This window comes from Amycolatopsis sp. NBC_01488 (genome assembly GCF_036227105.1).
Taxonomy (GTDB): Bacteria; Actinomycetota; Actinomycetes; order Mycobacteriales; family Pseudonocardiaceae; genus Amycolatopsis.
Genome location: NZ_CP109434.1, coordinates 1,682,667 through 2,585,013 on the forward strand (window position 1 = coordinate 1,682,667; position 902,347 = coordinate 2,585,013).

Consider the following 902,347-nt stretch of genomic DNA (forward strand, 5'->3'; position numbering starts at 1 on the left):
GCCGTCGCGACCGAGACCATCTGCCGCGGCGAGACGTCCATGTAGTCGATGTCGAGCGGGTCGATCAGCTCGACCTCGCCACCCTTGCGGCGGGCCATGACGCGGTCTTCGACGAAGGTGCCGTCGTCCGAGATCGGTGCGTTGGCCTGGGCCTTGACGTACCGGTCCTCTTCGTCCGCGGTCAGGTAGTCGACCTGGTCGGTGACCCGGCCCTCGACGACCTTGCGGTACGGCGTCTCGATGAAGCCGAACGGGTTGACCCGCGCGTAGGAGCAGAGCGAGCCGATCAGGCCGATGTTCGGGCCTTCCGGCGTCTCGATCGGGCACATCCGGCCGTAGTGCGACGGGTGGACGTCCCGGACCTCCATGCCGGCGCGCTCACGGGACAGACCACCCGGGCCGAGGGCCGACAGACGACGCTTGTGCGTCAGGCCCGACAGCGGGTTGTTCTGGTCCATGAACTGCGACAGCTGCGAGGTGCCGAAGAACTCCTTGATCGCCGCGCCGATCGGGCGGATGTTGATCAGGGTCTGCGGCGTGATCGCCTCGACGTCCTGCGTGGTCATGCGCTCACGCACGACGCGCTCGGTGCGGGAGAGGCCGACCCGGATCTGGTTCTGGATCAGCTCGCCGACCGTGCGCAGGCGCCGGTTGCCGAAGTGGTCGATGTCGTCGGTCTCGACCGGGATCTCGGTGCCGTTCGCCGCGACCACCTTGTCCTCGCCGGCGTGCAGCCGGACCAGGTACTCGATGGTGGTGACGATGTCCTCTTCGGTCAGCGTCCCGGTGTCGTACGGCGTGTCGAGGCCCAGCTTCTTGTTGACCTTGTACCGGCCGACCTTGGCCAGGTCGTAGCGCTTCGCCTTGAAGAACAGGTTCTCCAGCAGGGTCTGCGCGCTCTCCTTCGTGGGCGGCTCGCCCGGGCGCAGCTTGCGGTAGATGTCGAGCAGCGCCTCGTCGGTGCCGGCCGTGTGGTCCTTCTCGAGGGTCGCCAGCAGCGTCTCCGAGAAGGAGAAGCGCTCGCGGATCGCCTCGGTGGTCCAGCCCAGGGCCTTCAGCAGCACGGTGACCGGCTGGCGGCGCTTGCGGTCGATGCGGACGCCGACGGTGTCGCGCTTGTCGACGTCGAACTCGAGCCACGCGCCGCGGCTCGGGATCACGCGGACGCTGAAGACGTCCTTGTCGGTCGTCTTGTCGACGTCCTTCGAGTAGTAGACGCCCGGCGAGCGGACCAGCTGGGACACGACGACACGCTCGGTGCCGTTGATGATGAACGTGCCCTTGTCGGTCATGACCGGGAAGTCACCCAGGAAGACCGTCTGGCTCTTGATCTCGCCGGTGTTGTTGTTGACGAACTCGGCCGTGACGAACAGCGGCGCGGCGTACGTCATGTCCTTGTCCTTGCACTCCTCGATCGAGGCCTTGACCTCGTCGAAGCGCGGGGCGGAGAAGGACAGGGACATCGAACCGGAGAAGTCCTCGATCGGGGAGATCTCGTTCAGGACCTCTTCGAGGCCGCCGACCGGGTTTTCTTCACCTTCTTCGACACGGCGTTCGAACCACGCTTCGTCCCCGGTGAACCACTGGAACGACTGGATCTGGACGTCGAGCAGGTTGGGCGTGTTGAGCGGTTCGCGAATCTTTGCGAAGGAAACCCGCTTGGGCGCGCCGGGGATTCCCGTGGACTCCGAGCGAGATTCAGCCGAGGTGGTCGCAGCAGTGGCCTGGTTCGCGGGAGAGACTGCCAAGATGCGTCCTTCCGGGGACAATGAGCGGTGACGGCCGCCATAGCAACAGCTATGAGCGACTGTCAAGGGTGCCGTGTGCCCACTATCCTAACTACCGGCTCCGGGCAGCCTGAAAGAGGGCAGCGCAAAGAGGCAGTCTAGCCCGAACGGCGCGGTCTGTCCAGGGGGCGCTCCCGATGGGGCCCAGCCTGCCTCGCGACGTCTTCAGGTATGCCTCCAGGCGAGCCGGTGGTCCCTCCCGCAAGGGCTCCCGGTTTCGCCGTTCGGGAGTAAGCGTGAACCCACCGGGCCCGAGAGTCAAGATGCCACACGGGGGTCCCGCCGGTTGGCGCAGCGTGGAAGAGGGTCAGCGGAGCGTGAGCGGCCGAATATCCTCCCAGCTACCGGCGAGTAGCGCCACCGTCACGTCTGGACCTGGGAGTTTGCCCTCGAATTCGACGGTCCGGCTGTGTTCCGGAACACGCGCGATTCGCCTGCATCGACCGGGCCGGACCGGCCCGCCGGAGCGTTCGGTCACCCCCACGGCCGCAGATGAGGGCAGTCACAGCCGTCCCAGGCGCCCCTGTGGTCACGGCTGGTCGGCGGTGGCACTCGCGGTCCGTGAACGCCCGTTGTCGCGCAGGGCCGCGATCGATGGGTAGCCCAGCTCCGGGAGATCTAGACCCAGGAAGGCAGGGGCTCGCAGGCCGCGAGCCACTCCTCCGGGACCGGTGCGCCGTCCGCGGCCAGGACGCCGCCCACGATGGCGGACACCGTGTCCACGTCCTCCGCCACCTGGGCCGCCGTCCAGAGGGCTTCCGTGAAGTCGTCGCCGAAGCGGGCCGCGATCCAGAGGGCCAGCGGGACCGTGTCGTGCGCGGCCAGCTCGCGGCCCGTACCCAGCTTGGCGGCGGCTTCTCGCGCGTCGGAGAACTTCAGGGCCCACGTCAGCCCGTCGCGCACCCGGCCGGGCGGGACGAGCGGGATCACGCCGTCCAGCAGGTCCGCGCCGGCCAGCCCGGGCGACGCGGCCCGCAGCGCGGCCGCCGCCGCGACGGCCACCGCGCCCGCGACCCCCTCGAAGTGCGAGTGCGTGATCACCGCGGACAGCTCGGCCTGCCGCAGCGCCTGCGGCAGGTTGTCGCAGAACCACGCACCCAGCGGCGCCACGCGCATCACGCCGCCGTTGCCCCAGGACCCCCGGCCGTCGCGTTCGGTGACCTCCTGCCACGACCGGCCGGTCTTGATCTGGTTCAGGCGCCACGCCGCCCCGGGGCCGTAGCCGCGGCCGGGGTCGAAGTGCTCGGCGAACGAGGCGGCGAGGGCGTCCTGGTCGAGGTGGCCGTGCCGGGCCAGGACGGCGAAGACGGAACACGCCATCTCGGTGTCGTCGGTCCAGGCCCAGGGCGGGGCCGGGAGCCGCCGGCCGGTGACGTCCGGGTGGTCGCCGGGCAGGAGGATCTGCGCGCCGAAGGCGTCCCCCACCGCGAGGCCGACGAGGCTGGCGTGCGCCTGATCGAATCCCATCGGCCCACCGTATCGGCGGCCTCAGTGCGTACCGGCCACCGAAGACCGGACGAGATCGACGAGCGGTGCCGCCCGTCGCCGGGCGGCCTCCGAACTCACTTCGTCGGCGACGGCGGGGCCGAGGACGACGGTGCCTGGGTGGCCGCCGGGACCTTGGGCGCGTTGTAGGTGTCCATGTCCGTGATCTTCCACTTGTCGCCCTGGAGCTGGGCGTTCAGGTGGAGCTGGGCGGTGCCCGCGGTCGTCTTCTTCGTGTCCGTGCGGGTCGAGGTCTGGTCGACGAAGACCATCACCTTCGCCAGGTCGCCGTTGAGCATGATCACCGCGGCGCGCGTCACCTTGCACGTCACGATCATCTTCTGCGCCGGCGCGAGCCGCTTCACCTCGCCCATCAGCGAGTTGTACTTGTTCTTGACGTCGTCGTTGGCGAGCAGGTCGTTCGCCGCGTCCTCGGTCTTCTTGATGTTGTTGAAGTCGTAGGAGAACAGCGCCTCGGCCGCCTTCGACACGGCGTCCTTGACCTGCGCGGTCTTCGCGACGTCCAGCAGCGCGGTGTTGCTCGTCGCCGAGGAGACCTGGACCTCCTCGGACTTGAACCAGAACGCGAGGCCACCCAGGATCAGCGCGACGAGCACCAGCGCGCCCGCGACCACGTACGGCCGCTGCACCTTCGAGCCCACGGGCTTCGACGGCTCCTCGTCCACCGAAGCGGCCGCCTCGGCTTCGGAGACGTCCGTCGGCTTCGCGATGCCCGTGTCGCGCTTCTTCCGGCGCGGGGCCGGGCGCGCGGGAGCCGCTTCCGCTTCGGGTTCGCCGGTGAGGGCGTCGACCTTCGGCTCGTCCTCGGTGCCGACCGCCGCGAACACCGCCGTGTCCTCGGCGGACGGCGCGGTGTCGACCTGCCCGCTCGCGGCCTCGAACGACTCGGCGGGCTTGGCGGCGGGCCGGGGTGCCGGGCGCGGCGCGGGCCGGGGCCGCGGCTTGCGCGACTCGGCAGGCACCGCGGGGAGCTGGCCGGTCCGTTCGGCGGGCGACTCGTCCGTCGGCGGCTTGCGCAGGCCGGCCACGCGGGGCCGGCGCGGCGGCGGGGTGCTGCTGCGGGGCGGCTGGCGGCGGGAGGGGGGCACTACGAGCTCCTTCTGGTGACGCGCTACTGGCCGGCCGCGACGAGCGGGACGCTGTCGATGCCGGACAGCTTCCAATCCTCGCCCACGCGGGTCATCGACACCTCGAGGCGCAGCGGCTTCGCGCTGCTCTTGTCCCCCTGGGTGACGGTCGTGGCGATCGCGGCGAGGAAGCTGGCCTTGCCTTCGTGGTCGTCCAGCTCCTCGACGGCGATGTCCTGGACGTCCGTGGTGACCTTCGTCTTGGCGTCGGCGAGCGCCTTGCGGAACGTCGGCGCCGACTGGTCGATCTGCTGCGACATCTTGTCGTCCGACACCGACTTCTGCCGGGCGAAGAAGCCGTCGAGGTCCTGGTAGTCGACCTCGGTGTAGGCCTTCAGCGCGTTGGTGCCCGCCTTGACCACGGCCTCGCGCGAGGCCGCCAGGCCGGCGTTGTCGTCGTTCGCGGCCACCCACCACTGGACGCCGAAGATCGCCGCCGCGATCAGCGCGGCCAGCGCCAGCGCCGCGGCACCGAGCACCAGGATCCGCGAGGAGTCCTTCGACGGCGTCTCCGGCGCCGCGGACGGCTCCTCGGCCTCGGCCACCGCCACGGCGGCCGGCTCGTCCGAACTCATAGCACTCCAGGGTAGGTAACGGTCATCAAATCCACGTCAGGCGAGCCCGAGCAACGAACCCAGGCTGTTCAGGCTGACGCCGGGGCTGCCGACGATGCCCGGGACGCCCCGGGTGTCGCGCTCTTCCGCGAGCTCCTCCGCGGGCCGGTTGGCGTTCGCGTCGACGTCGCTCTGGGAAGGCGCGACCGGCACCCCGCCGTACGGCGCGTTCTGCGCGCCCCGCACGTTGATCGGGCTGCCCTTCGGTTCGGCACAGTACGCGTTGTCGTCCGCGGGCCGCGGCGTCAGGTTGTTCCCGGTCCGGTACTGCGAGTACGGCAGGTACCCCTTGGTGCACGACGGCGGGTTGAAGAGGTTCAGCACCAGGCCGAGGTGCGCGGTGCCGTCGCCGGGCGCGACGCTGCTCGCCGCGCCGGCCAGCGCCGGGTAGGTGACCAGGCCCTGCTCGATCCCGTCCAGCCGGGTCACCGTCAGGTTGGCCGTGGTGAGCAGGTTCGCCGTCAGCGCGCCGAGGCCGGGGCCGGACTCCTGGAGCACCTGGCTGATCTGCGTCGCCACCTGCGGCGTGATGCCGATGAGCTTGCGCAGGTCGCCGTCGGAGTTCTTCAGGGTGCCGGTGAGCTCGTTGAGGCTCTTGCTGAACGACGCGAAGTTCTGCGCCTCGTCGTTCTGCGTGTCCAGCACCTTGCCGCCCTGGTCGAGCAGCTGGATCGTCTGCGGCAGGTACTGCTGCGCGGTCGTGGTGAAGCTGCGCGCGGTGTCCAGCAGCTTCTGCAGGTCGCCGCCGGTGCCGCGGAAGGCGTCGTAGGACTCGTCGACGACCGTGCGCAGCGAGTCGACCGGGACCGACGCCGAGAGCGTGTCGAGGTCGCCGATCAGCCGGTCGGTGCTGACCGGGACCGTCGTCTTCGACGCCGGGATGACCGAGCCGGCGGCCAAGTACGGGCCCTTGTCGGCCTTCGGCTTCAGGTCGACGTACTGCTCGCCGACCGCCGACCGGTTGGCGACGACCGCGTCGAGGTCCGCGGGCACCTGCGGTGCCGACGGGTCGATGTTCAGGTCGGCTTCGAGCCCGGTCGGGGTCAGCCGCATCTCGCCGACCCGCCCGATGTTGTAGCCGCGGTAGGTGACCTCGGCGTTGGTGAAGATGCCGCCCGACTCGTTGAGCTGCAGCTTCACCGTGTAGCCGTCGTTGCCGAACACCGTGCCGAGCCCGGCGAACCGGACCAGCGCGTACACGATCGCGACGATGGAAATGACCGCGAACGCGATCAGCTGGATCTTCGTCCTGCGCACCAGCATCAGCCAGCACCTCCCGAGAGGAGCCCGAAGAGATTGCCGAGGCCCGGCTGCGACTGCCCGGACTGCGGCCCGGAGCCGGGGATCGGCAGGGGTGGCGGCTGGTTGGCCGGCGTGCCGTCGACCCCACCGGTCAGGCCCGGCAGCGGGATCTGCCCGGCCAGCGCGTTCTGCCGGCTGTTGCCGAGGTTCTCCACGACGGTCTTCAGGTTCAGGTCCACCTTCGCGAACAGGTTGAAGTAGTCGCCCTTGACGTCGTTGACGGCCTGGTCGCTGAACGGGAACGTCAGCAGGATCTGCAGCGCCTTCGGCAGGTCGTTGCCCGCCTCGCCGAGCTTCTGCAGCGTCGGCGTCAGCGCCTTCAGGTCGGCGACGAGGTCCTTCTGCGACTTGTTGACCGTGTCGGTCGCGACGCCGGAGAGGTTGTCCAGGGCCTGCAGCATCGTGACCAGCTGGCCGCGCTGCTGCTCCAGCACGCCGAGTCCGGGGCCGAGGTTGTCGACCGCGCCGACCAGCTTGTCCTTCTGGCCGTTCAGGGTCGAGGACAGCCGGTTCAGCCCGTCGATGGCCCGGGTGATGTTGCGCGACTGCTGGTCGAGGTTGGTGACCAGCTGGTTCGCGTTGTCCAGCAGCGCCTTGATGTCCGGCTCGCGGCCGGACGTCGCGTTGTTGAGCTCCTTGGTGATGGTGTTGAGCTGGTCGACCCCACCGCCGTTGAGCAGCAGCGACAGCGCGCCGAGCAGTTCCTCGACCTCGACGCTGCGGTTCGTCCTGGCGAGCGGGATGGTCGCGTTGTCGGCGAGCTTGCCCTGGGCCTGGTCGTCGCCGGGCGAGGCCAGCTCGACGTACTTCTCGCCGAGCAGGCTCGACTGCTTGACGTTGGCGATCGCGTTGGCCGGCAGCTTGATGTCGCCGTTGACCTTCAGCGTCACCAGCGCGTGCCAGCCGTCCTTCGTGAGCCCGACGTTCTCGACCCGGCCGACCGGCACTTCGTCGACCTTCACGCCGGCCTGTGGGGTCAGGTCGAGCACGTCGCGGAACTCGACGTTCACCGTGTACGGGTGGTCGCCGAGGTCGGCGCCGCCGGGCAGCGGCAGGTCGTAGATGCCGTTGAACGCGCAGCCCGACAACGTCAGCGCGGACACGGTGGCCAGCGCTCCGATCGTCAGCAGCTTCTTCACTGCCCACCTCCGTAGAGCTGCCCGGCGATGGGTAGCGGGAGCGGCGGCAGCTGACCGGACTGCAGGGCCTGCACGGTCTGCGCCACGGACGGCAGCGGGATCACCTTGTCGACCACGCCGGCGATGCCCTCGCAGGCGCTGCCGAGCGCGTCCGGAATGCCGTTGCCGGCCTGCTTCAGGAGCCGGCAGATCATCACCAGCGGCGGCTGGGTCAGCTCGTTGAGGTTCGGCCGGGCGTCGAGCGTGCCCGCCGAGCCGTTGTAGGTGTTGACCAGGTTGCTCAGGCCGACCGGCGCGACGTCGAGGATCTCGGCGAGCGAGCTGCGCTGGTCGACGAGGACCTTGGTGATGCCGGCCAGCTTGTCCACATTGGACTTGAGCCGGTCGTGGTTCTGGTCGATGAACGCCTGCACCGAGGTGAGTGTGGTGCCCAGCTGCTGCACGGTCGCGGCCAGGTTGTCCTTTTCGGACGCCAGGTAGCCGCTGACGTCGGCGAGCTGGCTTTCGAAGGTGCGGACCGACTTGTCGGAGTCGGCCAGCGTCTGGGAGAACTTGCCGAGGTTCTCGACGGTGGAGAACAGGTCGTCCTTGTTGCCGGCCAGCGTGCCGGCCGCCTGGCCGAGCTTGGTGATCGTGTCGTGCAGGGCCTGGCCGTTGCCGTCGACGTTGGCCGCGGCGGTGTTCAGCAGGTTCGACAGCGAGCCGTTCTTGTTGGCGCCGTTCGGGCCGAGGGTCTCGCTGACCCGGGCCAGGCTGGCCGCCAGCTGGTCGACTTCCAGGGGCACCTCGGTGCGGTCGAGGCCGATGACCGCGCCGTCGGAGATCCGCGGGCCGCCGGTGTAGGCCGGGGCGAGCTGGACGTAGCGGTCGGAGACCAGCGACGGCGCCACGATGAGCGCCTTGGCGTCCGCCGGGACGGGCACCGAGCGGTCGTACTCGAAGTCGACCTTCACCTGGTTGCCCATCGGCGTGATCTTGGTGACCGTGCCCATGTCGACGCCGAGCATCCGCACGCTGTTGCCCTCGTACAGGCCGACGGCGCCGGCGAAGTACGCGGTCAGGTGGTTGCGGCCGGCGTCCTTGAGCGTCCACCAGATCCCGCCGGCGACGACGAGCGCGAGGACGATCGCGATGGTGAAGCCCCGGGTCAGGGCCGATCCGAAGCGGGTGTCACTCATTTCGTGTAGCACCCCTCTTCGTTGATCGGGCCGAACGACGGCAGCACCAGGCCGCAGATGTAGTTGTCGAACCAGCGCCCGTTGCCGATGGTGTTGGTGAAGACGCGGATGAACGGCGCGAACTTCTTGATGCCCTCGGCGAGGGAGTCCTGGTTGCGCTGCAGCATCGACGTCAGCTGGTCCAGCGACGTGAGCACCGGGTCGAGCTGCTTGCCGTTGTCGTCGATCAGGCCCTGCAGCTGCGTCGCCAGCTCGCGGGAGCCGTTGAGCAGCGACGTGATCGCGTCTTCGCGCTGGGACAGCTCGTCGAGCAGCTTGTTGCCGTCGGTGAGCAGCTTCTGCACCTCGGCGTCGCGGTCGACCAGCGTCTGCGACACCTCACGGGTGTTGGACAGCAGGTTCGACAGCTGCGTGTCGCGCGAGGCGATCGTGTCCGACAGCTTCGACAGCCCCGACAGCGCGCCCTTCACGTCTTCCGGCGTGTTGGCGAAGGTCTGCGAGATCGTGTCGAAGCTCTGCGCCAGCTGCTTGGTGTCGATGTTGTCGACGGTCTGCGACAGCCCGCGGAACGCGTCGAGCACGTCGTAGGGGGCCATCGTGCGGTCGCGCGGGATGGCGGTGCCCGGGTTCAGCGAGCCCTCGCCCTCCGGGTCCAGCGACAGGTACTTCTGGCCGAGCAGCGTCTTGATCTTGATCGCGGCGCCGGTGCGGTCGCCCAGCCAGGCGTCCTTGACCTTGAACGACACCTTGACCGACGCGCCGTCGAGCTGGATGTCGCTGACCTTGCCGACCTTGACGCCGGCGATCCGGACGTCGTTGTCCTTCTGCAGCCCGGAGGCCTCGCTGAACTCGGCGCTGTAGGTCGTGCCGCCGCCGATCACCGGCAGGTCGTCGGAGTTCAGCGCGGCGATGAAGCCCAGCGCCAGTACGGCGATGCCGACCAGCGCGATCGGGACGGGGTTGCGCTTCTGGAAGGACTTCATCCCGTGCACCTCTCCCGGTTGACCGGGATCAGCGGCAGGTCTGTCGCGGGAATCAAGGGTGGCAAGCTGACCGTCCCGGAGAACTCGCAGGCGTAGAAGTTGAACCAGGAGCCGTAGTCCGCGGTGCGGGTCAGCGTGCTCACCTTCGTCGGCAGGAACTGGATGAAGTGCTCCAGCTCCGGCTCGTTCTTGTTGAGCTGGTTCGTGAGGGTCCCGAGCGCGCTGATGTCGTTCTTCAGCGGCTCCCGGACGTCGCTCAGCAGGCCGGACGTCGTTTCGGCCAGGTTGCCGAGGCTCTCGATGGCGTCCCCGATCGGCTTGCGGTCCGCGGCGAGGCCGGACGTCAGCTGCTGCAGCTTGACGATCAGGTCGTTGAGCTGCGGCGTGTGCGCGTTGACCGTGTCGAGCACCGAGTTGAGGTTGTCGATGACCTCGCCGATCACCTGGTCCTTGTTCGCGATCGTGGTGGCCAGCGATGCCGTGTGCGACAGCAGGCTCTCGACGGTGCCGCCCTCGCCCTGCAGGACCTGGATGACCTCGTACGACAGCTTGTTGACGTCGTCCGGGTTGAGCGCGGTGAACAGCGGCTTGAAGCCGTTGAACAGCTCGGTCAGGTCCAGCGCCGGCGTGGTCCGCTCCAGCGGGATGGTGCCGCCGGGCTGCAGCGTCTTGCCGGAGCTGTCGTCGCCCTCGCCGAGGGCGACGTAGCGCTGGCCGACCAGGTTGCGGAACTTGATCTGCGCGGTCACGCCGGCCGGCAGCGTCCGGCCGGAGTCGACCTCGAACTCGACCTCGGCCTGGCGCTTGTCGACGATCTTGACGTCCTTGACCTGCCCGACGCGGACGCCGGCGATGCGGACGTCGTCGTTGGGCAGCAGCAGCGTCGCGTCGGTGAAGCGCGCCTTGTAGGCGTTGGTGCTGGTGGTGTTGATGTTGGCGATGCTGATCCCGAGGATCGTCGTGAACAGCACGGTGACGACCACGAAGATGCTGAGCTTGATCAGCGGCGCGAGCAGGCCCCTCACTTCACCGTCACCTCCGCCCCGCGGTAGAGCGGTCCGACGAGCAGCGAGCTCCAGCCCGGCACGTCCGCGGCGTTCATGCCCAGCTGCGGGCCCAGGAGATCGGCCAGGAAGCCCTGCTCCGCGGGCGAGTACGCCAGGTCGCCGCCGGACCCGTTGCCACCGGCCGCATCGGCCTTGAAGTTGGCCGGGTTCAGGCCTTCACTGACGGTCTTCGGGGCGGCCTGGTGCTTCGTGCCGTCCTTGAACGCGCCGTCCGGGGGCTCCGACGGGAACGGCTTCGGGATGTCCTTCATGTCGTAGCACCGCGGTCCGCGCTTGTCCTCGAACCGCGGCTCCTCCTTGCCGGCTTGGTACGGCGCGCGCGGCACGATGATCTCGATCGTCGCGTGCAGGCCGGGCTTGTCGGTGCCCTTGCCGAGCGCCTGGTCGATCAGCGGCACGTTCTGGGCCATCTGGGAGATCACGCAGGGGTACTCCGGCGCGTACTTCGCCAGCAGCTCGGCCGTGGGCCGGGCGGTGTCGGCGAGGGAGATGATGTTGTCCTTGTTGTTCTGCAGGAACGTCTGCAGGTCCACCGAAGCCTGGGTCAGGCTGCCGTAGAGGTCCGCCAGGTGCTGCTGCTCGTCGACCACGGTCCGGGTCGTCGTGCTCAGGTTGTCCAGGCTCTGCACCAGGTCGGGCGCGGCGTCCTTGAGGTGGTCGGAGAACTCCGCGAGCGCCTTGAGGTTGTGCTGCAGCTCCGGCTCGTGCGGGTTCAGCTCGCCGATGTAGGTGCCGAGCTGCGTGAGCGTGTCGCCGAGCTGGTCGCCGCGGCCGGACAGCGCGGTCGAGATCGCGGTGAGCGTCGCCGACAGCTTCTGCGGCTGCACCGCCTGCAGCACCGGCATCAGGTGGGAGAACGCCTGCTCCAGCTCGACCGCGCTGGACGTGCGGTCCTGCGGGATGACGTCACCGCTGGAGAGGGTCTTCGCCGACGGGTCCTTCGGGATCTCCAGCGAGACGAACCGCTCACCGAAGAGCGTCTTCGGCAGGAACCGCGCCGAGACGTTCTCCGGGATCAGCTTCGCCGACTGCGGGTTGAGCGCCAGCGTCAGCTCGGCGCCGTGATCGGTGGCGACGATGTCCTGGACGGACCCGACGATCAGCCCGCGCACCTTGACGTCGGACTGCTTGATCAGCTGGTTGCCGATCTTGTCGGCCTGCAGCTTGACCGTGACGACCGGCGTGAACGCCTTGTCGTAGAGCGCGATCGACAGCGCCACCCCGCCGACCAGCACGGCGATGAGCAGCAGGCCGAGCAGCCTGCGTCGGAGCGTCCTCATCCCGCGATCCTTACCGTGACGTCGGTTCCCCAGATGGCGAACCCGATGAAGAAGTTCATGATCGACACCGTGACGATCGAGAGCCGCACCGCCTTGCCGACCGCGACGCCGACCCCGGCCGGGCCGCCCGTCGCCCGGTACCCGAAGTAGCAGTGCGACAGGATGATCAGGACGCTGAAGAGCAGCACCTTGATGAACGAATAGAGCACGTCCTGCGGTGGCAGGAACAGGTCGAAGTAATGGTCGTAGGTCCCCGCGGACTGGTTGTAGATGTAGATGACGACCAGTCTCGACGCGAGGTACGAGCTCAGCAGGCCGATGATGTAGAGCGGGATGACCGCGACGAACCCGGCGATGATCCGCGTCGTCACCAGGTACGGCAGGCTCGGCACGCCCATGACCTCCAGCGCGTCGATCTCCTCGGAGATCCGCATCGCGCCCAGCTGCGCGGTGAACCCGGCACCGACCGTGGCGCTCAGCGCGAGGCCGGCGACCAGCGGCGCGATCTCACGCGTGTTGAAGAACGCCGTCAGGAAGCCGGTGAAGGCCGACGTCCCGATCGAGTTCAGCGCCGAGTAGCCCTGGAGGCCGACGAGGACACCGGTGAACAGCGTCAGGCCGACCATCACGCCGACCGTGCCGCCGATGACCGCGAGCGAGCCGGAGCCGAAGCTCACCTCGGCGAGCAGCCGGAGGACTTCCTTCGTGTAGCGGCGCAGGGTTCGCGGCGTCCACAGCAGCGCGCGGCCGTAGAACGACATCTGGTCACCGAGGGTGTCCAGCGTCTGGAGGGGTCGGTGGGCGACGCGTTTCGCGCCCTGGAGGAACGTCATGGCGCTAGTCCAGCTTTCCGGGCACGATCTGCAGGTAGATCAGGGTGATCACGAAGTTCACGACGAAGAGCATGAGGAACGTGATGACCACCGACTGGTTCACCGCGTCCCCGACGCCCTTCGGGCCGCCGGAGGGGTTGAGGCCCCGGTAGGACGCAACGACGGCGGCGATGAACCCGAAGATCAGCGCCTTGAGCTCACCGACCCAGAGGTCGGGCAGCTGGGCCAGCGCGGAGAAGCTCGCCAGGTACGCACCCGGCGTCCCGCCCTGCAGCACGACGTTGAAGAAGTAGCCGCCCAGCACGCCGATGACGCTGACCATGCCGTTGAGCAGCAGCGCGACCAGCATCATCGCGAGCGTGCGCGGCACGATCAGCCGCTGCACCGCGGAAACACCGAGCACCTCCATCGCGGCGATCTCCTCGCGGATGGTGCGCGCACCGATATCAGCACAGACGGCGGAGCCGCCCGCGCCCGCCACCAGCAGCGCGGTGACCAGCGGACTGGCCTGCTGCACGGTGGCGAGCACGGAGCCCGCGCCGGTGTAGGACTGCGCGCCCAGCTGGCGGGCGAGCGAACCGAACTGCAGCGAGATGACCGCGCCGAACGGGATCGCCACGAGGGCCGTCGGCAGGATGGTCACGCTCGCGATGAACCACGACTGCTGGATGAACTCCCGCAGCTGGAACGGGCGCTGGAACAGGCCGCGGATGATGTCCAGGCCGAGAGCGAACAGGTTCCCGGTCTCGCGGAGCATGCCGATCCCGGGGATCTTCGCCTGTGTTGCGGGAGAACTCACCGGCCACCTGGCCCGTTGTTCGGCGGCATTCGGTGCGTGCCGGGTCTCGGCGGCTGGCCGCCCGGGATCCGCGCGACCTGGTCGGCGGGCAGCTGGCCGTGGTGCTGGTTCGGGACGCCGTCACCCGGCCGGACGCCCGCCGGGACCTGCTGCTGTTGCTGGGCCTGCGCGACCCGCTGCGGGTGGACGCCGTAGTGGCGCTGCTCCTCCGGCGACAGGGAGGCGATGATGCTCTCCTGCGCGGGCTGCGGCAGCCGGTGCATGATCTCCATGACGCGGTCCTTGCGGCGGACCGCGCCCATCCGCGTCGGCACGCCCGGCGTCGTCTGCATCTGCGGCGGCACCCCGGTGACGTCCTCGACCCCGCCCGCGTGGTGCCCGGCGTCGAACATCGCCTGCTCGGCCGCCATCTGGGCGGAGTCCTTCTCCTCGGACATCCCGATCGGACCCTGCATCTTGCCGTTGAGGAACTGCTTGACGACCGGCTCCTCGCTGGTCAGCAGCACCTCGCGCGGGCCGAACATGACCAGTTCCTTGCGGAAGAGCATGCCCAGGTTGTCCGGCACCGTGCGAGCCAGGTTGATGTTGTGCGTGACGATCAGGAACGTCGCGTCGATCTGCGCGTTGACGTCGAGGAACAGCTGCGAAATGTAGGTGGTGCGGACCGGGTCGAGGCCGGAGTCCGGCTCGTCGACCAGGATGATCTCCGGGTCCAGCACCAGGGCGCGGGCGAGGCCGGCGCGCTTGCGCATCCCGCCGGAGATCTCGCCCGGCAGCTTCTTGTCGGCGCCGTTCAGACCGGTCATGTCGAGCTTCTCGAGGACGATCCGGCGGATTTCCGTCTCGGACTTCTTCGTGTGCTCGCGCAGCGGGAAGGCGACGTTGTCGTAGAGGTTCATCGAGCCGAACAGCGCGCCGTCCTGGAACAGGACGCCGAAGAGCTTCCGGATCTCGTATAGCTTGTGCTCGGAGCAGGTGACGATGTCCACCCCGTTGATCACGCACCGGCCACGGTCGGGCTTGAGCAGCCCGATCATCGACTTGAGGAAGACCGACTTGCCGGTTCCCGACGGACCGAGCATCGCCGACACTTCGCCCGGGGGCAGCGTCAACGTGACGTCCCGCCAGATGGCCTGCTTACCGAAGGACTTGGTCAGGCCTTCGATGACCACCTCGGCACCCATCGCACCTCCAGGAGCTGTTCCGCGTCATTGCGCCCGCTGCCACACCCTTGCCACCCCACGCCGGTGGCGGGTGCGGGCCTGGCGCCCCAAGAACCCGCGTCAACCAGGTGCAACGAGCTGAGTGCGAACAGGTTACTCACCAGTTTTCTTTCCTGGCCAGCCCTGGTTCCATCGTCACCCCGCCGTGATCGGCAACTGCAGGCACGGTAGTCCATTCGGGGCAACGACGCAGATCTCCGGAGCCCCGAACCCGCGATTTAGGGACCCGGGGCTATTCGGACACAGCCCCTAGGGACTGAGCGGATCCCCGCAGGTCCGCGGCCACCGAGCACGAGGAAAGGGCGGGCACCCGAGTGGGTGCCCGCCCTTTTCGCGAGGTGGTGCGAGGCGCTCACGCGCCCGGAATCACTTGATGGAGATCTTGGCGCCCGCGGCCTCGAGCTTCTCCTTGGCGGCCTCGGCGGCCTCCTTGTCGACCTTCTCCAGGAGGGCCTTGGGAGCGGCCTCGACCAGCTCCTTGGCCTCCTTCAGGCCCAGGCCCGAGACGACCTCGCGGACGACCTTGATGACCTGGATCTTCTTGTCGCCGGCGCCCTCGAGGACGACGTCGAACTCGTCCTGCTCCTCGACGGCGGCCGGGGCGGCACCGGCGGGGCCGGCGGCGGCGACGGCGACCGGCGCGGCGGCGGTGACGTCGAAGGTCTCCTCGAACTCCTTCACGAACTCGGACAGCTCGAGGAGGGTCAGCTCCTTGAAGGCGTCGATCAGCTCGGCGGTGCTCAGCTTCGCCATGATGGCTTCCTCTCAGAAAAACGAACTAGACGTTCGGGGTGGGGGTGGTTCAGCTCTCGGCGGGTGCTTCGGCTGCTTCGGTACCGGTGGCGTTGCGCTGCTTCTCCTCCAGCGCGGCAGCCAGGCGGGCGACCTGGGACGCCGGCGCCTGGAACAGCGCGGCGGCCTGGGACAGCTTCGCCTTGAACGCGCCCGCCGCCTTGGCGAGCAGGACCTCACGGCTGTCGAGATCGGCGATCCGGTTGATCTCGTCCACGGACAGCGCTTTGCCGTCCATGTAGCCGCCCTTGATCACAAGCGCGTTGTTGTCCTTCGCGAAGTCGCGAAGCGCCTTGGCGGCGTCGACAGCCTCACCCTCGACGAAGGCGATGGCGGTCGCGCCGACGAACAGGTCCTCGAGCCCCGTGACGCCCGCATCTTCCGCGGCACGCTTGACGAGGGTGTTCTTCGCGACCCGGTACTTGGCACTGGTGCCGAGAGCGCGGCGCAGCTGGGACAGCTGGGACACGGAGAGGCCGGTGTACTGGGTAACGACGGTGGCCGAGCTGGTGCGGAAGCTCTCCGCGATCTCGGCGACGGCCGCCACCTTGTCGGGCTTCGCCATGGTCGCCTCCTCTCTTGGCTAGTGTTTCCACTGGCTGCGAAGGAGTCCCCCGAAACGACGAAACGCCCTCGCGCAAGCAGGCGCGGGGCGTCGTACGGCACACGTGGTGCCGAGCCTCGTTCCTCCTGCGCGGGCCGCCCGGCGAGTGCGGGACCTTCGTTCCCCTAGCGGGGAACACCAGCGGTCTTCGGTAGAACTTCCTCAAGAGTACCTTGTCAAGTCGGCAACCCTTCTCCACCCCCCACGTTCGCGGCGGCGTGGGGCATCATGGTCACGTGGCGGAGCAGCGCGATGACGGAAAGCCGGGCTCGGACATCGAACCGGCGGGCTCCAACCTGCCCGGTTCGCAGCCACCGATGGACCCGGCGCAGCTGGAGCAGTTCCGCCAGTTCCAGCAGTTCCAGGACTACCTGCGCTTCACGCAGTCCCAGCAGGGCAACCAGCCGGCCCCCGCTCCGGACGCCGGGATGGTCCAGGCGCCCCCTTCCCAACCGGCCACGCAACAGAGCGGCCAGCCCCCGGCGATCCCCCCGGGCTACCAGCTGGTCCCGGCCGAGCGCCGCCGGGCACCGCGCTGGCTGAGCTGGCTGGGCAAGAAGGTGATCGCGTGGGTCCTGGCGATCGTGATCCTCGGCGTGGCCGGCACGTGGCTGTACAACCACTTCTTCCCCAGCGACGCGGGCAAGACGTCCGCCCAGCTGGCCCAGGAAGGCGGCGGGAAGTACCAGACCAACCACATCCTGTCGACCAGCCCGTACGAAGCCGTGCGCGAAGTCTACGACGCCATCGCGCAGAACCTCGTCCCGCAGGCGTGCGGGCGGATGGACGAGCCCATCCAGCAGAAGTTCGCCCAGGACCTCGGCTACGCCGACTGCCAGGTCGCGGTCCACGAGCTGAACCGCAAGGTCACCAACAAGAACAAGTACGCCGAGTCGATGCCCTCGAGCGTCTCGGAGCCCTACCCGGGTGACCGGTTCACGATCAGCTCGTGCCAGTTCGGCATCGAGGGCGGCCCCGCGCTCGGCGCGTTCACCGTGGCGAAGGTGCCGAAGGGGCAGTGGCTGATCGTCGAGCACACCAACGAACCCACGCCCTGCCCCGCGGCGCCGCCGACCAGTTGACTCAGCGGGGGTGCGGCGCCGTCAGGAACGTCACCAGCGCCTCCGAGAACGCCGGTGACATCACCGCCGTCATGTGGTCGCCCGGGATCCGGACCAACCGGGCCCCCGCGATCGCCGCCGCGAGACGCTCGGGCTCCGCCGCCAGCAGGTCCTGGTCGCCTGCCAGCACCAACGTCGGGACGCCGATCGCCGACAGGTTCAAGCTCCCCTCCTGCGAAGCCAGCGCCACCGCCGCCAGCGCCTGGCGGTCACCGCCCGTTGCGTCGGCCAGCAGGCGGAACGGCACCCCCGAGGGCGGCACCGTGGAAGGGTCTTCGGCCAGCAAAGCCGAGGCGATCTCCGCCGGCTTCACCACCCGCAGGTCGACGCCGCCGAAGTCGACGATGCCTGCGCCCACGCCGCCCGTGGCCAGGCAGCGGATGCGCTTGTCCGCCGCCGTCGCGGTCAGGGCGATGATCGCGCCCATCGAATAGCCGACCAGGGAGACCTCGTCCAGGGCCAGCTCGTCGAGCAGCGCGGAGATGTCGCGGGCCATGCTGTCGCCCGTGTAGCGGCACTCGTCGTGGGGCTTCTCCGAACGGCCGTGGCCGCGGGCGTCCAGGGAGAGCACCGTCAGGCCGGCCGACCGCAGGGCCGCGACGACGCCGGTCGAGATCCAGTTCGCGTTCGTGTCGGCCGCGAAGCCGTGTTGCAGCAGTACCGGGCGGTGGGCGGCGTCGCCCTCCCACACGGTGTAGTTCAACCGGAGGCCGTCGAACGACGCGAAAGTCGGCATGACCTCCATGAGACACGAAGAAAGGGCGCCCCCGCAGCAAGCGGGGACGCCCTTTCCGGTGATGTCCGACTCAGACGTTCGCGTCCTCGGAGAGGAGGTTGCGGGTCCGCAGCGGGTCGACCGGGATGCCCGGGCCCATCGTGGTGGTGAAGGTGACCTTCTTCAGGTAGCGGCCCTTCGCCGACGACGGCTTGGCGCGGAGGATCTCGTCCAGCGCCGCCGCGTAGTTCTCGACCAGCTTCTCCGTGTCGAAGGAAGCCTTGCCGATCACCAGGTGCAGGTTGGCCTGCTTGTCGACGCGGAAGTTGATCTTACCGCCCTTGATGTCCTTCACGGCCTTCTCGACCGCGGGGGTCACCGTGCCGGTCTTCGGGTTCGGCATCAGGCCACGCGGGCCGAGGATGCGGGCGATGCGACCCACCTTGGCCATCTGGTCCGGCGTCGCGATCGCGGCGTCGAAGTCGAGCCAGCCACCCTGGATGCGCTCGATCAGCTCGTCGGTGCCGACCGCGTCCGCACCGGCGGCTTCGGCCTCGGCGGCCTTGTCGCCGACGGCGAAGACGATGACGCGGGCGGTCTTACCGGTGCCGTGCGGCAGGTTCACGGTGCCGCGGACCATCTGGTCGGCCTTGCGCGGGTCCACCCCGAGACGCATCGCGACCTCGACGGTCGCGTCCATCTTGGTCTTGGAGGTTTCCTTCGCCAGCTTCGCGGCGTCGAGCGGCGCGTACAGGCGCGCCTTGTCGATCAGCTCCGCAGCCTGGCGGTAAGCCTTGCTGTGCTTGGTCATGCTTCTGTCCTTAACTTCGAAAACGGATCAGTGTGGTAGGAGCCAGCACTCGGCTCTCCCACGGGCAAAGCTGCAGACGTCAGGCGTCGACGACCGTGATGCCCATCGACCGGGCAGTACCGGCGATGATCTTCGCCGCCTGGTCGATGTCGTGCGCGTTGAGGTCGGTCTCCTTGGTCTTGGCGATCTCGCGGACCTGGTCCCAGGTGACCTTGGCGACCTTGGTCTTGTGCGGCTCGCCGGAGCCCTTCTCCACGCCCGCGGCCTTCAGCAGCAGCTTGGCGGCCGGCGGCGTCTTCAGCTTGAAGTCGAACGACCGGTCTTCGTACACGGAGATCTCGACCGGGACGACGTCCCCGCGCTGCGACTCGGTCGCGGCGTTGTAGGCCTTGCAGAACTCCATGATGTTGACGCCGTGCTGACCCAGGGCCGGGCCGACCGGCGGCGCGGGGTTGGCCGCACCCGCCTTGATCTGCAGCTTGATGATCGCCGCAAGCTTCTTCTTCTTGGGTGGCATTTCTTTTCCTGTCCTGTACTACGTTCCCCGCGTACCTGCCGTGGACGTGGGGACTGCGGCCGAGCGAGCGGCCGTCAGATCTTGGAGACCTGGGTGAACGACAGCTCGACCGGGGTCTCCCGGCCGAAGATCGACACCAGGACCTTCAGCTTCTGCCCGTCGACGTTGACCTCGGAGATCGTCGCCGGCAGCGTGGCGAACGGGCCGTCCATGACCGTGACCGACTCGCCGATCTCGAAGTCGACCTCGACGGCCGGGCCGCCGAGCGGGGCCGCCGTCGTGGCGGACTCGCCCTTGCCGGCCTTCGCCGGGGCTTCGCTTTCGACCTTCGGGGCGAGGAACTTCAGCACCTCGTCCACGGTCAGCGGCGACGGCCGCGAGGTGGCGCCGACGAACCCGGTGACGCCCGGCGTGTTGCGCACCGCGCTCCACGAGGCGTCGTTCAGGTCCATCCGGACCAGGATGTAGCCGGGCAGCACCTTGCGCTGCACCTGCTTGCGCTGGCCGTTCTTGATCTCGGTGACCTCTTCGGTCGGGACCTCGATCTGGAAGATGTAGTCCTCGACGTCCAGGGTCTGGGTCCGGGTCTCGAGGTTGGTCTTCACCTTGTTCTCGTACCCGGCGTACGAGTGCACGACGTACCACTCGCCGGGCGCGGCGAGCAGCTCGGCGCGCAGCGTGGCGACCGGGTCGTCGTCCGCCGCGGCGGGCTCGGCCTCGGCATCGTCGGCGGCGGCCTCGGCCACGCCCTCGGTGCTTTCGTCGTCAGCGGAAGCGGCTTCGTCGACCTCGTCGGACACCTCGACGGGCTCGAGGTGCGCGGACTCCTCGTCACCGAGTGCCGCGTGCACCTGCTCGTCGGAAAGCTCGGTCAGGTCGTGACCGGCTGATGTGCCGTTGTCGGAGGTCACGTTCCGTCCTCTCAGTTGATCATTGCCGGGGTCAGGCCGGGACCTGAGCCCCATCGGCGCGCGCCGAGGCGCGTCAGCCGAAGATCTTGCCGATGCCCCATTTGAATGCCAGGTCGAGCACGCTCACCAGGGCCACCATGAACACCACGAAGGCCAGCACGACCGCGGTGTAGGTGACCATCTGCTTGCGGTTGGGCCAGATGACCTTGCGCAGCTCCGCCCACACCTCGCGGATGAAGCGCACCAGCCGCGCGAACACGGAGGCCTTCTTCGCCTTCTGGTCCCGCTTCGGGGTCGGAGCGCCCTTCGCGTCGGGAGCGGTCTTCTCCCCCGACTTCCCGGCGGGCCGCGTCTTGTCGTCCGCACGTGCCGCGGACTTGCCCGCGGGACGAGCGGTCGCACGGCGCTCACGCCGGGCAGCAGCTGTGACGGGACGGGACGGGCTCTCAGGCTTCTGCCCGGTGCCATCCTGCTCCTGCTCGCCGCCGCTGGCGTCGCTGTCGCTCACGACCACTCCTCCGCTCCACCAGTTCCGTTACGCAGGGGTGACAGGACTTGAACCTGCAACCTGCGGTTTTGGAGACCGCTGCTCTGCCAATTGAGCTACACCCCTGTGGAGCACCGATTGCTCGGAGCCCCGGAGGACGCATTCCAGCGTCCCCACCATCCAGGCGGGGATGACCGTAGTGCGTTCCAAGTCCCGAAGTCTACGGCAAGCCTCACGAGAGCCCGCAACCGCGCCCCCCGATCGACCGCCGCACCTCGGCGGGCCTGCGGGAAACTCCCCGCCGGCCACCTGATCATGCCAGGATGTCCGCCATGACGAGGACCCCGGGCACCGACGCCCCGCCGTCCGGCCGTGGACCGGTGAGCGGGATGCGGCTCGGGCTGGCGCTCCCCCAGTACGGCACCCTCGCCGACCCCGCCGCCGTCGCGCGCTTCGCGACCGCCGCCGAGGGCCTGGGTTTCGGGTCCCTCTGGGTCGGCGACCGGATCCTGACGCCGCACGCGCCCTCGGACCTCTACCCGGGTGGCGGGACGCCGGAGCACCCGTACCCGAAGGAGTTCGAGACCTTCGCGGACCCGTTCACGACGCTCGCCACCGCGGCCGCGGTGACCCGCACGGCCCGCCTCGGGATGAGCGCCCTGACCGGCCCGGTCTATTCCCCGGTGCTGCTCGCCCGCACCCTGACCTCGCTCGACCTGGCCAGCGGCGGACGGCTGGACGTCGGCCTGGGGCTCGGCTGGCTGCGCGAGGAGTACTTCGCGACCGGTGTGCCGTGGGAGGGCCGCGGCAAGCGCCTCGAAGCCGTCCTCGACGCGCTCGAGGCGCTGTGGACCGGCGACCCGGTGGCGCACGAGGGCCCGCAGTGGCGGATCGCGCCGTCGACGGTCGGGCTGCGGCCGGCACAGGACCCGCGGCCGCCGGTGCTGCTCGGCGGGTTCTCCCCGCCCGCACTGGCCCGGGTGGGCCGCCGGGCGGACGGCTGGCTGGCGAGCTGGATGCCGAAGCAGTACCTGAGCGGCCTCTGGTCGGTCGCGCTCGAAGCGGCGGAGAAGGCCGGCCGCGACCCCGGCACCCTGCGGCGGGTCCTGCGGATCAACCCGCGCGCGGGCACCGGGGTCGAGTCGGTCGCGGACGTCGCGCCCTGCCTGGACGCGGCCCGCGAGCTGGGCATCACCGAGACGCTGGTCGACCTGCACTACGTCGCGAAGGACGTCGACCACGCCCTGGAGCTGGCGGCCGAACTGACCGCCTGAGGCGTCAGCTCTCGCTGTCGGCGAGGGTCGCGAGCGCCTGCGCCTTCGCGGCGTACTTCCACTTCGCGAGGTCACGGATCGTCTTGATCTTCAGCTCGGCGAGCAGTTCGTCGTGCTTCGGCGTGAGTCCTTCGAGCGCGGACGGCGGCGCGTCCAGCAGCTCCTTGATCGTCTTGTCCTCGTAGGCCTTGTCGACGAGCTTGTTCAAGTTCAGGCTCACTGCGCTTCTGCCCTTCTCGAGACGTCGAATCGAACGCGCCCACCCTCGCCGTGATCCCGCGCTCCCGCAACCGTCGCTCACCCACACAGGGTCGCCCAGCTAAAACCAGTTAGTTCTAGTACAGTTAGAACTATGCTCGTGCGGATCGACCCCAGCTCGACCGTCCCGCTCTTCGAACAGGTGGCGGCGTCGCTGCGGCGCGCCCTCGCGGACGGCCACCCGGCGCCCGGCGAGCAGCTGCCGCCCGCCCGCGAGCTGGCCGCGTCGCTGGAGATCAACGTCCACACCGTGCTGCGGGCGTACGCGGCGCTTCGCGACGAAGGCCTCATCGACCTGCGGCGACGCCGGGGCGCCGTCGTGATCGGCGGGGCTTCGGCGCGGGCGCGCCTGGCCGAACTGGCCGGCGAACTGGCCGGCGAGGCGAAACGCGCGGGCGTCGGGTTCGAGGAGCTCACCGGGATCCTGAAGGAGAAGTACTCATGACCAAGCTGATCCGGGTCCTGACCGCGACCGCCGTGCTGCCGGGCGCGGTGCTGGTCACCGCCGGGCTCCTCGCGAACGCGTGGGCCGGCCGACTGCCCGACCCCGTCGCGACGCACTGGAACGACGGGCCGGACGGCGCCACCCCGCGCGGGCTGTTCGTCGCCGTGTGCCTGGCGCTCGGCGCGGTCGCGACAGCGATCCTCACGGCGACGGCCGTCGCCGCGCTGCGCCGCGGGCGGCCGGTGCCCCGCGTGACCATCGGGGTGGGCGCCGGGTTCGCCGCACTGGCCCCGGCCACCCTGCTTTCGGTACTGGTGCCCAACCTCGACGTGCCGGACTGGCACGCGGTGCGCAGCGGCGCCGTCGTCGTGCTGTTCCTGGTGGGCGCGGCCGCGCTCGGCATCGTCGCGGCGATCGTCGGCGGCCTGCCCGCGCCGGCCCTCGAAGACAGCGCCGACCGCCCGAGCGTCGGGCTCCGGCCGGGGCAGCGCGCGTACTGGTCGGGCCGGGCGGCGAACCCGGCGATGCTCTGGCTGCTCGCGGTCGTCCCCGGCTCGATCGCCCTCGTGCCCGCCGGGCTCTCGTGGCCGATGGCCGTCTGGTTTGCGCTGGTCGGCGCGCTGGTCGCGGCGGTGACGTACCGGGTGAAGGCGACCGTCGACGCCAAGGGCGTCACGATCCGCTTCGGCCTCCTCGGCTTCCCCTGGCGGCACCTCGAGCTGGCCACCATCCGCGAAGCGACCGTGCGCGAGCTGACGACGTTCGGGGACGGCGGCCTCGGGCTGCGCTTCAACCCGGTGACCGGCACGACGGCGTACAAGGTCCGCGGCGGCCCGGCCATGGCGCTGGCCCTCGAAAGCGGGCGGACGGTGCTGGTCAGCGTGGACGACCCGGCCACCGGCGCGGGCCTGGTGAACGATCTCCGCGCGCGGCACGTCACCCGGATTGACTAGGTGGCCGCCAGTCTTCGTTCGGTAGAAACGAAGTGTGGCGAAGAACAGCGGGGGCGGCTGCCTGGTCGTGGTGCTCGTGGTCGGGCTCTTGGCCTTCGGGTACTACAAGTGGCAACACGGATCTTCGTCGGCGGCGCCGGAAGGTGTCGAAACCGGGGGCGGCAGCGGCCGCTACGTCGCGCTGGGTGACTCGTACACGGCGTCGCCACACACCGGGCAGCAGGTCGGCTTCCCGGGCGGCTGCCTGCGCTCCGACGACAACTACCCGCACCTGGTCTCGGCGGACCTGAAGCCCGCCGAGTTCGCCGACGCCAGCTGCAGTGGCGCGACGACGGCGAACCTGACCGCCGCGCAGAAGACGTCCAACGGCACGAACCCGCCCCAGCTGGACGCGGTCACCGCGAAGACGACGCTGGTGACGCTCGGCATCGGCGGCAACGACGTCGGCTTCCTGCAGCTGGCGTCGTCCTGCGCGACGGCGCACCGGACGGCGTCGCCGTGCAAGGACCGGCTGACCGCGGGCGGGCACGACCAGCTCGCGGCGCAGATCGACGCCACCGCGCCGAAGGTGGGCGCGGTGCTGGACAAGATCCACGGCAAGGCCCCGAAGGCGAAGATCATCGTCGTCGGCTACCCGACCGTCCTCCCGGACGGCGACGGCTGCTGGCCGGTGCTGCCGGTCGGCGCCGGCGACGTCGCCTACTTCCGCGAGGCGCTGGGCAAGCTGAACAAGATGCTCGAGGACCAGGCGGACGCCCACCGGGCGGGGTACGCCGATACGGCGACTCCCGGCAAGGGTCATGACGTCTGCACGGCGTCGGACACGCGCTGGGTGGAGGGTGTGATCCCGTCCCTGCACGCCGCGCCGCTGCATCCCAACGCGCGGGGGGAGCAGGGGATGGCGGATGCCGTGCTGGGCGTTCTGAAGCTGCCTTGGTCGTGACTTCGGCCGTGTTCTGGCCTTAGACGCGCACCAGGGCCTGTGGCTTGCCCAGTACGGTCTTGCCGTCGAACTTGGCCACCAGATCGATCCTCACGGTGCCGTCGTCGTTCAGCGCGCCAACCTTGCCCGAGAACTCCACCAGGGCACCTTCCGGCGTGTTCGGCACCACCACCGGCCTGGTGAAGCGGGCGCTCAGGTCGACCAGGCGAGCCGGGTCGCCCAGCCAGTCCGTCACCACCCGGCCGGCCAGTGCCATCGTCAGCATGCCGTGCGCGATGACGTCCGGGAGGCCGACCTCCTTGGCGAACGCCTCGTTCCAGTGGATCGGGTTGAAGTCCATCGCCGCCCCGGCGTAGCGGACCAGCTGGTCGCGCGTCACCCGGACCTCGATGGCGGGCAGCTCGTCGCCGACGTTCACGCGTCCTCCCCCCGGACCACCAGCTGGGCCCGCGTCGTGGCGATGTGCTCGCCGTCGCCGTCGGTGATCTCCGCGCGCAGGTTGATGAAGTCGTTGCCCGCGCGGGCCATGATCTTGTCGATGTACGTCGTCAGCAGCAGCCGGTCGCCGACGCGCGCCGGGCGGCTGTAGCTGAACTGCTGGTCGCCGTGGACCATCCGCGAGTAGTCGAGCCCGAGTTCCGGGTCGCTGACGATCGCGTTGATGGCGGCCAGGTTGACGATCGTGATGAACGTCGGCGGGGCGATCACGTCCGGGTGCCCGGCGGCGCGGGCCGCCTCGGGGTCGCGGAAGACCGGGTTCTGGTCGCCGATCGCGTCGGCGAACTCCCGGATCTTCTCCCGGCTCACTTCGTAGCTGGTCTGCGGCGGGTAAACCCGCCCGGTGAACGACTCGTCCAAGGGCACCCGAGGAGGCTACCAACAGCAAGAAGCCGCCCTGGTGGTCCAGGGCGGCTTCTCGAAAGCTGGTGAACGCGCTACGCGTCAGCGGGTTTCCTTGTGCATCCGGTGCGTACCGCAGTTCGGGCAGAACTTCTTCATCTCCAGGCGATCCGGGTTGTTGCGCCGGTTCTTCTTGGTGATGTAGTTGCGGTGCTTGCACTCTTCGCACGCCAGCGTGATCTTGGGTCGCACGTCGGTGGCAGCCACAGCGTTTCCTTCTCTCTCAGGTCCCGGGGGCCAGCCCCAGTCGTTACCGCGTAGCGGTGGCCGGACTTGAACCGGCGACACAGCGATTATGAGCCGCTTGCTCTGCCAACTGAGCTACACCGCCCTTACATGACCCAAGCCGCGACACGCAGGCGTGACGCGGCTGAGGTCGTGAGCCCCTTTACGGAATCGAACCGTAGACCTTCTCCTTACCATGGAGACGCTCTGCCGACTGAGCTAAAGGGGCCTGGCCTCTCGCGAGGACTTCGAAAGATTACCAACCCCCGTCACCCAGCCGTGCAACCGGGGTGGCCAAACGACAAAACCTCAGGTCAGCAGCGTAAGCACGGTCTCCGAGTGGCGTCCGGGAGACCGCGCGGTGCGGGCCTGCAGCCACGCCTCCAGGCGATCCTCCGGCAGCGGGCGCGAGATCAGGTACCCCTGGGCGACGTCACAGCCCATCGCCTCGAGCTGGTCGCGCGCCACGTCCTCCTCGACGCCCTCGGCGACCACCGTCAGCCCGAGCGAGTGCCCCAGCTCGACGATCGACCGGACGACCGCGAGGTCGCCGAGGTCGGTGCCCATGCCGAGGACGAAGCTCTTGTCGATCTTGACCTGGTCGACCGGCAGCTGCCGCAGGTAGGCCAGCGACGAGTACCCCGTCCCGAAGTCGTCCACGGCGAGGGTGATGCCCAGCGAGTGCAGCTCGCGCAGGATCGGCAGCGCCTTCTGCGGGTCGGACATCACACCGGACTCGGTCAGCTCGAACGTCAGCAGCTCCGGCGGGATGCCGAAGTGCTCCAGCTCGCGGGCGACCTTGTTCGGGAAGTCCTCGTCGGCGAGGTTGCGCACCGACAGGTTGACCGCCACCGAGATCCGCAGGCCCTCGTCGAGCCACTTGCGGCAGCGCTTCAACGCCTCGCCGAGCACGAACGACGTCAGCACGCCGATCAGGCCGGCCGCCTCGATGGCCGGGACGAACTCGTCCGGGCCGAGCCGCCCGAACTCCGGGTGCACCCAGCGGACCAGCGCCTCGACGCCCTGCACCTGCCGGTTCGGCAGGGTGATCTTCGGCTGGTAGTGCACGCTGACCTGGCCGTCCTCGAGGGACTGCCGGAACTGCGTGACCATCTGGAAGCGGCGCAGGAAGATCTGGCCCATGCTCGGCACGTAGCCGCGGACCTCTTCGCCGCCCTTCGTGGCGCGGACGGCGACGTCGGCGCGCTGCAGCAGGCCTTCGATGTCGACGACGTCGCCGGACTCCTCGGGCGTCGTCGTCGCGTAGCCGATCATCGCGTTCGCCTCGACCGAAAGCCGGTCCACCGGGTACGGCGCGGAAAGCTCCTCGCGCAGCCGTTCCGCCGCCGCGTGGGCGTCCTCGGGCGGGCAGCCGACGAGCAGCGCCGCGAACGACGCGCCTTCGAGGCGGGCGAGCGGGACGTCGGGGCCGAGCGCGTCGCGGATGCGGCGGCCGGCGGCGATCACCATCCGGTCGGCCCAGGCGTAGCCCAAGGCGTCGCTGACCGTCGAGAAGACGTCGAGGTCGATCCGCAGCACCACGGCGTTCGCGAAGTCCCGCAACGGTTCCTTCGCCACCTGCCGGAAGCCCGGCCGGTTGAGGTGCCCGGTGAGCGGGTCGTGGTAGGCGTCGTGGCGCAGGGTCGCGAGCAGCCGCCGGTTGTCCAGCGACGTCGCGAGGTGGCTGGCCATCGTGCCGAGCAGCTGGACGTCGTACTTGCCGAACCCGCGCCAGCGGGACAGCCGGTCGTGCGCTTCGACGACGCCGAGCAGCTGGTTCGCACTGCGCAGCGGCACGACGAGCGCTTCCTGTGCGCCGCGGTCGAGCAGCGCCGCGCGGACGTCGGGGTTGGCCTCGGTGATCCGGAAGTGCCGGACGTGCGCGCCGGGCAGGCGCAGCAGCGGGTCGTCGGCGGCCGGGTCGGCGACCGGCAGGTCGTCGCCGGCGACGACGACCCGCATGGTGTCCTTCGGTTCCAGCCGGAGTCTCAGCACGACGCGGCCGGCGGCGAGCTGGTCCTTGATGCGCTCGGCGATCGTGGCCCATTCGCGGACGTCGACGCCGCCGACGAGCTCGTCGGCGCGGCTGGCCGGGCGCGCCGCGGCCTGCTGGCCGGAGCGGGCGACCATCAGGCTGACGTCCGACAGCGCTTCCATGTCCCGCTGCTCGCGCAGCAGGTCGGAATAGGCCCAGTACAGCGCGGTCAGGCCGAGGAACACGGCCAGCACCAGCGGCCACGCCTTGGGCGTGTTGGAGATGACGAGGTAGCCGGACAAGCCGACCGACGCGTTGACGAAGCCGACGACCAGGATCCGCGCGGTGAGCCGGATGGCGGTGCTCACCCGCATCCGGCGGCGCAGCACGCGGACCGCGGCGAGCGCGAGCAGCGTGCTCACCAGCGGTGCGGTGAGCGTGCCGGCGAGCGCGGCGACCCACGGGATCTCGCTGCCCGCCCCGGCGCCGACGGCGACCTTGACCAGCCCGGCGACCCCGAAGGCGCCGGTGATCTCGAGCAGGAACGCGCCCGCGTTGTAGAGGACGCGGCCGGCGACCTTCCGCGCGAGCAGCGTGCCGATGCCGGCGACCAGGTGCGCGGCCAGCACGACTTCGAACGGTGCGACGAAGAACCCGATGACGAGCGGGATCTCGGTGAAGGAGATGGTCCACGAGATGCCGCTGCGGACGTCGACGTTGATGCCGAGCTGTTCGGCGAGCAGGAACGCGACCGCGAGCACCGGCCCGATCCACAGCAGCCGGCTGTCCCAGTGGAACGGCAGCCACGAGCCGACGGCGAACGCGGCGACGAGCCCGATGCTCAGGACGGCGAAGGTGTACGCGCGGAACCGGCGTTCGTCCGTGCGGGCTTCGGCGGAGACGGGCGGTGTCCCGGAAGCGGCTCCCGGCCCGGGCTTCGCCTGCGCTACGGCGTTGCCGTGGGCGTTGGTGTCCGGCATCCGACCTTCCCTCCCGGCTTGTCCACCGGCGCTGATCCGTGACTTCGGGTGTGGACAAGGGCCATACCGTACCCCGTAGGGCGTACCCGTGTCCCTTTCGAGACAGTAGGAGATCACCCCAGGGTTAACAATGCCTCGATGGCGCTGACCTGCGTGGACCAAGGGGTGAAACATCGGGTGGCGAAAGCAGGGGTGGTCGTCTGCGCACGACGTCCCGCATAGCGCTTCAATGTGCCCATGCACAGCGACGTGATTGCCACCGAACACGCGGCCCGGCTCGCGGCGGTGGACTCCCTGCTCCCCGGTACTTCCCCCTTCGAAGCGGCCGAAAGCGCCGTGGTGCTGGAGGTGGCGACGACCGACTCGGCCGCGGCCGGCCTCGCTTCGCGCATCCAGGTCGACCAGGACGCCCCGAACGCGCCGTGGCGGGCGCTGACCGAGCACCGCCTCGACCTCCAGCTCGCCGGTCCCCACCCGGCGGGAGCCCTCGACGCGCTTCTCACCCGATGGGATGAACATCTGCGCGCGGTCGCCGAGCGCGGCGACACCGAGACCGCGGCGATCGTCCCGCGCGCCAGCCGGGACGCCGCCGGCACGCGGGAAATGCTGCACCACGGCTTCGCGCCGCTGCGCGTGATCGCGGTCCGCCCGGCCGAGCGGATGGTCCCGGCCGGCCCGCGCGGCACGCCCGGCGTCAAGATCCGCCGCGCCGAGCCCGGCGACCTCGAAACCGTCGTCTCACTGGGGCTCGAGCTGCACTCCTTCGACGCGCAGTACGGCACGGTCAACCTGCGCCAGGGCGTCGAGGACATCATGGCCAAGGACCTGGCCGAGCAGCTGGACCGGCCGGAACCGCCGTTGTGGATCGCCGAGCTGTACGGCCGTCCGCTCGGCATGGTGAACGTCCAGCACCCCGGCGAGACCGGCTGGATCAGCGACCGGGTCGCCGCGGACCGCGTCGGCTACCTGTCGTCGCTGGCCGTCGCGAAGGAGGCGCGGTCCTCCGGTGTCGGCACCGCGCTGGCCACCCACGCCCACCACGTCCTGGACGAGGAAGGCGCCGACGTCGTCCTCCTGCACCACGCGGCGGCGAACCCGCTGTCGACGCCGTTCTGGTACGCGCAGGGCTACCGGCCGCTGTGGACGTACTGGCAGCGTCGACCAGCCGTTCGCTGAACCACTGGCGGATTACCCCAGGTCGTTCGTCCTTATAGGCTGGCTGCCGGAGAGCGAGGGGAGCCGGAAAGTGACCGATCAGCGGGATTCGGCGCCGAGAGCGCCCGAAGGCGTCGACACCGAGAAGCCGTCCGCGGCCCGGATCTACGACTGGTACCTGGGCGGCACGCAGAACTGGGCCGTGGACCGCGAGTTCGGCAGGCGTATGGAGCAGCAGTGGCCGCTCGTGCGCCCCGGGTCGAAGCAGAACCGCGAGTTCATGAACCGCGCGGTGCGGGCGGCGCTGCGGGCCGGCATCCGGCAGTTCATCGACCTCGGCTCCGGGGTCCCGACGGCAGGGAACGTGCACGAGGTCGTCGAGGCCGAGCTGCCCGAGGACCACGACGCGACGGTCGTGTACGTCGACTACGAGCCGGTCGCGGTGGCGCACGCGACGCTGATCCTCGAAGAGGAGGCGGCGACGGACTGGGCGGGCATCGTCCAGGCCGACATGCGGGACGCGAAGGCCGTCCTGCGCGCCGAAGAGACGAAGCGGCTGATCGACTTCTCCAAGCCGGTCTGCCTGATGATGATGGCGGTGCTGCACTTCGTCGGACCGGACGACGACCCGGTGGGCCTGCTCAAGGCCTACCGGGACAAGCTCGCGCCGGGCAGCTGGCTGGCGATCTCGCAGATGAGCGAGGGCGACGGCACCGGCAAGTACCTGGACGGGCTGCGCTGGTTCGTCGAGCAGTACCGCAAGACGAGCAACCCCGTCTGGTTGCGCAACCGCGAGGAGATCGAGCCGCTGTTCGGCGACTGGAACCTCCTCGAACCGGGCATCGTGCACCTGCCGGACTGGCGGCCCGACCGCAAGCTCAACGCACTGGAGGCGGAAGCACGCCCGTTCGCCTGGTGCGGCATCGCGGAGAAACCCGGCGCATGAGCCCAAGGAACACAGCGGCGTCAAGCGCCTCCGCCGAGGGTGGTGGGGGCATGGGAGGAGCGCCGACCGCCCCGGCCGGGGTCGACACCGACAAGCCGTCCGCGGCGCGCGTCTACGACTGGTACCTCGGCGGGTCGCACCACTGGGCGGTCGACCGCGAGTTCGGCAGGCGCGTGGAGAAGGTGTGGCCGCTGATCCGGCCGATCTCGCGGCAGAACCGGGCGTTCATGAACCGGGTGGTGTCGGCGGCGATGGACGCCGGCGTCCGCCAGTTCGTCGACCTCGGCTCGGGCGTGCCGACGGCGGGCAACGTGCACGAGATCGTCCGGGACCGGCTGCCCGCCGGTGAGCGGGCGTCGGTGGTCTACGTGGACTACGAGCCGGTGGCGGCCGCGCACTCGCGGCTGATCCTGGAGCGCGAAGGCGCCACGGACTGGGCGGGGCTCGTCGAGCGGGACATCCGCCGCCCGAAGGAGATCTTCGGAGACGACGTCACGCGCGAGCTGATCGACTGGTCGCGGCCGGTGTGCCTGCTGATGATCACGGTCATGCACTTCATCGGCCCGTCGGACGACCCGGACGGCCTGATGGCGACGTACCGGTCGAAGCTCGCGCCGGGCAGCTGGCTGGCGCTGACGCACGGCACGTGCCGGGACGACGCCCCGCCGGACCGCGCGGCCGAGGTTCGCCGCTTCATCGAGGCGTACCAGGCGACGTCGAACCCCGCGTGGCTGCGATCCGCGGACGAGCTGCTCCCGTGGTTCGGCGGCTGGCCGCTGCTCCCGCCGGGGATGACATCGTTGCCGGACTGGCGCCCGGAGACGCCGCCGACGCCGATCGACGCCGAGACGCGCCCCTTCGCGTGGTGTGCCGTCGCGCGTCGCCCAGGCCTCTGAACTGGGCTTTTACTGATCGCTGTGGGCGAACGCACCATCGGAAACAAACCCACCCTTCGGAGAGTTGAGCTAGGCAGACTCAACTACACGAGGAGTGCACATGTCCGACACCCGCCTCCTGCCCGTGCTCCCGCTCGATGACGACGTCGTGCTGCCGGGCATGGTCGTCCCGCTCGACCTGACCGACACCGAGACGCGGGCAGCGGTGGAGTCCGCCCAGGCCAAGACGCCGAGCCAGGCCTCGTTCCCCGGCATCCGGTCGACCGGCGCCACCAAGGCCGAGGTCCTGATCGTCCCGCGCGTCCACGGCGAGTACGCCGAGTTCGGCACCGTCGCGACGGTCGAGCGCATCGGCCGCGTGCCTGGCGGCAAGGCCGCCGTCCTGCTGCGCGGCACGAGCCGCGCGCTCGTCGGCCGGATCGCCGACGGCCCCGGCGCGGCCCGCTGGGTGCACGCCGAGGACGCCACCGAGACCACGGACGACCAGACCGCCAAGCTCGCGGCCGAGTACAAGGCCGTCGTCATCTCGATCCTCCAGCAGCGCGGCGGCTGGCAGCTGATCGACGCCGTCCAGCAGGTCGAGGACGCCTCCGCGATCGCCGACCTGTCCGGCAACGCGCCGTACCTCGACACCGAGCAGAAGCTCGAGCTGCTGACCACGCTCGACGTCAGCGCACGCCTGGAGAAGGCGCTCGAGTGGAGCAAGGCGCACCTCGCCGAGCTCGAGGTCACCGACACCATCCGCAAGGACGTCGCCGAGGGCATGGAGAAGCAGCAGAAGGAGTTCCTGCTGCGCCGCCAGCTCGAGGCCATCCGCAAGGAGCTCGGCGAGCTCGACGGCACCGTCCAGGACGACGACTACCGCGCTCGCGTCGAAGGGGCCGAGCTGCCCGACGCCGTGAAGAAGGCCGCGCTGGCCGAGGTGGACAAGCTGGACCGCACGTCCGAGCAGTCCCCCGAGGGCGGCTGGATCCGCACCTGGCTGGACACCGTCCTGGAGCTGCCCTGGAACGAGCGCACCGAGGACAGCTACGACATCGCCGCCGCGCGCGCCGTGCTCGACGCGGACCACGCGGGCCTCGACGACGTCAAGGAACGCATCATCGAGTACTTGGCCGTGCGCAAGCGCCGCACCGAGTCGGGCCTGGGCGCGGTCGGCGGCCGCCGTTCCGGCGCCGTGCTCGCCCTCGCCGGTCCTCCCGGGGTCGGCAAGACGTCGCTGGGTGAGTCCGTCGCGAAGGCCATGGGCCGCAAGTTCGTCCGGGTGGCGCTGGGCGGCATCCGCGACGAGGCGGAGATCCGCGGCCACCGCCGCACCTACGTCGGCGCGCTGCCCGGCCGGATCGTCCGCGCCATCAAGGAAGCCGGCTCGATGAACCCGGTCGTGCTGCTCGACGAGATCGACAAGGTCGGCGCCGACTACCGCGGCGACCCGACCGCGGCGCTGCTCGAAGTGCTGGACCCGGAACAGAACCACACGTTCCGCGACCACTACCTCGAGGTCGAGCTGGACCTGTCCGACGTCGTGTTCCTGGCGACGGCCAACGCGCTGGAGACCATCCCCGGCCCGCTGCTGGACCGCATGGAGCTCGTCACGCTGGACGGCTACACCGAGCACGAGAAGGTCACCATCGCCCGCGACCACCTGCTCCCCCGCGAGCTGGAGCGCGCCGGGCTGGGCGCTTCGGACGTCACGCTGACCGACGCCGCGTTCAGCCGGATCGCCGCCGAGTACACCCGCGAGGCGGGCGTGCGTGCGGCGAACCGCACGATCGCGAAGGTGCTGCGGAAGATCGCGACCAAGGTGGCGCTCGACGAGGTGTCCCTGCCGCTGACGGTGGACGCCCCGGATCTCGACACCTACCTCGGCCGGCCGCGGCACCTGCCCGAGTCGTCGCTGCCCGCGTCGACCCAGCGGACGTCCATCCCGGGCGTCGCGACGGGCCTGGCGGTGACCGGGGCCGGCGGTGACGTCCTCTACATCGAGGCGTCGCTGGCGGACAAGGAGTCCGGCGCGTCCGGGCTGCAGCTGACCGGCCAGCTCGGCGACGTGATGAAGGAGTCCGTCCAGATCGCGCTGTCCTACCTGCGCTCGCACGGCGCGGAGCTGGAACTGCCGGTGGGCGACCTGCGGGAGCGCGGCATCCACGTGCACGTCCCGGCGGGCGCGGTGCCGAAGGACGGGCCGTCGGCGGGCGTCACGATGACGACGGCGCTGGCGTCGCTGCTCTCGGGCCGCGTGGTCCGCGCGGACGTCGCGATGACCGGCGAGGTGTCGCTGACCGGCCGCGTCCTGCCGATCGGCGGCGTGAAGCAGAAGCTGCTGGCGGCGCACCGGGCGGGGATGAAGACGGTGATCATCCCGCAGCGCAACGAGCCGGACCTCGACGACGTCCCGGCCGAGGTGCTGTCCCAGCTCGACGTGCACGCGGTGGCCAATGTCCGCGAGGTCCTCGACCTCGCGCTGACGCCGGCTTCGACGCCGGTTTCCCAGGCGGCGTAACCCCGAACGCCGCCACCCGAAACGGCCGGTTTCCCCCTCGCACGGGGAAACCGGCCGTTCTCTTCGTCAGAGCCGCCGCGCGGCGATCAGGTAGCCGGTGCCGAGCAGGCCCGCGGCGCCGCGGCCGACGGTCGTCTCCGGCCGCCGGTGCCGCCGGTCCAGCCGGTCGAGCGGCGGCACCAGCGCGGTGACGTCGTAGAACAGCGTGTCCTCCGGCTGCAGTCCGGCCCGCCACAGCTCGTGGCGAAGCCGCCTCGGGGTGTACGCCTCGATGCCGGTGCGGCGCGCGCCGTGTCGCCGCGGGAAGCGCAGGGCGTCCTCCAGGCCGCCGAGCACGCGGCGCGCCGGCCAGTAGAGGCCCCATTCGACCAGCCGGTAGGGGCTGAGCGGATTGAGCATGGTGACGATGGCGCGCCCACCCGGGCGCACCACGCGCGCGATTTCGCACAAAGCCGGCGCGACGTCCACGTATTCCAGCACGCCCATCGCGAGCGCGACGTCGAAACTGCGGTCGGCGAACGGCATTTCTTCGATGTCGCCGACGGAAAAACTCGCTTCCTCCCCGGTGTGCCGGCGGGCCGCGTCGATCATCGCGGCGGACCGGTCGCAGCCGGTGACGGTGAAATCCGGGGACCGGCTTTCGAGCACGTGCCGGACCATCTTCCCCGGCCCGCAGCCGACGTCGAGGAGCGCGCCGCCGGGCGAGCCGCGCAACACTTCGTCGACGGCGTACATCCTCGATCGGTGAAATCGGGCGGTGGGCCCCCGGCCGTCATACGCCTCGGCGTAATCGGCCACGAGCCGGGCATCCGCGTACTGGACCCGCACGAGCTCCTCGCGCGGTGGACGTTCGAGCGTCCCGCGAACCGGCATGCGTACCTCCACTGCTCTGCCACTGGGTTCGGCACATGCGGGGTCGGGCCGGGCACGAAAGCCGTTACCGTTTCCCGGGAGAATTTCGAAATGGGGGCGAAAGGGCGAATGAATCTTCCATCACCGGCCAGGAATTGCGGCCGAATTGCGGGTTGCGTAAAGACGCGGTCATGGGGAGCCCTGTGGCTCATGAAAACGGCCCCGCGACCTGGTGGTCGCGGGGCCGTTCCGGTGGGTGGCGGGTGAGGGATTCGAACCCCCGTAGGCGTAAGCCAACTGGTTTACAGCCAGTCCCCTTTGGCCACTCGGGTAACCCGCCAAGGCCGGGCGAACCGGCCGGGGAGAAGCTTACCCAACGGGTTCGAGCGGGGGTCAACCGGGATGCCCGTCCCCCGATGGGGGCTAGGCTGGGTGGCCCCTGACAAGCGAGTACGAGGTGTGAGGACACGTGGCGGATCCCTCTTTCGACGTCGTGAGCAAGGTCGACCGCCAGGAGGTGGACAACGCGCTGAACCAGGCAGGCAAGGAGCTCGGCACGCGGTTCGACTTCCGCGGCACCGGCACGACGATCAACTGGTCGGGCGAGGAGGCGATCGTGATCGAGTCCGAAACCGAAGAGCGCGCCCTGGCCGCGGTCGAGGTGTTCAAGGAGAAGCTGATCAAGCGCAGCATCTCCCTGAAGGCCTTCGAGGCCGGCGAGCCGGCGCTGTCGGGCAAGATCTACAAGGTGTCGGGCAAGATCCTCCAGGGCATCGCCTCCGACAAGGCCAAGCAGATCGCCAAGTTCATCCGCGACGAGGGCCCGAAGGGCGTCCAGGCCCAGATCCAGGGCGACCAGCTGCGGGTGTCGGGCAAGAAGAAGGACCAGCTGCAGGACGTGATCGCCTTGCTGAAGGGCAAGGACTTCGAGATCGCGCTGCAGTTCACCAACTACCGGTGACGCCGCCGCGGGCACCCGGTCGCCGGGTGCCCGCTCAGGACGGCGTGATCGTCCACTTGGCTTCGTAGCCGTCCACCCGCAGGAACGCCGGGCCGACGACCGGGACCGTCGCCGACTGGTCGCCGATCGCGTTGACCAGCAGGTCGCGGACCTTCTCCGAGTGCACCCACAGCGCCACGTTCCCGCGGGTCTTCGCCGTGAACGCCACCGCCTGCACCCCGTCCGGGATCCGGAACACCGCGTCACCGTTGCCGGACGCCGTTGCGCCCGGGGCGGCCACCGGCAAGCTGCGGTAGTCCGCGATCGTCGCCGTCCAAGATGCGTTCGCCAAGACCGTCACCTTCGTCGTCGGGCGGTCGGGTTCCGTGTTCAGCCAGGTCGTGCCCTGGTACCTGCCGATCGCGTTGACCAGGCCGAACTCGCCGCCGTCGGTGCTGATGATCACGTTCGACGAGCACTTGGGGCAGTCGAACGTGAAGAAGCCCAGCTGGTCCGCCGGCCACGTCACCGCGAACTGGCCCTCGCCCTTGCCCGTGTGCGTCTCCGTCGGCACGTCGCGCGGTACCGGGGCCGCCGATGTGGTGGGCGTCGGCACCGAAGCCGATGGCGAAGCGGCGATGATCGTGCCGAAGCCCGTCGCGGGCGCGCAGGCCGTCACCAGCAAGGCCGAGGCCAGCACACAGGCGAGCCGGAAGTTCATCGTTCCCCCTCGGGGCCACCACCGGCCCTCCGGTGATCTTTCGACGCCCTTTGCCGGAACGTTACTGTCACGCCCGGTGATCGATCACCCGGACGGGCAGAGCAAACCCCTCGAACGCGCGAATGGGCCGCGTGACTGTCCACGAAGGACCCCACTCGCGTGCTGTAATCGCGCGGTCACCGCGTGGAGAGGGTCAGGATGCGCCGTTTGCTCGCCTTCGTGCTGTCACTCACCGTGCTCGGCGCGACACTGACCCCGGCGAGCGCGGCCGAGCGCAAGCAGCTCCTGCCCGGCCTCGGCTCGTACGCGCGCCTGGTCCGGCTCGAGCATTCGATCTTGGGGCGCGGAACCATCATCGCGTCACTGACCAGCGAAGACGCCGGGGGCAAGTTCACGCCCATCATGGAGAGCACCGACGAGGGCGAGACGTTCCACCAGATCGGCGCCATCCACGATCCCGACGGCCGGTACGGCATGTGCTGCGGCACGATCTACGAGCTGCCCGAGCGCGTCGGCCGGCTCCGCGCGGGCACGCTGCTCTGGGCCGCCTCGTACCGGCAGGACGCCGGCGCGCAACGCCGTGTCGGGATCAAGGTCTGGGCCAGCAAGGACGGCGGCCGCACCTGGATCTTCCTCTCCGAGGCCGCCCGCTCGCACAACATCGACGGCATCTGGGAGCCCGAGTTCACCGTCGACGCCGGCGGCACGCTCTGGCTCCACTTCGCCGACGAGACGCAGGCCCCGAAGTACGCGCAGGTCCTCAACCGCGTCGCCTCGACCGACGGCCTGACCTGGGGCACCAAGCAGCTCACCCTGGCCATCCCGCCGGACCGGGTCCGGCCGGGCATGCCGATCATCCGCCGGCTGCCCGACGGCCGGTACTACTTCGCCTACGAGATCTGCAACTTCCGCGACCGCTACTGCGACCCGTACTTCAAGATCTCCCCCGACGGCGCCAACTGGGGCAGCCCCACCGACCCCGGCACCCGCGTGAACACCGCGAACGGCAACTACTTCCAGCACGCGCAGACGATCACGCTCTTCCCCGGCGGCCCGAACGGCGTCCGGATCGTCATGGTCGGGCAGATCTACACCAACGCGAAGGGCGACCCACAGCCGAAGAACGGCCAGGTGCTGCTCGCGAACGACGACTTCGGGAGCGGCAACTGGTACGAGCTGCCCGCCCCCGTCCACATCACCGGCGTCTACAACAACTTCTGCCCCAACTACTCCTCGACGCTGCTGCCGGTCGACGACGGCCGGAACGTGCTGGAGATCGCCACCGAGTACAACTCCGGCTGCAAGGCCTACTTCGGCAAGGGACCGGCTTTCTGAGTCCGCCCGGCCCGTAGGGTGGGGCCGACGACGGATTCGAGGAGGCAGTTCATGAAGGGCATCGTGCTGGCCGGAGGCAGCGGGACACGCCTGCACCCGATCACCCAGGCGGTGTCGAAGCAGCTGCTGCCGGTCTACGACAAACCGATGGTCTACTACCCGATCTCGGTGCTGATGCTGGCCGGGATCCGCGAGATCCTGATCATCTCCACCCCCGCCGACCTGCCGATGTTCCGCAAGCTGCTGGGCAACGGCGACCAGTTCGGCGTCTCGTTCTCCTACGCCGAGCAGCCCAGCCCGAACGGCCTGGCCGAGGCCTTCGTCATCGGCGCGGACTTCATCGGCGACGACGACGTGGCGCTCGTGCTCGGCGACAACATCTTCTACGGCCAGGGCTTCTCCGGCCGCCTGCAGCAGGCCGTCCGCGACCTCGACGGCTGCGTCCTGTTCGGCTACCCGGTGAAGGACCCCGAGCGCTACGGCGTCGGCGAGGTCGACGCGGGCGGCAAGCTCGTGTCGATCGAGGAGAAGCCGGCGAAGCCGCGGTCGAACAAGGCGATCACCGGGCTGTACTTCTACGACAACCAGGTCGTCGAGATCGCGCACGGGCTCAAGCCGTCGGCGCGCGGCGAACTCGAGATCACCGACGTCAACCTGACTTACGTGCGCCAGGACCGGGCGTCGCTCGTCGACCTCGGCCGCGGCTTCGCATGGCTCGACACCGGGACGCACGACTCGCTGCTCGAAGCCGGCCAGTTCGTGCAGGTGCTGGAGCACCGCACCGGCGTCCGCATCGCGTGCCTGGAGGAGATCGCGCTGCGGATGGGCTTCATCGACGCCGACGAGTGCTACGCGCTGGGCGAGAAGCTGGCAAAGTCCGGCTACGGCGACTACGTGAAGGCAGTCGCCGTAGCGGCGGGAGCTTCGGCCTAGAACAGCTGCTCGCGCAGCGTCTTACCGGTGTACTCGGTGCGGAACACCCCGCGTTCCTGCAGGAGGGGCACGACCTTTTCGACGAACTCGTCGAGACCCGTCGGAGTCAGGTGCGGCACCAGGACGAACCCGTCGGCGGCGTCGGACTGGACGTACTCGTCGATCGTCGCGGCGACCGTCGGCGGCGTGCCGACGAACTGCTGGCGCGCGGTGACCTCGATCACCAGCTCGCGGATGGAGAGCTTCTTCTCCGCCGCGATCGCCCGCCACTTTCGGGCCAGCGCGAGCTGATCCTTCTCGTGCCGGACGCGGCCCCAGGTCAGCGGCTCGGCGTCCGGGTCGGGGTCGATCTCCGGCAGCGGGCCGTCGACGTCGTAGCCCGACAGGTCGCGGCTCCACACCTGCTCCAGGAACTGGATCGCGGTGGCGGGGCGGACCTGCTGGAGCCGGATCTCGCGCGCGTGTTCCTCGGCTTCGGCGTCGGTGTCGCCGAGGACGAACGTCGCGGCCGGCATGATCAGCAGCTCGCCGTACTCGCGGCCGTACGTGGCCAGGCGCCGCTTGACGTCGTGGAAGAACGCCTGGCCATCTTCGAGGGTGCCGTGCCGGCTGAAGATGACGTCGGCGGCCTTCGCGGCGAACTCCCGGCCTTCGTCGGAGTCGCCGGCCTGGATGACGATCGGCTGTCCCTGCGGGGTGCGCGGGAGCGTGAACTGCCCGTGGATGTCGAACTGCGATCCACTGTGGACGAACTTGCCGGGATCGCGGGCGAAGATGCCGTTCTCCTTGTCCCCCACCAGGGTTCCGGGCTGCCAGCTGTCCCACAGCTCGCGCACGGTGGTCAGGAACTCCTCGGCGCGCGCGTAGCGGTCCTCACGCTTGAGGAAGCCGCCGAGGCGGAAGTTCTGGCCGGTCCACGCGTCCGGCGACGTCACGACGTTCCACGCCGCGCGGCCGCCGGAGAGGTGGTCGATGCTCGCGACCTGGCGGGCGACCTCGTAGGGCTCGTTGAACGTCGAGGACAGCGTCCCGGCCAGGCCGAGGTGCGTGGTGACTCCCGCCAGCGCGGCCAGCACGGTGGTCGTGTTGGGCCGGCCGACGACGTCGGAGTCGAGGATCTTGCCCGCGTGCTCGCGCAGCCGCAGGCCCTCGGCGAGGAAGAGGAAGTCGAACTTGCCGCGCTCGGCGGTGCGGGCGAGGTGCTCGAAGGAGGCGAAGTCGATCTGGCTGCCCGACGCGGGGTCGCTCCACACCGTCGTGTTGTTGACGCCGGGGAAGTGCGCGGCGAGCTTGATCTGCTTGGTCATCTCAGGCTCCCGGGGTGACGGCGTAGGCGTTGACGGCCCGGCCGAGGCCGAGGTGGTCGCGCAGGGTCGCGCCGCGGTAGCCGTCCCGGAACGCGCCGGCCGCGCGCAGCGCCGGGACGACCTCGCCGGCGAGCAGGTCGAGGTCGTCGGGCAGCACGGCAGGCCGCAGGTGGAAGCCGGCGACCCCGGTCTCGGCGGCCCAGCGCGGCAGCTCGGCGGCCAGCTGCGCCGGCGTGCCGACGAACGCCAGGCCGGCGGGCTCGAACGGGATGAGCGCGTCCAGCTCGTGCTGCCGGTCGCGGGCGCCCTGCTCGGTCTCGGCGAGCACGATCGACACCGTGGCCAGCACCTTGGCTCCCGGGAACCGGGCGGCCGCGGCGCGGACCGCGTCGAGGTGGTCCGCCCGCGTGATGACCAGGTCGGCGCCGACGGCGTGCGGAGAGTCGCCGTAGATGGCGGTCACCGGGTGGCCCTGCGGCGGCCGCGGGGTGATCGACGGGCCCTTCACGCTGAAGAAGCGGCCGTCGAAGTCGACGTAGTGCAGCTTCTCCCGGTCGATGAACCGGCCGGACGCGGCGTCGCGGATGATCGCGTCGTCCTCCCAGCTGTCCCAGAGCCGCGTGATGACGTCGAGAACCTCGGCGGTCTCGGCCTCGCCGTCTTCGTCCGAAGGGGCCGGGCGGCGGCCGAAGTGCGCGGCCTCGGCATCCGTCGGGGACGGCACCGCGAGCACGCCGGCGCGGCCGTGGCTCGCGTAGTCCAGCGTCGCGACCGACGTCGAGACGTGGAACGGCTCGGTGTGCGTGGTGGTGACCGTCGGAACCAGGCCGATCCGGCTGGTCGCCGGCGCGATGGCCGACAGCGTGAGCAGCGCGTCGAGCCGTCCCCGGACGACCTCCTCGCCGCCGGACTGCAGCGCCAGAGAGTCGTCGAGGGTGACGAAGTCGAGCGAAGCGGCTTCAGCCAGCCTCGCGTACTTCAGGTAGTGGCCCGAAGTGAACAGCGCGGCGGGCTCGGCCGCGGATACCCGCCAGGCGGCCGGGTGGTACCCGGCCCCGTCGACGGCGACGCCCAGGTGCAGCTCTGCGGAGACCATGCCTACGGAACTGCCGGACCGAAACCGGGATTCCCGCTCCCACGAGCTGGGATCAGATGCTGCGGCGGGCCATCTCTTCGAGGCGGGCGATGCGGTCGGCGATCGGCGGGTGCGTCGAGAACAGCTTGCTCAGGCCCTCGCCGGGGCGGAACGGGTTCGCGATCATCAGGTGCGACTGCGAGACCAGCTGCGGCTCGGCCACCAGCGGCCGCGCCCGCGTCCCGGCCTCCAGCTTCCGCAACGCCGAGGCCAGGCCGAGCGGGTCGCCGGTCAGCTCGGCCCCGGACGCGTCGGCCTGGTATTCCCGCGACCGGCTGACGCCCATCCGGATGACGGCGGCGGCGATCGGGCCGACGAAGATCAGCATCAGGCTGACCAGCGGGCTGCCGTCGCGGTTGTTACCGCCGAAGAAGAGCGCGATGTTCGCGAGCACGCTGATCACGCTGGCCAGCGCACCGGCGACGCACGAGATCAGGATGTCGCGGTTGTAGACGTGGGACAGCTCGTGGCCGAGCACGGCCCGCAGCTCGCGCTCGTCGAGCAGGTCGAGGATGCCGGTGGTGCAGCAGACGGCCGCGTGCCGCGGGCTGCGGCCGGTCGCGAACGCGTTCGGCGCGACCGTCGGGCTCAGGTACAGCTGCGGCATCGGCTGGCGGGCGACGTGCGCGAGCTCGCGCACGATCCGGTACATCGCGGGCTGCTCGACCTCGGAGACCGGCCGGGCGTGCATCGCGCGCAGTGCCAGCTTGTCCGAGTTGAAGTACGCGAACGCGTTCATCCCGAGGGCGATGACCAGGCCGATGACCAGGGCGCCGCGGCCGAACAGGCCGCTGATCGCGATGATGATCGCCGACAGCAGGCCGAGCAGCATCGCCGTCTTGAGTCCGTTCTGGTGCCCGTGCACGCGCTCGCCTCCGTCCGCTCTTCAAGTGGGTTACCCAAAGGAAACAACGCGATCGGGGGACGCGAAGTTCCTTCACGTGATGATCGCGCGGGTTAGGCTCGGCAGGCGAGTTGATCACGAGCGGAGGCGCCGATGCGAGGTCGCCCGATGGGGCGGAGGACCCTGTTCACGCTGGTCACGGCGGGTGTCGGGGCGTTGCTCCGGCCCGGGGTCGCCCAGGCGGAGGACGTCCGGTCGATCGACCTCGGCGGGTCGCCCACCGCGGTCGCCGTGAACCCCGTCACCGGCTTGGCGTACGTCACGGATCCCAAGGCCGGGACGGTCACGGTCATCGACCCGCGCACCGCCGCGGCCGGCGCGGTGATCACCGTCGGCGGCGCCCCCGGTGACGTCGCGGTCGACGCGAAGGCCGGCCGGATCTACGTCGCGAACCCGCCGGCCGGCACCGTCGTGGTGCTGGACGCCCGCACCCACGACCTGGTCAGCGTGATCGGCGCGGGCGCCGGAGCGTCCGCGCTGGCCGTCGACGAAGCGGCCGACCGCGTCTACGCGGCCAGCGGCGGCACCGGCACGCTCGCCGTGCTCGACGGCGTCAGCTGCACGCTCGCCGCGCTGGTGCCGGGCCCGAAGCCGAGCCTCGGCGGGGTCGCGGTCGACCCCGGCCGCAAGCTGGCCTACTGCGCCAGCACCGGCACGGACTCGGTCGAGGTGTTCTCGATCGACAGCGGGCGGTTCGTCGCCAGCGTGCAGGTGGGGGCCCGGCCGACCGCCGTCGCGGTGCACGCCGAGAGCGGCTCGGTGTACGTCGCCAACTCCGGCATCCACCATCTGTCCATTGTGGACGCTGCCACCCGCACCGAGCGCAAGACCGTGCTGCTGCGCAGCGAATCGTCCGCGCTGGCCGTGCACCAGGGCACGAACACGGTGTACACCAACGGCGGCCAGAACGGGCTGAGCCGGATCGACGGCGCGAGCGGGACGCTGACCGGCGAGCTGTCGCTGGGCGTCAACCCCGGTGACGTCGCGGTCGACCAGCGCACGCGCACGGTGTTCGTCACGGATCCCTTGCACGGCAGGGTCTTCCTCGTCCGCGACTTCTGAAGTACGCAGCTGGGGTAGCTCCAGGTATACCGTCGGACTATGAAACTCGGACTGCAGATCCCCGACTTCACCTGGCCGAACGGGGCGTCCGCGCTGGGCGCCGACCTGGCCGCCGTCGTCCGCACCGCCGACACCGCGGGCTTCGACTCCATCGCCGTGATGGACCACTTCTTCCAGATCGGCGGGGTCGGACCCGTCGAAAACGACATGCTCGAGGCGTACACGACCCTCGGCTTCATCGCCGCGCACACCGAGCGCGCCAAGCTGCTGACCGTCGTCACCGGTGTCCTCTACCGGCACCCGGGCCTGCTGGCCAAGGCGATCACGACGCTGGACGTGCTGTCCGGCGACCGCGCGATCCTGGGCATCGGCGCGGGCTGGAACGAGGACGAGTCCCGCGGGCTCGGCTTCCCGTTCCCGCCGGTCGCGGAGCGCTTCGAACTGCTGGAGGAAAACCTCCAGTACGTGCTGCAGATGTGGGCGGACGGAGACGCGCCGTTCAAGAGCAAGCACTTCGACGCGTCCCGGCTGCTGAACGTGCCGCAGGCGTTGTCGGACCCGCGCCCGCCGATCATGATCGGCGGCGGTGGCGAGAAGAAGACGCTGCGGCTGGTCGCCAAGTACGCCGACCAGTGCAACCTCTTCAACGGCCCCGAGCTGGAGCACAAGCTCGACGTCCTCAAGCAGCACTGCGAGAACGAGGGCCGCGACTACGGCTCGATCACCAAGACCGTCTACCACATCCTCGACATCGGCGAGGACGGCTCGAAGTCCGGCGAGCTCCTGAAGGAGCTGGAACGCCTGCACGGCCTCGGCATCGACGTGGCGCTGGGCATGGTCCCGCACGTCCACAACCCGGCGGTGCTGGAGAAGTTCGGCACCGACGTCATCCCGGCGGCCGCGAAGATCGGCTGAAACCACCGGACAAAAAAGAACAATCAATTCCCCGCGGATCCCCTGATATCGTTGCTCCGGTATTTCGGGATCTGCGGGGGTGACCATGACGGAATTGCCGGCTCGACTGAACGTGATCGCTCCGGCCTGTCTGGGCGAGACCCTTTCACCGCACGGGTTCCTGCTGGCCGAGCAGGACATCCGGCTGGTATTCACCGCCGACCTGAACCGCACCCTGCGGGAACACCGGGGCGCCGTGGCGGCGGTGCCCGCTTTCACCGAAGCCGAAGGATCGGTCATCGGTGCGCTCCGGACGGCATTTCCCGATACGGCCGTGCTCGGCGTCGTCGACGACGTGTCCGGGGACCAGACGTACGCCGCGATGCGCGCCGGCGCGCACGGGGTGCTCAACACCCAGCTGCCGCCGTCCCGCGCGGTGACCGTGATCCAGCGCGTCGCCCCGGCCGCGCCGGTTCGCGCCGGTGCCGCACCGGCGTTGAGCGTCCACGACTTCGCGGTGCTGGAGATGGTCGTCGAAGCCCGCTCGACGCGGGAGATGGCGCGGCACTTCTACTGTTCCGAACGGACGATGTACCGGCGGCTGAAGGACATCTACGACCACATCGGGGTGGACGGCCGCCGCGGGCTCCTCGAACTGCTCGCCGCGCGCCGGTCGCACGCCGCCGTGCCGGCGGGGCAGCGGGCGTTCAGCTGAACAGCAGGACGCGGTCCCACGACGGGCCGGGCACCTCGTACCCCGCGAACGGCAGCAGCGCGCAGGCCACCCCGGCCGCACCTTCGACGAGCCCGGCCGAGTCCACGGATGAGCCGGCTTCGTGGTGCCGGAAGAGGAATTCCGCCGTCTCGTCCGCGCAGGCGGCCACCCGCAGGGCGACCCGGCCGGCCACCGCCAGCAGGTCCGGATCGCCGGCCGCCGTGCCGACCCGGAACAGGGCACGCAGCAGACCGGCGTACCCGTGGCAGACGGTCGGGCCGTCGAGGTGCCAGTCGGCCTCGGGGCGCCGTGAAACCGCACGCAGGGACTCGGCCGCGAGCCGCTGCCAGGTCGGTTCACCGAGCACGGACCCGGCCCGGTGCAACGCCACCGCGACGCCGGGAGCGCCGTAGCACCACGCGCTCTTGGCCGGGACCGGTGGTTCTCCCGCCACGCCGGCCCGGGCCGGGAAGTACGGACCGGCGGCGTCTTCGCCGGCGACCTCGCCCAGCCAGCCGGCGATGCGGTACATCGCGTCCCGCTGACCGGGTACCAGGCGCCCGCGTTCCGCGGCGAGCGCGAGGAACGCGAGCACCCCGGCGACGCCGTGGGCCATCCCGGCGTCGGCGGACCCGCCGGGCCACTCGCGCCGGGTTCCCGCGGCCGGCTGCCGGTCCGCCGGCACCCACCAGCCCGGCACCCGGCGGCCACGTACTTCGACCGGGCGCGTCAGCCGGACGAGGGCGTCGAGGGTCGGCCGGATGTCCGCGCCGGCGTCGAGGAGGACCCGGCCGAGCCCGGTGACGCCGTTGACGACGTCGTAGTCGGCGCACGAGACGCCCGGCCCGGGCGCCCGCCGAGTGAGCCGGTGCGCCTGCGCGGCCTCGGCGTACGCGGTCAGCCGCTCCCGCAACCCCCGGTAGCGGCCGGTGCCGGCGGCGCACGTCTGTGCGGCGGCGAGCACCGCGGCCGGGCCCTCGTAGAGCCCGGAGGCCGGTGCCCCGTCCAGCGCGGCGACCGCGCCGGCGAGGTGCCGGTGGGCCACCGGCAGCCACTGCTCGTCAGCCCGGCCCAGCTCACCGAACAGCATCGCGATCCCGGGGTGCCCCCGGAACAACGACGTCGGCCGTGCGGTGACCGGGCCGGCGGTCGCGAGCCGCCGGGCGGTCTCGGTCACGAGCGCGGCGAAGTCCACCGTCACGAGCGGTGGGTGCGGCGGCCGAGGTGGTCGAGGACCGCGCCGCGCGCACAGCCGTGCACCTTCCGCTCCCGCTCGACGGGGCCGCCGAACAGGCGGTTGCACGTCAGGTGCAGCAGGCTCGCGACGATGTCCGCGGCCGCGGCGGTGCAGTCGTCGCCCAGCTCGCGGACGACTTCGCCGTAGTGGCGGACCGCCTCGTCACGCGGGCCGAGCGCGTCGGCCACCAGGCGGCCCTCGGCCGTCGAGCGCAGGCCGGGCCAGCTGCCGGCCGGGTCCACGAGGGACCGCCACCGGCCGCGGTCGGAGACGTACTCCCGGCCCGGGGCCACCGCCGGCAGCCAGTGCGCCGCCGGATCCGCGCAGTCCCCGCCGAACGCGTGGGCCAGCGCCGCCAGCGACACCGCGGCCAATTCGTCCAGCGAAAAGCCCGTGCGCCGCTCGAGGTCCAGCAGCCTCAGCGCGAGCTCGCTGTCGGCGTGGAACACCGCCTCGGCCGCGGGCATCGCCGCCGGCCCGCCGTACCGCTCGAGTTCCGGCTCGTGGCTCGCCACCAGCCAGTCCCCGATCAGCCGCTGGTCCGACCACTCGCCGAGGCGGCCGGCCAGCCGGGGGAACACCGACGGCCACAACGTCGCGGGATCGCCGCGGAACCGCAGCCGCAGCACCGGATCCGGCTCCGCGTAGCGGACGAAGTACCAGCACCCGCCGGCGTCCGCGGCCAGTGCCGGGAGCCGGTCGCGGACGACGTCCGGCTGCGGCGAGAAGACCTTGACGTACAGCCATTCCCCGCCCGGCTGGTACCGGCGGCGAGCCCGCACCGGCCGGGCCGGCGGCGCGGACCGCACCGGCGTCCGGCGGCTCAGCCGGACGACCACCTCCGCGGGCCGGCCGCCCAGCCAGCCACCGGGGTCGAAGGACTCGGTGGCGACCAGCCCGGCGTCCCGGCGCACCTCGTCACGCAGGATCGCCAGGTGCCACGGGTCGGCCAGGTCGAGCGCCAGCCGCTGGTCACGGCTCCGGACCACGACCCGGTCCGGCACCCGCCACGCCGTCCGCCACCGCTCGACCGCGCGGGGCCAGTCGTCCGCCGGCAGCTCGCGCAAGGCGTCCAGGCGCCAGACCGCCGGGCTCAGCACCGTGCGGCGGTAGCGCACGCGCGGCAGGTACGGCCCCGGCAGCGCGCTTCCCCAGTCCCACGGTTCCCACAACCGGGTCCCGGCCAGCCCGGCGTCGTGCAGGAACCGGACGACGTTCGGCGCCTGCTCCTCGAGCCGCAGCATGGTGTGCACGACCGGCAGCAGCGCCGTCCCGGTCGGGACGTGCACGACGGACAACCGGCCGCCGGTCACGCCGACGGCGAGCTCAGCCGGGCCGAGCGCATCCCCGGGCAGGCCGACCGCGATGCGCCGGCCGGTGAAGGCGGGCGTGTTGACGACGTTCGCGCCGCGGCCTTCGCGCGGCTGGTAGGCCAGGGTCACCGGGACCGGTTCGCCGTCCGCCGCGGCCGCGCCGGACCGCAGGGCGGCGTCGAGGCCGGGCAGCAGGCCCGCGAACCGGCCCGCGGTGGCGCCGGGCTGGTACGACCCGTGGCTCGGGGCGGTGACCAGCAGGAACTCTCCCGCGGCGAGGTCCGCGAGGGAGGCCGCGCACAGCTGGAAGCAGTACTCGCCGAACCGGGTGACCTCGGCCGGGTCACCGTCGTCGGCCAGCGCGTCGACGGTCTCGTCGTCGAGCACGATCTCGCGCTCGCCGTCCCGGACCGCCTCGGCCGCGAGCGCCGCCACCCGGCGGTCCCGGTCCGGCCGTTCGAGCGGCGGCTCCGGCGGTGCGGGCCGCGCGGCCGGCCACCGGTAACCCGCCGGCGCCCCGATCCCGGTGGTCTCGTCGAGTGCCTCGAGCAGCGGGACCAGCCGTCCAGTGCCGTACCGCTCGGTGAACCGGGCCTGCCACCCGGCCAGGACGGTCCGCCGCGGCGACATCCGCCACATCGCGGTGACGGCGGCCCCGGCTTCGGCCCGGACGGCCTCGGGCAGCCGCACGCGCAGGCCGTGGCGGGTGTCGACGTGCACGGGATTTTCGTGGGGCCGCACGGACTTCGCGAGAGCGACGACCCGCCGCAGCTCGCCGGCACCCGCGCCGATCGGCCGCGCGTCGTGGGCATCGCGCGCTTCGGCCACGGCGGCGAGGGCCGCGCGCAGCGGCACGACCGCACCGCGGCGTTCGGCCGCGGCCAGGACGGCGAGCACGTGGGCCAGCGGGTCACCGCCGTCCAGCGGCGGCCGCAGCGACGTCACGAGCACGCCCTGGCGCACGAGTTCGGCGAGCAACGCGGCGGCGGTGGCGCCGGGGACCGCGAAGCGGTCACGCAGCGCGGCGACGACGTCCGCCACGGGACGCACCGACCGCGCTTCGGCGAGCACCGCCTCGACCGCCGGGGTGCAGCGCACCGAAACGGCTGCGAGCCGGCCCGCCGAGGGCGTCTCCAGGTGCAGCCGGTCGCCGCGGCGGACGAGCGCGCCGTGTGCCTGGACGTCGAGGTGGGGCAGCAGGCCCGGGTCCGGTTCGGCGGCTTCGACGACCTCGCGCAGCCAGCCGAGGTCGACGCGGGTCCGCGTCCGCGGCGCTTCGTCGTCCGCCACCTTCGGCGTGACGTCGAACCACCCGGCGGACACCCCGGCGAACAGCCCGAAGGGCGTCGGCCGCGTGCGCGCCCGGAGGTCGTACTTGAGCACGGCGAGCGCGGCCCGCCGCAGCTGGGCCGGCTTGCGCCCGGCGAGCCGGTCCGCCCGCGCGTCCGTCAGGACCGCGGCGAGGCTCGGACTGGCGACCTCGATCGCTTCGGCCAGATCGGCCTGGCCGGCGGCGGCCCGCAGGACCGCCCGGCACGTCTCGGGATCCGGTCCGCCGGGTGCGGCCGGGAGCCGCGCGGCCGGCGGCCGCAGCGGGGTGCGCACGACGAAACCGTCGTGCACCCGGAAGATCTCGTCAGCCATTTCCGCCTCCGGGAAACCGGCGGCGGAAAACCGGAGGCGTCCGGTTTTCCGCCGGCCGCGGCGATCAGAAGGACGAGCAGCAGTCGGTGCCGAGCACCCAGACCACGATGTCCGGGTTGAACTCGGCCTGGACGTCGAGGTCGAAGTCGTCCGGGACGACCTGCAGTTCTCCGTTGGCGTTCTGCATGATTCCGCTCCTGTCGGTGAGTGCGAGGGTTTCGATGTCCACCTGGGCCCCGGTGCCTCACCAGTAAATGGGCGGACCCGCCGCCGGAGCAATCGCCGGCGGTCAGGTTGGCAGTGATGGCAGGGTGCGTCAGCCGTCCTTGGCGAACCGGCGGGTCAGGCCCGCGACGGCGATGCCGGCGACGGCCAGGACGATCCCCGTGACCAGCCAGCCGACCAGCGCGAGCACCACGCCGGTGGCCGCGAACAGGGCGAACTCCACCAGGAAGCGGGCCGGTTCCGGCAGCCGGCGGCGGGCTCGCGGGGCGATGAACATGCCCCAGACGGCGGCCGCGGCGAGCGGCAGCAGGACCGCGTCGACGATCGCCAGCGCCACCCCGCCGCCGAGCCGGCTGCCGGCCAGCGCCAGGCCGCCCAGCAGGCCCAGCTCGCTCAGGAAGCGGACGGTCAGCACCACGCCCGCGACCCCGCTCAGGCGGGGAGTCGGCTCCGAAGTCATCGGGCCAGCCTAGGGGCCGCGTCCACTGTGGACGTTACGGGTGCGGACGGCCACGGTGTGTGATCTCGGCCACACGTCACCTGGTCGGCGTGGTGATGTTGCGGTTCCGAATCGGTCCACCAGGCCGCCAGGCCTCGCTGTAACGACGGTCCACCCCTGCTCGACGTGTTTAACGCAGATCGCGACCGCGAGCCAAGGAGCCTGGTAGATGACCACATGTCGACTCTGCGGTTCGACAAAGACGGCCAGCGTGGTGGACCTCGGGGCCACTCCCCCGTGTGAGCGATTCTTGACCGCCGAACAGCTCGACGAGCCGGAGACCACCTTCCCACTCCACCTCAAGGTGTGCACCGACTGCTGGCTCGCCCAGATCCCCCCGCTGATCGACCCGGACGACACCTTCACCGAGTACGCCTACTTCTCGTCCTTCTCGACGTCGTGGGTCGAGCACGCGAAGCGGTACGTCGACGGCGCGGTCGAGCGGCTGGGGCTCGGCGAGAAGTCGTTCGTCGTCGAGGTCGCCAGCAACGACGGCTACCTGCTCAAGCACGTCGTCGGGCACGGCATCCGGTGTCTCGGCGTCGAACCTTCGGTGAACGTCGGGCAGGCGGCGCGCGACGCCGGCGTGCCCACCCTGACGGCGTTCCTCTCCGAGGAGACCGGCCGCCAGGTGCGCGAGGAGCACGGTGCCGCGGATCTGGTGGCCGCGAACAACGTCTACGCGCACATCCCGGACGTCCTCGGCTTCACCAAGGGCCTCCGCGCCCTGGTCGCGGACGACGGCTGGGTCTCCATCGAGGTCCAGCACCTGCTCACGCTGATCGAGAAGAACCAGTACGACACGATCTACCACGAGCACTTCCAGTACTACACGGTCGAATCCGCGCGCCGGGCCCTCGCGACCGGCGGCCTGACGGTCGTCGACGTCGAACTGGTGCCCACGCACGGCGGGTCGATCCGGCTCTGGGCGCGCCCCGACGCGGTCGCGGGCGAGCCCAGCGAGCGGATGACCGACGTCCTGGAGCGCGAGAAGGCGGCCGGGCTGCACGAGCTGTCCGGGTACACCGAGTTCGCCGAGCGCGTCACCCGCGTGCGGCTGGACCTGCTGAAGTTCCTCATCGAGGCGCGGGGCGACGGGAAGACCGTCGTCGGCTACGGCGCCCCGGGCAAGGGCAACACCCTGCTGAACCACTGCGGCATCCGGACGGACCTGCTGCAGTACACGGTCGATCGCAACCCCTACAAGCACGGCCGGTTCACCCCGGGCACGCGGATCCCGGTGCTGCCCCCGGAGCGGATCGAGGCCGATCGGCCCGACTACGTGCTCGTCCTCCCGTGGAACCTCCGGGAGGAACTGACCGAACAGCTTTCGTTCGTGGGCGCGTGGGGCGGAAAGCTCGTGTTCCCCATCCCCCACCTGGAAATCGTCGAGGTGTCGTGAAGTGAAGGTCGTCCTCTTCTGCGGTGGCTACGGGATGCGGATGCGCAACGGCGCGGCCGACGACGTCCCCAAGCCGATGGCGATGGTCGGTCCGAGACCGCTCATCTGGCACGTCATGCGCTACTACGCGCATTTCGGCCACACGGAGTTCATCCTGTGCCTCGGCTACGGCGCGGCGCACATCAAGAACTTCTTCCTGAACTACCAGGAAACCATTTCCAACGACTTCATCCTGCGCAACGGCCAGGCGGAACTGCTCTCGACCGACATCGCCGACTGGACGATCACCTTCGTGCAGACCGGGATCGAATCGCCGATCGGTGAGCGCCTGCGCCGCGTCCGCGACTACCTCGACGGCGACGAGATGTTCCTCGCGAACTACGCCGACGTCCTCTCCGACGTCCCACTGCCCGACATGATCGAGCGGTTCGCCAACACCGACGCGGGCGCGTCGATGATGGTCGTCCCGCCGCAGTCGTCGTTCCACTGCGTGGAGATGAACGAGGGCGGCATGGTCGGCTCGATCACCGCGGTCAGCGAAATGCCGCTCTGGGAGAACGGCGGGTACTTCGTGCTGCGGCAGGAAGTGTTCGACCACATCCCGGAGAACGGCGACCTGGTCGCCGACGGCTGCGGCGAGCTGGCCAAGCGCGGCCGGCTCCTGGCCTACCCGTACCGCGGGTTCTGGAAGCCGACCGACACGGTCAAGGAACGGGCAGCCCTCGACAGCTCCTACACGCACGGCGACCGGCCCTGGGCGCTGTGGGAGCGCCCCGCCGCGAGCATCGCGTGATCGGGCTGCGGCCGGGACGGCTCGGCAGCGTCGTGGCCCTCGGCGCCCATTGCGACGACATCGCGATCGGCGCCGGCGGCACGCTGCTGACGCTGTGCGCGTCGCGGCCGGGCCTGAAGGTCGACGCGCTGGTCCTCTCCGGCGGCGGCACGCCCCGCGAGGACGAGGAGCGGGCGGCGCTGGCCGGGTTCTGCCCGGGCGCGCAGCTCGACGTCACGGTGCTGAAGCTGCCGGACGGGCGTTTCCCGGCGCACTGGGAAGAGGCCAAGAACGCGCTCGAGGAACTGCGGCGGCGCAGCGACCCGGACGTCATCCTGGCGCCCCGGACCGACGACGCCCACCAGGACCACCGCGGGCTGGCCAAGCTCGTGCCGACGGCGTTCCGCGACCACCTGGCGCTGGGTTACGAGATCGTCAAGTGGGACGGCGACCTCGGAGCGCCTTCGGTGTACCAGCCGCTCGACGACGACGTCGCCGAATCGAAGGTCCGGCTGCTGCAGGAGCACTACGCGTCGCAGCGGCACCGCGGCTGGTACGACCGCGAGGCGTTCCTCGGCCTGGCGCGGATCCGCGGGATCGAAGCGGCCACGAAGTACGCCGAAGCGTTCTTCGTCAAGAAACTCACTCTCGACCTGAAGGGCTGATCCGATGCGGGTGTTGCTGACGGGGCACAAGGGCTACCTGGGGACGGTGATGGCCCCGGTGCTCGCCGCCGCCGGTCACGAGGTCGTCGGCCTCGACTCGGGACTGTTCGAGGACTGCCTGCTCGGCCCGACCCCGGCCGACCCGGCCGGGCACGTCGTCGACCTGCGCGACGTCTCCATCGAGCACGTCACCGGCTTCGACGCGGTGATCCACTTGGCCGCCCTGTCGAACGACCCGCTCGGCTCGCTCGCGCCGGAGCTGACCTACGACATCAACCACCACGCGTCCGTGAAGCTCGCGAAGCTGGCGAAGGAGGCCGGCGTCGGGCGGTACCTCTACGCGTCGACCTGCTCGGTGTACGGCGCGGGCGGCGACAAGCTGGTCGACGAGGACGCGCCGCTGAAGCCGGTGACGCCGTACGCGGAGTCGAAGGTGCGTGTCGAGGCCGACGTCCACGAGCTCGCCGACGACGACTTCACGCCGGTCTACATGCGCAACGCGACCGCGTTCGGCTACTCGCCGCGGCTGCGCGGCGACATCGTGCTGAACAACCTGACCGCGCACGCACACCTGTCCGGCGAGGTGCTGGTGCTCTCCGACGGCACGCCGTGGCGGCCGCTGGTGCACGCCCAGGACATCGCCCGCGCGTTCACGGCGGCGTTGACGGCGCCGAAGGAGGCCGTGCACAACAGGGCTTTCAACATCGGTACCGAGGACAACAACGTCACCGTCGCCGAGATCGCCCAGGAGGTCGTCGAGGCCGTGCCGGGCTCGACGCTGAACATCACCGGCGAGGCGGGCGCCGACCCGCGCTCCTACCGCGTCGACTTCTCGCGCTTCCGCACGGCGATCCCGGGCTTCACCTGCGATTGGTCGGTCAAGGACGGCGCCGTCGAGCTCATCGAGGCCTACCGCAAGTTCGGGCTGACCCGGGAGTCGTTCCAGCAGCTGTTCACCCGGCTCGCCTGGCTGAAGAGCGAGGGCGAAGCCGGCCGCGTCGACGACACCATGCGGCGCAAGTAGTGGGGGGCCCGCAGCTGCGGACGGGGGCGGAGCTGCACGCCCTGGTCGAACGGCTGTACCCGATCTGCCGCAGCATCACCGGCGACGGCGTGCGGCAGACCCTGGACATCATCGGCGAGCACATCGCGCTCGAGCGGCACGAGGTTCCGACCGGCACCCAGGTGCTGGACTGGACCATTCCGCAGGAGTGGAACATCCGGGACGCGTACGTCGCTTCGCCGTCCGGTGAGCGGGTGATCGACTTCCAGGAGTCGAACCTGCACGTCGTCGGGTACAGCGTCCCGGTGTCGCGGCGGATGCCGCTGAGCGAGTTGCGGGAACACCTCCACACGCTGCCCGACCAGCCGTCGTGGGTGCCCTACCGGACCAGCTACTACGCCCCGGCCTGGGGCTTCTGCCTGGCCCAGGAGAAGCTCGACGCGCTGCCCGACGGCGAGTACGACGTCGTCATCGACTCGACCCTGGCCGACGGCTCGCTGACCTACGGAGAGCACGTCGTCCCGGGCCGCGTCACCGACGAGGTCATCGTGTCGTGCCACGTCTGCCACCCGTCGCTGGCCAACGACAACCTGGCCGGCATCGCCGTCGCGATCTCCCTGGCGCAGCAACTGGTTGATCCTTATTACACCTACCGGTTCCTGTTCATGCCGGGAACGATCGGCTCGATCACGTGGCTGGCCCGCAACGCCTCGCGGATCGAGAAGGTCCGGCACGGGCTCGTACTGGCCTGCGCCGGCGACCCAGGACCGTTGACGTACAAGAAGTCCCGTCGCGACGACGCCGAGATCGACCGCGTCGTGCAGCACGTGCTGCGGTCACGCGAACACCGCGTTGTCGACTTCTCGCCGTATGGCTATGACGAGCGCCAGTTCTGCTCGCCGGGCTTCAACCTCGGCGTCGGCTCGCTGACGCGGACCCCGTACGCGGGCTACCCCGAGTACCACACCTCCGCGGACAACCCGAGCTTCGTTTCGCCGGCGGCCATGGAGGACACGCTCGGCGCGCTTCGCGACGCTTTCGGCGTCCTGGACCGCAACCGCCACTACGTCAACCTCAGCCCGTACGGCGAGCCGCAGCTCGGCAAGCGCGGGCTCTACGACTCGCTCGGCGGCCGCAGCGACGCCAAACAGGCCCAGCTGGCGATGCTGTGGGTGCTCAACCTCTCCGACGGCGAGCACAGCCTCCTCGACATCGCCGAGCGGGCCGGACTGCCCTTCGACATCGTCGACGTCGCGGCCCGCGCCCTGCACGACGCCGGCCTGGTCAAGGAGTGAGCGACGTGGCCAACCACCGCCGTGCGCCGCGCTCGATCTTCCGGTCGGGCGCGGTGCGCGCGATGGCCGGACGGCTGAGCTGGGGCCTCGGCGACCAAGCCGTGTCCAGCTTGACCAACTTCGCCGTCGGGCTGTACGTGGCCCGCTCGCTCGGCACGTTCGCGTTCGGCATCTTCAGCCTCGCCTGGGTCACCTACGGCGTGGTGCTGAACGTCTCCCGCGGGCTGGCCACCGACCCGCTGATGGTGCGGTTCAGCGCCGTGCCCGAGGACCGCTGGCGCCTGGGGGTCGCCAGCGCGTCGGGCACCGCCATCGGCGTCGGCTGCGTGACCGGGCTGATCAGCCTGGTCGCCGGGCTGGCCGCGGGCGGCCCGCTCGGCGACGCGTTCGTCGCCCTCGCCATCGTCCTGCCGGGCCTGCTGCTGCAGGACGCCTGGCGGTTCGCGTTCTTCGCGAAGGGCGAAGGCAAAAAGGCGTTCGTCAACGACTGCGTGTGGGGCGCGGCCCTGCTCCCGGCGCTGTACGTCGCCGCCCATGTCCACACGGTGGTCGCGTTCGTGCTGGCCTGGGGCCTGTCCGGCGCGGTCGCGGCCGCGTTCGGCTGGTTCCAGACGGGCATCCTCCCGCACCCGCGGGAGATGGTCGGCTGGCTCCGCACGCAACGCGACCTGAGTGTCCGCTACCTCGTCGAGAACGTCAGCAACAGCGGCGCGTCCCAGCTGCGGGCCTACGGCCTGGGCGCCATCGCCGGCATCACCGCCGTCGGCGCGGTCCGCGGGGCCGAGCAGCTGCTCGGCCCGTTCCTGGCCCTGCTGATGGGACTGTCGCTGGTCACCGTCGCCGAGGGCGCGCGGGTACTCCGCCGGGCCCCGCACCGCCTGAAGCACTTCTGCGTGATCCTCGGGGGCGGGCAGGCCGCCGCCGCGCTGTGCTGGGGCCTCGGCCTGCTGATCCTGCTGCCGGAGAGCGCCGGCCGCTGGGTGATGGGCTCGGTGTGGGACTCGTCGTCCCCGCTGATCCTCCCGGTCACCCTCGCCGTGGTCGGCGCGAGCTTCGCCACGGGTGCGGCGGCCGGCCTGCGTGCCCTCGGTGCCGCGCCGAGGAGCCTGCGGTCGCAGCTGATCGCCTCCCTGTGCTACGTCACGTTCGGCATCACCGGCGCCTTCCTCGGCGGCGCGGCCGGGTCCGCGTGGGGCGTCGCGACCGCGACGCTCAGCGGGTCCGTCGTCTGGTGGTGGCAGCTGCGCATCGGGCTCCGCGAGTACGTGCCGCCGGCCCCGGAAGACGCCGGGGCCAACGAGACCACCATCGTCTTCGCGCCGATCGGGATGAACGAAACCACCGTGGTCTTCGAGCCGATCAAAGAGCCGATCAAGGAATGAGGACTCCATGACCACCGTCCCGCGGCTGAGCCTCGGCCTCCCGGTGTACAACGGCGAGGAGTACCTCGCCGAGTCGCTGGACGCCCTGCTCGGCCAGACCTACGAAGACTTCGAGCTGATCATCTCGGACAACGCCTCCACCGACGGCACCGACGAGATCTGCCGCCGCTACGTCGAGAAGGACTCCCGGATCCGCTACGTCCGGCAGCCGAAGAACATCGGCGCGACGCCGAACCACAACTACGTGTTCGACGTGTCCCGCACCGAGCTCTTCAAGTGGGTCTCCCACGACGACCTCTACGCCCGCGACCTGCTCATGCGGTGCGTCGAGGCGCTCGACGAGCGCCCGGAAGTCATCCTCGCCCACTGCGACCAGGCGATCATCGACGGCGACGGCCGCATCGTCCAGCCGCTCGAGTACACACTGGACACCGCGTCCCCGCACGCCCCGGACCGCTTCCGCAGCGTCCTGTTCGAGCCCGGCGGCGACGACTTCTACGGCGTCATCCGCGCCGACGTCCTCCGCCGCGTCAAGCCGCTCGACAGCTACCACCACGCCGACCGGACGTACTCCGCCGAGATGGCCCTGCACGGTCCGTTCCACCAGGTGCCCGAGCTGCTCTACTTCCGCCGCGACCACCCGGGCCGCGCGGAACGGGCCAACCCGACCATCCGGAGCCGGTGCGCGAATCTGGACCCGCGGCGCGCGAGCCGGCTCCGGAATCCCACCGTCCGCCTGCTCGGCGAGTACGTCTACGGGTTCGCGGACCTGATCCGCCGCGCGCCGATCTCGGCCGCCGACAAGCGCGAGTGCTTCGGGCACCTCGGCGCCTGGCTGACCAACCGGGCGCGGTCCGGCCACGGCGAACGCGTCGAGGACCGCGCGCCGACCGCCTCGGACGTCGCCACGGTCAACACGATCGTGGCCGGCCGGGAAGGCAGGCTCGCGTGAAGCGTGCCCCACGCGTCGGCGTCTTCGGCCTCCTCGGCTCCGGGAACCTCGGCAACGACGGTTCCCTCGAAGCCGTGCTCGGCTACCTGCGCGCCGAATACCCGGACGCCCGGCTCGGTGCCCTGGTCGGCGGCCCGGAGATCGTCCGCGAGCGCTACGGCATCGACGCCACGCCGCTGCACTGGAACCAGTCCGAGTACGAGACGGCGTCCGGCCTGCGCTCGATCGCCCTCAAGGGCTTCGGCAAGCTGGTCGACATCGCGCGCACCGCGGCCTGGGTCCGCAAGCAGGACGTCGTCATCGTGCCCGGCATGGGCGTGCTCGAGGCGACGCTTCCGTTGCGTCCCTGGGGTTTCCCGTATTCGCTCTTCCTCCTGTCCGTCACCGGGCGCCTCTTCGGCACCAAGGTGGCCCTCGTGTGCGTCGGCGCGAACCACATCAGCGCGCGGGCGACCCGGACGCTGGTCCGCTGGGCCGGCCGCCTCGCCGCCTACCGCTCCTACCGCGACGAGATCTCCCGCGACGCGATGCGTGCCATGGGTGTCGACACCAGTGCCGACGGGGTGTACCCGGACCTCGCTTTCGCTCTTCCCACGCCGGAGGGGCCCGGCAAGCCGGGCACCGTCGGCGTCGGCGTGATGGCCTACTACGGCGGCAACGACGACCGCGCCGACGGCGACCGCATCTACCGCCACTACGTGGACACGATGAACCGTTTCGTCGCGTGGCTCGTTGACCAGGACAGACCCGTCCGGCTGTTCATCGGCGACCGGATCGACCGGCAGGTCGTCGACGAGATCATCGAGAAGACCGCTTCCCCGCTGGTGACGGCGGCTACGGCGGAGACCCTGGACGAGCTGATGCACGAGATGGCGGCGGTGGACAGCGTGGTGGCCACGCGCTACCACAACGTGCTCTGCGCCCTGAAGGTCGCGAAACCGACCGTCGCGATCGGGTACGCGCCGAAGAACGACGTGCTGATGGCGGAGCTGGGCCTCGACGGTTTCACCCAGCGGGCGAAGGACGTCGACTACGACCGGCTCGTCGAGCAGTTCACCGAACTGGAGAACCGCTCGGCGGAACTGCGCCAGACGCTCCTGGAACGGAACGAGCTGAACGCGCAGCGGCTCAAGGACCAGTTCGCCGCCCTTTCGGCGGCCCTCTTCGGGGGTGGGCGATGAAGGCCATTCCGGTGCCCGAAATCCAGGGCGCGTACTTGTTCGAACCCACCCCGCACGCCGACGAGCGCGGCTTCTTCAGCCGGACGTTCGACCGTGCCGTCGTCGCATCGGCAGGGATCGACCCGGACGGCTTCGTCCAGGACAGTCTTTCCCGGTCCCGCAAGGGAGTCGTCCGCGGAATGCACCTGCGGGGCGGGGCCGGCGAGGCGAAGCTGGTACGGTGTTCCCACGGCGCGATCTTCGACGTCGTGGTGGATCTCCGACCGGATTCCCCCACGTTCCGACACATCAAGACCTTCGAACTTTCCGGTGAGACGCAGGTTTCCGTGTACATCCCCGCGGGATGCGCGCACGGATTCCAGTCACTCACCGATCCGTCCGACGTTTCGTACCGTATCGATCGGGCCCATGACCCGTCCGAAGACATCACAATTTCGTACAAAGACACAGAATTGGACATTTCGTGGCCACTGTCGGTCACAATGGTCAGTGACCGGGATGAGCGCGCGCCGTCTCTCGGAGAGGCGTTGAAACCAACGAGGTGACCCACATGGGAACGAAGTTGCCCCGCTCGGCGGAGGCGAACGCGCGGCTGCACCGGGTCATCCCCGGGGGTGCGCACACCTACGCCAAGGGCTCGGACCAGTATCCCGAAGGGATGGCTCCGGTCATTTCGCACGGCCTCGGCGGCCACGTCTGGGACGTCGACGGCAACGACTACATCGAGTACGGCGCCGGGCTGAGAGCGGTCAGCCTCGGCCACGCCCACCCGCGGGTCCTGGACGCCGTCCGGAGCGAGCTGGAGAAGGGCAGCAACTTCATCCGCCCGTCGATCATCGAGGCCGAGGCCGCCGAGCGGTTCCTCGAGAACGTGCCGACGGCCGACATGGTGAAGTTCACCAAGAACGGCTCGGACGCCACCACCGCCGCGGTCCGGCTGGCCCGCGCCGCCACCGGGCGCAAGCTCGTCGCCAGGTGCGCCGACCACGCCTTCTTCTCCACCGACGACTGGTTCATCGGCACCACGCCGATGAACGCGGGCATCCCGGACGAGACGACGGACGCGACGGTGTCCTTCCCGTACGGCGACCTGCAGGCCACGGAGGAGCTGCTGCAGCGCCACGATGGCCAGATCGCGTGCATGATCCTGGAGGCGGCCGCCGCGGTGGAGCCGCCACCGGGGTACCTGCAAGGCCTGCGCGACCTCGCCACTCGCCACGGCGTCGTGCTGATCTTCGACGAGATGATCACCGGCTTCCGCTGGTCCGCCCACGGCGCCCAGGGGCTCTACGGCGTCACGCCGGACCTCTCGACCTTCGGCAAGGCGCTCGGCAACGGCTTCGCCGTCTCCGCGCTCGCGGGCAAGCGGGAGCTGATGGAGCTCGGCGGGCTCCAGACCGACCGGGAGCGGGTGTTCCTGCTCTCGACCACCCACGGCGCCGAGACCCACTCGCTCGCCGCCGCCATCGCGGTGATGGACGTCTACCGCGACGAGGACGTCATCGCCCGGCTGCACACCCTCGGCGACCGGCTCGCCACCGGCGTCCGCGAAGTGACGGCCGGGATCGGCGTCGAGGACCACGTCGTCGTCCGCGGCCGGTCCAGCAACCTGGTGTTCGCCACCCTCGACGAGGACCTCAAGCCGTCGCAGCCGTACCGGACGCTGTTCCTGCGCGAGCTGGTCGGCGGTGGTGTGCTCGGACCGTCCTTCGTGGTCAGTGCCGCGCTCACCGAGGCGGACATCGACAAGACCGTCGACGTGGTCGCCCAGGCCTGCACGGTGTACCGCAAGGCCCTCGACGCCAACGACCCGGCGCCGTGGATGGGCGGCCGTCCGGTGCGGCCGGTGTTCCGCAAGTTCGCCTGACCTCGCTTCGGCGCGGCCCGGCCGGGTGACTCGCCCCGGCCGGCCTTCGCCGCCGGTCGCGATTTCCCAAGCCGGCGCGCCGGATTCACTCCTTGGGTCCGATGAGGACACTTGAGGGTGACTGCTTTCCGGTCCGTTCGTGCGTAACTTCCTGTCATGGGCAGACTTCGTGCGGTTCTCGTCGCCGCTTGCTCGCTCCTGATCGCCGCGGCCTCCCCGGCGCTCGCGCGAGCCACCGACGGGCCCGGGCCGGTGTGCGACCACCAGCCCGCGGAGTACGAGGAAGCGCCTCCCGGGGCCGTCTCCGTCGATCCGGGCGTCGACGGAGACCTCTCGGCCAAGACGGCGGCGAACCCGCCGGGCACGACGTTCTGGCTCCGCCCCGGCACCCACACGCTCGGCACCGACGAGTACGGCCAGGTCGTCCCGAAGGACGGTGACGTGTACCTCGGCGCGCCGGGCGCGGTCGTCGACGGCCGCGGTGTCAACCACGCGGCCTTCACCCAGCGGGCCAAGGACGTCGCGCTCCACGGGCTCACGATCCGCGGGTTCGCCGCGCTCCAGGACCAGGGCGTGGTGAACCACGACTCGGGCGACGGCTGGCTCATCGAGAACACGACCATCGAGGACAACGCGGGCGCGGGCCTGATGGCCGGCGCGCGCCAGATCGTCCGGCACAGCTGCCTGCGGAACAACGGCCAGTACGGGCTCAACGCCTACCAGGCCGGCGACGGGATCACCGGGCTCGTGCTGCAGGGCAACGAGATCACCGGCAACAACACCGGCGACTGGGAGGCCAAGGTGCCGGGCTGCGGGTGCAGCGGCGGCGCCAAGTTCTGGGCCGTGAACGGCGCCGACATCAACGGCAACTGGGTCCACGGCAACCACGGCGCCGGCCTGTGGGCCGACACGGACAACAACGACTTCCTCGTCGAGGACAACCTGTTCGAGGCCAACGACGCCGAGGCGTTGTTCTACGAGACCAGCTACAACCTCGTGCTGCGCGGCAACACGTTCCGCGGCAACACCCTGGTGCAGGGCCGCGCGTTCGCGTCGCGCGGCGACAACTTCCCGGCCGCGACGGTGTACCTGTCGGAGTCGGGCGGCGAGCCGCGTGTGCAGGCGCGGACGTCGGCCGTCGACATCAGCGGGAACACGTTCGAGGACAACTGGGCCGGGATCACGTTGTGGGAGAACGCGGACCGCTTCTGCAACAGCCCGGCGAACACGTCCACGGGCTACTGCACCAAGGTGGCTTCGCAGTCCTCGTGCACGTCGGCCACGATCGCGAGGCCTCCGGCGTACGGCGACTGCCGCTGGAAGACCCAGCGCGTGGAGGTGCACGGGAACACCTTCCGGTTCGACCCCGCCCGGGTCGGCTGCACGAGCCTCTGCGGCCGGATGGCGCTGCTGTCGAACTACGGGACCTTCCCGGACTGGTCGCCCTACAAGGGAACGGTGGTCGAAGAAGCGATCACCTTCCGGCAGGGCAACCGCTGGCACGACAACTCCTATGCCGGGCCGTGGACTTTCGTCGTGCATGACACCTCCAGGACGGTCGACGCTGCGGGCTGGCGGGCGGAGCCCTACTCGCAGGACGCGTGTTCTTCGTTCGACGGTGGGTCCGCCGGCTGTTGATCAGGAGCTTGCCGAGGGGGTCCGACACTTTTCGCCACGATCCGCGTTCTCGGTGGCCGTTTCGCTTGGTATCACAGGGAAAAGTCGCGAACGGAAGATTCCGGACGCGCGCGCTTCACCCGTTTCAGCGATGGCATTCGCACGCGTGTTCGGTACCGTCGAAGACATGCCCGCCATCCCCGCACCCCTCGACCGCGACGCGATCGACGCCGTCCTGTTCGACGCGATGGGCGTCCTCTACTCAGCCGCCGACGACGTCGGCGAGCTGCTCGTGCCGTATCTCCGCAGCCACGGCTGCGTGTTGCTCCGGGACGAAATCGCGCAGCTGTACCAGGAATGCAGTCTCGGCAAGATGTCGTCCGCGGACTTCTGGGCGACGGCCGGAGCGACCGGAGCGTCGGACGAGGAGTACTGCCGGAACCACCGCCTGACCGAGGGCGTGGTCGCGGTGCTCGCCGAACTCGACGCCACCGGAGTGCGGCTCGGCTGCCTGAGCAACGACGTCAGGGAGTGGTCGAAGCTCCTTCGTGAGCGGTTCGGCCTCGGCGAGTACCTGACCGACTGGTTCGTCAGCGGCGACATCGGCGTGCGCAAGCCCGCCCCCGAAGCGTTCACCACGGTCTGCCATCGGCTGGACGTGGTACCGAACCGGATCCTCCTCATCGACGACCGCGCGGAGAACGTCTCGACCGCGCGAGCCGCCGGACTGCAGGCCCTGCGGTACGGCACGGCTCGGTTGTCCACAATGGACCAATTACGCAAGGAGCTCAGACCGCGGTGAAGCGCGCGCTCGGCTCGCCCCGAAGACGTCCCGCCGGCAACCGTCGGTTGCAGAGAACCAGCAGCAGGTCCTGGGCCAGGCCGGTGAGCGGGGTGCCGGTGCCGTACGACCAGTCGAGGTCGTCGGCCCGTAGGCAGACCCCGGTCAGATCGGTACCGAAGTATTTCGTGTGCTTCGGCTTGACCCCGCCCAGGACCACTTCCAGCCGTTCCGACGGCACGCGGCGATCCAGCCCGAGGGCGGTGGTGATGTCGAGGCCGTGGATGACGTCGTGGCTCAGAGCCCCCTCCGGCCCACCACCGGGCGGCTGCCACGGATGGTCGGCGTTGTCCCGCAGCGAGGCCACGAGGGTTTCCCGCGAGAGCGCGGCAGCATCCTTCCGAGCGACGCGATCGGACATCCGGTTGAAGCGGCCGCCGGACTTCACCATCTCGCGCACGAACCGTCCGGTGGAGAACCGGAAGGGCATGGTCACGTGGGCGACGACCTCGGGCACCCGCCAGCCAGCACACAAGGTCGCCGCACCCCAGGCGTCCGGCGTCAGGTCGTCGAGCAGAGCGGCGAGTTCCCGCCGCTCGGCGGCGATCAGGTCTTGGATCATCGTTCTCTCCTTCGCGGGTAGGTGACCCCACCGACGAACGGGAGTAGCCGGGACCGACACCGAGACCGAGCCGAGCCGGACTAGGCCGAGCCGAGCCGGACAAGGCCGGGCCGGGCCGCGATGGGCTGGGCTGAGCCGAGCTGGCCGGACCGGGCCGGAAGGGCCGAGCTGGCCGAGCCGAGCCGGGCCGAGCCGGTAATCGCTTCCTACCCCAACTCACCGACTGGCAGCCGACCGCGCTTCGCGAGCCGAGCGGCAAGCCAGCCACGGGGCGATTTCCCACCCAGCACCGGCACAAGCCCGTCCGCACGCAAACCAGCAGCGAAGCGAAGGCCGGCCTCGGCGTCAAAGGCGTTCGGCCACGCGATCCACCAGCCACCCCGTCGCCGGGACCGCGGCCAGCGCGGCACAGAAGCCGCCCGCCGCGTCCGTCGGGTAGTGGGCTCCCAGGGCCACCTCGGCCCACCCCATCGCCACCGCGGCGACCAGAGCCAGCCCCAAGACCAAGACCACTGCAGCGGCCCGATCGAACGCCAGACGATCAGCCAGTACCAGCCCGATCACCAACGCCAGCGCGGTGGCCATCGCCGTGTGACCGCTCGGATACGAAAGGAACTCGCCATGGATCGTCCGGCCGACGAGCGGCTTCAGAACCGTCGTCACCGCCACCGTCACCACTACGCCGAGCACCGTCAACGCGGCCGCGCGGATGCGGTGGACCAGGAAGCACACCACCGCGATCAGCGCGACCAGGATCGTCGACCCCACCGGCTCGCCGCCGAAGTCGAAGACCAGCGCCACGTACCGCCACGGTGGCTGGACGCCGTCGATCGACGGGAGCACCGCCGCGTCGATGCCCGTCAGGCCCGCGTCGTGGAAGTGGAGGATGCCGAGCGCGACCAGCACCGCCGTCGCCAAGGCGGCCGTCATGGCCAGGGGGGCACGCACCGCGGCCGGCAGGGCCGCGGGCGCCGTCCGGACCTGCTGCCTCACCCGCGCGCCCCGATCGCCGCTTCATATCCGGCGAGCAACCGATCCAGCCCGACCGCCGGGGTGAAGTCCTTCTCGTACCGCACGCGCGCCGCGTCGCCCATCTCGTGGTTGCGGTCGCCGGCTACCTCGCGCAGGCGGTCCGCCAGGGACTCCGCATCATTCGGTGCGTGCAGGAGGCCGGTGACGCCGTCGTCCACCAGCTCGGGAAACGCGCCGTGCGAGGCCGCGACCGTCGGGACGCCCGCAGCCATCGCCTCGACGACCACCAGGCCGAAGGCCTCCAGCCACGTCGACGGCGCCACCACCGCCACGGCATCGGCCGTCAACGCTCGGCACTCCGCCTTGTTCTGCAGGCCGACGTACGAAACGTCGGCCCGGCCGGCCGCCCAGGTCGCGACCTCGTCCTGCATCGGGCCCGTGCCCGCGATGACCAGCGGAATCCCCCGGGTACCGCCGAGGCGGTCCCACGCCCGCATCAGCAGGCCGACCCCCTTCTCCTCGGTGACGCGGCCGAGGAACAGCACGTGCTTGCCGTCGCCGGTGCGGCGGACGCCGGGGTCGGTGACGAAGTTGTGCTTCACCGCCATCCGCTCGCCGGGCATCCCGGCCGACACCAGGAGGTCACGTTGGGCCGCCGAAATGCAGAAGAACCGCGCGATGCCCGTCCACCACCGGCGCCGGTTCGCGGCCATGCTCGCCGCCATCGGGAGCGTCGCCACGCGCGAATCGCGGTAGCAGCCGTGCTTCACCGCCGGCAGGGGCGAGCCGCCGACGCACTCGGTGCAGATGTGGCCGTCGCGGTGGAGGGTGCCGGGCGGGCAGACCATCCCGTAGTTGTGCAGCGTCGCGACCGCGGGCACCCCGGCGTCCGCGCAGGCCGCCACCACCGACGGCGAGAGCAGCGGGAACGTGTTGTGGATGTGCACGACGTCCGGACGCGACGCCCGCAGCCGGGCGGCGAGCTCCTTCCGGACCGCCGGGTTCCACGGCACCGTCAACGGCACTGCGGCCTTGCGGGGCAACGGCATGGCCGAGATGTCGTCGCTGCGGCGTTCGAACAGCGACACCTGGTGCCCGCCCTCGGCGAGCAGCGTCACTTCGGCGTCGACGACGTTGTTCTCGCCGCTCGGCTGCTCTGAGCGATACCGGTTGTGCACCACGAGCACCTTCACGTGCCTGTCCCCTTCGCCGGGATGAATGCCTGTTCGTCGGACTGCGGCACCCCGCGGACCAGCAGCGACGCGGCCACGGCCAGGTGCAGCAGGTACGGCGACGCGTCGCCGAGGCCGGCTTCGGTGTAGGAGGCCGAAATGCAGTAGGTGATCAGGAAGATCGCGCAGGCGCGAGCCAGCGACGGCGGCCGCAGCACGGCCACCACGGCCAACGTGAGGAGGAACCCCGCCACCAGCGTGATCCCGACGAAGCCCTGCTCGTGGTAGATCGCGAGCCAGCTGTTGTCGATCGGGAGGCCGTCGTAGGACTTGTCCGTCAGCCCGACGCCGAAGATGTACTCCGACGTCGTCCGCGGGGCCTCCAGCAGCGCGTCCCACACCTTCGCGCGGCCGGTGAGGCTGGAGAAGTTGTCCGCGCTCTGGCCACGGAGGAACCACGTCTGCAGCGCGCCGGCCAGCACGACGCCGGCGAGCCCGCCGACGCCGACCGTCCACGCGAACACCTTCCGGGCGCGGGCGCTGGTCAGCAGCATCGACAGGATGGCCACGGCCAGCCCGGCGATCAGGCCGAGCGTCGCCGTGCGGGTGTGCGTGAGCATCAGCAACCCGACCGCCGGCACCACGATGAACACCGCGCTGCGCCAGGTCGTGCGGCGCCCGAACCAGAGGAGGAGCGTGAGCCCCGAGATGACCGCCGCGTACTGGCCGATCTGCGGCGGGGTCAGCGGCCAGATCGCGCCCGAAAGCCGGCCGCCGTAGATGTCCGGCATCGCGTTGCCCGGGGAGATCACCAGGCCGATCGCCACCGACGCGAGCACGATGCCGTACGTCCGGATGTGGTAGCGGACGAAGCTGAACCCGCCGTCCCACCAGCGGGTCAGCAACCAGAGCGTGGAGAGGAACACCGTGAGCCGGAAGCACCGGAACAACGCGCCGGCGCCCTCCTTCAGATCGGCGCTGGCCAAGGTGCTGGACACGAGCAGCATCGTCAGGAGGAGCAGGTACGCGCTCGGGCGGATCCGCAGGTGCTTGTTCAGCACCAGCGCGATCACGAACGCGGTCATCAGCGCGCCCATGGTGACGAGCTGGCTGACCGACCGCGGCAGCGGGATGACCGTCTTCGCGCCGGTCGAGCCGAGCGTGTTGAGGATCAGCAGCGCCCACGCCAGGCCCGCCCACTTCGGCGTCGCCGAGGCGGGCTCGGCCGCGGCCTCGCCTCGGATGCCCGCGATGCCGGTGTGCGCCGCCATGTCAGCCCCCGCCCTGTGCGGTGAACGTGCTGCCGGTGTCCTGCGAGTACGGCGAGCCTTCCCATTCGCCGATCTCGACGACGCGGTCGGTCGTGTAGGTGATGAACGTCCACGGGCCGGAGTAGCTGTTGTCGTGCCAGTGGTTGTCCTGCTTGTACGTGATCGCCTCCTGGACGGCGTCGCCCTTGTACGGCGACCAGTCCGGGTAGGTGCCGAAGTTCGACAGCAGGCCCATCCGGCCGCAGGACGCCTGGCAGCCGACCACGGCCGGGTCCAGGACGAACTTGTTGTCGTGGATGTCGACGTGCTGGGTCTTCCAGCGGCAGTCGCTCAGCAGCGGCGCGGTGGTGATCGCCGGGGCGGCGCAGGTCTTCACGTTCGGGACCAGCCGGGTGCAGTCGCCGGAGCTGGTGTTGGCCGGGCTGTTGCAGAAGCGGTCGGCGTTCTCCCACAACGTGATCCCGGACCAGTTGTTCTCCAGGAAGTTGCGCGAGATCTCGAGCTTCGCGGTCCGCGCCTTGATCCGCGGCTCGCCGCCGGACTCGGAGATGTAGATCGCCGGCGTCGGGAAGTTGTCGCCCTTGTCGGCGTACTTGTGGCCGTCGACCCAGTTGTTCTTGCGGATCGTGTTGTCGCGGATGATCGCGTTGTAGCTGATCTCGTAGATGATCGCGGCGCTGTCGTTGTTCTCGATGAGGTTGCCCTCGATGAGGAAGTCGTTGTTGTTCGTGTCGGCCCACAGCCCGGTGCCGTGGTTGTCGTGCACCCAGTTGCCACGCACGTCGGCGCCGTTGACGTCCCAGAACTTGACGCCGCCGGTGCAGCCGCAGCCGTCGATCTTCGCTTCCCAGTCGCCGGTGTTGTTGCCGGCGATCTCGTTGCCCTCGACGACCAGCGCGGTGATCGGCGTGTTGCCCGAGAACGCGTTGATCCCGTACTGGCCGTTGCGGCGCAGGCAGTCGCCGCGCACCTGCTGGCGCGCGCCCGCCATCAGGCCGGCGCCGTCGTTGTCCTGGATGGTCGAGTGCTCGATCAGCCAGCCGTCGCCGGAGTCGTGGTTGACCACGCCTTCGTCGCGGGGCGCGGCGAAGCCCTGGACGGTCAGGTAGGTGAGCTTGACGTTCGTCCCGTGGCCGGTGAACGCGTACTGGTTGATCTTCCGGCCATCGACGACCGCGCCGGGGGCGCCGATGTAGACGTCACCGTCCTCGGGCGACACCTGGTCGTACTTGTCGTCACCGAGGATGTGCTTGCCCGGCTTGAGCCAGAACGTCGTGTGCGGCCCGGCCGCGCGTGTCTTCGTGGCGAGGTCGCCGGGCACGGCCGGGTCGACGACGACCGCGCCCGCCGGGGCCGTCGCCGGGCCGGCCGGCTCCTTGTCGCACACCGCCGCGACCGACCCGCTGGGTGCCGGGGTCGCCTGGGCCGGGCCTTCGGCGTCGGGTCCACTCGAGCACGCCGCGAGCGTGAGGAGGACGCCGAGCAGCGGAGCGGCACGGCGGAGTCGGGAGCGGCGGGCTGTCACGGGCGGGTCCTAACTGAAGCGGAGCAGGGTGGCGAGGTGTCCAGGGGTGCCGGAGCCGACGAGCGTGGTCGAGGGCTCCTTACGGCCGAAGCCCGCGGAGTACCAGCCGAGGGGCGGGTCGATCTCACCGCGGTGAGCCGTCCACGACAACTCGGACGGCAGTTCCATGACCGCGGTGTGCACCGGGGCCATGGAGCCGGTGGCGGTGCCCTGCCAGCGCAGGTGGGCAACGGTCCCCTCGAGCTGGACGGTGACCGCCGGGCCCAGGTGGAACGCCAGGCGCGCGGCCGGGCCGGTGGCGCCGAGCACCTCGTCGACGATCTTCAGCACGTCGCCGTCGAGCTCGACCGTGCGGCGGTGGACCGCGGGCGCGTAGCCGTCGTGGGCCGCCGTCCAGCGGGCGGGGCCGTCGTCGGGGGTGCGCACGTCGAGGACCTTGGTGACCGCGTGCCGCGTCCAGAGGAACGGCCCGCCGGACGCCGACTGGTCGGTCCCGCCCAGTTCGAGCGTGTTGTGGCCGAGCGTGGACCGGAAGTACGACCGCCACCGCGGTTCGCCGTGGTAGCAGAAGGTGCCCGGGTCGGCCAGGATGTCGACGCCGTCGTGGCGGACTTCGACCGACAATGCGTCGGCGTGGGCGTGCGCGGCGATCGAGAGGAAGCCGTGCGGGCCGCCGTCGCAGCGGGCCCAGATCCGGCCCGACCGCAGGATCGTCATGCCCGCGTCCCGCAGGTGCGCGGGACGGCGGCCGGCGCGGACACCGGAAGCCCGCGGCGTGCGCGAAGCGAGAGACGCGAGCAGCGGCGTGCGGACGTCGTCGCCCGGGACCGGCGGCCACCAGTCGAGGCGGCCGAACAGCACCTCGCCGGTCGCCAGCAGCGACGCCCAGCGGTCGGTCTCGAGCCCGTCGACGATCAGGCCGAAGCCGTCGTCGGCGTCGCCCTGCCGCGGCGGCCGCAGCCGGTTGTCCACAATGGACGCCAGCGCGTCGGTCATCCGGCGCAGGACGTCCCACGTCGAGTCCGGCGCCGGCGTGCCCGCGGCGTCGGCCTCGACCGCCGCCGCGAGCCCGAGCTCCAGCACCAGGCCGTGGTACTCGGACGCCAGTTCGGCGTTGAGCCCGGAGGCGAACGTGTTGCGGGCGAGCTGGGCGTCCAGCGACCGCATCGCCTCGGTCCGCCAGCGCGGCGACTCCGGGAACCAGCCGAACGCGCACGCCGCGGCCAGCAGCCCGGCATCCTCGGCGATCACGTGGTTGTTCGCCGACGAGCCGTGGCTGCGCAGGGTCGAGAGCCAGTTCTGGTGGTGCCACAGCTGGAGCTGGAAGTCCGGGTTGTCCTCGAACAGCTCGCCGACCCCGGTCCAGTTGTCGAGCAGGCGGCGCGTCCAGACCCACGACAGCAGCCGGATGCCCAGCTCGATGCCGCTGACCCAGTGCGGCCCCCGCAACGGCGGGTTCTCGGCCCACCACGAGCGCAGGTGCTCGGCCGCGCGCACGGCATAAGCCGAGGACCCCGTCACCGCGTACGCCGCGGCCAGCACGGTCAGGTGCTGGTGCCGCGACGGTTCCCAGATCTGCTTGATGTCCCCGACCGCGTCCTCCGACCGGTACGGCACGTCGAAGGCGTAGCCGTCGGAAGGTGCGCGGCGGCCGGTCTTCGGATCGAGGAACCAGTCCGGCGAGGCCAGGTCCGACCGGACCACGCCGAAGTACTCGGCGCGCCCGGCCATCAGCTCGTCGGCGGTGGCCAGCAGCCGCTTGACGGCGTCGCCGGACACCTTGCCCAGCACGCCCTCCGGCAGCACAGCCGTGAAGCGCGGGTGCGACGGCCAGTCCGGCGGCGTGGGCAGCGCGGTCCGCCACTGCCGCTGGACGACGGCGTGCCGGGCACGGCCGACGACCTCGGCCGGCCCCATCCGGGACAGCCGGCGCAGGTACCAGCCGGGACCCATCATGCCGGCGCCCCTTCCTTCGGCGGCGGCTCGTGCCGGGCCGGTGCCACGCTCACCATGCCGGGGTCCCTGCCTTCGGCGGCCGCTCGTGCCGGGCCGGTGCCACGGTCGTCACGCCTGGACACCCGCCTTCCGCGGCAGCTCGATCCGGACCGGCGCCGCGCTCGACACGCTCGTCTGCGCGGCGAGCGTGGCCAGCGTCGTCGCGGCGAGCGAGGCGATCGAGATCGGCATCGGGCCGCCGGTGCGGACGGCTTCGAGGAACGCGCCGACCTGGGCGGCCTGGCCCTTGTCGCGCCCCTTCGGGATCCGCGAGCTGGCCCACTTCTTGCGCGAGTACACCGACGCGCGCACGAAGTCGTCGAACTTGAGGACCTTGCCGTCGGCGGTGAGGTCGAGGGTTTCCTTCGGGAAGCCGGACGAGCCGGTCTCGGCGTAGGTGATCACCGCTGTCGAGCCGTCCGGGTAGCCGAGCGTCACCTGGACGTCGCCGGTGGCGTACACCGAAACCGGGTCGGCGTCGAGCAGCCAACTCACCGTGTCGATGAAGTGCCCGCCCTCGCCGGCGAAGCGCGAGCCCTCGGTGGCGGTCTGGTTGTACCAGCTGCCGTGGTCGAGGCGGCCGGCGTTGACCAGGTACCGCACGGTCGCTGGACCGACGCGCGGGCCGAACTGGCCGCGGGCCTCGTGCAGCAGCGGCGCGAACCGGCGGTTGAAGCCGACCTGGAGCCGGTCGTTGCCGGACTCCTCGACCGCGTCGAGCACCTTCTGCAACTCGGGAGCGGACAGCGCCAGCGGCTTCTCGACGAACACGGTCTTGCCCGCCAGCAGCGCCTGCCGGGTCAGCTCGGCGTGCGAGCTGTGCCGCGTCACGACGAACACCGCGTCGATCGAGGAGTCGCCGAGGACGTCGTCGATGTCGGTGGACGCGCCGGCGAAGCCGAACTTGCGCCGCGCGTTGGCGCCGGAGAGCGCCGACGTCGTCGCGACGTGCTTGAGCTGGACGTCTTCGCGCTCGGCGAGGTGCGGCAGCAGCATCGACGACGCGTAGTTCCCGGCGCCGATGAAGCCCAGCCGCACGGGCTGCCCGGCGGGCAGCGGCGCGGCCTTGTGCTCGACGAGCACGACGCGGGCGGACGTCACGACCGGCTCGGTCTTGGCGACCGCGTCCGGGTAGCGGAACAGCACCGCGACGGCCTTGAGTTCGCCGTCGTTCAAGGACTTGTACGTCTCGACCGCGGAAGAGAAGTCCGAGACGTGCGTGATCAGCGGCTCGACGTCGAGGCGGTCGCGCGCGATCAGGTCGAGGACGCACTCGAGGTTGCGGCGCTCGGTCCAGCGGACCTGGCCGATCGGGTAGTCGCGGCCTTCGAGTTCGTACGACGGGTCGTAGCGGCCCGGCCCGTACGAACGGGAGAACCGGACGTCCAGTTCCTTCTCGTAGTAGGCGTTCCACGGCAGGTCGAGCTTGCACTTGCCGATGTCGATGACGCGGCCGCGGTCGCGCGACAGCTTCGCGGCCAGCTCCACCGGGTCGTTCGTGTTGCCGCCGGCGGCGAGGTAGGTCTGGTCGACGCCCGCGCCGTGGGTCAGTTCGTCCACGGCGGTGTCGACGATGCCGGACGCCGGGTGCGCACAGGTCAGCGCGCCGAGGCTCTCGGCGAGCTTGCAGCGTTCCGGGTCGGGATCGACGCCGACGACGCGCACGCCGGACGACGTCAGCAGCTGCACGACGAGCTGGCCGATCAGGCCGAGGCCGATGACCAGCGCGACCTCGCCGATCTGCGGCTCGCCGCGGCGGACGCCCTGCATGGCGATCGACCCGACGGTGCCGAACGCCGCGTGCCGCGGGTCGACGCCGGCCGGGACGCGCGAGTAGAGGTTCTTGGGCACCCAGTTCAGCTCGGAGTGCAGTGCGTGCTCGTTGCCCGCGCAAGCCACCAGGTCGCCGACCGTGACATCCGTGATGCCGTCGCCGACCTGCTCGACGATGCCGCAGAGCGAGTAGCCGAGCGGGGTGTAGGAGTCCAATTTGGACGTCACCTTGCGGTAGGTCGCCGAGAGGCCGTTGGTGGCGACGCTCTGCATGACCTTCGCGACCTGGTCCGGGCGGGCCTTCGCCTTGCCCACCAAGGACATGCTCGCCTCGGACACCTTCATCATCTCGGTGCCGGTCGAGATCAGCGAGTACACCGTGCGAACGAGCACCCCGCCCGGCTTGCACGCCGGCTCGGGGACGTCGAGGAGCGCCAGTTCACCGCTCTTGTAGTTCTGGACTACCTGCTTCACTTCGCTCCCGCTCCAGACATCGCGTTCCGGTACCAATACTCAAGAGTCAAGACGTGCCAAAGGTGCTTGCTGCGGTCTTCCTGACCGGCGGCGTCCTCGGCGACCATGCGCTGCAACGCTTCCCGCTGCAGGAAGCCCGATTCGACGAGCACGCCTTCGTTGACGACTTCGCGCACCAGCGGCGCCAGGTCGCGGCTCATCCAGGCCCGCAGCGGCGCGCTGAACAGGCCCTTCGGCCGGTGCACGATCTCGCTGGGCAAGATGTTCAGGGCCGCGTTCTTCAGCGCGACCTTGCCCGCGCGGCCGACGATCTTCTTGTTCCCCGGGATCTTGAACGCCGCGCGCACGACCTCGACGTCGACGAACGGCGTCCGCACCTCGGTGGACGCGGCCATCGTCGACCGGTCGGTGTAGGTCAGGTTCAGTCCCGGCAGGAACATCCGCGAGTCGGCCAGGCACATGCGGTTGACGAAGTCGTCGAGTGCCTGGTCGTGGTAGGTGTCCGCGTGCTCGGCCAGGACGTCGTCGACGACCGGCGCGAGGTCCGGGTTGACCAGCGAAAGCAGCTCCGCGCGGTCGTACATCGTGTAGCTGCGGCGGAACGCTGTTTCCTCGGGCAGGCCCGCGAAGGACAGGAACCGCTTCGCGAACCGCACCGACCGGTACCCACGCTTGGCCGACGCCACCGGCAGCCGGTCCACAATGGACTCCACCGGACGCCGGACCGCGCCGGGAACCTTGTGGTAGCGCACGGCGATCAGGTTCGCGAGGTGCTTGCGGTAACCGGCGAACAGCTCGTCGGCGCCCATCCCGGACAGCATCACCTTGACGCCGGCGTCGCGCGCGGCCGTGCAGATCAGGAACGAGTTGATCGCCGCCGGGTCGCCGATCGGCTCGTCGAGGTGGTAGGTCATCTTCGGCAGCAGGTCGAGCACCTGCGGCGCGATCTCGATCTCGTGCAGGTCGACGCCGAACTTGTCAGCCACAATCCGCGCATAGCGAAGGTCGTCCGGCATGGCCTCGAACTTCGCGTCCTCGGCGCGGAACCCGATGGTGTACGCGGAGATCCCCGGCTGCGAGCGCGCGGCCAGCGCGGTCAGGTAACTGGAGTCCAGGCCACCGGAGAGGAACGTCGCCACCGGGACGTCCGAGATCAGGTGCTTGGCGGTCGACTCGGCGATCACGGAGTGCAGGTCGACCTCGCCGTCGAAGGCCGCGCCCTCCTCGGCGACCTCCCGCAGCGACCAGAACCGGCCGCGGTCGACCTGGCCGTCCGGGCGGCAGCGCAGCCACGTGCCCGGCGGCAGCTTCTCCGCGCCCTGGTAAGCGCACCGGCTGTCCGGCACCCAGTAGTAGAGCAGCGACGCGATCAGCGCCCCGTTGTCGACCTGCAGCGACCCGCCGAGCTCACCGGCGAGGGCCTTGAGTTCCGACGCGAAGACGACCCCGCCGGCCCGCTGCACGAAGAACAGCGGCTTGATGCCCAGCTGGTCGCGCACCAGGAACAGCTCGCCGGTGCCTTCCTCGAACAGCGCGAACGCGAACATCCCGCGCAGCTTGGGCAGGCAGTCGGTGCCCCAGCGCCGCCACGCCTGCAGCAGCACCTCGGTGTCGGACGTCCCGCGGAAGCGCACGCCTGCCGCGGAAAGCTCGGCCCGCAGCTCCGGCGCGTTGTACAGCTCGCCGTTGTAGCTCAGCGCGAGCCCGTCGAGGACCATCGGCTGGGCGCCGGTCTCGGTCAGGTCGACGATCGACAGCCGCCGGTGTCCCAAGTGGACGTCACCGGAGCCGACGGTGTGGTCGTAGCGGCCGGAGCCGTCCGGGCCGCGGTGGGCCAGCGTCTTGGTCAGCCGGTCGGTGAGCGGCCCGCCGTCCGGCCAGAGGTACGTGCCTGCGATGCCGCACATCTCGAGTGGGTCCCCTTCATTCGCGGCGCGGTGGTCAGGAGACCTCCGCGCTCTTTTCGGACTCGAGCTCGGCGTTCAGTTCGCCTTTGTGCGTCGGTTCGCCGTGGTCGCGCTTGAACGGCGTCGGCGGCCGGGGCGGCGGCTTGACCGGGGCGAACTTCTTCGTCGGCGCGTCCAGGTGGTCCGGCACGCTGACCTTGCCCGGTTCCGGGAGCGGCGGCGCGGGCGGCTTGGCGAGCGGCGGCGGGAGGACCGGCCGGACCGGCGCGATCCGCCGGGTCGGCGGTTCGACGACCGCGACGCGCTCGGCGATGCGGGCGGCCAGCTCGTCGATGCGGTCGTCGTTCTCGGTGACCGAAACGCGGTGGACGTGCTGCGTCGATTTCGCGCGGCCGCGCAGGGCCGTGTGCAGGCCGTCCCAGAGGGTGCCGTCGGACTTGTCGCGCGGGTCCGGGTCGACCAGCACCACGCCGACGATCGGGATCTGCTGGTCGGCGAGCTGCCGCGCCACCGTGTGCAGCCACAGCGTGTTCGCGTGCCCGGCCTTGACGACCAGCACGGCCTCCTGGCCGAGGTGCTCCAGGTCCGTCCACGCCGTGCCCGGCGAGACCGTGCCGACGCCGACCCGGCGCTCGTCCGGCTCGGCGTCCGGGTCGCCGGCGCCGACCACGGTGACCTCGCTCTGCGTCTCGGCGGCCAGCTTGCGGACGTCCTCGCCCGGCAGGTCGTCGAGGATGCTCGCCTTGCCGTCGGTGGCGAGTTCGGTGGCGATGTCGAGGGCGAGCGCGGCCGCGACCTTCGGTGCGCCGAGCTCCAGCAAGGACACTCCTGGCCTGTCCTTCTTGATCGCGCGCACCAGCGTCGTCGCGACGCGCCGGCGTTCGGACACCGCGCGGGACCGCTGCCACAGCCGCGCCGGGCCCCGGCGCTTCGACGGCAGCTGGGCGAGCACGGACGCGCCGAGGTGCGTGGAGATCTCGCGCCGCAGCACCGGCCGGTCGCGCGACACCGCGCCGACGGCGGCGATCGCGAGCCCGAGGGCCAGGCCGAGGGCGAAGCCGATGCCGCCGTTGGTCGCGGTGGTCTTGAGGAACGTCTTCGGCAGCGCGCGCGGCGCGTCGACGATCTGGGTGCCCGCCGCGACCTGCGGGCTGCCGATGCCGGCCTGCTGGGCGCGGGAGTCGAAGTCGGAGACCTGCGACGCGAGCGCCGCGCGACGGCCGTAGAGGCCTTCGAGGGTGCTCGCGTTGGCGTTGCGGCCCTTGCCGGTCTCGTCGGCGATCTGGGCGTCGACCTTGGTCAGCTCGTCCTGGGCGTTCTTCCGCTGGTCGAGGATGGCCTTGGACTGCGCGGCCGCGGCCGCTTGGCTGCGTTGCACGTGGTCGGCGATGAACGTGTCGGCCAGCGCCTTCGCCTTCGCCACGGCCTCGGCGTCGCTCTTGGCCTTCACGGTGATCTGCATGACGTTGTTCGTCAGGCCCAGCCCGGCGTAGTTCTTCATGAAGTCTTCGGGCGACTCGGTGCTGCCCAGTTTCTTCAGCGCGCCTTCGGCGATCTGCGTCGTCGACAGCACGGCGACGTCGGTGCGCATCAGCGTGCCGCTGTCGGTCGGCGAGTCGTCCTGGTGGACGACGATCACCTTGGTGACGGCGGTCGGCGCCGCCGGGAGCACGACCGCCACCGCGGCGCCGGCGATCAGCCCGAGCAGCGCCGTGGCCAGCCAGAGCCGCTTGCGACGGCGGATCGCGACGAACAGGCGGTGCAGGTCGACGAGGGGCGCCGCCTGGTTTTCCGGAGGAGTCGTCACGCCGAACCTGCCAAGGCTTTCTCGGGGGCTTCCGCCACGGGTTCGGCTTCCGGCCCGGACGGCCGGACGGGATGGGTGAGGACCGCGCCGATGACCTCCTGGCCCGCGTCGGAGCAGGCCTCGGCCAGCCGGACGAGCTCCCACGCGGTGCGGGAGCCGGCGCCGAGCACCACCAGGACGCCGGAGTCGGGGCCGGCGTCCGGCACCGTCGGGCGCGCGGCGGCGAACTCGAAGCTCCGCAGCGGCACGGAGAGCCGGTCGGCCAGTTCGGCGAGTTGCCCGGCGGCCAGCTTGCCGGTCTCGTCGTCGTCGGCCACGAGCAGCATGACGTCGGTGGGGCCGGCGGCCAGCCGGGCCAGCACGCGGCGGTAGCGGATGTCGCGGTTGACCTCGTCGGCCGACGTCGCGACCGGGGGCAGCACCCACGGCCGGTCGCTGCCGAGCAGCCGGCGCAGCTTGCCGCGGAGGCCGGTGGCCGGGAGGCGGTCGCCCTGCGGCGTCGTGACGTCGACGCCGGCGAGGATCGGCGAGCCGAGCGCGGCCGCGATCTCCGGCTCGCCCCGCAGCCGCCGGTCGGCGCGGTCGGTGAAGAGGTGGCCGAACACGCCGACGAGGAAGAACAGCACCGCGCCGCCGGCGGCCAGCTGCGTCAGCGTCGGGGCGGCGGGCCCGGCCGGGCGCTCGGACGGGCCCAGCACCACGGTGTTGCCGACGCCGGTCGCGAGGTCGGCCTGGTTGAGGTCGTTGATGGCCTGCTCGAGCGAGGTCCGCAGGCCTTCGAGCTGCGTGCGGACCTGGACGCTCTCCACGGTCAGGTCGCCGCCCACGTTCTTGGCGAGCTCGCTGATCTTGTCGGTGGTCAGCTTGACCTGGTTGCGCAGCGACTCGCGCTGCTCCTGGGCCAGCTGCACCGACGCGTCCGCGGAGTTGCTGGCCAGCTGGCCGGAGTACTTGACGAACTGCTGCGCGACCTGGTCGGCGAGCTGCTGGGCGTGCTCGGCGGTGTCGGCCGAGACGGTGATCGCCACGACGTTGCCGTTGGCCACCGACGTCGTGACCTTTTTCTGCAGGTCCGCGCCCGTCGGGTGCCACGGCAGCACGGCGGCGGCCCGGTCGAGGACCACCGAGCTGGTCGCGACCTGGGCCTGGGTGAGCAGCTCGTCCGCCTGGCGCGGTCCCTGGAGCAGCACGCTGGACGTGGTCTGGTACCCGGGCGAGAGCAGCACCGAGACGCCGGCACCGACCGCCGCGCCCAGGACGGCGAGGGCGACGAGCAGCCGCCAGCGCCGGCGGAGGACCTGCCCGATCAGGGCCAGGCGCACCGTGTCGTCAGTCAACGGCGGTATCTCCATTCCTGAGCCGGGTACGCCGAACGGATGTCAGTTGATCGGCCGGTTACCCGAACCGTCGTCGGACCGGGAGCTTTGGTTACACGTCCGGTGACTTCTTGACCGAACGGCGATCAGGACTTCACGGCGTGCTCATACGCCGCGAGCAGGTTCTTGGCCGAGTTCTCCCACGAGAGCGCACCGGCGACCCTGGCCTGGCCGAGCTTGCCCATCCGGACCCGCTCCTCCGGGTCGTCGAGCAGGCGGGCGACGAGCTTCGCGAACGCCAACTCGTCGTTCGCCGGGGCGTAGACCGCCGCGTCGCCGGCCGAAACGCGCGCTTCGCGCAGTTCGAACGAGACGATCGGCTTGCTCATCGCCATGTACTCCATGACCTTGTTCATCGTGGAGACGTCGTTGAGCGGGTTCAGCGGGTCCGGCGACAGACAGACGTCGGCGGTCGACAGGTAGCGGACCAGGTCCTCGTCCGGGATCCGGCCGGTGAACTCGACCTGGTTGGCCAGCCCGAGCTTCGCCGAGAGCGCGACCATGTCGTCGAAGGCGTCGCCGGAGCCGACGAACACGGCGTGCCAGTCGGTGCGCCCGATCTCGTCCCGCAGCTTCGCGAGCGCGCGCAAGGCGTAGTCGACGCCGTCCTGCGGGCCCATCACGCCGAGGTAGGCCAGCAGGTGGGGCTTGCCCTTCTTCAGCTCGGGCTCGGCGGGCACCTCGTGGAACCGCTCGACGACCGGGGCGCTGCGCACCACGAAGACGTCCTCGGGCCGCTTGCCGCCGCGGATCCGGGCGACTTCCTTGTAGCTCTCGTTCGTCGAGATGACGACGTCGGCGGCGCGGTAGGTGGCGCGTTCGAGCGCGCAGACGCCGCGGTAGAGCAGGTCCTGCCCGCGGTCGAACCGCGAGAGGTACAGCTCGGGGCAGAGGTCGTGCTGGTCGAAGACGAACCGCGCGCCCTGCCGCTTGAGGTACTTCGCGACCAGGTACAGCAGGTCCGGCGGGTTGCAGGCGTGCACGACGTCGACCGGGCCGACCTTCCGGGCCAGCCGCAGCGTGTGCCACAGCGCGCTGCCGTACTCCTGCAGGTAGCCGGCGGGGCCGCCGGTCGCCGCCTTCAGCGGGTACCGGTGGATGTGGACGCCGTCGACGACGGCTTCGGCCTCGGTGTCGCGCTTGGTGCCCTGCGGGCAGATCACGTGGACTTCCCACCCGGCGTCGCGCAGGGTCGTGGACTCCTGCCAGACCCGCCGGTCGAAGGGAACGGACAGGTTTTCGACGAGGATGAGCGCTTTACCAGGCAAGGCCGGCGTATCCCTCTTCAAGGCGACGCTCGGCGGCGTCGGGCAGGCGGACGAGGTCGACGATCGCCCGGCCGTGCGGCAGGGCCGCCAGCACGTCCGGGTCCTTGGTGCCGACGAGCAGGACGTCGGCGTGGTCCATGACTTCTTCGACGGACCCGGCGAGCAGCTGGCCGAGGTGCGGCAGCCGGCCCTCGATGTACTCGCGGTTGGCGCCCATCAGCCGCGAGAGGCTGACGTTGGCGTCGTAGATCTTGAGGTCGAAGCCCTTGCCGAGCAGCTTCTCGGCCAGCTCGACCAGCGGCGACTCGCGCAGGTCGTCGGTGCCGGGCTTGAAGGAGAGGCCGAACAGCCCGACCTTGCGCTTGCCGGTGCGCGCGACCAGGTCGAACGCGCGCTGCAGGTGGTCGTCGTTGGACGGGAGCACGTGCGAAAGGATCGGCACGCTGACGTCGGCGCGGTGCGCGGCGTAGACCAGCCCGCGCAGGTCCTTCGGCAGGCACGAGCCGCCGAACGCGAAGCCGGGCTTCAGGTAGGCCGGGCTGATGTTGAGCTTGGTGTCGGCGAGGAAGACGTCGATCACCTGGTGCGAGTCGAGGCCGAGCGCCCGGCAGATCGAACCGAGCTCGTTCGCGAAGCCGATCTTCAGGCCGTGGAAGGAGTTGTCGGCGTACTTCGTCATCTCCGCGACCGGGATCGGCACGCGGAAGACCGGGCCGGGCAGCCCCTCGTACAGCCCGGCGACGGCGGCCCCGCTGGCTTCGTCGATCTCGCCGATCACGGTCTTCGGCGGGTCGAAGAAGTCGCGGACGCTGGTGCCCTCGCGCAGGAACTCGGGGTTCACCGCGACGCCGAAGTCGACGCCGGCCGTGCGGCCCGAGGACTTCTCCAGGATCGGGATCAGCAGGTCCAGGCAGGTGCCGGGGAGCATCGTGCTGCGGAAGACGACGGTGTGCCGCTCGCTCTTGTTCGCGATCGCCTCGCCGATCTCCTCGGCGACGCGCTCGAGGTAGACCGTCGAGAGGCTGCCGTTCGGCGCCGACGGCGTGCCGACGCAGACCAGCGAGATCTCGCTGTCGGCGACGGCTTCCGCGACGTCGGTCGTGGCTCTCAGCGCGCCGCTCGCGACGACTTCGGCGGTCAGCTCGCCGATCCGCTCCTCGACCACCGGGGCCTTGCCCTGGGTGATGAGGTCGATCTTGACCGGGTTGACGTCGACGCCGACCACCCGGTGCCCCTGCCCCGCCAGGCACGCGGCGGAGACACAGCCGACGTAACCGAGTCCGAAGACACTGATCTTCACGCCAAAACCTCCGCTATTCCGCGCGACCCTCAAGTTGGTCGGCCGGACCCCCTGGATCGTTACCGCGAGGGCGGCGAACGGGGTAATGCGTGAGGCAGCCGTTAGGCGTAACGGTTTTCGCGTAAGAATCGGGTCTCGAATTGCCGGTTGCAGTGGGTGGGCAACGTGATCGGCGCGGTTGTCGTCAGCAGCTCCCGAGGAGGCGCTTGCGTTCCGGGGTGTAGGTCCACCACGGCCGCGGCGGCGCGCCGTCGGCCTGGTCGACGGCCGACATGAACGTGTCGAGCACGCACGGGTCGTGCCGCACGCCGTCGGTCTCGCAAAGGCGTTCGTACAGCTCGACGGCGTCCTGCCCGGCCAGCTGGGCGGGCTCGGTGATGCCGAGCCGGGCGAGGTCGCGGACCATGGCGGGGCCGATGTTGGCCAGCTTCAGCAGTTCCTTGCTCATGCCCCCAGCACAGCAGCCGGGGCCGGTCCCCGTCTTGAACGGATCGGCCCCGGCTGTCGCGTGCGTCAGTTGTTGTTGACGAAGGTGCCGGCGAGGCTCTGGCCCTTGCTCACCGCGTTGGCGTGGTTCTCGATCGGCGAGACCGTCGAGTTCTTGAAGCAGATGTAGGTGACGCCGGAGTCGGTGCCGCCGTTGGACGGGTCGGGGTTGATGCCGAGGTCCTTCGCGGTCGCGTAGGAGGCTTCACCGATGATCTGCGTCGGCCCGGTGTCGCCGATGACCGCGTACTCGACCTTGCCGTTGTAGATCACCGCGCAGGAGCCGCCGCCCTTCAGCTGCGACGACGTGTACTTCCAGATGCTGCTGGAGCTCGGCACGACGATGTAGGGCAGCTTCGCGGCGCTCAGCGGCTTGCCGTCGGACTGGTGGAACGCGGTGTCGTCCTGGTAGCAGCAGTCGGTGTTCTCGTTGCACTGCGTCGTGCGCTGGCCGTCGCAGTCGATGTCCATGTCGGCCTTCCAGAAGACCGCGCCATTGGCGTCGCAGATGGCGACCGTCTTGGCCGAGACGTCCTCGTCGGTCTTGTACTTGCCGTTGGAGATCTGCTTGCAGCTGTTCGTCTTCGCCAGCAGCTGGGCCGCGGTCGGAGCGGCGGCGGTGGTGGCGGGTGCGGCCACCGGGGCCGGGGCCTGCGCCGCTGACGCGAGGGCCGAGGGCAGCACGGCCGCGGCGAGCGCCATGGTCGCGAGCAGGATCAGTTTCCGCATTCCTGATGCTCCCTTTAGTTAGGAAACTTTCCTTACGGCGGCGTGGCAACCAGGATGCACCCGGGCGAAGGCCAGGTACAAGACTTGACGGTGCGGGAATTTCCCATCATCCGGGCCGGGTTGACGAAAACGCTGCTCACCGGGAGGCGGCCCGGGAAATTGGTCTCGACCATGTGCCGTTGACCGGAACTCCGGGCCCCGCGACGGACGTCAGCGACGGGCGCGCCGGAAGACGCGGCTCACCCAGTGCCCCGCTCGCCGGTGGCCCGCCTCGAGCAGTTCGTCCAGCCAGTCCCCGTCGACGTCGTGGCGCAGTTCGGTGCGCGCCTGCAGCCACCCGTCGCGGCTCGCCGCGCCGCCGTCGCTGGTGTACACCCGCGTGGCGCCCGCCTGCCGCAGCCGGTTCAGCACCCGCCGATCGTACGCACCGGATGGCAGCGAGAACCGGCGCACCGGGCGCCCGCACAGGTCGCCGAGGAGCCGGGGTGCGTCCGTCAGCTCGCGGCGCGCGTGGCGGTCGTCGAGGCGGCGCCAGTCGCGCGGCTCCCAGCCGTGCGAGCCGACCTCCATTCCCGCGCGCACCAGGTCGCGCAGGCCCGCGCGGTCGAGGTAGCCGCGCTGGCCGAGCCGGCCGGCGAACGGGAAGAACTCCGCCGTCAGCCCGCGGTCGGCCAGCCGCGGCAGGGCGATCTCGACGTCGGACTCGTTGCCGTCGTCGAAGGTGAGGTGGACGTCGTCGCGCTCGGCCACGGCGTCCAGCACCTGCTCGAACTGCTCGACCGTCACCCAGCGCTCGTCCTCGCCGGGGTCGAGTTGCCGAGCCGGCCGACCGATCCCGTGCAAGGCGAGGTTCACCGTCACCGCTCCCACCGCCTGCCACCGCGAGTAGTCGATTTGTTACTTCGATTAATCGCGGTGGCAAACGGGTGAGTTACAGGTTTTTGCCGTTATTTAGCCTTTGCGGATTTCCAGCGTGCAGCACTTCGGGCCGCCGCCGGCTTTCCGCAGCTCAGAGATGTCGACGTAGACCGGCTCGTACCCCCGGTCCGCGAGAAGTTCACCCAGTCGAGTGGCCTCGACCGGCAGCACGACATTGCGGCCGTCGGAGACGCCGTTGAGCCCGAAGCACTCGGCGTCTTCCTTCGTCGCGAGCACGGCGTCCGGGAACAGCCGCTCCAGCACGCGGCGCGAGCCGGCGGAGAACGCCTCCGGGTAGTAGACGATCTGCGCGCGCGTCGTGTCGGTGGCCTCGGCGAGCACGAACAGGGCCGTGTCCAGGTGGTAGTAGCGCGGGTCGACCAGCTGCAGCGAGACGACCGGGACGCCGAGGACCTCCTGGGCCTCGGCGTGCGCGGCCGGGTCGGTGCGGAAGCCGGTGCCGGCCAGCAGCAGCGTGCCGGTCCAGGCGAAGTCGCCCTCGGCCTCGTTGATCTTCTCGGGCATGGTGATGTCGCGGTAGCCGTGCTCGAGGAACCAGCGGCGGAAGTGCTCGGCCTCGGCGGCCCGCTGCGGCGCGCGGAACCGCGAGCCGAGGACGCGCCCGTCGACGACCGTGCCGGAGTTCGCGGCGAAGACCATGTCGGGCAGGCCGGGCTGGGCGTCGATCTCCTCGACGGTGTGGCCGAGGCGGCGGTAGGTGTCGCGCAGCTCGGTCCACTGCGCGACGGCGACGTCGGCGCTGACCGGCTGGGTCGGGTCCATCCAGGGGTTGATCACGTAGTCCACCGCGAAGAAGCGCGGGGGGCACATCAGGTATCGACGGGTGGTCGGTACGCGCATTGGCGATGATCCCTGCATGATTGTAGGGTAAGGTGCGCCTAATATCGCAATCAATCGCTGTTCGCTGCGCACATCTGTGCTAAGTGTTGCGTGTGAACACCATCGACCAGCGAATCGTTTCGTGCCTCGTGGCGAACGCTCGGAGCAGCTACGCCGAGATCGGCAAAGTGGTCGGCCTGTCCGCCCCGGCGGTCAAGCGCCGGGTCGACCGGCTCCTCGAAACGGGCATCCTCCGCGGGTTCACGGCGGTGGTCGACCCGGAGGCGCTGGGCTGGGGCACGGAGGCGTTCGTCGAGGTCACGTGCCAGGGCAACATCACGCCGGCCCGCATCCGGGCGCGCCTGGAGCCGTTGCCGGAGGTGGTGGCGGCGTACACGGTCTCGGGCGCGGCGGACGCGATCGTCCACCTGCGGGCGGCGGACATCCACCACCTGGAGACGGCACTGGAGCGGCTGCGCGGACTGGAGATCGTGGACCGGACGGTGTCGACGGTGGTCCTTTCGCGGCTGCTGGAACGGCCGCCGACGCCCGAGGAGTGACGCCTCCGGCCCCCCGTCATCCAGCTTATCGGTGGGCGCCGACAGTTCCGGCCTGGTGCACGCAGCCTGTGCACATTCCACGGCGCCTGTGGACAAGTCCGCGGCTTGCGCTCTCGAGCCCGCCAAACCGTCGGCCCCCGCCGATACGCTGGACACCGGGGGCCGGAGGCCAAGCCTCAGCCCGCGAGCGCCCGCAGCACCAGCGGCGCCTCGTCCGGGTGCAGCCGCAGCTCGGTGCGGCCGCCCGCCGCGTGGAACGTCACCGCCTGCTGGTCGACCGCCTGCATCGTCAGCTCTCCCGGGTCGAACGCCACCGGCTCCGCGCCCGGCGTCCGCCAGGTCGCCGGGCCGTCGCCCACCGCGAGCCAGCCCCGCCGTTCGCGACCGCTCGTTGCGTCGTCGTCGCGCAGGACGCAGGGGAACTCGACCCGTTCGCCTCGCGAGGACGCCGCCTGGCGCGCGCGACGGCGGCGGCCGCCGAACAGCTCCGACATGTCGATCATCGTCAGCAGGTTGCCGACCAGCACTACCACCAGTTCCCCCATGCCTCCACTAATACCCTGAGTCGATGACCGACCGCATCGTCAGCGAGCACGCCGACGGCGTCGCGCTGCTGACCGTCGACGCCCCCGCCAGCCGCAACGCGCTCACCCTCGACCTCTCCGCCCAGCTCGCGGCCGCCGTCGAAGCCGCGGAACGGGACGAGGAAGTCCACGCCGTCATCGTCACCGGGACGCCGCCCGCCTTCTGCGCCGGCGCCGACCTCTCCGCGCTGGGCAGCGCCGACGAGACCGGCCTGCGCGCCATCTACGAAGGCTTCCTCGCCGTCGCCCGCTGCTCGCTGCCGACCATCGCCGCGGTCGGGGGCGCCGCCGTCGGGGCCGGGCTGAACCTGGCGCTGGCCGCCGACGTCCGGCTCGCCGGGCCGCGTGCGAAGTTCGTCGCCCGGTTCCTCGAGCTGGGGCTGCACCCCGGCGGCGGGATGACGTGGATGACGCAGCGGCTGGCCGGCCCACAGGTGGCCGCCGCGATGACGGTGTTCGGGCAGCCGCTCGACGCCGAGGCGGCGGTCCGCGCCGGGCTGGCCCTCGAGGTGGTCGAAGGCGACCTCGTCGCCGCCGCGAAGGAATTCGCCGCCCCGGCGGTGGCCGCACCGCGCGAGGCACTGCTCGCCACCAAGCGCAGCCTGCGGAAGACCGCCTCGCTGGCCGCGCACGCCGACGCCGTCGACGTCGAGATCGAGCCGCAGCTGGCGTCGCTGGCCTCGCCGGAGTTCGCCGAGCGGCTCGAGGCCATGCGGGCGCGGATCCGGTCCCACCTCTGATCCCAGCAGGTGGACCCCTGAGTCGGAGACACGGGTCACAGCGAGGACAGGGGTATACCCGTTACCATCGGTTACACGTATTTGTCGGACCAGCACAGAGACGCGATAGCGCAGCAATGAGGTCGTTCCGGACGCCGGGAGTCTAGGAACATCGTGGTCGGGCGCGAGCTAACCTCGTGGTAGGGCCTGGTGACCTGCGTGTCACGACACCGGGCAGGTGACCGATGGCCACAACGTCGGGAGAGAGGGAATCCCTGACCCATGAGCACGAGTGCGAACGGCAACGGCGCTGGTCACGGCTCGCTCGCCGCGACCAGGCAGACCGAGGTCAGCAAGCTGGACCGGGTCGTCATCCGGTTCGCGGGCGACTCGGGTGACGGCATGCAGCTGACCGGCGACCGCTTCACGTCCGAAGCCGCCGCGTTCGGGAACGACCTGTCGACGATGCCGAACTTCCCGGCCGAGATCCGCGCGCCACAGGGCACCATTCCCGGCGTCTCGAGCTTCCAGGTGCACTTCGCCGACTACGACATCCTCACCCCCGGCGACCGCCCGGACGTGCTGGTGGCGATGAACCCGGCGGCGCTCAAGGCGAACCTCGGCGACGTCCCGCAGGGTGGGACGATCATCCTGAACACCGACGACTTCATCAAGCGCAACCTGACCAAGGTCGGCTACGCGACCGACCCGCTCGACGACGACACGCTCGCGCCCTACCAGGTGCACCGAGTCGCCATGTCGACGCTGACCCAGGGCGCGCTCGCCGACACCGGCCTCGGCAAGAAGGACGCCGAGCGCTGCAAGAACATGTTCGCCCTCGGCCTGCTGTCGTGGATGTACCACCGTCCCACCGAGGGCACCGAGCAGTTCCTGCGCGAGAAGTTCGCGAAGAAGCCGGACATCGCCGAGGCCAACATCCTGGCCTTCCGGGCGGGCTGGAACTACGGCGAGACCACCGAGTCGTTCGCGACGACGTTCCAGGTCGCCCCGGCGAAGCTGAAGCAGGGCACCTACCGGCAGATCACCGGCAACACCGCGCTCGCCTACGGGCTCGTCGCCGCCGGGCAGCGCTCCGGCCTGCAGATCCTGCTCGGCACGTACCCGATCACGCCGGCGTCGGACATCCTCCACGAGCTGTCCAAGCACAAGAACTTCGGCATCATCACCTTCCAGGCCGAGGACGAGATCGCCGGCATCGGCGCCGCCCTCGGCGCGTCCTACGGCGGCGCGCTGGGCGTCACCTCGACGTCCGGCCCGGGTGTCGCGCTGAAGTCCGAAGCCGTCGGCCTCGGCGTGATGGTCGAGCTGCCACTGGTCGTCATCGACGTCCAGCGCGGCGGCCCGTCCACCGGCCTGCCGACCAAGACCGAGCAGGCCGACCTGCTGCAGGCGATGTTCGGCCGCAACGGCGAATCCCCGGTCCCGATCGTCGCGCCGCTGTCGCCGGCGGACTGCTTCGACGCGGCCATCGAAGCCACCCGGATCGCGCTGAAGTACCGCACCCCGGTGCTGCTGCTCTCGGACGGCGCGATCGCCAACGGCTCCGAGCCGTGGCTGATCCCGGACGTCGAGACGCTGCCCGACCTGCGCGTCGAGTTCGCGGCCGAGCCGAACGCCGACAACGATTCCGGCGAGTTCTGGCCGTACGTGCGCGACCCCGAGACGCTCGCCCGCGCGTGGGCGATCCCGGGCACGCCTGGCCTGCAGCACCGCATCGGCGGGCTGGAGAAGGCCGACAAGACCGGGCACATCTCCTACGACCCCGCCAACCACGACAAGATGGTCCGGCTGCGGCAGGCGAAGATCGACGGCATCGACGTGCCCGACGTCGTCGTCGACGACCCGAGCGGCGGCAAGGCGCGCGTGCTGGCGCTGGGCTGGGGCTCGTCCTACGGCCCGATCGGGGCCGCGTGCCGCCGGGTGCGCAAGCTCGGGATGCCGATCGCGCAGGCCCACCTGCGCAACCTCAACCCGCTGCCGGCCAACCTCGGCGACATCCTGCGCAGCTACGACAAGGTCGTGGTGCCGGAGATGAACCTCGGCCAGCTTTCGCTGCTGCTGCGCGCGAAGTACCTGGTGGACGTCCACTCGCACACCAAGGTCGCCGGGATGGCGTTCAAGGCCGAAGAGCTGCAGAACCTGTTCTCGGAGATCATCACCAGCGTCAGTACGGAGGCGGCGAAGTGACCGCAATCGACATCGGGCTCCCGACCATCGGCGGCCTGGACCTTGTGCCCACCACTGAAGAGCCGCAGAAGGCCAAGGACTACAAGTCCGACCAGGAAGTCCGCTGGTGCCCGGGCTGCGGCGACTACGTCGTGCTGAACGCCGTCCAGTCGTTCCTGCCGACGCTCGGCCTCAAGCGCGAGAACATCGTGTTCATCTCGGGCATCGGCTGCTCGTCGCGCTTCCCGTACTACCTCAACACCTACGGCATGCACTCGATCCACGGCCGCGCGCCGTCGATCGCGACCGGGCTGGCGACCACGCGCCCGGACCTGTCGGTGTGGGTCGTCACCGGCGACGGCGACGCGCTGTCCATCGGCGGCAACCACCTGATCCACGCGCTGCGCCGCAACGTCAACATCAAGATCCTGCTGTTCAACAACCGGATCTACGGCCTGACCAAGGGCCAGTACTCCCCGACGTCGGGCCAGGGCATGGTCACCAAGTCGACGCCGATGGGGTCGGTGGACACGCCGTTCAACCCGCTGTCGCTGGCGATCGGCGCCGAAGCGTCGTTCGTGGGCCGGGCGCTGGACTCCGACCGCAAGGGCCTCACCGAGGTCCTGCAGGCCGCGGCCGAGCACCGCGGGTCGGCGCTGGTGGAGATCTACCAGAACTGCCCGATCTTCAACGACGGCGCGTTCGACGTCCTCAAGGACGCCGACGAGGCCGCCGCGCGGCTGATCCCGCTGCGCGCCGGCGAGCCGATCCGCTTCGGCCCGAACCAGGAGTTCGGCGTCAAGCGGAGCGACTGGGGCGGCCTGGACGTCGCGAAGGTCGCCGACATCGGCGAGGACGACATCGTCGTGCACGACCCGTCGATCACCGACACGTCGTACGCGTTCGCGCTGTCGCGCCTCGGCGACCAGAACCTGAACCACGTGCCGACGGGCATCCTCCGCCAGGTCGAGCGCCCGACGTACGACGACGGCGCCCGCGCCCAGGTCGAGCAGGCCCGCGCGGCCCGCACGCCCGACCTGCAGGCGCTGCTGCGCGGCAAGGACACCTGGACGGTCGCGTAGTTCCAGCTTCGCCGAAGGCCGCCACGCACCTTGCGTGGCGGCCTTCGGCGTTTCGGGGTTGCCAGAGTTAGGACACGTGTCCTAAGTTTTGGGTCATGCGACCTTTCGTGTTCTTCGACGTCCGGACGTCCGATGCGGACGCCACCAAGCGGTTCTTCGCCGACCTCCTGGGCTGGGAATCGTCCGGCCCGCTCCTGACCGACGGCGGCGCGCCCTGGGGCGGTCTGACCGAGCTGGCCCCCGGCGACGACCGCGCACCGCAGTGGCTGCCCTACGCGCCGGTGTCCGATGTGGACTCCGCGGCGGCGAAAGCCGTGGAGCTGGGCGGGAAGATCGTGCGGGAGCGCACCGATCTGCCGGTCGGCTCCCTGGTCGTGGTCGCCGATCCCGGCGGCGCGGCCATCGTCCTGTTCCAGGCGGCCTGAAACGCTCGAAATCAGCTGAGCGGGCGGAACCCGACGCGCTCGGCGTCCTCGGCGGTCCGGAACCACACCTCGGCCACCATCTTCGGGAACTGCGCCGACTCCTCGGTGCAGTACCGCAGCGCCGTCACGCTGGCCTTGACCTCGAACGCCTCGCTCGGCCGCCCGCCACCGGGCCGCGGCATCGCCGAGCCGGGGCCGAACGGGCCGGGCGGAACAGCGTCGCCCGCCGCCTGCCGCGCGGGCGGCGGCTCCGGCGCCGAAACGGCCGCCTGGTTCGGCTGCACCGACGGCTCGAACAGCGAACCGCTGTGGGCGCCGGCCAAGTCCGTCTCGCGCCGCTCGACAGTGCGCATCGACGGCTGGATCGGTTGCGGTGTCTCGAAACCACCGCGCAGTGCTTCGCGCGGCTGCCGCTTCGGCAGCACCTGCGTCGCCTCGGCCGGGGTCTCCGGCGGCACCTCCAGGTCGCCGTTCGCCGCGTCGTCGCCGCCGAACGCGTACTGCGGCGCCTCTTCCGGCTCGGCCTCTTCGGACGCATCGCCGCCGACCGACAGGTAGCGCGTGCGCTCCATCGGCTCCTCGAACGCCGACCGCTCGGCCGGCGGCTCGTGGTCGAACCAGTCCGGCGCCGGCGTGTGCGTCTCCTCGGCCGGGGGCTTGAACAGCGAACCGGCGGCGGGTTCCGGGTCGAGCTGCTGCTCGAGCCGCGAGTGCGCCGGGGTGGCGAGCTCGTCCTCCGGCGTCAGGTACTCGGTCGCGGCGGCGCGGTAGGGGTCGTCGGCCTCCGGCTCGGCGACCGGCGTCAGGAACTGGGTCTCCGAAGCGCGGTACGCGGCGTCGTCCTCGGGCTCCCGCTCCGGCTCCGGCTCCGGCCGGAAGGCGTCGTCGGGGTCCGGGTGCGTCCCCGGCGGCACCTGCGAGTCCAGCTCGGCGAAGTCCTCGTCGATGTCGTCGTGGACGTCGTCGCGGTTGTACGGCGCCGGGGCGACGAGCGTCCCCGGGTAGGAGGTCTCCTGCCGCGCCGGCTCCGGTTCCGGGCGCGGCTCGGGCCGCGGCTCCGGCCGGGCGAACACCTCGGTGCCCGGCGCGGCCAGCCCCGCGGCGTTCGCGGGAGTGCGCGCGGCGTCGGCGTGGGTCTGCGCCAGCGCGCTCTCCAGCTTGCGGACGCTCTTGCGGAGCGGCAGCACCAGCACCAGCCAGGTGAGCAGCACGCCGACGAAGAACGCGGCGAGACTCCACACCCAAACCTGTCCGAAAATGGACATCTCTTTCCTGCCCCTGTTTAGTGCGTGCGCGCGACGAGGTAGTCGGCGACCGACTCGCACGCGTCCCGGGCGGGTGACGCGGGGAGCGCGGTGAGCTCGGCTCGCGCGCGCTGAGCGTAGTCGGAAAGGGTGACGCGTGCGCGGTCGAGTCCGCTACTGACCCGCAGCAGCTCCAGGGCCTCCTGGACGACCGCGTCGTCGGCGATCGGGCCCGACAGCAGCTCGACGAGGCGCGGATCGGTGTCCGGGTCGGCCAGCGCGTACAGCATCGGCAGCGTCCGGACGCCCTCGCGCAGGTCGGTGCCCTGCGCCTTGCCGAGCTCGTCGGACGGCGAGGCGATGTCGATGATGTCGTCGGAGATCTGGAACGCGGTGCCGATGATGTCGCCGAACCGGCGCAGCGCCTGGACGTGCTCCTCGGCGGCCCCGGACATCATGCCGCCGAAGCGGCCGGACGTCGCGATCAGCGAGCCGGTCTTCTGCGCGATCACGGTGAGGTAGTGCGCGACGGCGTCGTCACCCGGTCCGGGGCCGACGGTCTCGCGCATCTGGCCGGTGACCAGCTCACCGAAGGTCTCGGCGATGATCCGCGCCGCGTCCGTGCCGAGGTCGGCGACCAGGCGCGAGGCGTGGGCGAAGAGGAAGTCGCCAGTGAGGATGGCGATGGTGTTGTCCCAGCGCGCGTTGACGCTCTCGGCGCCGCGGCGCATGTCCGCTTCGTCCATGACGTCGTCGTGGTAGAGCGTGGCGAGGTGCACCAGCTCGACCGCGGCGGCGGCGATCACGACCTGGTCGTCCTGCTTCGGCCCGAACTGCGCGGACAGCAGCGTGAAGAGCGGACGGAAGCGTTTGCCCCCCGCCTCGACCAGGTGCAACGCGGCGTCGTTGACGGCCTGGACGTCACTGCGGACGACCTCACGCAGCAGCTTCTCGACGTCGGCCAGCCCGCCGGCGATCGCGCGCAGCAGGGCTTCGTCGGCGATCTGCAGGCCGACCGACGCGCGCAGGTCCTCGAGGGCGCCACCCGGCGCAGCGGGGAGGGATCCCGCCCCGGGGGCTGGGGAAGGCACAGACACGTCGGCTCCGCTCTACTCGTGCACCGGTCGGGTTATGCCTTGAGCGTAGTGGCTACCCCGCGCGGTCGTTTACCCGCTGTCCTGCGGAAACGGTGATGAACGCGACACAGGCGGACGGCCCGCTGTCCGGATACCCCGGGGCCCACCAACGGGTGGTTCATGATCCACGAAGGGGTGATCAGCGGTTTCGGGCGCAACGGACGTCTCCGGCGAGCGGATATTCAGCCGGAGGAAGAGCGGTGGCTCTCCCCGGTCGGCAAGGAGGACGCGAAATGCGCAACACCATCGCGAGGCGGGCCGCGCTCGCCGGAACACTGCTGGTGGCGGGACTGGTCGCGGCCGCGGCGCCGGCCCAGGCCGAGCCGCAACCGGGCGTGGCGAACATCGGCTCCGCCGAGTTCACGAAGGCCGGGTCGACGATCACGGTGCCCACGCAGGGTCACTGCTCGGTGGACGGCCCGACGAGCGCGACGGCCCAGGTGGTGACGAAGACGGGCATCACCTTCGGCGGCGGCACGTCGTCCTGCACGACGACGGTGACGGACCCGAACACGGACGCCACCACGACGACGTCCACGGCGACGGGCAAGAACTTCGAGCTGTCGGCCCTGGTGAGCGCGGGCGGCCCGCGCGTCAAGCTGTCGACGTTCACGGTGAAGTGCACGGCAACCCAGACGCAGACGAACGCGAACTGGAGCTACGGCGGAATGTCGGGCATCCCGAACCCCCCGAGCCCGGTCCCGGCGAGCTACACGTCGCCGATCAAGAAGTCCAACGGAACGGTGCTGGCCAACGCGGTGTTCAACACGCAGAACCTCCCGGGCGACGGCAGCATCGGCCTGACGATGCTGCGGATCGACTTCCTCCCGGCGTCGGGAATCAGCGGCCAGGTGGTCCTGGGCCACACTTCCTGCTCACCGACGCCGTAGTCGTTCGTTCCGGCTTTTGCGGTGTGGGAACCCTGGTAGTCTGCTGGCCGTCGGATACGCAGGGTGCCCGGGGTGGAGCACACTGCAAGCTAGGGGAGAGCTGATGACGACTGTGCCGGTGGTGCGCCGTGCCTGAGGGACCGGTTTACGACCCGAACACCCGAAGGGCCCCGCTGCCCCCGCGCACGCCGGCGGCGGGGTCTTATGGGGTTCCGGCCGGGGGCGGGGTGGGCGGAGCGGGATTCCAGTACGACGAGGCGACGCTGCGTGAGCTGATGCACGACTGGAACGACTTGGCGAACGAGTTCCGCAACGATCAACGGCGAGCCGAACAGCTGGCGCAGACTCGAGGACCCGGCCTCGAGTACGCGAGCAACGGCAATGCCGAGCAGATTCGGAATTCCGGCCGAGCCCTGCTTGAGACACTAAATGAACGCGAACGTTACTGCCGAACGATGGCGAAGAAGTTCGAGACCGCGCTGGGCAAATACGGCGAAGTCGAGACGGCTCACCAGGCAGAGATCAAGCAGACCGGAGGCACGCTCTGATGCGCCGACCCTTTGCGGTGCTCTGCATCTCGTTACTGGCCTTGACGGGTTGCACCACCAGCACGAATGGAACCGCGTCGCCATCTCCGAACCCGACGGGCCAGCCGACTTCACCCTCGCAGGAGTCCGAGGCCGTACCCGGGCCAGGCGTGCCGAAGGTCGAGACTCCGCTCGATATCAGCCATTTCCAGCAGTCTCCGTGCGACTCGTTGACCACCGCGCAGAGCCAGGAGCTCCTCGGTTCGACGGTGGTCGCCAAGCCTGTGGTGGACGATCAGGCCGGTCCCACCTGCAACTGGGATGTTCCCGCGGTTTCCCAGGCGGGCGTCGGCGTAACCTATTTCAAGGCCACTAAACTCGGACTGACCGGAATCTATCGATCAAAAGACTCGGTGTACCCGTTCTTTATGCCACTTGAGCCGATCGACGGCTATCCAACTGTGGCATTCGGTACGGTTGACGAACGCAACAGCAAAGGTCGTTGCTCGCTCGCTCTGGGCACGAGCGACACCGAGCAGGTCGACATCTCCGTCTCGCTGTCAGAGACGAATATCGGGAAAAAAGATCCGTGCGCAGCTGCCCACGATGTGGCCGCGAAAGTGCTGGAAAACCTTCGGAAGGTGAATTGATGGTCACCGAAGGCCCTCTGACGGCTGCGCAGATCTACGATCAGATCACCGGCGGAGAAGGCGTTGGGTCCTTGGCTGACGCGCAGGACAACGCCGGTTATCTCACAACCAGCATGGTTGAGCGTGCTCAGCGGATCAGTGCTCTTCGGGCCAAGACGGCCTCCGGCTGGCAGGGCGGCGCGGGCCAGTCTGCCGCTGATGCGACGCTTCCTCTTGTGCAAGCCGCGGCTGATGATGCTGTTCATCTCAAGAATGCGCAGACCGCTGTCGGCGCTCAGATGGATGCCTTTGGGACTGCCAAGAACTCTGTCAAGCCGGTTTCTCCTCAGCCTCCTGAAATCACCTCCGCCGATCTTCTTCATGCACTCTCCGCGCGGGGGATTCAGCCGTACAAGACCAAGATTGCCGGGTGGCAGGCTGATAGTCAGGCCAATATCGATGCCTTCAGCGCCTACCACTCCGCCAGCAGCACCAACGGCGAGCAGATGCCTGCCCAGTACGCGCAACTCAGCGACTCCGGGGCTCCCGTCTCCATGACCACCCCTGGAAGCGACACGCACAGCAAGACCGCCGGGCCGACTGATACCGGTGAGTGGGCGAGGAATCCTCGGCAGCCGCAGGTTCCCGTGCAGCAGATCCGGCAGCAGCCCGGGCAAGACCAGAACCAGAATCAGACGCCAAGCCAGAACCACTATCAGAACCAGTCCCAGAACCAGGTTCAGCAGCCCGGCACCAGCAACCCGGACAACACCCACGCCAACAGCTACGTCCCCAACCCCGTCGTGCCTCCCGCTGCCGCGCAGGGTGGGTATCAGTTCGGGCCTACCGGGCAGGCCGGTGGGAACAACGCCTTCGGGGGCGGTGGGTACACCAGCGGCTTCGGGCCCGGCACCGGCGGATACGGAAGCGGAACAAGCACTGGAACGGGACCGGGCACTGGAACGGGATCAGGAAGCGGCTACCGACCAGGAGCCGGGCCGGGAACAGGGCCAGGGACAGGCATGCGGGGACCTGGAGCGGGCACCGGCGCCCGCATGCCCGAAGAACGGCTTCCCGGTGGCTCCACCGCGCGCGGTGCTGCCGGTGCGCGGGGGGCCAACGGCATGCCCATGGGCTCCCCCGCCGGCGGGCGTGGCGGCAAAGAGGAAGACAAAGAAAAGAAAGCCGCCGGCTATCTGCGTAATCCGGATCCGGACGAGACCTTCGGTGGGTTCATCGAAAAGCCGATGCCGCCGGTGATCGGCGAGAACCGGCCTAAGCCGTAGAGCGCCGAAAGGGGAGGAAAACACCGGTGCTCAAGGCCGACTTCACGCTGAACACCCTGCTCACCGCCATGCGCAACGCCGGCTGTGGCGATCCGCATCCGATCTTCGCCGGTGGGCTCAGGTACATCCCGCCATCCGCGAAGAACACCACCGACCGCGAAGCCTTCGAAGAACTCAGTCAGTACGGCTTCACCCAAGGCAACGGTGTCACGCCCGAATTCGAAGACGTCCTGAGGCTCATCGACAATCCGAGCCACGAGTTCTACGCCTACGTCCGCGACACCGAAGGCCAGATCGGCATCCTCGTCGCCGCGCAGAACCGGACCGCTGTCAGCGTTGTCTGCCGGGGCGAACGGGTCGAACTCAGTGGTGTTTCCCCGGATACTCATCCCGCTGACGCCCTGGTCAGGCTCCTGCCGCCCTGCGGGCCCGCGGCCATCAAGCCCTTTTCGCTTCCGCAGGAAGACTTCGAACCCCAGGCGGAAAGCGACATCTTCGACGACGCGCCCGCCCGCAGCCGGGAAGCCCAAGAACTCGACGCCTTCTTCCAGCAGCCGCACTTCGGCATCGGACAGCTTTACGCCGCGAACACGACCGTCAACTACCTGGACCTCGAAGCCGGCCGCGTAGGCATCCACCTCGCGGACGGCTACATCAGCGTCCTGCCGGGCGAACCCCGGCAACTCAGCGGCAAACTGAAGGCCGCCACCCCCAGGTAGCGGGAGTGGCGGCCTGGGAAAGCAAGCCTCAGGAAGCGAAGCCGCCCGCGCCCGCCCAGCCCAGCGCGAACGCCGGGACCAGACCGAGGACCAGCGTCACCGCCGTGCCGAGGAAGATCGCCGTCCCCGTGCCGAAGCCCGGGACCGAGACCGAGGGGCCGTCCGCCGCCGGCTCGGAGAAGTACATCAGGACGATCACGCGCAGGTAGAAGAACGCCGCCACCGCGCTGAACACCAACGCGACGACGACCAGCGGCGCCATCCCGTCCGAAAGCGCCGCCGAGAACACCACGAACTTCCCCACGAAACCGGAAGTAAGAGGAATCCCGGCCAACGCCAGCAGCAAGAACGTGAAGACGCCCGCCACCAATGGTGAGCGCTTGGCAAGCCCAGCCCACGCCGAAAGGTGCGTCGCCTCGCCCGAGGAATCCCGGACCAGGCTGATCACACCGAACGTCGCCAGCGTCGTGAAGCCGTACGCCAGCAAGTAGAACAGCGTGCTGGACAGACCGTTGCGAGTCATCGCGATCGCCCCGACGAGCAGGAAGCCCGCGTGCGCGATCGACGAGTACGCCACCATGCGCTTGACGTCCGTCTGCGTCAGGCCCAGCACCGCGCCGATCACCATCGAGATGATCGCCACGACCTGGAGGACTCCGCGCCACTCCCAGCTCGTCGAGCCGAACGCCACCGACAGCACCCGGAGGATCCCGCCGAAGGCCGCGACCTTCGTGCACGCCGCCATGAACGCCGTCACCGGTGTCGGCGCGCCCTGGTAGACGTCCGGGGTCCACGTGTGGAACGGGCCGACCGAACCCTTGAACAGCAGGCCGACCACCAACAGACCCAGCCCGGCGAACAGCAGCGTGTCCGACCGGTCCGAGCCCGCCGCCGCGGCCGCGATGTCCGCCAGCTTCACGGAGTTCGCGTAGCCGTACAGCAGCGCGAGGCCGTAGAGGAAGAACGCCGAAGAGAACGCGCCGAGCAGGAAGTACTTGACCGCCGCTTCCTGCGACAGCAGGCGGCGGCGCCGCGCGAGGCCGCACATCAGGTACAGCGGCAGCGACAGCACTTCCAGCGCGATGAACATCGTCAGCAGGTCGTTCGACGCGCAGAAGGCCATCATGCCGCCGAGCGCGAACAGCGTCAGCGGGAAGACCTCGGTCTGCATCACCGTCGCCGTCTGGGCGCGGTCCTGGACCGTGCCCGGGCGGATGCCGGCCTGCGCGACCAGAGCGCCGCCCGGCTCGACCACGCGGTCGGAGATCAGCAGCACCGCGCCGACGCCCAGGGCGAGCAGTGTGCCCCAGAGGAACAACGCCGGCTCGTCGATCGAGATCGCGCCGCTGAACGTCTTGACGCCGCCCGCGGGCGCGCTGCCCGTGGCGTAGAGGATCAGGCTGACGCCGGCCGCGACGATCGCCGCCAGGCTCAGCCCGACCTGCAGGCCGAAGCGCGAGCGCTTCGAGGCGAACGCCTCGACCAGCACGCTCACGCACGCCGCGCCGAAGACGATCAGCATCGGCAGGACCGCCGGGTAGTTCACCGACGGCGTCACGATCGGCGGCTCCGGCGCCTGCGTCAGGAGGATGTCGAGCACGGTTACTTGCCTCCCTGGACCGCGGACAGCGTCTGCTGCACCGTCGGGGTGACTGTGTCGAGCACCGGCTTCGGGTAGAAGCCGAGGAAGAGGACCAGCACGACCAGCGGCGCCAGGATCGCGATCTCGCGCCCGTTCAGGTCGGTGATGGCCTTCTTGGCGCCCAGCTCCGGCGCGATCGCGGTACCCGGGCCGCCGCCGACGCCGACGAGCGCGTCACCGCGGACCGGCCCCTGCATGACGCGCTGGTAGAGCCACAGGACGTACGCCGCGGCGAGGACCATGCCCACCGTGGCGAGGATCGTGTACACCGGCTGGTTCACGAACGCCCCGATGAGCACCAGGAACTCGGAGACGAACGAGTTGGTGCCCGGCAGGGACAATGTGGACAGACCCGCGAGCAGGAACAGCCCGGCCAGCAACGGCGTCACCTTCGCCATGCCGCCGTAGTCCGAGATGCGAGTCGAGCCGCCGCGCGCGATCACCAGGCCGATCACCACGATCAGCATGCCGGTGGCGATGCTGTGGTTCAGCATGTACGTCGCCGAGCCGACCATCGCCTGCTCGTTGAACGCGAAGATGCCGAGCGAGATGAAGCCGAAGTGCGCGATCGAGACGTAGGCGATGAACCGCTTCATGTCCCGCTGGCCCGCGGCGAGGATCGATCCATAGAGGACACCGATCACCGAGAGCACCAGCACCAGCGGCGCCAGGGTCCTGCTCGCGTCCGGGAACATCGGCAGGCAGTAGCGCAGGAACCCGAACGTGCCGACCTTGTCCAGCACGCCGACCAGCAGGACGGCGACGCCGATCGGCGCCTCCCCCGCCGCGTCCGGCAGCCAGGTGTGGAACGGCACCAGCGGCGCCTTGATCGCGAACGCCAGGAAGAAGCCGAGGAACAGCCAGATCTGCGTGTGCAGCGGCGCGTCCCGGACGACCGTGACCAGCGTGGCCCAGTCGAACGTGCCCTTGCCGAGCTTGTCCGACGCGAGCGAGTACGCCCCGATCGCCGAGGCCAGCATGATCAGGCCACCGAGGAACGAGTAGAGGAAGAACTTCACCGCCGCGTACTGCCGGTTCGCGCCGCCGTAGCCGCCGATGAGGAAGTACATCGGGATCAGCATGATCTCGAACAGCACGTAGAACAGGAAGACGTCGGTCGCGGCGAACACGCCGATCGTGAGCGCCTCCTGCAGCAGGATCAGCGAGAGGAACCCGCCTGCGCTGCGGCCCGGCGGCAGCTTGTCGAGCGTGCCGAGGCCGCCGACGACGATCGGGACCAGGAGCGCGATCACCGCGATCATGATCAGCGAGATGCCGTCGGTGCCGAACGCGATGTGCACGCCGAAGCTGGGGATCCAGTCGAAGCTCGACGTCATCTGCAACCGCGTGCCCGACGGCGAGTAGCTGAGCCAGAACGGGATCACGAGCAGGAACTCGAGGATCGAGAACCCCAGCGCGGCCAGCACCGCGGCGCGGTCGTTCCCCTTGAGGAACGCCAGCACCAGGGCGCCGGCCAGCGGCACCAGGATGAGGATGAGCAACCAGGTCATCAGGAGAACCTCACCAGCAGGAGAGCCGCCAGAAGCAGGAACGTGCCGCCCAGCATGGACAGCGCGTACGACCGGACGAACCCGGTCTGCAGCCGCCTCAGCCGGCCGGAGCCGCCGCCGAGCCCGGCGGCGAGGCCGTTGACCGCGCCGTCGACGCCGCGGTTGTCGACGAACACCAGCGCCCGCGAGAGCCAGGTGCCCGGACGGGCGACCAGCGTCTCGTTGAGGGCGTTGCCGTACAGGTCCTTGCGCGCGGCGCGGGTGATGAACGAGACCCGCTGCGGCTGCTCGACCGGGACGTCACGCCGGAAGATCAGGTACGCGATGCCGACGCCGAGCAGCGAGACGACCACGGTGATCACCGAGATCACCCAGGCGTCCAGCGCCAGGTGGTGCGACTCCTCGAGCGCGCCGACCGACGGGGACAGCCAGGTGCTGAACCGGTCGCCGATGGCGAAGAACGCACCGGCACCGACCGAGCCGACCGCCAGGATCGCCATCGGGATCCACATGACCGGCTTGGCCTCGTGCGGGTGGAAGTCGTGGCCGTCCGCGCTCTTGAGGTCCTTCCAGCGTTCCTTGCCGAAGAACGTCATCATCATCAGGCGCGTCATGTAGAACGCGGTGAGCCCGGCGCCCAGCAGGGCCGCGCCGCCCATCACCCAGCCGCGCCAGCCGCCCTGGCCGAGTGCCGCTTCGATGATCGCGTCCTTGGTGAAGAAGCCCGACAGCGGCGGGATGCCGATCAGCGCCAGGTAGCCGAGGGTGAACGTCCAGAAGGTGATCGGCAGGTGCTTGCGCAGGCCGCCGAACTTTCGCATGTCGACTTCGTCGTTCATGGCGTGCATGACCGACCCGGCCCCGAGGAACAGCCCGGCCTTGAAGAAGCCGTGCGCCACCAGGTGCATGATGCCCAGCGCGTACGCGACGGGCCCGAGCCCGACGGCCAGCATCATGTAGCCGATCTGGCTGACCGTCGAGTACGCGAGGACCTTCTTGATGTCGTCGTACGCGCAGCCGATGACGCACCCGAGCAGCAGCGTCACCGTGCCGACCAGGGTGACGATCAGCCGACCGTCCGCGGTGGCGTTGAAGATGTCCTTCGAGCGGGCCACCAGGTAGACGCCGGCCGTGACCATCGTCGCCGCGTGGATGAGGGCCGACACCGGGGTCGGGCCCTCCATCGCGTCCGGGAGCCACGCCTGCAGCGGGAACTGGCCGGACTTACCGCAGGCGCCCAGCAGGAGCAGGATCGCCATCGCGGTGATCGCCGCCGGCGAGAACTTGCCGTCGGCGACCGCCTGGAAGACCTGCGCGTAGCCGGTCGAGCCCGCGTACTTGAACATGATGAAGATCGCCAGCGCGAGCCCGACGTCGCCGACGCGGTTCATCAGGAACGCCTTCTTCGCCGCGGTCGCGGCGGACGGGCGGCCCTGGTACCAGCCGATGAGCAGGTAGGACGCGAGGCCCACGCCTTCCCAGCCGAGGTACAGCGTCACGAAGCTGTTGCCCAGCACCAGGATCAGCATCGACGCGACGAAGAGGTTCAGGTACGCGAAGAAGCGGTACCGGCCCTCGTCGTCGGCCATGTAGCCGATCGAGTAGTAGTGGATCAGCATGCCGACGCCGGTGATGAGCAGCACGAACGTCAGCGACAGCGCGTCGATCCGCAGCCCGAAGTCCACCTGCAGCTGCCCGACCGGGATCCACGAGTACAGCCTGGTGTCGGTCGCGGTGCTCGTGTTGGCGGTGAAGAACAGGATCAGCCCGTAGACGAAGGCGAGCGTGACGGTGGCACAGCCGAGCAGATGCCCCCACGCCTTGGCGCGCTTGCCTGCCAAGAGCAGGATCAGGGCGCCGAGAGCCGGAAGGGCCACCAGCAGCCACGATGATGCGGTCACTCGGTGTCTCCTAGTACTTCAGCAGGTTGGTGTCGTCGACCGAGGCCGAGCGCCGGGTGCGGAAGATGGCCATGATGATCGCCAGGCCGACCACGACCTCGGCGGCCGCGACGACCATGACGAAGAACGCCATGATCTGGCCGTCGAGCCCGCCGTTGATCCGGGCGAAGGTGACCAGCGTCAGGTTCACGGCGTTGAGCATCAGCTCGATGCACATGAACACGACGATCGCGTTGCGCCGCACCAGCACGCCGACCGCGCCGAGCGCGAACAGCAGCGCCGACAGCAGCAGGTAGTACGTCGGGCTCATTCCCGCTCCCCTTCGGTTTCGGAGCCGACCAGCGCGTGCGCGTCCGGGTGCGGGCCTTCGTCCGCCACGAGCTTGCGTTCCTTCGCCAGCTCGATCGCCGAGGTGGACTCGATGATCGCCGAGAGCGACTCCGGCGCGATCGAGCCGTCCGGCAGCAGCGCCGGCGTCGCCACCGAGTTGGCGGTGGCGAAGACACCCGGGCCGGGCAGCGGCGAGGGCCGGTCGTGCTCGCCGCGGAAGCGGGCGACGACCAGTTCCTTCTGCGTCTGCTTGCCGCCCTTGCCGTGGCGGTCGGTGAAGGCCAGCACCATCGCGCCGACCGCGGCGGTGATGAGCAGCGCCGACGTCAGCTCGAACGGGAACAGGTAGTCGGTGAAGATCAGCCGGCCCAGGCCCTTCGGCCCGCCGCCCGCGGACGTCGTCGCGTCGAGCGGGGTGGCCGGGGTGACGTTGGCCAGCGCGCGGTAGACACCGGTCGCCAGCAGCGCGGCGAGCCCGATGCCGAGCACCGTCGCGGCGAGCCGCTGTCCACGCAGGACCTCGACGACCGAGTCGGAGCTTTCGCGGCCGACCAGCATCAGCACGAACAGGAACAGCATCATGATCGCGCCGGTGTAGACGATGATCTGCGTGAAGCCCAGGAACGGCGCCGCCTGGATCATGTACAGCGCGCCCAGGCTCAGCATCGTCAGGACCAGCCACAGCGCCGAGTGCACGGCGTTGCGGGAGAAGATCATGCCGAGCGCGCCGAGCAGCGAGAGCGGGCCGAGGATCCAGAAGGCGACGGCCTCGGCGACGGACACGCCCGCGGCCGCACCGGTCGGGGCCTGGGCCAGGAGGGCGGTGATCACTTGATGCCCTCCCCGCGTGCCAGTTCGGGGCCGTTCACGTAGTAGTCCTGCTCGTTGTCGCCGAGCCGCATCGGGTGCGGCGGCTGCTCCATGCCGGGCAGCAGCGGCGCGAGGAGGTCTTCCTTCGTGTAGATCAGCCGCTGGCGGTCGTCGTCGGCCAGCTCGTAGAAGTTGATCATCGTCAGCGACCGCGTCGGGCACGCCTCGATGCAGAGGCCACAGCCGATGCAGCGCAGGTAGTTGATCTGGTAGTCCGCGCCGTACCGCTCGCCCGGCGAGTAGCGGGCCTCCTCGGTGTTGTCACCGCCCTCGACGAAGATCGCGTCCGCCGGGCACGCCCACGCGCACAGCTCGCAGCCGACGCACTTCTCGAGGCCGTCCGGGTGGCGGTTCAGCTGGTGCCGGCCGTGGTACCGCGGGGCGGCCGGCGCACCGGCCTCCGGGTACTCCTCGGTGGCGACCTTCTTGAACATCATCCCGAACGTGACGCCGAAGCCCCGGACTGGATCGAGAAAGGACTTACTGCCCACCATCGTGCGCTCCTTCCTTTGCGGTGCCGACGGCCGCCGGCTTGCGGCGGGCCGCCTTCGCCTCGGCCTTGGCCAACGCCTTCTGACGCGGGGTGGTCTGCGGGACCTTGAGGTCCAGCGGCGGGACCGGGAAGCCGCCGCCGGTCACCGGCACGGTCTCGCTCTCCTCTTCGCGGCCCGCCGCGCGGACCCAGAGGAAGAGCGCGACGACGATGAAGATCGCCACCGCGGCGATGATGATGGCCGGGGTGTTCCAGGAGATCGTCTTCGCGAAGGTCACCATGACGATCCACACCAGGTTCAGCGGGACCAGGACCTTCCAGCCCAGGCGCATGAACTGGTCGTAGCGCAGACGCGGCAGCGTGCCACGCAGCCAGATGAACCCGAACAGCAGGATGAACATCTTCGCGAAGAACCACAGCAGCGGCCACCAGCCGGTGTTGAGGACGTTGTGCCCGATCAGCGACAGCGGCCACGGGGCCATCCAGCCGCCGAGGAACAGCGTGGTCGCGAACGCCGAGACGATCACCATGTTGACGTACTCGGCGAGGAAGAACATCGCGAACTTCATCGAGCTGTACTCGGTGTGGAAGCCGCCGACCAGCTCCGACTCGGCCTCGGGGAGGTCGAACGGGGCGCGGTTGGTCTCGCCGACCATCGAGATCAGGTAGATCACGAAGCTCGGGATCAGCACGAGGAACCACACCTTGTGCTGCGCGCCGACGATGTCGGCCAGGTTCAGCGACCCGGCCTGCAGGATCACCGCGACGATCGAGAGGCCCATCGCGATCTCGTAGGAGATCACCTGCGCCGCGCTGCGCATGCCGCCGAGCAGCGGGTACGGCGAGCCCGACGACCAGCCGGCGAGCACGATGCCGTAGACGCCGATCGACGAGCAGGCCAGGATCACCAGCGCGCTGACCGGCAGGTCGAGCAGCTGGAGCACGGTCTTCTCACCGAAGATCGACACCACCGGCCCGAACGGGATGGCCGACAGCGCGATCAGCGAAGGCACCACGCACATGACCGGCGCGAGGAAGTACACCTTGCGGTCGGCGGTGTCCGGGATGATCTGTTCCTTGAACGGCAGCTTGATCGCGTCCGCGAGGGACTGCAGGTAGCCGCCGGGGCCGACCCGGTTGGGGCCCGGCCGGTTCTGCATCCGGCCGACGGCCTTGCGCTCCCAGACGATCAGGAAGATCGTCATGATCGGCCCGATCAGCAGGATGACCACGCACTTGAGCAGGATCAGCCAGAACGGGTCGTCCGCCAGCAGCGCCGCCCTCGTCGCCGCGTCCGGCACACTGCCCACGGCCGCGTCGGTCGCCTGTGTCAGCAGCGGGATCATTGCCCACCTCCAGCGAGGTTCACGACGGCGCCGTGCCCGGCGCCGAGCGTCTTGAACACGGCGGAGCCGTCGGAGTTGCCCGGCAGCCACACGACGCCGTCGGGCAGGTCCGCGATCTCCACCGGCAGCGTGATCGCGCCGCGTTCGGTGCTCACCTTCACGGTGGTCCCCAGTCCTTCGGCGGTCTTCGCGGACAGCCGCGCGACCGGCGTGCGCTGGGTGCCCTTCAGGTGCGGCTCGCCGTCCTGCAGCGACCCGTTGTCGATCAGCTGGCGCCAGCTCGACAGGACCGCCTGGCCGGCACCCGGCGCGGCCGTGGCGCCGCCGGTCCCGGCGTCGACGTTGCCCCAGCGCAGCGCCGAGGCCGGGGCGAGCTTCTCGAAGTCGCCGCGGGCGGCGGCCGGCGTCTGCGTGAACAGGTCGGCGTCCATCTCGACGGCGAGCGTGTCGAGCACCCGGCAGTCCGGCAGGGCGCCGGTGCCTTCGAGGGTGACGTCGAACGGGCGGGTGCGACCCTCCCAGTTGAGGTAGCTGCCCGCCTTCTCGTCGGACGCGGCCACCGGGAGCACGACGTCCGCGCGCTCGGTCACCGCGCTGTGGCGGAGTTCGAGGCTGACGACGAAGCCGGCGTTGTCCAGCGCGCGCAGCGCGAGGTCCGGGTCCGGCAGGTCGAACGGGTCGACGCCGCCGACGACCAGGCCGCCGAGCTCACGGCCCGAAACAGCCTGCAGGATGCCGGTGGTGTCGCGGCCCGGCGTGGCCGGGATCGGGACGCCCCAGGCGTTTTCGACGGCGACACGAGCGGCGTCGTCGCCGACCCGGTGCCCGCCCGGCAGGAGCGTCGGCACGCAGCCGGTGGCCAGCGCGCCGCGGTCGCCGGCGCGGCGCGGGATCCACGCGAGCCGGACGCCGGTGCGCTCCACCAGGTCGTGCAGCGCGGAGAACAGGCCAGGCACCTGGGCGGCGCGCTCGCCGACCAGGACGACAGCGCCTTCGCCGCTCAGGGCCTCGTCGAGGTCCGGCGCGTGCTTGGCGATGCCTTCGATGGCGGCGGCCTCGGCACCCGGGACGCAGGCGAGCAGCTCGCCGAACGTCTTGCGCACCGACGACGTCGTCCACTGTCCCAAGTGGACGACCCGGGTGCGGTTCTTGCGGGCCGCCTTGCGCAGCCGCAGGAACACGATCGGCGCCTCGTCCTCGGGCTCGAACGCGACGCACAGGACCGTGCGAGCCCGCTCGATCTCGGCGAAGGTGACGCCGGAATCCGGCGTCACACCCACGACGTGCGAGGTGAGGAAGGCCAGTTCCTCGGCCGAGTGCGGGCGGGCGCGGAAGTCGACGTCGTTGGTCTGCAGGGCGACGCGGGCGAACTTCGAGTACGCGTAGGCGTCCTCGACGGTCAGCCGGCCGCCGGGCAGGACGCCGACGCCGCCGTTGGAGCGGGCCTCGGTGAGGCCGGCCGCGGCGGCGCGCAGCGCGTCGGTCCAGGACGCCTCTTCCAGCTCACCGGTCTCGGTGTTGCGGACCAGCGGCCGCCGGATGCGGTCCTCGGCACCGGTGTAGCGGAAGGCGAAGCGGCCCTTGTCGCAGATCCACTCCTCGTTGACCTCGGGGTCGTCGCCGGCCAGCTTGCGCTGGACCTTGCCGCGCCGGAAGTCGGTGCGCTCGGCGCAACCGGACGAGCAGTGCTCGCAGACGCTCGGCGAGGACACCAGGTCGAACGGGCGGGACCGGAACCGGTAGGCCGCGCTCGTCAGGGCCCCGACCGGGCAGATCTGGATGACGTTGCCGGAGAAGTAGGACTGGAACGGCTGACCGCTGGTCGTGCGGGAAGCCAGGTCCAGGACGTCCGCCGTCTCCGCGGTGCCGATCTGCTGGTGGGCGCCGCGTTCGAGGAGCTCGATGAACGGGTCGCCGGCGATCTCGCTGGAGAACCGGGTGCAGCGCTGGCAGAGCACGCAGCGTTCGCGGTCCAGCAGCACCTGCGTCGAGATCGGCAGCGGCTTCGGGAACGTCCGCTTGGTGTCGACGAACCGGGATTCCGTGCGGCCGTGGGCCAACGCCTGGTTCTGCAGCGGGCACTCGCCGCCCTTGTCGCAGATCGGGCAATCCAGCGGGTGGTTGATGAGCAGCAGCTCCATCACACCCTGCTGGGCCTTGTCCGCGACCGGCGACGTCAGCTGCGTCTTGACGACCATGCCGTCGGCGACGGTCATCGTGCAGGACGCCTGCGGCTTCGGCATCGGCCGGCCGCCCATCTCGACCTCGACCAGGCACTGGCGGCAGGCGCCCGCCGGGGAGAGGAGCGGGTGGTCGCAGAACCGCGGGATGACCGTGCCGAGGCGTTCGGCCGTGCGGATGAGGAGCTCGCCCTTGGGGGCGATGACCTCTTCGCCGTCGATGACCAGCTTCACGTGGCCTTCGGGGACCGGCGTCTCTTTGGTCTCGGGCTTGTCGGGCGCGATCGTCATGCCTGCGCTCCCACCAGTTCACGCTTGTTCGCTTCACACAGGGCGAGGAACTCGTCCCTGAAGTACTTGATGCCACTCTGGATCGGCGACACCGCGCCGTCGCCGAGGGCGCAGAACGACCGGCCGAGGATGTTGTCGCAGACGTCGAGGAGGGTGTCGATGTCCTCCTCGGTGCCGTGGCCCTCGACCATCCGCTCGAGGATCTGCGCCAGCCAGTACGTGCCTTCGCGGCACGGCGTGCACTTGCCGCAGGACTCGTGCTCGTAGAACTGCGTCCACTTCATCACGGCCCACGGCACCGACACGGTCTCGTTGAAGACCTGGACGGCCGTCGTGCCCAGCATCGAGCCCGCTTCCGCCGCGCCTTCGAAGTCCAGCGGAACGTCGAGGTGCTCGGCGGTGAACATCGGGGTGGACGAACCGCCCGGCGTCCAGAACTTGAGCGGGACGCCGTCCTTCATGCCGCCCGCCAGCTCGAGCAGCTCGCGCAGCGTGGTGCCGAGCGGGCACTCGTACTGCCCGGGCTTCTCGACGTGGCCGGAGATCGAGTAGATCTTCGGGCCGGGCGACTTCTCGCGGCCCATCTCGCGGAACCAGCTGGAGCCGCCGTTCACGATGAACGGCGCGCTCGCGATGGTCTCGACGTTGTTGACCGTGGTCGGCGCGGCGTACAGACCCGCGGCGGCCGGGAACGGCGGCTTGAGCCGCGGCTGGCCGCGACGGCCTTCGAGGGAGTCGAGCAGCGCCGTCTCCTCGCCGCAGATGTACGCGCCCGCGCCCGCGTGGACGGTGATCTTGAGGTCGAAGCCGGACCCGAGGATGTTCTCACCCAGGTAGCCCGCCGCTTCGGCTTCGCGCACGGCCGCGTTGAGGCGGCGGATGCAGTGCAGCGCCTCGCCGCGGACGTAGATGAAGCAGTGGTTGGACCGCATCGCGTACGAGGCGATGATGCAGCCCTCGATGAGCGAGTGCGGGTCCGCCATCATCAGCGGGATGTCCTTGCACGTCCCGGGTTCGCCCTCGTCGGCGTTGATCACCAGGTAGTGCGGCTTGTCGAAGTTCGGCGGCATGAACGACCACTTGACGCCGGCCGGGAAGCCCGCGCCGCCGCGGCCGCGCAGGCCGGAGTCCTTGACCAGCTGGACGAGCTGCTCGGGCGTCCCGGCCAGTGCCTTGCGGACGGCGGTGTAGCCCTCGAGCGCCTCGTACGTCCCGATCTGCCAGGAGTTCGGCGACAGCCAGCGCTTCGTGAGGACCGGAGTGATGGGATCGGCCATTACTTCTTCTCCCCTTCTGGGAGAGGGACGTCCTGCGCGACCGGGGCGACCCAGCCGCGGTCCTGCGCGAGCTTCGCACCCCGCAGCGTCTCGACGGCCTGCGAAGGACCATCGACGTCCTTGCGGTACTGCCGCTCGTCCTCCGGGAAGAACCCGGCGAGCTGCAGCTCGGCGCCCTTGAAGTTCGTCAGCGGGGCACCGCGCGTCGGGGCCGGGCGCTTGCCCGCCTGCAGCGCGTCGACCAGCGCGACGGCCTTCTCCTCGGTCTGGTTGTCGAAGTACTCGTAGTTGACCTGGATGACCGGCGCGAGGTCGCAGGCCGCGAGGCACTCGGCGTGCTCGAGGGTGATCGAGCCCGGCTCGTTCGGCGTACCCGCGGTTTCGTTGTGCCCCAGCGGTTCCGTCTCGGACCCGAGGTGCGTCTGGAGCGTCTTGTAGATCACGTCGCCGCCCATGGCCGCGCAGAGCGTGTTGGTGCAGACGCTCACGAGGTGCTCGCCGCACGGCTTGCGCTTGTACATCGTGTAGAACGTCGCGACCGCGCTGACCTCGGCGTCGGACAGGTCGAGCTGCTTCGCGCAGAACGCGATGCCCTCCTGGCTGACGTAGCCCTGCACCGACTGCACGAGGTGCAGCATCGGCAGCAGCGCCGAGCGGGACACCGGGTAGCGCGCGATCAGGTCCTGCGCCCGGGCGACGACACCGTCGTCGAAGATGTCCTCCAGCGGCGTGTCTTCGATGATCCCGGCGGCGACCTCGGGGTCGGGCGCGATGGCCACGACGTCGACGTCCGGCCCGGCCGCCACGTGCGTCGTCACGGCGTCCTTCGGGCCCGGTTCGGGAACAGCTGAGCTCATCGGTCCACTCCCCCCATCACGGGGTCGATCGAGGCGATCGCGGCGATCACGTCCGCGACCAGGCCGCCTTCGGCCATGGCGGGCATCGACTGCAGGTTCACGAAGCTCGGTTCGCGCACGTGGACCCGCAGCGGCCGCGTGCCGCCGTCGGACACCAGGTGCGCGCTGAGCTCGCCACGCGGCGACTCGACCGAGGTGTAGACCTGCCCGGCCGGCACCTTGAAGCCCTCGGTGACCAGCTTGAAGTGGTGGATCAGGGACTCCATCGACTGGCCCATGATCTTCTTGACGTGCTCGAGCGAGTTGCCCATGCCGTCGCTGCCGATCGACAGCTGCGCGGGCCAGGCGACCTTCTTGTCCTCGACCATGACCGGGCCCGGCTCGAGCTTCTCCAGGCACTGCTCGATGATCTTGAGGCTCTCGTGCATCTCGTGCACCCGGATCAGGTAGCGCGACCAGCAGTCGGCGCCGTTGTCGACCGGCACGTCGAAGTCGAACTCGTCGTAGCAGGAGTACGGCTCGGTCTTGCGCAGGTCCCACGGCAGGCCCGCGGACCGCAGCACCGGGCCGGTGACGCCGAGCGCGAGGCACGCGTCGACCGGCAGGTACCCGACGCCCTTGAGCCGGTTGCGCCAGATGGGCTGCCCGGTGAAGAGCTTGTCGTACAGCGGAAGGCGCTGCTTCATCGTGTGGACGAACTCGGTGACCTTCTCGCGGTAGTCCTCGGGCATGTCCTGCGCGAGGCCGCCGGGGCGGATGAACGCGTGGTTCATCCGCAGGCCGGTGAGGTGCTCCAGCAGGTGCAGGACGACCTCGCGCTCGCGGAAGCCGAGCGTCATCGCGGTGGTGGCGCCCAGCTCCATGCCGCCGGTGGCGATGTAGACCAGGTGCGAGCCGATCCGGTTGATCTCCAGCAGCATCACGCGCAGCAGCTGCGCGCGGCGCGGGGCCTCGATCTGCAGCAGCTTCTCGACGCCGAGGCAGTACGCCATCTCCGTCGAAAGGGGGGCCAGGTAGTCCATCCGCGTCACGAACGTGACGCCCTGGGTCCAGGTCCGGTACTCGCAGTTCTTCTCGATGCCGGTGTGCAGGTAGCCGATGACCGACCGCAGCTGCGTGACGGTCTCGCCCTCCATCTCCAGCACGAGCCGGAGCACGCCGTGCGTCGACGGGTGCTGCGGGCCCATGTTGATGACCATGCGCTCGTCGTGCGCCGCATCGGCGATGACGTCGTCCCAGTCGCCGCCGGAGACCGAGTAGACGCGGCCTTCGGTGGTGTCACGGGAATCGGCGTAGTTGACGTCGTCGGTGCTGTCGCTGCCCGGCGCGCTCGTGTCCGTCCCGGTGGTGACGTCGGAAAGGTTCTCAGTGCTCAATTTCGCCTCCGCGGGAAGGAGTACGTCGGCGGGTGCTCACGAGTACGACCTCCGCTGGTCCGGCGGCGGGATCTCCGCGCCCTTGTATTCGACCGGGATCCCGCCGAGCGGGTAGTCCTTGCGCTGGGGGTGGCCGTCCCAGTCGTCCGGCATGAGGATCCGGGTCAGGGCCGGGTGACCGTCGTAGACGATGCCGAACATGTCCCAGGTCTCCCGCTCCTGCCAGTCGGCGGTCGGGTAGAGCCCGACCAGCGACGGCACGTGCGGGTCCTCGATGTCGAGGGTGACCTCGAGGCGGATGCGGCGGCGGTAGGTGAGCGACGTGAAGTGGTACACCGAGTGCAACCGCTGCGGGACGTCGACGCCGTAGTCCACGCCGGACACCGAGGACAGCAGCTCGAAGCGGAGGCCGCCGTCGTCGCGCAGCACCTTCGCGATCGCGGGCAGCTGCTCGCGGGCGACGTAGAAGGTGATCTCGCCGCGGTCGACCGTCGTCTGCAGGATCGCCTCGGCGGGGATCTTGTTGTCGGACAGGGCCGCGTAGAACTCGTCGGCGAACTGGTCGAACCAGCCGCCGTACGGGCGCTCGGCCGGCGCGGGGCTGTAGGCCGGGAGCCGGACACCGCCGTAGCCGGAGGTGTCGCCGGTGCCGTGGACGCCGAACATGCCCTGGCGTTCGCGGCCGGTGACGACCGGTTCGGCGGGCCGGGTGCCCTGCGGCTCGAGGCCGCCCTCGGGACGATCGGCGCTGGACTGCTCGCCGCCGGTCTCTGGAGTGTCAGTCATCGCTCTACTTCTTCGCGTACTTGATCGACGACGCGACGAGCTCGGTGCGCGCCCCGCTGGCGGCGCGGATGGCGGCGCGGCGGGCGTTGATCGGCTCGTCCTGGATCTTGGCGTGCAGCTTGAGGATCGCGTCCAGCAGCATCTCCGGCCGCGGCGGGCAGCCCGGCAGGTACATGTCGACCGGCACGATGTGGTCGACGCCCTGGACCACCGCGTAGTTGTTGAACATGCCGCCGGAAGAGGCGCAGACGCCCATCGCGAGCACCCAGCGCGGCTCGGCCATCTGGTCGTAGATCTGGCGCAGGACGGGAGCCATCTTCTGGGTGACCCGGCCGGCGACGATCATCAGGTCGGCCTGCCGCGGCGTCGCGCTGAAGCGCTCCATGCCGAAGCGGGCGATGTCGTAGCGGGACCCGCCGACGGTCATCATCTCGATCGCGCAGCAGGCGAGGCCGAACGTGGCGGGCCAGAGCGAGTTCTTGCGCGCCCAGTTGACGAGGCCTTCGAGGCTGGCCAGCAGGATGCCGTTGGGGAGTTTCTCTTCGAGGCCCATGGGTCTAGTTCCAATCCAGGCCGCCGCGCCGCCACACGTAGGCGTACGCGAAGCCGACCGTCGCGATGAACAGCAGGATCTCCACCAGGCCGAACGTGCCCAGCGCGTTCGCCTGCACGGCGAACGGGTAGAGGAAGACCATCTCGATGTCGAACAGGATGAACAGCATCGCGGTGATGTAGTACGCGACCGGCATCCGCCCGGCGCCTACGAGCGGCTGCGGGGACGGCTCGATGCCGCACTCGTAGGCGGAGAGCTTGGCCTTGTTGTAGCGGCTGGGGCCGACGAGCGGGCCCAGCAGGACCGACAGCACGGCGAAGCCGAGCGCCAGCACGAACAACAGGACCAGGGGCAGGTAGGGCTTCAGGCTCGGGGCCTCTTGCGCCAGCTGCACCGTGTCGGTCCGGGTCAGCAACGTCAGCACGGGGTCTTCGCCATCCTTTCCGCGCCGATGCGGTTGTGCTTGTGGTGGGAACCGCGTGGCCTCGTCGGCACCCTAAGGGACCTGGGTCACACCGCCGAGGGTCAGGGTCTCCTTACGGCCCGTGGCTGGACCCGCAGGGAGAACACTGTGGTGCTTGTGAAATAGTTCACAAGCCACTCGTCGCGGATGTGAAGGGATTCACAAAGCATGGGGGGAGTGTAGGACGCGACTCACATTCTTGTCCCTAGGCCCCCATGTTATGAGGGTGCCCTAAGTTCAGCCGCCAACGTTGTCACGGCTTTGTGGCGGCGTGCGCGCGACCTGCGCGAAGACCGTTCAAGATCGCTTCGCGGCCGGACAATCCGGACGTCGACGTGTGAGCTATCCCACTGGCCGTACGGCCAACTTGTTAGGCCACTCGTGTGTCCGCGCGCCCGGGCGCGGGTCAGCGCGGGGTGGGCGTAACCCGCGCCAGCGCCGAGATCAGGCGGTCGACGCCGTCGCCGCCCTTGGCGTCGTAGCAGCCCGAGAGGCCCTTGTAGACCAGCGGCAGGAGCTTGTTGATGCGCAGCCCGTATTTGGTGCAGGCGTGCATGATCTTCGGCTTGCCGATGATCCGCGCGAAGACGTTGCCCAGCCGGTAGTAGCCGCCCATCAGCTCGCCGACCGCGCGCGGGTACGCCTCCAGCGCCCGCTCCCGCGAAGGCCCTTCGCGCCGCGCCAGCGCCTGCACGACGACCTCCGCGGCGATCTGCGCGGACTCCATCGCCGCCGAGATGCCCTCGCCGTTGAACGGGCTGACCATGCCGCCCGCGTCACCCAGCAGCAGCAGGCCGTCGCGGTAGTGCGGGGTGCGGTTGAAGCCCATCGGGAGGCCGGCGCCGCCGACCTTGCCGATCGCGTTCTCCTCGCGGTAGCCCCACTCCTCCGGCGTCCCGTCGAGCCACTGGCGCAACAGCGCGCGGTAGTCGGTGTTCCGGAACGATGCCGACGTCGAGAGCATGCCGAGGCCGACGTTGACCGTGCCGTCGCCGAGCGGGAACGCCCAGCCGTAGCCCGGCAGCAGCTTCGGGTCGCGCGGGTCGGAGCGGTCCCACAGCTCGAGGTGGCCCTCGATGAACGGGTCGTCGTGGCGCGGGCTCTTGTAGTACTGGCGCACGGCGACGCCCATCGGGCGCTTCTCGTTCTTCTGGATGCCGACGCTCAGCGCGAGCCGCGCGGAGACGCCGTCGCAGGCCAGGACGAGCGGCGCGCGGTAGTGCACCGGAGTCTTCTCCGGGCCGACCTTCGCCTCGACGCCGACCACGCGCCCGCTCGCGTTGGTGATCGCGCTGGTGACGGTGGTGCGCTCGTACAGCCGCGCGCCCGCCTTCACGGCGAGCTTCGCGAGGAGGTCGTCGAAGTCGTGGCGGGTGCGCGAGACGCCGTAGGGCGGGTAGCTCGTCAGGTCCGGCCAGTCGAGTTCCAGCGTGAGATCGCCGGTGAGGATCCGCAGGCCCCGGCTGTGCACCCAGCCGGCGTCCTCGCTGGTGTCGATCCCCAGGTCGATGAGCTGCTTGACGCCACGCGGGGTCAGGCCGTCGCCGCAGACCTTCTCGCGGGGGAACTCGGTCTTCTCCAGCAGCAGCACGTCGACGCCCGCGCGGGCCAGATAGGTGGCCACGGTGGACCCAGCGGGTCCGGCGCCGACGACGATGACTTCGGCGTCTTGATCTGGGCTACGACGGCTCATGGCCGCAGTTTATGCGGGCTTTCGCGCGCGGTGGATCGCCACGACACCGAATGTGAGGTTCAACCACTCGACGTCGGTCCAGCCCGCGCTCGCGATGATCTCGCCGAGCGTGCGCTGGTCGGGCCAGGTCAGCATGGATTCGGCCAGGTAGGAGTAGGCCTCGGGGTTCGACGACGTCCGCTTGCCGACCCAGGTGAGCAGCTTCAGCATGAACCGCCGGTGGACGAACCGGATCGGGGCGAACGGCGGGGTCGAGACCTCGCAGATCACCAGGCGGCCGCCCGGTTTCACCACGCGCGCGATCTCGGTGAGCGCCGCCTTCGGGTCGACGAAGTTGCGCAGCGCGAGGGAGATCGTCACGGCGTCGAAGCTCTCGTCGGCGAACGGCAGGTTCAGCGCGTCCGCCGCGACCATCGGGACCTTGCGGTGCAGCCCGGCGCGCAGCATGCCGAACGAGAAGTCCGCGGCCAGGCACCAGGCGCCCCCGCGGGCGTACTCGACCGTGGACACCCCGGTGCCGGCGGCGAGGTCCAGGACCTTCTCGCCGCGGCGGGCGTCGAGCACGCGGGCGGTGGTGGTGCGCCAGCGCCGGTCGAAGCCGAAGGTCATGAACGAGTTCGCCCGGTCGTACCCGGACGCGACGCCGTCGAACATCGCGGCGACCTCGTGCGGGTCCTTGTCCAGGCTTGCGCGTGACATGGGTTCGAGATTAGTCCGCGGACCTCAGCGGAACGTGGCCAGCATCCCGGCCACCGCCGCGGGCCAGGTGAACTCCTCCGCCCTCGCTCGCGCCGCGGCGCGCCGGGCCTCCTCCGGGCTGTCCAGGAGGTTCGTCACCGCCGTGGCGAACGCGGGCGCGTGGTCGTCCACCGCCGCGCCGCAGCCGGGGCGCACGATTTCCCGCAGCGCCGACGACGCCGACACCACCACCGGCGTCCCCGACGCCAGCGCCTCCAACGCCGCGAGCCCGAACGTCTCGTGGGGGCCGGGCGCCAGGGAGACGTCCGCGCTGGCCAGCAGCCGCGCGACGTCGCCGCGGCCGGACAGGAACCCCAGGAACGTCACCGGCAGGCCCCGCGCGCGGCGCTCCAGGGCCCGGCGGCGCGGCCCGTCGCCGGCCACCACCAGCCGGACCCGCGCGCCTGCCTCGGTCAGCTCCGCGACCGTGTCCACGCTGCGCTCCACGTGCTTCTCCGGCGAAAGCCGTCCACAGTGGACGAGCAGGGCGTCCGCTCCCCCGGCGAGGTCGGTGCGCCAGCCGTCGTCGCGCATGGTGGGCCGGAACGTCGCGAGGTCGACGCCGAGCGGCACCCGGCGGACGTTCGGCGCGGCGATCCGGTCGAACTCGGCGCGCGCGAACGCCGTCGTGCAGACGACCGTGTCGTAGCTCGCGGCCATCCGCCGGTTGGCGGCGTCGGCGACACGGCGCGCCACCGGCTCGGGCAGCAGGAACTGCTCCAGCAGCCGGTCGAGGCGCTCGTGGGAGATGACCGTGCTCGGGACGCCGTGCCGCCGCGCCCAGCCACCCATCCCCCGCAGCGTCAACCGGTCCGACACCTCCAGCCGGTCCGGTTCGAGTCTTCGCAGGACCGCGCGGACGCGGTGCGGGTCGACGGCGCGGTAGCCGCCGGTGCCCGGGATCTTCGGCGCCGGCAGCGAGAACCGGCGCACGCCGGTCGGCAGCACCTCGTCGGCGTAGCGCGTGCCGGGCACCACGAGCGTCACCTCGTGGCCGCTCGCGACGTACCCGGCGCCGAGGTGGTGCAGCGCCGTGCGGAGCCCGCCCGAACGCGGCCCGTAGAAGTTCGCGAGCTGGACGATGTGCATGTCAGGCCGCGCGGGCGGCCCGGCCCTGCACGGCTTCGTAGTGCCCCATCAGCTCGCGGCAGACCGCGGGCCAGGTGCGGCCCAGCACGACCTTGCGCGCCTTCTCGCCGAGCCGCGCCCGCAGCGCGGGGTCGCGCAGGGCGTCGACCTTCTCGACGAGCGCCGGGCCGAACTGCGCGCGGTCGGCGGGCAGCAGGTAGCCGGTGCGGCCGGGCAGGACGAGGTCCTTGGGGCCGCCCGCGGCCGGCGCGAGCACCGGCAGCCCGGAGGCCATCGCCTCCTGCACCGCCTGGCAGAACGTCTCGTGCGGGCCGGTGTGGACGAAGACGTCGAAGCTCGCGTACGCCTTCGACAGTTCTTCGCCGTACTTCGCGCCGAGGAAGGCGGCGCCGGGCAGCTGCTCCCTGAGGTTTTCGAGTTCGGGCCCGTCGCCGACGACGACCACGCGGACTCCCGGCATGCCGGCGAGCGCGGCCAGCCGGTCGACCTCCTTCTCGGGCGCCAGCCGCCCGACGAACCCGACGAGCAGCTCGCCGTCCGGCGCCAGCTCGGCCCGCAGCGCCGCGTCGGCGTGGTCCGGGGAGAACCGTTCGATGTCGACGCCCCGCGCCCAGCGGTGCACGCGCGGGACGCCGTGCAGCTCCAGCTGCTCGACCGAGTCGCTGGACGGCGCGAGCGTCCGGTCGGCCCGCGAGTGCAGCCGACGCACCCAGCGCCACGCGGCCCGCGCGCCGATGCCGAAGCCGTACGCGGCGGCGAAGCCGGCGATGTCGGTCTGGTAGACGGCGATGGACGGCACTCTCAGGCGCCGCGCCGCGGCCAGCCCGCGCGCGCCGACCACGAACGGCGAGGCCAGGTGGACGACGTCCGGGCCGAACGCGGCGAGCGCGTTGAGCACCGTGCGCGTCGGGACGCCGATCGGCAGGGAGTTGACCCCGGGGAAGTCCAGCGCGGGGATCCGGACGACCGGGGCGCCGCGGTAGGAGTCCGGGCCGGGCCCGGGGGCGATGATCAGCACGTCGTGGGCGCGTTCGCGCAGGTGCTCGACGACCCGCAGGACGGAGTTGGTCACGCCGTTCACCTGGGGCAGGAAACTTTCGGTGACTATGGCGACTCGCACGTCTTGGACGATCGCACCCGATCCTGGCGACCGCGTGACACGGCGGCCAACGGCGCCGGAACAGATCGGCTACGACATGTCATCTCAAGGTCGTGTCCCGGAAACCAGCGGGGCCCAGACTAAGCAGGCATGACCCTCTTGTCCTCCCGGCCGCCGCGGCCCGTCGAGCCCGGCCTGCTGTCGAGGGCGCTCGAAGTGGCCGGGCGGCTGGCCAACGACGCCACCGACGTGATCACCGCGACCGCCGGCCGCGGCGCCCACCCGGCCACCCTGGATTCGCCGTTCGACTGGGTCACCGACACCGACCGGATCCTGGAGCGCCACACCCGGCGCGTCCTGACGGCGGAGTTCCCGGGCATCCCGGTGGTGGGCCACGAGTTCGGCGCCGACCACGGCGCGGACGTCGCCGAGTACCGCTGGGTGGTCGACTCGGTCGACGGCACGGCGAACTACGTGGCTGGCGTGCCGTGGTGCGCGTACAGCCTGGCCCTGGTCGACGCGGCGGGACCGGTGGTGGGCGTGGTGGCGGACCCGTACCGGGCCCAGATCTACGCGGCCGCGCGCGGACGAGGGGCCCGCGCGAACGGCAAGCCGGTCCGGCTGACGGACCGCTGCGTGACGGCGGGTGCTTTGGTGTGCACGGAGTTCGCCCGCCGCGGGCCATGGCCGGGAATGGGCGGCTTCATCGAGCGAGCCGCGGCGGCGCACGCCGGGGTGCGGGTGCTGGGCTCGGCGGCGTTGTCGATCGCCCAGGTGGCGCTGGGCCACGCGGCGGCGGCGGTGCTGCACAGCTACCACGAATGGGACGTCGCTGGGTCGGTCGCGATGGCGATCGAGGCGGGGGCGGTGGTGCTGGACCGGCACGGGGAGGACACGGCGTTGCCTACCGACGGCCTGCTGGTCGCGGCGCCGGGGGTGGCGGATGAAGTGCTGGGGTGGTGGCAGGAGACGGCCCACGCGGGCTAATCGGGGTGCGGGCGCGGTGAGGATCGGGGCATGCCCACGCTGCGCACGCCTCGGCTCACGCTCGTGCCCCGGCCGACGAACACCTCGAAATGGACTCCGACCCCGAGGTGATGCGCTACCTCACCGGCCGGGCTCACGTTCGCGCGGGCGTTCACCTCGACCGCGGACTACGACGATCCCGTCGAAGGTGCCGAGCGGGGAGAGGTCGAGTACGAGATCACGCGGCGGACGTGGCTGGGACCGCAGCGCGCTTGTTCACGCGCCGGATCCACCACAGCACCGGCCCCGCCACCAGCCACGTGAAGAACACGAAACTCCCCAGCGGCAGCAGCGTCAGCGCCGCCGACCGGCCGGCCACCCGGGCCAGCTCCGGGTCGGACGCGTCGTACTCGATGCGGACCAGCTGGCCCGCCGCCAGGCCGTCCGGGTACAGCACCCCGTTCGCCGGGCTGTGGACGATGCCGTCCGGGGTTTCGAAGTGGATGATCGTGCGGTCGAACGCCACCGAGTCGACCGTCGCGTTGGCCGTGCCCATCTGGGACGTGATCGCGCCGTCGTTGCGGATCGCCGCGAACACGAGGCACACGCACATCACGGTGAGGAGCGAGGCGACGCCGAGGGTGATCCACCACCCGACGCGCCTCACCCGCTCACCTCTCGTGCTCACGCCGCGAGCGTAGCGGTCTCGCTCAGTGCGCGTGTTCGGCGGCGAGATTCCGGTGGTTCGCCTGGATCTGGTCGTACGACTGCGGCTTCACGGACGCCGTACGCGCCGCGAAAGCGGCAGCGCCGTTCGGGCCGACCGCCGGCTTGCCCGCCGTGTACAGCCAGGTCTGGAACAGGTCGTGCAGCGGCTTGCCCGAGATCTTCTCCGCCAGCGCGATGAAGTCCAGGATCCGCCCGTTCGACCCGCCCCGCTGGGCCTGCCAGCCCTGCAGGATCTTGAAGAACGCGTCGTCGCCGACCGCCGTCCGCAGCGCCTGCAGCGTCAGCGCGCCGCGGTCGTACACGGCGTTGTCGAACTGGTTGTCCGCGCCCGGGTCGGCCGGGACGAGCTTCCACAGGTCGCCGTCGGCCGGGTTCGAGTCGTACGTGTACTGGGCCAGCTCGGCGACCGTGCCCTCGCCCTCGTGCTCCGACCACAGCCACTCGGCGTAGGACGCGAAGCCCTCGTTCAGCCAGATGTCGCTCCAGCGGCCGAGCGAGACGTTGTCGCCGAACCACTGGTGGGCGTTCTCGTGCGCGATCAGCGTCGTGTTGGAGCCCGCGCGGAAGTTCCGGACGCCGTACGTCGGCCGGGTCTGGTTCTCCAGCGAGAACGTGATGCCGCTGGTCACGACGCCGCCCTCGGCCTCGAACGGGTACGGCCCGAACTGCGTCGCCAGGAACGCGTCGATCTCCGGCGTCCGCTCGACGCTGGCCTTCGCCGCGTACAGCGAGTCGCCGAGGTCCGACCCGTACGCCGTGATGAACGGCTTGCCGTCCGGGGTGGTCGACTGGTCCAGCTCGTACTTGCCGACGATGAACGACGTCAGGTAGGTCGCCTGCGGCTTGGTGCTGCGCCACTGCCAGCGGGTCCAGCCGGCGCGGCTCTTCGTCGTGCGCACCAGGGTGCCGTTGGTGACGGCAACGTTGTCATCCGGCGCCTCGATGGAGACGTCGTAGGTCGCCTTGTCGGTCGGGTGGTCGTTGGCCGGGAACCACCAGGCGGAGCTCTGCGGCTCGTCGACGCCGAGCGCACCGAAGGAGCCCTTTTTCCAGGCGTTGAGGCCGTCGACGGTCTCGGTCGACGGCGTGTCCGAGTAGGCGACGACGACGGTCGCGGTCTGGCCCTTGAGCAGCGGCTGCGCCGGGGTGACGACGAGCTCGCCGTTGCCGGTCTGGTTCGTGAACTGCGCCGGCCGGTTGTTCACCAGCACGCTCGACGCCTTGAGCGCGAAGTCCAGGTCGAACCGCGAAAGGTCCTGCGTGGCGGTGAGCAGCAGCGTCGTCGTGCCCGCGAGCACGTCGGTCGCCGGCTGGTAGGTCAGCCGGATGTCGTAGTGCAGCACGTCCGTGCCGCCGTTGCCGGCGTTCGGGTAGTACGGGTCACCGACACCGGGCGCGCCGGGCGCCGGGGCCGCACTGGCGGTACCCACGAGCAGCACCGAGGCGACCCCGGCCGCGAGCGCGGCGAGGCCGGTGCGAGTTCTTGCACGCATTCGAATCCCTCCAACGGGTGAGGATCAGCGCGCTCGAACGTAGCCAGCCAAGGAGGGCCCAGGTACAGCCAAAGGAAGGTTCTTGCCTACTGGGAGCAAGATCGGAAACCGCTTGACGCGGCGGTTTGCCCCGGTCAGGCGGCCGAAACCGCGCTGGACACCGCCGCCCGCAGGCGGCCGTGCAGGTCGCGGTGCCGCGAGCGGTCCACCCGCACCTCGACGACCCGCAGCCCCGGCGCCGGCCGCAACGCCGCGCGGAACTCCGTCAGCGTCTCGGCCACCACGTGCGGCACCCGGTACCCCGCGCACAACGCGCCCAGATCGGCCCCGTGCGGCGTCCCGAACACGCGCTCGAAGCTCGCCGAGTGCTCCGGGGCGCCCTGCTCCAGCAGGGAAAAGATCCCGCCGCCGTCGTCGTTGCAGACCACGATGGTCAGGTCCGGGCGCTGCTCCGCCGGGCCCGTCAGCAGGCCCGACGCGTCGTGCAGGAACGTCAGGTCGCCCAGGAGCGCGTAGGACGGGCCGCGGTGGACGTACGCCGCGCCGATCGCCGTCGAGACCGTTCCGTCGATGCCCGCGACCCCGCGGTTGCGGTGGACCAGGACGTCCGGGCGCAGCCGGCCGGCCAGCGCCACGTCGCGCGTCGGGTTGGACGAGCCGACCACCAGCAGCGAGTCCGCCGGCAGCGCGTCCACCAGCTCGGACGCCAGGCGCAGCCCCGACGGCCACGGCTCTGCGTCCAGCACCGCCGTGACCGCTGACGACGCCGCCGCGTCGGCGCGGCGCCAGCTCGCCAGCCACTCCGGGTCGGCCGGCTTCGTCGGCTCGTCGAACCACTGCCCGACCTGCCGGACGTTGTGCGCGGGCGCCGGCCAGTCCGAGTCCGGGCGCACCAGCAGGACCTCGACCGACGGGTCCGAAATGACCTTCTGGATCTGCCGGAACACCGTTGGCCGGCCGAGGCACAGCACCTGCTCCGGCTTGTGCTTGGCGATGAACTCCTCGACGCCCAGCAGCCACGCGCCGGACGAGATCGCCGTGCCGCCGGACAGCCCCAGTCCGCCTGTCTCCGACACCACCGGCCAGCCGTGCTGCTCGGCCCACTCGCTGGCCGCCTGGACGCCGGTGTCGCACGCGATCACCAGGCCGTGCCGCGCCGAAGGCACCACGAACGAGGGCAATGCGCCGAAGTCCGGCAGCTCGGTCCAGCGGGAACCGTCGGGCCGGCCGTCCAGCGACTCGTACCACTCGCCGTCATCGTCGAGGTCCGGGACGAGCGGCTCGCGGAACGGGATGTTCAGGTGCACCGGCCCGCAGCGCCACTCGCCGTACGCGGCGTTCCACGCCCGGCAGATCTGGCTGCGCCAGTACGAGTTCTGGCCGGCCCGCCGCTCGGCGACGGCCAGCTCGTCGAAGTAGCGGGCGGCGTCGCCGTAGAGCTGGTGCTGGTCGATGACCTGGGACGCCCCCGCCGCGCGCAGCTCCGGCGGCCGGTCGGCGGTCAGGACGATCAGCGGGACGCCGGCGCGGTCGGCCTCCAGCACCGCCGGGTGGAAGTTGGCGGCCGCGGTGCCGGACGTGCAGAGCACGGCCACCGGCCGGCCGGTGCGGGCGGCGATGCCGAGGGCGAGGAACGCGGCCCCGCGCTCGTCGATGCGGACGTGGAGCTGGAGCTTCCCGGCCGCCGCCGCGTCATACAGCGCGATCGACAGCGGCGCGTTGCGGGAGCCCGGGCAGAGGACGACGTGCGAGACGGTGTTGCGGACGAGTTCGTCGACGATGACCCTGGCCTGCGCGGTGGAAGGGTTCACCGGCAGGCTCCGTCGCGATCTGAAGTGTCCACAGGTTCTATTCTCCCAAACGTGGATGACGCCCGAGTTTCCGAGCTGTTCGACCCCGCCGCGTGGACCGAGGTCGAAGGTTTCGCCTTCACCGACATCACCTACCACCGTTCCGCCGAGAGCCGCGGCGGCAAACGCGTGGTGCGCATCGCGTTCGACCGTCCGGAGGTCCGCAACGCCTTCCGGCCGCACACCGTCGACGAGCTCTACCGGGCGCTGGACCACGCCCGGATGAGCTCGGACGTCGGCTGCGTCCTGCTCACCGGCAACGGCCCCTCGCCCAAGGACGGCGGGTGGGCGTTCTGCTCCGGTGGTGACCAGCGTATTCGCGGACGTTCCGGGTATCAGTACGCGAGCGGCGAGACCTCCGACACGGTGGACCCCGCGCGGGCCGGCCGGCTGCACATCCTCGAGGTCCAGCGGCTGATCCGGTTCCTGCCGAAACCGGTGATCGCGGTCGTGCCGGGCTGGGCCGCGGGCGGCGGGCACTCCCTGCACGTGGTGTGCGATCTCACCCTCGCCTCGGCCGAGCACGCCAAGTTCAAGCAGACCGACGCGGACGTCGGCTCGTTCGACGGCGGCTACGGCTCGGCCTACCTGGCCAAGATGGTCGGGCAGAAGTTCGCCCGGGAGATCTTCTTCCTCGGCCGCGAGTACTCCGCCGAGCAGATGCACCGGATGGGCGCGGTCAACGCGGTCGTCCCGCACGCCGACCTGGAAAAAGAGGCCCTGACCTGGGCGTGGGAGATCACCCGCAAGTCACCGACGGCGCAGCGGATGCTCAAGTACGCGTTCAACCTCACCGACGACGGCATGGTCGGCCAGCAGCTGTTCGCGGGCGAGACCACCCGGCTGGCGTACATGCAGGACGAAGCCGTCGAAGGCCGCGACGCGTTCCTCCAGAAGCGCGACCCCGACTTCAAGGACGTCCCCTATTACTACTGAGCTGCTCCCGATCGAACTCGACGGCTCCCCCGAGGCGCTGACCACGCTGAAGAACGCCGTCGCCGACGCGCTCGCCGGCGGCCCGGCGGTGCTGCCCTTCACCGACCCCGCGCTGCGCGACGCGATGGCCCCGGCCGAGCCTGCCGAACCGGACACCGCCGTGGTCATCGCCACCTCGGGCTCGACCGGCGCGCCCAAGGGCGTGCTGCTCTCGGCCCGCGCGCTGACCGCGTCGGCCGAGGCCACGCACGCGCGGCTCGGCGGCTCCGGGCACTGGCTGCTGGCGACGCCCGCGCACTACATCGGCGGCCTGCAGGTGCTGGTCCGGTCGCTGCTGGCGGGCACCGAGCCCGCTTTCCTGACCGGCGCCCGTTTCCGCCCGGACGACTTCGCCGCCGCGGCGGCGCGGCTGAAGGGCAGCCCGCGGTACACCGCCCTGGTGCCGACCCAGCTCGTCCGGCTGCTCGACGACGGCGGCGCCGGGCTGGCCGCGGCGAAGACGTTCGACGCGATCGTGGTCGGCGCGGCGGCGACGTCGGCCGCCCTGCGCGAGCGCGCGGCCGACGCCGGTGTGGCGATCGTGCCCGCGTACGGCATGAGCGAGACGGCCAGCGGCTGCGTCTACGACGGCTTTCCCCTCGACGGCGTCCGCGTCGACGTCACCGGGGACCGGATCCGGATCGCCGGCGACGTCCTCGCGCACGGTTATCGCCTGCGGCCGGACCTGACCGCGGAGTCGTTCGGCGGCGGCTGGTTCACGACGTCCGACCGTGGGATTCGTCACGACGACGGCCGGATCGAGGTCCTCGGCCGGGCCGACGACATGATCAACACCGGCGGGGTGAAGGTGTCCGCGAACGCGGTCGAGCGGTGTCTCTGCGCCCAGCCGGGCGTGCGCGACGCCTGCGTCGTCGGCCTGCCGGACCCGGAGTGGGGCGAGGCCGTGGTGGCGCTCGTCGTCCCGTCAGGTGAACCGCGTGAAGCGGACGAACTGCGCGCCGCGGTCCGCGCCGAACTGGGCGCGGCAGCGACGCCGAAACGCGTCGAATACGGCGCTGAGCTGCCCCTTCGCGGGCCGGGCAAGATCGACCGCGAGGCGGTCAGAACGCGACTTACGTCGGGTTTGCGCGGCTGAATGGCCGCACTTCGTTGACATGTACGGCGTGCACCCGCTTGGCTACGCACCATGACGCGCTGGATCAGAGCTGCCCTCATCGGCACCGCCGTCACACTGGGGCTGCTGCTTCCCGTGGGCGCCGCGCTGGCCGACCCGCCCGCCGGCGAGCCCAACAGCGGCACGCTGACCTGGCAGCTGCCGACCACGGACTGACTTTCCGGGTTCTCGCTCGGCTTTGATCACCATGGCGTTGAATGGCGCCATGGCGAGCTTGAGCGAGTGGATCGAAGGGGCCCGGCCCCGGACGCTGCCGAACGCGGTGGCGCCCGTGGTGGCGGGGGTCGGCGCGACGATCGCACTGGACGCGTTCTCGTGGTGGCGTTCGGTCTTGGCGCTGCTGGTCTCCCTCTCGCTGATCGTCGGCGTCAACTACGCCAACGACTACTCCGACGGCATCCGCGGCACGGACGAAAACCGCGTCGGGCCGTTGCGGCTGGTCGGGTCCGGGGTCGCCGCGCCGAAGGCCGTGCTGACCGCCGCACTGATCTCGCTGGGCCTGGCCGGGGTGCTGGGTTTGGTGCTCGTGGCCGTCAGCGGGCACTGGTGGCTGCTGGCGATGGGCGCGCTCTGCATCCTCGGCGCGTGGTTCTACACCGGCGGCAAGAAGCCGTACGGCTACTACGGTTTCGGCGAGATCGCCGTGTTCGTGTTCTTCGGGCTGGCCGGCGTCCTCGGCACGGTGTACGTCCAGGCCGGGCGGGTCAGCTGGGCGGCGCTGGCGTGCGCGGTCGCGGTCGGCTGCTTCTCGACGGCGGTCCTGACGGCCAACAACCTGCGTGACATCCCGACCGACGTCGAAGCGGGCAAGCGCACCCTGGCCACCCGCCTCGGCGACGGCGGAACGCGGCGGCTGTACCTGGTGCTGATCGCGGTGCCGTTCGTGCTCGGCATCGTCCTCGGGATCTTTCACCCGCTGCTGCTGATCACCCTGCTGACAGCGCCGATGCTGCTGAAGTCGGTCCGCGCGGTCGGCGGCGGCGCCCACGGGCGCGAGCTGATCCCGGCACTGCGGGACACGGGCCTGGCGATGCTGGCCTGGGCGGTGCTGGCGGCGGTGGCGCTGAGCTTCTAGCTTTCCGGGACGAACTTCCCGGTCACCAGGAACTCCTCGAACAACGCCGTGTGCGGCGCCAGGTCGAGTCCCTGCTGCGCGACCCACTCGTCGTTGTAGTACGTGTGCGCGTACCGCTCGCCGCCGTCGCAGAGCAGCGTCACGACGCTGCCCGCCTGGCCGTCCTCGACCATCCGCGAGATGAGCCGGAACGCCCCGTAGAGGTTCGTGCCCGTCGAGCCGCCCGCCCAGTGCCCGGTGCGCTCGCGCAGCAGCCGGATCGCCGCCAGGGACCCGGCGTCGGGGATCTGGAACATCTCGTCGATGACACCGGGCACGAACGACGGTTCGCACCGAGGCCGTCCGATGCCTTCGATCCGCGACGGCATGCCGGTCGCGTAGTCGAGCGCGCCGGTTTCCCAAGCGCCGTAGAACGACGAGTTCTCCGGGTCGGCGACGCAGATCTTCGTCGTGTGCCGCTTGTAGCGGACGTACCGGCCGAAGGTCGCGCTCGTGCCGCCGGTGCCCGCGCCGACGACGATCCACGTCGGCACCGGGTGGCGCTCCGAGCGCATCTGCGCGAACACCGACTCGGCGATGTTGTTGTTGCCGCGCCAGTCCGTCGCGCGCTCGGCGTAGGTGAACTGGTCGAGGTAGTGCCCGCCGCTCTCGGCCGCGAGCCGCTCCGCCTCGGGGTACATCGCCGGGGCTTCGTCGACGTAGTGGCACTCACCGCCGTAGAACTCGATGAGCGCAATCTTCTCCTTCGACGTCTTCCGCGGCACGACGGTGATGAAGCGCAGGCCGAGCATGCGGGCGAAGTAGGCCTCGGACACCGCCGTCGACCCGCTGGACGCCTCGACGAGCACGGTGTCCGGGCCGATCTGGCCGTTGACGAGCCCGTAGAGGAACAGCGAGCGGGCCAGCCGGTGCTTCAGCGAGCCGGTCGGGTGGACGGACTCGTCCTTGAGGTAGAGGTCGATCCCCCACTCCGCGGGCAGCGGGAAGACGTGCAGGTGGGTGTCCGCGCTGCGGTTCGCGTCGGCCTCGATGATCCGGACGGCTTCGCGGACCCAGCTGCGGGCGTGCGGGCGGCTCATTCCGGCTGGCCGGAGGTGTCGCCACGGAGCTGGGCACGCAGGTCGGCGCGGGCCCGGGCACGCTTCTCGTTGCGCTTCGCCAGGCCGGCCGTGACGCGGGCGTTCAGCGGGCGGAACAGCAGGAGGCCCAGCGGCAGCCCGACGACCAGGCCGACGACCAGCGCGACCAGCAGGGGCACGCCGACCAGGGTCAGCACCCACGCGATCACGGCGACCAGCACGAACCGCGCCAGCAGGTACAGCGTCAGGTCACGGGGCAGGTTGTCGCTCACATCAACGCAGGCTACGCCCCGCCCGCCCGGTCCTTCTGCAGGCCCGCGTTGTTCGGGCGGCCCTCGAAGCGGGTCGAGAGCACGACGGTCGTGTTCGTCCGCCCGACGCCGGGGATGCGGCGGAGCCGGCCCAGCGAGCGCTCGAGCTCGTCGACCGTCGCCACCCGCACCTTGACGACGAAGGCTTCGTCGCCCGCCACCGCGTAGCAGCTCTCGACCTCGTCGAGCTCGCCGAGCGCGGCGGCGACGTCGTCCTCGGTCGCGGTGTCGGTCGGATGGATGCCGACGAGGGCGGTGACGCCGAGGCCGACCGAGCTCGGGTCGACGACGGCGTGGTAGCCGGTGATCACGCCGGCGGTTTCCAGCTTTCCCACCCGCTCGTGCACCGACGACGCGGAGAGCCCGACAGCCCGCCCGAGGTCCGCGTAGGTGGCCCGTCCGTTGATACGCAACGCCGCGATGATCTTCCGGTCCAACTGATCCACGAGGATCACTCTATGCGGTTGGACAATCCCCCATTGAGACCACGCCTCGCGGCAGACGACCGGGTTGAGCGACATCCCGGCACGTCAGGCGACCGGAAAATTAGTTGCACAAGGTAAGCAAGCTGTCCGTTTTGACCTTTAAGGGCTCTTTACTCAAGGACAACCGTTCGAGTACCCGACGGGTGAAGTGCAACGATTGCCGTGTTGGCTACCCCGGCGCGACGGGCCAGAAGGGCCCGGACGCCTCCGGTATAGCAGTGAGGTCGTTAAGGAGGCGGAAAATGACCGCGACGATGGGCGGACGCCTGCTCACCCCAGGTGAGGTGGCAGCACTGTTCCGGGTGGACCCCAAGACGGTCACCCGGTGGGCGACAGCGGGTCGCATCGGCTCGATCCGGACCCCGGGCGGGCACCGGCGGTTCCGGGAGTCCGAGGTGAACGAGCTCCTCGCGGAGCTGACCACGGACGCCAGCGAACCGGCCCGCAAGGCCTGAACCATCTCCGTCGCCGGGCCGTGTCGGGTACGGGGGACTTCCCCCGCCCCCGCGCGGCCCTTCGTGTTCTGGTCGTCACCCCGCACGACGGGGTTCGGGCCGAACCCGGCTCGACGGGTTAACCTCGGGGGACCCACACGGAAGGATCCGGCATGCTCGCTCTGCTCGCGGCGGTCGGCGCGCTGGTCGTCGCCCTGCTCCTGTGGCGGTCGTTCGCCGGTCAGCGGATCGGGGTCACCTCGCCTCCGCGCCGCGCCCCGATCGCCCCGGACGACGACCCCGACTTCCTGCGCCAGCTGTCCGAACAGCAGCGCAAGCGCCGGGACGAAGACCTGTAGACCGGCTCGAATTCCGAACTCGCGTGCTCAGGCCCGTGACTCGCGTGATGGGAGCCGGAACTCGCGAGTTGCGGCTCCCATCACGCGGGTTACGGCTTCGGTCACGCCGGTTACGGTCCTGAGCACGCGAGATACGCGTCAGCGGTAGCCCTGCGAGAGCGGGGTCGCGAAGCCGTCGGCGACGGTGGCGGCCAGCTCCAGCAGGGCCAGGCGCGTGTCGCCCGAGAGGCGGTCCAGCTCGATCTCCGCGCCCTCCTCCAGGTGCGGGTCGAACGGGACGCGGCAGACCGCGCGGACCTTCGCGCCGAAGTGGGCCGACAGCTTGTCGAGGTCGACCGAGCCACCCTTCGGGCGGACCGAGTTGATCACCGCCACCGAACGCTTGACCAGCTCGCCGTAGCCGTGGGCCTCGAGCCAATCGAGCGTCGCCGAGGCGCTGCGGGCGCCGTCGACCGAGCCGGACGACACCACCACCAGCGCGTCCGCGACGTCCAGGACGCCCTTCATCGCCGAGTGCATCAGGCCGGTGCCGCAGTCCGTGAGCACGATGTTGTAGAAGTGCTCCAGCAAATTGACCGTGCGCCGGTAGTCGTCCTCGGAGAAGGCCTCGGAAACGGCCGGATCCTGCTCGCTCGCGAGGATTTCCAGCCGGCTGGAGCCCTGGGACGTGTACGACCGGACGTCGCTGTAGCGCGTGATGCGGGCCGCGTCGCGCAGGAGGTGGCGGACCGTCGCCGTCGTCTCCAGCGGGAGCTTCTGCGACAGCGTGCCGCGGTCCGGGTTGGCGTCCACGGCCACCACGCGGTCGCCGCGCAGGGACGCGAACGTCGCCCCGAGCGTCGTGGTCACCGTCGTCTTGCCGACGCCGCCCTTGAGCGACAGCATCGCGATCTTGTAGCACCCGCGCAGCGGCTGGTTGACGCGCGCGATGAGGTCGCGGCGCTGGGTGTCCGCCGGGCTCTCGCCGGGGTTGATCAGCTTCCCGGAGCCGACGTAGACGGCCTTGCGCCAGCCCGACTGCGGCGGCCGCTTGGTCTGCCTGACCAGGTGCGCGGTGGAGAGGTCGTGGCCGTGGCCCTGCGGCGGCGCCGCGTGCCGGCCGCCCTGGGGCTGCGGCAGGCCCGACGGCTGCCCCGGAGACTGCTGCGGGTACTGGGCCTGCGCGTACTGCGGCTGCAGCGGCGGGAGGTTCTGGTCGTAGCCGTAGCCCGGGGGCACCTGGTGCGGCCCCGAGACAGCGGGGTTCACCAGGTGCGGCCCCGAGGCGCCCGGCGGCACCTGGTGCGGCCCCGACACGGCGGGGTTCGGTGGCGGCGCGACCGCCTGCGTCGGCTGCACGTCGAAGGCCCCCGACGTCTCGGGGTGCGGGTGCGAGTCCGTCCGATCCTCGGCGAACAGGCTCACCTCAGGCTGCTTTTCGGCCTGTTCGGGGTGGCCAGGAGCCGATTCTTCACTGGGTCCGGTCACCGGTGTAAACCTCCGCGCACTCCGCCCGACATCACTCCCCCTGGAGACGACGGTAGTCGGAGTACCCGCGGGTTGCTCAGCCCACCCCGGCGTAGGAGTGCAAGCCCGCGGTGACGAGGTTCACGAAGAACAGGTTGAAGATCATCGCGGCGAACCCGACGATGTTGATCGCCGCGGCGCGGGCCCCGCGCCAGCCCGCGGTCGCCCGTGAGTGCAGGTAGGCGGCGTAGATCACCCAGGCGATGAACGCGACGGTCTCCTTGGGGTCCCAGCCCCAGAACCGGCCCCAGGCGGACTCGGCCCAGACCGCGCCGCAGAGGACGCCGAAGGTGAAGACGGGGAAGGCGAAGATCGTCGTCCGGTAGGCGATCCGGTCGAGGACGTCGCCCGCGGGCAGCTTCGAGGCGAACCGGGCGAACTTCGTCTCGTCCTTCTCGTAAGCCGAGCGGAAGAGGTACAGCACGCTCGCGACGCCCGGCACCAGGAACACGCCCGAGCCGATGATGGCCGCCGAGACGTGGATGACCAGCCAGTAGGACTGCAGCGCGGGCTGCACCGGCGCCGCCGTCGTGTACAGCAGCGTGCCGTTGATGAACATCAGGATCACGACGGGCAGCAGCAGGAACCCGGTGAGGTGCCGGACCGGGAACTTCCACATCACGACGATCCAGGTCACCACCGTGATGAAGGTGACCGCCATGCCGTACTCGTACATGTTGCCCCACGGCGCGCGGTGCACGGCGAGCCCGCGCAGCACGATCGCCGACAGCTGCAGCAGCGCGCCGAGCACGAGCAGCGACGCGCCCATCTTGCCGATCCGCTCGGGCCGGCCGGTCGTGCGCGGCGTGCCCGGGATCTCCTCGACCGGCGGCCCGCCGGCGCCGACGAGCTCACGCGCCCGCAGCTTGGCGCGCTCGGTGGCGAGCCGGCCCTTGGCGCCGAAGCCCTGCTCGACCAGCGTCATCATCAGCGCGACGACGTAGATCGCCGCGGTGGTGGTGTACAGCCAGTCGCTGTACTGCGACAGCGTCTCGTTGATCGGCATGCCTCAGCCCTTCTGACCACTGATCAAGCGTTCACTGATCTTGTGGAACTCTTCGCCGTACCCCGCCTGGTCGGTGCGGGCGAGCCCGGCGACCTCGATCACGGTACCCGGCTCGGCCGGCGTCCCCGGCTTCACCCGCACCCACAGCCTCCGGCGCTTGACCAGCAGGGACGCGCCGAGGCCGAGGAACATCGAGATGGCGAAGCCGAGCACGAACCCCTGCGTCGGGTCGTGGGAGACCTGCAGGGAGACCCAGTGGTTGACGCCGTCGAAGCGGATCTTCGTGCCGTCGTCGAGCTTGATCTCCTGGCCGACCTTCAGGTTCTCGCGGGCGACCTTCTTCAGCCTGCCGTCGTCCACGAGCGACTGGTCGATCTCGAACACCGACTGGCCGCGCCCGGCGTCCAGGCCGAGGTCGCCGCGCATGACGTCGACGGCGACGGCGGGGTCCTTCAGCTCCGGCGCCGACGACGTCAGGACGTTGCCGTGCAGGAACGCCGTCGGGGCGAACAGGCCGGTGATGGCGAGCTGGCGGGTCCGCCGCTGCACCTCGTCGGTGATGCCGGGCTGGTCGAACTTCGTCGCGCCCTCGGCGAGCATCGTGGTCGGGTCGACCGTGCGCCACTGCGTGTTCTGCGTGCGCTTGTCGCCGTTGGGGAAGGTCACCGTGAACTGCGGCGAGTAGCCCTGGCCGAGCAGGTAGACGCGGTCGCCGGCGGTCCGCAGCGGCGAGTTGACCTCGAGGCCGTACGGGCGCCAGGTGTTCGTGTCGAGGTCTGCGCCGGACTGGTACTGGATGTTCGCGTGGTAGTACTCCGGCTCGCCGGCCGGGGTGTACCGCACGGTGAAGTCGTTGACCTTGACGCAGAACGGGTCGAGGTCGGTGCCGTCGACGCGCAGGCCCGCGTTGAAGGAGTCGTAGTTGTAGATGCCGGAGTTGCAGAACGAGCTGCCGTCGGCCTGGACGATGACCTGGCCTTCGTAGCCGTAGAGCTTGCCCAGCGCGAAGAACACGATCAGGCCGAGCATGCTGAAGTGGAAGAGCAGGTTGCCGGTCTCGCGCAGGAACCCGCGTTCGGCGGAGATCGTCCGGACGCCGTCGGCCTCTTCGCGCTCGACACGGCGCCAGCCGGAGAGTTGCTTGTGGACGGCGGCGATCTCGGCGGAGACGTCGGTCTTGCCGCGGCCGAGCCGGTAGTGCGGCATCCGCGCGAGGTTGCGTGGAGTCAGCACCGGCTTCGCGCGCATCGCCTTGACGTACTCGAAGCTGCGCGGGGTCAGGCAGCCGATGAGCGAGATCATCAGCAGCAGGTAGATGGCCGAAAACCAGATGCTGGAGTAGACGTCGTAGAACTCGAGCTTGTCGAGCAGGGTGCCCCACCAGCCGTGTGCGCTGATGTAGGCGTCGACCTTGGGGGCGTTGAGCTTCCGCTGCGGCAGGAGCGCGCCGGGCAGCGCGGCCAGGGCGAGCAGGAACAGCAGGACGAGCGCGGTGCGCATCGACGTCAGGCCGCGCCAGGTGTTGCGCACGAAGGCGAGCGCGCGCTTCGCGGGCGTGGGGCCCTGCGGGGCCTCGGGGGGTGCCTCCGTGGTGGTCACAGCGGCAGCCTCAGGTCGCCGGCGAGTTCGTTGCGGAGCCAGCCCATCAGATCTCCCCAGACGCCGGTGACGAGCAGGATGCCGACGATCATCAGCAGCACGCCGCCGAAGACCTGCACCTGGCGGCCGTGCCGGCGCACCCAGTCGGTGGCGCGCACCGCCCAGCGGGCGCCGAGCGCGATGAGCAGGAACGGCAGCCCGAGGCCGAGGCAGTAGACGGCGATCAGCAGGTAGCCGCGGGCTTCGGCACCGCCGGTCGCGCTGGCCAGCGTGGTGACGGCGGACAGCGTCGGGCCGATGCACGGCGTCCAGCCGAGGCCGAAGATCGCGCCGAGCAGCGGGGCGCCCCAGACGCCACCGCCCGGGACGCGGTGCGAGCGGACCTCGCGCTGCAGGCCGGGGATCCAGCCGAGGAACACCAGCGCCATGGCGATGGTCAGGACCCCGCCGATGCGCTGGAGCAGGTCCTGGTTGAGGGTGAGCGTGTCGGCCAGCCAGACGAGGGTGCCCAGCGTGGCGACGAAGACGACGGTGAACCCGAGCACGAACAGCAGCGCGGCGCCCAGCACGGCCCAGCGGCCGTTCTTGCGCTCTTCGTCGGCGCTGACCGCGGGGGCGTCCGCGCCGACGAGCGCGGCGAGGTACGCGAGGTACCCCGGCACGAGCGGCACCACGCACGGCGAGGCGAAGGAGATCGTTCCGGCCAGCAGCGCGACGCCCGCGGCGAGCAGCAGCGGTCCGGAGATCGCCAGCTCGGTAACGGAGTTCACCCCGTTGAGGGTAGGCAGTGAGGTCCTGGTGAGAACGCCGGGGCCGCTTCACAGGACCTACGCCACAGCTGATCAGGACCTAGGTCCTGCCCGCCTGGGGTGCCGAGCGCCGGGTCAGGCCTGCTCGGCCGCCAAGCGCTGGGTGACCGGCAGCAGGTCCTGCGCCAGCACCGGCCGCAGGAAGACCGCCGCCACGCGGTGCTGCTTGTCCAGCACGATCGTCGACGGGATGATGTTGCGCGGGTAGCCGCTGAGCTTGAGCAGCACCCGGCCGTCCGGGTCGTAGATCGACGGGTACGTCAGCCCGCGGTCGCGCACGAAGTCCTGCGCCACTTGGCGCGCCGGGTCGCGGACGTCGATGCCCACCACCTGGACGCCCGGTGCCTGGCGAGCCAGTGACTCCAGCTCGGGTACCTCCGTGCGGCACGGCCCGCACCACTGGCCCCACAGGTTGAGCACGACGACCTTGCCGGGGAAGTCCGCCAGCGACAGCTGCTTGCCCTCGTGCATCAGGTCGTCGCCGGCGAGCACCGGCGCGGTCTGCCGCTGCGGGGCATCGTAGGTGATGTCGACCTTGCCGCCCGGGGAGACGAAGCTGAAGCTGCTCCCCTGCACCACGGCGTCCTTGCCGCTGCTGCACCCGGCGAGGGCCAGCAACGCGACCACCCCGACGACCAGCCGTTTCATGCCCCGGTCACCTTCGGGTCGGTGGTGCCGGCGGGCTCGCTGTAGACGATCTCGCGCAGCTCGTCGCCGTCGAAGACGAGGCTGGTCAGCGAGGCCAGCGAGCACTGACGGCGTCGCGGGTCGTGCCACAGGGGCTTGCCCTCGAGGAACCGCCGCAGCGTCCAGATCGGCAGCTGGTGCGACACGCAGAGCGCTTCGTGGCCGGCGGCCGCCTCGCGCGCCCGGTGGACCGCGCCGAGCATCCGGTGCGCGATCTCCACGTACGGCTCGCCCCACGACGGCTTGAACGGGTTGAGCAGCTTCGGCCAGTGCTTCGGCTCCCGCAGCGCGCCGTCGCCGACCGCGACGTGCAGGCCTTCGAACTGGTTGCCGGCCTCGATCAGGCCCTCGTCGGTCGCGATGTCGAGCCGGTGCGCGGCGGCGATGGGACCCGCCGTCTCCTGCGCCCGCTGCAGCGGCGACGCGACGACGTGCACGAGGTCGTGGCCGGCGACGGCTTCGGCGACCGTGAGCGCCTGCCGCTGTCCGCGCTCGGACAGGTGGTAACCCGGCAGGCGGCCGTAGAGGATCTTCTCGGGGTTGTGCACTTCGCCGTGACGCAGCATGTGGACGACGGTGGTCACTTGACCGCCTCCGCCGCCGCGCGCGCCGCCGCCGGGAGAGCCGCCTCGATCACCGAGAACGCGTCGTCGTCCATGGCCGCGTTGACGAACCAGGCCTCGTACGCGCTCGGCGGCCCGTACACGCCGCCGTCGAGCAATGCGTGGAAGAACGCCGGGTAGCGCCACGTCTCGGACGCCTGCGCGCCCGCGTAGTCGCGGACCGGCCGGTCGCCGAAGAACACGCTGACCAGGTTGCCCGCGTACTGCACGGTGTTCGCGACGCCCGCAGCGCTCAGCTCACGGCGGAAGAGGTCGCCGAGGCGCTTCGCGTTGGCGTCAAGGGCCGCGTACACGGCGTGGTCGGCCGCGCGCAGCGTCGCGAGGCCCGCGGCCACCGCGACGGGGTTCCCGGACAGCGTCCCGGCCTGGTAGACCGGGCCGCCCGGGGCGAGCTTGGCCATCACGTCGGCGCGGCCGCCGAACGCCGCCGCCGGCAGGCCGCCGGACATCACCTTGCCGAACGTGTAGAGGTCGCCGGCCACGCCTTCGAGGCCGAACCAGCCCGCGCGCGAGACGCGGAACCCGGTCATCACCTCGTCCATGACCAGCAGCGCGCCGTGCTCGTGGGCCAGGTCGCGCAGGCCCGCGTTGAAGCCGTCGTCCGGCGCGATGGCGCCCATGTTGCCCGCCGCGGCCTCGGTGATCACCGCGGCGATCTCCCCCGGATTGTCCACAAAGGACTTGCGGACGGCGTCGAGGTCATTGTAGGGCAGCACGATCGTGTCCGCGGCCTGGGCACCGGTGACGCCCGGCGACGTCGGCAGCCCGAGCGTCGCGACGCCGGAGCCCGCCTGGGCGAGCAGCGCGTCGACGTGACCGTGGTAACACCCGGCGAACTTCACGACCTTCGACCGGCCGGTGAAGCCCCTGGCCAGCCGGATCGCGCTCATCGTCGCCTCGGTGCCCGAGTTGACCAGCCGCACCTGCTCGACGGGCTCGACCCGGCCGATGATCTCCTCGGCCAGCTCGACCTCGCCGATCGTCGGCGTGCCGAACGACAGCCCGGACGTGGCCGCCGTGCGCGCCGCCTCGACGACCGCCGGGTGCGCGTGGCCCAGGATCATCGGGCCCCAGGAGGAGACCAGGTCGACGTAGCGGTTGCCGTCGGCGTCCCAGAGGTGCGGGCCCTCGCCGCGGACCATGAACCGCGGGGTGCCGCCGACCGAGTTGAACGCCCGGACCGGCGAGTTCACCCCGCCGGGGACGGCCGCCTTCGCGCGTTCGAACCATGCCTTGGACTGCTCGGTTCCAGTGCTCACGGGTCCAGTGAACCTCATTCAGCCGTCGGCCGGCGCAAGAGGTCACCGCAGCCGGTCCGGTCGCGATCCGTAGCGCCGGCCTGACCAGAATGAGGTTCAGTCTCGCAAATCCCGGCGGCGGGCCCCCGACCCCCGCCATCGAATCGCCACACGAGGGGTCGTGAGTGAGAAACAGTGTTAGAACGCTGTTTCTCACTCACGACCGGCCGCGGCAGACTTCTAGCGCGCGGCCTGCTGGGTAATGGCCTGCGCGGCCACCGTCCCGTCGTCGCCCGCCTGGCCCTGGACGACGACCGTCGAGCCCGGCTTGAGGTCCGACAGCTTGCCCTGCTGGGTCACGCCGACCGTGGTCGAGTCCGATGTGGACACCTTGACGTCGGTGCCCTGCGCGGTCTTCACGTACACCGTGGTGCCGTCGACGCGGTCGATCGTCCCGGTCGTGCCGCGCCCGCCCGCGCCGCGGAAGCCGCCCTGCTGGCCCGTGCCGCCGGTCTGACCGGTCCCGCCCGTGCCGCCGGCCTGGCCGGTGCCCCCGGTGCCGCCGGTGCGCCCGGTGGGCGTCGACGAGGACGACGAGCCGAACGCCGCGTGCGTCCAGGCGCCGCCGCCGAACGCGATCGCGAGCACCACGAGGCCGGCCAGCACCAGCGTGGTGCGGGAGAACGGCTTCGCGGCGCGGCGCATCTCGGCGTTCAGGTCGCCGCCGACCGCCGGGTTGGCGATGATCTGCTCGGCGGTCGGTTCCGGAGCGGCGCTTTCCCCGGACAGTGCCGACAGGGGCAGCTCGGTCGTCGGGTCGTCCCCGGGGGCCGATCCCGGCGGGGTCGTCGTGTGGGAAGACATCGGGGACTCCTTATTCGTGACGCAGAGCGTCGATGGGCCTGAGCTTGGCGGCCCGGTTCGCCGGGAAGCTGCCGAAGAACAGCCCGATCAGGGCGGATACCGCGAAGGCGAGCAGGATCGACGACGGCACCACGACGGGCTTGATCCCGGAGATGGTGAACCGGCTGCCGATCACCCCGATCGCGACGCCGAGCAGCCCGCCGAACAGGCTGAGCATGGTCGCTTCGGCGAGGAACTGGCCGAGGATGGCCGCGCGCGGCGCGCCGATGGCCTTGCGGATGCCGATCTCGCGGATCCGCTCGGTCACCGTGACGAGCATGATGTTCGTGACGCCGATCCCGCCGACCAGCAGCGAAATCGCCGCGACCGCCGCCAGGAGCACGGTGAACGTCTCGGTCGCCGACGTCCGCGTCGCGAGCAGCTGCTCGGAGTTCTGGATCTGGTAGTCGGCGGTGCCGCCGAGCCGGATGCCGTGCCGGGCGTTGAGGATCGCGGTGATCTCCGACTGGGCCAGCGAGACGGAGTCCGCGCTGGTGGCCTGGACGGCGATCTGGCTGAGGCTGCCGTAGCCGGCCAGGGAATTCTGCACGGCCGAGATCGGCGCGATCGCGACGTCGTCGGCGTTCTGCAGCCCGGTGCTGCCCTTCGCCTGCAGCACCCCGATGACGGTGAACTGGATGCTGTTGAGCAGCACGTTCTTGCCGACCGGGTCTGAGGTACCGAAGATCGACTCAGCCGTCGTCGGGCCGAGGACGACGACCTTGCGCGCGGCCGTGACGTCCTCGCTGGTGAACAGCGAGCCCTGGGCGAGATCGCGGTTGGTCGTCGTGAAGTACGCCGGCTCGGTGCCGGCGACGCTGGAGATGTCGTACGACGTCTGCCCGTAGGTCGCGGTCGCCGTCGTGTTCACCACCGGCGACGCGGCCTTGACGTCCGGCGCGCCGACGGGGTCGACGAGCGCGTGCGCGTCCTGGACGGTCAGCGGCCGCGCGGACGCGCCCTGCCCGCCGCCGCGCGCCGGGGAGACGTTGACGACGTTGGTGCCGAGGCCCTGGATGCTCGCCGCGATGGCCGCGGACGCGCCGTTGCCGACCGCGACGAGCAGGATCACCGCCGCGACGCCGATGGTGATGCCGAGCGTGGTGAGCGCCGAGCGCAGCTTGTTCGCGGTGAGCCCGCGGACGGCGAAGCGCAGGATTTCGAGGAAGTTCACGAGACCGCTCCGACCGTGCCGGTCTGGCGGGTCACTTCGTCCGACACGATGAGGCCGTCGTCGACCCGCACGACGCGGCGCGCGTGGCGGGCGACCTCGTCCTCGTGCGTGATCACGACGATGGTGCGGCCGAGCTGGTTGAGCCGGTCGAACACGCCGAGGACGTCCTCGGTGCTGCGGCGGTCCAGGTTGCCGGTCGGCTCGTCGGCCAGCAGCATCGCCGGGCCGGTGACCAGCGCCCGTGCCACCGCGACGCGCTGGATCTGCCCGCCGGACAGCTCACTCGGCAGGTGCTTGGCGCGGTCGGACAGGCCGACCATCTCCAGCGCGGCGAGCGCGCGCCGCCGTCGCTCCGACCGGCGGAGTCCACTGTAGACGAGCGGAAGCTCCACATTGGACAACGCGGACGTCCGCGGCACCAGGTTGAACGACTGGAAGATGAAGCCGATCTTCCGGTTGCGCAGCAACGCCAATTGCCGTTCGTTCAGCTTGCCGACGCCGAAGCCGTCCAGGAGGTACTGGCCGGACGTCGGGACGTCGAGGCAGCCGAGCATGTTCAGCAGGGTCGACTTGCCCGAGCCCGACGCGCCCATGATGGCGACGTACTCGCCGGGCCACACCGCGAGCTCGACGCCGCGCAGCGCGTGCACCGCCGTCTCGCCGGCGCCGTAGGTCTTGCGCAGTCCGGAGACCGCGATCACCGGGTTCACCCGCGACCGCCGAAGCCACCCGTGCCACCCGTGCCGCCGGTGCCGCCGGTGCCGCCGGTGCGGGTGCCGCCACCGGGGAAGCCGCCGGTCCCGCCGCCCGGGAACCCGCCGGTGCCGCCGGTGCCGCCGGTCCGGCCGTTGCCGCCGGTCGTGCCGGTCGCGGCCGTCGCGGTGAGCACGACGTTCTCGCCCTCGGTCAGCCCGGAGGTGATCTGCACCGTGGACTCGCCGCGGATGCCGACCTGCACCTGGCGGGTGACGTTCTGGCCGTTCTGCTGCACGGTGACGATGTTGGTGTTGCCGACCGTCGTCACGGCCGCGGCCGGCACGCTCAGCGCGTTCTCGGCCGAAGCGACGGTGATCACGACGCTCGCCGACTGGCCGGGCCGCAGCCCGTCCGGCGGGTCGGTCAGCGCCAGCTGCGCGCCGTAGGAGACCACGCTGCCGCTCGTCGTCGGCGTCAGGTTGATGCTCGAGACCGTCGCCTGGACCGGCTTGTCCGGCAGCGCGTTGAGCGTCACGGTGGCCTTCTGACCGGTCTTGACCTTGCTGACGTCGATCTCGGCGACCGAGGTGTTCACGACCAGGCCGGTCATGTTCGTGATGGTGATGAAGCCGCTGCTGCTGGTGCTGCTGCTCGACGCGGTCCCGGAGTTCGACGAGCCCTGCCCGCCCTGCCCGCTGCCGCTGCTGCTCGACGACGACTGGGAGCTGCTGCTCGCCGAGCCGCTGGAGGACTGCTGCCCGACCGCGCCGTTGACGGCGGTGACCGTGCCGGCGCCGGGCGCGTAGAGCGTCGTGTTGTCGAGCGTCTGCTGCGCGGTCTGGACGTCGAGCTGGGCCTGGTCCAGCTTCGCCTGCGCCGAGGTGACGTTGTTGGCCGCCGACTGCGTGCTGTTCTGGCTGTTTTGGCTGTTCTGCCCGGTGGTCGGGGTTGCTTCGGCGGTTTCCGCGGCGTCCAGGCTGTCCTGGGCGACCGCGAGGTTCGCCTTCGCGACCTGAAGCTGCTTCGACGCCTGCGTGCTGTCGATGGTCGCGAGCTTCTGGCCGGCGCTCACGACGTCGCCGACCTTCACGTCGATCGAGGTGACCTTGCCCGCCGTCGAGAAGTTCGCCGCGCCGGTGTAGCTGCTGGCGAGCGTCCCGGCGGCGGAGATGGTCTGGGTGACCGTCGCGCGGCGCACCGGAGTGCTGCGCGACTGCGCCTGCGCCGTGTTCGGCGTTGGGCTGAATGCCTGGTATATCCCGAAACCCGCCCCGGCCAGGAGTACGACCAGAGCACCGTTGATCACCCATGCCTTCGAGGCACGCACGCGCGTCATGCGGCAACCCTGCTGCCGCTGCTTAGCAATTGACTGTTCGTTCCCTGTGCGGGAGCTGTGTATCAGGCCTTGGGCTTCGGGTGCCGCGCACGGACCGCGAGCGAGAGCTGACGCACCGCGTCGACCAGCAGGATCGCGGCCACGGTGCCCATCCCGATGGCGGCCGCGAGCAGCCCGCCGAAGTACCGGTGCGACTCGAGCGTGGCGCCGTCGTCGGTGTGCGTGACGACGGTGGCGACACCGCCGTGCCAGAGCGCGTAGGCGGCCCACCCCGCGGCGACGGCCAGCACGACTTCCACGACGGCGACGAGCGTCCGCCACGGCTTGTGCAGCCGAGCTTGCGGGCCGGGTTCTTCCGGCGGCCAGAGCTCGGCCCCGGTGGGCTGCGGGAGGTCGATCACGGAAGTGATTTTCTCATGCTTCCTTCGGAGTCGCCCGGACGAGCCGGTCCAGCGCGTCCTGGAGGGCCTCGACGTCCTTCGCCCACGCCAGGACCACCGTGCCGTCGGCCAGCTCGACCGGCAGCGAGTCGTACTTCCGCGGCACCGACCAGCCGCCACCCAGCACCCGGGCCCCGACCGGTGCGCCGACGTCCTGCACCGACGCCAGCTGGTCGGCCGCCACCTTCTCCCGGCCCTGACGCAGCTGCTTCGTCGTGACTTCCAGCGAGAGGAACCGGCGCCGCGCATACACCCACGGCACCGTGATGGCGCACAGCCCGGCGCCGACCATCAGCCAGCCCACGACGTGCACCGGGCCGCCCGTCGCCAGCTCCGCCAGCGCGCCGGCCACCGCGAACACCGGGCCCCACAGGACGGCGGCCCAGCTCACGCCGGACTCGGCGTAGAGCCGGTCGCTCACGGCTTGCGGCCGGCCTTCGGGAAGTAGCCCACCACCGACGGCAGGTACAGCAGCACCAGCGCGATCACGAACAGCAGCACCGCGACCAGCGTCAGGTAGTTGATGATCGGCGCGACGACCATGATCAGCAGCACCATCACGATCGGCAGGATCGTCAGCACCGTCCGGGCCGAGCGCGTGCCCTCGCGGGCCTTGTACGCGAAGAGCAGGAACAGCAGCACGAACACGATCGACCCGCCGAGCAGGTACCACAGCAGCGCGGTGACGCCGTCCGCGATCATCTGCGGCGTGTACTTCGGGTCGGTGGTGCCCTTGACGTACTGGTCGATGACCGCGGACTTGGTGCTCAGCAGCTGGACGTACCCGAGGATCAGCACCACGCCACCGGCGAGCCACAGCCAGAAGGAGATCGCCACGGGCCGCGGTGGCGTCGCCTTGGGCGCCTTCTGCCCCGGCAGCACCGGGTCCGGCGAGCGGCCCTTCTTGCGCCGTTCGTCGTCGGTCAGACCGGTGAGGTCCTCTTTGTCTTCCACGCGTGGACTCTAACGGGTCAGTCCAGCCAGGCAGCGGCTTCGGTGGCCCAGTACGTGAGGATCAGGTCGGCGCCCGCGCGGCGGATCGACGTCAGCACCTCGAGGACCGTGCGCTCGCGGTCCAGCCAGCCGTTCGCCGCGGCGGCCTCGACCATCGCGTACTCGCCCGAGATGTTGTACGCCGCCACCGGCACCGGGGAGATCTCCGCGGCCGCCTTGATGACGTCCAAATAGGACAGCGCGGGCTTGACCATGACCATGTCCGCGCCCTCGGCGAGGTCCAGTTCGATCTCGCGCAGCGCCTCGCGGCCGTTGCCCGGGTCCTGCTGGTAGGTCTTGCGGTCGCCCTTGAGCTGCGAGTCGACGGCCTCGCGGAAGGGGCCGTAGAACGCGCTGGCGTACTTCGCGGAGTAGGCGAGGATCGCCTTGTCGCTGTGCCCGACCTCGTCGAGCGCCCGGCGGATCACGCCGATCTGGCCGTCCATCATCCCGGACGGCCCGAGCACGTGCGCCCCGGCTTCGGCCTGCGCGACGGCCATCTCGGCGTACACGCGCAGGGTGGCGTCGTTATCGACCCCGCCGTCGGCGTCGAGGACACCGCAGTGGCCGTGGTCGGTGAACTCGTCGAGGCAGGTGTCGGCCATCAGCACGGTGGCGTCGCCCAGCTCGTGCCGCAGGTCGCGCAGGGCGACGTTGAGGATGCCGTTTTCGTCGATCGCGCCCGAGCCCTCCGCGTCGCGCGTGGCGGGGACGCCGAAGAGCATGAGCCCGCCGACGCCGGCGTTGACCGCGTCGACGGCGGCCTTCCGCAGCGTGTCGCGGGTGTGCTGCACGACGCCCGGCATGCTCGAGATCGCCTTCGGCTGGTCGAGGCCCTCGGCGACGAACATCGGGAGGATCAGCTGGCGTGGCCGCAGCGTCGTCTCACCCACCAGCCGGCGCATGGCCGGGGTGGTGCGGAGCCTGCGGGGGCGATGCTCGGGGAACACTCCTCCCAAGGTACTCCCGCTCCCCGGAATGCCATGAGGGGCACCTGCATGGCCATAGAGACCATGAAGGTGCCCCTCATGAACGACAACCTCAGGAGCGGCGGGCCCGCTTCGCCTTGCGCGGCGGCGGCAGGGCGCCCTCGGCGCGAAGCCGGGCGGCGTGCTCGGCCAGCGCGTCCACCAGGTGCGGCACGTCGGCCTTCTCCGGCTGGACGTCGACCCGGAGCCCGAACTCGACCGCGGTTTCCGCGGTCTTCGGGCCGATGCACGCGACCAGCGTGCGGGTGTGCGGCTTGCCGGCGATGCCGACCAGGTTCCGCACGGTCGAGGACGAGGTGAAGCAGACCGCGTCGAAGCCGCCGGTCTTGATCATCTCGCGGGTCTCGGCGGGCGGCGGGGCGGCCCGGACCGTGCGGTACGCCGTCACGTCGTCGATCTCCCAGCCGCGCTCGCGCAGGCCGGCCGACAGGGTCTCGGTGGCGATGTCCGCCCGCGGCAGCAGCACGCGGTCGACCGGGTCGAGGACGTCGTCGTACGGCGGGAACTCGGCCAACAGGCCTTCCGAAGACTGCTCACCGGAGGGAACCAGCTCGGGGATGATGCCGAACGAGCGCACCTTCGCCGCGGTGGCGGCGCCGACGCAGGCGATCTTCACGCCGGAGAACGCTCGGGCGTCCAGGCCGAACTCCTCGAACTTCTCCCACACCGCGCGGACCGCGTTGGTGGAGGTGAAGACGATCCACTGGTAGCGGCCGTCGACCAGGCCCTTGACCGAGCGCTCCATCTGCGCCGGGCTGCGGGGCGGCTCGACCGAGATGGTCGGCACCTCGTGCGACGTCGCGCCGTGGCCGCGCAGGCGCTCGGCCATCTCGCCGGCCTGCTCCTTGGTGCGCGGCACCAGGACCTTCCAGCCGTACAGCGCCCGCGACTCCCACCACGACAGCTTCGAGCGGTGTCCGGCGGCCTGGCCGATCGTGACGATCAGCGGCCCGACGAGCTCGCCCGCGTCGTTGGCAAGCTTCTCGAGCGTGGTGTCGAGGGTGCGCTGGGTGTTGATGGTGCCGTTCGCGGTGACCGCGACCGGGGTCGACGCCGGAACGCCGTTGCCGGTCAGCGCCGACGCGGCCTCGGCGAGGTGGGCCGACGACGCGTGCAGCACCAGCGGGCCCGGCGAGGCGGCCAGTGCCGCCCAGTCGACGTCGCCGCGGACGTCGACCTCGGTGTGCGTGCCGCCCAGCGCGACGCCCGCGTACGCCGGGACGGCCGCACCCGGCGAAACGCCCGGGACGACGTCGAACACGGCGCTCGTGCGCGCGACCGCCTGCACCTCGGCCACCACGGCCGGGGTGGTCAGCGGGTCGCCCGCGATCAGCCGCAGCACCAGCCGGCCGGCCTTGGCCTCGGCGGTGAGGTCCTTGGCGACCTCGGTGGCCTCGCCGACGGCGGGCCGGACCTCGGCGCCCTCGGCGGCCATGGCCAGCACGGCCTGCGGCACGTCGGGGTCGGTCACCACGACCTCGGCCTTGGCGAGCAGTTCCTGGGCACGGACCGTGAGCAGGCCGGCGTCGCCGGGGCCGGAGCCCACGAACGCTACGCGCCCGGTGGTCTTTCGCGCGGGGGTCATCTGTGCGTTTCTCCTCTTGCGGCGGCCGTGCACGACTGCACGGACGCAGGTCTCCTACGTCTTCGAAGCGCTCGCGAGAGCGCTACTGAGCCGGGCCGGAGAGGGCTCCGGCTCCGAGGTCCAGCAGCTCGGCGGCCAGGTCCTTGCCCAGCTGGGCGGCCTGGTCCTTGTCGGCCAGCGCGATGGCCCGGACCATGTCCACCGCGCCGTTCTCGCCTTCGACCGCGGCGGTGCCGCGCAGCGAGATCCGTTCCACGACCTTGCCCTCGGCGTCGAGATCTTCGACGATCTCGGCGAGCGCGCCCACCGGCGCGCTGCACCCCGCCTCGAGCGCGGCCAGCAGGGCCCGCTCGGCCGTCACCGCGGCCCGCGTGCCCTCGTCGTCCACTGTGGACCTGAGCAGCTGCTCGAGGTCCACGTCGGCGGACCGGCACTCCACCGCCAGCGCGCCCTGGGCGGGTGCGGGCAGCATCTGGATCGGGTCGAGGGTCTCGGTGATCGCCTCGGCCAGTCCGATCCTGGCCAGTCCGGCACGCGCCAGCACCACGGCATCCAGCTCGCCGTCGGTCACCTTGCGCATGCGGGTGTCGATATTGCCGCGAATCGGCACGATTTCCAAACCGAGACCCAGCGCGCGCAGCTGGGCGGTGCGCCGGGCGGCACCCGTGCCCACCGTCGAACCCGGCGGCAGCTCGCCCAGCGTGAGCCCGTCGCGCGCGATCAACGCGTCCCGCGGGTCTTCGCGCGGCGGCACGGCGGCGAGCGTGATGCCCGGCTCGGGTGCGGTCGGCAGGTCCTTGTAGGAGTGGACGATGACGTCGACGTCGCCCCGCAGCAAGGCTTCCCGCAGCGCGGAGGTGAACACGCCGACACCGATCGTCGCGATCGGCGCCAGCGACTTGTCGCCGGGCGTGGTCACCTTGACGATCTCGACCTCGACGCCGGTGGCGCGCAGGGCGTCGGCGACGGTCCCGGTCTGGGTGAGCGCGAGCTTCGAACCACGCGTGCCCATGCGAATGACTCTGGTCACTGCTACTTCTTCTCTGGTGGGGGCTTCGGGCTCGCCACGGCGGCCGGTGCCTGCGGGTCGAGGCAGAACAGTTCTCGCAACGCGTTCGCGTAGTCGGTGTCGGCCGTCTCGGCGGCCAGCTGCTTGACCCGCACCGTCGGCGCGTGCAGCAGCTTGTCGACCACCCGGCGGACCGTGCGGCCGACCTCTTCGCGAACGGCGCCGTCCAGTTCGGGGAGCCGGTTGTCCAGCCGGAGCAGCTCGGCGTCGACGACCTCGGCCGCGCGCTTGCGCAACGCGGTCACGGTCGGCGTCACCTCGGCGCTGCGCTGTCCGGCGAGGTAGTCGCGCACCTCGTCGAGGACGATCCCGGTCGCCTTGGCCGTCTGGCGCTCGGTGGTCGGGGTGCCGGCTTCGCGCATCCGGCGCTGGATGGTGGCCAGGTCGACGACGCGCACGCCGGCCAGCTCGCCGACCGCCGGATCGACGTCGCGGGGCAGGCCGAGGTCGCAGACGACCAGAGCCCGGCCGCCGCGCGGCAGCACGTGCTCCGTGCCGAAGACGGCGTCCTGCGCGCCGGTGCAGCAGATCACGACGTCGGCGTCGCGCACGGCGTCGGCGACCGCGGACAGCGGGATCGCGCGGGCCGGCACGCCCTGCTCGGTGACGTTCGCGGCGAGGCGGCGGGCGCGGGCGTCGGTGCGGTTGGCCACGGTGATCTCGCCGATCCCGGCCTTGCGCAGCTGCGACGCGCTCAGCGCGCCCATCGAGCCCGCGCCGACGATGACGGCGTGCTTGCCGGCGACGTCCCCGGCCGCGGCCAGCGCCTCCGACACGACCGACGCGCCGAGCTGGTCGAGCCCGGTCTCGGTGTGGACGCGCTTGCCGACGCGCAGCGTGGTCTGGATCAGCTCGTGCAGCGTGCGGCCGACGGTGCCGGCCTCGCGCGCGGTGGCGTAGGCGGACCGGACCTGGCCGAGGATCTGCGTCTCGCCGACGACCATCGAGTCCAGGCCCGAGGTGACCGAGAAGAGGTGCTCGACGGCCGCGCCGGCGTAGTGCACGTACAGGCTGTCGTAGAGGTCGGCCGGCTCCATCCCGGCCTGGCGGGCGAGCACCTCGGAGACGTCGTTGAGGCCGCCGTGGAACGTCTCGACGACCGCGTAGACCTCGATCCGGTTGCACGTCGAGACCAGCATGACCTCACTGACGTGCTCGGCCTGCTGCAGCTCGTCGAGCACCTTGCCGATCTCGGGCGCGGGCACCGCGACGCGCTCGAGCGTGCTCAACTCGGCGCTGCGATGCGAAAGCCCGACCGCCAACACGCTCATGAGCGCACCACCATTTCCCGTCCGCCGTCCGGACCCGAGCCGTTCCGCCCGCTGCCTTTGCCATTCTCGGCGGGCGAGCCCACGGCCGGTAATCCGGAAGTGCCCTGATTACCGGCGGCGTCATCCGCGCGGCGGGCCACATGAAACGAGAGTATCTGCAGCTCCACGGCCAAATCCACTTTGCGGACCTCAATGTGAGCAGGAACCTGCAACACGACCGGGGCGAAGTTGAGGATGCACTGGACACCGCCCGCGACCAGGCGGTCACACACCGACTGGGCGGCGGTGGGCGGGGTGGCGATCACGCCGATGGAGATGCCGCGCTCGGCGCAGACCCGCGGGATGTCGTCCATGTGCGACACCGGGAGGCCGCCGACCGGCACGCCGATCAGGTCCGGGTCCAGGTCGAACAAGGCCTCGACCGGGAACCCGCGCCCCGGGAAGCCGCCGTAGTTGGCCAGCGCGTGGCCGAGGTTGCCGATCCCGACCACGGCCACCTTGTGCTGGCGCGTGAGGCCCAGGATCCGCTCGATCTGGCTGACCAGGACGCTGACCTCGTAGCCGACGCCGCGGGTGCCGTAGGAGCCCAGGTACGAAAGGTCCTTGCGCAATTTCGCGGAATTGACGCCCGCGGCCTGGGAAAGCTCTTCGCTGGAAACGGTCGTCGCGCCTTGTTCCGACATTCCGGACAACACCCGGAGGTAGACGGCGAGGCGCGCGACCGCGGCTTCGGGGATCGACTTCGCCCGGACGGCCTCGGGGGCATCCCCGTTGGGGACACCGCGGCCGTTGCCCTCGGCGGGTACCGCGGGGATTTCGGCGGTCGGCGCGTTGTCGGCGTCCGGGGTGTCCTGGCGGCGCGTCCGGCGCGGCGGCCGGCCCGGGGAGCCCGCTTCGTCGCGCCTCCCCCGCTGTGTCACCACGCCGTCGTCTCCTGCCCGCTGTGCACCCGGCGGCCATCGCCACGGCCGTTCCGAACTGTGTCTTGACCCAGGGCGCGGGGTCCGGTTCGATGCGGACCGCCCGGGGGCGATGGTTCTACGGTAGACCACTTGTGAACGCGCGCACAAAGTCACTGGTCGGAGGCGGTTCCGCGCGGCGCTCGATCATGACACGGTGTCAGAATCCTTGTCCGCCAGGCACTTCCGGGGCAGGCGGGCGCCGAAGGGTGATCGAGTGCGGCGCGGCCGCGCCGACGGTGCCGCGGCGAGCGGCGCACCGGACACGGTGAACGGCTCCGGCGCGCTGCTCGTGGTCAGTGCGCGTCGAGGGTGACCGAGTGCCAGCCGGTGGCGCCGTCCGGGACCGGGTCCGCGCGGTTCTCCGTCTGGGTGTAGCCGTCCTGGTCGGTCGCGCGGACGGACGCCTGGTGCGTCCCCTTCGGCACGTCCAGCTCGATCCACCACATGCGCCAGGTGTCCTTGCTGACCTCGGCCGAGAGCGTCGCCGGCTGCCACGGTCCCTGGTCCAGCCGGACCTCCACCTTCGCGATGCCGGTGTGCTGCGCCCACGCCGTGCCGGCCAGCCGGACCTTGCCCGCGGTCACCCCGGCGAAGCCCGACGGCGTGTCGATCCGGGACTCCGTCTTGATCGGGGCCTGCTCGGCCCAGCCGCGGCTGAGCCAGTACGCCTGCCGGTCGTCCCACTTGGCGAACTCGAGCGACTCGACCCACTTCGTCGCGGACACGTACCCGTACAGGCCCGGGATGACGATCCGCGCCGGGAAGCCGTGCTCGATCGGCAGCGGCTCGCCGTTCATGCCGATCGCCAGCATCGCGCCGCGCTGCGGGTCGAGCGCGACGTTCGCCGGGGTGCCGCACGTCCAGCCGTCGACGCTGGTGGCGTACATCTGCTCGGCGCCGGCCCGCACGCCGGCTTCGTCGAGCAGGTCGACGAGGTCGACGCCGAGCCAAGTCGCGTTCGAGATCAGCGGGCCGCCGACCTCGTTGGAGACGCAGGTCAGCGTGACGCGGCGCTCGACCAGCGGCCGGTTGCGGATGTCGGCGTAGGAGAAGGTCACCTCGCGGTCGACCATCCCGTGGATCTTGAGGCTCCAGTCCTCGGTGCGGACCTGCGGGACGACCAGCGCGGTGTCGATGCGGTAGAAGTCGCCGTTCGGCGTGATGAACGGCGGCGAGCCCAGCTTCGCGAAGTCGGCGTCGGCGGGCAGCGACGGCGCGGTGCGCGCGGGGACCAGCGGCCCGACGGCAGCCCGGGAGTCCTCGGCGTTCTTGCTGGTCCCGGCCACCTGCCCGACGACGGCGGCGATCCCCGAACCGGCGGCGACGCCGATCCCGGCGCGCAGGAACTTCCGGCGGTCGAAGCCCCGGTCGCGCACCACGTCCGCGGGCAGTGCGACTCGGTGCAGCGAGGTGAACACGACGAGCCCGGCGCCGAGGGCGGCGACCGGCGCGAGCAGCGAGACCTGCCCGAGGTCGCTGCGCGCGTAGACCGCGGCGACCCCGGCGGCCCCGAGCAGGAAGACGAGCACCTGCCCGGCCCGCGGCGTCCGGCGCGAGAGCTGGCCCGCGAGCACCGCCAGCAGGACGAGCACGACGCCGAGCCCGATCTTGAGGACCGGCTTGTCCCAGGTGCCCAGCGTTCGCTCGGCCCACTTCACGATCCCGGTCGGGCTGTGGTCGATCACGTAGTTGGCGACCGCGATGAACGGCGAAGCGGTGTAACCGACGAAGCCCGCGACGAAGTGCCCGACCCCGAGGGCGGCGGCCAGCGCCAACAGCCCGATGAGGGTCGCGACGGGCAGCGAAAGCCGCCTCGGTGCTTCGGGCGGCGCTTCCTGCAAGGTGCTCACGCCTCCATCTTCGGAGCAGTCGCTCCGGAAGGCTGCCCGATCCCCCTTACGAGCGTGTTACGGCTCAGGCGAGGGCCTTCCGCAGCCGGTCTTCCTCCACGCGCCAGTAGCCGTGCTCGGCGCCGTCGACCAGGATCACCGGGACGCGGTCGCCGTACTCCGCGCGCCACTCCGGGTCCGTGTCGACGTCTTCGGTCTTCCACGTGGCTCCGACCTCGCCGCAGATCCGGGCGACGTCCGCCTCCGCGACCTCGCAGAGGTGGCAGCCCACCCGGCTCATCACCGTCACTTCGTGCGCCATGACGTCCTTACTACCGCAACCGCACGCGGCGCAGCTTGCCGGTGGCCGAGTGCGGCAGCGACTCGGCGAACTCGACCGCGTGCGGCACCTTGTACCCGGCCAGGTGGGCCGCGCAGTGGTCGACGACCTGCTGCTCCGACAGCGACGCCCCGGCCGCCGGCACCACGAACGCCTTCACCGCTTCGCCGCTTCGCTCGTCGACGACACCGACGACCGCCGCCTCGGCCACCTCGGACAGCTGCCCGATGACCTCCTCGACCTCGCGTGGGAAGACGTTGAAGCCGTTGACGATGATCAGGTCGTTGGCCCGGTCGACCAGGTGCAGGTCGCCGTCGACGTCGAGGTAGCCGACGTCGCCGGTGCGGAACCAGCCCTCGTCGTCGGGCCCGTGGCCGCCATCGGGCCAGTAGCCGGAGAACAGGTTCGCGCCGCGGATCGACACCAGCCCGGTCTCGCCCTCGGCCTCGAAGACGTCGTCGACGTCGTCCGGGTCGAGCGGCACGGCCTGGTCGGTGCCGTCGCTGTCCACCAGCCGCAGCTCGACGCCGGGCAGCGGCCGCCCGACCGAACCGGGCTTCGGGTAGCCCGTGACCAGCGTCGACGTCACCACCGGCGCGCACTCGGTGAGGCCGTAGCCCTCGTAGACGTCGAGACCGGTGGCCTCGCGGATCGCGCCAAGCACCTTCGGGTGCAGCGGCGCGGCGCCCGACGTCATCCGCCGGACGGTGGTCAGCTTCGCCTGCAGTTCGTCGGTGCCGAGCGCGGCGAACTCCGCGTACATCGTCGGGACGCCGGTGATCGTCGTGACGCCGTGCTCGGCGCAGTCGTCCAGCGTGCGCTGCGCTTCGAACCGCTCCGACAGGACCGCCGTCGCGCCCGCGGACACGGCCTGCAGCAGACCGGGCCCGAGGCCGTAGACGTGGAAGAGCGGGATGGTGATCAGCACGCGGTCGTCGTGCGTGAGGACGCCTTCGACACCGCCCAGCTGCGCCAAGTTCGCCAGCAGCGCGCGGTGCGACAGCATCACGCCGCGCGGCGGGCCGGTGGTGCCCGAGGTGTACGAGACGACGGCGATGTCCTCCCCGGAGCCCGCCCGGCCGTCGTCGACGATTTCGCTTGGTCCATCCGGGTCGGATTCCGGAGTGAGACCCGTCACGCCGTCGGGGAGCACCTCGTCGGCGTCGCGCGTGATGACAACCTTGGCACCGCTGTGCCCGAGCAGCTTCTCCAGCTCCGGCCCGGGCGCCTGCGGCGACAGCGGCACGACGACCGCGCCGGCGCGCAGTGCACCGAAGAAAGCGACCACGAAGTCCACCGACGTCGGCAGCCGCAGCGCGACCCGGTCGCCCGGCTCGACACCGGCACCCGCGAGCCGCCCGGCCTGCGCCTGGACGGCGGCCTCGACCTGGCGGTACGTCAGGCCGCGCCCGGTCCCGGTCTCCCGCACGGCCGGGTGGTCCGGCCACGTGGCCGCGGCCCGCGTGAGCAGCCCGCCGACCCCCGGCTGCGTCCCCTCTGGAGCACTCATCCGCGGTCCACCTCTCCTCGCCGGGCCCAAACCGTTGCAAGTCTGTCATTCGGAGCGACGTCATGGGTGCTGACCGCGAGCGTCGCGTCTGTGCAACCCCGGAACCACTACCTACTTCGCGGTAACTACACGTATGCTGCACTGCGTCGCGGGGTGGTGTTGATCACCGCCGCGACCGGAGAGAGGGAGTCGCCGTGACGAACTTGCCTGCCCACGAGGTCGTGGGGCATGCGAGCCGGCAGGCCCCTGCTCGTCCGTGGTCCGGGGGTACCGTGGCCCACTGGGTCAGAGCCGCCGCCGGAGGTGCCGCCCGATGACCGTGCCGACCGCCGTGAGCCGTGGGCCCGTCTTCATGTTCGCCGAGCGCGTGTTCGGGCGCTCGGCGTCCGTGCCGCTGAGCAGGCAGGCCGCCGCCTCCGACGACGAGCGCGCCGAAGCCGCCAAGGCCGAGGCGTGGGACCTGGTGCGCGCCGCGCAGGACGGCGACTCGTCCGCGTTCGGCCGGCTCTACGACCGCTACGTCGACGTCGTCTACCGGTACGTGCTGTTCCGGCTCGGCGACCGCGACCTCGCCGAGGACGTCACGAGCGAGACGTTCCTGCGCGCGCTGCGCCGGATCACGTCGGTGAGCTACCAAGGCCGTGACGTCGGCGCCTGGTTCGTCACCATCGCCCGCAACCTCGTGCTCGACCACGTCAAGTCGAGCCGCTTCCGCCTCGAGGTCGTCACCGACGAGGTGACCGAGCCGGGCTCGGCGCCGTTCAGCGTCGGCGCGAGCGTCCAGGCGGGGCCCGAGCAGGAGGCGATCAGCCGCGCGACCCGCACCGAGCTGCTCCGCTGCGTCGCCGAACTGGGCGATGACCAGCGGGAATGCATCATCCTGCGGTTCCTGCAGGGGCTGTCGGTGGCGGAGACGGCCGAGATCATGAACCGCAACGAGGGCGCGATCAAGGCGCTGCAGCACCGCGCGGTACGCCGTTTGGCACAACTTCTGCCCACCGGATTGCGCTGATCCCGCGAACTTTTCGGCCCGTCGACCGAAACCGGTAACCCCGGCGGCTTCTTAATCGTTACTCCTGCCAGACCGGCGTTACCGAGCCGGCCATGGCCCGAGATGGAGCTGCGCAGTGAGGTTTGCGCGTGAGCGAGCCGAGATCGACCGGTTCGCGCGTGCCCTGGAGCCGTCCCCGGTACGCCGGGACGGCGAGTTCGCCGACGAACTGGCCCTCGTCGGCGCCCTGCGCGAGCTCGGTGCGGCCGGGGCCCCGGACCTGGAGACCCGGCAGCGGATCCACGCGGAGATCGCGGGCCGCCTGGAGACGGCGGCGGCCACCCCGAGTCGGAGGTGGCGGCCGCGGACCGCCGACCTGGTGGCCGCCGCGCTCTTCCTCTTCCTCGTCCTCTCCGGCCTGACGCTGGTGCTCTCCCGCGACGCGCTGCCGGGCGGCCCGCTCTACGGCGTCAAGCGGGCCGGTGAGTCGGCGGCGCTGGGCCTGACGTTCGGCGACCAGGCGAAGGCGCGCAAGCACCTCGAGTTCGCCACCAACCGCGTCACCGAGCTGAGCGAGCTGGCCGCGCAGGGCGCCGGCGAGGCCGACTACCGAACCGCGTACGACGACTTCGCCACCGACCTCAAGGCGGGCGTCGCCCAGATGTCGGCGGCGGCGACCAGCGACGGTGGCGGCACGCAGGCGCTGTCCGACGTCCGGCTGTGGGCGCGCAACCAGGCGGCTCGGCTGGCGGCGCAGCAGCCCACGCTCCCGGCGGACGCGGCGACGGTGTTCGGTGACGCGCGCGACCTGCTCGGCAAGGTCCAGGAGCGCACGAGCGGGCTCGTCGAGCGGATGAACTGCTACCAGATCACCACCGGCACGTCCGACGACCTTGGCCCGCTCCCGGCGACCGGCGAGTGCACGCCGCGGCCGGCCCCTTCGGCGGGTGGCGAGCCGGCCTCGTCGGCACCGCAGTCGTCCGCCGAGAGCACCCCGCCGACGCCGACCGGCACGCAGCTGCCGCCGTCGGACGCCGCGTCGACGCCGGGCATCCCGGTGCCGAGCGGCGGAGTGACGCCGCCGCCGGTCTACGGCCAGACCCCGACGACCACGCAGCGGCCGCCGGTGACCTCGACCACGCAGCCGCCGCCGCTGGTTTCGATCCCGCCGCTGCTCCCGGGTCTGCCGCCGATCGTGATCGGCTGAGGTCCGGGCCACACCTGCGACGGCGCGGTGGGCGGCTCGCTACGCTGTGCGAAGGATCCGGACGTTCGCAGGGACGTGGCCAGACGTGGGCAGACGTGGAGGCGGTGTGCGTGTCAGCTTGGCGTGGCAGGGATAAGAGTCAGGAGCTGGAACGGCTCGCCGCGCTCGCGGGCGAGGCGTCGGCCGAGGCCGCCCACGCCCGAGTGGTCGCCGAACCCTCCGCCCCGCCCGCACCGCCGGACCTCACCGCCGCGGCGTTCTTCGACGTCGACAACACGATGATGATGGGCGCGTCGATCTTCTACTTCGCCCGCGGCCTCGCGGCGCGGAAGTTCTTCACGTCGTCGGACCTGGCCGGTTTCGTCTGGGGCCAGATCAAGTTCCGCCTCGGCGGCCGCGAGAACAAAGAGGACATCAAGACCCACCGCGAACGCGCACTGTCCTTTGTGGCCGGACGCACGGTGGCCGAGCTGACGTCGATCAGCGAAGAGATCTACGACGAGCTGATGGCGGACAAGATCTGGTCCGGCACGCGCGCGCTCGCCCAGATGCACCTGGACGCGGGCCAGCGCGTCTGGCTGGTCACGGCGACCCCGATCGAGCTGGCGGCGATCATCTCGCGCCGGCTGGGGCTCACCGGGGCACTGGGCACGGTCGCGGAGACCCGTGACGGCGTGTACACCGGCCGCCTGGTGGGAGACCTGCTGCACGGCCGCGCGAAGGCGCACGCGGTGCGGGCCCTGGCGTCCCGCGAGGGCCTGAACCTCAAGCGCTGCACGGCTTATTCGGACTCGGCGAACGACATCCCGATGCTGTCGGCGGTGGGCACCGCGGTGGCGGTCAACCCGGATGGTGGCCTTCGGGACGTCGCGCGGGCTCGCGGCTGGGAGATCCGCGACTTCCGGACCGGCCGCAAGGCGGCGAAGATCGGCGTGCCGTCGGTGCTCGGTGCGGGCGCGCTCGCCGGAGCGGTGGCGGCGGGCATGGCCTACCGCCGTCGCTGAGCACGGCGCCGGCGTCAGCCGCGGAAGACCGACTTCCGCTGCGAGAGCCGCCGGTACAGCGTCTGCTGGATCGACTCGCGCACCTGGTCCGTCAGCTGGAACACCAGCATCGGGTCCTCCACCGCCTCCGGGCCGTACGCGTCCGTCGCGATCGGCTCGCCGAACTCGATGCTCCACTTCGTCGGCAGCGGGATCGCGCCCAGTGCCCCGAACAGCGGGAAGAACGGCGTCACCGGGAAGTACGGCAGCCCGAACATCCGCGCCAGGAGCTTGATGTCGCCCAGCTTCGGGTAGATCTCCTCCGCGCCGATCACCGACACCGGGATGATCGGGACGCCCGCGCGCAGGGCCGCCGACACGAAGCCGCCGCGGCCGAAGCGCTGCAGCTTGTACCGCGACGAGAACGGCTTGCCGACGCCCTTGAAGCCCTCCGGCCACACGCCGACCAGCTCACCCTTGCCCAGCAGGCGTTCCGCGTCCGCGTTGCAGGCCAGCGTCTGGCCGGACTTGCGAGCGAACGAGCCCACCAGCGGCACCTGGAACACCAGGTCCGCGCCGAGGCCGCGCAGGTGACGGCCGCCGGTTTCGTCGTGGACCGCCACCGCCGTCATCAACGAGTCCAGCGGCAGCGTGCCCGAGTGGTTCGACACCAGGAGCGCGCCGCCTTCGACCGGCAGGTTCTCGACGCCGAACGTGTCGACGCGGAACCACTTCTTGTACAGCGCGCGCAGGGGCGGCAGGAACACCGCGTCGGTCAGCTCGGCGTCGAAGCCGAACTCGTCGACCGTGTAGTCGCCGGTCAGCCGGTCGCGGATGAAGCCGAGCGCCGACCGCGCGGCGTCCGACAGCGGCTCCTCGGGAGCCGGCTGGTCCGCGCCGGGGAAGGCGACGACCGGCGCGTCCGCGCGGGCCGCTTCCTCCTCGCGAAGGTCACGTTCAGCAGTAAGAGCGTCCGGCTTCTCCCGGCCCGGTCCGTGCAGGGGGATGACCTGTGCCTCGGCACCGCCCACCGTTTCCGCCTCGCTTCCGAAGTCGTCCAAGTCGTGCGGTCTGCTGTAATAACCGGAGCTTCGCTCCGGGCCGGGGGCTCCGCCACCCGGACCCCCGAAGGGCCTGCTCATCGGCTTGACTGCCCGGTCGCTGCGGCGACGAGCACTTTGCTTGCCAGGCCCGCCAGCTTGCCGCCGTCGAGCACCGGCCGGAGCCCGCGTCCGACGATGTAGTCGTCGAACGCCTCACGCGTGGTCCACCGCGGGGTGTAGCCGAATTCGCTCTTCAGCTTGGCGATGTCGACGACCCGGCCGAAGTTCAGCAGCCGGACCTGGTCGGCGGAGAAGTCCACGACGCGGGCGCCGCGCAGGACCTTGCCGACCGAGGGCATCGCACCCCGCGGCATGGGCAGCTCGACCCGGCCCGCTCGCCGGATCGCCTGCGAGAGGGTGAGTACCCCCTCCGAGCCGACGTTGAAGACGCCGGGCTTGTCGTTCAGGCTCGCGCGTTCCAGCACCGCCAGCGCGTCCGCGGAGTGCAGCAGCTGGATCCGGGCGTCGAACCCGAAAACGGTCGGCACCACCGGAAGCGCGAAGTAGCGCGAAAGGACGGTGTCGGTCGACGGCCCGATGATGTTGGCGAAGCGGAACAGCGTCGTGGTGATGTCGGGACGGCGCCGCACCAGGCCGCGCACGTACCCCTCCATCTCGACGGCGTCCTTCGCGTACCCGCTGGTCGACGTCGGGATGAGCTCGGAGTCCTCGGTGAACACCGCCTGCGAGCGGGCGCCGGCGCCGTACACCGCCGCCGTCGACTTGACGACCAGCTTGCGCACCAGCGGCGAGCGCTGGCACGCGGCCAGCAGCCGCATGGTGCCGATGACGTTGACTTCCTTGATCGCGGTGCGGCGCCCCGGCCCGGCCGGGTGCGCGGTGCACGACGCGTGCACCACCGTGTCGACCTTCGCGGTGCTGATCACCTTGGCGATCAGCGGGTTCCGGATGTCCGCGCGGACGAATTCCGCGTGCCCCATGCGCTGCAGGACCGCCTTGTCCGGGGCGACCGTGTCGACACCGATGACCCGTTCGAAGTCGGGGTTGTTGCCCAGCCGGGCGAGGAGCTTCCCGCCCAGCTCCCCGGCGACCCCGGTGACGAGCACGATGTTCGACGGCATTCGACTCCCTGCGGCGTAGGGGCGTGTGGGGGTGGACGATCACCCGAAGTGCGCGGGCCTGCACTCACTGGAAGCATCGCGCGGACGCCCTGGCGATGTTACCGCTCATCAGTGGTAGCTCAGGGGTGTCTTACGTGCTATTAACCGATTCGCGCCGGAATGCGACGAAGGCCTCACTCGAACGGGGGGAACCGACCCGCCACATGGACGTGGCCCGTCCAGAGACTGGACGGGCCACGGCTACGCACGGCTGGGTCTTACTTGCCGGCCTTGCGACGCTGCACTCGCGTGCGGCGAAGCAGCTTGCGGTGCTTCTTCTTCGACATGCGCTTACGGCGCTTCTTGATCACAGAGCCCATGGGCGCTCCTTAGGTCGTCGTCGGTCACGCTGCCCGGCGCAGCGTCCAACGGGTGGAGCGCACAGGCACGAGCGGTTTTCCAGGTTACCCGTCACCCGGGGCGGGCCGGTCAGCGGGCACGTCGTAGCACGGCGCGCCGCTGGCCGAGACGTGGATCAGCCCACGTCGTAGTACGCGCCCTGGAGGTACTCGTGCACTGCTTTCTCCGGCACCCGGAAGGACTTCCCGACCCTGACGGCGGGCAGCTCACCCGAGTGCACGAGACGGTAGACGGTCATCTTGGAGACCCGCATCAGCGTGGCCACCTCGGCGACCGTCAGGAACTGGACCTGCCCGACTGCCGGCAGATCCTCCTTCTTGTTCGGCGACATGTTTACCGCGTCCTTCGACACGTGTCGCGCCACGAGGCTTCCCCACCTGTGGTATCGACACGCACGTGCTCTATCGAGAGTAGCGGGACTGGTGGGACTAAAGCGACGCCTGTCACCGAGATGGGCTCCTACCAGCGCTAACGCCCAAGCACCCGCGCGTGCAATACCGCCGCAATCGCCCATTACGGCGAATCCGGGCGCGTGGTGCCCGGCTCGAGGGGCAGCCGCAGCGCCCGGACCGTGAACGAGATGGCGTGGTACCACCCGCAGACGAGCAGGACGTCGAGCGCGCCGTCCTCACCGCTGGCGGCCACCAGGTGCGCCCAGGTCTCGTCGGACAGGTCCGCGGTCGCGCGCAGTTCGTCGACGGCCGTCAGCACCGCGCGGTCCGCCGCGTCCCAGCACGCGTCGGACGGGCTGCCGGCGGCCAGCGAACCGAGCTGCGCCTCGTCGAAGCCCGCCTTCTCCGCGAAGGCCGCGACGTGCACGCCCCACTCGTAGTCGGCCCCACACCGGGCGGTCGTCCGGTGGATGACCAGCTCGCGCTGCCGGACGGTCAGCGCCGACTGCGTCGAGAAGTAGTAGCGACCCCAGCTCGCGACCCCGCGGGCCAGGTCGGGACGCCGCGCCCAGACGCGGAACAGCTGGATGGGCGGCCCGAGCCGCTCGAGGACGTCTGCAGCCTCGGCGTCGAACGGCGGCTCGAGGGGCACGATCCGGGGCTGCTTCGATTTCAGAGGCATGTGCGGCACGCTAGCATCGGGCGCTTCGGAAAGGAAAGCAATGACGACTCCCCTGCCCGGCCACCCGGTCCGCGGTTCGGCCACGGGCCGCCCGGTGATGGCGCTGCTCGACCTGCTGGGCCGGCGCTGGACGCTGCGGATCCTCTGGGAGCTGCGCGACGGCGCGAAGCCGACGTTCCGCGAGCTGCAGCAGCGGTGCGACGGCGTTTCGTCGAGCGTGCTGGCCACGCGGCTGCGCGAGCTGGGCGAAGCCGACCTGGTCGGCCACACCGAGGGCTACTCGCTCACCGAGCAGGGGACGTCGTTGTTCAAGACGCTGATCCAGCTCGACGCCTGGGCGAACGACTGGCGGCCCCGTCAGCCTTCGTGAGCCTTGCCCAGCTCGACGGACCGGTCCTTCGCCGCCTCGATGGCTGCGAGCAGCGCCGCCCGGACGCCGTGCTTCTCCAGCTCGCGGATCGCGTTGATCGTCGTGCCCGCCGGGGACGTCACGGCCTCGCGCAGCAGCACCGGGTGCTCGTCCGACTCGGCGAGCATCTTCGCCGCCCCGACCGCCGACTGGATGATCAGCTGCCCGGCCAGCGCGCGCGGCAGCCCCAGCAGGATGCCGGCGTCGATCATGGCCTCGACCAGGAAGAAGAAGTACGCCGGACCGGACCCGGAGAGAGCGGTGACGGCGTCCTGCTGGCCCTCCGGCACCTCGACGACCTGGCCGACGTGCGAGAGCAGGTCACGCACGACGGCGAGGTGCTCGGCCGTGGCGTGGCGGCCGGCCGAGATGGCGCTCATGGCCTCGTTGACGAGCATCGGCGTGTTCGGCATGACCCGCACCACGGGCACGCCCTCGGCCAGCCGCCGCTCGTAGAGGGAGGTCGGCAGCCCGGCGCACAGCGACACGACCAGCGAAGACGGGCTCAGCAGCGGCGCGAGCTCGTCGAGCACCGGCTCGATGTCCTGCGGCTTCACGGCCACGACGAGGACGTCGGCCTGCTTCGCGGCCTCCTCGACCTCGACGCCGCGAATGCCGTAGCGCGCGGTGAGTTCTTCGACGCGCGCCGGGTACCGCTCGGTGAAGAGCAGGTCGCCCGGCTCGTGGCCGCCGTGCAGCAGCCCCGAGAGCAACGCCTCGCCGATCTTTCCCGCACCCAGCACCGCGATGACCGTCATGGCGTAAAGCGTGCCAAACGCGCCTCAGGCGCCCGGTGCCGGGGCGAGCCCCAGCTGCCGGGCCTGGCACACCAGCCGTCCCTGGGAGTCGACCACGGTGGCGTCCGAGTCGAACCACGACTCGTGCACCGAACGGGACTCCACCACCACCCGCAGCCAGCCCGGGGCCGGACGTGTCCGCAGCAACGCCGTCAGCTGGACCGTCGGCGCCCAGCCGATGCGGCCCAGGTTCATCACCACCGGCGGGTTGACGTCGGAGGCGAGGAGCGCGAAGTACGGGTCGACCAGGCCGTTGCGCGGCCGGACCCACAGCCGCATCCGGGGTGGCTCGCCGGTGCGGCCGGCCAGGTAGCCCGCGGTCGCCGGGTCCAGGCGAACCTCGCAGCCCTTGGCCAGGTTGAACGGGCCCTCGGTGCTCTCGGCCATGGCGAGCGCGCCCGGGGACGGCTCGGCGGGCATCGACGGCACGTCCGTCCACTCCGGGCGCCGCATCGGCAGCCGGCCGGTCGTCACGCGTGCCTCGACGCAGCTGCGGCCACGCTGCTCCAGCCGGACCTCGACGACCGTCGCGTGGCGGCCGACCTTCCGGACGTCCGTGCGCAGCAGCACCGGGCCGAGCGCGGCCGCGTGCAGGAACTCCGCGCTGACGACGAGCGGCTCCGCGTGCGGCTCACCGCGTTCGTGCAGGGCGGCGATCGCCGCCTTGGCCAGCAGGGCCAGCAGGAAACCCCCGTGCGGGTGCGAGCCGATGGCCCATTCCGCACGCAGCACCGCGGTGAAGGTGCCGTCCCCCAGCGACCGCGCCGCACTCGCCGTGTCGAAAGCCACGGCGGTGCCGTCCGTTCCGCTCACGAACGCGCCGTACCAATGGTGGAATCCGGAGAGGTGACGATCGAACAGCGCGACGGTTTCACAGCCGGAACTTTACGTGTTCGACCCCGGTAAATGGACCCGGGAGTAGTCGTGTCCGCGCGGGAGTGCGCAATTACTGCCCCAGGTGGAAACGCGCGAACAGCAATGCCTCCGCCAGATCCCGGACCCGCTGAGCGCCGGTGACGGCGTGCCGGGTGTTGATCTCCAGCACGATCTGACCGGCGAAACCGCTGCTGACCAGCTTCTCCAGCAGCTCCGCGCAGGGCTGGCCGCCGCGTCCGGGCACCAGGTGTTCGTCCCTCGGGACGCCGGTGCCGTCCGCCAGATGGAGGTGTGAGAGGCCTTCGCCCATCCGCTGCGCCAGTGCGAGTGCGTCCATCCGGGCTGCCGCTGTGTGGGACAGGTCGAGCGTGTAGTGCCGGAAACCGACGTCCGTCGGGTCGATCGACGGCCGGAACGCGGAGACGCGGGAATTCTTCGAACCACCCGGCGGGCGCACCTTGAACATGTTCTCGACGGCGATTTCGATCCCGCTCGACTCCTCCAGCTCGTCGACGAGATCACCGAAGGCATCGCCGTAACGGCGTTGCCACCGGAACGGCGGATGGACGACCACGGTCCGGGCCCCGAGTTCGTGCGCGGCCTCCACGGACATCCGCAGCCGCACCACGGGGTCGGGCGACCAGATCCGCTGGGTGATCAGCAGCGACGGCGAGTGGATCGACAGCACGGGCACCCCGGTGCGGCGCGACCACCGGCGCAGGGCGCTGACGTCCTGGCTGACCGCGTCGGCCCAGACCATCACCTCGACGCCGTCGTACCCGAGCTCGGCGGCGAGCTCGAAGGCGGTCCCGGCCTTGAGGGGCCAAACCGACGCCGTGCTGAGCCCGACGGGGACCGGCTTCTCGTCTGTCACGCGCGCCATCCTGCCTCGTCACCGAGGGTGCGGAGCAGGGGCACGCGCGGAAGGGGACGCGGATCTCACCGCGTCCCGCCGCCGTCAGCGGCCGACGAGCAGCAACGCCGCCGGGGACACCGTCACGACCAGGCCGACCAGCACCGCCAGGACCGTGGTCTGCAGGTCCTCGGCGCGGCGGATCTTCCGCACGATCCAGACCAGCGCGACCACCACCAGCAGCGCCGCCACCAGTGCGGCGGCCGGGATGTTCACCCACAGCCAGTTGAAGCCCAGCCACACGGCCGCGCCGCCGACGACACCCATCGCCAGCTGGCCGGCCAGCGCCAGCCACGCCTTGCCGGGCGAGGTCGCGGGCTCCGGCTCGGCGGCGGGCTCGGGCGCGTCGTCGTACTCGTCGTCCTCGTAGCCGTCGCCTTGCTCGTAGCCGTAGTCGTCGTGCTCGAAGTCCGGGCCGTCGGCCGGGTAGCCGTCGGCGAACTCGCGCTCGTAGGGCTCCAGGTCGTCCGGGATCGGGGCCCGCGAGGCACGCTCACCGGGCGCGAACGGCATCGGCGGCGGGTACGTGCCGGTCGGCGGGCCGGCGTCGTAGGCGGCCTGGTAGCCGCTGCCGTCCGGCGCGAAGCCCTCGGGCTCGAAGTCGTCGTCGGGGTAGCCGTCGTCCGGGGCGTCGGTGGGCACCACCGGCATGACGCCGATCTCGGTGTCCTCCAGCTGCTCCTTCTGGCGGCGCTTGCGCCAGTTCGCGAGCCCGCCCGGCGACGACGGTTCGGGCCCGTCGGCCGGGTTCTTCCCGGGCGCCGGCGGAAGCGGCGGCTGCTCGCCCGCCACCGCGTCGAACTGCTCGGTGTAGGCCTCCCGCTGCGGCTGCGGACGGCGCGCGGGGCCGCGGCGCGGGCGGCCGGGTGCCGCCGGCGGCGTCGAGAAGGTCCCGCTGGCCATCGGGCCCGGCGGGACGTCGATGTCGGCGTCCGGGGTGCCGTTGAGGCCGTCGAGCCGGGCCGACAGCGGACCGCCGGGCGGCGGTGGCGTCGGCAGCTGCTGGGACGGCTGGGGCGGCGGGGTGGGCAGCTGCTGCGACGCCTGGGGAGGCGGCGGGCGGCGGCGGACCGGCGGGACGGCCCCGCGGGTCTCCTCGGCCGTGGGCGCTGGCGGGGTCGGCAGCTGCTGCGACGGCTGCGGGGGCGGCGGCTGGCGCCGGGGCGCGCGCGGCGGCACGGGCAGCTGCGCCGACTCCTGGGGGTTCGCGAACTGGCCGGACTCCTGCGGCGGCCGGGCGGGCGGGTTGGCGAACTGCCCGGACTCCTGGGGCGGCCGGGTGAACTGGCCCGACGGCTGCGGCGGCGCCGGGGGGCGCGCGTACTGGCCGGACTCGCCGCCGCCGGGGGCGGGCCGGGCCGGGGGCGGGGGTGGCGGGACCGGCCGCGGCGGGGACTCCGGCGGGGCCACGCGCGGTGCGGGCGGCGGCTCGGCGCGACGCCGTCCGGCCGGCCGGTTCGGCGGGGGCGGCGTGCCCTCGCCGGCGACCCGGTCGATGATCGCCTGGGGGCCGGTGTCGGTCACGCCCGGACGCCGGTGCGAGCCGGTCGCGCCCGGGGTCTCCGGGGTGCCGGGCTCGTCGTCATCGGCCGCGCGCCGCCGACGGCGGCGGTTGCCGCCGTCGACCTGGGCACCGTGCTGGGCGAGCAGCTCAGCCACGGTCTTCTGCGGCTGGTCGCCTCCGGTCTGGTCCGTCATACCTGGTAGTCCCTTGCGCGCACCGAGTTGTCACTGGCGGCACCTCGCGAGGAGGTGCCCGACGGCATCCCGGCTGCGCAGCGCGCGCTGTACGCCGACCTTCGCATGTCCGTCACCTCTCCACCGTGCCCGTTGTCCGTCCGGGAAGTCCAGCCGGGTGCTTTCACCGGTCCTCCTGTGCGCCGAAGCGCCCCACGAGGGCGGCTCCAGTCTCATCCGCGCCGTTGGAATGGTCCAGCCGCCGCAGGATGACACCCTCTCGCAGAGCCCACGGGCAGATCTCGAGTTCCGGCAATCCGAGTGCCCGCATCGTGGCCTGCGCGACGAGCGCGCCCGCCACCAGCTGGTGCGACCGGCTCGAGCTGACGCCCTCCAGCTGCGCGAGGTCGGCCGACGGCATCCGCGAGATGAAGGCCAGGAGCTGGCGCAAGGCGGTGTCCGAAAGCGTACGTCGCACGCGCGGGCCCGCCGCCGAGGGGGCGGCACCGGTCAGCCGGGCGAGCGACCGGAACGTCTTCGACGTGGCGACGACCCGATCGGGTTCACCCCATTTGGTGACCTTCCGCGCGAGCTCGGTGAGCTGGTCGTCCAGCCACGCCGACGTCGCGACGAGCTCCGAGCGCGTCGGCGGGTCGTGCCGGAAGCGGGTGCGCGTGGTGCGGCCGGCGCCCAGGGGCAGGGATTCGGCCAGGACGGGCTCTTCGTCGCGGCCCATCGCGACCTCCAGCGAACCGCCGCCGATGTCCAGCACGAGCAGCTGGCCCGCCGACCAGCCGTACCACCGCCGGACGGCGAGGAAGGTGAGCCGGGCTTCGTCGATGCCGGAGAGGACCTGCAGGTCGACGCCGGTTTCGTCGGCGACGCGGGCGAGGACCTTCGCGGAGTTCTTGGCTTCGCGGACGGCGGAGGTGGCGAAGGCCATGACCTCCTGGCAGCCGAGCCGCGCGGCGGCTTCCTTCGCGGACTCGACAGCGGTCACGAGCTCGTCGGCGCCGGTCTTGCTGAGGTCGCCGGTGCGGGTGATCCGCTCGGCCAGGCGCAGCACGGACTTCTCGGAATGCATCGGCGTCGGGTGGGCGCCACGGTGGGCATCGACCACGAGCAGGTGGACGGTGTTGGAACCGACGTCGAGTACCCCTAGGCGCACGGGGGTCCAGGGTACCGGCCCGAGGGCCAGGTCTCGAACATGTAACCAACAACACTCGGTGCGGTACCGCCCCGGCGCGCCTCCCCCCGGGGCGATACCGCCCGAAACGCGCTTACGTCTCGAACTTGTAGCCCAGGCCGCGGACCGTCACCAGGTGCCGCGGGGAGCCCGGGTCCGGCTCGATCTTCGAGCGCAGCCGCTTCACGTGGACGTCGAGCGTCTTCGTGTCGCCGACGTAGTCCGCGCCCCACACCCGGTCGATCAGCTGCCCGCGCGTCAGCACCCGGCCGACGTTGCGCAGCAGGTATTCGAGCAGGTCGAACTCCTTGAGCGGCAGCGACACCTCGGCGCCGTCGACCGTCACGACGTGACGCTCGACGTCCATCCGCACCGGGCCCGCCGCGAGCACCAGCGGGGCCAGCTCGCCGTCGGTGCCCGGCTCGCCGCCGCGGCGCAGCACCGCCCGGACCCGCGCGATCAGCTCACGGGCCGAGTAGGGCTTCGTCACGTAGTCGTCCGCGCCCAGCTCCAGGCCGACGACCTTGTCGATCTCGCTGTCCCGCGCCGTCACCATGATCACCGGCACGGCCGAACGCTGCCGCAGCTGCTTGCAGACGTCGGTGCCGCTCATCCCCGGCAGCATGAGGTCGAGCAGCACGATGTCGGCGCCGTTGCGGTCGAACTCCTCCAGCGCGGCCTGGCCGGTGCCGGCGACGGCCGCGGTGAACCCTTCCTTGCGCAGCAGGAAGGCGAGGGGGTCGGCGAACGACTCCTCGTCCTCGACGATGAGAACCCTGGTCACAGGTTTCCTCCATGATCTGGGCTGTCCTGCCCGGTAACCACGAGCCTCGGGGTGCGCTCGGGGGTCTTCTCCTGCCGTGGTGCCGGCGAGGTCTTGGCCGCCGTCCGGCCGGGCTCCGGGGCCGGGTCGGGGCGGACGTGCGCGGGGATGCGCAGGGTGAACGTCGAGCCGGTGCCCGGCCGGCTCCACAGGCCGACCGAGCCGCCGTGGTTGGCCGCGACGTGCTTGACGATCGCCAGGCCCAGCCCGGTGCCGCCGGTGGCGCGCGAGCGGGCCTTGTCGGCCCGGTAGAAGCGCTCGAACACGCGGGTCTGCTCGTCCTCGGGGATGCCGATGCCGCGGTCGGTGACGGCGATCTCGACCATCCCGTCGGCCAGCCGCCTGCTGATCGACACCGGGCTGCGGGCCGGCGAGTACGCGACGGCGTTCTCCAGCAGGTTCGACAGCGCGGTGACCAGCAGCGTCCGGTCGCCCTCGATGAGCAGGCCGCTCGGGGTGTCGGTGGTGATCCGGATGTCGGCCGACTCGGCCGAGAGCGTCGTCCGGCCGAGCGCCTCGCGGACGACCGCGTCGACCTCGACGACGTTGAGGTCCGGCAGCCGCTCGGCGCCCTGCAACCGGGACAGCGCGATCAGCTCGGTGACGAGCTGGCCGAGCCGGGTGGACTCGCGCAGGATCTTGCCGCCGAAGCGGCGGACCTCTTCGACGTCCTCGGCGGCATCGAGCACGGCCTCGGTGAGCAGTGCGATCGCGCCGACCGGGGTCTTGAGCTCGTGGCTGACGTTGGCGACGAAGTCGCGGCGCACGGCCTCCAGCCGGATGGCCTCGGAGTGGTCGACGGCCTCGACGACGGTGAAGCCGTCGCCGAGCGGCCGGACCTGGCCGAGCACCGCCTCCGGCTGGCGGCCGCGCGCCTCGATGGGCGAAAGGTCGATTTCCATCGGCTCGTCGGTCTCGACGACCTGTTCGGCGGCCTTGCGGGCCCGCGAGTCGGCCTGGTTCACCTTCACCAGGCCCAGCTCGTAGGCGCGGGGGTTGTGCAGCACCATGTCGCCGAACTTGTTGAGGACGACGACGCCGTTGTGCGAGGACCGGACCAGCCGTTCGAGGAGCTCCGCGACGGTCGGGCCCGGCGGCCGGGCCTCTTCGCGGCGGGTGCGTGCCCGCGAGACGAGGTAGCCGACCACCGCACCGGCCACCAGTGCCCCGATGGCCAGTGCGAGGGAAACAGGCGTGGTCACCGGCCGATCGTAAGCCGTGATGTGGCCCTTCGGCCTAGCGTTGTCCGCCTTGTCGTGAGCACCGCGACACCTGAAGAAGACCTGTTCGCCGGTGCTTCAGCCCGCGTTCACCCGATCGATTCCGCGGCGAGACATTCCGGGTGAATCACCCGTTCGCATCAAGCGTTTTCAGATCGTCGTCCGTGAGGGTCAGCGACGCGGCCGCGACGTTCTGCTCCAAGTGCGCGACGTCGCCGGTGCCCGGGATGGCGAGCACGTGCGGTCCCTGGTGCAGCGTCCACGCGAGCCGCACCTGGGCCGGGGTGGCGTCGTGCCGGCGCGCGACCTCGGCGACGCGCGCGTCCTCGCCCGTCCCGCTCGCGACGGCGAAGAACGGCACGAAGGCGACTCCGCGCTCGGCGCACATCCGGACGATCTCGTCGTCCTCCCGGCGCGCGGTGAGGCCGTACTGGTTCTGGACGCAGACGACCGGCGCGATCTCGAGGGCCTCGGTGAGGTGGTGCGGCGCGACGTTGGAGATGCCCAGCTCGCGGATCATCCCCTTCTCGCGCAGCTCGGCGAGCGCGCCGAAGCCGTCGGCCAGCGAGCCTTCCCCGCGGTCGAGGCCCTGGCCGATCCGGTAGTTCGCGACGTCGAGGTGCTCGAGGCCCAGCTCGCGCAGGTTCTCTTCGACCTGGGCCCGCAGCTGGTCCGGCCGGGCGGTGTAGAACGCGCCGGTGAAGTCGCGGCCGGGACCGACCTTGGTGGTGATCGTCAGGCCGTCGTACGGCGCGAGCGCCCGGTTGATCAGCTCGTTCGCCGAGCGCGGGCCGGCGAAGTAGAAGGCGGCGGTGTCGATGTGGTTCACGCCGAGCTCGACGGCGCGGCGCAGCACGGCGATCGACGTCTCGCGCGCGCGGATGCCGCCGTCCGACGTCGACATCAGGCGCATGGCGCCGAAACCGAGGCGGTTGACTTCGAAGGAGCCGAGCTGCCAGGTGCCCGCCGCGGCGGCGGGAGAGGTGTTCGTGGTCATGGCTCCAGCCTTCCGGTCGGACGCACGAGGCGCCGCGGTTGGCAGCTAGCTGCCAAACTGGACTGCGTGGAGAGAGTCAGCGACGTCGTCGTGGTGCGCGGCGAGGCCGAGCTGTTCGAGCGCACCCAACACTTGTTCGCGACCGCGACGGAGATCTCGTGCGCGGCCCGCGACCTGCACACCTGGTCGGTGGCGCACCCGACGATGCCCGAGCGGGAGCAGGCGGTGCGCACGACAGGGCGCATGTCGGTGCGCAAGATGTACCTGCCCGGCGTCCTGTTCGACCCGGCCCTGGCGGAGCACCTGCGGTTCATGGCCACCCACGGCGCGCGGATCCGGATCACCGAGCGCGAGGTCAACGAGACGATCCTGCTGGACCGCCGGATCGCGATCGTGGCCGGGGACGACGTCGGCGGCGTCCGCAGCTACACCGTCGTCAGCAGCCCGCAGCTGGTCCAGGGCATCCAGTCGCTGTTCGAGGCGGCCTGGGCCGGCGGCACCGACCTCGAGTCCTACCGGGCCCGGTTCACCGAGCTGGGCGCGCGGGAGATCCTCGAGCAGCTGGCGTCGGGCTGCAAGGACGAGACGGCCGCGCGGGCGCTGGGGGTCGGTCTGCGGACCTACCGGCGGCGGGTGGCGGAGCTGATGGACCTCCTCGGCGCGTCGTCCCGCTTCCAGGCCGGAGCGCGGGCCCGCGAGGCCGGCCTGCTGTGAAGCGGGCGCTGCTGGCGCTGGTACTGACGACGTCGGCGTGCTCGTCGGCGATCTCCGGCACGGCCACGCCGCTCACCGGCAACCTCGCGCTGGTCGACGCGCGCGGCACGGGCTCGGCCCTCGACGGGGTGCAGACGGCGGCCGAGGCGGTGTTCAGCTACGACTCGGCGAACCCGGCGGCGTTCGACCAGGCCGTCGCGGCGAACGTCACCGGCGCGGCGAAGGACCAGCTCACGACGTTGTTCGAGCAGGTCAGGAAGAGCAAGCAGGCGGTCCACCTGGCCACGCGGGTGCGGGCAGCGGCCGCGCTCGACTTCACCGGCGACCGGGTCCGCGAACTGGCCGTGCTCGAGCAGGACAGCGGCGCCACGAAGGGGCTGGCCACGGTCGCGTTGACCGCGCTGAAGGCGGACGGGCGCTGGCGGGTCTCGGACATCGCGGTGAACCCGGCCCAGCCGTCCCCGGCGCCGCGGCCGGACGACGGGACCCCCGCGGGCAGCCGTGACGCGGCGGTGGCGGGTGCCAAGGCCATCGCCGGCGGGCTGTTCACGACCGACAGCGCCGACCCGGACGGCCCGTACGCGCGAGCCGAGGCGGTGATCGCCGACCCGCTGCTGAGCGACTACCGCGCGAAGAAGGCGAGCTACGTCGACGCGATCCGCAAGAGCGGCACGAAGGTCACGCTCGGGCCGAACCCGATGGCCGGGGTCGTCGCGCTCACCGGCGGCCGGGCGGTCGTGCTGTTCTTCACGACGCTGCAGGTGACCGACGCGGCGGGCAAGGCCACCGGCAAGCCCTTCACGGTCGAGTTCGACGTCGTCCGTGAAGGGGCGAGCTGGAAGGCGACCGCCGTCCGGCCGGTCACCGCCTCCTGAACAGCGTCAGCGGCCCTGGTTGGCGACCGCGGCCGCGGCTTCCTTGGCGGCCTCGGGGTCGAGGTACTCGCCGCCGGCCTTGACCGGCTTCAGGTCGGCCGTGAGGTCGTAGCGCAGCGGGATGCCGGTCGGGATGTTGAGGCCGGCGATGTCGGCGTCGGAGATCCCGTCGAGGTGCTTGACGAGCGCGCGCAGGGAGTTGCCGTGCGCGGCGACCAGCACGGTCTTGCCCGCGCGCAGGTCCGGCACGATCTCGGACTCCCAGTACGGCAGCAGCCGTTCGACGACGTCCTTGAGGCACTCCGTCAGCGGCGCGTCGTCGCCGAGGTTCGCGTACCGGGCGTCGCCGGCCTGGCTCCACTTGTCCTTCGGGTCGATCTCCGGTGGCGGGGTGTCGTACGAGCGGCGCCAGAGCATGAACTGCTCCTCGCCGAACTCGTCGAGGGTCTGCTTCTTGTTCTTGCCCTGCAGGGCGCCGTAGTGGCGCTCGTTGAGGCGCCAATCGCGCTTCACCGGGATCCAGTGCCGGTCGGCGGCGTCCAGCGCGATGTTCGCGGTGGAGATCGCCCGGCGCAGCAGCGAGGTGTGCACCACGTCCGGCAGCAGGCCGGCGCCGGACAGCAGCTGCCCGCCCTGGCGGGCTTCGCCCTCGCCCTGCTCCGACAGCGGTACGTCCACCCAGCCGGTGAACAGGTTTTCCGCGTTCCACGTGCTCTGCCCGTGCCGCAGCAGCACCAACGTCCCAATCTCGGCCATGGCCCTCAGCCTGCCATGACGGACCACCGTGCTCACCGGTGACCTCCGCTCCTACGCAGAGTGTGTTACCGCGGAGTAACACCTCACCCTTCGACAAGTCCGGCCGCCAACAACGCGCAAAATCCGGGCAAGGGGCTGCACACCGTTATCGCTCACCGGTAAGTTCACTCGAACGGACTAGTGAGTAGTCTTGTGATTACAGGTCGAGATCTGACAGGTTGGCTTACGTCCCGAACGGCCGGATTCCACGCACTCCCCGGCCGGTTTCGGGCTTCGACCGCGGCTCGTCTCCCCCCTGCCGAGCCGCGGCCCGCCGGCCCCGATGGCACCCCCCTCGTCACCGGGTCCTGATCGGCGGGAACTTCAGCGGGGCGGCTCGAGATCGCGACTCCCCCCTCCCTCGAGCCGTCCCGCCTGCCCGCTTCACACCTCGGTGGGTTCCGGCCGAGCCGGACGGCGACGGCGGTTCAGCCGCCGGCCCAGCCAGGCCAGCGGCACGGCGATCAGCAGGAACGGCGCCACCGCGCCCAGCACCGTCAGCAGGCCGCCGCCGAAGGTCAGGAACGCGTCCCAGCCGGCCGCCAGCCCACCCAGGAACCCGCTGCGGTCCTCCTGCGCCGGGGGCGGCGCGGCCACGCTCCGGATCGTCATCGACACCGTCGCCATCGCGACGCTGCCCGCCAGCGAGTTCTGCTGCTGCTCCAACGACTCGAGCGCCGACTCCCGGCTCGTCAGCTCGCTTTCGATCGACGTGATGTCCGACACGGACGTCGCCTGCGAGAGCAGCGCGCGGATCCGCTCGACCGACTTCCGCTGCGTCGCCAGCCGGGCTTCGACGTCGACGACCTGCTCGGTGACGTCCTGGGTGGTCAGCTCGCGCTTCACCAGGCTCGAGCCGAGGTGCGAGAGCTGGTCGAGGACCGGGTCCAACCGCTCCGCGGGCACCGCCAGCGACAACGTCGCCAAGTCGTCGCCGGTGCTCTCCTGCCCGGTGTAGCCGCCGGCGCCCAGCGCGATCCCGCGGGCCTGCGCGACGACGTCGGCGACCTTGGTGGCGGTCAGCTCCAGCCGGGCACTGCGCGAGAGCTTGCGGTCGGTCGCCCCGGCCTGGGGCGGCGTCACCTTCGACTCGGCCTTGCCCCCGGTGCCCTGCTGCGGCGCGGCCGGAACCTTCGCCACCCCACCGGCACTGTCCGCCGTGGACGACGCGCTGTTGCCCGCCGAAGAACACCCGGCCAGCACTAACGCCACACCCGCGATCGCGAGCGCGGCTCTCCATCGAGTCCGCATCCGGCTCTCCCTCCAGTTTCGACTGGCGAGGAGACGGATGTCCGCTTCAGGGCCGTTGCACGGCCCGGGTCACGACTCGGTCAAGCCCGGTTCGTGCGGCTTCTCGGGACCTACGAGGTGCTTGAACGCCTGCAGGTTGGCCAGCGACTCGCCGCGGGAGACGCGCCAGTCCCACTCGCGCTTGATCGACGTCGCGAAGCCGATCTCCAGCAGCGTGTTGAAGTCGCCGTCGGCGGCTTCGAGGACCTGGCCGAGCACCTTGTCGAGCTCGTCGGCGGAGAGCGTTTCCTTGCCGAACCGGCCGACCAGGTAGATGTCGCCAAGACTGTCCACTGTGTAGTGCACGCCGTACAGCTTCGCGTTGCGCTGCAACAGAAAGCGGTAAACGTCCTCATGGGACTCGTCAGGACGGCGACAGACGAAGGCCTCCACCGAAAACGCGTGGTCGCCGTCGACGAGCCACGCGTTGGTCTGCAGCTTCTTCGTACCCGGCAGCGTGACGAAGTACTTGCCAGGACCGCGTTTGTCGTACTTCAGCTCGGCAGAGTCCAAAGTAGACTGGATCAGCTCGTCCAGGCTCACACCGCCACCTCCGTGCGCAGGTCCAGCGCGTGCCGGAACGCGCTGGTGGCCTGAGCATAGATGTCCAGCAGCGCGTCCGTCGTGCGGCGCCAGGAGAACCGCCGCGCGTGCACGACGGCGTTGGCAGCCAGCTCCGCGCGCCGGTCCGGGCGCAGCGCGACGGCGGCCAGCGCGTCCGCCCACTCCTCGGCGCCGTGGCCCGGCACCAGCAGCCCGGAAACGCCGTGCGGCACCGCCACCGGCAGCCCGCCGACCTCGGCCGCGACCACCGGCGTCCCACACGCCTGCGCCTCCAGCGCGACCAGGCCGAACGACTCGTTGTAGCTGGGCACCGCGACGACGTCGGCGGCGCGGAAGACCCGCGCGAGCGCCTCGCCCGGCTGCGGCGGCAGGAACCGGACCTGCCGCTCGATGCCCAGCGAGACAGCCAGCTCGCGCAGCGCCTGCGGCTGCTCCAGCCCGGTGCCCGACGGCCCGCCGACGATCAGCACGACCAGGCGGGAGGCCAGCTCGGGACGGCGGCGGAGCAGGGCCGCGGCCGCGTGCAGCAGCACGTCCGGCGCCTTCAGCGGCTGGATGCGGCCGGCGAACGCCAGCACGACGTCGTCGTCGGCCAGGCCCAGCTCGGCCCGCGCGACGGCCTGCGAGCCCGGCGTGAAGCGTGCGAGGTCGACGCCCGGCGGCACGGCGTGCACCGCGTGCGGCTCGGCGTCGTAGAGGTCGATCAGCTGACGTGCCTCGACGGCGGTGTTGGCGACCAGCCGGTCGGCCTCGGCGACCACCTGCTCCTCGCCGATGACCCGCACGCGCGGCTCGGGCTTGTCCCCCTCGGCGAGCGCGGCGTTCTTGACCTTGGCCAGGGTGTGCGCGGTGTGCACCAGCGGCACCGACCACCGGTCGCGGGCGAGCCAGCCGACCTGGCCCGACAGCCAGTAGTGGGAGTGGATGAGGTCGTAGTACCCGGGCTCGTGGAAGGCCTCGGTGCGCAGCACGCCGGAGGTGAACGCGCACAGCTGCGCGGGCAGCTCGTCGCGGCTCAGCGGTTCGAACGGGCCCGCCTGCACGTGCCGGACGAGCACGCCCGGCGCCAGCTCGGCCACCGGCGGCTGGTCCGACGCCGTCGCGCGCGTGAACACCTCGACCTCGACACCCTGGCGGGCCATCTCGGTCGCCGTCTGGCTGACGTAGACGTTCAGGCCGCCGGCGTCGCCGGTCCCCGGCTGCTCGAGCGGCGAAGTGTGCACGGACAGCACCGCGACCCTGCGCGGCGCAGCACGGAACCCCCGGATGGAGCTGGTCACCTGGTCGTCTCCCGCGTTACGTCAGCATTCCTCGGCGAACTGCCGGAGTACCGCGTCGAACTCCTCCGCGGACTCGGCGAAGGGCGCATGCCCCCCGTCAAGGAACCAACGCCCGGTGGCACCCGGAATCTTCCCGATGGTGTGCTCCGCCGCCGCGGGGTCGATCACGCGGTCCAGCGAGCCGTGCACCACCAGGGTCGGTTTGTCGACCGCGGCCAGGACTTCTTCGCTGCCGAGGTCGCGGCGGAAGAGGGCCGCGCGCACCGAAGGAGGCACGCTCAGAGAAGCGCCGAGCAGGGCCTGGACCTGCGCGCCGGGCACCGGCCGGGCGGCCATGCCGCGGCTGAAGGCGGTGAGCGCCGGGACCGCGATGTCCGGATCGTCCGAAAGCATCGCCCGCATGTGCGCACGCATCAGCGGCCCGACGCGGCCACCGGCCCGGTCGCGGCCGATCTCGGTGATCGCGCCGACGAGCACGATCCCGCGCAGCCGGGCGGTGCCGTGCACCCGGATGTGGTCGGTCAGCACCAGGCCGCCGTACGACCAGGCGACGACGATCGCGTCCGGCCCGGCGAAGTCGAGCACCGCGGCGAGGTCGTCGGCCCAGGCCACCGGGTCGTCGTAGCCCGCGGCCGGGACGTCGGACGCGCCGTGGCCCCGCAGGTCCATCGCGACCAGGCGAAACCGCTCGGTCAGCGCCGGGTCGGCCAGCTGCGCCGCCCACGCCCCGGACGACTGCGCCCAGCCGTGCACGAAGACGATCGGCCTGCTGTTCTCGGCACCCTCGACCCGCAGGCCGAGCCGCGTCCCGCCGTGCCCGACGACTTCGGTGCGCACGGCTTACTTCGCACCCAGCGCTTTCCAGGCCGACCAGCTGTAGTTCCAGTCCTTGACGTCCGAGGCCATCGGCGGGCTCAGCTGGGACCCGGTGATCTCGACCGGGTCGCCGATCAGCGCGGAGTCGAAGTAGTCCTTGGCGTCGGCCTCGAGGAGGTTGACGCAGCCGTGGGAGTTGTTGTTCTTCCCGATGTTGGCCGCATTGTCCTGGTTCTCGTGGATGTACTCGCCGTGGTTGGAGAACCGGCAGGCCCACTTCTTGTTGACGTTCGTGTAGCCGTAGCGGGCGTTGTCGAAGACGGCGGTCGGCTCCCGGGTCATGATGATGTAGGTGCCGTTGGGGGTGTTGCGGTCGACCTCGGCGTCCAGGCCGTTCGCGCACGGGTAGCTCTTGTACTGCGCGCCGTTGCGGTAGACGCGCATCTGGTGGTCCGGGGTGTTGACCTTGACCACCTGGTTGCGGCCGATCTTGAACTTCGTGGTGACGTCGGCCTTGCCGTACGCGCCACCGCCCAGCTCGACGCCGTACAGCTTCGCCTCGACGCTCACGGTGATGTTCTGCGGCCAGTACTCCTTCGGCCGGTAGTCGACCTGGCTGTCGGACAGCCAGCCCCAGGCGCCTTCGACGTCCTTGTCCGTCTTCACGGACAGGGCCTTCTCGACGGCCGCGCGGTCCTTGACCGGCGAAGCGAACTTGACGCTGATCGGCATGGCCACGCCGACCTGCTGGTTGTCGGCCGGGTTGAGCGTGGCGCGGACCTGCTTGGCCGGGGAAATCGTCGTGAACGTGCCGGCGAGCTCGACCGGCTTGCCGTCGGTGCCGGTGGCCTTGGCCGCGTAGGTGTAGGTCTTGCCGTAGCCGAGCGGCTCGGAGCTGGTCCAGGTGAGCCCGTCCGGCGCGGTGTCGCCCTTGACGGCCTTGCCGCCGTCGGCGGTCACCTTGCACTCGGTGAGCTTGCCCTCGGCGACCTTCACCACGACGGGCTTGAGGACCGGGGCATCCTTGGCGTTGACCGCGGGCTCGGCCGTGATCTTCGCCACGGGCTGGGCACCGCCCTCGCCGTCGGAGTTCGCCGCGCCGGCGGGGAACGCGGTGCCGTCGTTCGTGCTCGAACACGCCGCGGCGACCAGGGCGGCCCCCGCCGCCAGAGCGGCCTTGAAGACCGTACGCCGTTCGATCACCCAAACCTCCTGTGTGTCCCCCACCGACCAGCGGGTCCACGCCCTTGGCGCTGGTCGCCCGTTCGACGTTACCTCCCGGCAGGCGCAGACCAGCCGATCAGGTGGATCACGCCTTTGTCGACAAAGACGTCCTACACACGTCCAGGTTGCCCGGTTCGGCTCAAATGACGCAATTGATCAAGAGCGGTTCGGGGTGCAGTTCAACACCGAACCGCTCGTGGACGCCGTCGCGGACCTCGCGGGCCAGGGCCAGCAGGTCGTCCGTCGTCGCGTCGCCGCGGTTGGTCAGCGCCAGGGTGTGCTTCGTCGACAGCGAGACGCGGTTCCCCGGCCCGGGGTAACCCTTGGCGAAGCCCGCGCGCTCGATCAGCCAGGCCGCCGACAGCTTGACGCCGCCCTCGGCCGGGTACTGCGGGACCTCCGAGCCGACGCTCTCGGTGATGCGCTGCAGGACCGCTTCCGCCTCGGCCGACGGGACGATCGGGTTGGTGAAGAACGAGCCCGCGCTCCACGTGTCGTGGTCGTCCGCGTCGAGCACCATGCCCTTGCCGCGACGCAGCTTGAGCACGGCTTCGCGCGCTTCGGCCGCCGGGACGCGGGCGCCGATCTCGACGCCGAGGGTGCGCGCCAGCTCGGCGTAGCGGATGGGCGCGGAGAGGCCGTCCTCGCGGATTTCGAAGCGGACCGAAAGGACGACGCCGGAGTCGGTGCCCTTGAGGACGCTCGTGCGGTAGGCGAAGCCGAGGTCGTCCGCCTTGAGCGTGCGCACTTCGCGCGTCCGGCGGTCGTACAGCTCCACCGAGACGATCGACTCGGCGACTTCGCAGCCGTACGCGCCGACGTTCTGGATCGGCGTCGCGCCGACGCTGCCCGGGATGCCCGACAGGCATTCGAGCCCGCCCAGGCCCGCTTCGACGAGCCCGGCGACGAAGGCGTCCCAGTTCTGGCCGGCCTCGACGTCGATGACGGCCCCGTCGCGCCGCCAGCCGGTGTTCGCCACCTCGATCAGCGTGCCGTCGAACCCCGCGTCGCCGACCACCAGGTTGGAGCCGCCGCCGAGCAGCAGCACCGGCTCGCCGGCCGCGTCGGCCTCGCGGACCGCCGCGACGAGGTCTTCGCTGGTCACGGCGCTGACGAAGTGGCGGGCCGGACCGCCGAGGCGCAGCGTGGTGTACGCGGAGAGCTTCGGAAGAGCGGGAGTTCGGGCGGTGTTCACGGCTCTGACGGTACTGTCCGGCTCATGGGATCCCGGATCGAGCACCGCGCTGAGTTCTCCGCCGACGTGGCCGCGACGTACGCGGCGGTCGCCGGCGAAGACATGCTGCGGGCTCGGCTCGAGCAGCTCGGCGGGCACGGCGCGGCGCTGCTGTCGTACGAGGTCTCCGGCACGGACCTGCGGTACGAGCTGCGGCAGGGCATCAGCGCGGACAAGCTGCCGCAGGCGGTGCGGACACTGCACAGGGGCGACCTGGTGGTGACCCGCACCCAGGCCTGGCGGGTGAGCAACGACGGCACCGGCCGCCAGGGCAACGCGACGGTCGCGGTCGGCGGCGTCCCGGGCGAGATCACCGCGCGGACGGCGTTGCTGGCCAACGGCGACAAGACCGTCATGCGGACGAGCGGCGAGGTGACGGTCCGGATCCCGCTGGTCGGCGGGAAGCTGGAGAGCGTGATCGCCGAGCAGGTCACGAAGCTGCTGGAGCGCGAAGCCGAATTCACGGCGAAGTGGCTCGCCGACGCGAACTGAGCCCGGTCGGCGCGCCGACCCGCGGTACGACCAACCCGAACCGCCTCCGCCGCGTCGACCGGTGGATCACGTACGCGCCCGCAACGACCCGCCTGCTCAGCACGGCTGCCTCGCCGTTGGTCGTGGACCTCGGTTACGGCGCTTCCCCGGTGACGACCGTCGAGCTGGCGCGGTGGCTGCGCCGGGTCCGGCCGGACGTCCGGGTGCTGGGCCTGGAGCTCGACCCCGTGCGGGTCGCCATTGCGCAGCCGGCCGCCGCCCCGCCGTTCCTGGACTTCCGGCGCGGCGGGTTCGAGCTGGCCGGGACACGGCCCGTGCTGGTGCGCGCGTTCAACGTCCTGCGGCAGTACGCGGAGGACGAAGTCGCGGGCGCGTGGAGGCTGGTGCTGGACTCGATGGCTCCGGGTGGCCTGCTGGTCGAGGGCACGTGCGACGAGATCGGCCGGCTGTCGACGTGGGCGCTGGTTTCGGCCGCCGGGCCGGTTTCGCTGACGCTGTCGATGCGGCTGGCGGGCCTCGACAGGCCGTCGACGATCGCCGAACGGCTGCCGAAGGCGCTGATCCACCGGAACGTCCCGGGTGAGCGCGTCCACGCGCTGCTTTCTTCTCTCGACGCGTGCTGGGCGACGGCCGCGCCGCACCAGGCGTTCGGGGTTCGCTCGCGCTGGCTGGAGACGGTCCGGCTGCTGGTTTCCCGGGGCTGGCCGGTGGCGGAACCGCCGTCACGCGTCCGGCTCGGCGAGCTGACCGTGCCGTGGGCCGCGGTCGCCCCCGCCTGAACGTTCATCGGGCCACCCCCGCTCCGTCACCCCGAAGTGACCTGCGGTGATCACCATTGACCCGTGGAGTTCCTGGGGCAGATCACCGACCTGCTGCGCGACGCCCTCGGCTCGCCGTGGCTGTGGGTGCTGGTGTTCGCCGTGTCCGGGTTGGACGCGCTCCTGCCGTTCATGCCCAGCGAGACGACCGTCGTGACGGTGGCCGTCCTGCTCGGTCCCGACCCGGCGAACCTCGCCCTGCTGGCCGCGGTCGCCGCCGGGGGCGCGTGGACCGGTGACTGCCTCGGGTACGCCGTCGGCCGGGTCGCCGGGCCGCGCGCGATCGCGCGGCTGCAGCGCGGCGCGGACGGGAAGCGGCGCTACGAATGGGCGCGTCACCAGGTGCGGCGCAACGGCGGCTTGCTGATCATCGCCGCGCGCTACCTGCCCGGCGGACGCGTCGCGAGCGCGCTCGCCAACGGCAGCCTCGGGTATCCCCTGCGCCGGTTCGTCCCGCTCGACCTCGCGGGCGCGGCGATCTGGGCGGGATACAGCGTGCTGATCGGCCTCGCCGGCGGCGCCGCCTTCGCCGACGAGCCGGTCAAGGGCCTGCTCCTGTCGTTCAGCCTCGGCTTGGGCCTGGTCTTCGCCATCGAGGCGGGGCGACGGCTACGGTCGGCGCATGTGGCTGCTCGAAGCGATCGACGTCCACGCGGACGGGTTGAAGCGGGCGGCGCTGACCGCCGGCCCGACGGCACCGGTGCCGAACTGTCCGAAGTGGATTGTCCATGACCTGGTGTCGCACATCGCGTTCGTGCACGGCTTCGCCGTCGGCTTGGCGGTGAACCGGCCGGTGCGCCCGGAGCCGCCCAAGGACTGGGCCGACGTCCTGGGCTGGTGGGACGGCCAGCGCCTGGCCCTGCGCGAAGCACTGGGCCGGGACCCGGGCACCCCGGCGTTTTCGCCGTACCCGGGCTTCGCCGCGACGGTCGGCGACTGGACCCGCCGGATGGCCCACGAGACGGCGATCCACCGCCTCGACGCCGAATCGGCCCTGGCCAACGCCCTGGCCAACGCTCTGCCGACGCGCTTCTCGACGCGGTTCGCGAACGACGGCGTCGACGAGTTCCTGACGTACCTCACCCCTCGCCTGGGCAAGAAGGCCGACGTCCGCGTCACGACGCCGGAGCGGACGTGGACCCTCGGCGAGCCGAAGGCCGAACTGGACGGCACCGCCGACGACGTCTACCGCGCGCTGTGGGGGCGTCCGCACCAGGCGTCCGTCAGGGGTGACCTCGCACCGCTCGCGGCGCCCTGACCAGCGCGAGGGACAATGCCCGCGTGACCGCTCCCGAACGCCGCTACGTCATCACCTTCGGCTGCCCCGACCGCACCGGCATCATCGCCCGGATCTCCGGGTTCCTCGCCGAGCACGGCGGCTGGATCGTCGAAGCGGCCTACCACACCGACCCCGACACGGGCTGGTTCTTCACCCGCCAGGTCGTCCGGGCCGACTCACTGCCGTTCGACGCCGCCGAGCTGCGCGCCCGCTTCGGCGAGGTGGCCGCGGACCTCTCGGCGGAGTCGAGCTGGCAGGTCAGCGACACCGGCGAGCGGCGCCGCGCGGTGGTGCTCGTCTCGAAGGCCGGGCACTGCCTGTACGACCTGCTCGGCCGCGTCGCGTCCGGCGAACTCGACGTCGACATCGCGGCGGTGATCGGCAACCACGAGTCGCTGGCCGACATCACCCGCGCGCACGGCATCCCGTTCCACCACGTGCCGTTCCCGGCCGGCGACAAGGCTTCGGCGTTCGAAGAGGTCCGGAAGCTGGTCGACGAGCACGAGCCGCACGCGGTGGTGCTGGCCCGGTTCATGCAGATCCTGCCCGCGGACCTGTGCCGCGACTGGGCGGGCCGCGCGATCAACATCCACCACAGCTTCCTGCCGTCGTTCATCGGCGCGAAGCCGTACCACCAGGCGCACACCCGCGGCGTGAAGCTGGTCGGCGCGACCTGCCACTACGTGACGGCGGATCTCGACGCGGGCCCGATCATCGACCAGGACGTCATCCGCGTCGACCACGGCGACTCCGTCGAGGACATGGTCCGCAAGGGCCGGGACATCGAAAAGGTCACCCTCGCCCGCGGCCTGCGCTGGCATCTGGAGAACCGGGTGCTGGTGCACGGCAACCGGACAGTGGTGTTCTGACCGGCTGCCGTGCAGTTCCGTCACGCCCCGATGGTCGAGGCGTCGATGACGAAGCGGTAGCGCACGTCGGAGTTCTCGACGCGCTCGTAGGCCTCGTTGACCTTGTCGGCCGAGATGGTCTCGATCTCGGCGCCGATGCCGTGCTCCGCGCAGAAGTCGAGCATCTCCTGGGTCTCGGCAATGCCGCCGATCATCGACCCGGCCAGCACCTTGTTGCCGCCCAGCAGCGAGAAAGCGTTGTACGACAGCGGTTCCCCTGGCGCGCCGACGTTCACCATCGCGCCGCCGACCTTCAGCAGGCTCAGGTAGGCGTCCACCGGCAGCTTGGCCGAGACGGTGTTGAGGATGACGTCGAACTTGCCCTTGAGGACGTCGAACGTCGCCTCGTCGCTGGTCGCGTAGTAGTCGGTCGCGCCGAGCTTGAGGCCGTCCTCCTGCTTCTTGAGGCTCTGGCTCAGCACGGTCAGCTCGGCGCCCATCGCGGCGGCGATCTTGACGCCCAGGTGCCCCAGCCCGCCGAGGCCGATCACGGCGACCTTCTTGCCCGGCCCGGCGCCCCAGTGGTGCAGCGGCGAGTAGGTGGTGATGCCCGCGCACAGCAGCGGCGCGGCGATGTCGAGGCTGATGCCCTCGGGAATGCGGCAGACGAAGGCGTCCTTCACGACGATCTGGTTGCTGTAGCCGCCGTAGGTGTTCTCGCCGTCGAAGCCGACGCCGTTGTACGTCTGGACGTTGCCCTTGACGCAGAACTGCTCGGTGCCGGCGAGGCAGTACTCGCACTCGCCGCAGGAGTCGACCATGCAGCCGACGCCGACGCGGTCGCCGACCTGGTACTTCGTGACGGCCGAGCCGACCGCGGCGACGACGCCGGCGATCTCGTGGCCGGGGACCATCGGGAAGATGGCCTGGCCCCAGTCTTCCTTGGCCTGGTGGATGTCGCTGTGGCAGATGCCGGCGTAGGCGATGTCGATCAAGACATCGTTGGCGCGCAGGTCGCGGCGCTCGATCGTGGTCGGTGCGAGCGGCGCACCCGGCGCCGGTGCGGCGATGGCGTGCGTGGTGGTGCTCATGGAACCCTCCAGGTTCAGGTACCGTTGGTCCTCGTAAGAGGTCTCTTACATGTCTACGTAAGAGGGGTCTTACATATTTCGATCGGGAGACGTGATCCAGGTCATGGGCGGCAAGTACCACCACGGCGACCTCCGGGCCGAGCTCGTGCGCGTCTCCCTTGTCCTGATCGCCGAGCAGGGCCTCGAAGGCTTCTCGGTCGCGAAGGTCGCGAAGCTGGCGAAGGTCAGCCCAGGAGCGCCGTACCGGCACTTCGCCGACCGCGAAAGCCTGCTGGCGGAGGTCGCCTGCCACATCGCCTGCCAGCTGGCCGACCGCGTGGGTTCCGCCGCGAGCGAGCACGACGACCCGGCGGACGCACTGGCCGCGGGCGCGGGCGCGTACACGCGCTACCTGATCGAGCGCCGCGCCGGCATGAACGTGATCTACGCCGACGGCCTCCACGGCCCGGAGCACGTCGAGCTGCTGGAGCAGACCCGCCGCCTGACGGACGAGTTCCTGATGCGCTGCCTGGCGGTCGTCCCCGACCCGGCGACGGCGCTGGAGCTGATGGAGCAGCTGTTCACCCAGGCCCACGGCTACGGCACGTTCCAGCTGGACGGGGTGTTCGTGAAGCACGGCTATTCGGTGGACCTGGTGGTGCAGAAGTCGACGGAGGCCGCGCGGATCGCGATCGCGGGCAGAACTGTCGGTGGTCCGCGCTAGCGTGGGGCCATGGGGATCATCGACGACACGATCCTGCGCGACCAGCTGTCCCTGCCGACGCCGGCCGAAGAACTCGACGCCGGTCTCAACGAGCGGGCACTGCACGAGCAGTACTGATCCCGGCGACCACGTCGAGCAAGCCCGGGAACCGCGCATCGAACTCGTCCCGGCGCAGGCGCACGAACGTGCCGTTGCCCGCGTCGCGCTGCCGGACCAGGCCGGCTTCGCGCAGCACCCGCCAGTGGTGCGTCCGGGTCGACTTGGCGATCGGCAGCGGGAACGACGAGCACGCGCGCTCGGCGCCGTCCCCGTCGACGAGTTCCAGCACCACCGCGCGGCGGTGCGGGTCGGCGAGGGCGGACAGGACGGCGCCGAGGTCGACGTCGGCCATCTCCGGGGTCGGCAGTTCACCGGGCATGCTGGGCATGGTACGACACCTGTCGTACCTTCGATGAGGTACGACGACCTTCGAACCTCCGGAGTTCCGCATGCTGTGCGTCTTCGACGTCAACGAGACCCTCCTCGACCTCGCCGCGATGGACGACCTCGTCGGCGGCCCCGAGCTGCGGCGCGAGTGGTTCGGGCTGGCCATCCACACCGTCCTGACCGTCACCGCGACCGGCGGCTACCGCGACTTCGCGGGCATCGCCGGGAACGCTGCCATCGAGGTCGCCGGGAGGCACGGCCGCGAAGTCGACCTCGCGAAGGTCGGCGAAGGACTCCGGAACCTGCCCGCGCACCCCGACGTCGAGGCGGGCCTCACCAGTCTGCGCGAAGCCGGCCACGACGTTGTCGCGCTGACGAACTCGCCGCTCGCCACCGCCGAGGCGCAGCTGCAGAACTCCGGCCTGGCCACGCTCTTCGACCGGGTCTTCTCGGCCGAGCAGGTGGGCAGGCTCAAGCCCGCACCGGAGCCGTACCGGCAGGTGCTGGCCGCCTACTCCGTCGAACCGCAGGACGCGGTGATGATCGCCGCGCACGACTGGGACGTCGCGGGCGCGCAGGCGGCCGGGCTGCGGACGGCGTTGCTCGCCCGCCCCGGCGTCCGCCCGCTGCCCGGCTCGCCCGAGCCGACGTTCACGATCTCGGCGCTGACCGAGCTCGCGGAACTTCTTTAGTCCGCGATCCGGACCAGCATCTTGCCGGTGTTGGCCCCGGACAGCAGGCCGAGGAAGGCGTCCGGCGCGTTGCGGATGCCGTCGACGAACGTCTCGGAGTACTTGATCTGCCCGGACTTCACCAGTGGCGCGATCTCGCTGACGAACTGCTGCTGCAGGTCCCAGTGGTCGATCACCAGCAGGCCGCGGATGGTGATCCGCTTGGCGATGATCTGCGCGAGGTTGCGCGGCGCCGGCGTCGGCTCGGTGGCGTTGTACTGGGAAATCATGCCGCAGACGGCGATCCGGCCGTGCAGGTTGATCGCGCTGATCGCGGCTTCGAGGTGCTCGCCGCCGACGTTGTCGAAGTAGACGTCGATCCCCTCCGGTGCAGCTTCGTGGAGCTGCGCGGCGACCGGGCCGTCCTTGTAGTTGAACGCCGCGTCGAAGCCGAGGTCCTCGACCAGGTGCCGGGCCTTCTCCGCCGACCCGGCCGAGCCGATGACGCGCTTGGCGCCCTTCAGCTTCGCGAGCTGCCCGACCAGCGAACCGACCGCGCCGGCCGCGCCGGAGACGAACACCGTGTCGCCCGGCTTGAACTCGGCCGATTCCAGCAGGCCCGCGTAGGCGGTCAGGCCCGGCATGCCCAGCACGCCGAGGTACGTCGACAGCGGGGCCGCGGAAGCGTCCACCTTGACGTAGCGCTTCGCGTCGAGGACGGCGTGGGTGCGCCAGCCGGCCTGGTGCAGCACGTGGTCACCCGGCTTGACGTCGTCGACGTTCGACTCGACGACCTCGCCGACCGCCCCGCCGGACATGACCTCGCCGACCTCGAACGGCGGCGCGTACGACTTGACGTCGCGCATGCGCCCGCGCATCGCGGGGTCGACGCTCATGATCAGGTTGCGCACCAGGATCTGCCCCTCGCCGGGGGCCGGGATCTCGGTGTCGACGACGTCGAAGTTGTCGTGCGTCGGAACACCTTCCGGACGCGACGCCAGCCGGATTTCGGTCGCCTGAGTGGGTGCGTTCACCGTCGAACTCCTCAAATCTCGAAGCGGGGCAGGCGCCCCGGATGCCACCCGGTGCAACCGGCTAACCGGGGCGCACATTCCGATCGTGACTCGTCACACCCAACCTTCTTCCCCGCCGCCACCCTCAGCGGAGGCGCTCCGCGCCGCTGTCACACTATCTCGCCAAGCTTCCCTAACACGCCGTCGTAGATCTTCTTGAGCCCGCCCGGCGCGAAGGTCTTCTCGAAGAAGCCGCCGATGCCACCGGCGCCCTCCCACGACGTCTCGATCCGGACGACGCTCTTCTCTCCGGCCTCGGTGACCGTCCACGTGGTGACCATGCTGGAGTTCGCGTCGGTCTCGACCAGCGTTCCGGGCCGAGGCTCGGTGACCGTGGCCTTGACGTCGCGGACGCGCTTGGACGTCGCCTGCAGCTTCCAGCCGGCCTTGGTCCCGGCGCCGACGCCGCCCTCGGTCACCTCGTAGTCGCGGTAGTGCTCGGTGAGCAGCTTCGGGCGCGTTTCGGCGTAGTCGGCGACGAGCGCGCGGACCTTGTCGGCCGGGGCGTCGATGGTGCGCTCCGCGGTGGCCGTGACCTTTCCCATTTCGCTCCTTCTCCTTCGGGTGTCGAGTGTGGTCCACGATTCCACCACCGGCCGGGACGTCGCCCACCGCGTTACTGATCCGGCCGGAAGCAGGCCGTCCCCCGAGCCGCACGCAACGTTGCCACGAAAGCTGTCGGCCGTGACTGCGGTCGGGTCAGTAACGAACCGCACAGTAGGCTGACGCTCATGAGGCCCACCTCGGAGGCCGTCGGCCGGCGGCGCGCGACCGTGGCGCTCAAGGAGTCGCTGCGGGACCTGCGCAACCAGCTTTCCCTGCTGAACCACCAGGTCAGCGCCCACCTCGCGCTCAACGACGTCGACCTGGACTGCCTCGAGCTGATCGCCCGGCACGGGCCGGTGAGCCCGAGCGCGCTGGCCCGCCGCGCCGGGCTGCACCCGGCGACGATGACGGGGATCCTCGACCGCCTCCAGAAGGGCGGCTGGATCGTCCGCGAACGCGACCCCGACGCCGCCGACCGCCGCGCGGTCGAGGTGCGCGCGGTCCGCGGCCGCAACGCCGAGCTGTTCCGGCTGTACGCGGGGATGAACACGGCGATGGACGACCTCTGCGCCGGCTACAGCGAGGAGGAGCTGGCGCTGATCGCCGGTTTCCTTCGCCGCGCGACGTCGGCGGGCAACGCGGCGACGGGTGATCTGGCCAACAGCTGACCAGCGGCTTTTGGGTACTCCAGTGTGCTGTACTCCAGACCATGTGGCAGTCGGGTGACGCTTACGAGGCCTACATCGGACGGTGGAGCCGCCGGATCGCGGAGACGTTCGTGCGGCAGCTCGACGTCCCGGCGGCCCGCCGCTGGCTCGACGTCGGCTGCGGCACCGGCGCGCTGACGTCGGCGGTGCTGACCGCGGCCGATCCCGCCGAGGTCGTCGGCGTCGACCCGTCCGAAGGGTTCCTGAAGACGGCGCGCGCCGGCGTGACCGATCGGCGGGCGTCGTTCTCGGTCGCCGACGCCCGCGACCTCCCCTTCCCGGACGATCGGTTCGACGTCGTGGTGTCGGGGCTGGTGCTGAACTTCGTCCCCGACCCGGCGGCGGCCGCCGCGGAGATCGCCCGCGTGACGGCCCCGGGCGGCCTGGCTGCGGCGTACCTGTGGGACCTCGCGGAGGGCATGGAGCTGATCCGGCTGTTCTGGGACACCGCGACCGAGCTGGACCCGGGGGTCGCGGAGCTGCACGAAGGCCGCCAGTTCCCGCTGTGCCGTCCGGAGCCCTTCGGCCGGTTGTGGACCGAAGCGGGCCTGCAGGCGGTTTCGGTGGGGGAAATCAAGATCCCGACCGTGTTCCGCGACTTCGACGACTACTGGACGCCGTTCCTCGGCGCCCAAGGCCCGGCCCCGGCGTACCTCGCGACGCTCCGCGAGGCCCGCCGGGCCCAGATCCGTGAACTCCTGCGCAGCCGCCTGCCGACGAACCCGGACGGCTCGATCCCGCTTTCGGCCCGCGCCTGGGTCGTGCGTGGGACGGCTTAGAGACCCGCCTGCGACAGCCAGTCCTTCGCGACGTCGGCCGCCTTCTCACCGTCCGAGTCGACGCGCTTGTTCAGGTCGCGCATCACGTCGGTCGTCAGCTTCGCGCTCACCGCGTTGACCGCGTTCGCGAAGTCGGCGCCGCGCTCGTCGAGCACCTTCTTGTTCACCGCCGGCACGACGTTCTCGGTCGGGACGATGTTCAGGTCGTCCTTGAGCACGGTGTAGTTCGAGTCGCCGGTCAGCGGGCTGACCGAGTCGACCGGGATCACCGTGACGGCACCCGACTTCAGCTGCTCGACCCGCGGCCCGGCTTCCTGGATGGTCTGGAAGGTCGCGTTCGTCAGCTTGTAGACGTCGGTGAAGCCCTTGAAGCACGGAAGGCGCTTCTCGCACTCCGGCGGCCCTGCCATGACGACCTTGTCGAGCTTCTTCAGGTCGCTGATCGACGCGATGCCCTTGGACTTCGCCAGGTCCGACTTGATGATGTAGGTGTTCTTGTCTTCGGCCGCGGCGTAGTTCAGCAACGAGACGCCGCTGGGCTCGAACAGCTTGGCCAGCTGGTCGTGCTCCTCCTGCGCGGTCTTGCCCGCTTCCTTGCCGAAGCCGGTGGTGATCGCCGCGCCCTGGTACTCCGGGATGAACTGCAGCTCACCGGACTTGAGCGACGGGTAGATCAGCTCCCGCGACCCCAGGTTCAGCTTGCGCGTCACCGGGTAGCCCTTGCCCTCCAGCGCCTGCGCGTAGATCTCGGCGAGGATCTGGCTGTCGGTGAAGTTGAAGGACGCGACGACGATCGGCGCGCCACCCTTGCTCTGCGCGGCGGGCTTGTCACCGCTGCCGCTGCCACCGCAGGCGGCCAAGCCGAGCGTCGCCGCGAGGGCCACCGCCACCACGGACGCGTTCCGGAACCAGCGCACGAATCCCCACTCCTTCGTCACTCGAACAGACGAAAGGACCCTAGCCCCGCCCGCCGACAAGCGCCCACATATTGGGAGAAAATCGCTCAAATTCCCAGCCTTCGGAATCGGAACGCCCCGAACGGGGTAGGGTCGCCGAGTGCACGTGACCGCGGTGACGCCGCTGGCCGCCGACAGCGGGCCCCCGATCTTCCAGTGGAAGTGGGTGGACCGCAACGCGGACGACATCGTCCAGCGGCTCGGCGAACACATCTCGCTGACCGCCGCCGCGCTCGGCGTCGGGCTGGTCGTCTCGATCGCACTCGCCGTGTTCTCGCTGCGGTTCCGCTGGTCGTACGGTTTCATCCTCAGCGCGGCCGGCGCGCTCTACGTGATCCCGAGCCTCGGCGCGTTCGCCCTGCTGGTGCCGTTCTTCGGGCTGACGTTCCTCACCGCGATGATCCCGCTCGCGACGTACACGCTGCTGATCCTGGTCCGCAACATCGTCACGGGCGTCGACCAGGTGCCGAACGAGGTCCGCGAAGCCGCGATCGGCATGGGCTACACGCGCGGCAAGCTGCTCTGGCAGATCGAGCTGCCGCTCGCGCTGCCGGTGGTGATCGCCGGGCTGCGCGTCGCCGCGGTGACGACGATCGGCCTGGTCACGGTGACGTCGATGCTCGGCCTCGGCGGCCTCGGCTACTTCATCCGCGCGGGCATCCAGACGGCGACGCCCAACCCGACCGAGATCCTCGTCGGCGTGGTGCTGTCGGTGGTCCTGGCGGTGGTCGTGGACCTGGTGCTGTGGCTCAGCGAGCGCCTGCTGGCGCCGTGGTCGCGGAAGGTGCGGACGCGATGAGCTTCTTCGACCAGCTGAACGCGTGGCTCGCGGACCCGAACCGCTGGAGCTGGACCGACAAGGCCGGCATCCCGTACCGGACGCTGGAGCACCTGCGGTTTTCCCTGCTGGCGCTGGTGATCGCGGCCGTGCTGACGATCCCGGCCGCGTTGTGGCTCGCCCACTACCGGCGCGGCGCGTTCCTCGCGAGCAGCGCGGTGAACATCGGCCGCGCGATCCCCAGCTTCGGCCTGATCATCCTGTTCTGGTTCCTGGCGAGCCGCTGGGAGCTGGACACGACGTTCTGGCCGTTGCTGCTGGCCCTCGTCGCGCTGGCGATGCCGCCGCTGTTCACCAACACGTACGCGGGCGTGGTGTCACTGGAGCAGGAGACGGTCGACGCGGCCCGCGGAACGGGCTATCGCGAGGGGCAGATCATGCTCCGGCTCGAACTCCCGCTGGCGTCCCCGGTGATCCTCGCGGGCGCTCGGGTGTCGTTCCTCCAGCTGATCGCCACGGTCGCGATCGGCGCGATCGTCAACGACGGCGGCGGCCTCGGCCGCTACATCGTCGACGGCTTCGCGCTCGGCGCGTCGGGCTACGGTGAGATCTTCGCGGGCGGCCTGGCCGCGGTGGTACTGGCGTTGGTGTGCGACGGACTGTTCGCCCTGATCACCCGTTTGGCCACACCTCGAGGTCTGGCCCTGCAGAACGCCCGCCGCGAGTCGTAGGAATCTCACCGTGCGCAGTCACACCTTACGATCCGTGCATGGACCGGCCGAAGCCCAACGCCCGCAAGCGCCTGCTCGCGAACAAGCTCAGACGACTGCGTGAGGACGCGGGACTCACCCAGGTCGAAGCCGGCGAGCCCATGCGGTTCAACAAGAACAAGATGAGCCGCATCGAGCTGGGTCACTTGCCGGACTACAACGGCTTCCTGGCCCTGCTCGACCGCTACGGCGTGATCGTGTCGGACTACGACGACTGGGTCCGCCAGTACGACCGCGCCTGGGAGAAGGGTTGGTGGCACGCCTACGGCCTCAACGACATGGGCTATGTCCCTTTGGAGGCCGACGCCGACGAGGTCCGCGAGTACCAGCTTGGCTTCGTACCCGGGCTGCTGCAGACCGAAGCCGGGATGCGCGCCGCGTTCGCCGGTGCGCGGGACCCGTTGTCTGGCCGCCGGTTGGAGACCGAGATCGCGGTCCGCCTGCGTCGCCAGGCCAGGCTGACCGAGGACCCGCCGCTGAAGTACCACGCCATCATCGACGAATCCGTCCTCCGGCGCCCCGATCTCCTTCCGGACGACCAGTGCGCGCAGCTCGAGCACATCGTCGAGCGTGCGGGACTGCCCAACGTCACGGTGCAGGTCGTGCCCATCAACCACGGCATCCACTCCGGGCGGAACGGCAGCTTCATTGTCCTCAGCTATCCGCGCCTCGCCGAACCGGACATCGCCTACATCGAGCACGGCTTCGGCTCGCTCCAACTCGAGAAAGCCAAGGACGTCAGCACTGCTAGGCTGGCTTTCCGCCACCTCGCCGATCTCGCGTACGACGAACCGGACTCGATCCGGCTGATCCGGCAGGTGATCGCCGAGTCCTGACTCGAGGTGAACGATCGTGTCCGACCTCTGCTGGCGCAAGAGCAGCTACAGTTCCGGCGAGGGCTCGCAGGGCGCCTGCGTCGAAGTCGCCTTCACTCCCGGTTCGATCGCGGTGCGGGACTCGAAGGCCCCGGCGTCCGGCACGCTGACCGTGTCACGCGAAACCTGGCGCCACATCAGCGAAGTCACCCGCTAGTACGCGCCGACCAGGATCAGCACGCCGAGCGCGACCAGCACCACCGGGAGCACGACGGTCCTCACCGCGCGACGATCCGCGGGCGACGCCGGCCCAGGCCACGACCTGCAGCTCCGCACGGCGTCCGGCCACCGCGCCGAAGAGCAGCACGAGGTCGTCGACGTTCGGCACCGCGGCCATCGCGGCCGCGATGGTCGACCAGTCCGACGTTCCCGCCCGCACTCGGTAAAGCGCTTGGCGGATCCCGGCGCGGCAGCGGATCATCCTGCCCATGCCCGTCACGCGTCGCAGCTACACCGGACCCGGCGACCTCCGGGCGATGCAAGGCCTGGCCCAGCGGATCTGGTCGAAGTCGAGTTCGGTGCACGTCGGTGACCTCGCTTGGCAGCGGTTCCAGCACGTCGGCCGGGAAGCCGAATGGCCAACCGTGCTGTGGGAAGCGGGTGGCGAAGTCGTCGCGTGGGGCTGGGTTTCGCTACCCGGTGAACTCGGGCTGCTGGTCGATCCGGCGCGCCCCGGGCTCGCGTCCGAGGTGCTCGGCTGGTTCGAAGACACCGCCTCCGCTGCCGAGCTCACTGTCACCGTGCTCGACGCCGAGAAGCATGTCATCGCCGCATTGGAGCGAAGCGGTTACGCGCTCCAGGAGCGTTCTGCTTTCCAGTCGTATATGTCTCGCCTCCTCGTGGATCTCCCCGAGCCCGTGGTGCCCGGCGGCTTCACCGTCCGGCCGGTCGGCCCGGACGATCTCGAACGATGTGTGGCCGTGCATCGTGCGGTCTGGCACCCGTCGCGGGTGACCGGACCGAGCTACCGGAACGTCATGGCGGCCTGGCCGTACCACGCCCGCCTCGACTGGGCCGCGGAAGCACCGGACGGCCGCTTCGGCGCCCAATGCCTGATCTGGCTCGACGAGCACAATGCCGTCGCCGAGCTGGAGCCCGTCGGAACCTTGCCGGAGTTCCGTCGCACGGGCCTGGCCCGGGCGGTGTGCCTCGCCGCGCTGCGCGCGGCACACCGCGCCGGCGCTCGCGAAGCCGTCGTGTACCCGGTGATCGGTCATCCGAAATCCGCTGGTGCCCTCCCGCTGTATCGAGCCATGGGCTTCCGTCCCTATGCACGCACCCTCACCTTCACGCGGACCCGCCGTCGTATCCCTCCTTCCCCGGGGCCTGCGTCCCCGGAGGGCGCACACTCACGAACATAGCGGGGGCGGCGACGCCGCTGTCCGTTTCGACAGCGTCCGGCCGCCGGTTGTCCACATCGGGACCGGCCTGTGCACAACCCCGCGGATTTCCTTGGCACAGCACCGGAATCGTCGGTTCCGCGCGATAGAGTGGAGACGGGGGGACCCCCCGCGAGCCGAGGCGTGGACGGCCGCAATCGGGCCATTCGGCGGAAACTCAGGTCAGCGTGGCCAAGTCGGTGAAGCAAGCCGCACGACAAGCAGAGATCAACCGCGAGACCTCCGGGCCCAGCGGACGATCCTCGTCGACCGGTGGCACCACCGCCCGCACCCACTCGTAAGCCGCATCAAGGCCCGGAGCGCCATCGACGGCCAGGTACCGCGCCTGGGACCCGGTGATCAGCTCGCAGGCCGTGATCGCGAAGAGATGCGTAGCCGCCGCGCGCAACTGCTCGCCCGCCGCCCACGCAAACGCTTGCACATCTTCCTGACCTGCCGAGGTATCAAGAGAACCGAGCGTCGCGGGCGTGGCGAGCCGGCGCAACGCGTGCAGCTCGCCGACCGCTCTCTTGTGCAGCGGAACCAGCCCGGCCCGCGGCCCCGGATCGGCCGTGAGCTGGGCCGGGAGCCCGCTGAAGCGCTCGTCGAGCAGGCGGTGCGTTCGCTGCACCGAAATCTCACCGAGGTGCACCAGTGCCGCCGTCACCGCGTCCATCCGCAGGCCGAGGTCCACCGCGTGGTACGCCGTCCCCGGGATGAACGCCCCGTCGACGAACGAAGGTGAGTCGCCGGGCATCGTCTCCCATCGGCGCCGGGTCTCGCCGAGTTCGGCGGTGACGCGGGAAGCGTGCGCCAGCGCCCGTGGCGCGACCCGCACCGAGAGCGGCGCCTGCACGACACCCGGCCGCACCGGCCCCGGACCCACCAGGCCGGTCAGCGAAAGCAGCAGGTTCCGCAGGTGGTCGTCGCCGCCCGCCATGACCGGCGAGAGGACCTCACGCGGCGCGCCGAGGACGTCGATCGCCATCGCCTCGGTGAGCGTCTGCAGGTCGACGAGCTGCTGCGCTTCGGTCCGGCCACGCTGCGCGTGCATCACGGCGATCGGCGAGCCCTGAAGCAGCGACGCACCTTCCTTCGGCCCCAGCACGTAAGGCGCGACGCCTCGGCGAGCGAGCGCTTCCGAAGCCGCGACTTCGACGCCGTCTTCGAGGACGGTGCCGATGCCGAGGAACGTCTGGAACGCGTGCGCCAGCGGGATGATCTCGCCCGAGCTGCCGAGGCCGCCACGCGGCACCGCGGGCGTGAAGCCGTCGTTCAGGCGGTCCACGAGGAACTGCACCAGTTCCGGACTCACGCCGGACCACGGCTGCAGGAAGTCGCGCAGCCGCACGACGAGCAGCGCGCGGACGTCCTCCGGCGGGAGCCACGGCGGGCCGCCGACCGCACGGCCGATCAGCAGGTTGCGCTGGTGTTCCGCCTGCTGCCGCGCGTCGAGGGCGATCCCCGCGAGGCGGCCCATGCCGGTGTTGACGCCGTAGACCGGGGCGTCCCCGCCGAGCGCCGTCAAGAGCGCGTTCCGGCGCTCCCGCAGCGTCTCCACCAGCGGTTTGTCCAGAACCAACCGTTCACCGTCGGCGAACTCGCTTCCGTCGATGATCATCGGTACGGCAGCATGGTGCCGACGCCGGAAGCCTCGGCACGGGCCAGGATCATGTTCGCCACCGCGACGTCCGTTGTGGACAGTCCGCGGTGCCAGAACAGGATCCGCTCGGCGTCGTGCTCGCGGCCCGGCTTCTTCCCGGCCACGACGTCGCCGATCTCGGCGTGGACCCCGTCCGCGGTGAGGAGGCCGGCGTTGAGCTGCGGGCGCAGGGCGCCGAACCGCGGGTTGCCGGACTGCGATTCGCGCCAGTCGTCGACGACGACCTTGTCGACGTCGTCGAGCAGCGTGAGCTCGAGGGCGCTGATCGTGCCGTAGGGCACCAGGAAGGTGCCCGGCCGGAGGAACTCGCGCCGCACCAGCGGCTCGGGTTCGACCAGCCGGGAGGCCTCGACCTGGATGTCCGCGCCGTCCAGGGTCTCCTCGGCCGTGGCGCAGACGCGGACGTCCTTGCCGAGCTTCTCGGACAGCCGGCGGCCGAAGTCCTCGCGGGACTCCGGGCGCTTGCTGGTCACGCGGATCTCGGCGAAGTCGAACAACGAGTCGAGGAGGACGACGTTCCACCAGGCGGTGCCGCGAGCACCGATGTGCCCGAGCACCCGGGAGTCCGGACGCGCCAGGTACTTCGCGCCGACGGCGGTCATCGCGCCGGTGCGGGCCTCGGTGATCATCGTGCCGTCGACGATGGCTCGCGGCATGCCGGTGTCCGGGTCGAGCAGCAGGATCAACGCCATTTCCGAAGGGAGGCCCCGTTCGAAGTTCCCCACGAAGTCACCGACGACCTTGACGCCACTGACCTGCTTCGCGGACAGGTGGCCGCGGAGGATGTTGAAGTGGCCCTTGCCGCCGTTGTCCGGCACGAGGTGCGTACGCGGCTCGAACACGACCTGACCACGGCCGTGGTCGGCGAGCACGTCCTCGACCGCGCCGACGATGTCCGCGTCCGTGACGCCGAGCGAGTCGATGTCGGCGCCGGTGAGGTACCGGAGCCAGACGGACGTCACTTGGCGAGGTCCTCGATGACCTCGGCGCCGGGCAGCGAGGCCAGCGCGGTGCCGGAGATCAGCAGCTTGCTGCCGCGGATCCCGCTGCCGATGACCAGCTCGGGAGCGTCGGCGACGCGCCGGTCGATCAGGATCGGCCAGTCGGCGGGCAGGCCGACGGGCGTGATGCCGCCGTACTCCATCCCGGTCAGGGAGACGGCTTCGTCCATCGGCGCGAACGACGCCTTGCGGACGTCGAGACGGCGCTTGATCACGCCGTTGACGTCGGCGCGGGTGGTCACGAGCACGAGCGCGGCCGCGAAGCGGACTTCGCCCGCGCGCTTGCCGGCGACGACGACGCAGTTCGCGGACGCGTCGAGCGGCGAACCGTACGTCTCGCAGAAGGCGGCGGTGTCGGCCAGCGACGGGTCGATCTCCGCGACGCCGACGGCATCCGGGTCGGCGAGCGCGGCCAGGGCCTTGGCGACGGGATCGGCGAGCAGGTCGGTACGCGTGGGGGCGGGAACCGCGGTGAGGCTCCCGGCAATCGTCCAGGTCACCCTGCCAGCGTAACTACCAGTTCGAGCCGCCGCGCTGGACCTCGATCAGCTTGGGGCGGACGTCCACGATGTAGACCAGGGCCGCGGCCATGGCCGGCACCCAGAAGATCATCCCCGGGCCCATCACGCTGAACAGCGCCATCGCGAGCGTCGCGCCGCCGGTGATCAGCATCCAGACGGGCTTGGTCTTGCGGTCCGCCGCGGAATAGGCGTCGGCACGCTGAAGCAGCGCGTGCACGAAGGCGAAGAGCCCGACCAGCGCGCTGCCCCAGTGGACTACTTCGAGGATCCAGATGGCAACCAGCACAGCGACAGCTTACGGCAAACCGCCCAACCGACCCCGGCCCCGCCACCGGGGTGCGGTGGCGGGGCCGGGGTGTTCACGGCGTTTTTACTTGTCGGTCTTCGGCGCGGCCGGCTTCTTCGCGGCGGCGCTGGTGGTCGTGCCGGTGGTGGTGCGGCGGGCCGGGGTGGCCGTCTTCGGGGCCGTCTTGTTCGCGACCTTGCGGCTCGCGGAACGGGTCTCGTGGGCGACGTCGTCACCCAGCTCCTCGATGGCCTCGGCGGCCTCGCCGGCGACCTCGGTCACCTTGCGGGCGGTCTTCTCGCCGGCCGAGCGGGTGCGCTTGGTGAAGGTGCCCAGCACGCCGTCGACGCGCTCGCGGACCTCGCCTGCGACGCCCTCGACCTGGCCCTGCGCGGTGGCCATGGCCTCCTCGAGCTGCTCGATGGCCTTCTTGACCTGCGGCTGCGTGGCGAACTTGTCCCACGCCTGCTCGCCCGACTCGGCCAGCTTGTTGTACAGCTTGAGCGCGGCCTCGGTGTACTCGTCGATGACCTTGCGCAGCTCGGCCGGGTCCAGCTTCTCGCGGAGGCTCTCGACGTCGGTCGGCAGCTCCTGCAGGTTCTTGCGGGCCGCCTCGCTGCCCTTGGTCACGTTCTCCTTGGCCTTCGCCACGGCGTCGGTGACGGCCTGGCCGGCCAGGTTGCCGGCGCCGAGCGCGGCGAGCAGCGGGGTGCGGACCTGGTCGAGGGCGTTGGTCACGGCCTTCTTGACGTCTTCGGTGGTCTTCGGGGTGGTCATGCTGACTCCTTCGTGTCTGCGGCTGGAGTGCGGTCTGGGGTGTGTGTGGTGTCTGTGGTGGGAGAGGACTCGGCGGCCGGCCGTGCCGCGGCGTTCTCCCGGCGGAAGGACTCGTAGACGTCGAGCAGGACCTGCTTCTGCCGTTCGGTCAGCTCGGCGTCGGCGCGGATCGCGTCGCCCACCGGACCGCCCGTCGGCAGGTCGAGGATCCCGGCCTGCACGTACAGCGCTTCCGCCGATATGCGCAGGCCCTTGGCGATCTGCTGCAGGATCTCCGCGCTGGGCTTGCGCACCCCGCGCTCGATCTGGCTCAGGTACGGATTGGACACGCCGGCGAGCTTCGACAGCTGGCGCAACGAGATCTTCGCGGTGTTGCGCTGCTGGCGGATGTACTCGCCGATGTCGGAAGCGATGTCCGCGACCTTCTCCATGGGGCTGCCGGATCCTGGCTGCGTCCCACCGGTTTCTGCCATCCGGTCACCTCCTCGCGACCATTCCGACGGTACGCCGACGTGCTAGCTATTGCAAGCACTCTGCTTGCAACTATCGGGCGTGATCGTGCTCACCCGCTAACGTGGTCGCATGACGCGCTCGGCCCGGCTGCGGCGGCGGCTCGTCGAGCACCTGCTCGACGAGGACGTCCTGCACGCCCCGGAATGGATCGCCGCCTTCCGCACGGTTCCCCGCCACGTGTTCCTGCCCCGGTTCTTCGCGCCGGCGGGCGGGCTGTGGGCGGCGGTCGACCGGGACGACCCGGGCTGACTGGAGACCGTCTACTCGCGTGACGTGCTGGTCACGCAGCTCGACGACGACCCGGACCGCTGGGACCTCGCGCGGCGCGACGGACCGGTGGCCGGCACGCCGACGAGCTCGTCGAGCATGCCGTCGATCATGGCGATCATGCTCGAGGAGCTGCGGGTGCGGGACGGGCAGCGCGTGCTCGAGATCGGCACCGGCACCGGCTACAACGCCGCCCTGCTGAGCCACCGCTGCGGCGCCGGTCAGGTGTCCACAGTGGACATCGACCCGGTGATCGTCGACGCGGCGCGCGAACGGCTGGCCGTGGCGGGCTACCGGCCGGCGTGCGCGGTCGGCGACGGCGCGCTCGGCTTCCCGGCCGGCGTGGTGTTCGACCGGATCCTGTGCACCGCTTCGGTCTCCTCGATCCCGCTCGCGTGGCTGGCGCAGACCGCGCCCGGCGGGCTGATCGTGACGACGCTGAACCGGCCGATCGGCGCCGGGCTGGTCCGGCTCGTCGCCGGCGAGGACGGCACCGGGCAAGGCCGCGTCCTCGCCCGCGACGGCCGTTTCATGCCGCTTCGCGCGCACCGGCTGCCGGCGACCGATCCCCTGCCGATGCCGTCGCGGGACGACTGGGAGCAGACGCGGCTGCCGCTGGCCACGGTGATCCACCCGCGCCGGCAGTTCGAGTTCTTCGCCGGGCTGGAGCTGCCGGGCGTGCGAACGGTGCGCGAGCACGACGGCACGGACCCGCACGCGGCCGGCGGCCCGGGCCGGAGCGGGGTGGCACTGGTCCACCCGGACGGCTCGTGGGTCCGCCACCGCAAGCGCGGCGGCGCGGACGAGGTCGCGCAGGGCGGTCCCCGTGCACTGTGGGAGCTGGCCGAGGCGGCGTACGTCGACTGGTGCGAGCTGGGCAAGCCGGACCGTGACCGCTTCGGCGTCACGGTCACCGGAGAGCGTCAGGAGTTCTGGCTCGACACCCCGGACGGCCGCACCTGGCCCCTCGGCTGAGGCAGCCGCGCGCGGATCCACCGCTCGACGTGGTCCGCGGTCGCCTCCGCGGAGACGTCCGTCGTGTCGAAGAGCTCCATTCCCAGCTCCGGCGCCGACTTCCGGAGCCAGCCGGTGAACTCCAGCATCTCCGCGATCCGCGGCTCGTCCCACTCGCGCCACGCCGGGCGCGCCCGGAGCCGCCGGGTCAGCGACTCCGGCGTGCCCACCAGCGCCAGGTAGTGGATCTCGCTGAAGAACGCGCGTTCCGGCAACGGCTCGAACTCCGGCGGCACCACCGTTCCGCACAGGACGACCGGACGGCCGTTCTGGTGCAGCATCGCCGCCATCCGGAGCCACACCGCGCGGAACGCCGTGACGTCGTCGCGCAGGGCGCCGGTCCAGAGGATGTCCTGCTCCAGCACCACGACGTCGCCGTCGAACCGCGCGGCCAGCAGGGGGCCGAGCGTCGATTTGCCCGCGCCGCTCGGGCCCGTCAGCGCGAACAGCGGCAGCTTCCGGAACGGCCACTCGTGCCCGCACTCCCGGCACGTGAGGCCGGACTCCGCGACGACCGGGCGGTCTGCCCGGTCGCCGCACGCCGGGCAGATCCGCAGGTCGAGACCCACTTCAGTCGAAGAGGTTCTCGAGGAAGCCGCGCTTGCGGTGGCCGTGCCCGTACGGCCGCGGCGAATCCGAGTACCCGCCGCGGTAGGCCTTGGGCGAATCCGGGTAGCCGCCGCGGTAGGGGCGCGGCGAGTCGGGACGACCCCGGTAGGGCGGCGGCTGGTGGCCGTAGAACGAGCTTTCCGCGCCGGCGATCGCTTCGAGCTCACCGCGGTCCAGGAAGATCCCGCGACAGCCCTCGCACTGCTCGATGTGGACGCCGTTCTTGTCCACGGTCCGCAACTGGTTCTGACATTTAGGACAAATCACACAGCCGAGACTACGCACAAATCGGTCAGCAGGCGCAGAGGCAGAACGGGTGGCCCACCGGATCGGCGTAGACGCGGAACGTCTCCGGTGCGTCGTCCAGCAGTTTCGCGCCCAGGCCGAGCACGCGCTCGTGCGCCGCCTCCAGGTCCGTCACGTTCAGGTCCAGGTGCAGCTGCTGCGGGTGCTCCGCGGACGGCCACGACGGCGGCCGGTAGTCCGGCACGCGCTGGAACGCGATCCCCGCGCCGCCCGCGGGGTTGGCCAGCGTGACCCAGTGCCCGTCTTCGGCGACTTCGGGCGCCTCCCACTCCAGCACCGCCCGGTAGAACCCCGCCAGCGCCACCGGGTCGGGGCAGTCGAGAGCCACCACACCCAGCGTCGGTACCGCACTCATCGTCGCTCCCTTCGATCAAGAGTAACCATCAAAGGCATTATGTGGGTTAGCGCACGCGGGAGCAACCGTCGACCGCCGTACACTGGCGCGGTGCACACCGACGCCTCCCTCGTCGTGGAGTTCCTCAACACGGTCAACGTCGAAGAGGGCACTGACCTGCTCGAAGATCCCGGGCAGTGGCGCGAGTGGGCGGCCGGGCACGCCCTGACGGCCAACCCGGCCACCGAGGCCCGCGCGGCGCGCGACGCCCTGCGCGCCGCGATCGGCGACCCGCGGCTGCCCGGCGGCAGCCTGGACGTCGGCACCCGGATCTCCCTCACCGACGACGGCCCGGCCCTGATCGCGGACGACGTGGTGGGAGCGGTGTTCGCGGCGTGCGCCAGGCTGGTGGTCCGCGGCGACTGGATCCGCCTGAAGATCTGCCCGGCCGACACGTGCCTGTGGGCGTTCTACGACGAGTCCCGCAACCGCTCACGCACGTGGTGCTCGATGCGGGTGTGCGGAAACCGCGAGAAGGCCCGCGGCTGGCGCGCCCGCGCCGCCGAAGCCGCCACCGGCTGAGCACCGGTCTCATCCGAGCGGTGGACCCTCGAACGGCTGTGGACAACTCGAGCGCCGGGCACCACATATCCACGCCCCCGACCCGCCTCACCCCCACACGTTGTGGACCGCGATTAGGCCATCACCGTGAAAAGTTGTGGATAACCCCGGGGATAACTCAGCTTCCTGTGGACAACTCGTTTGAAGCTGCCCCAGGTGTGGTATATGACTCAGCCCTCAGAACAGCAGCTCCGCCACCGTGTAGATGACGAGCCCGGCCAGCGCACCGACGACCGTGCCGTTGATGCGGATGAACTGCAGGTCGCGGCCCACCTGGAGCTCGATCTTGCGTGACGTCTCCTCGGCGTCCCAGCGCTCGACCGTGTCCGTGATGATCGTGGTGATCTCGCGCGAGTAGTTCTTCACCAGGTACGCCGCGGCGCCCTCGACCCAGCCGTCGGCCTTCTCGCGCAGCTGGTCGTCCGACACCAGCCGCGACCCGAGGGACATCAGGCCGAGGCGGACGCGCCGGCGCAGCTCGCTCGACGGGTCCTCCGCCGCCGTCAGCAGCATCTCCTTCGCCGTGCTCCACGCCGAGCCGATCAGGCGCTGGACCTCCTCGTGGTGCACGATCTGGCCCTTCACCTGCTCGGCGCGGGCCATCACGTCCGGGTCGGTCTGCAGGTCCTGGGCGAACTCGCCGAGGAACTTGTCCAGCGCCAGCCGCATCGGGTGGTTGACGTCGGTCTTGACCGCCCACGCGAACGACAGCACCTCGCCGTAGACCTTGTCCGCGAGCATCTCGTCGACGAACTTCGGCGACCAGCTCGGCGCCCGGTCCGACACCACGCGCAGCATCGTCGTGTGGTTGTCGCGAACCCACTCGTACGCGCGGTCGCACATCAGGTCCACGAGCTTGTGGTGCGCGCCGTCGGCGAACACGCCCTGCAGGATCTTGCCCAGCGGCGGGCCCCACGGCTTGTCGATGATCCGCCGGGCGACGGCCTGCTCCATGATCGCCTGGACGTCTTCGTCGCGAAGCACCTTCACCGCGGCGCGAACGACCGTGGCCAGCTCGGACGTCACGCGCTCGGCGTTGTCCTCCTGCGCCAGCCAGCCACCGAGCCGCCGCGCGATCTCGACGCGCTTCAGCTTGTCGCGGACGACCTCCTCGGACAGGAAGTTCGACCCGACGAAGTCGCCGAGGCTGTTGCCGAGCGCGTCCTTCTTGTTCGGGATGATCGCCGTGTGCGGGATCTTCAGCCCGAGCGGGTGCCGGAACAGCGCCGTGACGGCGAACCAGTCGGCCAGCGCGCCGACCATGCCGGCCTCGGCCGCGGCGCGGACGTAGCCGACCCAGCCCGGCCAGCCGGCCGACTGCGCCCAGCTGGTCAGCAGGAACACGACGGTGGCGCCGAGCAGGAACGACAGCGCGACCAGCTTCATCTTGCGCAGCGCGCGCCGCTTTTCCTCTTCGCCGGCGGCGCCGCCCGGCGGGTCGGCGGGCGTCACCTTGGCGGGGGTCAGTTGCTCCACATCACCATTGTCCGTGAGGATGGCTGATCGTGCGCGAACCTGCTCTCGTCCCCCGCCTCCGGCCGTTCACCTCGACCATCTTCGCCGAGATGACCGCGCTGGCCGTCAAGCACGACGCCGTCAACCTCGGCCAGGGCTTCCCGGACACCGACGGCCCGGCCGGCATGCTCGAAGCGGCCAAAAACGCGCTGTTCGGCGGGGCCAACCAGTACCCGCCCGGCTCCGGGCGCCCGGAGCTGCGGGCCGCGATCGCGCGGCACCGGCTGCGCTACGGCACCGAGTACGACCCGGACACGGAGATCCTGGTCACCGCGGGCGCGACCGAGGCCATTGCGGCGGCGTTGTTGGCGCTGACCGAGCCCGGCGACGAGGTCATCGTCATCGAGCCGTACTACGACTCCTACGCCGCCGCGGTCGCGATGGCGGGTGCCGAGCGCCGGATCGTCGGGCTCGTCGAAGGCCCGGACGGCCGGTTCGGCCTCGACGTCGACGGGCTGCGCGCCGCCGTCACGCCGCGGACCCGGGCGATCCTCGTCAACTCGCCGCACAACCCGACCGGCACCGTGTTCACCCGCGCCGAGCTGGAAGCGCTGGCCGCGCTGTGCGTCGAGCACGACCTGATCGCGATCTGCGACGAGGTCTACGAGCACCTCGTCTTCGACGACAACGAGCACATCCCGCTGGTCACGCTGCCCGGCATGCGGCCGCGGACGGTGAGCATCTCCAGCGCCGGGAAGACGTTCAACTGCACCGGCTGGAAGATCGGCTGGGTCTGCTCGACGCCGGAGCTGGTCGCGGCGGTGAAGGCGGCGAAGCAGTTCATCACCTTCGTGTCCGGCGGGCCGCTGCAGCCGGCCGTCGCATACGCGCTCGACCACGAGCTGACCTGGGTCGACGGCCTGCGCGCGTCACTGCAGGAGAAGCGTGACCGGCTCTCGGCCGGGCTGGCCGATGCGGGGTTCGCCGTGCGGCCGACCGCGGGCACGTACTTCGTCTGCGTCGACGTGCGGCCGCTGGGCTTCACCGACGCCGCCGACCTCGCGTGGGAGCTGCCCGTGCGAGTGGGTGTCGCCGCGGTGCCCGTGAAGGTGTTCACCGATCACCCGGACGAGTGGAAACACCTGCTGCGTTTCGCGTTCTGCAAACGCAACGACGTCATCGACGAGGGCGTCACCCGATTGCGCAAACTGGTCTGACGACCGTTTCGCCGGGACGGAAACTTTCCGGCGGCGGAACTCGGCGGCGAAAAGGGCGCGGCGGCAGTCGGCGACTCGGGTGGCACCGCGCGGCGGTCGACCGGTTGCCGTAGCCAGCCATCACGCTCCGCGATCATGAAGGTGATTTCGGGTCCGCGGCGCCGCCTGGTGAGGCCGACCCGCACCAGCGACCGTCCGGCCGTCGATGATCACGGAACGCAGCGGCTCGAGCGGCGCGCGCCCGGGCTTCGCGGACCACAGTGGACCCATTCGGCCCAGTGCGCGCCCGCCCGCCGGCGTCTGTCCGACCACTTCGCGGAAATCTTGCCGAATACACCCAAAGCCACCGTGTCGGCACGGAAAGCGACCGCGCAGCCGGAAACATCAGGTCAACGCGCGAATGTGCAAATTGCAGAACTCGTCCGAATGGCCGCAGTGAACCCCCCGAACGGCACTGAGAGTGATCAACTCGTCGGCCGCAGATGCCTTGCCCGGGAGAGCCGGTGCGCCTTACGGGCTGGATCGAACGCGGGAGAGATGAAAGACTCCCGAGCGGTGCTAGAAAGAGTGCAGCCCCGGGGGAACTGCGACCTGGCCGGAGAAAGATCCCAGCAAGAACGGACTCGAGCGTGCGTCGCGAGAGCCTCAGGCGCGGACGGTGGTGGTGGCGGTGAGCAGCACGGCGAACGCGCGCCGCAGCGCTCCCGCACGATCTGCGCTCACAGCGGGTGAAACGCACCGGAGTTTCGGCCCGTCCGCAGGCCGGGAAGCCCACGCCTTGCCCTCGGGCGAGGCACAGCCGCAAGCCGACGCCTTGCCCTCGAGCGAGGCGCATCCGCACGCCTTCGCCCCGGCCTCGAGCGAGGCGCGCCCGACAGCCTTCGCCCCGCCCTCGAGCGAGGCGCGGCCGACAGCCTTCTTCGCTCGCCCGAACGTCGCACGCCAGAGCGTTTCCGCAGGTCAGGGGCGTACCGCCGGGAAATCGGCGCACGCGCGCGGGCGCGCGCCGCGACCGTGGGCGGCCGCGCTGCAGCGGCCCGCCGCCAAGATCCTCGTCGCCGGGGGCCTGACCCTCGCCGGGTGGCTGCTCACCGGCGCTCTCTCCGGCAGCACCGCGGCCGCCGCCGAGCCCACCGCGTGCCCGCACGTCGCGGCGTCCACTGTGGAGCACACCGGCCTGCTGGGCCACCACCGCACGAGCCACCGCGAAGCCGGCGCCCCCACGTGCGCGCCGCAGCCGGACGCCGCGGCCGGCGCGACCAAGACCGACGACACCGCGGCCGACACCACCGCCAAGCAGTCCACGAAGGACACTCAGACCACCGAAGAGCCGGCGACACCCTCGTCCGGCAGTCTCGCCGCGCCGACAGAGCCGGCCACCAAGACGACCGCGTCCGGTGGCGGGCTGCTCAACGGACTCGTCGGCACCGTCACCTCGGTGACCAAGCCGATCACGGCGCCGGCCACCCAGGCCACCTCGTCCGACAGCGGCCTGCTGGGCGGGCTCGTCGGCGGCGTCCTCAACGTGGTCGGCGGCACGCTGAACACGGTCACCACCACCGTCAGCGGCACGCTGAACACCGTCGGCGCCGTCACGGACACGCTGTCCCACACCGTCCTCGCGCCGCTCACGCAGCCGCCCGCGGGCAACCCGGACGCGCCCGTCCTGCTCCCCCTCGACGACATCCTCGCCCCGGTCCTCGGCAGCTCGAACTCGGGCGGCGTCACGGTCACCGTGCCCGGCGTCGTCGGCGACACCCTCACCCCGGTGACGACCACCGCCGTCGCCCCCGAGACCGCGCCCGCTGAGACGCCCGCCACGACGACGTCGACGACGGCCTCCCGGGTCGCGACCGTGCACCTCGTCGAGGTGCAGAACACGCTGCGGGCCCAGCAGGAGCAGCCGCGCGACTCCGGCGTCCACGCCCGCAACGGCGGCGGCGACAGCACTCCCGGCCTGCCCGGCGGCTCCAGTGCCCCGAGCGCGCCGGCGCCGACCGCGGCGCCCGGCCACGACGGCCCCGGTGGCGTCCGCCACCCGTTCGCCGTCCACACCGACGACGTGACCACCACCCAGCTCAAGCTGATCGGTGCCAGCCGCGACCACGAAGTCGACGGCGCGGGCAGGGAAGCCGCCCTGCCCACCACCTCCCCCGACTGACCCCGAACCGGGCAGCCGGGGAGAACTGCGTCCAAACCAAGATCAACTGGACGTACTCGCACGCCGCAACCGCGTGACGTTTCCCCTGCTCCAGCACGAAATTCGTGACTCTTTCACGTCTCGTGACGCTGAACCGCGTCCGACGTACTCCAGGGGCGTAAACCCATGCGAAACCACCGTCTTTCCGACCGGCCGACCGCGCCCGGCCGGGTCGGATCCCGGTCCCGGCGCCGCGCTGCCCCCGCGGCGCCGGGACCCACACCGGGCGTGCTCCGGGAGTCTTCGCTCACCGCGCCGAGCGGAGACTCGTCAAGCGGAGAGCACGCCTGAGCCGCCGGCTTCCCGGCACGTCGAGGGGCTGTGCCGGGAAGCCGCGGCACCCACGAACGGGGTCACGCCCGCGAGTGGGAGTGTGAAACAACGAACCGGTGCGCTGGATGCACATGAACGCCGCCCATCCCTGGGAGCAGGCTCGCATCCAGCGCACCGGTTCGTCTTGTCAGGCGATCGGTGCGTCCAAGGAGGCCGGAGTGCCGCTGACCGACGCCGCCGCGGCGCTCAGCCGCCGGACCGCTTCGTCGATCTTGTCCGGTGGCAAGGAGAACGGCAGCCGGATCCAGCGCTCCAGTCCGCCGTGGACGCCGAAGCGCGAGCCGGGCGCGACCTGGACGCCGTGACTCGCGGCCGCCACCGCGAGGCGCGAGCTGACCGGCTCCGGCATCCGGCACCACAGCGACAGGCCGCCCTTCGGCAGGGTGAACGTCCACTCCGGAAGGTGCCGGTGCACCGAGCGGGCCAGCGCGTCGCGGTAGCCGCGCAGCTCCTCGCGACGGCGGACCAGCGCGCCCGGGTCGTCCAGCAGTTCGGCGAGCACGATCTGCTCGAACACCGGCGAGCCCAGGTCGACCGCGTAGCGCGCGGAAACCAGCCGCCCGAGCAGGTCTTCCGACGCACGGATCCAGCCGAGCCGCAGCCCGCCCCAGTGCGTCTTGGACGCCGAGCCGACGCAGATCGCGAGGTCGCCGGCGAACGCGGCCAGCGGCGGCGGCCCGTCGAGCGGATCGCCTTCGAGGTCCAGCTCGGCGAGCGTCTCGTCGACGACGACCGGCGTCCGGGCACGCGCCAGCACGGAACCGAGCCGTTCGCGGCCTTCGGCGTCCAGGCGCAGGCCGGTCGGGTTCTGGAAGTCGACGACGAGGTAGGCGAACCGCGGGTTCGCCTGGCGCAGCGCCGCGTCGATGCCGGCGATGTCCCAGCCGCGCGGCCCGGCCGGGTCGAGCGCCACCGGCACCGGGATCGCGTGCGCGGCGCGGATCGCCTCCAGCGCGTTCGGGTACGTCGGCTGCTCGACGAGCACGCGGTCACCGGGGCCGGCGAGCATCCGCAGGACCAGGACGAACGCGTGGTGCGCGCCGTTGGTGACCATGACCTGCGCGGGCGTGGTCGGCAGCCCGCGTTCGGTGTACCGCTGGGCGATCTTCTCCCGCAGGCCGAGCAGGCCGCGTTCCTGGTAGCCGTGGTCGCCGAGGTGGTCGGCGAGCCGGACGCGGGCCGCGTCGACCGCCGCGGCCGTGCCCGCGATGGCCGGCGACGACGCGTGGGTGAAGTCGATCGAGCCGTCGCCCGCCGGGGCGAGCGGGCTGCGCCGACGACGTCCGGGCGCGGCGATCCACGACCCCGCGCCGCGGCGGCTCGCGACGAACCCGTTGTCCCGCAACCGGTCCAGTGCCGCGCCGATCAGCGTCCGGCTGGCGCCGAGCGCGTCGGCCAGCTCGCGCTCGGCGGGCAGCCGGGTGCCGAGCGGCAGTTGGCCGTCCAGCACCTGCAGCTCGATGGCCGCGGCCAGGTCGGTCGCGCCCTGCCGGGATCCACCTTGCCGCCACGAGCCCAGCATGACAGCCAATCGAGGACCAGAGATGCGTCCACCCATCGGAATCACGGGTTCCATAAGACCAATATCCTGGAATTGGCTATGGTTTACAAGGCCACTTGGCCGGATAGTGAAGACGTGGCTCAGATCGATCTCCGGCCCGTCCGGATCTCCCGCAACCCCGTCCGGCGCAGCGTCCAGCTCCTGTCCGGCCTCGCCCTCTACGGCACCAGCGTCGCCCTGGTCACCCGGGCCGGCCTGGGCCTCGAGCCGTGGAGCGTGCTGGCCGAAGGCGTCCTGAAGCACACCGGGCTCACGTTCGGCACGGTCACCGGCCTGATCTCCGTGGTCGTGCTGCTCCTGTGGATCCCGCTGCGCCAGCGGCCCGGGATCGGGACCATCGCGAACGTCGTGGTCATCTCGGTGCTGGTCGACGTGGTCCGGGCACTGGTCCCGGACCAGCACGACCTGGGGTGGCGGATCGCGCTGCTGGTCGGCGGGGTGGTGCTCAATGGCGTCGCGACCGCCACGTACGTCGGCGCGCGGCTCGGCCCGGGTCCTCGCGACGGCCTGATGACCGGGCTCGCCGGGCGCACCGGCTGGTCGGTCCGGCTGGTGCGCACCGGCATCGAGGTCACCGTGGTGGCCGTCGGCTTCCTGCTCGGCGGGACCGTCGGGATCGGCACCGTGCTCTACGCACTGGCCATCGGCCCGCTCACCCAGGCACTGCTGCCGCTGACCGCCTGGCGCGAGCGGGCCTAGCCCGCCTTGCGCTGCTGGACCGCCCGGCGCAGCGTCACGTAGTCCGCGCCGCGCCGGGCCAGGACGTCGTCGGTGTCGTGCTGCTGGGCCAGCGCCAGCAGGATGTGCTCCTGCCCGAGGTGCTTGTCCCCCAGCCGGACGGCCTCCTTGAGGCTCAGCTCCAGGGTCTTCTTCGACTGGGACGTGAACGGGATGTGCCCGCGCTTGGCCGGCCCGAGCCGGCCGGCGAGCGCACCCTCGCCGTGGGTCTGCTCGACCCGTTCGACGATCTGCTCGACGTCGATGCCGAACTCGGTGAGCGCCTCGGCGTCGGCGTCGCTGACCCCGCCGCGGCGCCGGGTGCGGGCGAGCTCGGCCCCGATTTCGTCCGGTGAAATGCCCAGCTCGGCCAGCAGGGGGACACCCGTCTTGACCAGCCCGGCCAGCAGGTGCGCCGGCCGGATCTCCACCGAACCGGACTCCCGCGCCACGATCTGCGCCTCGACGACCGCCATCCGCGCGTCCGCCGTGAACCGTTCGAACATCAGTGCCTCCCGTACTTCTTGTGCACGGCCTGCCGGCTGACCCCCAGCTCGGCGGCGATCTCCTGCCACGACCAGCCGTCGACCCGCGCACTGCGGACCTGCACGGCCTCCAGTTGTTCCACCAGCCGCCGGAGCGCGGCGACCGCACGCAGTCCCACCCGGGGATCGCGGTCACCGGCCCGGGCGGCCAGGTCCGTCGCTTCTGTCATGCCTGTCAACCTACGTTGACATTCGAGCGTTGTCAACCTGAGTTGACAGTCGTCAGCGCGAAGGTCCCCCGGGCCCGACGTAGAGTCGAGTGATGCCCGAGATCGTGATCGCCGAGCGGGCCGGGGTGGGCGCCGACGGCCACCCCCGCCCGACCGAAGACCACGTCGTCGTGCTGGACAACGCGGTCCTGGTGCTCGACGGCGCGACCTCGGCGGACCCCTCGCAACCGCCCGGTGGCTGGTACGCCGAACGGCTGGCGCGGCGTCTCGCCGACGACCTGCGCGCAGCACCGGAAGCCGCCCTGACGGACATCCTGACCAGCGCGATCGCCGCCGTCACGACCGAGAACGCCCTGCGTCCGCAGCAGTCGCCGTCCAGCACGGTCGCCGCCGTGCGGTGGCTCGAAGACCGCGTCGACGCGCTCGTGCTCGCCGACAGCCCGGTGGTCGGCTTCGGCGGCTTCGGCGTCGACGTCGTCTCCGACGACCGGCTCGCCCGGCTGCGGCGGCGCGGGATGCTCCAGACCGGCGCCGACGTCCGGCGCCGGCGCAACGCCCACGACGGCTTCTGGGTCGCCGAGGCCGACCCGGGCGCCGCCGCGCACGCCGTCCGGCGCAGCTGGCCGCGGGCCGACGTCGACGCCGTCGTGCTCGCCAGCGACGGCGTCTCCATCGGCGTCGACCAGTACGCGCTGTTCGACTGGCGCGAAGTCCTCGCGATCACCCGCGCCGACGGTCCGGACGCGATCTTGGACGCCGTCCGGACCGCGGAAAAGCAGGACCCGGACGGCGAACGCTGGCCGCGGCCGAAACGCCACGACGACCAGGCGCTCGTCCTCGTCGACTTCTCTCCGGGGTGAATTCAGGGTCTTCCCTGATCACGACCGTCCGGTTCTCCGAGAACCTGGAGAACATGGGGACGGAACAGGGGAAGCGCACGAGACCGTGGCGGCTCGTGGCGCTGGGCGCGCTCGGCTGGGGGCTGTTCACGGCCGTGGTGCTGCACATCATCAGCTCGCACAACCCGGTGTACGACACGTTGTCGAGCTACACCGTGACCGACCGGGGCGAAGGCATGCTCGCCGCGAGCGTGCTGTCGCTGGCCATCGGCTCGCTGGCGGTGCTCGGCGCGCTGCACGTCGCCGGCGTGCCGCTGTCCCGGACGACCCGGCTGCTGCTCGCGCTCTGGTCGCTCGGGCTCGCCGCGGCCGCCGTCTTCCCGGCGAGCTACCCGGAGGCGCCCGACCCGGTGAGCGGCGAGATCCACCTCTACGCGTGCCTGGTGGCGTTCCTCAGCCTGCCCGGCGCGGCCATCTCGCTGCTGGAACCGTTGCGGGGACGGCAAGAGCGCGTGGCCGTCGTGCGCGCGGTCCGGCTGAGCGCGGTCGCGTTCGGGCTGTTCGCGATCAGTTTCGTCCTGGTGCGGTTGAGCGAGGCCAGGATCGGGCCGTTCCCGGAGATCTCCGACGCGTTCCCGATCGGCGTCATGCAGCGGCTGCTGCTGCTCGCCGACGTCGTGCTGCTGTTCACGCTGCTGCGGGTCGCGACCCGGCTCGAATCAGCCTTCGACGGCCGCCGCGAATTCGGGCGCGTAGCCGTACAGGCCGGGCATCCCGCCGGTGTGCAGGAACACCACGTGGTCGTCGGGGGCGAAGTGCCCGGCCCATTCGACCAGCGCGGCGGCCACTTTGCCGGTGTAGACCGGATCGAGCACCACGCCCTCGGTGCGGCCGAAGAGGCGTAGCGCGTTCCAGACCGCGTCGGTCGGGATGCCGTAGCCGGGGCCGAGCGTGGAGTCGCTCATCTTCGCGTGCGTGAACGGCGGCAATTCGACGCCGAGGAGCTTGGCCGCGCCCGCGACGAGGTCACGCAGGTTCTCGGTGGCCTCGTCGAGCGGGTGGCTGACGCAGGCGATGCCGACGCCGAGGCCGCCGAGCAGCCCGGCGGCCAGCACGACACCGGCCGCCGTGCCGCCGCTGGCGTGCGGGATGACGAGGTGGGCGCGTTCGATGCCGCGTTCTTCGAGCTGCTTCGCGAGTTCGAGGGTGGCGCGGACGTAACCGAGCGCGCCCAGGTCGTTGGATCCGCCGACCGGGATCGTGGCGACCTTCCGGCCTTCGGCGGCCGCTTCGGCGACGAGCCGGTCGTAGGTGCGGCCGGTCTCTTCACCGTCGGCGCAGACGTGGACGGTCGCACCGAAGAGCTTGTCGAGCGGGATGTTCCCGCCGCGTTCGTACGCTTCGCCGTCGCGAGGGACCTTCGCGGTGAGGACGAGTTCGCAGCGCAGGCCGAGCTTCGCGCACGCGGCGGCGGTCTGGCGGCCGTGGTTGGTCTGGAGCGCGCCGAAGGTGATCACGGTGTCCGCGCCGGCTTCCTGGGCCGCGCCGAGGTGGTATTCGAGCTTGCGGAGCTTGTTGCCGCCGGCGCCGAGCGGGTGGACGTCGTCGCGCTTGAGCCAGAGGTTTCGCAGGCCGAGGGCTTCGCCGAGCCGCGGCGCCGCGTGCAGCGGCGTCGGCCAGCCGCCAAGGTCGACCCGGGGGTTCGCGGCCAGTGCGGCGTCGGGGAATCCGGCGAAGTCGAACGTCATCGGCCCTCCAGGCTCGGCTTTCCGCCCACGATAGGCGGTGAGACGACCTCGAAGCGGAGCGAGGTGAAGGTCCCGACCTCTCGCACCCCGATCCTCCGGAGGACGACGCCGTCCAGTTCCGGGTCGCCGAACAGCGGCAGTCCGGCGCCCAGCAGCACCGGGGCGATGTCGACGTGCACCTCGTCCGCGAGCCCGGCGCGCAAGGCCTGCCGCACCACGCTCGCGCCGATCACCTTGACCGCCCGGTCGCCCGCGGCCGCCTTCGCCCGGGCGACCGCCGAGGCGATCCCGTCGGTGACGAACGTGAAGGTCAGGCGCTCGTCCTGTTTCGGCAGCACGTCCGGCGGCGTGTGGGTGACGACGAAGATCGGGACCTGGAACTCGTAGTTGCCGACGAACCGGTCCGGGTCCTCGGCCATCGCGAAAGTCCGCCGGCCGAGGACGACCGCGCCGGTTTCCCGGATCAGCTCGGCCATGTACTCGCTGCCGTTCGCGGTGGCCGGGTCCGACAGCCGTGCCGTGCCGCCGTGGCGGTCGGCGACGAAGCCGTCCAGCGACATGGTCATGCCCGCGTGCACCGTGCTCATGAGCTGCTCCTCGAGTGGTCGTGGTCGTCAGTGAGGTAGACGGCACGGGCGGCGGAAACTCATCGAGAGTAGCCGGAGACCGTCGGTATCCGGTAACGTTCGTTCGAACGAACGACGACGCCCGGGAGGTGCCATGACCGCCACGAGCCTCGACTTCACCGGTCTCGCCGTGCAAGCCGCGCGGCTCGCCGCGGGCGAAGTCACCTCCGCCGAGCTGACCGCAACGGCGCTCGGGCGTGCGCACGCGAGCCAGCCCGTCCTCAACGCCTTCCGGCACCTGCGTGACGACGCGGCGCTCGCCGAAGCGGCCGAGGCGGACGCACGGCTGAAGGCCGGCGACCGGAAACCGCTGCTCGGCGTGCCCGTCGCCATCAAGGACGACGTCGACATCACCGGCCTGCCCACGTCGTTCGGCTGCGTCGGCGAGTTCCCGTGCGCCACCGCCGACGCGCCCGCCGTCGCGCTGCTGCGCGAGGCCGGGGCCGTCATCATCGGCAAGACCAACACTCCCGAGCTGGGCCAATGGCCGTTCACCGAAGGTCCGGCCTTCGGCGTGACGCGCAACCCGTGGCACACCGGCCACACCCCCGGGGGTTCTTCAGGCGGGAGCGCGGCCGCGGTGGCGTCGGGGGCCATCGCGGCCGCGCTCGGTTCCGACGGCGCCGGCTCGGTGCGCATCCCGGCCGCGTGGACCGGGCTCGTCGGCATCAAGACCCAGCGTGGCCGGATCCCGACCGACGGCGAGCTGTTCCACGGCCTGACCGTGCTCGGCCCGCTCGCCCGGACCGTCGGGGACGCCGCCCTGCTGCTGGACGTCGTCGCCGCGACCGGCACCACGTTCCGGACCGCCGCCGCGCGCGAACCCGGCCGGCTGCGGATCGGGCTGTCGACGCGGATCCCGTTCACCGCCACCAAGACCCGGCTCGACCCGGTCGTCGAGGCGAACGTGCGGCGGCTCGCCGAGTCGCTCGCCGGGCTGGGCCACGAGATCGTCGAGGTCGAGCCGGACTACGGGCTGATCGGCCTGACGTTCCTGCCCCGCTCGCTCACCGGCGTCCGCGACTGGACGCTGCGCGTGCCCGACCGCGCCGGGCTCGACCCGCGGACCCGCAGCAACGCCGGCCACGGCCGCCTGCTCGCCGGGCCCGCGCTGCGGCTCGCCCGTGCGCTCGAGCCGGGACTGCACCGGCGGATCGGCTCGGTGTTCGGCCGCGTCGACGTGCTGCTGACCCCGACCACCGCGACCCCGCCGCCGCCGATCGGCACGTTCGACGGCCTCTCCGGCTGGGAGACCGACCAGGCCATGATCGCCGCCTGCCCGTACGCTTGGCCGTGGAACGTGCTGGGCTGGCCGGGGGTCAACGTCCCGGCCGGGCAGACCGACGGCGGGCTGCCGCTGGGCGCGCAGCTGCTCGGCCCCTCGCACGCCGAGGAGCGGCTGGTTTCGCTCGCCGCGCAACTGGAAGAGGTCGAACGGTGGCCGGAGCGGCATCCCGAGACAAGCTGGTAAGCACCCGGGACGCCATCCTGCGCGGCGCGCTGACGGTCGTCGGCGAGCACGGCGTCGGCGGGCTGACGAACCGCCGGATCGTGGCCGCCGCCGGCGTTTCGCTCGGCACCCTCACCTACCACTTCCCCAGCCAGACGGCGTTGCTGCGCGAGGCGATGCTTCTGTTCGTCGAGGAGGAGACGGCGAAGCTCGGCGCGATCGTCGACGGCTACCGTTCGGACGGCCTCAGCGTCGAGCAGGCCGCGTCGGTCGTCGAGCACGTGATCGCGCAGCTGCCCTTCGGCGCCGACGAGCTGGGCGCGCACGAGCTGTACCTCCAGTCGGCCCGTGATCCCGGGCTGCGCGAAGCGTCTTCGCGGTGCTTCGCGGCGTACGACGAGCTGGCCGTGACGATCCTCGAGGCGCTGGGCGTGCCGGAGCCGCAGCGGCTGGCCGGGCCGGTGGTCGCGCTGATCGCCGGGCTGCAGCTGCGCCGGCTGGCGACCGGCGACACCGACACGCCCGTGGCCGAGCCGTTGATGATGCTGATCCGCGGGGCTTGATGGCGCGGGCGATCGTCCGCGGCACGGCGGCGTGGAAGTACTTCGGCGACTTCCGCGACGCGTTGCTGGCCGGGCAGGTGCTCGTGCTGCAGGTGGCGCACCCGGTCGTCGCGGCCGGGGTGCGGGACCACTCGGACTACACGTCCGATCCGTGGACGCGGCTGATGCGGACGGGTGCGTCGCTGTCGATCTACGTCTACGGCGGCGCGTCCGGCGCCCAGGTGGAGGCGGCCCGGTTGCGCTCGTTGCACCGGTCGTTCACGGGCGTCGCGGACGGCCACCGGTACAGCGCACTGGACCCTTTGGCGTATGCCTGGGTGCACGCGACACTGGTGAAGGTTCCCGTTGACGCGCAACGGTTCTTCGGTCGACCACTGTCCGATGTGGAGCTCGAGGAGTACTACGCGCAGATGTGCGACGTCGGGCGGCTGCTCGGCGTGCGCGAGCGCGATCTGCCGCCGGACTGGGCCGCGTTCGAGCGTTACTACGACTCGATGGTCGCCGGGTTCGCGAGGAACCCGACGATCGACACGCTCTTCGAGACGATCCGCACGGTCCCGAAACCGGTGCGGTGGCTGCCCGACTCGTGGTGGCGGTGGCACGGCCGAACCCAGCTGTTCTTGATCCGGGCAACTTTGCCGCCCGGGCTCCGCGAGCGTCTTGGTCTACAGTGGACTCTCCGCGACCAGCGGCGGTTCTGGCGCTTCGCTTCAGCCGTGCGGGTTCTCGCCACGCCGATCCCGGCCGCGCTGAGGACCGCGCACATGCGGTGGATCGGCAAGCTCAACGTCTGGCTCCGCCACCACCCCGAGGTCTACCGACGTCTGGCGAGCAGGATGTCGTGAGTGAGGAACAGCGTTAGAACGCTGTTTCTCACTCACGACCGCTGACCCGGGCGTAGTGGGCGCGGGCCTTGGCGCGGTTGCCGCAGCGGGCCATCGAGCACCACTGGCGGTTCCGCCGCGGCGAGGCGTCGCAGAACCGGACCCCGCAGTCGTCCGCCGCGCAGACGCGCACGTCCGCGTCGCTCGTCGCCAGGTCGATCGCGTCCGCCGCCAGTGCCGCGAAGGCCGACGCCACCGGGTCCTTCGGGGCCGGCACGTCGCGGCGCAGGTGCCCGTCCACCAGGACCAGCCGCGGCGGCGGTGAAGGCGCCGAGGCCGCCGCGTTGTTCACCAGCTCGATGTCCATCTTGTCCGGCACCTCGGGCGGCAGCAGCACCCGGTCGATCGCTTCGCGCAGCGCCTTCGCCGCCAGCACGTTCCCGGCCGTCACCGGCACCGGGCCGGTCGTGAACCCCGCCAGGGAAAGCCACTCCGCCAGCGCGTCGGGCCCGGTCAGCAGCTCGACGCCCTCGGCGTACCGGGAGCGCAGCGTGTTGACCAGGTCGAGGCACGGCCGTCCGCCGTCGAAAGCCCACTCCATGCCCGCATTCTAACCCTTGCGAACAGTTAGAAGGGCCGCTATCTTCTAACCGTATGAACCGGTTAGAGAACGTCGCCACCGTCAACGGGCTCCGGATGCACTACCTCCGCGCCGGCGACGGCCCGCCGCTGGTCCTCCTCCACGGCTGGCCGCAGACGTCGCACTGCTGGCACCAGGTCCTCGAACCCCTCGCCGAGACGCACACGGTCATCGCCCCCGACCTGCGCGGCTACGGCCGCACCGACAAGCCACGGACCGGCTTCGACAAGCGCACGATGGCCGCCGACGTCGCCGCACTCACCGAACACCTCGGCTTCGAGCGAACCGCCGTCGCCGGACACGACCGCGGCGGCCGCGTCGCCCACCGCTGGGCCCTCGACCGCCCGGACCAGGTCGAGCGCGTCGCCGTCCTCGACATCGCGCCGACCCGCGCGATGTGGCAACGCCTCGACACGGGTGTCGCGAAGGCTTACTGGCACTGGCTCTTCCACCTCCAGCCCGACCTGCCGGAGCTGCTCGCGGGCCAGAACATCGCCGCCTACCTGGGTTACTTCTTCGAACGCTGGACCCACCAGCGGCACCGCCTCGACCCGGCCGCCGTCGCCGAGTACGTCCGCGCCTTCTCCCAGCCCGGCGCGCTCCGGGCCGGGTTCGACGACTACCGCGCCTCCTTCCCGGACGACGCCGAACTCGACGACGCCGACTTCGCCGCCGGAAAGCGCGTCACCCAGCCACTCCTCGCGCTCTGGGGCGCGAACGGACTGCTCGGCACCCTGCCGACCCTCGAGATCTGGCGGGAGTACGCGGACGACGTCACGGGCGAGGCCATCGCCGAGTGCGGCCACTTCCTGCCCGAGGAACAGCCCGTGGAAGTCGTCGCCCACCTGCGGAAGTTCCTGAACCCCTGAGATCTCCGGGGGCTCCGGTCCCCCGCACTGGGGACCGGAGTTCCCTCGCCGCCGTGACGCCCGCCACGGTCCGCCGTCGATAAGTTGGCTGCACGATGGGGACCAAACCAAGAGCCGCGTTGCTGATGCTGCTGGCCGTGCTGGGGATCGTGGCCGGAAGCGGGACCGCGCACGCCGACGGCGTGCCGTCCGGCACCGACATCCAGGTCGCGCAGACGCTCGGCGCGCGCGAGCTGACCGTGATCATCCGCCGGGTCGACGGCACGCCGTCGCCGCTGCGGGTCGACGTCGTGACGCACCAGGGCACCGCGCCCGGCACGCTGCACCTGGCCGTCGCGGCCGACGGCGTCGTGACATCGCGCGGCGATGTCGTCCTCGGCGCCGAACCGGGCGTGTTCCCGGGAAGTCTCCAAGTCGACAAGCCGGGACCGTGGCAGCTGTCGCTGGACGACGGCAGCGGGACCACCGCGACCATCCCGTTCATCGTGCCCGCACGGGTGGTTCCGCCGTGGGAGAAGGCGACCTACGGCGGGTTCGTCGCCGCGGGCGCGTTCCTGCTGCTCGCGCTCGTGGTGGCGATGCGAACGAAGCGGACGGCGTTCGCGCTGATCCCCGCCGGTGGCGTGGTCGCCGCGCTCGCCGTCGCGGTCACCGGCGCCCTGCTGTCGGCAAGCACTCCCCCGCCGCCCGCGCCCGGCAGCCAGCTCGACCCGACGTTCGACAACGTCACCGACCCGTACGCCAACGCCCGCTTGTCCACAGTGGACTATTCACGGCCACCGGTGAACCTGGCCGTCCGGGCCGAGCGCGACGAGCTGACGCTGGGCCTCACCGACGGCGCCACCGGCCGCCCGGTCGACGACCTGCTCCTCCACGACAACGCGTTCGTGCACCTGGTGCTCGTTTCGCCGTCCGGGCGAATGAGCCACCTGCACCCGGTGCGCGTCGGACCCGGCGACTACCGCGTCCGCGTGGCCGATCCGGAAGCGGGCACGTACGCCGTCGCCGCGGAACTCGTCCGGCGCGGCGGCGGGGTCCAGCTCGCGCGGTCCACTGTGGACCTGACGGGCACCGCCACCCCGGCGCCCGAACCACCCGGCGCCGGACCGCGGACGGTCGACGGCACCCCGGTCGACCTCACGGTCACCCCCGGCACGCCGACGACCGTCACCGCGCACTTCCGGAGCCAGGACCTCCAGCCGTGGCTGGGCATGCTCGGCCACCTGATCATCGCCGGGCCGGTCACCGGCCCGGACGTCGGCGCGGCCGCCGCGAAAGCACCGACGTGGGCGCACGTCCACGCGATGATCCCGCCCGTCGCGGGACAGCTGGACCGCCCCGACGAGACCGTCGCCGCGTACGGGCCGGACGTCGGCTTCACCTACACCTTCGCCGCGCCCGGCCGGTACCGGATCTGGCTGCAGGCCGAACGCGGCTACCGCGTGCTCACGATCCCCGCCGTGGTGGACGTCCCGACGACGGGAGCAGGCCGATGAGACGCCCGACCGTGCTGATCGCCGTGGTCGCGCTGGTCGTCGCGGCCGGCGCTGCGTGGCTGCTCTGGGGTGGCGGCGCCGCGAAACCCAGTACGCAGCAGGCGGTTTCCGGCCCGTACACGGTCCAGTTCTCGGCGGACGAGCCGCGCATCGGCGGCAACACGTTCGCCTTGGCGGTCACCGGGCCCGCACCCGACGCCGTCACGGTCGAGCCGGTCATGGCGCAGATGGGCCACGCGTTCGCCCCGGTGCCCGCCGGGCCGGACGGGCCCGGCCGCTTCCGCGCCGCCGACGTCGGGCTGCCGATGGCCGGGCAGTGGGAGATCACCGTGTCGCTGCGCGGCCCCGGCGGGCCCGCCCAAGTCGTTTTTCCGTTGCTGGTCAAGTAGAAAGGTTCGGGGGATGGATCTCACCGCATCCGGCGTGCGCACCATGTCGGTGGCGAAACAGGCGCGCACGGGGTTGCTGCCGGCGAACGTCGTGCTCGGGGGCTCACTGCTGTCGCTGGTCGGGTTGACCTGGGACATCCAGTGGCACAGCGACGTCGGGCCGGACACGTTCTTCACGCTGCCGCACCTGTTCCTGTACGCGGGCAGCGCGGTCGTCGGCCTGGCGAGCCTCGCCGTCGTGCTGCTGACGACGGCGGCGCGGCGCGCGGGCCGCCCGGTCGACCAGCGGGTCGGCGGGCGCGTGGTCAACGTGTTCGGCAAGACGTTCGCGGCGCCGCTGGGCTACCTGGTTTCCGGCGTCGGCGCGGCGACGTTCCTGCTGTACGGCCTGTGGGACCAGTGGTGGCACGGCCTCTACGGCTTCGACGCCGTCATCGACTCGCCGCCGCACATCGGGCTGCTGCTGTCGATCACGGTGTCGCTGATCGGCACGACCGCGGTGTTCGCCGCGGCGCGGGAGTACCGCTGGGGGCGGATCGGCACGCTGGCGTCGCTGACCGTGCTGCTCACGTTCGGCCCGGTGCTCGCGCTCGGGCTGCAGCAGGTGCCGGACGACTACGCCGACGCCGTGTCGGTCGGCTGCTCGATGATGGTGGTGCTGCTGGTCACCGTCGGCGCCGGGTTCCTGCGCCGCCCCGGCGGCGCGGTCGGCACCGCCGCGATGGTCGCGGTCGTGCAGGGAATCTTCTGGTGGTTCTCGCCGTGGGCCGCGAAGGCGTACGCCGACCTCGTCGACCTGCCGCTGCGGGACGCGATCTCCGGCGTGCCGGAGATGCCTTCGCTGACGCCGCTGGCGCTGGTGCCGGTGGCCGCGCTGATGGAGCTGGCGTACTTCGCCGGCCGGCGCCGGGGGTGGCGCGCGGGCCGGGTGTCCGTGGTGGCCGGCGGGATCGCCGGAGCGCTGATCGGGCTGAGCCTGCCGGTGCAGCGCGTCCTGCTCTACACCGGCGCGCACCTGCCGCCGTCCTGGTGGCTGGCGACCACGGCCGCGTTCAGCGGCCTGCTCGGGCTGCTCGGCGGGTTCGCGGGGTGGCGGTTCGGCGGGATGCTCTGCCTGCTGGCACCCGCCAAGAAGGGGGAAACCGCTGATGCGTAAGACACTTCTGGCGCTGGCCGCCGTCGCCGGGCTGCTGTTCACCACCGCGGCACCGGCCAACGCCTACGAGCCGGTGAACATCGTGCACACCGAGCACGTGCAGGCGGGGCCGTACGGGATCACGGTCGGGTTCAGCACCTGGCCGCTGAAAGCCATGCAGTCGCTGGACTTCACGTTCATCCCCGACGGCGGGATCGAGGACAAGTCCGGCACGCTCACGATGCTCAGCCCCGAAGGCGGGCAGACGCGGAAGCAGCCGCTGGTCCGGCATCCGCGCAAGCGTGACGTCTGGGGCCTCGACGTCCGGTCGATGCCACGACCGGGTGACTGGACGTTCCGCTTCACGGTCAACGGCCCGGCCGGGTCCGGCACGGGCGACCTGCGCGCGCTGCCGGTGCTCGAGCAGCCGGGGCCGCCGATGGGGCTGAGCTGGGCGATCAGCACGCTGCCGTTGATCGGGCTTGTGGTGCTGGTCGTGGTGGCGTGGCGCCGGACCCGGAGCCGGTTGCGCGGGGGTGAGCTTCCGGCAATCGGGTGAGATTCCGCTCACATTCGGCGCCCGGGCGTATCCGCGCCGTCGCGAAGGCCTCCTTCTCCAGAGACGGGGAAGGGGGCCTTCGCGATTTTCTGGGACGCAGCGGGACGCGGGCGGGTGATCACGGTCGCCTCCGCGGGGGAGAGCTCAGGCGGGCAGGTCGAACTGCCCGGCCTTCACGGCAACCAGGAACGCTTCCCACTCGGCGGAGTCGAACACGAAGACGGGGCTGGTCGCGAGCTTGGTGTCCCGGACGCCGATCAGGCCTTCCCGGCCCAGGTTGACCTCGACGCAGCTGCCGCCGTTCGGCTCGCTGGCGAACGACTTCTCCCAAGCGGCCTCTTCGAACAGGGACACGGCCGTGTTCGGATCGTAATCCGCGAACGACGGATAATCCGCCATGGGTCGTACCTCCGAGGATCGGTGGGGGGCGCGGCCGCGACCTGGTCGAAAGTACCCGCGTCCGGCTACTCAGTGTCTCAATGGAGTACGCCGCACGGCCAAGCGGGTGATCAACTAGGTCCGGCCTCGACATGAAGATTATTCCAGGAGTAGGATTAATCGCATCGGCCGGGGCGTTGGTGTCGGTGAATGACTGCCTTCATGCGACGGGCGGTCCGCGGACGCCGCAGGCCACAGGCTGACGACCAACCACCACAGCAGGACCTCATGGGGGAGGATCAGCGTGATCGTCGAGGACAGCGCGCCACCGAGTGTGCTCGTCGTGGGCAGGCTCGCCAGGGGAACCGCAGGCGAGGCCCGCCGGGTGGTGCACGTCTTCGGACTGGACGCCGCCCGCAGCACGGCTGGGCTTTCGGGGGTTCCGGGTGGCGAAGCCCCCGGCCGGGGCGGAGCCACGCAGGACAACGCTGGGCTTTCGGGGCTGGTCCGAACCAAGTGCGGGGAAACGCTTTCCCGCCGTGACGTGGAATGGCTGGTCCCCGGGGCCGGCATGCCGTGTGAACCCTGTCTCGGACTGACCGGCGGCGAACGTACCCGGTCACCGCGACGAGAGCTGGGGGTGTAGACGATGGCCGTCCGGCTGAACTCGCTCTTCCGCCGCGAGGAGGAAGAGCCCCGTGGCCGCCGCGGAATCGGCAACGAACTGAGGAACCGCTTCGGTTTCAGCCTGATCCAGGCGCCGCTGCGCAAGACCACGACGTGGGCCACGGACCAGGACCTCCCGCTGCGGCGCTACTCCGACGGCGTCCGGACGACCCGGCCGCTGGAGGCGTCGATCGACCTGACTCCGCTGCTGCGCGGGCGGATCGGTTCGCGCGTCTGAACACCTGAACTGCCGTACCACCACCAAGAGCCCCGGTTCCCTGATGGGACCGGGGCTCTCGCCGTTCGTGGCTACGGTTTCCGCAGCAGGAGCGCGCCGTGGCCGAAGCGCTCCTGCTCGCCCGGCTCGCGGTGGATCCGGCCGACCTCGGTCAGTCCCGCGGCACGTGCCAAGGCCGCCAGCTCGCCGAGCGGCCAGCGGTACGCCGTCGTGACCGCGTGGTCGAACGGCGTCACCGCACCACCCTCGGATTCGAAGCACCCCAACAGAACGTGACCGCCGGGCGCCAACGTCCGGGTGAATTCGGCGAAGTAGCTCGGAATCTCCGCCGGCGGCGTGTGGATCACCGAGTACCACGACAGGATCCCCGCCAGGGAAGCGTCGGGGATGTCCAGCGCGGCCATCGACCCGACTTCGAAGCGCAAGTCCGGCGCGTGCGCGCGGGCCAGCTCGACCATCGCCGGGGTGAGGTCGACGCCGAACACGTCCAGGCCGAGGTCGCGCAGGTGCGCCGTGACGTGGCCGGGCCCGCAGCCGAGGTCGGCCACCGGCCCGGCGCCGCGGACGCAGTCCGCGAACGCCGCCCAGGCCGCGCGATCCAGCGCCGAGGAGTCCCAGATCCCGAGGGAGAACTCGGCGTACCGGACGGCGAGGGCGTCGTAGGCCGCCGCCGTCACGGTTTGCGGCCGAGGCCGCAGATGTGCCCGACGAACGCGGGGTCGTTCGCGAGCTTCTTCGTCGCCTTGGACTCCATCTCCTCCGGGTGCCACTCCGGCAGGTAGACGATGCCCGGCTCGACGAGCTCCAGGCCCTCGAAGAACGTCGTGAACTCCGCCCTGCTGCGCAGGTGCAGCGGCGTGCTGGACTTGTTGTACTGCGCCATGATCGACTCGCGGCTCTCGGAGTCGGCCATGCCCTCGAGGCCGTCGCTCGTCAGGTGCGAGGACAGGAAGTACGAGCCGGACGGCAGCAGCGACAGGTACTTCTGAATGGTCTGGGCCACCGGCTCGTCCGCGCCGAGGAAGTACAGGACGCCGACCATGATCAGGCCGATCGGGCGGTTCGGGTCGAGGACGCCCGTGTCGAGCGCGCGCTTCCAGATGTCGGCCGGGTCGCGCAGGTCGCCCTGCAGCACCGCGTGCCGGTCCGCGACGCCTTCGCGCTCCAGCAGGATCTGCGAGTGGGCCACCGCGACCGGCTCGTTGTCGACGTACACGCACCGCGCGTTCGGGTTCACCTCGGCCGCGACCTCGTGGACGTTCCCGACCGTCGGCACGCCCGACCCGAGGTCGAGGAACTGGTCGATGCCGTTGCGCCCGAGGTACCGGACGCCGCGGCCGAGGAAGTCGCGGCCGACGCGGGCGACCATCTTGATCATCGGGAACGTCCTGACCGCCTGCTCGCCGAACTGGCGGTCGATGGCCCAGTTGGCGTCGCCGCCGAGGAACCAGTCGTAGATGCGGGCCGCGTTCGGCCGTTCGAGGTCGACGCCTTCGGGGGCTTCGGGGTCCTGCGTGGTCATGCGCTTCCTCCAGGCTTGCGGCCGACACCGCCGACCACGCTCGCGAGGGGGACCGTGGCGGCGCCGGGCTCAGGACGCCACTTTCCCACAGGCACGATTCCCGGCTCGACCACCTCGAAGTTACCGAAGAACGCGGCGATCCCGTCGAGCGACCGGGAAACCGCGGGCGAGCTCGACTGCTCGGACAGCTTCACCAGCCGCCGGATCTGCACCAGCTCGTCGCCTTCGACGCCGGACTCGGTCGCGTGCGAGAGGACGTACGCCGATCCCGGCGCCAGCAGCGTCCGGTAGTCGCGGATGGCTTCGCGCACGCCCGTGACGTCCGGCAGGAAGTGCAGCACGGCCACGCTGAGCAGGCAGATCGGCCGGTCGGGGTCGAGGACGCCGGTGGCCAGCGCGGCCTCCCAGACCTCCCCGGCGTCGCGCAGGTCGGCGTGCAGGACGGCGTGGCGTTCGGGGTCGCCCTCCTCGTCGAGCAGGATCCGGCCGTGCGCGACGGCCACCGGCTCGTTGTCGACGTAGACGCAGCGGCTGTCGTCGGCGTACTCGTCGGCCACCTCGTGGACGTTGCCGGCGGTCGGGATGCCGGAGCCGAGGTCGAGGAACTGCGTGATGCCCTCGGCGACGCAGTAGCGGACGGCCCGGCCGAGGAAGTCGCGGTTGCTGCGCGCCAGGGTCTTCGCCAGCGGAAACGCTTTCACGGCCAGCTCGCCGTACTGCCGGTCGATCGCCCAGTTCGCGGTGCCGCCGAGCGCCCAGTCGTAGATCCTCGCCACGTTCGGCCGGTCGAGATCGACGGCTTCGGGGAGGAAGTCGGGGTCCACGATGTCCCCTTCGAGCGGCACTTCCGGTGGAATCGGGCGCAACAGGAGCACTCTACCGAAAGTTGTTCACCGCCCTCGACAGTTGACGCCGCCGTTCGCCCTATTGGAGCTGCTGCATCTGGCCGCGGTAACCCTCCGCAAGCTCCTTGAGGAACTGGCGGGTCTCCTGCCGCTCCAGCGCCGCTCCACGCAGCCGGTCCCACGAGTCGACGAAGATGTTGAAGTCCTTGACGTCGTCGAGGTACAGGCCGCCGGCGGAGTGCTCGATGTAGACGAAGTCCCGGGTGCGGTCCGGGAAGCGCATGATCGTGAAGTCGTTGGGCACCGCGGCCAGCCGCGCCCCGAACGGCAGCACGTGCACGTAGACGCGCGGGTGCTTCTCGAGCGAGAGCAGGTGCTCGACCTGGTCCAGCATCACGGCGGGCGCGTACCCGCCGGGCGCTCGGCGCAGCGCGCCCTCGCTGATGATGAACCGGTAGTACGGCGGCTGCTGCTGCTCGAACACGGCCTTGCGGTCGAGCCGGTTGCGCACCAGCGACGTCACGTCCGTCGCGCCGGCCTCGGTGAACTGCTTGAGCATGTAGTGCTCGGACTGCAGCGGGCCCGGGATGCGCTCGCCGTGCCAGGTGAGGATCTCCGCGGCCGCGGGCTCCAGGTCGGTGAAGGTGCGGAACCAGTGCGGCACCACCGAGCGGTAGCCCGACCAGTGGCCGCGCTGCCCGGCGGCGGCCCGCGCGAGGTTCATCAGCGTGTCGGCTTCTTCGCCGTTGATCCCGAACGCGTTCAGCATGGATCGCACATCCCCGAGCTTGACCCCGACGGCACCGGACTCGATCTTGTTGACCTTGCCCTGGGTGCAGCCGAGGACCTCGGCGACCTGCTGCTGTGTCATCCGCGCCGCGGTGCGGGCATGCCGGAGCTCGTTCCCGAGCTGCTTCCGGCGCGAGGTGACGGTGCTGGCCATCGCCCTGCTCTCCCGGACCACTACAAGCGACGGCGGCCGCCGGCCGCCGTCGCACGCGAACTATCGAACCCACCCAGGTTAGTGCTTCACCTTGCGGATCTCGATGATGACATCGCGCAGCGTTCCAGGAAACGTCGCAGAATGCCAGTCACCTGCGCTATCACTCGCCTGGACCAGTGAAATTCCGAATTATTCCGCCAACCGGCGGAGCCCGGTCTCGGGCAGACTGGGCCGGTGACCGATCGTTCTCCCGCCGCCGCCACCGTCACCCGCCTGGCCGACCGGGTCCACGGCTACGTCCAGCCGGACGGCTCCTGGTACATCAACAACTGCGGGTTCGTCGACGCCGGCGACCACACCGTGCTCATCGACACGTGCTCGACCGAGCGCCGCACGCGCGCGCTGCTCGAGACGGTCGAAGCCACCACCGGCAGCCCGGTGACGACACTGGTGAACACCCACCACCACGGCGACCACACCAACGGCAACTACCTGGTGACCGGCGCGGCCGTGCTCGGCCACCGCAAGACGCGGGAGCTGATGGTCGCCGAGGGCATCCAGACGTTCGAGGGCATCTTCGTCGGCAGCGACTGGGGCGAGCTCGAGTCCCGGCCGCCGGAGGTCGTGTTCGACGACCGGCTGACCGTGCACGCCGGCGACGTCACCCTCGAGCTGATCCACCCCGGCCACGCGGCGCACACCACCAACGACGTCCTGGTCTGGCTGCCGGAACAGCGCGTGCTCTACGCCGGTGACCTGGTGTTCAACGGCGGCAGCCCGTTCGCGCTGATGGGCTCGGTGGCCGGCTGGCGCAAGGGCCTCGACGTCATCCGTGAGCTGGAGCCGGACGTGATCCTCTCCGGGCACGGCGGCCCGTGCGACCTCTCCGTCGTGGACACCGTCGACCGGTACCTGGCTTTCGTCCAGCAGACGGCCGAACGCGGGAAGGCCGCCGGGTTGTCGCCGCTGGAGCTGGCCAAGGAGACGGACCTGGGCGAGTTCGCGTCGCTGAGCGAGCAGGAACGGCTGCCCGGCAACCTGCACCGGGCGTATGCCGAACTCGACGGCGCCGAGTGGGGTGCGCAGATCGACCTCGTCGCGGCCGTCACGGACATGGTCGCGATCAACCGCGGCCCGATCCGCTGCTTCTCCTGAACTGAGTGAGCTGCTCCTCCGTGCCCTCCCTTGAGGCGTCGATCGGACTAGGGTCTGAATCGAGAGAGTCTTCGGAAGGATTCGGATGAGCAAGAAGGCGAGCATCGGGGTCACCGGCCTGGCGGTCATGGGCCGCAACCTGGCCCGCAACCTGGCCCGGCACGGGCACACGGTGGCCCTGCACAACCGGTCCGAGGAGCGGACCCGCGCGCTGGTGGACCAGTTCGGCGACGAGGGCGACTTCATCCCCGCGTACTCCGCGCAGGCGTTCGTCGACGCGCTGGAGCGCCCCCGCCAGGTCGTGATCATGGTCAAGGCGGGCGGCCCGACGGACGCCGTCATCGAGGAGTTCGCGCCGCTGCTCGAAGAGGGCGACGTGATCATCGACGCCGGCAACGCGCACTTCGCCGACACGCGCCGCCGCGAGAAGGCGCTGCGCGAGCGTGGGCTGCACTTCGTCGGCAGCGGCGTCTCCGGCGGTGAGGAGGGCGCGCTGCACGGGCCGAGCATCATGCCCGGCGGCTCGAAGGAGTCGTACGAGTCGCTCGGCCCGCTGTTCGAGGACATCTCGGCGAAGGTCGACGGCGAGCCGTGCTGCACGCACATCGGCGCGGACGGCGCCGGCCACTTCGTCAAGATGGTGCACAACGGCATCGAGTACGCCGACATGCAGCTGATCGCGGAGTCGTTCGACCTGCTGCGGCACGCGGGCGGCTACTCCCCCGCCGAGATCGCCGACGTCTTCCGCACGTGGAACACCGGGCGGCTCGACTCCTACCTGATCGAGATCACCGCCGAGGTGCTGGCGCACGTCGACTCCTCGTCCGGGAAGCCGTTCGTCGACGTCGTCGCGGACGCCGCCGAGCAGAAGGGCACCGGGCGCTGGACCGTGCAGATCGGCCTCGACCTGGGTGTCCCGATCTCGGGCATCGCCGAAGCCGTCTTCGCGCGTTCGCTGTCCGGCTCGACTTCGCTGCGCGCGGCGGCTCGCGGGCTCGGCGGTCCGTCGGCGAAGCCGCTGTCGGGCTCTTCGCTGGAGCGCTTCGCGGACGACGTCGAGCAGGCGCTGTACGCGTCGAAGGTCGTCGCGTACGCGCAGGGCTTCAACCAGATCCAGGCCGGCGCGACGGAGTACGGCTGGGACATCGACCTCGGCAAGGTCGCCTCGATCTGGCGCGGTGGCTGCATCATCCGCGCGAAGTTCCTCAACGACATCACCGCGGCCTACGCCGACGAGCCGGAGCTGCCGACGCTGCTGACGTCGGGCGGCTTCCGCAAGGCGGTCGAGGACGCGCAGGACTCGTGGCGGTCGGTGATCTCGACGGCGGTGCAGCTCGGGATTCCCACGCCGGGCTTCTCGACGGCGCTGGCGTACTACGACGGCCTCCGCGCCGACCGCCTCCCGGCGGCGCTGGTCCAGGGCCAGCGTGACTTCTTCGGCGCGCACACGTACCGCCGCGTCGACCGCGACGGCTCGTTCCACACGGCCTGGGCCGAGGACGGCCGTCCGGAAGCCTCTGCCTGACGACGACGAACGGGCCCTCCGCCGGGAGGGCCCGTTCGCGTTTCCGGGAAGACCCCCTGGTCCCGCCCGGTCAGAGCACCGTCACGAGGACGATCGCGAGCACCGCGGCCAGCAGGAGCGGTCTCATCCCCGCGCGGCGAGGATCTCTTCCAGCACCGCCAGGATCTTCCGCTCGGCCTCCTCCTTCGTGATCCCGAGACCGTCGAGCACCTCGAAGCCGGCGCCTTCGCGCTGTTCCAGCAGGGCCAGCAGGATGTGCTCGGTGCCGATGTAGTTGTGCCCCAGCCGCAAGCCCTCGCGCAGGGTCAGCTCGAGGGTCTTCTTGGCCGCCCCGGAGAACGGCATCGGGTTCGGCGTGGGCACGACCGCCTCGGGCAGCCGCGCCTCGGCGGCTTCGCGGACGGCGTCGAGTTGCACGCCCTGGGCGATGATCGCCCCCGCCGCGAGGGCCGCCGGCTCGGTGAGCAGGCCCAGCACGATGTGCACGGTGTCGATGTACGGGCTGCCGTGGTCGACGGCCGCCTTCTGGGCCTCGACGACGACGTGCCGCGCCCGGTCGGTGTAGCGGCCGTAGACGCGCTCGATCGTCCCGGTGGGATCGCCGCCCGGGTCGACCTTCGGCACGAACCGCTTCTGCGCTGCCTGCTTGGTCACGCCCATGCTGGCGCCGATGTCGGTCCAGGACGCCCCGGACCGCCGGGCCTGGTCGACGAAGTGGCCGATCAGGTGGTCGGCGACCTCGCCGAGGTGCTGACCCACGTAAACGGCGTCGGTCAGCTGGGCGAGGGCGTCCTTCTCGTTGTTGCTCTTGATCGCGCTGATGAGGTCGTCGAGCTTGATCTGAGTGGGTTCGGTCATGCCGTCAACTGTAGGTTGACGCGGTCTCTGCGTCAACCGCGGGTTGACGACCTCAGGCGAACGGCAGCCCGACGTAGTTCTCGGCCAGACTGGTCGCCGCCGCCCTCGACGACGTCGTGTAGCGCAATTGCGACAGCTGCAGCTGCCGCGCGAAGCCGTCCGCGTGCGGGTCGACGTGCAGCATCGTCGTCATGAACCACGAGAAGTGCTCCGCCCGCCACACCCGCCGCAGGCACGTGTCCGAGTAGGCCGCGGCGAGCGACTCGTCGCCGCGCAGCAACGCCTCCAGCGCCCGGGACAACACCCGCACGTCCGCGATGGCCAGGTTCATGCCCTTCGCGCCCGTCGGCGGGACGATGTGCGCCGCGTCGCCGGCCAGGAACAGGCGGCCGTGGCGCAGCGGTTCCGCGACGAAGCTGCGCATCGGCGTGATGCCCTTGTCGAGGATCGGGCCTTCGCGGAGGGTGAAGTCGCCCTCGACCTCGAGGCGGGCCGTCAGCTCGGCCCAGATCCGGTCGTCGGACCAGGCCTCGAGGGACTCGGCCGGGTCGACCTGGAGGTAGAGCCGCGTGATCTCCGGCGTCCGCATGCTGTGCAGCGCGAACCCGCGTTCGTGGTGGACGTAGATCAGCTCGTGGTGCGACGGCGGCGTCTGCGCCAGGACGCCCAGCCACGCGAAGGGGTACTCGCGTTCGTAGGTCGTCAGACTGTCCGAAATGGACGGACGTGCGATGCCGTGGAAGCCGTCGCAGCCCGCTACGGCGTCGCAGGCGATGGTCTGCGCGACGCCTTCGCCGTCGCGGTAGCGGACGACCGGCCGTTCGGTGTCCACATCGGACAGTTCAACGTCCGACACCTCGAAGGAGATCGGCCACCCGCGCGCCTCGTGCGCGTCGATCAGGTCCTTGACGATCTCCTGCTGCCCGTACACGGTGATCGCGCGACCGGTCAGCTCGGTCAGCGCGATCCGGTGGTCCGCACGGTCGAACCGCAGCGACAGACCCTCGTGCGGCATTCCCTCGGCCGCCAGCCGCTCGCCGAGCCCCAGCGACGTCAGCAGCTCGACGGTCGGCTGCTCGCACACCCCGGCCCGGACGCGCTTGCGGACGTACTCCCGGTCGCGGGCTTCCAGCACCACGCAGTCGATCCCGGCTTCGTGCAGGAGGAACGACAGCAGCAGCCCGGCCGGGCCGGCGCCGATCACCGCGACCTGGGTGCGCATCACGCCGCTCGCGTCTTCAGGTGCGCCTTGAGGTCGAACGCGCTCGCTTCGAGGTCGGCGTACGCCGGGTGCGGGTCCGCGGTGAACAGGCGCCGCGCGGCGATGTGGTCGGCCGGCCGGTTCACCGACTCGACCGCGATGAGGACGTCGTCGCGGAAGGACAGCACCGAGAACTTGCCCCCGGCCTGGTCACCGGCGACGACTGTCCGGTCGGCGCCCGAGAGGATTCCGGCGATCTGCAGCTTCGCGCCGGACTGGTCGGTCCAGAACCACGGCAGGCTCGCGTACGGCTCGGGCGCGCCGGTGATCGCCGCGGCCACGCAGCGGGCCTGGTCGACGGCGTTCTGCACGGACTCCAGCCGGGTCGCGGCGCCCGCCTGCACGCACGGGAAGTTCGCGCAGTCGCCGATCGCGAAGACCTTCGGATCCGACGTCCGCAGGTGGGCGTCGACGACGACGCCGTTGTCCACGGGGAGGCCGGCTTCGGCGGCGAGCGTCGTCTCGGGCACGACGCCGACGGCGACGACGACCAGGTCGGCGGGCAGCCGGGTCCCGTCGGACAGCTCGACGTCGCGGACCCGCTCGTCGCCGTGCAGCGCGGAGACGCCCTGGCCGAGCAGGACCGTGTGCCCGGCTTCGCGGTGCAGTGCGGCGAAGTAGGCGGAGATCTCTGGCGTCGCGACGCGGTTGAGCAGCCGGTCCTGCGCCTCGACGATCGTCACCGGGCGGCCGGCGTGCGAGGCGAACTCGAGGCCGATGAACCCACCGCCGACCACGACGACGTGCTCGGCGTGCACGAGGGACTCGCGCAGCTTGTCGGCGTCGTCTCGGGTGCGCAGGGTCAGCACGCCCGGCAGGTCCGCGCCGGGGACGGGCAGCGTCCGGTTGCGCGCGCCGGTGGCGAGGATCAGGTGGTCGTAGGCCAGGTCGGTGCCGTCTTCGAGGCGTACTTCCGACGCGGACCGGTCGATCGCGGCGACCGGGCCGGCGACCAGCTCGATGTCCTTCTCGGCGAAGAAGTCCTCGCCGCGCAGGTGCAGCTGCTCGAGCCCGGCGGTCCCGGCCAGGTAGGCCTTCGACAACGGCGGCCGCTGGTACGGCACGCCCGGCTCGTCCCCGACCAGCACGACCCGGCCGGCGAAGCCGCGGTCCCGCAGCGACGCCACGGCCTGGAACCCGCTCTGCCCCGCCCCGACGACGAGAACCGTGTTCTGTGCACCCATGCCTGCCATCCGATCACAAGAGGCTCGAGCCGTCGAGTCACCGGAGGACCAGCGGGCCACCGCTTCGCGCTGTGTCGCGCGTCAGAGGTCGTCGTCCGGCAGGAGCGGGCGCATGAACGACCGCCGGTACCGGACCACGCACCCGCTTTCCTCACGGATCTTGTCGGCCTCGATGAAGTCCGGGTCGACGCCGAACAGCGTCCGATAGCGCTCGTACGCGGCGAAGCTCTCGAAGCTGAACAGCGCCCGGGCTTCGTCGCTCGCGCCCTCCGACGGCAGGAAGTAGCCGTGGTGGATGCCGCCTTCCCGCTGCACCAACCGCATCCACGCGGCGGCGAAGCGTTCGAAGTCGGTGAGCTTGGCCGGGTCGATGACGTAGTCGACGACGCACGTGATCATCAGTGGCCGCCCCAGACGCGGTCGGCCGTCGCCACGATCAGCTCCAGCTTCCGCAGCTGGTCGTCCGGCGTGAGGTCGTTGCCTTCCTCGGTCGAGGAGAACCCGCACTGCGGCGAAAGGCAGAGCTGGTCGAGGTCGACGTACCGCGACGCCTCGTCGATCCGCCGCACCAGGACGTCGGGGTCCTCCAGCTCCGGCCGCTTCGTCGTCACCAGGCCGAGGACGACCTTCTTGTCCTTCGGCACGAACCGCAGCGGCTCGAAGCCGCCGGAGCGTTCGTCGTCGAACTCGAGGAAGAAGCCGTCGACGGCCAGCTCACCGAACAGCGCTTCGGCGACGAATTCGTAGCTCCCCGAAGCGACCCACGACGACCGGAAGTTGCCGCGGCACAGGTGGGTCGTCACCGCCAGGCCCTCGGGACGGCCCGCCAGCGCCGCGTTCAGCGTTGCGATGTTGCGCAGGTGCTGGGTGTCCGGGTCGCCGCCCATCCGTGCGACGAGCTCCCGCTGCGCCGGGTCGTTGAGGTAGGCGAGGCTGGTGTCGTCGAGCTGCAGGTACCGGCAGCCGAGGCCGGCCATCGCCGCGACCTGCGCTTGGTACGCCTCGCTCAGGTCGGCGTAGAACTCCTCGAGGTCCGGGTAGACGCTCTCGCTGACCGCCGCCCGGCCGCCGCGGTAGTAGACCATGCTCGGCGACGGGATGGTCAGCTTCGGCGTCACGCCGGGGTCCACATGGGACTGCAGGAACCGGAAGTGGTCGGCGAAGATCGGCTCGTCGAGCCGCACCTTGCCGTCGACCTGCAGGCCCGGCGGGCTGAACTCGAGGTCGCCCGCCAGGTTGTGGAACTTGACGTGCAGCCGCTCGTCGCTCTTGGAGACGCCGCCGAGCGCGTAGATGAAGTCCATGTGCCACGACGCGCGCCGGAACTCGCCGTCGGTGGCCGAGCTCAGCCCGGCCACCTTCTGCATCTTGATGACGTCGCGGATCGCGTCGTCCTCGACCGCGCGGAGCTGCTCCACGCCGATCTCGCCGCTTTCGCGCCGCCGTCGCGCGTCGCGCAGCACCGGGGGCCGCAGGAGGCTCCCGACGTGATCGGCGCGAAACGGCGGGCCCACCTGGGAAATACCGCCCGAAGTCATGCACCGATGGTCACACATTCCCGGCCGTCGCGCCGCCCCCGGAAACAAGATCATGACGTGCGGGACTTGCTACCGTCACGCCCGATGCGTTGGCTGGGTGCGGCGGAAGGGGCTTGACCATGACGGAACCCGCGGTGCACCCGGTCGACCAGGGCCTGCCCGCCGGGCGGCTCGCGCTGCTCGGCCTGCAGCACATGTCGATCATGTACGCCGGCTCGGTCGCGGTGCCGCTGATCGTCGGCAGCGCGCTCAAGCTCGACCCGGCGTCGATCGGGCTGCTGGTCAACGCCGACCTGCTCGTGGCGGGCATCGCCACGCTGATCCAGGCGGTCGGCATCGGCCGGATCCTCGGCATCCGGCTGCCCGTGGTCGCGGGCGCGACGTTCACCGTCGTCAACCCGATGATCCTCATCGCGTCGCAGTACGGCCTGCCCGCGGTCTACGGCGCGATGCTGGTCTCCGGCGTGTTCGGGCTGCTCATCGCGAGGCCGTTCGCGAAGCTGATCCGGTTCTTCCCGCCGCTGGTCACCGGGACGCTGCTGCTCGTCATCGGCGTCTCGCTGCTCGGCCCGGGCGCGCAGCTGATCGCCGGCCACGACCCCACGGCCGCGGACTACGCGGCGCCGTCGCACATCGGGCTGGCGTTCGCCGTGCTCGCGCTGCTCATCCTGTTCACCCGCGTGCTGCGCGGGTTCGCCAACCAGGTCGGGCCGCTGCTCGCGCTCGCGATCGGCCTGGTGATCGCGATCCCGATGGGCCTCGTGCACTGGGACAGCCTCGGCGCGGCGAGCTGGTTCGGGCTCGCGTCGCCGTTCCACTTCGGCGCGCCGACCTTCCCGGTCGCCGCGATCCTCTCGATGTGCGTGGTCATGCTCGTGACGTTCACCGAGTCGACCGCGGACATGATCGCCGTCGGCGAGATCACCGGGCGTCCGCCGACCGACGCCGACCTCGCGCGCGGCCTGGCCACCGACGGCGTCTCGGCGGTCCTCGGCGGCGTGCTGAACTCCTTCCCCGACACGGCGTTCGCGCAGAACGTCGGCCTGGTGCGGATGACCGGCGTGCGCAGCCGCTGGGTGGTCGCGGTGACCGGCGGGATCCTGGTGCTGATGGGCCTGGTGCCGAAGATCGGCGCGTTCATCGCGGCCATCCCGGAACCGGTGATCGGCGGCGTCGCGGTGGTGATGTTCGCGATGGTCGCCGCGGTCGGCGCGCAGAACCTGCGCACGGTGGAGTTTTCCGGCAACCACAACACCTTCGTCGTCGCGGTCGCCCTCGGCGTCGGCCTGCTGCCGGCATTCGCGCCGGACTTCTTCAAGCACTTCCCGGCCTGGCTGCAGACGATCTGCGGCAGCTCGATCACGGTGGCGGCGGTCCTGGCGTTCGCACTGAACCTGCTGTTCAACCACCTCGGCCGGCGTTCGGAGCCGGATCTGCTGGAAGCGCCGTGAGCGAGCGCCCGGACTTCAGCGACGTCGCGGAGAAGCTCGCCTGATCACCAGCAGATGACGAGCACGCAGACCGTCGTCCTGGTCGGCGTCGGCGTCGGCGTGGGTGTCGGGGTGCGACCGTGGGTCGGCTGGGTCGGCGTGGTCGGGGTGACCGAGCCGCCCGGGTCGCCACTGGTCGGCGTGGTGGTCGGCGTCGCCGTATCGGTGCGGCTCTCGGAGACCGGCGGCCGACCCGGCACCTCCGTGACGGTCTCGCGGGGCACGCCGACGCCGGGGACGACGTCGCCGCCGCCGGTGCCGCCGTCCGGCGGCGAGTCCGTGGCCTGGTCGGCGCCGCCCAGCCCGGTGGTGCGCTGGGGGAACGGGATGAGCTGGATCTGGTCGACCGGGGACGCGTCCTGGGTGCCCTTGCCGCCGAGGCCGACCAGCACCGCCGCGGCTCCGCAGCCGATGACGACGGCCAGCATCACGGCGAGCACGCGCCAGCGCGACTGGCCCGGACCCGAACGTTCGCCCCAGCCCTCGCGCACGAGCAGCTCGGCGACCGATACCTCGTCGTTCACCCCGACAGACCTTCCCGAGAGGGCCTTTCGGCCGACATCGTGATCGTATTCTTACCGCACAAAGCACCCGAACGGGTGAGGTATCGGCAAAAATTCGTCACGTAACGTTCGATCTGACCGTCGGTGACATTCCACAGCGGATTCACAGCTGCGGTTCGGGAGACTCCCAGCATGACCGTCGAAGCTCGAACCATGCTGCTGAAAGCCGATCGGCCGGTCCCCCGGATCGCCGTTTCGCGTCGCAGCCTGTCGACGTTCGCCAAGGCGGTCCCGAACCCGAAGACGACTCCGTTCACCTTCGGCTACCTCGTCCTCCTGCTCGGCACGACGCTGCTGCTCAAGTTCGCCGACGCGGAGCTGACCGCGCGGCTGCTCCAGCTGTCCAGCACCGACGCCCACAACCTGTGGCGGCGGCCGCTGACCTCGCTGCTGACCAGCGCGCTCTGGCTCTCCGACGAAGGCTGGCTGGCCTACGTCGTGATCTTCGCGATCGCCGTCGCGCCGCTGGAACGCCGCTTCGGCGCCCGCCGCGCGGCGACCGTGTTCTTCTCCGGCCACGTGCTGGCCACGCTCGTCACCGAACTGCCGGTGATGTCCCTGATCAGCGCCCACGTCCTGCCGAACTCGGCCGGGCACTGGCTCGACATCGGCGTCAGCTACGGCTTCTTCACCACCGCCGGCGCGCTCGTCTTCCTGCTCGGCGGCCGCGCGCGGCTCGTCGCGCTGGCCGTGATGGAGGCGTTCATCACGGTGATCTGGCTCAGCGACGACCCGATGAGCCTCGACTCGGTCGTCACGCTGCTCGGCCACGCGTTCGCCGCGCACTTCGGGCTGCTGTTCTGGGGACCGTGGCTGCGCGGCCCATCCGCAGGCCGGGCCCCGATTCCTGCGGGTAGGCAGGCGCCCGGGTCGGTGGTGTAATCGACGGGCCACAGCCGCGAAGCATGGGGGACGGACGCTCATGGAGGCTGACTCCCTCGCCGAGCTGGTCGAGCTGAGTCCGGACGCGATCTGCGTCCACGAGAACGGCGTCCTGACCTATGCCAACCGCGCGGCCCTGGAGACGTTCGCCGCGCGGTCCGCGGCCGAGGTCGTCGGCCGCCGGTTCACCGACTTCGTCGCCGAGGACTCGCGCGCCGCGGTCGTCGGGAAGCTCGCGCTGCTGACCGAACCGGGGCAGGCGAGCGAGCCCGTCGAAGCGCTGATGTCCCGGCTGGACGGGAGCAAGTTCGCCGTCGAGACGGTGTCGGTGCGCCTCGCCGGCCGGCTCGCCTACCAGGTCGTCATGCGGGACATCACGGCGAAGAAGGCGGCCGCCGACGCCCTGCGGTACCAGGCCGCGCTGGTGTCGCACGTCAGCGACGCCTTGATCGCGACCACCGGCGAAGGCGTCGTGACCAGCTGGAACCCCGCCGCCGAAGCGGTGTACGGCTGGACCGCGGCCGAAGCCGTCGGACGGCGGGCGAGCGAGCTGGTCGGCGCGCCGCTCGACCTGCGCGGCGGCGGCGTCACCGAAGCGGTGCACCGGCGGCGGGACGGCGCTCCCCTGGCGATCCGCGTTTCGGCAGCTGAGATGAACGACGGGTACGTGCTCGTCTGCGCGGACGAAACCGCGCGGCGGCGGGCCGAGCAGAACTACCGCACGGTCGTCGCGTCGCTCGACGAAGGGGTGCTGGTGACGGGCCCGGGCGGGCTCATCGAGGCGGCGAACCCGGCGGCCTGCCGCATCCTGGGCGTCGCCGAAGCCGAGCTGATCGGCGTGCCGTGCCACACGTTGGTGCTGTTCACCGAGTCCGGGCACTGGATCCCGCCCGACGAGACGCCGTCGGTGCAGACGCGCCGGACCGGCGTCTCCCACAACGGCCTGGTCGTGCGCCTGCGCCGGCCCGACGGCCGCGACGTCTGGGTGTCGCTGACCTCGCGGCTGCTCAACCCGGACGACCCGGCGGCGCTGGCCGTCGTCACGTCGTTCACCGACATCACCGAGAGCCGTGCGATCAGCGCGCAGCTCGCGCACGACGCGACCCACGACCCGCTGACCCGGCTCGCCAACCGGACCCTGGTGCTCGACCGGCTCGACGCCCGCGAACGCGGTGCGGTCACCGTGCTGTTCCTCGACCTGGACAAGTTCAAGGTCATCAACGACTCGCTCGGGCACTCCGTCGGCGACCAGGTGCTGCGGATCGTCGGCGAGCGCCTGCGCCGCTGCTCCGGCCGCGACGACCTGGTCGGGCGGCTCGGCGGCGACGAGTTCGTCGTCGTCACCGGCGAGGTCACCGAACCCGGCGAGGTCCGCGCGCTGGCCGAGCACCTGCGGGCCGCGCTGGCCGAGCCGATCGGCGTGCTCGGCCGTCAGCTGCACCTCGACGCCAGCATCGGCGTCGTGCTCGTCGGCAACGCCGACCGCCGCAGCGCCGAAGACCTGCTGCGCGACGCGGACGTCGCGATGTACCAGGCCAAGACCCTCGGGCGCGGCCGTCACCACTTCTTCGACGTCGGCCTGCGCGAGCGGATGCAGCACCGGCTGCGGATGGAGCAGGACCTGCGCGACGCGGTGCACGACGGCCAGCTCTGGCCGGCCTACCAGCCGGTCGTCGACCTGCGGACCGGCGAAATGGTCGCGGTCGAGGCGCTGCTGCGCTGGACGCACCCCCGCCACGGCGCGATCTCCCCCGCGGAGTTCATCCCGCTGGCCGAGGAGAGCGACCTGATCAACGTGATCGGCAAGGAGATGCTCCGCGCGTCCACCCGCGAGCTGGCCGCGCGACGCCGTGACCACGGCCTGGACCTGACGCTGAAGGTCAACCTCTCCACCCGCCAGCTCGACGACCCGCACCTGGTGCCCGCGGTACAGGACGCGCTGGCCAACACCGGGCTGCCGGCCGGCGCACTGTGCCTGGAGGTCACCGAAAGCGCGTTGATGCGCGACCAGGAAGCGGCCGCGGAAGTGCTGGCCTCGCTGCGTTCTCTGGGCGTGCTGCTGGCGATCGACGACTTCGGCACGGGGTATTCGTCGCTCGCCCAGCTGCGCCGGCTGACGCTGGACACACTCAAGATCGACCGTTCGTTCATCACCGGCATCGCCGAGTCCCGCGACGCCGCGGCGATCGTCACGAGCATCATCGCGATGGCCCACGCCGTCGACCTGACGGTGATCGCCGAGGGCGTCGAGTCCGCGGAGCAGGTGGACCTGCTCCGGTCGCTGGGGTGCGACCAGGCGCAGGGTTACCACCTCGGCCGTCCGGTGCCGGCGGCCGAGTTGTTCGGTCAGTAGACGGCTTTGAGGCGGTCCAGCTCGTCCGGGGTCAGCTCGATGCCGAAGTCCTTGAGGGTCGCGTCGAGTTCTTCGGGCGCGACGGTGCTGGTTTCGCTGGTGCCGTCGGGCTTTTCGACGGTCAGCTCGCGGCCGAGCAGCTTGCGGCTGACGCCCGGTTCGAGCGTCATGATCACCAGCCGCCCGGTGAACGGCGACTTCGGGTGCGTCGAGGTGTAGTGGTGGTAGACCTCGTAGTCGATGGGGTGCATGCCGTCGAGCCGGAAGTCGAGCAGGTCTTCGTCGCCCTTCTCGAGCGTCCACCAGCCGTCGTGCTCGGTCAGCCGGTGCGGCCAGCCGGCCTGGTCGGTCTCCTGGCCGTCGACCAGCGGCATCGGCGCCAGGATCCCGGCGCCGAACCCGACGTCGGCGTGGAACATCCGGCCGTCGACCTCGACGACGAGCGTCATGTGCGTGAAGGGCCCCGGCCGCCGCGGCTGGACGCGCGCGGCGAGCCGGTGGACGGTGTAGCCGAGCCGTTCGAGGACGGCGGCGAAGAGGCCACTCTGCTCGTAGCAGTAGCCGCCCCGCCGCCGTCCGACGAGCTTCGCGCTCACGACGTCGAGCGAAATCCCCTGGTGCTGCTGGAGAACGACGTCGACGTTCTCGAACGGGATGGCCTGGACGTGCGCGCGCACGAGGTCCTTGAGCGCCTCTTCGGACGGCGGGCGTCGTGGCTGCCCGATCCTGGTCAGGTAGGCGTCCAGGTCGACGGCGTCGGTGCCCCACTCGCTGGTCATGGGTTCAAGCGTGCACCCTCGACCTCGCTGGAGGTCAACCTTCGTGGACGATCTTCCGCACCTCGACGGCGGTGTACTGCGCGTCGGGAATCATCGCGGCGAGCTCGACGGCACGCTCCTCGGTCTCGACGTCGACGACGTAGTAGCCGCAGAAGAAGGCTTCGGACTCGATGAAGGCGCCGTCCTGGACCTGCTTCGCGCCACCCTTGACGCGGACGGTCTTCGTGTCGGACGGCTCGGCGAGCGCCTTGGTCTCGACCATTTCGCCGGACTCGGTGACGAGCTTGATGAACGTGCCGTGGCCTTCGAAGACGCCGTTCTTCTGGTCGTCGGTGAGGGTCGCCCAGAGGGTCGGGTTCATGTGGAGGGTAAGGAGGTAGCGCACGTCGGCTCCCCGCGCTGGGTGGCGGCCCCGGGTGGGCTGCCGTTCGCCGGGTGGTCGGCGCCGCCGTTCCGGACCGGACACACGAGATCCCGGTTCACTCGTTCGGCCTAGTGTCGACTGAGGACGAGGTACCGCTCGTCGTCGATTGCCTTGCCCCACAAGGCGGGATCGTCAAGCACGCGGACTCGCGCTTCTCCCCGGCGCGCTTCGACGAGCGTCCGGCAGTCGGCCGCGGTGAGCCCGGCGCCGGTGAACCAGCGACCCTCGACGAGGATGAGCCGTCCTCGAGGATTGAGGAGCTTGATCCAGTTGTCGAGTGCTTCGCCCGGGTCGGGCATGGCCCAGAGAACGTGCCGCACCAGGACGACGTCGTAGGTCTCCGTGGTGGGCGGATCGGCGGCGTCGCCTTGCCGGAAGTCGATGTCCAGGTGCGCGGCTTTCTCCCTCGCCACGTCGAGCATGCGGTGCGAGAGGTCGATCCCACAGACGTCATGGCCGGCTTCGGCGAGCAGAACGGAAAGGCTGCCGGTCCCACACCCGAGGTCGATGACCTTCGCCGGGGCTTCGGGAAGGAGCGGGAGGAGGAGTTCCGCCCAGGCGGCGCGGACCGCGGGGTCCTTGAGGCCGTGATCGGGTTCGTCGTCGAAGGTCGCGGCTTCCGCGTCCCAGGGGTTCGGCGTCACGAGGGAGATCTTGCCGCACCGACCGGCGGCAGGCAGTCAAAATCCGCACACGAAAAAACCGCCCCGAGCTCTCGGGGCGGTTCTCGTTGCGGTGGCCAGGGCCGGGGTCGAACCGGCGACCTTCCGCTTTTCAGGCGGACGCTCGTACCAACTGAGCTACCTGGCCGGGAACGCCGGCAAGGAGCCGAACGATCTTGCGACCCTGACGGGACTCGAACCCGCGACCTTCGCCGTGACAGGGCGACGCGCTAACCAACTGCGCCACAGGGCCTTGCGTTACTACAGTCTTGCTTCTCCTACGATACTGCGTACTCCCAACGGGATTCGAACCCGCGTTGCCGCCTTGAAAGGGCGGAGTCCTAGGCCGCTGGACGATGGGAGCCCGGTCGGTTTCGGGTGACCGACCGACCGCGCTCTCAGGTCCCCCCGGGAGCGATTACCAGCATAGGGCACGCCACCACCGCTTTGCACGGGGGTTCCCTTAAGCCTTCGGCGAAGCCACGACCTGCGCAAACAGCTCAGCCAGGCGACGCTCGAGCTCGTCCTGCTCCGGCGGAGTCAGTGCCGACGCCAAAACCTCGTCGACGCGGTCGTCCGTCAAGGACTCCGCGCGCTGCCAGCGGTCGCGCAGATCCGGCTTGCGCGAAGCCGCCGCCAGCAGCTCGTCGGCCGCTTCCGGGGGCCACGCCGTGCGCAGGAGCCGGTCGCGGCCACCCTCCGGGTCCGCGATCACCGCCTCCGGCACCGTCAGGCCCAGTGCCCGCAGTGCCGCGAAGTGCAGGCCGCCGCGCAGCTCGCGGAACACCATCAGCGCAAACCCGAGCCGTTCGACGTCGCCGGACGGCCGGGACGCGTTCTTCCAGCCCGCGAACAACGCCAGCCCGCTCGCGTCCGCGGCGTCGACGACGCGGAACAGCAGCTCCGCCAGACGGCCGGGCTCCGGTACGGCCGAAAGGCTGACGCGGGACCACCGAGCCGATGACTCCGCGTAGGCACGGACGGACGCGGGTGCGTCCAGCGCCGCCGTCGCGGGCGGCAGGACGAACTCGAACAACCAGTGCGGGAAGATCCCGAACAGCTCCGCGGCCACCTTCGGCGGGACGTCGCCGAGCACCGCCGACCGGCCGCGCAGATACAGCGAACGCGGCGGCAGCCCGACCTCGGCTTCGACCTCCGCCAGCTCCGGCGACGTCATGAACCGACCGCCCAGCACCTGGACCACCGGCCGGATCCGGTTGGCCGATCCCGCTGCGCCCTCGATCGTCGTCATGTCCGCCCCTTTCGACCCGGCAACCGTAACACTGTTACAAAACTTGCGTCAAGGAACCGTGACAACCTCGGGAATCACTTGCCGGAAACGGCGACAACCAGCACGAACCTCACCGGAACAGGCCCGGCGGCACCCGCACCGCACACCGGACCCACCGGCCAACACCCACTCAGCGCTGAACCGGCGCCTGCCCGTCCTCGTCCAGGTTCAAGCCCAGCATCTCCAGCAACTGCACGCAGTCCTCGACCCCCAGCGCACCGTTCGCCACCGCCAGCCGCGCCCGCCGCACCTGATCGTCCGACACCCGCTGTGCGTCCGCGGCCCCGCTCCGCTGCGCCGGCAACCCCCCGGCGAACGGAGCACTCCCCCCATCGGCACCTTCGTACCGAAGGAGGAACTGCCGCACTTCAACAGACCCGCTCATAGCCCCTCCATACGGCTCACAACAGCTTGGCCGCGAGGCTAACCAGCACCGGCCGCCACACACAGCCCCCCGGAGAGTGAACCTGAGGCCACGCTCCGCTCAACGCAGCGCAATCAGCACAGAGGGAGAAGGGGACCACCCGAACGACGGTCACCTGGGACGGAAGTGACACCAACCAGGGAAATTTCCCGCTCTCCACTCGCCCAGGAGAGGAACTCGTGCAACAATCGAAGTGCTGACACACCCCCGGTCAGCGCCTGTGGAGATCCCCTCCGACCCCCGCGTTCCTCCCCCTGGCGCGGGGGTCCTCCATTTCCTGGGGGCGCTTCGCTTGCCCCCAGTTCATTCCGCTTGTATTGCCCGGGGGCCGAGCCCCCGGACCCCCCACGGTGCCTCTCGTGCGGCTTCCAGCGTGGCTGCCTGCGGGGGTTCCCCAGTTCGTTTCGGTGTGTTGCCCCCCGACTCCTCCACGGTGCCTCTGGTGCGGCTTCCAGTGTGGCCGCCTGCGGGGGTTCCCCAGTTCGTTTCGGTGTGTTGCTCCCGACTCCCCCACGGTGCCTTTGGTGCGGCTTCTAGCGTGGCTGGCTTCGGGCGCTCTTGGCTTGTGATCGACTCGGTGGGTTAGGGGGGTGTTGCTCTGCGTTTGGTTGGGTTGGGCTGTTCGGGGTGCCGTTGGGCTGATCGGGGCGACCGCTTGGCGTGTTGTGGCTCACAGTGGTTTGCGGGGTGAGACCTAACCGTTATCGTGGCCCTCGTGCCTCTTCCCTCCCTTGGCCGCTTGAGCAGCCGGACGAACCTCAAAGCCGCGTCCCCCGGACGCCATCGTGGTGCCGCTAAGCCTGCGGATGATGGTGTCGTCGAGGACAAGGAACTCACCTCCTACCTCGCCGCGCTGGCGCCCGATGCCGACAACGAGAGCACCGGGTCCGGCAAGCGGTTCGGGGAAGCCCAGGTCATCCAGCTGCGGATGAGCCTGATCGCCAACCAGCAGCTGAAGGACATCGCCGCCGATCGGGACATCTCGCCCCAGGCGCTTGCTCAGGAGTGGATCCTCGAGCGGCTCAACTGGGAAGGTCAGGCCTCGTCGCTGCAGGACCAGCGGCAGCAGGCCGGGGACCTCGGCGACCTGACCGACCTCACCGACGAGTTCCACTTTCCCGCCGACGCCTTCGATGCGCCGGCCGTCGGGCGACGCTGATCCGCGCGTCCTCTTGTCCTCACGAGAAAGGGCCCCCGGCGGATGAACGCCGGGGGCCCTTCGCTCAGGCCTTGAGTTGCGCAGAGGGCCTGTCTCAGATCGCGCGGACCTTCTGGGCCTGCGGGCCCTTCTGACCCTGGCCGACTTCGAACTCCACTCGCTGGTTCTCCTCGAGGGTGCGGAAGCCGCGGCCCTCGATCTCCGAGTAGTGCACGAACACGTCGCCTTCGCCGCCGTCCTGCGCGATGAAGCCGAAGCCCTTCTCCGCGTTGAACCACTTCACAGTGCCTTGCGCCACCGCTGTACTCCTCGTTACACAGATCCGCTTCGAATGCCACCGAAGCGGCACCCCGACCGTCCCGGGCGGTTCCAACGAGACGAGTCAAGAGCGGTTCGGCTCCATGGCTCGCGTCAGAAGTTCCGCGAGTGTGAAGCCACGAACACGCAAAACGACGGCCTGAGAGCAGACTACCGGGATCTGGCCAAAGTTGAACCCCGTGATCGAGCCCAAAAATGCCGGTCCGGGCCAAGGTCACCGGAACGTCGTAGGGCTCCCGCCGGGTTCTGTCGGACCCACCGGTTAGTCTGGCGCAGCACAGCGACGCCGTGATCACCGGATACGGCTCGGAGTCGCCCGTGCCCCCTCAGTGAGCCGGCGACAGCAAGCAGATGTGACCTTCGTCACGCCGATCTTGCTCAACGCCGCAGGTCCACGGGACGTCTCGATGAGGGGAAGCACCACAGGGGCAAAGGGGAATGTGTTGACGGTGAGGACTTCCACGCGGCGCCGGGGCGCGGCTGTGGCACTGGGCTTGGTCGCCGTGCTCACGCTGGGGGCGTGCAGCAGCGAACCGACGGCGACGGCGAGCGGAACTTCGGGCGGGGGCCCGACTTCCGCGCCCGCGCCCACCGCGCAGCCCGCGAAGCTGACGGTGACGCCGGCCGGCGGCGCGCAGGACGTGCCGCCCGGCGAACCGGTCGGGGTCAAGGTCGACAGCGGCACGATCGTCTCGGTCACGCTGACCAACCCGGACGGCAAGCAGGTCCAGGGCCAGACGTCGGCGGACAAGAAGAGCTGGAGCACCACCGAGCAGCTCGGCTACGGCAAGACCTACACCTGGTCCGGCCAGGCGCAGGGCGCCGACGGCAAGAACGTCGCCATCGGCGGCGCGTTCACCACGGTGAAGCCGAAGCGCCAGATGTCGGCCAGCCTCAACGTCGGCGACGGGCAGACGTACGGCATCGCGATGCCGATCGCGCTGTCCTTCCCGAGCCGCGTCACCGACAAGGCGTCCGTCGAGAAGGCGCTGTCGGTCGAGACCACGCCGAAGACCGAAGGCTCGTGGGGCTGGACCGACGGCGACACTTCGGTGCACTGGCGGCCCAAGGAGTACTACAAGCCGGGCACCACGGTGAAGGTCAACGCCAAGATCTACGGCGTCAAGGTCGGCGAAGGCGTGTACGGCAAGCAGGACGTCTCGGCCAGCTTCACCATCGGCCGCTCCCAGATCGTCAAGGGCAACACCCAGCAGCACACGATGCAGGTGATCCGCGACGGCCAGCAGATCGCCGACTACCCGGTGAGCTACGGCCTCGACTCCGACCCGGGCCGCGTCACCCACAGCGGCGTGCACGTCGTGATGGGCAAGCAGGCCACGTACGCGATGAGCAACCCGAAGTACCACTACGAGAACGTCATCGTGCCGTGGGCGGTCCGGATCTCCAACAACGGCGAGTTCATCCACGGCCTTGCGGCCTCGGTCTGGGCGCAGGGCAAGAAGAACATCTCGCACGGCTGCCTCAACCTGTCGCCGGCGCGGGCCGAGGAGTACTACGACGGCGTGCTCACCGGGGACCCGGTCGAGATCACCGGCAGCACGCAGACGCTGAGCGCCAAGGACGGCGACTACAGCGACTGGACGTACGACTGGGCGAGCTGGCAGAAGCTGTCGGCGCTCGCCGGCTGAGACCACCCATGAAGACCGGGCGGCCGGGAAGTCCACGCGGGCTTCCCGGCCGTTCGTCGTTCCGGCGGCAACTCCCGGGCCGCTCCGAACGTCCTGAAGATCGGCCGGAATCCGATGCAACCCCGGTGATCGCCCGCCGCATGACTAACGGCAGAGGCGCGCCGATCCCGGGCGCGCCCGCGAGAAGAGGAGCTGTCTTGCGCATCCGCATCGCCCTGTCCCTCGGCGCGCTCGTGCTCGCCGGTGGTGCCCTGACCGGTGGCATCGCCCTGGCCGACCAGGCGCCGTCCGCCCCGACCACCGCCCGGCCCACCGCGCCCGTCCCGGCCACGTCCCTGACGCCGGCCCCCACCCGCGCCCCGATCGCCGTCCCCGCGCCGCGGGCGACGACGAAGGCGCCGCAGCGCGTCCCGCGGGCCGTGCCCGCCGGCCCGACCGGTGACCTGCACCTGCCGGCCATCGGGGTACTGTGACACTGGTTACCAATCCGGCCACAGCCACGGCCGAATCGGCCGGTAGCACCAGTTACTTGCCGTCCGCGGGCCGGCCTACTTTTGGCCGGATCGGTAACGGGTAGCCCGGTGATCTCCCGCTCCCGTCCGTCGACCGGGCCGGGCTCGCCGTGGGACGGCGAGTTCGCCCGGTACTTCGGCGAGCGCGCGCACAGCCTGCGGTCCACGGCCTTCCTGCTCTGCGGCGACTGGCACCAGGCCGAGGACCTCACGCAGGCCGCGCTGCTCAAGCTCTACCTCGCCTGGCCGAGGCTGTCGCGCCACGACGCCTTGGACGCCTACGCCCGCAAGGTCGTGCTGCGCACGTTCCTCGCCGAGCACCGGCGCAGCAGGTGGAAACGGGAGCGGCTCACCGACACGCCGCCGGAGCTTCCGGCGGAAGCCACCGGGAGCGACCAGGACATGCTGGTCCGGCAGGCGCTGGCCGTCCTGGCACCCAAGCAGCGCGCCGTGCTGGTGCTGCGGTACTTCGAGGACCTGAGCGTCGAAGAGACGGCGCAGGCGCTCGGCTGCAGCACCGGCACGGTGAAGAGCCAGGCCTCCCGGGGCCTGGCGACGCTGCGCAACCGGCTCGGCCCGCACTACGGTGCGCTGACCTTCAGCGCGACCACGGAGGGGAGGTGACGAACATGGATCCCGAAGACGACGTCCGCGCGTTCCTGACCGGCGCGGCCGGCGGCTCGCAGCCGCCGATGCGCCTCGACGCGACCGACGTGATCGAGCGAGGCGGCCGGGTCCGGCGACGACGCAAGCGCTGGGCGGTCGCCGGCACGTCGACCGCGACGGCGGTGGTCCTCGCGGTGGCCGGTTTCCTGGCCGGGCACCGCGTCGGCCCGCCCGAGCCCGTCCAGCCCGCCGGCCCGGGACTGTCCACGATCGGCACCACCTCCCCCGCGCAGCCCACCGAGCAGGTCCCGGCGACCTCCGTCGCGCCGCCGGTGGCCGAGCCCGACCGCACGGCACCGCGTTCGCTGCGGTCGACCCTGCTGCCGCCGTCCGCGATCCACCCGACGAGCAGGCCGACGCCGAGCACCGCGCGTCCGTCCTCTCCGGCGGTCGGGCCCACATCGACTCCGCTGGCGACCGTCACGTCTCGCTGACCCCGTTTCCGCAGGTCAGCGACGTGGCGTAGATCACCGTTCGGCAGTGGGTTTCTGACGAAATACCGGCCCGCATCGTGGCGATATGCCTTGTGGTGGTCCGATCGGACACCGGACAACCGCTCAGCCGGACGCTCCGCCGCCGGCCCGAGAACCCGAGGAGGAAGCACATGGTGCTCGCCGCACTGATCGTCGAAACCGGAATCGCTGTCGTGGTCGCGGGTGCGCTCGCCGCTTGGTCCCGCAAGCGCTTCGCTCCTCGCAGCGACGCCGCCTGACCCCAGCGCACGGGTGCCCCGCCCGGTGATCCGGACGGGGCACCCGCATTTCGGGACCGCTCAACGCCGAGCGGACGCCAAGGGCTTGTCCTCGGTGTCGATCTGCTCGATCGGCACCTGCGACGTCTCCGGGATCTTGATGATCGGGATGATCGCGATCAGGGCCGCCGCCATCAGGTAGTACGCCGGCCAGTCCTCGTTGCCGGTGCTCTTGATCAGCGCCGTCACGATCACACCGCAGGTACCGCCGAACAGCGACGTCGAGATGTTGTAGCCGATCGCGAACGAGCCGTACCGGACGCGGGTCGGGAACATCGCCGGGAACGTCGAGCCGATCACCGCGAGCATGAGCACCAGCAGCAGCGCGACGATCAGGAACCCGACGAAGAGCCACACGATGCTGCCGGACTGCATCAGCTTGAGCGACGGCCAGCTCAGCACCAGGAACCCGAAGGCCGCGGTGAGCAGCAGCGGTTTCCGGCCGATCCGGTCGGACAGCGCGCCGAGCGGGATGATGATCGCCATCTGGATGACCTCGACGCCGATGATGATCAACGTCGACGTGTTGTCGTTGATCTTCAGCGTGTCCGTGAAGTACGTCGGCATCGTGGTCAGCAGCAAGTAGTCCGCGATGTTCAGCAGCAGCACGATGCCGATCAGGTTGAGGATCATCCGCCAGTTGCGGGTGAAGATCTCCTTGAGCGGCGCCTTCCGCGGCTTCTCGCCCGAGGCCTCCAGCCGGCGGAACTCCGGGGTGTCTTCGAGCTTGTTCCGCAGGTACAGCCCGACCAGGCCGAGCGGCAGTGCGACGAAGAACGGGATCCGCCAGCCCCAGGCGTCGACCTGGTCGGCCGACAGCGAGAGCGTCACGGCGAGCACGACGAGGTTGCCGAGCACGTACCCGGCGAGCGTCCCCAGCTCGAGGAAGCTGCCGAAGAAGCCACGGCGTTTCGTCGGCGAGTACTCGGCGATGAACGTCGCCGCGCCGCCGTACTCACCACCGGTGGAGAAGCCCTGGATGATCCGCAGCAGCAGGATCGCGATCGGCGCCGCGATGCCCATGCTGTAGCCGCCTGAGTACGTCGGCAGGACGCCGACCAGGAACGTGCAGCCCGACATCAGCAGGATCGTGATGGCCAGGACCTTCTGGCGGCCGATCTTGTCCCCGAGCGGGCCGAAGAACGCCCCGCCGAACGGCCGCACGATGAACCCGACCGCGAGCAGCGCCAGCGACTTCAGCACGGCGTTGCCCTCACCGGGGAAGAACTCCGAGCCGATGCTGACGGCGATCGCACCCGAGGTGAACACGCCGTAGTCGTACCACTCCGTGGCGTTCCCCATCGCGGACGCCCACACGGCGCGTTTGACGGTTCTCTCGTCCACTGACGGTTTGCCCGTCGTTGCTGCTGGTTCGCTCATGCCGGCGACGACCTCCTCCGTGCAGTGCCCACTGGGCCGTTCGAGCTCATCAGCCCAGTCTTGCCCGGGAGGCCGGGGACGGCAGCCTGAGCCACGGATCTTCTACGGTGGGGAACTTTCCGGCTACCGAGAGGTAGGCGTTGCCCGCTTACGCCGCGGGTCGCGCGCGGCGGGCGGCTACCGGCGAGTTAACGTCAGCGCATGAGTCGTGTTTCTCAACCCTGGCCGCCGGTGCCGGTGGAGCCGGCGGTCCCGCACCCGAAGGCGCCGGCGGCGGGCACCGAGCTCGGCGTGCACTTCGCCGAGTGCTTCGGGTGCGGCGACGAGGCCGACGCCGGGCTCCACCTGCGCTCGACCGTCGGCGAGGGCCAGGTGATCCACTCGCGGTTCACCGTGACGGCGGCGCACCAGGGCGCCCCCGGTCTCGCCCACGGCGGCCTGCTGGCCTGCGCGTTCGACGAGGCCCTCGGCTCGACGGTCGGCAACCTGATGCGCCGCCCGGCGGTGACGGGCAAGCTCGAGACGGACTTCCGCCGCCCGGTCCCGGTCGGCTCGACGCTGTTCATCGAGGCCCGCCTGGACGGCATCGCGGGCCGCAAGATCTACGTCAGCGCCGACGGCCGCCTCGACGCCGCGGACGGCCCGATCGCGGTGAGCGCCCGGGCCCTGTTCATCGTGGTGGGCTTCGAGCACTTCAGCACCCACGGCGACCCCGAGGCGCTGGAGAAGCTGGCGGCGCAGCACGAGAAGAACCAGCAACGGGAGCGCGAAGAGCGCGGCTGGGAGATCAACCCCTGACGCGCTCGTGAGTGCGTAACGGTGTTCTAACGCTGTTACGCACTCACGACGCAGGTCAGGTCAGCGTGCGGGGGCGGATGGCGTTCGCCCGGTCCACGAGCCGCACGCGCTCGTCGACGGTCCCCGCCAGCCGGGCCAGCGCGCGGTAGCAGCGCTCCAGCCCGAAGCGCAGCTCCCGCTCGTCCAGCGCGCAGCCCAGCACCCGCACGCCCGGCGTCGGCTTGCCCTGCTTGAGCCAGTCGTGCGCGGCTTCGAGCACTCCCGCGGACAGCCGCGTCTGACGCTCGAGGTCCAGCCGCAGCCGCTCCAGGCGGGACGACGCGTCCAGCAGGTCGTGCTCGGTCACCGGCGTCTCGCGGCCGTTCGCCTTCGTCGCCGTCGTCTTGATCCGGATCGCCGCGACCTGCGCGTCGACGTAGTGCGTCGAGGACGGCGGGACCGTCTCGAGCACCTCCACCGCACTGTTGCGCGCGCCCTGAGCCAGGTACACCCGGGCGAGGCCGAACGCCGCGCTGACGTACGTGCGGTCGGTCCGCCAGACCAGCTCGTAGAACCGCGCGGCGGCGAAGTAGTCGCCGACGCCCTCGGCGCTGATCCCCAGCGCCAGCTTCGGCGCGATCTCGCCAGGCAGGTCGTCGTACACGGATTCGAACGCGACCTGCGCGACGCGCGACCGGCCGCCGGCCAGCTCGATCAGGCCGCGGTACCAGTCGATCCGCCAGTCGTGCGGGAAGCCGTTCTTGATCGCCAGGTACTGCGCCGCCTGCAGCTGCCGCTGCGCCTCGGCCGGCTCGCCCAGCTCGATCCGCGCGCGCACGATCCGCAGCCGCACCTCGATCGACTCGCGCGGCGCGCCGGCCAGTGCCTCGATCGCGCCGCGCGGGTCGAGCGCGGTCGTCGTGGCCAGCACGCCGGCCGCCGGGTCGTCCGTGTCGACCTGCGGGATCGGCAGCCCGGCGACGACCTCGTCGGCACCGGGCAGCGGCACGGTCCGGCCGGCCTCCGGCACCACCAGCTGCACGCCGAACGTGCGGCTCTCCGGGCCGAACACCGTCGACGCGCCGGGCCGCGGCTTGCCGGTGCCGAGCGCCATGATCTCGCGCAGCACGCCGGTCAGCTGGTCACCCATCTCCTCGGCGGAGAGGAACCGCCGGTCCGGGTCGGCGTGCGTCGCGCGTCGCAGGAAGCGGTAGTACGACCCGAAGAGCGCGAACAGCGGAACGGCGTCCGGGCCGGGCAGGGTCGTCTTGAACTTGCTGGTGTAGCCGGTGAACTCGAAGCTCAGCACCGCGAGCGTGCGCCCGACGGTGAACAGGTCCGACGCCACCGAAGCGCCCTGCTTCGCCAGCTCCGGCGCGCTGTAGCCGGTGGTGAAGAACAGCGGGCTCTCGTAGTCGTCCATCCGCCGGACGGCCCCCAGGTCGATCAGCTTCAGCTGCTCGTTGGTCTGGATCACGTTGTCGGGCTTGAGGTCGCAGTAGAGCAGGTTCTGGCTGTGCAGGTACCCGAGCGCGGGCAGGATCTCCAGCCCGTACGCGATGACCTGACCGATCGGCAGCGGCTCCGGCCGGCGGCTCTCGCGGTGGTGCGCCAGCGCGAGCTGCCGCAGCGACTGGCCGCCGACGTACTCCATCACGATGTAGCCGACGGTCGTCCCGCTCTGGCGGTCCGGGTGCTGCACGAAGTTGTGGATCTTGACGATGTTCGGGTGCTCGACCTCGGCCAGGAAGCGCTGCTCGTTGGCCGCGGCCGCCATCGCCGTCGCGTCCCCGGTGTCGATCAGTCCTTTGAGGACGACCCAGCGGTCGCTGACGTTGTGGTCCTGCGCCAGGTAGATCCAGCCGAGACCGCCGTAGGCGATCGCGCCGAGGACTTCGTACTGGCCGCCGACGAGCTCGTGCGGCTGCAGCTTCGGGACGAACGAGAACGGCGTACCGCAGTTCTCGCACTTCCCTTCCGGCGCACCGGGTTGACCGTCCTTGGCCCGGCCGACCTTCGCGCTGCAGTTGCTGCAGAACCGCTTTTCCTCCGACACGACCGGGTTCGCCAGCACCGCCGACGCGGGGTCGCGCGCGGGTACCGGCGGGACCTCGACCAGCCCGGCACCGAGCCGGCCGCGTCGCGACCGCGACGTCCGCGACGACGTCCGCCGCGAAGTGCCGGGGAACGACCCGGCTCCGGAGCCCGAACCGCTGCCGGTTCCCGTGCCGGTCCCGGTGTGCCGCCCTTCGCTGGTGCGTTCGGGCAGCACGCTTTCGGTGCCCGGGTCGGGCAGCGGCGTGTCCGGGCCGGTTTCCGGCCGTGGCGCCGGCGGCATGATGCTCTGGGTCTCCGGCGTCGGCGCGGCGAGCACGCTCGTCGGCTGCGGCGCGTTCGGGTCGACGGCCTGCGTGGGCGGCTGAACCGCCTGCGTCGGCTGGACCGGGGTGATGCTGCCCGGCGGCCGGGTCGGGTCGTCCGCGCCCGGGATCGGCCCGCGCACGGCCGACGGCTGGCCGCGCGGCGGCGTCGGCGGACGGCGCACGGGCGCGTGGAAGACGGTCTCCTCGCCACCGGACGGCGCACCGTCGTCGAGGCGGCCCGAGATCGACGGCTCCGGCGTCTCCCACCGGACCGGTGGCGGCGGCTGCCAGCTCGGCTTGGGCGGCTGCTGCTGCTCGTCCGGCGCGGCGTGCCGAGGACGGCGCGGCTCCTCCGACACTGCTACCTCCCAGATCCCCGCCGGCGTGCGGAGACCGATCCTAGTCGCGACCGGCTCACTTGTACTGCGGCGACGGCGGCGACGCCGGGCCCAGCGAGGGCTCCACCCAGCGGCGGTAGCTGTTCTGCCACGCGTCGCTGGTGCGGATCTTGTCCAGCACGGCGTTGACGTACCTGACCATGTCCTCGTTGTCCTTCGGCACGCCGATGCCGTAGTTCTCCTGGGTGAACTGGTCGCCGACCACCTTCAGCGTCGGGTCCTGCGCGGCCATCCCGGCGAGGATCGTGTCGTCGGTCGAGACGGCTTCGACCTGGCCCTGCTGGAGCATCACCAGGCAGTCCGACCAGTTGTCCACCGAGACCGGCACCGGCTTCGCCGGGTCCGTCGCGATCTTCGCCAGCGACGTCGACTTCTTCGCCGCGCACACGCGCTTGCCGCTCAGGTCGGCCAGCTTGGCCACCTTGGACTCCTTCGTGACCAGGATCCGTTGCCCGGCCACGTAGTACACCGAAGAGAACTGCACGGACTCGCGGCGCTTGCAGGTGATGCTGTAGGTCCGGACCACGATGTCGACCTGGTGCTGCGTCAGGACGTCTTCCCGCTGCGACGACGGGATCGCGCGGAACTGCACGCGGCCCTCCGGCGAGCCGAAGATCGACCGGGCGATCTCGTTGACCATGTCGATGTCGAAGCCCTCGAGGTTGCCCGAGGTGGGGTTGCGGAAGCCGAACAGGTACGTGGTCTGGTCGACGCCGGCGATCAGCTTGCCGCGTTCCTTGATCTTCGCCATGGTCGAGCCGTCGGGGATGCCCGTGCCGTTGGGCGCGAGGCTGACCAGCGGGTCGCAGCTGGTGTCGGTGGCGCCGCCGGCAGTCGAGTCGGGGCCGCCGACGTGCGCGGGCTGCGGCCACGCGGCGTTGCTCACCGGGGCCGGATCGACCGGCTTCCCGGGGCTGCCGCAGGCCGCCAGCAGCAGCGCGGCGACCGCCAGCGCGCCCGCCCGGACCGTGTTCCCCCGCCTGCTCACCGGTACTCCCTCAGTCGCTCCCGGATCCCCATGGTGACACCCGCCGCGGCGACCACGGCGAGCACGGCCAGGCCGGGCGCGAGCAGCGTCAGCGCGGCGGCGCCGTCGTGGGTGTCGTCGAGGAACTCCTGCCTGCCGACGTCGATCGCCGCCTGGAGGCTGTCGTCGAGGCGCCGGAACGCCGGGGCCGAGCCGTCGGTCTTGTCCTCGAGGACCGCGGCGTCGACGGCTTCCTGGTACGACCCGGCGTTGTCCAGGTCGCGCACCTGCTTGTGCGCCTTCATCCAGTCTTGCGCGGCCTTCGTCGCGTCGGAGACCTTCGCGGCGCCTTCGCCGTCCTTGATGAGGCCGCGGGCTTCGCCGAGCAGGCCGCCCTGCCCGTCGGGGCCGACCAGCTGGGCCGCGTTGGTGCCGAAGTCCTTGTCGTACGCCCCGCCGTCGCCGCGGGCGACCAGCGTCAGCGTTTCGTCGGCGCGGGCCTGCAGCGCGGCGATCCGCGCGCGGACGAGCACGTCGACGCGGTGCGAACCGTCGTCCTGGCCACTGCCGACCAGGCTGCCCTGCACGACCAGCGCGACCGCGCCCCACAGCAGCGACACCACGACGGCGGCCGTCGCGACGACGAGCCCGACGTTGAGCAGCCGGTTGGTCCGCCGGGTCAGGTAGACCTGGGCCGCGATCAGCGCGGCGAGCAGCGCGACCACGAGGATCGTGGCGAGCCACGGGAAGCCGGTGGCGCTGTCCTGCTCCTCGACCAGCCGCTGCGTGTCGACGCGGTAGAGGTCCTGCGCCGCGGGCAGGATCTTCGCGCGCATCAGCTCGGAGGCTTCGCGCAGGTAGGACGCGCCGACCGGGTAGCCGAGGCGGTTGTTCGCCCGCGCCGTCTCGACCAGCCCGGTGTAGACCGGCAGCGACTGGTTGAGGACGTCGACCGGGGCAGCCGCGTCGGCGACGTCGGAGGCGTCGGAAGCGGCCTTCGCGAGCGCGGCGCCGGCTTCGGCGACGTCACGCTCGTAGCGCGAACGCAGCTCGGGCGGCTCGGTGCCGATGGAGAGGAACGCGCTCGCCGCCGTCGCGTCGGCGTCCGAAAGCGACCGGTAGACCTGCTGCGCGGCGGCGGCCAGTGGCTCGCGGTGGTCGATGACACCGCTGATCGTGTTGTCGCGGTCCTGCACCGACAGCGTCGAGACCAGCCCGGAGACCAGCGCGAGCAGCACGAGCCCGACGGCGATCACGGTGAGCCGGCCCGGCGTCGTGGCGGCGGACCGGACGATGGCGCGGACCGCCTGACCGGGCAGGTCCAGCAGGCCCAGAAGGCCGCTGCGGCCCCCGGCACGGTCGCGGCCGTCCGGCGGCGACGGCGGTGGGGGTCCCGGCGCGGGCGCCGTGGGACCCGGGGCCGTCGCAGTGCTGGTCATCCCCGATTCCTCCCCGAAAGCCGTACGCAGACGGTAGCCGAGGCGCCGAGCGCGCGGGCACAGGCATCGCCCGCCGTCACCAGCACGTGATCTGGTCGGCCTCGGATCTCGGCGAGTACGCGCCAGTAGCCGTCGGCCGAGTCCGATTCCGGCCGACCCGAGACCTTCACCGGTCCGAGTGAATTCGCCGATCGTCGAGCCGACCGGCGCCGATCGCACCGAACCGTCCACATCGGACCGTTCGCCGAGCGCGACTCAGCCCCGGATGGCCGGGGCGAGCGAGTGCGGCAGCACCGCTTCGGGGCTCGGCGGCCGCCGGACCAGCACTTCGACGTCGTCGGCGAAGCGGTAGGGCTTGGCGCCGAGGATGCCGCCGAAGTGCCTGCGCAGCCGGGACATCTCGGCACGGACGGTGACCGCACGGCTCGCGTCGCCGAACAGGTCGGACGACAGCTCGGACGCCGAACGGCCTGCGCGGTGGCTGGCCAGCACGTACAGCATCTCGGCGTGGCGCGGGCTGAGCCGGTGCGTCCAGGTCCCGGCCGCGCCGGCCACGGTCAGCTCGGGTTCGCGCGGCGACCGGACGTCGAGGACGACGCGGGTCGGCGGCGCGGCGTCGTTCCCGGCCGGCCGGATCAGCCAGCCGCCGGGCACCGGCTCGACCGCGCAGTGGCCGTACGCCGGCAGCCAGACCCCGCCGGGCGCGAGGTTCGCGGGCAGCGCGATCCGGTCGACCGGCGCGAGCCCGGCGGACGCGGCGACCCAGCCGTGCTCGTCGGCGACCACGGCCCGTCCCCCGACCTTCGCGAGCACCGGGACGGCGAAGCCCCGCAGCCGCTCCAGCTCGGTGAGGTGGGTGGTGCGCAGCTGGGACTCCGCGAGCCGCGTCACCGCGTCGACCAACGCCAACGTCGTCGCGTGGACGGTCGAGGCCGGGCCGGAGAGGTCGACGACGCCGAGCAGCCTGCCGTCGCGCGGGTCGCGCAGCGGCGCGGCGGCGCACGTCCAGGAGTGCTGCGAGCGGAGGTAGTGCTCGGCGGCGTACATCTGGACCGGGCGGTTCGCGACGAGCGCGGTGCCGATCGCGTTGGTGCCGACGGCTTCCTCCTGCCAGTCGACGCCTTCGACGAACCCGAGCCCGTCGGCGCGGCGGCGGACCGCGGCGCTGCCGTCGCGCCAGAGCACGTGGCCGCCGGCGTCGACGATCACCATGATGTGCGCAGCCTGCTCGGCCAAGCTGATCAGGCCGCCGCGCAACGTCGGCAGCGCCGGGTCCAGCCCGCTCGCGCGGCGGCGTCCTTCCAGCTCTTCGGCGGTGAGGACAGGCGCGGCGGACCGGCTGTCGGGGTCCATGCCGAGGCGGCGCATCCGCTGCCAGGACGCGTCGATCACCGCCCGCGGCCTGCTGGGGAGCGCCTTGCCGGTCAGGGCGGCTTCGTGCACCTGCGCCAGGACGCGGGCGTGCCGCCGGGGGTCTGCCCCGGCCGGCAACGCTGCCTCGAGGTCTCGCTGACCCACCCGCCGCTCCTTGCGCTCTTCCTCCTCAGTCTGCCTTTTCGGTCCGCTGATCGGAAGGTGGCGGGCATCTCGGTGCGCCTCACGCGATACGCCGCGCGCAGGTGTCCGTCATCTTCGACGTTCTTCCCCGAGCTCGGTTTCCGTGCGCAACAGCCCTTTCCGCGCGGCTTCCGCCATCACCGCCCGGACGTCCACGACCCACGGCCCGTCCGGCTTGAGCTCGACGAAGGCGCTCTCGCCGACCTTCAGCTCGAGTTCGCGCTCGCCGTCGAGCGCGATGACGCCCCCCGACGCGGCCAGCTCGACCCGCACACCGGGCTTGAGCACGCCCCACCCGCGCACGCCGACGGGCCGCACGAGCCCGGGCGCGATGGGCGCCTGCACGGCGTACGGCGTCTCCTCGACCGGCCCGAGCTGCAGCGCGACGCCGTCCGGGCTCGACCGCGGGCTCGGGCAGAGCTGGCCGGCGACGCTGGACATGCCGATGCCGTCGGGTTCGGCGAAGGTGCAGTAGAGCTCGGTGAGCGAGGAGGGATCCCACAGCGCCCGCGCGCCGACGTGCCGGCTCGACGACACGCAGACGTCGACGAGCGCGATCTCCCGGCGTGCCTTGGTGACGACTTCCAGCACGCTGACGCGGTGCGTGACGAGATCGGGATCGACCTGCCCGGAGGCGATGAGCCCGGCGGCCAGCCCGGCCACGGTTGCCTCGCGCATCTGTGGAAAGGCGTTGTTCGTCCCGGTGGACAGGGCGAGGATCGGCACGTCTTCGCAGGCAGCGGCGGCGACGCGGGCCGTGCCGTCCCCGCCGAGGACCACGATGACGCCGGCCCCGGCCTCGACCATCCGGCGCACGGCGTTGGTCGTGTCGGCGGCGGTGCCGGTGATCGGATCGTCCGCGCAGAAGTCGACCGTCGGCCAGGTCCCGCCGCGTCCGAGCGCCCTCAGGACGGCGGCGGAGATGCCTCCGAGATCGGTGGACACGAGGGCGCGATCGAGCCCGGTCACCGCGAACGCGGCGAGCAACCGCTGGACCATGTTCGCCTTTTCCGCGGTGGGGAACACGGAAGCCTGCGCGACCAGCCGGCGGATGTCTCGCCCCGAAGCCGGATTCGCGACGATCCCCGCCACCGTCTCGCCCAACCTGATCCTCCTGTCACCGCACCGGAGAACAGGAGACCCCGAGAGCGGCCGAAAGGGAAGGGTTGCAGGGCGTTGCAGTGTGCGGGGACGGCGGTCGTTCGCCTGGTCGCGGGCCGGATTTCGCGGCCGCCGCGTGCCGCGTCGACGGCGATCGCGCAGCCCAGTCCGCCGCGCGACCGCCGAGCCCGCGGCACGCTCGCAGCGTGGCCCGTGCGTCAGTGAGCCGAAGATCACACCGGCGTCCGGATCTCCAGTGGACTGTCCAACCAGGAAACTCCCCCGGCGGAGAAGAACCCACCGGACCGAGTCCGCGGCGAAGAGCTACGAGACCAGGCTCGCCGTGCCCCCGTAGGAGAAACCCGCCTCCTCGACGGCCGCGCGGACGTCGTCTTCGGCCAACGCGGCGTCGGCGCGAACGACCACCCGGCCGGTGGCGACGTCGACGTCCACTTCGGTCACTCCCGGCAGGCCGGTGAGTTCTTCCGTGACCGACTGGGCGCAGTGCCCGCAGCTCATCCCGGAGACGGTGTACCCGTGCTCGATCATGGTGCGCAGCATACGAAAAGGGCCGCCACCCCGAACGGGTGACGGCCCTTTCCCAAGATCAAAGTCAGATCACGGTGACCGACGTGGCCTGCGGGCCCTTCTGGCCCTGGCCGATCTCGAACTCGACGCGAGCGTTCTCCTCGAGGCTCTTGAAGCCGTTACCCTGGATCTCGCTGTAGTGAACGAAGACGTCGCCGCCACCGTTGTCGGGGGTGATGAAGCCGAACCCCTTCTCGGAGTTGAACCACTTCACAGTGCCCTGAGTCATCAAAATCTCCATATGCAACCACAAAACAGGAAGCCACTTCGGCGCCCCGGGTCAACACGGGGACGGTTTGCTTCCTCGGCGAGGAGACACTACGCCCGCTGAATTCTGCGAGCGTGACTCAACACGAACACAAAAATCGAGACCACGTGCAGTAAAGCACACCTCGAGCGGAGCGGACAAGCCGTCTCACCCAACAGGGGTGAGCTATTCGCCACTCGCCGGGCGCAACCCTTCCCCACCGAACGGCGACCGCCAGGTGGTGTCGTGCTCGGCGGCGATGACGGCGTCGTCGTGGGCCTCGGCACTGGCGCTGAACAGCACCGGTACGACACCGGAGGACTTCCGCGCTGCTTCGGCTGCGTGCTGGTGATCGGTCACGTCGAAACTCCCCTCGTTCCCTGCCCGCTTCCCTGCGGGTGATGACCGCGATGGTGCCATGCGGCACCGACAGAAACCGGTTGTCTCCCGCCGGAGAGCCGGCCGGGAAGGTTCAGCGGCGAACCACCACCGGAACACCGTCAGATTACCCGAGCCACCGCCGTGCTACCACACAACTTTCCCGGCGTTTTCCGAAGCGAAACCGAGCAAAACCGTTACTGGGCGGGCGGTTGCGGACGCGCCTGCCCGAGCAGGGCCGAAAGCCGCACGTCCGGGCTCACGACGTCCGGGTCCGTGCGCACGTCGATGACGCACGGCCGCTGCCGCACCAGCGCGCTGGCGATGATCGGCTCGAGCTCCTCGCGATCGTCCACCGTGTACCCGGCCGCGCCCAGTCCACGCGCCCACGACGCGAAGTCCGTCAGCGGGATGGACACCCCGGACAGCCTGCCGTGCGTGCGGGCCTGGTGCATGGCGAGTGCGCCGTGCACACCGTTCTGGAAGACGACGACCATCACCGGCGCCCGGTACCGGACGGCCGTTTCGATCTCCTGGCCGGTCATCAGCGTCCCGGCGTCGCCCACCATGGCTACCACGGTCCGCCGCGGTTCGGCCAGCTTCGCCGCCACGGCGGCCGGCACGGCGTAGCCCATCGCGGCGTTGCTCGGGCCGAGCTGGCTGCGCGGCGCGGTGAAGCACCAGTACCGGTGCATGAACTGCGCGAAGTTGCCCGCGTCGCTGGTCACGATGGTGTCCTCGGGCGCCAGCTTGCGCAGCGCCCGGACGACGTCGACCGGGTGCACCCGGGTGTTGCCGCTGGTGTCGGGCGGGGTCATGAAGGTGTGGACCGCGGCGTTGGCCGCCGACGCCCGTCGCGTCCGCGGCGACGCCACCTCGCGCAGCTCCCGCAGGAACGGCTCGACCTCGGAGTCCACCCGGAACGTGAGCCCCCGCCGCTTCGGGCTGACGTCGATCCCGGTGCCGACCATGACCAGCGTCTGCTGGGGGGTCGGGTAGCGGTAGGCCTGGGTGGTCACCTCGTCGAGCTGGGTGCCGAGCGCGAGCACCAGGTCGGCACGTTCCAAGGCGTCCAGCTGCCGCGCCGGGATGCCAAGCCCGAGGTGGCCGGCGTAGCGCGCGTGGTTCTCCGGGAAGGCGTCCTGCCGCCGGAAGGCGTTGTAGACAGGCAGCGCGAGCTCGTCGGCGACCGCGATCAGCTCGTCGCGCGCGGACCGGGCCCGGCCGCCGACGATGACCACGGGGTACTTCGCCTCGTCCACCAGCTGCGCCACGGCGTCCGCCGAACGGCCCAGCGTGCCGGACGCCGGCGGCCGGACCCGCGCCATCGGCTTCGCCGCGTCGTAGGGCATGCCCCAGATGTCGCAGGGCACGCCGAGCACGACCGGCCCCGGCCGGCCCTCCTGCGACGTCGTCAGCGCGTGCGCGAGCAGCCCGGGCAGGCCGTCCGGGTCGGTCACCCGCAACGTCGACTTGGCGATCGACTCGAACATCGCCGTCAGGTCCGACGTCGGCAGCTCACCGGACGACGAGGGCACCGGTTCGGCCGCCGGCGTCTCCAGCAGCACGACCATCGGCGTCTCGTCCTGGTACGCCGTCTGGACGCCGATCGCCAGGCTCGCCGCGCTCGGTCCCCGGCTGGCGAGCAGCACGGCCGGCCGCTCGGTGAGCTTGCCCTCCGCCTCCGCCATGAACGCCGCGCCCGCGTCGTGGCGCGCCGAAACCAGCGTGATCTCCCGCTCGCGCTGCAGGGCGTCGAGCAGTTCCAGGAAGGATTCGCCGACCACCGCGTACACGCGGCGGACCCGCGCCTCGGTCAGGATCCGCACGGCCGTCTGGGCGACGGTCGCTCCCAGTTGGTATCTAATGAGGAGAGCTTAGGCGGGCACCGTTCAGTGCAGTCAAGTGATCTTCGCCGAAACCCGGTAAGGATGGGCTGTATGTCCGCTTTGGCCGACTGTCAGCCGATCAAGGGAGCGAGGACCGCAGTCTTGGCCGCGACCGAACGTGAAACCGTTTTTACTTATGGCGCACCGGCGTTGAAGTACGGCACCGGCGCCAGTGACGAAATCGGCTACGACCTCCTCCAGTACGGCGCGCACCGCGTGCTCGTCGTGACGGATCCCCGGGTCGCTGCGACCGGCTGGCCGCGGCGCATCGCCGACGGCATCGCCGGCTACGGCATCGAGACCGAGGTCTTCGACGGCGTACACGTCGAACCCACCGATGTCAGCATGCAGAAGGCGGTTGACTTCGCCCGCGGAACCGGCCCGTACGACGCCTTCGTGGCCGTCGGCGGCGGGTCGGCCATCGACACCGCCAAGGCCGCGAACCTGCTGACCAGCAACGACGGCGAGCTGATGGACTACGTCAACGCGCCGGTCGGCGGCGGCCGCGCGCCCGACCGCCCGCTGAAGCCCCTCGTCGCCGTACCGACCACCACCGGCACCGGCTCGGAGAGCACCACGGTCTGCGTGCTCGACGTGCTGTCCCTGCGCGTCAAGAGCGGGATCAGCCACCTGCGGCTGCGCCCCTCGCTCGCCGTCGTCGACCCACGGCTCACCGTCAGCCAGCCGGCCGGCGTGACGGCCGCCAGCGGCATGGACATCCTCTGCCACGCCGCGGAGAGCTACACCGCCAAGCCGTACACCCAGTTCGAGCGCAAGCGCCCGGAGCAGCGCGTGCCGTACTGCGGCGCGAACCCGCTGGCCGACATGTTCGCCGAGCAGTCGCTGCGGCTGCTGTCGTGGGCCCTCCCCGCCGCCGTGCGCGACGGCGACGACCTCAAGGCGCGCGAAGCCATGGCACTCGCCGCGACCTTCGCCGGACTCGGGTTCGGCAACGCCGGCGTGCACATCCCCCACGCCAACGCGTACCCGATCGCCGGCCAGGTCCGGGATTTCCACCCGGACGGCTACCCGGGCGAAGAGCCCATGGTGCCGCACGGCATGGCCGTGTCGCTGACCGCGCCCGCCGCGTTCCGCTTCACCTTCGGCGCGGCGCCGGACCGCCACCTGCGCGTCGCACGCCTGCTGGCGCCCGACTTCGAGTGGCCCGGCGACTTCGCCGACCACCTGCCCGCGGTGCTGATCGACCTGATGCGGCAGATTGGCATCCCGGACGGCATCGGTGCCGTCGGCTACGCGGAGTCCGATGTGGACTCGCTGGTCGAGGGAACGCTGAAGCAGCAGCGGTTGCTGGCCACCGCTCCCCGCGAGGCGTCCGAGGAGGACCTGTCCGGCATCCTGCGCGAGTCGGTGTCGCTGTGGTGAACGGGTACCCGCACTGGCAGACGGTTCCGTTGCGCTGGAAGGACAACGACGTCTACGGGCACGTCAACAACGTGGTGCACTACTCGCTGATGGACACCGTGATCAACACGTGGCTGATCGAGCAGGGCGGCCTCGACATCGAAGCCGGGGCGGTGATCGGGCTGTGCGTCGAGTCGCACTGCGGGTACCACTCATCGGTATCCTTTCCTGGGGCGTTGCGGGTGGGTCTGCGCGTGGCGCACCTCGGGAAGTCCAGCGTGCGCTACGAAATCGGGATGTACGCCGCCGACGAGTCCCTGGTCGCGGAAGGCCACTTCGTGCACGTCTTCGTGGACCGCGAGTCCCGTCGGCCGACGCCGCTCGCCGGCAAGCTGCGTGAGGCACTGGAAGCACTGCGACCCGGATGACGTCGACCGCCGGCGGTTCACCTCCTCTCTGACGGTGCCGGTTCCGGGCCCGGTTTTCCTGCGCTTCCGATCATGCACGACCGCACCGACGGAACCGGCCGATCGCCACGAGTTGTCCACAGGGGGCGTGCAGATCGGCGAGTTGTCCACAGATTCGCCGACGGGGCTTCCGCTCGCCGTCCGCGGCGATAATCTGGAACAGCGGTCGAGCGGGTCCACAGTGGACCAGCGATCAGCTCGCCCGCGTGGTCCGGGAAACCCGGTGCCGGCGCACCACGTCGGCTCCGGCCGGCACCGCGTTGCCCGCGGGCAACGGGACTTCGGTGGCTGCTTCCCCAGTCACCGGTGCCCAGGCCTGCATCAGCTCGGCGTACCGAACCGACCGGGCGAGCAGCTCGGCGTGGCTGCCCAGCACGGTCTCCCGGCCGTCCATGACCAGCACCCGGTGCGCGCGCAGGGCGGACGACAACCGGTGCGCGATCACCACGAGAACACCGTCCCGTGCGGCGAAGGCCCGCTCCGCACGGGCCTCCGACGGCGGGTCCAGATGGGAGGTGGCTTCATCGAGGATCACCACACGCGCTGAAGTCGCGTACACCCGCGCGAGGGCCAGCTGCTGCGCTTCACCCGCGGACACGCCTTCGCCACCGTGGCCGATCGTGCCGTCCAGCCCGCCGAGCCGGCGGAGCAGGTCGTCGGCGCCGATGGCCGTCACCGCGGCCAGCAACACGGCGTCGGAAGCGCCGGGGGCGAACAGGGCCAGGTTGTCCCGCACGGTACCGGCGAAGACGTAGGCCTCCTGGGGGATCAGTGCCACCAGCTCGTGCCGGAGCGCCGGGGGCACGTCCCGCACCGGCACCCCGCCGAGCAGCACGCGGCCTTCCTGGGGGGTGAGCATGCCGGTCACCAGCCCGGCCAACGTCGACTTGCCGATCCCGCTGGGGCCGACCACGGCCAGGTGGTCACCCGGCCGGAGGTCGAGGTCCAGGTCGCGCAGGACGGGCTCGGCCGCGGCACCCCAGCCGAACGTCAGGCCGCGGAGCCGGACGTCCGAGCCGCGCGGCCGGGCGTCACCGTCCTGGACCGCCGGTACCCGGGCGGTCTCGGACAGGCGGCGCAGCGCCACGAGGAGGCGGAGGACGACCGTGCTGGCGGTGGCGGCCAGGCCGCGCAAGGCCGGTTGCATGGTGGTGGCGAGGTAGACCAGCGCCCCGAGCGCCGCGCCGGCGGTGAGCTCGCCGCGCGCGACCATGCCGGGTGCCAGCACCAGGGCCAGCAGCAAGGGCACGAACGCGCCGACGGAGATCACCAGCGACCGGAGCGCGCCCGAGCGCGCCACCCGGACCGCGGCGCGGGCCTGGGCGTCCACGGCCTCGTACACGGCCAGCGTGGCGATCGGTTCGCCACCGCAGGCGACGACGTCGCGCAGGCCGGCCAGCGACGCTCCCGCGGTCGCCGCCATGTGCTCTTCGGCGATGGCTGCCGCGCGCTGGCGGCGGGCCAGTGAGGGCAGGAGGCACGCGAACCCGGTCACCGCGACGACGACCGGGATGGCGACCGGCACGACCAGTCCGCCGGCCACGGTCACCAGTCCGGCGAGCGCGCCGATCGTCGTCACGAGCGTGCCGCGGGCCTGGACGAGCAGGCCGCCGGTGGCGTCGCGGACGACCTCGACGTGCTGGGTGATGCGGGCGACGCCGCTGGCGTCCGGCTGGTTGCGGGGTGGCGACTCGTCGTGGAGCACGCCGCGGACCACGGCGGTCACCAGCTCGTCGCGCAGGGGCTCGACGACCTGGCCGAGCTGGTGCCACACCATGCGCGAACCCAGCGCGCCGAGCAGGGCGGCGAGGCCGAACAGGCCCAGCCACACCAGCCCGGTCGCGGGGCTCCCGGCAGCGAACCCGCGGTCGACGGCCAGCTCGACGAGGCGTCCCGAGAAGAACGCGGGCACGCCTTCGAGCGCCGAGCACAGCAGCAGGACGAGGCCGCCGCGCCACTGGCCGGCGAGTGTCGTCCAGTACAGCCGTCGCAGGCTCACGCGCTGTCCTTCGTGACGCTGTCCTTCACGGCGCTGTCAGCCGCGACGCTGCCCGCCGCGACACTGTCTGCCGCGACGCTGTCTTTGATGACGCTGTCCTTGGTGATGCTGTCCTCCGTGAAGACCGCCCGGTAGCCCGGCTCCCGCCACAGCGCCGCGTGGGGCGCCGTCGCGCGGATGCGGCCGTCCTCGAGCCAGACGACGAGGTCGGCCCGGGCGGCCGTGCTCGCGCGGTGGGTCACGACGATCCGGGTGCGGCCGGGCAGCGCGGTCGCCATCGCCTGCTCGACCGCCGCCTCGGTGATCGTGTCGAGGCTGGCTGTCGCGTCGTCGAAGATGAGCACGCGTGGGTTGTGCACGATCGCGCGGGCGAGACCGAGCCGTTGCGCTTCGCCGCCGGACAACGGGGTTTCGGCCAGCGGCGTGTGGTAGCCGTGCGGCAGGCGGACGACGACGTCGTCGACCTGCGCGGTCCGGCAGGCGGCACGCACGGCGGAGTCGCCCGCCCAGGAGCCGTAGCCCACGGCGTCCGCGACCGTCGCGCCCAGCAGCGCCGGGCGTTCGAACGCGTACCCGACGACCGCGCGCAGCTCCTCCGGGCGCAGCCGGTCGAGCGGACGGCCGTCGAGCAGGACGCTGCCCTCGTCCGGCGTCACCAGCCCGCCGAGGACGCCGGCCAGCGCGGACTTCCCCGACCCGGACCGGCCGACGACGGCGGCGAACGTCCCGCCCACCACCGTCAGGTCGATGTTCTCCAGCGCGCCGGCCACGCGTGCGTGCCGGACCACGAGGGTGCCGTCGCCCGGCAGCAGCCCGAGCTTGCCCGGCTCGGGCACGGGCAGGTCGAGGACCTCGGTCAGGCGCTCGGCGCACGACCGCGCCTTCGAAACCGCGGTGAGCAGCGGGATCTGGGAGACGAGCCGCATCCCGAGGGCGACGTAGCCGAGGGCGGCGAGGACGTCGCCGATGCTGAGCCGTCCTGCCTGCACGCCGAACCCCGCGGCCACCAGCACGGCGAGTTCGACGGCCGGGAAGAGCAGAGCGGCGCGCCAGACCATCCGGGCCTGGGTGCGCCACATGCCGCGGCCCGCCCGGTTGAGCCGGGGCAGCGGCCGCAGCACCCGGGTGGCTTCGCGGTCCGCGATGCCGGACGCCGCGATCGTGCGGAGGCCGGCGACCGCGTCGACCATGCGCGCCGCCAGCTCGCCCGAGACGCGCTGGTAGGTGAGGACGTCGTCGGCGGTGCGGCGGAGGTGGGCCCGGGCGATGAGCAGCGCGAACGGGACGCTGACGAGGAAGACGACCGCGAGCCGCCAGTCGAGGAGCCCGAGCAGGGCGATCGCGCCGGTGGAGATCAGGACGATCGCGACGAGCTGGACCACGAGCGTGCCGATGGCGCCGGCGCCGGTGCAGTCGCCGCTGAGCCGGCTGATCGCGTCGCCTTCGGCAAGCGGTGAACGCGCGCCCAGCGCGAAGAGCCGACCGGCGAGCGCACGCCGCAGCCACGCCGTGGCGGAGCTGATCAACCGGACGGTGAGCAGGCTGCCCGCGATGTCGGCCGCGATCTCGGCCGCGCCGACGGCGAGGAGCCAGAGGACGGCGGGCAGGGCCGGGCGACCGGCGACGGCCGCGTCGACGGCGGCGGCGAGCGCAGCGGGCAGCAGCAGGGCCGCCGCGGTGGCGACGAGCGCGGTGACGCCCAGAGCACAGAGACGGCCTCGGTCCAGCCGGAGCGTCGCGACGAGCAGCCGATCCGCGGACGCCGTCATCTCACTCCTTCGAACGAGTTCCCGCACCGAGGCGCGGGGCGCAGAATGAAGGTGCGGGAGCGGCGCACTTGGCCTGTGCCGCTCCCGCACCTTCAGCACCCGATTACGGGCAGGCGACCACGCTGAGGGTGCTGTTGTGGCAGTTGGCCAGCAGGCTCAGGTTCGACTGGCCGCCGCCACCGCCGCCGCCACCCTCGTGACCGTCGAGAGCCTCGAGCGACTGCAACTCCAGAACGAATTCCATGATCTTCCCTTCTCTGTTTCTCTTCCGCCCCGGTCAGCGACCGGAGATCTGGGGGGACGGCGTTCCGTCGAGGAAGGGCAGCAACGCCCTGCCGTCCAGTACCGCGGCGAGCCCGAGCAGGATGCCCGCGCCGCCGGTGGTGACGTCCATCGACAACCGCAGGAGCAGGTTGCCGGGGAACGCGAGGCCGTCCTTGTACGGCACGGCGTGCCAGGCCAGCCGGGCCAGGTGCATGTCGACCGCCGCGCGGACGACCTCGTCCGGGTCCGGGTCCATGGCCAGCGCGGCCAGCAGGCCGGTCCGGCCGAAGAGCAGGCCCGGGAAGACGACGAACTCGCCTCGGCAGGCTTCGCGCAGCCCCGGACGGCTCTTCAGCGACTCGGCCTCCGGACGGTGCCGTGCGAGCTGTTCGGCGACCATCAGGATCCCGGCGCTGCCGACGCCGACGTAGGGCAGCGTCCGGCTCTCGCCGTCGCGGACCTGCAGCGATCCGTCGTCCGTGGTGACGCACTCTTCGAGGTCGCGCTGCAGTGCCTGGTCGGCCAGGGAGAGCCACAGCTGCTCGTGGGTCTGCTCGTACAGGCGGACGAACAGCAGCGCGGGCCCGGACCAGCCGTTGAGCAGCCCGGCGCGGCCGGCCTTCCCGGGCGGCGTCGCGGTGTCCAGCGCTTCCGCCAGGCGGACCGCGGTGGCGAGCGCCTGCCGGCCGTACTCGTTGTCGCCCCTTCGGGTCGCGAAGTGCAGCTGCGTCAGCGCGATGCCCGAAAGGCCGCCTTCGAGCGCGTGGTCGGTGGTCTGCGCGACCAGCTGCGCCGACGAGGCCAGCAGCCGGGTCGCGGCGTCGTGGTGACCGAAGTTCTCCAGCACGTACGCGATGCCGTGCGTGCCGTCGAAGAAGCCGGGTCGCGGTGGCGGCTCGCGGCGGACCGAGTCGAGCAGCCACCGCTCGTACTCGGGGAACCGCCCCGCGCCGGACACGTCCAGCGCGTGCAGGACGCCCGCCGCGCCGTTGCCGAAGCACGCGCCGCCGAGCCGGAACTGCTCGATGTCGCCGGGGAACAGCCGGTCGGTCCGCTGCGGGGTCGCCGACGCCAGGATCGCGGCGGTGACCTGCTTGCGGACGAGTGCCCAGTCCGGGCGTGCGGTGTCGAGCTCGGTGGTGGTGATCGCCGGACTCGCCGGCTCCGTGCGCGGAGCGAGCCCGGCGACGATCGCGTCGGCGTACCCCTCGGGGACATCGAACGTGCGCTGTACGAAGTCGGCGTAGCCGCGCAGCTTCGCCGGGGACAGCTCGAGCAGCGTCGTGAGCGGCAGGAAGAACCACAGCCGGAACGCGGCGAGGGCGTACTCGTCGACCTCGGTGCCCGACCGGTCGGCCGGCGCCCGGAAGCCGGGTGCGCCCAGCGCCGGCCGGTCGCCACCGTCGGCGTCCGCCGCCAGCTCGAAGTCGATCAGCGAGAGCTCGTCGGTCTCCGGGTCGATCAGGACGTTCTGCGGGTGCAGGTCACCGAAGACGATCCCGCGGCCGTGCACCGCGGCGAGGATCCGCTCGAGCTTGCCGAGCAGGCCGAGGGCGCGTTCGGTGTAGGCGGCCAGGTCACCGTCGGTGCGGTTGCGCCGGGTCAGCGGGTAGTTGAGCGCGAGCCAGCCGCCCAGCGGCGTGCCCGGCATGTGCTCCATGGCCAGGTAGTGGTGCTCCCAGACGGTGAACCGCTCGAACGTCCTCGGCACGCCGGGGATGCCGTTCAGCCGCTCCAGGACCTCGTGTTCACGGCGCAGGCGCTCGACGGCGTCGGTGCGCGTCCGGTCGAGGCCGGCGTGCGGCCTGGCCTCCTTGAGGACGACCTCCTCGCCGTCGCTCTTGCGGGTGGCCAGGTAGACGCCGCCGCCGTTGGAGAAGTGCAGGGAACTCGTGACCCGGTAGGGGAACTGCGCCGGGTCGCCGGCCTTTCGCGCGGCGATGCTGGCGGTCAGGCAGGCCGGGATCTTCACCCAGTCGGGCACCGAGAACCGGGGCTCCCGATTATCGGGTACGAGCGTTCCGTCCGGTTTGCTGATCGCCAGGACGCGCGTGCCGCCGTGCTCCACCCATCGCTCTGCGAAGCCGCCGTAACGGACATACAATGGCCCGCTTCCGTAGCGCAGGTCGCTCAGGATATAAGCGCCGTGCTCGCCTTCGAGCCGGGCCGCCAGATCTTCGAGAACACGTTCCAGCTCGTCGTCGTCAGCCGGGTAAATGGTGATGAGCTTGGCGCTGCCGTCACGGGGAGCGTATTTCGAATTCCGAGCGAGCAGGATCATCAGCGAGCGGAGGTGCTTATAGGCGATCCGGTGCTCGATACAGTACTCGTGCACCTGCACGAGCACGCTGCGGGCGTTGTCCAGACCAGCGGAAACGTGGATTTTCCAACCCTGGCCGGGAAGTTCGCGTCCCTCGGGGCGCAGGGACCGCCACACGCCGCGGTCCGCGGTGACCCAGCCATCGGCCGGCATGGGCAGCACCTGGGCGAAATCGTCGGACGGCGCACCGATTTCCTGTTGTTCGTCGTAGAACAACGGGTCGGCGAAGCAAAATGCTTCGTAGCGCAGATCCATCGAAGTTACCCTCCGTGCGTTCCCCCGGCCGTCGCGGCTCCGGGACGAGGAATATTCCCCCATGCCGGACGGCCCCGCGCCTATCCGCCAACCCGGGGGTTCAACTGGTCTATCCGAGGTAGGCAAAAAGGTCACTTACCAGTCGGTAGCCGAACCCAGCGTGATTCTTGGCCGATGGCCAACCACTCTGTCGGGGTGTAACACGAAGCTTTTTACGTCATTCCCGCAGGTCCACACAAGGATCCCCAGAATAAACCACCGAATTGGCAGAATGCCATCAAGGCTTTCTGGTGATCATTTTTCCTGGTGTGCGTACACCTCGTTGCTCCGCGGGCTGTCTACTGTGGACGACGCGGTGGTGCGCGCCACGCCCGCGGGACCTCGGCGAACGGGCCACCCGGTACTACGGAGTAAGTTGGCGGCCGGCGGACCGGAAGGAGGAACGGGTGATCTTCGGATTCGCCGTGACGGTCGCCGTGGCGGCCACGCTCGTCGCGCTGTGGAGCTTCGTCCAGTCGGCCCGCAACCGGCTGCCGGACAAACCGCTCCTCGCCGGGATCGCGGTCGTCGAGGTCCTGCTGGTCGTCCAGCTGGTGATCGGCATCGTGCTGCTCGCCGGCGGCGAGCGGCCGGGCAGCCTGGCGACCTACCTGGCGTACCTGATCGGCTGCCTGGTCGTGCTGCCCGTGGGCGCCGCCTGGGCACTGGCCGAGCGGAGCCGGTCGAGCACGGCGGTGCTCGGCATCGCCTGCATCGCCATCCCGGTGATGGTGCTGCGACTGAACGAGGTGTGGAGTGGAGCAACAGCGTAGGACGGCCTCCGGCCCCGGACGGGTGCTCGTCGCCGTGTACGCGATCTTCGCGCTGGCCGCGACGTCGCGGGCCGGCGTCCAGATCGGCACGAAGTTCCATGAGGCGCCGCTGGCCTACCTGCTCTCGGCGTTCGCCGCGGTGGTCTACATCGTCGCCACGATCGCGCTGGCCCGCCGTGGCGACGCCTGGTGGCGCGTGGCGCTGACGGCCTGCTCGATCGAACTGCTCGGCGTGCTGACCATCGGCACGCTCAGCCTGGTCGACGCGGCCGCGTTCCGGCACCCGACCGTCTGGTCGGTCTACGGCGAGGGCTACCTGTTCATCCCGCTGGTGCTGCCGGTCATCGGCCTGTACTGGCTCCGCCGCACCGCGCCGGCCAAGGTCACTGCCTGACCCCGCAGTCGAACAGCACCCCGGCGGTGGCCGCGTCCGGGCCGATCCGCGCGGGCGGCACCGGGCGGCAGTGCTTGGCCTCCCAGCCGACGCGCCGGGTCAGCTCGCCCGCGTCGCCCGCCGCGGCGGTGGTCCGCTGCTGCTTCGAGGCACCGCGGCCGATGTCGACGAACACCAGCGGCAGCAGCACGAACCGCAGTTTCCCGGCCGCCACCCACCGCGGCAGGTCGGCGGCCGAAGGCGCCGGATCGAAGCCGAGGTAACCGCCCAGCGGCGCCACGCGCGCGTCGGTGTTCAGCAGGAACGGGTCCGCGCCGTACGTGCCGCCTTCGACGGCCAGTGCGATCTCGGTGGACGACGTCTGCGCGTACGCGAGGACTTCGCGCTGACCTGGGCTGAGCCGGTACGCGCTGTCGATGAACCGGACGTACCCGGCCTCGGCCGCTTGGCCCGTGTTGACGCCGACGACCGTGCGCACCGCGTCCGTCGACGACGGGCCGGCGCCCGGGTCGGCGGTCTCCAGCACGCTGACCGGCCGCACCGCGGTGTCGGCGACGAAGGCCGTGGGACCGGCCACGACGGCGACCAGCCCGATGACGACCGCGGCGCGCGGCGCCCGCAGGAACGCCGCGACGACGGCCAGCAGAGCAAGCGCGAGCACGGTGTACCGCAGCCACGGGAGCCAGTCCGGCGTCCGGCCGAGCAGGACGTACGCGAGCAGCGCCGTCCCCGCGACCGCGCCCGGCAGCGCGAACCGGGCCGCTCCGGACGAGCGTTGCCACCGCCAGGCCGTGGCCAGGCCGGCCGCGGCGAGCGCCGCGATCGCCGGCGCGAGCTCCGCGGTGTAGTAGGCGTGGAAGATGCCGCCGGTGAAGGAGAAGACCGCGGCGCCGACGACGAGCCAGCCGCCCCAGAGCGCCCAGCCCGCCTTCGCGCGCGGCTCGGCACCGCGGGCCCGGCACGCGGCGACGACCAGGGATCCCAGCGCGAGCGGCAGCAGCCAAGCGATCTGCCCGCCGACCTCGGTGTCGAACAGCCGCAGCGGACCCGCGTCACCGCCGAGCGCCGCGCCGATCGTGGCGCCGTAGCCGCCGCCGATCCCGGTCGACCCGCCGACCAGCCGCGTCAAGCCGTTGTAGCCGAAGGCCAGTTGCCAGACCGAGCCGTCGGTGGTGCTGCCGACGAACGGTTTCGCGCCCGGCCACAGCGTGACGACGACCGGCCACGCCAGCGACACGACCAGCGTCACGCCGCCGGCCAGGCCGATCCAGGCCAGCCGGCGTCCCCGCGAACCGGGCGCCGCGATGAAGTACGCCAGCGCCAAGCCGGGCAGCACGATCCACGCGGCGAGCATCTTCGTCAGGAAACCCAGGCCGACGAACACGCCGGCCCACACGAGCCACCGCGGGTTCTCGACCGCGCGGGTCACGCAGTAGGCGGCGAGCAGCAGCAGGAGCACCAGGAGGGTGTCCGGCAGGTTGTCGCGGTTGATCGCCGCGGTGACCGGCGTCAGCGCGAACAGCGCCGCCGCGAGCAGAGCAGTCCGGGGCCCGGCCCAGCGGCGCACCACCCGGTGCAGCACGAACACGGCCGCGACGCCCTCGATGACCTGGACCAGCGCGATCGCCCAGGGGTGGAAGCCGAACACGGTCACGCCGAGCGTCTGGGTCCAGAACGCGAGCGGCGGCTTGTCGACCGTGACGACCCCCGCCGGGTCGAAGCCCGCGAAGAAGAAAGCCGAGACGTCGTGCGCCATCGAGTGCACCGCGGCGGCGTAGTAGGGCTGCAGCGGCCGGCCGGCCGGCGCCCACCCCCACAACGCCGCCGCGACCCCCAGCACCATCCCCAACGCGATCCGCTCGGCCCTCGCCGCCATGTCTCCCCCTCAGGTTTCCCCTGGGAAACGCTAGGGCGGCACGGCGGCGGAGTCCTCAAGCCCGGGATTGAAGTGGGCTTCCACCCGTGGGTTGAGCGCGGGACGACGTCAGTGCTCGCGAGGCCGGAAGAAGCCGACGAGCGGAGCCGCTTCGAGCGTGCCCCATTCCCCGTCGACGGCGAACACCGCGATCGCCCCGGTGGGAAACCGGTCGACGGCCCCCGCCCCGGCGAGGCGGTCGGTCAGCTCGCTGACGCTGGGCTCGTGCCCGACGAGCGCGAGCCTCGTCACGTCGGACGACGTCCGCCGCGCGACGGCCAGCAGATCGCCGCCGTAGAGCTCGTCGTCGTACCGGACAGGCGGCGGCTCCGGCAGTTCCCCGGCGACGAGCGCCCACGTCTCCCGCGTCCGCCGGGCGGTGGAGCAGAGAACGAGGCCGGGGACGTGACCGTGCTCGCGAAGCCAGCGTCCGGCCTTCGGCGCGTCGCGCAGGCCCCGGGGCCCGAGCGGCCGTTCGTGATCGTCGACGCCCTCGGGCCACGCCGACTTGGCGTGCCGCAGGACGACGAGCAAGCGCTTTCCCGCCATGCCACCAGTCTTTCACGCTCGGTGGACGCCGGTCCCGCCGGCGGGACCGGCGCTCCCGCGCGGCTCTTCAAGGGCCGGTGCTGCGCACCCGGCCTGGTGTCGCGGCGTCGACACGATCCACGTATTCAGGTTCGTGTCGACGGTACGGGCCGCGGCGTGCCAGCGCTCGATGCGCTCCCGGCTCACCGAGATCCGCGGGATGGTCACCTGCTCGCCGTCGACCCGATCACGGCGCAGGCCCTCGAAGGGCTCTTGCATTAACCGTCAGACCCCAATTCTGGGGATGACCCGGGGAGCCGATCTTGACCAGTAGCGACCAGTAAGCCGCTGACCAGGGAGTTGAGTGGGCCGCCTGGGGCTCGAACCCAGAACCTACGGATTAAAAGTCTACGGGAAACCAATGTCGGCGAGTGTCGCCAAATGCCGCCCTGTGCCAACAAATGCAGGTCAGCCGACATCTTTGCCACTTTTCAGTGTCGCGGAGTGTCGCCCAGTGTCAGGCTCTACTTCGGCAACGGAGCCCCATCGGAGACGCACTACCCAAGATTCTGGGCCATTGCGGACCCACCGTCAATCATCCAAAGGCGACATGTTGTACACCGCTGATCACGAGCGACAGCAACCCAAGGGTGGCGTTGAAGCTCACAGCCGGCAGCCGTCCGACCACACCCGCCAACCTCTCGCCCTCTTAGTACGGCAGCCGCAGTGTGTGATCTAGCGGCGTGTCGTGGGTATGAAGACGGCCACCGCGTGATCGACTTCAAGGTGTGTTGGATCTCGAAGAGGACGCGGTGGCCGCGTCGTGGACTGTAGTAGATGATCGGCTCGCTCGGTGGCAGGCCGGGTTCGACGACGCGTTCGCGCTGGTGGCGGGTCGTTTCGCGCAAGCGGGCTCGCGCCGTCGAGCCCGGATGTATGTGCTGGGGCTGCTGTCGGGCGCGGAGCGGAAGAACTCGTGGACGCTGGCCGAGCAGGCTGGTGACCTGACCCCGGACGGCATGCAGCGGCTGCTGAACTTCTACCGGTGGGACGCCGACGCTGCTCGTGACGACGTCCGCTCCTATGTGCTGGACAATCTTGGTGACCGCGGCGGGATCGCGGTGGTTGATGAGACTGGTTTTCTGAAGAAGGGCACCAAATCCGCCGGGGTGCAGCGGCAGTACTCCGGGACCGCCGGGCGGATCGAGAACTGCCAGCTCGGAGTGTTCTTGACCTACGTCTCGGCCAAGGGCCGGGCGTTGATCGACCGCGAGCTCTACCTCCCGGTGTCCTGGACCGATGATCGGGAACGCTGCGCGGAAGCCGGAATCGGTCCGGAGGTCGAGTTCGCGACCAAACCCCAGCTCGCTCAGCGGATGCTGGAACGGCTGCTCGACGCTGGTTCCGACATCGAGTGGTTCACCGCTGACGAGGCCTACGGCGACAACCCCGGCCTGCGAGACTGGTGCGAACAGGCCGGACTGAACTACGTCATGGCCATCTCGTGTGACCATCGCTTCGACACCCCGGCCGGGACGTTGCGGGCCGACGCACTCGCCGCCGCGGCACCACGCAAGGGCTGGCAACGCCTCTCGGCTGGGATCGGCAGCAAAGGGCACCGGCTCTACGACTGGCTGCTGCTCGACCCCGGCACCGCCGGCGGCCGGCAGCTGCTGGTTCGCCGCTCGATCAGCAAGCCCACCGAGCTGGCCTACTACATCTGCTACTCCACCTACCCGGTGCCGGTCGCCGAACTCGTCCGGGTCGCCGGATCCCGGTGGGCGGTCGAGGAAACGTTCCAGTTCGCCAAGAACGAGACCGGACTGGATCACTACCAGGTCCGCAAATACGACGCCTGGTACCGGCATATCACCCTGTCCATGCTCGCCGCCGCGTTCCTCGCCGTCACCGCCCACACCGAACGCGCCCGGGACGAAAAAGGGGCACCGCTGCAGAAACAGCGGACCTGATCCCGTTATCCTGCAACGAAATTAGACGACTCTGGTCCACCCTCAACGACCCCGCCCACCCACCCGGGCACGCCGATCACTGGTCACACTGGCGACGACGCCACCAAACCCGCGCCCGCCACAGCCACTACCAGCGACAACGCACCAAACATCCCACACTGCGGCTGCCGTACTAACCGCCGCGTTCACCGAACTACGCACGGCGGAGATTCCGGTGACCAGATCGTGTGCGCTGACCGGGATATCGAGGGCGACGCACTACCGGCACGTCAACCCGAAAGGGCCGATGCACGGTCCGTGGCTGCCCCGTACGCCACCGCCGCAGGCCCTCGACACCGCTGAGCGGGACCGGGTGCTGGCGTTGCTGACCAGCCCGGCCTACCGGGACCTGGCGATCCCGCAGGTCTGGGCCAGGGAACTGGACGAGGGCCGGTACTGGTGTTCGGTCTCCACGATGTACCGGATCGCCCGGGCCGCCGGCCAGGTCAGGGAACGCCGCCGGCTGGCCACCCACCCTGCCCGGGTCCGGCCCGAACTGGTCGCCCGCGGGCCGAGTGAGGTGTGGTCGTGGGATATCACCGCGCTGAAAGGACCCTCGAAAGGGATTTGGTACAAATGCTATGTCATCCTTGACATCTACTCTCGCTATGTCACCGGCTGGCTGGTCGCCGCCGCGGAGGATGCCGTTGTGGCGAAAGATTTTCTCGATGACGCCATGAACCGCAATGGCAGTCAGCCGCACACCATCCACGCCGACCGCGGCGGCTCGATGGTATCGAAACCGGTGTCGGAACTCCTTGTCGATCTCCGCGTCATCCGGTCTCATTCCCGCCCGCGCACGTCGAATGACAACCCGTATTCGGAGGCTCAGTTCAAAACGTTGAAGTACATGCCCGACTTCCCTGAGCGGTTCGGGTCGCTGGAAGACGCCCGCGTGTTCTGTGACGAGTTTTTCATGGCCTACAACCATGAGCACCGGCATTCGGGGATCGGGATGCACACACCCGCGTCGGTGCACTTCGGCACCGCCGAGCAGATCCGCACCCAGCGCCAGGCCACCCTCAACCAGGCCTACGCCGAACACCCCGAGCGCTCGCGCGCCGGCCCCGACCACCCAGGCTGCCCGAAGCGGCCTGGATCAACCAGCCCGCTGACCAGCCGAAACCGGCGTTCTAAACACAACCTGTCTCACTTGACTTGACAACTACCGTCGCGACCCATCCTTACTCCCAGCCTCATTGACCGCCGCTTCGGCTGCAGGGTCATGAAGTGCCGCGCTTGCGAGCGCGTGCTTGCGAAGACAGGAGCGCCATCCGCACAAAATGCGCCCTCCGCAGCGCCTCCGCCCGCCTCATTCGCTCGTCGTGCGGTAACACGCCGTCCGGATCGACCTGCCTCGTCCACCGGTCGTCGAACCCACGTCGAGCCGGCGCAGTTGCGGCGGTACGGTCATCGCAATACGCCCATCGCGTATAGCTGGCAACGCGTGCCGCCATGGATCGCTGCTCCGGCGTCACAACCCCTCCCGGCGGACCGGACCAACCTGGCCACGATCAGCCCGGACCGGTGGCAAGAGACGTCGAATCTCGGACATCACAGCCTCGGAGAGCGGCGGCGCGGACCGCACCACACGAGCAATGAACTCTTCCCGAGTCTCGCCGGGCTGACAACTCAAGATCATCCTCAAGTCTTGAACACGCAGCCAAGCCCGCGCCCGCCGAACACGGCAAGATCACTCAGAAGTGAACCCACCCTCGGACGCCGCCGGGGTCATCGTCGTTACCGCCACAGGCCGCGCCAGGTCCCAGCCGGGCATTCGACGCCACCGCATATCTGTCCTTTGTGGTCTACCATCACGGCAGCGACCGAGGCCAATGCCACACTGCCAAATTCCGCTCATCGTCGCGCTGCCCTGTAACGAATAGACCGTCTTCGGTGGACACTCGCCGGACACGGGTTCACGATCAAGTCCGGTGACGATTCGCCGTGTTCACGGCAGTACACCGCCACCTCGCCCCCTATGACGCAGCAGTGGTCACAGGTCTTCGTTGTGAATGAGGTGCATGGCCATGACATCAGCTGCCGGATTGTTCAAACGATGCGGATGTCACGACCCCATGACGGGTCGCAGATTAGGGAGCCAGTGTCCGCAACTGGGCGTGCGCGGGCACGGGAGCTGGTACTTCCGACTGGAGCTGCCGCCGGGCAAGAACGGCAGGCGACGGCAGCTGCGCCGTGGCGGGTTCGCCTCACGGAAAGCGGCAGGTGCCGCGCGAGACTTCCTGTCCAACCCCACCACCCTGGACGGCACTTCGGGGTCGGCCGTGACGGTGGCACAGTGGTTGCGGTTATGGCTGGAGAGCCGGGAGAACCTGGCGCCGTCCACGATGCGCAGCTACGCCATGCACGCCCGGCGCCACCTCATACCGAACCTGGGGCGGGAACGGGTCACCGAGCTGACCCCGGCCCGGGTGCAGGCGATGTTTACCTCCCTGATCCGCACGCACGCGGCCACCGGCCGGCCGTTGTCGGTGGCGACGCTGCAGCGTATCCAGGCCACCCTGCGCGTCGCGCTCAACGCCGCGGTCCGTCGGGGTCTGCTGGCTTCGAACCCAGCGCGCTTCGTGGAACTCCCGTCCGGGGCGAAGCCGCATCCGGTGGTGTGGACCCCGACCCGGATCGCTCTCTGGCAGGCGAGCGGGATCCGGCCGGCGGTCGCGGTGTGGACCGCCGCCCAGACCGCCGAGTTCCTCGCCTGGCTCCACCGCAGTGAGCATCCGCTGTACGTGTTGTTCCACCTCGTCGCGCTGCTCGGGCTACGACGAGGCGAAGCAGCCGGGCTGCAATGGGCCGACGTCGACCTGCGAGCGAGAACGGTCACCGTGGCCCGCCAGGTCCGCCAGATCGGCAAGCACCTGGAACTGGCCGCACCGAAAAGCGCCTCCAGCAACCGGGTCATCGCCCTGGACCACACGACAGCCGCCCTGCTGCAAGGCCTGCGAATCGAGTGGCTCGCCACCCACCCCGGCACCAGCGAACCGGTCGGGTTCCTCTTCCCCGACCGCTCTGGCGCTCCGTTGCGGCCGGACTTCCTCACCGTCATCTTCCGCCACCTCAACAGCGCATCTGGCCTTCCGCCGGTACGGCTGCACGACCTCCGCCACGGCGCAGCCAGCCTCTCCCTGGCCGCAGGCAACGACCTGCGCACCGTCCAAGCGCTACTCGGGCACTCCAGCATCACGCTGACCGCCGACACCTACGCCACCGTTCTGCCCGACCTCGCCCACCACGCCGCCGAAGCCACCGCACACCTCCTCCAGGACGCCACCGGCACCCAGTCCGGACGGCGGCGTCCCGGCCGGCGCAGCCGCACCGGCCGCTCCACACGAATCCGGCACCACCGATAACGGGAGCCAGCGACCTACAGCTCGCCCTAAGCTGGCACCGGCCAAGGTAACCGCTGGGTGGAGGAGTGAGGGCGTGCCGTACGCCGTGTGGCTGGAAATGACCGCACCGGAACCGATCACCGACGCGGCCGCCGCAGCGCAACTGCCGGGGCTGATCGCCGACCTGCTGGAGGCGGGCTGGGAGGTACCCGCAGTCCCCTGGCTGGACGACGAAGACGACCCTGCTGTTGCCGACGAGGATGACACCGGTGGTCCCGGCCTTCTCGATATGCGGGTGGTGGGCTACCGCGACGGCGCAATGATCGGACTCGCAGTCGACACCGACGTACTCGAGGTCGCCACAACGATCGGCGCCAGCCTCGGCCGGCACCTCGCCGACGCAGCACCCGCACTCCTGGGCTGGACCACCGAATCCCTCCGCGCCACCAAACTGACCGCCCCGGACGCCGACGGTGACTGGCTGCCGTCGCTGCGCGAGGACGGGCCGCGGTTCCCGGTCGCGGAACACCTGCGCCACGACCTGCTCGAAATGGCCGCCCAGTTCCTCATCGCCGGCGCCGTCCGCGACCTGCACGACCCCACCGGCGAAAGCCGCCACACCCCCGAAGCCGTCGACGCCGCCGACCTCGTCGCCGGCGCCGTCACACAACACCCCTGGGGCCGCGAAGTCGCCGGCGAGCTCGGCAAGCTCCTGATCGCCGCCGGCCGCCACGAGACCACATCCGGCACCCGCCGGCCGCTGACCGGCCACGGCAGCGGAGACACCGCCCTGGCACAGCAGCTACTGAACGCCGTGCGCTCGGAGATCGACCAGCCCGCCATCGACTACGACGACGACGACCGGATGCGCGGCCACGTCCTCGTCGAAAACTTCATGGAACACCACGACCTGCAATGGAACCGCCACACCGGCGACCTCGACGACGCCGACGAACGACGCAGCCGCGAGCAGCTGCGGGCACTGCTGTGGGCGGGACTACGGGTCCTGGCCACCCTGACCCACGACCTCACCGACGATGCCCCCTCGCCGTGGCTCTGGCTCGCCGACCTCGAATGCGCCGACCTCAGCCCCGCTGCCGGCGTCCTCGCCGAGCTCGATGACGAACGCCTCACCGTCGCTGCCGAAGACGATGACGAGGAACTCGCCACCGCAGCCGAGGCGCACGTGCTCGTCCGGACAGCGCTGTTGCATCCCGATCTGCTCGACGACGGGGCCTCCGACGAGGTCGGGTCGTCGTTGTCCGACGTCGAGGTCACTGCCGGGCCGTTGCATCACGTTGTCCACGACGCCTTGATCATCTTGGGTGCCGACGCCATCGTGGCCGCATCCGGCACGACGAAGCAGAACACGGCCCTGGACCTTCTGGTGCCCTCGCTGCGGGCCATCGAAGCCCTCCGCGTGGACGACGACGATCCTGACGGCGACCCCTACAACGATCTCCACCACGCGCTCGAACAACTACTGCCCAGGTCAGGCAGCACCAACCGCCGCGTTCGGCTGGCCCGCGAGCTTCTGTCGCTGATCACGACGGCCGCGACCGCTACTCCTGACACGCCGGCCCGGGTCGCTCGCGAGTTGTTCCTCGACCCCGCCGACACAGCCTGCGTCCTGCTCTCCACTGACGATGACAACCGGACTGTGCGACGCCTGCGCACCTACATCCTCACCGCCGCAGCCGCCCTCGATCCCGCCGTCGCCGGAAGCTTCGCCGCCGACCTGCCCGCCCTGCGCAGCACCGACCCGCGCGACGAACCCGCCCTCCGCAACGAAATCACCACCTGGTGGAACCGCACCCTCCAGACCCTCCGGCAGCTGCCCGAACTTCTCCACGAGCAGCCACCTTGCCCAGACCCCGGGGCGGCCCTGCTCAAGTCCGCCGCCACGAGCGAGAGCGCACCGTCCGGCACACTCGACAACCTATCCACCGCGCACGCCGCGGTCGCCGTTGCCCAGGCCATCTCGGCGATCAGTCTCGCACTCGACGACCCCGACTTTCCCGCCCAGATCATCCGGTAACCCATCCCGGCCGTCAGTGTGACGCTGAGGCCGTTACGACAGCGATCCCGGGATCACGAGCCCACGTCACCAGCAGCTCGTCGGCAGCAGCGCCGGAATCGGATCCGTGAATGGCCGGCGCATTCGACGCCTTGATCTCGCAAGGAACTTGCGAGATCAACTCGGGGTGGGATGCGGATCTGGCGGCAGGTGGCCTTCGAAAAAAGGGAAGCGCGGGCTGCGAGCCTGATAGGAGAGGACGTCGCCGCTGTGGGCGTCGATGATCACGCGGTCGTCCCCGATCTTGTGCCCGGTAACGCGGCCTCGGCCGACGAGCTTGATCATCCAGGCGAGGCGCGGTGGTTCGCCTGGTTCGCCGGTGGCGTGCACGATCAGCGTGCGGTAGTGCATCTCCGCGTAGGGCAGTTCGGACCGGTTCACGGCGATCATGTCCGCATCCACCCCCGACACGGTCGGGCGGGTATCGGCCACATAAAGCGTGTCGAAGTCCTTCATTACGCGGCGGATCTGCCCATCGAGTGTCGTGCCGACGATGATTTGCAGTGGGTAAACCTCAATGCCTTCGTAGGTGATGTGGTACCTGATGTGCACGAGGATGTCGGTGAACACCGTCCCGGGCCGATCGACGTGCACGTTGCGCACCAGCAGGCCGAGCTTCGGCCCGAGCCCGATCTCGTGGGCGACGTGGGGCCACAGCTCATGCGCCAGTTGCCGCGCGCGATCCATGTCGTCGACAGGGAACTCCACACCCCGAGACTAGACTCGCTCCCGCTTCAGGCCATTCACTGTGAGTAGTTGACATCCTCGCCGGACCACCGTCTGGAATCAAGGTGCCAGGCCCCGAGGGGCAACGCAGATGCAGTAAGACGATGCCGTCGGTGGAGCGCGAAGGTAACAGGGCGTCGGGTGGCCGCGACACACCGGTTGTGGAACCCCTGCCGGGAGATTGGTCTCGCGCGATCCACCCGTACGGAGTGCTGTGCGGGTTCCTGATGACGTTGACGGCGTTTCCGATGCGGCACTGGGACGCGCCAGTCCCGATGATCGTCGTCGTGCTGTTTATCCCCTACTACATCGTGGCGGGATTCCTGGCCGCCCGGCGTGCCGGTATCGCCGCGGCCGTGACGACCGGCGCCGTAACCGCGCTGACCGGCCACACCGTCGTGTACGTGGCGACAGTGCTCTACACCCTCATCAACGACACGTGGCCGACTGCGCTGACCTGGCTGGGAATAGGAGTGTCCCTGACACTGGCCACACTGTTCCTCGGCGCACTCGCAGGCATGGCAGGCGGCACGATCGCCAAGGGCATCAAATCGATCCACGACTGACCATTCTCAAGGTCCGCCGCCCGGTCAGCGCCAGATCCGCTCATCCGGGTGCCACGAGCCGGGCGGAGGTGTCCGTTGCATCAGGGGGGTGAGAAAGGCATCGGCGAACGCCTCCACCCCGCCAAGGGTTCGCATTTCTTGAGGCAGGTCCAGGGCTTTCTGCGCGGCTTCCCGGTAGAGGCCTGTCCAGGCTCGGTTCGGCACTCGGAAGCTGCCGGGCAGGTCCACGACCATGTGCCGAGCACGGCGGCGTTCGACTTCGTCAGCCAGGATGCGGTGCATCCGCGCGCCCTCGATATCGGTCTTCAGCGCAATGAGCACCAGATCGACGAGGTCTTTTGCCCGAGTGGAGGGGGTTCGGTGGACTTGATGTAGCTCGTACATCGCGCAGATCTTCTCCGCGACGTGGTCTTCCACCGGAAAGACCCGGGTTTGCGGCCACGGTCCGCAGTCGGTCGGAAAGGCCGGCTCGAGCGCTGTGGTGGTGACGGTGCCGCGGGGGTGGTGACCGGCCACGACAATGTCGACGTTGACCTCGTAGCCCAGTGGCGCCTCCTCGAACATCGTCATGAAGGTGACCTTGCGGGTCGGGCGCTCGACGTGGGTTTGGTCGAAGGTTCTGCGATGGGCGAACCAGATTTCGTCGTCCAGCCGCAGCGCGGCCGCGGCGATCAGCTCGTCGACCGCAGCGTCGGTGGTGTCCTGGTTGCCGAGCAGGTCGATGTCTGTGGAGTAGCGGGCGCTCGGCCAGCGTACGAGCAGCGCCTGGCCGCCCTTGAGCATCCAGGTGCCGTGATCGGCGTGGAAGACGCGGGCGATCAGCCGCCGGTAGAAGTGCAGCTGCAGCAGTTCACCGTGACTACGGTTCGTCTTCTTCGCCGCGTTCCGCGCCTTGCCCTTCTGGGAGTCCAAGTAGCTTCTCGGGGTGCGCGGACGCTGCGGTGCTGGCATGTCCCTCATCGTCGCCTATCGTGCTCGCCTCGTTCGCACCGGCGCCGATCTGCTCGCGGCGGTCACCGGCGTCGCGGGCCTTCAGCATCTGGGCGACGGCAGGCAGCAGGTCCGGCGGCAATCCGTTCACCAGAGTCGCGATCGGCGTGCTCGTGTCGTTCAGCAGTCGCGCGATGGGCCCGATTTTGTCGTTGACGGCTGACATGATCGGTGTCACCTGGGCAAGCATGGCCAGCACGTCCGGGGATAGGCCGGAGACGATGGTGTTCGGCGGCACGATCCCGGCATCCGCGATGAGCTTCGCGAGCCGCGCAGTCGAGGACATCGCGATCTCGGGGTGTGCGGCCAGCAGGGCGCTCAACGCCGCGCCCGGGTCGGCGGAGGCCGGTGCGGGCCGGCGAGCGAGTTCGGCGGTGCTCGTGCCGATCTCGGCGAGCAGGTGCTCCAGCAGCGCCGCGCCGTCTCCTGGCCGGCGGACGCCGTAGCGCAGAGCGTAGGGGCCGATGTGCTCGGCGAGAACGTCGAGACCGACCTGGTTGACCAGGACAGCCTGGCGGATGATCGTGGCAATGTGACTGCCGTCGATATGCTGGTCGAGCAGGTCACAGATCGTGCGGAGCGGTGTGGTGACCGGCAGTCCGTCGATCACCGTGACGTCGTCGTCAGCGAGTTCGGCGCGCTTGAACCACAGGTCCGGGTCGCGGCTTGTGCGCCGCCGGGGCGTGGTGAAGCAGATCCGGTCGTCGACCAGCTCTCCCAGCCCGTGGAGCCCAGCCGCGGACTGGTGGGACAGCACGCCACCGTTCGGGTCCAGCGGTGGCCGGGCCCACGCTTGTACCGCCGGGTTCAGCGCCAGCCACGCTGCCTGCGCCTCCCTCGCCGGAGTGACGGTGGCGGTCGTGGCCGCGTACACGCCGTGACGGACTCGGTCGAGGTAGCCGGCGGTCTCAAGACGGTGCAGCGTGGAGGCGTCCACGCCGAGGTTCTTGGCCTGGCGGGACGTGACCATGCCCCACTGGTCCGCCGTGTAGGCGCCGAGCAGCTCGAACGCCGGCCCCATCTCCATACAGCAAAGTTTACGCCATCTCGCAGCGTTTATCGCGCTTAGTGGGCTCACAACGATGCGCGCTTGTGCGACAAACGCTGCAACTAAGCCCTAGTGAAGTACGCACCACGCCACCTGACACCAGGGTATCGCTCTCGTACCGTGGGCAGGTCACTCTCGATGAAACGGCGCACGCCGAGGCCCCGACCACCTCATCCCCTGCGGGCGGTGAAGGAGCAATGACCGAATCGCCCTGGTGGGACCTGCGCTTCGGCATCGTCGTCGCGATGGTCATCATCCGCGGCGCGTCGGCTGCCGCGCGAGGCGCTGCGGCTGCTGCCCGACGTCCTGCGCCTCATCCGGCGACTGGCCGCTGACAAGACACTCCCCCGCGGCGTCCGCGTCCGGCTTGGGCTGCTGCTGGCCTACCTCGCGCTGTCCATCAACCTGGTGCCGGACTTCATCCACGTCCTCGGGTACACCGACGACGCCATCGTCGTCACCGCCGTCCTGCGCAGCTTCGGCCGCCGTGCCGGGCTCGACGCGGTCCGCGTCCACTGGCCCAGCACCGACGACGGCTTCGCCGCACTGACCGGGCTCCCCGGCCTGCACCGCTCTTCCCGGTAGGCGCACGCGAGCGAATCGGTGATCACCCAACCTGGAGAACACCGGAGCACGTCGTCGGTGACGAAGAGCCGCTACGCCAGCATCGACCGCGACCCGAACTCCGTCGCCGCGGGCGCGAACTCAGGCCTGGCTCTTCGTCGGCGAGGTCCGCCAGCTCGACCAGCGAGCCATCCGCCCGGCGCAGCGTGCCGGTGAGGAAGTAGCTGCCAGGCGGCAGTCCCCAGTGCCTCGAGCTGCTCAACGACAACGCCAGGCGCGTGACTATTCCTTGCCCGGGCATGCGTTCAAGAACGCGGCTCCTTTTTCGGTGTACGGTTCTTCGACGGTGGTGATCGGGAACCGCGACCGTGCCTCGGTCAGCAACCGTCGCGCGATCCCGCGGCGTTGCCACGCGGTCGCGGTCCAGATATGCCCGACGGACTCATAGGTGCCATCCTCGTCGCGGTCGTAAACGACCACGAACCCGCCGAGACGGCCGCTGAAGAACCACACCCCCTCCTCCCCACCACTGGCCGCGACCGGAGCCAGCATCAGCAGCCACACACCCGACTCTCCCGGAGCAAAATCCCAACCGCACGCACGCTTGTACGCCAATCCCGCCCGGTCCAGCGCACTGCCATGCCAGCGTCCGTCCGGACCTTCGGTCACCTCCGCGCCGAGGACAGCACCACCAAAATCGTGCTCATCACCATCGAGATCGAGATCGAGGCCGGACACGGCCAGGCCCCAGTCGTCGTCCTGACGTGAGGCCTGCCACGAGACGGCCGGACCGAGGCGCGCGGTAGTCGCGAGATCCGCCCGGTCGAGAAGGAACGGAAACTGGGAGAGCACCTCGAGAAACAACGTTTCCTCCTCCACGGTGACCGTACCCGGGGCGAGCGCGGAGAGCGCCTTGTATGCAGCCCGGTACGCCTTCTCGATCTCGGGTGTCTCCGGAAACTCGTAGTCGGTCATCAAGCGCTCGCTGTTCCCTTCGAGCTGGGCACCGGGTCGAAACCCAGCATGGTCCAGCCCGCCCCCAGCCCGCGAGCTGACACGCACTGACGAGAACGCAGGCATGTCACCCGGCTGGACGGTCTCTCCTGAGGCGCGCGCCGTGTCGGACCAGCGCGCTTCCGGGGTCGTTCTCAGGCCGGGTTTGAGCCTGGTCGAGGTGATGGCGCAGCATCCGCGGCTCAACAGCTTCGGCATCGGTCTCTTCGACACACGCGGCAAGACGGCTGAACAGTGTGCGGCCGAACTCGCTGACGGACGCAGAAGTTGGCCGGGCGGGAGGGCGCGGTGCTGGAGATCGCTGCCTGGCTGCGGGAGAACATCGCGCCGATCAAGACGCCCACGGTCGGCAGCTACAGCATGAAGCACGTGGTGGAGGGCGCCACCGGCGACTACATGACCAACGGTGAGCTGATCGCTGCCGCTCTTGTAGCCGGGTACCCCGTCAGGTTCGTTCCGGGCCCGAACCCGTTGTTCGGCATGAGTGCACGGGATCTGACCCGGATCGGCACTGCACCGCGCCCTCGTGGCCGCCTCGGTGGCTGGGGATCGACAGTGACCGCTCACGACGACCTGGACGACTGATCCGCCTGCTGCCGGGTCGAGTACTTGACCGCTCGCCCCGGCAGCAGATTCCGGACTACTCGCCGCGTAAGGAACATGGGAACGAAGACCAGCGCTAAGCGATGATCACGGCTTGACCTGCTGTTGAGTGTTGACTGCCCTGCTGTGTGGCGCTGCGGTTCGTCGCGGTTCCGCCGCGCGGTCAGGGGGATGGTGTGAGCTTGGGCGTGTCGCGGAAGGCACGGAGGTAGGCCGCGCCGGCCGCACCCAGCAGCAGCGCGTACCCGCCCGCCGACCAGTACAGCATCGCACCGGACTTCACGTAGTTGACCAGCATGTAGCCGGTGTAGAGACCCACCAATGCCCACGGCACCAGATAGACGACGCCGAGCAGGATCCGGTACGGCCACGGCGCGACGCCTGGGTTGACCACGTACTCCCCGGCCTTGGAACCGATCCGGTCGCGAAGGCTCAGAGCCATGCCGGTCTGCCGGAACAGCGCATCCTCCACGGCCATCGCGGATGCTCCGCGCCTGCCCTGCAACGCCACCAGCAGCGTGCTGTAGAGCATCCCGAGCCAGAGCGGGATGGGCACCAGCGCCGCGCCAAGCCTCGGCAGCTGGGGCACCTTGTCCAGGAACGCCACCGACGCTGCCGCGTAGGCCAGCACCGCGCCCAGCAGCGCGATGTTGATGTTGAGCAGGGTCACGTTCTCGGATCGCTCCGCCTGATACAGCGATCCCAGCGCCGCGATCTCCGTCGCGTTGCCCTGGTCACCGGCCGGTGCGGTCACGGTGGTACCTCCTGGTGGTGGGGTGGTCGGGCGGAGCGGCAGGCGGATTTCCACGATCGTGCCGCTGCCGGGGTGGCTCTCGACCGTGACGGTCCCACCCACCTCGGCCAACCGCGCCGGGAGGGAGTGGGACAGGCCCGTGCCGGACGGCGTGGTGGCCGGGTCGAAGCCGCAGCCGTGGTCGGTGACGGTCACCGCCAGCTCGCCGCCCTCCTCGCCGGTGGCCACGACCCACGCCTCCGCCGTGCCGGCGTGCTTGGCGACGTTGTTCAACGCCTCGGTCACCGCGTGGGTGACAGCCTCGACCGCCTCCGACCCCAGCGCATCGGGCAGCCTGTCGGAGCTGTAATGGACGTCCAGGTCGTGCGCGCCTTGCAGGAACACCGCTTCGGCCAGCGCGCCGTCGAGTTCAGGCGCCGCGTCGGCGGTGATGGTGTGGGCGACCGCGCGCAGGTAGCGGGCGTCGCGCTCGCACTTCGCCCGGATCTGCGGTGACAGACACTCTTGGCGGGACACGACGGTCAACGTGGTCAGCACGTTGGTGTGCAGCAGGTCGTACTGGCGGACGCGTTCCCGCGTGCGGGCCTCGGCTTCGCGCGCCTGCAAGGCGCCCTCCGCTTCGGTGTCGGCACGGCGCGCGGTGTCGATCAGCTTGGCGGCCACCAGTCCTGCCGCGACGGTGAACACCACGAGCTGACCGGTGACGCCGAGCAGCGTGCCGGCCTGCTCCAGGCCCTGGCCGCGTAGCCCGGTCGCCAGGTAGCTCCCGCCGAGAACGGCCACGGCGGCGGTCCCCCATCGGTAGCCGCCGTAGACCTGAGCCAGTACGGCCACGCCGGTGGAGGGCGGCGGCGTCCAATTCTGCCAGGTCGCGACGGACTCTGGCGGCAGCGCGAAGCCGACCAGCAGCTCGGCTCCAGTCATCACGACGACGGCCGCGGCGGTCGGCACCGCGCCGACCTCGGAGCGCGTGCCCAGCCACCACAGCAGGACGCCGGCCCACACGAGGTAGACCAGGTAGCTCGGCACGACTGCCGCGGGAGCGCGTGAGGACTCCGAATCGGGCCAGAGCAGAAGCACGCCCCACGGCAGTGCCTGCGCCGCCCACAGCAGCGTCAACGCGCGCAGCAACCAGGCTTTGACCTGGTCCTCGACTCCTCTGGTGTGCATGGCGGCAAGCATGCCCGCCTCAGCCACGGTCCGTTGACGATGATTCCACCGTCATTTCACAGGCCGCCGTCCTCTCGCAGCCGCTCCTGGAGGTCGGCCATGGTGCTGACCGGCGTGCCCGCGTCCCGGTACTTGGCTTTGGCCCGCTCCAGGTAGCTGTACGCGGTGCGCTCGCTGATGCCCAGCCGCTCGGCGATGACCTTCATCGGCACGGCGCGCCCGCGCAGCTTGACCACCTCCGCCTCCCGGTCGGACAGCCGGGGGCGGCCGGGCATGCGGTCGCGGCTGATCGCGAACGCCAGCTCCTGATCGAGCGCGTACCGGTCGGCGACGATGTCCCGGATCGCGCGCACCAGCGACCGGCGGTCCCCGTCTTTGACGTGGTATCCGACCGCCCCCGCCCGGACCGCGTCCACCTTGAAGCGCTGCTGGGCGTGCACGGACAGCAGCAGCACCTTGTCCCCGCGCCGCACGAGCCGGTCGACGTTGTCCACGAACCGCGTGCCGTCGCCGAGTTCGAGGTCCAGCAGGACGACGTCGTCGGAGGGGTCGAGGGCCAGGTACCCGGCCACTCCGGCGGCGACGTGACGGACCTCGATGCCCGGATCGTGGTCGGCCAGCCAGGAACCGGCGCTGCCCAGGATCATCGGGTCGTTGTCGATCAGACCAATGCTGATCACCCCGGGTGATGGCGGGTCCGCGTCGGCTTCGGGACCGCAGGGTGACGGCGATGACGTGTCCATCCCTCCTTCTACCTCATGTCCCGCACAATCGGGATGAGTCGCGGTTGTGGAACTTGTGGTCCCAGTTCTTCCGCCAGCCAACCGCGCCACCGCCACCGACGGAGGCCTGGACACCCGATCCGGCACGAACCCCCAACCACCACGAGGCTTCACTTTGGCGGCGGTTCGAGGGGCTGGCGCGCGGAGGCATGGGAGTTTCGGGTGACGAGTGCGACGCCCGTCGCCGCGAGGGCGAAACCCAGTAATGCGGCCGGGCTGAGCTGAGGTGCTGGCCAAGGACGGGGACTACGGCCAGGGCGGTTGCCCGGGGGGACGAGGAACAGGTAGCTGGTCGCGCTGGCGCCGGGTTGTCGTTTGAGAATGTAGAAGAGCAGGACGAACGCGGCGAAGGATCCGACGAGGGCGAGCCAGACAACGGAGCCGACAGCGGTGACGGTCAGCGGCAGCGCGAAACCTCCGGAGCCCAGGGTGAAGGGGATGATGCTCACCGTGGCGGCGAGCATCTGGATGAACATGCCGGTCCGCAGATCCATGTCGTCGCCGAAGCGCTCTGGTACAGCGTGCCGCCGGCGGATCCGGCCAGACCGGCCACCGCGGCGAGGATGCCGGCGGCGGTGCCGACGCCGGCCAGGTCCGAGCTGACCGCCGCGGCGACGCCCGCAAACCCCAGGATCAGGCCGACGACCTGCCAGAACCGTAGCCGTTCCCCGAAGAGCGGGACGGCCGCGACGGCGACCACCAGCGGGGTCGCGTCGGTGATCAGGGACGTGATTCCCGCCGACACCCCCCAGCCGCAGTGCCACGAAGACGCCGACGAACTGGCACGTTTGCAGCAGGATGACGGACACGACCAGGTGAATCCAGGCGGCCGGGCGTCGGGGCCATTGCCCCCTTCCGGTCACCGCGATGGCGCCGAGCACGGCCGAGGCGACGAGGAACCGCCAGAACCCCCGCGTCCCGGCGCCACGGTGCGGGTACCGATGCTGCCGACGAGGAACCCGCTGCTCCACACCGCAGTGACAGGACAGCAAACGCGGCCGTGCCCAACCGGGTCCGGAACTGGCCCCTGGAGTCGCGAACGCCGCGTCGCGTCCTGTCCCGCCCGGTTCGGCGCCGTCATCGGCCGGTTCCCTCCCTCGTGCGCCGCGTGTCTTCGGCGGGTACCCAGGCAGCGCCCACACCGACCCCTGCTCCGAGGCCGACCGCTTCGCCGGAACCCATCATCGGCTACCAGGGCCACCGGGCTCCGTGACCGCCACTCGGCCGAGAAACGTGAGCACCACGGCCCGAGTAATGACGACCGGCACCCGTGCCGTCGACGAGCTGCGGCTGCACCGGCTCGGCTACGGCGACTGGACCGGCCCGGCCTCGGCGACGCACATCGGCATCGGTATGACCGCCCGAGCCGCCGTCGCCGACATCGCGGACCACCTGTACACCGGCCGATGACGGTGCCGGGGACCAGGTGCTCATCGTCGTCGTCATCTCCTCCCGCCAGGTGGTGCGCGCCTACCCCCGCGGCGGCTCCTACGAAGACGCCCCACGCAAGCTCGGCAGCCGCGCCGGGCTGGTCGTCGCAGGGGCCCTGAGGTCGCGTACATCATGACCGTCGCGATCTCGATCGCCTCCGACGTCGACAACATTATCTCCGCCGTCCCGCAGCGCATGCCGCGCTGGTCCTGGCCGCTACCTGCTGGAGATCTGCACCGTCAACGAGAACCCACAGCGCGCCGTCCGGCCCCGCCTTAAGCGTCACCAAACCCGGCTGGCTACCGGCGCAGCATGCCCATCACGTCCCTCACGCGGTCCGAGTATCGAGTCGGTCGACATTTCTTCCCAATCACCTCCCCGCGCACCCACAGGCTTCCCGACGCGCGGTCACCCAGTTGGCGCACCAGCACGATCCGGGCGAGCAGCACGACCGCGAACGTGCCGCAGATGAGGTGCACGATCGTGCAGGCCAACCGGACTTGCCAGATCCGGGTCCACCGCCGGTTGCCTGCCGGCGTACCCGCTTCCGGTGGGCCGCTGAGCGGCGTCGGAGCGCACCACCGGGGGTCGGTGCCGGGGTAAGGGTCCGAGTTGGTCATGACCTGCGCCTCCGATGCCGGAAAGGCTGACGTCTACAACGAGCGTGCCGCGCCGGCGGTGGCACCGATGCGGCCGATGGACCCTTTTGGAGAAGGACTTCGGTGAGTCAAAGCGGTCAGGAATGACGACGGCGGTGCCTACGTCCGCCGACTAGCGATGCGATCGCCGTTTCCGCGGGCGACCGACGAGCTGTTTGGCCGGCAGCGGCACGATTTGACCACCGGGCAGGATCAGCGTCGGCTGGTCCCGGGTGGCGTTCCAGGCGAGCGCCGCCCGGACGTTCGCTGCGGACAGCCGCGCGCGAAGACCGATTTCACGGACCTCCGCATCTCTCATACCGTGCTGACGGCTCGCCCGGCACAGCTGCCCGAACCAGAGTTCTTCGGCGGCCCACGTCGCCCGGGCCCGGTCGACCAACGATTTCAGGTGCCCGGCGCTGCACGCGACGACGAAGCGCCGCCCGTCTCGAGCCAGGTCCACCGGGTCGATGACCGAAGAATCGGCGACCAGCGCGCCATGGGTGCTCGCGGCGCGGCAGGGGCTTCCACAGTATCCGCAGCGAGGGCCCGGCGTCGGCGCGGCGCCGCGCGGGCTGATTGCCGTCTCGGCAGAGTTGTCGCCGTGCCCGGGCATGGTCGTCCCCCGTGTGCAGGGATCGCTGCTACGCCGGGGTCCGGGGCGACGTGGCTCGGGATGACCAGCCGGCGACCGGGAGGTCATGAGCCGTGGTGAAAGGGTTCTTCGACGGTAGCCCAGTCGCGTCGCCGGGTCTACAGCTCAAGCGGGCGAGGTTCGCCGGCCGGCGATTCACCGTCTCGATCACCGACGACCGGCCGGGCGGCGGCGCGGAACAGCGCGACGACGCGATGCCCGGATCGGGCACCTCTCACCTCGGTCGGAGTGCCGGAGGTCCTGGGCAACGGTGACTTCCGGCCATATGCGTGCCGCGGCTCGGACGCTTGACTTAGATCATGGCCGCCGGATGGCGGCCGTCCGCCTGGACTCCGGGACGAGAACGCCGGCCCCACCGGCACGTCGTTACCGGAACCGATTGGCCGAGCCAAGACCCCGCACCCGCGGTGCACCGCGGGTGCGCCGACCGGTGCCGGTCGACGGCGGCGCCATCGGCCCACCGGCCGAATTCTCGGCTGGTGAGCCGGATGACCGTGGCGCGGCCCGCGAACGCAGACACGTCACACACCGCCGGAGGACATCCGGCGGCCAGGTTTCACCAACGATAGGAGATTCGCCGTGCATGGCTGGGTCATCGCCGCGATCGCCGTGGTCGTCCTGCTTCTGCTGGGCTTGTCGATCAGGATCGTGAAGCAGTACGAAAAGGGGGTGTTGTTCCGGCTCGGCCGGGTCATCGGGGTGCGTGAGCCGGGGTTGCGGCTGATCATCCCGGTCGTCGACGTCCTGCGGCGGGTGTCGCTGCGGATCGTGACGATGCCGATCCAGTCGCAGGGCATCATCACCCGCGACAACGTCAGTGTCGACGTCTCCGCGGTGGCCTACTTCCGGGTGGTGGACGCGACCAAGTCGGTGGTCGCGATCGAGAATGTGTACGCGGCGATCGATCAGATCGCGCAGACCACGCTGCGGAAGGTCGTCGGGCAGCACACGCTCGACGAGACACTGTCCGAAACGGACGCCATCAACTCCGACATCCGCCAGATCCTCGACGTCACCACGACCGAATGGGGCGTGGAGGTCACGTTGGTGGAGTTGAAGGACATCCAGCTGCCGGAGTCGATGAAGCGGGCGATGGCCAAGCAGGCCGAGGCCGAGCGGGAGAAGCGAGCCAAGATCATCAACGCCGAGGGCGAGTCCCAAGCCGCGGCGGCGCTGGGTGATGCGTCGGACACGATGATGGCGCACCCGCTGGCGTTGCAGCTGCGGAACCTGCAGAGCCTGGTGGAGATCGGCGTGGACAAGAACACCACCGTCGTGTTCCCGGCGCCGCTGATGAGCACGATCGGCGAGCTGGGCACGTTCCTGGCGCGCGAGGCCGCGTCGGCCACCGCCGCGGTTCCGGGCCGGCCGGACGCTGTTGTCGTCCCGGCGCAGGAAACGCCGGCCAACGGCGCACCGGTTACGGCCTCGGCATGACGCACTCCCGTGTCATCAGGAGAAGGAAGAGGATGGACATGGAAACCGTTTACGTGTCCCGCTACGAGCAGCGTGTGAAGCTCGTCGAAGACGTCGTCAAGAACAACTCGCCGTTGTCCGACCGAGAAGCGCACGGACTGGCCATCCTGTTGCTGCGGAAGCTCGAGGAAATTCCCGAGAAGGTCCGCTGAGGTCGTCATGGGAAACGAAACATTCGCCCAGACGAGCGCCGGGAGCCGGACGTCGCGGCTGTCGGTGAAACCGGCCGGTTCCCCCGCCGGTTTCGTCGACGGCGCTTGGTGGCCGCGGACGCCCGACCTGGCCGTCGAACTGCCAGACCTGCTCGCCGCCCTGGCTGGCCGGCTGGGGCTCGCCGAGCGGGTCACCTACAACCTGACGGCCTGGGATCCGCCGGGACGCAGGCTGACCATTGAGGGCCGGGTGGTGCGGCTGGAAGGGTTCCGCTCGCAGCACCCGGACACGCTGACGGTGGTCGGGGCCGGCGGCCGGAGGCGGCTCACGCTGCTGACGGTGCCGCCCGGAACGGAAGCCGGGATCGCCGGGCAGGTGCTGAGGATGGCCTCGGAGGAGGGCAACGTCGAAAGCCCCGAAGCACTGCTGGGCGCCGACGGTATGGCGTCCGCCCGGCAGCGGTGGGAAGCGGAAGGCGGCCGCCTGCGAGCACCGGCCTGACCCGCGATCGGGAGGTCGAACCATGGACTCTGTCGCGTCTTCGGCTCACGGGAGTCGGGTCCGACATGAGGGTTTCCGGGCGCGAGCCCGTTGACCATCGCACGTGTGGCGGAAGTCCTCCGCCGCCCAAGGAGGTTGTCATCATGATGATCCTGGTCGTCGTCCTGCTGGTGCTCTGGCTGATCACAGCCATCATCGGGTTCGCGTTCAAGGGCCTGGTCTGGCTGGCCATCATCGGCATCGTGCTGTTCGTCGGCACCGCCGTCATCGGGTTCGTCCGCCGCAGGGCACTTCGCCGTTGACCGAGGGAGAGAACGTGGCTTGGCGAGCACCTGAGGACGGGAGCTGGCGGCGGAGCACCCTGATCACCCATCACCGGGATCACCCGCCGCAGGTCAAGGCCCTCGTCGACGAGCTGTACGCGACGCTGTCCGAGAACGGGCGCCGCGACTACGAAAACATGATTGCGGCGGAGTACGCCGGCCCGGGCGAGCGGGTCGAGCACCACCGGTGCGGTGACGGCGTGCTCACGATGATCGCCGAGCCCATGCGCGGCACCGGCGCGGCCTGGGATCGCTGGCCATCACGCGGGTGTACCCGCCGGAAGCCACTTTGCCCGAGGACGACGGCTAGGTCCCAGGGGGACCGAAGTCCCCTTGGGACGGCATTCACCGCTGGGTGAAGAGTTCGTGTGTCCAGGCCCGGTCGTCGAGGATCGTTCGCGCGAGGTCATCGAGTTTTAGGTTGTGGCTGCGTGCGTAGCCGCGCAACGCGGTGAAGGCGCCGTCCATGTCCACGCCCAGGCGCACGGAGAGCACGCCTTTCGCTTGTTCGATGGCCACCCGGCTGGTGAGCGCCAGCTGCAGTTGTTCGGTGACCACGCCCCGGTGGCGGATGGACCGCTCCGCGCGCGCCTGCAGGGGAGACACCTGGCGATGCCGTTCTGCGGCCTGTGGCGGTTCAACGGTCCTCAGATCATCGAGCAGAGCAATGCTTGAAACCTGTGGATGGCTGGGAAGGGGGCGTACCTTCCCGGTGACCGGTTGAGGTTTCCAAGCATGGCCGACGCGCCAACGTCGGCCGGGAAGGCACGACCCGATGCTGAGCGTAGTCCCTGATCCTGCTGCTGGTGATGACGGTGCGGCGGGCGGCTCGTCCGCGTCGTCGGTGATCGATGAGCTGGTGCGTGAAGGCGCGCGGCGGATGCTGGCCGAGGCGTTGCAGGCCGAGGTCGAGGCCTATATCGCCCGGTTCGCCGGCGAGCGTGATGAGAACGGGCATCGCCTGGTGGTCCGCAACGGTCACCACGAACCGCGCGAGGTGCTGACCAGCGCGGGCGCGGTGCAGGTGACCGCGCCGCGGGTCAACGACAAGCGCATCGACCCCGACACCGGCGAACGCGAGCGGTCTCCTCGGCGATCCTGCCGCCGTGGGCACGCAAGACCCCGAAGATCACCGAGGTGCTGCCGCTGCTGTACCTGCACGGCCTGTCCTCGGGGGACTTCGTGCCGGCGCTGGGTCAGTTCCTCGGGTCGGCGAAGGGCCTGTCGGGTCCGGTGATCACGAAGCTGACCGAGCAGTGGAAGGCCGAACAACGCGCCTTCGCCGAACGTGATCTGTCCACTGTGGACTTTGTTTATCTGTGGGCGGACGGGATCCACGTCAACATCCGCCTGGAAGAGCAGAAACTGTGCCTGCTGGTGATGATCGGGGTGCGCGCCGACGGCCGCAAGGAGCTGGTGGCACTGGCTGACGGGTACCGCGAGTCGGCCGAGTCCTGGGCGGATCTGCTGCGCGATGCCCGCCGCCGCGGGATGCGTGCCCCGGTGCTGGCCGCGGGCGACGGGGCGCTCGGGTTCTGGGGCGCGCTGCGGGAGGTGTTTCCCGAGACCCGGGAGCAGCGCTGCTGGTTCCACAAGATCGCCAACGTGCTGGCGGCGCTGCCCAAGTCCGCGCATCCCGGGGCGAAGAAGGCCCTCGCGCAGATCTGGAACGCCGAAGACCGCCGGCACGCCCTGGACGCGGTGAAGGCGTTCGATGCCGCCTACGGCGCGAAGTTCCCCAAGGCCGCCGCCAAGATCACCGACGACATTGACGTGCTGCTGGCGTTCTACGACTATCCGGCCGAGCACTGGATCCACCTGCGGACCACGAACCCGATCGAGTCAACCTTCGCCACCGTGCGGCACCGCACCAAGGTCACCAAGGGACCCGGCTCACGCGCGGCCGGGCTGGCCATGGCATTCAAGCTCATCGAGTCAGCACAAGCCCGCTGGCGCGCGGTCAACGCGCCGCACCTGGTCACCCTCGTCCGCGCCGGAGCACGCTTCGAGAACGGGCACCTGGTCGAACGACCCACCGAACGCACCCCACCCGCAGCCGCCTAAAAGATCTTCATCCACAGGTATTGACAATTGCTCCAGCGGGATCCCGAACCTGCGCCAGCGAACTTCCGCGTCCACATCGAAAATTCCCGCGATCGCCTTCCGCGCGGGCATGCCGTAGTGGCGGCCAACCACTCGGGGGCCAATGACCAGCCGCCACCACAACACCCAACAACGCCGGGTCCGCACAATCCGGAACATCGGCGTCGAAACCCACGCTTCACCCATCATCACCCTGACGCCAGAGGCGTTAGACCCCATACTGCACCAGCGCTCTCCGGAATCCGGATGCGCCGCCGGGCCCCTCGACCGGTGTATCCGCACGTTCAACACACCGGCCCCGGGTTGGCTGATACCTCGTCGGTGCTCACGTCGCCGGGCAACGTGGCGCGGCAGGTAGACCACCCGGGCTCGGCGCGTGCGGCGCCGCAATCTTGCGTGCTGGCGCCCTCTATGCAGCAGTGTCGAGCGTTCGACCTGCGGTTACCGTCGTCACACTGCGGGGCGCCGACCTCACGAAAGCCCGGGGTGCCCTGGATGTATGTTCAGCTCGGCGCAGGGCTCGTCGCCGGAGATGCAGGTCATGTCCAGTTCGAGCGAATAGACATTCCCGATGCACTATTCAGGCTCAGCTGTCGCGCCGACGGCGCCGGTGGGGTGAGCGTCTCGGCACGGGGCGAGGTCGACACCACCGCCGGTCGGTTGTTCGAAGAGGCGGTGATGGCGGAGCGCGCCGGTGCCCTACGCCGGCTCGCCCTCGACCTCGGCTCGGTGAGCTTTTCAGCTCGGCCGGCATCCTGGTGCTGCTGACCGTTGAGCGACTCTGCGGCCACCCGGGGCGCAAACTTCGTTCTCCGAACGGGCGCGTCAGATCCGTCGGGTGCCAGCTGTGGCCGGACTCGACCACGACGTGATGCCGGTGGTCGACTCGCCTGCCGACGCATCAAACGACCGACCGCTGGGCTGCTGAGCATCCCGAGAATTCAGAACCTTCTCCACCTGCGACAACCTTCTCCCGGGGCCAGCTCAGACGAGTCCGACCCGCACGACAGCTGAGGTCGTCGGTTGCGGTGAGCCGGCCTCCGGCTCGGCCGTGATGCCGATCCGGTCGACGTCGACGGGAAGTGGCGCGGTCACGGACCCGGACGTGACGCGCAACAGCCCCGCCGACTGGGCGCCGCGGTCGCCGATGAGCCACACCTGGTAAGCGTGTCCTACGGCGAGCGGAGGCAGGCCCTGAGCCGTGATGACGGCCTCGCCTCGTTGCCGGGAGAAGCTCACCACCACCGAACCGCCGTCGCTGCTGGTCGCGCGAACCAGGCTCGCGTCCGGCGCTTCCTGCACCTGAGCAGCCCCGGCGATCGGCGTCGTCGGACTTGGGTCCGAGCGGAGCGCACCGATGCCGATGCCGCCGACGAGCAAGGCGGCTGCTGCCGCGGCGGTAACCACAGCTCGGGAGTACCAGGGCCGGCGGGGGCGGGCCTCGGTACCGACCGCGGGCGGTGTCTGCCTCGTCATCGCGACCTCGGTCAGAATTCGGCTTCGGAGTCGGGTGCCGGCCACGGTTGTGGCGGCCAGGCCGAGCTTGGCGGCCGTCTCGCGGAACTCGCCGACTTCGCGGGCGCAGGTCGGGCATTCGGCGACGTGGCGGGTGAACGTCACGCGTTCGAGGTCGGTGACGGCGTCGAGCGCATACGCACCGGTGAGGGTGTGGGCTTCGGCGGCGGTCATCGGGTTGCTCCCAACGCATCCCGCAGGCGGATCATGCCGTCGCGCATGCGGGTTTTGACGGTGCCGACGGCGACGCCGAGGTTTTCGGCGACCTCTCGGCAGGTGAGGCCGTGGAAGTAGGCGAGCAGGATCGATTCCCGCTGCAGATCGGTGAGGGTGCCCAGCGCCTGGCGGACCAGGCGGTGTTCCTCTGTGGACAGTGCGGCCTCGGCGACGTCGTCGTAGGGCCGGCGCGGGTCCAGCAGTTCGACGCGGTCCTCGCGGTCGCGGGCCGACTGCTCGGACCGGACCCGGTCGACGGCGCGCCGATGCGCGATGGTCAGCGCCCAGGTCGTGACCTTGGCCCGGGCCGGATCGAAGTGCGCGGCCTTGCGCCAGATCTCGAGCAGGACCTCCTGCGTGACCTCTTCCGCTTGCGCACGGGAGCGCAGCACGTGCACCACGGTCCCGAGAATCGGGCCGGCGAGCTGGTCGTAGAGCCCGGCGAAAGCTTCTTCGTCGCCGAGTGCGACTCGTCGGAGGAGTTCTTCGGCTGTCGGTGGTGAAACGGGGGTACTGCCGGGTGGTGGTCGAAGAGCGGTTACGGTGGCGCGCGCGGCGGCCATGGTGAAGTCCTTCCCGGCCGGAGCCGAGCCCGGCGCCTCGCAGTGAACGGACTGCGGTGCAAGCGAGCTGTTACCGGTTGTTCGTCGGTCAAGGCCCGCTGTATTGGTGCGAGTTTCCGGCGTGGTCGCCTGACCACCGGAACGGGTGATGCAGGTCTCGGGAAGGTGACGAGACCAATACGGCGGGAGCACCGCCTCGAACTCTGGTCATGGCCGCAACCATCGAGAAGAAACCGAATACGCCGAAGCCGGTTCAGCGGACAAGGCTGCGGTTCTTCGCGGCCGCGTTCACCGGCGTCCTCGCCCTCGCCGCCGCACTGGCGATCGGGCACCTGGTGGCGGGGTTCATCAGCATCAACGCCTCGCCCTATCTCGCGGTGGGCAACGGTGCCATCGACCTCACGCCGATCGAGTTGAAGGACTTCGCCGTCCGTACCTTCGGCACGTATGACAAGCTGGTGCTGCTGGGCAGCATGGCGGTCGTGATGGTCGGGGTCGCGGCGCTCGCGGGTGTCCTTTCGCGACGGTCGCCGGTGCCCGGCACCGTGGCCATCGTCCTCTTCGGTCTGGTCGGCGCGTTCGCCGTGTTCGAGCGACCTGACCTGACCGCGATGGCGCTGCTCGCGCCGATCGCCAGCCTGATCGTCGGCGTCGCCGTTTTCCTTCTCTTGCATCGGATCGCGCCCCGCGTCTGGCGGGAAGCGGATTCCGGCGCCAAGACCGGCACCTCACGACGTTCTTTCCTGCTCGGCGGGGCGGGGGTCGTGGTCGGTGCCGGCGCGGCCGGTCTCGGTGGCCAGCTCGTCAGTTCCTCCCGCGACGCCACGGCGTCCCGGGAGGCGGTCGGCAAGCTGATTCCGGCCCGGACCGCGCCGATGATTCCGGCCGACGCGGACTTCTCGAAACTGGGCACGCCGCCGTTTCTCACCCCGAACGACAAGTTCTACCGCGTCGACACCGCGTTGTCGGTGCCGCAGCTGCGCACCGAGGACTGGAGCCTGCGGCTGCACGGCATGGTCGATCGCGAAGTCCGCTACCGCTACAACGACATCCGCAACCGCCCGTTGGTCGAGCGGACCGTGACGATGACGTGCGTGTCCAACGAGGTCGGCGGGGACTACGTGTCGACGTCGAACTTCATCGGCGTCGACCTGGCCGACCTGCTCGCCGAAGCCGGTGTGAAACCCGGGGCCGAGCAGCTGTTCTGCACCAGCGTCGACGGCTGGACCTCCGGCACACCGGTAGCGGCGGCCCAGGACCGCAACCGCGGCGCGATGCTCGCGATCGGGATGAACGGCGAACCGCTGCCGCTGGAACACGGGTTTCCGGCCCGGCTGGTCACTCCCGGTCTCTTCGGGTATGTGTCGGCGACGAAGTGGGTGGTGGACATCGAGGTCACCACGTGGGCCGCACGCCAGGCCTACTGGCTCAAACGAGGCTGGAGCCGGGAAGCGCCGATCAAGACCGAGTCGCGGTTCGACTCGCACCGCGGGTTCGCCAACGTCCCGAAGGGAAAGGTGCGCGTCGCGGGAGTGGCGTGGGCCCAGCACACCGGGATCGACAAGGTCGAGGTCCGCGTCGATCAGGGTCCGTGGCAGCCGACCACGTTGTCGCAGCAGGTCAACCTGAACACGTGGCGGATGTGGTGGACCGAGGTCGACCTGCCCGCCGGGGTGCACCAGGTGTTCTGCCGCGCCACCGACAAATCCGGCCACACGCAGACCGACATGCGCGCGGGCACCGTGCCCGACGGTGCGACCGGCTGGCACAACGTCACCTTCACCGCTGCCTGAGAAATTTTCTTCCCGATCCACCAATCCGGTTCCCGCCGGGGGCCGAATCACTGGCAACAAGAGGTTCTCGCCGACTCGGCAGCCTCAGCCGCGTAATCAATTGGAGTGAATTCTCGTGCGTAACCTTCGTATTGCCGGTATTGGTCTGACTGCGGCCGCCGCGCTGACCCTGACCGCCTGTGGCAGCAGTGGCACCGCGTCCTCGGGCAGCTCCAGCAGCTCGATGGCCCCGACCTCGTCGATGGCCGCACCGTCCTCCAGCGCCGCCGCGTCCGACGGCGTGACCACCAACGCCGACGTCTTCGGCCCCGCCTGTTCGCAGCTGCCCCAGGGCTCCGCGCCCGGCTCGCTCGACTCGATGGGCCCGCAGCCGGTCGCGTCGGCCGCCTCGACCAACCCGCTGCTGACCAAGCTGGTCGCGGCCGTCAAGGCCACCAACCTGGTCGACACCCTCAACAGCCAGCCCGCCATCACCGTGTTCGCGCCGGCCGACCCGGCCTTCGCCGCGCTGGGCGACGCCAAGTTCAAGGAACTCGCGGGCAAGCCGGCCGAGCTGGCGCCGATCCTGCAGTACCACGTCGTCGGCAAGCGCTACGACTCCAAGGGCCTCGCCACCGCCGGTTCCCTTGACAGCCTGAACACCGCCGGCGGCCCGCTGAAGATCGAAGGCTCGGGCGAGAACATGACCGTCAACGGGGCGAAGATCCTGTGCGGCAACATCCCCACCAAGAACGCCACCGTCTTCGTGATCGACAAGGTCCTCACCCCCGGCACCAACAAGTAACACCGGCTTCCGGGCCGTTTGCCCTCCCCTTGCGGGCGGCCCGGTCGTAGCAGGCCGCTGCAGCTTCGTGTTCACGGAGCTGCAGCGGCCGCGTCATGTGTACCCAGGCCACATGCACTTGTGGTGCTCAGCCTGGCGGCGGGAGATCCGTCGCTGGGGAACGCCGAAGCGGCGGCGTTCCGCCGGTCGTCGCCACCGCTGGTTCACTCCAGAGCCGTGGCGGCGGCCGGCCCAAACTTCGGGGCGGCCCTCGGCGACATCGAAGCTCGAGTCTTCGAGCGGACGTCCGCAGGAACCGCGGACGCCGTCACCTCGCAGGCGCCCATATAGTCGGCTGCCGCCGAATCGACGCGTAGTTCATCGCGCGCGGCGGGTCGTCAGATTGCCCAAGCCCTGGTCAGGACCTGCCGTGTCCGCGTTCAGCGCTCTCGTTTAACGCAGGGCGCCGGCGGGAATTCACCCCGGGTAAGAGTGGTCGCCCCAGCCCCTGGCACCGCAGTACTTGCGGAAGGGACTCGCATGGCTATGTCTCCGCTGAGCGGCGCCTCTGGCACCCGCGCGTCGTCGCGCAACAGCTTCGGAGAACTCGGCCGCCTCGTACGACGTGAAGGTCTGCTTGACCGGCGTTATGGCTACTACGCGGTGAAAATCAGCCTCACTTTGCTCGCGCTGATCGGCGGGTTCGTCGCGTTCGCGGTGGTAGGTGATTCGTGGTGGCAGCTGGTCACCGCCGTGTTCTTCGCGGTGGCGTTCGCGCAGGTCGCGTTCCTCGGCCACGACGCCGGCCACAACCAGATCTTCCGCACCGGCCGCGCCAATGACCGGCTGGGCTACGCACTGGGCGGCCTCGTCGGCATGAGCTACGGCTGGTGGATGGGCAAGCACACCCGCCACCACGCCAACCCCAACCACGAGGACGACGACCCCGACCTCGACATCCCGCTGCTCGCCTTCACCCGCGGGCAGACCAGCGAAAAGCACGGGCTCGTGCGCTGGACGTCGAAGCACCAGGCATTCCTGTTCTTCCCGCTGTTGCTGTTGGAAGGTCTGAGTCTGCACTGGGCCGGCATCCAGGCGGTGCGCGACGACGAAGTCAAACACCGCCGGCTCGAAGCGGTGCTGCTGTTCGCCCACATCGGCGTCTACCTCGGCGCGGTGTGCGTGGTGCTGTCCCCGCCGGTGGCGCTGGCATTCGTCGCTGTGCACCAGGGGCTGTGGGGCGTGTACATGGGCTGTTCGTTCGCGCCGGGCCACAAGGGCATGCCCACCTACACCGACAAGACGAAGCTCGACTTCCTGCGCAAGCAGGTCCTCACCAGCCGCAACGTCCGCGGCGGCCCCTGGGTCGACTTCACCCTCGGTGGGCTCAACTACCAGATCGAGCACCACCTGTTCCCCAGCATGCCGCGCGTCAACCTGCGCCGCGCGCAGCCCGTGGTCCGGAAGTTCTGCGACGACCACGGGATCGACTACGCCCAGTGTGGGCTGTTCAAGACCTACTACTACGTGCTGCAGCACCTGCACGAGGTCAGCGCGCCACTGCGCGCGGCGAGCGCACCTGCCCGCTAAACGCTGCGTTCGCCGATCGATGACGCGGGGGTATCGTGGTGATCACCAAAGGCTGCCCGCGCCCCCGGCGGTGCGAGTGCTGTGCGTCCACCCTGGAGCGGCCATAATGATAGACAGCAAACGTCACACATCTGCCGGACGCTGCTGCAGCGTGCGGGCCACGGCGACGTCGCTGCGTTCGCCGAACTCTATGACCGCACCGCGCCCGCGGTGTACGGGCTGATCCTCAGCGTCCTGCCGGACGCGGAACAGGCCGAAGACGTCACCCTCGAGGTGTACGTGCAAGCCTGGCGAACAGCGTCTCGGTACGATCCCGCCCGTGCCGATGCGCCATGCCTGTTAATGGTCACGGCTCGCCGGTACCTACTCGACCGGATCCGAACCGCGCCATCTTGCGAGGGTAGGTCCGGGCCGCCCCGCCGAGTTCGTGTTGGGCGAGGAGGCAGTTGATCTCGGGGGTGTCAGTAGCTGCACTCGGCAGGGTTGTTGTGACCGTCGCACTCGGATGCGCGTCGGTCCGATCTGCGGCACTGGTCAACAGTCGCTGCTCAAGCATGATGTGACGTTGACGCTCCTTGAGCCCTGGTCAGCGGGTCTTGGTCGAGCCGTCACCACGCTGCCACTGTCCAGCAGGTCAGCTGGCCGGCGCAGTGACCGTGGCGCCAAAGGGCAGCCCGCCTGTGCTGGTCATCGGCCTGACGTCGGTGACGTTCTTCTCCTCCGCCGGCCTCGGGGCAGCCGGCTCGTGCATCATCACCGCCCGCGCGGAGCAATAGTCAAGACCTGTGGATGAAGATCTTTTAGGCGGCTGCGGGTGGGGTGTGTTCGGTGGGGCGTTCGACGAGTTTGCCTGCCTCGAACCGTGCGCCGGCACGGACGAGGGCGACCAGGTGGGGCGCGTTGACCGCGCGCCAGCGAGCCTGGGCCGCTTCGATGAGCTTGAATGCCATCGCCAACCCCGCCGCGCGGGAGCCAGGACCCTTGGTGACCTTGGTGCGGTGCCGCACGGTGGCGAAGGTTGACTCGATCGGGTTCGTGGTCCGCAGGTGGATCCAGTGCTCGGCCGGATAGTCGTAGAACGCCAGCAGCACGTCAATGTCGTCGGTGATCTTGGCGGCGGCCTTGGGGAACTTCGCGCCGTAGGCGGCATCGAACGCCTTCACCGCGTCCAGGGCGTGCCGGCGGTCTTCGGCGTTCCAGATCTGCGCGAGGGCCTTCTTCGCCCCGGGATGCGCGGACTTGGGCAGCGCCGCCAGCACGTTGGCGATCTTGTGGAACCAGCAGCGCTGCTCCCGGGTCTCGGGAAACACCTCCCGCAGCGCGCCCCAGAACCCCAGTGCCCCGTCGCCCGCGGCCAGCACCGGGGCACGCATCCCGCGGCGGCGGGCATCGCGCAGCAGATCCGCCCAGGACTCGGCCGACTCGCGGTACCCGTCAGCCAGTGCCACCAGCTCCTTGCGGCCGTCGGCGCGCACCCCGATCATCACCAGCAGGCACAGTTTCTGCTCTTCCAGGCGGATGTTGACGTGGATCCCGTCCGCCCACAGATAAACAAAGTCCACAGTGGACAGATCACGTTCGGCGAAGGCGCGTTGTTCGGCCTTCCACTGCTCGGTCAGCTTCGTGATCACCGGACCCGACAGGCCCTTCGCCGACCCGAGGAACTGACCCAGCGCCGGCACGAAGTCCCCCGAGGACAGGCCGTGCAGGTACAGCAGCGGCAGCACCTCGGTGATCTTCGGGGTCTTGCGTGCCCACGGCGGCAGGATCGCCGAGGAGACCGCTCGCGTTCGCCGGTGTCGGGGTCGATGCGCTTGTCGTTGACCCGCGGCGCGGTCACCTGCACCGCGCCCGCGCTGGTCAGCACCTCGCGCGGTTCGTGGTGACCGTTGCGGACCACCAGGCGATGCCCGTTCTCATCACGCTCGCCGGCCAACCGGGCGATATAGGCCTCGACCTCGGCCTGCAACGCCTCGGCCAGCATCCGCCGCGCGCCTTCACGCACCAGCTCATCGATCACCGACGACGCGGACGAGCCGCCCGCCGCACCGTCATCACCAGCAGCAGGATCAGGGACTACGCTCAGCATCGGGTCGTGCCTTCCCGGCCGACGTTGGCGCGTCGGCCATGCTTGGAAACCTCATCCGGTCACCGGGAAGGTACGCCCCCTTCCCAGCCATCCACAGGTTTCAAGCATTGCTCGCCCGCGCGCGTCCAGGACATCGAACTCCGAGCCGCTCGCAGGATCACTCGCGGTACTGCGCGGCTCCCTTGAGCCGTCAACGGCGAAGTGCTTTGCGGCGGACGAAGGCGATGACTGCGGTGCCGACGAACAGCACGATCCCCACGATGGCCAGCCAGACCAATCCCTTGAAAGCAAAGCCGATGACCGCGGCGATCAGCCACAGCACCAGAAGGACAACGACCAAGACAATCATGACGACCTCCCGAGTCGACGAGCACTACCCCGCCACGTCCGTGACGGTCGACGGGCACACACCCAACACCGTGACGCGGTTGAGGCGGCGCCGTTCCGCGTCAAGGAAATCGCGCCGAATCCGGCGAGGCCGGCTGTTCGCCGGAGCATGGCTGGAAATCTCGTTCATGTCCGGCTCACATCCGGTCGACCGCGGTCGCGTCAGCGGGGTCCGGACCGACGTCACCAGCAACTGTGGGGCCGGTGGACCGGCCACGTCCACAACGTACGCCGATCGGCCGCGCAACGGAACGCAACGGCGACAATCGAGGGTGGTTCCAATCTCCTGCGTTGCGACGCCACCAGGAAATAGGAAACGTCCCACCCGTTGCCGGACGGGGATGCACTCGCATCAGCACCGTCCGGTCGACAGTGTTGACACTGTCGGCGCGACCCGCCGACGTTGGCGCCCAAGACCCCTGGTGCTGCTTTCCGCTGTCTCCCCGGTGGCTGTGCACGGCCACCGGATCGGAATCACTACCGAAGGCCGCGGCATCCGATGCCGACTCGCACGGGCTGGACCGCGTTTGTCGTGTTCGGTGCCATCCGGCTGGCGGCGTCGACTATCGGCGCCACGGCGGGCTGGACCGTGCCGGCGCTCGCGTGCCGCCCTGTGCGTGGGCAGTGCGCCGGTGAGATCCGCGGCCTCCGGCGGCTCACCGCCCAGGCCGGATCCGCCGCCGGGCTGGGCGTCCGCTGGGGCGACTCATTCGTTCGCTGTTGCCGAGCGGCAGTGCGCGATGCCGGCGGCGTCCAAGGCTTCGGTCAGGGTCTGGTCGGCGGTCAGGACACGCACACGATGCCGATGCGGGCCGGCCCCGGTGGTGGCGGTGCGCACGATGTCGGCAACCGGCAGCGTGCAGGCCGACACATCGAACAGGACGACGCCACGGCACAGCTCGCACGCGTGCCGGAGTTCGCTCGTCACCGCCGCGGTATCGCCGGGCTGCGTCCCCCCGGTCGCGGTCACCAGGATCGCGGCATCGGCCACGACAGTCCTCAGCACCAACTGCTGGGGTATCGGTGTGGCGTCGATCAACGCGTCGTCGAGGCAGCGGTACACCGCCAGAATCCGATCCACCTCGGTGATGTGCAGCGGTCGCCACGTCGCCCGCGACCCGGCGACCACGGCCAAGCTGCTTCGAGCGCCGAGTAGATGGCGAGCGGCCACTAGCGCCGACAGCCCGGCACAGGCCAGAAACGTGGTCGAGGTCAGATCCACGACGAGCAGGGGCGGCCGCCGGGCGATCGCGTCGGCGAGCACCTCGCTGAGAGCGGGGGCGGTGGCCAGGTCGATTTCACCGGCAGCGTCGAGCACCACGACACCCGGTCGATGGGCCAGGGTGAGCTGCAGCGGTGGCTTGCCCACCGACAGGCCGGGACGCACGAGGGTGAGCGGCGGCTTACCCGCCGGAAGACGGGAATGGACGACGGTGAACGACGGCCTAACGGCGGCACGCCGAAAAACACGACGTTTGGAGTGGTCCACGATCAGCTCCTGCGTGCCGACCTCGCGGCGCGGAACCCGGGTCGACTGTCGATCGGTGATCGTCGCGAGCGCGTGGTCTCGGCTCTCCCGGCGCGGTGACCTCAGCATAACGCCTCGCGCGCATGCCGTCATCCGAGCCGTTGGCCGCGTGGACAGTGGCGGGCCAGGGCGGGCGGTGAGGTTCAGGCCGTCGGCGAGGTCACCGGCAACGGCACACAGCCGGAGCTGGGTTCCGCCGAAGTGCTCCGCCACCCATTACCGCAGACCCGGCCCGGGAGACTTTCGACATCATCACGTCTGCTACTTCGAACACGGCATCCTGCCCGGCCCTGCGCCTGTCTCATAGCTATCTCGTCTGGTTCACGCCGTCGCTTCCCCTTGGTCCCGTTACGCCATCTCTCATGGTTCTCGATTCGGCTCCGGCGAAATTCGATCGTCGTGAGCCGACGTATCAGCTCGGACGGGCCCTGCGGCCGTCAGCCGGTCTCAATGCCGGCACGCGGCAGGAGATCAAGGCCTGGAGCGTGTCGTGCCCACGATCCCCAGGCTTGCCGGTGTTCGTTCCGACCCGAGGCTCGCCCGGCAGGGTGATCTCGTGAAGTTGTCACCGGATCCGGCCAAGCCACGGCCGACCGATCACCGAATCACCAACAACCGAATACGTCTGAGTCGCTCCAGACCCCAGCGGCCCCGTGGGAATGCTGGAGTCAGCCATGACCGCTCGTTCAACCTCCGAGAACCATCTTGCCCGGCCATCCGGGTGGGCGGATCGATGGGCGGCCGCCGTGCTGGCCCCGACACCTCCCCGCCGCATCCGGGAACGGCGTCGTCAGGACGCCTTCGGCCACCGCCCCGGCAACTCCTGGTGGCAGCCGATCACCGCGTTCCTCGCCGGCCGAACACGAGCACCGAAAACGGGGGACCCGTGTTTGACTAAGGGATGTCTCGTAACCCGGCGTCGGGCCGGCGGGACCGATAGTTGATCATGTTGGTGTGGTGCAGGTGATCACAGCGTCGAAGCCGGAGTGGATTGCCCCGTTCACCGGGCTGGAGCCTGACCAGTTCCGCAAGCTGGTGCGGCTGGTCGCGAAGCGAGGAGGCGACGAGATCGCGGACGGCCGCCCGGGCCGGCAGTGGGCGTTGCCGCTGGCCGACCGGGTGTTGCTGGTGGCCACGTATTGGCGGACGAATCTGACGATGCGCCAGATCGGGCCGTTGTTCGGGGTGTCGCATTCGGCGGCGCATCGGGTGATCGACTCGATCGGGCCGCTGCTGGCGCTGGCCCCGGTCCGGAAACGCCGGTTCGATGCGGTGGCGATCGTGGACGGCACGCTGGTGCCCACCCGGGATCACCGGTTGGCGACGCCGTCGAAGAACTACCGGTACTCGACCAACGTGCAGGTCGCGATCGACGCCGAGACCCGGCTGGTCATCGCCACCGGCGACCCGCGACCGGGCAGCCGCAACGACTGCACCGTCTACCGCGACTCCGGCATGGCCGAGCAACTCGCCGGTCGGCCGGTCATGGCCGATGGTGGTTATCAAGGTAATCCCGAGGTGGTCATGCCGTATCGCAAACCCCGTGACGGCAGCGAATTGCCGGACTGGAAGGAAGGCCTCAACGCGACCCACCGCAAGGTCCGGGCTCGCGTCGAGCACGTGTTGGCCCGGATGAAGAACTTCAAGATCCTCCGCGACTACCGTCGCGCGGCGAGCACGCTCGCCGACACAGTCTCCGGAATCGCGAACCTGCACAACATCCTCCTCACCGACTGACCGCAACACCAGCCCACCAACCACAACAACAGTTACGAGACATCCCTTAGGCGAAAACCAGATGGCACAAGCCACTACTGAACGGTCAGGGAGCCTGAGCATGGCAGCCGAACCCGAAACCCACGGCCACGTCGGGCACGACCGGGAAAGGCTGGTCTCACGGACGTTCGTCCGGCTCGCTGACACCCTCGTCGCCGACTTCGACGTCTCCGACTTCCTCTCCATGCTCGCCGAGCAGTGCGTCGATCTGCTCGGCGTGTCCGCGGCGAGCGTGATCCTGCTGGATCCCGACGGCGGGTTGCGCGTGGCCGCGACCTCGTCCGAGCGCGCCGAACTGCTGGAGCTGTTCGCGGTCGAGACCGATGACGGGCCGTGCATCGACTGCGTCCGCGGAGGCGTCCCGGTCTCCTGCGCCGACCTCCGCACCGAGACCGATCACTGGCCCCGGTTCACCGCCGCCGCCCGCGAATGCGGATTCCGCGCGGTGCACGCTATCCCGATGCGCCTGCGCGACCAGGTCATCGGCGTCTTGACGTTTCTCGGCGTCGACCCCGGAGACCTGCAGCGCGACGACATCGAGCTGGGGCAGGCACTGGCCGACGTCGCGACCATCGGGATCCTGCAGCACCGCACCATCGAACAGCACACCGAAGTCGCCGGCCAACTGCAAACCGCGCTCCACAGCCGCGTGGTGATCGAGCAGGCCAAAGGAGTACTCGCCCAGCGCAGCGGACTCTCGATGGACGACGCGTTCTCGCAACTGCGGTCCTACGCCCGCGCCCACCACCTGCGCCTGACCGACCTCGCCGCCGCGGTCACCAACGGCACCATCGACCTGGCCGCGATCCTTCCCCGTCGCTAGCCACCCGGGAGCTGCAGAGATGTCAGCGGCCGCTGCTGTCCCCAGTGTCACGACGGTGTTCAGCCAGGGTCGATCAGCTCGAGAACGCCGTCGGCCGTACCGGTGACGAACAGCCTTCCGGTCGCCGAGTCGACGCCGACCGTGTTCGGCTGCCGGACGGTCGGCAGCCGCGTGACCTCGGCCGGCGTACCGGAGGACAGGTCGATGCCGACCACCGCGTTGCGAGTACAAACGACGCGGCTACCCACTCACCTGACTGCCGTTGCAGTACTAGCCTGCCACGCACCGCGGTCTCCAGGTCACCGTCGCTGTGCGGCAGCATCGCCAGTAACGCCTGTTCATCCAAAGCGGGACCAGGCGTGCCAGATCGCTGCGAGGTGTGGCCGGGTGGGCAGAGAGCGCGCCGATGGCGCGAGCGCGTTTGTCCTCCCAAGTGGGCTCGGCTGCCCCGGATCGCGAGGAGTATCCGGGCTTGTCTGCTGCTACCGCGGCGGCGACTGCGTCGACCAGCAAGTTTGTATCGTCACTGAGTTCCGCGAGCGCGGTGATTTCGTCCCAGCTGGTGTGGAACCGTCCGGCGGGCTTCCAGCCGTCTTCCCTGGCTTCCCGAACGACTCGGCTGAGGTCCTCTCGGGCGATCTGCCGCAGACGTGGCCAGCGTCGCACCAGGTCTGCCGCGAGTGTGAGGCGCACCCCCGCCATCAAATCGTCGCCGTCGCGGAGGTTGTCGCCGGTCACTGCGGCCAGGCACGCCATGAGGACCGCGTCTGTGAGTTGCTCCGCCGAATCAGCAGGATCCGGCGGACGTGCGGCGCGTCGTCGCCGTTACGGGCGAGCGGTTCCCAAAGCTCGGGCGCTGGTTCGACAATGCGCCACACTGCTCGCGCGCGCCTGCGTTCTTCGGCCGCGAGCTGGTTGAGCAGCTCCTGTCGCTCCCAATTCGACAACTCGGTCACGTTGGGTCGTGGAGCCCGGTCGGCCGAGGCCGCATGCACGAGGGCGATCCGGAGGCTTGCAGGGACAGCGCCATGATCACGGGCCCACTGTTCCGTGAGGTAGTCGACCTCGCTCGCTTCGAGTTGCGCTGCGAGGTCGATGGCGCGGTCCCGCCAGCCCTGTCCTTCGCAATACAGAACCGTGTTCAAGACGATCCCGGTGGGCAACGTCGCCCTGAAGACCATCGGCGACGGCGAGGCGGTCGAGGTCAACCCGCAGGAGGTCCAGGCGGCGATCAAGACCGCGATCAACGCCTCCGTTGAGGCTGCGCCGCCAAGCACAACGGCGTCGCCACCGTCACCGGCGAATTCCGGCGCGGGCGGGCGAACGGGCGATCCGGCCGTCACGGTCGACGTCCGCAATGCGAGCGGCGCCAACGGCCTGGCCGCATCCGTGTCCCAGAGCATCACCGGGCTGGGTTTCCATGCTGGCGGCGTGGCCAACGTCGCCACGCGGCACACCTCGGTCGTCGACTACGCCACCGGCGAGCAGACCGCCGCACGGCAGGTGGCCGATTACCTCGGGAACGGTGTCGGGATCGCGGCCGATCCGGGGCTTGCCCGCGGCCACCTCCGAGTGGTGCTCGGCACGGACTACCACGCCACTGCGGGCACCTCGGGCACGGCACCCGCCAGCCAAACCGCGCAGCCGGCCGGCGACGCGTCGATCACCGCCAACGGGCTGACCTGCGTCAACTGAAGGCTGCTCGGACAGGCCGACGGCTCGCGCGATCACGACGGCGAAGGGGAACGCCGAGCCCCGCGGGTCAGCCGTCGTGAGCGTGACGCTCAGCATTCTCTCAACGAGCGGCACCACACTGGAGGGCAGGTAGGAGAGTTCGCGATGACGAGGTCGCGCGCCGGCGGCCTGTCCACCGGACGCAGGAAGGGTGCCGATGCCCAGCCCGGTCGACCATGTCGTGATCATGACGCAGGAGAACCACACCACCGACAACTACTTCCGGTCGATGGCCGCCTACGGGGCCAACGTGGCGACTGGATGGCCCGTGTCGGCCAATCCCCCGGCTTCCGATCAGCCGCACGACCGGCATGCGTACTACCGCTGGCTGACCAAGGCGAGCACCGGCGACCACGTGCAGTTCGACACGACGGCCGCGCTGCCGTTCTACGCCTGGCTTGCCGCGACCGGGGCCTTCCTGGAAAACCACTGCTCGGGCTTCGGCACCAACTCCACCCCCAACCACCTGCTCATCGTCGGCGGCCAGTCCCCCACCCTGCGCAACCCGCCGCGGTCAGCCCCGCAGCCGGTCTGGGACATGCCATCGCTGCCCGGCCACGCCCAGGACCACGGCACCGACTGGCGCGCTTACACCGGGTCCAGCGGATATCCCGTGCAGTTCTACAAGCAGCTCTCCGGCTCTTCACGCATCGTCCGTTCCGGACAGTTCGTCACCGACGCCGAAAAGGGCACATTGCCGCCGTTGTCGATGATGTGGCACGACTCGCCCCTGGACGAACATCCACCCGCCGACGTCAGCCAGGGGATGAACGCGATCTGGCAGGCGGTGGACGCCGTCGTGCAAGCCGGGCTGTGGGAACGCACAGTGTTCCTGCTGACATGGGACGATTGGGGCGGCTACGACGACCACGTCGCCACTCCCGACGTCGAGCACACACCCGACAAGGTGCAGCTCGCCTACGGACCCAGGGTGCCGCTGCTGATGTTCGGCGGCCGGGTCAAACAGCGCATCGATTCCCGCTGGTGCTCTCACGTCAGCATCCCGAAAACCGCGCTGCAGCTGCTGGGCCTGCCGCCGCTGGGTGTTCCCCGTCTGGATGACGACGCCGGCCTGGCGGACCTCGTCGACCTGAGCGCCACGGCGACGATCGCCCCCGCGCCACCCCGGCCCGGCAACCCCCTCACCCAGCCACCGCCACCCCACCCGGTGCCGAAACCCACCCCCGCCCCGCCGCCACCACCCGGCGGCTCACAACCGATCGGGCCGATCATCCTCCGCAACGGCAAAACCCTGCCGCCACCCAACGACGTCCCCCTGAAGCCAGGCCACGGGGGCAGCCGATGACGAGGCGGGCCACAATGGACACCGAGGAGGCGGCATGTTCGGTCTCAGCCTGGAACATCTGCTGATCCTGCTGATCGCCGCCCTGTTCATCCTCGGCCCCGAACGGCTGCCTGAATCCACCCGCTGGCTGGCACAGAACGTCCGCAAGATCCGCAGCTTCGCTTCCGGCGCGCAAGAGCAGCTCCGATCAGAGCTCGGGCCGGAGCTCCGGGAGCTACGCAAACCCCTGCAGGACCTGCAATCGCTCCGGACGTTCAACCCGAAGACCGCACTCACCCACTTGGCCGTGGCATCGTGATTTGGCCCCGGTTCGGCACCGTCGGGATCCAGTCACTGCAACACCTTTCGACGCTGGTGTTGCGATCACCTCTGGAACTCAAGATGCCGAACTGGGGCCAATTCGACTTGCCGAAACCACCCACTACCTCCTCGAGGACACCGCACCGCCGGTGACCACCACCGCGGCAACGCCCACTGTCACACCATTGCGAGCAGGCGAGCGAGCACCCGTCGACCCGGACGCCACCTGATCCACCCCGGAAGCCGACCACACCAATTCGCGATGCGGGCACGACAAGGTCTTGCGAGCGGGCTCGCCCTCGCCAGCGCTGCGCGTCGACATGCACGCGCCGCTGATGGGTGGAACCTCGTCGAACGAGCCGTTCGACCCGCAACGGGGGCCAGCTGAGGAAGCGGGATCTGCAGACCCCTATCGTCGCACCACGAATTGGGGAGCACGGGCACCTGCGGTGCCCGGGCCAGCTCGAGGGTCTCGAACCAGGTGGCGGTCAGGCCCAGGCGGTCGTAGCGCAGCAGCCGGCAGTAGGCGGCCGCCTGGAACTGCCCGTGACCGATTCCACGATCCGGGCCAGCAGAACGTAACCGGTGTCGGAGTAGTGGAACAGCGCGCCGAGGGCGCCGTAGGGGTGGCCGTGATCCATCACCCAGCCGATCTGCTCGTCGGGAGCCAATGCCGGTGCAAGGCCGTCAAAGCTGCCTCGCGGTAGCTGTCGTCGTTGGCGTAGTAGTACTGACCGCTGGTGTGGTCGAGCAGCATGCGCACGGTGATCAGGTCCGGGTCGTAGCCGCCGCGACGCATAGGTCGAGGTACGGCGATGGGAGGTACCGGGCAACGGCGGCGTCGAGGGTCACCCGGCGCTGGTCGAGGAGCGTGAGCACGGCCGCCGCGGTGAAGGTCTTGCCGGCGTTGAGCAGGGTGCCGGCGGCTCGATCGGCCTTCCCGACCGCCCGTTCCCAGCGCAGACCCGATGCGTCCACTCGCGCAGCGATGCCCGGCACCGCCGGTGATCGGGCGAACTGCGTGGCGAGAACGCTGTCCAGCACGGGCATCACTGTGCCCTGGGCGGACGCCGCCGCGCCAGGGGCGGCGCCCAGCACACCGGCGCTGGGCACGCCTGTGCTCAGCACGGCCAGCACGAGCAGGCGCGCTGCTCCACGGTTGATCCTCACTTGCCCTCCTCGGGGCCGACATCGGTGATCTCACTTGTCGGATCCGCCGGGCGGCAGTCATTGCCCCGTAGGGAAATCTGCGCCCTCCCACCCAAAGACTGAGGGAGGTTGCGGACACTGCCCGCTCTGCCGGCAGCAGTCCGCCTGCGGAGGTACGGATGTCGCCGCAAGAGGCCGTGGTGGACGGCGTGGAAGCTGGCCCGCGACTCCTCCGGCTGCACGAACACCTTCGCAACGATGCACCGGGATGCCTGGCCTGTACACAGCATCACCCACGTGCCGATCAGAAGTGCGACAGCTCAGCGATCCGGGCGTTGGCCGACCTCGCCGCTCCGATGCGGCGAACGTTCCTCGTCCCCGACACCAAGGCCATCCAGATGCTGCTGCGGATCTCCAGGCTGGACCGGGTGGCCACCATCCGCTGAGCCCGTGGTGGGCTTGACGGGCTTGGGTCCCTCGGTGGGCTCGGTCGGCTCGGCGGGGCGAACGCGGCGGCGCCGAACGATCCAGCGGGCGACCAGCAACGCAACCAGCACGGCAAGCGCGGCCAACACCCACCACTCGTACCGCTGAAACTGGCCGTAGATGACCTCGATGTGATCACCGGCGAAGTAGCCGGCCGAGGTCCACACACCCACCCACAGCGCCGCGCCGAGGGCGTTGAAGGCAAGGAACCGCCACCACGACATGCCAGCCAGCCCCGCCACGATGCCGTTGGCCTGACGCAGGCCGTCGATGAACCGGGCGATGACGACGACAAGGCCGCCGCGCCTGTCGAAGAACTTCTCCGCCTTCGCCAGCCGTTCTTCGGTCAGAAACAGTCGACGCCCCAGGCGCAAGACAAGTTTGCGGCCACCGAAGTGACCGATGACGAAACCGACATTGTCCCCGCCAGTCGCGGCCAGGAAACCAATGACGCCGACGACAACGATGTTGAGCTGACCTGCGCCGGCATAGACACCGGCGACGATCAGGATGCTCTGCCCAGGAACGGGCGGACCGAAGCCCTCGACGAACACCAAGCCAAACACCGCGAGATAGCCATAGTGCGCCAGCACCGGTGCCAACGAGGCCAGGATACCGGGTAGGTGCGGCACGACATCACCTCCGTCGCCGCTGTCAGCAACCGTCGATTTACCCCGGCATCGATGAACCAAACGTCCCAAACGGGTCGGCACAGACGTCGGTTGACGGCGTCTACCCCGCCACAGGACACCCGGCCACAGCGCACGACCCGCGCCTTTACGGACATCCAGCACGTTCCGGAATTGGACTCGCCGAACACCACGTCGGCGGCCAGCCCGACGGCGGCCACCCGTCCAGCGGCGAGACTTCCCCGAGGCCACCACCTGGGCCGCGCTCAGGTGAACCCTGCCGGTCCCTCGGCAGTGTCTGCGCGGTTCCCTGTGGCGGGGGTGGGCACACTGACCGGGTGAGCTCTGAACACAACGAACCGAAGCCGTCCGCGCGCGACACCGAACACCCCCGGCGGCCCGCGGCGGTCACTCTGGCCCTGGGAGCACTCGGTGTGGTGTTCGGGGACATCGGCACCAGCCCGCTGTACGCGCTGCAAACCGTCTTCTCGATCGACAACGGCGGGGTACGGCCAGTGCCCGACGACGTCTACGGCGTGCTGTCGCTGGTCTTGTGGTCGATCCTGCTCGTCGTGTCGGTGAAGTATGTGCTGTTCGTGATGCGCGCCGACAACGACGGCGAAGGCGGCATCCTGGCGCTGGCCACGCTCATCCGCCGACGGGTCCCCGGCCGGGCCCGGCTGGCCGCGCTGGCGACGACCCTGGGGGTAGTGGGTGCGTCGCTGTTCTTCGGCGACAGCGTCATCACTCCCGCCATCTCCGTGCTGTCCGCGGTCGAGGGCATCGACGTCGTCACCCCCAGCATCCGCGACGCCATCCTGCCCATCGCCGCGATCATCCTGATCGTCCTGTTCCTCGCGCAGCGGTTCGGCACCCACCGGGTGGGCCGGCTGTTCGGCCCCGTTATGCTGCTGTGGTTCCTGGCACTGGCGCTGCTCGGCCTACCGCACATCCTCCAGCGCCCCGGAATCCTGCGAAGCCTCTCCCCCACCTATGCCGCCGACTTCGTTTTCGAACACCCATACGTCGCCTTCATCGCCATGGGCGCCGTGGTGCTGGCCATCACCGGCGCCGAAGCCCTCTACGCCGACATGGGGCACTTCGGCCGTCCGCCGATCCGCCGGGCCTGGTTTGCCGTCGTTTTTCCCGCGCTGACGTTGAACTACCTCGGCCAGGGGGCGCTGATCCTGGGACAGCCTGACGCCGTGCGCAACCCGTTCTACCTGCTCGTCCCAGACTGGGCGCAGATCCCGATGGTCGCGCTGGCGACCTTCGCCACCGTCATCGCGTCCCAGGCAGTCATCTCCGGCGCTTTCTCGGTGACCCGGCAGGCGATCCGGCTGGGCTTCCTGCCGCACCTGACCGTCCGGCACACCTCGGCGCGGGAGAGCGGCCAGATCTACGTACCCGGAGTGAACTGGCTGCTGATGGGCGCCGTGCTCGTCCTGATGGTCACATTCGGCTCGTCGGCTTCGCTGGCCACCGCCTACGGGGTAGCCGTCACCGGCACGCTGTTGCTGACCACCGCCCTGTTCCTGATCCTGGCCGGCGCCGCATGGCAGTGGCCGTGGTGGCGGCTGGTGCTGGTGGCCGTGGTCTTCGGTGGCCTCGAGCTGACTTTCTTCGCCGCCAACCTGACCAAGATCGTGCACGGCGGCTGGCTGCCGCTGCTGCTGGGCGGGCTGGCCGTCACGACCATGCTGGTATGGCAGCGCGGCCGCCGCCTCGTCACCGCCCGGCGCACCGAAACCGAAGGCCGGCTCTCGGACTTCGTCGACCAGCTGCGCGACCACCCGCCCACGCGAGTCCCGGGCACTGCCGTGTTCCCGCACCCGACCAAGGAGACCGTCCCGCTGGCGCTGCGCGCCAACGCCGAGTTCAACGGCGTCGTGCACGAACACGTCGTGATCGTCTCCATGGTCTTCGAGAACGTGCCGCACGTGTCCCGCAACGAGCGCCTCGCCGTCGACTCCCTGTCCCACGCCCACGACGGCATCGTGCACCTGTCGGTCCGGTTCGGCTTCCACGACGACGCCGACATCCCCGCAGCGCTGCGCGACGCGTTCATGCTCACCACCGAACTCGAGACCGACCTGGACAACGCGTTCTACTTCCTCTCCAGAGTCACCATCAACCCCGGTCCGCCGGGCGGCATGCCCCGCTGGCAGAAGTGGCTGTTCATCGGCCTGGCGCACAACGCCCCCTCCCAGGCGGCCGCGTTCCGGCTGCCCGTCGACCGCACCGTCGTGATGGGGACCACGATCCAGCTGTAGGCCTCTCGGTGAGCGCGCCGGACGCCGGCCTCCTTCATACGGCCTGACGGTCGCCCGGCGGCAACACTTTTGCCTGTACCGGACGGTGCAGCCGCTCCCCGCCGATACGCGCTGGCGCCCGTTGCCGGTTTTCTCGATACCGACGGGCGCCGCTCAGCGTCCACGCAACGTACAATCGGCCTTTCGGACGACAATTTCCGCGACTTCGGGGTCTGCACACCGGAGGGTCGGTCCGGCCGATGTCCGTGGACCGGCCAGCAGCCTTGGACGCCCGGCAGGTCGGTCGCCGCGGCAGACCTCGCCGTTTTCGTCAGAAGGTGCCGTCTCGACGGCCCCGTGAGGGTCGTGCCGGACGCGACAGCTCGGTTTGCGACTGGCCGCTACCTGCACTTACCGAACTCACAGGGATGAAACGGTAGAAACCTGACCAGGCGGCCGGCCGGATCGGGCACCGGCTCCCGGGAAGGCGGGGGTCGGAGAATGGCGGAATACGCATCGGACCGGGTATCCCGGCGGCGGGCGATGCCTGACCGGATAGCCTTTGGCTTGACGGTCGCGACACTACTGGGCGGAGTCTGGTTCGGCTGGTCGGAGCTGTATTCGGCAGTGGACGGCCCCACCCGCCAACCGGTGCCCGCCCATCGGAAGCCGGCGGCGTCGACCGGCTCGGGGCTCGATCGGTCTGCCTTACGCCGGGCGTCGCGATTCTCGGCGCCAGCGGAGATGGCCCTGTCCCTCGCGAACCGGGAGGCCGATCGGTGTTCGCGGCATCAGGGAAGCGGTTGGCCGAGCAGCAGTGAACTGAAAGCGGCTGCGATGAGCGCGATCACACCGAGTGCCATCCACGGCCTGCTGGCATCCGCGTCCCGGATCTCGTAGCCGATGTGCTGGCCGAGATCGGCGTAGACCTTGTTAATCTCCTCGGCGCTGGCGGCCTTGAAGTACTGCACACCCGACAGCCGCGCGATTTCCTGTACGGCCTCGTCGTCAACCGGGACCGGGGCGGGTCTGCCATCGATGTCGACGACGCCGTTCTTGGTCCCCGAACGAGATACCTGAGACCGGGACACCTTGCTGTTCCGCGGCCAGTGCCGCGGTGTAGGCACCCCGGGGGGCGGGGAGATCCTGGGGCACGGTCTGCTTGCCGTCGGTCATCAGCACGATCCGCGCCGGGGCGGGCCGTCGACACCGCCCACGACGGCCGAGAGTGCCTCGATGGCCTGCAGCGCGGCGAACAAACCCTCCCCGTGGCGGTGGACTGAGCCAGCTGGAGCGTGTCGATCACCTGGACCACACCTCTCGCGGCGAGTGGTGGGGCTGACCAGGAGCGTCGCGGATCCCGCGAACGACACCATGCCGAGGTTGATCCCATAGTCGGCGGCGAACTGGGTACCCATAATGCGCTGGCTGGGCGACGGGCTGTCCGGGAGCGTCCTAGTGAGGAAAGGTGCGCGTTATGAGCGACAAGTTGGAGAACAAGGGCGAAGAGCTCAAGGGTCGGGCCAAGGAAGCCGTTGGCGATGCCACGGGCAACGAGCAGTGGCAGGCCGAGGGCAAGGCGGACCAGGCCAAGGGTGCGCTGAAGCAGGCGGGCGAGAAGGTCAAAGACGCGGTCAAGGGCGTGACGCACAAGGACTGATTCGCGTCGGTCGGCTGCCGCACTTCCTGTCTGGCGGGGGTGCGGCAGTTTCGCGTTGTCGGGCGTTGCTCAGTCACCCGGGACGATGAATGCGCGTGTCGTTCGGCGGCGGCCGGGGCCTTCTAGGCTGGGAAGGCGTGGCCCCGGTCCGCGTGGCCAGGCCTGAAGCCGCCCAGCTGCTCGAGCCGGAGTCCGGCGCCGCGTCCTTTGCGATCTGCGGGCCTGGTGGGGCGCCGCGTTGCGTAAGCGGTGCACGGTGATCGGTCCGGCTGCCATGCGTTGAACCGTTGGTCGAGCACCTTGGCGACTCTTGGTGTGGCGGCGGCGCGGGCACGGATCGCGACCGTGGCCACACTGATCATCCACACCTCGTTTGGGAAAACGCGCCAGCAGCTCCCGGAATATGCCGAGCGATCTCCGGCAATAGCGAGGGTCAACCGACTGAGTGAATCGAGGAGTTTGCAGAGCTCTAACCCCATATTGGACGGCCACCTACCCGCATGTTCATACTCTCACAACCATGACTGGTTCGTTCGCCTTTCGCGCCCGGGCCGCCCTGCCCCTCAGGACGGCGCTGGCCGCCGGCCTGGGCAGGCTCGCGACCCGCGGCTCACGCGCAGCCGGGTTGGGCCGTGGCGCAGTCATCGGCGGCCGGGTCATTCTCGCCCTGCAGCCGACCGCACTCGCCGATCTGTGCCGCGACAAGGTCGTCGTGCTGGTCACCGGCACGAACGGGAAGACGACGACCACCTGCATGCTGGCTCGTGCGATGAATGTGCTGGCCGCCGTCGCGTGCAACGACACCGGGGCCAACATGCCCGACGGACTGGCCGCGGCCCTCGCGGCCGACCCGAACGCGCCGTGCGCCGTGCTCGAAGTCGACGAAAACCATTTACCTGCCGTGCTGGCCGACGTCACCCCGGCCATGGTCGTGCTGCTCAACCTCAGCCGGGACCAACTGGATCGCACCGGCGAGGTACGCCGGACCGAGAGGGTACTGCGAGCCGCGCTCGCGCAGTGCTCGTCAACGGTCGTGCTTGCCAACTGCGACGACGTCCTGGTGACATCAGCGGCATGGGGTGCCGCGATACCGCTGTGGATATCACCGGGCACCACGTGGCGACGCGACGGTGCCAGCTGCCCCCGATGCGGCAGCGCGATACGCGAAACCGTCGGCCACTGGTCTTGTTTCTGCGGCTTCGCACGCCCCGAACCCCGGTGGACCGTCGACCGCGGCGGAGACCTGATGCACGCGGGCGGGCTCCGGGTGCCCCTGGCGACGTCGTTGCCCGGGGAGGTGAACAGGCACAATCTCGCGTTCGCCACGGCCGCCGCCGCCTCATTAGGGGTCCCGGCCGCTGCGGCTGCTGCCGCCGCCGGATCAGTCCGCGAGGTCGACGGCCGCTATCGCCTCGCCTCCTACGGCAACCACACGGTGCGAATCCTGTTGGCCAAGAACCCGGCGGGCTGGGCCGAAACCCTACACATCCTCGGGTCGAATGCAGCGCCGGCCGTGCTCGCGGTCAACGCGCGGCAGGCCGACGGAGCCGACTTGTCCTGGCTGTGGGACGTGAACTTCGAAAGCCTGCGTGGACGCCGCGTCGTGGTCTCCGGCGAGCGACTGATGGACCTCTCGGTACGCCTGAGCTACGGCGAAGTCGCCCACTGGATCGAGCCGGACCCGCTCGAGGCCATCACTCGCCTGCCCCCGGGACCGGTCGACCTCGTGGCCAACTACACGGCCTTCCGCGACGTGACTGCGAGGCTTCCGCATGACCAGTGAATCCGTCGTTCGCATCGGCCTGTTGCTGCCTGACCTACTCGGTACCTACGGCGACTGCGGCAACGCCGAGGTGTTGCATCGCCGTCTCGCGTGGCGAGACATCCCGGCCACGGTCGTCCCCCTCCCGCTGGGCGCAGCCATTCCTGCCTCACTCGATGTCTATCTTCTCGGGGGCGGTGAAGATTCCGCGCAAACCCTGGCCGCCAAGGTCCTCACCCGACAGCCCGGTCTTCTTCGCGCCGTCGACCGCGGTGCCCCGGTTCTCGCGGTGTGCGCCGGCCTTCAGCTGCTCGGACGACAGTTCACCCTGGACTACGGTGCGCTCCAGCCGGGCGCCGGGCTGCTCGATGTCGTCACCACACCGGCCACGCACCGTTCGATCGGCGAAGTCATCACCCAACCCGAACCGAGTCTGCTCAGCGAACCGCTGACTGGGTTTGAGAATCACCGCGGGTACACCGAACTGGGGCCTGCGGCGCACCCACTCGGCCGTGTCATCCGCGGCAACGGCAACGGCAACGGCGTGGACGGCGTCGTGCAGGGCCGTGTCATCGGCACCTATCTGCACGGCCCGGTGCTCGCCCGCAATCCGGAGCTTGCGGATCTCCTCTTGAGCTGGGTCATCGGCCGCCCGCTCCCGCCGGTCGAGCTCGTCGGATTGACCGAACTCAGGCGACAACAGCTGGGTCGCCTGTCAGCGGCCAGTCGCCGTCGCCGACGACGACCGTGGAACCCCTTTCACCAGTTGGTCGGGGGACCCGCCGCTCGTGGCGACGCGCCGCATCCGTGGCCCAAGATCGATCGAGCGTCGGCCACGGACACGGCCATCGGCGCTGCGGTACGGCCGGCTGACGGCGAGTGATTCACGATTGCCCGGCTCCCAGTGCGCGGGCTGGCCGCAGCGGCTTGGCTGCCGTCTGGACCCGCTGTTCGCGCCAGGTCAGTCTCCACAGGCAGGGGTCCGTTCCGGTGTGGCATCTGCGCTGGTCAGTCGCTTGCCGTGAGGTTCGCGGCGTTGGTCACCGTGGACAGTGACCCGTCCGAAGCACCGCTTATCTAGGCCCCGACAGGGAAAGACGGGGCCTCGCCACATGGTCGGACGTCGTCCAGGCCGCCGCGGGTGGGCTCCTCGACGAATCGCACTGGGTCGACCTCAAACAGGAACTGCCCACGGGGAAAGCGACGATCAACACCGACCTGGCCAAAGACCTTGCGTCGCTGGCGGTCGACGGTGGCCTGCTCGTGATCGGCATCGAAGATCACAACAGCCACGCTGGCACCGTCCGCGCCGTTCCGGAGCAAGCCCCCGCAAGGCTCGCTCGTGTGCTGCTTTCCGTGGAAGTACCCAGCGCATTGCCTCTATGTCAGCCATCACGCCAGATGCTGCAAGCCGACCCCGTCTTTCGCGCAGTGCGCGACGTCATGGCACACGGCGCCAAGTTGGGTACTGTGGCCCAAGTCGGCCGTCTCCGGCGCGAATGCCTGGCTATGTGCCTCGCCATGGCCGGCGAGAGCGCTTGGCGGGTGACCAGACACTCTCCGGCCCCGTGGGAGTACGCTGCCCAACGCCCCTTCAACGGCGCTATGGCCTGCCTGTCCGCTGTCGACGTCGTCGGAGGGTATGAGCTCAGCGCCGAGGAGTACGACGCACCCGCCATCCGCGCATTGACGATCAGCGCATCCAGGCTGATTCTCCACGCCAACGACATCTACTCCGCGGCGAAGGAGTCCGTAACCCACGCTGCGCGGGGAAACCTTCCCGCCTTGCTCGCCGACCGGCACGGTGAATCCCTCCAAGAAGGCGTGGCGCGCACCGTTCACCTCCACAACCGCCAGGTAGACGAGTACCTTGCCCTGGAGCCTGAAGCCGCCTATGGCGGGTCTGCTCAGGTAGCGCGTTACCTAGCTGACTTGCGCAGCTGGATCCGCGGAAGTCTCGAATGGCACAGCCTCACTGGCCGTTACCACAACCGCCCCGGTCGCCCAACCGTTCGGGACAGGACTGACGCACCAGCAGCACTCGCACCCACGGCTGGTTCCGGCGCACCGGACCAGTGCCTGCGGTGTGGCAGCGCACACGAGAACGAACCTCCTGGATCCAACCTCGCAGCAGACGACCCACTCGGTGGCCTGTCCGCGCGATAGAGACCAACCGGGGATTATTTCACGTTTGGCGTTGCAATTCTCGGACCGGCCTCTCCCTTCGCGTATCTCATCACCCCGGGCATAGATCCACTGCCGATCGAGATCAAGGAGGAGACCCCCGCGAATAGAGTTATCAACCATTGCCACGATCGTTGACTGCGATCAATATGGCCGTCGACCGATCTCTCGATGATCACCACGTCTCGGAATTCCGCGCCCAGCGCGGTTAACCAGGTCCGCGCGGATGAGGAGACCGTGAGCGAGGTGGCGAATCTGCGCGCCGTCCAGGGACACCGGCGCCCGCTGTCAAGTAACAGTTAACGGGCGACTGCTGCTGCGACAATTGAAACGGTGGTACCTGGTACGGGGACGACTTGGTCGACGCGGAGCCCTGCGGTGGAGCATAGGCCGACGAGTTCGGCGGTGGTGCGTTCACGTCCGGTCAGTAGGGCTGGCATGAACAGGTCCAGCGTCTTGCCGGGGTGTGGCTCGTTTCCCTCTGGGATGGCTGCGTCGATGGCGAACACGTGTGCTCCGGGCTTGGCCGACGCGGCGCAATTCCGCAGGATGTGCACACACTCGTCGTCGCTCCAGTCGTGCAGGATGCGCTTGATGAGGTAGGCGTCTCCGGCTGGGACCTTCTCGAAGAAGTCCCCGCCGCGGGTTTCCCAGCGTCCGGCGACATCGGGAGTGTCGAGCAGGTGATCCGCCAGCACGCGGTCTTGGTCGAACAGCACGCCATGCAGCTTCGGGTTCGCGCGTAGCGCTTCCAGGAGCAGCCCGCCGCGTCCCCCGGCTACGTCGACGACGGTGCCTTCCTGCGGCAGGGGGCAGGTGTCGATGATCGGGGCGACCTCGAGGTCGGTGAACGCGGCCATGCCACGGTCGAAGTTGGCTCCGTCGTCGGGGTGAGAGGCGAGGTAGTCGAAGAACGGCTCCCCGAAGGCGTGGTCAAAGGCGGGTATGCCGGCGGTGGCGGAGTGGTGGAGTTGGCCTATCGCGCTCCACATCAGTGGCCCGGTCACGAACAGGACTGCGTCGGCCATGGGATGCGTCCGGCGGAGCACTTCGGCGCCAGGGGTCATGGCGAAGACGCCCGGTTGGGTCTCGCAGAACACGTCGCGGGTCGCGAGGAGGCGCAGGACGCGGTGAAGGTGTTCGGGGTGGGTGTTGGTCTTGTGGGCCAACTCCTCTACGGGCAGTGGCCCGGTGTCGAGGTGGTCAGCAATGTCGAGGAGAACGGCGGTGCGTAACGCTGCCGGGTAGACGTAGCTCATCGCGTCGTCAAGCAGTGATGCTTCAGTCACGGCTGTCCTCCTGTTGGGCGTGTAGGTCTTCGTTGAGGAACCGGCTGAGCGCGACCGGGTCGTAGGCGTGTTCCCAGTGCTCGATGGAGCAATAGTCAAGACCTGTGGATGAAGATCTTTTAGGCGGCTGCGGGTGGGGTGTGTTCGGTGGGGCGTTCGACGAGTTTGCCTGCCTCGAACCGTGCGCCGGCACGGACGAGGGCGACCAGGTGGGGCGCGTTGACCGCGCGCCAGCGAGCCTGGGCCGCTTCGATGAGCTTGAATGCCATCGCCAACCCCGCCGCGCGGGAGCCAGGACCCTTGGTGACCTTGGTGCGGTGCCGCACGGTGGCGAAGGTTGACTCGATCGGGTTCGTGGTCCGCAGGTGGATCCAGTGCTCGGCCGGATAGTCGTAGAACGCCAGCAGCACGTCAATGTCGTCGGTGATCTTGGCGGCGGCCTTGGGGAACTTCGCGCCGTAGGCGGCATCGAACGCCTTCACCGCGTCCAGGGCGTGCCGGCGGTCTTCGGCGTTCCAGATCTGCGCGAGGGCCTTCTTCGCCCCGGGATGCGCGGACTTGGGCAGCGCCGCCAGCACGTTGGCGATCTTGTGGAACCAGCAGCGCTGCTCCCGGGTCTCGGGAAACACCTCCCGCAGCGCGCCCCAGAACCCGAGCGCCCCGTCGCCCGCGGCCAGCACCGGGGCACGCATCCCGCGGCGGCGGGCATCGCGCAGCAGATCCGCCCAGGACTCGGCCGACTCGCGGTACCCGTCAGCCAGTGCCACCAGCTCCTTGCGGCCGTCGGCGCGCACCCCGATCATCACCAGCAGGCACAGTTTCTGCTCTTCCAGGCGGATGTTGACGTGGATCCCGTCCGCCCACAGATAAACAAAGTCCACAGTGGACAGATCACGTTCGGCGAAGGCGCGTTGTTCGGCCTTCCACTGCTCGGTCAGCTTCGTGATCACCGGACCCGACAGGCCCTTCGCCGACCCGAGGAACTGACCCAGCGCCGGCACGAAGTCCCCCGAGGACAGGCCGTGCAGGTACAGCAGCGGCAGCACCTCGGTGATCTTCGGGGTCTTGCGTGCCCACGGCGGCAGGATCGCCGAGGAGACCGCTCGCGTTCGCCGGTGTCGGGGTCGATGCGCTTGTCGTTGACCCGCGGCGCGGTCACCTGCACCGCGCCCGCGCTGGTCAGCACCTCGCGCGGTTCGTGGTGACCGTTGCGGACCACCAGGCGATGCCCGTTCTCATCACGCTCGCCGGCCAACCGGGCGATATAGGCCTCGACCTCGGCCTGCAACGCCTCGGCCAGCATCCGCCGCGCGCCTTCACGCACCAGCTCATCGATCACCGACGACGCGGACGAGCCGCCCGCCGCACCGTCATCACCAGCAGCAGGATCAGGGACTACGCTCAGCATCGGGTCGTACCTTCCCGGCCGACGTTGGCGCGTCGGCCATGCTTGGAAACCTCAACCGGTCACCGGGAAGGTACGCCCCCTTCCCAGCCATCCACAGGTTTCAAGCATTGCTCTCGGTGCACCATCACCAGCCACTACTACCCAGAGTCACCGACGGTTGCGCGGAAAGACTGAATGGCTACGGTCTACGACGTGCAGTCCGAGCGCGGCAAATATTCCGGGTTCCCCGCAGCCAGACAGGATGAGCCGCAGACCGATGCCAAACCCGGACACCTGCTCATCTGGTCATCGAAAACGTCGACTGAATTTGCTGACTGCCAGATTTGCGCACGGCGCCGCCTGTCTGCATCGTCGCCCTGCGCCAGCTGCGGTAACTGGATAGAAAATTCGCGTTTTTCGGATAGTTCGCTCCTTAACCGCGGCCTAGTGTGACCTTAGTGTCACTTAGGACGACAGCGCTGCACACTCCTGATGCACACTTGAGCGACAGTCCTCGCGGCGTCCCGTCCCTGCGTCGGAGGGGGTGCCCGGTTCAGTCGATCCCGAGCGGGCAGTGCACTAATCGACTGTCGGCAAGCGAATCGGTAAACCAGAAAGGGCAAGTCTGCAGATTCGATCTAAATTTCCTGTGAATATTTTGGAAAGTGCGGTCATGAGGCGATAGTGCAGCGTCGCACCGACCGGCGGGCCCGTCGCCTGCGGGTGGTTTCGCTTCGTCACTGGCGGGGTCGGTCTTGAGCTGTATCCCGGCAAGACGCGCATTGTATTTGCAAGGGAGGTGGTCCGCGCAGGCTCGGATGAGCACATGTTGTTCACATTCGTTGGTTTCCAGTCCGGCTTGACTGGGCCAAGAACAAGCGTGTCGCTGCAACCTGTCCACTCGCTGCTTGTCTTCTAGGCGGGCCCTTGAGTTTCGCGCGATCAATGCAGTTGATCTCAGTTAAGGATTGAGTTGAAGTTCCCGCAAGATGCAAGATGGTGGTTGCGGGACGAGCCGAACATGACGAACCGGCCGGCGGAATTTGGGGCGGGAACTGCACCTGCCGTTCTCGCGTACTGGTACGGCCGGTGAGGATTTCATTGGTTCTGGAGAGTTCCTATGCCGCAGGACGTTCGCTTCGACATCCCCATCCCCGCGCGGTGCAATCCGCACGAAGCCGAGGCCGAGCAGCATAACTTGCAATGGCTGCTCTACCACCGGATGCTGGCCGACCCCGACGCCGTCACCCTGTACAGATCTTGGGGGATGGCCAACCTGGCCGCCCGGTGCTGGCCCGATGCTGATGTCGACGACCTCGGGCTGACGGTGGATTTGAAGAGTTTCTATTTCCTGTTCGATGACCAGTTCGACGGGCCGCAGGGCGAGGTGCCTTCCAACGTCGCGGCGGTTTGTCGAGAGCTGATCGACATCGTCCACCAGGCTCCGGGCGCCGCATCGCGCTATCCGGTTGCTAAGGCCTTCGCCGACCTGTGGGCTCGTAGCAGGGTGGGAATGTCGCGGTCATGGGTCGCTCGTACTGCCCATGACTGGGAGCGGTACTTCGCCTCGTACTCGCACGAAGCCGTCAACCGGCGCTCCCAGGTGGTCCCGACGATGGACGACTACCTGGCCATCCGCCGAGGTTCGGCTGCTACCGAGTCAGTCACGGACATGGTAGAGCGTCTCAATCGGGTCGAGGTGCCCCCAGTCGCGTTCCACAGTCCGCAATTGCGGCTGATGCGGCAGATTGCTGCAGACGTCCCGTTCATCTGCAACGACGTTTACTCGTATGAGAAGGAAACGGCTCGCGGCGACGTCTACAACCTGGTCACCGTGCTTTGCCGGCAGCGCCGATACTCCGTTTCGGAGGCGGTCGACGAGATCCAGGCCGTGGTCGCGGAGCAGATTCGCCGATTCCTGCAGCTGCGTGGCGAAGTGCCGTACATGTTGGATGAAGTCGGGATAGTTGGGACGCACCGCCTGCACGTGCTCCGCTACATAGAGGGGCTGGGCGACTGGCTGCGCGGACATAACGACTGGATGAGCAGCACCGCCCGCTACAGGGTCGGAGGCTCGCCGCCGGGAGACCAGCCCGGATATCTCGACATCCTCCTAGATCAGCCGTCGCTATGACGACCAGGCCTGCTGATGCTCCTGTCGTGTGTGCCGCGCGGCGCCGACTACCTCTGCTCGGCCATACCTTGTGGCTGGCCCTGCGCCGCGTGGATTACCTGCAGGCGCTTCGCGCCTGCGGCGATGCGGTCCTTATCCACCTCGGCCCCCTGCCCGTCTACGTCCTCAACTCACCCGAACTCATCCACCGCATGCTCGTCGAGCATGCCGGCAAGTTCTCCAAAGGGCTGCTGTTCGACCGGGCTCGCCCCTACTTCGGCGACGGACTGCTGACCTCGTCAGGCTCCTTCCATATGCGCCAACGCCGCCTCGTTCAGCCCGCTTTCCACCGCGACGCCGTGTACGGGCACACTGCCGCCATGGCCAACGCCGTCAACCGCCACATCGATCAGTGGCGCGATGGGCAGGTAATTGCGGTGGAGCGCGAGACTCGTGCGCTGGCCACCTCCATCATCGTGGAAACCTTATTCGACACCGACGACTCGATGCAGCTCGCGGAGCTGGTCGAGCGCTCGCTTCCCGAATTCATCGCCGGTGTTGGCCGTCGTACCCTCCTGCCCTCCGCTTTGACCCGCCTGCCCATTCCCGGCACGCGGCGCTTCGACGCCGCTGGAGCCGACCTGCGCCGCACAACCCTCCGCTTTGTCGCACAACATCGCCGCGATGGCGGGAACCTCGTGTCGAGGCTGCTGGCCGCCCGCGACCATACGGGGCGGGGCATGACCGACGACGAGGCTGTCGACGAGGTGATCACTCTGCTCATCGCCGGTATCGAGACCTCCGCCACCACCCTCGCTTGGGCTTACCATGAACTCGGCCACCACCCCCAACTGCGCGACCGTCTCCACCACGAGGTCGACACCGTGCTGGCCGGCCGCCGGGTCACAGCCGCCGATCTTCCCAGGCTGCGGTTCAACCGCGCGTTACTGTACGAGATCCTGCGCTTGCACCACCCGACCTGGCTCCTTATGCGCCGCGCCCAGGAAGACGCGGACCTGGGCGGCGTGCTTATTCCTGCTGGTGCCGAGGCCCTCTACAGCCCCACCACCTTGCACCGCGACCCAAATCTGTACGCCGACCCCTTGCGTCTGGATCCCGACCGATGGCTGCCCGATCCGCCGCCGCTGCCACGCTGCTCGTTCATCCCCTTCGGCGCTGGTAACCGAAAATGCGTTGGCGAGACATTCGCCTGGAGCGAAATGTCCCTCATCCTGGCCACCGTAGCCGCCCGCTGGCAACTCGATCCCTGCTCTGGGACGAAAGTCAAGACCATCGTCGACGGTATCGTACGCCCCGGTCACCTGCCAATGACCGTCCGTTCTCGCGCGAGGTGACACGGTTGAGGTTGAGGGCGGGGAGCGGTGAACCTCCGGCGCGGTCCGGAAACCCCAGCGGCAAACACTGCTCCCGCCGGCAAGGACCATGTGGATAACGCTGGGCAGGTGCCCTATGACGGTACCGGTGGCTCGTCGGCTGGCCGTCATCAGTCGGGCCGGTGCCGGGTTGATCGCCGCAGTGTGATTGAAGGCGCTTCACCAAACTTCTGACGGTAGGCTGTGGCGAATCGGCTCATGTGAGTGAAACCCCACCGGGCTGCGATGGGGGTTACGCGCGCGCCTGATACATCGCGTGCCGCGACAAGATCGTCACGCACTCGATCCAGACGTACCTCACGCAGATGGCGCATCGGCGACGTGTGGAATTCCTCCCGGAAGCTCTCCTGGAGCGACCGTACGCGCTCACCCCGGCCTCACGGGCGAGGCTCTGTGTCGTCAGGGGCCTTTCCGGGTATGCTTCGATGAAGTCGAGGACACGTCGGGCAGCCTGGGCACCGATAGTCCGTGCTGGCATCTGCAGGAGTGAAGTGTAGTTGTGGGGCTGTGACTGGAGCAGGCCATTGACCAGCAGGTTTTCCATGTTCGTCCCAGCCAACGAATGCTGCGCGATCACGCCCCCACGTTCTAGGTCGTTTATCAGCACGTTGACGATCTCCGACCACGTTCGCATAGATCCGAGATTGAGGTCGATACGACTGGCGAACTCAAGTGGTTTGTCCAACTGCTGATGGGCAAGAGTTGTTGACAGTGCCTGTTCGACGGCGTCGCGCTCGATACGCAGGGTGATCGGCGTGCAGCCGGGACACATATCCGCGGTGACCGGCCGCGTCGGTGAAGCGATCATCGCTATCGTTTCATCAACGAGGACTTCTTCACCGCCGGAGTTGACACGACATCTGCCGTAGTAAGGGATCTGTACCGCGAAAAACCCCGTCGGTCCGGAGGACAGTCTGGTCCCGCTGCCGAATCGGAAGCACGACGCAGTGACGCTCCGGATGTTCACAGCGTTAAGTAAGGTCGAGGACCTGCGCCCCCTCTCCGTTGGTGCCAGGTCGATGTCGCAGAAGACCTTGCCGAGCTCTTGGCTCGCGTAGTCCAAGTCGGTGGTGTCGAATACTGGGAACTTAGCGAGACGCGGTTCCGGCAGCATGCTATGCCCTCCCCATAAGTGAATCCTCAGAAATGGAAGAACCTGTTCATCTACGCGATACCGGCTGGCAAGGCGCGACTCAAGGTTCTCGTCAGTCGCTGCTGATGTCCTCTCTTCCGGACGGAGCGAACAGATTTGGCCACGGCGTCCCCTTCGACCCGTGGTGCCAGTTCGATCACGCTCGAGCCGATCCTGATATCCACGAAGCCGCCGCGATGACGGCGTCGAAGAGCTATTCGGGCGGACTCGAGGGCAGTCGACCCAGTCGTAGCACCCGGCGTTACGGGCGCACCAACTTCTACCCCGCCACCGATCATGCCGACGGGGTGGCGAGGCTCCAGACGACGATCATGCATACGTGCGCCGGATGCTGGTGGAGCAGTGTTCGGCGACCTATGAGCGGCCGAACTGACCCGCGCTCAGACCGCCCTGACGGGGCGTGAGCAACATCGACGTCATTGGCGACCAGCATCTGGTATAGGCGGCAAGCACGTACTGGGCATCACGGTCAGAGCGACATCGATCGTTCCGCCTAGCCCAGCGGGCGGCGACAGCACCGACTTGGCCACCCGTGCGCTCGCCTCGCCCGCGCTCGCTAGCACATCGAGCAGCGCGATAGGCGTGTTGTAGCCGCACACGCCGTTGTCCACAGTAGATCTTGCGTAATGCAACCTCCGATCACAGTATTCTCATTCTCCAGCATCCTCGTGTCGAGCTTCCGCTGTCATGCGCCAAATGGGTGGACCACTCCGGGCATGTGGAGGAGCTTCCCTACCATGGATCTACCGCCGCGCCACCCCCGAGGGCGGCCTTGTCGGGCCGGTGGGTAACACAGTCCGCGCAAAGCTGGCCTGCGCGGTCCACAAGTAAGCAGGCTCGGTACTGCTGAACAGACCGGGCCTCCGGACCTTGAGGAGCACACGCCTGCGACCGAGGCTACTGAGGTCTTTCCGTGTAGCGTCTTGTTGGGGCCGGACGTGGTGACCTCGCGGATTCAACTGTCGCCAGTTCGCCGATCGTGTAGCCGCGTGCGATCGACTGGAGCATCGCGGCTCCGGCGATTCTTGCAGCCGTGGCGGTTACGCGGCGTGGGCGCGGTTGTCGCCGAGAACGGTCGCGACGACCGGTGCCTGCGCCTGAAGAACGAGTTGCCGCAGCGCGACGGCGCGGCCGCAGTGCGCGTGGATACGGAGTTCGCGTAGCCGGATTTCGGTCATGCCGGCCACCGTCGGCTGCCAGCACGGCGGCCGGGGAAAGCCAGCGATCGTTCTACATGATCTACCTTCCGCGTGCTGGGCGCACCGAAGCAGCTTGTTGACGTTGCAACAGGAACGCTAGACGGCTATAAAGCTCGCGCTGTTTGGATTGTCCACTGCGCAACGCCACTCCTAGTGTTGGCGTTAATGCCGCCCAGGACAGCAACGCCGCACGCGGCGATTCGCCCCTGGAGGAGCGACTTCTCGCAGCGACGAGGTCCTGCATCAGCGTTGATGCCAGACTCGGGTCAGTCCGAGCTGGGGCGGCGCCACTCAGTTTCCCGGTGACGCATCGGTGAACCACAAGGAAACGACAAGTGGATCCTAGCTGCAGTTACGACGAACATTCGTCCTGTTTGTTGCCAGGGAAGGGAACCAACTGTGACTCGAGGATTCTTCGAGGCAAAGGATGACGAGAACCTCATTTTCCACCACGATGCCTACACCGGACTGAAAGCGGTTGTCGCCATTTATTCGACCGCACTGGGGCCGGCCTTGGGAGGTCTGCGGTTCTACCCCTACGCAAGGGGCGAGGACGCAGTCGACGACGCCATTCGTCTCGCGCGTGCGATGGCACACAAGAACGCTCTCGCTGGCCTCGCGCTCGGGGGCGGCAAAGCAGTGATCATCGGCGATCCGAGTACGGACAAAACGCCGGAACTGCTTCGCGCATATGCGCAGGTGGTGCAGTCTCTGGAGGGCCGGTACGTCACCGCGTGTGACGCCGGCACGTCGACGGAGGACATGGACCTCATCGCACGGGACTGCACCTATGTCGTGGGCACTTCGACAAGCCGCGGCGGCGCCGGTGACCCGTCCCTGCTCACTGCCTACGGCGTTTTCCGCGGCATGGCCGCCTGCGCCGAACACGTGTGGGGCACGCCGTCGTTGGCCGGGCGCCGGGTCGGCGTTGCCGGCGTTGGCAAGGTCGGCACCCGGCTGGTACAGCTGCTGGTCGAGAATGGCGCCTCGGTCCTGATCAGCGACATCCACGACGAGGCCATCGACGTCGCGCGGCGCGCCCATCCCGCTGTCGACGTCGCGGTCGATACCGACAACCTGATCCGCTCAGATCTCGAAATTTATGCGCCCTGCGCGATGGGTGGATCGCTCGATGATCACGCTGTCTCCCAGATCCGGGCCCGCATTGTGTGCGGCGCAGAAAACAACCAACTCCAGCGCGAGTCCCTCGCCGCAGACTTGCACCATCGGCAGGTCGTCTATGCCCCGGACTACGTGGTCAACGCGGGTGGCGTCATCCACGTTGCTCAAGAGCTCGGTGGCGCCGGCGGCCGCGAGGCCGAGCTCCGTGTCGCCGCGATCTACGAGACCACCAAAGAAATCCTGGAACGCGCCGCAGAACAGGGCATCTCGCCAGCAGTTATAGCGCAGCAGCGTGCCGAGGAACGCATCCGGACTGCCGATCGCGGTCGCCAGGTCGCCTCGGCCCGTTGAAGCGACAGTTCACCCCGACACACCGCCATATTGCATCGAAGGAACCGTAATGGCAACGACACCTGAGGCCCTGGTCCGCGTGCGCTCGTTACTCGCTGTACCCGGCCATCGCCCGGACCGTTTCGACAAAGCCGCCCGCAGTGGCGCCGACAGCATCATGCTCGACCTGGAGGACTCGGTGGGGCCGGACCTCAAATCCGCCGCACGCGAAAACGTCGCACAGTGGCTGGACTCGGGCGGAATGGGCGTCGTGCGCATCAACGCCGCCGACACCGCCTGGCACATCGAGGATCTCGCGATGCTGGCCCATCACCGCTGCATCGTCATGATCCCGAAGGTCGTCGCCGCTCACGAGGTGGCGCACGTCCTATCCCGCCTGGCAGCGGGCTCGCAGGCGATCCCTGTATTCGAGACCGCTGCCGGCATCCTGCATGCCGAGGAAATTTGCGCCATGCCCGGGGTGGTTCGCGCGATCTTCGGCAACGCAGACCTCGGCGCCGAACTCGGGGTTGATCCCGCTAACCGGCACGCGTTCGGCTATGCCCGCTCCCGCGTTGTGCTGGCCTCGGCGGCTGCCCACCTGCCCCCGCCCATCGACGGCGTTACTGTGGGCCTGGAGGACGCGCAGGCCCTCGACGAGGATGCCCGGCACGCCAAGGCGCTCGGGTTCACCGGCAAGGCATGTCTACATCCGCGGCAGGTTCCGGTGGTTAACGAGGTGTTTACGCCCACCGACCGCGACCTGGCCTGGGCGCAGGAAGTCCTCGCGTCGTCTCCGGACGGTTCGGTCGGCCAGCTACAAGGCCAGGTCGTTGGCAAACCGATGCTCGAACGCGCTAAGCGCCTGCTGGCATCGCAGAGCTGACCCCGCCACGCCTCGCAGCGCCCCGCAGCAGATGGCTACGGGAGCCCGCAGCGGAGAAACACTCGCAACCACCACGACCAACATCACCGCGGAGGACAAGGCATCCATGGTTGTGAAACCAGGCTGGACCGGCCGTCTCTACGACGACTTCGACATCGGTGACGTCTACAAGCACCCGCTGGGCCGCACAATCACCGAAACCGACAACACCTGGTTCACCCTGCTGACGCAGAACACTGCCGAACAACACTTCAACGCCGAGGTCGGCCGGGCGAGCGAATTCGGAGACAGCTTGGTGAACTCCGCCCTCACGCTGGCCATCGCCGCAGGACAGAGCGTGATTGACACCAGTTTCAACGCCATCGCCAACCTCGGCTGGGACAATATCAAGCTCCCTCACCCCGTCTTCGCCGGCGACACCATCCGTTCCGAGAGCACCGTGACAGCAAAACGCAAGTCACACAGTCGCCCGAACGCCGGCATCGTCACGATCGAAACCCGCGCCTTCAACCAGAAGGACGCCGAAGTGTTGTCCTACACCCGCACCTTCATGGTGCCCATCATGCCCGCCGACCGGCCTTGACACGCGGCTCAGCAGCCACTACCCGCGTCCGCCGCGTGCCGGCGATCCCACGGCCGCCCAGCATGGCGGTCGCTGGTCGGCCGTCCCACCGTGTCCACTGAGGGGATGAAATGCCGCTCCGACGGTATCTGGATCACATCGAAATACGCAGCGTGAATAACGCCCCGTCCTATGTCATCTCCTTCAACGGCGAGATCGACACCGTGCAACTGGCTCAGGCCTATCGGATGTTGTGCGAGCGCCACCCCGTCCTGCGGGCGCGTATTGTCTTCGACGGGTGCGGCTATCTCCTGCACGTCCCCGACCAGCCCATCCAGGACCTCTCCGTCCACGCCGGGGGCGAACCGACCCTGCTGCAGGCGATCCGCGAACCATGGGACTGCCAACATGGTGTGGCTCAGTTGATCCTTGTACGCGAGGGGCAGCACGGATACTTGGCGTTCCGCATCGATCACGCTGTCGCCGACGCCGGCATCAAGATGGCGCTCCTGCGAGAACTTCTCGCTCTCTACGCCGAACTCAGTCACGGCGCAAGCCCACGCGTGGAGCGCGGCGAGTCGCTCCCAACTTCCCCCTACGCGCTCCTCCAGCAACGGATCCGCGGCCGGAGCAGCGCGCCCCCGACCGGTCCCGCTCGGGTGCCCCGGCCCTCGTTCACCTTGCTCGAGAAACGCATACAACTGAGGTCAGACGAGACGAGCCGCCTTCTCGGCGCGGCTCGCGGTCTCGGCACCACGGTCCATGCGCTGATCTGTGGAGCGATACTCGTCGCGCACCGCAATCACTGCGCCCATCCGGCGCCGGCACCGATGACCTGCTGGTGCCCGGTCAATGTCAGGGCGCGAGTCACTCCGCAGGTCGAGGCGACCGAGACCACGAACCTGGCGCTGATTCAGGAAACAACGGTCACGATCCCCCCGAACGCTGACCCCGTGGACGTCGGCCGGGAGGTGAAGAAATACCTCGATGAGGACATCAGTGCCGGCCGAATCCCCACGGAGGAACCCCAGCGCGCCGACACTCCCTTGCCGCCGCATCTGGCGACGGTCCTGATCAGCAATTTTGGTATTGTGCAACCTTTCGCGGAAGCGCGCGGCATGAAGATCACCGACTTTCAAACCCTGTCGCCGCCCAAGGTCGGCACCTATCCGGTATACGGCGTCTACACCTTTGAGGGTCGTCTCAACATCCCGATTCGCTACCCCCTCGAAAACTATCCGGTCGACCTGACACAAACGCTCATCACAGACATCCTGAATACCCTGCAGGAACTCGGTTCCTTCGCGGCACAGGATGCCGTGGGAACACAGTCCAGCTAGGGACGACGTCGCCATCGCCGTGACAGGAAGGTGTTGGAAACAATGGCGGACCATGTCGCGAGTCGGGCAGTCCCGGGACGCCGCTTGGACCGCGGCCTCCTGTTCGTGTTGCCGGCGTTCATGCTCGCGATACTGATGGCCGGTCTCGACCAAACCGCGGTCGCCACGTCCCTGCCCAGTATCGCGACCGCCATGGGCGGGCTCACCCAGCTGCCGTGGGTCGTCACCGCCTACGGCATAGCGATTGGGGTGTCGACCCCGATCCACGGAAAGCTCGCGGATTCCTACGACCGGAAACGCCTTTTCCAGGCCGGGTTGGTTGTATTCCTTGCCGGATCGGCGCTTTGTGGCGCATCCCAGTCAATGGCACAACTCATCGTTTGCCGTGCGCTACAAGGAATCGGCGCCGGGGGAATCGTTGTGTACTCACAAGCTATTCTCGCCCAGCTCATACCCCCAGCTGAACGTGGCCGCTATGTCGGATTCACCCAGTCCGCCTTCGTCGTGTCCACCGTCGCGGGTCCCGTCATTGGAGGAGTCATCACCCAGGCCCTGAGTTGGCGCTACATCTTCTACGTCAACGTGCCCATCTGCGTGTTGGCCCTTGTGGTCGTCAGCCTGCGGCTGTCCCTGCCGATGATCAGCCGACCGCGGTTGAGCCTGGATTGGCCGGGGGCGGTGACCTTCATCGGGGCCGTGTCCGGCGTCTTCATGCTCATCGAGTTGACCGAGAGGTCCACAGGGTGGACGTCACCGCCCGTGCTTGCCTTGGCCGCGGGAGCGGTAGTGATGGTTGTGCTGTGTGCGTGGATCGAACGCCGTGCCCGTGACCCGCTGCTGCCCCTTGGCCTGATGAAAAACGCGGTGTTCCGGGTGGTGACCGGCACAGTATTCACGGTGGGGTTCGCCACCGCGGCCGCGACTGTGTTCCTGCCGCTGTACCTGCAGGTGGTGCTGGGCTATTCGCCGGCTCGAGCGGGGTTGATGCTCGCGCCCCTGTGGCTGATGTCCGGGATGACCGCGACCGTGTGTGGACAGATCATGGCGAGGATTGGTCGCTACCGGCCGTTCCCGATAGCCGGGACGCTGTTGCTGGCGGCTGGCCTGGCGGGACTCGCGGTTCTCGGGCGCGCCCACGCCTCCTACTCCTCCGCGCTGGTCGGGATCCTGCTGGTTGGCGCCGGTCTGGGTCTGATCAACTCGGTCATGATGATCGCCGCGCAGAATGCCGTCGGCGCGCACGAAATCGGCCGCGCTACCTCCGCGACTGCGTTCAGCCAGACCATGGGCGCGGCCTTCGGGGCAGCCACGCTCGGTGCGGTGTTCGCAGTGTCGTTCCCCGAGTCCCCGAGCACGTCGGCGGCGAGCCCGCCGCACCCTGGGGCACTCGAAGCCACCTGGCAGACCCTCGCTGGACTGCCTGACGCGCTGCGGTCCCAGGCGATCGAGGGGTTCGCGGGCGCGCTCGCCCTGGTGTTCGCCGTCGGCGCCGGGCTTGCCTTGGTCGGGTTCCTGCTGAGCCTGACGCTGCGGGAGCTGCCGCTTGGCCGGCATCCGAAAACGCCCGAAACGCAACCACCCGCGGATCGTCCGGGCGACTCGAGGTCGTGACCGGATCGCCGCCGCGCCGCGTGCACGAGCACACTGCCCTCCCGTCGAGCGCCCCTGGGACTCGACTATGGCCAGGGCGCCGTCGGTGAGACGCTGGCACTGCGCAGCGGTCATCCAGAAGATGCTGTCGGAGTCGGAGCGGCCAACATCAGACCGACAGAACCACGCGTCGTTGAGCTCGCGCAACCGCACCTTGCAGCGTTGGAACTTTAATTCGAGTGGCACGACCACTGCGGATCTGTCGCTACTGCCTCAGCAGCCAGCTCTTGCCCGGAGTTGGGCGGTCCATGACGCCCATTGGCTGGTTCCGTGTGAATGTTCTGCGCGGCCGTCGGCACTCCGAATCCGATGACATTTCACGCGAGCCCGACCTGTCACCCCGAATCTGACCCGAGGCTGGATGAGGCCGGCCCGTCACGCGGAGGCGGCCGTGCTGTGTGGAACGCTGTGCTGCACGTCAGCATCAGTGGGAAGACCATGCACCAGGTGGCACGCGACGCGGCTGTCGGATTCCGTGGTGAGCAGAGGGGGTCGCAGGCTGCCGCAGATGTCGGTGCTACGTGCACACCGCCCGACATACGGACAACCGTCGCCCGAACCGGTGGGCGCCTCGCGCACCGAGCCCAGGACATCGAGCCTTTCGCTGCGGTGGCGGCGCCGCTGTGCCTGCCGTTGCGGATCTGGTATTGGGGCGGCGCCGAGTAGCTCTTGTGTGTAGGGATGGCGGGGTTTGTCGGTGATGCGTGCGGCCGGCCCCTCCTCGACGATCCGGCCGTTGAGCATGACGTTGATCCGGTGGGAGAAGTGGCGCACGACGTCGATGTCGTGGGAAATGAACAGATAGGTCAGTCCCAGCTGGTTCTGCAGGTCGAGCAACAGGTTGAGGATCTGGGCCTGTACGGACAAGTCGAGTGCGCTGGTGGGTTCGTCGCAGATGACCAGGTCGGGTTTGACGATCAGTGCGCGGGCGATGGCGATGCGTTGGCGTTGGCCGCCGGAGAACTGGCCAGGGTAGCGGGTGGCGGCGTCGCTGGGGAGTCCGACCGTGTCGAGTGCCTCGGCGACCCGCGCGGCGGCGTTGATGTGGCCCAGCCGCTGCTGAAGGCGCAGCGGCTGGGCGAGGGTGGCGCCGATGGTGCGTGAGGGGTTTAGTGAGCCGTAGGGGTCTTGAAACACGACTTGGATGTGTCGGGCGAGCCGGCGCCGTTCCTGCTGGCCGGCATGGGTGATGTCGTTACCGTTGAACAGGATCCGGCCGGCGGCGGGTGTAGCCAGGCCGAGAATGGCGTTGGCCAGAGTGGATTTTCCCGATCCTGATTCGCCGACGAGGCCGACCGCTTCTCCGCGGTGCACGGTGAGGCTGGCCAGGTCCACCGCCCGTGTGGTGTCACGTCGACGGCCCCGCACGGGAAATTCGACGACGAGATCCTGGACCTCGAGCAAGCGGGGCGGGGTGTGGGTCATTTCGGCCCTCCTGTCGCCAGAGCGTCTTGGTGAATGCAGCGCGTGTGATGGGATTGTGCGGGTTCGAGCACAGGGATCGGTCCCTCGGCGCATGCCGCAGTCGCCAAGGGACATCGCGGACGGAAGTGACAGCCAGAGGGCCATTCGTGCGGGGCCGGGACGACGCCGGGGATCGCCTGCAGCCGGGTGCGGGGCCGGGAGCCATGGGTGCTGCTGTCGAGCAGCCCTATGGTGTAGGGGTGACGAGGGTGGCCGAAGAGATCCCCGGCATCGCCTGATTCGACGACGTGCCCGGCGTACATGACGTACACCCGCTGGCACAGGTCGGCGACGACGCCCCAGTCGTGGCTGATCAGCAGGATCGACATCTGCCTGCTGTGTTGCAGGCTGCGCAGCAACTCGAGGATGTCGGCCTGAACGGTGACGTCGAGCGCGGTGGTCGGTTCGTCGGCGATCAGCAGCTTGGGGTCGCCGGTCAGGGCCAGGGCGATCGCGACGCGCTGCGCCATGCCGCCCGAGAGCTGATGCGGATAGCGGGTCGCGACGTCGGTGGCGGCGGGCAGTTTGACGTCCGCGAGCAGCTCGAGCACATGTGCACGCACCTGGCGCCGGGAGCCGCCGTGGTGCCGGCGTACGAGCTCACCGAGCTGGGAGCCGACGGTGAACGCAGGATCGAGGCTCGTCATCGGCTCCTGCGCGATGAGGGCGATCTGTGATCCTCGCAGCCGCCGCCGCTCGCGGGGGCTGCGGGTGGTGAGGTCCGCGCCGCCGTAGCGCACGCTGCCTTCGGTCACCTGGCCGCCGGGCGGCAGCAGGCCGAGGATGGCTCGGCCGACCATGGTCTTCCCGCAGCCGGATTCACCGGCCAATCCGACAGTTTCGCCGGGCAGGATGTGCAGGTCGACATCCTCCACGACGCGCGACATCCCGACAGGACTGGGCAGGGCGACTGTGAGACCAGCGATCGCCAACTGCGGCTGCGGTGCCCCGGGGGCCGTTTCGGCGGTGGGTGTGGTGGTGCGGGGCCGGGGCGGGGCGGGCGCCCATCGGGCGGGTGTCGGAACGGGACGCCGCACGTGCTCGGCAGTGGCGTCGCGGACCGCGTCGCCGAGCAGGCCCAACGCCAGGATGGCCAGTCCGATCGTGAGACCGGAGGGAACCAGCATCCAGGGCTGTTGGTCGATGACCGTGGACGCGTCCGCGACGATGCCGCCCCAGCTCGGTGTCGGTGGCTGCACTCCGAGCCCTAGGTAGCCCAGCCCGGTCTCGGTCAGCAGTGCGGCACCGGCGAACAGGGACGCCTGGACGATGATCGGTGCGGCCACGCGCGGCAGCACCTCGTGCATGATGATGTAGCGGCGGGGCGCGCCGGCGACGCGGGCCGCGGCGACATACAGCTCGTGGCGCACCGCCAGGGTCGCGCTGCGCACCAGCCTGGCCATCCCGGGTGCGGCGAGCAGACCGAGCGCGATCATGGCGGCAGTCTCGTTGCTGCCCACGACGGCCAGCACGACCAAGAGTGTGACGATGGTAGGGATTGCCAGCGCCATGTCGGTCAGCCAGGCGACCACTCGGTCTACGCGGCCACCTAGGTAGCCGGCTGTCAGGCCGACCGGCACGCCGACGATCAGGGCCGTGACCACCGCCAACGCGACACCGGTGAGACTGACTTGACCGCCGTACATAAGGCGGCTGAGCACGTCGCGGCCCAAGTTGTCGGTCCCGACCCAGTGGATCGTGCTCGGCCCGGACAGGACGTGTGCCAGGTCGGTCCTGGTCGGGTCGTACGGTGCCAGGATGGGGGCCAGCACTGCGGCTGCCACCACGACGAGCAGGTAGATCAGCGCCCCGGCTGCGACCGGGCGGCATAGCACAGCGCGCCAGGGCGCGCCCCCGGTCCGTGCCGCGGGGAGGTCACGGCCGGCAGCGCCGGTGGTGAGGGCGGTCATTGCACACGCACCTTGGGGTTGAGCCAGCCATAGGCGATGTCGACGAGCAGGTTGATCACGACGACGATCAAGGTGAACACGACTGCGACTCCTTGAATCATCCGCACGTCGTGCTGCGTGGTGGCCTGCACGGCGAGGCCGCCCAACCCGGGCATCGCGAAGACCGTCTCGATCAGCACGGTGCCGTTGAGCAGGCTGACGAACACCACCCCGATCACCGTGACCACAGGCAGGGCTGCGTTGCGCAGGCTGTGCCGCAGAATGATCGACGTTTCGGACACTCCGTTGGCGCGCAGGACGTGCACGAAATCGCGGGACAGCGCGGTGAGCATGCCGTCTCGGGTCTGTTTGGCCACGGTTGCCATCCCGTGCACGGCGAGCGCAACGACGGGCAACACCAGCGCCACGATCCAGCCACTGGGCGATTTCGCCAGCGGGACGTAGCCGGTGGCAGGGAAGACCCGCAGCGCGACGGCGAACAGCGTCACCAGCACCAGACCGAGCCAGAAGCTGGGCAGGGCGAACCCGGCCAGCGCGAGCACATCCACGACCCGCCCTAGTTTCCCGGGACGGATCGCGCTCACGACACCGAGAGCGATGCCGAGGAGCGCAGCGACGAGCGTCGCACCGACGATCAGCGACATGGTGACGCTGAGCCGGTTGGCGATCTCGGCACCGACACTCAGACCACTGATCTGCGACACGCCCAGCTTGCCGTGCAGCGCCGAGATCAGCCATTGCCAGTACTGCACCAGCATCGGCCGGTCCAGGCCGAGTTGGTGACGCAGCTGGGTGTATGCCTCGGGCGTGTAGTTCTCCCCGAGGATGGCCCGTGCCGTGTCACCGGGCGTCAGCGCCTGCAGCACGAAGGTGAGCAACGAGACGAACACCACCAGCGGGACAGAGACGAGCAGCCGCCGTGCGATCAGCCTCCACATAGGTTCACACTCCTTTCCACTCCCGTGTGACACGTGCAATCAGGATGAGGTGGGGTGCCACTCGAGCGGGTTGGCCAGCGGCTCGGCCGGTGTCACCGTCACGCCGGATACCGTGGACCGGGAGAAGTAGAACAGCGGGGAGAAGGTGACCGGCACGAACCAGCCCAGCTCGGCGACGCGCTCGATGATCTGCTGGTCCAGCTGGGCGCGGTGTACATCGTCAGCGGAGGCGGCTTGCTGATACAGGCTCGTGAGTTCGGCATCGGTGCTGTCGAACGGGTTCCAGAAGCCCTTGGGCAGCAGCAGGAGTTGCGCCATCAGGTGGACCGGCAGGCTACCGAACGCGATCCCGTAGGCGGGGTATGTCTTGCTGCGGACGTCCTGCTGGAACTTGCTGCTCTCGGCGTCGTTGGTCATCTGCAGCTGCACGCCGACCTGTTTGAGGTTGTCGGCCATCGCCTGCACCACGTTGTTGGAACTGGCTTGCGAGGTGGTGAGCACGGGCAGGGTGAGACCGTTCGGGTAGCCGGCTTCAGCGAGGAGCTGTTTCGCCTTGCCGGGGTCGTAGGGGTAGGTGGTCGTGGTGGTGGCGCCGTCGCCGCCCGGGAGTTGGATCTGTTCGGTCGCGGTGCCGTAGTCACCGAATAGTGCCTTGGTGATCTGTTGGCGGTCGACGGCGTAGTTGAGGGCTTGGCGTACCCGCACGTCGCGCAGGGCCGGGACGAGGGTCCCGTTGCGGTCGGCCAGGGCGAGGCCGAAGAAGTTCGACGGCGCGTAGGCGATGGTCAAGCCGGCAGACTTGGCCGAGTTGACGGTGGTGTAGTTGCCCGAGATCACGTCGACCTGCCCTGTCTTGAGCGCGGCGAGGGCGGTGTTCGGGTTGGGAATGACCTTGACGACCACCGTCTGGTAGTGAGCTGCGGCTTTGTCCCAGTGGCTGGGGTTGACGTGGTAGGTGTAGTGGTCGTTCGGGACGCTCTGGGTGGGATCGAGCACGTACTGGCCAGTTCCCGCTGACTGCGTGGCCAGCACGGTCGATTCCTGCAGGGCGTTGCTGCTGACCATCCCGGGCAGCGTGTCCTGGGTGAAGATGGTGGGCAGGATGGGGTTGGGCTGCTGCAGGGTGAGTCGGACGGTGAGCGGATCGACCACCAACACCGTCGAAGATTTGGCGACGTTGGCCGCGGTGCCCGAACCGACCTTGGCCAGATGGTCGAAGTTGGCTTTGACCACATCCGCAGTGAGTGCCGATCCGTCGCTGAAGGTGACGTTCGGCCGCAGATGTAGCTCAAAGACTCTGTTGCCCGAGCCCACATAATTCCATGACGTCGCGAGGCTGGGTTTCAGCGTTCCGTTCGGTGCCCGGTAGATCAGCGGGTCGTAGGCCAAAAACAGGTAGGTCTGTCCGTTTCCTGTGGTCTTGGCGGGATCGAGGCTGGGGGGCGGTGAGGCCACGCCGAGCGTGAGTGTCTGCGCCTGTGTTCCAGAACTGCCGGGATCGCCAGTGTCGCCACAGGCGCTGACGATGAGGAGTACGGCAGCTGTCAGGGTGAGCGTTCGTGCCCGGAGCGAGAAACCCGTGCGGAGTCGGCGGGGGTGGCGCGCGCGGATGGTGTGGGGATGGTTCATTGCTAGTCGACCTCATTGTCGTGTTCTAGCCGGATAGGCGGTAGGGAGAAGCTAGATCGCGGGGCGGGCGGTGCTTGCCGCGCAGTACGGTCGCGGGCGGGGACGCCGAAGTGTGGTCCTCATTGGAGGATCAGCCCCGCGCGTAGTTCGGCCAGCTGTTCCGCTTCCGGGATTCTGCGGGGATGTTCGTGCTCGTCGGTCCATATCGGTGATTCCCACGATCGTGAGTAGACGGTGTCGCGGTCGATGGTGACGGCGGCGTGGGCCCACAGCACCGCCCGCGTACAGCGGATTTTGACCTCAGCGGTGATCGTCTCGCCAGTGCGCAGGTCGACCGCGCACCGGTAGGTGCCGGTAACCGTTGCGTTTTCGGGGTGGGCGGCGAGCACGCTAGCGTGGGTGTCGTCGGCGAAGTCGATGCGATGCCCTCCGACGGGAGACGTGGCGTCGAGGCGGGAACCGAAGGACACCTCGACGCCGTCGTTGATCGGGTCGCGGGTGATGGTCCAGTGGCCGCCGAACCCGGGCGGGATCGCCGCCAACGTCGCCGAGCGGTCCACCGCAGGCAGCGTGGTGTCCTCGCCCAGGGTCGGGGCCGCGATGGGAAGAGCCAGCTCGACACCAGTGACGGGAATCGGCGCGGGATTGGCGAGTGGCTGCAGCAGCGGGAAGTCCGCATCGCTCAGGGCGACCCGCACCCTATGCCCTGCTGCGACCCGGTAGGCCGTGCGGCGCAACGATACGCGGTAGACCGGTCCGGGCGCGCCGGAGTTGATGCCCGCGGTGATCAGGGTCGAGCGGCCCTCGGGGTCGACATCACACAGGCGCGCCACCAGACGTGGCACGGGCGGATGCCCGTCGGGCACGTACACCACGACCTCCGGGACACCGGCGATGATCTGCTCGATGGCGAGCGGGTCGCTGGTGCAGGCCAGGGCGCGGTGATCATCGTCGGACTGGTCCAGCGGGCCTCCGCGGCCGGCACCGATGTTGCACAGCCCACTCGCGGTGCCGACCGTCGGATCCGGCTGGTGTTCGGCGATCGGGCTCGGCGCCGGTACACCACCCGTCTGGCCGGCTTCGAGGGTGGTGTCGCGACCGGTGGCGAGCTTGATCGTGGCGTAGCCCGGCGGCCAGGACGGGTAGTGCCGCCATCCGGGCCGCGCGCCCTGCACGTAGACGGTGACGGGAGGTTCGGTCATCACGTCGTTGGGCTCGCCACGCAGCCAGTGATCCCACCAGCGGAGGAGGATCGGCAGGTACTCCAGCGCCTCGACCGGCGCTTCGTTCGGCAACGTGTGCATCCACGGTCCGACCAGGAGCTTTTTCGGGCCGCCCAGCCGTTCGTAAGCGCGGACCATGGGGTCGGTGTAGAGGTCGCGCCACCCGGTGGTGCACAACGTTGGGATTGTGATTCGGGCCGGGTCGAGCCGCCAATCCTGCCAGGCGGGGTCGGTGGGGGCCAGGTTCCCGGTCAATAGCGCGGGGTCGAGCGCGCGCAGCCGGTCTCGCCAGCGTCGGTGTTCCTCGGGTGACGACGGGTCGAGCAGCGACGGGAGCAGTTGGTACAGCAGGTTCGTGCCGGTGCGACGGACGAGGTTGTGGACGATACTGCGCGCGCCCCCGGGGTACATGGCGTCGGTCTTCACGTCGTGCGGGGCTGCTTGCACGATGGCCGCTTTCAGCTGGGGCGGGCGGCGGTGTGCGGTGGCCAGTGTGGTCAGACCGCCCGCGCAGTGCCCCCACATGCCCACGTCTCCGCTGCACCACGGTTGGCTGGCCGCCCACGCGACCGCGGCGACACCGTCCTCACCTTGGCCGGTGTCCAGTAGCGAGCGCGCCGCTCCGTCGGAGGAACCGACACCGCGCGTGTCCACCAGTAGACAGGCGTAGCCGCGTTGTGCGAAAAACTGTTGCCATGCCTGGTATTTGAGCCCGCCGAGGAAGTCTTTGCGGTAGGGTAGCAGCATGAGCAGGGCAGGCGTGGGTTGGTCAGTGACCGGCCGCCACAGATCTGCGGCTAGGGTCACCGCAGGGTCGTCGGTCGGTATGCGCACATCGCGATGGATGGACACCCCATACAGGGTGGGTGTGCGGCCCGGTGCGGAAGTGGTGATCGTCATGCCCTTCTCCTCGTTGAGCGAGCGGTGGGACTGAGCCGGGGCATGGTCGGTTACGCGGGGTGCATAATGTCCGCGGGCGCAGGCGCCGCGTCGGCGAGCAGCCGCTGGGCACGCTCGAGGATGGGCTGATCGACCATGCCGCCGGCGACCACGGTGGCCGAGTCCCCTGCACCGTCGAGCACTGCCCGTGCCCACTGGATTTCCTCAGATGTGGGCGCGAGTTCCCGGTGGATCGCGTCGATCTGGCGGGGGTGAATGCACAGCCGCCCGGTGTAGCCCAGCTCGCGCGCGTGGCGAGTGTCAGCAACGAGTACGGCGTCATTGTCGAGGGCCGTCGTGACACCATCCAATGGAGAGGCAATGCCGGCCGCTGCGGAAGCGAGCACGACGGCGCAGCGGGCCGCTGCGAGCGCGGCGTGGCTGGTGTGGGCGACGCCGAGCTCCGCGGCGAGATCACCGTTGCCAAAGGCCAGCCGGGCCACACCGGGAGCGGCTGCGATTGCGGTGGCGTTCACAATGCCTTGTGCCGTCTCGAGAATGGGCACGATCCAGGACCCGGGGGCCAGCCGGCTCCACAGGTCGTCGATGTCGTCGCGGCTTGTCGCTTTGGGGAGCAGGACGGTCGTGGGACCGCCCAGTGACGCCACGTCATCGCCATACCACCGGGTGGTGCGACTGTTCACTCGAACGAAGCCGGGGCCGCCCTGATCACGCCACTGCCGTACATTCCGGCGTGCGACGAGCTTGTCCTCGCCTGCGACAGCGTCTTCCAGGTCGAGCACGATCGCGTCGGCGCCGGCGGCCGCGGCTTTGCCGAACCGATCGGGCCGGTGACCGGGCACGAACAGGATCGTGCGCGCAGTGACCACCGCCGTCGGCGGTCTTGGGTCGGTGGTAGTCATTGCTGCGGTGTCCTTCCTGGCACGGCGAGCCTCTCGGTGGTTCGAGGAGTGGAGGTTCGCTCCGGCGGATGGGTTATGACGGTCGCGCGACTGCAGCGTCCCCGGCGGGGGCTGGGGAGCCGAATGCCCCGGCGGCACGCAGTCCGGCCAGTGTGGACTCGCCGTAGCCGAGCAGCTCGTGCAGCACCGTCGCGGTGTGTTCGCCCCGTTCGGGAGCGCGATCGTGATCCTGTCGTGGCGTTCCCACCCGGACCGGGGTGTTGACGTGCGCGACTTTCCCGAACTTGGGATGGGACGTCGAGATGATCATGTCGCGAGCCTGGGTGTGGTCGTCGGATAGGGCTTGCTCGACGGTGTTGATCGGCCCGCAGGGCACGGCTGCGGCGCGCAGGTCCGCTAGCCAGTCTGCCACGGGCCGGGTGCGGAATTCCTTGTCCAGGATCGGTTCCAGTTCGTCGCGATTCGCGAGCCGGTCGGCGAAGGTCACGAACCGCGGGTCGGTGGCCAGATCGGGACGCTCGAGCACCCGCGTGAGCCGCTGCCAGAACTTCTCCTTCGCGCAGCCCGCGACCAGCCATCCATCGGACGCGGGAAAGACTTGGAAGGGCACCAAGGACGGGTGTGCGGACCGGCGGGTCCGGGTCGGTTCGAATCCCTCGTTGAGATGCCAGGTTGCCAGGTAAGTGAGCATGCTGATCGCGGTGTCGAACAGGCTGACGTCGCAGTCCATGCCGGTACCGGTGCGGCGCGCGGCATGTACACCAGCCAGCAGCGACAGCCCGGCCGCGTAGCCGCCGGAGAAGTCCACCAGCGACAGCCCGGTCTTCGCTGGCGGGGAGCCCGGTTCCCCAGTCAAGGTCATCCACCCGGCGTGGCCCTGCAACACGTAGTCATAGCCGGGCTCGCTGGCCCGCGGTCCGGTCATCCCGAACCCGGACAGCGAGCAGCACACGATCGCCGGATTGAGGTGCTTGAGGTCGTCATAGCGGATGCGTAATCGAGCCGGGACGTCGCCACGCAGGTTCGAGTAGACCGCGTCGGCGTGGCGAACCAGTTCCTCGAAGACCTGTCGGCCATGTTCGTTCCGCAGGTCCAAGCTGATGCTGTGCTTGTTGCGGTTGAACGACTGGTAGAACAGCGAGTCCTCGCCCTCCGCGTAGGGCGGCACGTACCGGGCCACGTCGCCGCCCGTGGCGGGGTCCTCGATCTTGATGACTTCGGCCCCGAGGTCGGCCAGCAGCAGGGAGCCGAACGGGCCGGCACCGTACTGTTCGACCGCGAGGATGCGGACATCATCCAGCGGTCTCATACCGGGCTCGCCTCCCGCGCGTCGAACGGCTGCTTAGCGGCCGGGAACATCGTGGTGGTCTTTTGCCCCTCCTTGTAGACCAGGAAGGTGCGGGTGTAGGAAAGCACTTCGTCTCCGTTTTGGTTCAGGCCACGGGTTTTCACGTGCACCAGTCCCGCGTGCGAGCGACTCTTGGACTCACGTTTGCTCAGCACCTGGGTCTCCGACCACAGTGTGTCCCCGGCGAAGACGGGATGGGTGAGCTTGATGTTTTCCCAGCCCAAGTTGGCGATGGCGTTGAAGCTGGTGTCGATCACGCTTTGCCCTGCGACGATGGCCAGGGAGAGGGTGGAATTCACCAAACAGCGCCCGAACTCGCTCGCCCGGCCGACCTCGGTGTTGAAGTGGGGCTCGGCGGTATTCATCGTCAACAGAGTGAACCAGGTGTTGTCGACCTCGGTGACCGTACGACCCAAGGGATGCTGATACACGTCGCCGACTTCGAAATCCTCGTAAAACCGACCCTGCCATCCCGGCTTAATAGTCACTCTTCCCTCCAGCAATGCAGTCTTATCTGATCTGAAACCGCGGATACGAAAGACCTCGACCGGCACTCACGCAGTATTGACTCACCTGTACTCGGAAAGCGCGAAGAATGTGCCGTACGCTCCGGACTCAGACAGCCAGTTCGTGACTCGGGTTCGTTGTTCACGGTGGCCGCGGCTGCGGCCCAGTGATGTAACCGGCCGTTGTCGAGACAGTAAACGTCCAATAGTTTGGTGTCAACATCGGACCGATCACGATTCGGCCATGTCCTGGTAGTACTGCTGACGGGCGGCTCGCAGGTGTGCACGCATGGCCTCCCGGGCACCGGCTTGGTCGTGTCGCTCAAGGCAGTCCACAATCTCGCGATGGTCACGGTCGACGTCCAACCAAACTCGCTGCGGAGCTCGATCGCGCAGGAAACGTTCTTCTAGAACCTGGAACACGGGGCTGGCGACGATCGGCAGCAGCGGGTTGTGCGTGGCCCGGAGGATGGCCAGATGAAAGCCACCGGTGCAGCCGAAGACACGGTCCGGGTCCACGTGGTACGGATCAAACAGCGTTGCGCGCAGGGCGGCCAGTTCCTCCTCCGTGCGCTGCAGCGCCGCGATCTCGGCCGCGGGTATCTCCAGGATTTCCCGTATCTGCACCAGATTCGCCACGGACACCTCGGTGCCGGCCATGAGCGACAGCGCAAGGCGCAGCGAACCGCTGATCTTCTCGGCAGACGGGCGTGTCACGAACGTCCCGCCCCGCTTGCCTACCTTGATCTCCAGCAGCCCCTGGCCGGCCAGGGCGCGCAGAGCTTCCCGAACGGTGTTGCGGCCAACTCCGTATTGCGCGGACAGCTCCGCCTCCGACGGCAGCCGCTCGCCGATATGCAAGTTGCCATTCTCAATTTGTGCTCGAACGTCATGTTCGATGCGCCGCCCAGGCGTCACTGTGGGGGTATCACCGATTGCCATGCGTGATGTTCTCCTTGGGCTGCTTGTTGACACTGTGATCCAGCTCGCCTACTTTACCTCAAAACGTCCAATGGTTGAGGTTCAGGCAGGCCTGTGGATCTTCCATCCGTCGCGGCTCCGGTTCGAGGCTGCTCCACTGGCGACCGAGGGTGGACACCCCATGTTCTCCGTGGGGCGCTCGCGTAGCCGTACGCTCTTCCGGCATCGGATGCGATGTCGTCGGAAGCGCAAATACTGCGAGGAATATGAAAGTCTTCAGTGAGGTGCTGGCAGTTCTGCCGTCAGCACGGTGTGGCAAAGCCATCGCCACAGAGAGGACGGACGACGTCGAGCATCTTCACCGAGTTGGGGACCGACCGGCGGGAAGCGTTCTGGGCCGCCGGCGCCGCCGCCCGCACCCGCCGGGCACTTACCCGGGATCGCGGTCGGGCTCGACGCGCCGGCACTGCCCGGCATGTCCGCGGTCGAGCTGGCCACCGCGGACCTGTGGGCCACCGGCATCACCCCCGGCGTGCACCCGATCCAGTTCCTGCGCGCACACCTCGACCAGATCGGCGCCATTCCCGCCGCTGGGCTGCTCGATGTGCCCGGCGGCACCCGCGTCCTTGTCGGCGGCGCCGTCACCCACAAACTGCGCCCCGCCACCGCGGGCGGGATCACCTTCCTCAACCTCGAGGACGAGACCGGCATGGCCAACGTCATCGTCAGCGTCGCCCTGTGGGTCCTTGCCGCACCCAGCCGTGACTTCCGCTGACCCGCCGGGCGCCGGCGGCTGGCGGCCCCGCGATCTCGACGTCCCGATCCGGCCCGGAACCACACCGGGGAGCCGGTGCCCATGGGGGCACGAGCTTGCCGTCGGCGGGGTCCGGCACAGCTGGAACCAGGACTACGGCACCGCCGAGTACTGTGCGAGGCCTGCCCGGCCTGCCCGGCCGGGGCGGCCGCCGGGCCCTGCTCGACGTGGCACTCACCCACCAGGTCCCCGAGGACCAGGTCGAGGAGAACCGGTTGCAGCTGGTCGTCATCCCGCCGCCGGTCCGTCATGGCGCCGGAACCATCCGGCTGCCGCTCGGCTCCACGATCTTCGGCCAGGTCGAGATCACCCTCTGCGAACTCGACCGCCGCGCGGTCCTGCTCCACCTCGAGGTCGAGCTGAAACATCGGCGCCGACCCCTCGCCATCGCGTTCTGGGCACGCGTCGGTGTGCCCGGCCCCGCCCCGGCCTGGGCGTGCAGCCACCAAATCCAGGCCGGAGCCGTGCCAGAGAACGCACGATGGACTCGCTGGTGGTGACCACGAACCTCGCGCAGAACTCCGCTCCGTGGGCTGCTGTCCGTCGGATCGAGGGTCTCGAGGACCCGGCGCCGTCCCAGCTGGTGTCACCGACGTGGCTCTGGGGTCGCGCCACGCTGGTCAGCGGCGGAATCCGCGCTCCGGGTCGCGGGTGGGGACGTTGCCGAACTCCCGAACCAGTTCTCGGCGTCGTCGTATGACAGCGGCCCCGGGTGCCAGAGCAGGCCCTCGTAGTCCTTGTCCTGAAACAAGAGGTCCTGCAGGGTGAGCCAGTGGAAGTCGAACCGGCAGCCAGATCGGCGGCCAGGTCGTCGAAGGCCCGCGCGTAGCGGCGCAAGAACCACGGGTCACGGTCGGCCACGCACGGCGGGACGATGTCGCCCGCGTCCGCCGCCGGTCCGCCTCCGGCCAGCGGAGTTTGCTCGGCGATGTCGTAGACCTCGTCGGCCAGCCTGCCCAGCGCGGCGTCCAACGCGGCGGCGGTGCGCGGAGTGATCGCCACCGGCAGGCACACCTCGCAGTCGAAGTCGCGGCAGCGGGGGCAGTCCGCGCAGTCGTCGCGGCAGATCCCGCACACCTCGCATCGGCCAGGGCAGTTCGTCGTCGTGAACAAGGCCGGCCCGGGCTCGCACAAGCCCGGCAGCGCCGCAGTGACCCGCAAATGCTCCTGGGCGGTTCCGGTGGCCGCCAGGAGCGGCAGGACCGCGGACACCGCGGCACGCACGTCATCGGGCACGTCGGCGAGCACGGCATCGAGCACGGCATCGAGCCGGCGGGCGGCGGTCTCGCGGTGCTGCAGGCTCCCGTTGAGCGCGTCCGCGAGCACAGCGGCCGTCGGGCCCTCGGGGCAGCTCGGCGAACAGCTCGGCCACGGCCCCGTCCTCGCCGACGCGAATGCCCAACACCCGGTGCCCGGCGTCGGCGTGCTCAGGCACAAACCCCAGGTACGTCGTCTCAGCGGCCATCGATGAACCTTCGCCCACGTAACGTTCCGGTGCGCGCCCAGTATCACACGCGCGCTGAGCTTCCCCCCGGTTCGCCGGACACGGTGGCGTTGCCCCCAGCTGACGGACTCTGGTTGGTGGAGTCGATGGTGCTTCATCTGGAAGGCTGTCGATCATGCCGAAGGCTTATCCCGCCGAGTTCTGGGCTCGGGCGGTCGCGCTGGTCCGGGCTGGCAAGTCCGTCCGGGAGACCGCTCACCAGCTGGATATCAGCGAATCGTGCCTGCACAGCTGGCTCAAGCAGGACCGTATCGATCGTGGTGAACGTCCCGGGCTGAGCAGTCGTGAGCACTCGGATCTCGTAGCGGCCAAGCGACGGATCCGGCAGCTGGAAACCGAGTTGGAGATCTGCGCGAGGCCTCGACGATCTACGAGGAGCTGAAGGGCGACCCAAAAGGGCGTTCCCGGTAGTCGCCCGCCTCGCCGAGCAGGGACTACCGGTCAAGTTGGCCTGCCGGCTGCTTCAGGTCAGCCATTCCGGGTTCTACGAGTGGCGATCCCGGCCAGGGTGCGCGGTGGCGTCGTGGCCGGAGGGCACCCGCGCGGGCCGATCCTGGTCGGCCGGTCGGTATCTCGGGCTGTCGGCGTGCAGCCGGGACCGGGTAGCTGGGCTGGCGGTTTCGCTGACGTACTGCGCGAACTCGGCCAGCGTCTCGGTCGGGTAGGTCCGGCCGGGCCCGTAGCCCGGGCCCCAGCAGTCTTCGTCGGGCAGGAGGTGAACGTCGAGAGCTGGTGTCGTGGTCATGCCTTCAGCAGACCGGGAACCGGTCACCGCGGGGAGGGGTTCCTGCTGCACGACCTGGTTGGAAACTACTTGCCCAGCTACATCGTGGGCACGCGGCGGTCATCCCAGGCGAACACGCCGTTCCCCTTTGCCCAGCTGAGTCCGTGTATCCCGACGCGGGCCAGGATTCCTGGCGTGCCCGCGGCGTCTTGGCGGGGCCGGTGAAACCGCGTGACCCGCCAGGTTCCCCGCGTCTTGTCCCGGCAGTACTGCCAGGCCGAGACACCGCACTTGGAGCAGGGCACACCGGCGCACGCGTTCCACGCCCGGCGTAGTGCGGCGTCGATGACGGCCGGCTCGCGTGTTGCTTTCGTCGTCGGATCGAGGTGGAAGTACTCCATCACTGGCACATCCTGTGGTTGATCAATCGGTGGCGGGCAGCGCGGGACCGAGGTACTCGACGCGGTAGCGGAAGCCCGCGCGGCCCCGGCGTCGCTCATCAAGTTGGTGTCAGGGACACGTCGACGGTGATGGTGCCCGCGTCGTCGGTACGGTAACGGGCGCGACCGATAACTCCGGGCGACCATCGAGGCGGCGCTGCTGCAATTGTCACGAAGTTGTCCAGTTTCCGGCCTGGTGTCACGGAGAACCGGGTGGTTTCGCGGTTCTCACGGCGGGGATCTGTGTTCTGTTGCTCAGCCGGTGGTCTCGGTGACGATCATGCGGCTGGCGTCGACCGTGGTGGGGATGATGTCGAGCCGGCGTAGCTTGTCGGGGCACCAAGGCCGGGACGCTGCTCGACGTCAACGGGCGCAGATCCTGGTCGGCATGACCAACCGTGATCGTCTACCCCCGACCTGGCTCGCCCCCACGAGCGCCGTCCGGCTTCACCAGCGGCCATGCGTCCGGGTTGAGCAGCTTGGTCTCGGTGATCAGGTAGAGCGCCGCGTCGCCGTGCTGGGAATCGACGAACGCGGCCCGGTTGCCGGTCGGGCGCAGCCCGAGCTCAGTCAGCTGGGCGATGGTGCGCAGGAACGGCGGGGCCTGTCCGACGCGATAGCAAGGCAGTCCGATCGTGGACCAGTCGTAGGGGGTTCCCATCGGCGAACTCCTTCCGCGGCCGCGGCATACGGCCGACTGCTCGAGTACAGCGCGGACACCGCCCGGCCGCCGACACGACGCGCTGCCTCGCCGAAAATCCACTCGATTGCCGAGCCAGCGACTGCCGGGACTGGTTGGAGATGGTGGCCGTGGATCCCAGTGATCAGAGCCCGGCCGATCGTGGTCGGGTGCCCTGGCGCGTCACGTCGGCTGAGCTGGGTTCGGGTCCGCCGGTGAGTGAGCTTGCTGTCCGATCACCGCGATGGCAGGAGGGGGCGCGGGTTCCTCCGTGCGGCTCGGGTGATCTTGCGGTGTCGGTCCGGTGGTTCCGGGCTGCGGGTGGTGGGCTGTGTGGCGAGGTTGTTGCGGAGAACGTCAGCGGGCGGGTCTGCCGGTTGGGCAGGAAGCCGGGACTGCAGCCGTTGGGGTTGGACGGGCAACCGCTTGGTGTGGGTCAGTGGGTCACGTTGGAGTTGCGTATTCCGCCTTTCGTGATCTTGGAGCCGGGTCAGCTGGCGTCGGCGTCGATCAGCTGGTCGGGGTGGAGCGGCAGGTCTGCCTCAGGGCGGATCGTCGTGTCGTGGGAGGGTGGCTCGGCGACGGTCGATGCTGCAGGGCCAATCGAGCCTGGGCCGCCGGAACGAGGGTCGCCGGCGGTCTTTCGTCGAGTTGGTTTACTCGTATTCACTGAGTCGATTGGTGGCGGGGATCAAGTCGTCTTTTGTCGTGGTTCACGTTGGTCCACAATGGACCAGGATTGCGGCCAGTGCGTCTCCGGTGGGGCTCCGTTGCCTGAGTAGTGCCTGACACTGTGCGACACTTGACGACACTGAAAGGCGGTGAATATGTCGGCTGACCTGCATTTATTGGCAGAAGCTGACACTCAGCGACACTCGCCGGCACTTTTAATCCGTAGGTTCTGGGTTCGAGCCCCAGGCGGCCCACCACCGATCATACGCTTGACCTGCGCTTTTGCCGATGCTGCGGGCGCCTTTGCTGCCGTGAATGGTAGCTGGGGGCTCCGTTGCGTCTCCGTTTTCACTGGCGTGCCGAACGACCCCCCGGGCTGACGCCCGCGAAGGCCGATAGGCCCTCGTCGCGGAGTCGGTGCCCGAAGTCGCGACCATGACATCGGCGCAGCTCGCACGCTGCGACACCGCCGCCCCCGCGTTCAGACTGCGGGCCGAAGCGTGGCAGGGCCGTCATCGCCGGCAGCATGCCGTCGCTGGGAGAGCTCCCATCAGACGGGGGCTGACGGCCGCGCCCGGGTCGCGGGGCCGATTCGTTGCCGTGCTCCGCAAAGGGCTCCCGCCGACGGTGTCGGCGGGAGCCCTCTCGTGGTGCGTTGGCTTGCCTACGCGGGCACGACGCTCAGCTTGCGGTGGGGCGTCGTGGTCGACGGCATTGCCGTGCTACACGCCGGGCACACCGGCGCGGTGTGCTCGGCCGCATCCGCGCCGGGACGGACGGGCAGCTCCGGACCGCCCTTCAGACGGACCCAGCGGGGCTTCCAGAAGGCCCGGATCTCCTGCTCGTCGATGCCGCACACGAGCAGGAACGTCTCCACGTTGGCCCACGTCGGCAGAAGCGTTCCGGCGAGGACCCGGCTGAAGGTGGAGACCGAGGTGTGGCGCTCGATGTTCTTCGCGCGCCTCGCGAGCTCACCCAGCGACGGGTCGCCGTCGTACAGTTTGACCGTCACGAGGTCGTCGAGGAACTGCGCGACCTCGCCCGGGTCCGGCTTCCACTTACGTTCTGACATGTGATCTCCCTGGTCAAGGGCTGGTTCGGGGGTCGGGGCCGCGGTGGGTGCCGCCTGGAAAGGCGGCACCCCCGCGACTTGTCTTCCTGACTGGTCGGGCTAGCCGGTCGGCGGGACGAACCCGCCGCCGTCTCCGCGACCGAGCCCGCGCCGGACGACTTCCGCTGCGACGAGCGCCACCGCGCCGGCTGAGCCGACGGCGACGGCCAGGTCGTAGTGGAAGACCATCGCTTCGGCGAGGAAGATCAGCATCGTCCCGAGTACGAGAACGACGCCAAGGAACCGACTGTTCACCAAGATCACCTCCCGTCCAAGTTCACCGTGCTCCGGATGTTCTTCACAGTGGGGCCTACGGCCGCCGTGCCACGGGCGACCATCCCACCTCTCTCCGTAATACAGGAGGAATCGCGCGGCGTGCAAACTACCCGGCTGTATTTTCCAAGACGCGAATCGTCGCAAGGAAATGCAACGATGTGGGACGAAAGGAAAACATGAAGGTTATTCCCTGACTAGCGCCCCCGGGGCCAGGTTGCCGACAGCCAGTAAAATGGAGCGGGCGTTCTAGTATCGATTAAACCTGTCGTTCTGATTCAACAAGGAGAAAAATGAAAGCCACCCTTTGGTTCGGCGGCGATCGAACAATAGTTAGGCTTTCCTGTCGCCCGGGTGGAATTTGACCACTGGCTCGATGTCAAATCGACACGCCGTACGTTGTCGTATTGAGATGCGACGTGGCGATGGGGCAGTCGTCGACTGTCCCCAACGGCGCGGCAAGGGACTGGCTTTCGAACGACTGCAGCGCAAGGTATCCGAGCATCATTCCGCCGCACGGCGGTGGGGCGGCGGGCGGCAAGGGGAAAGCCCCCATCGCTGGCAAACGAAGGGGGCTTTCTAATCCCGCACAAATCATCATCCGGAGCACGGATTTGAACTTGGACGGGAGACCTGTGGAGTTATGTCCAGGGATCGTGCCGAGTCGTCGACCTTCGGGAGGTGCTTTCTCGCTCACCGTACGTCTGTGGCCTCGGGTCCGCTGTGGACTTCACGCTGATTGCCCGTTAAGGCATTCACCGCGTCGCGGTAGCATCAGCGACTGATTGGCGACAGGGGCACAGTCAGTGCCCGAAAGGCGGCAAGCCGGCCATGAGAGTGCGCTGACCGCGCCGGCGTCTGCGGCCTTGCGCTTCGGGGCCGGGGCCGGGCCTCGAGCTCCGCCACTCGATGGCAGCGCCGAGACGACGTTACTCCGGTTCGACCTCGAATGCCCTCGGTTGGTCTGGTTGCGGCTGAGTCCGTGCGGCTGGGATTGGGTCGGATCTGGCTGTTCGGGGTGCGACCGAATCGGTGCGAATGCCGGACGCCAGCCGAAGCTGGTCCACCTCGGCGAGTCGTGGCGTCGCCCGCCAGCCACACCTGAGAGTGGAGAGCGTCCTCGCTGTGATTGCATGCGCCATCTTCTGCGCTGGGGGTCGGCCATGAGGCGATGGGCTCGGCGCCGGTGAAACCATCAAGGCGGTGATCAATGCTCGTCGCCGACAAACGACCCTTGCCATTCACTATTGCCGTCGACGGCAGTGGCCAACCATCTTTCACGCTCGAGACCGCATTCAATGTCAGACGTGTGACGGCGAGCTCGATCCGCAATCTGGCAAAGCCGTGAACCGCACGGAGCAATGAGGACGTTTTCCCTGCACCGACAGGGGAAGCAATCAGGGCGCGCCTGGCAGGCCAAGGAAGCCCGTGTGTCAGCTCCGGGAAACGAAGTTCGGGTTGTCCCTCCGGCCACTGGCTGTGGCGATCTAGTTTGGCCTCCAACCGTCGAGTCAGCCTGAGTACCTCCGAATACCGGAGATCACCTGCGGCTACAGCGATAGCGATTTTGAATGCCGCCAACCGCCACTGAGCTGCCGCAACCACCGTTGTCGGCCAGGTTTGCGGCTCAGGCGCGAACCTCGAGCTCGGCAATGCAGTGCTGAGCGCCCGATCCTGCTCCGTCCGGTAGCCCCGCCGACAGTTGTCAAGGTCGGGCACCAGGTGCTGGATGACACCGCTAGACGTCGCTAGCCGCGGAGCGGATTCGCGGGTCACGGCGATCATAGGGACGGTGGAGCGATCGTCCAGCAGGTCGAGGAGGTCTGGAAGGCGGACGGCGGACCCGACGCCGCCCAAACTGCAGACCACGACTCTCCGCTGGTGACGGACGTTCCAGTGGCGGTAGTTGAGGAAGACCCTGGTGATTGCCATGGTTCTCAGCCTCCTCAAGGAATCTGCCGCAGGCTATGGGGCGCCCTACTGGTTGTCCGTACGACGTCGATACTCCGGAATCGCAGCGCTCCTCGCAACCGCTACCAGCGAGTATTCGGACCTGCAACAGCATGCAACGAGATGCAACGTCGCGATGGCTTCCAGGCCGGCTCCTAGTGTGGGAATCTCCCCGCACTATCGCCACGCGGCTCGTCTAAGTCGCAAGGCACGCTGCTCGAACCTCTGCCTACCCACGATCCCATAACCGGTCCACGGTATACACCCACGTCGCCGAACTCGAATCGCTGACGCCTGCAGCGTAGGGGGCGACGTCCCGGCGACGACTGCGCTGGCCTGTTGCAACCGCCTGCTCTGCGCAGCGGACCTGGCCGTCCTTGCGGCGCACGGTGTCGCGAAGCAGGCCACGACTCGGTTCGCCGCCGAGCGGCCCACCGGGTGGGTGAATGCGATGTCGCCGAAGCGCCTGTTCCGTCGGCTGGGTGAGCCTCATCTCGAAGGGGCGCTAATTGTGGCTCTGTTGATCTATGCGTGGGTCCGGCCGGGTAGTTTGGGACGGTAGCCGCCGAGTGCGAGCAGGGCGAGTGAGATCAGGGCGTCCGGGTGTTTGAATCCGAAGGCCAGGCGGGTCAGCAACCGGATCTTGGTGTTGGTCGATTCGATCAGCGCGTTGGACAGGCCGTGATCGAGACTCGCGTGGATCGCCGGTAGCTCGGACCGGATAGTGCGGGCGAGCTTCACGAACTCGGGTATCCGGCAGCGTGCCGCCCAGGACAGCCACCGTTGCAGGACGTCTTTTCCGGCCTGGCCGGCGACGGCGAAGACGTGCCGGAGTCCTTCTTTGAGAAGGTAGGCCCGATAGAGCCGGGGGTCGGTCTTGGCGATCCAGGCCAATTTGTGACGTTGATGATCGGTGAGGTTCTCCGGGTTCTTCCACAACGCCCATCGCGCGCGTTTCATGCCTTGCGCGGCACCGGCCGATGCGGTGCGGCCGCGCCGGTCTTTGTGGCTGCCGCCAGGTTGGCGGCGTGCGGTGTTCCATACCTGGCGCCGGACCTGGTCCAGGGCGTCGGCGGCCCACTTGACCACGTGAAACGGATCGGCACAGCGGATCGCGTCTGGGCAGTACTGTTCGACAGTCCGGGCGATCCAGGCGGCCCCGTCCGCCGAGACGTGCGTGATCTGCGCGCATCGGCCGGCTCCGAGCAACTCGAAGAACGCCGCCAATGTCAGTTTATCGTTGCCCGCCGCCGCCCACACCAGCCGGCCGGTGTCGTGATCAACAACAATGGTGAGATATCGGTGGTTCTTCTTATAGCTGATCTCATCGATCCCGATTCTGCGCAACCCGGCCAGTCGATCCACTCTCGCGTCGATATCGGCCCGGACCCGGGCGATGATCGCCCCGACCGTCGGCCAGGCGATCCGCATCAACTGCCGGACCGTGGACCTCGACGTCGCGGTTGCCAGCCAGGCCACGGTGTCATCGAAGGCACGGGTATGCCCAGCGCCGTGCCGCGCCCAGGGCACCGCACTGACCACGACCCCGTGCTCACGACACCGCACCCGGGATGCGGCAGCTTCGACGAACGCCTGCACGGGTCCCAGGTCCAGCGCACGCCACCGACGCCGGCCCCGCCCAGCGTCATAACGAGGACAGCGCCGCGAGCACACCCCGCACCGGTCACGATCCCGCTGGCGGACTCGCACCGCGGCCACCAGCACCTGCTCGGTCTCGTCGAACTCGACCGACTCCACGACCGCCGTGTTCACACCCAGCAACTGACCCCATATCCTGACAGCGGGCACGTCGTTCTCCGTCTATCCAGTTTCTGTTCCTCGACAGCTCAGAAACCTAGACCCAGCAACGACGTGCCCCTCCGCTACCTGGGCAAACCCGCCCACACATAGATCAACAGAGCCAGAAAAATGGGGGTGGAGCACGATGGGCGGTGAAGTGGACATGGCTGCGGTGATCCCAGCGGAGGAGCCTGAGCGGCTGGCTGCGGTGCGCCGCTACGCGATCTTGGACACCCCGCCCGACGGGGCGTTCGACCGGGTCGCTGCTCTGGCAGCGCGAGTGCTGCACGTCCCGATCGCGACGGTGACGATCGTGGACGAGGACCGGATCTGGTTCAAGGCCCAGCAGGGCCTGCCCGAGGGCGTCCGGGAGATCGACCGGGACCCGGGCCTGTGTGCGTCCGCGATCCTCCAGGACCAGGCGTATACAGTCACCGACGCGCTGAAAGATCCCCGCACCTCCGCAAACCCGCTGGTCCACGGCCCGCTGGGGATTCGATTCTACGCCGCCGCCCCGATCACCACCGCGGATGGCTACCGCCTGGGCACCGTCAACATCCTCGACACCGTGCCCCGCGAGGCCACCGACGAGGACCTGGCGACGTTGAGCGACCTGGCCGCGATGGTCATGGACGAGCTGGAACTGCGGCTGTCGGCGATGCGCACCGTGCAGCTGGAACGCGAACTGCGCACGGTGGTGGAGAGCGAGCGCGAACACCTGGCCCACCTGGCCGGCACCCTGCAACGCTCCCTGCTGCCCCCCACCCTGCCTCACGTGGCCGGCCTCCAGGTCGCCGCCCACTACCAGGCCGCCTCCCGCGACCAGGTCGGTGGCGACTTCTACGACCTGTTCCCCCTGGACGACGGCCGGTGGGCGTTCTTCCTGGGCGACGTATGCGGCAAAGGCCCGGAAGCCGCCGCACTGACGTCCCTGGCCCGCTACGCGCTGCGTTCGGCCGCTATCTACGATCCTGCTCCGATCGCGGTCCTGACCAACCTCAACACCGTCCTGCAGCACGACCACAACAGCAGCCGCTTCTGCACCGCCCTGTTCGGCCTGCTCGCCCCGGACGGCGACGGCTTCTCCGTGACCCTGGCCGGCGGTGGCCACCCCCCGGCCATGGCCATTCGCACCCCGGGCACCGTCGAGGAAGTCCACCCCCAGGGCGGGCAACTGATCGGCATCCTGCCCAACGCGCACTTCGCCGCCGTCACTACCCGCCTGGACCCGGGACAGAGCCTGCTGCTCTACACCGACGGCCTCACCGAGGCTCGCACCCGCAGCGGCCACATGATCGGCGAAGTCGGTCTGGTCACCTTCCTGGCGGGTCTGCCCGCCATGACCGCCGGTGAGCTGATCACCGCGCTGACCGGGCTGATGACCGGTGCAGGCCCCGGCCCCACCGACGACACCGCCCTGCTCGCCCTGAGCGTCCCGCCCACCGCTCCCCAGGAGGTCCGGTGACCTCTTCCCTGACCACCACCATCCTGGCCACCGACCATCCCGACGTCCTGCACCTGGCCGTGGCCGGTGACCTGGACTACGACAGCGCACCAGCCCTGCGCACCACCCTGGGCGCGCTGCCGCTGGGCACCGGCACCGGCTTGATCATCGACCTATCCGCCCTGACCTTCTGCGACTCCAGCGGCCTCAGTACCCTGATCGCCGCCCACCAGCTCACCCGCACCACCGGCAGCGCCCTGGCCCTGGCCGCCGTCCCACCCCGCCTGCTCACCATGTTCCGCCTCACCGGCATGGAACCGCTCCTCCCCCTGTACCCGGCAATGGAAGACGCCCGCCGAGCGGTACAGGAAGCCCTGAGCTAATGCATCCTCCTCGAATAGGTCAAGGGAATGCTGCGGAACGCTGGCAAACCAGCACCGACGAAGCCCTCACGAGCCTGCTCGCCTACGCCGATTCCCATGACCTTCGGGTATACCAACTCGCCCGCCAGATCGCCGACGGCATGCTGGACACCAGCCTTGTACAACCCGCCCCCGACTCCACACCCCATTGGCCGCCTTCGTAGGAGACCGCGGATTTCCGTGGGAACGGGCCATGCGCGACAGCCGACACCGTCCCGCACAAGCTTGACCCCGACTGCCAGCCAACGACTGGAGTTCGCGCGGCACATACTGCACTTGACGTTGCCGATGCGAGTGGGTGATCCGGATGCGGTCGTCAGCAGGTGTGTACAAGCGATGCGGGTGCCGTGACAGTGCCGGACGACGTCTGGAAGGGCGGTGTCCCCGGCTGCCGACGCGAGGCCACGGCACCTGGTACTTCCGGATCGAGATGCCGCCCAGACCAGACGGCCGAAGACGACAGCTCCGCCGAGGAGGGTTCTGCTCGCAGCAGGCTGCGCGGCAAGCCCGCGACTACCTCCGCAATCCCAGCGGAACCGAACCGGCGCCGACAATGATCACCACAGCGCAGTGGCTGCAACTGTGGCTGGACACCCGGCTCGGACCGGGCAAGTCGACAATGCGCGGCTACCGCCAACACATCCACGGCTACCTCATCCCCTACCTCGGCGGACACCTGCTCAAGGAACTGACCAACGCACACGTCCAGGCGATGTTCACCGCGATCATCCGCACCCACGGCGCCGCAGGCCGACCGGTCTCCGCGGGGACGTTGCAGCGCATCCACGCCACCCTGCGCGCCGCGCTCAACGCCGCCGTCCGACGCGGGCTGATCGAGCACAACCCCGCCCGCGACGTCGAACTCCCCCGAGGGCGACGACCCCACGCCGTCGTCTGGACACCACCCCGCATCGCCCAATGGCGCGCCACCGGCGAACGCCCCCGCGTCGCCGTCTGGACCGCCGCCCAGACCGCCACCTTCCTACACGAAATCCGCGACCACCGGCTCTACCTGCTCTTCCACCTCGTCGCCCTTCTTGGGCTACGCCGCGGCGAAGTCATTGGACTGCGATGGAGCGACATCGATCTCAAGGCCGGCTACCTGACCGTGTCCCACCAGATCCGCCAGATCGGCGCCACCATCGAAGTCGGCAAACCCAAGAGCGAAGCCAGCAACCGCGTGATCGCCCTCGACCACACCACCATCACCCTGCTGCGCCGCCACCACGACACCTGCCGCGACCCACTGTTCGACGTCCCGGTCGGCTACCTGTTCCTCAACGCACTCGGTCGACCGATCCGTCCCGACGCACTGACCAGCCTCTTCCGCCTGTTGAACACTCGGTCTGGGCTGCCGCCGATCCGGCTGCACGACCTCCGCCACGGCGCCGCCAGCCTCTCCCTCGCCGCCGGCAACGACCTCAAAACCGTCCAAGACATGCTCGGCCACGCCAGCATCGTCCTCACCGCCGACACCTACACCAGCGTCCTACCCAGCCTGGCCCGCCAATCCGCCGAAGCCACCGCCCGCCTCGTCCTCGACGCCGCCCGCACCACCGCCACCCGCCTCCGCACACCACGCCGACGACACCGCACGGCCACTCGCCGACCCGTGACCGCTGGCAGACGAACCAGCCACGCCCCCATCGCCGCCTGAGAACCACGAAACCGAAGCACCTATCGAGCCGAGACAGAAAGGGCAAAACCAATGGCGGTGAAGTGCGCCCTCGACCGATCCACTCCCACACGCCGCGACATATTCGCTGGTCAGAGCACTACAAGAGCCCACCGCGAGCCCACCCAAGATCACAACACAGGCTCGCAAGATCGGCAACGCGAACATCCCCGCAGGTCAGCGGGGATGTCGATCAAGTGGGCCGCCTGGGGCTCGAACCCAGAACCTACGGATTAAAAGTCCGCAGCTCTACCAATTGAGCTAACGGCCCGCGCCCCAAGTTTAGCCAGGGGCCCGTCACCCACCCGCACACCGGGTCCGGCTGAGGTCGTCCTGAAGGTCAAGACTGGTTCTCCTCCGGCCCGCGCCGCATGATGCGTGCATGTCTGGTTCGCTGCTGATCCTCACCGGGCCGCCCGGGGCGGGGAAGTCCACCGTCGCCCGGCTCGTCACCGAAGACGCGCCGCGGGCGACCGTTCACCTGCACACCGACAGCTTCTACGTCTGGATCCGGACCGGGTTCGTGGTGCCGTACCTGCCCGAGGCCGCGCGGCAGAACGACGTCGTGCTCGGGGTGATCGCCGAGGCCGCCTGTGGGTATGCGCGCGGGGGCTACGACGTCGTCCTCGACGGCATCGTCGGGCCGTGGGCGCTCGAACCCTTCCGTGACGCCGCGAAGCGGGACGGTCTGGACCTCTTCTACGTCGTGCTGCGGCCGAGTCTCGAGGTCACCCTCGCCCGCGGGACCGCACGGGAGGGCCGGGAACTCACCGAGGTCGGACCCATCACGGGGATGCACGGCGCCTTCGTCGGCCTGGGCGATCTCGAGGAGCACGTCATCGACACCACGGACCAGACCATCGGGGAAACCGCCGACGCAGTACGGCGCCGAGCACGCTCGGCGCCGTACTTGCTCTGATGTGGACGGACAGCCGTCAGCAGGTCACGAACAGGCCGGTGTAGGCCGTGCACTTCTTCGACGCCGTGTCGTTGGCCGCGGCCGGGTCGGCCGGGGTGCTGGCGGCCCGCTGGACCGTCGCGGTGAACGCGCCCCACGCGAAGACGCCGCCCTCGGACGAGAACTTCGCCGTCGCCGACGCGCCCGCCGCCAGGGTGCCGATCGTGCAGCTCAGCGTCGCGCCCGAGCGGGTGCAGCCGGTCAGCGACGTGACCGTGCGGCCCGAGCCGGCGTTGGCCGTCACGCGGACGCCGGTCGCGGTGGCCGGGCCGCTGTTGGACACCGTGATCACGTAGTCGACGCGGGCGACCAGGCCGATGCGCGGGGTGGCGGTCAGCGCGATCTTGACGTCGGCCTTCGCGGCCGCCGTGATCGTGATGGCCGGGCCGTCTTCGACGCTGAACGCGTAGTTGTCGCCGGCGAACTGGTGCTGCAGCGTGAACTCGCCGGCGGCGACGTCTTCCTTCACGCGGAAGGTGAAGGTCACGGTGCGGCTCTCGCCGGCGCCGAGGTCGCCGACGCCGCCGCGGTAGCTGCTGAGGTACTGGTCGCAGCCGATCGTGCCGGCGCAGGAGACCAGGTCCACCAGCTCGGTGATCGGCTTTTCCTTGGTGTAGACCGCCGCCTTCGCGCCGGTGACGGTGAAGTCCGTCGGGTTGTACAGGTGCTCGGTGACGGTGAACGTGTCGCCGGCGTGGACCGACGTGTCGCTGACGTCGATCGAGCTGGGGGCCGGGGCCGCGGACGCGACGGCGGGGGCTGCGAAGAGGGCCGCTGCGGTCAGCGCGGCCAGCACGGCGGTTCTTCGACCGGTTCGCTCCATGGTCGTGATCTCCTGATTCCGGACGAGGGGTGCCGCTCCAACCAGGTGGGACGGGTGATCGCAGCAGCTGACGAAGATCAGATCGCCACACCCCGATATTCGTTACCTGCTTCGCGAAACCGTGTCTGAACTGGGGGTTTCTCGCCGTTGCCCTGTCACCGGTCACGTCGGCGAACCGAAATTGTCGGACCCCTGTGGCACGCTCCGCACATGACCGAACACACCACGCCGGTGGCCGCGCCGAGCCGCCTGACCGGCGACCGGATCGACCCGACGCCGGTCGCGGACGAGCGGCAGGCCCTGACCGAAAGCCTCGACTACTACCGGCGCACCTTCGAGCTGAAATGCGCCGGTCTGGACCCCGGCCGGCTGTCCGAACGTTCGGTACCACCGTCGACGCTGACGTTGCACGGCCTGCTGCGGCACCTCACCGGCGTCGAACGCTGGTGGTTCCGGATCCAGTTCGCGGGCGAGGACCTCCCGAACCTGTACTACTCCGACGACGACCCGGAGCAGGACTTCACCGCGCTGGACGGTGACGTCGGCGAGGCTTTTTCCTTGTGGCACAGCGAATGCGAGCGTTCCCGGGAGATCGTCGCGGCGAGCTCGCTGGAGCAGACGGGAACGCGGATCAGCACCGGCGAACCGTTCACGCTGCGCTGGCTGATGCTGCGCATGGTCGGCGAGTACGCGCGGCACATCGGTCAAGCCGACCTGATCCGCGAGCGGATCGACGGCGCCACCGGCGAATGACGGCTCAGGCTCGCGCCCCCGGGCGGCGAAGCCGGATGAGGAGGTTACCCACGAGCGGAATGACGATCCAGCACGCGTAGGCCCACTGCGTGAAGAAGGCCACCGGGATCGAGGCGGCGAAGGCGGCGATCATCGTGCCGAGCCCGCGGTAGAACTCGCCGAAGAGCTCCGGCGGGGTGTCCGCGCGGTAGAGGCGGTGACGCTGGATTTGCCGGGTCATCACGACGAACAGCGTGAGCGCGACGACCTGCACGAGCGCGTACAGGACGAAGCGGAACTCGAACCCACCGTCTTCGGCGAGCACCTTCGTGGCGAAGGGCATGAGCACCATCATCAGCAGCCAGCCGAAGGTGAGCCGCAAGAGCCCGGCGCGCACGGTGGTGACGTAGTGGAACAGGCGGTGGTGGGCGCGCCAGTGGCCGCCGAGCACGGCGAAGCTGATCAGGAAGGAGATGTATTCGGACCGATGATGCCCGAGTGAACGCAGCAGTTCGGCGCTGGTGGCGCCCTCCGGCAGCGGCAGCTCGAGCGCGAGCAGGGTGATCGCGATGGCGACCACGGCGTCCGAGAAGAAGGTAAGCCGCTCGGCGGCGAAACCCCGGGCCTCGGAAGCTGCGATGTCCTGGTCGGACGTGGCGCTACTCATGGCGGGTGAGCCTGCCAGACCCGGCTGTGGGAAGGCAGCCGAGGTCGGGTGCGTGCGATGCTGACGCCATGACCGTCGACCCCGATGCCGGACTCCTGTCCCCGGTCCGGGCCGGTACGCCGGCCGAAGCGTCGACCGGCGACGATGCCTGGTTGCGCGCGATGCTCGACGCCGAGGCGGCGCTCGCGAGAGCGCAGGCGCGGCTCGGGACGGTGCCGCCGGAGGCCGCGGCCGCGATCACCGAGGCCGCGGGCGGTGCGCGGATCGACATCGTCGAGCTGGCGCGGGGGTCGCGGGCGACGGCGAACCCGGTCGTCGGGCTGGTCAAGGCGCTGACGTCGGCCGTCGGCGCGATCGCGCCCGAGGCCGCCGAGTACGTGCACCGCGGCTCGACGAGCCAGGACGTCTTCGACACGGCGATGATGCTGGTCGCGGACCGGACGCTGCGCCCGCTCGCCGCGGACCTCGACGCGACGGCGGAGGCGCTGGCCGGGCTGGCGCGTGAGCACCGGGACACGACGATGGCCGGCCGGACGCTGACGGCGCACGCAGTGCCCACGACGTTCGGGCTCAAGGCCGCGGGCTGGCGGCAGCTGGTGCTGGACGCGGCAGTCCGGATCCGGCGCGTACTGGACGGCGGGCTGCCGGTCTCCCTGGGCGGCGCGGCCGGAACGCTGGCGGCGTACGTGGAGTACGCCCGCCTGGCCGACGCCGAGCAGGCTGGGCGCGCGACGCAGCCCGCGGACACTACCGGACCCGCCAGCCGGGGCAGCGCCGTCGACGACGGTTATGCGGAACGGCTCGTCGCCGCGTTCGCCGAGGAGACCGGGCTGGCCGTGCCAACCCTGCCGTGGCATTCGCTGCGTACGCCGGTCGTCGACCTCGCCGGTGCGCTCGCGTTCACCGCGGGGGCGCTCGGGAAGCTGGCCGTCGACGTCGCGACGCTCAGCCGGACCGAGCTCGGCGAGGTTGTCGAACCGGCCGCCGAGGGGCGCGGCGGCTCGTCGGCGATGCCGCACAAGCGGAACCCCGTGCTCGCGACGCTGATCCGGTCGGCCGCGCTGCAGGTGCCGGTGCTGGCCGCGGGGGTCACGCAGTCGATGCTGACCGAGGACGAACGGTCGGCCGGGGTCTGGCACGCCGAGTGGCAGCTGGTGCGCGAATGCCTCCGGCTGACCGGCGGGGCCGCGCACACGGCCGTCGAGCTGGCGCGCGGGCTCACCGCGCAGCCCGGGCGGATGCGGGCGAACGTGGCGTCGACGCACGGGCTGATCGTCTCCGAGCGGCTCTCCGCCGTGCTCGCGCCGCTGCTCGGCAAGGCGAAGGCCAAGGAGCTGCTGGGCGAGGCGTCCCAGCGAGCGGTGCGCGAAGACCGGCCGCTGCGTGACGTGCTGGACGAGCTGCCCGCGATCACCGAGGTCCTCACCCCGGCGGCGCTGGACGCCCTGCTCGACCCGGCCGCGTACACCGGGGCGGCGGCGACGCTGGTCGACCGGGCGCTGGGGCAAGACGGCACCGCACCTATCTGACCTGGGACGAGCGACCGGCGAAAATTCTTTGAACCGCCTCCGCCGGGGGTCCGTGTAGTGGGTATCAGGCAGCCGCACCGAGCGGCGGGAAAACCCAACGGACACAAGGAGAACTTCCATGCTTCGCACGCGCATCGCCGTCTCCGTCGCCGCGGCGGCAGCCGGGCTGGCAGTGCTCACCGCTTGCTCGGGTGCCGAAACTGCTCAGCCGGTCATCGCCCCCGCAGCAGCCGGTGGCGCCGGTGGCGGCCAGATCGCCAACGGGCAGGTCGGCAACGCCGCCCCCGCGTCGAACGAGTCGAAACTCGTCGTCGCGGACGTGGCGAACGTCGGGCAGGTGCTCACCGACCAGAACGGCATGACCCTCTACCGGTTCGACAAGGACACGGCCAAGCCGCCGAAGTCCAATTGCGACGGTGACTGCGCCAAGGCCTGGCCGCCGATGCTGGCCACCGGGGACGTGCAGGTGCAGGGGGTCGACAAGAGCCTCGTCGGGAAGGTGACGCGCTCCGACGGCACCGAGCAGATCACCGTCGGCGGGTGGGCGCTCTACCGCTACGCCAAGGACACCAAGGCCGGCGACGCGACCGGCCAGGGCGTCGGTGGCGCCTGGTACGCCGCCAACGCCAAGGGCGGGAAGGCCGGACAGGCCGCGAGCGAGGCCGGCGTCGTCAAGCTGAGCGCCAGCAACATCGACGGCCTCGGCGAGGCGATCGTCGACCAGAACGGCATGACGCTCTACCTCTTCACCAAGGACACCAAGAAGGCCAAGACCTCTTCCTGCAACGGCGACTGCGCCAAGACCTGGCCGCCGGTCCTCTCCAACGGCAAGGTCGAGCTGCAGGGCATCCAGTCGAAGCTGCTCGGCAGCATCAAGCGCGCGGACGGCACCGAGCAGGTCACCATCGGCGGCTGGCCGGTCTACACCTTCTCGAAGGACCTGAAGCCGGGCGACGCGAACGGCATGGGCGTCAACGGCACCTGGTTCGTCATCGAGCCCAACGGCTGCAAGATCGGCACCACCCCCAGCGCCACTGCCAGCCAGGCTCCGGCGGCCAACAGTGGTGCTGGGAGCAGCAACGACTCCTCCGGCTCGGGTGGCGCCACCTACTGAGCCACCCAGGACTTCCTAGTGGGCGAGGCCCGGCGGACGCTCTTCGCGAGCGACCTCCGGGCCTCGCTCCGTCTGGTTGCGACGAAGGAACGAACGACGGCGCGGCTCGTCGGCCGGGATCGTGTCCGTGCGGTCGGCGTCGGCGACGCGGTCGGTGCGCTGCTCGACGACGGTCGGCTCGTCGACCACCTCGTCCTCGGGGACGAGGATGGTGCGGCGGGCCGGCAGCACGGCGATCAGCAGGCCGAGCGCGGCGACCCCGAGGTGCAGCCAGGTGTCGGCGCGGCCGAGGTCCATCGGGTTGCCGGCGTTGGCGAACGGGTTGGTCGAGATGAGGCCGTCGATCATCAGGCCCCACACGAAGAGGGCGCCGTAGAAGATGAACAGCAGCCAGCCGAACGTCCGGGCGCGGCCCGAGCCGAACGCCAGCAGCAGGCCGACGACGCCGGTCACGACGCGGACCAGGCTCATGAGCGGGTTTCCGGAGAACCGCCAGAACCCGGCGTCGTGGTGGCCGGCGAAGTTCCCGATCCCGGTCCTGGCGAACCCGATGATGCCGACGACGAGGAACGCGATCCCGGCCAACCCGGCCAGCACCTGCGCCGGCTGCAGGCCGCGAACCCGGATGCGTGCGCCTTTCGCGTGAGTCATGACTCCAGTCCTTCCCAGCGTGTGGTGACGACCGTCACCGCACACAGGTACCCCGCGAACACGGGCAGCGAAACGACAGCGCATCCCCCACCGGTGACAACGATGTCGAAACGCCCGGACCGAGGCGGCGAAGGGCGGCTACTGGTCCGTGTCGGCCAGCGCGCCGTGCGCTCCGGACCGCGGCAGGGGCCACGGCAGCACGCCGCCGGTGGTCTCGACCTGCCGTCCGGACGGGGCCGCGGCCAGCGTGTGCGCGCCGATCCACGCCAGGACGTCCGGGATCTGCGACTTGAACGTGTTCATGTTGTGCCCCGCGTCCGGGACGCGCCACGACGAGAACTGCACCGGGGGCCGGGCCGCCGCGCGGATCTGGTCGATCGCGAAACTCTCGTAGCTCTCCTTGTCCCCCGAGATCGCCAGGATCTCCACCGGCGACGGGTGCAGGCGCACGTTCACCCGGACGTTGTTGGCGTCGTTGATGTCCCGGCGGCCGTGGAACAGGTCCTCGGTCTCGGCGTCGACCTGGGCCTTGTCGTAGCCGCTCACGCTGACGGCCTGGCCGTACCACTGCGGGTGGCGCGTCACCAGGTTCATCGCACAGTAGCCGCCCGAGGACCAGCCCGCGATCGTCCACGCCCGGCGGTTCGGCGACACGCCGAGCTTCTGCAGGGCCCAGTCGCGCAGGTCCGCCGTCAGGTACGTGTCGTTGGCCGTGCCGTTGACCTCGTCGACGCATTCGGTGTCGTGGCCGACCTTCGGGATGCCCGTCGGGTCGGGGACGATCACCACCGTCGGCGGCAGGGCGCGCTTGGCGATCGCCGTGTCGAGCTGCTGCGGCATGCCGTAGACGGCGAACACCTCGGGCCCGGACGGGTAGTTCGGGATCCACTCGACCGCCGGGAACCGCAGTTCCTTGAACGCCGCGTCGAAGTACTGCGGCGGCAGGTACACCGTGACGTCGCGGGTCAGCTTGGTGCGCCGGCCCGTCACCTTCATGTGGACGACCGTCCCCTTGCCCTCGTGGGCGTGCGCCACGCCGGTGTCGCGCAGCTTCTCGAGGTCCTCGCCGTTCTGCGAAGCCTCCGCGTCGGTGCCCTGGCCGGAATACTCGCCGGTGCCGAGCAGCGAGCCGACCGTCGGGAAGAACCCGCCGATCATGTTGCCCGCCATGCCGGTGGTCAGGACCAGGAGCACGACCGCGAGCAGGATCGTGGCGCTGCGCCACAACCGCTTGCGCTGCCAGCGGTCCCAGAACCACGGGACCGCGATGATCGCGAGCAGCGTCAGCACGACCACCACGATCATGTTGACCGGCGAGTCCAGCCGGATGCTGCTCAGGTGCATGGGAATGGTCCTTCCGGGCGGGCAGGAATGCGCGCCCGGATCTTCGGGAGTCGCGTAGATAGCACGTTTGAGCAGGCATGCGCGTTGCGGCCCTGTGAGTTGCGTCATAGGGCCGCAACGTGCGGCGCACTCAGCGTTTTCTCAGTTATTTTCCCAAAGCCCGGGTCAGTACGGTGACGGCCTGGGTGATCGCGGCCTCGGCGGCGTGGGTCTCGCGGAGCGCGTTGACCATCACGAAGTCGTGGATGATCCCTTGGTAGCGCACGGCCGTGACGGGCACACCGGCCTGACGCAGCTTCGCCGCGTACGCCTCACCTTCGTCGCGGAGCACGTCCGCCTCGCCGGTGATCACCAGGGCCGGCGGCAGCCCGGCCAGTTCGTCGAGCGACGCGCGCAGCGGGGACGCCGTGATCTCGGCGCGCCGCGCGGGATCGGTCGTGTACTGGTCCCAGAACCACTTCATGCCTTCGCGGCCGAGGAAGTAGCCCTCGGCGAACTTCCGGTACGACTCGGTGTCGAAGTTCGCGTCGGTCACCGGGTAGAAGAGCACCTGCTGGCGGAAGGTGACGTCGCCGCGCTGCTTCGCGAGCAGGGTCAGCGCCGCGGTCATGTTCCCGCCGACGGAGTCGCCGGCGATCGCGATGCGCGTGGGGTCGAGGTCGTGCTCGGCACCCTGCGAAACGACCCACTTCGCCACGGCGTAGCTCTGTTCGATGGCGACCGGGTAGCGCGCTTCCGGCGAGCGGTCGTACTCGGGGAACACGACGGCGGCACCGACGCCGGCGGCCAGTTCGCGCACCAGGCGCTGGTGGGTGTGGAAGTCGCCGAACACCCAGCCGGCGCCGTGGAGGTAGACGATCACCGGCAGCGGCCCGGAAACGCCGGCCGGGCGCACGATGCGGGTCTCGACCTCGCCGGTCGGGCCACCCGGCACCTGCACGACCTCGATCGAAGCGTCGGCCATGGCGACGTCGCCGTCCTGAACGCCGTCGACGGCCTTGCGCCCCTCCTCCGGCGGCAGCTGGAACAGGTACGGCGGCTGGTCGGTGGCCTCGGCGAACGCCTGCGCGGCCGGTTCCAGGGCGAGGCTGTGCGGGTTGGCGGTCATGTCGTCCTCCTCGTTCGAGCTGATGCAACAAACATAGTTCACAATTGAGTTGCGCACAACTGAATGACGTCCAATGAGATACAGGGCACTTAAGTTGCCGTGCAGCACGATCTCCGGAAGCATGGAGAGTGACGAGAGAGGAGGAAGTCATGGCATCGCTGCGGCTGGACGACCAGCTCTGCTTCGGGCTGTACTCGGCGTCGCGCGCGGTGACGTCGCTGTACCGGGTCGTCCTGGACGACCTCGACCTGACGTACCCCCAGTACCTCGTCATGCTGGCGCTCTGGGAGCAGGACCACCGCCTGGTGAAGGAACTCGGCGCCGAGCTGAACCTCGACTCGGGCACGCTTTCCCCGCTGCTCAAGCGGCTGCAGACCGCGGGCCTGGTGGTCCGCAACCGGCAGGCCGACGACGAGCGCTCGGTCCGCGTCAGTCTGAGCGACACCGGCAAAGCCCTGCGCGAAAAGGCAGCAGGCATCCCCGACGTGATCGGCACGGCGATGAACCTCGACGACGCCGGGGTGGCCCGGCTGCGCGCCGAGCTGGACCGCCTGACAGAGTCGGTGAACGCCTATCGGGAGGCTCGGGCACCGGCATGATCAACCACGACGACGCGCTCAAGGCCGTCGAGAGCAGTCTCGACCGGCCGTCGGCGGCGCGGATCTACGACTACTTCATCGGCGGGAACACGAACTACGCGATCGACCGCGAGTTCGCCGAGAAGGTCCGCGCGCGGCTGCCGCTGATGGGCGACTACTGCCTGACGAGCCGCCAGTTCCTCGGCCGCGCGGTCCGCGAGTGCGTGCGGGCCGGCATCCGGCAGTTCGTCGACATCGGCTCCGGCCTGCCGACCGCGGGCAACGTCCACGAGGTCGCCGACGAAGAGCGCGACGAGCTCGACACGCGCGTGCTGTACATCGACAACGAGCCGATCGCCCTCGCGCATTCGACGTTGCTGCTGGCCGACACCGCCGACCCGGAGCGCCACCACGCGATCGCCGCGGACTTCCTGCAGCCGGAGGAGCTCTGGGACCGGGTGACCGCGTCGGCCGTGATCGACGTGCGCGAGCCGATCGCCCTGGTGATCAACGCGGTCATGCACTTCGTCAAGGACGAGGAGAACCCGGACGAGCTGCTGGAGTTCTACCGCGACCGGCTGCCGTCCGGCTCGCTGCTCGTGCTGTCGCAGATGACCAACGAGAACCCGGTCAACGAGGACGAGCGGCAGGCGCTGATCGACCTGCTCGAGTACTACGAAACCACGACGAACCCGGGGTTCCTGCGGCCGATGGCCGAGTTCGAGCGGTTCTTCGGCGGCTGGCCGATGCTCGAGCCGGGCCTCGTGTACGCGCCCGCGTGGCATCCGGACGAGCGGACGGTGTTCGCCGCCTCGCCGTCGGAGTCCCGGGTGATCGGCGGCATCGCGCGCAAGCCCTGATCCACCTGGCTTCCACCCCGGGGTGGACGTCCCGGCGCGCTCGCTCGGGCACCGTGGTGACACCAGACCACCGCGGAAGGGAAACCCGTGAACAGCTCGGTCAACATCCTCGTCGGGCTCGTCGTCCTCGCCTGGCTGGTGTGGCGGCAGACGCAGCGGCGCCTGGTGCGCGAGGACCGCAGGCCGGTCGTGCTGCTCATCCTGCTGGTGCTGGGGATCCTCCAGTTGAGCACGTACCTGAAGACCTCGACCGCGTCCGCGACGGCGATCGCGCTCCTGCTGATCGCGAGCCTGGTGCTCGCGGCGGGTTTCGGCGTCGTGCGCGCGCTGAGCGTCCGGCTCTGGCGGCAGGACGGGCAGCTGTGGCGCCAGGGCACCTGGCTCACCGCCGCGCTCTGGCTGGTCGCGTTCGGTGTCCACATCGGACTGGACGCGCTCTTCGACGGCAGCGCTCACGGCCTCGGCATCGGGTCGATCCTGCTGTACCTGGCGATCTCGCTCGGCGTGCAGCGGCTGGTCGTGCAGTCGCGGGCGAACCGGCTAGGAAGCTTCGCGTAGGCCTTCGAGGACGTCGAGGACCGCGCTCTTGCCCAGCTCCACGGCTCTGCGCAGCACCTCGGGGTCGCGTTCCAGCACCGCCACGTCCGGCGAGCCGACCGGCGGGCGGACGCTCAGGATCCTCGGGTCGGACGCCAGGACCTCCTCGTCCTCGACGTCGCGCCGGAAGGTGTCGCGCCACGCGGGAATCGCGCCGGGCGCCTGGCGGCGCAGGAAGCGCGGGACCACGACGTCGTACGCCCTCGGCGGCGGCAGCGGCAGCTCGTCCGCGCGGCGGGTGCGCAGCACCAGGACGTCGGTCGCGTCCTGGGCCAGCGCCGTGCGGTACGGGATCGGCTCGGCGACGCCCGCGTCGACGAACCGGCGCCCGGCCATCGGGATCGGCGGGCCGGCCAGCACCGGCATGCAGGACGACGCCGCGAGCGCGACCTTGATCGCGTCGACGTCGTCGAGAAAGGGGTGCAGGTCGGTCGACTCCCCCGTGTCGGCGTCGGTGGCCAGCGGGTGGAACGTCACCGGGTTGGCCAGGATCGCCGGGAAGTCCATCGGCTCCAGCACCGAATAGACCTGGTGAACGAGATATTCGAGGTCGATCACCGCGCGGCCGCGCAGGGTGTGCAGCGGGTTGATGATCCGGCGCATGACGATCGGGTTCCACCAGGTCCGCACGCCGGTCGACGAGCGGCCGCAGAGCAGCCACGCGCCGTTCAGCGCGCCCGCCGACGAGCCGTAGACCGCGTCGAACGCGGGCGTGACGCCCAGTTCGTCCAGCGCCAGGACCATGCCGCTCGAGTACGTGCCGCGGCTGCTGCCGCCTTCGACGGCGAGCGCGAGCCGCCGGCCGTCGGTGCGTTGTCCCGGGACGCTGCCCGCCGCCATCCGTTCGGAGATCAGTTCGAGTACCGGGTGCACCCCTCCCATCCTGGTCGTTTCCCGCGCGCAGTCGACCCGTTTTGTGAAGGACGCAGCATCCCCTCGAGGGGTGACGTGATGCGCGCCTCGTTGCACTGCAACTCGTTGCATAGGACGATCCGGCCATGGCACTGGAGCACGCGATCCTCGTCTCGCTGTCCGAGCGCGCCGGTTCGGGCTACGAGCTGACGCGCCGCTTCGAGAAGTCGATCGGGCTCTTCTGGAGCGCCACCCACCAGCAGATCTACCGCGTGCTGAAGCGGATGGAAGAAGCCGGCTGGGTCGCCGTCGACGTCATCGCGCAGTCGGGACGGCCGGACAAGAAGGTCTACACGGTCAGCGACGGCGGCCGCGCCGAACTCATCCGCTGGCTGGCCGAACCCGATCCGGGCGCAGGACCGGTCGAACTGGCCGTGAAGATCCGCGGGGCGACCTTCGGCGACCCCGGTGCCGTCGCGGCGGAGATCCGCCGCCACCGCGCGCGGCACGCCGAACGCCTCGACGTCTACCGCCAGATCGAGAAGCGCGACTTTCCCGCGCCCGCGGCGCTGACCGGCCGGCACCTGCACCAGTACCTGGTCCTGCGCGGCGGCATCCGCGTCGAAGAGGGCCAGGTCGAGTGGTTCGACGAAGTCCTCAGCGCTTTGGATGCCGCCCTCCACCACGAGAAGGACGCCTGATGAGCCCGTACCCGAACTTGCTGTCGCCGCTGGACCTCGGCTTCACGACGTTGCGCAACCGCGTCCTGATGGGGTCGATGCACACCGGCCTCGAGGACAAGGCCGCGCACTTCCCCGAGCTGGCCGAGTACTACGCCGAACGCGCGCGCGGCGGGGTCGGCCTGATCGTCACCGGCGGGTTCGCGCCGAACCGCACCGGCTGGCTGCTGCCGCTCGCGTCCAAGCTGACGACGTCCGCCGAAGCGAAGCAGCACCGGCAGCTCACCGAACCGGTGCACGAGGCGGGCGGCAAGATCGCGCTGCAGGTCCTGCACGCGGGCCGGTACGCCTACCACCCGCTGAGCGTGTCGGCGTCGAGCATCAAGGCGCCGATCAACCCGTTCCGCCCGCGCGCCCTCACGAATCGCGGCGTGCGTCAGCAGATCAACGCCTTCGCGAACTGTGCCGCTCTCGCGCGCGAAGCAGGCTACGACGGCGTCGAGATCATGGGCTCCGAGGGCTACCTGATCAACCAGTTCCTGGCCGAGCGCACCAACAAGCGCACCGACGCCTGGGGCGGCACGCCCGAGAAGCGCCGCCGGTTCGCCGTCGAGATCGTCAAGCGCACCAGGGAAAAGGCCGGCGACGACTTCATCATCGTCTACCGGCTCTCCATGCTCGACCTGGTCGAAGGCGGCCAGCGCTGGGAAGACGTCGTCGCGCTCGCGAAGGACGTCGAAGCCGCCGGCGCGACGATCATCAACACCGGCATCGGCTGGCACGAGGCCCGCGTGCCGACGATCGTGACGTCGGTGCCGCGCGCCGCGTTCACTTGGGTGACCGGGAAGCTCAAGCCGCACGTGGGAATCCCGGTGGTCACGTCGAACCGGATCAACATGCCGCAGGTCGCCGAGGAAGCTCTCCGCAGCGGCGACGCCGACCTCGTGTCGATGGCGCGGCCGTTCCTCGCCGACCCCGAGTGGATCCGCAAGGCCGAAAGCGGCCGCGAAGACGAGATCAACACGTGCATCGCCTGCAACCAGGCCTGCCTCGACCACGCCTTCAAGCGCAAGCTCGTGTCCTGCATGGTGAATCCGCGCGCGGGCCACGAAACCACGCTGACCCTCGCGCCGACGCGGCGGGCGAAGCACGTCGCCGTCGTCGGGGCCGGGCCCGCCGGGCTGTCGGCCGCGACCGCGCTGGCCGAACGCGGCCACCGCGTCGAGCTGTTCGAAGCCGACGACGAGATCGGCGGCCAGTTCGGCATCGCGCGGAAGATCCCCGGCAAGGAGGAGTTCGCCGAGACGATCCGCTACTACCAGCGGCGCGTCGAGGTGACCGGGGTGAAGCTGCACCTCGGAAAGCGCGTGTCCGCGGGCGAACTGACCGGCTTCGACGAGGTCGTGCTGGCCACCGGCGTCGTGCCGCGGGTGCCGTCGCTGCCCGGGATCGACCACCCCAAGGTGCTGTCGTACGTCGACGTCGTCCGGCACGGGAAGCCGGTCGGCGAACGCGTCGCCGTCATCGGGGCCGGCGGCATCGGGGTCGACGTCAGCGAGTTCCTGACCCACACCGGTTCGCCGGCGCTCGACCTCGACGCCTGGATGGCCGAGTGGGGTGTCACCGACCCGGAACGGGCGGTGGGCGGCCTCGCGAAGCCGAAACCCGAGCCGTCGCCGCGGCAGGTGTTCCTGCTGCAGCGCAAGAAGTCCGGGATCGGTTCCGGGCTCGGCAAGACGTCGGGCTGGGTGCACCGGGCCGCGCTCAAGGCCAAGCGCGTCGAGCAGCTCACCGGCGTGACCTACGACCGGATCGACGACGCCGGCCTGCACCTCACCGTCGACGGCGCACCGCGGCTGCTGGAAGTCGACACGGTCGTCGTCTGCGCCGGTCAGGAGCCCGTGCGGGACCTCGCGGACGAACTGCGCGCGGCCGGGCTCCCGGTGCACCTGATCGGCGGGGCCGACGTCGCCGCCGAACTCGACGCGAAACGGGCGATCGACCAGGGAACGAGGCTCGCCGCCGCGCTGTAGCCCGTGAAGCGTCCGGCACTGGCAGGATGGGCCCGTGCGAGACGTATGCGTGATCGGGCTCGGGCTGATCGGCGGTTCGCTGCTGCGCGCGGCGGCCGCCAGCGGCCGCACGGCGTTCGGCGCCGCAGTTTCCGAAGTGGACGCCGACGCGGCCAGCAGAGCGGGTTACGACGTCACGACCGACGTCGAAGCCGCCCTGCACCGGGCCGCCGCCGACGACGCGATGGTCGTGCTGGCCGTGCCGCTGCCGGCCGTCGAGGACCTGCTGCGCCTGGTCGCCCAGCACGCGTCGCACTGCCTGCTCACCGACGTGACCAGCGTGAAAGCGCCGGTCCTGGACGCCGTCCGCCGTCGCGTGCCGTACACGCGGTACGTCGGCGGGCACCCGATGGCGGGGACGTCGAACTCCGGTTGGCTGGCCGGAGACGCCGCGCTGTTCCAGGGCGCGGCCTGGGTCGTCGCCGTCGAAGACGACACCGACCTCGACGCGTGGGCCGAGGTCGCGGGGTTCGTGCTGGACATCGGGGCGCACGTCGTCCCGCTGCCCGCCGAGTCGCACGACGAAGCCGTCGCCCGGATCTCGCACCTGCCGCACCTGCTGGCGGCGATCCTGGCCACCATCGGCGCCGAGGGTGGCCCGCTGGCCATGTCGCTGGCCGCCGGGTCCTACCGCGACGGCACGCGCGTCGCGGGCTCGAACCCGCAGCTCGTCCGCGCGATGACCGAAGGCAACCGGGACGCCCTGCTGCCGATCGTCGACGACGCCCTCGGCCGGCTCGGCGCCGCACGCGGCTCGCTGGCGTCGACCGGCGGGCTGGCGGCCACGATCAACGCGGGGTACGAAGGCGCGCAAGCGCTGGCCGCCAGCCTGGACGTCGATCGCGCGGGCGTCCGGATCAGCCTGTCGGCCCCGGACGCGCGGCAGGGCCTGATTGCGCTCGGTGAACGCGGCGGCCGGATCACCGGCCTCGCGGACGGCATCGCTACCGGCGAGGTCCAGTAGTCACTGAGGCTTGTTCTGGTTAGCCCGCCGCGCCCCGCACGCAGACTGCTGAATACCGCGGAAGCCATGCGGCGGGCGACAGCTGAATAAGCCTCACTGGGCCGGGGGCGTGTCCGGCTTGTCGTCGAACTTGTCGAGGAAGCTCTTCGCCTTCTCGATGCCGCTGTCGATCTGCTCGTCGTGCCCGGTGAACTTCGACTTCGCGAAGTCACCCGCCTTGTCGAGGCCTTCCTCGATCTTGTCGCCGTGCTCGCGCAGGGCCTCCTCGGCCTTGCCCTTCAACGCATCGAAGTCGATTCCCATGGCTGCAATTGAACAGCACGGGCGTCACGTGCGCCGGTGGTAGGGCAGGAAGCGCCGGACGAGCCGCAGCGGCGTGCGTTCCACCAGGTCGGGGCCGCGGACGGCGTCGAACGCCGACTCCAGCTGGTCGACCACCCCGGCCAGCTGCGGGCTGTCCGGCAGCGGCACCGATCGCGGCTCGCGCTGCTCGCGGATCGCCGACGCCAGCTCGTCCAACGCGGCGGTCAGCAGCTCGATGTCCCCCCGCTCCGGCGGCGCCACGCCCCGGCCGATCGTCACGCCGACCTCGGTGACCGCGTCGGCGACCCGTTCCTGCGCGGCGATGACCGGCCACCACGCCACCGCCTGACGGCCGTTCGCGGACGGCTCGACGACGACCTGCTGGAACGCCGTCCGCAGGTCGGCCAGCGCCCGGTAGGCGCCGCGGCGGGCCCGTGACCGCGCCAGCCGCGCCTCCCCTTCCGACGCCTCGACCAGCGCGCACGAGACGTACTTCGCGACGGCGTCCAGCCCGTCGGCGAGCCGCCCGCCGACCTGGGGGCGACGGCTTCCCGGCCACAGCAGGTAACCGAAGACGAGCACGATCACGCAGCCCAGCACCGTGTCGATCAGCCGGGCCACCACGACGTTCCAGCTGCCGGTGTTCGCCAGGTCCATCTGCAGGATGATCAACGGCGTCACGAACGCGCTCAGGACGCCGTAGTTGCGCACCTTCCCCACCGCGACGCCGCCGGCGAAGATCGCGATCAGGGCGACCAGGATCCAGCCGTGGCCGCCGGCGGCGAGCACGACCGCGCCGATCCCGACGCCGACGACCGTGCCGATCCCGCGCAGCACCGCGCGGCCGAACACCGAGCCGAAGTCGGGCTTGAGCACGATCCCGACGGTCAGGGTCAGCCAGTACGACCGCTCCAGCGGCACGAGCAGCCCGACGACCTCGGCGATCGCGACGCACAACGTCAGCCGCAGCGCGGCGATCCACGTCAGCGGACCGGACGCGAGCGAGCCCGCCCACGTCCGCAGGCGCCGGTACCAGGGCGTCGGCTCCCGGCGCTTGCGGTCGTCGCCCTTGCCGATCCGGACCAGGCCCGCGTAGAGCGCCGCGAGGAGCGGGTCGCCTTCGTCGTCGGGCATCGGCGGCGGGTCCGGCAGCGGCTGACTGGCCAGCACTGTGGCGGACAGCGCGACGAAGTGGTCGATGACGTCGGCGGGCGCGCGGCGGCCGGCGTTGACCATCGCCACCGACGCCTCGACCGCGGGGGTCGTCGCCGAGAGCAGGTTGAGCAGCTGCCGGTAGGCGGCATCACGGCCGGACAGCCACGAGCGCGCGGTCAGCAGCTGGTCGTACGCCGTGTTCATCGCGGTGGTCAGCCGGTGCCGGGCGACGCGCGAGACGGCTTCGTCGGTCGCCGAGAGCATCGCGGCCAGCTCGACGTAGACGTGCGCGACGGCGGTGCGTTCGGGGCTGGTCGCCCGGAACGTCCAGCTGACGAGCGCCACCAGGAGGCTCCACGCGGCGCCGAGGCAGAAGAAGCCGAGCAGGATCTCGACGCGCACGCCGGTCGCGTGCTGGCCGGTGCCGAGCACGGCGAACACGAACATCTGCAGGCCGGCGACCGAGGCGTTGCTGCCGGCCGCGCTGATCAGCGCGGACACCGCCGCGACCAGGATCACCGCCGGTACGGACAGCGCGGGCGTGCCGCCGGTCAGCAGCCCGACGACGTACCCGGCGGTCGCCGCCAGGGTCGCGCCGCCGAGCCGCCGGGCGCGGTAGCGGTACGGGCCGGCCGACTCGGACAGCACGGCGGGCAACGCGCCGGTCGAGATCAGCGCGCCGACGGCGATGTCCCCCGCCGCGTACGCGACCGCGAGCGGCACGGCCAGCGCGACGACGGCGCGGGCGACCATGTTCCAGGGCACCGGGACCGGCTTGCTGCGCAGGAGCTGGGTCAGCCAGTGCGGCGCGGCGAGGTCGGGGCGCGGCGTGCTCACGCCCCCATCTTGACCTACGCTCGCGGGAACGCTTAATTATCAATCTGTCAACAACGTGGGAGGTTCCGGTGGGCCGCAAGTTCTCCTTCGAGGTCAACCGCACGAGCACCGCGTCGCCGGCGGCGCTGTTCGCGCTCGAAGCCGACGGACCGAGCTGGGGGAAGTGGGGAAAGCCACTCATCGTGCAGGCCCGCTGGAAGCGCCAGGGCACCGACGACCCGGCCGGCGTGGGCGCCGTGCGCGAGGTCGGCCTCTGGCCGGTGCTGATCCGCGAGGAGACGATCGAGTACGAGCCGGGCCGCAAGCACGTCTACACGTTCTTCGGCGCCAATCCGATCAAGGACTACCGGGCCGAGGTGCTGTTCACGCCGACCGAGGGCGGCGGGACGCACCTGCGCTGGACCGGGTCGTTCACCGAGCCGGTCAAGGGCAGTGGGCCGATCCTGGCCGCCGGACTCGAACGGGTGATCCGACTCTTCTCGGGCAAGCTGGTCAGGGCGGCCGAAACAGGCGGCTGACCTGGGTGGCCTCGGCCACACCAGACCCGCGGACGCAACTTCACCCCGTACTCCAACGTCACTCTTTCGTGTAGTTCTTCACTACGCGAAAGGGGGCGCGGGATGAAGCGCATCGCCGCCGTGGTCATGGCCGCGGCACTGGCTTTGACCGCCTGCTCGGCGAACGAGCCGGGCCGGAAGGAGTTCGGCACCAGCGAGCCGAACCCCGCGCCGGGCGGCGGCCCCGGGAGCACGACGTCGGCGCCGTACCCGTTCGGCACGGTCCAGGAGAAGGCGCCGGCGGTCGCGAACGGCCAGGTCCCGGTGGTCCGCCGGATCACCACCGACAAGCCGTACGTCTTCCTGACCATGGACGACGGCGCGGTCAAGGACCCGGACGCGCTGCAGCTGATGCAGCAGAACGGCACCCACCCGGTGCTGTTCCTGAACGAGAAGTACGTGAAGGGCCACGAGGCTTACTTCAAGCAGATCCTCGACGCGACCGGCGCGACCCTCGGCGACCACACGGTCGACCACCCGAACCTCAAGGGCAAGCCGTTCGAGTTCCAGCGCAAGGAAATCTGCGACGACGCCGACGACTTCGCCAGCGGCCTCGGCGTGCGGCCGTCGCTGTTCCGGCCGCCGTTCGGCAACTACGACCAGAACACGCTGCGCGCGGCGGCCGCGTGCGGGATGCGCGTCGCGGTGCTGTGGACGGCCGCGGTCAACGACGGGCACGTCCAGTTCCAGGCCGGCGACAAGCTCAAGCCGGGCGACATCGTGCTGATGCACTTCCGCAAGACCTTCAAAGAGGACTACACGGCGTTCGTCGAGCAGGCCAAGAAGGACGGGCTGACGCCCGTCCCCCTGGCCGACTTCCTGGGTTAAAGCACGACCGTCGGCGTCACGACGGTCCGGCGGCACGACACGTCACCGAGGTGCACGAGGATCTGCGTGGTCCCGCGCGGCACGTTGTCGAGCACGAACCGCCCGCCTTCGTCGGCGGTCGTGGACGACGTGCCGTGCTCGGCGACCCGCACCTCGACGCCGTACTGGCCGGCCGGGACGAGCCACCCGTCGATGCGGTGCAGCTTGCCGATCTTGGTCAGGTTGATCATCACGGTCAGGTCGCTGACGGTGAACGTGATCGTCCCGGTCCCGCCGCCGCGCACGCCGGCCAGGTTGTCCAGCCGCTCCCACCGCGCGACCTCGACGTCGAGGTCTTCGAGGGCGAGCGCGAACTGGACCCGCTGCACCAGGTCGTCCGGTGGCGGGTCCAGCTCGTCGAGGAAGCGGCCGATGCCGGCCAGGATCAGGTCGTCGGAAAAGGCCTCGCCCGGCGTTCCGAGGTCGTTCATCGGCTTCCCCCTTCACTGGCGAGGAGATCGCGCATCTGGTCGAGGCAGCGCCCTCTGGTCGGTCCGACGCTGCCGCGAGGCATGCGCAGTGTCTCGGCGACGAGCTGGTACTCCGCACGACCCGCGAGCACGGTCAGCCGGAGCAGGTCCTGACAGCGGTGGGGCAGCCGGACGAAGGCGCGCCAGACCCGGCGGTCGCGGTCGGCGCGGACGGCTTCGTCTTCGGGTGCCGGCTGGGTGCTCGGCATGGCCTCGGCGACTTCGTCGCTCAGCGGCACGGGCTGCGTGCGGCGGCCGAACGGGTGGGTGGCCTCCCGACGGGTGGTGGTGATCAGCCACGCGGCGAGGGCCTTGGGGTCCCGGAGCTTCCCGAGCTGGCTGAAGAGCGCGAGCCACACGGTCTGGACGACGTCCTCGGCGACCGAGCGGTCGAGGCCGTTGGCCCGGGCGACGTGCCAGACGAGCGGGGTCAGCTCGGCGACGAGGCGGTCCATCGCGCGGCGGTCACCGTCCCGGGCGGCCTGCATGCACGCGGCGTGCAGCTCGGCGCCGGTCAGGCCTTCCCAAGGCGGGTCTACCTCTGTGGTTTGCACGTCGGTCACGGTATCTGCCCCTCTTCGGAAAAGTCTTCGAGTCGGCTTCGGCAGTATCGCGGGTCCTTCGGGGGGAAGGAGCGTGCAGGTGGATCTCGGATACATCAAGTCACTTACTTCGTCGGTCGCGCTTCCGGTCAATGACAACTGAGGGAGGTACCGGCCGACGCGGGCGGGTGGACCCGCGCCGACCGATACTCCCCTCCCTCAAGGGCCCGCTCCCCAACGGACCCCGCCGGATGTCCCCTCCCCCGAAGGGCACCCGGCCGACGGTGCCCGGAAGCCCCCTCGGCTCCCGGTCACCGCGCATTTCCGAACCCGGCACCCCCTGCCGCGTTCCCATCTCCGTGCTTGGCTGCTCCACAGGACGCAGTGGCGAGGGGGCCAGATACACGAACCGCGAACTTTTCTTGAAGATCCACGCAGTGCGGCTAACCGATCACCGAACGTGCTTCGGCAAGCGTTTGCGCCCACCGGGCATAGCCCGTGGGTCCGGGGTGGAAGCGATCGGACGCGAACGCGGCCGGGTCGAGCAGCCGCCGGTCCATCGGGAGGTGCGTGACGCCGGGAATCTTCTCGAGTGTCGCGGCCGCGGCGTCGAGTGCGGTCGAGCGGGCGGAAAGGAAGTCCCGCAGTGGTCGCGGCAGCGCCGGGAAGCGGGACATCGGCGGCACGCCGGCCAGGAGGACGTCGACCGGGCCGAGCCGCCGCCGCAGCGCGACGACCAGTTCGAGCAGGTCACGGCGGTAGCCCGCGGCTGTCCGCAGCTCGATCGTGTCGTTGACGCCGAGCGCGATCACCACCAGGTCGGCCGGGCGGACCAGCGGGACCAGCTCGGCGCGGACGGTCCGGGCGTTGGCCCCGGTCCGGCCGACGGCCTGCCAGCGGACCGCCCGGCCGTCGCGCGCGAGCTCGCGGGCGAGGCAGCCGGTGAGCGCTTCCTCGTGGTCTTTCGCGCCAACTCCGTCCACTGTGGACTCGCCGAGGACGGCCAAGCGGAAGGGTTCGCCGTCGCCAGGGACGAGTCCCTCGGTCGGGCCCGCGGCGCCGGGGAGCCGCGGCGTCGTCCGCTTGACGTAGAGCGCTTGCGCGAGGATCACCATGGTCTCGAAGTTAGCCGTGGGCGATCGAAACCTTCGCCCTGACCAGCGTGGGGTCCGCCACGGCGTCGAGCAGGAAGGCGGCGACGTCGGCGCGCCGGATGGTGAACGTGCGGACGTTCCCGTCGAGCCGGCTGGCGACCTTGCCCGTGCGGGGGCCGTCGAGCAGCATCGGCGGGCGGACCACGGTCCAGTCCACGCCGGACGCCGTGACCACGTCCTCCATCGCGAGCATGTCCGCCCAGCCGTGCTTGAGGAAGGTGTTGAGCAGCGGCTTGACGAGCGTGCGGGTGAAGAAGCCGTCTCCTTCGGTGTGCATGCCGCTGGCGCTGACGACCAGCAGGCGCTTCGCCCCGGCCTCGATCGCCGCGCGGGCACCGTCCGCGCAGACTGTCGTCGGCCCGCGGTCACGCGAACCCACCGCCGAGATCACCGCGTCGCGTCCTTCGATCGCGGCCGTCAGCTTGTCGTGCTCGTGCAGGCCCGCGACGACGACTTCGGCCGGCAGCTTCAGCCGCGCCGGGTCGCGGACCACGGCCGTGACGTCCCAGCCGCGCTCCAGCGCCTGCTTGACGACCTCGCCGCCGACGCCACCGGTCGCTCCCAGCACCGTGATCTTCATGATGTCTCCTCCTCGGTTAGTGAACACTCACCAGGTAGGGTGAGTGTTCACTAACCACGCTGAGAACGCACTCAGGAGACGTCATGGGCAGCCGTGAGGAGATCGTCGCCGCGGCCGCGAAGGTGATGCGCGAGCAGGGCTACGCCCACGCGACCACCAAGGTCATCGCGCGGACCGCGGGCTACTCGGAGGCGCTGCTCTACAAGCACTTCCGCGACAAGACCGACCTGTTCCTCAGCGTGCTGTCCGACGAGCTGCCGGCGCTGGGCGCCACCCTGGCCGAGCTGACCGCGGACCCCGGGCGGGCGTCACTGCGGGACAACCTCGTGCGCGTCGCGCGGCTCGGCCTGGCGTTCTACCTCGACAGTTTCCCCATCGCCATCTCGATGTTCTCGTCACGGGAGCTGCTGCGCTCGCACCGGGAACGCGTGGGTGGCGCCGGACCGCGCATCCCGCTGAAGGGCGTCGAAGACTACCTGCGGGCCGAGGTGGAACTGGGCCGGCTCAATGCGGACACCGACGTCGAGGCGGCCGCGTCCCTGCTTCTCGGCGTGTGCTTCCAGCAGGCGTTCCTGGCGACCTTCGAAGAGCGCGAGCCGGCGGACCTCGCCGACCGGCTCGTGGACACCCTGCTCGCCGGGCTCTAGGCGTTCTTCTCCTCGCGGAGCTTGTGCCAGCGCTCGTACATGCCGTTCAGCTCTTCCAGCATGAACGACAGGAAGTCCCGCATCTCGGCGAGCCGCTTCCCGGACGGCGAGTCCTCGCCGAGGGCTTCGATGCCGTTCTCGGCCGCGTCGCGCCACATGGTGATCATGCGGTCGCGCTTGAGGAACGTGGCGTACCAGAGGTCGTCGTAGAGGCGGTAGTGGTCGCGGCGCTCGCCGGGCTCGCGTTCCTTGGCGACCAGGCCGATCTGTTCGAGGTAGCGGACCGCGCCCGAGACGGCCGCCGGGCTGACCGACAGCTGCGAGGCCAGGTCGGCGGCGGTCAGCCGGGCGTCGTCGGTGGTCATCAGCGCGGCGAACACCCGCGCGGGCATGCGCTGCATCCCGATCTGCGAGAGCACGAGCCCGAGGCTCTCGACGTACCGGCGGACGGCGTCTTCATCCCGCTTCGTGTCAGGCGTCGTCATCGGCCCATCCTCCCGTACCGCCCCCAGCAAGATCACTCAATCCAGACATTTTCTTAGCTTCACAACTTTGTGAAACGAGTGTAGCTTCCGAACCATGGAAAACGCCATCGCGATCTCCGGCCTGCACAAGTCTTTCGGCCGGACAAAGGCCCTCGACGGCCTCGATCTGCAGGTACCTACTGGGGAAGTACACGGTTTCCTCGGCCCGAACGGCGCCGGGAAGTCGACCACCGTCCGGGTACTGCTCGGCTTGCTCCACGCGGACTCGGGGGACGTCCGGCTGCTCGGCGGCGACCCCTGGAAGGACGCCGCGAGCCTGCACCGCCGCCTGGCCTACGTGCCCGGCGACGTCAACCTCTGGCCGAACCTCTCCGGCGGCGAGGTGATCGACCTGCTCGGCCGCCTGCGTGGCGGCCTCGACGAGAAGCGCCGGGCCGACCTCATCGAGCGGTTCGACCTGGACCCGAAGAAGAAGGGACGGACGTACTCGAAGGGCAACCGGCAGAAGGTCGCCATCGTCGCTGCGCTGGCGTCGCGGGTCGACCTGCTGATCCTCGACGAGCCGACGTCCGGCCTCGACCCGCTGATGGAGGCGACGTTCCAGTACGCCATCCAGGAGGAGCGCGAGCAGGGCCGGACCGTGCTGCTCTCCAGCCACATCCTCGCCGAGGTCGAGGCGCTGTGCGACAAGGTCAGCATCATTCGCAACGGCAAGACCGTCGAGTCCGGCACGCTGGCCGAGCTGCGCCACCTCACCCGGACGTCGATCACCGCCGAGCTGGCCGGCCCGCCGAACGGGCTCACGAAGCTGGAGAACATCCACGACCTCAAGGTCGACGGCAACCGCGTCCGCTTCGACGTCGAGACGCGCTCGCTCGACGAAGCCCTGCGCCGACTCACCGAGGTCGGCGTCCGGAGTCTCGTCAGCCAGCCGCCGACGCTCGAAGAGCTGTTCCTGCGCCACTACACGACCGAGGCGAGCGCCAAATGACCGCGACGCTCTCCCGCGCCGAAGCCGAGGTCGCGCCCGCTCACGAGCTGGCCGGCACCTGGCACCTCACCCGGCTCGCGCTGCGCCGCGACCGCGTGAACCTGCCGATCTGGATCGTGCTGCTGAGCGTCATCCCGGCCAGCACGGTCAAGACGTTCGCGCAGTTCTACCCGACCGCCGCCGACCGGCTGGCCCTGCAGGCCGGCGCGAACACCAATCCGTCCTACGCGCTGCTCTACGGGCCGCCGTTCGACCTGACCACCGCCGGCGGGTTCATCGCCTGGCGCATGTGCGGGTTCCTGGCGCTGCTGACCGGGCTGATGGTGGTCTTCACGGTCACCCGGCACACCCGCGCCGAGGAGGACACTGGCCGCGCGGAGCTGCTCGCGTCCGCGGTCGTCGGCCGGTACGCGGCGCTGACGTCGGCCGTCGCGGTGGCCGGCGGGGCGAGCGTGCTGATCGGGCTGATCCAGGCGGTCAGCATGATCGGCGCCGGCCTGCCCACGGCCGGTTCGCTCGCCTTCGGCGCGTCGGAAGCGTTGGCCGGACTGGTGTTCACGGCCGTGGCGGCGGTCGCCGTCCAGCTCGCCGAGTACTCGCGCACGGCCAACGGGATCGGCACCGCCGTGGTCGGCGCCGCGTTCCTGCTGCGGGGCGCCGGAGACTCCACTGTGGACGCTCGCTGGCTGTCCTGGCTGTCGCCGATCGGCTGGGTGCAGCAGATCCGCGCGTTCGCCGGGGAACGCTGGTGGGTGCTCCTGCTGCCGGTGGCCCTCGCACTGGTCGTCGGCGCGGCCGGGTACTGGCTGCTGCCGCGGCGCGACGTCGGGGTCGGCATCCTGCCGCCGCGGCCGGGCCCGGCGCGGGCGGCGGCGAGCCTGCGGACGCCGTTCGCGCTCGCCTGGCGGCTGCACCGCGGCCCGCTGCTCGGCTGGACCATCGGCACCGCGGTCGTCGGCGCGGTGTTCGGCTCAATCGCCAGCGGCATCGGCGACCTGGTCGGGTCGAGCCCGCAGGCGCAGCAGATCTTCGAACGGCTCGGCGGCAGCCACGGGCTGACGCAGGCGTTCCTCGCCGCGATGGCCGGCATGTTCGCGATGGTCGCGTCGCTCTACGGCATCCAGGCGGTGCTGCGGATGCGCGGCGAGGAGACCGCGATCCGGCTCGAGCCGGTGCTGGCCACCAGTGTCGGCAAGCTGCGCTGGGCGGCGGGGCACCTCGTGTTCGCGTTCTTCGGCACGGCGGTGCTGCTGCTGGCCGGCGGGGTGTTCATGGGCCTGGCCAACGGGTTGCGCACCGGCGACGTCGGCGGCTCGGTCGGCGACTCCCTCGCCGGGATGCTGGTCCAGCTGCCCGCGGCCTGGGTCGTGGTCGCGCTGGCGGTGACGATCTTCGGGCTGCTGCCGGGCTTCTCGGCCGCGGCCTGGGCGGTCGGCTCGCTGGCGCTGCTGCTCAGCCTGTTCGGCCCGGTCGTCGACCTGCCGCAGGCGGTGCTGGACGTCTCGCCCTTCCAGCACCCGCCGAAGATTCCCGGCCAAGCGCTCGTCGCGACCCCGCTCGTCTGGCTCACGGCGGTCGCGGTCGTCGCCCTGGTCGCCGGCCTGGTGGGCTGGCGGCGCCGGGACGTCGGCTAGCGCGGCTTGATCTCCCGGTCGGCTCCCGCCACGAGCTGAGCCTGCGGCCCCGCCTTCCCACAGGCGGGGCCGCCCGGTTCGCTGAAGGTGGGCGTGACGACCGCGGTGTGCGGCTTGCCGTCGTCGAAGCGGACGGTGACCCGGATCGGCACGGCCTGCAGGCCCGGGAGGTCGGCGAAGCCCCGCAGGCCACCGGTCGGGACCATCGAGGCACCGCAGGTGCCGGCCGCGCAGGACGTGGCGCCCGCGGCCGTCTCGGGCATGAGGCCGACCGGGCGGGTGACGCACTGGTCGCCCCAGCACGCCTCGAGCGTCGCGCGGGTGATGCCCGCGGGGTCCGGGACGGTCAGGCCGATGCCGACGGCGGTGCCGATCGCCGGGCACGCGACCTCCGACCCGGAGCCGGCCTGGCCGCACCCGGCGGCGAGGACCAGGAGAGCCGCGGTCCACGGGATCCTTCGCATGCCGTCCAGACGGAACCTTTCGCGTCCGGGTTGCACGGGTCAGTCGCGCCAGCTGCTGGTCAACGGCAGGGCGGGGGACGTCGAGGTCGGCGTGGCGGAGGTCGGTGACGGCGTGGGGGACACGGTGACCTCGACGAGGCTCGTGGTCGTGGTCGGCGGCGACGTCTCGACCGACGTGACGGTGGACGGCGGCACCGACGCGGTCACGGTGACCGGCAGGGCGGGAACGGTGCTGGTCGGCGGGGCGACGACGTCGGCGGGCTTCGGGGCAGCGGGGCGGCCCGCGACGAGCAGCGCGGCCACCAGCAACCCGGTGGCGAAACCCGCCAACCCGGTCACCGCGGCGGAGCCCCAGCTAGGTCGGCCGTGCATCCGGCACCCCCTCGCCACGCGCAGCGCAGGTACGAGGACTAACTCGCGTTGATCTTAACTCTTGTTACAGACGGTGCACCTTGAGTCGACTTGACTCAAGTTTGTTGAGCGTGCCACGTTGGGATTCATGGGGGTACTGGAGAACCGCGACTTCCGCCGCCTGTGGCTGGCCGATCTCGCGAGCCAGCTCGGGAGCCGCATCGACGTGCTGGCGGTGCCGCTGCTCGCGGCCACCGCCCTCGGCGCGTCCGTCTTCGAGGTCTCGCTGCTGCGCACCGCGGAGACCCTCCCCTACCTGGTGCTGGGCCTGCAGGTCGGCGCGTGGTGCGACCGGATGCGCCACCGCCCGGTGCTGATCGCCGCCGACCTCGGGCGCGCGGCGCTCATCGGGTCGATCCCGGTCGCCGCGCTGTTCGGCGTGCTCGGGCTGGCGCAGCTGCTGCTCGTCGTCCTCGGCGTCGGGCTCCTGGGCGTGTTCTTCGACATCGCCCACCAGACGTACCTGCCCCGGCTGGTCACGCGGGAACAGCTGCCGGAAGCGAACGCGCGGCTGCAGACGAACCTCTCGATGGCCGCGGTCGCGGGGCCGGGCTTGGCCGGCCTGGTCATCCAGGCGCTCGGCAACGCGGTGGCGCTCGCCGTCGACGCCGTCAGCTACCTGTTCTCGGCCCTCTGGCTGCGCCGGATCGAGACTCCGGACGTGCGTCCGTCGCCCGGACCACGACGGCTGCTGCGCGAGATCGGCGACGGACTCCGCGTCGTCCGCGACAACCGGATCCTGCTCGCGATCAGTGTCCACGGCGCGGTGTCGAGCTTCTTCCAGTCGGTCCACCTGGCAATCGTCATCGTCTTCCTGGCTCGCGACGTCGGGCTTTCGCCGTGGGCGATCGGGCTGCTCGGGACCGCGTCGCTGACCGGCGCCCTCACCGCCGGGCTGACCGCGCGGCGCCTCGGCCGATGGATCGGCGAGGCGCGGGCGCTGTGGGGCGCGGGCGTGCTCTTCGACCTCGCGTACCAGCTGTACCCCTTCACCGGCCGCGGCTGGGCGCTCGCCTGCTACGTCGTCGCCGGGTTCTTCGCGACCTACGGCGTCATCGTGCTGAACGTCTTCGGCATGAGCTTCCAGCAGGCCGTCGCGCCGCCGGAGCTGCTGGGCCGGGTCAACTCGATCACGCACACGCTGGTCCTCGGCGTCGTCCCGCTCGGCAGCCTCCTCGGCGGCGTCCTGGCCGGTGCGTTCGGGATGCGGCCGACGCTGCAGATCGCGGCGGCCGGGGTCCTGGCGTCGGCGGCGGTCCTGGCGTGGTCGCCGCTGCGGAAGCTACGCGACCTGACCCCGGTCGGCGCGTAGCCCGTCGACGACGATGCGGACCAGGTGGCGGCTGCCCGGCGAGTACCGCTCGACGGCGAGGCACCCGACGATGAGCGCGCGCAGGTCGTCGCCGTCGATGTCGGTCCGCACGGCGCCGGCTGCCTGGGCCCGCTGGAGAAGGACGCCGAGCGCGGCACGGAAGTCGTCACCCGCGCCGGCCTTGAACGCGTGCCCGCTTGACTCGGCGAGGGCGTCGCAGATGGCGCGGTTGAGCGACGCCTGCTTGATCACGCGGACGAAGTAGTCGAGGAAGACTTCGCCGGGGTCGTCGGCGGCCGCGAGCCCGCGGGCCTCCTCAGCGAACTGCTCGATGCGCTCGAGGACGACGGCCTGGAAGAGCGCCTCCTTGCTGGGGAAATGCCGGTAGACGGTGCCGGCGCCGACCCCGGCCAGCCGCGCGATGTCGTCGAGCGGCACGGCGAGCCCATCGGCGGCGAACGCCTCTTCGGCGGCAGCCAGGACCTTCGCCCGGTTGCGCCGCGCGTCCGCGCGCATCTTCTCCATGTGTTCTCCTCGTTGACAAACGGAGCACACGCTCCGTATCGTCGTAAGCGGGTGCACCGTTCCGATTCAACGTCCAGTCTTCCAGGAGAATTCCGATGCCGGAGGGTCCGTCCATGCCACACAACCATCGCGCCGGTACGGCCGAGTCGCCTCGCGCCGTCTTCGACCGCTTCCTCGCCGCCTCGGTCGAGAACCGCTGGGACGACCTCGCCGACTGCTACGCCGAGGACGTCACCCTCGAAATGCCGTTCACGCTGCCCGGCGTGCCGCGGCTGACCCACGGCCGTGAAGAGCTGCGCCGCCGGTTCCGCCGCGCGGGTGCGGCCCGCCGCGTGACGAAGGCCGACAACGTCGTGGTCCACGAAACGGCCGATCCGGCGGTGCTCGTCGCCGAGTTCGACCTCCACCAGGACATGGCCGGCGAGAGCTTCGTGGCTTCGTACGTGATGGTGCTGACGATCAAGGACGGCCTGATCACGCACACCCGCGACTACACCGACACCGCCGCGGTGGCGGAGCGGGTCAAGGCGTGGTCGCCTGCTGAGTCGCCGGCGGGATGAACAAGCGCTCGAACGTGCTCACCGAGTAGGTCCACACCCCCGGCACCAGCAGGACCGCGAGCACCGCGAACACCGGGAAGATCAGCCGCTTCTCGACCTTCTTGCCCGTGCGGAAGCGCAGCGCCCGGGGCGGCCGGATCTCGTACCAGGTCTCGCCGGCGATGGGAACCGGGAACAGGAAAGGACATCCGGCTTCGGTCAGGGCGTCGCCGAGGCAGTGGGTCAGGCAGCCCGCCGCCACCGCGACGCCCAGCCAGCCCGTGATCGATGCCAGCTCGCCCGCCCGGTCGGGCGGCGCCGTGAAGAACCACCAGGCCACCGCGGCGCCGCTCACCGGCAGCAGCCAGTCGCCCAGTGCGCCTTGGGCCAGCATCAACCCGAAGATCACCACGCCGACGACCGCCCACGGGCCGCCGGCTTCCGTCCCCCACGACGTCAACGCGCCGAGGCCGGCCGCGAACAGCACCGTGTGGGACAGGTGACGGTGCTGGCCCGTCACCTTCTCGTCGCGAGGTCCCTTGGTCAGCGCGTAGAACGCCGCCGACACGCGGCGCAGCAGCCACGACAGCGCACCCGTCAGCCAGCCGAGCAGCCGGGACGCGCTCGCGCCGGGGTGGTCCAGGTCGGGCAACAGGGCGAACCCCGCCGTCGTGGCGGCGAAGACCACCGCCTGGTGCACCGACCCCGCCCCGACCGCGGGCGCCAGGGCCAGGCCCGCGCACCAGCCGCTCAGGGCATGCGTCCGCCCCATCATCGTGCCGCCCCCAGGATCCGCGAACCGGAAAACCAGTCCGCAGGAACCTAGCGGGCGGTCAGGCTTGGGGGTCCTCCGACACGCTCAGGTGTTCGGCCACGCCGGTGAGCTCGATCACGCGGCTCACGGCGGGACTCGGGACGACCTCGAGCTCGACGTCCTGCTCGCCCGCCTGGCGTTGTGCGCGGAGCACCACGTTCAGCGCGGAGGAATCGAAGAAGGTCACCCCGGTCAGATCGGCCACGACCCGCTGCGCGCGCTTGTCCGCGATCAGCCCCGCCAGGGCCTCCTGCAGCTGCGGGCTGGTGAGCAGATCGAGCTCGCCGGTGACCACCACCCGGGGCTCCGTCGCGTCGGTGTCCAGCGTGATGCCGAACCCGGGCGGGGTGGCGTTCTGGTCGGCTGCGGGCATGCAGTTTCTCCTCGTCAGGCGCTGCTCCTGCGCCGGGTACGCGCCTGGTGTCTCAAGCGGCAACCGTGTCACCGTGCCTTTCCAGAAGCTCGCGGCGGCACGGTCAAGGCAACTCCGGGGCCAACCCTAACCCAGGAAGCGACCGAGCCCGCCACGGCCGCCGTCCTTTCGCGCTGACTGCTCACGTGTGCTCGAATCCTGCCTGGTCAGTGCGCGCTCAGCGCCTTGCGCGCCGCCCTGCGCTGGCGCAGGAACAGCTGCCGCCGCTCGATCTCCCCGAGCCCACCCCAGATGCCGTAGGGCTCCTGTACGGTCATCGCGTGCGTGCGGCACTGGGCCAGGACCGGGCAGGTCTGGCAGATGGCCTTGGCGCGCGACTCGCGCCGCTCCCGCGCCGAACCCCGCTCGTTGTCCGTGTGGAAGAAAAGGCTGCTGTCCGCGCCCCGGCACGAACCGCGCAGCTGCCATTCCCACTCTTCCGCAACCACGTTGGGCAGCCGGCTGACGTCAGCCATGTCGTCCCTGCCTTTCCCAGGATCAGCATGTCGACCGCTACATGCCCGCCGGTGGAGCGGATCAAACGCGGGTTTGGTTTGCTCACCCCACGGGCATCTCGCGACCGGGCGTGAAGAGGACACCGCCGACCCCTGGAGCGCGAGTGCGGAGAAAGGAACAAAACGTGGAGGACAACGCCCCGCTCGTCCCGGAAGGCGCGCAGGTCATCGAGGTGCGGACGGCCGCGATCCCGCACGTCGTGCCGACGCTGCGCACCATCGTGGCGGACATCGCCATGCGCCAGGACTTCGACCTCGACGCCGTCGAGGACCTCCGGATGGCGGTGGACGAAGCGTGCTCGCTGCTGCTGCCCGCCAGCTCGGACGGCCGTCTCACCTGCGTCTTCTCGTGGAGCGGGGCGCGCATCGAGGTCTCCGTGTCGGTGCTTTCGGACACCCCCGACCACGAGGACGACTCCGGCCTCTCGTGGCAGCTGCTGACCGCGCTCGCGACGTCGGCCGAGCGCACCGTGACCCCCGAGAACGGCCGCTTCCTGTCCCGGGTCGACCTCGTCCGGGAGAGCCAGGCGGCGGACTCGTGAGCGATCCCGCCGGGAGCAGCGGGAGCGACCTCGACGTCGGCGCGCTGTTCACCCGGCTCGCCGCGCTGCCGGCGGGCTCCCCGGAACGGGAGCGCATCCGGGACACCCTGGTGCGCAACCACCTGGAGCTCGCGCGCAACCTGGCCCGGAAGTTCCGCAACCGCGACGAGGCGATGGAGGACCTGGTCCAGATCGCCACGGTCGGGCTGATCCACGCCGTCGACCGGTTCGACCCCGAGCAGGGGACGGACTTCCTGGCCTTCGCCGTGCCCACCATCTCCGGGGAGCTGCGGCACCACTTCCGGGACAACAGCTGGTCGGTGCGGGTGCCGCGGCGGCTCAAGGAGCTGAACGCGAACATCTCCGCCGCGCGCGAGGAGCTCACCGTGCAGCTTTCGCGCGCGCCCAAGCCCAGTGAGATCGCCGCGCGGCTCGGCGTCCCGATCGAGGACGTCTACGAGGGCCTTCGCGCCGGTCAGGGCCGCTACGGCGCGTCGCTGGACCACCTGCTGGAGAACGCTGCGCACACGCGGTTCGGGGCGCCGGACGCCGAGCTGGGCCAGGCCGAGCTGCGCGAAGCGCTGCGGCCGATGCTGGACAGCCTGCCGGAGCGGGAGCGCAAGATCGTCGCGCTGCGCTTCGGGTCCGGGATGAGCCAATCGGACATCGCGCGCCGCGTCGGGGTCTCCCAGATGCAGGTGTCGCGGTTGCTCGCCGCGACCTTGAAGAAGCTGCGTTCGGGCCTGGACGAATCCGAGCTGGCCGACGGCACCTGATTAGCCGCTGACCGGCTTGGGTACCTCGCGGACGGTACCGGAACTCACTGGGAGGGGGACCGATGACGACGAACACCTCGCAGCGCACCGCAGCGCCGGTCGCGCCGCTGACGGTGCTCCTCCCGGACAACGTCACCGCTCCGGCCCGGGCGCGTCGCGAGGTCCGCTCGATGCTGCTCGGCTTCGGCCTGGACGAGACGCAGCTCGACGACGTCCTGCTGGCCACGTCCGAGCTGGTCACGAACGCCTTCGAGCACGGCGAGTCCCCGCAGCGGCTCGAGCTGTCCTATTTCGAAGGCCAGTTGACGCTGCAGGTGCACGACACCGGGAGCGGGCTGCCCGAGCTGCGGGCGCCGTCGCCGGCCGAGGCGCGCAGCCGCGGGCTCGTCCTGGTCCAGGCGCTGTCGGAGGACTGGGGCTTCGAACGCTGCCCCGGCGGCAAGTTCGTCTGGGCCGTCTTCCGCATCCCCGGCGCCTGATCAGGGCTCCAGCAGTTCCCGCGCCGCGCCGGTCTCCCCGATCCGCTGCCGGAACGGCTTGCGCTCGAGCGCTTCGAGGATCGCTTCCAGCACCCCGCGCAACGGGTAAGGCAGCTCCGCTTCCAGCGCCTCCGACGCCTCGGTCGTCGCCGTCCACTCCGCCTCGATCAGCGGGAGCAGCTCGCGCGTCTTGTCGGTGAGCGACACGATGCGCTGCCGGGCGTCGGCACCCGGTTCGAGGCCGACGAGCCCGGCGCGGTTCATCTGCGCGACGGTCTGGCTGGCCGCCGAGTGCGTCACGCACATCTCGGCGGCGAGGTCGCGGATGGCCAGCGGGCCGCGCGCGAGCAGCGCCCGCACGACCGGGGAGTACCGCGGGCGGTAGTCGCCGAGGCCGATGTCGGCGAGGAACTTCGCGACGTCGCCCTCGAGGATCTCGAGGACGTGCCGCATCCGGGTCCCGAGTCCGTCCGGACCCGACGTCATGGCCATGACGGCCGATCATAGGCGCGACCGTGTGCTTGGATCGCGGCATGGAGAACCGGAAGATCACCCGGCTGGGCCGCGAGGTGTCGGTCGTCGGGCTCGGCTGCTGGCAGCTCGGCGCGGACTGGGGCGAGGTCGACGAGAACGACGCGCTGGCGGTGCTGCACGCGGCGGCCGACGCCGGCGTCACCTTCTTCGACACCGCCGACGTCTACGGCGACGGGCGCAGCGAGCGGCTGGTCGGCCGGTTCCGCGCCGGGCGCCCGGACGTCTTCGTGGCGACGAAGATGGGCCGCCGGGTCGAGCAGGTGCCGGAGAACTACGTCCGCGCGAACTTCCGCGAGTGGAACGACCGGTCGCGCCGCAACCTCGGCGTCGAGACGCTCGACCTGGTGCAGCTGCACTGCCCGCCGACGCCCGTCTACTCGTCGGACGCGGTGTACGACGCCCTCGACGAGCTGGTGTCCGAGGGCCGCATCAAGGCGTACGGCGTGAGCGTCGAGACGGTCTCGGAGGCCCTGACCGCGTTGGCGCGACCGCACGTGGCCTCGGTGCAGATCATCCTGAACTGCCTGCGGCTCAAGCCGCTGGAGCGCGTGCTGCCGGTGGCGGCGGAGGCGGGCGCGGGGATCATCGCGCGGGTGCCGCTGGCGTCCGGCCTGCTGACCGGCCGCTACACGGCTTCGACGACCTTCGCGGCCGACGACCACCGGAACTTCAACCGCCACGGCGAGGCGTTCGACGTCGGCGAGACGTTCTCGGGCGTGCCGTACGAGGTCGGGCTGCAGGCGGTGGAGCGGCTGCGCGGGCTCGTCCCGGAAGGACAGACGCTGGCGCAGTTCGCACTGCGCTGGATCATCGACCAGCCGGGCGTGAGCACAGTCATCCCGGGCGCGCGCAACGCATCGCAGGCCACAGCCAACACCGCGGCGGCCGCGCTCCCGCCGTTGTCCGCCGAAGCGCTGGCGGGGGTCCGCGAAACGTACGACGAGCTCATCCGGCCGCTGGTGCACGATCGCTGGTAGGCCCGGCATGATGGGCCGATGATGACGCCCGAAGAGCTCCTGACGACCACCAGGACCGTGCGCAAGCGCCTCGACCTGAACCGGCCGGTGCCGCTCGACCTGGTGAAGCACTGCGTCCAGGTGGCGCTGCAGGCCCCGAGCGGCTCGAACACCCAGCGCTGGCAGTGGCTGGTGGTCACGGACGCGGACCAGCGGGCGGCCCTTGGGCAGATCTACCGCCGGGCGTGCCACGAGTACCTCGAGTCGCCGGACGCGGCAGGCAAGCAGTTCGCGGACGACCCTTCGCGGGCGCCGGTCCAGAAGCGCGTCGGCGACAGCGTCGCGTACCTGGCCGACCGGATGGGTGACGTCCCGGTGCTGGTGGTGCCGTGCCTGGAGACGGCGTCCGCGGAGCTGCCGGCGGGCAACCAGGCGGACATGTGGGCGTCGCTGCTGCCGGCGGTGTGGAGCTACATGCTGGCGGCGCGGTCGGTGACGCTGGGAACGGCGTGGACGACGCTGCACCTGAAGTACGAGCAGGAGGCGGCGGAGGTGCTGGAGCTGCCGAAGAACGTCCACCAGGCGGCGTTGATCCCGACGGCGTTCTACACGGGCGACACCTTCAGGCCGGCAGCGCGGCAGCCGCTGGAAGAGGTCCTGCACCTCGACCGCTGGTAGCCGCCATGAGGGCCTCCTTGCCGGGGCAGAGGGGGGACGTCGGCAAGGAGGCCGTCACGGCCTTTCGGCGGTCGGGTGGCTCATGCTCCTGGTTCTCGTGTCGGGTCAGCGCACGGTCAAGGTGAGCCGCTGGATGCCCCAGGCGTCGGCCTGCGAGCCGGGCAGCCAGACGTCGACGATGTCGTCCTTGATCCAGCTGCCGATGTCCGCCGCGTAGCACTCGCCGTAGCCGGGCACCGAGAACCTGGTGCCCCACGGGATGTTCCGGGCGTCGACCGCGCAGAAGCCCGGCCCGGCGTTGTAGCCGAGGGCGGTCTGCGCGACGTCGTTGTAGGACGTGACGCGGTAGGTCAGCGTGGTGCCGGCGGGGATGCGGTAGGTCGCCAGCCGGTTGGCGCCGTCGAGGCGGTACGCGGTGGAGATCTGGCCGAGCGAGCCGGGCGAGTTGTCCTCGGCCGTCATCGCGTAGAGCTGGTAGTTCGCGTTCTGGCAGGGGCTCGCGTCGGTGACCGTGAGCGTCGGCTGGCCCCAGTCGCTGATCCACTGCAGGGCCTGGCCGTTGCGGAACGCGCGGTAGGCCTTCGCGCCGGCGACGCGGGCGAAGGTGAAGGTGACCTTGCCGTCGGCGCCCAGGCCGCCGGTCACGGAGCCGGGCGCGGGCAGCCGGTTGCCGACGTCGACGGCGCCGACGAGCGTGCCGGGACCGTGGCCGCCGGTGACCGGGCGGTCCGGGATCGGGCCGGTGTAGAAGTGCTGGCAGGCGGGCAAAGTGGCCGCGGACGCGGCGGGGGCGACCAGAACGCTGCCGGCGGCGAAGGCCGCGAGCGCGAGGACCCTGGCGAAGCGCATGACGGAGAAACCTCCATGGTGGGGACCGGGGTGGAGGTGACGCGGGTGGGAGGTGCGGGTTCGCCGCGCACCTGACGTTAAGTGGCCTGGACCACCCCGTCAATAGGTCTAGACCTTTAAGTTTCCCGCTCCCCCGAACGGCTCAGAGCCAGCGCACCAGGCGGTCGGCGATCGCCGACGGGTGGCTGAGCGGCGCGCAGTGCGGCCCGTCGACCTCGTCCGGCTCGATGCCGAGCCGTTCACGAGCCACGCGACGCTGGAAGTCCGGCGTGAAGAACCGGTCGTCGCGGCACAGCAGCACGTGGGTCGGGACGTCCGGGTGGGCCGGCAGCGGCCACGGCTCGTCCCACTCCGTGCTCACCTGGTCCCGAACGCGGGTGAGCGCTTCCTCGGCCAGCTCCGGCGCGACGCCGTTGAAGTACGTCTCGACGTCGCTCAGCCCCTCGGGCCCGGAGAAGCCCGTGTTCCCCCACCACTGCCCCGGCGGCTCCCCCGGCGCCGGGATCATCCCGGACAGGTACACCAGCAGCCGCGCCCGCACCTTCGAGGCGACCAGCGGCGCGGTGAACCCGCCGTACGAGTGCCCGAGGACGGCGACGTCCGAAGCGTCACCCAACGCCGCCAGCACGGTGTCGGTGAAGTCGGAGAGCCCGGCCGAGGAGTCGGTGATCGGCAGGTCCGGCGCGACGAAGTCGTGGCCACGCGCGACCAGCTCCGGGCCGAGCAGGTGGAAGTCCCAGCTGCTGCCGCCGCCTCCGTGGATCAGCGCGAACGTCGTCATGCCGGCCAGCTCAGCAGCGCCGCAGCATGTCCGTCAAGGCGGTCTTCTCGCCCTGCGTGATCGTCAGCCCGTAGTAGTGCTTCACCACGATCCAGTCGGTCGCGTAGGTGCACCAGAACGCCACGAGCGGCGGTTTCCACTGGTCGGGTGCCTTGTCGCTCTTCTGCTGGTTGAGGTTGTCGGTGACGGCGAACAGCTGCGGCCGGGTCAGGTCGTTGGCGAACTGCTCGCGCTTCTCGGTCGGCCACGCCTTGGCGCCGCTGGCCCACGCCTGCCCGAGCGGGACCAGGTGGTCGATGTCGAGGTCGGTCGCCTTCGTCCAGGTCTCGTCGTCGTAGACGCTCTTCCACGTCCCGGACGTCGCCCTGCAGTCCTTGTCCGTCTTGACGTTCTGGCCGGCGCGCTCGAGGACGACCTCGCGGGTGTCACAGCCCGCCCCCTGGCTGTCCCAGTGCGGGAACTTCTCGCGCGAATAGCCGTCCATGGACGTCCGCGCGGCGATGGTCAGCTCATCGAGCTGCTTCTGCGCGTTGGCCGCGGTGACCGGAACCGGTGCCGAGGACGACGCAGGCGGCGGGGTCGCGCCGGAGCTGCGGCTCGTCGCCCAGTAGCCGAAGAGGGCGACCGCCAGGATCGCGACTACCAGCAGAGATCGCTGCGTCACGCTGAGCCGAAAGCCGCGGGCCGCCAAGATTTTCTCCTCTCACCTGCGGGTGTGCGCGGCGTAGTCTCACCCCTGCCGGCCTGCGAAAACCGCGCCGACACGACCACCTGGCGCGAATGTGACCTCGCCCACCCACGGCGGAGCTGTCACACCGAGCCGATCATCTGCGACTACCGGAGCAGGACCCATCCGGAGGGAGCAGCCGATGCCCGGCCGGCTCAAGAAGTTCGACGAGTTCTTCCAGCGCAAAGCCGCCGAGGGCGGCAACGTCGTCGCCATGGCCCGGATGGGCGCGGCGATGCGTGAGCGCGGCGACCTCGCCGAGGCCGAGGTGTGGTTCCGCAAGGCCGCCATGGGTGGCGACCGCGTCTCGATGACCTCGCTGGCCCACCTGCTCGCCGAGCGCGGCGCGGGCGAGGAGGCCGAACGCTGGTACCACGAGGCCGCCCTGGCCGGCGAGCCGCACGGCATGCTGAACCTGGCCCGGTCCTACGACCGGCGCGGCAAGCGCGAGGACGCCCAGCACTGGTACGCCGAGGCCGCCCGCACCGGCGACCTGCCGTCGATCGCCGCGCTCGGGCACCTGCTGCGCGAGCAGGGCCGGACCGAAGAGGCCGAGTCGTGGCTGCGGCAGGCCGCCGACGCCGGGATCACCGGCGCGATGGTCGACCTCGGCATCGTGCTGCGTGACCGCGGCCAGGCCGCCGAAGCCGCCCGCTGGTGGCGCTCGGCCGTGCTGGCCGGCGACCTCGCCGCCACCTGCCAGCTCGGCAGGCAGGCCGAACGGCTCGGCCGGCCCGGCGACGCCGAGTCGTGGTACCGCCAGGGCGCGTCCGGCGGGCACGTCGAGGCGATCGTCCGGCTCGGGCTGCTGCTGCACCGCCGCGGCGACCTCGAGGAGGCCGAGAACTGGTACCTCGACGCGGCCGAGCGCGGCGACCCGGCGGCGATGACCAACCTCGGCGTGCTCGCCCGCAACCGCGGCGACGAGGGCGAGGCCGCCGCCTGGTACCGCAAGGCCGCCGAGCACGGCAGCGTCCCCGCGCTCACCAACCTCGGGCACCTCGCCGAGCACCGCGATGACCTCGCGGAAGCCGAGCAGTGGTTCCGGCGGGCCGCCGAGACGGGCGACGTCCAGGGCATGCTCAGCCTGGCCCGGATGCTGCGGTCGCGCGGGTCCGCCCACGAAGCCGAACAGTGGCTGGCCCGGGCGGAGCACCTGCAGGACGACCGCGAGCACCACTTCTGAGCGGCTGTTCAGTCTCACCCGGGGCGCACTGACCCCCATCGATCTATTGTGTGATCCAACTCACGGCTCTAGCCTGGGGTGGGCTCCCACCACCGAGCAGCAGCCCCGAGGAAGTGCCGCGATGTCGTGGTCACCGAATCACCCGGACGCCGTCGACGCCCTCTTCGAGCGCCGGAAGGCTCCAGTGCTCGCCTTGGCCGACGACGCCAGGACGGTGGCCGAGGCGTGCCACAGCATGGCGCGCCGCTTCCACCGCGGCGGCAAGCTCGTGGTGTTCGGCAACGGCGGCCCCAGCACCGACGCCCAGCACGTCGCGGTCGAGTTCGTCCACCCGGTGATCGTCGGCAAGCGCGCGCTGCCCGCGCTCTCGCTCACCGCCGACGTCGCGACGGTCACCGGTGTCGCCAACCGCGTCGGCCTCGAGGACGTCTTCGCCCACCAGCTGCGGATCATCGGCGAACCGGCCGACATCGCGCTGGGCATCTCGACCGACGGCGACTGCGCGAACGTCCGCCGCGCCCTCGAAACCGCCCGGGACCTCGGCATGCTCACCGTCGCGCTGACCGGCGGCGACGGCGGCGCGATCGCCGCGACTCCCGGTCTCGACCACGTCCTCGTCGCCCGTTCGACCGACCCGCGGGTCGTCAAGGAGGTCCACGTGACCACCTACCACGTGCTGTGGGAGCTGGTGCACGTCTTCTTCGAGCATCCCGGCGTGCTGACCCCGGAGGTGGCGTCGTGACCGCCCGTGACGCCGGCAGACCAACCGGCCCCGTCTGTCACGACGGGGTGTGCATCACCTGCTCCGACACCGCGGTCGAGGTGACCGTGGTCGAGCTCCTCGAGCACGAGCTCGCTGTCGTGGACACCGGATCCACCCGGGAAGAGGTCAGTGTGGCGCTGGTCGACGCCGGCGTCGGCGACCGCATCCTGGTGCACGCCGGGGAAGCCATCGCACGCTTGGAGAGTCCTGATCCGGCCAAAAGCAGGCCGGCCGCTGAGCGGCAGTAACCGTTGCCACGAAAGCCATCGGCCGTGGCTGTGGCCGGATCAGGAACAAAGAGCACAGTCCTAGCCGCGGGAGAACCGGAATGACGCGGGACCACCCCGTCACCGACGGTCTCGAGGCGCTGTACCCGTTCCTGTACTCGGGTGAAAGCGACCTCGACGCCGTCCTCCACCAGGTCGAACAGTCCACTGTGGACAAAGTGCGCGAGATCGTCACCCTGCGCGGCGACGTGCTCGCGGCCGACCGCGACCGCCTGTTCGCGTGCGCGCAGGACCTGGCGCACGCGTTCCGCGGCGGCGGCAGGCTGCTCGCCTTCGGCAACGGCGGCAGCTCGACCGACGCCCAGGACCTCGCCAGCCTGTTCCTCAGCCCGGCGGGCGACGCGAAACCGTTGCCCGCCTTCGGGCTCACGAACGACATCGCGGTGGTGACCGCCCTGTCCAACGACATCGGGTTCGACGTCGTGTTCGCCCGCCAGATCGGTGCTTTCGGGCGTCCCGGCGACATTGCGGTGGGCCTGTCCACCAGCGGGAACTCCGCGAACTTGATGCGCGCCTTCGACGAAGCCGCCCGGCGCGGCATGGTGACCGTCGGCATCGCCGGCTACGACGGGGGGAAGATGGCCGAGCTGGACAGCATCGACCACCTCTTCGTCGTCCCGTCACCGTCCGTGCACCGCATCCAGGAAGCCCAAACGACCCTCTACCACGCGCTGTGGGAGCTAACCCTCGGCGCGCTCGACGACTCCGGGGTTGACCAGCCGTGACTCATGCCGCAGAGCAAACCGAAGAGCAGCCCATCCACATCCTCTGGATCAACGCGGGCCTGTCCTGCGACGGCGACTCCGTCGCACTGACCGCCGCGACGCAACCGAGCATCGAGGAAATCGTCCTCGGTGCGTTGCCCGGCCTGCCCAAGATCGCGGTCCACTGGCCGCTGATCGACTTCGAATGCGGCCCCGACAAGGGGGCCGACACGTTCATCGAGTGGTTCTACAAGGCCGACCGCGGCGAGCTGGAGCCGTTCGTGCTGGTCGTCGAGGGCTCGATCCCGAACGAGGCGATCAAGGAGGAGGGCTACTGGTGCGGGTTCGGGAACAACCCCGAGACCGGCCAGCCGATGACGACCAGCGAGTGGCTGGACCGCCTGGCGCCCAAGGCCCTGGCGATCCTGGCCGCCGGCACCTGCGCCACCTACGGCGGCATCCACGCGATGGAGGGCAACCCGACCGGGGCCATGGGCGTGCCCGACTACCTGGGCTGGGACTGGAAGTCCGGCGCCGGCATCCCGATCGTCTGCGTGCCCGGCTGCCCGACCCACCCGGACAACCTGTCCGAGACCATCACCTACCTGCTCTACCAGGCCGCCGGGCAGGCGCCGATGATCCCGCTCGACGACCACCTGCGGCCGCAGTGGCTCTTCGGCGCGACCGTGCACGAGGGCTGCGACCGCGGCGGCTACTACGAGCAGGGCGAGTTCGCGACCGAGTACGGCTCCCCGAAGTGCCTGGTCAAGCTGGGCTGCTGGGGCCCGGTCGTGAAGTGCAACGTGCCGAAGCGCGGCTGGATCAACGGCGTCGGCGGCTGCCCGAACGTCGGCGGCATCTGCATCGGCTGCACCATGCCGGGCTTCCCGGACAAGTTCATGCCGTTCATGGACGAGCCGCCGGGCGCGAACGTGTCGTCGCTGGCCAGCGGCGCGTACGGGTCGGTGATCCGCCGGCTGCGGAAGATCACCGAGCGCAAGGCCGACACCGAACCGAAGTGGCGGCACAAGGGCACCAAGCTCGACACCGGCTACCAGGCAGGGGCGCGGTCATGACCGAAATGAAGGAAAAGACCGATCTCGTCGAGATGGCGTGGGACCCGATCACCCGGATCGTCGGCAGCCTGGGGATCTACACGAAGATCGACTGGGCGCAGAAGAAGGTCGTCGAGTGCCACAGCACGTCGTCGGTCTTCCGCGGCTACAGCATCTTCATGAAGGGCAAGGACCCGCGCGACGCGCACTTCATCACCAGCCGGATCTGCGGGATCTGCGGTGACAACCACGCGACGTGCTCGGTCTACAACCAGAACATGGCCTACGGCGTTCGCCCGCCGCACCTCGGCGAGTGGATCATCAACCTCGGCGAGGCCGCCGAGTACATGTTCGACCACAACATCTTCCAGGAGAACCTGGTCGGGGTCGACTACTGCGAGAAGATGGTCGCCGAGACCAACCCCGGCGTGCTGGAGCTGGCCAACCGCACCGAGGCACCGCACGCGGGCGACCACGGCTACCGGACCATCGGCGACATCATGCGCTCGCTGAACCCGCTCGAAGGCGAGTTCTACCGCGAGGCCCTGCAGGTGTCGCGCAGCACCCGGGAGATGTTCTGCCTGATGGAGGGCCGGCACGTCCATCCGTCCACTTTGTACCCCGGCGGCGTCGGCACGGTGGCGACCGTGCAGCTGTTCACCGACTACCTGACCCGGCTGATGCGCTACGTCGAGTTCATGAAGCGCTGCCTGCCGATGCACGACGACCTCTTCGACTTCTTCTACGAAGCCATCCCCGGCTACGAAGAAGTCGGGCGGCGCCGGATCCTGCTCGGCTGCTGGGGCAGCCTCAACGACCCCGAGTACTGCGACTTCACCTACCAGAACATGGAGTCCTGGGGCCGCAAGATGTTCGTGACGCCCGGCGTGGTCGTCGACGGCAAGCTCGTCACGACCAGCCTGCTCGACATCAACCTCGGGATCCGGATCCTGCTCGGCAGCTCGTTCTACGAGGACTGGGTCGACCAGCCGATGTTCGTCACGCAGGATCCGCTCGGCAACCCGGTCGACCAGCGCCACCCGTGGAACCAGCACACCATCCCGCGCCCGGCCAAGCGCGACTTCGACAGCAAGTACTCGTGGACGATGTCGCCGCGCTGGTTCGACGGCACGGACCACCTGGCCCTCGACACCGGCGGCGGCCCGATCGCCCGGCTGTGGGTGACCGCGCTGGCCGGGCTCGTCGACACGCCGTACCTGAAGTCGACCGGCCACAGCGTCGTGATCAACCTGCCCCGCACGGCGACCAAGCCCGAGGTCACCTTCGAGTGGAAGATCCCGAAGTGGAGCAACGCGCTCGAGCGCAACCGTGCCCGGACGTACTTCCAGGCGTACGCGGCCGCGCTGGCGCTGCACTTCGCCGACCAGGCCCTCGGTGAGGTCCGCCAGGGCAACACCAAGACGTGGGAGCCGTTCAAGGTCCCGGACGAGGGCGTGAGCTGCGGCTTCACCGAAGCGGTCCGCGGCGTGCTCTCGCACCACATGGTGATCAAGGGCGGCAAGATCGCGAACTACCACCCGTACCCGCCGACGCCGTGGAACGGCAGCGTCCGCGACAGCTTCGGCACGCCGGGGCCGTACGAGGACGCCGTGCAGAACACGCCGATCTTCGAGGAGAACAGCCAGGAGAACTTCAAGGGCATCGACATCATGCGCGCGGTCCGCAGCTTCGACCCGTGCCTGCCCTGCGGCGTCCACATGTACACCGGGTCCGGGAAAGTCCTGGAGCGCCTGCACACCCCGCACGCGTTCGGCGGGGAGCTCGGCTGATGACGGAAGTCGACCGGGTCGGCGAGCGCATCGAGCAGCTGCTGGGCGAGTTCTCCGGCGCGGACGCCGAACTCGCCGAGGACCTCGTCCACACGCTGCTCGAGTTCTACGGCGCCGGCCTGGCCCGGATCGTGGAGCTCGTCGACCGGCCCCTGCTCGACCGCCTCGCCGAGGACGACCACGTCCGCGGCCTGCTCGTGCTGCACGACCTGCACCCCCGGTCGACGCACGAGCGCGTCACCGAGGCACTCGACAAGGTCCGGCCGTACCTGGGTTCGCACGCCGGCGACGTCGAATTCGTCGGGATCGACGACGGCGTGCTGCGACTGCGGCTGCAGGGCACCTGCGACGGCTGCCCGTCCTCGACGGTCACCGCGAAGTACGCCATCGAGCGCGTGGTCCGGGAGGCAGCGCCGGAGATCTCCGACGTCGTCGTCGAAGGGGTCGTGCCGGAGGAAACCGGTCCGGGCGGGCGGGCGCTGCTGCCGCTCGTGCCGTGTCCCGTGGAGGTCCCGTGACGGGCGGCCTGCGCAGGTTCCGCACTCCCGTCCCGCGCGCCGCGCCGGGCGAGAAGTGCGAGATGTGCGCGGAACCGATCGGGGCGGGACACGGGCACGTCATCGACCTCGAGTCCCGGACGATCCTCTGCACCTGCCGGGGCTGCTACCTGCTGTTCACCCACCGCGGGGCGGGCGGGAAGCGGCACCGGGCGGTGCCGCAGCGGTTCCGGCACGCTCCGCGGTTCGGGCCGGGGACGGCGCTGTGGGAGTCCGCCGGGATCCCGGTGAAGACGGCATTCCTGTTCCGCAATTCGGTGCAGGACCGCCCGGTCGCGTTCTACCCGAGCCCGGCGGGCGCGACCGAGTCGCTGCTGCCGCTCGGCGCGTGGGACGAGCTGCTGGCGGACACGCCCGCGTTCGCCGACGTCGCCGACGACGTCGAAGCCCTGCTGCTGAACCAGCTCGACCTGGGCTTCGAGTGCTTCCTGGTGCCGATCGACGTCTGCTACGAGCTGGTCGGGCTCGTCCGCTCGACGTGGCGCGGCTTCGACGGCGGCACCGAAGCGCACGAAGCCATCGACGGGTTCTTCGCGAACCTTCGGGAGCGCAGCGAGGTCGTGACCGATGGCTGAGCTGACCTTCGACTGCGTCGACGTCCGGCCGCTGAAGTACGCGGCGTCCCCGACGCTGGCGTTCAAGCTGCGGATCTCGGAGCTGACCGGGCAGCCCATCCACGCGATGGTGCTGCGCGTCCAGATCCGCATCGAGCCGCAGCGGCGCCGGTACGCCGACGACGAGTCGGAGCTGCTCACCGACCTCTTCGGCGAGCGTTCCCGGTGGGGTGAGACGCTGAAGCCGTTCCAGTTCACGACGATTTCGGTGACCGTACCGGGGTTCTCCGGCGCGACCGAGGTCGACGCCGAGGTGCCGTGCACCTACGACCTGGAGGTCGCGGCCGGCAAGTACTTCCACGCGTTGTCCGAAGGCGTCGTACCGATGGTGCTGCTGTTCAGCGGCACCGTGTTCGGCAAGGGTGGCCCGGGGTTCTGGGTCGAGCAGGTGCCGTGGCACACGCAGGCCGAGTGCCGGATGCCGGTGGCCGTCTGGGACGAGCTGATGGCGCGGTACTTCCCGAACGTCGCGTGGATCAGGCTGCCGCGGGAGACGGTGGACGCGCTGCTCAAGTACAAGGCGCGGCACGCGATCCCGACCTGGGAAGCCACGATGGACCAGTTGCTGGCCGGTGGGCCGTGAACGTCCTCGAGCAGGCCCGGGCGGTCGGCGACGCCGTGCTCTACGAGGGCTACCTCCTCTACCCGTACCGGGCGTCGGCGGGGAAGAACCGCGTGCGCTGGCAGTGGGGCGTGCTCGTGCCGCCGTCGTACGCGTCGGCCGAGATCGGCGAGTACGCGTCGGCCCGCGTCGAGTGTCTCCTCGAACCCCTCGCGCACACGATCCTGCACGTCAAGCTGCGGTTCCTGCAGGCGCGCAGGCGGCTCGACTCCACGTGGGACGAAGCCGTCGAGCACGAGATCGACTTCGAGCTGCCGCTTGCGGAACTGCCGGCCGAGACGCCGTTCTCCGTGCCGGGCGACGGGCAGCGGACGCAGGAACTGTCCGGCGTCCTCACCGCCCGGGTCGACCCGCTCGACGGGCCGTTCGGCGGTACCCGGCTGCGCGTCGAGGTGCACAACACGACGTCGTGGCACTCCGACGGCATCCGCCGGCACGCCCTGCGGCACGCGCTGCTCGCCGCCCACCTCGTGCTCAGCGTCGACACCGGGCACTTCCTGTCGATGCTGGACCCGCCGGAATGGGCGAAACCGGCGGTCGAAGCCTGCCGGCAGGAGCGGCTGTGGCCGGCGCTGATCGGCGACACCTCACGCAGCACGGTGATGCTCGCGTCGCCGATCATCCTCTACGACGACCCGGCGATCGCGCCGGAAAGCCCGGGTGACCTCTTCGACGGCACCGAAATCGACGAGATCCTCACCCTGCGCACGATGGCGCTGACCGACGAGGAGAAGCGCGAGGCCCGGGCCACCGACCCGCGCGCGGCGGCCATCGTGGACCGCGTCGACGCGATGCCGCCCGAACTGCTCGACCGCCTGCACGGCGCGATCCGGTCTGTGCGCCCGGTCGAGCCCTCGGTGACCGTCGCCGGGGTGCGCGTCGCCGAAGGGTCTCGCGTCCGCCTGCGGCCGAACCTCCGCGGCGCCGATGCCCAGGACATGTTCCTCACCGGCAAGACCGCGACCGTGCGCGTCATCCTGTCCGATGTGGACGGTGTCACGTACGTCGCGGTGACCGTCGACGACGACCCGGCCGCCGATCTGCAGCACGCCCACGGCCGGTACCGGTACTTCTCCCCCGACGAGATCGAACCCCTGGAGGTCGCGGAATGAGACCACGAGTCCTGGTCGCCGGCATCGGCAACATCTTCCTGAGCGACGACGGCTTCGGCGTCGAGGTGATCAAGGAGCTGGAAGCCGCCGACCTGCCGCCCTGGGTGCAGATCGCCGACTACGGCATCGCCGGCATGCACCTCGCCTACGACCTGATGGGCGGCTACGACACGACCATCCTGCTCGACGCGACGCCACACGGCCGCACGCCCGGCACGCTCTCGCTCATCGAGGCCGATACCGACGATCTCGCGACAGCGTCCTCGATCGACGCGCACGGCATGCAACCGGACGCGGTGTTCCGGCTGCTGCGCCTGCTCGGCGGCGACGCCGGGCGTGTGCTCGTCGTCGGCTGCGAGCCGGCGTGCCTCGACGGCGGGATCGGGCTGTCGCCGGCGGTCGAAGCCGCGGTGCCGGCCGCGGTCCGCGCCGTCACCGAACTGGCCTGGGGCACCAGCCCGCGGCTGCCGGTCAAAGAGAAGACGGAGGTCTGAGATGAAGCGTCTGCTGTTCCTGGCCCTGCTGCTCGGCGGGGTGACCTGGCTCGCCAAGCGCGTCGAGCCCGACGTCCGGCGGTACCTCGAGATGAGCCGGATGTAACGGCCGTGTGCCTCGGGATCCCGGGCGAGATCATCGAAATCAGCGAGGAGCGACCGGACCTCGCGAAGGTGTCCGTGAGCGGTGTCAAGCGCACCATCAACATCGGCCTGCTGTCCGACGACCCGCCGGTGCCGGGTGAGTGGATCCTCATCCACGTCGGCTTCGCACTGTCCAAAATAGACGAAGACGAGGCCGCGGCCGCCCTCGACTTCCTCGAGAGCATCGGCAAGGCGTACGAGGACGAAATGGCCGCGTTGCTCGAATCCCGGATCGAATAGGAGTCGTCATGCGCTTCGTCGACGAGTTCCGCGACGCGGAGAAGGCGCGGGCGCTGTCCGCGAAGATCACGTCGCTGTGCGAGCCGGGCCGCCACTACAAGTTCATGGAGGTCTGCGGCGGGCACACGCACACCATCTACAAGCACGGCCTCGAGGACTACCTGCCCGAGAGCATCACGCTGGTGCACGGGCCGGGCTGCCCGGTGTGCGTGATCCCGATGGGCCGCATCGACGACGCCATCCACATCGCCCGGCAACCCGGCGTGCTCATGACGTCGTTCGGCGACATGATGCGCGTGCCCGGCTCCGGCGGGAACTTCTTCGACTCCAACGCCGAGGGCACGAACATCCGGATGGTCTACTCGCCGCTCGACTCGCTGAAGATCGCGCGGCAGCACCCGGACCTGCGGGTCGTGTTCATGGCCATCGGGTTCGAGACGACGACGCCGTCCACCGCGATGACGCTGCTGCGCGCGGCTGCCGAGGGCATCGAGAACTTCTCGGTGTTCGGCAACCACGTCACGATCATCCCGGCGATCAAGGCCATCCTCGACTCCCCCGACCTGCGGCTCGACGGCTTCATCGGTCCCGGGCACGTGTCCACGGTGATCGGCTGCCGGCCCTACGAGTTCATCGCGCGCGACTACGGCAAGCCCGTCGTCGTCGCCGGGTTCGAGCCGCTGGACATCCTGCAGTCGATCTACATGTTGATGGTCCAGCTGTCCTCCGGGCGATCGGAGGTCGAGAACCAGTACTCCCGGGTCGTGCCGTGGAACGGCAACGTCGTCGCGTTGAAGGCCATCAACGAGGTGATGGAGCTGCGGCCGTACTTCGAGTGGCGCGGCCTCGGGTTCATCACGCACTCGGCGATGGCGATCCGTGCGAAGTACGCGAAGTTCGACGCCGAGCGCATCTTCGAGATCCCCGGCCTGCGTGTCGCCGACCCGAAGGCGTGCCAGTGTGGCGAGGTGCTCAAGGGCGTGCTGAAGCCGTGGGAGTGCAAGGTGTTCGGCACCGCGTGCACGCCGGAGACGCCGATCGGGACGTGCATGGTCTCGCCCGAAGGCGCCTGCGCGGCGTACTACAACTTCGGCCGGTTCAGCCGGCAGCGCGTCCGGGAGGCGAGCCGCGCATGACCACCACCGAACGGGAGCAGCAGGTCCTCGACCGCATCGAGCGGGCCCGGCGCCGGCGCGCGAAGGTGCGTGAAGAGCGCATCACGCTGTCCCACGGCGCGGGCGGCAAGTCGACGCACACACTCATCGAGGCCGTGTTCCTCGACGCGTTCCGCAACCCGCTGCTGGAGCCGCTGGAGGACTCGGCGTCGTTGACCATCGGCGACGCCCGGCTCGCCCTGACCACGGACTCCTACGTCGTCTCGCCGCTGTTCTTCCCCGGCGGCAACATCGGCGACCTGGCGGTCAACGGCACGGTGAACGACCTCGCGGTGTCCGGCGCGCGGCCGCTCTACCTGACCGCGGGGTTCATCCTCGAAGAGGGCTTCCCGGTCGAGGACCTGCTGAAGATCGTCGACTCGATGAAGACGGCGGCTCTCCAAGCGGGCGTCCAGATCGTCACCGGCGACACGAAGGTCGTGCAGCGCGGCAAGGCCGACGGGGTCTACATCAACACCGCCGGGGTCGGGGTGCTCACGCGTACCGGGCTCGGCGTCGCCACCGTGAAGCCCGGAGACGCCGTCCTCGTCTCCGGGCCGATCGGGGACCACGGCGTCACGATCATGCTGGCCCGCGGCGAGCTGGACATCGACGCCGACCTGGCGTCCGACACCGCGCCGGTGCACGACCTGGTGGCCGGGCTGCTGGCCGCGGTCCCCGGCGTGCGCGCGATGCGCGACGCGACCCGCGGCGGCGTCGCGACGATCCTCAACGAGATCGCGAAGGCCGCGGAGGTCGCCGTGATCGTCGACGAGAAGGCCGTCCCGGTGCGCGAGGAGGTGCGCGGCGCGTCGGAACTGCTGGGCATCGACCCGCTGTACGTCGCGTGCGAAGGCCGGATCGTGGTCGTCGTCGACGGCGCGCAGGCTTCCGACGCGCTGGCCGCGTTGCGCGCCCACCCGCTCGGCGCGGACGCCGCGATGATCGGGCGCGTCGCCGACGACCCGCCGGGGATCGTGCTGCTGAACACGGCGTTCGGCGGCACCCGGATCGTGGACCTGCTGGTCGGGGACCCGCTGCCGAGGATCTGCTGAATGCACGAAATGGCGGTCACGCAGTCGGTCGTCGACGCGATCGTCGCCCGCCTCGGCGAGGCGGCGGTTTCGCGCGTCCGGCTGGAGATCGGCCGACTGTCCGGCGTGGTGCCGGACAGCGTCCGGTTCTGCTTCGACGTGCTGTGCGCGGGCACGTCCCTGGAAGGCGCGCGGCTCGAGATCGCCGAGCCGCCGGGCCGGGCGCGCTGCAACGACTGCGGCGAGGAGTTCGGCCTCGACGACTTCATCGTGTTGTGTCCCTGTGGCAGCGCCAACGCGTCGGTGCTGGCAGGGCGGGAACTGCGGATCGCGTCGGTGGAGGTCGTGAGCCATGTGTGACACCTGCGGCTGCTCGGATTCGGACGTCCGGATCACCGACCACACCCACACGGTGGTCATGGAGCAGGACATCCTGGCGAAGAACGACGAACTCGCGTCGCACAACCGGGAGCACCTGCGTGCGTCGGACGTCTTCGCGATCAACCTGATGAGCTCGCCCGGCGCCGGGAAGACGACGTTGCTGGAGCGGACGATCCGGGTACTGGGCATGCCGTGCGCGGTGATCGAGGGCGACCAGGAGACGCTCCTCGACGCGGAGCGCATCAAGGCCACCGGCGCGCCGGTCGTCCAGATCAACACCGGCGCCGGCTGCCACCTCGACGCGTCGATGCTGCACCGGGCGCTGCACTCGCTTTCCCCGGCTCCGGGTTCGACGCTCTTCGTCGAGAACGTCGGCAACCTGGTCTGCCCGGCGCTGTTCGACCTCGGCGAGGCGGCGAAGGTCGTGATCCTCTCGGTGACCGAAGGGCCGGGGAAGCCGCTGAAGTACCCGCACATGTTCGCCGCGACGGACCTGGTGCTGCTGAACAAGATCGACCTGCTGCCGTACGTCGACTTCGACGTCGCCGAGTTCGAGCGGGACACGCGGCGGGTGAACCCGTCGGCGACGATCCTGCCGATCAGCGCGACCCGCGGGGACGGGCTGGCCGAGTGGTACGACTGGCTACGGCGACCTGGCCGAAGCTGATCCCGCCGTCGTTGGTGGGCACCCGCCGGTGGGTCAGCACGCGAAAACCCTGGTGTTCCAGCTGTTCGACGGTCCGGTCGAGCAGCAGGACGTTCTGGAACACGCCCCCGGACAGCGCGACCGTGTCGCTGTGGTCGCGGAACCGGTCGCAAGTCCTGGCAATGGCGTCGGCGACGCCGTTGTGGAACCGCGCGGCTCTCTTCGGCTTGGTGCTGCGGTCGTCCAGGAGGGCGGCGATGAGGTCTTCACCGTGGACTTCCTCGTCGATGCGTGCCGAGTAGGCCGATTTCTCCGCGGGATCGGCCAGCTGCTCCAGCTCGATGGCGGCCTGCCCCTCGTAGGTGATGGTGTCCCGCACACCGAGCAGCGCGGCGGCGGCGTCGAAGAGCCGTCCGGCACTCGACGTCAACGGCGAGTTGAGCCCGCTGCGCTTGAGCTGGACGACGTCCGCCCGCGCGGGCCGCCCCAGTTCGTCCACATAGGACTCCGCCATCCGCCACGGCTGCCGGATGGCCATCACGCCACCGGGCATGGCGACGGCGCGCAGGTGACTCAGCCGCCGGTAGCCCGTCAGGTCGGCGAGGAGGAACTCGCCGCCCCAGATGGTCCCGTCGGGCCCGTAGCCGGTGCCGTCGAAGGCGACGCCGAGGACGGGCCCATCTTCACCGTTGTCGGCGAGACAGGCGGCGATGTGGGCGTGGTGGTGCTGGACGCCCAGCAGCTCGACGTCCTGCTCCAGGGCGTATTTCGTGGACAGGTACTCGGGGTGCAGGTCGTGCGCGATCAGCACGGGGTCGACGGCGAAGAGGCGTTTGAAGTGCTCGATGCCCTCGGTGAAGGACTTGAGCGTTTCGTAGTTCTCGAGGTCGCCGATGTGGTGCGAGACGAAGGCGTGGCGCCCCTTCGCAAGGCAGAAGGTGTTCTTGAGTTCGGCGCCGCAGCCGAGGAGGTGTTTCTTCGTTTCGAGCCGCACGGGCTCGGGCGCGTAGCCACGTGAACGCCGTTGCAGCTGTGCCGTCCCGCGGACGATCCGCACGACGGAGTCATCGGTCCGCGTGTGGATCGGCCGGTCGTGGGTGAGGAAGGCGTCGGCGATGTCCTGGAGCCGGCCGAGGTCTTCGTCGCGGTAGACGATGGGTTCGTCGGAGACGTTGGCGCTGGTCAGGACGATGGGCCCGGTCTGCGCCAGGAGCAGGTGGTGCAGCGGGGTGTAGGGCAGCATGAGCCCGATCCGCCGATTCCCGGGCGCGACGGCTTCGGCGAGTTCGGCCCGTTTCGGGAGCAGCACGATGGGCCGCTGCCGTCCTGCCAGGACACGCGCGGCCTCCGCATCGACGTCGGCCAGCTCCCGGGCCTGCCCCAGATCGGCGACCATGACGGCGAAGGGCTTGTCCTCGCGGTGCTTCCGCGCCCGCAGCCTCCGGGCGGCGTCTTCATGCCGCGCACCGACGGCGAGGTGGTATCCCCCAAGCCCTTTGATCGCGACGACTTTCCCCTCGCGCAGGGCTTCGACGGTCGCCCCGATCGCGTCCCCGCCGCCGGGCCGGAACTCGAGGGTGGGCCCACAGGCGGGACAGCAGACGGGCTGGGCGTGAAACCGCCGGTCGGCCGGATCTTCGTACTCCTGCTTGCATTCGCCGCACATCGCGAACCCGGCCATGGTGGTGAGCGGCCGGTCGTAGGGAACCCCGACAACGATGGTGAACCGCGGACCGCAATTGGTGCAGTTGACGAAGGGGTACCGGAACCGCCGGTCGGCGGGGTCGCGCAGCTCCCGCAGGCAGTCGTCACAGGTGGCGGAGTCGGCGGAGATCAGCGTGTCGGCGGCCCCGGTGTTCGAGCTGGCAACGATCCGGAACCCCCGATCCCCGACCGACCGAATTTCCCGCATCTCAACCCGCTCAACCACCGCCAGCGGCGGCGCGTGGGCTTCGATCGCCTTGGCGAAGGCTTCGATCTGGGCCATAGGGCCTTCGGCCTCGACGAAGACGCCATGGACGTCGTTACCGACGAACCCGGCCAAGCCGAGTCGAAGCGCGAGCTGGTGGACGAAGGGCCGGAACCCGACGCCCTGCACGATCCCGTCGACCGTGATCGCCACCCGCACGCGCTCAGTCTGCGCTGCCTTCCGCCCATCCGGCCAGCGCAGGCAGGTCCGGCTGCTGCCGCAGGGCTTCGAGGACCACGTTCACCCCCGCCCGGAGCGGCGTTCCCCGGCGCACCACCGCCGCGATCGTGCGGGTCACCGGCGTCGCCAGCTCGCGCGTCGTCACCCGATACCGGCGGTCCACCGCGAGCCCCGGGAGCAGCGCGATCGACAATCCCGCCTCGACGTGCTGCAACGTCATCAAATAATTGCTGAACCGGCACACCACCCGCGGCTCGAAGCCCGACTCGCGGCACAGGCGCAGCGTCAGGTTCGCCATGTACGACTGCGGCATGTCCAGTGCCCACGGTTCGTCCGCGTACGCCGACAAGTCCGCCGGGCCGCGCGGGCCCTCCGAAGACGAGACCAGCACGATCGGGTCCGCCGCCAGCGGGACGATGTCGAGGTCCGCGCCCAGGGGTAGTGCGACGAAGTCGGTCGTCGTGATGATCACGTCTGCGTCGCCGCCGCGCAGGGCCGGGATGCTCTCGTGCGGCTCCAGCTCCAGGAGCTCGACCTCCAGGTGCGGGTACGCGCCCGCGAGCGCGGTCACCGCCGGGACCGCCATCGTGTGGATCGCGCTCTGGAACGCGCCCAGCCGGACCTGGCCGACCGGTTCCTCGCCGAGGCTGCGCAGCTCCGCCTCGACCGTGTCCATGTGGTCGAGGATCGCCCGCGCGCGCCGGGCCAGCATCAGTCCCGCCGGCGTCAACCGCACCCGGCGGCCGGTGCGTTCCAGCAGCTGGGTGCGGGTTTCCGCCTCGAGCACGGCCAGCTGCTGCGACACGCTCGACGCGCTCAGGTTCGCGTCCTGCGCCACCGCGCGGACCGTCCCCAGCGTGTCGAGCCGGCTCAACAGCCGCAGGCGCCACGGGTTCAGCATCACCCCATTCTTGTGCGGATGATCCGAACAAGAAAGTCGGAATTGTGAGATGGACGTGTTGCTCGGCGGCACCTTACCGTCGAAGCATGGCTGCTCCGACCTCCGAAACCACCGCGGAAGCGTTCTGGACTGACGCCGACAAGCACCTCGTGCGCTACGGCGGCGCGTTCACCCGCGAAATCATCGACCACGCCGAAGGCAGCTTCGTCTTCACCGAAGACGGCCGCCGCATCCTCGACTTCACCTCCGGCCAGATGAGCGCGATCCTCGGGCACTCGCACCCCGAGATCGTCGACACCGTCCAGCGGCAGGTCGCGAAGCTCGACCACCTGTTCAGCGGCATGCTGAGCCGCCCGGTCGTCGACCTGGCGCGCCGCCTCGCCGATACGCTCCCGGCGCCGCTCGAGAAGGCGCTCCTCCTGACCACCGGCGCGGAGTCCAACGAAGCCGCCATCCGGATGGCCAAGCTCGTCACGGGCAAGCACGAGATCGTCTCGTTCGCCCGGTCGTGGCACGGCATGACGCACGCCGCGGCGAGCGCGACCTACAGCGCCGGCCGCAAGGGGTACGGGCCCGCCGCGCCCGGCAACTTCGCCATCCCGGCGCCCAACGCGTACCGGCCGGACTTCACCGACGCCGACGGCGAGCTCGACTGGCGGCGCCAGCTCGACTTCGGCTTCGACCTGATCGACGCGCAGTCGGTCGGCAGCCTGGCCGCGTGCATCGTCGAGCCGATCCTCAGCTCCGGTGGCATCATCGAGCCGCCACCCGGCTACTTCGCCGCGCTGCGGGAGAAATGCCGTGAACGCGGCATGCTGCTGATCCTCGACGAAGCCCAGACCGGGCTCTGCCGCACCGGGAGCTGGTACGCGTTCGAGCGCGACGGCGTCGTCCCGGACATCCTGACGCTGTCGAAGACGCTCGGCGCCGGCCTGCCCCTCGCGGCGGTGCTGACCAGCGCCGAGATCGAGCAGGAAGCGCACGAGCGCGGGTTCCTGTTCTTCACCACGCACGTCGCGGACCCGCTGCCCGCGGCCGTCGGGAACACCGTCCTGGACGTGCTGCAGCGTGACCGCCTCGACGAACGCGCGCTCCAGCTCGGTTCGTTGCTGCGCCACGGGCTCGAGCGGATCGCCCACCGCCACGACGTCGTCGGCGACATCCGCGGCCGCGGGCTGCTGGCCGGGCTGGAACTGGTCGTCGACCGCGAGACCAAGCGCAGCTCCGACGAGCTGAGCGCGCGCGTGACGCGGCGCTGCCTCGAGCTCGGGCTGCACATGAACATCGTGCAGCTGCCCGGAATGGGCGGTGTGTTCCGGATCGCGCCGCCGCTGACCGCGACCGAAGAGGAGCTGTCGCTGGGCCTGTCGATCCTGGACGAGGCGATCGGGGACGCCGTCAAGACGCTCTGACGGCGGAATCCGCTGGCCGGATGCGACGTTCTTTGTTAGCAATGACAAGGACCTGTCGCGAAGGAGCTTGCCATGGCTCTCGGCCTTCCCAGTCGCTCGCTCACCGTCGACCTGCCGGTCATCGCGCTCACCCTCGCGGCGATCGCGCACTGGATCCGCGGCGCGCCCGCGGACGCGCTGATCTTCCTCGCCGTCACGCTGGTCCTCCTGATCACCGAACGGCCGCGCGAGGAGATCGCGGACCTCGGGGAGCCGTTCCGGGTGCCCGGCTTCGCAGTGGTCGCGGCCGGGCTGCTGGTGCTGGCGTTCGGTCGCGACAGCGTCCCGGTGGCGGTTGCGATCTCGGCGATCGGCCTGGTCGCGCTGTTCGCGGAGTGGCGCGACCCGTCGCTGCCGGCGGACCGCCCGGTGCCGCCCCGCGCGTGGCTGTGGTCGGCGGTGGCGCTCTCGTGGTGCGGCTGGGAGCTGCTGTCGTTCGTCTACGAGCAGGCGGCGGGCGGCCTGTCCCTGACCCACCCGACGATGAGCGACCTGGTCGACCCACTGCTGACGAGCCGCATCGTCCAGGCACTGGCGATCACGGGCTGGCTGGCGGCCGGCCTGGCCATGCTGCGCGCGGCGGCCACGGCGAGGCGGTCATGAGCACCCGCGTCATCACGGAACTGGGCTTCGTCCTGATCGTCCTGACGGCGATCGGCTTCGGGGTGGCGAGCCACGTGTGGCCGAAGCGGATCCCGAAGCTGACGAGCGTCCTGGCGGTGGTGATGCGCCGGCGGAGCGCGCGGATCGCGTTCGTGCTGGCCTGGTGGTGGGTCGGCTGGCACTTCTTCGTGGGGCACTGAAAAGGCCTCCTTGCCGGCCCGGGGAGCCGGCAAGGAGGCCTCGTTCACGACGACGTCAGAAGCCCGCCGTCACCTTCGTGAAGTCCCAGTCGTTCTGCGCGATCCCGCTGCACGCCGACTGCACGCCGCCGCCGGGGCAGCCGCGGTCGCGGTTGACCGACCAGAACGCCAGGCGGCCGAGCTTGTTCGACTTGGCCCAGTTCGTGATCTGGGTCCACGTCGAAAGATCCGTCAGCTCCTGCTGGTCGGACAGCCCGTTCATGCCCGAGATGCCCAGGTGGCTGTACGCCGTGGCGTCGCTCCAGCCGAACGTCGACTTCAGCTTGTCGCGCAAGCCGTTCGCCGCGTTCACCGTGCTCTGGTACATGTTCGAACCGCCGCCGAAGTCGAACGGCATGATCGTGTACACGTCCACGCCGGCGCCCAGTGCCTTCGACTGGTCGATGAGCCGGTTGCCGTAGTAGTTCGGGCCGGTCGTCGACGTGCCGAACGTCAGGATCGTCCGCACGCCCGGGTTGTTCTGCTTGACGATCTTCAGCGCGCCCAGGATCCGGTCCTGCACGGCCTCGTTCTCGAACTCGTCGGAGTTCTCGATGTCGATGTCGATCGCCTTCAGCCCGTACGCATTGATCACCTGCTGGTAGGCACCGGCCAACGCGGTCGGCGTCGAGCAGTTCGGGCCCAGCTTGTTCCCGCTCCAGCCGCCGAACGACGGGACGACCTGGCCGCCCGCCGCCTTGATCTGCGCGATCGCGGTGGCGTCCGCGCTGCCGGAAAGCGGACGGCTGCTGTCCCACGCCGGGTTGCAGCCACCGGAGGCGTTGATGAACGCCATGGTGAACCACTTGACGCCGGTCGCGTTCATCACCGTCTGCGGGTTCGGCGGGCTGCCCCAGCCCAGGTACAGGTACGGCGCGCCGGTGCCGCCCGCCGGGGGCGGCGGGGTGGTCGTGGGTGGGGGCGTCGTGGTCGGCGGTGTCGTCGTGGGGGGTGTGCCCCCGGCGGTGCACGAACCCCCGTTCAGCTTGCAGTTCGACGGCGCGACGTACGAACCCGAGTACGCCACGTTGAAGCCGAAGCTGGCGGTCGAGCCGTTGCCGAGGTTGCCGTTCCACGTGTTCTTCACCGTGACGTGCTGGCCGGACGCCGTGTAGCTGCCGTCCCACAGGGAAGAGATCTTCGCGCCGCTCGGGAGGTCGAATTCGACGGTCCACGAAGGGAGCGTCGAACCGGAGCCGTTGGCGATCGTGTACTTGCCCTCGTACCCGGTGCCCCAGTCGGAGCCCTTGGTGAAGGTCGCGGACACGCCTCCCGCCGCGCTCGCCGGGGCGATCACGAACATCGCGCCGATCGTGGCGGCCGCGGCCGCCAGGCCGAGTGCGGGCAACCACCGGCGCGTCACGACAGGCCGTTCTTCATCGCGGTGATGAGCTCGCCGCCCGTGGTGTCGCCGGTCAGCTCCCAGAAGAAGGCGCCGCCGAGACCCTGCTGCTTGGCGTAGGACATCTTCCCGCCGATGGTCGCCGGGGTGTCGTAGCTCCACCAGTTGCTGCCGCACTTCGCGTACGCGGTGCCGGCGACCGTGCCGGTCGACGGGCAGGTGTTCTTCAGGACCTTGTAGTCCTCGATGCCCTGCTCGTAGGTGCCGGGCGCCGGACCGGTCGCGGTGCCACCCGGGGTGGACTGCGTGACGCCGGTCCAGCCGCGGCCGTAGAACCCGATGCCCAGCAACAGCTTGCTTGACGGAACGCCCTTGCTCTTCAGCTTCTGGATCGCGGCGTCGGAGTAGAAGCCGGCGGTCGGAATGCCGGAGTACGACGTCAGCGGAGAGTGCGGAGCCGTCGGGCCCTGCGCCGCCCAGGCGCCGAAGTAGTCGTAGGACATCACGTTGTACCAGTCGACGTACTGCGCGGCGCCGCCGTAGTCGGCGACGTCGAGCTTGCCGCCGTTGCTGCCGTCGGCCGTGATCGCCGAGGTGATCAGGAACGACGAGCCGAACTTCGAGCGCAGCGCGCCCATCAGGTTCTTGTAGGCCGCGGCACCGCTGGTGTCACAGGAGAGCCCGCACGCGTTGGGGTACTCCCAGTCGATGTCGATGCCGTCCCAGATGTCGGCCCAGCGCGGGTCCTTCAGCAGGTTGTAGCAGGACTGCGCGAACGCGGCGGCGTTCTGCGACGCCTGGCCGAAGCCGCCGGAGTAGGTCCAGCCGCCGAACGACCAGATCACCTTGAGGCCCGGGTGCAGCTTCTTCAGCTTGCGCAGCTGGTTGAAGTTGCCGGCCACCGGCTGGTCCCAGGTGTCGGCGACGCCGTCGACGCTGCCCGCGGCGTCGTAGGTCTTCTGGTAGTCGGCGTACGGGTCGTCGTTCGCCGTGCACTGGCCGTTCGTCACGTTGCCGAACGCGTAGTTGATGTGCGTCAGCTTGCTCGCCGAGCCCGACGTCTCGATGTTCTTGACGTGGTAGTTGCGCCCGTAGACGCCCCACTGCACGAAGTAGCCGACGTTCTTCAGGCCACCCGGCGGAGGCGGGGTGGTCGTCGGGGGCGTGGTCGGGGTGGTGGGGGTGGTGGTCGGCTGCGTCGGGGTCGTCGGCGTGGTGGTCGGCGTCCCGCCGCCGGCGTCGCAGGAGCCGCCGTTCAGCTTGCAGTTCGACGGCGCGGCGTAGGTGCCGGAGTAGCTGACGTTGAAGCCGAAGCTGGCGGTCGAGCCGTTGCCGACGTTGCCGTTCCAGCTGTTCTTGACGGTGACGTGCTGGCCGGCCGCGGTGTAGCTGCCGTCCCACAGGGACGCGATCTTCGCGCCGGACGGGAGGTCGAACTCGACCGTCCAGGCGGCCAGCGTCGAGCCGGAGCCGTTGCTGATCGTGTACTTGCCTTCGTAGCCGGTGCCCCAGTCGGAACCCTTGGTGAAACTGGCGCCGACGCCGCCGGCGGCGCTGGCGGGCACGGTCACGAGACCGACCGCGAGCGCGCCGACCGCGGTGAACAGACCGAGCAGGTGCCATCTCTTTCTGGACATCGCTCTCCCTTGAGCCAGGTACGGGGACGGCGGCACCACCAGGCGGGGACCAGGGCGGTTTGCGCCGTTTGCGAAGACAGTACGTGGTCCAGACCAATTAGGGAAGCACGAGTACGGAGAGTGCGCGACGGTGGGTGACCAGCTGAGACGTTGGCGTGTTCAGTGGTCCAGTCCAGTTACGCACTGCAGCCGAAGCCGCGGACGAGCGGACGCTGCCGGTTTCGGGCGGTGACGGGAAAAAGAAAGAAGCCCCCTCGCGAGAGGGGGCTTCTTTGCTGTCTCAACCAGACGTGCGCCCGAAGGGATTCGAACCCCTGACCTTCTGATCCGTAGTCAGATGCTCTATCCAGCTGAGCTACGGGCGCGTGTTCAGTTGTAACCTAGCACCCGGCGAACCGGGCGCCAGCGGAGGCTCCGGGATTTGAACCCGGGAGGGGGGGTTACCCCCAACCGCATTAGCAGTGCGGCGCCATAGACCAGACTAGGCGAAGCCTCCTGGGCCCAACGACCACTGCTCAGATAGGTTACACACCTCCCGAGCACCCCCGAACGGCACCCCCCTCACGCCCTGCGCAGCAGCCTGAGCAGGCGCGGGGAGCGTCCGCCGAGGCCTTCCGCCTCGAACGTCGCGATGCCGACGCGGGGTAGCTCGCGCACTCCCGGGTACACCAAGTACCGGGGCACCCAGCGCGGCTGGAACTTCGCGTTGAACTTGTACAGCGTCTCGATCTGGATCCAGCGCGAGAAGAAGTGCAGGACCTTCGCCGCCGTCTTGGCGACCGGGCCCGCGCCGATGCGCTGGCCCTGTTCCATCAACGCGCGGAACGCCGCGAAGTTCAGGGACACCTGCGAAACGCCGTGGCGGCGCGCGGCCAGCAGGAGCTCCGAAATCATCAGCTCGTTGACGCCGTTGTCGGCGGTCCGGTCGCGGCGCATGACGTCCAGGGAAAGGCCCGTCGAGCCCCACGGCACGAACTGGAGCACGCCGCGCACCCGGCCGCCCTGCTCGGCCGTCACCAGTACCGAACCCGCGTCGCCCATGCGACCCAGCGCCATCGAGAACCCGCGCTCGGTTTCCGTGCCGCGCCAGTTCGCCGCCAGGACCTCCAGCTCGGCCAGCTCACCGGGACGCAGGTCCTCCGCCCGCCGCACCAGCACCTTGTAGCCCGCGCGCTTCGTGCGCGCCACGGCCTGGCGAACGCCGCGCATCACGCGTCCGTCCAAGGTGAACCCGTCGACGTCGACCACCGCTTCGTCGCCGATCTCCAGTACCTCCAGGCCGAACCGGGCCCAGACCGTCGCGCCGAGCTCCGAGACGCCCATCGCCGCCGGGACCCAGCCGTTGCGGCGGCAGACCTCCAGGTACTCCTCGATCGCGCCCGGCCACGCCTCGTGGTCGCCGAGCGGGTCGGCCGAGCACAGCGCGACCCCGGCGATCACGCGATAGGTCACCGCGGCCTTGCCCGTCCGGGAGAACACCGCGAACTTGTCCCGCCGCAGCGCGAAGTAGCCCAGCGAGTCACGCTCGCCGTGCTCGTCGAGGAGCTTGCGCAGGCGGGTGACCTCGTCGTCGGACAGCCGGGGCGCCGGCTCGGCCGAGCGCAGCAGGAAGTACGCCGACACGAGCACCGCGGCGAGGCCGAACAGCAGGCCGACGGCCGCGGTCATGTCCTCCAGCCACATCTGGTGGAACACCGCGGCCCCGCTGACGCCGACCAGCGCGAGCGCGGACTCGGCCAGCCGGTCCGGGAAGCTCATCGGCTCCAGCACCGCGCGGGACGCCACGGACAGCAGGATGACGTTGATCACCAGCCCGGCCAGCGCCAGCTGCAGGAAGACGCGCACCGCGCGCCAGCGGCCGACCACCGGGTCCGGCTTCGCGACGAAGTAGCGCCGGCTCGCGATCAGGCCGACCAGCAGCACGACGGACACCATCCCGGCGCCGAACACGTGCCGGAGCCCGATGTGCGACACCGTGAGCAGCACCGTCGCGCCGATCGCCAGCTGCCAGGCCCGGCGCTTGCGGCGCCGCAGGCCCGCGGCCAGCAGCAGGAGCAGCACGCCCGTGACCAGCGCGACGGTCGCGGCCGCGACGGTCGCCTCCTGCGGCAGCTCCAGCCACTCCGACATGTGCCCACGCAGGTTCCGCCGCCCGGCCGGCACCAGGACCGCCACGAGCGTCATCAGTCCCGCCAGCCGGGTCACCCACGTGATCAACCCCACCGTGGTGGCCCCCGCCACCCGCCAGGTGGTCTGCGCGCGTGTCCCCGTCACCACCTGTGCAACCCGTTGTGGACGATCATGCTTCCCCCATCTACCCCCCGGCGAGCTCCACGAACGGCGTCAGTGCCGCCGGGTTCGCCAGCGCGTCGCGGCTGACGGCCCGGTCAGGAGCCACACCGGCCAGGATCTTCTTCACCGGTACCTCACACTTCTTACCGTTCAAGGTACGAGGAATCTCCTGAACCACCACGAACCGATCGGGTACATGCCTCGGTGACAGCGCGCTACGGAGTTCCTTCCGCAGCGTCGGCTCGATCTCCGCCAACCGGGTGCCCGCCGCGAGCACGACGAAACAGATCAGCTGCCCGTCCTCGTTCCCGGCCGCCGAGGTGTCCACGACCAGGGAGTCCGCGATCTCGTCGTAGCCCTCGACGATCCGGTAGAACTCCGCCGTGCCCATCCGGACGCCGCCGCGGTTGAGCGTCGAATCGCTGCGGCCGTAGATCACCGCCGAGCCGCGGTTCGTGATGCGGATCCAGTCGCCGTGCCGCCACAGACCCGGGTACATCTCGAAGTAGGCCTCACGCAGGCGCGAGCCGTCCGCGTCGTTCCAGAAGAACACCGGCATCGACGGCATCGGCTTCGTGATCACCAGTTCGCCGACCTCCTCGACGACGGCGTTGCCCGCCTCGTCGAACGCGTTGACGGCGGCGCCGAGCGCCGGGCAGGACAGCTCCCCCAGCCACACCGGCACGTCGGGTGCGGACGCGACGAACGCCGCGCACAGGTCGGTGCCGCCGGAGACCGAGCAGATCTGGACCCGCGACCCGACCTCGTTCACGATCCACCGGAAGCCCTCGACGCTCAGCGGCGCCCCGGTCGAACCCAGCGCGCGCAACGCGGTCAGGTCGTACCGCTCGGCCGGCTTGATGCCCTTCTTGAGGCAGTTCTGGATGAACGGCGCCGACGTCCCGAAGTACGTGACGCGGTGCTGCTCGGCCAGATGCCAGAGCGCGTTGAGGTCCGGGTACCCGGGGCTGCCGTCGTAGAGCACGATCGTGGTGCCGACGAGCAGGCCGGAGATGAGGAAGTTCCACATCATCCAGCCGGTGGTGCTGAACCAGAAGAACCGGTCGCCCGGCCCGAGGTCGGTCTGCAGCGCGAGGGCCTTGAGGTGCTCCAGCGTGATGCCGCCGTGGCCGTGCACGATGCCCTTCGGCAGGCCGGTGGTGCCGGAGGAATAGAGCACCCACAGCGGGTGCGCGAACTCGACCGGCTCGAACAGCAGGGTCGCGCCCTCGTGCTTCGCGAGCAGCTCGGCCCAGTCGAGCGCGCCGTCCATGCGCCCTTCGCCGACGTACTGGACGAGCACGGTCGCGGCGAGCGACGGCAGCTTCGCCTGCAGGTCGGCGATCGTCGTCCGGACGTCGAACTGGCGGCCGTTGTACGCGTACGCGTTGACGGCGAACAGCACCTTCGGCTCGACCTGCACGAAGCGGTCCGCGACCGCGCGGACGCCGAAGTCCGGCGAGCACGACGACCAGATCGCCCCGATGCTCGCCGCGGCGAGGAACGCGACCAGCGTCTGGGGGCAGTTCGGGGCCAGCGCGACGACGCGGTCGCCCTTGCCGACGCCGAGTTCCAGGAAGGCCGCCCGGGCCGCGGCGACCTGCGCGCGAAGCTCGCCGTACGTGAGGTGGTCGGCGAAGCCGTCTTCGCGGTGGAAGATCACCGCGGTCTCGTCGTCGCCTTTCGTGGCGCCCGCGACGCCGGGAGTGAGCGCGTGCTCCGCGTAGTTCAGCGTGGCGCCTTCGAACCAGACAGCGTCCGGCATCTCGCCGGAGAGCACCTCGCCGGGCTGGTCGTGCCAGCGGACGCCGAGGAAGTCCGCGACCGCCGTCCAGAACTCCGGGACGCGCTCCACGGAGAACTCCCAGAGCGAGCGGTAGTCGTCCACCTCGACGCCGCGCTCGGCACGCAGCCACTGGCGGAAGGCTTCGATCTTGGTGTCGGCAACGTGGCTCGGCTCAGGGCGCCAGAGCACTTCGGGGGCGTCGGCGGTGTGCGTCACGGCACGAGCGTAATCCCGCTCAGCGCAGGTGGGCGTCGAACCAGTTCAGGGTGCGCTGCCACGCCTCGGCGGCCGCGCCGGGGTCGGCGTCGAAGCGGTGGTTCGCGCCCGGGTAGTGGACGACGTTGGTGGCGACCTTCGCCGACGCGGCGGCGTCGCGCAGCCGCTCGACCTCGGCGCCGCCCGCCTCGTCGCCGGCGTCGCCGTACATGCCGAGCCACGGGCTGGTGAGCTTCCCGGCGATCTCGACCAGCGCGGGCAGTTCGGCGGTCTGCTGCCCGCCGACGCTGACGGCGGCGCCGAGCCGGCGGTGCGACGCGACGACGAGGGCCGCGGTGCCGCCAAGGTCGAAGCCCATGACGCCGAGCAGGTCGGCCTGGACGCCGCGGTCGACCAGCCAGGCGAGTGTGATGTCCGTCGCGTCGAGCAGGTCCTGCTGCGTCAGCTCGGCGTTTTCGAGGTGCGGGGTGACGGTCAGCCAGCCCTCGAGCGCGAGGCTGGCGAGCAGGAGCTTGACGCCGTCGGTGACCCCGTCCGCCTCGTGCAGGACCACCAAACCGCCGCGTAGCGACCCTTCGGGCTCCGAAAAGGTCAGGCGCAGGGCACGGCCGTCGGTGCGCTGGTAGTCCACGGTGCTGGTCGACGTCATACGTCACTCAATCACTTCGAGGTGAACGGAAGGAACCCAGTCTCGCAGGTCTCCCGGTCACCTACCGCCTGAAGGGAGTCGCGGGGCGGCGGCCGGAAAAGATACGGTGACCGGGTCGTCCCGTTCAAGTGCCAGGAGCGCCGAAGATGCCGTCCGTGTCCCCCCGCGCCGATCTCGAATCGTTGCCGAAATACATCCCCGGCCGGACGATCGAAGGCGCCATCAAGCTGGCGAGCAACGAGGTGCCGGGTGGCGCCCTGCCGAGCGTCGCGCGGGCGATCGCCGAGGCCGCGGCGGGCATCAACCGTTACCCGGACACCGGCTCGCAGGCGCTGCGCGAGCGGCTGGCGCGCGAGCTGGACGTCCCGGTGGAGCGCGTCGCGATCGGCTGCGGCTCGGTGTCGCTGTGCCAGCAGACGATCCAGGCGGCGTGCGCCCCGGGCGACGAGGTGCTCTTCGGCTGGCGGTCGTTCGAGGCCTACCCGATCGTGACGCAGGTGGCGCACGCGAAGCCGGTCCTGGTCCCGATCACCGAGGGCCAGGAACTCGACCTCGACGCGATGCTCGCGGCGATCACCGACCGCACGCGCGTCGTCTTCGTCTGCAACCCCAACAACCCGACCGGCACGGCGGTGCGGCGCGCGGAGCTGGAGCGGTTCCTCGACGCGGTCCCGGAGCACGTGCTGGTGGTGCTGGACGAGGCGTACAAGGAGTTCGTCACCGACGCCGAGGTGCCGGACGGCGTCGAGTACACGCGGACCCGCTCGAACGTCATGGTGCTGCGCACGTTCTCGAAGGCGTACGGGCTCGCGGGGCTGCGGGTCGGTTACGCCGTCGCGCCGGAGCCGATCGCGGACGCGCTTCGCCAGGTGTACGTCGCCTTCTCGGTGAACATGCTGGCCCAGGTCGCCGCGCTGGCGTCGCTCGACGCGGCCGACGAGCTGCTCGAGCGGTGCAAGGAGATCGTCGCCGAACGCGGGCGGGTGCGCGACGCGCTGCTCGAGGCCGGCTACCGGGTGCCCGAGACGCAGGCGAACTTCGTCTGGCTGCCCTTGGGGGATCAGGCCGTGCCGTTCGCCGAGCACGCGCTGGACCGCAAGCTGGTGGTGCGCCCGTTCGCCGGCGACGGCGTCCGCGTGACGATCGGGACCCGCGACGAGAACGACCTCTTCCTGGCCGCGGCGCGGGAGTTCACTTCGCGAACTGCTTGACGACCAGCTGGACGACGGCAGCAACACCGATCACCACGATCACGCCGCGCAGCACCGCCGGCGGCAGCTTCCGGCCGATCTTCGCGCCGAGGAAGCCGCCGGCGGTCGACCCGACGGCCAGCCAGAGCACGACGGGCCAGCTGATCGGCGCGACGAACGCGTAGATCACCCCGGCGACGACGTTGACGACGGCGGCGAGGACGTTCTTGACGCCGTTGAGCTTCTGCAGCGGTTCGGACAGCAGCATGCCCATGACCGCCATCAGCATCACGCCCTGCGCGGCGGTGAAGTAGCCGCCGTAGATGCCGATGAGGAAGATGAAGAACATCAGCAGCGGGCCGGCTTTGTGCTCTTCGCCGTTCTCTTCGCGGCGCTTCGCGACCCACTTCGACACCCTCGGCTGCACGATCACGAGGATCACGGCCATGCCCACGAGCACCGGGACGACGGCTTCGAAGGCGTCCTTCGGCAACGACAGCAGCAGGATGGTGCCCCCGATGGCGCCGAGGAACGACGCGACGGCGAACTTCGCGAGCTGCGGCCAGTATCCGGTGAGCTCGTGCCGATAACCCCAGGCACCGCTGAGGGTCCCGGGCGCGAGACCGATGGCGTTGGAGGTCGTCGCGGTCACGGGCGGAAAGCCGAGCGCGACGAGCACGGGGAAGGTGACGAGCGTCCCCGACCCGACGACGGCGTTGATGGTCCCCGCCCAGATCCCGGCGACGACGACGATCACCGCGTGCCACCACGTCATGAAGCACTCACGTGCGGAGCCTAAGCATCCGGGCGTGGGGCCGCGATGCGGAGGGCCGCAGATGTGGCAGGCGAGACAGTCACCGGCGACGGTTTCCGGAGCTGAGAGGATGGAAGCGTGGACACCGAGCAGGTCTGGAGCGCGACCGTCGATCGGCTGCGGGCCCTGATCGACTCCGGGAAGCTGCCGCCGGGTTCGCGGCTGCCCGCCGAACGCGTGCTGTGCGAAGACCTCGGCATCAGCCGCGGGTCGCTGCGGCAGGCGCTGCGCGTGCTCGACTCGATCGGCTACGTCCGGATCCGGGCCGGCTCCGGGACCTACGTCCGCGAGCAGCAGGAACAGCCCCTGCGCACCTGGTTCACCGAACACGACCAGCTCGTCGAGAAGCTCTTCGACCTGCGCGCGACCGTCGAGCCGACCCTCGCCGAGCGGCTCGCGCGGCAGGCGAGCGCGAAGACCGTGAGCCGGCTCGAGGACAACGTCGCCGAGATGGCCAAGGCCGCCGAGGACGGGGACATGCTGCACGTCATCGCCGCCGACGCCGAGTTCCACCGGGTCATCGCGCAGAACGCGGGCAACGACGACGTCGCCGGGCTGCTGCGGTCCGTGCTCGCCCTGGTCGGCGAGGAGCGGCGGGCGGCGCTGCGGCTGCCCGGCCAGATCCGCAAGGCCGTCGACGACCACCGCGCCATCCTCGACGCCATCCGCCGGTCCGACCCGGCCGCCGCCCGCGAGCTGACCCTCAAGCACCTCGTGGACGCCAAGACCTACGCGCACGACTTCGCCGCGCGCCAGTGACCGGTTCGGGCACCACGATCCGGGGCACGGCGGTCTGACGCGGGCGTTTCCGGCCGTACGATCGACGCCGTGCGCAAGATCGGCAACTTCCGGGTGGTGTTGCGCACCAGCCTGGGTTTCGCCGGGCTGGGCATCGGCTCCAGCGTCGCCGGGTCCGGGGTCGTCGCGCTGCTCCTGCTGTTCCAGGGCCTGCCCGGCGACGTCGGCGACCGCGGGTGGGTGCTCGGCCTGACCGCCGCCGGGATCGTCGCCGTCTCGCTGCTCGCCGGGACGCTGTGGACGGCGTGGCTGCAGCGCCGCACGGCCATCTGGTTCGTGCTCGGCCGTCCGCCGTCGGAGAGCGAAGCCCGGCGCGCGCTGCGGCTGCCGGTCGACATGGCCGTGGTCAGCGGGACGCTCTGGCTCATCGGCACCGTCGTCCTCAGCGTGCTGGCCGGCGTGCTCGGGTCCGGCGAGGACGCCGTCGGCATGGCCACCGTGATCGGGCTCGGCGGCCTCACCACCGTCGGGCTCACCTACCTCGCCGCCGAGTGGGTGGCGCGGCCGGTGATGACGATCGCGCTGGACGTCCTGCCGCCGCGCGGGTCGCTGCCGGTCACCGTGCTGACCCGGCTCGTCGTCACCTGGGCGCTGGCCAGCGGCGTGCCGTTCGTCGGCGTCCTGCTCATCGCCACCCCGCCGGACCTCGGGTCGGGCAACCACACGGCGAGCCTGATCATGCTCTCGGTGATCGGCCTCGGCGTCGGCGCGATCGGCACCGCCCTGCTGGCCAGGGCCGTCGCGGCGCCGCTGCACCGGCTGCGCGTGGCCCTCGACCGGATCGCGCGCGGCGACAACGACGTCACGGTCGACGTCGACGACTCCAGCAAGATCGGCCTGCTCCAGACGTCGGTCAACCAGCTCGCGGCCGGCCTGCGCGAGCAGGCGCGGATGCGGGACCTCTTCGGCAGGCACGTCGGCGCCGACGTCGCCCGGCACGCGCTGGAGTACGGCGCGTCCCTGTCCGGCGACGTCCGCGAGGTCACGGCGTTGTTCGTCGATGTCGTCGACTCGACCGCGCTGGCCTACCGCACCCCGCCGGAGGAGCTGGTCGGGAAGCTGAACCGGCTGTTCGCCGCCGTCGTCTCCGCGGTGAACGCGCGCGGGGGCCTGGTCAACAAGTTCCAGGGCGACGCCGCGCTGTGCATCTTCGGCGCCCCGACCCGGCTCTCGGACGCGCCGACGGCCGCGCTCGCCGCGGCCCGCGCGATCCGGGACGAGGTGTGCGCGGACGGCGAGCTCGACCTCGGCATCGGCGTCTCGAGCGGACCGGTGTTCGCCGGCCAGCTCGGCGCCAGCAGCCGGCTCGAGTACACCGTGATCGGCGACGCGGTCAACGAGGCCGCGCGGCTGACCGAGCTGGCCAAGGCGGTGCCCTCACGGATCCTCGCCAGCGACGCCGTCGTCTCGGTGGCGCTGCCGAGCGAAGCGGCGTACTGGGAGAAGCACGGCGAGCTGGAGCTGCGCGGGCGCCAGGAGGCGACGCCGACCTGGACGGCCGGCCCGGAACCTCAGGACAGCTGACCCAGATCCGGCCAGCGCAGCACCGTCGAACCCCAGGTCAGGCCCGCGCCGAACGCGCTGAGCAGCACGCGGTGGCCGGGCGCGAGGGTGCCGTCGGCCCGGGCGTCGGCCAGGGCGAGCGGGATGGACGCCGCGCTGGTGTTGCCGACGCGGTCGATGTTCGCGACGACGGCGTCGGCCGGCATGCCGAGCTGCTTCGCCGTCGCCTGGAGGATCCGGATGTTCGCCTGGTGGCCGACGAAGCGGTCGACGTCACCGACCATCCAGCCCGCGCGCTCCAGCACGGTCCGCGACGACTCGGCCATCCGCGCGCAGGCGTGCCGGAAGACGGCGGTGCCCTGCATCGCGAGGAACCGGTCGCTCGGCTGGTCGGACAGCCGCCGCCGCGCGCCACCGGCCTCGACCCACAGCAGGTCGGCCAGGTCGCCCTCGCTGTGCAGGTCGAACGGCCCGAACGCACCCGGCTCGTCGGGTTCGCCCGCCCGCAGGAGGACGGCGCCCGCGCCGTCGCCGAAGATCGGGACGGTCGTGCGGTCTTCGGGGTCGATGAGCGTGGTGAAGGTGTCGGCACCGATCACGAGCACACGCTCGGCGAGGCCGCCCGCGAGGAAGCCGGCCGCGGTGGCCAGCGCGTAGACGAACCCGCTGCAGACGGCGTTGACGTCGAAGGCCGCGGCCGTGCCGAGCCCCAGGCGGGCCGCGACCTGCGGTGCGCTAGCCGGGCAGGGCTGGTCGGGCGTCGACGTGGCGAGGACGACGACGTCGGCGGAGGCACCCGCGAGGGCTTCGCGGCCCGCTCCGACTGCGAGGTCCACAGTGGACTCGTCGGGCCCCGCGACGCGGCGTTCGCGGATGCCGGTACGGGTCCGGATCCACTCGTCCGTGGTGTCGAGCCGGGCGGCGATCTCGTGGTTGTCCAGGACTTTCGTCGGCAACCACGAGCCGAGGCCGGTCAGCACGGCGGCAGGTGCGGGCACGGGAGAGCCTCCCCACGCCGGCGGGTCGGCGAGGGAACCGGCTGGTCTTCCACTTGTATGGGCTACCCCCTGGTAGACCGGTGAGTTGTGTTCCAGGTCACGGAAAAAGTTGTTTCACTTTCCCGGTGGACGGAGTAGTGAGCGGGATCACGCAAGAGTGAGCGCGGCGGAAACGCCGGGCAAATCGTCGGTGGTCCCGGCTAGCCTGCTGGAGTGCAGACTCCCGACCTCGACCAGCTGGACATCGCCATCCTCTCCTGCCTCCAGGAGGACGCCCGCACCATCGCCGAGACGATCGGGGCGAAGGTCGGGCTCTCCGCCGCGGCGGTGCAACGGCGGATCAAGCGGTTGCGGGAGGCGGGCGTCATCGAGCGCGAGGTCGCGGTGCTGTCGCCGGCGGCGCTCGGGCTGAGCATGACGTTCGTGGTCATGGTCGAGATGGAGCGGGAGAACCTGGCGGTCCTCGACGCGTTCCGCCGCCAGATCCTCGCCGACGACTGCGTCCAGCAGTGCTACTACGTCACCGGCAACGCGGACTTCGTGCTCGTCGTGACCTGCCCGGACATGGCGGGCTTCGAGGCGTTCACCCGGCGGATGTTCTTCGACAACCCGAACGTCCGGCACTTCACGACGAGCGTGGCGATGGACCGGGTGAAGGTCGGGCTCGGCCTGCCGCTCGGGCCCTAGCCGGGCGCGCCTTCGGCGCCTACGAACGAGTTCGCCGTGCTGCCGGTCGTCGTGCGCGACCCGCCGCACGGTCCACAGTGGATCACCAGGGTCGCCGGGCGCAGCGGACCGCGGCGCTCATCGCCCCGCGAGAGCCGTCACCAGCAGTCGCCGGGTGAACGCAAGGGGTGTGTGCCGGACGTTACACCACAATGGACGGATGCAACCGATCAAGTGAACGTGAGAGTTTCTCCGTCATGGCGCGAGGCTCCCGCCATCTCCTCCCCGAACAGTTCGCGCCGCGCGAACCACCACCGGACTCCAGGAGGGGCCATGCAGACCGACGCCGTTCACCAGAGCCAGTTCGTGGTGCTGAACGAGAGCACCACGCCCGTCCTGTCCCGCCTCTCCTACCACGCCGAGGAGCCGTTCGCGGTCACCGTGGCGTTCCGGACCGAGCGCGGCCGGTGGATCGAATGGACCTTCGCGCGTGACCTCCTCGTGTCCGGCCTCGACGAGCCGGCCGGGCTCGGGGACGTCCGGATCCGCCCGGACCTGTCCGAGGACGAGGACTTCCTGACCCTGGAAATCGAGTCACCGGACGGCTATGCGTCGTTCGACCTGGAGACCGAAGACATCCGGACGTTCCTCGAGGCGTCCTACGAGCTGGTGCCGCTCGGCGAAGAGAGCGCGCACTTCGACGTCGACGGGCTGATCGAGGAGATCAGCAACGTCTGACCCCCGAACCTCCCATTCCCGCGGCGAGGACGAAGGGCGGGTTTCGAGTGCGCTGGAGGCACTCGAAACCCGCCCTTTCGCTGTTCGCGGGGGGAGGTCAGCTGGTCTTCAGCGTGGTGCCGGTGCCCGAGAGCGCGCCGGCGATCGGGAAGAAGTACGTCGTCGCGGTGTTGCCGCCGGACAGGATGCCCTGCGCCGAGTTGCCGCTGATGAAGCCGCCGCCGGAGTCACCCGCCGCCGAGTGGACGTTGGTCGCGGTCATGCCGTTGACCGTGCCCTCGGAGTAGCGGACGCTCTGGTTCTTCGCGCCGATGGTGCCGCAGGTCCAGCCGGTGGTCGAGCCGGCCTTGCAGACCGACGTGCCGGTCGCGGCGTTCGACGAGCCGCGCACCGCGGTCCCGTTGTTCATCTGCGCGACCGGGGTCCAGTTGCTGTTGGTCCGGACCGCCGCGTAGTCGCTGCCCGGGAAGCGGTAGGTGATCCAGCTGCCGAGCGCCGCGCCGTTCGACCCGGTCAGCGCGCCGCCGCCGGTGAGCGCGCCGCAGTGGCCGGCGGTGAGGAACCCGGTGGTCGTCGAGAAGCCGACCGAGCAGCGGGCGGACCCGCCGATGTAGTAGGCGTCACCACCGCGGATGTTGGCGTGCAGCGTCGGCTTCGCGGCCGCGTCGAGGATCGTCACCGACGACTTGTCCACCCCGGCCCGGGTGAGGAACGCGTCGGCGTCGGCACGCTGGCCCTGCAGGACGGACAGCGTGACGCGGTTGGTGGTGGAGTCCACGCCCCAGCCCGTGATCGCGTACGGCGCCGAGCTGTCGAGGGCCTTGAACCTGTCCACAGTGGAATCGAGCTGGCGGGCGCTGAACTTGACGACCTCAGCCTCGGCCCCGGCCGCCTGGATCTTGCCGACCGACGCGGCGTCCGTCGTCTGGATGTGCGCCTTCCCCGTGGCGGCGTCGTAGGTGGCGCCGCCGAACGTGTCACCGAGCGTCGCGCTGACGGCCTCGGTGACCTTGTTCGCGACGTCTTCGCTCTTCAGCCGCGTCAGCACCTGGTCGTGGGTCAGGCCCAGGTCGCGCTGCATGGCGGGCACGATGTCCGGGTTCAGCAAGTCCTGGCCCGACGCGGGGACGGCGACCGCGACGAGCGCGCCCGCCGTCATCACCGCGGCGGCAGCGGCACCGAAGAGTCTGGCGATCTTCATGCTTCTCCCTAGGTGGTTACGCGCGGCTCTGCGTCGGCCACGCAGTGGTACTCCCCCGGGTGAGGGTCCCCGCAGTGGGCGTTACGGTGCAATCCGGGCACCCGGCGAATGGGTATACGCATTCACTCCGGACGTATCCCCTGCTCCAAGCGGTCCCCAAGGTCGACTGTCACCCGGTCGGACAGGTCCTTAAGTAGGGTTTCCGGACACTACTTTCGGTAGCCAGACCGGCTCCCTGAACGTGTGAAGCACTACCGGAACGCGGGAATGGCCGACGTTTCGCACGCGCGGTGACCCAGGACCGGCGAATCCCGCGGCAAACCGGTGACAGCCGGTAGGCGGACGTGTGAGCACGGTACCGGCCACGTATTCGGTTAATGGTTTACGGACGCATCCCCGCTGCTTAGGCTCCCGCGCACAGTGCCTTCTGGGGCCGAGCCCCAGGCCCCAGAAGGGGGACAAGCCCCCTGGACCCCCCGGGGTCGGCCGGTGCGCGTCGAGGAGGTCGTATGTGGCTCACGGCTCCCCGCCCCACCACGGTGTCCGTCCGGTCGGGACCCGCCCGGCTGACCGGCCGCGACACCGAGCTCGACGCCGTCGTCGACGTGCTGAAGCGGCGCCCGGCCGCCGTCCTGATCGAGGGCGAGCCCGGCATGGGCCGGACTCGGCTGCTCGCCGAGATCGGGCGCCGCAAGGAGTTCGGCGGCGGTCGGGTGCTCACCGGCGCCTGCCAGCCGTTGCGGGAACCGTTTCCCTACGGGCCCGTCCTGGAAGCGCTTCGCTCGGTGGGCGACGCACCGCTCGGGCCGCTCAGCCCGGTCGCCGGCGTGCTGCGGCCGTTGCTGCCGGAGCTCGCGGAAGCGCTTCCTCCACGGCCGGAGCCCCTCGCCGACCCCGTCGCCGAACGCCATCGCGTCTTCCGCGCGGTGCGGGAGCTGCTGCACGCGTGCGGGCCCACGCTCGTGCTGATCGACGACCTCCAGTGGGCCGACGAGGACACCCGCGACCTCATGCGGTTCCTCGCCGGCTCGATGCCGCCGGAGCTGGCGGTGGTCGCCACCTTCCGGTCCGCGACGGACGTCCGCCCCGGCCCGCTCGGCGCCCCGTTCCGGACCGACCCGGCCGTGCACTCCGCGCGCGTCGCGCTGGGCGCGCTCGACGTCACGGCCGTGCGCAGGCTCGCGGTCGAAATCCTCGAGCTGCCCCGCGTCACCGACGAGTTCGCGGCGAAGCTGCACGAGTGCACCGCCGGGATCCCGTTCGTGGTCGAGGAAACCCTGCGGGCCCTGCGCGAAGCGGCCGAACGGCTGCCGGTCGGCGAAGTCCTCTCCGACCGGATGCTGGAGAACCTCGAAGTGCCGGTGCTGCTGCGGGAGGCCGTCACCGAACGGCTTTCCGCGCTGCCGGAGCCGGCTGTGCGGCTGGCCGGCGCGGCCGCGGTGCTCGGCGTCGGCGCCGAGGCCGCCGTGCTCGGCGAGCTGGCCGGGCTCTCGGACGACGCCCTCCGCACCGCGCTGCTCGCGACGCTGTCCGGCGCCGTACTGGGCGAGGTCGGCGACAGCAAGTACGGCTTCCGGCATCCGTTGGCGCGCAAGGCGGTCTACGACACGGTGAGCGGGCCCGAACGCGCGTTGCTGCACGCGCAGGCGATCCGCGTGCTCGCCGCGCAGCCGTCGCCACCGCTGACGCTGCTGGCCCGGCACTCGCGCGCGGCCGGCCGCGTCGACCAGTGGCGCCACTACGCCGAAGCGGCCGCGGACGAGGCGATCACGCGCGGCGAGACGTCCCGCGCGATCGACCTCCTGCAGTCGGTGTTGGCCGAGCCCGGCCCGGCGCAGGCCGACATCGGGCGCGTCGCCGGCAAGCTGAGCCAGGTCGCGCTGCGGGGCTTCCGGCCCGACGTGATCGGCACGCTGCAACGCGTCCTCGAAGAGGTGACGCTGCCGCCGTCGGTGCGCGGCTCGATCCGGTTGAGCCTCGGCATGCTGCAGGTCCGGACCATCGGCGGGCTGGGCCGCGGCCGGCTGGAGGTCGAGCGCGCGATCGGCGAGCTGACCGACCGGCCCGACCTCGCCGCACGCGGGATCACGCTGCTCGCCCAGCCGATCGACGGCCTGACCCCGGTCTCCTGGCACGAATCCTGGCGGGCACGGGCGAACGAGGTGCACGACCGGCTCGACGACCCCGAGCTGCGGCTGGCGTTGACGGCCGATCGCATCGCGGCCGCGTCGCACGTGGGCGACAGCTCGGCGTGGACGGAGTTCGAGGCGCTGTCGGACACGGTCGGCACGGTCGCCGAGCGCGTCCAGCTGGCCCGGCTGTGGTGCAACCTCGCCGACGGCCAGTCGTGGGCCGGTCACCTCGACCGCGCGGAACGGCTGGTGACCGAAGGCGTCCGGCGCGCCACCGACGCGGGCGCGCTGTACGCGATCGGGCTGATCCAGGGCACCCGCGTCCGGCTCGACTGGGTGCGCGGGCGCTGGAACGGGCTCGCCGAGGCCGCCGAGGAGCTGCGCGACAGCTATCCGGAACTCGGCCCGATCGTCATGGAGTCGTCGCTGGTGCTCGGCGGTCTCGCGGCCGTGCGCGGGGAGTTCGCCGCGGCGCGACGGCACCTGGCCGCGGCGAGCGTCCACGCGCCGGACCGCGGCCCGATCCCGGTGGTGCTTTCGGCGGCCGGCGTGCTGATCGGCGTGCTGCTCGCGACGGACGACGTCGAAGGCGCGTGCGCGGCGGCCGACACAGCGGTGGCCGCGGCCGGGCGCAAGGGCGTCTGGATCTGGGCGGCGGCGCTGGTTCCGGCAGCAGCCCAGGCGTACGCGCGGGCGGGGCGCTGGCCGGAGGCCGACAACGTCGTCGAGGCGTTCGCCCGCCGGATCGAAGGCCGCGACGCGCCGGTCGCGACGGCCGCGCTGGTGGCCGGGCGGGCGGTGTTGCTGGAGGCACGCGGCAAGCACCTGGCCGCGGCGGGCCTCTTCGACGAAGCCGCGTCGGGCTATGCCGCGTTGCCGATGCCGTACCCCGCGACAGCGATGCGGGAGCGGGCGGCGATGTGCCGCCTCGCCGCGGGCAACCGCGAGGCGGTCGAAGAGCTGACGGCGGCGGCCGAGGCGTACGAGCAGCTGGGCGCGACGCGGGACGCCGGTCGGTGCCGTCACCAGCTGCGCGAGCACGGCGCTTGGGCGCCCTCACAACGCGGGCGTCGCGGGTACGGCAGCGAACTTTCCCCTCGAGAGCGGGAAGTCGCCCGGATGCTGGCGGAGGGCCGGACGAACCGGGAGATCGCGGACGGCCTGTTCCTCTCGCCGCGCACGGTGGAGCAGCACGTGGCGAAGGTGCTGCGGAAGCTCGGGGCACGCTCGCGGACGGACGTGGCGAGGAAGCTCCCCGGCGAGGTGACGACCGCACCGGCTGGCTAGCCGGGCGAGGGCGTCCTAGGTTGGGCGCGTGACAGAAGAGGCCCTTCCCGCGTGGCGACGGCGAACCTCCGGGGAGACCCGGTGGCCCGCGATGGGCGTCGTCGTCGCCACCCTGGTGCTGCAGGTCGCCCTGCCCGAGGACATGGCACTGCACCCCCAGTGGCTGCTGCCCGCCGTCTCCGCGCTGCTCGTCGTCGCGCTGCTGCTGGCCAATCCGGGCCGGATGACGCAGTTCAGCGCCGTCGAACGGGCCATCTCGCTACTGCTCGTCGCCGCCGTGACGGCGGTGAACGCCGGTTCCGCGGTGACGCTCGTCTACAGCATCGCGACCGGCTCCATCGGCGACCGCGCCAGTGCGGTGCTGGTCACCGGCGGGATCGTCTACTGGACGAACATCGTCGCCTTCTCCCTCTGGTACTGGGAGTTCGACCGGGGCGGCCCGGGCCGGCGGGCCGCAGGCCGGGCCGAGTTCCCCGACCTGCAGTTCCCGCAGATGGCCGACCCGGACCTGGCGCACCAGGACTGGGAACCGTCCTACCTGGACTACCTCTACTTCTCGTTCACCAACGCGGCCGCCTTCAGCCCCACCGACGTCATGCCCCTGCGGATCTGGGCGAAGATGACGATGATGCTGCAGGCCGTCATCTCGCTCATCCTCGCGGTGATGGTGGTCGCGTGGGCGATCAACAACCTCAAATAGGGCTCAGTGCCGCGCGATCGTGAAGCTCTGGCCGTCCGAACCGATCGCGCCCGGGATCCACGTGTAGCTGCCGCGGTCGTCGGCGTTCAGCGCGGACGGGCTGGTCGAGGCCAGGTTCGTCCCGTTGAACTTGACGCCGGTGAACTTGACGCCGCCGGAGATCGACGGGTAGGAGTCCGTCGGCGACTCGATGATCGCCTCGGCCGACGAGTGCCTCGACGTCAGCGACTTGGTGGTCGTCTTGGTCCAGCCCTTGGTGGTGTCGGACAGGTCGAGCCGGTAGGTGTTGGTGGCGGTGCGCGTCACCGTCGCGGTGATGTGGTCGCCCGCGCCGACCGACACGTTGTAGTACACCGGCGCGGCCGGGTACATCTCGTACCAGGCCGAATACACCGCACGTCCGCTCGAGCAGTCCGTCTCGACGCCGGTCTGCTCCACTGTGGACGATCCGTCGCCGTCGATGCCGACCCACGGCGCGAACAGGTCGTTGGTGGAGTTGCAGGTCACCGACGGTTCGGTCCAGCTCGCCGTCGCCGTCGTGAAGCTGCCGAAGCTGACGTAACCACCCCAGTTGCCGCCGGAGAACTGGTGGCCGTGGCTGTATGGCTTGAAAGAGTGCGAGCCGTACTCGACCGCGGCGTGCGCGGTACCTGAGACCGCCAGGCCGGCGGCCGCCGCGGCAACCGCCGTGAGGACGCGGACAGCGCGCGACGCAAGGATTCTGGACATGCGGGGACTCCGTTCACCGATGGGGACCGGGAAAACCGTGTGTCCAAGTGTTGGATTCGCGCCCGCGAGAAGGTAGCTACTTTCGAAGGGTCTTCACATTCCGGGAACGAATCACCAATTTGCCGGATTTGCACGGTAACGAACGAAAGACCCGTGAAGGCCTCCACGGGGGAAGAGGCCTTCACGGGTCCATGACGCTCACCTACCGCCCGGTCAGGTGAGCGGGGCTGCTAGCCCTGCTTCGCGGCCGCGTCGACGAACTCCGTCGTGTACGTCTTCGACAGGTCGATCGAATCCTTCTTCGGCTGCACGTTCTTCGAGAAGCTCGACAGCACCTCGAGCACGTTCTTCGCGCCCGCGGCGTCCATCTTGCCGTCGCCGTTGAACATCCCGATGCTGTCCTTGATGGACTTGATGTACAGCGCCTTGTCGCCGCCGCTGTAGGACGCCGGCATCTTCGCCGCGATCTCCTCCGGGCTGTGCCGGCCGATCCACTTCAGCGTGGCCACGAAGGCGTTGGCCAGCTTCTGCACCACGTCGTGGTTCTTGTCGACGAAGTCGCAGCCCATGTACAGCGACGACGCGGGGTACAGCCCGCCCAGCGCGGCCTTCGTGCCGTCGACCGTCCGCAGGTCGTACAGCACCTTCGCCTTGCCTGTGTTGGTCAGCTGCGCGATCGTCGGGTCGGTCGTCATGCCGCCGTCGATGCCGCCATTGTCCAGGCTCGCGATGAACGTCTGCCCGGCGCCGACCTTGACCGGCGTGTACTGGTCGGCCCCGACGCCCGCCTTGGCCGCCAGCGCCTTCGTGAGGAAGTCGGTGGACGACCCGAGCGACGTCACGCCCAGCTTCTTGCCCTTGAAGTCGGCCGAGCTCTTGATCTGGTCAGCCTGCTTGGTGCCGACGACCTCGGCCTCACCGGGGATGTTGGCCAGCTGCACCACGCTCTTGATGCACTGGTCCTTGGCCTGCAGGTCGATCGTGTGGTCGTAGAACCCGACCACGCCCTGCACCTGGCCGGCGACGAGCGCGGTCTCGGCGTTGGCGCCCGACTGCTCGCTCTGCAGCTCGACGTCGATGCCCTGGGCGGCGAAGTTCCCGAGCTGCTGGGTGAGCATGGCGGGCAGGTAGATGACCTTTTCCAGGCCACCGACCATGATCGTGACCTTCGGCTTGCCACCCTCGCCCGTCGCGGCGACGCGGGAGTCCTGGCAGGCGGTGGTCAGTGCCGCTACCACGGTCAGCGCGGCGAGCGCGCCGGCGGTTCGGCGAATCCTCATCGATTCGATCCTTTCAGATGACGGTCTGGCCGCTGGAGGCGGACATCGAGGGCCGCCAGCGCAGCAGCCGGTTTTCGAGGTTCCCGATGCCCCACTCGGCCACGAGGGCCACGACGGTGATGATGATCATGGCGGCGTAGATGCCCGCCGAGTCGAACGTGCCCTGCGCGTTCGAAATCAGGAAGCCGATGCCCGCCTTGGACCCGGCGTACTCGCCCACGACCGCGCCGATCAGCGCGAAGCCGAAGGCGGTGTGCAGCGAAGACAGGATCCAGGACGTCGCGCTCGGCAGCACGATCGCCTTGATCACCTGCATCCGGCCGGCGCCGAGGATGCGCGCGTTGTCGATCAGGTTGCGGTCCACTTCGCGGGCGCCGGTGAAGGCGTTGAAGAACACCACGAAGAACACCAGCACGACGACGGTGGCGACCTTCGAGGCCAGCCCCAGCCCGAACCAGATCACGAACAGCGAGGCGAGCACGATGCGCGGCACCGCGTTGGCGGCCTTGATGAACGGCGCGAGCACGTCGGCCAGGTACTGGCTGCGGCCCAGGACGACCCCGAGGATCACGCCGGCCACCGCACCGATGGCGAAGCCGATCAACGCCTCTTCGACGGTGACCCACAACTGGTACCAGAGGGAACCGAAGTCGGTGCCGCTCGTGACCCATTCGACCAGCCGCTGCCAGATGCGGGACGGCTTCGAGTAGAAGAACGGGTCGATCCAGTAGGTCGCGGTCAGTTCCCAGCTGCCGAGCCAGGCGACCACGAGCGCCAGCCGCAGCAGCCAGGTGTTGCGCCTGCGCCGGGACGACGCCCGCTTCGCCCGCGTGAGGATGTCCTGCTCGGTTTCGAGCACCGGCAGGGAGGCGGCCGGAGCCGCCGGAGTCTCAAGCGACATTGCTCGCTCCCTTCTCACGGGCCTTGTCGACCTCGCTGCGCAGCGATTCCCAGATGTCCGCGTAGAGCTTGCGGAAGTCGTCGGTGAGCCGCAGGTCCTCGACCTTCCGCGGCCGCTCCAGCGGGATTTCGAAGACGTCCTTCACGGTGGCGGGCGACGACGTCAGCACCACGACCTTGTCCGCCAGCGCGATCGCCTCGTCGAGGTCGTGCGTCACGAAGATGACCGCCGCACCCGAACCGGACCACAGCCGCAGCAGCTCGTCCTGCATCAGTGCCCGCGTCTGGACGTCGAGCGCGGAGAACGGCTCGTCCATCAGCATGATCTTCGGCTTGGTGACCAGCGTCTGGGCAAGTGCGACGCGCTTGCGCATGCCGCCGGAAAGCTGGTGCGGGTAGTACTTCTCGAACCCGGCCAGCCCGACGCGGGCGATCCAGTCGACGGCCTGTGCCCGCGCCTCGGCCTTCGGCACGCCGCGGAAGCGCGGGCCGGACGCGACGTTGTCGAGCACCGACCGCCACGGCATCACGGCGTCGGTCTGGAACATGTAGCCGACCCCGTCCGGAATGGACTGCACGTCCTCGCCGTTGACCCGCACCCGGCCGGCGGACGGCGGCTGCAGCCCGGACACCAGCGAGAGCGTCGTCGACTTGCCGCAGCCGGTCGGGCCGACGACGGCGACGAACTCGCCGGGCTGCACGGTCATGGTCAGATCGCGGACGGCCGTGTGCACGGAACCGGACCCGCTCGGGAACCGTTTGGTGGCTCCGGTGAGTTCGATCAGTGGGGGAACCATGGGGAGGTGACTCCTTCGTCACGTGGTGGGGCTCACGTTGGGTAGGGACGTTAAGTACGTGTGGCGCGGGCGTGAAGCTTGTCGACGTTCTGCGTGGCAAGCGCGCGTTCTGAATGTTTTGCTCATTTAGCGCACGGCGCTGACCAGGGGGTATGTTCCCTGGCATGCCAAAGTGGGCGCTCTTCCCGCGGATGCGGTTCAGCAGGCAGGTGCTGCTGCTGCAGATCGGCGTGGTCGTCCTCGTCGTCGGGATCGGCGTCGCACTGGTCAGCGCGCTGCTGAGCCACACCCTCACCGACCAGTTCAGCGAGCGCGCACTGGCCATCGCGAAGTCGGTGGCGGTGGACCCCGTCGTCATGGCCGATGCGGCCGCGAAGCTCCCCGGCGGCGCGCTCCAAGAGCGAGCCCTGAGCGTAGGAGCGCGAACCGACGCGCTGTTCGTCGTGATCACCGATGACGAGGGCATCCGCCTCGCTCACCCGACCGCGAGCCTCATCGGGCAGAAGGTGAGTACGTCGGCGGAACGAGCGCTCGCCGGGTTCGACGACGTCAACACCGTGGCAAGCGGCACCCTCGGCCTGTCTGTCCGCAGCAAGACGCCGATCTGGACACCGGACCACCGCCGGGTGGTCGGTGAGGTGAGCGTCGGGTTCGAGGTGGCCCAGCCGATCAGCGAGTTCAACCAGAAGCTCGTGATCACGCTGCTGTTCGCCGGCGGCGCGTTGCTGCTCGGCGCGGGGGCGTCCGCGCTGCTGAACCGGCGGCTGCGGCGCGTCACGCACGGCCTCGAACCGCACGAGCTGACCGAACTGCTCTACGAACGCGAAGCCGTGTTGCACGGGATCGGCGAGGGCGTGCTCGCCGTCGACGAGGCAAACCGTGTCTCGGTGCGCAACGACGAAGCCGAACGCCTGCTGGGCACCGAACTCCCGCTCGGCGCGTCGATGTCCGAACTCGAATTGAGCCCGCGGCTGCACAAGGCCGTCGCCGAGGGCCGGCCGGTCGACAACCTCCTGGCGGTAGCGGGAAACCGCGTGCTCGTGATCAATTCCCGCGCGGTGCGGCTGGACGACCGGGACATCGGCACCGTGCTGACCTTCCGCGACCGCACCGACCTCGACACGCTCACCCGCGAACTCGACGGCATCCGTGCGCTGTCCGACGGGCTGCGCGCGCAGCGGCACGAGTTCGCCAACCGGCTCCACACGCTCTACGGGCTGCTCCAGCTCGGCCACCACACCGAAGCCGCCGAGTACCTGCAGACGCTGACGGACTCGCCGTCGGCGCGGCCGAGCGAGCTGGGCGACGCCGTCGCCGACCCGTACCTGCAGGCGTTGCTCGTGGCGAAAACCGAGCAGGCGCAGGAAAAAGGCCTCACGCTCAAGCTGGCCGACGACACCTGGGTGCCGACGACCGTGACCGACCCGATCGCCGCGAACACCGTGATCGGCAACCTTGTCGACAACGCGCTGCACGCCGCCCGGATGGGCCCGCGGCGGCCGGCGACCGTCGAGATCAGCCTGCTCGCCGAGGGCGACACGCTGCATCTGTCCGTTGTGGACAGTGGATCCGGCGTGCCCGAGGACCTGCGGCGGAAGTTGTTCGACGAAGGCGTCTCGACGAAGATCGCGCCCGGCCACGGGCTCGGGCTGGCGCTCGCCCGGCAGGCCGCCCGCGCCCACGGCGGCGACGTCTGGCTGGCCGGCCCCGGCGACGGCGAGACGGGTGCCCTGTTCGTCGCGAAACTGCCCGGAATGCTGACGGAGGACGGATGATCCGCACGCTCATCGTCGACGACGACTTCCGCGTCGCCGGGGTGCACGCCGGGTTCGTGGAGGAGGTCGACGGCTTCGCGGTCGTCGGCACCGCGCACACCGCGGCCGAGGCCCGCGCCCGCGTCCGCGAGCTCGCGCCGGACCTGATCCTGCTCGACGTCTACCTGCCCGACGAGTCCGGCCTCGCGGTGCTCCCGGAGCTGCAGACCGACACGATCGTGCTGTCCGCGGCGACCGACAGCGCGTCGGTGGCGGCCGCGATCCGGGCCGGCGCGCTGAACTACCTGATCAAGCCGTTCACCACGCGCCAGCTCGCGGAACGGCTGACGTCGTACGCGCGCTTTCGCGGCCTGCTCGCCGAAGACCGCGCCCTGGGCCAGGACGACGTCGACCGCGCGTACCGCGTGCTGCACGACCAGGACCGCACGTCCGCGCCGAAGGGCCAGTCGACGGCGACGTCCCGGCTCGTCTCGGAGCAGCTGCGCCGGGCGGGCCGCCCGTTGTCGGCCGCGGAAGTGGCCGGTGAGCTGGGCATGGCGCGCGCGACGGCGCAGCGGTACCTGACCGCGCTCGCCGAGTCGGGGACCGTCCAGATGCGCCTGCGTTACGGCGCCACCGGGCGCCCGGAGCACGAGTACCGCTGGTCCGACGCCTGACGTCAGCGGCGCGTGGTCGTCGTCGTGTCCGCGCGGTACTGGTACTGCTGCATCATGCTTTCGGCCACGCCGACCCAGGACTGGACGAGGTTGGCCGTCGGCGTGGGCGACGGCAGGTCGACGCGGGCCTCGTCGGTTTCCGCCTGCTTCTTCTTCGGCTGCGACTTCGCCTGCGCCTGGACGTTCTTCGGCGTCGGCTTCGCGGGAACGGGGACAAACACGGTCGCCGGGGCTGGCGTGGCCACCGGCGCCTGCGGGGCCTGCGGCTGGGGCGCGGGCGCCTCGGCGACGGCCGGGCGCGCGTCCGGCTGGGCGACGTCGGCCGGGTCCGGGCCGAACAGGCTGCCGGTGGCCAGGCCGCCGGCCAGCCAGCCGGCCGCGACGAGCAGCACCGCGGCGCCGCCGCCCAGCCACGTGCGGGCGCGGCGCCGGATCACCACCGACTTCGGGCGCAGGTCCTGGTCGCACACCGGCGGCCGGGTGTAGATCGGCTCGGCCGCCGAGACGACGTCGTCCTCGGTGCGGCGGCGCTGGGGCAGGCTCGCCGCGATGATGCCGGTGCGGTCCAGCAGTTCGACCGCGGCGCGGTCGCGGGACGAACGGGTCGCACTGCGCGGTGCGGTGCGAAGCATCGGGGACCTCCGGTACGGGCAGCTCGCGGACCCCACGCATTCTGGACCATTTCGGACGGTGCTGTAAGAAACGCAACACCAATGAGTGAAGCTCAGCTTTCCATCTGCTTGAGCCCCATGCGCGCCAGGATCGCGAGCGGCCGCTGGTAGGCCGAGCCGAGCACCCGCGGGATGGCGTCGATGACGTAGGCGTCCGGTCCGATGAGGATCCGCGCCGACTTCCGCTGGATCCCGCGCAGGATCGTCTGCGCCGCCTTCTCCGGCGTCGTCTTCGCGATCCGCTCGAAGCCCTGCGCGGCTTGCTCCTGGTCGTCGGCGATGCTGCGCGCGTTGCGGACGATGTTCGTCTTGATCCCGCCGGGGTGCACGCAGCTCACGGCGACCGGGTGGCGCGCGATCAGCATTTCCTCACGCAAGGCTTCGGTGAATCCGCGGACCGCGAACTTCGCCGCGTTGTACGCGCTCTGCGTCGGCACGCCGACGAAGCCGAAGACGCTGGAAATGTTCACGACGTGCCCCTCGCCGGACGCGATCAGGTGCGGCAGGAAGGCCTTCGTCCCGTTCACGACGCCGCCGAGGTTGATGCCCATCAGCCAGTCGAAGTCCTCGAACTTCATCTCTTCGACGGTCGCGCCGAGCGCCACCCCGGCGTTGTTCACGACGACGTTCACGCGGCCGAACTCGCCGGCCACCTCCTCGGCGTGGGCGAGCACCGCGGCGCGGTCCGCGACGTCGAGGACGTACGCGCGGGCGTTGTCGCCGGCCAGCTTCGCCGTCTCCTCCGCGTTCGCGGCGTTGACGTCGGAGAGCGCGACCCGCGCCCCGCGCCGGGCGAACTCGAGCGACAGCGCCCGCCCGATCCCCGACCCCGCCCCGGTGACCACCACGACCTTGTCCGCGAACTGCTTCATCGGCCCTCCCTGGGTGTTACTCACGAGTTACGGATACTAGCGGCTGTGAGCTTGCTGTGGGTGTGCTGATCGTGTCGCTGCGGCACCTTAAGGTGATGGGGTCGGGAACCGGGGCGAACGGACGAGGAGGCGATGCGCGTGCGGCGGCCCGCCGTCCTGCTGCTCACCCTCGCCGCGATCCTGCTGCTCGGCGCGGGCTTCGTCGTCTTCGCGACCCGGGAACCGCGGTCCGCGAACGCGTCCGCCCCGGACGCCGAGGTCATCGAAGCGGCACCGGTGTCGACGCCGGACCTGCCCGCGGTGTCCAGTCCCGCGGTCGGGGCGCTGTTCCTCGACGGGGCGCACTACTGCACGGCCAGCGTCGTCCACAGCGACCAGGGCGACGTGCTGCTGACCGCGGCCCACTGCATCCACGACGGCGAGGGCGGCGACTACCTCACCGGCGTCACCTTCGCGCCCGCCTACCACGACGGCGTCGCGCCGTTCGGGTTCTGGACGGTGTCGGACGAGCTCGTCGCGCCCGGCTGGAGCGCGTCGTCGGACCCGGACCTCGACGTCGGCTTCGCCACCGCCCACCAGGTAGGGGCCACGAAGTCCCTGGAGAGCCTGGTCGGCGCGAACACCCTCGCGACCGGGACCGCGTTCGAGCAGGCCATCACGCTCACCGGCTACCCGGACGACTCCGAGGTCCCGGCGGTCTGCCAGAACACGACCAGCCGGCAGGACACCTACCAGCTGAAGGTGGACTGCGTGGGCTTCCCGACGGGCACCAGCGGCGGCCCGTGGGTCGCCGCGCCGGACCCGAAGACCCGCCTCGGCACGGTCATCGGCGTGATCGGCGGCTTCGAGTCCGGCGGCGACGACCCGGACACGTCGTACTCGAGCTACTTCGACAAGGACGTCCAGGCCCTCTACCGCCAGACGACCGCCCGGGCATGATGCGCGTATGAGCGATCCCGTCGACGTACCGATCACCGGCGAGCCGATCCGGCTCGGCCAGTTCCTCAAGCTGGCCGGCCTCGCCGAGGACGGCTCCCACGCGAAGGACCTGATCGACGCGGAGGAGGTCACCGTCAACGGCGAGGTCGAGACCCGCCGCGGCCGCCAGCTGACCGACGGCGACGTCGTGGCGGTCGGCGCGGACCGCGGCAAGGTCGTCCTGGTGCACTAACCGACGCTGGTCAGGGGCGGCAGCCCGATCGACGCGGCCAGCGCGTCCAGCTCGCGGCGCACCGGGCCGGGCAGCGGCACGCCCAGGGCCCGGCACTGCTCCAGGTGCTGGGCCTCGCGCCAGCCGGGGTAGCGGATCGGCGCGCCGCCGTCCCAGCCGAGCATGCTGCCGAACAGCGCGCTCGCGGCGCGGTAGAAGCCGTCGGCGCTGCGCAGCGTCGTCGGCGCGATGGCCAGCACCAGCAGGCCCGTGTCGTGCTCGTGGTCGGCGACGCCGGAGAGCACCCCGGCGAGCACCTCGACCAGCAGCGTCAGCCCGGCGGCTTCCTTGCCCGGCTTGTCCATGTCGAAGACGAACTCGGGGTACGCGCCTCCGGGCGCGGCCATGCCCAGCGGGTTCACCGGCTGGCCCGGCTCGCCGCCCGCGGCGAGCACCAGCCCGATCATCGCGTGCGGCAGCGCGCGGGCGGCGTGGTGCCCGGCCCGGCCGAACGGCCCGACCCCGCGCAGCGAAACGAGCCCGACGCCGAAGCGGCCGGCTCGCGTCACCGCCCGGTCCATCGCGTCGCCGACCGCCCAGAGCCCGGGCGCGCGGCGGTAGTCGATCAGCGCGGCGGCCCCGCGGTCGGCGATCATCAGCGGCTCGGCGCGCGGCACGACGAGCCCGGATTCCAGCAGCGGCAGGTGGATCCGCGTCAGGTCGGCGACCCCGGTGTCCGGCGAACCGGTCAGATCGCCGTGGCAGAGCGCTTCCGCGGCCATCCGGGCGCGGGCTTCGGGAAAGCCGTGCGCGGCGAAGACGTGTGCCACGAGGGTGACGAGCTCGTCGGCCCGCACGCGCGGCCAGGCCTGTTCCGGGATCGGGTTTTCGGGAGCTTTTTCTTCGAGGATGCCGGGTTCGGGGCGGGCGGAGCGGAAGGGACGCGGTCTGAGAGGCACTTCCCCGACACTGCCCAAGTGCGGGTTCGGGCGTCAACGAGGTTGGCCCGGTCCTAACCGACCGTGTGATCGGGACCGCCGAAGAGTCGTACCCTGGGCGGCATGTGCCGAAACATCACCACCCTCCGGGGGCTCCAGCCGGCCGCGACGGGCGAGGAGATCGAGGCCGCGGCCCGCCAGTACGTCCGCAAGGTGACCGGCGTGCAGTCGCTGTCGGACGCCACGCGCGAGCCGTTCGAAGCCGCCGTCGCCGAGATCACGGAGATCACCGCGCGGCTGCTGGAGCAGCTGCCCGAGCGCCGTCAGCCGCCGGCGACGATCCCGCCGTTGCGCCGTCCCGAGGTCAAGGCGCGGATCGCGGCCCAGGCGCTGAAGCGTCCCTGAGCTACTTCACGCGGCTGTAGAGCCGGATCTCGGTGCCGTCGGGGTCGGCGACCCGACCATCCAGCCGGTGCTCGCCTCGACGAGCGGCGGGTGCTCGACGCCGAGCTCGTCCAGGCGCGCGATCCACGCGTCGGCGGCGGCCCCGGTCGGCGAGCGCGAAGCAGACGGGGTCGAACCCGGCGAGGCCGGCGGCGGCTTTCTCCTGCACGCGCAGGGCGATCGGCGCGCCGCCGACGCTGCCGGCGACACCGCGCACGACGCCGTCGTCGTCCGTGAACTCCCGCTCGACCTCCAGCCCCAGCACTCGTTCGTACCACTCGCGGCTGCGCGCGAGGTCGCGCACGGGGAGCTTGACGTGGTGGAAGCCTTCGATCTGCGCGCTCATCGGCGATCCCTCCCGGAAATCCGTGTCCGCCGATTCTGCCGTCTCGATAGGGTGCGTCCATGGGTGGACAGGCTTTGGTGCTGGGCGGTGGCGGGGTCGCCGGGATCGCGTGGACGACGGGGTTGCTGGTGGGGCTGGCCGAGCACGGCCAGGACCTGACGGGCGCGGACCTGCTGGTCGGGACGTCGGCGGGAGCGGCCGTCGCGGCCCAGGTGAGCAGCGGGCTGCCGTTGGCGGAGCTGTTCGCGCGCCAGGCGGACCCGGCGCGGCAGGCTCCGGAGATCCCCGCCGTGATCGACTTCGAGAAGTTCGCGGCCGACTTCGGCGGCGCGGTCACCGGCTCGGCGTCACCGGCCGAGGTCCGGCGCGCGGTGGGCCGGCTCGCGCTGGCGGCCGAGACGGTGTCCGAAGCGGACCGCCGCGCGGTGATCGAGGCGCGGCTGCCGGTGCACGACTGGCCGGAGCAGCGCCTGGTGATCGTGGCGGTCGACGCGGAGACGGGCGAACCGCGCCGCTTCGACCGCACGTCCGGGGTTTCCTTGGTCGACGCGGTGGCGGCGAGCTGCGCGGTCCCGGGCATCTGGCCGGCGGTGACGATCGACGGCCGCCGCTACGTCGACGGCGGCGTCCGCTCCGGCGAGAACGCCGACTACGCGACGGGCCACACCCGCGTCGCGGTCGTTTCGCCGATGGGCGTGGACACGCCGTTGCCGATGGAGAAGCCGCTCCTGGCGGTGCTGGACGGCCTGCGCGCAGCGGGCGCGGAGGTCACGCTGATCACCCCGGACGAGGCGTCGGTGGCGGCGATCGGCGAGAACCCGCTGGACCCGTCGACCCGGACCCCGGCCGCGAAGGCCGGCCGCGCCCAGGGCGACGCGCTCACCCTCAGCTGGACCTAGCCACGGCTCAGGTCGCGCCGAAGCCCGTCGGCTACCCTCGTGGGGCGAGGTAGCGTGTCCGAGCGGCCGAAGGAACATGTCTTGAAAACATGCGAGGGGGCAACCTCTCCGTGGGTTCGAATCCCACCGCTACCGCTCTTGGCCCCGGGCGCGGAGTAGCCGTGCCCGGGCTCAGCCCTCCACCTCGGACAAGTGGCCCAGCACCCGGTCGAAGGCACCGGCGATCGTCGCCTGCTCCTCGGGGCTCAGCAGGTCGATGAGGTGCTCGCGCACCCCTTCCACGTGCGTCGGCGCCGCCTTTTCCAGCAGCGCCTCGCCGTTCTCCGTCAGCTCCGTGATGACGCCGCGCTTGTCCTCCGGGTCGCGCACGCGCCGGACCATGCCCGTGTCCTCGAGCCGGCCGACCTGGTGGGACAGCCGGCTCTTCGTGGACCCCATCAGCACCGCCAGCTCCGACATGCGCATCCGGTGGCCGTCCTGCATCTCCAGGCAGACGAGCACTTCGTAGTCGGTCAGCGACACGTCGTGCCGGTCGGTCAGCTCGCGGTGCAGCCGCTGCCGCAGTCGGAGGGTCGCCACGATGTAGGAGCGCCACGCCGCCATCTCGGCTTCGTTCAACCAACGCACAGGCCGCTCCTCGGTCATAAGGCAGCGTAGAACGCTGATCAAGGGACCGCACGGTCCGAGTCTGAACTGCGTGCCGGTAAAAATGCCGTCGCAACATCGCCCGAAGGTGGGGTTACGAAAAGGTTGAGACTCGGCCGGAAAAGGCGCATTCTGCTTGTCGGCGGATGGTCGGCCAGGGTATGGCGCGGCGACGGTGACGTGCCGGCCCGGCTCCCCGCCGGGAGAGGTCAGGTGGTTGCGTGGCGGGTGATTCTCGCGGTTGACCGCCAGCTGTGTCCCCGCGACCGGAACGGCACAAGAACGGGCCGGGCGCGATTGCGAACAGCACTCACACGCGGGCTTCCATGCGTTCACGCATACGGCGTCGATCGGGCCTGTATCGGGTCACGACCTCGGCAGTCGTGACGACAGCGCCTGAACGCCGGCCCCGGTCGCGGCCAACCGCTCGACCAAAGACACAACCTCGGTACAGAGCCTGGGTGTGGCCGCCAGCGCGACGGCCGCGCCCAGGCTCGTTACCAAGTCGGCCAAAGCAGGCCGACCCCCGAGCGACACTCGACCGTCGCTCCGAGGCCATGGCCGTGGCTGCGGTCGGCTTGGTAACAATCGGCGCAGTACGATCTGCGTCGTGAGATTCGACGACGATGCCGGCCTGGACGCCTCCGAAGTCCAGGACCTGCGCGGAAGCGGTGGAGGCGGCGGCGGGATCGGCGGCCGCATGGCGCTCGGCGGCGGCGGACTCGGCGTCGTCGGCCTGATCATCTACTTCGTGCTCTCCCAGCTCGGCGGGGTGAGCGTCGGCGGCGGCAGCGGGAGCGGCCTGAGCGGCGGCCTCGGCAGCGTCGGCTCCGGCCAGCAGGTCGACAACACGAAGCTCGCCAGCGAGTGCAAGACCGGCGCGGACGCCAACAAGAACCACGACTGCGCGATCGTCGCGATCGTCAACTCCGTCCAGGACTACTGGACGCAGCAGTTCGCGCGCTCCGGCTCGACCTACCGGAAGGCGCCGACGAACTTCTTCAACGGCGGCGTGCGCACCGGCTGCGGCAGCGCCACCTCCGACACGGGCCCGTTCTACTGCCCGGCCGACTCCAAGGTCTACATCGACCTTTCCTTCTTCGACGAGCTGAAGACCCGCTTCGGCGCGCAGGGCGGCCTCTTCACCGAGGCGTACGTCCTCGCGCACGAGTACGGGCACCACGTGCAGAACCTGCTCGGCACGTCGAAGAAGGGCACCGGCACCGGCCCGACGTCCGGTTCGGTGCGCCTCGAGCTGCAGGCCGACTGCTACGCCGGCGTCTGGGGCAACCACGCCTCGACGACGCCGACCGAGAGCGGCAAGCCGCTGATCACCGACGTCACCCAGGACGACATCAACTCCGCGCTGGACACCGCGTCCCGCATCGGCGACGACTACATCCAGCAGAAGCTCGGCGGCGGCCAGGTCGACCGCTCGAAGTTCACGCACGGCACGTCCGCGCAGCGCGAGAAGTGGTTCACCACCGGCTTCCAGACCGGCGACCCGGCCCGCTGCGACACCTTCGGTACCAGCAACCTGGGCTGAGCTCACCTTCGTTCCGAATGAGAAGATCGTCAATGCGTCATTCGGCAGGAACTCGGACCGCCGGTATACAGTCGACACATGTACGCGATCACCATCCGTGAACCAGGTGACCCGGACGTTCTCGAGTGGACGGAGGTCGCGGATCCGCGTCCCGGCCCCGGTGAGGTACTGCTGGACGTCGCGGCGAGCGCGGTGAACCGGGCGGACCTCCTGCAACGCCAGGGCCACTACCCACCGCCGCCCGGCGCCAGCGAAACGATCGGCCTGGAGTGCTCCGGCACGATCGCCGAACTCGGGGAAGGTGTCGAAGGCTGGAACGTCGGCGACGAGGTCTGCGCGCTGCTCGCGGGCGGCGGCTACGCGGAGAAGGCGGTCGTCCCGGCCGGGCAGCTGCTGCCGGTGCCTGCCGAGATCGACCTGATCACCGCGGCCGGGCTGCCCGAGGTGGCGTGCACGGTGTGGGCGAACGTCGTGATGCACGCGAAGCTCGCCGAGGGCGAGGTGCTGCTGGTCCACGGCGGCGCCGGCGGCATCGGCACGCACGCCATCCAGGTCGGCAAGGCATTGGGCGCGACCGTCGCCGTCACCGCCGGTTCGGCCGAGCGGCTCGACCGCTGCCGCCAGCTCGGCGCCGACCTCGCGATCAACTACAAGGAAGAGGACTTCGTCGAGGTCCTCAAGAAGGAGACGGGCGGCGCGAACGTCATCCTCGACAACATGGGCGCGTCCTACCTCGGCCGCAACGTCGACGCGCTGGCGCCCGACGGCCGGCTGGTGATCATCGGCATGCAGGGCGGGGTGAAGGGCGAGCTGAACGTCGGCACGTTGCTCGGCAAACGGGCTTCGGTGTTCGCGGCGGGCCTGCGCTTCCGGCCGCTGGACCAGAAGGCGGCGATCGTCGCCGACGTCCGCGAACGGCTGTGGCCGCTGGTTTCCGACGGCCTCGTCAAGCCGATCATCGGCCAGGTCGTGCCGATGGCCGAAGCCGCGACCGCGCACCGGATCCTGGAAGAGGGCAGCGTCTTCGGCAAGGTGCTGCTGGCCGCGAAGTCTTAGCGGAGTTCTTCGAGGACCCGCACGAGCTGGTTGATCTCGAATACGTTGGAGTAGTGGGCGAGCCCGATCCGCACGGCGCCGCCCACTTCGCCGACGCCCAGTGACGCGAAGACACCGGCCGCGCCGTCATCGGCGAAGGCGCACAACCCCTGCGAAGCCAAGTACTCGGCGACCTCGGGCGATTTCTTGCCGGCGACCGCGAAAGCCAGCGCCGGGATGCGGCGCATCGCGTTGCCGATGACCATGATGTGCCGCAGCGACAGCAGATCCGTCGACAGCTGCGCGAGCAGCCCGGCGTGGTACGACTTGGCCGAGCCGAGCGAGGTGACCAGCCGCTCGCGGCGCGAACCGGTGGCTGCGTCGTCGAGGCCGGCGAGGTAGTCGATCGACGCGATCAGCCCGGCCAGCAGCGGGTAGGCGTGCGGGCCGAGTTCGAGGCGGGCGGCACCGCGCGCCATCGGGTCGAGCGAGACCGACGGGATCCGCTCGATCAGCTCGGGGTCGCGGAAGACGAGCGCCCCCACCGAAGGACCGCCCCACGCCTGTGCGGACACGACCATGACGTCGGCGCCCAGTGCGTTGATGTCGAGCGGCAGGAACGGCGCGGCGTAGGTGGCGTCGACGACGACGAGCGCGCCGACCCGCTTGGCGAACTCGATGATCGTCGGGACGTCCGGCCGGGTGCCGACGGACCCGGACGCGAGGGTGACGGCGACGGCCTTGGTGCGCGCCGACACGAGCTGCTCGTACTGCCACGCGGGCAGTTCGCACGTCTCGATGTCGATCTCGCCCCACCGCACGACGGCACCGACGCGCTTCGCGGCGCGCTGCCACGGCGCGAGGTTGGCCTGTTCGTCGAGCCTCGAGACGACGACTTCGTCGCCGATCGTCCAGCGCTCGGCGAGCGCGTCGCAGAGGCGGCGCAGCAGCACCGGCGCGCTCGGCCCGAGCACGACGGCGGCCGGATCGGCCCCGACCAGGTCGGCCACGGCCCGGCGGGCCGCGGTCACGATGCTTTCCGCGCGCTGTGAGGCCGGAAACGCTCCACCCGGCCCGGACACCGGGGCGCGCATCGCCGTCGAAACGGCCGAAGCGACCTGTTCCGGGACCAGCATTCCGGCGGCGCCGTCGAAGTGAATCCAGCCGTCACCCAGCGCGGGAAAGAGCCCACGGATACGAGCGACGTCGAACGCCATGGGGACACCGTACGGACGTGCGGTTTCGCCGTGCGCCCGGGGTTGGGTGGAGAGCCACCGGGAACCCGGATAGCGGCTACGCTCGGAGACGGACACCCCGCGTGTGTCGCGGAGCGTGGCGAACGCAAGCCAGGATGGAGCACATGACCGAGCCGAACTTCACAGCGGGTGACCCCGACCAGGAATCTTCACCCCACGTGGTGGTAGTCGGACAGGACGGCTCCCCTCTCGAGGGCGCGGAGCAAGCCGAGGCGGTGGGCGAGCTCATCGAAGAGCCGGCCAAGGTGATGCGCATCGGCACGATGATCAAGCAGCTCCTGGAGGAGGTCCGCGCGGCCCCGCTGGACGACGCGTCCCGCACCCGGGTCCGCGAGATCCACCAGACCTCGGTGAAGGAGCTGGCGGCATCGCTGGCACCGGAGCTGCAGGAGGAGCTGGAGCGCCTGGTCCGTCCGTTCACGGACGACTCGACGCCGTCGGACGCCGAGCTGCGGATCGCGCAGGCTCAGCTGGTCGGCTGGCTGGAGGGGCTGTTCAGCGGAATCCAGACGGCGCTGTTCGCCCAGCAGATGGCGGCGCGGGTACAGCTCGAGCAGATGCGGCGCGGGTTGCCTGCGGGGCCTTCGGCCGGTGGTGGGCATGAGCCGCACGGGCCGGGGATCTCCGGGACGGGCCAGTACCTCTGACGGTTTTCCCAGGGTTGTCCACAGACCGCATGGGATGTGGACAACCGCTGTGGATAACTCGCTTCGCGGCGGGTTTTGTCCCTGGTCGCCGACAGACTGGCCAAGGGGCCGCCCCCCCCCCCCCAGGGATGGGCGGGGGAGTTTCCGGTTCCCGCCCCGGCCCTCAACGCAAGGCGCTGAAGAACGTCCGGATGTCGCCGATCAGCGCGTCCGGTTCCTCCAGGGCCGGGAAGTGGCCTCCGCGGGGGAACTCCGTCCAGTGGACGATCTTGTCCGTTCGCTCCGCCAGCGCCCGGATCGGCAGGCCGATGTCGTCCGGGAACACCGCCACGCCCGTCGGGACCGGGTTGGACGCCGGTGGCGCTCCCCAGCCTCCCGTCAGCGCCGCGTACAGCCGGGCCGATGAGTTGGCCGTTTCCGTGAACCAGTAGATCGACACGTCCGCCAGGAGGTCGTCGCGGTCGATCAGGTCCGTTGATGTGTTCGAGAACGACCGGAACTTCTCCGCGATCCACGCCAGCTGCCCCGCCGGGGAATCGTGCAGGCCGTACGCAAGCGTTTGCGGCTTCGTCGCCTGGATCATCGCGTAGCCCGTTCCGGACGCCGAGAACGCCTGCCCCTTCTCGAGCGATCGGCGGCCGAGTTCCTGGTCCGGCAGGCCGTCCAAGTCCGCTGGCGTCCGCACCACCGCCGACGCCAGCATCGTCACGTGGATCCCGAGCACCCGCGACGGGAACTGGACCGCCAGCTCACGCGAGATGATCGCGCCCCAGTCGCCGCCGTGGGCGCCGAACCGCTCGTACCCCAGGCGAGTCATCAGCGAAGCGAACGCCCGCGCGATCCGGTCCGGGCCCCAGTCCGTCGTCGGCGTCGGGCCCGAGAAGCCGTAGCCCGGGATCGACGGGACCACCACCGTCAACGCCGAAGCGGGGTCGCCGCCGTACGCGCGCGGGTCCGTCAGCGGCCCGATGACGTCCAGGAACTCGACGATCGAGCCCGGCCAGCCGTGCGTCAGCAGCACCGGCGTCGCGGACGGCTCCGGGGAGACCACGTGCAGGAAGTGCACGTTCGTCCCGTCGATCGTCGTCGTGAACTGCGGGAAGCCGTTGATGCGCTCCTCCTGGGCCCGCCAGTCGAAGCCCGTCCGCCAGTATTCGGCCAGCTCACGCACGTAGTCGACGGGCGCGCCGAGCCGCCAGCCGGCGTCGGCGGGCTGGTCGGGCCAGCGCGTGTTCGCCAGGCGCGCGCGGAGGTCGTCGAGGTCTGCTTGCGGTACGTCGATGTGGAACGGCGTGATCGTCATACCCCGACGGTAGGAGCTATCGCGGACAGATCCGGTCCTCGAGGCGATCCAGTACCCGGTCGACCCCGCGGCCGTCCACTGTGGACGAAGCTGCGGCCGACAACGACTCCCGGAGCGCAGCGTCGGAGAGCAGCGAACGCAAGACCGCCGTCACCGAAGGCAGCCGATCCGCCAGGGACTCCGCGGGGCCGAGCCCGGCCGCCAAGCCGAGGTCCAGCGCCGCCCGGTAACCCGGCCCCTGGTTGTCCACCAGCCGCACCGCCGCCGTCGGGACGCCGAGGCAGCACAGCTCGACGAACGTCATCCCGGCCGCGCTCACCGCGATGTCCGTCGTCGCGAACAGCTCCAGCAGCGCGGGACTCGGCGCCGCTACCCGGATCGACTGGCCCGGCCGCAACGCGGGCAACGCGGGTTCGCCGCGCACCAGGACGTCCGCAGCGAACGGCAGCTCCGTGTCGCGAAGCGCGCGAAGCAGCAACCCCACTGTGGGCGCCCACTGGTCACCGCCGCCCATAGCGACCGTGACGTGCGGCGGCGGCCCTGAAGGCGCTCGGCGCGTAGACCGCACGACGTCGCGAAGCGGCGCGTACGCGATCCCCCGCAGCAAGACGTCCGAGCCGTCGTCAGGCCGGGCAGAAGGCGCGAAGCCCGAGTCGACGACGATGTCCGCGGGACGCCGCCCGTACACGTCGTCCTCGATCGACACCAGCAAAGCGCCCGCCGCGTTGACCTCTTCGCGCAGGTCACCGAGGCCGTAGTGGTCGACGATCACCGCGTCGAACCCCGTCGCGTCGAAAGGAGCGCGCCCGACGCCCAGCTCGTCGAAACGCGAAGCGAGCCATTCCGCGTTGTCGACGCGACCCGAGAAGGCGACCGAAAAGCCCCGCGCCACCGCCCGCTCGGCGTAGGCGACCATCCGCGCGACGTGGCCGGCGCCGATCGACGCCGACGCGTCCGCGCGCAGCAGCAGCCTCACCGGCCGACTTTCTTCTGCTCGACGTGCGCGTTGAGCGCCACCAGTTCCGGCCGCGACCGCAGCAGCGCGACCACCGCCCGCCAGTCGCCGACGTGGTCGCCCAGCTCGGCCACGAGCGCTTGCAGCAAAGACCAGTCCTCGGCGGTGTCGAGCGTCACGCGCAGGTCGTCGGCCGCCGGGCTCACCACGACGCCGCTGCACGAATAGCGCAAAGGCTGCGAGTAGATACCCGAAGTGACGTGCTCGCGGTGCGCGCCGACAGCCGTGGATACCTGCTCAGCCAGCACGGCGGCCCGAACCAGCTCGGCGTCGAAGCCGCGGGGCAGCGTCCGGACGAGCGTCGTGCTCACGTAGTCCAGCGACGGCTGGGCCCGCCAGAGTGTCGCGAGCTGGCCGATCAGCGACGGGTCCAGCAGGGGGCAGTCGGCGGTGAGCCTGATCACGGCGTCGGCGGGGTGCTCGCGCAGCGCCACCGCGAACCGCTCGAGGACGTCGTCGAGCGGACCCCGGACCACCGCGGCGCCGCAGCGAGCCGCCTCCGCCGCGACGTCGTCGTCCGAAGCGTCCGAAGACGTCGCGACCACGACCTGGTCGACGCCGGGTGCGGCCGCCGCGGCCCGGACGACCCAGCCCAGCACGCTGCGGCCGCCGAGCGGCCGCAGCACCTTGCCGGGGAGCCGGGTCGACGACGACCGGGCTTGGATGACGGCGTTGACCACGGGCGCTGCACGCATGGGTGACATGATGGCCGACGGCCACAGTCACCGAAACGCGGAGGTCAACGATGTCCGAGCTGGATGGCTCCAGCATCCTGCTCACCGGCGGGACCGGTTCCTTCGGCAAGGCGTTCATCGCGCACGCGCTCGCCGAACTGAACCCGAGCCGGCTGGTCGTGCTCTCCCGCGACGAGCTGAAGCAGTACGAAACGCGCCAGCTGTTCGGCGACGACCCGCGCCTGCGCTGGTTCATCGGCGACATCCGCGACCGGCGCCGGCTCGAGCGCGCCATGCACGGCGTCGACTACGTCGTGCACGCCGCCGCGCTCAAGCAGGTCGACACCGGTGAGTACAACCCGTTCGAGTTCGTCCAGACCAACGTCATGGGCTCGCAGAACGTGATCGAGGCGTCGATCGACACCGGCGTCAAGAAGGTCGTCGCGCTGTCGACCGACAAGGCGTCCAGCCCGATCAACCTCTACGGCGCCACCAAGCTGTGCGCCGACCGGATGTTCATCAGCGGCAACCACTACGCCGCCGCGCACGTGACGCGCTTCTCCGTGGTCCGCTACGGCAACGTGATGGGCTCGCGCGGCAGCGTCATCCCGTTCTTCCGCAAGCTGGCCGAGCAGGGCGAGTCGCTGCCGATCACGCACAAGGACATGACCCGGTTCTGGATCACGCTCCCCCAGGCCGTGCGATTCGTCGTCGACTCGTTCGACCAGATGCACGGCGGCGAGCTGTACGTGCCGCGGATCCCGAGCATGCGGCTGGTCGACCTGGCCCAGGCGATCGCGCCGGGCAGCGAGATGCACGAGGTCGGCATCCGCCCGGGCGAGAAGCTGCACGAGGAGATGATCGCGCCGGACGACGCGCGCCGGACGGTCCAGCTCAAGGACCGCTACGTCGTCCAGCCGCACCTCGCAGGCTGGGGCTTCGAGCCGCCGGCGGACGGCACGCCGATGCCGGAGGGCTTCGCCTACCGTTCGGACACCAACGACCTGTGGCTGAACGGCGAGGAGCTGCGCGAACTGGTCGAGCAGCATGCCTGAGCCGTTCCTCCCCTACGGCCGCCAGTCCATCAGCGAAGAGGACATCCAGGCCGTCGTCGACGTCCTGCGCGGCGACTGGCTGACCACCGGGCCCGCGGTCCAGCAGTTCGAGAACGACCTCGCGGCGCACACCGGCGGGACGCCCGCGGTGGCCGTCACGTCGGGCACCGCGGCGCTGCACGTCGCGTACGCGGCGGCCGGGCTCAAGCCGGGTGACGAGGTGGTCGCGTCGCCGATGACGTTCGTCGCGACCGCCGCGACCGCCGCGCTTCACGGCGCGAAGGTGGTCTTCGCCGACGTCGAACCGGACACCGGGAACCTTTCGGTCGAGGCGGCCCAAGCCGCGGTGACCGAGCGCACAAAGGTCGTCGCGGCCGTCGACTACGCCGGCCACCCGGCCGAACTGGACGCACTCGCCAGAACCGCCCACGACGCGGGCGCGCTGCTGCTGGAGGACGCGGCGCACTCCGTCGGCGGGTCCTGGCAGGGCCGCCCGGTGGGCTCGATCGCCGACCTGACGACGTTTTCGTTCTTCCCGACGAAGAACCTCACGACGGCCGAAGGCGGCGCCGTCGTCACGCCGGACGCGGGCCTGCTCGACCGGGCGCGGAAGTTCCGCAACCACGGCCTGGTCCGCGACCGCGCCGAGCAGCGCTACCCGGACGAAGGCGGCTGGCACCAGGAGGTCCACGAGTTCGGCCTGAACTACCGCCTGCCGGACGTCCTCTGCGCGCTCGGCAGCAGCCAGCTGACGCGGCTCGCGGAGTTCAAGAAGCGCCGCGCCGAGATCCACGCGCGGTACAACGCGGCGCTGGCGGACGTCGACGGCGTGGCGACGCCGCCGAGCCGCCCCGGCGCCGACCCGGCCTGGCACCTGTACCCGCTGCGGGTGCTGGAAGGCCGTCGCCGGGCGCTGTTCGACCACCTGCGCGGCGCCGGCATTGGTGTCCAGGTCAACTACATCCCGGCCTACTGGCACCCGGTGTTCGAGGACCTCGGCTACCGGCGCGGCCTCTGCCCGAACGCCGAGGCGTACTACGAGCAGGAGCTCTCGCTACCGCTGTTCCCGTCGCTGACGGACGCCGACGTCGACCGCGTCGTCGACGCCGTGCGCGCGTTCTTCTAGATCAGATCCCAGGTCAGGGGCGTGCCCTTCGCGGCGTCGACGCGGAAGGTGCGCCCCACCACGGCCGTGATCTCGGCCGGGGCCAGCCCGCCGGCGGGCCGGATCGACCGAACGTTCGCCGGCGTCACCTCGTCCCCGGCCCGGACGTCCTCGACGACGTAGAGCGAGCGCCGGAAGCGCAGTCCCTCGGCCTCGCTGGGCCGCGGGCCGAGCACGGGCACGCCGAGCGCTTCCCAGGCCCGGCGCGTCTCGGTGACCAGGGCGGCCAGCTCGGCCGGCTCCAGGGAGAAGTCGGAGTCGACGCCGCCGTCACCGCGGGCGAGCGTCACGTGCTTCTCGATGGCCACCGCGCCGAGCGCGACGGCCGCGACCGGCGCGCCGATGCCCGGCGTGTGGTCGGACAGGCCGACGAGCGTGCCCGTCAGCCCGGCCAGCAGCGGCAACCCGCGCAGGTTGCTCTCACTCGGTGACGCCGGGTAGCTCGCCGTGCAGCCGAGCACGATCAGCTGGTCGTTGCCCGCGGCGCGTGCGGTGCGCACCGCGGCGTCGATCTCCGCGACGTTCGCCATACCGGTGGAGATGACCAGCGGCTTACCGGTCTTCGCGCACAGCTCGACCAGCGGCAGGTCGACGATCTCCGACGACGCGATCTTGTACGCCGGCGCGCCCAGGGACTCCAGCAGCTCGACCGCCGTCGGGTCGAACGGGCTGGAGAAGATTTCGAGGCCGTGCGAACGGGCGCGTTCGAAGAGCGGTTCGTGCCATTCCCACGGCGTGTGCGCCTTTTCGTACAGCTTGTAGAGGTTCTCACCACCCCACAGCTCGTGCGACGCACCGATCCGGAACGCCGGGGTGTCGACGTCGATGGTGATCGTGTCCGGCCGGTAGGTCTGCAGCTTGACCGCCTGCGCCCCGGTCTCCGCGATCGCGTCGACGATCTCCAGCGCCCGGCCGAGATCGCCGTTGTGGTTGCCCGACATCTCAGCGATGACGAACGGCGGCTGGTCGGGCGAGACGACGTGGGCGCCGATGCGCACCTCGCTGGTCGTCATCGGGCTATCGCTTCCTTCCGGTGCGGCGGTCGGCGGCCCGCAGCTCCGTCCAGACCACTTCGCGGGGCACGCCGTCGATCTCCCGAACATACCTGCGCGTCTCGGCGAAACCGAACCGCTTGTGCAGCAGGAGCACCTGGCGGTTGTCGGCCAGCGTCGCGCCGCCGACGACCCGGAGGCCGAGTTCGTCGAAGGAGTAGTCGACCGCCGCCTGCTCAAGCCGCAGCCAGGCGGCGAGCAGACTGCGGCCCAGACCCTCGTTGTCGAGGTAGAAGCCCCATTCGGCGCTGCCGGCAGCCCGGTCGATGTCACTGAACAGCACGACTCCGGCGGGGGTGCCCTCGTGGTGGTAGACCAGCACCCGCCGCGTCGGGTCGGCCCGCACCGCCGCGAACCACGCGCGGTGCTCGTCGGCGCCGATTTCATGGGTGGTGAAGCTCACCTGCCGGACCGACGGGTGGTTGCGCCACCGCCGAATCCGGTCGAGGTCGTCTTCGTCCGCCTCGCGCAGAACGGCCGTCATTCGCCTGCCGGCACGCTGATCTGGTCCTCGAGCCGGCGCAGCCGGTCCTCGTAGCGCGAGATGCCGGCGAGCCGGACGCGGATCTGGGCGTGCTGGCGCTGGATCTCCTCGATCAGCGTGCGGGCCTCGGCGATTTGCCGGCTGTCACTGTTGGGCACCAGCGACATCGACTCGCACAGCGTCTCCAGGCGGGCTTCCTGCGCGGCGACGTGCGGGATCAGGCGGTCGAGCTCGGCGCGGGTCCAGCGGAGGTCGCCGCGGGCCTGCTCGAGGCTGTGCTCGGCGTTGTCCAGCCGGCGCCGGTGGTCGGCGGTGGCGTGCTCGAGGTTGTTGACGCGGTCGGCGAGGCCGCGGGTGCGGTCGTCGACCCGGAAGTCGATCAGCTTGGCGATCCGGTCGACGAGTCCTCTGCCGAGTTTCTGCACTGCCATGGGTGGTCCTTAGGTGGGTGGGGACGCGCGTCTAGCGCAGGAGGGTGGTGTCACCGGTCTTGGTCCAGGAGTCCAGCAGCCGCCCCTCGGCGGCGATCTGGTGCTCCGGGCCGACGATGCAGGAGTCGCCCGCGGCGTGCTCCCACGACGTCTGGTCGGGGTTGTCGATGAACGAGAACCCGGTGAGCACGAGCTGGGCGGTCGGGAACGACGTCCGCGCGATCCAGGCGGCCAGCGTGCCGGTGGTCGACCACGTCGGCTCGTCGCGCGTCGGCAGGCCCAGCGCGTCCGACAGCGGCAGCACCACCTCGCGGTTCGACACCGGGACCGCGCCGAGGTCGGCGGCCCACCAGCCCGGCACGTCCTCCGGCTCCCAGTGCATCCGGCCGGGCTCGACCAGCAGGTAGAGCCGCCTGCGGTAGTCCTGGAAGACGTACGGCGTCGCCCGGATCGCCCGGTTGAACACCACGACGTGCGTCCGGGAGCCGACGACCTCCTCGCCCGGCTTGTCGACGACGAAGCCGTTGACGCGGATCACGAGGTCGCACGCGTCGATCGCCTTCGCCCGCTGGGGGTCGGGCGGGAGCGGCTGGTTTCCGACGACGGCCACCGAACGCGGGTCCGGCCGGTCGGCGTACGCCGCGAGCAGGTTGACCATCAAGCTCGCCGCGCCGAGAGCAGCAGTCATAAGCGGAGAAAGTACCAGCACGCAGCGCCGGTCCCGCCGCCTAGCGGCCCCTGGGCTCTACCACACCGGCGGGGTGGGCCGGACGCCGCTCGTCCCATCGGTACCCTCGTCCACGTGCATGCCACCAGCACGGTTCAGGCCGCGAACTCACCCGTAGCGACGTCGGTGCCCCCGACGTCGGACAGCAAGACGTTCGCGCGCGCCTTCGCCGACATCAAGGCCGGTTTCTCCGCCCGCGAGCTGTGGGGTCACCTCGGCTGGCAGGACATCAAGCAGCGCTACCGCCGGTCGGTGATCGGTCCCTTCTGGATCACCATCAGCCAGGCGGTCCTCGCCCTCGGGCTCGGGCTGCTGTACTCGCAGCTGTTCAAGCTCCCCGTCGAGGTGTTCCTGCCCTACATCTCGACCGGCTTCATCATCTGGGGCTTCATCAGCGGCTGCCTGTCCGAAGGCATGGAGACGTTCATCGCCAACGAGGGGCTGATCAAGCAGCTCCCGGCGCCGCTGAGCGTCTACATGCTGCGCACGGTGTGGCGGCAGACGCTGATGCTGGCCCACAACATGATCGTCTACGTGGCCGTGCTGGCGATCTTCTTCGGGGCGCTCAGCAAGCAGTACTCGCTGCTGGGCAACGGGACGTGCGTCCCCGACCACATCTGCCACCCGGGCCTCAGCTGGACCATCCTGCTGGCCATCCCCGGTTTCCTGCTGCTCGCGCTGAACGCCGGCTGGGTGACGCTGCTGTTCGGCATCATCTCGACCCGCTTCCGCGACATCCCGCAGGTCGTCAACTCGCTGATCCAGCTGCTGTTCTACGGCACGCCGATCGTCTGGCCGGTGGACCAGCTGATGTCCGGCGGGTCCCGGGAGGGCGTCTCCTGGATCCTGCCGATCGTCAAGGCGAATCCGCTCTACCACTTCATGCAGGTGGTCCGCGCGCCGCTGCTGGGGCAGGAGTTCTCGGTGGAGAACTGGATCGTGGTCGGCTCCATCACCGTCGTCGGTTGGGCTCTCGCGCTGGTCGCGATGCGCAACTACCGTGCCCGCGTCTCCTATTGGGTGTGACACATGGTTTCCATTGACGTCCACAACGCGTTCGTCGACTTCCCGATCTTCGACGCGAAGACGCGGTCGATGAAGAAGAAGGTCCTCGGCAAGGTCGGCGGCAAGATCGGCACCGAAACCAAGGTCCCGATCATCGAAGCGCTGCACGACGTGACGCTCAACCTGCGTGAAGGCGACAGGGTCGGCCTGGTCGGGCACAACGGTGCCGGCAAGTCCACGCTGCTGCGCCTGCTCGCCGGGATCTACGAGCCGACCCGCGGCTCGTCGCGGATCAACGGCAAGATCGCGCCGGTGTTCGATCTCGGGATCGGCATGGACCCGGAGATTTCGGGCGTCGAGAACATCATCATCCGCGGCCTCTTCCTCGGCATGACCGCCAAGGAGATGGAGAAGCGCGTCGACGACATCGCGGAGTTCACCGAGCTCGGCGACTACCTCCAGATGCCGCTGCGGACGTACTCGACCGGTATGCGCGTGCGTCTCGCGCTGGGCGTCGTCACGTCGATCGACCCGGAGATCCTGATCCTCGACGAGGGCATCGGCGCGGTCGACGCGGCGTTCCTCAACAAGGCGCGCGACCGGCTCAAGGACCTCGTCAAGCGCTCCGGCATCCTGGTGTTCGCCAGCCACTCGGACGAGTTCCTGTTCGAGCTGTGCGACACGGCCATCTGGATGGACGAAGGTCACCTCAAGCAACAGGGTTCGCTGCGGGACGTCCTCACGTCGTACAAGGGACGCGACCCCTTCGAGAACATGAGCAAGGAAACCCTCGAGCGCTTCGGCATCGAGCCGGTGGCGACGACGAACGGCGGCGAATGATGGCCAGCGAGACCCGGCAGCTGCCCGACGGCGCGGTCGTCGGCGTAGTCGTCACGCGGCACCGGCGGGAGCTGCTCGCGGACTCGCTGAAGATCATCGCGGCCCAGACCCGGCCGGTCGACCACCTGGTCGTGGTGGACAACGGACCGGACGACTCGGCCCGCGAAGTCGTCGAGAACTACCCGCTGCCGCACACGTACCTGCCGTCGCACCGGAACCTCGGCGGCGCGGGCGGGTTCGCACTGGGCATGCTGCACGCGCTGTCCCTGGGCGCGGACTGGGTCTGGCTGGCCGACGACGACGGCCGCCCGGCCGACGAGAACGTCCTGGCGATCCTGCTGGAAGAGGCGGAAAAGCGGAACCTGGCGGAGATCTCGCCGGTGGTGTCCAACATCGACGCCCCGGAGAAGCTGGCGTTCCCGCTGCGCCGCGGCCTGACGTGGAAGCGGTCGCAGTCCGAGCTGGGCGTCGACTTCCTGCCCGGCATCGCGTCCCTGATGAACGGCGCGCTGTTCCGCGCGTCCACTTTGGACGTCGTCGGCGTGCCGGACCTGCGCCTGTTCTTCCGCGGCGACGAGGTCGAGCTGCACCGCAGGCTGGTGCGCTCGGGCCTGCCGTTCGGCACGTCCCTGAAGACGAAGTACCTGCACCCGGACGGCTCGGACGAGTTCAAGCCCATGCTGGGCGGCAAGTTCCACGCGCAGGACCCGGAGAACGAGGTCAAGCGGTACTACACGTACCGCAACCGCGGATACCTGTTGTCCCAGCCGGGCATGCGCAAAATCGGCGCGCTGGAGGTCGTCCGGTTCGGCCTGTACTTCGTGGGCGTGAAGCGCGACCCGAAGGCGTTCCTGCAGTGGCTGAAGCTGGTGCGGCAGGGCCGGGCGGAGAAGTTCTACCGCTACTGAAGCCGACCTTCGAACGGCACCGACGACGAAACCGGCCCCGGGAAACCGGGGCCGTTCGCGTTCGTCCGTTATTCGCCGATGACCGGCGGGGCGGTGCGCAGGTCGGTGCCGAAGACCTCGTCGGGGTCGCCCTCGACCAGGTACGTCGGGCGCGAGTGCTCCGTGTCCTCGTCGCCTTCGCCCTTCTGGCCGCGGCCCATGCCGCCGCCGCCCATGCCGCCGCGGCCGGACGCGCTGCCCGAGCCGAGCCCGCCCATGCCGCGTCCCGCGGCGGCTTCGGCCGCGCCGATGCCGCCTGGCCGGGCCGCGCCCGATGCGGCGCCCGCGCCCGTCGCGTTGCCGGCGCCGCCCGAGCCGCCGGGGCCGAAGCCGCCGCGGCCCGCGCCGCCGCCGACCTTGGAGTTGTAGGCCTCGTCGCCGCCGAAGTTCGCGCCGCCCATCGGCATCGGGCTCATCGGCGGCATGCCACCGAACGACTGGTTGGGGTTCGACGTCGACCCGCCGGGGACCGACCCCGTCGTGAAGCTGGACGGCGCGGTCGTGCCGGCCGGGAGCAGGCCCGCGCCGGTCGTCGAGCCGGGTCCGGAGAAGTGCGGCGTGATGTTGGCGCCGGTGACGTTGCCGCCCGGGACGTTGCCCGTCGCGAAGTTGTGGCTCCCGCCCGGAGTGTTCACCGAGCCGGCGCCCGGCATGTTCACGCCGGAGGGGTTGCTGCTGCCGTTCTTGTCGCCGCCGCCGGTGGGGTCCCCGGTGCCGCCGGGGTTGGTGAAGCTCGGCGGCGGCGCGAACTCCGGCTGCTTCGACGCGGCCTCGTACAGGCTCTTGTCGTACGTCGACATCACACCGGCGGCCTGGGTGTGCGCTTCCTGGCTGTCTTTCTGCTTCTGCAGCGACTTGTCGACGTTGTCGGCCAGGTTGAACGGGTTCGACGTCGCCCAGGACTTGAACTCGTCACCCCAGCTGAACGGGATCGGCTCCGGCATCGCGTTCTTCGCGTTCTGCGCGGCGGTGCCCTGGTCGTACACCGTCTCCGATGCCAGCCGCGCGTTCTGCGAGTTCGCGTCCGACCACTTGCCGAGACTGGTGAAGTACGACTGGGCGCCCTCCGCCGCGGAGCCTTCCCACGTGCCCTTGGACTTGTTGACCGCCTCGCTCATCGCCGTGCCGAAGCCCTCGAAGGCCTTGTGCACGTTGAAGTAGGCGGTGGAGACGTCGGAGACCTGCTGGACGTTGAGGTTGTTGTCCAGGAACTCCTTGAGCTGCGCGTGCTGGTTGCCCATGTAGTCCGCGTTGGAGGGTGTCAACCCCGAGACGTACTGGACGTCACGCCCCTGCGTGCTCGCCTTCTCGTTCTGGTCGCCGATCTGGTTGGACTGCTGGCGGCCCTTCGCCTGCTCGAACCACTGCTTGAACATCCCGAACCACGGCGCGTTCGGATCGACGCCTTCCCGCGCCTTCTGGTCGAAGTAGGCGTCACGAGCGGCCGGCGCCAGGTTCTGGATCTGCTCGTTCGTGAGATCCGGGGTCTTCTGTCCTGGCGGTGTCTGTCGCGTGGTCATCAGGATTCCCCTTATCCCTTCGGCAGCTTCGGCTCGACCTTGTCGGCCACCTGGGTAGCGATGTCACAGGCTTTCGTCGCGTCGGTGGAGGTGACGACGACGTCGACACGTGCCGCAGAGCCCACCGCGAGGGCCAGCGTGCACCCGGCGGGCGGTGACGGCGCCTCGACGGCCTTGCGGCCGTTCACGTTGCCGGCGGTCGTGCCGCCTCCGGCGTCGTTCACGGTGTCGATGCTCTGACTGTCGCGGATGCCGACGCCGAGAGAAAGACTCTCATCGCTGGCACTCTGGAGGTTCTTCAAATAGCGGCAGCTTCGCGCACCGGCCAGCTCGGTCTTTTCCGCAGGCTTGAACTGGCCGAAACTCGTCACGTCCGCGGAGGTCAGCAGTTCACAAGGATCCATCGACGCGGTGGACGCGGTACCAGCAGACGTGCTCGGCGCTTCCGAAGAGCCTGACGAGGGCGACGAGCTGCTGGCCGGCGACGCGGTACCCGCTTGAGTGCCGGTGCAGCCCGCGAGCAGCAGACTGCCGGCGACAAGCGGGAGAACAGCACGTGCGAAGAGTTTTGTCATTCCTCACACCTGGATCGTGGACGTCGCGGAAATCGCCTGGTTTTCGGCTTCCTTGTACAGGCCGGCCGCGCGAGCCAAGGCCTCGTCAGCCGACTTCAGCACCTGCTTGAACTGCTCGAGCACGACTTTGGCCGACCCGGTCCCGGTGGCGGCGCTCTTCTGGTCGTGCTGGGAAACCGTGTGGCCGTAGGGGTGGCTGCCGAGCTGAGGAGCCTGGTCGAGCTGGGTGGTTTCGAAAGTCAGGCCTTCGAGCTTTTCCGCCATGTCGGCGAGCGCCTTGCGCAGCGGAGCAACACCCTCGGGGCTGATCTTGAAGCCGCCGCTCTTGGCGGCGTCCACCAGCTTCGCCGTCTCGGCGCTGGCCTGCGCCAATGCCGCGGCGTTGATCCCGGCGGTGCCGATGATGCTGCCGACGTTCTTGAAGGCCCCCGTAGTGACCTGCCCCGGATCAGCCTGGAAACTCATCGCCGCCCCACCTGACTAGCCTCGCCCGTGCGTGTGCACCCGGAAGTCTACTAGCCGGGCACCCTGCGCAACCGCCGTTCATCGATCTTCACCTCGGACGCAGCGTCGGCGCGCGTGGTTCCCGGTGCTCAGAACTGGCCTTCGAGCTGGGCGTACAGCTGCTGGGCCAGCCGCGCGTTGTCGGCCGGGGCGTAGGTGATCCAGCGCTGGCCGTCCGCGGCCGCGCGGGAGGACATCAGCCAGCGGCCCGACTCCGTGTCGAACCAGGCCAGGGGCGGGAACGTGCCGCCGCGGGTCTGGGCCGTGAACTGGCCCACGCGCTTCTTCGGCTCCTGGAACACCCGCTCGATCATGCGGACCTGGGGACCGCTGCCGCCGGCGGCCGAGCGCGGGCCGCTCACGCCCGCGAAGGGGTCGTACGCGTCGTCGCGGCGTTGGTGGCGGGGCTGCTCCACCGGGCGGGCGATGGTGACCGACTGGCCGGGCGCCGCCGGGGTCAGGGGGAGGAGGTCGACGATCGCCGGGACGATGCCCGTCGGGCGGACCTCCTCGAAGACGATCAGGTTCTCGTCCTGGCGGGCGAGGACCGCGAACTGGCCGTCGGACGCGACGCGGGCGAAGAGGTGGCGATCGCCCAGCTCGGCGGCCGCGCTGATCACCACGCTGCCGCGGACGAAGGTGGCCAGCGCCAGCTCGGCGTCCGCGTCGAGGCGGCCGCGGCTCCACAGGTTGCGGCCGGTCAGGTCGCGGACGACGGCGTCGCGGATCATCGCGCGCTGCTCGACGGTCGTGCCGACGTGCGGGACCTCGAACGGCGTCGGCGCGCGGCCGAGCCCCAGCTGCTCCAGCAGGATGTCCACCGCTGCCAGCGACAGCGAGAACGAGTGCGGCATCGCTTCCATCCCCCCGCGGGTTTCTTCCGGACTGGGGAAACGGTAGTCCATCCGCCCTCAGCGAACCCACTTGCCGCGGCAAGATCGCCGCTGGTCCGATGGACGCATGGCCGACCCGAAACCCGCACTCGTGCTGCACCTCGCCACCGGCGGGGAGCCGCTGCTGTTCGCACTGACGACCGACGAATCCGCCAAGCTGACGGGCAGGCTCGCCCAGCTCGTGAAGGCCGGCGCGGTCGAGACGGTGACCACCAAGGACCACTCGGAGGTCGCGATCAACTTCGCCCACGTGGCAGCCGCGTACGTCGACGACCTCACCCGGAAGAGCACGGTGTTCGGCATGCACGGCTGACACGGTGAAGGCCGCCTCACGACGTGCGTGAGACGGCCTCCGGCGGACACGATCAGAGCTTGTACAGGCGCTTCCAGTTCTCGCGCGAGGTCAGCTCCGGCATGGCGCGCTTGTACTGCTCCTGCACCGCCGCGCCTTCCTTGCGCAGGCGCTGGACCACCTTCGCGCCGCGCTTGGCCAGGTCGAACATCTTGACCTTGTCGTACGAGCGGACGCGGACGCCTTCCTGGTTCGCGTCCGTCACGACCGCCGTGTCGAACAGGGCGATGTGCCACCAGTTCGCCTCGTCGATCGGGACCGCGCCGAGGCCGAAGCGGCTGCGGCCGAGGACCCGGTCGAGCACGCGCTTGATCAGCACCAGGCGCTGCATGCTGGGCCGCGGCGCGCTGTTGATGATGCCGATGTCGTTGGACGCGATGCCGGGGACGTCGGTGGCCTTGTGGCGCTTGGTCTCGGGGTACTGGTCGCGGATGCGGCGGATTTCCTGCATCGCCTCGACACCGCCGTCACGCAGGATCTGCGGGCCCTGCAGGAAGTCCTCGACGGCCTTGATCAGCGTCGCCGACAGCCCGTACTGCATACCGAGCAGGTAGCGCACCAGCTGGGCGAGCAGGACCCGGGAGAGCAGGTTGAGGTTGAACGGCGAGTGCAGCGCGGCGGTGATGATCGAGTTGCGCAGGTTGAAGTAGCGGTGCCACTCGTCCCAGTCCTTCATGTGGAAGTCCGCGTGCCACACCCCCGCCCCCGGCAGCGTCACGGTCGGGAAGCCGTGCGCGCGGGCCCGGTAGGAGTACTCCGCGTCGTCCCACTGGAAGAAGAACGGCATCGGGTAGCCGGTGGCCTGCACCACCTCATACGGGATCAGGCAGGACCACCAGCCGTTGTACCCGGCGTCCAGCCGCCGTTCCTGCCGGTTCGGTTTCAGGGTCTCCTCGTCCACGCCGAGCAGGTCCGCGGTGGAGAGGGAGTGTTCGACCGGCTGGCCGGGCTCGAGGGTGTTGAGCCGGGCGTACTCGGCGCCGACGTGCAGCTGGTTGGGGTGGAACAGGTTCAGCATCTGCCCGCCGACGATGATCGGGTTGGCGGCGCGGTTGGAGAACGCCGTCATCCGGATCACCAGGTCCGGCTCCAGCAGCACGTCGTCGTCCATGAACAGCACGTTCGCGTGCTCGGTCGCGGTGTGCCCGGCCACCTCGAACAGGCCCCGGGTGAACCCGCCGGCGCCGCCGAGGTTGGGCTGCTTGATGTAGTGCAGCTTGTCCGCGAGGTCCTTGGCGACCTGCTCGAACCCGTCACGGGACTCGACCAGGTCGGTGCCCTGGTCGGCGACGTAGATCGCATCCAGGGTCTCCAGCGACGAGACGTCCGCGGCGAGGGCTTGCAGGTTCTTCAGGCAGTCGTCGGCGCGGTTCATCGTGCAGATCGTCACCGCGGTCGGGCGGATCTTCTCCGGTGCTTCGACGGTCCAGCGGACCTGCTCCACCCGCAGCGTCTGACCGCCCTCGGTCTCCAGGTCCAGCCAGAGCGCGCCGCCGTCGTAGAACTTGTCCAGCTTCGCCGTCAGCGTCACCTTGAGCTGTTTGGCGTCGGCGACCTGCTCGGCGGCCACCACCCGCGGCTCACCCTCGACGTCGGAGGCGCCCATCGACAGCAGACCGGTGCCGGTGACCACGGCCTCGACCGACACCTCGGACACCGTCGTCCAGCGCTGCCAGTAGCTGGCCGGGAACCGGCCGAAGTACGTGTTGCCCGACACCTTGGACGCGGGCTCGACGGAGATCGCCGCACGCTCCCGCACGGCCGAGCCCCACTCGAGCTCGGCGTAGAGGTCCTTGCTGACGATCGGCGCCGGACCGGCGTAGAGACCGCGCTGCGCCGTCAGGCGACCCTGCGGAGTGTGCTCGGTGAACCGCGTCTCGGCGGCCGCGCCGGCAGTGGTGGTCGGCGCCGGGGTGGCTGTTTTACCGGGCATCAGGTTCCTCAGTTCTCCTCAGTCGACGGTTCGCGGAAGACGACCCACTTGAGCATCACGAAATTGATCACGGTGGCTGTGGCCTGCGACACGGCCCAGCACAGTGTGTGCTGCCACGCGGACGGCGGCAGCACCTCCAGCATGAGCTGGTTCACCCCGACCGCGACGAAGAACGTCACGGTGTAGAGCAGGACGAACGAGCCGACCTGCGCCTTCCCGTCACGGCGCCCGCCGGCGAAGGTGAACTTGCGGTTCAGGAAGAACGCCGTGGTGGTGCCCACGATGAAACTGATAGCGCGGGCGACGTCGACCCACGGTGAAGTGGCCATCCCGGCCACCTGGGTCAGCAGCGTGTACGTGCCCAGGTCGACCAGGGCGCAGAAGCCGCCGATCAGGGCGAAGCGAATCAGCTGCGCGAGCAGTCCGATGTCGGACGGCTGCGCAGCCTGCATGTCGGCTTGCGGATCGGTCGCCACCACTGCATTACCTCGTTGCCTGAGTCATGGTCACCCGCGCGGGCGCTTGTGCCTTGATGCGCAAAGTGTAGAAGCGAGCACTTCAGGGTCACGTTCCGGGCGTCGTTCGGCGTGGCTACCCTGGTCGGGTGACCCAACGACCCGATACACAGCGTCGCACGCTCACGGGCTGGGCGCGGACGGCACCGACCACCGCCGACGTGCTGAGCACCGCAGACGTCGAAGCCATCGCGCGGGCCGTGACGCGGGCGGGCGAACGCGGCGTGATCGCGCGCGGCCTCGGCCGCTCCTACGGCGACCCCGCCCAGAACGCGGGCGGCCTCGTCGTCGACATGACCCCGCTGAACCGGATCCACTCGATCGACCCGGACAGCGCGGTCGTCGACCTCGACGCCGGCGTGAGCCTCGACCAGCTGATGCGCGAGGCCCTGCCGTACGGCCTGTGGGTCCCGGTCCTGCCCGGCACGCGCCAGGTGACCATCGGCGGCGCGATCGCCAACGACATCCACGGCAAGAACCACCACAGCGCGGGCAGCTTCGGCAACCACGTCGTGTCGATGGACCTGATCACCGCCGACGGGCAGATCCGCACGCTGACGCCGGCGGGCCCGGACGCCGAGCTGTTCTGGGCGACCGTCGCCGGCATCGGCCTGACCGGCATCATCGTCCGCGCGAAGATCCGGATGACCAAGACCGAGACCGCGTACTTCATCGCGGACAACGAGCGCACGGACAACCTGGACGAGACGCTCGAGCTGGTCAGCAACGGCTCCGACGACCACTACACGTACTCGTCGGCGTGGTTCGACACGATCTCCACCGGCGCGAAGCTGGGCCGCGCCGCCTTCGGCCGCGGTTCGCTCGCCAAGCTCGACGAGCTGCCGCCGAAGCTGCGGTCCGACCCGCTGAAGTTCGACGCGCCGCAGCTGGCGACGCTGCCGGACATCTTCCCGAACGGCCTGGCCAACAAGCTGACCTTCGGCGCCATCGGCGAGCTGTACTACCGGAAGACGCCGAAGGAAGCCCGCGGCGTGATCCAGAACCTGACGGCCTTCTACCACCCGCTCGACATGTTCGGCGAGTGGAACCGGGCCTACGGCTCGAAGGGCTTCCTGCAGTACCAGTTCTCGACGCCGCTCAACGCGCACGAGCCGCTGCGGAAGATCGTCCGGAAGATCGCCGAGTCGGGGCACGTGTCCTTCCTCAACGTCTTCAAGCGCATGGGCGAGGGCAACGCGGCGCCGCTGTCGTTCCCGCACCCGGGCTGGATGGTCTGCGTCGACTTCCCGATCAAGGCCGGCCTGAGCCGGTTCTGCCAGGAGCTCGACGACGACGTCCTGGAGCTGGGCGGCCGGCTGTACACCGCGAAGGACTCGCGCACCTCGCCCGAGACGTTCGCGAAGATGTACCCCCGCCTCGAAGAGTGGCGCAAGGTCCGCGCTTCCATCGACCCCGAAGGCGTTTTCGCCTCTGACATGAGCCGGAGGCTCGAACTGTGATCGACGCGGTGGGCAACCCCCAGTCCCTGCTCCTGCTCGGCGGCACGTCCGACATCGCGCTGGCGATCGCCGAGAAGTACCTGGCCGAGAAGCCGTTGCGGGTCGTGCTCGCGGCGCGCCCGTCGCCGCGGCTCGACGCGGCCGTGCAGCGCTTGAAGGATCGCGGCGCCGAGGTGTCCACTGTAGACTTCGACGCGAAGGACCTGGCCTCGCACCCTGGCGTGCTGGACAAGGCGTTCGAGGGCGGCGACGTCGATGTCGCGGTCGTGGCGTTCGGCCTGCTCGGCGACCCCGAAGAGCTGTGGCAGGACCACGCGAAGGCGGTCGAAGCGGCGACGGTGAACTACACCGCCGCGGTCTCCGTCGGTGTCGCGCTGTCGGAGAAGCTCAAGGTCCAGGGCCACGGCACGGTAATCGCGCTGTCGTCGGTGGCCGGCGAGCGCGTCCGGCGGTCGAACTTCGTCTACGGCTCGTCCAAGGCCGGTTTCGACGGCTTCTACCTGGGCCTCGGCGAGGCTCTCGCGCCGCACGGCGTGAAGGTGACGGTCGTCCGCTCGGGCCAGGTCCGGACGAAGATGACCGACGGCCTCAAGGACGCTCCGCTGACGCAGAACGCCGACCAGGTCGCCGAGCAGGCCGTCGCGGCGGCCCGCGCGGGCAAGGACCTGATCTGGGCGCCCGCGCCGTTCCGGCTCGTGATGTCGGCGCTGCGGCACGTCCCGCGGCCGATCTTCCGCAAGCTCCCGATCTGACGCGGAACCCCGCGCCCGGTCGCATCAACCGATCGGTGGGTCGGGGATAGCCGGTTCGACGATGGTCCGGGCGGCGCCGGTCGCGAATGCTCGAAGGCATGCTCGGCACGCTGCTCTGCGACATCGCCGCCCCGGTCGGCGGCTACTACCTGCTGCGCGCGTTCGACGTCGCGCCGGTCTGGGCGCTGACGCTCAGCGGCCTGCCGCCCGCCCTGCGCGTGCTGTACCTGGCCGCGCGGCACCGGCGGGTCGACGGCATGGGCGTGTTCGCGCTGCTCATCGTGGCGCTCGGGTTCCTGACGACCGTGCTGACCGGCGACGCGCGGCTGCAGCTGGTCCGGGGTGCGTGGTTCAGCGTGCTGATCGGCGTCTGGATGCTGGCGAGCCTGCGCATCGGCCGCCGTCCGACGACGTACCAGGCGACACTGGCGCTGCTGCCCGGCCGGGCTTCCACGCTGGAGGCCCGGTGGGCGGACACGCCGTCGTTCCGGCGGGTCTGGTGGGTGCTGACGGTCGTGTGGGGCGTCGGCGGGCTCGTGCACAGCGTCGGCAGCATCGCGCTGGCGTACACGCTGCCGGTGGACGTCGTACCGGGCCTCGACACGGCGCTGTCGATCGGGAGCTTCGTGGTGCTGCAGGTGATCACGCAGGTGCTGCTGGCGCGCGAGGGGACGATGAACCGGATGTTCGCCCGGCGGTGATCAGCTGCCCGCCGCGTGGGCGGGCACCAGGTAGAGGTTCTGCGTGCCCATCCACGGTGAGTCGATGCGCCAGCTCGCCAGCGCCGCCGGGGGCGGGGTCCGCCGGGTCGTCGCCAGGACCAGGTCCGGGGTGATCGGGGCGACGCTGTGGTCGAAGTTGTGGAAGTTCGCCTCCAGCAGCGCGCGGCCGAGGTCGCCGCTGCGGCGTTTCGTCTCGGTGATCGCCGGGTCGACCGCGCCACGGTCGGAGAACTCGTCGACCAGCTCGCAGTCGCACGCGTACGCCAGCGCGCCGATTTCGCCCGCCGTCTCCACCGTGCGGCCGTGGGCGATCGAGGCCAGCTCCTGGCCGATCTCGCGGTACTCCGCCGTCGAGGCGTGGTTGCTGGTGATCGGCGCGAACTGGCGGGGCAGGCCCGGCAGCGCGTAGACCGCGACGCTCGCCGCGAGGACTCCGCCGGCGACGATCCACGTTCCGCGGCGCACGCGTTCGGGCACCGCGCACGCGCAGGCCGCGAGGAAGATCGTCGCGCCGATGATGCTCGGCGCGTAGTACCAGTGGTACGGCGGCACGCCGAGGCGGCTGTACGCGAGGTAGTGCAGCGCGCCCGCGACGGCCAGCGCCGCGAACGGCGTCAGGCGGCGGGCGATCTCGGAACCGCGGCGGTACTGGACGATCCAGAGCACGCCCACCAGGCCGGCGAGCGGCAGCGGCAGGAACGACAGCGCGGCCTCGGCCGGGAAGTTGCGCCAGTACAGGAGCGGGCCGTTCGTGAAGCTGAACGGACCCCACGGCTGCTGGTTGATCTTGATGACCAGCGTGTCCGGCACGGCCGAACCGAGCACCGCCCAGCTGAACCCGAACCACGGCAGCATCACGGCGAGGGCGGCGAACGCCGTGCGCCAGATGCCGCTCCAGAACTCGCGGCGGGCCGCGAACAGCACCGCCGCGATGAGCAGCAGGTCGATCCGGACGAGCGCGAGCAGCCCGATCACGACGCCGAGACGGCCCGCTTCGCGCTCGCCCGCGTAGACCAGCGTCCAGACGACGCCGGTGGCGCCGAGCGCGACCTCCAGCCCGACCGACGACAGCAGCAGCGGGTTGACCAGCAGCAGCGCGAACGTCACCGGCGCGAACGCGGACGGCAGCCCGGTGCGCTCGCCCAGCCGGCGCAGGCCGAGGACGAGCAGCACCTGCGCGGCGACGAAGACGATCCCGGCGGCCAGCACGGCGTCGCGGACGACGAACGTGACCGCGGCCAGGACCAGGACGTTCAGCGGGGACGTCGCGGTGTTCGCCGTTCCCTGCTCGATGAGGCCCCAGTGAGCGTGGAAGGCGAGGTTCTTCGCGTAGGACAGCGTGATGTACGTGTCATCGATGAGATGGCCGCTGACCAGGGCGAACACGAGCGCGGAGGCCGCCGCGGCGCCCGCCGGCAAGGCCCGCGAGCGGGCAAAGGGCACGGCCGCCGGCAGCGCACCGGCGGCCTTCGGGAGTACTGCGGAGGCGCTTCGCATCCCGGACACCGTACCCCGCCCGTGATGCTTCTGTGATCTGAGCGGCGTGCGGGTGGCTCAGGCCACAGCGATCAGATGCCGTTTCCGGAACCGGTATTTCCCGAGTTGCCGGAATTTCCGCCGCCGCGGTTGGGGAAGCCATGGCCCTGGTTGCCGTTCGGACCGGTGTACTGGCGGTGGATGCCGGGACGGCCGTCGCGGGGGCCGCCGCTGTGGGAGGTCGCGGCGGCGATCCCGCCGACGATGCCCCCGCCGATCAGCAGCCCGAGCACGCCGACGCCGACGAGCTGCGTGGCGCGGTGCCCGACGAACCGCCGGAAGCCGCCGGGCCGGCGCGGGGCCGCGGCTTGCGGCGGGCCCCAGGCGCCGTACGCCTGGCCGGGGCCGGGCTGGGAGAGCTGCGGGGTGGGCGGTGCCGGTGGCGCCTGCTGGCCGTGGGCGGCGGTCTGGTCGGCCGCTTGCGCGGCGTTCGGCAAGGCAGTGGTTCCGGCGGTGGTGGCCTGGCCCTGCGCCGCGTTCGGCAAGGCAGTCGTCCCGCCTGGAGCCTGCGTGGCGGCGGGAGTGCCCTGAGTCGCGGGCTCGCCCGGCGCGGCGTTCGGGAAGGCAGTGGTCTCGCCCGGCGCGGCCGACGTCCCCGGCGCTGCGGTGGGAGTCGTCTGCGTCGCGGGCTCGGCCTGCGTGGCGGAGGTCGCCGGCGTCTGCGGCGCGGTAGGCACCGCCTCGGTCTCGGGCGTCACCGGCTGCTGCGTGGTCGGCTGGTCAGCCGCGGCCTGGGCCGTGGGCTGCTCGACGGTCGGGCGGTCGGTCCCCTCCGGGACCCGCTCCTCGCGCGGCTGGTCGTTCATCGTCGCTCCTGTGGTCACGGGGACGGGCGCAGTGCCCGCCCCCACCACTTCAGGGTGCGCCGCTCAGCTGTGCTGAAGCTGAAACCAACCTGTCGATCGGCAATGAGTCACAGGTAGAACGACAGGAACAGCGTGACCACCCAGGTCGCGCCGAGGACCTGCAGGATGCGGTCCTTGAGCGCGATCTCCTCGGGCTCGCCCGCGATGCCGCCGTCAACGTCCACCGCGTAGCGCAGGACCGCCACCACGAACGGCACCATCGAGATGAGCGCCCACACCGAGTTGTGCTCGGTCTGGCGGATCTCGAACGCCCACAGGCAGTACGACATGATCAGGATCGCCGCCGACGTCGCCCAGACGAACCGCAGGTAGCTGGCCGAATACTTCTTCAGCGACGAGCGGATCTTCGCGCCGGTGCGCTCGAACAGCATGATCTCCGCGTAGCGCTTGCCGGCCACCATGAACAGCGAACCGAACGCCGTTACCAGCAGGAACCACTGCGAAAGCGCGATGCCGCCCGCGACGCCACCGGCGATCGAACGCATCAGGAAGCCCGAGCCGACGATGGCCAGGTCGACCACCGGCTGGTGCTTCAGGCCGAAGCAGTAGCCGAGCTGGACGGCCTCGTAGACGCCCAAGACGACCGCCAGCTGCCAGCTCGCCGCGAACGACACGCCGAGGCCGGCCAGGAAGAACACGACCGCGGCCCCGTACGCGACGGGGACCGGCACGATGCCGGCCGCGATCGGCCGGTTCCGCTTGGTCGGGTGGGCCCGGTCGGCCTCGACGTCGATCGCGTCGTTGATGAGGTAGACCGAGCTCGCCGTCAGCGAAAAGGCCACGAAGGCGATGACCGCGTCGACCAGCAGGCCGGTGCGGTCGGTCGACTTCGAGAACGCGAAGAACGGGGCCGCGAAGACCAGGACGTTCTTCACCCACTGCCGGGGCCGCGCCGTCTTGATGACGCCGCCGACCAGGCCCAACGGCCCGCGCGCCGAGGTTTCCGGGGTTGCCGGAGCCTCGGGAGTCACGGCCGCTTCGTCGCCACTGCGCTGCTCGGTCGTTTCGCTCATGGGTTCTTCTTCAGCTTCCGTCGTATCAGACCGCCGACGAGCCCCCCGAGAGCTGCACCGGCCAGGACGTCTGTCGGATAGTGAACGCCGAGCACGAGCCGCGAGGCGAGCATCGGCGGTACCAGGGCGGGCACCAGGTTACGCCCGGTCAATCCGGAGTAGAGCACCGCCGCCGCCGTCGTGGACGTCGCGTGCGACGACGGGAAGCTCAGCCTGCTCGGCGTGCCGACCAGGACCTCGACGCTCGGGTGGTCCGGTCGCGGCCGCCTGACCACGCGTTTCACCGCGATCGACGCCGCGTGCGCGCCCACGACGCCGGCCGACGCGACCAGCCAGTCCTTGCGTCGCTTCTTGTCGACGACCGCCCCGATGAGACCGAGGCCGAACCAGCCCAGCGCGTGCTCGCCGAAGTGCGACATGCCGCGCGCGGCTTTCACCGAAGCTTCACTCTTCAGAAAGCCCTGCGCCTTGGCCAGGACCGCCACCTCTCCGGTGGGCTGCCCCTTCTCAAGCATCGAGGGACCCGTCGAGCGGCGCGCCGTCGGTCAGGTGCGGGGCGATCTTGTTGTCGAACGCCGACAGCGCCGAGCCGATGGCCATGTGCATGTCGAGGTACTTGTAGGTGCCGAGCCGGCCGCCGAACAGCACGTTCCGCTCGCGCGCCTCGACCTTGGCCAGCTCGCGGTAGGCCTCGAGCTTCTCGCGGTTCTCCGGCGTGTTGATCGGGTAGTACGGCTCGTCTTCCTCGCCCGCGAAGCGGGAGTACTCGCGGAAGATGACCGTCTTGTCCTTGGGGTAGTCCCGCTCCGGGTGGAAGTGGCGGAACTCGATGATCCGGGTGTACGGGACTTCCTGGTCGTTGTAGTTCACGACCGAGGTGCCCTGGAAGTCACCGGTCTCGGCGACCTCGGACTCGAAGTCGACGGTGCGCCAGGTGAACCGGCCTTCGGAGTAGCCGAAGTAGCGGTCCAGCGGCCCGGTGTAGACGGTCGGGGTGCCGGCCGGGATGTGCTCGCGCACGTCGAAGTAGTCGACGTTCAGCCGGATCTCGATGTTCTCGTGCTCGGCCATCTTCTCGAGCCACGCGGTGTACCCGTTGACGGGCAGGCCCTCGTAGGTGTCGTTGAAGTAGCGGTTGTCGAAGTTGTACCGGACCGGCAGGCGGGTGATGATGTTCTCGCCCAGGTTCTTGGGGTCGTTCTCCCACTGCTTCGCGGTGTAACCCCGGATGAACGCCTCGTAGAGGGGACGGCCGACCAGCGAGATCGCCTTCTCCTCGAGGTTCTGCGCGTTGGCCGTCTCGAACTCGGACGACTGCTTGGCGATCAGCTCGCGGGCCTCGTCCGGGGTGTGCGACTTGCCGAAGAACTGGTTGATCAGGCCCAGGTTCATCGGGAACGAGTAGACCTGGTCCTTGACCCGCGCGAACACGCGGTGCTGGTAGTTCGTGAACTCGGTGAAGCGGTTCACGTACTCCCAGACGCGCTTGTTCGAGGTGTGGAACAGGTGCGCGCCGTACTTGTGCACCTCGATCCCGGTCTCCGGGTCCGGCTCCGAGTACGCGTTGCCGCCGAGGTGGCTGCGCCGCTCGAGGACGAGGACCTTCTTGCCCAGCTCGGCCGCGGCCCGTTCGGCGACGGTCAGGCCGAAGAAACCGGACCCGACGACGACGAGGTCGTAACCTGCGAAATCGTCTTCAGTAATCTTGGCGGGGTTCGTGTGCGCGCTCACGGGCGTCGAGGGTACGGGGGTCGATTACCGGGCCCGCACCCGACTATCACATTTCGGCCTACGACACACCTGGAAAGCAGTGCCTGCACCCGAGGACTTCTGGAGCTACTTCGCCGCCGTGGTCACCTATGTGGCCGTCCTGGCGGTGCCTGGCGGCGTCGTGGGCTGGGCCGCCGGGGTCCGCGGCTGGGCGCTGGCCGGGCTCGCGCCGCTGCTCAGCTACGCCCTCGCCGGCCTGGCCGGCCCGTGGCTGGCGATCATGCACGTGCCGTACGGGCCGCCGAGCGTCGCCGCCTGCACCCTGCTGCTCGCCGCCGTGCTCTACGGCCTGCGCCGGCTCTCCATCGCGCGCGGCTGGATGACGCCGGGCGCGGAGGAGCCGCCGCAGCCGTGGACCCGCCGGGCGCACCTGGCCGTCGCCGCCTGCGTGGCGGTCGCCACCGCCGTGTCGATCGCCGTCGTGATCACCGGCCGCGGCGGGACGACCGCGGTGTTCCAGCGCTGGGACACCGTCTTCCACGCGAACGGCATCCGCTACATCGCCGACACCGGCGACGGCTCCCTGACCGGCATGGGCACCATCAACTGGTATCCCGACGGCTCCTTCTACCCGAACGCCTACCACCTGGTCGGCGCCCTGGTCTACCAGCTGTCGGGCACGTCGATCCCGGTCACGCTCAACGCCGTCACGATGCCGATCGCCGGCCTGTTCGCGCTGGCCATGGTCGCGCTCGTGCGCCAGCTCGGCGGCCGAGCGGTGTTCGCCGGCAGCGCGGCGCTGGTCGCGGGCGGCGCGACGACCGGGGCGTACGAGTCGGTGTCGAGCGGGCTGCTGCCGTTCGCACTCGGGATCGTGCTGACGCCGCTGGCGGTGGTCGCGCTGCAGCGGTTCGTCGTGCGGCCGGGCGTCGACACCGGCGCGGTGCTGGCGCTGTGCGCGACCGGCCTGCTCGCCGCGCACTCGAGCGCGCTGTTCGGGGCGCTGCTGTTCGCGTTCCCGCTGGTCGTGCAGCGCTGGTACCGGGCCCTGCGTGGCAAGCGCGTCGACGGCGTCCCCGAGGGCCGCGCGGCCTGGCGGGTGATCGGCGACGACGTCCTGCGGATGGTGCCGGTCATGGTGGCGGCCGGGCTGCTGGCTGCCCCGATGATCCTCGGCGCGATCACCTTCACGTCCGGGTCGTACCCGTACCACCCCTGGGGCTCCCACATGCCGGTGTGGAAGGCACTGGCGATGCTGGCGACGTTCAAGCAGGTGCTGCCGGTGCCGCAGGTCTGGCTGACGGTGTTCCTCGCGCTCGGCGTGCTGACGCTGGTGGCGCTGCGCCGGATGCGCTGGGTCGTGCTCTCGGCGATCGGGCTGTCCGCGCTGTTCGTGGTCGTCGCGTGCTTCGGCGGCGAAGACTGGGTGATCAGCCTGTCGCGGCCCTGGTGGAACGACCGGTTCCGGCTGATGGCCCTGGCGGCGATCCCGATGTGCCTGCTCGCCGCGCACGGCATGAGCGAAGCCCAGCGCTGGGTGGCGAAGGCCGCGAGCGGCCGCGCGTGGGTGCGCGCCCGGCCGTGGCTGACCGGCCGGGTCGGGCCGGCGACGGCGGTGCTGCTGGTCGTCGCGATGGGCGTGCTGACCGGCGGTTTCTACCGCGCGGCCAACGCCAAGACGGTGTCGCTGCTGTACTACAACGGCCTGCCCGGGGAGACCGTCCCGCCGGTCAGCCAGGACGAGATCGACGCGATGGAGCACCTCGGCACGCTGGGGATCCCGGCCGACCAGAAGGTGCTCAACGACCGCATGGACGGCACGGCGTGGATGTACGCGCTCACCGGCGTCCGCCCGGTGGCCGGCCACTACGACGCGGGCGTCGCGCCCCCGGACGCGCTCTACCTGGCGATGCACTTCGGCGACTACGACAGCGACCCGCAGGTCCGCGCGGCCACGCAACGGCTGAACATCCACTACGTGCTGGTCGGCAGCGGCACGATCCGCCGCGACACCCCGATCGCGCCGGGCCTGCGGCACCTCGACGGGCACGATTTCGTGCGCGAGATCTACCGGAACCCGGGTGCGGTGATCTACCGGATCGTGAAGTGAAGCCCTCGCGGCCGCGGCGCCCCGTGCCGCGGCCGCGAGGGCCCTCCGTCCCCCAACCACCCCCGGGGTGATCTCTGACGTCTGCTGTGAAGGACGCCTGAGGAACGGCGATCGGTTTCCCGGCTACCCGGATGTCACCCGTTCGGACCAGCGTGCAGCTCCGGGAGAACGTCGCTCGCCACCTGCTCCAGGACGGCTTCGCGGCCTTCGTACGGCGACGACGAGCGTGGCCAGTGCGCGATGACGTCGGTGAAGCCCAGCTCTCCCGCGCGGCCCGCCGCGTCCCGGAACGCCTCCACGCTGCTCAGTGAGAACACCGGTGACGCGTCCAGCGAAAGGTGGCGCTGGATGCTCGCGCGGTCGCGGCCCACGTCGTCCAGCCGCTGGTCGAAGACCTCGGTGAGCTGCTTGATGCCGCCCCACCACTCGTCCTCGGTCTTGCCGCCGCGGCCGGTCGTGACCCAGCCCGCGCCGAAGCGGGCCGCCAGGGTCATCGTGCGCGGGCCGTTCGCCGCGACCACGAACGGCAGCCGCGGACGCTGGACCGTGCCCGGCAGGTTGCGGGCCTCACGGGCCCGGTAGTACTCGCCGTCGAAGTCGAACTTGTCCGTCATCAGCAGGCCGTCGAGCGCCTCGACGAACTCGGTGAACCGGTCCGCGCGCTGCTTGACCGTCAGCTCGGGGGCGCCGAGGACCGCACCGTCGTAGTGCTGGTGGTCGACGCCCGCGCCGACGCCCAGGACGAACCGGCCGTCGGAGATGTCGTCCAGGGTGGTCAGCTCGCGCATGAACGGCACCGGGTGCCGGGCGACCGGGGACGCCACGAACGTGCCCAGCCGGATCCGGGACGTCACCATCGCCGCCGCCGTCAGGGTCGGGACCGCGGAGAACCACGGGCCGTCGACCAGGTTTCTCCAGCCCAGGTGGTCGTACGTCCAGGCGTGGTCGAAGCCGTATTCCTCGGCGGCGCGCCACTTCGGCTCGGCGGCCCACCAACGATCTTCCGGGAGAATCACGATGCCTACTCGCACACTGCCGGACCGTACTGGTAGCCACCGACAATCGCTCGGACGGGGACGAGGCCACCCGAACGTGTCAGGGACAATGGCGGGGTGGAGAGACCTCAGTTGATCGCGTCCGACGTCGACGGCACCCTGCTCGGCCCCTCCGAATCGCTCAGCGCCCGCACCATCGCGACCGTCCGCCGGGCGATCGAGGCCGGCGTGCCGTTCGTGCTGGCCAGCGGCCGGCCGCCGCGCTGGATCGCGCCCGTGGCCGAGCCCCTCGAACTGACCGGGTACGCGGTGTGCGCGAACGGCGCCGTCCTGTACGACTGCGGCCGCGAGGAGGTGGTCGCGGTGCACGGCCTGCTGAAGCCGGAGCTGCTCCACGACATCGCGCACGCGCTCGACAAGGCCGTGCCCGGCTGCCGGCTGGCCGCCGAGCGCGTCAGCACCGACGCCGACCACGAGATGCGCAGCTTCGTGATCGAGCCGAACTACCACAACCCGTGGGGCGACGGCGAAGGCCGCACCGCGCCGCGCGCCGAGGTGCTCGGGCACGCGGCGATCAAGCTGCTGGTCAGCCACCGCGGGATGTCGTCCGAGGAGATGTCCGACGCGATCAACGCCCTGTTCGACCGCGAGGTCGACGTCACGTACTCGTCGTCGGGCGGGCTGGTCGAGCTGTCCGCGCACGGGATCACGAAGGCGACCGGCCTGGCCGACGTCGCCGAGCGCCTGGACGTCGAGCGCGAGCAGGTGATCGCCTTCGGCGACATGCCCAACGACGTCGAGATGTTGCGCTGGGCCGGCCACGGCGTCGCGATGGAGAACGGGCACCGGGCGGTGCTCGCGGTGGCCGACGAGGTCACCGGTCCGGCCGGCGAAGACGGCGTCGCGCAGGTCCTCGAGCGTTGGTTCTAGCCGTCTTGCGGGGTCCGGGTGGCGGAGCCCCCGGCCCGGGGCGACGCCCCGGATGTCACAGCCGGTCCAGCTCGGCCGCTTCGGAGGGCGTCGGCGCGGTCCCGCCCAGGTGGGCGGGCAGCCACCAGCGCTCTTCGTCGGACGCGGGCCGGTCCGGGTAGTCGGCCTGGGCCCGGTCGAGCAGCGCGCTCATCCGGGTGCGCAGCTCCTTCGTCACGACGTCCCAGTCGTCGCCCTTCGCCGGGTGCATCGGCTCGCCGATGAGGATCGAGACCGGCACGTGCCGCCGGGTCAGGTCCTTCGGCCGGCCCTTGGTCCACAGCCGCTGCGTGCCCCACAGCGCCATCGGCACGACCGGGACGTCGGCCGCCGCGGCCATCCGGACGGCGCCCGACTTGATCTCCTTGACGGTGAACGACCGGCTGATCGTCGCTTCCGGGAAGACGCCGACGACCTCGCCGGCCTGCAGCTTCTTGAGCGCCTCGCGGTAGGAGGCCACGCCGGCGGAGCGGTCGACGGAGATGTGGTGCATCCCGCGCATCAGCGGTCCGGCGATCTTGTTGTCGAAGATCTCCTTCTTCGCCATGAACCGCGTCAGCCGCTTGGCCGGGCGCGCGCCGAGGCCGCAGAAGATGAAGTCGAGGTAGCTCACGTGGTTGCACGCGATGACCGCACCGCCGTGGCGCGGGATGTGCTCCGCACCCTCGACCTGGATGCGGTTGTCCAGTACCCGGAACATCGTCCGGGCCGCCGCGATCACGGGCGGGTACACCAGGTCAGCCATTGGGCCAGGTTACGGGACCGTAGGTTCTTGGCCGTCGTTCAAGCGGTGAAGACCACAAACCGGGCGAAGCTCACGCCCATCCGACGACCACTAGGCTTTCCCCGTGGGGACAGTGATCGAATCGCGCGTTGGACGAGCCCGTCACCGGGTCGCGGTGTACCTGGGCCTGGCCACGGTGACGCTGCTCAACCTGATCTCCTACGCACCCCTGCAGCCGAACGCGCACGAGAAGGCGTGGGGCGACGCCGTCGAGTACTACGCGATGTCGGTGCAGACCGGCGCGCGCGTCGACAACCCGTTCGCCCTGCGGATGCTCAGCCCGTGGCTCGTCCACACCGTCAACCGGTTCACCGGGATCTCCCTGGACTCCGTGTGGCTGGCGTTCACCTTCGCGCTGACCCTCGCCGCGGCGATCGTCTTCTTCGAGTTCCTCTGGGTCCGCCTGAACCTGCGGCTGTACACCTCGTCGCTCGCCGCGGTCGCACTGGCCTGCACGTTCTGGTACGCGCCGTACGCGTTCAGCAACCCGTACCTGGTCGATCCGCTGAACAACCTGCTCTACCTGATCGCGCTGTGGCTGCTGTTCGACCGGCGGCTGATCTGGTTCGCGCTGGTGATCGTCCTCGGCGCGATCAACAAGGAGACGACGCTGCTGCTCGCGCCGCTGTACCCGCTGGCGGCGTGGACGCGGTCGCGGTCGCTGCGTGACCGGCAGGTCGTCGGCGGGCTGGTCGCCGTGGTCGTCGCGGGCGGGCTGTACGTCGCGTTCCGGATCTGGGCCCAGTCGCTGATCGGCGGCGACTACGGGCTCGGAGCCGGCCAGGCCAACAGCGGCCTGCTGGGCAACATCCGCTTCGCCCTGTCGTCGAACAAGGGCGTCGACCACGCGGCTTTGTACAGCACGTTCGGCTTCTTCTGGCTCATCTTCGCCTACGGCCTCTACCGCGAGTACCGGCAGCGCGGCACGCGGAGCCTGCTGCTGGTGTCCAGTGTCTGGCTGGGGCTGTGCTGCCTGGCCGGGCGGCTGGTCGCCACGGACACCCAGCGTGTCTTCGTGATGCTCGCGCCGCTGGTCCTCGGGCTGGTCGCCGTCGTGCTCGACGAGCACCGCGGCGAAGCCCGGCGCATCTGGGTCGGCGTCGTGTTCTTCCTGTACCTCGCGGTGAACTACAACCTGGCGTCGTCCACGACGTTGTTCCTGGTCGGCTTGGCCGGGCTGCTCGTCTTCGTGCTGCTCGAGGTGCCGCCGTTCTGGTCGAAGGTGACACCCGGCCGGCCCGCGGCGGCCGACGAGGGGCCGCCGACCGAGGAGTTCCTGCCCCACCGCGGCTCGCTCGAGCGCGACTGAGGCAGCGCCGCCAGCACGACCGCGAGCAGGATCGCGAACAGCGCGACGGACTGGTGCTTGACGCCCTCGATGCCGTCGCCGAGGGCCGCGGCGCCGAACTGCGTCACCGAGACGGTGAACAGGAACGCCAGCACCACCCCCAGGGGGCCGCGCCGCCGCAGCCACGCCCTGACCAGCACGAACAGCCAGATCGGCACCAGCGCGACCAGACCGAGCGGACTGAGCAGACCGGTCAGCGACGAGACCACCGGCACCCGGTACTCCTGCGCGTGCGGCGCGAAGCCCGCGTCCTGGTCGAAGCTGCCGAGGTAGTCCGGGCGGGCGGTGAGCTGGTCGGTCGCGGCCCGGTTCAGCACCTCCAGCGTCCGGCCGGGATGGCTCGCGAAGTACGCGACGACGGTCCCGCGGGTCATCAGCCCGCGGTACCGCGGGTAAAGCGGGTCCATGGTCGCCGGGTGGGGGTGCCACCAGCCGTTGCCCGCGTACTGCGCGAACGACGGCGGCAGCTTGAGCGCGGCCAGGTCGGCCTGGGTGTCGTGCTTGCCGTCGACGATGTTCAGGAAGACCGAGTTGAAGACGTTGATCTCGCGCGAGTCGTCACCGGGGAACTCGGTGTACGTGCCGTCGGGAGCCAGCGCTGGCTCGACGCTCTGCTGCGCGTACAGCGTCACGGCCCCGAGGGCGCCGACGACCAGCGCCGACGCCGCCCACCGCTTCGCCCCGCGCAGCGTGCCGGGCCGCACGAGGAGCACCGCGAGCGCGAGGATCGGCAGGATCGTCAGCGTCTGGACCTTGGCGTTGACCGCCAGGACCCCGCCGACGAGCGTCACCGCCATGCCCGCGTAGCTCCAGCGGCCTTCGCGCGCGGTCAGCAGCAGGCCGCCGACGATCAGCAGCAGCCCGAGGAAGGCGGCGCCTTCGCCGAGGATCGCGGCGAAGTACCCGAAGAACGCCGAGTCGGCGACGACCAGCAGCAGCCCGGCCGCCACGGCCAGCCGCGTGCGGGAGGAGTACGGCAGGCCCAGCACGATCGCGGCGATCGCCGCCGCGGCGATGACGCTGCTCAGCAGGCCCAGCACGACCAGGCTGAGCGTCCCGGGCAGGCCGATCAGGCGGCCGATCCCGACGGCCAGGTCCGCGAGCCAGCTCTGCGTGAGCAGGTAGGTCGGGTGGCACGGCGGCGCGCCGGGCGCAGGTGTGTAGGCGAGGTGGACGAACGCCTCGGGCAGGCCCTTCCAGGTGATGCCGGCCCCGCACAGCACGCGGCCGCCGTCGCCGTTGTTGGACATCGCGATCGGGCGCGGCACCAGGAACCGCAGCACGAACACCGCGAACGACGTCCCGAAGACCCCGATCCCGAGCTTCGCTTCGGCGCCCAGCCGGCGTTTCGGGACCTCGAGCTTCACGAAGGACAGGGTACGTAGCGGAAGTCCGGACCCTTGTCGAGGTTCGTGACCACGGACTTCGCCTGCTCGGCGCGCGGGTACACCGAGACCCAGTAGGGCGTGCCGACGCGGCGGAAGGTGGCGACCTCGTACTTGCCCGCGTAGACCGGGTCGATCGCGCAGTGCTGGCGGTCGGCGTAGCCGCTGTCGGCGGGCACCGCGACGGTCGGGCGGCGGCCGTTGACGACGTAGTCGTAGTCGGTCGCCACACCGCCGTCGTGGTGCCCCTCGCGGGCGATGTAGTCGTCGGTGCGGCCGAGGACGTCGACGATCAGCAGTTGGCCGCCGTGGGCCGCGAGCGCGCCGGGCGTGGCGGCGCTGACCACCGACCCGGGCGGCAGGTACTGGCCGAGCCAGCCGCCGATCTCGGTGAGCTCGGTGCCGTGCGCGCGCCAGTCGCGCACGCGGTCGAGCATGTCGGGGCTGAACACCGAGACGAGGACCGCGATGCCGGCCAGCCCGCAGGCGGTCACCGGCACGAGCCGCGTCGCGGCCGGCCAGGCCCTCGGCCGCGGCGACGGCTTGGCCTCGACGTCCACGGTGAGCACGCCGTACGCAGCGACGGACGCGACGGCGATCAGCGGCGGAACGGGAGCCAGCAGCCGCCACGACGGCCCGGGGTCGCCGCCGATCAGCACCGCGGCGGCGGCGAGCCCGACGACGTTCGCGAACAGCAGCCAGATCAGCGCGCGAGCCTCGACGGCGTCGGTTCGGCGCAGCAGGAGCGCGACCGCGGCGACCAGCCCGAGCAGCAGGAAACCCTGGTGCGCCAGCGCGAACCCGGACAGGTACGGCCAGCCGTTGGCGACCTGCGAACCGAACGGGCCGCCGAGCTTCGCGGCCAGCGGCGCGGGGACGAAGTGCTGGTAGAACGTCGCGCGCCAGGCCAGCCGCGGGATCAGGAACACGAGCGCGCCGAGCACGTACCCCACCGGCGCCCACCAGCTGTGCTTGCGCTTCAGCGCGGCGCCGACCAGCCAGAGGCCGCCCAGCACGGCGACCACCAGGCCCTCCGGGCTGGTCATCACGGCGAACGCGACGAGCACGCCGGCGACCACCGGCCGGCGCGCCGCGAGCGAGTAGCCGACGGCGAGGGTGAGCAGCACGAACAGCGGGACCTCGGAGCCGGACGGCCCGTAGACGGCGAGACCGCCGGCGGCGGCGGTGAGCACCGCTGCGGCGACGCCGATCGCCGGCCGCGGCTCGGTGTCGGCTCCCGCGACGATCCGGTTCACCAGTAGGTAGGCCACGAGCACGCAGCCGAGCGCGGCGAGGACGCCGAACACGACGGCGGTGGCCTGCACGTCGGCGCCGAACGCGGCCCGCGGGAGGGCGATCAGCACCAGCCAGAGAAAGTTCGTGTAACCCTCGACGCGTTCACCGGGGTTGAAGACCGGGCCGTTTCCGTCGGCGATGTTCTGCGCGTAGCGAAACGACACGAGCGCGTCCTCGGTGACGGTCGCGAACAGCAGCTGGTGCAGCAGCGAAAGGCCGAGGGTGAGCGCGAGGACGAATCCGCGCCAGCCGCGGTCGGTACCGAGGCGTCCCCAGGTCAACACCACGATCGCGGCGAGGACCAGCCACGCCACCACGACCGCGTAGACCACCCGGCCCCCTCGTGAAGATCGCTCCGCCCGGCGTCAGTCAAGCAGGGAAACGCACCGGTCAATATAACCCGTTCGGGTATCGCGAAGGGAAATTCGCAATCGTCCCGTTCGGACAGCTCACCCCGGAGCGTCCCGCTGATCGTTGTCGGCTTAGTCTCCACCGTGCTCTCCGTCTGCGTTGCCATTGTCGTCATCGCCGTCCCGGGCCTCCTGACGGGACTCGCCGCGGGAGTGCGCGGCTGGGCCCTGGCCGGACTGGCCCCGTTGCTGAGCTACGCGATCGGCGGCCTGACCGGACCGTGGACGGCGGCGGTGGGATGGTCGTTCACGCCGCTGACGTACGCCCTCTCGACCGTCGTGTTCGCCGCGATCGCTTACGGCGTCCGGAAACTGACGGTCCGCCGCTGGGCACCCGAGCCGGAACCCGGGCTGTGGGACCGGCGCGGGCACCTCGCCGTGGGCGCGTGCCTGCTGTTCGGGGCGGCGGTGGGCTTTTACGCGACCCTGCGCGGCCTCGGCCACATCGGCGCGCTGCCGCAGGGTTTCGACGCGGTGTACCACGGCAACGCCGTCCGCTACATCGCCGACACCGGCGACGGCAGCCTGTTCGGCACCGGCCACGTCAACTGGTACGGCGACGCGGCACCGGTGTTCTACCCCAACGCCTACCACCTGCTGGCGGCGCTGACGTACCGGCTGACCGGAGCATCGATCCCGGCGACGCTGGACGCGAACACGCTGCTGCTGCCGGGTTTGCTGGCGTTGTCCCTGGTGACGCTGGTCCGCGAGTTCCGCGGGCGCGCGGTGCTGGCGGGCGCGGTCGCGCTGACGGCGGTGGCGCCGGTGGTCGGCGTCTACGAGTCGATGGACCGCGGGCCACTGCTGCCGTTCGCGCTGGGTGTGACGCTGACGCCGTTGGCCGCGGTGGCCCTGCGGCGTTATCTGGACCGCGTCGCGCCGGACACGGGTTTCGTGCTGCTGCTGGCGGCAGTGGGCTTGCTGTGCATCCATTCGTCGACGTTGTTCGGCGGGATCCTGTTCGCCGGGCCGCTGCTGGTGCAGCGCTGGCTCGAGGACTGGCGGCGGATCGGGCGGGACCTGCTGGCGCTGCTGCCGATCGCCGTGGTGTCGTTCTTGGTGGCGTGGCTGCAGTTGTTCGGGGCGCTGGGCCTGGCCACCGGCAACCTCCCGTACTACGGCTGGCCGAGCGAGTGGCGCGCGACGACGGCGCTGGGGGCGCTGCTGGGGTTCCAGCACTTCGAGGCGCATCCGCAGGTGTGGCTGTCGGTGGCGCTGTTCCTGGGGATCGTGTTCTTCGCGCGGGCGGGGGCGTTGCGCTGGATCGGCCTGACGGCGGGGGTCACGGGCCTGGCGTACATGGTGGTGGCGTCGTCGAACGCCCCGCTGGTGATGGCGTTGTCCCGCCCGTGGTGGGACGACCCGTACCGGTTCTTCGCGATGGCGGCGATCCCGCTCTGCGTCCTGGCGGCCCACGGCTTGGCGTCGACGCAGGAGTGGCTGCGCGACAGGCTGCCGGCGCGGGTACCGGCGGTGGCGGTCGCGGTGGTGGTGCTGCTGGGTTTCGTGGTGCTTTCGAACGGACTGTACTTCCGCTCGAACGGCGCCCGCGTGTACACGGGCTATCAGGCGGCGGACCCGTCGAAGCTGCACGTGACACCGGGCGAAGAAGCGGCGATGGTGGAGCTGGGCAAGCTGGCCGCCCCGGGCGAGTGGGCGATGAACGACCGCTTCGACGGGACCGCGTGGACGTACGCGCTGTCCGGGGTTCGGACGGTGGCCGCGCATTACGACCAGACTTCGCCGCCTTCGGACGCTGTCTTGCTGGCTCAGCGGTTTCGCGATTACGCGACGGATCCGGCGGTGCGGGCGGCGGTTCACCGGCTGAACATTCATTGGGTGATCCTGGGCACGCCGTTGCCGGCACCGGAGCAGCCTTATCAGCCGGGGTTGGTGGGATTGGCCGGGGCGCCGTTCTTGAAGGAAGCTTGGCGCAATTCGGATGCGGTTATTTATCGGTTGACGCCGTGAGTTGGTGATTCACGGCCTGCGCGCCCCCCGCCCTTCCCTTGGGGGGCGTCCCCTTGACCAGTCTATCGGCGAGGGCCGACAAAACGCTTGGTTGGGCGCGTGTGGGCCGGAGTTGCCCACATGTGCGCAACGTCTGTGGACAACTTGGGTACAGCCGGTGGACAACCTGCTCGGGGCTCCACGGCGGGCAGGTCGGGAAGGCTTCCGGTCCCGGTGGAGTGCTGGGCGAGCGAGGCTGAAGTCATGCGCGAAACGCCACCGGGCAGGGTGCGAAGGCCCGCCCAAGCAGGCTTCACAGGCCGAGCGGGCTCTGTCGGGCAGGTTGCGGCCGACCGTCGGCAGGTCGAGCCTGCCCCGGCCGAGACGCGCGGTCTAGCAGGCTCGGGGTCAGGCGGGTGTGACCGCCGGGCGGGTTGAGCGGGCCGCGACGGCCGCCAGGCCCGCCGTCAGGAGGTCGGCCACCGTGAACATCACTCGGGAGGCCACCGCGAACGCTGTTGCCTGGCCGACCGTCAGGCCGCTGGCCGTCAGGACCGCTACCTGGGCCACCTCGCGGACGCCCACTCCGCTCGGGAGGATGAACGCGAACGTGCCCACCGTCATCGCCACCGCCATCGCGCCCACGCACAGCACGAAGCCGCTGAAGCCCGGGGTGCCCACCGAGTTCGCCAGGAGCCAGAGGTGGATTCCCTGCAGGCACCACGCCGCCGTCGAGGCGCCGAAGACCTTGGCCACCACTCGCCAGCCCAGGGGGTGGGCCAGCGGCGGGCGGCGCAGGACCTTCAGCACCAGGGATGTGCCCCACGTCAGGATCTTCGGGTGCAGCATCGCCAGGCCGACCGGGATCAGCACGAACAGCCACAGCGCGCGCGGGCTGTTGCTGAACACCGCCGGCGCCGCCAGCAGCGACACCACCAGGGCCGACACCACGCCGACGCCCAGCTGGATCAGCGAGCCCGTGAAAATCCTCGCGCGGGCGAGGCCCGCCTTGCGGCCCAGCTCCATCTGCAGCAGGTACGCCCAGACCGAGCCCGGCACGTACTTGCCGAGCGAGCCGACCAGGCAGATCTGCGCGCCCCGGGCGTAGCCGATCGGCTCGCCCAGGTCGTCGACCATCACCTGCCAGCCCCAGGTGGACACCATGATCGCCGCGACCAGCGCGACCAGGCTCAGCAGCGACGACTGCCACGCCACGTCGTGCAGGGTGTGCCAGAACTCGCCCCAGTTGGAGGCCAGCTGCTTCGCCGCGAAGCCGATGACCAGCAGGATCGCGACCCATCGGACGACGTCGAGGATCTTCGCCTTGGTGGACTTCGGCTGCTTTCCGGCAGCCGGCAGATCCTCAACTGTCGTCATCGACCGTCTCCTCAGGCCTGGACCGTGACCAGGCGGCTGAATTCGTGGAGCAGATCGTAGCCGTCCCACACCGCGGAGAACGTCAGGGCCGAGCCGAACGGCACGATCCGGTCGACGCCGCGGCCCGCCAGCTCGTGCGCGAACTCCGTCAGCTCCTCGGCCATGAAGCCGAACTGGCTGACCGTCTGGTCCTTGCGCAGGACGATCGGCACCAGGTCGGACAAAGTGGACACTCGCGCGTTCGCGAACGTGCCGGCGCCGAGCCACTCACGCGGCAGCACCGCCGGATCGGCCAACTCCAGCGTCGCGAGCCCGTTGCCGTCGAACGCGATCTCCTTGACCAGCCCGTCGACCGCGGCGCCGTACGCCGAGACGCGCTTCTGGACCGCCATCGCGGGCTCGGTGACGTGCTGTTTTGCCGAAAGCACCGCCGCCAGCAGCGTCCGGAACTCCTGGCCCGCAGAACGCGCGCCGGACTCGTCGCCCACCCAGAACACCGCGCGCGGGGACGAGCAGGCGGCCTGGTCGAACCAGTACGAGTCGTTGTAGAAGCCCTCGGCGGCCGCCCGACGCTCCTCCGCGGACGCCCGCTGCCAGCCCGCCACCGACGCGACGGCGAACGACGAACGGTCCGGGAACGTCAGGTCACGCGCGTGCGGCGCGAGCGGGTACTTCCGCAGGGCCGTGACGGAACCGTCACCGCCCCAGATGACGCGCAGGTCGGCAGCCAGGGACAGGGCGCCGCTCACCTCGTCGCTGCGGTCGTACGTCACCATGCGCTGGGTCGCCCGGACGACGTCCGACACCGACGAGTCCACTTCGGACAGTGCCGCGTTCAGCGCGTCCAGCACCGCCTCGGCGGCCCCGGCCGAGCGCGACGACACCCGCACGACGTTGTGGTTGCCCGCCAGCGCGGACAGCGCCCAGGAGTAGACGAAGATCGTGTCGACGTTCGCCGGCGGCACGTGGAACACCAGCCCGCGCGGGAACCGCAACGCGCCGCCACCGGAAGTGTCCAGAGTGGACAATGCCTTGGCGATCTCCCCCTTGCGCAGGAAGAACCCGAGCGACGCCAGCTCCGGGAACCGGCGCGCGGTGGCCGGGGCCAGCAGCTTGCGCGCGAACTTCGTGATGAACTCGACGATCCGCGGGTCGCCGACGCGCAGCCGGCCACCCGGCGGCGCCGCACGCAGCTCGTCGACCAGGTCGCCCACCGAAACCGCATCCGACATAGGAAAACGCTGGGTCAAGGACGTCATGCCGCCGCTCCCGAGAACGTGTCCGAACAACCGCGAGCTTCGGCCTTGGGCAGCCGCCCGAGCACGGAGAAGTGCTTGCCCGGCCAGTCGCCGTCGTCGATCCCGTTGTAGACGCCGAGGTCCTCGGTCAGCAGCACGTGCCCCGGGTACGACGTCGGCAGCGTCGAGACGACCTCGATCACGCCCGGCTCGCCGACCGGCTGCTCTTCCCACGTCTCCGGGTTTCGGATCACGACGTCGGCGAAGTCCGGGCAGTACAGCGAATTCCCGGACGGGCCCTCGAGGAACACCGTGCCGATCTGCTCGATCATCCCGTAGTAGTTGTGGATCCGGGTGAGCCCGGTGTCCTCTTTGAACCGCCGCCGGAACTCGGTGTTGTCCACCGCGCGATCGATCAGCTTCTTCCAGCCACCACTGTGGATCAGGATCCCGTTCGAGAGGTCCAGGTTGTTGTCCCGCGCGACCTCGTACAGGTACAGCCACACCATGAACGTGAAGCCGAAGATCAGGAACGGCTTGTCGCCGTACTCGGCCAGGAACTTCTTGACGGCCTCGATGTCCGGCTGGTCGTTCTCGTCCAGCACGTACGTGTGCTTGCGGCCGAAGTTCGCCATGCCCAGCACGCCCGCACCGCGCGCGGAGAAGGACCGCCGGTTCTTGATGATGCCGATCGTGTCGACCATCAGCATCGGCAGCCGCTCGCCGCCGAGGACCTCCTGCAGCGTCGCGCCCAGCTGCTTGGTCTGCGCTCCCGCCGCCTCCTTGTCGAGGTAGATCCGCGACGCGCCGGCGCCGGTGGTGCCCGACGACGTCAGCGTCTTGAACACCTCGGTGTCCGGAATGGACTTCAGGTCGTGCGTCTTGAACATCCGCACCGGCAGCCACGGCAGGTCCGCGATCGACGCGAACGCGGCGTCTGGCGCGATTCCCAGCGACGCCAGGATCCGTTCGTAGCCTTCGGAATTCGCCCGGTGGTGCGCGGTCAGCGAAGCAAGCTCGGGCAGCAGCAACGCCTCCCGGTCGGCCTGCGACCGAGTGAACACGCTCATGCGCCGACCTCGCTGACGCTCAGTTCGGCCTGAGCGGCGAGCGCTGTGTTGAATGATTCACTCGCAAGCTCGCTCATACCTTCGCCTCCAGTGACCGGTAGTCGATCTTGCCGCTGGCCAGCAGCGGCACGGTGTCGATCGGGCGGACGTCGAACCCGCTGGCGTGCAGGTGCAGCCGCTCGGACAGCGCCCGCGACGCGTCCTTGCAGATGTCCTTGTCGACGCCCTCGGCGAACAGCACCACCTTGTCGCCGGCGGGCACCGCCGCCACCACGTCGATCCCGACGGCCGCCACGCGCACGGCTTGCTCGAGGTCGTCGAGGCTGACGCGGTTGCCGAACACCTTGCCGATGCGCTTGAGCCGCCCGGTGATGAACAGGTACCCCTCCTCGTCGAGGTACCCGAGGTCACCGGTGGCGAGCACGCCGCCGTATTCGTCGCCCTTGGCCAGGCCGGACTCGTCGTCCGCGTAACCCAGCATCACATTGGGCCCACGGTAGACGACCTCACCGACGATTTTGGGGTGCGTGGTCTCCGAACCGTCGTCCCGGCGGACCGCGAACTTCCCGCCCGGCAGCGCCGGCCCGGCGGAACCTAGCTTTTCGGCCAGCCGTTCGGCGGGCACGGTCGTCATCCGCGGCGCGGCCTCGGTCTGGCCGTACATGACGTACATCCGGCCGCCGACCGCGGTCATCTTGTCGTTGAACTCGGCGATCAGCTCGTCGCGCAGCTTCCCGCCGGCCTGCGTCAGCGTGCGCAGCGTCGGGTACTTCGCGGGGTCGAACTTGAGCCGCCGCAGCATTTCGTAGTGGTACGGGACGCCCGAAAGCGATGTGACGCCGTAGGTGGTCACCGCGTCCCAGAAGCCGCGGCCGAGCACGCCCGACGGCTCGATCACGACGGTCGCGTCCCGCACCAGGTGCGAGTTCAGCACCGACAGGCCGTAGCTGTAGTGCAGCGGCAGGCACGTCGGCGCGACTTCGTCGGCGTCGATGTGCAGCACCTGCGCGATGGCGTCGGCGTTGGCCAGGACTGCCTGGCGCGACAGCCGGACGAGCTTCGGGTTGCCGGTGGACCCGCTGGTCGGGAGCAGTACGGCGAGGTCGGGATGCGGCGTCACGCCGTCGGCCGACGAGCGGACCCAGTCGGAGCCCTGCCCGGTGTACCCGTCGGGCGCGTCGCCCGAAGCCGACAGCACCGCCGCGGGCCGGAAGCGCGCGACCAGCTCGGCCAGCACGTCGGCGTCGAGCGCCGGGTCGATCAGCGCGATCGCCCGCCCGGACTCGAACGCGCCCAGGTAGGTCAGCACGCTCGGCAGGTCGACCGACATCCGCGCGAACACGACGCCGACGGGCAGCGCGGCCAGCTCGTCCATCCGCTTGCCGACCTCGGCCGACAGTTCCGCGCCCGCCAGCGTGCGGCCCCCGGCCACATCGACCAGCCGGGCTCCCGCACCCAACAGCGTCACAGCACCAAGCCTCCGTCGACGCCCAGCACCTGCCCGGTGATGAAGGACGCCTCATCACTCACCAGGAACCGGATCGCGTTCGCCACGTCTTCCGCCCGGCCGAGCCGCCCGAGCGGTGTCTTGCCGGTGTTCTCCGCCTTCGCGACCTCGCTCAGGCCCGCGGTCAGGTCGGTCTCGATCACGCCCGGCGCGACCGCGTTGACCCGGATGCCGGACCGGCCGAGTTCCTTCGCCGCCGACCGCGCGATGTTCGCCACCGCTGCCTTCGAGGCCGCGTATACCGTCTGACCAGCACTTCCGTACTCGCCGACGATCGAGGCGAGCACGACGATCGAGCCGGTCTTCTTGCGCATCATCGCCCGGGCCGCGGCCTGGACGGTGTGCAGCGTGCCGGCGACGTTCGTGCTCAGGGTCGTGTCGACGAGCTCCTCGCGGATCATCCCGAGCAGCGCGTCTTCCATGATCCCGGCGTTGGCCACGACGACGTCGAGCTTGCCGTGCTCCTTCGCGACGCCCCTGACCAGCGAAGACACCGCCTTGGCGTCGGTGACGTCCAAAGCGAGACCGGCCGCGGCGCCGGCGGCCGAAGCGGCCTCCTTGGCGCGGGCTTCGTCACGGCCGGTGAGCACCACCGTCGCGCCCGCTTCGACGAGCGCGCGGACGGTGGCCAGGCCGATCCCCCGCGTCCCGCCGGTGACGAGCGCGACGCGACCGGACAGATCAGTCATTCTTCGCCTGCAGCTCGGTCACCATGTCCACGGCGACCTTGAAGCTGGACATGTCGATCACCTGGTCGGTGTCGAACTCGACGTCGAACTCGTCCTCGATGGCCGCGACCAGCGCCATGTGGCCGACCGAGTCCCACGCCTCGATGTCGCGGTACTTCAGGTTCTCGACGTCCACGTCGCCGTCGAGGTCCAGCGCCTCGACGAAGACCTCGCGCAGCTTGGGGGCAACCGACATGCTCATGACTCCTAGTGTTCCTCGCGCGGGCGGGCGTCCCACGCCTTGACCAAGGTAGAGAGGTCGCCGGGCAGGGTGACGTCCGGGAGACCTTCCTTGCCCTTCAGCCACGGCCCGAGCGCTTCGATCGTCTCCTCGTCGACGCCGCGGCGGGACAGGCCGACGACGTTGACGCCGGTGACGCGCGCCGGGTTGCCGACGGCGATGGTGAACGCGCCGATCTCGCGCCGCACCGCCGAGCCCATCCCGATCATCGCGCCGGGCCCGATCACGACCTTCTGGTGCAGGATCGCGCCCATGCCGAGGTTGGCGCCGTCCCAGATGTGGCAGTGGCCGCCGGTGACGGCGTTCGAGGCGATCGTCACACTGTCGCCGACCAGGCAGTCGTGCGCGACGTGGGAGTTGCGCAGGAAGTAGCCGTCGCTGCCGATCGTCGTTGTCCGCCAGGTCCCTTGGTGGACGCTCACGTACTCGCGGATCCGGTTGCGGCTGCCGATGACGACGCCGTGGCCGTCGTGATCCGGGTCACCCGACGGCGCGGCGGCCCAGGCGTCCGGGTGGGGGCGGCCGCGGTCCTCGCCGGGCGTGCCGATCGTCACGTGCGGGCCGATCCAGTTGCCGTCGCCGATCCGGGCCGGCCCGACGATCACGGCGAACGGCCCGATCACGTTGTCGTCGCCGAGTTCGACGCCTTCGCCGAGGACGGCGGTCGGGTGGATGCGGTTGGCCACGGGCGGGTATCCGTTCGTCGGCGGCTGGGTACTGGGCGTGCTACCGCGCCCGGTAACGTGTGGCCCGCGTTCATGCAGGGCGGCCGGGCGCAGAACCGGCGGCTCACTGTACCGGACGCGCCGAAATCGCCTGCCGAGAGAGACTGCCCATGATCCCCATCACTGTGGTCGACGTCCGCGACGCGGAGGACCTCGTCGTCGAGGTGCTGCGCTCCGGCGCCATCGCACAGGGACCGATGGTCAAGCGCTTCGAAGACGCCTTCGCGGCCGTCTCCGGGACCAAGCACGCGATCGCGGTCAACAACGGGACCACCGCGCTGGTCGCCGCGCTCCAGGTGCTCGACCTGAAGCCGGGCGACGAGGTCGTGACGTCGCCGTTCACCTTCGTCGCGACGCTGAACGCGATCCTCGAGGCCGGCGCGACCGTCCGCTTCGCCGACATCCGGCGCGACGACTTCGCGATCGACCCCGACGCCGTGGCCAAGGCGGTGACGGACCGCACGAAGGTGCTCATGCCGGTGCACCTCTACGGCCAGACCGCGGACATGGGCAAGCTCGCCCCGCTGGCCGCCGAGCACGGCCTCCAGGTCATCGAGGACTCCGCGCAGGCCGTCGGCGCGTCGTTCGAGGGCAAGCAGGCCGGCTCGTTCGGCATCGGCTGCTTCTCGCTGTACGCGACGAAGAACATCACCACCGCCGAGGGCGGCGTCATCACGACGGACGACGACGCGCTGGCCGACAAGCTCCGCGTGCTGCGCAACCAGGGCATGCGCGCCCGCTACCAGTACGAGGTCGCCGGGCACAACTACCGGATGACCGACCTGCACGCGGCGGTCGGCATCCCGCAGCTGGCGAAGCTCGACCAGCTGACCGCGGCCCGCCAGGCGAACGCGAAGCGGCTCTCGGAGGGCCTCGCGGGCACGCCGGGCCTCGAGGTGCCGAAGGTGCTGCCGGGCCGCGAGCACGTGTGGCACCAGTACACCGTGCTGGTCGGGCCGCACGCGTTCCTCTCGCGCGACGAGCTGGCCGCGGCGCTCACCGAGCGCGGCATCGGCAACGGCATCTACTACCCCAAGATCGTCTTCGACTACGACTGCTACGCGGGTCACGACCTGATCCCGGGCGCGCGCGTCGAGGACTTCCCGGTGGCGCAGGCGGTTGCCGCGCAGGCGCTTTCGCTGCCGGTGCACCCGCACCTGACCGAGTCCGACCTGGACACCATCATCGAAACCGTTCGCGAGGTACTGGGCGCATGACGCATCGGATCGCTCTTGTCGGGACCGGGAACATGGGATCGCTGCACGCCCGCGTGCTCGCCGGCAACGAACGCGTGGAGCTCGTCCGCGTGATCGATCCGCGTGAGGAAGCGGGCAAGGCCGTCGCCGAGCGGTACGAAACCCAGTGGACGCCGGAGATCGGCGAACTGTCCGATGTGGACGCCGTCGTGCTCGCGTCGGCCACCGAGGTGCACTACGACCTGGCGCAGGAAATCCTCGGCCAGGGCAAGCCGATGCTGGTCGAAAAGCCGGTGTGCAACAGCTTCGAGAAGTCGCAGGAGATCGTCTCGCTGGCGGCGAAGAACGACATCCCGCTGATGTGTGGCCTGCTGGAGCGTTACAACCCGGCGGTGATGACCGCGCGGGCGCTGGTCCAGGAGCCGGTGCACCTGATGGCCCGCCGCCACGGCCCGTACGCGCCGCGCATCAAGACCGGCGTCGCGTGGGACCTGCTGGTGCACGACGTCGACCTGGCGATCCAGTTCTTCGGCGGCGCGACGCCGTCGCGAGTCACCTCCGGCGCGGGCTACTTCCACCCGTCGTCGGTCGAGGGCGCCGAGGACACCATCGAGACGGTGCTGTCGTTCCCGACCGGCCTGGCCACGGTGTCGGCGTCGCGGCTGGGCCAGAAGAAGGTCCGGTCGCTGGTCGTGTCGGAGCTGGACCGGCTGATCGAGATCGACCTGCTCCGCCGCGACGTCACGATCTACCGGCACGTCTCGCACGACTCCGTCACCCCGGACGGCCTCGGCTACCGGCAGCAGACGGTCATCGAGATCCCGGAGCTGATCACCGCGCGCGAGCCGCTGGCCACCCAGCTGGACCGGTTCTGCGACCTGCTCGAAGGCAAGGTCGACGCGGACGCCGAGCGCGAGCTGATCCTGCCGTCGCACCACGTCGTCGAGCAGGTCCTGACGCAGGCCGCCGCCTAGCTCACCGGCACCGGGAAGGCCGCCGGGCTTCGGCGGCCGTCCGGGCCCACCGCGCGGACGGCGAAGAAGACGTTGTCCTTCGACAGGTCGATCTTCGCCGTCAGCGCCGGGCCGACGTCGATCGCGTGCGTCCAGTCCGGCGCCGTCGTTTCGCGCCACAGGACCTCGTAGCCGACCGCGCCCGGCGTCGCGTCCCACAGCAGGTCCGAGTCGTTGGTCAGCGCTGCCGTGCGGATCTTCACGCCCTTCGGCGTGCCCGGCGCCGTCGCGAGCGACCACAGCGCGGCGCCGTTCACCCGCGCGACCCTGGCGATGAACGGGAAGTCGCAGAACTCAGGCAGGTCGCCGTACTGGACGCCGTTCTCCACGCGGACGTCCTGGTGCTGGTGCGCGAAGTCCTCGGCGGGCTCGGTGAACCGCGCCGCCGGATAGCCCTGCTCCAGGAACCCGATGTGGTCACCGCCGCGCAGATAGCGGTCGCGGCGGTAGATCACCCGGACCGTCATGCCGGTCGCGTCATTCTCCGCCACGGACTTCACGAACCGGGCCAGCTGCCGCGGCGGGGAGTCGTTTTCGCCGCCGACGCTGCGGCGCAGGCTCGCTTCGGCCGGCGTCTCCGCGGTCGGGACGCCCTCGGCGAACAAGCGGATCGCGAACGGGTCGCGCGTGCCGTCGTCGGCGCGGCTGGAGCCGACGATGTCGTCGGTGAACATCGCCTGGACGTCGGTGCCGGCCGCCTTGAACCGCTGCGCCATGAACCGCGCGCCGTAGAGGCCCTGCTCCTCGCCCGCGACGGCGGCGAAGACGATCGTCGCGGGCGGTTGCCGGGTCGAGAGGACCCGCGCCAGCTCCAGGGAGACAGCGACGCCCGACGCGTCGTCGTCCGCGCCCGGCGCCTCGCCGGCGGAGTTCATGACGTCGGTGCAGCGCGAGTCGTAGTGCCCCGAAACGACGTACACGCGGCCCGGATCGGCCGACCCGTGCAGCGTCGCGACGACGTTCGTGATCGTCGTCGGCACCGGGATCCGGTCGGCGGGCGGCTGGACGTACGACTGCAGCTCGACGGTCATCCGGCCGCCGGACGCGGCCGCGACCTGCTGGAACTGCGCGAACAGCCAGTCGCGCGCGGCGCCGATGCCACGCGCAGGGTCGTCTTGGGCGGACAGCGTGTGCCGGGTGCCGAACGCGGCCAGCCGCCGGACGGTCGCCTCGATCCGCCGCTCGTCCACCTGCCGGAGCAGGGTCCGCAGTTCCGGATCGGGCCGCTGCGGGCGAACCGGGACGCCGGGGCCGCGGTCGCCGAGTTCGGCGGCACCCGCCGGGATGCCGGCCGCGGAGGCCACTCCAAGAGCAGCCGACGCGGTGAGAAACGCTCGTCGAGAGGTCACGGTTGGGTTCTTACGCCCGCACCGCGGCGGCGGGTACCGCCTACCTGGTGAGCCGCTTTCCGGCGGAGTCGTACGCGATCAGCGGCGTCAGCGAGGCGGAGTCCGGCACGAGGACCGGGTCGAACCAGAAGAAGAACACGTTCGGATCCTCGGTCCACTTCGCCAGGTTCGCCGGGACGACCTTGCCGTGGACGGTCGTGGTGATCTTCGCGACCGGGCCGGCGAAGTAGCCGAAGACCGGGATCACCTGGCCGTCGAGGACCTCGCCGCCGTCGGTGGCGTGGAAGCCGAACGACCGGTCGGATCCGCGGAATTCGTTCGTGACCAGCGTGGCCTGCAGCGAGTCGGCCTTGCGGAATCCGGCGGTCAGCCCGAAGTGGATGCCGGGCAGGGCCTGCGGGTCGTCGATCGCCTGCGCGAACAGGACGATTTCGCCGGCCGTGGTCTTGATCCCGGTGCCGACGACCTCGCCGAGCGGCTTCGGCGCGGGCGGCCCGCTGGTCGTCGTCGGCGTGACGGACACGGGTGACGGCGGCTGCGCAACCGGCGCGGGCGCGGGCTGCCGCAGCTGGACGGCGAACACGAACACCAGCACGACGGCGGCCGCCGCGGCGATCCCGGCCGTGGTCGTCAGCAAGCGGCGGCGACGCCGGATGCGCGTGCCACCGGCCATGATCACGGCGAGGTCGGGCTCGGCGAAGGGCTCGTCGGGCGGCTGCCGGAGGGCGGCGCGGAAGTCGTCGAGGTCGTTCATCGCCCGCTCCCTCCGATCAGCGTGTCTTCGGTGGCCGCTTCGATCCGCAGCTTGGCCAGCGCCCGCGAGTTCGTGCTCTTCACGGTACCCAGCGAAACGCCCAGCTCACGGGCCACCTCGGCTTCGGGCAGGTCGAAGAAGTGCCGCAGCACGACGACGGCGCGTTCGCGGTCGGTGAGCGTCTTGAGCACCGCGGTGAGCCACGCACGCTGGGTGACGGCCCGGTCGACGTCCGCGCGGTCCGGCCGGTCGGGCATGGCCTCGGTGGCGTACTCGCGGATCGGGCGCCGCCAGCCGTCGATGACGTGGTTCATCAGGACGGTCCTGGCGTAGCCGTAGGCGTCCTTGTGCCGGACCCGCGACCAGGCCGCGTAGGTGCGGGTGAAGGCGGTCTGGGCGGCGTCTTCGGCCTGGTGGCGGTCGCCGGTGAGCAGGTAGGCGGCGTGGGTGAGACGGGCCGACGACGCGCGCACGAACTCCGCGAACTCGTCGTCGCCGCGCGCCATCCGTCACCTCGTTCCGTCCTCTCCCAGCGACGGCCGGGCCGCGGAAAGGTTGCTTCTCGACCTTGCGAGGGTACGCCGAGCTCGACTGAAACGTTGTGTAACCGATATCTCGCACTGGGTCACCGACGACTAGATTGTCCTGCGTGCGCCTCCGTGCGGCAGGCTTCACCGCCGGACGGTCTCCGTGCCGATCGGGCGGTTCCCCGACGGCGGCGTCGGCGCTCCGCGCCGGCGCTGCCGTCATCCACTTCAGGGCCGCTGGGCGCGCCGGGTTGTGAGGGCGGTCAGATCGATGGTGAGCGCGGAACCGGCGAACTCCAGTTCGGCGACGCCGGAGAACTCGCCGAAGTTCTCGTAGTCCCCTTCGATCAGCCGGTAGGAGATCATGCTGATCGGAGAGTCGAGATCGACGATCCAGTAGTGCTCGATCCCGGCTTCGGCGTACTCGGAGAACTTGGTGACTTGGTCGGTGCGCCTGGTGCCGTCGGAAAGCACCTCGACGACGAGCCGAACGTCACCGGCGTCGAACCGTGCGGGATTGGTTTCCACCAGAGAGCTGGGCGCAACGAGCACATCGGGCACGCGGACCGTCAGCGGCGCGGCGGAAACGACCATCTCGACTTCGTTCAGCGCGGAGTAGTCGTCCGGCAGCAGTTCATCCATCAAGAAGGCCAACCGTGCGACAACGCGCTGGTGGAACGGCATCGGACGCGGCGCCACGACGAGAACCCCTTCGACCACTTCCACCTGGTACTCCGGTGTCTCCGGCAGGTTGATCCAGTCGTCGAGAGACAGAAGATCGTGAGGCCAATCCATGACACTCATCCGCCTTCTCCTCAGCATCGGTTACTGGACGTCATCTTCGCACGCCAGTCTGCCGGGTCGCTACTGCTCTGAGTAGTCGCCTGATGGGGCTCCCCAGCCCGAAGTGTTCTGCCCGTGTGACTCCGCGATCTCCCGACGGCGCGCGTTCTCCGCGCGCACCCGGTCCACTTCGGACTGGATGTACTCCTCGTCGTAGCGCTGGAACACCCGCGCCGGGTTGCCCGCCACCAGCGTCCGCGGCGGAACGTCCTTCGCCACCACCGAGTTCGGCTGCACCGTCGCGAAGTCGCCGATCGTCACGCCCGCCATGATCACCACCAGGCCGCCGATGAAGCAGCCCTTGCCGATCTTCACCGGCTTGCGCTCGATCAGGTCGCTGCCCGAATGGTTCTGCAGCGTCATGTTCGCTAGCCAGCTCGAGTGCGTGAAGATCAGCGTGTTCAGGCCGATGCTGGTGTGCTCGCCGATCTCCAGCCCGCCGCTCGCGTCGAGCGCCGCGCCCTCGCCGATCCAGCAGTGGTCGCCCATCTTGAGGTTCTCGGGGCTGATGATCTTCACGCGCTCGCGCACCCGGCACGTCGCAGGCAGCCCGTAGAACGCCGCCCGCTCGGCGTCGTTCATGTACTGCGAGACGAGCTCGGTCAGGATCTGCGGGCGCAGCCGGTGGCTGCGCTCGTCATCGAAGAACATCGGCTTCCGACACCAGCTTTTCGAACGTGCGCAAGTGCTCTTCCGCGACGACGTCGAGGCCGAAGTTCGCCCGCACCAGCTCGCTTTCGCGCTGGGCGATCACGGCCCGCTTCTCCGGGTCGTCGAGCAGGTCGATCACCGTGCGCGCCACGGCTTCCGCATCGTCGGGCCGCACCAGCAGGACGTTCTCGCCGTTGCGCAGCTCGATGCCGGGGTAGTTGTCCTCGGTGACCGACGCGATCGTCGCCGTGCCGGAGAGCATCGCCTCCAGCGACGCCGTCCCACAGCCGCCGTTGAGGTCGTGCGTGACGATGTCCGCCGCCGCGAAGTACGCCGGGACGTCCGCCTTCGGCACCGCGCCCGTGACCACCAGCGCGTCCGAAACACCCAGTTCCGCGGCCCGCTTCAGGAACGCGTCGTGGTAGACGCGGCCGACGACGACCACGCGCACCCCGGGGTGCTTGTCCAAAATGGACGGCAGAGCCTCGATCAGCGGCAGCCGGTTGCGCAGCGGGATGACGTGCCCGAGCGAGACGATCAGCGGCGCGTCCCCGATCTCGTGCTCCGCGCGGACGTCCTTCGTCACCGGCTTCGCGAAGTGCCCGGTGTCGACCGCGATCGGGAAGTACTCCGAGTTCGCGTCGCTGGTGCCGTAGCGCTCGACGCAGTAGTCGACGCCCAGCTTGTCGAGGATGACGTACTTCGGCCTGATGTAGCGCAGGATCGGCTTCACCAGCACCGCGTCGAGCATCCGGAACACGCCGCCGTACAGCTTGTTGTCGCTGATCAGCAGGGTGTGGATGGTGAGCAGCACCGGGATCTGCCGCCGCCGCGCGTAGATCCCGGCCAGCCACGAGAGGTCGAAGAACTGGCCGTGCAGGTGGATCGCGTCCGGCTGGAACTCGTCCAGCAGCTTCCACAGCCGCCGCCAGTTGCCGGGCCGCAGCGACGCGAAGCTCATGTCGAAGTCGATCGACAGGCCGACCTGCGGCATCTTCACCGCGGGGAGGCGCACGACGCGGTAGCCGTCGCGCTCCTCCTCGGCCGGGGCGTCGGCGTAGGCCGCCGTGACGGCCAGGACTTCGTGCCCCGCCGTCACGAACTGCGCCGCCAGCGACGCCGACATGTGCGCGCTCCCGCCCACCCGGGGCGGGAAGAAGTTGTTGACCACCGCGATGCGCATCGCACGTCCTCGGGCCGGGCCCGCGGTGGTGTTCACTCGGTTTCCCTGACCAGTTCCCGCATCCCGTCCTCGACGGTGATCCGCGGCTCCCAGCCGAGCACCTCACGGGCGCGGGTGATGTCCGCGGCGCGCCGCGACACCAGCACGTCACGCTCGTTGAACAGCGGCTCGACGTCGACGCCGACGGCCTCGATGAGGATCTTCGCCAGCGCCGCGATCGACGTGTCGATGCCGGTGCCGATGTTGATCGGCAGGTTCGACCGCTCCGACTCCAGCGCGGCGACGACGGCCCGCGCGAGGTCGGTGACGTGCACGAAGTCCATCGACTGGTCGCCGCGGCCGTCGATGATCGGCGGCTGGCCGGCGCGCAGGCGCTGGATGAAGTGGTTGATCACCGACGTGTAGTAGGCCTCGATCTTCTGGCCCGGGCCGTACACGTTGAAGAAGCGCAGCGCGTTCCAGGACAGGCCCTTGGTGCGCTCGTAGAAGCCGAGCATGTCCTCGCCGGCGCGCTTCGAGATGCAGTACGGCGTGAGCGGGCGCAGCTCGTCGTCCTCGTGCATCGGCAGCCGCTTCGGCTCGCCGTAGACCGACGCGGTCGACGCGAACACCAGGCGCTCGACACCCTCGTCGGCGGCCGCCGCGAAGACGTTGTGGTTGCCGATCATGTTGATGTCGATCGACTCGTGCGGGTCGGCGATCGACTTGTTGATCGAGACCGTCGCGAAGTGGATGACGTGCGTGCAGCCGCGCATGGCCTCGCGCACCGCGCCGCCGTAGCGGACGTCCTTCTCCACCAGCTCGACCTGGCCGGTGGCGACGAACTCGTTGACGCGGGCCCGGTCGCCGCGCGTCATGTTGTCCAGGATCCGGACCGTGTAGCCACCCTCGATCAGCAGCGGGATGACGTGCGCGGCGATGAACCCACCGCCCCCGGTGAAGAGCACCTTCTTGTCGGACACCAATTTCTCCTCGGTAGGCACTTTCAGGACAGGGACTGCACGGCTTCGCGCACGACCTCGCCGACGCGCGTGACCTCGGCGTCGGTGAGGTTGGCGTGCATGGGGATCGCCAGCTGACGCGCGAACGCGTCCGCCGAGACGGGCAGCAGCGCCTGGGGACCGTAGATCGGCTGCAGGTGCGAGGCGTAGGTGCCGAAGTTGCACTGGACGCCCTGCTCGCGGACACGCAGGGCGAGCGTGTCGCGGCTGACCTCCGGGGCGACCGTGAGCAGGTAGGCCTGCCACGGGTGCTCGCGATCGGACAGTTCCACCGGGACGGTCAACGCGGCGACGTCGTCGAAGGCCTCGTGGTAGCGCTTCGCGACGGAACGGCGAGCCGCGAGGAGGTCCGGGAGCCGGTCGAGCTGGACGTTCATGATCGCGGCCTGGACGTCCGACATGCGGAAGTTGTAGCCCAGCTCGTGGAACTCCGGGATCGGCAGCGTGTTCGAGCCTTCGCGGCTGATCGCCGGCTCGATGCCGTAGGTGTGGAGCTTGCGGGCGTGCGCGATGAGGTCCTCGCGGTCCGAGACCAGCGCGCCGCCTTCGCCCGCGGTGATGCCCTTGCGGCCGTGGAAGGAGAACGCGGCCAGGTCGGCGAGGCTGCCGGCCGGACGCGTCTTGTACGTCGCGCCCGCGGCGCACGCGGCGTCTTCGAACAGCCAGAGGCCGTGCTTGTCGGCGATCGCGCGGTACTCGTCGAAGTCACCGGGCTGCCCGGCGACGTCGACGGCGAGGATGCCGACGGTCTTCGGGGTGATCAGGGCTTCGACGTGGGCCGGGTCGGCGCTGAAGACGTCCGGGCGGATGTCGGCGAACACCGGGGTCGCGCCGGCCTGCACGACGGCGTGACCGGTGGCGGGGAACGTGTAGTCGCCGACGATGACCTCGTCACCGGGCCGGACGCCCAGCACCTTGAGGCCCAGGAAGAGCGCGGACCCGCAGTTCGCGGTCGTCAGCGCGTGCGCCGTGCCGGTGACCTGGGCGAACCGCTCTTCGAAGCGGCGGCACGCCGGTCCGGCCCCGGCCAGCCAGCCGGACCGGAAGACCTCGGCGACGGCGGCGAGTTCCTCTTCGCCCACGGTCGGCTGACCGAGGGCAATGCTGTCGGACGACATACCTCTCCCATTGCGTGGGGACCGGGCGAAGTGTATAGACGCGCGCTCAGGTGATTCACAGCCCCACGCCGAAGACCACTTTCGAGTGAAAACTTTCGCTGGTCGGCGCAGGTTCTAGGCTGGGCCCATGCGATTCGGGGTGCTGGGGGCCGTCGCCGCGTGGCGCCCGGACGGCACGCAGGTGGCGGTGGGCGGCCCGCGGTCGCGGACGCTGCTGGCGCTGCTCGCCCTGGAGGCCGGTCGATTCGTCCCGGCCGAGCGGCTGATCGACGGCATGTACGGCGAACACCCGCCGGACGGCGCCGCGAACGCCCTGCAGTCGCAGGTCTCCCGGCTGCGGACGGCGTTGAAGGACCTGGCACCGGTCGAGTTCACCGCCGCCGGGTACCGGTTGGTCGTCGAACCGGACGAAGTGGACGCATCCGCCTTCGAAGCCCTTGCGCGCGAAGGCCGTGCGCTGCTGAAGAACGGCGAGCACGCGCGGGCGGCGTCCATTTTGGGCGATGCGATGGCGTTGTGGCGCGGGGCGGCGTTCACCGACCTGGCCGACGCGCCGTTCGCCGCCGCCCAGGCCGCCCGGCTCGAGGAGCTGCGGGCCGACGCGGCGGACGATCACGTCGAGGCCCGGCTGGCGCTCGGGCGGGCCGAAGACGTCCTCGCCGAGCTGCGGGAGACCGTCGCCGCGCAGCCGCTGCGGGAACGTCCGCGCGCGCAGCTCGTCCGCGCGCTCGCCGCCGCGGGACGGCCGGCCGACGCGCTGGCCGCGTTCGAAGACGCCCGCCGCACGCTGGCCGACGAGCTGGGCGCCGACCCTGGTCCAGACCTCGCCGAAGCCCACCTCGCCGTGCTGCGCGGCGAAACCGAGAAGCCGACGGTGTTCGCGTTGCCCGCGCAGCTGACCAGCTTCGTCGGCCGGGACGGCGAGCTGCGGCAAGTGGCCGAGCTGCTGGGACGCAGCAGGCTCGTGACCCTGACCGGGCCGGGCGGCACCGGCAAGACGCGGCTGGCCGTCGAGGTGGCGGCCGCCGAAGCGGGTCCGGTCGCGTTCGTCGAGTTGGCCCCGCACAGCGACGCCGGCGTCGCCGCTGCGGTGCTGGCCGCGCTCGGGTTGCGCGAGAGCTCGCGCGGCGGCCCGCAGGACCCGGCCGAGCGGTTGATCTCGGCGTTGCGCGACCGCTCGGTGCTGCTGGCGCTCGACAACTGCGAACACGTCGTCGACGTCGCGGCCCGGCTGGCCGCGCGGCTGCTCGGCGCGTGCCCCGGCCTGCGGGTGCTGGCCACCAGCCGCGAGCCGCTCGGGATCACCGGCGAGCACCTGGCGCCGGTGCCGCGGCTGGCCGTCCCGCCGCCGGGCACGCCCGCCGCGGAGGCGCTGGCGTACCCGGCGATCCGGCTGTTCGCCGACCGCGCGGCCGCGAGCGACCCCGCGTTCGCCGTCAGCGAGACGACGATCGGCGACGTCCAGCACGTCTGCGCGGCCCTCGACGGCCTTCCGCTGGCGTTGGAGCTGGCCGCCGCGCGCGTCCGGAGCCTGGACCTCGGCGAGATCGCGGCCCGGCTCGACGACCGGTTCCGGCTGCTCGCCCGCGGCAGCCGGACGGCCGAGGAGCGGCACCGCTCGCTGCGCGGGGTCGTCGAGTGGAGCTGGGACCTGCTCGGCGACGACGAACGCGAGCCGGCCCGGCGCCTGACGGTGTTCCCCGGCGGCGCGACGCTCGCCGCGGCGGCCGAGGTCTGCGGTGCCGACGCCGACCTCCTGCTCGAGCTGGCCGACAAGTCGCTGGTGGAAGCCGTCGGCGGGCGGTTCCGGATGCTGGAGACGATCCGCGCGTTCGGCGCGGAGAAGCTCGCCGAAGCGGGCGAGACCGAGAAGTTCCACCGCGCGCACGCCGAGTACTTCCTGCGGTTCGCCGAGGAAGCCGACCCGATGCTGCGGACCGCGGCCCAGCTGGAGTGGCTGGACCGGATCGACGCCGAGTACGACAACCTCCTGGCCGCCCTGCGCTGGGCGACCGAGCACGACGTCGTGCTGGCGCTGCGGCTGGTGCCGCTGCTGGCGATGTACTGGTGGATGCGCGGACGGCGGTTCGAAGGCGCGGTGCTGTCGCTCGGCGTGGTCTCGCACTGCCCTCCCGAACTGCAGGAACAGTACGCCGAGGAGTTCCTGGTGTGCGTGCTCGGCGCGTTGTCCGGGCACCCGCACGAGTCGCTGGAGCAGTACCTCCCGCTGGTCCGGCGCTACGTGCGGGACGACTCCTGGCGGCCCCGCCACCCCATGACGGTCATGCTGCTGGGCGTGGTGGGCGGGCCCCCGGGCGAAGCCGGGCTGACGAGCCGTGGCGAAGGTCTGCTGGCGGCCGGCGACGCCTGGGGCTGGGCACTGCTGCCGATGGGGATGGGCCTGAGCGCGATGATGACCGGCGACCTAGCCACGGCCGAGGAGGGACTGCGCGAGGGCGCGGTCCAGTTCCGCGCGCTGGGCGAGCGGTGGGGCCTGTCGATGGCGCTCGACCACCTGTCGCAGCTGCTGACCTGGCGGGGCGAGCACGATGCCGCGCTGCCGCTGATGGACGAGGCACTGGGCCTGATGCGGGCGATCGGCGCGATGGACGACGTCGCGGACCTGATCTGCCGCCGCGCCTGGACCCGGTTGCTGGCCGGCGACCGGGCGGGTGCCCGCGCCGACTACGAGCTGGCGGCCGCCACGGCCCGGCGGTCGGGCATGCCCGAGTCGCGCGCGACGGCGTTCGTCGGCCTGGCCACGCTGGCCCGTCATTCGCGTGACCTGCCGGCGGCCCGGGAACTCTGCGAGCGCGCCCTGGCCGAGTGCCCGGGCGGCTCGTTCGCGGCCGAGACGGCACGAGCTTCGGTGCTGATCGCACTGGGGTGGCTGGCCCTGGCCGAAGGCCGCCCGGCCGACGCCGCCTCCCTGCACCGGGAGGCGCTGCTGGCCGGGCACCGCTGGCACGCGGGGGACGTGGTGGCGTTCGCGCTGGAGGGCCTGGCCGGAGTGGCCCAGCCGGAACCCGCGGCGATCCTGCTCGGCGCGGCGGCCGGCGTCCGCGGGACGGCGATCAGCGGCGACCCGGACGTCTCGTCGGTGCGGGCCCGGGTCGTCGAGTCGCTGGGCGCCGAGGCGTTCGAGCGGGCGTACGGAACGGGCCTGGGGATGAGCGCCCAGAAGGCGCTGACCACGGCCGGGCTGGCGGACTGAGCGCCGCGCCCCTTCCGCGCTCGCGTAGCCTGGTCGATCGTGCGCAACGTGGTGGTCGTCGGGGGCGGGATCGTCGGTCTGGCCGTGGCCTGGGAGCTGACCAGGCGCGGGCTGGACGTCACCGTGCTGGAGAAGGAGCCGCGCTGGGCGGCGCACCAGACCGGGCACAACTCGAACGTCGTGCACGCCGGGCTCTACTACAAGCCCGGGTCCTTCAAGGCGCGGATGTCCGTCGCCGGGAACCGGTCCATCGTGGACTTCGCGCGCCAGTACGGCGTGCCCGTCGAGGTCTGCGGGAAGCTCGTCGTCGCGACCGACGAGAAGGAGATCCCGGCGCTGAACACGCTCGCCGAGCGGGCCGAAGCCAACGGCGTCCCGGCGAAGAAGATCTCGGCCGCCGAGGCGCGCGAGTACGAGCCCGAGGTCGCCTGCGTCGCCGCGCTGCGGGTCGAGTCCACCGGGACCATCGACTTCCCCGGCGTGTGCCAGGCGCTCGTCCGGCTGCTCGACGAAGCCGGCGTCGACCTCCGGCTGAACAGCCCCGCGCTGGCCATCCGTGCCGGGAGCAACGGCGGGGTCGAGGTCGCGACCGGCGAAGACGTCATCGTCGCGGACGGGCTCGTGAACTGCGCCGGCCTGCACTCCGACCGCGTCGCGCGGCTGGCCGGCCTGACGCCGTCGGCGAAGATCGTGCCGTTCCGCGGCGAGTACTACGAGCTCAAGCCCGAGCGCCGCGGCCTGGTCAAGGGCCTGATCTACCCGGTGCCCGACCCGACGCTGCCGTTCCTCGGCGTGCACCTCACGCGGATGCTCGACGGCAGCGTGCACGCCGGCCCGAACGCCGTGCTCGCGCTGCGCCGCGAGGGCTACCGCTGGGCCGACTTCTCCGCCAAGGACGTCGCCGAGGTGGCGGCCTTCCCCGGCGTCTGGCGGCTCGCGCAGAAGTACGCGTTCCCGACCGGCCTCGACGAGGTCCGCCGCTCGTTCTCGAAGAAGCGCTTCGCCGCGAGCCTCGCCCGGCTCGTCCCGGCCGTCACCGAAGCCGACATCGTCCGCCACGGCTCCGGCGTCCGCGCGCAGGCGATGCGCCGCGACGGCTCGCTCGTCGACGACTTCCTCATCGAGACCGCGCGCGACCAGGTGCACGTCCTGAACGCGCCGTCGCCGGCCGCGACGAGCGCGCTCGAGATCGCGCGCCACATCGCCGACCAGGTGTCGGAGAGCTAGCTCGGCAGGTTCGCCGTCACCAGCGGCAGGCCCTGCTTGACCAGGTCGCACGTCTTGGTGTCGTCGCCGATGAACCCGCTGACCACCTGCACCGACGACGTGCCGGTGATCGGCAGGGTCGCGCCGCAGGTCACGCGCAGGCCGCCCAGGTTCGGGAAGACGCCCCACTTCTTGCCGCCGACGTCGACCGTCTCCGTCGGGGTCACGCCCTGCGTGCCCGGCCAGTCCCCGGCCGGCGTGCTCGGGCCGAACCAGACCTCGAACGCCTTCTGGCCCTGGTCGCCGTCGGTGTCGTCCCAGAGGCAGTAGGACGCGTTCGGCACCGAGGACGAGGTGTCCTTCTCCCCGGTCGGCGAGATGTTCTTCAGCTGCGCGACCTGGTCGGGCTTGAGCATCGCGCACGGGTCGGCCGACAGCAGCGGCCCGCCCGGCGCCGCCTTCGCCGACCCCGTCGGGGTGATCGACGGCGCCTGCCGCCCGCCGGGCAGGTGGGCCGCGACCTGCGGGATCACCGTCTTGGCCAGCTCGCACGACTTGTCGAGGGGCGGTTCGGACACGCTCACGTACGCGAAGGACTTGTCGCCGAGGATCGCGTAGAACACGCAGTCGTCGGCGAGGAGCGACGGGTACTGCGTCCAGCTGAAGCCGCCGATCTGCTGCGGCTCGGACTTCGGGACGGCGCCGGCGATGTACTCGGTGAAGTCGAGGTCCGTGGTGTACCCGACGTTCAGGATGGCCGACGGCTCGACGTCGTCCTTCGTGTTCCACAGGCACATCGGGGTCTGGACCTGCTTCTTGTTCTCCGGCACCGAGCGGCCCTCGGCCTGGTAACCGAGGGCGTCGAGCTGGGTCGCGTCGAGCAGCGTGCAGGCGTCGACGGCCTTGACGATCGGGCCCTGTCCCGGCACCGGCGACGCCGAGCCGCCGACGGCCACGGTGCAGCCGGACACCACGGTCAAGGCGGCCACAACCGCCACGACCTGCCGCTTCATGCGCATGCATCCTCCCGTTCGGCCCGGACTGTACTGGGACGAACGGGAGGGCACCGGGGATCCGCGGATTCAGCGGGGCGTGAGGACTTCCTTGCCGCCGACGAACGGGCGCAGCGCCTCGGGCACGCGGACCGAGCCGTCCTCCTGCTGGTGGTTCTCGACGATCGCGACGATCCACCGGGTGGTGGCCAGTGTGCCGTTGAGCGTCGCGGCGATCAGCGGCTTGCCGTTCTCGCCGCGGTAGCGCACCGACAGCCGGCGAGCCTGGAACGTCGTGCAGTTGGACGTCGAAGTCAGCTCGCGGTAGGTGTCCTGGGTGGGGATCCACGCCTCGCAGTCGAACTTGCGGTGCGCGGACGTGCCGAGGTCGCCGGTCGCGGTGTCGATGACCCGGTAGGGCACCTCGATCTTGGCGAGCATCTGCTCTTCCCAGGCCAGCAGCCGCTCGTGCTCGGCCTCGGCGTCCTCCGGCTTGGTGTAGACGAACATCTCCACCTTGTCGAACTGGTGGACGCGGATGATGCCGCGGGTGTCCTTGCCGTACGACCCGGCCTCGCGGCGGTAGCAGGACGACCAGCCCGCGTAGCGCTTCGCGTCGGTCAGGTCGAGGATCTCGTCGGCGTGGAAGCCGGCCAGCGGCACCTCCGACGTCCCGACGAGGTACAGGTCGTCGTCCTCGAGGTGGTAGATCTCGCTCGAGTGCTGGCCGAGGAAGCCGGTGCCGGCCATGATCTCGGGACGGACCAGCGACGGCGTGATCATCGGCGTGAAGCCGTTTTCGAGCGCCTGCGCGATGGCCATGTTGAGCAGGCCGAGCTGCAGCTGCGCACCGACGCCGGTGAGGAAGTAGAACCGCGAGCCCGAGACCTTCGCGCCGCGTTCCATGTCGACGCCGCCGAGCGCTTCGAGCAGCTCGAGGTGGTCCTTCGGGGTGAAGTCGAACTTCTTCGGCTCGCCGACGTGCTTGAGCACGGTGAAGTCGTCCTCGCCGCCGACCGGGGCGTCCGGGTGCACGAGGTTCGCGACGGTGCGGAAGAGCTGGTCGAACTCCTCCGACGCGGTGTTCTGCTCGACCTCGGCGGCCTTGACCTGGGCGGCGAGCTCCTTGGCCGTGGCCAGCAGCTGCTGCTTCTCCTCCGGCGGCGCCTTGGGGATCTGCTTGCCCAGGAGCTTCTGCTCGTTGCGCAGCTTGTCCGCGGCCGCGATGGCAGAGCGGCGCCGGGTGTCGAGGGAGAGCAGCTTGTCGACCACTCCCTCGTCTTCGCCACGGGCGCGCTGCGACGCGCGCACGGCTTCCGGGTCATCGCGCAGAGTCCTGGGGTCAATCACGAAGACAAAGGGTAGTCCGTACAGACTGTGCGTCCCTACTGGGTTATCCCGACAGTCTGATCGTTGAAGCGCTGTTCACGGCGTCCTCATACTCCAGGAAACACGGAGGAGGCGCCCCGATGACCGACGAGCTGCTCGCCCGGCACCGCGCAGTCATGCCGTCCTGGATGTCCCTGCTCTACGAAGAGCCGATCGAGATCGTGCACGCGCACGACCGGCGGATGACGGACGCGCAGGGCCGCACCTACCTCGACTTCTTCGCCGGGGTGCTGACCAACTCGATGGGCTACGACGTCGCCGAGATCGGCGACGCGGTCCGCAAGCAGCTCGACACCGGCATCCTGCACACCTCGACCCTGTATCTGATCCGCTCGCAGGTCGAGCTGGCCGAGCGGATCGCGAAGCTGTCGAACATCCCGGACGCGAAGGTGTTCTTCACCAACTCCGGCAGCGAGGCGAACGACACGGCGTTGATGCTGGCGACGCAGTTCCGGCGCAGCAACCAGGTGCTGGCGATGCGCAACTCCTACCACGGCCGGTCCTTCGGGACGGTCGCGATCACCGGCAACCGCGGCTGGTCGGCGTCGGCGCTGAGCCCGGTCAAGGTCAACTACGTCCACGGCGGCTACCGCTATCGGAGCCCGTTCCGGGACCTGTCGGACGCCGACTACATCAAGGCCTGCGTCGCGGACCTCGTCGACGTCCTGGACACGGCGACCGCGGGCGACGTCGCGTGCCTGATCGCCGAGCCGATCCAGGGCGTCGGCGGGTTCAGCCTCCCGCCGGACGGGCTGTTCCGGGCCATGAAGGAGGTCCTGGATTCGTACGGGGTCCTGTTCATCTCCGACGAGGTCCAGACCGGCTGGGGTCGCACGGGCGAGCACTTCTGGGGCATCGACGCCCACGGCGTGACGCCGGACATGATGACGTTCGCGAAGGGCCTGGGCAACGGCCTCGCGGTCGGCGGCGTGGTGGCCCGCGGCGACGTGCTGGATTGCTTCCAGGCCCAGTCGTTCTCGACGTTCGGCGGCAACCCGGTGTCGATGGCCGGCGCGACGGCGGTGCTGGACTACATCAAGGACCACGACCTCCAGGCGAACTGCGCGGCCCGGGGTGCGCAGCTCATCTCCGGTCTTCAGGCCGCGACGTCGCCGATCGTGGCCGAGGTCCGGGGCAAGGGCCTGATGATCGGGGTGGAGCTGATCAAGCCGGGCACGACCGAGCCGAACGTCGCGGCCGCCGCGCGGATGCTGGAGGAGACGAAGAAGCGCGGGCTGCTGATCGGCAAGGGCGGCCTGCACGGCAACGTGCTGAGGCTGGGCCCGCCGATGACCCTCACCGCCGAGGAAGCCCGGGAGGGGCTGGACATCCTGGTCGACGCACTGGCGGCGACGCACGCCGCGCTCGCCTAACGCGGCGAGGTCGCGCGCTCCAGCAGCTCGGCGGTCGCCTCCCACAGCCGGCGCTCACGATCGCGGTCGTGAGCGACCGGCTCGACCTCGGTCAGCCGGTCCTTCAGCACGAAGGCGCCGTCACGCAGGTGGGCCCACTTGCCGTCGACGACCATCGCGGCCAGCAGTGGTCCCGAGCGGCGCGGCGTCGACACGCCGGGGATCCGGGCCAGGGCGCGGCTCATCGCCTGGAACGCCGCGGGTGCGCCGCGGCCCAGTGCGGTACCGGGCATCCAGCCGGGTTCGAACACCGAAACGCCGACGTCCGCTCCGGCGTGACGCTGCAGTTCGTGGGCGTAATAAAGGATCGCCAGCTTGGCGTTGGAGTAAGCGACGCCGGCGGCCTCCATGCCCGGGGCCTGGTCGCCGGTCGCCGGGCGGGCGATCTCGAGCGGGTCGGCCCAGTCGGCCTCGGGCACGTGCAGCAGCTTGCGCCAGAAGTTCGCGTGGTAGGTGTTCGAGCCGACCAGCACGACCCGCGCCGGAGCGGCGAACGAGCCGAGCAGGTCGCCGATGAGCTGGGCGTGGGCGAGGTAGTCGACCGCGAAGGTCAGCTCGTAGCCGTCGACCGAGGCCCGCCGGGTGTCGGCCGACATCAAGCCGGCGTTGGCGACCAGCGCGCGCAGCGGACGGACGGCGCCGGCGGCGAGCAGGTCGCGGGCGGTGGCCGCGGCACCCCGGACGTCGGCCAGGCTCGACAGGTCGCCGCCGATCTCGCGGACGCGGGCGCCGAGGGCGCGAGCCTCGTCGGCGACGGCGGTCAGGTCGGGCCCGGCGCGGCCGACCAGCAGCAGGTCGGGGCGCTGCGCTTCGGGTCGGCCGGCGAGGGCCAGCACGGTGTGCCGGCCGAGGTTGCGGGTCGGGCCGGTGATGAGCACGGTTCCTGGTTCGGTCATGGCTTCAGCCTGCGAGAACGCCGGCGCCGCAACCAGTCGTCCGGTTTTCGTAGGACTGCCAGGACCAGGACAACCGGAGCCGGCTCGGCCAGAATGGACGGCGTGGCGGAGTGGGAGTTCGGCCGTACGGTGCGCCGCTGGCGCGACCGGGTGGCGCCCGAGGCCGTCGGCGTCCCGGCGGGCCGCCGGCGCCGGGCCAGCGGGCTGCGCCGCGAAGAGCTGGCCGCGCTCGCCGGCATCTCGGCCGACTACCTGACCCGCCTCGAACAGGGGCGCGCGACCGCGCCGTCAGCGCAGGTCGTGGAGTCGCTCGCCCGGGCACTGCGCCTGGCCGACCCCGAACGCGACCTGCTCTACCGGCTGGCCGGGCACGCCGCCCCCGGCCCGGACGTGGTGCCGTCGCGCGTCGCCCCGAGCGTGCAGCGGCTGCTCGACCGGCTGTCCCACACCCCGGTCGTCGTCTACGACGCCACCTGGACGCTCGTGCTGGCGAACGCGCCGTACCACGCGCTGATGGGCGACACGACGACCTGGCGTGGCCTGGACCGCAACGCCGTCTGGCGCAACGTCACCCGGCTGCCCTCGCGGGTCGTCCACACCCCGCGGGAACAGGCCGAGCACGAGGCGCGGCTCGTGGCCGACCTGCGGTTGACGGCGTCGCGCTACCCGGCCGACCACGCCTTGCGGCGCCTGATCGCCGAGATGGCCGCCGGCAGCCCGCGCTTCGCCGAGCTCTGGGACGCCGAGGACCCGCCGCCCCTGAGCGACCCGTCCCGGCGCAAGACCGTCGACCACCCGGCGGTCGGCCGGATCACCCTGGACTGCGACACCCTGCTCGTCGCACTGGACGACCTGCGCATCACCGTCTACACCGCCGAACCCGGCACCGAGGACGCCGATCGCCTGGACCTCGCCGCCGTCCTCGGCACCCAGTCGCTGGAGGTCTAGCCGCGGACGAAGCGCGCCACGTGCTCGGCCAGCTCCTCGCCCGCGTCCTCCTGCAGGAAGTGCCCGGCTCCCGCGATCACCGGGTGCTCCACCCCCTGCGCACCCTTCATCGAGCGCCGCAGGATCGGGGCCATCCCGCCGGTGATCGGGTCGCCGTCGGAGAACGCCACCAGGAACGGGATCTCCAGGTCCGTCAACGTCTTCCAGGCCGCCCGGTTCGCCTCGGACGCCGGGTCGTCCGGGCGGTAGGGCACCAGTCCCGGCATCGCGCGCGGGGCCGCCTTGTACATCTCGTTCGGGAACGGCGCGTCGTAGGCCGCGCGCACGTCCTCGGACAACGTCGAGCGGCATCCCGACTGCACGAACCGCGCCACGTCCAGGATCGGCGCCTTCTGGACGGCCTCGCGGAACGAGTGCCACACCGGCGGCATGTCGATGTCGCCGGTGGGCAGGCCCGTGTTGGCCGCCACCACCCGGGAGAAGCGCGAGGGGTTCTCCGCCACCAGCCGCAGCCCGATCAGGCCGCCCCAGTCCTGGCCGACCAGCGTGACGTCCCGCAGGTCGAGCGCGTCGAACGCGAACCCGCGCATCCACTCGACGTGACGCGCGTACGTGTGGTCCGCCAGGTCGCCCGGCTTGTCCGACCGCCCAAACCCGACCAGGTCCGGCGCGATCGCACGCAGCCCGGCCGACGCCAGCACCGGCAGCATCTTGCGGTAGAGGAACGACCAGCTCGGCTCGCCGTGCAGCAGCAGCACGGGCCGGCCGTCGGCGGGGCCGGCCTCGACGTAGCCGACTCTGATCACACCGCCGTGGGGGTCGTCGAGCTCGGCGTACTTCGGCTCGAAGGGGAAGTCGGGCAGGTCCGTGAACCGGTCGTCCGGTGTCCTCAGGAGGCGCACGAACCCCACGCTAGTGCGAACGGCTCAGCGTGGCCACGCTCAGGAGATGCCGACCGCGATCACGAGGCCCAGCGCGACGTGCGCGGCCGCGACCACGACGCTGGCGGGCTCGAACTTCTCGCTCTCGATCATCGTGCCGACGTCGATCCGGGTCGCCCATTCGAGCAGCCGCACCGCGATGACCTGGACGGCGATCCCGAGCAGGCCGTAGACCAGCGAGGTGATCAGGCCCCCGGTCAGGTCGCTGGCCGAGTTGAAGATCGCCACCACGATGATGAACGACATCGCGAGCAGCCCGGACGCGGTGATGATCACGGCGTTCGGCAGGCCCGCGTGCACCAGCTTCGACAGCTTGCCCGGCGTGGTCCAGTCGATCGCGTAGAAGCCGGCGAACATCAGCAGCAGGCCGACGACGCCGTACAGCAGGATCGCGCCGATCCCCCGCACGAGGTCGGAGCCGAACGTGTCGGACAGCGCAAGGGTCGTGTTCACGAATTGTCTCCCAGGAGAAAGGGCTGATCAGCGACGGTGTTGTATCACGCTTCGGGGATGCGGTGGGGGACGAATGCGGCACCGTCGTCGGTGACCAGGCCGCCGGTCTCCCGGATGCCCAGGCCGGCCGAGCTGTCCCCGACGATCCACGCGCCGAGCGCCGGCCGGTAGCCGTCGAACTCGGGCAGCGGGTCGAACGCCTGGTAGACGAAGCCTTCGGCGCCGTAGACGCCGTCGGTCTGGGTCTCGTAGCCGGGCGCGACGATCTGGACGTTCGCGCCCTCACGGCCGAGCTTCGGCTTGCGGACGTACTCGGTGAGCAGGCCGGGGTCGTCGGCGAACGCGGGCAGCAGGTTCGGGTGGCCGGGGTAGTTCTCCCACAGGATCGCCAGCAGCGTCTTGTTGGAGAGGATCATCTTCCAGAGCGGCTCGATCCACAGCGTCCGCGGCAGCGACTCGACGGCGTGGCGGCCGAACTCCTCGTCGACCACCCACTCCCACGGGTACAGCTTCAGCACGGTTGCCATCTGCTGCTCTTCGAGGTCGACGAACCGCTTGAGCACCGGGTCCCAGCCGATCTCCTCGATCGCCAGCCCCACCGTGTCCAGTCCGGCTTCGGCGGCGGTCTCCTGCAGGTACGCCGTGGTGACGTTGTCCTCGCCGGACGGGTCGGCCGCCGACCAGGTGAAGTGCAGTTCGTTCGACGGCAGCTTGTCCTGGAGCTGTGTCCAACGCTCGACGAGCTTCTCGTGGATCGAGTTCCACTGATCGTCGTCCGGGAAGACGTCGGTCTTCCAGTGCCACTGCAGCAGCGACGCCTCCAGCAGCGTGGTCGGCGTGTCCGCGTTGTACTCGAGCAGCTTCGCCGGCGACTTGCCGTCGTAGCGCAGGTCGAACCGGCCGTAGACGTGCGGGTCCTGCCGCTTCCACGACTCGGCGATGTGCGGCCAGACCCACTCGGGGATGCCGAAGCGCTGGTAGCCCTCGGTCGTCACGACGTTGTCGACGGCTTCGAGGCACATCGAGTGGAGCAGCTCGACGTCGGCCTCGAGGCTGAGGACCTCGTCCATGTCGAAGACGTAGTGCACGGACTCGTCCCAGTACGGCCGCACCCGGCCGCTGCTGTCGCGGGCCGGCGTGCCGTAGACGAGTCCCTGCTCCTCGACGATCCGCTGCCAGTCGCGCCGCGGCTCACGCCGGTCCCGGTACACCTACGATCCCCCGCTCTTGCCGCTGCTGCCGGTACCCCCGGTGCTGCCGCTCTTCCCGCTGATGCCGAAGCCGCCGCGCTGGACGGACTTGCCGGACTTCGTGTTGACGCTGGTGCGCGACGAAGGCGCGTCGTACGAGCCACCGGAGACGCGCTGGCCGATCGTGCCGGTGCCGCCGTAGTTGTAGCGGTAGCTGTTGTAGCCGCCGCCCGGGATCGGCAGGAACAGGAAGCCACCGCTGTGGTAGCCGCCGTGGCTGCTCACGTAGGAGTCGTCGCAGTAGTCGTCGTTCTGGACGACGCCGTTCGAGTCGGTGCAGACCGCGGTCACCTCGCCGGCCGGCTTGGCGACCGTGTAGAACGTCGCGACCAAGCCGACGAGCCCGACCGTGACGCCGCTGCCGATGAGGATCTTGCGCCGGGTCGCGGCCTTGGCGTCCGCTTGGCGCGCCAGCTCTTCGTCACGCTCTTCCTGCGCCAGTGCCTGCTGGCGGGCGCGCTGCTCGGCGAGCGAGGGCTGCTTCGGCTGCGTGTTCGAGTCCTGGAACCTCATCGAACCGCGCTTCGGCGGCTCCGGGGGCGGCTGGTCCCCAGTGTTGCTGTCCTGCGTCATGTGCGCTCCGTAATCCCGGCCCACCACGAAACCGTCACCCACCCTAACCACCCGGATCGCGCACGTCGCGCGCGGCGCGGGCATCATGGACTGCGATGTCTCCCAGCGCCGATCGGTTCCCCACCGCCACGCAGACGCTGCGCACCCGCGTCGTGATGGGCGGGATCTTCGCGGGCGCGCTCATCGCGCTCGCTCTCAGCGTCCTGTTCTCCGGCAGCGGCGGCTTCGCCGGCGGCGCCGGCGGCGGAGCGGGTAAGCTCTCGGCGCAGGCCGAAGAGGCCTTCCACTCCCCGCCGGGCTCCTGCCTGACCTGGGACAACCCGGACGCCAGCGACGCGCGCAAGGTGGCCTGCACCCAGCCACACCTGTTCGAGGTGACCACGCTCGTCGACATCGGCGCCCAGTTCCCGGCGGGCGCGCCGGTGCCGTCGCTGGAGCAGTGGCAGCAGATCGCGCAGCAGAAGTGCACCGCCGACGTGAAGCCGTACCTCGGCCACAACCTCGACCCGTACGGCAAGCTCTCCACGAACCTGCTGCGCCCGACGCCGTCGCAGTGGGACGACGGCGACCGCCAGCTGCGGTGCGGCCTGCAGTGGGCCGGGCCCGGCGGCCGGCTGCTGCCGACCACCGGACCGGCCAAGACGCAGGACCAGTCGCTCGTCTTCGAGCCGGGTACCTGCCTCGCGTTGCAGGGCAAGGGCGTCGGCGACCCGGTCGACTGCGCGAAGCCGCACTCCTACGAGATCATCGCGACCCTCGATCTCAAGTCGAAGTTCAAGGACGCCTACCCGTCGCAGGACGACCAGAAGGCCTGGCTCGACACCGAGTGCACCAAGCAGGCGGCGAACTACACGGACGGCGCCGACCTGAACGCGAAGAAGCTGATCCTGACCTGGGACCTGCGGGAGCAGGAGAGCTGGGACGCCGGATCGACCAAGGTCAACTGCAAGGTCGCGGCGATCCTGCCGGACAAGAGCGGCCTGCAGGCGGTGACCGGCAGCCTCAAGGCCGCGCCCGGCGGCCCCGACGGCGGTCAGCCCGACGGCGGCCAGCCCCAGGACGGGGGCGGCGGTCCGGCCACGTCGAGCTCCGCCCCGCCGTCGACGAAGGCCGCCGGCTGATGCCCGTCGAGATGAGCCGGGAGCGGTTCGAGGAGCTGGTCTCGGACGCCCTCGACGAGGTGCCCGCCGAGTTCGCGCGGGCGATGGACAACGTCGTCGTGCTCGTCGAGGAGTTCAACGACGAGGCGCCGAACATCCTCGGGCTCTACCACGGGATCGCGCTGACCGAGCGGACGTCGTCCTACGGCGGGGTGCTGCCCGACCGGATCTCGATCTACCGGCAGCCGATCCTCGCCATGTGCGAAGACGAGGACGAGGTCGTCGAGGAGGTCCTGATCACCGTCGTGCACGAGCTGGGCCACCACTTCGGCATCGACGACGCCCGGCTGCACGAGCTCGGCTGGGGCTGACCTCTCACTAGTAGTGACAACGTGACCGCCACCGGCTGACCACGCGCTTATCCTGTTACCCGAAGTCATGGGGCGACTGCGATACGTGCCTTGGGGGGCCGGATGGACAAGACCCGAAGACTCACGTGGCTGCTGACGTCGAGCGCCGCCTCGCACCTCGGCGACGGCATCGGCAAGGTGGCCCTGCCCCTGCTGGCGACGACGCTGACCCACGATCCCGTGCTGATCGCCGGGCTGTCCGCCACCCAGTTCCTGCCGTGGCTGCTGTTCGCCGCCGTCGCCGGCGCGCTAGTCGACCGGATCGACCGGCGGCGCGCGATGATCGTCGCGAACACCGCCCGCGCCGTCGCGGTCGGCACCCTCGCCGTGCTCGTCGCCACCGGCGGGATGACGATCTGGCTGGTCTACCTCACCGCCCTGGTCATCGGGACCGCCGAGACGATCGCGGACAGCGCGGCCAACGCCCTGATCCCGGCGGTCGTCGGCGACGGCTCGCTCGACGCGGCCAACAGCAAGCTGCAGGCGTGCGAGATCGTCGGCCAGACGTTCCTCGGCGGCCCGATCGGCAGCATGGCCTTCGCGCTCTTCGCCGCCTTCCCGTTCATCCTCAACTCCGCGGGCTTCGCGATCGCGGCCGCGGTGCTGCTCGGGCTCGCCGGCACCTACCGCGCGCGGGGCGAAGTCCGCGAGCCCACCCGGCTGCGCACCGAGCTGGCCGACGGCCTGCGCTGGCTGCGCGGGAACGCGCTGCTCCTGCGGCTGGTCGTCATCGCCGGGCTGCTCAGCCTGGTCAGCGAGCTCGCGCAGGCACAGCTCGTGCTGTACGCGCTCGACGACCTCCACCTGTCTGACGCGGCGTTCGGGTTCTTCGCGTTCGTCGGCGGGATCGGCGGCCTGCTGGGCGCGGGCGTCGCGCCGCGGCTCGTGCGCGCGGCCGGGCGGCGCGCGGTCGTCGTCGGCGGGATCCTCGGCTGCGGTGCCGGGTTCGGCGGGATGGGCCTGGTCCGCTCGCCGGTCGCGGGCGCCGCCCTGTTCGGCCTGTTCGCGGCCGCGGTGGTCGCGGTGAACGTCGTGCTCGCGACCGCGCGGCACACGCTGGTGCCCGGCGAGCTGCTCGGCCGGGTGCTCGGGGTGTGGCGCACGGTCGTCTGGGGCGCGATCCCGCTCGGCGCACTGCTCGGCGGGGTCCTGACCGAGGCGCTCGGCACGGCGGCGCGGACGTTCGCCGCGTCCGGACTGGTGATGCTGGTGATCGCCGCGTTCGCGTCGGTCGCGCTGCGGCGCACCCCGCTCGATGACGAATCGGACTCAGCCGTGGCACTACAGCACCAGGATCCGGGTTTGTGAGCTGAAATGTCTCAGCACCCAGGTGGTGGGAGGCGGCTATGCACACCGTGGACCACGGCACCGGCACCGACGCCGGGCCCGACTTCGACGAGCCTCCGGGCGAGGCGGAGGAAGTCAAGCCGGCTCCGCCGCCATCACGCCGGCTGCTGGTGCTGTGCGCGGTCGCCGGGTTCGTGCTGGGCGGGGGCGTGCTCGGCCTGTTGTGGGGCCTGTCCGGCGTGCACGCGGGCGCGCTCGACGACGCGCTGGCCGCGTGCCAGGCCCTCGACCGCGTCGGCGAGCTGCCGGACACGAGCCGGGACGCGCAGCCGTCGCTGACGCCCGGCCTCACGCCCGAACGGCTGCACCGGATGACGGCGGCGCGCGAGCTGTCCGCGGCCGCCGCCCAGGTCAACGCGAACTACCAGCCGCTGGCCGACCACATCGACGGAGTCAGCCGCATGGTGCTCAGCCTGCACTTCAACGACATCTCCGGCCAGCGGCACCTGGTGCAGGCTCAGGAAATCTGCGCCCGGATCTGATGAGTCAGGACGTGTGGACCGTCTTCACCGAAAGCTGGTTGCCCGGGATCTTGGTGCTGGCGCAGCCCGTGCCCGTCGACGGCACGAAGTTCGACGCCGTCTCCTGCGGCAGGTAGATGCGCAGGCCCTTCACCGCCGTCGGCTGGCAGGTGCCCGGGTCGAAGTTCTGCACGTTGACGAACTGGATGTCGGCGACCGCGGTCTGGCCCGGGTTCAGCTTGACCGCGTTGCCCTTGGTGCCTTCGCGGAACGCGTCCTTGCCGACCTGGTGCCCGTCGTTGCCCGCCACGTAGGAGACGCCGGGGAAGCCCTGGATCTCGCACGGCTTGGAGCTGGAGTTCTTGATGAGCAGCGGCCGGTACACCGAGCCCGCGCCGGCGTCGCCCTGGCCGAGCGACAGCGTGACGTCGCCGGCCTTGCAGAGGCCGTTGTCCGCGGGCTGGGCGGTCGGCGACGTGGCCGGCGTCGAGCTGCTCGGGCTCGACGCGGCCGTGGTGGCGGTCGTCGAGGTGGGCGACGCCGTGGTCGACGGCGTCGAGCTGCTCGCCGCGTTCGTGGTCCCGCCGCTCCCGCAGGCGGAAAGCGCGAGAACGCCGGCCGAAGCCGCGACGATCGGGAACAGCCGTGAAAGCTTCGTCCGAACCATGTCAATCGCCTCCCTGGTGTGGTGCTACTGGGTAGACGTACGGATCTGCGGCAGGTTGGTTCGACCCGTTAATTCCCCACTAAACGTGTCTCAAACGTGACGGGATCACACTTTCGTGACGATCAGAGCGGCGTGTCAACCCAGGTGAGGCAGTGCCACCGGCCTTCCGGACGGGCGTCCAGCTCGACCAGGCCGGTGTTCGGGATCAACGCCGCGTTCGCGGTGTCGGCGTGGACGTTCGGCGCCAGCCACTCGGCGGACAGCCGGATCGCGCCACCGTGGCTGACCAGCGCGATCACGCCGTCCGGGTCGGCCTGCTCGTGCTTGGCGCGCAGCCGGCCGACGGCGTCGAGCATCCGGGTGCGCACGCTCGTGCCGCTCTCGCCGCCGGGCAGCGACGGCGTCAGCTCACCGAGCGTCCACCGCCGCACCACCGCCATGTACGTCCGGATCGACTCGTGGTCGGTCGCCCCTTCCAGATCACCCGCGACGACCTCGTGGACGCCGTCGACGACCTGGACGTCGAGGGAGAACCGCGCGGCGAGCGGCGCCGCCGTCTGCTGGGCGCGGGTCGCCCGCGACGCGTAGACCCCGACGATCGGCTCCCCTTCCAGCCGGAACGCGAGGTCCTCGGCCTGCGTGCGGCCGAGTTCCGTGAGCGGCGGGCCGGGCAGCGCGGTGTCGAGCGCGCCGCGGACGTTCCCTTCGGTCTGGCCGTGGCGGATGAGCAGCAGCCTCACGCCTGGTCCCCCTTGCGGACCGCGTCGGCCCACACGGCGGCGTCAACGAAGTCTTCATTGCCGTAGCCGGGCTCGATCGTGGTGCGCGTGCCGTCGGCCCGCGGGTGCGAGCCGAGGAACCGCAGGTTGCGGCAGTGCCGGCGCAACGCCGTCAGCGCGTCGAGGATCCGCGGCTCGGCCACGTGCCCCTCGAAGTCGATGAAGAAGCGGTATTCGCCGAAGTTGCTGCGCGTCGGGCGGGCGTCGAGCCGGGTGAGGTTGATCCCGCGGTCGGCCAGCGCGGTGAGCAGCTCGGCGAGCGTGCCGGTGCGGTTCACGGCCGCCGCGACCACCGACGTCCGGTCGGCACCCGTCGGCTCCGGCAGCTCACCCGGCGGCCGGACCAGCAGGAACCGCGTCGCCGCGTCGCTGACGTCGGCGACCTCGGTGGCCAGCACCTCGAGGTCGTAGTGCTCGACGGCGACCGGCGCGCACACCGCGGCGTCGAACTGGCCCTCCAGCACGCCGACCGCGGCCGCCGACGTCGACGACGACGCCACCGGGTTCGCGTCCGGCAGGTTCGCCTCCAGCCACTCGCGGACCTGCGCGAGCGCGTGCGGGTGGCTGGCGACGGTCTTGATGTCGCCCCCGCCGCGGCGGGTCAGCACGCTGAAGTGGATGGGCAGGATGGCTTCGGCGACGGCGACCAGCGGGGTCGACTCGCTGAACGCGTCGAGTGTCGTGGGCACCACGCCCTCGACCGAGTTCTCGATGGGGACGCACGCGGCGTCGGCCTCGCCCTCGCGGACGGCCGTCATCGCCAGCCGGACGGTCTCGACCGGAAACAGCTCTTCGCCGCCGGCGAGGACCCGCGCGGCCTGTTCGGTGAAGGTCCCCTGGGGGCCGAAGTATGCGATCCGTGACACATCCCCAGGCTACGGGGGTGGCGACTTTCACTCGGACAGCCGGTACCAGAACCGGTTACGCCCGGTGGCATTTTTTGCGATGCTAGGGACGTGACCGCCGACTCGGGCACGCACACCGGCCGTGAGGGCACGCACCCGCCGGTCTCCCCTCGCACACCGGAGCTGGTGCTGTGCGCCGTCGATGAACCACTCGCCACCGCTTGGGCCGCCGCCGCCAAGGAGCTGACGGGCCGGGTCCGGGTGCACCGCGGGTCGGTCCTCGACGTCGTCGCCCAGGCCGTCGTCAGCCCGGCCAACTCCTACGGCTGGATGCGCGGCGGCATCGACGCCGTCTACGCGCGGGCGTTCCCCGGGGTCGAACAAAGCGTCCGCAGCGCCGTTTTGGCCTGTCACGGCGGTGAGCTGCCCATCGGCGACGCCGTGATCGTCCCCACCGGCGAGGCCGAGCCGGCGTGGCTGATCAGCGCGCCGACCATGCGCGAGCCCGGCGAGCGGCTGCCCGCCGACACCGTGCACCCCTACCTCGCGGCGCGCGCGGTGTTCCTCCAGTGGCGCGACGGCCGGCTCGACCACGGGCCGGTCCGGGAGTCCGTCGACACGATCGCGATGCCGGGGCTCGGCACCGGTGTCGGCGGCGTCGACCCGGCGACGTGCGCGCGTCAGGTCGCGGCGGCGTGGGACGAGGTTTTCCGTCACGCGCGGTGATCAACCCCAACCCGGGGTGGACTACATCACAGCGCGTTCACCGGCCGTAAGCCCTACCGTTGAACACGCAGGTGAAACGTCCGCCAGTGCAGGCGACGGCCGGAGGAGTGTGCGATGACCCGGGTCCGCGAACTCAGCCCGTATGTCGAGCTGCACCGGGAACAATGGAAAGAACTGCGAAGTTCGACGCCGTTGCCGCTGACCGCGGCGGAGCTGCTGCGGCTGCGCGGGCTCGGCGAGCAGGTCGACCTGGCCGAGGTCGCCGACGTCTACCTGCCACTCTCCCGCCTGATCAACCTGCAGGTCGCCGCGCGCCAGCGGCTCTACGAAGCGACCACGACGTTCCTCGGTGACGACTCCCGCGGCACGAAGGTCCCGTTCGTGATCGGCATCGCCGGGAGCGTGGCGGTCGGCAAGTCGACCACCGCCCGCATCCTGCGCACGCTGCTCGCCCGCTGGCCGGACCACCCCCGCGTCGACCTGGTCACCACCGACGGCTTCCTGTACCCGCGCGCCGAGCTGATGCGACGCGGGATCATGCACCGCAAGGGCTTCCCGGAGAGCTACGACCGCCGCGCGCTGCTGCGGTTCGTCACCGAGGTGAAGTCGGGGGCCGAGCGCGTCGCGGCGCCGGTGTACTCGCACCTGGCCTACGACATCCTGCCGGGCCAGGAGCAGGTCGTGCAGCAGCCGGACATCCTCATCGTCGAAGGCCTGAACGTGCTGCAGCCGGGCCCGCGGCTGATGGTGTCCGACCTCTTCGACTTCTCGATCTACGTCGACGCGCACACCGACGACATCCAGCGCTGGTACATCGAGCGGTTCCTCGAGCTGCGGCACACGGCGTTCGCCGACCCGGCGTCGCACTTCCACCACTTCGCCGGCCTGCCCGACGACGAGGCCCGCGCCGAGGCGCGGCACCTGTGGCGCTCGATCAACGAGCCGAACCTGATGGAGAACATCAAGCCGACCCGGCCGCGGGCGACGCTGGTGCTGCGCAAGGACTGCGACCACGCCATCAACCGGGTGCGCCTGCGCAAGCTCTGACCCCGTCACGCACCCCGTCACCCACACGCCGCGCATTCGCACGCTGAGCGAATGCGCGGCCACGATTCGTTGCGGTCCGGCGACTCTCCGCGCCGGAAACCGGCCGATCGGCCGAGGCGGGCCGGTCAGCCGTAACCGGTTGGCCGATACCGGGCGCCGCCTGCGAAAGCGACCCTGAAGAAGTCAGGAAAACGGCTCTGAGCTGGGGAGGAGGCCCACGATGTTCACGATGATCCTCACGTGGGTCGGTGCGGTGCTGGGTCTGGCCCTGCTGATCGCGATGGCCGCCGGCACGTTCGTCGTCGACTTCGACGACCGGCTGCAGGAACGGCGGCGCAAAGCAAAGGCCGCCGAACCGGCGGGCCCGCTCCCCTAGCCGTCAGAGTTCCGCCAGCGCCTCGACGTAGGCGTCGGCGTCGTATTCGAGCGTTTCCGAGTCCACCAGGCTGCCTTCCAGCGCGTCGATCAGCTGCTCGAAGATCTCGTCGCGATCGAGTTCGCCCTCCTGCAGGCGCTGCACGGCCTGCCAGGCCTCGGCGGGCTCGTCGTCCCACAGCTGGTCGACGATCGTCGCGCGCAGCACCAGCCGCTGCTCTTCCTCGTCCTCGTCGGCCTCGGCGATGACCAGCGCCCGGCGCTGCTCGGGTTCGGTGGGGTCGAGGTCGACCTCCTCGTCCTCGATCTCCGTGGTGAGCGACGGCACCGCGAACATCCGGCGTTCCAGCGCGTCCGCCAGCTCGGTCGGCGACAGCTCGCCGACGTCGCCGAAGTAGCGCTCCAACGGGGAGTCGTCCTCGTCGGCGTACTCGCTCAGGTAGTCGGCGACGGCCTCGTCGAGCGCGGCGATCGCGGTCTCGGTCAGCCCGGCCCGCTCCGCCGTCCACTGCACCCAGGCCAGCACGACGGGCTCGACCGCGTCCTCGTGGTCGGCGTCGAGCTCGAACTCCTCGCCGAGCAGGCCCTCGAGGAACCGCGCGATCTTCTCCGGCCCGACGCGCAGCGGGTTCGCGGGATCGGTGGCCAGGCCGTGCTCCAGCAGCAGGCGCCCGATCGCACGGGCGGCGTCGGCGTCTTCACCGCTCGCCGCGACGAACTGCTCGACGACGGCGGCCCGCTCGGTCTCGGACCACTCGGCGACCTCGGGGACGAGCGCGGGCTCGGGCAGCGCGCGGGACCACGTCAGCGCGACCGCGTGGAAGCGCGCGTAGTCCTCGCTGACGTCGGCGTCGTCGAGGTGGTCGGTGGCGTCGAGGCCGTCCGCGAGCAGGCGGTGCGCCTCGGCGGGGTCGACGGCTTCGGCCACGACCAGCTCCGGGTCGGCGTCGGCCTGCGCCCGCATTTCGGCGAGGACCTCGCCGGGCTGCTCGATCACGACGAGGTCCCGCACCCGGCCGCCCTCGGTGAAGTCGAGCAGCGCGAGGAGGCCGTGCGCCTGGTCGCCGTGGGTGAAGACGCAGAGCAGCGACGACTCGTCGCCGTAGACGTCGCCGGTGCGCCAGCACTCGCCGGCGGTGGCCTGGCCCAGCTCTGCGGCCCAGGGCGGCATGGGGATGCCGCGGCCGAGGACGACCTGCAGGCCGTCTTCGGCGGCCTTGCGCTCGACGTCGGTCTCCGCGACGACCCGCAGCGCGGCCAGCAGCGCCGCGGCACCCGGCGTGATCTTGCGCTGCGCGAAGGCGATCAGCTCGAGGCCGAGGGGTTCTTCGCCCGCTTCGAGGGGCACGTCGTGGAACTGGCCGAGGACCTCGGAGGCGAGCAGCTCGACGTCGACCGGCGCGGGGTCGGCGCCGAGCGCCGAAAAGTCGTTCAGGACGTCCTTGAAAAGGCCGGTCACGCTGTGGGTGACGGGCTGCGGTGCCTTCTTGCGGGCGCGACTCACCGGGCTCATGCCCTCATGCTTTCAGAGCTGGTCGCGGTGGCCCTGGCGCGGGTCCCGCCGCGTGCTCGACGGGGAGGCGCCGAGCCGGACGGCGGAACAGGGCCACCGCGACATCGCTGGCCAGAGGGCGTCACCGCCTTGGCGGGCCTTCGATGCCCCGGTGCACGTGTATCACCGGTTCACCTCGGTCAACGAGGTGCGCGCGAGGAAGATACGGCTTTGGGCAAGGCGATCCGCGCGGTCCGGATTTCCGTGATCAGGCGGGTTTTCCGGCGGTGGGTTTCCACCAGCGTCGCGACGTAGGCGGTGAATTCGTCCGGCGTTTCGGCGCGCTTGTGCAAGGTGCGCAACAGCTTCAGCCGACGCGCCGCCTCGCGGTAGGCCTGCGGGTCCTTGCGCTCGATGAGCTCCTCGACGTGCTCGCGGAAGACCGGGATCGTCTCGGCCGGGTGCTCCGCGGCGCGCTGCTCGGCCAGCTCGAGCTTCAGCTCCGGCGACGCCCCGAACCGCACGCAGGCGCGCCAGGCCTCGTCGGGACGGCCGTCGTCGAGCAGCACGCGGGCCAGCTCGTCGGCCTGCGCGACGTCCTCGGCGGCCAGCTCGCGCAGGCGGGCCAGCGCGGCCCGGCGCTGCGTCGCCCACTTCCCGTCGGCGATCGCGGCTTCGCGCAGCACGGCGAACGTCTCGCGGTCCGGCTTGGCGTCGAACTCCCTGCGGCGGCGGGCCGTTTCGTCGTCCGGCACCGGCTCGGGCACGTGCCCGTTCTTGTCGTGGGTGAGCGCGCGGGCGGCGTGCGCGATGGCCTCGCTGTGCCGCCCGGCGGCCCGCAGGACCCGGACGATCTTGAGGCTGACGTCGCGCCGCGGCGGCTTGGCGGACAGGATCGCGACCAGCTCGTCGACGTCGCCGAGCACCTCGGCCAGCTGTTCCCGCAGCAGTTCGGCGACGTCCCGGCGGTGGCCCGGCCCGCTCGCCGTCAGCACATCGTCCACAGTGGACTTGATCCGGCGCAGGCCGGGCTCGCCCAGCGCCGTCGCGAAGTCGGCGAGGTCGATCGACGGACGGCCCGGGCCGTCGAACTCGACCTCGAGGATCCAGTCGGCCAGCTTTTCCGGGTCCGGCGGCCGGGCGGCGCACGCGCGGGCGTACAGCTCGACGGCGCGGTCCAGCCGGTCGCCGAGGTCGCCGATGTGGTCGCCGGACTGCTCGAGCACCTCGCTGATGTCGTCGACCGTGCGGCGGGCGAGCGGCGCCAGGTCGGCGCGGCTGCCGGCGTCGAGCATCCGCTGCAGCGTGTCAAGGACCGCGCCGACTTTCGCGGTGTATTCGCCGTTCCCGTCGGTGACCGCGGTGTCGAGCAGCCGGTGCGCCTCGCTGACGTCACCGGATTGGGTGGCGGCGCGCAGTTCGAGCGAATGCCGCAACTCAGGGTCACGCTCGGCTTGGGCATGCAGCAGGTCCGCCAGCGTCTCCGCGTCCAAAGTGCGCAGGTAGGGGCGAAGATCCGAGGGGGGACTCACGCGGACCAGTCTGCCCGAGCCCGGCAAGCGCGCGTGTGGGCCAACCGCGTGCTCTTTTCGGCGTAGTCCGTGACGGTGCGTGAGGCCTTCATGAGCGCCGCAAGTCGTCGAGCACGGCTTTCCTCGGCCCGGGTTCCGGCGCGCGCGGCCGTCGTGACCGTGCGTGCCGGGGACGCGGGATCGCCGCCTGGATCGTCGGGACCATGATCGGGACGACCGGCACAGGCACCCGCGCGACGAGCCGGCGCACCACGACGAGCAGCAGCCCGGCACACAGCAGCAAGGCCGCGCTCGCGGCGATCGCCCCGGCGAGCGTCCGGCGGCCGTCGTCGAGGGTGAGCTGGACGGCGTACTGGCTCTGCTGCGAGTAAAGGAGCCCGAGCTGCTGCGAGACGGTGTAGGCGGCGCTGCGCCACGTGGACTCGGGGACGGGCAACGGCTCGGCGGCCGCGAGCGCGTCTTCGGCGGCGGCGAGCCTGCTCCAATCGGCGCTACGCGTGAGCGATTCGTACGCGATACGGCCACTTTCGGTGAGCTGCGGCGCGAGCCGGTCCAGTTCGGCCCGGTAGGCGGCCACGGCTTCGGCGAACGGCCGCCGCGTCACGCCGTCGATCCCCGCCAGTGCGAGGGAATCGGAGCGATCCATGCCTTCGGCGACGGAAAGCAGCTCGACGGCGGTGGTCTGCTGGCAGGCGGATTCGGCGTCGGGCGCGCGGCGGGCGTAGTCGCGCAGGCCGGCGATGGCGACGTCGATCCGCTGGGTGAAATTCGCGTACGCGGCAGTTCGTTCGTCGGGTGCGGACATGGCCGCACTGCGCTGGCCCTGCAGGGAAACGACGGCCCGCGCGGTCCGCTCGGCGGCCTCCGCCGTGTCCATCGCGCTGTCGCGCGTCCGATCCGCTTGGTGGACCAGGAAGAACGCGATCACGACGGCCACGACGACGAGGGCACCACCGGGCACGAACGCGATGCACAGCATGCGGCCGCGGACGGATCGCAGGTACTTCAAGGCGTGCCTTTCCTTGCTTCAAGCCCCGCAAGCATCCCGACGGTGGTCAACCTATTGAGTGAGAGATTCACCGGTCAACGGCGGTCCGCCATACGGCCGTTAGCGCACCGTGACGGTCGAGGACAATCGCCGGGTGACTTTCGACGACGTGACCCAGCGCCTCCGCGGTTTCGCGGCGGCCCGAGCCTGGGAGCCGTACCACACCCCGAAGAACCTCGTCATGGCGTTGTCCGGCGAAGTCGGCGAGCTGACGTCGCTGTTCCAGTGGCTGACCCCGGAGGAGTCCGACGCGTGGCGCGAAGACCCGGAGCTGGCGGCGAACGTCCTGGACGAGATGGCCGACGTCACGCTGTATTTGCTCCAGTTGGCGGACCGCCTCGGCGTCGACCTGGCCGCCGCGGCCCACGCGAAGATCGACCGCAACGAGGTCCGCTTCCCGCCGCCGGATCAGAGCAACGCGACGACGTCGGCGTAAGCCTGCGCGATCGTCGACTTCCCGATCCCGGTCGGGCCGTTCAGGTGGATCAGTCGTGACACCCGTCCGACCGTACCGAAATCGCGGTCAGCCCCAGAAGATCCCGTTCGGGTTGCGGTCGATCTCCGCGAGCAACGGCGTCGGCGTGCTCGCGACGGGCGCGTCCTCGTAGGACAGCCAGCGGCCGTTGCGGTCCGCCCAGCGCACCGACCAGACCCCGAACTCGTCGAAGGTCAGCTGCGCGATCTTCTGTTCGGTCCACTCGGGCCCGGCCTGCGGTGACCAGGGAGCGCGCCGCTCGACGATCGTCACCGCGCGGCCCCGCGTCCGGCATTCGACGCGAATCCGGTCGTGGAGGTCCTCGGGGACGCGGTGCGCGCACCACCGCTCGATCTGGCGGAGCGCGAGTTCCGGAATTCCTGCCATGGTCCCAGTGAACCGGGCGGGGCCGACCACCCGGACACCCGGGTCGGCTCCGCGCCGGCCGCCAGTAGCCTCACCGGCATGATTACGGCCGACGAACTGCTCGGCAGGCTCGCCGCCCTCGACCGGGAAGGCCTGGCGAAAGTGCTGGCCCACCGGCCGGACGTGCTGCGGGAACCGTGGCCGCGGCGGCTCGACGTCGTCGCGGCGCGGCTCGCGTCCGCCGAGTCGCTCAACGACGCTGTGCTCGGGTTGTCGCTGCCGCAGGTGCAGGTCTTGGCCGCCGTCCAGCTGTGTCACGCGCTCGGGCAGCGGCCGGCGCCGGTCGGCGAAGTCGTGCGGCTGCTCGGCACGACGCCCGGGACCGTCGCGTCCGTTGTGGATGATCTGGCCGAGCGGGCCCTGCTGTGGCGTGACGTCGACGACATCGCGCTCCCCGACCTCCTGGACCGGCGGACCTTCGACGCCGAAGGTCTCGGCCGGCCGCTCGCGGACCTGCTCGACGAGGTGGGCCGGACCCGCTTGGCCCACCTGTCCCGGAATCTCGGGCTCCCCGAGGGCCGCCAGGAGCTTCTGCGCTTCTTTCGCGACGGCGACCGCGTGCGCGAGCTGTTCCGCACCGCGCCGGAGCCGACGCGGAAGCTGTTGCGGGACATGGCCGACGGCGTCCCCGAGGCCGAGGGGATGCTGCCGTTCCACACCGCGGACGGCTGGGCGTTCGACCACGGCTTCCTGTTCGGCACCTACTACGGCAGCGCGGCCATGCCGATCGAGGTGTCCCTCGCCCTGCGCGGCCCGGGCCACCAGCTGCCGTTCACGCCCGCCGAGCCCGAGTACGCCGTCGTGCGGGTGGGCGTCGAGCCGGCCGAGGCGACGTCGTCGGCTGCCGCGCTGCGGCTGCTCGACCGCCTCTCGTCCGTGCTCGACCTCGCTGCCGCCGAGCCGTTTCCGCTGCTCAAGGACGGAACGATCGGCGCCCGGCTCGTCAAGAAGGTCGCCAAGGACACCGGCGCGACACCCGCGGAAATCGAGCTGGCCATCGACTTCGCGGCCCAGACCGGGCTGCTGCTGGCCGACGAACCGCCGGTGCCGCGCCGCGGCCAGAAGGCGCTGCCGCCCACGCTCGCGCCGGACCCCGACCTGGCTCGCCCCGGGGCGGCGCTGCTCTACCGCCTGGTGCTGACGACCTGGTGGGACCCGGCGCCGCTGGAGCACGACGCCGACGTCGGCGCGCTGGTGCGACGCCTGGTCGTGCGGCTGCTGGCCCGGCTCGAACCGGGCACGGCGATCGCCGACGCCGACGCGTTGACCCGCCTCGCCGCGTGGCACGCGCCGACGCTGCCGACCGACGACTTCGCCGGGCACGTCCGGGATGCGCTGGACTCGGCGGAGCTGCTCGGCGTCGTCGCGCACGGCGCGGTCACCGCGGCCGGCCGTGCCCTGCTCGACAACGACAGGCTCGTCGAAGTCACCGACGAGCTGGTCGCCCGCGCGCGGACGACCGCGTTGTTCGGCACCGACCTCACCGCGATCGTGCCCGGGTCGCCGGACGCGCGGCTCGCCGCATCCCTCGACCGCGTCGCCGACCGCGAAGCCCAGGGCACCGCGACCAGCTGGCGGTTCTCCCCCGCGACCGTCCGGCGGGCGTTCGACCAGGGCGCGACCGCCGCCGAACTGCTCGACGAGCTGGGCGCGATCGCCGCGGGCGAACTGCCGCAACCGCTGGTGTATCTGGTCAACGACGTCGCGCGGCGCCATGGTGAGGCGCAGGTGCTCGACGTCGCGAGCGTCGTCGTCGGCGAACCCGCGATGCTCGCCGAGCTCGCCGCGCACCGCAAGCTCGCGAAACTCGGCCTGCGCGCGGTCGCACCGACCGTGCTGACGTCCACTGTGGACGCTTCCGGCACGCTCGACGCGTTGCGCGAGGCCGGTTACGCACCGACCGAGCACACCGCCGACGGCAGCATCGTGCTGCCGGCCCGCGAACTCGCCGAGCCGAAGGTCACCTTCCGCGACCCCGAACCCGGCGAGCTGGCACCCGATCCCCTCGACCACGCCGAACGGCTGCTCGCGGCGCCCGCGAGCGGCCCGAGCCTGCTGCGCGGGCAGCTCGCGCGGGCGATGAGCGACCGCTACGCCGGCCGTCTCACCCCGAAGCAGCAGCAACTCTGCTGGCAGCTCGAAGCCGGGATCCCGGCCGACGTCGTCTACCAGACCGACGACGGTCCCACCGAGCTCGTGATCGCCTACCCGGAGCTCGACGGCGACGTCCTGGACGTCTGGTCGCTCGGCGACCACGCGTACCGGCGGCTCGAGCTGGCGCGGATCGACCTCGGTCAGGCTTCGACGCCGGTGAGCCGCGCGTAGACCACGACGTTGTCGAGGTAGTTGCCGCTCGACCGGTCGAACGCCCCGCCGCAGGTGATGAGCCGCAGCTCGGGGTCGGCCGTGTCGCCGTAGACCTCGTCGGTCGGGAACTGCGCCTTGGCGTAGCGGTCGACGCGGTAGACCGTGAAGACCGCCGTCCGGCCGTCGCTGCGGCCGACCCTCGCCTGCTCGCCAGGGCGCAGTTCCTTGAGCCGGGAGAAGGCGCCCGGCACGTGCTTGTAGTCGACGTGCGCGGCCAGCACCGCCGGGCCGAGCTCGCCGGGCGACGGCGCGCCGGTGAACCAGCCGACCGTCGTGGCGTCACCGGGGACCTCGAGGCCGCCGTCCGAGGTCAGTCCGAGATCCTTGATCCCGTCGGCCCGCACCCCGATCGCCGGGATGATCAGGAAGGCCGGCTTCGCCGCCGGGAGCCCGCCGCCGGGCGGCGTGGTGGTGGTCGACGGCGCGATCCCGACCGGCGAGGCGGACGGTGGGGCGACCTCTTCCGGCGTGCGCGCCGAGAAGGCGAGGACGAGGGCCACCACCAGGACCGACCCGAGCGCGGCGGCGACCGCCGTGACCGCCGGCCACAGGCGCGGGTGCCTCAACTCGTGCGCCGGCGCAGGTAGAGCACCATGCCGCCGGACGCCGCCGCGGCGAGCAGCGCGCCGCTCAGCACGAGGAAACCCGGGACGCCTTCGTCCGGCTCGCCGCCGCCGGTGGCCACGCCGCCGACCGGCTTCACCTTCACCTGGTTGCCCGTCGTGGGCTTCTTGGTGGATTTCGGCGCCGAGTGGGTCTTCGCCGTGGTCGCCGGTTGTTCGGAGGTCGGCGTTCGAGTGCTCTCCTGCGGCCGGTGGGGCAACGACTCGCAGGCGATTCCGTCGTGGTCGGCGTCCAGGCGGTTCGGATCGGCCGGATCCTGATCGAGAACCGCTTGCGCGTCTTCTTGGTATTGGAAGTCCGAGCAGTCTTTGTCGGCGACGAGCGGGGTCGCGAGCTGCGCGGACGCGGGAGAAACAAAGCCGACGAGAGCGAGCCCGGCAACGGCCGCGGCCGTCGTCAGGGCACGACGAAACAAGGACACCGGAAGGTCCTAATCAGTTCTGGGAGTGGGCTATCCGGCACACTCCTGGTGGTAGCCGGCCGGCAGGTGAGCACTCGTGGGTCCTGGACGCTTGAGTCCTGATGAAAGACCGTGCCCCTGTCGGTGGCTGGGAGAGTTGATCGCTGCTGGGATGTCGTGCCGCGCGTGGTGGTGGCGTGAGCACTGTGTGATTAGGTCGCTGATGGTTCTCCCCGCCGGCTGCTCAGGGTGATCGAGATCGGGAGGATCGTTGCGGCTGTTCGTAGGGGATGACTGGGCTGAGGACCATCACGATGTGGAGGTGATGGACGGTTCCGGGCGCAGGCTGGCCAAGGCCCGGCTGCCCGAAGGCGTCACGGGGATGGCCCGGCTGCACGCGATGATCGGTGAGCTGACCGGGGACGACACCGACACCCTCGAGGTGCTCGTCGGGATCGAGACCGACCGAGGCCCGTGGATCCGGGCACTGGTCGCTGCCGGATACACGGTGCTGGCGGTCAACCCGTTGCAAGCGGCCAGGTTCCGCGACCGGCTCGGGGTCTCCGGGGCCAAGAGCGACGCCGGTGATGCCCATGTGCTGGCCGACATGGTCCGCACCCACGGCCACGAGCTGCGGCCGGTCGCCGGGGACAGCCCCGAGGCCGAGGCGGTCAAGGTCGTGGCCCGTACTCACAAAACCCTGATCTGGGAACGGACCCGCCACACCCAGCGGCTGCGGCACGCCTTGCGGGACTACTTCCCCGCCGCGCTGATCGCGTTCACCGACCTCGACGCCGCCGACACCCTGGAACTGCTCGGCAAGGCCCCCACCCCGGCCCGGGCCGCCCGGCTGACGATCGCGCAGATCAGCGCCGCGTTGACACGCGCGCGCCGCAAGGACATCGCCGGGAAAGCGGCGGGAATTCAGGCGGCCTTGCGCGCTGAGCACCTGGCCCAGCCCGATGTCGTGGTTGCCGCCTACGCCGCCTCGGTCCAGGCGCTGCTGGCGGTGCTGACTGTCCTGGACGCTCAGGTCAAGACTCTGCAAGGGCAGGTCGAGGCCTATTTTGGGCAGCACCCGGCCGCTGAGATCATCCTGTCCCAGCCTGGTCTGGGATCGGTTCTTGGCGCCCGGGTGCTCGCAGAGTTCGGCGACGACTCCCACCGCTACACCTCGGCCAAGGCCCGCAAGAACTACGCCGGGACTTCCCCGATCACCCGTGCCTCGGGCAAGAAGAAGGTTGCCCTGGCCCGGTTCGTGCACAATGACCGGCTCATCGACGCCCTGATGAGCCAGGCACAGAGCGCGTTGCTGCACTCGCCCGGCGCCCGTGCATACTACGACCGGCAGAAAGCCCGCGGCGCTGGCCACAACGCCGCTCTGCGTCAGCTCGCCAACCGACTCGTCGGTCTTCTCCATGGCTGTCTCACAAACGGCACCCTTTATGACGAGCGGACTGCCTGGTCGCATCACGCCGAGAACGTTGCTGCTTGACATCTACGCTCCTGGGATGTCTTTCAGGAAGAATCGGGCGATTGCGTGGTTACTATCGCGACCACGTCCGGCCTGTTACGAACCATTCCGGAATTTCGGGAACGCCAAAGCCTCACCAGTATCCGGCGGGCTCGTGATTCTTCACCATTCGCCGTCGACCTGCGGAATCAGCGGCGAGAATGCATACCGGCGGGAATGTTACGAGATCCGCGGTCACACTTTGGGGGTAATTGATCGGTGTGACGTGCGAACCAGCCGTCACCGCGGCGCCGACGTACCCCGTAACCTGGGCAGATGCCGATCCAGGTACTGCTCGTCGACGACCACGAGGTGGTCCGCCGCGGGCTTCGCGACCTCCTCGGCGACGAACCCGACATCGAGGTCGTCGCCGAGGCGAGCAGCGTCGAAGAGGCGCTGGCGGTGGCACTGCACGTCGAGCCGGAGGTGGCGGTGGTCGACGTCCGCCTCGGCGATGGCGACGGCATCACGCTCTGCCGCGAACTGCGGTCCAAGCCGAATCCGCCGGCCTGCCTGATGCTCACCGCGTTCGACGACGAGGAGGCGATGGTCGGCGCGATCATGGCCGGCGCCGCGGGCTACCTGCTGAAGCAGGTGCGCGGGCAGGACGTCGTGAACGCGGTGCGCGAGGTCGCGGCCGGGCGGTCGCTGCTGGACCCGGTGAGCACCGCGCGGGTGCTGGACAAGATGCGCCACCCGCCGACGGACGAGCTGGCGACGCTGACCGAGCGCGAGCGGGACGTGCTGGAGCTGATCGGCCAGGGCCTGTCGAACCGCGAGATCGCCGAGCGGCTGTTCCTCGCCGAGAAGACGGTCAAGAACTACGTCACGTCGGTGCTGGCGAAGCTCGGCATGCAACGCCGGACGCAGGCCGCCGCCTGGATCGCGCGCCGGGAAAAGTAACTCCCGGTGGCGGTCGTGTCCGCAAGCCGCCGTTCGCTGCGTCCTTTTCAGCCGTCGTCACGGTCCGCCACGCCGATCGGCGGTTTTGTCGTGCCAGTTTCACTCGAACGTGAGTCGAATATGTGTTCGATGGGCCGGTACGATCTTCAGTGAGGGCGAGGAAGGGAGGCTGGATGACCCGAGAAGGTTAGATCGCGGTCAGTCAAGTGGTTCAGTCAAGTGGGAGGTCGAACGCGACGAGCGTGCCGAGGCTGGGCGAGGAGTTCAGGAAGAACTTGCCGCCGGCGGCGTCCGCGCGTTCGGCGAGATGACGCAGGCCACGGGTGGCGACGCCTTGGGGGACACCGGAACCGTTGTCCCGGACACGGAGTTTCACGCCGCCGGAGTCCCTGGTCAGGGTCACGCGGGTCTCGCTCGCACCGGAGTGTCTGACCACATTGGACAGTGCTTCGCGCAGGGCGGCCCGGATGTGGTCAGCGCGTTCGGCGGGGATGTCGGCGAATTCGCCGGACAGCTCCAGGGTCGGCGGGTATCCGAGCAGCTCGCCGGCGATGCGGACCTCGCCGCGCGCCGACTCGGCGAGGTCGGTGGGCGTGCCGGTGTCGTGGCGAGGCTCCGGTGACCTCAGCGCGCGCACGGTACCCCGGATCTCTTCGATGGTCTGGTCGAGCTGGTCGATCGCATCCGAAAGCCGCACGCCATCGGCCTGGGCGAACCGCTTGCGCATGTTGCGCCGCACGCGGTCGAGCTGCATCCCGGCGCCGTAGAGCCGCTGGACGATGACGTCGTGGAGTTCGCGAGCGATGCGTTCCCGCTCTTCGTAGAGAGCGACGCGGTGACGAGCATTGGCCCCTTCGGCGAGCGCGAGCACGACACCGGCTTGAGCGGCGAAGGCAACGAGCATCTCAACGGTCCCAGGAGAGAACGGCTCGCGTCCCCGCTTCCGGTAAACGGTGAGCGCCCCCAGCACCCGCCCCCCAGACCCGAACGGCGCAGCGGCAAAGGGCCCATACCCGTGAAGTTCGGCGGGCACGAAGGGCGCGGTCCGAGGATCGACGGTGAAGTCGGCGCTGGCCACGGGCTCACCACCGCGCGCAACCCGCCCAGCGGCCGAGTCGGCGGGAAGGGCCAGTCCTCGCAGGAACTCCCCCGCACTCGTGGCGGGCTCGCCAAGCGGCGTCGATCGCTCTCCGGCCGCGGGTCCTGCGCTGGTCGATCGCTCTCCGGCTACGAGTCCAGCAGCGCCGGCCGCGCTCGCCTCACCCATCGAGGAACGCGATCCGCCCACACGCCCCTCACCAGCCGGCCCCGCATCGAGCGGGGCGGGTGGCTCACCGGCCTGAGTTCCTGGTGCCCGGCGGCCCGCCGCGGTCCCTGCAACGGCCGCACTCCGATCGCTCGGCGCTACGCCTGCGACCGTCTCGCCTTCGGGCCGCGCGGATTCCGCAGCCGTCGGGTGGGCGGTGGCGTAGTGCGCTGCCTCGACGACCACTCGGCCGTCGTCGGCGCTGACCATGGCCAGGCCCAGGTCCGCGTCCGCGAGTTCGGCTGCCCTGGCGACGACCGTGTCCAGCACCGCTCCGGGGTCGTCGCCGGACAGGGCGGTGCTCGTGATCTCGGTGGCGGCGGACAGCGCCCGCGCGGCAAGCGTCGGATCCATGAGTTCCGTCATTATCGCGCGACGCTGCGGCGGCGCGGCAAGCACGCATCGGGAATCGATCACGACACCGGCACCCGTGCGACGACCCGGCCGTCGCGGACCTCGAACACCACGTCCGCGCCGTCGGCCTCCTCGGCTCGGTGGGTCACGTGCACGACCGTCCGGCCCGCCAGCGCCTCACGCAGGTGCGCGCGCACGACTTGCGCTGTCGGCTCGTCGAGGTGGGCGGTCGGCTCGTCGAGCAGCACCAGCCCAGCCGACGGCGCCCCGAGCAGCGCCCGCGCCAGCGCGACGCGCTGTGCCTGCCCACCCGACAGTCCGCTGCCACCGCTGCCCAGCACCGTCGACGGGTCGACGTCGGCGAGCGCGGCCTGCCGCAACGCTTCGCGCAGGTCGTCGGCCGTCGCCGTGGGCTGTGCGAGACGGAGGTTCTCGGCGACCGTGGTGGCCGCGAGCATCGGCTGCTGAGGTGCCCACGCAACCTCGCCCGGCACGGCGACGACGCCGCGCCGAGGAGCGAGAAAGCCCAGCAACGCGGCAACGAGAGTCGACTTGCCCGCCCCGCTCGGCCCCACCACCGCGGCATACGTGCCCGGCTCGAGATCGAAGTCGACATCGTGAAGGATCACCGGTCCGCCGGGCCACCCGAGATCGGCTCCCCGCAGCACAACGCGATGCCCGGCCTCGACATCAGCCGCACCCGGCGCACGGCGATGCCCGGCCTCGGCATCAGCCCCACCCGGCGCACGGCGATGCCCACCCGCAACGCCCTGCTGGACCTCATCCTCGGCCGGCCCGGGTGTGTCAGCCAGACGCCCGCGGGCACCCTGCAACATCCCCCAGTGCCGGGCCGCCGGTGGCGGCGGCGCTAGCACCTCGGCCGGCGCGGGTGTGTCAGCCAGGCGTCGGCGGGCACACTGCAACGTGTCCCAGTGCTGGGCCACCGGTGGCAGCAGCGCCAGCACCTCGGCCAGCGCCAGCGGCACCAACGCCAGCAGCGGCGCCAGCACCGGATCAAGCTGCCCCGCCGTGACCGCTTGAGCCGCGAGCGCCGTGCTCACCACCGCCGCCGTGCCGCAGGCCAGCGCGATCAGGGCTTCCGCCGCCCCCGCGCCGAACGCCTGGCGGCGCGCCTGCCTCGCCAACCGCGTGTCGGCCTCGGCGAGAACGTCGCGGTGGGCGCGATCCGCACCGAACGCGAGCAGTTCGGCCGCCGCTTCGAACAGCACCAAGACTCGGGACGCCACCTCGCGGCGGCCGTCCGCCAGCGCCGACGTCGCCCGGCGTTCGGCGCGCAACGCGACCCACGGCGCGCACAGGCCGACCACCACCGCCGCCGACAACGCCAGGCCGGCCGCCGGGAGCACCCACGTCTGCACGGCGATCGCTCCCGCCGCGACCAGCGCCACCACCAGCGGCGGCGACACCACCCGCGGCAGCAGGTCGCGGACCGTGTCGACGTCGGCGACCAGGCGACGCTGGCCCTCCCCGGCACGCAGGCTCCGTGCAGGGCCGAGGCGGACCAGCGAATTCCACAGCCGCACCCGGAGGCGGCCGGCGATGCGGAACGCTGCGTCGTGCGTGACCAGGCGTTCGACGTACCGCAGCGCGGCGCGGCCCAGTCCGAACGCGCGGACGCCGACGACCGCGACCGTCAACGTCAAGATCGGCGGCTGCTGCGACGCTTTGGCGATCAGCCAGCCCGACGTCGCCGTCAGCGCCACGCCGGCCAGCAACGCGACCGCGCCCAGCACCGCGCCGCCGAAGAGCCGTCCGTCGAGCAACGCCCGCCACGGCAGCGGCGCGCCCGGATCGTCCACAGTGGACTCTGAGGGAAGCGCCGGTACGTCCGGCGGCAGGTCGACCGCCACCGTGTGCTCGTGCGCCGCGATGATCGCCGCGGCGCCGTCGTCGACCGCTCGCTGGACCGCGGCGAGCACCAGTCGCGCGCTGGCTTCGTCGAGGTGGGCCGTCGGCTCGTCGAGCAGGAGCAGCCACGCGCCCTCCCGCACCCGCAGCAGCGCCCGGGCGACGGCGACGCGCTGGCGTTGCCCCAGCGAAAGCTGCGTCACCGGGCGACCCGCGAGCCCGTCGAGGCCGAGTTCGGCGAGCCCGGCGTCCGAACCCAGCTCCTCGCGGACCGTGCCGCCGGTGAACACCGGCGACTGCGGCACCCACGCCACCTGCTCGCGCCAGCGCGCGAGATCGGCGTCGGCCAGGTTCGTGGAACCGACCGTGATGACGCCGTCGTGAACCGGGACGAACCCGAGCAGCGCCGAAAGCGTCGTCGACTTGCCGCCGCCGCTCGGGGCGCGCAGCCAGACCGTCTCGCCCGGGCGGACCGTGAACGTCTCACCGTCGGGCGCGAACCCGCCGCGTCGCGCGACGCGCAGGGACGACACGCGCAGCTCGCCCGGCGAAACGACCTCGGTGCCGGCAGGAGGCACCGGCACGGCCAGCAGGTCCGCGACGCGCCGGACCGCTTCGACGCCGTCCTCGCTGGCGTGGAACGCGGCGCCGACCGCGCGCAGCGGCTGGTAGCACTCCGGCGCGAGGATCAGCACGCCGAGGCCGATGGCCAGCGGCAGGTGCCCGCCGACGAGCCGGACGCCGATCACCACCGCGACGAGCGCGACCGACAGGGTCGCGATCAGCTCGAGCACGAACGCCGAGGAGAATGCGACCTTCAACGTCTTGAGCGTGGCGCGGCGGTGGCGTTCGGACAGCTGCCGGACCGTCTCGCCCTGCGCGGCGGCGCGGCGGAACGCGGTCAGCACCGGCAGCACGCGCACGAGCTCGAGCAGGCGTCCGGACATCCGGTGCGTCGCGTCGGTCGCGCCGGCGACGCGGCCGGCCGTGAACTTCCCGACGAGGATCGCGAACACCGGCAGCAGCGGCACGGTCAGCGCGACGATCACGCCGGACGGCCAGTCGGCGAACAGGATCGCCGCACCGGCGCCGAGCGGCACGACCGCGGTCGTCACGAGCGCGGGCAGGTATTCGCGGAAGTAGGCGTCGAGCGCGTCGAGGCCGCGGGTGGTGAGCGCGGTCAGTTCGCCGTGGCCGCGGCGGGCGATCCATTCGGGGCCGAGGCGCAGCGCGTGGCCGACGGCTTGGGCGCGCAGCTCGCGTTGTGCGGTTGCGGCCGCGCGGGCGGAGACCGTGCGCACCGCCCAGCCGGTCATGGCGCGCGTCGCGACGAGCGCGAGCAGCGCGGCCAGCTGGGCGGTGCGTCCCCCGGACCCTGCTCCGACGATCGCCGCGAGGACGTCGGCGAGCAGGAACGCCTGGGCCACCAGGGCGGCGGCGTGGAGGAAGGACAGGAACCCCACCAGGGCCAGCGCTCGGCGCACGGCCGGCACGAGGGCCGGCAGCGCGCCGAGCGGGCCCTTTCCCGGCCGCGCCGAGTCCACTGTGGACTCCGAGGCGGAGAGGGGTGCGCCTCCGGGAAGCGTGGTCATGGCGCGTGGACCGCCGGGATGTGCTGGGTGCCGATGCGCTTGCGGAAGACCCAGTACGTCCAGCCCTGGTAGATCAGCACGGCCGGGGCACCGAAGACGGCGACCCAGGTCATGACGGTCAGCGTGTACGGGCTCGACGCGGTGCCGGCGATGGTCAGGGTGTTGGCGGCGTCGAGGGTCGACGGCAGGACGTTCGGGAAGAGCGCCCCGAACATCGTGACGGCGGCCCCGGCGACGACGACGCCGAGCGCGGCGAAGGCCTGCCCGTCGCGGTCGTCGCGCAGCCGCAGCCAGGCGACGACCGCGGCGAGAGCACTGATCCCAAACGAGAGCAGCGTCCACAGCGTGCCTTCGCGCCACTGGACGACCGACAAGAAGGCGACGATCGGCACCACGGCGATCGGCAGGAGCTTGAGCGCCAGGGTGCGTGCGCGTTCTCGCAGGTCGCCGCTGGTTTTGAGGGCGAGGAACGCGGCGCCGTGGGTGATCGCGAAGGCGACGATCGCGACCGCGCCGAGCAGGGTGTCCCAGCGGAAGGCGGCGAACGCGGAGCCGACGCGGTTGCCGTCGGCGTCGAGGGGCAGGCCGAGGACGGTGGTGGCGAGAATGAGGCCGACGCCCAGCGGCGCCACCCATGAGCCGGCGATGATGACGCGGTCCCAGGTGCGGCGCCAGCGGTCGGAGTCGACCTTGCCGCGGTACTCGAAGGCGACGCCGCGGCCGATGAGCGCGATCAGGACGATGAGGAGCGGCAGGTAGGCGGCGGAGAAGAGGCCGGCGTACCACCCGGGGAAGGCGGCGAACATCGCGCCGCCGGCGACGATGAGCCAGACCTCGTTGCCGTCCCAGACCGGCCCGATGGTGTTGACCATGACGCGGCGTTCGGTGTTGTCCTTCGCGAGAACCGGCAGCAGCATGCCGACGCCGAAGTCGAAGCCTTCGAGGAAGAGGTAGCCGAGCCAGAAGAAGGCGATGACGACGAACCAGACCGTTTCGAGGGTCACCGGGCACCTACCACACTCGTCGGACGCTTTCGGCTGTGCGCGGCGCGGTGGCCGTGAGTTATCCACATCCGGGCGAGTTGTCCACAGATTTGCTGTGGGTAACCCGCGAGAGTGACCAAGCCGATACGCTGGGTTCGGGGACGCCCCCCGGGAAGGGCGGGGGCTGCGCTGGGGGAGTTTGGGGCTGCTGCACAGCCGCTGAGCTGCGGGTTTGTCATCTTGGCCCCCTCAGTACGCGAAGGCGAGTGTGTCCTCGCCCGGTTTGTCGGAGTCCTTCTTCGGTGGGGGCATCACCGCGTCGACGCCGCCGCGGATGTACTTGCGCATCAGGTATAGCTCCACCACGCCCAGCGCCGCGTACACCGTGGTCAGGGCGATCAACGACGTCCACACCTCGCCCGTCGTCACCCGCGAGACCGCCTGCGCCGTGAACATCCACACCCCGTCGACGCCGCTCGGGTTCGGGGCCACCACGAACGGCTGACGCCCCATCTCGGTGAAGATCCAGCCCGCGCTGTTGCCCAGGAACGGCGTCGCGATGCCGCCCAGGACCAGCAAGGGGAACCCGCGGCCGCTCGGGATGCGCCCGCGGCGGGTCAGCCAGAGCGCCAGTAGTCCGATGCCCGCCGAGATCGCGCCGAAGCCGATCATCATGCGGAAGCCCCAGTACGTCACCGGGAGGTTCGGCACGTAGTCGATCGGCTTGCCCGCCAGCGAACCCAGCTCCGGGTCGTTCGGGTAGTTCGTGCCGTACTTCGCCTGGTACTCGGTGATCAGGTCTTCGACGCCCTTGACCTCGGTCTTGAAGTCGTTGTGCGCCAAGAACGAGAGCAGCGCCGGGACGTTGAACGTCTTGACGTCCTCGCAGTTCGAGCCCGCGACGTCGCCGATCGCGATGATCGAGAAGCTCGCCGGCTTTTCCGTGTGGCACAGCGCTTCCGCCGACGCCATCTTCATCGGCTGCTGCTCGAACATCAGCTTGCCCTGGGTGTCACCCGTGATCGCGAGGACCGCGAACGCCGCCACGCCGACCCAGCCGCCGAGACGCAGCGAAGTCCGCCAGACGTCCTGGTGGTCGCCGCGCCGCCAGAGGTGCCAGCCCGCGACGCCGACCAGGAACGCCGCAGCCACCGAGAACGCGCCGGCCAGGGTGTGCGGGATCGCGGCCAGCGCCGTGTTGTTCGTCAGCACCGCCCAGATCGAGTTCATCGTCGGCTTGCCGTTCTCGAAAGTCACGCCAACCGGGTGCTGCATCCAGGAGTTCGCGGCCAGGATGAAGTACGCCGAAGCCATCGTTGCCAGCGAAAACGCCCACGCGCACGCCAGGTGCACCTTCTTCGGCAGCCGGTCCCAGCCGAAGATCCACAGGCCGAGGAAGGTCGACTCGACGAAGAACGCGACGAGCCCTTCCATCGCGAGCGGCGCGCCGAAGACGTCGCCGACGAAGCGCGAGTACGCGCTCCAGTTCATCCCGAACTGGAACTCCTGCACGATGCCGGTCACGACGCCCATCGCGAAGTTGACCAGCAGCAGCTTGCCCCAGAACTTCGTCATCTTCAGGTGCCGCAGCTCGCCGGTGCGAACCCACTGGGTCTGCATCGCCGCGACCAGGATCGACAGCCCGATGGTCAGCGGGACCATCAGGAAGTGGTAGACGGTGGTGATGCCGAACTGCCACCGCGCTAGCTCAAGGACCTCCACGTGGTCCAGCGTGCTCCGGCGCTGGTGGAGCAGCTAGATCAAACAGTCCCGTCCCTCCCGGGACCAACGTCCTTCACTCGGTCGAGTGCCCGCTGAGCCTCCTCGGCGACGCCGCGCCTCGGCCCGGCGGAACCCAGCTCGAGGACGTGCTCCAGCGCGAGCGCGTACGCCGTGTCGAACGCCTGCTCCGCGGCCACCGGGAGATCCGGCCGGACGCCGGTGCCTTCCCAGTTCTCCCCCGTCTCCGGGTGGAACGAGCGCGCGATCGACACGGTCACGTCGAGGTAGGTGTCCACTTTGTACTGCTCACGCGGGTGGGCGCCGCCGCGGGTGGCCTCGCCGACCGTCTTCGCCCGGCCCTGCTGCTGCAGCGAGAAAGCGAGGTCTTCGCCGCCGGAGAACGTCTTCGGCCCGGTCAGGACCCAGATCGGCTTGGTGCCGCCGAACCGCAGGCCGGGGACGTACGGCAGCGTCCACATCTGGATCGTCTGGTGGCCTTCGCGCTCGTAGATGTCGAGGTAGTGGACCTGCTCATCGACGAGGTAGGTCTGCAGCAGCGCGCTCGTCCCGGGACTGCCGCCGCGGTTGCGGCGGACGTCCAGCAGCAGCGCGTCGGCCGGTGCGAGCAGCGTCATCGCCGCCGCGATCGCCGGGCCGGCCAGCTCGGGCGGGTAGAGCATGGTCGTGTCGAGGTAGCCGACGTTGCCGGCCAGCCGCTTGACCTCGGCGATGCCGAAGCCTTCCAGCTCGGCCTCGAGGCGGTAGGCGTCGGAGTTCACGGCCGCGTCGCCGTCGTCGGCCACCGGGTCGACGTGGTGGCGCAGGCGCAGGTGCTGGTCCCCGTTCACCGACTGCAGGTCCGTTGTGACGAGCGTCGCGAATTCCGCGTCACCGAGCCCGTCGTACGCGCCTTCGCCGAGACGCTGGCGAAGCACTTCCGCCAGCTTCCTCGCGACGTCCGGGAACACGTAGTGAGCTTCCAACCGGCGGATGACCTCGTCGACCTGCGCAGCACGCGCTTCAGACCCCATGGTCGTCAACCTACCGCAGGCCACAATCGTATTTTCGGTGTGCCGAAGATAATTGTGCGACTCGGCTTGACGACGAATTCATGACCGCCGATCCGGCAATTTCGCGGAAGCCATCAGCTTGCGCAGTTCCGAAACGCCCCTTTATCGTTGCAGTGAAAGGGGCGACAAATACTCATGACTTCCGCGATGGTGGCGTTGATCAGCGCGTTCGGCCTGGTCCTCGCCGTGGAGCTGCCGGACAAGACGCTGGTCGCGACGCTGGTGCTGACCACCCGTTTCCGCGGTGGCCCGGTTTTCGCCGGTGTCTGCGCGGCGTTCGCCGTGCAATGCGTCATCGCGGTCGCGTTCGGGAGCGTGCTGACTCTCCTGCCGGACGTCGTCCTTTCGCTGGTCGTCGCCGGGATGTTCGGCCTCGGCGCTTTCATGCTCCTTCGTGAGGGATTCAGCGAAGCGGACGAAGCAGGTGAAGACGCTTCGCGCGTCGGCCCCGCGCCGCTCTCCTTCATGCGCTCCGCGATGACGTCCTTCGGCGTGCTCTTCGCCGCCGAGTGGGGCGACGCCTCTCAGCTGGCGACAGCGAGCCTCGCCGCTCGTATCGGCAACCCCGTGGCTGTCGGTGTCGGCGCCTTCGCCGCACTGATCGTCGTCGCCGGGCTCGCGGTGTTCATCGGCGCGAAGCTCCGCAGCCGGATCCGGCCGAAGCTGATCCAGCGCTGCGCCGGGTTCGTGTTCGCCGGGTTCGCGGCGTTCGCGCTGCTCCAGCTGGCTTTCTGACCGCTGGTTCACAGGTTCACCGGGTAACCTTTCGGAAACGAAAGGGTGGAAGCCAGGTGAACAAGCCATTGCCTGCCGTCTCGCCGGTGCACGGCCGGATCGCGCTCGGCGGCATCGGGCTGGCCGTTGCCATCTCGATCGACCTGCACCTGCGGCTGTCCCGCCAGGTCAGCCCGGTCTGGCAGACGCTCTCGGAGTACGTCTACGGCAAGCTCGGCTCGTCCTCGGCCGCGCCGCTGTTCAGCGTGATGTGCCTGGCGCTGTCGCTCGGCTCGGTCGCCCTGCTCGTCGGCATCGCGAAGGCCCACCGGCCGGGCACCACCGCCGTCTGCGTGCTGGTCGGCGTCTGGTCGGCGGGGCTGCTCGTGTGCGGGCTCGTGCCCGTGGACCCGGACGGGCAGGCGCGGACGCTGTCCGGGCAGGTCCACAACCTCGCCGCGCTCACGGCGTTCGTCGCGCTGCCCGCCGCCGCGTTCGTGCTGACCAAGCGCGGCCGCGAGCGCTGCCCGTGGGAGCCGCGGCGGACGACGATCCGGCGCCTGGCCACGGCGAGCTTCGCCAGCATCGGCGTGGTGCTCGGCGGGTTCGTCGTCACGCTCGTCGTCGGCCCCGCGCAGCAGGACGTCACGCTGGGCCTGTTCGAACGGCTGCTGTTCTCGATCGACGTCGCCCTGCTGCTGACCATGGTCCGGCCGCTGCTGGCGGTCTCGCGGCGTTAAGCGCGCAGGATGTCCGCCAGCCGGACGGCGGCCGCGACGACCTGAGGACCCACCTCAGCTGCCTTGAGGGGCTCGAGCGAGACGACGCCGACGCTCGCCTTCAGCCCCGGTACTCCGCGGACCGGCGCCGCGACGCCGGACGCGCCCGCCTGCAGTTCGCCCGTCGACGTCACCCAGCCGTCGCCGCCCGGGCGCAGGGACATCGCCTTGCCCGCCGCACCCGAGGCCAGCGCATGCCGGCTGCCGACGCGGTAGGCGACGTGGAAGCTCGTCCACGACGGCTCGACGACGGCCACCGCAAGCGCTTGCGTCCCCTGCGCGACCGACAGGTGCGCGGTCGCGCCGACCTTCTCGGCCAGCTCGCGCAGCACCGGCCCGGCCGCGTCCCGCAACTGCGGCAGCACCTGCCCGGCCAGCCGCAGCAGGCCGACGCCGAGCCGGACCTTCGTGCCGTCGCGCCAGACGAGCCCGCGCTCCGACAGCGGCACCAGCAGCCGGTAGACGGCCGCGCGGCTGGCCCCGATGGCCACCGCCAGCTCGGAGATGGTCGCCGCGTCGCCGCCGGCGTCGGCCACTGCCTGCAGCAGCGCCAAGCCCCGGTCGAGCGTCAGCGACCCCTCCCGGCTGGTCACAGCAAGCCGAGTTCGCCCATGTCCGCGACGGGCTGCTCGAACGACGCGGCCGCGTACGACGCGAAGAGCGCCCGAACGGCCTTCGCGGCTTGCTCGGACAACGCGCGGGCCTCGTCGGCCAGCGCCTCGGCGTCGGTCGACTCCAGCGCACCCCGGACGTCGCCGCCCGACAGGCTGCGCGCGGAGGCCACCAGCAGGTTGAGGAAGCCGTGGTGCACGAACCCGGTGTCCGGGTCGGCGTGCCGGACCGCGCGGTGCAGGCTGTTCGTCGCCTTGAACGACGCCCCGGTGGACCCGCTGACGACGGCGAGGAAGTCCGCCACCTCGTCGACGCTGGGGAAGTTCTCGCCGGCCTGGCCGCCGCAGCGGATCTTCGGCCAGCTGCCGTGCTCGATCACCTTCCGCACGCCGTCCAGCCAGCCGACGCCGCGCCGCGGCTCGACCACGCGGATGACGTCCTCCGGGACGAACTCCGAGACGCGCTCGAGCCACACCTCGTCGACGTCCGACGGAGCCGGCATCTCGACCATCCGCAGCGCCAGCAGCTCGCTGCGCGACTCGACGATCGAGATGGCCTTGGGAACGCCGCCCAGGCCGGTGTCGATGATCAGCGAGAACGGCAGCGGCTGCTTCGGCTTGATCTTGATCAGCTCGGTGATCAGCTCCGGCAGCCGGGAGGCCTGACAAAGGAAAACCCCCAGTACACCGGCGTGTTCGGACTCCCGGCTCGCGAAGTGCGCGCGGAGCGCTTCGGGCATGGCCGCATCGCCCGGAGGGAACAGCGCCGAGTCGTCGACGAGCCTCGCGAACAGAGGAGGAATTCCACGGGGGCCGGGGGGCGTGAGTTCCACAGCGCTTGACACGACTGACACGCTAGTAGCGTACGACATCAGGACAAAATCGTTCGCACAACGGACACATCAGAAGGGGATGTCGATGCCTTACTACCGGCGAGTAGGCGAGATCCCGCACAAGCGCCACACCGCGTTCCGCAAGCCGGACGGCGGCCTCTACGCGGAGGAGCTGATGGGCGTCGAGGGCTTCTCCGCCGACTCCGCGCTGCTCTACCACCGCGGCCTGCCGACGGCGATCGTCGACGCCGTCGCGGTCGAGGAGGACCGCGGGGCGCTGACGCCGAACCACCCGCTCAAGCCGCGGGCGTTCAAGACCCAGGACCTCAAGTTCGGCGGCGAAGCCGACGCGGTGACCGACCGGCGCCGGCTCTTCGGCAACAACGACGTCACCATCGGGTTCGTCACCGCCACCGCGCCCAGCCCGCTCTACCGCAACGCGGCCGGCGACGAGCTGTTCTACGTCCAGGGCGGCTCCGCGACCGTCGAGACGATCTACGGCAGCCTCGAGATCGGCGACGGCGACTACCTCGTGCTCCCGACGTCGTGCACCTACCGCGTCGTCCCCCACGGCGAGGTCGGTCTCTTCATCCTCGAGGCGCGCGGGCACATCGGGCCGCCGAAGCGGTACCTGTCGGCGAAGGGCCAGTTCCTCGAGCACTCGCCGTACTGCGAGCGTGACGTCCGCGGGCCCACGGAGCCGCTGCTGGAAGACGGCGAGGACGTCGAGGTCCTCGTGCGCCACCGCGCGGGCCTCACGCGCTACACCTACGCGACGCACCCCTTCGACGTCGTCGGCTGGGACGGCTGCCTCTACCCCTGGTGTTCACCATCGACGACTTCGAGCCGATCACCGGCCGCGTGCACCAGCCGCCGCCCGTGCACCAGACGTTCGAGGGCCCGAACTTCGTCGTCTGCTCCTTCTGCCCGCGGAAGGTCGACTACCACGAGGACTCGATCCCGGTGCCGTACAACCACGCGAATGTCGACTCCGACGAGCTGATGTTCTACGTGCGCGGCAACTACGAGGCCCGCAAGGGCTCAGGCATCGGCGTCGGCTCGCTGTCGCTGCACCCGTCCGGCTTCACGCACGGCCCGCAGCCGGGCGCGGCCGAGGCGTCGATCGGCGCGGAGTTCTTCGACGAGACCGCGGTCATGGTCGACACGTTCGCGCCGCTGGAGCTCGGCGAGGCCGCCGACGCGTCCGAAGACCCCGGTTACGCGTGGACGTGGTCGCGCCGCGGCCCTAACGGGTAGTCAAGTTTCGGCAACACGGCCCCGTCCCCGAACCGCTGCCCGGATAATGGAATTCCGGGTGGCGGAACGGGGAGGGTTCGATGATCAATTCCCAACCAGCACGGCGAAAGAGAAAGATTCTCCCGTTCCTGGCCGCGATCCTGGTCGCCGCCGGGTTGATCGTCGGAATCCGGTACTGGACGAGCAGTTCGGGTGACGAAGCGGACGCGCCGAAATGCACGGGCTCGGACGCCGTCGCGCTCAACGTCGCCTCTTCCCCGGAAAAGGTGGGAATCGTCCAGGAAGCCGCGAAGGCCTACTCCGGACGGACCGTCGCCGGGCACTGCGTCGACGTCATCGTGAAGTCGAAGTCGTCCGGCGTGGCGATGCAGGCGCTGGCGAACGGCTGGAACGATGCCACCGACGGGCCGCGCCCGGACGTCTGGACGCCGGCCGCGAGCGGCTGGGTCAACCTGCTGCGCGTCAACGCGAAGGGCGATTCGGCGTCGATCGTGCCGGACGGCGACCCGCAGTCGATCGCGAACTCGCCGCTGACCATCGCCATGCCGAAGCCGATGGCCGAAGCGCTGGGCTGGCCGGCGAAGCCGCTCGGCTGGAAGGACATCACGGCGCTGGCCACCGACCCGGCGGGCTGGGCGAAGTACGGCCACCCGGAGTGGGGCAAGTTCCGGCTGGGCAAGACGAACCCGAACATCTCCACCGCGGGGCTGAACGCGACCATCGGCGCGTACTACGCGGCCACCGGCACGTCGTCCGACCTCACCGCGGCCGCGCTCGAGAAGCCCGCGGCCAAGCAGTTCGTCTCGAACCTCGAGCAGGCGATCGTGCACTACGGCGACAACACGCTGACGTTCCTGACGAACCTGCAGAAGGCCGACGACCGCGGCGCGGCGCTGTCCTACATCTCGGCGGTGACCGTCGAGGAGAGCTCGCTGATCGGCTACAACCAGGGCAACCCGACGAACGACCCGGCGAAGGTCGGCCAGCACGCGCCGCCGAAGGTGCCGATCGTCGCGATCTACCCGGCGGACGGCACGCTCAACTCCGACCACCCGTTCGTGACGCTGAACTGGGCCGACGCGACGCGCAAGCAGATCGCCGCGGACTTCCTCGGCTACCTGCGCGGGCCGGAGACCCAGCAGAAGTTCGCCGCACTGGGCTTCCGGTCGTTCGACGGCAAGCCCGGCCCGCAGGCGACCACCGCGAACGGCGTCCAGCCGGACGCGAAGATCAGCTTCCTGCAACCGCCGTCGCCGTCGGTGCTGGCGAAGCTGCTGACGACGTGGACCGAGCTGCGCAAGAAGGCGAACGTGCTGCTCGTGGTGGACGTCTCCGGCTCGATGGGCGACGAGGTCAAGGGCACCGGCAAGAGCAAGATCGACCTGGCGAAGCAGGCCGCGATCGACTCGCTCGGCCAGTTCGTGCCCCGCGACCAGGTCGGGCTGTGGCAGTTCTCGACCCAGCTCGACGGCGACAAGGACTACCAGGAGCTGGTGCCGGCGCAGGCACTCGGCGCCAATGGCAAGGAGACGCTCGCTAGCCGGCTGAGCGGGCTGACGCCGCAGGCGGGCACCGGGCTGTACGACTCGTCCCTGGCCGCGTACCAGTACATGAAGACGCACCTGGACCCGACGGCGATCAACGCGGTCGTGGTGCTCACCGACGGCCGCAACGAGGACTCGGGCGGCGTTGACCTCGACCACCTGCTGCCGCAGCTGCGGCCCGAAGGCAACGCCGAGACGGTCCGGCTGTTCACGATCGCCTACGGCGGCGACGCCGACCAGGACGTGCTCAAGCAGATCGCCGAGTCGACCGAGGGATCGGAGTACGATTCGTCCAAACCGGACTCGATCAACCAGGTGTTCACCTCCGTGATCTCCAACTTCTGACATGAAGTTCGCCCGTGAGCTCGCCGAACCGTGGGGACTGCTGCTGGCCGCCACGTCGGCCGGCGTGGCGTGGGCCGTCCAGCTGCCGGTGCTCGTCGCCGTCCTGATCGGCATTGCGGTGCTGGCCGCCCGCGCCGGAGTGGCGTCGCTCGGCCGTGAGCCTCAGCCCGAACGGCGTGCAGCGCGGATGCTCGACGTCTCCGCGGGGTCCGCCGAGGACAACTGGCTGCGCCGGGCCGAGGCTGCGGCCGACGGGTTCGCCTCGCTGAGCGCGTCGCTCGACGCCGGTCCGCTGGCCGACCGTGTCGCGGACATGGAGCCGGTCGTCCAGGAGACGCTGGCGACGCTGCGCCGCCTGGCCGGCCGCGCGTCGGCGACCGGGAAGGCCCTGACCCGCGTCGACCTCGACGCCGTGACGCGGGAGCGGCGGCGGCTGGAGCAGTCGATGGCATCGGCGCGCGAGGAGGTCCGCAGCGACCTGGAGCAGGCGTTGACGGCAGTCCAGGCCCAAGCCGATGTCCACGCGCGGCTGTCCGGGGCGCGCGACAAGCTGCTGGCGCAGCTGCAGTCGGGCGCACTCGGCCTGGACAGCCTGGTCGCGCGCGTCGCCGAGCTGACCGCGGCGACGACGGACGTCACGGTGGAGACCGGCGCCGTGCGCGAGCTGAGCGACCAGCTGGAAGGCATCCGGCAGGGCGTGCTGGAAACCGAGCAGGCGACGCGGAAGTCGCTGGGTTAGACGGCCACCGGCGTCCGGTCTCGGCGCGGCAGGAGCACCGGCGTCACCAGCACGAGGACGCCGGCGACGCCGATCGCGACCCGCGGGCCGGTGAAGCTCGCGAGCACGCCCCAGAGCGCGGTCAGCGCGGCGATCGACGCCTTGGTGCTGACCGACCACGCCGAGAGCGTGCTCGCGATCCGGTCCGCCGGGAGCTGCTCGAGCCGGTAGGTGGCGAGCACCGGGTTGAACACGCTGCAGGAGGCGATCAGGCCGAATTCGACGACCATCACGAACGCGAGCCCGCCGGCGCCGCTCGGCAGGAACGCGAGCGCGAGCAGCCAGCACGCGCGCAGCGCAGCCGACGTCAGCAGCACGGCGTGCCGCCCGAACCGCGCGACGAGCCGCGGGGTCAGCCGCGAACCGGCGAGCCCGCCCAGGCACGGCACCGCGAACGCGAGCCCGTACTGCCACGGCGTGAACCCGAGCTGGTTCAGCATGAGCACGGCGAGCAGCGGCTCGGTACCCATGATCAGGCCGTTGAACAGCAGGACGTTGAAGTACAGCGGCCGTAGCCCGGGATGCGCCAGGATCGTGCGCCATCCGTCGGGCAGATCACGCGCGCGCAGGCGAGTGCCCTGCCGCGGGCGGGGTTCGTCCCCGCCGATCGCCCGGATCCCGAGTGCGGAGAGCAGGAAGCTGACCGCGTTGGCGGCCACCGACGTCACCGGGCCCAGCAGCGCGAACGCCGCCCCGCCGAGCGGCGGCCCGAGTGCGGTGGCGGTCCAGTTCGTCGCCTCGAACCGGCCGTTCGCGACGAGCAGGTCTTCCGGCGGCACGAGCCCCTTGAGGAAGGCGCCGCTCGCGGAGGTGAAGGTGATGTCCGCCGCGGCGACGACCACCGAGACGACGAGGAGCTGCGCGAAGCTCAGCGACCCGAGGGCGTAGAGGACCGGCACGCTGACCAGCGCGGCGAACCGGACGAGGTCCATGGCCACCAGCACCGGCCGTTTGCGCCGCCGGTCGACCCACGGTCCCAGCGGAACGGCCACGAGCGCACCGACGGCCGGCCCGACGGCGGCGAGCGCGGAGACGGCCGCGGGCCCGGTGTGCAGGACCAGGATGGCCAGCATCGGGAAGGCCCCGAACCCGAGCCAGGTCCCGAACGCGCTCACCGCGTAGGCCGACCAGAGCCATCTGAACCGCGGCCCCAGCGACCGCCCACGCATCACCGTGAGATCAAAGCGAGGATCGACGGCCGGAGCAACCAGCCACGCGGAACCGCTTGCGCCGCAAGGGTTGTCCACAACCACCGCCGAATGTGGACAACTTCGGGCGCGGGGGCGGTTTCCCGGCTTCTTGTCGCACCCCGCCGATAGACTGGAGCCGGGGACGCCCCCCTGGGAGCGGCGGGGGATGTCTTGGCCCCCTGGCGATTGGCATGGGTTGCAACACCGCTGGTGCCGAGTAGCTGTCAAGCGTTCGGGCGTGCTGTCCCAGCCAAGAGTCATCCGGGACAAGTCGTTGCGGCGACGGCGCTGGTGTACCGGCATTACCCGGTCTGGCGGCGGGACAACGCACCCGGCGCCGACCGCGTTGCGGAGGCACCTCGAGAAGGGCGGACGCGTGGCGGCCGTGCTGGGCTCAGCCCAGCCAGACCGTGCCCAACACCGGGTAGCCCGGTACGCCCGTCATCGCCGCGCCCGGCCTTGGGACTCCGGCGATCCACAGCCGTCCGGTCGCCGCGATGTTGGCCGCCATCGAGGGCTCCGCCTTGGGCAGGCGGAACGCGATCACCGTTCCGTCGGCCAGCATCGTGAGGCCGCTCAACCTGGCCGCGCCGTGACCGCTCATCCGGACCGGGCCGTCCAGCACCGCGCGCAGTTCGGTCCAGTGGTCCGGCAGCGGCCGCCGGCTCGTGACCGAGAGCGCCACGGCGACGACGGCGCCCAGCAGTCCCGCGACGGCGAGCCCGGTGAACACCGGGACGACGAACGCGGCGGCGCCGTCACCTGCCGGGAAGTCGAACCGGACCCACGTCGAAAACCCGGCCAGGACCAGCAGGAACGCGGCGCCGGTGAGCGGCTCGCGGGCGATCCGCCGCCGGTGCGCGGCCAGGACGGGGTCGAGCCGCGGCGAGACCGACCACGCCACCGGCTGGACGGGGACGGCTCCCGCGGGCGGCCCGTCGTGGACCCGCGCGCGGCGGACGGTCACGACGCCGGGGAAGCCGACGAACACCTTCGGGCCCTGGCCCAGCAGCCACACGCGGCGGTGCCCGGCCAGCAGCAGCCGGTACGGCTCGCCGAGGCGGATCCGCAGCCACCGGCCGTCCGGCAGCCGGACGCCGACCGTGCGTCCGGCGGCGACCAGGCCGTCCGCGGCGATGTCGACCCGCCGGAACGGCTCGCGCCTCAGCCGCTTCTCCGGCACGCGCTCGTAGCCCTGGTAGAGCGCGTACACCCCGAAGAACCCGAAGAGCGCGACGAAGGAGACCGGCAGCGCGATGCCCGTGCCGGTGAAGAACTGCGTGACGCCGAGCAGCACGAACGGCCAGGCGCGCAGGCGCTGGTTGGCGATGCTGCGGCCGATCCGGTCGAGGTACTCGCCGAAGATCGGCAGCGCACCGGACGGCATCGCGGGGTCGAGCTCGAACGCGGGCACGCGCTCGGGAACCGGGATGATCTGCACGCGGAGCCCCCACCGTGTCGACACTGGTCACCGGCCTTTTCGGGAATTTGCACATCGGCGTTACCGGATGCTCCGTTCAGCGGAGCGGCCGCGTGACCCGGACCGCAATCGAGCGACTACCCAGACCGCCGAATTCAGGTTAGGCTCGCCTAAGTAGGAGGTTAGCCGTGACCGAGGCACCGACATCCATCCGCCGCCCGCCGGCGCCGAACCCCGCCGAGCGCGCCAAGACGATCGCGACCCGGGGCGGTCCCGCGTCGGTGCTGCCGACCTGCGAACGCGCCGGTCTCGACGGTGAGCGCGTCGTCCCGGTCCTGCACCACGTGCACCCCAGCGGCAGCGTCAGCGTGCTGCTGCCCGACGACCACCCGATGGTCGACGCGGCCAAGCAGACGCAGCGCGGCGAGCTGGCCGTGATGGTCGAACTCGCCGACGAGGCGCCCGTCGAGCTGCGGGAACCGATCCGCGGGCTGCTGTGGATCACCGGCTGGCTGCGGCCGCTCTCGCCGGTGTCGGCCCGCGCGCGGGCGGTGGCGATCGCCGAGGCGCGGCCGGACGAACGGCTGCTCGACGTCGGCCACGGCGTGACGCTGCTGCGGCTCACCCCGGCGTCGCTCGTGCTCGCCGACGCCGAGGGCACGCACTCGCTGCGCCCCCACATGTTCAGCGCCGCGCCGCCCGACCCGTTCCACGACTACGAGGCCCAGTGGCTGCGGCACCTGGAAAGCGACCACTCCGACGTCGTCGAGCAGCTGGCCAAGCACCTGCCGGCGGAGCTGCGCGGCGGCCGGATCCGCCCGCTCGGGCTCGACCGGTTCGGGCTGCGGCTGCGCGTCGAGTCCGACGCGGGCGACCACGACGTCCGGCTGGCGTTCTCGAGGTCCGTCGAGAGCCCGCCGCAGCTCGCGATGGAGCTGCGGCGGCTGGTCGGCTGCCCGTTCCTGCGGGGTGCGTCAGGCTAGCTCGGCGGGGAAGCCGCCCTTGGCCAGCGGACCCCAGCTCTCGATGGTCACGCGGATGATGCTCTTGCCCTGCTTGATCATGGCCTCGCGGTATTCGTCCCAGTCCGGGTGCTCGCCGGAAATGGCGCGGAAGTACTCCACGAGCGGCTCGACCGAGTCCGGGATGTCCAGCACTTCGGCCGTCCCGTTCAGCTGGACCCACTGGTCGTTCCACTCGTCGGACAGGATGCAGGCCGAGACCTTCGGGTTGCGCTTGATGTTCACGACCTTGGCGCGCTTCGGGTAGGTCGAGACGACCAGCCTGCCCTCGGCGTCGACACCGCAGGTGACCGGCGAGAGCTGGGGGCTCCCGTCGGCCTTCGTGGCCATCAGGATCGCGCGGTGGCGGGTGGACAGGAACTCGACGAGCGCGGCGCGCTCGACGGTTTCGTTGGTGGCGATGCTCCTCGGCATACCCCGAAGGTAGCGTGCGCACATGACGTTCACCGCGCGATCGTGGCTGGCCCCGGCCCGTCCCGAGTTCCCCGGCGCGATCGAGGACCCGCGGGAGCGCCGGGCGGTCAAGATCGAGCTGCTGATCGTCTTCGGCATCACGCTCGGGCTCTCCGGCGTGCGCAGCCTGCTGTCCCTTGTGGACTCGCTGCTGCAGCCGACGCCCTTGGCCCAGCAGCAGGTCCAGCTCAACGTCCCGCAGGCCGCGGCGAGCCTGATCGACCTGCTCAAGCAGCTGCTCTCGGCCGCCCAGCTGGTCGGCTGGGGCGCGCTCGGGCTGTACTTCCTGTGGCGCGCCGGGATCAAGATCGCGCAGGTCGGGCTGGACCGCCGGTTCCCCGGCCGCGACGCGCTGCTGACGCTCGGCCTGGCCGCGCTGATCGGGGTCCCCGGCCTGGCGCTGTACTTCATCTCCTACCACCTGGGCTTCAGCCTGGCGGTGCAACCGTCCACTTTGAACGACACGTGGTGGCGGCCGATCACGCTGACGCTGTCGGCGTTCGGCAACGCGTTCGCCGAAGAAGTGCTGGTCATCGGCTACCTGCTGACGCGGCTGCGTCAGCTCGGCGTCCGGGAGAACACCGCGCTGGTCGGCGCCGCCGTGCTGCGCGGGTCGTACCACCTCTACCAGGGCTTCGGCGGGTTCGTCGGCAACTTCGTCATGGGACTGGTGTTCGGGCGACTGTGGCAGAAGACGAACCGGCTGTGGCCGCTGGTCGCCGCGCACACGCTGTTCGACTTCGTTTCTTTCGTCGGATACGCGCTGTTGAAGGGGCACGTTTCCTGGCTGCCCTGACTAGGCTCGGGGGGTGATCGACGAAACGACACCTCCCCGGGTGGACAGCGAAGTCGGACCCCTGCGCGCGGTGCTGCTGCACCGGCCCGGCAACGAGCTCAAAAGGCTGACGCCCCGCAACAACGACCAGCTCCTGTTCGACTCGATCCCGTGGGTCGACCGGGCCCAGGCCGAGCACGACGCGTTCGCCGAGGTGCTGCGCAACCGCGGCGTCGACGTCCTGCTGCTGGCCGACGCCCTCCGAACGGCTTTGGAAGACGACCGCGCCCACGCGGCAGGCGTCCACGCCGCGGTCGACGACCGGCGCCTCGGCGGCGACCTGGCCGACTCGCTGCGTTCGCACCTTTCCGGCGTCGACGCGGCCGGCCTCGCCGAGGTGCTGATGGCCGGGATGACGTTCGAGGAGCTGCCGTCCGCGGAGGGCGCGTCGCTGGTGCGGATGATGAACCACCCGCACGACTTCGCCGTCGACCCGCTGCCGAACCTGCTGTTCACGCGCGACTCGTCGGCGTGGATCGCCGACCGCGTCGCGATCTCGTCGCTGACCATGCCCGCGCGTCGCCGCGAGACCGCGGTGCTGGACCTGATCTACGCCTACCACCCGTATTTCCGGCACGCGGCCCGCGCGTACGGCGCGCATTCGGCGCCCATCGAAGGCGGCGACGTGATGCTGCTGGCGCCGGGCGTGCTCGCCATCGGCGTCGGCGAGCGGACGACCGCGGCCGGCGCGGAGTCGCTCGCGCGGTCGGTGTTCGCCGACGGCATCGCGCACACCGTGCTGGCGGTGCCGATCGAGCAGTCCCGCGCGACGATGCACCTGGACACGGTGTGCACGATGGTCGACGCCGACGCCGTCGTGATGTACCCGCTGGCACGCGACTCGCTGACGGCGTTCACGCTGCGCCCGACCGGCGACGGCGGCGTCAAGGTGGCCGGCCCGGCGCCGTTCCTGGTGGCCGCGGCCGAGGCGATGGAGATCGACCGGCTGCGCGTCATCGATACCGGCCTCGACCCTGTGACGGCCGAGCGCGAGCAGTGGGACGACGGGAACAACACGCTGGCGCTGGCGCCGGGCGTCGTCGTGGGTTACGAACGGAACGTCGAGACGAACGAGCGTCTCGAAGCGGCCGGCATCGAGGTGCTGCCGATCACCGGGTCCGAGCTGGGCTCCGGCCGCGGCGGTCCGCGGTGCATGTCCTGCCCGATCCGCCGCGAACCCCTCCGATAAACGAAGCAAGCCTTCCCTAAATTGCCCGTACGCATTTAGGGAAGGCTTACTTAAATTAGGCGAGTCTTCTTTAGGAATGGTAACCCTAATAGGGTGGAGATCACCAGTCCCCGGTGGCCATTCCGCCAATCTTGATCTATTCTGGTCTGCATGGCCCTCACGAAGAAGAAAGAACCGCGCTCGAAGTTCTACGAACTGCTGCAGGCGCAGATCCACAACGAGTTCAACGCGTCCCAGCAGTACATCGCGCTCGCGGTGTGGTTCGACGCCGAGGACCTGCCGCAGCTGGCGAAGCACTTCTACAAGCAGTCCGTCGAGGAGCGCAATCACGCGATGGCGCTCGTGCAGTACATGCTCGACCGCGACCACCACGTCGAAATCCCCGGCACCGGCGAGGTGCGCAACGAATTCACCGGCGTCACCGAGGTCATCGAGCTCGCGCTCGAGCAGGAGAAGGAAGTCGCGGCCGACATCTCCGCGATGGCCGGGGCCGCGCGCGCCGAAGGGGACTACATCAGCGAGCAGTTCACGCAGTGGTTCCTCAAGGAGCAGGTCGAAGAGATCTCCCAGATGAGCACGCTGCTGAACGTCGTCAAGCGCGCGAACGGCAACCTGTTCGAGGTCGAGAACCACCTGTACCGCGAGTCCGTCGGCGACAGTGGCCGCGACTCCGGAATGCCGCCGGTGGCCGGCGGAGCACTCTGATCGAACCGGAAAACCCGGGCTCTCCCCCTGTGGACAGCCCGGGTTTCCGCATGTCGCCGGCGCTCAGCCGGCGCAGTCCTGATTGACGCTCATGAGGCTCGTCTGCACGACCCCGGAGTCGTCGAGCCGGAAGTGGTAGTCGGCGGCGGCGGTGGCCGGGGCGACGACGCCACCCGATTCGTCCTTCGCCCCGGGATAGGCGGCGAGCACCTGCGCCTTGGTCGACCCGGCGCCGATGCCCTCGGCGGTGTGCGCCGCCTGGTCCGGGGTGACGACCGTGAGCCCGACCGCCTTCGAGACCACGACGGTCGCGTTCGACGGCACGCCGCTCCCGTGCGCGGTGTAGACGGTGCAGCTCGCGCCGACCTGCGCGTCGCTGAGCGTGACGCCCTGGGCGGCGATCTGGGTCTCGGACATGCCGAGCTTGATGGTGCCGAAGCCGTCCGGGTCGAGCAGCGGCCCGCTCAGGACGTGCGGCAGCTTCGACGGCGACTGGGCCGACGGCGGCCGCGAGGCCTTCGACGTCGGCGAGGCCGGAGGCGCCGAGACCTCGATGTCCTGGGTGCTGGTCGGTCCCGGCACCGAGGCTTGGGGCTGCCGCCCGGCCGTGAGGTTCTCGGGCGGCCTGACGCTGAGGGAAGAGCCGTCGGCGGACATCACCGCGGTGCCGTCCTCGGCGTGGAGGCGCACCATGGTGAGCCCACCCGAGACGGCGACCACGGCGGCCGCGACACCGGCCACGGCCAACGCGCCCTGGCGACGGCGGCGACGCCGTCGCGCACCGGCGACGATGGTCGGGCCGGCGTCCGGTGGCGGCGGCAGGTCCAGCCGCTCGTCGGCGAACAGTTCGCGCAGGCGTTGCTCCAGCTCGTCCTCGGAGATGTTCAACCCGCGTCACTCCCTTCGCCTTGGATGTCGGCCGCGGTCAGTTTCATCCGCAGCGACGCGATGGCCTTGCTGGCCTGGCTCTTCACGGTGCCCTGCGTGATGCCGAGGACTCCGGCGATCTCCGCTTCCGAGAGACCCTCGTAGTAACGCAGGACCATGACGGCCCGTTGTCTCGGCGGCAGCGTTCGTAACGCGCGCCACAGCGGCTCATGCTCGAACGGGTCGTCCGGCACGTGCGGGCTGGTGTCCGGCAGGTCGGCCACCAGGTTCTCGCGGCGCGTGCGGCGCCAGCGGCTGACGTGCGCGTTCGCCATCGACCGGCGGACGTAGGCGAGCGGGTCGCCCGTCTTCTCGTGCACGTACGTCCAGCGCGAACCGATCTTCTCCAGCACGGTCTGCACCAGGTCCGCGGCGTCGTGCGGGTTGCCGGTGAGCGCGTGGCCGTACCGCAGCAGCCCCGGCAGGGTGGCCTGCACGAAGTCGCCGAAGTCGACCAGCTCACCCGGCAACGTCGCGGCCCTCCCTCGGCCTGCACTGGTCACCCAGGTATCTCCCCCGGTGAAGACGGGTGCCGCAGCGGTCACCGTATCGCCTCCCATCGGGGTCGGATGGCCAGAAGCCGAGTCGCTTTCCTCCTGAACACGCATCACAGCCCCCTCAGGTTGCCCGCGTTCCCGCCCGGTTCCCGGCGGGTCGAGATGCCCACGTCAGCGGTGCGCGAGGGAGTCCGGCAGCCGGAAACCGCCGCCGTCCACCTCGCCGAACTCGTGCACGCCGACGACCGCCGCGTGCGAAATCGGGCCGTAGACGTGCGGAAACCACACCCCGGCCGGATGCGGCGGCGCGCCGTCTTCCCATCGGACGGGAACGTCGAGCTTGGCCGGGTCGATTTCGAGCAGCACCAGATCGGTGCGGCCCCGGTAGAGCGCGTTGGCAGGCAGGTGCGCCGTGCCGAAGTCGGAGCAGTGGACGAACCCGGCATCCCCCAGTGACGGCGGCCGGTACTCGCCGCCTTCGCCCACTTCGGCCCAGTCGGCCGCCCCACAGATGTGAAGTATCACGCGGAGAATGGTCCCACCACGACGATCCGACGGCGGTGTCTCGTACACCACATAACGCCTGGTTGAACGCTCATCGAGCGGGTTTCCGGTGACCGGGGCGGACCGGTGGACCGGCGCTTTTCGACGACGCTTGAAAGGGTTGCGCGGGGCGGCCGATTTCGGGTCTTCGCCGACGGCTGTCGCGGGTTCGCCCGGCGCGGTCAGCGTTGGCGCTTTGGCGGCCGAAGCTGCCGCAGCGAACCGCTCGTTCAAAGCCCGGCGAGCTGCCGCGAGTGCGCCGTCGCGGATCGAAGCTGCCGTCACAAAGGCTCGCTCAAGGCCGGGTGAGCTGCCCCGTCGGACGGTCGTCACGACGGCGCCCACGCCTGGCCAGCCGCGCGGGGCGGAGCTGCTCGCGGACCGGACCAGAGCCGCCGCCGAGCGGGATGCTCGGCGGCGGGGTGGGCCGCTTCGACGCGGCCCGGTTGGTCAGCGGAGGGTGAGCTGGCGGCCGATGAGGCCGTCGCGGGCGCGGCGCTCGGCCGCGTTCAGGGGTTCGGCGTCGAGGGACTTCAGGGCCGTCTCGAGGCGGGTGCCGAGGGCGTCCTTCGCGTCCGCCCACTCGCGGGCGTGGGCCTCGGGGTCGAGGTCCCAGACCGGGACCAGCAGGCCGTGCGCGCGGAACGAACCCGCGTACCGGGAGCCCTCGCCGAGGCCGAGCTCGCCGGCCGCGGACAGCCGGGCCAGCGCCTGGAGCAGCAGGTTCTCGGGCTCCGGGCGGACCCAGCGCAGGTGCGCCTTCTCACCGGCGAGGACCCAGTAGGCGCCGTGGCCCAGGCGCTCGGTCGGCATGATCGCGGCGTTCGCGCGCTCGAGGGACACCGCGACGTCGCCGGTCGCGTCCGCGTCCTCCGGCAGCCACCAGGCGAAGTCCTTGTGCAGCGTGACGTCGAGCTCGGCGCCCGGCGTCAGCAGGTCCTGGAGGCGGGCGTGCTCGTCGGCGGACGGCGGGGTCGTCGTGTCCGGCACGCCGAGCACGTCGCCTTCCTTGGCGTCCAGCAGCCACTTCAGCGAGCGGCCGAGGTCGCGGCTGATGTCGGACGAGCGGGTCTGCACCTGCAGGCCGAGGTAGCGCTCGCCGTCCGAGCGGACGAACGCGGCCGCGGCCATCGGCAGCACCGTGCCGAGGGTGACGTCGCCGCCGTCGGCGAGGGCCAGCTTGGCCGTCGCGGACGGCACGAACTCCCGCAGCGCGATCAGCTCGGGCTCCGCCGCCAGTCCCTCGAACGGCTGGCCGACGAAGACGTCGCGCACCTTCGGCTTGCGGTCCGACGCCTGCTTGGGACCCTTCTTGCGCGCGCCCTTGCCCACTGCTGCCTCCTCTGGCTCGGCTTGGAACGCTATCGAAGGGTTAGTCTCGCGACGTGTTCGACCCCCGCGATCCCGCGTTCCTGGAAGACCCGTACCCGGCGTTCGCCGCCCTGCGCGAGCAGGGCGACGTCCATTTTCACGACGGCCTCGGCTTGGCCGTGGCGGTGTCGCACGCGGCGTCGTCCGCCGTGTTGCGCCACCGCGGGCTGGGCCGGATCTGGCAGGACGCGCAGCCGCTCGAACGCTTCGCGTCGTTCAACCTGCTGCACCGCAACTCGCTGCTGGAGAACGAGCCGCCGGCACACACCCGACTGCGCCGGCTGATCGCGGGCGCGTTCGGTCGCGGCCACGTGCAGCGGCTGCGTCCGATGGTCGCGACGCTCGCCGACCGGATGGTCGACGACCTGGCGGCCGCGATCGCCGCGGACGGCAGCGCCGACCTCCTGGAGCACCTCGCCCAGCCGCTGCCGGTCGCGGTGATCGCCGAGCTGCTGGGTGTGCCCCGCACTGACGGGCCGCGGATGGTCGAGCTGTCCAACGCGATCGTGAAGATGTACGAGTACGGCTTGGCCGAGGAGGGTCGCGACGCCGCCGAGCGGGCGGCCGCCGAGTTCGTGGCGTACGTCCGTTCGGTCGCTTCGGATCGCGGTTCGTCGCCGGGGGACGACATCATCAGCGACCTCCTGCGCAGCGAGCTGACGCCGGACGAGCTGGTCGCGACCGCGGTGCTGCTGCTGATGGCCGGCCACGAGGCGACGGTCAACGTGCTCGGCAACGGCATCACGGCGCTGCTCACCCACCGGGACCAGTGGGAACGGCTACTGGCGTCTCCTTCCTTGCTGGACTCGTGCGTCGAGGAGCTGATCCGGTTCGACGCACCACTGCAGCTGTTCGAGCGGACGGCGACCGAAGACGTGTCGATTTGCGGATATGTCGTTACGGAGGGGCAGAAGATCGGCGCGCTGCTGGGTGCCGCGGCTCGCGATCCGAAGGTGTTCGACGCGCCGGACACCCTCGACATCGGCCGGACGCCGAATGTGCACCTCGGGTTCGGCCTGGGGATCCACTACTGCGTGGGTGCTCCTCTCGCTCGGGTGGAGATCGCCGCGGCTTTGAGCGCATTGGCGGCGAAGCTGCCGGGGCTGCGACTCGCCGAGGCTCCGCGGCGGCGGCCGGAGTTCGTGATCCGGGGGTTGCGGGAGCTTCGAGTCACCTCGTGAGCCCGGGTCTCGCGTGATCCGGAGCGGAACTCACGTGACTGGACCCGGAACTCGCGTGACTGGACCCGGAACTCGCGTGATTGAAGGGGTATCGCGCGTGATTGGGGAGGCATCACGCGTGATTGGAGGGGCGACACGGGGTTCATGGGGTTACTCCGGCGAAGAGGTCGGTCTCGGGTTCGGCTGGTGGGGTTGGGTGGGCCAGGTGGTAGTCCTCGTGGGGCCAGGCTTTTCGTTCGATTTCGCGTGAGTGGGTGAAGAACGGGTGGGCGGGGTCGACCTGGGTCTGGTGGGCCAGGAGGGCGCGGTCGCGCGTGGCGAAGTGGGACTCGCAGCGGATTCGGGTGGTGACGGGCAAACGGGGCGCCGTCGGGAGTTCGGCCAGGACGTCGGCCATTCCGGACTCCAGGCCGGCGGCCAGGGTCGCGTCGTGGATCGCTTGGAACCACGCTCGGCTCAGAGTTGCTTGGTAGTACAGCTTTTGCGGACGCCAGGGCTCGCCGGTCCCGGGGTAGCGGGTGGGGTCGGCAGCCGCGGTGAAGGCTTCGAGCGTCACCTCGTGGGTGCGGATGTGGTCCGGGTGGGGGTAGCCGCCCGTTTCGTCGTAGGTGATCACCACGTGGGGGCGGAACTCGCGGATCAGCGCCACCAAAGGGGCGGCAGCCTGATCGAGTGGAAGAGCCGCGAAGCAGCCTTCGGGTAGTGGTTCGTCTTCGGCGGGCAGGCCGGAGTCGACCAGGCCGAGGAACTGCTGGCGGATGCCCAGGATCGAGGCTGCCGCGGCCATCTCGCGGCGGCGGACCGCCGGGAGGTCGGCGCGGGTTTCCGGGGTGTCCACGGCCGGGTTGAGGATGTCGCCGCGTTCGCCGCCGGTGCACGTGGCCGACCAGGACGTCGACGCCTTCGGCCGCGTAACGGGCCAGCGTCGCCGCGCCCTTGCTGGACTCGTCGTCAGGGTGGGCGTGGACGCTCAGGAGGCGGAAAGTCATCGAGTGCTCCTTCGAGGGAAGAAAGCCGCGGGAACCAGGGTGAGGGCCGACAGCGCCAGGGCCCAAGTGAACGTCGTACCGAATGCCGCGGGAGGCGCTGAAAGCGTGAGTGAGCGGTGGAGGATCGCGGCCAGCAGCGCAGTGCCCAGCGAGCCGCCGACGCGGTTGATCACGTTGAACGCGCTTGCCGCTCGCGGGATCCGGGATCGCTCCAAGGAGCCGTACAGCGTGGTCATTCCTGGGGCTGTCGCCACGCCTAGGCCCACTCCGCGGATCAGGAGCGACAGCGTCAGCAGGACTCCGCTGGGTGCCGAACCGAGCTGAGTGAACGCCACCGTGCCTGGCAACGACATCCCGATACCGGCCAGCATCATGCGGCGCGGGCCGTCACCGGGCTGCCCAGGTCGCGGGCGATCGAGTCGATCCCGACCGTCACGATCGTCGCGTCGAGGATCGACAGCACCGCGCCCATGATCAGGACGCCGCCGAGCCTCCACAGCGCCGCGTCGGGCCGAGCCGCTGCCAGAGTCACATCCACCCCCAAGAACATTAGGTCAGACCTCAGATTAGGTTCGACCCACTCACTGGGTCAAGCACAAACTTGGGTTCGACCCAGTAGGGTGACCCGCATGAGCAAGGGACTCCGGGCCCAGAAGAAGCACGAGACCAGGAAGACCATCTCCGACGTCGCGACGAAGCTGTTCATCCGTAACGGCTTCGAAGACGTGACGATCGCGGAGATCGCCACCGAGGCGCGGGTCGCGAAGATGACCGTGACGAACCACTTCCCGCGCAAGGAAGATCTGGTCTTCGACATCCGCGCGGACTTCGCGGCCTGGCCGGCCACCCTGGTCCGCGACAGCGTCTTCCACGACACCCGCGAGCTCTACTTCGAGGCGCTGGGCGCCGAGCACGCGCTGGTCGGCTTCTCGGGCCCGGGCTTCGTGCGGATGATCAAGGAGAGCCCGATCCTGACGAACGCCCTGCACGAGATGCACCGCGAGCGCGAGGCCGCCCTCACGCACCTGCTGATCCGGCGCCACCCCGAGCAGGGCCTCGAGCCGGTGCTCGCGGCCGCCCACCTCGCCACCGTGCTGCGCGTGCTCTTCCAGGAGGTCTTCGACCGGACTCTCGAGGACGAAAAAGGGATCGCCGACGCGGTGTGGCCCACCGCCGAACTGGCCTTCGACCAGCTGGAACCCGTGCTGGGCCAGTACTAGCGCGCCGCGCCGGCAGGTGCAAACTTGACGGCAATTGGTCGTCGGATGACCTCGGCGGGACAGGGTTGTGGCAGCCGCTTCAGGACACGCGCCTCGAAAGCGAGCGGCCGTGTTCTTCGATGCTCGCGGCCACCGCTGCCTGGAGCGGCTCGTTGCTGTCCAGAATCGAAGCGAAGCGCGGCCATTCCGCCTCGACTCGGTCGATCGTCTCACCGACAACGTCGATCAGACCCGCACCGACCGCACCCAGCCGACGTTCCAGTCGCTGGAAGGTACCGGCCGCAATCCGGGTGAACTGTCGGGTGCCTCCGAACTTCAGCCCCAGGTCCTCGGGCTCATCATCGGTTCGATAGGCAGCCGTGCATACCATGTCGTAGGCGGGCGCGAGAGTGGGGATGCGTCGGTCCGGGTAGATCAGGGACCAGTTCTTGAAATGTGCGTCGCCATTGGAAATCAAGATGTTAAAAGCAAGTCGCCGGGCGAACTCGCGCAGCGCTGAAAGGTCGTGGCGGCGATAGATCAACGCCGCCACGGTCTCGAAGTTCCCCTCATACTTGCGATCCGGGTAGACGTTGCGGACTTGGGCGAGATCTTCGATGTGGACCGATCCACGGCTATCGTCCCGGTCGAATCGGCGGATTGCGTAAGCCAGACTTTCATTCTCGGGCCATACACCTGGTGGCAGGTTGTCGAGCTGGTCCCGACGGACCAGCCGAACTTCGGGAACATCGATTCCCACGGCCGCGGCCATTGACATCATCGCGTACTCGTTAAGCGGCACGTCCGCGAACACCCGGTCGGGAAGCTTGACGATCCAATCGCCGCCTTCCCCGTGTGCGGGCAGGGTAAGCCGATCGTCTTTCCCGATCATCGAGAACTTCAGCCCGACGCCTGCGAGGGAGAACCGCCATCCGGCGTGCCCGGAGTCGATCGTCCCATGGGGGTTGACCGTCAGGGCGGCAGGATCCCAGCCCTCCGGCGCCGTCTCCTCGGGTAGCACCCGCACCGCACCCGGGAGGTCGTGCCCGACCTGCGCGAGCAGCTCCATCTCACGGTCGGCCGAGACATGCCGATCGGCGGCGATCCAGTCGCGAAGGCGCCCTTCCGGCAAAAGGTTCGAGAACCAGGCAGGAACCCGGAGCGCGTTGGCGTGCCGGGCTCGGACGTCCTGCTCGAACACCAGCCCCAGCACCGGCCGGCCAGGATCGTCGAGGTATTCCTCGGTGAACGTAAACCAGGTGTAGTCACCGCGCTGGTTCAGCGTGCCGACTCGGCGGGAGCCAAGCCACACGCCGTGCCGGTACTCATGCATCGTCATCGTCGTTCTCGTCGGCTAGAACCAGGTCGGCCAGCGGTGGGGTGTTTTCCAAGCCCCACTCACAGTTCCGCTCGAGGAAAATCGCCAAGTTGACTCCGAGCAGTTCCTGCCGGGCCTTGAGCGCGTCCGGAATCGCACCGGCGCGAAGCAGCCTCACGATCTCCTCGGTGAGGCCGTGGGACTGCAGGACCTCCGTCCGATCTGGGCCGGCGACAAGCAGAGCTGACGCTTCCACCGGGTCGACGTCCAAGATCGGCATGAGGACCCGGTTGGCTGCCCACGAGCGGTACGGCTTCGGCGCCGACGGCACGACATACTGAACGGCGTCGCGAGCCGTCTTGTTCTCGCCGACACCAGCCGCGAAATCTTGCAAGCTGTACGGTTCTCCGGTTTCCGGATTACGCGGCCCGGCCGCCCACCACGAACAGAGCACGATTTTGGTCGATGCCTGATTGGTAGCGAATCCACTCAGATCAGGAAACTTAGGGTTCGGCTGGTCGACCGCTTCCAGCAACGCCTGCACGGAACCGGTGAGGTCGTCGGAGCTGACCTTGGTGCACAAGAGCCGGGCCGCGTCACCGGTACCCGCCTTGAACTGCTGGGGACCGGCGACCGCCGCACGCCAGAACCAGCGACGCAGGAGGCTCCGGTTGCGCGGATCCGGATCGGGGTGATGCGCGAAGAGACGCACCAACGGGACTAAAAGGTAGCTGTAGGCCAGCACCGAGAAATGCGGAACCGACGCGTCCTGCTGCAAAAAGGTGACGGCCCGCCGCAGCGCTGCCTCTCCTGCCTCGTACGCCTTGTCCCGGCCCTCGTCACCCGGCTTCGAAAACTCGTCACGCACGTCGCGTTTGACGTCAGTGCCTCGACGGGCCAGGACCGACTGGAGCACGGTGTTGCCATCGATGGTCCCGAATGAGAGGTCGGTCGCGATGTGATCGGCGACCAGGTCGAGGGTGAACTGGCTGTTGTCTTCGCGCGCGTTGAGCGCCGAAAAGATCTCCGCCCGGGTAAGCCGTTTTCCGTAGTTGTTCATCCGGTCGAAGATGTCCTGCAACACTTTGGGGTCGTCCTGGCTCACCTGGTACGCGGGAACCTGGAACTGACGGATGGTGCGGGTGATCGCACTCGCCGACTCGAGATGGTCGGCGATGCCGGGATACCTGTTGAACCACAGGAGGATCTTCTGCAGGTCGAACAACACCGACAGCGGGATCACCAGCGGGTCGTCGTTCTTCGGCGGCCGGACGAACTGCCGCTCACGAAGGTCGTACGACAGCGCGAACCGCGGATCTCCCTCCGCGTCAGGGCTCAGTGCGTTGGCAAGGCTGGTGATCCGCTGCTGTCCGTCGACGACGAACGAGGCATCGGTCGACTCCGGCGCGTCGATGCTCAGGGCTCCGAGCCGGAGCTTCTGTGCGGAAGCCGGGCGGACCCAGAGCAGCAAGCTGCCGATCGGATACCCCCGGACGATGCTGTCGAACAGCCGTCGGACGTCTTCCCAAGCCCAGCGAAAGTCCCGCTGGAACGTCGGCACCCGGATCCTGCCGTTCCAAGCCATGCTGACCAGCGACTCCACGTCCAGTGTGGTCGCGCTCGGCCGGGAATCCAGTGTCATCGCCATGCCGCCCCTCCCTGTCCTTACCGGTTCACTCTGGCAGACGATCCGCCGTTTCCGGTAACCACGGTCCGGCCTGGATAGGCCTTTGTACCGAGACTGGCCCTCTCATAGGTGAACGGTTCGAAAACCGAATCCGTGACCGCGACCACGCATGACTCCTCTCGGCATCGATGCTCGAGAATACGCGAGCGTTACGGAAGGTAACCTTCGCTGCTCACGGTGGCGGCGAGAGCAGTTAACGCGCCGCGCCGGAGGGGCGCGCCGTGCGCAGCTCGGGCTCCGGGGCGCCCGCCACCTTCAGCACGCGCATCGAGCGCACCGCCTTCGCGTCCGACGGCGCCAGCAACGCCGAGAACCGCCGCACGACCAGGGCGGTCACCACCGCCAGCAGAGCCGCGGCCAGGTCGGTCAGCGCGACCAGCACGACGCTGTCGGCCATCGACTGCACGTCGCTTCGGAAGCGCCAGGCGATCGTGACGCCGAGCAGTACCCAGTTCAGCAGCCAGGCGCCCCACCACACGAGGACCTGCCGCGACGGCTTCGGCCGGACGTCGCGCGGGCGGCCCAGCACGGCGTGCTCCAGCTCGCCGGCGATCGACAGCGCCATCGGCAGGTTCGCGACCGGCACGAGGACGCCGACCAGCACCTGCCACACCGGCCGCGGCGGGTCGTCGCCCGAGACGTCCGCCGCCGCCCGGCGAGCGACCAGCAGCCACCAGAGCGACAGCCCGGCGGGCAGCAGCGCGAGGATCGAGGCCAGCAGTCCCGCGGTGAGCACGAACCCGTCGGAGAACGCCACCACCGAACGGTTCAGCGCGGACTCGCGACCCTGGAGGAGCAGGACGTAGCGCCAGACCTCCGCGCCGGCGGCGACCACGGCGAGGACGGCGAACGCGAAGAGGACGCCGATCAGGCTGCGGCTCAGCACCGGCATCCGGTCCATCGGGCGGACCTCGTCCGACGCCGTGCCGGGCACCGAAGTCGGGCGGCGCCAGACCAGGTTGGGGAAGCCCCAGCGCGGCGGCACCGGGTACGACGGCGGTCCGAAGTACCGCTCGGGCGGCGTGACCCGGCGACGCGGCCACGCGCCCGGCGGCGGGGTCGCCACCCAGCGCAGCTTCGGCCGGTGCGGAGGACGGCGGTGGTACGGGTACGGCTCCGACTGGGTGGCCAGCGTCCGGCCTTGCAGCTGCTGGGCGCTCGGCGGCGGGGCCTGGCGCGGCCAGTACCCAGGAGGCGGAGGCGGACCCGGCTGCAAGGCTAGATCACTTCGGGTTCGATGCCGGGGTGCTCGCCGACCATCGGCCGGCCTTCGCGCTGCCACGCGCCCATGCCGCCGGCGACGTTCACCGCGTCCCAGCCGCTCTGGTTGAGCCACGCGGCCGCCCGCGCGGACCGGCCGCCGCTGCGGCAGATCACGTGGATCGGCTGGTCGTCGGGCAGGTCGGCCAGCTCGCCGACGCGGGCGGGCAGCTCTCCCATCGGGATGTGCACCGCGCCGGGCGCGTGCCCGGCGGCCCACTCGTCGTCTTCGCGGACGTCGAGCAGCACGAGGCCGTCCTTGGGCAGGTCGCGGACCTCGGCGGTCGGCAGTTCAGCAGGGCTCACCACGATCTCCATGCTGCCATGTGAGGGCGTTGCCCGCGCGTGAGGTGGACGTACGCCGGGCGGAACCGGGCATCTCGCGTGATCCGGGAGGCATCACGCGTGATTGGAGGGGCATCACGCGTGATTGAGGGGTCGACACGGCGAACGGGCCTCCCGGGAGTCCGGGAGGCCCGTCGGCTCAGTGCGTGACGGCCTTCTCGGCGCCCGCGCCGGTCAGCGCGCGCACCTCCATCTCCGCGTACTTCTCGGGGTTGCGCTCCTTCGACAGGACCGTGCCGAGCCAGCCGAGCAGGAACGCGGCCGGGATCGAGACCAGGCCCGGGTTGTCGAGCGGGAACCAGTGGAAGTCGACGCCCTGGATCATCGACGCGCTCTTGCCCGTCTTGGCGTCCACGGGCTTGCCCGAGACCGCCGGCGAGAAGACGATCAGCACGATGGTGACCAGCAGGCCGCCGTAGATCGACCACAGCGCGCCCTGGGTGTTGAACCGCTTCCAGAACAGCGAATACAGGATCGTCGGCAGGTTCGCCGACGCCGCCACCGCGAACGCCAGCGCCACCAGGAACGCGACGTTCTGGCTCTTCGCCAGGATGCCGCCCGCGATGGCCAGCGCGCCGATCACCAGCGCCGTGATCCGGGCGACGCGGACCTCGCCGCCGGTCGAGACCTTGCCCTTCTTGATCACGCTCGCGTAGACGTCGTGGGCGAAGGACGCCGACGCCGTGATCGTCAGGCCGGCGACCACCGCGAGGATCGTCGCGAACGCGACCGCCGAAATGAACCCGAGCAGCACCGGGCCGCCGAGCTCCAGCGCCAGCAGCGGGGCCGCGGCGTTCGTCGTCCCCGGTGCCTTCGAGATCTTGTCCGGTCCGACGATCGCTCCGGCGCCGTAGCCGAGCACCAGTGTGAACAGGTAGAACACGCCGATCAGCACGATCGCCCAGACCACCGAACGACGCGCGTCGCGCGCGGTCGGCACCGTGTAGAAGCGCATCAGTACGTGCGGCAGGCCCGCGGTGCCCAGCACCAGCGCGATGCCGAGCGACAGGAAGTCGAGCTTCGTCGTGCCCGTCTTGCCGTACTGCTTGCCCGGGTCGAGCAGCGCCGCGCCGCCCTTGTCGACGGCCGCCTGGAACAGGCTGGACAGGTTGAAGCCGTACTTGCCGAGCACCCACAGCGTCATCGCGAAGGCGCCGATGATCAGCAGCGCCGCCTTGATGATCTGCACCCAGGTGGTGCCCTTCATGCCGCCGATCAGCACGTACACGATCATGATCACGCCGACGACGGCGATCACGACGTCCTGTCCCGCCTCGCCCGAGATGCCGAGCAGCAGGTTGACCAGACCACCGGCGCCCGCCATCTGCGCGAGCAGGTAGAAGAACGACACGGCCAGCGTCGAAACCGCCGCGGCCGCGCGCACCGGCGTCTGCTTCATGCGGAACGCGAGGACGTCGCCCATGGTGAACTTGCCGGTGTTGCGGAGCAGTTCCGCGACCAGCAGCAGCGCGACGAGCCACGCGACGAGAAAGCCGACCGAATAGAGGAATCCGTCGTACCCGTTGACGGCGATCGCGCCCGCGATGCCGAGGAACGACGCCGCGGAAAGGTAGTCACCGGAAATCGCGATGCCGTTCTGCGGGCCGGTGAACGCGCGGCCGGCGGCGTAGTAGTCCGACGCCGTCTTCGTGTTGCGACTGGCCCGGAACACGATCACCAGCGTGATCGCGACGAAGACCAGGAAGATGATGATGTTGAGGGTGGAGTTGGAGCCCTCCACGCCCGCGGCGAGGCTCATGCGACCGGCCCTCCTTCGATCCGGGCGCGGATCTCGTCGGCGACCGGGTCGAGCCTGCGGTTGGCGTACCGGACGTACAGCCCGGTGATGACGAACGTCGAGACGAACTGCAGGAGGCCGAAGACCAGGCCGACGTTGATGTTGCCGACCAGCTTGGTGCTCATGAAGCCGTGCGCGTAGTCGGCGAGGAACACGTACAGCAGGTACCAGAGCAGGAACAGCGCGGTCATCGGGAACACGAACACCCGCAATCGGCGGCGCAGGTCCGTGAATTCGGGACTCCCCTGGATGCTCTCCCAGTCGGTCTGCGGCTCCGCGCCACCGACGTCGTGTTCGGTGCTGCTCACAGCCGATCTCCACCTTCCCGTTTTTCGTACTGGTCGTACTGGTAGAAACCAACGGAACGTATGGGTCGACCGGGTAGTTCGAAATCCCTCGATCGGGTATTAATCCCTTACTGAACGTCAGTGCGTCACTTGCGATGCCGACCGCGCCCGGCGATCCGGGTCTTCTCCTCGGCCTGGCCGAACCGCGCGACCGCCCGGTCCCGCATGAAGCCGAGCGGATCGGGCGCGTGCAGCCGCAGCATGATGTCGTGCACGTGGTCCGGACGCCCGTAGCCGGTCACGCGGCTGACGAAGTACGTCGTCACGAACGCCACTGGCACGGTGATCAGCGCCGGCTGCGTCACGAACCACGGCGCCCAGCCGCCGGTGTAGCCGCTCACGACGTTGACGATCAGCGCGGCCAGCACGAGACCGCCGCCGACGAACATCCCGGCCAGCGCGCCCGGCCAGGACAGCTTGCGCCACCAGATCCCCAGCACCAGCAGCGGGCTGAACGTCGACGCGGCGAGCGCGAACGTCAGCCCGATCGACAGCGAGATGTCCTCCGGCCGCAGCGCGACCGCCAGCGCGATCGGGAACAGCGCGACCAGCCCGGTCGCGACGCGGAAGTCGCGGACCCGGCCGGGCAGCAGGTCAGTCGAGACCACGCCGGCGACGCTGACCAGCAGCCCGGACGTGCTGGACAGGAACGCGGCGAACGCGCCGGCCGCGGTGACCGCGCCGAGGATCTGGCCGCCGACGCCCGGCAGCATCGCCGAAGGCAGCCGCAGGATCGCCGCGTCCGTCTTGCCGGTGACCAGCAGCTCCGGGACGTACATCCGGGACAGCGCGCCCAGCAGCGTCGGGAAGAGGTAGAAGAGGCCCAGCAACAGCAGGACGTGCACGGTGGTGCGGCGCGCGGCCTTGCCGTCGGGGTTGGTGTAGAAGCGGACCAGCACGTGCGGCAGGCCCATCGTGCCCAGGAACGTCGCGAACATCAGCGAATACGTCTGGAGCAGGTCGGTGAGGCTGCCCGAGCCCGGGTGCAGCCAGTTCGCGTTGACCGCGCTCGCGTCGCTGACCACCGGCACCGGCGTGCCGGCCAGGAACTTCAGCTTCGTGCCTTCGGAAACCGTGTGCGGCGCCAGCGGGGTCCAGTGCGTCGGTCCGGCGGCCGGACCGTTGTCCGTGCGGCCGTAGGCCCAGAGGTAGGTGTCGCTCTGCACGTGGAGGGTGACGTCGGTCTGGACGTCCACTGTGGTGTCACTGGTGAACACCGGCGGCGCCGCGGCGCCGAGCGGGCGGAAGCCGTCCGGGCCGCCGCCGGCGAAGAAGACCATGCACAGCACGAACGCGGGCACCGAGATCGCGAACAGCTTGAGCCAGTACTGGAAGGCCTGGACGACGGTGATCGCGCGCATGCCGCCGGCGATCACGTTGAACGCCACCACGACCATCACCGCGATCGCACCCGCCCAGACCGGCACCGGCAGGATCGTCGCCAGCGCCAGTCCCGCGGCCTGCAGCTGCGGGACCATGTAGAGGATCCCGATGAACACCACGAACGCCGTCGAGAACCGGCGGAGCCCGATCGAGCCGAGCCGCATCTCGACGAAGTCCGGCAGCGTGTACGCGCCGGAGCGCCGCAGGGGCGCCGCGACGAAGAGCATCAGCGCGAGGTAGCCCGCGGTGAAGCCGATCGGGAACCACAGCGCGTCGGCGCCGTCCTTGAGCACGATCCCCGCGATGCCGAGGAACGACGCCGCGGACAGGTACTCACCGGAGATCGCGGCGGCGTTGCGGCGGGACCGCACGGTCCGCCGGGCGACCAGGAAGTCGTGCGTGCTCGTGGCCGAACGCGAAGAGCGGTGACCGAGGAAGAACGTCACCACGGCGACCAGCACGATGCCGGCCAAGGCCCACGGGTTCAGCTGCACGGGGGAATCCTCGCACGAGTCGTGCGGAAACTAGTTTTCGATCATGTCCACGAACGCGCGTTCGTTGCGTTCGGCCAGGCGGTTGTACCAGATGCCCACGCCGAACAGGAACGGGAACGGCAGGACGCCCAGGATCAACCAGGCCACCGGGATGCCGACCAGGCTCAACCGGGAGAACCCGGGAAGCAGGTAGAACAGCGCCGGCAGCGAGCCGAACACGACGACCACCAGCCCGGCCAGCAGCAGCGCCGTGCGCAGCTGGACCTTGACCAGGTGGTCCTTCACGAGCAGCTTTCCCCAGCTGGTCTGCTCTTCCAGCTCGACACGGGCCCGCAGGCTGCCGGCGCCGCGGCGCGGGTCGGCGAGGATCACTCGCTCCCGCTTGGGTTTCGCGTGGTGCTCCGGCTTCGGCGCGGGCTCGTCGTCCGGCGCGGGCGGCAGCGACTCGACGACGGCGCGGTCCGACGGCTGCGGCAACGGTGTCTTGGCGCGACGCCTGCCGAGCGTCGGATCGGGCTCTCGCACGCCGTTCGCGCGGCGCTCGTAGAAGTCGTCGGTCATGACCGGTCCCGGCTCAGCCGTTCCGGCCCGAACCGACCAGCCGGTCCTTCAGCGCGCGGGTGTGCCGCCTGCTGACCGGCAGCACCTTCTCCTCGTTGCCGATCACGACCTGGTAGCCGCCCTGGCCCATGCGCAGCTCGGTGATGAGCGGCAGCGCGACCAGGAACGACCGGTGGATCCGGACGAACCCGGCCTTCTCCCAGCGTTCTTCGAGCTGGGCCAGCGGGATGCGGACCAGGTGGCTGCCGTCGGTGGTGAACAGCCGCGCGTAGTCGCCCTGCGCCTCGACCCAGCGGACCGACGAACGCGGGATGAGCTTGGTGGTGCCGGCCAGCTCGACCGGGATGACCTCGTCGTCGTTCTTCACGCCCGGCTCGCCGCCGAGGGCACCGGGCTGCGGCGCCGCGGCCGAGGCCAGCTTCTCGAGCACGCGGGAGATCGCGCGGTCGAGGCGATCCTGCTGGTACGGCTTCAGCACGTAGTCGAGGGCGCCGAGGTCGAAGGCGTTGACCGCCTCTTCGGCGTGCCCGGTGACGAACACGAGCGCGGGCGACGGCCGGAGCGCGGCGAACACGCGGGACATCTCCATGCCGGACAGGCCGGGCATGTCGATGTCGGCGAAGACGGCGTCGACGATCGGGAGGCCGCGCTCCTTGCGGTCGCGTAGCCTCGGGTCGTCGGTGGACAGCAGCCGCAGCGCCTCCGACGCGTCGATCGCCGGGAACACCTTCGCGACGTGCGGGCTGTTGCGCAGGCAGTGGACGAGTTCGTCCAGACCTCGAGGCTCGTCGTCCACAGCCAGGACCACGAGCTTCCGGGTGTCATCGTGAGCACTCACAGTGAAACGCATCCTGCCCATTGCCGAGTGCAATGTCCAGCCCCCGTCCGCCTGAAGTGAGAGGACCCCGCGGCCCGGGCCGCGGGTCCCTCGTCTCAGTGCACGAACGTGAACCAATTGAGGTTCACGAAGTCGGCGGGCTGGCCGCTCGTGAACGTCAGGTACACGTTGTGCACGCCGGTCACCGCGCTGATGTTGGCCGGGACGGTCCGCCAGCTCTGCCAGCCGCCCGTGTTGCCGACGGCGAAGCTGCCGATCGGGGCGTTGGACAGGCTGTCCAGCCGGACCTCGATCAGGCCGCTGACCCCGCTGCCCGCTCCGGACGCCACGCGCGCCTGGAAGTTCGTCGCCGCGCTGCTCCCGAAGTCGATACCGGGGTAGAGCGCCCAGTCGCCGTTGCCGGCCGGCCCGATGTTCTGCCCGCCGCCGGTGTCGGTGGTGGTCTGCTTGGCCAGGCCGTTCTGCTGGCTGTACGACTCGGCCTGGATGGTGCTGTACGCGCTGCCGCCGCTGCCGGGCGGAGTCGTCGTGGTCGGCGGGGTCGTGGTGCCACCGCCACCGCCGCGGGTGGTGACCGTCACGTAGTCGACGACCATCGGGTGCCCCGGCACGATCCCCGGCCCCGGCGTGGTCGTGCCGGAGTTGTTGTTCGGGAACGCGCCGCCGATCGCGACGTTCAGCAGGACGAAGTAGCCCTGGTGGCTCGTCATGTTCGCCCACGTCGTCGCGTCGACCTGGTTCTGGCTGACCGAGTGGAACTGCTGGCCGTCGACGAACCAGCGGAACACCTGCGGGCTGACGCTCGCGTCCCACTCGAAGCGGTAGGTGTGGAAGGCCGACTGGCAGCTGCTGCCCGGGCACGCCCGGTTGTTGACGATGCCGGTGGTCTCGTTGCACGGCCCGCCCGGGTTGACGCCGCAGTGCATGACGCCCCAGACGGAGTTGATCCCGTTGACGTTCTCCATGATGTCGAACTCGCCGATGGCGGGCCAGTTCCACCAGTTGCCGCGGTAGGGGCCGCCGAGCGCCCAGAAGGCAGGCCAGTAGCCGAGCGCGGCGGCGCCGGTGACGTTCGGCATCTGGATCCGGCTCTCGATCCGCAGGACGCCGCCGGCCGGGGGCTTGAAGTCGGTGCGCTGGGTTTCGATCCGCGCCGACGTCCAGTTGCCGGAGCCGTCGCGCAACGGCGTGATGCGGAGGTTGCCGGCGCCGTCCAGGGAGAGGTTCGACGGGCTCGCCGTGTAGTTCTGGATCTCGCCGGTGCCCCAGTTGGCGGGGCCGCCGGGGTAGGAGTGACCGGTGTCGACGATCCAGTTGGCGCCGGAGGGCAGGGCGCCGGAGCTACCGGTGAAGTCGTCGGCGAAGACGGTGGTCCAGCCCGACTCCGGCGGCGGGATCGACGCGGCGGCGGGCAGGGTCAGCGGGATGGCGATGAGCGCGGCGCCGAGCACGGCACCGATGGCGAGTCTTCGGGAGTGGGGCATCGGGTACGACCTCCTCGTCGGCCGGATTTGTTGCCGATCGCAACAAAGCCCGTTCACGAGGAAACCCGACGCCCCATGGGGAACTCCAGAGACGTTACGCAGCTAGAGTGATCCAGGTCACAAAGTCTGCCCGGAAGTACCCAAACCGGACAGCGAACTCAGAGACCGAAGCGGGACCACGCCGCCTTCTGCGTCACCGCCTCCAGTACCGCCGACGCCGCGGCCGGTGCTCCGATGCCCAGGCGGGCGAGCAGGGCCTTCTTCGGCTCGGCCACCGAGATCTCCGCGGCCGGGTACCGCTCGGTGACGATCTGGCGGAGGCTGCCCAGGCCGTCGATCAGGCCCAGCTCCTGCGCCTTCGCGCCCAGCCAGACGTCGCCGGTGAAGAGGTCCTCGGCGTCGTTCAGGCGGTCGCCGCGGCGCTCCTTCACCCAGCTCACGAACAGCTCGTGGAGCTGGGTGTGCATCTTCTTCAGCCACTCGACGTCTTCGGGCTTCTCCGGCGAGAACGGATCGAGGCGCGACTTGTTCGCGCCCGCCGTGTGCAGCCGGCGCTCGATGCCGAACCGCTCGAGGAGCCCGGTGAAGCCGAAGCCGCCGCTGATCACGCCGATCGAGCCCACCATCGACGTCCGGTGCGCGTAGATCTCGTCGGCCGCGCAAGCCAGCCAGTACCCGCCCGATGCGGCGACGTCCTCGCAGAACGCCAGTACCGGCACGCCCTTCTCGTCGGCCAGCTGCCGGATCCGCTCGGCGACCAGCCCGGACTGCGTCGGCGCGCCGCCCGGCGAGTTGATCAGCAGCGCGACGGCCTTCAGCCGGTCGTGGCCGAACGCCCTGGTCAACGCCGATTCGACGGCGGCGAGGTTGATCGCGCCCCTGGCCAGCGGGGACGGCGACGGCGTGATCACGCCGTGCAGCTTCACCACGGCCACGACGTCCTTGCGCTCCACGCGGTCGGCGAGCACCGGGATCCGCGAAGCCAGCTTGTCCGTAACGCTCATAACGCCAGGTTAGCGGGATTCAGCCCATGGGGAGGATGCCGGAGCGCGTGCCGTTGACGCCGTTCACCTCGGTGCCGTTCAGCTGGGCCGGGCCGCCCTGGGCCGGCACGTCGGCGTCGTCTTCGGCGCTGTAGTCCGGCATGTTCGGCCGGACGCCCGGGACGAACTTGGGCACCCGCAGCGTCACCTTCATGCCCGCGCCGGGCGCGGTCTCCACCATCACCGCGTAGTCGCTGCCGAAGACCTGCTGCATGCGCTGGCTGATGTTGCCGAGCCCGACGTGCGCGCCCGTGCTGTGCGCGTTCTTGACGTCCCGCAGCCGCCGCGGGTCCATGCCGATGCCGTCGTCCTCGACGCTGATCAGCGCCTCGGTGCCGTGGTCCTGCGCGATCACCGTGACGCAGCCGCCGCTGGGCTTGCTGGCCAGGCCGTGCTTGACGGCGTTCTCCACCAGCGGCTGGATGATCAGGAACGGCACGACGACGCTGAGCACCTCGGGCGCGATCTTCATCCGCACCTCGAGCCGGCCGCCGAAGCGGGCGTTCTCGATCGTCAGGTAGCGGTCGATGTTGCGCAGTTCCTCGGCGAGCGAGGTGAACATGCCCGACGTCCGGAACGAGTAGCGCGTGAAGTCCGCGAAGTCCTGAAGCAGCTCTCGCGCCTCTTCGGGGTCCGTGCGGATCAGCGCGGAGATCGTGTTGAGCGCGTTGTAGACGAAGTGCGGCGAGATCTGCGCGCGCAGCGCCTTGATCTCGGCCTGCTGGAGCTGCTGCTTCGACTCGTCGAGCCGGGACAGCTCGAACTGCGTGCAGACGAACTGGGCGACGGCGTCGGCCATCTGCACCAGCCGCCCCCGGGTGCGGCCGACGACGATCAGCGCCGCTTCGGTCTCGCCCTCGACCAGCAGCGGCACGATGACGGCGGTCTTCATCCGGCAGGTGCCGCGGTGGTTGCAGGGCATCCGGTCGTGCGCGACGACCTCGCGGCGGTGCTTGCGGATGGCGGCGCCGATGGCGTCGACGAGGTCGACGTAGTGCTCGTTCGCCTCGCCGTCCCAGGACAGCAGCGTGCCCTCGCTGTCGGTGATGCCGACGGCGACGCAGTCGAGCATCTGCAGCAGCTGGGTGGTGATCTTGTCGGCGGCGTCCTCGTCCAGGCCCGAGCGGAGGTTCGGCGCGGCCTTCGACATCCGGTGGACGGCCTGCAGCATGGCATCTTCCACCACGCTGGCCGGCTTGCGCTGCTTCACGAGCAGCACGACCACCACGATGCCGAGCAGGACCGCGACCCCCCAGGGGACGATCTGCGCAAGCGGAAACCCGGACACGGCGTCCATGCTCTGCGCTCGACCAACCGGGTGCAAGGCCTGATCCCACTTTCTGTCCAACTGTGATGACCGAGGGTTGGGGTGACCCTACTAAGAGTCGGACGGTGTGCCGACCGGTCACTGTCCGCAACACGCGGGAGGGGCGTCGTGTTCCACCGGATCCGGGGAAAGCTCCAGGAAGAGCCGGGTTTCGCTGTCGGCGATCGCGGCGGCTCCGGGGTCCGGACCGGCGGCGGCACAGCACGTGCGGCCGAACGGGGGAATCCCGGTGCGTGACGTGGCGACCACAGGTGTCACGGCTACTTCAGCAGCCGCGACATCCGGCGGTCGGCCAGCGGCTTGCCGCCCGTCTGGCAGGTCGGGCAGTACTGGAACGACTTGTCGGCGAAGGAGATCTCGCGGATCGTGTCGCCACAGACCGGGCACGGCAGCCCGGTGCGGGCGTGGACGCGCAGGCCCGAGCGCTTCTCCCCCTTCAGGCGCGCGGCCTTCTGGCCCACCGACCGCTGGACCGCGTCCGACTCGATCTCGACGATCGCCTCGGCCAGGGTCTCCAGCGCGCCGTCGTCGAGCTTGCCGATCGTCGCGTACGGGGAGAGCTTCGCGCGGTGCAGGATCTCGTCGGAGTAGGCGTTGCCGATGCCGGCGATCAGCGACTGGTCGGTGAGCGCCCACTTAAGCCGCGTGTTCCTCCCCGCGAACAGCTCGCGCAGCTGGGCGGCGTCGAGCGAAAGCGCGTCCGGGCCGAGGCGCGCGACGCTCGCGATCTCCTGCGGGTCCTTCACGATCCACACCGCGAGACCCTTCTTCGTGCCCGCTTCGGTGAGGTCGAAGCCGGGCCCGGTGGCGGACTCGAGGTGCACGCGCAGCGAGATCGGGCCCTTGCCCGGCTTGAGCGGTGCCGCGGCCAGGCCGTCAGACCAGCGCAGCCAGCCCGCCCGGGCCAGGTGGACGACCAGGTGCAGGTCACCCGCGACGACGTCGAGGTGCTTGCCGTGCCGGGTCGCGCCGGTGATCTCGCGGCCGTGCAGCTCGGTCCACGGCGGCATCGCCGTCTTCAGCACGCTCAGCGATGCGACATCGATGCGGAAGATCGTCTGACCTACCGCGTTCTCACGCAGGTGGTGCGCCAGCGCTTCGACCTCGGGCAGTTCGGGCATGCTCCCAGTTTCGCCCCTTCGGCCGAATTCCGGTACCGGCTACTCGACCGGGTGCAGCGGCCCGTCGAAGTCCGGCAGCGAGTGCCGCTGGATCGTCTTGGAGATCTTCTTGACCTCGCCCTGCACGGTGAACATGCCGCGGATGGTGCCGACCCAGCGCTCGGACGGCCGGTCGCCGGCCAGGTCGCCCTCGGTCTCCGCGACGACCGTCCACGGCCGCCGCAGGATCCAGCGCAGCGGGAAGAACAGCACTATGAGCAGCAGCGCCAGCAGTACCCACGCGGGGATGTTGACCTCGGTCGGCGTCCACACGACGAGGATCACGGCCAGCAGCGCGGTCACCACGATCATCGCGATGCCGGGGCCGTAGCTGCCGGCGACGTCGTGCTCGAAGTCGTCGGCCGTCGCCGGTGCGCGCCATTCCATCTGGGCACGGACCACCCAGTCGCGGCCGTCTTCGCCGCGTACCAGCCGGTTCATTCAGTTGCCTCCCGGGGCGCCCGCAGGGTGAGCACCACAACGGTACCGTGCCCCGGCTCGCCCGCGCGAGGGAGGAATCGGACATCCCACGCGGCGAAGTTGATCACCGCAGTTCAGGGAGCCGGCGAACCGGTCGGCGCCGGATCCGCCGGTTCGCCCGACTCGGTGACGGCGGACGCGCTGCTCGGGCACGGCTTCCCGGACGTCGGCGTCACCGTCGTCGACGGCTCGGTGGTCGCCGGGTCGTCGCCGGTGGGTGCCGGCTTGGTCGGCGCGGTCGTCGTCGTGCTCGCCGGCGACAGCTCCGGGGCCCCGGCGCTCGGCGGCGCCGTCTCGTCGCTGGACTTCGTCATCTCCGTGCTCGTCGAGTCCAGCCGCGGCGATGTCGTCGAGTGGTCAGGCGTCATGAAGGTAGAGGAGGTCAGGTCGTCGCGCGGGGTTTCGCCGCTCGGGCGCGGGACGGTCCCGCTCCCGCCGCCGACGTCACCGACCGGGACGTCGGCCGCCGGCACGGACGGCACCTCGTTCGCCCCCACCTGCCGGGTGCCGGTGCGCTGCCGCACCGGGACGGCGACGCCGGTGCCGCGGCCGTTGAGCACGCCGATGCCGATGTGCGGATCCGGCTGCGGCTGCGGAGGCGGCTGGTGGTGCGACCCGGTCGGCGGCACCACCACGAGCTCGGGCGCACCGCCGGTCAGCCCGACGTCCTGGACCGGCGTCGAGCCGAACAGCACCGGCCCGGCCGCGACGCCGACGGCACCCACGGCCGCGGTCGACGCCAGCGCGAGCCCGATCTTGACCTTCGAGCCGACCAGCACGCCCTTGAGCGTCGTACCGAGCCCGGCCAGCACGCCGCTGCCGCCTGCCGCGGCCGGCACCAGCAGCACCAGCACCCCGGCGTGGGCGCGCAGCGACGAGCAGACGTCGCGCAGCTCGTCCTGCGTCGCGCGGCACGAGGGGCAGCCGTGCAGGTGGACCTTGATCCGTTCGGCCTCGGCGCCGGTGACGCTGCCCGCGGTGAACCCGCCGAGCTTTTCGACGACCGCGCGGCACGAGTCCGGCCCGCAGTTCACCGAAAGGTGCGCCTGCAGGTACGCCGCGCGGAGACCCTGGCGGGCGCGGCGGGCCAGCGCCGCGGTGGCGTTCGCGCTCAGCCCGAAGTGAGTGGCGACCATGGCCGGCTGCTCGCCCTCGACCTCGGTCTGCCACAGGACGGTCCGCCAGCGCTCGGGCAGGCTCGTGAACGCCGTCGTGATCAGCGTGTGCTCGGCCGTGCGGGCGTGCGTGTCCGCACCCGCGCCGGCGCGGAAGGTCAGCTCGTCGTCCGACACGGGGACGTCGCGGCGGGCGCCGTGCCACTCCCAGGAGACGCGGCGGGCGACGGTGAGCAGGTAGGCGCGGACGTAGTCACGGGGACCGGCGCCCCGGCGAAGGGCCTGGAGCACGCGGAAGAACGTCTCCGCGGTGATGTCCTCGGCCTCGGACCGGTCGGAAGCCAGGCTCTGCGCCAGTCTCCGGACGGCGGCGGCATGCAGCTCGAACAGCTCTCCGAACGCGGCGTCCTCGCCGTTTCGAAGTCGTTGCAGCAGTGCCTGCTCGTCGGATTCCGAGGCCGCTGGTGGCGGCACCGTGCCCAGCTCGGTCATCCGGCCCGGCACCTCCTCCCCGAAGGTCTCCCCATTCGGTCGAATGGGGACACCATACGGAGGGAATCAGCCGTCGTCACCCCTTGTACGCCAGCTGTGACACCGAAGCACCGGCTCAGGGCACCGGGGGACCCGCTCATCGGAGCGGTTTCCGGTTGGTATAGAGTGCTTCTCAACAGCAAGGCAGTGCGGATGTAGCGCAGCTGGTAGCGCATCACCTTGCCAAGGTGAGGGTCGCGGGTTCGAATCCCGTCATCCGCTCAGGGACAGGGGCCGTGTGTCGACGGACAGCGTCGACCACGGCCCCTTCGCCATTTCACCCCGGGGGCCGAGCCCCCGGACCCCCACGGCGCCTCCGCCAGACTTCGCGAGCGGGTCGGTCCGGTGACCGCTGTCACACGACGTTCGTCGGTTGCGGCCGGGCTCGTGCCGGTTCGGCAATGGTTTTCATCTGGTGGTCCGGACGCCTTTTCGCGAAGCCACCTCTTCGGGTGATGCTCGGGGGGCCGACGCCGCGGGTCCTGGGAGCTACAGCTCGTAGACGTCCAGGACCGTCGGGGCCACCGGGGTCAGGTGCGGGTCTTCGCGCTCCGTCACCTGGCCGCGCGCCATGCGGTAGACGCGGAACTCGTTGTCGTGCTCGGGGTCCTGGTCGTCCCAGACGTGCAGGAGGCCGTACGAACCCGGGGCCAGCTCGCCGGCCCTCGTGAACAGCTCCAGCAGCTCCGGGGCCAGGCGGCCGCCGTGCTTGTCGAAGCCCGCGAAGTGGAGCATCGGCATGCCCGCGCTCCAGCGGAGGTCGACCAGGTCGAAGTCACCCGCGTCGCGGATGGCGCGGTGCACGCGGTCGACCAGGCGCTCCAGGAGCGCCGCGTCGTCATCGCCGCTCGCGGTCGCCTGGATGGTCACCCAGCCGTGATATTCGAACACCCGCGCAACGGTAGCAAGAGATCAACGGCGAGTTCAGCGGGCCAGCGCGGACGGCTTTCCGTCCTTGCGCAGGACGTTCGTCAGGACGCCTTCGCCGTGCTTCTCGAACGCCGGGACGAGCTTGTCGCCGAACACGCAGAGCGTGCGCTCCCAGGGGTGGCCGAGCGTGCCGAACGAGAAGTCCGCGGCCAGGAACAGGTGGTAGTCCGCGCGCGGGAACACCGGCACCGGCCAGCGCGCGCCCGGGGTCATCAGGTGCGGGCGGACGCGGTAGGACTGGTGCTGCCAGTGCAGCGCCCACATCCAGTCGTCGGGGCCGCAGACCTCGCGGAACGCGGCCAGCGCGATGGCCGCGACCTGGTGCTCGTCGACGGCGTACGGGCCGAGGCGGAACTCCGCCGAGGCGCGGTCCAGGTCGCCGGGCGAGAGGTCCCAGGTCCGCGACGGCACCGGCTCGCGGAAGCCCGGCCAGGCGTGGGCGTAGGTGCTCGGCCAGAACGCCAGCTTGTCGTACACCCAGTACCAGGCGGGTTCGTCGGCGACGCGGGAGACGGCTTCCCAGGCAGCATTCACTGTTACGACCTCTGACTCGGCCGGGCACGGAAGAACACGCGAAAGCTTCGTGTTCGGCCTCCGGTTTGTCCAGTCCGCGTCCGCTCACCGCGAACTGTGTCACTCGACCGGGTGGGTTCTGCCAAGTTGTCACCATGCGGGTTGTCTTCGTGCACGGTGCGTTCGTCCGGGACGGCGCCTGGTGGTGGCAGCCGACGGCGGAGGTACTCGCCCGGCACGGTCTGCGCAGCTCAGCGGTGGTGCTGCCGAGCTGCGAGAGCGAGCCGCGCGGCGATCTCCAGGACGACGCCGCGGCCGTCCGCGCGCTGCTCGACGCCGCCGACGAGCCCGTTCTGCTGGTCGGACATTCGTACGGAGGGATGGTGATCACAGAGGCCGGGAACCACCCCGCCGTCCGCCGGCTCGTCTACGTGACGTCGTTCCTGCCGGACGTCGGCGAGGCGCTGGCGGACTTCGGCGGCACCGAGCCGCCGCCCTGGCACGTCAGCCACGGCGACGGCACCGCGAGCGTCCGCGAGGAGCTGGTGCGGCCGCTCTTCGCCCAGGACTTCGACGACGTGGCGTACGCCGGCGCCGCGGCCCGGCTCACCGCCCAGAACGAGGTGGTCTTCGGCCAGCGGACGACGACCGCCGCGTGGCGCGAGATCCCGGCCACGTACCTCGTCTGCGCCGACGACCGCGCGACGCTGCCCGAGAAGCAGCGGGAACAGGCGGCGCGCGCCACCGACGTCGTCGAGCTGCCGGTGGCGCACCACCCCTTCGTCACCCGGCCGGAGCAGGTGGCCGGGGTACTTCAGACGACGACGTAGCCCATCAGGAACTCCTTGGTCTTGCCCTCGCAGCCGGCGTCGAGCGAGTCGAAGTGGTTCGCGCCCGCGTTGCAGCGGTAGAGCGGCCGCGCGCTCGCCCAGGACGGCGGGTTGGCGTAGATGTGGCCGAGCAGGCCGAGGGACTGCTGGCCCTCGCACTTGCCGCTCTGGTCGGGCGAGGTGAACCAGTCCGGCTGGTCCTTCACCTTGCAGGCGAACAGCTTCCGCGTGTCCGGCTCGGCCGTCGCGACGAGGGAGCCGAACACGCCCTCCTTCGTGAACCCGGCCGGCGGGCCGATCTTCTTCGTGCCGCTGAAGTGGCCGCCGTCCGGCTGGTGGTAGCGGATCAACGGCACTTCGGCCGGGTGCGGCTTGTCCCCGGTGGTCGGCGTCGGGGACGGCGGGGTCGAACTCGCGCCCGGCAACGCCGACGTGCTCGGGGACGAGGTGGGCTTCTTGGAGCTGGGCTTCGAAGTGGTCGGCTTCGCGGCGGACGACGTCGACGCCGGACCGGGAGCGCTCGCGGCCACCGGCGTGGTGGCGTCCGGCTTGAGGAGGAAGATCGCGCCGAGCGCGGCGACGACGGCGACCGCCACCCCGGTCAGCACCAGCGGCAGCCGGCGCTTCTTCGGCGGCGGCTCCCAGTCCACTGTGGTCGGTGACGGCGCGGCCACCTTGGCCGTCACCGGCTCGAAGACGACCGTCGGCAACGCGGCCGGGTCGACCGCCGACGTCGGCGAGTCCGTGATCGCGCTGCGCGCGGTTTCCAGCAGCCGCCGGACTCCGGACGCGGTCAGCCGGTCCGAAGTGGACTGGGTCAGCAGGCCGCGGACGGCGTCGGCGAGCGGGCCGCGGCAGCGGTCGAGCACCGGCTGCTCGTACATGATCGCGTGCAGGGTCGCGGCCGTGGTGGTGCGCTGGAAGGGCGCCCGGCCTTCGGCGGCGTGGAAGAGCGTCGCGCCCAGCGACCAGAGGTCCGACGCCGGCGACGGCCCGGCCCCGGCGAACAGCTCGGGCGCCATGTACCCGGGCGAGCCCATGACGCCGCCGGTCTGCGTCAGCGAAGGGTCGTCCATCGCCCGCGCGATGCCGAAGTCGGCGAGCTTCACGCGGTCGCCGGGCAGCACCATGATGTTGCTGGGCTTGACGTCCCGGTGCACGACGCCGGCCGCGTGGGCGCTCTCCAGCGCGCCGAGCACCTGCAGCCCGAGCGCGGCGACGCGGTCGTTGGCCAGCGATCCCTCACGGCCGACGACGTCGGCGAGCGTCGGCGCGACCACCAGCTCCATCACGATGAACGTGGCGCCGTGCTCGCTGACGACGTCGTACACCGTGACGACCGCGGGGTCGTTCAGCCGCCCCGCGGTGCGGGCTTCGCGCATGACCCGCTCGAGGTTGGTACCCGGCGGGGTGGCCAGCTCCTTCAGCGCGACCGCCCGCCCGAGCACCCTGTCCTCGGCGCGCCAGACGACGCCCATGCCGCCCCGGCCCAGCTCGGCCGAGATCGCGTACCGCCCCGCGACCAGTCTCATCGTCGCCCCCCTGAAAGCTCGGAGGCGATGCTAGGGGAGGCGCCGGACGGGCCCGGCGCCTCCCCGGGCTCAGGCCACGTCCCAGAGCGTGAGGAACGCCGAAGCCTCGCTGCGGGCCCAGGGCCGCAACCGTTCGCGATCGCGGGCGGAGAGCTGGAACTCCTTGCTCCGGCGGACGTCGACCACCAGCGCGTGCCCGCCCGGCAGGATGTCCGGCATCGCCTGCTCCAGCACCCACAGCGCGAGCTGCGCGGAGTCCTTCGTGAGCGGTTCCTCCTTGAAGTAGAGCCAGGTCGCGTACCGGCGGCCGTCGCTCTTGCGGAGCCCGAGCTGGGGGCTGACGCCGATCTCGAGGTCGCCGATCCGGCAGCGGCCGCGCCCGACCTCGACCAGCCGCGGCGACTTCCGGCCGAGGTACCGCAGCCAGCCCTCGGCTATCGCGGCGTAGTGCGGTTTCGTCCGGTCGTCGGCGGCGTTGACGAGCGCGCGCAACGCGACCTCGTCCTGGTTCGCCGCCCGGCCGGACCGCACGGCCTTGGCCGCCCGCCGGTAGTAGTTGAACGCGGCTCGCGCCGGGTCCTCGTACAGCCGGCGCTGCCGCCGGACGAACGACGACCGCGACGGACCGGAACTCGCGCTGTAGCCCACGAACGTGGGCAGGGTGATGTAGGCCATGGCCCTGCCTTCCTCCATCACGCCACCCGCGCACGCGAGCGGCATCTCCCCTGGACAACGCCCATTTTAGAACATATGTACGACAGTTTCGGGGGCTGTTGCGGTGACGTGAAGCGGGGACTCCCGGAACGCGCGGACTTGCGCTAAGTTGCCGATCAACCTCGAACCGCAACCTCGCAGGTCGGCCGCACGTGCCAGACTGATGCCCCGAATGGTGGATGGGGGTCCAAGGATGAGCTGGCAGGAAGAGCTTCGCCGTCTCGACTCGGAGCTTGCCGAAGGCCGCATCGAGCCCGCTGACCACCGCAAACAGCGTGACGAGCTGCTCGCACAGGCCTCCGGTTCGACCGTGCCCTCACCTGTCCCTTCACCGTTACGCCGTCCGGGTGACAACTGGCGGAGCGCGAACCCGGCCAGCCACCCGGCACCGCCGCCGCAGCGCATCGAATCGCCGCGGCCCGCGGTGCCGCACCAGAAGCCCCACCCGCCGTGGCAGCGCACCGGGCTGCCGGCGACCGTGGGCTCGAGCCCGGTGCCGGCCATCCCGGACCACATGACCACCGCGCCGAGCCCCGCCGACATCGTCCCCACCCGCTACTTGCGCATCGACGGGCCGGCCGGGCAGGAACCGGGCAGCCGGTTCCCGCCGATCACGCCGCCCCGCGGCGAAACCCGCCAGCCGCCGCGGGACGCCGGACCGGAGGAGCCGCCGGGCAAGCACCGCTTCGGCGGCGGTGACGGCCCGTCGGCCGGGCGCTCCTGGACGACCTGGCCGTTCATCACGCTCGGCGTCCTCGTGGTGCTCGGCATGATCGTCGGCGCGACGATGTGGCTCGGGAAGGACGACCCGAAGCCCGACCCGCTCTCCACGTTCGTGCCGCAACCCCCGGCCGCCGTCGCCCAGCCGCAGCTGGAGGACCAGGTCCCGCCGCTGCCCGGCAAGCAGTATCCGGAGAGCTCGACGATGTCGCTGGCCAAGGGCCTGGACCTGAACCTGTACCCCAAGGAGAGCGCCCAGGTCTTCTCGCAGCACGGCGTCACGCAGTTCGTCTACCGCGGCTCGTCGACCGGCGACACGGGGTACCTCGCCTTCGCACTCCCCACCGACTCCCCCGAGGACGCGAAGGCCGTCGTCGACTACCTGCGCGCGGCCGCCGACGCCGGCGGGTTCGCCCCGCTCGCCGCCGACCCGCAGGTCGTCACCGGCCGCAACGGCGACCGGCGGATGGACGGCACCTGGTACACCTCGGGCAAGGTCGCACTGGTGATCTGGGCGTCGCGGCCGTTCGACAAGGACAAGAACGAGCTGAAGACCAGCCTGGACAACGCGGTTGCGGTGTTCCGGAAAGCGCTCCCACCCAGCTGATCAGGCCGGGTCCGCCGGCTGGTCGAGCAGCGCGGCCAGGGTGCGGCGGGCGACGTCCGCGCCGAACAGGCGGTCCACCACGGTCTTGCCCTCTTCGGAGAGCCGCTGCCACAGCTTGTCGTCCTCGAGCAGGTTGCCGATCTCCTCGGCGAGCTCCTCGGCCGTGCCGCCGACGAGGACGTCGAGCCCGTGCGTCAGGTGCATGCCCTCGGCGGCCAGCGGGGTGACGACCGCGGGCACGCCGTACCCGAGGCTCTCCCCCAGCTTTCCCTTCACCCCGGCGCCGAAGCGCAACGGCGCGACGACGACCCGGGCCTCCCGGTAAGCGCTGTCGAGGTCCGGGACCCAGCCTCGGACGTCGACGCCTTCGCCTGCGAGGTCGAACATCTCCCGCGGCGGGTTGCTGCCGACGATCCGCGCCACGGCGTCGGGACGGCGGCGGCGCACGAGCGGCATGATCTCGGTGACGAGCCACCGCGCCGCGTCCCGGTTGGGCAGGTGGTCGAAGCTGCCGACGAAGAGCACGCCCGAGCGGCCGTCCGGGGCCGCCGGCACGCCGTCGGCGTAGTGCACGTTGGACAGCACCTCGACGCGCGCCGAGGGCACCAGCTCCCGCAGCAGCGCACGCTCCACATCGGACACGGTGAACGTGACGTCGGTGGCGCGGGTGAGGCCGAGCTCGGATTCGCGCAGCACTTCGGCCCGCCGCCGCAGCGTCAGCTCCTCGCGGGTGTCGCCGAGCCGCGCGGCCAGGTCGGCCTGGCGGTTGAGCCGGACGAAGTGCAGGTCGACCGTGTCGTAGGCGATCACGCAGTCCGGCGCGTGCTCGCGGACCTGCTCCAGCAGCTGCCAGGCGACGTGCGGCCGCGACAGGATCGTGAGCCGCAGGTCCGGGCCGGCGTCGCGCAGGAACTCCTGCTGCTCGCCGAGCCCGGTCACCACCGTGACGCCCGCGCGGTACAGCGCGTCCGCGTACGGCTCGGGGAGCGCGTTGTTGAGCGGCATGAACACGACCCGGTGGCCGAGGCCGACCAGCAGCTCGAGGATGCGGAACATCCGCACCGAGCCGGAGTCCTTGTCCGGCATCGGCACCTGGTGGTCGACGACGAGCACGGTGCCGCCGCGGTGGCCGTCCTTCGTGCGCTGCCGGCCGGCCCAGACCGCGCGCGGGCTCGCCTCGGGGAAGTGGTCGCGCAGCTGGACGCTCCACTTGTCGACGAAGACGCCGCGGTTGAGCTCCTGGTGGCGTTTCACGCCGGACGAGACGTCCGTGCCGTTCGTGATGCCTTCGTGGTGCACGACGACCGACGCGGGCTGCACCATCGTGCGGTACCCGGCCGCCCGCACGGCGAACGCGAGGTCGGTGTCCTCGTAGTACGCGGGTGCGAAGCGCTTGTCGAAGCCGCCGATGCGCTCGAACAGCTCGCGGCGGACCAGGATGGCCGCGCCCGAGCAGTAGTCGACGTCCCGCAGGGCCTGGAACCACGGTGCGTCCGGCGACTGCAGCCTGCCGTAGTTCCAGCCGGTGCCGTCGGCCCAGATGATGCCGCCGCACTCCTGCAGGCGGCCGTCCGGGTAGACCAGCTTCGAGCCGACGAGCCCGACGTCGGGCCGGGACTCGACCACGGCGACCAGTTCGTCGAGCCAGCCCGGGCGGACCTCGGTGTCGTTGTTGAGGAAGAAGACGAAGTCGCCGCGCGCGTGCTCGGCGCCCAGGTTGCAGGCCCCGACGAACCCGAGGTTCTTCGGTGCGCGCACCAGCCGGACCCCGGCGCAGCCGGCGACGCGGTCGGCCGAGTCGTCGCGGGAGGCGTCGTCGACGACGATCACCTCGAACGGCGTCGCGGGCAGGTGCCGCTGGATCGAGTCGAGGCAGGTCCGGGTGTAGGCCCAGTTGCCGTAGACCGGGATGACGACGCTGACGATCGGCTGGTCGCTGGTGGTCACCGCGACCGGACCGGGCACCGGCGGCGTGGCCGGGGCCGAACCCGCCTGCCGTCCCAGCGCCGTCTCGTAGAGGTCGCGCCGTCGCGTGCCGCGCGGGGCGAACTTCTCGATCGACCCCCGGTACTTGCCGATCAGCCGCTGCGCGAGGGCGGAAGTCTCCGCGCGGAGCTTCTCGTTCTCCGCGGCGAGCCGGCCGACCGTCTCGGCGAGCCCGGTGTTGTTGCCGGCCAGCCACGCGAGACGTTCGGTGTCGTAGCCGGCCTTGCGCTTGAGGAGGTTCAGCTCTTCGGCCGCTCGACGACGTTCCTCACGCGCGCGGCCGGCCTGGTCGATCGCCTCGTCGCGCTCGGCGGCGGCCTGCCGTCCGGTGGCGGTGGCGTCGGCCAGCTCGGCGGTCAGGCGGGCCTCGGCGGCCGACGCACGCTCGCGCTCGGCTTCCGTGCGGGCCAGCTCCGCCTGGAGCCGCCCGGCTTCGGCCGCGGCGCGCGCGACGAGCGTCAGCTTCGGGTCGAGCATGGCCGACGTCGAAGGCACCTCGACCGGCTCGGCCGACGCGACGGAGACGAAGTAGGTGTGCGGCGCTCCCGGCTCGACGACCCAGCCGTCCGCCTCGTCCGGCCGCAGGGTGAGCACCTCGGCGCCGGTGCCCGCGCCGCCGTCGTGGATCAGCGACCCGACGGCGACGTTCTGGCGCAGCACGACGACGTGCTCGAAGCTGTTCGCCAGCAGCGACCGGAACGCCGTCCCGGTCAGCTCGTGCACGTGGTACGGGTTCTCGTTGCCGTGGTCGTGGGAGTAGACCTCGACGTCCGGCGTGCTGCACAGGAAGATCCCGGACGGCGTGAGCCGGTTGCGGACCAGCTCCATCAGCCGGTCCTGCTCGTCGACGTGCTCGATCGCCTCGAAGCAGGTGATGACGTCGAACTTCTCGCCGTCGAGGGCGGTGGGGTCGGTGATCGAACCGGCCTCGAAGCGGACGCCCGGGTAGTTCTTCCCGGCGTGCTCGACGGTGACCGGGTCCAGCTCGAGGCCCACGACCGCCGCGGCCGGCTTCGCCATCAGCGCGCTGCCGTAGCCCTCACCACTGGCCAGGTCGAGGACCCGCTTGCCGGCGACGAACCGGGCGGCGAACGCGTAGCGGTGGTAGTGCTCGTAGATCACCTGGAGGTCGTCGGTCCACGGCACGCACCGCTCGCCGGTCCACTCGATCAGCCGCTCGCCGTTCGTCCCCTTGCCCATGGCGGGCAGATTAGCCGTCCGAACAGGGCCGCCGGGGCGGGCCTCACCTTTCGACGAGGCGCAGCCCGACCAGGATGTAGGCCAGCGTCCGCCGGTCGGCGCCGGAACCGGCGGTGATCGACCAGTCGGCGTCGAACGACAGCCGGACCTGCCGGTGCGCGTCGATCGGGACCGGCACGACCTGCTCGCGCAGGCCCGGGCCGACGTCCGCCTTCGCGACCGGCACGCCGTCGACCGCGATCGTCACGCTGCCGTGGTCGGTGGAGTCGTCGGGGACGAAGGTCCGCAGCTCGAGCGCGCCGATCGCCGCCGTGGTGAGGAGCGGGAACTCGACCGACGGCGCGGCCCAGTCGTCGTGGGCGACACCGTTCATCCGGCCGGTCACGACGCCGGCACCGCGCACCAGCCGCTCCCCGGGAGTGCCGCCGGGCCGGAACGACACGCGCCCGGCCGGGTCGACGACGTGGGTGTCGCGCACGGACCGCTCCGGCGTCCGCGAGCCGTGGACGCGCAGCGGCTGTGCCGTCGGGTGGAAGAGGCCGACGAGGTGCGTCGGGCTGACGACGCCCAGGTCGACGAGGGTGTCGTCGAGGACGCCGAGGTCGTCGAGCAGGCGGACGTCGGCGGGCTCGGCGAGGTCGAAGGAGGGGCCGTAGATCCGGTCGATGAACGGGTCGATCACGTTGCCGTACGGGAAGAAGAGGCTCGGGTGCAGGTGGTCGAGCAGCACCGGGAGCACGTCCTGGGCGCGGATGCCCTCGAAGCCGTCGGCCGCGCAGTCGATGTCGACGAACTGCTCGTCGACGGCGCCGGTCATGGCGTTGCGCCGCAGCCGCGGCGGCAGCGTCGCCCAGATCCGGTCCACGACTTCCAGCGCCTCGGGCCACCGGCGGTGGCCGTTGCGCCCGATCATGTCGTGGACGACGAGGACGCCATCGGGGTCCAGCCCCGCACGGATCTGGCCGTAGAGGTGCTCGAGGTCGAGGACGTGGTGCAGTGCCTGGTAGCCGACGACGACGTCGTGGGCGGTGTCGGCGCGCCAGGTGTTGAAGTCGGCGGTGATCAGCTCGACCCGGTCGGCGAAGCCCAGTTCCCGCGCCGACGCCTCGGCGCGGGCCTGCATGTCGGGGTTCAGCTCCAGCAGCCGCAGCCGCACGTTGTGCCGCCCGGCCGCGGCCAGCGTGCGCAGCCAGCCGAGCTCCTGGTCGCCGTTGCCGCTGCCGAGCGAGAGCACGACGACGTCCCGCTCGAGCCGCTCCGCGCGCCGGGCGATCTCGCCGGTGATCAGCTCGTCGATGTCCGTGACGCCGAGTGCTTCGAGCTTCGGCCGCAGGTGCCGGGCGGACCAGTGGTGCGCCGACGGCGGCAGGTTGCCGTGCACCTCGACCTGGCCGGCGAACGTCTCCCGCTCGCGCGCCAGGCGCTGCTCGTAGCCGGGTCCCCGGTCGCCCATCGCCATCCCCGCATCCCCGGTTCCGGCTCGTCCGGCTCCGGCCCGGCGCTAGGATACGGGCGTGCCGTCCCGACTCCGTCCGCAGTCACCCGCCGACGGGAAACTGCCGCTGACGCCGGAGTCGTGGCTCCCCAAGGAGCACAACCTCTACCGCCCGCGGCACAGCAGCCGGCAGCGCACGGCGCTGACGTGCGCGATCGTCTTCTTCCTGGCCCCGGTGCTGCTCTGGGTCGTCGGCGTGCAGCCGACGGCGTTCGAGAACCGGCCGCTGCGGCCGTTCCCCAGCCTCGGCGACGGCTGGGGGTTCTTCACCGGGCTGACCGGCTGGGCCACCGACCACCTGCCGCTGCGGCAGGCCGGCGTCCAGGCCGCGGACGGCATCGGCACCGGCGTCTTCGGCGACCCGCCCGGCTCCGGGCAGGGCACCAACCACGACACCGTCGGCATCGACCAGGGCCAGCACCCGGCCGGCACCGGCGACGTCCCCGGGTACGTCTACCCGCAGGTGATCCCGGGCAAGGACGGCTGGCTGTACCTCGGCGAAGACGTCAACGCGAAGTGCCGTCCGGTGATGGACCTCGACCACGTCGTCTCCGCGCTGCAGCGGCTGCGCGCGGCGGTCGAGAACTCCGGGCGCAAGTTCGTGCTGCTCTTCGCGCCGGACAAGTACACCGAAGAGCCGTCGCACCTGCCGGACGACTACGTCGGCAAGGCCTGCGCCCAGGCCAGGACCACCGACTTCTGGAACCGCGTGCCGCGCGAGACCGGCGCGCTGGACCTGCGTCCCGCGCTCGCCGACGCCAAGAAGCGGCTGGGCCGGCCGCTCTACGACTCGAACGACACGCACTGGTCGTACGACGGCGGCCTGGTCATGACGTACGCGCTGGGCCAGGCGATCACCCCCGGCAGCACGACGAACTGGCGGGCCGCACCCGACGGCGTCCGGCCGTGGCCGGCGGACCTGGCCCGCGTGCTCGGCCGCACCGAGCAGCGGCAGCTGCCGACCTACAGCCTCAGCACCGACGGCGGCGCGGACCGCACCCGCTACATCGCCAGCGACTTCCGCTCCCCGCTGCACCTGACGCAGCCGGACGGCGCGCGGCCGGTCGGCTCGATCGCCCCGAAGGTCGAGATCGTGGCCGACTCCTTCACCCAGTTCGCGACGCCGTACCTGGCCGCGACCTGCCAGGACGTCACCATCGTCCACAGCGACACCGTGGCGGAGGGCAACGCGGCCCAGCTGGCCGAGATGTTCGCCGACCGGGACGTCGTCACCTTCGAATTCGTCGAGCGCAGCGTCACCGGCGGGTCGTCGGCGCTGCTGCGCGACCAGACGATCGGGGAGCTGGCGAACGTGCTCGCCCAGCACCCGCGCTGACCTCGCCGGTCGCCTCGCGACTCGCGCCGGTAACGACGGGGTGGTGGGCGCCGACGGGTAAGGACACCCGTGCACAATGACTGCGTGCGGCCAGGAGGGTGTCCGGCCGCGCACCCGCACGTTCGCATGGATTCGGGACGAACTACCCGAAGGGGGTACCGGGGTGACCTGGCAGGAAGAGCTGCGCAGGCTGGACGAGGAGCTCGCAGCGGGGAGCCTGACCGCGGACGAGTACCGGACCCGGCGTGATCGTGTGCTGAGCATGGCCGTGACAGCCGGCGACAGCCAACCGCAGCAGGCCCCCGGGCAGCCGTCGACCGCCGCGGAAACCCAGATCATCACGCCGGTGTCGCCGCCTTCGCGGCAGCAGCCCGCCCCCGACCAGCCGGCCGGCTCGGCCGACGCCACACAGGTCGTGTCGTCCGCGGACGCGGGCGGCGAGCGCACCCAGGTCGTGCAGCCGTGGCAGCAGCACCCGAACTCGCCGTCGGGCGGGTTCCCCCAGCCGATGGGGCAGCCGCAGTACAGCCAGCCCTCGCCCCCCAGCGGGTTCGCCCGGCCGCAGCAGCAGCCGGACCCGTGGGGTGCGGCCCCGCAGGACGTCAGCCCGCCGTGGGGCGGCTCGGAGTTCCCGCCGCTGGGCCCGTCGAACAACTCGAACGCGGGCTGGATCAGCCAGGGCCCGGAGACGTTCCAGACCCAGCCGTCGTCCGGCAAGGGCAAGAAGATCGCGTTCATCGCGCTCGGCGTGGTCGTGGTCGTGGGCCTCGCGTTCGGCGTCTGGGCGCTGTTCATCAAGAACAATGGCGACACCCCGGTCGCCCAGCAGAGCACCAGCCAGCAGCCGCCGCCGGTGCCGACGACCAAGCCGCTGCCGGAGCCGCCGGCCGCCAAGGCCGAGCCGGAGGACAACTCCTCGGCCCTGGTGACCCCGGCGGGCAAGACCCGCGCCGGCGGGGGCTCGTTCGACATCGCGAAGCTGGAGTCGGCGAAGTTCCTGCCGCCCACGGTGACCGAGCGGCTCAAGCAGGGCGGCATGACCGACGGCCTGCTCAAGACCACGACCGACGGCGACGTCACGCTCGGCCTGTACGCGCTCGAAATGCCGGACAAGCAGTCCACGACCCCGGTGGCCCAGGAGTACGCGAACGCCCAGCAGGAAGGCGGCCTGACCGCCAGCCGCGACCTGTCGCTGCACGGCGTGCCGGTGTTCGCCGCGCCGGACGGCGGTGGCCAGACGGTCTACCGCGCGGTGTACGTCCTGTACAGCCGGGTGATCATCGTCGACGCGTACGGCACGGACAAGGACGCCACGCTCAGCTCGTTCAAGACCCTGCTCGCCGCGCAGGTCCAGAAGGCGCCCCCGACCGAACGCACGAACAACTGACACGAAGATGAGTGCGATTCGCTGGTCGGTGTGTGGTTGTTGGGGTCCTGCGTCAGGCTGGGATCGGGTCGAAGCGGACGGTCATGCCCAGGGCGTTGGCCTGCTTGACGATCTGGTGCATGGTGCGCTGGGGGTCGCGGCGGGTGAAGTAGTCGGCGCCCAGGTCGTGGTGGGTGACCTTGTCGGTCAGGATGTGCCAGATCGCGATGGTGAGTTTGTGCATGACGGCGACCAGGGCTCGTTGCCGGCCGCGGCGGGCGGCGAGGCGCCGGTAGTAGACGGCGTAGTAGGAGTTCTTTTGCTTGATCGCGGCCATGGCGGCGGTACCGAGGATGCGTTTGAGGTTGGCGTTGCCGTGGCGGGTGTGGCCGGATTTGTTCACCCCGGCCGATTCGTTGAGGCCGGGGCAGACGCCGATCCAGGAGGCCAGGTGCGCGGCGGTGGCGAACGGGGCCATGTCTCCACCGGTCTCGCTGATGATGATCTCGGCGGCGGTGCGCCCGATGCCGGGGATGGTGTCGAGGTTGTTCAGGTCCCGGTCGCGGTCGCGCATCAGGTCGGCGATCCGCATGTCCAGTTCGGTGACCAGTTCGGCGAGGTGGTCGATCTGGGTGAGGAAGTGCCGGCACATGAAAGCGTGGTGGTCGGTGAACGTGCCCTCCAGCGCCACGGTGAGGGCGGGGATCTTGGCGCGGGCGTGGCTGAGGGCCAGCTCGGCCAGTGTGGCGGGGTCGCGTTCGCCGTCGATCAATGCGGCCAGGATCCGCCGCGAGCTGACTCCGGTGACGTCGGTCAGGACGCTGGTCAGTTTGAGGCCGCTGTCCTCGAGTTCTTTTTCCAGTCGTTGGATTTCGCGGCCGCGGTCGGCGCGGATTTCGGTGCGGCGGCGGGTCAGTTCCCGCAGTTCGCGGATCGCGCGGTCGGGTACGAAGGAGGCCAGCACCATTCCCGAGGCGGCGGCGCGGGCCAGGAACGCCGCATCCGATGGGTCGGTCTTGCGGCCCTTGATCCCGCGCAGGTGGGCGGGGTTGACCAGCATCAGGTTCAGCCCGGCGTCCTGCAGCGGGTAATACACCGCACGCCAGTAGTCCGAGGTGGCTTCCAGGGCAACGATTTCGACTGCGTGTTCGGTCAGCCAGTCACGCAGGTCCCGGATGGCCCCGGCGGTGGTGTCGAACCGTTCGGTCTCCAGCAGCCATCGGCCTGCCCGGCGCGGGTCCGGGGTGCGTACGCATGCCATCACGAACCGTTTGCCGACATCCACACCCGCAGCGCGCAGGTACAGCACCTCGTCCCGCGCCGACGATTTTGTCATGATGTACCACCCATCGGTCCTGTCGTCCTGGGTGGGCCGCTCGGAGAGGTCCCGGGAAGCAGCGAAACTGACACACGTGCTCGTGCGGCGGCGCACCGCCGGTCTGGCACAAACCGTAGTCCCGGAGCGGACCTCCATCACCATTCTGACATTCGAGCTCTCACCGCATCACAGTCCAACCGGCTTACCGAGCGGCCCACCCCATCTTCCCAGCCCCGTGAAGCCTGCGAAACAGACGGGAGCTTCTGACATGGAGCTGGAGAAACGGCTCCGCAAGCTGGTCAAGCGCTACGCCGTCGCCCGGAAGTCGTACGACGACCTCGAGGTCCGCGAGAGCAGGCTGACGGCGCGCCTCGACCAGCTGTCCGCGCGCTACGACAGCCTGATGAACCACCACGACGAGCTGCTGGCGCGGCACGCGGAGGTCCTCGAGGAGAAGCAGGCGTTCGAGGAGCAGTACCGCACGTGGGTGCCGCCGGGGCACTTCTACTCGCCGTTCGCCTCCAAGGAGGAGATCGGGAACCGGGCCGCGTCGATGTTCGACGTCAATGCCCGCCCCGCCGCCGTCGACCTGCGGGAAGCGGAGCAGATCGAGCTGTTCGGCACGCTCGCGGACCTCGCGGGTGAGCTGCCGTTCACCGCCGAGCGCACCGAGAAGCACCGGTACTTCTACGAGAACACCGCGTACTCGTGGTCGGACGCGATCATCCTGCACACGATGCTGCGCCACCTCCGCCCGAAGCGGATGATCGAGGTCGGCTCGGGCTATTCGACGGCGATGACGCTCGACACGGCCGACGGCTGGCTCCCGGAGCTGGAGCTGACCTGTATCGAGCCGTACCCGCAGCTGCTGCAGAGCCTGTTCCGGCCGGGCGACGAGGAAGGCGTCCGAGTCCTCGACCAGGCGGTGCAGGACGTCCCGCTGGAGACGTACGACCGGCTCGAGGCCGGTGACGTGCTGTTCATCGACTCGACCCACGTGGTCAAGGCGGGCTCGGACGTCAACCACCTGTTCTTCGAGGTGCTGCCCCGCCTGAACGACGGCGTGTGGGTGCACGTCCACGACGTCTTCTTCCCGTTCGAGTACCCGATGGACTGGCTGGTCGAAGGCCGCGCGTGGCAGGAGGACTACCTGCTCCGGGCGTTCCTGATGTACAACCGGCGGTTCGAGGTCCGCTGGTACCAGCAGTTCATGTGGGCCCACCACCGGGACCTGCTGGAGAGCCGGATCCCCGAGCTGGCCGGCAACTCCGGCGGGAACATCTGGCTGCAGAAGGTCGCCGGGTAGCCCGAAGGTGTGACTTAGGCCGTGTCGGTGAACGCCCTCCCCCCTTCGGACGCCCTCTGAGCAGAGCATCGGATCCGAGAGGAGGCGTCATGGTCTGGATCTGCCTGGTCGCCGTCCTCGCGGTGGTGTTCCTGGTCCGGGCATTCCGCGTGGTGCGCCGCGTCAGGCGGAGTGACGCGGGGTGACCAGCCCCGACTCGTAGGCCAGCACCACCAGCTGTGCCCGGTCGCGGGCGCCGATCTTCGTCATGATGCGGCTGACGTGAGTACGCGCGGTCGCCGTCGAGATCACCAGGTGGGCGGCGATCTCGTCGTTCGACATCCCGCCCGCCACCAGGCCCAGCACCTCGCGCTCGCGGTCGGTGATCTGGCGGACCGCGCTGGTGTCGATGCGCCGGTTTTCCGGGCGGCCGACGAACTCCTGGATCAGCCGCCGCGTCACCGTCGGCGCCAGCAGCGCCTCCCCGCTCGCCACCACCCGCAGCGCGCGCAGCAGCTCGACCGGCTCGGTGTCCTTCAGCAGGAACCCGCTGGCGCCCGCGCGCAGGGCTTCGTAGACGTACTCGTCGACGTCGAAAGTGGTCAGGACCAGCACCTTCGTCCCGGCGAGGTCGGGGTTCGCGGTGATCCGGCGGGTGGCTTCGAGGCCGTCGACACCGGGCATCCGGACGTCCATCACCACGATGTCCGGCTTGTGCTCGACCGCTCCGGCGACCGCTTGCTCGCCGTCGCCCGCCTCGCCGACGACCTCGAAGCCGTCTTCGGTCTCCAGCAGCACGCGGAACCCGGCGCGGACCAGGATCTGGTCGTCGGCCAGCAGGACGCGGATCATGCTTCTCCCTCGATCGGTAGCTCGACGCGCACTTCGAAACCGCCCTCGAGCGGCCCGGCGGTGCACTGCCCGCCGAGTGCGGCAGCGCGTTCGGACATGCCCCGCAGGCCGTGGCCCGGCGTCGGTTCGCTGGTGCCGCGGCCGTCGTCACGCACCTTCATCGTGAAGGTCCCGGTCCGGCGTTCGAACCGGACGTCGACGTGTTTCGGCTGGTCGGCGTGCCGCACGACGTTCGTCAGCGACTCCTGCAGGATGCGGTAGGCGGCGGCGTCCACCGGCGCCGGGAGGTCGCCGGCCGCGCCGTGGACGTCGACCGTGAGCCCGGCGTCGCGCGCGTGATCCAGCAGCTCGGCGGCCTGGGCGAGGCTCGGCGCGGGCGCCTTGTCCTCGCCCGAGCGGAGCACGGCCAGGGTGGCACGCAGGTCGTTGAGCGCGGACGCGCTGGCCGCCTTGATGTTGAGCAGCGCCTCCTTCGCCTGCTCGGGCCGCCGGTCGGCCACGTGCGCGGCGACGCCCGCCTGGACGTTGATCATGGCGAGGCTGTGCGCGACGACGTCGTGCACCTCGCGCGCGATCCGCAGCCGTTCCTGCTCGGCGAGCCGGTGCCGGTGCTCGTTCGCCTGCTCGCGGCGGGCGGCGAGCGCGTCGAGCTGGTAGCGGACGGCGGTCCCGACCCCGATGACGGCGATCTGCCACACGACGACGAACGCGGCGCCGGCCGCGAGCGTGAACGACCTGGTCGTGACGACGTGCGCGACGTAGGCGGCGGCGAGCGCGGCGGCGCCGGTACAGCCCGCGGTGAGCGGCCCTCGTTGCCGGGTCAGCACGAACAGCGCGATGGTCGGCACGAGGATGACCGGCCCGCCCGGCAGGCCGGACGCGTAGTAGCCGAACGCCGAGGCGGCCGTGACCAGGAAGAGCGTCAGCGGGAAGCGATGGACGAGCAACAGCGTCAGCACGGTCGCGGCGAGCCACGCGGCGCCCAGCGACGTCAGCGGCGTCGAGCCGGGCTGCCACCGCGAAGACGCGCTGGTCGCTCCGAGCACGAACCCGAGGACGACGACCGTGCGCACCACGCGTCCTACCCACGGCGGCCATCTCATGCCGCGAAAGCTACCGCCCACGGCCGGGCGGCGCGTCCGTCACGGAGCGACAGTCCACGTACGTCGTCAGTCGAACATGAGGGGCAGCTTCGCCGCCGTCGCCTCGTCGGCCGGGGTGTAGGTCGACACCGTGATCTCCGAGCGGCGGCCGTAGTACAGGTAGGTGAAGTTGAACTGCAGCAGGCCGACGTCCGGGTGCAGGTACCGCTTCGTGCGGATCGGCTCGGAGTTGACGTCGTGGTGCGGCCACAGCTCGGCGAACAGCGGCGACTCCGCCTTGAGCCGCTTGACCAGGTTCTTCCACGCGGGTTCGGCGACGTGCTCGGCCATCGCCGCGCGGAAGGACGCGATCACGCGCGGGATGTTCGTGTCCCAGTCCAGCATCCGCTTGCGCCACTCCGGGTTGAGCAGGCACTGGACCAGGGTGTTGCGGTCCTCGAACGGGATCGCGTCGACGTCGCCCATCAGCCAGGTGTAGCCGCGGTTGTAGCCGAGGAGGTCGCAGCGGGCGTTGCGCACCGCGACCGGGTACGGCTCGAGCTTCTTCAGCATCAGCTCCAGCTGCGGCGAGAGGACCTGGCAGTCCTTCTCGCTCTCCGGCTCGGGCGCGCCGGCCAGCCGGAAGAGGTGGGTGTGCTCGTGCGGGTCGAGGCGCAGCGTGCGCGCAATCGCCTGCAGCACCTGCTCGGACGCGTTGATGTCGCGGCCCTGCTCGAGCCACGTGTACCAGGTGACCCCGACGCCGGCGAGCTGCGCGACCTCTTCGCGGCGCAGCCCCGGCGTCCGGCGGCGGCCCAGCAGCGGAAGGCCGACCTGCTCGGGCGTGATCCGTTCACGCCGGCTGCGCAGGAACCTCGCCAGCTCTTGCCGGCGGAGGTCGGATTCGACGGCGGTGGTCATGGTGCCAGGATCGCACGAGCCCGAACCTGGTACCAGGTAGTGACAGTACCCGGATAAAGAACAACTGGTACCAGGTTAAGTTCGGGTCGATCGTAGTACCCATGACCACGACTCAACTCGCGCCGAGCACCCTCGGCGCCCCGGCCCGGCCGGGACTGACCCCCGCCGGCCTGGTCACGGTGCTGCTGGGGGCGGCGCTGCCGATCATCGACTTCTTCATCGTCAACGTCGCGCTCCCGACGATCGATGCCGACCTCCACGCGTCCACGGCGACCCTCGAGCTGGTGGTGGCGGCGTACGGCATCGCGTACGCGGTGCTGTTGGTGGTCGGCGGCCGCCTCGGCGACTCGCTCGGCAGGCGCCGGCTGTTCTTCATCGGCCTGTGGCTGTTCACGTTGACGTCCCTGGCCTGCGGAATCGCCCCGACGGCGACCACGCTGGTGATCGCCCGCGCCGCGCAGGGGGCGGCGTCGGCGTTGCTGCTGCCGCAGGTCCTGTCGATCATCCAGGCGACGACGTCCGGCGAAGAGCGTTCACGCGCATTGGGCCTCTACGGCGCGACGGGCGGCATCTCGACGATCGTCGGCCAGCTGCTCGGCGGCGCCCTGGTGGCGGCGGACGTGTTCGGCACCGGCTGGCGGCCGATCTTCCTGGTGAACGTGCCGATCGGGCTGGTGGTGCTGGTGCTGGCCCGCCGGCTGCCGGAAAGCCGCGCGCACGACCCGCTGGGCGTCGACCGCCTCGGCACGCTCCTGCTGGCGACGACCCTGCTGGCGTTGCTGGTCCCGCTGATGGAGGGCCGCGCGCTGGGCTGGCCGGCCTGGTCGATCGTCCTGCTGGCGCTCTCGCCCGTTTCGGCCGCGACGTTCGTGCACGTGGAGCGCCGCCTGGAGCGGCTGGGTGGCACGCCGCTGCTGCCGCCGTCGGTGATGCGCCTGCCGAGCGTCCGGAGCGGGCTGATGGTGGCGATCCCGTTCTTCGGCGCGTTCGGCTCGTTCATGTTCGTGTTCGCGATGACCCTGCAGGAGGGCCTGCACTTCGGCCCGCTGGGCGCCGGCGCCGCGCTGACGCCGCTGGCGGTCGCGTACTTCACGGTGTCGATGCTGAGCAGCCGCCTGGTGACCCGCTACGGCCAGAAGGTCGTACCCATCGGAGGCGCGATCACGGCGATCGGCATGGTGGTGCTGCTGTGCACGACGCTGTCGGCCTGGCCACACGTGACGGTGCTCGACCTGGCGCCGTCGATGGTGGCGATCGGCGTCGGGAACGCGCTGGCGATGACGACGTTGTTCCGGATCGTGCTGTCCCACGTGCCGACGGACCTGGCCGGGGTGGGCTCGGGCGTGATGACGACGAATCAGCAGACGTCGCTGGCTTTGGGTGTCGCGACTTTGGGGAGTCTGTACGCGGCGCTTTCGGGCTCGCTCGGGAGCCGCGACGCGTTCGCGGTGGTGATCGGGCTGGTGGCGGTGCTGGCGACGGTGGTCGCGATCACCGCGCGGCGCTTGCCGGACCCCCGGGTGTGACGGCGGAGAGGAAGGCGGACCACGCGGCCGGCGGCATCTCGAGTGCCCCGGCCGTGGGGGCTTTCGAGTCCCGGGTGGCGATGGTGGCGCCGGTGAACGCAACCTCCACGCAATCGCCTTCCTGGCCGGAACCACCGCTGTAGCTGCTCTTGCGCCAGATCGCCAAGTTGCTCGCCTCCGATTGATCACAGCTCGGCGATCAGCGTCCGGGAGTCCTCCTCGTCCAGCGCAAGATCGGCGAGATGGCCGAAAAGCAGCCTAGCAGCGCGCACTTCCGCCTCCTTCTCGATCTGCAGCGAGCCGAAACAGTATTCGACGTAGGCCAGGTCGGACTCGGCCGGATCGGGGAACCCGGTCACGATGAAGTTGCTGTAGAGACCGTCGTGCGAGCCCGACGACAGCGGAATCACCTGCAGCCGGACATTGGCCCGGCGCGACATGCCGAGCAGGTGCCGCAGCTGTTCGCGGTCGCACGGCTCCCGGCGCAAGGCCCCCTCGTCGACGATCGCGTGCACCTGCAGGACCGGCTCCTCGAACAGCCTGCGCTGCCGCCGCTGCCTGACCTCGATCTGCTTCTCCAGCTCGTCACCCTCGAAAGGATCGCGCGCACCGGCGAAGGTCGCGCGCATGTAGCTCTCCGTCTGCAGCAAGCCGGGCACAAATCCCAGCTGGTAGGTCTGCACCCAGGCCGCCTCGGCCTCGACACTGATGAATCCGCGGCCGCTCAAGCCGAAGGCGTGCCACCAGCCCTTCTCCTTGGCGTAGTCGAACATCCGCACGTACTCGCCGTAGTCCGAGCTGATGATCCCGTAGCGGTCGAGCAGCGCGAGGAAGTCGTTGTAGCCCGGGATGAACCCCTGCTCGATCCGGCTCATCTTCGAACTGGAGAACCGCAGCGGGCGGCCCGCGTCCTCTTGGCTCAGCCCGGCCGCCTCGCGTAGCTTGCGCAGGGTGCGGCCGAGCTGGCGTCGCCGGTAGTTCGGCTTGGTCGGCCGATCCATGGTGGTCACCCCTCGCTGTCGATCAACCACGAATCGTAGGCCGGGTGTGCCGATGTGGGATTCCCGTGTGCGGGCCGTGTCGCGCTGACTTGCGTCGAGAACCTGCAGGTCATGGACAGGTACGGCTACCCCCACGAACTCGAATACCGGCGCGAGGTCGACGACCGCCGGGTACATGAGTACACCGAACTCGTCGATGACATGGGGTTTGTCCTCGAGCACCGGAGCGACCGGTACCAGGGGTGGACCGTCCGGTACGGGACCGCCTGCGCGCACGACTACCTGTCCCGCAAGCGCGCCCGGCCGGGGACCTTCGTCGTCTCCGTCTACCGGCTCTTCCCGGGGCGGCGGGACCACGTCGTCACCATCCGGGTGACCTGGCCGCCGAAAAAAGCAAAGGTTCACCCGTCGGAAAAGTCGCGTGCCGGACGACTATGAGGGTGTGACGGAACCTCGGGTGCGACCGGACCCGGCCTTCGCGCTGCTCGGGCTGTACGAGACGGCCCTGCCGGAGGTCTACGGGTACCTGCTGTCCCGATGCGGTGACCGCACGCTCGCCGAGGAACTCACTTCGGAGACGTTCCTCGGGGCGGTCGCCGCCTGTCGCAAGGAGTACGCACCTCCAGTGAGCACCGGGTGGCTGATCGGCGTCGCCCGGCACAAGCTCGCCGACCACTGGCGGCGCACAGAACGTGAGGAACGCGGGCTGCGGCTGGTGCACGACAGCGCACCGGACGTCGAGGACCCGTGGGACGAGCAGCTCGACGCCCTGCGCGCGAGACAGGTGCTCGAATCCCTCGGGCCGCACCACCGCGCGGCCCTGACCCTGCGGTACGTCGACGGCCTCGGTGTGCCCGAGGTCGCCGGCCACCTGGGACGCAGCGTGCACGCCACCGAGGCGTTGCTCGTGCGGGCCCGTGCCGCGTTCCGGCGTGCCTACGAGGAGAAGGAGGGTCGCGATGCCTGAGCCTTTCGACGCGCTTCGCCGTCCCTCCGAGCGGGTCGAGCCCGACCCGGACTTCGCCGCCGAACTGCGCGACGACCTGCGTCGCGTCCTCTTGAACGGAGCCGAGATGACCACCACCTCCGAGGCGCCGGCCACCGACGCCGAACTGCGTTCGCTGACGCCTTACCTGGCCGTGTCCGACGCGCGGGCCGCGCTCGACTTCTACGTCGACGTCTTCGGCGCGGTGCGGCGCGGGGACCCGATCGTCATGGACGACGGCCGCATCGGGCACGCCGAGTTGGCCATCGGCGACGCGGTCCTCATGCTTGCCGAGGAGCACCCGGAGATCGGGCACGTCGCGCCGCGCGAGGGTGGCGCGTCGGTGTGGGTGGAGGTCCCGGACGCGGACGTCAGCGTGGCCCGCGCGCTCGATCTGGGCGCGACGCTGATCCGCGCGGTGAGCGACTCGCCGTACGGCCGCGGCGGCTCGTTCCGCGACCCGTTCGGCCAGCGCTGGCTGGTCTCGCAGGCGACGCCCAAGCCCGCCGCCGCTGCCTCGCCGAAGCAGGGCGAGACCATGTACTTCACGTTCCAGGTCCCGGACGACACGCCCGCGAAGACGTTCTACGGCGCGGTCCTCGGCTGGGAGTTCACGCCGGGCTCGCAGGCGACGGCGTGGAACATCCGGGGCCACGGCCTGCAGGGCGGCCTGTGGGGCGGCCCGGGCCGCCAGGTCGGCTGGAAGCTGATGTACGCGGTCGACGACCTCGCCGCGGCCCTGACGCGGGTGCGCGAGCAGGGCGGCCAGGCGGGCGAGATCGAGACGCACCCGTACGGCCTGACGGCCGACTGCACGGACAACCAGGGCATCGAGTTCTACCTCTGGCAGCAGCCGGCGGAGTGACGAATCCCCTCCCCCGGGCCATCCTCGCGGGCGCACACTCGAAGGCATGGCCGGGCAATGGGCGCCGCGTGACCACGCCGAGCTGACCGCCGGATGGCGGCTGTGGCTCGAACTCGGGTCGTCGCCATGGCCTCGGCCGGACTGGGACGGCAGTCCGGCCGAGGCGGTGCGGGGGCTGCGGGAGCTGACGGGCGCCTGCGACGAGATCCTCGCCGGCTACCTGGCCGCCGGTGGTTCGCAGTCCGCCGACGTCGCCGCGCTGCTGCGGTCGATGTACCTCGCCGCGAGCTGGACGTGGAAGCTGTGGCAGGGCGACACCCGGCCGCTCGACGACGAACGGGCCGAGATGCTGCACCGAGATCTCGCCGGGTTCGCCGACCACGCCCAGGGTGTGCGTACCTTGCTCGCCGAGGGCGGCGGGTGGGCCTCTCTGACGCTTTAACGGCCCGCCGCGTAGCCCTGCATTCCCCGGGCGTTCGCCGCTGCGCGAAGGAGACCGTCGGTGCGGGAGACGGCCGAGAGGCGGCCCAGGGCCCAGTCGCCCGCGTCCACCACCGCATGGCCACGCTCGCGCAGGGCGTCCAAAGTGGACGCTCCCAGCCGGGACTCCACCACCAGCTCGCGCGGGTTCCACGAGCGCGGGTAGAACGAACTCGGGAACGCCGTCGTGTGCCAGGCGGGGGCGTCGATCGACTCCTGGAGATTCAGGCCGCCGTACACGTGGGCCAGCCAGAAGCACAGCTGCCACTGGTCCTGCTGGTCGCCGCCCGGGGTGCCGAACGCCAGCGTCGGGACGCCGTCGCGCAGGGCCAGTGACGGTGACAGCGTGATCCGGGGGCGCTTGCCGGGTGCCAGGGAGTTCGGCAGTCCTTGTTCCAGCCAGAACATCTGTCCGCGCGAGTCCAGGCAGAAGCCCAGCGCCGGGATCGTCGGGCTCGACTGCAGCCAGCCGCCCGACGGGGTCAGCGAGACCAGATTGCCCGCCGCATCGACGACGTCCAGGTGGACCGTGTCGCCGCGGGTCTGGCCCTGGGGGCCGACCGTCGGCTCGCCGGTCGCGCCGCCTTCCGCCTGGATTCCCTGCAGCGAGTCCAGGATCGCCGGGAGGCGCGCGGGGCCGCCGGCGTCCCCGGGGCGGAGCGAAGCAGAAGCCGTGTCGGTGATCAACGCACGCCGGGCATCGGTGTACGACGCGGAAAGCAGCACGTCCAGCGGCACGTCCGTGTCGCCGTACCAGGCCTCGCGGTCCGCGAACGCCAGCTTCGCCGCCTCGGTCGCCAGGTGCACCGTGCGCTCCGACGCGACGCCGTCCACAAAGGACAGTTCGTCGCGGAGGCCGTGCAGGAGCAGCGCCTGCTGCAGCAATGCCGGGCCCTGCGTCCAGCCGCCCATCTTGACCAGGCGCCAGTCGTCGACGTCCACGAACGCCGGGTCTTCGTACGACGCCGACCACGACGCGAGGTCGTCGCCGGTCAGCAGGCCCGCGTGGTCGCGGCCGGAGTCGTCGCGGAACGCCTGCCGGCTGAACGCATCGATCGCTTCGGCGACGAAACCCTGTGACCAGGCACGGCGTCCCGCGTCGAGCTGCGCCTCGCGCCCCGAGACGGCTTCCGCCTCCCGCAGCAGCCGCTCCCAGGTGTCCGCCACTACCGGGTTCCGGTGCAGGCCGGACGCCGGCTTGCCGTGCGGCATCCACAACGCCGCCGACGTCGGCCAATGCTCGGTGAACAACCGCGAGACGGCCTGGATCGTGTCCCCGACTCGCGACACCAGCGGGACGCCGTTGCGGGCGTAGCCGATCGCGTACGACAGCACCGAGCGAAGCGACTTCGTGCCGTAGTCGCGAAGCAGCAGGAGCCAGCCGTCCCAGGCGCCGGGGACCGTCGCCGGGAGGAGACCGCTGCCCGGGATCAGGTCCAACCCCAGAGAGGCGAACTGCGACGCCGTGGCCCCCGCGGGCGCCGGGCCTTGACCGGCCAGTGCCCGCGGGGTCGGGTCGTCCGCCGTCACGAAGAGGCCGGGCACCTGGCCCGCCGGGCCGCACAGGTGCGGCTCGGCGACCTGGAGGACGAAGCCGGCCGCGACCGCCGCGTCGAACGCGTTGCCGCCGTCTTCCAGCACCGCCATCCCGGTGGCCGAAGCCAGCCAGTGCGTCGATGCCACCATCCCGAAGGTGCCGGTCAGTTCCGGCCTCGTCGTGAACATGCCCCGATGGTAACTACCAGCTCGCCGGGCGCCGCCGCTCCGGCTCGTACGGCTGCGTGATGATTTCCATCCCGTTCCCACCGGGATCGAGGAAATAGACGCCACGGCCGCCGTGGTTGTGGTTGAATTCGCCGACCTGCTTGCCTTGCGGATCGGCGTGGTAGGGCACGCCCGTTTCGACGAGCCGCGCGAAGACGGCGGCGAAGTCGTCCTCCGGGATCAGGAAGCAGTAATGCTGCAGGCGGAGGTCCTGCTCGGGGATGGTCGCGAAGTCCAGCCGGACGCCGTTGCGCGTCTCGACGGGGATGAACGGACCCCATTCTTCCCCGACTTCGAGGCCGAGCAGGTTCGCCAGGAATTCGGCGGATTCCCGATTGTTCCGGGACGGGACGATCAGATGGTTCAATTCAACGGAAACGGAAACAGACACGAGCGAAATGCCTCCGGGGCACTCCCGCCACCTCCATGCCTCACCCAGCCGGTGACCGACACGCGATGCCGTGCGGCCAGCCTAGCCAAGAGCGAGCCCTCAGGAAACCTTGATCCGCGCCGCCGCCCGCGGCCGCCCGACGCCCTGCCAGGACAGCCCGGCGTCGACGACCACCCGCGGGTCCAGCAGGTTCCGCGTGTCGACGACGTCGATGCCCTCCATCAGCTCGGCCATCGCGGCCCAGTCGAGGTGCTTGAACTCGGCCCACTCGGTCAGCACGACGACGACGTCCGCGTCCTTCGCGACCTGGTAGGCGTCGTCGACCACGGTCATCCCGTCGATTTCGCCGTCGACGGCCGGGTCGTAGGCGACCAGCTCGGCGCCCAGCGCACAGAGCACCGAGGACACGGCGAGCGCGGGCGAGTCGCGCAGGTCGTTCGTACCCGCCTTGAACGCCAGGCCCAGCACGCCGATCCGGGCGCCGGCCAGGGTGCCGCCGACCGCACCGGCGATCTTCGCGACGATCCGGTCGCGCTGGGCGATGTTCTCGTCGATCGCCGACGTCAGCATCTTGAAGTCGTAGTTCACCGACTCGGCGACCTTGACCAGCGCGCTGGTGTCCTTCGGCAGGCACGAGCCGCCCCAGCCCGGGCCCGGCTTGAGGAACGTCCGCCCGATCCGCCGGTCGTAGCCCATGCCCTCGGTGACGAGGTTGATGTCCGCGCCGAGCCGTTCGCACAGCTCGGCGATCGAGTTGACGTAGGACAGCTTCAGCGCGAGGTAGCAGTTCGCGGCGTACTTGACCAGTTCGGCGCTGGCGGCGTCGGCGACGACGACCGGGGCGGCCAGCTCGGCGTACAGCTCACCGACCCAGTGCGCGGCGGCGAAGTCGTCCGAGCCGACGACGATCCGGTCCGGGCCCAGGAAGTCCGCGACCGCGGTGCCTTCGCGGAGGAACTCGGGGTTCGACACCACCGGCACGTCGGTCCGCCCGAGCATCTCCTCGATCCGCTTCGACGTGCCGACCGGCACGGTCGACTTGGTGACCAGCGCGCAGCCGGCGGGCAGGACGTCGCCGATCTCGGCGGCCACGGCTTCGACCGCGCGCAGGTCCGCGGAGCCGCCGGCGCCCATGGGCGTCGGGACGCAAAGAAACACGGCTTCCGCGTCGCGGACCGCGTCCCGCGCGCCGACGACGAACTGGAGACGGCCGGCCGAGATCCCGCGGGCGACCAGATCGGCCAGCCCCGGTTCGAGGATGTCGACGCGCCCGGCGCTCAGCCGGGACACCTTCGCGCGGTCGACGTCCACGCACGTGACGCGATGACCCAGACTGGCCAGGCAGGCCCCCGTGGTCAAGCCGACGTAACCGGTACCTACCACCACGATCCGAGCTGGTGTCATGGTGCTGAAGGTGACAGCCGGAGTTGACCACCGCGCTAACGGAACCGGACACGGGTGAGTACTCCATGCGACACCGCGGAGGTGCGTTAACAGCAGTTTGCGGCCGGTGAGCGAGCACACGAATCGCCCGTGCGAACGAGCGTTAACCTGGGTGGGAATCGGAGCAGCGAAGGGAACCGCACAGATGCAGATCACCGACACCGCGGCGCTCGTCACCGGGGGCGCGTCCGGCCTCGGCGGGGCGACGGCGAAGGCCCTCGCGGCGAAGGGCGCGCGGGTGTTCGCGCTGGACCTGGCGCCGTCCATCGAGAAGGCCGAGCAGGTCGACGGCATCACCTACGTCGAGGCCGACGTGACCGACGTCGACCAGGTCGAGGCCGCCGTCGCGACCGCGGCGGGTTCCGGCGTGCCGCTGCGGACCGTCGTGAACTGCGCCGGCATCGGGCCGTCCGCGCGGATCCTGTCCAAGAAGGGCCGCCACGACCTCGCGCTGTACGCGAAGGTCATCCAGATCAACCTGATCGGCACGTTCAACGTCCTGACCGTCGCGGCCGAGGCGATCGCGAAGACGGAGCCGCTCGAGGACGACGCCCGCGGCGTCGTCATCAACACCGCGTCCATCGCCGCGTTCGACGGCCAGATCGGGCAGGTCGCCTACTCGTCGTCCAAGGGCGGCGTCGTCGGCATGACGCTCCCCGCGGCCCGCGACCTGGCCTCGCACGGCATCCGCGTGCTGACCATCGCGCCGGGCATCGTCGACACCCCGATGCTGGCCACGGTCAGCGACGAGTTCCGCGCGTCGCTCGCCGCCGGCATCCCGTTCCCGAAGCGGCTCGCGCGGCCGGACGAGTACGCGCAGCTCGCGCTGTCGCTCATCGACCACGACTACCTGAACGGCGAGGTCGTCCGCATGGACGGCTCGCTGCGGATGGCCCCGCGCTGACCCGCCGCCGCCGGGGCACTTCGCGTGCCCCGGCGGTCGTGCTCAGCGGGTGAGGCGGACCTCGAGGCCGATGCCGTCGGTCGTCACCGAGCAGCCGCCGAAAGCGCTCTCCGCGGCCAGCGCTTCGAACTGCTCGCGCGTGAACGCCCGGCGCCGCAGCCACCCGAGCGTCTGCCGCACGGTGAACCCGCTGACGACGCCGACGTTCATCCCGGCGACCTCGCGATCGATATCCGCGCCGGTGGCCTCGTGGTTGAGGTCGTGGATCACCGCGAACCCGCCCGGGCGCAGCAGTCGGTGCATCTCGTTCAGCGCGGTCACCGGCTGCCGGAAGTTCTTGAACGCCGCCTGGCAGACCACGAAGTCGAACGACCCGTCCGCGAACGGCGCGTGCGTGACGTCGCCCTGCCGGAAGTCGACGTCCACTCCTGCCTTCCGCGCCTCTTCCGAAGCGATTTCCGTCATCGTGTGGCTGATGTCGAGCCCGGTGACGTGGAAGCCGCGCTTCGCCAGCTCGACGGCGAAGAAGCCCGGCCCGGGCGCCACCTCCAGGATGTCGGCGCCGTCCCTCAGCCCGGACGTGACCTCGGCGGCCTGCCGCCGGTACTGCGCGAGCTGCGGCTCGGTGCCGCGGTTCTTGGCGTACCAGCGTGCCTGAAAGCCTTCCATCTCGGGCACCCGGTGCTTGCGTGTCGTCTCCATCGGTTCCTACCTCTCCACGAACTCCCCCAGGTCGTCCGGGAATTCGCCGGTTTCGTGAAAGCGCCGCCAGGCGTCGATGCCCGGCAACGCGCCAGTGGTCAGTTCTTCGAGGAAGCCGCGCACCCAGCGCCCTTCGGCTTCCGTCATCGCGATGTCGTACTCGACCTCGACCACGAACAGCCGCGGCATGACCGCCCGCAGCCGCTCCAGGGCCGCTCGCTGTGCCTCGACGTGCTCGTCGAGCTGCCCGAGCCGCTGCCGGAGCAGGCTGATCGTCTGGTCCGGCCCGAGAACGCCCACCATCGACAGCCCGGACCGGAACCGCGGTGGCTCCTTCTCGACCGTGCCGACGAGCTCGCGGACCCAGTCCTCGAACTCCTCACGCCCGGCCGGCGTGATCCGGTAGACGGTCCGCTCGGGCCGCCCGCCGTCCTTGACGCTCTCGACGGCCTCCAACAAGCCGTGCTTTTCGAGGTTCGCGACGACCGTGTAGAGCGAGCCCCACTTGATCGGCATGTCGGCGTCCTTGCCGCGCTGCTTGAGCACGGCCGCCATTTCGTACGGGTGCATCGCGCGTTCCAGCGCGACGGACAGCACGGCCAGGCCCAGCATGCTGGCGACCTTCCGCTTCTTCATGCCGACTCCTCGTTTACGAGTACTCGCAGACGAGTATACGGAAGACGTGCCAGCAGGCAAGTGTCTTAGTCAGTGAACTACTCAGAGGTCGAACATGTACGGGACTTCGGCCTGCGCCCGCGCATCGATCCACTCTCGCAGCGCGCGCGTGGCCAGGACGTCGTCCTCGTTGTAGCGCAGGAGCCGTTCGCGCTGCTCGCCGTCCGGCGTCTCGCCGTCCATGCCGACGGCGTCGCGGTACCAGCGCATCGACGCCTCGCCGCCCGCCTCCGGATCGCGCCAGGCGAACCCGGCGACCGGGGCGATCACCTTCAGCCCCTTGCCGTGGGAGCACAGGAACTGGTCGGTGACGCTGCGGAAGAGGTCGACCCACTCCGCGGAGTCCACGAAGGACTGGATCTCCTTCTTCGTCGGCACGCCCGGGTGGTCGCCGAAACGCTCGACCGAGCCGAACAGCCAGCGGTTCTCTGCGAGCGCGTTGTAGCAGTACGCGCGGAAAGTCAGCCCGGCCGCTTCGGTGCGCTCGCGGACGTCGGTGAGCCAGGCCCAGAACTCGGCGAACGACCGGGCTTCGTCGTCGGTCGGCAGCGGGTCCCACGTCGCGAAGGCGCGGTATCCCTGCGAGACGCCGATGTCGGCGCCGGTGAGCAGGCAGCCCCAGAGGTACGCGCCGGCGTCGCCGAAGCTCTCCATGTCGACGTCGACCTCGACGTCGGCGCGCGGCACCTCGACGCGGTCGACGCGGCGCACCAGCGTCAGGTCGGCCAGCCAGGCACGCGCGAGCACGACCGCGTCCGGGAACGTCACGCCCGTCCAGTTCACTTCCGGCGCCTCGCCGGTCGGGTCGAGGGCGGCCAGCTTGTCCACAGTGGACACACCGGCGCGGCGCAGCTCGACCGCGTCCTCGCCGCGGACCACGAGGCTGACGTCGCGGGACTCGGTGAGCACCACCTCGCACGTCGGCCACCACGGGCAGCGGCGGCACTCCAGCACGCGCGACGGCTCGGCCAGCGGCTCCTCGCCGTTCGCGGCCGCGGTGGCGATGGCGAGCCGGTCGGCGAACCGGACCTGGTACTCGGTGAGCGCGCTGCGCCCGCCGGGCCAGGTGCCCGCGGTGAGGTCGTGCCAGACGACGACGTCGGCGTCGAGGCCGATGACGCCGCCCAGGGCGAGGCTTTCGTCGGCCTGTCCGAGCGTCTGCAGCATGCGGCGGATGTGCACGAGCCGCAGCTGGTCGCGCGGCTGCGAGCGGACCTTGCGGCCGTCGTCGGCGCCGCGGTGCGCCGGGTCGAGGTCGGTCAGCTCGGTGACGATCGCGCCGGTGCCACGGTCGGAGATCCGGTGCCGCACGACGAGCACCGGAACGTACCCACGGCCGGTGCGCACGAGCAGGTCGACGCCGCCGCGCCGGTGCCCGGCCGCGTCGACCGGGAACAGCGCGCCCCAGATGTAGGACGCTTCGGCGGCGAAGGCCTGCTCGGTCAGCTCGACGCGCTCGTGCGCCGGGAGGTCCCTGGCGATCTTCACCCAGTGGCCCGGGTTGGCCGCCATCAGCCGGGCGACGATGTCCTCGCGGTGGGCGGTGGCGTCGTCGATCCGCTGCTGCGCGGTGGGGTCCGGCGGGGAAAGCGGTACCTCGCGCATGGTGGGGTCGTGTTCGAGGTGCACGCGCCGACGGCAGCGGCTGACCGCGCCCGCGTCGAGTACCACCTCGCCCTTCATGGAGATCACTCTAGATTCCCACCGCCGAGCCGACATGCCCGCCACCCGGGCGACCAGTAAGTTCGACCTCGACACGTCGCAGGAGGTGCCATGGCGCGCAAGGCCAAGGTCGAGGGTGAAGCCAGGTTCACCCCTAAGAGGGCGAAGAACGCGGTCGCGGTGGCGAAGGTGCTCGGCCCGGTCGTGATCCCGGTGGTCGCGCCGTTCGCGGTGCGCGCGGCGGGCACCGCCCGGGAGCTGTACGACCGCTACCAGGCGCGCAAGCTCGGCGTCGCGGTGGATCAGCTGGGCTCGTACACCGGTCGCGGTGCGGCGCTGCACGCCCGGATCGCGGGGCTCGCCCAGGGGTGCCGGGACCTGGAGAAGTCGGAGAAGGCATCGGCGGCGGACAAGACGTTCGTGAGCGAGTCGCTGAGCACGCTGGAGCAGCTGTCGGCCTCGGTGCGGGCGGCCGAGCGGATGCCGGCGGCGCGGCGCAAGGCCGTGCACCGCGCGGTGGCCGGCGAGCTGGAGCGGCTGGAAGGCCACCTGCTGCACCGGCTGGGGATCTGACCGCGCGCCCCCGGTCGTGAGTGAGAAACAGCGTTAGAACACTGTTTCTCACTCACGACGGGAGTTACTTGACGAAGCCCTTCTTGACCATCCAGTCGTGGGCGACCTTGCCCGCGTCCTGGCCGTCGACGTCGACCTGCTTGCACAGCTCGACCATCTGCTGGTTGTCGAGGGCCGCGCCGATCTTCTCCAGCGGGCCGCGGACGTCCGGGTGCTGCTTCAGCCACTCCGTGCGCAGCGTCGGGACCGCGTTGTACTGCGGGAACGCCTTCTTGTCGTCCTCGAGCACCCGCAGGTTCAGCCCGGAGATCCGGCCGTCGGTCGTGAACACCTCGCCGACCGGGCATGTGCCGCCGGCGACCGCCGAGTAGATCGTGCCGATGCCGAAGTTCTCGATCTTCGGGTTCTGGAAGCCGTACGCCTTGACCGCGGCCGGGAACCCGTCCTGACGGCTGGTGAACTCCGTCTCCAGGCAGAACACGTTCTGGTCCGGCTTCTGCTTGATGAACGCCGCGAGATCCGACGTCGTCTTCAGGTTGTTCTTCGCGCCGTACTCCTCGGTGACGGCGAACGCGTACTGGTCGTTGAGCGGCGAGTAGTTCAGCCAGGTGACGCCGAACTTCTCCTGGTCCGCCTTGGCCGTCGCCTCGTACTGGGCCTTCTCGCCGCCGGGCACCGGAAGCTCGTTGCCCTGGTAGTTGATCCAGCCGGTGCCGGTGTACTCCCAGGTGACGTCCGTCTGGCCGGACAGCAGCGCCTGCCGCGACGAGTTGGACCCCTTGATGTCGGACAGGTCGACGACGTCCGCGCCCGCCGCGGACAGCGCCATCTCGGACAGGTACGCCAGGATGATGTTCTCGGTGAAGTCCTTCGACCCCACCGTCACCTTCAGGCCCTGCAGCGACGGGATCGGCTGGATCGAGCCCGGCTGGATGTCGTACGGCACCGCCTGGTTGACCGTCAGGCCGCACGCCGAGAGCGTCGCGCCCAGCACGGCCACGCCGAGGACTGCCGTCATGCGCCGGAGTTTCATCGCAGGCCCTTCGGTCCGAAGTACTGTTCGGCGACCGCGCCCAGCCAGTCGACCAGCAGCGCCAGCGCGACGGCCAGCACCGAGCCGGTCACCAGCACCGAGGTCAGGTTCAGCTTGTAGCCGGTGTCGATCAGCAGCCCGAACCCGCCGGCGTTGACGAACATGCCGAACGTCGCCGTGCCGACCGCCAGGACGAGTGACGTGCGCAGGCCGGCCAGGATCAGCGGGACGGCCAGCGGGAGCTCGACCCGCCACAGCACCGCGGCCGCCGACATCCCGATGCCGCGGCCGGCGTCGATCAGCGACTCGTCGACCTGCTGGATACCGACCATCGTGTTCCGCAGCACCGGCAGCAGCGAGTAGAAGGCCAGTGGCAGCGCCGCCACCCACAGCCCGCCGGTCGCGCCGGTGACGATGAACCACAGCACCAGCACGCCGAGCGCGGGCGCGGCCTGGCCGATGTTCGCGATCGCCAGGAAGACCGGCGCGAGGAAGCGCGCCCACGGCCGCGTCACGATCACCCCGAGCGGCACCGCGACCAGCACGACGATCGCGGTCACCACGAGCGTCATCAGCACGTGGTCCCACAACGCCGTGAACAGCGAGGACGCGTTGAGCGTCTCCTTCTCGGTCGCGTTGAGCCCGCTGGAGAACACCCAGATCAGCGTGACGGCGACGATCACGAGAACCACGACGGGCTGCGCGAACAGCCGGACGCGTTCCGCGCGTTTGGAGCCGGACTCGGTGCTGAAACCGGTATCGACGACAGCTGTCATGCGGACACCTCCTCGCCGTTGGTGTGCTCCTCACGCAGCTGCTGGATGGTCGCGATGACGGTGTCGAGCTGGATGGTGCCCGCGTACTCGCCGCGCGCGCCCGTCACCGGCACCGAGCCGCCCTCGGCGAGCATCGCCTCGAGCGCGTCCTGCAACGTCGACTGCAGGCTGACGATGTCCCGCAGCGGCTTGCCGACCGCCGTCATCGATGTCGCCGACGACAGCTCGCGGACGTGCGCCCAGCGCAGCGGGCGGCGCCGCTGGTCGAGCACCAGCGCGAAGTGCTTGCGCTGGTCTTCGAGCTTCTTGCGGATCTCGGCCGGGTCGTCGTCGACCGTCGCGGTCAGCGCGTCCTGCGCCAGCTCGACGTCGCGGACCCGCAGCAGCGTCAGCTGCTTCAGCGACGCACCCGCGCCGACGAACCCGGCGACCGTGTCGTTGGCCGGGTTGGCCAGGATCGCCTCGGGCGTGTCGTACTGCAGGATCGACGACTGGTTGCCGAGCACCGCGATCTTGTCGCCGAGCTTCACGGCCTCGTCGAAGTCGTGCGTGACGAACACGATCGTCTTCTTCAGCTCCGACTGCAGCCGCAGCAGCTCGTCCTGCAGGTTGCCGCGGGTGATCGGGTCGACCGCGCCGAACGGCTCGTCCATCAGCAGCACCGGCGGGTCCGCGGCGAGCGCCCGTGCGACGCCGACGCGCTGCTGCTGCCCGCCGGAGAGCTGGCGCGGGAAGCGGTCGCGGAAGTCGGCCGGGTCCAGCCCGACCAGGTCCATCATCTCCTCGACCCGGTCGTTGACCTTCTTCTTGTCCCAGCCGAGCAGGCCGGGCACCACGCCGATGTTCTGCGCGACGGTGAAGTGCGGGAACAGCCCGGCCTGCTGGATGGCGTAGCCGATCCGGCGGCGCAGCGTGTCGACGTCGAGGCCCAGCGCGTCCTCGCCACCGATGGTGATCTTGCCGGAGGTCGGCTGGACCAGGCGGTTGATCATCCGCATCGTCGTGGTCTTGCCGCAGCCGGACGGGCCGACGAAGACCACGATCTTGCCGGCGGGCACCACCATGGAGAAGTCGTCGACCGCCGCTTCGCGGGTGCCGGGGTACCGCTTGGTCACGTGCTCCAGCTCGATCTCGACGCCGGAGACTTCCTCGTTCTCAGCCACGGACACCCCTAGAAATGGTGAAGCGCTTGATCAGGACGTAGACGCCGTCGAGCAGCAGCGCGAGGATGACGACCCCGACCGTGCCGGTGACGGCTTGGTTCAGGGAGTTCGTGCTCCCCGCATTCGTCAGCCCGGAGAAGACCTCGGCGCCGAAGCCGGGGCCCTTCGCGTAGGCGGCGATCACGGCGATGCCCATCAGCATCTGGGTGGCCACCCGCATGCCGGTGAGGATCGCCGGCCAGGCCAGCCGCAGCTCGACCCGGGTGAGCACGCCGAAGCGGCTCATCCCGATGCCGCGCGCCGCGTCGGTGATCGCCGGGTCGACGCCGTCGAGCCCGACGATGGTGTTCCGCACGATCGGCAGGAGGCCGTAGAGCACCAGCGCGATCACGGCCGTCGTCGGACCGAGCCCCGAGATCGGGATCAGCAGGCCCAGGAGGGCGAACGACGGGACCGTCAGGATCGTGCTCGCCAGCGCCGTGGCCACCGCCGAACCGATCGGGCTGCGGTACACCGCGACCCCGATCAGCACGCCGAGGACCGCCGCGAGGATCGTGCACTGCACCACCATGCTGGTGTGCAGGTAGGCCTCCAGCCAGAGCTTGCTCGCCCGGTCGGAGATGTAGTCGAAGAGGTTCATCCGTGTCCGCTCTCCCGCCTTTGCGCAGGCCTTCACCCGAACGGGCTAGTTCCTGACCGACGGCTCAGTACCCAGCGCGAAGCCGGGCCAAACCCCCGCTTTCGGCCCACCGGTTCCGCCCACCTTGGCCTTTCCGCCCGTGATCGGCAACAAACGGCCTGAACCACGGCGTGGCGCGAGCCGTGAACTCGGTGTGTGCTCACTTCACGGGATCACACGCTCGCGCGGGAGCAGGTCCCTTAGGCTGCTCTTCATGAGCGTTCCGGCACGGCGTCCCGCCGTGCTGGGTGCTACCCGGGGTGTGTCGCTCGCCGTGTCCGCCGCGGCGCTGTCCGTCACCGCGCACCGGCTGGCCGACGGCGGCCTGCCCGACCCGGCGATGACCGTGCTGCTGAGCGGCCTCTTCGGCTGGACCGCGACCGCGCTGGCCCGCAAGGCGCGTGGACCGGTCGCCACGATCAGCCTGCTCGGCGCCGCTCAGCTCGTGATGCACCTCCTGCTCACCACGCTCGCCGACCACCACGACCACGGCATGGCCGCGATGCCCGGCGGCAGCGGGCTCGGCATGCTCGTCGCGCACGCCGTGGCGACCCTGGTCGCTGCGCTCCTGCTCGCCCGCGCGGACGCGATGCTCCTGACGGTGCTCGCCGTGCTGCGCGCGATCCTGCCGCGGCTGCTCGGCGCGCTGCCGGTCCCGGTCGCCCCCGCGCTCGTCCCGGTGCGCGTCGACGCACCGGGCCACCTCGTCGGCGTCGATCTGCGCCGGATCCGCGGGCGGCGCGGCCCGCCCGTCCACTCCTGAAACCCAGCTCGTCCCCCGCAGCAGCCCGGTCCCCGAACCGAGCTGTCCCCTTTCTTGAGTTCATCAGGAGTGAACCCATGTCCCAGCACGTCTTCAAGCGCGCCGGTTTCCTCGCCGCCACCGTCGGTGTCGCCGGCCTCCTCGGCGCGGGCGTCGCCTCCGCGCACGTCACCGCCAACGTCTACGGCCCGCAGCCGACGAAGGGCGGGTACGCCGCGATCGTGTTCCGCGTCCCGAGCGAGGAGCCGAACACCACGACCACCAAGGTCGCCGTCGACTTCAAGCCCGACTACGGCATCGGCAGCGTGCGGACCAAGCCGCTGCCCGGCTGGACCGCCGAGGTGACCAAGTCGAAGCTGCCCACCCCGATCACCAAGGACAACGGCACGAAGATCACCGAGGCCGTCACGGCGGTGACGTGGACCGCGCAGCCGGGCAACGAGCTGAAGGCCACCGACTACCAGGAGTTCTCGGTGAGCTTCGGCCCGCTGCCGACCAACGTGGACGAGGTCGAATTCCCGGCGCACCAGACCTACAGCGACGGCAAGGTCGTCGACTGGAACCAGCCGACGCCCCCGGGTGGCGCGGAGCCGGAGCACCCGGCGCCGGCCGTCAAGCTGGCCGCCCAGGTCGCGGGCGACGGCGACATGTCCGCCAACATGGCGGCGACGCCCGGCGAGCACACTGAAGCCGCGGCGGCGTCCGACAGCACGGCCCGCTGGCTCGGCGGAGCCGGCCTGCTCGTCGGCGCCATCGGCCTCGGCGTCGGGGCCGGCGCGACCGTCCGGGCCCGCAAGGCCACGGCGAAGCCGGGAGGCAACAGCTAGATGCGGAAAGCGCTCGTCGCGCTGGCGTTGACGGTGGTGGCCGTGCTCGGCACGGCCACCCCGGCGCTGGCGCACAACGTGCTGATCTCCTCGGACCCGGCGAACGGCGCGTCGATCGCCGCCGGCCCGCAGAAGGTCAGCCTGACGTTCGACCAGTACGTGCAGGGCGCGGACGTCAACCAGATCGCGGTGACCGGACCCAGCGGCGGCCAGTGGGCCGAAGGGCCGATCAGCGTGGTGAACAACGTGATCAGCGCGCCCCTGCGGCCGCTCGGCCCGGCCGGGAAGTACACCATCGGCTATCGCGTGCTGTCCGCCGACGGCCACCCGGTGACCGGTGAGCTCACGTTCACCCTCACCGCCGCGGGCACCGGCACGCCGGCGACCGTGGACGCGGCGAAGTCGCCCGGCAGCTCGTCGTCGGCTTCGCCGCAGTCGGGCTCGACCGGGGTGCCGATCTGGGTCTGGATCGCCGGCGCGGTCGTGCTGCTGGCGATCGGGCTGACCGTGGCGCTGCGCTCCGGCCGGTCCGTGGAAGAGAAGAACTGACGGGATGGCCCAGGCCGAGACCACCGCGAAGCCCCGCTATTCGACGCTGCTGTGCGTCGTCACGGCGGGCCTGCTCGGCGCCCTGATCGGCGTCGCGCTCATGTCCACCACCCCGGTCCCCGGGGTCGTGGAACCCAGCGCGGTGGTCTCGGCCGGCATCCCCGTCGTGCGCGTCCTGCTCGACCTCGCCGCGGTCACCACCATCGGCCTGGCGCTGCTGTCGGTGCTCGTCGGCTACGACCGCCCGAAGCTGACCGAGCCGATCCTGCGGCTGGCCCGGCCGGCCGGCGTCGCGGCCGCGCTCGTCTGGGCCACGGCCGCGGTCGTCGCGCTGATCCTGCAGACCGCGGAGTACAAGCCCGGCTCGTCGACGCTCTCCGCGGGTGACATCGGCAGCTACATCGCCGCCGTCGGCGCGGGCAAGGCGCTCGTCATCGTCGCCGCGCTCGCGCTCGTCCACGCCGGGATCGGCGCGCTGGCGCTGCGCTTCGGCGAGAAGGTGCCCGCCGAAGTCCGCGTCGGGCTCGGCCTGTTCGCGCTGCTGCCGCTGCCGGTCACCGGGCACGCGTCGAACTGGAACTACCACGACTACACGATGATCTCGATGGAGCTGCACGTCATGAGCGCGGTCGCCTGGACCGGCGGCCTCGGCGCGATGACCGTGCTCCTCGTGGCGAACCGGACGCTGCTGGCGCACGCGCTGCCCCGGTTCTCCAAGCTCGCGACGCTCTGCCTGATCCTCTCGGCGGCGACCGGCCTGTTCAACGGCCTCGTCGAGATCTCGCTCAACCCGACCATCGGGTTCTGGGCGGCGATCTTCACGACACCGTACGGGCAGCTCTTCGTGCTCAAGTTCCTGTGCACGGGCGCCATCGCGCTGCTCGGCGCGTACACCCGCTTCCGGCTGATGCCGCAGATCGTCCGGCACAACCGCACGGCGCTGGCCGCGTGGGCGACGCTCGAGCTGACCGTCATGGGATTGGCGTTCGGCTTCGCGGTGGCGCTGACGCGGGCGCCGGTCGTCGCCTCCTGAAAGCCCTTCCTCGCTGGTAGAGCCGGTCTGCGGTCACGGCGAGTAGCTGCAAGTTGCGCATTGGGCTGAGGGGTAGACCATTGGGGGCGACCGGTTGGGCCGAACTTTCTACCCAGAGCTGACCGCATTTCGGAAGCGACGAACGGTCATTTGCCAGCGGCGAATGCACGTGCAGGATGTGGCGCCGGTCACATGAAGTGACAGACAACGGTCATCGGTAACGCGTCCACCGGGTGTCCGTCCGCGCGTTGCGGAGATCGTCCAGCCGGCGGTAGAGCTCGGGCCGCACCTGCGGCCGGCTGCGCAGGATCGGCAGCACGCTCGTCGTCAGCTTCAGCTCGCGGATCGCCCGGAGCACGGCGAACCCGGGCCACGACGTCACGTCGAAGCCGTACACCGCGGCGAACGTCCGGTAGCGCACCGGCGGGTCGCCGAACCGTTCACGGCCGACCGCCAGCGGCGTCAGGTCCCACTCCGGCGGGCCGACGCACGACGAATCGAAGTCGCAGAGCACCGGTCCGTCCGGGCCGGGGATGACGTTGCCCGGGTACGCGTCGCCGTGGACCAGGCTCCTGGCCAGCGGAAACTCCAGTTCGGCCAGCGCGCCTTCGAGCTCGGCGCAGCGGTCGAGCAGAAACGCGCGATCGGCGGCACTGAGCTCTTCGGCGTCGGACACGCGGGCCCGCACCGCGGCGAACGGCGCCCACTCGGCGAGGTCCTCGGGCGCGGGCAGGGCGTGCACCCGGCGCAGCAGCCGGGCCAGGTCGGCGGACGTCGCCGGGCGGCCGATGCTCGGCACCTGGTGCCACACGGTCACGAGGTGCTCGCCGACCCGCATCGGCTGCTCGACCGAGTCGAGCAGCCGGATCGCGGGGACGTCGTGGTGCGCGAAGTGCCGGGCCACGCGGACCACGGTTTCGACGCGGTGCCGGAGCCGGGTCGAGCCGACGATCCGGATCACGAAAGGCGCGGTGACCAGTGCGTACACCGCGTTGTTGGTGAACCGCAGCAACCGCGCGCCCGCCGGGTCGAAACCCAGCCGCGCGCAGGTCTCCGCCAGTACGCCACGCAGCTTGCCGGACGTGAACCGGCCGTCCAAGACGGTCCCGGTCCCCTCGGCGTCAGGCGGCGTAGAAAGCGTTGAGGCGGTCGGCGAGGTCACGGGCGTCGGCGTTGTTGCGGCGGCGCTCGGCCTCGTCCTGCAGGGGCCGCATGCGGTCCTTGACCCGCTCGGACTTGATGCCCTCGGCGCAGTCGATGGCCTTGCCGCCGACCTTGGCGCCGTGGTCGAGGTCGCCGTCCAGCAGGTGGTTGGTGGCCAGCGCGCTCAGCATGAACGTCTTGGAGCGGGCCATCTCGTCGTCGTAGGACTCGACGGCCCTGGTCAGCGCGGGGATGGCGTACTTGGTGTGCTCGGCGTTCTGCTGCGCGAGGACCGTGTGGACGGTGCCGACCATGGCGTAGACGTCGGTCTCGGTGAAGAACTTCACCCAGGACTCGGCCTCGGCCAGGTTGGCGCGCTCGAACTCGTCCTTGCTCCGGCCGAGCAGCTTCACCGCCTGCTCCTCGTTGCCCATCATCGCGTAGGCCCAGGCCTCGTTCGCGCAGAGCACGGAGACCGCCAGCTCGGAACCGCTTTCCTGCGCCGCGATCTGGCCGAGCTGGAACAGCTTCAGCGCGTCGTTCGGGGCGTCCTGGTGCAGGTAGACGCGGCCCATGCGGTAGAGCACGTTCGCCACCAGCGGGTGGTTCTCGCCCTGCTTGGCCAGGTCCAGCGCGTTCGCGAAGTGGCCCCGGGCGGAGTCCATCAGGCCGGTGTCGAAGGACGTCCAGCCGGCCAGCGAGTGCAGGTCGGCGAGCGCCACGTACAGCCGGTTCTTGACGATGTCGGTGCCGTGGGCCTCGAGCATCTGCTGTCCCCAGGACAGCTGCGCCACGACGGCGTCGCGGCAGAACCCGCCGCCGTACTGGTAGTCCAGCGCGCGCAGGGCCCGCGTCGCGGCCTCCACCTGGCGCACGTCGGTCATGCCGATGCGCCCGGGCGCCGGCGTCCTGGCCGGTCCCGCCGACCACGTGCCCGATTCCGGACCGAACACCGCCGCACCCATCGTGACCTGGGCGGCGTGCGCGAGGAACCTCCGTCGCTTCACGGACTCGTCCTCCTCAGCCTGCTGGCCGTCGGCGGAGCCGACGACGCGTATCGCCGTGGCCTCGTCGTAGGCGAGGCCCATGTATCCACGGGGGACACCCAGGCCGTCGGCGATGCGCGTGAGCACGTCGTAGGCCATGACCTGGCGACCCTTGAGGATCTCGGACACCTCGGACTGGGACTGGCCGGTCATCGCGGCGATCTGGCGCTGCGAGACACCGTGCTTGCGCAGGAGCCGGTAGACGGCGCTGATCTCGCGGGCCGCGAGAGCCGCTCTCATCTCCGGCTGCTCCCACGCGTCAGCGGGAACTGCGTGGCTCTGCCGGGCTTCGGCACTGCCACCGTTACTGGCGTCCATCGCGCCCCCTCCACTGTCCGGTCGGGCGTCTGTGAAACAGCGTAGGCAAACCTGCGAAACCGTGTGAACAGCCGAACTGGTGCCCTGATCGGTCCGGGCGAAGTCCGTTGACCGCTTACCGTGGAACCCGGTCCGGTCACCGCTATGACGCCATTTCGACCTTCTATCGCACCCGGTTTCACCTCACTGTAGTTGTCAGATCTCCGTCACCGCCCGGACACCGGCAGCGATCACGGAGAGCTACGAAAACCGCAGCGCTGTGACAAAGAGATGTTGCAGAAGGCATCTTCGAAGCCCGACGGATTCGAAGACGGGACGACAGAGCGGAGAAGGGCGTGGAGTTCGTGGACTCGTTCGCAGGGGGACATGCCGGTACGGCGACCCGCGCCGTGCGGCCGGCGGTCTCTCCCCTCTCCGCTGTCCGCCCGGTCACCCCCGCCGCCGCGGTGGACCCCCGCACCGCGAGCGTCCGGCACTACGAAGGCGGACAGCTGGTGTGGCGCGTGCAGTGCGGCGACCTCATCAGCCGCGAGCGCGCGGTGACGGTGTTCGTCGAGGACAACCAGGTGGTATTGGTCTCGCCCCCCGGCGAGACCGCGCGGTTGACGTCCGGCCAGCTCGGACAGCTGCGCGCCGCGCTCAACGAAGCCGCCAAGATGGCGGAAAGGTAACGGTGAGCTGATCATGGATCAGGTACTCGGGCAGGTCCTCCGCAATGCGGTCTGGGAGCGCCTCGACATGCTGACCGACCTGGCGAACCGCGCCGACGCCCAGTCGCTCGTCTCGGTCGCGCGCTCCGAACTGCCCCGCTTGACGGAGGCGTGGCGCGCGATGCTGAAGATGCACGAGCCCGACGAGCGCGGCGACTGCCCGACCTGCTCGACCCGGTGGCACCGCTGCAAGGCGCCGTGCTCGGTCTGGCAGGTCGCGCACGAACACCTGGTGGCCGGTGGGCTGGCTCCGCAGCAGTCGTCGGCGGACAGCCGCCTGCAGGGCCGCCGCAAGAGCCCGGTCCCGACGCAGGACCGCGGCGTGCCGGCCCCGAGCGCGGCCGAGACCACCGGACGCCACGCGCTGGTGAACCCGCGCCGAGCGGTCACGGCCTGACGGATTCCGGGTCGTCGCCCCCTCCCGCGGTTGCGGCCCGGCCTGTTCCGCCCCTGATCCGGCGAGCGCGGCCGACCGATCGCCCCATCGGCCCCGCGCCTGCTCTCGCCGTGGCCGAGGACTGTTTCGCCCGCACCCCCGAGCAGTGCGAACCAGTCCTCGGCCGCTCCACTCCGGTCCCCACCGCGATTAATCGAAAAAAATACGCGTTAGGCCTAGCCCAGGCGGTAATCGCCCGCTAGATTGATCATCGAGAGGCCTGGACCACTGGTTCGCCTCGACATGATCCGCCCGCTGTGAGCGGCCCCCGAATTCCGCGGGCCGGTGCCGTTGCACTCCCCTCCCCCGACCGGCACCGGCCCGCGGTTCCACTAGCGAACCGCCTTCACGCGCAGCACGAGCACCGCGGCCACGAGCGTCGCGACGGCCGAAGCGGCGAAGAGTCCGGGATACCCACCCAGGTAGGCCAGCACCAGCGGCGTGAGCAGCGGCGCGACCACCTGCGGCAGCGAGCTCGCGATGTTGATGATCCCGAGGTCCTTCGCCCGGTTCTGCGCCGCCGGGAGCACCTGGGTGAGCATCGCGAGCGCGACAGCCATGTACGCGCCGAAACCCACGCCCAGCAACGGTGACGCCACCAGCGCGACCGTCCAGGTCTGCCACACCACCAGCAGCAAAGCGGCCAATGCCATCACTCCGGAGGCCGCAAGGACGTACGGCTTACGCCGTCCGGACTTGTCGGAGAAGTGGCCGGCGAGCACGGCGCCGACCACCAGCGCCACGCCGTACAGGCCCATCATGATCAGCAGGCCGTCGTCCGGGTTCTTGTAGTGCACCGCGTCCTGCAGGAAGTACAGCAGGTAGAGCGTCCCGAACCCGTTGCCGAGGTTGATCATGAAGTGACAGGACCACGCCCAGGCGAAGTCCGGGAACCGCCGCGGCGACACCCAGAGGTTGCCGAGCACCTCGCGCCGCACCCACCGCGGCCGGAACTCGACGGGCAGGCGCGCATCCGGCGTCCGGAGGACGAAGAAGGCGGCGCCGACGAGGATGATCACGCCGCAGACCGAGTAGGCCAGCGGCAGCCCGGCGAGGTCCGACGCGGTGATGACGACGGCCGCGCCCACCACCGTGCCGAGCATCTGCGCGATGCCGACGAGGCCGCCGACCTGCGCGCGCTGCCCGACCGGCACGCGGTCCGGCATGGCGGCCATCAGCGTGGCGAGCATGCCGTTGAGCCCGCCTTGGACCAGGCACCAGCCGACGATCATCACGGCGACCGACGGTGCGAAGGCCAGCACGGCCATGCCGACGGTGGCGACGAGCGCGCCGGCGACGGTCCACGGGTGGCGGCGGCCGAACCGGGAGCACGTCCGATCGGACAGCAGCCCGATCGCGGGGTTGACGACCAGCGCCACGATCGCGCCGACGCCCATCACCAGCCCGAGCACGAACTCCTTGTCCACCTGGTCCAGCAGCTGTGCCTGCTTCGGCAGCAGCACCTGGATCGGCGCGTAGATCCCCAGCCAGAGCGCGATGTTCGCGAAGAACAGCAGGCTCATCCAGCCGGGCCGCACCCGTACGACGGGCTCGGCGAGGGCTTCCGGCACGCCGGTCGCCTCGGTCGTCTCACTGCTCATCGCGCACCAGCTTCCGGTACCAGTGGAACGAGTCCTTCGGCGTGCGCCGCAGGGTTTCGTAATCGACGTGCACCAGGCCGAAGCGTGGCGCGTAGCCCTTGGACCACTCGAAATTGTCCATCAGGGACCAGCAGAAGTAACCCCGGACGTCGACGCCGGCGTCCATCGCCTCGCGCAGCGCGACGAGATGGCCGTGCAGGAAGTCGATGCGCTCGGGGTCGTGCACGCCGCCGTCCTCGGCGACGACGTCGGCGAAGCTGCAGCCGTTTTCGGTGATCTGGATGGGCGGCAGCTTGTCGCGGTAGCGCCGGTGGAAGTCGAGCAGCAGCTCGCGCAGGGCGTGCGGGACGATCGGCGAGTCGTTGGTCGTCATCGGGTAACCCTCGATCGGGCGAAGATCGAAGGGCAGCGGGTTGCCGGGGCTGGGCTTCGCGACCCCCTGCGGCTCGTAGTAGTTGACGCCGTAGAAGTCGAGCGGCTGCGCAATGGTCGGCAGGTCGTCGGCGAACCCGGCGGGCAGGTGCTCGTGGAGCTGCTCGGGATAGCTGCCGAGCAGCACGGGGTCGGCGTAGAGCCGGTTGAGCAGCGCGTCGAGCCACTCGGCGGCTATCTGGTCTTCGGCAGAGTCGTCGGACGGCCAGATCGGCGAGTGGTTGTTGGCGGTGCCGATGTTCGTCGCCCCGGCCGCGCGGAGGGCCTGGACGGCGAGACCGTGCGCGAGGTTCTGGTGGTGCGCGGTCGGGACGGCGTCGAGCAGGAGCGTCCGGCCGGGCGCGTACTCGCCGATCGCGTAGCCGAAGATGGACATCACCATGGGCTCGTTGAGCGGAATCCACAGTTTCACCCGATCGGCAAAGCGATCGCCGAGGATCTGGGCGTACTCGGCGAAGCGCTCAGCGGTAGCGCGGGAGAGCCAGCCGCCCGCGTCCTCGATCGCCTGCGGGGTGTCCCAGTGGTAGAGCGTGACGGCGGGGGCGATGCCGGCTTCGCAGACGGCGTCAATGAGCTTGTCGTAGAAGCCGAGACCCTCGGGGTTGGGCGCGCCGGTGCCGTCGGGCTGGATGCGGGGCCAGGCGATGGACATCCGGTAGGCGCCGACGCCGAGCTCCGCCATCAGGGCGATGTCTTCGGGGTAGCGGTGGTAGTGGTCGGCGGCTACGTTTGCTTGTTCACCGCGGGCGATCTTGCCCTCGGTCGCGGTGAACGTGTCCCAGATGGACGGTCCGCGCCCACCTTCGCTGGTGGCGCCCTCGATCTGGAACGCCGAAGTCGAGACACCCCAGAGGAAGCCGGGCGGGAAGATCGGGTTCTGCACCGGTGCTGACCCTTCGTCAGGCCACCCGTACGGGTGAACATGAAAAGTTCTCATATACTAGGTCTTCACTCGTCCGTGGGGAAGCCCGTCGGCACGATAAAGTCCCAGATCAGACGAGGAGGAGCGCCGTGTCCGACATCCAGGCCGCGAAGGTGCCGGCAGAAGCCACCCCCTTGCGCCGTCAGCCGGTCCAGCAGCGAAGCGCGAAGCGAGTCGAGCAGATGCTCGACGCGAGCGCGGCGCTGATCGACGAACTCGGCTACGACGCACTGACGACGACCCTGATCGCCAAACGAGCGGGCGTGGCGGTCGGTTCGCTGTACCAGTTCTTCCCCGACAAGCGCGCCGTCGTGCAAGCGCTTACCGCCCGCAATCTCGAGCGGTTCGTGGGCGCGGTGAACGAGCGCCTGAAGCAGCTCGGCCCGGAGCACTGGTGGGACGTCGTCGACTCGATCCTCGACATCTACCTGGACATGCACCGGTCAGTGCCGGGGTTTTCGAAGGTCCACTTCGGCGACATCATCGACCGCCAGCTGCTCGACGAGACGCGCGACAACAACGCGGTGATCGTGGATTCACTGACCGATCTGGTGTCCACGCAGGTGGACCGCCCGGTGGAGGACCTGAGGTTCGCGATCGGCATCGCCAACGAGGTGGCCGACGCGCTGCTGAAGCTGGCCTTCCGGAAGGAGCCGAGCGGAGACGAGAAGATCGTCGCCGAGGCGAAGTACGTGGTGAAGGGGTATTTGGCGGCTCGGTTCGGGGAGCAGTCGTAGCTGTCCACAGAAGTTGTCCACAGGTATGCACGGCTGTGGACAACTCGGCTGTTCGGGGCCGGGTTGTCGGTGGGCACCGATAGACTGGATGTGGGGGTTCCCCCGGGGAGGGTGGGCTGCGTGTGGGGCCCGGTCGGTGGATCGCGGCAAACCGGCCCAGCGCAAGCAACCCCCAAGCCACAGCCACCCAGCCCAGCGCGAGCAGTCCGGGACCAACGGAGGCAAAGCACGTGGTACGGGCCGGCACCCAGACCCAGTCAGCCGAAGTTCTGGTGTTCGCCCCGGTACGTCGGGACCGTGCGCTCCACCCGGTCGCCCATCACCAGGTGGTAGTGCGTGAAGCGCTCGGCCAGCTCGCCCGCCTTCGCGTGCCTCAGCCACACTCGGTCGCCCAGGCTCAGGCTTCGGACCGCTCGGCCGGTCACCGGGGTCTGGACCTCGCCCGCTCCCTCGAAGCCGAGGAACTTCAGGCCCGTCGGGAGGTATGGCGTCGGCTGGCGTGAAGGACCCGTTGGGCCCGAAGCGATGTAGCCGCCGGAGTAGAGCGTGGCGATCTTGCGCGTCGGGCGGCGGACCACCGGCAGCGCGAACAGGGCCGCCGGGCGGGGCTTGAACCTCGTGTAGCCGTCGAACAAGGTGGGGCCGATCAAGCCCGAGCCCGCCGCGATCTCGGTGACCACCGCGTCCGCGCCCGTGGACTCGATGCTTCCCGTGCCGCCGCCGTTCACGAACTCCAGCGGGGTCACCGCCTCGACCGCGCGGACCACGTCGCCGCGGCGGCGGTTCAGCTCCGCGGCCGAGCGGCGCTGCATCCAGCCGATCACCGCCTGGTTCAGGCGGCGGCCGGCCGCGTCGCCGAGGCCGGCGATCTGGCCCTCGTACGCCATCACGCCCACCAGGCGGAAGCCCGGGCGCGCCACGACTTGCTGGGCGAAAGCCGCGGCCTGCTTCGGGGTGAAGATCGGGGATCGCCGGGTGCCGACGTGCACTCCCGGCAGCGGGCGCCACGACGCGTCCAGCTCCAGGCACACCCGGATCTCCGGGTGGCTGTGGCCGAGCGCCGCATCCACCAGGTCCAGGTGCGAAGGCGAGTCGACCATGATCGTGATCGCCGCGCGCGCCTCGTCGGACGCGGCGAGCCGGCGCAGCGCTTCGTGGTCGGCCGTCGGGTAGGCGACGACGATGTCATCGGTCGTGCCCTGCTCGACGTGCCAGACCGCTTCCGCCAGCGAGTAGCACATCAGGCCCTCGAAGCCCGGCATCGCGAGCACGCGCTCCAGCAACGCCCGGCAGCGGACGGACTTGCTGACCACGCGGATCGGCTTGCCCGCCGCGCGGCGGTGGAGGTCGTCGGCGTTCGCGTCGAAGGCCGCCAAGTCGACCACGGCCAACGGCGGATCGAGGTCCTTGGTCGCCAAGTCGTACACCGTCGCACTGGTCACGAGGTCTAAAGTACGACACGAAGGCTTGAAACGCGAATACTGTTCACATACTGTTTCGGGCACTCGACCGATGGAGGGTGCGCGCATGACCCGGTGGACCAACTGGGCGGGCACGGCGTCCGCGTCGCCGCTGCACGTTCACCAGCCGCGCAGCGCGGCGGAGATCGCGGCGACCGTCGCGAGCATCGCCGCGGCCGGCCGGACCGTGCGTCCCTGGGGCAGCGGCCATTCCTTCACCGCGATCGCCGTCGCCGACTCCGACGCCCTCGACCTGCGGAACTGGACCGGCATCGAAAAGGCCGACCTCGAAACCGGGCACGTCACCGTCCGCTCGGGCACCACGATCAAGCAGCTCAACGCCGAGCTCGACGCGCTCGGGCTGGCCATGACCAACCTCGGCGACATCGACGCACAGACCATCGCCGGCGCGATTTCCACCGGCACCCACGGCACCGGCGCGCGCCTCGGCGGTATCGCCACCCAGGTCGCCGCGCTCGAACTCGTCCTGGCGGACGGCTCGGTCGTCAGCTGTTCGGCCGAAGAGAAACCCGACCTCTTCGCCGCCGCCCGCGTCGGCCTCGGCGCGCTCGGCGTGATCACCACGGTGACGCTCAAGTGCGAACCGTCCTTCATCCTGCGCGCGCAGGAACGGCCGGAGCCGCTGGAGCAGGTCCTCGAAGGCTTCCACGAGTTCGCCGACGAGAACGAGCACTTCGAGTTCTACTGGTTCCCCTACGGCACGAACGCCCTGGTCAAGCGCAACAACCGGACCGACACCGCGCAGCCGCTGAGCAAGGTCCGCGAGTTCGTCGATTACCAGATCATGGAGAACGTCGCGTTCGGCGGCCTCTGCCGGACGGGCCGGCTGATGCCGCGGCTCGTGCCGTCGCTCGGCAGCTTCGCCTCCAACGTCCTGAGCGCGCGCGAGTACAGCGACACCTCCCACCGCGTCTTCGTCACGGCGCGCAACGTTCGTTTCACCGAAACGGAATACGCTGTTCCACGTGAATCAGTGCTCGACGTGCTCGCCGAACTACGCGCCGTAGTTCCGACGTTGAAGGACCCGGTGATGTTCCCGGTCGAGGTGCGCGTCGCCGCGGCCGACGACATCTGGCTGTCGACCGCGCAGGGCCGCGACTCCGCCTACATCGCCATCCACCAGTTCGTCGGCATGCCGTACCGCGAGTACTTCAGCGCGTTCGAGAAGATCGCCGGCGCGGTCGGCGGCCGCCCGCACTGGGGCAAGATGCACGACCTCGACGCCGGTGTCCTCCGCTCGCGCTACCCGCACTTCGACGACTTCCTGCGCGTGCGCAAGGAAACCGACCCGAGCGGCGTCTTCACCAACACCTACCTGGACCGGGTGCTCGGGCCCGTCGGCTAGAACAGCGCGGACACCGATTCGCCGTTGTGGATGCGGCGGATCGCCTCGGCCATGGCCGGTGCGATCGACAGGATCTTCAGCTTCTCGGTGCGTTCCTCTTCGGGCACCGGGACCGTGTTGGTGCAGACGATCTCCAGCACCTCCGGCCGGCTGCCGATGCGCTCGATGGCCTTCGCCGCGAACAGGCCGTGCGTGCAGGCGACGCGGATCGAGCGCGGCTCCAGCTCGGCCAGCCGGTCCAGCAGCTCGAGCACCGTGCTGCCCTTGGCGATCTCGTCGTCGAGCACGATGACGTCGCGGCCGGTGATCTCGCCGATCACCGACGTGATCTGGACGCGGTCGTCGGGGAAGCGCTCCTTTGCGCCGGCCGCGACCTGGGCGCCGAGGAGCCGCGCGAAGTGCGACGCCTCCTTCGCGTTGCCCAGGTCGGGCGAGACGACGGTGGTGCGTGACAGGTCGTACTGGCGGAAGTGCCTGGCCAGCTCCTGCAGCGCGTGCAGGTGGTCGACCGGGACGCTGAAGAAGCCGTGGACCTGCGGCGAATGCAAGGTCATCGCGAGGACGCGGTTCGCGCCGGCCGTGGTCAGCAGGTCGGCGACCAGGCGGCCGCCGATGGAGATGCGCGGCGCGTCCTTCTTGTCCGAGCGCGCGTACGAGTAGTGCGGCATCACGGCGGTGATCCGCGACGCCGACGCGCCGCGCGCCGCGTCGAGCATCAGCAACAGCTCGACCAGGTGCTCCTGCACCGGCTTCACGAGCGGCTGAATGATGAAGACGTCGCGCTCCCGGCAGTTCGCCTGCAGCTGCACCTCGAGGCAGTCGTTCGCGAACCGCTGGATCTCGACCGGGCGCAACGGCACGCCCAGGTGCTTGCAGATCTCTTCGGCCAACTCGGGGTGCGCGCTGCCGCTGAAGACGGCGATTTCTCTGGATGCCTGGGTGATCACAGTGCTGAAATCGCCTCACCGATCGCGGTTTCGCCGGAAATCAGTTCCAAGGTGCGCCGCGCGGACGCGGGTGTGTCGAGCAGCGCCACGAGCACCGCGGCGACGTCGTCGCGGGGCACCGGGCCGCGGCCGGTCTTGTCGGCCAGCAGGACCAGGCCGGTGCCGGGGTCGTCGGTGAGCTGGCCCGGCCGGAGGATCGTCCAGTCGAGGTCGCGGGCCTTGAGGTCGTCTTCCGCCGCGCGCTTGGCGCGCAGGTAGTGGCGGAATTCGTCGCTGACGTTGGGGTTGTCGGGGTTGTCGGCGCCCATCGAGCCGACCTGGATGTGCCGCCGGACGCCGGCGCGCTCGGCCGCTTCGGCGAACAGCGCGGCGGCGCCACGGTCCACAGTGTCCTTGCGGGCGGTGCCGCTGCCCGGGCCGGCGCCGGCCGAGAAGATCGCGGCGTCGGCGCCCTTCAACACCTCGGCGACGGCGTCCACCTCGGCGTTCTCCAGGTCGAGCACGACGCCCTGGGCACCCGCGGCTTCGAGATCCGCCGCGTGCGCCGGGTTCCGGATGATCCCGACCGCTTCGTCACCGCGCGCGGCAAGCAGCCGCTCGAGCCGCAGCGCGATCTGACCGTGTCCACCTGCAATGACGACTCGCATGAGCCGACCCTATCCCGGTGAGATCGAGCCCGTCAGTCGAGCGACGCGGGGACCTCGGCGGTGCGGAGCAGGTGGTCGTAGACGACCTCGTTCACCAGGCGGGAGACCGGGTCCTCGGCCAGCACGACGCGCTCGGTGCGGCCCTCGAGGTCGAGGTCGACGACCGCGTTCGGGTCGGCCGTCACGACGGCGAGGCCGTACGCACGGGCGCGCGGCAGGCAGTTGCCGACGTAGTCCTCGGTGAGGATGACCGGCGACGGCAGCACCATCGCGGCCTCGCCGTAGCGGGCGAACGGAACCGCGGAGGCCATCGCGGTGCGCCAGTGGCGCGCGACGGCCAGGACGCCGACGATCTCGGCGGCCGGGGCGGGGGCGGTTCCGGCCAGCTCCGGCCAGGTCCAGGTGTCGACGGTGGCGCGGTCGGCCACCGGGCCGGCACCCATCGCGATGCGTTCGGCGTGCACGTCGGTGCGGAGCTTGGCGACCACGCAGACCTTGCGGCCGAGGATCGTGGTCTCGGGGAGGACGACGCCGTTCCAGCCCAGCTGGGCCGCGGCGGCGACGGCGAGCTCGTCGACGCTCGAAGGGAGCTCGATCGGCGGCACCACTCGGCTCGGCATCGACCGGCTGCGCTTCGCGCCACCGGCGACCGTCGAGCGCTCGGTGTTCTGAGGTGTAGCCGCCACGAGTCCGCCTCCTTCTAACCTGCACCGCTTCGTGACCGGTGAAAACCGGCACTCAATCTGTCTAACAGCGTGGCGGCGCGGCGTCGCCGGGTAGTGCGAGTGGCTGCGATCGGCGGCGCCCAGCGGTCGATGACCGGTCGGTAGGCGGTCATGGGACTTCGGTCGAACGGTGCGGCCAACCGAGTGATCGCGGGGTGAGTGGCACTACCGTCCGCCTGCGGACGACTACCCGCGGCAGGATTCGGCCCACCCCCGCCGACTAGCCCGTTCGGCGCAACCCCGGGAAAATCCACAGTGGACGCGGGGCGCTGAGCTGCGGTTGTCCGCCGTCACCCACACGGCGGTGACTTGCGCCGCAGCGGTGTCGCGCGCCCGGGACTAAAGTTACCCACCAGTCACTTAGTCGTCGCCGTGGAGGACCGATGCGCTCCCCGAAGGACTTCTTCGCCCCGCTCGCCCTGGGCGCGCCCGCTCCCGTGCGGGAGATCCCGGTGACGCCGTCCCGGATGATCCACTTCTTCGACCCCGGCAACGAGAAGATGGCGGCGAAGGTGCCGGACCTCGCCAAGAAGGTCGACGTCCTGCTCGGCAACCTCGAGGACGCCGTGCGCGCCGACCGCAAGGAGGCCGCGCGCGCCGGGCTCGTCGCGATCGCCAAGGCGAACGACTTCGGGAAGACGCAGCTGTGGACGCGCGTCAACAGCCTGGACTCGCCGTGGGTGCTCGACGACCTGGTGACGCTGGTCACCGAGATCGGCGACCAGCTCGACGTGATCATGGTGCCGAAGGTCGAGGGCGCGCAGGACATCCACTACGTCGACCGCCTGCTGGCGCAGCTCGAAGCGCGCGCGGGCCTGACGAAGCCGTTGCTGGTGCACGCGATCCTCGAGACGGCGAGCGGCATGGCCAACGTGGAGGAGATCGCCGGCGCGAGCCCGCGCATGCAGGGCATCTCGCTCGGCCCGGCCGACCTGGCCGCCAGCCGCCGGATGAAGACGACCCGCGTCGGCGGCGGGCACCCCGGCTACCTGGTGCGCACCGACCCGACGGGCGACGACCTGACCGAGGGCCGGACGACCTACCAGCAGGACCTCTGGCACTACACGGTCGCGCGCATGGTGGACGCCTGCGCGATGCACGGGATCCTGCCGTACTACGGGCCCTTCGGGGACATCCGCGACGTCGTCGCGTGCGAGGACCAGTTCCGCAACGCGTTCCTGCTCGGCTGCGTCGGCGCGTGGAGCCTGCACCCCGTGCAGATCGACATCGCGAAGAAGGTGTTCTCGCCTTCGCCGTCCGATGTGGCCTGGGCGCGTCGCGTCATCGCCGAGATGGGCGACGGCACGGGCGCGGCGATGATCGACGGGAAGATGCAGGACGACGCGTCGGTGAAGCAGTGCCGCGTGGTCGCCGAACTGGCCGACGCCCTCGCGGCGGACGACCCCGAGCTCGCGGCCGCTTACGACGCCGCCACCAAGGAGATCCTGGGATGACCACGCCTAGACGCTCGGTGCTCTACATGCCCGGCGCGAACGAGCGCGCGCTGGAGAAGGCCAAGACCATCCCGGCCGACGCGCTGATCCTCGACCTCGAGGACGCCGTCTCCCCCGACGCCAAGGAGGCGGCGCGCGAACGCGTCTGCGCCGCCGCGGCTTCGGGTGACTACGGCGAGCGCGAGGTGACGATCCGGGTCAACGGCCTCGACACCGAATGGCACGACGCCGACCTGCGCGCGGCCGCGTCGGCCGGGCCGGGCGCGGTGGTCGTGCCCAAGGTGAACTCGGCGGCCGAGGTGCACAACATCGAGCGCGCGCTGGAGCTGGGCGGGGCACCGGAGCACACGAAGATCTGGGCGATGGTCGAGACACCGGTCGCGATGCTGCACGCCGAGGAGATCGCGGCGGCGTCCGAGCGGCTGACCGTGCTGGTGATGGGCACGAACGACCTGGCCAAGGAGCTGCACGCGGAGTTCGTCCCGGGCCGCGGGCCGCTGCTCGGCGGGCTTTCGCTGTGCCTGCTGGCCGCGCGCGCGACCGGCAAGGTCATCCTCGACGGTGTCTACAACGACGTGAAGGACCTTCCCGGGTTCGAGGCCGAGTGCGAGCAGGGCCGGCAGTACGGCTTCGACGGGAAGACGTTGATCCACCCGGCGCAGGTCGAGCCGTGCAACCGGATCTTCGCGCCGTCGGAGGAGGAGATCGACCGGTCGCGGCGGATCATCGAAGCCTTCGAGGAGGCCAAGGCCGCGGGCCGCGGCGTGGTCACTGTGGACGGTCGGATGATCGAAAACCTGCACGTCGACAATGCGCGGCGGGTGCTGGCGCTGGCCGAGGCGGTCAAGCGCTGAGCCCCGGTGGCCGGGCGGGACCGCCCGGCCACCGGTCGGTTCACTTCGGCAGCTTGTCCGTCCATTCGGCAGTGATCGCGGCCCCCTGCGGGTCGGCGACGTGGACGAGCCCGCCGTTCGGGGGAACGTACGTCGACGTCGCGTTGACGCGGCCCGTTGCCGGATCGACGACCAGACGCTCGCCCAGCGGCAGCAACAGAGCCTGGCCCCCGGATACCGCGCCGAGCGCGCGCACTCCCGGGTACGCCGCGATGGCGCGGAACGCCGCCGCTCGCACGTCCGGGGCCGCGGGCACCGTCGACACCAGCGAGATCAGCGACTGGAGCAGCGCTTGTTCGCGGTCTTTCGGCATCAGCGGGTGCATGCTCACCTTGGCGTCGCTGCGCTTCAGCGCGTTCACGATCCAGTCCCGCAGCGCCGTCGGCTCGGTCGGCAGAGCCCGGATCTGGTCGAGGGTGACTTCGAGGGCGACCAGCCGGAAGGGCTGCAAACCCACGGACTCGAGCTGGTCCCCGGACTTCGCGCCGCGGTACCACTGGTGGCCGTCGGCCGCCGCGGTCCAGTACTCGAGGCCGGACTTCCCCGCGGAGATCTTCACGTGCCAGTAGGTGCCGCTTTCCGCCGGCGCCTTCGCGGCCACGGTGGCCGCCGCGAGGAGCACCTGCTGCCCGGTGTCGACCGGGGCGACCGCCTGCGGAGGCGCCGCCGGGGCCGGAGCGCCGGGCAGGGTCGCCACCACGACGCCGGCCGCGACCGCGGCAGCGGCGAGGCCGGCCCCGAGCACCAACGGCCGGAACCGCTTCGGGGGTGCGCCGAGCATGCGGTTCTGCAGCCGGTGCCGGCTGCGGTCGACGACGTCCTGCGCGGGCTCGTCGGGGATCAGCGCTGCGCGCAGCGCCTCCAGGTCATTCATCGCGGGCCTCCTGGGCGAGTACGGGGGTGAGCTTCTTGCGGGCGCGCGTCAGCCGGGAGCCGACCGTGCCCGGGGAGATGCCGAGTGCCTCGCCGACTTCCGCGTAGCCGAGATCGGCGAGAGCGACCAGCAGCAGGACGTCACGTTCGCCGGCGGTCAGCCGGGCCAGCGCCTTCCCCAGCTGCCCGGCCACGACGACGCGGTTTTCGTGGCCTTCGGCGGCGCGAGGCGTCTCGAGCCGCGAGAGCGCGCGGTAGTGCCGGGCTTCCTTGCGGCGATGCCGGGACACCAGGTTCGTCGCGATACCGAACAGCCAGGCCCGCACGTCGCCGCGAGTGGCGTCGAACGTCTTGCGGCGGTCGAAGGCCACCAGGAACGTCTCGGCGGCGATGTCCTCCGCGGCCTGGGCGCCGAGCCGCCCCGCGACGTAGCGGTAGATGGCCGCGAAGTGGCGGTCGTGCACCTCGGTGAACTGCTCGATGTCGGTCACCGGGGCCGCCGTCATGGGGCTGCCTCTGTCATGGGGTTCCTTCCCGTCGGCGACAGCTTCACCACCACTTCGCCGCGGACCCCGGAACCCTTCCCTATCCGATCGGCCAGGGACGCTGCGGCTCGCGAAGGCGTTCGTACGCCGCGGCCGCGCGCAGGACGCCGACGTCGTCGAAGCGGCGGCCCGTCAGCTGGAGGCCGATCGGGCGGCCGTCGTCGGTGTAGCCGCAGTTCAGGGACACCGACGGCTGGCCGGACATGTTGTACGGCACGGTGAACGCGATGTGCTCGAACGGCCTGGCCGGGTCGTTCGTCGGGGACGCCCACTCCGCCGGTGGGGCCGCTACCGGACACGTCGGGGAGAGAACGACGTCGTACGCGGAAGTCGCGCGCAAGGCCGCGACGCTGATCGCGTCGATCTGGGCGAAGCCGCGGTAGACGTCCACTCCGGACACCTCCGCGCCGCCCGCGGCCCAGTCCGCGATGTACGGGAGGACCTTCGCGCGCCGGTCCGGCGGCAACGCCGCCATGTCCGACCACGCGCGCGTGCGCCAGAAGACGTCCAGGCCGCCGAGCATTTCCCGGGTGAGGAACGGCCCGACCGGCTCGACGATCGCGCCCGCGGCTTCGAAGGCGCGAGCCGCCGCGGTGACCGCGTCGCGCGTCGCCGGATCCACCGGGAGGCCGACGCCGGGGTCGAGGTGCAGGCCGACGCGGAGTCCGGCCACCGAAGAGTCCGGCGACGACCACTCCAGATCGGCCGGCGGCAAGCTCAGGTGGTCCCGCGGGTCGGGCGCCGACAGGACGCTCATCAGCAACGCCGTGTCGGCGACCGTGCGGGTCATCGGGCCGGCGACGCGGCCGAGGAACGGCGGGTCGACCGGCACGCGGCCGAAGCTCGGCTTCAGCCCGACCAGCCCGCACCAGCCCGCGGGCAGCCGGATCGAGCCGCCGATGTCGGTGCCGACGTGCAGCGGGCCATAGCCCGCGGCCGCCGCCGCACCCGCTCCCGCGCTGGATCCGCCGGGCGTGGCCGACGTCCGCCACGGGTTCCGCGCGGTTTCGTGGAAGCTCGACAGCCCGGACGTCAGCATCCCGTAGTCGGGCATGGTCGTCTTGGCCAGCAGGACGCCGCCGGACTCGCGGACCCGCGCGGCGGCCGGGGCGTCTTCCGCGGCCGGGACCAGTGCGGTGGCCGCGGTGCCCAGCGGGACCGGTGTGCCGCGCGTGGCGATGTTCTCCTTGAGCGTCAACGGCACGCCGTCGATCGGGCCCAGCGGCTCATCCGACGCCCAGCGGGCTTCGGACGCCTTCGCGTCATCGAGAGCCGCCGAGGGGTCGTACGCGTACAACGCGTGCAACTCGGGCTCTCGCGCCTCGATGCGGTTCGCCACCGCTTCGGTCACCTCGACCGGCGAGAGCGTCTTCGCGCGGTAGTGCGCGACCAGCTCGACGGCGGTCAGGTCAGGCAACTCGGGCATGAGCGCTCCTCACGAATCACGAGGTGGGCGGTTCGAAGCGGCCGTCGACGGCGGTCCAGCCGCCGTCCACCGCCAGCACGGACCCGGTCACGAACGACGAAGCGTCCGAAGCGAGGTACACGACGGCGCCGGCCAGCTCGTCCGGACGCGCCCAGCGTCCCAACGCACCCTTCGCCGCGTACGCGTCGTACCACTCGGGGTTCGCCTTGATCTGCGCGGTCAGCGGAGTCTCGACGACGCCGGGAGCGATCGCGTTGACCCGGACGCCGGCCGGGCCGAACTCCGCCGCGGCCGTCCGGAACAGCTGGACGAGCCCGGCTTTCGTGGCCGCGTACGGGCCCTGGCCGGGCTCGACGGTCGTGCCGCGGATCGACGAGAAGCCGATGATGCTCCCCCGCCCGCGTGCGACCATGTCGGCGCCGAAGACGCGGACGACCTCGAACGTCACGCCGAGGTTCAGCGCGATGACGCGGTCGAACTCCTCCCGCGTGTAGTCCAGCAAGCGCTTGCGGACGTTCGTCGCGGCGGTCAGCACGACGACGTCCTGCGGGCCCAGCTCCGTCGCGGCCCGGTCGATCGCGCCCGGCTCCAGGAGGTCGATCTCGTACGCCTCGCCGACGCCGGTCTCGCGCGCGGCTTCGACGTCGCGGTCGGCGCAGACGACTGAAGCGCCGTGGGCGGCCAAGGCTCGCGCGGCCTCGCGGCCGATGCCACCCGCGCCGAGCACGACGGCCCGCCGTCCGTCGAGCCGGAACAGCTTTTCGTACGTCATGGCCGCAGTACCGCCATCCTCGTCACGGTCAGCTCTTCGACGGCGAACCGCGGCCCCTCGCGGCCGATGCCGGAGTCCTTCACGCCGCCGTACGGCATGGTGTCGGAACGGAAGCCGGGCACTTCGTTGACGACGACGCCGCCGACCTCCAGCTCGTCGAGCGCCCGGAACGCCGTGTGCAGCGACCGGCTGTAGACGCTGGCGTGGAGGCCGTAGCGGGACGCGTTCACCGCGGCGAACGCTTCGTCCACATCGGACACCGTGCGCACGCAGACGACCGGGCCGAAGATCTCCTCGTCCCAGGCCTCGACGCCGTCCGGGACGTCGAGCAGGACGGTCGGCCGCAGCACGGTGCCGTCGACACCACCGCCGACCTGACGGGCGCCGGCCTTCTCGATCCACGCGGCGACCCGATCAGTGGAAGCGGGGTCGATCAGCGCCGACACCCGCGTCTTCTCGTCCCGCGGATCACCGACGACGACTTCGTCGAGCCGCGCGAGGAGCCGTTCGGTGAACTCCGAAGCCACCGACGCGACGACCAACACCCGCTGCACCGAGATGCACGCCTGGCCGGACGCGTAGAACCCGCCGCGCAGCACGGCATCCACCGCGGCGTCGAGATCGGCGTCTTCCGCGACGACGAGCGCCGCGTTCGAGCCGAGTTCCAGCAGCGTCTTCGTCGGGGCCGCGTCGCGGGCGATGCGGTGCCCGACCGCGGCCGAGCCGGTGAAGGACACTGCCCCGATCCGGCGGTCGGTCGTCAGCGCAGCTCCCACGGACGCGTCCCCGGTGACCAGCTGGACCATGGCGGCGATCGGCGCCGCCGACCGAACGAGGTGGACCAGCCTGAGCGTGGCCAACGGCGTCTGCGGCGCGGGCTTGACGATCACCGGGCAGCCGGCGGCGATGGCGGGCGCGATCTTGTGTGACGCCAGCAGCAGCGGGTAGTTGAAGCCCGCGATGCCGACGACGACGCCGATCGGCTTCCGCTTCCAGAACCCGACCAGCCCGTCACCCGAGGGCAGCAGGTCCAGCGGCACGGTCTCGCCGTGCAGCCGCGAGACCTCTTCGGCCGCGGCTTCCCACGTGACGATCGTGCGCGTGACCTCGACGCGGCAGTCGACCAGCGGCTTCCCGGTCTCCAGGACGAGCAGGTTCTCGAACTCTTCGCGCCGCTCAGCCAGGGCAGCGGCGACGTCGTTGAGCAGCTTGCGGCGAGTCCGCGAAGGCAGCGAAGCCACTTCGCGCGCGACGGCGACGGCTTCGTCGACAGCGCGTCGAGCCAGCTCCGGCGTCCCGATCGGCGCCCGTCCGATGACGCTCCCGTCGTAGGGGAAAACGATTTCCATATCGTCCACAGTGGACACCCAGCCCGCGCCGACCGGCAGGCCGCCCGGAAATTCAGTCATCGTCACCTCCGCTCAGCCGGGCCAGTTCCGCGCGCAGGTTCGGCGCGGCGGCCAGCAGTTCCCGGGTGTACTCATGCTGTGGCGCGCCGTAGACCTGCGCCACGTCACCCAGCTCGACGATCTCACCGCGGCGCATCACCGCGACCCGATCGCAGACGTGCCGGACGACGCCGAGGTCGTGCGACACGAAGATCAGCGTCAGCGCGAATTGCTCGACCAGCGACGCGAGCAGGTCGAGGATCTGGCCGCGCACGGAGACGTCGAGGGCGCTGACCGGCTCGTCGGCGATCAGGACGCTCGGGTTGGGTGCCAACGCGCGGGCGATCGAGATGCGCTGCCGCTGCCCGCCGGAAAACTGGTGCGGGTAGCGCTGGGCGGCGTCGGCGGGGAGTCCGACGGCGGCCAGCAGCTCGGCGACGCGATCGGGTTCGCGGTGCCCGAGCGGCTCCGAAACGATGTCCCGCACGCGCATCCGCGGGTCGAGCGAGCCCATCGGGTCCTGGAAGACGATCTGCAGCTCCGACCGCAGGAAGCCAAGTCGACGTTCCGGCAGGTTGTCGATACGTCGACCGTGGAACGACACCGTGCCCGCGGTCGGCCGGTCGAGTGCGGCCAGCAGCCGGACCAGCGTCGACTTGCCCGAGCCGGACTCGCCGACGATGCCGAACCGCTGGCCCGCTTCGACGTCGAAGCTGACGCCGCGCAGCGCGTGCACGTCGCGCCGGGCGTACCGGCGTTCGAGGTCGCGGACTTCGATGACGGTCATCGCCGGGCCTCCAGGTCCGAGGCGTCCAGGAGCTTGCGCGTGTACTCGTGCTTCGGCGACGTCAGCACTTCGCGCGTCGAGCCCGCTTCGACGATCTCGCCATCCAGCATCACCAGCACGCGCTCGCACACCGACGCGACCACCGCGAGGTCGTGCGTGATGAACAGCAACGCGCTCTCGGCGGGCAACGACGTCTTGATGAGCGAGAGGATCTGCGCCTGCACGGTGACGTCGAGGGCGGTCGTCGGCTCGTCGCAGATCAGCAGCGACGGCGCGTTGGCCAGCGCCATCGCGAGCACGACACGCTGCCGCTGCCCGCCGGACAGCTGGTGCGGGTACGCGCGAGCCGTGCCCGCGAGGCCCACGGCGGAAAGTAGGTCTTCGGCGCGGTGCCGAACGCCGTGGATCCGGCCGGGCTCGGTGACCTGACGGCCGACGCGCATGGCGGGGTTCAACGCCGTCATCGGCTCCTGGAACACCATGGCCAGCTCGCTGCCGCGCACCCGAGACAGGTCCTTTTCGGACATTCCGCGCAGTTCGCGGTCGTTCACGCGGACCGAGCCGGACGCGCGCAGCTCCTCGGGCAGCAGGCCCATGATCGCCAACGCGGTCAACGACTTCCCGGACCCGGACTCGCCGATCAGGCCGACGCGCTCGCCCGCGCCGACCTCGAAGGAGACGTCCCGGACCAGCGAATTCACGCTGAGGCCGCGCACGGAGAGCGTCATACGCGGGCCGCCAATCGGGGGTCCAGGCGGTCGCGCAGGCCGTCGCCGAGGAGGTTGAAGCCCAGCACGGCCACGGCGATCGCGATGCCCGGCACCAGCGCCAGCCGCGGCTGGACCGTGAGAAGTTCTTGGGACTCCTGCAGCATCCGGCCCCACGACGGCGTCGGCGGCCGCGTGCCGAAGCCGAGGAACGACAGCGCCGCTTCGGCGAGCACGGCGATCGCGAACGACACCGACGCCTGCACGATCAGCAGGCCGGAGATGTTCGGCAGCACGTGCCGGATGGCGATGGTCAGCCGTGAGCGGCCGCCGGCGCGCGCGGCGAGCACGAACTCGGTGCTCATCACCTGCAGCGTCCCGGACCGGGCGATCCGCGCGAACGACGGGATCGTGGCGATGCCGATCGCGACCATCGCCGTCAGCGTGTCCGCGCCGAAGACCGCGCCGAACATGATCGCCAGCAGCAGTGCGGGGAACGCGAGCACGAGGTCGTTGACCCGCATGACGAACTCGCCGAGCCACCGCGGCGACATCCCGGCGAGGATGCCCAGCGGCGTGCCGATGACGGCGGCGATCCCGACGGCGACGACACCGACGTACAACGTCGTCCGCGCGCCGACCATGATCTGGCTGAGCACGTCCCGGCCGAACTTGTCGGTGCCGAACAAGTTCGAACCGCCGAAGCCCAAGAGCCGGTGGGCGGCGTCGACCTTCACCGGGTCGAACGGCGTCCAGAAGAACGACAGGACCGCGGCCAGCACGACCAGGCCGACGAGCACCCCGCCCACGACGAGATTGCGCATCACGAACCTCGCAATCGCGGGTCGAGCACGGTGTAGAGGACGTCGACGACGAAGTTGACCAGCAGCACGCCGACCACCAGGACCAGCACGATCCCCTGCACGGTCAGCAGGTCACGGGAGGCGACGGCGTCGAGCAGCATCGAACCCAGGCCCGGCAGCACGAACACGCGCTCGACGACGACCGCGCCGATCAGCAGCGTCGCCAGCTGCAGGCCGAGCACCGTGACCACCGGGACCGACGCGTTGCGCAAGCCGTGCCGCACCAGAGCCTGTCCGGGCCGGAGTCCCTTCGACCGCGCGGTGCGCAGGTAGTCCTGGCCGAGCGTGTCGAGTACCGCCGAGCGCACATAGCGCGTGAGCACCGCGCCCTGCACCAAGCCCAGGGACAACGCCGGCAGGATCAAGCCGCGGAAGAACTCGCCGAAGTCCTGGTCCGGTGGCGTCCACCCCCCGGACGGCAGCCAGCGCAGCTGCACGGCGAAGATCTGCACCAGGATGATCCCGGCGAGGAACGCGGGGATCGCGACGCCGATCTGCGACAGCCCGGAAACGCCCGCCCCGGCCGCCTTCCGGTGCTTCACCGCGGCGAACGTGCCGGCTGGTATCGCGATCACCAGCGCCACCAGCATGCCCGCGCCGACCAGCCAGAGCGTGACGCCGAGGCGGTCGAGCAGCTGCGGGCCGATGGTGTCGCGCGTGACGTACGAACGGCCGAAGTCGCCGTGCAGCACGCCGCCGATCCAGTCGAAGTACTGCGTGACCAGCGGGCGGTCGATGCCGAACTCCGCGCGCGTCTTGGCGAGCAGCTCCGGCGTCGCGTTGACGCCGAGCGCGACCTGCGCCGGATCACCCGGCAGCACGGCCATGAACAGGAACACCACGATCGACGCGACCAGCACGCTGACCACGAAGATCGCCACCCGGCGCAGCACCCTGGCCGTCATCGCGGCGCCAATCCGGTGAGGTCGAACGACTCGCTGACCTGGTTCTGCACGAACCCGGTGACCTTGCTCTTCGCCACGATCACGTTGGGGAACAGGAACAGCCAGTCCGCGGCCGCGTCGGCGTTGATCTGCCGCGCGACCAGCTTCATGTCCGCGACCTGCTGCTCCGGCGTCCCGCTGTCGGCCTCGGCGAGCAGCTGCTGGACGCGCTTGCTGTCGTAACCCCAGTAGTACTTCGGTTTCCCGAACGTCGTGATGTCGCGGGCCTCGACGTGCTGGATGATCGACAGGTCGTAGTCATGATCGGTGAACACCTGCTTCAACCAGACCGCCGGGAAGTCGAGGGGCTCGATCGTGGTCCGCACGCCGACGTCCGCGAGCTGCGACTGGACGACCTGCGCCGCCGACACCGCGTACGGCAGGTTCGGGATCCGCAGGCGCAGGTTCAGGTTCGTCGCGTGCGCCTCGGTCAACAGCGCCTTCGCCTTCGCGGGCTCGAACGGGTAGACGTTCGAGAGGTCCTCGTACCAGGGGTCGGTCGGCGGGACCATGCTGCCGATCAGCGTGCCGCGACCGGCCCACGCCGTGTCCAGCAACGCCTTCCGGTCGATCGCGTACGTCAGCGCCTGGCGCACGCGGACGTCGTTCAGCGGCGCCCGCGCGTTGTTCATGGCGAGGGTGACCTCGCTGTTCGACGTGCCCTGGACGACCTGGAACCGGTCGTCCGCCTGGAACTGCGGGATCGAGTCCGGCGCGGTGATCGCGGAGATGACGTCGATGCCGTTGCTGTAGAGGGCGTTGTTCAGCGCGGTCGGTTCCTTGATGTACTTGAGGACCACCGTCTGGTACGCCGGTTTCCGGCCCCAGTACGCCGGATTCGCCTTCAGCACCACGGAGTCGCCACGCTTGCGCGCCGCCACGACGTACGGCCCGGTGCCGACCGGCTTGTTCGCCAGGTCGGCGATCCCGGTCGGGCTGAACATCGCGCCGAGCCGGCTGGTGAGGCTGAACAGCCAGCCGTTCGACGGCTTCGACAGCACGACCCGCGCGTGGTCCGGCGCGACGACGTCGACGTGGTCGACGACGTCCATCGTGGACTTGATCGAGATCGTCCAGTCGGTCTGCACGCGCAGCAGCGAGAACTTGACGTCCTCGGCGGTGAACGGCGCGCCGTTGCTGAACTTGACGCCGGGCTGCAGCTGGAAGTCGTAGGTCTTCCGGTCCGGGCTGATGGTCCACGACTTCGCGAGCAGCGGCACGATCCGGCCCTGCGAGTCGAGCTTCACCAGGCCTTCGTAGACGTTGTAGAGCAACGCCTGCGGGATCGCGGCGCCGTCGGTCCTGGTGAGGTCGAAGTTCGCGGGCTCGGCCGTGAAGCCGACGGAAAGCGTGTCCGGACCAGCGGAAACACTCGCCGACGAGCCCGCCGAGCAGCCGGACACCACGAGCAGCAGCACCGCTGCCAGCACGGGAATCCGGGCTTTCATCTGGCCTCCAGGTCGGTACACTGGTCTGACCAGTAGCCTGCACTGAGCGGACGACGAGGTCAAGGGATGCGGTTCGAACCGGTGGCTCCGGTCCGCGCGTACGAGCGGGTCGTCGAGCAGATCGAGCAGGCCGTGATCAGCGGCGCGCTCAGGCCGGGTGCGCGCCTGCCCAGCGAACGCGAGCTGATGACGCAGTTCGGCGTCGGCCGCTCGACGATCCGCGAAGCCCTGCGCGTGCTGCAGGCCGCCGAGATGATCCGGTCGCGGCCCGGCGACCCGCGTGGGCCCGAGGTGCTGGCCGCGTCGCCCGCCGCGTTGCACCGCTCGATGCACCGGCTGGCGCGCGCCGACCACGTCGGGCTCGCGGAGCTGTTGCAGTTCCGGATGATCCTCGACGGCTCGGCCCACCTGCTCGCCGCCGAGCTGCGCACCGACGACGACTTGACCGGCCTCGACACGGCGTTGGAGGCGATGCGCGAAGGCGTCTCACACGGCTACGCGGAGTTCAGCCGCGCGGACGTCGCCTTCCACGAAGTCATCGCGCGCATCTCCCGCAATCCCCTGCTGGTGGTCAGCGAGGAGGTCGTGCGCGGGGTCGTGCTGGAACTCATCGAGGACAAGCTGGAGCACGCGAGCAACCGGACGTCGCTGATGCGCGCGTGGCTCTCCCACCACGCCGAGGTGCTCGACGCGATCCGCTCGGCCGACGGCGCCGGCGCCGCGCACCTCGCCAAGCAGGCGTTGTACGACAACTACGCCGACTACGTGCCCGCCGGGCAACGGCCGCTGCTCACACCGTTGCTGCGGTCATAGACTCGGCGGGATGGACACGGCGGAACGGGACGGCGTCGGGCTCGCGCTGTCCGGGGGCGGTTATCGCGCGATGCTCTTCCACGCGGGCGCGCTGTGGCGGCTCAACGAGCTCGGCTGGCTGCCGAAGCTGACCACCGTCTCCAGCGTCTCCGGCGGTTCGATCGCCGCGGGCGTCCTGGCCCACCGGTGGCACAAGCTGTTCTTCGGCGACGACGGCGTCGCGGAGAACTTCGGCAAGGAAGTCGTGCAGCCGCTGCGGAAACTGGCGCGCACCAACCTCGACGTCCCGGTGACGCTGAAGGCCTTGGTGATGCCGTGGCGCAGCGCGGGCGAAGAGCTCGCGCGCCGCTACGCGAAGCACCTCTTCGGCGACTGTCGCCTGGCCGACCTCGATCCGGCCGGCCCGAACTTCGTGTTCACCGCGACCAGCCTGCAGGACGGCTCGCTGTGGTGGTTCTTCCGCCAGCCCGGCCCGCACGGGCAGGTGCCGCTGGCGACCGCGGTCGCCGCGTCGTCGGCCTTCCCGCCGATGCTCTCGCCGGTCGTGATCCCGGACCCGCACCAGCTGGGCCGCAAGATCGTGCTCAGCGACGCGGGCGTGTACGACAACCTCGGCCTCGACCCGATCGAGAACCAGCGCGCGACCGTCCTGGTCAGCGACGCGGGCAAGAAGATGAAGCACGAGGAGAAGCCGAACCGCACCTGGCCGATGCAGATGTTCCGCGTGCTGACCGTGATGGACAACCAGGTCCGCGAGCTGCGCACCGGCTCACTGCTGAAGTCCTACCAGGACAAGCAGTTCGCCGGCACGTACTGGGCGACCTACAGCGACATCACGCACTTCGAGCTGCCCGACGCGCTGCCCGCGCCGGTCGAACGGACGCGCGCGCTGGCCGAGACGAAGACGCGGCTGACGCGGATGTCCGAGCGGCTGCAGGACAACCTGATCAACTGGGGTTACGCGGTCTGCGACGCGGGCATGCGCCGCTGGGTGTGCCCGGGAACCGGTCTCAGGCCCGAATACCCGTACCCGGGCTCAGGCGTTGGCTAGGTTCGCGTAGACCACGATGTTGTCCTCATAGCTGTGCTCGGCGTGGTCGAACGCGCCACCACAGGTGATCAGGCGCAACTCGGGCTTGTCGCTGTTGCCGTAGACGGCGTCGCGCGGGAACGTGTCCTTCGGGACCTGCGTGACGCGGTCGACGACGAACTTCAGGTGCTTCCCGTCGCTGCGGTCGATGTCGACTTCGTCGCCGGGTGCGAGGTCCTTGAGCTTGTAGAAGATCCCGGGCTTCTTGTCGCCGTCGACGTGGCCGAGCACGATCGCCGGGCCGACGTCGCCGGGCACCGGCGAGAGCTTGTACCAGGCCGCCTGCATCGGCTGGTGCACCGACGGGACGGAGATCGAGCCGTCGGTCTTGACGGCCACGGCCAGCAGGCTCGACTCCGCGCCGATCTTGGGGATCTTGACCGACGTCGGCCGGAGTCCCTTGAACGGCGCGGTCACCGGCACCGACGCGGGCACGGGCGCGGCGGCTTTCGGCTGCTCCGGGGTGCTGCAGGCGGCCAGCGTCAGGACGAGGGCGAGTGCCGCCCCCGCCCGCCGGACCGTCACCAGGCGGTGCCGCCGAAGCCGGTCTCGACGCCGCCCTTGGGGGCGACCTTGACCTGGGCCTTCGGTGCGGCGTTGCCGGAAGCGGTGGTGGTGGTCGAAGTGGTCGTGGTCGTGGTCGCCGTGGTGACCGGCGCGGTGCTCGACGCGACCGTGGTGCTGGTGCTCGGGCTCGTCGAGGTCGGCGGCTCCTCCGGCTGCTGGAATTCGACGGTGCCGTTGCCCTCGACGCCGTTGCAGGTCCAGCTGAACTTCGCCGTCGTCGTGCCGGCCGGCGCGTCGGCGACCCGGACGGTGTAGTTCCAGGTCCGGCCGTCGGACTCGTCCTGATCCGGGCCGCCGGTGACGCTCAGGTACTGAGCGGCGAGGTTGCCGGGCGCACCCGCCGCGCAGTTGATCACCAGGACGCCTTCGCCGCCGAGGCCGACGAAGCCCGCGCCGGTGTTGTCCTGGTAGTCGTCCTTCGGCGGTTCGCTGTCCGCGGAAGTCGAAGTGGTCTTTACCGGTGTGGTGGTCTTGGTGACCTCATTGGTCGGGTCCGCCGGGGTGTTGCCAGTGGTCGTGACCGGGCTGGACTCGCTCGTGGTTTCCGTCGTGGTCGGCGCCGTGGTGGTCGTCGTTTCCGAGGTGGACGTCGTGGTCGTCGTCTCCGGGGAGGTGGTGTCCGTCTCCTCCGCCAGCGCGGCCGGCGTGGCGGCGAAGGTGGCCAGCGCCGCCGCCGAAACGACACCCGCGACCCGGTTCAGCGTTCTACCCACAACGACTCCCAACGGCGGTTGACCTGCGATGCCGCGACTATCGAGGATTCACCCGGCCGTGTTACTCCGGAAGGGCGGCCGCCAGGTCACGCCACAGGTCCTCGGGGTCTTCGAGGCCGACGCTGAACCTGATCAGTCCCGCCGGGACGCGCTCCTCGCCCGGGAGCCACGCCCGCCGTTCGACCAGGCTTTCGACGCCGCCGAGGCTCGTCGCCGGGACGATCAGCCGGACCGACGCGCAGACCCGGTCCGCCGTCTCGGCGTCGGCCACCTCGAACGACACCATCATCCCGAAGCCCGGGTACCGCACCCGCGTCACCGCCGGGTGCGAGCCGAGGCGCGAAGCCAGCAGCGCGGCGGTGCGGGACTGCTCGGCCAGCCGCACCGGCATGGTCCGCAGCCCCCTGAGGGCGAGCCACGCCTCGAGCGCGCCCGGCGTCGAGCCGACGCGCGTCCGGGCCCCGCGAAGCTCCTCCGCGACCGCCGGGTCCTTCGCCACCGTGATGCCCAGCAGCAGGTCGCTGTGCCCGCCGATCAGCTTGGTCGCGCTGTGCACGACGATGTCGGCGCCCAGCTCCAGGGGCCGCTGCTGCAACGGCGTCGCGAAGGTGTTGTCGACGACGACCCGGCCGCGCGCGGCGGCGGCGATCGTCTCGATGTCCATGACGTCGAGCGTCGGGTTGGTCGGCGACTCGAGCCAGACCAGGTCGGCCGTCGCGGCCTCGGCGACCCACGCCTCGGTGTCGGTCGGCTCCAGTTCGGTGACGGCGAGCTTGCCGAGCTTCTGCGCGTGGGCGAGCACCCCGCGCGTCACGGCGTAGCTGAACGTCGGCACGACCACCCGCGACCCGACCGGAAGCAGGTCCAGCACCGCGGACAGCGTCGCGACGCCGGACGCGAACGCCGTCGCGTGGCCGCCTTCCAGCGCCCCGACGGCCTCTTCGAGGGCGTGCCAGGTCGGCGTCCCGTCGCCGCGCGCGTACACGAAGTCGCCCCCGGCCTGGTACGTGCTGGTGGCGACGAGCGGGGTGTTCAGCGGCTCGCCGGGGCCGTGCGGCCGGCCGGCGGTGATGGCCTTGGTGCGGGGCGTCCAGTCGTCCATGCGCCTCACGGTAACCGCGCACCGGTGGGGTGGCCGGGCCGCCCGCGCGTCCACGGGCGGCCCGGCCTGCTCAGTGGGCGTACACCTCGAACTCGTAGAGCGAGTACCCGTACTTCGTGCCGCGTTGGACGCCCTGCATCTTCACGAACCGGGCCTGCGTCGGCGCGAAGGACACGTTGTCCTGCCCGCCGTCCCCGTCCGTGACGACCGCCGAGTCCGTCCAGTGCACCGCGTCCGGCGAGGTCTGGATCCGGTAGCTCTTGCCGTACGCGGACTCCCAGCTCAGGCCCACCCGCGAGACCTGCTGCACCGAGCCGAGGTCGACGGTGATCGCCTGGTCGTCGCTCCAGTCGCTGGCCCAGCGGGTCGAGGCGTCGCCGTCGATCGCGTTCGACGCCGGCGAGTTGTAGAAGCCGGTCTCGGCGCTCGTGGCGCTGACCGTCTTCCCCGGCGCGAGGTTCGCGATGTTGTCCCCGCGGTGGGCGGTGTACTCGACGACCTGCTGGAACGTCGGCCGGTTCTGCCAGCTGATCTTGTCCTGCGTGATGCCGCCGAGCGCGGTGTGCACGATCGTGTCGGCACACCACTGGTCACCGGCCGAGCAGGACGCGTCACCGGGGTAGACCGTGCTCGCGGCCTGGCCGGCGGCCGTGGTCAGCGAGTCGACGAGCGCCTGGCGGCACGTCGTGACGTTGCCGCCGCCGCAGAACGTCTGGCCGAGCGGGCCGGCCACCGGCTGGCCGAGCACCTGCCGGATGTCCTTGCTGACGTAGCCCCACCAGCCGAACTGGAACGACGAGCCCTTGTGGGGCTGGCCGGTGTGCTGGCCGTTGCCGTTCTGGAAGCCGGACGGGCTTTCGTTGATGCCCAGCACGCCGGTCATCGCGTTGTACGCGTCGTCGCCCATGCCCGGCTTGAACTCGGCCTGGACGAGCAGCGGCCACCAGGCGTCGAAGATGCGGATCGCGTCGGCGTCGGAGTACGCCTTGCTGCCCGGTGACGTCTCCTTGCGCTGCTGGCCGTTCGAAAGCCACGTCTTGAGCTTCGCTTCGGCGTCCGCGGCCGCACCGGTGGTCGGCGTCTTGTCGAGCACCTGCAGCAGCAGCGGCAGGACGCGTTCGGCCCGCAGGTCGGCGAGCGCGGCGTCCTCCATCGCCTGGGTCAGGTTGACCCGGGTGACCTTGGTACCGCTGGAGATCAGCTTCTTGACGCGCGAGTCGAGCAGGTCGACGCGGTGCACGGCCGACTTGTCGGCGCCCGCGGCCGCGTAGCCGTTGGCCTGCGCGTTGTTCCAGCTGACGTAGTAGTCCTGGTTGATCGACTGCGGGTGCTGCGACGCCGGCGTGTAGGTCGCGACATTGCCGCTGGGGTTCCAGCCGATCCAGTCGTGGCCCTGGTCGCCCCACACCGGCATGTTCGGGTCCACATTGGACTGCCGCGACGGGTTGCTGCCGGAGTTGAAGTAGGCGATGTCCTTGGAGTCGGCGTAGAACCAGTTGAACGTGTAGTTGATGTCGGCCGCGGCCTTCTGGAAGTCGGCGGCGGACTTCACGAAGCCCGGGTCGTTCAGCTCCTGGAAGCCGATCAGCGAGTCGACCTCGTGGAAGTAGGACGAGCGCAGCGCCGCGTACGCCACCGGCTTGCCACCGACGGTCGCCCGGCTCTGCACCGGCCCGTACTTGGTCCGGTAGCTGCGCAGGGTGTACGAGCCCGCCGCGGTCCCGTCGGCCACGGTCGGCTTCCAGGCGTTCTTGACCTCGATGGTGTCCATCGGGATGCACTGGCCTTGCCAGGTGTAGTAGTTCGAGTCCTTCGTCGGCGCCTTGCCGGTCGGGTCGCACAGCGTCAGCGCGTAGGTGTCGATGATGTCCTGCGCCGACGTCGTCGCGCTCCACGAGTAGTCCTGGCCGCGCCCGAGGAGCGTGTACAGGCTCAGGCCGGCGAAGGCCGCGCCGCGCGAGCTGATGCCCGGGCCCTGCAGCTCCTGCAGCAGGAGCAGTTGCGGGGCGAAGTAGCCGGTCTGCGGGCCGAAGACGGCGACCGGGTGGCCGCTGGCGGTCTTCGCACCGGACACGACCAGCGCGTTCGACATGCCGTGCTTCTCGCTCAGCATGTTCCCCGGCAGCACGCCGTTGTCGAACATCCCGCGGGCCGGCTCCTGGTCGGCGGGCGCCGGGACGTCCACAGTGGACGGCGTCGTGGTGGCCGCCGAGCCGGTCTGGTCGAACACCAGCTGCTGGCCGGTCACCGAGCCCTTGTCCGGCAGGGCCTGCCCGACCGCGTTGGCCGGCGTCTTGCCGTACGGGAAGGTCTGGCCGTCGTGCAGCGTCTTGACGGCTTCGGGGTCGTCCTCCGCGCGGAGGCTCTGCCACACCTTCTCGCCCTGGACGACGCCGTACTTCTCCTGGATCGCGAGCTTCGCGATGGCGTTCTGCACCTCGCCGCCGCCGCCCGCGCCGAACTCGGCGCCGACGAGCGAGGCGAGCGCGACGAGGTCGGTCAGCTTGAACGGGTCGATCGTCCCGGCGTTGGTGATCGAGTCGATGTGCCCGGTCAGCACGTACTCGCCCGGGAAGTAGCGGCCGCTGTGGGAGTCGTTGATGTACTTGTTGATGCCGTCGACGTAGGCCTGCGCGTCGGCGAGGCCCTGTGCGCCGCGGGGGCCGCTGGCGGCGACGTGGTCGATCTGCTGCTGCAGCTCGGCCTCGGTGTACGGCGCGTTCGAGAAGAACTGCTGCTCCAGCTCGCGGTTGGCCTCGGCGCCGCCGGCGAACGGCGTGACCTGGCCGCGGGCGGCGTGGCGCAGCACGTCCATCAGCCACAGCCGGTCCTGCGCGGCGGCGTACCCGGCGCCGAACTCGGTGCCGCTGCGGGTGGTCCCGGTGATGTGCGGGACGCCGAGCGCCTTGTCCCGCACGATCGTGACGTCCGACCGCGGCTGGGTCGTGCTCGCGACCTGGTCGGCCGGGACGCCGAACGAGGAGTCGTTGAAGTACTGGCTGATCGTGCTGGTGGTCAGCGACTTGTAGCCGCCGGCCAGCGACGCGTACTTGCCGATCTGGTCCGCGGCGTGGTCGGGCCGGGTGCCGAGCACCTTGTGCGCCAGGATCTCGGCGAGGGTCGCGCTGCCCTGTTCGCCGGGCGGCAGGATGTCGTTGCACTGCCCCCCGCAGTAGTCGTCGGGCGACGCGGCCGCCTGCGCGGTCGGGGCGGTGACGGCGACCTGGGTGAGGCCGGCCACGAGGGCCCCCAGTGCCGTCAAGGTCAGGGCGCGGATGCCACGTCGCATACCGGGCTCCCCTCAGTCAGAAGAGTGACGAAGCGCACGCTACCGAGCAGTAGCCGAAGTGTGAAGACTTTTCGCGTTTTTCAGCCCTTGGACGTAGTCCGTTCGGCGCAGCCTCGCGCGCGTGGGTACGGTGAGTGCCATGACCTTGGAAAAGCCCCAGATCGACCGCCCCGAGGGCAACCCTCCGGCCGACCTCGAGATCACCGACATCACGGTCGGTGACGGCGCGGAGGCCACGCCCGGCAAGGCCGTCACCGTGCACTACGTCGGTGTCTCGCACTCCACGGGCGAAGAGTTCGACGCGTCCTGGAACCGCGGCGAGCCGCTGCGCTTCGGCCTCGGCGCCGGCCAGGTCATCTCCGGCTGGGACCAGGGCGTCGCCGGCATGAAGATCGGCGGCCGCCGCCGGCTGGTCATCCCGCCGCACCTGGCCTACGGCGACCGCGGCGCGGGCGGCGTCATCAAGCCCGGCGAGACCCTCGTCTTCGTCGTCGACCTGGTCGGCGTGAACTGACTTTCCCGGCGGTGGCGGGGATTCCGCCACCGCCACCCGGGATCTTCGCTACCCTCGCCCCCACCATTCACCGGACCAGGGGGCCCGAATGCGCACGCGCGCTCTGCTTTCCGCCAGTCTCTTCGCACTCGCCGCGGCGGTCGTCACCGCGACGCCGGCCTCGGCCGTGGCCAACGGCGCCGACGTCCCGCAGGGGACGTTCAAGTTCGCCGCGAAGCTGACCATGACGGACATCCCGAAGCCCGACGGCACCAAGTACAACTGCGCCTGCTCGGGATCGCTGATCGCCAAGAAGTGGATCATCACCGCCGGCCACTGCTTCCACGACGCGGCCCGCAACCCGGTGTCCGGCCCGGTGCCGTACCCGACCTCGGTGCTGCTCGGCACGACGACCGTCGACAAGCCGGGGGTCACCCGCAACGTCGTCACGGTGTACCAGTCGCCGAGCAACGACATCGCGATCGCGGAGCTCGACAAGCCGGTCTTCGGCATCGAACCGCTGTCGATCAACCGCAAGGCGCCGAAGGTGGACCAGAAGCTCACGCTCGCCGGCTGGGGCAGCCTCACCTCGGTCGACCCGACCCCGGGCACGAAGCTGCAGCAGGGCGTCGTGAAGGTCGCGACGGTCGACCCGCTCTACACCGGCGTCAAGGGCTTCGCGCCGACGTCCACGACGAGCGCGTGCACGTACGACTCGGGCGCGCCGTACTTCGTCCCGTCGGGCAAGGGCGGCCGCATCGTCTCGGTCGAAAGCGACGGTCCGGACTGCCCGCACGACCAGGTCGAAACCACCGCGCGCGTCGACGTCGTCGCGGACTGGATCGCTGCGCACTTGGGCTGAACGGCGTATTTTCCCGCGGCGCGGCATCACTACCCTCGAAAGTGATCACCGGTCTTCGACGACCGGTGCGTGACAAGGGGGATCCACCGATGCGCGTTCGCGCTGTGTTCGCTGCCGCCCTTTTGACGCTGGCCGCCGGGCTCGCCACCGCGGGCCCGGCGGCGGCCGTGGCCAACGGCTCCGACGTCCCGACCGGCCAGTTCCAGTTCGCCGCGAAGCTGACCATGACGAACATCCCGAAGCCCGACGGCACGAAGTACAACAGCGCGTGCTCCGGCGCGCTGATCGCTTCGAAGTGGATCATCACCGCCGGCCACTGCTTCCACGACGCCAACCGCAACCGCGTCTCCGGCCCGGTGCCGTACCCGACGTCGGTGCTGCTGGGCACGGTCAACCAGAGCACGCCGGGCGTGTCGCGCAACGTCGTCACGGTGTACCAGGCGAGCGCCAACGACATCGCGATCGCGACGCTCGACGCGGACGTCACCGGCATCACGCCGCTGACGGTCAACCGGGTCACGCCGTCGGTCGGGCAGCTGCTGACGCTCGCCGGCTGGGGCAGCCTCACCGCCACCAACCCAACGCCGTCCACGAAGCTGCAGCAGGGGACGGTGAAGGTCGGCCAGGTCGCCGCCTCGACGCTCGGCGTCCAGGGTGTCGCCCCGACGTCGACCACGAGCGCCTGCGTGTACGACTCGGGGGCGCCCTACTTCGTCGCCGGCGGTTCGGGCGGGCAGCTGGTGTCCGTCGAGTCGACCGGGCCGGACTGCCCGCACAACCAGCTCGAGACCACGTCGCGGGTCGACGTCGTCGCGGACTGGATCGCTTCGCACGTCGGCTGACCTCCGTCCGGGCGTCACCCGGTGGTCCATCGGGTGACGCCCGGCCAGGGAATTCCGCGGGGACGGCCGCGGCCCTAACGTCGAACGTCGACCACCGACTCGACGAAGGGGAAGAATGCGCCTGCGCGCCCTGCTCGCCGCTGCTGTCCTGACCACCGCCACCGCCCCCGCCGCCTTGGCCGCGCCGGGGATCGCCCACGGCACCGACGTGCCGGCCGGGCAGTACGGGTTCGTCGCGAAGCTCTCGATGACGAAGATCCCGCGCCCGGACGGCTCCACGTACAGCAGTTACTGCACCGGCTCCCTGATCGCCCCTGGCTGGCTCTTGACCACGGGCCACTGCTTCCACGACGCGAACCGCAACCGCGTCTCGGGCAAGGCCCCCTACCCGACCACGGTGACCCTGGGCCTGGTCGACGAGGGCACGGAGTCGGGCATCGCCCGCAGGGTGACCGAAGTGGTCCAGGCCAAGGAGAACGACGTGGCCCTGGCCAAGCTCGACACCCCGGTGACCACGGTCCAGCCGCTGAAGGTGCGCCACGCGGTGCCGAAGATCGGCGAGCAGCTGACGGTGGCGGGCTGGGGCAGCCTGACGAGCACGGACCCCAAGCCGGCCACCCGGATGCAGCAGGGCACGGTGGCCGTGGCGAAGCTGGACCCGACCACGCTGGGCGTCCGCGGAGCGGCCCCGGACATCACGACGAGCGCGTGCACGTACGACTCGGGAGCCCCCTACTTCACGGGAACCGAACTGGTGGCGGTGGAGGCGACCGGCCCCGGCTGCCCCCACGCGGGCATCGAGACGACCAGCCGAGCGGACGTCCTGAGCGACTGGATCACCAAAACGACGGCTTGATACACCCTGAACTCCGCCGTGAGCGAACACCACGCAGAGCCAAACGGGTGATATTCCCCACCACCTCGCACGCAGCAAATCCCCAACGGGACCACGCTGGAAGGTGAGGCAAGGCACCGTGGGGGTCGGGGGCTCGCCCCCCCGGGAGAGACAAGGACAACGGGAAAAGGGCCGGTCGCGCTAGCGACCGGCCCTTTGAACAGCGTGGGCGAGGAGGGAGTTGAACCCTCACGTCCTTTCGGACACACGGACCTGAACCGTGCGCGTCTGCCATTCCGCCACTCGCCCGAGTGCTTCTCTCTGACAGCGAAGAGAAGACTAGCAGGTCGTTTGAACGGGTTTCACCGGGGGCCGTGTCGAGGCGGGCTCACCCGGATAGGATCGATCGCGGAAGCACACGTGTGAGGAGGTTTTCCCCGGTGAGCCGCGTCGAGCGTTTCGACAGACGCCTCGAGAACCTGGTGGGGAACACTTTCGCGCGCATGTTCGGTGGCAACGTCGTCACGCAGGAAGTGGCGATCGCCCTGGAACGGGAGAGTGAGGAGAACGTTCGTGAGCTGGCAGGCGGTCGGCAGCTCGCCCCGAATCACTACATCGTGTCCTTGGGGACAGCTGACCACGAGCGCATGGCCAGTGACGAGCAACGGGTCACCCAGGTGCTGGCCAAGGCGGTGGCGGAACACCTCGCCGCCGAGGGCCTCGACACCTATGGTGACGTCGTCGTATCACTCGAGCGCAACGAGGCGCTGCATACTGGACAGTTCAAGACCCGTTCGTCCGTCGATCCCGACGCCCGCCCCTCAGGCGCCGGTTCACCGCGGTCGGCACGACCCAGCAACGCAGGAGACCCAGCAATGAGCCAGCCCCCCGGCTACGGCCAATACGACCAGGGTGACCCGTACGGCCAGCAGGGCCAATACGGCTACGGACAGCAGGGTGGCCAGCAGCCCGGGTACGACCAGGGTTACGGCCAGCAGCAGGGCGGCTACGACCAGTACGGCCAGCCCCAGCAGGGTGGTGCCTACGACCAGGGCGGCTACCAGCAGGGTGGCTACGACCAGGGCGGTTACGGCCAGCCCCAGCAGCCCGGTTACGACCAGGGCGGCTACGCCCAGCCGCAGCAGCCCGGTTACGACCAGGGCGGCTACGCCCAGCCGCAGCAGGGCGGCTACGCCCAGCCCCAGCAGGGCGGCTACGACCAGTACGCCGGCCAGCAGCAGCCCGGGTACGACCAGTACGGCGGCCAGCAGCAGGGCGGCTACGACCAGTACGGGCAGCAGGCGTACGGCCAGCCGGCCGCCGACCCGTACGGCCAGCAGGGCGGCGGCTACGGCCAGCCCCCGGCGGCGGGCCGTCAGCTCGCGGCGAGCCTCCAGCTCGACGACGGCTCGAACCGCACGTACTCGCTGAAGCAGGGCGGGAACGTCGTGGGCCGCGGCCAGGACGCGGACTTCCGCCTCCCGGACACCGGTGTCTCGCGCCGGCACCTGGAGATCACCTGGGACGGCCAGAGCGCGACGCTCGCCGACATCGGCTCGACCAACGGAACGACCGTGAACGGCACTCCGGTCCAGACCTGGCAGCTCGCGGACGGCGACGTCATCCGGGTGGGACACTCCTCGCTCGTGTTCCGTACGCAGGGCTGACTGGGGGCACGGAATACTGTTCCCGCAGAATTGACGTGCGGGGGACCGCGGCGTACCCGCGTCGCGGCTGCACGGACGAGTCGGGAGCGGACACACCAAGTGCCAGAGCTGGTCGTACAACTCACCAGGGTGGGCTTCCTCGTGCTGCTCTGGCTCTTCGTGTTCGCCGCGCTCAGAGTCGTCCGCTCGGACCTCTACGCGGCGTCGGGTATGCGCGTCCAGGTGCCGACCTTCGGGCGCAAGAAAGAGAAGAAGCCGCGCAACAGCAAGTCGCCGCAGCAGCTGCTGGTGACCCACGGCGCGCTGGCCGGAACCCGCATCGCGCTCGACGGACGGCCGATCCTGATCGGCCGCGCCGACGACTCCACGCTGGTGCTCGACGACGACTACGCGTCGACCCGGCACGCCCGGATCGCCCAGCGCGGTGAGGACTGGTACGTGGAAGATCTGGGCTCGACGAACGGGACCTATCTCGACCGGGCTAAGGTCACTGCACCCCTCCGGGTCCCGCTCGGAGTCCCCATCCGGATCGGCAAGACGGTGATCGAGCTTCGCCCATGACTCTCGTCCTCCGCTACGCAGCCCGCAGCGACCGGGGCCTGGTGCGTTCGAGCAACCAGGACTCCGTGTACGCCGGCCCTCGCCTGCTCGCGCTCGCCGACGGCATGGGTGGCCACGCGGCGGGTGAGGTGGCCAGCAAGGTCGTCATCGCCTCGCTCGCGCCGCTCGACGACGACGAGCCGGGCGACGACCTGCTCGCGCAACTGCGGGAAGCCGTCGCGAACGGCAACGCCGCGATCGCCGAGCTGGTCTCGCAGGACCCGGACCTCGACGGCATGGGCACGACGTTGACGGCGGTGCTGTTCGCCGGCAACCGGCTGGGCCTGGTGCACGTCGGCGACTCGCGCGCCTACCTGTTTCGCGGCGGTCAGTTCGCGCAGATCACGCGCGACGACAGCTTCGTCAACGAACTGCTCGAACAGGGCCGGATCACGCCCGAAGAGGCGGCGGTGCACCCGCAGCGGTCGCTGCTGCTGAAGGCGCTCACCGGGCACGAGGTCGAGCCGAGCCTCACCGTGCGCGAAGCCCGCTCGGGCGACCGGTACCTGATCTGCTCGGACGGCCTGTCCGGCATGGTCAGCGACGAGACGCTGGCCGAGGCCGTGCAGATCCCGGACCCGCAGCAGTGCGCGGACCGGATGATCGAGCTGGCGCTCAAGGGCGGCGGCACCGACAACGTCACGGTGATCATCGCGGACGTCGTCGACGTCGACTTCGGCGAGGACGCGCCCATCGTGGGCGGCGCCGCCGGGGACGGCAGCGACGAACGGCACCAGGGCGACTCGCCCGCGGCGCGGGCCAGGGCGCTGACCCAGCCACCGCCGCAGCAGCGCCCGGAGCTGCCGCAGCCCAGTGTCGACCCCAAGGCCAAGCGCCGGAAGCGGTTCCGCTGGCTGGCCGGGGCGCTGGTGGTGCTCGTGGTGCTCGCCGCGGCCGCCATCGCCACCCGCTACTTCGTGCTGAGTCAGTACTATGTCGGCGAAGGTGCGGACCAGGAGGTCGTGATCTACCGCGGCGTTCCCGGCAGCATCCTCGGCATCGACCTGCACACCTACGAGCAGGGCTCGTGCCCGCCCAACCAGGTGTGCACGGACAAGCTGCGCGTCGACCAGCTCCAGGAGGACGCGCGGCTGGCGGTGCAGAACGGCGTCAAGAAGGACAGCCTCGACGACGCCCGGAAGTACATCGACGACTTCCTGCAGCTGCACAAGCGCCTGAACAACTGCGCGCCGACGGGCGGTCAGCCGTCCCCGACGCCGACCCCCACGGTCACGCCGACGCCCACCCCGTCGGCTCCGGCCGGCTCCACTGCTCCGTCGTCGGCGAACCAGCCAGCGGGGAGGGACTGCTCGACGCCGAGTTCGACGGCACCGACGACGGGAGGCGGTAACTGATGAGCCAGCCCGCCGCGCGCGCCGCCGAGCCGCTCGCCGCGCAGTTCCAGACGAACCCACCGCGCGACGTCCCGACCCGCCGCAACACCGAGCTGGTGCTGCTGGGGTTCGCCGCGTTCATCGTCACCATCGCACTGGTGCTGGTGGAGGCGAACCAGGAGCAGGAGCTCACCTGGTCGATCGTCTGGCTGGGCCTCGCCTACCTCGCCATCTTCGCCGCGGCGCACCTGGCGGTGCGCAAGTGGGCGCCGTACGCCGACCCGGTGCTGCTCCCCTGCGTCGCGCTGCTGAATGGCATCGGGCTGGTGATGATCCACCGGATCGACCTGGCGCTGGCGGAACGGGCTGCGCAGAACGGCAAGGACTACACCCCCGCCGTCACCGCGCAGGTGCTGTTCACGGTCATTTCGCTGCTGTTCTTCGTCGTCGCGCTGGTCGTGGTGAACGACCACCGCACGCTGACCCGCTACGGCTACACGGCCGGCCTGGTCGGGATCGTCGCGCTGGCCCTCCCCGCGCTGCTGCCGTCAAGCCTGTCCGAGGTCAACGGCGCCAAGGTGTGGCTGAAGCTGCCGGGGTTCTCGATCCAGCCGGGCGAGTTCGCGAAGATCCTGCTGATGATCTTCTTCGCTTCGTTCCTGGTGTCGAAGCGGGACCTGTTCATGGTGGCGGGCAAGAAGCTGGTCGGCGTCGAGCTGCCGCGCGCTCGTGACCTCGGGCCGATCCTCATCGCGGCGTTCGTCTGCATCGGCATCCTGGTGTTCGAGAAGGACCTCGGCACGTCGCTGCTGTTCTTCAGCGTCATCCTGGTCATGCTCTACGTCGCGACCGAGCGGGCCATCTGGGTCGTCCTCGGGCTTGGCTTCTTCGCGGCCGGCTGCGTGCTCGCCTACAACCTCTTCACGCACGTCCAGCAGCGCGTGGCGAACTGGCTCGACCCGCTGGCCACCTACGACCAGGCCGGCGGCGGCTACCAGATCGCGCAGGGCCTGTTCGGGCTCGGCACCGGCGGCATGGGCGGCACCGGCCTCGGCGCCGGACGGCCGGACATGGTCCCGGAGGCGAACACCGACTTCATCACCGCCGCGATCGGCGAAGAGCTCGGCTTCATCGGCTTGGCCGCCGTCCTGATGCTGTACCTGCTGGTCGCCATGCGCGGCATGCGCAGCGCGCTCGCCGTGCGCGACACGTTCGGCAAGCTGCTCGGCGGCGGGCTCGCGTTCACCATGGTCATGCAGATCTTCGTCGTCGTCGGCGGGGTCACGAAACTCATCCCGGAGACCGGTATCACCGCACCGTTCCTGTCCAAGGGTGGTTCGTCGCTGCTCGCGAACTACATCCTGGTCGCGCTGCTGCTCCGGATCTCCGACGCGGCGCGCCGGCCAACGGCCCGCCCGAAGCCGCAGCAGCAGCCCCAGGCGCCGATCGCCGAGGCACACACCGTGCTCGTGCAGCGCCCGCCGTCGAACGGGGGCACCCCGGCATGAACACCCCGCTCCGCAAGGTCGGCATGGCGATGGTCGTGATGGTCGTCCTGCTGCTGGCGAACGCCACCTACATCCAGGTGGTGAAGGCCGACGCCTACCGCACCGACTCACGCAACGCGCGCGTCCTCTACGACGAATTCGCCCGCCGCCGCGGCCAGATCGTGTCGCAGGCGAACGGCGAGGTGCTGGCGAAGGTCGACCCGTCGAACGACAAGTACAAGTACAGCCGGACCTACGTCGACGGCCCGATGTACGCGCCGGTCACCGGCTACTACTCGATCAACTACGGCTCCGGCGGGCTCGAGCGCTCCGAGGACGACGTGCTCAACGGCTCCGACCCGCGGCTGTTCGTGCGCCGGCTGTCGGACATGGTCACCGGCCGCGACCCCAGCGGCGGCAACGTCCGGCTGACCATCGACCCGGCCGTGCAGAAGGCCGCGTACGACCTGATGACGCAGCGGGGCTACACCGGCGCCGTCGTCGCGATGGAGCCGAAGACCGGCCGGATCCTGGCGATGGTGTCGACGCCGTCGTACGACCCGAACAAGCTGGCGTCGCACACGTCGAAGGCGCAGACCGACGCCTGGAACGCCTACACCAAGGACCCGAAGAACCCGATGCTGAACCGGGCGATCTCGGAGACCTACCCGCCGGGCTCGACGTTCAAGCTGGTCACGGCGTCGGCCGCGCTCGAGGACGGCAAGGGCCCGGACACCCCGATCAACCCGGCGCCGAACACCAAGCTGCCCGGCACGAGCATCACGCTGGAGAACTACGCCGGCGAGGGCTGCCCGGGTACCACGTTCAAGGACGCGCTGGCGCACTCCTGCAACGTGCCGTTCGCGGAGTTCGCCGGCCAGCTCGGCGCGGACAAACTCAAGAAGACGGCGGCGAACTTCGGCATCGGGCAGACCGACCTGACCGTGCCGATGAAGGTGGCGCCGTCGACCGTCGGCCCGCTGGACTCGCAGGGCGCGCTCTACCAGAGCGGCATCGGCCAGCGGGACGTCCGGCTCACCCCGCTGCAGGACTGCCTGCTCGCGGCCACCGTGGCCAACGGCGGCATGGCGATGAAGCCGCAGCTGGTGCAGTCGGTGCTGGCACCGGACCTGTCGACCATCGAGGACTACAGCCCCACCGAACTCACCGGCACTCCGGCGCTGTCGTCGTCGAACGCCGCGATCCTCAAGGACATGATGATCGCTTCGGAAAGCTTCACCGCGGGCGGCGGCAAGCGCGCGGACATCCAGATCGCGTCGAAGACCGGCACCGCCGAGCACGGCGCGGACTCCAAGAACACCGCCCCGCACGCCTGGTACACCGCCTTCGCCCCGGCGAACGACCCGCAGATCGCGGTCGCCGTGATCGTCGAGGACGGCGGCGACCGCGGACTGGCCGCGACGGGCGGCAAGGTCGCCTCGGAAATCGGCCGCGCGGCGATCAACGCCAAGCTCGGGGGTGGATAGCGCATGCTGTCCTCCGGTCAGCTACTGGCCGACCGCTACAAGCTGACGAGCCGGATCGCCGTCGGCGGGATGGGCGAGGTCTGGCAGGCCAGCGACACCCGGCTGGACCGGACCGTGGCCGTCAAGATCCTCAAGGCCGAGCTCTCCGGCGACGCCGAGTTCCTGCACCGCTTCCGCACCGAGGCGCGGATGACGGCGTCCCTGAACCACCCCGGCATCGCCGCGGTGCACGACTACGGCGAGACGCTCTTCGACGGTGACCTGTCGATCGCGTACCTGGTGATGGAGCTCGTCGACGGCGACCCGCTGGCCGGGCTGCTGGCCAAGCACGGGCGGCTGTCGGCGGAGTTCACGCTCGACATGCTCGAGCAGGCCGGCAACGCGCTGCAGGCCGCGCACGAACAGGGCCTGGTCCACCGCGACGTCAAGCCCGGCAACATCCTGGTGACGCCCGCGGGCCAGGTGAAGATCACCGACTTCGGCGTCGCGAAGGCCGCCGACGCGGCCCCGGTCACCCGGTCCGGCATGGTCATGGGCACCGCGCACTACATCGCGCCGGAGCAGGCGCTCGGGCACCCGGCCGAGCCGGCGTCCGACGTCTACTCGCTGGCCGTGTGCGGGTACGAGTGCCTCGCCGGGCACCGGCCGTTCCTGTCCGAGAACGCCGTAACGGTCGCGATGATGCACATCCGCGACATCGCGCCGCCGCTGCCGCCCGACGTCCCGCCCGCCGCGCGCGCGGTGATCGAGGCGACGCTGGTGAAGGACCCGCGGCAGCGCTACAACAGCGGTGGCGAGTTCGCGGCCGCCGTCGCCGCGGTCCGCGCCGGGCTGCCGCTGCCGACGCCGTCCGGGCTGGTCAACGCCACGTTCACCGGCCAGCAGCCGGTGGTGCAGCAACCGCCGTCGCAGCCGGTTCCCCCGCAGCAGCAGCACATGCCGGTCGGCCCGCCGTCGCCGGCGGTGAACCCGATGGTCGCCATCGGCCCGCCGTCCCGGCCCGTGCTGCGTCCGGCGATGGTGCCGGTGGCCCGGAAGAAGTCACAGTGGGGCTGGTGGGCGCTCCTCGCCGCCATCCTGCTCGTTGTCCTGGTGGCGGGCATCGTCCTGGTGGCGAAGATGATCGGCAGCTCGGGCTCGCCACCGCACACCGGCCAGACGACGAGCCAGGTGGTCCCGGGCAGACAGCCGCCCGCGGAGCAGCCGTCCGCCTCGAGCGCCTACCCGGCGGACACTCCCGGAACGACCGACGATGGCCAGCAAGGCATCATGACCGCACCTTGGACGGAATGGAACGGCACCCAGAGATGAGCACACCCAGACTGCTCTCCAACCGGTACGAGCTGGGCGAAACGCTCGGCTACGGAGGCATGTCCGAGGTCCATCACGGCCACGACGTGCGCCTCGGCCGGGAAGTCGCGATCAAGATCCTCCGTGCCGACCTCGCCAGGGACCCGCAGTTCCAGGAGCGCTTCCGCCGTGAAGCGCAGAACGCCGCCGCCTTGAACCACCCGGCGATCGTCGCGGTCTACGACACCGGCGAGGCCAACACCGAATTCGGTCCGCTGCCGTACATCGTCATGGAGTACGTCGAAGGCCGGACGCTGCGCGACATCGTCAAGACCGAGGGCCCGATGTCGCAGAAGCGGGCCATGGAGGTCATGGCGGACGTCTGCGCGGCACTCGACTTCTCCCACCGCCACGGCATCGTGCACCGCGACGTCAAGCCGGCCAACGTGATGATCACGAAGAACGGCGCGGTCAAGGTGATGGACTTCGGCATCGCGCGCGCGATGCACGACGGCCAGTCCGCGATGACCCAGACCGCCGCGGTGATCGGCACGGCGCAGTACCTGTCGCCGGAGCAGGCCCGCGGCGAGTCGGTCGACGCCCGTTCCGACGTCTACGCCGCCGGCTGCGTGCTGTACGAGCTGATCACCGGCGAGCCGCCGTTCACCGGCGACTCCCCGGTCGCGGTGGCCTACCAGCACGTCCGGGAGGACCCGAACCCGCCGTCGTCGGTGAACCCGGCGGTGGCCCCGGAGCTGGACGCCGTCGTGCTGAAGGCGCTGGCCAAGGGCCCGGCGAACCGCTACCAGTCGGCGGCGGAGATGCGCTCGGACCTGGTGCGCACGCTCTCGGGCCAGCGTCCGGCCGCGCCGATGGTGATGTCCGAGGACGAGCGCACGCAGGTGATGAACGCCGACCGGCGGCAGCCGCAGCGCTACGAGGAATACGACGCCCCGGACGACGAAGACCCGAAGGCCAAGCGCCGCCGCCGGACGCTGCTGGGCATCCTGGCGGCGGTGTTCGTGCTGGGCGCGGTGCTGCTGATCATGTGGCTGTCGGGCGCGTTCAAGAGCGGCGGCGGCGACACGGGCACGGTCGCGATCCCCGACGTCAAGGGACAGTCGGAGCTGGCCGCCAAGAACACCTTGCGCGAAAAGGGGTTCAACAACTTCGCGCCGAACAAGACCGTCATCTGCGGCGTGCCGGACTCGAACGGCAACACGCCGTGCACCAGCGACCAGGTCAACCAGGTCATCGACATCATCCCCGGCGTGGGCACGCCGGTGGCCACGTCGGCGCAGATCACGCTCACGATCGGCCAGCCGCCGGGCAAGGTGGCCGTGCCCGACCTCAAGGGCCTCAGCCGCGACGACGCGGAGTCGAAGCTGAAGGACGCCGGCCTCACCCTGAACCAGTCGGTGCAGGAGGTCGACACGGACGACCAGAACCAGGTGGGCAAGGTCGTCAGCCAGACCCCGCAGGCGGGCAACCAGGTCCAGCAGGGCACGAGCGTGTCCATCTCCATCGGCAAGGGCAAGCAGCAGAAGCAGGTCCCGAACTACATCGGCAAGACCTTCAACGAAGCCAACGCCGCCCTCACCGGCATGGGCTTCACCGTGAAGCGGCAGGACCAGCAGTCCGACCAGCCGAAGGACCAGGTCATCCAGCAGACCCCGAACGGCGGTTCGGTGCCGGTCGGCAGCACGATCACGCTGACCGTCTCGACCGGCCCCGACCAGAACCAGATCCAAATGCCGAGTCTGCAGGGCATGACGGTCGACGAGGCGCAGTCGAAGCTGCAGAGCATGGGCTGGACCGGGAACCTGAACGAGAAGTCCGACCGGACCAGCCGGCAGCCGCAGGGCACGATCACCAGGCAAAGCCCCACAGCGGGTACGCAGATCAGCAAGACCCAAGACGTCACCGTGTTCGTCTCCGAGGGCAGCCTGTTCCCGACGACGACGACAACCACTGGGCCCTGACCCGGCTCACGTGAAAGGCCCGCACGGTTCGCCGTGCGGGCCTTCTTCGTTTCAGGCTTTGTCGAGAAATCCTTGCACAGCACCGAGAATCTGCTCGGCGTCACTTGCGGGACCGCAGTCGAGTTCCAGTTCCTCAGCGGCGCCGGAGCGTTTGACCTTCAGGGAGACGCGGCCCTCGCGGTATCGCCGCAGCCAAGCGAAAAGCGAACGGCAGAAGACACCGGCGGAGTTGCTGGTCACGCCGACCACCACGGCGTCGAACAACTGCACGCGGCCGCGGAGCTCGTCTTCGCCGCGCAGCCAGGCGGCGAGCTCCCGGAGCTCGCCGTCGGAGTCTGGCCCGGTGATCGCGACGATCCCCGCCGTCACCCGTGCTCCCTTCGCCCAGAACCGGAGAGGACCCGAACCTTAGTCGGCTCTGAGCACCGCAAGGAACCCTGAAGCAGAAATTGAAGATTGCAAATTGCACTCAGGAACGGCGTTGCACGAGCCGGGAAACGACGAGGAAGCTGGCGATCAGCACCACCACCGACGTCACCACCGCCAGCGTGAGCGGACCGCCGACCGGCTCGTCGTCGGTCAGGGCGTGCAGGAGTGGGTGGACCAGCGGGATCTTGGCCAGCAGCACGACGATCAGCGTGACCACGGCGGCCAGCACGGTCCAGCCGATCCGCTGCACGAGCAGCCGCGAGCACGGCAGGGCGATCGCGACACCCAGCAGCGCGCACGCGAAATGGGCGAGCAGGCCGATGCCCAACGCCGACGGTTGGAACTTGACCGACTTGATCGCCGACCACACCTCGGTGATCACCGTGAGGACCGCCGAGCACGCCAGCACCGTGAACACCGCGCCGGTGACCATCCGCCGCCACTGCCGCGCGTGGCTCAAGGTGACCAGGCGCTGCACCGGGTCCTCGATGTCGAGCAACGCGATCGTCAGCCAGCACGACACGACGAGCAGCCCGCCGGCGCTCACGCCGAACAGCGGCAACGGCGGCGAATGCGGGTCGGCGTAGAGGATCACGCACAGCGCGAGGTAGGCGAGCAGCGCCGGCAGGTACCGCTGCGAATGGCCGAGCAGCGCCAGGTAGTAGCGGGTCAGGGCGAGCACGGCGCCACCTCCCGCACCGACCAGCCGTCCTTCAACGCGCGCAGCAGCACCTCGTCCACCGAAGCGACCTCGACGGTGAGCACGAGCTGGGCGCCTTCGACGACCGCGTGCCGCACGCCGGGCTCGTCCGCCCAGTCCGTTCCGTTGCCACGCAACACGATCCGCGTCGTCGGCTCGGCGCTCTCCGCCGTCAGCCTGCCGTCGTTCATCAGGTGGACGACGTCGGCGTGGTCGTGCACGACCTGCGGCCGGTGGTCGGTGAACACCACGCTCGCGCCGCGCGCCCGCGTCTCGGCGACGAGCTCGCCGAGGATCGTGTGTGTCCCGACGTCGAGCCCGGACCACGGCTCGTCGAGGATCAGCAGGTCGGGCCGCACCATGACGGCCTGCGCGAGCCCGACCTTCTGCGCGTTGCCCTTCGACAGCGTTCGCAGCGGCGCGGTCGGACCGCCGACCAGCGCGAGCCGTTCGAGCAGCGGGTCGATCACCGAGAGGTCGGTGAGCCCGCGGATGCGCGCCATGTGCCGCAGGTACGCCCGCGCGCCCATGCGCTGCCCGGCCGGGAAGCGGTCCGGCAGGTAGCCGATCCGCGGGGTGCCCGTCAGCGTGCCGGTGGTCGGGTGCGAGACGCCGGCCATGATCCGCAGCAGCGTCGACTTCCCGGAGCCGTTGCTGCCGAGGACGCCGACGACGTGCCCGGGCTCGACGCTCAGGTCGACGTCGTGGAGGACGAAGTCACCGCGCCCGTACCGCTTGCCGATCCCCGCGAGCCGGATCACGCAACAGCAGCCTTCTGGAGCGCCTTGGTCGCGCGCTCGAGCTCGTCCACGCGCGCCGCGTCGACGGGGTGGCCGGCCGCGGCCAGCCAGTTGGCCAGCATCCGGTGGCCGCCCTCGGTGAGCACCGACTCGGGGTGGAACTGGACGCCTTCCAGCGGCAGCTCGCGGTGCCGCATGCCCATCACGATGCCGGATTCGGTGCGGCCGGTGACCTCGAAGACGTCGGCCGGGATCGTGTCGGGCACCACGGTCAAGGAGTGGTACCGGGTCGCCGTGAACTCCGCCGGCAGGTCCTTGAGGACGCCGGTGCCGGTGTGGCGGACCTGGCTCGTCTTGCCGTGGAGCAGCTCGGGCGCGCGGTCGACGGTCGCGCCGTAGACGACGCCGAGCGCCTGGTGGCCGAGGCAGACCCCGAGCATCGGCGTCCGCGTCTCGGCGCACTTGCGGATGACGTCCATGCTCTGACCAGCGCGTTCGGGTGTCCCGGGGCCGGGCGAGACGAGCACGGCGTCGAACTCGGGCACGCGGTCGAGGTCCACGACGTCGTTGCGCCAGACCGTGCAGTCGGCGCCGAGCTGGGCCAGGTACTGGACCAGGTTGTAGACGAAGCTGTCGTAGTTGTCGACGACGAGAACGCGCATAGGAGCGAGCTTACCGGCTCCCACGTGGTGGACCGTACGCCAAATCACATTTTAGGTTAGGTGATCCTAACTTACCGTGGATCGGGTGAGCCGTTCTCTTCGTGTAGCCGTGGTGGGCGCCGGTCCCTCCGGGATCTACGCCGCCGACATCCTGGACAAGTCCGACGCCGACGTGACGATCGACCTCTTCGAGCGCATGCCGGCGCCGTTCGGGTTGATCCGCTACGGCGTCGCGCCCGACCACCCGCGCATCAAGGGCATCGTGACGGCGTTGCACAAGGTGCTCGACAAGCCGAACATCCGCCTGCTGGGCAACATCGACTACGGCACCGACATCAAGCTCGACGAGCTGCGCGAGTTCTACGACGCGGTGATCTTCTCGACCGGCGCGTCCGCCGACCGCGAGCTCGACATCCCGGGCATCGACCTGGACGGCAGCCACGGCGCCGCGGACTTCGTGTCCTGGTACGACGGCCACCCGGACGTCCCGCGCACCTGGCCGCTCAACGCGTCTTCGGTCGCCGTCCTCGGCGTTGGCAACGTGGCGCTGGACGTCGCGCGGATCCTCGCCAAGACGGCCGACGAGCTGCTGACCACGGACATCCCGGACAACGTCTACCAGGGCCTCAAGGCCAGCCCGGTCACCGACGTCCACGTGTTCGGCCGCCGCGGCCCGGCGCAGGCGAAGTTCACGCCGCTGGAGCTGCGGGAGCTGGACCACTCGCCGAACGTCGAGGTCATCGTGTCCCCCGAGGACATCGAGTTCGACGACGGCAGCATCGCGGCGCTGCGGGCGTCGAAGCAGATCGACATGGTCGTGAAGACGCTGCAGGAGTGGGCGATCCGCGAGCCGGGTTCGCGGCAGCGACGGTTACACCTGCACTTCTTCCACTCCCCCGCCGAAGTCCTCGGCACGGACGGCCGGGTGTCCGGCCTGCGCACGGAACGGACGGAGCTGACGGGTGACGGAACCGTCCGCGGGACGGGCGAGTTCCACGACTGGGACGTCCAGGCGGTGTACCGCGCGGTGGGCTACCTGTCGTCGCACCTGCCGGAGCTCCCGTTCGACCACGGGGCCGGCGTGGTGCCGAACCAGGCGGGCCGTGTGCTGGACCTGGACGAGAACCAGCTCCCGGGTGTGTACGTGACGGGCTGGATCAAGCGCGGCCCGATCGGCCTGATCGGCCACACGAAGGGCGACGCGGCGGAGACGGTCGCGAGCCTGCTGTCGGACGCGGACACGCTGCGCGAGGCGAAATACGCGTCCCCGGACGCGATCCTGGACTTCCTGGCGGCGCGGGGCATCCCGTTCACGACGTGGGAAGGCTGGGGCAAGCTCGACGCGCACGAGAAGTCGCTGGGTCTCGCGGCGGGCCGGGAGCGGATCAAGGTTGTCGAGCGTGAAGAGATGACGCGGGTTTCGCGCGGCTAAGCGGCACCGAGGTACGCCAGTACGGCCAGCACCCGGCGGTTCGTGTCGTCCGAAGCCGAGATGCCGAGCTTCTGGAAGATGTTCGCCGTGTGCTTGCCGACCGCGCCCTCGCTGAAGTGCAGCCGCCCGGCGATCGCCGCGTTCGAACACCCTTCGGCCATCAGGGAAAGCACTTCGCGCTCCCGAGGCGTCAACGCGACCAGTGGGTCGGAAGCGCTGCCCGCCACCAGTTTCGCGATCACCTCGGGGTCCATCACCGTTCCGCCGGCGGCCACGCGGCGGACCGCGTCGATGAACTGGTCCGCGTTGAACACCCGGTCCTTCAGCAGGTAGCCGATCGCACCGGTGCCGTCAGCCAGCAACTCGCGCGCGTACAGCTGCTCGACGTGCTGGGACAGCACCAAGATCGGCAAGCCCGGCATTTCCCTACGAGCCGCCAACGCGACTTGCAGGCCTTCGTCCGTGTTCGTCGGCGGCATCCGGACGTCCACAATGGACACTTCAGGGCGATGGGTGCGCAACGCCGCCGCCAGTTCCGGGCCGCTGCCGACCGCCGCGACGACGTCGAAGCCGTGCGCCGCGAGGAGGTGCGTCAGGCCGTCTCGGAGGAGGTACTGGTCTTCGGCGACGACGGTCCTGGGTCGATCTGACACGGGATCTCCACCATCGCCCTGGTCGGCCCGCCGATCGGGCTGGTCAGGGTCAACCTACCGTCGAAGCCGCCCAGCCTGCGCTCGATCCCGCGCAGTCCCGAACCGCGGGCCGGAAGAGCCCCGCCCGGCCCGTCGTCGGTCACCACCACCGTCAGCTGGTCGTCGGCGAACGCCACCTCGACGGACGCCCGCCCAGCGCCGTGCTTCGCCGCGTTGCCCAGCAGCTCCGACACCGCGAAGTACGCGCACGCCTCGGCCGGCTCCTCGACGCGCCTCGGCAGTGAGCCGGTGACCTGTGCCTTCAGCGGGCTGTCCAGCGCCAGCGCGCGAAGGGCGTCCAGCAGCCCGCGCTCGGACAGCACCGGCGGGTGGATGCCGCGGATCAGCACGCGCAGCTCGGTGAGCGCCTCCGACGACGACGCGCGCAGCTCGGCCGCCAGCCGCTTCGCCGCCGCCGGGTCGGTGTCCACCAGCGCCTCGACCGCGCCGAGCTTCATCCCCATCGCGACCAGCCGTGACTGGATCCCGTCGTGCAGGTCGCGTTCGATCCGCCGCAGCTCCGCCGCCTGCGTCACGGTGACGTCGCTGCGGGTCTGCTTGAGCCGTTCGACGCGCTGGGCGAGCCGGGTCGCCTCGGTCGGTCCGAACCACACCCGCGCGAACCGGGCCTGCTGGCGGGCGAGCCAGGTCGTCGGCAGCAAGCCGGCGACGACCATCGCCAGCATGGCCGGGGTCTGCGCGAGTGCGCCGAGGTGCGTCGACACTTCGGGTAGCGGGAACCAGCCGACCGGCGACGACACGAACGGCCGCCAGATCCAGAGCGCCCCGAGGCCGATGAGCCCGCGGCTGACCAGCACGAAGGCCGGCAGGATCAGCACGAACGAAACCAGCGTGACGAGCAGGCCGCCGGCGAGGTCGCGCCAGGTGGCGCGGTCACGCAGCACCCACCGCATGCGGGCGTGCTGGACCGGCCAGAACGGCTCCTCGTGCAACTGCTTGCCGACCTGGTAGAGCCCGTCGGGGCGCGGCAACGGCAGCCCCGGCGGCGGCAGGTACGGGCGGGCGATCGGCACGCCGGTCCAGTTCCCGGCCTCGCGGCGCAGCGTGTCGGTGACCGAGCGGGTCCACAGCACGAACGGGACCGCCAAGGGCAGAAAGGTGACCATGAGGACCAGCTGCGGCACCGAGAAGATCAGCTGCACAAGGGAAAGCGTGAGAATGCCGCCCTGGTGGCCCAGCGCTTCGAGGTGCCGGTGCAGCCAGTTCTTCCGAGCTTCGACCGGCGGCCGGGGACCGATCCACCAGCGCGTCCACCGCCCGTAACCGCGCAGCACCGCCGACCCGCCGACCAGCGCGGCGATCGGCAGCAGGAGGGTGACCAGCGGGTTCACCAGCTGCCAGGTGAACTCGCGCCCCGCCGCCGGATCCTCCAGCGCCCAGGTGAGCCGGTGCTGCCAGCGGATCCAGAACGCCCGCTTGTAGAGCTGGTTGCCGTCGCGGTACCAGCCGTCGCGCTCGCGGACCGGTTCCGGCGGCTCGGGCCGGTACGGCGGGGCGATCTCGACGTCACACCAGCGCGCGGCCAGTGTCCGCGCCACCGTCGACCGGCCCCGCGCCCATTCGACCGCGGGGCCGAGGAAGAAGACCAGTCCGACGCAGAGCAGCGCGAACGCGATCAGCTCGACCAGCACGTCCACCCAGCCGAGGAACGCGAACGCGGCCAGCGCGCACGCCCGGACCAGCGCACGCAGGTACGACATCCGGCACCTCCTTCCCCCTGGATCTTCGCCGGACCACCCGCGTCCACGCACTGGCCGAAGCTCCCCGGCCGGGGTGGGGCCAAGCCCACCCCCGCGTCAGCAAAACCCTACTTGAGCTGGGGTTTCAGCGTCATTCCGCGCGGCGCCGAACCTTCGTAGCTTCGTAGCCATGCCCCTCATCGAAGTCACCGGCCTCCGCAAGCGCTACGGCGACAAGGTCGCGGTCGACGGCGTTTCGTTCACCGTCGAGCGCGGCGAAATCTTCGGCATCCTCGGCACGAACGGCGCCGGCAAGACCACCACGGTCGAATGCCTGCAGGGCCTCCGGAAAGCCGACGGCGGCAAGATCTCCGTGCTCGGCCTCGACCCCGCGTCCGACCGCGCCGCGCTGACCCGCCGCGTCGGCGTCCAGCTGCAAGAAGGCCGGCTGCCGGCGAAGCTGCGGGTGCGGGAGGCGCTGGAGCTGTTCGCGTCCTTCTACCCGGACCCCGCCGACGTCGACGTCCTGCTCGGCCGGCTCGACCTCCGCGACCACGAGCGCAGCTTCTTCGGCAAGCTCTCCGGCGGCCAGAAGCAGCGCGTGTCGATCGCGCTCGCGCTGGTGGGAAAGCCCGAACTGGCCATCCTGGACGAGCTGACCACCGGGCTCGACCCGCACGCCCGCCGCGAGACGTGGGGGCTGGTCGAAGGCGTGCGCGCCACCGGCGTCACCGTCCTGCTGGTCACCCACTTCATGGACGAGGCCGAGCGGCTCTGCGACCGCGTCGCGATCTTCGACGCCGGCCGCGTGGTCGCGACCGGCACCCCGGCCGGGCTCCGCCGGTCCGTCGACGCCGCCACGTTGGACGACGCGTTCGTCTCGCTCACGAGGAGCACGCTGTGAAGGCCTTCGCCAAGATCACCGCCACCGAGACGAAGCTCTCCCTCCGGACGCCGTTCATGGCGATCGCCGGGATCCTGCTGCCGACGGCCGTGCTGCTGGCGGTCGGCGCCATCCCCGGCATGACGCAGCCCAGCCCGGCGGCCGGCGGCCACCGGTTCATCGACGCCTGGGTGCCGTCGCTGATCGTCGTCAGCCTCGCGATGCCGGCGCTGCAGTCGATCCCGGGCGCCGTCGCGACCTACCGCGAGCAGGGGGTGCTGCGCCGGCTGGCCACGACCCCGATACACCCGGTGAATCTGCTGGGCGCGCAGCTGCTGATCCACGTCGTGATCGCGCTGGCCGGCATCGGCCTGGTGCTCGGCGTGGCCAACGCGGTCTACGACGTCCCGTTGCCGCAGCACCCGCTGGAGTTCCTGCTGACGCTGCTGCTCGGCACGGTCTCGATGTTCGCGCTGGGCCTGCTCGCGGCCGCGGTCGCGCGCACGGCCAGGGCGGCCGGCGGCTTCGCGATGGTCGCGTTCGTCCCGGCCATGTTCTTCGGCGGCGGGTACCTGCCGCGGCCGCTGCTGCCGGAGGTCCTGCAGCGGATCGGCGACTACGTCCCGCCGGGCACGCAGCCACTGCAGGACGCCTGGGTCGGCGCCGGCGTGCAGCCGCTGCAGCTGCTCGCGCTCGCCGGCTTCGCCGCGATCGGAACGGCGCTGGCCGCGCGGTTCTTCCGCTGGGAGTGACCGGACCTTCCGCCAAAGTGGTGATGATCATCGTTTTCTCTTGTGGCGGGACCACCGGGCCGGTAGCCAGGAAGACGGCCCTGCTCACACTGGAGGTTCGATGTCCCTGGACGTGTCACCCGCGCTGCTGGAGAAGGCCGAGCGCGGGGAGGTCACCGACGCCGAGTTCGTCGCCTGCGTCAAGGAATCCCTGCCGTACGCATGGGAGGTCATCACCGGCGTCATCGCCGACGCCGAGGGCGCGGCGGACGGCTTCGCCGACAACGAGACACCACCGCCGAGCGAGGCCGCCCGCGGGCAGCTGCTGCGCGCACTGGCCTCGGACGCGATCCGCGGCGGCCTCGAGCGGCACTTCGGCGTCAAGCTGGCCTTCCAGAACTGCCACCGGATCGCCGTGTTCCGCAAGTCCGACGACGGCGACCGCTACCGCGCGTTCGTCTCACCGCGCGGCCAGCTGCTCAACCAGAGCCCGGAGCTGCGCGACTGCTAGCCCGGTCCTCCGGCGCACCACCCGGTGCGCCGGAGGCTCAGTTGACCGCGACCTCGTTGAACCACAGGCGCGGCTCCAGCCACGGGAACACCACGAACATCAGCAGCGCGACCACGCCGAGGACGAGCACCACGGCCAGCGTCAGCTTCGCCGCGAACGGGCCCGGCAGCTTGTGCCATATCCACGCGTACATCAGGCCTCCCCGATCTTCGAGAGCAGGTCGCCGTAGTCCTTGACCTGGTTCTTCGGCACCTGCTGGGTCAGCACCGACGTGATGATGAGCCGCTCGCGGGCGGAGAACTGCGGGTGGCACGTCGTGAGCGTGAGCAGCGCGGCCTGCTGGGCCTTCGGCAGCACCTCGGCGTCCTTGTACGGGACCGGGTTCACCGCGGTGCCCTCGGTGGGCAGCACGACCTTGCGGCCGAAGGTCTCGCTGTACGCGCCGCCGCCCTCGGCGTTCGGGTCGCGCAGGGTCGAGACGCCCTTGCACTTCGGGTCCGCGCCCTTGCCGCCGGCCCAGTTCTCGATCTCGTCGTCGTACGGCAGGACCTTGTAGATGTAGAAGTCGGTCGAAGTCTCGATCACGATCTGGTCACAGGAGGAGAGGTTGTCCAGGTCGTTGAACGGGGCGCCCTTGCCGACGCGGTGGCCGGCCACGGCGAAGTTGCCGGGCTCGCCGGGCAGCGACGTGCCCTTGTAGTGGCCGGGGCCGACCTCCAGGGAGGCGTCGTCCGTGCCCTCCTGGATCGTGAAGTTGTAGTCGACGCCGAAGGTCGGGATGTGGATGCGGGCGAAGGCCTTGCCGTCGACGAGCTCGGGGTGCAGCGTGCGGTCGTGCGCCCACTCGCCGTTGAGCTGGTCGCTCGCTTCGGACTGCTTGCCCGCCGAGAACAGGTCGGTCACGTACAGCTCGTAGACCATGAACAGCAGCACGACCAGGCCCAGCGTGATGAGGATTTCGCCGGCCGTCCGGATCGCGACGCCGCCCTTGCCCAGCGGCGGCGGGGCCGGCTTCTCCTTGGTCGCGGTGCCGCCCTTGCCGACCGGCGCGAACACGACCGTCTCCTCGGCCGAGCCCGGCGGCGGGGCCGGGCTGCTGTAGCGGCGGGGCGGCGGACCCTGCGGCCGCCGGGGCGGCTGACCCTGCGGCCGCGGCGGCACCTGGCCGCGAGGGGGCGTGGCCGGGGTCCGACGCTGGGGCACGGGCCGCTGACCCGGGTGTCTGCGCCGGTCGTCATCCGGTCCTTCGCGCGTAGTCACGCAAGCTCCTCTCAAGCCGCGTCCAACACTTGGTGACCCCGACGTCACGGTACGGGAAATCCAACTACTCCCGGCCGCTGCTTTCCTGCCGTCGTTTACGTTAACGTGTGCACGTGGCGCTGGTTGCGCACCCCGAGCGGGTCATCGCCACCGACCAGCCCGAACAGCACCGCGAGGAACACGATGCCCAAGTCCAAGGTCCGCAAGAAGACGGCTTACACCCCGCCTGCCGACCGGCGCACGCCGGTGAAGGTGCGGGCGGCCGGTCCCACCGGTCTCGCCTGGAAGATCCCGATGTTCGGGATGATGCTCCTGGGCCTGATCTGGCTGCTGGTGAACTACATCGCCGGGGACAAGATCTCGTGGATGGCCGACCTGGGCAACTGGAACTTCGCCGGCGGGTTCGCGCTGATGATCGCCGGTCTGCTCATGACTATGCGCTGGCGCTGATTATTACTCCGAATGGCGGCTTGACGCCGAATTACATCGGTGTGACTCATCCCCAGTGTGGATAACCCCTGTGGATAACTACCCCACCTCCTGGGCGCCGCGCCGGGCCGTTGTGGTATCGGCTTGGGCGGTCACCGCGTTGTTGCTGATCGGCGTGGTGGCCGACGCGCTGACCGGCGACCGCGGCGGCCTGGTGCTGTTCGCGCTGGCGACGGTGGCCGTCGGCGCGTTCGCCGCCCACGCGACGCTCGTCCGGCCGAGGCTGGCCGCCGACACCGAGGGCCTGGTGGCCCGCACGCTCGGCGGGACGCACCGGCTGCCGTGGGGGCAGACCCGCACCCGGCTGCGCACCACCCGCCGGCTGGGCCGCGACGGCGTCACGCTCGAGATCGAGCACGACGACGAGCTGTACGTGTTCGGGTGGCTCGAGCTGGGCGAGGACCCTCGCGACGTCCTGGACGTGCTCAGCACGCTGCGCGCGCGGAGCTAGCCGCAGCTGTAGAGCTCCTGGCCGCGGTACTGGACGAACTGGCACGTCTGGGCCGCGACCTCGCTGTCCTTGTAGATCAGCAGCCCGACCATCGCGACCACGAGGATCGCGACCCCGGCCAGCTGCCACTGCGCCTGGCGCGCCTGGGGCGCGTAGAGCATCGCCACGGTGACCAGCGCGCCGGTGACCAGGCCGCCGACGTGGCCGAGGATCGAGATGTTCGCGACGCCGAAGGTGATGAACGCGTTCAGCGCGAGCGTGATGATCAGCCCGGACGGGTTCAGGCGCAGCTTCAGCACGATGACCCCGTAGGCGCCCATCAGGCCGAACAGCGCGCCGGAGGCGCCGGCGGTGCCGCCGTCGAGGTTGTCGAAGAGCAGCACGGCCGTGGACGCGCCGAGCATCGAGACGAAGTAGAGCGCGAGGTACCGGACCTTGCCGAAGACCGGTTCCAGCGCGCGGCCCATCATCCACAGCGAGAACATGTTGACCGCGATGTGGATGGGCCCGTAGTGCAGGAAGCCCGAGGTGAACAGGCGCCACCACTCGCCGGCGCCGAGCGTCGCCTGCCCCCACAGCACGCCGACCTGGAAGATGCCGGACGTCTGGTTGTCGTTCAGGCTGCGCGCCTGGACGACGGTGACCAGGAAGACGACGACGTTGACGGCGAGGATGACCTGCGTCGCCAGGAACGACCCGGACGGCCGCGCGCCGGCGATCGTGCGCACGCCGAGGCCGGCTTCCTGGTAGTCGCGGTGCTGCCGGCGTTGCTGCTGGGTGCCGCTGTGCACGCAGTCCGTGCACTGGAAGCCGACGGGGGCCTCGCGGAGGCAGTCCGGGCACGCCGGACGCCCGCACCGGGAACAGCTCAGCCCGGTCGGGCGGTTCGGGTGCCACCAGCACCCGGGGAGTGCGGCCTGGGGCTGGGCGGCGGGGTTCGGCGGTTGGTTCACGATGAGAACCAACCTACCGAAACCTGACCGGCTCAGCCCTCGTGGTCGATCGTGACCTTCTCGATGACGACGTCGGTCAGCGGACGGTCCGCCGGCCCCGTCGAGGTACGAGCGATCGCGTCGACGACGTTGCGCGACTCCTGGTCGGCCACCTCACCGAAGATCGTGTGCTTGAAGTTCAGGTGGGTGGTCGGCGCGACGGTGATGAAGAACTGCGAGCCGTTCGTGCCGGGCCCGGCGTTGGCCATGGCCAGCAGGTACGGCTTGCTGAACTGCAGCTCCGGGTGGAACTCGTCGCCGAACTTGTAGCCGGGGCCGCCGCGGCCGGTGCCGGTCGGGTCGCCGCCCTGCAGCATGAAGCCGTCGATGACCCGGTGGAAGATCGAACCGTCGTAGAAGGGGCCGGAGTTCGTGCCCGCCGCGTTCGGCTGGGTGTACTCCTTGGTGCCCTCCGCCAGCCCGACGAAGTTCGCGACCGTCTTCGGCGCGTGGTCAGGGAGGAGGTTCAGGTTGATGTCACCCTGGTTGGTGTGCAGCGTCGCTTTCACGGCTTCATCGTGCCATCTGCAGCGAGCGGCGGCGAAAAGGGGCACGATAGGTTACGGGTAACAGAGCAGTGTCAAAACGAATGATGAGGTGAAGTCCATGTCCCGGGCGACAGCCCAGGCCGCCGAGACCGCCGACAAACTCGTCTCCGAGGGTGTCAAGCACGGCCGGCGCGCGCAGAAGCAGCTCGCGAAGAAGACCGAGCTCACCCGCAAGGAGCTCAAGAAGAGCTCGAAGGCCGCCCGCGAGGAGGCCCTCGCCCGGCTCTCCGAGCTGCGCAAGCCGGGCCGCAAGGCCAAGAAGGCCGCCATCAAGGCCGCGAAGGCGGCCGGTGACTCGAAGCGCCGCGGCAAGAAGGACTTCAAGGCGGCGAAGAAGGACTTCGCCGCTGCCCTGGTCGAAGCGAAGGCCGCCGCCAAGGGGACGCGCAGCCGTCGCCGCTGGCCGTGGCTGCTCGGCCTGGTCGTGGTCGGTGCCGGTGCCGCCTACGTGCTCCGGTCGAAGCAGGAGCCGCCGGTCGCGCCCGCGCCGCCGAAGGCCACCCCGCCTGCGCCGAAGCCCGCCGAAGCGGCGAAGCCGAGCCCGCAGGCGAACGGCAAGGCGCCGTCCCCGGCGCCCGCCGAGAAGAAGAACTGAGCCGCACACGAAGAGGCCCCTCGGGCGTGCACCCGGGGGGCCTCTTCAGTGGTGCCTGGGGTTCGCTCAGGCGTTGGCGGCGTGCTTGTCGACCAGCTGGCCGAGGCGGGGCAGCGCCTCCTCGACGTTCTTCTTGCCGTTCGGGCGCAGCTTCGAGTAGACCTTCTTGATGCTGTCGCGGCTGCTCTTCTCCGCGCGTGCGTCGGTGACGCTCAGCAGCGCGTCGGAAGCCTCGTCCGAGCGGCTGGACAGGTAGGCACCGAAGTCATTGCCGCCCTTGGCGCGGTAGTCGCCGTAGAACGGCTCGAGCGCGGAGGCGAAGTCCGGCAGCAGCGTGTCGACGGCCGAGGGGATGATGCCCGGCTTGATCTTCTTGACCGCGGCGAAGCCGGTCTTGACGACGGCACCCGAGACGCCGCCCTTGTCCGAGACCTCGGCGTCGACGAGGGTCTCGAAGTCGGTCACGACAGCCGGGCGACGGCTGGAGTCGAGCAGGATTTCCTTGAGGGTGTCAGCCACGAATCTAGTCCTTTGTCGTTGCAGATTTTGTGCCCGGCCCTCGGGGGTGGGGGTCCCCCGATGGCTGCGGTGCGCGAGTCCACGAAGCCTGCGCGTGACGCACAGGGTAATACAAGATCAACATCACTCACCCGTGTGGAGCCCGCTACCTAGAGCTTCAGGGCAGCGATAGCCTTCTTGACCACTGTGCGTGCCTTCACGCTCTGCTTCTGGTTGGTGGTCGCGATGACCGCCGCGGTCCCCTTCGCGACCGCGTAGACGGCGCCGTCGTCGGTCGACTCGTAGCCGCCCTTCCAGCCCGTCGGGTCGCTCGCCGGGTTCGACGAGTCGACCGGCGCCACCTTGTTGACCAGCGCCGTCGCCGTCTTCGCGTCTCCGACGTACACCCGGACGGTGAGCTGGATCTTCCCGTCCGGGCGGTAGAAGAAGCACGCCGGATGGGGCTTGTCCGCGGACACGCGCACCTTGGACACGTGCTGGCCGTTCGCGTCGGCCACGAACTCGCTGTCGAGGTACGGGCAGTCCTCGGTCGCGGCCGGCTGCGGGTCCGGCGGCAGCTCCGAACCCGCGGCCGTGCCGGCGGACATCGACGGCGGACTGGGGGTCGCGGTGCCGGACACGAGGGAGGGGCCGCAGCCGGCCAGCAGGACCACGGCGGGCGCGAGAAGTACGAGTCGTCGCATAGCGCGCACAGTCAACCATGAAGCATGTGTGAAAACCGCTGGCTGAACTCGGCGTGACGGCCGGACGTGCGACCATGGCGCGGTTGTCCCCAGTGACGGAGGTTCCCGGCGTGCTCACTCCCGAGCAGTACCTCGGCGCGGTGGCCGAGCGCATCCAGCGGTCCGGCGGCAACCTCGGTTCCGTGCAGATCGGGCCCGCGACGGCGGTGGCCGGCCTGTTCGCCGAGTCGGTGCTGCTCTCGACGATGAACTACTGCGTCATCGCCGCGCCCGTGCCCGAGGTCAGCGCGGCCGCGCTGTACGACTTCACCGGCCGCGCCACGCAGTACGCGCGCGCGAACCTGGTCGGCACCAGGGGCTTGACCGCGGCCTCCGTCGTCATCGCCGGGCTCGTGGGGCAGCACGTGCACCCGGATGCCGCGCAGGCCGCGTCGGCGAAGACGAGCAACCAGTTCGGCGGCGAGACGCGGATGGTCGCCGTGGACCTCACGGCCGGGCAGACGTACGCGTTCACCGGCGGGAAGGTCTGGGGCGCCGCGATGCACGGCGCGATCCGGGCCAAGCTGACGTTCTGCTTCCCGCAGCCCGCCGAGGTCTACCAGCAGCTGCAGTCCCAGCAGCCGCCCGGGTGGCAGCAACAGCCACCGATGGCGGCGCCGCCGGTGCCGCCTCCGCCCTACGCCGGCCAGGGCGGCCCGCAGCCGCCCGGCTACCCGCCGCCCGGGCAGCAGCCGTACGGTTACTGACATGGTGGCGTTGCGCGGCTGGCCGTCGTTCCCCGGAGAACTTCCCGTGTTCACGCCGGAAACGGCGGCCGAGGACCCGCAGGCGCTCTTCCTCGAGTGGCTGACCGAAGCCGGCGAGCACGTGCTGGCGCCGCACGCCGTCACACTGTCCACAGTGGACGCCGACGGTGCGCCGGACGCGCGCGTGGTGATCCTCAAGGACGTCGGCCCGGCCGGCTGGGCGGTCGCGACCAGCTCGGAAAGCCCGAAGGGGCTGCAGCTGCGCAAGGACCCACGCGCCGCGCTGACGTTCTTCTGGCCCGGGCGCGGCCGTCAGGTCCGGCTGCGCGGCCCGGTCGCCCCCGCGGCACCCGAGGTGTCCGCGGCGGACTTCCTGGCCCGGCCGCCGGCGTCGCGCGTCGAGGCGTTCATCGGGCACCAGTCCCAGGTGCTGCACCACCCGGCGGACCTCGACGCGGCGGCCGCGGAAGCCCAGCGCTGGGTGGACGCGAACCCGGAAACGGCCCCGGAAACGTGGACGCGCTACCTCGTCGACCCGGACGAGGTCGAGTTCTGGCAGGCCAGCCACGACCGCAAGCACGTGCGGCTGCGGTACCGGAAGACCGACGGCGGCTGGGTCCGCGAGCGTCTCTGGCCTTAGGCCCGGAGCGCGGCCAGGCGCGGCGCGCGGGACTTCGGCGAGTCGAGGCTGAAGCCGCGGGCGTCACCGAGGTCGTCGCGGACGAACGCCTCGGTCGCGGCGACCGCTTCGCGCAGCGCTTCGTCCTCCTCGCCGAAGAACCGGTAGACGATCTTCCCGGCGTCGGCGTCGAACTCCCACAGCCCGGTGATCCGGCCGCGGTCGACGATCAGGTGGCACGGCGGATCCGCTTCGGCGCCGAGCGTGCCCTTCCCGCCGGGAGCAGGCCGCTGTGCGTCGGCCGGGTCGAGCAGGCGCGGGAGGTCGCGGTGCAGCAGGTGGATGCCGTCGATCCCGGCGACGAGCGCGTAGGACGGCTTGTCCGGCACGGTGAACGCCGCGAATTCCGCGGCCAATCCCCCAGGTAGCAGAAGATCCGTGCCTTCGATGGGCTCGAGTTCCAATGATTCCACGGCCTTCTTCGCCGCTGCCGCGGTTCGTCCGGAGAACCACCGGAAATGCTTGAGCGACGCCGGTCCGGCCCAGGCGAAGTACCGCCGCGCCAGCTCGGTGTCCACATCGGACGGCGGCGTTCGGGGCGCCCACCGGACGTAGCCGTAGCGCTGCCGGTCCAGCCGTCCGTCGACCGGCACACGCCGGATTTCGCCTCGCGCCTGCAGCCAGCCGAGGGCGAGCGGCAAGGTCGTGGTGACTCCGCGCTTCTTCCCGGCGTCGCCGAGGCTGCGGACGGCGTCGCCCGCTGCGGCCCGCAGCTTCGCCGGGTCGAGCGGCTCGGTCCCGAGCACGCCGAGCACGACTTCGCAGAGCCGGCCGATCTCGGCGCGCGTGACGCCGAGGTGCTTCTCCGCGGCGGCCAGCTCACCCTCGGGTGCTCCCGCGCCGACGGCCAGCCCGAGCGCGAAGTCGGCTTCGGGCAGGACGTACGTGCAGCCGCGCGCCGAGGGCAGTTCGTGGATGTTCAGCCGCGCGACGTCGGCGTCGACCGCCGCGCGCCGCAGGCCGGCGCGGGCGAACAACCCCAGGTAGGGCGCGGAACCGCCGACCGAGCGGGCCCAGCCGGTCCGTTCGAGGACCTCGGCCGCCGACGCGCCGCGGAGCGTGCCGTCGAGTCCCTGCCGGTGGGCCCACCAGGCCCGCAGCCGCGCTGTCGTCATGCGGGCAAGTATGGCCGTTCGGCGGGATGCGGCGCCCTGCTCGGTGTGGCGATGATGGATCATGCGCTCGAAATTGCTTGTCGCCGGGCTGGTCCTGGCGCTGACCGCCGCACTCGGGGGTGTGGCCGTGGCCGACGCGCGTCCTGGGGGACGACCGAAGCTGACGGATCCGCACCCGTGCCCGGGACAGCCGGGCTTCACCTGCTCGACGCTGACCGTGCCGCTCGACCACACCGGCCGGCGGCCGGGCACGCTCACCCTGCCGGTCGCGACGTCCGACAACGTGACCGCGCCGAAGGGCGTGCTGCTCTTCCTCACCGGCGGGCCCGGCCAGGGCGGCGTCCACACCATCACGCGGATCGCCAAGCAACGGCTGCCGGAAGTCGCGAAGGACTACCGGATCGTCATGCTCGACCAGCGCGGCACCGGCGCCGGCGCGCTGAACTGCCCGGGTCTGCAGGCGCAGGTGGGCAGTTCGGACATCGCGACGCCGATGCCGGACGCGGTCACCGAGTGCGCGCGGATCCTCGGCGACACGGCACCGCTCTACTCGACCGACCAGAGCGTCGCGGACTTCGACCAGCTCCGCCAGGCGCTGGGCGTGTCGAAGATGGTGGTCGACGGCGTCTCGTACGGCTCGTTCACGGCGGCGCGGTACGCGGTCGCGCACCCGGGCAACGTCAGCAAGGTCGTCCTCGACTCGGTGCTCCCGCACCACGCTGCCGCGTCGGCCTCCCTGTACCTGACGGGGATGACGGCCGAGGCCCGCGTGCTGCGTGCGGCGTGTTCGGCGGCTCCGGCCTGCGGGTTCGACCCCGCCGACGACCTCGCGTGGGTGGTCCGCCACCGAGGCACGGCCGATGGCGTGCGGATCTTCGACTTGATCGTGTCGTACGAGTTCGCCGACCCGACGTACCGGAACCCGTCGGCGGGCGACGTCATCGGAGCGCTCCACGCGGCGCGCACGGGTTCGCCGACACAGCTGGACGAGCTACTGGAGGCGTACAAACCGGGCGGCGACGACCCGGCATCGTTCAGCGCGGGCCTCCACGCGGCGACGCTGTGCGCGGACCAGAGGTTCCCCTGGGGCGCGTCATCGTCGCCGATCGCCGTCCGGCAGCCGTTGCTGTCCTTGACCGCACGTGCCCTGCCGACGTCGGCGACGTGGCCGTACACGACGGAAGTGGCTACGCAGCAGGGTTTCATCCAAAGCTGCCTGCCGTGGCCGGTCGAGCGCGTCGGCTCGAACCCGGCGTCCCGGCTACCGAACGTCCCGGTGCTGCTGCTGAACGGCGACCGCGACCTGTCGACGCCGTTGGAGTGGGCGCGGGAGGAGGCGGCTCAGGCACCACAGGGCCGGCTGGTGATCGTGCCGGGCGAGTCCCATTCGATCCAGAACCGCGAGCGCGGCCACGCGGGCCGCGACGCGGTGATCAGCTTCCTCGAGTGACGAAAGTGGCCTGCCCCGGGATTCGGGGCAGGCCCTTTTGTGCACTGTCTTTCGTGCGCTGTGGAGCTGAGGGGAATCGAACCCCTGACCCCCGCCTTGCAAAGGCGGTGCTCTACCAATTGAGCTACAGCCCCGGGTGCGGGCTTTCGCCCGCGGAGACTCAGTTGTGGGACGCACCCGCCGGCTTGGCCGGGGTGGTGCCGTTGTTCGAGGGGACCGGCGCGGTCGCCTCGCGCCAGAGGTCGGCTTCCGCCTTGGCCGCCTTGTTGCGCTTCACGACGAACAGGACGCCGCCCGCGATGACCGCGAGTGCCAGCAGCTTCTTCACCGAAGCCCCCTTCTCAGCTTGCTTCCCTTACCCCGCGATGCTACTGCACCGGTCCCCGGTGCCGTCGGGGCGGTGGTTCCACGTGGAACCAGGAGTTCGCAGGTAACGCACGTCACACGGGGTGGGAAATACCGGGACGGGGTGTCCCGTTGTACCCACTGGTCGGTGCGCCCACCGTGTCCCCCGGGCCTCAACCACTGCCTTCGCGGAGTTCCGTCCGGCTGGAGCCGCGAAGCGCCACTTCGCCGAGAGGCGACCGTGGCGCATCGACCGTGACACTCAGCCCTGCCGGTTCATTCTCTTCCCGGCAGGGCTGACCTGTATCTAGGCGTCCTCGCCCCTCGGCGCGGACCCACCGTAGAACGGCCGGACCTCGAGCCACTCGTGGATCGGCTCACCGCCGGGCCCGGGAGCGGCGGACAGCTCCGCGGCCAGCTCGACCGCGCGGTCCCACGAGTCCACGTCGATGACGTACCAGCCGGCGATGAGGTCCTTGGTCTCGGCGAACGGCCCATCCGTCACCGGCGGACGGCCCGCGCCGCCGGACCGGACGAATGTGCCCTCGGGCGACAGCCCCTGAGTGTCGACGAACTCGCCACTTTCTTCCAGGCGAGCCGCGAAGTCACGCATGAACCGAACGTGCGCGTCGACCTCTCCCGGCGTCCACTGGTCCATCGGCGGAAACTCGACGGCGGGGGCCGGGCCGCCGCGGTAGTGCTTCAGCAGCAGGTACTTCATGGTCGTCTCCTTCTTGGTCGCTGACGCCCCGGGACGAAGCCGCTTCCAGGATTTCGACATCGAAGTTCGCCCTGGCCGACCAGGCCCGAGTGGCCACCCCCGGCCGAGCGAGAGATCCCCATCGTCCTGCTGAGCCCACAGCAACAACCCATGCAGGCCAAGATCACGGCTTTCTCAAGGTCGATTCACGACGACGATGCCGGGGCGCAATACGGGCAAGAGTGGCTTTCAGCGCTGGTAATTCAGCTGCACCGGACGCGCGACCGTGTCAGCACATGCTTCCACGACACGCAGACCCTTTCGATCTGAGTGGGAAATACGCACTTGTCACTGGCGGCGCCAAGGGCATTGGGATGATGATCGCGCGCGGCGATCTGCGGGCGGGCGCCCGCGTCGTCATCAGCTCACGCAACGCAGACGCGTGCGCGGAGGCCGAGCGCGATCACCTGTTTCACCTTGCGCGGCAGTCCAGGGCACCCAGCGGTCCACGCCGCCGGCGACCCGCCGTGACGGTGCGTCCGGCGCTTCAGCAAGTGCTCGACGCCATCACCGATGCGCCGGCGTGGATTTGCAACGGCCGTTATGACGTGCTAGCCATGAATCACCTTGCCCGCGCGCGGTATTCGCCGGTGCTGGCCGACGCGCGACGGCCGGCGAACACCGCGCGGTTCGTGTATCTGGATCCCGAATCAGCAAAGACGCGCCCGCCGGCACGGGGACCGCGGACGGCCCAGCCCTATTGGCGTCGTGGGCGGCCAGCCAGGAGAAGCCACTGACAGTCACTCAGTTTGTCAGGCAGGCAGCAAAAAGCCCGGTTCACCAACGTGTGAACCGGGCTTTGACCTGCGTGGGCCTACCAGGACTTGAACCTGGGACCTCTTCGTTATCAGCGAAGCGCTCTAACCGCCTGAGCTATAGGCCCTTGAACGAGGAGAACTTTACAGGACCCCCGAGGGGGCCCTGCAACCGGGTTACTCCCGTTCCGACAGGGTGACCTCGAGGCCGCCGGCGAGGTCGGCCGACACGTTGTAGATGAACGCGCTGACCGTGGCCAGGGCCGACACCAGGACGATGTTGATCGCGCCGAGGATGGCCGCGATGCCGAACACGCGGCCCGCGCTGATCAGCGGTTCCGAGGACGCGTTGGCGCCTTCGCCGCCCACCAGGGACGAGTACGTTCCGTTCAGCTTGTCCCACACGCCCATGCCGTCGAGGACCGTGTACAGGACGCCGACCGCCACCAGCCAGACGAAGAACATCGCGACGCCCAGTACCAGGGACAGCTTCAGGACCGACCACGGGTCGAACCGCTTCACCTGCAGCGAGGCCCGGCGGGGGCCGCGGCCCGGGCGGCGCAGGGCGCTCGGGCGGGCTCGCTGGCTGGAGGCCGACGGGACCGCCGCCGCGGACGGCTCGCCGCTCGGGGGTGTGTCGCTGCCGCCGAAGAGGCTCTGGGCCGCGGTGCCCGTCACCACCGGCCGCTGGTCGGCGGAGACGGGCTGCGTCTCGCCGGCCGGCGGCTCGGGCTTGTAGAGCGCTTCGTCCGTGGCAATCCCGACCGTCGCTTCGGCGTCGCCGTCCTTGCCGACCCGCTGCCAGGGTGGGCTCGCCGGAGTCCCGTTCGAACCCGCTGCCTCGGGATTCTCGGATGGTGTCACGAAGAGTCAGTCCTTACCCGTGCCGTGGGGCCGCCGTCGGAGAGCAAACTTACTGCTCCGGCGTGGCCGTCGTTTCCTCACCCGCGTCAGGTGCTTCCGGAGCCGGCGCGTCCTCGGGGGTGTCACCATTGGCGACGTCCGAGGGCTCGTCCGCGTTGCGTGCGACGGCGAGAAGAGTGGTGCCTTCGCCGAGATTCATCAGCCGGACCCCCTTCGTCTGCCGTCCTGCCTTGCGCACGTCGCGCGCCGGCGTGCGGATCACGCCGCCGCTCGAGGTGATCGCGTAGAGCTCGTCCTCGGCGTCGACGATGAGCGCGCCCACCAGCCTGCCACGTTTCCGGTCGTGCTGAATGGTGAGCACGCCCTTGCCGCCGCGGCCCTGCACCGGGTAGTCCTCGATCGGGGTGCGCTTGGAGTAGCCGCCGTCGGTCGCGACCAGCAGGAACTTGTCCTCCTTGACCACGCTGATGCCGAGCAGCTCGTCACCGTCGTTGAACCGCATCCCGAGCACCCCGGACGTGGGACGACCCATCGGCCGGAGCGCCTCGTCGGTCGCGTGGAAGCGGATCGACTGGCCTTCCGCGGACACCAGCAGCAGGTCGTCCTCCGCCGCCGCCAGCACCGCGCCGACCAGCTCGTCGCCCTCGCGCAGGTTGATGGCGATGAGGCCGCCGGAGCGGTTCGAGTCGAAGTCGGTGAGCTTGGTCTTCTTCACCAGGCCACGCTTGGTCGCGAGCACCAGGTAGGGCGCGACCTCGTAGTTCCTGATTTCGATGACCTGGGCGATCTGCTCGTCCGGCTGGAACGCCATGAGGTTCGCCACGTGCTGACCGCGCGCGTTGCGGTTGGCCTCGGGCAGGTCGTACGCCTTGGTCCGGTAGACGCGGCCCTTGTTCGTGAAGAACAGGATCCAGTCGTGCGTCGAACAGACGAAGAAGTGCTGGACGATGTCGTCCTGCTTCAGCGTCGCGCCCTGGACGCCCTTGCCGCCGCGCTTCTGCGAGCGGTACAGGTCGGTCTTCGTGCGCTTGGCGTAGCCCGTGCGGGTGATGGTGACGACGACGTCCTCGACGGCGATGAGTTCCTCGTCGGTGACGTCGCCGCTGAAGCCGATGATCTTCGTGCGCCGGTCGTCGCCGTACTTCTCGACGATCGCCATCAGCTCGTCGCGGATCAGCGCGCGCTGCCGCTCCGGCTTCTCGAGGATGTCCTTGAGGTCGGCGATCTCGAGCTCGATCTCGGCCAGCTGGTCGATGATCCGCTGACGCTCCAGCGCGGCGAGGCGCCGCAGCTGCATGTCGAGGATCGCGGTGGCCTGGATCTCGTCGACGTCCAGCAGCTCCATCAGGGCCGGCCGGGCCTCGTCCGCGGACGGCGACCGCCGGATCAGCGCGATGACCTCGTCGAGCGCGTCGAGCGCCTTGACGTACCCACGCAGGATGTGGGCGCGCTCTTCGGCCTTCTTCAGGCGGAACTTGGTCCGCCGGACGATGACCTCGACCTGGTGCTTCACGTAGTGCCGGATGATCTGGTCGAGCCGCAGCGTGCGCGGCACGCCGTCGACCAGCGCCAGCATGTTGACGCCGAAGTTCTGCTGCAGCTGGGTGTGCTTGAACAGGTTGTTCAGCACGACCTTCGCGACCGCGTCCCGCTTGATCGTGACGACGATCCGCATGCCGGAACGGCTGTTGGATTCGTCGGCGATGTCGGCGATGCCGGTGAGCTTGCCGTCGCGGACCAGGTTCGCGATGTTCTCGACCAGGTTGTCCGGGTTGACCTGGTACGGGAGCTCGGACACGACCAGGATCGTGCGGCCCTTCGCGTCCTCCTCGACCTCGACGACCGCGCGCATCCGGATCGAGCCGCGGCCAGTGCGGTAGGCGTCCTCGATGCCGGACGTGCCGAGGATCATCGCCCTGGTCGGGAAGTCCGGGCCCTTGACCCGCACCAGCAGCGCGGCCAGCAGCTCGTCGTCGGTCGCCTCGGGGTTCTCCAGCGCCCAGACGACGCCCTCGGAGACCTCGCGCAGGTTGTGCGGCGGGATGTTCGTCGCCATCCCGACCGCGATCCCGGAACCGCCGTTGACCAGCAGGTTCGGGAACCGCGACGGCAGGACGTCGGGCTCCTGCGTGCGGCCGTCGTAGTTGTCGGAGAAGTCGACGGTGTCTTCTTCGATGTCGGCCAGCATCTGCATGGCCAGCGGCGCAAGCCGGGACTCGGTGTACCGCATGGCGGCCGCGGGGTCGTTGCCCGACGAGCCGAAGTTGCCCTGGCCGTCGATCAGCGGGTAGCGCAGCGACCACGGCTGGGCGAGCCGCACGAGCGCGTCGTAGATCGCCGAGTCGCCGTGCGGGTGGTAGTTGCCCATGACGTCGCCGACGACGCGGGAGCACTTGTTGTACCCGCGGTCCGGCCGGAAGCCGGAGTCGAACATCGAGTACAGGATCCGGCGCGCGACGGGCTTGAGGCCGTCACGCACGTCCGGCAGCGCGCGCGACACGATCACGCTCATCGCGTAGTCGATGTACGAGCGCTGCATCTCCTGCTGGATGTCGACCGGTTCGATCCGGTCGTGGTCCGGAGCCGGCGGCAGGGTTTCCGTCATGAGGTCCTTCTCGTGGGGGCGGTCCTGGGGGACAGAGAACGGGGACGGCTACACGTCCAGGAAGCGCACGTCCTTGGCGTTGCGCGTGATGAACGAGCGACGGGCCTCGACGTCCTCGCCCATCAGGACCGAGAACAGGTCGTCCGCCTGGGCGGCGTCGTCCATCGTGACCTGGCCCAGCAGCCGGTTGGCCGGGTCCATCGTGGTCTCCCACAGCTCTTCGGCGTTCATCTCGCCGAGACCCTTGTAGCGCTGGATCGCGTCGTCCTTCGGCAGCCGCTTGCCGGCCTCGACGCCTGCCTGGATGACGGCGTCGCGCTCGCGGTCGGAGTAGGCGTACTCCGGTTCCGCCCGCGGCCACTTGATCTTGTACAGCGGCGGCCGCGACAGGAAGACGTGACCGTGCTCGATCAGCGGCGTCATGAACCGGAAGAGCAGGGTGAGCAGCAGCGTGGTGATGTGCTGGCCGTCGACGTCGGCGTCGGCCATCAGCACGATCTTGTGGTACCGCAGCTTCGAGAGGTCGAACTCGTCGTGGATGCCGGTGCCGAGTGCCGTGATCAGCGACTGGACCTCGGTGTTCTTGAGGACGCGGTCGATGCGGGCCTTCTCGACGTTGATGATCTTGCCGCGGATCGGCAGGATCGCCTGGTACATCGAGTCCCGGCCCTCCTTGGCCGAGCCGCCGGCCGAGTCGCCCTCGACGATGTAGAGCTCGCACTCCTCGGGCTTGGTGGACCGGCAGTCCTTGAGCTTGCCGGGCAGGCCGCCGATGTCGAGCGCGCCCTTGCGGCGGACCAGGTCACGCGCCTTGCGCGCGGCCATCCGGGCCTGGGCCGAGGAGATCGACTTGTTGATGATCGTCTTCGCCTCGGTGGGGTTGCGCTCGAACCAGTCCGCCAGCCACTCGTTCGACGTCTGCTGCACGAACGTCTTGGCCTCGCTGTTGCCCAGCTTGGTCTTGGTCTGGCCCTCGAACTGCGGCTCGGACAGCTTGATCGAGACGATCGCGGCGAGGCCCTCGCGCACGTCGTCACCGGTCAGGTTGGCGTCCTTCTCCTTGAGCAGCTTCTTGTCGCGCGCGTACGTGTTGACGACGCGGGTCAGGGCGGCGCGGAAGCCCTCTTCGTGGGTGCCGCCCTCGTGGGTGTTGATCGTGTTGGCGAACGTGTACACCGACGGCGTGAACCCGGTGTTCCACTGCATCGCGACCTCGACCTCGAGGCCGGTGCCCTTCGCGTCGAAGGAGATCACGCTGGGGTGGATCGGGTCCTTGCTGCCGTTGATGTGCTTGACGAAGTCCTCGAGCCCGCCCGGGTAGCAGTAGGTCTTTTCCTTGATCCGGGCGACCTTGCCCTCGGCGTCGGCTTCGGTCTCTTCGTCGGCGACGCGCTCGTCGCGCAGCGACAGCGTCAGCCCCTTGTTGAGGAACGCCATCTCCTGCAGGCGGCGCGAGATGTTCTCGAAGTTGTACGTCGTGGTCTCGAAGATGTTCGGGTCGGCCCAGAAGGTGATCGTGGTGCCGGTCTCGGACGCCGGGCCGAGGTCCTCCAGCTCGCCGGGGATCTGGTCGATGTACTCCTGGCGCCAGCTGCGGCCGCCGTACTTGACCTCGGCGAGCAGCTTCGTCGAGAGCGCGTTCACCACGGAGACGCCGACGCCGTGCAGGCCGCCGGACACCGCGTAGGAGTCGCTGTCGAACTTGCCGCCCGCGTGGAGCACGGTCAGCACGACCTCGAGGGTCGGCTTCTTCTCCTTGGGGTGCATGTCGACCGGGATGCCGCGGCCGTCGTCGACGACGCGCACCCCGCCGTCGGCGAGGAGGGTAACCTCGACCTTGGTGGCGTGCCCGGCCATCGCTTCGTCGACGGAGTTGTCGACGACCTCCTGGACGAGGTGGTGCAGGCCACGCTCACCGGTGGAACCGATGTACATGCCGGGGCGCTTGCGGACCGCTTCGAGGCCTTCGAGCACCGTGATCGACGACGCGTTGTACTCGCTCTTGTTCTCGGTCACAGGCCTTGTTTCTCCTCGTCTCGCCCGAGCGGACACTCGCTCCCTGCCAGTGTACTTGGCCGTGTCCGCTGACATGCGGCAAGGACACCCCTGAACGCGTCACAGACGGACGAAATCGGTCCGAGCCGAGTCTTGACGTATCTCGGGAGGTCTGAATGCGTTCTCGGGGCATTCAACCGAGCATCGCGCAACCCGGGTCAGCCGTACGTGTCACGCGGGCCGCGGCCCGGCACGTGGCGGGGCCCTTTCCGCCAGCTCGGGGCGGTCGGCCCCTGGATCCGCATGCGCTTGACGACGCCGTTGCCGACCCCCGCCGCGATCTTGTGCAGCAGCTTTCCCTGCAGCAACCGGAGCTGGGTGGCCCACGCCGTGGAGCTGGCGCGGACGGTGAGCTCGCCGTCCTTCAGCACGACGGGCTGGGCGTGTTCGGCGACGTCTTCGCCGACCAGCCGGGCCCACTGGGCGAAGACCCGGGCGGTCGTGACGCTCTCGTTCCAGCCGCGGTCGCTGACCAGCCGCGAGACGAGCCGGCCGAGCGGCTGCGGGTCGCGCGGGTCCGCCCCCGGTCCCGACCAGCGGCGACGCCGCGGGTTCTGGCCCCCGCCGCCGACAGCGCGCCGCCGGTACCCCGGTGAGGTGCCGCGTTCCTTGGCCTTCGCCTTGGCCGCTTCGAGCGCGGCGTGGGCCAGGTCCCGGCCGGTGGTCCCGTTCGGAGCAGCGCCGTTCTCACTCTGCGTGCTCGAAGCGGCGTTCCCGGGTGGGTTACCCCCCGCGCGGGGGGTGTCAAGCGGCCGATTCGGGGTTTTGGTCACACGCGGCGATAACCCGGGCACGGGTTTATCCACACTGTCCACAGGTTTGTCCCCAGATCGGTGGGTAACTGCTGTGTCGGCGGTCACACGGGGTGTGCGACTTGATCTTGCCGGGGGCCGTTCGGCCTGTTCAGCCACGCGAAATCTCACCATCCGCCACCACGAACCGGCTCCCGGCCAGCTCTTCGGGCACGTCTTCGTCGACCGCGGCGGTCACCAGCACCTGTTCGGCGCTCGCGGCCACCTCGGCCAGCCGGGCCCGGCGCTTGCGGTCCAGCTCGGCGAACACGTCGTCGAGCAGCAGCACCGGCTCACCCGCTTCCGCACGCAGCAGCTCGTAGCTGCCGAGGCGGAGAGCCAGCGCGAACGACCACGACTCGCCGTGGCTCGCGTAGCCCTTGGCCGGCGTCTCGCCCAGGATCAGCTCCAGCTCGTCCCGGTGCGGGCCGACCAGGCTGATCCCGCGCTCGAGTTCGGCCTTCCGAGCCTCGCCGAGCGCCTTGAGTAAGACGTCCTTGAGGACCTCGGGTTGCGCCCGTTCGCCATCCGGTACGCCGTACGTCTCCGGCAGGGCCGCGCCCAGCGAAGACCGGTATGAGATCTTCGCCGGCCGGGAGTCCGGAGCGACCCCCAGATACGCCGAAGCCGCGTACGGCCCGAGGTCCGCGACGAGGTTCAGGCGCGCGGCCAGCAGCTCCGCGGCCGCCACCGAGAGGTGGTCGTCCCAGACTTCCAGCGTCGACAGCGCGTACGGGTCTTCGCGACCCGTACGCCGTTTCCCAGCCGTCTTGAGCAGGGCGTTGCGCTGCTTCAGCACCTTCTCGTAGTCGGCCCGGACCCCCGCGTACCGCGGCGCGCGCAGCACCAGGAGCTCGTCGAGGAACCGGCGTCGCTCACCCGGGTCTCCTCGGACGAGCGCCAGGTCCTCCGGCGAGAACAGCACCGTGCGCAGGATCCCGAGCACGTCGCGCGGCCGGCCGACCGCACCGCGGTTGACCCGGGCGCGGTTCGCGCGACCGTTGGTGATCTCGAGCTCGACGGTCAGCTCGCGGTCGTCGTTGACCACCGCGACCCGCACCAGCGCGCGTTCGCAGCCGTGCCGGATCAGCGGCGCGTCCGTCGCGACGCGGTGCGAGCCCAGCGTCGCGACGTACCCGATCGCTTCGAGCAGGTTGGTCTTGCCGCGACCGTTCTGGCCGACCAGCACGGTCGGCCCCTTTTCGAGCGGGAGATCGGCCTGGGGCCAGGAGCGGAAGTCGGTGACCTGCAGGTGACGCAGATACACCAGAACTCCTTATCCGCCGACCTTCTTCACCGCGTGCCCGCCGAACTGGTTGCGCAGCGCGGCGACCGCGCGCATCGCGGCCGAGTGCTCCTGGCGCGAGGCGAACCGCGCGAAGAGCGCGGCCGAGATGACCGGCGCCGGCACCGCGTTGTTGATCGCCTCTTCCAGCGTCCAGCGGCCTTCGCCGGAATCCTCGACGTAGCCCTCGAGGTCGTCCAGCTCCGGGTCCTCGTCGAGCGCGCGCACGAGCAGGTCGAGCAGCCAGGACCGGACGACCGTGCCGCGCTGCCAGCCCTTGATCACCGCGGGCACGTCCTTGACGACCTTCGCCGCCTCGAGCAGCTCGAAGCCTTCGGCGAAGGCCTGCATCATGCCGTACTCGATGCCGTTGTGGATCATCTTCGCGTAGTGACCCGCGCCGACGTCGCCCGCGTGCGAGAAGCCTTCCTCGCGCGGGCCTTCCGGGCGAAGCGCGTCGAAGATCGGCATGGCCTTTTCGACGTCGGCCGCGGTGCCGCCGACCATCAGGCCGTAGCCGTTGTCCTTGCCCCACACGCCACCGGAGACACCGCAGTCGACGTAGCCGATGTTCTTCGCCGCCAGCAGATCGGCGTTCAGCTTGTCGTCGGTGTACTTCGAGTTGCCGCCGTCGATGACCATGTCGCCCTCGGCGAGCAGGTTGCTCAGCTCGGTGACGGTCTGGCGGGTCGGGTCGCCGGCCGGGACCATGATCCAGACGATCCGGGGACCGTCCAGTTTGGACACCAGGTCCTCGAGCGACGTCGTGTCGGAGACGTCCGGGTTGCGGTCGTACCCAACCACCTCGTGACCGGCCGCGCGCAGCCGCTCACGCATGTTGAAGCCCATCTTGCCCAGGCCGATCAGACCGAGCTGAACCATGAGATCCCCTTACGTGCTAACAGTGTCTTACGGGGCTTCGCCCCGGCCAGGGGCTCCGCCACCCGGACCCCCCAAGGAAGGGTGTGTGGGTCAGCCCGGAAGGCGGACCGGCATCAGGAGGTAGAGGTAGCCGGGGACGACGTTGCCCTCGGGATCGGCGGGCTTGATCAGCGCGGGCCGGTTCGGCGTCGTGAACGTCAGCTCCGCCCGGTCGCTGTGCAGGGCGCCGAGGCCGTCGACGAGGTAACCCGGGTTGAACGCGATCGTCACCGGCTCACCTTCGTACTCGACCTGCAGTTCCTCTTCGGCGCTGCCTTCGTCGTCGCCGCCCGCGGACAACCGCAGCGTGTTGTCCCCGAATTCCAGTCGTACCTGAGTCCCCCGCTCCGCGACCAGCGAAACGCGCTTGATGCTCTCCGTGAGAGCGGACACGTCGATGACCGCGCGTGAAGTGTGCGACGCGGGCAGCAACTGGCGGTACGGCGGGAACTCCGCGTCGAGCAGGCGGGTCGTCGTGTAGCGCCCGGAACCGGACAGGCCGAGCAGGCCCTCGCCGCTGGCGAGCGCGAGGCGGATCGTGGCGCCGCTGGCACCGAGCGTCTTGGCGGCTTCGGCGAGGGTGCGCGCCGGGACGAGCACCGCGGCGTCGGCCAGGCCCTCGGCCGGCTGCCAGGTGAACTCGCGCATGGCGAGCCGGAAGCGGTCGGTCGCGACGAGGGTCAGCGAGCTGCCGGAGATCTCGAGGCGCATGCCGGTCAGCATCGGCAGCGTGTCGTCCTTGCCCGCAGCGACGACGACCTGGGTGACGGCCTGGCCGAACGCGTCGCCGGCGAGCTCACCCGCGAAGGCGGGCTGGGCCGGCAGCTGCGGGTAGTCCTCGACCGGCATGGTCGGCAGGGAGAACCGCGCGGTGCCGCACGTGATGGTGGCGCGCGCGCCGTCGACGGAGATCTCGACCGGCTGCGCGGGCAGCGCCTTGGTGATGTCGGCGAGCAGGCGCCCGGACACCAGCAGGCGGCCGCCGTCGGCGATCGTCGCCGGGACGCCGACCGTGGCGGAAACCTCGTAGTCGAAGCCCGAGACGGTCAGGGCGTCGGTGTCGCCGTCCGAACCGGCGTCGAGGAGGACACCGCCGAGAACCGGCACGGGAGGCCGGGAGGGGAGGCTTCTGGCCACCCACGCGACGGCGTCGGCGAGCCCGTCACGCTCGACGCGGATCTTCATGCGCGCATCCTTTCGACGACCGAACCGCTGACGGCTCGGGCCAAGCCTGGTTCTCGCGGGACAGTGACCGGCTGCCCCCTCCGGCCGGTCCGCCCTCCGCGTTGAGCGGCCGGAGCGCGGACCAGGTGCAGGCGTCCACGTTAGGCCGTCGCGGGCCCCGCCGTCACCTCGGCCTCCCCTTGAGTTTGTCGACTTGGCGACACGATCTCGCGGCTGTCCCCAACTTCGTCCATCGCCTGTTTTTGTTTTGTTCTCTCTTAGAAGAGATCTAAAGGCAGTAGCAGTAGTAAGCGTTGTGGATTGTGTGGATTGAGCTCGTTCGCGCAGGTCGGAGCGCTCGCGGGCGTGTGGAGAACCATGGTGGCGGACCTGTGGGCAGATCGGGCCACCCGTGGATGGATTCGGGCGACCCCCGATTCGTCCACAGTTGTCCCCAGTTGTCCCCACGGTTGTCCCCAGGCGTGGGTCGTTCCGTCCCCAGGGTCTGGGGGTGCGCGGCGGGCTCCGAATCGCCCTACCGAGTGACCGTCCCCCGCTGTGCACAGAATGTGGGCAACCTGTGGAACCGGCGTGGACAACGGTGTGGATGGACTGTGGATCACCTGTGGGCGGGGTGTGGACGGAATCCGCGTCGTCGCTGATGGGAGATCCGTTGGCACTGTGGGCAATCCGCCCACACCATGGGGAAACTTCCTTGTGTACAAACAATTTTCGCGACTTTGCGAAGCGCGCGTACGCGCGCTTCGTTGCTTCGCGTGCGTACGCGCGCTTCGGACAGTCCACATACGACAAAGGGGCGTCCACTGTGCGTGGACGCCCCGAAGTCGTTGCGGGAAAAGGGATGTGCTATTGGCGGGCGCGCTGCTTGATGCGCGACGTCAGCTCCTGCACCTGGTCGTAGATGCGCCGGCGCTCGGCCATCTCCTTGCGGATCTTCTTGTCCGCGTGCATGACGGTCGTGTGGTCGCGGCCGCCGAACGTCTGCCCGATCTTCGGCAGCGACATGTCGGTGAGCTCGCGGCAGAGGTACATCGCGATCTGGCGGGCCGTGGCGAGCGCCTTCGTCTTGCCGGGGCCGCACAGGTCGTCGAGCGTGACGTCGAAGAACTCGGAGATGACGCCCATGATGGTCGGCGCGGTGATCTCCGGGGCGTGCGAGTCGGGGATGAGGTCGCGCAGCACGATCTCCGCCAGCCCGGCGTCCACCGGCTGCTGGTTCAGCGACGCGAACGCGGTGACGCGGATCAGCGCGCCCTCGAGCTCCCGGATGTTCGCTTCGACGCGCGAGGCGATGAACTCCAGGACGTCGCCCGGCACCGCCAGCCTGTCCTGCGCCGCCTTCTTGCGGAGGATCGCGATGCGCGTCTCCAGTTCGGGCGGCTGGATGTCGGTGATCAGGCCCCACTCGAACCGCGTCCGCAGCCGGTCTTCCAGCGTCTCGAGGCGCTTGGGCGGGCGGTCGGAGCTGACGACGATCTGCTTGTTCGCGTTGTGGAGGGTGTTGAAGGTGTGGAAGAACTCTTCCTGCGTACCTTCCTTGCCTTCCAGGAACTGGATGTCGTCGACGAGCAGGATGTCGATGTCGCGGTAGCGCCGCTGGAAGGCGACTTTGCGGTCGTCTCGCAGCGAGTTGATGAAGTCGTTCGTGAACTCTTCGGTCGAGACGTACCGGACGCGCATGCCGGGGAAGAGCCGTTGCGCGTAGTGGCCGACCGCGTGCAGCAGGTGCGTCTTGCCGAGCCCGGACTCGCCCCAGATGAACAGCGGGTTGTACGCGCGGGCCGGCGCTTCGGCGACGGCGACCGCGGCCGCGTGCGCGAAGCGGTTGGACGCGCCGATGACGAACGTGTCGAAGGTGTACTTCTCGTTCAGCTTCGTCTTCGACGTCTGCGGCTGCGCCGGCGCGGTGTAGGGCTGGCCGGCGATCGGCTGGCCGGAGAACGTCGGCCAGATCTCGTGGACGGCGGCGAGCGCTTCGCCCTCTTCGTCGACCTCTTCGTCCGTGTCGTCGCCGTCGTCGGGCTTCGGCGCGGCGGACTGGTGCGGGGGCAGCGGCGGCGCGGGCTCGGGACGCGGCGGCGGCAGCATCGGGCCGGGGCCCGGCCGCGGCACGGGAGCCGGCTCCGGGCTGACGCCGTTTTCCACCCGGCCGGGTGACGGCACGTAGTGCGGAGCGGCGACCGGGGCGACCGCTTCGGTGCTGTCGACCTTCACCGCGAGCGAGATGGCGCGGCCGAGCCGCCGGGAGAGCGCGTCGGTGATCGCGCCGCGCAGGCCGCGTTCGATCGCTTCCTTCGCGAAGTCGCTGGGGGCCGCCAGGAGGGCGGTGCCGTCGAGCAGGCCGATCGGGCGGGTCACGCGCATCCAGGCGCGCTGCTGGGGGGACAGGGTCCCGTCGGACAGTTCGCGTACCACCTGTTCCCAGATGACGCCCAGATTGTGCTGGTGCTCCGACACCGGTCTGGCTCCCCTCCCCTCGTCGGCGTGGACGGCCGAACGCCCCTGGTCACGCGGTCCGGTACGCATCAGCGGACCCGCGTGTGCACCGGCACAGCGAATATCCACATAGTTGTCCACAGCTGTGCACTAATGTACGGCGACCCGCGGCGACGCCACCTGCGGGCTCGTCGTACGCCGGTGGGCACTCCACCACCCGGATACTCGTGCACCTCGACCGGTGACCCGAGAGAGGCACGCTAACAAGCCCCGCCCGCTGCCACAAGGCATCCTGGGTCGCAAGCATTTCACGGTGTACGGCGTGTTGCCATTCGGTGCCCCGCCGTCGACGATCTCGGCCCCGCGGGCCGGTCGCGGACCGTGGCCAAGGGGGTGCTTACCGGCCGCCCGACGGGGGTGCGTACCCTCGTAAGGTCTCCCGTATGCGACGGGTGCTATTCGCGTGCCCACGTTGTCGTCGCTCGTCGTGACGAGGCCACACGTTGGTAGGAGACACCAGAGACTGCCGTGCGCCCGCACGACACGCCAGGCGACGGGGAGGAATCCCCAGCAGGGCGGGTCGGGGGCAGACGACACAGCGACACACAGGAGAAGCAGTGAGCAAGGGTAAGCGCACCTTCCAGCCGAACAACCGCCGCCGCGCGAAGACCCACGGGTTCCGCCTGCGCATGCGGACCCGCGCCGGCCGGGCCATCCTGGCGGCTCGTCGTCGCAAGGGCCGCGGCGCGCTGTCCGCCTGATCTCGCCGTCGAGGCGCGCCGTGCTGCCGGCTGCCGCACGTCTGCGGCGGAGTGACGAATTCCGCGTGGTTCTCCGTCGCGGATCCAGGGCAGGCAGGCGCCGCCTCGTCGTCCACGCGTTGACCACGGACCCGTCCGGGGCCGCCGACCTCCCGCCGGCGGCCCGGGCGGGTTTTGTGGTGAGCAAGGCCGTCGGGAACTCGGTGGTCCGCCACCGCGTCACCCGCCGGTTGCGTCATCTCGTTTCGGCCCGGCTCGGAACCCTGCCCGCCGGCAGTGCGTTGGTCGTACGGGCATTGCCGCCGTCCGCGAGCGCGTCCAGCGCGGAGCTCGGAGCCGATCTCGACGCCGCTTTGCGGCGGCTGGGACTCACGCCGTCGCGCCGTCCGGCCGGGGATGCCCCCCGCCCGACGCGTCCCGCCGAGGCGGACCCCGACCACGGATCAGCGGTGTGACCGGCATGCGAGCCACCCCCGAGCACGACCACGAGCACGCCGCCCTCGGCGACACCGAGCCCGCGCCTCCGCGGCCCGGTCCCGTCGCCTGGGTCCTGCTGCTCCCCATCAAGCTCTACCGCAAGGCGATCTCGCCCTTCCTCCCGCCGGCTTGCCGGTTCTACCCGAGCTGCAGCGCGTACGCAGTCGAAGCCCTCACCCGGCACGGCGCCGGCCGCGGCTCCTACCTCGCGCTGCGCCGGCTGCTGCGCTGCGGCCCGTGGACCCCGCCCGGCCGTGACCCGGTACCCGAGACGTTCTCGTGGCGCTACCGCAGACCTGAAACACCGATCGAGGAGTAGCAGCAGTGCTCGATTTCATCTACTACCCCGTGTCCTTCATCCTCTGGTGTTGGCACAAGGTCTTCGGCTTCGTCTTCGGGGAAGCCACGGCGATCTCCTGGATCCTCGGCATCATCTTCCTGACGTTCACGGTCCGCGGCATCATGTTCAAGCCGTTCGTGAACCAGGTCCGGTCGATGAAGAAGATGCAGGACTTCGCGCCGGAGATGAAGAAGGTCCAGAAGAAGTACGCGAACGACAAGCAGCGCCAGGCGCAGGAGATGCAGAAGCTCCAGCGCGAGCACGGGGTGAACCCGCTCGGCAGCTGCTTGCCGATGGTGCTGCAGATCCCGGTGTTCATCGGCCTGAACTGGGTCCTCCGCGCGTTCAGCATCCAGCCGAAGGACGGCAAGCCGAAGACCGAGAACTACTTCTTCAGCCAGCACGACGTCCAGTCGTACACCAACGCGAAGCTCTTCGGCGTCAACCTCGGCGAGGCGATCCACAACGGCGTCACCGCGATCGGCGGCAGCGGCGGAGCCGGCTGGCACTGGAACGTCCTGCCCGTGGCGCTGCCGCTGATGATCGTCGCGTCCATCGCCACGCACCTCACCGCGCGCCACTCGGTGGCCCGGCAGAACGCCGCGTCGGCCACCTCGCAGACCGCGATCATGAACAAGCTGACGATGTACATCTTCCCGCTCGGTGTGCTCGTCTTCGGTGCGCTGTTCCCGCTCGGCCTCCTCTTCTACTGGCTGGCGAACAACGGCTGGACCCTGATGCAGCAGCGCCTCGTCTACACGAAGATCGACAAGGAAGAGGCGGCCCGCAAGGCGGAGGCGGCGGAGAAGCGCGCGTCGCTCGGTCCGAAGCCGGGGCAGAAGCCGACCGCGCCGAAGGTCGGCCAGAAGCCGGTCCAGCAGAAGAAGAACCAGTCCGCGCAGGGCGGCTCGCAGAAGAAGGTCACGAAGGCCGGCTCGGCCCACGGCTTCGCGCAGACCGCTTCCGGTGGCCCGGCCGGCTCGGCGAGCGAACCCGCGAAGGTGGCCGACCCGGCCCCGGCCGACACGAACGGCCAGAACGGCTCGAAGGACAACGGCACTGGGGTGCCGGGCCTTCTCAAAGACTCGACCAGGAAGTCGGGCCGGAAGCGCCGCTGAGGCGCGACCGGTTCGGAGAGGAGACGAATGATGTCGGAGACGATCGACACGATCGACGCCGATCAGGATGACGTGAACCCGGAGCCGGCCGCCGACGAGGCGGGCGAGCAGAAGGCGGGCGGTGGTGACGACGTCCTCGTGCAGGAGGGCGACATCGCCGGCGACTACCTCGAGCGCCTGCTCGACCTGCTCGACTACGACGGCGACATCGACCTGGACGTCGAAGCGGGCCGCGCGATCGTGAGCATCGACGGCGGCGAGGATCTCGAGAAGCTCGTCGGCCCCCGCGGCACGGTGCTCGAGGCGCTGCAGGAGCTGACCCGCCTGGCGGTCCAGCAGGAGACGGGTTCGCGGAGCCGGCTGATGCTGGACATCGCGGGCTGGCGCGCGGACCGCCGCGAGGAGCTCCGCGAGCTCGGCCGGTCGACGGCGGAGTCGGTCCTGCAGAGCGGCGAGCGCGTGCGCCTGCAGCCGATGAGCCCGTTCGAGCGCAAGGTGGTCCACGACGCCGTGGCGACGGTCTCCGGCGTCACGAGCGAGAGCGAGGGCGAGGACCCGAAGCGCCGCGTGGTGATCTTCCCGGAGTCCTGAGTTCCCGGTTTGCGAAGCGGCCCCACTTGACTCGGTCAGGTGGGGCCGCTTCTTTGTGTGCCGTGTCTGAGGGCTGCGTCGGCGGGCGACTCAGCTTCAGCGGGATGAGGCAGTGGATCGCTCGCCGTCGTCGAGCGAATTACACGGATGATGTTTCACGTGGAACGGGTACCTCGCCGACACGGCGACTGAGTGTCGTCGTTTCACGTGGAACCGTCCACAGACCGCGTCCGGCGGAGTGGAGTTGTCCACATCTGCGGTCTGTCGGCTCGTTTTCGCCTCGACATCAGGGACAATCACAGCAGCGCGGTTTCACGTGAAACGCGCGGACGAGGAGTAGCCGGAGTGAGCTTGGAGCAGGCCGCCGCGGCGGTGCGGGCCGCGGCGGAGCGGGTGTTCGATGAGCGCGTGGACCAAGCTGCGGGGTACGTCGAACTCCTGGAGCGTCACGGGGTCGAGCGTGGGCTGATCGGGCCGCGGGAGGTTGAGCGGCTGTGGGAACGGCACGTTCTCAACTCGGCCGTCATCGGTGAGCAGGTGCCGGAAGGTGCTCGCGTCGTCGATGTCGGGTCGGGTGCCGGGCTTCCGGGAGTACCGCTCGCGATCGCGCGGCCGGACCTCGATATCGTCTTGCTCGAACCGATGGCCCGCCGGGTGGACTGGCTGGCCGAGGTGGCCGAGAAGCTGGAACTCCCGATCACCATCGTCCGTGGACGCGCGGAGGAGCGGCCTGTGCGTGAGCAGCTCGGTGGCGCCGACATCGTCACCGCTCGCGCGGTCGCCCCGCTCGCCCGGCTCGCGGACTGGTGCCTGCCCCTCGTCCGTTCCGATGGCTTCCTGGTCGCTCTCAAGGGCGCCAGCGCGGCGGACGAGATCGAGCGGGACGGCGCCGCCATCCGCAAGGCCGGCGGGGCCGACCCCCTGATCATCGAATGCGGTGCCGCAGTACTAGAGGTCCCCAGCACGGTCGTGAAGATCCGTCGCCTGCCGACGGCAGCCAAGCCGAAGGCGCGGAGCAGGAAGCGTTAACGGGCCGCGATGTTCCACGTGAAACGACGCGACTCGACCACCGACCAGACGTCTAAATGGAGGAGGTGTCGAGACCGGTGAATCCCCCGCCGTCCGACTCCACGGAGACCACCCCCGACGTGGGCTGGACCCCGATTGCCGAAGAAGCCGCCCGCGCCGCGCGTCTGCTGCACCCGGAGCGGACGCTTCCCCGTCCCGGTCGCCGTCGGGTGCTGACCGTCGCCAACCAGAAGGGCGGCGTCGGCAAGACCACGAGCACGGTCAACCTCGCCGCCGCGCTCGCCGTCCACGGGCTCAAGACGCTCGTCGTCGACCTCGACCCGCAGGGCAACGCGAGCACCGCGCTCGACGTCGACCACCGGTCCGGGACTCCGTCGATCTACGAGGTGCTCATCGGCGAGGTGACGCTCGCGGACGCCGCGCAGCCCACCGAGCAGTCCCCCAACCTCTTCTGCGTTCCGGCGACCATCGACCTCGCCGGCGCCGAGATCGAGCTCGTCTCGATGGCGTCGCGCGAGTCCCGGCTCAAGGAGGCCATCTCCTCGGAGATCCTCGACCAGATCGGTGTCGACTACGTCTTCATCGACTGCCCGCCCTCGCTCGGCCTGCTGACCGTCAACGCGATGGTCGCCGCGCAGGAGGTGCTCATCCCGATCCAGTGCGAGTACTACGCGCTCGAAGGACTCGGGCAGCTGCTGAGCAACATCGAGCTCGTGCAGCAGCACCTCAACCGCGAGCTCCGCGTCTCGACGATCCTCCTCACCATGTACGACGGCCGGACCAAGCTGGCGGACCAGGTGACGAACGAGGTGCGGAACCACTTCGGCGACACGGTCCTCAAGACGGTCATCCCGCGCAGCGTGAAGGTCTCCGAGGCGCCCGGCTACGGCCAGACCGTCCTCGCCTACGACCCCGGCTCGCGCGGGGCGATGAGCTACGTCGACGCGGCCAAGGAGATCGCCGAGCGCGGCGCACAGTTGGAGAAGGGTAGTTCCACATGACCGAGCGCAGAGGAGGGCTGGGGCGCGGCCTCGCCGCTCTCATCCCGACCGGGCCGCCGAGCGGCGGTCCGCTGCCCGCGCCCGCCGACGCCACCGCGGCGGAGAAGAAGGCAGCCGAGGACAAGGGCTGGTTCGCGGCGAACGGCCAAGCGAAGACGCACGGCGGCGAGGTCGCCGGCGCCGTCTACCGCGAGATCCCGGTCAGCTCGATCAAGCCCAACCCGAAGCAGCCGCGTCAGGTCTTCGACGAAGACGCGCTCGCCGAGCTCGAGCACTCGATCCGCGAGTTCGGGCTCATGCAGCCCATCGTCGTCCGCGAGCTCGGAGCGGACGAGTACGAGCTCGTCATGGGCGAGCGGCGGCTGCGCGCGTCGCAGCAGGCGGAGCTCGAAGCGATCCCGGCGATCGTCCGGCAGACCGCCGACGAGTCGATGCTGCGCGATGCCCTCCTGGAGAACATCCACCGCGTCCAGCTGAACCCGCTCGAAGAGGCGGCGGCTTACCAGCAGCTGCTCGACGAGTTCGCGGTCACGCACGAGGAGCTGGCCAGCCGGATCGGACGCAGCCGGCCGGTCATCACCAACACGATCCGGCTCCTCAAGCTCCCCCTGCCGGTGCAGCGCCGGGTGGCCGCGGGCGTCCTGTCCGCCGGCCACGCCCGCGCGCTGCTCTCGCTGGAGGACGCCGACAGCCAGGAAGAGCTCGCGGCCCGCATCATTGCGGAGGGCATGTCGGTCCGGGCGACCGAGGAAGCCGTCACGCTCAAGAAGAGCGAGAAGCCGGCCAAGCCGAAGCCCGCGCCGCGCAAGCCGATCCAGGCGCCGGGGTTGCAGGAGCTCGCCAACCGCCTCTCGGACCGGTTCGACACCCGCGTGAAGGTCGACCTCGGTCGCCGAAAGGGCCGGATCACCCTCGAGTTCGGCTCGGTCGACGACCTCGAGCGGATCGTCGCGATCATCGATGCGAACGGGACGAATCAGACACCGAAAACCGATTAGGGATCACCCCGGGGTGTTTCGTCACGGTGATGATTGCTCGACGCAGTCGCGGTAACCACACCGGGTGATGATCAACCGCGACACGAAAAAGGCCACCGCGGAGCTTCCGCAGTGGCCTTTCGTGTGCGAGGAGTCAGCGAGAAATCGCGCGCCCGATCAAGTCGGCGAAGACCGTGCCGAGCGACTTGCCCGCCGCCTCGATCGCCATCGGCACCGTCGACGTCTCGGTGAGACCCGGTGACGGGTTCACTTCGAGGAAGTACACCGTGCCGTCCGGCGCGACGATCGCGTCGGTCCGCGAGATGTCCCGGAGCCCGAGCACGCGGTGCGCGGCGACGGCGAGTTCCGCCGCTGCCTTGGCCGCGGCGTCGTCGAGGCGGGCCGGGGTGAAGAAGTCCGTCAGGCCGGCCGTGTAGCGGGCCGTGTAGTCGTACACGCCGCTCTCCGGGACGATCTCGACCGCGGGCAGGGCCTCGGGTCCGTTCTCGCCCTCGATGACCGTCACGGCCACCTCGACGCCGTCCACGAACCGCTCCGCGAGCACGGTGTCGCCGTACGCGAAGCAGCCGACCATCGCGGCCGGCAGTTCCGCCGCCTCGCGGACGACCTGGGTGCCGAGCGCCGAGCCGCCCTGGTCCGGCTTGAGGATCAGCGGCAGGCCGAGCGTTTCGACCATCGCGTCGAGCACCGCCTGGGCGCCGAGCTCGCGGAACGTGCTGTGCGGCAGCACCACCCAGCCCGGCGTCGTGAACCCGGCGTTCTCGACGAGCGCCTTCGCCGTCGGCTTGTCCCACGCGCGGCGGCAGCCCTGGGAGCCGGTGCCGACGAACGGCACGTCCAGCATCTCCAGCACCGTCTGCACCGAGCCGTTCTCGCCCTCGCCGCCGTGCAGGGCGACGACGACCGCGTCCGGCCGCTGGGTGCGCAGGCGCTCCAGCAACCCCGCGTCGGTGTCCCACTCCTCGATGCCGAGGCCCTCGGACTTCAACGCCGCGGAAAGCCGTCGGCCGGACCTCAGCGAGACGTCGCGTTCGTGCGAAAGCCCGCCGGCGAGCACGGCAACGGTACGGTCGACCACCGTGGGAACTCCTTAGCTGGTTTACGAAACTCAGACCGTGTCCGGAGAAGGGTTCTGCGGCCCCTGGATCTGGCGCGCGCTCACGTTACCGAAGGTGCGCGCGAGGTCCATTTCGGACTCCAGCACGGCGGCCAGCCGCCGCACGCCCTCACGGATGCGCTCCGGCGTCGGGTAGCAGTAGGACAGCCGCATCTGGCGGCTGCCGAAGCCGTCGGCGTAGAAGCCGGTCCCGGACGCGTACGCCACCCGCGCGGTCACCGCGCGCGGCAGCATCGCCTTCGTGTCGACGCCCTCCGGCACCGTCACCCAGACGTAGAACCCGCCGTCCGGCTTCGTCCACGAGCAGCCCGGGGGCAGGTACTGGTCGAGCGCGGAGAGGATCGCGTCACGCCGCTCGCGGTAGTTCTCGCGGAACTTCTTGATCTGGCCCTTCCAGTCGTGCGTGGCCAGGTAGCGCGACACGATCATCTGGTTGAACGTCGGCGGGCACAGCGTCGCCGACTCGGCGGCCAGCACGAGCTTCTCGCGGACGGCGTGCGGCGCGAGCACCCAGCCGACCCGCAGGCCCGACGCGAACGTCTTCGAGAACGAGCCGAGGTACACGACGTTGTCGGGGTCGGTCGACCGCAGCGCCGGGTACGTCTGGCCGTCGAACCCGAGCAACCCGTACGGGTTGTCTTCGACGACCAGCACGCCGTGCTCGCGGCAGATCTCGAGGATCTCGGCGCGGCGCTCGACGGCCAGCGTGACACCGGCGGGGTTGTGGAAGTTCGGGATCGTGTAGAGGAACTTGACCCGGCGGCCGGCCTTCTCGGTCCGGTCGAGGGCTTCGCGCAGCAACTCCGGGACGAGGCCGTTGTCGTCCATCGCGACGTGCACGACCTGCGCCTGGTACGCGGCGAACGAGCCCAGCGCGCCGACGTACGACGGGCCTTCGGCGATCACGACGTCACCCGGGTCGCAGAACAGCCGCGTGACCATGTCCAGGCCCATCTGGGAGCCGACGGTCACGACGACGTCGTCCGGGTGTGCCTTGATGCCCTCGAGGGCCATGATTTCGCAGATCTGCTCACGCAGCACGGGGATGCCGTGCGCCGAGCCGTACTGCAGGGCGACCAGGCCGTCTTCGGCGATGATCTCCGCCACCTGCGCGGACAGCGTGTCGAGCGGGAGCGCGGCCAGGTTCGGCATGCCGCCGGCGAGCGAGACGACCTCGGGCCGGCTGGCCACCGCGAACAGCGCCCGGATCTCGGAGGCGGTCATCCCGGCGGTGCGCGCGGCGTACCGCTCGAGGTGCGGGTCGAGGTTCTGGCGGCCGCTGTGCGGCTTGCTGGGGCGGTTCTCGGTCATCGACGATTCACCCGGGGCTCGATGGACAAGGCTGCCCGTAGAGGGCACGGCAGATCCTGTCGAGTGTAACCGGGCACCCATCCGGTACCCCTGGCCTTTCGGTGCTTGTCACATCGGCCTATCCTCGACCGTGGCTCCCGTGATCGTGCTGTTCCACCGCGCGGCTTGACGACCGGGCAGCCGGTCGGGAGCGCAGGGGTCAGGGAGGTCGCGGGTGTCGCGTCGCGTCGTGGGCGTCACACTGGACAACCTCGAGCACTTGCCGAAGGCCTGCCGCAGGTGCGTCTACTGGGAACTGGCCCCGCACCTGAAGAACCAGGCCGAGGAGTTCGGCGCCACCGAGATGGAGAAGGAAGCCTGGGTTTCGAGCGTGCTGCTCGAATGGGGTTCCTGCGGCCGCATCGTCTACAGCGACACGCTGCCGGTCGGGTTCGTGCTGTACGCCCCGCCGAACGCCGTCCCGCGCGCGCTGGCCTTCCCGACGTCCCCGCCGAGCGCGGACGCGGTCCTGCTGACGGCGTTCCAGGTGCTCCCGGAGTTCCGCGGCGGCGGCCTGGGCCGGATGCTCGTCCAGGCGGCCGCCAAGGACCTGACGAAACGCGGCGTGCGCGCGATCGAGGCGTTCGGCGACGCGCGTCCCGAGGAGCCGGACCCGGACGGCGGCCACAGCTGCGTGCTGCCGGCGGCGTTCCTGCAGAGCGTCGGCTTCAAGACCGTCCGCCCGCACCCCAAGTGGCCGCGCCTGCGCCTGGAACTGCGCTCGGCGATCACCTGGAAGGAAGACGTCGAGGCGGCGCTGGAACGGCTTCTCGGCCAGGTCACGATAACCACCGCCGAGCCGAGCCTCGGCCGCGCCTGAACCCAGTCCGCAAACGTTTGCGCCGGTGTCGCGGCGTCCTTGAAACGCGATTTCGCGGTGTGTGCACGACTGTGGAAGAAGTGCCGAGTTATCCACAGAGTGCTGATAGGCGCGGTGGACAACCTGTGGATGACTGCCCGAAAACCTGGGGACGACGCACGCGCGTCCCCAGGGATGGTGGGACAGGTGAAGATGAGCCGCTAGGGGTTGTGGTCGGCTCTATTCGGCCTTGGCCAGCTCGTGCGCCAGGACGTCGGCGAACGTGAACGTTCCCGTCGGCTGGTCGCCCTCGCCGAGCAAGTACAGCCGCTTGACCGCGATCAGGATGCCCTCGGCGACGATGTCGCGGAACGCCGGGTCGCCGAGCTTGCGGGCGTCGTCCGGGTTGGTCAGATAGCCGATCTCGACGCGGACGGCCGGGCAGCGGGTGCGGGTGAAGATCTCCCACGTCTTGTAGTGCGTCCGGCAGTCCAGCATGCCCGTGCGGGCCGCGACCTCGCGCTGGATGAAGCCGGCCAACAGCTCGCCCACCGTCGACGTCGTGCCGTTGCCGGTGCCGAAGTGGAAGCTCGCGACACCCTGCGCGCGCGGCGACGGGTTCTTGTCGCTGTGCAGCGAGAGGAACAGGTCCGCGCCGGCGTCGTTGGCGAACTTGGCGCGCTCCAGCTCCGTCGGGCTGTGGTTCGGGCCGCGAGAGATCAGCGCTTCCATGCCCGTGGCCTTCATGCGGCCTTCCAGGCGGCGAGCCAGGTCCCACGCGATGTCGGCCTCACGCAGGCTGCCGGCGACCACGCCGAGGTCGTCGCCGCCGTGGCCGGGGTCGATCACGATGCGCTTGCCGCGCAGGCGGGGACCGGCCTGGCGCACCTGCTCCTGCTCGCGCAGGAACACGGGGCGCCCGCCCCGGGCCCGCGGCGAGGACAGGCGGTGCAGCTCACGGATGGTCGCGGGGCCGCACATGCCGTCCGGTGTCAGGCGCATGTCGCGCTGGAACGTCTTGAGCGCGCGCTCGGTGGCGGGGCCGAAGTAGCCGTCCGGGCGGCCGGCGTCGAAGCCGAGCTCGGTCAGCCGCTCCTGCAGCGTGAAGACGTCGTCGCCGTGCACCGGGGACGCGATCATGTACGACAGCGGGCGGCTGCCCAGGTGGTAGCTGGCGCCCTTGAGCGCCTGGAAGGTCGCCGGACCCACGATGCCGTCGGTCATCAGCCCACGACGCTGCTGGAAGGCACGGACGGCGCCTTCGACGGCGCCGTCGAACGTGTCGTAGTCGTCGGTACCGGTGACCGGCGGGAGCAGGTCCATCCCGGCCAGGATGGACCTGATCTCGGCGACGTCCGGACCGGCGTCACCGCGGCGGAGTACCCGCATGCACTCCTCGCTCTTCGTAGGGCACCGAGTTCGGGGGCTCGGTGCGTGGCAAGAAAACCTTCGCTGGGGCGGGCCCAGGTCCTCTATTGTGCCTTGCGAACTCTCGGTGACAGCGCAGGCCCGGTAGGTAGGTCAAGGGCCCGATCGTGGCGCACCCTCAGTGGCCCTCGTCACGCTCGATCCACCCACACCGGTCGCATTACCCCGAACGCGCAGAACCCGGGGTCCGCGGGAGAGTTCCCGCAGGCCCCGGGTTCGCGGAGCTGTTTCGGTTCAGAGAACGTCGGCGAGGTCCGACAGCAGCGCGGCCTTCGGCTTGGCGCCGACGATCTGCTTCACCGGCTTGCCGCCCTGGAACAGGATCAGGGTCGGGATGGACATCACCTGGTAGTCACGCGGCGTGTTCGGGTTCTCGTCGATGTCGATCTTGGCGATCGTCAGCTTGTCGCCCTTCTCGGCCGCGATCTCCTCGAGCACCGGGGCGACCATCTTGCACGGGCCGCACCAGGTGGCCCAGAAGTCGACGAGGACCGGCTTTTCGCTGGTCAGGACCTCGTCGACGAACGTCGCGTCGGTCACCTTGACGGTGTTGGACATGGTTTCTCCTTCAGGTTGGTCGAAAGCCGGAAACTCAGTGGGTGCCCGCGCCGTAGCCGCCGCCGACCAGCTCGGCCGCCTCGTGCGCGTCCGAGTCGCCGTGCTCCGCGAGCCATCGTTCCGCGTCGATCGCGGCGCTGCATCCCGAGCCGGCGGCCGTGATCGCCTGCCGGTAGGTGCGGTCCACCAGGTCGCCGGCCGCGAAGACGCCGTCGACGTTCGTGTACGACGTCCGGCCCTGCGTGACGACGTAGCCGTCCTCGTCCAGGTCGACCTGCCCGCGCACCAGCTGGCTGCGGGGGTCGTGCCCGATCGCGACGAAGAAGCCCGACACGTCCAGCGTCGACTCCGAGCCGTCCTTGGTGTCCTTCAGCCGCAGGCCCTCGACCTTGCCGTCGCCGAGCACCCCGGTGATCTGCGAGTTCAGCTTCCACTTGATCTTCTCGTTCGCGCGGGCGCGCTCGAGCATGATCTTGGACGCGCGGAACTCCTCGCGCCGGTGGACGACCGTGACGGACTTCGCGAACTTCGTCAGGAAGGTCGCCTCCTCCATCGCCGAGTCGCCACCGCCGGCGACCACGATGTCGTGGTCGCGGAAGAAGAAGCCGTCACAGGTCGCACAGGCCGAGACACCGCGGCCGAGCAACTCCTGCTCGCCGGGCACGTTCAGGTACCGCGCCGCGGCACCCATGGCGAGGATGACCGCGCGGGCGGCGTAGCGCTTGCCGTTCGCGTGGACGTACTTGACGTCCCCGGTCAGCTCCAGCGACTCGACGTCCTCCGCGCGCAGCTCGGCGCCGAAGCGCTCGGCCTGCTTGCGCATCTCCTCCATCAGGTCCGGACCCATGATGCCGTCGCGGAACCCGGGGAAGTTCTCGACCTCGGTCGTCGTCATCAGCGCGCCGCCGAACTGCGTGCCCTCGAACACCAGCGGTTCCAGCTGGGCCCGTGCCGCGTAAACGGCAGCGGTGTATCCGGCAGGACCCGACCCCACGATGATCAGGTTCCTGATTTCCTCGGCAGCCACCCGTGACCTCCGCTCGTAGTGACCCGTGTACCAGGCTCAACACGATCGTAGGTGGCGGTGTTCCCGGGGTGACAGGCGCTACTTCTCCCCGACGACCTTGTCGAACAGGACAGCCGGATTGCCCGGTCCGCAGTCCGCGCCGAAGGCCACGAGCCGGAACTGGGCGAGCTTGCCGGTGGTCAGGATGATCATGACGCCCGCCTTGCCGCCGACGTTCACCGGGCGGATGCCTTCGGGGCGCACCTTCGGGTCGAGCCCGGCGGCCGCGATGCACGCGTCCAGCTTGTCCTCGGTCTGCAGCGGGCCGAAGTCGCGGACGCCGACCGCCTTGCCGACCAGGGCCTGGGCGCCGGCACCGTCACTGCCGACCGACGGGCCGGTCGGGGGCGGGGCCGCGACGTTCGGGGTGCCGGTCTGCTGCCGCGTGTGCGGGATCGCGATCGTCACCGCGACGACCGCCGCAGCGGCCGCGGTCAGGACGCCGGCGGCCCAGCCGAGCCGCTTGTTCCGGCGCCGCCGCGCCGCCGCGAGGTCCACCACCTGGGCGCCGCGCGGTGCCGGAGCTGCCTGCTGGACCCGGTGGGGAAACTTGGCCGCTGCTTCGGCGGCCAGCGCCGCGTCGAGCCGGGCCGCGAACTCCGCGGGCATCGGCGGGGCGGGTGCTTCGGCGAGCGAGGCCAGATCGGACTGTGTCGCGTCGAGGGCGTCCAGGATCGCGCGGGCTTCGGGGTCGGCGTTGACCAGCGGCCAGAGCTGCGCCGCCCGGGTCTCGTCCAGGACACCGGCGTGGAGATCGGCGAGCACGTCGACAGACCAGGGCGGACCGACGGTCCCCCCGATCCCCCGGCTTTCGTCCGTCATCGTCCCTCCCCGCTACCCGGCTGGCGCCCGGCCCGTTTGCTTTCGTGAGTTGGGACGTTCGCAATCGCATCGGGGTTCCGCAGGTGTCCGAGAACCTTCGCGAGTTTTCCGCGGCCCCGGGCGCACCGGCTCTTCACGGTGCCTTCGGCGATGCCGAGCATCTTCGCCGTCTCGGCGACGGAGTAGCCCTCGACGTCGACCAGCAGGATCGGTGCGCGCTGGTCCTCGGGCAGCTGGTCGAGAGCCTCGCGCACGAGCAGGCTGGTTTCACGCTCGGCCATCGAGTCGCGCGGGGTGGCCGGCTCGTTGAAGCCGGTCTCCGGCAGCGGGACGGTCGGGCGGGCCTGGCGGCGGCGGATCCGGTCGAGGCAGGCGTTCACCACGATCCGGTGCAGCCACGTCGTGACCTGCGACTCCGCGCGGAACTTGTCGGCCGCGCGGAAGGCCGAGATGAACGCGTCCTGCAACGCGTCGGCGGCCTCTTCCGGGTCCCGGACCGTGCGCAGCGCGACCGCCCACATGCGGTCGCGATGGCGCTGGACGAGTTCGCTGAACGCATGAGGGTCCCCCGCGGCGTGAGCCGCTATCAGATCCGCATCCGTGGGAGCTGCAGCTGTCACCCGCGAGAGCCTACTGACCCGGTCGGGTGCGTCACCCCGCAGGCAGGAAGGTCAAGTCGGCGATTTCCGTCTGGAACTTCCCGTCCTCGCCACCCAGCGCGGTGATCCAGATGATGAAGTACTGGCTCTGCGTCGGCTGGGCCAGCGGGATCGTCGTCTCGCCGTCCTTCAGGTCGCCGTTGCCGACGACTTTCGTGTCGGCGAAGTCCGGGTTCTTCCCGGTCGCCGAGCGGATCTCGACCTTGGTGCCCGGCGTGCCGCCTTCGACCTTCACCTGGCTGAGGTTGATCGGGTCCGGGAAGGTGACGACCAGGCCCACGCCCGGCTTGATGGCCGGGAACTGCTGCTTGTACTGCTCGGTCCGCCACTGCGTCTCGGGCTTGCCGTCGATCGCGTACTTCGCCCGCGCGGTGTTGTCGCCCTTGCCGTCGGGGTTGTAGACCGCGACGGCCTGCGGGTCCACCGCGGCACCCACGGCCGGCGACGGCGGCGGGGCCTGCGACGACGACGCGGGCGGCGGCGCGGCGGACTGGCTCGACGCCGGCGGCGCGGCGACGTTGATCGTCGGCCCGCTCACCTTCGAATCGCCCTGGAAGACGTTGATCAGCATCAGCCCGCCCCAGGCGAGGATGACGACCGTCGCGACCACCAGCACGGTGACGCCGAGGGCGAGCTTGCGGCGTCGCGCGACGTCCTTGACCGGCTTCTTCGTGGTCCAGACCGTGCCCTCGGACTCGGCCGGGTCACCGCCGACGGCCTTGATCAGCTGGGTGCGCTCTTCCTCCTCGGCCACCTGGTCGAGCATCCGGAGGATGGCCGCGCTGGTGCGGATGCCGCCGTTGCCGCCGTCCTCGATCGTGCGGACGGCCAGCGCCGACAGGTCGGCGGGCACCGTGGGGACGAGTTGCCGCGGCGGGACGATCCGCCCCTGCGGCGTGGTCGGGGCCGGCTGGATCGCGGGCGGGCCGCCGGGCAGCGCCCAGCGTCCGGTCAGCAGCAGGTACAGGACGGCGCCAAGCGCCTTGACGTCGTCGCGCAGCGTCGCTTCCGGCAGCGGGCCGGGGAACGCGAGCTTGAGCGCGCCGTTCGGCGTCAGCCGCAGCCGTTGCGGATGGTCGAGCCCGAGCACGAGCCCGTTCTGATGAGCCTGTTCGACGGCTTCGGCCAGCGCCTGCACCATCCGCGCGGCCGCGGCGGGGGCCACCGGCCGCTGCGCGACCAGGTCGACGAGGTCGCTGCCCTTGGTCCACTCCGCGACGACGACGCCGAGCAGGCCTTCGCTCGAGGTGATCCCGCTGCCGAGCGCGAGCACGTCGAGCACGCGGGCGACGCCGCCGTGGCCGAACTTGGACGCGTGCGTCGCGCGCTCGAGCGTCCGCCGGGCCAGCCGTGCGGCTTCCGGGTCGGCCGGGTCGCCGACCAGCAGGGTCAGCGCGACGTCCCGCTTCAGCTGCCCGTCCCGGGCACGCCAAAGGTGCGCGTCACCCCGCTCGTCCACGCCGAACTGCGCGAGGAGGCGGTAGCGGCCGTCGCCGACCACACGCCCGGGGGCCAGCGATCCGACCTGGGCCTTGCCCACGTGGTTCGCACCCCCCGCCTGTTCGCTCCGCCTCGTGTCCACCCGCACTCTCTCCCGTTAGCTCCCCCGCCAAGGTTACCCAGAATACGACGCGGGAGTCGTCGCCTTCCGTACCGGAATCGTTACCCCCGCTTGATCAACCGGGTGAACCTCGACGTGGCCGGTTTGAGCTCCTCCACCTTCAGGGCCATCAGCACCCCGAACGAGACGACGATCCCGACGATGCCCTGCAGGAACAGCTTGACCCAAGCACCCAGCCTGGGGCCGAACGAGTCCGGCACGACGTGGCCGGCCACCCACGCCGCGCCGACGCCGAGCGCGCTGGCGACGACCGTGAAGAGGATCACGCCGATCACCCGCTTGCTGCGCAGGTTGCCCAGCGTCACCCAGAGCCACACCTGGCCGAGGATCGCGCCGACGACGAACGTCAGCGCGTTGACCATCATGACGCCGAGCACGACGTTGTCCGGCGACAGCAGCACCGGGCACAGGTACAGCAGCGGCACCTTGACCAGCGTCATCACGATCATGATCAGCGTCGGCGTGCGAGCGTCCTTCATCGCGTAGAAGACGCGCATCTGCAGCATCACCAGTGCGTACGGCAGCAGCGCGAACGCCGAGATCGCGAGCGCGTCGCCGAGCCGCTCGGCGGTGTCGACGGTGCCCTTGCCGAAGGTGAACAGCGCGATGCCGATCGAGCCGCCGACCACCGTCATCACCGCGGAGATCGGGACGAGCAGCACCGTCGACATCCGGGACGCGTAGGACAGGTCGCCGATCAGCTTCTTGTGGTCGCCGTCGGCCGCCGCGCGGCTCATCCGCGGCATGATCGCGGTCAGCAGCGAGACGCCGATGACGCCGTACGGCAGCTGGAAGAGCAGCCAGGCGTTGCTGTAGGCCGTCACACCACCGGGTGAACCGCTGGTCAGCACGCGCGTGTTGATGGTGTACCCGATCTGGCTCACCGCGACGTAGCCGAGGATCCAGAGCGCGAGGCCGCCGAACTCCTTCATCTGCTTGTCGATGCCCCAGCGCCACTTGAACCGGAAGCCCGACCGCAGCAGCGGCGGCACCAGCAGGATGGCCTGGGCGACGATGCCGCCGGTGACGCCGATGCCGAGCGTCAGCACCTTCGGGTCGGTGATCGACGGGTGGGCGGTGTCGATGTCGCCCGGCATCACCCAGACGACCAGGATCGTGAAGATGACGACCAGGTTGTTGATCACCGGCGCCCAGGCCGTCGGGCCGAAGATCTGCTTGGCGTTCAGCACCGCCGAGAGCAGCGCGAACACGCCGTAGAAGAAGATCTCCGGCAGCAGGAGGTAGGCGAACGCCGTGGTGAGCGACGAGCTGGCCCGGCCGGAGCCGTCGACGTAGAGGCTGGTGAACGCCGGTGCCGCGATCACCGCGACCGCGGTGCCGGCCAGCAGCAGCGTGAACGCGACCGTGATCAGCCGCTGGGTGTAGGCCGCGCCGCCGTCGGGCTCGTCCTGCGAGCGGACCAGCAGCGGCACCACGACACTGGCGAGCACGCCACCCATCAGCAGCTCGAAGATGATGTTCGGCATCGTGTTGGCGACGTTGAACGAGTCGTTCGCGATGCCCTGGCCGATCGCGGCGACCAGCAGCAGCTTCCAGAGGAAGCCGGTGATCCGGCTGATCAGCGACGCGATCGCCATCCGGCCGGACGCCTTCGCCAGCGACGGCGCCTTGGCCGGGGCCTCTTCGTCCGGCCTCGGTTTGACCAGCGGCCCCTTGAGCGCCGGCATGACCTGGGTGGCGAGCGCGTCGTACGGGCGCATGACGTCCGGGTCGGCGACCGGCCAGCGCGAGTTCATCGGGACGCCGGCGGTGCGCGGGATGAACCGCGTGGCCTCCGGGTCGGGCGGGCGCTGGGCCTCCTCCTGCCACGGCCGGACCGGCGCCGGCCGCCGGGACCCGCGGCCGCGCGGCGGCACCGGGATGCCGGGCGGCGGGGTGCCGGGGGCCGGGTTGCCCGGGGGCGGGGTCGTCGGCGGGGCCGGTTGCGGCAGGCGGCCCTGGACCGACGGCGGCCCGGGCGGTCCCGGAGGCGGCGGCACGGGCTGGACGCGCGTGGGTGCCGGGCCGCCGGCGGCCCGGGGCGGCTGCCCGCCACGCTGCGGAGGCGGCCCTTGCGGAGGCGGGGGGCCCGGCGGTGGGACGCGCCGGGCGGGGCGCTGCGGCTCGCGGGGTGGGGCCTCGTCGTGGACGGGCCAGTTGTCGCTCGGGGGCACGTCGTCGCGGACGGGCTGGCCGTCGCGAGGGGGCCGCTGGTCGCGGACCACCCCGTCGTCGCGGACCGGGCGGCCGTCGCGCGGGGGTGCGTCGACCGGGCGCGGTGGTGCGTCGTCGCGGACCGGGCGGCGGGGTGGCGGGCCGTCTTCACGAGCCGGTCGCCGGGGCGGGACGTCGTCGCGAGCGGGTCGCCGGGGCGGCGCGTCCTCGCGGGCCGGTCGACGCGGCCCCCCGTCTTCGCGGCCCGGGCGCTGGTCACGGACCGTCGCGTCCTCGGGCGCCGGCATCTGGCGCGGGTGACCGTTGCGGGGCGGCTGGCGGCGGCCGCGCTCCGGCGGAGGCGGCTGGGGCGGTGGTGGCTGGCGGCGGACCGGCTGCGACGCGCGCGGGGAGCCGTCAGCCCTTTGCGGCGGTAGCGGAGGTTGCGGGGGCGGAGCGCCTTCGCGCCGAGGACGACTCGCACGCTCGGGTGGTAAGCCCGGCTCTCTCTCCAACGCGTGCCCAATCCTCGGTGCTCGGTCCGGTGCCGCGGCCCGGCGCCGCGTACGTGCGGACCAAGGGTAATCGGGAACCGCCCAGAACACTCAAAGGCCGAGCGATCAGTCCACCAAGTCGCGACCCGAACGGGCGTCCTTCACCCGCCGGTAGATGCGCCGGGAAGCGAGCAGAAGTAGGGCCACACCTGCGGCGACGGTCGCGATGATCGTGATCGCGCCGTACCCCGTGGACGTCAGCTCGAACCGCGCGGATGACCCGAGCGGGGTACCGGTGGGCGTGCTCAAGGACACATCGACGCTGAACCGGCCGGCCCGCAGCGCCTCCACCGGCAGGAAGTAGTTCCGGCCGCCGCCGGCCGGGAAGGACCAGGCCTTCGAGTCGTCCGCGCGCAGGCCGGTGTTGTTGTTCAGGGTGAACCGCGCGTTGATCCCGACCGGCAGGTCGTTCACCACGTACACCGGCAACGGGGAGTTGCCGGACGCCAGCGCGATGGTCTGCTGCGGCTGCCGGACGCTCACCCGGTCGCTGATGGCCCCGATCTCCGCCTGCGCGTTCGCGGTCGCCGCGTCGGCGGGCAGGCCTCGCCAGCCCGTGGACGCGCCGCGCAGCTCGGCCAGCCGGACCGGGGCGACGACGTCCTCCGGCTTCACCCGCTTGGTGGGGTCCAGCTGCATCGCGGACGCCATCCCGGTGGCCTGGTCGTCGAGCTTCGACAGCGTCGAGACGAGGTCGGGGTCGATGGCCGCGCCGGGGTCCTGGCCGCTGTCGCCGACCGTCGCCGAGGTGGCCGGGTCGGCGGACAGCAGGGACGGGAGCGAAGACGCCGTGACGATCCCGGCGTTGAGGAAGTCGCCGACCTGCTGCAGGTACGCCGTGAGCTCGGTGGCCGGGGCGTCCCACCGCCGCGGCGGGGCGACGAGCAGGTGGTTCGGGCGCTCCTGCCCCGACGGCAGGCCGAGGCCGGCCCGGAAGGCGAGCGCGCCGAGGCCGTTCTGGCTGGAGATCGCCCGCTCGGTGCTCGCGGCCACGGTGACCGAGTCGGGCACGCTCGGCACGCCGTTCATCGCCGCCGAGATCAGCGAGTCCGTCGGCTGGGCCCGGACCGTGCTGCCCTGCACGGTGACCCCGCCCCCGGCGCCGGCGGGCGCCAGCTTCGCGGCGTCCGTCAGCACGGTCTTGACGCCGGCCTGGGTCAGCGCGGTGAGCACCGCCTCGTTGAGCGTGCCGGCCGGCCAGAGCACGCCGGTCTGCGGCGTGACGCCGGCCACCTCCTGGATGGTCGAGGCCGCCGCGGCCGCCTGGGCGACCAGGATCGGATCACCGGGCCGGATCCGCGACACCGTGTTCAGGTCGGCGTCGGCGAAGGGCAGCGCCACGACGCACCGGCCGGTCAGCAGGGTGCGCAGCGAGGCCAGCCACGTCTTCGCGGTCTGGACGCCCTTGCCGTCGACGTTCCCGCCGTCGGTGTGCACCTGGTAGCCGCCGCTCATCGCGGCGACGGTGGCCAGCAGGTCGGGGTCGAGCGCGAAGCACATCGACTTCGCGAGGTTCGAGTCGCTGTGCACGGCCGTGGACGCGGCGGTGACCAGCGCGTTCAGCCGGCCGTCGGGGCCGATCTCGTCGGCCAGCTTGTCGTCGCGCAGCACCAGCGGCTGGCCGTACGGCGCCGCGTAGACCTGCGGGACGCTGCTGGTCAGCGGCCAGAGCAGGGTCATGCTCGGCGCACCCGGCGACGAGTGCCCGGCCGACTTGCCCGGCCCGGCCAGCACCGGCATCAGCATGCTGACCGCGCCGAGGCGGGCCGGTCCGCCGAACTCCGGCGTGCCGTTGACGTTCACCAGCAGCGGGTAGACGCCGGGCCGGTTGAACTGCGCGGCCTTCGACCCGGTCAGGTTCACCGTGATGGTCAGGGGCGCGCTCTGCCCGGGCTCCAGCACGTCCGCGAGCGAAGCGAAATCGGTCAGCGGGGCGTCCTTGATGACGGCGCCCGAGAGCACGTCGTCGATCCCGCGCGACGTGGTGGCCCGCTCGCCGACCTGCAGCCGCACCTGCGGCCGGGTGACCTTCCGGTCGCCGGTGTTGGTCACCGTGCCGGTGACGGTCAGCGTCGTCGTCGAGCTCGTGATCACGCGCGGGCTCAGCTGGGTCAGGTCGACGCGCAGGCGCGCGCCTTCCTCCGCCTGGGCCACCGTGGCTCCCGCGAGGGCGGGGACGGCCAGGAAGAGGACGGAAAGGAAGGCTGCGGCGAACCGCTTCACTCGGGGGCTCCCTCAGGGGCGTGCTCGTCTCGTCCGTGGACGTCCGGGCGCGCGAAAAGTTCCTTGAGCATCGGGCCGGCCTTCCGGACGAGCTTGCGCTCGTCGGAGTAGGCGAGCTTGGTCTCCAGCTCGGCCAGCGGGACCCAGGCCACCTCGGTGACCTCGACGTCTTCGTCGGAGAGTTCCCCGCCGAGCGCTTCGAGCAGGAAGTGGTGGACGGTCTTGTGGATGCGCCGCCGCTCGGCCACGAACCAGTAGTCGATGGTGCCCAGCGGGCGCAGCACGCGCGCGGAGATGCCGGTTTCCTCCTTGACCTCGCGCACGGCCGTCTGTTCCACCGTCTCACCGTCCTCGATGTGGCCCTTGGGCAGCGACCAGAGCAGTCTGCCGTGCCGGTCGAGCCGGCCGATCAGCACCGCCTGTTCGCGCTCGGCGTCCACCACGAGGCCGCCGGCCGACGTCTCGTCGACCGTGGTCAGGCGCCTGCCGCGCTGACGCCTCCGCCGCCTCCGCGGCTTCGAGGCGCCGGGGCGGCCGGCTGATCCAGACATGCTGCGATGCTAGAGCAAACGGTTGCCCCGGTAGGTTGGACAGCGTGTCCTGTCCGGTGGTGCCGGTGGTAATCGCACCCGAACACAGTGGGATTTTCGTGAACGACGTGGTCGCCAAGGAGAACGCGGTGGTGGAGCTGATGCGGCTCTCCCCTCTGGCGGACGAGCTGGCCGAAAGGTTCGCCAGGGCCGGGCACCGGCTGTACCTCGTCGGCGGGAGCGTGCGCGACGCGCTGCTCGGCCGGCGCTCCGGCGACCTCGACTTCACCACGGACGCGCGGCCCGATCGCGTGCTGCAGATCGTCAGCGAGTGGGGCGACGCGGTCTGGGACGTCGGCATCGCGTTCGGCACGATCGGCGTGACCAAGAAGGGCATGCAGCTCGAGATCACGACGTTCCGTGCGGACAGCTACGACCGCGTCGGCCGCAACCCCGAGGTCACGTTCGGCGACAGCATCGAAGGTGACCTGCTCCGGCGCGACTTCACGGTCAACGCGATGGCCGTCGAGCTGGCGACGAAGACGTTCATCGACCCGCACGACGGCCTCAGTGCCCTGCGGGAGAAGGTCCTCGACACGCCGGCGACGCCGCAGGAGTCGTTCGCCGACGACCCGCTGCGGATGCTGCGGGCCGCCCGCTTCGCCGCGCAGCTCGGCTTCACCGCCGCGCCGCGGGTGATCGACGCGATGACGTCGATGGCGACCGAGATCGACCGGATCACCGCTGAGCGCGTCCAGGCCGAGCTGTCGAAGCTGCTGCTCGCGGACGACCCGCGGCCGGGGATCGAGCTGCTGGTGGACACCGGGCTGGCCGACCGGGTACTGCCCGAGGTCCCCGGGATGCGGCTGGCGATCGACGAGCACCACCAGCACAAGGACGTCTACCAGCACTCGCTGACCGTGCTGGCCCAGGCGATCGAGCTGGAGACCACGCACGAGCCGACGTCCGAGCCGGACCTCGTCCTGCGGCTGGCGGCGCTGCTGCACGACGTGGGGAAGCCGGCGACGCGGGAGTTCCAGCCGGGCGGCGGGGTGAGCTTCCACCACCACGAGGTGGTCGGCGCGCGGATGGCTCGCAAACGTTTGCGCGCGCTGAAGTTCTCGAAGGAGATCATCGACGACGTCTCCCAGCTCGTGTTCCTCCACCTGCGGTTCCACGGCTACGGAAAGGGCGAGTGGACGGACTCGGCGGTCCGCCGGTACGTCACCGACGCCGGGCCCCTGCTGACCCGGCTGCACAAGCTGGTCCGCGCCGACTGCACCACGCGCAACCGGCGCAAGGCGGCGGCGCTGCAGGCGACCTACGACGACCTCGAGGCCCGCATCGCCACGCTCAAGGCCAAGGAGGACCTCGACCGCGTGCGGCCGGACCTCAACGGCGAGCAGATCATGGAACTGCTGGGCATCAAGCCGGGCCCGGACGTCGGCAAGGCGTGGAAGTTCCTCAAGGAGCTGCGCCTGGATCGCGGCCCGCTGGAGCACGACGACGCCGTAGCGGAGCTGAAGAAGTGGGCCGCCGAGCAGGGAATCGGAAATTCCTGACCAACTTTCAGTGAATTCCGTGGAAGGCTGGACCTGGCCCGCGCGGATCGGTGATACTCCCTAACCTCGGTTCACCGACGTGACCAGGGGGTTGTCCGCGCGATGTCCGCAGAAGCTCCCGACCCGCCGAAGCCGGCGGCCGGGGGCAGCTTCTTCGTGGCGCTGCTGCGGCAGGGCGCTCCCGCGATCGCGACGGCCACCAGCGAGCTGTCGGACGAGATCGGCGACCCGACCCCGATCCACGCGCTGAAGCGGATCTCGAAGATGGCCGGGCCGATCGACCCGGCCCACCGAGACGGCCTGCTGCTGCGCGCCACCCGGTACGTCGTGCTCATCCCGCTGGCCTTCCGGCTGCTCGCGGTGCCCGGCGAGTTCGGCGTCTACGCGCTCCGGCACGGCACGACCGGGCTGCTGCCGGTCGGGCTGTTCACCCTGCTCTCGGTCGCGGTGAACGTGATCGGCTTCCGCTGGATGTTCCGCTCGGCGCCGTTCCGCGGCCGGGACGCGGGGAAGCTGCTGGCCGTCGACCTGGTCTTCACCGTGCTCTCGCCGCTGGTGCTCGCGCTGACCGTGCCGACCGAGGCGTACTTCGACGCGCTGGCGGTGAGCAGCGTCCACCTCCTCGGCGAGGCCGGGTTGCTGACGCTCGCGGTCGGCGTCCCGAGCGGGCTCGTGTTCGGGCTGGTGAGCTTCCCGTTGCGGATGCTCGCGAACCTGGTCAACACCGGCGAGGTCCACGTCGGCGCCGCGTTCTCCACCTCCTCGGCGCTGCTGGCCGAGCTGTTCCTGGCCGCCGCCGCGCTGGTGCTGACCGGGCTCGGCACCCGGCTGGCCCTGGCCTACGGCACCCGCAACGGCCGGCTGGCCGAACGCGCCCAGCAGCACCGGATGCTGCACGACACCGTGCTGCAGACGCTCGAGGCGATGGCGCTGTCCGGCACGTCGAACGCCGAAGAGCGGCTGGTCGAGATCCAGCGGCTCGCCCGCGCGCAGGCCATGGAGATCCGGCACACGATCGAGACGGCGGCGTCCGACCGGGCCGAAGCCGGCGCCCGGCCGCTGGGCGAGAAGCTCGCCGCGCTCGCCGCCGAGATGGCGCGCGACGGCCTGCGCGCCCAGCTCGTGGTGGCCGAGCTGGACGACGACACGCTGTCGGAGGTCCGGCAGATCGCCATCCGCGACGCCGTGCGCGAGGCGCTGCGGAACACGATGAAGCACTCCGGCACCGACCGGGTCGTGGTGCGCGTCGAGGAGCGCGAAGGCGGGATCGCGGTGATCACGCGCGACCACGGCAGCGGCTTCAGCGCGGCCGATCATCCGGCCGGCTTCGGCATCAGCGAGTCGATCACCGCGCGGCTCGCCGAGGTCGGCGGAACGTCGCTGGTCGAGTCGGGACTCGCCGGGGGCGGCACTCGGGTGACGTTGTGGGTACCGTTCTGATATCCCCAGGTTACTGATCCGGCCGAAAGCAGGCGGACACGGATCGCGGCTGATGCGCGGCAAAGACCCGTTCCGCCGTGGCTGTCGGTCGGATCAGTACCATCGGCACAGTATGACCTCGATCGAGCTGCTCGCCGACGCCCTCGCCGCCTACCGCTCCGGTGACCGCGAGCAGGCCGCCGAACTCGCCCGCCGGGCCGGCTCGCCGCTGGCCGGCGAACTGCGGATCCACCTGGCCGGCGACAGCGCCGCTCCGGTGTACGACCAGCCGGAGGCGTTCACGGCGTTCATCCGCGGCGGCGGCAACGTCGAGCTGTACCGGGCGCTGAGCGCCGCCCTCGCCGTTCGCTACGACGACGCGAAGCCGGAATCACTGCTCGACCTGGGCTGCGGTGACGGCCTGGCCGTCGTGCCCGCGCTGGAGCAGGCGTCGCACACGCCCGCGCGGATCGACCTGGTCGAGCCGTCGGCCGCGTTGCTCGACGACGTCCGTGAGCGGGTGCCGTCGGCGCAGTGCTGGCAGTCGACCGCCCAGGACTTCCTCGCTCGGGACGACCTCGGCTGGGACTTCGTCCAGTCGACGTTCGCGCTGCAGTCCATCGAGCCGGAGCAGCGCGCCGACGTGCTGCGCGCCCTGCAGCCGCGCACCGGGACGCTCGTGCTCGCCGAGTTCGACGTCCCCGAGTACGTCGAAGGGTCGACGGACCACCTTCGCTCGCTGGTCGAACGCTACGAGCGTGGCGTCGCCGAGTACGGCGCGGACGCGTCGCTGGTCGCGCAGGGCTTCCTGCTGCCGGTCCTGCTCGGGATCGTCTCCGGGCAGGAGCGGACGAACTGGGAGCACCCGGCCGCGATCTGGGCCGGGCAGCTGAAGACGGCGGGCTTCACCGACGTCGACGTCGAGCCGCTCGCCGACTACTGGTGGTCGCCCGCCGTCCTGATCACAGCCTGCTGAGCGCGCCCGTCTCGAGGTGCTGGGCCAGCGGCCGCGGCAGCAGGTAGGCGATCGCGCCGCCCGGCATCCCGCTCCACGGCGCCGTCACGCCGGTCAGCACCCGCAACGAGCGCTGCACACGATAGAGCCGCTTCTCGCGTTCGCGTTCGAACGCCAGCGACGTCTCGACGAACCGCGAGCCCTCGGCGTGCACCAGGTTGCCGGTCTCGGGGCCGAACCGGACGACCGTCGTGCCCGGGCCGACCACGATCAGGCGCTTGCCGCGGTAGAAGTTCAACGGCGGCTCGCCGCGCATCGGCAGGATCGGCCAGTCGGCGGGCTGGTCGGACTCCTCGGCTTTCTGCGGCGGTAGCGGCGGCAGCATCAGCAGGACGCCGAGGAGGAACCGGGCCGCGTCCCCGAGCGAGCCGAACGCCACCGGCTCGTCGGCTGGCGGCCGCGAGACCTCCCAGCCGTTCTCGGCGCGGCGCAGCGTCCAGACGCCCTCGGCCGGGACCTCCTTCGCGCCGATCCGGTAGGCCGCGGGCGGCACGCCGTGCTCGGTGAGCCGCTGCTGGAGCAGCTCCAGCGTCTCCGCACCCCGCAGGTTCCGCACCTCTTCGCCGCGCGCGACGCGGACGAGCGCCCGCTCGTCCGACAGGTCGGCGGACGTCTGCGGCGGCCGTGGCTGGCCGAGGACCTCGGCCTCCGCCGTCGCGCGGACGAGATCGCCGACGAACGGCAGGCGGAATCCCGCCGCCCGGATGTGCTCGACCAGCTCCGGCTCCGGCGGCACGCCGTACTTGCGCAGGTAGTGCGGCACGGCGGCGGGCCAGATCCAGGTGCCGTCGGTGTGGAACGCGTTCGGCACGTCCGGCTTCGCACCCGGCGCGCCGAAGATGTCCGGCAGCGGCGCAGGCCGGTGCAGCGCGACCGGCGCCCGGAACAGGTAGTCGAGCACCCCGCGGACCTGGTCCGGCGGCACCGGCGGCCGGTTGACCACCGGTCGCTCGCCCTCGGCGTGTGAGTCCACGGCCCTGGCGAGCCGGAACACGACGTCCAGCGGCAGGCCGGCCTTCGCGGTCAGCCACGCCGGCTGGTGCTTCGGCGACCGCGGGAACGACGCCAGCTCCAGCTCGTAGGCCGCGGTCGACGGACGGCCGCCGTCGTTGGGCGGCACCCGCCAGTCCGGCTCGCGGTCGGCGTCGAAGTCGAAGTCGAACTGCGACGCCGAGTCGAGCGTGAAGGTGCCCTGGAACCAGGTGCCGACCTCGGGCTGGAACATCGCCGCGCGCAGCCGCGCGAAGAGCCCGCCGAGCTTCGGGGCCGCGGGCAGCGAGACCGACACCGGGCCGTCCTCGTCGCCGACCGCGCGGACCTCGATCTCGGAGTAGTCGCCGACCTGCCGGAACTGCGCGCCGACGCGGGTCCAGCCGCCGGGCACCGTGTGCAGCAGCGTCCGGCCGATCGCGCGCAGCAGCGCGTTCTGGTCGCCGGTGCCCGGCTGGGGCCGCGCGTCCGGCGTGTCGGTGAAGTCCTGCCGCGTCTGCCACAGCGCCGTGACGTCCTTGGCGGGCACCATGACCGAGAAGTCGGTCAGGCCCAGCTGCGCCGCGCGGGCGGCGTCGTCCCGGACCCAGCGCAGGGTGAGCTCCGGCCGCGCGCCCGGCGCGACCTCGAAGATCTCGTCGTCGTACGCGCAGAAGGTGCGCAGCGTGAACGTCGACGGCACCTCGCTCGCCGGCACGACCTTGGCCGGCCGGTCTTCGAACTCCTTGTCGAAGCCCTCCGGCGCCTCTTCGTCCGGCAGCACGGACAGCAGCACGGTGCCGTCCGTGGTCGAACGTTGCGCGCGGAACGTCCCCTCGCCCCACGCCGCGTACAGGCCGTCCGGGCGTTCGGACACCTCAACCCGGTAACGCACGTTTGTCCTCCCCGTCCCCAGTGACACCGCGAAATCTAGTCGACCGGGTACCGAGCGAACCACCGGTCGTCACCCGGCGCATCCGGGCCGAACTCGGTGAGGGCGTCGTCCGCCAGGCCGACGATGACATCGCGGAGCTCCAGCTGCTCCAGCCAGCTTCCCCGCAGGGCTTCTTCGCCGTACATCGCGCCGACGAGGTTGCCGCAGACCGAGCCGGTCGAGTCGCTGTCCCCGCTGTGGTTGACCGCCGCCAGCAATGCCGTGTCGGCGTCGGTGGTGGTCAGCGCGACGTACACGGACATCGACAACGCGGTCTCGCCGACGTTGCCCTGCCCGAGCGTTTCCAGCTTCTCCGGTGTCGGCGGTCCTTGTTCCGCCAGTGCCAGAGCCGCGTCGAGCGCCGCGCTCTGCTCTTCGTGACCCGGGTGTTTCACGAGTTCGTCCCGTGCGGCCGCGAGGGCGTCGAGCAGCGGTTTCCCGTGCAGCAGCCCGTGGACGAGCACCGCGAAGCAGCCCGAGGACAAATACCCGCTCGGGTGACCGTGGGTCAGCGCGGCACTCTCGGCACCGAGCCGGAACACCTCGGCGAGGTCGTCGGACCACAGCGCGACCGGCGCCGCGCGCATCACGCCGCCGCAGCCCTTCGAGTTGTTCACGGGACGTTCGATCGTGCCTCGGACGCCCGAGCGGCCGTACGCCTCCAGCTCGCCGAAGCAGGTCAGCCCGGGCGCGCGCCGGCTGAACAGCTCCTGGTGGGTGACCAGCCAGCCGTCCGGCGCTGGGACGTCGGACTGCGGCCCGCGCGCCCGGTCCCACGCGACGCCCTGCGTGTGCAGCCAGCGCTGGTAGGCCTGCTGCAGCGAGTGCACGACGTCCGCCGAGCCGGTCCGCCGCCGCTGGGCGTGCGCGCGGATCAGCCCTTCGAGCGTGAAGAGCGTCATCTGCGTGTCGTCGGTGATCCGGCCGACGCCGCCGTACGCCGGAATGAAGTCGGTGATGCCTTCCGGCCCGGCGATCTCGCGGATCCGGTCGATCGAGTCGAACTCGGTCTTCGCGCCCAGCGCGTCGCCGATCGCGCCGGCCAGCAGGCTCCCCCGCAGTCGTGAGCGCAAGTCCGGTCCCTTCGGTTTAGCGGTGAAGCGGCCGCTCGGATAGCGCCGCTCCCAGCGGGCGTGCTCCGCGGTCTCCGTCTGGAGGCCGTTGCGGTTGAAGTACCAGAAGACGTCGCTGGCGACGTCGTCGAGCAGGCCGAGGTCGGGCAGCTTGGTGACCCAGGGCAGGCCGGGCACGCCGACCCGGGCGCCGATCAGGGCCCCGGCGAGCGCACCCGCGACCGGGCCGGACCACGCGGCGAGCGTGATCGCCGCTGCCGGGTCGTGGCCGCGCTTGGCCGCGGCGAACAGCGCGCGGCCGAGCACCGACCGGACGCTCCGGCCGTCGCCGATGCTCTCCAGTTGCGTGACGTCGTCGGCGTCACGGTCTTCGCGCAGCGCCAGCGTCGAGGTCGCCAGGTCGCCGCCGATCTCCCGCAGCCGCAGGTGGACGGGCAGCGCGAACGCGTCCCGGGTCAGCAGGGCCTGGAACAGCGAGATCAGCAGTTCGACGCCTTCGGTGACCTCCGCGTCGGCCGCGCTGCCGGTGAGTTCGCGGGCGATGTCCTTCGCGTACCGCTCGGCGTCGACGCCGTCGATGCCCACCGCACTCGCCGGTGTCGCGGCCAAGGCCGTGGCCAGCAGCGCGGAGAACTCGGCGGGCGCGGGGCCCGCGTGCCGGGTCGCGACGGCCAGCCAGCCGACCGGGTCCGGCTCGGGCAGCGTGGCCGGCACCTCGCCGGTCGGCACCGGTGGCAGTCCGCGCAGCACGATGTCGGTGTGGAACAGCAGGTGCCGGGTCAGGCCGCCCAGCGGCAGCGAATCCGTGGCGCCCCCGCCCAGCGCGTCTCCGATCGCGAAGCCCACGTACGCGCCGACGATCCGGTGCCACGCGAAGCGCGCGGCGACCGTGCCGAAGGCGGAGAACTTCCCGAACGTCCACGGCACCGGCCGCGGCCGCGCGTCCTCGTCGACGTGCGCGATCAGGCCGTGCGCACCGAGGTCGGCGGGCCACTGCGGCTCCTGGCCGGCCCGCCGCCGGACGCCGTTGCGGTACTGCCAGGCGAACCCGCGCAGGTACCGGACGCAGTCCTCGGGCGGCAGCTCGAAGTGGTGGTCGCGAGCGTGGTCGACGGCGTACCGCAAGTGCCGTGCCAGCAGGTCGGGTGGCTCGACGCCGAATTCCGCGACGAGCGCGGGCAGCGCCTCGGCGACCTCCGGACCGGCTTCGGGCGCGGGCTCGGCGACCTGGGGCCGCCGCTCGCCGGGACCGGCGTCGGCCAGCTCGGCGGCGGTCAGGCTGCGGACGAGCCCGGTGCCGGGGTCGAGGGTCAGCCCGGTCGACGGCCGGTCGGCCAGCAGCTCGCGAACCGTCACGCGCCACCGGTGCGGGTAGCGCCCGGGCACCTTCGCCGACGAGCTGTAGGCGATGACCTCTTGGCCGCTCGGCACCGGGCGGACCAGCGGCTCGCCGGTGCTGAGTGCCGGCACCAGCACTTCGCAGTCGAGCAGCGCGGTCACGAACTCGGCGCGGCTGATCCAGTTGGCGCCCAGGTAGCCAAGCAGCTTCTCGGCATCGGTCGTGGGCACGGGGAAGCCGCGCCAGACCGGGCCCGGGCGGTACTGCTCGTTCGCGCGGCGCGGGCCCGTCGGCTCCCCGAACAGCGTGTACTGCGTCCAGCCGCGGATGGCGCGCACCGGGATGCCGAGGCCGGGAAACGCCTTCTCGTCGAACTCCGGGTCGACGTCGGGCCGCCACTCGACGAAGCCGTCGCCGCTTTCTGTCATTCTCCCCATCCTCGAGCTAATGCCGCGGGTACCGCTCGATCCACTCGTCGCCGAGGGCGCTCAGCGCCGAGTGCCGGTCGAAGTGCCAGTAGGCGTCCGAAGCGACGTTCTCCACCAGGTACCGCAGCTCCAGCTGGTCGACCCACTTCTGCGGCAGCCCCGGGATGCCGGTGCGCGCGCCTAGCAGGGCACCGGTGATCGCGCCGGTGAGCGCGCTGCGGCCGGAGTGGTTGATCGCGCGCAGCAGTGCCTGCTCCGGGTAGTTCTCGAAGCCGGACAACGCGGCGAAGGCGCGTCCGAGGACCGAGAGCGTCGTCTTGCCGTCACCGATCAGCTCGGGCATCCGCAGGTCGGGCAGCCCGTGCTCGCCGAAGAACGGCACCGACTCGGCGACCATGTCCTTGATCGCCGTCCACTCCGGACCCTGCTGGTACTGGTTGTCCGGGTTGAGCACTTCGCGGCTGAGGTTCCAGATCGGGAAGCTGAACGCCTCCTTGGTCAGCGCCTGCTCGAACAGCCAGGTCAGGTAGGTCGCGGCGGCCAGGTCGGGCTCGGTCGGGTGGGTGACGCCCGCCAGGTCGCGCACCGCCTGGCGCGCGCCCCCGCTCAGCCCGCTCCCGGGACCGGCCATGGTCAGCGCGGCCGGCAGCGCCGGGATCAGCGCGGCCGGGCCGGTCATCGGCGGCGCGCCCCCGGCCTCGGTCGCGAGCTGGTGGTAGGAGTTGAGTTCTACGTCGTCGGCGTCGCGGCGGGCGTGCAGGTCGGCGACCTGCACGAGCCAGCCGTCGGCGTTCTCCATCGGCGCGCCCTGCGTGCGCAGCCAGCGCTGCAGCGCTCCGCGGACGACCCCGGGGAAGAGCTGCTCGGCGTCGCGGGACTCCGGCTGCTCGCGGTGCGGGCTGCGGATCGCGGCCTCGGTGTAGAACAGCAGCCGCTGCGTCAGCGAGCCGATGCGGCCCGGCTGGTCGAACGCCGGGATCAGGTCGGCGACGCCCTCGATGCCGAACTTCGCGTGGATGTCGTGCAGCATCATCCGGTCGACCGCGGCGCCGAGCGCTTCGCCGAGGGCGAAGCCGACGTACGCGCCGGTGACGCGCTGCCAGCCGTAGCGGAAGCCGTCGAGGTCACGCTCGAAGTACTTGCCGAAGGTGTCCAGCCGCGGGGTCGCGCGCCCGGCGTTGTCGTACGCCGGCGCCAGGCCGTTCGCACGCAGGTCGTTGGGCTTGCTGCGCGGCGGCTCCGGCATCTGCAGCCGCTTGAGCCACGACTCGCCGAGCACGGTCTTCGCGCACTCCTCGGCGGTCAGCTCGTACCCGCGCCGCCGCGCCTTCTCGGCCGCGAGGAGCGGCGGCTTCACCGGGTCCGGCAGGCCCATCCGCGACGCCGTGTCCTTCGCGACGCGGCTCAGGTCCTCCTCGGCCTCCGGGCAGCGGCCGTGCACGTCGATGCGCGGCTCGTGCCGCGGGAAGCGCTGGACGATCTGGGCGAGTTCGCCGCTGGAGACGTCCTCGATGGTCGTCGGGCCGCCGTTGATCACCAGGTTCGGCGGGTGCTCGAACTCCGCCAGCGTCGCGACGTCGACCTTCCACCAGCCGTGCTCGCGGGAGGGCAGGTTCCGGGTCGAGCTGAACACCTTGAGCTCGTTGCGCTCCTCGGCGAAGTAGAACCGGTCGGTCTTACCGGTCTCCAGGTCGAGCGGGACGAACACCTCGCAGCGGATCAGCCCGATGAGCAGCAGCTCGCGAGTCAGCCAGCCGACGCTCGCGAACGACAGCAGCGTTTCGAGGGTGTTCTCCGGCTTCGGGTAGCCGCGGCGGATCGGGCCCGCCTTGTACTCGGGGTTCTCCCGCTCTTCGCCGGTCTGGTTGCCCTCGGCGTCGACCTTGACCCAGCCCGCGACGGCCTGCAGCGGCACGCCCAGCTCACCGAGCCCGGCCTTCACGTACTCGGGGTCGACGACCTCGCGCCAGTTCTCCTGGCCGGGGAACGCCACCGGCACCGACAGCCCGCCGGGGTGCGGGTGCGCCTGCCGCAGCTCGCCGTCCGGCTCGCGGACGACGACCGACGGCGGCGGGAAGATCTCCTTCTCCGGCCGGCCCTCGTCGAGGAACGCGATGGTGTTGTAGGGCACCGACCAGCCCTCGGGGATGCGCAGCACCTTCTCGGTGTCCACCCGGAGCCCGGCAGGACCGGAGACGTCCGGACCGTGCACCGCGCGCAGCCACTGGCCGACCTTGGCAATCGCTTCCGCCGCTTCCACCTACTCGATCCTCTCCAGGCTTCCGTCGGACTCGTGCTCGGCGATCGTCTTCGGCAGCACGAAGGCCACCGCGCCACCCGGCAGGTTCGCCCACGGAACCGTGATGCCGGTGATCACGTGCAGAGGGCGTCTCAGCCGGTAGCTCCGCCGTTCCCGCTCACGTTCGAGTGGCAGCGACGTCGTGGCGAACCGTACCTCCCCGTGGTGGACCAGGTTGCCGGGTTCCTCGCCGAAGCGCAGGACGACCGTACCCGCCACCAGCCGGGTGATGCGCTTGTTGCGGAGCAGGGTGAGGGGAGGCTCACCCGGAGCCGGGTGGACCGGCCAGTCGTCGAGCTCCTTGGCCGTTTCCAAGGGCGTTTCGTGCCCGGCGGTCATCCGGGCGGGGTGCAGCAGCAACGCCCCGAGCAGCTGCTGAGCGGCGTCTTCGAGCCGCTCGAAGTACTTCGGCTCGCGGGGCTTCCCGCCGGCGTACGCGGCGACTTCCCAGCCTTCGGCAGTGAAGTTGAGACACCACGTGCCGTCGGCCCGGTCGCCGACGCGGTAGGCCTCCGGCCAGACGCCGTGCTCGCCGAGCCGTTGCACCAGCACGATCAGCAGTTCCTCGTCGCCGAGCTTCGGGTCCGGCGTCGTCTCCAGCTCCGCGACGACGTCCCCGCCGGTCTTCTTGACGTCGGCTCGGCTCGGCTTCGGCCGCGGCTCGCCCAGCAGGTCGGCCTCGGCGGTCCGGCGCACCAGCGGCTCGACGTACGGCGGCTGGAAGTGGTGGCGGCGGATGTGTGCGACCAGGTCCGGCTCGGGCGGAATGCCCTGATCGGCCAGCTGGTCGGCCACCGACGACGGCCAGATCCAGGCGCCATCGGTGTGGAAGCGCTCGTCGCCGTCCTCGTGGACGACGGCCTCGCGCTCGAGGTACTGCAGCACGAGCGGCACCTCGGTGTCGGTCAGCGGCGGCCGCTCGACGTCCGGGCCGCCGGGCTCGGCGTGCCGGAACACCACGCCCAGCGGCAGCTGCGCGCGCAGCCGCCACCAGTCGGGGATGTGCTCGCCGGCCCGCGGGAACGCGGCGAGCTCGTCCGGGTAGGCGGCCGACGGCGGCGTGTCCGTCCACACCGGATCGTCGTCGAGCGCGAAGTCGAAGTCGAAGGTGCCGTCCGGGGCGAGCGTGAACCGCGCCTGCAGCCAGGTCCCGCGATCCTCGGCGTACATCCCCTTGCGCGGCTCGGTGAACAGTTCGGCGACCGCGTCGGACGTCGTCGCGTTGTGGCCCTGCACTTCGGTGTGCGTCCCGACCTGCCGGAAGTCGATCGCGGCGGGCCCGGCGGCGTCGGTCCGGAGCTCGCGGACGAGCTTTCCCAGCTGCACCAAGAGGGTGCGCTGCTCTTCGGGCGAAAGTCGATGTTCCACGTGAATCATCGCGCCAACGTCGAGGTGAAGGTGAAGGTCGGAGCGTCGCCCGCGGCGCGGCGGGCGAACTCGTCCTCCCACATCTTGAAGGTGCGCCGGTACAGCGAATCGATCAGCGCGCGCTCTTCCTTGGTGATCTTGCGGTTCTCCTCTTCCGTAGCGGCCCAGATCGCGTCGATCGTCTCGTAGAGCGCGAAGATCGGCCCGTCACCGCGGAGGTAGTGGTGTCGCTCCTCCTCGGTCCGGCGCACGAACCGCTCCCAGGTGAGCTTGACGATCTCGGCTTCGTGCCCGAGCAGCACATCCGGGACGTGGTCCGGCTTCTCGTCGAACGCGCCGGTCCGCCAGTTCAGGATGCGACCGGTGAGCCCGCCGTCGGGCGTGCTGTCGACCACGTAGGTGTGGTCGTAGTACTCGAAGTAGGACGGCGTCTGAACCATCTAGAGACTCCCCTGCAGCGCGTCCCGGAACAGCTCTCGTTCGCGCTTGATCAGCCCGTCGATCAGGCCCTGTTCCTCGGTCGTGAACTCCGCCCGGCCTTCGGCCTTCCGGAGCGCCTTCAGGTCACGGCGAACTTCGTAGAGCGCGTGCTCGTACGCTGCCACGTCATCGAGTGCCTTGACGTGCAGTCGCAGCTCGGCGACGTGCCCATCGACGCGCACGCTCATCTGCAGATCGCGATACCCGGCCTCAGCGGGGTTCGCGAACCGGTCCTCGAACTTCACGATGTCCAGCTCGGGGTGCGCGGCAACCCGTTCGAGCGCCGCGTATGCGTCCTGGACTCGCTCGAACTGGATCATCGCCCCGGCCAGGTCGATCAGCCTGGAGGCATCGCCGTCGTAGCCGGCGATCTTGTCCATCGCCCGGCCGAGCGACTTGGGACCGGGCCGGAAGCCCGGGTTCCCGTTGGTCGCCTCGGCCAGCGGCGGCAAGGTCCGCTCCAAGACCGCCTGGGCGCGCGCCGCCTCCTCGTAGCGGTGTCCGAGGTACTCCCGCGTGTAGGCCTCGTCGCCCCGCATCGCCGGGTCGAACGGGGCTTGCCGTCGGTGCGCCGGCGGGTGTTCCCCAGCCTCTTCGGAGACTCGGTCGGCGACTTCGTGCTGGTCGTGCGTGAGCGGCGTCGGCTCCGCGTCCGGGCCCACCGGTTCCGCGTCCGGGTCCGGGTGGTGCACCTCGTGCACGGCGTCGGCCAGGATCGGGATGGCCTCGTCGTGCACCAGCAGGCTCGCGATCGTCTCCGGCTTGCGCAGCAGCGACCGCGTCAGGAACTCGTTGGCCGGGTCGTGGAGCAGCTCCACCAGCTCCGGGTAGCTCGCCAGCCGCGTCCGGACGAACTCGCCGACCGGCCCGAGGTGCTGCGGGTTCCCTTCCTGGTCCTTGACGACGAGGTCGGTGGTGGCGCCGTCGAGCGCTTCAGCGATCCGGGGCTGGGCGAGCAGCTCGTCGAGCCGGGACCGCGGGGAGCCGCCGTAGCCGCCGTGCTCGGTCGTCTCGGCGTGCTCGGTGTGGACGTGCTCGGTGCCCGGCGTGCCGACGTGCATCAGCTTGATGCCCTTCGGCGGCTGCGGCAGGTGCATGAGGTCGCCGGACTGCGGGTCGATGAACGCGACGCCGTCACGGGTGTGCACGACCATCGCGACGTGCCCGTACTCGACGCCGTTCGGGCCGTCGTACTTCACCGCGACCACGGCGTGGTGGTCGAGCGGCTTGTCCCGCATCTCGCGGATGACGTCGTCGTAGCTGCCGCGCTCGGAGAACGTCTCGCCGAAGCGGCCCTCGATGTGCTCGAGCGTGCCGCGGGTGCCCATCTCGTGGAAGAGGATCGGCTCGGCCGTCATCTCGCCGCCGTGCAGCCGGTCCCAGTACGCCTCGGGCCCGCGGGTGCAGTTGGACAGGTAGCCGTTCTCGAGCGCGCCCGGCCCGTGGAAGCCCGGGTTGACCTCGCGCAGGTGCGGGAGCCGGTCCTGGACGTAGGCCGCGCGCTCGGCCGGCGTCGCGGCGTCGGCGTGGATGGCCGGCTCGGACGGCGGGTTCGTCGCGCGCGCCAGGGCGGAGTAGTCGGGCTGGGGCTCCGGGGTGATCGGCGTCTCGGCCGGCCCGTCGAGGACGTCGCTGACCTTCGGGTGCTCCGGCTGCGTGACGTGCTCCGGCTCGCCGAAGCCGCCGAGGCGTTCCATCAGCGCGGCTTGCTTGCGCCGTTCGAACTCGGCCGCGTTGTGGTCGTTCTCGGCGCGGCGCTCGGCCATGTTCCGCTGCGCGGCCTCGGGGTCCAGGTAGCGCGGGTGGCCGGGGCCGATCTCCTCCGCCTCGACGACCCACTTGCGGCGGCCCTCGGGCGTGATCTCCAGGCGCTTGTCGTGCACCAGCAGCTGCGTGCCGGGCGGCGACAGCGCCTCGCGCTCGGACGGGTTCTCGGCGAGCTTCGAGATGTCGCGGAGGTTGTCCGACCGGACGTGCAGCTCGACGTCGTCGCCGAACTTGCTGCTGGAGAACTCGCCGGTCTTGATGGACGCGCTGGAGAACGACGGCTCGACGACCACTTCACCGGGGGTGTACGGCCCGGCGACCAGCTCGGCCAGCCGCGGGTCACCGCTGACGTCGATGCCGCGCACGGTCTCGCCGGACACGCGCGGGACCTGGTTGAGGCCGTCGACGATGGCGCGGGTGTTCTCCTGCGCGAGGTCGAAGCCGGGGTGGCCCGGGCCGCGGCGCAGGGCTTCGTTGACGTCGTAGGCGTACTCGCCGCGGGTGTAGCCGTGCACCGCGACGGCCCCGTCGTCGGTCATGGGCAGGCCGGCGGCGTCCCGGCGCGCGAGCGCGCGGTCGTGGATGTCCTGGTAGCTGCCCTCGTCACCGACCGCGCGGCGGATGCTCTCGTGGTCGGACGGCGTCCCGCGGTGCTCGCCGTCGAAGAGGTAGCTCTCGTCGTGCGGCGGCCGTTCGGATGTCGGGTTGAGGCGGTCGGTGATCGTCGGCGCTTCGTGCCCGCCGAGCGGCAGCTCGCGGATGCCGGTGGCGTCGTGCGGCAGCTCGGCGAGCCGCCCGGTGACGGGATCGGCGAAGAGCACACCGTGCTCGGTGTGCACCCCGGCGACCAGCCGCTCCTGCCCGAGGTGCTCGAAGGCGACGGCGGTCCGCGCGCCGACCGGACGGTCCCCGAGGCCGCGCGCGACGTCGTCGAAACTGCCCCGGCTGCTCCACTGCCCGCGGAGGCTCTCCCCGCGGGCAGGCCCGGCGACGACGTCCTCACCGTTCATCCGCCGGTCGAAGGCGATCATCGACTCGGCGGCGTTGGTGCGAAAGCCGTGTTCGCCCGGGCGGTAGTGGTTGCGGGTGTTGACCGCGCCGAGTTCGGGAACGGCGTCGCGGACGAGCCGCGCGTGCTGCTGCGGAGTGTCGACAGACCCGGCATGCAGCACGGGTGGGCCACCCGGCGTCAGCGGTTCGGCGAGCTGCGACCAGCCGCCATCAGGCTCGTTCGTGGCGGGCGGCCGTCTTTCGGCAGGCGGCGGCGGGTCTTCTTCCCCGCCGAGCAGCTTGAACAGGTTGCCGGAGGGTTTGAGGTGTGGGTGCTCGGCGTAGAACTGCTCGAGCTCGGCGTCGGCTTCACGCTGGAAGCGTTCCTCGTCGGCACGTTCCTGAGCACGTCGTTCGTCGATCGCGTCCCGCGTGTCGGCGCGGTACCGCGGATCCCCGGGCGCGATTTCCTCGGCGTGCACGACCCACTGCGGCTGGTCCCGGGCGCCGGGACGGTGCTGGAAGTCCGGGTGCTCGGGGTGCCCCGGACCCATCTCGACCCCGGTGACCGCGAACTGCGACCCGGCTTTGAAGAGCACTTCGCGCTCACGCCCGATGCTGGCCATGGCCTCGACGTCCCGCCCGGTCCGGGACTCGATCCGCATCTCGACCTCACCGGCGAAGGTGCTGCGCGGATGCTCCGCGTCGACCTTGGACGAGCTGAGGAAGGAGGGCTCGGTGATGTGCGCGCCCTCGTGGAAGCGGCCGAGGAAGGCCTGGAGCCGCGCGGGATCGCCGTGGAAATCGACCCGCCGCGAGACGGTGCCGACGTGCGGAGGCAGCTCGTTGAGCCCGGAGACGAGCGCCCCGGCCTGGGGGGCGAGGTCGAGGAGTTCGGGTCCGCCGAGCCGAAGGGCCCGGTTGAGCGGCCCGACCAGCTCGTGCCGCGTGTAGGCGTGGACGGCGAAGGCGCCGTCGTCGGACGTGCCGGGGTGGAACTCGTCCCGCCTGGCGAGCGCCTCACGGCGGATCTGCTCGTGCCGCCACTCGCCGGTCTCCGGGCTCTGGCGCCCGGAGTCCATGAAGGTGTCCTCGATCCGCCTGACTCCGTCATCGGTGTGAAAACCGGGATCGGTGAGGTAGGGCTCGTCGACACCCGGGTCGGCCTGGCCGAACTGGTCGTCGGAGTGCAGCCCGTTCTCGTCGGCGGCGTGCTCCTGCCCGGCATCAGCAGGTGCCGCCTCTTGCCCGACTGCGGGCTCCCGCCCGTCAAGCGGCCGATCGTGCGCAGCGGCTTGGTCAGGACCGCGGTGCTGTTCCTGCCCGCCGGCCCGCGGCTCACGCAAGTCCGCGGCCGTATCGGATCCAGGTCGCTCAGCGGCGGGTGCCTGCTCGCGTGAGGGTGTGTGCTCGGTTGCGGGCGCGTCCTGTCCGGGTGGCCGCTCAGTGGCGGGTGCCTGCTGCTCGACGGCCCGCGCGGGAGCCCGTCCGGCGCCAGGAGCTTGCTGCTCAGCTGCGCGTCCTTGCTCGCCGACCGGTTCGACGGCAGGCCGTTCCTGCACCGGGGCGTGGTTCGGCTCCGCAGGCCGCTCGACGGGTCGCGGCGGCTCAGGCCTTCGCGGCTCTTCGAAGAGACCCCGCGGCAGGTGCTCCTGCGGCGGCCCGAACCGTGGCGGCGGAACCTGCGCCGGCCCCACTGGACGCGACGGACCCAGCCGCGGATCCTGCGGCGGCCGCCCAGGTGGTGGCGGCATGGGCGGGCGTCCACCCGGCCCCTGCGGCCCCCGTGGCTGGTTCGGATACCCGCCAGGACGCTGCGCACCAGGCACCCCGGGATGCGGCGGCCCACCCTGCGGCCCCACCCCCATCCGCGGCGGCGGCATCCGCCGCGGATCCACCCCACCCTGCGCCGGCTGTCCCCCGTGAGCGGGTTGCCCGCTCGACGGCACCTGACCACCCGGCGGCTGCGCACCGTGCGGTTGCCCACCTTGCGGTTGTCCACCGTGAGCGGGCTGTCCATGCGAGCGCACCTGACTGCCCGGCGGCGGGTATCCGTTGTGTGGGGACTGACCGCCCGGCGACTGGCCGCCGTGAGGCGCTTGTCCGCCCTGCGGTGGTCCGCTGAACGGCGACTGTCCACCTTGGTGCGCCGGCCCGCCATGGTGCTGCCCGCCGTGGGGCGGCTGCCCTTGACCGCCCAGCGGTTGCCTGTGCGGCGGCGGTCCTCCCTGCGGGTTGCCGCCAACGGGCGACTGCCCGCCCTGCGGTGACCCACTGTGCAGCGGCTGTCCGCCGTGCGGTGGGTGGCCACCCTGTAACGGCGGAGCACCGTTCGGTCGCTGGGCGCTGCGCTGCGGCTGCCCACCCTGCCGCGCACTCGGCGACATCGGCGGCTGACCCGGTGGCACCCGGCGCGGGTCGTGCGGTGACTGGCCACCACGCGGGGGCATGGGGGCCTGTCCACCCGGGCGCCCTGGACTGCCGCCGCTGGGCATTCCGGCTGGTGGAGGTGGGGTGAACACGCCTGGGGGCGGCGACTGTTGCGCCGACGGTCCGTTCTGGAACGGCGCCGCCGCCCCTCCGTCGGCGGCGAATGGCTGGTTCGTGCCGCCTGTGAAGCCGGCCGCTCCGACGTTGTCCTGGGAGCGTCCGGCGGTCTGGCGGCCTGCTTCCTGGCCGAATGCCGGCTGGGCCATGCCGTAACCGCTGCCAGTTGGACCGCCATGCGAGCTGGCCGATGAAGACGGCATTCCACCCGTCGAAGGCGCCGATCCGCTCGGCGTCGGAGCGGCGGCTGGTTGCCGGGGTGCCGGACTGTCCGCGGCCCTCGCTTCGGACTGCTGCTGCGGCGCGGGGCTGTCGGCCGCCCTGGGCTGGTCTGCCTGCAGGACGTGGTCCGAACTCGGTCGCGGACCGTCGGACTGCTGGGGTTCGCCGACCGGCTGCCGTGGCTCGGCGGGCTGACGCTCCGCGCCCTGACTCGGCGCGCTCTCCGCGCGTTGCTCGGATTCGTGTCGAGGCTCCGGCTCGGACGACGCTTCGTGCCGAGGCTCCTCGCCGCGCGGCTCAGGCGCCTGTCGCGCGGGCTCTTCACTGCGTGATTCGGTCTCGGTCGTCTCGCGCTGGCCTTCTTCGCCGTGCGATTCCGGTTCAGGCGCCTGTCGCGCGGGCTCTTCGCCACGTGATTCGGGTTCAGACGCCTCGCGCTGGCCTTCTCCGCCGTGCGACTCCGGCTCGGCCGCCTGTCGCGAAGGCTCCTCGCCACCCGACTCAGACCCACCCCGCGACTCCGACCTCGGAGACGAAGACGCACTCGCCTCCTCGCCCCCCGACCGAGACTCCCCCGCGTCCCGGGGAATGTTCGCCTCGTGAACCGCGTGCAACTGCTCCTTGGCGCCCCCGACCGTCCCACCGACAGCCCCGCTGGAAGCCCCGGTCACCAGTTGCTCAGGCGTCAAAGATCCCAAATCCCCGGTAACCGCGGCCTGCCCGACGGTCTGCGCGACCCCCTCGATCGCCCCCCGAGCCCCAGCTCGGAGAGCGGCGTCCGCGACCTGACCACCGGCGGAATGCGACAGCCCCTCGGTCGCCCCGCGGCCGATGGAACCCGAAGCCGCGCCGACCGCGCCGCCGACCGCGCCGGAGATCGCCGCGTCCGAGGTCTTGGACCAGTCCCAGCTCTGGCGGTCGCCCTTTGCCATCTGCAGGCCCTGGATGCCCGCGTCCATCCCCAGATTGATGGCCTCGTTCTTGAGGACCTCCATGCCGATCTTCTTGAGGCCCTGCTTGAGCAGCTTCTCCAGCAGCTCCTTCGCGACCTCTTTGAACCCCTGCTGCGCCAGCTTCTCGAGCAGCTGCCGGAACAGCATCTGCACGGTCATCCGCGTCGCGACCTGGGCCGGCGCGATACCCGCCGTCGAGCCGCCGAACGTCACCGCCGCCGCCGCGATCATCGCCGCTATCTGGGCCGCCAGCACGATCAGGGAGATGATGATCATGTACTTCGTGTACTCGACGTCCAGCGCCGTCTGGTCGCACGAATCCCCGAGGGCCTTCGTCGCGTCGGTGAGCTGCTTGAAGTACACCTCGTCGCCGTCGACGAACTTCTTCCACTGCTCCACGAACGCGTCGGCACCGTCGCCGGTCCAGTTGTCGCGGATGCCGGACGCCGCCTGGTTACCCGTCTCGGCAACCGGGGCGATCGCCGAAGACGCCGTGTGCCACGCGTCGCGCAGGGCGCGCAGCTTGGTCTCGTCGCCCTCGGGCCAGCTCTCCCCGACGACGATCGGCAGCAGCCACTTGACCGCGTCGGGCATCTCCATACCCACGGGTCATTGCCCCTTGCCGAGCTGCGAAGTCACGTCTTCGTCGGCGCCCGACAGCGCCTTCATCGACTTGGCGACGTTCTGCTGCATGCCTCGCAGCCCCTGCACGAGGTTGGTGAAACCCTCGACGGCGCCCTGCGCACCCGGCACGTAGTCCTTGGCGAACTCCTTGCCGGAGTCGTCGTCGCCCCAGCACGCACCCTGCGCGTCGAGGGCGCCCTGCAACGTCTTCAGCGCGCTGTCGAGCCCGTCCGCCGCCGTGGTCAGGCCGTTCGACGCGCTCAGGACCGCGTCGGGTTCCGCGGTGAACCCGGAGCCCCCTCCGGGCATCAGTCGCCCCTCGTCATCCAGGACGACGGCGGCTCCTCGTCCTCGTCACGCGGCGGGCGGACGCGCTTGGGCGCCGGCTTCGGGGGAAGCGGCGGCGGCACGGCGTCGTTGCGCAGGATCGAGCCACCTTCTTCATACGAGGGCCGCGTCGCCTCTTCCTCGACGAACTCCGGGATCGGCGGCACCAGCCCGGCCAGCGACGGCGCGCCTTCGACGAGGTCCGCGAGGTCGGGCAGGCCTTCGGTGATCGGCGCCATCAGATCGGCGATCTTCTGCTTGACCTGCAGCGATCCCTGGCGCACCACCGTCTGGACGGTGTTCGCGAGCTGGGCGGGCGTCGTGCGTTCGAACGCGTTCGGCGAGAACTCGAGCTTCGCGAGGTTGCCGCCGGCGCCGATCGTGGCGCGGACCAGCCCGTCGGGAGAATGCACCTGGGCCGTGGTCTCCGCGGCCGCGGCCTGGGCGTCACGCAGCTGCGCGGTCTGCCGCTCGAAGTTCTCCAGGAGGGTGTCCATCTGGTTCTTCATCGCGGCATTGCGTGCTTCGAGCTGTGCACGGTCGTCGCCCGCGGTGGTCACAGGTGCCCCCGGTGTCCCTCGAACCTACTAATGACTTGCCGTCACCCTAATGCCAATGGAGCAGTGGCCGTGACCGGTTCGGGTGTTTGCCTCAGCGAATCGTACGGCGCCGCGCGACCGCGTACCCGGCTCCGCCGAGGAGGTAGCAGGCCGTCGCCGCGATGAGCAGGCCCGGCGAGCGGCCGTCGTCCGGGACCACCAGCGCGGCCAGCGAAACCGCCGCCACCTGCGTGATGTTGAAGAGCGTGTCGTACAGCGCGAACACCCGGCCGCGGGCTTCGTCGGCGACGTCGAGCTGGATCGACGAATCGACGCAGAGCTTCAGCACCTGCCCGGCGCCGGTGATGACGAACGACGCGAGCAGCGCCAGCGGCAGCACCATCGGCAGGCCCAGCGCCGACTGCGCGATCGCGGCCACCAGCAGCGAACCGAGCACCGCGCGCAGGCGGCCGAACTTCCGGACCAGCCGTGCGGTCAGCAGCCCGGCGATCAGGATGCCGGCGCCGGCGAGCGCTGCCATCTGCCCGAGCCCGGGCAGACCGGCGCGGAAGACCCCGTGGTCGGTGAAGTAGTTCCGCATCATCAGCACGGTGACCAGCAGCGACACCCCGAACGACGCCCGGTGCGCGAAAAGCGCGAGGAACCCGGCCGTGACGCTGGGTGCTCGCCACGCGTGGCGAGCACCGTCGGCCAGCCCGCGCGCGACGGCCAGCACGGGGTTCGGCGGTTCGTCGACCACCGACGGCCCGAGCACCCCGCGCGCGAACCCGCGCGCGATGAACGCCGAGACCAGGGTGCCGAGCACCGCGAACGCCGTGGTCTCGGCCGAGCCGACGTCGTTGCTGCCGAAGAGCGCGCGCAGCCCGATCGCGCAGCCGCCGCCGATGACGGCGATCGCCGAGCCGAGCGTCGTGGCGAAGGCGTTCGCCGTCACGACGCTCTCCTCTTCGACGACGTGCGGCAGCGACGCCGAAAGCCCGGAGCCGATGAAGCGTGAGATGCCTTCCGCGGCCAGAGCCAGCGAAAACAGGCCGATCCCACCGAACCCGAAGCCGACCGCGGCCGACGCCGCGACGATCGCCAGACCGCGCAGGAGGTTCGCGAAGATCAGGACTTTGCGCCGGTCCCAGCGGTCCAGCAGGGCACCGGCGAAGGGTCCGACGACGGAGTACGGGAGCAGCAGCGCGGCGAACCCACCGGCGATGGCCAGCGGATCAGCGGCACGTTCAGGGTTGAAGAGCACGGCCCCGGCGAGACCGGCGCGGAAGACGCCGTCACCCCAGCTCGCGGCGAAGCGCGTGAAGAGCAGACGGCGGAAGTCCGGGTCCTTGAGCAGCTCCCGCGGCCCTCTGCGCGTTGTCGCCGTTCGAGCGCTGATCGTCACGAAGCCAGATTAAGGCCCGGCCGTGGGACACGGGTCAAGACCTTCGGTCGTCGGCGCATCAGCGAAGACGGCGGAGCCGTCGAGCAAGAGGGGCCGGCGCACTCAGCCTCGCCTCTCGGCGGCTATGCGCAGTGTGGCTCCTGCCGGACGGTATTCCACAAAGGCGGTTCTTCAGTGAGCCCGGGGGACACGGAGTGCGCCGACCAGTGTTTCAAACGAGGCGGATGAGGCGATTGTTCCCGAGCCGAAGTAATTCGCCGGGCCAGAGGTGAGATCATGGGTCGCGTGCCAGCGGACGCCGAGGTTGAGCCGGGAACGCTCCTGGTCGCCGCCCCCACGATGGTCGACCCCAACTTCAAGCGGACCGTCGTGTTCGTCATCGATCACCGAGACGAAGGCACGCTCGGCGTGGTCCTGAACCGGCCAAGCGACGTCGCCGTGCACGACGTGCTGCCCACCTGGGGCGGGCACGTCGCCGAGCCGCAGGCGGTGTTCGTCGGCGGGCCGGTCGAGAAGAAGACGGCGCTGTGCCTGGCCGCGCTGCGCACCGGCGAGACGGCGGCGAGCGTGCCGGGGGTGATCGCGGTCCGCGGCCCGGTCGCGCTCGTCGATCTGGACACCGACCCCGAGGTGCTGGTACCGAAGGTCCGCGGCGTGCGCGTCTTCGCCGGGTACGCGGGCTGGGACTCGGGCCAGCTGGCCGGCGAGATCGAGCGGGACGACTGGGTCATCGTGCCCGCGCTGCCGAGCGACATCCTGGCCTCGCCCAGCGGCGACCTGTGGAGCCAGGTGCTGCGCCGCCAGGGCATCCCGCTCGCGCTGCTGGCCACCCACCCGGGCGACCTCCAGAGGAATTAAGCGTCTTCCTTCTTGAAGACGCCGCAGCCGCCGGCGCCGCACGCGCAGCCGCTGCAGCCGGCCGGCGCGGCCGGAGCCGGGGCGGGCACCGTCAGCGCGGCCCGGTTGCCGAGCACCCCGCCGCCCATGACCAGGACGAGCATGGCGAGCACGCCGGCGAGCGCCGCGGAGACCAGGCCGGCGGTCGTCGGCATCGCGAGCCCGGCCAGCCCGGTGAGCACGGAGATCGCACCCCCGGCCATGGTCGGCAGCGCCGCGACGCGGTTGGCCAGCTTGAAAGCTTCTTCGCTGCGCAACGCGGCCTGCGTGCGCACACCGGTGCCGCCTTCGCGCGTCAAGCGCTCACGGAAACCGAGGAACCCACCAAAGCCGACGAGCAGACCCAGCACGACCGGAACCAGCGCGATAGCGAACACGGGGTCAAGGATAAGCGTGACGTCCTGGCAACCTGCCGGATACCCTGATCGACTGTGCTACAGGCCATGTCACCGCGTGTACTGCCCACCGTGTTGGTCGCTGCTCTGATCGGGGGAATTCTCGCCGCCGCGCCGGCGAGTGCCACCGAGAGTCACCAGCGGCCCGTCCGGTTGCTCGGCGAGCAGATCGTCCCGAACGCCCTGCAGTTCCAGGGCACGACGGTCGGCGGCCTCTCGAGCATCGACTACGACCCGCGGACCGGCGGTTACGCGCTGATCTGCGACGACCGGTCGGCGATCAACCCCGCCCGCTTCTACACGGCGACCTTCCCGGTCTCCGCGAACGGCGTCGGCCCGGTCACCTTCACCGGCACGAAGCCGCTGCTGCGCCCGGACGGCACGCCGTACCCGCCGCTTGCGCAGAACGATCCGTCGAAGCCGCAGAACGAGCAGACGATCGACCCCGAAGAGCTGCGCGTCGACCCGTGGACCGGCGACTACTACTGGTCGCAGGAGGGCGAGCGGACGGCGACGACGCTGATCGACCCGTCGATCCGCGAGGCGCGCCGCGACGGTGAATACGTCCGCGACCTGCCGATCCCCGCGAACGAGAAGATGACGCCGACGGCCGGCCCGCGCCAGAACCTGGTCCTCGAGGGCATCACCTTCACCGGCTTCGGCGCGCTGCTGGCCAGCGACGTCGAGGGGCCGCTGCTGCAGGACGGCCCGGAATCGACCCGCACGACCGGTGGCGTCTCGCGGATCACGCTGCAGGGTCGCTACGGCCCGGTGCTGGCGCAGTACGCCTACCCGCAGGAGCCGCTTTTCGCGTCACCGGTGCCGGCCGGCGCGTTCGCCACCACCGGCGTGTCCTCGATGCTGGCCGTGGACCAGGCCGATCCGACGAAGTTCCTGATGATGGAGCGCTCGTTCGTCACCGGCGTCGGCAACAAGGTGCGCGTCTACGAGATCGACACGAAGGGCGCGACGAACGTCCTGAACGTCAAGTCCCTGGCCGACGCGAAGAACGTCAAGCCGGTGCAGAAGCGCCTGCTCTTCGACGCCGCCGACCTTGGGCTGTCCACTGTGGACAACCTGGAGGGCATGACGTGGGGCCCGAAGCTGCCGAACGGCGAGCGGAGCTTGATCATCGTCAGCGACAACAACTTCTCGGCCACCCAGGTCACCCAGTTCGTCGCACTGGCGGTCCCCGCGGAACGGCTTTGACCAGCAAGTTACGATGAAGGTATGAACACGGCTCGGCTGCTCCTTAGCCTGCCGCGCTGACCGGGCCCGGCCCGGCCGGCGCGGCGACCCCTCATGCCCTGGTGGCTGAGGGGTCGAGTTGTTTCTGGACGAGCTTGAAACGAAGGAAGACGGCGATGACCGAGACACCAGGGACCGACGTCCCGGCGCACCGCTACACGGCCGCGCTGGCGGGTCAGATCGAGCAGCGGTGGCAGGACCACTGGGCCGACCAGGGCACCTTCCACGCGCCCAACCCCGTCGGGCCGCTCGCCGTCGAGGGGCAGCCGGTGCCCAGCGACAAGCTGTTCGTCCAGGACATGTTCCCGTACCCGTCGGGCTCCGGCCTGCACGTCGGGCACCCGCTGGGCTTCATCAGCACCGACGTCTTCGCCCGGTACCACCGGATGATCGGGCGCAACGTGCTGCACACGATGGGCTTCGACGCGTTCGGCCTGCCGGCCGAGCAGTACGCGGTCCAGACCGGGCAGCACCCGCGCAAGACGACCGAGGAGAACATCCGGACCTACCTGCGCCAGATCCGGCGCCTGGGCCTGGGCCACGACGAACGCCGGCGCATCTCCACGATCGACCCCGAGTACTACCGCTGGACCCAGTGGATCTTCCTGCAGATCTTCAACTCCTGGTACGACACCGACGCGGGCAAGGCGCGCCCGATCGCCGAACTGGAGGCCGCCTTCGCCGACGGCTCGCGGTCCACGCCGGACGGCCGTGACTGGTCGGCGCTGAGCGCCGTCGAGCGGAAGAAGGTGATCGACGACCACCGGCTGGTGTACATCTCCGAAGCGCCGGTCAACTGGTGCCCGGGCCTGGGCACGGTGCTGTCGAACGAAGAGGTCACCGCCGACGGCCGCAGCGAACGCGGCAACTTCCCGGTCTTCCGCCGCAACCTGCGGCAGTGGATGATGCGGATCACCGCGTACGCCGATCGCCTGGTCGACGACCTGGACCTGCTGGACTGGCCGGAGAAGGTCAAGTCCATGCAGCGGAACTGGATCGGCCGCTCGCACGGCGCGCGCGTCACGTTCAAGGCCGGCGAAGACGCGATCGAGGTCTTCACGACCCGGCCGGACACGCTGTTCGGCGCCACGTACATGGTGCTGGCGCCGGAACACCCGCTGGTCGACAAGCTGACGGCTTCCACGTGGCCCGAGGACGTCGACTCCCGGTGGACCGGTGGCGCCGCGACGCCCGCCGACGCCATCAAGGAGTACCGCGTCGCCGCGTCGCGGAAGTCCGAGCTGGACCGGCAGGAGAACAAGGAGAAGACCGGCGTCTTCACCGGCGCGTACGCGACGAACCCGGTCAACGACAAGCAGATTCCGATCTTCGTCGCCGACTACGTGCTGATGGGCTACGGCACCGGCGCGATCATGGCCGTCCCCGGCCAGGACGTCCGCGACTGGGAGTTCGCCGAGAAGTTCGGGCTGGACATCATCCGGACCGTGCAGCCGTCCGAAGGTTTCGACGGCAAGGCGTACACGGGTGACGGACCGGCGATCAACTCGGGCTTCCTGGACGGCATGGACGTCGCCGAGGCCAAGAAGACGATCATCGAGAAGCTGGCCGAAGACGGCACCGGTGTCGGCACCGTCCAGTTCAAGCTGCGCGACTGGCTGTTCTCACGCCAGCGCTACTGGGGTGAGCCGTTCCCGGTCGTCTACGACGAAGACGGCGAAGTCCACGCCGTGCCCGAGTCGATGCTGCCGATCGAGCTGCCCGAGGTCGCCGACTACTCGCCGGTGACGTTCGACCCGGAGGACCGCGACTCGATGCCGTCGTCGCCGCTGGCGCGCGCGACCGACTGGGTCGAGGTCGAGCTGGACCTGGGCGACGGCCCGAAGACCTACCGCCGCGACATCAACACGATGCCGAACTGGGCGGGTTCGTGCTGGTACCAGCTGCGCTACGTGGACCCGACGAACACGGAGACGTTCTGCGCGCCGGAGAACGAGGCGTACTGGTTGGGCCCGCGCCCGGGTGAGCACGGCGCGGACGACACCGGCGGCGTCGACCTGTACGTCGGCGGCGTCGAGCACGCGGTGCTGCACCTGCTGTACTCGCGGTTCTGGCACAAGGTGCTGTTCGACCTGGGCCACGTGACGTCCAAGGAGCCGTACCGGAAGCTGTTCAACCAGGGCTACATCGAGGCGTACGCGTACACGGACGCGCGCGGTGTCTACGTCCCGGCCGAGCAGGTCGAGGAGCGCGACGGGAAGTACTTCTTCAACGGCGAAGAGGTCACCCAGGAGTACGGCAAGATGGGCAAGAGCCTGAAGAACGTCGTCACGCCGGACGAGATGGCCGAGAACTACGGCGCCGACACGTTCCGGTTCTACGAGATGGCGATGGGGCCGCTGGCCATGTCGCGCCCGTGGGCGACCAAGGACGTCGTGGGCGCGCACCGGTTCCTGCAGCGGCTGTGGCGCCTGGTCGTCGACGAGGCGACCGGCGAGCTGCGAGTGTCCACTGAGGACGCTTCGGAGGCGGATCGCAAGGTGCTGCACAAGACCATCGCGGGCGTCCGCGAGGACTACGCGGAGATGCGGTTCAACACGGCCGGCGCGAAGCTGATCGAGCTGAACAACCACGTCACCAAGGTGTACGGCGCCGCGGCGTCGACCCCACGCGAGCTGGCCGAGCCGCTGGTGCTGATGCTGGCGCCGCTGGCCCCGCACCTGGCCGAGGAGCTGTGGCACCGGCTGGGCCACGCGGATTCGCTGGTGCAGGGCCCGTTCCCGGTGGTCGACGAGAAGTACCTGGTCGAGGACTCCGTCGAGTACCCGATCCAGGTCAACGGCAAGGTCCGCTCCCGCGTCACCGTGCCGGCTTCCGCGTCGTCGGACGACGTCCAGGCGGCGGCGCTGGCGGACGAAAAGGTCGCGGCGATGGTCGGCGAGGGCTCGCCGCGCAAGGTGATCGTGGTGCCGGGGCGGCTGGTCAACATCGTCCTGTAGCACGCTGTCGGAAAGCCGCCGGTGCTTTCCGCGGGTTCCCGATTTGATTGAGCAGTCAATGAAAACGGCTCGATCAAAGGAGAACCGGGGATGACCCTCGACGGCAAGGTGGCGCTGGTGACGGGCGGCAGCCGCGGCATCGGCGCGGCCACGGCACTGCGGCTCGCCGAGGACGGCGCGGACGTCGCGCTGACCTGACCAGGGCGTTGGCGCGTGAGCTGGGCCCGCGCGGCATCACGGTCAACCTGGTCCACCCGGGTCCGACGGACACGGACATGAACCCGGCCGACGGCCCGTACGCGGCCGACCAGGCCGCGATGACGGCGTTCGACCGCTACGGCACGCCGTCGGAAGTGGCGTCCGCGGTGTCCTACCTGGCTGCGCCGAGCAGCGCGTACGTGACGGCGGCGGTGCTTTCGGTGGACGGCGGCCACGCGGCTTAGCCGGAGTAGAGCCCGATCTCCCGGGCGAGGTCGATGAGCATGGCCTCGAACAGGACGTCCGGCTTGGACATCGGGATCGGGTAGTTGCCGAAGACCTCGAGCGTGACGTGCCCGTAGAGCCGGGCCCAGAACTGGATCATCAGGTACGTCACGCCGAGGTCGATCTTCTCCACCGGCACGGCCCGGTCGGACTCGGCGAGCACGGCGACCAGGGACTCCTGGAACGTCTTGAGGTCGTCCCGCAGCTCGTCGGGCACCCCGCTGGCGGACGGCAGCACGATGTCGGTCCGCGCGAGCACCCGCCCGGCGGCGGCCAGGAAGATGCGTCCGAAGGGCTCGTCGACCCGGCTCAACGCACTGCCGGCCGTCGATCCGACCCCGCCGGTCGGCGAGGCGAAGACGAGCGTGAATTCCTTCGTGTGGGTGAGCGCCCAGCGCCGGAAGCCCTTGCAGATCGCGAAGAGCTGCAGAATACCGTCGTCGGGCAGGTCGGCGATGTCCCCGGCGAGCTCGTCGGCGAGGTCGGCGCAGACGTCCAGCCGCAGGTTCTCGACGAGGTCGTCCCGCGACTCGTAGTACCGGTAGAGCGCGGGCGCGGTGATCCCCAGCTCCCGAGCGATGGCACGCAGCGTGACCGCCTCCGGCCCCTGCTCGACGAGCAGCTTCCGGGCGGTCCGCCGGATGTCCTGTTCGGTAGCCGCACGCGCGCGACCCCTCCGCGTGGGGTGGCTCATCCGAACAGTCTAGGTGCTTGCTACGACAACTCCTGCATCAACGCGATCTCCGCCGTAACGAAAAGGTGCAGCTCAGGCCCGCGCCTCGAGAGTGCTCGACACGGCTTCCGCCACTCCGCGCCCGCGACGGCGCCGAGCGGGCCGCCCGGCACGAAGAGCCGAACCGCCCGCGACTGTCGGTGCCGTGTGCCACACTCGGTCGCCGTACGGCTACTGACGTGAACGGGGGAGGTTCGCGTGTCGAACCCTGAGCAGCTGATCGCGGACTTCGAAACCCGAGGTCGACCACGCGGGCAACCTCGTCGGCCTCGAAATCGGCATGAGCGTGCGCGACAAGCCGGACCTGGCCGAGGAAATCCTCCGCACCGTCAAGGCCGCGCAGAGCCGGCTCGCCGCGGCGGTGCGGGCCGGCGTCACCGACCCGGTCGGCCCGGAAGTGCTGAACGAGCTGGTCAGCCGCCTCGAGCAGGCGTTCCCGGCGCCCGCACCGGAAGGGTTCGCCGCCCCGCCGGCTCCGCTGCGCAACGACGGCGACCGGTTCGTGCCGGAAGAGGTCCGCCAGCCGCCACCGGAGCCGCCGCGCGCACCGCGCCCGTCGGCCGACGACGGCCGTGACGACGACTACTTCAGCGACGGCGATTACCTGCGCTGAAGCGCGGACGAGGGAGGGGAACCATGGCCGGACCAGCTGGCCCCGGCTTCGCGGTCGATCCGCAGGAGCTGCGGGAGCACCGCGCGCACATCGAGGCGATCACCGACCGGATCGACCGCTGCAAGGAGGCCGCCCAGTCGACCGAGCACCCTGAGGCGTTCGGCCGCTCGGCATGCCGCTCGCCGCGATCTGTGCCGTCGCCCAGCAGGTGGCGGAGATCGCGATCGAATCGGCGTCGACGTCGTCGTACGACCATTCGACCCGCATCCAGCTCTGGCAGCAGCTGAAGGAAGCCGACGAGACGGAGTTCAAGGACCTGTTCAAGGTGGAGGACTGAGCGGTGGCCGAAAACCCGTTGATCAAGACGGACGCGGCGGACGACTGCAAGGTTTGGGAAGGTGCGGGTCTCGTCCAGGACTTCCTGGACGCGGGCGCCGCCGTCGCCGACGGCAACTGGACCGAGGGCCTGGTGAACGCCGCGTTCGGTCGGTGCGCAAGCCGGTCCGTGACGAGCTGGTCATCGACGCAGCCGGGATCTCGCGGGTGATCGGCGGGGTCGTCTGGGCCGTGCGGTGGGACGAGCTGGGCGCGGCGTCGGTCGTCGAGAGCACGGAGAAGCACGGCGGCCGCCAGATCGTGCTCGCCCCGGCTCGGGACGGGTTCGAAAGCCGGCACCAGAGCCTGGTCCCCCTCGGCCGCGGGGATTACGTGGTGGCGGGGATCCGGCTGTACGAACCGGAAGTCCCGCGGGTGCGCGAGGCGCTGGCGAAGCACATCGGCGTCGAGGTCGAGCGCGTCGCCGCCCCGCAGGTGCCCGCACCACCGCCGATCCCGGCAGCCGTGCCGGACTGGGTTCCGCCGCCCCTCGAACCGACCGGTGCCGTCGAGATCCACGTGAACGCGTGGAACCGGGTGCTGCTGCGCTGGGTTCAGCTGTTCGCCCTGATGATCGAGCTGGGACTCGGCGCCGCGATCGAATTCGGCCCGCGCGAGGTCCGCACGGCGTGCATCGTCGTCTTCGTGGTCGTCTTCGGCGCTACGACGTGGTTGGAGCTCGGGGAACGGCAGAGCCGTGCCCGGAAGCACCGCGTCACCCTGACGCTGTCGGCCGCCGGGATCCGCTGGACGACCTACTACCGGCGGATCGTCGTTTCCAGGCCGGAAATCGCCGAGCTGCGGACGCCGACGCGACTGCTCGAGTTCCGCCCGGCGAACGACGACTTCCCGCTCACGCGCCCGGATCTCGAGCGGCTGCGGCAGGACGACGGCTGGTACCGGCTGCCGCTTGCGCTGAGCGCGACGGCGTCGAAGGAATTCGACGCGCAGATCGGCGACGTGCTCCCCGGCGGCGTGCGGCTGACCGTCGGCTGAGCAGGGGCGCCGCCGACGCCGATCACTCGGGGGGCTACGTGATCGGCGCCGGCGACCCGATGCCCTGCCCGGCTGGCGCCGGTTGGGGCAACGCCACCACGTCTCGCGTGATGACGCACCAGGAGAGCGGGACCGGTCCGTGAAGTGACGGCCGGGGGAATCACATCCCCCGATCGAGTGACGGGCATCCGCTGCTCGCATGATTGTCGCACTCAACGCCGGATAAGTTACAAAAACCTTCACTTTCCTCTTGCGTACCCTTCCCGACCTGGCCGGACGGGTTTCGTGGCACAGTGCGGGGATGAACTCCGACGTCCTCGTTGTGGGATCCGCCAATGCCGACCTCGTCGTCGCGGTCGACCGGCGGCCGGGCGGCGGCGAGACGGTGCTGGGCGGCGACACCGTGGTCTCGCCGGGTGGCAAGGGCGCCAACACGGCGGTCGCCGCGGGACGGCTCGGGGCGGACGTCGCACTCCTCGGTGCCGTCGGGGACGATTCCTACGGTCGGCTATTGCTCGATTCGCTGCGCGCCGCGGGCGTCGACACCGGGTTGGTCCGGACCAGTGAGCGGCCGACCGGCATCGCCTACATCACCGTCACCCCGGACGGCGAGAACGCCATCCTCGTCTCCCCCGGCGCCAACTCGAGCGTCGAGCCCGGCGACGTCGACGCCGTCTTCGACGGGGTCGAGATCATGGTCGCCTCGCTCGAGGTGCCGCTGCCGACCGTCGAGCACGCGGTCGCGCGGGCCGCCGAACACGGCGTCAAGGTGCTGCTGAACCTGTCGCCGGCGGCGAAGCTCGCCCCGGAGACGCTGGCCAGGCTCGACGTCCTGCTGGTCAACGAACACGAAGCCGCCTGGCTCACCGGGCCCGGCGCGGACTTCCGGAAGCTGCTGGACCTCGGGCCGCGTGCCGCCGTCGTCACGCTCGGCGCGGCGGGTGCGGTCGTGGTGGCGAAGGACGGCACGACCGAGGTCGAGTCGCCGAAGGTCGAGGCCGTCGACACCACCGGTGCCGGGGACGCCTTCGCGGGCGCGCTCGCGGCGTCCCTCGCCGACGGGGCCGACCTCGTCTCCGCGGCTCAGCGCGCGGTGCGCGTCGCGGCCTTCAGCGTGACGCGGCACGGCGCGCAGCCGTCCTACCCGACCGCCGCCGACCTGGGGGAATGATCATCCGGCCGCGTGTTGCACCTCACATGGGCGATTCGTTCGGTTCGGCCTGGTGGCGTGGCTACGCCGCTCAGCTGAGGGCGATCGCGGACGCGCGTCGGCCCGACCGCCTCGCGATCATGCCGCTCGACGAAACCCTGAAGGCGCTCGGCAAGCAGACCGAAGTCGACGAAGGCGTCTACGACGTCCCGCTGGAGGGCATCGTCGGCACGGTCGCCCGCGCCGGCGACTTCGACCGTGAGTTCCGGCCGCGCAACCGGGCGCTGCGTGATCGCTGGGAGCGCCTCACGCGGACGTCGGCCGACCTGCCGCCGGTACGGCTCGTACGCCTGTCCGACATGTTCTTCGTCGACGACGGCCACCACCGCGTCGCCATCGCGCGCGCCCGCGGTGCCACGACCATCCGCGCGCGAGTGCGCTGGATCAGCACGGTCGCCTGCGCGCTGCGCTGCCTGACGCTCGCGGACCTGCCGTCGAAGAGCGCCGAGCGGATGTTCCTCGAGCGCGTCCCGCTGCCGGACGACGTCCGCCTCGGGCTCTGGCTCGACGACCTGGTCGACTGGTTCCGGCTCGCCGACTCGGCCGAGGCCTGGGGTTTCCGCCGTATGCTGGCCGGACGGCCGGTGCGCAGCCGCGGCGAACTGGCCGAAGCCTGGTGGCACGAGGAGGTCCGGCCGGTGCTCGAACAGGTGCGTCAGCGAGGCTTGTGCCCGCCACCACGAGATATCCAGACCTACTTGAGCTATGGTCTAGACCATGTCTGAGCTTGATGCCGCCTCCGCTGAGAAGCGCACGTCGGCGGAGTCTCTGTCCGGGGTCGCCGTCAGCCCCGGCCGCGCGAGTGGTCCCGTCGTCCGCGTCGCGGAGCCGCTCGGTGAGCCCGCCGCCACTCCGGCCCCGGCCGATCCCGCCGCCGAAGCCGCCCGGATCCAGCCCGCCGCCGCGATCGTCGCCGGCCGGCTCGAGAAGCAGGCCGAGACCGCCACCGGCGAGGCCGCGACGATCCTCATCACCACCGCCGCGATGGCGGCCGACCCGGCGCTCGCGTCGCAGGCCGAACAGCTGGTCAAGACGCAGGGGCTGCCCGCCGCACGAGCCGTGTACCAGGCCGCGGAAGGCTTCGCCGAAGCGCTGGCCGCCGCGGGCGGGTACATGGCGGAGCGCGTCCGCGATGTCCGCGACGTGCGCGACCGGCTGATCGCCGAGCTGCTCGGCATCGCGCCGCCGGGGGTGCCCGAGCTGGCGTCGCCGAGCGTGCTGGTCGCGCGCGACCTCGCCCCGGCCGACACCGCGGGCCTCGACCCGGCGAAGGTGCTCGCCCTGGTCACCGAGGAAGGCGGCCCGACGAGTCACACCGCGATCCTCGCGCGAGCGCTGGGCATCCCGGCCGTCGTCGCGGTGCGCGGACTGCTGAAGCTGGACGCGCAAGCGCTTGCGGTCGACGGCGACGCGGGCACGGTCGAGGTCGCGGACCCGTCGGCACCGGTTGTGACGGCGACGGTGGCGCAGCTGGCCGAGTGGAACGGCACGGGCTCGACGTCCGACGGTCACCGCGTGAAGGTCTACGGCAACGTCGGTTCCCCGGCCGACGCCCAGGCCGCGGCCGACGCGGGCGCCGAGGGTGTCGGCCTGTTCCGCACCGAGTTCTGCTACCTGGACGCTTCGGACGAACCGTCGGTGGCCGAGCAGCGCGCGGCGTACACGGCGGTGCTTTCGCCGTTCCGCGGCAAGCCGGTGATCGTGCGGACGTTGGACGCGGGCGCCGACAAGCCGCTGGCGTTCCTTTCGCCGGAAGCCGAGCCGAACCCGGCGCTCGGAGTGCGCGGGCTGCGCGTGGCGTTCGACCGTCCCGAGATCCTGGACCGCCAGCTCGAGGCGATCGCGGGCGCGGCGGAGGATTCGGGCGCCGAGGTCTCGGTGATGGCCCCGATGGTCGCGACGGTCTCCGAAGCGACTTGGTTCGCCGAGCGGGTTCGCGCGGCGGGCATCGCCCGGGCGGGCGTGATGATCGAGATCCCGGCGGCGGCGCTGAGCGCCCGCGAGATCCTGGAAGCGGTCGACTTCGTCTCGGTGGGCACGAACGACCTGGCGCAGTACACGTTCGCGGCCGACCGCCAGCTCGGCGCGGTGGCGAAGCTCAACGACCCGTGGCAGCCGGGCCTGCTACGCCTCCTGAAGCTGATCGGCGACGCGGCCAAGGCAACGGGCAAGCCGGCGGGCGTGTGCGGCGAAGCGGCGGCGGACCCGCGGCTGGCGCTGGTCCTGGCGGGTCTCGGCCTGACGAGCCTGTCGATGAACGCCCCGGCGATCCGCACAGTCGGCGCGAGCCTGGCTTCGACGACGCTCGCGGAGTGCGAGGCGCTCGCAGAGGCGGCGTTGGCAACCTCGGACCCAGCGGCAGCCCGCGCGGCGGCTCGCCCCTGAGAGTGGCTGGCCCTGACCGGCGGCTGGTTCCTGACGCCGCGCGGGTGGCCCTGACTGCGGCTCGCTCCTGACCGCGGCCGGCAGGTGATCCGCGGCTTCGGCGATCCGCGGCAGCCCGGCAGCCCGGCCGCATGGGGGTGAGGGCCGGGCAGGAAATCTCGCTGCCCCGCTCGGCAGCCGTACCTGCCCGCGCGAGCGGCGGACTTGGGCCAAATCCCCGCTCCCGCAGGGGCGCCCCCCACTTTCAGTCTATCGGTCATCACCGACGGTGCTGATCTGTGCGAACCTGAACGCGCGGAGTTGTCCCCAATGCACGAGGGGTGTGGACAACCTGACGCAACGCCGTGAAGGCCGCCGCGACCAGGCGGCCTTCACGGCTTTCCGGCCAAAAGAACGCCGGCTGTCGATTTCGGGGTCGCTCGCTCGACGGAGTGGTGAGAGCACCACCGAGCCGAGAGGAAGCAGCCATGACCATCACCGCCGAAGCGCCGGCCGGACCGGCTGGACCGGCTGGACCGGCTGGACCGGCCGAGACGGCCGAGACGGCGAGGGCCGGGCGCCGGGAGTGGGTCGGCCTCGCCGTGCTCGCCCTGCCCACTCTGCTCGTCTCGCTCGACGTCTTCGTCCTCGTTCTCGCGCTGCCGAAGCTCGCCGCGAGCCTGCACGCCGATGGCACCCAGCAGCTGTGGATCATGGACACCTACGGTTTCATGGTCGCCGGGTTCATGGTCACCATGGGGACCCTCGGCGACCGGATCGGCCGCCGGAAGCTGCTGCTGATCGGGGCCGCCGCCTTCGGGATCGCTTCCGTCGTCGCCGCCTTCTCCACCAGTCCCGGCATGCTCATCGCCGCACGGGCCGTGCTCGGGGTCGCGGGGGCGACGCTCGCTCCGTCGACGCTTTCGCTCATCGGGACCCTCTTCAAGAACCCGCAGCAGCGCGCCCAGGCCATCGGGATCTGGGCCGGCTGCTTCACCGTCGGCGCCATCATCGGCCCGATGGTCGGCGGCTTCCTCCTCGAGCACTTCTGGTGGGGCTCGGTCTTCCTGCTCGGCGTGCCCGCCATGGTCCTGCTGCTCGCCATCGGCCCGAAGCTGCTGCCCGAGTACCGCGACGAGCAGGCCGGACGGCTCGACTTCCCCAGCGTCGCGCTCTCGCTCGCCGCCATCCTGCCCGCCGTCTACGGCGTCAAGGAACTGGCTCGCGACGGCGTCCACCCCGTTCCCGTGGTCGCTCTCGCCGCCGGCCTGGCCGTCGGGTACGTCTTCGTGAAGCGGCAACGCGCCCTGAAGGACCCTCTGGTCGACTTCAGCCTCTTCTCCGCGAAGGCGTTCCGCACCGCGCTCGGCGGGATGCTCCTGTTCAGCATGCTCGGCGGCACCACGATGCTGTTCGGCGCGCAGTTCCTGCAGGTCGCGCAGCACCTTTCGCCGGTCGGCGCCGCGCTCGGGCTGCTGCCCGGGATGGCCGCCTCGACCGTCAGCTTCCTCGTCGCGCCCGTTCTCGCGCGCCGGGTGAAGGTGAACGTCCTGATCGCCGGTGGGGTCGCCCTCGCCGCGGCCGGCATGGTGATCCTCGCGCTCGTCGAGCCCGCGGCCGGGCCGGCGTGGCTCGCGCTCGGGTTCGCCGTGACGTCGACGGGAGTCGGGCCGATGGTCGCGCTGGGCACCGATCTCGTCGTCGGCTCGGTTCCGCAGCGCAAGGCCGGCGCCGCCGCTTCGCTGGCCCAGACCGTCAACGAGTTCGGCTACGCCTTCGGCATCGCGACCGTCGGGACCCTGGGCAACGCCGTCGCCCGGGTGCACGGTCTTCCCAGCGGGCTGCACGTCGTCGCCGGGCTCGCCGCCGCCGCGTTCGCGGTCCTCGTCTGGTTCGTCGCGCGGAACCTCCGGGGCGCCTGAAAGCGCGAAGGCCTCCTCACCCGATGCCTGGGTGAGGAGGCCTTCTTGACGCGGGGGCAGAGGGACCCCGGCTAGCCGAACAGCCCGCGCCGCGGGTGCCGGATGACCAGCGAGCCGCCGTGGACCCGGCCGCTCAGCACGAAGCGCGGGTTTCCCAGGTGCCCGTTGCTGCGCGTCTTGTCCTCGAGCGAGCCGAACTTGACGTCGGTGATCGAGTTGACGTCGATCGCCGCGTGCTCGGGGATGATCACCTCGACCGAGCCCCACTTGGCGTCCAGCTCGATGTGCACCACCGGCGACTGCACCTGGGCCTCGGTGAAGTCGAGCTTCGTCGAGCCGTACTTGTTCCGCACGACCATCTCGGGCGGCACCACCCACGGCCCGCTGCGGACCAGCGACGAGTACTTCGCGTTGAGCTCGAACCGGTGCCCGGGCGAGTAACCGCCGTAGCCCGCCGGCGGCGGCGCGTACGACGGCGCGGCGGCCATGGCGGCCGCCGGGTGGTAGAGCCCGGCGAGGTCGGCCAGCACGGCGTTCAGCTCGCCGCGGGTCCGGGACGCCAGCGCGCGGTCGGTGCGCTCGGTGAACTCGTCCAGGTCGATCATGCCCCGGCCGATCGCCTTCTGCAGTACCCCGACGACGTGCTCGCGCTCGTCGTCGGACACCCGAAGATCGCGCTCGCTCAACGGCTTGGTTTCGGTCACCGGTTCCGCCGCCGCGGTCTCTTCCTCGCCCATGCCCATGATGGTAGAACCGGATTTCACCAGGGAGATCGGGGGAAAACCCTGAACGGACCCGGATTCCGCGGCGCCGCCCTGTGCGCGGCGCTGGTCGTGCTGGCCGGGTGCACGAGCGACCCGCCGCCACCGAGCCCGAGCGTCACGACCGCGCCGCCGACCGCCCCGCCGACCCTGCCGGAGGGCCTCACCGGGGTGCCGGCGACCGGCGGCATCGGCGTCACCGCCCTCGTCCCCACCACCGGCCCGACCCTGTTCGACGCCGACCGCGGAGCCGTCGCCACCCCGCCCGGCTACCCCGGCGGCGACCTGGGGATGAGCGTGCTCCGGGTCGGGACGCACGCCGTCCTGACGGCCTACCCGACGGGCACCGGCAGCGACGGCCCCTTCGAAGCCCTCGTCTACACCGGCCCCGCGAGCCCGCCGCGCTCCCTCGGCCGCGCCTGGTCGGTGGCACCCGCCGTCGACGGCGAGAGCGTGTGGGTCATCCGGCAGGACGCGCCCGACACCTGCCGGCTGCAGCGTGTCTCCCTCTCCGGCGGCGAGCTCGGCCACGGCCAGTCCGCCAGCTGCCGCACCCAGGTGCGCGTCGGGACCCCGCACGGCCTGCTGATCACCATCAACGCCGGTGTCGCCGAGTCGACCGACGCGCTGATCGACCCGGAGACCGGCCGCACGGTGCAGCAGGCGCCGCGCATCCTCGGCGTCGCCGGCGACCGGATGCTCCTCGACGGCCTCACCGAGTTCACCCTCGTCGACCTGCGGGAGAACAGCCGGCGGCAGCTCAGCCGACCGGTGGTCGCCAGGACGCCCACTGTCGTGCCCTCCCGCGACGGCGGCATCTGGGCCGTCGACTTCGCCAACCCCGCCTTCCGCGGCACCAGCACCCAGACCCGTGACCTCTGGCTGCTGCGCCTGGACGGACCGGACTGGGAGCACGTCGCCGCGATGCCGTTCGTCACCGAGCACCTCAAGCGCGGTGGCGGCTTCGACTGGTCCGGCTCGGGTGACCTCGTGCTGGCCGACGGCGTCCTCGCCGCCTGGCACCCGGGAGAGCCGGTGTGGCGGCTGGGCCGAGCGAAGCTGCCGACGAGCGACTGGTCCGGCTTCGCCGTGCTGCCGTAGCTACTCCCCGTCGAGGCCGTGTTCGATCGCGTACCGGGCCAGCTCGACGCGGTTGTGCAGCTGCAGCTTCCGCAGCGTCGACTGCACGTGGTTCTCCACCGTGCGGTGCGACAGCACGAGCCGTTCGGCGATCTGCCGCGCGGTCAGCCCCTTCGCGACCAGGCGCAGGACGTCGGTCTCGCGCTCGGTCAGGCGTGGCGGCTCGGCGCCTTCGGCCGGCGCGTCGGCCATCCGCCGGTACTCGCCGAGCACCAGCCCGGCCAGGCCCGCGGTGAACACGGGGTCGCCGGCCGCGGTCCGGTGCACCGCGTCCACCAGCTCCGCCGCGGACGCCGACTTGACCAGGTAGCCGGACGCGCCGGCCTTCACCGCCTCCAGGACGTCCTTGTGCTCGCCGCTCGCGGACAGCACGAGCACCTTCGTCGACGGCAGCGCCGACGTGATCTCGCGGGTCGCGTCGACGCCGGAGGTGGTGCCGAGGTTGAGGTCCATCAGCACGACGTCCGGCAGGACAGTGCGCGCGATCCGCACGGCGGCGTCCGCGTTTGGGGCGGTCGCCCGCACGTCGAAGCCGTTTTCGGTCAGGTCACGCGCCACCCCGTCACGCCAGATCGGGTGGTCGTCGACCACCATCACGGAGATCCGCGGCTCCTCGCTCATCCTGCACCTCTCGTGCTCGGCACCCTGACCTCCCACTCCGTGCCCCGGCCGGGCCCGGTGTCGAGGGTCGCGCTCCCGCCGAGGTCGCGCACCCTCCCCCGGATGGATTCCACCACGCCGAGGTGCCCGGCCGCGGCCGCTCGCTCGAGAACGCCGTCCGGAATGCCCGGTCCGTCGTCGCGGATGCTCACCACGACCTCGCCGCCGAGGTCTTCCAGCAGCACCCACGCCCGCGCTTCGGGGCCCGCGTGCTTCTCCACGTTCGAGAGCGCTTCGCGGGTTACCGCGACCAGCTCGTCGGTGACGTGGGCCGGCAGCTCGACGTCGTCCGCCGGCGTCGAGACCTGCACCGACGACGTCGCGAGCAGCTGCAGCGCGGCGCGCAGGCTCGCCGTGCCGCTGTCGTTCGGCGCCGGCGGCTCGGTCGTCACCAGCGACCGCAGCGCGATCTCCTGCTCGCCGGCCAGCTTCGCCAGTTCGGCCGCTTCGCCACCGACCTCGTTGCCGCGCTTGCGGACCCGGGCGAGCACCTGCAGCACGCTGTCGTGGATCGAGCGGGCCAGCCGCTCCCGCTCGGCCGTCGCCGCTTCCTTCCGCAGAGCCTGCTCCAGCCGCGCCGCGGACCGGCGGCCCATCGTCGCGGCCATGCCGACCAGCAGCCCGGCCGCGGCGAGCAGGACGCCGTCGCGGGCGACGTCCAGGTCGAACTTCTCCCGCGCGAGCCCGGTCGCCACCCCGAGGAGCAGCCCGGCCAGCACGCCGCCGCCGGCGCCGAAGCGCGCGCCCGCGGCGACCGGTGGCACGGCCGCCCACACCGTCGTGATGAGCGGGACGTCCGCGGCGAACTGCGCGTCGGACAGCACCCACGGCGAGGTCAGCAGCAACGCGGTGGTGAGCACGAGGTCGAAGACCACCAGCGCCGGCGGCCGCGTCCGCTCGCGCAGGTAGAGGAAGCTGCTGACCACCGACCACAGCGCCATCACGCCGAGGACGGTCCAGGCCAGCCACTCGCGCTCGTAGTGTCCACTTTGGATGATCACGGTACCGGCGGCGAACGCCCAGGTGAGCAGGCGGAACGCGAGCACGCCACGCCACATCGGCGTGACCGGGTCGGGCGTCCGCGCCGAGGTCATTCGTCTTCGTCGCCGCGCGTCGGCACTTCCGCGTTGCCGGACCCCGGCTCGGCGTCGTTCGGCTGCGCGGCCTGGTCCGTGAGGACGTTCACCTCGGCCGGGTCCGGGTCGGTCTCGTGCAGCAGCGACCGGACGCCGGCGTTGAGCACCGCCAGCAGCGGCACGGCCAGCAGCGCGCCGGGGATCCCGGCCGCGACCAGGCCGGCGGTGATGGCCAGCACCACGGCCAGCGGGTGCAGCTTCACCGCGCGGCCCAGCAGCAGCGGCTGCAGGACGTGGCTTTCCAGCTGCATCACGCCGATCACGATGGCCAGCACGATCACCGCGCCGATGAAGCCGTTCGTCACCAGGGCGACCAGCACGGCGACGCCGCCGGTGATCACGGCGCCGATGATCGGGATGAACGCGCCGATGAACACCAGCGTGGCCAGCGGGATCACCAGGGGGACGCCCATGATCCACAGCCCGATGCCGATGCCGACGGCGTCGACCACGGCCACGGCCGCCGTCGCGCGCACGTAGCTGACCAGCGACGCGAACCCGCGGCGCCCGGCGACGTCCACGCGGTTGCGGACCCGCCGGGGCACCGCGCGGACCAGGAACGTCCAGATGCCTTCGCCGCCGCTGAGGAAGAAGATCGTGATGAACAGCGTCAGCAGGAACCCGGTGAGGATTTCGCCGACGGTGCTCGCCGTGGTCAGCGCGGTCGTCGTGATGGACGCCTGGTTGTTCTGGATGAACCCGATCGCCTGGTTGATGAAGTCCTGGATCTGCTCCTGGCGCAGGTGCGGCGGCCCGTTGAGCAGCCACTCCTTGATCTGGTTGAGGCTGTCGTTCAGCTGCTTCTGCAGCTGCGGCAGGCCGGAGGAGAACTGCGTGATGACGAACGTCAGCAGCCCGCCGAGCACCGCCAGCCCGGCGATCAGCACGATCGCCGTCGCCAGCCCGCGCGGGAACCGCACCGCGACCAGCTTCTGCACCGCCGGTGCGAGCAGCGCGGACAGCAGCAGGGCGATGGACAGCGGGATGATGACGACGGACAGGTAGCCGATCACCCAGAGCACGGCGTACAGCGCGGCGACCACCACGATGAACCGCCACGCCAATGCCGCGCTGATGCGCAGGCCCCGGGGAATCAGCCCGGTGATGTCCTCGTGCTCCGGCAGGAATGGATCTTCGCGTCGCGCGTGGCTCACTGGCACACCGTACTGGCTGGACGTCCGATTCGGCCGCTTTCCCGCGGCCGCGTCGGCACCGTTCGCTGCCAGGGGTGATCACCCGCCGTCAGACCGGGCTACACAGTGTGTCGTTCACACGATGGGGGCATCAAGCCGTGTCGAGGATGCGCGGGCCGCCGCCGGTTTGGTTAGGTCGCTTCCGCAACGCAATGTTGCCGATCGATCACCCGGCTTTCGAAGGAGACGCACCCGTGGCCGACCACGCGACGAACGAGGGGCAGGGCGCCAAGCGCGCCGGCCGTCTCGTGTCGCGTGCGCTGCTCGTGCTCGGCGGTGCCGTGGCCGGCACCGCCGCCGCTTGGCTCGTCTCCGGTGCGACCGCTTCCGCGGACACCGTCGAGGTGGGCACCGCGTCCGTCACCCCGGTCACCGAGGCCGCGACCGGCAGCATCGGCGACGTGAAGGACGGCGCGTCGGACGCGGCGAGCGATGTCTCCGCCGCGAGCTGCCAGCAGGACGCCACGACGTGGAGCCAGCCGTGCGCCCGCGTCCTCGGGCACGAGGTCTCCGACCGCGTCAGCGACTCGGTTTCGGACTTCGCCGAGGACGCCGTCGTCAGCCCGGCGCACCGCACCCTCGGCGCGGTCGAGCACATCGTCCGCAAGCCGCAGGACACCCGCGAGGTCCTCGAGCAGACCTTCACCCCCGAGCCGGCGCACGACGTGCTGCAGCTGCTCGACCCGGCCGGCCACGGTGACCTGGTTCCGCTCCCGGGGCTTGCCCCGGTCGAGCAGGAGCCGGTGACCACGGGCCTCGGCCAGGCCACGGACCCGGTCGCCGTCTCGACCGTCCAGCTCCCCGCCGCGCTGCGAGCCGCGCTCGCAATGCCGACGGGTTTCCAGTACGACGACGGCACCGGTGCCGCGGGCGAGTCCCGTGATTCCCACCGTGACCTGCCTTCGCCGCTGACCCCGGTGCAGCTTCCGGTCGCACCGTCCGTCCCCACCGCCCCGGGTGGCACCACGGCCCCCGGTGGACACCTCGACGGCCTCAACTTCGGCGTCCCCTTCTGGACGACCGAAGCCGTCGACTCCGCCGTCGCGGCGATGAGCCGCGCCGGCCTGCGCCACACGGCGCGCACCCCGGGCGAGCAGCCCGGCGTCACTCCTGACTGAACACCTCCCCTCACGGGTCGCTGACGCGCCCAAGTCCGTCTTCATCTGACGGCTCTGCGTCCGCGCGATACCCGTGATCAGGCGGTGCGCTTTTTCGCGCCCGCAGAAGTTCCATCCCCCTCTGGTGCGGCTCGGACACATTCCCTTTCGACGAGCGCACCCCCATAAGCCCGCAAGGGAACCCGAAATAAAGGAGAAAAACCCCATGCAGACGTGGGCAAAGCGCGGACTCCAGACCGCACTTGTCACGGGTGGGTTGCTGATGCTGGGTACCGGCATCGCTTCGGCTGACGAGAACGTCAACCCCGACGCCCCGGCCTCCCCGCTCGACCTGAACGTCACGGCTCCCATCCAGGAAGCCAACAACGCGGTCGGCACCCCCTTCGGCCAGCTGGACCTGCCCGCCGGGCAGACGGAGCTGAGCACCAAGCCGGTCACCAACGCGGCGAACGAAGCGGCGAAGCAGCTCGACGAAGCGAGCCCGATCAGCCAGAGCACCCTCGGCGGTGCCACCAAGGCCGACGGCGCGGGCGCCTTCACCCCGGCGCACAACAACCTCAAGGGCAACAAGGTCACCGGCGACGTCGTCGTCCCGATCCAGATCGTGGACAACGCGATCGGCGTGATCGGCGACGCGAACGTCGTGGGCGGCAACCACACGCAGACCTGGGACCACAACCAGGACATCGCGACGACCGGCGAAGGCTCCAGCATCGCGGGCAACGCGGTCGCCCTCGACTGGGCGCTCCCCGTGCAGATCGCCGGGAACGGCGGCGGCGTCGCCGGCGGCACCGGCCGCGTGACCGGTGGGTCGGCCAGCCAAAGCGCCACCGAGACCGGCAACGTCGACACGAACGGCGACGGCTCGGCCCTCTCCGGCAACGTGGTGGCGGGCCAGCTCGCCACCCCGGTCCAGGTGACCGGCAACGCCGCCTCGTACCTGCTCGGCAACGGGCAGAGCCACGGCTACTCCGCCGACACCGCCGCGACCTCCGGTGGCTCGCTGTTCAGCTCCGGCGACAACAGCGCGGGATCGGGCAACGTGGTCGGCGCGCCGATCGCCCTGCCGGTCAAGTTCAACTGCAACTCGGGTGCCGTGTGGGGCTCGCTGTCGAACTCCGACGGCTGCAACACCTCCGCCGACGCCAAGGCCGGCGACACGCGCGAGGGCAGCCTCGGCATCCCGACCTACGTCCAGACCAGCGGCAACGACTCGTTCCTGTCCGGCACCGGCGGGGCGGCCTCGCTGTCCCCGATCGCGAACGTCGCGGGTGTCGCGGGCTCGTGGATCGGCAACGCCTCGGCGGGCATCCCCGACGCCGGCAGCTCCTCCAGCACGGTCGACTCGGGCGGCTTCGTCAAGACCGCCGGTGACAACGCGAGCGGCTCGGGCAACGTCCTGAACCCGTCGGTCGCGCTGCCGGTCGAGGTCTTCGGCGTCGGTGGCACCTACATCGGCCAGGCGAACGCGGCGCACGACAACACCACCGACGCCAACGCGGGCAACGGCAGCTACACCAAGGGCAACGACTCCGTCCTCGGTGGCAACATCGTCAACACCCAGGCCGCGGGCGCGCCCGAGGTCTTCGGCATCGGCGGCAGCCACATCGGCAACGCGACCGGCTCGGCGACCGAGGACAAGACGGTCACCGCCGGTGCGTACGACGGCACGCAGGGCAGCGACTCGTCCGGCTCGGGCAACGTCGTCCAGGTGCCGGTCGGCCTGCCCGCCGAGGTCTTCGGCGTGGGCGGCTCGTTCATCGGCCAGGGCTCCGGCTCGGCCGACGAGACCAAGGTCGTCTCCGGTGGCGGCGGTGGCAGCACCCACGACGACAACGGCTTCCTGAGCTCGAACCTGGGCACCGTGCCGGCTTCGCTGCCGGTGCAGGTCGCCAACATCGGCGGCGCGTTCGTCGGCCAGGGCCACGGCAAGGGCTCGACCGACACGACGTCCAACGCGGGCGGCGACGTCACGGCGAACGGCCCCGCGGGCGCCGGCGCCGGCAACATCGTCGAGGCCCCGGTCTCGCTCCCGGTGCTGGCCGCCGGCAGCGGTGCCGCCCTCGCGGGCATCGGCACCGGTGAGAACAACAACATCACCGACTCCACGGCGGGCGGCGACGCCCTCACCGACGGCCAGGACGGTGCGCTGACCGGCAACATCGTGAAGGCCCCCATCGCGGGTGCCGCGCAGCTGTTCAGCGACGGGGTCGCGGCTGCGGCCCTGGGCCACGGCCTGGGCACGAGCGACACGATGTCGCAGGCGGGCGGCGACGCCACCACCAACGGTGACCGCGGCAGCGTGGCCGGCAACATCATCGGCGCCGACGCGCTGCCGGTGGCGCAGGTCTTCGGCGACGCCGTCAGCGCGGCGGGTGTCGCCAGCGGCACCGGGATCAACACGACGTCCGTGCACAACGCGGGCGACGACACCACCTCCGGTGTCGAGGGCGCCATCTCCGGCAACATCCTCGACATCCCGGCCACGGCGATCGCGCAGCTGTTCGGCGACGCGGTGACCGTGGGCGGCGTCGCGCACGCCGTCGGCGACAACACGCTGACCACGCAGAACGGTGGCGAGCCCGTCACCGAGGGCGACGGGTCCAGCCTGTCGGGCTACAACTTCTACCACGCGCTCGCCGTGCCGGTGCAGATCTTCGGGGTGCCCCTCGAGCTGCTCGGGGTCGCGACCGCGGACGCGACCGACATGACGAGCATCGACGGGAACGACGACGCCATCGCGTTCCCGGTCGACGGTTCGGAGATGGCGGCCGACGAGCTGCCCTCGCTGACCGGGCTCGCCAGCGGCCTGCCGACGGCGGGGCTGCCCACCCAGGGCCTGCCCGCGCTGCCGACCGCGCTGCCGACCGCCGCGCCGATCGGTGCCCAGCGTGCCGACCTGCCGACCGGGGGCAACCCGCTGGCCGGGCTCTCGCAGCTGGCGCACCTGCCCACCCCGGGCGGCGTCTCCGGCGTCCCGGCGCTGCCGAAGCCGACCCTGCCCAACGCCTCGGCGCTGCCCGCGGTGACCGGCCTGTCGGCACTGGGTGGTGCGCTGCCCGGGCACACCGAGCGTGCGGACCTGCCGACCGCCGGCCTGCCGATCGCGACGCCGGCCCTGCCGGTCCTGGCTGCCCTGCCCGGCACCGAGCGTGCGGACCTGCCCACCGGTGGCCTGCCCGTCGCGCTGCCGGCGCTGCCGACCGGTGGCCTGCCCGTCGCGCTGCCGGCCCTGCCCGCCCTGGGTGGCGTCCCGGCGCTGCCGGTCGCCCTCCCGGTGACCCCGGCCCTGCCGGCCACCCCGGCGCTGCCGGCCGCCCCGGCGCTGCCGGTGAACGCCAAGCTGCCGGTGCTGAACAGCGCCGCCCCGGCCGCGCAGGTTCCGGCCATGTCGGGCCTGGACTCCACCGGCTTCCTCGCGAAGCTGCTGGGCCTGGTGAAGCGCAAGTAGTTCGGTGACGCCGGGCGGGTTCAGCCAGAACCCGCCCGGCCCCCAACCCCGGCAGGCGCTCCACCGCGCCGCGAGGTCTCCTCGCACGGAGCGCCTGACGATCGAAAGAACGCTCCTTCCCTGGAGACGGCGAGCCCCAGGAACCGATCAGGTTCCTGGGGCTCGTTCGTGTTCCGGGCCGGTCAGGAGAACTGCAGCGACCGCTTCGCCAGGCCGTGCCAGAAGCCGTCGATCACCGTGCGGCCGGACTTCTCCTCCGCGGTCGCGCCAAGGGAGACGAACAGCGGTGCGAAGTGCTCGATCCGCGGGTGCGCGAGCGTGGCCGACGGCGCCTTGTGCCGGAAGTCGAGGAGCGCGTCGACGTCTCCGCCGCGCACGGCCTCCTCACCCCAGTGGTCGAACTCGGCCGACCACGCGGGCGGCGTCCCGTCGGTGGCGCGGGCCATGCCGCTCAGGTTGTGCGTGAAGAAGCCGCTGCCGATGATCAGCACGCCTTCGTCGCGCAGCGGCGCGAGCTTGCGGCCGAGGTCGAACAGCTCCTGCGGGTCCAGCGAGGGCATCGAGACCTGCAGCACCGGGACGTCGGCGTCCGGGTACATCTCGACGAGCGGCACGTAGGCGCCGTGGTCGAGGCCGCGCTCCGGCGCGTCGTGCACAGGGGTCTCCGTCGAGCGGAGCAGCTTCCGCACCTTCTCCGCCAGCTCCGGCGCACCCGGCGCGGCGTACTTCACCTGGTAGTAACGCTCGGGGAAGCCCCAGAAGTCGTAGACGAGTGGCACGGTCGTGGTGGCCGCGATGGTCAGCGGCGCCTCCTCCCAGTGCGCCGACACGACCAGGATCGCGCGGGGCTTGGGCAGGTCGGCCGACCAGGCGGCGAGCTGGCGGGTCCACGTGGGGTCGTCGGCGAGCGGCGGCGCTCCGTGGCTGAGATAGAGGACCGGGGTGCGGGTCATCGACGGCTCCAGTGCTTGAAAGTTCAACTACTACAATACCTGACGCCCTCGCGTGCCGGGATATTCCTCAGGCGGCTTCGAGGTTCGCCGCGCAGCGCTCCAGGGAGCGGATCATCGCGCGGTAGTCGTCGTCGCTGATGCCGTCCATCGCCGCGGCGCGGAAGGCCTTGATGCGCTCCTCGACGCGGGCGTGGGTGGCGCGACCCGCGTGGGTGAGCTCGCCGTTTTCGGCGAGCCAGCCGCGCTCGCGCAGGTCGGCGATCTTCGGGGTCATCGACCCCTCGGCGGTGACGAACGGCGCCATGACCGCGTCGACGTCCTCCGGCGTACGGGCGCCGAGGGCGATCGTGTTGAGTACCTGCCAATGCCGCCGGGTCAGCGACTCCGTGTCGAGGACCCGGCCCATGGAGGATTCGAGAAGCTCGTGGACGTGGCGCAGGTGCCAGCCGAGGGGTTTCATGGATACTCCAGCCATGTAGATGAACAACTACATGTAAAAGTACATGTAGTTCGGAGGTGGGGCAACCATGACGGACGCGGTGGCCGACGTCGAGCGCGCGATGATCGCCATCCGCCGCAGCCAGCAGCGGCGGGCGCTGAGCCGGATCGGCAAGGCCCGCGGCCAGGGCGCGCACGACCCGGTGCACGAACTGCTCGACGTCGTCGAAGAGCTCGCCGAACGCGGCGAGCCCAGCACGGTGACGGCCTTGAGCGCGGCGATGGGCGTCGACCAGCCCCGCGCCAGCCGGCTGGTGGCGCGCGCGGTCGAGCAGGGCCTGCTCCGCCGCGAAGCCGATCAGCGCGACGGACGGCGTGCGGTGCTCGTGCCGACCGAGGCCGGCCAGGCGCACCTCGACGAGCTGCACGCCTTCCGGCGCTCGGTGTTCGCCGAGGTGATGGCGGACTGGCCGGAGGACGACCGCGAGAACTTCGGCCGGCTCCTCACGGCGTTCGTCCGCGGGTACAGCGCGCTCGGCTAGTCGTGCGAGAGGTCCACGAACCGGCTGTAGTGCAGCTGGTGGGCGACGGTGATCGTCGCCGTCGGGCCGGCACGGTGCTTCGCGATGATCAGGTCCGCCTCGCCCGCGCGCGGGTCGTCGCGCTCCCACGCGTCGGGGCGGTTGACCAGGATGACGAGGTCGGCGTCCTGCTCCAGTGAGCCGGACTCACGCAGGTCGGACAGCATCGGGCGCTTGTCCGTCCGCTGCTCGGGACCACGGTTCAGCTGGCTGATCGCGATCACCGGGACCTCGATCTCCTTGGCCAGCAGCTTCATCTGCCGCGAGAACTCCGAGACCTCCTGCTGCCGCGACTCGACGCGCTTGCCGGAGGTCATCAGCTGCAGGTAGTCGAGGACGACGAGCTTCAGGTCGTTGCGCTGCTTCAGGCGCCGCGCCTTCGCCCGGATCTCCATCATCGTCATGTTCGGCGAGTCGTCGACGAACAGCGGTGCCTCGGACACCTCGCTCATCCGGCGGGCCAGCCGCGTCCAGTCGTCGTCGGACATCTTGCCGCCGCGCATGTCGGCGAGGCGGATCTTCGCCTCGGCCGAGAGCATGCGCATGACGATCTCGGTCCGGCTCATTTCCAGCGAGAAGATGACGCTGGTCAGGCCGTGCCGGATGGACGCCGACCGCGCGAAGTCCAGGCCCAGTGTCGACTTGCCGACACCGGGCCGAGCCGCGACGATGATCATCTGGCCCGGGTGCAGGCCGTTGGTCAGCTCGTCGAAGTCGGTGAACCCGGTCGGGATGCCCTGGGACTGGCCACCGCGCGAGGCGATCGCGTCGATCTCGTCCATCGTCGGCTGCAGCAGCTCTTCCAGCGCGACGTAGTCCTCGCTGGTCCGGCGCTCGGTGACGTCGTAGATCGCGGCCTGCGCGCGGTCGACGACCTCGTCGATGTTCGCGCCGTCCGCGGCCGCCGCGCCGTAGCCGTACTGCACGATCCGGGTGCCCGCCTCGACCAGCCGGCGCAGCACCGCCTTCTCCGCGACGATCTCCGCGTAGTAGCCCGCGTTCGCCGCGGTCGGCACCGTCGCGATCAGCGTGTGCAGGTAGGGCGCGCCGCCGACGCGGCCCAGCTCGCCCCGGCGTTCCAGCTCCGCCGAGATGGTGATCGGGTCGGCCGGCTCGCCGCGGCCGTAGAGGTCGAGGACGCAGTCGTAGATCGCCTGGTGCGCCGGGCGGTAGAAGTCGTCGGGGCCGAGCGCCTCGATGACGTCGGCGACCGCGTCCTTGGACAGCAGCATGCCGCCGAGCACGGACTGCTCGGCCGCGATGTCCTGCGGTGGCTGGCGGTCGAACCCGCCGCCGGAGCCGGGGTCGCTCGGACCCGGGTCGGACTCCGCGTACATCGGACTGCGGTCGTCGGTCAGCGCCACCGCCCCGGACACCCCCTCATCGTGTCGAACATCTGTTCTAGTATGCCGGATCTTCGCTCTCGAAGCACCCGGCTCGATCCGGGCCGGGCTCGTCCCCTGATGATCGGCGAGATCGCCGTCCGGCTCCGGGAGGCACGCCGGGCGCCACCGTGAGTACCGGCCCGAGCGGGCACGCTAGATCCCCCGGAAGGCCGAAGGCAATTCGGGATGGGGACCCATCTGTGGACAACCTGGGGATGAATGGGGGCAACCAGTCACAGGTGCCGCGACAGCTGTGGACAAGTTGGGGACAAGCGTGCTCGGGTTCGGGGAATCCCCAGGTCAACGACTGTGAACAAGGTGTGGAGAACTTCCCGGAAACTCGTGCGGCGTGTCGCGCGAAATCCGTTGTTCGGCGTGTCGTGGACCAGCTGGAGACCATTGAACCGCGCGACCTGTGGATGAAAATCACGGAGGGTAGAGCCGTAACCCGGTGGGCTGAACGGCCAACGGGTCAGGCCGCGGTGAGCCGTGCCTGTGCGCTGCGTAACCGGTCAGCGAGAACGCGCTGGTCGGCCGGGGTGAACGCGATCCGGCTCTCGCCGCGGCCCGGCACCTCTTCGGTCAGCCACCGGCCTTCCGACGTATCGATGTAGTTCACCGGCCGTTCGATGCGGTGCCAGGCTCCGCTGCGGCTGCGGGCCGCGACGTACAGGCTGCCACTCCCCATTCGGCGTAACGCCAGGATCCGCCGGAGCTCGTCGACCTCGTGCGAACCCTCGGCCGGGCGGTCGTTGCGGAGCACCGCGTACCCGCCTTCGTCGCCGCGGGCGGTCCCCTCGATCTGGCTCTTGGGCACGGCGAGCGGCGTCCCGCGCCCCGGCGCCAGCTTCGGGATCTGGCCGAGGAAGTCGTCGAGCAACTCGCCGGGGCGCGTGGACTCCAGCACGACCACGTCCAGCTCCTCGTGCTTGGCGAGCACGAACGCTTCGCCACCGGCGCTGCCGGCGAGCAACCGGTAGCTCACCGGCTTGCCCTGGAAGCCGCCGTCGATCCAGCCGTAGTACTCGAGCTGCGGCCGGGCGACGGCTTCGACCGTCGCGACGAACCCGGGGTGCATGCCGCGCGGGCCGAACAGCCCGGCCTTGGCGAGTTCGGCGTTGACCCGCTCGTCCTCGGCGCGTTGGGCCTCTTCGCCGTACCAGGTCGGCGTCTCCGACAGCACCGTGTGCGGTTCGCCGCCGCGCCGCCGGATCAGGTTGATCAGAGTGGCGGTCGTGATGGTGACCTGCCTGTCCAGCACGCTTTCCCCCAGTGAAAAGGTCGTGAACCCGCGAACGGCCGGGCGCGCCCATCTTGGCACGCGCCCGGTGGTCCCGCCTGCGCTACTCGCCGATGACCGGCGGCGCGGTCAGCTCGTCGGTCCCGAAGATGTCGTTCGGGTCGTCGCCGAGCAGGTACTTCGACGTGCGTTCCTCGTCGCCGCCACCCTGGCCCTTGGCGCCGTGGCCCATGCCGCCCATCCCGCCCATCCCGGTGGAACCGGTGCGCCCGGCCGCCGCGCCGCCCGCGCCCAGCGCGCTGCCGGCACCCATCCCGCCGCGACCTGCGCCGGCCGCTCCCGCGCCGCCCGGCAGGGCCGCGCCGGTCGAGCCGCCAGGTCCGAAGCCCGCGCCGCCCGGGCCGAAGCCGGCCGTCGGGTCGCCGACGCCGCCCGAGCCGCCGGGACCGAACCCGCTGCCTCCGCCACCGGAGAAGCTCGGCGTGCTCCCCGGGCCGAAGCCCGGCACACCCGGCACGTCCGACGGCGTGAAGCCCGACGACTGCGTGCCGTCGCTGAAGTTCGGCGGGGGGTAGCTGCCGCCGCCGGGGAGCTTCGACGGGTCGTAGCTCCCGCCGGGGACGTTTCCGGGGGCGAAGCTCGGCACCTTGGCCGGGTCGTAGCCACCGCCCGGCACCTTCGACGGGTCGAAGCCGCCGCCGGGGGTGTTCGGCGGCTGGGCGTTGAACGACGGGACGCCGCCCGCACCCGGCATGGTCACCCCACCGGGACCGGTGCCGGTGCCGTTCCCGGTGCCGTCACCCGGCTTCTTCTTGCCGTCCTTGCCGCCGTCGACGTTGACGTTCTCCTGCTGCCCCTTGAGCGCGGAGTACTTCGGCATGTTCTGGCCGTTGTCGTTGCTCGCCTTGAAGTAGGTGTTGAAGGCGTCGACGTTGGCCTGGCCCTTGGTGTTGTAGTCGCGGATCGCCCGGTCGGTGTCGGTCGTCCACGGCGTGATCGAGTTGAGCAGGTTGTTCTTCGGCGGGTCCTTCGGGACTTCCTGCACCTTCGCGTGCACCGTGGTGAACGCGGTGTTCTGCTCGCCGAGGTACTTGTCGGAGTCGGTGAGCTTGGTGCCCGAGTCCTCCATCCACACCCGCAGCGGGTGCGCGCCCGCGTTCTGCGCGGCCTCGGAGCCGCCGCCCGTCCAGGCCGCGTCCATCTCCTTGGCCAGGCTGTCGATCGTGGTGAGCCGGTCCGCGTAGGCGCCCTTGAGCCGGCTGGCCGCCGCTTGCCCGTTCTCGATCGAGCCGGTGCCGGGCCCGTGCGTGATCTTGTCCCAGATGTCGTAGCAGTCGATCTTGCGGTCACCCTGCTGCGACGTGTGGTCGTCCGAGTGCGTGGTCGCCATGTTGTAGGCGGCGAAGCCGCCGAGCAGCACCAGCTCCAGCATCTCAGCCCTCCTTCAAGGTGTGGATCATCGCCTCACCGAACTTCTGCGCCACCGAGCACGGGTCCGACGCGCCCGAGCCGTGGTCGTACTGGACCAGGATGTTGACCGCCAGCTGGTCGGTCACCCCGACGAACAGGCCGCACTTGCCGTCCTTGCGGTCGTCCAGCGCGGCGGCGTAGACGGCCGGGTACCCGTCCGCCTGCGTCTCGCCGAAGTAGGCGTCGTTCGCCTTGGTGTCGTAGACGTCCTGGAGGCCGTTCTTGTTCGCCGTCACCGTGGTCACGTCGATCTGGTTGCCCGGGTCGGCGGCTTCCTGGAACGTGCAGCTGGGGCCGTTCGCCGTGCTGCGCGAGGTACCGTCGCCGAGGCTCAGCGTGGCGCGGCCGTCCGCGTTGATGGTGGTGCAGGCGTCCGAAGTGATGTTCGCGGCGTTCAGCGGCTCCGGCACCCGCGGCGCGGAGTCGGCGGCGGAGCGGGAGGTCTCGCTGCTGCTGGAGTCCGTCGTCTCCGCCGGGTTCGCGGTGCCCCGCGTCTTGGCGGAGCAACCGCCGACGGCGAGCACGGCGAAGACCAGTGCCGGGACGGCGAGAAGTCGTCGGTTCACGTGGCCGGGTTCCCCGTCTGCGAAAGGTCGGCCTGCGTGTCCGACTCCTTGGTGGTGATCTTCTGCTTCGCCGCGGTGAGCGCGTCGATGTAGTTCTTGACGTACTCCTGCATCTTCTGGTTCTGCTCGAGGAACGCCTTGCCGGACGGGTTCGCGAGCTTCTCCCAGTCGCCGCTGGCGAACTCCTTGCCGGGCGCCTTGACGTTCGCCATCAGGTTGGCGTCGTCGTAGTCGCGCTTGAGGTCGGCCTGGAGGTCCTGCCACTTCTTGATGACGCCGTCGATCTTGTCGGCGTCGAACGTGAAACCACCCCCGGCCGGCGCGGACATGCTGACCTGGTCACCCATCCGAGTGCGCTCCCTTCGCGTCCCGCTCCATTGTCCTACGACGGCGCCGGTGTGTCCGGCGTTCCCCCGAAACGCGTGAAGGCGGGCCGCTCCCGAAGGAGCGACCCGCCTGTCGCGGCGTACCGCCTTACTGCGAGGCCTTGACCTCGAGCCGCACGTCGACCTTGACGTCCGGGTGCAGCCGGGCGCCGACCGAGTGCTTGCCGACGGTCTTGATGTGGTCGCGCAGCTCGATGACGCGCTTGTCGAGCAGCGGGCCACCGGCCGCCTTGATCGCGTCGACGATCTCGCCGGCGGTGATCGAACCGAAGAGCTTCTTCGAGCCCTCGGCCGCCTTGCCGGTGAGCTGGACGGCGCCGAGGCCCTCCAGCGTCGCCTTGATCTCCTTGGCGTGGTCGAGGTCGCGGATGCGACGGCTCTCCTGCGCCCGCTGGATGGTGCGCACGTTCTTCTCCGCGCCCTTGGAGGCCGCGATCGCGTAGCCCCGCGGGAGCAGGTAGTTGCGCGCGTAGCCGTCCTTGACCTCGACGATGTCGCCGGGGCCGCCCAGGTTGGCCACGTCCGTGGTGAGGATGATCTTCGCCATGTCAGTGCCCTCCCTTAGCGCGCGGTCGAGGTGTAGGGCAGCAGCGCCATCTCGCGGGAGTTCTTGACCGCGATGGCGATGTCACGCTGGTGCTGGCTGCAGTTGCCGGTGACGCGACGGGCACGGATCTTGCCGCGGTCGGAGATGTACTTCCGCAGCAGGTTGGTGTCCTTGTAGTCGATCAGTTCCGGGCGGCCCTTCTTCTCGGCCTTGCAGAACACGCAGACCTTCTTCTTGGGCTTGCGGATGGGTGGCTTGGCCACTGGTTACTCCTGGAATCTCAAATCTGTGTGGGTGTGTACGAGATCAGAACGGGGGCTCGTCCGAGAAGCCGCCGCCACCGCCGCTGCTGGCGGCCGGGGCGGAACCCCACGGGTCGTCGGCCGGCATTCCGCCACCGCCGCCACCGCGGTTCCCGCCGCCACCGCCGCCGCCGAAGTCACCACCGCCGCCGCCACCGCGGCTGACCTTGTTGACCTTGGCCGTGGCGTAACGCAGCGAGGGGCCGATCTCGTCGACCTCGAGCTCGACGACGGTCCGCTTCTCGCCTTCCTTCGTCTCGAAAGACCGCTGCTTCAGGCGGCCCTGCACGACGACGCGGGCGCCGCGGGTCAGGGACTCGGCGACGTTCTCCGCCGCCTGGCGCCAGATGTTGCAGCGCAGGAACAGCGCCTCGCCGTCCTTCCACTCGCCCGACTGCTTGTCGAGCGTGCGGGGCGTGGACGCGACGGTGAAGTTCGCGACCGCCGCACCGGACGGGGTGAAGCGCAGTTCCGGGTCGGACGTGAGGTTGCCGATCACCGTGATGACGGTGTCTCCAGCCATCGGGAATACCCTTCGGCTCAGGCCTTGGCGGCAGCGGGCTTGGCCGCGGCGCGCTTGATCTCGCGACGCATGACCTTGGTGCGGAGCACGGTCTCCTGCAGCGACAGCTGGCGGTCCAGCTCCTTCACCGCGTCCGAGGACGAGTTCAGGTCGAGCAGGGCGTAGATGCCCTCCGCGTGCTTCTTGATCTCGTACGAGAGACGACGACGGCCCCAGACGTCGACCTTCTCCACGGAACCGCCCGAAGTGCGGATCACGTTGAGGAAGTTGTCCAGCGTGGGGGCGACCGTGCGCTCGTCGAGCGTGGGGTCCAGGATGACCATTACCTCGTAATGGCGTGACACAACCACTCACCTCCTATGGGCTCGCGGCCACGGACTGTCCGTGGCAGGAGGGTTTGTCCAGGTAAGGCTACCTGGGGGTACCGGCAGGGCCGGACAGCGGGGTCAGCTCGCGCGCCGCACGACCCAGGTCCGGACGAGCCCGGCCGTGACGCCGGCGAGCACGATCACCGCGAGCAGCATCGGCAGCTGGACGTCGTTCGCCGAGCCGGGCGAAGCCAGCGACTGCGCGTTGCCCGCGTCGCGGATGTCGGCGCCCTGCCCGGCCTGGTCGCCCTGGCCGGCCTGCGGCGCGGAGGCGTCGCCGGGGAGGGTGCCGTTCGCCGGGTAGCGCGCGCCCGGGGCGACGGCCGTGCCGGCGGTCGCCGTCGGGATGCCGCCGTAGTCGCGCATCGGCGCGCTGCCGCCGGTGCCGCCCGCGGTGCCCGGGTTCAGGTTCGAGAGGTTGCCGGACGCGCCGCCGGGGACGGTCCCGGTGCCGCCCGCCGCCGTGCCGGTACCGCCGGTGCCCTGCTGGCCCGGCGTGCTCGGGGCGACGTAGTTGGCGGCGAGCAGGGTCAGGTTGCAGCCCTTGGCGACGGTGCTCTCCACGCTGTCGAGGGTCTTGTTCCAGTCGAAGCCGAGGCCCCAGGTGCCGGAGTTGGCGAGCGCGGTGCGGACCGCCTTGCCGATCGCCGCGCCGGTGGCCTCCCCGCCCGCGGAGTTCGGCACCTGGCCGACCGGGATCGCGTGGTTCTTGGCGATGGAGTCCCCGGCCCAGCTGCCGACCGCGAGGGTGCCGGCGTTGTTCGCGCCGTTGGTGACGAGGGTCTTGACCGAAGCTCCGTCGATCGCCACCTGGTCGCCCATCTGGGCGGTGACCGTGCCCGTGCAGCTGCTGCTCACGACCTGCTGGGTGGCGGCGGCCGGGCCCGCGGAGAGGAACGCACCGCCGGCCACGAAGGCGGCGACAGCGGTGACAGTCAGGGTCTTCCGCACGGGCTCTGTCCTCCAGAGGATCACGGGGGCGTCGTTCCAAGCACCAGCAACACCAGGTGTACCAGGATCAACGAAGGGAATACGCGAAAGATACTCGGCAGTCGGGTCAATTCGCAGCGGCCATTCGGCGGAGCACCCACGTCCGCACGAGGCCCGCGCTGACTCCGGAGAGTGCCAGCACCGCGATCAGCAGCGGCAGGTTCGACCCGTCCGTGAAGCCGGTTGACCCGGACGGCAGCGCCTCGGCCTGCCCGGCCGTCTGGATGCCCGAGTTGCCGGCCGCCGGCTGGTCGGGTCCGGTGAGGCCGTACTGCGGCGCGTATCCCGGGATCTGGCTGCCGTACCGGATGGCGGGCGACGGCGTGAACAGGCCGGCCGTCGCGAACGGGATGCCGCTGTAGTCGCGCATCGGCGCGTAGCCCGTGCCGATGCTGAACGGGAAGCCGCCGAACACCGGGCTGCTCGAGAAGCCGGGCAGCAGTGGGCTGTTCGCGTCCGGGATCGGCGTGGTGCCCGCCGGGGTCCCGCCCTGCGGCGCGCCCCCGGTCCCGCCCTGGGCCGGCGGTTGCTGCGGGTTGCCGCCCGTGCCGGGCTGCGGCGACGCCTGCTTGCCACCGCCGTTGATCGTGTCGAGGCCGCCGGTCGCGGCGGAGTTCAGGCCGTCGGCGCCCTGGTTGATCGCGCTCGCCGCGGGCGCGCCGATCACCGGGACCGGCGAGACGACGGTGTTGACCACGTTCACCGTGACCTTGCAGACCGTGTTGATCAGGCCGCCGACCACGCTCGTGAGCACGGTGGTCGCCTGCCCGACGATGCCGAGGTCGATGGCGGGGAGGCCGAGGATCGAACCCTGGATGTGGTCGCCGGGGTTCGCGGTGACCGTGCTGCCGCAGGGGACGGTCTTGGTGTCTGCGGAAGCGGAGCCGGGCAGGCCGAGCACAGCCGAACCAGCGAGGACGACCGCCGTCGCACCGACCGCCGTTGCCCTCCGTGTCCGATCCCGCATGCTCGCCACCCTCTGTCTCGTCGCCTCTCCCCAGGACAACGACGTTAAGGCAGCACGGTGACGCCCGCTCGCTCAGAAATGTCCGGCATTCGAGTGGAAGCGGGGGTCACCGTCGGTGAGAGTCAGGCTGGTGAGCGGCGGATCCACGCCCGGACGAGGGCCGCGGCGACGATCGCCAGCGCGAGCACCGCGAGCAGCATCGGCAGCTTCGCCGGCGGTGTGACGGCGGGCAGCGCCTCGGCCGTGCCGGACTTCTGCTCGTCGACCGTCGGGACCTGCTGACCGGGGATGACCTGCGCGATCACCGGCGCCTGCACCAGGCTGCCGGGCAGCAGCGCGGAGTTGGTGTAGATGCCCGAAATGGCGTCACCGGGCAGGCCGGCGCCGCCTTGGCCGGTGATCACCGGGCCGGTGCTGTCGCCGGGCGGCGTCTGCCCCGGCGGCTTCGGTCCCGGCGGTCCCGGCGGCGTCGGCGGCGTCGGCGGCGCGGGCGGGTTCGGGTTCGGCGGGAGCGGCAGCGGCGGCAGCTCACCGGCCACACCCTGCGTCACACCGCCGACGGTGTTCACGACACCCTGCGCGGCCGGGCAGACGGTCTTGGCGGCCGCGTCGCCGACCACCGGCACGTCCCCGATCCCGAGCGCGCGCACGGTGTCCCCCACCGGAAGCGTGAGCAGCGGCGCCGAGCCGTTCGTGTTCTTGGCGCTGGAGTCGAGGCCGACGGTCAGCTGGTTCGGAGCGTTCAGCGGGGCGCCGGCGTCGAGGACGAGGCCGGTCTTCGCGTCGCGGGCCTGGCCGTTCTGCAGCGTGGCCGAGCAGTCTCCGCCGAGAGTCGGGCTGGTGTCCGCGCTCGCGACGCCCGGCATCGCCAGAGCGGCCGAAGCGGCGAAAGTGAACCCCAGTGCGGTGATCCGGGCGAGCTGCTTCCCCATCGATGCCCTCCGGCAGTCGGACCAATCTGGATCACGGAACGCGCTCACGGTACTCCACGAGCGTCACCACCAGGTCCCGAAGGGCGAGGAAAAGGCCGGAGTAGCGTGCTCGGCATGCTGATTGGCGCCCATGTCCGTGACGACGACCCGTTGACCGCGGTCGCCGAGCGCAAAGCCGACGTCGTCCAGTTCTTCCTCTCGGACCCGCAGGGCTGGAAGGCCCCGAAGCCGCACCCCCACGGCGAGGCCATCGCGGCCGACCCGGTCGAGGTGTTCATCCACTCGCCCTACCTCATCAACGTGGCTTCGCTGAACAACCGGATCCGGATTCCCTCCCGCAAGAACGTCACGCAGCACGCGGACGGCGCGGCGGCCATCGGCGCGAAGGGCCTGATCGTGCACGGCGGGCACGTCGGCGACAACGACGACGTCGAGGCCGGCCTCGACAACTGGCGCAAACTCTTCGAGCGCGAGCAGGAGAAGGGCGGCTTCAAGGTCCCGATCCTGATCGAGAACACCGCCGGCGGCGAGAACGCGATCACCCGCGACCTCGAGGTCATCGCCCGGCTGTGGGACAAGGTCGGCGAGTTCGGCGCCGGGTTCTGCCTGGACACCTGCCACGCCTTCGCCGCGGGCTGGGACCTCGCCACCGCCGTCGAGCGGGTCAAGGCCATCACCGGCCGGATCGACCTGGTGCACCTCAACAACTCCCGCGACGAGTTCGGCTCGACCCGCGACCGGCACGCCAACGTCGTCGAGGGCGAGGGCACCATCGACCCGGAGGCGCTGGTCGAGGTGGCCCGCGCCGCGGGCGCGCCGGTCGTCGTCGAGACCCCGGCCGGCAGCCAGGCGGCCGACATCGCCTACCTGCGCGAAAAGCTCGGCTAGGTCATTACAAGCTAGGCGGCCGCGACCTTCCGGCGCCGCCGGACGGCGTTCGGGACGATCGCGTCCCGGGCACCGTCGAGGAAGCCGCCCGCCGGGTCGTCGTCGCCGTCGGCGCGGATCAGGTCGGTGCCCGGGTGGTAGATCTCGCGCACCACCAGCACGCACAGCGCGGCGACGGCGAGGTCGCGGAGCACGACCGTGCCGAGGAACCAGCCTTCGGGCAGGCCCTTGTGGTCGACGCCGAGGTAGTAGAACATCCGCGGCACCCAGACCAGCGCGTCGAGCAGCATCCAGCTCAGCAGCAGCCGCCAGCGTGGGATGGCCAGCACCGCCAGCGGCACCAGCCACAGCGAGTACTGCGGGCTCCACACCTTGTTCGTCAGCAGGAACGCGGCCACGACGAGGAACGCGAGCTGGCCGACGCGCGGCCGTCGCGGCGCGGCGAGCGCGAGGTACGCGATCCCCGCGCAGCAGGCGAGGAACAGCACGGCGACCGTGAGGTTCAGGTACGTCGGCGTCTGGTTCTTCTGCAGCACGCCGTCGAACCCGGCCCAGCCCGTCGTGTACGAGAGCACGTTGTACAGCGAGTCCGGGTCCATCGGCCGCAGCGTGTTCATCCGGAAGAACTCCCACCAGCCGCGGGTGGCGGTGAGGATGAACGGCGCGTTCACCGCCAGCCACGTCACGACGGTGGCGGCCGAGTTCTTCCAGAACGGCGTGAGCTTGCCCGCGCGCAGGCACAGCACGAACAGCACGCCGAGCAGGAACAGCGGGTAGAGCTTGGCCGTCGCGCCCAGGCCGAGCAGCAGCCCGGCGAGCAGCGGCCGCTTGCGCGCCCAGGCGAGCAGGCCGGTCGCGGTGAACGCGGTCGCGATCGCGTCGAAGTTGGTGAACGCGTGCACCAGCACCAGCGGCGAGACCGCCACCAGCACCATGTCCCACGGACGGCGTTTCATCGTCCGGCCGGTCGCCCAGACGGTGACCAGCCAGGCCAGCGCCAGGAAGAACGCCGTGATGTCGAAGTAGACCGCCACCGGGAGCCCGCCGGGCAGCCAGCCGCTCTCGGCGACGTTCTCCCAGCCCGCCGCGAGCTTCGCGTTCGCCCACTGGAAGAGGCCGGTGAACACCGGGTACTCCATGTACCGCGTGTCGTTCTCCGCGGTCTGCGAGCTCTCCTTCCACGACGTGTAGTACGGGAAGGTGCCCGGCCGGTCGAGCCGCTCCGAGCTGTAGAGCGGCACGATGTCGGAGTAGCACATCGCGACGAACGGGCGGCCCGCGCGCCAGTCGAGCTGGGTGGCGCCGCTGGAGTCCTGGTACTGCTGGATGCAGGAGCCCTTGCCGAACCAGCAGAGCATCAGCGCGAGGGTGGCCAGCAGCAGGCCGACGCGCTGCGGCGACCAGAACCAGTGCCTGCCGACCGCCGCGTGCTCGCCGAGCGGGCCGCCGATCGGTCTGGTGACCGCGGCCGCGAGGGGCTCGTTCCAGCTCGGGACGACCCGTTCCGCCCGGGTAAGCGTCACGGGGCCGGGGTCCGGCTCGCGCGTGGTCTCCTCTGGCACGACTGCGGATGTTAGCGGTGATCGGCCTAGGCGGTGGTGAAGGCGGTGATCATGCCGGATTCGCGTAGTACGAGGCCAGGACCTCCGCGGCGGCGCCCCGCGTGACGATCTCCTCGCCGAAGGCGTCCTCGACGACCTCGATGCGCTGCCAGTGCGGCAGCGGCAGCAGCTCCTCCAGCCGCTCCGAAACGGCGTCACGGTAGGTGCCCGGTTCGTCCCGCACGGCGCGTCCGGCCAGCACGATCCGCTCCAGGTCGAGCACCTGGACGAGGTCCGCGAGGCCGATCCCGAGGAAGCCGGCGGCGGTCCGCGTGTCGGGCGCCTGCTTGGCCATGATCTCGACGCAGCCGCGTCGTCCGCAGGCGCAGACGGGACCGTCGTAGGCGATCGTGGTGTGCCCGAACTCACCCGCGTTTGTTCGCGGGCCGCGGTAGAGCCGTCCGTCGATCAGCAGGCCGACGCCGATGCCGGTGCCGACGAGCACCACCGCCGTCGCCGTCGGCTCGCCGTGCGGCCAGAGCTGGGCGAACGCGGCGGAATTGGTGTTCTTGTCGAGCGTCACCGCCAGGCCGGTGCGCTTCTCGAGCAGGTCACGCAGGGGGACGTCGTGCCAGCCGGGCATGTTCGTCGCGTCGCGGACCAGGCCGGCGAGGTGGTCCAGCGGGCCGACCGCGCCGAGGCCGAGGCCGAGCACGTCGAAGCCGTCGGCGAGCTCGAGTGCGGTGGCGCCGATGGCCTCGACGGCCTGCTCGGGCGTGAAGCCGGCCGGGAGCGGGCCGCCGGCCGTCTCCTCGACCTCGCCGATGAGGTTGGTGCGCAGCACGCGGTACTCGTCGCGGTCGAGACGCGCACCCAGCGCGTGCCGGGCGCCGGCCCGGATGGTCAGCTGCGTGCGGGGCTTGCCGACCCCCGTCGACGCCTGGCGTTCTTCGTCCAACAAGCCGGCTTCGAGGAGTTCGGGCACGATCTTGGAGACGGCCTGCTGGGTGAGCCCGGTGCGTTCGGCGAGTTCGACGCGGCTGAGGCCGCCGGCGCGCAGGATGTGCGTGAGGAGCAGGGCACGGTTGTGTTCGCGCACGTCGCGCAGGTTCACCCCGGTGTCCGCCATGGACAGGATCTTCCCACGCCTGGTCAATTACGCAACAGTGTTGTTTAATGGGCCGCATGAGTGACTTGCGCGTGGGCATCCTTGGGTACGGCATCGGCGGCCGCGTCTTCCACGCGCCGCTGGTGGCGGCGACGCCCGGGCTCACCCCGGCGGTGATCACGACGTCGAGCAACGCCGGCCAGGCGCGCACCGACCACCCTGGCGCGGAGGTGGTGCCGGACGCCGACGCGCTGTTCGAGCGGGGCGGCGACCTTGACCTCGTCGTGGTCAGCACGCCCAACCGCACACACGTGCCGCTCGCGCTCCGCGCGATCGAGGCGGGCCTGCCGGTGGTCGTCGACAAGCCGTTCGCGCCGACCGCGCTGGAAGCCGAGCAGGTCGTCGCCGCGGCGAAGGCGGCGGGCGTCGGCCTGACGGTCTTCCAGAACCGGCGCCTCGACTCCGACTTCCTCACCGTCCGGAAGGTCCTGGAATCCGGGAAGCTCGGCGAGGTGTTCCGCTTCGAGTCCCGCTACGACCGCTGGGTGCCCAAGCCCAAGGACAACTGGCGCGAGTTCGGCGACCCGGCCGAGGCCGGCGGACTCCTCTACGACCTGGGCGCGCACATCGTCGACCAGGCGCTGCAGCTGTTCGGCCCGGTCACCCAGGTCTACGCCGAGGTCGACCGCCGCCGCGCCGGCGTCCAGGTCGACGACGACGTGTTCGTCGCGTTGAGGCACGCCAACGGCGTCCGGTCGCACCTGTGGGCCTCGGCGCTCGCGGGCACCCAGAACCCGCGGTTCCGGGTCCTCGGCGACCAGGCGACGTTCACCAAGTACGGCCTCGACGTGCAGGAACCCCAGATCAAGTCGGGCATGCGCCCCGGCGACGACAGCTGGGGCGTCGAGCCCGCGTCGGACGCGGGCAAGATCGGCGTCGGCAACGACCTCAAGACGGCGCCCACCGAGATCGGCTGCTACGAGCAGTTCTACGCCCAGGTGCGCGATGCGCTGCGCGGCGAAGGTGACTTCCCGGTCGACCCCGAGTCGTCGGTCGAAGCCCTGCGCGTGATCGAGGCCGCGCACCGCTCCGGCGTCGAAGGAACCGTGATCAGGCTCTGAGCCTCCCCTGACTGGCCGTGACGCCGGTGACCCCCAGCGCCGACGTCACGGCCTCTTCCTTCCGCGTTGCTGGTCCTGCAGCTGCTGGAGCCGTTGCTGGAACTGGCGGAACTGGTCCAGCTTCTGCTGTTGCCGGTTGTCGTTGTTCCCCGGCTGCTGCTGACCGCGCTGGTCCTGCTGGCCTTGCTGGTCCTGTTGGTCTTGTTGATCCTGCTGAACCTGCACCCGGTCCTGCGGCGAGCTGATCGCCGCCACGCGGTCGAAGCGCTCGCCCGGCCGTCCCGACAGGTACAGCTGCATGAAGCGGTCCCAGATCGGCCCCGCGAGCGTCGAGCCGAACAGCGGTGCGCCGCCGGGGCCCCGCAGCGCCTTGTCGCCGTCGCTGCCCACCCAGACCGCGGCCGACACCGAGGGCGTGTAGCCCACCATCCACGTCTGGGAGTTCGCGTTCGCCGCCGACGCGGGTTCGTCGTTCTGGGGGGTGTGCTGCTGGGTGCCGGTCTTGCCCGCGCACTCGTGGCCGGCCGGGCAGCTGAGCTTGGAGAACTGGATCACCGGGGCCAGTGCCGCCGTCACGTTGCCGGCGATCTGCGCGCTCTTCTGCGGGTCGTTGTCGGCGAACGCGTCGGTCGAGTGGTCCTTCGCTTCGTACGCCGTTTCGCCGTTCGCGTTGGTCACCTTCTGCACGAAGTGCCGGTCGCGCTGGACGCCGTCCGCCGCGAACGTCGCGTAGCCCGACGCCATGTCCGCCGCGGTGACCTCGGTTCCGCCGCCGCCGATGGAGATGTTGTTGTCGCCGGTGAACAGCTTGCTGCGGCCGCCGTCGCCGGCCGTCCGGATGCCCGCTTCCTGCGCCGCTTCCGCCACCCCGGACGGCTTCGTGACGTTCAGGACCATGTCGTAGAACACCGTGTTCGTCGACCGCTGCATCGCTTCGGCGACCGTGCACTGCTGCGAGCAGCTGCTGCTGTCGCCCGCGTTGCGGATCGGCAGCTCGACGCCGGGGAACGTGCGCGGGGACGTGCCGTCGAACCGCGCGTCGAGGCCGCGGCCGAGCTTGAGGAACGCCGCCAGGTCGAACGGCTTCATCGACGAACCGGGGTTGTGCGGCTCGTCGGCCCAGTCGCGCCCGGCCTGGTCCTCGCCGTTCGGGCCCTTCACGATCGCGTCGCCGCCGTAGTACGCGAGCACGCCGCCGGTCTTCGGGTCGACCGCCACCAGCGCGTCGAGGATCCGGTCGTCGGTCTGCCCGGCCATCTTCTCGGCCACGGCCTGCTCCGCCGACTGCTGGGCCTGCGGGTCGATGGTGGTGAACACCTGGAACCCGCCCGAGTAGTACTGCTTCTCGTCGATGCCCTGCGCGGCCAGCTCGGCCTTGACCTGCTTCTTGATGAACGGGTTCAGCGCGCCGGCCTGCCGGCTCTCCCGCAGCGGGATCGGCGCCGGGAACTTCGCGGCCGCGCGCTGGGCCGGCGTCAGGTAGCCGTTCTTCAGCATCCGGTCCAGCGCGGTGTTCCACCGGCTCGTCGCGACGGCGGTGTTCTCCGAGCGGCCCGGCTGCTGGATCAGCCCGGCCAGCAACGCCGACTGCGAGTAGTCGAGCTGCCCGACGTCCTTGCCGAAGTAGGCCTGCGAGGCGGCCTGGATCCCGTAGGCGCCGCGGCCGAAGTAGATGATGTTGAGGTAGGCGGTGATGATGTCCGCCTTCTCGTAGGTCTGGTTCATCTTGAACGACTTCGCGAGCTCGACCCACTTGCGCGCCAGCGTCGGGTCGTCGTTGCCGGAGGAGTTCTTGATGTACTGCTGCGAAATCGTCGAGCCGCCGCCGGACCCGCCGGTGACCTGGTTGTACGCCGCCCGCAGGATGCCGCCGACGTCGAAGCCGGAGTTGGTCTCGAACGTCGCGTCCTCGGTCGCGATCACGGCTTTCTTGACGACGTCCGGGATCTGGTTCGCCGCCAGGATCTGCCGGTTGCCGCCGGCCGGCACGTCCTTGCCCATCTCGGTGCCGTCGGCGTAGAGGTAGGTCACGGCCTGGCCCTGCGCCTGCGCGACCGTCTCCGGCGAGGGGACGTCGACGGACAGGTACGTGATCAGGAACGCGACCGCGGGGACGGCGAAGAACAACCCGGCGACGACGTAGCAGACCCGCCGGACCCGCCGCCGGCGTCGCCGCCGCAGGTCGCCGTCGGTGAGCGGACGCGGGCGGCTCGGCGGCCGGCCGGGCCGCGGCCGCAGGATCGGCACGGTCGGCGGGTCGTCCGGCTCGGTGCCGTTGTGCGCGTGGTGGGTGATCAGCTCCGGCTCGGCGCCGAGCAGCCCGGCGCGGGGCACCGGCCGTCGCGCGCGACGACGACGTGGGTCAGGCCGCCGGCCGGGTGACGTGCGGTCGTTGTTCACGGGCCGTCCTCCACGGTGGGCTGCGGACGCAGTCCTGTCGCCAGGACACACGGACCGCGGCCCCCCGTGGTTCACCCCGGTCGGCTACGTGCCCGGCTGGCCGGTGTCGGTCGGCGTCTCCTTCGGCGTCGAGCCCTTCGTGTGCTTCGGCGTCGTCTCCTGCGAGGACGACGACTGGTCGTGGCCGTGGCCGTGCCCGTTGTTGTTGTCGCCGCCGTTGTCGCCCTGGTCGCCGTTGTCGGTGTTCTGGTCCGTCGGCGTCGAGTCCGTCGTCGTCGCGACGTCGGACGACGGCGGGGGCACCTCGCCGCCGATGCGGTCGACCTTGTCGAAGTGCTCGCCCGGCTTGCCGGTCAGGTACAGCGACAGGAACTTCTGCCACATCGGGCCGGCGATGGTCGAGCCGTAGATCGGCGAGTTGCCCTTGCCGTGCAGCGGCTTGTTGCCGTCGCCGCCGACCCAGGCCGCCACCGAAACCGACGGCGTGTACCCGACCATCCACGTCTGCGAGTTCGCGTTCGCCGCCCACGACGGCTCACCCGCGACCTTCGTGTGCTGCTGGGTCCCCGTCTTGCCGGCGCACTCGTGGCCGGCCGGGCACTTCAGGTGCGAGAAGTCGATGACGGGCTTGAGCGCCTCGGTGACGTTCCCGGCGATCTGGCGGCTCTTGTCCGAGTCGCTGTCGAACGCCGCCTTCACGTCGGTCGAAGCCTGGTACGCCACCTCGTTCTGCGAGTTGGTCACCTTCTGCACGAAGTGCCGGCCGCGCTGCTGGCCGTTCGCCGCGAACGTCGCGTACGCCGACGCCATGTCCAGCGGCGTGATCTGGGTTTCGCCACCGCCGAGGGAGATGTTGTTGTCCTTGGTGGAGATGATCGACTGGCCGCCGTCGTCGGTCTTGGTCTTCACGCCGGCTTCCCGCGCCGCGTCCTTGACCGGCTCCTGGTGGGTCTGGTTGAGGACCATGTCGTAGAACACCGTGTTCGCCGAGCGCTTCATCGCCTCCGCGACGGTGCACTCCTGCGAGCAGCTGCTGCCCGGACCGGCGTTGCGGACGACGCGGCCGTCGAACGTGCGGTTGTTCGAGCCGTCGAACGTCGCGTCGAGGCCCTTGCCCATCTTGAGGAACGCCGTGAGGTCGAACGGCTTCATCGACGAGCCCGGGTTCTGCGGCGTGTTCGCCCAGTCGCGTCCGGCCTGGTCCTGCCCGTTGACCTGCACGATCGGCTTGCCGCCGTAGTAGGCGAGCACGCCGCCGGTCTTCGGGTCGACGGCGACGAGCGCGTCGAGCAGGTTGTCGTCGACCTGGCCCTCGAGCGCCTCGGTGCCGGCCTGTTCCGCGGCCTGCTGCGCCTTCGGGTCGATCGTCGTCTGCACCTGGAAGCCGCCGGAGTAGTAGCGGTCCTCCGGGATGTCGTGCGCGGCCAGCTCGTCCTTCACCTGCTGGACGACGAACGCGGGCGGCGCGCCGGCCTGCTGCTTGCTGTCCTCGAGCGGGATCGGCGTCGGGAACTGCGCCTTCGCGCGGTCGGCCGCGGTGATGTAGTTGTTCTTCACCATCCGGTCGAGCGCGGTGTTCCAGCGGTCGTGCGCGACCTTGTCGTTCTCCGAGCGGCCCGGCTGCTGGATCAGCCCGGCCAGCAAGGCGGCCTCCGAGAAGCTGAGGTCCTTGGCGTCCTTGTGGAAGAAGGCCTGCGACGCCGCGCCGACCCCGTACGCCCCGCGCCCGAAGTAGATGATGTTCAGGTACGCGGTGATGATGTCCTTCTTCTCGTACGTCTGGTTCATCTTGAAGGACTTGGCCAGCTCGGTCCACTTGCGCGTCAGCGTGGGCGCGTCGTTGTCGGTGGCCTTCTTGATGTACTGCTGCGAAATCGTCGAGCCGCCGCCGGTGCCGCCGGTGGCCTGGTTGTAGACCGCGCGCAGCAGGCCGCCGACGTCGAAGCCGGAGTTGGTCTCGAACGAGTCGTCCTCGGTCGCGATCGCCGCGTGCTTCATGACGTCGGGGATCTGCTCCGGGGTCAGCAGCACCCGGTTGCCGCCGCGCGGGACGTCCTTGCCCATCGGCGAACCGTCGGCGTAGAGGTAGGTGACGGCCTGGCTCTGGTTCTGCGCGACCTCGGTCGGCGACGGAACGTCGACCAGGAAGTACGTGATGACGAACGCGATCGCGGGGAGCACCAGGAACACCGCGACGAACCCGTATGCCACGCGCCGGATGATCTTCCAGCGCCGTTTCTTGCGCTGCTCCGGTGTGAGGACCGGCTTGCCGTCGTCGTCCGGCTGGACGTCGTCGTGGCCGGACGGCTCTTCGTAGGCGTGGTGCGTCATCAGCTCGGGGCCGCCGCTCATCGGCGGCGGCTCGGGCCGGTACCCGCGCGGCGGCTGCTGCGGTGGCTGCTGCCACGGCTGGTGCGGGTGGCGCGGACCCTGGCCGTGCGGACCCTGGGGTGCGCGACGGCGCGGATCGGGACCCTGGCCGGGCCAGGAGCGGGATCGATCGTCGGGCACGGGGCAGTCCTCCAGTGTGCGGGGCAGCGACGATCGCCCCCCTCTAGGAAGGGACGCGCGGCCGGCGGAGAGGTTGCCGAAACGATCTTCCTGGAACGCTTCAGGGCCCTCCGCGCGTGCGGAGGGCCCTGAAGGAGGACGTGCTATCCGGGCCCGGCGCCCGGTGGCGCAGCGACTCCGCCACCACCACCGAAGGTGTTGCCGTCACCGGGGTTGATGATCGTGGTCGGCGGTCCGGGCCGGGTCCGGGTCGTCCGGCTCGACGTGTTCGTTGAGGTGTCGGTCGGCTCGGTGCTGTCGGAGGTCGCCGGCGTGGTGGGCGTCGTCGTCGTGCTCGGCGTGTCCGACGGCTTCGTCTGCGTGGTGGTCACGTCGTTGACGTCCTTGCCGATCGCCTGCACCTTGTCGAACTTCTCCGTCGGCTTGCCCTTGAGGTAGAGGTCCATGAAGTTCTGCCACGTCGGACCGGCGACGGTCGCACCGAAGATCGGCTTGCCCTTCGGGTCGTGCAGCGGCTTGTTGCCGTCGCCGCCGACCCAGACCGCGGCCGACACGGACGGGGTGTAGCCCACCATCCAGGTCTGCGCGTTGCGGTCCGCGTACGACGGCGGGTCGCCGGCCTTCGCCGTGTACTGCTGGGTACCGGTCTTGCCGGCGCACTCGTGGCCGGCCGGGCACTTCAGCTTCGAGTGGTCGATGACCGGGACCAGCGCCTCGGTGACGTTGCCCGCGATCTGCTGGCTCTTGGCCGCGTCGTCGTCGAACGCCGGGTTGGTCTTGATGTTGTTCTGGTCGAACTCCACCTCGTCCTGGGCGTTCGTCAGCTTCGCGACGAAGTGCTGCTCGTGGTATGTGCCGCCGCTGGCGAACGACGCGTACGCGGCCGCCATGTCCTCCGGCGTCACGGCCGTGCCACCACCACCGAGCGAGATGTTGTTGTCGTCGGTGTAGAGGACGCTCTTGCCGTTCGGCGCGACCTTGACCCCGGCTTCCTTCGCCGCTTCCGCGACCCGCGACGGCTTCGTCACGTTCAGGACCATGTCGTAGAACACGGTGTTCGCCGAGATCTCCATCGCCTTGGCGACGGTGCAGTCCTTGCCGCAGCTGGCGCTGTCACCCGCGTTCCGGACGACGCGGCCGCCGAGCACCCGGTTGTTCGAGCCGTCGAAGACCTCGCCGAGGCCCTTGCCCATCTTGAGGAACGCCGTCAGGTCGAACGCCTTCACCGACGAACCCGGGTTTCTCGCCTGGTTGGCCCGGTCCTGCCCGATCTGGTCCTTGCCGTTGGCGTCCTTCACCAGCTCCGGCCCGCCGTAGTAGGCGATCACGCCGCCGGTCTTCGGGTCGACCGCGACGAGTGCGTTCAGCAGGTTCTCGTCGGTCTGGCCCTTCATGCCGTCCGCGGCGGCCTGTTCCGCCGCGGCCTGGGCCGCCGGGTCGATCGTGGTGTAGATCTTGGCGCCGCTGGAGAACAGCTTGTTCTCGTCGTAGCCCTTCGCCGCGAGCTCGTCCTTGATCCGCTGCTGGACCTGGTAGGTGAGCTTGCCCGAGTTCTGCTCCTTGTTGGCGTTCTTCGGGATCGGCGTCGGGTACTGGGCCGTGGCGCGCTCGTCCTGGCGGAGCCACTTGTTGGCGACCATCTGGTCGAGCACGTAGGCCCAGCGTTTCTGGGCGTACGCCTGGTTTTCCGAGCGGCCCGGGCCCTGGATCAGGCCGGCCAGCAGCGCCGCTTCCGACGGGCTGAGGTCCTTGGCGTCCTTGTTGAAGTAGGCCTTCGCGGCCGCCTGGATGCCGTTCGCTCCGCGTCCGAAGTAGACGATGTTCAGGTAGGAAGTGATGATCTCTTCCTTGGACTCCTGGTTGTTCATCTTGAACGACTTGGCCAGCTCGGTCCACTTGCGGGTCAGCGTCGGGGCGTCGTTCTGCGTCGCCTGCTTGATGTACTGCTGGGAGATGGTCGAACCACCGCCCTGGCCGCCGGAGACCTGGTTCCAGACCGCGCGCAGGATGCCGGTGACGTCGAAGCCCGAGTTGGTCTCGAACGTCGCGTCCTCCGCCGAGTACACGGCGTGCTTGACGACCTCGGGCACCTCGCCCGGCTTGAGCAGCTGGCGGTCGCCGCCCGGCGGCAGCTCGCGGCCCATCACCTGGCCGCTGGCGTCGTAGTAGGTGATCGGCTGGTTCTGCAGCGACTTGATGCTCTCCGGCGTCGGCACGTCGACCAGGAAGTAGGTGATGACGAACGCGATCGCGGGGACGACGAAGAACAGCCCGACGAACGCGTAGGCCACCCGCCGGATGATCTTCCAGCGGCGCTTCTTGCGCTGCGCCGGCGTCAGGACCTTCTTGCCCTTTTCGTCGAGCTCGCCCTGGGGTTCGACGTCGTCGGCGAACTCGTTGAAGGCGGCGTCGTCGTAGCCGTCGTCGTACGGGTCGCGGCCGACGTCGTCGGTGCCGTTGTGCGCGTGGTGGGTGATCAGGTCCGGCTCACGCCCTGGCGGCGGGGTCGGCCGGCGGCCGCCCGGCGGCTGGCGGAAGCCCTGCGGCGGCGATCCGGGCGGGCCCTGCTGAGCGCGCTGGCCGGACGGCGGGACGGCGCGCCGCGGCGGCATGCCCTGCTGACCCTGCTGACCCTGCTGACGCGGGCGCTGCGGTCGCCGGGTCGGCTCGTCGCCGGCGGGCCACTGGGGACCGCCTTCGTCGCCGGCGGGCCACTCGGGCGACCCGCCGGCACGCGGGTTGCCGCGGGGCGGCGTCCCGCGCTGGGGCCGGCGGGGGGCCTCTTCGCCGGGCCACGCGGGTCCGGGGTCTTCCCCCGGCCACGGGCCTGACTGGGCACGGCGAGGTGCATCGGGCTCCTGGCCGGGCCAGGAGCGGTTGCGGTCGTCGTTCACGAATGGGCCTCCCAGACCGGCGCTCGGTGTCGCACCGTTCTGCGCTCTTCAGCGGTTGTGATCCAGCTCACCGGCCCGCGGTCCTTCGTGGACCGTCGGCCGGCTCCCCCGTGCCGAGGACGTACGACCGGACCAGGTGGTTCCAGTGGCACGCCCGGCACACTTCGACGTCGTACACGGTGAACTCGGCGAACCGGCCGGCCATCCTGGCCAGCTCTTCGGGAGTCCTCGCCGAGCCCGCGACGTGCTTGAGTTCGTCACCGTAGACCCAGGACACCAGGGTCAGCGGCTCCTGGCGGCAGATCGGGCAGGGCTGGTCACCGGCCCGGCCGTGGAACTTCGCCGCCCGCAGCAGGTACGGGCTCGCGTCGCAGGCTTCGTAGCTGCCGACGCGCCCGGAGCGGACTTCGGCGAGCAGCGCACGGCGCTGCAACGCGTAGTCCACGACCTGCCGCTGGTTAATCACCAGGACAGAGTACGGGCTCTTCCTGTGTCGTCCACGCCCCCTAGCGCGACCGGTGGCCGAGCCAATGGGGACACGCCGGACGTTCGATAACTCTCCGGTGAATTTCGCACGCGGCGGGTACACGGAAGAGGTTAGCTTCGCCACTTCGATGTATCGGCGCGATATAGTGGCTGAGTAGGTTGGATCGAGGCGATCGTTCGGAGCAACGTCCGTCGTCTCGGTTTGTTCCCGGAAGGGGGTGCGGTGTGCTGGAGTTCGCGATCCTGGGTCTTCTGCACGAAGCGCCCATGCACGGGTACGTGCTGCGCAAGCGGCTGCACGAGACGCTGGGCACGTTCCGGACGTTCTCGTACGGCTCGCTGTACCCGACCCTGCGGAAGCTGCTGCGGGCCGGGTACCTGGTCGAAGAGCTGGACGAGGCCGACGACCGGGCGTGGTCGCGGCGCGGGCGGCGGGTCTACAAGCTCACCGCGGAGGGCAAGGAGCGCTTCGGCGAGCTGCTCGGCGACGCCGGGCCGCAGACCTGGGACGACGAGGGTTTCGGCGTCCACCTGGCCTTCTTCTCGCGTACCCCGGCCGACGTGCGGATGCGGATCCTCGAGGGTCGCCGCCGCCGCGTCGAGGAACGCCGTGAAGGCATGCGGGCGGCGCTGGCCAGGGCCGAGGAGAAGATCGATCGCTACACCCGTGAGCTGCACCGGCTGGGGCTGGAGACCAGCGAGCGGGAGGTGCGCTGGCTCAACGAGCTGATCGCGCACGAACAAGCCGAACGGCAGGGTCCCGAGACCTGAGCCGCCCGGTGCGGGCCGCAGCGTCGCGGCACCAGACCTACTGAACAGACACGGATTGAAGGAGAAACCCCATGGGCGAGAACCGCCGCGTACGGGTGGCCATCGTGGGCGTCGGCAACTGCGCGGCGTCGCTGGTCCAGGGTGTCCAGTACTACCGCGACGCGGACCCGGCCACCCGCGTCCCCGGTCTGATGCACGTCGACTTCGGCGGGTACCACGTCCGCGACATCGAGTTCGTCGCCGCGTTCGACGTGGACGCCAAGAAGGTCAGCCGTGACCTGTCCGAGGCGATCTTCGCCTCGGAGAACAACACGATCAAGATCGCCGACGTGCCGCCGCTCGGCGTCACCGTCCAGCGCGGCCACACCCACGACGGGCTCGGCCGCTTCTACCGCGAGACGATCGAGGAGTCCGACGAGACCCCGGTCGACATCGTCGCTGCGCTCCGTGAGGCGCGGGCCGACGTGCTCGTGTCGTACCTGCCGGTGGGCTCCGAGGTGGCGGACAAGTTCTACGCCCAGGCCGCGATCGACGCCGGCGTGGCGTTCGTCAACGCGCTGCCGGTGTTCATCGCCTCCGACCCGGAGTGGGCCCAGAAGTTCACTGACGCCGGCGTCCCGATCGTCGGCGACGACATCAAGTCCCAGGTCGGCGCCACCATCACGCACCGCGTGCTGGCGAAGCTGTTCGAGGACCGCGGCGTCCAGCTCGATCGGACGATGCAGCTCAACGTGGGCGGGAACATGGACTTCCTGAACATGAAGGAGCTGGAGCGGCTCGAGTCGAAGAAGATCTCGAAGACCCAGTCCGTCACCTCGCAGGTCGACCGCGACCTCGGCAAGGGCAACGTCCACATCGGACCGTCGGACTACGTGCAGTGGCTCGACGACCGCAAGTGGGCCTACGTCCGGCTCGAGGGCCGCGCCTTCGGTGACGTGCCGCTGAACCTGGAGTACAAACTCGAGGTGTGGGACTCGCCGAACTCGGCGGGCATCATCATCGACGCGGTGCGTGCGGCGAAGATCGCGCTCGACCGCGGCATCGGCGGCCCGATCCTGTCGGCGTCGTCCTATTTCATGAAGTCGCCGCCGGAGCAGTACGACGACGCGACCGCCCGCGACGCCGTCGAGAAGTTCATCCGCGGCGAAGTCGAGCGGTAAAGCAGTCCTCGTCGAAGGCCGTCACCGCTGGTGGCGGCCTTCTTCGCGTGGTGGACACTGTGCCGATCTTTACCCATCCGGCCACAGTCACGGCCGATGGCTTGGGAGTGGAGGTTACGTGTCATGCGAGGGGCGGCCTACTTTTTGGCCGGATGGGTAAACCGGTGGGGCGGGGTGGGCGTTGGCGGGGTGTGAGTGCGAGCGTGGGCGAGAGCGCGCCGGGGGACCTGGGCGCGCCGACCTTCCACGACCTGTTCCGGGAGTACTTCGCCCAGATGACCCGGCTGGCGCACCTGCTCGGCGCGGACGACGCGGAGAACGTCGCGCAGGAGGCTTTCGTCAAGCTCCACCAGCGGTGGGACACGCTGTCGGACCACACGCGAGTGGCCGGCTACCTCCGCACGACCGTGGTGAACATGTCCCGCTCGCGCACACGGCACCTGCGGGTCGTCCGGCGCACGCCGCAGGACCGCCCGCCGGACGAGCTGTCGGCCGAGGTCAGGGCGGTGGCCAACTGGGAGCACGAGCAGCTGCGCGGGGTGCTCGGGAAGCTCTCCCGGCGCCAGCGCGAGGTGCTGGTGCTTCGCTACTGGCTGGATTTGAGCACGGCGGGCATCGCGGAGACGCTGGGCATCTCGCCGGGCACGGTCAAGGCGACCACCCACCACGCGATGGAGAACCTGCGTAAACACTGGGGGGACGACCTGGGAGGTGAGCGATGACCGACCTCGAACGCAAACTGGCCGAAGCACTGCGCGGACAGGCCGAGGAGGTCACGCCGAACCTCGACGCGGCCTGGGCGGAACAGATGCGAAGGCAGCGGCGGCCACACCGTCGCCGGGCGACGGTGTGGCTCGCCCCGCTGGCCGCGGTGCTGGTGGTGTTGACCAGCGTCTCGGTGGCCACCCGGGTGCCGACCCCGTCGGACCAGCCGGTCCAGCCGGCGCTCCCCGGGCAGCCGCTGGTGCTCGCCAAGCCCGAGCTGCCCGACCGGACGACCTTGAGCGAGGCGGACAAGCCGGTGACCCTCACCGACTTCACTGGGCAGACGGACACCTGGACCTCCTACGCGGCCGAGTTCTTCGATCCGACCGGGCGGGCCCTTTTCTGCGTCGAGGCACTCCCCAAGGGCGCCAATCACGGTGCGGAATCGCAGTTCGGCATCAAGTCACCGTCGTGCCTCCCGCTGTCGGAGACCGTCGTGCGGACCGGGTACGTGGGGGAGAACGGTGGTCCGCTGCCGGCGGGCAAGGCGGTCTACCTCGTCGATCGGAAAGTCCATGCGCTGCGGCTTTACAGCGCGGCGGGTGATCTGAGCCTGGCGAAACCGGTCGGACCGCTGGGCTGGGACACGGTTTTCTTCGCCACCATCGACCCGAACTCGCCGCCGGTGCGCTTCGAAGTCAGCTGAGCCCCAGCGCACCCGGCAAGTCGGTGATCTTCTCCACCACCGCCGTGGCCTGCTTCAGCACTTCCGGGTCCGGCGGGAAGTGCGGGTTCGGCACCGCATAAACCGCCATCCCGGCTGCCAACGCCGATCGCAGGCCGTTCGTCGTGTCCTCCACCGCCGCACAGTCCGAGGGCGCCACCCCCAGCAGCTCCGCCGCCCTCAAGTACACATCCGGCGCCGGCTTCCCCGCCCCGACCTGCTCGGACGACACCGCCGCGCCCACCGGCAAGCCCGTCACGTCGAGGAAGCCCTTGATCAGGATCACCGGCGACGAGCTCGCGATCGCCACCGGCCACCGCGCCGACACCTGCCGGACCACCTCCACGGCGCCCGGGATCAGCGGTGGCTCCTCGGCGTACCGCGCGGCCATGCGCTTGACCACCAGCGTCGCGATCTCCGGCGGCGACAGCCGCGCCCCCAGCTCCTCCGCCAGGTAACGAGCCCATTCCGGGGTGCTCATCCCCTGCTGCGCCCGCGTCGCCTCCTCGCGCCAGGTGCCGCCGTGCTCGGCGACCACCGCTCGGCGCACCTCGTCCCAGATGCGCTCCGAGTCCACCAGTACGCCGTCGAGGTCGAAGATCACCGCGTCCATCCCCCGAGCCTAACCTGTGAGGCGACTTACTTAGCTACCCTTACTAATTTTTGTTAGCATAGCTAAGTGACTTCCCCGATCGCCGATCTCGCCCACCGGCTGCGGCCGCTGGTCTTCCGGCTGTACCACCAGGTGCGCCGCCAGACCCCGCAGCTGACGCTGACCCTCACGCAGGGGTCGGTGCTGAGCGAGCTCGTCAACGGCGGGCCGCGGCGGATGAGCGCGCTGGCGGAGTTCGAGCGGGTCAAGCTGCCGTCGATGACCGACGTCGTCAGCCGCCTCGAACGCCTCGGCCTCGCCACCCGCACGCCGGACCCCGCCGACCGGCGGGCGGTGCTCGTGGACGTCACCGACGAGGGTCGTCGCTTCTACGCCGAGATGGTCGCCGCCCGCGAGGAGTTCCTCCGCGAGCGACTGATCGCGATGGACGACGCCGACCGCGCTGCGATCGAAGCCGCCCTTCCGGCTCTCGCCAAATTGCTCGTTGACGCCAAGAAGGAGGAATTGATCAGCGATGAGCGCTGAGCACCACTCGAGCCTGCTGGACGCCGTCAAGGGTCAGCCCAAGCAAGTCTGGATCACCGCGTTCGCCGCGGTCATCGCCTTCATGGGGATCGGCCTGGTCGACCCGATCCTGCTGTCCATCGCCAAGGGCCTGGACGCGACGCCGTCGCAGGTCACCTTGCTCTTCTCGTCGTACCTCGGCGTCCAGGTCCTCGCGATGCTGGTCACCGGCGCGGCGAGCGCCAAGTTCGGCCCGAAGCGCACCGTCCTGGTCGGGCTGGCGCTGATCGTCGCGGCCACCGCCCTGTGTTCGGCCGCCGGCTCGATCGAGCAGCTCGTCGGGCTGCGCGCGGTCTGGGGCCTCGGCAACGCGTTCTTCATCGCGACGGCGCTTTCGGTGATCGTCGGCGCCGCGACCGGCGGCCAGTCCGGCGCGATCCTGCTCTACGAAGCCGCCCTGGGTGTCGGCCTGTCGGTCGGCCCGCTGCTGGGCGCGCTGCTCGGCTCGATCTCCTGGCGCGGTCCGTTCCTCGGCACCGCGGTCCTGATGGCCGGCGCGCTCGTGCTGTGCGCGGTCTTCCTCAAGAGCGACAAGGGTGAGCGGCGTGCGCCGATCAGGCTGCTGGACCCGCTGCGCGCGCTGAAGCACCAGGGCCTGCTGCGCACCTCCGTCGCGTCGGCGCTGTACACCGCCGCGTTCTTCGCGGTGCTGGCCTGGTCGCCGTTCGTCCTCGGCTGGAACGCGATCGCCGTCGGCCTGATCTTCTGCGGCTGGGGCCTGTGCGTCGCGGTCGCCGGGGTCGCGCTCGCGCCGCGGCTGGCCGCGAAGCTGGGTGAACGGCACGCCGCCGCGGCCGCGGTCTTCGGCTACGCCGTGCTGATGCTGGTGCTGGCCGTGCCGAGCAAGCCGGTCCTGGTCGTCGGCATCATCGTCTCGGGGCTGGTGTCCGGGCTGCTGAACACGTTGTTCACCGGCACCGCGATGTCGATCAGCGACGCGCCGCGCCCGGTCGCCAGCGCGGGCTACAACTTCTGCCGCTGGCTGGGTGGCGCGGTCGCCGCGACGCTCGTCGGGCACGTCGCCGAGTGGTTCGGCTCGTCGCAGGCGCCGTTCGTCGCCTCGGCCGTGCTGTGCGTGATCGCCGGCGGGCTGCTCTCGCTGCGGGAGAAGAAGGCGGACCCGCACGCGGTGCCGCAGGAGGCGGTGCTCGTCGGCGAGGAGTTCTGACCGGCGCCAGTACATCTGACGTTCACCTGAATGTCCTGATTGGCTGGTTTTAGGGGCTTACGGTCGGTTCGTTCCCCGAACTCCCACCATGGAGGCCTCGTGCCCGACCGTCTGCTCCCGCTGTTCCCCGCCCACCCGGGCGGCCGCTCCCCGGTGACCTGCGAGTACCGCTGCGGCAACGCGTGCGCCCACCCCGAGGCCAACGAGTCCCGCAACGAGTACTTCGGCGACGTCGTCAAGGACATCTCCCGCCGCCGGGTGTTCAAGGCCGGCGCCGTGATGGCCGCCGCCGCGGGCGGGTTCGCCGCCCTGTCGGGGACCGCGGCCGCCGCACCCGTTCAGAAGCCGCAGTCGCGGCCGGTCCCCGGCACCGACTTCGACCCGGTGCCGCCGAACAAGCTCGACCAGGTCAGCATCCCCGCGGCCTACGACCAGCGCGTCGTCGTCCGCTGGGGCGACCCGGTCGTCGCCGGCGCCCCGAAGTTCGACTTCACCAAGCAAACGGCGGCCGCGCAGGCGAAGCAGTTCGGCTACAACAACGACTTCGTCGGCCTGATCCCGCAGGACCCGCTGGGGCTAGCGAACCTGCTCGTGGTCAACCACGAGTACACCACCGAGGTCCACATGTTCCCGGCCGGCCAGTACGACCCGGCGAACCCGACCGAGGAGCAGGTGAAGATCGCCTGGGCCGCGCACGGCCTGTCGGTGCTGCTGACCCGCCGCGATCCGGTCCACGGCGGCCTCGAGGTCGTCCCGAGCCGGTACGGCCGCCGGATCACGCTCGACACGGTCTTCGAGGTCCGCGGCCCGGCCGCCGGGTCGAAGTACCTGAAGACGTCGGCCGACCCGAGCGGGCGCAAGGTCCGCGGCACGCAGAACAACTGCTCCGGCGGCGTGACGCCGTGGGGCACGGTGCTCTCCGGTGAGGAGAACTTCGACCAGTACTTCGCCAACTCCGACAAGGTCACCGACCCGGTCGCGGCCGCGCGGCTCAAGCGCTACACCGTCGGCACCGGCACGAGTACCCGCAAGTGGGAGCGCTTCGACAAGCGCTGGGACGTCTCGCAGGAGCCGAACGAGCCGAACCGCTTCGGCTGGGTCGTCGAGATCGACCCGAACGACCCGACCTCGACGCCGGTCAAGCACACCGCGCTCGGCCGGTTCAAGCACGAGGCCGCGAACATCAAGGTCACCGCGGACGGCCGGGTCGCCGTCTACTCCGGGGACGACAGCCGGTTCGAGTACATCTACAAGTTCGTCTCGAAGGGCAAGTACAAGCCCGGGAACAGCGCGCACGCGCGGCGGCACAACTCGGCGCTGCTCGACGAAGGCACGCTGTACGTCGGCCGCTTCACCGGCGACAGCCCGGCGGCGGAGATCGACGGCACCGGCAAGCTGCCGGCGGACCACGAGTTCGACGGCACCGGCGAGTGGATGCCGCTGGTCAGCGGCGACAAGTCCTTTGTGGACGGATTCACCGCCGAAGAGGTCTACGTCTTCACGCGCCAGGCCGCCGACAAGGTCGCCGCCACGAAGATGGACCGCCCGGAGGACATCGAGCCGAACCCGGTCAACGGCCGGATCTACGCGGCGCTGACCAACAACACCGATCGTGGCGCGGCGGGCAAGGCCGGCGTCGACGAGATCAACCCGCGTGTCAACAACAAGAACGGCCACATCCTGGAGTGGGAAGAGGACCGCGGCGACGCGGCGTCGACGCGCTTCTCCTGGCGGCTGCTGCTGGTCTGCGGCGACCCCGTCGCGGCCGACACCTACTTCGGCGGCTTCGACAAGAGCCAGGTCAGCCCGATCTCGTGCCCGGACAACGTCGCCTTCGACCGGCACGGCAACCTGTGGATCGCCACCGACGGCAACGCCCTCGGCGCGAACGACGGCCTGTTCTCGGTGCCGGTGACCGGGCCCGAACGCGGCCACGTCAAGCAGTTCCTCTCGGTGCCGATCGGCGCCGAGACGTGCGGGCCGGTCGTCACCGATCACCTGGTGCTCGTCGCGGTGCAGCACCCGGGCGAGAACGCGGCGAGCTCGGCGAACCCGACGTCGCACTGGCCCGACGGTGGCACCGCGCAGCCGCGGCCGTCGATCGTCTCGGTGTGGAAGAAGGGCCGCTTCGGGCTGCCCGGCCGCATCGGCGAACGCTGACGCGCCGGGCCCGCGCCGGCCGAGGTTCACTCTTAAGTGGACGGTTCTCGGCCGGTGCGGGCCCCGGCCTCGCGCCATAGTCGAGGCATGGTCCGTTCGGCACGCGTGGTGGCAGTGGCGGTCGTGGCGCTCTCGGGAGCGGTCGTACCCGCGGCCGCCGCGGATCCGCCGCCGGCGTGCGGCGGGATCGCGGCGAACCCGAGCGTCGAGGAGACGGCGCGCAACGGCGCCCCGGACGGCTACGTCTTCACCCCGGCGGCGCCGGTCCCGCCCGGCACTCCGGCCGCGAAGGCGCCGAGGCTGCTCACCGAGCAGGCGTTCGCCGTCGACGGGCGGCGGTCGGCGGTGATCCAGACGCCGGACGGCAAGGCCAGCACCGCCACCTCGACCGAGAAGTTCGTCCCCGGCGGCGTGTACACGCTGAGCGTCTCGACCGGCTCGTACGCGCCGGGTGCCGGACCGGCGACGGGCTTGCGCTTCTACGACGTGACCGGCGCCCAGGTCCAGGAGACCAAGCTGGTCGCCGACCACGACGCCGGCGACGGCCACCTCGCGAAGCAGGACTTCCCAGCGGCGACGGCCCCGGCGAAGGCGGCGTCGGTGCAGTTCTTCGCCACGACGAGCGCCGAGCGGCTGCGCTGGGACTGCGTCGGCCTCCAGCTCGCGGCGTACTCGGTGAAGAAGGAAGTGCAGAACCCGGCGACCGGCGCGTGGGGCCCGTTCGCGACGGTCACCGCGGGCGAGACCGCGCACTACCGCGTCACCGTGGCGAACGAAGGCACGCAGGACCTGTCCGGAATCGCCGTCCAGGACCCGTGGTGCAGCGGATCGTTCGAGCCGTTCGCGCTGGCCGCGGGTGCGACCAAGCAGCTGACCTGCGACCACCCGAACCTGACGGTGGCCGACACCGGGCACGTCAACACGGCGAAGGTGACGGGCGTGCACTATCCCGGCGGCACGCTGGGCGACAAGACGGCGTCGGCGACGATCACCGTCCTGCCGCCGCCCGCGATCGCGAAGATCGGCGACTTCGTCTGGGCGGACCGCAACCGCGACGGGATCCAGGACCCGGACGAGCCGGGCGTCGCGGGGGTCAAGGTGACCCTGAAGGACGGCGCGGGTGGCACGGTCGGCACCGCGACCACGGACGCCGGCGGCAAGTACGGCTTCGACAAGCTGAAGGACGGCACCTACCAGGTGTGTTTCGCGGTCCCGGCGGACTACACGGTGACCCGCAAGGACGCGGCGGCCGACGACCGTGACTCGGACGCGGACCCGGACGGCTGCACGGCCCCGCGCACGCTGGGCGGCACGGCGCGCGAGGACTTCACGGTGGACATGGGACTGGTGACACCGACGAACCGGATCGGCGACTTCGCCTGGTCGGACACCAACGGCAACGGCCTGCAGGACGCGGGCGAGCCGGGCCTGGCCGGGGTGAAGGCGGTGCTGAACAACGGCACGAGCGTCGTCACCGGCCCGGACGGCGCCTACGCCTTCACCGGCCTGGAGGACGGCACCTACCAGGTGTGCTTCACGGCCGAGGGCAAGCACCCGACGGTGAAGGACGCCGGAGACGACGCCAAGGACTCCGACGCGGACCCGGCCACGGGCTGCGCCGACCCGCGCCGGCTCGGCCCGGGCAAGCGCGACGACCAGACGGTCGACGCGGGCTTCGCACCCGCCTAGCGGAATTCACCGGCGCGGCTCGCTCCCGCAGGACCGGCCGCTCCACCGCGTGGCCGATGCGGGGTTTCGCTCCCCGCCTAGGACTGCCGGGGCGGCCCGGCGCGGAGCCGCCGGGCCACCCGCCGCCCGGCCGTTACGGTGGGGGCATGACGGATCTTCCCCTCGCCCTCGTCACCGGTGCCTCCCGAGGGATCGGCGCGGCGGTCGCCCACCAGCTGGCCCCGACCCACCGTCTCCTGCTCGGCGGCCGGAACGCCGACACCCTGGCCGCGCTGGCGAAGGAGCTCCCGGGCGCGAAGCCGTGGCCGGTCGAGCTGACGAACCCCGCGTCGCTCGCCGAGGCCGTCGCGGGCATCGACTCGCTCGACGTCCTGGTCCACTCGGCCGGCGTTGCGCGTCTCGGCCGCATCGAGGACGCGGACGCCGAGGCGTGGCGGGACAACTTCGAGGTCAACACCCTGGCCGTGGTCGAGCTGACCCGCCTGCTGCTCCCCGCCCTGCGCGCGGCCCGCGGCCACGTGGTCGTGATCAACTCGGGCGCCGGCCGCACCGCCCGCCCGGGCTGGTCGCCGTACGCGGCGAGCAAGTTCGCCGTCCGCGCCTTCGCCGACGCCCTGCGCGAGGAGGAGCCCGAGATCCGCGTGACATCCGTCTACCCCGGCCGCACCGACACCGACATGCAGCAGGAGATCTTCAAGGGCGAAGGCCGCGACTACGACACCTCGCACCTGCTGAAGGCCGACTCAGTGGCGACCGCGGTGGTGACGGCGGTGTCCGCCACCCCGGACGCCCACCAGACGGAGGTCATCCTCCGCCCGCGCTGACCAGGCCAGGCCCCCGCCCTTCCCTGGGGGGCGTGCCCATGCCCAGTCTACCGACGGTGGCGGACAAAACGGACTCGTCGCGGCTGGCGGCCCGGAGTTGTCCACATCCGCGCGAGGCTGTGGATCAAGCCCGCAGCCGGGCCGCGGTCTCGGCCACCCCGGCCTGGACCTTCGCGCGGTCCACGCGAAGCGACTCGCCGTCGGCGACGACCTGCTCGCCCGCGACCCACACGTCCCGGACCCGGCGGGACCCGGCCGCCCAGACGAGGTTCGACAGCAGCTGCACGTCCGGCACGTCCACGCCGCACGCGAACGCCGGGTCGTCCAGGTCGATGTGCACCAGGTCGGCCCAGCGGCCCGGCTCCAGCGCGCCGATGTCGGTCCGGCCCAGTGCCGCCGCGCCGCCGCGGGTTGCCAGCAGGAAGACGTCGGCCGCGGTCAGGACCGTCGAGTCACCCGTGGCCAGGCGGGCGAACATCGCCGAGAGCTGCAGCTCTTCCCACAGGTCGATGTCGTCGTTGGACGCCGGGCCGTCGGTGCCGAGGCCGACCGCCACGCCAGCCGCGCGCAGGTCCGCGATCCGCGCGATGCCCGAGGCCAGTTTCGCGTTCGAACCCGGGCAGTGCGCCATGCCGACGCCGTGTGCCGCGAACAACGCGATGTCCGCGTCGGACAAGTGGATCGCGTGCGCCGCGAGCACCCGGCCGTCCAGCATGCCCAACTTGCCGAGCAAGGCCGGTACCGAACCGTGCTTGGCACGCACATCCGCGTCTTCGGCGGCCGCCTCGGCGACGTGGATCTGCACCAGCGCACCCCGGGAAGCAGCCGACTCCGCTGTCGCCCGCAGGCCTTCTGAAGAGAGCATGTACGCCGAATGCGGGCCATAGCCCAGCTCGATGCGGTCGCCCGGGCCGAAGCGGAGGCCGTCGGTGTCGATCCAGCGCTCGATCGCGGCCAGCTGGGCGCGCCAGTCGAGGCCCGGCAGCTCCATCACCGGCGGCGCGACCAGGACCCGGCCGCCCGTCGTGAGGACCGCGTCGACCAGCTGCTCGCCCTCGAAGTACATCTCGGCGCTGGTCGTGACGCCGTGTCGCAGCATCTCGACCGAGCCCAGCAGCATGCCGGTACGGACGTCCTCGGGCCGCAGCTTCGCTTCGGCGGGCCAGATGATCTCGTTGAGCCAGGGCAACAGCGGCAGGTCGCCGCCCATGCCGCGCAGCAGCGTCATCGGGCTGTGCGCGTGCGTGTTGACCAGGCCGGGGAGCAGGATGCCGGTCAGGGTGGTGACCGGTGCGGCGGACTCGGGGGCGGTGGCCGCCGGTCCGCAGTGGGAAATGCGCCCGTCGGCGTCCACATCGACGACCGCGTCACGCAGGAGCGAACAGGACGCGTCGGCGGGGAGAACGACAGGGGCGTGGAAACGGCGTTGCATCTCTGGATACTACGCACCCTGGATTACGAGACGACTCCACTCCGCCACGCCCACGCGGCGATCTCCACGCGGTTGCGCGCGCCGATCTTGCCCTGCACGGACGCCAGGTGCGTCTTCACCGTGGACAGCGACAGGAACAGCTCCGCGCCGATCTCGGTGTTCGTCAGCCCGCGCGCCGCGGCCTGCACCACGTCCATCTCGCGTGCCGTCAGCGGCTCCGAAGGCGGCGCCACCTGCGAACGGGTCGTGCCGCCGTCGAAGTGCTTGAGCAGCCGGACGGTGATCTGCGGCGAGACCAGCGCGTCGCCGCGGTCGGCCGCGCGCACCGCCTCGATCAGCAGCGCCGGGCCCGCGTCCTTCAGCAGGAAGCCGGACGCGCCGTTGCGCAACGCCGTGTGCACGTACTCGTCGAGGTCGAACGTGGTGACCACGACCACCTTCAGCGGGTCGCTCACGTCCGGCCCGGCCAGCTGCCGGGTGACCTCGAGCCCGTCGAGGCCGGGCATGCGGATGTCGAGCAGGCAGACGTCCGGGCGCAGCTCGCGGGCCTTCGACACCGCCGAGACGCCGTCCGCGACGTCGGCGACGACCTCGATGTCGTCGTGCGACTCCAGGATCATGCGGAAGCCCATCCGCACCATCTCCTGGTCGTCGGCGATCAGTACCCGGATCACTCGTCCCCTTCCCCGGCGGCCAGCGGCAGCCACGCTTCGACCCGCCAGCCGCCGTCCGGGCCCCGCCCGGCCGACAGCCGTCCCTTGAGCAGCGCGACGCGTTCACGCATGCCGACCAGACCGTAGCCGCCCGATCCGCCGGGCGGCCGGCGCGCCGTCTCGTGCCCGTTGTCCGTCACCCGCAGGTGGAGTTCGTCGCCGTTCACTTCGGCCAGGACGAACGCGTCCGTCGCGTCGGAGGCGTGCTTGCCGACGTTCGTCAGCGACTCCTGGACCAGCCGCAGCGCCGAGCGGCCGACCTCGTGCGGCAGGTCCGGCGGCAGGTCGAGGTGCATCGACGTCGGCACGCCGTGGTTGGCGCTCTCGACCAGCTTCCGCAGGTCGGCGCCGAGGTCGGTGGTGGCCTGTTCGCTGAACTCGCTCGACCCGGCCGGCGCGTCGCCGCGCATCGAGCGGACCAGCCGGCGCATCGCCGCGAGCGCCTCGACCCCCGCGTTCTCGATCCGGCCCATCGCCTCGACCGCCACCTGCGGGTTCTTCTCGGCCATCAGCCGCGCCGCCTGGGCCTGCACGACGATGCCGGTGACGTGGTGGGCGACGACGTCGTGCAGCTCGCGGGCCAGCGCCATCCGCTCGGCGGTCTGCGCGTCGGCCACCGCCGACTTGACGACCGTGGTGCGTTCGGAGTCCCGCGAGCGCAGCATCAGGCCGGTGGCGATCGAGATGCCGAGCAGCAGCACCGCCGGGACCGCCAGCGTGGAGAGGACCTGCGGGTCGGTCTGCAGGCCGCCCCGCCGGTCGGAGTTGATGATCGACGCGAGCGCGACGACGGCGGAGAGCACGCCGATCCGCGGCCACGACTGGCTCAGCCCGCGGGCCCTGGTCAGGTTCACCACCGCGCCCACCCCCGCGGCGACCTGCACGAACGGCACCCCGCTCGGCATCGGGTAGGCGTAGCGCAGGTGCAGGAACGGGGTGATGAGCGCGGACAGCAGCAGGACGCCGGCGAGGGCGAGCATCGCGTCCGCGGGCCGGCGCGGCGACAGCACCGCGACGACGGCGGCGGCGACCGAGCAGAACAGCACCGGGAACCCGCGCGCGCCGCTGTCGTAGGTGTAGCCGAACTCGATGAGCAGCCCGATGGCGAGCACGCCCATCAGCACCCACTGGCCCATGGCCAGCTCGTTCAGCTTGCGCAGCCGCCGCTTCTGCTGGTCCGACCGCGGGCTGCGGTCCCGGGCGGCGACGGCGGGCACCACGGCGCCGGCCAGCAGCACGACCCCGACCAGCAGCGCCTGGGTGCCCGTGCCGCCGTCGATCTCGCCGATGCCCGCGTACCGGCCGAAGACCGCGACGAGCCCGCCGGCGACCAGGACGCTGACCACGCAGAACGCCACGCCCGCCCGGGCCCGGCGGGCCACGTAGTAGGTCATCAGCACGCCCGCGACGACTTCGGTGATGGTCACCTTCGGCAGCACGCTGGAGTACGGCGGGATGTGGAAGGCGTGGATGAAGAGGGTGGCGAACACCAGCACGCCGGCGCCGACCGTGCCGGCGACGGCGGCGCGCTTCTGCGCCCACAGCGCGCACGCCGCCATCGCGAAGATGCCGGGGAACAACCCGAAGTCGACGAAGCGCGGTCCGTTGTCGTCGAGCGCTGCCTGCGTCGTGAAGACGACGTCGAACAGCAGCGCGGCGAACAGGACGGCCGAAGGCACGCCGATGCGCCGCACCAGGGCGGTGGCGCGGGCGTACAGCGTTTTCGGCGGGGGCGCGGCGGTCACAACGTGACGTTAGAGGATTCGCCCCGGTTCGCACCTTGGCCGAGTGGTCCGCGCTCCCTCGGCCGATCGGCCGATGCTGCACCGGGCGTGACTGGCCGTCTGCCCGAAGTGGACACCCGGTGATCTCCGCGAAGCTCGTCGGCATCGAGATCCGAACCGACAGGGAGAACGTGGTGGACCCGAACACTCCACAGTGGACGAATGGGCCGGTGCTCTCCGGCCGTGGGCTGGTGAAGCGCTACGGCGCGCAGTACGCCCTGGCCGGCATCGACATCGACATCCAGCCGGGGGACGCCGTCGCGATCGTCGGGCCGTCCGGCTCCGGCAAGACGTCGCTGCTGCACGTCCTGGCCGGCATCCTCCGCGCCGACGACGGGCAGATCTTCCTGGCCGGGCAGCGGATCGACCACCTCGGCGAGAAGAAGCGCAGCGAGCTGCGCCGCACCGAGTTCGGCTTCGTCTTCCAGTCGGGGATGCTGGTCGCGGAGCTGTCGGCCGAAGAGAACGTCGCGCTGCCGTCGCTGCTGGCCGGGCTCGGCCGCAAGGAGGCCATCGACGCCGGCCGCCAGTGGCTTTCGCGCCTCGGCCTGGCCGGCAAGGAGAAGCGCCGCCCCGGCGAGCTGTCCGGCGGCGAGGCCCAGCGCGTCGCGATCGCGCGGGCGCTGACCCACCGGCCGAAGGTGATCTTCGCCGACGAGCCGACCGGCGCGCTCGACACGCGCACCGGCCGCGACACGATGGACGCCCTGCTCGGCGCCGCCCGCGAGACCGGCGCCGCGGTGATCGTGGTGACCCACGACCGCGAGCTGGCCGAGTCGATGCCGAAGACCGTCGCCATCCGCGACGGCCTGATTGCGACGAGGCTGGCGGCGTGAACTCGCTCCAGATCGCCCTGCGGGTGCTGAAGGTCGATCGGCGGACCCGGACGTCGGCGATCCTCACCGCGGTCGGGGTGGCCGTCGCGACCGGGCTGGTGCTGCTGCTGGCGACGCTGCCGTTCGCCACGCAGAACCGTGAGCAGCGCGCACTCTGGCAGGGCGAGGACTACTACAGCCGCGACTCCGACGCCCCGGCCAAGCTGCTGTACTCCGCCTCGAAGGACTACTTCGACGGCAAGCAGATCGTCCGGGTCGACATCGCGCCGGCGCCGGGCGCCACCACCGCGGGCATCGAGCTGCCGCCGGGGCTGCCGCAGCTGCCGGGGCCGGGCGAAACGGTCGTCTCGCCCGCGTTGGGGCGCCTGCTGCAGAGCCACTCCGCCGCGGAACTCGGCGACCGGTTCGGCAAGCCCGTCGGCGCGCTCGGCGAGGAGGGTCTCAGGTTCCCTGAGCAGCTCGTCGCGCTCACCGGGCACACGCCGGACGCGATGCCGGAGAACTCGGCCAAGGTGGCGGGTTTTCCGAGCGGGAAGGCCCGCCCGGACCCGCTGCTCATGCTGTTGTCCTGGGTCGGGATCATCGTCCTGCTGGTGCCGAGCCTGGTGCTGGTCGCGTCGTCGGCGCGGCTGACCGCGGCTCGGCGGGAGCAGCGGCTGGCCGCGCTCCGGCTGGCCGGGGCGACGCCGGGGCAGGTCACCAACATGGTGGCCGCCGAGACGACGTTGTCCGCGGGCATCGGTGCCGTGCTCGGCCTGCTGATCAGCCCGGCGCTGCACGGCCTCGCGTCGTTCGTGCCGTGGGCCGGGGGCACCTGGCTCGCGTCGGACTTCGCGTTGCCGGTCGGCCTGACGGTGTTCATCGTCGTGGCGATTCCGGTGCTGGTGGTGCTGGCCGGGATCCTCGGCCTGCGCCGCGTGCTCAAGAACCCGCTGTTCGCGACGGGCGGCCACACGAAGAAGCCGTTGCACTGGTGGCGGCTGCTGGCGCTGCCCGCGGCCGGGCTGTTCTTCCTCGTCGCGGTGACGACGGCGAAGGACTCCGGCGGCATCACGATGGTCATGGCGGGGCTGTTCCTGCTGGTCGGCTCGGCCGCGATCGTCGGGCCGTGGGTGACGTCGGCGGTGGGCGGCACGTTCGTCCGGATCTGGCGGCGGCCGTCGTCGCTGCTTGCCGGCCGCCGCCTGCGTGACGACCCGAAGGGCGCCTACCGCGCCTCCGCCGGGATCGTGCTCGCGGTGTTCGCCGGGTCGATGGCGCTGACGCTGCTGCCGACGTTCGAGTCGATGGTGGGCGGCGGCCGGTCCTTCCAGGACTCGGTGCTCTACGCCGACACCGACGCCCAGCACGCGGGCAAGATCGTCGAGCAGGCCAACGCCTCGCTGCAGAAGTACGGGCAGTCCGAGCGGGCGGTCGCCGTCGGCGAGGTCTACCTGGTCCAGGGCGAGGGCCGGACGCGCAACGGCAACCGGGCGCTGGTGATGACCTGTGCCGACGCCGTCAAGCTGACCCGGTACGGCCTGACGCCGGCGAACTGCACCGGTGGTCCGGCCGTCTTCGGGGAAACGCAGCTGGACCTGGCGAACTACAAGATCGCCACCGAGTGGGAGGGCCCCGCGGTGGCCGTGACCTCGGGTACGCGGGCCGAAGCCGTGCCGCCCCGGGACTCGGACCTGTCCAGCACGCTCATCATCGACCCGGCCGCGGTGCCTGCGGGCGTCACGCCGAAGTACGTCACGGTGGTCGCGCCGACCACCGACGCGAACCGCGAGATCGTCCGGACGGCGCTGGCCGGGCCGGCCGCGGGTGAGGAGATCGGCAGCCGCGACCAGTACCTGTACAACCAGCAGACCGAGCTCGGCGATCTGCGCCGCGTCACGGTGATCGGGCTGGTCGCCGCGGGGATCCTGGCCGGCTGCAGCGCCGCGGTCACGACCGCGGGCTCGGTGATGGACCGCCGCCGGACGTTCGGGGCGCTGATGGCTGCCGGCACGCCGGTGCGGGTGCTGGCGAGGGCGCTGCGGATGGAGGCCGCGCTGCCCGCGCTGGTCGCCACCATCGGCGCGGGAATCGTCGGGGTACTGGTCGGTGTTGGGCTGTACAGCATGGTCGATCCACGCGGGATCGTGCTGAGTCCGTGGCTCCTGGCGCCGGTGGTGCTGGGGATCGGGGTGGCCGTGCTCGGCGCGTCGGTCTGCACGCCCGCCCTCAAGCGGGTCCAGGCCGAGCCGCTGGCCGACGAATAGGACGTTCGCCCCTCTGTCGGGGGAGGGGCGAGCACCGGGGGTACAGAGGGAGGTCGTGAGTGCGTAACGGTGTTAGAACACTGTTACGCACTCACGACCGCTTTTCGAAGATCAGGTCGTGCGAGACGCGGCCTTCGACGTCGGCGCGCTGCTCGAACTTCGTCACCGGCCGCCACTCCGGCCGCGGCGCCCAGCCGTCGTACCGGTTCTTCAGCGCGGGTTCGGCGGAGCAGACCTCCAGCATCTGCTCGGCGTAGTTCTCCCAGTCGGTCGCCATGTGGAAGGTGCCGCCGGGCGCGAGCCGCGACGCCACGAGCGCGGCGAACGACGGCGAGACGATCCGCCGCTTGTGGTGCTTCTTCTTCGGCCACGGGTCCGGGAAGAACAGCCGGACGCCGTGCAGCGTCCCCGGCTCGACGTGCTCGGTCAGCAGCACGACAGCGTCGCCGTGCAGCAGCCGGAGGTTCTCGACGCCCAGCTTTTCGGCGCGCAGCATCAGCTGTCCGAGGCCGGGGTCGTAGACCTCGACCGCGACGTAGTTCAGCTCCGGCGCGGCGGCGGCCAGCTGCGACGTCGTCTCACCCATGCCGGAGCCGATCTCGATCAGCACCGGCGCCTCACGGCCGAACCACTCGGTGAAGTCCAGCTTTCCGTCGGGCAGTTCACCGACCGTGCGGCCGAGCTTCGGCCACAGTTCGTCCCACGCGCGTTGCTGCCCGACGGTCATCCGGCCACCGCGCTTCACGTAGCTGACGACGCTGCGCAGCCGGGGCTGGTCCTGGTTCTCCACCCACCGAGGCTAACGAACGGCTTCGAGCTCCCCGAGACGCGACCGCAGTCCCGCGAGCCCGGCGATCGCGATCGGGTTCGGCGTCCGGCCGCTGTGGGCCGGCAGGACGTCGATCCAGCCCGGGTGCCGGTCGGTGTTCATCACCGTCGTGGGAATCGCGTGTCCCGATTTCCCGCGTTCGGACGGCATGAACTCCCAGTAGCCGGACTCCCCGTCCGCCGCCCACGGGACGAATTCCCAGCCCGGCCGCCTGCCGAGCAGCTGCGCGATGCGGTCCTCGACGCGGAACCCCTGTTCCCGCGAATCCAGCTTCCCGTCCGCGATCGCGCGGAGCCACCACGGCGCGGGGATCGGCCCCGCCATCCCGGCCGAGGCGCGGAACAAGGCCAGGACGGTGTCTTCGGGCGCGCGGTGCACCCACGCCCGGCGGAGTTCGGCGGGCGTCGCCGCCGTCATGGCGGCCTGCGGGAGCTCGATCGCCCGGGACCATTCGAGGTCCAGCATGGGCTCGAGCCGGGGAGCGTCGTCTTCGACGCGGGCGCGGGGAATCGTGTTGCCCAATTCTTGACCGGTGTTCACCGTCAAGGATCACCTCCAGGGGAGCGCAGACGGTTCCGGTGCTCACTTACGAATATTGCCTGGTCATAGCAGTATGTCCGGACCCTGTGAGAGAAGCCACAGCCATTTCATCTCGTCTTAACAAGAATTTTTTGCGGGCTGAGACCGCGGTCACGCTCAGGCGTCGCGGCGGGCCGTCACGATCACCCCGGCCGCGAACAGGGCGACGCAGACCGCCGCGAAGTAGCCGAGGTAGCCCCATGGGCCGAGCGGTGCCGGTGGCAGCTGGAGCGCGCCCGCGCCCAGCCCGCCGGCGCCGACGAACTGGTCGGCCGCGTGGAACGGCATCCACTGGTAGATGTGCTTGCCGGCGCCCGGGATGAAGACCACCACGCCTTCGAGCACCTGCGTCCACACGAGCACCACCGTCAGGGCGAACGCGACGCTGCGCAGCAGCAGGGCCACGCCGACGCCGGCCACCGCGGCCAGCAGGAAGACCAGGCTCTGCCCGAGCACCGAACGCCACTGCGCGCCGGAGTGCAGCGCGAGGTCGGCGTCCGGCTGCACCAGCGTCGCCAGGCCCCACGAGCCGAAGCCGACGACCAGCCCGAGCCCGGCGCCGACCGCGCCGACCACGACGACCTTCGCCAGCAGCGCGGGCACGCGGCTCGGCACGGCCTGGAACGTCAGCCGCATGGTGCCCCAGTTGAACTCCGACGCCGTCGCGAGGATCGCGAGGACGACCAGCACGGTCCGGCCGTTGCCGCTCGCGAGCTGGGTGTTGCCGACCGTCGGCGGGATCTCCGGCCCGGCCAGCGCGAAGAACAGCGCGGTGAAGCCGAGCGGCGCGGCGAACGCGAGGGCCAGGCACCACCACGGCGCGCGGGTGCTGAAGAGCTTGATGCGCTCGGCGCGCAGCAGGTTGGCGGTCGTGCTCATCGGGCGGCTCCCGCGGTGAATTCGGTGGCTTCGCGGGTCAGGTCGAGGTAGGCCTCTTCGAGCGAGCCGGTGATCGGGCTCAGCTCGTGCAGCGTCGCCCCGGCGTCGAACGCGAGCTGCCCGATCCGGTCACTGTCCAATCCGGACACCACGAAGGCGCCGTCGGCCTCGGTGAACTCCGCCTGCCCGGTCAGTGCGACCCGCAGCTCGGCCGCGTGCGGGGTGCGCACGCGCACGCCGTGCCGGCTGGTCTGCGCGACGAAGTCGTCCATCGTGCCCTGGTAGATCAGCCTGCCCCGGCCGATCACGATCAGGTCCTGGGCGGTCTGCGCCATCTCGGGCAGCAGGTGGCTGGAGACGAAGACGGTCCGGCCCTCGGCGGCCAGCGTGTGCAGCAGCTGGCGGATCGAGGCCATGCCTTCGGGGTCGAGGCCGTTCACCGGCTCGTCGAAGAGCAGTACCCGCGGGTCGCCGAGCAGCGTCGCGGCGATCCCGAGCCGCTGCAGCATGCCGAGCGAGTACTGCCCGGCGCGGCGTCCCTCGGCGCTCGTCAGCCCGACCAGGGCGAGCACCTCGTCGACGCGCTTCTCGGGGAGGCCGTTGGTCGCGGCCAGCCAGCGCAGGTGGTCGCGCCCGCTGCGGCCGGGGTGGCGCCAGGTCGCGTCGAGCATCGCGCCGACCGTCCTGAGTGGATCTTTCAGCTGCCGGTACGGCACGCCGTCGACGAGGACCGTGCCCGCGTCGGGCGTGTCGAGGCCGAGGACCAGCCGCATGGTCGTGGACTTGCCGGCGCCGTTCGGGCCGAGGAAGCCGGTGACGCGCCCCGACCGCGCGGTGAACGTCAGCTCGTTGACCGCGGTCGTGGCGCCGTACCGCTTGGTCAGTGCGTTCGCTTCGATCACCGGAGGAGCCTATCGGGAAACGGGAATCCGGGTCGCCCCCCGACAGCGCGACCCGGATTCCCGTTTTCCCCTTATCCCCCTTTATGCGTCCCGCTTCTTCGCAACCCCGAGTGCGACGAGCAGGAACACGACCGCGATGCCGGCGAAGTACGCCAGCGCCCACCCCGGGCTCAGCGGCGAGTCCGACGGCGCGGGGCCGTCGACGACCGCCGAGCCGCGCAGGAACTTGTTCGCCACGTTGAACGGCAGCCACTCGTGGATGGTGTGCCCGATCTTCGGGATCAGCTGCACCAGCTCTTCCACGGCCAAGTAGTAGATGAGCAGCAGGGCGATGGCACCGGCGCTGTGCCGGACGAGGATCCCGAGTGCCACGGCGAGCACGGCGCTGACGGCGAACACCGGGCCGAGGCCGGCGACGTTCATCCAGTCCTGCGCCGTGTGCAGGCCGATGCCGTCGTGCGGCCGCATGAGCATGCCGAGGCCCAGCGCGCCGAACGCGGCGAGCTCGCCGATGACCAGCGCCACGACCGCGACGACGATCGCCTTGGCGACCAGCGCCGGCGAGCGGTGCGGCACGGCCTGGAACGTGGTGCGGATGGTGTTGAAGCGGTATTCGGTGGTCACCGCGAGCGCGGCGAGCACCATGACGACGGCGATGCCGAACTGGGAGCCGCCGAACTGGGTGGCGGACAGCGTGAGCTGCGAGTCGGACGGCGTCGCGCCGGCGATGATGGCGGCGAAACCGATGGTCAGGGCCAGGGTGATGAGTGCGCACCACCACGGCGAGCGGGTGCTGAACAGCTTGATGCGTTCGACCGCGAGTAAGTTCATGATCTTGGATTCCCCGGTTACTTGGCGGACTCGAGCACGTGCTGCGCCTCGGCGTCGAGGCCCGTGTGGTACTCGACGGAGTCGCCGGTGATCTGCATGAAGGCCTGCTCGAGCGAGCCGGTCTGCGGGCTCAGCTCGTGCAGCACGATCCGGTTCGACGCGGCGATCTCGCCGATCTTGTCGCTGTCCATCCCGGACACCACGAGCGCGTTCTCCTCGTCGGCGACTCCGGCGCTCGCGCGCTGCAGGACCTGGCGCAGCTCGGCCAGTTGCGGCGAGCGGACCTTGACGGTGTTCTCCGCGGCGCGGGAGACGAAGTCCGTGGTGGAGGACTGCGAGATCAGCTGCCCGCGGCCGATCACCACGAGGTTGGTCGCGGTCAGCGCCATCTCCGACAGCAGGTGGCTCGACACGAACACGGTGCGGCCTTCCTCGGCCAGCCGGTGCATGAACTTCCGGATCCAGAGGATGCCCTCCGGGTCGAGGCCGTTCACCGGCTCGTCGAACAGCAGCACCTCCGGGTCGCCGAGCAGGGCGGCCGCGATGCCGAGGCGCTGCGACATGCCGAGCGAGAACCCGCCGGCGCGCTTGCCCGCGACGCTGGTGAGGCCGACGACGTCGAGCACCTCGTCGACGCGGGCGGCCGGGATGCGGTTGGACTTCGCCATCCACAGCAGGTGGGCGCGCGCCGAACGGTTGGGGTGCACCCACTTCGCGTCGAGCAGCGCGCCGACGGTGCGCAGCGGTTCCTTGAGCTGGTGGTACTTCTTGCCCCCGATGGTGACCTGGCCGCCCGTCGGGTTGTCCAGGCCCAGGATCATCCGCATGGTGGTGGACTTGCCCGCCCCGTTCGGGCCGAGGAAGCCGGTGACCTGACCCGCGGCCACGGAGAACGACAGGTTGTTCACCGCCAGTGTCTTCCCGTACCGCTTGGTGAGGCCGGTTGCCTCGATCATGACTGCTCCTCTTCCGCCCCTCGCTTACGACGTGTTCATCGTCGCGGGTCGGAGCCGGTTCGCGCGTCACCCTGCAGGCCGAACCGCGCCCCCTACCTGGGTAGTACCTTGCTGGCTCTTCGGCCGATGCGCGATGGGTGATGACCCTGACCCGACCCTGATTCGCGCCTATTAATGAACTGTGATTCAATAATGGCGTGGCCCGGCCGAGGAGCATCACCGACGAGCGCCTGCTGGGTGCGGCGGAGACCGTGATCGGCCGCTGTGGCCCCGGTTTCACGCTCGCGCAGGTGGCGGCGGAAGCGACCGTCTCGGTCGGCACGGTCGCGCAGCGGTTCGGCTCGAAGAGCGGCCTGCTGCAGGCCATGAGCCGGCGGGCCACCCGGCGGGCGGTCGAGCACATGCGGGCGTGCGCCGAGCGGGCGGACGACCCGGTCGACGGCCTGCGCGCGGCGGCGGTGTCGGTCTACGCGGTGCTGGGCGACGCCGAAGAGGCGGCGAACCACCTGGGCCAGCTCGGCGTGGACATCGGCGACCCGGTGTTGCGGTCGCTGCTGGGCGAGCACTTCACGGCGGTCGAGGACGAGCTGCGGCGGCTGGTGCGGGCGGCGGCTTCGTCGTTGCCGCACGCGCCGAGCGTGCCGCGGGCGGCCAGGGCGGTGCTCGGGGTCATCAACGGGGTGTCGATCGACTGGTCGATCCGGCCGCACGGGCGGCTGGCCGACCGGCTGGCGGAGGACGTCGACGCGGTGCTGACCGCGTGGCGGGGACGGGAGGACTCATGAGTTTGCAGGGCAAGGTAGCCGTGGTCACGGGAGCGACCCGGGGCTGCGGACGGGCGATCGCGGTGGAACTGGGCCGCGCGGGCGCGACGGTGTACGTCACCGGCCGGACGACGCGCGAAACGGCGTCGCCGCTGAAGCGCCCGGAGACGATCGAAGAGACGGGTGAACTGGTCGAGGCGGCGGGCGGTCGCGCGGTGGTCGTCCGCTGCGACTTCACCTCGGTGTCCGATGTGGACGTCTTGAAGGCACGCATCGAGTCCGAAGTGGACGGAATCGACATCCTGGTCGACGACGTCTGGGGCGGCGACATGTACTTCCACTTCGACGCGCCGTTCTGGGAGACACCGCTCGAAGACGCGCTGAACCTGACGCACAACGCGCTGGACACCCACCTCATCGCGTTGCACAAGCTGCTGCCGCTGGTGGTCGCGCGCCGCGGTCTCGTGATCGAGGTGACCGACGGCGACAACGACGACTACGTCGGCGCGGGCATCCCGTACTACCTGGCCAAGTGTGGCATCCGCGCGCTCGGCCGGGCTTTGGGCGTGGAGCTGAAGAAGAACGACAGCGTCGGACTCGCCGTGACGCCGGGCTTCCTGCGGTCGGAGTCGATGCTGGACCACTTCGAGGTCACCGAGGACACCTGGCGCGACGCGGTCGGCAAGCTCGCGCCGGTCGACTTCAAGATCTCCGAGACGCCGTACCTGCTCGCCCGCGGCGTCGCCGCCCTGGCACAGGATCCGGACGTCGCGCGGTTCGCCGGCCGGACGCTGGCGTCCTGGACGCTGATGAAGGAGTACGACTACACCGACGTCGACGGCGACCGCCCGGACTTCGGCCGCTGGCTCACCGAAGTCCGCAACGCGGGCAAGGACCCGGCGACGACTCCGCCGGACGACTACCGCTAAGCGAGGCCGGGGCGGGCGAGACCGGTTTCGTAGGCCAGCACCACGGCCTGCACCCGGTCCCGCAGCTCCAGCTTCGCCAGGATCCGCCCGACGTGCGTCTTCACCGTCGCCTCGGAGAGGAACAGTGCCTCGGCGATCTCCAGGTTCGACATGCCCTTGGCGATCAGCACGAGCACCTCGCGCTCGCGGTCGGTGAGCACGTCCAGCTCCGCGGTGTCCCGCATCGGCGCGCCACCGGTGCCGACGAACCGGTCGAGCAGCCTCCGGGTCACCGACGGCGAGACCACCGCGTCGCCCGAGGCGACCGCCCGCAGCGCCGACACGAGGTGGCCGGGCTGGGTGTCCTTGAGCAGGAACCCGCTCGCGCCGCCCTGCAGCGCCGAGTAGACGTACTCGTCGAGGTCGAACGTCGTCATCACCAGCACGCGCGCGGTGCCGGCGGCGACGATCCGCTTCGTCGCCTCGACGCCGTCGAGCACCGGCATCCGGACGTCCATCAGCACGACGTCGGGGCGCAGCTCCTCGGCCATCTTGATGGCCTGCGCGCCGTCGCCCGCCTCGCCGACGACGTCGATGTCGGCCTGCGCGCCCAGCACCATCCGGAACCCGACGCGCATCAGTTCCTGGTCGTCGACGACCACGACACGGATCACTTGTCCAACCTAACCGGCAGGGCCGCGCGGACCTGCCACCCACCACCTGGAGCCGGGCCCACGTCCAGGGTCCCGCCGTACACGTGCGCGCGTTCGCGCATGCCGATCAGGCCGTTGCCGCCCGGGAGCCGCTGCGCGGCACCGGTCGCGGCCAGCTGCGGGATCCGGCCAGCGCCGTCGTCGGACACCAGCACCTCCACCAGGTCGCCGGTGCGGTGCACCCGCACCGCCGCGGTCGCGCCGCGGCCGGCGTGCTTGAGCGTGTTCGTCAGCGACTCCTGGACGATCCGGTAGATCCCCAGCGAGACGCCGGCGGGCAGGTCGCCGAGGTCGTCGGTCTCCAGCTCCACCGGCACGCCGGCGGCGCGCATCCGGTCGGCCAGCTCGGCGAGGGCGTGCGCGTCCGGCTGCGGGACGCGGGGCTCGCCGTCGGCGTCGTCGCTGCGGAGCACGTCGAGCAGGCGCCGCAGCTCGCCGAGCGCGCCGCGGCCGGTCTCGGAAATCGTTTGCAGGGCCCGTCGGGCGAGTTCCGGGTTGCTCTCGATGGCGTACGACGCGCCGTCGGCCTGCACCACCATGACGCTGACCGCGTGCGCGACGACGTCGTGCAGCTCGCGCGCGATCCGCCCGCGCTCCTCGGCCACCGCGATCCGGGTGGCCTGGTCCCGTTCGGTCTCGAGCAGGTGCAACCTGGCCTCCACTTCCACGTCGTAGGCGCGCCGGGCCCCGACGAACTCGCCGAGCGTCCAGCACAGGGCGATGCCGAACACGAGGAACACGATCGCGAGGAGGAGCTCGTCGTCCGGCGGGGCGAACGCCAGCTGCACGGCCGACGAGACGACGACCGCGCCGACGAAGATCAGGCCCTGCCGCCGGCCGGCGTAGACGACGACCGAGTAGAGGCTCATCGCCAGCCCGGCGGCGCTGCCGACGCCGAGCATCAGCGTCGCGTGCACGACGCTGACCACGAGCACGGCGTAGGCCGACCACAGCGGTGACCTTCGCCGGAACACCAGCGGCGTCACCATCGCGATGTTGACCGGCACGGCGACGTACCACGGCGGCAGCTCCGGCAACTCGGCGAACTGGTCGGCGACGAACAGCAGCAGGTCGACCAGGCCGAGCAGGACGGCGAGCACCGTGTCGCCCGCCATGGGGTGGGCGCGCATCCAGAGGCTCAGCCGTCGCACCACACAACACTAGGTCGCGGGGCGGAGAACGCGCGTCGGTCGGCGGTACCACCTTCGGTGCGACCTGTGGATGAGGTGCATGGCACGATTCACCGGGGTTGTCCGTACGACCGGGGAGGGCTGGGGGCCGTGACGTCACCGGAGCAGGGCCGGCTCGCGGGTCCGCTGTCGATGTCGGTGGCCAACCTGTGTCACCGCCTGCAGTCCCAGGTCTCCGCGCGCACCGCGGCCGGCTTCGCGGAGGTGCTGCGCCGGCTCGGCGCGCCGCTGCAGGTGGCCGTCGCCGGGCGGATCAAGTCGGGCAAGTCCACGCTGGTCAACGCGTTGATCGGGCGCCGGGTCGCGCCGACCGACATCGGCGAGTGCACGCGACTGGTGACGCGGTTCCAGTACGGCACGGTCGACCGCGTCGAGATCGTCTTCACCGACGGCCGCAAGCAGGTGCTCCCCTTCGCCGCCGACGGGATGATCCCGGCGGAGCTGGGCGTCGACATCGAGCAGGTGTCGCACATCGAGGCGTACCTGACCAACGCCGTCCTGCAGGGCATGACCGTGATCGACACCCCCGGCCTCGGCTCGCTCGACGCCGCTTCGGTGTCACGCACCGAGCAGCTGCTGGGCGCCGCGAAGCACGCCAAGGACGACGACGGCTCCGACGAGCTGGACGACACTTCGCGCAACGCCGTCGCCGGTGCCGAGGCCGTGCTCTACGTCGTCACCCAAGGCGTGCGCGCCGACGACCAGCAGGCCCTCGCCGCCTTCACCGCGGCCACCGCGAGCCGCGAGGCCGGCCCGGTCAACGCCATCGCCGTGCTGAACAAGGCCGACACCATCGCGCCGGAGTCGGTCGAAGGCTCCGGCGGCGACGTCTGGAAGGCCGCGACGCTGCTCGCGGAGAAGCAGGCCTCGACGCTGAAGCCGCGCGTCGCCGACGTGCTGCCGGTGATCGGGCTGATCGCCGAGTCCGCCGAGTCCGGCAGCTTCACCTCCGCCGACGCCGAGGCGCTGCGGCAGCTCGCCGACCTCGACGACGACGTCCTGCAGACCATGCTGATCTCCGCCGACATCTTCACCACCTGGGAGTGCGACGTCCCGTCGGGCACCCGGCTGCGGCTGCTGGAGAAGCTCGACCTGTTCGGCGTCTCGCACGCCGTCGAGGCGCTCCGCAAGGAACCGGAGATCACGGCGGGTTCGCTGCGGCGTGCGCTGCTCGACGCGTCCGGACTGGAAGCGGTGCGGCAGCGGCTGTCGGTGGTGTTCGCCGCCCGCGCCGACGGCATCAAGGCGGCCGCGGCGCTGGCGTCGGTCACCGCGCTCGCGCACGCCTCGGGCGACCCGGCCGAGCGCCAGCGCGTCCACGACGCCATCGAGGTGCTGCTCGCCAAGCCCGAGGCCCACCAGCTGCGGCTGCTGGAAGCCCTGACGCTGGTCGCGTCCGGCGCGGTCGACATGCCGGAGGACCTGTCGGAGGAGGTGCTGCGGGTCGGCAGCAACGCCGACATCGGCGCTCAGCTGGGCAAACCCGGCGCGCCGCGGCCGGAACTGGCCGCCCACGCCCTCGAACGCGCGGGCTGGTGGCGCTCCTTCGCGTCCTTCGGCGCGACGCCCGCGCAGAGCCGCGTCGCGCACGTCGTGCACCGGGCCTACTTCTTGATCTGGCAACAGGTCCGCGAGGCCTAGAACCCGAGTTTGTTTCTCCTTGCCGACTTCGCCGGAGCGGCGGCTCTTCCCGCGTACTGTGAAAACGTGCGCCTTGAAAACACGACATCCTGGCGAGCCGGCTGGAGCAGCGAGAACGAGATCGACGTCGCGCTGTACATCCGTGACGCCCTGGCCCTGTCCGTTTCCGAAGGACAGGTGCTGCCGCCGGTGGAGCCGCGGGTTCCGGTGCACGTCCCGCCCGAGATCGACCGCGCGGCCGTCCAGGCGCAGTGGGCCGACTGGTGGGTCGACCTGCTGGCCTTCCTCCGCAACCGCGAGGACCCCGACCCGCGCAGCCCCCGCTCCCGCTACGGCAGGCCCGCGCTCGCGCAGGGTTCGGCGATGCGGCAGGCCCTCGAGTTCTTCGGGCCGGCCGCGGCCCGCCACTTCGCCAACGCGCGCGGGCCCGCTCTGCGCGGCGCGGGCGAGCCGTCGGGCGGCACGCCGTGGGCGCCCGGCTTCTACCGGCGTCAGATCGTGGCCGGCGAGCGGCTCGGCCAGCTGGTCCGCGAGGCCGAAGTCCGGCAGGGCCGGCGCGCCTACCCGTTCCGGCTGAACGTCATCGAGATCTCCGTCGCCGGCTCGATCTGGCTGCGCACGGCCGAGGACCAGCTGCTCGTCTCGTCCCGGCTCGCCGAAGACGGCCCCGGCCTCGAAGCCGTGCTCCGCGACGTGATCGACCAGCTCGTCTGAGCCCCGGCTTTCATAAACCGAGCACGCGGTCTAATAATAAGCGGCATGGAGACGACCGTCGACGAGCCGTCGTGGCTGCGCACCGCGTCCTGGATCGGCTGCCCGCTGGCCGGCGGCGCGCTCGGCGTGGGCGTCTGGGCCGTCGCCGCGGTCGCCGGCGGGCTCGTGCTCGGCCTGGTGTTCGCCGTGATCTGGGCGGCCGAGCGCCTGGTCGTGACGGTGTCGCCGACGCGGGTCACGCTGGTCCGCGGCGACCGGACGCGGCGCATCGAAGCCGACCTCGAAGCCGTCTACCTGGACGGCAAGGAGCTCGTCCTGCGCACCACCGACGGCCGAGAGATCGCCCGCGAGAAGACCGACCTGCGCAACGACGAGCTGGCGCCCGCCTTCGCCCAACACGGCTACCCCTGGCGCGACGAACCCCCGGTTGAGCGATGAGGACGGTCGACCCGGCCAAGCACGCGGCCAAGCGCGCGTCGATCGTCGACGCCGCCGCCGGCTGCTTCGCCGAGAAGGGCTTCGAGCGGACGACGACGGCGGACATCTGCCGGGCCGCGGGCATCAGCTCCGGCAGCCTCTTCCACTACTTCCCCAACAAGCGCGCGATCTTCACGGCGATCTTCACCGACGACGCCGTCGAGACGGCCGAACGCCTCGAAACCGCGGCGAAGGCGGCGGACCCGTTGGCCGCCCTGCTCGACGTCGTAACCGAGCTGGCCGGGCAGGTCGCACACCCCGCCGTCGTCCGGCTGGTCCTGGAGGCCGCCGCACAGGCCGCCCGCGACGACGAATTCGCCGAACTGATCCAGCGCAACGACGGCGCACTCCGCGACGGCCTGGCCGTACTGGTCGAGCGGGCCGCCGACGCCGGGCGGATCGACCCCGGCGTTCCCGCCCGCGCGGCGGCCGGCTGGGTCGCCGGGCTGATCGACGCGATGATTTCGCGGGCCGGCCTCGACCCGGACCTCGACCTGGCCGCCGAGCAGGCGGTCCTGCGGACGATCCTGGTCCGGTTCCTGCGTCCCGTTCCGCCCCCGGATGACGCCTGAATCCGCCAAACTGGTGGAATCTGGCGGAACCGGGACGGGGTGGTGCGCATGGCGTGGTTTCGCAAGGACGGCTCCGTCGATCCCGACGACACCCCCACCGGTCAGATCGCGGCCGTCAGCATCACCCGGATCATCGAGGAAGCCGACACCGAACAGGGAACCGACGGCGCGACCGCGGCGTCGGACACCGATGTGCACCCCCTGCAGCAGCCGGTCGTGTCGGACCTCGGCCGAGCGCTCGCCGATCGGCAGGCGCTGATCCAGATGTGCCTGTACGCGCTGGACCGCGCCCGCAGCGGCGGTGTCGTCGAACGCCTCGAAGCGGGCCTCGCCGCGATCGGCGTCCAGGCCCTGCGGCCGGACGGCCAGCGGTTCGACCCGGCCCGCCACGAGGCAGGCGCCGCCATCCCCACCGAAGACCCGGCGCTCGACGGCGTCGTCGCCGAAACCGAGGTCACCGGCTTCGCCGACCACGACCGGCTGCTGCGTGCCCCGATCGTCACCGTCTACGCGAAGAAGAACCCGTGAGCGCACCCACCGCGCCGAGCCTGCCTGCGCAGGTCCAGGCGGCGCGCGACCAGCTGCTGACCCTCCTGCGCGACGCCGACGCGAGCGCGGCGAAGTGGGTCGAGGAGGTCCGGAAGACCCGGCCGAAGAAGCCGGCGGTGGTGGTCGTCGGCGAGACGAACCGCGGGAAGAGCTCGCTGGTCAACGCGCTGCTCGCGACGCCAGGACTGTCCCCTGTGGACGCGGACGTCGCCACCGCGACCTACCTGGTCTTCGACCACGCCGACGTGTGGGGCGCGCAGGCCTGCTACCCCGGCCAGCTCGCGCCGGTGCCGATCGACCTCGGCCAGCTGATCAACTGGGTCTCCGCGGCGCACGAGCTGCCGCCGGGCCAGATCCCGCCGCGGTACGTCGAGGTCACCGGGCCGGTACCGCTGCTGACGCGGCTTTCGCTGGTCGACACCCCGGGCGTCGGCGGGCTCGACTCGCTGCACGGCGAGCTCGCCAAGGAAGCCGCCGCGGGCGCGACCGCGCTGCTGTTCGTCGTCGACGCGTCGGCGCCGTTCACCTCGACCGAGCTGCAGTTCCTGCGCGACGTCGGCGAGCGCGTCGAGACCGTGGTGTTCGCGCTGACCAAGGTGGACGTGTTCCGCGGCTGGCGCGAGGTCGCCGACGCCGACCGGCAGCTGCTGCGCGAGCACGCGCCGCGCTTCGCCGACGCGGTGTTCCACCCGGTGTCGGCGCGGATGTTCGAGACCGCGGCGAAGGCGCCCAACGAGCAGATGGCCGCGATGCTGCGGGAGAAGTCCGGCGTCGCCGCGGTGCAGACGGCGCTGCAGGAGCTGCTCGTCGGCCGCTCGGCGATGCTCGGCGAGGCGAACACGCTGCGTGCACTCTTCAGCGCGCTCGGCGAGCAGAAGGCCAAGCTGCAGGCCGAAAGCCGGGCGCTGTCCGCGGGCGAGGCCGAGGCCGAGCAGCTGCGCGACCGCCGTGACCAGCTGCAGGCCGAGCGCCGGACGTCGACCCGCGGCTGGCAGCTGAAGCTGCGCGGCGAGGTGCAGCGCACCCGCGTCGAGGTCCTGCACGAGAGCAGCAGGCAGATGCGCGACGCGCAGACCCACTTCCGCCAGCTGATCGACGCGGCGAAGCGCGACGAGCTGGCCGCGTTGCCGCAGCAGGTCGACATCGCGTTGCAGACGACGTCGCAGCGCATCTCGATGCTGCTCTCGCAACGCCTCAACCAGGTCACCAACGTCTCGCTGTCGGAGCTGTTCTCGCCCGAGGAGCTCGACGTCATCCGCGCGCAGTTCGCCCGGGCCGGCGGCCCGCCAGTGGTACTGCGCCCGCCCGACAAGAAGCCGCCGACGGCCGAGGACAAGCTGCTCGTCTTCATGGGCATCTCGGGCGGCGTCGGCGCCGGCAAGGTGGCCGCGCTGCCGCTGGCCGGCGTCGCGATCCTCAACCCCGTCGTGCTGCCCGCGACGATCATCATCGGCCTCGGCGCCGGCTGGTGGATGGCCCGCACGCGCAAGCACGCGGCCGACAAGCAGCACATGAAGCAGTGGCTGGTCGAGGCCATCGCGGACGCGCGGTCGATGCTCGACCAGCTCGTCGCCGAGCAGCTCATCGAAGCCGAGCAGCAGCTGTCGATGGCGCTGGACGAGGCGCTCGGCCGGCGCATCGACGCGATCGAGGCCGAGCTGAAGGAAGTCGACAAGACGATCAAGATGGGCGCGCAGGAACGCGCCAAGAAGATCGCGATCGTCTCGAAGCGGCTCAAAGAGGTCAGCGAGGGCCGTGAGCGGGCCGAAGCCTTCCTGACCCGGATCCGGGCACTGCGGGACAAGACGGCCTGAGCACCCGTCCGGTTGTGGAGCGGAACCGAACGGGCCTACGGTGAGTCGTACCCTCCGACAGCAGGTCAGAGACGGCATCATCCGGTTCTAAGGGGGCAGTTCCCATGTGGGTCGACGAGAGCGGCGGCAGCGACACCGATGCCAGCGGCACGGAGGCGATGACCGTCCACGTCGACGGCCAGGAGTACCAGGCCGAGGTCAACTACGACCTGAACCAGGACGGCGTCAACGACACCGCGATCGTCGAGCACGACGACGGCACCGCCCAGGCGTTCACCGACACGAACCACGACGGTCAGGCCGACCAGTACACCGTGCTGGACGACTCCGGGCACGTCGTCGAGCAGGCCGTCTACGACGAGGCCAGCGGCGAATGGGTGCAGAGCGGCCACGGCGGCCACGACGACTCCGGCACCAGCGGTCACGACGACAGCTCCGGCGGCCACATCCACGCGGACATGCCGGACGGCGAGGTCGACGCGGGCGCCGCGACGATCGACACCGACCACGACGGGCACAACGACACCGCCATCGTCGAGACGAAGAGCGGCGGCACGATCGCCTTCACCGACAAGGACGGCGACGGCGAAGCCGACATCGCGGTCCAGACCGAATCGGACGGCACGACCACGACGTTCGAGCACACCGGAGCCGGTCAGTGGACCGAGGTCTCCAGTGGACTGACGGACTCCGGCAGCGACCAGCAGCTCGGCGACCCGGCCGACGACGCGGCGTGGGGCGCGGCCGGAACGCAGACGCTCGAGGGCGTCGCACGGATCGACTCCGGCACCGGGCAGTGGATCTCCCCCAACTGAAAGTAACCCAGGTCACAGTTTGAAAGCCCGGTGCGCGAGCGCCGGGCTTTCTTCATGTCTTCAATGAAAACAACCTGGTCACGGGCGTGATCGCGGTCACCGGAAGATTTACTGCGAATGCACCGTTCCGGTGACGTCTGAATCGATTCCCTTATCGTTCTTGTGAGAGAACGTACACGTCAGCTATCGGTTACCTGCCGGTCATGCGGCTACTCTCGAGGAATCCCAAACCACGCACACCGGTTCGCCAGCCGGTGTGCGAAGCCATTCGGTCGCCGGCAATGGAGCCCGCGCCGGGACAGCGTCGTTCCGGTGCGGGCTCATTTGTCGTCGGAAGTCAGGAGTAGAGATGACCGCAGTCGCCATCCCCGGACTGGACACCGCGCCGACGACGCACAGTGGCGTGCTGTCCTTCGTCCGGGAGGTCGCCGAGCTGACCACCCCGGACCGCGTGGTGTGGGTCGACGGGTCTGACGAAGAAGCCGCCCGGATCAACCAGGAGCTGGTCGAGGCCGGCACGTTCGTGCAGCTCAAGTCGAAGCCCAACTCCTTCTGGGCCACTTCCGACCCGAACGACGTCGCCCGCGTGGAAGACCGGACCTTCATCTGCTCGGAGCGTCCTGAGGACGCCGGCCCCACCAACAACTGGATGGACCCGGCCGAGATGAAGGCCACCATGACCGAGCTCTTCCGGGGCTCGATGCGCGGCCGCACGATGTACGTCATCCCCTTCTGCATGGGTCCCCTCGCCGACGAGAATCCCAAGCTGGGTATCGAAATCACCGATTTCGCCTACGTCGTCGCTTCGATGCGCGTGATGACCCGCGCGGGCAGGGCGGCCCTCGACAAGTTCGTCGCGCCGGACGGCAGCGAGCGCGAATTCGTGCCCGCGCTGCACTCCGTCGGCAAGCCGCTGGAACCGGGTGAGAAGGACGTTTCCTGGCCCTGCAACACGACGAAGTACATTTCGCACTTCCCCGAAGAGCGCGCGATCTGGAGCTACGGCTCGGGATACGGCGGCAACTCGCTGCTGGGCAAGAAGTGCTACTCGCTGCGCATCGCCTCGGTGATGGCGCGCGACGAGGGCTGGCTCGCCGAGCACATGCTGATCCTCAAGCTGATCTCGCCCGAGGACAAGGTCCACTACGTCGCGGCCGCGTTCCCGAGCGCCTGCGGCAAGACCAACCTCGCCATGCTGCAGCCGACCATCCCGGGCTGGCGCGCCGAGACCCTCGGCGACGACATCGCCTGGATGCGCTTCGGCGAGGATGGCCGCCTCTACGCGGTCAACCCCGAGTTCGGCTTCTTCGGCGTCGCGCCGGGCACCGACTGGCACACCAACCCGAACGCGATGCGCACGATCGAGAAGGGCAACACGGTCTTCACGAACGTCGCCCTGACCGACGACGGCGACATCTGGTGGGAAGGCATGGAGAACAAGCCCGCCCACGCCACGTCGTGGAAGCACGAGGACTGGACGCCGGAGTCCACGGAGAAGGCCGCCCACCCGAACTCGCGCTACTGCACGCCGATGTCGCAGTGCCCGATCCTCGCGCCGGAGTGGGACGACCCGAAGGGCGTGCCGATCTCGGCGATCCTGTTCGGCGGCCGCCGCAAGACGACGGTGCCGCTGGTCAACGAGGCCCGCGACTGGCAGCACGGCGTGTTCATGGGCGCCACGATGTCGTCGGAAACCACCGCTGCGGCAGCCGGCGCGGTCGGCAACGTGCGGCGCGACCCGATGGCGATGCTGCCGTTCCTCGGCTACCACGCCGGTGACTACTTCAAGCACTGGCTGACCCTGGGCAAGAACGCCGACGCGAACAAGCTGCCGAAGATCTTCTACGTCAACTGGTTCCGCCGCGGCGACGACGGCCGCTTCCTGTGGCCGGGCTTCGGCGAGAACTCGCGGATCCTCAAGTGGGTCGTCGAGCGCGTCGAGGGTCGCGGCAACGCCGTCGAGACGCCGGTCGGCTTCGTGCCGCGGGCCGAGGACCTCGACACCGAGGGCCTCACCGAGCCGATCGAGGACATCCAGGCCGCCCTGGACGTCAAGCCCGAGGAGTGGCGCGAGGAGCTACCGCTCATCGAGGAGTGGTTCGCGAAGATCGGCGAGGTCCCGACCTCGCTGCGTGACGAGCTCGACGCGCTGGCCCAGCGCCTCGGCTGAAGCTCCTGACCGAGAAGGGGACGTCCCGAGTGGACGTTCCCTTCTCCGCGTCTGCCGGTAGGTTCGCGCCATGAGACCGTTCCGCTTCGGGGTGGCCCTGGTGGCGCCCGGCTCACGGGCCGAGTGGGTGGCGAAGTGCCGTCAGGCCGAGGACCTCGGCTACGACGTCGTCGGCGTGGTCGACCACCTCGGGCGGGTCGCACCGGTGCCCGCGTTGCTGCTCGCCGCCGAGGCCACCGAGCGGGTCCGGCTGAACACCTTCGTGCTCAACGCGAGCTTCCACAACCCGGTCCTGCTGGCCCGCGACCTCGCCGGGCTCGACGAGTTCACCGGCGGCCGCCTCGAGGTCGGGATCGGCGCCGGGTACGTCCGTGCGGAGTTCGAGGCCGCCGGGATCGCGTGGGGCACGCCCGGGCAGCGGTTCGACCGGGTCGTCCGCGCGGTCGCGGAACTCGAGCGCGCGTACGAGTCCCGGCCCCGGCCGCCGCTGCTGCTCGGCGGCCGCGGCGACCGCATGCTGACCTTCGCGGCCGAGCACGCCGACACCATCGCCTTCACCGGCACCGCGCCCGGCGCGGCCGAGGGGCGGCTGGCCCTGGCCGGTCCCGCCGCGCTCGCCGAGCGGGTCGGCTTCGTGAAACGGGCGCTCGGCGGCCGTGACACCGAGCTCAACCTGCTGATCCACTTCATCCGGATCACCCGCGACCGGCGGGCGGCACTCGAAGCGGCCCACCGGCTCGTGCCGCACCTGGCCGTCGACGAGCTCGGCGAGCTGCCCACGGTGGTCATCGGTTCGGCGGAAGCGGCGGCCGAGCAACTGCTGCGCACGCGGGAAACCCTCGGCGTCAGCTATTTCACGGTGATCGAAGAGGACCTGACCAGGCTCGCCCCGGTGATCGAAAAGCTCCGCTGAGTACCTTGTCGGTATGACTGGGGAATTCCGCTTCGGCGTCAACATGGTCGTGCCGGACAGCCGGGCCGCGTGGGTCGGGAAGTGCCGCAAGGTCGAGGATCTCGGCTACGACGTGCTGTCCGCGGCCGACCACCTCGGCATGGCCCCGCCGTTCCCGGCGCTCGTGCTCGCCGGCGAAGTCACTTCGCGCGTCAAGTTGAACACCTTCGTGCTCAACGCGCCTTTCTACAACCCGGTGCTGCTCGCGCGCGAGGTCACCGGCACCGACCAGTTCACCGACGGACGGCTGGAGCTGGGGCTCGGCGCGGGGTACGTCAAAGAGGAGTTCGAGGCGGCCGGGATGCCGTTTCCGTCCGCACGCGAGCGCGTCGACCACCTCGAGCGGACGATCCTCGGACTGAAGCGGCTGTATGCGGATCCTGAACACAAGCCGGCGCCGGTGCGTCCCGAAGGGCCACCGCTGCTGCTCGGCGGCCGCGGCGACCGGATCCTGACCCTCGCCGCCGAGCACGCCGACATCATCGGCTTCACCGGCACGGCGAAGACGGCGGACGGCGCTCCGCTCGGCCTGGCCACGTCCGAGGACATCGAGGAGCGCATCGGGTTCGTCCGGTCGAAGCTCGGTGACCGCGACGCCGAGTTCAACCTGCTCGTCCACTTCGTGAACGTCACCGAAGACCGCAAGGCCGGGCTCGAAGACCTCGAGAAGCTGGTCGGCGGTCAGCAGTCCCTCGCGCAGCTCGCCGAGCTGCCCACCGCGCTGGTCGGCTCGCCCGCCGAGGTCGCCGAGCAGCTCCACGCGCACCGCGAGCGGTTCGGCCTCACCTACTACACCGTCCTGGAGCAGAACATGGACCAGTTCGCCCCGGTGCTCGAAGCGCTCCGATGATCGACGCGAGGGGCATCGGCGTCCGCGCCGGCGAGCTGTGGCTGTTCGACGACCTGGACTTCTCCGTCGACCCGGGCGAGTGCGCCGCGATCGTCGGCCCGAACGGCGTCGGCAAGTCGACCCTGATGCGCTGCTTCTACGGCATGCAGAAGCCGCAGCGGGGCCGCGTGCTGGTGGACGGCAAGGCGCCGGACGAGCGGGACGTCGAGTTCCGCCGCAAGGTGTCCGTGCTGTTCGACGACTCCGACTTCTTCGCCGAGCTGACGCCGTTGCAGCACCTCGAACTGCTGTCGGGTTCGTTCGGTGCCGACCTCGGCGACCACGAGGAGCTGTTGCGTGACGCGGGCCTTGGCGAACGCATGCGCGTCACGTCCGGGCACTTCTCCGCGGGCCAGCGCCGCCGGCTGCTCCTGCTCGGCGTCACCGCGCGGCCGCACACTGTGCTGCTGCTCGACGAGCCGGAGCGCGCGCTCGACGTGGCCGGCAAGGAGTGGCTGGTCGAGGTGATCGCCCGATCGACGGCGGCCGGCGCGGCGGTCGTGGTGGCCACGCACCACCCGCCGCTGCTCGAAGCCGCGGACAGCGTCCTCGAACTGTGGTGACCCTGGCACCTCGTCGGATGCGGATCCCGGGCCGGAAGCGGTTCGGCGGGATCTTCAGCGGCGACACCGCGTCGTTCGTCTTCCTGTTCGGCTTCGGGTTCCTGTTCACCGCGTTCTTCCACGTCGACGCCTGGCGCAAGGCCGTCTACGGCTCGTCTCACGTGGACTTCCCGGCCGTGCTCGGCCTGGTCACGCTCTGCTGCGCGGTGGCCTGGCGCGGCCTGCTGCGCCGCGGGTTCGTCTGGGTCGAGCCGGCCGAGCTGACCTGGCTCGACTTCGCGCCGGTGGACCGCGGTCGCGTCGTCACACTGCGGCTGCTCGGCGCCTGGACCGGCGTGGCGACGGTGACGGGCTACCTGGCCGCGCTGATGCTCGCCGTCGGCGGGGCCGGGCTCGACCAGTGGCGGGCGGGCATCGCCGTCGTCGCCGCGACGGCCGTGGTCGCGGTCGCTTCGGCGCGGCGGACGTCGTTGCGCTTCGACGCGGCCGGCCCGCTGGTGCTGGCGGTCTTCGGGCTGGCGATCACGGCGTTCGGCCTCGGCCCGGTGGCCGTCCAGTTCGGCGCCGCGGGCGTACTGGTCGCGGCGCTGCCGCTGGCGTTCGGCGGCGAGCCGGTGGCGCGCGCGGGCCGGTCCGCGCTGCTCGCCGGGTGGGACGGCCGGGTGCTGCGCTCGGTCGCCGTCACCTTCCTCGACCCGATGATGCTGCTCCCGCCGTCCGCGCCGATCGGCCTTTCCCTCCGGCGGCCGACGGTGGCGCGGCTGGCGTTGGCGGGCACGCTCGGCCGGTCACGCTACGCGGGAGCGGCGGTGCTGGTCGGCTTCGCGGTGGTCGTCGCGCACCTCGCGCTGCCGACCCTGCCGGGCGCGGTGCTGGTCGGTATCGGCGCGTACGTCGCGCTGACGCCGTTCGGCGCCGGGCTCGGCGAGCTGTGGCGCAACCCGGGCCGTCGCCGCTGGCTGGGGTCGACGAACCGCGAGCTGGTGCTGGCGCACGGCGTGGTGCTCGCCGTCGTGGGCCTGCTCTGGACGGGTGTCCTCGCGGCGGTGGCCTTCGCGGCCGGGACGTCGTTCGCCTTGGGCGCGTGGCCGGCGGTGCCGCTGGCGGTGCTGTCGATCCTGCGCACGGTCACGCGGACGGCCGTCGACTACGCGAACCCGGGCTTCGTCGACACGCCGATGGGCCCGATGCCCGCCAACCTGACCCGGCAGCTCTTCCGGGGCCTCGACCTGCTGGTGGTGGGCATCGTGGTGCTGTCGGCGGCCATTTGACCTACGCTCGTTCCGACGAAGGGAGCACCTGTGGGCGGCGGACACGCACCGGGCGTCGGGCGGAGGGCGACCAGCGAGTTCCCGCCCGGCTGGAGCAACGAGCACATCATCTCGGTGGTCAAGGACGTCGCGAACGACCCGAGCGAAGCCCGGCGGCAGCAGCTCAACGGCCGTTGGCGCTGCGCGGGTGAGCGCTACAACGTCCACGTGATCGTACTGGTCGAGGAGAACGGCCACGTCCACACGGCGTACCCGGTGGCGGGCCCAGGCGTGACCCGCAACCCGGACGCGGCCCGCGACCCGGCGAACCCGACGGTGGCGGACCTGAAGGAGAACCGGATCAGCTTCTTCGCGGACAGCGTGCTGACCCACCTGGCGGACCGGCTCTCCCCGGAGGACTACACGCACTACCGGACCTTGCTGTGGTCCGGCGAGTGGGAGGAACTGGCCGACGTCCTGTCGGCGCACGCGGTCAAGCGGGGCTTCGGGTTCTCGGCGGACGAGTTTTCGGACTTCGAGAAGCTGCTGAACAGCTACGACCTGCCGGTCGCGGGCTGCGCGTTCCTCAACGACCGCGACCACATCCTGAACCAGCTGCGCCCGCTCCACTAGAAGTCGTAACCGCTGAAGTCGGCGACCGGGCGGGGTCGGTGAACAGCACGACGTCCGTCGCGGTCGGCGCGGCGGTGAGCTGCGCCTAGCTCGCCTGCGAAAGCGGCGACCCAGCCGGCGCGACAGCCGCCCGCAGTTCCGCCAACGGCAGCCCCACGGCGTCCGCGATGGCCGCCACCGTGAAGAACGCCGGCGTCGGAATCCGCCCGGTCTCGATCTTCCGGAGCGTCTCGACCGAGATCCCGGCCTCCCCGGCGACGTCGACCATGCTCCGGCCGGCCCGCGCCGTGCGCAGTGCCTGGCCGAGGCGTTCGCCCCGTTCGCGCTCTTCGTCCGTCAGCGGCACTCGCACCATGACCGTGATTCTAATACCACTAGTTGTCCACCGCCTGTGGACAACTCTGTGCACAGGTGTGGAAAAGGCCCCGCCGGACCGAAGTCCGACGGGGCCCCACTAGCCCTTGTGGTGTCAGGCGCCCGGAGGCACCGGAAGTGCCACGCCCGGCAGGCTCTGGTCGTTCGGCACGACGCCGTCGACCAGGTAGGCCTCCACGACCTTGTCCACACCCGCGTTGCCGCCGGCGTAGATGCCGTGGTCACCCTCGCCGGTGATCGTCAGCATCCGCGAGTTCGCGAACGCCTGGTGCGCGCGCCGCGCGCCCTCGATCGGGGTCGCCGGGTCGTGCTCCGACTCGACGATCAGCACCGGCGGGACACCCCTGCCGTCCAGCACGGGCAGCGGCGCCGGGGTCTTCTTCCAGAACAGGCACGGCTGGATGAACCAGCCCGCGCCGAGCAGGGGCAGCTGCTGATCGATCAGCTTCTGCGACTGCTTGATGGCGCTGTGGGTGGAGCCGGTCCACGGACCCTCGTTGCACGGGATGGTCCAGAACGACGCGTCGTACGAGTCGCCGTCGGTCGGGACCATCAGCGGCTGTGCGCCGGAGGTCTCGGTGCTCTTGTCGGCGGCCTTGACCTTCTGCGCGGCCGACGTCTTGGCCTGCGCCGACGCGGTGCCCTGGGTCAGCGTGCGGACGCTGACCAGGTAGTCGGCCAGCGCCGGGAAGGCGCGCTTCGAGTAGATCTGCGACGCGATGAACGAGTCCAGGCCGTTGGCCGACACGCTCGAGCCGTCGGGCAGGGTGACCGCGCCCTGGGTCAGGGCGTAGCGGACCTGCTCGTAGGTCTGGCGGGCCGCCTCGCCGGTGGTGCCGAAGTGGTAGAGCTTGTCGTACTTCGCCATCCACGGGAGGAAGTCCTGCCGCCAGCGACGCTCGAAGCCGAGCGGCTGCCAGTCGAACGACTTCTGCCAGGTCGTGGTGAACTCCGTCGAGGAGTCGAGCACGAACCGGCCGGTGCGCGTCGGGTAGGCCTGCGCGTAGTGCGCGCCCATCCAGGTGCCCGCCGAGTAGCCGACCCAGTTGATCTTGTCGCGGCCGAGCAGTACGCGCAGCAGGTCGATGTCCTTGACCGTCTGGTCGGTGTTGATCAGCGGGCCCAGCTCGCCGGACTTCTGCTGGCACGACAGCGCCGCGTACTTCGTCGCCTGGAGGATCAGGTCCAGGTTCTGCTTGCTGCGGTCACGCGGGTCCAGGTCCGAGCCGGTGCCGATGGCGCCGCCGCACGTGATGTTCGTGCTCTTGCCGGTGCCGCGCGGGTCGAACCCGACGATCTCCTGGTGCTCCCGCAGCTTCGGCTGGTTGCGCAGCCGGGCCGGGAAGTTCCGCCCGGGCGCGCCCGGGCCGCCGGGGTTGGTGACGACGCTGGCGGTCGCGTCCTTGGTCGCCTTCAGGCGGCTGACCGCGATGGTCAGGTCGATCTGGGCGTTCGCCTGGTACCAGTTGCGTGGCGTCCGGTACGTCGCGCACTCCATGTCCTCGGCACCCGCGGGCGGGGCCGTCGGCAGCTCGGAGGGGACGGCGCACTTGTGCCAGTCCAGCTTCTGGTTCGCGTACTGCGCCGGGATGTTCGTGGAGTTCAGCGGCTGCTTGGCCGCCGCGACCTCCTGGCCTGCGAACGCAGGGGTGAACCCGGCCAGCAGGGTGCCGGCGATCGCCGGGATCACCACCGCGTAGCGAAGTCGTGTCATACGGTTGCCCCTCTTGGGTTTTCGCGTGCGGAGTCGGCTATTCCTATCGGGCCGGTCAGGGCAGGGCAACCGACGTTGGTCGGCAACGCGGAACGCGGCGATCAAATCGATATCGGACAGACGTGACTCGCTGTCACTCAGGTTCTAAGGTCAGGCGGTCGGTTACGGGAGTGTTAGGTGAGGTCGATGTCGACTGTGAAGCACGACGGGAAGGTCCGCGGGATGCAGTTCAACCCGTGGAACCTGCTCTTGATCGTCCCGCTGCTGGTCCTGGTCACGCCCCTGTTCAACATGGACGGTCCACGGCTGTTCGGGATGCCGTTCTTCTACTGGTTCCAGTTCCTCATGGTCGCGGTGGGGGTGCTCAGCACCTGGATCGTCTACCTGATGACGCGGAAGCTGCCGACCACCGACCGACCCGGCAAGCTGAGCGTCGACGACCTGGACGAGGGGGACGCTCGATGAGCAACCTGCAGTGGCCGGAGCTGATCATCTTCACGATCCTGTTCCTGCTGGTCACCGTGCTCGGCTTCATGGCGTCGCGCTGGCAGCGCGGCGGCGCGCTGGACCACCTGGACGAGTGGGGCCTCGGCGGCCGCAAGTTCGGCTCGTGGGTCACGTGGTTCCTGCTCGGCGGCGACCTCTACACGGCGTACACGTTCGTCGCGGTGCCCGCGCTGGTGTTCAGCGCCGGCGCGCTCGGCCTGTACGCGCTGCCGTACACGATCGTCGTCTACCCGATCGTGCTGCTCCCGGCGCTGCGGATGTGGTCGGTCTCGCGGGTCCGCGGCTACGTCACCCCGGCCGACTTCGTGCGCGGCCGCTTCGGCTCGCCGATCCTCGCGCTGCTGGTGGCGATCACCGGCATCGTCGCGACCATGCCGTACATCGCGCTGCAGCTGGTCGGCCTCGAAGCCGTGCTGCGGACGATGGGCATCAACGGCTCCGGCATCGTCGGGCACCTGCCGCTGCTGGTCGCCTTCGTCATCCTGGCCTTCTACACCTACCAGTCCGGTCTGCGGGCGCCCGCGCTGATCGCGTTCGTCAAGGACATCCTGATCTACATCGTGATCCTGGTGGCGATCATCTACCTGCCCTCGAAGCTCGGCGGCTGGTCGCACATCTTCGACACGGCGGCGACGAAGCTGGGTGCGAAGAGCCCGGCCACCGGCAAGCCGGCCGGGTCGATCCTGCTGACCGCCAACAACCAGCTGCAGTACGCGACGCTGGCGCTGGGTTCGGCGCTCGCGCTGTTCCTCTACCCGCACTCGCTGACCAGCGTGCTGGCTTCGCGCGGGCGCAACGTCATCAAGAAGAACATGGTCGCGCTGCCGGCGTACTCGCTGGTGCTGGGCCTGCTGGCGCTGCTCGGGTACGTCGCGATCACGGCGGGCGTCAAGCCACTGACGAACGCGGCCACCGGCAAGGCGGACGGCAACACGATCGTCCCGGTGCTGTTCGACAGCCAGTTCTCGTCGTGGTTCGCCGGCATCGCGTTCGCCGCGATCGGCATCGGCGCGCTGGTGCCGGCCGCGATCATGTCGATCGCCGCCGCGAACCTGTGGACCCGCAACATCTACAAGGAGTACATCCGCAAGAACGCGACACCGCAGGAAGAAGCGAAGCAGGCGAAGCTGGCTTCGCTGGTCGTGAAGCTCGGCGCGGTGGCCGTGATCATCCTGATCGACCCGCAGTTCTCGATCGACCTCCAGCTCATCGGCGGCGTGCTGATCCTGCAGACGCTGCCGGCGGTCGCGCTCGCGTTGTACACGCGCTGGTTCCACCGCTGGGGCCTGATCGCGGGCTGGGTCGTCGGCATCGGCTGGGGCCTGATCATGCTGTACGGCATCCCCAACCCGGCCAACGGCAAGCAGCACTTCGGTGGTTCGGCGCTGGCCCTGGGCAACATGTCGATCTTCGGCTGGCACCCGTTCTCGGGCTCCCAGGTGCAGATCTACGTCGGCTTCGTCGCCCTGATCGCCAACCTGGTGGTCACAGTCGTCGTCACGGTGATCGCACGGCAGATGAAGGTGTTCAACGGCACCGACGACACCAACGCCGAGGACTACCACGTCGACGAGCACGACAAGGACCTGCGCCCCATCGGGGTCCACTAGTCCACTAAGGACGGTTCTTGAGCACCAGTGTTCGCGAGACGAGGTAGAGCACCAGCCCGTTGAGCAGGTGCCAGAGGAAGTGCGTGCCGACCGGGACGTAGTCGCAGACGTCCCGGTCGACCGTGCGCAAGCTCAACGAGAGTGCGAACACCGCGCCTGCGACGGCGAAGTGCGTCCAGTAGGCGTCGCGCGAGAAGGCGAGAAGCGCGGCGAAGACGCCGAGACCGATCAGCGCGGAGAGGTAAAGCCCGCCGCCCAGCAACGCCGTGACGACGGTGAGCGCGACGAACGCCGGCGCGGCGAGCCAGGCCAACCGCCATCGGTAGAAGAGACGCGCGAACAACACGGCGTACACCAGCACGAAAACGAGGATGCTCACCGAATCCGCGACGGCGGCCCAGCGCGTCGCGACCAGGTGGAAGACGCTGCTGGCTACGAAAATCAGCCCGATCAGCACGGCGAGCAGCCGCCCGGCCCGGTTCCCGGCGGCCAGCCGCCAGACCAGCACCGCGGCGACGAGGAATGCCAGATTGCTGAGACTGTTGAGCGGTTCACCCCAGAGCCCGGGTTCGACGCGTTCGCAGTACCCGTCGACGTAGTCCGTCACGGGACCAGCCAACCACGACTAGCGTGAAGCCCATGAGCGACGCGGTGAGCCGGTTCCCGATCACGGAACTCGAAGACCTGCCCGACGACCTTCGCGAGCGCGTCGGCGTGATCGCGGAGAAGTCCGGGTTCGTGCCGAACATCTTCCGCGCGCTCGGCCACCGCCCCGCCGAGCTGCGCGCGTTCCTCGACTACCACGACGCGCTCATGGAACGCTCCGACGGCTTGAGCAAGGCCGAACGCGAGCTGGTCGTCGTCGCGACGTCCGGGGCCAACCACTGCACCTACTGCGTCGTCGCGCACGGGGCCATCCTGCGCATCCGCGCCAAGGACCCCGAGCTGGCCGACCGCGTGTCGAGCAATCCGTGGCAGGTGGAGCTGGACGAGCGCGGCCGCGCCATCGTCGACCTGGCACTCGCCCTCGCTCAGGACTCGGCCCTGTTCGGCGAAGGCGACCTCGAAGCCGCGCGCAACGCCGGCCTCACCGACGACGAAATCTGGGACGTCGGCGCGATCACGGCGTTGTTCGCCATGTCGAACCGCCTCGCCCACCTGACCGCGTTGCGCCCGAACCCCGAGTTCTACCTGCTCGGCCGCGTGCCGCGGTAGAACTCTTGGCGCCAGGTCTCGTCGGTCAGGTTCGGGCCCCAGTCGTCGAAATCTTCTTCGTGGACGATTTCGAAGCCGGCCGCGCGGTAGATCGAGCGCGCGGCGGTCAAGATGGAGACCGTCGACAGCTCCATCGCCCGGTAGCCGTGCGCGCGGGCGAACTCCACGCATTCGGTGACCAGCCGCTTGCCGACGCCGTGCCCCCGGGCCGACGGCTCGAGCAGCAGCAGCCGCAGCTTCGCGGTGTCTTCGTCCGGGCCGCGGGTGCACGCGATGCTGCCGACGCGCTCGCCGTCGAGCTCGGCGATCCAGAACGCCTGCCGTGGGTCGTCGTGTTGCTCGGCGAAGTCGGCGACGATGCGGGCGACCAAGCCCTCGAATCGGGCGCCGAAGCCGTACTCGCGGCCGTAGAGCGCGCCGTGCCGTTCCACCACCCAGCCGAGGTCACCCGGTCGTGGCGGCCGAATCACGAGGGCCGGGTCGCGGCGGCGGTCGCCGACCAGATCGCTGATCGTGCGCATCGCGGTCAGAAGGCGCTGCTGGTCTTCGTCGGCGAAGCGGCGCAGCAGCCCGCCGATCTGTTCGGTGGACCGCGCGTTGAGGACGGCGAACGCGTCGCGGCCCGCCGCGGTGGGCCGCACGAGCTGGCGCCGGGCGTCCTCGTCGGACCGTTCGCGCGTGATCAACCCGCGCGTCTCGAGGCGGGCGAGGAGCCTGCTGGCGTAGCCGGCGTCGAGGTCGAGACGTTTGCGCAGGTCGGTCACCGGCAGCGGGTCCTGGTGGGCGAGTTCGAAGAGCACGCGGGCTTCCGGCAGCGAGTACTCGGCGTCGGCCGGTCCTTCGTCGAGCACGCCGATGACCCCGGTGTAGAGCCGGTTGAAGGCCCGGACCGCGGCGACCCGGTCGGCCAGCTGAGCGTCGTTCATTGACCACCTCAACAAGTTCGTTGACGAAGTCAAAGAATACTGCGGAAGGCGGCGACGGCAAGAGGATTTTTGTACCCCGGACATGGGAAACCCCGCGATGCTGCCAGGTCGGGGGTCCGCCAGCATCACGGGGTCGTAGGGGGTATCGACACCACTTTGGGTGGCGTTACAGCCTCAGCACTTTGTGGCATAGGTCACTCGAATGGGCGACCGCCACGGGGTGAAGAAGGGTCAGCGCATGTAGGCCGAGCGAGCCTGCGCGATCGCGATGAGTTCCTGACGGACCGTCGCGGTCGCGGCGGTGTCGATCGCCCGGTTCAGCGCCCGGCGAGTGCGAGTCTCGGCGCGGCGGGCACGGAGCTTGGCGGCGATGTTGTTCATCGGTTTCTGCATCCCCTTCGGAGGGTCTCGGTGGCTTGTGCCTCTAGTATGCACCTTTTTTCACAAGGAATCCAACGAATGTCCGGTGACTCGGCGCACTTGCCGATGAATCATCGGCAAACTTGGGTAAGGGCCGGAGGGATCGAGGGTGGCGGCAGTCATGCCGAAGCAACCTGCTACGGCTCGCTAAGGTTCTATAGAACTTTTCCGATATAGGTCTAGTGACGCTCATAGACCACGAGACGACGGGAAAAGTCCAGGTCAGTCGCGGCCGAGCAGGTAGTGGCCGAAGTGCGGCACGGTGAAAGCGATCTGGCCCCGTTCGGCGGAGAAGACGAGGCCCTTCTTCATCAGGCTGTCGCGAGCGGGCGACAGCGAAGACGGCTTCCTGCCGAGGAACACGGCGACGTCGGCGGTACCGGCCGGCTCGTCGCGGCCCTGGGTCAGCTCGGCCATCGCCTGCAGGTACTCCCGCTCGGCCGGCGTCGACCGGTCGTAGCGCGAGCCGAAGAAGCCGACCGCCAGCTCCGACTCCGCTTCGGGGGCCGCGACCTGGACGTCCTTGACCGTGATCGGATCGGACGGCGCCGCGTCCCAGGCCGCCTTGCCGTAGGCCTGGATGAAGTAGGGGTAGCCGCCGGACGCGTCGAAGAGGGCGTCGAGGGCTTCCGGTTCGATGCCGGCGTCCTCGCGCTCGATCGGCGCCAGCACGGCGAAGTCGGCGTCCTCGCGCTCGAGCCGGTCGATCCGGGCGTACCGGAAGAGCCGCTCGGAGTAGGACTTCGACGCCGAGAGCACCGCGGGCACGTGCGGCAGCCCGGCCCCGACGACGACGAGCGGCGCGCCGGACTGCGAGAGCTCGTGGCAGGCCGCGCACAACGCGGAGACGTCGTCGGGCTGCAGGTCCTGGATCTCGTCGATGAGCAGCGCGACGCCGGTCCCGACGTCCGCGGCCAGCTCGGCGACGTCGGTGAACAGCTCGACGAGATCGATCTCGATGTCCCCGGAGTCGGCGCGCCCCTGCGCGGCGGGCACGTCGATGCCCGGCTGCCACCGGTCACGCAGTTTCGCGTCGGCCTTGTTGGCCCGGAGCGCAAACGCTTTCAGCACGCCGAGCACCTCTTCGACCCGGTCCGGCGCCCGGTGCCGCACGGCGAGGTCCCGGATGGCCCGGTGCAGCGCGGCCGACAGCGGCCGCCGCAGTTCGGCGTCCGGCCGCGCCTCGATCTTGCCCGCGCCCCACTTGTGCCGCACGGCCATCGCGCGCAACTCCCCGAGCAGCACGGTCTTCCCGACCCCGCGCAGCCCGGTCAGGACGAGACTGCGTTCGGGTCTCCCCCGCGCAACGCGCTCCAGCACCACTTCGAACGCCTTGAGCTCACGCTCGCGCCCGGCCAGCTCAGGCGGCCGTTGCCCGGCGCCCGGCGCGAAGGGATTGCGGATGGGGTCCACTCTGCCAAGCTATCGACGTATCTAGCGCAAGCCCGATATTCCGCCATAGACAGCTAGGGCGTGTCGCCGAGGTTCGACCGGATGGCCGTACATAGAGACGAACAGGTCTGCAGCCCTGCTCGTCCCTACCCCCAGCGCGCACTACGACGTCGCGCTAGGCGTCCAGGTTCCGTTCCGCGTAGATCTTCATCGCGTCCCGGACGAATTCCGCCGTCGCGCCTTCGAACCCGTAGCGCGGGTCGTCGACGTACAGCTGTCCGAGTCCCGCGAAGTACCCCGCGGACACCGACGACAGCGCCGGCCGGAGCCACGCGTGCAGCCGCTGCGTGATCGCCTGGACCTCGTCGGCGTCCGCCGCGAGCCCGGCCGCGCGGGCTGACCCGAACGCGGCGGAGATGTCCACCTGCTCCTGCTGGTGGGCCTGCTTCTCCTCGGCCGACAGCGAGCGCCACCACTCGTCGCCCGTGCGGTACGCCGAAGCGCCCCAGCGTTCGGTCACTTCCTTCTCGTACTTCGTGTGGTCGAAGCCGTCGAAGACTTCGTCTGCCATCAGTCGTTCACCTCCCTTCAGTTTCCGTAGCGTGGTCCGGACCGAGTCGATCTGCCGTCCGATCCGGCGCCGCTCCTGTTCGAGCAGCTCCAGGTGGGTTTCGAGCGCCGCGACGCTGTCGCCTTGCCCGTCCAGGACCTGCGCGATGGCTGGGAGCCCGAGGCCGAGTTCGCGCAGCAGGAGGATCCGCTGCAGCCGGACGAGTGCCTGCTCGTCGTAGTAGCGGTAGCCGTTGCTGCCGACGCGGCTGGGCTCGAGCAGGCCGACCGCGCCGTAGTGGCGCAGCGTCCGGCTCGTGGTCCCGGCCGAGCGGGCGATGTCCTGGATCGACCACTCCATGACCGGAACGATAGAAGTTGACGCAGCGTCAAGGTCAACCGCTAAAGCTTTCTAGGGCTGTCTAGCGAAGCCAAGATATTTCCGCAGAAACCCCGATGAGGATTCGAGCGTGGGCGGAGCGGGCACCCAAGCGCTAGGTTCGACCAGGCAGCGGCCCGTACGAGGAAGGCTATGACCGTGATACTCCGTCGAGTGGCACGTCCCCTGCTCGCCACGATCTTCGTGACGGGCGGGATCAATGCGCTGAGGCAGGCCGAGGGCCACGCCAAGGCGGCGGAACCGTTCCTGAACAACGCGTTCGAGAAGTTCGGCGACGTCGTCCCGCAGCAGGTCCCCCGCGACCCGGTGACGCTGGTCCGGATCGACGCCGCGGTGAAGATCGGTGCCGGTCTCGCGCTCGCGTCCGGCAAGGCGCCGCGGCTCGCGGCCGGGCTGCTCCTCGGCAGCCTGGTGCCGACGACGCTTTCGACGCACAGCTTCTGGACCATCAAGGACCCGGGCGAGCGCCAGCATCAGCAGATCCAGTTCTTCAAGAACGCGAGCCTGGCCGGTGGCCTGCTGCTCGCGGTCAGCGACACGCACGGAAAGCCGTCGGCGGCTTGGCGCGCGCGTCACGCCGCGAAGGACGTCGGGGCCGCGGCCGGGAAGCTGAGCCGCAAGGCCGAGAAGCGCGCGAACAAGCTCGCGAAGCGGGCCCAGAAGGCCCTCCCCAACTGACGCGAAAGGGCCGCCCCTCGCGAGGGGCGGCCCTTTTCGTGCGCGTTACTTCTCCAGGATCGCGGTGACGCCCTGGCCGCCGGCCGCGCAGATCGAGATCAGGCCGCGGCCGGATCCCTTCTCGTGCAGCAGCTTCGCCAGCGTCGCGACGATCCGGCCGCCGGTCGCGGCGAACGGGTGCCCGGCCGCCAGCGACGAGCCGTTGACGTTGAGCTTCGCCCGGTCGATCGCGCCGAGCGGCGCGTCCAGCTCCAGCTTCTCCTTGGCGAACACCGGGTCCTCCCACGCCTTCAGCGTGGCCAGCACCTGCGACGCGAACGCCTCGTGGATCTCGTAGAAGTCGAAGTCCTGCAGCGAAAGCCCGGCCCGCGCGAGCATCCGCGGCACGGCGTACGCGGGCGCCATGAGCAGGCCCTCTTCACCGTGAACGTAGTCGACGGCCGCGGTCTGCGAGAACGTCAGGTACGCCAGCACCGGCAGCTTGTGCGCCTTCGCCCACTCGTCGGTGGCGAGCAGGACGGTCGACGCGCCGTCGGTCAGCGGCGTCGAGTTGCCCGCCGTCATCGTGCCGCCCGGACCGCCGAAGGCCGGCTTGAGCTTGGCGAGCTTCTCCGCGGTCGAGTCGGCGCGCAGGTTCTGGTCACGCGCGAGCTTGAGGAACGGCGTCACGAGGTCGTCGAAGAAGCCGCGGTCGTAAGCGGCGGCGAGCTTCTGATGACTGCTCGCGGCCAGCTCGTCCTGCGCCTCGCGGGTGATCTCCCAGACCTTCGCTGTCAGCGCCGCGTGCTCGCCCATCGAGAGGCCGGTGCGCGGCTCTTCGTTGCGCGGGATCGCCGGGACGATGTGTCCTGGTCGGATCTTCGCGACGAGCTTGAGCCGGTCGCCGAGCGTCTTGGCGGCGTTCAGCCCGATGAGGATCTGGCGCAGGTCTTCGTTCACGGCCAGCGGCGCGTCGCTCGTCGTGTCGACGCCGCCGGCGATGGCCGAATCGATCTGGCCCAGCGCGATCTTGTTCGCGACGTTGACGATGGCCTGCAGGCCGGTGCCGCACGCCATCTGGACGTCGGACGCGGGCGTCGCGGGCGAGAGCTTGCTGCCCAGCACGCTCTCGCGGGCCAGGTTGAAGTCCTTCGAGTGCTTGAGCACGGCGCCGGCGGCGACCTCGCCGATCACCTCGCCCTGCAGCGAGAAACGGCTGACCAGGCCGTCGAGCGCCGCGGTGAACATGTCCTGGTTCGACGCTTTCGCGTACGGGCCGTTGGATCGCGCGAAGGGGATGCGGTTGCCCCCGATGATCGCGACCTTGCGAACGGCAGGCGTCTTCTTCGGCGGCATGACTCCACCTCTCTGGTCGGCTCTCTCACACTGTAACCTACTGGGGAGTAGGTTAGACTGCGACGTGACGCAGACTGCACGGGAGGCAACCGATGGCTGACAGGTACCAGCAGTTCACGAAAACCCCGGTGGGGAAGTTCGTGGTGCCGAAGCTCGGCCTGCCCAACCCCGCCACGCTGCGCCGGTACCAGCCCGGGCAACCCGCCCTCGAGGGTCCCGCACTTCTCGGCGCCGCGCCCGGCGGACGGCTGGAAAAGACCCTTCGCGACCAGCTGGCCGACGCCGGCATCGAGGTCGTCACCTCGGCGGTCGACCGGCACGCGGCGCTCGTCTTCGACGCCACCGGCATCACCGACCCCGCGCGCCTGCGTGAGGTCTACGACTTCTTCCACCCGGTGATCCGCAGCGTCGGGCCGTCCGGCCGGGTCGTCGTCCTGGGCACGCCGCCGGAGCAGGTCGAAGGCCGCGAGCGGATCGCCCAGCGCGCTCTCGAGGGCTTCGTGCGCTCCGTCGGTAAGGAGCTGAAGCGCGGCGCGACGGCTCAGCTCGTGTACGTCGCCGAAGGCGCCGAAGAGGCGACGGAGTCAACGCTGCGCTTCCTGCTCTCCGCGAAGTCGGCGTTCGTCGACGCGCAGGTCATCCGGATCGGCGCCGAGGGCAAGACGGCGTCCGCGCCGTCGAACTGGGAGAAGCCCCTCGACGGCAAGGTCGCCTTGGTCACCGGCGCGTCGCGCGGCATCGGCGCGGCGATCGCCGAGGTGCTGGCCCGCGACGGCGCGCACGTCGTCGCACTCGACATCCCCGCCCAGGGCGGCGACCTGTCGAAGGTGGCGAACAAGATCGGCGGCTCGTCGCTGCAGCTCGACATCACTTCGCCCAGCGCGCCCGCGAAGCTCGCGGAGTACCTGAAGGAGCGTCACGGCGGTGTCGACGTCGTTGTCCACAACGCGGGCATCACGCGCGACAAGACGCTGGGCAACATGAGCGAGAGCGCGTGGGACTCGGTGATCGCGGTGAACCTGGCGGCGCAGCTCGCGGTGAACGACAAGCTGCTCGGCGATCGCGTGCTGAACGAGAACGGCCGCATCATCGGCGTCTCGTCGATCGCCGGGATCGCCGGCAACGTCGGCCAGACGAACTACGCGACGTCGAAGGCGGGTGTGATCGGCATGGTGAACGTCGGCGCGCCGCAGCTCGCGGCGTACGGCGGCACGATCAACGCCGTCGCGCCCGGGTTCATCGAGACCAAAATGACCGCGGCGGTCCCGCTGTTCATCCGCGAGGCCGGGCGGCGGCTGTCGAGCCTCGGCCAGGGCGGCCTGCCGGTCGACGTCGCCGAGACGATCGCCTGGTACGCGAACCCGGCGTCGGCCGCGGTGAACGGCAACGTGGTCCGCGTCTGCGGCCAGGCCCTGCTGGGAGCGTGACGTGGCGATCCGCGAACTCGACAGCACGCCCAGCCTGGCGACGCTGTACCCGAAGGCCCTGCTCGGCGGTGTCCTGCGCAAGCCGTCCGGCTCGGCTTTGCCGGACACCGAGCTGGTGCGCACCGGTGTCGTCGTCGACCCGGCGCACGTGGCGGCGTACGACACGGTCTGCGGCTTCCGGCTGAGCGACGAGCTGCCGGTGACGTACCCGCACATGCTGGCGTTCCCGCTGCAGATGGCGCTGATGACCGAGCCGGGGTTCCCGTTCCCGCTGCTCGGCATGGTGCACGTGGCGAACCGCATCACCCAGCACCGCGCGCTGCGCCTGGACGAGCCGCTGACCGTGCGCGTGCGCGCGGAGAACCTGCGCCCGCACGAGAAGGGCCGTCAGTTCGACGTCGTCAGCGAAGCCTGGGCCGGGGACGACCTGGTGTGGGTCGACGTCAGCACGTACCTGCGTCGCGGCTCTTCCTCGGGTTCTTCTTCGCGGCGAGACCAGCTGGTGCCGCCGACCCCGGACGCGATCTGGCGCGTCCCGGCCGACATCGGCCGGCGGTACGCGGAAGTGTCGGGCGACCGCAACCCGATCCACCTGCACCCGCTGACGGCCCGCCTGTTCGGCTTCCCGAAGGCGATCGCCCACGGCATGTGGACGAAGGCCCACGCACTGGCCGCCTTCGAAGGCCGGCTGCCGTCGGCGTTCACGATCGACGTCCGCTTCAAGCAGCCGGTGCTGCTGCCGGCCAAGGCGTCGTTCACGTCGTGGGCCACCCCGGAGGGCTGGGCGTTCGAGCTGTGGAGCAAGTCGAAGCCGCACCTGGAAGGCTCGATCAGCTCACTCTGACGGCTTCCAGACCGCGCCCTCGATGAGGTCGTTGAAGCCCAGCCAGACGAGGTTCATCAGCCAGGACGCGAGGACGCCGTCGGAGATGTCGGGGTGGTCGAGGGCCCAGTCGGCCAGCGACTCGGCCGCCCCGACCAGGGCCGCGGACAGGCCTTCGCCGGAGAACTCGGCCTGCTCGCCGACGCCCTTGCGGGTGCCCGCCGACACGACCAGGGCCGCGACCAGCTGGATCGCGCGTACCCGCATGTCGGTGACCTCCGCGGCGAACGTGCCACCGACGGTCAGGGCCTGGCGGTGCAGCACCGTCCACGACTCGCGGTACTCCGCGACGAAGCGGTAGAACGACCGCAGGCCGTGCCAAAGCTGCATGTCCGGCGGCAGGTCAGGCTGGACGCCGGCCTGGATGGCCTCGAGCAGCCGCGTCGCCTCGCGGCGGATGCACGCACCGAACAGGTCCTCCTTGGACCCGAGGTAGGTGTAGATCATCGGCTTCGAGACGCCGGCGACGTCGGAGATCTCGTCCATCGAGGCCGCGTGGTAGCCGTGGCGCGAGAACACCTGGACGGCGGCGTCCAGGATCTGCCGCTCGCGTACCGCGCGCGGCAGCCGCCGGGCCCGCTCGGGCGGACGCTGATCATCCTCTGACACGCTGGACCTCCCTGTTGCTGCCCGGAGACGGTACCGGGCGCTGCCCCGGGAGGGTGATTTCGGCACGCTTGCCCGCCTACCTACTGGCGGGTAGCCTACGGGTGAGTAACTTGAGAGGGAGTGACCATGGCCGACAACGCCGGGATGACCAGCGCAGATCAGGTCGCGGAGCTCCGTGGGGCGGCGCTCCTGGACGCACTGGAGCGGCTCGACCCGCTCGGCCCCGAAGCGCACACCCTCGACGTCAACGCGCTCGCCGACGCGGTCAACCCACGCGATCTCGGCAAGGATGATTTCCGCCGCCTGCTGAGCACGCTGTTGCGGCTGGCCGAGCGCGCACCGGCGTTCGACCTGAGCAAGGTCGACCCGGCGCGCTTCGCCTCCCTGGTGGCCTCGGCGTCGCGCGCGCAACTCGAGAGCGTCGTCGCCGAGCGGCCCCTGCGCGAGCGCGTCCTGGACGAGATCTTCGCCCGCATGGGCGCGCACATCCGCCCCGATCGGGCCCGCGACCTGCACGCGGTGGTCCACTGGAGGCTGTCGGGCGGCATCGGCGAAGGCGGCTACGACCGCTACGAGACGGTGATTTCGCACGGCTCGTGCACGGTGACCCGCGACACGCGCTCCTCTCCCCGGGTCACGATCACGATCGCGCCCGCGGACTTCTTCCGCCTGATCACCCACCAGGCGACGCCGGCGGTGCTGTTCGTCACGGGAAGGATCAAGGTCAAGGGCGACCTGGCCTTCGCGGCGGGCCTGATCGGATTCTTCGACCTCCCCCACCCCGTATAGTCCGTCCGTGCCCCGAAAAGCGAAGTGGCGCCTTTCCCGGCCCCGCGGTGTGCGCGCCGGCCACGCGGTCAACGCGTTCGCGGACCAGCTGGTCATCGCCAACCTGACGCCCGAGCAGTTCATCCAGGTCCTGGAAACACTGCACATGCTGGGCGAGTCCGGCGCGGGCATCGAGCTGAGCTCCCTGTCGACGGATGTCCTGGTGGACGTGGTTCGCCGAGCGTCCCGCGACCAGCTGAAGGCCATCGCAGACCACCCGGAGCTGCGTCCGGTGTTCCTGGACGAGGTATTCCGCCGAATGTCCGAGCATTTCTTACCGGAACGTGCCCGCCACGTCGATTTCGTGGTTTCCTGGCGCTTCTCGGACGGCACCGGAGAGGACGGCTACGACCGTTTCCAGACGGTGATCGAGGACGGTCTGTGCGTTTCATCGACCGACCTGTCCCGAACGCCGGACACGACGATCACGCTGTCGGTGGACGACTTCATCCGGATGGCCACGGGCAATGCGGCGGTGGCGGCGATGTTCGTGACGGGGCGGGTGAAGGTGAAGGGTGAGTACGCCCCGGCGGTCCGGTTCTCCAGCTACTTCGACATCCCCAAGCCAAGCACTGACTAGTCTTCGGCGTCCGTTGACACTACCTCCATGACCGGGCTGTAGGCGATCGGCGACCACACTCTCCCGCGCGGGCTATGACGTCGAGCAAAACCCGCCAACGTCGCCGAACGGCAGAAACCCCGACTACCTCATCGACGGCAAGGTCTTCGACAAACTACGCGCCGTCAACCGGCCGTGCACGCAACATCTTCTCCGAGGAATGAAGGCTCTTGCGGACATCGAGCGCGAGTTGTAGGACCGGTCTAACCCTCGATGACGCGACCCTCGATCACCGTCGGCTGGTCGCGGCGAGGCTCTGGCTGTTCCGGAACCACCTCGCTGTCCACCACCATCACCGGCCCCCGGCGTTGGTTGGCGAACCGAACAGCTCGCTTCTCCAACCGGCGAAGCCAAAGCTTGCGCGCCACCGCCCGCGAAGGCGGCAACATCAACAGCAGCCCGATGACGTCACTGACGAACCCAGGGACCAGGATCAACACGCCGCCGAGACCCACCAACATTCCGTCGGTGAGTTCCTTCTCCGCCGGTCGCCCGGCCCGAGCCGTCTCCATGAACGCCCGCATCGCCTTGGCGCCTTCGCGGCGAGCGAGCCAAGAGCCGATGAAGGCGCCGGCCAGCAGGAGGCCCAGCGTGCCGAGCACGCCGACAGCCGAACCCACCGCCCAGATCGCGGCAATCTCGGCGAAGACGTAGAGCAAGAACGCGACAGCCATACCCGGACAACGAACGACCTGTCCGATTTGCTCCCGCGCCCCGGGAGCACCGGCTAGTCTCACCCCTCGTGTCCGACTGGCTCCGCTGGCTTCTCATCGCGTTGTGCCTGGTTCTGGCCCTGTGGGTCGTCTGGCGGGGGCGTCGGCGGAATTCGGCGTTCCCCGGGGTCACCTGGACTCGCCCGGCGCGGAAGGCCGGGCGGCGCGGGATGGTCGTGTCCGTCCTCGGCTGGCTCGTCGTCGCTCTGCTCGTCGCCGGGGCGACCGGGGGTGGCCTGCTCTGGTTCCTCGGCTGGCCCCGGCTGCCCAGTGCCGGGCAGTTCGACGTCGCCCAGGTGCTCGACCTGCTGAAGATCGCCCTCTCCGTGGTCGCCGGGTTCGGCGGGGTCGTGCTGCTCGCCGTCAACTACCGGAAGCAGCGGGTCGCCGAAGACGAGCACGACCTGGCCGTTCAGCGGGCCGAGCGCGAAACGGTCCAGAAGTTCAACGAACGGTTCGGCAGCGCGGCCGAGCAGCTGGCCAACGACAACGCTGCCGTCCGGCTCGCCGGGGTCTACGCCATGGCCGGCTTGGGCGACGACTGGGCCGACAAGCGCCAGGTCTGCGTCGACGTCCTGTGCGGCTATCTCCGGATCACCCGCGAAGCCGACGGCGAAGACCAGGTGCGGGAGGCGATCCTGCGCGTGATCCGCGACCGCACCCGCCAGAGCGGAAAACTGTCCTGGTCCGCGCTCGACTTCGACTTCACCGGCGTCACCTTCGAGAACGCCGATTTCGCGCGGCGGAAGTTCAGTGGTGAGGTCCTGTTCGACGGGGCGAATTTCGTGGGCGGAGTCGCTTCGTTCGCCGGCGCCGAGTTCGGGAAGTTGCTGAGCTGTCACGGCACCCGGTTCTCCGCCGCCGAAACGAACTTCGGCGGGATGACCTTCACCTCCGGCAAGGCCGAATTCGTCGGTGCCGAGTTCGTCGGCGAGAAGGTCGACTTCGCCGACGGCTACCTGCAGTCCTCGTCGGTGGCCTTCTTCCGCTGCCGCTTCCGGGCGCCCGCCGTCGACTTCTCCCAGCTGGACTTCACCTTCGGCCGGCTGGTGTTCGACCGGTGCGACTTCGCGGACCTCGAACTCGACCTCTCGATCGGCCTCGACGACCAGCCGTTCTCCCTGGTGCCGCTGCTCGCCGAGAACTGCCGGTTCGAGCGGTGCCGGATCGAACTCGGCCGGGGCGGCCAGGGGGTCAAGCTCGCGGACTGCGTGCTCGACACCGTGACCGTCGCCGACACCGGCGAACACCCGCAGACGCACCCGTGGCCGAACAACGAGCTGCGCGGTGGCACCTCGCTGCCCGGCCACTACGCCACGGCCTAGCTCGGCACCTCGTCCAGGTACGCCCGCGCCTGGAGCGTGAACAGCTCGGCGTACCCCGCCTTCGCCGCCATCAACTCCTCGTGCGTGCCGTACTCCGCCACCTTCCCGTGGTCCAGCAGCAGGATCCGCTCCGCCTGCCGCACGGTCGAGAACCGGTGCGAGATGTACAGCGTCGTCCGGCCTTCGGACAGCTCACGCAGCCGCGAGAACAGGTCGTGCTCCGCCTGGGCGTCCAGCGCCGACGTCGGCTCGTCGAGGATCAGGATCGGCGCCTCGCGCTGGAACGCCCGCGCCAAAGCGATCTTCTGCCACTCGCCGCCGGAAAGGCTGACGCCCTGGTCGAACCAGCGTCCGAGCGGGCTGTCGTAACTTCGCGGCAGGCGCTCGATGCGCTCGTCCGCTCCGGCACGACGGGCCGAGTCCTCGATGTGCGGACGGTCTTCCAGCCGGTTCAGGTCGCCGAGGCCGATGTTCTCCGCCGCCGTTCCCTGGTACGTCACGTAGTCCTGGAACATCGCGCTGATCCGCGTCCGCAGCTCCACCGGGTCGTACTCGCGGATGTCGACGCCGTCCAGAAGAATCCGGCCGGCGGTCGGGTCGTAGAGCCGGCAAAGCAGCTTGAACAGCGTCGACTTTCCCGCGCCGTTGCGGCCCACCACCGCGACCGTCTCGCCCGGGCGGATTTCGAAGCTGACGTCCTCCAGGGCCGGCTCCTCCGAACCCGGGTACGCGAACGTGACCGAATCGAATTCGATGTGACCCTCCACAACAGAGGGAACGGGCCGCGGCTCGGCGGGCGCCGTGATCTCTGGCTCCGTGTCCAGGAAGCGGTACAGCGTGTCGAGGTAGAGGTTGTTCTCGTACATCCCGGAAAACGCGGTGAACAGGCCGGACACCGACGTCTGCACGGACGTCGCCGCGGCCGTGTACAGCGCCAGGTCGCCGAGCGTCAGCCGGCCGCCGACCGCCTCCAGGGCGATGTACAGCGCGATCGCCGAGCCCGCGAACGTGCTCAGCAGCCCCCACGACGTCGAGCTGATGTTGCGGTTGATCGTCAGCTTCCGCTGCCGCTCGTACGAGACGAGGCCGAGCCGGCGGAACCGGTCGACGAAGTACGGGCCGAGCCCGAACAGCTTCGTCTCCTTGGCGTACGTGTCCGTCGTGACCAGCGAGGACAGGTAGTCCATCCGCCGCTTGATCGGCGACATCAGGAACGTCAGCCAGAACGCGCGTGAGCCGTACTTCGACTGCGAAATGAACGCCGGGATCGGCGCCAGCAGCGCGACCAGCGCGAGCAGCGGGCTGATCGAGACGAGCAGCGCGACCATGCTGCCGAACGTGATGAGCGTCCGGACCAGGCCCAGCGCGGAGTTCATCATCGACAACGGCCGCGTCGGCGCTTCCTGCGCGGCCTGGCGCAGCATGTCGTAGGACGTCGAGCCCTCGAAGTACGCGAGGTGCAGCTCGCTGGCGTGCGCCATCACCTGGTGGCGGATGGTCAGTGTCATGCGTTCCTGCAGCAGCGACTGCGCGATCGACGTCATGGCGCTGCTGATCGCGGTCGCGGCGAGCACGCCGAACTGGAACAGCGCGACGTTCACGATGTCGCCGGTGGTGCCCTTGTGCTGGATCGCCGCGACGACCGAGTCGAGCAGCAGCTTCGCGATGTACGCGGTCACAGTCGGCAAGAGGCCCGAAAGCAGCGTGATCAGCGCCAGGAGAATCGTCAGGACCGGGCTGGCCTGCCACGTCAGCTTCACGACCTTCGGCAGGCCGCGGACCGTGCCCGCCGCGGACGTCTTCGCCCGCTTGAGTCGCGAACGAAGGTCCTTCGGCTGGTCCTCCGGCTTGGGCTCGGGGATGTCGACCGGTCCGGTGAGCCCGCTTTCCGGGACCGTCGTGGCGTGCCTGCGTTTTCCGCGCCGGGCAAGCATGAACTCCATGCCGCCCCCACCGCCCGGGATCACTCGGCCTCCACAGCGCCGTGCAGGAAGACGTCGACCACCTGGCGCGTGGTGGGGGCGTCGTCGTCCGGCGCCATCCGGCGGCCGCCGAACAGCATGGTCAGGAAAAGGGCGGCCAGGTGCTCGGGTGGCAGCCGCAGGCGATCCTTCTCGGGTTCGAACAGCTCGGTCATCGCGCCGCGCATCGCGGCCATCGACTCGCGGCGGCCGCCCTTCCAGCTGCCCCGGAGGCGCTGTTCGGGGTCGCGGTGCTTGATCCGGCCGGACGCGTGCAGGGCGCCCATCAGCGCGCCCATCCGCTCGAGGTGCGCGCCGAGCGCTTCGGCGGCTTCGACGAGCCGGTCCGCCAAGGGCTGGTCCACCGGGATTTCGGCGATCGCGTCGAGCACGTGGTCGGGCCGCAGCGCCTCCGCGGTGCAGGCGTCGAACAGCTCGTCCTTGTCCTTGAACGCGCGGAAGATGGTGCCCTCGCCGATGCCGGCGGCGCGGGCGATCTGGCTGGTCGTCACGTTCGAGCCGTGCTCCATGAGCAGCGGCAGCACCGCGTGCACGATCATGGCGCGCCGGGCTTCGACGCTCATGCCCGGCGCTCTTCGCCGGGTTTCGGATGCTGGTGTCATGCGATCAGTGTGCGGAGTGAGCGCTCACTCCGTCAAGCGGGTTTGCTGTCGGCGAAAGCAGCGAGGGCCGCCCCGGGAACCCCGGAGCGGCCCTCGACCGGCGAAAGCTCAGTAGGTCATCGCCATGGCCGGGTCGGCCAGCAGGGCGCCGACGTCGGCCAGGAACTCCGAGCCCTGCTGGCCGTCGACCACGCGGTGGTCGAAGCTCAGCGACAGCTGGAGCACCTTGCGGACCTTGATCTCGCCGTCGACGACCCACGGCTGGTCCTTGATCGCGCCGAGGCACAGGATCGCGGACTCGCCCGGGTTGATGATCGGCGTGCCGGTGTCGACGCCGAACACGCCCACGTTCGTGATCGTGATCGTGCCGTTCGCCATGTCCGCCGGCGACGTCTTGCCCTCGCGAGCGGTGTCCGTCAGCGCCGTCAGCGCCTGCGCCAGCTCCTTCAGCGACATCGAATCGGCGTCACGGACCTTGGGCACGATCAGGCCGCGCGGGGTCGCCGCCGCGATCCCGAGGTGCACGTAGTCCTTGAAGACGATCTCCTGGGCGGCCTCGTCCCACACCGCGTTGATGTCCGGAGTGCGCTTAGCCGCCAGGCACACGGCCTTCGCCGCGAACGTCAGCGGCGTGACCTTCACCCCGGCGAACTCCCGCGACTTCTTCAGCTTCTCGCGGAACTCCATCATCGGCGTGACGTCGATGGTCAGGAACTCCGTGACGTGCGGAGCGGTGTACGCGCTCTGCACCATCGCGACCGCGGTCATCTTCCGGACGCCCTTGATCGGGACGCGCCGCTCGCGCGTTCCGCTGTCCACCCGGGACTCGACGACCGGGGTGCCGTTGGCGGCCCGCTCGACGTCCTCGCGGGTGATCACGCCACCGGACGCGGTGCCGGTCAGCGCGTGCAGGTCAACGCCGAGATCCTTCGCCAGCTTGCGCACCGGCGGTTTCGCCAGCGGGACGTACCCGCCGCGCGGAGCGGCCGGAGCAGGTGCGGGAGGCGCGGCGACAGCAGCTACCGGAGCAGGTTCCGATCCCTTGCGGGCCCGCCGCTGTGTGACGACGGCCTTGGAGCCGTAGCCGACCAGCGGCTTCATCTCCTCTTCCTCGGCGGGAGCCGAAGCAGGCGCGGCCGCGGCCGGAGCGGCGGTCGGCGCGGGAGCGGCGGCACCGCCCGGGTCGACGTCGATGGTGAGGATCGGTGTGCCGACCTCCACCGTCTGCCCCGGCTGGACGTGCAGCTCCGTGACGACCCCGGCCCACGGGATCGGCAGCTCGACGGCGGCCTTCGCGGTCTCGATCTCGACGACGATCTGGTTGACCGTCACGGTGTCGCCCGGCTTCACGTGCCAGGACAGGATGTCGGCTTCGGTCAGCCCCTCCGCCGTGTCGGCCAAGGGGAACTGTTTGTACGTAGGCATTGCGCGGAAATCCCCCTTACCAGGCGAGCGAGCGGTCGACGGCGTGCAGCACCCGGTCCAGGTCGGGGAGGTAGTGCTCCTCGAGCTTGGCCGGCGGGTACGGCGTGTCGAACCCGGTCACCCGGAGGACGGGCGCTTCCAGCGAGTAGAAGCACTCCTGCTGGACGCGCGCGGCGATCTCCGAGGTCAGCGACGACTCGGACGGCGCCTCCGACAGCGCGATCAGCCGTCCGGTCTTGCGCACCGACTCGAACACCGGGCCGAGGTCCAGCGGCGAGAGCGTGCGCAGGTCGATGACCTCGAGCGTCTTGCCTTCGTCCTCCGCCGCGGCGGCCGCGTCGAGGGCGACCTTCACCGAAGGCCCGTACGCGACGACCGTCGCGGTCGTGCCCTCGCGGACGACCTGCGAGGAGAACACCGGCGTCGGCGTGCCCGCGACGTCGATCTCCGCGCGCAGCGCGCCCGAGTGGTACAGCCGCTTCGGCTCGAAGAACAGGACCGGGTCGTCCGACGTGATCGCCTGCTGGATGCCCCAGTAGGCGTCGACGGCGTTCGAAATGGACACCACCTTCAAGCCCGGGATGTGCGCGAACAGCGACTCCGGGGACTCCGAGTGGTGCTCGACCGCGCCGATCCCGCCGCCGAACGGCACCCGGATCACGACGGGCATCTTGACCTTGCCCTGCGTCCGGTAGTGCAGCTTCGCCAGCTGCGAGGAGATCTGGTCGAAGCCCGGGAAGATGAAGCCCTCGAACTGGATCTCGCACACCGGCCGGAAGCCGCGCACGGCCAGGCCGACCGCGGTGCCGATGATGCCGGACTCCGCGAGCGGCGTGTCCAGCACGCGCTGCTCGCCGAAGTCCTTCTGGAGGCCGTCGGTGATCCGGAAGACGCCGCCGAGCTTGCCGACGTCCTCGCCCATGATCAGGACCTTGGGGTCTTCTTCCATGGCGCGGCGCAGGCCGAGGTTGAGCGCCTTGCCGATGGTGAGTTTCTGGAGGTCGGTCATCAGTGCTCACCCGCCGCTGCGAAGCCGTCGAGGTAGGAGAGGAACTCTTCGCGCTGCGCCTCGAGCACCGGGTTGCCCTCGGCGTAGACGTTGCTGAAGATCCGCTCCGGCGGCGGCTCCGGCATGTTGAACGTGTACTCGCGCAGGTCGGCGGCGAAGGCGTCGGCGTCGGCCTGGACCTGGTCGAAGAACTCGTGGTCGGCGCCGCCCTTGCGGGCCAGGAACGCCCGGACGCGCTCGATCGGGTCCTTGAGCTTCCACTCCTCCAGCTCGTCGGAGAGGCGGTAGCGCGACGGGTCGTCGGTCGTCGTGTGCGCGTCCATCCGGTAGGTGAACGCCTCGATCAGGACGGGTCCGTTGCCGTGGCGGCACTCGTCGAGCGCCCAGCGGGACACCGCGAGGCAGGCCAGGACGTCGTTGCCGTCGACGCGGATGCCGGGGAAGCCGTAGCCGCGGGCGCGCTGGTACAGCGGCAGGCGCGACTGGCGCTCGGTCGGCTCGGAGATCGCCCACTGGTTGTTCTGGCAGAAGAACACGAGCGGCGCGTCGTAGACCGCGGCCCAGACGAAGCCCTCGTGGACGTCGCCCTGCGAGGTCGCGCCGTCACCGAAGTAGCAGATCGTGGCTTCGCCGTCGTCGTCACCGACCTTGCCCTCGAACTTCTGGCCCATCGCGTACCCGGCGGCGTTGAGCACCTGATTGCCGATCACGATGGTGTACGGGTGGAAGCCGTGGCCCTGGTAGTCCCAGCCGCTGTGGTCGGTGCAGCGGAAGATCCCGAGCAGGTCCTTCATGTCGACCCCGCGCGCGTACGCGACGCCGTGCTCGCGGTAGCTCGGGAAGGCCATGTCGTTCTTCTTCAGCGCGCGGCCCGACCCGATCTGCGCGGCCTCCTGGCCGAGCAGCGGGACCCAGATGCCGAGCTGGCCCTGGCGCTGCATCGCGTTGGCTTCGCGGTCCGCGCGGCGGACGAGCACCATGTCGCGGTACAGGCCGCGCAGGGCTTCGTCGTCGATGTCGTCGACGTACTTGTCGAACTGGGGCGACGGGACCCGTTCGCCTTCGGGGGTGAGCAGCTGAGTCAGCTCAGCGCCACCTTCGCTGGTCGCTCGCAATCCGGCGATCACCTGCTCGGGGGACGGCTGAGCCGCGACGGCGGCCGGCCCGTCTCCAGGCTCCGGGTGCGTCCACTGTTCGGACGGCATGGGCGGTACTCCTCGTGTCGGTGCCTCTGGCGGCCGCTTGTGGCGACCACAGCGACTGCACCGGCGGGGACCAGCGGTTCGGGTCTCCGAAGCGCTCGGTCACCGTCGGCGTTGACGGTTCACGCCGACATCCTGGCACGAAGGCCCGCGCTTTGGTCAGACACGGTTGCTGATTTGTTGCTGAGAAAGGGGCCCTGAACAGGGAAAACGCTTGGAAGCCCGAGCATCGGACCTACGAGAGTAGGTAGTCGGTCCGCGCGCTCACCAGGAGTGGCCGCACGAGCACGCGACCGTGCGCCTGCGTGATCACCTGGTCAGGGGACGTCGTTGTGATGTGCCGCACGCTGGGACGTGCGTGGCACGATGGGCGGCGTGGAGCAGAAATCCGTTCGTGAATCCGTTGTGGCGTCGTGGACCGACGACGTCATCCCGAGCCTGTCCGGGCTGGTGGCCATCCCCGCCTTGTCCCCGGCCTTCGACGCCGAGTGGGCGACGACCGGTCACCTGGCCGCCGCCGTCGACCACGTCCGCGCGTGGATCGCCGCGCGCGACCTGCCCGGCGCGGCCCTGGACGTCGTGCGGCTCGAAGGCCGCACGCCCCTGCTGCTCGTCGACGTCCCGGCGACCCCGGGCGCGGCGGACAAGGGCACCGTCCTGATGTACGGCCACCTCGACAAGCAGCCCCCGGTCGGCGGCTGGTCCGAGGGCCTCGGCCCGTGGACCCCGGTGATCCGCGACGGCCGCCTGTACGGCCGCGGCTCCGTCGACGACGGCTACTCCGGCTACGCGGCGACGACGGCGATCGAAGCCGTCCACGCGGCCGGCGGCGAGCACGCCCGGATCGTGGTGCTCCTGGAGACCGGCGAGGAGTCCGGCAGCCCCGACCTCCCGGCGTACGTCGAGCACCTGGCCGACCGCATCGGCGACGTGTCCCTGGTGGTCTGCCTCGACGCCGGCGGCAGCGACTACGAGCGGTTGTGGCTGGTCACGAGCCTGCGCGGGATGCTGCACGTCGACGTCACGGTCCAGCTGCTGAGCTCGGCGCAGCACTCCGGCGTCGCTTCGGGCGTCGTCGCCAGCTCGTTCCGGATCCTGCGACGCCTGATCGAGCGGCTCGAGGACAGTGCCACCGGTGAGCTGCTGCTCGACGAGCTCAAGGTGGACGTCCCGGCGGACCGGCTGGCCGAGCTGAAGGCCGTCTCGCAGGACTTCCCCGAGGCGCTGGCGAAGGCGTTCCCGCTGGTCGAAGGCGGCCGCGTGATGTCCGAGGACGCGCTGGAACTGATGCTCAACAACGCGTGGCGCCCGACGCTGTCGGTGATCGGCGCGGACGGCTTCCCGAAGCCGGCCGACGCGGGGAACGTCCTGCGCGAGAGCACGACGTTGACCCTGAGCTTCCGCCTCCCTCCGACGGCCGACGCCGCGAAGGGGCTCGAAGCCGTGAAGAAGGCCCTGACCACCGACGTCCCGTACGGCGCGAAGGTCACCTTCGGCTCACCGCAGGCGGAGGACGGCTGGAACGCGCCGACCGAGTCGCCCTGGCTGACGAACGCCCTTCGCACGGTCGGCGACGAGGTCTTCGGCCAGCCCCACCGCGCGACCGGCATGGGCGGCTCGATCCCGTTCATGGGCCTGCTCTCGCGCAAGTACCCGGACGCGCAGTTCCTGGTGACGGGCGCGTGCGGCGCGGACTCGAACATCCACGTGCCGGACGAGTGGCTGCACCTGGACTACGCGCAGCGGGTCACGGAGGCCGTCGCGCACATCCTGGACGCCCACGCCCGGGGCTGATTTCCCCTGAGCGGCGCTTTCCCGGAGAGCGCCGCTCAGGCCAGCCGGGTCAGGTGGACCGAGACGTCCAAAGTGGACTGCCCACCTCCGGTGAAGATCCCCTTCAACGGCGCCACGTCGGCGTAGTCGCGCCCCATCGCCACCCACACGTGCCGCGGCCCGACCGGGATCGCGTTCGTCGGGTCGTACGCCCACCAGCCGCCGGTCCAGACGTCGACCCAGGCGTGCGATTCGCCCTCCACCACCTCGCCGAGCTTCGCGTCCGGTTTCGTGTGCAGGTACCCCGAGACGTACCGCGCCGGGACGCCGATCGCGCGCAGCATCACCAGCGTCACGTGCGCGAAGTCCTGGCACACGCCTTCCCGTGCCTGCCAGGCGTCGGTCGCCGTCGAGTGGACGCCGGTGGTGCCCGGTTGGTACTTCAGCTGCTTGTTGACCCACTCGCACACCGCCAGCACCGACTCCGCCGGATCCAACCCCGTCCGCAGCGCGCGGGCCTCGCGCGCCAACGTCGCGTCGTGCGGGGTGTAGTCGGTCGGGGTCAGGTACTCGGTGCGGTGGTCGACGACCGTGTCCGAACGCAGATCCTTCCACGACGCCGTGCGGATCGGCTCGGCCTCATCCGCCGTCTCGACCACCGACGTCGCCAGCACCGTGAACTCCGTGTGCGGCGCGTGCAGGTCGAACGACGTCACGACCGTGCCCCAGTAGTCCGTGTACCGGTACGCCCGCGTCGCCGGGGCCGTCTCGATGCGCGTCGCGACCGTCGTCTGGCGGCGGTCCGAACGCGGGGTCAGGCGCGCCTCGTTGTACGACTGCGTCGCCGGCGTCGCGTACCGGTACCCCGTGCGGTGCGCCACCCGCAGCTGCCACGTCACAGCGAAACCTCCGCACCGCTCCACGCCACCCACGGCGACGTGCTGAAGTACTGCAACGACACGGTTTCCCCGATCTCCCGGATCGTCGTCTGCAACGCCCCGAGCCGCCGCGGCAGGTCGGTCAGCAGGTCCGCCGGGCGCAGGAACTCCAGCTCGCTGCGGGCGCGGCCGAGCTGCCGCAACGCCTCGGACTTCTCGTTGCTGCGCGTGCCGCCGCCCGGGTCGAGCCGCTGCAGGCATTCCTCCGCCTGGCGCAGCGCGTGGAACACCGAACGCGGGAACAGCGTGTCCCGCACCAGGAACTGCACGACGCGCCCGGCGTCCAGCGCGCCCCGGTACGTCCGCAGGTACGTGTCCTGCGCGCCGGCCGAGCGCAGCACCGTGATCCACCCCGGTGAGGACGCGCGGTCCGCGACCCGCGACAGCAGCAGCCGGACGACCATGTCGGCGCGTTCGATCGAGCGGCCGAGGACCATGAACAGCCAGCCGTCGTCCCGCGACATCGTCGAGTCGGCGAGCCCCGCGAACATCGCCGCGCGCTCCTCGACGAACGACAGGAACGCATGCGGGCCGGCTCGACGCGCGTAGCGCTGCCGGTCCGGGACCGCGTTCCACGTCGCGTTCAGGCATTCCCACAGCTCGGTCGAGACGACTTCGCGCGCGCCCCGCGTGTTCTCGCGCGCCGAGTTGATCGAGCCGACGATCGACGCCGGGTTGTCCTTCTCGTACGCCACCAGCTCGGTCAGCTTCCAGACGTCGAGGGACTCCGTGCCTTCCGACTCGATGCCCAGGACGGCCAGCAGCTGGCGGCTCGCGTGGTCGGGGTCGACCGTCGCGTCCTCCAGCAGCTGGTGGACCGAGACGTTGAGGATCCGGGAGGTGTCGTCGGCGCGTTCGACGTACCGGCCGATCCAGTACAGCGACTCCGCGTTGCGTGCCAGCATCGGACCTCCCTAACTCTGCTGCTGCTGTTGCTGTTGCTGAGACAACGACAGCTCGGGCCCCTGCTCGGCGACCAGACCGTCCACTGCGGACACCGCGCCGAGCGCCGGCTGCTCCAGCTCGCGTTCGGCGCTCGACGTCCGCGACGCCAGCACCCACGTGTCCTTCGAACCGCCGCCTTGCGACGAGTTGACGACCAAACTGCCCTCCGGCAGCGCCACCCGCGTCAGCCCGCCGGGCAGGACGAAGATGTCCTTGCCGTCGTTGACCGCGAACGGTCGCAGGTCGACGTGCCGCGGCGCGAGCCGGTCCTCCACCTTGGCCGGCACCGTCGAGAGCTGGACCACCGGCTGCGCGATCCAGCCGCGCCGGTTCGCGCGCACCTTCCGCCGCAGCGTCGCCAGTTCCGCCGGGGTGGCTTCGGGGCCGAAGACGATCCCGTAGCCGCCGGAGCCTTCGACCGGCTTGACGACCAGCTCGTCGAGGTGCGCCATGACGTGGTCGAACTCGTCCGGCAGCCAGCACCGGAGCGTGTCCACGTTGGGCAGCAACGGCTTTTCGTTCAGGTAGTACTTCACCATCTCGGGCACGTAGGTGTAGACGAGCTTGTCGTCGCCGACGCCGTTGCCGATCGCGTTCGCGACGACGACGTTGCCCGCGCGCGCCGCGTTGAGGACGCCGGCGATGCCGAGCACCGAGTCCGGCCGGTAGTGCACCGGATCGAGGAACTCGTCGTCGATGCGCCGGTAGATGACGTCGACCTGGCGCTCGCCCTCGGTGGTCCGCAGGTAGACGACGTTGTCGCGGCAGAACATGTCCCGGCCTTCGACCAGCTCGACGCCCATCAGCCGGGCCAGCAGCGAGTGCTCGAAGTACGCCGAGTTGTAGACGCCGGGGGTGAGCACGACGACCATCGGGTCGGCGACGTTCGCGGCGGCCGCCGCGCGCAGCGCCCGCAGCAGGTGTGACGCGTAGTCACCGACCGGCCGGACCCGGTGCTGGGCGAACAGGTCCGGGAAGACCCGCGCCATCGTCCGCCGGTTCTCCATCACGTACGACACCCCGGACGGGTTGCGGAGGTTGTCCTCCAACACCCGGAACGTGCCCTCCTCGTCGCGCACCAGGTCCACTCCGGACACGTGGATGCGCACGCCGTTCGGCGGGTTGATGCCGAACGCCTCCCGCTGGAAGTGCTCGCACGAGGTGATCAGCCGCCGCGGCAGCACGCCCTCGCGCAGGATCAGGCGGTCGCCGTAGATGTCGGCGAGGAACGCTTCGAGCGCGCGGACGCGCTGGGCCACGCCGCGCTCGATCTTCGTCCACTCGGCCGCCTGGATCACCCGCGGCACCAGGTCCAGCGGGAACGGCCGTTCCTGCCCGGACAGCGAAAACGTGATGCCCTGGTCGACCATCGCCCGGTCGAGGGCCTGCGACCGCGACTGCAGGTCGTGCGCGTCGAGCGCGGCGATCGACTCGTACAGCGCGCGGTACGGGCCGCGGACCGTCCCGTCCGGCGCGAACATCTCGTCGAAGGCGCCGGCGTGCGGCCGTTCGGGCGAGAGGTACCCGTCGAACCGGGCCCCGGGCCGGGTGATCCGGCGGGTCGTCGCCTTCCTCGCACGTCGACCGGACGGGGGCAGCCGGGGCAGGGTCGCGTTCATGAACGACATCCTCACCCACGTGCCCCTTCGTGCGCGACACTCCGAAGGCGATGGACACGGTGCGAAACGTTGCCGTAATTAGCCAGTGCTGTGCTTTGGTATGGATGAGTGGCAATATGCGTGCTCTCACGAACTGAGAACTACGAGGAGTGACGACGTGGCCCGAGGATCCCAGCTCAAGGCGCTCGCCCTGCTGCCGGCGTTCGCCCTGGTCGGACTGACCGTGGCGTGCGGTGCCGGTGGCAACGGCTCCGGCGGTGTCGCCACGAGTTCGCCGGCTGCGGCGTCCGGGACGGCCGCGGCCGGCGAGATCCCGGCGGCCGCCAAGGACGACAAGCTCGCGACCGAGGTGCCGGCGGACATCAAGGCCGACGGCAAGATCGTGGTCGGCCAGGACCAGAGCTACGCGCCGAACGAATTCGTCGACAACGGCAAGGCGACCGGCTTCGACGTCGATCTCGGCACCGCGATCGGGCAGAAGCTCGGCCTGCAGATGGAGTTCCAGAACGCCGACTTCTCGGGCATCATCGCCGGTATCGCCGCCGGCAAGTACGAGCTCGCGATGTCCTCGTTCAGCATCAACGCCGACCGGGTCAAGCAGGTCGACATGGTGTCCTACTACAAGGCGGGCACCTCGCTGGCCGTGCTCAAGGGCAACCCGGACAACATCAACCTCGACGACCTCTGCGGCAAGACCGTCGCGGTGCAGAAGGGCACCACCCAGGTCGACGACCTGCAGGGCCGGTCGGACAAGTGCACGCAGGCGGGCAAGCCGGCGATCACCCTGTCGCAGCTCACGGCCCAGACCGATGTGAACCTCGCCCTGACGGCGAAGCGCGCTCAGGCGATGCTGGCCGACTCGCCGGTGGTCGACTACGCGGTGAAGCAGACCAACGGCGCGCTGCAGGTCGTCGGCGACCCGTACGACAGCGCGCCCTACGGCATCGCCCTGAAGAAGAACCAGGGCCAGTACACCCAGGCGATCCAGGGAGCCGTTCAGGCGCTGATCGACGACGGCACCTACCGGAAGATCCTCGACAAGTGGGGCCTCAACCCGGTCGGCGTGATCACCAAGTCGGAAATCAACCCGGCGGGCTGAGGGGAATCTTCGTGTCGAGCCCGTCGACGGAGTCCACCGCGCCGTCTCCGGAGCCTGCCGCGGCGCCGGATGTGGAGCCGATCCGTGCGATCCCGGTGCGCCATTACGGGCGCTGGGTCGCCGGTGCGGTGATCGTCTTCATCGCTTTCATCGTCGTGCGCAGTGTCGTCACCAACTCCAACCTGCAATGGGACGTGGTCGGCGACTACCTCTTCGACAACCGGATCCTCCGGGGGTTGCAGAACACGCTGATCCTGACCGGCATCTCGATGGTGATCGGGGTCGTCGGCGGCGTCCTGCTCGCGGTCATGCGGCTGTCCCCGAACCCGTTGATGTCGGGTGCGGCCGGGATCTACATCTGGCTGTTCCGCGGCACGCCGCTGATCACGCAGCTGCTCGTCTGGAACTACCTCGCGGCGGCCTACCCGCGCGTCGGCCTCGGGATCCCGTTCGGTCCGGAGTTCGTCAGCTGGAACACGAACAACCTGATCAACTTGTTCGCGGCTTCGCTGCTCGGCCTCGGCCTGAACGAGGCCGCGTACATGGCCGAGATCGTCCGCGGCGGTATCGCCTCGGTCGACAGCGGGCAGCTGGAAGCCGCGAGCGCGTTGGGGATGAAGCGCACCACGACGTTGCGCCGGATCATCCTGCCGCAGGCGATGCGGGTGATCATCCCGCCGACCGGCAACGAGACGATCGCGATGCTGAAGACGACGTCGCTGGTCGTCGTCATCGGCTACTTCGAGCTGATGGTGTCCGTGCAGCAGATCTACGCCCAGAACTACAAGATCATCCCGCTGCTGCTGACCGCGGGGGTCTGGTACCTGTTCATGACGTCGATCCTGACGCTGATCCAGATGCAGATCGAGAAGCGGTTCTCGCGCGGCACGTCGCGGGGCGTCGCGAACCAGGCCAAGTGGCGCTCGCGGATGCTGGGCTTCCGGTTCGGCCGCGGCGGAGCAGGAGCAGCCCGATGACACCGGTCGTTTCCGCGCAGAAGATCTGCAAGAGCTTCGGCAGCGTCGACGTCCTCAAGGGCATCGACCTCGAGGTGCACGAGCGGGAGGTGCTCTGCCTGATCGGGCCGTCCGGCTCGGGCAAGTCGACCCTGCTGCGCTGCATCAACCACCTCGAGAAGATCGACGCCGGCCGGCTGTACGTCGACGGCGTGCTCGTCGGTTACCGGCAGCGCGGTGACAAGCTGCACGAGCTGCGTGAGAAAGAGGTCGCGTTCCAGCGCAAGGACATCGGCATGGTGTTCCAGCGCTTCAACCTCTTCCCGCACATGACCGCGCTGGAAAACGTCATGGAGGCGCCGATCCAGGTGCGCCGCGAGCCGAAGGCCAAGGTGCGGCAACGTGCGCTGGAGCTGCTGGACCGCGTCGGACTCGGCGACAAAGCGAAGAGCTACCCGGCGCAACTGTCCGGCGGCCAGCAGCAGCGCGTCGCGATCGCGCGGGCGCTCGCGATGGAACCGAAGCTGATGCTGTTCGACGAGCCGACGTCCGCGCTGGATCCGGAGCTCGTCGGTGACGTCCTGGGCGTGATGAAGCAGCTCGCCAAGGACGGCATGACCATGGTCGTCGTCACGCACGAGATGCAGTTCGCGCGCGAGGTGGCGGACAAGGTCCTGTTCATGGACGGCGGGGTTGTCGTCGAAGAGGGCCCGCCCGACCAGGTCATCGGCGACCCACGCGAGGAGCGCACGAAGTCGTTCCTCGCCCGGGTGCTCAACCCCAACGCCTGACGTGAATTCGGCCGTGGACCCGCGAAACGCCTGCGAATACCGTTCGCGTTCGCTACTTTGAAGGAGGGTGAGGGAGGGGGCCGCTCATGACGACCGAGAGTGCGCTCCCTCCGCTCGACCCGTTCGCGGGCATCCCGGACCGCCGTTACGAGGTCAAGGCCTCCGACCTGCTGAAACCCGGCAACGGCGGCCTGCTGCGCTGGCGGCGGCAGGCCACGAACGCGCCGATCGTCTACGTCGAGGACGCCTACATCACCGGCACGCTCGACCTGCGCGCCGCCGACCTCAAGTACCTTTTCCGGTTCGAGCGCTGCCGGTTCGAGCAACCGCCGGACGTGCGTGAGGCCAACCTGCTGGGTCTCGTGTTCCGCAAGTGCTGGCTGCCCGGGCTCAAGGCACGCAACATGCGCAGCCGCAACGACGTCCGGCTGATCCGCAGTGTCGTGCAGGTCGACGGCGCGGACCGCGAGATCGAGGAGACCACCGTCCAGCGCGGTGACGACCGTGAACGCGGGATGCCGAACGCCGCGGTCAACCTCACCGACGCCGTCATCGAGGGGTCGCTGGTCCTCACCCGCACGGTGATCTCCCACCCGCACGGCAAGGCGATCCACGCCGACCGGCTGGTGCTCGCCGGCGCGCTGCTGGCGTACCGGATGGTCGCGAACGGCGAAGTCCGGCTCCCCGGCCTGCGGACCGGCGGCAACGTCAACTTCTCCGGCGCCACGCTGAACAACCCGGACGGCTTCGCGCTCAACGGCAACGGCCTGCACATCGGCGGCAGCCTGCTCTGCGAAGTCGACAACTACGGGCCCGCCAGCCAGCGAAAACGCTTCTCCGCCACCGGGATCATGTACCTGCCCAGCGCCACGGTCGACAGCGACATCGTGCTGCGCGAGGCGAAGCTGACGGTGTCCCAGCAGGGGCCGATCGCCGTCGACGCGTGGAAGTCGAACGACCCGTACCTGGACCCGCGGCCCGCGCTGGTCGCCGACCGGATGCGCGTCGACGGGAACGTCGAGCTGTCGGACGGCCTGCAGGCGCTCGGCACGCTGCGCATGGTCAACGCGCGGATCGGCGGCTCGCTGCGGCTGGCCGGCGCCGAGATCAGCGTGGTGCGCGGCAAGTCGCAGCCGTACTACGACCGCGCGCTGCACCTGGACGGCACCGAGATCGGCGGCGACATCGAGGCGACGAGCCTGCGCGTCCCGACCGGCCAGCTGCGGCTGGCCGACGTCACGGTCGGCGGCAACTTCCTGGCCTGGAACTCGATGTTCCGCCACCCGGGCCGGGACGTGTTTTCGGCGCGCCGGTCGAAGATCGCGGGTAACTTCCAGCTCACGGACGCGACGATCCACGGCACGCTGCGCCTGCAGGGCGTCGAGGTCGGCGGCTCGATCAACCTGGCGGGCACGCGGTTGACGGAACCGGGCCTGCGCGCGACGAGCAGCTTCTCCCTCGACATCCGCACCGGCCGGATCGGCCGCGACCTGACCCTGCGGGACAACAACGGCCGCCCGTTCGTCGCGGAGGGCGGCGTCAACCTCGACGGCGCCCAGGTCGCCCGGCGCGTGGACCTGCGGGGTTCGCAGCTGAGCTCGTTCCCGCCGTTCCTGGTGGCGCTCGACGCCGGCGACGTCGCGGCGGACGAGTTCACGCTGACGCCGAGCATCCCGCCGGCCGGTCACGTGGTGCTGCGCCGTGCGCACTGCGGGACGCTGACCGACAACGAGGAGTTCTGGGCCGCGTCCGAGGGCATCGAGCTGGAGGACTTCCGCTACGACGCGCTGGGCAAGAGCATCCCGCTGGCCGACGACAAGGCGCTGGACCACCGCATCGAGCTGCTGAGCAAGGCCATGCGCGGCTACCGCCCGGGCCCGTACGACCAGCTCGCGCACATGCTCCGCGCGGCGGGAAACGAAGAACACGCGTCCACAGTGGCGTTGCGCAAGCAGCAGTTCCGGTACGAGGCACTCGCCCGCGGCTTCAAGTTCTTCGGGCCGGGCGTGCGGCTGTGGAGCTGGCTGCAGCGCTCGATGGTCGGCTACGGCTACCGCCCGGTGCGCGCGCTGGGCTGGCTGTTCACGCTGCTGGTGCTGGGCAGCCTGTGGTTCGGCCTGGGCACCGACGACTGCATCCACTGGAAGTCGGCCGACCCGGCCCACGAGATCATCGCGAACGGCCCGCGGTGCGTGGTGAACCAGCAGGACACCGGGCTGCAGTGGAACCCGGTGATCTACACGGCGGACCTGCTGGTGCCGATCGTGGACTTCGGCAACAAGTCGCGCTGGTACATGCACGGCCCGGACAACTGGGTGGCGGCCGGCTTCACGGCGTCGGGCTGGATCCTGGCGACCACGGTGGCGGCGGGCGTGAGCCGGATGCTGCGCCGGGAAAGTTGAGCTTTCTCCGGCTTTCTGGCGTTGCTCCTAGAGAGCGCCAGAGTCGGTTAGTCGATGAAGCGGGACCAGAAGTCGATGTACCGCGGGCCGTCGGGTGGGGCGGTGCTGATGCCACCCGTCGCGAACTCGCGGTGGAGGTAATCGCGCAGGTCAGAGCCGTACACGATGATGTCCGTCTGGTACACCGAGAGCACCGGGTAGCCCGCGGCGCCCGGAACGCCCGGTAGGTACCGGTGCCCGCACACCGGCACCAGCTGGGGGACGTCGGCCAGGCGTCGGCGGGCTTCGCGGACCGCATCCTCCGGGCCGACCGGGCGCGTGCCCCAGTCCGGGAGCCAGAAGCCGTTGTGCTCGACGTCGTACAGCACGCCGTCGACCGGCCACGCCAAGCGTTTGCGCAGCTGCTCCGGGTTGCCGCAGCGCCAGTCGGGCCAGCGGTCGCCGATCGGGACGCCGGCGGACAGGAACGTGCGGTGGTCCGCGGCGAAGCGGAAGCCGAAGCGGCGCTCGACGTCGTCGAGCTCGGGTCCGGTCAGCCCGGGACGCACGGGTTCCCGGAGGTTCTCCTGCAGGTGCCGTGCCTCCTCGAAGGTGAGGGCGCCGGCCGGCTGGACGGGGGTCATGACAGGAGCGTAAGCGGCGGCTCACCCCGCCGCGCGTTCTTTTCCGCGCTCTTCACGGGCACCCCCTTGGGGTGAGTTTGTTCTCTCATCGGCTGAACTCCGGAACAGAGCGTGAGCGGGTGTAGTTCACTCTTGCCGTGACTTCACCCCGACCGCAGGCCCGCGTGCGCGCCCCCGAGCTGCGCGGCGACGTCTGGCTGAACACCGGCGGCCGCCCGCTGACCCTCGCCGAGCTGCGCGGGCGCGTCGTCCTGCTGGACTTCTGGACCAGTGGCTGCATCAACTGCCTGCACGTGCTCGACGAGCTGCGTCCCCTCGAAGCCGAGTTCGCGGACGTGCTCGTCACGATCGGCGTCCACTCGCCGAAGTTCCTGCACGAGGGCGAGCGCGCGTCGATCGAAGCCGCGGTCCGCCGCTACGGCGTGCACCACCCGGTGGTCAACGACCCGAAGATGGAGCTGTGGTCGCAGTACGCGGTCCGCGCGTGGCCGACGCTGGCGGTCGTCGACCCGGAGGGGTACGTCGTGCACGTCGCGGCGGGCGAAGGGCACGAAGAGGCACTTCGCCGCGTCATCGCGGACCTCGTCACGAAGCACGAAGCGAAGGGGACGCTTCGCCGCGGCGGCAGCCCGTACGTCCCGGTCGAGGAGCAGGTCAGCGAGCTGCGGTTCCCGAGCAAGGCCGTCGCGACGGCCGAGGGGCGCATCCTCGTCGCGGACACCGGGCACCACTCCGTCGTCGAGTTCGCTTCGGACGGCGAGACGGTCATCCGGCGCTTCGGCAGCGGGGAACGCGGTGGTCAGGACGGTCCGTTCGACGTCGCGACCTTCGCCGAGCCGTCGGGCATCGCGCTGCTGCCGTACGACGTCGCCGAGCGCGCCGGCTACCACGCCGTCGTCGCCGACACGGCCGGTCACCGGCTGCGCGGCCTCGACCTGATCACCGGCGAAGTCACCACGGTCGCCGGCACCGGCGCGCAGTGGCGCACCGGGCCGGACTCGGGCAAGGGCATCGAGGTCGACCTCACGAGCCCGTGGGACGTCGCCTGGTACGGCCCGGCCGGCGGGGTCGTCGTCGCGATGGCCGGCAACCATACGCTGAGCGTGTTCGACCCGGTTTCCGGCACCATCCGACGCTTCGCCGGGACAACCGTCGAAGGCCTCCGAGACGGCGACGTCGGCGAAGCGTTCTTCGCACAGACGTCGGGCCTCGCCGCGGACGGCGACAAGCTGTGGCTCGCCGACGCGGAGACGTCGGCGCTGCGCTGGATCGAGCCCGACGGCGAGTCGTTCACCGTGCACACGGCAATCGGCGTCGACCTGTTTTCGTTCGGCCACACCGACGGCCCGGCCGACGAGGCACTGCTGCAGCACCCGCTCGGCCTCGCCGTGCTGCCGGGCGACAAGGTCGCGATCGCCGACACCTACAACGGCGCCGTACGCCGCTTCGACGTCTTCACGCGCGAAGTGACCACGATCGCCACCGGGCTTCTGGAGCCGCAGGGACTCCTGCTGCACGACGGTGAGCTGCTGGTCGTCGAGTCGGCGGGCAACCGGATCGGCCCGCTGCCCGCGGCCGAGCCGACGCTCGTGGCGGGTGACGCGCACGCCGTGCGCCGCCCGCCGACCGTGCTCGCGCCCGGCGAGATCGACTTTTCGGTCGTGTTCACTGCGCCGCCGGGCGAGAAGCTGGACGACCGCTTCGGCCCGTCGACCCGGCTGGAGATCAGCGCGTCGCCGCCTTCGCTCCTGGCCGACGGCGTCGGCACCGGCACGGATCTGTCACGCAAGATCGTGCTGGCTCCCGGCGTGACGGAAGGCGTGCTGCAGGTCGTCGCGCAGGCGGCGAGCTGCGATGACGGCGGCGAGCACCCGGCGTGCCGGATCACGCGGCAGGACTGGGGCGTCCCGGTGCGGATCGAGGCGGCCGGGGCGCGCGAGCTGAGCCTGGTCATGGCGGGCGAGCCGCGGACCGACGGGTAGCATGCGGGGCGTGTCTGCCGGGCCGAAACTCGAAATCCAGATGCTGCACGACCGCGTCCTCGTGCGGCTGTCGCCGGAAGAGGGCGAGCGCCGCAGCAGCGGTGGCATCGTGATCCCCGCCACGGCGCAGGTCGCGCGCCGCCTCGCGTGGGGTGATGTACTGGGCGTCGGCAACAGCGTGCGGAACGTCAAGACCGGCGACCGCGTGCTCTTCAACCCGGAGGACCAGCTCGAGGTCGAGATCCAGGGCGAGGGGCACCTGGTGATGCGCGAACGCGACATCCACGCGATGGCGACCGAGCGCACCGAGCACGGGACGGGTCTCTACCTGTAGGCCGGTCCCGCGGAGGGCGGGGGCGTGACGGACGACAAGGCGCACGAGCGCGCCGAGGTGCGGGAGGCCGAGCCCGTGACCGCGGAGCCGCGTGCTGTAGGTGAGGCCGCCGCGGAGTCGCCTGCCGAGATCCCGCCCGCCGAGCCCGAAGCCGCGATCGCTGCGGTGGAGCAATCCGCCGGGGACGAGCCGGAGGCCGCAGAGTCGCCACCCGCGCCCGAAGTTCTGCGTACGGCGGCCAAGCCTGCCGTGGGCTCGCCAGCCGTGCATGAAACTACGGTCGCGGAGCAACCCGCCGATGATCCCGCCGCCGTGACCACCGATCTCTTCGCCGATGACCTCCTCGGCGAACTCCTCGAAACCCCTGCTCCGCCTCCGGCGCCCGAGACTCCCGCGCGGAAGCTGCGCAAGGGCGTCGCCCGGACCATGATGTCCATCGGGATCGCGCTCGGGCTGTTCGTCATCCTCTACGCCATCGATCTCATCGCCAGCGCCGGGGACGTTCCGCGGGGGGTGACCGTCGCCGGGATCGAGGTCGGGGGGCTCACTCATGCCGAGGCGGAAGCCAAGCTGCGCAGCGAACTCGAGCCGCGGCTCACCCGGCCCGTGGTCATCCACGGCGGCGATGTCCAGGCCGAACTCGTGCCCTCGACGTCCGGGCTCGGGCTCGACTGGCCGAACACCCTCGGGCTCGCCGGGCACCAGCCACTGAGCCCGATCACGCGGATCATGTCGTTCTTCACCAGCCGCGAGGTCGGGGTCGCGACGCAGACCGATCCCAATCAGATCGCGCAGGCCGTGCGCGAACTGGCCGAGGGCAGGCTGGACCACCCCGCCACCGAAGGCTCGGTCGGGTTCATGGCCGTCGACGGCAGCGATGGCGGGGTCACGCCCTACCCGATCCTGCCGCGGCAGGGCCAGCAGCTGACCGACCTCGCCGGTGCCGTGCACACCGTCACCGACCACTGGCTCGACCCCGGCGGGGTCAAGCTCGCCATGGCGATCACGCCCGTGAAGGCGACCGCGGCCGGCGTGCAGGCGGCGTTCCGGCAGATCGTCGTGCCCGCCGTGGCGAAACCGGTCGTCGTGCACGGGCAGGGCAAGGACGTGCCGCTCACGCCGGCCGCGATCGCGGCGTCGTTCCAGTTCGCCGCGGTCGAGGGCGGGGCTCTCGAGGTCCGCATCGACCAGGGCAAGCTGCAGGCCGCCCTCAAGGATCCGCTGGCGAGCACCGAGACCGACGGCAAGGACGCCCAGATCGTCTTCACCGGCGACCAGCCCGTCGTCGAGCCCTCCGAGGACGCCCGGAAGGTCAACTGGGAGAAGACCTTCCTGCCGCTCATCGACGTGCTCAAGAAGACCGACGGCCGGGACCTCCCCGTCGTCTACAGCGCCTCGAAGCCCGCTGTGACGACCGACGCCGCCGGCGCGCTCGGCATCAAGGAGGTCGTCGGCGAGTTCACCACCGGCGGCCTGGCCGGCCCGGCCGCGACGAACAACCGGACGCTCGCTGCCCGCGTTTCCGGCACGATCGTCAAGCCCGGCGAGACGTTCAGCCTCGGCGCCCGCTCCGGCCCGCGTACCGCCGACAACGGCTACGTGCCCGCACCGGTCGACGAAGACGGCACCGGCGCGACGGTCGTCGGTGGCGGCGTCTCGCAGCTCGCGTCCACTTTGTACAACGCGGGCTACCTCGCCGGCCTGGCCGACGGCGGCCACCTCGAGCACGACCACTACCTCGACCGCTACCCCGCCGGCCGCGACGCCAAGGCCGTCGACGCCGACGGCAGCCCCGTCGAACTCAAGCTGACCAACGACTCGGCGACCGGGATCGCCATCCAGGCCACGGTCTCCGGCGACTCCGTGACGGTCCGGATCTGGGGCACCCGCCACTACCGCGTCGAAAGCCTGACCGGCGCGCAAACTCCCGGCGACGCGCCACCGGTCCAGTTCGGGGGCACCGACCCGTGCGTACCGTCGATCGGGACGCCCGGCTTCAGCGTCACCGACACCCGCGTGCTCTACGACGTCGCAAGTGGCGCCGAGGTCAAGCGGACGTCGCACACGGCGACCTACGGTCCGCGCCCGACCATCCTCTGTTGAGTCGTCAGCGAAGGACCATGCACCCCGCCTCCTCGAAGTCGCGCAACCACGCCGGCTCCCGGAAGTGCTTGTTCCACCGCAGATCCAGCTTGTCCAGTTTGGACAGCCGGGCGACGGACCCAGGCAGGGTCTCCAAGAGGTTCTCCCGCAGGTCGAGCTGACGCAGCTCACCCAGCGACCCGATCGACGCGGGCAACGACGTCAACCGGTTCCCCCGCAGGTGCAGCTCCCGCAACGCGCCGAGCGCGCCGATCGACTCCGGCAGCGCGGTCAACCCGTTGCGGTACAACCGGAGTTCGCGCAGCGAGGAGAATCCGGAGAGATCCGAAGGCAACGCTGTGATCCGGTTGTCCGTGCAGCCCAGATAGCGCAACCGGCCCAACCGGCACCACGCTGAAGGAAACGCCGTCAGCCGGTTGTCGCCGACGTACAGGTACTCGGTCAGTCCGGCCAGCTCACCCAGCTCGTCCGGCAGCGACGCGAACTCGTTGTGCGCCAGATCGAGCGTGTGCACCGACTTCAGCGCGGAAATCCCCGGCGGTAGCGAAGAAAGCCGGTTCGTCGCGAGGTTGAGCACCTCCAGCTCGGTGTGCTCCCACAACGACGCGGGCACCGCGGAGAGCGAGTTCTGGTACAGATCCAACCGGGTGAGACCGGGCGGCAGGACCGGAAACTCGGTCAGCCCCTGGCCGCTCAGAGCGAGTGCCGTCATGACGGCCGCCGCGTCGACGGCAACAGGGCCCAGGTGGCCGGATCGTCCGGAGTGGACACCTGGATCCGCAGGCCAGGCACCTCCGACACCGCCAGCTCGGTCAGCCGGAAGCTCATCGGCCCGGCCTGCGGGTGGTGCAGCCGCCGCAGCCGAGCCCGCGGTTCCGCCACCTCGTGCCGCTCCCACAGCGCGACGAACTCGGGACTCAGCGCCGACAGCCGCCGGATGTCCTCCTCCCAGCACGGGTCGCCGACGTGCCTGCCGTACTCGGCGCGCATCCGCGCGACCATGTGCGGGACCTCCTCGTCGTAGTTCAGCAGGAACGCCCGCGCGTTCGGCTCGGTCACGCAGCACCACAGCAGGTTCTTGTGCAGGCACGGCATGCTGTGCCACTCCCAGAAGAACTCCTCCTGAGCCGCGTTCGACGCCAGCACGTCGAACCGGCCGTTGACCACCGTGGCCGGCAGCGGGTCCAGCGCGCGCAGCACCTCGCGCACCGCGTCCGGCACCTCTTCGACCGACGACGGCAGCCGCGACGGGGTCAGCTCCGCCAGCCGGTACAGGTGCTCCCGCTCCGGGTGGTCCATCCGAAGCGTGCGCGCCACCGCGTCGAGCACCTGCGAGCTCGCGTTGATCGGCCGCCCCTGCTCCAGCCACGTGTACCAGGTGACGCCGACGCCGGCGAGCAGCGCGACCTCTTCCCGGCGCAACCCGCTGAGACGACGGCGTGGGCCGGGCGCGAGCCCGACCTCCTCCGGGCCGATCCGCGCCCGGCACGCCTTGAGGAAGCGGCCGAGTTCCTCCCGGCTCGTGTGGACCTGCGTGTCGGTCATGGGGACATGGTGCCCGAGGGGTACGACAGTTTTAGCCGGATCAGCGGCCGGATCAGTGGCCGGATCAGTCCGGGAAGGAGGTACTCCCAGCACCAGCACCACCAGGCTCTCTCCGCGCGCGGCCGGCGAAAAGCAGGGTCAGTGGCGTGACTATGACCACCTCTGTCCCGGCCACGGACCGGGAAGCCCGGCCGGACCGGCGGCCGTGGTTCATGCTGGCCGTCCTGCTGCTCGGCCAGTTCATGGCGCTGCTCGACGTCACCGTCGTGAACGTCGCCATGGCCGACATCCGCACCGACCTGCACGCGTCCGGCGCCGCGCTGCAGCTCGTCGTTTCCGGCTACACCGTGGGTTACGCGATGTTGCTGATCACCGGCGCCCGCCTCGGTGAGCTGTTCGGACGGCGACGGCTGTTCGTCACCGGCGTCATCGCCTTCACCGTCTGCTCGCTGCTGTGCGGGCTCGCGCCGGGGCCGGCGACGCTGGTCGTCGCCCGGGTCGCGCAGGGCGCCGGGGCGGCGTTGATGATGCCGCAGGTCATCAGCGTCATCCAGCTGCAGTTCACCGGCGCCGCGCGGGCGAAGGCGCTCAGCGCGTACACCGCCGTCATCTCCGTCGCCTTCGTGAGCGGCCAGGTACTCGGGGGCGTGCTCGTCGGCGCCGACCTCTTCGGAGCGGGCTGGCGGCCGATCTTCCTGGTGAACGTGCCGCTGGGCGTGCTCGTCGCCGTGCTCGCCGGCAAGCTGGTGCCCGGCGGCGCCGCGAAGGCGGGCCGCCGGCTCGACCTCGCCGGGCTCGCGATCGCCGTGCCGGCGGTGGTGCTCGTCGTGCTGCCGCTGGTCCTCGGGCACGAAACCGGCTGGCCCGCCTGGACGTTCGTCTCGATCGCCGTGGGCGCGCTGCTGGCCGTGCTGTTCGTGGTCGTGGAGCGCCGGGTGCCGGACCCGCTCGTCGATCTGGCCGTCCTCAAGATCCGCGGTGTCACACCCGGCCTGGCGACCCTCGCGGCGGGAGTCGCCTCTTACGGCGGATTCCTCTTCTGCGTGGCGCTGCACCTGCAGTCGGGCCTCGGCAAGACGGCGATGGCCGCCGGCCTGGCGATGGCGCCCGGCGGCGTCGTCTTCGGCCTGTGCGGGTTCTTCTGGAACCGGCTGCCGCGGCGGGTGCACGCCTGGCTGACCCCGTGCGGTTACGCGGGATCGGCGATCGCTTACGCGCTGCTCGGGCTGGGCCGCGACGGCGGGACGTTGTTCTTCGTGGCCCTGCTGCTGTTCGGCCTGTCGATGGGACCCGCGTTCGGTTCCCTGATGGTGAACGCGCTGACGCACGTCCCGCTCGAGCGCGCGGCGGACGTCAGCGGCCTGCTGACCACCACGCTGCAGCTGGGGCAGGTCGTCGGCGTGGCCACGTTCGGCAGCCTGTTCCTGACCCTGGCCGTGACGTCGTCCGCGACCGCCCTGACCACGGCGATGACCTGCGCCGCCGCGCTGCTGCTCGTCGGCGCAGGCCTGGCGCTCAAGCGGTAGACCGGCTGCCGCCCTTGACCCTGGCGTAGATCGCCGAGGCCGCGATGACCCCGACGACGGCGGCGACGATCTGGAAGATGTGCCGGATCCAGTCGATGCCGGCGGTGTCGCGGACGCCGAACACCCCGGCGAGCCAGTTGCCGATGAACGCGGCGACGATGCCGACGACGATCGTCAGCCAGATCGGGATCTTCTGGTCGCCCGGTGCGAACAACCGGCCGAGCACGCCCAGGATCAGGCCCACGATGATCGTCGAGATGATGCCCCAAAGTCCGCCGAGCACGGCTGCCTCCTCGGATAGCGCAATAAGCGCCACGGTGGCACCGATCCCGGCGCGCCGCCCGCGCAGACCCCCGAAGGAGTGAGCACGGAAAAGCCCGGTCCGGTTCGCTCCGACGGCGAACCGGACCGGGCCGAGGTCCGAGTGTTACCTGGTCACGCCACGGCGTCCATACGCACCGGCGGCGATGCTGACACCGATCGCGGCGAGGACGACCTGGGTCAGGATTTCCAGCCAGTCGATGCCCGGCGTGTTGGCGTAGCCGAGGCCGCGGGCGATGGCCGTGCCGACGAAGGCGGCGATGATGCCGATCACGATGGTCAGCCAGATCGGGATGTTCTGCTTCCCCGGGGCGACCAGCCGGCCGAGAACACCGATGATCAGCCCGACGATGAGTGCGCTGACGATGCCGGCAACAGTCATCACTTTCTCCTCTCAAGGATCCGCGAACCCGGCCACTCGGGTCCGTCGGACTCGGTGACCGGAATGCCCCCGTTGTGCAGCCCTGAAACGCGAAAAGGGCCCTCCCCACGCGGGGAGAGCCCTTTTCGTGTTCTCAGAACGCAGCTTCGTCGAGCTCCATCAGCGCGTTGTCGGCGGCCTCCACGATCGCGCGGCGGGCCGTCAGCTCCGGCAGCACCTGCTTCGCGAAGAACGAGGCCACGGCGATCTTGCCCTCGTAGAACGGGACGTCCTTGGCGGACGCGCCCGCGTCGAGCTTGCCGATGGCGACCTCGGCGTGCTTGAGCAGCTGCCAGCCGATGAGCAGGTCGCCGACCGACATCAGCAGGCGGACCGTGTGCTGGCCGACCTTGTTGATGCTCTGCGGGTCCTCCTGCGACGCGGTCAGGTAGCCGATCAGCGAGCCGAGCATGCCCTGGGTGTCCTCGAGGGCCTGCTTGAGCAGGGCGCGCTCGTTCTTGAGCCGGCCGTTGCCCGCCTCGGACTCGATGAACTTGGTGATCTCACCGGCGACGAAGGCCAGCGACTGACCCTTGTCGCGGACGATCTTGCGGAAGAAGAAGTCCAGCGACTGGATCGCCGTGGTGCCCTCGTACAGCGAGTCGATCTTGGCGTCGCGGATGTACTGCTCGATCGGGTAGTCCTGCAGGAAGCCGGACCCGCCCAGCGTCTGCAGCGACTGCACGAGCTGCTCGGTGGCGCGCTCGGAGCCGACGCCCTTGACGATCGGCAGCAGCAGGTCGTTGACGCCGTGGGCGACCTTCTGGTCACCCTCGCCGGTCCACAGCTGGTCCTGGAACGACGCCGTGTACAGGTACACCGCGCGGAGGCCTTCGGCGTAGGCCTTCTGGAGCATCAGCGAGCGGCGGACGTCCGGGTGGTGCGTGATGGTGACGCGCGGCGCGGCCTTGTTGAGCATGTTCGGCAGGTCGGCGCCCTGGACGCGCTCCTTGGCGTACTCGAGCGCGTTCAGGTAACCGGTCGACAGCGTCGCGATGGCCTTGGTGCCGACCATCATCCGGGCGTACTCGATGACCTGGAACATCTGCGCGATGCCGTCGTGCACCTCGCCGAGCAGCCAGCCCTTGGCCGGGGTGCCGTGCTGGCCGAAGGTCAGCTCGCACGTCGTCGAGGCCTTGATGCCCATCTTGTGCTCGACGTTGGTGACGAAGGCGCCGTTGCGCTCGCCCAGCTCACCGGTCTTGGAGTCGAAGTGGAACTTCGGCACGAGGAACAGCGACAGGCCCTTGGTGCCCGGCTTGGTCTCGATGCCGGGACCCTCGGGGCGCGCCAGCACGAGGTGCATGATGTTTTCGCTCATGTCGTGCTCGGCCGAGGTGATGAAGCGCTTCACGCCGTCGATGTGCCAGGAGCCGTCCTCCTGCTTGGTGGCCTTGGTACGGCCCGCGCCGACGTCGGAGCCGGCGTCCGGCTCGGTCAGCACCATCGTGGCGCCCCAGGCCCGGTCGATCATGAGCTGGGCCCAGTGCTTCTGCTCTTCGGTGCCGTTCTTGTTCACGATCATCGCGAAGTTCGGGCCCGCCAGGTACATGAACAGCGGGGCGTTGGCGCCGAGGATGAGCTCGGACGCGGCCCACTGGACCGTGGGGGGCAGGCCGAAGCCGCCGAGGTCGTTGGTGAGGCCGAGCCGCCACCATTCGCCGTCGAGGAGCTGCTGGTAGCTCTTCTTGAACGACTCGGGGATCTTGACGCTGAAGGTCTTCGGGTCGTACACGGGCGGGTTGCGGTCGGCGTCGGCGAAGGATTCGGCGAGCGGGCCGGTCGCGAGCTTGTTCAGCTCGGACAGCACCCCACGGGCGGTCTCCTCGTCGGACTCGGCGAGCACACCCTTGCCCAGGCGCTCCTGGACGCCGAGCACCTCGAAGAGGTTGAACTCCAGGTCTCGGACGTTGCTCTTGTAGTGGCCCATGTCGTCACTCCAATGTGTTCGGCTCCCCGGCCGGGCACATGTTCGCCTTACTCGCCGGTAACTTCAGGATATTACCTGCGGGTAACTGGAGCAAGCGGATCCGCACTTCCGAGTACGGAAATCCGGGCGGATCCAGGGGTCAGCGCTGGCCAGGCAGGGCCGTTGTGTCGGCAGTCACCGGCACGTGGCCGTCCTCCGCACGGGCGACGAGTATCCCGCCGCGGAAGGCGATGGTGACGGCGTGCGTCCGGTCCCGCGCGGACAGCTTGCGCAGGATGCTCTTGACGTGCGTGCGGACCGTCTCGACGGACAGGAACAGCAGCTTCGCGATCGCCGAGTTCTCGAGGCCCTCGGCGACCAGCTGGAGCACCTGGTATTCGCGCCGGGACAGCGGCATCCCGCCACGCGGCGCCGGTGGACTGTCGTGAGCGAGGTCGCCCTTCGGCACGGTCGACCGCTTCGGCCGGGCGGTGAGCGCGGCCAGCGCCGGGTCGATGTACCGGCGCTCGGTGTGTGCGCGCCGGATCGCTTCGGCGAGCCGCCGTGAGTCGATCGACCGCGGCACGATCGCGTGCGCGCCCGCGGCGATCGCGGCCGCGAGGTACTGCTGCGTGCGGTTCGTGTCCCGGATCAGCGTGACCAGGATCAACGCCGGGTCGCCCGCGTTGAGCAGCTTCGTCAGGTGGCAGTTCGGGTCGAGCGCCGAGTCGAGCACGACGACGTCCGGCTTGACCTGCTCGCACAGCTGCAGTGCGGCGTGGTGGCTGGCCGCCTGGCCCGCCCAGTGCAGCCCCTGGCTGCGGTGGACGAGCGCGGCGAGGCCGTCGCGGAAGATCGGGACCGGGTCGACCACCGCCACGCCGAGACTTCGCCCGCCGGGTCCGATCGGCCCGGTGGGCCTGCGGGTGGGCTCGATGCCGTGCATCGTGGGCCTCCGTCTCTGCGCCGTCGCTCCTGGGACGCCTGACGCGTCCCCTCGGTTCACGCGTCCGGCACCGTCCGGTCCCCCCTGCCGGGACCGGCCAAAAGTGACTCCTCCTGCTTGGTACGAGTCGCGATTGCGCAGCTCATGACGCCATCTCCCCCTCATGGCCTAATCGCGCGGTCACAGCAAACTCTGGGTAGAAAACCTTCGCGGGAAGCCGGCTCGACCGGGCTGGAAAGGACCTGACGGGCCGATGGGCGCTACTGAGGGTGGCTCGCTCTCGTTCAACGATTTCGACGATGGTCCGATGCGGTCCGCAGCTCCGCGAACTCGGCCGCGAGCCCGGCCGGCGTCCAGTGTGCGTTGAGGCCGCTCGGATTCGGCAGCACCCACACGCGGGTGTCCCCGATCCGGTGGTCCTGCCGCCCGACGCGCGCCTTCGGGAAGCCGAACGCGGTCCGGTAGGCGGTGATCCCGACGACGGCGAGCCACCGGGGGCGGTACTCGAGGACTTTCGCCGCCAGGAGCCTGCCGCCTTCGCGGAGTTCGTCGTCGGTCAGCTCGTCGGCGCGGGCGGTGGTCCTGGCGACGACGTTCGTGATGCCGAGCTTGAGGTCGAGCAGCTGGTCCTGCTCATCCGGTCGGTACCGCCTCGGCGTGAACCCGCCGGCGTGAAGCGCGGGCCAGAAGCGGTTGCCGGGGCGGGCGAAGTGCTGTTTCAGCGCACCGGAGTAGAGGCCGGGGTTGATGCCGCAGAAGAGGACGTCGAGGCCGGGGCCGATGACGTCCGGAATGGTCGTGTTGTGCGCGGCGGCCAGCTGGCCCTTCGTGGGTCGGATGCTCACATGGCCAGTTTCCGGCACGCCCCGTCCGCCGATGGTTCACCTGCCGACCGTCGCTGGGGGTAGCGGATTCACCACGGACCTGCGTAACCTGTTGTGATCTCCCGCACAGCGCCGTACCGAGGAGGATTTCGTGCAGCTTCCGATCGTCCTCGGGCTCGTCGCGCTGGTCATCGCCGTCGCCGCGCTCCTCGTCGTTCTCGAGGACCGGCGGGCCGCCAAGCGGGCCGCGCTGCAGCGGAAAGCCCGGTTAGCGCGGCTGGGCGAGGTGGACCCGCTCGCTCCGGGCCGGCTGCACGCCGATCGGTGAACGCAGGAGCGCCAGCAGCAGCGCTCCGAACACCCAGCCGGCTGCCGCGCCGAACGTGTTGTTCATGAGGTCGTCCACGTCGAAGATGCGGTAGGCGTACGGCGCCGTCCCGAAGTTGGCCGTGACCTGCGTTACCTCGATCGACAGCGAGGCCGCGAAGCCGATCAGGACCGTTCCGGTCAGGCCTCGGCGCCACAGCAGCCGGGCGAACACCCCGAGCGGGACGAACAGCAGCACGTTCAAGCACGCCTGCTGGAACGTCTGCGTCGTGAACCACTGCGACAGCGGCTCGCCGTGCTTCAGCAGCTCCGTGTGCATGTCGGTGATCCACTGGAACGGGTGCAGCTGCACCGTCTGGCTCAGCCGGCGCGTGCCGGGGCCGGGCAGCGGCAGGAAGACGACCGCCAGGGTCATGCAGCCGTACAGCAGCACCGCCGCCGTGGTCGCGATGCCGCGCAGGCGCAGGCCGCCGTACCGGGCCAGCTGCGTGATCAGCTGCGGCACCAGCACCACGGCCCACAGCGCCAGGAAGCCGATGAACCCGTACTGCAGGGCGGTGACCTGTGCGTTCGTCATGCCATCGACGTTATGGATCTCGACCCGGGAGCCGCTTCGGTCGAAGAGCCCGACGCCATCGGCCACTCGGCCGACCGGCGCCGGGCCGATCGGTCAGTCGTCTTCGCTTTCCTCGGAACGCTCCGAGCGCCACGCGCTGAACACCGTGCCGCCGATCATCAGCACGACGACGGCCAGCACCACGAGTACGACTTCGATGCCCATGTTTCCCCCACTTGCCGGATCGATCGCCTCATCGCGTCCGAGTTGATGGGTGTTACCGAACGCTCGGCGCGTGCGAGCCTGCCCGGATGGTCTTCTCGATGTGGGTTGCGCCACAAGCGCGCGGCCGCGGCGTGGCCGCGCGGCTCATCGACGCCGTCCGCGAGGCGGCCGAGGAAGCCGGCGCCGAAGCGATCGGACTGCACGTCTTCGAGGGGAACGACCGTGCGCGACGGGTCTACGAGCGACTCGGCTTCGTCCTCACCGGCGAGTCCGAAGTCATCACCGAGAAGGGAGACGTAACCGGATGCGGCTTGCGCTGACCCGGGAATGACCACGACGCTCGGCACGTCGAAGTCTTGTGCAGGGGCAACGAAAGGAACGCTCATGGCTCCGGTCCGGGTCGGCATCGTCGGGCTCAGCGCGAACGGCGGCTGGGCCGCCACCGCGCACGTGCCCGCGCTGGCCGCCGTGGACGGCTACGAGCTCCGCGCGCTGAGCGCGAGCAGTGCCGAGTCGGCGCGGGTGGCCGGGGAGAAGTACGGCGTGCCGCTGACCTTCGGCGACACCGGGGAGCTGGCACGGCACCCGGAGGTCGACCTGGTCGTCGTCGCGGTGAAGGTGTCCGAGCACCGGGCGCTGATCGAGCCCGCGCTCGCGGCGGGCAAGCAGGTGCTCAGCGAGTGGCCACTCGGCGTGAGCCTCGCCGAAACCGAGGCGCTGGCCGAAGCCGCTCGAGGGAAACCGACTGCCGTCGGCCTGCAGGGCCGCTCCGCACCCGCGTTGCGCTACCTGCGCGACCTCATCAAGGACGGGTACGTCGGCCGCGTGCTCTCGACGTCGTTGATCGGTTCGGGCGGCAACTGGGGGCCGTCGGTCCGGGCCGGGCGCGACTACCAGCTGCACCCCGAAGGCGGGGCGACCATGCTGACCATCCCGTTCGCGCACACCGTCGACGCCTTCGACATGGTGCTCGGCCGGTTCGCCGAGCTGTCGGCGACGATGGCGACCGTCCGGTCGCGGGTGCGCGACGAGGTCACCGGCGACTCCGTCCCGATGACCGCGCCGGACCAGATCGCCGTCACCGGCGTGCTGACCGGCGGCGCCGTCGTGTCGCTGCACCTGCGCGGCGGGTCGTCGCCCGCCACGGACTTCCACTGGGAGATCAACGGCACCGAGGGCACCCTGGTCGTCACCGCCGCGGACCCGCTGTTCTGGATCGCGAAACTGACGCTGCGCGGCAGCCGGACCGGCACGCTGGAGAAGCTCACCGTGCCGACCCGGTACGAGCTGCCGCAGCTGGCCGGGCGCAGCGCCGAGCCGTCGTACAACGTCGCGCACGCCTACGCGCGGCACCTCAAGGGTGACCTGCCGGACTTCGCGCACGCGCTGCGCGTGCACCGCGTGCTCGACGCCGTCCAGCGGTCGGCCGACGCCGGGACGCGGATCTACCCGGACGCAGAGTAACTGTTACCGGCGGTTGTAGCTTTTCCGCGAACACCGACTTACTCTCGGGTGATGGACGACGTTGTCTATGACCGCGAGGGCCACGGCGAGCCGCTGGTCCTGATCCACGGCATCGGCCACCGCCGTCAGGCGTGGACGCCGGTGTTCCCGCTGCTCACGCCGCATCGCGACGTCATCGCGGTGGACCTGCCGGGCTTCGGCGAGTCGCCCGAGCCGGCCGGCGGGTACGGCATCGAACCCGCGCTGGTGATGTTCAAGGAGCTCTTCACCGAGCTGGGCCTCGACCGCCCCCACGTCGCGGGCAACTCCCTCGGCGGGCTGCTGTCGCTGGCGCTCGGCCAGGCCGGGCTCGTCCGCAGCGTCACGGCGCTGTCGCCGGCCGGGTTGTGGAACCGGACGCAGAAGATGTACGCGATCGCCACGCTCAAGGCGCACCGCGCGCTCGCCCAGCGCACGCCGCCGCACGTCGTGCGCCGCATCGCCGCGACGGCGGCCGGGCGCAAGGCGCTGACCGGGATGATCGTCGGGAAGCCGGGCCTGCTCACACCGGACGCCGTCGTCGAGGACGCCCACGCGCTCGCGACCGCGCCGGGCTTCGAGCCCACCGCCGCGCAGTCCCGCGGGGACTTCCGCTTCACCGGCCCGGTCACCGGCGTCCCGGTGACGATCGCGTGGGCCGAGCACGACCGGATCCTCGCCCGGCCTCGCGTCGCCGACCTGCGGAAGATCGCTCCGAACGGGACCTTCCGGCTGCTGCCGGGCTGCGGGCACGTGCCGATGAACGACGACCCGGCGCTCGTCGCGCGGGTGCTGCTCCAGGGCAGCCGCTAGATGACATTCGCTTTACGTCCGTCTTTTGACCCTGGCAGCTGATCCGCTCGCGAGGCAGAATCCTCCGCCGTGCGCCCTTATGGGGACGTTGGGCGCGAATCGGAGGAAACACGCATGAAGCTTTCAACCCGGCTCGTGGTGCTCGCCGCGGCCGCGCTGGCGACGACGGCGGTCACCACCGCACCCGCATCCGCGGGCCAGCGCCCGGACCCCACCACCGACGTCCGGATCATCACGTTCAACGACTTCCACGGGAACCTGGAGCCGCCATCCGGCTCCAGCGGCCGCGTGACGCAGTCGGACGGGACCACAGTGGACGCCGGCGGCGCCGCTTACCTGGCGACGCACGTGAAGCAGCTCCGCTCGCAGGTGCGCAACTCGCTCGTGCTGTCCGCCGGGGACAACGTCGGCGCGTCGCCGCTGACCTCGGCGCTGTTCCACGACGAGCCGACCATCGACTTCCTGGACCAGCTCGGCGTGAGCGCGTCCGTCGTCGGCAACCACGAGTTCGACGAGGGTTACCAGGAACTGCAGCGCATGCAGTTCGGCGGCTGCCACCCGACGGACGGTTGCCAGTTCGACAAGACGTTCAAGGGCGCAAACTTCCCGTTCCTCGGGTCCAATGTGTACTTCACCAACGGCCTGCCCGCGCTGTTGCCGTTCACCGTCAAGTTCGAAGGCGGCGTGCCGATCGGCATCATCGGTGCCACGCTGAAGGACCTCCCGACCGTCGTCACGCCCGAGGCCATCAAGGGCCTGAAGTTCGGCGACGAGGTGGAGGCGATCAACCGCACCGCCGACCTGCTCGACTTCTTCGGCGTCAAGTCCCAGGTCGTGCTGCTGCACCAAGGCGACAGCACCGAGATCGAAGGCCCGAACGACTGCAGGGTGCTGCCCGGCCCGGCCACGGCGATCGCCAAGGCGGTGACGCCGAAGGTCGACGCGATCTTCACTGGCCACAGCCACCAGCAGTACAACTGCGTCGTCAACGACCCAGCCGGCCAGCCGCGCCCGGTCATCCAGGGTGCGTCGTTCGGCCGCCTGTTGTCCGTCGTGGACCTGAAGATCGACCTGAAGACGCGTGACGTCGTCCGCTCGGCGACGCAGGCGGACAACGAGATCGTCACGCGCACGGTCACCCCGGACCCGGCCGTCGCGGCGCTGGTCGCCGACGCCAAAGCGAAGTCGGCGCCGATCGCGAACAAGCAGGTCGGCACCATCACCGCGGACCTGCCGGCGGCGGGCAACGCGGCCGGTGAGTCCTTGCTCGGGGACGTCATCGCCGACGCGCAGCTCGCGGGCACCCAGAGCAACAACGCGGTCATCGCGATGACCAACCCGGGCGGCATCCGCGCCGACCTGACGTATAAATCGTCCGCGAACGGCGAGGGCGATGGCGTGGTGACCTACGGCGAGGCGTTCACGGTCCAGCCGTTCTCGAACATCATGCAGACGATCACGCTGACCGGCGCGAACCTGAAGAACGTGCTGGAGCAGCAGTGGGCGCCGGGCGTGAACCCGAAGTTCCTGCAGATCTCGAGCTCGCTGCACTACAGCTACTCGGCGTCGGCGCCGCAGGGTTCGCGGGTCTCGAACATCACGGTGAACGGCACGCCGGTCGACCCGGCGGCGACGTTCCGCGTGTCGGTGAACAACTTCCTCGCCGCCGGCGGGGACGGCTTCACCGAGTTCACCAAGGGCACGAACCTGGCCGGCGGGCCGGTCGACCTGGACGCGCTGGTCGCGTACCTGGGCGCCCACCCGAACCTGGCCCCGCCCGCGGCGGACCGGATCACGAAGCTGCCGTAAGTCCGGTTCTTCCAAGACGCCGGGCCGACAATGGACCCATGCCGACTTGGGAAGACGTCGTACGCCTGGCCTCGGAACTGCCCGAGGTCGAGGCGTCGACCTGGTACCGCACGCCCGGGCTGAAGGTCGCGGGCAAGGGTTTCGCGCGGCTGCGCACCGAGGCCGAAGGCGGCCTGGTCGTGATGTGCGGGCTCGACGAGAAGGCCGCGTTGCTGGATTCCGGCGACGCGGCCTTCTTCACGACACCGCACTACGACGGTTCCGGCTCGATCATCGTCGACCTCGGGAAGGTCGACGTCGATCAGCTGCGCGAGCTGCTCGAAGAGGCGTGGCGGTTGAAGGCGCCTTCCCGGCTCACCAGGTGAGTTCGCCCTTGAGCATGCTCATCAGGATCATGTCGTGGCGCTCGCCGTCGAGGCCGACGAACGACTCGCGGTGCCGGCCCTCTTCGACGAAGCCGACCTTCCGGTAGACGTGCCGGGCGACCTCGTTCTCGGCGACGACCCAGAGCGTGATCTGGTGCAGGCGCATGCTGGTGAAGCCGTAGCGGCACATCAGCCGCACGGCCTCGGTGCCGTAGCCGCCGCCGTTGCGGTATTCGCCGTCGCCGATGTAGACGTCCAGCGTGGCCTCGCCGACTTCGGGCTCGGCGTCGCGCAGGTCGATGATGCCGATGAGGGCGCCTGCCGCCTTGGCCTCGATCCCGAGCACCACCAGCTTGTACTCGTTGACCGGGCGTTCTTCGGCGCGCTTGCGCACCTGGGCGAGCGACCTCGGGTGACCGCTCTCCATCCACCGCCCGACCTCGGGATCGGTCCCCCACGCGTGGATCTTCTCCGCGTCCTCCGGTTCGAGCGCGCGCAGCCGGACGAGCTCCCCCTCGAGCAGCACTTCTCCCCCTAGTCCCGCTTCAGCAGCAGGAAGTCGTGGACGTTCAGCAGGCCGAGGAACTGCCGCACGGGCGTCGGCATCGCTCGGCGCGACTCATCATGCACGAGCCGGGGCGAATGCACGCGGTAATTTCGCCGCTGCGTGATCACCGTGCAACTCTCCGCGGCCAGCACGTTCTTCACCCAGTCCGTGTCGGGTCCGTAGGTGAGCGCGACGACGAAGCCGTCGGCCGTGCGGAAGACGTTCAGGGGCGTCCGGTACTCCTTGCCGGACTTCCGTCCCTTGTGGACGATCATGCCGAACCCGGGGGCCCAGCCCACGACGTACTTGTTGATCCGGTTGGTCACCACGCGGTTGAAGCGGGCGAGTCCCTTGGGTAGCACCATACCGCGATAATATCAACGGTCGATGAATTCATCGACCGGATGACCCCGCTTCCCGGCTCGGGGTCGCCCGATGGTGGGATATGGCGCATGTCGACCGCATGGCCGCTGCGCCAGGCCCCGGAAGCGCCGGTCATCATCGCGCTGGCCCTGGTGAATGACCCCGACGCGCTCGGCTTCGTCGTGCTGGACGACGAGGACGACTGGTTCATCAGCGACGGCACCGAGCTGTCCGACGACGTCATGGTCAACCGCGAGAGCTTCGGCAAGATGTCGGTGCGGGAGGCGCTCGAGCTGCTGCCGCAGCTGGCCGCGCTGGCCACCCTGCCGACGGGCATGGCCGCCGACTGGGACCCCGAGCGCCGCACCTGGCTGCTGTCGTCGGTGACCGGGTCCGACGACGAGGACGAGGACATGCGGCTGCTCACCCAGCGCCGCGCGGCCTGGGAGTTCGAGGGCTCGCCGGACGACGAAGCCCAGATCAGCACCGGTCTCACCGAGATCCCGACCGGCCCGCAGCAGCCGGTGCGCGCGGTCCGCCAGGTCGTCCGCGAACCGGACGGCACCTGGCTGTTCGTCGGCTTCGAGGTCCCCGAGGCGGAGGACTTCGAGGTCGAAGGCCTGGAGCTGGAGCACGTCGCGAACCTGTACCCGGACGTCCGGACGGTGCTGAAGGCCGCGCCGGGCCAGGTGTACGACCGCGCCACCCCGGACGCCGAGTGGGAGCTCGTCGAGGGCTAGAGCTTGATCGGCAGGTGGAAGAGCCCGCGCGTGATCGGGCTCGGCCACCACGTGAGTTCTGCTTCGGGCACCGCGAGCCGCGCGGTCGGCAGTCGGCGCAGCACGGTCTCGAAGGCGACATCGGCCTGGAGCCGGGCCAAAGCCGCGCCGATGCACAGGTGCGGCCCGGCGCCGAACGCGATGTGCCGCCGATCGTCCTGCCGGCGTCCTGGCCGGAACGCGTCCGCGTCGTCGAACGCCGCGGGGTCGCGGTTGGCCGCCAGCACCGAGACGAGGATCGGGTCGCCCGGCCGCATGACCTGCCCGCCGACCTCGACGTCCTCGGTCGGGAAACGCCACGTCGCGTTCTGCAGCGGGGCGTGCAGTCGCAGCGTCTCCTCGATGACGTCGGCCCGGTGGGCCGGGTCGGTGCGTGCCTTGGCAGCCTCGTCCGGGTGGGTCAGCAGCGCGAGCGCGCCGGTCGAGATGAGCCCGACCGTCGTTTCGTGGCCGCCGATGAGGATCAGGAAGGCCGTCGACGTCACCTCGTCGGCGGAGAGCGTGCCCGCGGCTTCCTGCGCGACGAGGTCGCTGATCAGGTCGGTGCCGGGCGTCGCCCGCTTGGCGTCGACGACCTCGGTGACCAGCCGTTCCAGCACGTCGGTGGCGTCGCGGACCTTAGAGCCGTCGGTGTCGTCGGCCGAGTCGATGACGAGCGACCACTCGTGGACGTCTTCGCGGTACTGCTCCGGCACGCCGAGCAGGTCGCAGATGATCGCGATCGGCAGCGGGTAGGCCAGCTCGGTGACGAGGTCGCCGTGCCCGCGTGCCTCGATGGCGCCGACCAGCTCGTCGGTCACCCGCTGCGCGCGCTCGCGCAGGTTCCCCATCCGGCGCGGGCCGAACGCGCCGGCGCAGGCGCGGCGCAACCGGACGTGGTCGGGCGGGTCGGCGTTGATCATGCTGGAGGCGAGCGACGGCCGGTGGTCGAGCGGCAGGCCCATGCCCGAGCGTTGCCACTCCTCGTTGCCGGCGAACGGGCTCTTGACCAGGGCGGGGTGGTTGAGCGCCAGCACGGCGTCGTCGTACCGCGTGATCAGCCAGGCCCACGTGCCGGTCGGGAAGGCGAGCCGGTGCGGTGGCCGTCCGCGCAACCAGGCGTAGGCCGGCGAGGGGTCGCGATCGAAGTCCGGACCGAACAGCGCGGGCTCTCCCATGCCGCCACCCTGCCTGGGAAAGATTCTCCGCGACAAGTGTCCCGGCGCGGCTTCGCCCGTTCGTCCTTACAGTGAAAGCCGGCGATCGGCGCCGGCCAGTACCCGTGAGGAGCAGCCATGCCCCAGTACGCCGCCATCATCTACGCCACCGACATCGACCCGACCAAGCCCGAGGCCGCGGACCTGATGAAGGACTACAACGAGTTCGGCGAGGGCGCCCAGGCCGTGATCCGCGGCGGCGCGGCGCTGTACCCCACGGCGACCGCGACGACGGTCCGCGTCACCGGCGGCAAGGGCGGCGACGTCGTCACCAGCGACGGCCCGTACGCGGAGACGAAGGAAGCCCTGACCGGCTTCTACCTCATCGAGTGCGCCGACCTCGACGAAGCCGTCAAGGTCGCGTCGCGCATCCCGGGCGCCTGGGACGGCGCGATCGAGGTCCGGCCGGTCGTCGACTTCGGCCAGTGACCCACGCCGGGGACGCGATCGCGCGGCTGGTCCGGGACGAGGGCACCCGGGTACTGGCCACGCTGGTTCGCGTCACCGGCAGCGTCGACCTGGCGGAGGACGCGGTCCAGGACGCCGTCGTGCGCGCGCTGGAGACGTGGCCGCGCGACGGCGTCCCGGCCAACCCGCGCGGCTGGCTCCTGGTGGCGGCCCGCCGTCGCGCGGTGGACGTCGTCCGCCGCGAAGCGAAGCGGCTCGGGAAGGAGGCGGACGCGATGCCCGCCTTCGACCCGTTCCCGGACCCGGTCTCCGTCCGCGACGACCTGCTGCGCCTGGTCTTCACGTGCTGCCACCCGGCGTTGTCGCTCGAGGCCCAGGTCGCTTTGGCGCTACGGACATTGGGCGGTTTGTCGACCGCGGAGGTCGCGCGCGCGTTGCTGCTCCCCGAGGCGACGATGGCGAAGCGCCTGACGCGCGCGAAGCAGAAGATCGCGCAGGCTCGCATTCCGTACCGGGTGCCTCCTGCGGAAGAGCTGCCTTCGCGCCTGGCCGGCGTCGCGTCGACGGTGTACCTGATCTTCAACGAGGGCTACACAGGGCGCGTCTCACTTCTTTCCGAGGGCGTCCGCCTGGCGCGCTTGCTGGCCGAGCTGATGCCGGACGAGCCGACGGCGCTGGGGTTGCTGGCCTTGGTGCTGCTGCAGGACGCCCGCCGCGCGGCCCGGTTCGCCTCGGGCGTGCCGGTCCTGCTGGCCGAGCAGGACCGTTCGGCGTGGGACGGCGAGCTGATCAAGGAAGGCGTGGCGCTGGTGGGAGTGGGCCTGCGCCGAACCCCGTCGGCACCGAACGGGTACGTGGTCCAGGCGGCGATCGCGGCCTGCCACGACCTGGCACCGTCGTACGCGGAGACGAATTGGGACGCGGTGATCTCCTGGTACGACGTGCTGTTGTCGGTCCAGGACACGGAAGTGGTCCGCCTGAACCGCGCGGCGGCGGTGGCGGAAAGGGACGGACCCGCGGCGGGGTTGGCGTTGGTGGACGCCTTGGCGGGGCTGGACGACTACCCGTGGTGGCACGCGTCGCGCGCGGAGTTGTTGCACCGCATGGGTTCTCCGGCGGGTTTCGACGCTTTGGAACGCGCGGTGGAAACGGGTTTGCCGGCCGCGCACGCGGCTCATTTGCGGGCCCGGATTCAACAAGAAAACCCCGGACAAAATGTCCGGGGCCTTTCCGAGAGCGGATGACGGGAATCGAACCCGCGTATTCAGCTTGGGAAGCTGATGTTCTACCATTGAACTACATCCGCAGTGCGTCGCCAGCATACACGGCGCCGTGATCCCGGTGTCCAGACCCTCCTCCTTGACGTCCGCGCGTCAAGTGACAACACTTGTTGTCGACTTCGGAGGTGAGCGGCGTGGACGATCCCGAGCTGTTCCGACAAGGCGGGTTCCGGCTGGCCCAGCGGCTGTTCATCGAAGGGGACATCCGGGGCGACGAACGGCAGGTCGCGCGGCTGCGGGAGTTCGCCCAGGTGCAGGACCAGCGCGCCGACGACGTCGTCGCGTGGATGGCGCAACAACCCCAAGGGCAGGGGCGCCGGCTGTTCGAAGACGCGCTGAAGAACGGCGCGGCCACCGATGGGCCGCTCAAGGCGTTCTTCGACGAGGTCGACGCCAAGCCCTACTGGGTCGACGACCGACGCCTCGAACGCGGTGCCAAGGCCATCACCCGGGCCGGTCTGCTCGGGCTCTTCCCGCTCGGCGACATGTCGCTAATGGGCGGCTACCTCGCGTCGCGGGCCGCGAAAGCCCTGGTCGGAACCGGAGAGATCGAGTACAAGGCCACGCGGCGGCTCGTGGAGACCGCCACCTGGTGGATCGACGTCACCACGCCCGGCGCGCTCGAGCACGGCGAGCAGGGGTACGCCTCCGCCCTGCGGATCCGGCTCGTGCACGCCCACGTCCGCGCCGCCATGAACCGGCGGGACGACTGGGACTACGACGCCTGGGACCGGCCCGTCAACCAGGTCCAGACCGCCGGCACGCTCCTGCTCTTCTCCCTCGTCTACGTCTTCGGCACGCAGCTGCTCGGCCTCCGCTACTTCGCCCGCGAACGCGGCGACATCCTGCACCTCTGGCGCTACATCGGCTGGCTCATGGGCGTCGACGACGAGCTGCTGCCCACCTCCGAAGAGGACGCCTGGCGCCTGCTCTGGCTGCTCGCCGCCACCGAATTCATCCCGGACGACGACTCGAAGCGGCTCGCCAAGGCACTGATCGAGGCCAACGCCGCCGTCGGTGAGGGGCGCGGCGCCGTGGGGAAGGTGCTTTCGCACGTCTCGGTCGCCGTGCATTCGTCGATCAGCCGGCTCGTGCTCGGGAAGACCAACGTCGACTTCCTCGGGCTGCCGAACGACCCGGTCGCGCAGGCCGCGATCGTCGCCGTGGCGGGGGTCAACTTCGCCGCCGAGACCGTGCGGCGGTTCATCCCCGGGGCCACCGCGCTGCAGGAACGGATCGGCGAGGCCGGGCGCCGCGGATACGTGAAGCGGCTCGAGAAGATCTTCGCGCCCGACACGAGCTACGCGCAGCACATGCGGGCCGCCTGAGCACACCGGATAGGCTTCCGCCGTGCTGCTCAGTGACCGTGACCTCCGCAAAGAGCTCGACGCCGGCCGGCTCGGCATCGACCCCTTCGACGCCGGCATGGTCCAGCCGTCCAGCGTCGACGTCCGGCTCGACCGGTACTTCCGCGTCTTCAACAACAGCAAGTACACCCACATCGACCCGCAGCTGCAGCAGGACGACCTGACCTCGCTGGTCGAGAAGGAGGGCGACGAGCCCTTCGTGCTGCACCCGGGCGAGTTCGTGCTCGGCTCGACCTTCGAGCTCGTCACCCTGGCCGACGACCTCGCCGGCCGCCTCGAGGGCAAGTCGTCGCTCGGCCGCCTCGGGCTGCTCACGCACTCGACCGCCGGGTTCATCGACCCGGGCTTCTCCGGGCACATCACGCTCGAGCTGTCGAACGTCGCGAACCTGCCGATCACGCTCTGGCCGGGCATGAAGATCGGCCAGCTGTGCATCTTCCGCCTGTCCAGCGCGGCCGAGTTCCCGTACGGCTCGAGCGAGGCCGGGTCCCGCTACCAGGGGCAGCGCGGCCCGACCCCGAGCCGGGCGTACAAGAACTTCCACCGCGTCGACACCTGGCGCTAAGCGGCGATCTTCTCGTTCCAGTCGATGTGGTGCTGCCACATGAAGGCGTTCGGGTCCTCGTCGAACGGCTTCGCGAACACGCGCTTGATGAAGAAGTCGCGGACCACGCGCCCGACCGGGCCGATCACCTTCTGGTCGCCGTTGCGCTTGCCGGCCGCGACCACCGCTTCGACGCGCTCGCGCCGCAGACCCTCGTAGGTGACCAGCGCCTGTTCGACGCTCGGCACGTCCCGGAGGCATTTGCCCAGGGTGACGGCGTCTTCGATGGCCATCGACGCGCCCTGGCCCGCCGCCGGTGACGTCGCGTGCGCCGCGTCGCCGATGATCACCATGCGGCCGCGGTGCCAGACCGGGACCGTCGGGAAGTCGTACGTCGGCCACGCCGGGTAGATCTCGCGGGTCGCGCGGATGATCTCCGTCGCGGGTGTCCGGTCGCGCGCGACCAGGTGGAGCAGCTCGGCGCGCAGCTTCTCGCCGGCGAGCGTGGCCAGCTCGGAGGCGGTCGGCTCGGTCCTGCGGGGCGGGTTCGCGAACCACCAGACGCGGCCGTCCCGTGGGCTCACGACGTGGCAGAAGAACACCCGCTTGCCGAAGACCATGTTCAGCACGCCCGGCTCGTCCGGCAGGCGCAGTCCTTCGGCGAACCCGCCGGTGTTGAGCAGCGGCACATACCGCGGCCCCGGCGCGTCCGCGTCGATGATCGTGCGGACGCGCGAACGGAGTCCGTCGGCGCCGATCAGCAGGTCGCCGGTTTCCTGGGAGCCGTCCGAAAATTCCGCTCTGACCTGCGAAGACGTCTGGCTCGCGCCGATCAGGCGCTTGCCATACTCGGCGCGGATGCCGCGTCGCGTGGCCTCGTCGCGCAGGGCGACGTAGAGGTCGGAGCGCAGCACGGTCTGGCTCACCGTGCCGTCCGGTAGCTCGCCGCCCAGCGGGAACTCGGCCAGCGGGGTGCCGTTGCCGAGCCCGATCGACATGCGGGGCGAGTCGAAGCCCGCGCTCTTCACGATGTCCTTGAGGCCCAGCGGCAGCAGCGCGTCCAGGCCGTTCACCGCCAGCGTGAGGAACGCGCCGACGCCCTCGGCGCCCCGGTCGTACGCCTCGAACAGCACCGGCTCGTGCCCGGCTTCGTGCAGGGCGATGGCTGTGATCGTCCCCGCGATGCCGCCCCCCATGATCAATGCCCGTGTCATCTCGTTCGTCCCCTCGAATCTCTTAGAAACTAATTCATTCTGTCGAACTAAAGAGTGGGCTAGGCTGGACGGCGTGTCAAGCGAGCGAGCGCAACTGGTCGAACAAGTCCTGTTCAGGTCCCGGGAGCTGTCGACCGAGACGGTCATGTTCCACACCGCGATCTCCGAGACACGGGGGCTGTCGGCGGTCGACAGCAAGGTCCTGGACTACCTCGCCCGGTTCGGCCCGCAGACGCCGAAGGACCTGGCGCGGCTCTCCGGCCTGGCGCCCGCGTCGGTGACCGCGATGATCGACCGGCTCGAGCGCAAAGGCATCGTCGACCGGCGTCCGCATCCGGACGACCGCCGCCGCGTGCTCATCGCGCTGGACGAGCAGGCCATCGCGAGCGGCGTCCACCTGTGGGACCACCTCGTCAAGCGCATGTACGAGCTGTGCGACCGCTACACCGACGACGAGCTCCGCACGGTGATCGGGTTCGTCGAGGCGGCCACGGCCCTCACCCACGAATCGACGGTGAAGCTGACCGGCTCCACGGACGGGTGAGAACTGACGCGTAAACCCCTCGTTCGTGCCAGGCTCCGAAAGGTCGTCCCGGCCACGGAGGTAGCGATAAATGCGGTTGCCCGATAGGCCGCTTCGCTTGATTCTCGTTCTGGCATTGGTTTTTCTCGCCGCGGCGGTGACGCCGGCGGCGGGCGCGGCCGGCGCCCCACCCTTCGCGGTGGGCTACGACGACGTCGTCTACGGCGACTTCCTGTACGCGGGCAATGGCGTCCTGCGGTGCCCGCTCACCGCCGATCACGCGCCGGCCGCCGGCGCGGTGGACACGCCCGCCGCGTGCGCGAACACCGCGGACCGCAAGGACACCCTGGTCAACGACGACTTCTTCATGCAGTGGGCCGACGTCGACGCCGACCCGGGCACGTTCGATTCGGCTAGCGCGTCCGTGCGCATCCCGCCCGGCGCCCGCATCGCCTTCGCCCGGTTGAACTGGGCGGGCAACACGACGGGGACGACATGCGGTCCTCGCGAAGGCGCTCCCGCGATTCCGCCGCCGGGGAACCCCGCCACCCAGAACGTCCGGCTTTCGGTGGGCAGCGCGAAGCCGGCCGACGTCAAGCCGTCGGGCTTCGCCGAAGACGGCCCGTACTACTCGGCCCACGCCGACGTGACCAGCCAGTTCGCGGGCGCGCCGACCGGCGGCCCGCTCGACGTGACGGTCGGCAACGTCTGGGCCCCCAAGGGTTTCGACTGCGTCGGCGGCTGGTCGATCGCCTTGGTCTACGCGTATCCGCAGCGCAACGCCGACTTCGCGCCGAACAAGCGCAAGGTCATCGTCTACGACGGCCACGTCCGGCAGGCCTCGGACGTCCCCACGGAGACGACGATCACCGGCTTCCGCGCGGCGGCCGCCGACGCGCACCTCGGCGTCACCGCCTACGACGGCGACTGGGGCGGCTCCGGCGACCAGTTCCTGGTCGACGGCACGCCGGCCGCCGAGCCCGCCACCGGCGGGACGTCGAACTTCTTCATCTCCAACGCCGACAACGCGGCGGCGCCGGGAGTGAAGAACAACTTCAGCGTGGACGCCAAGGCGTTCAACGTCGACAACATTCCCGCGGGCGCAACCAGCGCAAAGCTCGGCTTCGTCACCAGCGGCGACACGTATCTCGCGCAGAACCTGGCGTTTTCGGTGCCGGTGCCCGAACTCCAGGTCGCCGTGCGTGCGACACAGCCGAAGGCGCACGCCGGCGACCCGGTGACGTTCGCCGTCGCGGTGACCAACCCGGGTGGCGTCGCGGCGTCCGGGGTACAGGTCGCTGACGAGGCGTTTCCGGCCTGCGCCAAGCAACTCGGCACGCTCGCCCCCGGCCAGACCGTCACCTACGACTGCACCGGCTCCGCCCCCGCCGACGACTTCGCCACCACGGTGAAGGTGACCGGCACGAGCGCGCTCGGTGACGCGCTCGACGGCGCCGCGACCGCGGCCGTCGACGTCGTACACCCGTCGTTGGGCATGACGAAGACGGCCGACAAGCCCGCCTACCGCACCGGCGACACCGCGACCTTCACGATCAAGGTCACGAACACCGGCGACACCGGGCTTTCCGGCCTGCAGGTCACCGACCCGAAGGCGCCTTCGTGCGCACTCACGGGCGCTCTCGCGCCTGGCGAAAGCCGCACGACGACGTGCACCGCGAAGGCCCCGATCGCCGACGGCGTCAACACCGCGACCGCCGCGGCAACCGACGAACTCGGCAAGGAAGTCACGGCCACCGCGGACGCGCCCGCGCCGACGATCGCGCCCGCCGTCGAAGTCACCAAGACCGCCGAGCCGCCGGTGATCCACGCGGGCGACACCGTCACGTTCGCCGTAGCGGTGAAGAACACCGGCGACAGCCCGCTCGCGCCGGTGAAGCTCACCGACGACACGACGACGTCGTGCTCCCGCACGTTCGGCAGCCTGGCCGCGGGCGCGACGCAGACGTACACGTGCACGGCGAACCCGTCCACGACGACGACGTCGCACGTCACCGCCACCGGCACCGACCTCGCGGGCCAGCCGGTCGCCGCCACCGCGCCGGCGACGGTCACGGTGATCACGCCGGCCCTGACGCTCGCGAAGGACGCCACGCCGGATGTCGTCCGCGCCGGCGACCTGATCACGTTCACGATCACGGTCGCCAACGCCGGTGACACGCCCCTCTCGGAGGTCGCCGTCACCGACGACCGCACGCCGGCATGCGCGCGAACGATCGGTGCGTTGCCGCCGCGGGGCAGGCAGACGTACACCTGCACCGCGCCGGCCCCGCCGGACGACTTCACCAACACGGCGGTCGCGTCCGGAAAGGACCAGCTCGGCCGCACGGTGAAGGTCACCGACGACGCCGTGGTGGACGTCATCCACCCGGGGGTGGCGCTCGCCGCGCAGGCTTCGCCCACCGCGGTCCGCGAAGGCGACACGGTGACGTGGACGATCACCGCCACCAACACGGGCGACGTGCCCCTGACCGGCGTGACGGTCACGGACGACCAGGTCGCGGGCTGCGCCAAGCCGCTCGGAACGCTTCAGCCGCACGCGACTTCGGCGTACCCGTGCACGACGGTCGCGGGCGCCACCGGCTTGACGAACAAGCCGGCGGTGACAGGCCTGGACCCGACCGCCCGGCCGGTGACGGCGAGCGCGGAGGCCGCGTTCGCCGTGCAGCACCCCGCAGTGGCGATCACCGCAGAGGTCACGGGCGGCCCGTTCCGCGAGGGCGACGCGGTGCCGCTGCGGATCACCGTGCGCAACCCGGGCGACGTGCCGCTGACCGCTGTGCGGGTCACGGACTCGCCAGGGCCGGGTCAGCGGGCTGCGGGCCAGCCGGGCACGGGCTCGGCAGGCACGGGTCAGCCGAGCGCGGGCACGACAGACACGACAGACACGACAGCTCAGGCGACGCCGACTCCCGGCAGGCAGGTCGCGAACACTCGAACCGCCGCGTCTCGGAGCACCGGCCCGCAGGCGCGGGCCACCGGCTGCGCCCAAGTCCTCGACGGTGCCCTCGAGCCCGGCACCACCAAGACCTTCAGCTGCACCCTCACCGCTCCGGCCGACGACGTCACCGCCGCCGTCCAGGTCACCGCTACGCCACCGGTCGGTCCGGTGGTCACCGCCCGAGGCAGCGCGCAGGTCGACGTCATTCATCCGGCCGTTGCCGTCTCCAGGTCCGTTGACCCGAGAACCGTCCGCGCCGGCGATACCGTCACCTCGACGATCACCGTCACCAACACCGGCGACAGCGTGCTGCGCGATGTCTCCGTGGCTGATCCCGGCGCACCGGCATGCGCCAAATCCCTGGGTTCACTCGAACCGCGAGCCACGCAGCACTACAGCTGCACTCAAGTCGCCGGCGAAGCCGACTTCACCGCCACCGCGGCCGTCACCGCCACCGACGCCACGAACCGTCCGGTGACCGCCACCGCCGGGGAACCGGTCGATGTCATCCACCCGGCGGTCACCATCACGAACGACGCGACGCCTGCGCAGGTCCGGCAAGGCGACACCGTCACGTTCACCCTCGTCGTCGCGAACACCGGCGATGTCCCACTGACCGACGTGTCCATTGCGGACAGTCGCACTCCGGCGTGCGCTCAGTCCATCGGCACCCTCCCTCCCGGCGCTCTCCAGCACCACTCCTGCACGGTAAACGCCGGCACCGACAATTTCGTGAGCTCCGCCACCGCAACTGGCACCGATCCGACGAACCGCCAGGTCAGTGCCACCGACGACGCGTCCTACACTGTCGTCCACCCCGGACTAGCGCTCACGCAGGACACGAAGGGCCCCTTCCGCGAAGGTGACAACGTGCCGTTCACGGTCACCGTCACCAACACCGGCGACGTCCCGCTGACCGCCGTGACCCTCACCGATGACCGCGCCCCCACCTGCGCGAAGACGTTCGACAAGCTCGAAGCGAAGCAAACGCAGACGTACGACTGCACGATGACCGCCCCGAAGGACGACGTCACGAGCACTGTCGAGGCCAAGGCGACTGCACCCGTCGGCCCGCCGGTCACCGCCACCGCGACCGCGAAGGTCGACGTCATTCACCCGGAAGTGCAGCTCACGAAGGACGCCAAGCCCAGCACAGTCCGCGTAGGCGACGAAGTCACGTTCACCATCGCCGTCCGCAACACCGGCGACGTCCCGCTGACGAACGTGTCCATTGTGGACGACGGAAGGTGCGCCAAGCAGTACGCCGCGCTCGAAGTCGCGGCGACCCGGACCTACACCTGCACCCGGAAAGCACCCGGCGACGACTTCACCACCACCACCGAAGTAACGGCAACGGACCCGACCCATCGCTCCGTGCAATCGAAAGCCGAAGCGAAAATCGACGTCGTCCACCCCGAGATCGCCCTGATGAAGGACGCGACGCCGTACGAAGTTCGCCAAGGCGACACCGTGACCTTTTCGATTCTGGTCAAGAACACCGGCGACGTGCCGCTCACCGCCGTGTCCGTCGTGGACGATCACACGACGGCGTGCGCGCGCACCGCGCCGGCCCTGGCTGTGGACGCCGAAATCTCTTACACCTGCACGACGATCGCGGGGAAGGAAGGCTTCACGGGCAAGGCGACCGTCACCGGCCAGGACCCGACGGGCCGTTCGGTGACGGCGTCCGGCGATGCCACCTTCACGGTGCGCAGCGGCTGAACGGAGTAACGCTGGAGCGTCCGATTGCCGCGGAATCCGAACCTGTCGTCGAATGGCGGCCGAAGAAATGTGACCAGTGCGTTCGCAGGGTTCTCGCTGTAATCGTTCCGTGATACGTTCTCGCGCCGTGTCCCCCATTGGTGAACGTGCTCGCGTGGTGATGGTGTCACTCAGTGTGCTGCTCGGCGTGTTTTCCGCCGCCGCGGGCACTTGGATGGCCACGGCGGAAGGAAACACCGCCGAGCTCGGCGCCGCGGCGCTCGTGCTGCCCGATGCGCCGGCCGGTTCCGGTGGCGGCAGTGGAACCGACCTCGCCGGTGGACGGGTTCCGGCCACGAAGCAGGTGACGACGACCGACACGCCCGCGCCGACGACGTCCAGCGCGGCACCGACCCCGACCGAGACCTCCGAAGCCCCGCCGTCGACGACGTCCGAAGCGGCGGCCCCGCCGCCCAGTACCAAGGCTGCCGCCCGCGTCGCGTCCTCGACGGCCGAGCAGGTGATCACCCTGGTCAACGGCGAGCGTGCGCAGGCAGGCTGCCAGCCGCTGACGGAGGAACCGCACCTGACCAAGGCCGCGCAGGACTACAGCGACGACATGTCGGCGCGGGACTTCTTCGCCCACACCAACCCCGAGGGCGTCACGTTCGACCAGCGCATCAAGAACGCCGGCTACTCGAAGCCGGGCGCGGAGAACATCGCGAAGGGGCAGACGTCCGCGGCGCAGGTCATGGACGCGTGGATGAACTCCGAGGGCCACCGCGCGAACATCCTGAACTGCTCGCTCACCAAGATCGGCGTCGGCGTGACCACGAAGGGCTGGTACTGGGTCCAGGACTTCGGGTACTGAGCCGTACTGGGCCCTACTGGATCCTATTGGGCCTGGTTCCACCGCTCGGCGATGTCGCCGTAGCGCGCCAGCACCGTCGCCCGAAGCTCCGGGTCCGTCCGCGGCACCGGCTCGATGAACACCTCGGTGACGTCGTGGAACTTCTCGGTGAGTTCGGCCGCCAGCCGGACGCAGGCGCGCTCGAGATCGCCGGCGCCGAGCGCGTCGTCGAAGTCGACGCGGGTGCAGACCAGCACCTGGTCGGTGCCCATCAGCATCGTCTGCAGGTCGACGACGGCCTCGATCTCCGTCGCCGACGAGAGGTGCTCGCGAATGCCGCGGACGATCTGCGGGTCGGCTTGACGCCCGATGAGCAGGCCGCGGTTCGTCCGGCCGAGCAAGTACGCGACGAAGGCGAGCAGCAGTCCGATGGCGATCGACGCGGCGCCGTCCCAGATCTCCGAACCGGTGAGCTGGTGCAGCAGGATGCCGAGGAACGCGAGCAGGAGGCCGATCAGCGCGGCCGAGTCCTCGAACAGCACGGTCTTCGGCGTGGGGTCGTCGATCATGCGGAGGTATGCCGAAAACGACCGGTTCTCGGCCTTGGACTCCTTGACCACCTGGCGCACCGCCTGCACCCAGGACGTGCCTTCGAGGCAGAAGGCGATCGCCAGCACGATGTAGCTGAAGATCGACGTGCTCTGGGCCTCGCCGTGGCCCAGCACGGTCGAAACGCCCTCGTAGAGCGCGAACATCGAACCCGAGGCGAAGATCGACACGGCGGCGAGCAGCGCCCAGAAGTAGCGCTCCTTGCCGTAGCCGAAGGGGTGCACGCGGTCAGCCGGACGCGCCGACCGCTTGAGCGCCGTCAGCAGCAGCACCTCGGTGAACGTGTCGGCCACCGAGTGCGCCGCTTCGGAGAGCATCGCGCCGGAGCCCGTGATGAGACCCGCGATCAGCTTCAGCACGGCGATCGCCAGGTTCACGCCGCCCGCGAGCACTACGGTCAGGGTGCTTTCGCCGCCGGAGTTCCCGTTGTCCTCGGTCACCCTGCCGAGCGTAATGGTCAGAGGCGGCGCAGGCCGTGCAGCACGCGTTCCATGAGCGCCATCGCCGGACGACCCTCGGCGCTGACACGCGTGTCGTGGATCGTGACCAGCCCCTGCTCGGCCATGTCGTCGAGCAGGACCCGGACGACGCCGAGCGGCACGCTGAGCGTGGCCGCGACCTCGGCGACCGAGCGCGGGCGGTGGCACAGCGTCCGCACCGAGCGGAACTCGCCGGTCAGCCGGGCGCCGTTCCAGTGCGCGCCGGCGCGCGTCGAGACGAGCGCTTCGATCGCCAGGTGCCGCCGCGACTGCGTCCGGCCGCGGGTCAGGACGTACGGGCGGACGAGCGTGCGCTGGGTGGGCACGTGGCCGGCGGGCTCGGCGATCCGGTGTTCCTCGATGGGCGGGACGTCGCGGAGAGCGTGCCGGCCGGTGGACGGGAGATGATCTTCCCCGCGCCCGGCCGCCGTGGTCCGCAGGTCCTCGCGCATCCTCGCTGCCCCCTGATTCCGTGATCGTCGAAGTGGCCTCGCTGGCAGCGGTGGCGGCGAGGAAAGGCCAGGATACGCCGGATGCGGACGCTTTTGGCCAACGTTTGTTCTTGGCGTGATGGGCCATTTCGGTGAATATCATGAACATTATTCGGGTAATCGATTGCCGTGACAAAATCCCAGCTAGCGGTCGTATGTCAAGGCTGGTGACAACCAGTAGCTCGGCGGCTACAAATACGGGAAGCGGCGGTGTGAATGGCACCGCCTGCGTTTTCCGGCAATGAAAACGGCCCCGGCCAGGAAGTCCTGACCGGGGCCGTGCGCACTTCCCGCGTCACTCCTGCGCGAGCGACGGCACCCCGAGAGCGATCGGCTTCGGCTCCGGCTTGCGCTTGACCGATTCGAGCAGCATCTGCGCGACGTCGACGATCTCGACCTTCTCGCTCGCGCCGCCGTCGGCCTGGCGCGCCGTGAGGCCGTCGTTCAGCATCACCTTGCAGAACGGGCAGCCCGTCGCGATCTTCGACGGCGCGGTGCCGAGGGCTTCGTCGACGCGCTCGACGTTGATCCGCTTGCCAATCTTCTCTTCCATCCACATCCGCGCGCCACCGGCGCCGCAGCACATCGACTTGTCGCCGTGGCGCGGCATCTCGCGCAGCCGCGCGCCGGTCGCGCCGACGAGCTCGCGCGGGGCCTCGTAGACCTTGTTGTGGCGGCCGAGGTAGCACGGGTCGTGGTAGGTGACGTCCTCGGCGACCGGGGCCACCGGCACCAGCTGCTTCTCCCGGACCAGCCGGTTGAGCAGCTGCGTGTGGTGCACGACGTCGAACTGGCCGCCCAGCTCCGGGTACTCGTTGGCGAGGGTGTTGAAGCAGTGCGCGCAGGTCACGACGACCTTGCGCGCCTTGCGCTCACGGCCTTCGAACACCGAATTCAGGATCTCGACGTTCTGCTGTGCCAGCATCTGGAACAGGAACTCGTTGCCCGCGCGGCGCGCCGGGTCACCGGTGCAGGACTCCTCCGAACCGAGCACGGTGTACTTGACGCCCGCCATGTGCAGCAGCTCCGCGACCGCCCGTGTCGTCTTCTTCGCGCGGTCCTCGAACGCGCCGGCGCAGCCGACCCAGAAGAGGTACTCGGTGTCGCCGAGGTCGCCGTCGAACACCGGCACCTCGAAGTCGAGGTCTTCGGTCCAGGCCAGCCGGTCCTTGGCGTTCTGGCCCCACGGGTTGCCCTTGTTCTCCAGGTTCTTGAACATGCCGTTCAGCTCGCTGGGGAACGACGATTCGATCATCACCTGGTAGCGGCGCATGTCGACGATGTGGTCGACGTGCTCGATGTCGACCGGGCACTGCTCGACGCACGCGCCGCAGCTGGTGCAGGACCACAGGACGTCGGGGTCGATGACACCGCCGTCATCGCCGATCAGGGCCTTCTGCGACTCGGCGATCGCCAGGACGTCGATGCCCGCGTACATGTCGTCGCCGGACAGGCCGACCTCGTCACCGGCCATGTCCCGCTTGCCGCCGGCCATCAGGTACGGCGCCTTCGCGTAGGCGTGGTCACGCAGCTGCGTGATGACCAGCTTCGGCGACAGCGGCTTGCCCGTGTTCCACGCCGGGCACTGCTCCTGGCAGCGGCCGCACTCGGTGCACGTCGAGAAGTCCAGCCAGCCCTTCCAGCTGAAGTCCTCGATCTTGCCGACGCCGAAGGTGTCCTCGTCCGGGTCGGCTTCCTCGAGGTCGAGGACCTTGCCGCCGCTCATCATCGGCTTGAGCGCGCCCAGTGCGACGCCGCCGTCGGCCTCGCGCTTGAAGTAGATGTTGAAGAACGCGCTGAACCGGTGCCAGGCGATGCCCATGGTCATCGTGCGGGCGACGACGATCAGCCAGACCGTGGCGCTCATCAGCTTGACGAACGCGAAGACCGTGACCAGGTTCGGGCTGGCGGGCAGCAGCTGGCCGATCGGGTTCGAGACAAAGGACGCCCACAGCGGCCCTTCGTGGGTGTTCAGCGCGGACTTCGCGGCGCGGACGCCGATGATGCCGATGCCCTCGATCAGGACGACGGCCTCGATGAAGTACGCCCACTTGAAGTTGGAGCCCTGGAAGCGGCTCTGGCGGTCGGCGCGGCGCGGGTGGTTGCGCTGGCGGATCGCCATCAGCACCAGGATGCCGACGATCGTGCCGACCCCGAGCAGCTCCATGAGCAGCTGGAACGGCGGGAAGTCGTCGAGGACCGGCCAGCCCCACGTCGGGACGAAGACCTCGCCGTAGGCCTCGAACAGGGCGAGCGAGCCGAGCAGGAAGCCCCACATGACCAGCCAGTGCGCCGGACCGACGCTGCGCTTGCGGTTCATCCGCGTGTGCGCGGCGAACTCCTTGATCAGCGTCGTCATGCGCGCCGTGAAGGGGCCGTTGCGCGTCGAGTCGGGCTGCCCGAGGCGGATCACCCGCACGAAACGGGCGATCGTCGCGGCGAACATGCCCCAGGCGACGAGGCCGAGCACGACGGAGATCCCGCCGAGCGTCAGTTGCAGAGCGCCCATCGTTCGGGTGCCTTTCGTCCGGAAAGAACTGTGGTGGTGCCGGGAGACTAACCTTCCTTACTGATGAGTAACCCGTTGAGTGGCCCTAAGTCCCACCGATGTGGTGTACGTCGCTCTTTGTTTCGGGACGATCGTTCAGGTAGTTTTCACCCTATGGGTGCGTACCTTCTGCTCGCGCTGGCGATCGCCGCCGAGGTCTCCGCGACGGTGTCGCTGAAGCTCTCCGAGGGCTTCTCCAAGCTCGGGCCGTCGATCGTCGTGGTGGCCGGGTACGCCGTGGCCTTCGTGGCGCTGTCGTACGTCCTGAAGATGGGGTTGCCGATCGGCGTCGCGTATGCGATCTGGGCCGCGGCCGGCGTCGCGCTGGTGGCGATCGTCGGCGTCGTGTTCCTGAAGGAGCCGGTCAACGCGGCCATGATCGCCGGGCTGGCGCTGGTCATCGGCGGTGTCGTGCTGATCGAGATCGGGAGTGCGTCGACGTGAAACTGCAGGTCGACGGCCGCAAGGCCCGCGGCGACAAGCGGCGCGCGGAGATCATCGAGGCGACGCTGCGGGTGATCGAGCGTGACGGCGTCGCGGGCGTGACGCACCGGATCGTCGCGGCCGAGGCCGGCGTGCCGACGACGTCCACGACGTACCACTTCTCGTCGCTGGACGACCTGCTGATCGCGACGCTCATCTCGTGCGCCCGCGACATGGCGACCGAGGTCTACTGGATGATCGACCGGGCGCGGTCACGCGGTTCCCGCGGCGCCGAGGAGGTCGCGGGCCTGCTCGCGGAGGCGCTGGGGCCGCGGCGCGGGCGGACGATGGCCGAGTACGAGCTCTATCTCCTGGCGGCGCGGAAGCCCGAGCTGCGTCCGGCCGCGCGTCGCTGGCTGGACGTCCTGACGTCGATGGTCCGCCACGACGACGAGGTGGCGTTCCGGGTGTTCCTCGCGGGCATCGACGGGCTGCTGATCCAGGGCCTGATCGACGACGAGCCGCCGTCCGCGGACGAGCTGCGCCCGGTCGTGGACTACCTGCTGAAACCTCGGTGAAACACCGCAGCTCTACCGTCGGCGCATGACGACGAAACAGGAAGCCGCCGAAGCCGTCCTGGCCGCCAAGACCCGCCTCGGGCTCACCTGGGCCGAGCTCGCGCAGACCCTGGACGCGCCCCTGGCGTGGACGACGTCCGCGCTGCTCGGGCAGCACCCGGTGCCGGCCGAGCTGGCGGCGAAGGCCGCGCGGATCCTGGAGCTGGACGACGGCGCCGAGGCGGCGTTGCGCCTGCAGCCGACGCGTGGCGCGCTGGCCGACGTGGTGCCCACCGACCCGACGATCTACCGCTTCTACGAGGTGCTCCAGGTCTACGGGCCGACGATCAAGGAGCTGATCCACGAGCAGTTCGGCGACGGGATCATGAGCGCGATCAACTTCAAGCTCGACGTCTCGCGCCGCGAAGACCCGGGCGGCGAGCGCGTGGTCGTCACGCTGGACGGGAAGTTCCTGAAATATCAGTGGGGCTGAACCCGGGCCGTGGATTAGCTTGCCGGTCATGCGGACCTTCGGTGACTACGAACTCGACGACGATCGCACGCGGCTGGACCTCGAAGTGGTGTGGAAGTTCCTCTCCACCGAGGCCTACTGGGGCCGCTGGCGCACGCGTTCGCAGGTCGAGGCCGCGATCGACGGCTCGTGGCGGGTCGTCGGCGCCTACCGCGGTGGTTCGATGGTCGGGTTCGCCCGTGCCTTCTCCGACGGCGTTTCGTCCGCCTACCTCGCCGACGTGTTCGTCGTCGACTCGGCGCGCGGGAGTGGTCTCGGCAAGGAGATCGTGCGGGAGATGATCGACAACGGGCCCGGCGCGGGATTTCGTTGGATGCTGCACACGGCCGACGCGCACGGGCTGTACCGGCAGTTCGGCTTCGGCGAGCACACCAAGGGCCGTTACCTGGAGCGTGAGGGCGTCAACCAGGAAGCCCTGCGCTGAAGCGCCGCCCGGCACCGATCCGTCCCGGTGCCGGGCCCGCTCACGGAACTCAGCCCTTGTTCTCGTACACCGGCGTGATCACCGCGCGAGCCAAGGTGTGGCCGAACATGGTGAAGCCCAGGAACGCGGGCGTCGCGTCCTCCGGCACGTCCAGCCTGTCGACGTCGAGCGCGTGCACCGCGAAGTAATAACGGTGCGGGCCGTGCCCGGGCGGGGGCGCCGCGCCGAGGTACTGCTTGACCCCGCCGTCGCCCTTCAGCGTGACCGCTCCTTCGGGGAGGCCGGAACCGTCGCCCGCGCCGGAGGGCAGCTCCGTCAGCGACGGCGGGAGGTTGAACACCGCCCAGTGCCAGAACCCGCTGCCCGTCGGGGCGTCCGGGTCGTAGCACGTGACCGCGAAGCTCTTCGTCTCCGCCGGGAAGCCGGCCCAGGCCAGGTGCGGCGAACGGTCTTCGCCGCCGGCGCCGAAGATGCCGGAGAGGTGGGGCGTGGCCAGGGTTTCGCCGTCGGCGACATCGCTGCTGCGAACGGTGAAGGACGGCACGTCGGGCAGGGATTCGTACGGGCCGGGTGCTTGCGGCATGGATCCTCCTGATCACGGAACTGGAGCCTGGCGCCAGGCTAGGCCCCCTGAGCCACCCCCGCGTGTCAGGGACGGATCTCAGGGTCTTTCGGGGGGTTACCCCCATGTGCCGTCCTCGCACCTGGCCATACCGTTTCTCACGCAGAGGAAACATCACTGAGGGGACCAACGACCATGGCGCGCCCGCTTCTGGCTCTGGGTGGCATCGTCCTGATCGGCGTCGGCCTGGCGACCGCGTTCGGCTGGGGCTGGGGATCGGACTTCGAGAACACCAAGACCCTTTCGGAGGCCATCCACAGCGTGAAGCTCGAAGGCGACTCGGGGTCGGTGAAGATCCGCACCGGCACGGGACCGTCGACGGTGCACGAAAAGGTCAGTTACCACTGGCGCAGCAAGCCGGGCGAGACGTTCTTCCACGTCGACGGCGACCAGCTCGTGCTGACCGGCTGCGGGAACAACTGCTCGGCCGACTTCGAGGTGGTCGTGCCCGCGGGCGTGCCGGTGACCGGCCGGATGGACTCGGGCGGCCTCGACGTCGCCGGGGTGGCGAGCGTGGACGTCCAGTCGGACTCCGGCCACGCCCGCGTCGAAGACGTGCCCGGCCTGGTGAAGCTGCGGCTGGAGAGCGGCGGGATCGACCTGTCGGACGTCGGCGAGGTCCAGGTGCAGGCCGACTCGGGCACCATCAAGGCGTCCGACGTGCGCGGGCCGGTCGACGTGACGTCGTCGAGCGGGAGCGTCGACTTCACGTTGAAGCAGGCCAACAACGTCAAGATCAAGGCGGACAGCGGCAGCGTCGACGTCGAGGTGCCGGGCGGGCCGTACCGCGTCGTCGGCGACAGCGACAGCGGGCACCGCACCGTCGAGGTCCCGACCGACGGCTCCGCGCCGAACACGCTCGACCTGACGACCGAGAGCGGCAGCGTCACGGTCCGCGCGGCCTGACCTTTTCCTTACCACGGGGGCATTTCACCATGCGCAAGATCGAACGGCGGGTGCTGGCGGCCGCGCTGCTGGGCGCCGTCGCGATGTTCGGAATCGTGGGGGTCACGCGGGGGGAGAGGTCCGCGGCGCCGGCGCAGGGGGTGCCGGTCGCCGCGGATTCCCACTATCGAGTGACTTCCTGGGTTGGTACTCCGGCGGAAGTCGTCGTACAGCAAGGAAACCCTGATTTCTTCCTCTCCTCCTGGACCGGCCGCCGCTCCTGAACTGTCGGAGGTCGCTGTTAGGAAGGAGGCACGCCGAAGGACGGCGTGCAGGGGGAGGAACCAGATCATGGACGTGCGCCGGCGGCGCTGCTGACCCGCGCCGACGACGGCCACACCGGGCTGTTCACCCCGGCGTGCGCCCGCGAGGCCGAGGTCAACTACCTGGTGAGCGGCGTCACACCGGCTCGGGGTCACATCTGCCGCTGAACCCGGGAACAAGAACCCGGACCGGCTCGTTAGGCTGGGTACGAAGGTTGAGTGCAGTCGACTCAAGTCCGACTTGACGGGACGCACGAAGGCCCGACTAAACTTGCCACGGCCTCGCTCAAGGCGAGGACGAACGTGCAGGTCACGAACCGAGCAGGCTTACACAGGAGGAAAGCACCATGGCGCGAGCGGTCGGCATCGACCTCGGCACGACCAACTCGGTCGTCGCCGTCCTTGAGGGCGGCGAGCCGACGGTCATCGCCAACTCGGAAGGCTCCCGGACCACCCCGTCGATCGTCGCCTTCGCCAAGAACGGCGAAGTGCTGACCGGTCAGCCGGCGAAGAACCAGGCCGTGACGAACGTCGACCGGACGATCCGGTCCGTGAAGCGGCACATCGGCACCGACTGGAAGACCGAGATCGACGGCAAGAACTACACGTCGCAGGAGATCAGCGCCCGGGTGCTGATGAAGCTCAAGCGTGACGCCGAGGCGTACCTGGGCGAGACCATCACCGACGCGGTGATCACCGTCCCGGCGTACTTCGAGGACGCGCAGCGGCAGGCCACCAAGGAGGCCGGGCAGATCGCCGGCCTGAACGTGCTCCGCATCGTCAACGAGCCGACCGCCGCCGCGCTGGCGTACGGCCTGGACAAGGGCGAGAAGGAGCAGACCATCCTGGTCTTCGACCTCGGTGGCGGCACCTTCGACGTCTCGCTGCTGGAAATCGGCGAGGGCGTCGTCGAGGTCCGCGCGACCTCCGGTGACAACCACCTCGGTGGTGACGACTGGGACGAGCGCATCGTCAAGTGGCTGGTCGACAAGTTCAAGGCCACGAACGGCATCGACCTGACCAAGGACAAGATGGCGCTGCAGCGCATCCGCGAGGCGGCGGAGAAGGCCAAGATCGAGCTGTCCAGCTCGAACTCGGCCGGCATCAACCTGCCGTACATCACGGTCGACGCCGACAAGAACCCGCTGTTCCTCGACGAGCAGCTCTCGCGCGCCGAGTTCCAGAAGATCACCTCGGACCTGCTGGACCGCACCAAGGCGCCGTTCAACAACGTCATCCGGGACGCGGGCATCTCCGTCGGCGACATCGACCACGTCGTGCTCGTCGGTGGTTCCACCCGCATGCCGGCCGTCGCCGAGCTGGTCAAGGAGCTGACCGGCGGCCGCGAGCCGAACAAGGGCGTCAACCCGGACGAGGTCGTCGCGGTCGGCGCGGCGCTGCAGGCCGGTGTCCTCAAGGGCGAGGTCAAGGACGTCCTGCTGCTGGACGTGACCCCGCTGTCGCTGGGCATCGAGACCAAGGGCGGCGTGTTCACCAAGCTCATCGAGCGCAACACCACGATCCCGACCAAGCGCTCGGAGATCTTCTCCACCGCGGACGACAACCAGCCGTCGGTGCAGATCCAGGTGTTCCAGGGTGAGCGCGAGATCGCCGCGCACAACAAGAAGCTCGGCATGTTCGAGCTGACCGGTCTCCCGCCGGCCCCGCGTGGCGTGCCGCAGATCGAGGTCACCTTCGACATCGACGCCAACGGCATCGTGCACGTGACCGCGAAGGACCTGGGCACGAACAAGGAGCAGTCGATGACGATCACCGGTGGCTCCGCGCTGCCGAAGGACGACATCGAGCGCATGGTCAAGGACGCCGAGGCGCACGCCGAGGAGGACAAGACCCGCCGCGAAGAGGCCGAGACCCGCAACCAGGCCGAGACGCTGGTCTACCAGACCGAGAAGTTCCTCAAGGACAACGACGACAAGCTGCCCGAGGACCTCAAGGGCAAGGTCAAGTCCGCGATCGACGAGTCGAACGAGGCGCTCAAGGGCACCGACTCGGCGAAGATCCGCGAGTCGATCGAGAAGCTGAACACCGCTTCGCAGGAGCTGGGCACCGCCCTGTACGCCAACGCGAACGCTGACGCTGCCGCGGGTGCGGCCGGCGCTTCGGGGGCAGCCGGCGGCGACGCCGGTGCGGCCGGCGGCCAGGCCAAGGCCGATGACGTGGTGGACGCCGAGATCGTCGAAGAGGACGAGAAGAAGTGACCCACAGCTACGACGAATCCGAGAACCAGGGCCGCGGCCCCGAGGAGCCGGTGGTCGTGCGGGATCGGCGGCGGGTGGACCCCCAGACCGGGCAGGTCCGCCCGCCCGGTCCGGCCCACGCGGCGCCGGAGCCGGAGGAGGCGCCCGTGGAGCACGCGGGCCCCTCGCTCGGCGAATCCATTGTGGACGATTCGGTGTCGGTCGTCTCCGACGTCGAGAAGGAGCTGGCCGAGCGCACCGCCGACCTCCAGCGCCTGCAGGCGGAGTACGCCAACTACCGCAAGCGCGTCGAGCGTGACCGCGAGGCGGTCGTCCTCGGCGCCAAGGCGACGGTGGTGAACGACCTGCTGCCGCTGCTCGACGACCTCGAGCGGGCCGAGCAGCACGGTGACCTCACCGGCGCGTTCAAGGCCGTCGGCGAAAAGCTGATCAGCGGCCTGCAGCGCGCGGGGCTCGAGTCGTTCGGCGCCGAAGGCGAGGTTTTCGACCCGAGCGTGCACGAGGCCGTGCAGCACAACACCTCGCCGGACGTGGCGGGCCCGACGGTCACCGTGGTCATGCGCCGCGGCTACCGGTTCGGGGACCGCGTACTGCGGGCGGCGCTGGTCGGCGTGACCGACCACGAGCCCGGCGCGGCCCCGGTGGACCCGTCCGCCGGTGGCGAGCTGCCACTCGGCGAACGCCTCGATGACCAGCAACAGTAAGCATTATCCGGCTCAAGTGGGAGGAGGAGACGCCCGATGAGTGCACGGGAATGGATCGGTAAGGACTTCTACCGTGAACTGGGCGTCTCCTCCGACGCCACCGCGGACGAGATCAAGAAGGCCTACCGCAAGCTGGCCAAGGAGAACCACCCGGACGCGAACTCCGGCAACGCGCAGGCGGAGCAGAAGTTCAAAGCGGTCTCCGAGGCTTACGGCGTGCTCTCCGACGCGAGCAAGCGCAAGGAGTACGACGAAGCGCGGCGGATGTTCGGCGGCGCCGGGGGCGGGTTCAACTTCCCCGGTGGCGGCGGCACCGGCAGCTTCGACGTCGGCGACATCTTCGGCCAGGCCGGCGCCGGTCAGCAGGGCGGCTTCGGCGGGCTCGGCGACATCCTCGGCGGGCTGTTCAACCGCGGCCGGACGACGGCGGGCGCGACGGCGAACCGGCCGCAGCGCGGCGCCGACGTCGAGACGGACGTCCGGATCGACTTCGTCGAGGCGGTCAAGGGCGCGACCCTGCCGCTGCGGCTGTCGAGCCCGGCGACCTGTTCGACGTGCGGCGGCAACGGCGCGAAGCCGGGGACGTCGCCGCGGACCTGCCCGACCTGCAGTGGTTCGGGGCTGGTCAGCCGCAGCCAGGGCGCGTTCGCGTTCTCGGAGCCGTGCCGCGACTGCCGCGGCCGCGGGACGATCATCGACGACCCGTGCCCGGAGTGCGGTGGCGAAGGCGTCAGCACGAGGACGCGCACGCTGACCGTCCGGATCCCGCCGGGCGTCGACGACGACCAGCGGATCCGGCTGGCCGGCCAAGGCGAACCGGGCCGGGGTGGCGCGCAGGCGGGCGATCTGTACGTCCGGGTGCA

The 902,347-nt window shown here is 70.4% G+C and carries 874 protein-coding genes, 16 tRNA genes and 12 pseudogenes (2 of these 902 only partly in view); 384 read left to right on the top strand and 518 right to left on the bottom strand.

What is annotated here, in order from left to right; translation table 11 throughout:
- From rpoB to rplJ, 15 genes are all read right to left on the bottom strand, one after another.
- Positions 1–1,748 carry the 5' portion of a DNA-directed RNA polymerase subunit beta gene (gene rpoB, locus OG738_RS07955; protein WP_329052492.1) on the bottom strand. 1,756 nt of this gene lie to the left of the window's left edge, so 1,748 of the gene's 3,504 nt are visible here — the first part of the coding sequence; it begins with the start codon at positions 1,746–1,748; the stop codon falls past the left edge of the window.
- Between the two features lie 657 nt (positions 1,749–2,405).
- Complete coding sequence (locus tag OG738_RS07960) at positions 2,406–3,254, bottom strand: ADP-ribosylglycohydrolase family protein (RefSeq protein ID WP_329052493.1); 849 nt, start codon at positions 3,252–3,254, stop codon at positions 2,406–2,408.
- Between the two features lie 95 nt (positions 3,255–3,349).
- Entirely contained in the window at positions 3,350–4,321 is a 972-nt protein-coding gene (locus OG738_RS07965; protein ID WP_329056604.1) for a hypothetical protein, read from the bottom strand.
- An 83-nt stretch (positions 4,322–4,404) separates the two neighbouring features.
- Positions 4,405–4,995: a hypothetical protein gene (locus OG738_RS07970; protein WP_329052494.1), complete on the bottom strand. Its 591-nt coding sequence runs from the start codon at positions 4,993–4,995 to the stop codon at positions 4,405–4,407.
- 36 nt (positions 4,996–5,031) lie between these two features.
- Positions 5,032–6,297, bottom strand: a complete 1,266-nt coding sequence (locus tag OG738_RS07975; protein WP_329052496.1) for an MlaD family protein — start codon at positions 6,295–6,297, stop codon at positions 5,032–5,034.
- Positions 6,297–7,475: an MCE family protein gene (locus OG738_RS07980; protein ID WP_329052497.1), complete on the bottom strand. Its 1,179-nt coding sequence runs from the start codon at positions 7,473–7,475 to the stop codon at positions 6,297–6,299. Before OG738_RS07980 ends, OG738_RS07975 begins: the two co-directional genes overlap by 1 nt.
- Positions 7,472–8,653, bottom strand: a complete 1,182-nt coding sequence (locus tag OG738_RS07985) for an MCE family protein (protein ID WP_329052499.1) — start codon at positions 8,651–8,653, stop codon at positions 7,472–7,474. Before OG738_RS07985 ends, OG738_RS07980 begins: the two co-directional genes overlap by 4 nt.
- Positions 8,650–9,636, bottom strand: a complete 987-nt coding sequence (locus OG738_RS07990) for an MCE family protein (protein WP_329052500.1) — start codon at positions 9,634–9,636, stop codon at positions 8,650–8,652. The genes OG738_RS07985 and OG738_RS07990 overlap by 4 nt, the downstream gene beginning before the upstream one ends.
- On the bottom strand, positions 9,633–10,661 hold the full coding sequence (locus OG738_RS07995; RefSeq protein WP_329052502.1) for an MCE family protein: 1,029 nt from the start codon (positions 10,659–10,661) through the stop codon (positions 9,633–9,635). Before OG738_RS07995 ends, OG738_RS07990 begins: the two co-directional genes overlap by 4 nt.
- Positions 10,658–11,983: an MCE family protein gene (locus OG738_RS08000; protein WP_329052503.1), complete on the bottom strand. Its 1,326-nt coding sequence runs from the start codon at positions 11,981–11,983 to the stop codon at positions 10,658–10,660. The genes OG738_RS07995 and OG738_RS08000 overlap by 4 nt, the downstream gene beginning before the upstream one ends.
- The gene (locus OG738_RS08005; protein WP_329052505.1) at positions 11,980–12,816 is read right to left on the bottom strand and encodes an MlaE family ABC transporter permease; all 837 of its coding nucleotides are present in this window, start codon (positions 12,814–12,816) and stop codon (positions 11,980–11,982) included. Before OG738_RS08005 ends, OG738_RS08000 begins: the two co-directional genes overlap by 4 nt.
- Positions 12,817–12,820: 4 nt before the next feature.
- Complete coding sequence (locus OG738_RS08010; RefSeq protein ID WP_086675527.1) at positions 12,821–13,573, bottom strand: MlaE family ABC transporter permease; 753 nt, start codon at positions 13,571–13,573, stop codon at positions 12,821–12,823.
- 38 nt (positions 13,574–13,611) lie between these two features.
- Positions 13,612–14,799, bottom strand: coding sequence for an ABC transporter ATP-binding protein (locus OG738_RS08015; RefSeq protein WP_329052507.1), 1,188 nt, complete (start codon positions 14,797–14,799; stop codon positions 13,612–13,614).
- A gap of 405 nt (positions 14,800–15,204) precedes the next feature.
- Positions 15,205–15,591 (bottom strand): 50S ribosomal protein L7/L12, encoded by a 387-nt coding sequence (gene rplL, locus OG738_RS08020; protein ID WP_033261456.1) that lies wholly within the window; start codon positions 15,589–15,591, stop codon positions 15,205–15,207.
- 49 nt (positions 15,592–15,640) lie between these two features.
- Positions 15,641–16,195: a 50S ribosomal protein L10 gene (rplJ, locus tag OG738_RS08025; protein ID WP_257921889.1), complete on the bottom strand. Its 555-nt coding sequence runs from the start codon at positions 16,193–16,195 to the stop codon at positions 15,641–15,643.
- Positions 16,196–16,470: 275 nt separating this feature from the next.
- On the opposite strand from rplJ, the gene OG738_RS08030 reads away from it, so the two are divergent.
- Positions 16,471–17,316, top strand: a complete 846-nt coding sequence (locus OG738_RS08030) for a hypothetical protein (RefSeq protein ID WP_329052510.1) — start codon at positions 16,471–16,473, stop codon at positions 17,314–17,316.
- A 1-nt stretch (position 17,317) separates the two neighbouring features.
- Here OG738_RS08030 and OG738_RS08035 read toward each other — a convergent pair whose 3' ends face one another.
- The 6 genes from OG738_RS08035 to OG738_RS08060 form a co-directional block, all read right to left on the bottom strand.
- A complete protein-coding gene (locus OG738_RS08035) occupies positions 17,318–18,091 on the bottom strand; it encodes an alpha/beta fold hydrolase (RefSeq protein WP_329052511.1) in 774 nt (257 codons plus the stop codon).
- Positions 18,092–18,161: 70 nt separating this feature from the next.
- The gene (gene rplA, locus OG738_RS08040) at positions 18,162–18,881 is read right to left on the bottom strand and encodes a 50S ribosomal protein L1 (RefSeq protein ID WP_284747830.1); all 720 of its coding nucleotides are present in this window, start codon (positions 18,879–18,881) and stop codon (positions 18,162–18,164) included.
- Between the two features lie 79 nt (positions 18,882–18,960).
- Entirely contained in the window at positions 18,961–19,398 is a 438-nt protein-coding gene (gene rplK / locus OG738_RS08045) for a 50S ribosomal protein L11 (RefSeq protein WP_043781763.1), read from the bottom strand.
- 74 nt (positions 19,399–19,472) lie between these two features.
- Complete coding sequence (gene nusG, locus OG738_RS08050; RefSeq protein WP_329052515.1) at positions 19,473–20,309, bottom strand: transcription termination/antitermination protein NusG; 837 nt, start codon at positions 20,307–20,309, stop codon at positions 19,473–19,475.
- 73 nt (positions 20,310–20,382) lie between these two features.
- Positions 20,383–20,823, bottom strand: coding sequence for a preprotein translocase subunit SecE (gene secE, locus OG738_RS08055; RefSeq protein WP_329052516.1), 441 nt, complete (start codon positions 20,821–20,823; stop codon positions 20,383–20,385).
- 26 nt (positions 20,824–20,849) lie between these two features.
- Positions 20,850–20,922 (bottom strand) — tRNA-Trp (locus OG738_RS08060).
- 206 nt (positions 20,923–21,128) lie between these two features.
- Between OG738_RS08060 and OG738_RS08065 the strand changes: the two genes are divergently transcribed.
- On the top strand, positions 21,129–22,070 hold the full coding sequence (locus OG738_RS08065; protein WP_329052518.1) for a TIGR03619 family F420-dependent LLM class oxidoreductase: 942 nt from the start codon (positions 21,129–21,131) through the stop codon (positions 22,068–22,070).
- Positions 22,071–22,074: 4 nt separating this feature from the next.
- On the opposite strand, the gene OG738_RS08070 is transcribed toward OG738_RS08065, so the two are convergent.
- Complete coding sequence (locus OG738_RS08070) at positions 22,075–22,290, bottom strand: hypothetical protein (protein WP_329052519.1); 216 nt, start codon at positions 22,288–22,290, stop codon at positions 22,075–22,077.
- A 132-nt stretch (positions 22,291–22,422) separates the two neighbouring features.
- Between OG738_RS08070 and OG738_RS08075 the strand changes: the two genes are divergently transcribed.
- Genes OG738_RS08075 through OG738_RS08085 form a run of 3 tightly spaced genes read left to right on the top strand, consistent with a single transcriptional unit; the run spans position 22,423 to position 24,669 of the window.
- The gene (locus OG738_RS08075) at positions 22,423–22,773 is read left to right on the top strand and encodes a GntR family transcriptional regulator (protein ID WP_329052521.1); all 351 of its coding nucleotides are present in this window, start codon (positions 22,423–22,425) and stop codon (positions 22,771–22,773) included.
- Positions 22,770–23,726, top strand: coding sequence for a hypothetical protein (locus OG738_RS08080; RefSeq protein WP_329052522.1), 957 nt, complete (start codon positions 22,770–22,772; stop codon positions 23,724–23,726). Before OG738_RS08075 ends, OG738_RS08080 begins: the two co-directional genes overlap by 4 nt.
- Positions 23,727–23,760: 34 nt before the next feature.
- Positions 23,761–24,669, top strand: a complete 909-nt coding sequence (locus OG738_RS08085; protein WP_329052523.1) for an SGNH/GDSL hydrolase family protein — start codon at positions 23,761–23,763, stop codon at positions 24,667–24,669.
- 19 nt (positions 24,670–24,688) lie between these two features.
- Here the strand turns inward: OG738_RS08085 and OG738_RS08090 are convergent, their stop codons facing one another.
- The 6 genes from OG738_RS08090 to OG738_RS08115 form a co-directional block, all read right to left on the bottom strand.
- Positions 24,689–25,087, bottom strand: a complete 399-nt coding sequence (locus tag OG738_RS08090) for a MaoC family dehydratase (protein WP_329052524.1) — start codon at positions 25,085–25,087, stop codon at positions 24,689–24,691.
- Positions 25,084–25,533, bottom strand: coding sequence for a MaoC family dehydratase N-terminal domain-containing protein (locus tag OG738_RS08095; protein ID WP_329052526.1), 450 nt, complete (start codon positions 25,531–25,533; stop codon positions 25,084–25,086). Before OG738_RS08095 ends, OG738_RS08090 begins: the two co-directional genes overlap by 4 nt.
- A gap of 78 nt (positions 25,534–25,611) precedes the next feature.
- Complete coding sequence (rpmG, locus tag OG738_RS08100) at positions 25,612–25,776, bottom strand: 50S ribosomal protein L33 (protein WP_442875872.1); 165 nt, start codon at positions 25,774–25,776, stop codon at positions 25,612–25,614.
- A gap of 51 nt (positions 25,777–25,827) precedes the next feature.
- Positions 25,828–25,900 (bottom strand) — tRNA-Met (locus tag OG738_RS08105).
- Between the two features lie 50 nt (positions 25,901–25,950).
- Positions 25,951–26,023: transfer RNA gene (locus OG738_RS08110), tRNA-Thr, on the bottom strand.
- A gap of 80 nt (positions 26,024–26,103) precedes the next feature.
- Positions 26,104–28,749: a putative bifunctional diguanylate cyclase/phosphodiesterase gene (locus tag OG738_RS08115; RefSeq protein ID WP_329052527.1), complete on the bottom strand. Its 2,646-nt coding sequence runs from the start codon at positions 28,747–28,749 to the stop codon at positions 26,104–26,106.
- A gap of 237 nt (positions 28,750–28,986) precedes the next feature.
- Between OG738_RS08115 and OG738_RS08120 the strand changes: the two genes are divergently transcribed.
- The 4 genes from OG738_RS08120 (at position 28,987) to lon (ending at position 34,249) form a co-directional block, all read left to right on the top strand.
- Positions 28,987–29,925, top strand: coding sequence for a GNAT family N-acetyltransferase (locus OG738_RS08120; protein ID WP_329052528.1), 939 nt, complete (start codon positions 28,987–28,989; stop codon positions 29,923–29,925).
- A 70-nt stretch (positions 29,926–29,995) separates the two neighbouring features.
- The gene (locus OG738_RS08125; protein ID WP_329052530.1) at positions 29,996–30,850 is read left to right on the top strand and encodes an SAM-dependent methyltransferase; all 855 of its coding nucleotides are present in this window, start codon (positions 29,996–29,998) and stop codon (positions 30,848–30,850) included.
- 50 nt (positions 30,851–30,900) lie between these two features.
- Complete coding sequence (locus tag OG738_RS08130; RefSeq protein WP_329052531.1) at positions 30,901–31,746, top strand: SAM-dependent methyltransferase; 846 nt, start codon at positions 30,901–30,903, stop codon at positions 31,744–31,746.
- Between the two features lie 100 nt (positions 31,747–31,846).
- Positions 31,847–34,249, top strand: coding sequence for an endopeptidase La (gene lon / locus OG738_RS08135; RefSeq protein ID WP_329052532.1), 2,403 nt, complete (start codon positions 31,847–31,849; stop codon positions 34,247–34,249).
- 66 nt (positions 34,250–34,315) lie between these two features.
- Here the strand turns inward: lon and OG738_RS08140 are convergent, their stop codons facing one another.
- On the bottom strand, positions 34,316–35,122 hold the full coding sequence (locus OG738_RS08140; protein ID WP_329052533.1) for a class I SAM-dependent methyltransferase: 807 nt from the start codon (positions 35,120–35,122) through the stop codon (positions 34,316–34,318).
- Positions 35,123–35,358: 236 nt separating this feature from the next.
- A tRNA-Tyr gene (locus tag OG738_RS08145) sits at positions 35,359–35,441 on the bottom strand.
- A 129-nt stretch (positions 35,442–35,570) separates the two neighbouring features.
- Here OG738_RS08145 and OG738_RS08150 point away from each other — a divergent pair.
- The gene (locus tag OG738_RS08150) at positions 35,571–36,062 is read left to right on the top strand and encodes a YajQ family cyclic di-GMP-binding protein (RefSeq protein WP_329052536.1); all 492 of its coding nucleotides are present in this window, start codon (positions 35,571–35,573) and stop codon (positions 36,060–36,062) included.
- Positions 36,063–36,096: 34 nt separating this feature from the next.
- Here the strand turns inward: OG738_RS08150 and OG738_RS08155 are convergent, their stop codons facing one another.
- Complete coding sequence (locus OG738_RS08155; protein WP_329052537.1) at positions 36,097–36,762, bottom strand: hypothetical protein; 666 nt, start codon at positions 36,760–36,762, stop codon at positions 36,097–36,099.
- Positions 36,763–36,960: 198 nt separating this feature from the next.
- Here OG738_RS08155 and OG738_RS08160 point away from each other — a divergent pair, with 198 nt between their 5' ends.
- A complete protein-coding gene (locus OG738_RS08160; protein ID WP_329052539.1) occupies positions 36,961–38,097 on the top strand; it encodes a sialidase family protein in 1,137 nt (378 codons plus the stop codon).
- A gap of 51 nt (positions 38,098–38,148) precedes the next feature.
- Positions 38,149–39,030, top strand: a complete 882-nt coding sequence (rfbA, locus tag OG738_RS08165; protein WP_329052541.1) for a glucose-1-phosphate thymidylyltransferase RfbA — start codon at positions 38,149–38,151, stop codon at positions 39,028–39,030.
- Here the strand turns inward: rfbA and OG738_RS08170 are convergent.
- From OG738_RS08170 to htpX, 3 genes are read right to left on the bottom strand one after another with little or no spacing between them, the layout of a single operon-like run.
- Positions 39,027–40,337 carry an NtaA/DmoA family FMN-dependent monooxygenase gene (locus OG738_RS08170; protein WP_329052543.1) on the bottom strand — a complete coding sequence of 437 codons (1,311 nt, stop codon included), beginning with the start codon at positions 40,335–40,337 and terminating at the stop codon, positions 39,027–39,029. The two genes, rfbA and OG738_RS08170, sit on opposite strands and share 4 nt — an antisense overlap.
- A gap of 1 nt (position 40,338) precedes the next feature.
- Entirely contained in the window at positions 40,339–41,433 is a 1,095-nt protein-coding gene (locus OG738_RS08175; RefSeq protein WP_329052544.1) for an LLM class flavin-dependent oxidoreductase, read from the bottom strand.
- A gap of 52 nt (positions 41,434–41,485) precedes the next feature.
- Positions 41,486–42,337 (bottom strand): zinc metalloprotease HtpX, encoded by an 852-nt coding sequence (gene htpX / locus OG738_RS08180; protein WP_329052546.1) that lies wholly within the window; start codon positions 42,335–42,337, stop codon positions 41,486–41,488.
- A gap of 132 nt (positions 42,338–42,469) precedes the next feature.
- On the opposite strand from htpX, the gene OG738_RS08185 reads away from it, so the two are divergent.
- The 3 genes from OG738_RS08185 to OG738_RS08195 all read left to right on the top strand — a co-directional run bounded on the left by OG738_RS08185 (position 42,470) and on the right by OG738_RS08195 (position 45,047).
- Positions 42,470–43,438, top strand: coding sequence for a hypothetical protein (locus OG738_RS08185; RefSeq protein WP_329052548.1), 969 nt, complete (start codon positions 42,470–42,472; stop codon positions 43,436–43,438).
- Between the two features lie 39 nt (positions 43,439–43,477).
- Positions 43,478–44,353, top strand: a complete 876-nt coding sequence (locus tag OG738_RS08190) for an LLM class F420-dependent oxidoreductase (protein WP_329052550.1) — start codon at positions 43,478–43,480, stop codon at positions 44,351–44,353.
- 94 nt (positions 44,354–44,447) lie between these two features.
- Complete coding sequence (locus OG738_RS08195; RefSeq protein WP_329052551.1) at positions 44,448–45,047, top strand: hypothetical protein; 600 nt, start codon at positions 44,448–44,450, stop codon at positions 45,045–45,047.
- Here the strand turns inward: OG738_RS08195 and OG738_RS08200 are convergent.
- From OG738_RS08200 to OG738_RS08215, 4 genes are all read right to left on the bottom strand, one after another.
- Complete coding sequence (locus OG738_RS08200; protein ID WP_329052552.1) at positions 45,040–46,248, bottom strand: lanthionine synthetase C family protein; 1,209 nt, start codon at positions 46,246–46,248, stop codon at positions 45,040–45,042. The two genes, OG738_RS08195 and OG738_RS08200, sit on opposite strands and share 8 nt — an antisense overlap.
- Positions 46,245–49,241, bottom strand: coding sequence for a lantibiotic dehydratase (locus tag OG738_RS08205; RefSeq protein ID WP_329052553.1), 2,997 nt, complete (start codon positions 49,239–49,241; stop codon positions 46,245–46,247). Before OG738_RS08205 ends, OG738_RS08200 begins: the two co-directional genes overlap by 4 nt.
- Before the next feature lie 64 nt (positions 49,242–49,305).
- On the bottom strand, positions 49,306–49,428 hold the full coding sequence (locus tag OG738_RS08210) for a hypothetical protein (protein WP_329052554.1): 123 nt from the start codon (positions 49,426–49,428) through the stop codon (positions 49,306–49,308).
- A 129-nt stretch (positions 49,429–49,557) separates the two neighbouring features.
- Positions 49,558–49,926 carry a YrdB family protein gene (locus OG738_RS08215; RefSeq protein ID WP_329052555.1) on the bottom strand — a complete coding sequence of 123 codons (369 nt, stop codon included), beginning with the start codon at positions 49,924–49,926 and terminating at the stop codon, positions 49,558–49,560.
- A 208-nt stretch (positions 49,927–50,134) separates the two neighbouring features.
- On the opposite strand from OG738_RS08215, the gene OG738_RS08220 reads away from it, so the two are divergent.
- The 12 genes from OG738_RS08220 (at position 50,135) to OG738_RS08275 (ending at position 62,903) form a co-directional block, all read left to right on the top strand.
- Positions 50,135–51,367, top strand: coding sequence for a class I SAM-dependent methyltransferase (locus OG738_RS08220; RefSeq protein WP_329052557.1), 1,233 nt, complete (start codon positions 50,135–50,137; stop codon positions 51,365–51,367).
- A 1-nt stretch (position 51,368) separates the two neighbouring features.
- The gene (locus OG738_RS08225) at positions 51,369–52,160 is read left to right on the top strand and encodes a glucose-1-phosphate cytidylyltransferase (RefSeq protein WP_329052559.1); all 792 of its coding nucleotides are present in this window, start codon (positions 51,369–51,371) and stop codon (positions 52,158–52,160) included.
- Positions 52,157–52,804, top strand: coding sequence for a PIG-L deacetylase family protein (locus OG738_RS08230; RefSeq protein ID WP_329052561.1), 648 nt, complete (start codon positions 52,157–52,159; stop codon positions 52,802–52,804). Before OG738_RS08225 ends, OG738_RS08230 begins: the two co-directional genes overlap by 4 nt.
- A 4-nt stretch (positions 52,805–52,808) precedes the next feature.
- The gene (locus OG738_RS08235) at positions 52,809–53,828 is read left to right on the top strand and encodes an NAD-dependent epimerase/dehydratase family protein (protein WP_329052563.1); all 1,020 of its coding nucleotides are present in this window, start codon (positions 52,809–52,811) and stop codon (positions 53,826–53,828) included.
- Positions 53,828–55,102 carry a DUF4910 domain-containing protein gene (locus OG738_RS08240; RefSeq protein ID WP_329052565.1) on the top strand — a complete coding sequence of 425 codons (1,275 nt, stop codon included), beginning with the start codon at positions 53,828–53,830 and terminating at the stop codon, positions 55,100–55,102. Before OG738_RS08235 ends, OG738_RS08240 begins: the two co-directional genes overlap by 1 nt.
- Positions 55,103–55,107: 5 nt before the next feature.
- On the top strand, positions 55,108–56,484 hold the full coding sequence (locus OG738_RS08245) for a hypothetical protein (RefSeq protein ID WP_329052567.1): 1,377 nt from the start codon (positions 55,108–55,110) through the stop codon (positions 56,482–56,484).
- Positions 56,485–56,491: 7 nt separating this feature from the next.
- A complete protein-coding gene (locus OG738_RS08250; protein ID WP_329052569.1) occupies positions 56,492–57,436 on the top strand; it encodes a glycosyltransferase family 2 protein in 945 nt (314 codons plus the stop codon).
- The gene (locus OG738_RS08255) at positions 57,433–58,617 is read left to right on the top strand and encodes a polysaccharide pyruvyl transferase family protein (protein ID WP_329052571.1); all 1,185 of its coding nucleotides are present in this window, start codon (positions 57,433–57,435) and stop codon (positions 58,615–58,617) included. Before OG738_RS08250 ends, OG738_RS08255 begins: the two co-directional genes overlap by 4 nt.
- Positions 58,614–59,162 (top strand): dTDP-4-dehydrorhamnose 3,5-epimerase family protein, encoded by a 549-nt coding sequence (locus OG738_RS08260; RefSeq protein WP_329052573.1) that lies wholly within the window; start codon positions 58,614–58,616, stop codon positions 59,160–59,162. The genes OG738_RS08255 and OG738_RS08260 overlap by 4 nt, the downstream gene beginning before the upstream one ends.
- A 5-nt stretch (positions 59,163–59,167) precedes the next feature.
- Positions 59,168–60,484, top strand: a complete 1,317-nt coding sequence (locus OG738_RS08265) for a glutamate-1-semialdehyde 2,1-aminomutase (RefSeq protein WP_329052574.1) — start codon at positions 59,168–59,170, stop codon at positions 60,482–60,484.
- Between the two features lie 156 nt (positions 60,485–60,640).
- The gene (locus OG738_RS08270) at positions 60,641–62,122 is read left to right on the top strand and encodes a right-handed parallel beta-helix repeat-containing protein (protein WP_329052576.1); all 1,482 of its coding nucleotides are present in this window, start codon (positions 60,641–60,643) and stop codon (positions 62,120–62,122) included.
- 166 nt (positions 62,123–62,288) lie between these two features.
- Positions 62,289–62,903: an HAD family hydrolase gene (locus OG738_RS08275; RefSeq protein WP_329052578.1), complete on the top strand. Its 615-nt coding sequence runs from the start codon at positions 62,289–62,291 to the stop codon at positions 62,901–62,903.
- Here OG738_RS08275 and OG738_RS08280 read toward each other — a convergent pair.
- From OG738_RS08280 to ddaH, 16 genes are all read right to left on the bottom strand, one after another.
- Positions 62,890–63,504, bottom strand: coding sequence for a maleylpyruvate isomerase family mycothiol-dependent enzyme (locus tag OG738_RS08280; RefSeq protein ID WP_329052580.1), 615 nt, complete (start codon positions 63,502–63,504; stop codon positions 62,890–62,892). The two genes, OG738_RS08275 and OG738_RS08280, sit on opposite strands and share 14 nt — an antisense overlap.
- Positions 63,505–63,849: 345 nt before the next feature.
- Positions 63,850–64,497: a phosphatase PAP2 family protein gene (locus tag OG738_RS08285; protein WP_329052582.1), complete on the bottom strand. Its 648-nt coding sequence runs from the start codon at positions 64,495–64,497 to the stop codon at positions 63,850–63,852.
- Positions 64,494–65,669 carry a glycosyltransferase family 4 protein gene (locus tag OG738_RS08290; protein ID WP_329052584.1) on the bottom strand — a complete coding sequence of 392 codons (1,176 nt, stop codon included), beginning with the start codon at positions 65,667–65,669 and terminating at the stop codon, positions 64,494–64,496. Before OG738_RS08290 ends, OG738_RS08285 begins: the two co-directional genes overlap by 4 nt.
- The gene (locus tag OG738_RS08295; RefSeq protein ID WP_329052585.1) at positions 65,666–66,919 is read right to left on the bottom strand and encodes an O-antigen ligase domain-containing protein; all 1,254 of its coding nucleotides are present in this window, start codon (positions 66,917–66,919) and stop codon (positions 65,666–65,668) included. Before OG738_RS08295 ends, OG738_RS08290 begins: the two co-directional genes overlap by 4 nt.
- 1 nt (position 66,920) lies before the next feature.
- On the bottom strand, positions 66,921–68,444 hold the full coding sequence (locus tag OG738_RS08300) for a right-handed parallel beta-helix repeat-containing protein (protein WP_329052587.1): 1,524 nt from the start codon (positions 68,442–68,444) through the stop codon (positions 66,921–66,923).
- Positions 68,445–68,453: 9 nt separating this feature from the next.
- Positions 68,454–70,400, bottom strand: a complete 1,947-nt coding sequence (locus OG738_RS08305) for a heparinase II/III family protein (protein ID WP_329052589.1) — start codon at positions 70,398–70,400, stop codon at positions 68,454–68,456.
- Positions 70,401–70,508: 108 nt separating this feature from the next.
- Positions 70,509–72,686, bottom strand: a complete 2,178-nt coding sequence (locus tag OG738_RS08310) for a bi-domain-containing oxidoreductase (RefSeq protein WP_329052591.1) — start codon at positions 72,684–72,686, stop codon at positions 70,509–70,511.
- Positions 72,683–74,593, bottom strand: a complete 1,911-nt coding sequence (gene asnB / locus OG738_RS08315) for an asparagine synthase (glutamine-hydrolyzing) (RefSeq protein WP_329052592.1) — start codon at positions 74,591–74,593, stop codon at positions 72,683–72,685. The genes OG738_RS08310 and asnB overlap by 4 nt, the downstream gene beginning before the upstream one ends.
- A gap of 34 nt (positions 74,594–74,627) precedes the next feature.
- A complete protein-coding gene (locus OG738_RS08320) occupies positions 74,628–76,400 on the bottom strand; it encodes a Wzz/FepE/Etk N-terminal domain-containing protein (RefSeq protein WP_329052593.1) in 1,773 nt (590 codons plus the stop codon).
- Entirely contained in the window at positions 76,397–77,752 is a 1,356-nt protein-coding gene (locus OG738_RS08325; RefSeq protein ID WP_329052595.1) for a Wzz/FepE/Etk N-terminal domain-containing protein, read from the bottom strand. Before OG738_RS08325 ends, OG738_RS08320 begins: the two co-directional genes overlap by 4 nt.
- 110 nt (positions 77,753–77,862) lie before the next feature.
- Positions 77,863–79,044 carry a glycosyltransferase family 4 protein gene (locus tag OG738_RS08330; protein WP_329052597.1) on the bottom strand — a complete coding sequence of 394 codons (1,182 nt, stop codon included), beginning with the start codon at positions 79,042–79,044 and terminating at the stop codon, positions 77,863–77,865.
- Positions 79,034–80,344 carry a nucleotide sugar dehydrogenase gene (locus OG738_RS08335; RefSeq protein ID WP_329052598.1) on the bottom strand — a complete coding sequence of 437 codons (1,311 nt, stop codon included), beginning with the start codon at positions 80,342–80,344 and terminating at the stop codon, positions 79,034–79,036. Before OG738_RS08335 ends, OG738_RS08330 begins: the two co-directional genes overlap by 11 nt.
- Positions 80,345–80,528: 184 nt before the next feature.
- Positions 80,529–80,792: a helix-hairpin-helix domain-containing protein gene (locus tag OG738_RS08340; protein WP_329052599.1), complete on the bottom strand. Its 264-nt coding sequence runs from the start codon at positions 80,790–80,792 to the stop codon at positions 80,529–80,531.
- 65 nt (positions 80,793–80,857) lie between these two features.
- Positions 80,858–81,559: a glycoside hydrolase family 75 protein gene (locus OG738_RS08345; protein ID WP_329052600.1), complete on the bottom strand. Its 702-nt coding sequence runs from the start codon at positions 81,557–81,559 to the stop codon at positions 80,858–80,860.
- A gap of 210 nt (positions 81,560–81,769) precedes the next feature.
- Complete coding sequence (locus OG738_RS08350; RefSeq protein WP_329052601.1) at positions 81,770–82,429, bottom strand: polysaccharide deacetylase family protein; 660 nt, start codon at positions 82,427–82,429, stop codon at positions 81,770–81,772.
- An 81-nt stretch (positions 82,430–82,510) separates the two neighbouring features.
- A complete protein-coding gene (ddaH, locus tag OG738_RS08355) occupies positions 82,511–83,338 on the bottom strand; it encodes a dimethylargininase (RefSeq protein ID WP_442875873.1) in 828 nt (275 codons plus the stop codon).
- A gap of 92 nt (positions 83,339–83,430) precedes the next feature.
- Between ddaH and OG738_RS08360 the strand changes: the two genes are divergently transcribed.
- Entirely contained in the window at positions 83,431–83,877 is a 447-nt protein-coding gene (locus tag OG738_RS08360) for an Lrp/AsnC family transcriptional regulator (protein WP_026468878.1), read from the top strand.
- 176 nt (positions 83,878–84,053) lie between these two features.
- On the opposite strand, the gene OG738_RS08365 is transcribed toward OG738_RS08360, so the two are convergent.
- Positions 84,054–84,422 (bottom strand): hypothetical protein, encoded by a 369-nt coding sequence (locus OG738_RS08365; protein WP_329052604.1) that lies wholly within the window; start codon positions 84,420–84,422, stop codon positions 84,054–84,056.
- Between the two features lie 23 nt (positions 84,423–84,445).
- Between OG738_RS08365 and OG738_RS08370 the strand changes: the two genes are divergently transcribed.
- The 4 genes from OG738_RS08370 (at position 84,446) to OG738_RS08385 (ending at position 88,874) form a co-directional block, all read left to right on the top strand.
- Positions 84,446–85,201, top strand: a complete 756-nt coding sequence (locus tag OG738_RS08370; protein WP_329052606.1) for an enoyl-CoA hydratase — start codon at positions 84,446–84,448, stop codon at positions 85,199–85,201.
- 261 nt (positions 85,202–85,462) lie between these two features.
- Positions 85,463–87,388, top strand: a complete 1,926-nt coding sequence (locus OG738_RS08375) for a 2-oxoacid:acceptor oxidoreductase subunit alpha (protein WP_329052607.1) — start codon at positions 85,463–85,465, stop codon at positions 87,386–87,388.
- Positions 87,385–88,449, top strand: coding sequence for a 2-oxoacid:ferredoxin oxidoreductase subunit beta (locus tag OG738_RS08380; RefSeq protein WP_329052609.1), 1,065 nt, complete (start codon positions 87,385–87,387; stop codon positions 88,447–88,449). Before OG738_RS08375 ends, OG738_RS08380 begins: the two co-directional genes overlap by 4 nt.
- A gap of 95 nt (positions 88,450–88,544) precedes the next feature.
- Positions 88,545–88,874 (top strand): VOC family protein, encoded by a 330-nt coding sequence (locus OG738_RS08385; RefSeq protein ID WP_329052611.1) that lies wholly within the window; start codon positions 88,545–88,547, stop codon positions 88,872–88,874.
- Positions 88,875–88,885: 11 nt separating this feature from the next.
- On the opposite strand, the gene OG738_RS08390 is transcribed toward OG738_RS08385, so the two are convergent.
- Both OG738_RS08390 and OG738_RS08395 read right to left on the bottom strand, forming a co-directional pair.
- Positions 88,886–90,139 carry a sunset domain-containing protein gene (locus OG738_RS08390; protein ID WP_329052612.1) on the bottom strand — a complete coding sequence of 418 codons (1,254 nt, stop codon included), beginning with the start codon at positions 90,137–90,139 and terminating at the stop codon, positions 88,886–88,888.
- A 17-nt stretch (positions 90,140–90,156) separates the two neighbouring features.
- Positions 90,157–91,209 (bottom strand): polyprenyl synthetase family protein, encoded by a 1,053-nt coding sequence (locus OG738_RS08395; protein WP_329056611.1) that lies wholly within the window; start codon positions 91,207–91,209, stop codon positions 90,157–90,159.
- A 278-nt stretch (positions 91,210–91,487) separates the two neighbouring features.
- Between OG738_RS08395 and OG738_RS08400 the strand changes: the two genes are divergently transcribed.
- The 5 genes from OG738_RS08400 to OG738_RS08420 all read left to right on the top strand — a co-directional run bounded on the left by OG738_RS08400 (position 91,488) and on the right by OG738_RS08420 (position 95,305).
- On the top strand, positions 91,488–92,144 hold the full coding sequence (locus tag OG738_RS08400) for a hypothetical protein (RefSeq protein WP_329052614.1): 657 nt from the start codon (positions 91,488–91,490) through the stop codon (positions 92,142–92,144).
- A 227-nt stretch (positions 92,145–92,371) separates the two neighbouring features.
- Positions 92,372–92,692: a hypothetical protein gene (locus tag OG738_RS08405; protein WP_329052615.1), complete on the top strand. Its 321-nt coding sequence runs from the start codon at positions 92,372–92,374 to the stop codon at positions 92,690–92,692.
- Positions 92,692–93,321 carry a DUF3558 domain-containing protein gene (locus OG738_RS08410; RefSeq protein WP_329052617.1) on the top strand — a complete coding sequence of 210 codons (630 nt, stop codon included), beginning with the start codon at positions 92,692–92,694 and terminating at the stop codon, positions 93,319–93,321. The genes OG738_RS08405 and OG738_RS08410 overlap by 1 nt, the downstream gene beginning before the upstream one ends.
- The gene (locus OG738_RS08415) at positions 93,321–94,586 is read left to right on the top strand and encodes a hypothetical protein (protein WP_329052619.1); all 1,266 of its coding nucleotides are present in this window, start codon (positions 93,321–93,323) and stop codon (positions 94,584–94,586) included. Before OG738_RS08410 ends, OG738_RS08415 begins: the two co-directional genes overlap by 1 nt.
- Positions 94,587–94,612: 26 nt before the next feature.
- Positions 94,613–95,305, top strand: a complete 693-nt coding sequence (locus tag OG738_RS08420) for an ESX secretion-associated protein EspG (protein WP_329052621.1) — start codon at positions 94,613–94,615, stop codon at positions 95,303–95,305.
- 28 nt (positions 95,306–95,333) lie between these two features.
- Here OG738_RS08420 and nuoN read toward each other — a convergent pair whose 3' ends face one another.
- The 18 genes from nuoN to OG738_RS08510 all read right to left on the bottom strand — a co-directional run bounded on the left by nuoN (position 95,334) and on the right by OG738_RS08510 (position 115,773).
- Positions 95,334–96,905: an NADH-quinone oxidoreductase subunit NuoN gene (nuoN, locus tag OG738_RS08425; protein WP_329052622.1), complete on the bottom strand. Its 1,572-nt coding sequence runs from the start codon at positions 96,903–96,905 to the stop codon at positions 95,334–95,336.
- A 2-nt stretch (positions 96,906–96,907) separates the two neighbouring features.
- Positions 96,908–98,458, bottom strand: a complete 1,551-nt coding sequence (locus tag OG738_RS08430) for an NADH-quinone oxidoreductase subunit M (protein ID WP_329052624.1) — start codon at positions 98,456–98,458, stop codon at positions 96,908–96,910.
- Positions 98,458–100,359, bottom strand: coding sequence for an NADH-quinone oxidoreductase subunit L (gene nuoL / locus OG738_RS08435; protein ID WP_329052626.1), 1,902 nt, complete (start codon positions 100,357–100,359; stop codon positions 98,458–98,460). Before nuoL ends, OG738_RS08430 begins: the two co-directional genes overlap by 1 nt.
- 10 nt (positions 100,360–100,369) lie before the next feature.
- Positions 100,370–100,669 carry an NADH-quinone oxidoreductase subunit NuoK gene (gene nuoK, locus OG738_RS08440; protein ID WP_329052628.1) on the bottom strand — a complete coding sequence of 100 codons (300 nt, stop codon included), beginning with the start codon at positions 100,667–100,669 and terminating at the stop codon, positions 100,370–100,372.
- Positions 100,666–101,520 (bottom strand): NADH-quinone oxidoreductase subunit J, encoded by an 855-nt coding sequence (locus tag OG738_RS08445; RefSeq protein WP_329052629.1) that lies wholly within the window; start codon positions 101,518–101,520, stop codon positions 100,666–100,668. The genes nuoK and OG738_RS08445 overlap by 4 nt, the downstream gene beginning before the upstream one ends.
- Positions 101,517–102,053 carry an NADH-quinone oxidoreductase subunit NuoI gene (nuoI, locus tag OG738_RS08450; RefSeq protein ID WP_329052631.1) on the bottom strand — a complete coding sequence of 179 codons (537 nt, stop codon included), beginning with the start codon at positions 102,051–102,053 and terminating at the stop codon, positions 101,517–101,519. The genes OG738_RS08445 and nuoI overlap by 4 nt, the downstream gene beginning before the upstream one ends.
- Positions 102,040–103,398, bottom strand: coding sequence for an NADH-quinone oxidoreductase subunit NuoH (gene nuoH / locus OG738_RS08455; RefSeq protein ID WP_329052633.1), 1,359 nt, complete (start codon positions 103,396–103,398; stop codon positions 102,040–102,042). Before nuoH ends, nuoI begins: the two co-directional genes overlap by 14 nt.
- Positions 103,395–105,869: an NADH-quinone oxidoreductase subunit G gene (locus tag OG738_RS08460; protein ID WP_329052635.1), complete on the bottom strand. Its 2,475-nt coding sequence runs from the start codon at positions 105,867–105,869 to the stop codon at positions 103,395–103,397. The genes nuoH and OG738_RS08460 overlap by 4 nt, the downstream gene beginning before the upstream one ends.
- Positions 105,866–107,146 carry an NADH-quinone oxidoreductase subunit NuoF gene (gene nuoF, locus OG738_RS08465; protein ID WP_329052637.1) on the bottom strand — a complete coding sequence of 427 codons (1,281 nt, stop codon included), beginning with the start codon at positions 107,144–107,146 and terminating at the stop codon, positions 105,866–105,868. The genes OG738_RS08460 and nuoF overlap by 4 nt, the downstream gene beginning before the upstream one ends.
- Positions 107,146–108,003 carry an NADH-quinone oxidoreductase subunit NuoE gene (gene nuoE / locus OG738_RS08470; protein WP_329052638.1) on the bottom strand — a complete coding sequence of 286 codons (858 nt, stop codon included), beginning with the start codon at positions 108,001–108,003 and terminating at the stop codon, positions 107,146–107,148. Before nuoE ends, nuoF begins: the two co-directional genes overlap by 1 nt.
- Positions 108,000–109,379: an NADH-quinone oxidoreductase subunit D gene (locus tag OG738_RS08475; RefSeq protein WP_329052639.1), complete on the bottom strand. Its 1,380-nt coding sequence runs from the start codon at positions 109,377–109,379 to the stop codon at positions 108,000–108,002. The genes nuoE and OG738_RS08475 overlap by 4 nt, the downstream gene beginning before the upstream one ends.
- Before the next feature lie 36 nt (positions 109,380–109,415).
- The gene (locus OG738_RS08480; RefSeq protein WP_329052641.1) at positions 109,416–110,165 is read right to left on the bottom strand and encodes an NADH-quinone oxidoreductase subunit C; all 750 of its coding nucleotides are present in this window, start codon (positions 110,163–110,165) and stop codon (positions 109,416–109,418) included.
- Between the two features lie 4 nt (positions 110,166–110,169).
- Positions 110,170–110,718, bottom strand: a complete 549-nt coding sequence (locus OG738_RS08485) for a NuoB/complex I 20 kDa subunit family protein (RefSeq protein WP_086678877.1) — start codon at positions 110,716–110,718, stop codon at positions 110,170–110,172.
- 4 nt (positions 110,719–110,722) lie between these two features.
- A complete protein-coding gene (locus OG738_RS08490; protein ID WP_329052643.1) occupies positions 110,723–111,142 on the bottom strand; it encodes an NADH-quinone oxidoreductase subunit A in 420 nt (139 codons plus the stop codon).
- 445 nt (positions 111,143–111,587) lie between these two features.
- Positions 111,588–112,874 carry a geranylgeranyl reductase family protein gene (locus OG738_RS08495; protein WP_329052645.1) on the bottom strand — a complete coding sequence of 429 codons (1,287 nt, stop codon included), beginning with the start codon at positions 112,872–112,874 and terminating at the stop codon, positions 111,588–111,590.
- Positions 112,875–112,883: 9 nt separating this feature from the next.
- Positions 112,884–113,573 (bottom strand): demethylmenaquinone methyltransferase, encoded by a 690-nt coding sequence (locus tag OG738_RS08500; protein ID WP_329052646.1) that lies wholly within the window; start codon positions 113,571–113,573, stop codon positions 112,884–112,886.
- 24 nt (positions 113,574–113,597) lie between these two features.
- A complete protein-coding gene (locus tag OG738_RS08505; RefSeq protein ID WP_329052648.1) occupies positions 113,598–114,701 on the bottom strand; it encodes a glycosyltransferase in 1,104 nt (367 codons plus the stop codon).
- A 1-nt stretch (position 114,702) separates the two neighbouring features.
- Positions 114,703–115,773 carry a glycosyltransferase family 4 protein gene (locus tag OG738_RS08510; protein WP_329052650.1) on the bottom strand — a complete coding sequence of 357 codons (1,071 nt, stop codon included), beginning with the start codon at positions 115,771–115,773 and terminating at the stop codon, positions 114,703–114,705.
- Between the two features lie 177 nt (positions 115,774–115,950).
- Here OG738_RS08510 and OG738_RS08515 point away from each other — a divergent pair, with 177 nt between their 5' ends.
- A complete protein-coding gene (locus OG738_RS08515) occupies positions 115,951–116,787 on the top strand; it encodes an inositol monophosphatase family protein (RefSeq protein ID WP_329052653.1) in 837 nt (278 codons plus the stop codon).
- Between the two features lie 217 nt (positions 116,788–117,004).
- Here OG738_RS08515 and OG738_RS08520 read toward each other — a convergent pair whose 3' ends face one another.
- From OG738_RS08520 to menD, 3 genes are all read right to left on the bottom strand, one after another.
- Entirely contained in the window at positions 117,005–117,454 is a 450-nt protein-coding gene (locus OG738_RS08520) for a DUF3592 domain-containing protein (protein ID WP_329052655.1), read from the bottom strand.
- A gap of 22 nt (positions 117,455–117,476) precedes the next feature.
- Positions 117,477–118,988 (bottom strand): M1 family metallopeptidase, encoded by a 1,512-nt coding sequence (locus OG738_RS08525; protein ID WP_329052656.1) that lies wholly within the window; start codon positions 118,986–118,988, stop codon positions 117,477–117,479.
- A gap of 134 nt (positions 118,989–119,122) precedes the next feature.
- Positions 119,123–120,799: a 2-succinyl-5-enolpyruvyl-6-hydroxy-3-cyclohexene-1-carboxylic-acid synthase gene (menD, locus tag OG738_RS08530; RefSeq protein WP_329052657.1), complete on the bottom strand. Its 1,677-nt coding sequence runs from the start codon at positions 120,797–120,799 to the stop codon at positions 119,123–119,125.
- A 51-nt stretch (positions 120,800–120,850) separates the two neighbouring features.
- On the opposite strand from menD, the gene OG738_RS08535 reads away from it, so the two are divergent.
- Genes OG738_RS08535 through OG738_RS08550 form a run of 4 tightly spaced genes read left to right on the top strand, consistent with a single transcriptional unit; the run spans position 120,851 to position 124,023 of the window.
- Positions 120,851–121,774 (top strand): 1,4-dihydroxy-2-naphthoyl-CoA synthase, encoded by a 924-nt coding sequence (locus OG738_RS08535; protein ID WP_329052659.1) that lies wholly within the window; start codon positions 120,851–120,853, stop codon positions 121,772–121,774.
- A 1-nt stretch (position 121,775) separates the two neighbouring features.
- Positions 121,776–122,909 carry an o-succinylbenzoate--CoA ligase gene (gene menE / locus OG738_RS08540; protein ID WP_329056613.1) on the top strand — a complete coding sequence of 378 codons (1,134 nt, stop codon included), beginning with the start codon at positions 121,776–121,778 and terminating at the stop codon, positions 122,907–122,909.
- A 51-nt stretch (positions 122,910–122,960) separates the two neighbouring features.
- The gene (locus tag OG738_RS08545; protein WP_329052661.1) at positions 122,961–123,104 is read left to right on the top strand and encodes a hypothetical protein; all 144 of its coding nucleotides are present in this window, start codon (positions 122,961–122,963) and stop codon (positions 123,102–123,104) included.
- 49 nt (positions 123,105–123,153) lie between these two features.
- Positions 123,154–124,023, top strand: a complete 870-nt coding sequence (locus tag OG738_RS08550; protein WP_329052662.1) for a 1,4-dihydroxy-2-naphthoate polyprenyltransferase — start codon at positions 123,154–123,156, stop codon at positions 124,021–124,023.
- On the opposite strand, the gene OG738_RS08555 is transcribed toward OG738_RS08550, so the two are convergent.
- The 3 genes from OG738_RS08555 to OG738_RS08565 are packed head-to-tail and all read right to left on the bottom strand — an operon-like array spanning position 124,020 to position 125,859.
- Entirely contained in the window at positions 124,020–125,102 is a 1,083-nt protein-coding gene (locus OG738_RS08555; RefSeq protein WP_329052663.1) for a PLP-dependent cysteine synthase family protein, read from the bottom strand. The genes OG738_RS08550 and OG738_RS08555 overlap by 4 nt on opposite strands.
- A complete protein-coding gene (locus OG738_RS08560) occupies positions 125,099–125,374 on the bottom strand; it encodes a DUF4229 domain-containing protein (RefSeq protein ID WP_329052664.1) in 276 nt (91 codons plus the stop codon). Before OG738_RS08560 ends, OG738_RS08555 begins: the two co-directional genes overlap by 4 nt.
- 11 nt (positions 125,375–125,385) lie before the next feature.
- The gene (locus OG738_RS08565) at positions 125,386–125,859 is read right to left on the bottom strand and encodes an Lrp/AsnC family transcriptional regulator (RefSeq protein ID WP_329052665.1); all 474 of its coding nucleotides are present in this window, start codon (positions 125,857–125,859) and stop codon (positions 125,386–125,388) included.
- Positions 125,860–126,140: 281 nt separating this feature from the next.
- Between OG738_RS08565 and OG738_RS08570 the strand changes: the two genes are divergently transcribed.
- Positions 126,141–126,353 (top strand): BldC family transcriptional regulator, encoded by a 213-nt coding sequence (locus tag OG738_RS08570; protein WP_072474890.1) that lies wholly within the window; start codon positions 126,141–126,143, stop codon positions 126,351–126,353.
- 152 nt (positions 126,354–126,505) lie between these two features.
- The gene (locus tag OG738_RS08575; RefSeq protein ID WP_329052666.1) at positions 126,506–126,691 is read left to right on the top strand and encodes a hypothetical protein; all 186 of its coding nucleotides are present in this window, start codon (positions 126,506–126,508) and stop codon (positions 126,689–126,691) included.
- Between the two features lie 138 nt (positions 126,692–126,829).
- On the opposite strand, the gene OG738_RS08580 is transcribed toward OG738_RS08575, so the two are convergent.
- The 22 genes from OG738_RS08580 to OG738_RS08685 form a co-directional block, all read right to left on the bottom strand.
- Complete coding sequence (locus OG738_RS08580) at positions 126,830–128,158, bottom strand: MinD/ParA family ATP-binding protein (protein WP_329052667.1); 1,329 nt, start codon at positions 128,156–128,158, stop codon at positions 126,830–126,832.
- A 76-nt stretch (positions 128,159–128,234) separates the two neighbouring features.
- Positions 128,235–129,203, bottom strand: a complete 969-nt coding sequence (ccsB, locus tag OG738_RS08585; RefSeq protein ID WP_329052668.1) for a c-type cytochrome biogenesis protein CcsB — start codon at positions 129,201–129,203, stop codon at positions 128,235–128,237.
- 3 nt (positions 129,204–129,206) lie between these two features.
- A complete protein-coding gene (gene resB, locus OG738_RS08590; RefSeq protein WP_329052670.1) occupies positions 129,207–130,802 on the bottom strand; it encodes a cytochrome c biogenesis protein ResB in 1,596 nt (531 codons plus the stop codon).
- The gene (locus OG738_RS08595) at positions 130,799–131,572 is read right to left on the bottom strand and encodes a cytochrome c biogenesis CcdA family protein (protein ID WP_329052671.1); all 774 of its coding nucleotides are present in this window, start codon (positions 131,570–131,572) and stop codon (positions 130,799–130,801) included. Before OG738_RS08595 ends, resB begins: the two co-directional genes overlap by 4 nt.
- A 114-nt stretch (positions 131,573–131,686) precedes the next feature.
- Complete coding sequence (locus tag OG738_RS08600; RefSeq protein WP_329052673.1) at positions 131,687–132,259, bottom strand: TlpA disulfide reductase family protein; 573 nt, start codon at positions 132,257–132,259, stop codon at positions 131,687–131,689.
- Positions 132,256–132,882, bottom strand: coding sequence for a histidine phosphatase family protein (locus OG738_RS08605; protein WP_329052675.1), 627 nt, complete (start codon positions 132,880–132,882; stop codon positions 132,256–132,258). The genes OG738_RS08600 and OG738_RS08605 overlap by 4 nt, the downstream gene beginning before the upstream one ends.
- The gene (gene hemL, locus OG738_RS08610) at positions 132,879–134,180 is read right to left on the bottom strand and encodes a glutamate-1-semialdehyde 2,1-aminomutase (RefSeq protein WP_329052677.1); all 1,302 of its coding nucleotides are present in this window, start codon (positions 134,178–134,180) and stop codon (positions 132,879–132,881) included. Before hemL ends, OG738_RS08605 begins: the two co-directional genes overlap by 4 nt.
- A gap of 219 nt (positions 134,181–134,399) precedes the next feature.
- The gene (locus OG738_RS08615) at positions 134,400–135,023 is read right to left on the bottom strand and encodes a hypothetical protein (protein ID WP_329052679.1); all 624 of its coding nucleotides are present in this window, start codon (positions 135,021–135,023) and stop codon (positions 134,400–134,402) included.
- A gap of 10 nt (positions 135,024–135,033) precedes the next feature.
- Positions 135,034–136,236, bottom strand: a complete 1,203-nt coding sequence (locus tag OG738_RS08620; protein WP_329052680.1) for an ABC transporter permease — start codon at positions 136,234–136,236, stop codon at positions 135,034–135,036.
- Positions 136,233–136,946 (bottom strand): ABC transporter ATP-binding protein, encoded by a 714-nt coding sequence (locus tag OG738_RS08625; protein WP_329052682.1) that lies wholly within the window; start codon positions 136,944–136,946, stop codon positions 136,233–136,235. The genes OG738_RS08620 and OG738_RS08625 overlap by 4 nt, the downstream gene beginning before the upstream one ends.
- Positions 136,943–138,268, bottom strand: coding sequence for an efflux RND transporter periplasmic adaptor subunit (locus OG738_RS08630; RefSeq protein ID WP_329052683.1), 1,326 nt, complete (start codon positions 138,266–138,268; stop codon positions 136,943–136,945). Before OG738_RS08630 ends, OG738_RS08625 begins: the two co-directional genes overlap by 4 nt.
- A gap of 62 nt (positions 138,269–138,330) precedes the next feature.
- Positions 138,331–138,669: a hypothetical protein gene (locus OG738_RS08635; protein WP_329052685.1), complete on the bottom strand. Its 339-nt coding sequence runs from the start codon at positions 138,667–138,669 to the stop codon at positions 138,331–138,333.
- Positions 138,670–138,682: 13 nt separating this feature from the next.
- Positions 138,683–139,129, bottom strand: coding sequence for a hypothetical protein (locus OG738_RS08640; protein WP_329052687.1), 447 nt, complete (start codon positions 139,127–139,129; stop codon positions 138,683–138,685).
- Positions 139,126–139,662 (bottom strand): hypothetical protein, encoded by a 537-nt coding sequence (locus OG738_RS08645; RefSeq protein ID WP_329052688.1) that lies wholly within the window; start codon positions 139,660–139,662, stop codon positions 139,126–139,128. Before OG738_RS08645 ends, OG738_RS08640 begins: the two co-directional genes overlap by 4 nt.
- Before the next feature lie 17 nt (positions 139,663–139,679).
- A complete protein-coding gene (gene hemB, locus OG738_RS08650; protein ID WP_329052689.1) occupies positions 139,680–140,651 on the bottom strand; it encodes a porphobilinogen synthase in 972 nt (323 codons plus the stop codon).
- Between the two features lie 91 nt (positions 140,652–140,742).
- Positions 140,743–142,275 carry a bifunctional uroporphyrinogen-III C-methyltransferase/uroporphyrinogen-III synthase gene (locus OG738_RS08655; RefSeq protein ID WP_329052691.1) on the bottom strand — a complete coding sequence of 511 codons (1,533 nt, stop codon included), beginning with the start codon at positions 142,273–142,275 and terminating at the stop codon, positions 140,743–140,745.
- A gap of 82 nt (positions 142,276–142,357) precedes the next feature.
- Positions 142,358–143,287 carry a hydroxymethylbilane synthase gene (hemC, locus tag OG738_RS08660; protein ID WP_329052693.1) on the bottom strand — a complete coding sequence of 310 codons (930 nt, stop codon included), beginning with the start codon at positions 143,285–143,287 and terminating at the stop codon, positions 142,358–142,360.
- 20 nt (positions 143,288–143,307) lie between these two features.
- Entirely contained in the window at positions 143,308–144,615 is a 1,308-nt protein-coding gene (locus OG738_RS08665) for a glutamyl-tRNA reductase (RefSeq protein ID WP_329052695.1), read from the bottom strand.
- Positions 144,612–145,538, bottom strand: a complete 927-nt coding sequence (locus tag OG738_RS08670) for a redox-sensing transcriptional repressor Rex (protein ID WP_329052697.1) — start codon at positions 145,536–145,538, stop codon at positions 144,612–144,614. The genes OG738_RS08665 and OG738_RS08670 overlap by 4 nt, the downstream gene beginning before the upstream one ends.
- Before the next feature lie 332 nt (positions 145,539–145,870).
- Complete coding sequence (locus OG738_RS08675; protein ID WP_329052699.1) at positions 145,871–147,427, bottom strand: molybdopterin-dependent oxidoreductase; 1,557 nt, start codon at positions 147,425–147,427, stop codon at positions 145,871–145,873.
- Positions 147,428–147,491: 64 nt separating this feature from the next.
- The gene (locus OG738_RS08680; protein ID WP_329052702.1) at positions 147,492–147,728 is read right to left on the bottom strand and encodes a glutaredoxin family protein; all 237 of its coding nucleotides are present in this window, start codon (positions 147,726–147,728) and stop codon (positions 147,492–147,494) included.
- Positions 147,729–147,738: 10 nt separating this feature from the next.
- Positions 147,739–149,256: an AMP-binding protein gene (locus OG738_RS08685; protein WP_329052704.1), complete on the bottom strand. Its 1,518-nt coding sequence runs from the start codon at positions 149,254–149,256 to the stop codon at positions 147,739–147,741.
- 313 nt (positions 149,257–149,569) lie between these two features.
- Here OG738_RS08685 and OG738_RS08690 point away from each other — a divergent pair, with 313 nt between their 5' ends.
- From OG738_RS08690 to OG738_RS08700, 3 genes are all read left to right on the top strand, one after another.
- Positions 149,570–150,268 (top strand): sigma-70 family RNA polymerase sigma factor, encoded by a 699-nt coding sequence (locus OG738_RS08690; RefSeq protein ID WP_329052705.1) that lies wholly within the window; start codon positions 149,570–149,572, stop codon positions 150,266–150,268.
- A 115-nt stretch (positions 150,269–150,383) separates the two neighbouring features.
- On the top strand, positions 150,384–151,454 hold the full coding sequence (locus OG738_RS08695; protein WP_329052708.1) for a DUF5667 domain-containing protein: 1,071 nt from the start codon (positions 150,384–150,386) through the stop codon (positions 151,452–151,454).
- A 95-nt stretch (positions 151,455–151,549) separates the two neighbouring features.
- Entirely contained in the window at positions 151,550–152,458 is a 909-nt protein-coding gene (locus tag OG738_RS08700) for an HAD family hydrolase (RefSeq protein WP_329052710.1), read from the top strand.
- 14 nt (positions 152,459–152,472) lie between these two features.
- Here OG738_RS08700 and OG738_RS08705 read toward each other — a convergent pair whose 3' ends face one another.
- The 5 genes from OG738_RS08705 to OG738_RS08725 all read right to left on the bottom strand — a co-directional run bounded on the left by OG738_RS08705 (position 152,473) and on the right by OG738_RS08725 (position 156,095).
- Positions 152,473–153,498, bottom strand: a complete 1,026-nt coding sequence (locus tag OG738_RS08705) for a lysophospholipid acyltransferase family protein (protein ID WP_329052712.1) — start codon at positions 153,496–153,498, stop codon at positions 152,473–152,475.
- A 77-nt stretch (positions 153,499–153,575) separates the two neighbouring features.
- A complete protein-coding gene (locus OG738_RS08710) occupies positions 153,576–154,622 on the bottom strand; it encodes an NAD-dependent epimerase/dehydratase family protein (RefSeq protein WP_329052715.1) in 1,047 nt (348 codons plus the stop codon).
- A 257-nt stretch (positions 154,623–154,879) separates the two neighbouring features.
- The gene (locus tag OG738_RS08715; protein WP_007030867.1) at positions 154,880–154,981 is read right to left on the bottom strand and encodes a 30S ribosomal protein bS22; all 102 of its coding nucleotides are present in this window, start codon (positions 154,979–154,981) and stop codon (positions 154,880–154,882) included.
- A 155-nt stretch (positions 154,982–155,136) separates the two neighbouring features.
- Positions 155,137–155,352 (bottom strand): helix-turn-helix domain-containing protein, encoded by a 216-nt coding sequence (locus OG738_RS08720; RefSeq protein ID WP_013222402.1) that lies wholly within the window; start codon positions 155,350–155,352, stop codon positions 155,137–155,139.
- Between the two features lie 182 nt (positions 155,353–155,534).
- Positions 155,535–156,095, bottom strand: coding sequence for a carboxymuconolactone decarboxylase family protein (locus OG738_RS08725; RefSeq protein ID WP_329052718.1), 561 nt, complete (start codon positions 156,093–156,095; stop codon positions 155,535–155,537).
- A 40-nt stretch (positions 156,096–156,135) separates the two neighbouring features.
- Here OG738_RS08725 and OG738_RS08730 point away from each other — a divergent pair, with 40 nt between their 5' ends.
- Entirely contained in the window at positions 156,136–156,465 is a 330-nt protein-coding gene (locus OG738_RS08730) for a winged helix-turn-helix transcriptional regulator (protein ID WP_329052720.1), read from the top strand.
- Here OG738_RS08730 and proC read toward each other — a convergent pair.
- The 8 genes from proC to OG738_RS08770 form a co-directional block, all read right to left on the bottom strand.
- The gene (gene proC, locus OG738_RS08735; RefSeq protein WP_329052722.1) at positions 156,453–157,262 is read right to left on the bottom strand and encodes a pyrroline-5-carboxylate reductase; all 810 of its coding nucleotides are present in this window, start codon (positions 157,260–157,262) and stop codon (positions 156,453–156,455) included. The genes OG738_RS08730 and proC overlap by 13 nt on opposite strands.
- A 24-nt stretch (positions 157,263–157,286) precedes the next feature.
- Positions 157,287–158,114: a thioesterase family protein gene (locus OG738_RS08740; RefSeq protein WP_329052723.1), complete on the bottom strand. Its 828-nt coding sequence runs from the start codon at positions 158,112–158,114 to the stop codon at positions 157,287–157,289.
- A 133-nt stretch (positions 158,115–158,247) separates the two neighbouring features.
- Positions 158,248–159,060: a sugar phosphate isomerase/epimerase family protein gene (locus tag OG738_RS08745; protein WP_329052724.1), complete on the bottom strand. Its 813-nt coding sequence runs from the start codon at positions 159,058–159,060 to the stop codon at positions 158,248–158,250.
- Between the two features lie 75 nt (positions 159,061–159,135).
- On the bottom strand, positions 159,136–160,788 hold the full coding sequence (locus OG738_RS08750; protein WP_329052725.1) for a hypothetical protein: 1,653 nt from the start codon (positions 160,786–160,788) through the stop codon (positions 159,136–159,138).
- Positions 160,789–160,951: 163 nt separating this feature from the next.
- Positions 160,952–161,935, bottom strand: a complete 984-nt coding sequence (locus tag OG738_RS08755; protein WP_329052727.1) for a Ppx/GppA phosphatase family protein — start codon at positions 161,933–161,935, stop codon at positions 160,952–160,954.
- A gap of 112 nt (positions 161,936–162,047) precedes the next feature.
- Positions 162,048–162,737: a response regulator transcription factor gene (locus tag OG738_RS08760; protein WP_329052728.1), complete on the bottom strand. Its 690-nt coding sequence runs from the start codon at positions 162,735–162,737 to the stop codon at positions 162,048–162,050.
- The gene (locus OG738_RS08765; protein ID WP_329052730.1) at positions 162,734–163,978 is read right to left on the bottom strand and encodes a sensor histidine kinase; all 1,245 of its coding nucleotides are present in this window, start codon (positions 163,976–163,978) and stop codon (positions 162,734–162,736) included. The genes OG738_RS08760 and OG738_RS08765 overlap by 4 nt, the downstream gene beginning before the upstream one ends.
- A gap of 145 nt (positions 163,979–164,123) precedes the next feature.
- The gene (locus OG738_RS08770; RefSeq protein WP_329052732.1) at positions 164,124–164,993 is read right to left on the bottom strand and encodes an oxidoreductase; all 870 of its coding nucleotides are present in this window, start codon (positions 164,991–164,993) and stop codon (positions 164,124–164,126) included.
- A gap of 66 nt (positions 164,994–165,059) precedes the next feature.
- Between OG738_RS08770 and OG738_RS08775 the strand changes: the two genes are divergently transcribed.
- Positions 165,060–165,707 carry a DNA-binding response regulator gene (locus OG738_RS08775; protein ID WP_329052733.1) on the top strand — a complete coding sequence of 216 codons (648 nt, stop codon included), beginning with the start codon at positions 165,060–165,062 and terminating at the stop codon, positions 165,705–165,707.
- Positions 165,704–166,582, top strand: a complete 879-nt coding sequence (locus tag OG738_RS08780) for a hypothetical protein (RefSeq protein ID WP_329052734.1) — start codon at positions 165,704–165,706, stop codon at positions 166,580–166,582. The genes OG738_RS08775 and OG738_RS08780 overlap by 4 nt, the downstream gene beginning before the upstream one ends.
- A gap of 6 nt (positions 166,583–166,588) precedes the next feature.
- On the opposite strand, the gene OG738_RS08785 is transcribed toward OG738_RS08780, so the two are convergent.
- The 7 genes from OG738_RS08785 to OG738_RS08815 form a co-directional block, all read right to left on the bottom strand.
- Positions 166,589–167,338, bottom strand: a complete 750-nt coding sequence (locus tag OG738_RS08785) for a phosphoglyceromutase (RefSeq protein ID WP_329052736.1) — start codon at positions 167,336–167,338, stop codon at positions 166,589–166,591.
- Positions 167,339–167,761: 423 nt separating this feature from the next.
- The gene (locus tag OG738_RS08790) at positions 167,762–168,628 is read right to left on the bottom strand and encodes a DUF4349 domain-containing protein (protein ID WP_329052737.1); all 867 of its coding nucleotides are present in this window, start codon (positions 168,626–168,628) and stop codon (positions 167,762–167,764) included.
- A gap of 69 nt (positions 168,629–168,697) precedes the next feature.
- Positions 168,698–169,210, bottom strand: coding sequence for a YbjN domain-containing protein (locus OG738_RS08795; RefSeq protein WP_329052739.1), 513 nt, complete (start codon positions 169,208–169,210; stop codon positions 168,698–168,700).
- Entirely contained in the window at positions 169,207–170,511 is a 1,305-nt protein-coding gene (gene mshA / locus OG738_RS08800) for a D-inositol-3-phosphate glycosyltransferase (RefSeq protein WP_329052740.1), read from the bottom strand. Before mshA ends, OG738_RS08795 begins: the two co-directional genes overlap by 4 nt.
- Positions 170,512–170,532: 21 nt before the next feature.
- Positions 170,533–171,348 carry an alpha/beta fold hydrolase gene (locus OG738_RS08805; protein WP_329052741.1) on the bottom strand — a complete coding sequence of 272 codons (816 nt, stop codon included), beginning with the start codon at positions 171,346–171,348 and terminating at the stop codon, positions 170,533–170,535.
- 3 nt (positions 171,349–171,351) lie between these two features.
- On the bottom strand, positions 171,352–172,530 hold the full coding sequence (locus OG738_RS08810) for a L,D-transpeptidase (RefSeq protein ID WP_329052742.1): 1,179 nt from the start codon (positions 172,528–172,530) through the stop codon (positions 171,352–171,354).
- Positions 172,531–172,690: 160 nt separating this feature from the next.
- Positions 172,691–173,746: a UDP-N-acetylmuramate dehydrogenase gene (locus OG738_RS08815; RefSeq protein ID WP_329052743.1), complete on the bottom strand. Its 1,056-nt coding sequence runs from the start codon at positions 173,744–173,746 to the stop codon at positions 172,691–172,693.
- Positions 173,747–173,770: 24 nt separating this feature from the next.
- Between OG738_RS08815 and OG738_RS08820 the strand changes: the two genes are divergently transcribed.
- The 5 genes from OG738_RS08820 (at position 173,771) to purU (ending at position 177,243) form a co-directional block, all read left to right on the top strand.
- On the top strand, positions 173,771–174,277 hold the full coding sequence (locus tag OG738_RS08820) for a DUF2505 domain-containing protein (protein ID WP_329052745.1): 507 nt from the start codon (positions 173,771–173,773) through the stop codon (positions 174,275–174,277).
- Positions 174,256–175,056 carry a class I SAM-dependent methyltransferase gene (locus OG738_RS08825; RefSeq protein WP_329052747.1) on the top strand — a complete coding sequence of 267 codons (801 nt, stop codon included), beginning with the start codon at positions 174,256–174,258 and terminating at the stop codon, positions 175,054–175,056. Before OG738_RS08820 ends, OG738_RS08825 begins: the two co-directional genes overlap by 22 nt.
- A gap of 63 nt (positions 175,057–175,119) precedes the next feature.
- The gene (locus tag OG738_RS08830) at positions 175,120–175,827 is read left to right on the top strand and encodes a DedA family protein (protein WP_329052748.1); all 708 of its coding nucleotides are present in this window, start codon (positions 175,120–175,122) and stop codon (positions 175,825–175,827) included.
- Entirely contained in the window at positions 175,718–176,353 is a 636-nt protein-coding gene (locus OG738_RS08835) for a maleylpyruvate isomerase family mycothiol-dependent enzyme (RefSeq protein ID WP_329052749.1), read from the top strand. The genes OG738_RS08830 and OG738_RS08835 overlap by 110 nt, the downstream gene beginning before the upstream one ends.
- A 23-nt stretch (positions 176,354–176,376) precedes the next feature.
- Positions 176,377–177,243: a formyltetrahydrofolate deformylase gene (purU, locus tag OG738_RS08840; protein ID WP_329052750.1), complete on the top strand. Its 867-nt coding sequence runs from the start codon at positions 176,377–176,379 to the stop codon at positions 177,241–177,243.
- Between the two features lie 20 nt (positions 177,244–177,263).
- Here the strand turns inward: purU and OG738_RS08845 are convergent, their stop codons facing one another.
- Positions 177,264–178,313: an NAD(P)-dependent alcohol dehydrogenase gene (locus OG738_RS08845; protein WP_329052751.1), complete on the bottom strand. Its 1,050-nt coding sequence runs from the start codon at positions 178,311–178,313 to the stop codon at positions 177,264–177,266.
- Between the two features lie 91 nt (positions 178,314–178,404).
- Between OG738_RS08845 and OG738_RS08850 the strand changes: the two genes are divergently transcribed.
- Complete coding sequence (locus OG738_RS08850) at positions 178,405–179,016, top strand: TetR/AcrR family transcriptional regulator (protein ID WP_329052753.1); 612 nt, start codon at positions 178,405–178,407, stop codon at positions 179,014–179,016.
- A gap of 85 nt (positions 179,017–179,101) precedes the next feature.
- Here OG738_RS08850 and OG738_RS08855 read toward each other — a convergent pair whose 3' ends face one another.
- Positions 179,102–179,434: an ArsR/SmtB family transcription factor gene (locus tag OG738_RS08855; protein ID WP_329052755.1), complete on the bottom strand. Its 333-nt coding sequence runs from the start codon at positions 179,432–179,434 to the stop codon at positions 179,102–179,104.
- A 70-nt stretch (positions 179,435–179,504) separates the two neighbouring features.
- Here OG738_RS08855 and OG738_RS08860 point away from each other — a divergent pair, with 70 nt between their 5' ends.
- A complete protein-coding gene (locus OG738_RS08860) occupies positions 179,505–180,134 on the top strand; it encodes a haloacid dehalogenase type II (protein WP_329052756.1) in 630 nt (209 codons plus the stop codon).
- Here the strand turns inward: OG738_RS08860 and OG738_RS08865 are convergent.
- Positions 180,131–181,147, bottom strand: coding sequence for an NADP-dependent oxidoreductase (locus OG738_RS08865; RefSeq protein ID WP_329052758.1), 1,017 nt, complete (start codon positions 181,145–181,147; stop codon positions 180,131–180,133). The genes OG738_RS08860 and OG738_RS08865 overlap by 4 nt on opposite strands.
- A 149-nt stretch (positions 181,148–181,296) precedes the next feature.
- Positions 181,297–181,731, bottom strand: a complete 435-nt coding sequence (locus OG738_RS08870; protein ID WP_329052760.1) for an SRPBCC family protein — start codon at positions 181,729–181,731, stop codon at positions 181,297–181,299.
- Between the two features lie 186 nt (positions 181,732–181,917).
- On the opposite strand from OG738_RS08870, the gene OG738_RS08875 reads away from it, so the two are divergent.
- A complete protein-coding gene (locus OG738_RS08875) occupies positions 181,918–182,400 on the top strand; it encodes a MarR family transcriptional regulator (RefSeq protein WP_329052761.1) in 483 nt (160 codons plus the stop codon).
- Between the two features lie 41 nt (positions 182,401–182,441).
- On the top strand, positions 182,442–183,218 hold the full coding sequence (locus tag OG738_RS08880; protein ID WP_329052763.1) for a class I SAM-dependent methyltransferase: 777 nt from the start codon (positions 182,442–182,444) through the stop codon (positions 183,216–183,218).
- Here OG738_RS08880 and OG738_RS08885 read toward each other — a convergent pair.
- Positions 183,215–184,135: an ABC transporter substrate-binding protein gene (locus tag OG738_RS08885; protein WP_329052765.1), complete on the bottom strand. Its 921-nt coding sequence runs from the start codon at positions 184,133–184,135 to the stop codon at positions 183,215–183,217. The genes OG738_RS08880 and OG738_RS08885 overlap by 4 nt on opposite strands.
- 139 nt (positions 184,136–184,274) lie before the next feature.
- Here OG738_RS08885 and OG738_RS08890 point away from each other — a divergent pair, with 139 nt between their 5' ends.
- From OG738_RS08890 to OG738_RS08905, 4 genes are read left to right on the top strand one after another with little or no spacing between them, the layout of a single operon-like run.
- Complete coding sequence (locus tag OG738_RS08890) at positions 184,275–184,973, top strand: ABC transporter permease (RefSeq protein ID WP_329052766.1); 699 nt, start codon at positions 184,275–184,277, stop codon at positions 184,971–184,973.
- A complete protein-coding gene (locus tag OG738_RS08895; protein ID WP_329052767.1) occupies positions 184,970–185,683 on the top strand; it encodes an ABC transporter permease in 714 nt (237 codons plus the stop codon). Before OG738_RS08890 ends, OG738_RS08895 begins: the two co-directional genes overlap by 4 nt.
- 38 nt (positions 185,684–185,721) lie before the next feature.
- Positions 185,722–186,558: a helix-turn-helix domain-containing protein gene (locus OG738_RS08900; RefSeq protein ID WP_329052768.1), complete on the top strand. Its 837-nt coding sequence runs from the start codon at positions 185,722–185,724 to the stop codon at positions 186,556–186,558.
- Between the two features lie 16 nt (positions 186,559–186,574).
- Positions 186,575–186,754 carry a DUF397 domain-containing protein gene (locus OG738_RS08905; RefSeq protein ID WP_329052769.1) on the top strand — a complete coding sequence of 60 codons (180 nt, stop codon included), beginning with the start codon at positions 186,575–186,577 and terminating at the stop codon, positions 186,752–186,754.
- On the opposite strand, the gene OG738_RS08910 is transcribed toward OG738_RS08905, so the two are convergent.
- Entirely contained in the window at positions 186,751–186,873 is a 123-nt protein-coding gene (locus OG738_RS08910) for a hypothetical protein (RefSeq protein ID WP_329052771.1), read from the bottom strand. The two genes, OG738_RS08905 and OG738_RS08910, sit on opposite strands and share 4 nt — an antisense overlap.
- A gap of 152 nt (positions 186,874–187,025) precedes the next feature.
- Between OG738_RS08910 and OG738_RS08915 the strand changes: the two genes are divergently transcribed.
- Positions 187,026–187,958: a GNAT family N-acetyltransferase gene (locus OG738_RS08915; RefSeq protein WP_329052773.1), complete on the top strand. Its 933-nt coding sequence runs from the start codon at positions 187,026–187,028 to the stop codon at positions 187,956–187,958.
- 196 nt (positions 187,959–188,154) lie between these two features.
- On the opposite strand, the gene OG738_RS08920 is transcribed toward OG738_RS08915, so the two are convergent.
- The 6 genes from OG738_RS08920 to OG738_RS08945 form a co-directional block, all read right to left on the bottom strand.
- Positions 188,155–189,597 (bottom strand): aromatic amino acid lyase, encoded by a 1,443-nt coding sequence (locus tag OG738_RS08920; RefSeq protein ID WP_329052774.1) that lies wholly within the window; start codon positions 189,595–189,597, stop codon positions 188,155–188,157.
- Positions 189,594–190,601: an ornithine cyclodeaminase family protein gene (locus OG738_RS08925; RefSeq protein ID WP_329052776.1), complete on the bottom strand. Its 1,008-nt coding sequence runs from the start codon at positions 190,599–190,601 to the stop codon at positions 189,594–189,596. Before OG738_RS08925 ends, OG738_RS08920 begins: the two co-directional genes overlap by 4 nt.
- Positions 190,598–191,140 carry a YbaK/EbsC family protein gene (locus OG738_RS08930; RefSeq protein WP_329052777.1) on the bottom strand — a complete coding sequence of 181 codons (543 nt, stop codon included), beginning with the start codon at positions 191,138–191,140 and terminating at the stop codon, positions 190,598–190,600. The genes OG738_RS08925 and OG738_RS08930 overlap by 4 nt, the downstream gene beginning before the upstream one ends.
- A gap of 13 nt (positions 191,141–191,153) precedes the next feature.
- Positions 191,154–191,447 (bottom strand): DUF2516 family protein, encoded by a 294-nt coding sequence (locus OG738_RS08935; protein WP_329052779.1) that lies wholly within the window; start codon positions 191,445–191,447, stop codon positions 191,154–191,156.
- 84 nt (positions 191,448–191,531) lie between these two features.
- Positions 191,532–192,224 (bottom strand): hypothetical protein, encoded by a 693-nt coding sequence (locus OG738_RS08940; protein ID WP_329052780.1) that lies wholly within the window; start codon positions 192,222–192,224, stop codon positions 191,532–191,534.
- A complete protein-coding gene (locus tag OG738_RS08945; RefSeq protein WP_442875933.1) occupies positions 192,221–192,655 on the bottom strand; it encodes a helix-turn-helix domain-containing protein in 435 nt (144 codons plus the stop codon). The genes OG738_RS08940 and OG738_RS08945 overlap by 4 nt, the downstream gene beginning before the upstream one ends.
- A gap of 151 nt (positions 192,656–192,806) precedes the next feature.
- On the opposite strand from OG738_RS08945, the pseudogene OG738_RS08950 reads away from it, so the two are divergent.
- Positions 192,807–193,979, top strand: a pseudogene (locus OG738_RS08950) (methyltransferase domain-containing protein).
- Here the strand turns inward: OG738_RS08950 and OG738_RS08955 are convergent.
- Genes OG738_RS08955 through OG738_RS08965 form a run of 3 tightly spaced genes read right to left on the bottom strand, consistent with a single transcriptional unit; the run spans position 193,928 to position 195,288 of the window.
- On the bottom strand, positions 193,928–194,587 hold the full coding sequence (locus tag OG738_RS08955) for an AAA family ATPase (RefSeq protein WP_329052783.1): 660 nt from the start codon (positions 194,585–194,587) through the stop codon (positions 193,928–193,930). The pseudogene OG738_RS08950 and the gene OG738_RS08955 overlap by 52 nt on opposite strands.
- Before the next feature lies 1 nt (position 194,588).
- Positions 194,589–194,912, bottom strand: a complete 324-nt coding sequence (locus OG738_RS08960) for a zf-TFIIB domain-containing protein (protein WP_329052785.1) — start codon at positions 194,910–194,912, stop codon at positions 194,589–194,591.
- A 7-nt stretch (positions 194,913–194,919) separates the two neighbouring features.
- Entirely contained in the window at positions 194,920–195,288 is a 369-nt protein-coding gene (locus OG738_RS08965; RefSeq protein WP_329052786.1) for a VOC family protein, read from the bottom strand.
- A 90-nt stretch (positions 195,289–195,378) separates the two neighbouring features.
- Between OG738_RS08965 and OG738_RS08970 the strand changes: the two genes are divergently transcribed.
- Positions 195,379–195,849 carry a CGNR zinc finger domain-containing protein gene (locus tag OG738_RS08970; protein WP_329052787.1) on the top strand — a complete coding sequence of 157 codons (471 nt, stop codon included), beginning with the start codon at positions 195,379–195,381 and terminating at the stop codon, positions 195,847–195,849.
- 216 nt (positions 195,850–196,065) lie between these two features.
- Here the strand turns inward: OG738_RS08970 and OG738_RS08975 are convergent, their stop codons facing one another.
- The gene (locus OG738_RS08975) at positions 196,066–197,364 is read right to left on the bottom strand and encodes a DUF445 domain-containing protein (protein ID WP_329052788.1); all 1,299 of its coding nucleotides are present in this window, start codon (positions 197,362–197,364) and stop codon (positions 196,066–196,068) included.
- A 29-nt stretch (positions 197,365–197,393) separates the two neighbouring features.
- Here OG738_RS08975 and OG738_RS08980 point away from each other — a divergent pair, with 29 nt between their 5' ends.
- Both OG738_RS08980 and OG738_RS08985 read left to right on the top strand, forming a co-directional pair.
- Positions 197,394–198,560 (top strand): pyridoxal phosphate-dependent aminotransferase, encoded by a 1,167-nt coding sequence (locus OG738_RS08980; protein WP_329052789.1) that lies wholly within the window; start codon positions 197,394–197,396, stop codon positions 198,558–198,560.
- Between the two features lie 814 nt (positions 198,561–199,374).
- Positions 199,375–200,721, top strand: coding sequence for a hypothetical protein (locus tag OG738_RS08985; protein ID WP_329052791.1), 1,347 nt, complete (start codon positions 199,375–199,377; stop codon positions 200,719–200,721).
- 499 nt (positions 200,722–201,220) lie between these two features.
- Here OG738_RS08985 and yczR read toward each other — a convergent pair whose 3' ends face one another.
- Positions 201,221–202,669, bottom strand: a complete 1,449-nt coding sequence (gene yczR / locus OG738_RS08990) for a MocR-like transcription factor YczR (protein WP_329052792.1) — start codon at positions 202,667–202,669, stop codon at positions 201,221–201,223.
- Between the two features lie 60 nt (positions 202,670–202,729).
- Between yczR and yczE the strand changes: the two genes are divergently transcribed.
- Positions 202,730–203,353 (top strand): membrane protein YczE, encoded by a 624-nt coding sequence (yczE, locus tag OG738_RS08995; protein ID WP_329052793.1) that lies wholly within the window; start codon positions 202,730–202,732, stop codon positions 203,351–203,353.
- Here the strand turns inward: yczE and OG738_RS09000 are convergent.
- Positions 203,350–203,877 (bottom strand): Clp protease N-terminal domain-containing protein, encoded by a 528-nt coding sequence (locus OG738_RS09000; RefSeq protein WP_329052795.1) that lies wholly within the window; start codon positions 203,875–203,877, stop codon positions 203,350–203,352. The genes yczE and OG738_RS09000 overlap by 4 nt on opposite strands.
- Positions 203,877–204,086, bottom strand: a complete 210-nt coding sequence (locus tag OG738_RS09005; RefSeq protein ID WP_329052797.1) for a sigma factor-like helix-turn-helix DNA-binding protein — start codon at positions 204,084–204,086, stop codon at positions 203,877–203,879. Before OG738_RS09005 ends, OG738_RS09000 begins: the two co-directional genes overlap by 1 nt.
- Before the next feature lie 92 nt (positions 204,087–204,178).
- On the opposite strand from OG738_RS09005, the gene OG738_RS09010 reads away from it, so the two are divergent.
- Together OG738_RS09010 and OG738_RS09015 are read left to right on the top strand one after the other, a co-directional pair.
- Complete coding sequence (locus OG738_RS09010) at positions 204,179–204,946, top strand: protein phosphatase 2C domain-containing protein (RefSeq protein ID WP_329052798.1); 768 nt, start codon at positions 204,179–204,181, stop codon at positions 204,944–204,946.
- A 53-nt stretch (positions 204,947–204,999) separates the two neighbouring features.
- Positions 205,000–205,563 (top strand): annotated as a pseudogene (locus OG738_RS09015) (DUF998 domain-containing protein); the annotation flags it as partial.
- An 81-nt stretch (positions 205,564–205,644) separates the two neighbouring features.
- Here OG738_RS09015 and OG738_RS09020 read toward each other — a convergent pair.
- Together OG738_RS09020 and OG738_RS09025 are read right to left on the bottom strand one after the other, a co-directional pair.
- Positions 205,645–206,673, bottom strand: coding sequence for a D-cysteine desulfhydrase family protein (locus tag OG738_RS09020; RefSeq protein WP_329052800.1), 1,029 nt, complete (start codon positions 206,671–206,673; stop codon positions 205,645–205,647).
- On the bottom strand, positions 206,670–207,260 hold the full coding sequence (locus tag OG738_RS09025; RefSeq protein ID WP_329052801.1) for a dihydrofolate reductase family protein: 591 nt from the start codon (positions 207,258–207,260) through the stop codon (positions 206,670–206,672). The genes OG738_RS09020 and OG738_RS09025 overlap by 4 nt, the downstream gene beginning before the upstream one ends.
- A gap of 133 nt (positions 207,261–207,393) precedes the next feature.
- On the opposite strand from OG738_RS09025, the gene OG738_RS09030 reads away from it, so the two are divergent.
- Genes OG738_RS09030 through OG738_RS09040 form a run of 3 tightly spaced genes read left to right on the top strand, consistent with a single transcriptional unit; the run spans position 207,394 to position 210,157 of the window.
- Positions 207,394–208,770, top strand: coding sequence for an amidase (locus OG738_RS09030; protein WP_329052803.1), 1,377 nt, complete (start codon positions 207,394–207,396; stop codon positions 208,768–208,770).
- Positions 208,737–209,312, top strand: a complete 576-nt coding sequence (locus OG738_RS09035) for a TetR/AcrR family transcriptional regulator (RefSeq protein ID WP_329052805.1) — start codon at positions 208,737–208,739, stop codon at positions 209,310–209,312. The genes OG738_RS09030 and OG738_RS09035 overlap by 34 nt, the downstream gene beginning before the upstream one ends.
- Positions 209,312–210,157 carry an oxygenase MpaB family protein gene (locus OG738_RS09040; protein WP_329052807.1) on the top strand — a complete coding sequence of 282 codons (846 nt, stop codon included), beginning with the start codon at positions 209,312–209,314 and terminating at the stop codon, positions 210,155–210,157. Before OG738_RS09035 ends, OG738_RS09040 begins: the two co-directional genes overlap by 1 nt.
- A 28-nt stretch (positions 210,158–210,185) precedes the next feature.
- Here the strand turns inward: OG738_RS09040 and OG738_RS09045 are convergent, their stop codons facing one another.
- Positions 210,186–210,737: a CGNR zinc finger domain-containing protein gene (locus OG738_RS09045; RefSeq protein WP_329052810.1), complete on the bottom strand. Its 552-nt coding sequence runs from the start codon at positions 210,735–210,737 to the stop codon at positions 210,186–210,188.
- Positions 210,738–210,790: 53 nt separating this feature from the next.
- Here OG738_RS09045 and OG738_RS09050 point away from each other — a divergent pair, with 53 nt between their 5' ends.
- The 5 genes from OG738_RS09050 to OG738_RS09070 all read left to right on the top strand — a co-directional run bounded on the left by OG738_RS09050 (position 210,791) and on the right by OG738_RS09070 (position 215,224).
- Entirely contained in the window at positions 210,791–211,645 is an 855-nt protein-coding gene (locus tag OG738_RS09050) for an alpha/beta fold hydrolase (RefSeq protein WP_329052812.1), read from the top strand.
- A 95-nt stretch (positions 211,646–211,740) separates the two neighbouring features.
- Entirely contained in the window at positions 211,741–213,141 is a 1,401-nt protein-coding gene (locus OG738_RS09055; RefSeq protein ID WP_329052814.1) for a hypothetical protein, read from the top strand.
- Entirely contained in the window at positions 213,138–213,530 is a 393-nt protein-coding gene (locus OG738_RS09060) for a FixH family protein (protein WP_329052816.1), read from the top strand. The genes OG738_RS09055 and OG738_RS09060 overlap by 4 nt, the downstream gene beginning before the upstream one ends.
- 13 nt (positions 213,531–213,543) lie before the next feature.
- Positions 213,544–214,686, top strand: a complete 1,143-nt coding sequence (locus tag OG738_RS09065; protein ID WP_329052818.1) for a hypothetical protein — start codon at positions 213,544–213,546, stop codon at positions 214,684–214,686.
- Positions 214,679–215,224 carry a hypothetical protein gene (locus OG738_RS09070; RefSeq protein ID WP_329052820.1) on the top strand — a complete coding sequence of 182 codons (546 nt, stop codon included), beginning with the start codon at positions 214,679–214,681 and terminating at the stop codon, positions 215,222–215,224. Before OG738_RS09065 ends, OG738_RS09070 begins: the two co-directional genes overlap by 8 nt.
- Positions 215,225–215,368: 144 nt before the next feature.
- Here the strand turns inward: OG738_RS09070 and OG738_RS09075 are convergent, their stop codons facing one another.
- Positions 215,369–215,623 (bottom strand): DUF397 domain-containing protein, encoded by a 255-nt coding sequence (locus tag OG738_RS09075; RefSeq protein WP_329052822.1) that lies wholly within the window; start codon positions 215,621–215,623, stop codon positions 215,369–215,371.
- Positions 215,624–216,251: 628 nt separating this feature from the next.
- Between OG738_RS09075 and OG738_RS09080 the strand changes: the two genes are divergently transcribed.
- Positions 216,252–216,506, top strand: coding sequence for a hypothetical protein (locus OG738_RS09080; protein WP_329052824.1), 255 nt, complete (start codon positions 216,252–216,254; stop codon positions 216,504–216,506).
- A gap of 71 nt (positions 216,507–216,577) precedes the next feature.
- Here the strand turns inward: OG738_RS09080 and OG738_RS09085 are convergent, their stop codons facing one another.
- From OG738_RS09085 to OG738_RS09100, 4 genes are all read right to left on the bottom strand, one after another.
- Positions 216,578–217,183 (bottom strand): class I SAM-dependent methyltransferase, encoded by a 606-nt coding sequence (locus OG738_RS09085; protein ID WP_329052826.1) that lies wholly within the window; start codon positions 217,181–217,183, stop codon positions 216,578–216,580.
- Complete coding sequence (locus OG738_RS09090) at positions 217,180–218,028, bottom strand: SAM-dependent methyltransferase (RefSeq protein WP_329052827.1); 849 nt, start codon at positions 218,026–218,028, stop codon at positions 217,180–217,182. Before OG738_RS09090 ends, OG738_RS09085 begins: the two co-directional genes overlap by 4 nt.
- On the bottom strand, positions 218,025–218,852 hold the full coding sequence (locus OG738_RS09095; protein WP_329056615.1) for an SAM-dependent methyltransferase: 828 nt from the start codon (positions 218,850–218,852) through the stop codon (positions 218,025–218,027). Before OG738_RS09095 ends, OG738_RS09090 begins: the two co-directional genes overlap by 4 nt.
- Positions 218,853–218,952: 100 nt before the next feature.
- Positions 218,953–219,816 carry a helix-turn-helix domain-containing protein gene (locus tag OG738_RS09100; RefSeq protein WP_329052829.1) on the bottom strand — a complete coding sequence of 288 codons (864 nt, stop codon included), beginning with the start codon at positions 219,814–219,816 and terminating at the stop codon, positions 218,953–218,955.
- A 234-nt stretch (positions 219,817–220,050) separates the two neighbouring features.
- Here OG738_RS09100 and OG738_RS09105 point away from each other — a divergent pair, with 234 nt between their 5' ends.
- Positions 220,051–220,971: an MBL fold metallo-hydrolase gene (locus OG738_RS09105; RefSeq protein ID WP_329052830.1), complete on the top strand. Its 921-nt coding sequence runs from the start codon at positions 220,051–220,053 to the stop codon at positions 220,969–220,971.
- Positions 220,972–221,056: 85 nt separating this feature from the next.
- Complete coding sequence (gene gndA, locus OG738_RS09110) at positions 221,057–222,496, top strand: NADP-dependent phosphogluconate dehydrogenase (RefSeq protein ID WP_329052832.1); 1,440 nt, start codon at positions 221,057–221,059, stop codon at positions 222,494–222,496.
- A gap of 123 nt (positions 222,497–222,619) precedes the next feature.
- On the opposite strand, the gene OG738_RS09115 is transcribed toward gndA, so the two are convergent.
- The 5 genes from OG738_RS09115 to OG738_RS09135 form a co-directional block, all read right to left on the bottom strand.
- On the bottom strand, positions 222,620–223,354 hold the full coding sequence (locus OG738_RS09115; protein WP_329052834.1) for a Clp protease N-terminal domain-containing protein: 735 nt from the start codon (positions 223,352–223,354) through the stop codon (positions 222,620–222,622).
- A 52-nt stretch (positions 223,355–223,406) separates the two neighbouring features.
- Positions 223,407–224,576 carry a 4-hydroxybenzoate 3-monooxygenase gene (locus OG738_RS09120; RefSeq protein ID WP_442875874.1) on the bottom strand — a complete coding sequence of 390 codons (1,170 nt, stop codon included), beginning with the start codon at positions 224,574–224,576 and terminating at the stop codon, positions 223,407–223,409.
- Positions 224,576–225,799, bottom strand: coding sequence for an NAD(P)/FAD-dependent oxidoreductase (locus OG738_RS09125; RefSeq protein WP_329052837.1), 1,224 nt, complete (start codon positions 225,797–225,799; stop codon positions 224,576–224,578). Before OG738_RS09125 ends, OG738_RS09120 begins: the two co-directional genes overlap by 1 nt.
- An 81-nt stretch (positions 225,800–225,880) precedes the next feature.
- Entirely contained in the window at positions 225,881–226,198 is a 318-nt protein-coding gene (locus OG738_RS09130) for an NIPSNAP family protein (protein WP_329052838.1), read from the bottom strand.
- Entirely contained in the window at positions 226,198–227,337 is a 1,140-nt protein-coding gene (locus OG738_RS09135) for a 5-methyltetrahydropteroyltriglutamate--homocysteine S-methyltransferase (protein ID WP_329052839.1), read from the bottom strand. The genes OG738_RS09130 and OG738_RS09135 overlap by 1 nt, the downstream gene beginning before the upstream one ends.
- 119 nt (positions 227,338–227,456) lie before the next feature.
- Between OG738_RS09135 and OG738_RS09140 the strand changes: the two genes are divergently transcribed.
- Entirely contained in the window at positions 227,457–228,788 is a 1,332-nt protein-coding gene (locus OG738_RS09140; RefSeq protein ID WP_329052841.1) for a nucleobase:cation symporter-2 family protein, read from the top strand.
- A 44-nt stretch (positions 228,789–228,832) separates the two neighbouring features.
- On the opposite strand, the gene OG738_RS09145 is transcribed toward OG738_RS09140, so the two are convergent.
- The gene (locus OG738_RS09145; RefSeq protein WP_329052842.1) at positions 228,833–229,351 is read right to left on the bottom strand and encodes a hypothetical protein; all 519 of its coding nucleotides are present in this window, start codon (positions 229,349–229,351) and stop codon (positions 228,833–228,835) included.
- A 171-nt stretch (positions 229,352–229,522) separates the two neighbouring features.
- Here OG738_RS09145 and OG738_RS09150 point away from each other — a divergent pair, with 171 nt between their 5' ends.
- Positions 229,523–230,272: a rhomboid-like protein gene (locus OG738_RS09150; RefSeq protein ID WP_329052843.1), complete on the top strand. Its 750-nt coding sequence runs from the start codon at positions 229,523–229,525 to the stop codon at positions 230,270–230,272.
- Positions 230,273–230,312: 40 nt separating this feature from the next.
- On the top strand, positions 230,313–232,625 hold the full coding sequence (locus OG738_RS09155) for a sensor domain-containing protein (RefSeq protein WP_329052844.1): 2,313 nt from the start codon (positions 230,313–230,315) through the stop codon (positions 232,623–232,625).
- Here OG738_RS09155 and OG738_RS09160 read toward each other — a convergent pair.
- The 8 genes from OG738_RS09160 to OG738_RS09195 all read right to left on the bottom strand — a co-directional run bounded on the left by OG738_RS09160 (position 232,619) and on the right by OG738_RS09195 (position 236,166).
- Complete coding sequence (locus tag OG738_RS09160) at positions 232,619–233,404, bottom strand: arylamine N-acetyltransferase family protein (RefSeq protein ID WP_329052845.1); 786 nt, start codon at positions 233,402–233,404, stop codon at positions 232,619–232,621. The two genes, OG738_RS09155 and OG738_RS09160, sit on opposite strands and share 7 nt — an antisense overlap.
- Before the next feature lie 34 nt (positions 233,405–233,438).
- Positions 233,439–233,789 carry a YciI family protein gene (locus OG738_RS09165; RefSeq protein WP_329052847.1) on the bottom strand — a complete coding sequence of 117 codons (351 nt, stop codon included), beginning with the start codon at positions 233,787–233,789 and terminating at the stop codon, positions 233,439–233,441.
- Positions 233,790–233,896: 107 nt separating this feature from the next.
- Complete coding sequence (locus tag OG738_RS09170) at positions 233,897–234,472, bottom strand: class I SAM-dependent methyltransferase (protein WP_329052849.1); 576 nt, start codon at positions 234,470–234,472, stop codon at positions 233,897–233,899.
- Positions 234,473–234,564: 92 nt separating this feature from the next.
- Positions 234,565–234,638: transfer RNA gene (locus OG738_RS09175), tRNA-Phe, on the bottom strand.
- Positions 234,639–234,669: 31 nt separating this feature from the next.
- Positions 234,670–234,743 (bottom strand) — tRNA-Asp (locus OG738_RS09180).
- A gap of 38 nt (positions 234,744–234,781) precedes the next feature.
- A tRNA-Glu gene (locus tag OG738_RS09185) sits at positions 234,782–234,854 on the bottom strand.
- Between the two features lie 99 nt (positions 234,855–234,953).
- On the bottom strand, positions 234,954–235,742 hold the full coding sequence (locus tag OG738_RS09190) for an SCO6745 family protein (protein WP_329052850.1): 789 nt from the start codon (positions 235,740–235,742) through the stop codon (positions 234,954–234,956).
- Between the two features lie 169 nt (positions 235,743–235,911).
- Entirely contained in the window at positions 235,912–236,166 is a 255-nt protein-coding gene (locus tag OG738_RS09195) for a hypothetical protein (protein WP_086683067.1), read from the bottom strand.
- Between the two features lie 754 nt (positions 236,167–236,920).
- Here OG738_RS09195 and OG738_RS09200 point away from each other — a divergent pair.
- Complete coding sequence (locus tag OG738_RS09200; RefSeq protein ID WP_329052851.1) at positions 236,921–237,364, top strand: hypothetical protein; 444 nt, start codon at positions 236,921–236,923, stop codon at positions 237,362–237,364.
- Between the two features lie 94 nt (positions 237,365–237,458).
- Here OG738_RS09200 and OG738_RS09205 read toward each other — a convergent pair whose 3' ends face one another.
- Positions 237,459–237,662: a cold-shock protein gene (locus OG738_RS09205; RefSeq protein WP_003097368.1), complete on the bottom strand. Its 204-nt coding sequence runs from the start codon at positions 237,660–237,662 to the stop codon at positions 237,459–237,461.
- 427 nt (positions 237,663–238,089) lie between these two features.
- Between OG738_RS09205 and OG738_RS09210 the strand changes: the two genes are divergently transcribed.
- The 4 genes from OG738_RS09210 (at position 238,090) to OG738_RS09225 (ending at position 240,943) form a co-directional block, all read left to right on the top strand.
- Positions 238,090–239,331 carry a L,D-transpeptidase gene (locus OG738_RS09210; RefSeq protein WP_329052853.1) on the top strand — a complete coding sequence of 414 codons (1,242 nt, stop codon included), beginning with the start codon at positions 238,090–238,092 and terminating at the stop codon, positions 239,329–239,331.
- A gap of 197 nt (positions 239,332–239,528) precedes the next feature.
- Positions 239,529–239,804 (top strand): hypothetical protein, encoded by a 276-nt coding sequence (locus OG738_RS09215; protein WP_329052855.1) that lies wholly within the window; start codon positions 239,529–239,531, stop codon positions 239,802–239,804.
- A 108-nt stretch (positions 239,805–239,912) separates the two neighbouring features.
- Positions 239,913–240,467 carry a SigE family RNA polymerase sigma factor gene (locus OG738_RS09220; protein ID WP_329052857.1) on the top strand — a complete coding sequence of 185 codons (555 nt, stop codon included), beginning with the start codon at positions 239,913–239,915 and terminating at the stop codon, positions 240,465–240,467.
- Between the two features lie 5 nt (positions 240,468–240,472).
- On the top strand, positions 240,473–240,943 hold the full coding sequence (locus tag OG738_RS09225) for a hypothetical protein (protein WP_329052858.1): 471 nt from the start codon (positions 240,473–240,475) through the stop codon (positions 240,941–240,943).
- 338 nt (positions 240,944–241,281) lie between these two features.
- Here OG738_RS09225 and OG738_RS09230 read toward each other — a convergent pair whose 3' ends face one another.
- Positions 241,282–242,604, bottom strand: a complete 1,323-nt coding sequence (locus OG738_RS09230) for an MFS transporter (RefSeq protein ID WP_329052860.1) — start codon at positions 242,602–242,604, stop codon at positions 241,282–241,284.
- A 237-nt stretch (positions 242,605–242,841) separates the two neighbouring features.
- On the opposite strand from OG738_RS09230, the gene OG738_RS09235 reads away from it, so the two are divergent.
- Entirely contained in the window at positions 242,842–243,438 is a 597-nt protein-coding gene (locus OG738_RS09235; RefSeq protein ID WP_329052861.1) for a PaaI family thioesterase, read from the top strand.
- A 55-nt stretch (positions 243,439–243,493) separates the two neighbouring features.
- Here the strand turns inward: OG738_RS09235 and OG738_RS09240 are convergent, their stop codons facing one another.
- The 9 genes from OG738_RS09240 to OG738_RS09280 form a co-directional block, all read right to left on the bottom strand.
- The gene (locus OG738_RS09240; RefSeq protein ID WP_329052863.1) at positions 243,494–246,139 is read right to left on the bottom strand and encodes a serine/threonine-protein kinase; all 2,646 of its coding nucleotides are present in this window, start codon (positions 246,137–246,139) and stop codon (positions 243,494–243,496) included.
- 55 nt (positions 246,140–246,194) lie between these two features.
- The gene (locus OG738_RS09245; RefSeq protein WP_329052864.1) at positions 246,195–247,166 is read right to left on the bottom strand and encodes a glutamate ABC transporter substrate-binding protein; all 972 of its coding nucleotides are present in this window, start codon (positions 247,164–247,166) and stop codon (positions 246,195–246,197) included.
- On the bottom strand, positions 247,163–248,584 hold the full coding sequence (locus OG738_RS09250; RefSeq protein WP_329052865.1) for a hypothetical protein: 1,422 nt from the start codon (positions 248,582–248,584) through the stop codon (positions 247,163–247,165). The genes OG738_RS09245 and OG738_RS09250 overlap by 4 nt, the downstream gene beginning before the upstream one ends.
- A 255-nt stretch (positions 248,585–248,839) precedes the next feature.
- A complete protein-coding gene (locus OG738_RS09255) occupies positions 248,840–250,102 on the bottom strand; it encodes a GAF domain-containing protein (protein ID WP_329052866.1) in 1,263 nt (420 codons plus the stop codon).
- A 108-nt stretch (positions 250,103–250,210) separates the two neighbouring features.
- The gene (locus tag OG738_RS09260; protein WP_329052867.1) at positions 250,211–251,245 is read right to left on the bottom strand and encodes an ATP-NAD kinase family protein; all 1,035 of its coding nucleotides are present in this window, start codon (positions 251,243–251,245) and stop codon (positions 250,211–250,213) included.
- A 321-nt stretch (positions 251,246–251,566) separates the two neighbouring features.
- Positions 251,567–251,791 carry a heavy-metal-associated domain-containing protein gene (locus OG738_RS09265; RefSeq protein ID WP_329052868.1) on the bottom strand — a complete coding sequence of 75 codons (225 nt, stop codon included), beginning with the start codon at positions 251,789–251,791 and terminating at the stop codon, positions 251,567–251,569.
- A gap of 64 nt (positions 251,792–251,855) precedes the next feature.
- Positions 251,856–252,059 carry a cold-shock protein gene (locus OG738_RS09270; protein ID WP_013222289.1) on the bottom strand — a complete coding sequence of 68 codons (204 nt, stop codon included), beginning with the start codon at positions 252,057–252,059 and terminating at the stop codon, positions 251,856–251,858.
- A gap of 204 nt (positions 252,060–252,263) precedes the next feature.
- The gene (locus tag OG738_RS09275; RefSeq protein WP_329052869.1) at positions 252,264–252,437 is read right to left on the bottom strand and encodes a hypothetical protein; all 174 of its coding nucleotides are present in this window, start codon (positions 252,435–252,437) and stop codon (positions 252,264–252,266) included.
- Positions 252,438–252,652: 215 nt separating this feature from the next.
- Positions 252,653–254,311, bottom strand: coding sequence for a thiamine pyrophosphate-binding protein (locus OG738_RS09280; RefSeq protein ID WP_329056617.1), 1,659 nt, complete (start codon positions 254,309–254,311; stop codon positions 252,653–252,655).
- Between the two features lie 135 nt (positions 254,312–254,446).
- Here OG738_RS09280 and OG738_RS09285 point away from each other — a divergent pair, with 135 nt between their 5' ends.
- Together OG738_RS09285 and OG738_RS09290 are read left to right on the top strand one after the other, a co-directional pair.
- Positions 254,447–255,727 carry a hydroxyacid-oxoacid transhydrogenase gene (locus OG738_RS09285; protein WP_329052870.1) on the top strand — a complete coding sequence of 427 codons (1,281 nt, stop codon included), beginning with the start codon at positions 254,447–254,449 and terminating at the stop codon, positions 255,725–255,727.
- Positions 255,721–256,134, top strand: coding sequence for an acyl-CoA thioesterase (locus tag OG738_RS09290; protein WP_329052871.1), 414 nt, complete (start codon positions 255,721–255,723; stop codon positions 256,132–256,134). Before OG738_RS09285 ends, OG738_RS09290 begins: the two co-directional genes overlap by 7 nt.
- Before the next feature lie 232 nt (positions 256,135–256,366).
- Here the strand turns inward: OG738_RS09290 and OG738_RS09295 are convergent, their stop codons facing one another.
- The 4 genes from OG738_RS09295 to lanKC all read right to left on the bottom strand — a co-directional run bounded on the left by OG738_RS09295 (position 256,367) and on the right by lanKC (position 262,780).
- The gene (locus OG738_RS09295) at positions 256,367–258,172 is read right to left on the bottom strand and encodes an ABC transporter ATP-binding protein (RefSeq protein WP_329052872.1); all 1,806 of its coding nucleotides are present in this window, start codon (positions 258,170–258,172) and stop codon (positions 256,367–256,369) included.
- On the bottom strand, positions 258,169–259,941 hold the full coding sequence (locus OG738_RS09300) for an ABC transporter ATP-binding protein (protein ID WP_329052873.1): 1,773 nt from the start codon (positions 259,939–259,941) through the stop codon (positions 258,169–258,171). Before OG738_RS09300 ends, OG738_RS09295 begins: the two co-directional genes overlap by 4 nt.
- A gap of 103 nt (positions 259,942–260,044) precedes the next feature.
- Positions 260,045–260,185, bottom strand: a complete 141-nt coding sequence (locus OG738_RS09305) for a SapB/AmfS family lanthipeptide (RefSeq protein WP_329052875.1) — start codon at positions 260,183–260,185, stop codon at positions 260,045–260,047.
- A gap of 33 nt (positions 260,186–260,218) precedes the next feature.
- Positions 260,219–262,780 carry a class III lanthionine synthetase LanKC gene (gene lanKC / locus OG738_RS09310; protein WP_329052876.1) on the bottom strand — a complete coding sequence of 854 codons (2,562 nt, stop codon included), beginning with the start codon at positions 262,778–262,780 and terminating at the stop codon, positions 260,219–260,221.
- 446 nt (positions 262,781–263,226) lie between these two features.
- Between lanKC and OG738_RS09315 the strand changes: the two genes are divergently transcribed.
- Both OG738_RS09315 and OG738_RS09320 read left to right on the top strand, forming a co-directional pair.
- A complete protein-coding gene (locus tag OG738_RS09315; protein WP_329052877.1) occupies positions 263,227–263,592 on the top strand; it encodes a hypothetical protein in 366 nt (121 codons plus the stop codon).
- 22 nt (positions 263,593–263,614) lie between these two features.
- Positions 263,615–263,986: a hypothetical protein gene (locus tag OG738_RS09320; protein ID WP_329056619.1), complete on the top strand. Its 372-nt coding sequence runs from the start codon at positions 263,615–263,617 to the stop codon at positions 263,984–263,986.
- Here OG738_RS09320 and OG738_RS09325 read toward each other — a convergent pair.
- Positions 263,976–265,862, bottom strand: coding sequence for a glycosyltransferase family 39 protein (locus OG738_RS09325; RefSeq protein WP_329052878.1), 1,887 nt, complete (start codon positions 265,860–265,862; stop codon positions 263,976–263,978). The genes OG738_RS09320 and OG738_RS09325 overlap by 11 nt on opposite strands.
- Positions 265,863–265,970: 108 nt before the next feature.
- Positions 265,971–266,450: a SixA phosphatase family protein gene (locus OG738_RS09330; RefSeq protein WP_329052880.1), complete on the bottom strand. Its 480-nt coding sequence runs from the start codon at positions 266,448–266,450 to the stop codon at positions 265,971–265,973.
- 863 nt (positions 266,451–267,313) lie between these two features.
- On the opposite strand from OG738_RS09330, the gene OG738_RS09335 reads away from it, so the two are divergent.
- From OG738_RS09335 to OG738_RS09350, 4 genes are all read left to right on the top strand, one after another.
- Positions 267,314–268,399, top strand: a complete 1,086-nt coding sequence (locus tag OG738_RS09335; protein ID WP_329056621.1) for an IS701 family transposase — start codon at positions 267,314–267,316, stop codon at positions 268,397–268,399.
- A 214-nt stretch (positions 268,400–268,613) separates the two neighbouring features.
- Entirely contained in the window at positions 268,614–269,600 is a 987-nt protein-coding gene (locus tag OG738_RS09340; RefSeq protein ID WP_329052881.1) for an IS3 family transposase, read from the top strand.
- 868 nt (positions 269,601–270,468) lie between these two features.
- Positions 270,469–271,806, top strand: coding sequence for a tyrosine-type recombinase/integrase (locus OG738_RS09345; protein WP_329052882.1), 1,338 nt, complete (start codon positions 270,469–270,471; stop codon positions 271,804–271,806).
- Between the two features lie 73 nt (positions 271,807–271,879).
- A complete protein-coding gene (locus tag OG738_RS09350) occupies positions 271,880–273,823 on the top strand; it encodes a hypothetical protein (RefSeq protein WP_329052884.1) in 1,944 nt (647 codons plus the stop codon).
- A 156-nt stretch (positions 273,824–273,979) separates the two neighbouring features.
- Here the strand turns inward: OG738_RS09350 and OG738_RS09355 are convergent, their stop codons facing one another.
- The gene (locus OG738_RS09355; protein WP_329052886.1) at positions 273,980–274,570 is read right to left on the bottom strand and encodes a hypothetical protein; all 591 of its coding nucleotides are present in this window, start codon (positions 274,568–274,570) and stop codon (positions 273,980–273,982) included.
- A 122-nt stretch (positions 274,571–274,692) separates the two neighbouring features.
- Here OG738_RS09355 and OG738_RS09360 point away from each other — a divergent pair, with 122 nt between their 5' ends.
- A complete protein-coding gene (locus OG738_RS09360; protein WP_329052888.1) occupies positions 274,693–275,154 on the top strand; it encodes a hypothetical protein in 462 nt (153 codons plus the stop codon).
- A gap of 24 nt (positions 275,155–275,178) precedes the next feature.
- Here the strand turns inward: OG738_RS09360 and OG738_RS09365 are convergent, their stop codons facing one another.
- Entirely contained in the window at positions 275,179–276,066 is an 888-nt protein-coding gene (locus OG738_RS09365) for a nucleotidyl transferase AbiEii/AbiGii toxin family protein (RefSeq protein WP_329052889.1), read from the bottom strand.
- Positions 276,014–277,171, bottom strand: a complete 1,158-nt coding sequence (locus tag OG738_RS09370) for a type IV toxin-antitoxin system AbiEi family antitoxin domain-containing protein (RefSeq protein ID WP_329052891.1) — start codon at positions 277,169–277,171, stop codon at positions 276,014–276,016. The genes OG738_RS09365 and OG738_RS09370 overlap by 53 nt, the downstream gene beginning before the upstream one ends.
- Positions 277,172–277,389: 218 nt before the next feature.
- Here OG738_RS09370 and OG738_RS44615 point away from each other — a divergent pair.
- Positions 277,390–277,777 (top strand): annotated as a pseudogene (locus OG738_RS44615) (YkvA family protein).
- Between the two features lie 261 nt (positions 277,778–278,038).
- Here the strand turns inward: OG738_RS44615 and OG738_RS09380 are convergent.
- Positions 278,039–278,731, bottom strand: a complete 693-nt coding sequence (locus tag OG738_RS09380; protein ID WP_329052893.1) for a hypothetical protein — start codon at positions 278,729–278,731, stop codon at positions 278,039–278,041.
- A gap of 327 nt (positions 278,732–279,058) precedes the next feature.
- Between OG738_RS09380 and OG738_RS09385 the strand changes: the two genes are divergently transcribed.
- On the top strand, positions 279,059–279,355 hold the full coding sequence (locus tag OG738_RS09385; RefSeq protein ID WP_329052895.1) for a hypothetical protein: 297 nt from the start codon (positions 279,059–279,061) through the stop codon (positions 279,353–279,355).
- Between the two features lie 181 nt (positions 279,356–279,536).
- Here the strand turns inward: OG738_RS09385 and OG738_RS09390 are convergent, their stop codons facing one another.
- The 4 genes from OG738_RS09390 to OG738_RS09405 all read right to left on the bottom strand — a co-directional run bounded on the left by OG738_RS09390 (position 279,537) and on the right by OG738_RS09405 (position 282,824).
- Positions 279,537–281,297: a sensor histidine kinase gene (locus tag OG738_RS09390; RefSeq protein WP_329052896.1), complete on the bottom strand. Its 1,761-nt coding sequence runs from the start codon at positions 281,295–281,297 to the stop codon at positions 279,537–279,539.
- A 56-nt stretch (positions 281,298–281,353) separates the two neighbouring features.
- The gene (locus OG738_RS09395) at positions 281,354–282,040 is read right to left on the bottom strand and encodes a response regulator (RefSeq protein WP_329052897.1); all 687 of its coding nucleotides are present in this window, start codon (positions 282,038–282,040) and stop codon (positions 281,354–281,356) included.
- Between the two features lie 149 nt (positions 282,041–282,189).
- Positions 282,190–282,573 (bottom strand): hypothetical protein, encoded by a 384-nt coding sequence (locus tag OG738_RS09400; RefSeq protein WP_329052898.1) that lies wholly within the window; start codon positions 282,571–282,573, stop codon positions 282,190–282,192.
- Positions 282,525–282,824: an EamA family transporter gene (locus OG738_RS09405; protein ID WP_329052899.1), complete on the bottom strand. Its 300-nt coding sequence runs from the start codon at positions 282,822–282,824 to the stop codon at positions 282,525–282,527. Before OG738_RS09405 ends, OG738_RS09400 begins: the two co-directional genes overlap by 49 nt.
- Positions 282,825–283,333: 509 nt before the next feature.
- Between OG738_RS09405 and OG738_RS09410 the strand changes: the two genes are divergently transcribed.
- A complete protein-coding gene (locus tag OG738_RS09410) occupies positions 283,334–283,489 on the top strand; it encodes an FAD-dependent pyridine nucleotide-disulfide oxidoreductase (protein ID WP_329052901.1) in 156 nt (51 codons plus the stop codon).
- A gap of 320 nt (positions 283,490–283,809) precedes the next feature.
- Here the strand turns inward: OG738_RS09410 and OG738_RS09415 are convergent, their stop codons facing one another.
- Both OG738_RS09415 and OG738_RS09420 read right to left on the bottom strand, forming a co-directional pair.
- A complete protein-coding gene (locus OG738_RS09415) occupies positions 283,810–284,130 on the bottom strand; it encodes a hypothetical protein (RefSeq protein WP_329052903.1) in 321 nt (106 codons plus the stop codon).
- 151 nt (positions 284,131–284,281) lie between these two features.
- Positions 284,282–284,764, bottom strand: coding sequence for a hypothetical protein (locus OG738_RS09420; protein ID WP_329052905.1), 483 nt, complete (start codon positions 284,762–284,764; stop codon positions 284,282–284,284).
- A gap of 618 nt (positions 284,765–285,382) precedes the next feature.
- Here OG738_RS09420 and OG738_RS09425 point away from each other — a divergent pair.
- From OG738_RS09425 to OG738_RS09440, 4 genes are all read left to right on the top strand, one after another.
- On the top strand, positions 285,383–286,240 hold the full coding sequence (locus tag OG738_RS09425) for a slipin family protein (RefSeq protein WP_329052907.1): 858 nt from the start codon (positions 285,383–285,385) through the stop codon (positions 286,238–286,240).
- A 38-nt stretch (positions 286,241–286,278) separates the two neighbouring features.
- The gene (locus OG738_RS09430) at positions 286,279–286,431 is read left to right on the top strand and encodes a DUF6307 family protein (RefSeq protein ID WP_329052909.1); all 153 of its coding nucleotides are present in this window, start codon (positions 286,279–286,281) and stop codon (positions 286,429–286,431) included.
- 7 nt (positions 286,432–286,438) lie between these two features.
- Positions 286,439–286,933 carry a DUF5994 family protein gene (locus tag OG738_RS09435; protein WP_329052911.1) on the top strand — a complete coding sequence of 165 codons (495 nt, stop codon included), beginning with the start codon at positions 286,439–286,441 and terminating at the stop codon, positions 286,931–286,933.
- A gap of 143 nt (positions 286,934–287,076) precedes the next feature.
- Positions 287,077–287,235 carry a hypothetical protein gene (locus OG738_RS09440; RefSeq protein ID WP_329052913.1) on the top strand — a complete coding sequence of 53 codons (159 nt, stop codon included), beginning with the start codon at positions 287,077–287,079 and terminating at the stop codon, positions 287,233–287,235.
- Between the two features lie 366 nt (positions 287,236–287,601).
- On the opposite strand, the gene OG738_RS09445 is transcribed toward OG738_RS09440, so the two are convergent.
- Complete coding sequence (locus tag OG738_RS09445) at positions 287,602–287,862, bottom strand: ANTAR domain-containing protein (RefSeq protein WP_329052914.1); 261 nt, start codon at positions 287,860–287,862, stop codon at positions 287,602–287,604.
- Between the two features lie 169 nt (positions 287,863–288,031).
- Between OG738_RS09445 and OG738_RS09450 the strand changes: the two are divergent.
- Positions 288,032–289,320 (top strand): annotated as a pseudogene (locus tag OG738_RS09450) (IS256 family transposase).
- A 534-nt stretch (positions 289,321–289,854) separates the two neighbouring features.
- Complete coding sequence (locus tag OG738_RS09455; protein WP_329052916.1) at positions 289,855–290,127, top strand: hypothetical protein; 273 nt, start codon at positions 289,855–289,857, stop codon at positions 290,125–290,127.
- Positions 290,128–290,343: 216 nt separating this feature from the next.
- Here OG738_RS09455 and OG738_RS09460 read toward each other — a convergent pair whose 3' ends face one another.
- On the bottom strand, positions 290,344–291,048 hold the full coding sequence (locus OG738_RS09460; RefSeq protein WP_329052917.1) for an anti-sigma factor: 705 nt from the start codon (positions 291,046–291,048) through the stop codon (positions 290,344–290,346).
- Positions 291,045–291,653: an ECF RNA polymerase sigma factor SigK gene (gene sigK / locus OG738_RS09465; RefSeq protein ID WP_329052918.1), complete on the bottom strand. Its 609-nt coding sequence runs from the start codon at positions 291,651–291,653 to the stop codon at positions 291,045–291,047. Before sigK ends, OG738_RS09460 begins: the two co-directional genes overlap by 4 nt.
- A 209-nt stretch (positions 291,654–291,862) precedes the next feature.
- Between sigK and OG738_RS09470 the strand changes: the two genes are divergently transcribed.
- From OG738_RS09470 to OG738_RS09485, 5 genes are all read left to right on the top strand, one after another.
- Positions 291,863–293,446 carry a molybdopterin-dependent oxidoreductase gene (locus tag OG738_RS09470; protein ID WP_329052921.1) on the top strand — a complete coding sequence of 528 codons (1,584 nt, stop codon included), beginning with the start codon at positions 291,863–291,865 and terminating at the stop codon, positions 293,444–293,446.
- Between the two features lie 115 nt (positions 293,447–293,561).
- Positions 293,562–294,230, top strand: a complete 669-nt coding sequence (locus tag OG738_RS09475) for a fasciclin domain-containing protein (RefSeq protein WP_329052923.1) — start codon at positions 293,562–293,564, stop codon at positions 294,228–294,230.
- 525 nt (positions 294,231–294,755) lie between these two features.
- Positions 294,756–295,799 (top strand): fatty acid desaturase family protein, encoded by a 1,044-nt coding sequence (locus OG738_RS09480; RefSeq protein WP_329056625.1) that lies wholly within the window; start codon positions 294,756–294,758, stop codon positions 295,797–295,799.
- A gap of 81 nt (positions 295,800–295,880) precedes the next feature.
- Entirely contained in the window at positions 295,881–296,249 is a 369-nt protein-coding gene (locus tag OG738_RS44620) for a sigma factor (RefSeq protein WP_442875875.1), read from the top strand.
- Between the two features lie 200 nt (positions 296,250–296,449).
- Positions 296,450–296,575: a hypothetical protein gene (locus OG738_RS09485; RefSeq protein ID WP_329052925.1), complete on the top strand. Its 126-nt coding sequence runs from the start codon at positions 296,450–296,452 to the stop codon at positions 296,573–296,575.
- A gap of 24 nt (positions 296,576–296,599) precedes the next feature.
- Here the strand turns inward: OG738_RS09485 and OG738_RS09490 are convergent.
- The 3 genes and pseudogenes from OG738_RS09490 to OG738_RS09500 all read right to left on the bottom strand — a co-directional run bounded on the left by OG738_RS09490 (position 296,600) and on the right by OG738_RS09500 (position 300,016).
- Positions 296,600–297,888, bottom strand: a pseudogene (locus tag OG738_RS09490) (IS256 family transposase).
- A gap of 190 nt (positions 297,889–298,078) precedes the next feature.
- Positions 298,079–298,237: a hypothetical protein gene (locus OG738_RS09495; RefSeq protein WP_329052926.1), complete on the bottom strand. Its 159-nt coding sequence runs from the start codon at positions 298,235–298,237 to the stop codon at positions 298,079–298,081.
- Between the two features lie 744 nt (positions 298,238–298,981).
- On the bottom strand, positions 298,982–300,016 hold the full coding sequence (locus tag OG738_RS09500; protein ID WP_329052928.1) for an STAS domain-containing protein: 1,035 nt from the start codon (positions 300,014–300,016) through the stop codon (positions 298,982–298,984).
- Between the two features lie 744 nt (positions 300,017–300,760).
- On the opposite strand from OG738_RS09500, the gene OG738_RS09505 reads away from it, so the two are divergent.
- Together OG738_RS09505 and OG738_RS09510 are read left to right on the top strand one after the other, a co-directional pair.
- Positions 300,761–301,540 (top strand): transposase family protein, encoded by a 780-nt coding sequence (locus tag OG738_RS09505; protein WP_329056627.1) that lies wholly within the window; start codon positions 300,761–300,763, stop codon positions 301,538–301,540.
- Between the two features lie 100 nt (positions 301,541–301,640).
- Positions 301,641–302,402, top strand: a complete 762-nt coding sequence (locus OG738_RS09510) for a GAF and ANTAR domain-containing protein (RefSeq protein WP_329052929.1) — start codon at positions 301,641–301,643, stop codon at positions 302,400–302,402.
- A 59-nt stretch (positions 302,403–302,461) separates the two neighbouring features.
- Here the strand turns inward: OG738_RS09510 and OG738_RS09515 are convergent, their stop codons facing one another.
- Together OG738_RS09515 and OG738_RS09520 are read right to left on the bottom strand one after the other, a co-directional pair.
- On the bottom strand, positions 302,462–302,617 hold the full coding sequence (locus tag OG738_RS09515; protein ID WP_329052931.1) for a hypothetical protein: 156 nt from the start codon (positions 302,615–302,617) through the stop codon (positions 302,462–302,464).
- 519 nt (positions 302,618–303,136) lie between these two features.
- Positions 303,137–303,547, bottom strand: a complete 411-nt coding sequence (locus OG738_RS09520; RefSeq protein WP_329052933.1) for a hypothetical protein — start codon at positions 303,545–303,547, stop codon at positions 303,137–303,139.
- On the opposite strand from OG738_RS09520, the gene OG738_RS09525 reads away from it, so the two are divergent.
- The 3 genes from OG738_RS09525 to tatB all read left to right on the top strand — a co-directional run bounded on the left by OG738_RS09525 (position 303,540) and on the right by tatB (position 305,740).
- Positions 303,540–304,097: a LytR C-terminal domain-containing protein gene (locus OG738_RS09525; RefSeq protein ID WP_329052935.1), complete on the top strand. Its 558-nt coding sequence runs from the start codon at positions 303,540–303,542 to the stop codon at positions 304,095–304,097. The two genes, OG738_RS09520 and OG738_RS09525, sit on opposite strands and share 8 nt — an antisense overlap.
- Before the next feature lie 196 nt (positions 304,098–304,293).
- Positions 304,294–305,442 (top strand): alkaline phosphatase family protein, encoded by a 1,149-nt coding sequence (locus OG738_RS09530; RefSeq protein ID WP_329052936.1) that lies wholly within the window; start codon positions 304,294–304,296, stop codon positions 305,440–305,442.
- Positions 305,443–305,476: 34 nt separating this feature from the next.
- Positions 305,477–305,740, top strand: coding sequence for a Sec-independent protein translocase protein TatB (gene tatB, locus OG738_RS09535; protein WP_442875876.1), 264 nt, complete (start codon positions 305,477–305,479; stop codon positions 305,738–305,740).
- A 770-nt stretch (positions 305,741–306,510) separates the two neighbouring features.
- Here the strand turns inward: tatB and OG738_RS09540 are convergent.
- Together OG738_RS09540 and OG738_RS09545 are read right to left on the bottom strand one after the other, a co-directional pair.
- Entirely contained in the window at positions 306,511–306,912 is a 402-nt protein-coding gene (locus OG738_RS09540) for a hypothetical protein (protein ID WP_329052937.1), read from the bottom strand.
- A 299-nt stretch (positions 306,913–307,211) separates the two neighbouring features.
- Positions 307,212–307,970 carry a DedA family protein gene (locus tag OG738_RS09545; protein WP_329056629.1) on the bottom strand — a complete coding sequence of 253 codons (759 nt, stop codon included), beginning with the start codon at positions 307,968–307,970 and terminating at the stop codon, positions 307,212–307,214.
- A gap of 374 nt (positions 307,971–308,344) precedes the next feature.
- Here OG738_RS09545 and OG738_RS09550 point away from each other — a divergent pair, with 374 nt between their 5' ends.
- A complete protein-coding gene (locus tag OG738_RS09550; RefSeq protein WP_329052939.1) occupies positions 308,345–310,279 on the top strand; it encodes a potassium transporter Kup in 1,935 nt (644 codons plus the stop codon).
- A gap of 770 nt (positions 310,280–311,049) precedes the next feature.
- Here OG738_RS09550 and OG738_RS09555 read toward each other — a convergent pair.
- A pseudogene (locus OG738_RS09555) lies at positions 311,050–311,664 on the bottom strand (VWA domain-containing protein); the annotation flags it as partial.
- 71 nt (positions 311,665–311,735) lie between these two features.
- Between OG738_RS09555 and OG738_RS09560 the strand changes: the two are divergent.
- The 3 genes from OG738_RS09560 to OG738_RS09570 all read left to right on the top strand — a co-directional run bounded on the left by OG738_RS09560 (position 311,736) and on the right by OG738_RS09570 (position 314,563).
- On the top strand, positions 311,736–311,918 hold the full coding sequence (locus OG738_RS09560) for a CsbD family protein (RefSeq protein ID WP_329052941.1): 183 nt from the start codon (positions 311,736–311,738) through the stop codon (positions 311,916–311,918).
- Between the two features lie 520 nt (positions 311,919–312,438).
- Positions 312,439–313,701, top strand: a complete 1,263-nt coding sequence (locus OG738_RS09565; protein WP_329052942.1) for a DUF1727 domain-containing protein — start codon at positions 312,439–312,441, stop codon at positions 313,699–313,701.
- Positions 313,691–314,563 (top strand): type 1 glutamine amidotransferase, encoded by an 873-nt coding sequence (locus tag OG738_RS09570; RefSeq protein ID WP_329052944.1) that lies wholly within the window; start codon positions 313,691–313,693, stop codon positions 314,561–314,563. The genes OG738_RS09565 and OG738_RS09570 overlap by 11 nt, the downstream gene beginning before the upstream one ends.
- A 194-nt stretch (positions 314,564–314,757) precedes the next feature.
- Here the strand turns inward: OG738_RS09570 and OG738_RS09575 are convergent, their stop codons facing one another.
- A complete protein-coding gene (locus tag OG738_RS09575) occupies positions 314,758–314,973 on the bottom strand; it encodes a hypothetical protein (RefSeq protein WP_329052945.1) in 216 nt (71 codons plus the stop codon).
- Between the two features lie 108 nt (positions 314,974–315,081).
- Here OG738_RS09575 and OG738_RS44625 point away from each other — a divergent pair, with 108 nt between their 5' ends.
- Complete coding sequence (locus OG738_RS44625) at positions 315,082–315,846, top strand: terpene synthase family protein (protein WP_442875934.1); 765 nt, start codon at positions 315,082–315,084, stop codon at positions 315,844–315,846.
- A gap of 317 nt (positions 315,847–316,163) precedes the next feature.
- On the opposite strand, the gene OG738_RS09580 is transcribed toward OG738_RS44625, so the two are convergent.
- Positions 316,164–317,153, bottom strand: a complete 990-nt coding sequence (locus OG738_RS09580; protein ID WP_329052946.1) for a methyltransferase — start codon at positions 317,151–317,153, stop codon at positions 316,164–316,166.
- A 119-nt stretch (positions 317,154–317,272) separates the two neighbouring features.
- Positions 317,273–318,561 (bottom strand): annotated as a pseudogene (locus tag OG738_RS09585) (IS256 family transposase).
- 1,099 nt (positions 318,562–319,660) lie between these two features.
- On the opposite strand from OG738_RS09585, the gene OG738_RS09590 reads away from it, so the two are divergent.
- Positions 319,661–320,674: a terpene synthase family protein gene (locus OG738_RS09590; protein ID WP_329052947.1), complete on the top strand. Its 1,014-nt coding sequence runs from the start codon at positions 319,661–319,663 to the stop codon at positions 320,672–320,674.
- Entirely contained in the window at positions 320,671–322,008 is a 1,338-nt protein-coding gene (locus tag OG738_RS09595) for a cytochrome P450 (RefSeq protein WP_329052948.1), read from the top strand. The genes OG738_RS09590 and OG738_RS09595 overlap by 4 nt, the downstream gene beginning before the upstream one ends.
- 149 nt (positions 322,009–322,157) lie before the next feature.
- Here the strand turns inward: OG738_RS09595 and OG738_RS44630 are convergent, their stop codons facing one another.
- The 3 genes from OG738_RS44630 to OG738_RS09605 form a co-directional block, all read right to left on the bottom strand.
- The gene (locus tag OG738_RS44630) at positions 322,158–322,361 is read right to left on the bottom strand and encodes a helix-turn-helix domain-containing protein (RefSeq protein ID WP_442875877.1); all 204 of its coding nucleotides are present in this window, start codon (positions 322,359–322,361) and stop codon (positions 322,158–322,160) included.
- Positions 322,280–323,161, bottom strand: coding sequence for a cupin domain-containing protein (locus tag OG738_RS09600; protein WP_329052950.1), 882 nt, complete (start codon positions 323,159–323,161; stop codon positions 322,280–322,282). Before OG738_RS09600 ends, OG738_RS44630 begins: the two co-directional genes overlap by 82 nt.
- A 1,079-nt stretch (positions 323,162–324,240) precedes the next feature.
- Complete coding sequence (locus tag OG738_RS09605; RefSeq protein WP_329052952.1) at positions 324,241–324,378, bottom strand: hypothetical protein; 138 nt, start codon at positions 324,376–324,378, stop codon at positions 324,241–324,243.
- Positions 324,379–324,798: 420 nt separating this feature from the next.
- Between OG738_RS09605 and OG738_RS09610 the strand changes: the two genes are divergently transcribed.
- The 5 genes from OG738_RS09610 to OG738_RS09630 all read left to right on the top strand — a co-directional run bounded on the left by OG738_RS09610 (position 324,799) and on the right by OG738_RS09630 (position 330,250).
- A complete protein-coding gene (locus tag OG738_RS09610; RefSeq protein WP_329052954.1) occupies positions 324,799–325,872 on the top strand; it encodes a Glu/Leu/Phe/Val dehydrogenase family protein in 1,074 nt (357 codons plus the stop codon).
- A 49-nt stretch (positions 325,873–325,921) separates the two neighbouring features.
- Complete coding sequence (locus tag OG738_RS09615; RefSeq protein WP_329052955.1) at positions 325,922–326,737, top strand: HpcH/HpaI aldolase/citrate lyase family protein; 816 nt, start codon at positions 325,922–325,924, stop codon at positions 326,735–326,737.
- A gap of 31 nt (positions 326,738–326,768) precedes the next feature.
- On the top strand, positions 326,769–327,320 hold the full coding sequence (locus OG738_RS09620) for a MaoC family dehydratase (RefSeq protein ID WP_329052957.1): 552 nt from the start codon (positions 326,769–326,771) through the stop codon (positions 327,318–327,320).
- Between the two features lie 110 nt (positions 327,321–327,430).
- Positions 327,431–328,639 (top strand): phthiocerol/phthiodiolone dimycocerosyl transferase family protein, encoded by a 1,209-nt coding sequence (locus OG738_RS09625; protein WP_329052958.1) that lies wholly within the window; start codon positions 327,431–327,433, stop codon positions 328,637–328,639.
- 84 nt (positions 328,640–328,723) lie between these two features.
- Positions 328,724–330,250: an MFS transporter gene (locus OG738_RS09630; RefSeq protein ID WP_329052960.1), complete on the top strand. Its 1,527-nt coding sequence runs from the start codon at positions 328,724–328,726 to the stop codon at positions 330,248–330,250.
- 414 nt (positions 330,251–330,664) lie between these two features.
- On the opposite strand, the gene OG738_RS09635 is transcribed toward OG738_RS09630, so the two are convergent.
- The 9 genes from OG738_RS09635 to OG738_RS09675 all read right to left on the bottom strand — a co-directional run bounded on the left by OG738_RS09635 (position 330,665) and on the right by OG738_RS09675 (position 342,051).
- Positions 330,665–331,714, bottom strand: a complete 1,050-nt coding sequence (locus OG738_RS09635; RefSeq protein WP_329052962.1) for an oligopeptide/dipeptide ABC transporter ATP-binding protein — start codon at positions 331,712–331,714, stop codon at positions 330,665–330,667.
- Positions 331,711–333,663, bottom strand: coding sequence for a dipeptide/oligopeptide/nickel ABC transporter permease/ATP-binding protein (locus OG738_RS09640; RefSeq protein ID WP_329052964.1), 1,953 nt, complete (start codon positions 333,661–333,663; stop codon positions 331,711–331,713). The genes OG738_RS09635 and OG738_RS09640 overlap by 4 nt, the downstream gene beginning before the upstream one ends.
- Positions 333,660–334,601, bottom strand: a complete 942-nt coding sequence (locus OG738_RS09645; protein ID WP_329052966.1) for an ABC transporter permease — start codon at positions 334,599–334,601, stop codon at positions 333,660–333,662. The genes OG738_RS09640 and OG738_RS09645 overlap by 4 nt, the downstream gene beginning before the upstream one ends.
- 39 nt (positions 334,602–334,640) lie before the next feature.
- Complete coding sequence (locus OG738_RS09650; RefSeq protein WP_329052967.1) at positions 334,641–336,230, bottom strand: ABC transporter substrate-binding protein; 1,590 nt, start codon at positions 336,228–336,230, stop codon at positions 334,641–334,643.
- A 119-nt stretch (positions 336,231–336,349) separates the two neighbouring features.
- Positions 336,350–338,353 carry a CocE/NonD family hydrolase gene (locus OG738_RS09655; RefSeq protein ID WP_329052969.1) on the bottom strand — a complete coding sequence of 668 codons (2,004 nt, stop codon included), beginning with the start codon at positions 338,351–338,353 and terminating at the stop codon, positions 336,350–336,352.
- Positions 338,354–338,403: 50 nt separating this feature from the next.
- Complete coding sequence (locus OG738_RS09660; RefSeq protein WP_329052971.1) at positions 338,404–339,255, bottom strand: HpcH/HpaI aldolase/citrate lyase family protein; 852 nt, start codon at positions 339,253–339,255, stop codon at positions 338,404–338,406.
- Positions 339,256–339,328: 73 nt separating this feature from the next.
- The gene (locus OG738_RS09665; RefSeq protein ID WP_329052972.1) at positions 339,329–340,564 is read right to left on the bottom strand and encodes a CaiB/BaiF CoA transferase family protein; all 1,236 of its coding nucleotides are present in this window, start codon (positions 340,562–340,564) and stop codon (positions 339,329–339,331) included.
- On the bottom strand, positions 340,561–341,157 hold the full coding sequence (locus tag OG738_RS09670) for a MaoC family dehydratase (RefSeq protein WP_442875878.1): 597 nt from the start codon (positions 341,155–341,157) through the stop codon (positions 340,561–340,563). The genes OG738_RS09665 and OG738_RS09670 overlap by 4 nt, the downstream gene beginning before the upstream one ends.
- Before the next feature lie 183 nt (positions 341,158–341,340).
- On the bottom strand, positions 341,341–342,051 hold the full coding sequence (locus OG738_RS09675; RefSeq protein WP_329052974.1) for a FadR/GntR family transcriptional regulator: 711 nt from the start codon (positions 342,049–342,051) through the stop codon (positions 341,341–341,343).
- Between the two features lie 454 nt (positions 342,052–342,505).
- Here OG738_RS09675 and OG738_RS09680 point away from each other — a divergent pair, with 454 nt between their 5' ends.
- From OG738_RS09680 to OG738_RS44635, 3 genes are all read left to right on the top strand, one after another.
- A complete protein-coding gene (locus OG738_RS09680) occupies positions 342,506–342,805 on the top strand; it encodes a hypothetical protein (RefSeq protein WP_329052975.1) in 300 nt (99 codons plus the stop codon).
- Positions 342,806–342,957: 152 nt separating this feature from the next.
- Positions 342,958–343,344 (top strand): hypothetical protein, encoded by a 387-nt coding sequence (locus OG738_RS09685; protein ID WP_329052977.1) that lies wholly within the window; start codon positions 342,958–342,960, stop codon positions 343,342–343,344.
- 1,119 nt (positions 343,345–344,463) lie between these two features.
- Positions 344,464–344,730: a transposase gene (locus OG738_RS44635; RefSeq protein WP_442875879.1), complete on the top strand. Its 267-nt coding sequence runs from the start codon at positions 344,464–344,466 to the stop codon at positions 344,728–344,730.
- Positions 344,731–344,832: 102 nt separating this feature from the next.
- Here the strand turns inward: OG738_RS44635 and OG738_RS09690 are convergent, their stop codons facing one another.
- A complete protein-coding gene (locus tag OG738_RS09690; RefSeq protein ID WP_329052979.1) occupies positions 344,833–345,093 on the bottom strand; it encodes a hypothetical protein in 261 nt (86 codons plus the stop codon).
- An 825-nt stretch (positions 345,094–345,918) separates the two neighbouring features.
- Positions 345,919–346,173 (bottom strand): hypothetical protein, encoded by a 255-nt coding sequence (locus OG738_RS09695; protein WP_329052980.1) that lies wholly within the window; start codon positions 346,171–346,173, stop codon positions 345,919–345,921.
- 140 nt (positions 346,174–346,313) lie between these two features.
- Here OG738_RS09695 and OG738_RS44640 point away from each other — a divergent pair, with 140 nt between their 5' ends.
- Complete coding sequence (locus OG738_RS44640; RefSeq protein ID WP_442875880.1) at positions 346,314–346,973, top strand: DUF4232 domain-containing protein; 660 nt, start codon at positions 346,314–346,316, stop codon at positions 346,971–346,973.
- Between the two features lie 554 nt (positions 346,974–347,527).
- Here OG738_RS44640 and OG738_RS09700 read toward each other — a convergent pair.
- From OG738_RS09700 to OG738_RS09710, 3 genes are all read right to left on the bottom strand, one after another.
- Positions 347,528–347,935 carry a hypothetical protein gene (locus OG738_RS09700; RefSeq protein WP_329052981.1) on the bottom strand — a complete coding sequence of 136 codons (408 nt, stop codon included), beginning with the start codon at positions 347,933–347,935 and terminating at the stop codon, positions 347,528–347,530.
- 99 nt (positions 347,936–348,034) lie between these two features.
- Positions 348,035–348,229, bottom strand: coding sequence for a hypothetical protein (locus tag OG738_RS09705; RefSeq protein ID WP_329052983.1), 195 nt, complete (start codon positions 348,227–348,229; stop codon positions 348,035–348,037).
- 2,493 nt (positions 348,230–350,722) lie between these two features.
- Complete coding sequence (locus OG738_RS09710; protein WP_442875857.1) at positions 350,723–352,006, bottom strand: ISL3 family transposase; 1,284 nt, start codon at positions 352,004–352,006, stop codon at positions 350,723–350,725.
- Between the two features lie 154 nt (positions 352,007–352,160).
- Here OG738_RS09710 and OG738_RS09715 point away from each other — a divergent pair, with 154 nt between their 5' ends.
- The 3 genes from OG738_RS09715 (at position 352,161) to OG738_RS09725 (ending at position 355,520) form a co-directional block, all read left to right on the top strand.
- Complete coding sequence (locus OG738_RS09715; protein WP_329052984.1) at positions 352,161–353,462, top strand: PP2C family protein-serine/threonine phosphatase; 1,302 nt, start codon at positions 352,161–352,163, stop codon at positions 353,460–353,462.
- Positions 353,459–353,824 carry an STAS domain-containing protein gene (locus tag OG738_RS09720; protein ID WP_329052986.1) on the top strand — a complete coding sequence of 122 codons (366 nt, stop codon included), beginning with the start codon at positions 353,459–353,461 and terminating at the stop codon, positions 353,822–353,824. The genes OG738_RS09715 and OG738_RS09720 overlap by 4 nt, the downstream gene beginning before the upstream one ends.
- Positions 353,825–354,416: 592 nt before the next feature.
- Entirely contained in the window at positions 354,417–355,520 is a 1,104-nt protein-coding gene (locus tag OG738_RS09725) for a tyrosine-type recombinase/integrase (protein WP_329052988.1), read from the top strand.
- Positions 355,521–355,736: 216 nt separating this feature from the next.
- Here the strand turns inward: OG738_RS09725 and OG738_RS09730 are convergent.
- Positions 355,737–355,809 (bottom strand) — tRNA-Lys (locus OG738_RS09730).
- Positions 355,810–355,920: 111 nt separating this feature from the next.
- On the opposite strand from OG738_RS09730, the gene OG738_RS09735 reads away from it, so the two are divergent.
- Positions 355,921–356,457 carry an AAA family ATPase gene (locus OG738_RS09735; protein ID WP_329052989.1) on the top strand — a complete coding sequence of 179 codons (537 nt, stop codon included), beginning with the start codon at positions 355,921–355,923 and terminating at the stop codon, positions 356,455–356,457.
- Between the two features lie 16 nt (positions 356,458–356,473).
- Here the strand turns inward: OG738_RS09735 and OG738_RS09740 are convergent, their stop codons facing one another.
- Positions 356,474–357,319, bottom strand: a complete 846-nt coding sequence (locus OG738_RS09740) for a hypothetical protein (protein WP_329052992.1) — start codon at positions 357,317–357,319, stop codon at positions 356,474–356,476.
- A 210-nt stretch (positions 357,320–357,529) separates the two neighbouring features.
- On the opposite strand from OG738_RS09740, the gene OG738_RS09745 reads away from it, so the two are divergent.
- Positions 357,530–358,072 carry a DinB family protein gene (locus tag OG738_RS09745; RefSeq protein ID WP_329052993.1) on the top strand — a complete coding sequence of 181 codons (543 nt, stop codon included), beginning with the start codon at positions 357,530–357,532 and terminating at the stop codon, positions 358,070–358,072.
- 4 nt (positions 358,073–358,076) lie between these two features.
- On the opposite strand, the gene OG738_RS09750 is transcribed toward OG738_RS09745, so the two are convergent.
- Positions 358,077–358,718 carry a TMEM175 family protein gene (locus OG738_RS09750; RefSeq protein ID WP_329052995.1) on the bottom strand — a complete coding sequence of 214 codons (642 nt, stop codon included), beginning with the start codon at positions 358,716–358,718 and terminating at the stop codon, positions 358,077–358,079.
- 68 nt (positions 358,719–358,786) lie between these two features.
- Here OG738_RS09750 and OG738_RS09755 point away from each other — a divergent pair, with 68 nt between their 5' ends.
- On the top strand, positions 358,787–360,247 hold the full coding sequence (locus OG738_RS09755; RefSeq protein WP_329052997.1) for a class-II fumarase/aspartase family protein: 1,461 nt from the start codon (positions 358,787–358,789) through the stop codon (positions 360,245–360,247).
- A 118-nt stretch (positions 360,248–360,365) separates the two neighbouring features.
- Positions 360,366–361,361: an SCO0930 family lipoprotein gene (locus tag OG738_RS09760; protein WP_329053000.1), complete on the top strand. Its 996-nt coding sequence runs from the start codon at positions 360,366–360,368 to the stop codon at positions 361,359–361,361.
- A gap of 15 nt (positions 361,362–361,376) precedes the next feature.
- On the opposite strand, the gene OG738_RS09765 is transcribed toward OG738_RS09760, so the two are convergent.
- The 3 genes from OG738_RS09765 to OG738_RS09775 all read right to left on the bottom strand — a co-directional run bounded on the left by OG738_RS09765 (position 361,377) and on the right by OG738_RS09775 (position 364,464).
- Complete coding sequence (locus OG738_RS09765) at positions 361,377–362,012, bottom strand: DUF4383 domain-containing protein (RefSeq protein WP_329053002.1); 636 nt, start codon at positions 362,010–362,012, stop codon at positions 361,377–361,379.
- 138 nt (positions 362,013–362,150) lie between these two features.
- On the bottom strand, positions 362,151–363,356 hold the full coding sequence (locus tag OG738_RS09770) for an alpha/beta hydrolase (protein ID WP_329053003.1): 1,206 nt from the start codon (positions 363,354–363,356) through the stop codon (positions 362,151–362,153).
- A gap of 145 nt (positions 363,357–363,501) precedes the next feature.
- Positions 363,502–364,464, bottom strand: coding sequence for an alpha/beta hydrolase (locus OG738_RS09775; RefSeq protein ID WP_329053005.1), 963 nt, complete (start codon positions 364,462–364,464; stop codon positions 363,502–363,504).
- A 149-nt stretch (positions 364,465–364,613) separates the two neighbouring features.
- Here OG738_RS09775 and OG738_RS09780 point away from each other — a divergent pair, with 149 nt between their 5' ends.
- The 3 genes from OG738_RS09780 (at position 364,614) to OG738_RS09790 (ending at position 366,460) form a co-directional block, all read left to right on the top strand.
- On the top strand, positions 364,614–365,063 hold the full coding sequence (locus tag OG738_RS09780) for a MarR family winged helix-turn-helix transcriptional regulator (RefSeq protein ID WP_329053007.1): 450 nt from the start codon (positions 364,614–364,616) through the stop codon (positions 365,061–365,063).
- Positions 365,060–365,902: an SAM-dependent methyltransferase gene (locus OG738_RS09785; protein WP_329053008.1), complete on the top strand. Its 843-nt coding sequence runs from the start codon at positions 365,060–365,062 to the stop codon at positions 365,900–365,902. Before OG738_RS09780 ends, OG738_RS09785 begins: the two co-directional genes overlap by 4 nt.
- An 87-nt stretch (positions 365,903–365,989) precedes the next feature.
- Positions 365,990–366,460 carry a hypothetical protein gene (locus OG738_RS09790; RefSeq protein ID WP_329053009.1) on the top strand — a complete coding sequence of 157 codons (471 nt, stop codon included), beginning with the start codon at positions 365,990–365,992 and terminating at the stop codon, positions 366,458–366,460.
- On the opposite strand, the gene OG738_RS09795 is transcribed toward OG738_RS09790, so the two are convergent.
- Positions 366,443–367,381 carry a patatin-like phospholipase family protein gene (locus OG738_RS09795; protein ID WP_329053011.1) on the bottom strand — a complete coding sequence of 313 codons (939 nt, stop codon included), beginning with the start codon at positions 367,379–367,381 and terminating at the stop codon, positions 366,443–366,445. The genes OG738_RS09790 and OG738_RS09795 overlap by 18 nt on opposite strands.
- 116 nt (positions 367,382–367,497) lie before the next feature.
- On the opposite strand from OG738_RS09795, the gene OG738_RS09800 reads away from it, so the two are divergent.
- Genes OG738_RS09800 through OG738_RS09810 form a run of 3 tightly spaced genes read left to right on the top strand, consistent with a single transcriptional unit; the run spans position 367,498 to position 371,067 of the window.
- Positions 367,498–368,052 carry a PadR family transcriptional regulator gene (locus OG738_RS09800; protein ID WP_329053013.1) on the top strand — a complete coding sequence of 185 codons (555 nt, stop codon included), beginning with the start codon at positions 367,498–367,500 and terminating at the stop codon, positions 368,050–368,052.
- Positions 368,052–370,064, top strand: coding sequence for an NADPH-dependent 2,4-dienoyl-CoA reductase (locus OG738_RS09805; protein ID WP_329053015.1), 2,013 nt, complete (start codon positions 368,052–368,054; stop codon positions 370,062–370,064). The genes OG738_RS09800 and OG738_RS09805 overlap by 1 nt, the downstream gene beginning before the upstream one ends.
- Before the next feature lie 34 nt (positions 370,065–370,098).
- Positions 370,099–371,067: a prephenate dehydrogenase gene (locus tag OG738_RS09810; protein WP_329053017.1), complete on the top strand. Its 969-nt coding sequence runs from the start codon at positions 370,099–370,101 to the stop codon at positions 371,065–371,067.
- Between the two features lie 93 nt (positions 371,068–371,160).
- On the opposite strand, the gene OG738_RS09815 is transcribed toward OG738_RS09810, so the two are convergent.
- Both OG738_RS09815 and OG738_RS09820 read right to left on the bottom strand, forming a co-directional pair.
- The gene (locus tag OG738_RS09815) at positions 371,161–371,370 is read right to left on the bottom strand and encodes an antitoxin (RefSeq protein WP_329053019.1); all 210 of its coding nucleotides are present in this window, start codon (positions 371,368–371,370) and stop codon (positions 371,161–371,163) included.
- A 24-nt stretch (positions 371,371–371,394) separates the two neighbouring features.
- Positions 371,395–373,362, bottom strand: a complete 1,968-nt coding sequence (locus OG738_RS09820; RefSeq protein ID WP_329053021.1) for an FUSC family protein — start codon at positions 373,360–373,362, stop codon at positions 371,395–371,397.
- A gap of 68 nt (positions 373,363–373,430) precedes the next feature.
- Between OG738_RS09820 and OG738_RS09825 the strand changes: the two genes are divergently transcribed.
- Together OG738_RS09825 and OG738_RS09830 are read left to right on the top strand one after the other, a co-directional pair.
- Entirely contained in the window at positions 373,431–373,880 is a 450-nt protein-coding gene (locus tag OG738_RS09825) for an SRPBCC family protein (RefSeq protein WP_329053022.1), read from the top strand.
- A 120-nt stretch (positions 373,881–374,000) separates the two neighbouring features.
- Positions 374,001–374,747, top strand: coding sequence for a polysaccharide deacetylase family protein (locus OG738_RS09830; RefSeq protein ID WP_442875935.1), 747 nt, complete (start codon positions 374,001–374,003; stop codon positions 374,745–374,747).
- Here the strand turns inward: OG738_RS09830 and OG738_RS09835 are convergent.
- From OG738_RS09835 to OG738_RS09850, 4 genes are all read right to left on the bottom strand, one after another.
- On the bottom strand, positions 374,744–375,217 hold the full coding sequence (locus OG738_RS09835) for a carboxypeptidase regulatory-like domain-containing protein (RefSeq protein ID WP_329053024.1): 474 nt from the start codon (positions 375,215–375,217) through the stop codon (positions 374,744–374,746). The genes OG738_RS09830 and OG738_RS09835 overlap by 4 nt on opposite strands.
- A complete protein-coding gene (locus OG738_RS09840; protein WP_329053026.1) occupies positions 375,214–375,819 on the bottom strand; it encodes an RNA polymerase sigma factor in 606 nt (201 codons plus the stop codon). The genes OG738_RS09835 and OG738_RS09840 overlap by 4 nt, the downstream gene beginning before the upstream one ends.
- A gap of 422 nt (positions 375,820–376,241) precedes the next feature.
- Positions 376,242–376,913: an SGNH/GDSL hydrolase family protein gene (locus tag OG738_RS09845; protein ID WP_329053028.1), complete on the bottom strand. Its 672-nt coding sequence runs from the start codon at positions 376,911–376,913 to the stop codon at positions 376,242–376,244.
- A 10-nt stretch (positions 376,914–376,923) separates the two neighbouring features.
- Complete coding sequence (locus tag OG738_RS09850) at positions 376,924–377,532, bottom strand: NAD(P)-dependent oxidoreductase (protein WP_329053029.1); 609 nt, start codon at positions 377,530–377,532, stop codon at positions 376,924–376,926.
- 83 nt (positions 377,533–377,615) lie between these two features.
- Here OG738_RS09850 and OG738_RS09855 point away from each other — a divergent pair, with 83 nt between their 5' ends.
- Entirely contained in the window at positions 377,616–378,179 is a 564-nt protein-coding gene (locus OG738_RS09855; RefSeq protein ID WP_329053030.1) for a TetR/AcrR family transcriptional regulator, read from the top strand.
- Here the strand turns inward: OG738_RS09855 and OG738_RS09860 are convergent.
- Positions 378,176–378,664, bottom strand: coding sequence for a GbsR/MarR family transcriptional regulator (locus OG738_RS09860; RefSeq protein ID WP_329053031.1), 489 nt, complete (start codon positions 378,662–378,664; stop codon positions 378,176–378,178). The genes OG738_RS09855 and OG738_RS09860 overlap by 4 nt on opposite strands.
- Positions 378,665–378,758: 94 nt before the next feature.
- Here OG738_RS09860 and OG738_RS09865 point away from each other — a divergent pair, with 94 nt between their 5' ends.
- Both OG738_RS09865 and OG738_RS09870 read left to right on the top strand, forming a co-directional pair.
- On the top strand, positions 378,759–379,655 hold the full coding sequence (locus tag OG738_RS09865) for an ABC transporter ATP-binding protein (protein ID WP_329053032.1): 897 nt from the start codon (positions 378,759–378,761) through the stop codon (positions 379,653–379,655).
- A complete protein-coding gene (locus tag OG738_RS09870) occupies positions 379,652–381,289 on the top strand; it encodes an ABC transporter permease (RefSeq protein ID WP_329053033.1) in 1,638 nt (545 codons plus the stop codon). Before OG738_RS09865 ends, OG738_RS09870 begins: the two co-directional genes overlap by 4 nt.
- Here the strand turns inward: OG738_RS09870 and OG738_RS09875 are convergent.
- Together OG738_RS09875 and OG738_RS09880 are read right to left on the bottom strand one after the other, a co-directional pair.
- Positions 381,286–381,753, bottom strand: a complete 468-nt coding sequence (locus OG738_RS09875) for a hypothetical protein (protein WP_329053034.1) — start codon at positions 381,751–381,753, stop codon at positions 381,286–381,288. The two genes, OG738_RS09870 and OG738_RS09875, sit on opposite strands and share 4 nt — an antisense overlap.
- A 39-nt stretch (positions 381,754–381,792) precedes the next feature.
- Positions 381,793–382,125, bottom strand: a complete 333-nt coding sequence (locus OG738_RS09880; RefSeq protein WP_329053035.1) for a hypothetical protein — start codon at positions 382,123–382,125, stop codon at positions 381,793–381,795.
- Between the two features lie 127 nt (positions 382,126–382,252).
- On the opposite strand from OG738_RS09880, the gene OG738_RS09885 reads away from it, so the two are divergent.
- On the top strand, positions 382,253–383,476 hold the full coding sequence (locus OG738_RS09885) for an MFS transporter (RefSeq protein ID WP_329053037.1): 1,224 nt from the start codon (positions 382,253–382,255) through the stop codon (positions 383,474–383,476).
- Here OG738_RS09885 and OG738_RS09890 read toward each other — a convergent pair.
- On the bottom strand, positions 383,447–384,001 hold the full coding sequence (locus OG738_RS09890; RefSeq protein WP_329053039.1) for a TetR/AcrR family transcriptional regulator: 555 nt from the start codon (positions 383,999–384,001) through the stop codon (positions 383,447–383,449). The genes OG738_RS09885 and OG738_RS09890 overlap by 30 nt on opposite strands.
- Before the next feature lie 113 nt (positions 384,002–384,114).
- Here OG738_RS09890 and OG738_RS09895 point away from each other — a divergent pair, with 113 nt between their 5' ends.
- Positions 384,115–384,561 (top strand): nuclear transport factor 2 family protein, encoded by a 447-nt coding sequence (locus OG738_RS09895; RefSeq protein ID WP_329053041.1) that lies wholly within the window; start codon positions 384,115–384,117, stop codon positions 384,559–384,561.
- Here OG738_RS09895 and OG738_RS09900 read toward each other — a convergent pair.
- From OG738_RS09900 to OG738_RS09910, 3 genes are all read right to left on the bottom strand, one after another.
- Complete coding sequence (locus OG738_RS09900) at positions 384,524–385,312, bottom strand: metal-dependent hydrolase (RefSeq protein WP_329056631.1); 789 nt, start codon at positions 385,310–385,312, stop codon at positions 384,524–384,526. The genes OG738_RS09895 and OG738_RS09900 overlap by 38 nt on opposite strands.
- Positions 385,313–385,373: 61 nt before the next feature.
- Positions 385,374–385,727, bottom strand: coding sequence for an STAS domain-containing protein (locus OG738_RS09905; RefSeq protein ID WP_086862300.1), 354 nt, complete (start codon positions 385,725–385,727; stop codon positions 385,374–385,376).
- A 206-nt stretch (positions 385,728–385,933) separates the two neighbouring features.
- Positions 385,934–386,242 (bottom strand): WhiB family transcriptional regulator, encoded by a 309-nt coding sequence (locus OG738_RS09910; protein WP_329053045.1) that lies wholly within the window; start codon positions 386,240–386,242, stop codon positions 385,934–385,936.
- Positions 386,243–386,406: 164 nt separating this feature from the next.
- Between OG738_RS09910 and OG738_RS09915 the strand changes: the two genes are divergently transcribed.
- The 3 genes from OG738_RS09915 (at position 386,407) to OG738_RS09925 (ending at position 388,078) form a co-directional block, all read left to right on the top strand.
- Entirely contained in the window at positions 386,407–386,823 is a 417-nt protein-coding gene (locus OG738_RS09915) for an anti-sigma factor (RefSeq protein ID WP_329053047.1), read from the top strand.
- Positions 386,820–387,599: a SigB/SigF/SigG family RNA polymerase sigma factor gene (locus OG738_RS09920; RefSeq protein WP_329053049.1), complete on the top strand. Its 780-nt coding sequence runs from the start codon at positions 386,820–386,822 to the stop codon at positions 387,597–387,599. The genes OG738_RS09915 and OG738_RS09920 overlap by 4 nt, the downstream gene beginning before the upstream one ends.
- A gap of 62 nt (positions 387,600–387,661) precedes the next feature.
- Positions 387,662–388,078 (top strand): ATP-binding protein, encoded by a 417-nt coding sequence (locus tag OG738_RS09925; RefSeq protein WP_329053050.1) that lies wholly within the window; start codon positions 387,662–387,664, stop codon positions 388,076–388,078.
- Here the strand turns inward: OG738_RS09925 and OG738_RS09930 are convergent, their stop codons facing one another.
- Entirely contained in the window at positions 388,079–388,570 is a 492-nt protein-coding gene (locus OG738_RS09930) for a MarR family winged helix-turn-helix transcriptional regulator (protein WP_329053051.1), read from the bottom strand.
- A 41-nt stretch (positions 388,571–388,611) separates the two neighbouring features.
- On the opposite strand from OG738_RS09930, the gene OG738_RS09935 reads away from it, so the two are divergent.
- Together OG738_RS09935 and OG738_RS09940 are read left to right on the top strand one after the other, a co-directional pair.
- Complete coding sequence (locus tag OG738_RS09935) at positions 388,612–389,589, top strand: aldo/keto reductase (protein WP_329053052.1); 978 nt, start codon at positions 388,612–388,614, stop codon at positions 389,587–389,589.
- 18 nt (positions 389,590–389,607) lie between these two features.
- On the top strand, positions 389,608–390,246 hold the full coding sequence (locus OG738_RS09940) for a nitroreductase family protein (RefSeq protein ID WP_329053053.1): 639 nt from the start codon (positions 389,608–389,610) through the stop codon (positions 390,244–390,246).
- Between the two features lie 105 nt (positions 390,247–390,351).
- Here OG738_RS09940 and OG738_RS09945 read toward each other — a convergent pair whose 3' ends face one another.
- The 3 genes from OG738_RS09945 to OG738_RS09955 all read right to left on the bottom strand — a co-directional run bounded on the left by OG738_RS09945 (position 390,352) and on the right by OG738_RS09955 (position 392,567).
- Positions 390,352–391,095 carry a 3D domain-containing protein gene (locus OG738_RS09945; protein ID WP_329053055.1) on the bottom strand — a complete coding sequence of 248 codons (744 nt, stop codon included), beginning with the start codon at positions 391,093–391,095 and terminating at the stop codon, positions 390,352–390,354.
- Between the two features lie 142 nt (positions 391,096–391,237).
- Complete coding sequence (locus tag OG738_RS09950; protein WP_329053057.1) at positions 391,238–391,876, bottom strand: alpha/beta fold hydrolase; 639 nt, start codon at positions 391,874–391,876, stop codon at positions 391,238–391,240.
- 10 nt (positions 391,877–391,886) lie between these two features.
- The gene (locus tag OG738_RS09955; protein ID WP_329053059.1) at positions 391,887–392,567 is read right to left on the bottom strand and encodes an HNH endonuclease family protein; all 681 of its coding nucleotides are present in this window, start codon (positions 392,565–392,567) and stop codon (positions 391,887–391,889) included.
- A gap of 178 nt (positions 392,568–392,745) precedes the next feature.
- On the opposite strand from OG738_RS09955, the gene OG738_RS09960 reads away from it, so the two are divergent.
- From OG738_RS09960 to hypB, 17 genes are all read left to right on the top strand, one after another.
- Positions 392,746–393,789, top strand: a complete 1,044-nt coding sequence (locus OG738_RS09960) for a tetratricopeptide repeat protein (RefSeq protein WP_329053060.1) — start codon at positions 392,746–392,748, stop codon at positions 393,787–393,789.
- A 121-nt stretch (positions 393,790–393,910) separates the two neighbouring features.
- Entirely contained in the window at positions 393,911–394,531 is a 621-nt protein-coding gene (locus OG738_RS09965; RefSeq protein WP_329053062.1) for a D-sedoheptulose-7-phosphate isomerase, read from the top strand.
- A gap of 47 nt (positions 394,532–394,578) precedes the next feature.
- The gene (locus OG738_RS09970) at positions 394,579–394,800 is read left to right on the top strand and encodes a HypC/HybG/HupF family hydrogenase formation chaperone (protein ID WP_329056632.1); all 222 of its coding nucleotides are present in this window, start codon (positions 394,579–394,581) and stop codon (positions 394,798–394,800) included.
- Between the two features lie 80 nt (positions 394,801–394,880).
- Complete coding sequence (locus tag OG738_RS09975; protein ID WP_329053063.1) at positions 394,881–395,564, top strand: D-sedoheptulose-7-phosphate isomerase; 684 nt, start codon at positions 394,881–394,883, stop codon at positions 395,562–395,564.
- Positions 395,561–396,619: a hydrogenase expression protein HypE gene (locus tag OG738_RS09980; RefSeq protein WP_329053064.1), complete on the top strand. Its 1,059-nt coding sequence runs from the start codon at positions 395,561–395,563 to the stop codon at positions 396,617–396,619. The genes OG738_RS09975 and OG738_RS09980 overlap by 4 nt, the downstream gene beginning before the upstream one ends.
- Positions 396,616–398,388: a nickel-dependent hydrogenase large subunit gene (locus OG738_RS09985; RefSeq protein WP_329053065.1), complete on the top strand. Its 1,773-nt coding sequence runs from the start codon at positions 396,616–396,618 to the stop codon at positions 398,386–398,388. The genes OG738_RS09980 and OG738_RS09985 overlap by 4 nt, the downstream gene beginning before the upstream one ends.
- Complete coding sequence (locus OG738_RS09990) at positions 398,388–398,906, top strand: NifU family protein (RefSeq protein ID WP_329053066.1); 519 nt, start codon at positions 398,388–398,390, stop codon at positions 398,904–398,906. The genes OG738_RS09985 and OG738_RS09990 overlap by 1 nt, the downstream gene beginning before the upstream one ends.
- The gene (locus OG738_RS09995; protein WP_329053067.1) at positions 398,903–399,520 is read left to right on the top strand and encodes a DUF5947 family protein; all 618 of its coding nucleotides are present in this window, start codon (positions 398,903–398,905) and stop codon (positions 399,518–399,520) included. Before OG738_RS09990 ends, OG738_RS09995 begins: the two co-directional genes overlap by 4 nt.
- Positions 399,513–400,142: a DUF6084 family protein gene (locus OG738_RS10000; RefSeq protein ID WP_329053068.1), complete on the top strand. Its 630-nt coding sequence runs from the start codon at positions 399,513–399,515 to the stop codon at positions 400,140–400,142. The genes OG738_RS09995 and OG738_RS10000 overlap by 8 nt, the downstream gene beginning before the upstream one ends.
- Positions 400,139–401,293, top strand: a complete 1,155-nt coding sequence (locus OG738_RS10005) for a hypothetical protein (protein WP_329053069.1) — start codon at positions 400,139–400,141, stop codon at positions 401,291–401,293. The genes OG738_RS10000 and OG738_RS10005 overlap by 4 nt, the downstream gene beginning before the upstream one ends.
- Positions 401,290–401,787, top strand: coding sequence for a hydrogenase maturation protease (locus OG738_RS10010; protein WP_329053071.1), 498 nt, complete (start codon positions 401,290–401,292; stop codon positions 401,785–401,787). Before OG738_RS10005 ends, OG738_RS10010 begins: the two co-directional genes overlap by 4 nt.
- A gap of 1 nt (position 401,788) precedes the next feature.
- The gene (locus OG738_RS44645; protein WP_442875881.1) at positions 401,789–401,893 is read left to right on the top strand and encodes a DUF6893 family small protein; all 105 of its coding nucleotides are present in this window, start codon (positions 401,789–401,791) and stop codon (positions 401,891–401,893) included.
- Positions 401,894–401,898: 5 nt separating this feature from the next.
- Entirely contained in the window at positions 401,899–402,171 is a 273-nt protein-coding gene (locus OG738_RS10015; RefSeq protein ID WP_329053073.1) for a HypC/HybG/HupF family hydrogenase formation chaperone, read from the top strand.
- 8 nt (positions 402,172–402,179) lie between these two features.
- Positions 402,180–403,307: a hydrogenase formation protein HypD gene (hypD, locus tag OG738_RS10020; protein ID WP_329053075.1), complete on the top strand. Its 1,128-nt coding sequence runs from the start codon at positions 402,180–402,182 to the stop codon at positions 403,305–403,307.
- A complete protein-coding gene (gene hypE / locus OG738_RS10025) occupies positions 403,304–404,380 on the top strand; it encodes a hydrogenase expression/formation protein HypE (RefSeq protein ID WP_329053076.1) in 1,077 nt (358 codons plus the stop codon). The genes hypD and hypE overlap by 4 nt, the downstream gene beginning before the upstream one ends.
- Complete coding sequence (locus OG738_RS10030) at positions 404,381–404,719, top strand: hydrogenase maturation nickel metallochaperone HypA/HybF (protein ID WP_329053078.1); 339 nt, start codon at positions 404,381–404,383, stop codon at positions 404,717–404,719.
- Complete coding sequence (gene hypB / locus OG738_RS10035; protein ID WP_329053079.1) at positions 404,712–405,407, top strand: hydrogenase nickel incorporation protein HypB; 696 nt, start codon at positions 404,712–404,714, stop codon at positions 405,405–405,407. Before OG738_RS10030 ends, hypB begins: the two co-directional genes overlap by 8 nt.
- Here the strand turns inward: hypB and hypF are convergent.
- A complete protein-coding gene (hypF, locus tag OG738_RS10040; protein ID WP_329053081.1) occupies positions 405,340–407,514 on the bottom strand; it encodes a carbamoyltransferase HypF in 2,175 nt (724 codons plus the stop codon). The two genes, hypB and hypF, sit on opposite strands and share 68 nt — an antisense overlap.
- A gap of 4 nt (positions 407,515–407,518) precedes the next feature.
- On the bottom strand, positions 407,519–408,436 hold the full coding sequence (locus OG738_RS10045) for a LysR family transcriptional regulator (RefSeq protein WP_329053083.1): 918 nt from the start codon (positions 408,434–408,436) through the stop codon (positions 407,519–407,521).
- A gap of 86 nt (positions 408,437–408,522) precedes the next feature.
- Between OG738_RS10045 and OG738_RS10050 the strand changes: the two genes are divergently transcribed.
- From OG738_RS10050 to OG738_RS10060, 3 genes are all read left to right on the top strand, one after another.
- Entirely contained in the window at positions 408,523–409,848 is a 1,326-nt protein-coding gene (locus OG738_RS10050) for an aspartate aminotransferase family protein (RefSeq protein WP_329053085.1), read from the top strand.
- Positions 409,849–409,920: 72 nt separating this feature from the next.
- A complete protein-coding gene (locus OG738_RS10055) occupies positions 409,921–410,490 on the top strand; it encodes a hypothetical protein (RefSeq protein ID WP_329053086.1) in 570 nt (189 codons plus the stop codon).
- Positions 410,487–410,690 (top strand): DUF6186 family protein, encoded by a 204-nt coding sequence (locus OG738_RS10060; RefSeq protein ID WP_329053087.1) that lies wholly within the window; start codon positions 410,487–410,489, stop codon positions 410,688–410,690. Before OG738_RS10055 ends, OG738_RS10060 begins: the two co-directional genes overlap by 4 nt.
- A gap of 55 nt (positions 410,691–410,745) precedes the next feature.
- Here OG738_RS10060 and OG738_RS10065 read toward each other — a convergent pair whose 3' ends face one another.
- From OG738_RS10065 to OG738_RS10095, 7 genes are all read right to left on the bottom strand, one after another.
- A complete protein-coding gene (locus OG738_RS10065; protein ID WP_329053088.1) occupies positions 410,746–412,092 on the bottom strand; it encodes a cellulose binding domain-containing protein in 1,347 nt (448 codons plus the stop codon).
- Entirely contained in the window at positions 412,089–413,708 is a 1,620-nt protein-coding gene (locus OG738_RS10070) for a glycosyl hydrolase family 18 protein (RefSeq protein WP_329053090.1), read from the bottom strand. Before OG738_RS10070 ends, OG738_RS10065 begins: the two co-directional genes overlap by 4 nt.
- Before the next feature lie 291 nt (positions 413,709–413,999).
- Positions 414,000–414,073, bottom strand: a tRNA-Arg gene (locus tag OG738_RS10075).
- Between the two features lie 41 nt (positions 414,074–414,114).
- Positions 414,115–414,204, bottom strand: a tRNA-Ser gene (locus OG738_RS10080).
- 65 nt (positions 414,205–414,269) lie between these two features.
- Complete coding sequence (locus OG738_RS10085; RefSeq protein ID WP_329053091.1) at positions 414,270–415,985, bottom strand: phosphatidylglycerol lysyltransferase domain-containing protein; 1,716 nt, start codon at positions 415,983–415,985, stop codon at positions 414,270–414,272.
- A gap of 37 nt (positions 415,986–416,022) precedes the next feature.
- On the bottom strand, positions 416,023–418,002 hold the full coding sequence (locus OG738_RS10090; RefSeq protein ID WP_329053093.1) for an acetoacetate--CoA ligase: 1,980 nt from the start codon (positions 418,000–418,002) through the stop codon (positions 416,023–416,025).
- A gap of 19 nt (positions 418,003–418,021) precedes the next feature.
- Positions 418,022–418,651, bottom strand: coding sequence for a dienelactone hydrolase family protein (locus OG738_RS10095; protein ID WP_329053095.1), 630 nt, complete (start codon positions 418,649–418,651; stop codon positions 418,022–418,024).
- Positions 418,652–418,797: 146 nt separating this feature from the next.
- On the opposite strand from OG738_RS10095, the gene hisC reads away from it, so the two are divergent.
- Positions 418,798–419,862, top strand: coding sequence for a histidinol-phosphate transaminase (gene hisC, locus OG738_RS10100; protein ID WP_329053097.1), 1,065 nt, complete (start codon positions 418,798–418,800; stop codon positions 419,860–419,862).
- Here the strand turns inward: hisC and OG738_RS10105 are convergent.
- A complete protein-coding gene (locus OG738_RS10105; protein ID WP_329053098.1) occupies positions 419,843–420,616 on the bottom strand; it encodes a sulfite exporter TauE/SafE family protein in 774 nt (257 codons plus the stop codon). The genes hisC and OG738_RS10105 overlap by 20 nt on opposite strands.
- A gap of 117 nt (positions 420,617–420,733) precedes the next feature.
- On the opposite strand from OG738_RS10105, the gene OG738_RS10110 reads away from it, so the two are divergent.
- Both OG738_RS10110 and OG738_RS10115 read left to right on the top strand, forming a co-directional pair.
- Entirely contained in the window at positions 420,734–421,414 is a 681-nt protein-coding gene (locus OG738_RS10110; protein ID WP_329053100.1) for a FadR/GntR family transcriptional regulator, read from the top strand.
- Positions 421,415–421,483: 69 nt separating this feature from the next.
- Complete coding sequence (locus OG738_RS10115) at positions 421,484–422,977, top strand: adenylate/guanylate cyclase domain-containing protein (protein ID WP_329053101.1); 1,494 nt, start codon at positions 421,484–421,486, stop codon at positions 422,975–422,977.
- Here OG738_RS10115 and OG738_RS10120 read toward each other — a convergent pair.
- Positions 422,965–423,954: a beta-ketoacyl-ACP synthase III gene (locus tag OG738_RS10120; protein WP_329053102.1), complete on the bottom strand. Its 990-nt coding sequence runs from the start codon at positions 423,952–423,954 to the stop codon at positions 422,965–422,967. The genes OG738_RS10115 and OG738_RS10120 overlap by 13 nt on opposite strands.
- A 213-nt stretch (positions 423,955–424,167) precedes the next feature.
- On the opposite strand from OG738_RS10120, the gene OG738_RS10125 reads away from it, so the two are divergent.
- Complete coding sequence (locus OG738_RS10125) at positions 424,168–424,641, top strand: Lrp/AsnC family transcriptional regulator (protein ID WP_329053104.1); 474 nt, start codon at positions 424,168–424,170, stop codon at positions 424,639–424,641.
- 312 nt (positions 424,642–424,953) lie between these two features.
- Positions 424,954–425,358, top strand: coding sequence for an SsgA family sporulation/cell division regulator (locus OG738_RS10130; protein WP_329053106.1), 405 nt, complete (start codon positions 424,954–424,956; stop codon positions 425,356–425,358).
- 97 nt (positions 425,359–425,455) lie between these two features.
- On the opposite strand, the gene OG738_RS10135 is transcribed toward OG738_RS10130, so the two are convergent.
- Positions 425,456–426,559 (bottom strand): S1 family peptidase, encoded by a 1,104-nt coding sequence (locus OG738_RS10135; protein ID WP_329053108.1) that lies wholly within the window; start codon positions 426,557–426,559, stop codon positions 425,456–425,458.
- Between the two features lie 509 nt (positions 426,560–427,068).
- Here OG738_RS10135 and OG738_RS10140 point away from each other — a divergent pair.
- Complete coding sequence (locus OG738_RS10140) at positions 427,069–429,978, top strand: ATP-binding protein (protein WP_329053109.1); 2,910 nt, start codon at positions 427,069–427,071, stop codon at positions 429,976–429,978.
- A 91-nt stretch (positions 429,979–430,069) separates the two neighbouring features.
- On the top strand, positions 430,070–430,678 hold the full coding sequence (locus tag OG738_RS10145) for a hypothetical protein (protein WP_329056634.1): 609 nt from the start codon (positions 430,070–430,072) through the stop codon (positions 430,676–430,678).
- Between the two features lie 3 nt (positions 430,679–430,681).
- Here the strand turns inward: OG738_RS10145 and OG738_RS10150 are convergent, their stop codons facing one another.
- The 4 genes from OG738_RS10150 to OG738_RS10165 all read right to left on the bottom strand — a co-directional run bounded on the left by OG738_RS10150 (position 430,682) and on the right by OG738_RS10165 (position 434,384).
- Positions 430,682–431,407 carry a G1 family glutamic endopeptidase gene (locus OG738_RS10150; RefSeq protein ID WP_329053110.1) on the bottom strand — a complete coding sequence of 242 codons (726 nt, stop codon included), beginning with the start codon at positions 431,405–431,407 and terminating at the stop codon, positions 430,682–430,684.
- Positions 431,408–431,637: 230 nt separating this feature from the next.
- A complete protein-coding gene (locus tag OG738_RS10155) occupies positions 431,638–432,687 on the bottom strand; it encodes an ABC transporter substrate-binding protein (protein ID WP_329053111.1) in 1,050 nt (349 codons plus the stop codon).
- Between the two features lie 13 nt (positions 432,688–432,700).
- Entirely contained in the window at positions 432,701–433,588 is an 888-nt protein-coding gene (locus OG738_RS10160) for an ABC transporter permease (protein WP_329053112.1), read from the bottom strand.
- Positions 433,578–434,384, bottom strand: coding sequence for an ABC transporter ATP-binding protein (locus OG738_RS10165; RefSeq protein ID WP_329053114.1), 807 nt, complete (start codon positions 434,382–434,384; stop codon positions 433,578–433,580). Before OG738_RS10165 ends, OG738_RS10160 begins: the two co-directional genes overlap by 11 nt.
- A gap of 191 nt (positions 434,385–434,575) precedes the next feature.
- Here OG738_RS10165 and OG738_RS10170 point away from each other — a divergent pair, with 191 nt between their 5' ends.
- Both OG738_RS10170 and OG738_RS10175 read left to right on the top strand, forming a co-directional pair.
- On the top strand, positions 434,576–436,159 hold the full coding sequence (locus tag OG738_RS10170) for a sensor histidine kinase (RefSeq protein ID WP_329056636.1): 1,584 nt from the start codon (positions 434,576–434,578) through the stop codon (positions 436,157–436,159).
- Positions 436,156–436,815, top strand: a complete 660-nt coding sequence (locus tag OG738_RS10175) for a response regulator (RefSeq protein WP_286000498.1) — start codon at positions 436,156–436,158, stop codon at positions 436,813–436,815. Before OG738_RS10170 ends, OG738_RS10175 begins: the two co-directional genes overlap by 4 nt.
- Positions 436,816–436,817: 2 nt before the next feature.
- Here OG738_RS10175 and OG738_RS10180 read toward each other — a convergent pair whose 3' ends face one another.
- Positions 436,818–437,447, bottom strand: coding sequence for a hypothetical protein (locus tag OG738_RS10180; RefSeq protein WP_329053117.1), 630 nt, complete (start codon positions 437,445–437,447; stop codon positions 436,818–436,820).
- A 92-nt stretch (positions 437,448–437,539) separates the two neighbouring features.
- Positions 437,540–438,358, bottom strand: coding sequence for an SDR family oxidoreductase (locus tag OG738_RS10185; RefSeq protein ID WP_329053118.1), 819 nt, complete (start codon positions 438,356–438,358; stop codon positions 437,540–437,542).
- Between the two features lie 132 nt (positions 438,359–438,490).
- On the opposite strand from OG738_RS10185, the gene OG738_RS10190 reads away from it, so the two are divergent.
- Both OG738_RS10190 and OG738_RS10195 read left to right on the top strand, forming a co-directional pair.
- The gene (locus OG738_RS10190; RefSeq protein ID WP_329053119.1) at positions 438,491–439,297 is read left to right on the top strand and encodes a trypsin-like serine peptidase; all 807 of its coding nucleotides are present in this window, start codon (positions 438,491–438,493) and stop codon (positions 439,295–439,297) included.
- 7 nt (positions 439,298–439,304) lie between these two features.
- Positions 439,305–439,529, top strand: a complete 225-nt coding sequence (locus tag OG738_RS10195; protein ID WP_285481971.1) for an RNA-binding S4 domain-containing protein — start codon at positions 439,305–439,307, stop codon at positions 439,527–439,529.
- Here OG738_RS10195 and OG738_RS10200 read toward each other — a convergent pair.
- Positions 439,526–440,467 carry an Ldh family oxidoreductase gene (locus tag OG738_RS10200; protein ID WP_329053123.1) on the bottom strand — a complete coding sequence of 314 codons (942 nt, stop codon included), beginning with the start codon at positions 440,465–440,467 and terminating at the stop codon, positions 439,526–439,528. The genes OG738_RS10195 and OG738_RS10200 overlap by 4 nt on opposite strands.
- A 102-nt stretch (positions 440,468–440,569) precedes the next feature.
- Between OG738_RS10200 and OG738_RS10205 the strand changes: the two genes are divergently transcribed.
- Positions 440,570–440,851: a DUF2277 domain-containing protein gene (locus OG738_RS10205; protein WP_329053125.1), complete on the top strand. Its 282-nt coding sequence runs from the start codon at positions 440,570–440,572 to the stop codon at positions 440,849–440,851.
- Between the two features lies 1 nt (position 440,852).
- Here the strand turns inward: OG738_RS10205 and OG738_RS10210 are convergent, their stop codons facing one another.
- Positions 440,853–441,236 (bottom strand): VOC family protein, encoded by a 384-nt coding sequence (locus tag OG738_RS10210; RefSeq protein WP_329053127.1) that lies wholly within the window; start codon positions 441,234–441,236, stop codon positions 440,853–440,855.
- 59 nt (positions 441,237–441,295) lie between these two features.
- Between OG738_RS10210 and OG738_RS10215 the strand changes: the two genes are divergently transcribed.
- Together OG738_RS10215 and OG738_RS10220 are read left to right on the top strand one after the other, a co-directional pair.
- The gene (locus OG738_RS10215) at positions 441,296–442,135 is read left to right on the top strand and encodes a patatin-like phospholipase family protein (RefSeq protein WP_329053130.1); all 840 of its coding nucleotides are present in this window, start codon (positions 441,296–441,298) and stop codon (positions 442,133–442,135) included.
- Between the two features lie 48 nt (positions 442,136–442,183).
- Positions 442,184–442,270 (top strand) — tRNA-Ser (locus OG738_RS10220).
- 36 nt (positions 442,271–442,306) lie between these two features.
- Here the strand turns inward: OG738_RS10220 and OG738_RS10225 are convergent.
- Positions 442,307–442,780: a MarR family winged helix-turn-helix transcriptional regulator gene (locus tag OG738_RS10225; protein ID WP_329053131.1), complete on the bottom strand. Its 474-nt coding sequence runs from the start codon at positions 442,778–442,780 to the stop codon at positions 442,307–442,309.
- Between the two features lie 610 nt (positions 442,781–443,390).
- Between OG738_RS10225 and ypfJ the strand changes: the two genes are divergently transcribed.
- Positions 443,391–444,326: a KPN_02809 family neutral zinc metallopeptidase gene (ypfJ, locus tag OG738_RS10230; RefSeq protein ID WP_329053133.1), complete on the top strand. Its 936-nt coding sequence runs from the start codon at positions 443,391–443,393 to the stop codon at positions 444,324–444,326.
- A gap of 78 nt (positions 444,327–444,404) precedes the next feature.
- A complete protein-coding gene (locus OG738_RS10235; RefSeq protein WP_329053135.1) occupies positions 444,405–445,382 on the top strand; it encodes an NAD(P)H-quinone oxidoreductase in 978 nt (325 codons plus the stop codon).
- Here OG738_RS10235 and OG738_RS10240 read toward each other — a convergent pair.
- Positions 445,379–446,578, bottom strand: coding sequence for a cysteine desulfurase-like protein (locus OG738_RS10240; protein WP_329053137.1), 1,200 nt, complete (start codon positions 446,576–446,578; stop codon positions 445,379–445,381). The two genes, OG738_RS10235 and OG738_RS10240, sit on opposite strands and share 4 nt — an antisense overlap.
- A gap of 134 nt (positions 446,579–446,712) precedes the next feature.
- Between OG738_RS10240 and OG738_RS10245 the strand changes: the two genes are divergently transcribed.
- Complete coding sequence (locus tag OG738_RS10245; RefSeq protein ID WP_329053139.1) at positions 446,713–447,264, top strand: bacterial proteasome activator family protein; 552 nt, start codon at positions 446,713–446,715, stop codon at positions 447,262–447,264.
- A gap of 163 nt (positions 447,265–447,427) precedes the next feature.
- On the opposite strand, the gene OG738_RS10250 is transcribed toward OG738_RS10245, so the two are convergent.
- The 3 genes from OG738_RS10250 to OG738_RS10260 are packed head-to-tail and all read right to left on the bottom strand — an operon-like array spanning position 447,428 to position 450,286.
- Positions 447,428–448,567 (bottom strand): epoxide hydrolase family protein, encoded by a 1,140-nt coding sequence (locus OG738_RS10250; RefSeq protein WP_329053140.1) that lies wholly within the window; start codon positions 448,565–448,567, stop codon positions 447,428–447,430.
- A 16-nt stretch (positions 448,568–448,583) separates the two neighbouring features.
- Complete coding sequence (locus OG738_RS10255; protein ID WP_329053141.1) at positions 448,584–449,543, bottom strand: PseG/SpsG family protein; 960 nt, start codon at positions 449,541–449,543, stop codon at positions 448,584–448,586.
- On the bottom strand, positions 449,540–450,286 hold the full coding sequence (locus OG738_RS10260; protein ID WP_329053142.1) for a glycosyltransferase family protein: 747 nt from the start codon (positions 450,284–450,286) through the stop codon (positions 449,540–449,542). The genes OG738_RS10255 and OG738_RS10260 overlap by 4 nt, the downstream gene beginning before the upstream one ends.
- 41 nt (positions 450,287–450,327) lie before the next feature.
- Between OG738_RS10260 and pseB the strand changes: the two genes are divergently transcribed.
- Positions 450,328–451,311, top strand: a complete 984-nt coding sequence (gene pseB, locus OG738_RS10265; RefSeq protein ID WP_329053143.1) for a UDP-N-acetylglucosamine 4,6-dehydratase (inverting) — start codon at positions 450,328–450,330, stop codon at positions 451,309–451,311.
- Positions 451,304–452,437, top strand: coding sequence for a UDP-4-amino-4,6-dideoxy-N-acetyl-beta-L-altrosamine transaminase (gene pseC / locus OG738_RS10270; protein ID WP_329053144.1), 1,134 nt, complete (start codon positions 451,304–451,306; stop codon positions 452,435–452,437). Before pseB ends, pseC begins: the two co-directional genes overlap by 8 nt.
- On the opposite strand, the gene pseI is transcribed toward pseC, so the two are convergent.
- Genes pseI through OG738_RS10290 form a run of 4 tightly spaced genes read right to left on the bottom strand, consistent with a single transcriptional unit; the run spans position 452,434 to position 455,101 of the window.
- Positions 452,434–453,489, bottom strand: coding sequence for a pseudaminic acid synthase (pseI, locus tag OG738_RS10275; protein ID WP_329053146.1), 1,056 nt, complete (start codon positions 453,487–453,489; stop codon positions 452,434–452,436). The two genes, pseC and pseI, sit on opposite strands and share 4 nt — an antisense overlap.
- Positions 453,490–453,493: 4 nt before the next feature.
- Positions 453,494–454,012, bottom strand: a complete 519-nt coding sequence (gene pseH, locus OG738_RS10280; protein WP_329053148.1) for a UDP-4-amino-4,6-dideoxy-N-acetyl-beta-L-altrosamine N-acetyltransferase — start codon at positions 454,010–454,012, stop codon at positions 453,494–453,496.
- Positions 454,009–454,443, bottom strand: coding sequence for a hypothetical protein (locus OG738_RS10285; protein WP_329053150.1), 435 nt, complete (start codon positions 454,441–454,443; stop codon positions 454,009–454,011). Before OG738_RS10285 ends, pseH begins: the two co-directional genes overlap by 4 nt.
- A gap of 31 nt (positions 454,444–454,474) precedes the next feature.
- Positions 454,475–455,101 carry a hypothetical protein gene (locus OG738_RS10290; RefSeq protein ID WP_329056637.1) on the bottom strand — a complete coding sequence of 209 codons (627 nt, stop codon included), beginning with the start codon at positions 455,099–455,101 and terminating at the stop codon, positions 454,475–454,477.
- Positions 455,102–455,245: 144 nt separating this feature from the next.
- Here OG738_RS10290 and wzm point away from each other — a divergent pair, with 144 nt between their 5' ends.
- From wzm to glfT1, 3 genes are read left to right on the top strand one after another with little or no spacing between them, the layout of a single operon-like run.
- On the top strand, positions 455,246–456,196 hold the full coding sequence (wzm, locus tag OG738_RS10295; protein WP_329053152.1) for a galactan export ABC transporter permease subunit Wzm/RfbD: 951 nt from the start codon (positions 455,246–455,248) through the stop codon (positions 456,194–456,196).
- Between the two features lie 3 nt (positions 456,197–456,199).
- The gene (wzt, locus tag OG738_RS10300; RefSeq protein ID WP_329053154.1) at positions 456,200–457,015 is read left to right on the top strand and encodes a galactan export ABC transporter ATP-binding subunit Wzt/RfbE; all 816 of its coding nucleotides are present in this window, start codon (positions 456,200–456,202) and stop codon (positions 457,013–457,015) included.
- Positions 457,015–457,923: a galactofuranosyltransferase GlfT1 gene (glfT1, locus tag OG738_RS10305; protein ID WP_329053155.1), complete on the top strand. Its 909-nt coding sequence runs from the start codon at positions 457,015–457,017 to the stop codon at positions 457,921–457,923. The genes wzt and glfT1 overlap by 1 nt, the downstream gene beginning before the upstream one ends.
- 68 nt (positions 457,924–457,991) lie before the next feature.
- Here the strand turns inward: glfT1 and OG738_RS10310 are convergent, their stop codons facing one another.
- The 4 genes from OG738_RS10310 to OG738_RS10325 form a co-directional block, all read right to left on the bottom strand.
- On the bottom strand, positions 457,992–459,482 hold the full coding sequence (locus OG738_RS10310) for a hypothetical protein (protein ID WP_329053156.1): 1,491 nt from the start codon (positions 459,480–459,482) through the stop codon (positions 457,992–457,994).
- An 11-nt stretch (positions 459,483–459,493) separates the two neighbouring features.
- Entirely contained in the window at positions 459,494–460,057 is a 564-nt protein-coding gene (locus OG738_RS10315; RefSeq protein WP_329053157.1) for a DUF3558 domain-containing protein, read from the bottom strand.
- A gap of 3 nt (positions 460,058–460,060) precedes the next feature.
- Positions 460,061–460,522, bottom strand: a complete 462-nt coding sequence (locus OG738_RS10320; RefSeq protein ID WP_329053159.1) for a hypothetical protein — start codon at positions 460,520–460,522, stop codon at positions 460,061–460,063.
- Positions 460,523–460,650: 128 nt separating this feature from the next.
- Complete coding sequence (locus OG738_RS10325) at positions 460,651–461,415, bottom strand: ESX secretion-associated protein EspG (RefSeq protein WP_329053160.1); 765 nt, start codon at positions 461,413–461,415, stop codon at positions 460,651–460,653.
- Between the two features lie 106 nt (positions 461,416–461,521).
- Here OG738_RS10325 and OG738_RS10330 point away from each other — a divergent pair, with 106 nt between their 5' ends.
- On the top strand, positions 461,522–461,767 hold the full coding sequence (locus OG738_RS10330; RefSeq protein ID WP_329053162.1) for a hypothetical protein: 246 nt from the start codon (positions 461,522–461,524) through the stop codon (positions 461,765–461,767).
- A gap of 52 nt (positions 461,768–461,819) precedes the next feature.
- On the opposite strand, the gene OG738_RS10335 is transcribed toward OG738_RS10330, so the two are convergent.
- Complete coding sequence (locus OG738_RS10335; RefSeq protein ID WP_329053164.1) at positions 461,820–463,739, bottom strand: glycosyltransferase; 1,920 nt, start codon at positions 463,737–463,739, stop codon at positions 461,820–461,822.
- Positions 463,740–463,747: 8 nt separating this feature from the next.
- The gene (locus tag OG738_RS10340) at positions 463,748–464,218 is read right to left on the bottom strand and encodes a GtrA family protein (RefSeq protein WP_329053166.1); all 471 of its coding nucleotides are present in this window, start codon (positions 464,216–464,218) and stop codon (positions 463,748–463,750) included.
- A 125-nt stretch (positions 464,219–464,343) separates the two neighbouring features.
- On the opposite strand from OG738_RS10340, the gene OG738_RS10345 reads away from it, so the two are divergent.
- From OG738_RS10345 to OG738_RS10355, 3 genes are all read left to right on the top strand, one after another.
- On the top strand, positions 464,344–465,714 hold the full coding sequence (locus OG738_RS10345) for an FAD-binding oxidoreductase (protein WP_329053167.1): 1,371 nt from the start codon (positions 464,344–464,346) through the stop codon (positions 465,712–465,714).
- Complete coding sequence (locus OG738_RS10350; RefSeq protein WP_329053168.1) at positions 465,711–466,466, top strand: decaprenylphospho-beta-D-erythro-pentofuranosid-2-ulose 2-reductase; 756 nt, start codon at positions 465,711–465,713, stop codon at positions 466,464–466,466. Before OG738_RS10345 ends, OG738_RS10350 begins: the two co-directional genes overlap by 4 nt.
- A gap of 98 nt (positions 466,467–466,564) precedes the next feature.
- Positions 466,565–467,167: a VC0807 family protein gene (locus OG738_RS10355; RefSeq protein ID WP_329053170.1), complete on the top strand. Its 603-nt coding sequence runs from the start codon at positions 466,565–466,567 to the stop codon at positions 467,165–467,167.
- Here OG738_RS10355 and OG738_RS10360 read toward each other — a convergent pair whose 3' ends face one another.
- The 5 genes from OG738_RS10360 to glf form a co-directional block, all read right to left on the bottom strand.
- The gene (locus OG738_RS10360) at positions 467,168–468,685 is read right to left on the bottom strand and encodes a hypothetical protein (RefSeq protein ID WP_329053171.1); all 1,518 of its coding nucleotides are present in this window, start codon (positions 468,683–468,685) and stop codon (positions 467,168–467,170) included. It lies immediately after the preceding gene.
- A 71-nt stretch (positions 468,686–468,756) separates the two neighbouring features.
- Entirely contained in the window at positions 468,757–469,530 is a 774-nt protein-coding gene (locus OG738_RS10365) for a hypothetical protein (protein ID WP_329053173.1), read from the bottom strand.
- Between the two features lie 107 nt (positions 469,531–469,637).
- Positions 469,638–470,603 carry a decaprenyl-phosphate phosphoribosyltransferase gene (locus tag OG738_RS10370; RefSeq protein ID WP_329053175.1) on the bottom strand — a complete coding sequence of 322 codons (966 nt, stop codon included), beginning with the start codon at positions 470,601–470,603 and terminating at the stop codon, positions 469,638–469,640.
- Positions 470,600–471,118 (bottom strand): phosphatase PAP2 family protein, encoded by a 519-nt coding sequence (locus OG738_RS10375; protein ID WP_329053177.1) that lies wholly within the window; start codon positions 471,116–471,118, stop codon positions 470,600–470,602. The genes OG738_RS10370 and OG738_RS10375 overlap by 4 nt, the downstream gene beginning before the upstream one ends.
- Complete coding sequence (gene glf / locus OG738_RS10380) at positions 471,111–472,334, bottom strand: UDP-galactopyranose mutase (RefSeq protein ID WP_329053179.1); 1,224 nt, start codon at positions 472,332–472,334, stop codon at positions 471,111–471,113. Before glf ends, OG738_RS10375 begins: the two co-directional genes overlap by 8 nt.
- 79 nt (positions 472,335–472,413) lie before the next feature.
- Between glf and OG738_RS10385 the strand changes: the two genes are divergently transcribed.
- Complete coding sequence (locus tag OG738_RS10385) at positions 472,414–474,423, top strand: DUF6541 family protein (RefSeq protein WP_329053181.1); 2,010 nt, start codon at positions 472,414–472,416, stop codon at positions 474,421–474,423.
- Positions 474,424–474,557: 134 nt separating this feature from the next.
- Here the strand turns inward: OG738_RS10385 and OG738_RS10390 are convergent, their stop codons facing one another.
- Entirely contained in the window at positions 474,558–475,454 is an 897-nt protein-coding gene (locus OG738_RS10390; protein WP_329053183.1) for an LLM class flavin-dependent oxidoreductase, read from the bottom strand.
- A gap of 96 nt (positions 475,455–475,550) precedes the next feature.
- On the opposite strand from OG738_RS10390, the gene OG738_RS10395 reads away from it, so the two are divergent.
- Positions 475,551–476,348, top strand: coding sequence for an HAD family hydrolase (locus OG738_RS10395; RefSeq protein WP_329056638.1), 798 nt, complete (start codon positions 475,551–475,553; stop codon positions 476,346–476,348).
- A gap of 55 nt (positions 476,349–476,403) precedes the next feature.
- On the opposite strand, the gene OG738_RS10400 is transcribed toward OG738_RS10395, so the two are convergent.
- The 3 genes from OG738_RS10400 to OG738_RS10410 all read right to left on the bottom strand — a co-directional run bounded on the left by OG738_RS10400 (position 476,404) and on the right by OG738_RS10410 (position 481,532).
- On the bottom strand, positions 476,404–477,132 hold the full coding sequence (locus OG738_RS10400; protein WP_329053185.1) for a lysophospholipid acyltransferase family protein: 729 nt from the start codon (positions 477,130–477,132) through the stop codon (positions 476,404–476,406).
- Between the two features lie 1,167 nt (positions 477,133–478,299).
- On the bottom strand, positions 478,300–479,886 hold the full coding sequence (wsfD, locus tag OG738_RS10405) for a glycan biosynthesis hexose transferase WsfD (protein WP_329053186.1): 1,587 nt from the start codon (positions 479,884–479,886) through the stop codon (positions 478,300–478,302).
- Positions 479,883–481,532: a hypothetical protein gene (locus tag OG738_RS10410; RefSeq protein ID WP_329053188.1), complete on the bottom strand. Its 1,650-nt coding sequence runs from the start codon at positions 481,530–481,532 to the stop codon at positions 479,883–479,885. The genes wsfD and OG738_RS10410 overlap by 4 nt, the downstream gene beginning before the upstream one ends.
- Before the next feature lie 162 nt (positions 481,533–481,694).
- Here OG738_RS10410 and OG738_RS10415 point away from each other — a divergent pair, with 162 nt between their 5' ends.
- Positions 481,695–483,581, top strand: a complete 1,887-nt coding sequence (locus OG738_RS10415; RefSeq protein WP_329053189.1) for a DUF6541 family protein — start codon at positions 481,695–481,697, stop codon at positions 483,579–483,581.
- Between the two features lie 387 nt (positions 483,582–483,968).
- Here the strand turns inward: OG738_RS10415 and OG738_RS10420 are convergent, their stop codons facing one another.
- The 7 genes from OG738_RS10420 to OG738_RS10450 form a co-directional block, all read right to left on the bottom strand.
- Positions 483,969–484,937: a lysylphosphatidylglycerol synthase transmembrane domain-containing protein gene (locus OG738_RS10420; RefSeq protein ID WP_329053191.1), complete on the bottom strand. Its 969-nt coding sequence runs from the start codon at positions 484,935–484,937 to the stop codon at positions 483,969–483,971.
- Between the two features lie 11 nt (positions 484,938–484,948).
- Positions 484,949–486,196, bottom strand: coding sequence for an acyl-CoA reductase (locus OG738_RS10425; protein ID WP_329053193.1), 1,248 nt, complete (start codon positions 486,194–486,196; stop codon positions 484,949–484,951).
- A complete protein-coding gene (locus tag OG738_RS10430; RefSeq protein WP_329053194.1) occupies positions 486,193–487,245 on the bottom strand; it encodes a LuxE/PaaK family acyltransferase in 1,053 nt (350 codons plus the stop codon). Before OG738_RS10430 ends, OG738_RS10425 begins: the two co-directional genes overlap by 4 nt.
- Positions 487,246–487,318: 73 nt before the next feature.
- A complete protein-coding gene (locus OG738_RS10435) occupies positions 487,319–488,713 on the bottom strand; it encodes an AMP-binding protein (RefSeq protein ID WP_329053195.1) in 1,395 nt (464 codons plus the stop codon).
- Positions 488,710–489,441 (bottom strand): SDR family NAD(P)-dependent oxidoreductase, encoded by a 732-nt coding sequence (locus OG738_RS10440; protein WP_329053196.1) that lies wholly within the window; start codon positions 489,439–489,441, stop codon positions 488,710–488,712. Before OG738_RS10440 ends, OG738_RS10435 begins: the two co-directional genes overlap by 4 nt.
- Positions 489,434–489,676, bottom strand: a complete 243-nt coding sequence (locus OG738_RS10445; protein WP_086675568.1) for an acyl carrier protein — start codon at positions 489,674–489,676, stop codon at positions 489,434–489,436. The genes OG738_RS10440 and OG738_RS10445 overlap by 8 nt, the downstream gene beginning before the upstream one ends.
- An 11-nt stretch (positions 489,677–489,687) precedes the next feature.
- On the bottom strand, positions 489,688–490,407 hold the full coding sequence (locus tag OG738_RS10450) for a UDP-N-acetylglucosamine acyltransferase (protein ID WP_329053197.1): 720 nt from the start codon (positions 490,405–490,407) through the stop codon (positions 489,688–489,690).
- Positions 490,408–490,556: 149 nt separating this feature from the next.
- Here OG738_RS10450 and OG738_RS10455 point away from each other — a divergent pair, with 149 nt between their 5' ends.
- Both OG738_RS10455 and OG738_RS10460 read left to right on the top strand, forming a co-directional pair.
- A complete protein-coding gene (locus tag OG738_RS10455) occupies positions 490,557–491,663 on the top strand; it encodes a DegT/DnrJ/EryC1/StrS family aminotransferase (protein ID WP_329053199.1) in 1,107 nt (368 codons plus the stop codon).
- The gene (locus tag OG738_RS10460) at positions 491,660–492,616 is read left to right on the top strand and encodes a Gfo/Idh/MocA family protein (protein ID WP_329053201.1); all 957 of its coding nucleotides are present in this window, start codon (positions 491,660–491,662) and stop codon (positions 492,614–492,616) included. Before OG738_RS10455 ends, OG738_RS10460 begins: the two co-directional genes overlap by 4 nt.
- Here OG738_RS10460 and OG738_RS10465 read toward each other — a convergent pair.
- The 8 genes from OG738_RS10465 to OG738_RS10500 form a co-directional block, all read right to left on the bottom strand.
- Complete coding sequence (locus OG738_RS10465) at positions 492,613–494,004, bottom strand: M20/M25/M40 family metallo-hydrolase (RefSeq protein ID WP_329053202.1); 1,392 nt, start codon at positions 494,002–494,004, stop codon at positions 492,613–492,615. The genes OG738_RS10460 and OG738_RS10465 overlap by 4 nt on opposite strands.
- Before the next feature lie 40 nt (positions 494,005–494,044).
- A complete protein-coding gene (locus OG738_RS10470) occupies positions 494,045–494,758 on the bottom strand; it encodes a hypothetical protein (protein ID WP_329053203.1) in 714 nt (237 codons plus the stop codon).
- Entirely contained in the window at positions 494,755–495,264 is a 510-nt protein-coding gene (locus OG738_RS10475) for a SigE family RNA polymerase sigma factor (protein ID WP_329053205.1), read from the bottom strand. Before OG738_RS10475 ends, OG738_RS10470 begins: the two co-directional genes overlap by 4 nt.
- A gap of 249 nt (positions 495,265–495,513) precedes the next feature.
- The gene (locus OG738_RS10480; RefSeq protein WP_329053207.1) at positions 495,514–496,089 is read right to left on the bottom strand and encodes a Uma2 family endonuclease; all 576 of its coding nucleotides are present in this window, start codon (positions 496,087–496,089) and stop codon (positions 495,514–495,516) included.
- A gap of 60 nt (positions 496,090–496,149) precedes the next feature.
- Entirely contained in the window at positions 496,150–496,779 is a 630-nt protein-coding gene (locus tag OG738_RS10485; protein WP_329053209.1) for an acyltransferase, read from the bottom strand.
- A complete protein-coding gene (locus OG738_RS10490; protein WP_329053211.1) occupies positions 496,766–497,962 on the bottom strand; it encodes a glycosyltransferase family 4 protein in 1,197 nt (398 codons plus the stop codon). The genes OG738_RS10485 and OG738_RS10490 overlap by 14 nt, the downstream gene beginning before the upstream one ends.
- 32 nt (positions 497,963–497,994) lie before the next feature.
- Entirely contained in the window at positions 497,995–498,924 is a 930-nt protein-coding gene (locus tag OG738_RS10495) for an NAD-dependent epimerase/dehydratase family protein (RefSeq protein WP_329053212.1), read from the bottom strand.
- A 23-nt stretch (positions 498,925–498,947) separates the two neighbouring features.
- The gene (locus tag OG738_RS10500; RefSeq protein WP_329053214.1) at positions 498,948–500,081 is read right to left on the bottom strand and encodes a DegT/DnrJ/EryC1/StrS family aminotransferase; all 1,134 of its coding nucleotides are present in this window, start codon (positions 500,079–500,081) and stop codon (positions 498,948–498,950) included.
- Positions 500,082–500,208: 127 nt separating this feature from the next.
- Here OG738_RS10500 and OG738_RS10505 point away from each other — a divergent pair, with 127 nt between their 5' ends.
- Positions 500,209–503,295, top strand: a complete 3,087-nt coding sequence (locus OG738_RS10505) for a BTAD domain-containing putative transcriptional regulator (RefSeq protein ID WP_329053216.1) — start codon at positions 500,209–500,211, stop codon at positions 503,293–503,295.
- 39 nt (positions 503,296–503,334) lie between these two features.
- On the top strand, positions 503,335–504,522 hold the full coding sequence (gene lhgO, locus OG738_RS10510) for an L-2-hydroxyglutarate oxidase (protein WP_329053217.1): 1,188 nt from the start codon (positions 503,335–503,337) through the stop codon (positions 504,520–504,522).
- Here lhgO and OG738_RS10515 read toward each other — a convergent pair.
- Both OG738_RS10515 and serS read right to left on the bottom strand, forming a co-directional pair.
- Complete coding sequence (locus OG738_RS10515; RefSeq protein WP_329053218.1) at positions 504,519–505,520, bottom strand: DUF3558 family protein; 1,002 nt, start codon at positions 505,518–505,520, stop codon at positions 504,519–504,521. The two genes, lhgO and OG738_RS10515, sit on opposite strands and share 4 nt — an antisense overlap.
- Positions 505,521–505,583: 63 nt before the next feature.
- Positions 505,584–506,843, bottom strand: coding sequence for a serine--tRNA ligase (gene serS / locus OG738_RS10520; RefSeq protein WP_329053219.1), 1,260 nt, complete (start codon positions 506,841–506,843; stop codon positions 505,584–505,586).
- Positions 506,844–506,962: 119 nt separating this feature from the next.
- Here serS and OG738_RS10525 point away from each other — a divergent pair, with 119 nt between their 5' ends.
- On the top strand, positions 506,963–508,255 hold the full coding sequence (locus OG738_RS10525) for an aspartate aminotransferase family protein (protein WP_329053220.1): 1,293 nt from the start codon (positions 506,963–506,965) through the stop codon (positions 508,253–508,255).
- Here OG738_RS10525 and OG738_RS10530 read toward each other — a convergent pair.
- The gene (locus OG738_RS10530; RefSeq protein WP_329053222.1) at positions 508,252–509,190 is read right to left on the bottom strand and encodes an SDR family NAD(P)-dependent oxidoreductase; all 939 of its coding nucleotides are present in this window, start codon (positions 509,188–509,190) and stop codon (positions 508,252–508,254) included. The genes OG738_RS10525 and OG738_RS10530 overlap by 4 nt on opposite strands.
- A gap of 102 nt (positions 509,191–509,292) precedes the next feature.
- Between OG738_RS10530 and OG738_RS10535 the strand changes: the two genes are divergently transcribed.
- Positions 509,293–510,138 (top strand): helix-turn-helix transcriptional regulator, encoded by an 846-nt coding sequence (locus OG738_RS10535; protein WP_442875882.1) that lies wholly within the window; start codon positions 509,293–509,295, stop codon positions 510,136–510,138.
- On the opposite strand, the gene OG738_RS10540 is transcribed toward OG738_RS10535, so the two are convergent.
- From OG738_RS10540 to OG738_RS10555, 4 genes are read right to left on the bottom strand one after another with little or no spacing between them, the layout of a single operon-like run.
- Positions 510,135–511,040 (bottom strand): haloalkane dehalogenase, encoded by a 906-nt coding sequence (locus tag OG738_RS10540; protein WP_329053226.1) that lies wholly within the window; start codon positions 511,038–511,040, stop codon positions 510,135–510,137. The two genes, OG738_RS10535 and OG738_RS10540, sit on opposite strands and share 4 nt — an antisense overlap.
- Positions 511,041–511,079: 39 nt before the next feature.
- Positions 511,080–511,532, bottom strand: coding sequence for a DUF350 domain-containing protein (locus OG738_RS10545; protein WP_329053227.1), 453 nt, complete (start codon positions 511,530–511,532; stop codon positions 511,080–511,082).
- A 44-nt stretch (positions 511,533–511,576) separates the two neighbouring features.
- Positions 511,577–512,743 (bottom strand): glutathionylspermidine synthase family protein, encoded by a 1,167-nt coding sequence (locus tag OG738_RS10550; RefSeq protein WP_329053228.1) that lies wholly within the window; start codon positions 512,741–512,743, stop codon positions 511,577–511,579.
- Positions 512,744–513,355 (bottom strand): hypothetical protein, encoded by a 612-nt coding sequence (locus OG738_RS10555; protein WP_329053229.1) that lies wholly within the window; start codon positions 513,353–513,355, stop codon positions 512,744–512,746.
- Positions 513,356–513,450: 95 nt separating this feature from the next.
- Here OG738_RS10555 and OG738_RS10560 point away from each other — a divergent pair, with 95 nt between their 5' ends.
- The 4 genes from OG738_RS10560 (at position 513,451) to OG738_RS10575 (ending at position 516,694) form a co-directional block, all read left to right on the top strand.
- Positions 513,451–514,476, top strand: a complete 1,026-nt coding sequence (locus OG738_RS10560) for a septum formation family protein (RefSeq protein WP_329053230.1) — start codon at positions 513,451–513,453, stop codon at positions 514,474–514,476.
- Positions 514,476–514,826: a metallopeptidase family protein gene (locus OG738_RS10565; protein ID WP_329053231.1), complete on the top strand. Its 351-nt coding sequence runs from the start codon at positions 514,476–514,478 to the stop codon at positions 514,824–514,826. Before OG738_RS10560 ends, OG738_RS10565 begins: the two co-directional genes overlap by 1 nt.
- Before the next feature lie 102 nt (positions 514,827–514,928).
- Complete coding sequence (locus tag OG738_RS10570) at positions 514,929–516,173, top strand: MFS transporter (RefSeq protein WP_329053232.1); 1,245 nt, start codon at positions 514,929–514,931, stop codon at positions 516,171–516,173.
- Between the two features lie 38 nt (positions 516,174–516,211).
- Positions 516,212–516,694 carry a hypothetical protein gene (locus tag OG738_RS10575; RefSeq protein WP_329053233.1) on the top strand — a complete coding sequence of 161 codons (483 nt, stop codon included), beginning with the start codon at positions 516,212–516,214 and terminating at the stop codon, positions 516,692–516,694.
- Between the two features lie 4 nt (positions 516,695–516,698).
- Here OG738_RS10575 and OG738_RS10580 read toward each other — a convergent pair whose 3' ends face one another.
- The 3 genes from OG738_RS10580 to pheA form a co-directional block, all read right to left on the bottom strand.
- On the bottom strand, positions 516,699–517,340 hold the full coding sequence (locus tag OG738_RS10580) for a DUF4232 domain-containing protein (RefSeq protein WP_442875883.1): 642 nt from the start codon (positions 517,338–517,340) through the stop codon (positions 516,699–516,701).
- 122 nt (positions 517,341–517,462) lie between these two features.
- On the bottom strand, positions 517,463–518,080 hold the full coding sequence (locus OG738_RS10585; protein WP_329053235.1) for a histidine phosphatase family protein: 618 nt from the start codon (positions 518,078–518,080) through the stop codon (positions 517,463–517,465).
- Positions 518,077–518,985, bottom strand: coding sequence for a prephenate dehydratase (gene pheA, locus OG738_RS10590; RefSeq protein ID WP_329053236.1), 909 nt, complete (start codon positions 518,983–518,985; stop codon positions 518,077–518,079). The genes OG738_RS10585 and pheA overlap by 4 nt, the downstream gene beginning before the upstream one ends.
- 90 nt (positions 518,986–519,075) lie before the next feature.
- Between pheA and OG738_RS10595 the strand changes: the two genes are divergently transcribed.
- The 3 genes from OG738_RS10595 to OG738_RS10605 all read left to right on the top strand — a co-directional run bounded on the left by OG738_RS10595 (position 519,076) and on the right by OG738_RS10605 (position 521,113).
- On the top strand, positions 519,076–519,690 hold the full coding sequence (locus OG738_RS10595; RefSeq protein ID WP_329053238.1) for a macro domain-containing protein: 615 nt from the start codon (positions 519,076–519,078) through the stop codon (positions 519,688–519,690).
- A 114-nt stretch (positions 519,691–519,804) separates the two neighbouring features.
- A complete protein-coding gene (coaA, locus tag OG738_RS10600) occupies positions 519,805–520,737 on the top strand; it encodes a type I pantothenate kinase (RefSeq protein WP_329053240.1) in 933 nt (310 codons plus the stop codon).
- A 220-nt stretch (positions 520,738–520,957) separates the two neighbouring features.
- The gene (locus OG738_RS10605) at positions 520,958–521,113 is read left to right on the top strand and encodes a hypothetical protein (protein WP_329053242.1); all 156 of its coding nucleotides are present in this window, start codon (positions 520,958–520,960) and stop codon (positions 521,111–521,113) included.
- A 3-nt stretch (positions 521,114–521,116) separates the two neighbouring features.
- Here OG738_RS10605 and OG738_RS10610 read toward each other — a convergent pair whose 3' ends face one another.
- From OG738_RS10610 to OG738_RS10620, 3 genes are all read right to left on the bottom strand, one after another.
- Positions 521,117–522,625, bottom strand: a complete 1,509-nt coding sequence (locus OG738_RS10610; RefSeq protein ID WP_329053244.1) for a hypothetical protein — start codon at positions 522,623–522,625, stop codon at positions 521,117–521,119.
- Between the two features lie 179 nt (positions 522,626–522,804).
- Positions 522,805–524,136, bottom strand: a complete 1,332-nt coding sequence (locus OG738_RS10615; RefSeq protein ID WP_442875884.1) for a DUF6880 family protein — start codon at positions 524,134–524,136, stop codon at positions 522,805–522,807.
- 88 nt (positions 524,137–524,224) lie between these two features.
- Positions 524,225–525,145: a nitrate- and nitrite sensing domain-containing protein gene (locus tag OG738_RS10620; protein ID WP_329053246.1), complete on the bottom strand. Its 921-nt coding sequence runs from the start codon at positions 525,143–525,145 to the stop codon at positions 524,225–524,227.
- Between the two features lie 133 nt (positions 525,146–525,278).
- Here OG738_RS10620 and OG738_RS10625 point away from each other — a divergent pair, with 133 nt between their 5' ends.
- A complete protein-coding gene (locus tag OG738_RS10625) occupies positions 525,279–525,620 on the top strand; it encodes a nucleotide pyrophosphohydrolase (protein ID WP_329053247.1) in 342 nt (113 codons plus the stop codon).
- An 87-nt stretch (positions 525,621–525,707) separates the two neighbouring features.
- Here the strand turns inward: OG738_RS10625 and OG738_RS10630 are convergent, their stop codons facing one another.
- Positions 525,708–526,046, bottom strand: coding sequence for a DUF3024 domain-containing protein (locus OG738_RS10630; protein ID WP_329053248.1), 339 nt, complete (start codon positions 526,044–526,046; stop codon positions 525,708–525,710).
- Positions 526,047–526,124: 78 nt separating this feature from the next.
- Between OG738_RS10630 and OG738_RS10635 the strand changes: the two genes are divergently transcribed.
- Positions 526,125–528,410: a helicase-associated domain-containing protein gene (locus tag OG738_RS10635; RefSeq protein WP_329053250.1), complete on the top strand. Its 2,286-nt coding sequence runs from the start codon at positions 526,125–526,127 to the stop codon at positions 528,408–528,410.
- Here the strand turns inward: OG738_RS10635 and OG738_RS10640 are convergent.
- Together OG738_RS10640 and OG738_RS10645 are read right to left on the bottom strand one after the other, a co-directional pair.
- Positions 528,380–529,018 carry a class F sortase gene (locus OG738_RS10640; RefSeq protein WP_329053251.1) on the bottom strand — a complete coding sequence of 213 codons (639 nt, stop codon included), beginning with the start codon at positions 529,016–529,018 and terminating at the stop codon, positions 528,380–528,382. The two genes, OG738_RS10635 and OG738_RS10640, sit on opposite strands and share 31 nt — an antisense overlap.
- The gene (locus tag OG738_RS10645) at positions 529,015–529,497 is read right to left on the bottom strand and encodes an excalibur calcium-binding domain-containing protein (RefSeq protein ID WP_329053252.1); all 483 of its coding nucleotides are present in this window, start codon (positions 529,495–529,497) and stop codon (positions 529,015–529,017) included. The genes OG738_RS10640 and OG738_RS10645 overlap by 4 nt, the downstream gene beginning before the upstream one ends.
- Positions 529,498–529,753: 256 nt before the next feature.
- On the opposite strand from OG738_RS10645, the gene OG738_RS10650 reads away from it, so the two are divergent.
- Both OG738_RS10650 and OG738_RS10655 read left to right on the top strand, forming a co-directional pair.
- Entirely contained in the window at positions 529,754–530,971 is a 1,218-nt protein-coding gene (locus OG738_RS10650; protein ID WP_329056642.1) for an IS110 family transposase, read from the top strand.
- A 294-nt stretch (positions 530,972–531,265) separates the two neighbouring features.
- The gene (locus OG738_RS10655) at positions 531,266–531,892 is read left to right on the top strand and encodes a response regulator transcription factor (protein ID WP_329053253.1); all 627 of its coding nucleotides are present in this window, start codon (positions 531,266–531,268) and stop codon (positions 531,890–531,892) included.
- A 211-nt stretch (positions 531,893–532,103) separates the two neighbouring features.
- Here the strand turns inward: OG738_RS10655 and OG738_RS10660 are convergent, their stop codons facing one another.
- The 5 genes from OG738_RS10660 to OG738_RS10680 all read right to left on the bottom strand — a co-directional run bounded on the left by OG738_RS10660 (position 532,104) and on the right by OG738_RS10680 (position 540,749).
- Positions 532,104–533,552 (bottom strand): GAF domain-containing protein, encoded by a 1,449-nt coding sequence (locus OG738_RS10660; RefSeq protein ID WP_442875936.1) that lies wholly within the window; start codon positions 533,550–533,552, stop codon positions 532,104–532,106.
- A gap of 59 nt (positions 533,553–533,611) precedes the next feature.
- Entirely contained in the window at positions 533,612–537,013 is a 3,402-nt protein-coding gene (gene cydD, locus OG738_RS10665; RefSeq protein ID WP_329053255.1) for a thiol reductant ABC exporter subunit CydD, read from the bottom strand.
- Positions 537,010–538,017: a cytochrome d ubiquinol oxidase subunit II gene (cydB, locus tag OG738_RS10670; protein ID WP_329053258.1), complete on the bottom strand. Its 1,008-nt coding sequence runs from the start codon at positions 538,015–538,017 to the stop codon at positions 537,010–537,012. The genes cydD and cydB overlap by 4 nt, the downstream gene beginning before the upstream one ends.
- Positions 538,018–538,245: 228 nt before the next feature.
- The gene (locus OG738_RS10675) at positions 538,246–539,718 is read right to left on the bottom strand and encodes a cytochrome ubiquinol oxidase subunit I (RefSeq protein WP_329053260.1); all 1,473 of its coding nucleotides are present in this window, start codon (positions 539,716–539,718) and stop codon (positions 538,246–538,248) included.
- 38 nt (positions 539,719–539,756) lie between these two features.
- A complete protein-coding gene (locus OG738_RS10680; RefSeq protein ID WP_329053261.1) occupies positions 539,757–540,749 on the bottom strand; it encodes a S41 family peptidase in 993 nt (330 codons plus the stop codon).
- A 186-nt stretch (positions 540,750–540,935) separates the two neighbouring features.
- On the opposite strand from OG738_RS10680, the gene OG738_RS10685 reads away from it, so the two are divergent.
- Positions 540,936–541,523, top strand: a complete 588-nt coding sequence (locus OG738_RS10685; RefSeq protein ID WP_329056644.1) for a TMEM165/GDT1 family protein — start codon at positions 540,936–540,938, stop codon at positions 541,521–541,523.
- A 56-nt stretch (positions 541,524–541,579) separates the two neighbouring features.
- On the top strand, positions 541,580–542,242 hold the full coding sequence (locus OG738_RS10690; protein WP_329053263.1) for a DUF998 domain-containing protein: 663 nt from the start codon (positions 541,580–541,582) through the stop codon (positions 542,240–542,242).
- Here the strand turns inward: OG738_RS10690 and OG738_RS10695 are convergent.
- Both OG738_RS10695 and OG738_RS10700 read right to left on the bottom strand, forming a co-directional pair.
- Positions 542,239–542,874, bottom strand: a complete 636-nt coding sequence (locus tag OG738_RS10695) for an IclR family transcriptional regulator (protein WP_329053265.1) — start codon at positions 542,872–542,874, stop codon at positions 542,239–542,241. The genes OG738_RS10690 and OG738_RS10695 overlap by 4 nt on opposite strands.
- On the bottom strand, positions 542,871–543,725 hold the full coding sequence (locus OG738_RS10700) for a hypothetical protein (protein ID WP_329056645.1): 855 nt from the start codon (positions 543,723–543,725) through the stop codon (positions 542,871–542,873). Before OG738_RS10700 ends, OG738_RS10695 begins: the two co-directional genes overlap by 4 nt.
- Before the next feature lie 85 nt (positions 543,726–543,810).
- Here OG738_RS10700 and OG738_RS10705 point away from each other — a divergent pair.
- The 3 genes and pseudogenes from OG738_RS10705 to OG738_RS10715 all read left to right on the top strand — a co-directional run bounded on the left by OG738_RS10705 (position 543,811) and on the right by OG738_RS10715 (position 547,610).
- Positions 543,811–544,982: pseudogene (locus OG738_RS10705) on the top strand (homogentisate 1,2-dioxygenase).
- 80 nt (positions 544,983–545,062) lie between these two features.
- Positions 545,063–546,871, top strand: a complete 1,809-nt coding sequence (locus tag OG738_RS10710) for a substrate-binding and VWA domain-containing protein (RefSeq protein WP_329053267.1) — start codon at positions 545,063–545,065, stop codon at positions 546,869–546,871.
- Between the two features lies 1 nt (position 546,872).
- Entirely contained in the window at positions 546,873–547,610 is a 738-nt protein-coding gene (locus tag OG738_RS10715) for a hypothetical protein (RefSeq protein WP_329053269.1), read from the top strand.
- On the opposite strand, the gene OG738_RS10720 is transcribed toward OG738_RS10715, so the two are convergent.
- Together OG738_RS10720 and OG738_RS10725 are read right to left on the bottom strand one after the other, a co-directional pair.
- Complete coding sequence (locus tag OG738_RS10720) at positions 547,607–548,821, bottom strand: MFS transporter (RefSeq protein ID WP_329053270.1); 1,215 nt, start codon at positions 548,819–548,821, stop codon at positions 547,607–547,609. The two genes, OG738_RS10715 and OG738_RS10720, sit on opposite strands and share 4 nt — an antisense overlap.
- A 412-nt stretch (positions 548,822–549,233) precedes the next feature.
- Positions 549,234–550,280 (bottom strand): hypothetical protein, encoded by a 1,047-nt coding sequence (locus OG738_RS10725; protein WP_329053272.1) that lies wholly within the window; start codon positions 550,278–550,280, stop codon positions 549,234–549,236.
- 167 nt (positions 550,281–550,447) lie between these two features.
- Between OG738_RS10725 and OG738_RS10730 the strand changes: the two genes are divergently transcribed.
- On the top strand, positions 550,448–551,242 hold the full coding sequence (locus OG738_RS10730) for a DUF2470 domain-containing protein (RefSeq protein ID WP_329053273.1): 795 nt from the start codon (positions 550,448–550,450) through the stop codon (positions 551,240–551,242).
- Here the strand turns inward: OG738_RS10730 and OG738_RS10735 are convergent.
- Entirely contained in the window at positions 551,234–551,695 is a 462-nt protein-coding gene (locus OG738_RS10735) for a PPOX class F420-dependent oxidoreductase (protein ID WP_329053274.1), read from the bottom strand. The two genes, OG738_RS10730 and OG738_RS10735, sit on opposite strands and share 9 nt — an antisense overlap.
- Positions 551,696–551,717: 22 nt before the next feature.
- Here OG738_RS10735 and OG738_RS10740 point away from each other — a divergent pair, with 22 nt between their 5' ends.
- The 3 genes from OG738_RS10740 (at position 551,718) to OG738_RS10750 (ending at position 554,463) form a co-directional block, all read left to right on the top strand.
- Positions 551,718–552,530 (top strand): CPBP family intramembrane glutamic endopeptidase, encoded by an 813-nt coding sequence (locus tag OG738_RS10740; RefSeq protein WP_329053275.1) that lies wholly within the window; start codon positions 551,718–551,720, stop codon positions 552,528–552,530.
- 40 nt (positions 552,531–552,570) lie between these two features.
- Positions 552,571–553,758: an arginine deiminase gene (locus OG738_RS10745; RefSeq protein WP_329056646.1), complete on the top strand. Its 1,188-nt coding sequence runs from the start codon at positions 552,571–552,573 to the stop codon at positions 553,756–553,758.
- Between the two features lie 150 nt (positions 553,759–553,908).
- A complete protein-coding gene (locus tag OG738_RS10750) occupies positions 553,909–554,463 on the top strand; it encodes a ferritin (protein ID WP_329053276.1) in 555 nt (184 codons plus the stop codon).
- 63 nt (positions 554,464–554,526) lie between these two features.
- Here OG738_RS10750 and OG738_RS10755 read toward each other — a convergent pair whose 3' ends face one another.
- The 4 genes from OG738_RS10755 to OG738_RS10770 form a co-directional block, all read right to left on the bottom strand.
- Positions 554,527–555,351 carry a hypothetical protein gene (locus OG738_RS10755; protein ID WP_329053278.1) on the bottom strand — a complete coding sequence of 275 codons (825 nt, stop codon included), beginning with the start codon at positions 555,349–555,351 and terminating at the stop codon, positions 554,527–554,529.
- Positions 555,348–555,860, bottom strand: a complete 513-nt coding sequence (locus tag OG738_RS10760; protein WP_329056647.1) for a SigE family RNA polymerase sigma factor — start codon at positions 555,858–555,860, stop codon at positions 555,348–555,350. Before OG738_RS10760 ends, OG738_RS10755 begins: the two co-directional genes overlap by 4 nt.
- Positions 555,861–556,058: 198 nt before the next feature.
- Complete coding sequence (locus OG738_RS10765) at positions 556,059–556,412, bottom strand: DUF952 domain-containing protein (RefSeq protein ID WP_329056649.1); 354 nt, start codon at positions 556,410–556,412, stop codon at positions 556,059–556,061.
- Between the two features lie 468 nt (positions 556,413–556,880).
- The gene (locus tag OG738_RS10770; protein ID WP_329053279.1) at positions 556,881–557,762 is read right to left on the bottom strand and encodes a DUF5926 family protein; all 882 of its coding nucleotides are present in this window, start codon (positions 557,760–557,762) and stop codon (positions 556,881–556,883) included.
- Positions 557,763–557,815: 53 nt separating this feature from the next.
- Here OG738_RS10770 and OG738_RS10775 point away from each other — a divergent pair, with 53 nt between their 5' ends.
- The gene (locus tag OG738_RS10775) at positions 557,816–558,982 is read left to right on the top strand and encodes a cytochrome P450 (RefSeq protein WP_329053280.1); all 1,167 of its coding nucleotides are present in this window, start codon (positions 557,816–557,818) and stop codon (positions 558,980–558,982) included.
- 142 nt (positions 558,983–559,124) lie between these two features.
- Here OG738_RS10775 and mca read toward each other — a convergent pair.
- The 3 genes and pseudogenes from mca to OG738_RS10790 all read right to left on the bottom strand — a co-directional run bounded on the left by mca (position 559,125) and on the right by OG738_RS10790 (position 560,509).
- A pseudogene (mca, locus tag OG738_RS10780) lies at positions 559,125–559,971 on the bottom strand (mycothiol conjugate amidase Mca).
- Entirely contained in the window at positions 559,968–560,207 is a 240-nt protein-coding gene (locus tag OG738_RS10785) for a hypothetical protein (RefSeq protein ID WP_329053281.1), read from the bottom strand. Before OG738_RS10785 ends, mca begins: the two are co-directional and overlap by 4 nt.
- Positions 560,208–560,341: 134 nt before the next feature.
- Positions 560,342–560,509, bottom strand: coding sequence for a hypothetical protein (locus OG738_RS10790; protein WP_329053283.1), 168 nt, complete (start codon positions 560,507–560,509; stop codon positions 560,342–560,344).
- Between the two features lie 91 nt (positions 560,510–560,600).
- Between OG738_RS10790 and OG738_RS10795 the strand changes: the two genes are divergently transcribed.
- A complete protein-coding gene (locus tag OG738_RS10795) occupies positions 560,601–561,191 on the top strand; it encodes a TetR/AcrR family transcriptional regulator (protein WP_329053284.1) in 591 nt (196 codons plus the stop codon).
- Between the two features lie 79 nt (positions 561,192–561,270).
- Here the strand turns inward: OG738_RS10795 and OG738_RS10800 are convergent, their stop codons facing one another.
- The 15 genes from OG738_RS10800 to OG738_RS10870 all read right to left on the bottom strand — a co-directional run bounded on the left by OG738_RS10800 (position 561,271) and on the right by OG738_RS10870 (position 578,302).
- Positions 561,271–562,509 carry a type II toxin-antitoxin system HipA family toxin gene (locus OG738_RS10800; protein WP_329053286.1) on the bottom strand — a complete coding sequence of 413 codons (1,239 nt, stop codon included), beginning with the start codon at positions 562,507–562,509 and terminating at the stop codon, positions 561,271–561,273.
- On the bottom strand, positions 562,496–564,136 hold the full coding sequence (locus OG738_RS10805; protein WP_329053287.1) for a DUF262 domain-containing protein: 1,641 nt from the start codon (positions 564,134–564,136) through the stop codon (positions 562,496–562,498). Before OG738_RS10805 ends, OG738_RS10800 begins: the two co-directional genes overlap by 14 nt.
- 232 nt (positions 564,137–564,368) lie before the next feature.
- Positions 564,369–565,391, bottom strand: a complete 1,023-nt coding sequence (locus OG738_RS10810) for a DUF4328 domain-containing protein (protein WP_329053288.1) — start codon at positions 565,389–565,391, stop codon at positions 564,369–564,371.
- 2 nt (positions 565,392–565,393) lie between these two features.
- Positions 565,394–565,753, bottom strand: coding sequence for a rhodanese-like domain-containing protein (locus tag OG738_RS10815; protein ID WP_043791039.1), 360 nt, complete (start codon positions 565,751–565,753; stop codon positions 565,394–565,396).
- A 166-nt stretch (positions 565,754–565,919) separates the two neighbouring features.
- A complete protein-coding gene (locus OG738_RS10820; RefSeq protein WP_329053291.1) occupies positions 565,920–567,539 on the bottom strand; it encodes a solute symporter family protein in 1,620 nt (539 codons plus the stop codon).
- Positions 567,536–567,886: a DUF485 domain-containing protein gene (locus tag OG738_RS10825; protein ID WP_329053293.1), complete on the bottom strand. Its 351-nt coding sequence runs from the start codon at positions 567,884–567,886 to the stop codon at positions 567,536–567,538. The genes OG738_RS10820 and OG738_RS10825 overlap by 4 nt, the downstream gene beginning before the upstream one ends.
- A 125-nt stretch (positions 567,887–568,011) precedes the next feature.
- The gene (locus OG738_RS10830) at positions 568,012–569,802 is read right to left on the bottom strand and encodes a sodium/solute symporter (protein ID WP_329053295.1); all 1,791 of its coding nucleotides are present in this window, start codon (positions 569,800–569,802) and stop codon (positions 568,012–568,014) included.
- Positions 569,803–569,832: 30 nt separating this feature from the next.
- Positions 569,833–570,363 carry a hypothetical protein gene (locus OG738_RS10835; protein WP_329053296.1) on the bottom strand — a complete coding sequence of 177 codons (531 nt, stop codon included), beginning with the start codon at positions 570,361–570,363 and terminating at the stop codon, positions 569,833–569,835.
- 13 nt (positions 570,364–570,376) lie between these two features.
- Positions 570,377–571,213, bottom strand: a complete 837-nt coding sequence (locus OG738_RS10840) for a LytR/AlgR family response regulator transcription factor (RefSeq protein ID WP_329053297.1) — start codon at positions 571,211–571,213, stop codon at positions 570,377–570,379.
- Between the two features lie 83 nt (positions 571,214–571,296).
- The gene (locus OG738_RS10845; RefSeq protein ID WP_329053298.1) at positions 571,297–572,685 is read right to left on the bottom strand and encodes a carbohydrate-binding protein; all 1,389 of its coding nucleotides are present in this window, start codon (positions 572,683–572,685) and stop codon (positions 571,297–571,299) included.
- A gap of 158 nt (positions 572,686–572,843) precedes the next feature.
- A complete protein-coding gene (locus OG738_RS10850) occupies positions 572,844–573,689 on the bottom strand; it encodes a S49 family peptidase (RefSeq protein ID WP_329053300.1) in 846 nt (281 codons plus the stop codon).
- A gap of 19 nt (positions 573,690–573,708) precedes the next feature.
- Positions 573,709–575,025, bottom strand: coding sequence for a histidine kinase (locus OG738_RS10855; protein ID WP_329053301.1), 1,317 nt, complete (start codon positions 575,023–575,025; stop codon positions 573,709–573,711).
- A gap of 290 nt (positions 575,026–575,315) precedes the next feature.
- On the bottom strand, positions 575,316–576,176 hold the full coding sequence (locus OG738_RS10860) for an Fpg/Nei family DNA glycosylase (RefSeq protein ID WP_329053302.1): 861 nt from the start codon (positions 576,174–576,176) through the stop codon (positions 575,316–575,318).
- Between the two features lie 39 nt (positions 576,177–576,215).
- A complete protein-coding gene (locus tag OG738_RS10865) occupies positions 576,216–576,656 on the bottom strand; it encodes a DUF983 domain-containing protein (RefSeq protein ID WP_329053303.1) in 441 nt (146 codons plus the stop codon).
- Positions 576,657–576,769: 113 nt separating this feature from the next.
- Positions 576,770–578,302: a sigma-70 family RNA polymerase sigma factor gene (locus tag OG738_RS10870; RefSeq protein ID WP_329053304.1), complete on the bottom strand. Its 1,533-nt coding sequence runs from the start codon at positions 578,300–578,302 to the stop codon at positions 576,770–576,772.
- A 188-nt stretch (positions 578,303–578,490) separates the two neighbouring features.
- Between OG738_RS10870 and OG738_RS10875 the strand changes: the two genes are divergently transcribed.
- A tRNA-Gly gene (locus OG738_RS10875) sits at positions 578,491–578,563 on the top strand.
- A gap of 267 nt (positions 578,564–578,830) precedes the next feature.
- On the opposite strand, the gene OG738_RS10880 is transcribed toward OG738_RS10875, so the two are convergent.
- Together OG738_RS10880 and OG738_RS10885 are read right to left on the bottom strand one after the other, a co-directional pair.
- Positions 578,831–579,232, bottom strand: a complete 402-nt coding sequence (locus OG738_RS10880) for an immunity 7 family protein (RefSeq protein ID WP_155548401.1) — start codon at positions 579,230–579,232, stop codon at positions 578,831–578,833.
- Positions 579,233–579,265: 33 nt separating this feature from the next.
- Positions 579,266–579,805, bottom strand: coding sequence for a DUF2716 domain-containing protein (locus tag OG738_RS10885; RefSeq protein WP_329053306.1), 540 nt, complete (start codon positions 579,803–579,805; stop codon positions 579,266–579,268).
- A gap of 134 nt (positions 579,806–579,939) precedes the next feature.
- On the opposite strand from OG738_RS10885, the gene OG738_RS10890 reads away from it, so the two are divergent.
- Positions 579,940–580,614, top strand: a complete 675-nt coding sequence (locus OG738_RS10890) for an alpha/beta fold hydrolase (protein ID WP_329053309.1) — start codon at positions 579,940–579,942, stop codon at positions 580,612–580,614.
- Here the strand turns inward: OG738_RS10890 and OG738_RS10895 are convergent.
- Both OG738_RS10895 and OG738_RS10900 read right to left on the bottom strand, forming a co-directional pair.
- Complete coding sequence (locus tag OG738_RS10895; protein WP_329053311.1) at positions 580,599–582,146, bottom strand: serine/threonine-protein kinase; 1,548 nt, start codon at positions 582,144–582,146, stop codon at positions 580,599–580,601. The two genes, OG738_RS10890 and OG738_RS10895, sit on opposite strands and share 16 nt — an antisense overlap.
- Positions 582,147–582,215: 69 nt before the next feature.
- Positions 582,216–582,839 carry a hypothetical protein gene (locus OG738_RS10900; protein WP_442875885.1) on the bottom strand — a complete coding sequence of 208 codons (624 nt, stop codon included), beginning with the start codon at positions 582,837–582,839 and terminating at the stop codon, positions 582,216–582,218.
- 214 nt (positions 582,840–583,053) lie between these two features.
- Here OG738_RS10900 and OG738_RS10905 point away from each other — a divergent pair, with 214 nt between their 5' ends.
- Complete coding sequence (locus OG738_RS10905) at positions 583,054–584,187, top strand: hypothetical protein (RefSeq protein ID WP_329053313.1); 1,134 nt, start codon at positions 583,054–583,056, stop codon at positions 584,185–584,187.
- On the opposite strand, the gene OG738_RS10910 is transcribed toward OG738_RS10905, so the two are convergent.
- Both OG738_RS10910 and OG738_RS10915 read right to left on the bottom strand, forming a co-directional pair.
- A complete protein-coding gene (locus OG738_RS10910; protein ID WP_329053315.1) occupies positions 584,188–587,373 on the bottom strand; it encodes a glycosyltransferase in 3,186 nt (1,061 codons plus the stop codon). It lies immediately after the preceding gene.
- Between the two features lie 43 nt (positions 587,374–587,416).
- Complete coding sequence (locus tag OG738_RS10915; RefSeq protein ID WP_442875886.1) at positions 587,417–588,832, bottom strand: SAM-dependent methyltransferase; 1,416 nt, start codon at positions 588,830–588,832, stop codon at positions 587,417–587,419.
- Positions 588,833–588,887: 55 nt separating this feature from the next.
- Between OG738_RS10915 and OG738_RS10920 the strand changes: the two genes are divergently transcribed.
- Positions 588,888–590,204 (top strand): alginate O-acetyltransferase AlgX-related protein, encoded by a 1,317-nt coding sequence (locus OG738_RS10920; RefSeq protein ID WP_329053316.1) that lies wholly within the window; start codon positions 588,888–588,890, stop codon positions 590,202–590,204.
- Between the two features lie 163 nt (positions 590,205–590,367).
- A complete protein-coding gene (locus tag OG738_RS10925) occupies positions 590,368–591,591 on the top strand; it encodes a DUF1707 domain-containing protein (protein WP_329053319.1) in 1,224 nt (407 codons plus the stop codon).
- 52 nt (positions 591,592–591,643) lie between these two features.
- Here the strand turns inward: OG738_RS10925 and OG738_RS10930 are convergent, their stop codons facing one another.
- Positions 591,644–592,906 (bottom strand): IS110 family transposase, encoded by a 1,263-nt coding sequence (locus OG738_RS10930; RefSeq protein ID WP_329056577.1) that lies wholly within the window; start codon positions 592,904–592,906, stop codon positions 591,644–591,646.
- Between the two features lie 250 nt (positions 592,907–593,156).
- On the opposite strand from OG738_RS10930, the gene OG738_RS10935 reads away from it, so the two are divergent.
- On the top strand, positions 593,157–594,194 hold the full coding sequence (locus OG738_RS10935; protein WP_329053321.1) for a class I SAM-dependent methyltransferase: 1,038 nt from the start codon (positions 593,157–593,159) through the stop codon (positions 594,192–594,194).
- Positions 594,195–594,356: 162 nt separating this feature from the next.
- Here the strand turns inward: OG738_RS10935 and OG738_RS10940 are convergent, their stop codons facing one another.
- The 3 genes from OG738_RS10940 to OG738_RS10950 form a co-directional block, all read right to left on the bottom strand.
- Complete coding sequence (locus tag OG738_RS10940) at positions 594,357–595,025, bottom strand: response regulator transcription factor (protein ID WP_329053323.1); 669 nt, start codon at positions 595,023–595,025, stop codon at positions 594,357–594,359.
- Positions 595,022–596,128 (bottom strand): sensor histidine kinase, encoded by a 1,107-nt coding sequence (locus OG738_RS10945; RefSeq protein WP_329053325.1) that lies wholly within the window; start codon positions 596,126–596,128, stop codon positions 595,022–595,024. Before OG738_RS10945 ends, OG738_RS10940 begins: the two co-directional genes overlap by 4 nt.
- A 66-nt stretch (positions 596,129–596,194) precedes the next feature.
- Positions 596,195–597,028, bottom strand: a complete 834-nt coding sequence (locus OG738_RS10950; protein WP_329053327.1) for a helix-turn-helix transcriptional regulator — start codon at positions 597,026–597,028, stop codon at positions 596,195–596,197.
- 101 nt (positions 597,029–597,129) lie between these two features.
- On the opposite strand from OG738_RS10950, the gene OG738_RS10955 reads away from it, so the two are divergent.
- Positions 597,130–598,554: an MFS transporter gene (locus OG738_RS10955; protein WP_329053329.1), complete on the top strand. Its 1,425-nt coding sequence runs from the start codon at positions 597,130–597,132 to the stop codon at positions 598,552–598,554.
- Here the strand turns inward: OG738_RS10955 and OG738_RS10960 are convergent.
- Positions 598,520–598,720 carry a DUF397 domain-containing protein gene (locus OG738_RS10960; protein ID WP_329053331.1) on the bottom strand — a complete coding sequence of 67 codons (201 nt, stop codon included), beginning with the start codon at positions 598,718–598,720 and terminating at the stop codon, positions 598,520–598,522. The genes OG738_RS10955 and OG738_RS10960 overlap by 35 nt on opposite strands.
- Positions 598,721–598,739: 19 nt before the next feature.
- Positions 598,740–599,777: a helix-turn-helix domain-containing protein gene (locus tag OG738_RS10965; RefSeq protein WP_329053332.1), complete on the bottom strand. Its 1,038-nt coding sequence runs from the start codon at positions 599,775–599,777 to the stop codon at positions 598,740–598,742.
- Positions 599,778–599,997: 220 nt separating this feature from the next.
- Here OG738_RS10965 and OG738_RS10970 point away from each other — a divergent pair, with 220 nt between their 5' ends.
- Genes OG738_RS10970 through OG738_RS10980 form a run of 3 tightly spaced genes read left to right on the top strand, consistent with a single transcriptional unit; the run spans position 599,998 to position 601,847 of the window.
- Positions 599,998–600,522, top strand: coding sequence for an RNA polymerase sigma factor (locus OG738_RS10970; protein WP_329053334.1), 525 nt, complete (start codon positions 599,998–600,000; stop codon positions 600,520–600,522).
- Positions 600,515–601,405 carry a VOC family protein gene (locus tag OG738_RS10975; RefSeq protein WP_329053336.1) on the top strand — a complete coding sequence of 297 codons (891 nt, stop codon included), beginning with the start codon at positions 600,515–600,517 and terminating at the stop codon, positions 601,403–601,405. Before OG738_RS10970 ends, OG738_RS10975 begins: the two co-directional genes overlap by 8 nt.
- Before the next feature lie 46 nt (positions 601,406–601,451).
- Positions 601,452–601,847, top strand: coding sequence for a hypothetical protein (locus OG738_RS10980; RefSeq protein ID WP_329053338.1), 396 nt, complete (start codon positions 601,452–601,454; stop codon positions 601,845–601,847).
- Here OG738_RS10980 and OG738_RS10985 read toward each other — a convergent pair.
- From OG738_RS10985 to OG738_RS10995, 3 genes are all read right to left on the bottom strand, one after another.
- Entirely contained in the window at positions 601,844–603,610 is a 1,767-nt protein-coding gene (locus OG738_RS10985; protein ID WP_329053340.1) for a gamma-glutamyltransferase family protein, read from the bottom strand. The genes OG738_RS10980 and OG738_RS10985 overlap by 4 nt on opposite strands.
- 13 nt (positions 603,611–603,623) lie before the next feature.
- Positions 603,624–604,016 (bottom strand): VOC family protein, encoded by a 393-nt coding sequence (locus OG738_RS10990; RefSeq protein ID WP_329053342.1) that lies wholly within the window; start codon positions 604,014–604,016, stop codon positions 603,624–603,626.
- Positions 604,017–604,139: 123 nt separating this feature from the next.
- Positions 604,140–605,444: a UDP-glucose dehydrogenase family protein gene (locus OG738_RS10995; RefSeq protein WP_329053343.1), complete on the bottom strand. Its 1,305-nt coding sequence runs from the start codon at positions 605,442–605,444 to the stop codon at positions 604,140–604,142.
- A 184-nt stretch (positions 605,445–605,628) separates the two neighbouring features.
- On the opposite strand from OG738_RS10995, the gene OG738_RS11000 reads away from it, so the two are divergent.
- Entirely contained in the window at positions 605,629–606,387 is a 759-nt protein-coding gene (locus OG738_RS11000) for an SDR family NAD(P)-dependent oxidoreductase (RefSeq protein ID WP_329053344.1), read from the top strand.
- 42 nt (positions 606,388–606,429) lie between these two features.
- Here the strand turns inward: OG738_RS11000 and OG738_RS11005 are convergent, their stop codons facing one another.
- From OG738_RS11005 to OG738_RS11015, 3 genes are all read right to left on the bottom strand, one after another.
- Positions 606,430–607,089: a class I SAM-dependent methyltransferase gene (locus tag OG738_RS11005; protein ID WP_329053346.1), complete on the bottom strand. Its 660-nt coding sequence runs from the start codon at positions 607,087–607,089 to the stop codon at positions 606,430–606,432.
- 6 nt (positions 607,090–607,095) lie between these two features.
- Positions 607,096–607,725, bottom strand: a complete 630-nt coding sequence (locus OG738_RS11010) for a PadR family transcriptional regulator (RefSeq protein WP_329053347.1) — start codon at positions 607,723–607,725, stop codon at positions 607,096–607,098.
- Between the two features lie 81 nt (positions 607,726–607,806).
- Positions 607,807–609,447: a TM0106 family RecB-like putative nuclease gene (locus OG738_RS11015; RefSeq protein WP_329053349.1), complete on the bottom strand. Its 1,641-nt coding sequence runs from the start codon at positions 609,445–609,447 to the stop codon at positions 607,807–607,809.
- 90 nt (positions 609,448–609,537) lie between these two features.
- Between OG738_RS11015 and OG738_RS11020 the strand changes: the two genes are divergently transcribed.
- Positions 609,538–609,999, top strand: coding sequence for a DUF6474 family protein (locus OG738_RS11020; RefSeq protein ID WP_329053351.1), 462 nt, complete (start codon positions 609,538–609,540; stop codon positions 609,997–609,999).
- A gap of 64 nt (positions 610,000–610,063) precedes the next feature.
- On the opposite strand, the gene OG738_RS11025 is transcribed toward OG738_RS11020, so the two are convergent.
- Genes OG738_RS11025 through OG738_RS11040 form a run of 4 tightly spaced genes read right to left on the bottom strand, consistent with a single transcriptional unit; the run spans position 610,064 to position 613,611 of the window.
- The gene (locus OG738_RS11025; RefSeq protein ID WP_329053352.1) at positions 610,064–611,032 is read right to left on the bottom strand and encodes a glycine betaine ABC transporter substrate-binding protein; all 969 of its coding nucleotides are present in this window, start codon (positions 611,030–611,032) and stop codon (positions 610,064–610,066) included.
- On the bottom strand, positions 611,029–611,808 hold the full coding sequence (locus OG738_RS11030; protein WP_329053354.1) for an ABC transporter permease: 780 nt from the start codon (positions 611,806–611,808) through the stop codon (positions 611,029–611,031). Before OG738_RS11030 ends, OG738_RS11025 begins: the two co-directional genes overlap by 4 nt.
- Positions 611,805–612,971: an ABC transporter ATP-binding protein gene (locus OG738_RS11035; protein ID WP_329053356.1), complete on the bottom strand. Its 1,167-nt coding sequence runs from the start codon at positions 612,969–612,971 to the stop codon at positions 611,805–611,807. The genes OG738_RS11030 and OG738_RS11035 overlap by 4 nt, the downstream gene beginning before the upstream one ends.
- On the bottom strand, positions 612,964–613,611 hold the full coding sequence (locus OG738_RS11040) for an ABC transporter permease (protein WP_329053357.1): 648 nt from the start codon (positions 613,609–613,611) through the stop codon (positions 612,964–612,966). The genes OG738_RS11035 and OG738_RS11040 overlap by 8 nt, the downstream gene beginning before the upstream one ends.
- 253 nt (positions 613,612–613,864) lie before the next feature.
- On the opposite strand from OG738_RS11040, the gene OG738_RS11045 reads away from it, so the two are divergent.
- The 4 genes from OG738_RS11045 (at position 613,865) to OG738_RS11060 (ending at position 616,822) form a co-directional block, all read left to right on the top strand.
- Positions 613,865–614,413 carry a hypothetical protein gene (locus tag OG738_RS11045; protein WP_329053358.1) on the top strand — a complete coding sequence of 183 codons (549 nt, stop codon included), beginning with the start codon at positions 613,865–613,867 and terminating at the stop codon, positions 614,411–614,413.
- A gap of 77 nt (positions 614,414–614,490) precedes the next feature.
- Positions 614,491–615,240, top strand: coding sequence for a YcnI family copper-binding membrane protein (locus tag OG738_RS11050; protein WP_329053359.1), 750 nt, complete (start codon positions 614,491–614,493; stop codon positions 615,238–615,240).
- Positions 615,241–615,789, top strand: a complete 549-nt coding sequence (locus OG738_RS11055) for a copper resistance CopC family protein (protein WP_329053361.1) — start codon at positions 615,241–615,243, stop codon at positions 615,787–615,789.
- Between the two features lie 4 nt (positions 615,790–615,793).
- A complete protein-coding gene (locus OG738_RS11060) occupies positions 615,794–616,822 on the top strand; it encodes a copper resistance D family protein (RefSeq protein WP_329053362.1) in 1,029 nt (342 codons plus the stop codon).
- A 211-nt stretch (positions 616,823–617,033) separates the two neighbouring features.
- On the opposite strand, the gene OG738_RS11065 is transcribed toward OG738_RS11060, so the two are convergent.
- A complete protein-coding gene (locus OG738_RS11065) occupies positions 617,034–617,921 on the bottom strand; it encodes a phosphotransferase family protein (protein ID WP_329053363.1) in 888 nt (295 codons plus the stop codon).
- A gap of 22 nt (positions 617,922–617,943) precedes the next feature.
- Entirely contained in the window at positions 617,944–619,329 is a 1,386-nt protein-coding gene (locus OG738_RS11070) for a helix-turn-helix transcriptional regulator (RefSeq protein ID WP_329053364.1), read from the bottom strand.
- A gap of 335 nt (positions 619,330–619,664) precedes the next feature.
- On the opposite strand from OG738_RS11070, the gene OG738_RS11075 reads away from it, so the two are divergent.
- Together OG738_RS11075 and OG738_RS11080 are read left to right on the top strand one after the other, a co-directional pair.
- Positions 619,665–620,000, top strand: coding sequence for a hypothetical protein (locus OG738_RS11075; protein WP_329053365.1), 336 nt, complete (start codon positions 619,665–619,667; stop codon positions 619,998–620,000).
- A gap of 13 nt (positions 620,001–620,013) precedes the next feature.
- The gene (locus OG738_RS11080; RefSeq protein WP_329053366.1) at positions 620,014–620,436 is read left to right on the top strand and encodes a hypothetical protein; all 423 of its coding nucleotides are present in this window, start codon (positions 620,014–620,016) and stop codon (positions 620,434–620,436) included.
- A 371-nt stretch (positions 620,437–620,807) separates the two neighbouring features.
- On the opposite strand, the gene OG738_RS11085 is transcribed toward OG738_RS11080, so the two are convergent.
- Together OG738_RS11085 and OG738_RS11090 are read right to left on the bottom strand one after the other, a co-directional pair.
- Entirely contained in the window at positions 620,808–622,076 is a 1,269-nt protein-coding gene (locus tag OG738_RS11085) for an MFS transporter (RefSeq protein WP_329053367.1), read from the bottom strand.
- Complete coding sequence (locus OG738_RS11090) at positions 622,066–623,391, bottom strand: GH1 family beta-glucosidase (RefSeq protein WP_329053369.1); 1,326 nt, start codon at positions 623,389–623,391, stop codon at positions 622,066–622,068. Before OG738_RS11090 ends, OG738_RS11085 begins: the two co-directional genes overlap by 11 nt.
- Before the next feature lie 128 nt (positions 623,392–623,519).
- Between OG738_RS11090 and OG738_RS11095 the strand changes: the two genes are divergently transcribed.
- Positions 623,520–624,167 carry a TetR/AcrR family transcriptional regulator gene (locus OG738_RS11095; protein ID WP_329053371.1) on the top strand — a complete coding sequence of 216 codons (648 nt, stop codon included), beginning with the start codon at positions 623,520–623,522 and terminating at the stop codon, positions 624,165–624,167.
- A 257-nt stretch (positions 624,168–624,424) separates the two neighbouring features.
- On the opposite strand, the gene OG738_RS11100 is transcribed toward OG738_RS11095, so the two are convergent.
- Complete coding sequence (locus OG738_RS11100) at positions 624,425–625,609, bottom strand: amino acid deaminase/aldolase (RefSeq protein WP_329053373.1); 1,185 nt, start codon at positions 625,607–625,609, stop codon at positions 624,425–624,427.
- An 85-nt stretch (positions 625,610–625,694) separates the two neighbouring features.
- Here OG738_RS11100 and OG738_RS11105 point away from each other — a divergent pair, with 85 nt between their 5' ends.
- On the top strand, positions 625,695–626,993 hold the full coding sequence (locus OG738_RS11105) for a D-arabinono-1,4-lactone oxidase (RefSeq protein WP_329053374.1): 1,299 nt from the start codon (positions 625,695–625,697) through the stop codon (positions 626,991–626,993).
- Here OG738_RS11105 and OG738_RS11110 read toward each other — a convergent pair.
- Genes OG738_RS11110 through OG738_RS11120 form a run of 3 tightly spaced genes read right to left on the bottom strand, consistent with a single transcriptional unit; the run spans position 626,990 to position 629,273 of the window.
- Entirely contained in the window at positions 626,990–627,940 is a 951-nt protein-coding gene (locus OG738_RS11110; protein ID WP_329053376.1) for a ribose-phosphate diphosphokinase, read from the bottom strand. The genes OG738_RS11105 and OG738_RS11110 overlap by 4 nt on opposite strands.
- Positions 627,937–628,587: an SDR family oxidoreductase gene (locus OG738_RS11115; protein WP_329053378.1), complete on the bottom strand. Its 651-nt coding sequence runs from the start codon at positions 628,585–628,587 to the stop codon at positions 627,937–627,939. Before OG738_RS11115 ends, OG738_RS11110 begins: the two co-directional genes overlap by 4 nt.
- Before the next feature lie 32 nt (positions 628,588–628,619).
- A complete protein-coding gene (locus tag OG738_RS11120) occupies positions 628,620–629,273 on the bottom strand; it encodes a hypothetical protein (RefSeq protein ID WP_329053380.1) in 654 nt (217 codons plus the stop codon).
- A 422-nt stretch (positions 629,274–629,695) separates the two neighbouring features.
- On the opposite strand from OG738_RS11120, the gene OG738_RS11125 reads away from it, so the two are divergent.
- The gene (locus OG738_RS11125; protein ID WP_329053382.1) at positions 629,696–630,766 is read left to right on the top strand and encodes an HpcH/HpaI aldolase/citrate lyase family protein; all 1,071 of its coding nucleotides are present in this window, start codon (positions 629,696–629,698) and stop codon (positions 630,764–630,766) included.
- Positions 630,763–631,620 (top strand): HpcH/HpaI aldolase/citrate lyase family protein, encoded by an 858-nt coding sequence (locus OG738_RS11130; RefSeq protein WP_329053384.1) that lies wholly within the window; start codon positions 630,763–630,765, stop codon positions 631,618–631,620. The genes OG738_RS11125 and OG738_RS11130 overlap by 4 nt, the downstream gene beginning before the upstream one ends.
- 40 nt (positions 631,621–631,660) lie before the next feature.
- On the opposite strand, the gene OG738_RS11135 is transcribed toward OG738_RS11130, so the two are convergent.
- The 10 genes from OG738_RS11135 to OG738_RS11180 form a co-directional block, all read right to left on the bottom strand.
- Positions 631,661–632,533, bottom strand: a complete 873-nt coding sequence (locus OG738_RS11135; protein ID WP_329053386.1) for a CU044_5270 family protein — start codon at positions 632,531–632,533, stop codon at positions 631,661–631,663.
- Positions 632,526–633,038 carry an RNA polymerase sigma factor gene (locus OG738_RS11140; protein ID WP_329053388.1) on the bottom strand — a complete coding sequence of 171 codons (513 nt, stop codon included), beginning with the start codon at positions 633,036–633,038 and terminating at the stop codon, positions 632,526–632,528. Before OG738_RS11140 ends, OG738_RS11135 begins: the two co-directional genes overlap by 8 nt.
- Positions 633,039–633,117: 79 nt before the next feature.
- A complete protein-coding gene (locus tag OG738_RS11145; RefSeq protein WP_329053391.1) occupies positions 633,118–634,503 on the bottom strand; it encodes an amidase in 1,386 nt (461 codons plus the stop codon).
- 16 nt (positions 634,504–634,519) lie between these two features.
- Positions 634,520–635,275 (bottom strand): SDR family NAD(P)-dependent oxidoreductase, encoded by a 756-nt coding sequence (locus tag OG738_RS11150; protein WP_329053393.1) that lies wholly within the window; start codon positions 635,273–635,275, stop codon positions 634,520–634,522.
- A complete protein-coding gene (locus OG738_RS11155; RefSeq protein WP_329053394.1) occupies positions 635,272–636,684 on the bottom strand; it encodes an aldehyde dehydrogenase family protein in 1,413 nt (470 codons plus the stop codon). The genes OG738_RS11150 and OG738_RS11155 overlap by 4 nt, the downstream gene beginning before the upstream one ends.
- Positions 636,677–637,450: an ABC transporter ATP-binding protein gene (locus OG738_RS11160; RefSeq protein WP_329053395.1), complete on the bottom strand. Its 774-nt coding sequence runs from the start codon at positions 637,448–637,450 to the stop codon at positions 636,677–636,679. Before OG738_RS11160 ends, OG738_RS11155 begins: the two co-directional genes overlap by 8 nt.
- Complete coding sequence (locus OG738_RS11165) at positions 637,447–638,178, bottom strand: ABC transporter ATP-binding protein (protein ID WP_329053396.1); 732 nt, start codon at positions 638,176–638,178, stop codon at positions 637,447–637,449. The genes OG738_RS11160 and OG738_RS11165 overlap by 4 nt, the downstream gene beginning before the upstream one ends.
- On the bottom strand, positions 638,175–638,981 hold the full coding sequence (locus OG738_RS11170; protein ID WP_329053398.1) for an ABC transporter permease: 807 nt from the start codon (positions 638,979–638,981) through the stop codon (positions 638,175–638,177). The genes OG738_RS11165 and OG738_RS11170 overlap by 4 nt, the downstream gene beginning before the upstream one ends.
- On the bottom strand, positions 638,981–639,925 hold the full coding sequence (locus tag OG738_RS11175; RefSeq protein ID WP_329053400.1) for an ABC transporter permease: 945 nt from the start codon (positions 639,923–639,925) through the stop codon (positions 638,981–638,983). The genes OG738_RS11170 and OG738_RS11175 overlap by 1 nt, the downstream gene beginning before the upstream one ends.
- Positions 639,922–641,412 (bottom strand): ABC transporter substrate-binding protein, encoded by a 1,491-nt coding sequence (locus OG738_RS11180; RefSeq protein ID WP_329053402.1) that lies wholly within the window; start codon positions 641,410–641,412, stop codon positions 639,922–639,924. The genes OG738_RS11175 and OG738_RS11180 overlap by 4 nt, the downstream gene beginning before the upstream one ends.
- Before the next feature lie 66 nt (positions 641,413–641,478).
- On the opposite strand from OG738_RS11180, the gene OG738_RS11185 reads away from it, so the two are divergent.
- Together OG738_RS11185 and OG738_RS11190 are read left to right on the top strand one after the other, a co-directional pair.
- The gene (locus tag OG738_RS11185) at positions 641,479–642,225 is read left to right on the top strand and encodes a FadR/GntR family transcriptional regulator (RefSeq protein WP_329053403.1); all 747 of its coding nucleotides are present in this window, start codon (positions 641,479–641,481) and stop codon (positions 642,223–642,225) included.
- A gap of 10 nt (positions 642,226–642,235) precedes the next feature.
- A complete protein-coding gene (locus tag OG738_RS11190; protein ID WP_329053405.1) occupies positions 642,236–643,276 on the top strand; it encodes a patatin-like phospholipase family protein in 1,041 nt (346 codons plus the stop codon).
- Here the strand turns inward: OG738_RS11190 and OG738_RS11195 are convergent.
- The 4 genes from OG738_RS11195 to OG738_RS11210 form a co-directional block, all read right to left on the bottom strand.
- On the bottom strand, positions 643,262–643,840 hold the full coding sequence (locus OG738_RS11195) for a class F sortase (RefSeq protein WP_329053406.1): 579 nt from the start codon (positions 643,838–643,840) through the stop codon (positions 643,262–643,264). The two genes, OG738_RS11190 and OG738_RS11195, sit on opposite strands and share 15 nt — an antisense overlap.
- On the bottom strand, positions 643,837–644,595 hold the full coding sequence (locus OG738_RS11200; protein WP_329053408.1) for a hypothetical protein: 759 nt from the start codon (positions 644,593–644,595) through the stop codon (positions 643,837–643,839). Before OG738_RS11200 ends, OG738_RS11195 begins: the two co-directional genes overlap by 4 nt.
- 61 nt (positions 644,596–644,656) lie before the next feature.
- Positions 644,657–645,697: a trans-sulfuration enzyme family protein gene (locus OG738_RS11205; RefSeq protein WP_329053410.1), complete on the bottom strand. Its 1,041-nt coding sequence runs from the start codon at positions 645,695–645,697 to the stop codon at positions 644,657–644,659.
- A gap of 70 nt (positions 645,698–645,767) precedes the next feature.
- Positions 645,768–648,986 carry a penicillin acylase family protein gene (locus OG738_RS11210; protein WP_329053412.1) on the bottom strand — a complete coding sequence of 1,073 codons (3,219 nt, stop codon included), beginning with the start codon at positions 648,984–648,986 and terminating at the stop codon, positions 645,768–645,770.
- Between the two features lie 139 nt (positions 648,987–649,125).
- On the opposite strand from OG738_RS11210, the gene OG738_RS11215 reads away from it, so the two are divergent.
- The 4 genes from OG738_RS11215 (at position 649,126) to OG738_RS11230 (ending at position 652,039) form a co-directional block, all read left to right on the top strand.
- Complete coding sequence (locus tag OG738_RS11215; protein WP_329053414.1) at positions 649,126–649,500, top strand: FKBP-type peptidyl-prolyl cis-trans isomerase; 375 nt, start codon at positions 649,126–649,128, stop codon at positions 649,498–649,500.
- Between the two features lie 88 nt (positions 649,501–649,588).
- Positions 649,589–650,341 (top strand): S1 family peptidase, encoded by a 753-nt coding sequence (locus tag OG738_RS11220; protein ID WP_329053416.1) that lies wholly within the window; start codon positions 649,589–649,591, stop codon positions 650,339–650,341.
- Between the two features lie 89 nt (positions 650,342–650,430).
- On the top strand, positions 650,431–651,183 hold the full coding sequence (locus OG738_RS11225) for a S1 family peptidase (protein ID WP_329053418.1): 753 nt from the start codon (positions 650,431–650,433) through the stop codon (positions 651,181–651,183).
- A 115-nt stretch (positions 651,184–651,298) separates the two neighbouring features.
- Positions 651,299–652,039, top strand: a complete 741-nt coding sequence (locus OG738_RS11230) for a S1 family peptidase (RefSeq protein WP_329053419.1) — start codon at positions 651,299–651,301, stop codon at positions 652,037–652,039.
- 205 nt (positions 652,040–652,244) lie between these two features.
- Here the strand turns inward: OG738_RS11230 and OG738_RS11235 are convergent.
- A tRNA-Leu gene (locus OG738_RS11235) sits at positions 652,245–652,327 on the bottom strand.
- A 131-nt stretch (positions 652,328–652,458) separates the two neighbouring features.
- On the opposite strand from OG738_RS11235, the gene OG738_RS11240 reads away from it, so the two are divergent.
- From OG738_RS11240 to pknB, 7 genes are all read left to right on the top strand, one after another.
- Positions 652,459–653,685 (top strand): DUF3662 and FHA domain-containing protein, encoded by a 1,227-nt coding sequence (locus tag OG738_RS11240; RefSeq protein ID WP_329053421.1) that lies wholly within the window; start codon positions 652,459–652,461, stop codon positions 653,683–653,685.
- Between the two features lie 99 nt (positions 653,686–653,784).
- Positions 653,785–654,246: an FHA domain-containing protein FhaB/FipA gene (locus tag OG738_RS11245; RefSeq protein ID WP_003079002.1), complete on the top strand. Its 462-nt coding sequence runs from the start codon at positions 653,785–653,787 to the stop codon at positions 654,244–654,246.
- Positions 654,243–655,640, top strand: coding sequence for a PP2C family protein-serine/threonine phosphatase (locus tag OG738_RS11250; protein ID WP_329053430.1), 1,398 nt, complete (start codon positions 654,243–654,245; stop codon positions 655,638–655,640). Before OG738_RS11245 ends, OG738_RS11250 begins: the two co-directional genes overlap by 4 nt.
- Entirely contained in the window at positions 655,640–657,127 is a 1,488-nt protein-coding gene (locus OG738_RS11255; protein ID WP_329053431.1) for an FtsW/RodA/SpoVE family cell cycle protein, read from the top strand. The genes OG738_RS11250 and OG738_RS11255 overlap by 1 nt, the downstream gene beginning before the upstream one ends.
- On the top strand, positions 657,124–658,593 hold the full coding sequence (locus OG738_RS11260; protein ID WP_329053432.1) for a peptidoglycan D,D-transpeptidase FtsI family protein: 1,470 nt from the start codon (positions 657,124–657,126) through the stop codon (positions 658,591–658,593). Before OG738_RS11255 ends, OG738_RS11260 begins: the two co-directional genes overlap by 4 nt.
- A gap of 3 nt (positions 658,594–658,596) precedes the next feature.
- Entirely contained in the window at positions 658,597–659,904 is a 1,308-nt protein-coding gene (locus tag OG738_RS11265) for a serine/threonine-protein kinase (RefSeq protein ID WP_329053433.1), read from the top strand.
- A complete protein-coding gene (gene pknB / locus OG738_RS11270) occupies positions 659,901–661,865 on the top strand; it encodes a Stk1 family PASTA domain-containing Ser/Thr kinase (RefSeq protein ID WP_329053435.1) in 1,965 nt (654 codons plus the stop codon). The genes OG738_RS11265 and pknB overlap by 4 nt, the downstream gene beginning before the upstream one ends.
- A 51-nt stretch (positions 661,866–661,916) precedes the next feature.
- Here pknB and OG738_RS11275 read toward each other — a convergent pair whose 3' ends face one another.
- The 4 genes from OG738_RS11275 to OG738_RS11290 all read right to left on the bottom strand — a co-directional run bounded on the left by OG738_RS11275 (position 661,917) and on the right by OG738_RS11290 (position 664,396).
- Positions 661,917–662,234 carry an effector-associated constant component EACC1 gene (locus tag OG738_RS11275; RefSeq protein ID WP_329053436.1) on the bottom strand — a complete coding sequence of 106 codons (318 nt, stop codon included), beginning with the start codon at positions 662,232–662,234 and terminating at the stop codon, positions 661,917–661,919.
- A 100-nt stretch (positions 662,235–662,334) separates the two neighbouring features.
- The gene (locus OG738_RS11280; protein WP_329053438.1) at positions 662,335–662,976 is read right to left on the bottom strand and encodes a hypothetical protein; all 642 of its coding nucleotides are present in this window, start codon (positions 662,974–662,976) and stop codon (positions 662,335–662,337) included.
- Positions 662,964–663,755, bottom strand: a complete 792-nt coding sequence (locus OG738_RS11285) for an ATP-binding cassette domain-containing protein (RefSeq protein ID WP_329053440.1) — start codon at positions 663,753–663,755, stop codon at positions 662,964–662,966. The genes OG738_RS11280 and OG738_RS11285 overlap by 13 nt, the downstream gene beginning before the upstream one ends.
- On the bottom strand, positions 663,752–664,396 hold the full coding sequence (locus OG738_RS11290; RefSeq protein WP_329053441.1) for an aminodeoxychorismate/anthranilate synthase component II: 645 nt from the start codon (positions 664,394–664,396) through the stop codon (positions 663,752–663,754). Before OG738_RS11290 ends, OG738_RS11285 begins: the two co-directional genes overlap by 4 nt.
- A 112-nt stretch (positions 664,397–664,508) precedes the next feature.
- Here OG738_RS11290 and OG738_RS11295 point away from each other — a divergent pair, with 112 nt between their 5' ends.
- Entirely contained in the window at positions 664,509–665,828 is a 1,320-nt protein-coding gene (locus OG738_RS11295; RefSeq protein WP_329056655.1) for a pyridine nucleotide-disulfide oxidoreductase, read from the top strand.
- Here OG738_RS11295 and OG738_RS11300 read toward each other — a convergent pair.
- Entirely contained in the window at positions 665,825–666,481 is a 657-nt protein-coding gene (locus tag OG738_RS11300; RefSeq protein ID WP_329053443.1) for a response regulator transcription factor, read from the bottom strand. The two genes, OG738_RS11295 and OG738_RS11300, sit on opposite strands and share 4 nt — an antisense overlap.
- The gene (locus OG738_RS11305; protein ID WP_329053444.1) at positions 666,421–668,241 is read right to left on the bottom strand and encodes a sensor histidine kinase; all 1,821 of its coding nucleotides are present in this window, start codon (positions 668,239–668,241) and stop codon (positions 666,421–666,423) included. The genes OG738_RS11300 and OG738_RS11305 overlap by 61 nt, the downstream gene beginning before the upstream one ends.
- A gap of 169 nt (positions 668,242–668,410) precedes the next feature.
- On the opposite strand from OG738_RS11305, the gene OG738_RS11310 reads away from it, so the two are divergent.
- The 3 genes from OG738_RS11310 to OG738_RS11320 all read left to right on the top strand — a co-directional run bounded on the left by OG738_RS11310 (position 668,411) and on the right by OG738_RS11320 (position 670,345).
- Positions 668,411–669,124 carry an ABC transporter ATP-binding protein gene (locus OG738_RS11310; protein ID WP_329053445.1) on the top strand — a complete coding sequence of 238 codons (714 nt, stop codon included), beginning with the start codon at positions 668,411–668,413 and terminating at the stop codon, positions 669,122–669,124.
- Positions 669,121–669,855, top strand: coding sequence for an ABC transporter permease (locus OG738_RS11315; protein WP_329053446.1), 735 nt, complete (start codon positions 669,121–669,123; stop codon positions 669,853–669,855). Before OG738_RS11310 ends, OG738_RS11315 begins: the two co-directional genes overlap by 4 nt.
- 100 nt (positions 669,856–669,955) lie before the next feature.
- Positions 669,956–670,345 (top strand): SCO5389 family protein, encoded by a 390-nt coding sequence (locus OG738_RS11320; protein ID WP_329053448.1) that lies wholly within the window; start codon positions 669,956–669,958, stop codon positions 670,343–670,345.
- Positions 670,346–670,382: 37 nt separating this feature from the next.
- Here OG738_RS11320 and OG738_RS11325 read toward each other — a convergent pair whose 3' ends face one another.
- Both OG738_RS11325 and OG738_RS11330 read right to left on the bottom strand, forming a co-directional pair.
- Positions 670,383–670,538: a hypothetical protein gene (locus tag OG738_RS11325; protein WP_329053450.1), complete on the bottom strand. Its 156-nt coding sequence runs from the start codon at positions 670,536–670,538 to the stop codon at positions 670,383–670,385.
- Positions 670,538–671,548 carry a class E sortase gene (locus OG738_RS11330; RefSeq protein ID WP_329053451.1) on the bottom strand — a complete coding sequence of 337 codons (1,011 nt, stop codon included), beginning with the start codon at positions 671,546–671,548 and terminating at the stop codon, positions 670,538–670,540. Before OG738_RS11330 ends, OG738_RS11325 begins: the two co-directional genes overlap by 1 nt.
- A gap of 240 nt (positions 671,549–671,788) precedes the next feature.
- Between OG738_RS11330 and crgA the strand changes: the two genes are divergently transcribed.
- Positions 671,789–672,055 carry a cell division protein CrgA gene (gene crgA / locus OG738_RS11335; protein ID WP_284743405.1) on the top strand — a complete coding sequence of 89 codons (267 nt, stop codon included), beginning with the start codon at positions 671,789–671,791 and terminating at the stop codon, positions 672,053–672,055.
- Between the two features lie 112 nt (positions 672,056–672,167).
- Positions 672,168–672,545 carry a PH domain-containing protein gene (locus tag OG738_RS11340; protein ID WP_329056657.1) on the top strand — a complete coding sequence of 126 codons (378 nt, stop codon included), beginning with the start codon at positions 672,168–672,170 and terminating at the stop codon, positions 672,543–672,545.
- On the opposite strand, the gene OG738_RS11345 is transcribed toward OG738_RS11340, so the two are convergent.
- Positions 672,542–673,498, bottom strand: a complete 957-nt coding sequence (locus tag OG738_RS11345; protein ID WP_329053454.1) for a rhomboid family intramembrane serine protease — start codon at positions 673,496–673,498, stop codon at positions 672,542–672,544. The genes OG738_RS11340 and OG738_RS11345 overlap by 4 nt on opposite strands.
- 32 nt (positions 673,499–673,530) lie before the next feature.
- Complete coding sequence (locus OG738_RS11350) at positions 673,531–674,046, bottom strand: peptidylprolyl isomerase (RefSeq protein WP_329053455.1); 516 nt, start codon at positions 674,044–674,046, stop codon at positions 673,531–673,533.
- Positions 674,047–674,143: 97 nt separating this feature from the next.
- Here OG738_RS11350 and OG738_RS11355 point away from each other — a divergent pair, with 97 nt between their 5' ends.
- Positions 674,144–674,680, top strand: coding sequence for a hypothetical protein (locus OG738_RS11355; RefSeq protein ID WP_329053456.1), 537 nt, complete (start codon positions 674,144–674,146; stop codon positions 674,678–674,680).
- A 66-nt stretch (positions 674,681–674,746) separates the two neighbouring features.
- Here OG738_RS11355 and OG738_RS11360 read toward each other — a convergent pair whose 3' ends face one another.
- The gene (locus tag OG738_RS11360; protein ID WP_329053457.1) at positions 674,747–675,199 is read right to left on the bottom strand and encodes a DUF6918 family protein; all 453 of its coding nucleotides are present in this window, start codon (positions 675,197–675,199) and stop codon (positions 674,747–674,749) included.
- Positions 675,200–675,348: 149 nt separating this feature from the next.
- Positions 675,349–675,882 carry a DUF2020 domain-containing protein gene (locus OG738_RS11365; protein ID WP_329053458.1) on the bottom strand — a complete coding sequence of 178 codons (534 nt, stop codon included), beginning with the start codon at positions 675,880–675,882 and terminating at the stop codon, positions 675,349–675,351.
- A 110-nt stretch (positions 675,883–675,992) separates the two neighbouring features.
- On the opposite strand from OG738_RS11365, the gene OG738_RS11370 reads away from it, so the two are divergent.
- Together OG738_RS11370 and OG738_RS11375 are read left to right on the top strand one after the other, a co-directional pair.
- Entirely contained in the window at positions 675,993–676,628 is a 636-nt protein-coding gene (locus OG738_RS11370; RefSeq protein ID WP_329053459.1) for a hypothetical protein, read from the top strand.
- 1 nt (position 676,629) lies between these two features.
- The gene (locus OG738_RS11375) at positions 676,630–677,268 is read left to right on the top strand and encodes a pyridoxine/pyridoxamine 5'-phosphate oxidase (protein ID WP_329053460.1); all 639 of its coding nucleotides are present in this window, start codon (positions 676,630–676,632) and stop codon (positions 677,266–677,268) included.
- Here the strand turns inward: OG738_RS11375 and OG738_RS11380 are convergent.
- Entirely contained in the window at positions 677,265–678,422 is a 1,158-nt protein-coding gene (locus OG738_RS11380; protein WP_329053462.1) for a DNA glycosylase AlkZ-like family protein, read from the bottom strand. The genes OG738_RS11375 and OG738_RS11380 overlap by 4 nt on opposite strands.
- A gap of 61 nt (positions 678,423–678,483) precedes the next feature.
- Here OG738_RS11380 and OG738_RS11385 point away from each other — a divergent pair, with 61 nt between their 5' ends.
- Positions 678,484–679,872, top strand: coding sequence for an alpha/beta fold hydrolase (locus tag OG738_RS11385; RefSeq protein ID WP_329053463.1), 1,389 nt, complete (start codon positions 678,484–678,486; stop codon positions 679,870–679,872).
- A gap of 61 nt (positions 679,873–679,933) precedes the next feature.
- Here OG738_RS11385 and OG738_RS11390 read toward each other — a convergent pair.
- The 3 genes from OG738_RS11390 to OG738_RS11400 form a co-directional block, all read right to left on the bottom strand.
- Positions 679,934–680,006 (bottom strand) — tRNA-Ala (locus tag OG738_RS11390).
- Positions 680,007–680,032: 26 nt separating this feature from the next.
- Positions 680,033–680,200: a DLW-39 family protein gene (locus OG738_RS11395; protein WP_086679331.1), complete on the bottom strand. Its 168-nt coding sequence runs from the start codon at positions 680,198–680,200 to the stop codon at positions 680,033–680,035.
- A gap of 324 nt (positions 680,201–680,524) precedes the next feature.
- The gene (locus tag OG738_RS11400; RefSeq protein ID WP_329053472.1) at positions 680,525–680,938 is read right to left on the bottom strand and encodes a YciI family protein; all 414 of its coding nucleotides are present in this window, start codon (positions 680,936–680,938) and stop codon (positions 680,525–680,527) included.
- A 150-nt stretch (positions 680,939–681,088) separates the two neighbouring features.
- Here OG738_RS11400 and OG738_RS11405 point away from each other — a divergent pair, with 150 nt between their 5' ends.
- Together OG738_RS11405 and OG738_RS11410 are read left to right on the top strand one after the other, a co-directional pair.
- Complete coding sequence (locus tag OG738_RS11405; RefSeq protein ID WP_329053473.1) at positions 681,089–681,247, top strand: hypothetical protein; 159 nt, start codon at positions 681,089–681,091, stop codon at positions 681,245–681,247.
- A gap of 113 nt (positions 681,248–681,360) precedes the next feature.
- Positions 681,361–681,639 (top strand): annotated as a pseudogene (locus OG738_RS11410) (MmyB family transcriptional regulator); the annotation flags it as partial.
- Positions 681,640–681,786: 147 nt separating this feature from the next.
- Here OG738_RS11410 and OG738_RS11415 read toward each other — a convergent pair.
- The 9 genes from OG738_RS11415 to dnaA all read right to left on the bottom strand — a co-directional run bounded on the left by OG738_RS11415 (position 681,787) and on the right by dnaA (position 693,895).
- Positions 681,787–681,860, bottom strand: a tRNA-Ile gene (locus OG738_RS11415).
- 49 nt (positions 681,861–681,909) lie between these two features.
- A complete protein-coding gene (locus OG738_RS11420; RefSeq protein ID WP_329053475.1) occupies positions 681,910–682,596 on the bottom strand; it encodes a DUF3566 domain-containing protein in 687 nt (228 codons plus the stop codon).
- A gap of 49 nt (positions 682,597–682,645) precedes the next feature.
- Positions 682,646–685,201: a DNA gyrase subunit A gene (gene gyrA, locus OG738_RS11425; protein WP_329053476.1), complete on the bottom strand. Its 2,556-nt coding sequence runs from the start codon at positions 685,199–685,201 to the stop codon at positions 682,646–682,648.
- Between the two features lie 48 nt (positions 685,202–685,249).
- Positions 685,250–687,217 (bottom strand): DNA topoisomerase (ATP-hydrolyzing) subunit B, encoded by a 1,968-nt coding sequence (gene gyrB, locus OG738_RS11430; RefSeq protein WP_329053477.1) that lies wholly within the window; start codon positions 687,215–687,217, stop codon positions 685,250–685,252.
- 197 nt (positions 687,218–687,414) lie between these two features.
- Positions 687,415–687,906, bottom strand: coding sequence for a DciA family protein (locus OG738_RS11435; protein ID WP_329056659.1), 492 nt, complete (start codon positions 687,904–687,906; stop codon positions 687,415–687,417).
- 253 nt (positions 687,907–688,159) lie between these two features.
- Positions 688,160–689,314, bottom strand: a complete 1,155-nt coding sequence (recF, locus tag OG738_RS11440) for a DNA replication/repair protein RecF (RefSeq protein WP_329053479.1) — start codon at positions 689,312–689,314, stop codon at positions 688,160–688,162.
- Between the two features lie 9 nt (positions 689,315–689,323).
- Complete coding sequence (gene gnd, locus OG738_RS11445; protein WP_329053481.1) at positions 689,324–690,214, bottom strand: phosphogluconate dehydrogenase (NAD(+)-dependent, decarboxylating); 891 nt, start codon at positions 690,212–690,214, stop codon at positions 689,324–689,326.
- A 90-nt stretch (positions 690,215–690,304) separates the two neighbouring features.
- Positions 690,305–691,438, bottom strand: coding sequence for a DNA polymerase III subunit beta (dnaN, locus tag OG738_RS11450; protein WP_329053483.1), 1,134 nt, complete (start codon positions 691,436–691,438; stop codon positions 690,305–690,307).
- An 846-nt stretch (positions 691,439–692,284) separates the two neighbouring features.
- Positions 692,285–693,895, bottom strand: coding sequence for a chromosomal replication initiator protein DnaA (gene dnaA, locus OG738_RS11455; RefSeq protein WP_329053484.1), 1,611 nt, complete (start codon positions 693,893–693,895; stop codon positions 692,285–692,287).
- Positions 693,896–694,491: 596 nt separating this feature from the next.
- Between dnaA and rpmH the strand changes: the two genes are divergently transcribed.
- From rpmH to OG738_RS11495, 8 genes are all read left to right on the top strand, one after another.
- Complete coding sequence (rpmH, locus tag OG738_RS11460) at positions 694,492–694,635, top strand: 50S ribosomal protein L34 (protein ID WP_013231070.1); 144 nt, start codon at positions 694,492–694,494, stop codon at positions 694,633–694,635.
- Between the two features lie 20 nt (positions 694,636–694,655).
- On the top strand, positions 694,656–695,090 hold the full coding sequence (gene rnpA / locus OG738_RS11465) for a ribonuclease P protein component (RefSeq protein ID WP_329053489.1): 435 nt from the start codon (positions 694,656–694,658) through the stop codon (positions 695,088–695,090).
- A gap of 5 nt (positions 695,091–695,095) precedes the next feature.
- On the top strand, positions 695,096–695,431 hold the full coding sequence (gene yidD / locus OG738_RS11470; protein WP_329053490.1) for a membrane protein insertion efficiency factor YidD: 336 nt from the start codon (positions 695,096–695,098) through the stop codon (positions 695,429–695,431).
- 5 nt (positions 695,432–695,436) lie between these two features.
- Positions 695,437–696,570, top strand: coding sequence for a membrane protein insertase YidC (gene yidC, locus OG738_RS11475; protein WP_329053492.1), 1,134 nt, complete (start codon positions 695,437–695,439; stop codon positions 696,568–696,570).
- A gap of 30 nt (positions 696,571–696,600) precedes the next feature.
- Positions 696,601–697,161, top strand: coding sequence for a Jag family protein (locus OG738_RS11480; RefSeq protein WP_329053493.1), 561 nt, complete (start codon positions 696,601–696,603; stop codon positions 697,159–697,161).
- Between the two features lie 345 nt (positions 697,162–697,506).
- Positions 697,507–698,190, top strand: a complete 684-nt coding sequence (gene rsmG, locus OG738_RS11485; protein WP_329053495.1) for a 16S rRNA (guanine(527)-N(7))-methyltransferase RsmG — start codon at positions 697,507–697,509, stop codon at positions 698,188–698,190.
- A gap of 77 nt (positions 698,191–698,267) precedes the next feature.
- Complete coding sequence (locus OG738_RS11490) at positions 698,268–699,191, top strand: ParA family protein (protein ID WP_442875887.1); 924 nt, start codon at positions 698,268–698,270, stop codon at positions 699,189–699,191.
- Positions 699,188–700,189 (top strand): ParB/RepB/Spo0J family partition protein, encoded by a 1,002-nt coding sequence (locus tag OG738_RS11495; protein WP_329053497.1) that lies wholly within the window; start codon positions 699,188–699,190, stop codon positions 700,187–700,189. Before OG738_RS11490 ends, OG738_RS11495 begins: the two co-directional genes overlap by 4 nt.
- Positions 700,190–700,322: 133 nt before the next feature.
- On the opposite strand, the gene OG738_RS11500 is transcribed toward OG738_RS11495, so the two are convergent.
- Complete coding sequence (locus OG738_RS11500; protein WP_329053499.1) at positions 700,323–701,267, bottom strand: D-alanine--D-alanine ligase family protein; 945 nt, start codon at positions 701,265–701,267, stop codon at positions 700,323–700,325.
- Between the two features lie 30 nt (positions 701,268–701,297).
- A complete protein-coding gene (locus OG738_RS11505; protein ID WP_329053501.1) occupies positions 701,298–702,617 on the bottom strand; it encodes an aminotransferase-like domain-containing protein in 1,320 nt (439 codons plus the stop codon).
- 214 nt (positions 702,618–702,831) lie between these two features.
- Here OG738_RS11505 and OG738_RS11510 point away from each other — a divergent pair, with 214 nt between their 5' ends.
- Positions 702,832–703,476, top strand: coding sequence for a GNAT family N-acetyltransferase (locus OG738_RS11510; RefSeq protein WP_329053502.1), 645 nt, complete (start codon positions 702,832–702,834; stop codon positions 703,474–703,476).
- Between the two features lie 219 nt (positions 703,477–703,695).
- On the opposite strand, the gene OG738_RS11515 is transcribed toward OG738_RS11510, so the two are convergent.
- From OG738_RS11515 to murJ, 7 genes are all read right to left on the bottom strand, one after another.
- Complete coding sequence (locus tag OG738_RS11515) at positions 703,696–704,844, bottom strand: N-acetylmuramoyl-L-alanine amidase (RefSeq protein WP_329053503.1); 1,149 nt, start codon at positions 704,842–704,844, stop codon at positions 703,696–703,698.
- Between the two features lie 273 nt (positions 704,845–705,117).
- Complete coding sequence (trxA, locus tag OG738_RS11520; protein ID WP_093945794.1) at positions 705,118–705,441, bottom strand: thioredoxin; 324 nt, start codon at positions 705,439–705,441, stop codon at positions 705,118–705,120.
- Between the two features lie 34 nt (positions 705,442–705,475).
- Complete coding sequence (gene trxB, locus OG738_RS11525; RefSeq protein WP_329053504.1) at positions 705,476–706,468, bottom strand: thioredoxin-disulfide reductase; 993 nt, start codon at positions 706,466–706,468, stop codon at positions 705,476–705,478.
- 78 nt (positions 706,469–706,546) lie between these two features.
- Complete coding sequence (locus OG738_RS11530; RefSeq protein ID WP_329053506.1) at positions 706,547–707,329, bottom strand: hypothetical protein; 783 nt, start codon at positions 707,327–707,329, stop codon at positions 706,547–706,549.
- Positions 707,326–707,949 (bottom strand): RNA polymerase sigma factor SigM, encoded by a 624-nt coding sequence (gene sigM, locus OG738_RS11535; protein WP_257922722.1) that lies wholly within the window; start codon positions 707,947–707,949, stop codon positions 707,326–707,328. Before sigM ends, OG738_RS11530 begins: the two co-directional genes overlap by 4 nt.
- Before the next feature lie 31 nt (positions 707,950–707,980).
- Positions 707,981–709,570, bottom strand: coding sequence for a hypothetical protein (locus OG738_RS11540; protein WP_442875888.1), 1,590 nt, complete (start codon positions 709,568–709,570; stop codon positions 707,981–707,983).
- An 80-nt stretch (positions 709,571–709,650) separates the two neighbouring features.
- Positions 709,651–711,609, bottom strand: coding sequence for a murein biosynthesis integral membrane protein MurJ (gene murJ, locus OG738_RS11545; protein WP_442875889.1), 1,959 nt, complete (start codon positions 711,607–711,609; stop codon positions 709,651–709,653).
- A gap of 72 nt (positions 711,610–711,681) precedes the next feature.
- Here murJ and OG738_RS11550 point away from each other — a divergent pair, with 72 nt between their 5' ends.
- A complete protein-coding gene (locus OG738_RS11550) occupies positions 711,682–712,200 on the top strand; it encodes a hypothetical protein (RefSeq protein ID WP_329053512.1) in 519 nt (172 codons plus the stop codon).
- Between the two features lie 183 nt (positions 712,201–712,383).
- Here the strand turns inward: OG738_RS11550 and OG738_RS11555 are convergent, their stop codons facing one another.
- A complete protein-coding gene (locus OG738_RS11555; RefSeq protein ID WP_329053513.1) occupies positions 712,384–714,540 on the bottom strand; it encodes a DUF6049 family protein in 2,157 nt (718 codons plus the stop codon).
- On the bottom strand, positions 714,537–715,091 hold the full coding sequence (locus OG738_RS11560) for an NUDIX hydrolase (protein WP_329053515.1): 555 nt from the start codon (positions 715,089–715,091) through the stop codon (positions 714,537–714,539). The genes OG738_RS11555 and OG738_RS11560 overlap by 4 nt, the downstream gene beginning before the upstream one ends.
- Before the next feature lie 98 nt (positions 715,092–715,189).
- Here OG738_RS11560 and OG738_RS11565 point away from each other — a divergent pair, with 98 nt between their 5' ends.
- The 3 genes from OG738_RS11565 (at position 715,190) to OG738_RS11575 (ending at position 719,027) form a co-directional block, all read left to right on the top strand.
- Positions 715,190–716,632 (top strand): CCA tRNA nucleotidyltransferase, encoded by a 1,443-nt coding sequence (locus tag OG738_RS11565; protein WP_329053517.1) that lies wholly within the window; start codon positions 715,190–715,192, stop codon positions 716,630–716,632.
- Between the two features lie 102 nt (positions 716,633–716,734).
- Entirely contained in the window at positions 716,735–718,072 is a 1,338-nt protein-coding gene (locus OG738_RS11570; protein ID WP_329053519.1) for a sensor histidine kinase, read from the top strand.
- Between the two features lie 112 nt (positions 718,073–718,184).
- A complete protein-coding gene (locus OG738_RS11575; RefSeq protein WP_329053521.1) occupies positions 718,185–719,027 on the top strand; it encodes a class I SAM-dependent methyltransferase in 843 nt (280 codons plus the stop codon).
- Here the strand turns inward: OG738_RS11575 and OG738_RS11580 are convergent.
- The 6 genes from OG738_RS11580 to OG738_RS11605 are packed head-to-tail and all read right to left on the bottom strand — an operon-like array spanning position 719,014 to position 731,795.
- The gene (locus OG738_RS11580; RefSeq protein ID WP_329053523.1) at positions 719,014–720,930 is read right to left on the bottom strand and encodes a TNT domain-containing protein; all 1,917 of its coding nucleotides are present in this window, start codon (positions 720,928–720,930) and stop codon (positions 719,014–719,016) included. The genes OG738_RS11575 and OG738_RS11580 overlap by 14 nt on opposite strands.
- A 35-nt stretch (positions 720,931–720,965) precedes the next feature.
- Complete coding sequence (locus OG738_RS11585; protein WP_329053525.1) at positions 720,966–723,809, bottom strand: ADP-ribosylglycohydrolase family protein; 2,844 nt, start codon at positions 723,807–723,809, stop codon at positions 720,966–720,968.
- Between the two features lie 16 nt (positions 723,810–723,825).
- Positions 723,826–726,069: an ADP-ribosylglycohydrolase family protein gene (locus OG738_RS11590; protein WP_329053527.1), complete on the bottom strand. Its 2,244-nt coding sequence runs from the start codon at positions 726,067–726,069 to the stop codon at positions 723,826–723,828.
- Positions 726,070–727,485, bottom strand: coding sequence for a glycohydrolase toxin TNT-related protein (locus OG738_RS11595; RefSeq protein ID WP_329053528.1), 1,416 nt, complete (start codon positions 727,483–727,485; stop codon positions 726,070–726,072).
- Positions 727,482–727,916 carry a hypothetical protein gene (locus OG738_RS11600; RefSeq protein WP_329053530.1) on the bottom strand — a complete coding sequence of 145 codons (435 nt, stop codon included), beginning with the start codon at positions 727,914–727,916 and terminating at the stop codon, positions 727,482–727,484. The genes OG738_RS11595 and OG738_RS11600 overlap by 4 nt, the downstream gene beginning before the upstream one ends.
- Positions 727,917–731,795, bottom strand: coding sequence for a toxin glutamine deamidase domain-containing protein (locus tag OG738_RS11605; RefSeq protein ID WP_329053532.1), 3,879 nt, complete (start codon positions 731,793–731,795; stop codon positions 727,917–727,919).
- 36 nt (positions 731,796–731,831) lie between these two features.
- Here OG738_RS11605 and OG738_RS11610 point away from each other — a divergent pair, with 36 nt between their 5' ends.
- Positions 731,832–732,113: a hypothetical protein gene (locus OG738_RS11610; RefSeq protein WP_329053533.1), complete on the top strand. Its 282-nt coding sequence runs from the start codon at positions 731,832–731,834 to the stop codon at positions 732,111–732,113.
- A gap of 2,490 nt (positions 732,114–734,603) precedes the next feature.
- Here the strand turns inward: OG738_RS11610 and OG738_RS44650 are convergent.
- The 4 genes and pseudogenes from OG738_RS44650 to OG738_RS11625 form a co-directional block, all read right to left on the bottom strand.
- Positions 734,604–735,035, bottom strand: a pseudogene (locus OG738_RS44650) (WXG100 family type VII secretion target); the annotation flags it as partial.
- Positions 735,036–735,044: 9 nt separating this feature from the next.
- Positions 735,045–735,368, bottom strand: coding sequence for a WXG100 family type VII secretion target (locus tag OG738_RS11615; protein ID WP_329053535.1), 324 nt, complete (start codon positions 735,366–735,368; stop codon positions 735,045–735,047).
- Positions 735,368–735,895: a YbaB/EbfC family nucleoid-associated protein gene (locus tag OG738_RS11620; RefSeq protein WP_329053537.1), complete on the bottom strand. Its 528-nt coding sequence runs from the start codon at positions 735,893–735,895 to the stop codon at positions 735,368–735,370. Before OG738_RS11620 ends, OG738_RS11615 begins: the two co-directional genes overlap by 1 nt.
- Before the next feature lie 142 nt (positions 735,896–736,037).
- Entirely contained in the window at positions 736,038–737,330 is a 1,293-nt protein-coding gene (locus OG738_RS11625) for an MFS transporter (RefSeq protein WP_329053539.1), read from the bottom strand.
- Between the two features lie 276 nt (positions 737,331–737,606).
- On the opposite strand from OG738_RS11625, the gene OG738_RS11630 reads away from it, so the two are divergent.
- Positions 737,607–738,188 carry a YqgE/AlgH family protein gene (locus OG738_RS11630; RefSeq protein ID WP_329053540.1) on the top strand — a complete coding sequence of 194 codons (582 nt, stop codon included), beginning with the start codon at positions 737,607–737,609 and terminating at the stop codon, positions 738,186–738,188.
- Here OG738_RS11630 and OG738_RS11635 read toward each other — a convergent pair.
- On the bottom strand, positions 738,185–738,604 hold the full coding sequence (locus OG738_RS11635; protein WP_284743462.1) for an SdpI family protein: 420 nt from the start codon (positions 738,602–738,604) through the stop codon (positions 738,185–738,187). The genes OG738_RS11630 and OG738_RS11635 overlap by 4 nt on opposite strands.
- Before the next feature lie 66 nt (positions 738,605–738,670).
- On the opposite strand from OG738_RS11635, the gene OG738_RS11640 reads away from it, so the two are divergent.
- The 4 genes and pseudogenes from OG738_RS11640 to OG738_RS11650 all read left to right on the top strand — a co-directional run.
- Positions 738,671–739,831, top strand: a complete 1,161-nt coding sequence (locus tag OG738_RS11640) for an esterase-like activity of phytase family protein (RefSeq protein ID WP_329053542.1) — start codon at positions 738,671–738,673, stop codon at positions 739,829–739,831.
- Positions 739,832–739,986: 155 nt separating this feature from the next.
- Positions 739,987–742,827 carry a leucine--tRNA ligase gene (leuS, locus tag OG738_RS11645; RefSeq protein WP_329053543.1) on the top strand — a complete coding sequence of 947 codons (2,841 nt, stop codon included), beginning with the start codon at positions 739,987–739,989 and terminating at the stop codon, positions 742,825–742,827.
- A gap of 90 nt (positions 742,828–742,917) precedes the next feature.
- A complete protein-coding gene (locus OG738_RS44655) occupies positions 742,918–743,025 on the top strand; it encodes an SDR family NAD(P)-dependent oxidoreductase (RefSeq protein WP_442875890.1) in 108 nt (35 codons plus the stop codon).
- A pseudogene (locus tag OG738_RS11650) lies at positions 743,022–743,270 on the top strand (SDR family oxidoreductase); the annotation flags it as partial. The gene OG738_RS44655 and the pseudogene OG738_RS11650, both read left to right, overlap by 4 nt.
- Here OG738_RS11650 and OG738_RS11655 read toward each other — a convergent pair.
- Positions 743,267–744,004, bottom strand: coding sequence for a TetR/AcrR family transcriptional regulator (locus tag OG738_RS11655; protein ID WP_329053544.1), 738 nt, complete (start codon positions 744,002–744,004; stop codon positions 743,267–743,269). The pseudogene OG738_RS11650 and the gene OG738_RS11655 sit on opposite strands and share 4 nt — an antisense overlap.
- Before the next feature lie 319 nt (positions 744,005–744,323).
- Between OG738_RS11655 and OG738_RS11660 the strand changes: the two genes are divergently transcribed.
- The 7 genes from OG738_RS11660 to OG738_RS11690 all read left to right on the top strand — a co-directional run bounded on the left by OG738_RS11660 (position 744,324) and on the right by OG738_RS11690 (position 751,523).
- Positions 744,324–744,656, top strand: a complete 333-nt coding sequence (locus OG738_RS11660) for a hypothetical protein (RefSeq protein ID WP_329053546.1) — start codon at positions 744,324–744,326, stop codon at positions 744,654–744,656.
- Positions 744,657–744,828: 172 nt separating this feature from the next.
- The gene (locus tag OG738_RS11665; RefSeq protein WP_329053548.1) at positions 744,829–744,993 is read left to right on the top strand and encodes a hypothetical protein; all 165 of its coding nucleotides are present in this window, start codon (positions 744,829–744,831) and stop codon (positions 744,991–744,993) included.
- Between the two features lie 152 nt (positions 744,994–745,145).
- Positions 745,146–746,027, top strand: coding sequence for a hypothetical protein (locus tag OG738_RS11670; RefSeq protein WP_329053550.1), 882 nt, complete (start codon positions 745,146–745,148; stop codon positions 746,025–746,027).
- 301 nt (positions 746,028–746,328) lie between these two features.
- Positions 746,329–747,198: a ribokinase gene (locus OG738_RS11675; RefSeq protein ID WP_329053551.1), complete on the top strand. Its 870-nt coding sequence runs from the start codon at positions 746,329–746,331 to the stop codon at positions 747,196–747,198.
- A 26-nt stretch (positions 747,199–747,224) separates the two neighbouring features.
- Positions 747,225–747,962: a hypothetical protein gene (locus OG738_RS11680; RefSeq protein ID WP_329053552.1), complete on the top strand. Its 738-nt coding sequence runs from the start codon at positions 747,225–747,227 to the stop codon at positions 747,960–747,962.
- A complete protein-coding gene (gene ptsP, locus OG738_RS11685) occupies positions 747,955–749,622 on the top strand; it encodes a phosphoenolpyruvate--protein phosphotransferase (RefSeq protein ID WP_329053553.1) in 1,668 nt (555 codons plus the stop codon). Before OG738_RS11680 ends, ptsP begins: the two co-directional genes overlap by 8 nt.
- A 467-nt stretch (positions 749,623–750,089) precedes the next feature.
- A complete protein-coding gene (locus tag OG738_RS11690; RefSeq protein ID WP_329053554.1) occupies positions 750,090–751,523 on the top strand; it encodes an MFS transporter in 1,434 nt (477 codons plus the stop codon).
- A 71-nt stretch (positions 751,524–751,594) separates the two neighbouring features.
- On the opposite strand, the gene OG738_RS11695 is transcribed toward OG738_RS11690, so the two are convergent.
- A complete protein-coding gene (locus tag OG738_RS11695) occupies positions 751,595–752,260 on the bottom strand; it encodes a DUF1707 SHOCT-like domain-containing protein (protein ID WP_329053556.1) in 666 nt (221 codons plus the stop codon).
- Between the two features lie 96 nt (positions 752,261–752,356).
- Here OG738_RS11695 and OG738_RS11700 point away from each other — a divergent pair, with 96 nt between their 5' ends.
- Positions 752,357–753,385: a hypothetical protein gene (locus OG738_RS11700; protein ID WP_329053557.1), complete on the top strand. Its 1,029-nt coding sequence runs from the start codon at positions 752,357–752,359 to the stop codon at positions 753,383–753,385.
- On the opposite strand, the gene OG738_RS11705 is transcribed toward OG738_RS11700, so the two are convergent.
- Genes OG738_RS11705 through OG738_RS11715 form a run of 3 tightly spaced genes read right to left on the bottom strand, consistent with a single transcriptional unit; the run spans position 753,386 to position 756,374 of the window.
- Positions 753,386–754,045, bottom strand: a complete 660-nt coding sequence (locus OG738_RS11705; RefSeq protein WP_329053559.1) for a response regulator transcription factor — start codon at positions 754,043–754,045, stop codon at positions 753,386–753,388. It lies immediately after the preceding gene.
- Positions 754,042–755,178, bottom strand: a complete 1,137-nt coding sequence (macS, locus tag OG738_RS11710; protein ID WP_329053560.1) for a MacS family sensor histidine kinase — start codon at positions 755,176–755,178, stop codon at positions 754,042–754,044. Before macS ends, OG738_RS11705 begins: the two co-directional genes overlap by 4 nt.
- On the bottom strand, positions 755,175–756,374 hold the full coding sequence (locus OG738_RS11715) for an AI-2E family transporter (protein ID WP_329053561.1): 1,200 nt from the start codon (positions 756,372–756,374) through the stop codon (positions 755,175–755,177). Before OG738_RS11715 ends, macS begins: the two co-directional genes overlap by 4 nt.
- A 233-nt stretch (positions 756,375–756,607) precedes the next feature.
- On the opposite strand from OG738_RS11715, the gene OG738_RS11720 reads away from it, so the two are divergent.
- Positions 756,608–757,531 (top strand): hypothetical protein, encoded by a 924-nt coding sequence (locus OG738_RS11720; protein WP_329053562.1) that lies wholly within the window; start codon positions 756,608–756,610, stop codon positions 757,529–757,531.
- 205 nt (positions 757,532–757,736) lie between these two features.
- Positions 757,737–760,982: a beta strand repeat-containing protein gene (locus OG738_RS11725; RefSeq protein WP_329053564.1), complete on the top strand. Its 3,246-nt coding sequence runs from the start codon at positions 757,737–757,739 to the stop codon at positions 760,980–760,982.
- 182 nt (positions 760,983–761,164) lie between these two features.
- Here the strand turns inward: OG738_RS11725 and OG738_RS11730 are convergent, their stop codons facing one another.
- Complete coding sequence (locus OG738_RS11730) at positions 761,165–761,935, bottom strand: dioxygenase family protein (protein WP_329053566.1); 771 nt, start codon at positions 761,933–761,935, stop codon at positions 761,165–761,167.
- A gap of 67 nt (positions 761,936–762,002) precedes the next feature.
- Positions 762,003–762,395: a helix-turn-helix domain-containing protein gene (locus OG738_RS11735; protein WP_329053568.1), complete on the bottom strand. Its 393-nt coding sequence runs from the start codon at positions 762,393–762,395 to the stop codon at positions 762,003–762,005.
- A 67-nt stretch (positions 762,396–762,462) separates the two neighbouring features.
- Between OG738_RS11735 and OG738_RS11740 the strand changes: the two genes are divergently transcribed.
- A complete protein-coding gene (locus OG738_RS11740; RefSeq protein WP_329053569.1) occupies positions 762,463–762,915 on the top strand; it encodes a MarR family winged helix-turn-helix transcriptional regulator in 453 nt (150 codons plus the stop codon).
- Here OG738_RS11740 and dnaB read toward each other — a convergent pair.
- The 12 genes from dnaB to OG738_RS11800 all read right to left on the bottom strand — a co-directional run bounded on the left by dnaB (position 762,912) and on the right by OG738_RS11800 (position 772,630).
- Complete coding sequence (gene dnaB / locus OG738_RS11745) at positions 762,912–764,318, bottom strand: replicative DNA helicase (protein ID WP_286003564.1); 1,407 nt, start codon at positions 764,316–764,318, stop codon at positions 762,912–762,914. The two genes, OG738_RS11740 and dnaB, sit on opposite strands and share 4 nt — an antisense overlap.
- A 493-nt stretch (positions 764,319–764,811) precedes the next feature.
- Positions 764,812–765,600 (bottom strand): ESX secretion-associated protein EspG, encoded by a 789-nt coding sequence (locus tag OG738_RS11750; protein ID WP_329053570.1) that lies wholly within the window; start codon positions 765,598–765,600, stop codon positions 764,812–764,814.
- A gap of 82 nt (positions 765,601–765,682) precedes the next feature.
- Positions 765,683–767,011 (bottom strand): hypothetical protein, encoded by a 1,329-nt coding sequence (locus OG738_RS11755; protein WP_329053572.1) that lies wholly within the window; start codon positions 767,009–767,011, stop codon positions 765,683–765,685.
- Between the two features lies 1 nt (position 767,012).
- Positions 767,013–767,615: a DUF3558 domain-containing protein gene (locus OG738_RS11760; RefSeq protein WP_329053573.1), complete on the bottom strand. Its 603-nt coding sequence runs from the start codon at positions 767,613–767,615 to the stop codon at positions 767,013–767,015.
- A complete protein-coding gene (locus OG738_RS11765) occupies positions 767,612–767,962 on the bottom strand; it encodes a hypothetical protein (protein ID WP_329053574.1) in 351 nt (116 codons plus the stop codon). Before OG738_RS11765 ends, OG738_RS11760 begins: the two co-directional genes overlap by 4 nt.
- A gap of 127 nt (positions 767,963–768,089) precedes the next feature.
- Positions 768,090–768,548, bottom strand: coding sequence for a 50S ribosomal protein L9 (rplI, locus tag OG738_RS11770; protein WP_329053576.1), 459 nt, complete (start codon positions 768,546–768,548; stop codon positions 768,090–768,092).
- Between the two features lie 14 nt (positions 768,549–768,562).
- Positions 768,563–768,811, bottom strand: a complete 249-nt coding sequence (gene rpsR, locus OG738_RS11775) for a 30S ribosomal protein S18 (RefSeq protein WP_003098744.1) — start codon at positions 768,809–768,811, stop codon at positions 768,563–768,565.
- A 43-nt stretch (positions 768,812–768,854) separates the two neighbouring features.
- On the bottom strand, positions 768,855–769,373 hold the full coding sequence (locus OG738_RS11780) for a single-stranded DNA-binding protein (RefSeq protein ID WP_286000828.1): 519 nt from the start codon (positions 769,371–769,373) through the stop codon (positions 768,855–768,857).
- A 17-nt stretch (positions 769,374–769,390) separates the two neighbouring features.
- A complete protein-coding gene (rpsF, locus tag OG738_RS11785; RefSeq protein ID WP_286000829.1) occupies positions 769,391–769,717 on the bottom strand; it encodes a 30S ribosomal protein S6 in 327 nt (108 codons plus the stop codon).
- Positions 769,718–769,819: 102 nt separating this feature from the next.
- Positions 769,820–770,692 carry a hypothetical protein gene (locus tag OG738_RS11790; RefSeq protein ID WP_329053588.1) on the bottom strand — a complete coding sequence of 291 codons (873 nt, stop codon included), beginning with the start codon at positions 770,690–770,692 and terminating at the stop codon, positions 769,820–769,822.
- Between the two features lie 106 nt (positions 770,693–770,798).
- Positions 770,799–771,698, bottom strand: a complete 900-nt coding sequence (locus tag OG738_RS11795) for a hypothetical protein (protein ID WP_329053590.1) — start codon at positions 771,696–771,698, stop codon at positions 770,799–770,801.
- A gap of 122 nt (positions 771,699–771,820) precedes the next feature.
- The gene (locus tag OG738_RS11800) at positions 771,821–772,630 is read right to left on the bottom strand and encodes a hypothetical protein (protein ID WP_329053591.1); all 810 of its coding nucleotides are present in this window, start codon (positions 772,628–772,630) and stop codon (positions 771,821–771,823) included.
- 114 nt (positions 772,631–772,744) lie between these two features.
- Between OG738_RS11800 and OG738_RS11805 the strand changes: the two genes are divergently transcribed.
- Complete coding sequence (locus tag OG738_RS11805; RefSeq protein ID WP_329053592.1) at positions 772,745–773,518, top strand: deoxyribonuclease IV; 774 nt, start codon at positions 772,745–772,747, stop codon at positions 773,516–773,518.
- Positions 773,519–773,529: 11 nt separating this feature from the next.
- On the opposite strand, the gene OG738_RS11810 is transcribed toward OG738_RS11805, so the two are convergent.
- Positions 773,530–775,080 carry a glycosyltransferase family 87 protein gene (locus OG738_RS11810; protein ID WP_329053594.1) on the bottom strand — a complete coding sequence of 517 codons (1,551 nt, stop codon included), beginning with the start codon at positions 775,078–775,080 and terminating at the stop codon, positions 773,530–773,532.
- A 49-nt stretch (positions 775,081–775,129) separates the two neighbouring features.
- Positions 775,130–776,188 (bottom strand): ROK family transcriptional regulator, encoded by a 1,059-nt coding sequence (locus OG738_RS11815; protein ID WP_329056664.1) that lies wholly within the window; start codon positions 776,186–776,188, stop codon positions 775,130–775,132.
- A 56-nt stretch (positions 776,189–776,244) separates the two neighbouring features.
- Between OG738_RS11815 and OG738_RS11820 the strand changes: the two genes are divergently transcribed.
- Complete coding sequence (locus tag OG738_RS11820) at positions 776,245–777,288, top strand: Gfo/Idh/MocA family oxidoreductase (protein ID WP_329053596.1); 1,044 nt, start codon at positions 776,245–776,247, stop codon at positions 777,286–777,288.
- A 45-nt stretch (positions 777,289–777,333) separates the two neighbouring features.
- Here the strand turns inward: OG738_RS11820 and OG738_RS11825 are convergent, their stop codons facing one another.
- The 4 genes from OG738_RS11825 to OG738_RS11840 all read right to left on the bottom strand — a co-directional run bounded on the left by OG738_RS11825 (position 777,334) and on the right by OG738_RS11840 (position 785,559).
- Entirely contained in the window at positions 777,334–779,688 is a 2,355-nt protein-coding gene (locus OG738_RS11825; RefSeq protein ID WP_329053597.1) for a transglycosylase domain-containing protein, read from the bottom strand.
- 84 nt (positions 779,689–779,772) lie between these two features.
- Positions 779,773–782,199: a transglycosylase domain-containing protein gene (locus OG738_RS11830; protein WP_442875891.1), complete on the bottom strand. Its 2,427-nt coding sequence runs from the start codon at positions 782,197–782,199 to the stop codon at positions 779,773–779,775.
- 143 nt (positions 782,200–782,342) lie between these two features.
- A complete protein-coding gene (locus tag OG738_RS11835; RefSeq protein ID WP_329053599.1) occupies positions 782,343–785,093 on the bottom strand; it encodes a transglycosylase domain-containing protein in 2,751 nt (916 codons plus the stop codon).
- Between the two features lie 67 nt (positions 785,094–785,160).
- Positions 785,161–785,559 (bottom strand): DUF5318 domain-containing protein, encoded by a 399-nt coding sequence (locus OG738_RS11840; protein ID WP_329053600.1) that lies wholly within the window; start codon positions 785,557–785,559, stop codon positions 785,161–785,163.
- A 245-nt stretch (positions 785,560–785,804) separates the two neighbouring features.
- Between OG738_RS11840 and OG738_RS11845 the strand changes: the two genes are divergently transcribed.
- The 4 genes from OG738_RS11845 (at position 785,805) to OG738_RS11860 (ending at position 788,921) form a co-directional block, all read left to right on the top strand.
- Positions 785,805–786,350, top strand: a complete 546-nt coding sequence (locus OG738_RS11845) for a PadR family transcriptional regulator (RefSeq protein ID WP_086679623.1) — start codon at positions 785,805–785,807, stop codon at positions 786,348–786,350.
- A gap of 71 nt (positions 786,351–786,421) precedes the next feature.
- Positions 786,422–787,510, top strand: a complete 1,089-nt coding sequence (locus OG738_RS11850) for an inositol-3-phosphate synthase (protein WP_329053604.1) — start codon at positions 786,422–786,424, stop codon at positions 787,508–787,510.
- A gap of 203 nt (positions 787,511–787,713) precedes the next feature.
- On the top strand, positions 787,714–788,232 hold the full coding sequence (locus OG738_RS11855) for an RNA polymerase sigma factor (protein WP_329053606.1): 519 nt from the start codon (positions 787,714–787,716) through the stop codon (positions 788,230–788,232).
- Positions 788,229–788,921, top strand: coding sequence for a hypothetical protein (locus OG738_RS11860; protein WP_329053607.1), 693 nt, complete (start codon positions 788,229–788,231; stop codon positions 788,919–788,921). The genes OG738_RS11855 and OG738_RS11860 overlap by 4 nt, the downstream gene beginning before the upstream one ends.
- On the opposite strand, the gene OG738_RS11865 is transcribed toward OG738_RS11860, so the two are convergent.
- The gene (locus tag OG738_RS11865) at positions 788,914–789,552 is read right to left on the bottom strand and encodes an HAD family hydrolase (protein ID WP_329053608.1); all 639 of its coding nucleotides are present in this window, start codon (positions 789,550–789,552) and stop codon (positions 788,914–788,916) included. The genes OG738_RS11860 and OG738_RS11865 overlap by 8 nt on opposite strands.
- A 66-nt stretch (positions 789,553–789,618) precedes the next feature.
- On the opposite strand from OG738_RS11865, the gene OG738_RS11870 reads away from it, so the two are divergent.
- The 5 genes from OG738_RS11870 (at position 789,619) to OG738_RS11890 (ending at position 795,957) form a co-directional block, all read left to right on the top strand.
- Positions 789,619–790,077: a MarR family winged helix-turn-helix transcriptional regulator gene (locus tag OG738_RS11870; protein WP_329053609.1), complete on the top strand. Its 459-nt coding sequence runs from the start codon at positions 789,619–789,621 to the stop codon at positions 790,075–790,077.
- Entirely contained in the window at positions 790,067–791,284 is a 1,218-nt protein-coding gene (locus OG738_RS11875; protein ID WP_329053610.1) for an MFS transporter, read from the top strand. Before OG738_RS11870 ends, OG738_RS11875 begins: the two co-directional genes overlap by 11 nt.
- A 99-nt stretch (positions 791,285–791,383) precedes the next feature.
- The gene (locus OG738_RS11880) at positions 791,384–793,444 is read left to right on the top strand and encodes a PhoX family protein (RefSeq protein ID WP_329053612.1); all 2,061 of its coding nucleotides are present in this window, start codon (positions 791,384–791,386) and stop codon (positions 793,442–793,444) included.
- Between the two features lie 87 nt (positions 793,445–793,531).
- Positions 793,532–795,133, top strand: a complete 1,602-nt coding sequence (locus OG738_RS11885; protein ID WP_329053613.1) for a DUF7850 domain-containing protein — start codon at positions 793,532–793,534, stop codon at positions 795,131–795,133.
- Between the two features lie 146 nt (positions 795,134–795,279).
- Positions 795,280–795,957, top strand: a complete 678-nt coding sequence (locus OG738_RS11890; protein WP_329053614.1) for an SDR family oxidoreductase — start codon at positions 795,280–795,282, stop codon at positions 795,955–795,957.
- Positions 795,958–796,081: 124 nt separating this feature from the next.
- Here OG738_RS11890 and OG738_RS11895 read toward each other — a convergent pair whose 3' ends face one another.
- From OG738_RS11895 to OG738_RS11905, 3 genes are read right to left on the bottom strand one after another with little or no spacing between them, the layout of a single operon-like run.
- On the bottom strand, positions 796,082–797,389 hold the full coding sequence (locus tag OG738_RS11895) for an amidohydrolase family protein (protein ID WP_329053615.1): 1,308 nt from the start codon (positions 797,387–797,389) through the stop codon (positions 796,082–796,084).
- A 23-nt stretch (positions 797,390–797,412) separates the two neighbouring features.
- Positions 797,413–798,063, bottom strand: a complete 651-nt coding sequence (locus OG738_RS11900) for a response regulator transcription factor (RefSeq protein WP_329053616.1) — start codon at positions 798,061–798,063, stop codon at positions 797,413–797,415.
- Positions 798,060–799,847 (bottom strand): sensor histidine kinase, encoded by a 1,788-nt coding sequence (locus tag OG738_RS11905; protein WP_329053617.1) that lies wholly within the window; start codon positions 799,845–799,847, stop codon positions 798,060–798,062. Before OG738_RS11905 ends, OG738_RS11900 begins: the two co-directional genes overlap by 4 nt.
- 173 nt (positions 799,848–800,020) lie before the next feature.
- Between OG738_RS11905 and OG738_RS11910 the strand changes: the two genes are divergently transcribed.
- Positions 800,021–800,722, top strand: a complete 702-nt coding sequence (locus OG738_RS11910; protein WP_329056668.1) for an ABC transporter ATP-binding protein — start codon at positions 800,021–800,023, stop codon at positions 800,720–800,722.
- Positions 800,719–802,968, top strand: coding sequence for an ABC transporter permease (locus OG738_RS11915; RefSeq protein WP_329053618.1), 2,250 nt, complete (start codon positions 800,719–800,721; stop codon positions 802,966–802,968). Before OG738_RS11910 ends, OG738_RS11915 begins: the two co-directional genes overlap by 4 nt.
- Before the next feature lie 91 nt (positions 802,969–803,059).
- On the opposite strand, the gene trmB is transcribed toward OG738_RS11915, so the two are convergent.
- From trmB to OG738_RS11945, 6 genes are all read right to left on the bottom strand, one after another.
- Positions 803,060–803,758, bottom strand: a complete 699-nt coding sequence (gene trmB, locus OG738_RS11920; protein WP_329053619.1) for a tRNA (guanosine(46)-N7)-methyltransferase TrmB — start codon at positions 803,756–803,758, stop codon at positions 803,060–803,062.
- Between the two features lie 9 nt (positions 803,759–803,767).
- The gene (locus tag OG738_RS11925; RefSeq protein ID WP_329056670.1) at positions 803,768–804,319 is read right to left on the bottom strand and encodes a hypothetical protein; all 552 of its coding nucleotides are present in this window, start codon (positions 804,317–804,319) and stop codon (positions 803,768–803,770) included.
- A 174-nt stretch (positions 804,320–804,493) separates the two neighbouring features.
- A complete protein-coding gene (locus tag OG738_RS11930; protein WP_329053620.1) occupies positions 804,494–805,255 on the bottom strand; it encodes a hypothetical protein in 762 nt (253 codons plus the stop codon).
- The gene (locus tag OG738_RS11935; RefSeq protein WP_329053622.1) at positions 805,252–806,157 is read right to left on the bottom strand and encodes an ABC transporter ATP-binding protein; all 906 of its coding nucleotides are present in this window, start codon (positions 806,155–806,157) and stop codon (positions 805,252–805,254) included. Before OG738_RS11935 ends, OG738_RS11930 begins: the two co-directional genes overlap by 4 nt.
- A gap of 81 nt (positions 806,158–806,238) precedes the next feature.
- Positions 806,239–806,988 carry an ABC transporter permease gene (locus tag OG738_RS11940; protein WP_329053623.1) on the bottom strand — a complete coding sequence of 250 codons (750 nt, stop codon included), beginning with the start codon at positions 806,986–806,988 and terminating at the stop codon, positions 806,239–806,241.
- 17 nt (positions 806,989–807,005) lie between these two features.
- Positions 807,006–807,944 carry an ABC transporter ATP-binding protein gene (locus OG738_RS11945; protein WP_329053624.1) on the bottom strand — a complete coding sequence of 313 codons (939 nt, stop codon included), beginning with the start codon at positions 807,942–807,944 and terminating at the stop codon, positions 807,006–807,008.
- A 197-nt stretch (positions 807,945–808,141) separates the two neighbouring features.
- Here OG738_RS11945 and OG738_RS11950 point away from each other — a divergent pair, with 197 nt between their 5' ends.
- Together OG738_RS11950 and OG738_RS11955 are read left to right on the top strand one after the other, a co-directional pair.
- Positions 808,142–808,729: a TetR/AcrR family transcriptional regulator gene (locus OG738_RS11950; RefSeq protein ID WP_329053625.1), complete on the top strand. Its 588-nt coding sequence runs from the start codon at positions 808,142–808,144 to the stop codon at positions 808,727–808,729.
- The gene (locus OG738_RS11955; protein ID WP_329053627.1) at positions 808,726–809,637 is read left to right on the top strand and encodes an SDR family NAD(P)-dependent oxidoreductase; all 912 of its coding nucleotides are present in this window, start codon (positions 808,726–808,728) and stop codon (positions 809,635–809,637) included. Before OG738_RS11950 ends, OG738_RS11955 begins: the two co-directional genes overlap by 4 nt.
- Here OG738_RS11955 and OG738_RS11960 read toward each other — a convergent pair.
- Positions 809,634–810,290, bottom strand: a complete 657-nt coding sequence (locus OG738_RS11960; protein ID WP_329053628.1) for a response regulator transcription factor — start codon at positions 810,288–810,290, stop codon at positions 809,634–809,636. The two genes, OG738_RS11955 and OG738_RS11960, sit on opposite strands and share 4 nt — an antisense overlap.
- A complete protein-coding gene (locus OG738_RS11965; protein ID WP_442875937.1) occupies positions 810,287–811,459 on the bottom strand; it encodes a sensor histidine kinase in 1,173 nt (390 codons plus the stop codon). The genes OG738_RS11960 and OG738_RS11965 overlap by 4 nt, the downstream gene beginning before the upstream one ends.
- Before the next feature lie 192 nt (positions 811,460–811,651).
- On the opposite strand from OG738_RS11965, the gene OG738_RS11970 reads away from it, so the two are divergent.
- From OG738_RS11970 to OG738_RS12030, 13 genes are all read left to right on the top strand, one after another.
- Entirely contained in the window at positions 811,652–813,160 is a 1,509-nt protein-coding gene (locus OG738_RS11970; RefSeq protein WP_329056674.1) for a dynamin family protein, read from the top strand.
- 66 nt (positions 813,161–813,226) lie between these two features.
- Complete coding sequence (locus OG738_RS11975; RefSeq protein ID WP_329053629.1) at positions 813,227–813,874, top strand: hypothetical protein; 648 nt, start codon at positions 813,227–813,229, stop codon at positions 813,872–813,874.
- 45 nt (positions 813,875–813,919) lie between these two features.
- On the top strand, positions 813,920–814,312 hold the full coding sequence (locus OG738_RS11980) for a YqeB family protein (RefSeq protein WP_329053630.1): 393 nt from the start codon (positions 813,920–813,922) through the stop codon (positions 814,310–814,312).
- Positions 814,309–814,923 (top strand): TetR/AcrR family transcriptional regulator, encoded by a 615-nt coding sequence (locus OG738_RS11985; protein ID WP_329053631.1) that lies wholly within the window; start codon positions 814,309–814,311, stop codon positions 814,921–814,923. Before OG738_RS11980 ends, OG738_RS11985 begins: the two co-directional genes overlap by 4 nt.
- 48 nt (positions 814,924–814,971) lie before the next feature.
- On the top strand, positions 814,972–815,451 hold the full coding sequence (locus tag OG738_RS11990; RefSeq protein ID WP_329053632.1) for a nucleotide exchange factor GrpE: 480 nt from the start codon (positions 814,972–814,974) through the stop codon (positions 815,449–815,451).
- On the top strand, positions 815,448–817,286 hold the full coding sequence (locus OG738_RS11995; protein WP_329053634.1) for a dynamin family protein: 1,839 nt from the start codon (positions 815,448–815,450) through the stop codon (positions 817,284–817,286). Before OG738_RS11990 ends, OG738_RS11995 begins: the two co-directional genes overlap by 4 nt.
- Before the next feature lie 104 nt (positions 817,287–817,390).
- Entirely contained in the window at positions 817,391–818,101 is a 711-nt protein-coding gene (locus OG738_RS12000; protein WP_329053636.1) for a DUF6802 family protein, read from the top strand.
- 349 nt (positions 818,102–818,450) lie between these two features.
- The gene (locus OG738_RS12005) at positions 818,451–820,271 is read left to right on the top strand and encodes a phosphoenolpyruvate carboxykinase (GTP) (RefSeq protein ID WP_329053637.1); all 1,821 of its coding nucleotides are present in this window, start codon (positions 818,451–818,453) and stop codon (positions 820,269–820,271) included.
- A gap of 70 nt (positions 820,272–820,341) precedes the next feature.
- Positions 820,342–821,184, top strand: coding sequence for a TIGR03621 family F420-dependent LLM class oxidoreductase (locus tag OG738_RS12010; protein ID WP_329053639.1), 843 nt, complete (start codon positions 820,342–820,344; stop codon positions 821,182–821,184).
- A gap of 13 nt (positions 821,185–821,197) precedes the next feature.
- Positions 821,198–822,073 carry an LLM class F420-dependent oxidoreductase gene (locus OG738_RS12015; protein WP_329053640.1) on the top strand — a complete coding sequence of 292 codons (876 nt, stop codon included), beginning with the start codon at positions 821,198–821,200 and terminating at the stop codon, positions 822,071–822,073.
- Positions 822,070–822,675: an ABC transporter ATP-binding protein gene (locus tag OG738_RS12020; protein ID WP_329053641.1), complete on the top strand. Its 606-nt coding sequence runs from the start codon at positions 822,070–822,072 to the stop codon at positions 822,673–822,675. Before OG738_RS12015 ends, OG738_RS12020 begins: the two co-directional genes overlap by 4 nt.
- Positions 822,669–823,946 carry a hypothetical protein gene (locus OG738_RS12025; RefSeq protein WP_329053643.1) on the top strand — a complete coding sequence of 426 codons (1,278 nt, stop codon included), beginning with the start codon at positions 822,669–822,671 and terminating at the stop codon, positions 823,944–823,946. The genes OG738_RS12020 and OG738_RS12025 overlap by 7 nt, the downstream gene beginning before the upstream one ends.
- Positions 823,947–823,976: 30 nt before the next feature.
- Positions 823,977–824,558 carry an EndoU domain-containing protein gene (locus OG738_RS12030; RefSeq protein WP_329053645.1) on the top strand — a complete coding sequence of 194 codons (582 nt, stop codon included), beginning with the start codon at positions 823,977–823,979 and terminating at the stop codon, positions 824,556–824,558.
- 85 nt (positions 824,559–824,643) lie between these two features.
- Here OG738_RS12030 and OG738_RS12035 read toward each other — a convergent pair whose 3' ends face one another.
- Both OG738_RS12035 and OG738_RS12040 read right to left on the bottom strand, forming a co-directional pair.
- Positions 824,644–824,913: a helix-turn-helix domain-containing protein gene (locus OG738_RS12035; protein WP_329053647.1), complete on the bottom strand. Its 270-nt coding sequence runs from the start codon at positions 824,911–824,913 to the stop codon at positions 824,644–824,646.
- A 114-nt stretch (positions 824,914–825,027) separates the two neighbouring features.
- Complete coding sequence (locus tag OG738_RS12040; RefSeq protein WP_329053649.1) at positions 825,028–826,647, bottom strand: alpha/beta hydrolase; 1,620 nt, start codon at positions 826,645–826,647, stop codon at positions 825,028–825,030.
- A gap of 186 nt (positions 826,648–826,833) precedes the next feature.
- On the opposite strand from OG738_RS12040, the gene OG738_RS12045 reads away from it, so the two are divergent.
- Entirely contained in the window at positions 826,834–827,112 is a 279-nt protein-coding gene (locus OG738_RS12045) for a DUF3311 domain-containing protein (protein ID WP_329053650.1), read from the top strand.
- Positions 827,109–828,764, top strand: a complete 1,656-nt coding sequence (mctP, locus tag OG738_RS12050) for a monocarboxylate uptake permease MctP (RefSeq protein WP_329053651.1) — start codon at positions 827,109–827,111, stop codon at positions 828,762–828,764. The genes OG738_RS12045 and mctP overlap by 4 nt, the downstream gene beginning before the upstream one ends.
- 4 nt (positions 828,765–828,768) lie before the next feature.
- Here mctP and OG738_RS12055 read toward each other — a convergent pair whose 3' ends face one another.
- Positions 828,769–829,371, bottom strand: coding sequence for a hypothetical protein (locus OG738_RS12055; protein ID WP_329053653.1), 603 nt, complete (start codon positions 829,369–829,371; stop codon positions 828,769–828,771).
- 32 nt (positions 829,372–829,403) lie between these two features.
- Between OG738_RS12055 and OG738_RS12060 the strand changes: the two genes are divergently transcribed.
- On the top strand, positions 829,404–829,979 hold the full coding sequence (locus OG738_RS12060) for a peroxidase-related enzyme (RefSeq protein WP_329053654.1): 576 nt from the start codon (positions 829,404–829,406) through the stop codon (positions 829,977–829,979).
- Here the strand turns inward: OG738_RS12060 and OG738_RS12065 are convergent.
- From OG738_RS12065 to OG738_RS12080, 4 genes are all read right to left on the bottom strand, one after another.
- Positions 829,952–830,905, bottom strand: a complete 954-nt coding sequence (locus OG738_RS12065; RefSeq protein WP_329053656.1) for a bifunctional helix-turn-helix transcriptional regulator/GNAT family N-acetyltransferase — start codon at positions 830,903–830,905, stop codon at positions 829,952–829,954. The genes OG738_RS12060 and OG738_RS12065 overlap by 28 nt on opposite strands.
- 231 nt (positions 830,906–831,136) lie before the next feature.
- Positions 831,137–831,286 (bottom strand): hypothetical protein, encoded by a 150-nt coding sequence (locus tag OG738_RS12070; RefSeq protein WP_329053657.1) that lies wholly within the window; start codon positions 831,284–831,286, stop codon positions 831,137–831,139.
- Between the two features lie 261 nt (positions 831,287–831,547).
- On the bottom strand, positions 831,548–832,738 hold the full coding sequence (locus OG738_RS12075) for an ATP-binding protein (RefSeq protein ID WP_329053659.1): 1,191 nt from the start codon (positions 832,736–832,738) through the stop codon (positions 831,548–831,550).
- Between the two features lie 154 nt (positions 832,739–832,892).
- Positions 832,893–833,627, bottom strand: coding sequence for a MerR family transcriptional regulator (locus tag OG738_RS12080; protein ID WP_329053661.1), 735 nt, complete (start codon positions 833,625–833,627; stop codon positions 832,893–832,895).
- Between the two features lie 171 nt (positions 833,628–833,798).
- Between OG738_RS12080 and OG738_RS12085 the strand changes: the two genes are divergently transcribed.
- Complete coding sequence (locus tag OG738_RS12085) at positions 833,799–834,344, top strand: DoxX family protein (RefSeq protein ID WP_329053662.1); 546 nt, start codon at positions 833,799–833,801, stop codon at positions 834,342–834,344.
- Between the two features lie 45 nt (positions 834,345–834,389).
- Here OG738_RS12085 and OG738_RS12090 read toward each other — a convergent pair whose 3' ends face one another.
- Positions 834,390–835,679, bottom strand: a complete 1,290-nt coding sequence (locus OG738_RS12090; RefSeq protein ID WP_329053663.1) for an acetyl-CoA C-acetyltransferase — start codon at positions 835,677–835,679, stop codon at positions 834,390–834,392.
- Positions 835,680–835,771: 92 nt separating this feature from the next.
- Here OG738_RS12090 and OG738_RS12095 point away from each other — a divergent pair, with 92 nt between their 5' ends.
- Positions 835,772–837,106: a 3-oxoacyl-ACP reductase gene (locus OG738_RS12095; protein WP_329053664.1), complete on the top strand. Its 1,335-nt coding sequence runs from the start codon at positions 835,772–835,774 to the stop codon at positions 837,104–837,106.
- Between the two features lies 1 nt (position 837,107).
- Positions 837,108–837,950, top strand: coding sequence for a MaoC family dehydratase (locus OG738_RS12100; protein WP_329053665.1), 843 nt, complete (start codon positions 837,108–837,110; stop codon positions 837,948–837,950).
- Here OG738_RS12100 and OG738_RS12105 read toward each other — a convergent pair.
- Positions 837,942–838,598 carry a TetR/AcrR family transcriptional regulator gene (locus OG738_RS12105; protein WP_329053667.1) on the bottom strand — a complete coding sequence of 219 codons (657 nt, stop codon included), beginning with the start codon at positions 838,596–838,598 and terminating at the stop codon, positions 837,942–837,944. The two genes, OG738_RS12100 and OG738_RS12105, sit on opposite strands and share 9 nt — an antisense overlap.
- Positions 838,599–838,724: 126 nt before the next feature.
- On the opposite strand from OG738_RS12105, the gene OG738_RS12110 reads away from it, so the two are divergent.
- Complete coding sequence (locus tag OG738_RS12110; RefSeq protein ID WP_329053668.1) at positions 838,725–839,387, top strand: SCP2 sterol-binding domain-containing protein; 663 nt, start codon at positions 838,725–838,727, stop codon at positions 839,385–839,387.
- A 49-nt stretch (positions 839,388–839,436) separates the two neighbouring features.
- Complete coding sequence (locus OG738_RS12115; protein WP_329053670.1) at positions 839,437–840,006, top strand: SCP2 sterol-binding domain-containing protein; 570 nt, start codon at positions 839,437–839,439, stop codon at positions 840,004–840,006.
- 242 nt (positions 840,007–840,248) lie between these two features.
- Here OG738_RS12115 and OG738_RS12120 read toward each other — a convergent pair whose 3' ends face one another.
- Positions 840,249–840,719, bottom strand: coding sequence for an FxsA family protein (locus tag OG738_RS12120; RefSeq protein ID WP_329053671.1), 471 nt, complete (start codon positions 840,717–840,719; stop codon positions 840,249–840,251).
- A gap of 68 nt (positions 840,720–840,787) precedes the next feature.
- Between OG738_RS12120 and OG738_RS12125 the strand changes: the two genes are divergently transcribed.
- Positions 840,788–842,083 (top strand): hypothetical protein, encoded by a 1,296-nt coding sequence (locus tag OG738_RS12125; RefSeq protein WP_329053672.1) that lies wholly within the window; start codon positions 840,788–840,790, stop codon positions 842,081–842,083.
- Here OG738_RS12125 and OG738_RS12130 read toward each other — a convergent pair.
- From OG738_RS12130 to pdhA, 5 genes are all read right to left on the bottom strand, one after another.
- The gene (locus tag OG738_RS12130; protein WP_329053674.1) at positions 842,080–844,026 is read right to left on the bottom strand and encodes an ABC transporter ATP-binding protein; all 1,947 of its coding nucleotides are present in this window, start codon (positions 844,024–844,026) and stop codon (positions 842,080–842,082) included. The genes OG738_RS12125 and OG738_RS12130 overlap by 4 nt on opposite strands.
- Positions 844,027–844,046: 20 nt before the next feature.
- Complete coding sequence (locus OG738_RS12135; RefSeq protein ID WP_329053676.1) at positions 844,047–844,628, bottom strand: TetR/AcrR family transcriptional regulator; 582 nt, start codon at positions 844,626–844,628, stop codon at positions 844,047–844,049.
- Between the two features lie 147 nt (positions 844,629–844,775).
- Positions 844,776–846,092: a dihydrolipoamide acetyltransferase family protein gene (locus OG738_RS12140; protein WP_329053677.1), complete on the bottom strand. Its 1,317-nt coding sequence runs from the start codon at positions 846,090–846,092 to the stop codon at positions 844,776–844,778.
- A 16-nt stretch (positions 846,093–846,108) separates the two neighbouring features.
- Positions 846,109–847,101, bottom strand: a complete 993-nt coding sequence (locus OG738_RS12145; protein WP_329053678.1) for an alpha-ketoacid dehydrogenase subunit beta — start codon at positions 847,099–847,101, stop codon at positions 846,109–846,111.
- On the bottom strand, positions 847,101–848,306 hold the full coding sequence (gene pdhA, locus OG738_RS12150) for a pyruvate dehydrogenase (acetyl-transferring) E1 component subunit alpha (RefSeq protein ID WP_329053680.1): 1,206 nt from the start codon (positions 848,304–848,306) through the stop codon (positions 847,101–847,103). Before pdhA ends, OG738_RS12145 begins: the two co-directional genes overlap by 1 nt.
- Positions 848,307–848,678: 372 nt before the next feature.
- On the opposite strand from pdhA, the gene OG738_RS12155 reads away from it, so the two are divergent.
- Positions 848,679–850,097: a M20/M25/M40 family metallo-hydrolase gene (locus OG738_RS12155; protein WP_329053681.1), complete on the top strand. Its 1,419-nt coding sequence runs from the start codon at positions 848,679–848,681 to the stop codon at positions 850,095–850,097.
- A gap of 35 nt (positions 850,098–850,132) precedes the next feature.
- Here OG738_RS12155 and OG738_RS12160 read toward each other — a convergent pair whose 3' ends face one another.
- From OG738_RS12160 to OG738_RS12170, 3 genes are read right to left on the bottom strand one after another with little or no spacing between them, the layout of a single operon-like run.
- Entirely contained in the window at positions 850,133–850,975 is an 843-nt protein-coding gene (locus tag OG738_RS12160; RefSeq protein WP_329053683.1) for a transglutaminase family protein, read from the bottom strand.
- A complete protein-coding gene (locus tag OG738_RS12165; RefSeq protein WP_329053685.1) occupies positions 850,972–851,919 on the bottom strand; it encodes an alpha-E domain-containing protein in 948 nt (315 codons plus the stop codon). The genes OG738_RS12160 and OG738_RS12165 overlap by 4 nt, the downstream gene beginning before the upstream one ends.
- Positions 851,920–851,928: 9 nt before the next feature.
- Entirely contained in the window at positions 851,929–853,578 is a 1,650-nt protein-coding gene (locus OG738_RS12170) for a circularly permuted type 2 ATP-grasp protein (protein ID WP_442875892.1), read from the bottom strand.
- A gap of 157 nt (positions 853,579–853,735) precedes the next feature.
- On the opposite strand from OG738_RS12170, the gene OG738_RS12175 reads away from it, so the two are divergent.
- The 4 genes from OG738_RS12175 (at position 853,736) to OG738_RS12190 (ending at position 858,826) form a co-directional block, all read left to right on the top strand.
- Positions 853,736–854,677, top strand: a complete 942-nt coding sequence (locus OG738_RS12175) for an ABC transporter substrate-binding protein (RefSeq protein ID WP_329053688.1) — start codon at positions 853,736–853,738, stop codon at positions 854,675–854,677.
- An 11-nt stretch (positions 854,678–854,688) separates the two neighbouring features.
- The gene (locus OG738_RS12180; RefSeq protein WP_329053690.1) at positions 854,689–855,654 is read left to right on the top strand and encodes an amino acid ABC transporter permease; all 966 of its coding nucleotides are present in this window, start codon (positions 854,689–854,691) and stop codon (positions 855,652–855,654) included.
- Positions 855,651–856,424 carry an amino acid ABC transporter ATP-binding protein gene (locus tag OG738_RS12185; protein WP_329053692.1) on the top strand — a complete coding sequence of 258 codons (774 nt, stop codon included), beginning with the start codon at positions 855,651–855,653 and terminating at the stop codon, positions 856,422–856,424. The genes OG738_RS12180 and OG738_RS12185 overlap by 4 nt, the downstream gene beginning before the upstream one ends.
- A gap of 86 nt (positions 856,425–856,510) precedes the next feature.
- Positions 856,511–858,826 (top strand): oxidoreductase, encoded by a 2,316-nt coding sequence (locus OG738_RS12190; protein ID WP_329053694.1) that lies wholly within the window; start codon positions 856,511–856,513, stop codon positions 858,824–858,826.
- 47 nt (positions 858,827–858,873) lie between these two features.
- On the opposite strand, the gene OG738_RS12195 is transcribed toward OG738_RS12190, so the two are convergent.
- The gene (locus OG738_RS12195; RefSeq protein WP_329053696.1) at positions 858,874–859,449 is read right to left on the bottom strand and encodes a hypothetical protein; all 576 of its coding nucleotides are present in this window, start codon (positions 859,447–859,449) and stop codon (positions 858,874–858,876) included.
- 164 nt (positions 859,450–859,613) lie between these two features.
- Here OG738_RS12195 and OG738_RS12200 point away from each other — a divergent pair, with 164 nt between their 5' ends.
- The 3 genes from OG738_RS12200 (at position 859,614) to OG738_RS12210 (ending at position 863,868) form a co-directional block, all read left to right on the top strand.
- Positions 859,614–861,431, top strand: a complete 1,818-nt coding sequence (locus OG738_RS12200) for an NHL domain-containing thioredoxin family protein (RefSeq protein ID WP_329056677.1) — start codon at positions 859,614–859,616, stop codon at positions 861,429–861,431.
- 1 nt (position 861,432) lies between these two features.
- A complete protein-coding gene (locus OG738_RS12205; RefSeq protein WP_329053697.1) occupies positions 861,433–861,765 on the top strand; it encodes a GroES family chaperonin in 333 nt (110 codons plus the stop codon).
- A gap of 75 nt (positions 861,766–861,840) precedes the next feature.
- Complete coding sequence (locus OG738_RS12210) at positions 861,841–863,868, top strand: VanW family protein (protein WP_442875938.1); 2,028 nt, start codon at positions 861,841–861,843, stop codon at positions 863,866–863,868.
- Between the two features lie 4 nt (positions 863,869–863,872).
- Here OG738_RS12210 and OG738_RS12215 read toward each other — a convergent pair whose 3' ends face one another.
- Both OG738_RS12215 and OG738_RS12220 read right to left on the bottom strand, forming a co-directional pair.
- Positions 863,873–864,580 (bottom strand): leucine-rich repeat domain-containing protein, encoded by a 708-nt coding sequence (locus OG738_RS12215; RefSeq protein WP_329053701.1) that lies wholly within the window; start codon positions 864,578–864,580, stop codon positions 863,873–863,875.
- On the bottom strand, positions 864,577–865,413 hold the full coding sequence (locus OG738_RS12220; protein WP_329053703.1) for a helix-turn-helix transcriptional regulator: 837 nt from the start codon (positions 865,411–865,413) through the stop codon (positions 864,577–864,579). Before OG738_RS12220 ends, OG738_RS12215 begins: the two co-directional genes overlap by 4 nt.
- Positions 865,414–865,565: 152 nt before the next feature.
- Here OG738_RS12220 and OG738_RS12225 point away from each other — a divergent pair, with 152 nt between their 5' ends.
- Complete coding sequence (locus OG738_RS12225; protein ID WP_329053705.1) at positions 865,566–866,939, top strand: MFS transporter; 1,374 nt, start codon at positions 865,566–865,568, stop codon at positions 866,937–866,939.
- Here the strand turns inward: OG738_RS12225 and OG738_RS12230 are convergent.
- The 5 genes from OG738_RS12230 to mug form a co-directional block, all read right to left on the bottom strand.
- Positions 866,929–867,222 (bottom strand): GlsB/YeaQ/YmgE family stress response membrane protein, encoded by a 294-nt coding sequence (locus tag OG738_RS12230; RefSeq protein WP_329053707.1) that lies wholly within the window; start codon positions 867,220–867,222, stop codon positions 866,929–866,931. The genes OG738_RS12225 and OG738_RS12230 overlap by 11 nt on opposite strands.
- Positions 867,223–867,366: 144 nt before the next feature.
- Entirely contained in the window at positions 867,367–867,642 is a 276-nt protein-coding gene (locus tag OG738_RS12235) for a GlsB/YeaQ/YmgE family stress response membrane protein (RefSeq protein WP_329053710.1), read from the bottom strand.
- Between the two features lie 133 nt (positions 867,643–867,775).
- Positions 867,776–869,611, bottom strand: a complete 1,836-nt coding sequence (locus tag OG738_RS12240) for an acyl-CoA dehydrogenase (protein ID WP_329053712.1) — start codon at positions 869,609–869,611, stop codon at positions 867,776–867,778.
- Between the two features lie 139 nt (positions 869,612–869,750).
- Positions 869,751–870,536, bottom strand: coding sequence for a response regulator transcription factor (locus OG738_RS12245; RefSeq protein ID WP_329053714.1), 786 nt, complete (start codon positions 870,534–870,536; stop codon positions 869,751–869,753).
- 284 nt (positions 870,537–870,820) lie between these two features.
- The gene (mug, locus tag OG738_RS12250; protein WP_329053715.1) at positions 870,821–871,381 is read right to left on the bottom strand and encodes a G/U mismatch-specific DNA glycosylase; all 561 of its coding nucleotides are present in this window, start codon (positions 871,379–871,381) and stop codon (positions 870,821–870,823) included.
- Positions 871,382–871,511: 130 nt separating this feature from the next.
- On the opposite strand from mug, the gene OG738_RS12255 reads away from it, so the two are divergent.
- Positions 871,512–871,688: a hypothetical protein gene (locus OG738_RS12255; RefSeq protein WP_329053718.1), complete on the top strand. Its 177-nt coding sequence runs from the start codon at positions 871,512–871,514 to the stop codon at positions 871,686–871,688.
- Here OG738_RS12255 and OG738_RS12260 read toward each other — a convergent pair.
- Positions 871,629–872,264: a VanZ family protein gene (locus tag OG738_RS12260; RefSeq protein WP_329053720.1), complete on the bottom strand. Its 636-nt coding sequence runs from the start codon at positions 872,262–872,264 to the stop codon at positions 871,629–871,631. The two genes, OG738_RS12255 and OG738_RS12260, sit on opposite strands and share 60 nt — an antisense overlap.
- A 215-nt stretch (positions 872,265–872,479) precedes the next feature.
- Here OG738_RS12260 and OG738_RS12265 point away from each other — a divergent pair, with 215 nt between their 5' ends.
- From OG738_RS12265 to OG738_RS12285, 5 genes are all read left to right on the top strand, one after another.
- Positions 872,480–872,788: a GNAT family N-acetyltransferase gene (locus tag OG738_RS12265; RefSeq protein WP_329053722.1), complete on the top strand. Its 309-nt coding sequence runs from the start codon at positions 872,480–872,482 to the stop codon at positions 872,786–872,788.
- 64 nt (positions 872,789–872,852) lie between these two features.
- Positions 872,853–873,932, top strand: a complete 1,080-nt coding sequence (locus OG738_RS12270; protein ID WP_329053724.1) for a Gfo/Idh/MocA family protein — start codon at positions 872,853–872,855, stop codon at positions 873,930–873,932.
- A 51-nt stretch (positions 873,933–873,983) separates the two neighbouring features.
- On the top strand, positions 873,984–874,763 hold the full coding sequence (locus tag OG738_RS12275; RefSeq protein WP_329053725.1) for an alpha/beta fold hydrolase: 780 nt from the start codon (positions 873,984–873,986) through the stop codon (positions 874,761–874,763).
- 114 nt (positions 874,764–874,877) lie between these two features.
- Complete coding sequence (locus OG738_RS12280; RefSeq protein ID WP_329053726.1) at positions 874,878–876,572, top strand: bifunctional metallophosphatase/5'-nucleotidase; 1,695 nt, start codon at positions 874,878–874,880, stop codon at positions 876,570–876,572.
- Positions 876,573–876,610: 38 nt separating this feature from the next.
- A complete protein-coding gene (locus tag OG738_RS12285; RefSeq protein ID WP_329053727.1) occupies positions 876,611–876,937 on the top strand; it encodes an MmcQ/YjbR family DNA-binding protein in 327 nt (108 codons plus the stop codon).
- Here OG738_RS12285 and OG738_RS12290 read toward each other — a convergent pair.
- Together OG738_RS12290 and OG738_RS12295 are read right to left on the bottom strand one after the other, a co-directional pair.
- Positions 876,927–877,463: a GNAT family N-acetyltransferase gene (locus OG738_RS12290; RefSeq protein WP_329053728.1), complete on the bottom strand. Its 537-nt coding sequence runs from the start codon at positions 877,461–877,463 to the stop codon at positions 876,927–876,929. The two genes, OG738_RS12285 and OG738_RS12290, sit on opposite strands and share 11 nt — an antisense overlap.
- Positions 877,464–877,471: 8 nt before the next feature.
- Positions 877,472–877,849 carry a nitroreductase family deazaflavin-dependent oxidoreductase gene (locus OG738_RS12295; protein WP_329053729.1) on the bottom strand — a complete coding sequence of 126 codons (378 nt, stop codon included), beginning with the start codon at positions 877,847–877,849 and terminating at the stop codon, positions 877,472–877,474.
- Positions 877,850–877,936: 87 nt separating this feature from the next.
- Between OG738_RS12295 and OG738_RS12300 the strand changes: the two genes are divergently transcribed.
- Positions 877,937–878,587, top strand: coding sequence for a hypothetical protein (locus OG738_RS12300; RefSeq protein ID WP_329053731.1), 651 nt, complete (start codon positions 877,937–877,939; stop codon positions 878,585–878,587).
- Here the strand turns inward: OG738_RS12300 and OG738_RS12305 are convergent.
- Positions 878,584–879,783: a cytochrome P450 family protein gene (locus OG738_RS12305; protein WP_329053733.1), complete on the bottom strand. Its 1,200-nt coding sequence runs from the start codon at positions 879,781–879,783 to the stop codon at positions 878,584–878,586. The genes OG738_RS12300 and OG738_RS12305 overlap by 4 nt on opposite strands.
- Positions 879,784–879,900: 117 nt before the next feature.
- On the opposite strand from OG738_RS12305, the gene OG738_RS12310 reads away from it, so the two are divergent.
- Together OG738_RS12310 and OG738_RS12315 are read left to right on the top strand one after the other, a co-directional pair.
- Positions 879,901–880,251, top strand: coding sequence for a YciI family protein (locus OG738_RS12310; protein ID WP_329053735.1), 351 nt, complete (start codon positions 879,901–879,903; stop codon positions 880,249–880,251).
- Positions 880,248–881,474, top strand: a complete 1,227-nt coding sequence (locus OG738_RS12315; RefSeq protein WP_329053738.1) for an RNA polymerase sigma factor — start codon at positions 880,248–880,250, stop codon at positions 881,472–881,474. Before OG738_RS12310 ends, OG738_RS12315 begins: the two co-directional genes overlap by 4 nt.
- On the opposite strand, the gene OG738_RS12320 is transcribed toward OG738_RS12315, so the two are convergent.
- Positions 881,466–881,536 (bottom strand) — tRNA-Gly (locus OG738_RS12320). The genes OG738_RS12315 and OG738_RS12320 overlap by 9 nt on opposite strands.
- Positions 881,537–881,644: 108 nt before the next feature.
- Here OG738_RS12320 and OG738_RS12325 point away from each other — a divergent pair.
- Together OG738_RS12325 and dcd are read left to right on the top strand one after the other, a co-directional pair.
- The gene (locus tag OG738_RS12325; protein ID WP_329053739.1) at positions 881,645–882,838 is read left to right on the top strand and encodes an oxygenase MpaB family protein; all 1,194 of its coding nucleotides are present in this window, start codon (positions 881,645–881,647) and stop codon (positions 882,836–882,838) included.
- Between the two features lie 22 nt (positions 882,839–882,860).
- Positions 882,861–883,442, top strand: coding sequence for a dCTP deaminase (gene dcd, locus OG738_RS12330; protein WP_329053741.1), 582 nt, complete (start codon positions 882,861–882,863; stop codon positions 883,440–883,442).
- Here the strand turns inward: dcd and OG738_RS12335 are convergent.
- Entirely contained in the window at positions 883,439–884,635 is a 1,197-nt protein-coding gene (locus OG738_RS12335; RefSeq protein WP_329053743.1) for an FAD-dependent oxidoreductase, read from the bottom strand. The genes dcd and OG738_RS12335 overlap by 4 nt on opposite strands.
- Before the next feature lie 73 nt (positions 884,636–884,708).
- Between OG738_RS12335 and OG738_RS12340 the strand changes: the two genes are divergently transcribed.
- The 3 genes from OG738_RS12340 to OG738_RS12350 all read left to right on the top strand — a co-directional run bounded on the left by OG738_RS12340 (position 884,709) and on the right by OG738_RS12350 (position 890,689).
- Complete coding sequence (locus tag OG738_RS12340) at positions 884,709–885,179, top strand: MarR family transcriptional regulator (protein WP_329053744.1); 471 nt, start codon at positions 884,709–884,711, stop codon at positions 885,177–885,179.
- Positions 885,180–885,276: 97 nt separating this feature from the next.
- On the top strand, positions 885,277–889,839 hold the full coding sequence (locus OG738_RS12345) for a DUF7507 domain-containing protein (RefSeq protein ID WP_329053745.1): 4,563 nt from the start codon (positions 885,277–885,279) through the stop codon (positions 889,837–889,839).
- 154 nt (positions 889,840–889,993) lie between these two features.
- The gene (locus tag OG738_RS12350) at positions 889,994–890,689 is read left to right on the top strand and encodes a CAP domain-containing protein (protein ID WP_329053747.1); all 696 of its coding nucleotides are present in this window, start codon (positions 889,994–889,996) and stop codon (positions 890,687–890,689) included.
- Between the two features lie 23 nt (positions 890,690–890,712).
- On the opposite strand, the gene OG738_RS12355 is transcribed toward OG738_RS12350, so the two are convergent.
- The 3 genes from OG738_RS12355 to OG738_RS12365 form a co-directional block, all read right to left on the bottom strand.
- A complete protein-coding gene (locus tag OG738_RS12355) occupies positions 890,713–891,717 on the bottom strand; it encodes a cation diffusion facilitator family transporter (RefSeq protein WP_329053748.1) in 1,005 nt (334 codons plus the stop codon).
- Between the two features lie 17 nt (positions 891,718–891,734).
- The gene (locus OG738_RS12360) at positions 891,735–892,208 is read right to left on the bottom strand and encodes a DUF742 domain-containing protein (RefSeq protein WP_329053750.1); all 474 of its coding nucleotides are present in this window, start codon (positions 892,206–892,208) and stop codon (positions 891,735–891,737) included.
- Positions 892,209–892,542: 334 nt separating this feature from the next.
- Complete coding sequence (locus tag OG738_RS12365; RefSeq protein ID WP_329053752.1) at positions 892,543–894,756, bottom strand: (Fe-S)-binding protein; 2,214 nt, start codon at positions 894,754–894,756, stop codon at positions 892,543–892,545.
- Positions 894,757–894,909: 153 nt separating this feature from the next.
- Between OG738_RS12365 and OG738_RS12370 the strand changes: the two genes are divergently transcribed.
- From OG738_RS12370 to OG738_RS12385, 4 genes are read left to right on the top strand one after another with little or no spacing between them, the layout of a single operon-like run.
- Positions 894,910–895,239 carry a DMT family transporter gene (locus OG738_RS12370; RefSeq protein ID WP_086671101.1) on the top strand — a complete coding sequence of 110 codons (330 nt, stop codon included), beginning with the start codon at positions 894,910–894,912 and terminating at the stop codon, positions 895,237–895,239.
- Positions 895,236–895,796, top strand: a complete 561-nt coding sequence (locus OG738_RS12375) for a TetR/AcrR family transcriptional regulator (RefSeq protein WP_285477525.1) — start codon at positions 895,236–895,238, stop codon at positions 895,794–895,796. Before OG738_RS12370 ends, OG738_RS12375 begins: the two co-directional genes overlap by 4 nt.
- A gap of 25 nt (positions 895,797–895,821) precedes the next feature.
- A complete protein-coding gene (cynS, locus tag OG738_RS12380) occupies positions 895,822–896,268 on the top strand; it encodes a cyanase (protein ID WP_329053754.1) in 447 nt (148 codons plus the stop codon).
- 28 nt (positions 896,269–896,296) lie between these two features.
- Positions 896,297–896,731, top strand: coding sequence for a GNAT family N-acetyltransferase (locus OG738_RS12385; protein WP_329053756.1), 435 nt, complete (start codon positions 896,297–896,299; stop codon positions 896,729–896,731).
- A 49-nt stretch (positions 896,732–896,780) separates the two neighbouring features.
- Here the strand turns inward: OG738_RS12385 and OG738_RS12390 are convergent, their stop codons facing one another.
- A complete protein-coding gene (locus OG738_RS12390; protein WP_329053758.1) occupies positions 896,781–897,314 on the bottom strand; it encodes a YbhB/YbcL family Raf kinase inhibitor-like protein in 534 nt (177 codons plus the stop codon).
- A gap of 174 nt (positions 897,315–897,488) precedes the next feature.
- On the opposite strand from OG738_RS12390, the gene OG738_RS12395 reads away from it, so the two are divergent.
- The 6 genes from OG738_RS12395 to dnaJ all read left to right on the top strand — a co-directional run.
- Positions 897,489–898,259 (top strand): DUF4097 family beta strand repeat-containing protein, encoded by a 771-nt coding sequence (locus OG738_RS12395; protein ID WP_329053760.1) that lies wholly within the window; start codon positions 897,489–897,491, stop codon positions 898,257–898,259.
- 29 nt (positions 898,260–898,288) lie between these two features.
- Complete coding sequence (locus OG738_RS12400) at positions 898,289–898,522, top strand: hypothetical protein (protein WP_329053761.1); 234 nt, start codon at positions 898,289–898,291, stop codon at positions 898,520–898,522.
- Positions 898,523–898,567: 45 nt separating this feature from the next.
- Positions 898,568–898,729 carry an alpha/beta hydrolase gene (locus OG738_RS12405; RefSeq protein ID WP_329053762.1) on the top strand — a complete coding sequence of 54 codons (162 nt, stop codon included), beginning with the start codon at positions 898,568–898,570 and terminating at the stop codon, positions 898,727–898,729.
- Positions 898,730–898,908: 179 nt separating this feature from the next.
- Positions 898,909–900,780: a molecular chaperone DnaK gene (dnaK, locus tag OG738_RS12410; protein WP_329053764.1), complete on the top strand. Its 1,872-nt coding sequence runs from the start codon at positions 898,909–898,911 to the stop codon at positions 900,778–900,780.
- Positions 900,777–901,484: a nucleotide exchange factor GrpE gene (gene grpE / locus OG738_RS12415; protein WP_329053766.1), complete on the top strand. Its 708-nt coding sequence runs from the start codon at positions 900,777–900,779 to the stop codon at positions 901,482–901,484. The genes dnaK and grpE overlap by 4 nt, the downstream gene beginning before the upstream one ends.
- Positions 901,485–901,520: 36 nt before the next feature.
- Positions 901,521–902,347, top strand: the 5' portion of a protein-coding gene (gene dnaJ / locus OG738_RS12420) for a molecular chaperone DnaJ (RefSeq protein WP_329053767.1). Its footprint extends 346 nt past the window's final position; only the first 827 of its 1,173 coding nucleotides appear in the window; it begins with the start codon at positions 901,521–901,523; the stop codon falls past the right edge of the window.

Excerpts from the sequence above, each read along its gene's own strand:
- OG738_RS07960 (WP_329052493.1), bottom strand. The coding sequence starts at position 3,254 with ATGGGATTCGATCAGGCGCACGCCAGCCTCGTCGGCCTCGCGGTGGGG.
- OG738_RS07970 (WP_329052494.1), bottom strand. The coding sequence starts at position 4,995 with ATGAGTTCGGACGAGCCGGCCGCCGTGGCGGTGGCCGAGGCCGAGGAG.
- OG738_RS07975 (WP_329052496.1), bottom strand. The coding sequence starts at position 6,297 with ATGCTGGTGCGCAGGACGAAGATCCAGCTGATCGCGTTCGCGGTCATT.
- OG738_RS07985 (WP_329052499.1), bottom strand. The coding sequence starts at position 8,653 with ATGAGTGACACCCGCTTCGGATCGGCCCTGACCCGGGGCTTCACCATC.
- OG738_RS07990 (WP_329052500.1), bottom strand. The coding sequence starts at position 9,636 with ATGAAGTCCTTCCAGAAGCGCAACCCCGTCCCGATCGCGCTGGTCGGC.
- OG738_RS08000 (WP_329052503.1), bottom strand. The coding sequence starts at position 11,983 with ATGAGGACGCTCCGACGCAGGCTGCTCGGCCTGCTGCTCATCGCCGTG.
- OG738_RS08005 (WP_329052505.1), bottom strand. The coding sequence starts at position 12,816 with ATGACGTTCCTCCAGGGCGCGAAACGCGTCGCCCACCGACCCCTCCAG.
- OG738_RS08010 (WP_086675527.1), bottom strand. The coding sequence starts at position 13,573 with ATGCTCCGCGAGACCGGGAACCTGTTCGCTCTCGGCCTGGACATCATC.
- OG738_RS08015 (WP_329052507.1), bottom strand. The coding sequence starts at position 14,799 with ATGGGTGCCGAGGTGGTCATCGAAGGCCTGACCAAGTCCTTCGGTAAG.
- rplL (WP_033261456.1), bottom strand. The coding sequence starts at position 15,591 with ATGGCGAAGCTGAGCACCGCCGAGCTGATCGACGCCTTCAAGGAGCTG.
- rplJ (WP_257921889.1), bottom strand. The coding sequence starts at position 16,195 with ATGGCGAAGCCCGACAAGGTGGCGGCCGTCGCCGAGATCGCGGAGAGC.
- OG738_RS08035 (WP_329052511.1), bottom strand. The coding sequence starts at position 18,091 with ATGCCGACTTTCGCGTCGTTCGACGGCCTCCGGTTGAACTACACCGTG.
- rplA (WP_284747830.1), bottom strand. The coding sequence starts at position 18,881 with ATGACCAAGCACAGCAAGGCTTACCGCCAGGCTGCGGAGCTGATCGAC.
- rplK (WP_043781763.1), bottom strand. The coding sequence starts at position 19,398 with ATGCCACCCAAGAAGAAGAAGCTTGCGGCGATCATCAAGCTGCAGATC.
- OG738_RS08065 (WP_329052518.1), top strand. The coding sequence starts at position 21,129 with ATGACGAGGACCCCGGGCACCGACGCCCCGCCGTCCGGCCGTGGACCG.
- OG738_RS08075 (WP_329052521.1), top strand. The coding sequence starts at position 22,423 with ATGCTCGTGCGGATCGACCCCAGCTCGACCGTCCCGCTCTTCGAACAG.
- OG738_RS08080 (WP_329052522.1), top strand. The coding sequence starts at position 22,770 with ATGACCAAGCTGATCCGGGTCCTGACCGCGACCGCCGTGCTGCCGGGC.
- OG738_RS08115 (WP_329052527.1), bottom strand. The coding sequence starts at position 28,749 with ATGCCGGACACCAACGCCCACGGCAACGCCGTAGCGCAGGCGAAGCCC.
- OG738_RS08120 (WP_329052528.1), top strand. The coding sequence starts at position 28,987 with ATGCACAGCGACGTGATTGCCACCGAACACGCGGCCCGGCTCGCGGCG.
- OG738_RS08130 (WP_329052531.1), top strand. The coding sequence starts at position 30,901 with ATGGGAGGAGCGCCGACCGCCCCGGCCGGGGTCGACACCGACAAGCCG.
- lon (WP_329052532.1), top strand. The coding sequence starts at position 31,847 with ATGTCCGACACCCGCCTCCTGCCCGTGCTCCCGCTCGATGACGACGTC.
- OG738_RS08140 (WP_329052533.1), bottom strand. The coding sequence starts at position 35,122 with ATGCCGGTTCGCGGGACGCTCGAACGTCCACCGCGCGAGGAGCTCGTG.
- OG738_RS08155 (WP_329052537.1), bottom strand. The coding sequence starts at position 36,762 with ATGAACTTCCGGCTCGCCTGTGTGCTGGCCTCGGCCTTGCTGGTGACG.
- OG738_RS08160 (WP_329052539.1), top strand. The coding sequence starts at position 36,961 with ATGCGCCGTTTGCTCGCCTTCGTGCTGTCACTCACCGTGCTCGGCGCG.
- rfbA (WP_329052541.1), top strand. The coding sequence starts at position 38,149 with ATGAAGGGCATCGTGCTGGCCGGAGGCAGCGGGACACGCCTGCACCCG.
- OG738_RS08170 (WP_329052543.1), bottom strand. The coding sequence starts at position 40,337 with ATGACCAAGCAGATCAAGCTCGCCGCGCACTTCCCCGGCGTCAACAAC.
- OG738_RS08175 (WP_329052544.1), bottom strand. The coding sequence starts at position 41,433 with ATGGTCTCCGCAGAGCTGCACCTGGGCGTCGCCGTCGACGGGGCCGGG.
- OG738_RS08185 (WP_329052548.1), top strand. The coding sequence starts at position 42,470 with ATGCGAGGTCGCCCGATGGGGCGGAGGACCCTGTTCACGCTGGTCACG.
- OG738_RS08190 (WP_329052550.1), top strand. The coding sequence starts at position 43,478 with ATGAAACTCGGACTGCAGATCCCCGACTTCACCTGGCCGAACGGGGCG.
- OG738_RS08205 (WP_329052553.1), bottom strand. The coding sequence starts at position 49,241 with ATGGCTGACGAGATCTTCCGGGTGCACGACGGTTTCGTCGTGCGCACC.
- OG738_RS08210 (WP_329052554.1), bottom strand. The coding sequence starts at position 49,428 with ATGCAGAACGCCAACGGAGAACTGCAGGTCGTCCCGGACGACTTCGAC.
- OG738_RS08215 (WP_329052555.1), bottom strand. The coding sequence starts at position 49,926 with ATGACTTCGGAGCCGACTCCCCGCCTGAGCGGGGTCGCGGGCGTGGTG.
- OG738_RS08220 (WP_329052557.1), top strand. The coding sequence starts at position 50,135 with ATGACCACATGTCGACTCTGCGGTTCGACAAAGACGGCCAGCGTGGTG.
- OG738_RS08235 (WP_329052563.1), top strand. The coding sequence starts at position 52,809 with ATGCGGGTGTTGCTGACGGGGCACAAGGGCTACCTGGGGACGGTGATG.
- OG738_RS08250 (WP_329052569.1), top strand. The coding sequence starts at position 56,492 with ATGACCACCGTCCCGCGGCTGAGCCTCGGCCTCCCGGTGTACAACGGC.
- OG738_RS08260 (WP_329052573.1), top strand. The coding sequence starts at position 58,614 with ATGAAGGCCATTCCGGTGCCCGAAATCCAGGGCGCGTACTTGTTCGAA.
- OG738_RS08265 (WP_329052574.1), top strand. The coding sequence starts at position 59,168 with ATGGGAACGAAGTTGCCCCGCTCGGCGGAGGCGAACGCGCGGCTGCAC.
- OG738_RS08270 (WP_329052576.1), top strand. The coding sequence starts at position 60,641 with ATGGGCAGACTTCGTGCGGTTCTCGTCGCCGCTTGCTCGCTCCTGATC.
- OG738_RS08275 (WP_329052578.1), top strand. The coding sequence starts at position 62,289 with ATGCCCGCCATCCCCGCACCCCTCGACCGCGACGCGATCGACGCCGTC.
- OG738_RS08280 (WP_329052580.1), bottom strand. The coding sequence starts at position 63,504 with ATGATCCAAGACCTGATCGCCGCCGAGCGGCGGGAACTCGCCGCTCTG.
- OG738_RS08295 (WP_329052585.1), bottom strand. The coding sequence starts at position 66,919 with ATGGCGGCGCACACCGGCATCGCGGGCATCCGAGGCGAGGCCGCGGCC.
- OG738_RS08305 (WP_329052589.1), bottom strand. The coding sequence starts at position 70,400 with ATGATGGGTCCCGGCTGGTACCTGCGCCGGCTGTCCCGGATGGGGCCG.
- asnB (WP_329052592.1), bottom strand. The coding sequence starts at position 74,593 with ATGTGCGGCATCGCAGGCACGTACCTCTGGCCGGACGGCGGGCCGCTC.
- OG738_RS08325 (WP_329052595.1), bottom strand. The coding sequence starts at position 77,752 with ATGGAGATACCGCCGTTGACTGACGACACGGTGCGCCTGGCCCTGATC.
- OG738_RS08340 (WP_329052599.1), bottom strand. The coding sequence starts at position 80,792 with ATGAGCAAGGAACTGCTGAAGCTGGCCAACATCGGCCCCGCCATGGTC.
- OG738_RS08345 (WP_329052600.1), bottom strand. The coding sequence starts at position 81,559 with ATGCGGAAACTGATCCTGCTCGCGACCATGGCGCTCGCCGCGGCCGTG.
- ddaH (WP_442875873.1), bottom strand. The coding sequence starts at position 83,338 with ATGCGCGTACCGACCACCCGTCGATACCTGATGTGCCCCCCGCGCTTC.
- OG738_RS08365 (WP_329052604.1), bottom strand. The coding sequence starts at position 84,422 with ATGGGGGAACTGGTGGTAGTGCTGGTCGGCAACCTGCTGACGATGATC.
- OG738_RS08370 (WP_329052606.1), top strand. The coding sequence starts at position 84,446 with ATGACCGACCGCATCGTCAGCGAGCACGCCGACGGCGTCGCGCTGCTG.
- OG738_RS08375 (WP_329052607.1), top strand. The coding sequence starts at position 85,463 with ATGAGCACGAGTGCGAACGGCAACGGCGCTGGTCACGGCTCGCTCGCC.
- OG738_RS08385 (WP_329052611.1), top strand. The coding sequence starts at position 88,545 with ATGCGACCTTTCGTGTTCTTCGACGTCCGGACGTCCGATGCGGACGCC.
- OG738_RS08390 (WP_329052612.1), bottom strand. The coding sequence starts at position 90,139 with ATGTCCATTTTCGGACAGGTTTGGGTGTGGAGTCTCGCCGCGTTCTTC.
- OG738_RS08400 (WP_329052614.1), top strand. The coding sequence starts at position 91,488 with ATGCGCAACACCATCGCGAGGCGGGCCGCGCTCGCCGGAACACTGCTG.
- OG738_RS08410 (WP_329052617.1), top strand. The coding sequence starts at position 92,692 with ATGCGCCGACCCTTTGCGGTGCTCTGCATCTCGTTACTGGCCTTGACG.
- OG738_RS08415 (WP_329052619.1), top strand. The coding sequence starts at position 93,321 with ATGGTCACCGAAGGCCCTCTGACGGCTGCGCAGATCTACGATCAGATC.
- OG738_RS08430 (WP_329052624.1), bottom strand. The coding sequence starts at position 98,458 with ATGACCTGGTTGCTCATCCTCATCCTGGTGCCGCTGGCCGGCGCCCTG.
- nuoK (WP_329052628.1), bottom strand. The coding sequence starts at position 100,669 with ATGAGCCCGACGTACTACCTGCTGCTGTCGGCGCTGCTGTTCGCGCTC.
- nuoI (WP_329052631.1), bottom strand. The coding sequence starts at position 102,053 with ATGGTGGGCAGTAAGTCCTTTCTCGATCCAGTCCGGGGCTTCGGCGTC.
- nuoH (WP_329052633.1), bottom strand. The coding sequence starts at position 103,398 with ATGATCCCGCTGCTGACACAGGCGACCGACGCGGCCGTGGGCAGTGTG.
- OG738_RS08460 (WP_329052635.1), bottom strand. The coding sequence starts at position 105,869 with ATGACGATCGCGCCCGACAAGCCCGAGACCAAAGAGACGCCGGTCCCC.
- nuoF (WP_329052637.1), bottom strand. The coding sequence starts at position 107,146 with ATGGCCGATCCCATCACTCCGGTCCTCACGAAGCGCTGGCTGTCGCCG.
- nuoE (WP_329052638.1), bottom strand. The coding sequence starts at position 108,003 with ATGAGCTCAGCTGTTCCCGAACCGGGCCCGAAGGACGCCGTGACGACG.
- OG738_RS08480 (WP_329052641.1), bottom strand. The coding sequence starts at position 110,165 with ATGACTGACACTCCAGAGACCGGCGGCGAGCAGTCCAGCGCCGATCGT.
- OG738_RS08485 (WP_086678877.1), bottom strand. The coding sequence starts at position 110,718 with ATGGGCCTCGAAGAGAAACTCCCCAACGGCATCCTGCTGGCCAGCCTC.
- OG738_RS08495 (WP_329052645.1), bottom strand. The coding sequence starts at position 112,874 with ATGAGCCGTCGTAGCCCAGATCAAGACGCCGAAGTCATCGTCGTCGGC.
- OG738_RS08500 (WP_329052646.1), bottom strand. The coding sequence starts at position 113,573 with ATGTCACGCGCAAGCCTGGACAAGGACCCGCACGAGGTCGCCGCGATG.
- OG738_RS08505 (WP_329052648.1), bottom strand. The coding sequence starts at position 114,701 with ATGCACATCGTCCAGCTCGCGAACTTCTACGGGCCGCGTTCGGGCGGG.
- OG738_RS08515 (WP_329052653.1), top strand. The coding sequence starts at position 115,951 with ATGACCCTCTTGTCCTCCCGGCCGCCGCGGCCCGTCGAGCCCGGCCTG.
- OG738_RS08525 (WP_329052656.1), bottom strand. The coding sequence starts at position 118,988 with ATGCGTGCAAGAACTCGCACCGGCCTCGCCGCGCTCGCGGCCGGGGTC.
- OG738_RS08545 (WP_329052661.1), top strand. The coding sequence starts at position 122,961 with ATGACGCGCTGGATCAGAGCTGCCCTCATCGGCACCGCCGTCACACTG.
- OG738_RS08550 (WP_329052662.1), top strand. The coding sequence starts at position 123,154 with ATGGCGAGCTTGAGCGAGTGGATCGAAGGGGCCCGGCCCCGGACGCTG.
- OG738_RS08555 (WP_329052663.1), bottom strand. The coding sequence starts at position 125,102 with ATGAGCCGCCCGCACGCCCGCAGCTGGGTCCGCGAAGCCGTCCGGATC.
- OG738_RS08570 (WP_072474890.1), top strand. The coding sequence starts at position 126,141 with ATGACCGCGACGATGGGCGGACGCCTGCTCACCCCAGGTGAGGTGGCA.
- OG738_RS08575 (WP_329052666.1), top strand. The coding sequence starts at position 126,506 with ATGCTCGCTCTGCTCGCGGCGGTCGGCGCGCTGGTCGTCGCCCTGCTC.
- ccsB (WP_329052668.1), bottom strand. The coding sequence starts at position 129,203 with ATGCCGATCAACGAGACGCTGTCGCAGTACAGCGACTGGCTGTACACC.
- OG738_RS08600 (WP_329052673.1), bottom strand. The coding sequence starts at position 132,259 with ATGAAACGGCTGGTCGTCGGGGTGGTCGCGTTGCTGGCCCTCGCCGGG.
- OG738_RS08615 (WP_329052679.1), bottom strand. The coding sequence starts at position 135,023 with ATGTCTTCCCACACGACGACCCCGCCGGGATCGGCCCCCGGGGACGAC.
- OG738_RS08630 (WP_329052683.1), bottom strand. The coding sequence starts at position 138,268 with ATGACGCGCGTGCGTGCCTCGAAGGCATGGGTGATCAACGGTGCTCTG.
- OG738_RS08655 (WP_329052691.1), bottom strand. The coding sequence starts at position 142,275 with ATGACCCCCGCGCGAAAGACCACCGGGCGCGTAGCGTTCGTGGGCTCC.
- hemC (WP_329052693.1), bottom strand. The coding sequence starts at position 143,287 with ATGGGCACGCGTGGTTCGAAGCTCGCGCTCACCCAGACCGGGACCGTC.
- OG738_RS08665 (WP_329052695.1), bottom strand. The coding sequence starts at position 144,615 with ATGAGCGTGTTGGCGGTCGGGCTTTCGCATCGCAGCGCCGAGTTGAGC.
- OG738_RS08680 (WP_329052702.1), bottom strand. The coding sequence starts at position 147,728 with ATGGCGCACGAAGTGACGGTGATGAGCCGGGTGGGCTGCCACCTCTGC.
- OG738_RS08685 (WP_329052704.1), bottom strand. The coding sequence starts at position 149,256 with ATGAGTGCTCCAGAGGGGACGCAGCCGGGGGTCGGCGGGCTGCTCACG.
- OG738_RS08690 (WP_329052705.1), top strand. The coding sequence starts at position 149,570 with ATGACCGTGCCGACCGCCGTGAGCCGTGGGCCCGTCTTCATGTTCGCC.
- OG738_RS08710 (WP_329052715.1), bottom strand. The coding sequence starts at position 154,622 with ATGCCGTCGAACATCGTGCTCGTCACCGGGGTCGCCGGGGAGCTGGGC.
- OG738_RS08715 (WP_007030867.1), bottom strand. The coding sequence starts at position 154,981 with ATGGGCTCTGTGATCAAGAAGCGCCGTAAGCGCATGTCGAAGAAGAAG.
- OG738_RS08720 (WP_013222402.1), bottom strand. The coding sequence starts at position 155,352 with ATGTCGCCGAACAAGAAGGAGGATCTGCCGGCAGTCGGGCAGGTCCAG.
- OG738_RS08725 (WP_329052718.1), bottom strand. The coding sequence starts at position 156,095 with ATGCCTCTGAAATCGAAGCAGCCCCGGATCGTGCCCCTCGAGCCGCCG.
- OG738_RS08730 (WP_329052720.1), top strand. The coding sequence starts at position 156,136 with ATGACGACTCCCCTGCCCGGCCACCCGGTCCGCGGTTCGGCCACGGGC.
- proC (WP_329052722.1), bottom strand. The coding sequence starts at position 157,262 with ATGACGGTCATCGCGGTGCTGGGTGCGGGAAAGATCGGCGAGGCGTTG.
- OG738_RS08745 (WP_329052724.1), bottom strand. The coding sequence starts at position 159,060 with ATGGCGCGCGTGACAGACGAGAAGCCGGTCCCCGTCGGGCTCAGCACG.
- OG738_RS08750 (WP_329052725.1), bottom strand. The coding sequence starts at position 160,788 with ATGACGGACCAGACCGGAGGCGACCAGCCGCAGAAGACCGTGGCTGAG.
- OG738_RS08770 (WP_329052732.1), bottom strand. The coding sequence starts at position 164,993 with ATGACCACGAACACCTCTCCCGCCGCCGCGGCGGGCACCTGGCAGCTC.
- OG738_RS08785 (WP_329052736.1), bottom strand. The coding sequence starts at position 167,338 with ATGGCCGAGATTGGGACGTTGGTGCTGCTGCGGCACGGGCAGAGCACG.
- OG738_RS08790 (WP_329052737.1), bottom strand. The coding sequence starts at position 168,628 with ATGCGGACTCGATGGAGAGCCGCGCTCGCGATCGCGGGTGTGGCGTTA.
- OG738_RS08820 (WP_329052745.1), top strand. The coding sequence starts at position 173,771 with ATGGGATCCCGGATCGAGCACCGCGCTGAGTTCTCCGCCGACGTGGCC.
- OG738_RS08835 (WP_329052749.1), top strand. The coding sequence starts at position 175,718 with ATGTGGCTGCTCGAAGCGATCGACGTCCACGCGGACGGGTTGAAGCGG.
- OG738_RS08845 (WP_329052751.1), bottom strand. The coding sequence starts at position 178,313 with ATGAGCACCACCACGCACGCCATCGCCGCACCGGCGCCGGGTGCGCCG.
- OG738_RS08855 (WP_329052755.1), bottom strand. The coding sequence starts at position 179,434 with ATGCCCGGTGAACTGCCGACCCCGGAGATGGCCGACGTCGACCTCGGC.
- OG738_RS08860 (WP_329052756.1), top strand. The coding sequence starts at position 179,505 with ATGCTGTGCGTCTTCGACGTCAACGAGACCCTCCTCGACCTCGCCGCG.
- OG738_RS08870 (WP_329052760.1), bottom strand. The coding sequence starts at position 181,731 with ATGGGAAAGGTCACGGCCACCGCGGAGCGCACCATCGACGCCCCGGCC.
- OG738_RS08875 (WP_329052761.1), top strand. The coding sequence starts at position 181,918 with ATGAGGCCCACCTCGGAGGCCGTCGGCCGGCGGCGCGCGACCGTGGCG.
- OG738_RS08880 (WP_329052763.1), top strand. The coding sequence starts at position 182,442 with ATGTGGCAGTCGGGTGACGCTTACGAGGCCTACATCGGACGGTGGAGC.
- OG738_RS08895 (WP_329052767.1), top strand. The coding sequence starts at position 184,970 with ATGAGCTTCTTCGACCAGCTGAACGCGTGGCTCGCGGACCCGAACCGC.
- OG738_RS08900 (WP_329052768.1), top strand. The coding sequence starts at position 185,722 with ATGGACCGGCCGAAGCCCAACGCCCGCAAGCGCCTGCTCGCGAACAAG.
- OG738_RS08915 (WP_329052773.1), top strand. The coding sequence starts at position 187,026 with ATGCCCGTCACGCGTCGCAGCTACACCGGACCCGGCGACCTCCGGGCG.
- OG738_RS08920 (WP_329052774.1), bottom strand. The coding sequence starts at position 189,597 with ATGATCATCGACGGAAGCGAGTTCGCCGACGGTGAACGGTTGGTTCTG.
- OG738_RS08940 (WP_329052780.1), bottom strand. The coding sequence starts at position 192,224 with ATGACCACCCCGAAGACCACCGAAGACGTCAAGAAGGCCGTGACCAAC.
- OG738_RS08945 (WP_442875933.1), bottom strand. The coding sequence starts at position 192,655 with ATGGAGAAGGTCGCGGACATCGCTTCCGACATCGGCGAGTACATCCGC.
- OG738_RS08965 (WP_329052786.1), bottom strand. The coding sequence starts at position 195,288 with ATGAGTGCGGTACCGACGCTGGGTGTGGTGGCTCTCGACTGCCCCGAC.
- yczR (WP_329052792.1), bottom strand. The coding sequence starts at position 202,669 with ATGGAACCCGTGATTCCGATGGGTGGACGCATCTCTGGTCCTCGATTG.
- OG738_RS09000 (WP_329052795.1), bottom strand. The coding sequence starts at position 203,877 with ATGTTCGAACGGTTCACGGCGGACGCGCGGATGGCGGTCGTCGAGGCG.
- OG738_RS09005 (WP_329052797.1), bottom strand. The coding sequence starts at position 204,086 with ATGACAGAAGCGACGGACCTGGCCGCCCGGGCCGGTGACCGCGATCCC.
- OG738_RS09010 (WP_329052798.1), top strand. The coding sequence starts at position 204,179 with ATGCCCGAGATCGTGATCGCCGAGCGGGCCGGGGTGGGCGCCGACGGC.
- OG738_RS09020 (WP_329052800.1), bottom strand. The coding sequence starts at position 206,673 with ATGACGTTCGACTTCGCCGGATTCCCCGACGCCGCACTGGCCGCGAAC.
- OG738_RS09025 (WP_329052801.1), bottom strand. The coding sequence starts at position 207,260 with ATGAGCACGGTGCACGCGGGCATGACCATGTCGCTGGACGGCTTCGTC.
- OG738_RS09030 (WP_329052803.1), top strand. The coding sequence starts at position 207,394 with ATGACCGCCACGAGCCTCGACTTCACCGGTCTCGCCGTGCAAGCCGCG.
- OG738_RS09040 (WP_329052807.1), top strand. The coding sequence starts at position 209,312 with ATGGCGCGGGCGATCGTCCGCGGCACGGCGGCGTGGAAGTACTTCGGC.
- OG738_RS09045 (WP_329052810.1), bottom strand. The coding sequence starts at position 210,737 with ATGGAGTGGGCTTTCGACGGCGGACGGCCGTGCCTCGACCTGGTCAAC.
- OG738_RS09050 (WP_329052812.1), top strand. The coding sequence starts at position 210,791 with ATGAACCGGTTAGAGAACGTCGCCACCGTCAACGGGCTCCGGATGCAC.
- OG738_RS09055 (WP_329052814.1), top strand. The coding sequence starts at position 211,741 with ATGGGGACCAAACCAAGAGCCGCGTTGCTGATGCTGCTGGCCGTGCTG.
- OG738_RS09060 (WP_329052816.1), top strand. The coding sequence starts at position 213,138 with ATGAGACGCCCGACCGTGCTGATCGCCGTGGTCGCGCTGGTCGTCGCG.
- OG738_RS09065 (WP_329052818.1), top strand. The coding sequence starts at position 213,544 with ATGGATCTCACCGCATCCGGCGTGCGCACCATGTCGGTGGCGAAACAG.
- OG738_RS09070 (WP_329052820.1), top strand. The coding sequence starts at position 214,679 with ATGCGTAAGACACTTCTGGCGCTGGCCGCCGTCGCCGGGCTGCTGTTC.
- OG738_RS09075 (WP_329052822.1), bottom strand. The coding sequence starts at position 215,623 with ATGGCGGATTATCCGTCGTTCGCGGATTACGATCCGAACACGGCCGTG.
- OG738_RS09080 (WP_329052824.1), top strand. The coding sequence starts at position 216,252 with ATGGCCGTCCGGCTGAACTCGCTCTTCCGCCGCGAGGAGGAAGAGCCC.
- OG738_RS09090 (WP_329052827.1), bottom strand. The coding sequence starts at position 218,028 with ATGACCACGCAGGACCCCGAAGCCCCCGAAGGCGTCGACCTCGAACGG.
- OG738_RS09100 (WP_329052829.1), bottom strand. The coding sequence starts at position 219,816 with ATGGCCAGCACCGTCACCTCGCGCCGGAAGCAGCTCGGGAACGAGCTC.
- gndA (WP_329052832.1), top strand. The coding sequence starts at position 221,057 with ATGAGCAAGAAGGCGAGCATCGGGGTCACCGGCCTGGCGGTCATGGGC.
- OG738_RS09115 (WP_329052834.1), bottom strand. The coding sequence starts at position 223,354 with ATGACCGAACCCACTCAGATCAAGCTCGACGACCTCATCAGCGCGATC.
- OG738_RS09120 (WP_442875874.1), bottom strand. The coding sequence starts at position 224,576 with ATGCGCACCCAGGTCGCGGTGATCGGCGCCGGCCCGGCCGGGCTGCTG.
- OG738_RS09125 (WP_329052837.1), bottom strand. The coding sequence starts at position 225,799 with ATGGGTGCACAGAACACGGTTCTCGTCGTCGGGGCGGGGCAGAGCGGG.
- OG738_RS09130 (WP_329052838.1), bottom strand. The coding sequence starts at position 226,198 with ATGATCACGTGCGTCGTCGACTACGTCATCGACCCGGCCAAGCTCACC.
- OG738_RS09135 (WP_329052839.1), bottom strand. The coding sequence starts at position 227,337 with ATGACTTCGGGCGGTATTTCCCAGGTGGGCCCGCCGTTTCGCGCCGAT.
- OG738_RS09140 (WP_329052841.1), top strand. The coding sequence starts at position 227,457 with ATGACGGAACCCGCGGTGCACCCGGTCGACCAGGGCCTGCCCGCCGGG.
- OG738_RS09150 (WP_329052843.1), top strand. The coding sequence starts at position 229,523 with ATGACCGTCGAAGCTCGAACCATGCTGCTGAAAGCCGATCGGCCGGTC.
- OG738_RS09155 (WP_329052844.1), top strand. The coding sequence starts at position 230,313 with ATGGAGGCTGACTCCCTCGCCGAGCTGGTCGAGCTGAGTCCGGACGCG.
- OG738_RS09160 (WP_329052845.1), bottom strand. The coding sequence starts at position 233,404 with ATGACCAGCGAGTGGGGCACCGACGCCGTCGACCTGGACGCCTACCTG.
- OG738_RS09190 (WP_329052850.1), bottom strand. The coding sequence starts at position 235,742 with ATGACGACGATCGAGGGCGCAGCGGGATCGGCCAACCGGATCCGGCCG.
- OG738_RS09195 (WP_086683067.1), bottom strand. The coding sequence starts at position 236,166 with ATGAGCGGGTCTGTTGAAGTGCGGCAGTTCCTCCTTCGGTACGAAGGT.
- OG738_RS09210 (WP_329052853.1), top strand. The coding sequence starts at position 238,090 with ATGAGGGGAAGCACCACAGGGGCAAAGGGGAATGTGTTGACGGTGAGG.
- OG738_RS09225 (WP_329052858.1), top strand. The coding sequence starts at position 240,473 with ATGGATCCCGAAGACGACGTCCGCGCGTTCCTGACCGGCGCGGCCGGC.
- OG738_RS09235 (WP_329052861.1), top strand. The coding sequence starts at position 242,842 with ATGAGTCGTGTTTCTCAACCCTGGCCGCCGGTGCCGGTGGAGCCGGCG.
- OG738_RS09250 (WP_329052865.1), bottom strand. The coding sequence starts at position 248,584 with ATGACCAGCACTGCGACGGCCCCGGGTCCCACGGCGCCCGCGCCGGGA.
- OG738_RS09265 (WP_329052868.1), bottom strand. The coding sequence starts at position 251,791 with ATGATCGAGCACGGGTACACCGTCTCCGGGATGAGCTGCGGGCACTGC.
- OG738_RS09270 (WP_013222289.1), bottom strand. The coding sequence starts at position 252,059 with ATGACTCAGGGCACTGTGAAGTGGTTCAACTCCGAGAAGGGGTTCGGC.
- OG738_RS09300 (WP_329052873.1), bottom strand. The coding sequence starts at position 259,941 with ATGACGGCGTCCGCGGATCGGCTGCTCGTCGCGACGCTCCGGCTGGAC.
- OG738_RS09305 (WP_329052875.1), bottom strand. The coding sequence starts at position 260,185 with ATGGAATTCGTTCTGGAGTTGCAGTCGCTCGAGGCTCTCGACGGTCAC.
- lanKC (WP_329052876.1), bottom strand. The coding sequence starts at position 262,780 with ATGGATCTGCGCTACGAAGCATTTTGCTTCGCCGACCCGTTGTTCTAC.
- OG738_RS09325 (WP_329052878.1), bottom strand. The coding sequence starts at position 265,862 with ATGGCGGCGAGGGCCGAGCGGATCGCGTTGGGGATGGTGCTGGGGGTC.
- OG738_RS09330 (WP_329052880.1), bottom strand. The coding sequence starts at position 266,450 with ATGGCGGGAAAGCGCTTGCTCGTCGTCCTGCGGCACGCCAAGTCGGCG.
- OG738_RS09345 (WP_329052882.1), top strand. The coding sequence starts at position 270,469 with ATGACATCAGCTGCCGGATTGTTCAAACGATGCGGATGTCACGACCCC.
- OG738_RS09360 (WP_329052888.1), top strand. The coding sequence starts at position 274,693 with ATGCCGTCGGTGGAGCGCGAAGGTAACAGGGCGTCGGGTGGCCGCGAC.
- OG738_RS09370 (WP_329052891.1), bottom strand. The coding sequence starts at position 277,171 with ATGGAGATGGGGCCGGCGTTCGAGCTGCTCGGCGCCTACACGGCGGAC.
- OG738_RS09380 (WP_329052893.1), bottom strand. The coding sequence starts at position 278,731 with ATGACCGACTACGAGTTTCCGGAGACACCCGAGATCGAGAAGGCGTAC.
- OG738_RS09390 (WP_329052896.1), bottom strand. The coding sequence starts at position 281,297 with ATGCACACCAGAGGAGTCGAGGACCAGGTCAAAGCCTGGTTGCTGCGC.
- OG738_RS09395 (WP_329052897.1), bottom strand. The coding sequence starts at position 282,040 with ATGGACACGTCATCGCCGTCACCCTGCGGTCCCGAAGCCGACGCGGAC.
- OG738_RS09400 (WP_329052898.1), bottom strand. The coding sequence starts at position 282,573 with ATGGATCTGCGGACCGGCATGTTCATCCAGATGCTCGCCGCCACGGTG.
- OG738_RS09410 (WP_329052901.1), top strand. The coding sequence starts at position 283,334 with ATGACGACCGGCACCCGTGCCGTCGACGAGCTGCGGCTGCACCGGCTC.
- OG738_RS09415 (WP_329052903.1), bottom strand. The coding sequence starts at position 284,130 with ATGACCAACTCGGACCCTTACCCCGGCACCGACCCCCGGTGGTGCGCT.
- OG738_RS09420 (WP_329052905.1), bottom strand. The coding sequence starts at position 284,764 with ATGCCCGGGCACGGCGACAACTCTGCCGAGACGGCAATCAGCCCGCGC.
- OG738_RS09430 (WP_329052909.1), top strand. The coding sequence starts at position 286,279 with ATGGAAACCGTTTACGTGTCCCGCTACGAGCAGCGTGTGAAGCTCGTC.
- OG738_RS09435 (WP_329052911.1), top strand. The coding sequence starts at position 286,439 with ATGGGAAACGAAACATTCGCCCAGACGAGCGCCGGGAGCCGGACGTCG.
- OG738_RS09440 (WP_329052913.1), top strand. The coding sequence starts at position 287,077 with ATGATGATCCTGGTCGTCGTCCTGCTGGTGCTCTGGCTGATCACAGCC.
- OG738_RS09455 (WP_329052916.1), top strand. The coding sequence starts at position 289,855 with ATGTATGTTCAGCTCGGCGCAGGGCTCGTCGCCGGAGATGCAGGTCAT.
- OG738_RS09460 (WP_329052917.1), bottom strand. The coding sequence starts at position 291,048 with ATGACCGCCGCCGAAGCCCACACCCTCACCGGTGCGTATGCGCTCGAC.
- sigK (WP_329052918.1), bottom strand. The coding sequence starts at position 291,653 with ATGGCCGCCGCGCGCGCCACCGTAACCGCTCTTCGACCACCACCCGGC.
- OG738_RS09470 (WP_329052921.1), top strand. The coding sequence starts at position 291,863 with ATGGCCGCAACCATCGAGAAGAAACCGAATACGCCGAAGCCGGTTCAG.
- OG738_RS09480 (WP_329056625.1), top strand. The coding sequence starts at position 294,756 with ATGTCTCCGCTGAGCGGCGCCTCTGGCACCCGCGCGTCGTCGCGCAAC.
- OG738_RS09495 (WP_329052926.1), bottom strand. The coding sequence starts at position 298,237 with ATGATTGTCTTGGTCGTTGTCCTTCTGGTGCTGTGGCTGATCGCCGCG.
- OG738_RS09510 (WP_329052929.1), top strand. The coding sequence starts at position 301,641 with ATGGCAGCCGAACCCGAAACCCACGGCCACGTCGGGCACGACCGGGAA.
- OG738_RS09530 (WP_329052936.1), top strand. The coding sequence starts at position 304,294 with ATGCCCAGCCCGGTCGACCATGTCGTGATCATGACGCAGGAGAACCAC.
- tatB (WP_442875876.1), top strand. The coding sequence starts at position 305,477 with ATGTTCGGTCTCAGCCTGGAACATCTGCTGATCCTGCTGATCGCCGCC.
- OG738_RS09560 (WP_329052941.1), top strand. The coding sequence starts at position 311,736 with ATGAGCGACAAGTTGGAGAACAAGGGCGAAGAGCTCAAGGGTCGGGCC.
- OG738_RS09565 (WP_329052942.1), top strand. The coding sequence starts at position 312,439 with ATGACTGGTTCGTTCGCCTTTCGCGCCCGGGCCGCCCTGCCCCTCAGG.
- OG738_RS09570 (WP_329052944.1), top strand. The coding sequence starts at position 313,691 with ATGACCAGTGAATCCGTCGTTCGCATCGGCCTGTTGCTGCCTGACCTA.
- OG738_RS44625 (WP_442875934.1), top strand. The coding sequence starts at position 315,082 with ATGCTGCAAGCCGACCCCGTCTTTCGCGCAGTGCGCGACGTCATGGCA.
- OG738_RS09590 (WP_329052947.1), top strand. The coding sequence starts at position 319,661 with ATGCCGCAGGACGTTCGCTTCGACATCCCCATCCCCGCGCGGTGCAAT.
- OG738_RS09595 (WP_329052948.1), top strand. The coding sequence starts at position 320,671 with ATGACGACCAGGCCTGCTGATGCTCCTGTCGTGTGTGCCGCGCGGCGC.
- OG738_RS44630 (WP_442875877.1), bottom strand. The coding sequence starts at position 322,361 with ATGCGCCATCTGCGTGAGGTACGTCTGGATCGAGTGCGTGACGATCTT.
- OG738_RS09600 (WP_329052950.1), bottom strand. The coding sequence starts at position 323,161 with ATGCTGCCGGAACCGCGTCTCGCTAAGTTCCCAGTATTCGACACCACC.
- OG738_RS09605 (WP_329052952.1), bottom strand. The coding sequence starts at position 324,378 with ATGACCGAAATCCGGCTACGCGAACTCCGTATCCACGCGCACTGCGGC.
- OG738_RS09615 (WP_329052955.1), top strand. The coding sequence starts at position 325,922 with ATGGCAACGACACCTGAGGCCCTGGTCCGCGTGCGCTCGTTACTCGCT.
- OG738_RS09620 (WP_329052957.1), top strand. The coding sequence starts at position 326,769 with ATGGCTACGGGAGCCCGCAGCGGAGAAACACTCGCAACCACCACGACC.
- OG738_RS09625 (WP_329052958.1), top strand. The coding sequence starts at position 327,431 with ATGCCGCTCCGACGGTATCTGGATCACATCGAAATACGCAGCGTGAAT.
- OG738_RS09635 (WP_329052962.1), bottom strand. The coding sequence starts at position 331,714 with ATGACCCACACCCCGCCCCGCTTGCTCGAGGTCCAGGATCTCGTCGTC.
- OG738_RS09640 (WP_329052964.1), bottom strand. The coding sequence starts at position 333,663 with ATGACCGCCCTCACCACCGGCGCTGCCGGCCGTGACCTCCCCGCGGCA.
- OG738_RS09645 (WP_329052966.1), bottom strand. The coding sequence starts at position 334,601 with ATGTGGAGGCTGATCGCACGGCGGCTGCTCGTCTCTGTCCCGCTGGTG.
- OG738_RS09650 (WP_329052967.1), bottom strand. The coding sequence starts at position 336,230 with ATGAACCATCCCCACACCATCCGCGCGCGCCACCCCCGCCGACTCCGC.
- OG738_RS09655 (WP_329052969.1), bottom strand. The coding sequence starts at position 338,353 with ATGACGATCACCACTTCCGCACCGGGCCGCACACCCACCCTGTATGGG.
- OG738_RS09660 (WP_329052971.1), bottom strand. The coding sequence starts at position 339,255 with ATGACTACCACCGACCCAAGACCGCCGACGGCGGTGGTCACTGCGCGC.
- OG738_RS09665 (WP_329052972.1), bottom strand. The coding sequence starts at position 340,564 with ATGAGACCGCTGGATGATGTCCGCATCCTCGCGGTCGAACAGTACGGT.
- OG738_RS09675 (WP_329052974.1), bottom strand. The coding sequence starts at position 342,051 with ATGGCAATCGGTGATACCCCCACAGTGACGCCTGGGCGGCGCATCGAA.
- OG738_RS09680 (WP_329052975.1), top strand. The coding sequence starts at position 342,506 with ATGTCCGCGGTCGAGCTGGCCACCGCGGACCTGTGGGCCACCGGCATC.
- OG738_RS44635 (WP_442875879.1), top strand. The coding sequence starts at position 344,464 with ATGCCGAAGGCTTATCCCGCCGAGTTCTGGGCTCGGGCGGTCGCGCTG.
- OG738_RS09690 (WP_329052979.1), bottom strand. The coding sequence starts at position 345,093 with ATGACCACGACACCAGCTCTCGACGTTCACCTCCTGCCCGACGAAGAC.
- OG738_RS09695 (WP_329052980.1), bottom strand. The coding sequence starts at position 346,173 with ATGGGAACCCCCTACGACTGGTCCACGATCGGACTGCCTTGCTATCGC.
- OG738_RS44640 (WP_442875880.1), top strand. The coding sequence starts at position 346,314 with ATGGTGGCCGTGGATCCCAGTGATCAGAGCCCGGCCGATCGTGGTCGG.
- OG738_RS09700 (WP_329052981.1), bottom strand. The coding sequence starts at position 347,935 with ATGTCAGAACGTAAGTGGAAGCCGGACCCGGGCGAGGTCGCGCAGTTC.
- OG738_RS09715 (WP_329052984.1), top strand. The coding sequence starts at position 352,161 with ATGGCTGCGGTGATCCCAGCGGAGGAGCCTGAGCGGCTGGCTGCGGTG.
- OG738_RS09725 (WP_329052988.1), top strand. The coding sequence starts at position 354,417 with ATGATCACCACAGCGCAGTGGCTGCAACTGTGGCTGGACACCCGGCTC.
- OG738_RS09735 (WP_329052989.1), top strand. The coding sequence starts at position 355,921 with ATGTCTGGTTCGCTGCTGATCCTCACCGGGCCGCCCGGGGCGGGGAAG.
- OG738_RS09740 (WP_329052992.1), bottom strand. The coding sequence starts at position 357,319 with ATGGAGCGAACCGGTCGAAGAACCGCCGTGCTGGCCGCGCTGACCGCA.
- OG738_RS09745 (WP_329052993.1), top strand. The coding sequence starts at position 357,530 with ATGACCGAACACACCACGCCGGTGGCCGCGCCGAGCCGCCTGACCGGC.
- OG738_RS09750 (WP_329052995.1), bottom strand. The coding sequence starts at position 358,718 with ATGAGTAGCGCCACGTCCGACCAGGACATCGCAGCTTCCGAGGCCCGG.
- OG738_RS09755 (WP_329052997.1), top strand. The coding sequence starts at position 358,787 with ATGACCGTCGACCCCGATGCCGGACTCCTGTCCCCGGTCCGGGCCGGT.
- OG738_RS09760 (WP_329053000.1), top strand. The coding sequence starts at position 360,366 with ATGCTTCGCACGCGCATCGCCGTCTCCGTCGCCGCGGCGGCAGCCGGG.
- OG738_RS09765 (WP_329053002.1), bottom strand. The coding sequence starts at position 362,012 with ATGACTCACGCGAAAGGCGCACGCATCCGGGTTCGCGGCCTGCAGCCG.
- OG738_RS09770 (WP_329053003.1), bottom strand. The coding sequence starts at position 363,356 with ATGCACCTGAGCAGCATCCGGCTGGACTCGCCGGTCAACATGATCGTG.
- OG738_RS09775 (WP_329053005.1), bottom strand. The coding sequence starts at position 364,464 with ATGACCGCCAACCCGCACAGCCTCGCCCTGGAACCGGCCGCGCAGGCG.
- OG738_RS09780 (WP_329053007.1), top strand. The coding sequence starts at position 364,614 with ATGGCATCGCTGCGGCTGGACGACCAGCTCTGCTTCGGGCTGTACTCG.
- OG738_RS09785 (WP_329053008.1), top strand. The coding sequence starts at position 365,060 with ATGATCAACCACGACGACGCGCTCAAGGCCGTCGAGAGCAGTCTCGAC.
- OG738_RS09795 (WP_329053011.1), bottom strand. The coding sequence starts at position 367,381 with ATGGGAGGGGTGCACCCGGTACTCGAACTGATCTCCGAACGGATGGCG.
- OG738_RS09800 (WP_329053013.1), top strand. The coding sequence starts at position 367,498 with ATGGCACTGGAGCACGCGATCCTCGTCTCGCTGTCCGAGCGCGCCGGT.
- OG738_RS09805 (WP_329053015.1), top strand. The coding sequence starts at position 368,052 with ATGAGCCCGTACCCGAACTTGCTGTCGCCGCTGGACCTCGGCTTCACG.
- OG738_RS09815 (WP_329053019.1), bottom strand. The coding sequence starts at position 371,370 with ATGGGAATCGACTTCGATGCGTTGAAGGGCAAGGCCGAGGAGGCCCTG.
- OG738_RS09835 (WP_329053024.1), bottom strand. The coding sequence starts at position 375,217 with ATGAACGACCTCGGAACGCCGGGCGAGGCCTTTTCCGACGACCTGATC.
- OG738_RS09845 (WP_329053028.1), bottom strand. The coding sequence starts at position 376,913 with ATGGTGATCCTCGCGCAAGCGCTCTACGTCAAGCGGACGACGCCGCGG.
- OG738_RS09850 (WP_329053029.1), bottom strand. The coding sequence starts at position 377,532 with ATGAAGATCACGGTGCTGGGAGCGACCGGTGGCGTCGGCGGCGAGGTC.
- OG738_RS09855 (WP_329053030.1), top strand. The coding sequence starts at position 377,616 with ATGGGCAGCCGTGAGGAGATCGTCGCCGCGGCCGCGAAGGTGATGCGC.
- OG738_RS09860 (WP_329053031.1), bottom strand. The coding sequence starts at position 378,664 with ATGACGACGCCTGACACGAAGCGGGATGAAGACGCCGTCCGCCGGTAC.
- OG738_RS09865 (WP_329053032.1), top strand. The coding sequence starts at position 378,759 with ATGGAAAACGCCATCGCGATCTCCGGCCTGCACAAGTCTTTCGGCCGG.
- OG738_RS09870 (WP_329053033.1), top strand. The coding sequence starts at position 379,652 with ATGACCGCGACGCTCTCCCGCGCCGAAGCCGAGGTCGCGCCCGCTCAC.
- OG738_RS09875 (WP_329053034.1), bottom strand. The coding sequence starts at position 381,753 with ATGCGAAGGATCCCGTGGACCGCGGCTCTCCTGGTCCTCGCCGCCGGG.
- OG738_RS09880 (WP_329053035.1), bottom strand. The coding sequence starts at position 382,125 with ATGCACGGCCGACCTAGCTGGGGCTCCGCCGCGGTGACCGGGTTGGCG.
- OG738_RS09885 (WP_329053037.1), top strand. The coding sequence starts at position 382,253 with ATGGGGGTACTGGAGAACCGCGACTTCCGCCGCCTGTGGCTGGCCGAT.
- OG738_RS09890 (WP_329053039.1), bottom strand. The coding sequence starts at position 384,001 with ATGGAGAAGATGCGCGCGGACGCGCGGCGCAACCGGGCGAAGGTCCTG.
- OG738_RS09895 (WP_329053041.1), top strand. The coding sequence starts at position 384,115 with ATGCCACACAACCATCGCGCCGGTACGGCCGAGTCGCCTCGCGCCGTC.
- OG738_RS09900 (WP_329056631.1), bottom strand. The coding sequence starts at position 385,312 with ATGGGGCGGACGCATGCCCTGAGCGGCTGGTGCGCGGGCCTGGCCCTG.
- OG738_RS09905 (WP_086862300.1), bottom strand. The coding sequence starts at position 385,727 with ATGCCCGCAGCCGACCAGAACGCCACCCCGCCCGGGTTCGGCATCACG.
- OG738_RS09910 (WP_329053045.1), bottom strand. The coding sequence starts at position 386,242 with ATGGCTGACGTCAGCCGGCTGCCCAACGTGGTTGCGGAAGAGTGGGAA.
- OG738_RS09925 (WP_329053050.1), top strand. The coding sequence starts at position 387,662 with ATGACGACGAACACCTCGCAGCGCACCGCAGCGCCGGTCGCGCCGCTG.
- OG738_RS09930 (WP_329053051.1), bottom strand. The coding sequence starts at position 388,570 with ATGGCCATGACGTCGGGTCCGGACGGACTCGGGACCCGGATGCGGCAC.
- OG738_RS09935 (WP_329053052.1), top strand. The coding sequence starts at position 388,612 with ATGGAGAACCGGAAGATCACCCGGCTGGGCCGCGAGGTGTCGGTCGTC.
- OG738_RS09940 (WP_329053053.1), top strand. The coding sequence starts at position 389,608 with ATGATGACGCCCGAAGAGCTCCTGACGACCACCAGGACCGTGCGCAAG.
- OG738_RS09945 (WP_329053055.1), bottom strand. The coding sequence starts at position 391,095 with ATGCGCTTCGCCAGGGTCCTCGCGCTCGCGGCCTTCGCCGCCGGCAGC.
- OG738_RS09950 (WP_329053057.1), bottom strand. The coding sequence starts at position 391,876 with ATGACGACGTTCGCGCTGATCCACGGAGGCGGCGGCAGCAGCTGGGAC.
- OG738_RS09960 (WP_329053060.1), top strand. The coding sequence starts at position 392,746 with ATGCCCGGCCGGCTCAAGAAGTTCGACGAGTTCTTCCAGCGCAAAGCC.
- OG738_RS09965 (WP_329053062.1), top strand. The coding sequence starts at position 393,911 with ATGTCGTGGTCACCGAATCACCCGGACGCCGTCGACGCCCTCTTCGAG.
- OG738_RS09975 (WP_329053063.1), top strand. The coding sequence starts at position 394,881 with ATGACGCGGGACCACCCCGTCACCGACGGTCTCGAGGCGCTGTACCCG.
- OG738_RS09985 (WP_329053065.1), top strand. The coding sequence starts at position 396,616 with ATGACCGAAATGAAGGAAAAGACCGATCTCGTCGAGATGGCGTGGGAC.
- OG738_RS09990 (WP_329053066.1), top strand. The coding sequence starts at position 398,388 with ATGACGGAAGTCGACCGGGTCGGCGAGCGCATCGAGCAGCTGCTGGGC.
- OG738_RS10000 (WP_329053068.1), top strand. The coding sequence starts at position 399,513 with ATGGCTGAGCTGACCTTCGACTGCGTCGACGTCCGGCCGCTGAAGTAC.
- OG738_RS10010 (WP_329053071.1), top strand. The coding sequence starts at position 401,290 with ATGAGACCACGAGTCCTGGTCGCCGGCATCGGCAACATCTTCCTGAGC.
- OG738_RS44645 (WP_442875881.1), top strand. The coding sequence starts at position 401,789 with ATGAAGCGTCTGCTGTTCCTGGCCCTGCTGCTCGGCGGGGTGACCTGG.
- hypD (WP_329053075.1), top strand. The coding sequence starts at position 402,180 with ATGCGCTTCGTCGACGAGTTCCGCGACGCGGAGAAGGCGCGGGCGCTG.
- hypE (WP_329053076.1), top strand. The coding sequence starts at position 403,304 with ATGACCACCACCGAACGGGAGCAGCAGGTCCTCGACCGCATCGAGCGG.
- OG738_RS10030 (WP_329053078.1), top strand. The coding sequence starts at position 404,381 with ATGCACGAAATGGCGGTCACGCAGTCGGTCGTCGACGCGATCGTCGCC.
- hypB (WP_329053079.1), top strand. The coding sequence starts at position 404,712 with ATGTGTGACACCTGCGGCTGCTCGGATTCGGACGTCCGGATCACCGAC.
- OG738_RS10045 (WP_329053083.1), bottom strand. The coding sequence starts at position 408,436 with ATGCTGAACCCGTGGCGCCTGCGGCTGTTGAGCCGGCTCGACACGCTG.
- OG738_RS10050 (WP_329053085.1), top strand. The coding sequence starts at position 408,523 with ATGGCTGCTCCGACCTCCGAAACCACCGCGGAAGCGTTCTGGACTGAC.
- OG738_RS10055 (WP_329053086.1), top strand. The coding sequence starts at position 409,921 with ATGGCTCTCGGCCTTCCCAGTCGCTCGCTCACCGTCGACCTGCCGGTC.
- OG738_RS10060 (WP_329053087.1), top strand. The coding sequence starts at position 410,487 with ATGAGCACCCGCGTCATCACGGAACTGGGCTTCGTCCTGATCGTCCTG.
- OG738_RS10070 (WP_329053090.1), bottom strand. The coding sequence starts at position 413,708 with ATGTCCAGAAAGAGATGGCACCTGCTCGGTCTGTTCACCGCGGTCGGC.
- OG738_RS10095 (WP_329053095.1), bottom strand. The coding sequence starts at position 418,651 with ATGACGTCGACCAGCACCGTGGACTACCAGCGCACCGACGGCCGTGCC.
- hisC (WP_329053097.1), top strand. The coding sequence starts at position 418,798 with ATGCCGTCCGTGTCCCCCCGCGCCGATCTCGAATCGTTGCCGAAATAC.
- OG738_RS10105 (WP_329053098.1), bottom strand. The coding sequence starts at position 420,616 with ATGACGTGGTGGCACGCGGTGATCGTCGTCGTCGCCGGGATCTGGGCG.
- OG738_RS10130 (WP_329053106.1), top strand. The coding sequence starts at position 424,954 with ATGCAGACCGACGCCGTTCACCAGAGCCAGTTCGTGGTGCTGAACGAG.
- OG738_RS10135 (WP_329053108.1), bottom strand. The coding sequence starts at position 426,559 with ATGAAGATCGCCAGACTCTTCGGTGCCGCTGCCGCCGCGGTGATGACG.
- OG738_RS10140 (WP_329053109.1), top strand. The coding sequence starts at position 427,069 with ATGTGGCTCACGGCTCCCCGCCCCACCACGGTGTCCGTCCGGTCGGGA.
- OG738_RS10145 (WP_329056634.1), top strand. The coding sequence starts at position 430,070 with ATGGGCGTCGTCGTCGCCACCCTGGTGCTGCAGGTCGCCCTGCCCGAG.
- OG738_RS10150 (WP_329053110.1), bottom strand. The coding sequence starts at position 431,407 with ATGTCCAGAATCCTTGCGTCGCGCGCTGTCCGCGTCCTCACGGCGGTT.
- OG738_RS10155 (WP_329053111.1), bottom strand. The coding sequence starts at position 432,687 with ATGAGGATTCGCCGAACCGCCGGCGCGCTCGCCGCGCTGACCGTGGTA.
- OG738_RS10160 (WP_329053112.1), bottom strand. The coding sequence starts at position 433,588 with ATGTCGCTTGAGACTCCGGCGGCTCCGGCCGCCTCCCTGCCGGTGCTC.
- OG738_RS10165 (WP_329053114.1), bottom strand. The coding sequence starts at position 434,384 with ATGGTTCCCCCACTGATCGAACTCACCGGAGCCACCAAACGGTTCCCG.
- OG738_RS10170 (WP_329056636.1), top strand. The coding sequence starts at position 434,576 with ATGCGGTTCAGCAGGCAGGTGCTGCTGCTGCAGATCGGCGTGGTCGTC.
- OG738_RS10175 (WP_286000498.1), top strand. The coding sequence starts at position 436,156 with ATGATCCGCACGCTCATCGTCGACGACGACTTCCGCGTCGCCGGGGTG.
- OG738_RS10180 (WP_329053117.1), bottom strand. The coding sequence starts at position 437,447 with ATGCTTCGCACCGCACCGCGCAGTGCGACCCGTTCGTCCCGCGACCGC.
- OG738_RS10185 (WP_329053118.1), bottom strand. The coding sequence starts at position 438,358 with ATGAAGCAGTTCGCGGACAAGGTCGTGGTGGTCACCGGGGCGGGGTCG.
- OG738_RS10190 (WP_329053119.1), top strand. The coding sequence starts at position 438,491 with ATGCGCGTGCGGCGGCCCGCCGTCCTGCTGCTCACCCTCGCCGCGATC.
- OG738_RS10195 (WP_285481971.1), top strand. The coding sequence starts at position 439,305 with ATGAGCGATCCCGTCGACGTACCGATCACCGGCGAGCCGATCCGGCTC.
- OG738_RS10205 (WP_329053125.1), top strand. The coding sequence starts at position 440,570 with ATGTGCCGAAACATCACCACCCTCCGGGGGCTCCAGCCGGCCGCGACG.
- OG738_RS10210 (WP_329053127.1), bottom strand. The coding sequence starts at position 441,236 with ATGAGCGCGCAGATCGAAGGCTTCCACCACGTCAAGCTCCCCGTGCGC.
- OG738_RS10215 (WP_329053130.1), top strand. The coding sequence starts at position 441,296 with ATGGGTGGACAGGCTTTGGTGCTGGGCGGTGGCGGGGTCGCCGGGATC.
- OG738_RS10225 (WP_329053131.1), bottom strand. The coding sequence starts at position 442,780 with ATGACCGAGGAGCGGCCTGTGCGTTGGTTGAACGAAGCCGAGATGGCG.
- OG738_RS10235 (WP_329053135.1), top strand. The coding sequence starts at position 444,405 with ATGTACGCGATCACCATCCGTGAACCAGGTGACCCGGACGTTCTCGAG.
- OG738_RS10240 (WP_329053137.1), bottom strand. The coding sequence starts at position 446,578 with ATGGCGTTCGACGTCGCTCGTATCCGTGGGCTCTTTCCCGCGCTGGGT.
- OG738_RS10245 (WP_329053139.1), top strand. The coding sequence starts at position 446,713 with ATGGAGCACATGACCGAGCCGAACTTCACAGCGGGTGACCCCGACCAG.
- OG738_RS10250 (WP_329053140.1), bottom strand. The coding sequence starts at position 448,567 with ATGACGATCACGCCGTTCCACATCGACGTACCGCAAGCAGACCTCGAC.
- OG738_RS10260 (WP_329053142.1), bottom strand. The coding sequence starts at position 450,286 with ATGTCACCCATGCGTGCAGCGCCCGTGGTCAACGCCGTCATCCAAGCC.
- pseB (WP_329053143.1), top strand. The coding sequence starts at position 450,328 with ATGTCCGAGCTGGATGGCTCCAGCATCCTGCTCACCGGCGGGACCGGT.
- pseC (WP_329053144.1), top strand. The coding sequence starts at position 451,304 with ATGCCTGAGCCGTTCCTCCCCTACGGCCGCCAGTCCATCAGCGAAGAG.
- pseI (WP_329053146.1), bottom strand. The coding sequence starts at position 453,489 with ATGACGACCAGCGAGGTGCGCATCGGCGCCCACGTCGTCTCGCCCGAC.
- pseH (WP_329053148.1), bottom strand. The coding sequence starts at position 454,012 with ATGACGGCCGTTCTGCGCGAGGCGGACGAAGACGACCTCGACCGGATT.
- OG738_RS10285 (WP_329053150.1), bottom strand. The coding sequence starts at position 454,443 with ATGGCAGTGCAGAAACTCGGCAGAGGACTCGTCGACCGGATCGCCAAG.
- OG738_RS10290 (WP_329056637.1), bottom strand. The coding sequence starts at position 455,101 with ATGGTCAACCTGCTCGCGGCGTACGCCGACCGGCCGGACCCGCGTTCG.
- wzt (WP_329053154.1), top strand. The coding sequence starts at position 456,200 with ATGGTTTCCATTGACGTCCACAACGCGTTCGTCGACTTCCCGATCTTC.
- glfT1 (WP_329053155.1), top strand. The coding sequence starts at position 457,015 with ATGGCCAGCGAGACCCGGCAGCTGCCCGACGGCGCGGTCGTCGGCGTA.
- OG738_RS10310 (WP_329053156.1), bottom strand. The coding sequence starts at position 459,482 with ATGACCACGCGACAGACACCGCCAGGACAGAAGACCCCGGATCTCACG.
- OG738_RS10315 (WP_329053157.1), bottom strand. The coding sequence starts at position 460,057 with ATGACAAAACTCTTCGCACGTGCTGTTCTCCCGCTTGTCGCCGGCAGT.
- OG738_RS10320 (WP_329053159.1), bottom strand. The coding sequence starts at position 460,522 with ATGAGTTTCCAGGCTGATCCGGGGCAGGTCACTACGGGGGCCTTCAAG.
- OG738_RS10325 (WP_329053160.1), bottom strand. The coding sequence starts at position 461,415 with ATGCCGCACTCGTTCTCGCTGTCGCTGGCAGCGGTGGACATCCTGCTG.
- OG738_RS10330 (WP_329053162.1), top strand. The coding sequence starts at position 461,522 with ATGGCCGACCCGAAACCCGCACTCGTGCTGCACCTCGCCACCGGCGGG.
- OG738_RS10335 (WP_329053164.1), bottom strand. The coding sequence starts at position 463,739 with ATGCCCGGTAAAACAGCCACCCCGGCGCCGACCACCACTGCCGGCGCG.
- OG738_RS10355 (WP_329053170.1), top strand. The coding sequence starts at position 466,565 with ATGCTCGGCACGCTGCTCTGCGACATCGCCGCCCCGGTCGGCGGCTAC.
- OG738_RS10360 (WP_329053171.1), bottom strand. The coding sequence starts at position 468,685 with ATGCGAAGCGCCTCCGCAGTACTCCCGAAGGCCGCCGGTGCGCTGCCG.
- OG738_RS10365 (WP_329053173.1), bottom strand. The coding sequence starts at position 469,530 with ATGAACGACCAGCCGCGCGAGGAGCGGGTCCCGGAGGGGACCGACCGC.
- OG738_RS10370 (WP_329053175.1), bottom strand. The coding sequence starts at position 470,603 with ATGAGCGAAACGACCGAGCAGCGCAGTGGCGACGAAGCGGCCGTGACT.
- OG738_RS10375 (WP_329053177.1), bottom strand. The coding sequence starts at position 471,118 with ATGCTTGAGAAGGGGCAGCCCACCGGAGAGGTGGCGGTCCTGGCCAAG.
- OG738_RS10400 (WP_329053185.1), bottom strand. The coding sequence starts at position 477,132 with ATGGCTGACCTGGTGTACCCGCCCGTGATCGCGGCGGCCCGGACGATG.
- OG738_RS10420 (WP_329053191.1), bottom strand. The coding sequence starts at position 484,937 with ATGACGACAGTTGAGGATCTGCCGGCTGCCGGAAAGCAGCCGAAGTCC.
- OG738_RS10425 (WP_329053193.1), bottom strand. The coding sequence starts at position 486,196 with ATGACGTCCTTGACCCAGCGTTTTCCTATGTCGGATGCGGTTTCGGTG.
- OG738_RS10430 (WP_329053194.1), bottom strand. The coding sequence starts at position 487,245 with ATGAGCGTGTTCACTCGGTCGCAGGCCGACCGGGAGGCGTTGCTGCTG.
- OG738_RS10440 (WP_329053196.1), bottom strand. The coding sequence starts at position 489,441 with ATGACTGATCTGTCCGGTCGCGTCGCGCTCGTCACCGGCGGGACGCGG.
- OG738_RS10445 (WP_086675568.1), bottom strand. The coding sequence starts at position 489,676 with ATGTCGGTTGCCCCCAAGCTGCGCGAGGTCTTCGTCGAGGCGCTGGAC.
- OG738_RS10455 (WP_329053199.1), top strand. The coding sequence starts at position 490,557 with ATGATCCCCATCACTGTGGTCGACGTCCGCGACGCGGAGGACCTCGTC.
- OG738_RS10460 (WP_329053201.1), top strand. The coding sequence starts at position 491,660 with ATGACGCATCGGATCGCTCTTGTCGGGACCGGGAACATGGGATCGCTG.
- OG738_RS10470 (WP_329053203.1), bottom strand. The coding sequence starts at position 494,758 with ATGAACGACCTCGACGACTTCCGCGCCGCCCTCCGGCAGCCGCCCGAC.
- OG738_RS10475 (WP_329053205.1), bottom strand. The coding sequence starts at position 495,264 with ATGGCGCGCGGCGACGACGAGTTCGCGGAGTTCGTGCGCGCGTCGTCG.
- OG738_RS10480 (WP_329053207.1), bottom strand. The coding sequence starts at position 496,089 with ATGAGTGTCATGGATTGGCCTCACGATCTTCTGTCTCTCGACGACTGG.
- OG738_RS10485 (WP_329053209.1), bottom strand. The coding sequence starts at position 496,779 with ATGTTCTTCGATGACGAGCGCAGCCACCGGCTGCGCCCGCAGATCCTG.
- OG738_RS10490 (WP_329053211.1), bottom strand. The coding sequence starts at position 497,962 with ATGCGCATCGCGGTGGTCAACAACTTCTTCCCGCCCCGGGTGGGCGGG.
- OG738_RS10500 (WP_329053214.1), bottom strand. The coding sequence starts at position 500,081 with ATGTCGTCCGACAGCATTGCCCTCGGTCAGCCGACCGTGGGCGAAGAG.
- OG738_RS10505 (WP_329053216.1), top strand. The coding sequence starts at position 500,209 with ATGCGATTCGGGGTGCTGGGGGCCGTCGCCGCGTGGCGCCCGGACGGC.
- OG738_RS10515 (WP_329053218.1), bottom strand. The coding sequence starts at position 505,520 with ATGCGCATGAAGCGGCAGGTCGTGGCGGTTGTGGCCGCCTTGACCGTG.
- OG738_RS10525 (WP_329053220.1), top strand. The coding sequence starts at position 506,963 with ATGACCGACGAGCTGCTCGCCCGGCACCGCGCAGTCATGCCGTCCTGG.
- OG738_RS10530 (WP_329053222.1), bottom strand. The coding sequence starts at position 509,190 with ATGACCGAACCAGGAACCGTGCTCATCACCGGCCCGACCCGCAACCTC.
- OG738_RS10555 (WP_329053229.1), bottom strand. The coding sequence starts at position 513,355 with ATGACGCAGGACAGCAACACTGGGGACCAGCCGCCCCCGGAGCCGCCG.
- OG738_RS10560 (WP_329053230.1), top strand. The coding sequence starts at position 513,451 with ATGTCTCCCAGCGCCGATCGGTTCCCCACCGCCACGCAGACGCTGCGC.
- OG738_RS10565 (WP_329053231.1), top strand. The coding sequence starts at position 514,476 with ATGCCCGTCGAGATGAGCCGGGAGCGGTTCGAGGAGCTGGTCTCGGAC.
- OG738_RS10570 (WP_329053232.1), top strand. The coding sequence starts at position 514,929 with ATGGACAAGACCCGAAGACTCACGTGGCTGCTGACGTCGAGCGCCGCC.
- OG738_RS10575 (WP_329053233.1), top strand. The coding sequence starts at position 516,212 with ATGCACACCGTGGACCACGGCACCGGCACCGACGCCGGGCCCGACTTC.
- OG738_RS10580 (WP_442875883.1), bottom strand. The coding sequence starts at position 517,340 with ATGGTTCGGACGAAGCTTTCACGGCTGTTCCCGATCGTCGCGGCTTCG.
- coaA (WP_329053240.1), top strand. The coding sequence starts at position 519,805 with ATGACCCGGGTCCGCGAACTCAGCCCGTATGTCGAGCTGCACCGGGAA.
- OG738_RS10605 (WP_329053242.1), top strand. The coding sequence starts at position 520,958 with ATGTTCACGATGATCCTCACGTGGGTCGGTGCGGTGCTGGGTCTGGCC.
- OG738_RS10610 (WP_329053244.1), bottom strand. The coding sequence starts at position 522,625 with ATGAGCCCGGTGAGTCGCGCCCGCAAGAAGGCACCGCAGCCCGTCACC.
- OG738_RS10630 (WP_329053248.1), bottom strand. The coding sequence starts at position 526,046 with ATGGCAGGAATTCCGGAACTCGCGCTCCGCCAGATCGAGCGGTGGTGC.
- OG738_RS10635 (WP_329053250.1), top strand. The coding sequence starts at position 526,125 with ATGATTACGGCCGACGAACTGCTCGGCAGGCTCGCCGCCCTCGACCGG.
- OG738_RS10655 (WP_329053253.1), top strand. The coding sequence starts at position 531,266 with ATGCCGATCCAGGTACTGCTCGTCGACGACCACGAGGTGGTCCGCCGC.
- OG738_RS10660 (WP_442875936.1), bottom strand. The coding sequence starts at position 533,552 with ATGGATCCGACGCTTGCCGCGCGGGCGCTGTCCGCCGCCACCGAGATC.
- cydD (WP_329053255.1), bottom strand. The coding sequence starts at position 537,013 with ATGACCACGCTTCCCGGAGGCGCACCCCTCTCCGCCTCGGAGTCCACA.
- OG738_RS10680 (WP_329053261.1), bottom strand. The coding sequence starts at position 540,749 with ATGGGGTCTGAAGCGCGTGCTGCGCAGGTCGACGAGGTCATCCGCCGG.
- OG738_RS10685 (WP_329056644.1), top strand. The coding sequence starts at position 540,936 with ATGGTGGCGTTGATCAGCGCGTTCGGCCTGGTCCTCGCCGTGGAGCTG.
- OG738_RS10710 (WP_329053267.1), top strand. The coding sequence starts at position 545,063 with ATGATCAATTCCCAACCAGCACGGCGAAAGAGAAAGATTCTCCCGTTC.
- OG738_RS10715 (WP_329053269.1), top strand. The coding sequence starts at position 546,873 with ATGAAGTTCGCCCGTGAGCTCGCCGAACCGTGGGGACTGCTGCTGGCC.
- OG738_RS10735 (WP_329053274.1), bottom strand. The coding sequence starts at position 551,695 with ATGCCGAGGAGCATCGCCACCAACGAAACCGTCGAGCGCGCCGCGCTC.
- OG738_RS10740 (WP_329053275.1), top strand. The coding sequence starts at position 551,718 with ATGACGTTCACCGCGCGATCGTGGCTGGCCCCGGCCCGTCCCGAGTTC.
- OG738_RS10750 (WP_329053276.1), top strand. The coding sequence starts at position 553,909 with ATGGCCCTCACGAAGAAGAAAGAACCGCGCTCGAAGTTCTACGAACTG.
- OG738_RS10785 (WP_329053281.1), bottom strand. The coding sequence starts at position 560,207 with ATGACCACGCTGTACGGCTCCTTGGAGCGATCCCGGATCCCGCGAGCG.
- OG738_RS10795 (WP_329053284.1), top strand. The coding sequence starts at position 560,601 with ATGAGCAAGGGACTCCGGGCCCAGAAGAAGCACGAGACCAGGAAGACC.
- OG738_RS10800 (WP_329053286.1), bottom strand. The coding sequence starts at position 562,509 with ATGACGATGCATGAGTACCGGCACGGCGTGTGGCTTGGCTCCCGCCGA.
- OG738_RS10805 (WP_329053287.1), bottom strand. The coding sequence starts at position 564,136 with ATGGCGATGACACTGGATTCCCGGCCGAGCGCGACCACACTGGACGTG.
- OG738_RS10815 (WP_043791039.1), bottom strand. The coding sequence starts at position 565,753 with ATGGAGATCGTGGTGAGCCCTGCTGAACTGCCGACCGCCGAGGTCCGC.
- OG738_RS10820 (WP_329053291.1), bottom strand. The coding sequence starts at position 567,539 with ATGAGCCTCGCCGCGGGCGTGGAGGGCTCCAACTCCACCCTCAACATC.
- OG738_RS10835 (WP_329053296.1), bottom strand. The coding sequence starts at position 570,363 with ATGACCGACGACTTCTACGAGCGCCGCGCGAACGGCGTGCGAGAGCCC.
- OG738_RS10840 (WP_329053297.1), bottom strand. The coding sequence starts at position 571,213 with ATGCGTTTCACTGTGAGTGCTCACGATGACACCCGGAAGCTCGTGGTC.
- OG738_RS10845 (WP_329053298.1), bottom strand. The coding sequence starts at position 572,685 with ATGCCCCACTCCCGAAGACTCGCCATCGGTGCCGTGCTCGGCGCCGCG.
- OG738_RS10850 (WP_329053300.1), bottom strand. The coding sequence starts at position 573,689 with ATGAGCGTTACGGACAAGCTGGCTTCGCGGATCCCGGTGCTCGCCGAC.
- OG738_RS10855 (WP_329053301.1), bottom strand. The coding sequence starts at position 575,025 with ATGGACGCCGTGTCCGGGTTTCCGCTTGCGCAGATCGTCCCCTGGGGG.
- OG738_RS10860 (WP_329053302.1), bottom strand. The coding sequence starts at position 576,176 with ATGCCCGAACTGCCCGAGGTCGAAGCGCTGGCGCACCACCTGCGTGAG.
- OG738_RS10865 (WP_329053303.1), bottom strand. The coding sequence starts at position 576,656 with ATGAACCGGCTGGTACGCGGCGAAGACGGCCGCGACTGGGTGGTCCGT.
- OG738_RS10870 (WP_329053304.1), bottom strand. The coding sequence starts at position 578,302 with ATGACCGAGCTGGGCACGGTGCCGCCACCAGCGGCCTCGGAATCCGAC.
- OG738_RS10890 (WP_329053309.1), top strand. The coding sequence starts at position 579,940 with ATGCGGGTTGTCTTCGTGCACGGTGCGTTCGTCCGGGACGGCGCCTGG.
- OG738_RS10895 (WP_329053311.1), bottom strand. The coding sequence starts at position 582,146 with ATGAGACTGGTCGCGGGGCGGTACGCGATCTCGGCCGAGCTGGGCCGG.
- OG738_RS10900 (WP_442875885.1), bottom strand. The coding sequence starts at position 582,839 with ATGGAGGAAGGCAGGGCCATGGCCTACATCACCCTGCCCACGTTCGTG.
- OG738_RS10905 (WP_329053313.1), top strand. The coding sequence starts at position 583,054 with ATGAGCTGGCAGGAAGAGCTTCGCCGTCTCGACTCGGAGCTTGCCGAA.
- OG738_RS10910 (WP_329053315.1), bottom strand. The coding sequence starts at position 587,373 with ATGGGCAAGGGGACGAACGGCGAGCGGCTGATCGAGTGGACCGGCGAG.
- OG738_RS10915 (WP_442875886.1), bottom strand. The coding sequence starts at position 588,832 with ATGGCGATGGGCGACCGGGGACCCGGCTACGAGCAGCGCCTGGCGCGC.
- OG738_RS10930 (WP_329056577.1), bottom strand. The coding sequence starts at position 592,906 with ATGACAAAATCGTCGGCGCGGGACGAGGTGCTGTACCTGCGCGCTGCG.
- OG738_RS10935 (WP_329053321.1), top strand. The coding sequence starts at position 593,157 with ATGGAGCTGGAGAAACGGCTCCGCAAGCTGGTCAAGCGCTACGCCGTC.
- OG738_RS10940 (WP_329053323.1), bottom strand. The coding sequence starts at position 595,025 with ATGATCCGCGTCCTGCTGGCCGACGACCAGATCCTGGTCCGCGCCGGG.
- OG738_RS10945 (WP_329053325.1), bottom strand. The coding sequence starts at position 596,128 with ATGAGATGGCCGCCGTGGGTAGGACGCGTGGTGCGCACGGTCGTCGTC.
- OG738_RS10950 (WP_329053327.1), bottom strand. The coding sequence starts at position 597,028 with ATGACCACCGCCGTCGAATCCGACCTCCGCCGGCAAGAGCTGGCGAGG.
- OG738_RS10955 (WP_329053329.1), top strand. The coding sequence starts at position 597,130 with ATGACCACGACTCAACTCGCGCCGAGCACCCTCGGCGCCCCGGCCCGG.
- OG738_RS10975 (WP_329053336.1), top strand. The coding sequence starts at position 600,515 with ATGCCTGAGCCTTTCGACGCGCTTCGCCGTCCCTCCGAGCGGGTCGAG.
- OG738_RS10980 (WP_329053338.1), top strand. The coding sequence starts at position 601,452 with ATGGCCGGGCAATGGGCGCCGCGTGACCACGCCGAGCTGACCGCCGGA.
- OG738_RS10985 (WP_329053340.1), bottom strand. The coding sequence starts at position 603,610 with ATGTTCACGACGAGGCCGGAACTGACCGGCACCTTCGGGATGGTGGCA.
- OG738_RS10995 (WP_329053343.1), bottom strand. The coding sequence starts at position 605,444 with ATGACACCAGCTCGGATCGTGGTGGTAGGTACCGGTTACGTCGGCTTG.
- OG738_RS11000 (WP_329053344.1), top strand. The coding sequence starts at position 605,629 with ATGCAGATCACCGACACCGCGGCGCTCGTCACCGGGGGCGCGTCCGGC.
- OG738_RS11005 (WP_329053346.1), bottom strand. The coding sequence starts at position 607,089 with ATGGAGACGACACGCAAGCACCGGGTGCCCGAGATGGAAGGCTTTCAG.
- OG738_RS11010 (WP_329053347.1), bottom strand. The coding sequence starts at position 607,725 with ATGAAGAAGCGGAAGGTCGCCAGCATGCTGGGCCTGGCCGTGCTGTCC.
- OG738_RS11015 (WP_329053349.1), bottom strand. The coding sequence starts at position 609,447 with ATGAAGGGCGAGGTGGTACTCGACGCGGGCGCGGTCAGCCGCTGCCGT.
- OG738_RS11020 (WP_329053351.1), top strand. The coding sequence starts at position 609,538 with ATGGCGCGCAAGGCCAAGGTCGAGGGTGAAGCCAGGTTCACCCCTAAG.
- OG738_RS11025 (WP_329053352.1), bottom strand. The coding sequence starts at position 611,032 with ATGAAACTCCGGCGCATGACGGCAGTCCTCGGCGTGGCCGTGCTGGGC.
- OG738_RS11030 (WP_329053354.1), bottom strand. The coding sequence starts at position 611,808 with ATGACAGCTGTCGTCGATACCGGTTTCAGCACCGAGTCCGGCTCCAAA.
- OG738_RS11040 (WP_329053357.1), bottom strand. The coding sequence starts at position 613,611 with ATGAACCTCTTCGACTACATCTCCGACCGGGCGAGCAAGCTCTGGCTG.
- OG738_RS11045 (WP_329053358.1), top strand. The coding sequence starts at position 613,865 with ATGAGCGTTCCGGCACGGCGTCCCGCCGTGCTGGGTGCTACCCGGGGT.
- OG738_RS11050 (WP_329053359.1), top strand. The coding sequence starts at position 614,491 with ATGTCCCAGCACGTCTTCAAGCGCGCCGGTTTCCTCGCCGCCACCGTC.
- OG738_RS11055 (WP_329053361.1), top strand. The coding sequence starts at position 615,241 with ATGCGGAAAGCGCTCGTCGCGCTGGCGTTGACGGTGGTGGCCGTGCTC.
- OG738_RS11060 (WP_329053362.1), top strand. The coding sequence starts at position 615,794 with ATGGCCCAGGCCGAGACCACCGCGAAGCCCCGCTATTCGACGCTGCTG.
- OG738_RS11070 (WP_329053364.1), bottom strand. The coding sequence starts at position 619,329 with ATGGACGCCAGTAACGGTGGCAGTGCCGAAGCCCGGCAGAGCCACGCA.
- OG738_RS11080 (WP_329053366.1), top strand. The coding sequence starts at position 620,014 with ATGGATCAGGTACTCGGGCAGGTCCTCCGCAATGCGGTCTGGGAGCGC.
- OG738_RS11085 (WP_329053367.1), bottom strand. The coding sequence starts at position 622,076 with ATGAGCAGTGAGACGACCGAGGCGACCGGCGTGCCGGAAGCCCTCGCC.
- OG738_RS11105 (WP_329053374.1), top strand. The coding sequence starts at position 625,695 with ATGACCCGGTGGACCAACTGGGCGGGCACGGCGTCCGCGTCGCCGCTG.
- OG738_RS11115 (WP_329053378.1), bottom strand. The coding sequence starts at position 628,587 with ATGCGAGTCGTCATTGCAGGTGGACACGGTCAGATCGCGCTGCGGCTC.
- OG738_RS11125 (WP_329053382.1), top strand. The coding sequence starts at position 629,696 with ATGCGCTCCCCGAAGGACTTCTTCGCCCCGCTCGCCCTGGGCGCGCCC.
- OG738_RS11130 (WP_329053384.1), top strand. The coding sequence starts at position 630,763 with ATGACCACGCCTAGACGCTCGGTGCTCTACATGCCCGGCGCGAACGAG.
- OG738_RS11135 (WP_329053386.1), bottom strand. The coding sequence starts at position 632,533 with ATGAATGACCTGGAGGCGCTGCGCGCAGCGCTGATCCCCGACGAGCCC.
- OG738_RS11140 (WP_329053388.1), bottom strand. The coding sequence starts at position 633,038 with ATGACGGCGGCCCCGGTGACCGACATCGAGCAGTTCACCGAGGTGCAC.
- OG738_RS11145 (WP_329053391.1), bottom strand. The coding sequence starts at position 634,503 with ATGCCCGAGTTGCCTGACCTGACCGCCGTCGAGCTGGTCGCGCACTAC.
- OG738_RS11150 (WP_329053393.1), bottom strand. The coding sequence starts at position 635,275 with ATGACGTACGAAAAGCTGTTCCGGCTCGACGGACGGCGGGCCGTCGTG.
- OG738_RS11155 (WP_329053394.1), bottom strand. The coding sequence starts at position 636,684 with ATGACTGAATTTCCGGGCGGCCTGCCGGTCGGCGCGGGCTGGGTGTCC.
- OG738_RS11160 (WP_329053395.1), bottom strand. The coding sequence starts at position 637,450 with ATGACCGTCATCGAAGTCCGCGACCTCGAACGCCGGTACGCCCGGCGC.
- OG738_RS11165 (WP_329053396.1), bottom strand. The coding sequence starts at position 638,178 with ATGACGCTCTCCGTGCGCGGCCTCAGCGTGAATTCGCTGGTCCGGGAC.
- OG738_RS11170 (WP_329053398.1), bottom strand. The coding sequence starts at position 638,981 with ATGCGCAATCTCGTCGTGGGCGGGGTGCTCGTCGGCCTGGTCGTGCTG.
- OG738_RS11175 (WP_329053400.1), bottom strand. The coding sequence starts at position 639,925 with ATGACGGCCAGGGTGCTGCGCCGGGTGGCGATCTTCGTGGTCAGCGTG.
- OG738_RS11180 (WP_329053402.1), bottom strand. The coding sequence starts at position 641,412 with ATGAAAGCCCGGATTCCCGTGCTGGCAGCGGTGCTGCTGCTCGTGGTG.
- OG738_RS11185 (WP_329053403.1), top strand. The coding sequence starts at position 641,479 with ATGCGGTTCGAACCGGTGGCTCCGGTCCGCGCGTACGAGCGGGTCGTC.
- OG738_RS11190 (WP_329053405.1), top strand. The coding sequence starts at position 642,236 with ATGGACACGGCGGAACGGGACGGCGTCGGGCTCGCGCTGTCCGGGGGC.
- OG738_RS11205 (WP_329053410.1), bottom strand. The coding sequence starts at position 645,697 with ATGGACGACTGGACGCCCCGCACCAAGGCCATCACCGCCGGCCGGCCG.
- OG738_RS11210 (WP_329053412.1), bottom strand. The coding sequence starts at position 648,986 with ATGCGACGTGGCATCCGCGCCCTGACCTTGACGGCACTGGGGGCCCTC.
- OG738_RS11215 (WP_329053414.1), top strand. The coding sequence starts at position 649,126 with ATGACCTTGGAAAAGCCCCAGATCGACCGCCCCGAGGGCAACCCTCCG.
- OG738_RS11220 (WP_329053416.1), top strand. The coding sequence starts at position 649,589 with ATGCGCACGCGCGCTCTGCTTTCCGCCAGTCTCTTCGCACTCGCCGCG.
- OG738_RS11225 (WP_329053418.1), top strand. The coding sequence starts at position 650,431 with ATGCGCGTTCGCGCTGTGTTCGCTGCCGCCCTTTTGACGCTGGCCGCC.
- OG738_RS11230 (WP_329053419.1), top strand. The coding sequence starts at position 651,299 with ATGCGCCTGCGCGCCCTGCTCGCCGCTGCTGTCCTGACCACCGCCACC.
- OG738_RS11250 (WP_329053430.1), top strand. The coding sequence starts at position 654,243 with ATGACTCTCGTCCTCCGCTACGCAGCCCGCAGCGACCGGGGCCTGGTG.
- OG738_RS11255 (WP_329053431.1), top strand. The coding sequence starts at position 655,640 with ATGAGCCAGCCCGCCGCGCGCGCCGCCGAGCCGCTCGCCGCGCAGTTC.
- OG738_RS11260 (WP_329053432.1), top strand. The coding sequence starts at position 657,124 with ATGAACACCCCGCTCCGCAAGGTCGGCATGGCGATGGTCGTGATGGTC.
- OG738_RS11265 (WP_329053433.1), top strand. The coding sequence starts at position 658,597 with ATGCTGTCCTCCGGTCAGCTACTGGCCGACCGCTACAAGCTGACGAGC.
- pknB (WP_329053435.1), top strand. The coding sequence starts at position 659,901 with ATGAGCACACCCAGACTGCTCTCCAACCGGTACGAGCTGGGCGAAACG.
- OG738_RS11290 (WP_329053441.1), bottom strand. The coding sequence starts at position 664,396 with ATGCGCGTTCTCGTCGTCGACAACTACGACAGCTTCGTCTACAACCTG.
- OG738_RS11305 (WP_329053444.1), bottom strand. The coding sequence starts at position 668,241 with ATGTCGTACCTGCGTGCGCTGGTCCGGGCGTGCGCGCTGGCCGCGTTC.
- OG738_RS11310 (WP_329053445.1), top strand. The coding sequence starts at position 668,411 with ATGCCCCTCATCGAAGTCACCGGCCTCCGCAAGCGCTACGGCGACAAG.
- OG738_RS11320 (WP_329053448.1), top strand. The coding sequence starts at position 669,956 with ATGTCCCTGGACGTGTCACCCGCGCTGCTGGAGAAGGCCGAGCGCGGG.
- OG738_RS11325 (WP_329053450.1), bottom strand. The coding sequence starts at position 670,538 with ATGTACGCGTGGATATGGCACAAGCTGCCGGGCCCGTTCGCGGCGAAG.
- crgA (WP_284743405.1), top strand. The coding sequence starts at position 671,789 with ATGCCCAAGTCCAAGGTCCGCAAGAAGACGGCTTACACCCCGCCTGCC.
- OG738_RS11355 (WP_329053456.1), top strand. The coding sequence starts at position 674,144 with ATGTCCCGGGCGACAGCCCAGGCCGCCGAGACCGCCGACAAACTCGTC.
- OG738_RS11365 (WP_329053458.1), bottom strand. The coding sequence starts at position 675,882 with ATGCGACGACTCGTACTTCTCGCGCCCGCCGTGGTCCTGCTGGCCGGC.
- OG738_RS11375 (WP_329053460.1), top strand. The coding sequence starts at position 676,630 with ATGGTGGCGTTGCGCGGCTGGCCGTCGTTCCCCGGAGAACTTCCCGTG.
- OG738_RS11380 (WP_329053462.1), bottom strand. The coding sequence starts at position 678,422 with ATGACGACAGCGCGGCTGCGGGCCTGGTGGGCCCACCGGCAGGGACTC.
- OG738_RS11385 (WP_329053463.1), top strand. The coding sequence starts at position 678,484 with ATGCGCTCGAAATTGCTTGTCGCCGGGCTGGTCCTGGCGCTGACCGCC.
- OG738_RS11400 (WP_329053472.1), bottom strand. The coding sequence starts at position 680,938 with ATGAAGTACCTGCTGCTGAAGCACTACCGCGGCGGCCCGGCCCCCGCC.
- OG738_RS11405 (WP_329053473.1), top strand. The coding sequence starts at position 681,089 with ATGCAGGCCAAGATCACGGCTTTCTCAAGGTCGATTCACGACGACGAT.
- gyrA (WP_329053476.1), bottom strand. The coding sequence starts at position 685,201 with ATGACGGAAACCCTGCCGCCGGCTCCGGACCACGACCGGATCGAACCG.
- gnd (WP_329053481.1), bottom strand. The coding sequence starts at position 690,214 with ATGGTTCAGCTCGGTCTGATCGGCCTGGGCAAGATGGGCTTCAACATG.
- dnaN (WP_329053483.1), bottom strand. The coding sequence starts at position 691,438 with ATGAAGATCCGCGTCGAGCGTGACGGGCTCGCCGACGCCGTCGCGTGG.
- yidD (WP_329053490.1), top strand. The coding sequence starts at position 695,096 with ATGCGAGCCACCCCCGAGCACGACCACGAGCACGCCGCCCTCGGCGAC.
- OG738_RS11480 (WP_329053493.1), top strand. The coding sequence starts at position 696,601 with ATGTCGGAGACGATCGACACGATCGACGCCGATCAGGATGACGTGAAC.
- OG738_RS11495 (WP_329053497.1), top strand. The coding sequence starts at position 699,188 with ATGACCGAGCGCAGAGGAGGGCTGGGGCGCGGCCTCGCCGCTCTCATC.
- OG738_RS11505 (WP_329053501.1), bottom strand. The coding sequence starts at position 702,617 with ATGACCGAGAACCGCCCCAGCAAGCCGCACAGCGGCCGCCAGAACCTC.
- OG738_RS11515 (WP_329053503.1), bottom strand. The coding sequence starts at position 704,844 with ATGCGGGTACTCCGCCGCGGTGACGCCGGTCCGGACGTCGCCGAGATC.
- trxA (WP_093945794.1), bottom strand. The coding sequence starts at position 705,441 with ATGTCCAACACCGTCAAGGTGACCGACGCGACGTTCGTCGACGAGGTC.
- OG738_RS11530 (WP_329053506.1), bottom strand. The coding sequence starts at position 707,329 with ATGACGGACGAAAGCCGGGGGATCGGGGGGACCGTCGGTCCGCCCTGG.
- OG738_RS11560 (WP_329053515.1), bottom strand. The coding sequence starts at position 715,091 with ATGTCTGGATCAGCCGGCCGCCCCGGCGCCTCGAAGCCGCGGAGGCGG.
- OG738_RS11570 (WP_329053519.1), top strand. The coding sequence starts at position 716,735 with ATGTCCGCAGAAGCTCCCGACCCGCCGAAGCCGGCGGCCGGGGGCAGC.
- OG738_RS11575 (WP_329053521.1), top strand. The coding sequence starts at position 718,185 with ATGACCTCGATCGAGCTGCTCGCCGACGCCCTCGCCGCCTACCGCTCC.
- OG738_RS11585 (WP_329053525.1), bottom strand. The coding sequence starts at position 723,809 with ATGACAGAAAGCGGCGACGGCTTCGTCGAGTGGCGGCCCGACGTCGAC.
- OG738_RS11595 (WP_329053528.1), bottom strand. The coding sequence starts at position 727,485 with ATGATTCACGTGGAACATCGACTTTCGCCCGAAGAGCAGCGCACCCTC.
- OG738_RS11600 (WP_329053530.1), bottom strand. The coding sequence starts at position 727,916 with ATGGTTCAGACGCCGTCCTACTTCGAGTACTACGACCACACCTACGTG.
- OG738_RS11605 (WP_329053532.1), bottom strand. The coding sequence starts at position 731,795 with ATGGACTCCGGGCGCCAGAGCCCGGAGACCGGCGAGTGGCGGCACGAG.
- OG738_RS11615 (WP_329053535.1), bottom strand. The coding sequence starts at position 735,368 with ATGCCCGGAGGGGGCTCCGGGTTCACCGCGGAACCCGACGCGGTCCTG.
- OG738_RS11620 (WP_329053537.1), bottom strand. The coding sequence starts at position 735,895 with ATGAAGAACCAGATGGACACCCTCCTGGAGAACTTCGAGCGGCAGACC.
- OG738_RS11630 (WP_329053540.1), top strand. The coding sequence starts at position 737,607 with ATGGGTCGCGTGCCAGCGGACGCCGAGGTTGAGCCGGGAACGCTCCTG.
- OG738_RS11640 (WP_329053542.1), top strand. The coding sequence starts at position 738,671 with ATGTCACCGCGTGTACTGCCCACCGTGTTGGTCGCTGCTCTGATCGGG.
- leuS (WP_329053543.1), top strand. The coding sequence starts at position 739,987 with ATGACCGAGACACCAGGGACCGACGTCCCGGCGCACCGCTACACGGCC.
- OG738_RS44655 (WP_442875890.1), top strand. The coding sequence starts at position 742,918 with ATGACCCTCGACGGCAAGGTGGCGCTGGTGACGGGCGGCAGCCGCGGC.
- OG738_RS11655 (WP_329053544.1), bottom strand. The coding sequence starts at position 744,004 with ATGAGCCACCCCACGCGGAGGGGTCGCGCGCGTGCGGCTACCGAACAG.
- OG738_RS11660 (WP_329053546.1), top strand. The coding sequence starts at position 744,324 with ATGAGCGTGCGCGACAAGCCGGACCTGGCCGAGGAAATCCTCCGCACC.
- OG738_RS11665 (WP_329053548.1), top strand. The coding sequence starts at position 744,829 with ATGCCGCTCGCCGCGATCTGTGCCGTCGCCCAGCAGGTGGCGGAGATC.
- OG738_RS11675 (WP_329053551.1), top strand. The coding sequence starts at position 746,329 with ATGAACTCCGACGTCCTCGTTGTGGGATCCGCCAATGCCGACCTCGTC.
- OG738_RS11680 (WP_329053552.1), top strand. The coding sequence starts at position 747,225 with ATGGGCGATTCGTTCGGTTCGGCCTGGTGGCGTGGCTACGCCGCTCAG.
- ptsP (WP_329053553.1), top strand. The coding sequence starts at position 747,955 with ATGTCTGAGCTTGATGCCGCCTCCGCTGAGAAGCGCACGTCGGCGGAG.
- OG738_RS11690 (WP_329053554.1), top strand. The coding sequence starts at position 750,090 with ATGACCATCACCGCCGAAGCGCCGGCCGGACCGGCTGGACCGGCTGGA.
- OG738_RS11695 (WP_329053556.1), bottom strand. The coding sequence starts at position 752,260 with ATGGGCGAGGAAGAGACCGCGGCGGCGGAACCGGTGACCGAAACCAAG.
- OG738_RS11705 (WP_329053559.1), bottom strand. The coding sequence starts at position 754,045 with ATGAGCGAGGAGCCGCGGATCTCCGTGATGGTGGTCGACGACCACCCG.
- macS (WP_329053560.1), bottom strand. The coding sequence starts at position 755,178 with ATGACCTCGGCGCGGACGCCCGACCCGGTCACGCCGATGTGGCGTGGC.
- OG738_RS11725 (WP_329053564.1), top strand. The coding sequence starts at position 757,737 with ATGCAGACGTGGGCAAAGCGCGGACTCCAGACCGCACTTGTCACGGGT.
- OG738_RS11730 (WP_329053566.1), bottom strand. The coding sequence starts at position 761,935 with ATGACCCGCACCCCGGTCCTCTATCTCAGCCACGGAGCGCCGCCGCTC.
- OG738_RS11735 (WP_329053568.1), bottom strand. The coding sequence starts at position 762,395 with ATGAAACCCCTCGGCTGGCACCTGCGCCACGTCCACGAGCTTCTCGAA.
- OG738_RS11740 (WP_329053569.1), top strand. The coding sequence starts at position 762,463 with ATGACGGACGCGGTGGCCGACGTCGAGCGCGCGATGATCGCCATCCGC.
- OG738_RS11755 (WP_329053572.1), bottom strand. The coding sequence starts at position 767,011 with ATGCTGGAGCTGGTGCTGCTCGGCGGCTTCGCCGCCTACAACATGGCG.
- OG738_RS11765 (WP_329053574.1), bottom strand. The coding sequence starts at position 767,962 with ATGGGTGACCAGGTCAGCATGTCCGCGCCGGCCGGGGGTGGTTTCACG.
- rplI (WP_329053576.1), bottom strand. The coding sequence starts at position 768,548 with ATGGCGAAGATCATCCTCACCACGGACGTGGCCAACCTGGGCGGCCCC.
- OG738_RS11780 (WP_286000828.1), bottom strand. The coding sequence starts at position 769,373 with ATGGCTGGAGACACCGTCATCACGGTGATCGGCAACCTCACGTCCGAC.
- OG738_RS11795 (WP_329053590.1), bottom strand. The coding sequence starts at position 771,698 with ATGCGGGATCGGACACGGAGGGCAACGGCGGTCGGTGCGACGGCGGTC.
- OG738_RS11800 (WP_329053591.1), bottom strand. The coding sequence starts at position 772,630 with ATGGGGAAGCAGCTCGCCCGGATCACCGCACTGGGGTTCACTTTCGCC.
- OG738_RS11805 (WP_329053592.1), top strand. The coding sequence starts at position 772,745 with ATGCTGATTGGCGCCCATGTCCGTGACGACGACCCGTTGACCGCGGTC.
- OG738_RS11815 (WP_329056664.1), bottom strand. The coding sequence starts at position 776,188 with ATGGCGGACACCGGGGTGAACCTGCGCGACGTGCGCGAACACAACCGT.
- OG738_RS11820 (WP_329053596.1), top strand. The coding sequence starts at position 776,245 with ATGAGTGACTTGCGCGTGGGCATCCTTGGGTACGGCATCGGCGGCCGC.
- OG738_RS11850 (WP_329053604.1), top strand. The coding sequence starts at position 786,422 with ATGGGCGAGAACCGCCGCGTACGGGTGGCCATCGTGGGCGTCGGCAAC.
- OG738_RS11860 (WP_329053607.1), top strand. The coding sequence starts at position 788,229 with ATGACCGACCTCGAACGCAAACTGGCCGAAGCACTGCGCGGACAGGCC.
- OG738_RS11865 (WP_329053608.1), bottom strand. The coding sequence starts at position 789,552 with ATGGACGCGGTGATCTTCGACCTCGACGGCGTACTGGTGGACTCGGAG.
- OG738_RS11875 (WP_329053610.1), top strand. The coding sequence starts at position 790,067 with ATGAGCGCTGAGCACCACTCGAGCCTGCTGGACGCCGTCAAGGGTCAG.
- OG738_RS11885 (WP_329053613.1), top strand. The coding sequence starts at position 793,532 with ATGGTCCGTTCGGCACGCGTGGTGGCAGTGGCGGTCGTGGCGCTCTCG.
- OG738_RS11890 (WP_329053614.1), top strand. The coding sequence starts at position 795,280 with ATGACGGATCTTCCCCTCGCCCTCGTCACCGGTGCCTCCCGAGGGATC.
- OG738_RS11895 (WP_329053615.1), bottom strand. The coding sequence starts at position 797,389 with ATGCAACGCCGTTTCCACGCCCCTGTCGTTCTCCCCGCCGACGCGTCC.
- OG738_RS11930 (WP_329053620.1), bottom strand. The coding sequence starts at position 805,255 with ATGAGCACGACCGCCAACCTGCTGCGCGCCGAGCGCATCAAGCTCTTC.
- OG738_RS11940 (WP_329053623.1), bottom strand. The coding sequence starts at position 806,988 with ATGAACTTACTCGCGGTCGAACGCATCAAGCTGTTCAGCACCCGCTCG.
- OG738_RS11945 (WP_329053624.1), bottom strand. The coding sequence starts at position 807,944 with ATGATCGAGGCAACCGGCCTCACCAAGCGGTACGGGAAGACACTGGCG.
- OG738_RS11955 (WP_329053627.1), top strand. The coding sequence starts at position 808,726 with ATGAGTTTGCAGGGCAAGGTAGCCGTGGTCACGGGAGCGACCCGGGGC.
- OG738_RS11965 (WP_442875937.1), bottom strand. The coding sequence starts at position 811,459 with ATGCGCGCCCACCCCATGGCGGGCGACACGGTGCTCGCCGTCCTGCTC.
- OG738_RS11970 (WP_329056674.1), top strand. The coding sequence starts at position 811,652 with ATGTCGGTGGCCAACCTGTGTCACCGCCTGCAGTCCCAGGTCTCCGCG.
- OG738_RS11980 (WP_329053630.1), top strand. The coding sequence starts at position 813,920 with ATGGAGACGACCGTCGACGAGCCGTCGTGGCTGCGCACCGCGTCCTGG.
- OG738_RS11985 (WP_329053631.1), top strand. The coding sequence starts at position 814,309 with ATGAGGACGGTCGACCCGGCCAAGCACGCGGCCAAGCGCGCGTCGATC.
- OG738_RS11990 (WP_329053632.1), top strand. The coding sequence starts at position 814,972 with ATGGCGTGGTTTCGCAAGGACGGCTCCGTCGATCCCGACGACACCCCC.
- OG738_RS12000 (WP_329053636.1), top strand. The coding sequence starts at position 817,391 with ATGTGGGTCGACGAGAGCGGCGGCAGCGACACCGATGCCAGCGGCACG.
- OG738_RS12005 (WP_329053637.1), top strand. The coding sequence starts at position 818,451 with ATGACCGCAGTCGCCATCCCCGGACTGGACACCGCGCCGACGACGCAC.
- OG738_RS12010 (WP_329053639.1), top strand. The coding sequence starts at position 820,342 with ATGAGACCGTTCCGCTTCGGGGTGGCCCTGGTGGCGCCCGGCTCACGG.
- OG738_RS12015 (WP_329053640.1), top strand. The coding sequence starts at position 821,198 with ATGACTGGGGAATTCCGCTTCGGCGTCAACATGGTCGTGCCGGACAGC.
- OG738_RS12020 (WP_329053641.1), top strand. The coding sequence starts at position 822,070 with ATGATCGACGCGAGGGGCATCGGCGTCCGCGCCGGCGAGCTGTGGCTG.
- OG738_RS12035 (WP_329053647.1), bottom strand. The coding sequence starts at position 824,913 with ATGGTGCGAGTGCCGCTGACGGACGAAGAGCGCGAACGGGGCGAACGC.
- OG738_RS12040 (WP_329053649.1), bottom strand. The coding sequence starts at position 826,647 with ATGACACGACTTCGCTACGCGGTGGTGATCCCGGCGATCGCCGGCACC.
- OG738_RS12045 (WP_329053650.1), top strand. The coding sequence starts at position 826,834 with ATGTCGACTGTGAAGCACGACGGGAAGGTCCGCGGGATGCAGTTCAAC.
- mctP (WP_329053651.1), top strand. The coding sequence starts at position 827,109 with ATGAGCAACCTGCAGTGGCCGGAGCTGATCATCTTCACGATCCTGTTC.
- OG738_RS12060 (WP_329053654.1), top strand. The coding sequence starts at position 829,404 with ATGAGCGACGCGGTGAGCCGGTTCCCGATCACGGAACTCGAAGACCTG.
- OG738_RS12065 (WP_329053656.1), bottom strand. The coding sequence starts at position 830,905 with ATGAACGACGCTCAGCTGGCCGACCGGGTCGCCGCGGTCCGGGCCTTC.
- OG738_RS12070 (WP_329053657.1), bottom strand. The coding sequence starts at position 831,286 with ATGAACAACATCGCCGCCAAGCTCCGTGCCCGCCGCGCCGAGACTCGC.
- OG738_RS12080 (WP_329053661.1), bottom strand. The coding sequence starts at position 833,627 with ATGGAGTGGTCGATCCAGGACATCGCCCGCTCGGCCGGGACCACGAGC.
- OG738_RS12085 (WP_329053662.1), top strand. The coding sequence starts at position 833,799 with ATGACCGTGATACTCCGTCGAGTGGCACGTCCCCTGCTCGCCACGATC.
- OG738_RS12090 (WP_329053663.1), bottom strand. The coding sequence starts at position 835,679 with ATGCCGCCGAAGAAGACGCCTGCCGTTCGCAAGGTCGCGATCATCGGG.
- OG738_RS12095 (WP_329053664.1), top strand. The coding sequence starts at position 835,772 with ATGGCTGACAGGTACCAGCAGTTCACGAAAACCCCGGTGGGGAAGTTC.
- OG738_RS12110 (WP_329053668.1), top strand. The coding sequence starts at position 838,725 with ATGGCCGACAACGCCGGGATGACCAGCGCAGATCAGGTCGCGGAGCTC.
- OG738_RS12120 (WP_329053671.1), bottom strand. The coding sequence starts at position 840,719 with ATGGCTGTCGCGTTCTTGCTCTACGTCTTCGCCGAGATTGCCGCGATC.
- OG738_RS12130 (WP_329053674.1), bottom strand. The coding sequence starts at position 844,026 with ATGGAGTTCATGCTTGCCCGGCGCGGAAAACGCAGGCACGCCACGACG.
- OG738_RS12135 (WP_329053676.1), bottom strand. The coding sequence starts at position 844,628 with ATGAGCGTCGAAGCCCGGCGCGCCATGATCGTGCACGCGGTGCTGCCG.
- OG738_RS12140 (WP_329053677.1), bottom strand. The coding sequence starts at position 846,092 with ATGCCTACGTACAAACAGTTCCCCTTGGCCGACACGGCGGAGGGGCTG.
- OG738_RS12145 (WP_329053678.1), bottom strand. The coding sequence starts at position 847,101 with ATGACCGACCTCCAGAAACTCACCATCGGCAAGGCGCTCAACCTCGGC.
- pdhA (WP_329053680.1), bottom strand. The coding sequence starts at position 848,306 with ATGCCGTCCGAACAGTGGACGCACCCGGAGCCTGGAGACGGGCCGGCC.
- OG738_RS12165 (WP_329053685.1), bottom strand. The coding sequence starts at position 851,919 with ATGCTGGCACGCAACGCGGAGTCGCTGTACTGGATCGGCCGGTACGTC.
- OG738_RS12170 (WP_442875892.1), bottom strand. The coding sequence starts at position 853,578 with ATGAACGCGACCCTGCCCCGGCTGCCCCCGTCCGGTCGACGTGCGAGG.
- OG738_RS12185 (WP_329053692.1), top strand. The coding sequence starts at position 855,651 with ATGACACCGGTCGTTTCCGCGCAGAAGATCTGCAAGAGCTTCGGCAGC.
- OG738_RS12190 (WP_329053694.1), top strand. The coding sequence starts at position 856,511 with ATGACGACCGAGAGTGCGCTCCCTCCGCTCGACCCGTTCGCGGGCATC.
- OG738_RS12195 (WP_329053696.1), bottom strand. The coding sequence starts at position 859,449 with ATGACCCCCGTCCAGCCGGCCGGCGCCCTCACCTTCGAGGAGGCACGG.
- OG738_RS12205 (WP_329053697.1), top strand. The coding sequence starts at position 861,433 with ATGCGGGGCGTGTCTGCCGGGCCGAAACTCGAAATCCAGATGCTGCAC.
- OG738_RS12215 (WP_329053701.1), bottom strand. The coding sequence starts at position 864,580 with ATGACGGCACTCGCTCTGAGCGGCCAGGGGCTGACCGAGTTTCCGGTC.
- OG738_RS12220 (WP_329053703.1), bottom strand. The coding sequence starts at position 865,413 with ATGACCGACACGCAGGTCCACACGAGCCGGGAGGAACTCGGCCGCTTC.
- OG738_RS12225 (WP_329053705.1), top strand. The coding sequence starts at position 865,566 with ATGACCACCTCTGTCCCGGCCACGGACCGGGAAGCCCGGCCGGACCGG.
- OG738_RS12235 (WP_329053710.1), bottom strand. The coding sequence starts at position 867,642 with ATGACTGTTGCCGGCATCGTCAGCGCACTCATCGTCGGGCTGATCATC.
- OG738_RS12240 (WP_329053712.1), bottom strand. The coding sequence starts at position 869,611 with ATGGGCCACTACAAGAGCAACGTCCGAGACCTGGAGTTCAACCTCTTC.
- OG738_RS12245 (WP_329053714.1), bottom strand. The coding sequence starts at position 870,536 with ATGCACGGCATCGAGCCCACCCGCAGGCCCACCGGGCCGATCGGACCC.
- OG738_RS12260 (WP_329053720.1), bottom strand. The coding sequence starts at position 872,264 with ATGACGAACGCACAGGTCACCGCCCTGCAGTACGGGTTCATCGGCTTC.
- OG738_RS12270 (WP_329053724.1), top strand. The coding sequence starts at position 872,853 with ATGGCTCCGGTCCGGGTCGGCATCGTCGGGCTCAGCGCGAACGGCGGC.
- OG738_RS12275 (WP_329053725.1), top strand. The coding sequence starts at position 873,984 with ATGGACGACGTTGTCTATGACCGCGAGGGCCACGGCGAGCCGCTGGTC.
- OG738_RS12280 (WP_329053726.1), top strand. The coding sequence starts at position 874,878 with ATGAAGCTTTCAACCCGGCTCGTGGTGCTCGCCGCGGCCGCGCTGGCG.
- OG738_RS12285 (WP_329053727.1), top strand. The coding sequence starts at position 876,611 with ATGCCGACTTGGGAAGACGTCGTACGCCTGGCCTCGGAACTGCCCGAG.
- OG738_RS12295 (WP_329053729.1), bottom strand. The coding sequence starts at position 877,849 with ATGGTGCTACCCAAGGGACTCGCCCGCTTCAACCGCGTGGTGACCAAC.
- OG738_RS12300 (WP_329053731.1), top strand. The coding sequence starts at position 877,937 with ATGTCGACCGCATGGCCGCTGCGCCAGGCCCCGGAAGCGCCGGTCATC.
- OG738_RS12305 (WP_329053733.1), bottom strand. The coding sequence starts at position 879,783 with ATGGGAGAGCCCGCGCTGTTCGGTCCGGACTTCGATCGCGACCCCTCG.
- OG738_RS12310 (WP_329053735.1), top strand. The coding sequence starts at position 879,901 with ATGCCCCAGTACGCCGCCATCATCTACGCCACCGACATCGACCCGACC.
- OG738_RS12335 (WP_329053743.1), bottom strand. The coding sequence starts at position 884,635 with ATGACACGGGCATTGATCATGGGGGGCGGCATCGCGGGGACGATCACA.
- OG738_RS12360 (WP_329053750.1), bottom strand. The coding sequence starts at position 892,208 with ATGCGCGAGGACCTGCGGACCACGGCGGCCGGGCGCGGGGAAGATCAT.
- OG738_RS12365 (WP_329053752.1), bottom strand. The coding sequence starts at position 894,756 with ATGGGCGCTCTGCAACTGACGCTCGGCGGGATCTCCGTCGTGCTCGGC.
- OG738_RS12370 (WP_086671101.1), top strand. The coding sequence starts at position 894,910 with ATGGGTGCGTACCTTCTGCTCGCGCTGGCGATCGCCGCCGAGGTCTCC.
- cynS (WP_329053754.1), top strand. The coding sequence starts at position 895,822 with ATGACGACGAAACAGGAAGCCGCCGAAGCCGTCCTGGCCGCCAAGACC.
- OG738_RS12385 (WP_329053756.1), top strand. The coding sequence starts at position 896,297 with ATGCGGACCTTCGGTGACTACGAACTCGACGACGATCGCACGCGGCTG.
- OG738_RS12390 (WP_329053758.1), bottom strand. The coding sequence starts at position 897,314 with ATGCCGCAAGCACCCGGCCCGTACGAATCCCTGCCCGACGTGCCGTCC.
- OG738_RS12395 (WP_329053760.1), top strand. The coding sequence starts at position 897,489 with ATGGCGCGCCCGCTTCTGGCTCTGGGTGGCATCGTCCTGATCGGCGTC.
- OG738_RS12400 (WP_329053761.1), top strand. The coding sequence starts at position 898,289 with ATGCGCAAGATCGAACGGCGGGTGCTGGCGGCCGCGCTGCTGGGCGCC.
- dnaK (WP_329053764.1), top strand. The coding sequence starts at position 898,909 with ATGGCGCGAGCGGTCGGCATCGACCTCGGCACGACCAACTCGGTCGTC.